Annotated in this window: 753 protein-coding genes, 40 tRNA genes, 3 rRNA genes, 7 pseudogenes and 1 riboswitch (2 of these 804 running past the window's edge); of the genes and pseudogenes, 315 read left to right on the top strand and 488 right to left on the bottom strand. The window is 42.3% G+C overall.

Annotation, left to right across the window (positions count from 1 at the left end):
* Nucleotides 1-767 carry the 5' portion of a CDP-diacylglycerol--serine O-phosphatidyltransferase gene (gene pssA / locus FM038_RS12400; RefSeq protein WP_142871120.1) on the bottom strand. Its footprint begins 547 nt before the window's first position, so only the first 767 of its 1,314 coding nucleotides appear in the window; the start codon lies at nt 765-767; the stop codon falls past the left edge of the window.
* 11 nt (nt 768-778) lie between these two features.
* Nucleotides 779-1,111 carry a DUF1904 domain-containing protein gene (locus FM038_RS12405; RefSeq protein ID WP_142871119.1) on the bottom strand — a complete coding sequence of 111 codons (333 nt, stop codon included), beginning with the start codon at nt 1,109-1,111 and terminating at the stop codon, nt 779-781.
* 356 nt (nt 1,112-1,467) lie between these two features.
* Here FM038_RS12405 and FM038_RS12410 point away from each other — a divergent pair, with 356 nt between their 5' ends.
* The gene (locus tag FM038_RS12410; RefSeq protein ID WP_195873003.1) at nt 1,468-1,644 is read left to right on the top strand and encodes a hypothetical protein; all 177 of its coding nucleotides are present in this window, start codon (nt 1,468-1,470) and stop codon (nt 1,642-1,644) included.
* Nucleotides 1,645-1,736: 92 nt separating this feature from the next.
* Nucleotides 1,737-3,197, top strand: a complete 1,461-nt coding sequence (gene dacB / locus FM038_RS12415) for a D-alanyl-D-alanine carboxypeptidase/D-alanyl-D-alanine endopeptidase (RefSeq protein ID WP_195873004.1) — start codon at nt 1,737-1,739, stop codon at nt 3,195-3,197.
* Nucleotides 3,198-3,288: 91 nt separating this feature from the next.
* On the opposite strand, the gene FM038_RS12420 is transcribed toward dacB, so the two are convergent.
* The 10 genes and pseudogenes from FM038_RS12420 to aroA form a co-directional block, all read right to left on the bottom strand.
* Nucleotides 3,289-5,046 carry an acyl-CoA dehydrogenase gene (locus FM038_RS12420; protein WP_195873005.1) on the bottom strand — a complete coding sequence of 586 codons (1,758 nt, stop codon included), beginning with the start codon at nt 5,044-5,046 and terminating at the stop codon, nt 3,289-3,291.
* 305 nt (nt 5,047-5,351) lie between these two features.
* Nucleotides 5,352-5,894 (bottom strand): DUF2058 domain-containing protein, encoded by a 543-nt coding sequence (locus FM038_RS12425; RefSeq protein WP_142871228.1) that lies wholly within the window; start codon nt 5,892-5,894, stop codon nt 5,352-5,354.
* 56 nt (nt 5,895-5,950) lie between these two features.
* Nucleotides 5,951-6,064: pseudogene (locus FM038_RS12430) on the bottom strand (SDR family oxidoreductase); the annotation flags it as partial.
* Between the two features lie 49 nt (nt 6,065-6,113).
* The gene (gene pyrF / locus FM038_RS12435; protein WP_142871229.1) at nt 6,114-6,809 is read right to left on the bottom strand and encodes an orotidine-5'-phosphate decarboxylase; all 696 of its coding nucleotides are present in this window, start codon (nt 6,807-6,809) and stop codon (nt 6,114-6,116) included.
* 154 nt (nt 6,810-6,963) lie between these two features.
* Nucleotides 6,964-8,124, bottom strand: coding sequence for a lipopolysaccharide assembly protein LapB (gene lapB / locus FM038_RS12440; RefSeq protein WP_142871230.1), 1,161 nt, complete (start codon nt 8,122-8,124; stop codon nt 6,964-6,966).
* Nucleotide 8,125: 1 nt separating this feature from the next.
* Entirely contained in the window at nt 8,126-8,413 is a 288-nt protein-coding gene (locus FM038_RS12445; protein WP_142871231.1) for a LapA family protein, read from the bottom strand.
* Nucleotides 8,414-8,535: 122 nt separating this feature from the next.
* A complete protein-coding gene (gene ihfB / locus FM038_RS12450; protein ID WP_142871232.1) occupies nt 8,536-8,823 on the bottom strand; it encodes an integration host factor subunit beta in 288 nt (95 codons plus the stop codon).
* Nucleotides 8,824-8,931: 108 nt separating this feature from the next.
* Nucleotides 8,932-10,599: a 30S ribosomal protein S1 gene (gene rpsA / locus FM038_RS12455; RefSeq protein ID WP_142871233.1), complete on the bottom strand. Its 1,668-nt coding sequence runs from the start codon at nt 10,597-10,599 to the stop codon at nt 8,932-8,934.
* A gap of 102 nt (nt 10,600-10,701) precedes the next feature.
* A complete protein-coding gene (cmk, locus tag FM038_RS12460; RefSeq protein ID WP_142871234.1) occupies nt 10,702-11,394 on the bottom strand; it encodes a (d)CMP kinase in 693 nt (230 codons plus the stop codon).
* A 259-nt stretch (nt 11,395-11,653) separates the two neighbouring features.
* Nucleotides 11,654-12,934: a 3-phosphoshikimate 1-carboxyvinyltransferase gene (gene aroA / locus FM038_RS12465; protein WP_142871235.1), complete on the bottom strand. Its 1,281-nt coding sequence runs from the start codon at nt 12,932-12,934 to the stop codon at nt 11,654-11,656.
* A gap of 438 nt (nt 12,935-13,372) precedes the next feature.
* On the opposite strand from aroA, the gene FM038_RS12470 reads away from it, so the two are divergent.
* Complete coding sequence (locus FM038_RS12470; RefSeq protein WP_142871236.1) at nt 13,373-14,578, top strand: amino acid aminotransferase; 1,206 nt, start codon at nt 13,373-13,375, stop codon at nt 14,576-14,578.
* A 158-nt stretch (nt 14,579-14,736) separates the two neighbouring features.
* On the opposite strand, the gene serC is transcribed toward FM038_RS12470, so the two are convergent.
* Both serC and gyrA read right to left on the bottom strand, forming a co-directional pair.
* Entirely contained in the window at nt 14,737-15,828 is a 1,092-nt protein-coding gene (gene serC, locus FM038_RS12475) for a 3-phosphoserine/phosphohydroxythreonine transaminase (RefSeq protein ID WP_142871237.1), read from the bottom strand.
* 158 nt (nt 15,829-15,986) lie between these two features.
* The gene (gyrA, locus tag FM038_RS12480) at nt 15,987-18,701 is read right to left on the bottom strand and encodes a DNA gyrase subunit A (RefSeq protein ID WP_142871238.1); all 2,715 of its coding nucleotides are present in this window, start codon (nt 18,699-18,701) and stop codon (nt 15,987-15,989) included.
* A gap of 359 nt (nt 18,702-19,060) precedes the next feature.
* On the opposite strand from gyrA, the gene ubiG reads away from it, so the two are divergent.
* The 5 genes from ubiG (at nt 19,061) to yfaE (ending at nt 24,711) form a co-directional block, all read left to right on the top strand.
* Nucleotides 19,061-19,723, top strand: a complete 663-nt coding sequence (ubiG, locus tag FM038_RS12485; protein WP_419555644.1) for a bifunctional 2-polyprenyl-6-hydroxyphenol methylase/3-demethylubiquinol 3-O-methyltransferase UbiG — start codon at nt 19,061-19,063, stop codon at nt 19,721-19,723.
* Nucleotides 19,724-19,734: 11 nt separating this feature from the next.
* Nucleotides 19,735-20,412, top strand: coding sequence for an HAD family hydrolase (locus tag FM038_RS12490; protein ID WP_142871239.1), 678 nt, complete (start codon nt 19,735-19,737; stop codon nt 20,410-20,412).
* Nucleotides 20,413-20,857: 445 nt separating this feature from the next.
* Entirely contained in the window at nt 20,858-23,146 is a 2,289-nt protein-coding gene (gene nrdA / locus FM038_RS12495; RefSeq protein ID WP_142871240.1) for a class 1a ribonucleoside-diphosphate reductase subunit alpha, read from the top strand.
* 91 nt (nt 23,147-23,237) lie between these two features.
* Nucleotides 23,238-24,368 carry a class Ia ribonucleoside-diphosphate reductase subunit beta gene (gene nrdB, locus FM038_RS12500; RefSeq protein WP_142871241.1) on the top strand — a complete coding sequence of 377 codons (1,131 nt, stop codon included), beginning with the start codon at nt 23,238-23,240 and terminating at the stop codon, nt 24,366-24,368.
* Nucleotides 24,337-24,711 carry a class I ribonucleotide reductase maintenance protein YfaE gene (yfaE, locus tag FM038_RS12505; protein WP_142871305.1) on the top strand — a complete coding sequence of 125 codons (375 nt, stop codon included), beginning with the start codon at nt 24,337-24,339 and terminating at the stop codon, nt 24,709-24,711. Before nrdB ends, yfaE begins: the two co-directional genes overlap by 32 nt.
* 252 nt (nt 24,712-24,963) lie before the next feature.
* Here the strand turns inward: yfaE and FM038_RS12510 are convergent.
* From FM038_RS12510 to FM038_RS12525, 4 genes and pseudogenes are all read right to left on the bottom strand, one after another.
* Nucleotides 24,964-25,633, bottom strand: a pseudogene (locus tag FM038_RS12510) (transposase); the annotation flags it as partial.
* A gap of 633 nt (nt 25,634-26,266) precedes the next feature.
* Nucleotides 26,267-26,683, bottom strand: coding sequence for a hypothetical protein (locus tag FM038_RS12515; protein WP_142871243.1), 417 nt, complete (start codon nt 26,681-26,683; stop codon nt 26,267-26,269).
* A 99-nt stretch (nt 26,684-26,782) separates the two neighbouring features.
* On the bottom strand, nt 26,783-27,886 hold the full coding sequence (locus FM038_RS12520; RefSeq protein ID WP_142871244.1) for an FRG domain-containing protein: 1,104 nt from the start codon (nt 27,884-27,886) through the stop codon (nt 26,783-26,785).
* Between the two features lie 61 nt (nt 27,887-27,947).
* Complete coding sequence (locus tag FM038_RS12525; RefSeq protein WP_142871245.1) at nt 27,948-28,166, bottom strand: hypothetical protein; 219 nt, start codon at nt 28,164-28,166, stop codon at nt 27,948-27,950.
* Between the two features lie 72 nt (nt 28,167-28,238).
* Between FM038_RS12525 and FM038_RS12530 the strand changes: the two genes are divergently transcribed.
* Nucleotides 28,239-28,475 carry a hypothetical protein gene (locus tag FM038_RS12530; RefSeq protein WP_142871246.1) on the top strand — a complete coding sequence of 79 codons (237 nt, stop codon included), beginning with the start codon at nt 28,239-28,241 and terminating at the stop codon, nt 28,473-28,475.
* A 530-nt stretch (nt 28,476-29,005) separates the two neighbouring features.
* Here FM038_RS12530 and FM038_RS12535 read toward each other — a convergent pair.
* Complete coding sequence (locus FM038_RS12535; RefSeq protein ID WP_142871247.1) at nt 29,006-31,033, bottom strand: oxidoreductase; 2,028 nt, start codon at nt 31,031-31,033, stop codon at nt 29,006-29,008.
* Between the two features lie 165 nt (nt 31,034-31,198).
* On the opposite strand from FM038_RS12535, the gene sppA reads away from it, so the two are divergent.
* Nucleotides 31,199-33,040 (top strand): signal peptide peptidase SppA, encoded by a 1,842-nt coding sequence (gene sppA, locus FM038_RS12540; protein WP_142871248.1) that lies wholly within the window; start codon nt 31,199-31,201, stop codon nt 33,038-33,040.
* A gap of 441 nt (nt 33,041-33,481) precedes the next feature.
* Complete coding sequence (gene ansA / locus FM038_RS12545) at nt 33,482-34,495, top strand: asparaginase (RefSeq protein WP_142871249.1); 1,014 nt, start codon at nt 33,482-33,484, stop codon at nt 34,493-34,495.
* A 42-nt stretch (nt 34,496-34,537) separates the two neighbouring features.
* Here the strand turns inward: ansA and FM038_RS12550 are convergent, their stop codons facing one another.
* The 6 genes from FM038_RS12550 to FM038_RS12575 all read right to left on the bottom strand — a co-directional run bounded on the left by FM038_RS12550 (nt 34,538) and on the right by FM038_RS12575 (nt 41,294).
* Entirely contained in the window at nt 34,538-34,819 is a 282-nt protein-coding gene (locus FM038_RS12550; protein ID WP_142871250.1) for a YeaC family protein, read from the bottom strand.
* A complete protein-coding gene (locus FM038_RS12555) occupies nt 34,816-35,133 on the bottom strand; it encodes a zinc ribbon domain-containing protein (RefSeq protein WP_142871251.1) in 318 nt (105 codons plus the stop codon). Before FM038_RS12555 ends, FM038_RS12550 begins: the two co-directional genes overlap by 4 nt.
* Nucleotides 35,134-35,198: 65 nt before the next feature.
* Complete coding sequence (locus FM038_RS12560; protein WP_142871252.1) at nt 35,199-36,326, bottom strand: M14 family metallopeptidase; 1,128 nt, start codon at nt 36,324-36,326, stop codon at nt 35,199-35,201.
* A gap of 152 nt (nt 36,327-36,478) precedes the next feature.
* A complete protein-coding gene (locus tag FM038_RS12565) occupies nt 36,479-37,165 on the bottom strand; it encodes a response regulator transcription factor (RefSeq protein WP_142871306.1) in 687 nt (228 codons plus the stop codon).
* Nucleotides 37,166-37,382: 217 nt separating this feature from the next.
* Nucleotides 37,383-39,152 (bottom strand): DUF885 domain-containing protein, encoded by a 1,770-nt coding sequence (locus FM038_RS12570; protein ID WP_195873007.1) that lies wholly within the window; start codon nt 39,150-39,152, stop codon nt 37,383-37,385.
* 168 nt (nt 39,153-39,320) lie between these two features.
* Nucleotides 39,321-41,294 (bottom strand): RecQ family ATP-dependent DNA helicase, encoded by a 1,974-nt coding sequence (locus FM038_RS12575; RefSeq protein ID WP_142871253.1) that lies wholly within the window; start codon nt 41,292-41,294, stop codon nt 39,321-39,323.
* A gap of 254 nt (nt 41,295-41,548) precedes the next feature.
* On the opposite strand from FM038_RS12575, the gene FM038_RS12580 reads away from it, so the two are divergent.
* Together FM038_RS12580 and FM038_RS12585 are read left to right on the top strand one after the other, a co-directional pair.
* Nucleotides 41,549-42,310, top strand: coding sequence for a substrate-binding periplasmic protein (locus tag FM038_RS12580; protein WP_185965704.1), 762 nt, complete (start codon nt 41,549-41,551; stop codon nt 42,308-42,310).
* A gap of 100 nt (nt 42,311-42,410) precedes the next feature.
* Nucleotides 42,411-43,112 (top strand): substrate-binding periplasmic protein, encoded by a 702-nt coding sequence (locus FM038_RS12585; RefSeq protein ID WP_185965705.1) that lies wholly within the window; start codon nt 42,411-42,413, stop codon nt 43,110-43,112.
* A 29-nt stretch (nt 43,113-43,141) separates the two neighbouring features.
* Here FM038_RS12585 and FM038_RS12590 read toward each other — a convergent pair whose 3' ends face one another.
* Complete coding sequence (locus tag FM038_RS12590) at nt 43,142-43,987, bottom strand: endonuclease/exonuclease/phosphatase family protein (RefSeq protein WP_142871256.1); 846 nt, start codon at nt 43,985-43,987, stop codon at nt 43,142-43,144.
* 144 nt (nt 43,988-44,131) lie between these two features.
* Here FM038_RS12590 and cls point away from each other — a divergent pair, with 144 nt between their 5' ends.
* Both cls and FM038_RS12600 read left to right on the top strand, forming a co-directional pair.
* Nucleotides 44,132-45,589: a cardiolipin synthase gene (gene cls / locus FM038_RS12595; protein ID WP_142871257.1), complete on the top strand. Its 1,458-nt coding sequence runs from the start codon at nt 44,132-44,134 to the stop codon at nt 45,587-45,589.
* A gap of 326 nt (nt 45,590-45,915) precedes the next feature.
* A tRNA-Ser gene (locus FM038_RS12600) sits at nt 45,916-46,006 on the top strand.
* Between the two features lie 361 nt (nt 46,007-46,367).
* Here the strand turns inward: FM038_RS12600 and FM038_RS12605 are convergent.
* From FM038_RS12605 to astE, 7 genes are all read right to left on the bottom strand, one after another.
* The gene (locus FM038_RS12605; protein ID WP_142871258.1) at nt 46,368-47,150 is read right to left on the bottom strand and encodes an EcsC family protein; all 783 of its coding nucleotides are present in this window, start codon (nt 47,148-47,150) and stop codon (nt 46,368-46,370) included.
* 270 nt (nt 47,151-47,420) lie between these two features.
* The gene (locus FM038_RS12610) at nt 47,421-49,418 is read right to left on the bottom strand and encodes a methyl-accepting chemotaxis protein (protein WP_142871259.1); all 1,998 of its coding nucleotides are present in this window, start codon (nt 49,416-49,418) and stop codon (nt 47,421-47,423) included.
* Nucleotides 49,419-49,592: 174 nt separating this feature from the next.
* On the bottom strand, nt 49,593-50,660 hold the full coding sequence (gene nadA, locus FM038_RS12615; RefSeq protein ID WP_142871260.1) for a quinolinate synthase NadA: 1,068 nt from the start codon (nt 50,658-50,660) through the stop codon (nt 49,593-49,595).
* Nucleotides 50,661-50,794: 134 nt separating this feature from the next.
* Nucleotides 50,795-52,414 (bottom strand): dihydrolipoyllysine-residue acetyltransferase, encoded by a 1,620-nt coding sequence (locus tag FM038_RS12620; protein ID WP_142871261.1) that lies wholly within the window; start codon nt 52,412-52,414, stop codon nt 50,795-50,797.
* 9 nt (nt 52,415-52,423) lie between these two features.
* Nucleotides 52,424-53,401 carry an alpha-ketoacid dehydrogenase subunit beta gene (locus tag FM038_RS12625; RefSeq protein WP_142871262.1) on the bottom strand — a complete coding sequence of 326 codons (978 nt, stop codon included), beginning with the start codon at nt 53,399-53,401 and terminating at the stop codon, nt 52,424-52,426.
* A 3-nt stretch (nt 53,402-53,404) separates the two neighbouring features.
* Nucleotides 53,405-54,583: a thiamine pyrophosphate-dependent dehydrogenase E1 component subunit alpha gene (locus tag FM038_RS12630; protein ID WP_142871263.1), complete on the bottom strand. Its 1,179-nt coding sequence runs from the start codon at nt 54,581-54,583 to the stop codon at nt 53,405-53,407.
* Between the two features lie 194 nt (nt 54,584-54,777).
* On the bottom strand, nt 54,778-55,827 hold the full coding sequence (astE, locus tag FM038_RS12635; protein WP_142871264.1) for a succinylglutamate desuccinylase: 1,050 nt from the start codon (nt 55,825-55,827) through the stop codon (nt 54,778-54,780).
* Nucleotides 55,828-56,136: 309 nt separating this feature from the next.
* On the opposite strand from astE, the gene msrA reads away from it, so the two are divergent.
* Entirely contained in the window at nt 56,137-56,616 is a 480-nt protein-coding gene (gene msrA, locus FM038_RS12640) for a peptide-methionine (S)-S-oxide reductase MsrA (protein WP_142871265.1), read from the top strand.
* A 70-nt stretch (nt 56,617-56,686) separates the two neighbouring features.
* Here the strand turns inward: msrA and pgm are convergent, their stop codons facing one another.
* Nucleotides 56,687-58,351: a phosphoglucomutase (alpha-D-glucose-1,6-bisphosphate-dependent) gene (gene pgm / locus FM038_RS12645; protein ID WP_142871266.1), complete on the bottom strand. Its 1,665-nt coding sequence runs from the start codon at nt 58,349-58,351 to the stop codon at nt 56,687-56,689.
* A gap of 103 nt (nt 58,352-58,454) precedes the next feature.
* A complete protein-coding gene (gene seqA / locus FM038_RS12650) occupies nt 58,455-58,997 on the bottom strand; it encodes a replication initiation negative regulator SeqA (RefSeq protein WP_142871267.1) in 543 nt (180 codons plus the stop codon).
* 309 nt (nt 58,998-59,306) lie between these two features.
* On the opposite strand from seqA, the gene FM038_RS12655 reads away from it, so the two are divergent.
* The 9 genes from FM038_RS12655 to FM038_RS12695 all read left to right on the top strand — a co-directional run bounded on the left by FM038_RS12655 (nt 59,307) and on the right by FM038_RS12695 (nt 67,003).
* A complete protein-coding gene (locus FM038_RS12655; protein ID WP_142871268.1) occupies nt 59,307-60,086 on the top strand; it encodes an alpha/beta fold hydrolase in 780 nt (259 codons plus the stop codon).
* 86 nt (nt 60,087-60,172) lie between these two features.
* On the top strand, nt 60,173-60,394 hold the full coding sequence (locus tag FM038_RS12660; protein ID WP_142871269.1) for a DUF2788 domain-containing protein: 222 nt from the start codon (nt 60,173-60,175) through the stop codon (nt 60,392-60,394).
* An 11-nt stretch (nt 60,395-60,405) separates the two neighbouring features.
* Nucleotides 60,406-60,678: a LexA regulated protein gene (ybfE, locus tag FM038_RS12665; RefSeq protein ID WP_076411368.1), complete on the top strand. Its 273-nt coding sequence runs from the start codon at nt 60,406-60,408 to the stop codon at nt 60,676-60,678.
* Between the two features lie 48 nt (nt 60,679-60,726).
* A complete protein-coding gene (gene fldA, locus FM038_RS12670; protein WP_142871270.1) occupies nt 60,727-61,257 on the top strand; it encodes a flavodoxin FldA in 531 nt (176 codons plus the stop codon).
* 337 nt (nt 61,258-61,594) lie between these two features.
* The gene (gene earP / locus FM038_RS12675) at nt 61,595-62,782 is read left to right on the top strand and encodes an elongation factor P maturation arginine rhamnosyltransferase EarP (protein WP_142871271.1); all 1,188 of its coding nucleotides are present in this window, start codon (nt 61,595-61,597) and stop codon (nt 62,780-62,782) included.
* Nucleotides 62,783-62,829: 47 nt separating this feature from the next.
* Nucleotides 62,830-63,393: an elongation factor P gene (gene efp / locus FM038_RS12680; protein WP_142871272.1), complete on the top strand. Its 564-nt coding sequence runs from the start codon at nt 62,830-62,832 to the stop codon at nt 63,391-63,393.
* A gap of 324 nt (nt 63,394-63,717) precedes the next feature.
* Nucleotides 63,718-64,932 carry a pyridoxal phosphate-dependent aminotransferase gene (locus FM038_RS12685; RefSeq protein WP_142871273.1) on the top strand — a complete coding sequence of 405 codons (1,215 nt, stop codon included), beginning with the start codon at nt 63,718-63,720 and terminating at the stop codon, nt 64,930-64,932.
* A gap of 115 nt (nt 64,933-65,047) precedes the next feature.
* Nucleotides 65,048-65,635 (top strand): 5'-deoxynucleotidase, encoded by a 588-nt coding sequence (gene yfbR, locus FM038_RS12690; protein ID WP_142871274.1) that lies wholly within the window; start codon nt 65,048-65,050, stop codon nt 65,633-65,635.
* Nucleotides 65,636-65,668: 33 nt separating this feature from the next.
* Nucleotides 65,669-67,003, top strand: a complete 1,335-nt coding sequence (locus FM038_RS12695) for an anti-phage deoxyguanosine triphosphatase (protein ID WP_142871275.1) — start codon at nt 65,669-65,671, stop codon at nt 67,001-67,003.
* An 87-nt stretch (nt 67,004-67,090) separates the two neighbouring features.
* Here FM038_RS12695 and FM038_RS12700 read toward each other — a convergent pair whose 3' ends face one another.
* From FM038_RS12700 to FM038_RS12715, 4 genes are all read right to left on the bottom strand, one after another.
* Nucleotides 67,091-67,471: a response regulator gene (locus tag FM038_RS12700; RefSeq protein ID WP_142871276.1), complete on the bottom strand. Its 381-nt coding sequence runs from the start codon at nt 67,469-67,471 to the stop codon at nt 67,091-67,093.
* Between the two features lie 16 nt (nt 67,472-67,487).
* Nucleotides 67,488-69,239, bottom strand: coding sequence for a sensor histidine kinase (locus FM038_RS12705; RefSeq protein ID WP_185965706.1), 1,752 nt, complete (start codon nt 69,237-69,239; stop codon nt 67,488-67,490).
* 13 nt (nt 69,240-69,252) lie between these two features.
* Nucleotides 69,253-70,206 carry an NHL repeat-containing protein gene (locus tag FM038_RS12710; RefSeq protein ID WP_142871278.1) on the bottom strand — a complete coding sequence of 318 codons (954 nt, stop codon included), beginning with the start codon at nt 70,204-70,206 and terminating at the stop codon, nt 69,253-69,255.
* 115 nt (nt 70,207-70,321) lie between these two features.
* Entirely contained in the window at nt 70,322-70,954 is a 633-nt protein-coding gene (locus FM038_RS12715) for a YchE family NAAT transporter (RefSeq protein WP_142871279.1), read from the bottom strand.
* A 337-nt stretch (nt 70,955-71,291) separates the two neighbouring features.
* Between FM038_RS12715 and adhE the strand changes: the two genes are divergently transcribed.
* A complete protein-coding gene (gene adhE, locus FM038_RS12720; protein WP_195873008.1) occupies nt 71,292-73,892 on the top strand; it encodes a bifunctional acetaldehyde-CoA/alcohol dehydrogenase in 2,601 nt (866 codons plus the stop codon).
* Between the two features lie 120 nt (nt 73,893-74,012).
* Here adhE and FM038_RS12725 read toward each other — a convergent pair whose 3' ends face one another.
* Both FM038_RS12725 and FM038_RS12730 read right to left on the bottom strand, forming a co-directional pair.
* Entirely contained in the window at nt 74,013-76,178 is a 2,166-nt protein-coding gene (locus FM038_RS12725) for a malate synthase G (RefSeq protein WP_142871280.1), read from the bottom strand.
* Between the two features lie 243 nt (nt 76,179-76,421).
* Nucleotides 76,422-77,366, bottom strand: a complete 945-nt coding sequence (locus FM038_RS12730; RefSeq protein WP_142871281.1) for a LysR family transcriptional regulator — start codon at nt 77,364-77,366, stop codon at nt 76,422-76,424.
* A 113-nt stretch (nt 77,367-77,479) separates the two neighbouring features.
* Between FM038_RS12730 and FM038_RS12735 the strand changes: the two genes are divergently transcribed.
* Nucleotides 77,480-79,063: an isocitrate lyase gene (locus FM038_RS12735; RefSeq protein WP_142871282.1), complete on the top strand. Its 1,584-nt coding sequence runs from the start codon at nt 77,480-77,482 to the stop codon at nt 79,061-79,063.
* A 149-nt stretch (nt 79,064-79,212) separates the two neighbouring features.
* On the opposite strand, the gene FM038_RS12740 is transcribed toward FM038_RS12735, so the two are convergent.
* From FM038_RS12740 to FM038_RS12765, 6 genes are all read right to left on the bottom strand, one after another.
* Nucleotides 79,213-80,223, bottom strand: coding sequence for a GGGtGRT protein (locus FM038_RS12740; RefSeq protein WP_142871283.1), 1,011 nt, complete (start codon nt 80,221-80,223; stop codon nt 79,213-79,215).
* Between the two features lie 9 nt (nt 80,224-80,232).
* Nucleotides 80,233-80,925: an iron-sulfur cluster assembly scaffold protein gene (locus FM038_RS12745; protein WP_142871284.1), complete on the bottom strand. Its 693-nt coding sequence runs from the start codon at nt 80,923-80,925 to the stop codon at nt 80,233-80,235.
* Nucleotides 80,926-81,014: 89 nt separating this feature from the next.
* Nucleotides 81,015-81,096: riboswitch (Fluoride riboswitch) on the bottom strand.
* Nucleotides 81,097-81,298: 202 nt separating this feature from the next.
* A complete protein-coding gene (locus FM038_RS12750; RefSeq protein ID WP_142871285.1) occupies nt 81,299-81,847 on the bottom strand; it encodes a GDYXXLXY domain-containing protein in 549 nt (182 codons plus the stop codon).
* Entirely contained in the window at nt 81,837-83,162 is a 1,326-nt protein-coding gene (locus tag FM038_RS12755; protein ID WP_142871286.1) for a DUF2157 domain-containing protein, read from the bottom strand. The genes FM038_RS12750 and FM038_RS12755 overlap by 11 nt, the downstream gene beginning before the upstream one ends.
* A 132-nt stretch (nt 83,163-83,294) precedes the next feature.
* On the bottom strand, nt 83,295-85,346 hold the full coding sequence (locus FM038_RS12760) for a S9 family peptidase (RefSeq protein WP_142871287.1): 2,052 nt from the start codon (nt 85,344-85,346) through the stop codon (nt 83,295-83,297).
* A gap of 233 nt (nt 85,347-85,579) precedes the next feature.
* Complete coding sequence (locus tag FM038_RS12765) at nt 85,580-87,112, bottom strand: fumarate hydratase (RefSeq protein WP_142871288.1); 1,533 nt, start codon at nt 87,110-87,112, stop codon at nt 85,580-85,582.
* Nucleotides 87,113-87,234: 122 nt separating this feature from the next.
* Between FM038_RS12765 and pabB the strand changes: the two genes are divergently transcribed.
* Entirely contained in the window at nt 87,235-88,647 is a 1,413-nt protein-coding gene (gene pabB / locus FM038_RS12770) for an aminodeoxychorismate synthase component I (protein WP_142871289.1), read from the top strand.
* A 99-nt stretch (nt 88,648-88,746) separates the two neighbouring features.
* Nucleotides 88,747-89,322 (top strand): CoA pyrophosphatase, encoded by a 576-nt coding sequence (locus FM038_RS12775; RefSeq protein ID WP_142871290.1) that lies wholly within the window; start codon nt 88,747-88,749, stop codon nt 89,320-89,322.
* On the opposite strand, the gene FM038_RS12780 is transcribed toward FM038_RS12775, so the two are convergent.
* Complete coding sequence (locus FM038_RS12780; RefSeq protein ID WP_142871291.1) at nt 89,305-89,640, bottom strand: hypothetical protein; 336 nt, start codon at nt 89,638-89,640, stop codon at nt 89,305-89,307. The genes FM038_RS12775 and FM038_RS12780 overlap by 18 nt on opposite strands.
* A gap of 260 nt (nt 89,641-89,900) precedes the next feature.
* On the opposite strand from FM038_RS12780, the gene asnS reads away from it, so the two are divergent.
* The gene (gene asnS / locus FM038_RS12785; RefSeq protein WP_142871292.1) at nt 89,901-91,301 is read left to right on the top strand and encodes an asparagine--tRNA ligase; all 1,401 of its coding nucleotides are present in this window, start codon (nt 89,901-89,903) and stop codon (nt 91,299-91,301) included.
* Nucleotides 91,302-91,445: 144 nt separating this feature from the next.
* On the opposite strand, the gene FM038_RS12790 is transcribed toward asnS, so the two are convergent.
* The 16 genes from FM038_RS12790 to FM038_RS12865 form a co-directional block, all read right to left on the bottom strand.
* Complete coding sequence (locus FM038_RS12790) at nt 91,446-92,483, bottom strand: tetratricopeptide repeat protein (RefSeq protein WP_142871293.1); 1,038 nt, start codon at nt 92,481-92,483, stop codon at nt 91,446-91,448.
* A gap of 33 nt (nt 92,484-92,516) precedes the next feature.
* Nucleotides 92,517-93,485, bottom strand: a complete 969-nt coding sequence (locus FM038_RS12795) for a type II secretion system F family protein (RefSeq protein ID WP_195873009.1) — start codon at nt 93,483-93,485, stop codon at nt 92,517-92,519.
* Nucleotides 93,486-93,487: 2 nt separating this feature from the next.
* Entirely contained in the window at nt 93,488-94,465 is a 978-nt protein-coding gene (locus tag FM038_RS12800) for a type II secretion system F family protein (RefSeq protein WP_142871294.1), read from the bottom strand.
* Between the two features lie 11 nt (nt 94,466-94,476).
* Nucleotides 94,477-95,802: a TadA family conjugal transfer-associated ATPase gene (locus FM038_RS12805; RefSeq protein WP_142871295.1), complete on the bottom strand. Its 1,326-nt coding sequence runs from the start codon at nt 95,800-95,802 to the stop codon at nt 94,477-94,479.
* 1 nt (nt 95,803) lies between these two features.
* Nucleotides 95,804-97,084 (bottom strand): CpaE/TadZ family protein, encoded by a 1,281-nt coding sequence (locus FM038_RS12810; RefSeq protein WP_142871296.1) that lies wholly within the window; start codon nt 97,082-97,084, stop codon nt 95,804-95,806.
* A 66-nt stretch (nt 97,085-97,150) separates the two neighbouring features.
* Nucleotides 97,151-97,609: a TadE/TadG family type IV pilus assembly protein gene (locus FM038_RS12815; protein ID WP_142871297.1), complete on the bottom strand. Its 459-nt coding sequence runs from the start codon at nt 97,607-97,609 to the stop codon at nt 97,151-97,153.
* Nucleotides 97,606-98,073: a TadE/TadG family type IV pilus assembly protein gene (locus FM038_RS12820; RefSeq protein ID WP_142871298.1), complete on the bottom strand. Its 468-nt coding sequence runs from the start codon at nt 98,071-98,073 to the stop codon at nt 97,606-97,608. Before FM038_RS12820 ends, FM038_RS12815 begins: the two co-directional genes overlap by 4 nt.
* Before the next feature lie 11 nt (nt 98,074-98,084).
* Complete coding sequence (locus tag FM038_RS12825; RefSeq protein WP_142871299.1) at nt 98,085-99,395, bottom strand: TadE/TadG family type IV pilus assembly protein; 1,311 nt, start codon at nt 99,393-99,395, stop codon at nt 98,085-98,087.
* A gap of 129 nt (nt 99,396-99,524) precedes the next feature.
* Nucleotides 99,525-99,812, bottom strand: coding sequence for a hypothetical protein (locus FM038_RS12830; RefSeq protein WP_223292853.1), 288 nt, complete (start codon nt 99,810-99,812; stop codon nt 99,525-99,527).
* Nucleotides 99,813-99,828: 16 nt separating this feature from the next.
* Nucleotides 99,829-101,277: a type II and III secretion system protein family protein gene (locus tag FM038_RS12835; protein WP_142871300.1), complete on the bottom strand. Its 1,449-nt coding sequence runs from the start codon at nt 101,275-101,277 to the stop codon at nt 99,829-99,831.
* Nucleotides 101,278-101,322: 45 nt separating this feature from the next.
* Nucleotides 101,323-102,135 (bottom strand): Flp pilus assembly protein CpaB, encoded by an 813-nt coding sequence (cpaB, locus tag FM038_RS12840; protein WP_142871301.1) that lies wholly within the window; start codon nt 102,133-102,135, stop codon nt 101,323-101,325.
* Nucleotides 102,136-102,171: 36 nt separating this feature from the next.
* Nucleotides 102,172-103,485: a DEAD/DEAH box helicase family protein gene (locus tag FM038_RS12845; RefSeq protein ID WP_142871302.1), complete on the bottom strand. Its 1,314-nt coding sequence runs from the start codon at nt 103,483-103,485 to the stop codon at nt 102,172-102,174.
* Nucleotides 103,486-103,487: 2 nt separating this feature from the next.
* Nucleotides 103,488-104,063: an A24 family peptidase gene (locus FM038_RS12850; RefSeq protein ID WP_195873010.1), complete on the bottom strand. Its 576-nt coding sequence runs from the start codon at nt 104,061-104,063 to the stop codon at nt 103,488-103,490.
* 91 nt (nt 104,064-104,154) lie between these two features.
* A complete protein-coding gene (locus FM038_RS12855; protein WP_195873011.1) occupies nt 104,155-104,355 on the bottom strand; it encodes a Flp family type IVb pilin in 201 nt (66 codons plus the stop codon).
* A 719-nt stretch (nt 104,356-105,074) separates the two neighbouring features.
* Entirely contained in the window at nt 105,075-105,488 is a 414-nt protein-coding gene (locus FM038_RS12860; protein ID WP_195873012.1) for a helix-turn-helix domain-containing protein, read from the bottom strand.
* The gene (locus tag FM038_RS12865; RefSeq protein WP_195873013.1) at nt 105,485-106,939 is read right to left on the bottom strand and encodes a L,D-transpeptidase family protein; all 1,455 of its coding nucleotides are present in this window, start codon (nt 106,937-106,939) and stop codon (nt 105,485-105,487) included. The genes FM038_RS12860 and FM038_RS12865 overlap by 4 nt, the downstream gene beginning before the upstream one ends.
* 362 nt (nt 106,940-107,301) lie before the next feature.
* Between FM038_RS12865 and FM038_RS12870 the strand changes: the two genes are divergently transcribed.
* From FM038_RS12870 to FM038_RS12890, 5 genes are all read left to right on the top strand, one after another.
* The gene (locus FM038_RS12870; protein WP_195873014.1) at nt 107,302-107,586 is read left to right on the top strand and encodes a hypothetical protein; all 285 of its coding nucleotides are present in this window, start codon (nt 107,302-107,304) and stop codon (nt 107,584-107,586) included.
* A gap of 48 nt (nt 107,587-107,634) precedes the next feature.
* Nucleotides 107,635-109,728: a sulfatase-like hydrolase/transferase gene (locus FM038_RS12875; protein WP_195873015.1), complete on the top strand. Its 2,094-nt coding sequence runs from the start codon at nt 107,635-107,637 to the stop codon at nt 109,726-109,728.
* A complete protein-coding gene (locus FM038_RS12880; RefSeq protein WP_195873016.1) occupies nt 109,715-111,070 on the top strand; it encodes an arylsulfotransferase family protein in 1,356 nt (451 codons plus the stop codon). The genes FM038_RS12875 and FM038_RS12880 overlap by 14 nt, the downstream gene beginning before the upstream one ends.
* 651 nt (nt 111,071-111,721) lie before the next feature.
* Complete coding sequence (locus FM038_RS12885; RefSeq protein ID WP_195873018.1) at nt 111,722-112,804, top strand: sulfotransferase; 1,083 nt, start codon at nt 111,722-111,724, stop codon at nt 112,802-112,804.
* Between the two features lie 282 nt (nt 112,805-113,086).
* Nucleotides 113,087-114,253 (top strand): GGDEF domain-containing protein, encoded by a 1,167-nt coding sequence (locus tag FM038_RS12890; RefSeq protein WP_223292854.1) that lies wholly within the window; start codon nt 113,087-113,089, stop codon nt 114,251-114,253.
* Nucleotides 114,254-114,263: 10 nt separating this feature from the next.
* Here the strand turns inward: FM038_RS12890 and FM038_RS12895 are convergent, their stop codons facing one another.
* The 4 genes from FM038_RS12895 to FM038_RS12910 all read right to left on the bottom strand — a co-directional run bounded on the left by FM038_RS12895 (nt 114,264) and on the right by FM038_RS12910 (nt 117,371).
* The gene (locus FM038_RS12895) at nt 114,264-115,151 is read right to left on the bottom strand and encodes an FAD:protein FMN transferase (protein WP_223292855.1); all 888 of its coding nucleotides are present in this window, start codon (nt 115,149-115,151) and stop codon (nt 114,264-114,266) included.
* Between the two features lie 85 nt (nt 115,152-115,236).
* Nucleotides 115,237-116,634 carry a DUF3570 domain-containing protein gene (locus FM038_RS12900; protein WP_223292856.1) on the bottom strand — a complete coding sequence of 466 codons (1,398 nt, stop codon included), beginning with the start codon at nt 116,632-116,634 and terminating at the stop codon, nt 115,237-115,239.
* Nucleotides 116,621-116,839 (bottom strand): DUF4266 domain-containing protein, encoded by a 219-nt coding sequence (locus FM038_RS12905; protein ID WP_142870928.1) that lies wholly within the window; start codon nt 116,837-116,839, stop codon nt 116,621-116,623. The genes FM038_RS12900 and FM038_RS12905 overlap by 14 nt, the downstream gene beginning before the upstream one ends.
* A gap of 61 nt (nt 116,840-116,900) precedes the next feature.
* Nucleotides 116,901-117,371, bottom strand: a complete 471-nt coding sequence (locus FM038_RS12910; RefSeq protein ID WP_142871104.1) for a TlpA disulfide reductase family protein — start codon at nt 117,369-117,371, stop codon at nt 116,901-116,903.
* A gap of 262 nt (nt 117,372-117,633) precedes the next feature.
* On the opposite strand from FM038_RS12910, the gene FM038_RS12915 reads away from it, so the two are divergent.
* Nucleotides 117,634-118,053 (top strand): secondary thiamine-phosphate synthase enzyme YjbQ, encoded by a 420-nt coding sequence (locus tag FM038_RS12915; RefSeq protein ID WP_142870929.1) that lies wholly within the window; start codon nt 117,634-117,636, stop codon nt 118,051-118,053.
* A 203-nt stretch (nt 118,054-118,256) separates the two neighbouring features.
* Nucleotides 118,257-118,943 (top strand): flagellin, encoded by a 687-nt coding sequence (locus tag FM038_RS12920; protein ID WP_142870930.1) that lies wholly within the window; start codon nt 118,257-118,259, stop codon nt 118,941-118,943.
* Here FM038_RS12920 and FM038_RS12925 read toward each other — a convergent pair.
* Nucleotides 118,940-122,242, bottom strand: coding sequence for a DEAD/DEAH box helicase (locus FM038_RS12925; protein ID WP_142870931.1), 3,303 nt, complete (start codon nt 122,240-122,242; stop codon nt 118,940-118,942). The genes FM038_RS12920 and FM038_RS12925 overlap by 4 nt on opposite strands.
* 286 nt (nt 122,243-122,528) lie before the next feature.
* On the opposite strand from FM038_RS12925, the gene FM038_RS12930 reads away from it, so the two are divergent.
* Nucleotides 122,529-123,590 (top strand): UDP-glucose--hexose-1-phosphate uridylyltransferase, encoded by a 1,062-nt coding sequence (locus FM038_RS12930; protein WP_142870932.1) that lies wholly within the window; start codon nt 122,529-122,531, stop codon nt 123,588-123,590.
* Between the two features lie 77 nt (nt 123,591-123,667).
* On the opposite strand, the gene FM038_RS12935 is transcribed toward FM038_RS12930, so the two are convergent.
* The 7 genes from FM038_RS12935 to FM038_RS12965 all read right to left on the bottom strand — a co-directional run bounded on the left by FM038_RS12935 (nt 123,668) and on the right by FM038_RS12965 (nt 133,606).
* On the bottom strand, nt 123,668-124,408 hold the full coding sequence (locus tag FM038_RS12935; RefSeq protein ID WP_195873019.1) for a cytochrome b/b6 domain-containing protein: 741 nt from the start codon (nt 124,406-124,408) through the stop codon (nt 123,668-123,670).
* Between the two features lie 357 nt (nt 124,409-124,765).
* Entirely contained in the window at nt 124,766-126,988 is a 2,223-nt protein-coding gene (locus FM038_RS12940; RefSeq protein WP_142870933.1) for a bifunctional diguanylate cyclase/phosphodiesterase, read from the bottom strand.
* Nucleotides 126,989-127,278: 290 nt separating this feature from the next.
* The gene (locus tag FM038_RS12945; RefSeq protein ID WP_142870934.1) at nt 127,279-128,493 is read right to left on the bottom strand and encodes an RsmB/NOP family class I SAM-dependent RNA methyltransferase; all 1,215 of its coding nucleotides are present in this window, start codon (nt 128,491-128,493) and stop codon (nt 127,279-127,281) included.
* A gap of 252 nt (nt 128,494-128,745) precedes the next feature.
* Nucleotides 128,746-130,122 carry a DEAD/DEAH box helicase gene (locus FM038_RS12950; RefSeq protein WP_142870935.1) on the bottom strand — a complete coding sequence of 459 codons (1,377 nt, stop codon included), beginning with the start codon at nt 130,120-130,122 and terminating at the stop codon, nt 128,746-128,748.
* 279 nt (nt 130,123-130,401) lie between these two features.
* Nucleotides 130,402-132,588, bottom strand: coding sequence for an OsmC domain/YcaO domain-containing protein (locus tag FM038_RS12955; protein ID WP_142870936.1), 2,187 nt, complete (start codon nt 132,586-132,588; stop codon nt 130,402-130,404).
* Nucleotides 132,589-132,710: 122 nt separating this feature from the next.
* Entirely contained in the window at nt 132,711-133,124 is a 414-nt protein-coding gene (locus tag FM038_RS12960) for a GNAT family N-acetyltransferase (protein WP_142870937.1), read from the bottom strand.
* A 56-nt stretch (nt 133,125-133,180) separates the two neighbouring features.
* A complete protein-coding gene (locus FM038_RS12965; protein ID WP_142870938.1) occupies nt 133,181-133,606 on the bottom strand; it encodes a VOC family protein in 426 nt (141 codons plus the stop codon).
* Between the two features lie 151 nt (nt 133,607-133,757).
* On the opposite strand from FM038_RS12965, the gene FM038_RS12970 reads away from it, so the two are divergent.
* Nucleotides 133,758-134,744 (top strand): sensor domain-containing diguanylate cyclase, encoded by a 987-nt coding sequence (locus FM038_RS12970; protein ID WP_142870939.1) that lies wholly within the window; start codon nt 133,758-133,760, stop codon nt 134,742-134,744.
* A 29-nt stretch (nt 134,745-134,773) separates the two neighbouring features.
* Here the strand turns inward: FM038_RS12970 and FM038_RS12975 are convergent, their stop codons facing one another.
* Entirely contained in the window at nt 134,774-135,232 is a 459-nt protein-coding gene (locus tag FM038_RS12975) for a DUF4442 domain-containing protein (protein WP_142870940.1), read from the bottom strand.
* A 273-nt stretch (nt 135,233-135,505) separates the two neighbouring features.
* Here FM038_RS12975 and FM038_RS12980 point away from each other — a divergent pair, with 273 nt between their 5' ends.
* On the top strand, nt 135,506-136,258 hold the full coding sequence (locus FM038_RS12980; RefSeq protein WP_142870941.1) for a substrate-binding periplasmic protein: 753 nt from the start codon (nt 135,506-135,508) through the stop codon (nt 136,256-136,258).
* A gap of 4 nt (nt 136,259-136,262) precedes the next feature.
* Nucleotides 136,263-137,756, top strand: coding sequence for a methyl-accepting chemotaxis protein (locus tag FM038_RS12985; RefSeq protein WP_185965683.1), 1,494 nt, complete (start codon nt 136,263-136,265; stop codon nt 137,754-137,756).
* A gap of 7 nt (nt 137,757-137,763) precedes the next feature.
* Here FM038_RS12985 and FM038_RS12990 read toward each other — a convergent pair whose 3' ends face one another.
* The 4 genes from FM038_RS12990 to FM038_RS13005 form a co-directional block, all read right to left on the bottom strand.
* Nucleotides 137,764-138,135 carry a hypothetical protein gene (locus FM038_RS12990; protein ID WP_223292858.1) on the bottom strand — a complete coding sequence of 124 codons (372 nt, stop codon included), beginning with the start codon at nt 138,133-138,135 and terminating at the stop codon, nt 137,764-137,766.
* 24 nt (nt 138,136-138,159) lie between these two features.
* Nucleotides 138,160-139,023, bottom strand: coding sequence for a transporter (locus tag FM038_RS12995; RefSeq protein ID WP_223292859.1), 864 nt, complete (start codon nt 139,021-139,023; stop codon nt 138,160-138,162).
* Between the two features lie 275 nt (nt 139,024-139,298).
* Nucleotides 139,299-139,859: a GreA/GreB family elongation factor gene (locus tag FM038_RS13000; protein ID WP_142870943.1), complete on the bottom strand. Its 561-nt coding sequence runs from the start codon at nt 139,857-139,859 to the stop codon at nt 139,299-139,301.
* Nucleotides 139,849-140,217, bottom strand: a complete 369-nt coding sequence (locus FM038_RS13005) for a hypothetical protein (RefSeq protein WP_142870944.1) — start codon at nt 140,215-140,217, stop codon at nt 139,849-139,851. The genes FM038_RS13000 and FM038_RS13005 overlap by 11 nt, the downstream gene beginning before the upstream one ends.
* A gap of 231 nt (nt 140,218-140,448) precedes the next feature.
* On the opposite strand from FM038_RS13005, the gene gcvA reads away from it, so the two are divergent.
* The 4 genes from gcvA (at nt 140,449) to aguB (ending at nt 144,784) form a co-directional block, all read left to right on the top strand.
* Complete coding sequence (gcvA, locus tag FM038_RS13010; RefSeq protein WP_142870945.1) at nt 140,449-141,357, top strand: transcriptional regulator GcvA; 909 nt, start codon at nt 140,449-140,451, stop codon at nt 141,355-141,357.
* A gap of 184 nt (nt 141,358-141,541) precedes the next feature.
* Nucleotides 141,542-142,654: an agmatine deiminase gene (gene aguA, locus FM038_RS13015; protein ID WP_195873021.1), complete on the top strand. Its 1,113-nt coding sequence runs from the start codon at nt 141,542-141,544 to the stop codon at nt 142,652-142,654.
* A 39-nt stretch (nt 142,655-142,693) separates the two neighbouring features.
* Nucleotides 142,694-143,782: a polyamine ABC transporter substrate-binding protein gene (locus FM038_RS13020; protein ID WP_142870946.1), complete on the top strand. Its 1,089-nt coding sequence runs from the start codon at nt 142,694-142,696 to the stop codon at nt 143,780-143,782.
* Nucleotides 143,783-143,902: 120 nt separating this feature from the next.
* Complete coding sequence (gene aguB / locus FM038_RS13025) at nt 143,903-144,784, top strand: N-carbamoylputrescine amidase (RefSeq protein ID WP_142870947.1); 882 nt, start codon at nt 143,903-143,905, stop codon at nt 144,782-144,784.
* A gap of 67 nt (nt 144,785-144,851) precedes the next feature.
* On the opposite strand, the gene FM038_RS13030 is transcribed toward aguB, so the two are convergent.
* The gene (locus tag FM038_RS13030) at nt 144,852-145,994 is read right to left on the bottom strand and encodes a ribosomal protein uL16 3-hydroxylase (RefSeq protein ID WP_195873022.1); all 1,143 of its coding nucleotides are present in this window, start codon (nt 145,992-145,994) and stop codon (nt 144,852-144,854) included.
* 362 nt (nt 145,995-146,356) lie between these two features.
* Between FM038_RS13030 and fusA the strand changes: the two genes are divergently transcribed.
* Together fusA and FM038_RS13040 are read left to right on the top strand one after the other, a co-directional pair.
* Nucleotides 146,357-148,450 carry an elongation factor G gene (gene fusA / locus FM038_RS13035; RefSeq protein WP_142870948.1) on the top strand — a complete coding sequence of 698 codons (2,094 nt, stop codon included), beginning with the start codon at nt 146,357-146,359 and terminating at the stop codon, nt 148,448-148,450.
* A 99-nt stretch (nt 148,451-148,549) separates the two neighbouring features.
* Nucleotides 148,550-149,167 (top strand): 3'-5' exonuclease, encoded by a 618-nt coding sequence (locus FM038_RS13040; protein WP_142870949.1) that lies wholly within the window; start codon nt 148,550-148,552, stop codon nt 149,165-149,167.
* A gap of 98 nt (nt 149,168-149,265) precedes the next feature.
* On the opposite strand, the gene FM038_RS13045 is transcribed toward FM038_RS13040, so the two are convergent.
* Entirely contained in the window at nt 149,266-149,961 is a 696-nt protein-coding gene (locus FM038_RS13045; RefSeq protein ID WP_142870950.1) for a DUF3334 family protein, read from the bottom strand.
* A 342-nt stretch (nt 149,962-150,303) separates the two neighbouring features.
* Here FM038_RS13045 and FM038_RS13050 point away from each other — a divergent pair, with 342 nt between their 5' ends.
* From FM038_RS13050 to FM038_RS13075, 6 genes are all read left to right on the top strand, one after another.
* Nucleotides 150,304-151,941, top strand: coding sequence for a methyl-accepting chemotaxis protein (locus FM038_RS13050; RefSeq protein WP_142870951.1), 1,638 nt, complete (start codon nt 150,304-150,306; stop codon nt 151,939-151,941).
* Nucleotides 151,942-152,102: 161 nt separating this feature from the next.
* On the top strand, nt 152,103-152,489 hold the full coding sequence (locus FM038_RS13055; RefSeq protein WP_142870952.1) for an ACT domain-containing protein: 387 nt from the start codon (nt 152,103-152,105) through the stop codon (nt 152,487-152,489).
* A 31-nt stretch (nt 152,490-152,520) separates the two neighbouring features.
* The gene (locus tag FM038_RS13060; protein ID WP_142870953.1) at nt 152,521-152,778 is read left to right on the top strand and encodes an HPr family phosphocarrier protein; all 258 of its coding nucleotides are present in this window, start codon (nt 152,521-152,523) and stop codon (nt 152,776-152,778) included.
* A gap of 39 nt (nt 152,779-152,817) precedes the next feature.
* Entirely contained in the window at nt 152,818-154,548 is a 1,731-nt protein-coding gene (ptsP, locus tag FM038_RS13065; RefSeq protein WP_142870954.1) for a phosphoenolpyruvate--protein phosphotransferase, read from the top strand.
* Nucleotides 154,549-154,613: 65 nt separating this feature from the next.
* The gene (gene crr, locus FM038_RS13070; protein ID WP_142870955.1) at nt 154,614-155,123 is read left to right on the top strand and encodes a PTS glucose transporter subunit IIA; all 510 of its coding nucleotides are present in this window, start codon (nt 154,614-154,616) and stop codon (nt 155,121-155,123) included.
* 733 nt (nt 155,124-155,856) lie between these two features.
* On the top strand, nt 155,857-156,801 hold the full coding sequence (locus FM038_RS13075) for a hypothetical protein (protein WP_142870956.1): 945 nt from the start codon (nt 155,857-155,859) through the stop codon (nt 156,799-156,801).
* Between the two features lie 79 nt (nt 156,802-156,880).
* Here FM038_RS13075 and FM038_RS13080 read toward each other — a convergent pair whose 3' ends face one another.
* From FM038_RS13080 to FM038_RS13120, 9 genes are all read right to left on the bottom strand, one after another.
* Complete coding sequence (locus FM038_RS13080) at nt 156,881-157,069, bottom strand: hypothetical protein (RefSeq protein WP_142870957.1); 189 nt, start codon at nt 157,067-157,069, stop codon at nt 156,881-156,883.
* 129 nt (nt 157,070-157,198) lie between these two features.
* Nucleotides 157,199-157,744, bottom strand: a complete 546-nt coding sequence (locus tag FM038_RS13085; protein WP_142870958.1) for a recombinase family protein — start codon at nt 157,742-157,744, stop codon at nt 157,199-157,201.
* A 232-nt stretch (nt 157,745-157,976) separates the two neighbouring features.
* A complete protein-coding gene (locus FM038_RS13090; RefSeq protein WP_142870959.1) occupies nt 157,977-158,717 on the bottom strand; it encodes a hypothetical protein in 741 nt (246 codons plus the stop codon).
* A 206-nt stretch (nt 158,718-158,923) separates the two neighbouring features.
* A complete protein-coding gene (locus FM038_RS13095) occupies nt 158,924-159,823 on the bottom strand; it encodes a hypothetical protein (protein ID WP_142870960.1) in 900 nt (299 codons plus the stop codon).
* 266 nt (nt 159,824-160,089) lie between these two features.
* A complete protein-coding gene (locus FM038_RS13100) occupies nt 160,090-161,598 on the bottom strand; it encodes a DUF5906 domain-containing protein (RefSeq protein ID WP_142870961.1) in 1,509 nt (502 codons plus the stop codon).
* Nucleotides 161,558-161,740, bottom strand: a complete 183-nt coding sequence (locus FM038_RS13105) for a hypothetical protein (RefSeq protein ID WP_185965684.1) — start codon at nt 161,738-161,740, stop codon at nt 161,558-161,560. Before FM038_RS13105 ends, FM038_RS13100 begins: the two co-directional genes overlap by 41 nt.
* A 70-nt stretch (nt 161,741-161,810) precedes the next feature.
* Nucleotides 161,811-161,957 carry a helix-turn-helix domain-containing protein gene (locus FM038_RS13110; RefSeq protein WP_142870962.1) on the bottom strand — a complete coding sequence of 49 codons (147 nt, stop codon included), beginning with the start codon at nt 161,955-161,957 and terminating at the stop codon, nt 161,811-161,813.
* Nucleotides 161,954-162,166, bottom strand: a complete 213-nt coding sequence (locus FM038_RS13115; RefSeq protein WP_142870963.1) for a hypothetical protein — start codon at nt 162,164-162,166, stop codon at nt 161,954-161,956. The genes FM038_RS13110 and FM038_RS13115 overlap by 4 nt, the downstream gene beginning before the upstream one ends.
* Nucleotides 162,167-162,275: 109 nt before the next feature.
* The gene (locus FM038_RS13120) at nt 162,276-163,865 is read right to left on the bottom strand and encodes a recombinase family protein (RefSeq protein ID WP_185965685.1); all 1,590 of its coding nucleotides are present in this window, start codon (nt 163,863-163,865) and stop codon (nt 162,276-162,278) included.
* A gap of 39 nt (nt 163,866-163,904) precedes the next feature.
* Here FM038_RS13120 and FM038_RS13125 point away from each other — a divergent pair, with 39 nt between their 5' ends.
* The 9 genes from FM038_RS13125 (at nt 163,905) to FM038_RS13165 (ending at nt 171,531) form a co-directional block, all read left to right on the top strand.
* Nucleotides 163,905-164,267 (top strand): arsenate reductase, encoded by a 363-nt coding sequence (locus tag FM038_RS13125; RefSeq protein ID WP_142870965.1) that lies wholly within the window; start codon nt 163,905-163,907, stop codon nt 164,265-164,267.
* Complete coding sequence (gene dapE / locus FM038_RS13130; RefSeq protein ID WP_142870966.1) at nt 164,264-165,397, top strand: succinyl-diaminopimelate desuccinylase; 1,134 nt, start codon at nt 164,264-164,266, stop codon at nt 165,395-165,397. Before FM038_RS13125 ends, dapE begins: the two co-directional genes overlap by 4 nt.
* Nucleotides 165,388-166,068, top strand: coding sequence for a M15 family metallopeptidase (locus FM038_RS13135; protein WP_223292860.1), 681 nt, complete (start codon nt 165,388-165,390; stop codon nt 166,066-166,068). The genes dapE and FM038_RS13135 overlap by 10 nt, the downstream gene beginning before the upstream one ends.
* Before the next feature lie 85 nt (nt 166,069-166,153).
* Nucleotides 166,154-166,987: an alpha/beta fold hydrolase gene (locus tag FM038_RS13140; RefSeq protein WP_142870968.1), complete on the top strand. Its 834-nt coding sequence runs from the start codon at nt 166,154-166,156 to the stop codon at nt 166,985-166,987.
* A gap of 273 nt (nt 166,988-167,260) precedes the next feature.
* Nucleotides 167,261-167,872, top strand: a complete 612-nt coding sequence (can, locus tag FM038_RS13145) for a carbonate dehydratase (protein WP_142870969.1) — start codon at nt 167,261-167,263, stop codon at nt 167,870-167,872.
* A 202-nt stretch (nt 167,873-168,074) separates the two neighbouring features.
* Nucleotides 168,075-169,259 carry an 8-amino-3,8-dideoxy-alpha-D-manno-octulosonate transaminase KdnA gene (kdnA, locus tag FM038_RS13150; RefSeq protein ID WP_142870970.1) on the top strand — a complete coding sequence of 395 codons (1,185 nt, stop codon included), beginning with the start codon at nt 168,075-168,077 and terminating at the stop codon, nt 169,257-169,259.
* Between the two features lie 85 nt (nt 169,260-169,344).
* On the top strand, nt 169,345-170,415 hold the full coding sequence (gene kdnB, locus FM038_RS13155; protein WP_142870971.1) for a 3-deoxy-alpha-D-manno-octulosonate 8-oxidase KdnB: 1,071 nt from the start codon (nt 169,345-169,347) through the stop codon (nt 170,413-170,415).
* 79 nt (nt 170,416-170,494) lie between these two features.
* On the top strand, nt 170,495-171,232 hold the full coding sequence (gene kdsB / locus FM038_RS13160) for an 8-amino-3,8-dideoxy-manno-octulosonate cytidylyltransferase KdsB (protein ID WP_142870972.1): 738 nt from the start codon (nt 170,495-170,497) through the stop codon (nt 171,230-171,232).
* 50 nt (nt 171,233-171,282) lie between these two features.
* On the top strand, nt 171,283-171,531 hold the full coding sequence (locus FM038_RS13165) for a DUF2897 family protein (RefSeq protein WP_142870973.1): 249 nt from the start codon (nt 171,283-171,285) through the stop codon (nt 171,529-171,531).
* A gap of 172 nt (nt 171,532-171,703) precedes the next feature.
* On the opposite strand, the gene FM038_RS13170 is transcribed toward FM038_RS13165, so the two are convergent.
* The 5 genes from FM038_RS13170 to dapA all read right to left on the bottom strand — a co-directional run bounded on the left by FM038_RS13170 (nt 171,704) and on the right by dapA (nt 182,307).
* Nucleotides 171,704-175,063: a PKD domain-containing protein gene (locus FM038_RS13170; RefSeq protein WP_223292861.1), complete on the bottom strand. Its 3,360-nt coding sequence runs from the start codon at nt 175,061-175,063 to the stop codon at nt 171,704-171,706.
* Between the two features lie 636 nt (nt 175,064-175,699).
* Nucleotides 175,700-178,795, bottom strand: coding sequence for an efflux RND transporter permease subunit (locus tag FM038_RS13175; protein WP_195873023.1), 3,096 nt, complete (start codon nt 178,793-178,795; stop codon nt 175,700-175,702).
* The gene (locus FM038_RS13180) at nt 178,792-179,877 is read right to left on the bottom strand and encodes an efflux RND transporter periplasmic adaptor subunit (RefSeq protein WP_142870974.1); all 1,086 of its coding nucleotides are present in this window, start codon (nt 179,875-179,877) and stop codon (nt 178,792-178,794) included. Before FM038_RS13180 ends, FM038_RS13175 begins: the two co-directional genes overlap by 4 nt.
* A 419-nt stretch (nt 179,878-180,296) precedes the next feature.
* Nucleotides 180,297-181,418, bottom strand: a complete 1,122-nt coding sequence (gene bamC, locus FM038_RS13185; RefSeq protein ID WP_142870975.1) for an outer membrane protein assembly factor BamC — start codon at nt 181,416-181,418, stop codon at nt 180,297-180,299.
* Between the two features lie 4 nt (nt 181,419-181,422).
* Nucleotides 181,423-182,307: a 4-hydroxy-tetrahydrodipicolinate synthase gene (gene dapA / locus FM038_RS13190; RefSeq protein ID WP_142870976.1), complete on the bottom strand. Its 885-nt coding sequence runs from the start codon at nt 182,305-182,307 to the stop codon at nt 181,423-181,425.
* Between the two features lie 236 nt (nt 182,308-182,543).
* Between dapA and FM038_RS13195 the strand changes: the two genes are divergently transcribed.
* From FM038_RS13195 to FM038_RS13230, 8 genes and pseudogenes are all read left to right on the top strand, one after another.
* Entirely contained in the window at nt 182,544-183,083 is a 540-nt protein-coding gene (locus FM038_RS13195; protein ID WP_142870977.1) for a glycine cleavage system transcriptional repressor, read from the top strand.
* Nucleotides 183,084-183,095: 12 nt separating this feature from the next.
* Nucleotides 183,096-183,431, top strand: a pseudogene (gene bcp / locus FM038_RS13200) (thioredoxin-dependent thiol peroxidase); the annotation flags it as partial.
* Between the two features lie 90 nt (nt 183,432-183,521).
* Nucleotides 183,522-184,922: a tyrosine-type recombinase/integrase gene (locus tag FM038_RS13205; RefSeq protein WP_142870979.1), complete on the top strand. Its 1,401-nt coding sequence runs from the start codon at nt 183,522-183,524 to the stop codon at nt 184,920-184,922.
* A 1-nt stretch (nt 184,923) separates the two neighbouring features.
* Nucleotides 184,924-187,281: a hypothetical protein gene (locus tag FM038_RS13210; protein WP_142871107.1), complete on the top strand. Its 2,358-nt coding sequence runs from the start codon at nt 184,924-184,926 to the stop codon at nt 187,279-187,281.
* A gap of 13 nt (nt 187,282-187,294) precedes the next feature.
* Nucleotides 187,295-189,496: a tyrosine-type recombinase/integrase gene (locus tag FM038_RS13215; RefSeq protein WP_142870980.1), complete on the top strand. Its 2,202-nt coding sequence runs from the start codon at nt 187,295-187,297 to the stop codon at nt 189,494-189,496.
* Nucleotides 189,496-189,981, top strand: coding sequence for a bacterioferritin comigratory protein (locus tag FM038_RS13220; RefSeq protein ID WP_142870981.1), 486 nt, complete (start codon nt 189,496-189,498; stop codon nt 189,979-189,981). The genes FM038_RS13215 and FM038_RS13220 overlap by 1 nt, the downstream gene beginning before the upstream one ends.
* Nucleotides 189,982-190,127: 146 nt before the next feature.
* The gene (gene bcp, locus FM038_RS13225; protein WP_142870982.1) at nt 190,128-190,592 is read left to right on the top strand and encodes a thioredoxin-dependent thiol peroxidase; all 465 of its coding nucleotides are present in this window, start codon (nt 190,128-190,130) and stop codon (nt 190,590-190,592) included.
* 38 nt (nt 190,593-190,630) lie between these two features.
* A complete protein-coding gene (locus FM038_RS13230) occupies nt 190,631-191,287 on the top strand; it encodes a recombinase family protein (protein ID WP_142870983.1) in 657 nt (218 codons plus the stop codon).
* Nucleotides 191,288-191,606: 319 nt separating this feature from the next.
* Here FM038_RS13230 and FM038_RS13235 read toward each other — a convergent pair whose 3' ends face one another.
* From FM038_RS13235 to FM038_RS13280, 10 genes are all read right to left on the bottom strand, one after another.
* Nucleotides 191,607-191,744 carry a hypothetical protein gene (locus tag FM038_RS13235; RefSeq protein ID WP_185965686.1) on the bottom strand — a complete coding sequence of 46 codons (138 nt, stop codon included), beginning with the start codon at nt 191,742-191,744 and terminating at the stop codon, nt 191,607-191,609.
* A gap of 529 nt (nt 191,745-192,273) precedes the next feature.
* Complete coding sequence (locus FM038_RS13240; RefSeq protein ID WP_142870985.1) at nt 192,274-193,314, bottom strand: IS110 family RNA-guided transposase; 1,041 nt, start codon at nt 193,312-193,314, stop codon at nt 192,274-192,276.
* A 341-nt stretch (nt 193,315-193,655) separates the two neighbouring features.
* Nucleotides 193,656-194,225, bottom strand: a complete 570-nt coding sequence (locus FM038_RS13245; protein WP_199242692.1) for a Cap15 family cyclic dinucleotide receptor domain-containing protein — start codon at nt 194,223-194,225, stop codon at nt 193,656-193,658.
* 46 nt (nt 194,226-194,271) lie between these two features.
* Entirely contained in the window at nt 194,272-194,637 is a 366-nt protein-coding gene (locus tag FM038_RS13250; RefSeq protein WP_142870987.1) for a mCpol domain-containing protein, read from the bottom strand.
* A 157-nt stretch (nt 194,638-194,794) separates the two neighbouring features.
* Nucleotides 194,795-195,775, bottom strand: a complete 981-nt coding sequence (locus tag FM038_RS13255) for a hypothetical protein (protein WP_142870988.1) — start codon at nt 195,773-195,775, stop codon at nt 194,795-194,797.
* 718 nt (nt 195,776-196,493) lie between these two features.
* Complete coding sequence (locus FM038_RS13260; protein WP_142870989.1) at nt 196,494-197,111, bottom strand: hypothetical protein; 618 nt, start codon at nt 197,109-197,111, stop codon at nt 196,494-196,496.
* 755 nt (nt 197,112-197,866) lie between these two features.
* The gene (locus FM038_RS13265) at nt 197,867-198,493 is read right to left on the bottom strand and encodes a Cap15 family cyclic dinucleotide receptor domain-containing protein (RefSeq protein ID WP_142870990.1); all 627 of its coding nucleotides are present in this window, start codon (nt 198,491-198,493) and stop codon (nt 197,867-197,869) included.
* Nucleotides 198,486-199,382, bottom strand: coding sequence for a nucleotidyltransferase domain-containing protein (locus FM038_RS13270; RefSeq protein ID WP_142870991.1), 897 nt, complete (start codon nt 199,380-199,382; stop codon nt 198,486-198,488). The genes FM038_RS13265 and FM038_RS13270 overlap by 8 nt, the downstream gene beginning before the upstream one ends.
* Nucleotides 199,383-199,967: 585 nt before the next feature.
* Complete coding sequence (locus tag FM038_RS13275; RefSeq protein ID WP_142870992.1) at nt 199,968-201,761, bottom strand: UvrD-helicase domain-containing protein; 1,794 nt, start codon at nt 201,759-201,761, stop codon at nt 199,968-199,970.
* Nucleotides 201,762-201,763: 2 nt separating this feature from the next.
* Complete coding sequence (locus tag FM038_RS13280; protein WP_199242693.1) at nt 201,764-203,980, bottom strand: ATP-dependent nuclease; 2,217 nt, start codon at nt 203,978-203,980, stop codon at nt 201,764-201,766.
* 238 nt (nt 203,981-204,218) lie between these two features.
* On the opposite strand from FM038_RS13280, the gene FM038_RS13285 reads away from it, so the two are divergent.
* Nucleotides 204,219-204,839: a hypothetical protein gene (locus tag FM038_RS13285; RefSeq protein ID WP_142870993.1), complete on the top strand. Its 621-nt coding sequence runs from the start codon at nt 204,219-204,221 to the stop codon at nt 204,837-204,839.
* A gap of 366 nt (nt 204,840-205,205) precedes the next feature.
* Here FM038_RS13285 and FM038_RS13290 read toward each other — a convergent pair whose 3' ends face one another.
* From FM038_RS13290 to FM038_RS13305, 4 genes are all read right to left on the bottom strand, one after another.
* Nucleotides 205,206-206,936: an LA2681 family HEPN domain-containing protein gene (locus FM038_RS13290; protein WP_199242694.1), complete on the bottom strand. Its 1,731-nt coding sequence runs from the start codon at nt 206,934-206,936 to the stop codon at nt 205,206-205,208.
* 254 nt (nt 206,937-207,190) lie between these two features.
* Nucleotides 207,191-208,126, bottom strand: a complete 936-nt coding sequence (locus FM038_RS13295) for a hypothetical protein (RefSeq protein ID WP_223292862.1) — start codon at nt 208,124-208,126, stop codon at nt 207,191-207,193.
* A 409-nt stretch (nt 208,127-208,535) separates the two neighbouring features.
* A complete protein-coding gene (locus tag FM038_RS13300) occupies nt 208,536-209,945 on the bottom strand; it encodes a DEAD/DEAH box helicase (RefSeq protein WP_195873025.1) in 1,410 nt (469 codons plus the stop codon).
* Nucleotides 209,946-209,950: 5 nt separating this feature from the next.
* Nucleotides 209,951-210,490 carry a response regulator gene (locus FM038_RS13305; protein ID WP_142870994.1) on the bottom strand — a complete coding sequence of 180 codons (540 nt, stop codon included), beginning with the start codon at nt 210,488-210,490 and terminating at the stop codon, nt 209,951-209,953.
* A 131-nt stretch (nt 210,491-210,621) separates the two neighbouring features.
* Here FM038_RS13305 and FM038_RS13310 point away from each other — a divergent pair, with 131 nt between their 5' ends.
* On the top strand, nt 210,622-210,828 hold the full coding sequence (locus tag FM038_RS13310) for a helix-turn-helix domain-containing protein (RefSeq protein WP_142870995.1): 207 nt from the start codon (nt 210,622-210,624) through the stop codon (nt 210,826-210,828).
* 751 nt (nt 210,829-211,579) lie between these two features.
* Nucleotides 211,580-214,162: a P-loop NTPase fold protein gene (locus tag FM038_RS13315; RefSeq protein WP_195873026.1), complete on the top strand. Its 2,583-nt coding sequence runs from the start codon at nt 211,580-211,582 to the stop codon at nt 214,160-214,162.
* Nucleotides 214,163-214,331: 169 nt separating this feature from the next.
* Here the strand turns inward: FM038_RS13315 and FM038_RS13320 are convergent, their stop codons facing one another.
* Nucleotides 214,332-214,736, bottom strand: coding sequence for a hypothetical protein (locus FM038_RS13320; protein ID WP_142870998.1), 405 nt, complete (start codon nt 214,734-214,736; stop codon nt 214,332-214,334).
* A gap of 737 nt (nt 214,737-215,473) precedes the next feature.
* Between FM038_RS13320 and FM038_RS13325 the strand changes: the two genes are divergently transcribed.
* The 6 genes and pseudogenes from FM038_RS13325 to FM038_RS13350 form a co-directional block, all read left to right on the top strand.
* Complete coding sequence (locus FM038_RS13325; RefSeq protein WP_142870999.1) at nt 215,474-216,217, top strand: phospholipase D-like domain-containing protein; 744 nt, start codon at nt 215,474-215,476, stop codon at nt 216,215-216,217.
* A 148-nt stretch (nt 216,218-216,365) separates the two neighbouring features.
* Nucleotides 216,366-216,635, top strand: coding sequence for a hypothetical protein (locus FM038_RS13330; RefSeq protein ID WP_142871000.1), 270 nt, complete (start codon nt 216,366-216,368; stop codon nt 216,633-216,635).
* 295 nt (nt 216,636-216,930) lie between these two features.
* The gene (locus FM038_RS13335; RefSeq protein WP_142871001.1) at nt 216,931-217,557 is read left to right on the top strand and encodes a hypothetical protein; all 627 of its coding nucleotides are present in this window, start codon (nt 216,931-216,933) and stop codon (nt 217,555-217,557) included.
* Between the two features lie 303 nt (nt 217,558-217,860).
* Nucleotides 217,861-218,394 carry a hypothetical protein gene (locus FM038_RS13340; protein ID WP_142871002.1) on the top strand — a complete coding sequence of 178 codons (534 nt, stop codon included), beginning with the start codon at nt 217,861-217,863 and terminating at the stop codon, nt 218,392-218,394.
* A 492-nt stretch (nt 218,395-218,886) separates the two neighbouring features.
* Complete coding sequence (locus tag FM038_RS13345) at nt 218,887-220,092, top strand: ComEC/Rec2 family competence protein (RefSeq protein ID WP_195873027.1); 1,206 nt, start codon at nt 218,887-218,889, stop codon at nt 220,090-220,092.
* Nucleotides 220,093-220,548: 456 nt separating this feature from the next.
* Nucleotides 220,549-220,683 (top strand): annotated as a pseudogene (locus FM038_RS13350) (thioredoxin-dependent thiol peroxidase); the annotation flags it as partial.
* A gap of 402 nt (nt 220,684-221,085) precedes the next feature.
* Here the strand turns inward: FM038_RS13350 and FM038_RS13355 are convergent.
* Entirely contained in the window at nt 221,086-222,162 is a 1,077-nt protein-coding gene (locus FM038_RS13355) for a lipid A deacylase LpxR family protein (protein ID WP_195873028.1), read from the bottom strand.
* A 276-nt stretch (nt 222,163-222,438) separates the two neighbouring features.
* Between FM038_RS13355 and FM038_RS13360 the strand changes: the two genes are divergently transcribed.
* Complete coding sequence (locus FM038_RS13360) at nt 222,439-224,307, top strand: monovalent cation:proton antiporter-2 (CPA2) family protein (RefSeq protein WP_195873029.1); 1,869 nt, start codon at nt 222,439-222,441, stop codon at nt 224,305-224,307.
* Nucleotides 224,308-224,394: 87 nt separating this feature from the next.
* On the opposite strand, the gene FM038_RS13365 is transcribed toward FM038_RS13360, so the two are convergent.
* From FM038_RS13365 to FM038_RS13400, 8 genes are all read right to left on the bottom strand, one after another.
* The gene (locus FM038_RS13365; RefSeq protein WP_142871007.1) at nt 224,395-225,189 is read right to left on the bottom strand and encodes a PhzF family phenazine biosynthesis protein; all 795 of its coding nucleotides are present in this window, start codon (nt 225,187-225,189) and stop codon (nt 224,395-224,397) included.
* A 198-nt stretch (nt 225,190-225,387) separates the two neighbouring features.
* Entirely contained in the window at nt 225,388-226,812 is a 1,425-nt protein-coding gene (locus FM038_RS13370) for a mercuric reductase (RefSeq protein ID WP_142871008.1), read from the bottom strand.
* A 1,059-nt stretch (nt 226,813-227,871) separates the two neighbouring features.
* Nucleotides 227,872-228,666 carry a cysteine hydrolase family protein gene (locus tag FM038_RS13375; RefSeq protein ID WP_199242695.1) on the bottom strand — a complete coding sequence of 265 codons (795 nt, stop codon included), beginning with the start codon at nt 228,664-228,666 and terminating at the stop codon, nt 227,872-227,874.
* Nucleotides 228,667-229,023: 357 nt separating this feature from the next.
* Nucleotides 229,024-232,206 (bottom strand): response regulator, encoded by a 3,183-nt coding sequence (locus FM038_RS13380; protein WP_142871009.1) that lies wholly within the window; start codon nt 232,204-232,206, stop codon nt 229,024-229,026.
* 102 nt (nt 232,207-232,308) lie between these two features.
* A complete protein-coding gene (locus FM038_RS13385; RefSeq protein WP_195873030.1) occupies nt 232,309-235,104 on the bottom strand; it encodes a response regulator in 2,796 nt (931 codons plus the stop codon).
* Between the two features lie 311 nt (nt 235,105-235,415).
* Entirely contained in the window at nt 235,416-235,751 is a 336-nt protein-coding gene (locus tag FM038_RS13390; RefSeq protein ID WP_195873031.1) for a hypothetical protein, read from the bottom strand.
* Nucleotides 235,752-235,948: 197 nt separating this feature from the next.
* Nucleotides 235,949-239,617 carry a response regulator gene (locus FM038_RS13395; protein ID WP_195873032.1) on the bottom strand — a complete coding sequence of 1,223 codons (3,669 nt, stop codon included), beginning with the start codon at nt 239,615-239,617 and terminating at the stop codon, nt 235,949-235,951.
* A 15-nt stretch (nt 239,618-239,632) separates the two neighbouring features.
* Nucleotides 239,633-240,955 carry an AAA-like domain-containing protein gene (locus tag FM038_RS13400; protein ID WP_185965690.1) on the bottom strand — a complete coding sequence of 441 codons (1,323 nt, stop codon included), beginning with the start codon at nt 240,953-240,955 and terminating at the stop codon, nt 239,633-239,635.
* 709 nt (nt 240,956-241,664) lie between these two features.
* Between FM038_RS13400 and egtB the strand changes: the two genes are divergently transcribed.
* From egtB to FM038_RS13445, 9 genes and pseudogenes are all read left to right on the top strand, one after another.
* The gene (gene egtB / locus FM038_RS13405) at nt 241,665-242,900 is read left to right on the top strand and encodes an ergothioneine biosynthesis protein EgtB (protein WP_195873033.1); all 1,236 of its coding nucleotides are present in this window, start codon (nt 241,665-241,667) and stop codon (nt 242,898-242,900) included.
* Nucleotides 242,897-243,886 (top strand): L-histidine N(alpha)-methyltransferase, encoded by a 990-nt coding sequence (locus FM038_RS13410; protein ID WP_142871014.1) that lies wholly within the window; start codon nt 242,897-242,899, stop codon nt 243,884-243,886. The genes egtB and FM038_RS13410 overlap by 4 nt, the downstream gene beginning before the upstream one ends.
* 296 nt (nt 243,887-244,182) lie before the next feature.
* Nucleotides 244,183-245,040 (top strand): sulfite exporter TauE/SafE family protein, encoded by an 858-nt coding sequence (locus tag FM038_RS13415; protein ID WP_185965691.1) that lies wholly within the window; start codon nt 244,183-244,185, stop codon nt 245,038-245,040.
* A gap of 618 nt (nt 245,041-245,658) precedes the next feature.
* Nucleotides 245,659-246,384, top strand: coding sequence for an isochorismatase family protein (locus FM038_RS13420; RefSeq protein ID WP_142871016.1), 726 nt, complete (start codon nt 245,659-245,661; stop codon nt 246,382-246,384).
* 56 nt (nt 246,385-246,440) lie between these two features.
* Nucleotides 246,441-247,214 carry an isochorismatase family protein gene (locus tag FM038_RS13425; protein ID WP_223292863.1) on the top strand — a complete coding sequence of 258 codons (774 nt, stop codon included), beginning with the start codon at nt 246,441-246,443 and terminating at the stop codon, nt 247,212-247,214.
* Nucleotides 247,215-247,668: 454 nt separating this feature from the next.
* On the top strand, nt 247,669-247,956 hold the full coding sequence (locus FM038_RS13430; protein WP_142871017.1) for a glutaredoxin domain-containing protein: 288 nt from the start codon (nt 247,669-247,671) through the stop codon (nt 247,954-247,956).
* A 123-nt stretch (nt 247,957-248,079) separates the two neighbouring features.
* Entirely contained in the window at nt 248,080-248,424 is a 345-nt protein-coding gene (locus FM038_RS13435; protein ID WP_142871018.1) for a TraR/DksA family transcriptional regulator, read from the top strand.
* Between the two features lie 158 nt (nt 248,425-248,582).
* Nucleotides 248,583-249,032: a DUF6789 family protein gene (locus tag FM038_RS13440; protein WP_142871019.1), complete on the top strand. Its 450-nt coding sequence runs from the start codon at nt 248,583-248,585 to the stop codon at nt 249,030-249,032.
* A gap of 354 nt (nt 249,033-249,386) precedes the next feature.
* Nucleotides 249,387-249,524 (top strand): annotated as a pseudogene (locus FM038_RS13445) (thioredoxin-dependent thiol peroxidase); the annotation flags it as partial.
* A 61-nt stretch (nt 249,525-249,585) separates the two neighbouring features.
* On the opposite strand, the gene FM038_RS13450 reads toward FM038_RS13445, so the two are convergent.
* On the bottom strand, nt 249,586-250,209 hold the full coding sequence (locus FM038_RS13450) for a LysE/ArgO family amino acid transporter (protein WP_142871020.1): 624 nt from the start codon (nt 250,207-250,209) through the stop codon (nt 249,586-249,588).
* Nucleotides 250,210-250,352: 143 nt separating this feature from the next.
* Between FM038_RS13450 and FM038_RS13455 the strand changes: the two genes are divergently transcribed.
* Nucleotides 250,353-251,261 carry a LysR family transcriptional regulator ArgP gene (locus FM038_RS13455; RefSeq protein WP_142871021.1) on the top strand — a complete coding sequence of 303 codons (909 nt, stop codon included), beginning with the start codon at nt 250,353-250,355 and terminating at the stop codon, nt 251,259-251,261.
* Between the two features lie 40 nt (nt 251,262-251,301).
* Here the strand turns inward: FM038_RS13455 and FM038_RS13460 are convergent, their stop codons facing one another.
* Together FM038_RS13460 and FM038_RS13465 are read right to left on the bottom strand one after the other, a co-directional pair.
* Complete coding sequence (locus FM038_RS13460; RefSeq protein ID WP_142871022.1) at nt 251,302-252,384, bottom strand: AI-2E family transporter; 1,083 nt, start codon at nt 252,382-252,384, stop codon at nt 251,302-251,304.
* A gap of 58 nt (nt 252,385-252,442) precedes the next feature.
* Nucleotides 252,443-252,658, bottom strand: coding sequence for a sulfurtransferase TusA family protein (locus tag FM038_RS13465; protein ID WP_142871023.1), 216 nt, complete (start codon nt 252,656-252,658; stop codon nt 252,443-252,445).
* A gap of 242 nt (nt 252,659-252,900) precedes the next feature.
* Between FM038_RS13465 and bepA the strand changes: the two genes are divergently transcribed.
* From bepA to FM038_RS13485, 4 genes are all read left to right on the top strand, one after another.
* Nucleotides 252,901-254,403, top strand: a complete 1,503-nt coding sequence (gene bepA, locus FM038_RS13470) for a beta-barrel assembly-enhancing protease (protein ID WP_185965692.1) — start codon at nt 252,901-252,903, stop codon at nt 254,401-254,403.
* Nucleotides 254,404-254,559: 156 nt separating this feature from the next.
* Entirely contained in the window at nt 254,560-254,910 is a 351-nt protein-coding gene (gene arsC, locus FM038_RS13475; RefSeq protein ID WP_142871025.1) for an arsenate reductase (glutaredoxin), read from the top strand.
* A gap of 9 nt (nt 254,911-254,919) precedes the next feature.
* Nucleotides 254,920-255,291, top strand: coding sequence for a DUF2069 domain-containing protein (locus FM038_RS13480; protein WP_142871026.1), 372 nt, complete (start codon nt 254,920-254,922; stop codon nt 255,289-255,291).
* A gap of 179 nt (nt 255,292-255,470) precedes the next feature.
* A complete protein-coding gene (locus FM038_RS13485; RefSeq protein ID WP_142871027.1) occupies nt 255,471-257,447 on the top strand; it encodes a hypothetical protein in 1,977 nt (658 codons plus the stop codon).
* Between the two features lie 99 nt (nt 257,448-257,546).
* Here FM038_RS13485 and hda read toward each other — a convergent pair whose 3' ends face one another.
* Together hda and FM038_RS13495 are read right to left on the bottom strand one after the other, a co-directional pair.
* Nucleotides 257,547-258,257: a DnaA inactivator Hda gene (gene hda / locus FM038_RS13490; RefSeq protein WP_142871028.1), complete on the bottom strand. Its 711-nt coding sequence runs from the start codon at nt 258,255-258,257 to the stop codon at nt 257,547-257,549.
* A gap of 81 nt (nt 258,258-258,338) precedes the next feature.
* Nucleotides 258,339-259,448 carry a DUF2066 domain-containing protein gene (locus tag FM038_RS13495; RefSeq protein ID WP_142871029.1) on the bottom strand — a complete coding sequence of 370 codons (1,110 nt, stop codon included), beginning with the start codon at nt 259,446-259,448 and terminating at the stop codon, nt 258,339-258,341.
* Between the two features lie 187 nt (nt 259,449-259,635).
* On the opposite strand from FM038_RS13495, the gene FM038_RS13500 reads away from it, so the two are divergent.
* Nucleotides 259,636-260,868, top strand: a complete 1,233-nt coding sequence (locus FM038_RS13500; protein WP_142871030.1) for a uracil-xanthine permease family protein — start codon at nt 259,636-259,638, stop codon at nt 260,866-260,868.
* 69 nt (nt 260,869-260,937) lie between these two features.
* Here the strand turns inward: FM038_RS13500 and grxD are convergent, their stop codons facing one another.
* Nucleotides 260,938-261,285 (bottom strand): Grx4 family monothiol glutaredoxin, encoded by a 348-nt coding sequence (gene grxD / locus FM038_RS13505; protein ID WP_142871031.1) that lies wholly within the window; start codon nt 261,283-261,285, stop codon nt 260,938-260,940.
* Nucleotides 261,286-261,492: 207 nt separating this feature from the next.
* On the opposite strand from grxD, the gene sodB reads away from it, so the two are divergent.
* The 4 genes from sodB to FM038_RS13525 all read left to right on the top strand — a co-directional run bounded on the left by sodB (nt 261,493) and on the right by FM038_RS13525 (nt 267,131).
* The gene (gene sodB / locus FM038_RS13510; protein WP_142871032.1) at nt 261,493-262,074 is read left to right on the top strand and encodes a superoxide dismutase [Fe]; all 582 of its coding nucleotides are present in this window, start codon (nt 261,493-261,495) and stop codon (nt 262,072-262,074) included.
* Between the two features lie 262 nt (nt 262,075-262,336).
* On the top strand, nt 262,337-264,271 hold the full coding sequence (locus FM038_RS13515; protein WP_142871033.1) for a PrkA family serine protein kinase: 1,935 nt from the start codon (nt 262,337-262,339) through the stop codon (nt 264,269-264,271).
* Between the two features lie 53 nt (nt 264,272-264,324).
* Complete coding sequence (locus tag FM038_RS13520) at nt 264,325-265,593, top strand: YeaH/YhbH family protein (protein ID WP_195873034.1); 1,269 nt, start codon at nt 264,325-264,327, stop codon at nt 265,591-265,593.
* Nucleotides 265,594-265,601: 8 nt separating this feature from the next.
* On the top strand, nt 265,602-267,131 hold the full coding sequence (locus FM038_RS13525; protein WP_142871034.1) for a SpoVR family protein: 1,530 nt from the start codon (nt 265,602-265,604) through the stop codon (nt 267,129-267,131).
* 65 nt (nt 267,132-267,196) lie between these two features.
* Here the strand turns inward: FM038_RS13525 and rplY are convergent, their stop codons facing one another.
* The 11 genes from rplY to FM038_RS13580 form a co-directional block, all read right to left on the bottom strand.
* Nucleotides 267,197-267,484: a 50S ribosomal protein L25 gene (rplY, locus tag FM038_RS13530; protein WP_142871035.1), complete on the bottom strand. Its 288-nt coding sequence runs from the start codon at nt 267,482-267,484 to the stop codon at nt 267,197-267,199.
* 151 nt (nt 267,485-267,635) lie between these two features.
* The gene (gene mepK, locus FM038_RS13535) at nt 267,636-268,184 is read right to left on the bottom strand and encodes a peptidoglycan L,D-endopeptidase MepK (protein ID WP_142871036.1); all 549 of its coding nucleotides are present in this window, start codon (nt 268,182-268,184) and stop codon (nt 267,636-267,638) included.
* Nucleotides 268,185-268,290: 106 nt separating this feature from the next.
* Entirely contained in the window at nt 268,291-269,706 is a 1,416-nt protein-coding gene (locus FM038_RS13540; protein WP_142871037.1) for a L,D-transpeptidase family protein, read from the bottom strand.
* Between the two features lie 166 nt (nt 269,707-269,872).
* Nucleotides 269,873-270,442 carry a type II secretion system protein gene (locus FM038_RS13545; RefSeq protein ID WP_142871038.1) on the bottom strand — a complete coding sequence of 190 codons (570 nt, stop codon included), beginning with the start codon at nt 270,440-270,442 and terminating at the stop codon, nt 269,873-269,875.
* Between the two features lie 314 nt (nt 270,443-270,756).
* A tRNA-Leu gene (locus FM038_RS13550) sits at nt 270,757-270,842 on the bottom strand.
* Nucleotides 270,843-270,924: 82 nt separating this feature from the next.
* A tRNA-Cys gene (locus FM038_RS13555) sits at nt 270,925-270,998 on the bottom strand.
* 122 nt (nt 270,999-271,120) lie between these two features.
* A tRNA-Gly gene (locus FM038_RS13560) sits at nt 271,121-271,196 on the bottom strand.
* A gap of 233 nt (nt 271,197-271,429) precedes the next feature.
* The gene (pgsA, locus tag FM038_RS13565) at nt 271,430-271,987 is read right to left on the bottom strand and encodes a CDP-diacylglycerol--glycerol-3-phosphate 3-phosphatidyltransferase (protein WP_142871039.1); all 558 of its coding nucleotides are present in this window, start codon (nt 271,985-271,987) and stop codon (nt 271,430-271,432) included.
* Between the two features lie 47 nt (nt 271,988-272,034).
* Nucleotides 272,035-273,864 (bottom strand): excinuclease ABC subunit UvrC, encoded by a 1,830-nt coding sequence (gene uvrC / locus FM038_RS13570; protein ID WP_142871040.1) that lies wholly within the window; start codon nt 273,862-273,864, stop codon nt 272,035-272,037.
* Nucleotides 273,865-273,923: 59 nt separating this feature from the next.
* The gene (gene uvrY / locus FM038_RS13575; protein WP_142871041.1) at nt 273,924-274,568 is read right to left on the bottom strand and encodes a UvrY/SirA/GacA family response regulator transcription factor; all 645 of its coding nucleotides are present in this window, start codon (nt 274,566-274,568) and stop codon (nt 273,924-273,926) included.
* A gap of 381 nt (nt 274,569-274,949) precedes the next feature.
* Nucleotides 274,950-276,200, bottom strand: coding sequence for a GGDEF domain-containing response regulator (locus FM038_RS13580; protein ID WP_142871042.1), 1,251 nt, complete (start codon nt 276,198-276,200; stop codon nt 274,950-274,952).
* 954 nt (nt 276,201-277,154) lie between these two features.
* Here FM038_RS13580 and FM038_RS13585 point away from each other — a divergent pair.
* The gene (locus FM038_RS13585; protein WP_195873035.1) at nt 277,155-277,724 is read left to right on the top strand and encodes a hypothetical protein; all 570 of its coding nucleotides are present in this window, start codon (nt 277,155-277,157) and stop codon (nt 277,722-277,724) included.
* Nucleotides 277,725-278,102: 378 nt separating this feature from the next.
* Here the strand turns inward: FM038_RS13585 and FM038_RS13590 are convergent.
* Nucleotides 278,103-278,193, bottom strand: a tRNA-Ser gene (locus FM038_RS13590).
* A gap of 280 nt (nt 278,194-278,473) precedes the next feature.
* Here FM038_RS13590 and FM038_RS13595 point away from each other — a divergent pair.
* Together FM038_RS13595 and fabA are read left to right on the top strand one after the other, a co-directional pair.
* Complete coding sequence (locus tag FM038_RS13595; protein WP_195873273.1) at nt 278,474-280,237, top strand: S16 family serine protease; 1,764 nt, start codon at nt 278,474-278,476, stop codon at nt 280,235-280,237.
* Nucleotides 280,238-280,305: 68 nt separating this feature from the next.
* The gene (gene fabA, locus FM038_RS13600; RefSeq protein WP_142871043.1) at nt 280,306-280,821 is read left to right on the top strand and encodes a bifunctional 3-hydroxydecanoyl-ACP dehydratase/trans-2-decenoyl-ACP isomerase; all 516 of its coding nucleotides are present in this window, start codon (nt 280,306-280,308) and stop codon (nt 280,819-280,821) included.
* An 88-nt stretch (nt 280,822-280,909) separates the two neighbouring features.
* Here the strand turns inward: fabA and rmf are convergent, their stop codons facing one another.
* The 5 genes from rmf to rlmKL all read right to left on the bottom strand — a co-directional run bounded on the left by rmf (nt 280,910) and on the right by rlmKL (nt 287,486).
* On the bottom strand, nt 280,910-281,086 hold the full coding sequence (gene rmf / locus FM038_RS13605) for a ribosome modulation factor (protein WP_142871044.1): 177 nt from the start codon (nt 281,084-281,086) through the stop codon (nt 280,910-280,912).
* Between the two features lie 176 nt (nt 281,087-281,262).
* The gene (locus tag FM038_RS13610; protein ID WP_142871045.1) at nt 281,263-283,155 is read right to left on the bottom strand and encodes a DUF3466 family protein; all 1,893 of its coding nucleotides are present in this window, start codon (nt 283,153-283,155) and stop codon (nt 281,263-281,265) included.
* 44 nt (nt 283,156-283,199) lie between these two features.
* Nucleotides 283,200-285,119 (bottom strand): ABC transporter ATP-binding protein, encoded by a 1,920-nt coding sequence (locus FM038_RS13615; RefSeq protein WP_142871046.1) that lies wholly within the window; start codon nt 285,117-285,119, stop codon nt 283,200-283,202.
* Nucleotides 285,116-285,361: a glutaredoxin family protein gene (locus tag FM038_RS13620; RefSeq protein ID WP_142871047.1), complete on the bottom strand. Its 246-nt coding sequence runs from the start codon at nt 285,359-285,361 to the stop codon at nt 285,116-285,118. The genes FM038_RS13615 and FM038_RS13620 overlap by 4 nt, the downstream gene beginning before the upstream one ends.
* A complete protein-coding gene (rlmKL, locus tag FM038_RS13625) occupies nt 285,351-287,486 on the bottom strand; it encodes a bifunctional 23S rRNA (guanine(2069)-N(7))-methyltransferase RlmK/23S rRNA (guanine(2445)-N(2))-methyltransferase RlmL (RefSeq protein WP_142871048.1) in 2,136 nt (711 codons plus the stop codon). The genes FM038_RS13620 and rlmKL overlap by 11 nt, the downstream gene beginning before the upstream one ends.
* A gap of 273 nt (nt 287,487-287,759) precedes the next feature.
* Here rlmKL and FM038_RS13630 point away from each other — a divergent pair.
* The 5 genes from FM038_RS13630 to FM038_RS13650 all read left to right on the top strand — a co-directional run bounded on the left by FM038_RS13630 (nt 287,760) and on the right by FM038_RS13650 (nt 288,651).
* Nucleotides 287,760-287,836, top strand: a tRNA-Met gene (locus FM038_RS13630).
* A gap of 209 nt (nt 287,837-288,045) precedes the next feature.
* Nucleotides 288,046-288,122: transfer RNA gene (locus FM038_RS13635), tRNA-Met, on the top strand.
* Nucleotides 288,123-288,180: 58 nt separating this feature from the next.
* A tRNA-Met gene (locus tag FM038_RS13640) sits at nt 288,181-288,257 on the top strand.
* Between the two features lie 45 nt (nt 288,258-288,302).
* Nucleotides 288,303-288,379, top strand: a tRNA-Met gene (locus FM038_RS13645).
* 195 nt (nt 288,380-288,574) lie between these two features.
* Nucleotides 288,575-288,651, top strand: a tRNA-Met gene (locus FM038_RS13650).
* 450 nt (nt 288,652-289,101) lie between these two features.
* Here the strand turns inward: FM038_RS13650 and FM038_RS13655 are convergent.
* From FM038_RS13655 to FM038_RS13715, 13 genes are all read right to left on the bottom strand, one after another.
* Entirely contained in the window at nt 289,102-289,635 is a 534-nt protein-coding gene (locus FM038_RS13655; protein ID WP_142871049.1) for a cell division protein ZapC, read from the bottom strand.
* A gap of 166 nt (nt 289,636-289,801) precedes the next feature.
* A complete protein-coding gene (gene pyrD, locus FM038_RS13660) occupies nt 289,802-290,821 on the bottom strand; it encodes a quinone-dependent dihydroorotate dehydrogenase (RefSeq protein WP_142871050.1) in 1,020 nt (339 codons plus the stop codon).
* Nucleotides 290,822-290,882: 61 nt separating this feature from the next.
* Nucleotides 290,883-295,721 carry an NAD-glutamate dehydrogenase gene (locus tag FM038_RS13665; protein WP_142871051.1) on the bottom strand — a complete coding sequence of 1,613 codons (4,839 nt, stop codon included), beginning with the start codon at nt 295,719-295,721 and terminating at the stop codon, nt 290,883-290,885.
* A gap of 267 nt (nt 295,722-295,988) precedes the next feature.
* Entirely contained in the window at nt 295,989-298,304 is a 2,316-nt protein-coding gene (locus tag FM038_RS13670) for an efflux RND transporter permease subunit (protein ID WP_142871113.1), read from the bottom strand.
* Nucleotides 298,305-298,317: 13 nt separating this feature from the next.
* Entirely contained in the window at nt 298,318-299,343 is a 1,026-nt protein-coding gene (locus FM038_RS13675) for a WD40/YVTN/BNR-like repeat-containing protein (RefSeq protein ID WP_142871052.1), read from the bottom strand.
* Nucleotides 299,344-299,395: 52 nt separating this feature from the next.
* A complete protein-coding gene (locus FM038_RS13680; protein ID WP_142871053.1) occupies nt 299,396-300,760 on the bottom strand; it encodes a DUF1329 domain-containing protein in 1,365 nt (454 codons plus the stop codon).
* Between the two features lie 18 nt (nt 300,761-300,778).
* Nucleotides 300,779-302,839 carry a DUF1302 domain-containing protein gene (locus tag FM038_RS13685; protein ID WP_142871054.1) on the bottom strand — a complete coding sequence of 687 codons (2,061 nt, stop codon included), beginning with the start codon at nt 302,837-302,839 and terminating at the stop codon, nt 300,779-300,781.
* Between the two features lie 324 nt (nt 302,840-303,163).
* A complete protein-coding gene (locus tag FM038_RS13690; RefSeq protein ID WP_142871055.1) occupies nt 303,164-303,379 on the bottom strand; it encodes a DUF2835 domain-containing protein in 216 nt (71 codons plus the stop codon).
* A gap of 78 nt (nt 303,380-303,457) precedes the next feature.
* The gene (gene pepN / locus FM038_RS13695) at nt 303,458-306,022 is read right to left on the bottom strand and encodes an aminopeptidase N (protein ID WP_142871056.1); all 2,565 of its coding nucleotides are present in this window, start codon (nt 306,020-306,022) and stop codon (nt 303,458-303,460) included.
* A 97-nt stretch (nt 306,023-306,119) separates the two neighbouring features.
* On the bottom strand, nt 306,120-308,204 hold the full coding sequence (gene prc, locus FM038_RS13700; protein WP_142871057.1) for a carboxy terminal-processing peptidase: 2,085 nt from the start codon (nt 308,202-308,204) through the stop codon (nt 306,120-306,122).
* Nucleotides 308,205-308,228: 24 nt separating this feature from the next.
* Nucleotides 308,229-308,861: an RNA chaperone ProQ gene (gene proQ, locus FM038_RS13705; protein ID WP_142871114.1), complete on the bottom strand. Its 633-nt coding sequence runs from the start codon at nt 308,859-308,861 to the stop codon at nt 308,229-308,231.
* A gap of 274 nt (nt 308,862-309,135) precedes the next feature.
* Nucleotides 309,136-309,594 (bottom strand): GAF domain-containing protein, encoded by a 459-nt coding sequence (locus FM038_RS13710; protein WP_142871058.1) that lies wholly within the window; start codon nt 309,592-309,594, stop codon nt 309,136-309,138.
* Between the two features lie 18 nt (nt 309,595-309,612).
* A complete protein-coding gene (locus FM038_RS13715; RefSeq protein ID WP_142871059.1) occupies nt 309,613-309,897 on the bottom strand; it encodes a YebG family protein in 285 nt (94 codons plus the stop codon).
* 225 nt (nt 309,898-310,122) lie between these two features.
* Between FM038_RS13715 and FM038_RS13720 the strand changes: the two genes are divergently transcribed.
* The 4 genes from FM038_RS13720 (at nt 310,123) to FM038_RS13735 (ending at nt 315,161) form a co-directional block, all read left to right on the top strand.
* A complete protein-coding gene (locus tag FM038_RS13720) occupies nt 310,123-310,749 on the top strand; it encodes a paraquat-inducible protein A (RefSeq protein ID WP_142871115.1) in 627 nt (208 codons plus the stop codon).
* On the top strand, nt 310,742-311,374 hold the full coding sequence (locus FM038_RS13725) for a paraquat-inducible protein A (protein WP_142871060.1): 633 nt from the start codon (nt 310,742-310,744) through the stop codon (nt 311,372-311,374). Before FM038_RS13720 ends, FM038_RS13725 begins: the two co-directional genes overlap by 8 nt.
* Entirely contained in the window at nt 311,361-313,985 is a 2,625-nt protein-coding gene (locus FM038_RS13730) for an MlaD family protein (RefSeq protein ID WP_142871061.1), read from the top strand. Before FM038_RS13725 ends, FM038_RS13730 begins: the two co-directional genes overlap by 14 nt.
* Before the next feature lie 150 nt (nt 313,986-314,135).
* A complete protein-coding gene (locus FM038_RS13735; RefSeq protein WP_142871062.1) occupies nt 314,136-315,161 on the top strand; it encodes a GGDEF domain-containing protein in 1,026 nt (341 codons plus the stop codon).
* Between the two features lie 16 nt (nt 315,162-315,177).
* Here the strand turns inward: FM038_RS13735 and FM038_RS13740 are convergent, their stop codons facing one another.
* The 3 genes from FM038_RS13740 to pdsO are packed head-to-tail and all read right to left on the bottom strand — an operon-like array spanning nt 315,178 to nt 318,678.
* Nucleotides 315,178-315,723: a class GN sortase gene (locus FM038_RS13740; protein WP_223292864.1), complete on the bottom strand. Its 546-nt coding sequence runs from the start codon at nt 315,721-315,723 to the stop codon at nt 315,178-315,180.
* Between the two features lie 47 nt (nt 315,724-315,770).
* Nucleotides 315,771-317,912 (bottom strand): marine proteobacterial sortase target protein, encoded by a 2,142-nt coding sequence (locus FM038_RS13745; RefSeq protein WP_142871063.1) that lies wholly within the window; start codon nt 317,910-317,912, stop codon nt 315,771-315,773.
* Nucleotides 317,913-317,940: 28 nt separating this feature from the next.
* Entirely contained in the window at nt 317,941-318,678 is a 738-nt protein-coding gene (pdsO, locus tag FM038_RS13750) for a sortase-associated OmpA-like protein PdsO (RefSeq protein ID WP_142871064.1), read from the bottom strand.
* 138 nt (nt 318,679-318,816) lie between these two features.
* Here pdsO and FM038_RS13755 point away from each other — a divergent pair, with 138 nt between their 5' ends.
* The 4 genes from FM038_RS13755 (at nt 318,817) to FM038_RS13770 (ending at nt 323,429) form a co-directional block, all read left to right on the top strand.
* Nucleotides 318,817-318,954 (top strand): hypothetical protein, encoded by a 138-nt coding sequence (locus tag FM038_RS13755; RefSeq protein ID WP_185965693.1) that lies wholly within the window; start codon nt 318,817-318,819, stop codon nt 318,952-318,954.
* A 14-nt stretch (nt 318,955-318,968) separates the two neighbouring features.
* Nucleotides 318,969-319,661, top strand: a complete 693-nt coding sequence (gene pdsR / locus FM038_RS13760) for a proteobacterial dedicated sortase system response regulator (protein ID WP_142871116.1) — start codon at nt 318,969-318,971, stop codon at nt 319,659-319,661.
* A 212-nt stretch (nt 319,662-319,873) separates the two neighbouring features.
* Nucleotides 319,874-322,120, top strand: a complete 2,247-nt coding sequence (gene pdsS, locus FM038_RS13765) for a proteobacterial dedicated sortase system histidine kinase (protein WP_142871117.1) — start codon at nt 319,874-319,876, stop codon at nt 322,118-322,120.
* Between the two features lie 130 nt (nt 322,121-322,250).
* On the top strand, nt 322,251-323,429 hold the full coding sequence (locus FM038_RS13770) for a cystathionine beta-lyase (protein ID WP_195873037.1): 1,179 nt from the start codon (nt 322,251-322,253) through the stop codon (nt 323,427-323,429).
* An 81-nt stretch (nt 323,430-323,510) separates the two neighbouring features.
* Here FM038_RS13770 and FM038_RS13775 read toward each other — a convergent pair whose 3' ends face one another.
* Complete coding sequence (locus FM038_RS13775) at nt 323,511-324,155, bottom strand: Type 1 glutamine amidotransferase-like domain-containing protein (RefSeq protein ID WP_142871065.1); 645 nt, start codon at nt 324,153-324,155, stop codon at nt 323,511-323,513.
* Nucleotides 324,156-324,429: 274 nt separating this feature from the next.
* On the opposite strand from FM038_RS13775, the gene FM038_RS13780 reads away from it, so the two are divergent.
* Nucleotides 324,430-325,608: a serine hydrolase domain-containing protein gene (locus FM038_RS13780; protein WP_195873038.1), complete on the top strand. Its 1,179-nt coding sequence runs from the start codon at nt 324,430-324,432 to the stop codon at nt 325,606-325,608.
* A gap of 64 nt (nt 325,609-325,672) precedes the next feature.
* On the opposite strand, the gene FM038_RS13785 is transcribed toward FM038_RS13780, so the two are convergent.
* A complete protein-coding gene (locus FM038_RS13785; protein ID WP_142871067.1) occupies nt 325,673-326,425 on the bottom strand; it encodes a Nif3-like dinuclear metal center hexameric protein in 753 nt (250 codons plus the stop codon).
* A gap of 264 nt (nt 326,426-326,689) precedes the next feature.
* Here FM038_RS13785 and FM038_RS13790 point away from each other — a divergent pair, with 264 nt between their 5' ends.
* Complete coding sequence (locus FM038_RS13790; RefSeq protein ID WP_142871068.1) at nt 326,690-327,061, top strand: hypothetical protein; 372 nt, start codon at nt 326,690-326,692, stop codon at nt 327,059-327,061.
* A gap of 75 nt (nt 327,062-327,136) precedes the next feature.
* Here the strand turns inward: FM038_RS13790 and FM038_RS13795 are convergent, their stop codons facing one another.
* Nucleotides 327,137-327,613: an outer membrane lipoprotein gene (locus FM038_RS13795; RefSeq protein ID WP_142871069.1), complete on the bottom strand. Its 477-nt coding sequence runs from the start codon at nt 327,611-327,613 to the stop codon at nt 327,137-327,139.
* Between the two features lie 55 nt (nt 327,614-327,668).
* Between FM038_RS13795 and aat the strand changes: the two genes are divergently transcribed.
* The 3 genes from aat (at nt 327,669) to infA (ending at nt 329,439) form a co-directional block, all read left to right on the top strand.
* Nucleotides 327,669-328,379 carry a leucyl/phenylalanyl-tRNA--protein transferase gene (aat, locus tag FM038_RS13800; protein WP_142871070.1) on the top strand — a complete coding sequence of 237 codons (711 nt, stop codon included), beginning with the start codon at nt 327,669-327,671 and terminating at the stop codon, nt 328,377-328,379.
* Nucleotides 328,369-329,082, top strand: coding sequence for an arginyltransferase (locus tag FM038_RS13805; protein WP_142871071.1), 714 nt, complete (start codon nt 328,369-328,371; stop codon nt 329,080-329,082). The genes aat and FM038_RS13805 overlap by 11 nt, the downstream gene beginning before the upstream one ends.
* Nucleotides 329,083-329,220: 138 nt before the next feature.
* The gene (gene infA / locus FM038_RS13810) at nt 329,221-329,439 is read left to right on the top strand and encodes a translation initiation factor IF-1 (protein WP_011865366.1); all 219 of its coding nucleotides are present in this window, start codon (nt 329,221-329,223) and stop codon (nt 329,437-329,439) included.
* Nucleotides 329,440-329,543: 104 nt separating this feature from the next.
* On the opposite strand, the gene clpA is transcribed toward infA, so the two are convergent.
* Nucleotides 329,544-331,802, bottom strand: coding sequence for an ATP-dependent Clp protease ATP-binding subunit ClpA (gene clpA / locus FM038_RS13815; RefSeq protein ID WP_195873039.1), 2,259 nt, complete (start codon nt 331,800-331,802; stop codon nt 329,544-329,546).
* A 38-nt stretch (nt 331,803-331,840) separates the two neighbouring features.
* Nucleotides 331,841-332,149 (bottom strand): ATP-dependent Clp protease adapter ClpS, encoded by a 309-nt coding sequence (clpS, locus tag FM038_RS13820; protein ID WP_142871072.1) that lies wholly within the window; start codon nt 332,147-332,149, stop codon nt 331,841-331,843.
* A gap of 245 nt (nt 332,150-332,394) precedes the next feature.
* Here clpS and cspD point away from each other — a divergent pair, with 245 nt between their 5' ends.
* Entirely contained in the window at nt 332,395-332,601 is a 207-nt protein-coding gene (gene cspD, locus FM038_RS13825; RefSeq protein ID WP_076413583.1) for a cold shock domain-containing protein CspD, read from the top strand.
* 105 nt (nt 332,602-332,706) lie between these two features.
* Here the strand turns inward: cspD and FM038_RS13830 are convergent, their stop codons facing one another.
* Nucleotides 332,707-334,929, bottom strand: coding sequence for an NADP-dependent isocitrate dehydrogenase (locus FM038_RS13830; protein WP_142871073.1), 2,223 nt, complete (start codon nt 334,927-334,929; stop codon nt 332,707-332,709).
* Between the two features lie 486 nt (nt 334,930-335,415).
* On the opposite strand from FM038_RS13830, the gene FM038_RS13835 reads away from it, so the two are divergent.
* The 6 genes from FM038_RS13835 (at nt 335,416) to FM038_RS13860 (ending at nt 341,028) form a co-directional block, all read left to right on the top strand.
* Complete coding sequence (locus tag FM038_RS13835) at nt 335,416-336,033, top strand: rRNA large subunit pseudouridine synthase E (protein ID WP_142871118.1); 618 nt, start codon at nt 335,416-335,418, stop codon at nt 336,031-336,033.
* 35 nt (nt 336,034-336,068) lie between these two features.
* Entirely contained in the window at nt 336,069-336,545 is a 477-nt protein-coding gene (locus tag FM038_RS13840) for an NUDIX hydrolase (RefSeq protein WP_142871074.1), read from the top strand.
* A 137-nt stretch (nt 336,546-336,682) separates the two neighbouring features.
* Nucleotides 336,683-337,801 carry a tRNA 2-thiouridine(34) synthase MnmA gene (gene mnmA, locus FM038_RS13845; RefSeq protein WP_142871075.1) on the top strand — a complete coding sequence of 373 codons (1,119 nt, stop codon included), beginning with the start codon at nt 336,683-336,685 and terminating at the stop codon, nt 337,799-337,801.
* A gap of 3 nt (nt 337,802-337,804) precedes the next feature.
* Nucleotides 337,805-338,419: a high frequency lysogenization protein HflD gene (gene hflD, locus FM038_RS13850; protein WP_142871076.1), complete on the top strand. Its 615-nt coding sequence runs from the start codon at nt 337,805-337,807 to the stop codon at nt 338,417-338,419.
* Between the two features lie 27 nt (nt 338,420-338,446).
* Nucleotides 338,447-339,817 carry an adenylosuccinate lyase gene (gene purB, locus FM038_RS13855; protein ID WP_142871077.1) on the top strand — a complete coding sequence of 457 codons (1,371 nt, stop codon included), beginning with the start codon at nt 338,447-338,449 and terminating at the stop codon, nt 339,815-339,817.
* A gap of 86 nt (nt 339,818-339,903) precedes the next feature.
* Nucleotides 339,904-341,028 (top strand): ribosomal protein uL16 3-hydroxylase, encoded by a 1,125-nt coding sequence (locus FM038_RS13860; protein ID WP_142871078.1) that lies wholly within the window; start codon nt 339,904-339,906, stop codon nt 341,026-341,028.
* A 155-nt stretch (nt 341,029-341,183) separates the two neighbouring features.
* Here the strand turns inward: FM038_RS13860 and FM038_RS13865 are convergent, their stop codons facing one another.
* Nucleotides 341,184-341,627 (bottom strand): DUF4826 family protein, encoded by a 444-nt coding sequence (locus FM038_RS13865; RefSeq protein WP_142871079.1) that lies wholly within the window; start codon nt 341,625-341,627, stop codon nt 341,184-341,186.
* Nucleotides 341,628-341,881: 254 nt separating this feature from the next.
* Between FM038_RS13865 and FM038_RS13870 the strand changes: the two genes are divergently transcribed.
* Both FM038_RS13870 and FM038_RS13875 read left to right on the top strand, forming a co-directional pair.
* Nucleotides 341,882-342,913: a Leu/Phe/Val dehydrogenase gene (locus FM038_RS13870; protein ID WP_142871080.1), complete on the top strand. Its 1,032-nt coding sequence runs from the start codon at nt 341,882-341,884 to the stop codon at nt 342,911-342,913.
* Between the two features lie 207 nt (nt 342,914-343,120).
* Nucleotides 343,121-343,465, top strand: a complete 345-nt coding sequence (locus tag FM038_RS13875) for a hypothetical protein (RefSeq protein ID WP_142871081.1) — start codon at nt 343,121-343,123, stop codon at nt 343,463-343,465.
* 81 nt (nt 343,466-343,546) lie between these two features.
* On the opposite strand, the gene FM038_RS13880 is transcribed toward FM038_RS13875, so the two are convergent.
* The 5 genes from FM038_RS13880 to ppsA form a co-directional block, all read right to left on the bottom strand.
* Nucleotides 343,547-343,960, bottom strand: a complete 414-nt coding sequence (locus tag FM038_RS13880; protein ID WP_142871082.1) for a PliI family lysozyme inhibitor of I-type lysozyme — start codon at nt 343,958-343,960, stop codon at nt 343,547-343,549.
* 45 nt (nt 343,961-344,005) lie between these two features.
* Entirely contained in the window at nt 344,006-344,425 is a 420-nt protein-coding gene (locus FM038_RS13885; RefSeq protein ID WP_142871083.1) for a MarR family winged helix-turn-helix transcriptional regulator, read from the bottom strand.
* A 109-nt stretch (nt 344,426-344,534) separates the two neighbouring features.
* Nucleotides 344,535-345,047, bottom strand: coding sequence for a DUF1285 domain-containing protein (locus FM038_RS13890; protein WP_142871084.1), 513 nt, complete (start codon nt 345,045-345,047; stop codon nt 344,535-344,537).
* A gap of 81 nt (nt 345,048-345,128) precedes the next feature.
* Nucleotides 345,129-348,182: a D-2-hydroxyglutarate dehydrogenase YdiJ gene (gene ydiJ, locus FM038_RS13895; RefSeq protein ID WP_142871085.1), complete on the bottom strand. Its 3,054-nt coding sequence runs from the start codon at nt 348,180-348,182 to the stop codon at nt 345,129-345,131.
* Nucleotides 348,183-348,299: 117 nt separating this feature from the next.
* The gene (gene ppsA / locus FM038_RS13900) at nt 348,300-350,669 is read right to left on the bottom strand and encodes a phosphoenolpyruvate synthase (protein WP_142871086.1); all 2,370 of its coding nucleotides are present in this window, start codon (nt 350,667-350,669) and stop codon (nt 348,300-348,302) included.
* Between the two features lie 126 nt (nt 350,670-350,795).
* Here ppsA and ppsR point away from each other — a divergent pair, with 126 nt between their 5' ends.
* On the top strand, nt 350,796-351,608 hold the full coding sequence (gene ppsR, locus FM038_RS13905; RefSeq protein WP_142871087.1) for a posphoenolpyruvate synthetase regulatory kinase/phosphorylase PpsR: 813 nt from the start codon (nt 350,796-350,798) through the stop codon (nt 351,606-351,608).
* Nucleotides 351,609-351,773: 165 nt separating this feature from the next.
* Nucleotides 351,774-352,835, top strand: coding sequence for a 3-deoxy-7-phosphoheptulonate synthase (locus tag FM038_RS13910; RefSeq protein ID WP_142871088.1), 1,062 nt, complete (start codon nt 351,774-351,776; stop codon nt 352,833-352,835).
* 47 nt (nt 352,836-352,882) lie between these two features.
* On the opposite strand, the gene FM038_RS13915 is transcribed toward FM038_RS13910, so the two are convergent.
* Both FM038_RS13915 and FM038_RS13920 read right to left on the bottom strand, forming a co-directional pair.
* Complete coding sequence (locus FM038_RS13915) at nt 352,883-354,361, bottom strand: PepSY domain-containing protein (RefSeq protein WP_142871089.1); 1,479 nt, start codon at nt 354,359-354,361, stop codon at nt 352,883-352,885.
* A gap of 117 nt (nt 354,362-354,478) precedes the next feature.
* On the bottom strand, nt 354,479-356,572 hold the full coding sequence (locus FM038_RS13920) for a TonB-dependent receptor plug domain-containing protein (RefSeq protein WP_142871090.1): 2,094 nt from the start codon (nt 356,570-356,572) through the stop codon (nt 354,479-354,481).
* 304 nt (nt 356,573-356,876) lie between these two features.
* Here FM038_RS13920 and FM038_RS13925 point away from each other — a divergent pair, with 304 nt between their 5' ends.
* Together FM038_RS13925 and FM038_RS13930 are read left to right on the top strand one after the other, a co-directional pair.
* Entirely contained in the window at nt 356,877-357,308 is a 432-nt protein-coding gene (locus tag FM038_RS13925; RefSeq protein WP_142871091.1) for an acyl-CoA thioesterase, read from the top strand.
* A gap of 242 nt (nt 357,309-357,550) precedes the next feature.
* On the top strand, nt 357,551-358,210 hold the full coding sequence (locus tag FM038_RS13930) for a response regulator transcription factor (RefSeq protein ID WP_142871092.1): 660 nt from the start codon (nt 357,551-357,553) through the stop codon (nt 358,208-358,210).
* Between the two features lie 70 nt (nt 358,211-358,280).
* On the opposite strand, the gene FM038_RS13935 is transcribed toward FM038_RS13930, so the two are convergent.
* Nucleotides 358,281-359,600, bottom strand: coding sequence for a CHASE4 domain-containing protein (locus FM038_RS13935; RefSeq protein WP_185965694.1), 1,320 nt, complete (start codon nt 359,598-359,600; stop codon nt 358,281-358,283).
* A gap of 107 nt (nt 359,601-359,707) precedes the next feature.
* Entirely contained in the window at nt 359,708-363,154 is a 3,447-nt protein-coding gene (locus FM038_RS13940) for an ATP-binding protein (protein WP_185965695.1), read from the bottom strand.
* A 109-nt stretch (nt 363,155-363,263) separates the two neighbouring features.
* Here FM038_RS13940 and FM038_RS13945 point away from each other — a divergent pair, with 109 nt between their 5' ends.
* Together FM038_RS13945 and FM038_RS13950 are read left to right on the top strand one after the other, a co-directional pair.
* Nucleotides 363,264-364,928: a response regulator gene (locus FM038_RS13945; protein WP_142871095.1), complete on the top strand. Its 1,665-nt coding sequence runs from the start codon at nt 363,264-363,266 to the stop codon at nt 364,926-364,928.
* Nucleotides 364,929-364,942: 14 nt separating this feature from the next.
* Nucleotides 364,943-366,145: an EAL domain-containing response regulator gene (locus FM038_RS13950; RefSeq protein WP_185965696.1), complete on the top strand. Its 1,203-nt coding sequence runs from the start codon at nt 364,943-364,945 to the stop codon at nt 366,143-366,145.
* Nucleotides 366,146-366,158: 13 nt separating this feature from the next.
* Here the strand turns inward: FM038_RS13950 and FM038_RS13955 are convergent, their stop codons facing one another.
* From FM038_RS13955 to FM038_RS13965, 3 genes are all read right to left on the bottom strand, one after another.
* The gene (locus FM038_RS13955; protein ID WP_142871097.1) at nt 366,159-367,448 is read right to left on the bottom strand and encodes an NAD(P)/FAD-dependent oxidoreductase; all 1,290 of its coding nucleotides are present in this window, start codon (nt 367,446-367,448) and stop codon (nt 366,159-366,161) included.
* Nucleotides 367,449-367,766: 318 nt separating this feature from the next.
* A complete protein-coding gene (locus tag FM038_RS13960; RefSeq protein WP_195873040.1) occupies nt 367,767-368,390 on the bottom strand; it encodes a fumarylacetoacetate hydrolase family protein in 624 nt (207 codons plus the stop codon).
* A 156-nt stretch (nt 368,391-368,546) separates the two neighbouring features.
* Nucleotides 368,547-371,969, bottom strand: a complete 3,423-nt coding sequence (locus FM038_RS13965) for a hybrid sensor histidine kinase/response regulator (RefSeq protein WP_195873041.1) — start codon at nt 371,967-371,969, stop codon at nt 368,547-368,549.
* Between the two features lie 177 nt (nt 371,970-372,146).
* On the opposite strand from FM038_RS13965, the gene acs reads away from it, so the two are divergent.
* From acs to FM038_RS13980, 3 genes are all read left to right on the top strand, one after another.
* Nucleotides 372,147-374,099 carry an acetate--CoA ligase gene (gene acs, locus FM038_RS13970; protein WP_142871098.1) on the top strand — a complete coding sequence of 651 codons (1,953 nt, stop codon included), beginning with the start codon at nt 372,147-372,149 and terminating at the stop codon, nt 374,097-374,099.
* Nucleotides 374,100-374,217: 118 nt separating this feature from the next.
* Nucleotides 374,218-375,966, top strand: a complete 1,749-nt coding sequence (gene radD / locus FM038_RS13975) for a DNA repair helicase RadD (protein ID WP_142871099.1) — start codon at nt 374,218-374,220, stop codon at nt 375,964-375,966.
* A gap of 124 nt (nt 375,967-376,090) precedes the next feature.
* Nucleotides 376,091-377,719: a recombinase family protein gene (locus tag FM038_RS13980; protein ID WP_195873042.1), complete on the top strand. Its 1,629-nt coding sequence runs from the start codon at nt 376,091-376,093 to the stop codon at nt 377,717-377,719.
* Nucleotides 377,720-378,501: 782 nt separating this feature from the next.
* On the opposite strand, the gene FM038_RS13985 is transcribed toward FM038_RS13980, so the two are convergent.
* From FM038_RS13985 to FM038_RS14005, 5 genes are read right to left on the bottom strand one after another with little or no spacing between them, the layout of a single operon-like run.
* Nucleotides 378,502-379,167 (bottom strand): hypothetical protein, encoded by a 666-nt coding sequence (locus FM038_RS13985; RefSeq protein ID WP_195873043.1) that lies wholly within the window; start codon nt 379,165-379,167, stop codon nt 378,502-378,504.
* Nucleotides 379,164-379,466, bottom strand: coding sequence for a hypothetical protein (locus FM038_RS13990; protein WP_195873044.1), 303 nt, complete (start codon nt 379,464-379,466; stop codon nt 379,164-379,166). Before FM038_RS13990 ends, FM038_RS13985 begins: the two co-directional genes overlap by 4 nt.
* Nucleotides 379,463-379,825: a hypothetical protein gene (locus FM038_RS13995; protein ID WP_195873045.1), complete on the bottom strand. Its 363-nt coding sequence runs from the start codon at nt 379,823-379,825 to the stop codon at nt 379,463-379,465. The genes FM038_RS13990 and FM038_RS13995 overlap by 4 nt, the downstream gene beginning before the upstream one ends.
* Complete coding sequence (locus FM038_RS14000) at nt 379,822-380,094, bottom strand: hypothetical protein (RefSeq protein ID WP_195873046.1); 273 nt, start codon at nt 380,092-380,094, stop codon at nt 379,822-379,824. The genes FM038_RS13995 and FM038_RS14000 overlap by 4 nt, the downstream gene beginning before the upstream one ends.
* 2 nt (nt 380,095-380,096) lie before the next feature.
* Nucleotides 380,097-380,378, bottom strand: a complete 282-nt coding sequence (locus FM038_RS14005) for a hypothetical protein (RefSeq protein WP_195873047.1) — start codon at nt 380,376-380,378, stop codon at nt 380,097-380,099.
* 370 nt (nt 380,379-380,748) lie between these two features.
* Between FM038_RS14005 and FM038_RS14010 the strand changes: the two genes are divergently transcribed.
* The gene (locus FM038_RS14010; RefSeq protein ID WP_195873048.1) at nt 380,749-381,300 is read left to right on the top strand and encodes a recombinase family protein; all 552 of its coding nucleotides are present in this window, start codon (nt 380,749-380,751) and stop codon (nt 381,298-381,300) included.
* Nucleotides 381,301-381,915: 615 nt separating this feature from the next.
* On the opposite strand, the gene FM038_RS14015 is transcribed toward FM038_RS14010, so the two are convergent.
* The 5 genes from FM038_RS14015 to FM038_RS14035 are packed head-to-tail and all read right to left on the bottom strand — an operon-like array spanning nt 381,916 to nt 385,401.
* Nucleotides 381,916-382,527, bottom strand: a complete 612-nt coding sequence (locus FM038_RS14015) for a hypothetical protein (RefSeq protein WP_195873049.1) — start codon at nt 382,525-382,527, stop codon at nt 381,916-381,918.
* 40 nt (nt 382,528-382,567) lie between these two features.
* The gene (locus FM038_RS14020) at nt 382,568-383,638 is read right to left on the bottom strand and encodes a hypothetical protein (protein WP_195873050.1); all 1,071 of its coding nucleotides are present in this window, start codon (nt 383,636-383,638) and stop codon (nt 382,568-382,570) included.
* Nucleotides 383,635-385,101: a primase-helicase family protein gene (locus FM038_RS14025; protein ID WP_195873051.1), complete on the bottom strand. Its 1,467-nt coding sequence runs from the start codon at nt 385,099-385,101 to the stop codon at nt 383,635-383,637. The genes FM038_RS14020 and FM038_RS14025 overlap by 4 nt, the downstream gene beginning before the upstream one ends.
* Nucleotides 385,082-385,243 (bottom strand): hypothetical protein, encoded by a 162-nt coding sequence (locus FM038_RS14030; RefSeq protein ID WP_195873052.1) that lies wholly within the window; start codon nt 385,241-385,243, stop codon nt 385,082-385,084. Before FM038_RS14030 ends, FM038_RS14025 begins: the two co-directional genes overlap by 20 nt.
* The gene (locus tag FM038_RS14035) at nt 385,243-385,401 is read right to left on the bottom strand and encodes a hypothetical protein (RefSeq protein WP_195873053.1); all 159 of its coding nucleotides are present in this window, start codon (nt 385,399-385,401) and stop codon (nt 385,243-385,245) included. The genes FM038_RS14030 and FM038_RS14035 overlap by 1 nt, the downstream gene beginning before the upstream one ends.
* Nucleotides 385,402-385,840: 439 nt before the next feature.
* Between FM038_RS14035 and FM038_RS14040 the strand changes: the two genes are divergently transcribed.
* Both FM038_RS14040 and FM038_RS14045 read left to right on the top strand, forming a co-directional pair.
* Nucleotides 385,841-386,470, top strand: coding sequence for a hypothetical protein (locus tag FM038_RS14040; protein ID WP_195873054.1), 630 nt, complete (start codon nt 385,841-385,843; stop codon nt 386,468-386,470).
* 322 nt (nt 386,471-386,792) lie between these two features.
* A complete protein-coding gene (locus tag FM038_RS14045; protein WP_142874012.1) occupies nt 386,793-387,062 on the top strand; it encodes a GrxA family glutaredoxin in 270 nt (89 codons plus the stop codon).
* A 127-nt stretch (nt 387,063-387,189) separates the two neighbouring features.
* Here FM038_RS14045 and FM038_RS14050 read toward each other — a convergent pair whose 3' ends face one another.
* Complete coding sequence (locus FM038_RS14050; protein WP_142874013.1) at nt 387,190-388,332, bottom strand: DcaP family trimeric outer membrane transporter; 1,143 nt, start codon at nt 388,330-388,332, stop codon at nt 387,190-387,192.
* 158 nt (nt 388,333-388,490) lie between these two features.
* On the opposite strand from FM038_RS14050, the gene FM038_RS25310 reads away from it, so the two are divergent.
* Nucleotides 388,491-388,619, top strand: coding sequence for a hypothetical protein (locus FM038_RS25310; RefSeq protein WP_272877516.1), 129 nt, complete (start codon nt 388,491-388,493; stop codon nt 388,617-388,619).
* A gap of 592 nt (nt 388,620-389,211) precedes the next feature.
* On the opposite strand, the gene FM038_RS14055 is transcribed toward FM038_RS25310, so the two are convergent.
* From FM038_RS14055 to FM038_RS14135, 17 genes are all read right to left on the bottom strand, one after another.
* Nucleotides 389,212-389,287 (bottom strand) — tRNA-Lys (locus tag FM038_RS14055).
* 190 nt (nt 389,288-389,477) lie between these two features.
* A tRNA-Lys gene (locus tag FM038_RS14060) sits at nt 389,478-389,553 on the bottom strand.
* 61 nt (nt 389,554-389,614) lie between these two features.
* Nucleotides 389,615-389,690: transfer RNA gene (locus FM038_RS14065), tRNA-Lys, on the bottom strand.
* A gap of 117 nt (nt 389,691-389,807) precedes the next feature.
* A tRNA-Lys gene (locus FM038_RS14070) sits at nt 389,808-389,883 on the bottom strand.
* 190 nt (nt 389,884-390,073) lie between these two features.
* Nucleotides 390,074-390,149 (bottom strand) — tRNA-Lys (locus FM038_RS14075).
* 210 nt (nt 390,150-390,359) lie between these two features.
* Nucleotides 390,360-390,435, bottom strand: a tRNA-Lys gene (locus FM038_RS14080).
* Between the two features lie 61 nt (nt 390,436-390,496).
* A tRNA-Lys gene (locus tag FM038_RS14085) sits at nt 390,497-390,572 on the bottom strand.
* Between the two features lie 253 nt (nt 390,573-390,825).
* Nucleotides 390,826-390,901, bottom strand: a tRNA-Lys gene (locus FM038_RS14090).
* Between the two features lie 279 nt (nt 390,902-391,180).
* Nucleotides 391,181-391,909, bottom strand: coding sequence for a tol-pal system protein YbgF (gene ybgF / locus FM038_RS14095; protein WP_195873055.1), 729 nt, complete (start codon nt 391,907-391,909; stop codon nt 391,181-391,183).
* A 19-nt stretch (nt 391,910-391,928) separates the two neighbouring features.
* Nucleotides 391,929-392,471: a peptidoglycan-associated lipoprotein Pal gene (gene pal, locus FM038_RS14100; protein ID WP_142874014.1), complete on the bottom strand. Its 543-nt coding sequence runs from the start codon at nt 392,469-392,471 to the stop codon at nt 391,929-391,931.
* Nucleotides 392,472-392,505: 34 nt separating this feature from the next.
* Nucleotides 392,506-393,834, bottom strand: a complete 1,329-nt coding sequence (gene tolB / locus FM038_RS14105; RefSeq protein ID WP_142874015.1) for a Tol-Pal system beta propeller repeat protein TolB — start codon at nt 393,832-393,834, stop codon at nt 392,506-392,508.
* 10 nt (nt 393,835-393,844) lie between these two features.
* Nucleotides 393,845-394,804, bottom strand: coding sequence for a cell envelope integrity protein TolA (gene tolA / locus FM038_RS14110; RefSeq protein WP_142874016.1), 960 nt, complete (start codon nt 394,802-394,804; stop codon nt 393,845-393,847).
* Between the two features lie 3 nt (nt 394,805-394,807).
* Nucleotides 394,808-395,242, bottom strand: coding sequence for a protein TolR (gene tolR / locus FM038_RS14115; protein ID WP_142874017.1), 435 nt, complete (start codon nt 395,240-395,242; stop codon nt 394,808-394,810).
* A complete protein-coding gene (gene tolQ, locus FM038_RS14120; RefSeq protein ID WP_142874099.1) occupies nt 395,242-395,931 on the bottom strand; it encodes a protein TolQ in 690 nt (229 codons plus the stop codon). Before tolQ ends, tolR begins: the two co-directional genes overlap by 1 nt.
* Nucleotides 395,921-396,319: a tol-pal system-associated acyl-CoA thioesterase gene (gene ybgC, locus FM038_RS14125; RefSeq protein ID WP_142874018.1), complete on the bottom strand. Its 399-nt coding sequence runs from the start codon at nt 396,317-396,319 to the stop codon at nt 395,921-395,923. Before ybgC ends, tolQ begins: the two co-directional genes overlap by 11 nt.
* Nucleotides 396,320-396,487: 168 nt before the next feature.
* Nucleotides 396,488-398,638, bottom strand: a complete 2,151-nt coding sequence (locus tag FM038_RS14130; protein ID WP_142874019.1) for a prolyl oligopeptidase family serine peptidase — start codon at nt 398,636-398,638, stop codon at nt 396,488-396,490.
* 613 nt (nt 398,639-399,251) lie between these two features.
* On the bottom strand, nt 399,252-400,121 hold the full coding sequence (locus FM038_RS14135) for a flagellar protein MotY (RefSeq protein ID WP_142874020.1): 870 nt from the start codon (nt 400,119-400,121) through the stop codon (nt 399,252-399,254).
* Nucleotides 400,122-400,262: 141 nt separating this feature from the next.
* On the opposite strand from FM038_RS14135, the gene rnt reads away from it, so the two are divergent.
* Nucleotides 400,263-400,934 carry a ribonuclease T gene (rnt, locus tag FM038_RS14140; protein WP_142874021.1) on the top strand — a complete coding sequence of 224 codons (672 nt, stop codon included), beginning with the start codon at nt 400,263-400,265 and terminating at the stop codon, nt 400,932-400,934.
* A gap of 123 nt (nt 400,935-401,057) precedes the next feature.
* Here rnt and FM038_RS14145 read toward each other — a convergent pair whose 3' ends face one another.
* Nucleotides 401,058-401,663 carry a peroxiredoxin C gene (locus FM038_RS14145; protein WP_142874022.1) on the bottom strand — a complete coding sequence of 202 codons (606 nt, stop codon included), beginning with the start codon at nt 401,661-401,663 and terminating at the stop codon, nt 401,058-401,060.
* A 310-nt stretch (nt 401,664-401,973) separates the two neighbouring features.
* On the opposite strand from FM038_RS14145, the gene FM038_RS14150 reads away from it, so the two are divergent.
* Nucleotides 401,974-403,293, top strand: coding sequence for a Na+/H+ antiporter family protein (locus FM038_RS14150; RefSeq protein WP_142874023.1), 1,320 nt, complete (start codon nt 401,974-401,976; stop codon nt 403,291-403,293).
* A gap of 113 nt (nt 403,294-403,406) precedes the next feature.
* On the opposite strand, the gene upp is transcribed toward FM038_RS14150, so the two are convergent.
* Nucleotides 403,407-404,033, bottom strand: a complete 627-nt coding sequence (upp, locus tag FM038_RS14155) for a uracil phosphoribosyltransferase (protein ID WP_142874024.1) — start codon at nt 404,031-404,033, stop codon at nt 403,407-403,409.
* A 213-nt stretch (nt 404,034-404,246) separates the two neighbouring features.
* Here upp and purM point away from each other — a divergent pair, with 213 nt between their 5' ends.
* From purM to FM038_RS14190, 7 genes are all read left to right on the top strand, one after another.
* Complete coding sequence (gene purM, locus FM038_RS14160) at nt 404,247-405,284, top strand: phosphoribosylformylglycinamidine cyclo-ligase (protein ID WP_142874025.1); 1,038 nt, start codon at nt 404,247-404,249, stop codon at nt 405,282-405,284.
* Nucleotides 405,284-405,928 (top strand): phosphoribosylglycinamide formyltransferase, encoded by a 645-nt coding sequence (purN, locus tag FM038_RS14165; protein WP_142874026.1) that lies wholly within the window; start codon nt 405,284-405,286, stop codon nt 405,926-405,928. Before purM ends, purN begins: the two co-directional genes overlap by 1 nt.
* A 278-nt stretch (nt 405,929-406,206) precedes the next feature.
* Nucleotides 406,207-406,494: an antirestriction protein gene (locus FM038_RS14170; RefSeq protein ID WP_142874027.1), complete on the top strand. Its 288-nt coding sequence runs from the start codon at nt 406,207-406,209 to the stop codon at nt 406,492-406,494.
* Between the two features lie 94 nt (nt 406,495-406,588).
* Nucleotides 406,589-407,593 carry a LacI family DNA-binding transcriptional regulator gene (locus FM038_RS14175; RefSeq protein WP_142874028.1) on the top strand — a complete coding sequence of 335 codons (1,005 nt, stop codon included), beginning with the start codon at nt 406,589-406,591 and terminating at the stop codon, nt 407,591-407,593.
* Nucleotides 407,594-407,769: 176 nt separating this feature from the next.
* Nucleotides 407,770-408,630, top strand: coding sequence for a TolB-like translocation protein (locus FM038_RS14180; protein WP_142874029.1), 861 nt, complete (start codon nt 407,770-407,772; stop codon nt 408,628-408,630).
* A gap of 845 nt (nt 408,631-409,475) precedes the next feature.
* Nucleotides 409,476-412,346: an ankyrin repeat domain-containing protein gene (locus tag FM038_RS14185; protein ID WP_142874030.1), complete on the top strand. Its 2,871-nt coding sequence runs from the start codon at nt 409,476-409,478 to the stop codon at nt 412,344-412,346.
* Between the two features lie 368 nt (nt 412,347-412,714).
* Entirely contained in the window at nt 412,715-413,119 is a 405-nt protein-coding gene (locus tag FM038_RS14190; protein ID WP_142874031.1) for a nucleotide triphosphate diphosphatase NUDT15, read from the top strand.
* A gap of 17 nt (nt 413,120-413,136) precedes the next feature.
* On the opposite strand, the gene FM038_RS14195 is transcribed toward FM038_RS14190, so the two are convergent.
* On the bottom strand, nt 413,137-413,700 hold the full coding sequence (locus tag FM038_RS14195; RefSeq protein ID WP_142874032.1) for a dihydrofolate reductase family protein: 564 nt from the start codon (nt 413,698-413,700) through the stop codon (nt 413,137-413,139).
* Nucleotides 413,701-413,861: 161 nt separating this feature from the next.
* Between FM038_RS14195 and FM038_RS14200 the strand changes: the two genes are divergently transcribed.
* Nucleotides 413,862-414,422, top strand: coding sequence for a TetR/AcrR family transcriptional regulator (locus tag FM038_RS14200; RefSeq protein WP_142874033.1), 561 nt, complete (start codon nt 413,862-413,864; stop codon nt 414,420-414,422).
* 33 nt (nt 414,423-414,455) lie between these two features.
* Here the strand turns inward: FM038_RS14200 and FM038_RS14205 are convergent, their stop codons facing one another.
* From FM038_RS14205 to FM038_RS14245, 9 genes are read right to left on the bottom strand one after another with little or no spacing between them, the layout of a single operon-like run.
* Complete coding sequence (locus FM038_RS14205; RefSeq protein ID WP_142874100.1) at nt 414,456-416,156, bottom strand: Na(+)/H(+) antiporter subunit D; 1,701 nt, start codon at nt 416,154-416,156, stop codon at nt 414,456-414,458.
* Nucleotides 416,143-416,481, bottom strand: a complete 339-nt coding sequence (locus FM038_RS14210; protein WP_185965837.1) for a hypothetical protein — start codon at nt 416,479-416,481, stop codon at nt 416,143-416,145. Before FM038_RS14210 ends, FM038_RS14205 begins: the two co-directional genes overlap by 14 nt.
* 10 nt (nt 416,482-416,491) lie before the next feature.
* The gene (locus FM038_RS14215; RefSeq protein WP_142874034.1) at nt 416,492-417,985 is read right to left on the bottom strand and encodes a proton-conducting transporter transmembrane domain-containing protein; all 1,494 of its coding nucleotides are present in this window, start codon (nt 417,983-417,985) and stop codon (nt 416,492-416,494) included.
* The gene (locus FM038_RS14220; protein ID WP_142874035.1) at nt 417,982-419,472 is read right to left on the bottom strand and encodes a monovalent cation/H+ antiporter subunit D family protein; all 1,491 of its coding nucleotides are present in this window, start codon (nt 419,470-419,472) and stop codon (nt 417,982-417,984) included. The genes FM038_RS14215 and FM038_RS14220 overlap by 4 nt, the downstream gene beginning before the upstream one ends.
* Nucleotides 419,472-419,864, bottom strand: a complete 393-nt coding sequence (locus FM038_RS14225; RefSeq protein WP_142874037.1) for a cation:proton antiporter subunit C — start codon at nt 419,862-419,864, stop codon at nt 419,472-419,474. The genes FM038_RS14220 and FM038_RS14225 overlap by 1 nt, the downstream gene beginning before the upstream one ends.
* Nucleotides 419,865-419,896: 32 nt before the next feature.
* Nucleotides 419,897-420,871 carry a Na(+)/H(+) antiporter subunit B gene (locus tag FM038_RS14230; protein ID WP_336512782.1) on the bottom strand — a complete coding sequence of 325 codons (975 nt, stop codon included), beginning with the start codon at nt 420,869-420,871 and terminating at the stop codon, nt 419,897-419,899.
* 11 nt (nt 420,872-420,882) lie between these two features.
* Entirely contained in the window at nt 420,883-421,257 is a 375-nt protein-coding gene (gene mnhG / locus FM038_RS14235) for a monovalent cation/H(+) antiporter subunit G (RefSeq protein WP_142874039.1), read from the bottom strand.
* Nucleotides 421,247-421,546, bottom strand: coding sequence for an MrpF/PhaF family protein (locus FM038_RS14240; protein ID WP_142874040.1), 300 nt, complete (start codon nt 421,544-421,546; stop codon nt 421,247-421,249). Before FM038_RS14240 ends, mnhG begins: the two co-directional genes overlap by 11 nt.
* Nucleotides 421,540-422,016, bottom strand: a complete 477-nt coding sequence (locus FM038_RS14245) for a Na+/H+ antiporter subunit E (protein ID WP_142874041.1) — start codon at nt 422,014-422,016, stop codon at nt 421,540-421,542. The genes FM038_RS14240 and FM038_RS14245 overlap by 7 nt, the downstream gene beginning before the upstream one ends.
* Nucleotides 422,017-422,355: 339 nt before the next feature.
* Between FM038_RS14245 and FM038_RS14250 the strand changes: the two genes are divergently transcribed.
* On the top strand, nt 422,356-423,210 hold the full coding sequence (locus tag FM038_RS14250; protein ID WP_195873056.1) for a universal stress protein: 855 nt from the start codon (nt 422,356-422,358) through the stop codon (nt 423,208-423,210).
* 1 nt (nt 423,211) lies between these two features.
* Here the strand turns inward: FM038_RS14250 and FM038_RS14255 are convergent, their stop codons facing one another.
* Entirely contained in the window at nt 423,212-423,730 is a 519-nt protein-coding gene (locus FM038_RS14255) for a gluconokinase (protein WP_142874043.1), read from the bottom strand.
* Nucleotides 423,731-423,894: 164 nt separating this feature from the next.
* Here FM038_RS14255 and FM038_RS14260 point away from each other — a divergent pair, with 164 nt between their 5' ends.
* The 7 genes from FM038_RS14260 to asnB all read left to right on the top strand — a co-directional run bounded on the left by FM038_RS14260 (nt 423,895) and on the right by asnB (nt 433,809).
* On the top strand, nt 423,895-425,271 hold the full coding sequence (locus FM038_RS14260) for a GntP family permease (protein WP_142874045.1): 1,377 nt from the start codon (nt 423,895-423,897) through the stop codon (nt 425,269-425,271).
* A 489-nt stretch (nt 425,272-425,760) separates the two neighbouring features.
* Nucleotides 425,761-426,315, top strand: a complete 555-nt coding sequence (locus FM038_RS14265; protein ID WP_142874046.1) for a hypothetical protein — start codon at nt 425,761-425,763, stop codon at nt 426,313-426,315.
* Nucleotides 426,316-426,736: 421 nt separating this feature from the next.
* On the top strand, nt 426,737-428,005 hold the full coding sequence (locus tag FM038_RS14270; protein ID WP_142874047.1) for a serine hydrolase domain-containing protein: 1,269 nt from the start codon (nt 426,737-426,739) through the stop codon (nt 428,003-428,005).
* Between the two features lie 18 nt (nt 428,006-428,023).
* Nucleotides 428,024-428,812 (top strand): autotransporter outer membrane beta-barrel domain-containing protein, encoded by a 789-nt coding sequence (locus FM038_RS14275; RefSeq protein WP_142874048.1) that lies wholly within the window; start codon nt 428,024-428,026, stop codon nt 428,810-428,812.
* 282 nt (nt 428,813-429,094) lie between these two features.
* Entirely contained in the window at nt 429,095-429,841 is a 747-nt protein-coding gene (locus tag FM038_RS14280) for an HAD-IIA family hydrolase (protein ID WP_142874049.1), read from the top strand.
* 148 nt (nt 429,842-429,989) lie between these two features.
* The gene (locus FM038_RS14285) at nt 429,990-431,684 is read left to right on the top strand and encodes a M28 family metallopeptidase (RefSeq protein ID WP_142874050.1); all 1,695 of its coding nucleotides are present in this window, start codon (nt 429,990-429,992) and stop codon (nt 431,682-431,684) included.
* Between the two features lie 448 nt (nt 431,685-432,132).
* Nucleotides 432,133-433,809 (top strand): asparagine synthase B, encoded by a 1,677-nt coding sequence (gene asnB, locus FM038_RS14290; protein WP_142874051.1) that lies wholly within the window; start codon nt 432,133-432,135, stop codon nt 433,807-433,809.
* A gap of 215 nt (nt 433,810-434,024) precedes the next feature.
* On the opposite strand, the gene FM038_RS14295 is transcribed toward asnB, so the two are convergent.
* From FM038_RS14295 to FM038_RS14305, 3 genes are all read right to left on the bottom strand, one after another.
* Nucleotides 434,025-434,375 (bottom strand): VOC family protein, encoded by a 351-nt coding sequence (locus FM038_RS14295; RefSeq protein ID WP_142874052.1) that lies wholly within the window; start codon nt 434,373-434,375, stop codon nt 434,025-434,027.
* Between the two features lie 112 nt (nt 434,376-434,487).
* A complete protein-coding gene (locus FM038_RS14300; protein ID WP_142874053.1) occupies nt 434,488-435,195 on the bottom strand; it encodes a DUF445 domain-containing protein in 708 nt (235 codons plus the stop codon).
* Between the two features lie 156 nt (nt 435,196-435,351).
* Entirely contained in the window at nt 435,352-435,744 is a 393-nt protein-coding gene (locus FM038_RS14305; RefSeq protein WP_142874054.1) for a GNAT family N-acetyltransferase, read from the bottom strand.
* Between the two features lie 237 nt (nt 435,745-435,981).
* Here FM038_RS14305 and FM038_RS14310 point away from each other — a divergent pair, with 237 nt between their 5' ends.
* Nucleotides 435,982-436,374, top strand: a complete 393-nt coding sequence (locus FM038_RS14310) for a VOC family protein (RefSeq protein ID WP_142874055.1) — start codon at nt 435,982-435,984, stop codon at nt 436,372-436,374.
* Nucleotides 436,375-436,390: 16 nt separating this feature from the next.
* Here FM038_RS14310 and FM038_RS14315 read toward each other — a convergent pair whose 3' ends face one another.
* The gene (locus FM038_RS14315; protein ID WP_142874056.1) at nt 436,391-437,407 is read right to left on the bottom strand and encodes a 2Fe-2S iron-sulfur cluster-binding protein; all 1,017 of its coding nucleotides are present in this window, start codon (nt 437,405-437,407) and stop codon (nt 436,391-436,393) included.
* 140 nt (nt 437,408-437,547) lie between these two features.
* Between FM038_RS14315 and FM038_RS14320 the strand changes: the two genes are divergently transcribed.
* From FM038_RS14320 to FM038_RS14335, 4 genes are all read left to right on the top strand, one after another.
* A complete protein-coding gene (locus FM038_RS14320) occupies nt 437,548-440,676 on the top strand; it encodes a DUF748 domain-containing protein (protein ID WP_199242696.1) in 3,129 nt (1,042 codons plus the stop codon).
* A gap of 69 nt (nt 440,677-440,745) precedes the next feature.
* Complete coding sequence (locus FM038_RS14325) at nt 440,746-441,102, top strand: glutathione S-transferase N-terminal domain-containing protein (RefSeq protein WP_142874057.1); 357 nt, start codon at nt 440,746-440,748, stop codon at nt 441,100-441,102.
* Between the two features lie 173 nt (nt 441,103-441,275).
* Entirely contained in the window at nt 441,276-441,722 is a 447-nt protein-coding gene (locus tag FM038_RS14330; RefSeq protein WP_142874058.1) for a hypothetical protein, read from the top strand.
* A gap of 210 nt (nt 441,723-441,932) precedes the next feature.
* The gene (locus FM038_RS14335) at nt 441,933-442,163 is read left to right on the top strand and encodes a DUF2986 domain-containing protein (RefSeq protein ID WP_142874059.1); all 231 of its coding nucleotides are present in this window, start codon (nt 441,933-441,935) and stop codon (nt 442,161-442,163) included.
* A gap of 89 nt (nt 442,164-442,252) precedes the next feature.
* Here the strand turns inward: FM038_RS14335 and FM038_RS14340 are convergent, their stop codons facing one another.
* Together FM038_RS14340 and FM038_RS14345 are read right to left on the bottom strand one after the other, a co-directional pair.
* The gene (locus tag FM038_RS14340; RefSeq protein ID WP_142874060.1) at nt 442,253-443,785 is read right to left on the bottom strand and encodes an MATE family efflux transporter; all 1,533 of its coding nucleotides are present in this window, start codon (nt 443,783-443,785) and stop codon (nt 442,253-442,255) included.
* Nucleotides 443,786-443,841: 56 nt separating this feature from the next.
* A complete protein-coding gene (locus FM038_RS14345) occupies nt 443,842-444,681 on the bottom strand; it encodes an ion transporter (protein WP_199242697.1) in 840 nt (279 codons plus the stop codon).
* 320 nt (nt 444,682-445,001) lie between these two features.
* Here FM038_RS14345 and FM038_RS14350 point away from each other — a divergent pair, with 320 nt between their 5' ends.
* Both FM038_RS14350 and FM038_RS14355 read left to right on the top strand, forming a co-directional pair.
* Nucleotides 445,002-445,466: a L,D-transpeptidase family protein gene (locus FM038_RS14350; RefSeq protein ID WP_419555646.1), complete on the top strand. Its 465-nt coding sequence runs from the start codon at nt 445,002-445,004 to the stop codon at nt 445,464-445,466.
* 26 nt (nt 445,467-445,492) lie between these two features.
* Nucleotides 445,493-446,068 (top strand): VOC family protein, encoded by a 576-nt coding sequence (locus FM038_RS14355; protein WP_142874061.1) that lies wholly within the window; start codon nt 445,493-445,495, stop codon nt 446,066-446,068.
* Between the two features lie 185 nt (nt 446,069-446,253).
* On the opposite strand, the gene FM038_RS14360 is transcribed toward FM038_RS14355, so the two are convergent.
* The gene (locus FM038_RS14360; RefSeq protein ID WP_142874062.1) at nt 446,254-448,356 is read right to left on the bottom strand and encodes a TonB-dependent siderophore receptor; all 2,103 of its coding nucleotides are present in this window, start codon (nt 448,354-448,356) and stop codon (nt 446,254-446,256) included.
* A 149-nt stretch (nt 448,357-448,505) separates the two neighbouring features.
* Between FM038_RS14360 and FM038_RS14365 the strand changes: the two genes are divergently transcribed.
* Together FM038_RS14365 and FM038_RS14370 are read left to right on the top strand one after the other, a co-directional pair.
* Nucleotides 448,506-449,321, top strand: coding sequence for a phytochelatin synthase family protein (locus FM038_RS14365; RefSeq protein ID WP_142874063.1), 816 nt, complete (start codon nt 448,506-448,508; stop codon nt 449,319-449,321).
* 424 nt (nt 449,322-449,745) lie between these two features.
* Nucleotides 449,746-451,986 carry a patatin-like phospholipase family protein gene (locus FM038_RS14370; protein WP_185965838.1) on the top strand — a complete coding sequence of 747 codons (2,241 nt, stop codon included), beginning with the start codon at nt 449,746-449,748 and terminating at the stop codon, nt 451,984-451,986.
* A gap of 20 nt (nt 451,987-452,006) precedes the next feature.
* Here the strand turns inward: FM038_RS14370 and FM038_RS14375 are convergent, their stop codons facing one another.
* From FM038_RS14375 to yejK, 3 genes are all read right to left on the bottom strand, one after another.
* Nucleotides 452,007-452,834: a M23 family metallopeptidase gene (locus tag FM038_RS14375; RefSeq protein WP_142874065.1), complete on the bottom strand. Its 828-nt coding sequence runs from the start codon at nt 452,832-452,834 to the stop codon at nt 452,007-452,009.
* Between the two features lie 151 nt (nt 452,835-452,985).
* Complete coding sequence (locus FM038_RS14380; RefSeq protein WP_142874067.1) at nt 452,986-453,867, bottom strand: 6-carboxytetrahydropterin synthase; 882 nt, start codon at nt 453,865-453,867, stop codon at nt 452,986-452,988.
* An 854-nt stretch (nt 453,868-454,721) separates the two neighbouring features.
* Nucleotides 454,722-455,753, bottom strand: coding sequence for a nucleoid-associated protein YejK (gene yejK / locus FM038_RS14385; protein WP_142874069.1), 1,032 nt, complete (start codon nt 455,751-455,753; stop codon nt 454,722-454,724).
* A gap of 325 nt (nt 455,754-456,078) precedes the next feature.
* Here yejK and FM038_RS14390 point away from each other — a divergent pair, with 325 nt between their 5' ends.
* The 3 genes from FM038_RS14390 (at nt 456,079) to FM038_RS14400 (ending at nt 458,549) form a co-directional block, all read left to right on the top strand.
* Entirely contained in the window at nt 456,079-456,294 is a 216-nt protein-coding gene (locus FM038_RS14390; RefSeq protein ID WP_142874070.1) for a YejL family protein, read from the top strand.
* 102 nt (nt 456,295-456,396) lie between these two features.
* Complete coding sequence (locus FM038_RS14395) at nt 456,397-458,184, top strand: DUF3413 domain-containing protein (protein ID WP_142874072.1); 1,788 nt, start codon at nt 456,397-456,399, stop codon at nt 458,182-458,184.
* 288 nt (nt 458,185-458,472) lie between these two features.
* Nucleotides 458,473-458,549, top strand: a tRNA-Pro gene (locus tag FM038_RS14400).
* Between the two features lie 115 nt (nt 458,550-458,664).
* Here FM038_RS14400 and FM038_RS14405 read toward each other — a convergent pair.
* Nucleotides 458,665-458,889: a cytochrome c3 family protein gene (locus tag FM038_RS14405; RefSeq protein WP_142874074.1), complete on the bottom strand. Its 225-nt coding sequence runs from the start codon at nt 458,887-458,889 to the stop codon at nt 458,665-458,667.
* 357 nt (nt 458,890-459,246) lie between these two features.
* On the opposite strand from FM038_RS14405, the gene efpL reads away from it, so the two are divergent.
* Complete coding sequence (gene efpL / locus FM038_RS14410) at nt 459,247-459,825, top strand: elongation factor P-like protein EfpL (protein ID WP_142874076.1); 579 nt, start codon at nt 459,247-459,249, stop codon at nt 459,823-459,825.
* Between the two features lie 64 nt (nt 459,826-459,889).
* Here efpL and FM038_RS14415 read toward each other — a convergent pair whose 3' ends face one another.
* Both FM038_RS14415 and FM038_RS14420 read right to left on the bottom strand, forming a co-directional pair.
* Nucleotides 459,890-460,138 carry a hypothetical protein gene (locus tag FM038_RS14415; protein WP_142874077.1) on the bottom strand — a complete coding sequence of 83 codons (249 nt, stop codon included), beginning with the start codon at nt 460,136-460,138 and terminating at the stop codon, nt 459,890-459,892.
* A gap of 70 nt (nt 460,139-460,208) precedes the next feature.
* Nucleotides 460,209-460,364 carry a hypothetical protein gene (locus FM038_RS14420; RefSeq protein ID WP_185965839.1) on the bottom strand — a complete coding sequence of 52 codons (156 nt, stop codon included), beginning with the start codon at nt 460,362-460,364 and terminating at the stop codon, nt 460,209-460,211.
* Nucleotides 460,365-460,762: 398 nt separating this feature from the next.
* On the opposite strand from FM038_RS14420, the gene FM038_RS14425 reads away from it, so the two are divergent.
* Nucleotides 460,763-462,955 carry a sensor domain-containing diguanylate cyclase gene (locus FM038_RS14425; protein WP_142874078.1) on the top strand — a complete coding sequence of 731 codons (2,193 nt, stop codon included), beginning with the start codon at nt 460,763-460,765 and terminating at the stop codon, nt 462,953-462,955.
* A 22-nt stretch (nt 462,956-462,977) separates the two neighbouring features.
* Here FM038_RS14425 and FM038_RS14430 read toward each other — a convergent pair whose 3' ends face one another.
* The gene (locus tag FM038_RS14430; protein WP_142874079.1) at nt 462,978-464,441 is read right to left on the bottom strand and encodes an alpha/beta hydrolase; all 1,464 of its coding nucleotides are present in this window, start codon (nt 464,439-464,441) and stop codon (nt 462,978-462,980) included.
* A gap of 170 nt (nt 464,442-464,611) precedes the next feature.
* On the opposite strand from FM038_RS14430, the gene FM038_RS14435 reads away from it, so the two are divergent.
* Nucleotides 464,612-465,088, top strand: a complete 477-nt coding sequence (locus FM038_RS14435; RefSeq protein WP_142874080.1) for a DUF6942 family protein — start codon at nt 464,612-464,614, stop codon at nt 465,086-465,088.
* A 1-nt stretch (nt 465,089) separates the two neighbouring features.
* Here the strand turns inward: FM038_RS14435 and nadE are convergent, their stop codons facing one another.
* Nucleotides 465,090-465,920: an ammonia-dependent NAD(+) synthetase gene (gene nadE, locus FM038_RS14440; RefSeq protein WP_142874081.1), complete on the bottom strand. Its 831-nt coding sequence runs from the start codon at nt 465,918-465,920 to the stop codon at nt 465,090-465,092.
* 185 nt (nt 465,921-466,105) lie between these two features.
* Here nadE and FM038_RS14445 point away from each other — a divergent pair, with 185 nt between their 5' ends.
* Both FM038_RS14445 and FM038_RS14450 read left to right on the top strand, forming a co-directional pair.
* Nucleotides 466,106-466,930, top strand: a complete 825-nt coding sequence (locus tag FM038_RS14445) for an AraC family transcriptional regulator (protein WP_142874082.1) — start codon at nt 466,106-466,108, stop codon at nt 466,928-466,930.
* A gap of 124 nt (nt 466,931-467,054) precedes the next feature.
* Nucleotides 467,055-467,720: a LysE family translocator gene (locus FM038_RS14450; protein WP_142874083.1), complete on the top strand. Its 666-nt coding sequence runs from the start codon at nt 467,055-467,057 to the stop codon at nt 467,718-467,720.
* Between the two features lie 70 nt (nt 467,721-467,790).
* Here the strand turns inward: FM038_RS14450 and FM038_RS14455 are convergent, their stop codons facing one another.
* The 4 genes from FM038_RS14455 to FM038_RS14470 form a co-directional block, all read right to left on the bottom strand.
* On the bottom strand, nt 467,791-468,642 hold the full coding sequence (locus FM038_RS14455) for a hypothetical protein (RefSeq protein ID WP_142874084.1): 852 nt from the start codon (nt 468,640-468,642) through the stop codon (nt 467,791-467,793).
* Nucleotides 468,643-468,761: 119 nt separating this feature from the next.
* The gene (locus tag FM038_RS14460) at nt 468,762-470,036 is read right to left on the bottom strand and encodes a magnesium transporter (protein ID WP_142874085.1); all 1,275 of its coding nucleotides are present in this window, start codon (nt 470,034-470,036) and stop codon (nt 468,762-468,764) included.
* A gap of 804 nt (nt 470,037-470,840) precedes the next feature.
* Nucleotides 470,841-472,193, bottom strand: coding sequence for a sigma-54-dependent transcriptional regulator (locus tag FM038_RS14465; protein ID WP_142874086.1), 1,353 nt, complete (start codon nt 472,191-472,193; stop codon nt 470,841-470,843).
* On the bottom strand, nt 472,190-473,809 hold the full coding sequence (locus FM038_RS14470) for a sensor histidine kinase (protein WP_142874087.1): 1,620 nt from the start codon (nt 473,807-473,809) through the stop codon (nt 472,190-472,192). The genes FM038_RS14465 and FM038_RS14470 overlap by 4 nt, the downstream gene beginning before the upstream one ends.
* Before the next feature lie 360 nt (nt 473,810-474,169).
* On the opposite strand from FM038_RS14470, the gene FM038_RS14475 reads away from it, so the two are divergent.
* Entirely contained in the window at nt 474,170-475,000 is an 831-nt protein-coding gene (locus FM038_RS14475) for a hypothetical protein (protein WP_142874088.1), read from the top strand.
* 146 nt (nt 475,001-475,146) lie between these two features.
* Nucleotides 475,147-475,491, top strand: coding sequence for a hypothetical protein (locus FM038_RS14480; protein WP_142874089.1), 345 nt, complete (start codon nt 475,147-475,149; stop codon nt 475,489-475,491).
* Nucleotides 475,492-475,537: 46 nt separating this feature from the next.
* Here the strand turns inward: FM038_RS14480 and FM038_RS14485 are convergent, their stop codons facing one another.
* From FM038_RS14485 to FM038_RS14495, 3 genes are read right to left on the bottom strand one after another with little or no spacing between them, the layout of a single operon-like run.
* Nucleotides 475,538-477,115: a PhnE/PtxC family ABC transporter permease gene (locus tag FM038_RS14485; protein WP_223292866.1), complete on the bottom strand. Its 1,578-nt coding sequence runs from the start codon at nt 477,113-477,115 to the stop codon at nt 475,538-475,540.
* Nucleotides 477,108-477,800: an ATP-binding cassette domain-containing protein gene (locus FM038_RS14490; protein WP_142874090.1), complete on the bottom strand. Its 693-nt coding sequence runs from the start codon at nt 477,798-477,800 to the stop codon at nt 477,108-477,110. The genes FM038_RS14485 and FM038_RS14490 overlap by 8 nt, the downstream gene beginning before the upstream one ends.
* 23 nt (nt 477,801-477,823) lie before the next feature.
* Nucleotides 477,824-478,678, bottom strand: coding sequence for a putative selenate ABC transporter substrate-binding protein (locus FM038_RS14495; RefSeq protein WP_142874091.1), 855 nt, complete (start codon nt 478,676-478,678; stop codon nt 477,824-477,826).
* 228 nt (nt 478,679-478,906) lie between these two features.
* Between FM038_RS14495 and FM038_RS14500 the strand changes: the two genes are divergently transcribed.
* Together FM038_RS14500 and FM038_RS14505 are read left to right on the top strand one after the other, a co-directional pair.
* Entirely contained in the window at nt 478,907-479,581 is a 675-nt protein-coding gene (locus FM038_RS14500) for a response regulator (RefSeq protein ID WP_142874092.1), read from the top strand.
* Nucleotides 479,572-480,939: an ATP-binding protein gene (locus FM038_RS14505; protein ID WP_142874093.1), complete on the top strand. Its 1,368-nt coding sequence runs from the start codon at nt 479,572-479,574 to the stop codon at nt 480,937-480,939. Before FM038_RS14500 ends, FM038_RS14505 begins: the two co-directional genes overlap by 10 nt.
* A 70-nt stretch (nt 480,940-481,009) precedes the next feature.
* Here the strand turns inward: FM038_RS14505 and FM038_RS14510 are convergent, their stop codons facing one another.
* A complete protein-coding gene (locus tag FM038_RS14510) occupies nt 481,010-481,705 on the bottom strand; it encodes a 2OG-Fe(II) oxygenase (protein ID WP_142874094.1) in 696 nt (231 codons plus the stop codon).
* Between the two features lie 152 nt (nt 481,706-481,857).
* On the opposite strand from FM038_RS14510, the gene FM038_RS14515 reads away from it, so the two are divergent.
* Together FM038_RS14515 and FM038_RS14520 are read left to right on the top strand one after the other, a co-directional pair.
* The gene (locus tag FM038_RS14515; protein WP_142874095.1) at nt 481,858-483,120 is read left to right on the top strand and encodes a cyclic di-GMP phosphodiesterase; all 1,263 of its coding nucleotides are present in this window, start codon (nt 481,858-481,860) and stop codon (nt 483,118-483,120) included.
* A 109-nt stretch (nt 483,121-483,229) separates the two neighbouring features.
* Nucleotides 483,230-483,559 carry a DUF3135 domain-containing protein gene (locus tag FM038_RS14520; RefSeq protein ID WP_142874096.1) on the top strand — a complete coding sequence of 110 codons (330 nt, stop codon included), beginning with the start codon at nt 483,230-483,232 and terminating at the stop codon, nt 483,557-483,559.
* Here the strand turns inward: FM038_RS14520 and corA are convergent.
* Together corA and FM038_RS14530 are read right to left on the bottom strand one after the other, a co-directional pair.
* The gene (gene corA, locus FM038_RS14525) at nt 483,554-484,501 is read right to left on the bottom strand and encodes a magnesium/cobalt transporter CorA (protein ID WP_142874097.1); all 948 of its coding nucleotides are present in this window, start codon (nt 484,499-484,501) and stop codon (nt 483,554-483,556) included. The two genes, FM038_RS14520 and corA, sit on opposite strands and share 6 nt — an antisense overlap.
* A gap of 124 nt (nt 484,502-484,625) precedes the next feature.
* Nucleotides 484,626-484,997 carry a hypothetical protein gene (locus tag FM038_RS14530; RefSeq protein ID WP_142874098.1) on the bottom strand — a complete coding sequence of 124 codons (372 nt, stop codon included), beginning with the start codon at nt 484,995-484,997 and terminating at the stop codon, nt 484,626-484,628.
* Between the two features lie 207 nt (nt 484,998-485,204).
* Here FM038_RS14530 and FM038_RS14535 point away from each other — a divergent pair, with 207 nt between their 5' ends.
* Nucleotides 485,205-485,891, top strand: a complete 687-nt coding sequence (locus FM038_RS14535; protein ID WP_185965840.1) for a YccT family protein — start codon at nt 485,205-485,207, stop codon at nt 485,889-485,891.
* Between the two features lie 744 nt (nt 485,892-486,635).
* Here the strand turns inward: FM038_RS14535 and rrf are convergent.
* From rrf to gmhB, 6 genes are all read right to left on the bottom strand, one after another.
* Nucleotides 486,636-486,751: ribosomal RNA gene (gene rrf / locus FM038_RS14540) — 5S ribosomal RNA — on the bottom strand.
* A 149-nt stretch (nt 486,752-486,900) separates the two neighbouring features.
* Nucleotides 486,901-489,805: ribosomal RNA gene (locus FM038_RS14545) — 23S ribosomal RNA — on the bottom strand.
* Between the two features lie 429 nt (nt 489,806-490,234).
* Nucleotides 490,235-490,310 (bottom strand) — tRNA-Ala (locus tag FM038_RS14550).
* A gap of 136 nt (nt 490,311-490,446) precedes the next feature.
* Nucleotides 490,447-490,523: transfer RNA gene (locus tag FM038_RS14555), tRNA-Ile, on the bottom strand.
* Between the two features lie 197 nt (nt 490,524-490,720).
* Nucleotides 490,721-492,267, bottom strand: a 16S ribosomal RNA gene (locus FM038_RS14560).
* The 16S, 23S and 5S rRNA genes sit together here with 2 tRNA genes alongside, the layout of an rRNA operon.
* A 936-nt stretch (nt 492,268-493,203) precedes the next feature.
* Entirely contained in the window at nt 493,204-493,755 is a 552-nt protein-coding gene (gene gmhB, locus FM038_RS14565; RefSeq protein ID WP_142874105.1) for a D-glycero-beta-D-manno-heptose 1,7-bisphosphate 7-phosphatase, read from the bottom strand.
* A 221-nt stretch (nt 493,756-493,976) separates the two neighbouring features.
* On the opposite strand from gmhB, the gene FM038_RS14570 reads away from it, so the two are divergent.
* Complete coding sequence (locus FM038_RS14570) at nt 493,977-495,314, top strand: aminopeptidase P N-terminal domain-containing protein (protein WP_142874106.1); 1,338 nt, start codon at nt 493,977-493,979, stop codon at nt 495,312-495,314.
* Nucleotides 495,315-495,605: 291 nt separating this feature from the next.
* On the opposite strand, the gene FM038_RS14575 is transcribed toward FM038_RS14570, so the two are convergent.
* From FM038_RS14575 to FM038_RS14580, 3 genes are all read right to left on the bottom strand, one after another.
* Nucleotides 495,606-496,019 carry a hypothetical protein gene (locus FM038_RS14575; RefSeq protein ID WP_142874107.1) on the bottom strand — a complete coding sequence of 138 codons (414 nt, stop codon included), beginning with the start codon at nt 496,017-496,019 and terminating at the stop codon, nt 495,606-495,608.
* Between the two features lie 181 nt (nt 496,020-496,200).
* On the bottom strand, nt 496,201-496,329 hold the full coding sequence (locus FM038_RS25315; protein ID WP_272877517.1) for a hypothetical protein: 129 nt from the start codon (nt 496,327-496,329) through the stop codon (nt 496,201-496,203).
* Between the two features lie 516 nt (nt 496,330-496,845).
* Nucleotides 496,846-497,823 carry a transposase gene (locus FM038_RS14580; protein ID WP_142874108.1) on the bottom strand — a complete coding sequence of 326 codons (978 nt, stop codon included), beginning with the start codon at nt 497,821-497,823 and terminating at the stop codon, nt 496,846-496,848.
* Between the two features lie 82 nt (nt 497,824-497,905).
* Here FM038_RS14580 and FM038_RS14585 point away from each other — a divergent pair.
* Nucleotides 497,906-498,118 (top strand): annotated as a pseudogene (locus tag FM038_RS14585) (transposase); the annotation flags it as partial.
* A 280-nt stretch (nt 498,119-498,398) separates the two neighbouring features.
* On the opposite strand, the gene FM038_RS14590 reads toward FM038_RS14585, so the two are convergent.
* Nucleotides 498,399-499,367: a dihydrodipicolinate synthase family protein gene (locus FM038_RS14590; protein ID WP_142874783.1), complete on the bottom strand. Its 969-nt coding sequence runs from the start codon at nt 499,365-499,367 to the stop codon at nt 498,399-498,401.
* A 487-nt stretch (nt 499,368-499,854) separates the two neighbouring features.
* Between FM038_RS14590 and FM038_RS14595 the strand changes: the two genes are divergently transcribed.
* Nucleotides 499,855-499,920, top strand: coding sequence for a hypothetical protein (locus FM038_RS14595; protein WP_272877528.1), 66 nt, complete (start codon nt 499,855-499,857; stop codon nt 499,918-499,920).
* A gap of 322 nt (nt 499,921-500,242) precedes the next feature.
* Here FM038_RS14595 and FM038_RS14600 read toward each other — a convergent pair whose 3' ends face one another.
* Together FM038_RS14600 and FM038_RS14605 are read right to left on the bottom strand one after the other, a co-directional pair.
* Nucleotides 500,243-501,523 carry an NAD(P)/FAD-dependent oxidoreductase gene (locus FM038_RS14600; protein WP_142874109.1) on the bottom strand — a complete coding sequence of 427 codons (1,281 nt, stop codon included), beginning with the start codon at nt 501,521-501,523 and terminating at the stop codon, nt 500,243-500,245.
* 90 nt (nt 501,524-501,613) lie between these two features.
* Entirely contained in the window at nt 501,614-502,654 is a 1,041-nt protein-coding gene (locus tag FM038_RS14605; protein ID WP_142874110.1) for a proline racemase family protein, read from the bottom strand.
* Nucleotides 502,655-502,856: 202 nt separating this feature from the next.
* Between FM038_RS14605 and FM038_RS14610 the strand changes: the two genes are divergently transcribed.
* The 5 genes from FM038_RS14610 to FM038_RS14630 all read left to right on the top strand — a co-directional run bounded on the left by FM038_RS14610 (nt 502,857) and on the right by FM038_RS14630 (nt 508,455).
* Nucleotides 502,857-503,771 (top strand): dihydrodipicolinate synthase family protein, encoded by a 915-nt coding sequence (locus tag FM038_RS14610; protein ID WP_142874111.1) that lies wholly within the window; start codon nt 502,857-502,859, stop codon nt 503,769-503,771.
* A gap of 99 nt (nt 503,772-503,870) precedes the next feature.
* The gene (locus tag FM038_RS14615) at nt 503,871-504,872 is read left to right on the top strand and encodes a 4-hydroxyproline epimerase (protein WP_142874112.1); all 1,002 of its coding nucleotides are present in this window, start codon (nt 503,871-503,873) and stop codon (nt 504,870-504,872) included.
* Between the two features lie 63 nt (nt 504,873-504,935).
* Nucleotides 504,936-506,501, top strand: coding sequence for an aldehyde dehydrogenase (NADP(+)) (locus FM038_RS14620; RefSeq protein WP_142874113.1), 1,566 nt, complete (start codon nt 504,936-504,938; stop codon nt 506,499-506,501).
* A 118-nt stretch (nt 506,502-506,619) separates the two neighbouring features.
* A complete protein-coding gene (locus tag FM038_RS14625; protein ID WP_142874114.1) occupies nt 506,620-507,291 on the top strand; it encodes a GntR family transcriptional regulator in 672 nt (223 codons plus the stop codon).
* Between the two features lie 99 nt (nt 507,292-507,390).
* Nucleotides 507,391-508,455, top strand: a complete 1,065-nt coding sequence (locus FM038_RS14630; RefSeq protein WP_142874115.1) for a ketoacyl-ACP synthase III — start codon at nt 507,391-507,393, stop codon at nt 508,453-508,455.
* A 203-nt stretch (nt 508,456-508,658) separates the two neighbouring features.
* Here the strand turns inward: FM038_RS14630 and FM038_RS14635 are convergent, their stop codons facing one another.
* The 12 genes from FM038_RS14635 to FM038_RS14690 form a co-directional block, all read right to left on the bottom strand.
* Nucleotides 508,659-508,838: a hypothetical protein gene (locus FM038_RS14635; protein WP_142874116.1), complete on the bottom strand. Its 180-nt coding sequence runs from the start codon at nt 508,836-508,838 to the stop codon at nt 508,659-508,661.
* Between the two features lie 440 nt (nt 508,839-509,278).
* Nucleotides 509,279-511,309 (bottom strand): PhoX family protein, encoded by a 2,031-nt coding sequence (locus FM038_RS14640; protein ID WP_142874117.1) that lies wholly within the window; start codon nt 511,307-511,309, stop codon nt 509,279-509,281.
* 262 nt (nt 511,310-511,571) lie between these two features.
* Complete coding sequence (pntB, locus tag FM038_RS14645; protein WP_142874118.1) at nt 511,572-512,972, bottom strand: Re/Si-specific NAD(P)(+) transhydrogenase subunit beta; 1,401 nt, start codon at nt 512,970-512,972, stop codon at nt 511,572-511,574.
* A 14-nt stretch (nt 512,973-512,986) separates the two neighbouring features.
* Nucleotides 512,987-514,531: a Re/Si-specific NAD(P)(+) transhydrogenase subunit alpha gene (locus tag FM038_RS14650; RefSeq protein ID WP_142874119.1), complete on the bottom strand. Its 1,545-nt coding sequence runs from the start codon at nt 514,529-514,531 to the stop codon at nt 512,987-512,989.
* A 459-nt stretch (nt 514,532-514,990) separates the two neighbouring features.
* On the bottom strand, nt 514,991-515,569 hold the full coding sequence (locus FM038_RS14655; RefSeq protein ID WP_142874120.1) for a lecithin retinol acyltransferase family protein: 579 nt from the start codon (nt 515,567-515,569) through the stop codon (nt 514,991-514,993).
* A 143-nt stretch (nt 515,570-515,712) separates the two neighbouring features.
* Entirely contained in the window at nt 515,713-516,396 is a 684-nt protein-coding gene (locus tag FM038_RS14660) for an exonuclease domain-containing protein (protein ID WP_142874121.1), read from the bottom strand.
* Between the two features lie 325 nt (nt 516,397-516,721).
* The gene (locus tag FM038_RS14665) at nt 516,722-518,593 is read right to left on the bottom strand and encodes a DUF294 nucleotidyltransferase-like domain-containing protein (RefSeq protein ID WP_142874122.1); all 1,872 of its coding nucleotides are present in this window, start codon (nt 518,591-518,593) and stop codon (nt 516,722-516,724) included.
* A 94-nt stretch (nt 518,594-518,687) separates the two neighbouring features.
* Nucleotides 518,688-519,542, bottom strand: coding sequence for a tetratricopeptide repeat protein (locus tag FM038_RS14670; RefSeq protein ID WP_142874123.1), 855 nt, complete (start codon nt 519,540-519,542; stop codon nt 518,688-518,690).
* 103 nt (nt 519,543-519,645) lie between these two features.
* The gene (locus FM038_RS14675) at nt 519,646-523,068 is read right to left on the bottom strand and encodes a DNRLRE domain-containing protein (protein ID WP_142874124.1); all 3,423 of its coding nucleotides are present in this window, start codon (nt 523,066-523,068) and stop codon (nt 519,646-519,648) included.
* Between the two features lie 309 nt (nt 523,069-523,377).
* Nucleotides 523,378-525,159: an amidohydrolase gene (locus FM038_RS14680; protein ID WP_142874125.1), complete on the bottom strand. Its 1,782-nt coding sequence runs from the start codon at nt 525,157-525,159 to the stop codon at nt 523,378-523,380.
* A 366-nt stretch (nt 525,160-525,525) separates the two neighbouring features.
* On the bottom strand, nt 525,526-527,244 hold the full coding sequence (locus FM038_RS14685; protein WP_142874126.1) for a sodium:solute symporter family protein: 1,719 nt from the start codon (nt 527,242-527,244) through the stop codon (nt 525,526-525,528).
* A 29-nt stretch (nt 527,245-527,273) separates the two neighbouring features.
* On the bottom strand, nt 527,274-527,540 hold the full coding sequence (locus FM038_RS14690; RefSeq protein ID WP_005502042.1) for a DUF4212 domain-containing protein: 267 nt from the start codon (nt 527,538-527,540) through the stop codon (nt 527,274-527,276).
* A gap of 563 nt (nt 527,541-528,103) precedes the next feature.
* Here FM038_RS14690 and FM038_RS14695 point away from each other — a divergent pair.
* Nucleotides 528,104-529,822, top strand: a complete 1,719-nt coding sequence (locus FM038_RS14695; protein ID WP_142874127.1) for an alkaline phosphatase family protein — start codon at nt 528,104-528,106, stop codon at nt 529,820-529,822.
* Between the two features lie 186 nt (nt 529,823-530,008).
* Here FM038_RS14695 and FM038_RS14700 read toward each other — a convergent pair whose 3' ends face one another.
* The 8 genes from FM038_RS14700 to FM038_RS14735 form a co-directional block, all read right to left on the bottom strand.
* Nucleotides 530,009-531,280, bottom strand: coding sequence for a BatD family protein (locus tag FM038_RS14700; RefSeq protein ID WP_142874128.1), 1,272 nt, complete (start codon nt 531,278-531,280; stop codon nt 530,009-530,011).
* Nucleotides 531,280-533,004: a vWA domain-containing protein gene (locus FM038_RS14705; RefSeq protein WP_142874129.1), complete on the bottom strand. Its 1,725-nt coding sequence runs from the start codon at nt 533,002-533,004 to the stop codon at nt 531,280-531,282. Before FM038_RS14705 ends, FM038_RS14700 begins: the two co-directional genes overlap by 1 nt.
* On the bottom strand, nt 533,004-534,170 hold the full coding sequence (locus FM038_RS14710) for a VWA domain-containing protein (RefSeq protein WP_142874130.1): 1,167 nt from the start codon (nt 534,168-534,170) through the stop codon (nt 533,004-533,006). Before FM038_RS14710 ends, FM038_RS14705 begins: the two co-directional genes overlap by 1 nt.
* Nucleotides 534,167-534,787, bottom strand: coding sequence for a DUF4381 domain-containing protein (locus tag FM038_RS14715; protein WP_142874131.1), 621 nt, complete (start codon nt 534,785-534,787; stop codon nt 534,167-534,169). The genes FM038_RS14710 and FM038_RS14715 overlap by 4 nt, the downstream gene beginning before the upstream one ends.
* Nucleotides 534,784-535,785 (bottom strand): DUF58 domain-containing protein, encoded by a 1,002-nt coding sequence (locus tag FM038_RS14720; RefSeq protein WP_142874132.1) that lies wholly within the window; start codon nt 535,783-535,785, stop codon nt 534,784-534,786. The genes FM038_RS14715 and FM038_RS14720 overlap by 4 nt, the downstream gene beginning before the upstream one ends.
* Nucleotides 535,786-535,789: 4 nt before the next feature.
* A complete protein-coding gene (locus FM038_RS14725; RefSeq protein ID WP_142874133.1) occupies nt 535,790-536,782 on the bottom strand; it encodes an AAA family ATPase in 993 nt (330 codons plus the stop codon).
* Between the two features lie 214 nt (nt 536,783-536,996).
* Nucleotides 536,997-540,107 carry an efflux RND transporter permease subunit gene (locus FM038_RS14730; RefSeq protein WP_195873063.1) on the bottom strand — a complete coding sequence of 1,037 codons (3,111 nt, stop codon included), beginning with the start codon at nt 540,105-540,107 and terminating at the stop codon, nt 536,997-536,999.
* Entirely contained in the window at nt 540,107-541,210 is a 1,104-nt protein-coding gene (locus FM038_RS14735; protein WP_185965841.1) for an efflux RND transporter periplasmic adaptor subunit, read from the bottom strand. The genes FM038_RS14730 and FM038_RS14735 overlap by 1 nt, the downstream gene beginning before the upstream one ends.
* A 705-nt stretch (nt 541,211-541,915) precedes the next feature.
* Between FM038_RS14735 and yegS the strand changes: the two genes are divergently transcribed.
* On the top strand, nt 541,916-542,854 hold the full coding sequence (gene yegS / locus FM038_RS14740) for a lipid kinase YegS (RefSeq protein ID WP_142874135.1): 939 nt from the start codon (nt 541,916-541,918) through the stop codon (nt 542,852-542,854).
* 120 nt (nt 542,855-542,974) lie between these two features.
* On the opposite strand, the gene FM038_RS14745 is transcribed toward yegS, so the two are convergent.
* The 7 genes from FM038_RS14745 to FM038_RS14775 form a co-directional block, all read right to left on the bottom strand.
* Nucleotides 542,975-544,444: an efflux transporter outer membrane subunit gene (locus FM038_RS14745; RefSeq protein WP_142874136.1), complete on the bottom strand. Its 1,470-nt coding sequence runs from the start codon at nt 544,442-544,444 to the stop codon at nt 542,975-542,977.
* A 1-nt stretch (nt 544,445) separates the two neighbouring features.
* Nucleotides 544,446-547,529 carry an efflux RND transporter permease subunit gene (locus FM038_RS14750; protein ID WP_185965864.1) on the bottom strand — a complete coding sequence of 1,028 codons (3,084 nt, stop codon included), beginning with the start codon at nt 547,527-547,529 and terminating at the stop codon, nt 544,446-544,448.
* An 8-nt stretch (nt 547,530-547,537) separates the two neighbouring features.
* Complete coding sequence (locus tag FM038_RS14755; RefSeq protein WP_142874138.1) at nt 547,538-548,641, bottom strand: efflux RND transporter periplasmic adaptor subunit; 1,104 nt, start codon at nt 548,639-548,641, stop codon at nt 547,538-547,540.
* Between the two features lie 90 nt (nt 548,642-548,731).
* Entirely contained in the window at nt 548,732-549,622 is an 891-nt protein-coding gene (locus FM038_RS14760; protein ID WP_142874139.1) for a LysR family transcriptional regulator, read from the bottom strand.
* A 217-nt stretch (nt 549,623-549,839) separates the two neighbouring features.
* The gene (locus FM038_RS14765) at nt 549,840-551,078 is read right to left on the bottom strand and encodes an OmpP1/FadL family transporter (protein ID WP_142874140.1); all 1,239 of its coding nucleotides are present in this window, start codon (nt 551,076-551,078) and stop codon (nt 549,840-549,842) included.
* A gap of 194 nt (nt 551,079-551,272) precedes the next feature.
* The gene (locus FM038_RS14770; protein ID WP_142874141.1) at nt 551,273-552,043 is read right to left on the bottom strand and encodes a formylglycine-generating enzyme family protein; all 771 of its coding nucleotides are present in this window, start codon (nt 552,041-552,043) and stop codon (nt 551,273-551,275) included.
* A gap of 89 nt (nt 552,044-552,132) precedes the next feature.
* On the bottom strand, nt 552,133-553,686 hold the full coding sequence (locus FM038_RS14775; protein ID WP_142874142.1) for an arylsulfatase: 1,554 nt from the start codon (nt 553,684-553,686) through the stop codon (nt 552,133-552,135).
* A 432-nt stretch (nt 553,687-554,118) separates the two neighbouring features.
* Between FM038_RS14775 and FM038_RS14780 the strand changes: the two genes are divergently transcribed.
* The 5 genes from FM038_RS14780 (at nt 554,119) to FM038_RS14800 (ending at nt 560,812) form a co-directional block, all read left to right on the top strand.
* Nucleotides 554,119-555,321: a GAF domain-containing sensor histidine kinase gene (locus FM038_RS14780; protein ID WP_223292867.1), complete on the top strand. Its 1,203-nt coding sequence runs from the start codon at nt 554,119-554,121 to the stop codon at nt 555,319-555,321.
* The gene (locus FM038_RS14785) at nt 555,314-555,907 is read left to right on the top strand and encodes a response regulator (protein ID WP_142874143.1); all 594 of its coding nucleotides are present in this window, start codon (nt 555,314-555,316) and stop codon (nt 555,905-555,907) included. The genes FM038_RS14780 and FM038_RS14785 overlap by 8 nt, the downstream gene beginning before the upstream one ends.
* Before the next feature lie 97 nt (nt 555,908-556,004).
* Nucleotides 556,005-558,248, top strand: a complete 2,244-nt coding sequence (locus tag FM038_RS14790; protein ID WP_142874144.1) for a multiheme c-type cytochrome — start codon at nt 556,005-556,007, stop codon at nt 558,246-558,248.
* Between the two features lie 116 nt (nt 558,249-558,364).
* Entirely contained in the window at nt 558,365-559,147 is a 783-nt protein-coding gene (locus tag FM038_RS14795) for a hypothetical protein (protein WP_142874145.1), read from the top strand.
* 396 nt (nt 559,148-559,543) lie between these two features.
* The gene (locus FM038_RS14800) at nt 559,544-560,812 is read left to right on the top strand and encodes an anaerobic sulfatase maturase (RefSeq protein ID WP_142874146.1); all 1,269 of its coding nucleotides are present in this window, start codon (nt 559,544-559,546) and stop codon (nt 560,810-560,812) included.
* 98 nt (nt 560,813-560,910) lie between these two features.
* Here the strand turns inward: FM038_RS14800 and FM038_RS14805 are convergent, their stop codons facing one another.
* From FM038_RS14805 to FM038_RS14820, 4 genes are all read right to left on the bottom strand, one after another.
* Nucleotides 560,911-561,531 (bottom strand): thiol:disulfide interchange protein DsbA/DsbL, encoded by a 621-nt coding sequence (locus FM038_RS14805; RefSeq protein ID WP_223292868.1) that lies wholly within the window; start codon nt 561,529-561,531, stop codon nt 560,911-560,913.
* A gap of 103 nt (nt 561,532-561,634) precedes the next feature.
* On the bottom strand, nt 561,635-562,498 hold the full coding sequence (locus tag FM038_RS14810; RefSeq protein WP_142874147.1) for an SDR family oxidoreductase: 864 nt from the start codon (nt 562,496-562,498) through the stop codon (nt 561,635-561,637).
* 107 nt (nt 562,499-562,605) lie between these two features.
* Complete coding sequence (locus FM038_RS14815) at nt 562,606-563,808, bottom strand: HD-GYP domain-containing protein (RefSeq protein WP_142874787.1); 1,203 nt, start codon at nt 563,806-563,808, stop codon at nt 562,606-562,608.
* A 697-nt stretch (nt 563,809-564,505) separates the two neighbouring features.
* Nucleotides 564,506-565,018, bottom strand: a complete 513-nt coding sequence (locus FM038_RS14820) for a DUF2919 domain-containing protein (RefSeq protein ID WP_142874148.1) — start codon at nt 565,016-565,018, stop codon at nt 564,506-564,508.
* An 848-nt stretch (nt 565,019-565,866) separates the two neighbouring features.
* On the opposite strand from FM038_RS14820, the gene FM038_RS14825 reads away from it, so the two are divergent.
* The 3 genes from FM038_RS14825 to FM038_RS14835 are packed head-to-tail and all read left to right on the top strand — an operon-like array spanning nt 565,867 to nt 569,584.
* On the top strand, nt 565,867-567,081 hold the full coding sequence (locus tag FM038_RS14825; RefSeq protein ID WP_195873064.1) for an ABC-three component system protein: 1,215 nt from the start codon (nt 565,867-565,869) through the stop codon (nt 567,079-567,081).
* A complete protein-coding gene (locus FM038_RS14830; protein ID WP_142874149.1) occupies nt 567,071-567,580 on the top strand; it encodes an ABC-three component system middle component 4 in 510 nt (169 codons plus the stop codon). Before FM038_RS14825 ends, FM038_RS14830 begins: the two co-directional genes overlap by 11 nt.
* On the top strand, nt 567,581-569,584 hold the full coding sequence (locus tag FM038_RS14835) for an AAA family ATPase (RefSeq protein ID WP_195873065.1): 2,004 nt from the start codon (nt 567,581-567,583) through the stop codon (nt 569,582-569,584). It abuts the gene before it with no gap.
* A 131-nt stretch (nt 569,585-569,715) separates the two neighbouring features.
* Here the strand turns inward: FM038_RS14835 and FM038_RS14840 are convergent, their stop codons facing one another.
* From FM038_RS14840 to FM038_RS14850, 3 genes are all read right to left on the bottom strand, one after another.
* A complete protein-coding gene (locus FM038_RS14840) occupies nt 569,716-571,668 on the bottom strand; it encodes a BRCT domain-containing protein (RefSeq protein WP_142874789.1) in 1,953 nt (650 codons plus the stop codon).
* Between the two features lie 98 nt (nt 571,669-571,766).
* Entirely contained in the window at nt 571,767-572,861 is a 1,095-nt protein-coding gene (gene zipA / locus FM038_RS14845) for a cell division protein ZipA (RefSeq protein WP_142874151.1), read from the bottom strand.
* A 22-nt stretch (nt 572,862-572,883) separates the two neighbouring features.
* A complete protein-coding gene (locus FM038_RS14850; protein WP_142874152.1) occupies nt 572,884-576,294 on the bottom strand; it encodes a chromosome segregation protein SMC in 3,411 nt (1,136 codons plus the stop codon).
* 211 nt (nt 576,295-576,505) lie between these two features.
* Here FM038_RS14850 and cysZ point away from each other — a divergent pair, with 211 nt between their 5' ends.
* Both cysZ and FM038_RS14860 read left to right on the top strand, forming a co-directional pair.
* The gene (gene cysZ, locus FM038_RS14855) at nt 576,506-577,282 is read left to right on the top strand and encodes a sulfate transporter CysZ (protein ID WP_142874153.1); all 777 of its coding nucleotides are present in this window, start codon (nt 576,506-576,508) and stop codon (nt 577,280-577,282) included.
* A gap of 662 nt (nt 577,283-577,944) precedes the next feature.
* Complete coding sequence (locus FM038_RS14860; RefSeq protein ID WP_142874154.1) at nt 577,945-578,994, top strand: phosphagen kinase; 1,050 nt, start codon at nt 577,945-577,947, stop codon at nt 578,992-578,994.
* A 241-nt stretch (nt 578,995-579,235) separates the two neighbouring features.
* Here the strand turns inward: FM038_RS14860 and FM038_RS14865 are convergent, their stop codons facing one another.
* Together FM038_RS14865 and FM038_RS14870 are read right to left on the bottom strand one after the other, a co-directional pair.
* On the bottom strand, nt 579,236-580,216 hold the full coding sequence (locus FM038_RS14865) for a transposase (RefSeq protein WP_142874155.1): 981 nt from the start codon (nt 580,214-580,216) through the stop codon (nt 579,236-579,238).
* A 142-nt stretch (nt 580,217-580,358) separates the two neighbouring features.
* On the bottom strand, nt 580,359-581,057 hold the full coding sequence (locus tag FM038_RS14870) for a ZIP family metal transporter (protein ID WP_142874156.1): 699 nt from the start codon (nt 581,055-581,057) through the stop codon (nt 580,359-580,361).
* A gap of 201 nt (nt 581,058-581,258) precedes the next feature.
* Between FM038_RS14870 and FM038_RS14875 the strand changes: the two genes are divergently transcribed.
* Nucleotides 581,259-583,634, top strand: coding sequence for a carbohydrate binding family 9 domain-containing protein (locus FM038_RS14875; protein WP_142874157.1), 2,376 nt, complete (start codon nt 581,259-581,261; stop codon nt 583,632-583,634).
* 404 nt (nt 583,635-584,038) lie between these two features.
* On the opposite strand, the gene FM038_RS14880 is transcribed toward FM038_RS14875, so the two are convergent.
* Entirely contained in the window at nt 584,039-585,277 is a 1,239-nt protein-coding gene (locus tag FM038_RS14880; RefSeq protein ID WP_142874158.1) for a diguanylate cyclase, read from the bottom strand.
* A gap of 222 nt (nt 585,278-585,499) precedes the next feature.
* Nucleotides 585,500-586,723, bottom strand: a complete 1,224-nt coding sequence (locus FM038_RS14885) for an RDD family protein (RefSeq protein ID WP_223292869.1) — start codon at nt 586,721-586,723, stop codon at nt 585,500-585,502.
* A gap of 305 nt (nt 586,724-587,028) precedes the next feature.
* On the opposite strand from FM038_RS14885, the gene cysK reads away from it, so the two are divergent.
* Entirely contained in the window at nt 587,029-587,997 is a 969-nt protein-coding gene (cysK, locus tag FM038_RS14890; protein ID WP_142874159.1) for a cysteine synthase A, read from the top strand.
* 57 nt (nt 587,998-588,054) lie between these two features.
* On the opposite strand, the gene FM038_RS14895 is transcribed toward cysK, so the two are convergent.
* A complete protein-coding gene (locus tag FM038_RS14895) occupies nt 588,055-588,747 on the bottom strand; it encodes a TetR/AcrR family transcriptional regulator (protein ID WP_142874791.1) in 693 nt (230 codons plus the stop codon).
* A gap of 282 nt (nt 588,748-589,029) precedes the next feature.
* On the opposite strand from FM038_RS14895, the gene FM038_RS14900 reads away from it, so the two are divergent.
* From FM038_RS14900 to FM038_RS14980, 17 genes are all read left to right on the top strand, one after another.
* The gene (locus FM038_RS14900; RefSeq protein ID WP_142874160.1) at nt 589,030-589,461 is read left to right on the top strand and encodes a CBS domain-containing protein; all 432 of its coding nucleotides are present in this window, start codon (nt 589,030-589,032) and stop codon (nt 589,459-589,461) included.
* A gap of 166 nt (nt 589,462-589,627) precedes the next feature.
* The gene (locus tag FM038_RS14905) at nt 589,628-589,999 is read left to right on the top strand and encodes an NADH-quinone oxidoreductase subunit A (protein WP_142874161.1); all 372 of its coding nucleotides are present in this window, start codon (nt 589,628-589,630) and stop codon (nt 589,997-589,999) included.
* On the top strand, nt 589,999-590,655 hold the full coding sequence (locus FM038_RS14910; protein WP_142874162.1) for a NuoB/complex I 20 kDa subunit family protein: 657 nt from the start codon (nt 589,999-590,001) through the stop codon (nt 590,653-590,655). The genes FM038_RS14905 and FM038_RS14910 overlap by 1 nt, the downstream gene beginning before the upstream one ends.
* A 2-nt stretch (nt 590,656-590,657) precedes the next feature.
* Nucleotides 590,658-592,445, top strand: coding sequence for an NADH-quinone oxidoreductase subunit C/D (gene nuoC, locus FM038_RS14915; protein WP_142874163.1), 1,788 nt, complete (start codon nt 590,658-590,660; stop codon nt 592,443-592,445).
* A 9-nt stretch (nt 592,446-592,454) separates the two neighbouring features.
* The gene (gene nuoE, locus FM038_RS14920) at nt 592,455-593,177 is read left to right on the top strand and encodes an NADH-quinone oxidoreductase subunit NuoE (RefSeq protein WP_142874164.1); all 723 of its coding nucleotides are present in this window, start codon (nt 592,455-592,457) and stop codon (nt 593,175-593,177) included.
* Nucleotides 593,174-594,514, top strand: coding sequence for an NADH-quinone oxidoreductase subunit NuoF (gene nuoF / locus FM038_RS14925; RefSeq protein ID WP_142874165.1), 1,341 nt, complete (start codon nt 593,174-593,176; stop codon nt 594,512-594,514). Before nuoE ends, nuoF begins: the two co-directional genes overlap by 4 nt.
* On the top strand, nt 594,511-597,399 hold the full coding sequence (gene nuoG / locus FM038_RS14930; protein ID WP_142874166.1) for an NADH-quinone oxidoreductase subunit NuoG: 2,889 nt from the start codon (nt 594,511-594,513) through the stop codon (nt 597,397-597,399). The genes nuoF and nuoG overlap by 4 nt, the downstream gene beginning before the upstream one ends.
* The gene (nuoH, locus tag FM038_RS14935) at nt 597,396-598,349 is read left to right on the top strand and encodes an NADH-quinone oxidoreductase subunit NuoH (RefSeq protein WP_185965842.1); all 954 of its coding nucleotides are present in this window, start codon (nt 597,396-597,398) and stop codon (nt 598,347-598,349) included. The genes nuoG and nuoH overlap by 4 nt, the downstream gene beginning before the upstream one ends.
* Before the next feature lie 14 nt (nt 598,350-598,363).
* Entirely contained in the window at nt 598,364-598,879 is a 516-nt protein-coding gene (nuoI, locus tag FM038_RS14940) for an NADH-quinone oxidoreductase subunit NuoI (protein ID WP_142874168.1), read from the top strand.
* A complete protein-coding gene (locus tag FM038_RS14945; protein WP_142874169.1) occupies nt 598,876-599,517 on the top strand; it encodes an NADH-quinone oxidoreductase subunit J family protein in 642 nt (213 codons plus the stop codon). Before nuoI ends, FM038_RS14945 begins: the two co-directional genes overlap by 4 nt.
* The gene (gene nuoK, locus FM038_RS14950) at nt 599,514-599,816 is read left to right on the top strand and encodes an NADH-quinone oxidoreductase subunit NuoK (protein WP_142874170.1); all 303 of its coding nucleotides are present in this window, start codon (nt 599,514-599,516) and stop codon (nt 599,814-599,816) included. The genes FM038_RS14945 and nuoK overlap by 4 nt, the downstream gene beginning before the upstream one ends.
* 1 nt (nt 599,817) lies before the next feature.
* Nucleotides 599,818-601,710, top strand: a complete 1,893-nt coding sequence (gene nuoL, locus FM038_RS14955) for an NADH-quinone oxidoreductase subunit L (protein WP_195873067.1) — start codon at nt 599,818-599,820, stop codon at nt 601,708-601,710.
* Nucleotides 601,707-603,284, top strand: coding sequence for a complex I subunit 4 family protein (locus tag FM038_RS14960; RefSeq protein ID WP_142874171.1), 1,578 nt, complete (start codon nt 601,707-601,709; stop codon nt 603,282-603,284). The genes nuoL and FM038_RS14960 overlap by 4 nt, the downstream gene beginning before the upstream one ends.
* The gene (locus FM038_RS14965; RefSeq protein WP_142874172.1) at nt 603,281-604,750 is read left to right on the top strand and encodes an NADH-quinone oxidoreductase subunit N; all 1,470 of its coding nucleotides are present in this window, start codon (nt 603,281-603,283) and stop codon (nt 604,748-604,750) included. The genes FM038_RS14960 and FM038_RS14965 overlap by 4 nt, the downstream gene beginning before the upstream one ends.
* Nucleotides 604,751-604,918: 168 nt before the next feature.
* Entirely contained in the window at nt 604,919-605,995 is a 1,077-nt protein-coding gene (locus FM038_RS14970) for a methyltransferase (RefSeq protein WP_142874173.1), read from the top strand.
* Between the two features lie 116 nt (nt 605,996-606,111).
* On the top strand, nt 606,112-607,086 hold the full coding sequence (locus tag FM038_RS14975; protein ID WP_142874174.1) for a TDT family transporter: 975 nt from the start codon (nt 606,112-606,114) through the stop codon (nt 607,084-607,086).
* A gap of 688 nt (nt 607,087-607,774) precedes the next feature.
* Nucleotides 607,775-610,393 (top strand): TonB-dependent receptor, encoded by a 2,619-nt coding sequence (locus FM038_RS14980; protein WP_142874175.1) that lies wholly within the window; start codon nt 607,775-607,777, stop codon nt 610,391-610,393.
* A gap of 97 nt (nt 610,394-610,490) precedes the next feature.
* Here the strand turns inward: FM038_RS14980 and yfcC are convergent, their stop codons facing one another.
* Entirely contained in the window at nt 610,491-612,029 is a 1,539-nt protein-coding gene (gene yfcC, locus FM038_RS14985; RefSeq protein WP_142874176.1) for a putative basic amino acid antiporter YfcC, read from the bottom strand.
* Nucleotides 612,030-612,841: 812 nt separating this feature from the next.
* On the opposite strand from yfcC, the gene focA reads away from it, so the two are divergent.
* From focA to pflA, 3 genes are all read left to right on the top strand, one after another.
* Nucleotides 612,842-613,720 carry a formate transporter FocA gene (gene focA, locus FM038_RS14990; protein WP_142874177.1) on the top strand — a complete coding sequence of 293 codons (879 nt, stop codon included), beginning with the start codon at nt 612,842-612,844 and terminating at the stop codon, nt 613,718-613,720.
* Between the two features lie 36 nt (nt 613,721-613,756).
* A complete protein-coding gene (pflB, locus tag FM038_RS14995; protein ID WP_142874178.1) occupies nt 613,757-616,039 on the top strand; it encodes a formate C-acetyltransferase in 2,283 nt (760 codons plus the stop codon).
* Nucleotides 616,040-616,141: 102 nt separating this feature from the next.
* Complete coding sequence (pflA, locus tag FM038_RS15000) at nt 616,142-616,882, top strand: pyruvate formate lyase 1-activating protein (RefSeq protein WP_142874179.1); 741 nt, start codon at nt 616,142-616,144, stop codon at nt 616,880-616,882.
* A 31-nt stretch (nt 616,883-616,913) separates the two neighbouring features.
* Here pflA and yfbV read toward each other — a convergent pair whose 3' ends face one another.
* Nucleotides 616,914-617,357 carry a terminus macrodomain insulation protein YfbV gene (gene yfbV / locus FM038_RS15005; RefSeq protein ID WP_142874180.1) on the bottom strand — a complete coding sequence of 148 codons (444 nt, stop codon included), beginning with the start codon at nt 617,355-617,357 and terminating at the stop codon, nt 616,914-616,916.
* A gap of 193 nt (nt 617,358-617,550) precedes the next feature.
* On the opposite strand from yfbV, the gene ackA reads away from it, so the two are divergent.
* From ackA to FM038_RS15025, 4 genes are all read left to right on the top strand, one after another.
* Nucleotides 617,551-618,747, top strand: coding sequence for an acetate kinase (gene ackA / locus FM038_RS15010; RefSeq protein ID WP_142874181.1), 1,197 nt, complete (start codon nt 617,551-617,553; stop codon nt 618,745-618,747).
* A gap of 126 nt (nt 618,748-618,873) precedes the next feature.
* A complete protein-coding gene (pta, locus tag FM038_RS15015; protein ID WP_142874182.1) occupies nt 618,874-621,006 on the top strand; it encodes a phosphate acetyltransferase in 2,133 nt (710 codons plus the stop codon).
* A 463-nt stretch (nt 621,007-621,469) separates the two neighbouring features.
* The gene (locus FM038_RS15020) at nt 621,470-621,901 is read left to right on the top strand and encodes a hypothetical protein (protein WP_142874183.1); all 432 of its coding nucleotides are present in this window, start codon (nt 621,470-621,472) and stop codon (nt 621,899-621,901) included.
* A gap of 574 nt (nt 621,902-622,475) precedes the next feature.
* Nucleotides 622,476-622,700, top strand: coding sequence for a hypothetical protein (locus tag FM038_RS15025; RefSeq protein WP_142874184.1), 225 nt, complete (start codon nt 622,476-622,478; stop codon nt 622,698-622,700).
* 113 nt (nt 622,701-622,813) lie between these two features.
* Here the strand turns inward: FM038_RS15025 and FM038_RS15030 are convergent, their stop codons facing one another.
* Together FM038_RS15030 and FM038_RS15035 are read right to left on the bottom strand one after the other, a co-directional pair.
* Nucleotides 622,814-623,728 carry a class I SAM-dependent methyltransferase gene (locus tag FM038_RS15030; protein WP_185965865.1) on the bottom strand — a complete coding sequence of 305 codons (915 nt, stop codon included), beginning with the start codon at nt 623,726-623,728 and terminating at the stop codon, nt 622,814-622,816.
* 93 nt (nt 623,729-623,821) lie between these two features.
* Nucleotides 623,822-624,898: an AI-2E family transporter gene (locus FM038_RS15035; RefSeq protein WP_142874186.1), complete on the bottom strand. Its 1,077-nt coding sequence runs from the start codon at nt 624,896-624,898 to the stop codon at nt 623,822-623,824.
* A 94-nt stretch (nt 624,899-624,992) separates the two neighbouring features.
* Here FM038_RS15035 and folX point away from each other — a divergent pair, with 94 nt between their 5' ends.
* Nucleotides 624,993-625,367 carry a dihydroneopterin triphosphate 2'-epimerase gene (gene folX, locus FM038_RS15040; RefSeq protein WP_142874187.1) on the top strand — a complete coding sequence of 125 codons (375 nt, stop codon included), beginning with the start codon at nt 624,993-624,995 and terminating at the stop codon, nt 625,365-625,367.
* Nucleotides 625,368-625,549: 182 nt separating this feature from the next.
* Complete coding sequence (locus tag FM038_RS15045) at nt 625,550-626,473, top strand: TIGR01777 family oxidoreductase (RefSeq protein ID WP_195873068.1); 924 nt, start codon at nt 625,550-625,552, stop codon at nt 626,471-626,473.
* Here FM038_RS15045 and FM038_RS15050 read toward each other — a convergent pair.
* Both FM038_RS15050 and FM038_RS15055 read right to left on the bottom strand, forming a co-directional pair.
* Nucleotides 626,470-628,920 (bottom strand): ABC transporter permease, encoded by a 2,451-nt coding sequence (locus tag FM038_RS15050; protein ID WP_142874188.1) that lies wholly within the window; start codon nt 628,918-628,920, stop codon nt 626,470-626,472. The two genes, FM038_RS15045 and FM038_RS15050, sit on opposite strands and share 4 nt — an antisense overlap.
* On the bottom strand, nt 628,920-629,669 hold the full coding sequence (locus tag FM038_RS15055) for an ABC transporter ATP-binding protein (protein ID WP_142874189.1): 750 nt from the start codon (nt 629,667-629,669) through the stop codon (nt 628,920-628,922). The genes FM038_RS15050 and FM038_RS15055 overlap by 1 nt, the downstream gene beginning before the upstream one ends.
* A gap of 64 nt (nt 629,670-629,733) precedes the next feature.
* Here FM038_RS15055 and FM038_RS15060 point away from each other — a divergent pair, with 64 nt between their 5' ends.
* The 5 genes from FM038_RS15060 (at nt 629,734) to FM038_RS15080 (ending at nt 638,258) form a co-directional block, all read left to right on the top strand.
* The gene (locus FM038_RS15060; protein WP_223293097.1) at nt 629,734-630,300 is read left to right on the top strand and encodes an arylesterase; all 567 of its coding nucleotides are present in this window, start codon (nt 629,734-629,736) and stop codon (nt 630,298-630,300) included.
* Between the two features lie 194 nt (nt 630,301-630,494).
* On the top strand, nt 630,495-631,613 hold the full coding sequence (locus FM038_RS15065; RefSeq protein WP_142874191.1) for a DUF481 domain-containing protein: 1,119 nt from the start codon (nt 630,495-630,497) through the stop codon (nt 631,611-631,613).
* A gap of 530 nt (nt 631,614-632,143) precedes the next feature.
* Entirely contained in the window at nt 632,144-633,940 is a 1,797-nt protein-coding gene (locus tag FM038_RS15070; RefSeq protein WP_185965843.1) for an EAL domain-containing protein, read from the top strand.
* 370 nt (nt 633,941-634,310) lie between these two features.
* Entirely contained in the window at nt 634,311-636,956 is a 2,646-nt protein-coding gene (locus FM038_RS15075; RefSeq protein WP_142874193.1) for a parallel beta-helix domain-containing protein, read from the top strand.
* Between the two features lie 123 nt (nt 636,957-637,079).
* The gene (locus FM038_RS15080; RefSeq protein WP_195873073.1) at nt 637,080-638,258 is read left to right on the top strand and encodes an SO2930 family diheme c-type cytochrome; all 1,179 of its coding nucleotides are present in this window, start codon (nt 637,080-637,082) and stop codon (nt 638,256-638,258) included.
* Between the two features lie 59 nt (nt 638,259-638,317).
* Here FM038_RS15080 and FM038_RS15085 read toward each other — a convergent pair whose 3' ends face one another.
* From FM038_RS15085 to trmJ, 13 genes are all read right to left on the bottom strand, one after another.
* Nucleotides 638,318-639,343 (bottom strand): AraC family transcriptional regulator, encoded by a 1,026-nt coding sequence (locus tag FM038_RS15085; RefSeq protein WP_185965844.1) that lies wholly within the window; start codon nt 639,341-639,343, stop codon nt 638,318-638,320.
* A 188-nt stretch (nt 639,344-639,531) separates the two neighbouring features.
* Nucleotides 639,532-642,147 (bottom strand): TonB-dependent receptor plug domain-containing protein, encoded by a 2,616-nt coding sequence (locus tag FM038_RS15090; protein ID WP_142874194.1) that lies wholly within the window; start codon nt 642,145-642,147, stop codon nt 639,532-639,534.
* An 877-nt stretch (nt 642,148-643,024) separates the two neighbouring features.
* Complete coding sequence (gene ndk, locus FM038_RS15095; RefSeq protein WP_142874195.1) at nt 643,025-643,456, bottom strand: nucleoside-diphosphate kinase; 432 nt, start codon at nt 643,454-643,456, stop codon at nt 643,025-643,027.
* 191 nt (nt 643,457-643,647) lie between these two features.
* Nucleotides 643,648-643,845, bottom strand: a complete 198-nt coding sequence (iscX, locus tag FM038_RS15100; RefSeq protein ID WP_195873074.1) for a Fe-S cluster assembly protein IscX — start codon at nt 643,843-643,845, stop codon at nt 643,648-643,650.
* A gap of 122 nt (nt 643,846-643,967) precedes the next feature.
* Nucleotides 643,968-644,306, bottom strand: coding sequence for an ISC system 2Fe-2S type ferredoxin (gene fdx, locus FM038_RS15105; RefSeq protein WP_142874196.1), 339 nt, complete (start codon nt 644,304-644,306; stop codon nt 643,968-643,970).
* A gap of 19 nt (nt 644,307-644,325) precedes the next feature.
* Nucleotides 644,326-646,188, bottom strand: coding sequence for a Fe-S protein assembly chaperone HscA (gene hscA / locus FM038_RS15110; RefSeq protein ID WP_142874197.1), 1,863 nt, complete (start codon nt 646,186-646,188; stop codon nt 644,326-644,328).
* 80 nt (nt 646,189-646,268) lie between these two features.
* Complete coding sequence (gene hscB, locus FM038_RS15115; protein WP_142874198.1) at nt 646,269-646,793, bottom strand: co-chaperone HscB; 525 nt, start codon at nt 646,791-646,793, stop codon at nt 646,269-646,271.
* A 19-nt stretch (nt 646,794-646,812) separates the two neighbouring features.
* Nucleotides 646,813-647,136 (bottom strand): iron-sulfur cluster assembly protein IscA, encoded by a 324-nt coding sequence (gene iscA / locus FM038_RS15120; RefSeq protein WP_142874199.1) that lies wholly within the window; start codon nt 647,134-647,136, stop codon nt 646,813-646,815.
* Between the two features lie 14 nt (nt 647,137-647,150).
* A complete protein-coding gene (iscU, locus tag FM038_RS15125) occupies nt 647,151-647,534 on the bottom strand; it encodes a Fe-S cluster assembly scaffold IscU (RefSeq protein ID WP_142874200.1) in 384 nt (127 codons plus the stop codon).
* 39 nt (nt 647,535-647,573) lie between these two features.
* Nucleotides 647,574-648,788: an IscS subfamily cysteine desulfurase gene (locus tag FM038_RS15130; protein WP_142874201.1), complete on the bottom strand. Its 1,215-nt coding sequence runs from the start codon at nt 648,786-648,788 to the stop codon at nt 647,574-647,576.
* A gap of 75 nt (nt 648,789-648,863) precedes the next feature.
* Complete coding sequence (iscR, locus tag FM038_RS15135; RefSeq protein WP_142874202.1) at nt 648,864-649,325, bottom strand: Fe-S cluster assembly transcriptional regulator IscR; 462 nt, start codon at nt 649,323-649,325, stop codon at nt 648,864-648,866.
* Between the two features lie 194 nt (nt 649,326-649,519).
* Nucleotides 649,520-650,341, bottom strand: a complete 822-nt coding sequence (gene cysE, locus FM038_RS15140; RefSeq protein ID WP_142874203.1) for a serine O-acetyltransferase — start codon at nt 650,339-650,341, stop codon at nt 649,520-649,522.
* A gap of 14 nt (nt 650,342-650,355) precedes the next feature.
* Nucleotides 650,356-651,120: a tRNA (cytosine(32)/uridine(32)-2'-O)-methyltransferase TrmJ gene (trmJ, locus tag FM038_RS15145; RefSeq protein WP_142874204.1), complete on the bottom strand. Its 765-nt coding sequence runs from the start codon at nt 651,118-651,120 to the stop codon at nt 650,356-650,358.
* 156 nt (nt 651,121-651,276) lie between these two features.
* On the opposite strand from trmJ, the gene suhB reads away from it, so the two are divergent.
* From suhB to FM038_RS15170, 5 genes are all read left to right on the top strand, one after another.
* A complete protein-coding gene (suhB, locus tag FM038_RS15150) occupies nt 651,277-652,080 on the top strand; it encodes an inositol-1-monophosphatase (RefSeq protein WP_142874205.1) in 804 nt (267 codons plus the stop codon).
* 210 nt (nt 652,081-652,290) lie between these two features.
* Nucleotides 652,291-652,689 carry a phosphate-starvation-inducible protein PsiE gene (locus FM038_RS15155; RefSeq protein WP_142874206.1) on the top strand — a complete coding sequence of 133 codons (399 nt, stop codon included), beginning with the start codon at nt 652,291-652,293 and terminating at the stop codon, nt 652,687-652,689.
* Nucleotides 652,690-652,840: 151 nt separating this feature from the next.
* Nucleotides 652,841-653,143 (top strand): PilZ domain-containing protein, encoded by a 303-nt coding sequence (locus tag FM038_RS15160; RefSeq protein ID WP_142874207.1) that lies wholly within the window; start codon nt 652,841-652,843, stop codon nt 653,141-653,143.
* A gap of 112 nt (nt 653,144-653,255) precedes the next feature.
* Nucleotides 653,256-653,924 (top strand): AAA family ATPase, encoded by a 669-nt coding sequence (locus FM038_RS15165; protein ID WP_142874208.1) that lies wholly within the window; start codon nt 653,256-653,258, stop codon nt 653,922-653,924.
* Nucleotides 653,911-654,258, top strand: a complete 348-nt coding sequence (locus FM038_RS15170) for a replication protein RepA (protein ID WP_142874209.1) — start codon at nt 653,911-653,913, stop codon at nt 654,256-654,258. The genes FM038_RS15165 and FM038_RS15170 overlap by 14 nt, the downstream gene beginning before the upstream one ends.
* Nucleotides 654,259-654,358: 100 nt before the next feature.
* On the opposite strand, the gene FM038_RS15175 is transcribed toward FM038_RS15170, so the two are convergent.
* Complete coding sequence (locus FM038_RS15175; RefSeq protein WP_142874210.1) at nt 654,359-654,601, bottom strand: YecH family metal-binding protein; 243 nt, start codon at nt 654,599-654,601, stop codon at nt 654,359-654,361.
* A 173-nt stretch (nt 654,602-654,774) separates the two neighbouring features.
* On the opposite strand from FM038_RS15175, the gene FM038_RS15180 reads away from it, so the two are divergent.
* The 3 genes from FM038_RS15180 to FM038_RS15190 all read left to right on the top strand — a co-directional run bounded on the left by FM038_RS15180 (nt 654,775) and on the right by FM038_RS15190 (nt 658,777).
* Nucleotides 654,775-656,451, top strand: coding sequence for a sensor histidine kinase (locus tag FM038_RS15180; protein WP_142874211.1), 1,677 nt, complete (start codon nt 654,775-654,777; stop codon nt 656,449-656,451).
* Nucleotides 656,448-657,158, top strand: coding sequence for a two-component system response regulator BtsR (gene btsR / locus FM038_RS15185; protein ID WP_142874212.1), 711 nt, complete (start codon nt 656,448-656,450; stop codon nt 657,156-657,158). Before FM038_RS15180 ends, btsR begins: the two co-directional genes overlap by 4 nt.
* A gap of 161 nt (nt 657,159-657,319) precedes the next feature.
* The gene (locus FM038_RS15190) at nt 657,320-658,777 is read left to right on the top strand and encodes a carbon starvation CstA family protein (protein WP_142874213.1); all 1,458 of its coding nucleotides are present in this window, start codon (nt 657,320-657,322) and stop codon (nt 658,775-658,777) included.
* 75 nt (nt 658,778-658,852) lie between these two features.
* Here FM038_RS15190 and FM038_RS15195 read toward each other — a convergent pair whose 3' ends face one another.
* The 9 genes from FM038_RS15195 to FM038_RS15235 form a co-directional block, all read right to left on the bottom strand.
* On the bottom strand, nt 658,853-659,392 hold the full coding sequence (locus FM038_RS15195; RefSeq protein WP_142874214.1) for a YaeQ family protein: 540 nt from the start codon (nt 659,390-659,392) through the stop codon (nt 658,853-658,855).
* A 119-nt stretch (nt 659,393-659,511) separates the two neighbouring features.
* Complete coding sequence (locus FM038_RS15200; protein ID WP_195873076.1) at nt 659,512-660,423, bottom strand: precorrin-2 dehydrogenase/sirohydrochlorin ferrochelatase family protein; 912 nt, start codon at nt 660,421-660,423, stop codon at nt 659,512-659,514.
* A gap of 136 nt (nt 660,424-660,559) precedes the next feature.
* Complete coding sequence (locus tag FM038_RS15205) at nt 660,560-660,877, bottom strand: putative signal transducing protein (RefSeq protein WP_142874215.1); 318 nt, start codon at nt 660,875-660,877, stop codon at nt 660,560-660,562.
* 698 nt (nt 660,878-661,575) lie between these two features.
* Nucleotides 661,576-662,523, bottom strand: coding sequence for a protein translocase subunit SecF (secF, locus tag FM038_RS15210; RefSeq protein WP_142874216.1), 948 nt, complete (start codon nt 662,521-662,523; stop codon nt 661,576-661,578).
* 12 nt (nt 662,524-662,535) lie between these two features.
* Nucleotides 662,536-664,386: a protein translocase subunit SecD gene (secD, locus tag FM038_RS15215; protein WP_142874217.1), complete on the bottom strand. Its 1,851-nt coding sequence runs from the start codon at nt 664,384-664,386 to the stop codon at nt 662,536-662,538.
* Between the two features lie 18 nt (nt 664,387-664,404).
* Nucleotides 664,405-664,731: a preprotein translocase subunit YajC gene (gene yajC / locus FM038_RS15220; protein WP_142874218.1), complete on the bottom strand. Its 327-nt coding sequence runs from the start codon at nt 664,729-664,731 to the stop codon at nt 664,405-664,407.
* A 32-nt stretch (nt 664,732-664,763) separates the two neighbouring features.
* A complete protein-coding gene (tgt, locus tag FM038_RS15225) occupies nt 664,764-665,888 on the bottom strand; it encodes a tRNA guanosine(34) transglycosylase Tgt (RefSeq protein ID WP_142874219.1) in 1,125 nt (374 codons plus the stop codon).
* A gap of 215 nt (nt 665,889-666,103) precedes the next feature.
* Entirely contained in the window at nt 666,104-667,141 is a 1,038-nt protein-coding gene (gene queA / locus FM038_RS15230) for a tRNA preQ1(34) S-adenosylmethionine ribosyltransferase-isomerase QueA (RefSeq protein WP_142874220.1), read from the bottom strand.
* Between the two features lie 64 nt (nt 667,142-667,205).
* The gene (locus FM038_RS15235; protein WP_185965872.1) at nt 667,206-667,367 is read right to left on the bottom strand and encodes a hypothetical protein; all 162 of its coding nucleotides are present in this window, start codon (nt 667,365-667,367) and stop codon (nt 667,206-667,208) included.
* 159 nt (nt 667,368-667,526) lie between these two features.
* Between FM038_RS15235 and FM038_RS15240 the strand changes: the two genes are divergently transcribed.
* Both FM038_RS15240 and FM038_RS15245 read left to right on the top strand, forming a co-directional pair.
* Nucleotides 667,527-668,120: an acyl carrier protein phosphodiesterase gene (locus FM038_RS15240; RefSeq protein WP_142874793.1), complete on the top strand. Its 594-nt coding sequence runs from the start codon at nt 667,527-667,529 to the stop codon at nt 668,118-668,120.
* Nucleotides 668,121-668,213: 93 nt separating this feature from the next.
* Nucleotides 668,214-668,879, top strand: a complete 666-nt coding sequence (locus tag FM038_RS15245) for a pseudouridine synthase (protein ID WP_142874221.1) — start codon at nt 668,214-668,216, stop codon at nt 668,877-668,879.
* A gap of 62 nt (nt 668,880-668,941) precedes the next feature.
* Here FM038_RS15245 and FM038_RS15250 read toward each other — a convergent pair whose 3' ends face one another.
* From FM038_RS15250 to FM038_RS15285, 8 genes are all read right to left on the bottom strand, one after another.
* Nucleotides 668,942-669,343: a hypothetical protein gene (locus FM038_RS15250; protein WP_142874222.1), complete on the bottom strand. Its 402-nt coding sequence runs from the start codon at nt 669,341-669,343 to the stop codon at nt 668,942-668,944.
* A gap of 224 nt (nt 669,344-669,567) precedes the next feature.
* Nucleotides 669,568-670,797, bottom strand: coding sequence for a serine/threonine transporter SstT (gene sstT, locus FM038_RS15255; RefSeq protein ID WP_142874223.1), 1,230 nt, complete (start codon nt 670,795-670,797; stop codon nt 669,568-669,570).
* Between the two features lie 194 nt (nt 670,798-670,991).
* On the bottom strand, nt 670,992-671,888 hold the full coding sequence (locus tag FM038_RS15260) for a chemotaxis protein CheV (protein ID WP_142874224.1): 897 nt from the start codon (nt 671,886-671,888) through the stop codon (nt 670,992-670,994).
* A 108-nt stretch (nt 671,889-671,996) separates the two neighbouring features.
* Nucleotides 671,997-673,520, bottom strand: coding sequence for a phospholipase D family protein (locus tag FM038_RS15265; protein ID WP_142874225.1), 1,524 nt, complete (start codon nt 673,518-673,520; stop codon nt 671,997-671,999).
* Between the two features lie 302 nt (nt 673,521-673,822).
* A complete protein-coding gene (locus FM038_RS15270; protein WP_142874226.1) occupies nt 673,823-674,293 on the bottom strand; it encodes a phosphatase domain-containing protein in 471 nt (156 codons plus the stop codon).
* A gap of 107 nt (nt 674,294-674,400) precedes the next feature.
* Nucleotides 674,401-675,696 carry a DEAD/DEAH box helicase gene (locus tag FM038_RS15275; protein ID WP_142874227.1) on the bottom strand — a complete coding sequence of 432 codons (1,296 nt, stop codon included), beginning with the start codon at nt 675,694-675,696 and terminating at the stop codon, nt 674,401-674,403.
* A 153-nt stretch (nt 675,697-675,849) separates the two neighbouring features.
* A complete protein-coding gene (locus FM038_RS15280; RefSeq protein WP_223292871.1) occupies nt 675,850-676,407 on the bottom strand; it encodes a methylated-DNA--[protein]-cysteine S-methyltransferase in 558 nt (185 codons plus the stop codon).
* A complete protein-coding gene (locus tag FM038_RS15285) occupies nt 676,404-677,939 on the bottom strand; it encodes an AlkA N-terminal domain-containing protein (protein ID WP_142874228.1) in 1,536 nt (511 codons plus the stop codon). The genes FM038_RS15280 and FM038_RS15285 overlap by 4 nt, the downstream gene beginning before the upstream one ends.
* Before the next feature lie 166 nt (nt 677,940-678,105).
* On the opposite strand from FM038_RS15285, the gene FM038_RS15290 reads away from it, so the two are divergent.
* A complete protein-coding gene (locus tag FM038_RS15290; RefSeq protein WP_142874229.1) occupies nt 678,106-679,935 on the top strand; it encodes an ABC transporter ATP-binding protein in 1,830 nt (609 codons plus the stop codon).
* 560 nt (nt 679,936-680,495) lie between these two features.
* Here FM038_RS15290 and FM038_RS15295 read toward each other — a convergent pair.
* From FM038_RS15295 to gltX, 13 genes are all read right to left on the bottom strand, one after another.
* Nucleotides 680,496-680,571: transfer RNA gene (locus FM038_RS15295), tRNA-Ala, on the bottom strand.
* 38 nt (nt 680,572-680,609) lie between these two features.
* A tRNA-Glu gene (locus tag FM038_RS15300) sits at nt 680,610-680,685 on the bottom strand.
* Nucleotides 680,686-680,787: 102 nt separating this feature from the next.
* Nucleotides 680,788-680,863: transfer RNA gene (locus FM038_RS15305), tRNA-Glu, on the bottom strand.
* 152 nt (nt 680,864-681,015) lie between these two features.
* Nucleotides 681,016-681,091: transfer RNA gene (locus tag FM038_RS15310), tRNA-Glu, on the bottom strand.
* A 150-nt stretch (nt 681,092-681,241) separates the two neighbouring features.
* Nucleotides 681,242-681,317, bottom strand: a tRNA-Glu gene (locus FM038_RS15315).
* 150 nt (nt 681,318-681,467) lie between these two features.
* Nucleotides 681,468-681,543, bottom strand: a tRNA-Glu gene (locus FM038_RS15320).
* Between the two features lie 252 nt (nt 681,544-681,795).
* A tRNA-Glu gene (locus FM038_RS15325) sits at nt 681,796-681,871 on the bottom strand.
* Between the two features lie 152 nt (nt 681,872-682,023).
* Nucleotides 682,024-682,099, bottom strand: a tRNA-Glu gene (locus tag FM038_RS15330).
* Nucleotides 682,100-682,249: 150 nt separating this feature from the next.
* Nucleotides 682,250-682,325 (bottom strand) — tRNA-Glu (locus FM038_RS15335).
* A gap of 252 nt (nt 682,326-682,577) precedes the next feature.
* A tRNA-Glu gene (locus FM038_RS15340) sits at nt 682,578-682,653 on the bottom strand.
* Nucleotides 682,654-682,755: 102 nt separating this feature from the next.
* Nucleotides 682,756-682,831: transfer RNA gene (locus FM038_RS15345), tRNA-Glu, on the bottom strand.
* A gap of 354 nt (nt 682,832-683,185) precedes the next feature.
* Nucleotides 683,186-683,261: transfer RNA gene (locus FM038_RS15350), tRNA-Ala, on the bottom strand.
* A gap of 112 nt (nt 683,262-683,373) precedes the next feature.
* Nucleotides 683,374-684,783 carry a glutamate--tRNA ligase gene (gene gltX, locus FM038_RS15355; protein ID WP_142874230.1) on the bottom strand — a complete coding sequence of 470 codons (1,410 nt, stop codon included), beginning with the start codon at nt 684,781-684,783 and terminating at the stop codon, nt 683,374-683,376.
* A 428-nt stretch (nt 684,784-685,211) separates the two neighbouring features.
* Between gltX and FM038_RS15360 the strand changes: the two genes are divergently transcribed.
* The 8 genes from FM038_RS15360 (at nt 685,212) to FM038_RS15395 (ending at nt 687,709) form a co-directional block, all read left to right on the top strand.
* Nucleotides 685,212-685,287 (top strand) — tRNA-Val (locus FM038_RS15360).
* A 47-nt stretch (nt 685,288-685,334) separates the two neighbouring features.
* A tRNA-Val gene (locus FM038_RS15365) sits at nt 685,335-685,410 on the top strand.
* A 48-nt stretch (nt 685,411-685,458) separates the two neighbouring features.
* Nucleotides 685,459-685,534: transfer RNA gene (locus FM038_RS15370), tRNA-Val, on the top strand.
* Nucleotides 685,535-685,582: 48 nt separating this feature from the next.
* Nucleotides 685,583-685,658, top strand: a tRNA-Val gene (locus FM038_RS15375).
* A 48-nt stretch (nt 685,659-685,706) separates the two neighbouring features.
* Nucleotides 685,707-685,782: transfer RNA gene (locus FM038_RS15380), tRNA-Val, on the top strand.
* A gap of 48 nt (nt 685,783-685,830) precedes the next feature.
* Nucleotides 685,831-685,906: transfer RNA gene (locus FM038_RS15385), tRNA-Val, on the top strand.
* 198 nt (nt 685,907-686,104) lie between these two features.
* Nucleotides 686,105-686,332, top strand: coding sequence for a hypothetical protein (locus FM038_RS15390; protein WP_142874231.1), 228 nt, complete (start codon nt 686,105-686,107; stop codon nt 686,330-686,332).
* 99 nt (nt 686,333-686,431) lie between these two features.
* Entirely contained in the window at nt 686,432-687,709 is a 1,278-nt protein-coding gene (locus FM038_RS15395) for an MFS transporter (protein WP_199242698.1), read from the top strand.
* 62 nt (nt 687,710-687,771) lie between these two features.
* On the opposite strand, the gene FM038_RS15400 is transcribed toward FM038_RS15395, so the two are convergent.
* Nucleotides 687,772-689,049 carry an MFS transporter gene (locus FM038_RS15400; protein WP_419555594.1) on the bottom strand — a complete coding sequence of 426 codons (1,278 nt, stop codon included), beginning with the start codon at nt 689,047-689,049 and terminating at the stop codon, nt 687,772-687,774.
* A gap of 64 nt (nt 689,050-689,113) precedes the next feature.
* On the opposite strand from FM038_RS15400, the gene FM038_RS15405 reads away from it, so the two are divergent.
* Nucleotides 689,114-690,001: a LysR family transcriptional regulator gene (locus tag FM038_RS15405; protein ID WP_142874232.1), complete on the top strand. Its 888-nt coding sequence runs from the start codon at nt 689,114-689,116 to the stop codon at nt 689,999-690,001.
* A gap of 48 nt (nt 690,002-690,049) precedes the next feature.
* Here FM038_RS15405 and maiA read toward each other — a convergent pair whose 3' ends face one another.
* The 5 genes from maiA to phhA all read right to left on the bottom strand — a co-directional run bounded on the left by maiA (nt 690,050) and on the right by phhA (nt 695,113).
* A complete protein-coding gene (gene maiA, locus FM038_RS15410; protein ID WP_142874233.1) occupies nt 690,050-690,706 on the bottom strand; it encodes a maleylacetoacetate isomerase in 657 nt (218 codons plus the stop codon).
* 129 nt (nt 690,707-690,835) lie between these two features.
* Entirely contained in the window at nt 690,836-691,822 is a 987-nt protein-coding gene (locus FM038_RS15415) for a fumarylacetoacetate hydrolase family protein (protein ID WP_142874234.1), read from the bottom strand.
* Nucleotides 691,823-692,063: 241 nt separating this feature from the next.
* A complete protein-coding gene (tyrR, locus tag FM038_RS15420) occupies nt 692,064-693,602 on the bottom strand; it encodes a transcriptional regulator TyrR (RefSeq protein WP_142874235.1) in 1,539 nt (512 codons plus the stop codon).
* Between the two features lie 226 nt (nt 693,603-693,828).
* Nucleotides 693,829-694,167, bottom strand: a complete 339-nt coding sequence (locus tag FM038_RS15425; protein ID WP_142874236.1) for a 4a-hydroxytetrahydrobiopterin dehydratase — start codon at nt 694,165-694,167, stop codon at nt 693,829-693,831.
* Nucleotides 694,168-694,288: 121 nt separating this feature from the next.
* Nucleotides 694,289-695,113: a phenylalanine 4-monooxygenase gene (gene phhA, locus FM038_RS15430; protein ID WP_272877529.1), complete on the bottom strand. Its 825-nt coding sequence runs from the start codon at nt 695,111-695,113 to the stop codon at nt 694,289-694,291.
* A gap of 335 nt (nt 695,114-695,448) precedes the next feature.
* Between phhA and galU (FM038_RS15435) the strand changes: the two genes are divergently transcribed.
* The 4 genes from galU (FM038_RS15435) (at nt 695,449) to FM038_RS15450 (ending at nt 698,523) form a co-directional block, all read left to right on the top strand.
* Nucleotides 695,449-696,369: a UTP--glucose-1-phosphate uridylyltransferase GalU gene (gene galU / locus FM038_RS15435; RefSeq protein ID WP_142874238.1), complete on the top strand. Its 921-nt coding sequence runs from the start codon at nt 695,449-695,451 to the stop codon at nt 696,367-696,369.
* Nucleotides 696,369-697,382 carry a UDP-glucose 4-epimerase GalE gene (gene galE, locus FM038_RS15440; protein ID WP_142874239.1) on the top strand — a complete coding sequence of 338 codons (1,014 nt, stop codon included), beginning with the start codon at nt 696,369-696,371 and terminating at the stop codon, nt 697,380-697,382. Before galU (FM038_RS15435) ends, galE begins: the two co-directional genes overlap by 1 nt.
* Nucleotides 697,383-697,494: 112 nt before the next feature.
* A complete protein-coding gene (gene napF, locus FM038_RS15445; RefSeq protein ID WP_142874240.1) occupies nt 697,495-697,977 on the top strand; it encodes a ferredoxin-type protein NapF in 483 nt (160 codons plus the stop codon).
* 126 nt (nt 697,978-698,103) lie between these two features.
* The gene (locus FM038_RS15450) at nt 698,104-698,523 is read left to right on the top strand and encodes a bactofilin family protein (protein ID WP_142874241.1); all 420 of its coding nucleotides are present in this window, start codon (nt 698,104-698,106) and stop codon (nt 698,521-698,523) included.
* Between the two features lie 84 nt (nt 698,524-698,607).
* Here the strand turns inward: FM038_RS15450 and FM038_RS15455 are convergent, their stop codons facing one another.
* The 5 genes from FM038_RS15455 to FM038_RS15475 form a co-directional block, all read right to left on the bottom strand.
* A complete protein-coding gene (locus FM038_RS15455; protein WP_142874242.1) occupies nt 698,608-699,276 on the bottom strand; it encodes a DUF2982 domain-containing protein in 669 nt (222 codons plus the stop codon).
* Nucleotides 699,277-699,552: 276 nt separating this feature from the next.
* Entirely contained in the window at nt 699,553-700,293 is a 741-nt protein-coding gene (locus FM038_RS15460; protein ID WP_185965845.1) for a YdcF family protein, read from the bottom strand.
* Between the two features lie 77 nt (nt 700,294-700,370).
* Nucleotides 700,371-701,261, bottom strand: a complete 891-nt coding sequence (mak, locus tag FM038_RS15465; RefSeq protein WP_142874796.1) for a fructokinase — start codon at nt 701,259-701,261, stop codon at nt 700,371-700,373.
* A gap of 304 nt (nt 701,262-701,565) precedes the next feature.
* Entirely contained in the window at nt 701,566-704,154 is a 2,589-nt protein-coding gene (locus FM038_RS15470) for a glycoside hydrolase family 3 protein (RefSeq protein ID WP_142874243.1), read from the bottom strand.
* Nucleotides 704,151-705,494, bottom strand: coding sequence for a sugar MFS transporter (locus FM038_RS15475; protein WP_142874244.1), 1,344 nt, complete (start codon nt 705,492-705,494; stop codon nt 704,151-704,153). The genes FM038_RS15470 and FM038_RS15475 overlap by 4 nt, the downstream gene beginning before the upstream one ends.
* A gap of 317 nt (nt 705,495-705,811) precedes the next feature.
* Here FM038_RS15475 and FM038_RS15480 point away from each other — a divergent pair, with 317 nt between their 5' ends.
* The 8 genes from FM038_RS15480 to FM038_RS15515 all read left to right on the top strand — a co-directional run bounded on the left by FM038_RS15480 (nt 705,812) and on the right by FM038_RS15515 (nt 718,577).
* Nucleotides 705,812-707,140 (top strand): GH1 family beta-glucosidase, encoded by a 1,329-nt coding sequence (locus FM038_RS15480; protein ID WP_142874245.1) that lies wholly within the window; start codon nt 705,812-705,814, stop codon nt 707,138-707,140.
* Nucleotides 707,141-707,192: 52 nt separating this feature from the next.
* Nucleotides 707,193-708,728, top strand: a complete 1,536-nt coding sequence (locus FM038_RS15485) for an MFS transporter (RefSeq protein ID WP_142874246.1) — start codon at nt 707,193-707,195, stop codon at nt 708,726-708,728.
* A 19-nt stretch (nt 708,729-708,747) separates the two neighbouring features.
* On the top strand, nt 708,748-708,924 hold the full coding sequence (locus FM038_RS15490) for a hypothetical protein (protein ID WP_185965846.1): 177 nt from the start codon (nt 708,748-708,750) through the stop codon (nt 708,922-708,924).
* Between the two features lie 119 nt (nt 708,925-709,043).
* Nucleotides 709,044-710,042 carry a LacI family DNA-binding transcriptional regulator gene (locus FM038_RS15495; protein WP_142874247.1) on the top strand — a complete coding sequence of 333 codons (999 nt, stop codon included), beginning with the start codon at nt 709,044-709,046 and terminating at the stop codon, nt 710,040-710,042.
* 580 nt (nt 710,043-710,622) lie between these two features.
* Entirely contained in the window at nt 710,623-713,592 is a 2,970-nt protein-coding gene (locus FM038_RS15500) for a TonB-dependent receptor (protein ID WP_419555595.1), read from the top strand.
* Nucleotides 713,593-713,754: 162 nt separating this feature from the next.
* Complete coding sequence (locus tag FM038_RS15505) at nt 713,755-715,296, top strand: tryptophan halogenase family protein (protein WP_199242752.1); 1,542 nt, start codon at nt 713,755-713,757, stop codon at nt 715,294-715,296.
* A 48-nt stretch (nt 715,297-715,344) separates the two neighbouring features.
* Nucleotides 715,345-716,847 (top strand): tryptophan halogenase family protein, encoded by a 1,503-nt coding sequence (locus FM038_RS15510; protein ID WP_419555596.1) that lies wholly within the window; start codon nt 715,345-715,347, stop codon nt 716,845-716,847.
* 263 nt (nt 716,848-717,110) lie between these two features.
* Nucleotides 717,111-718,577, top strand: coding sequence for a capsule assembly Wzi family protein (locus FM038_RS15515; protein WP_142874251.1), 1,467 nt, complete (start codon nt 717,111-717,113; stop codon nt 718,575-718,577).
* Between the two features lie 58 nt (nt 718,578-718,635).
* Here the strand turns inward: FM038_RS15515 and FM038_RS15520 are convergent, their stop codons facing one another.
* The 4 genes from FM038_RS15520 to FM038_RS15535 all read right to left on the bottom strand — a co-directional run bounded on the left by FM038_RS15520 (nt 718,636) and on the right by FM038_RS15535 (nt 725,664).
* On the bottom strand, nt 718,636-719,379 hold the full coding sequence (locus FM038_RS15520; RefSeq protein WP_142874252.1) for a phosphatase: 744 nt from the start codon (nt 719,377-719,379) through the stop codon (nt 718,636-718,638).
* A 134-nt stretch (nt 719,380-719,513) separates the two neighbouring features.
* The gene (locus FM038_RS15525; protein ID WP_142874253.1) at nt 719,514-721,061 is read right to left on the bottom strand and encodes a sigma-54-dependent transcriptional regulator; all 1,548 of its coding nucleotides are present in this window, start codon (nt 721,059-721,061) and stop codon (nt 719,514-719,516) included.
* A 136-nt stretch (nt 721,062-721,197) separates the two neighbouring features.
* Nucleotides 721,198-724,767, bottom strand: coding sequence for a PAS domain S-box protein (locus FM038_RS15530; RefSeq protein WP_142874254.1), 3,570 nt, complete (start codon nt 724,765-724,767; stop codon nt 721,198-721,200).
* An 18-nt stretch (nt 724,768-724,785) separates the two neighbouring features.
* Nucleotides 724,786-725,664: a phosphate/phosphite/phosphonate ABC transporter substrate-binding protein gene (locus tag FM038_RS15535; RefSeq protein ID WP_142874255.1), complete on the bottom strand. Its 879-nt coding sequence runs from the start codon at nt 725,662-725,664 to the stop codon at nt 724,786-724,788.
* 315 nt (nt 725,665-725,979) lie between these two features.
* On the opposite strand from FM038_RS15535, the gene FM038_RS15540 reads away from it, so the two are divergent.
* From FM038_RS15540 to FM038_RS15600, 13 genes are all read left to right on the top strand, one after another.
* Nucleotides 725,980-727,296 carry a SpoIIE family protein phosphatase gene (locus FM038_RS15540; RefSeq protein WP_142874256.1) on the top strand — a complete coding sequence of 439 codons (1,317 nt, stop codon included), beginning with the start codon at nt 725,980-725,982 and terminating at the stop codon, nt 727,294-727,296.
* Between the two features lie 111 nt (nt 727,297-727,407).
* Nucleotides 727,408-727,800, top strand: coding sequence for an ATP-binding protein (locus tag FM038_RS15545; protein WP_142874257.1), 393 nt, complete (start codon nt 727,408-727,410; stop codon nt 727,798-727,800).
* Between the two features lie 403 nt (nt 727,801-728,203).
* Complete coding sequence (locus tag FM038_RS15550) at nt 728,204-728,545, top strand: STAS domain-containing protein (protein WP_142874258.1); 342 nt, start codon at nt 728,204-728,206, stop codon at nt 728,543-728,545.
* Nucleotides 728,546-728,607: 62 nt separating this feature from the next.
* Nucleotides 728,608-729,870 (top strand): polysaccharide biosynthesis/export family protein, encoded by a 1,263-nt coding sequence (locus FM038_RS15555; RefSeq protein ID WP_142874259.1) that lies wholly within the window; start codon nt 728,608-728,610, stop codon nt 729,868-729,870.
* A gap of 18 nt (nt 729,871-729,888) precedes the next feature.
* Nucleotides 729,889-731,295, top strand: coding sequence for a GumC domain-containing protein (locus tag FM038_RS15560; RefSeq protein ID WP_142874260.1), 1,407 nt, complete (start codon nt 729,889-729,891; stop codon nt 731,293-731,295).
* 21 nt (nt 731,296-731,316) lie between these two features.
* The gene (locus FM038_RS15565) at nt 731,317-732,618 is read left to right on the top strand and encodes an O-antigen ligase domain-containing protein (RefSeq protein ID WP_142874261.1); all 1,302 of its coding nucleotides are present in this window, start codon (nt 731,317-731,319) and stop codon (nt 732,616-732,618) included.
* A 287-nt stretch (nt 732,619-732,905) separates the two neighbouring features.
* Nucleotides 732,906-734,405 (top strand): oligosaccharide flippase family protein, encoded by a 1,500-nt coding sequence (locus FM038_RS15570; RefSeq protein WP_142874262.1) that lies wholly within the window; start codon nt 732,906-732,908, stop codon nt 734,403-734,405.
* Nucleotides 734,395-735,438 (top strand): glycosyltransferase family 2 protein, encoded by a 1,044-nt coding sequence (locus tag FM038_RS15575; protein WP_142874263.1) that lies wholly within the window; start codon nt 734,395-734,397, stop codon nt 735,436-735,438. The genes FM038_RS15570 and FM038_RS15575 overlap by 11 nt, the downstream gene beginning before the upstream one ends.
* Nucleotides 735,439-735,716: 278 nt before the next feature.
* Nucleotides 735,717-737,789, top strand: a complete 2,073-nt coding sequence (locus FM038_RS15580) for a WecB/TagA/CpsF family glycosyltransferase (RefSeq protein ID WP_142874264.1) — start codon at nt 735,717-735,719, stop codon at nt 737,787-737,789.
* A gap of 64 nt (nt 737,790-737,853) precedes the next feature.
* Nucleotides 737,854-739,293 carry a nucleotidyltransferase family protein gene (locus FM038_RS15585; protein ID WP_195873080.1) on the top strand — a complete coding sequence of 480 codons (1,440 nt, stop codon included), beginning with the start codon at nt 737,854-737,856 and terminating at the stop codon, nt 739,291-739,293.
* Nucleotides 739,294-739,373: 80 nt separating this feature from the next.
* On the top strand, nt 739,374-739,787 hold the full coding sequence (locus tag FM038_RS15590) for an adenylyltransferase/cytidyltransferase family protein (RefSeq protein WP_142874797.1): 414 nt from the start codon (nt 739,374-739,376) through the stop codon (nt 739,785-739,787).
* A gap of 15 nt (nt 739,788-739,802) precedes the next feature.
* Complete coding sequence (locus tag FM038_RS15595; RefSeq protein WP_142874265.1) at nt 739,803-741,023, top strand: CDP-glycerol glycerophosphotransferase family protein; 1,221 nt, start codon at nt 739,803-739,805, stop codon at nt 741,021-741,023.
* A gap of 358 nt (nt 741,024-741,381) precedes the next feature.
* On the top strand, nt 741,382-741,864 hold the full coding sequence (locus FM038_RS15600) for an REP-associated tyrosine transposase (protein ID WP_142874266.1): 483 nt from the start codon (nt 741,382-741,384) through the stop codon (nt 741,862-741,864).
* A gap of 224 nt (nt 741,865-742,088) precedes the next feature.
* Here FM038_RS15600 and FM038_RS15605 read toward each other — a convergent pair whose 3' ends face one another.
* The 6 genes from FM038_RS15605 to cysD all read right to left on the bottom strand — a co-directional run bounded on the left by FM038_RS15605 (nt 742,089) and on the right by cysD (nt 748,854).
* Nucleotides 742,089-743,048 carry a DHHA1 domain-containing protein gene (locus FM038_RS15605; protein WP_142874267.1) on the bottom strand — a complete coding sequence of 320 codons (960 nt, stop codon included), beginning with the start codon at nt 743,046-743,048 and terminating at the stop codon, nt 742,089-742,091.
* Between the two features lie 143 nt (nt 743,049-743,191).
* Nucleotides 743,192-743,833, bottom strand: coding sequence for an adenylyl-sulfate kinase (gene cysC / locus FM038_RS15610; protein ID WP_142874268.1), 642 nt, complete (start codon nt 743,831-743,833; stop codon nt 743,192-743,194).
* A 140-nt stretch (nt 743,834-743,973) separates the two neighbouring features.
* The gene (locus FM038_RS15615; RefSeq protein ID WP_142874269.1) at nt 743,974-745,701 is read right to left on the bottom strand and encodes an SLC13 family permease; all 1,728 of its coding nucleotides are present in this window, start codon (nt 745,699-745,701) and stop codon (nt 743,974-743,976) included.
* A gap of 218 nt (nt 745,702-745,919) precedes the next feature.
* Nucleotides 745,920-747,326, bottom strand: coding sequence for a sulfate adenylyltransferase subunit CysN (gene cysN, locus FM038_RS15620; RefSeq protein ID WP_142874270.1), 1,407 nt, complete (start codon nt 747,324-747,326; stop codon nt 745,920-745,922).
* An 81-nt stretch (nt 747,327-747,407) separates the two neighbouring features.
* On the bottom strand, nt 747,408-747,761 hold the full coding sequence (locus tag FM038_RS15625) for a four helix bundle protein (RefSeq protein WP_142874271.1): 354 nt from the start codon (nt 747,759-747,761) through the stop codon (nt 747,408-747,410).
* 187 nt (nt 747,762-747,948) lie between these two features.
* Nucleotides 747,949-748,854, bottom strand: coding sequence for a sulfate adenylyltransferase subunit CysD (cysD, locus tag FM038_RS15630; protein WP_142874272.1), 906 nt, complete (start codon nt 748,852-748,854; stop codon nt 747,949-747,951).
* Nucleotides 748,855-749,691: 837 nt separating this feature from the next.
* On the opposite strand from cysD, the gene mntA reads away from it, so the two are divergent.
* Both mntA and hepT read left to right on the top strand, forming a co-directional pair.
* The gene (gene mntA, locus FM038_RS15635; RefSeq protein WP_142874273.1) at nt 749,692-750,090 is read left to right on the top strand and encodes a type VII toxin-antitoxin system MntA family adenylyltransferase antitoxin; all 399 of its coding nucleotides are present in this window, start codon (nt 749,692-749,694) and stop codon (nt 750,088-750,090) included.
* A gap of 66 nt (nt 750,091-750,156) precedes the next feature.
* Nucleotides 750,157-750,558, top strand: coding sequence for a type VII toxin-antitoxin system HepT family RNase toxin (hepT, locus tag FM038_RS15640; RefSeq protein WP_142874274.1), 402 nt, complete (start codon nt 750,157-750,159; stop codon nt 750,556-750,558).
* Between the two features lie 505 nt (nt 750,559-751,063).
* Here hepT and FM038_RS15645 read toward each other — a convergent pair.
* Both FM038_RS15645 and FM038_RS15650 read right to left on the bottom strand, forming a co-directional pair.
* Nucleotides 751,064-751,621, bottom strand: coding sequence for a flagellar basal body FlgE domain-containing protein (locus FM038_RS15645; protein WP_142874275.1), 558 nt, complete (start codon nt 751,619-751,621; stop codon nt 751,064-751,066).
* A gap of 165 nt (nt 751,622-751,786) precedes the next feature.
* A pseudogene (locus FM038_RS15650) lies at nt 751,787-752,146 on the bottom strand (sugar phosphate nucleotidyltransferase); the annotation flags it as partial.
* A 93-nt stretch (nt 752,147-752,239) separates the two neighbouring features.
* Here FM038_RS15650 and FM038_RS25435 point away from each other — a divergent pair.
* From FM038_RS25435 to rfbA, 3 genes are all read left to right on the top strand, one after another.
* Complete coding sequence (locus FM038_RS25435; protein WP_419555597.1) at nt 752,240-752,359, top strand: nucleotidyltransferase domain-containing protein; 120 nt, start codon at nt 752,240-752,242, stop codon at nt 752,357-752,359.
* 197 nt (nt 752,360-752,556) lie between these two features.
* Nucleotides 752,557-753,627, top strand: a complete 1,071-nt coding sequence (gene rfbB / locus FM038_RS15660) for a dTDP-glucose 4,6-dehydratase (protein ID WP_142874277.1) — start codon at nt 752,557-752,559, stop codon at nt 753,625-753,627.
* Nucleotides 753,624-754,499 carry a glucose-1-phosphate thymidylyltransferase RfbA gene (gene rfbA / locus FM038_RS15665; RefSeq protein ID WP_142874278.1) on the top strand — a complete coding sequence of 292 codons (876 nt, stop codon included), beginning with the start codon at nt 753,624-753,626 and terminating at the stop codon, nt 754,497-754,499. The genes rfbB and rfbA overlap by 4 nt, the downstream gene beginning before the upstream one ends.
* Before the next feature lie 79 nt (nt 754,500-754,578).
* Here the strand turns inward: rfbA and galU (FM038_RS15670) are convergent, their stop codons facing one another.
* The 28 genes from galU (FM038_RS15670) to FM038_RS15805 all read right to left on the bottom strand — a co-directional run bounded on the left by galU (FM038_RS15670) (nt 754,579) and on the right by FM038_RS15805 (nt 787,642).
* Nucleotides 754,579-755,466 (bottom strand): UTP--glucose-1-phosphate uridylyltransferase GalU, encoded by an 888-nt coding sequence (gene galU, locus FM038_RS15670; RefSeq protein ID WP_142874279.1) that lies wholly within the window; start codon nt 755,464-755,466, stop codon nt 754,579-754,581.
* A gap of 91 nt (nt 755,467-755,557) precedes the next feature.
* Nucleotides 755,558-756,724, bottom strand: coding sequence for a nucleotide sugar dehydrogenase (locus tag FM038_RS15675; RefSeq protein WP_142874280.1), 1,167 nt, complete (start codon nt 756,722-756,724; stop codon nt 755,558-755,560).
* A gap of 18 nt (nt 756,725-756,742) precedes the next feature.
* The gene (locus FM038_RS15680) at nt 756,743-758,650 is read right to left on the bottom strand and encodes an acyltransferase family protein (RefSeq protein WP_142874281.1); all 1,908 of its coding nucleotides are present in this window, start codon (nt 758,648-758,650) and stop codon (nt 756,743-756,745) included.
* A gap of 2 nt (nt 758,651-758,652) precedes the next feature.
* Nucleotides 758,653-759,408: a WecB/TagA/CpsF family glycosyltransferase gene (locus FM038_RS15685; RefSeq protein ID WP_142874282.1), complete on the bottom strand. Its 756-nt coding sequence runs from the start codon at nt 759,406-759,408 to the stop codon at nt 758,653-758,655.
* A 21-nt stretch (nt 759,409-759,429) separates the two neighbouring features.
* Nucleotides 759,430-760,359 carry a glycosyltransferase family 2 protein gene (locus FM038_RS15690; RefSeq protein ID WP_195873081.1) on the bottom strand — a complete coding sequence of 310 codons (930 nt, stop codon included), beginning with the start codon at nt 760,357-760,359 and terminating at the stop codon, nt 759,430-759,432.
* 2 nt (nt 760,360-760,361) lie between these two features.
* On the bottom strand, nt 760,362-761,609 hold the full coding sequence (locus tag FM038_RS15695) for an O-antigen ligase family protein (protein ID WP_195873082.1): 1,248 nt from the start codon (nt 761,607-761,609) through the stop codon (nt 760,362-760,364).
* Nucleotides 761,602-762,795: a glycosyltransferase family 4 protein gene (locus tag FM038_RS15700; protein ID WP_142874286.1), complete on the bottom strand. Its 1,194-nt coding sequence runs from the start codon at nt 762,793-762,795 to the stop codon at nt 761,602-761,604. The genes FM038_RS15695 and FM038_RS15700 overlap by 8 nt, the downstream gene beginning before the upstream one ends.
* On the bottom strand, nt 762,792-763,952 hold the full coding sequence (locus tag FM038_RS15705) for a polysaccharide pyruvyl transferase family protein (protein WP_142874287.1): 1,161 nt from the start codon (nt 763,950-763,952) through the stop codon (nt 762,792-762,794). Before FM038_RS15705 ends, FM038_RS15700 begins: the two co-directional genes overlap by 4 nt.
* Nucleotides 763,949-765,022 carry a nitroreductase family protein gene (locus tag FM038_RS15710; RefSeq protein ID WP_142874288.1) on the bottom strand — a complete coding sequence of 358 codons (1,074 nt, stop codon included), beginning with the start codon at nt 765,020-765,022 and terminating at the stop codon, nt 763,949-763,951. Before FM038_RS15710 ends, FM038_RS15705 begins: the two co-directional genes overlap by 4 nt.
* A 10-nt stretch (nt 765,023-765,032) precedes the next feature.
* The gene (locus FM038_RS15715) at nt 765,033-766,376 is read right to left on the bottom strand and encodes a flippase (RefSeq protein ID WP_142874289.1); all 1,344 of its coding nucleotides are present in this window, start codon (nt 766,374-766,376) and stop codon (nt 765,033-765,035) included.
* A gap of 363 nt (nt 766,377-766,739) precedes the next feature.
* Nucleotides 766,740-767,828, bottom strand: a complete 1,089-nt coding sequence (locus tag FM038_RS15720) for an acyltransferase family protein (RefSeq protein WP_185965848.1) — start codon at nt 767,826-767,828, stop codon at nt 766,740-766,742.
* A gap of 10 nt (nt 767,829-767,838) precedes the next feature.
* Nucleotides 767,839-768,660: a polysaccharide deacetylase family protein gene (locus tag FM038_RS15725; RefSeq protein WP_142874291.1), complete on the bottom strand. Its 822-nt coding sequence runs from the start codon at nt 768,658-768,660 to the stop codon at nt 767,839-767,841.
* Between the two features lie 133 nt (nt 768,661-768,793).
* On the bottom strand, nt 768,794-769,771 hold the full coding sequence (locus FM038_RS15730) for a transposase (protein WP_142874292.1): 978 nt from the start codon (nt 769,769-769,771) through the stop codon (nt 768,794-768,796).
* Between the two features lie 494 nt (nt 769,772-770,265).
* On the bottom strand, nt 770,266-771,627 hold the full coding sequence (locus FM038_RS15735; RefSeq protein ID WP_142874293.1) for a hypothetical protein: 1,362 nt from the start codon (nt 771,625-771,627) through the stop codon (nt 770,266-770,268).
* A 671-nt stretch (nt 771,628-772,298) separates the two neighbouring features.
* Entirely contained in the window at nt 772,299-774,431 is a 2,133-nt protein-coding gene (locus FM038_RS15740) for a type II secretion system protein D (protein WP_142874294.1), read from the bottom strand.
* On the bottom strand, nt 774,428-774,991 hold the full coding sequence (locus tag FM038_RS15745) for a hypothetical protein (protein ID WP_142874295.1): 564 nt from the start codon (nt 774,989-774,991) through the stop codon (nt 774,428-774,430). The genes FM038_RS15740 and FM038_RS15745 overlap by 4 nt, the downstream gene beginning before the upstream one ends.
* A complete protein-coding gene (locus tag FM038_RS15750) occupies nt 774,991-775,557 on the bottom strand; it encodes a hypothetical protein (RefSeq protein WP_142874296.1) in 567 nt (188 codons plus the stop codon). Before FM038_RS15750 ends, FM038_RS15745 begins: the two co-directional genes overlap by 1 nt.
* Nucleotides 775,541-776,659, bottom strand: coding sequence for a hypothetical protein (locus FM038_RS15755; protein WP_142874297.1), 1,119 nt, complete (start codon nt 776,657-776,659; stop codon nt 775,541-775,543). Before FM038_RS15755 ends, FM038_RS15750 begins: the two co-directional genes overlap by 17 nt.
* An 18-nt stretch (nt 776,660-776,677) precedes the next feature.
* Nucleotides 776,678-777,580 (bottom strand): hypothetical protein, encoded by a 903-nt coding sequence (locus FM038_RS15760; RefSeq protein ID WP_142874298.1) that lies wholly within the window; start codon nt 777,578-777,580, stop codon nt 776,678-776,680.
* A 13-nt stretch (nt 777,581-777,593) separates the two neighbouring features.
* Entirely contained in the window at nt 777,594-778,274 is a 681-nt protein-coding gene (locus tag FM038_RS15765) for a PilW family protein (RefSeq protein ID WP_195873085.1), read from the bottom strand.
* Nucleotides 778,265-778,714 (bottom strand): PulJ/GspJ family protein, encoded by a 450-nt coding sequence (locus FM038_RS15770; RefSeq protein ID WP_142874301.1) that lies wholly within the window; start codon nt 778,712-778,714, stop codon nt 778,265-778,267. The genes FM038_RS15765 and FM038_RS15770 overlap by 10 nt, the downstream gene beginning before the upstream one ends.
* A gap of 5 nt (nt 778,715-778,719) precedes the next feature.
* Entirely contained in the window at nt 778,720-779,133 is a 414-nt protein-coding gene (locus tag FM038_RS15775) for a type II secretion system protein (protein ID WP_142874302.1), read from the bottom strand.
* A complete protein-coding gene (locus FM038_RS15780) occupies nt 779,120-780,316 on the bottom strand; it encodes a type II secretion system F family protein (protein WP_195873086.1) in 1,197 nt (398 codons plus the stop codon). Before FM038_RS15780 ends, FM038_RS15775 begins: the two co-directional genes overlap by 14 nt.
* Entirely contained in the window at nt 780,316-781,983 is a 1,668-nt protein-coding gene (locus FM038_RS15785) for a GspE/PulE family protein (protein ID WP_223292873.1), read from the bottom strand. The genes FM038_RS15780 and FM038_RS15785 overlap by 1 nt, the downstream gene beginning before the upstream one ends.
* A complete protein-coding gene (gene gspG, locus FM038_RS15790; protein ID WP_142874305.1) occupies nt 781,980-782,390 on the bottom strand; it encodes a type II secretion system major pseudopilin GspG in 411 nt (136 codons plus the stop codon). Before gspG ends, FM038_RS15785 begins: the two co-directional genes overlap by 4 nt.
* A 61-nt stretch (nt 782,391-782,451) precedes the next feature.
* On the bottom strand, nt 782,452-783,429 hold the full coding sequence (locus FM038_RS15795) for a Wzz/FepE/Etk N-terminal domain-containing protein (protein WP_223292874.1): 978 nt from the start codon (nt 783,427-783,429) through the stop codon (nt 782,452-782,454).
* A gap of 220 nt (nt 783,430-783,649) precedes the next feature.
* On the bottom strand, nt 783,650-784,702 hold the full coding sequence (gene wecA, locus FM038_RS15800; protein WP_142874306.1) for a UDP-N-acetylglucosamine--undecaprenyl-phosphate N-acetylglucosaminephosphotransferase: 1,053 nt from the start codon (nt 784,700-784,702) through the stop codon (nt 783,650-783,652).
* A 165-nt stretch (nt 784,703-784,867) separates the two neighbouring features.
* A complete protein-coding gene (locus tag FM038_RS15805; RefSeq protein WP_195873087.1) occupies nt 784,868-787,642 on the bottom strand; it encodes an SLBB domain-containing protein in 2,775 nt (924 codons plus the stop codon).
* 860 nt (nt 787,643-788,502) lie between these two features.
* On the opposite strand from FM038_RS15805, the gene FM038_RS15810 reads away from it, so the two are divergent.
* Nucleotides 788,503-790,059: an MBL fold metallo-hydrolase RNA specificity domain-containing protein gene (locus FM038_RS15810; protein WP_142874307.1), complete on the top strand. Its 1,557-nt coding sequence runs from the start codon at nt 788,503-788,505 to the stop codon at nt 790,057-790,059.
* 798 nt (nt 790,060-790,857) lie between these two features.
* On the top strand, nt 790,858-792,336 hold the full coding sequence (locus tag FM038_RS15815; protein ID WP_142874308.1) for a peptide MFS transporter: 1,479 nt from the start codon (nt 790,858-790,860) through the stop codon (nt 792,334-792,336).
* Between the two features lie 207 nt (nt 792,337-792,543).
* Here the strand turns inward: FM038_RS15815 and FM038_RS15820 are convergent, their stop codons facing one another.
* The 3 genes from FM038_RS15820 to FM038_RS15830 all read right to left on the bottom strand — a co-directional run bounded on the left by FM038_RS15820 (nt 792,544) and on the right by FM038_RS15830 (nt 795,053).
* On the bottom strand, nt 792,544-792,936 hold the full coding sequence (locus tag FM038_RS15820) for a four helix bundle protein (RefSeq protein ID WP_185965851.1): 393 nt from the start codon (nt 792,934-792,936) through the stop codon (nt 792,544-792,546).
* Between the two features lie 96 nt (nt 792,937-793,032).
* Complete coding sequence (locus FM038_RS15825) at nt 793,033-794,136, bottom strand: response regulator (protein WP_142874310.1); 1,104 nt, start codon at nt 794,134-794,136, stop codon at nt 793,033-793,035.
* Between the two features lie 53 nt (nt 794,137-794,189).
* Entirely contained in the window at nt 794,190-795,053 is an 864-nt protein-coding gene (locus tag FM038_RS15830; protein ID WP_142874311.1) for an MlaA family lipoprotein, read from the bottom strand.
* A gap of 370 nt (nt 795,054-795,423) precedes the next feature.
* Between FM038_RS15830 and FM038_RS15835 the strand changes: the two genes are divergently transcribed.
* Both FM038_RS15835 and FM038_RS15840 read left to right on the top strand, forming a co-directional pair.
* Nucleotides 795,424-797,547: a hypothetical protein gene (locus FM038_RS15835; protein ID WP_142874312.1), complete on the top strand. Its 2,124-nt coding sequence runs from the start codon at nt 795,424-795,426 to the stop codon at nt 797,545-797,547.
* Between the two features lie 228 nt (nt 797,548-797,775).
* The gene (locus FM038_RS15840) at nt 797,776-798,129 is read left to right on the top strand and encodes an EscU/YscU/HrcU family type III secretion system export apparatus switch protein (protein WP_142874313.1); all 354 of its coding nucleotides are present in this window, start codon (nt 797,776-797,778) and stop codon (nt 798,127-798,129) included.
* A 58-nt stretch (nt 798,130-798,187) separates the two neighbouring features.
* Here the strand turns inward: FM038_RS15840 and FM038_RS15845 are convergent, their stop codons facing one another.
* The 55 genes from FM038_RS15845 to FM038_RS16115 all read right to left on the bottom strand — a co-directional run bounded on the left by FM038_RS15845 (nt 798,188) and on the right by FM038_RS16115 (nt 853,826).
* Nucleotides 798,188-798,592: a DUF2802 domain-containing protein gene (locus FM038_RS15845; protein ID WP_142874314.1), complete on the bottom strand. Its 405-nt coding sequence runs from the start codon at nt 798,590-798,592 to the stop codon at nt 798,188-798,190.
* Nucleotides 798,593-798,673: 81 nt separating this feature from the next.
* On the bottom strand, nt 798,674-799,165 hold the full coding sequence (locus tag FM038_RS15850; RefSeq protein ID WP_142874315.1) for a chemotaxis protein CheW: 492 nt from the start codon (nt 799,163-799,165) through the stop codon (nt 798,674-798,676).
* A 7-nt stretch (nt 799,166-799,172) separates the two neighbouring features.
* Entirely contained in the window at nt 799,173-800,168 is a 996-nt protein-coding gene (locus FM038_RS15855) for a chemotaxis protein CheW (protein WP_195873088.1), read from the bottom strand.
* The gene (locus FM038_RS15860; protein WP_142874316.1) at nt 800,152-800,943 is read right to left on the bottom strand and encodes a ParA family protein; all 792 of its coding nucleotides are present in this window, start codon (nt 800,941-800,943) and stop codon (nt 800,152-800,154) included. The genes FM038_RS15855 and FM038_RS15860 overlap by 17 nt, the downstream gene beginning before the upstream one ends.
* Nucleotides 800,944-800,979: 36 nt before the next feature.
* Nucleotides 800,980-801,585, bottom strand: a complete 606-nt coding sequence (locus FM038_RS15865) for a hypothetical protein (protein WP_195873089.1) — start codon at nt 801,583-801,585, stop codon at nt 800,980-800,982.
* The gene (locus FM038_RS15870) at nt 801,578-802,696 is read right to left on the bottom strand and encodes a protein-glutamate methylesterase/protein-glutamine glutaminase (protein ID WP_142874317.1); all 1,119 of its coding nucleotides are present in this window, start codon (nt 802,694-802,696) and stop codon (nt 801,578-801,580) included. Before FM038_RS15870 ends, FM038_RS15865 begins: the two co-directional genes overlap by 8 nt.
* Before the next feature lie 22 nt (nt 802,697-802,718).
* On the bottom strand, nt 802,719-804,893 hold the full coding sequence (locus FM038_RS15875; RefSeq protein ID WP_142874318.1) for a chemotaxis protein CheA: 2,175 nt from the start codon (nt 804,891-804,893) through the stop codon (nt 802,719-802,721).
* A gap of 15 nt (nt 804,894-804,908) precedes the next feature.
* Nucleotides 804,909-805,646, bottom strand: a complete 738-nt coding sequence (locus tag FM038_RS15880) for a protein phosphatase CheZ (protein ID WP_142874319.1) — start codon at nt 805,644-805,646, stop codon at nt 804,909-804,911.
* A gap of 14 nt (nt 805,647-805,660) precedes the next feature.
* Nucleotides 805,661-806,044, bottom strand: coding sequence for a chemotaxis response regulator CheY (gene cheY / locus FM038_RS15885; RefSeq protein WP_012324268.1), 384 nt, complete (start codon nt 806,042-806,044; stop codon nt 805,661-805,663).
* A gap of 41 nt (nt 806,045-806,085) precedes the next feature.
* Entirely contained in the window at nt 806,086-806,805 is a 720-nt protein-coding gene (locus FM038_RS15890) for an RNA polymerase sigma factor FliA (protein WP_142874320.1), read from the bottom strand.
* A complete protein-coding gene (locus FM038_RS15895) occupies nt 806,798-807,679 on the bottom strand; it encodes a MinD/ParA family protein (RefSeq protein ID WP_142874800.1) in 882 nt (293 codons plus the stop codon). The genes FM038_RS15890 and FM038_RS15895 overlap by 8 nt, the downstream gene beginning before the upstream one ends.
* Nucleotides 807,680-807,683: 4 nt before the next feature.
* The gene (flhF, locus tag FM038_RS15900; RefSeq protein WP_142874321.1) at nt 807,684-809,084 is read right to left on the bottom strand and encodes a flagellar biosynthesis GTPase FlhF; all 1,401 of its coding nucleotides are present in this window, start codon (nt 809,082-809,084) and stop codon (nt 807,684-807,686) included.
* 12 nt (nt 809,085-809,096) lie between these two features.
* Nucleotides 809,097-811,196 carry a flagellar biosynthesis protein FlhA gene (gene flhA, locus FM038_RS15905; protein WP_142874322.1) on the bottom strand — a complete coding sequence of 700 codons (2,100 nt, stop codon included), beginning with the start codon at nt 811,194-811,196 and terminating at the stop codon, nt 809,097-809,099.
* A 266-nt stretch (nt 811,197-811,462) separates the two neighbouring features.
* Entirely contained in the window at nt 811,463-812,596 is a 1,134-nt protein-coding gene (gene flhB / locus FM038_RS15910; RefSeq protein ID WP_199242699.1) for a flagellar biosynthesis protein FlhB, read from the bottom strand.
* A gap of 32 nt (nt 812,597-812,628) precedes the next feature.
* Nucleotides 812,629-813,426, bottom strand: coding sequence for a flagellar biosynthetic protein FliR (gene fliR, locus FM038_RS15915; protein ID WP_142874323.1), 798 nt, complete (start codon nt 813,424-813,426; stop codon nt 812,629-812,631).
* A 54-nt stretch (nt 813,427-813,480) separates the two neighbouring features.
* Entirely contained in the window at nt 813,481-813,750 is a 270-nt protein-coding gene (locus tag FM038_RS15920) for a flagellar biosynthetic protein FliQ (protein WP_142874324.1), read from the bottom strand.
* 8 nt (nt 813,751-813,758) lie between these two features.
* On the bottom strand, nt 813,759-814,508 hold the full coding sequence (gene fliP / locus FM038_RS15925) for a flagellar type III secretion system pore protein FliP (RefSeq protein ID WP_419555647.1): 750 nt from the start codon (nt 814,506-814,508) through the stop codon (nt 813,759-813,761).
* Nucleotides 814,508-814,879, bottom strand: a complete 372-nt coding sequence (gene fliO, locus FM038_RS15930; RefSeq protein WP_142874326.1) for a flagellar biosynthetic protein FliO — start codon at nt 814,877-814,879, stop codon at nt 814,508-814,510. Before fliO ends, fliP begins: the two co-directional genes overlap by 1 nt.
* Before the next feature lie 7 nt (nt 814,880-814,886).
* Nucleotides 814,887-815,270, bottom strand: a complete 384-nt coding sequence (gene fliN / locus FM038_RS15935) for a flagellar motor switch protein FliN (RefSeq protein ID WP_142874327.1) — start codon at nt 815,268-815,270, stop codon at nt 814,887-814,889.
* Between the two features lie 68 nt (nt 815,271-815,338).
* Entirely contained in the window at nt 815,339-816,367 is a 1,029-nt protein-coding gene (gene fliM, locus FM038_RS15940; protein WP_142874328.1) for a flagellar motor switch protein FliM, read from the bottom strand.
* A 121-nt stretch (nt 816,368-816,488) separates the two neighbouring features.
* Nucleotides 816,489-817,007 (bottom strand): flagellar basal body-associated protein FliL, encoded by a 519-nt coding sequence (fliL, locus tag FM038_RS15945; protein ID WP_142874329.1) that lies wholly within the window; start codon nt 817,005-817,007, stop codon nt 816,489-816,491.
* Nucleotides 817,008-817,119: 112 nt separating this feature from the next.
* The gene (locus FM038_RS15950) at nt 817,120-818,835 is read right to left on the bottom strand and encodes a flagellar hook-length control protein FliK (RefSeq protein WP_223292875.1); all 1,716 of its coding nucleotides are present in this window, start codon (nt 818,833-818,835) and stop codon (nt 817,120-817,122) included.
* A 158-nt stretch (nt 818,836-818,993) separates the two neighbouring features.
* Nucleotides 818,994-819,440, bottom strand: coding sequence for a flagellar export protein FliJ (fliJ, locus tag FM038_RS15955; RefSeq protein ID WP_142874332.1), 447 nt, complete (start codon nt 819,438-819,440; stop codon nt 818,994-818,996).
* Between the two features lie 45 nt (nt 819,441-819,485).
* Nucleotides 819,486-820,826 (bottom strand): flagellar protein export ATPase FliI, encoded by a 1,341-nt coding sequence (fliI, locus tag FM038_RS15960; protein WP_142874333.1) that lies wholly within the window; start codon nt 820,824-820,826, stop codon nt 819,486-819,488.
* Nucleotides 820,810-821,805, bottom strand: a complete 996-nt coding sequence (fliH, locus tag FM038_RS15965; protein ID WP_142874334.1) for a flagellar assembly protein FliH — start codon at nt 821,803-821,805, stop codon at nt 820,810-820,812. The genes fliI and fliH overlap by 17 nt, the downstream gene beginning before the upstream one ends.
* Nucleotides 821,805-822,839, bottom strand: a complete 1,035-nt coding sequence (fliG, locus tag FM038_RS15970; protein WP_142874335.1) for a flagellar motor switch protein FliG — start codon at nt 822,837-822,839, stop codon at nt 821,805-821,807. Before fliG ends, fliH begins: the two co-directional genes overlap by 1 nt.
* The gene (gene fliF / locus FM038_RS15975) at nt 822,829-824,532 is read right to left on the bottom strand and encodes a flagellar basal-body MS-ring/collar protein FliF (protein ID WP_185965866.1); all 1,704 of its coding nucleotides are present in this window, start codon (nt 824,530-824,532) and stop codon (nt 822,829-822,831) included. Before fliF ends, fliG begins: the two co-directional genes overlap by 11 nt.
* Before the next feature lie 78 nt (nt 824,533-824,610).
* Nucleotides 824,611-824,955: a flagellar hook-basal body complex protein FliE gene (fliE, locus tag FM038_RS15980; RefSeq protein ID WP_142874337.1), complete on the bottom strand. Its 345-nt coding sequence runs from the start codon at nt 824,953-824,955 to the stop codon at nt 824,611-824,613.
* A 496-nt stretch (nt 824,956-825,451) separates the two neighbouring features.
* Complete coding sequence (locus tag FM038_RS15985) at nt 825,452-826,813, bottom strand: sigma-54-dependent transcriptional regulator (RefSeq protein ID WP_142874338.1); 1,362 nt, start codon at nt 826,811-826,813, stop codon at nt 825,452-825,454.
* Nucleotides 826,806-827,924 (bottom strand): sensor histidine kinase, encoded by a 1,119-nt coding sequence (locus tag FM038_RS15990; RefSeq protein WP_142874339.1) that lies wholly within the window; start codon nt 827,922-827,924, stop codon nt 826,806-826,808. The genes FM038_RS15985 and FM038_RS15990 overlap by 8 nt, the downstream gene beginning before the upstream one ends.
* Nucleotides 827,925-828,096: 172 nt before the next feature.
* On the bottom strand, nt 828,097-829,530 hold the full coding sequence (locus tag FM038_RS15995) for a sigma-54 dependent transcriptional regulator (RefSeq protein WP_142874340.1): 1,434 nt from the start codon (nt 829,528-829,530) through the stop codon (nt 828,097-828,099).
* 305 nt (nt 829,531-829,835) lie between these two features.
* Entirely contained in the window at nt 829,836-830,246 is a 411-nt protein-coding gene (gene fliS, locus FM038_RS16000; RefSeq protein ID WP_142874341.1) for a flagellar export chaperone FliS, read from the bottom strand.
* A 6-nt stretch (nt 830,247-830,252) separates the two neighbouring features.
* The gene (locus tag FM038_RS16005; RefSeq protein ID WP_142874342.1) at nt 830,253-830,573 is read right to left on the bottom strand and encodes a hypothetical protein; all 321 of its coding nucleotides are present in this window, start codon (nt 830,571-830,573) and stop codon (nt 830,253-830,255) included.
* 18 nt (nt 830,574-830,591) lie between these two features.
* Nucleotides 830,592-831,956 (bottom strand): flagellar filament capping protein FliD, encoded by a 1,365-nt coding sequence (gene fliD, locus FM038_RS16010; RefSeq protein ID WP_142874343.1) that lies wholly within the window; start codon nt 831,954-831,956, stop codon nt 830,592-830,594.
* 34 nt (nt 831,957-831,990) lie between these two features.
* Nucleotides 831,991-832,383, bottom strand: a complete 393-nt coding sequence (locus FM038_RS16015; protein ID WP_142874801.1) for a flagellar protein FlaG — start codon at nt 832,381-832,383, stop codon at nt 831,991-831,993.
* Nucleotides 832,384-832,522: 139 nt separating this feature from the next.
* The gene (locus FM038_RS16020) at nt 832,523-833,338 is read right to left on the bottom strand and encodes a flagellin N-terminal helical domain-containing protein (RefSeq protein ID WP_142874344.1); all 816 of its coding nucleotides are present in this window, start codon (nt 833,336-833,338) and stop codon (nt 832,523-832,525) included.
* 105 nt (nt 833,339-833,443) lie between these two features.
* The gene (locus FM038_RS16025) at nt 833,444-834,244 is read right to left on the bottom strand and encodes a flagellin N-terminal helical domain-containing protein (protein ID WP_142874345.1); all 801 of its coding nucleotides are present in this window, start codon (nt 834,242-834,244) and stop codon (nt 833,444-833,446) included.
* A 285-nt stretch (nt 834,245-834,529) separates the two neighbouring features.
* Entirely contained in the window at nt 834,530-835,345 is an 816-nt protein-coding gene (locus tag FM038_RS16030; protein ID WP_142874346.1) for a flagellin N-terminal helical domain-containing protein, read from the bottom strand.
* A 433-nt stretch (nt 835,346-835,778) separates the two neighbouring features.
* Nucleotides 835,779-836,579: a flagellin N-terminal helical domain-containing protein gene (locus FM038_RS16035; RefSeq protein WP_142874347.1), complete on the bottom strand. Its 801-nt coding sequence runs from the start codon at nt 836,577-836,579 to the stop codon at nt 835,779-835,781.
* Nucleotides 836,580-836,930: 351 nt separating this feature from the next.
* The gene (locus tag FM038_RS16040; RefSeq protein WP_142874348.1) at nt 836,931-837,731 is read right to left on the bottom strand and encodes a flagellin N-terminal helical domain-containing protein; all 801 of its coding nucleotides are present in this window, start codon (nt 837,729-837,731) and stop codon (nt 836,931-836,933) included.
* Between the two features lie 249 nt (nt 837,732-837,980).
* Nucleotides 837,981-838,799 carry a flagellin N-terminal helical domain-containing protein gene (locus tag FM038_RS16045; protein ID WP_142874349.1) on the bottom strand — a complete coding sequence of 273 codons (819 nt, stop codon included), beginning with the start codon at nt 838,797-838,799 and terminating at the stop codon, nt 837,981-837,983.
* Between the two features lie 88 nt (nt 838,800-838,887).
* Nucleotides 838,888-840,078 carry a flagellar hook-associated protein FlgL gene (gene flgL / locus FM038_RS16050; protein WP_142874350.1) on the bottom strand — a complete coding sequence of 397 codons (1,191 nt, stop codon included), beginning with the start codon at nt 840,076-840,078 and terminating at the stop codon, nt 838,888-838,890.
* Between the two features lie 11 nt (nt 840,079-840,089).
* Nucleotides 840,090-842,006: a flagellar hook-associated protein FlgK gene (flgK, locus tag FM038_RS16055; RefSeq protein WP_142874351.1), complete on the bottom strand. Its 1,917-nt coding sequence runs from the start codon at nt 842,004-842,006 to the stop codon at nt 840,090-840,092.
* Between the two features lie 73 nt (nt 842,007-842,079).
* Nucleotides 842,080-843,084 carry a flagellar assembly peptidoglycan hydrolase FlgJ gene (gene flgJ / locus FM038_RS16060; RefSeq protein ID WP_142874352.1) on the bottom strand — a complete coding sequence of 335 codons (1,005 nt, stop codon included), beginning with the start codon at nt 843,082-843,084 and terminating at the stop codon, nt 842,080-842,082.
* A gap of 203 nt (nt 843,085-843,287) precedes the next feature.
* On the bottom strand, nt 843,288-844,379 hold the full coding sequence (locus FM038_RS16065; RefSeq protein ID WP_142874353.1) for a flagellar basal body P-ring protein FlgI: 1,092 nt from the start codon (nt 844,377-844,379) through the stop codon (nt 843,288-843,290).
* Nucleotides 844,380-844,419: 40 nt separating this feature from the next.
* Nucleotides 844,420-845,106, bottom strand: coding sequence for a flagellar basal body L-ring protein FlgH (flgH, locus tag FM038_RS16070; protein WP_142874354.1), 687 nt, complete (start codon nt 845,104-845,106; stop codon nt 844,420-844,422).
* A 10-nt stretch (nt 845,107-845,116) separates the two neighbouring features.
* Nucleotides 845,117-845,905 carry a flagellar basal-body rod protein FlgG gene (gene flgG, locus FM038_RS16075; protein ID WP_142874355.1) on the bottom strand — a complete coding sequence of 263 codons (789 nt, stop codon included), beginning with the start codon at nt 845,903-845,905 and terminating at the stop codon, nt 845,117-845,119.
* Nucleotides 845,906-845,915: 10 nt separating this feature from the next.
* A complete protein-coding gene (gene flgF, locus FM038_RS16080) occupies nt 845,916-846,659 on the bottom strand; it encodes a flagellar basal-body rod protein FlgF (protein WP_142874356.1) in 744 nt (247 codons plus the stop codon).
* Nucleotides 846,660-846,832: 173 nt separating this feature from the next.
* Nucleotides 846,833-848,194: a flagellar hook protein FlgE gene (gene flgE, locus FM038_RS16085; RefSeq protein ID WP_142874357.1), complete on the bottom strand. Its 1,362-nt coding sequence runs from the start codon at nt 848,192-848,194 to the stop codon at nt 846,833-846,835.
* Nucleotides 848,195-848,456: 262 nt separating this feature from the next.
* Nucleotides 848,457-849,821 carry a flagellar hook protein FlgE gene (gene flgE / locus FM038_RS16090; RefSeq protein ID WP_142874358.1) on the bottom strand — a complete coding sequence of 455 codons (1,365 nt, stop codon included), beginning with the start codon at nt 849,819-849,821 and terminating at the stop codon, nt 848,457-848,459.
* Between the two features lie 127 nt (nt 849,822-849,948).
* Nucleotides 849,949-850,767 carry a flagellar hook assembly protein FlgD gene (flgD, locus tag FM038_RS16095; protein WP_142874359.1) on the bottom strand — a complete coding sequence of 273 codons (819 nt, stop codon included), beginning with the start codon at nt 850,765-850,767 and terminating at the stop codon, nt 849,949-849,951.
* 13 nt (nt 850,768-850,780) lie between these two features.
* Nucleotides 850,781-851,194, bottom strand: coding sequence for a flagellar basal body rod protein FlgC (gene flgC, locus FM038_RS16100; protein WP_142874360.1), 414 nt, complete (start codon nt 851,192-851,194; stop codon nt 850,781-850,783).
* Between the two features lie 2 nt (nt 851,195-851,196).
* Nucleotides 851,197-851,595, bottom strand: a complete 399-nt coding sequence (gene flgB, locus FM038_RS16105) for a flagellar basal body rod protein FlgB (RefSeq protein WP_142874361.1) — start codon at nt 851,593-851,595, stop codon at nt 851,197-851,199.
* A 335-nt stretch (nt 851,596-851,930) separates the two neighbouring features.
* Nucleotides 851,931-852,764, bottom strand: coding sequence for a CheR family methyltransferase (locus tag FM038_RS16110; RefSeq protein WP_142874362.1), 834 nt, complete (start codon nt 852,762-852,764; stop codon nt 851,931-851,933).
* Between the two features lie 141 nt (nt 852,765-852,905).
* On the bottom strand, nt 852,906-853,826 hold the full coding sequence (locus FM038_RS16115; protein WP_142874363.1) for a chemotaxis protein CheV: 921 nt from the start codon (nt 853,824-853,826) through the stop codon (nt 852,906-852,908).
* Nucleotides 853,827-854,050: 224 nt separating this feature from the next.
* On the opposite strand from FM038_RS16115, the gene flgA reads away from it, so the two are divergent.
* From flgA to FM038_RS16130, 3 genes are all read left to right on the top strand, one after another.
* Complete coding sequence (gene flgA, locus FM038_RS16120; protein WP_142874364.1) at nt 854,051-854,755, top strand: flagellar basal body P-ring formation chaperone FlgA; 705 nt, start codon at nt 854,051-854,053, stop codon at nt 854,753-854,755.
* A gap of 84 nt (nt 854,756-854,839) precedes the next feature.
* Nucleotides 854,840-855,157, top strand: coding sequence for a flagellar biosynthesis anti-sigma factor FlgM (gene flgM / locus FM038_RS16125; RefSeq protein ID WP_142874365.1), 318 nt, complete (start codon nt 854,840-854,842; stop codon nt 855,155-855,157).
* Nucleotides 855,158-855,166: 9 nt separating this feature from the next.
* Nucleotides 855,167-855,592 carry a flagella synthesis protein FlgN gene (locus FM038_RS16130; protein ID WP_142874366.1) on the top strand — a complete coding sequence of 142 codons (426 nt, stop codon included), beginning with the start codon at nt 855,167-855,169 and terminating at the stop codon, nt 855,590-855,592.
* Nucleotides 855,593-855,898: 306 nt separating this feature from the next.
* On the opposite strand, the gene FM038_RS16135 is transcribed toward FM038_RS16130, so the two are convergent.
* The gene (locus tag FM038_RS16135; protein ID WP_142874367.1) at nt 855,899-856,357 is read right to left on the bottom strand and encodes an LPP20 family lipoprotein; all 459 of its coding nucleotides are present in this window, start codon (nt 856,355-856,357) and stop codon (nt 855,899-855,901) included.
* Complete coding sequence (locus FM038_RS16140; RefSeq protein ID WP_142874368.1) at nt 856,354-856,980, bottom strand: FlgO family outer membrane protein; 627 nt, start codon at nt 856,978-856,980, stop codon at nt 856,354-856,356. Before FM038_RS16140 ends, FM038_RS16135 begins: the two co-directional genes overlap by 4 nt.
* Nucleotides 856,981-857,317: 337 nt before the next feature.
* On the opposite strand from FM038_RS16140, the gene FM038_RS16145 reads away from it, so the two are divergent.
* From FM038_RS16145 to FM038_RS16175, 7 genes are all read left to right on the top strand, one after another.
* On the top strand, nt 857,318-859,096 hold the full coding sequence (locus FM038_RS16145) for a GSCFA domain-containing protein (RefSeq protein ID WP_223292876.1): 1,779 nt from the start codon (nt 857,318-857,320) through the stop codon (nt 859,094-859,096).
* A gap of 251 nt (nt 859,097-859,347) precedes the next feature.
* Nucleotides 859,348-860,508 (top strand): flagellar assembly protein T N-terminal domain-containing protein, encoded by a 1,161-nt coding sequence (locus FM038_RS16150; protein ID WP_142874369.1) that lies wholly within the window; start codon nt 859,348-859,350, stop codon nt 860,506-860,508.
* A 129-nt stretch (nt 860,509-860,637) separates the two neighbouring features.
* A tRNA-Arg gene (locus tag FM038_RS16155) sits at nt 860,638-860,713 on the top strand.
* Nucleotides 860,714-860,764: 51 nt separating this feature from the next.
* Nucleotides 860,765-862,066 (top strand): motility associated factor glycosyltransferase family protein, encoded by a 1,302-nt coding sequence (locus FM038_RS16160; RefSeq protein WP_142874370.1) that lies wholly within the window; start codon nt 860,765-860,767, stop codon nt 862,064-862,066.
* On the top strand, nt 862,059-862,337 hold the full coding sequence (locus tag FM038_RS16165; protein WP_142874371.1) for a hypothetical protein: 279 nt from the start codon (nt 862,059-862,061) through the stop codon (nt 862,335-862,337). The genes FM038_RS16160 and FM038_RS16165 overlap by 8 nt, the downstream gene beginning before the upstream one ends.
* Nucleotides 862,338-862,347: 10 nt before the next feature.
* The gene (locus FM038_RS16170; protein WP_142874372.1) at nt 862,348-863,328 is read left to right on the top strand and encodes an NAD-dependent 4,6-dehydratase LegB; all 981 of its coding nucleotides are present in this window, start codon (nt 862,348-862,350) and stop codon (nt 863,326-863,328) included.
* 27 nt (nt 863,329-863,355) lie between these two features.
* Nucleotides 863,356-864,516, top strand: a complete 1,161-nt coding sequence (locus FM038_RS16175; protein ID WP_142874373.1) for a LegC family aminotransferase — start codon at nt 863,356-863,358, stop codon at nt 864,514-864,516.
* A gap of 1 nt (nt 864,517) precedes the next feature.
* Here FM038_RS16175 and neuC read toward each other — a convergent pair whose 3' ends face one another.
* The 9 genes from neuC to FM038_RS16220 all read right to left on the bottom strand — a co-directional run bounded on the left by neuC (nt 864,518) and on the right by FM038_RS16220 (nt 874,986).
* Entirely contained in the window at nt 864,518-865,684 is a 1,167-nt protein-coding gene (gene neuC, locus FM038_RS16180) for a UDP-N-acetylglucosamine 2-epimerase (protein WP_142874374.1), read from the bottom strand.
* A gap of 12 nt (nt 865,685-865,696) precedes the next feature.
* A complete protein-coding gene (gene neuB / locus FM038_RS16185; RefSeq protein WP_142874375.1) occupies nt 865,697-866,704 on the bottom strand; it encodes an N-acetylneuraminate synthase in 1,008 nt (335 codons plus the stop codon).
* The gene (locus tag FM038_RS16190; protein ID WP_142874376.1) at nt 866,701-867,372 is read right to left on the bottom strand and encodes a NeuD/PglB/VioB family sugar acetyltransferase; all 672 of its coding nucleotides are present in this window, start codon (nt 867,370-867,372) and stop codon (nt 866,701-866,703) included. Before FM038_RS16190 ends, neuB begins: the two co-directional genes overlap by 4 nt.
* A gap of 3 nt (nt 867,373-867,375) precedes the next feature.
* Complete coding sequence (locus tag FM038_RS16195; protein WP_142874377.1) at nt 867,376-868,506, bottom strand: radical SAM protein; 1,131 nt, start codon at nt 868,504-868,506, stop codon at nt 867,376-867,378.
* 9 nt (nt 868,507-868,515) lie between these two features.
* Nucleotides 868,516-869,427 carry a DapH/DapD/GlmU-related protein gene (locus FM038_RS16200; protein ID WP_142874378.1) on the bottom strand — a complete coding sequence of 304 codons (912 nt, stop codon included), beginning with the start codon at nt 869,425-869,427 and terminating at the stop codon, nt 868,516-868,518.
* A complete protein-coding gene (locus FM038_RS16205; RefSeq protein ID WP_142874379.1) occupies nt 869,428-870,660 on the bottom strand; it encodes a phenylacetate--CoA ligase family protein in 1,233 nt (410 codons plus the stop codon). It lies immediately after the preceding gene.
* Between the two features lie 63 nt (nt 870,661-870,723).
* Entirely contained in the window at nt 870,724-873,198 is a 2,475-nt protein-coding gene (locus tag FM038_RS16210; protein ID WP_195873092.1) for a 6-hydroxymethylpterin diphosphokinase MptE-like protein, read from the bottom strand.
* Entirely contained in the window at nt 873,192-873,926 is a 735-nt protein-coding gene (locus tag FM038_RS16215; protein WP_195873093.1) for an acylneuraminate cytidylyltransferase family protein, read from the bottom strand. Before FM038_RS16215 ends, FM038_RS16210 begins: the two co-directional genes overlap by 7 nt.
* Before the next feature lie 7 nt (nt 873,927-873,933).
* The gene (locus tag FM038_RS16220; protein ID WP_195873094.1) at nt 873,934-874,986 is read right to left on the bottom strand and encodes a nucleotidyltransferase family protein; all 1,053 of its coding nucleotides are present in this window, start codon (nt 874,984-874,986) and stop codon (nt 873,934-873,936) included.
* A gap of 208 nt (nt 874,987-875,194) precedes the next feature.
* Here FM038_RS16220 and FM038_RS16225 point away from each other — a divergent pair, with 208 nt between their 5' ends.
* Both FM038_RS16225 and FM038_RS16230 read left to right on the top strand, forming a co-directional pair.
* A complete protein-coding gene (locus tag FM038_RS16225; protein WP_142874383.1) occupies nt 875,195-875,680 on the top strand; it encodes a DUF2947 domain-containing protein in 486 nt (161 codons plus the stop codon).
* A 44-nt stretch (nt 875,681-875,724) separates the two neighbouring features.
* Nucleotides 875,725-876,294: a chalcone isomerase family protein gene (locus tag FM038_RS16230; protein ID WP_142874384.1), complete on the top strand. Its 570-nt coding sequence runs from the start codon at nt 875,725-875,727 to the stop codon at nt 876,292-876,294.
* An 81-nt stretch (nt 876,295-876,375) separates the two neighbouring features.
* Here the strand turns inward: FM038_RS16230 and FM038_RS16235 are convergent, their stop codons facing one another.
* A complete protein-coding gene (locus tag FM038_RS16235) occupies nt 876,376-877,281 on the bottom strand; it encodes a DUF6268 family outer membrane beta-barrel protein (protein ID WP_142874385.1) in 906 nt (301 codons plus the stop codon).
* A 100-nt stretch (nt 877,282-877,381) separates the two neighbouring features.
* Nucleotides 877,382-878,014 carry a TetR/AcrR family transcriptional regulator gene (locus FM038_RS16240; RefSeq protein ID WP_142874386.1) on the bottom strand — a complete coding sequence of 211 codons (633 nt, stop codon included), beginning with the start codon at nt 878,012-878,014 and terminating at the stop codon, nt 877,382-877,384.
* Between the two features lie 145 nt (nt 878,015-878,159).
* On the opposite strand from FM038_RS16240, the gene FM038_RS16245 reads away from it, so the two are divergent.
* The 3 genes from FM038_RS16245 to FM038_RS16255 all read left to right on the top strand — a co-directional run bounded on the left by FM038_RS16245 (nt 878,160) and on the right by FM038_RS16255 (nt 884,647).
* Nucleotides 878,160-879,290, top strand: coding sequence for an efflux RND transporter periplasmic adaptor subunit (locus tag FM038_RS16245; RefSeq protein ID WP_223292877.1), 1,131 nt, complete (start codon nt 878,160-878,162; stop codon nt 879,288-879,290).
* A gap of 5 nt (nt 879,291-879,295) precedes the next feature.
* Nucleotides 879,296-882,385, top strand: a complete 3,090-nt coding sequence (locus tag FM038_RS16250) for an efflux RND transporter permease subunit (RefSeq protein WP_142874388.1) — start codon at nt 879,296-879,298, stop codon at nt 882,383-882,385.
* A gap of 258 nt (nt 882,386-882,643) precedes the next feature.
* Complete coding sequence (locus FM038_RS16255; protein ID WP_142874389.1) at nt 882,644-884,647, top strand: methyl-accepting chemotaxis protein; 2,004 nt, start codon at nt 882,644-882,646, stop codon at nt 884,645-884,647.
* A gap of 831 nt (nt 884,648-885,478) precedes the next feature.
* On the opposite strand, the gene cydX is transcribed toward FM038_RS16255, so the two are convergent.
* The 4 genes from cydX to purL all read right to left on the bottom strand — a co-directional run bounded on the left by cydX (nt 885,479) and on the right by purL (nt 893,527).
* Nucleotides 885,479-885,595, bottom strand: coding sequence for a cytochrome bd-I oxidase subunit CydX (cydX, locus tag FM038_RS16260; RefSeq protein WP_142874390.1), 117 nt, complete (start codon nt 885,593-885,595; stop codon nt 885,479-885,481).
* A gap of 14 nt (nt 885,596-885,609) precedes the next feature.
* Nucleotides 885,610-886,749 (bottom strand): cytochrome d ubiquinol oxidase subunit II, encoded by a 1,140-nt coding sequence (gene cydB, locus FM038_RS16265; protein WP_142874391.1) that lies wholly within the window; start codon nt 886,747-886,749, stop codon nt 885,610-885,612.
* Nucleotides 886,750-886,764: 15 nt separating this feature from the next.
* Nucleotides 886,765-888,321 (bottom strand): cytochrome ubiquinol oxidase subunit I, encoded by a 1,557-nt coding sequence (locus FM038_RS16270; protein WP_142874392.1) that lies wholly within the window; start codon nt 888,319-888,321, stop codon nt 886,765-886,767.
* A 1,324-nt stretch (nt 888,322-889,645) separates the two neighbouring features.
* Nucleotides 889,646-893,527, bottom strand: a complete 3,882-nt coding sequence (gene purL, locus FM038_RS16275) for a phosphoribosylformylglycinamidine synthase (RefSeq protein WP_142874804.1) — start codon at nt 893,525-893,527, stop codon at nt 889,646-889,648.
* A 324-nt stretch (nt 893,528-893,851) separates the two neighbouring features.
* Between purL and mltF the strand changes: the two genes are divergently transcribed.
* Entirely contained in the window at nt 893,852-895,294 is a 1,443-nt protein-coding gene (mltF, locus tag FM038_RS16280) for a membrane-bound lytic murein transglycosylase MltF (protein ID WP_142874393.1), read from the top strand.
* A 198-nt stretch (nt 895,295-895,492) separates the two neighbouring features.
* Here mltF and tadA read toward each other — a convergent pair whose 3' ends face one another.
* The 3 genes from tadA to guaB form a co-directional block, all read right to left on the bottom strand.
* Nucleotides 895,493-896,047, bottom strand: a complete 555-nt coding sequence (gene tadA / locus FM038_RS16285) for a tRNA adenosine(34) deaminase TadA (protein ID WP_419555648.1) — start codon at nt 896,045-896,047, stop codon at nt 895,493-895,495.
* 118 nt (nt 896,048-896,165) lie between these two features.
* On the bottom strand, nt 896,166-897,743 hold the full coding sequence (guaA, locus tag FM038_RS16290) for a glutamine-hydrolyzing GMP synthase (RefSeq protein ID WP_142874395.1): 1,578 nt from the start codon (nt 897,741-897,743) through the stop codon (nt 896,166-896,168).
* Nucleotides 897,744-897,883: 140 nt separating this feature from the next.
* The gene (gene guaB, locus FM038_RS16295; RefSeq protein WP_142874396.1) at nt 897,884-899,356 is read right to left on the bottom strand and encodes an IMP dehydrogenase; all 1,473 of its coding nucleotides are present in this window, start codon (nt 899,354-899,356) and stop codon (nt 897,884-897,886) included.
* Between the two features lie 119 nt (nt 899,357-899,475).
* Between guaB and xseA the strand changes: the two genes are divergently transcribed.
* Nucleotides 899,476-900,804: an exodeoxyribonuclease VII large subunit gene (gene xseA, locus FM038_RS16300; RefSeq protein WP_142874397.1), complete on the top strand. Its 1,329-nt coding sequence runs from the start codon at nt 899,476-899,478 to the stop codon at nt 900,802-900,804.
* A gap of 453 nt (nt 900,805-901,257) precedes the next feature.
* Here the strand turns inward: xseA and FM038_RS16305 are convergent, their stop codons facing one another.
* From FM038_RS16305 to rlmN, 9 genes are all read right to left on the bottom strand, one after another.
* Entirely contained in the window at nt 901,258-902,238 is a 981-nt protein-coding gene (locus FM038_RS16305) for a transposase (RefSeq protein ID WP_142874398.1), read from the bottom strand.
* 1,072 nt (nt 902,239-903,310) lie between these two features.
* The gene (der, locus tag FM038_RS16310; RefSeq protein WP_142874399.1) at nt 903,311-904,783 is read right to left on the bottom strand and encodes a ribosome biogenesis GTPase Der; all 1,473 of its coding nucleotides are present in this window, start codon (nt 904,781-904,783) and stop codon (nt 903,311-903,313) included.
* 186 nt (nt 904,784-904,969) lie between these two features.
* A complete protein-coding gene (gene bamB, locus FM038_RS16315; protein ID WP_142874400.1) occupies nt 904,970-906,157 on the bottom strand; it encodes an outer membrane protein assembly factor BamB in 1,188 nt (395 codons plus the stop codon).
* A gap of 10 nt (nt 906,158-906,167) precedes the next feature.
* Entirely contained in the window at nt 906,168-906,788 is a 621-nt protein-coding gene (locus FM038_RS16320) for a tetratricopeptide repeat protein (protein WP_142874401.1), read from the bottom strand.
* 13 nt (nt 906,789-906,801) lie between these two features.
* A complete protein-coding gene (gene hisS / locus FM038_RS16325) occupies nt 906,802-908,076 on the bottom strand; it encodes a histidine--tRNA ligase (protein ID WP_142874402.1) in 1,275 nt (424 codons plus the stop codon).
* 426 nt (nt 908,077-908,502) lie between these two features.
* Nucleotides 908,503-909,618 (bottom strand): flavodoxin-dependent (E)-4-hydroxy-3-methylbut-2-enyl-diphosphate synthase, encoded by a 1,116-nt coding sequence (gene ispG, locus FM038_RS16330; protein WP_142874403.1) that lies wholly within the window; start codon nt 909,616-909,618, stop codon nt 908,503-908,505.
* 103 nt (nt 909,619-909,721) lie between these two features.
* Entirely contained in the window at nt 909,722-910,717 is a 996-nt protein-coding gene (locus FM038_RS16335; protein ID WP_142874404.1) for a RodZ domain-containing protein, read from the bottom strand.
* Entirely contained in the window at nt 910,717-911,505 is a 789-nt protein-coding gene (gene pilW, locus FM038_RS16340) for a type IV pilus biogenesis/stability protein PilW (RefSeq protein ID WP_142874405.1), read from the bottom strand. The genes FM038_RS16335 and pilW overlap by 1 nt, the downstream gene beginning before the upstream one ends.
* Nucleotides 911,506-911,536: 31 nt before the next feature.
* The gene (gene rlmN, locus FM038_RS16345; RefSeq protein WP_142874406.1) at nt 911,537-912,658 is read right to left on the bottom strand and encodes a dual-specificity RNA methyltransferase RlmN; all 1,122 of its coding nucleotides are present in this window, start codon (nt 912,656-912,658) and stop codon (nt 911,537-911,539) included.
* 343 nt (nt 912,659-913,001) lie between these two features.
* Here rlmN and FM038_RS16350 point away from each other — a divergent pair, with 343 nt between their 5' ends.
* Nucleotides 913,002-914,108 (top strand): CNNM domain-containing protein, encoded by a 1,107-nt coding sequence (locus FM038_RS16350; protein ID WP_142874407.1) that lies wholly within the window; start codon nt 913,002-913,004, stop codon nt 914,106-914,108.
* Nucleotides 914,109-914,302: 194 nt separating this feature from the next.
* Nucleotides 914,303-916,033: a bifunctional metallophosphatase/5'-nucleotidase gene (locus FM038_RS16355; RefSeq protein WP_142874408.1), complete on the top strand. Its 1,731-nt coding sequence runs from the start codon at nt 914,303-914,305 to the stop codon at nt 916,031-916,033.
* A gap of 22 nt (nt 916,034-916,055) precedes the next feature.
* Here the strand turns inward: FM038_RS16355 and FM038_RS16360 are convergent, their stop codons facing one another.
* Nucleotides 916,056-916,967 carry a LysR family transcriptional regulator gene (locus tag FM038_RS16360; protein ID WP_142874409.1) on the bottom strand — a complete coding sequence of 304 codons (912 nt, stop codon included), beginning with the start codon at nt 916,965-916,967 and terminating at the stop codon, nt 916,056-916,058.
* A gap of 160 nt (nt 916,968-917,127) precedes the next feature.
* Here FM038_RS16360 and FM038_RS16365 point away from each other — a divergent pair, with 160 nt between their 5' ends.
* A complete protein-coding gene (locus FM038_RS16365; RefSeq protein WP_142874410.1) occupies nt 917,128-917,823 on the top strand; it encodes a pirin family protein in 696 nt (231 codons plus the stop codon).
* A 30-nt stretch (nt 917,824-917,853) separates the two neighbouring features.
* Here the strand turns inward: FM038_RS16365 and FM038_RS16370 are convergent, their stop codons facing one another.
* The 3 genes from FM038_RS16370 to FM038_RS16380 all read right to left on the bottom strand — a co-directional run bounded on the left by FM038_RS16370 (nt 917,854) and on the right by FM038_RS16380 (nt 919,312).
* Nucleotides 917,854-918,393 carry a GNAT family N-acetyltransferase gene (locus FM038_RS16370; protein ID WP_142874411.1) on the bottom strand — a complete coding sequence of 180 codons (540 nt, stop codon included), beginning with the start codon at nt 918,391-918,393 and terminating at the stop codon, nt 917,854-917,856.
* 156 nt (nt 918,394-918,549) lie between these two features.
* Entirely contained in the window at nt 918,550-918,852 is a 303-nt protein-coding gene (locus FM038_RS16375; protein ID WP_142874412.1) for an NrfJ, read from the bottom strand.
* Nucleotides 918,853-919,084: 232 nt separating this feature from the next.
* Nucleotides 919,085-919,312 (bottom strand): DUF3820 family protein, encoded by a 228-nt coding sequence (locus tag FM038_RS16380; protein ID WP_142874413.1) that lies wholly within the window; start codon nt 919,310-919,312, stop codon nt 919,085-919,087.
* A gap of 585 nt (nt 919,313-919,897) precedes the next feature.
* Here FM038_RS16380 and FM038_RS16385 point away from each other — a divergent pair.
* From FM038_RS16385 to FM038_RS16400, 4 genes are all read left to right on the top strand, one after another.
* Entirely contained in the window at nt 919,898-920,641 is a 744-nt protein-coding gene (locus tag FM038_RS16385; protein WP_142874414.1) for an AAA family ATPase, read from the top strand.
* Nucleotides 920,601-921,092: a CopG family transcriptional regulator gene (locus FM038_RS16390; RefSeq protein ID WP_142874415.1), complete on the top strand. Its 492-nt coding sequence runs from the start codon at nt 920,601-920,603 to the stop codon at nt 921,090-921,092. The genes FM038_RS16385 and FM038_RS16390 overlap by 41 nt, the downstream gene beginning before the upstream one ends.
* A 172-nt stretch (nt 921,093-921,264) precedes the next feature.
* Nucleotides 921,265-922,089, top strand: a complete 825-nt coding sequence (locus FM038_RS16395; RefSeq protein ID WP_142874416.1) for a M90 family metallopeptidase — start codon at nt 921,265-921,267, stop codon at nt 922,087-922,089.
* Between the two features lie 142 nt (nt 922,090-922,231).
* Nucleotides 922,232-922,746, top strand: partial view of a nuclear transport factor 2 family protein gene (locus FM038_RS16400; RefSeq protein WP_142874417.1) — the 5' portion only. Its footprint extends 40 nt past the window's final position; only the first 515 of its 555 coding nucleotides appear in the window; it begins with the start codon at nt 922,232-922,234; its stop codon lies beyond the right edge, outside the window.

Raw genomic sequence — 922,746 nt, forward strand, 5'->3', positions numbered from 1 at the left:
CAGATAAATAAGGCATCTTTCGATTGCGACACCAAATCAACAACTATTTTATTCAGCTTATTTTTCTTACGCCCTAAGCCGACGACTGGGGTAACACGGTTGCCAATACTGGTTGACTCGAATTTATAACTTGCGCTACTTAACCGAGTCTTTAGGGTGCGCACATCATTCTTTTGCGGCAACAATTCAGTATTCTTATCTTGAGTCAAGGAGCTGACTGCGATGTCATTGACTAAATAAGTTTGGATCATCTCGCGCATTGAACGCGCAAGTTCAGCAGACTCAATAACATGATAACGATCGAATCGATATTTTTCAGCCTGATGCAAATAGATATTGTTGATACTTGCGCCACTATAGATCACCGCATCATCGACAATAAACCCTTTTAGATGTAAAACACCCATAAACTCACGAGACTTAACCGGAACGCCGAGGATCTCAATGGGATGTTCAGCCGCTTGGCACACTTTGCGGTACATCTGATAGTTACCACTGTCCCCCTTATGTCCAATTAAGCCACGTCTAGCACGATGAAAATCAACTAAGACCTTCACATCGAGTTCTGGGTTCTTCGCTTTGGCTGCCATCAAAGCATCTAAGACTTCTCGGCCTGCTTCATCATCTTCAAGATAAAGTGCAGCGATATAAATTGAGCTAACCGCATCAGCAATTCGAGTCAGTAATTCTGCTTTTAACGCTTTGGGCGTAAGCAACCAACGAATTGCATTGGGTTGGACTGGTATTCCACCAAGCTTATCAAGCAAGGTCATCTCCTTTAAAAATGCTTACCGTCACGATAGTAACAACTAGGCTTAAGTTCTCTAAACATCACAGCGAGTTGCTGTAATTCCGGATAAGCCTTTGAAACAGCTTCACGGATCGCCTGTTCTACTTTATCGTGGGTTTCGGGATCTTTTGCAAACCAAAGCACTTCAACTTGTGTAATGCTTAGATCAACTTTGCCATCGCGGTAACTCAAACTAGGGATCCAGTCTAAAGTAAAGCCTTGGGCATTGACTTGACAGAGGTCAGCTAACTGGTCGAGTAAAGTACAACTCACAGTAGCTACAACGTCTTCTGGTAGTCCCCGCATGCGAATATGAGGCATATCGATCCCTTATATAAATCATAAGGGGATAGAAATTACCGACTAACGTCGCATTGGGCAAGGGTTTTCTTACACTTTGAAGGCTAAGACCTTAAGAAGTGTACTTATTTTAATCAAATCATACTCAGAGATAGCAAACTCAGCTCAATTACGAAACATGAAACCAATAAATGCTCACCATTTTCATTGATAGACGAGCCCCTCATTCAGCCAAGAAATTAAATCGCCTGCAATCTCTAGCCATTTTTGCTTATTTATTGATAGCTGTTACTTAAGTCGCGTTTTTTTAAAGCATTCACGACACAGGAGCTAAATATGGATATAATCAGGCAAGATTTAATCGATACCAAGACCCAATGAAAAACGTTAAAATTTTAATGACTATTGCACTCTGCCTGCTCTTGGCATGGGGGATCTTTCATTTTAAAACTCAATTAGGCATATTTATTCTTCCACTATTTTTTGGTTTAGTAACCTTCGTGACCTTAAAACTATATCGTTTAATGGAAAAAGATAAACCCGCAGAAAAATAACCGCTATGATAAGACTCCAATAAACTAGCATTACTTTATGACTCATTAGGCGATTCGCTTATGGTTATAAAGCTATTTTCTCAGTGAGTCTTATGCGATTTTTTGTTAAAACCTGTATCCTTTTTGTCAGCCTTTCATCTGTAGCGATTGGCGATGAATATTTTTCAAATCTTTTGTCTATCATCAAACCTCCCCACTCTCACACAGCAATAATAGTGACAAATCTAGTCACCGGTGAGGTGATTTTTGAACAGAACCCAGAAACTTTACTACTACCAGCAAGTACCATGAAGCTGTTAACTGCCGTTGCCGCCACTTCTGCCTTGGGAAACGATTTTAAATTTTCGACTCAAGTGTTCTCTCATTTCCCAATAAGAAACGGCGTGATCCCCGGTGATGTCTACATCCAGTTTAGTGGTGATCCAACATTAACCACTCTAGATTTAAGGGCATTGTTTAAACAGTTATCCCTACAAGGGCTGTCTCAAATTAAGGGAAATGTGTACCTTATCGGACAAGAAAATGAACAACTGCAAGCACCTGGGTGGGTCTGGGATGATTTAGGTATCTGTTATGCGGCGCCTGTTTCAAGTTTTGTCATTAATAGAAACTGCATCCATGGTCAGCTAAAACCCAAGTTAGCCAGCAATAAAAGCCAGCTTACTCTTGCTAGCTATTTACCAGTAGTAATTGATAATACAGCTATATTTGATAAAACGGGCAAGTCAGATTTTTGTGAGTTAGATCTTAAGCGCTTTGCTAAAAATCAATTCTCATTGAGTGGCTGTTATGCTGGAACACAAGCCATTAAGCTCGCTATCGCCATCACAGATCCTGCTTTATTTACGAAAGATTCAGTGACTCAAATACTCAAAACTAGCCTGATAAAACTAGATGGACAAGTACAAATAACCCATCAGCAGCCTGTATATACAAGCTTGATAGCATCACATCAATCTCACTCTTTGCCTGAATTAATCAAGGTTATGCTGCTCAAATCCGACAATTTGATTGCCGATAGTTTAGTCAAACAACTCGGACAGATAACCTTTAATCTACCGGGTAATTTCACTAATGGCAGCCTGGCACTTAAACGCATTTTGACCCATGAAGGGATTGAGCTTACGCATGCGAAAATAGTCGATGGTTCAGGGTTATCTCGATACAATTTGCTCAGTGCAAGCCAGTTAAGCCAAGTGTTAAGCCTCATTTATACAGATGAAAGGTTTAGCCGTTTATTTGCTTCCCTGCCCGTTGCAGGAGTCAGTGGAACTTTGAAATATAAACATGCTTTTAACAAACCACCATTACGGGAACACATTCTGGCAAAAACAGGCTCGATGCAAGGTGTTGATAATTTAGCTGGTTTTATCAGCCGCGATGATGATGACGATCTACTCTTTGTGATCTTAGAAAATGGCCAAAGCGCTGTAGAAAAAAAGAATCAATTGGCGCCATTCAGTGCTTTGTTTTTACAATCTTTAATGGATCACCCTAGCAAACAAGAAAATATATTAAGCTCAAGTACAGCTTCACCTTCACAAGCAAAGTAGTACTGGGAAAAGTCATATAAAAAAGGCGCCCCCAATGTTATGGGGTCGCCTTTTTGTTTAATACTGTGAATACCAATCGGAATAGCTGCCTTTAGAAAAGAGACTCTGGCATCGTCATCACGGTTTCATCTCCCGCTAACACCTGCGCTAAGTGGTACTCGGCTTTCGGTAGCATTTTATTGATGTAAAAATCGCTGAGATAACGTTTTTGGCTACTAAAGTCTTCATCTGAATGTGATACCGCGGCATCAGACATGATTAACCAGAAATATCCATAGAGCACATGGCCAAATGCATCAAGGAAATCTACGGCAACGCTATTGATCAGAGCTGGACTTGTGAGCTTATTGTCGTTAACAACCGCTCCTGCTGTTAAGATTTTCTCAAACAAGCCTGTGACTTTGGCTATTTGTTCAGCGTCAACATGCTGAAGATCTGCTAACTTAGCAATCGATTCATTAACGAACTCAGTCAATGCGGCTAGATTATCTCCTGCTACCTTGCGCCCAAGAAAGTCGATGGCTTGGATGCCATTGGTGCCTTCATAAATTTGAGCAATACGGGTATCGCGGACAAGCTGTTCGATACCTGTTTCACGAATGTACCCGTGCCCACCAAACACTTGCTGGGCAGTAATCGCTGCATCAAGGCCTCGATCACTCAGAAATGCCTTTGCAACAGGAGTCAGCAAACCAACATAACGGCTGGCCTTTGCTTTGGCCTCTCCCTCGCCATATTTAGCGATGTCGAGCTGCTTAGCCGTTAATACAGAAAGTGCTCTACCTGCTTCGGTTAACACACGGATATTAAGTAACATACGACGTACATCACCATGAACAATAATAGGGTCGCTGTCAGCGCCTGTTGGTGAGCCACCTGCAGCAATCCCCTGAACACGTTCTTTGGCATAATCCGCGGCCATTTGGTAAGCAGCTTGTGATGTACCTAACCCTTGAATACCGATGGCAAGACGTTCGTAGTTCATCATGGTGAACATACATACTAGGCCACGATTAGGTTTACCAATAAGGTAACCTTGCGCCTCATCATAATTCATCACACACGTCGATGAGGCCTTTAGACCCATCTTATGTTCGATTGACCCAACGGTGACGCCATTGCTCTCACCTAGATTGCCCGTATCATCCACTTTAATCTTAGGTACCAGGAACAATGATATCCCCTTAGAACCAGGTAATTTGGCTAAAACTAAGTGAATAATATTTTCAGTAAGATCGTGATCGCCGCCAGTAATAAATATTTTACTGCCTGTGATACTGTAGCTACCATCATCTAAGGGAACCGCTTTGGTGCGTATACCACGAAGATCAGAACCAGCTTGAGGCTCTGTCATATCCATAGCACCAGCCCATTCGCCGCTATAAAGTTGAGGTAAATATTTTTCTTTTAGGGCTTCACTGCCGTGGGCATTGATACACAAGGCCGCGCCTGCAGTTAATGAACCATATAGAGTGAACGCATTACAAGCACTGTAAGCCATCTCGTCCACCAGTACGCCCAGCATTTTAGGCATCCCCATGCCGCCGAGCTCTGGGTCACCACACAAGCCAACCCAACCCCCTTCTGCGTATTGGTTATATGCCTCTTTATAGCCATCTGGCGTGATCACCTTATCATCTTGATGCACAACACCTTGCTCATCACCATTTCGATTTATAGGATGAAGTAATTCACGACTGATCTTGTCTGCTTCATCCATTATGGCAACCGCGGTGTCCATATCTACATGCTCTGCAATTGCTGGTAACGATGCCCATGTTTGAGGCGCATCAAACACCTTATCTAACAAAAATTTCATTTCAGCTAACGGAGCTTGGTACGGATTCATTATTCACTCTCAAACGTAGGATTTAAACGGTTGTTTTAATTTATACCAGATACCGTAGGAAAAGAAAGAGATATTTGGATAAGTTGAGGGAAAAGAGAGTTAAGACAAGGTAAGTATAGAATTTAGGTACTAGTTACTAGGAGAGCTAGGCGCAAGAGTTCTGAAAACAAGAGATTTAAGGCTGGAGGTAAGTATAGGATTTAGGTACGAGCTACTAGGGGAGCTAGGTGTAAGGGTTCTGTAAACAAGTGATTTAAGGACGAGATTGATAGGAACTAGGCACTCGGACCTAGTTCCATGTTTTCTTACCACATCAAATCATCTGGGATGACATAATCTGCATAAGGATCATCTTCTTCAACCACTTGGCTGTTATCATCTTGCACCCAAAGGTAACCACACCACTGGGGCACTAAGATATTGACTCGCTCGGCGAGTTTATGTGGCACTAAGTAACTAGCATCTTCATGACGAACGATACCCAGTTGCCCATTAAGCAGTTGCGTTTGCAATTTATCATTCACATACATAGAGAATATTTTATTATTGTGAGTGAAATTAAACTTGATCTCGGCGCTTTGCGGCAGTTTTATGGCGAGGCGAGTAAATTCTGTAACTAGACCACGAACTAAGCCTTTCTCGTTAGCTTGTTCAAATCTCTGCTCATTCAAGGCTTTATCTTTAGCAGCTTGCTCCAGCTTTTTCGCTGCAATCTGTTGCTTTAATTCAGCTGACCCATCATCAACTTTGGCCTTACGATCACGCCTTTTCTGCGTTTTCGCTTTTTGAACTTTTTGCTTACTGACTAGGCCAGCCTTCAATAGTTGTTCTTGAAATGGATTTGCCATCTGTTTCTCACTTTAATAAATATTTTATTGAGATCATCCCAACGGATGATTTCGACTTATTCTTTTGACCGTTTTGCCGCAAGCTGAGCCAACTCTGCCATCGCCATGGATGCGCCGCCTAATGACCAACCGTCATCTATAGGCAATACGACACCTGTGATATAAGTGGCCATTGAAAATGAAGCCAGAAAACACGCATTAGTCTAGTTTCTAATACTGTTAACTCAACGACTCATGAATCGCCTTCAACGCGGCTAATGGGTCATCAGCTTTTGTAATAGGTCTACCAATCACCAAGTAATCAGAACCCGCCTCAATTGCCTGAGGCGGCGTCATAACTCTATGTTGATCACCTTTATCGGCACCGACAGGTCGAATACCGGGTGTACATAATTTAAAATCTTTTCCTAACTTAGATTTTAGCACTTTAGCTTCATGTGCGGAGCAAACGACCCCATCAAGACCCGCTTCTTTTGTCAGCGCAGCTAAACGCTGAACATGTTCAAAAGCAGGAACATCAATGCCAATTAACTTAAGATCATCGTCGCTCATTGATGTAAGTACGGTTACTGCGATCAATATTGGTGCTTTATCACCATAAGCTTCAAGAGCTTGTTTAGCTGCTTGCATCATGGCAAGACCGCCGCTTGCGTGTACGTTTGTCATCCAAACACCTAACTCAGCTGCTGAAGTCACAGCTTTAGCGACAGTGTTAGGGATATCGTGAAATTTAAGGTCTAAAAATACCTCAAAATCTCGTTGGTGGATCTCTTTAATAAATTCAGGCCCAAACAAGGTGAACATCTCTTTGCCCACTTTGAGGCGGCACATGTTTGGATCTAATTTATCGATGAGTTGCAAAGCAGCATCTTTATTATCAAAATCTAGTGCGACTAATATCGATTTCTTATTCATTTGTTCTCCAATTGCTTTGCATTATACGCGGTCAATAACGTGAGTATTGGCCGTTAAAATCAATAAATTTATTTGGTTGAATATGATAAAATTACTGTGCTAAATAGCATTTAGCACAGTAATCTACGCTCTGCAGTATCGATTAAATAAGCGTTTATTCACCATCTAAACCACGAATTCTCTTAATCTTGCCCCAGCTTTTACAAGATGGACAATGCCAATAAAGCCGATGAGAAGGAAAGCCACATTCACTACAACGGTAACCGGGTCTAAATTTTATCTGTTGCTCAACCAGCTTCTCTAGCATAGTCAAACTTTCTTTAGCTTGACCCTCTTCGGCTTGTTGTACGTGCATCTGCATCAAGTGTTGGAAACTTTTCATCGTCGGGTGACGGTATAGACCGTCTAGAACAAGTTTCTCTGCTTGGTGATTATCGCCCTGCTCTATCATGTTTTGCGCCAAGGTAATCGCTACGCTCGCGCCAGCACCATTTTGGATGCCTTGACGTAACAAGTCACTATAACCACCGAGATCATGACTATCTTGAAATACTTGTTTTGCCGTTGACAGTGCATCTGCGAATAGCTCAATATCCGCATTGAGCAGCTTAGACAGCATATCTTTGCATTTCGAAAACTCTTTTAAGTCCAGATATTTTTCAGCTAATATCAGCATCGCTCTACCACAATCAGCATCTTGCTTGATTGCACTTTGCAGTAACTTAATTTGTCCTGAAATGTCAGTTTCTTCATTAGCCAGCTCACAATAAAAGTGCGCGGTATTATGTTTTAAACTTTGTTGACGTTTGCGCTTTAAGCTTTTAATGATATTGATGGCTTTTTGCCATTCTTTAGTCACTTGATAGATGTCGATAAGATGGGTCTCAGCATCTTCACTGTGATCGTCTTGCTTAACCAAGTTGATGAATATCTCTTCGGCTCGGTCGTAAAAACCAGCCGCTAAATAATCTTTGCCTAACTCCATCATAGCAATATCTCTTTGCTCTGTAGTCAGGCTTGGTCTGGCAATTAAGTTTTGATGGATTCGAATTGAGCGGTCAACTTCACCCCGCTTTCTGAATAAAGAGCCTAATGAAAGATGGGTATCTATGGTGTCATCATCGACATCAAGCATAGTGATAAAGAGATCCACGGCTTTATCAGATTCATTAGACAGCAAAAAATTAAGCCCGGTAAAATAATCACGACTTAATTGTTTTCTTTGACTACTTTGGTTATGCCTTACACTGCGCCGCCCCATGTACCAACCATAGCCGGCAGCAATAGGGAGGAGTAAGAACAGGATCTCAAGCATATTAAGTGTCGTCCTGGGTTGGACTCACCATGTTCAGTTGAGATTCAAGTTGAAAGTTTTTCTTACTGGCATTTCTTAGGGCTAATTTAAGTTTGGTTATGTGATAAATAGCAAAAAACCAGCTAATGACAAAACCGGCAAGAAATACAGAAGCAAGCACAATAGGAAGTCTGAACTCGCCTTGAGCGACGAAATAACTAATAGTAACGATCTGCTCGTTACGCGCGCCGAAAATTAAGGCTAAAAAGAAAAGTAGTGCTACTAACACTGTGACGATAAATGACCGCACGAGACACTCCACATATCCATTTCAATCTACTGATTATCTAAGATATTAACTCAACTAGCTAGTGATACCTATATGATAGGCATAAAAAAGCCTCCATTCGGAGGCTTTTAAAACAATGTCATTTATGCGTTGATCGCATCGACACGTTCGCGCAGTTCTTTGCCAGGCTTAAAGTGCGGTACATACTTGCCATCCAATTCAACTGAGGTTCCAGTTTTTGGGTTACGACCAGTACGTGGTGCACGGAAGTGAAGAGAAAAACTACCAAAGCCACGGATCTCTATTCGATCACCGCCTTCTAATGTCTCAGCCATTTGCTCCAACATCTCTTTGATTGCGCTTTCCACTTCTTTAGCCGACAGCTGCGACTGCCTAGTGGCAAGTTTTTCGATCAGTTCGGATTTTGTCATCCTATACCCTCTATTATCAAGCCAATCACAGTCACCTTGCAGGAATACACTTTAAAAATACAGTGTATTCCAGAACTTCAGGCGATCGTCTTACATAGTGTAGAACAATTACTTGCGAGCTGCTTTGAACGCTTCAGCCATAGCACTGCTCATCACAGCGTCTTCTTGCTTGTTCAAGCTAGCCATTGCTTCTTTCTCTTCAGCTTCATCTTTCGCTTTGATAGATAGGCTGATAGTACGGTTCTTACGGTCAACACCCATGAACTTAGATTCAACAGCGTCGCCTACAGAGTAAACTGTAGATGCATCTTCGATACGCTCACGAGAGATATCAGATACACGTAGGTAACCTTCAACAGTTTCTGCAAGTTCAATTGTAACGCCTTTAGCGTCAACAGCTGTAACAGTACCGTTAACAACAGTTCCCTTCTTCTTATCAGCAAGGTAAGCGTTGAATGGATCGTCTTCAGTCTGCTTAACACCAAGACTGATACGCTCGCGCTCAGGGTCAACAGAAAGAACAACTGCGTTGATCTCGTCGCCTTTCTTGTAATCAGCAACAGCTTCTTCGCCAGTACCGTTCCAAGAAATATCAGAAAGGTGAACTAGACCGTCGATGCCACCGTCAAGACCGATGAAGATACCGAAGTCAGTGATTGACTTGATCTTACCAGTTACTTTATCACCCTTGTTAAAGCGCTCTGCGAAGTCATCCCACGGGTTAACTTTACACTGCTTAAGGCCAAGAGAAATACGACGACGCTCTTCATCGATGTCAAGAACTAGAACTTCAACTTCATCACCTAGGTTAACAACCTTTGATGGGTGGATGTTCTTGTTAGTCCAATCCATTTCAGAAACGTGAACAAGACCTTCAACGCCTTCTTCGATTTCAACGAAACAACCGTAGTCAGTTAGGTTAGTAACGCGACCAGTCAAACGTGTGTTTTCTGGGTAGCGCTTGCTGATTTCTAACCATGGATCTTCGCCAAGTTGCTTAAGACCTAGTGAAACACGAGTGCGCTCACGGTCATACTTAAGTACTTTAACGTCAATCTCATCGCCAACATTAACGATTTCAGATGGGTGCTTAACACGCTTCCAAGCCATATCAGTGATATGTAGAAGACCGTCAACACCACCAAGGTCTACGAATGCACCGTAGTCAGTTAGGTTCTTAACGATACCCTTAACTGATTGACCTTCTTGTAGGTTCTCAAGAAGAGCATCACGCTCTGCACTGCTTTCAGATTCGATAACAGCACGACGAGAAACAACAACGTTGTTGCGCTTCTGGTCTAACTTGATAACTTTGAATTCTAGATCTTTGTTTTCTAGGTGAGCTGTATCGCGAACTGGGCGAACGTCAACTAGAGAACCAGGTAGGAATGCACGGATACCGTTTAATTCAACAGTGAAACCGCCTTTAACCTTACCATTGATGACACCGATAACAGTCTCAGCATCTTCGTACGCTTTTTCTAGAACAATCCAAGCTTCATGACGCTTAGCTTTTTCGCGAGAAAGTTGAGTCTCACCGAAGCCATCTTCAACAGAGTCAAGCGCAACATGCACAGTGTCACCAACAGAGATTTCAAGTTCGCCTTGAGCGTTCTTGAACTGTTCTGCTGGGATTGGGCTTTCTGACTTAAGACCTGCGTCAACCAGTACCATACCGTTTTTAATCGATACAACGACACCAGTTACAATTGAACCAGGGCGGAACTCAAGTTCATTTAGGGATTCTTCAAATAGATCAGCAAAAGATTCAGTCATTTTTAAGTTACTTTCTTTAATAAACCACAGCCCATCCTGGATGTGGAGTCAGTATAATAATCCACAACATCCTTGTTGCGAAAGGTTAAACCTAGATTAACATTAACCTAGATTTGGTAATTTTGATTCGATATGTCTCAATGCAATATTGAGCACTTCTTCTATCCCGATACCTGAAGTATCAATAACCAATGCATCATCGGCTGGAACTAAAGGGGCAACACTGCGATTCATATCGCGGTCATCACGCTCTTTAATCTCGGACAAAAGACGGTCGATATTAACATCGAAGCCATTGTCCCGCAACTGATTATAGCGTCTTTGCGCCCTTTCTTCGGCCGATGCAGTCAAATAAATTTTAGCTGGTGTGCCCGGAAAAACAACCGTTCCCATATCACGGCCATCAGCAATAAGTCCTGGCGCGCCATTAAATGCGCGTTGACGGCGCAATAATGCTTCTCTAACGCGTGGGAAAGCGGCCACTTTAGAGGCCGCATTCGAACATTCTTGGCTGCGGATATCGGTTGAGACATCTTCACCTTCAAGTACTACTTTGATACCTTGAGTTTCACTGCCAGTAATGAACTGCACATCAAGGTGCGCGGCAAGTAAAGTAAGCGACTCTTCGTTATCAAGTTCTACATTATGATGAATAGCGGCTAAGGCTAGGACGCGGTAAATCGCACCGCTATCCAGTAATTTCCAACCGAGTCGCTGCGCTAGCAACTGACTGATTGTACCCTTACCTGCTCCGCTAGGGCCGTCAATAGTGACAATAGGCGCCCGTTCTGACATAAATTTCTCCACAGTAAAATCCATCTTCCCTAAGATTTTTAAATGAGTGCTTCCAGTGACCCACATTTATTATCCACACACTGAAAAATAAAGCGCGCGCATTATAAACCATGTAAATAAATAAAGCGGTAAAAACTTCCGTAGACCCCCTCACTTATTCAGCCCATATACAGGAAAAGTGATTAATTAGGTGCAACATAAAGATAAAAAAATGGGCCTACAGGCCCATTATTCGTGTGTCACAGCGTCGGCTGTTCACTTATCGTGCAAGTGCTGCAAACTGCTTGAAATAATCAGGGAATGTTTTAGACGTACAGTCTGGATCATTGATTGTGATGCCACAATCGGCAAACGCCAACATAGAGAAACACATGGCCATTCTATGATCGTTATAGGTATCGATATCGGCAGTATGAGGCTTAGCCGGTGGCGTGATACTGATATAGTCATGCCCTTCATCTACCGTCGCACCCACCTTTCTGAGTTCGGTAGCCATGGCCGCTAATCTATCGGTCTCTTTGATCCGCCAGTTATAAATATTACGAATATGGGTCGTGCCAGTAGCAAATAGTGCTGCGGTCGCAATAGTCATGGCAGCATCTGGAATGTGGTTCATGTCTAAATCGACAGCTTTGAGTTTAGCCACTCGAGAGATGATATAATCATCGCCCCACTCGATGTCTGCGCCCATTTGTTCGAGCACATCAGCAAACTTTACATCGCCTTGAATACTCTTACGCCCCACGCCAGTGACTTTGACTTCACCGCCCTTGATGGCACCTGCAGCTAAGAAATAGGACGCGGAAGATGCATCGCCTTCAACCAATACTTTACCTGGTGATACATAGTGCTGGCCTGATTTGATTTCGAAACGTGCATAATCATGATTGATCACATCGACACCGAACTGAGCCATTAAAGCCAAGGTAATATCAATATAGGGCTTAGAAACTAACTCACCCTTAATCTTTATATTAACATCACCTTTTGCCAAAGGTGCAACCATCAATAAGGCCGTTAAGAACTGGCTGGACAGATCGCCTGCAATTTCGACTTCACCCGCATTTAGCCCTGTCGCATTAATGGTTAATGGTGGAAAGCCCTCATTTTTAAGGTAAGTAACATTCGCACCTAGTTGACGTAAAGCGTCGACAAGATCGCCAATTGGGCGCTCTTCCATTCTCGGCTCACCCGTTAAGGTAAATTCACCTTGGCCTAGAGTCAGAGCAGCACAGAGAGGTCTCATTGCTGTGCCAGCATTACCCAAAAACAAAGTCTGGACTTGGCTTGCGTTTAATGGTGCGCCGACGCCATCAAGTTCACAAACGGTATTATTCTCACTTAGGCGATAACTGACACCTAACTGCTTTAAAGATGCCAACATATAACGGATATCATCCGAATCCAGCAAGTTGGTGAGTGTCGTGGTGCCTTTAGCTAAAGTGGCTAATAATAGTGCACGGTTAGAAATGCTTTTTGAGCCAGGGATATTGATAGTGCCCTGTACTTTGCTAATGGGCTCGAGACGTAGCTGCTTCATTAAAATACTTCTATATCATTGCGGGACAAACAAACCGCAGGTTAACATTAGATGTTCATGGCAAACAGACTATATCGAGCACGACAAGCGCCATCACGACAAAATGGCAATCTGTTTAACCGGCGTTTGAACTTCGTAGTTATAAATTTACTGATTAAGCAGCACTATTCAACACTTTTTTATGTTTTTATTGTGTTTCGCGGTAATTTTCTTTCAAACGCTCATATATCTAACATTTGTTTGCATAAATTAGCCGGTAAAATCGACTTTTGTCATTGTTGTGAATACGAGCATCTCAGGTGGAACAAATTCCTGCCAGTTAATTAGTTTACTCAATTCCCTCTATTCACTATTACTGGCTCTGTGTTTTACGTTACTCTAAACTTCATGAATAAAAAGGCAGATTACGCCAATAAATCTAATAAGGGTAAATAAGCTATGTTCGACACTCTCACCGCTCTGCCTTCAGATCCGATCCTTGGGTTGATGACTAAATATAGAGAAGATACACACGCCAATAAAATCGATCTTGGTGTTGGAGTCTATAAAGATGAGGTGGGTCACACCCCGATCTTAGCTTGCGTAAAGAAGGCTGAGCAACATCGCATAGACACTGAGGAAACAAAAGTTTACATAGGGCCAACGGGCTCTGCGAACTTCAACGCGCTTCTCACTGAACTCGCATTTGGCAAGAGTAACCCAGCTCTGTTGGCCAACAGGATCCGAACCGTTTCGACCCCAGGTGGAACGGGAGCATTAAGAGTCGCCGCTGATTTTATTGTTCGCGCCAGCCAGTTAACAGCATCACAAAAAGCCGTTATTTGGGTCAGTGATCCGACCTGGGCCAATCATACCGGCTTGTTTGAAGCTGCTGGTATCGAAGTTAAGACCTACCCTTATTACGATTACGACAGCAAAAGCCTTAAATTTGACGAGATGAAGGCGGCACTGTCTCAAGTTGGACCTGATGATGTGGTGCTGCTTCATGCATGTTGCCATAACCCCAGTGGCATGGATCTCAATGAAGCCCAATGGGATCAAATCATTGAGATAACCCAGCAACAAGGCTTCACGCCACTCATCGACATGGCCTATCAAGGCTTTGGTGTCGGCGTAGATGAAGATGCCTATGGTGTGCGTAAGATGGCTGCATCAGTAGATAATATGATCTTATGTAGTTCATGTTCTAAAAACTTCGGTCTATATCGTGAGCGTATCGGTGCCTGTTCTATTGTCGGTAAAGATGCAAACTCTGCCAATGTCGCATTTTCTGTCTTACTCTATGTGGTGCGTTGTATCTACTCTATGCCGCCAGCTCACGGTGCAGCCATCGTTGAGACGATACTAGGCTCTGAAGAGCTAAAACAAGAATGGTTAGCTGAGCTAAAAGTTATGCGCGATCGCATCAATGGCAATCGTAGCATGCTAGTAAACAAGTTGATCGAGAAGGGGGTCAAGCGTGACTTTGGCTTTATTGCCCAGCAAAAGGGCATGTTCTCATTCCTAGGAGTCAATTCTCAGCAAGTAGAGCGCCTGCAACAAGAGCACAGCATCTATATGGTGGACTCTAGCCGCATCAGCATAGCGGGTATTGGTCTTGCGAACGTTGATTACTTAGCGGAATCGATAGCGAAAATACTCTAGAAGTAAAAAATAAGTTCCTAGGATCTAGGTCCTAGGAATTTTCTTCATTGGCTAAATGAAAGGCTCATCTTTGAGTCTTTCATCTAGCTGACGAAGTCAGTACCTAACAGCCAGTTTACTGGCGTCGAACAGCCCATGAAATGGGCGTCATCTTTGCATTAACTGTTTTTAACAGCAAAATCCTTCATAAACTCAACCAACGCCTCGACCCCTTCTATGGGCATCGCATTATAAATACTCGCGCGCATACCACCGACACTTCTATGGCCTTTCAGAGCCACAAGCTTGGCTTGTGTCGCTTGGTTAAGGAACTCACTGTTGAGCGCTTCATTGGCGAGATAAAACGTCACATTCATCACCGAGCGGTTTTCAACGCTAACCTTAGACGTGTAGAAATCACTGCTGTCGATAAAATCATAAAGCAGCGCCGCCTTCTTCAGGTTTGTTTCGGCCATGGCTGCTATTCCTCCACAACCTTTAAGCCAGCTAAACACCTCTGCTGCTAAGTACCAAGCAAAGGTTGGCGGCGTGTTGTACATGGAGCCATGTTTGACCGCTAGGCGGTAATCCATGATTGAAGATTGAGGCAGGCAAGGTAATGACAATAGATCGTCACGAACAATGACAATACTCAGACCCGAAGGTCCAATATTTTTTTGAGCCCCCGCGTAGATTAATCCATATCGACTCACATCTATTGTTCTAGACATGATATTTGACGACATATCGGCAACGATCGGCCAAGGAGAGTCAAACTCATCAAATATTTCGATACCATCTACGGTCTCATTTGGACAGTAATGCAGGTAGCGATAATCTTTGTTAATCTCTTTTAAGTTAGGAATAACCACCTTGTTAATATCATTAGTATTTTCAACAATATCTATACTATCTATCTGGGAGTCACTGGTCAGTTTTATGGCTTCAGCAACGGCCGACTTTGACCAACTACCGGAGACTAAGTACAGCGCCTGACCATTCTCACCAAGAAAATTATTCACTACAGCTGAAAACTGACCTCGACCACCACCGTGCATAAACAGCACATGGTAGTTAGAGGGGATAGACATCAATTCACGCAAATCGATTTCCGCTTGCTCGGTCAGTGCAATAAACTCTTTACTGCGATGACTTATCTCCATCACCGACGTACCTAGGCCATTCCAATCCAATAACTCAGATTGTGCCTTTTGCATTACGGCTTGGGGTAACATGGCTGGACCTGCACAGAAATTATATGTCGCGCTCACTTCTCTATCCTCTTATCTATTAATGATGAAAATTTAGTTTGCCATAGGGTTAGTGACTTTACTTATAATATTTTTCTATTTGGAACTATCTTTTCTATTTTTCATAAGCCTAAAACAAAAAGAGCGTCCAATTGGACGCTCGTTTTAGAGGTTAACGCTTATTCGGCAGGCTCTGCCTCAGGCTCATCATCTTTGGGCTCTTCGCCTTCGACAACTTGCCCTGCTTCGACGTTATCGCCCTCTTGGATGATAGGATTGCCCTCTTCATCGAGTTCGACCTCATCCTCCTGGATTTCATCGATACGCTGAAGACCAACCACCTTCTCTCCTTCTGCGGTACGAATGATCGTCACACCTTGAGTGTTACGACCAATAGTAGAAACACCCGTTGCAGGAGTTCGTACTAAGGTACCTCTATCACTGATAAGCATGAGCTCATCATTTTCACCGACTTGAACGGCGCCGACTACGGCACCATTTCGCTCGCTGACCTTGATAGAGACAACACCCTTAGTCGCACGGCTCTTAGCCGGATACTCATCGAGTGCGGTACGTTTACCGTATCCATTCTCGGTGACCGTCAAGATAGCACCATCTTCTTTCGGCACAATCAGTGAAACCACTTTCTGACCATCTTCTAAGCGGATACCACGAACACCGGTAGCGGTACGACCCATAGGACGCAATGCAACGAGCTCTTCGTTAGTTTCCGGGTCAAGTTTAACCAGACCGGTTTCAGAGTCTCTCACCATCTCGTTGAAACGAACCACTTTGCCCGCATCGGAGAACAACATGATGTCACTCTTGCCATCGGTAATATCGACACCGATAAGCTCATCGCCATCTTTAAGATTTACAGCGATGATGCCGTTAGCACGTGGATTGCTGTATGCAGTCAGTGCAGTCTTCTTCACGGTGCCGTGTGAAGTCGCCATGATGATAAACTTATCATCGGCATATTCACGCACTGGAAGGATGGCCGTAATGTGCTCACCTTCAGAAAGAGGCAGTAAGTTAACGATTGGACGACCGCGAGCCTGACGGCTAGCGAGCGGCAACTGATACACTTTAAGCCAATAGAGCTTACCAAAATCAGAGAAACACAAAATAGTATCGTGGGTGTTGGCAACCAGTAACTTCTCGACGAAGTCTTCATCTTTCACTTTTGCCGCTGACTTACCTTTACCACCACGGCGCTGAGCCTGGTAGTCGGTCAATGGCTGATACTTGGCGTAGCCTAAGTGAGATAAGGTCACTACCACATCTTCTTCATTGATAAGATCTTCAAGACTCATATCAACTTCGTTAGCATTAATGACGGTACGACGCTCATCACCGAAGTTTTCAAGTACTTCGTTTAACTCTTCCTTGATCACTTCCAATAAACGCTCAGGGCTGCGCAAGATAAAGAGTAATGCCGCGATGATCTCAATCAGCTCTTCATACTCAGCTAATATTTTCTCATGCTCAAGACCCGTTAGCTTATGTAAGCGTAGGTCTAAGATAGCTTGCGCTTGTTGCTCGGTAAGGTAATAGTGATCGTCACGAATACCATACTCAGGCTCTAACCATTCAGGACGCGCTGCATCATCGCCGGCTTTTTCAAGCATGGCTTTAACATGACCTAATTCCCAACCTTGAGCGATCAGCTTAACTTTAGCTTCAGCAGGCGTCGGTGATGCCTTGATCATTGCAATAATTGGATCGATATTTGCTAATGCGATAGCCAGAGATTCGAGGATATGAGCACGTTCACGTGCCTTTTTCAATTCAAATACAGTACGGCGCGTTACAACTTCACGGCGGTGAAGAATAAAGCACTCGAGCATCTCTTTTAGGTTAAACAATTTAGGCTGACCATTGGTCAAGGCCACCATGTTTATCCCGAACGAGCATTGCATCTGAGTCTGTGCATAAAGATTGTTTAGTACAACCTCACCCACTTCTCCACGCTTGATCTCGATAACGATGCGCATACCATCTTTATCAGACTCATCACGTAGACCGCTGATGCCTTCCATTTTCTTATCTTTAACTAGCTCTGCAATCTTTTCAATGAGACGTGCTTTGTTAACTTGATAAGGGATCTCGTGAACGATAATACGCTCACGGCCATTATCTTCTACTTGAACTTCAGCCTTGGAACGCATGATTGCACGCCCACGCCCAGTCTTATAGGCATCGATGATCCCTTTGCGGCCATTGATCATTGCTGCAGTAGGAAAATCAGGTCCTGGAATGTATTCCATTAACTGTTCGATAGACAATGCAGGCTCTTCAATTAGCGCCAAACAACCTTTAATCACTTCAGTAATGTTATGAGGCGGGATATTTGTCGCCATACCTACGGCAATACCTGAAGAACCGTTAACCAAGAGTGTCGGTATACGGGTAGGCATCACTTCCGGAATAAACTCAGTACCATCATAGTTAGGCACAAAGTCGACGGTCTCTTTTTCAAGATCCGCCAATAGCTGATGAGCTAACTTATCCATACGGATTTCGGTATAACGCATCGCCGCTGCGGCATCACCATCGACAGAACCAAAGTTACCTTGGCCATCGATTAAAGGGTAACGCATAGAGAAAGGCTGTGCCAAACGAACGATAGTGTCATAAACCGCAGTATCACCGTGAGGGTGGTACTTACCGATAACGTCACCGACAACACGTGCCGATTTCTTATAAGGTTTATTCCAATCGTTTTTAAGTTCACTCATAGCGAAGAGTACGCGGCGGTGAACAGGCTTAAGACCGTCACGAACATCTGGTAGTGCACGGCCGACAATCACGCTCATGGCGTAATCTAGATATGAATTCTTTAATTCGTCTTCAATATTAATTGGTGTTATAGATGAAGCCAGATCAGTCATAAACTGCTCGATCCCTTGAAATGTAGCTTACCACTGACAATCCGAAATGGAGAGCCAAAATGGAACAGCCTGAAAACGTGATTTGGCATTCTAACACAGTTATTTTTTGCTACCAGACCCTATTCAACTTTAGCGATAAATAAGTGAAGTCCGTATAAATAATTGACTAAAATCAAACAATGTTCGCTAATCAATCAATTGGTTAAATTATCACTGCTTTCTTATTTGGTGATGCTTTGAATCTTCAAGCCTATGGGTATAATGACATCATTAATAATCGCTATTGAGGTGATATAGTGGAACAAGAAATTAAGCCTGAGATAAATGTCGATCCTGCAGAGATCGCAAAATTTGAAAAAATGGCAGCGACCTGGTGGGATCCTGAAGGCGAATTTAAGCCATTACATAAGTTAAACCCGCTTCGACTCAACTATATCGATCAGACCTGTGGCGGTCTTTTTGGTAAGCACGTTCTGGATGTTGGCTGTGGCGGTGGGATCTTATCAGAGAGCATGGCCCGCATCGGTGCCAAGGTTAACGGCTTAGACATGGGCACTGAGCCTCTGGATGTCGCCAGATTACATGCAATAGAAATGGGCGTTGAGCTCAACTATATCCAAGATACAGCAGAATCACATAGAGAGGATCATTATGGCGCCTATGATGTTGTCACTTGTATGGAGATGCTAGAACACGTCCCTAGCCCACGTTCAGTGATCCAAGCCTGCGCCGATATGGTAAAACCGGGGGGGCATGTATTCTTCTCTACTATTAATAGAAACACCCGTGCCTATATAGAAACGATATTAGGCGCTGAATACCTGCTTAAGATGTTACCCGTAGGCACCCATGACCATAGTAAGTTTATTAAGCCTTCTGAGCTCATCTCTCTTGCAGAAAATGCTGAGTTATTTTGTGAAGACGCCACAGGCATCACTTACAACCCGCTCACAGAATCCTTCTCTTATACCAAGAGTGTCGATGTTAACTATATGATTGCAACCCGAAAGAGTAATGATTGAGGAGCAACCAAATGGGGAATATCGACGCTAGTGTAAAAGTGAGTATAAAAGCAGTACTGTTTGATTTAGACGGTACACTCGCCGATACAGCACCGGATTTGGTGGCCGCATTAAATTTGAGCCTCGAACAGCTAGGTCATTCGAGTGTCACATTAACTCAGATGCGCCATATAGCATCCAACGGCAGTATGGCGCTAGTTAAAGCTGCACTTCCCCATGCATCCGAGCATGAGCAATTACATGCGCAACAAGAGTTACTTAGGTTTTATGAACAAATCAATGGCGATAATTGCTATCTATTCGATGGGATCCCCCAACTTCTCGCTCACTTAGATAGCGTTGGGCTCCCCTATGGCATCATCACTAATAAACCCGCCAGGTTTACCAGGCCACTTATCGCAGCCTTAGGTTTGACATCAAGGATGAAAACGGTGATCAGTGGAGATAGTACGCTATTTGCTAAACCCCATGTTGCACCTATGCTCCTGGCTTCACAGCAAATCAGTGTGTGTCCTGAGAATATTTTATACCTTGGTGATGCCGAACGTGATCTGTTGGCAGCAAAATATTCGGCAATGATCGGGGGCACTGCCTTATGGGGTTATATCAGTGACAATGATCAACCTGAAAATTGGCCCAGTCAGCATAACTTCAATACCCCCTTCGAGGTTCTCGACTTTATCCGCTAGCGCTGATTTTTACTGCGGGCATTTTCCATTCGATTAATGCCCGCTAGTGACAATCAATATCGAAAAAATCGCCAATCGGTCACTGGATATTTTAATCTTAAAGCGTCGCTTATTTTTTCAACCTAGCGTGCTAAGGCCAATGAATTCCGACCTCAAAGGTTAGCCAATACTAACCCTAGATCTTACCCTCAAGTTATCCACAAGATGGCCACAGCTTGTTGCGATAATTGATACTTGCAAAATCACCGAAACGTCACTATCTTGTACCTAAGAAATCTAAAAACACTATATATTGTGTGTGAGTAGCAAATAGAGACACAAGTAATGACTTGTTTATCGACATGGAAATTACCAATTTAAGGTGTTGAAATTGGTTGTTATACAGGGAATCGTAGGATGAGCTTAACCCCTCATACTCAAATATTATTATCAAGGCCTATCTTTAATGAATAGCAATATGAAAGTCACTAAACGTAGTGGCGAGCGCGAGACCATCGACCTAGACAAAATCCACCGCGTGATCACATGGGCAGCCAAAGATCTTAAGAATGTTTCAGTCTCTGAAGTAGAGCTCAGATCGCACCTGCAATTTTTCGATGGTATTCCAACCGAAGCTATTCATGAAACGATTATTAAGGCCGCAGCCGATCTCATCTCACCAGAAGCACCTGATTACCAGTTCCTCTCTGCCCGATTAGCCGTCTTTCATTTAAGAAAGAAGGCATTTGGTCAGTTTGAGCCGCCTACACTTTATGATCATGTTGTCAAACTGGTCGAGGCTGGTAAATATGACCAACATATTCTTGAGGATTACAGCCGCGAAGAACTCGATATCTTAGATGGTTATGTGGATCACTGGCGCGATATGAGTTTTTCTTATGCGGCAGTCAAACAACTGGAAGGTAAGTACCTAGTGCAAAACCGGGTCACTCACGAGATATATGAGAGTGCGCAATTCCTTTATATCTTAGTCGCCGCCTGTTTGTTCGCTAAATATCCAAGTGAGACACGCCTAAGCTACATTAAGCGTTTCTATGATGCGGTTTCCACCTTTAAAATCTCACTGCCAACACCGATCATGGCAGGGGTACGTACTCCTACACGTCAGTTCAGCTCATGTGTGTTGATTGAATGTGGCGATAGCTTAGATTCAATCAATGCGACGGCCTCTTCGATTGTTAAATACGTCAGCCAGCGCGCCGGGATTGGTGTGAATGCCGGTCGCATCCGTGCATTAGGTAGCCCAATACGCGGCGGTGAAGCATTCCATACAGGCTGTTTACCTTTCTTTAAGTATTTCCAGACAGCGGTTAAGTCATGCTCGCAAGGTGGCGTACGTGGTGGAGCTGCGACACTGTTTTACCCGCTTTGGCATTTAGAAGTTGAGTCATTACTGGTATTGAAGAATAACCGTGGTGTTGAAGATAACCGTATTCGTCATCTTGATTACGGTGTTCAGCTCAACAAACTTATGTATCAGCGCCTAATTAAGGGCGGCATGATCAGCCTCTTCAGTCCATCAGATGTCCCAGGACTGTATGATGCCTTTTTTGAAGACCAAGACGAGTTCGAACGTCTCTATCTTCAGTATGAAGCCGATACATCTGTGCGCAAAACACAGATTAAGGCGACAGAGCTTTTCTCATTGATGATGCAAGAACGTGCCTCTACTGGCCGTATCTATATTCAAAATGTGGATCATTGTAATACACACAGTCCTTTTGACAGCAAGGTTGCACCGATCAGACAATCAAACCTGTGTCTTGAGATTGCACTGCCGACTAAGCCGCTCAATAACATAGATGATCCCGAAGGTGAAATAGCCCTTTGTACCTTGTCTGCACTCAATTTAGGGGCGATTAAAAACCTAGAAGAGCTTGAGCCGTTAGCCGATCTCGCAGTAAGGGCATTAGATAACTTACTCGATTACCAGGATTACCCTATCATCGCGGCACGCAAGTCTTCGATGAATCGTCGAACTTTAGGCATAGGCGTGATTAACTTTGCTAATTACTTGGCGAAGGAAGGGGTACGCTACTCAGATGGTTCGGCTAATAACATTACCCACAAGACATTCGAAGCCATACAGTACTACCTACTCAAAGCATCGATGAATTTGGCTAAAGAGCAAGGCGCTTGTCCATCATTCCACGAAACGACGTATTCGAAGGGTGTACTGCCCATCGATACCTACAAGCGTGCCCTGGATAAGATATGTGATGAGCCGCTACATATGGATTGGGAAACACTGCGCCAAGATATCGTTAAGCATGGCTTGCGTAACTCTACCTTATCCGCATTAATGCCATCTGAAACATCATCGCAGATCTCTAATGCGACTAACGGTATTGAACCTCCTCGTGGGCTCATTAGTGTAAAATCGAGTAAAGATGGCCAGCTTAAGCAAGTGGTACCGGATTTCGAGAAGTACCAATATAGCTATGAACTACTTTGGCAGATGCCCAATAATGATGGTTATATACAGCTTGTGGGCTTGATGCAGAAGTTTGTTGACCAAGCTATCTCGGCAAATACTAACTATGATCCAAGCCGATTCGAAGGTAACAAGGTCCCGATGCAGGTATTATTGAAAGACTTGCTGAATGCTTACAAACTCGGTGTCAAGACGCTCTATTATCACAACACTCGTGATGGCGCTTCAGATCAGATGGATAGCATGATCAGCATTGAGAAAGAAGATGACGACTGCGAAGGCGGTGCGTGTAAGATATAACTCGCTACAGTGATCAAGACATCGACTCAAGACTTTGAGTCGATTTTTACAATAATTAGGGGCATGAAGCCCCTATATTCTGGAAGAAAACATGGCCTACTCTACATTTTGTCAAACACCTAATAATGCTCGTCTTGAACCTATGTTCATGGGGCAGTCGGTCAACGTCGCCCGTTACGACGTACAAAAATATGAAGTGTTTGAAAAGCTGATTGAAAAACAGCTGTCTTTTTTCTGGCGTCCTGAAGAAGTCGATGTCAGTAAAGATAAAATTGATTACGCCGCACTTCCAGATCATGAAAAACATATTTTCATCTCTAATCTCAAGTATCAAACCTTGCTCGACTCTATTCAGGGCCGCTCGCCTAATGTGGCATTCTTGCCTTTAGTGTCGCTACCGGAACTGGAAACCTGGATTGAAACCTGGTCTTTTTCAGAAACTATTCATTCGCGTTCTTACACCCATATCATACGTAATATCGTTAACGACCCTTCTATCATTTTTGATGACATAGTTGAAAATGAAGAGATCTTGAAACGTGCAACAGATATTGCCCAGTACTATGATGACTTGATCCTGCTTACCCAAGCCTTCCACCTTCACGGTGAAGGCACACACACCATCAACGGCAAAGAGCTTTTGGTCACACAGCGTACGATCAAGAAATCACTTTATCTTTGTATGGTGTCAGTCAACGTATTAGAAGCGATTCGTTTCTACGTGAGCTTCGCCTGCTCTTTCGCATTCGCCGAGCGTAATGTCATGGAAGGCAACGCTAAGATTATCCGTCTTATCGCCCGTGATGAGGCGCTGCACCTTAATAGCACGCAACATATCCTCAAGATAATGCGAGCCGGTGCTGACGACCCTGAAATGGGTGAGATAGCCAAAGAGTGTGAACAGCAAGCCTATGACATTTTCATCAAAGCCGCCGAGCAAGAGAAAGAATGGGCTCAATACCTATTTAAAGACGGCTCTATGATAGGTCTTAACGAACAGATCTTGTGTCAATACGTTGAGTACATCACCAATGAGCGCATGAAGTCGGTCAACCTGCCGTGTCACTATGCAGATATCACCAACCCACTACCTTGGATGAAAAACTGGCTGGAAAGTGATTTAGTGCAAGTTGCACCACAAGAAGTCGAAGTGTCATCTTACCTTGTTGGTCAAATCGATGCCTCTATCGATGAGAGTGAGTTTGAAGACTTTGACCTTTAATAAAATCTTAACCAAAGCACCGATAGTCAGCCTAGATGGCCAGCCGGTGCTCTTGTTTAATCAACAACACCCTAGTTTGCTCGTCGCCCTTGAACATAAGCAGGTTAAGGTGTTTTCAGAGTGCCGCAATGGTTATTGCGGCGCCTGTAAAACCAAGATCAACAGCGGAAGCGTTAAATATCACACCCTGCCACTGATTGAACTTGAAAGCGATGAGTGCCTACCCTGTTGCTGTACACCCACTAGCGACTTAGACCTTAATCTGTCACCAGAAGGCGCAGATGTCGTGACTCGCCCGGGCATAACAACCGCAGTGTTCGCCCTAGAACAAACCAAGTCCTAATCTGACCTTAGCTCATTTCTTGACAAAAACTTGCTAGAGCATCGAGTCTAATTAAACTGACATTGATTAGAAAAAGTATCTTGGTTTATTCGAAACCACTAATTATCTCCAAGCCTTTGGAGATAAAATGGAATGGGACGCCTGATTGAGTCGCTAAATGAGCTGCACCATCAAATTGGGAAAGGGGTTTGAGTCGCTCACTCGAGGTGGGTTCTGATTCATCATCATTTGGTTTAGTGTCTTTATCAGATGTATTTAGCTCGTTAATGCGCTCCTGGATAGACGTATAATCAGAAGCTTGAAGTGTGTTGGAAATACCTGCTCTAATAGGGATTAAATCAACATACATCATGCAGGCTAATAGTGCTTGTTCATCAAGTAGGCTTGACTCTTTATAAATGAAATAGGTAAAGCGCCCCTCCCAGAAAGCCCCTTTACATCCATCCTCACGATTGGCTCTACGCGCCATCTCTTCATTGAGGCACCTCAACTCCCCAATAAATCAATCGCAAGAGATGCTGGATAGACGTTCGTGCCACTCAGCCAATAACCCATCGAGTAGTAAACGCTCCCCCTCAATTAAGGTCTCTCCATTCATATATTTAGTCGCTACATCATGCCCTTTTGTGACCTTACACCATCGACTAATAACCTGACGGTTACTCAATGACTTGGCTTTGTCGGTATCGATTTTAAGGACTAAATGATAGTGATTATTCATCACCGCATAGGCACAGACATCAATACAAAAAATAGCAGATAGAGCCTTAACTTTATCGACAATCCAGCCGCGTCTATGCTCATAGCTTTTACCTGTGAGTTTATCCTCTCCACACAAAAAAGCCCTTCTAACACAACGATTTATTATGTGGTAAAACGGAGTCGATTCTGCATCGATAAGGATTCTTCGGGCTGAAGTCATAATCGTTATCCTGAATAAAACTAAGTTGAGGTAACAAAAGCCTAATAGGGAATAAGCTCAAGCACAAAAGATATGGCTGTCCCGCCTTCTGATTATTAAAAAACTATCAGAACATCCACCTGAGCTAGTTAATTCAATAACTTATGATAATGGGGTTGAGAATGCACATCATCTAGTTGTAAATGAGCATCTAGACTGTAAGTCTTACTTTTGCTAGCCATACTATAGCTGGGAAAAAGGTGCTGTAGAACAAATTAACGGACTAATACGTCGATACTTACCTAAGGGAACTGACTTTGAAACTATCACTGACAGTCAGATTTTGAAAATTGAAAATGCACTAAACTCAAGGCCAAGAAAGTGTCTAAATTACAAGACACCTTTTGAAACCTATACTGAAATGAGTGGTGCACTTCTACTTTGAACAAGGGGAATAAGCTCAAGCACAAAAGATATGGCAGTCCTATCTTCTCCTTTAAATAAAAGTAAAACTACAAAATATCGTTTAAGCAATGCAATCTACCCGCAGGCATAAGGTTTGCCTCAGTGGAATTTTAGGATTGGCGATGTTTGCGTCATTTTCAAAAACGTAGACAAGACTAAAATGGCCGACTGATTTAACTTAGTTATATTTTAAAAACTTTGACGTTGTGCTATTTGTGCGAGTAGTTCTTTATAGTTAATTTGATCGGTTACGTTAACGACGGTACCGTTTACCATTGTGATATCTAAATCATTTCGGTCAATCGAGTTTTGAGGCACAAAATCTCTATCAAAATCTGCTTTCCAAAGCCAGTTAACATCAACCCAATGTTCAATTACTTCCACATCTCTAAAATCGTGTCCTTGATAAGGAGTTACAACTGTTCCCACCGCAATAATACGGTTTTGGTTATGGTACAAACACACAAGATCACCTTTACAAATCTTGTCTATTTCAGGAGCTCGACCATAGAAAGCAGCGGCTTTGTTTTGGCGTAACATATATTTAAAAGCATTTGGGTTACAATTCTCATCTTTTGTATTCGTATTAACCAGCCAAGTTTTCATTCTACATCCAACCTTATAAACAATTAATACCATTAAAAAACAACATCTTAACACCCAATAAAATCTTAGGGGTAAAAATATTGCGTTATGTTATAAAACCTACCTTACAAAGTTTCTTTCTCTTAATTCTTCGCATACGCCATCTATGCTTGGAAACATTGAGCCCGCAGTAATACCCATAAACCTTAAGTCACTCATCGCAATTTCTCGTTCTTTTGCTGATATATCGATCGCCTTGATGTATTCAATACCGTCTTTTTCCTGTTTATCTAGAATATATGCTTCTATATCATCGAGGTTAGTAACAGTCGTAATTGCTTGTTGTGGTACCAATCTAGGGTTATCAATGGCAATAAACTCCATTACAGACAAATGTGGATACGGTGGGTCTATGTTTTGAATTTGGGGGTATTTATCTAACCAAGCTTTGTTATTGAATAGATAAATACGAACATTTTCTTCGCCAGAGTAATTAATTGGCCACCCTCGAAAAGCAAAAAATGCTGCAACATATGGAGAATATGACCAGTCCAGCAACGGAGTTGGATAACCATGATGTTGAAGAAGATTAAAAAAGGCACCATTCTGTTCCGGTACAGTCAAATCAAAATAATGTGAAGTAATCGCACTTAACCTCTTATGGAGCTGCTTAACATCCGCTCTAGTAAACTCACTTATTCTATAGCGTTCTCCACGATGAAATGTGGTTCTTAACCTCCAATCCTTTTTTTGTCCACGGTAGAGGTATTGTGAATCAGTTAAATCAGAAATATGAGACTTAAACTCACTCCATGACATTCTTTGACCAATCACCTTTGACTCATCCGTTTTGGTAGGCATCTCTAGCTCACTAGAAAGTTCAACTCCAATATCTGATATTGAAGTTATATTGAGTTTATTGCCGATTAATTTGAGTTTGATATGTGAAGTATCAGAGTGAACGATATCGTCAGAATAATGCTTCTTGATGTCTTTCCACTGCCCAGGGAACCCAGTTATAGGATCTATGGGCACCACATTGGCTTCAAGCTCCTGTTCCAAACTTTTGTCACGGGTCTTTAAGTAAGCAACAGATGAAGGAATATCTTTATTATGAGGATATATGTAGGTAACTGCTTCATAACAGGTGCTGGTTTCATCAACATTGATCATGAGTTTACCATCAACACTTCCTGTATAAACCCCTATCCATTGTCCTTTCATATCTGATACTCCATATTCTACATTACACTAAGTCACGCGTTAGCGCCCTTGACTGGTTTTTTTAAACTTCACGAACTTCTTGTTTATCTGGCATACCTACGACTTCAAGATAATAGCGGCCACCATCACGCCAGATCATGGCTTTAGGCCGATAGGTATACGAATAGGAGTATGTGTAAGAAATTAACTCCCATTTGCTACCATCATCTAATTTATAGATGGTATCTCCATCCCATCCTTCAAATTCGTCTTCTATATATGTGTCTTTAAACTTTTGCACATCATTCTCCCTGAAAAACAACAAATTATACAAAACTTTAAGGTAGTCTACCTCATAAGGTAGAGTGCTACTATGTATAAGCGCACAAAAAAGTATCAACAGAAAGTTGACCAATCCTGCCTGCTTTGCATGCAAAAAGAACACGTTAAGCTTCAAGGCGATAATCTTGAAGCCCCTCATGATCTACCACCTTTGCGTCGAACGATTGTGATTACGGATTATGATTTTGGCGAACCTATAGTTCATAAAATTGAGCAGATACGATGTGAGCGCATAGATTGTTATGACGCCTATGTCGATGGTAAATAATGGCGGAAAAATGGCGGTAAACATTACCACTCACTGATAGCATGTTACACCATCAAACTTTAACCATCTGAAAGTACAGCAGAACAAAGCAATACCAATGTCCTTCATAGGATGTAGGCTTTTTGGACGCGGGTTCGACAAGTTTGTAGGGAACAAACTTGAACGTCGCTTGTGACGGCCCCGAAGGGGCGAGTATCAGGATGATACGAGTAAACCCGCCGTCTCCACCCATTGACACCCCGCTTTTTTACAGTCCACAATATTGATTTTAAAAGAGCCATAAGCCTCTAATGGCAACAAAGTGGCGACAGCGCACTGCTATGCTTTAAAGTGTCGTGATTTAACGGCTATTCCAAATAACTGGGCGATCTTGGCTTTACATAAACGTTCGGTAAGTGCCCTCTATATATCAGCCGCTGTGATCATCCGAGAACACACCTAATCCTGATTAATTAGACACAAAAAAGCCTGATAGAATCAATGCATCTCTATCAGGCTTTAATTACGAGCTTGAATCCAACTTTATACCGTTATAACGCGATGGCTAACTCAGCGCCTTGTCTGATGGCGCGCTTCGCATCTAATTCAGCCGCAACATCGACGCCACCGATCAGGTGAACGGGTAAACCTGTCGCTTGCATCTCTTCAAGCAAAGTACGATTAGATACTTGACCGGCACATAAAACCACATTGTCGACAGCCAAAATCTCATCTTTATTGTCAATAGAGATATGTAAACCTTGCTCATCAAACTTGTTGTAACTGACACCCGTTTTCATTTTGACTTTGTGCTTTTTTAGCACCGAACGATGGATCCAACCCGTTGTCTTACCGAGTCCCTTACCCATCTTAGTGCTCTTGCGCTGCAATAAATAAATATCATGGGGTTCCGCAGCATCTTGAGAACTTTCTTGGCTATGGAGTAAGCCACCTCGATGTTTATAATCTTTATCAATTCCCCACTGCTTTAACCATTTTTCAGGCTGCAAGGTTGAAGACTCTTTCTCGCAAAGAAAATGCGCCATATCAAAACCGATGCCTCCGGCACCAATCAAGGCAACCTTTTTCCCTAGAACCACTTCCCCTTTCAGTACCTGCTGATAATCCACAACCTTTGGATTATCGAAACCTTGAATATTTAGTTCCCGCGGCACGACACCTGATGACATGACAATTTCATCAAAACTTTCATCGCGCACGACTGCAGCATCAAGACGGGTGTTTAATCTAAGTTCAACCTTATGCAGCTTCATCTGCTCTTTGAAATAGCGGATGGTCTCATTAAACTCCTCTTTACCCGGTACCTTTCTCGCTAAATTAAATTGACCACCGACTTCATTCTTAGCTTCAAACAGTACCACTTCATGGCCACGAGTCGCTGCATAGATTGAAAATGCCATACCAGCAGGACCCGCGCCCATCACAGCGATGCGCTTCTTCACTTTTGCTGGCGTAAAATTGAGCTCGGTTTCATAACAGGCTCTAGGGTTAACCAAACAGGTTGAACGTTTTCTGGCAAAAACATGATCTAAACAGGCTTGGTTACAGCCAATACAGGTATTAATGAGTTCAGGGGTATTGGCCGCTGCTTTATTAACAAAATCTGCATCGGCTAGAAAAGGTCTGGCCATAGACACCATATCGGCTTGTCCGGAGGAGATGATCTGCTCTGCAACTTCCGGCGTGTTGATTCTATTAGTCGCAACCAGAGGCACTGAGACCTCAGATTTGAGTTTTTCTGTGACCCAAGCAAAAGCCCCTCTTGGAACACTCGTGGCTATCGTCGGCACCCTGGCTTCATGCCAACCGATACCGGTATTGATAATGCTGACCCCTTCTTGTTCTAGGCGCTTAGCAAGCTCTACCACCTCTTCCCAGCTAGAGCCATTATCAACGAGATCTAACATAGAGAGCCTGAAGATGATGATAAAATCTTTACCTACTTTCTCTCGAATACTGCGGACGATCGCTAGTGGAAACTTGATTCTATTCTCAAAATTACCGCCCCATTCATCACTTCTGACATTAGTTCCTGATGAGATAAACTCATTGATCAGGTACCCTTCAGAGCCCATGACTTCAACCCCATCGTAGCCAGCTTTTTTAGCTAAAACCGATGAACTTGCATAATCTTTAATGGTGCCACGGATCTGCCTTGTAGACATGGCCGATGGTGTAAAAGGCGTAATTGGAGACTTTATCTTGCTTGGCGCCACTGAAAATGGATGATAACCATAACGGCCAGCATGCAAAAGTTGCATACAAATTTTACCATCTGCTTGATGTACAGCTTGTGTGATCTGTTTATGTTTAGACACTTGCCATGGAAAACTAAGCTGACAACCATTAGGGGCTAAACGCCCACGTAAATTAGGAGAGATCCCGCCAGTCACAATTAGACCCACACCACCTAGTGCACGCTCTTTATAGAATGCTGCCAGTTTCTCAAACCCGCCCTTTTCTTCTTCCAAACCTGTATGCATAGAGCCCATAAGCACACGATTTTTTAACTGGGTAAAGCCCAGATCTAAGGGTTCTAGTAAATGCGGAAACGACATTCAAACATCCTTTTTAAACAAGTGATTTAAATCAGCATACCTGTTGTTCTGCATAAGCTCAATACTCTCAAGGCCAGGTCTTATTAGATTCCTTTACAATTCAATTACCCTAGTGAGGGGGTTTTCAGTTAGCATAGAGTTATTGGAGTAATAAAGGAGTGGATAATGTCCGCTAAACCCTCATTAATAAAGAGAATATTTTCAGTGATCTGGAAGACCATTAACGGCTTCCGAAAGCTGGTGCTTAACCTTTTCTTTTTTGGTCTCATTGCACTACTTATCGTCGCTATCGGTGGTGAAGAAGATGTAAAAGTAGAAAGTGGCTCAGCCTTAGTGCTCAACTTAGCAGGATCTGTGGTTGAGCAAAAGCGTCAAGTTGACCCCATTGAAGCCGCGATGAAAAGCGGAAAAAGTAACGACGCTTCTAGCGAATTATTACTCGCCGACATTTTAAATGTTATCGATAACGCCGCAGCCGATGAGCGGATCTCATCAATAGTATTAGATATGGGCCATTTAAAATGGACCGGGATCAGCAAGCTTCAATCTATCGGAGATGCCTTAAATCGCTTTAAAGCTTCTGGGAAGCCTATCATGGCCAAGGCCAACTGGTATGGTCAAAACCAGTACTTCTTAGCCAGCTTTGCCGATACCATCTACCTTAACCCGCAAGGCAGTGTCGAGTTAAAGGGACTGAGTCGCTATCGTCAATATTATAAGTCGGCATTAGATAAGCTAAAGATTAATGCGCATATTTTCAGAGTGGGTACCTTTAAATCAGCAGTTGAGCCCTACATACGTGATGATATGTCTCCAGCCGCAAAAGAGGCCAATGCAGAGTTACTCAATGATATTTGGGCCAGCTATACGGCTACGGTTTCAAAGAACAGAGACATAGACGCTGACCAACTCATGTTAAGTGCCGATGATTATCTAAAAGCATTAGATGCAGCCGACGGCAAGTCGGCAGATATGGCAATAAACATGAAGTGGGTCGATCAATTAGTGTCTACAGAAGGCTTTAGGCTCAAGATGATCGAAAGCGTCGGTAAAGCTGCTGAAGGCAACAGCTTTAAGCAGGTCAGCTTACATGATTATCAATCACTGATCTCAACACAGCCTAACCTACTGATACAAGATACTGTTGGCATTATTATCGCCAAAGGCACCATACTTAATGGTAATCAACCCGCTGGACAAATTGGCGGAAAAAGCACGTCACAGTTACTGCGTAAAGCAAGGTTTGATGATGAAGTCAAAGCGGTTGTTCTTCGTGTAGATAGCCCAGGTGGTAGTGCCTTTGCTTCAGAGCAGATCCGCCAGGAAGTGCTTGCGCTCAAAAACGCAGGTAAGCCAGTGGTAGTGAGCATGGGTAGCTATGCCGCCTCAGGTGGTTATTGGATCTCAGCCAGTGCAGATTATATCTATGCTACGCCAACAACCTTAACCGGTTCAATCGGCATCTTTGGCATGATCACAACATTTGAAGATTCACTCTCGAGCATAGGCATTCACACAGATGGTGTTGCCACCTCACAATGGACAGGCATCTCTGTTACGAAGGGATTAACGCCCGAGATAAAGAGTGTCATCCAACGTCATATTGAGCGTGGGTATCAAGACTTTATCTCTTTGGTCGCTACAGAGCGCGGAATGAGTATTAACGATGTTGATAACATTGCACAAGGTCGTGTATGGTCGGGTCGAAAAGCCTTAGAGCTAGGTCTTATCGATGAAATTGGCGACCTTGACGCTGCCTTAGCAAAAGCCGCTGAAATAGCGGGACTCGATGAATTTGATAGCCAGATCATTGAGCAAGAGCTAACGCCTCAAGAGCTATTTATTCAAGAGATGTTCGCCTCTGCAGCCGCATACTTGCCTCAGAGCACCATGGGTAACACAGTGTTCGAGCAGCTTCTGACTCAGTGGTCAGGTGTGATTGAAGAGTTCAACTCGTTTGATGATCCAAATGGTATGTATCTCTACTGCGATAATTGTGATTTATAAGCTTTCTTAACCGAGTCATAAAACCCGATAGGCTATTAGTCTATCGAGTTTTTATACCAATTCCATTAAACATATGATCAATTCAGAGCTTTCTCAGGGCTTTAAATTCAAGGCGCATTGTTGACGAAATGGTTATTCCCTTTCGAGGCAATGCAACGCAGAAGTAGAAGCCCTGAGAAGCTCACGAAGTGCGGGTTTAAAAACACTTTAAGCTGCGAAAGTGGCTTTCGATATAGAATAACTATTAGCTTCAATCCCCTTATCTTGCCTACAGCATTTTTAACTCCCGCTGAATGGTCACTTATTTAATGGAAATGGTATTACCTTTTATTCCTACTTCAAATTTGATACAAATTTAATGGTGTAAAACCCCATAAATCATTGGGTGAATCCGCTCAAGCAAGTATACTTCTGCCAAATAGCGTCCATCAGAATATAAAAATGACCAAACGTTCCATATACGTCGCCTACACAGGCGGTACTATAGGTATGCAGAAAACCAGTCAAGGGTTTGCCCCAGTTTCAGGTTTCCTCACCGACTGTGTTAAATCTATGCCTGAGTTTTATCATGATGATATGCCGGAGTTTGTGATCCAGGAATATAGTCCACTGATTGATTCATCTGACATGGCGCCGACTGACTGGCAAATGATCGCTGATGACATTAAATTAAATTATGACAAATATGATGGCTTTGTCATTTTACATGGTACCGATACCATGGCATTCACCGCATCTGCCTTATCATTTATGCTACAGGGACTATCAAAGCCGGTTATTGTCACGGGATCACAGATCCCATTGGCTCAGCTAAGATCAGATGGCCAAATAAATTTGCTCAACTCTCTGTATATTGCGGCTAATTATCCGGTCGCCGAAGTCTGCTTGTTTTTTAACAATAAGCTATTTCGCGGTAACCGTACCACTAAGGCCCATGCCGATGGTTTCGGTGCGTTTGCATCACCTAACTTCCCCTTATTACTGGAAGCGGGTATTCAGATCCGATTAAAAGCTGGAAAAATCACTAGACCTTCTAATAAATCATTAATAGTGGCAAGGATCAGCCCGCAGCCGATTGGCGTGGTAACACTTTATCCTGGGATCACCACAGACATCATCGAGAACATTTTACAGCAACCGGTAAAAGCACTCATTTTACTCACTTATGGTGTCGGTAATGCCCCACAAAACCCTGCACTACTTAAGGTGTTATCTGATGCAAGCAAACGTGGAATTATAATTGTCAATTTAACCCAATGTTTACAGGGTAAAGTCAATATGTCAGGCTATGCGACAGGTAATGCTCTAGAAGCCGCTGGAGTGATAAGTGGCTCAGATATGACCACAGAAGCTGCATTAACGAAACTGCATTATCTGTTGTCACAAGCAATGACCTCGAATGAAGTCAGACAAGCCATGCAACAAGATTTAGTTGGTGAATTGAGCGAAGATTAACAAAGACCCTAGGAGCTAGACACTAGCTCCTAGGACCTGCTATCAGAGATCTTTCTCTTTAAACTCGGCGATGGGCTCACCTTTGAACTGTTTCTTTAGCTGAGATTTAGACAACTCATTAAGCGCACCTTCGCTATTAATGGTTAAATGATCTGTCTGCTGTAAATGTCTTGCCTGATACAACATGACTAATTGCATCGTAGATTCTACTTGCTCAGGTGAAAGCCGAGTACCATCTTCCCATTTGCCTAACTCAACACCACTAAGCAAACGCTCGTACACTTCACGAGGCATCTCGTTAATCATCTTATTAATATCTGTCATACTTTTTTCCGTTTATGCAGCACTATTCTTAATCTGGTAATTAAGTAGCCAACAAAACCAAAAACAAAAAGACCACCAGCAATGTACGATCTCAGCCCTTCGGCTGGCTCTCCGCCCCAAAACCAAACCACCACCCCAGCAATGAATAAAGACATACACAAGAGACTGTGATTCATCAACTGATTTGATCGCTTGATATTACTGATAACGTTCAGGGTTTCAGTATCACCGGTAAGGTTAGCGCTACAGTAACTGCACTTGGCTGCTTTACTGGATATTCGCTTATTACAACTTGGACATTCAATTAATGCCATTACTACCTCAAAATGCAATACACCAAATTGGCTAAGGCAAAAGTGTGCCTTAGCCTCAATAGTGATTATCTTAGGTCATCGACAACGGCAAGCATAGCGGTTAGCGATGCTTCACCCAGATAAATCGAGCGTTCAGGAGACCAGCCAGCCATTGGATCGGCTAGGTTGTCGTTATCCTTAAATGGCATTTCCAAGGTGTTAGAAAGGCATTGGAATGTCTCAGCAACCCAGTTAGAGGCCACGGTTAGATTTGCCTTGCCAGGCTCATCTTTGTCGTAACCAAATTCAGTTTGAAAATCAGCACTTGTCAGTGATAGCGCGTCAACAAACGTTTGTTGTAATGCAGCCATCTTATCGTTATAACAAGGGACACCTTCACAGCCTGCAAGGAAGACGAAAGGCAGGCCTTCATCGCCATGCACATCATAGAAAAGATCGACACCGGTCTCTTTCATCTTGTTCGTGACGTGGAATACTTCAGGGCTTTTCTCTAGTGATGGGCTCTGCCATTCACGGTTAAGGTTAACGCCTGCAGCATTGGTTCTTAAATGGCCTCTGACACTGCCATCTGGATTCATATTTGGCACTATGTAAAAGTTAGCTTTATCTAATAAAGCTTTTGCATTGGCACAATCACTGTCTAAAAGGTTATTGATAAACCCTTCGACTAACCATTCAGCCATGGTTTCGCCGGGATGCTGACGAGCGGTTATCCAGATATTAGCTTTAGACTCATCACCGTCGCCGATTTTAACTAAGCTTAAGTCACGATCATCCAGTGTAAGACCTAAATGTTCAAGACTCACTAATGGATGAATTTGAACAGCAGCAAGCAGATCTTGGTGACGCTCATAGCTATAAGGAGCAAAGTAAGCAATTTGAATCGAATCACAGTCAAGATCGACTGCTATGGTCAGCTTACCGTCCTTGTATTCAGTAGGAAGTCTGAACCAATGTTGTCTGTCATAGGTTGCAACAGCTTGATAGTTTTCCCAGCCCTTTGGGTAAGATGCCGATCCTGCATTGATAATATTCAGTATATATCGATTACCCACTTCACCATCAAGGCGAAAGTTAAACCACTGGTAAAACTCTCCACCAACATCTGGGCGAATGGCTAACTGTACATCATTAATATCGTCTTGATTGATGACTTCAATATTTCCGCCATCAAAATTAGCACTGATCCGCATATCATTTCCTTTAATTGATCTAAGAAGGTGAGCCACTTCAAATTATCGACTCAATAGATTGGCTATAGGATAAACGAAAATGATCACTTGGGCAGCCAAAAAAACAAAAAAGCCACAACGAGTGTGGCTTTTATATGCGCTAATAGAAATGATCACCAATTAGCAAAGCTGTAACCTTGTCCTCTCACAGTATTGATTAAGGTCTTAGGCAACTGAGTATCTGCCAACTTACGACGAGTATTGCTAATATGCATATCCAAATTTCGATCAAATTGACCTAGATCTTTTTGCAGTACGCTTCGTTGTAACTCCTGTTTAGTGATCACTTCTCCCTTACGTTCAAATAAATACTTAAACAATTTGAACTCAGTTTGAGTCAGTGTCACCTTTCTCGATGCTATCGACACACAATATAGAGTATCGTCAAATTTCACCTCACTGTCTGTAGGGGGTATTGACACTAATTGTTGCTCAGCTCGAGTTAACTCTACACGTCGTTGTAATGCTATCATGCGGACTAAAAGCTCCTTTACGCTAAAAGGCTTAGTGAGAAAGTCATCTGCTCCAAGTTCATAGCCTTTAATTCTTTCATCTTCATTATCGATGGCAGAAATAACTATCACTGGAATTTGATCTTTTCTCGCAGCCAATAAACCAAATCCATCTAATTTCGGCATCATGATATCTAATAGAATAATGTCAGGGAGATCCTTCTCTAATATTGCTAATGCTTCAAAACCATCCTCAGCACAGACAATATCGTGTCCTTCAGCCTCTAACGCTTCCTCAAGTAATTCCCTAAACACTAAATCATCATCGACCAATAATATTTTGCTCATTTCACCAATACTGCGAATGCGAACTATTGTCATTAACACTACTATAGCTAGTCGTTCAGTTCCAGTTGTTTTTTATTTAAATGTGAGCTGTACTAGTTATTTAAACTAAATAGAAGGGTTAACACTTTGTTAAAACTCTACACAAAAAAAAAGACCAGAAAAACTCTGGTCTTTTTTTCACCGACTGTACGCTAAACAGTCAAGTATCTGATGTCATCTATTTCAGCATAAGCTCACGCACATATTTAACCGGTGCACTGCCATAACTTAAAAATTGCTCATGAAAGGCTTTAAGATCAAATTGTTCACCTTGAGCACTTTTGAGTTCCTCTCTGAAGTCGTAAATCTCACGATAACCTGAATAATAACTCGTCAACTGTACTTGGCTGAGTGTTGCCCTTCTCCACTTACCTTCAGCTTCTGCTGTTTGTTGAAACGCTTCTTCAGTCATTAGAGTAATGGCTTGCTCTTCAGTCATCCCCTTTACCTGAATGCTGTAATCTAAGATGGTGTTAGCGATGACGCGTAAGTTCCACTTGTAATACATTAACCAGAGCTCAGGTTCGAAACCACCATAACCTTCTTCAAGCATCATACGTTCGGTATATACCGCCCAACCTTCAATCATAGCGCCGTTGCCAAACAAGCTCTTGATCATGCTTGGTGACTCATTGGAATACACTAACTGAGTATAATGACCTGGAATGGCTTCATGAATATTAAGCACCTGTAAGATCCAGTGGTTATACTCGCGCAGATAGCTTTCAGCCGACTCATCACTCATACCATCAAGTGGCGTGACATTGTAATAAGTGTTGCTTGATTTTTCATATGGCCCAGGTGCACTGATCGATGCGCCTGCAAAGCCACGCATATAGGCTGGAGTCTCACGCACAACTAAAGGTTTAGTCGGGTCTAAGGTGACGAGTTTCTTCTCATCTACAAACTTAATCAGTTCAGGGATTTGAGCACGTACTTCATCCACGAAGTTTTCACGCTTCACATGCTTTGCTGATAGCTTGTCAATGAGCTGGCGAGTGGCCAAGTTATCATCTTCAGGCTGTGCAGTTTTAAAGTATTTGGACCACAGCTTAGTGGTTATCTTAGCCATTTCAGCTTGCACACGAGTTTTATCAGTCATCGCCTTTTGATATAAGGCCTTGCCACTCATACCCGCTTGAATATCGAAGGCAAACTTCTCTTCATAAAGAGACTCTCCAATTCTAAAGCTACGTGCGCCATCACGCGTCAATTCTTGCTCTAACGCTTCTAGCCAGACGATATGCTCACTAATTGCTGCTGTTGCGGCCTCGAAACGCTGAGTAAACTGGGTCTTTTCGTCTTCACTAAGCCCTGAAGCTTTCGCATTAGTCAGCAGTTCTTCTGAAAAGACAGAAAAAGCCCCATTATTTTGCATAATGGCCAATTGAGTATGTTCTAACGTCGGTGAGGTAATATTGTCTCGAGCAGCCTGATAATACGCTGGCACATTCTCCATTCTAGACAACACTGAGCGCAGACGTTCATCTAAGGGAGCAAAATCTTCATTCACTAGCTGGGCAAATCCGCCAGCAACATTGTAAGAAGATGGATCCCACTGCCAAGATTTAAACTTGGTTATTTCCCAAATATCTCTTTTAAGTAAATTCTCTATTAATCGGTAATCGATCAATTCACTAGTAGACAGTGTCTCAATATCAAAACTTGTTAATTTAGTCAGTTCTAACTGATTGAATGCGAGTGATTGTGCACGCGTTTCTGCGTTCGGTACTTTGAGCACACCGTCGTATTTATGATAACCACTATACAGAGCCCAAGTCGGAGACTCTTTCCATAATTCATTAATAAACTGCTCAGAAAATTGTGTGAAAGTTAATTGCTCAACTTGTTGTAGCGATTGTGTTTGACTGGCATCTTGTTGTGTCTGACAGCCTGTCAGACCTGCTAAGGACAAGGCTATTGCCAATGATAGAGTGGCTTTTTTCATTTTTATTCCTATATCTATTTTCGTTATTATATAAGGAGACTTCTTGTGTTTTAGTGTTAAACACGCGAAACAGTTAAACATGAATGACAAAAAAATTCAGCATAAGGTGCTAATTTGTAATAGAGATTTACAAAATTAAGACCCTTAAACATGCTAAAAAATTGATAGCTACCTTTGGGACTGGTTAAGTACCACCCATTGCTTCACATCTTCGAAGCGATAACGCTCCAACCGACTAAAACCTCTAATGTTTCTCATCTTTAGCTTGGTAAAAATTGGCGTGGTTAACCCACATAAGAAGCGAGCCAAAAGCACCGCTGAGTTTGCTTTAGCGAGTTTAGTCGTGGCATCGATAGTCATCGCATCAAAATCGAGCTCAGCTAAAGGTTGTAAATAAGGTTGGGGAGGAAGTACAGCTTGAGCACCAAGACACACACTACATGTACCACAGTGCGTCATCATATTAGCATCAGCAAAGTAATGAGCGAGCTGCTGACTAAGACACGAGTTTGATGTAAAAAAGGATACTAGATGATTGATCCTGTTAATTTCGCTTTGCTCTTTATGACTGAAGCGTTCAAACAAAGCTGATTGCATTGTAGCCAAGTCAAAATTACCATCCAATATTTCATAAACTTGAGTCATCTGCTTGCTTTGCAGCTCTATCATGCCTTTCTCATCCAAGTAATTTATCGCTTTGAGGACTCTTTGGCGATCACTGGCATATAGCTGATCCATTTTATCGAAATTAATGGTTGACCAAATTTTTGCTTTATCTGAACTATCCAAAATAGCTTGGACGAAATCACGGCGTTCCTCTTTGAAGAAACCCAATACGTCTATTTCATGCTTTAACAGCTTAAATTTGTATTCGGCAAAATAGCTATAAGTTGGCTTAATAACATTAAGCAGCTCAAGGTAGACCAATAAGGTTTTTAACGATAAGGGCCGAATATTAGACTGTGAAGAAAGGCTATTGAGCACCACTTCCCACTCTTGTCTTCCCGAGGTGTTGTGACTCAAGTTTCTTGAACATTTAAGGATCTCTTCAAGCACGACAGTAATGGCCGATGATTCTGGTGTATCACCGTAAATAAAGTTCTCCAACGTACTTAAGTTATCACCATTTGCGAGTACCAAGCAGTTAGCGTTAGCGCCATCTCTCCCCGCTCGGCCTATCTCTTGTGCGTAATTCTCAATAGATTTAGGTAGGTCATAATGCACAACAAACCGAATGTCACTTTTATCAATACCCATTCCAAAAGCAATGGTCGCGACGATGATTTGCTGCTGTCCAGACATAAAATCGTGTTGGATCTTTGTTCTCACCTCAGATGCCATACCCGCATGATAGGCACTAGCGGGGATATTTCTGGCTCTCAGCAGTCCAGCAACCTCTTCAGCTGTTTGTTGTAAGGTGACATATATGATCCCAGACTGACCTGATTTATTTTGTAACCAATGGGTTAACCTATCTATTTTGTCCTTACTAGCCACGCCTTCGACGGCTAAATGCAAATTTTCACGATAAAAGCCGGTCAAAGTGATATTGGCTGGTTCAATGCCAAATTTCGCCCCCATATCTTCAATGACTTTAGGGGTAGCCGTCGCCGTCAACAACAAGGTTTGAGGAATATTAAGTTCTTGCTGATATCGAGGTAACTTCAAATAGTCAGGGCGAAAATTATGGCCCCATTCAGAGATACAATGGGCTTCATCAATAACCAATAAAGAGATGGGTATTTCACTGATAAATTGCCTAAACCTTTCATTATTGAGTCGTTCAACGGAGATCATCAGAACCTTTATCTGACCTTTACGGATCCCATTCATGACTTCATTAGCTTGTTCGCGGCTTTGCATCGAATCTATGCTCGCAGCATTAATGCCTTTTTGTGTTAAAAATGCCAATTGATCTTGAATGAGTGCCAATAGAGGCGATACGACTAAGGTTAAGTGAGGTAACGCGATGGCAGGTAATTGATAGCACATTGACTTGCCTGAACCTGTGGGAAAAATAGCCGCTGCGCTACACCCAGATAAAACATGTTCAATCACTTCTCTTTGGCCTGGCCTGAAGTGCTCAAAACCAAAATGAGATTTTAAAATTGTATCTGCTTGCAAATGTGAAGTCGTTGACATGTGATGACCTGATTAGATTCAAGATGAAGTTATAGAGGAAAATGTAACCATAAACACGATAGCAATGAATGGGTCATGTACATATCGCTGTAACTAACAAGCATCTTACCATGGTGCTGGAGCAATTCACTGCAAAGCTGTTTACAGTTTGAATTTTGCCCTCACTTTTGACAACGTCAGTCCCTTAACTAGAATTTGTATTATGTCCATTCATGTGGCGTCAGTGATAAATGAATCAACAAGGCGTTTGTACCTTGAGAAAAACACAACATCCAGAGCGTATGTACTCAGGAGGTCTCTGTTTTACTTTTATGCTACTGCTGCATATATATTGCTTATTCTTCCCCCAACACAGCCTTGCGTCAGAGATAGACAAAGTGATCACCATATCAACGCAAGAGTGGCCCCCTTATCAAAATGAATCAAGTTTTGCTCAAACAGGATTTGCGATAACCGCGTTAAAATGCGTAATGAAACGAATGAAACAGAAATATCGAGTGATTTTTATCCCTTGGGGGCGTGCACAAAATGGTGTTGCTCAAGGAAAGTACGATGGTTTCTTTTCTGCATCACAAAACAATATCCGCGATAGTTATGCCGTACATTCAAAGACTTTTATTGAGCAGGAGTGGAATTTTTATTTACTAAAAGAGTCAAGTATTCCTCACACTAAACAGGCTATTAAGCAACAGGCACAATTTGGCAGTAGAAAATACGCTAATACTACCCACTGGCTTCTTCAGCACGATTACAATGTCATTCATGAAACAACACGTGTGGATGAGCTAATCAAATTGCTACTAGCGGGAAAAATTGACGGGATAATGGAAAATAAACTCTTGTTTAGGGATGCCATCAATCGGGCTCATATGCCCATATCAGACTTTGTAGTCGTCCCTAATATCGATAAACCACTTGGTGTTTATTTTGGAAAAATATTTCTAAAAGCCTATCCAGATTTTCTGACTCAGTTCAATCAACATACTGACGTTTGCAGGTTTACCACTGATGACTAGTCGACTACATGAAAGCCTCAACAAACTACTTTTTAGATCACCTCATACACCCTCTATATGCCCCCTATCTAGGCACTTCATCCACGTGACTCTTGGAGTCATGTTGATCAGCAATATGAGTGTAAGTCATGCTAATGAACCTATTGAAGTGATCTCAATGACAACCAAAGAGTGGCCACCTTATCAAATGCAAATTGGAAAGGCACAATCAGGAATCGCTATAGACGCATTACGCTGTGTGATGCAAAATCTGGAACAAAAATATGAAGTCATATTCCTACCCTGGGGACGTGCGCAGAAAGGCGTAGAACTTGGTGATTACGATGCATTTTTTTCAGCGTCTCATAATCTGAAACGCGACAATTACGCCGTTCAATCAAATACCTTCATAGAACAAGAGTGGAACTTTTATCTTAGAAAAAATAGCCATATCAAACCCAATATTATCGACATAAAATCGACAGCAAAGTTTGCGAGTAGGCAGCACTCTAATACGACTCACTGGTTACACCAAAACCAGTTTATGCTTGCCCATCAAGTCGAGTCTGTAGACAAGCTTGTCGAGCTCTTGTATCACAATCGCATCGATGCTGTTATGGAGAACAGTTTGTTATTTGAATCCGCTGTGACTCGGGCTGGTCTAACAAAGGATCAATTTATAACGGTTCATAACAAGAGTAAGCCTCTAGGTGTGTATTTTGGTAAATTGTTTCTAGCTAAGCACCCTGATTTTCTAGATAAATTTAATCAACATACAGCTAAATGTGCTTTCCCCCGAAATAAAAAAACAACGAATAAATAAATAACCTGCATTAATTTAATAATGTGAATTTATCTTGCAGGTAACACAAAATGTGCTGTTATCGGATTATGATCTGAAGATTCTGTCAACTTGGCCTCTGCTCCCTCAAATATGAGTCCTCGAAAGAAAAGGTGATCTAAAGGGTAGCCAAACACCCGCTCCCTTTCATCAATACCATATTGGGCTTCGATCAGATTAAATCTCTGGGCAAACTTATTTACGGTTTCCATCCTCTCTTCTCGCCAGGTATTAAAATCACCAGCGAGAATAATCGGTCCTTTATGTTCAGTAAGCTCAACGGCTAACGCTTCTAACTGTTTTTTATAGTGAGTCAAATTCCATTCAAAATTTATCCCATGTAGGTTGACCACGAGTAACTCTGAACCATTGGACAAGGGATAAATAGCAACAATACCAGATTTTGCAAATCGTATTAGCGGCTCAGTGGCGGTATAAGCGCAAACACGAGAAGCTGACACCTTTGATAAGTTCATCACTCCAAAAGCGGTGTCCCATAACCTGAAGGCGTGAGCCATTGCCACTTCGAGTACCGAGTTATGGATATAGTTTTTCAACTCTTGAGTTAAGCTCGCCTCTTGAAGTAACACCAATTGACTGGACTCATTCAAACTGGATAACAGCGTATCCCACCCTTCACGCTGTTGCTTGTAAATATTCCACACAGATACGTCCAATTGGCCGTTATCGTCTAATGCGCCGTTGGTTCTATGCTCTTCACACTGAAATAGGAACGTACCTTTATCGATATCTGTCGTCACCTTAGGATCGTTATTTGCCCATAAGGCTAATGATAGGATTAACAGAGCAATAAATACACATAGCAGATAGATGATACGGCGGTGATTAAAAGCCATTACGACTCCCTAAAAACTGGTGTTAGAACAGAGAAAATTGATGAAATAAACTGATTTAAATTGGCTCTTGATGCAATATACACAGTCACCCAATCGCTGAGATATCATTGCTTTGGGACATATAACATCAATAGGCAAGGAAACATGGACCAAGTTTACCAACTCATCACACTGCTTAGTGTACTTCTTTACTGGGTGATCATCATAGGGATCACCGTAAGGGTCGTGATCAGGAGACGCTCGATCGGTGTTTCATTTGCCTGGGTGATGGTCATTTACGTTATTCCTGTTGTGGGTATTGTTGCATACCTACTATTTGGCGAGCAAAATATCGGCCGCACTCGAGCCCTTCGCGCCAAAGAGATGTACCAACCCTACGCTGACTGGTTCTCACATCTGTTCACTCTTAGACAGTATCAGCCCACCATGCTCAGTGAGTATGCTCAAACTGTGGGGAAACTTTGTGAAAATCACTTAGGTATCCCCTCACTTGCTGATAATAGCTTGATGCTAAAGTCATCCCCGCAGGAGATCCTCACCTCTATCATCAAAGATATTGACAGCGCATCTGAATCTATCTACCTAGAATTTTATATCTGGCACCCAGGAGGTATGGCTGATGAGGTTGCCAACGCACTAATCAATGCTGCGCAACGTGGTATAGAAGTCAGGTTATTGCTAGATTCGGCTGGTAGCTATCAATTTTTTAGAAGCCAGTGGCCAAAAAGAATGCAAAGTGCGGGTGTTGAACTTGCGAGAGCCTTGAAAGTCTCTCCGTTAAGGGTACTGTTCAGACGTATGGATCTTAGAATGCACAGGAAGATCGTTATTATCGACAACATGACCGCATATACAGGTTCTATGAACCTGGTCGATCCGAGCTGCTTTAAGACCAATTCAGGAGTGGGTGAGTGGATTGATGTCATGGTGAGGATACAGGGAAGCAGCGTCCCCTTACTCAACGCGATTCAATCTTGGGATTGGGAGGTAGAAACAAATCAACGATTTCTGCCTAAACCACCAATCTGTAAACCCCACTCTATTGATGAGAAACTAGATCTCGTACAAGTGATACCATCTGGACCGGGAATGCCTGAAGAGATCATTCACGAAGTTTTATTGCAAAGCCTTTATCAAGCAAAGCATAAAATAGTGATCACAACGCCCTACTTTGTACCCAGTGAAAATCTACAAGTTGCACTTATTGCAGCAGCACACAGAGGGATATGTGTAAATATCATCATTCCAGATAAGAATGACTCATTAATGGTTGAATGGGCCAGTCGCTCATTTTTTAGTGAGCTATTAGAAGCTGGTGTTAAAATCCACAGGTTCAAAGGTGGTTTACTGCATACTAAATCTGTGGTCATTGATGAAGCGTTTAGCTTGATTGGTACCGTCAACTTGGACATGCGCAGTTTATGGTTGAACTTCGAACTCACCCTCGCAGTGGATGATCTCAAGTTCACACAGGAGCTAACTAGTTTACAGCAGGAATATATCGCAAACTCTTCATTAATAGATGCTCAACAATGGCATAAAAGACCAGTATATAATCGAATAACAGAACAGTTCTTCTATCTATTTAGTCCATTGCTATAAATCAGCCAAAATTTAAAAATGGAATAGTAATCACTATTTCAGCTCCTCAAAATCCAGGGCCTTGAACATAGGAAGCTGTTTAAGCAACCACCAAGACTCTGGATTTGTTCGTAGATATTGAACATGTCATATCGCCAGTAATAATGTGATTAACAATCGAATTGTATATCTAATGTGCAAACACTTGAAATGACACCTTTATCACTTGACCATTATCCATCTTTTGCGTAAAGTACGGCTCCGTTAAAGGAGAAAGCAATTAAGCCAGCTTAGTGAATCTTTTGACGATATTGGTGGCGTTAAACACTTTAAACATAACGAAAATTGGTGAGTTGGCTGAGTGGCTGAAGGCGCACGCCTGGAAAGTGTGTATGGGTTTATAGCCCATCTAGGGTTCGAACCCCTAACTCACCGCCATATTTAGATGAAGCCCCAGCAGAAATGTTGGGGCTTTTTCGTTTAGAAATATATATTTTTTGAGTCATGGGTTTATAGCGTATCAATGTAGGGTTCGAAGCCCTAACTCACCGCCAAATTAAGATGAAGCCCCAACAGAAATGTTGGGGCTTTTTCGTTTATAAATATATATTTTTTGAATCATGGGTTTACAGCGTATCAATGTAGGGTTCGAACCCCTAACTCACCGCCAAATTAAGACGAAGCCCCAACAGAAATGTTGGGGCTTTTTCGTTTCCAGCAAGTCGTCACTCGATAAAACACCTCAAGCGTAACGCAACTCACCTCTCGTTGAATGCCCATATCTTTATACCGATTGGTATTAGACTAACTGATCATATTGCTGGCGGATAAATTCTGCACTGTATTTAGTTTCAAGCTTACGCACGATAAAGTGGCCTCTGGCCATATCTTGGAAATGATCAATAAACAGAGTATTGATAGTCGCTCCGCCAATCGCACCGATAGCAGGTACAGCCTGAGCGGCGGCTTTTTGAGTAATTTGAATGCCAAAACGCTCTGCAATAATAGCCATGAAGCGCACCAGCACCGGAGCGGCTTTTTGTGCTAATCCATGCTTAGCCAGGTGTTCTGCTGCTTCAGCCGTCGCTTTAGCAAGCATGGACCGTACTGCAAAATAGCCAGAATCTGTTCCATCATCCTCCTTGCTACTTCCCCCAAGAGCAAACACTTGCAGACAAGCCATTTGAGTCTCAGGGCAATCAATCGACTCCCCTTCTGAACGTGCAATGTCTGCGATAGAGCGCAGCATAAGTGTGGTCGAAACCGGGAGCTCTACTGTGAGCGCTGCGAGCCCAAAGAAACCGCCAACGCCACCACTTAGGGCGACACCCAATTTATGCCATTTATTTGAAGCGTCTTCGCCAGGGGTATTTTTCATTGTATACAGCGCAGCTTGCGTGGCAGAGTTAAGCGCTGATTGAGTCACTTGGCTAATTTTTTCATTCCATTTAGCGGGCAACCTGTCGATTAGCATCTCGATTGGCGTACCCACAAAATCAGTCATTTTTGCCGCTAGGCCCGGATTTTCTAGCAGATGTTTCGCATGTTTGAGCTCTGTTAGATGCTCACTAGAAATTTGCATAATCATTACTCTCAAGACTGTAAAGGTAGAGCCGCTGTTAAGGAGTCAAACTGGTATTTGAGACTATAAACCTAAATCTATACTAGTGATAATTGTTATTTCATCAAGGGGGACTTTGTAAGACCAAAAATTTAACTTAAGTAGAAGTAATAATGATAAGAGTGGGGCTAGCGTTAATTTTTGCAGGATATACCTCTTAACCTGATTTCTGATTAAGAGGTATATTGTGTCTCGCAGAGACAGAGTGATCTTTGATCGCTACTTAGCTACTTAGCTACTTAGCTTAAATTTACTCACTTCTTGCGCCATGTTATTAGCATCGTTAAGTAATGCTTCGTTTAGCTCACTCAACTCATCAGCGACAGCTTGAGTATTGCGATAAGTTTCACTGATATTAAGTGCATTACGATTCACTTCTTCTGATACTGTCGATTGCTCATGAGTCGCTGCGGCAATTTGCTCATTCATGCTATCGATAACACCGACCTCAGATACGATTCTATCCAGCTCTTCACCGGCTTTTTGTGACTCTTTGACGCTTAACTCTGCTTGAGCTTTACCTTTCTCCATGGCCTTTACTGCAATCGAAGCACCATTTTCTAAACGCTCAGTCATGCTGCGAATATCTTCGGTGGAGGTTTGTGCTCTTTGGGCTAAGCTTCTTACTTCATCGGCTACCACAGCAAAACCTCTCCCCATCTCACCGGCTCTGGCAGCTTCGATAGCCGCATTAAGGGCTAATAGGTTAGTTTGCTCTGCAATACCACTAATCACACCAAGTACGCTAACAATGGATTGAATATCACTATCAAGCTCATGAATCGCTTTAGCAGCGTCATCAATTTCTACCGCCAGTAATTTAATACTCGCTCCCGTTTTACTGACTTCAATGCTGCCAGCTTTCGCTTCAATATTAGCAGCAGTTGACGCTTCTGAGGCACTTACTGCGTTATGAGCAATCTCCTGAACTGTGGCACTCATTTCGGTCATTGCCGATGCAACTTGCTCTGACTCGCTGTGCCCTATGGCAACATCTTTCTGCATTAAGGTGGCACATGTATCCATTTTCTCTGATGCCAGTAATAGACTGGTGGTATTGTCTCTGACCTTTAAAATGACATGCTCAAAGTCTATCATCATCAGGTTAAATGCCGTGCCAAGCTGGCCTAACTCATCGCTGGTATGTGTCTGTACTCGTAGACTTAAGTCAAAGTTGGTTTGTGCCTTAGTGACTGTGGTATGCATATGATGCAGAGTTCGATGCATATATCTGCCGACCAAAATCGACACGCCAAAAACGAAAACGCCCGACACTAACATCAGCAGCACTATGCTATACATTAAGCGGTTAGAGGCTGATAATTGCTTTTGTGTTTGCCCCATTAAAGATTTGGCTAGAGATTGTTCAAATTGACTCAGTAATTCAATACGCTTAGTTGACTGAGAAAACCAATTTTCTGCACTCTGCATTTGTATAGATTGCGCATTTTGATCGAAAACCACCTGTCGCAGCACATTGACATCGGTGACGGGTTTTGAATTTTGCAAACCTTGATAATCTTGCTTCACTTCATCATCCGCTAAGGCAATAAACCGCTCTTGATAGCTATTTTGCTCTGATACGAGTGTCACAAATTTAACGAATCTCTGTGAGTTGATATCTTGTTGTCCAAACATTGAACTCAATACCGCACGCTCTAAACCTGCTCGCTCTTTCATTTGTAGAAATGCACTAAACGATGCAGCTTGTATTGCGATCGTCTGACTGCCTCCCTCGTGCGCAGTTTGATCGACAATGCTCAATAGCTCCCTATTAAGTTTGCTATAAAACTTTACTTCGTCAGCAATTGTAATTGATAACTTGTCTACGCTATTTCTTATTGAATTTAGGCGTGAGAGTCCGTTATTAACCTCGGATAATTGATAAGTAAACACTGAGGGTAAATCGTGAGTAGAGATAAAAGATTTGAATGTCCGGATCTGTTTATCGGTAAGACTTCTTTGAGCTGGCAGCTGACTTATAAACGCTTGTCCTTGTGCACTAAGAAAGCCTGCGCTCATTCCGCGCTCTTTTTGCAACTCATGAACAAGTGCACTGTTCACACCTGCCAATTCACTCAACACTTCGACTTTAGCTAAACTTTGGCTAAGTTGAAACTGGTTATACACAATGGAAAGGCCAAAAATAATGCAACCCAAAATGGGCGGTAAGATAACAATAAGCAGTTTATTTTTTATTGTAAGATTTTCGATCCATCGAATTTTCATAAGCGATATCCTTAAACGATCTAATTAGAATATTATGGCTAGAGTGTAGTTAGTCCCTATAACTTACTGAACCATAAAATGACAAAAAGCCCTCAAATTGAGAGCTTTCTTATTCTACATCAAATAAGGCGTGACTTAGGTCAAAGTTTGTATCATTTCTTTTAAGTGAAGCGCTTACGCGTTACCTTTGACTTTCATATTGAGTTCAGCAGCAAAATTAAGCATACGGTTGAGTGGGATCAGCGCACCTTCACGTAAATCGTCATCAACAAAGATTTCATGCTCGCTGGTGTCGATAGCCATTAATGATGACTCGATAGCTTGCAGTCCATTCATCGCCATCCAAGGACAATGTGCACAACTTTTACAGGTTGCTCCGTTGCCACCCGTTGGTGCTTCAATTAATAATTTATCTGGCGCAGCTTGTTGCATCTTATAGAAGATGCCTCTATCAGTCGCCACGATAAATGTGTCATTTTCCATCTGCTGCGCAGATTTGATCAGCTGGCTAGTAGAGCCGACTGCATCGGCGAGTTCAACAACACTGGCTGGTGATTCGGGGTGAACCAAGACAGCAGCATTAGGGTGTAACAGTTTTAATTCGCGTAAAGCTTTCGCTTTAAATTCGTCGTGAACAATACAATCACCTTGCCACATCAGCATTTCAGCACCCGTTTGCTTAGCGATATAGCTGCCTAAGTGGCGATCTGGACCCCAGATGATTTTTTTTCCTTCACTATCGAGATGCTCAACGATCTCCAGTGCAATACTCGATGTAACCACCCAATCAGCACGTGCTTTAACGGCAGCGGAGGTATTGGCATATACAACCACGGTATGGTCTGGATGAGCATCACAGAAATCACTGAAGGTATCGATGGGGCAACCGATATCCAGAGAGCAAGTTGCCTCTAACGTCGGCATGAGTACAGTTTTTTCCGGGCTAAGTATTTTTGAGGTTTCCCCCATAAATTTAACACCCGCAACAATCAAGGTTTTCGCCGGATGATCACGCCCAAACCTAGCCATTTCTAAGGAGTCTGAAACGCAGCCACCCGTTTCTTCTGCTAACGCTTGGATCTCAGGATCGGTATAATAATGAGCCACTAGCACTGCATTTTTTTCGATTAAAAGCAGCTTAATACGGGCCTTGTATTTGCCTTTTTCGATCTCGGATAATGGAAGCGGTTTAGGTGGAAAAGGATACTGAATATCTGCAATTTGTGGGGCTGACTGACTCATCTTTAAACCAAGGCGGATTTCTTATTAGCGAGATTATACGTAAATATGATTGAAAAATTAACTAAAAATGAGCAGTAGCTCGTAAAAAAGAGCGCAAATGCGCTCTTTTAATCAAACCGAAGGGTAAATTAAGGTTATTGCATTGCAAGTAACATCTCTTGAGGTTGCTCAAGATACAGTTTCCATAGATTACAGAAGCGTGCGATTGTGCCGCCATCAATAACACGGTGATCGCCTGACCAACTTACCTGCATGATTTTTCTGGCTTCGACTTCACCATCAGTATTGAACCTGGGTAAGGTTTGCAACTTGCCTAATGCTACAATAGCCACTTCAGGCTTATTGATGATTGGGGTAGCCACGGTCCCACCGAGCGCACCGATATTCGAAATAGAGACACTGCCTTGTTTTAGATCATTTGGACTCACACGACCGCTTCGAGCAGCAGTTGTGAGACGCGTGATCTCTCTGGCTATCTCGAGTATCGACTTATCCTGCACATCTTTAACATTAGGTACCAGCAAACCCACTTTAGAATCGACAGCCATACCTATGTTGTGACTTGAAAGGTAGGTCAACTCGGTACAATCGGCATTCACTCGGCTATTGATCACTGGGAATTGTTTAATCGCTAATGAGAGTGACTTCATAAAGAATGGCATCATGGTAAGCTTAAGCTCATCACTTGAGTACTTCTTCTTCATGCTTTCGCGTAGCAACACAAGCTCAGTGAGGTCAATCTCTTCACAATAGGTAAAATGAGGAATGGTCGACACTGAGTCAGTCATCATTTTGGCCATCACAGCCTGCACGCCACGAATGGGTTCGACTCTATCTTGGCTCTGTGCTGTCGCTTCTTGCGCTACAACAGGCTTACTGACTTGGCTGACATCACTTGCTGAACTGACAAGTTTAACATTAGAGACTTTGCCCGACTGATGAAGCTCGATATCGTCTTTATATACACGACCATTTTTACCAGAGCCTTTCACTGCGGCAATATCGATATCTAGTGCTCTTGCCATGCGTCTTACAGCTGGGCTAGCAAGTGCTTTACCTTGAGCGACAGGTTCACTTGTTGCGCTATCACTTGAACTCAAAGATGCTATATCTACTTTAGTTGATTGAGTTTGTTCCACCTCTTCGGACTCAACTTCAACCGCAAACAATGGCTGATGAACTTTCGCCAACTGCCCCTTACGATAATGTAGTTTGACTATCTTACCCGCCTTAATAGCCGGGATTTGTACCAGAGCTTTATCGGTCATCACGTCTGCGATAGGTTGATCTTCAATGACAATATCACCTTCATTAACGAGCCATTCAACCAGCTCACACTCGACAATACCCTCACCAATATCGGGAAGTAAAAACTCCTCGACTTGCAGATGGCTCACTGCTGTTGTGATGCCTATATCAGCATTTTTTTGCATTGAATTTTTTTCATTGAAATCATGCTCACTTGCTACTGAATCATCAATTTCAATATCATCACTTGCATCTAACTGTGATGAACCATTGATATCAACCGAATATAAAGGAGCATGCACTTTGGCTATCTCGCCCTTCGCATAGTGAAGTTTTTTGATGACACCGCCATGGGGTGCTGGTATTTGGACCAACGCCTTATCTGTCATCACATCGGCAATGGGCTGATCTTCAGTCACTATATCGCCTTCACTCACCAGCCATTCAACGAGCTCACACTCTACAACCCCTTCCCCGATATCGGGAAGAATAAATTCTTTAATCATGCCTGACTCCTAAAAGTTAACCGATGCTTTAATCGCTTCGAATGTCTTCAGCGCGTCAGGCATATATTCTTTCTCATGGATTAAAGGGTATGGTGTATCGAGTCCACAAACTCGGGAAATTGGAGATTCAAGATGAAGGAAACACTCCTCTTGTATCGTTGCTGCAATTTCACCTGCAAAACCACCTGTGAATGGTGCTTCATGGTTTATCAATAAGCGACCGGTTTTTTTCACCGAAGCCGCTACGGTATCCATATCCCAAGGTGCAAGCGTTCTTAAGTCAATGACTTCACATGAGATGCCTTTCTTCGCCGCCATATCAGCAGCATTTTCGATGATCTCCATCTGAGCACCCCAGGCAAGTAAAGTGATATCAGTCCCTTCTGTTACCACTTCAGCTTTACCCAACTCAATCTCATAGTCTTCATCAGGGACTTCACCGACATTGGCACGATACAAGCGTTTTGGTTCAAAGAAAATGACGGGGTTATTGTCACGAATCGAAGCAAGTAACAGTCCCTTTGCTTGATATGCATTACGGGGCACAACGACCTTTAGACCGGCTGTTTGGGTAAAATAAGCCTCTGGGGACTGAGAGTGATAATGCCCCCCTGCTATCCCACCGCCATAAGGCGTTCTAAACGTGACACCACCGACGTTAAACTCATTACCACTGCGATATCTGAATTTTGCCGTTTCGTTGATGATCTGATCGATTGCAGGAAAAATGTAATCGGCAAATTGGATTTCAGCAATAGCAGTCATGCCATTAGAGGCTAAGCCATTAGCGAACCCTGCAATCCCCTGTTCGGTAAGAGGCGTATTGAAACAGCGTTCATTACCAAACTTTTCCAGTAAACCGGACGTCGCACGAAATACACCACCGAAATGCCCCACATCTTCACCAAATAGCACTGACTTGTCATCTGTTTCCAGCGCAGTACTCAGGGCGTCGTTGATGGCTTGTAACATATTAATCTTAGCCACGGCTTAGAGTCTCCCTTTGCTATTTGGATAGGAATCTGGGTATTTCTTGATGTGTTTTTTTAACGACTTTAACTGTTGCTTTAAACGAGGTGTAGGCGTGTCATACACATCTTCAATTAAGGTGTCGAGCATACACAGTGGACGCTTTTCGGCAAGCTTAAGCTCTTTTAGCACTTCTTTACGATATTTATCGTACATTTCAATATCTTGCTTTTCAGTTAACCAACCTTTGTTGATCATCCAAAGCTTGAAACGTTTGACTGGATCATGCTGCTGCCATTTAGCTTCTTCATCTTTTGAGCGATAACCCGATGGGTCATCGGAAGATGAGTGTGCACCGAGGCGATATGTCATTGCTTCGATGAGTACCGGCTTATTATTTTCAACGGCGTAAGCGCGAGCCTGTTGAGTTGCAGCAAGGACCGCAAGCATGTCGTTTCCATCAACACGAATAGTGTGCATGCCATAACCGGGACCACGACTGGCGATACCGTTACCGGCAAACTGCTCAGTCGTCGGAGTAGAAATAGCGTAGCCATTGTTGCGACAGAAAAATATAGTCGGTGAATTCAGCACAGCAGCCATATTTAAGCCTGCATGGAAATCTCCTTCAGATGCAGCACCTTCACCGAAATAACAGATGGCGATATTGCGCTTACCTTGCATCTTAAAACTGTAACCGACACCTGTTGCCTGGGGAATTTGTGTCGCTAGCGGTGATGAAATGGTTTGGTAATTAAGCTCAGCACTGCCGTAATGGATCGGCATCTGTCGGCCTTTACCCAAATCCTCTTCATTACTGAATAATTGATTCATAAACTGTTCAGTAGTGAAACCACGATAGCGAATGGCTGCATGTTCACGATACTGAGCTAAGATAACATCTTCATCGTCTAATGAAGCGGTACTGCCTATGATTGATGCTTCTTCACCGGTGCAGGTCATGTAAAAACTGATCCGGCCCTGTCTTTGTGCCCCAAGCATGCGCTCATCTAGCACACGGGTGAAAACACAAGTATCGTAAATTCGATGAGCGAGTGCTTCATCAATGGCTGGCAGTACTGCTTCTTCGTATACGGTACCGTCTGCTTGCAATACTCTAAGGATGGGGATGTTAACCGATCCCTTATTTAAAAAACTGACGCGGTGGACAGTGTCATTATCGCTTGTTGCGTTGCTCATACTATTCTCTTATCAGCTGAGTGCTTTATTCTGTGTTGATCTCTCTGTCGAGCCGATCAGCATTTGTTGTAATACGCGGGAAGGACATTACGTTAACGTAAACGTGCAAGCAACCGTTCTAAACGGCTTATCAAAAACTAACGATTGCTTAATGCGTATGTTTAGCTTTACAACCCGCTTGGAAAACACGCCAACTAGGCGATGTTATCAGTGCTGGCAGGTTTTAAACATAAAACGGTTCTTTGTCCTACGGGGACTTTGGCATTAGGGAAAACAATAGCCTCGACATCGTGCTCAACCTTGATATCCATGCCTCCCTCTTTTGCTAAAATGTAACCTCTCGGGAATGCGGTGAAGTTCTCAACATCATTGGCAAAGGTAAATTCAAAATCATCGAAGCCTTTATTGATCGCACGGCATACCTGATAAAGGTTAACTTGAGTCTCATCAAATTTATTCAAACCTAGTGGTGCATCGGTAATTAAACGATTTAGCATCTCTTTCAAGGCAATAAATCGAGTCATATCATTTTTGCCGAAGGGTAAGACTTTACCCAACTCGATGGTAAATGCATCGGCTTGATAATTCTTTGAAGAGTAATAACTGAACGTCGTGGTGGGTTCATGATGAAATAACACTGTGTCTATGCCGCAAGCTTCCAGAAACATGATCTGCTCAGCACTGTACTGACGCCCAGGCCGGTATGGGTAGATCGCGAACTTTTCATGTTTAGAGGCACGAATAGCCGTATGAAGATCATAATGGATCCGCTGCATAGGCTTACTTTTAGTGCTGAAAAACGTATCAACATATTGCTCTAATTTCTTAGCGCGGATCCGTTCTGGATTGGTTAACCCTTCGCCAGCCGAGTGGGCACCGTTAAATAGACGATTAAGGTTTTCCTCGATAAAGCGGGTACCATTAATGATGGCTGGCGGATTACCAAATAAGAATAATACTCTTTGTTTTGCAATGATCTTTTCTTGTAAGAGTTCTTTGATCAAGGCATTACAAAGTTCTATCGGCGCGGTTTCATTACCGTGTACAGCACAAGAGAGAACGATATCCTTATGCTCACTCGAACCAGCAGCAATGCTCCTTGGTTCGAACACAATCACACCTGTATCCCATACTTCGACTTGCGTATGTTCACCAATAGAGAAAGTACCACCCTCTTCAAAATACTGTGGGTTGTCTAATGTAAACTTCAAAAAGTCTTGTGACTTGATTAGCGCTTGTAGCACAAAATTCTCCTTAATTATTCTTATTACCTAATGGCACTCTTTCTGGTGCGTATCTGAGTAAGATCCTTTAATTTTTTACGAAAATCTATTAACCAGAATAGTACCACTTAACCTACACGTCAGCTATTTATCAGCTCATCAAATAATATCTTTACGCTTTTTAACTTTCTCTGTTGCATATTATTTTCAGAAAGCTCACAATGAAGACGTCTAGCCATCCAGACGGATATCTAGTAACAATGCATCTGGTAATAGACAAGATTATAAAATTCGTTTTGATAGTAATTTAGTAGTAATAATGAGGTAACTATGGCAATAGCAACATTTGGCGCAGGCTGTTTTTGGGGTGTGGAATATTTTTTTAATCAGATCTCAGGTGTCAAGCAAACTCGTTGCGGCTATATGGGTGGCAATGATGCACTCAAGAGTTACCAAGAGGTTAAAGCTGGTGAAACTGGCCATGCAGAAGTGGTGCAGGTTGAATATGATGAAACGCGAGTATCTTTTGATGCCTTATTGGATATATTTTGGCAGAACCACAATCCAACGACCTTAAATCGTCAAGGTGACGATATAGGCAATCAATATAGAAGTGCAGTTTTTTTTCATAATGAACAACAACAGCTCATTGCAGAACACGCTAAATTACACCTCGCTAACAGTGGTAAGTGGGGAGAAAAACAGATAGTCACTGAGATAGTCCCTGCTCTGGTTTTTAATTGTGCTGAAGAGTACCACCAGAATTATTTACTCAAGAATAATTTACCTAGCTGCCACATAAGCTTTTAATGAAGTACCTAGGATCTAGATCCTAAAACCTAGGCAACTAAGCAACTAAGCAACTAGGTACTTATTCATTTTAGGATAGTATCCTATCTATAATCGATTGAGCCTCATTAATCACTTGCTCAAGATGCTCTTGGCTGATAAAACTTTCGCCGTATATCTTAAACAGTGCTTCAGTACCAGATGGTCGAGCGGCAAACCAAGCATTGTTGGTGACAACTTTTATCCCGCCAATATTAGCCTGATTACCGGGTGCCTTGGTCAACACGCTAAGTATTACCTCGCCAGCAAGAACCTCTGTTCCTAATGTCTCTGAGTTCACTTCTTGCTTAAGCACCTCGGTAAACCTGGCTTTTTTATCTGCTTCTACCGGACTGTCAACACGCTTATAGAAACTCTCACCGTGTAAAGTTACCAGCTCCTGGTATCTTTGAGCCGGACTCTTACCTGTAACAGCCAGTATTTCAGCAGCAAGTAGCGCTAAAATAAATCCGTCTTTATCGGTACACCAAGTCGTACCATCACGGCGTAAAAAGGCGGCGCCAGCGCTCTCTTCGCCACCAAAAGCCAGTGTGGCATTAGCAAGACCATCAACAAACCATTTAAAACCTACCGGCACTTCGCTCATCTGCTTGCCATGTTGCTGGCAGACTTTATCTATCATCGCACTCGATACTAATGTCTTGCCAATAATTAAACTGTCTGACCATTGGGGTCTATGAGTCACTAAATAATCAATGGCGACCGCGAGAAAATGATTAGGATTCATTAAGCCAAAGCCTGGACACACGATCCCATGTCGATCGTAATCGGGATCATTACCGACGCAAAGATCAAATTTATCTTGTTGCTTTAATAGACCCGTCATCGCGTATGGAGAGGAGCAGTCCATTCTAATTTTGCCATCTTTATCAAGAGGCATAAAACTAAAGCTGGGATCGATACTGTTATTCACTAGCGTGATATCCAGTCCATAACGCTCTGCAATGGGTTTCCAATAGTGAATACCAGAGCCTCCTAGTGGGTCTACCCCCATTGAAATTCCGGCATCAGCAATGGCTTTCATATCAACAACAGATGCTAAGTCATCAACATAGGGAGTAATTAAATCTTGAGCATTGACCAATGAAGACTCGATTGCCTGGGCAAACTCAATGCGGTTAACCCCCTGCAGATTGTCTTTGAGATAAGCATTCGCTTTATCTTCAATCAATTTTGTTATCTCACCTTCGGCGGGTCCACCATGAGGAGGATTATATTTAATGCCTCCATCCTGAGGTGGATTATGTGAAGGTGTAACAATCAGACCATCAGCTAGCCCTGTATGACCGTCCTTAGGGGCTTGATTCAACATTATGATGGCGTGTGACACGACTGGTGTAGGGGTGAAACCATCTTCTTTATGAATGATAACGTGAATATCATTGGCCACTAAAACTTCAATAGCACTCACAAATGCCGCTTGAGATAACGCATGTGTATCAATACCCAGAATCAGAGGGCCGCAGATACCAACACTTGTTCTATAGTCGATCACAGCTTGGGTGATAGCCAAGATATGATCTTGATTGAAACTGGCTTTTAACGAGCTTCCACGATGACCTGATGTGCCAAAGCACACTCTCTGTTCATTGATAGATACATCGGGGCTGATGGCAAAGTAATGGCTCATCAACTTGGGAATATTCACCAAATCCTCTTGGTGTGCAATCTGTCCTGCTCGCTCATGAATACTCACACTCGTTTCCTTATATACAAAAATGGTCTACAGATAAAAAAAGCCGAACTCATACAGTGATGATTTCAGCTTAGTCGTATCGTATTACAATTAGTCTAGACGATTACAAATTGTTTGTTATTGTCTCTATTTGGGCTTCTACTGTACCGTACTGTTGTAGGACTTCCGTCAAAATAGTCCTTTTCTTAGCGGTATTATTGTTGGTAGTGACCCAGAAACCACTTGTGCCTATCTCTTTGGGGTTTGCAGACTTGCTTGCTTTAAGCAAAGAGTCTTTTGATGTCGCAAAATAGAGCCTGTCGCGCCCTTGGATCTGCAATACCTGAGAAAACTGTTCTGGCGCTGCACGGTAAACCGCTTCTAAGATAAAGAGGAAACGACCGACGGCGCCTTTCTGCCCTGCTAGCTCATCTTTATTAATACACTCAGATAAATCAGTATTAATGACTACAACGTCTTGAGCTTTAGCTGGCGCTTCAACTGACTCCATACTCGGATGACTGATCGTTTCAGGGGCATAGTGATTAACAGATTCAACATCAAGTCCAAGCAAACGGCGTAGGATATCTGAAGCACTTTCACCAATTCGTTCTGTTTTACCTGCAATATGGCGATACAGCTCTTCATCGACCTCGATATATTTCATGACCTTAATCTTCCTTAAGTGAAATTAATTAATTTACCGTTCGCATTAATCATTTATATAAACCTTCATAAATGGACAGATCCCGATGATTAACGATCTAATGCAAGTGTATGTCATCTATAGCCTTCTAATAAAGTGGCAATAAGCTAAAATTTGCTTAGATCGGCTTTAGAAGCACAAAAGTTTTGATGTTTGCTCAAAAAGCCAGCAAACATTGCTTTGATACCTGAGTATTCTTGTCAAGATATGACCTTTACAGGCACAATTAAGCCACGAGTGACAATATTAAAACGGTTTACGGGACATTCCATGCATTACATCTCTTCTGGCCAAGGATCTGCAGTGATCTTAATTCATGGTCTTTTCGGAAATTTAGATAATTTAAAGGCGCTTGGCAAGAGCCTAGAACTGCAACATCAAGTCATCAGGGTGGATGTACCCAACCATGGACTCAGCCCCCATTGGCAACAGATGGATTACCCACATCTAGCAAGGGCTGTATTAGACCTTATGGATGAGCTGGGTCTACCAGGCGCGCATATCCTAGGTCACTCAATGGGAGGGAAGATAGCGATGGCTACCGCATTAAGTGCTCCCGAAAGAGTATTAAGCTTAATTGCCGCTGATATTGCTCCAGTCAGTTATGACGAAAGACATCAAAAAGTATTCGCAGGTTTAGAAAATATCGACTTAACCCGTCTTTCAAATCGTTCAGAAGCGTTACATCAACTCATTCAAGCAGACATTGATGAAGGGACTGCCCAATTTTTATTAAAAAATCTCAACCGTACTCAACAGGGTTTCACTTGGAAAATGAACCTTAATGGCCTCAAAGAATGCTATGCAGATCTGATCGGTTGGCATAACAATTTGGCTACGGACGCATACTTACAGTATAAAAAACCGACCTTGTTCATTCGTGGAGGCGACTCTGATTACGTCACAGCAGAACACCGTGAAGCCATATTAAAACAATTTCCTCGTGTACAAGCGAAGACGATTGAGGGAGCTGGCCATTGGCTACACGCTCAAAAGCCAACTATTTTCAATCGAATTGTCTGTGATTTTATCAATAAACATAATAAGTAAATCTGCATGTTTAACTTTGAACTTTATAGCGGACATAGTTTAACTATGCTATATTCTCGCCTCTTTTTGGCCTGAGGAAGCGATTTATGTTATCTCAGTATATGGAACAAATTGAAGCAGTAGGTTTAAACCTATTCTTTGCAGCGGTTTTTTTCTTTATCGGTATGGCTATTCATGACGTGCTAAAGCAGGGCAAAGTCCCTAAATTGGGCCGCTATATCGTTTGGTTAGTATTATTCCTCGGTTGTGCCGGGTTTATAGCAAAAGGTGTAATACAGATGTCCTGGGAAGGTACAGGCATAGGTTAAAGACAGATCCAATGGCAAAAGAAACTTCAGACAGAACCACAATCGATCTATTCGCAACAGAAAAGCGTCGCGGTCGTCCTCGTAGTAACCCACTACCTAGAGATCAGCAGCTCAAAATTAATAAGCGAAATCAGATCCAACGCGATAAAGCGAATGGATTAAAACGAATAGAGTTAAAGGTGTCACAAGATTTGTATGACGCCTTGAATGAAAAAGCTTTGGCCAGTAATATCAGCCGCAGCCAATTAATCGAATTAATATTGCAAAAGCAGGTTTCGGCCTAACGCTTTTGTTGACGATAACATTACAGCGAATTAGATAAAGGAAAGACAATGGCAACTGTAGGTCTTTTTTTCGGTAGCGATACAGGTAACACTGAAGCCGTAGCCAAAATGATCCAGAAGAAACTGGGTAAGAAAATGGTTGAGGTGAAAGACATTGCCAAGAGTACCAAAGAGCAGATTCAAGAATATGATCTGCTCATTTTCGGGATCCCAACTTGGTATTACGGTGAAGCTCAATGTGATTGGGATGATTTCTTCCCAGATCTCGAGCAGATTAACTTCGAAGATAAATTGATAGCCATCTTCGGATGTGGTGATCAAGAAGATTATGCTGAATACTTCCTTGATGCCATGGGTATGGTCAACGAAATCGTTGAAGGCCGTGGTGGTATCGTTATTGGTCACTGGCCAGTCGAAAGTTACGATTTCGAAGCGTCTAAAGGCCTGACAGAAGATGAGAAACACTTCGTTGGTCTTGGTATTGATGAAGACAGACAACCTGAATTAACTGAAGAGCGTGTTGACGCTTGGGTTAAACAGATTTATGAAGAGATGTGTCTTGCTGAATTAGGCGATTAATTCTTCTGATTTATGCAAAAGCGGCGACTAGCAATAGCGCCGCTTTTTAATGTCTGGAACATTTATGTCGCTCTTTTTATAAAGAGTACAAGGACGGTCGTTAATGTTCCCGACATTCAAACGACATTTCCTCCATCCGTGGAGGTCATTAAAAACTGACCTAGTGTCTGGACACAGACATGTCCTTCTTATTGTATAGAGTACTGGGATGAGCGTTAATTTCATGCCATGAAGTCTTGATATCTTTCTGCTGTATACTATCGACATCTCCCCTTAGTTAGGGCTCTTACCTGAAATTAGCAGGTACCTTCATTCTTTAACTACGTGAGCTTTCTTTATGACTTTCCCAACTTCTCAATCAGGCTCTCAACAAAAGCAGCAACCTAGCTCGCACTGGGACATATTTTGTACTGTTATCGATAATTACGGTGATATTGGTGTCACATGGCGTCTGGCTAAACAGCTTGCTGACGATTTCAATATCGAGGTTAACCTTTGGGTCGATGACTTACACAGCTTCTCTCATATCTTGCCTAAGCTATGCCCTCAAACTCCAGTGCAATGCCACCAAGGTGTGACGATTATCCATTGGACTCACCCACTACCAATAAACTGGCAGCCTGGTCTGGTACTTATCGAAGCATTCGCCTGTGAATTACCCCAAGCGATTTTAAGCCAGCTAGAACAGATTAACACACCGCCAACTTGGATTAACTTAGAGTACTTAAGTGCAGAATCTTGGATAGATGATTGTCATGGTTTACCGTCTCTACAGAGTAATGCCATTGCAAAACATTTTTTCTTTCCAGGCTTCTCACCCAAAAGTGGTGGACTACTCTGCGAACATCATTTATTAGCAGAGGTAACCCAATGGCAAGCATCAGCAGAAAACCGCGAAAACCTGTTAGCCTCATTGTCAATCGAGGGGGTAAAACAGGATGATACGCTCATTAGCGTCTTCAGTTATGAGTCCCCCGCCCTACAGAGCTTGTGCCAACTATGGCAACAATCAATTAAGCCCGTTCATGCATTGATCCCTATGGGTAGAAGCTTAAATAGCCTGAGTGCATTACTGCCAATAGATAGCTTAGCGCCAGGGATGACATTTACGCTTGGTGCATTAACCATACATATCTTGCCGATGACAGATCAAGATACCTATGACCGCTTACTTTGGAGCTGTGATTTTAATATTGTCCGCGGCGAAGACTCATTTATCAGAGCACAATGGGCAATGCGGCCCTTTATCTGGCATATTTATGCGCAAGAAAATGATATCCATTTGGATAAGCTCAGTGCATTTACACAACGCTATTGCAAGCATCTAGAGCAACAGACAGCGAAAACCTGGACCGCGCTGAATGTCGCTTTTAATCAAGATGATGCAGAATCAACCGCTTCAAAATGGCAGGAAATGGATTATTCAGCTACAGAAATGCAGTCGCATATAAAAAACTGGCCAGTAGACGCAATTAATGACGCAGATTTGGCCACACGACTAGTGCAATTTGTCAAAAAAGGCTAGTATTCTGCGCTGAAACAAATTGTCTGTGAATATTAGGAATTGAATAAATGAAAACAGCTCAGGAAATCCGCGTCGGAAATGTGATCATGGTGGGTAAAGATCCTATGGTCGTTTTAAAAACTGATTTTCACAATTCAGGACGCGGCTCTGCAGTCGTTAAGATGAAGATAAAGAACCTACTTACTGGCTCAGGCACTGAAACTGCATTTAAGGCCGAAGATAAGATTGAAGATATCATCTTAGATCGTTTAGATTGTACCTACTCTTACTATGCTGATCCTATGTATGTATTCATGGATGAAGAGTTCAACCCATACGATGTTGAAGCCGAAAATGTCGGCGATGCACTTAACTATATCGTTGACGGTATGGAAGATATCGTTCAGGTTACTTTCTATGAAGGTAAAGCTATCTCTGTTGAGCTGCCAACAACGGTTGCTCGTGAAGTGGGTTACACAGAGCCATCGGCTCGCGGTGACACTTCAGGTAAAGTCATGAAGCCTGCCACTCTTTTGGGTACCGAGTTCACACTTACCGTTGCAGATTTCGTTAAAACGGGCGATTTTATCGAGATTGATACTCGTACACACGAATTCAAGAAACGCGTATAGCCTCTCATTCTACTTTGTAAAAAATGTATGTATGAATAAGTGAGCTCAATATGTGATTAAAGCCAGCATTTCAATGCTGGCTTTTTTATTGCCCCAATAATCGCCGCAGCATATAGCACCACAAAATTAGCAACAAGAAGAATTAAACACTAACAAGGTATAGTTTAATGTTAACGATTGAATTTTATCACTGCATCTGTTTTGTCTATTTTCCCCATTTAAGACTGAAATGACTTCTCAACTTCCCCTTAATTAGTTATTGTCCATAGACTTTATGCGGTTTTCGTTTTTCACACTGCTATTACGAAATTTAGAGGTTAGAGAGTGCGACCAATAATCAAGTCAAATAAGCTAGATAGTGTCTGTTATGACATCAGAGGCCCGGTACACAAGGAAGCACGACGCCTTGAAGATGAAGGCCATCGTATCCTAAAGCTCAATATTGGCAATCCCGCACCGTTTGGTTTTGAAGCACCAGAAGAGATTGTTCGAGATGTGATCCTCAATTTACCGAGCGCTCAAGGCTACTGCGAGTCTAAAGGACTTTTCTCTGCCCGTAAGGCCATAGTGCAGCATTATCAATCACAAGGGATTTTTGGTGTCGATATAGAAGACATCTACATAGGTAATGGTGTTTCAGAACTGATTGTCATGGCAATGCAAGGCCTACTAAATGCGGGTGATGAAGTATTAATCCCCTCACCTGATTACCCATTATGGACTGCGGCGGTTCATCTCTCTGGTGGCCATGCGCAACACTACCGTTGTGATGAAGAAGCTGACTGGTTTCCGGATCTGGATGATATCAGATCTAAAATAACCCCAAGAACTCGCGGATTGGTGCTGATAAACCCTAACAACCCTACGGGGGCGGTTTATTCAAAAGAGCTATTAATTGAAGCCGTCGAATTGTGTAGACAACACGATCTGATCTTGTTCGCCGATGAGATATACGACAAAATTCTCTATGACGAAGCCCAGCATATCCCTGCAGCAAGCTTATCTGATGACATTCTCACCGTAACCTTCAATGGTTTATCCAAGTCATACCGTGCAGCTGGCTTTAGGGTAGGTTGGATGATGTTATCAGGGAACTTAAAAGCGGCTAAAAGTTACATTGAAGGCCTAGATATGCTCGCATCGATGCGCTTATGCTCGAATGTGCCAAATCAGCATGCCATTCAAACGGCATTAGGCGGTTATCAAAGCATCAATGAATTACTCATTGATGATGGCCGCTTAAAGGTTCAACGTGATACCTGTGTCGAGCTGCTCAATCAGATCCCTGGCATCAGTGTTAAATGCCCTAAAGGGGCCATGTATGCGTTTCCTAAGCTAGATGCCAAGAAGTTTAACATTCGGGATGATGAACGCTTGGTATTAGACCTGCTCAAAGAGAAGAAAATCTTACTTGTTCATGGCACGGCATTTAACTGGCCAGAACCGGATCATTTACGGGTGGTTTTTTTGCCTCATAAAGAAGATCTCGAAAAAGCGTTAATCGAGTTCGGTGAATTTATGGATGGTTATCGCCAGTAAAATTTAAACGTTAATTGACTAAAAAAGCAACCGTCGTGGTTGCTTTGTCTTTTCTAACTGCCTGCTTGTGCTAATGTAAGCTGATGTCGGCAATAGAATAAGTGGTTAATATTTAATGAGTCATCTCTTCGCTCACCTAGCTCGCATGAAATTAATTCAACGCTGGCCATTAATGTACAATGTCCGCAGTGAAAATGTGCAAGAACATTCCTTACAAGTCGCTATGGTTGCGCACAGCCTAGCCATCATCAGTAATCGGAAATTTGGTACATCACTTTCACCAGACAGAGCCGCGACAGTCGCTATTTTTCACGATGCCAGTGAGATAATTACTGGTGATCTACCGACACCGGTAAAGTACTTCAATAAAGAGATAGAAGCTGAATACAAAAAAATTGAAGCCATTGCCGAACAAAGACTACTTGAGATGGTGCCTGATGAGTTTAAGCAAGACTATCAAAGCTTGTTAGTCAGCGAGCATTCCGACATGACTTATAAAGCCCTAGTTAAATCGGCTGATACTATTTGTGCCTATTTAAAATGTCTCGAGGAACACGGCGCGGGTAACAGTGAGTTTAATACTGCTAGAAAACGTTTAGAGCTAGCCTTACATGAAAACCCCGATCCAGCAGTGAATTACTTTATTGAATGTTACGTCCCCAGCTTCAAGTTAAACCTAGATGATATTAACCAGCTGCTCTAATTTTTGACAGTCTTAATAAGACTAAGGACTACAATGACTGATCCACTATGGCATGCTAGGCGCTTAACAGAAGACAAAAAACGTAGAAATGATCACCGTAGCCCGTATCAGAGAGATAGGGCTAGAATTTTACATTCCGCCGCCTTCAGACGTTTACAAGCAAAAACTCAGGTCTTAGGGGTGGGGATGAATGACTTTTACCGCACCCGTTTAACCCATTCATTAGAAGTATCCCAAATCGGCACTGGCATTCGAGCTCAACTTAAACAGAAACAGCCTCAGCTCGATCACTTGTTTGACTCTATGAGTTTAATAGAGTCAATTTGTTTGGCCCATGACATAGGCCACCCCCCGTTTGGCCACGGAGGTGAAGTCGCGCTTAACTATATGATGCGCAACCACGGCGGTTTTGAAGGTAATGGACAAACGTTTAGGATTTTGACGGGTCTTGAACCCTATACCGAATTTTTTGGTATGAATCTTTGTCGAAGAACCTTGCTGGGGATTCTAAAATATCCAGGCCTACACTCACAGCTTTACCAAGCCTCAAACACAGCAGAAGTTCAAAATATTAGGCAACTTAAGCCATCACAATGGCCACCAGTAAAAGGGATCTTTGATGATGACATCGAGATATTAGATTGGGTATTGCAGCCGCTATCCCTTGCTGATAAAAAGCGTTTTCTGTCTTTTCATGCCATTGATGGTCAGCAACACAAACGAACCAAGTATAAATCTTTAGATTGCTCAATTATGGAGCTTGCCGATGATATTGCTTATGCCGTTCACGACTTAGAAGACGCCATTGTCATGGGTATAGTCAACCCTGTGCAGTGGCAAACAGATGTTGCAGATAAACTTGTGAACAGCAAAGATAATTGGATACGTGATGAGTTTTGTTCTATCGGCACTAAATTATTTTCTAACAAACACCACCTTAGAAAAGATGCGATAGGCACATTAGTCAATGGGTTTGTCACAGCCATAGACATTCAACAAGATACCGAATTTGAAGAAGAGTTATTGAGGTACAACGCGGGATTAGATGACAACTTTTCTGCGGCGCTAGAGGTCCTAAAGCAGTTCGTGTTCAAATATGTGATTAGAAAGCCTGAGATTCAAATGTTGGAATATAAAGGACAACAAATAGTCATGGAGCTGTTCGAAGCCTTTGAATCTGATCCTGAGCGCCTACTGCCCAACAATACCCAGGAACGCTGGCGTGACAGTCGTGAAAAAGGCTTAAACAGCCATAGGATCATATCTGATTATATTTCAGGAATGACAGATGAGTTTGCCGCAAGGTTACATCAGCACCTATTTAGCCCTAACGCTGGCTCAATGATAGAGTTTAACAAAGAGCTTTGATAAATTGGTTAACAGTTGGGCTTGTTTAGTGCTCTACTCTCTCTAAGAGACTCACCTTTTAGGGTTTGATAGTCATAGATATATTGCCTAGCGATTGGCTACTAATAACGCTTTTACTTTATTGGTTAACTCTACGATACTCAGAGGCTTCTCGAAGATTGCATCGGCACCTAAGGTCTCTGCTAGCATCAAATAATTATTACCACCGACCCGCCCTCCACCTGACATTGCAATAATGGGCAATTGAGGTTTTTCTTGCTTAAGGCGGGTTATAATTTCTATCCCCTCAACATCTGGCATCACCATATCTGTGATAACCAGATCAACAGAACGAGATTCAATTAAGTTAAATATCTGGCTCGATTCATTACATAAGCTAATTTGTTCACCATCAAGTAAGAGTGAAATTGAATCCTTTAATGCTTCACAAAAATCTTCGTCATCATCAATAATAAGGATATTTGACATTGGCTTCTCCGATTAATCAAGCATAAGCAATGACTTGAGGTAGGTTTATGGAAAATGTGCTACCTCTACCTTCCTCACTTCTACAGGCAATAGAGCCTGCATGGTCTTCAATAATCCCATAGCAGATAGAAAGTCCAAGCCCAGTACCTCTCCCTACTGGCTTAGTGGTAAAAAACGGCTGAAATATTTTATTTTTCAAATCCATAGGGATCCCATTTCCAGTATCAGATATTTCAATAACAATACGTTCTGCACGCGTAAATACGCTTATTGAGATCACTTTATGGAACAGATGTGACTCATCCAATGAGGTTAATTCTACGATGGCATCTTTCGCATTATTGAGTATATTGGTGAACACTTGCAGCAGCTGAATCTGGTTGCATAAAATCAGCTGTTCTTCGGCCTTAATGCTGATATCTAACGCTATAGAGTGAAGCTTTAGTTCTGGGCTAATAAGGATCAAAGATTGATCGATTAACCAATCGACCGCTACCGTCTCTTTTTCATCATTATTATCGCGACTAAACATCTTCAGGTGAGTAATTATTTTGCTGATCCGTTCAATCTGAATTAAGTTTTTTCTCAACATGGTGTTAACTTTCGTTGAGTTATCCTGCAGTAAAAGCAGCATGCTGTCGGTGTACAGTCTAATTACACCTAAGGGCTGATTGATTTCATGAGCGATACCCGCAGACATTTCACCTATTGAAGATAACTTAGCCGATTGCTCTAGGTGTTGATTCGACTTGGTCAATTCTTCATGCATAGACTGCAACTCAAGATTACGTTGGCTGAGTTCATACTGAGTCTTAAGTACTCGTCCATTGGCACGTTTCAAATCTGTATATAAAATTTCAATGGCCGATTTCTTTTCAGCTTCTGTTTCACGTGCACTATCGACTGTTCGCATCATAGCCAAAAATTGCTTTGCGAGTTGACCTACCTCATCTTTAGATTGGATCAGACTGAGTTTTTCCAGTTGTTTTTTGTAAAGGTCCTCTTGGTCTTGGTCTTGGTCTTGGTCTTGGTCTTGGTCTTTAGATTCTTCAATCACATAACGGCTAATCACTTCATCGCTAATCATTTTTATTTCATTAATTGGAAAGATAAGTTGCCTAGCGACTATTGAATGAATGCCATAAATAAGTATAAGGGTAAATAAAACTTCAAATAGAAAAATGATAGAGAAGATTAACTTTATACGATCATTTTCTTTTAGCAATGATGCCACCAGCTCTGACTTACCATAGAGTGCTCCCTCTGAAAACTCCCTGATCTGATTAGAGGAAATCATAATGTTGCGCTGAAAAGAAAGACTCGAGTCTCCTAATTGCTTGCTAAACGATAATCCTATGACCTGAACCAATTGCTCTCTCATTAACTCTAGGACAGGTTCAATCTCCTCAGATAAAGACTCATCGTTAATAAAATTATGCCTTTGAGCGATTTGTTTGAATTCAACCAAAGAGGACTGAAAATCTTCAGCTTTTGCTAACAAGAAAGCATCATAATCATGGTTTTCAAAAATCAATAGTTGACTCAATCCTTCATTGACATGAGATAGGTTACTTTCTAGCTTAAATAGAATATTTTTCTGCACGATCACATCAACAATGAGTGAATTTCTAATTCTTAGCTCATTAATAAATATATAGACACTTAAGGCAATAATTAAAACGCTTGTGATATAAACTGCGCTGGGTAAAGCGTATTTTTTTGCTATAGGTAAATCAGCCAAGCTGTAACGTTTTATAAATTTACGCATCTGATTTCCTAAGTCATCTGACATCAAAGACTTGGACTCTATGATTTGCCGTATCCGCAACATAGAGTAAGCCATTTAAGCCTATGGTTATGCCATGTATATTGCCAAACTCCCCAGGAGACCTCCCGCTTTTACCAAACATATATAGAAATTCACCACGACTATTAAATTTCTGAATTCTATTGTTGCCAATCTCTGCAACATAAACATTGTCATATTGATCTATCGCGATACCACTGGGTTTTCTAAATTGGCCAGCTTCATTACCCTCACTTCCCCAAAGAAATATGAAATCACCATATTGATCAAATACCTGAACTCTATGATTACCAAGATCAGCGACATAGAGTAATCCTTTACTATTATGCTTAACCGCCTCTGGTCGCTTCAATTGGCCTGGCTCAAAGCCTTTATTGGCAAAGGTGTATTTAAAGTGCCCTTCTTTATTAAAAACGCTGATCCGACTGTTTCCTGCTTCGGGAACGTACAAAAGACCATTCTGATGAAATGTCATAAATTCTGTTTCTTGGGTTTTTCCTTCAGCATTGCCATAGCCACTGTAGGTTAATAGGAGTTGATGTGCTGCTGAATACTTATTAATGAGACCAGTGAGGTAATCCGCTACGTGGATATTGCCATCTTCATCTATGGCAATACCTTCTGGTTTTCGTAAGCTCTCGCTGGTTTTAGAGTGACCAAAAGAGGAGATATACGTACCGTCCGGTTTGAACTTCTGTACATTGGCATTAAGTGCATCGGTTATATAGAGATCACCATATTGATCGACTGCAAAGTCTTCTATATATCGAAATTGACCAGCCGAAGAACCTTCATCACCAAAGGTAAAGAGTAATTCGACATTTCTCTCTCCTCCAGTACAAGCGGATTGACTGAGTAGCAAGACCAACAAAATATGGCAATTGAGATTCTGGTACGAGAGTCGGCATACAGGCATGAGTTCTTCCATGATTATTTATCATCCTTTAAAAATCATAGTACAAATCCGGGGCATGCGACGTTGATCAAAAAAAATGCCAGACAAATAAATGTCTAGCATAAGTAATAGTAATTCAGTGCTCTAATTAATTTAATAAGTTTGGAAACAGGCCTTTAAATCCAGCAACAATAACTTCAATCCCTATCGATAACATGAGCAGTCCCATCAAGCGGGTGATCACGTTAATGCCGGTCTTGCCGAGTACTTTGAAAATTATCGGTGCAGATCTGAATAATAAAAAGCTGATGACCCCAAATAAAATCACGGTGAGAGACATTCCGACATGATTAATAAAGGTGTCATTCTCAGCTGCAGATACGATCACAGAGCTAATTGCACCCGGTCCAGCCATTAACGGCAGTGCCAATGGCACAACAGCAACAGATTCCATCCCTGATGCCTCTCTGTCTTCCTCTTTGTTACGCTTAACCTCACCTAATTTACCTTGAAGCATAGACATGGCTATGATGGCGATAAGTGATCCACCGGCAATTCTAAAGGCCGATAGTGAAATACTAAACATATTCAAAATATGTTGACCCGCAAAAATCGTCACTAATAAGATAACCACGACGGCAAAGTTAGCGACTTTACCCGTTTGATTACGGTCAAACTCAGTTTGGTGACTGGTTAAACTCACAAAAACAGGTAGTAAGCCAATTGGGTTTATGATTGCAACTAACCCTAAGAAAAACTTAACATAAAGAGTGAAATCCAATTACATATCCTCGAGATCGAAATAGTATGATTAACATATAGTGCTTAGACACAGATGTCATAGGCTTTGTATAAAGATCGCTACTTTACCTGATGATTTCATCGGGTAAAAATGAGTTTTTTTATAAATATGCCCTAGTTCGCATAAGTTTTTTTATCTCATTCACACTGAATGTTCATCAAACACTCAAACAAGTCGTTAACAATGTAATTTAATTACAGATGACGACGAATTTGTGCTAAAGATCACAGTTAATAAGCGGGTTTAGGTGTAATTTTTCTCCAAGGAGAGAATTTAGCCAAAACGATTTTTGCTAAATTTTTTCAAGGAACTCAATATGACCGTTACTAATGAACAAGAACTAGACCTTCTTGTACAACGAGTCGCAGATGCGCAGGCTCAATTTTCTGAATTTAGTCAGGAGCAAGTAGATAAAATCTTCAGAGCTGCGGCACTCGCAGCCGCTGATGCACGAATTGTTTTAGCCAAAATGGCAGCATCCGAAACAGGTATGGGCGTCGTTGAAGATAAAGTGATCAAGAATCATTTTGCATCTGAGTATATCTACAACAAATACAAAGACGACAAAACCTGTGGGATCATCAATGAAGACCCCACGTTTGGTACTATTACGATAGCTGAGCCTGTCGGGATAATCTGTGGCATCGTACCAACCACAAACCCAACATCCACCGCGATATTCAAAGCATTAATCAGTCTTAAAACTCGAAATGGTATTATCTTCTCTCCACATCCTAGGGCAAAAGAGTCTACGACCACTGCAGCCAGAATTGTATTAGAAGCAGCCATTAAAGCCGGAGCACCGAAAGATATCATTGGCTGGATCGATCAGCCCAGTGTTGCGTTGTCAAATCAGTTGATGAAGCATGACAAGATTAACCTTATCTTAGCTACCGGCGGACCGGGAATGGTAAAGGCAGCCTACTCCTCTGGAAAGCCAGCCATTGGTGTGGGTGCGGGTAATACACCTATCGTGATTGATGAGACAGCCGATATTAAACGTGCCGTTAGCTCAATTCTTATGTCCAAAACATTCGACAACGGTGTCGTCTGCGCATCTGAGCAAGCTGTTATCGTTGTTGACGAAATCTATGACACAGTTAAAGAGCGTTTCATCTCGCATGGCGGCTACATATTAAGTGCCGATGAAGCTGCCGCAATGCAGAATGTGATCTTAAAAAATGGCGGTTTAAATGCTGATATTGTCGGTCAAAGTGCTGTCACTATTGCCGCAATGGCTGGTATCGAAGTGCCACGCCGGACCAAGGTGCTCATCGGCGAAGCCAGTGATATATCGGATGCTGAAGCCTTTGCTCATGAAAAACTCTCACCTTTGTTAGGTATGTACCGTGCCAGTGACTTCGCCCAGGCAATGGATAAAGCCGAAGCTCTGGTTACTTTGGGCGGCATTGGTCATACATCCGGCCTTTATACCGATCAAGACACACAGACTGACCGAATAAAAGCATTCGGCTTCAGAATGAAAACAGCACGTATATTGATCAACACCCCAGCTTCACAGGGTGGGATTGGCGACTTGTACAACTTTAAGCTCGCTCCCTCTTTAACTTTAGGTTGCGGCTCTTGGGGGGGGAACTCTATTTCTGAAAATGTTGGACCAAGTCATCTTATCAATAAGAAAATGGTCGCTAAGAGAGCTGAGAATATGTTGTGGCATAAACTTCCATCGTCTATCTATTTCCGCCGCGGTTGCCTACCTATCGCACTTGAAGAGCTCAGTGATAAAAAACGAGCGCTGATCGTTACTGATAAATATCTGTTTAACAATGGTTATTGTGATGAAACAATTAGTATTCTTAAAGCACAGGGATTAGAAACTGAAGTATTTTACGAAGTCGAAGCCGATCCCACACTGGCCATTGTTAACCAAGGTGCCAAAATGGCGCAAAGTTTTCAACCTGATGTGATCATCGCACTTGGCGGTGGCTCCCCGATGGATGCAGCAAAAATCATCTGGGTCATGTATGAACATCCTGATGTAGATTTTGCCGATCTAGCGCTTAGATTTATGGACATTCGTAAACGTATCTATAAATTTCCTAAGCTAGGGGTAAAAGCACAAATGGTGGCCATTCCGACCACTTCCGGTACAGGCTCAGAAGTCACACCTTTTGCTGTTGTGACTGATGAAAAAACAGGAATGAAATATCCCATTGCCGATTATCAACTCACCCCCAACATGGCCATTGTTGATCCAAATCTAGTGATGAATATGCCAAAATCGTTAACGGCATTTGGCGGTATTGATGCTATCACTCACGCCTTAGAAGCTTATGTCAGTATCATGGCGAATGAATACAGTGATGGCCAGGCGCTACAGGCATTAGATCTTCTGTTTAAGCATTTACCTGATGCCTATACACAAGGTGCTGATGCCCCTGTTGCCCGTGAAAAGGTACACAACGGTTCAACGATTGCAGGAATCGCGTTTGCTAATGCTTTCTTGGGTGTGTGTCATTCGATGGCGCATAAGTTGGGTGCTGAATTTCACCTTGCACATGGCTTAGCTAATGCACTGCTTATCAGCAATGTCATACGCTTCAATGCGACAGATATGCCGACGAAACAGGCTGCATTTAGTCAGTATGATCGCCCTAAGGCCCTATGTCGTTATGCAAAAATTGCCGACTACCTCAATTTAAATGGAACCAGTGATGAAGAGAAAGTTGAAGCTTTGCTTGAAAAAATCGATCAGCTCAAGAAGACGATTGGCATTCCGGCTTCAATCCAAGAAGCAGGAGTCAATGAAGCAGACTTCTTAGCGAAAGTAGATGAACTCGCCGAAGATGCGTTCGATGACCAATGTACCGGTGCCAACCCTAGGTATCCACTGATTGCCGAGCTTAAACAGGTGTTGTTAGATAGTTTCTATGGCAGAAACTACTCAGATAATTAAATAACTCTTTAATAACAGCAAAACAAAAAGCCAGTTGAAGTCTTATGCTTCAACTGGCTTTTATTCTTATACCCATTGGTATTATCTACACCGACATATCGTTAACCTTATTGCAGTTTTCTACAGGCTCTCCGCCTTTTTCTGGATCCGATATGCGTGTAATAAAGGTTCGGTATAACCTGATGGTTGATCTTTGCCTTTAAAAATTAAATCGCAAGCTGCTTTAAATGCAATCCCCTCAAATGAAGGTCCCATATTGCTATAACTTGTATCGTGTGCATTTTGGCTATCAACCACCTTCGCCATACGCTTTAATGATTCCATCACCTGCTCAGTCGTACAAACCCCATGGATTAACCAGTTACAGATATATTGCGATGATATTCTCAAAGTTGCTCTGTCTTCCATCAAGCCAATATTGTTGATATCAGGTACTTTAGAGCAGCCAACCCCACTGTCAATCCAACGGACGACATAGCCCAAGATTCCTTGAGCATTATTATCGAGATCACGCTGGACTTGCTCATCAGTTAAATCACCAGTCAATAGCGGGATTGAAAGAATATCATCCAGCTTTGCATGGGCTCGACTCAGTAACTCTTGCTGTTTTTGAGCCACATTAAGTTGATGGTAATGTGTTGAGTGTAAAACGGCACCATTAGGAGAAGGAACCCAGGCAGTATTAGCCCCTGACTTTGGATGGCCTATTTTTTGCTCAAGCATGGCAGCCATCTCATCGGGCATAGCCCACATCCCTTTACCGATCTGGGCGCGTCCCGGTAAACCACACGCTAAGCCAACATCTACGTTCCAATCTTCATACGCTTTTATCCAGGCTTGTTGCTTCATCTCAGATTTAGGCACGAACGCACCCGCTAACATAGAGGTATGTAGCTCATCACCGGTTCTATCTAGAAAGCCAGTATTAATGAATACCACTCTATTTTTAGCGACTCGAATACATTCTTTTAAGTTAACTGTCGTTCTACGCTCTTCATCCATGATCCCCAGCTTGATAGTATCTCTAGAAAGGCTAAAAGCATCTTCTATTCGGCTAAATAGCTCAACGGTAAACGCTACCTCTTCTGGACCATGCATTTTAGGTTTCACGATATTGATCGATCCAGCTCGGCTATTTGTACGATTATTCTTGTTGCCTTTAAGATCATGAATCGCAGCCAATACCGTCACCATGCCGTCCAAGATACCTTCTGGGATCTCACTGCCATCTTTATCCAGTATGGCTTCATTTGTCATTAAATGACCCACATTGCGCACAAACAATAAGCTGCGACCGGGTAAAGACATTTCCCTGCCCTCGGCGGAAAGATATCGGCGATCATCGTTCAGTGTTCGGGTGATTGACTTGCCCCCTTTTGAAATGGTTGCAGTCAAGTCTCCCTTCATTAAACCAAGCCAGTTGCGGTACACTTCGCATTTATCTTCTGCATCAACTGCAGCCACTGAATCCTCACAGTCCATAATGGTCGTGACGGCAGCTTCCACAAGCAAGTCTTTAACTCCAGCTGGATCAGTCTTGCCTATGGAGTGTTTTCTGTCTATTTGGATCTCGACATGAAGGCCATTGTTTTTCAATAAAATCGAGCTGGGCGATTGTTCACAGCCAATATAACCAACAAATTTATCACTCTGCTGTAGCTGAGTATCTGTACCGTCATTGAGTGTCACAAGCAGTGATTGATCAGATACTTGATAATGAGCCACTTCACTGTGGCTACCAATAACTAAAGGCGCAAGCTGATCCAGATGCCTTTTGGCAAAGGCAACCACCTTGCTGCCACGAATAGGGTTAAAGCAGGTGCCAATCTCAGCACCACCATCTTCACTGATGGCATTGGTACCATAAAGTGCATCATAAAGGCTGCCCCAACGTGCGTTAGCGGCATTTAAGGCAAAACGGGCATTTTTTACTGGAACAACCAGCTGTGGCCCCGCTTGCTCGGCAATTTCGGCATCAACATTTTCGGTTTCAATCTTAAATGGCGCGCCTTCAGGCACCAAATAACCTATCTGTTCAAGAAACTGACGATAAGCCTTTGGTTCGTGCTCAGGGTGAGAAAGATGCCAATCGTCTATTGTTTGTTGTAACGTCTCACGTTTTTCAAGCAAAGCTCTATTTTTGGGGATCAGATCATCCATGATAGATTCAAGTTTGCCCCAAAACTTGTCTGATGATATCCCTGTACCAGGAATAATCTGCTCGTTGATCAATTGAAACAGAGACGACGCAACCTGTAAATTGCCAACCTGAATTCGTGATGTCATAGTTATTCCTTTAGATAGATATCTGTAACAAGATTGATTTTGCCTGCCGCTAATTGTTACTTCAAAACTTTCACCAACGCATGCTGGATCATCCATTGGTATTAACATTTACGATATAGAGGCCTCTGTGAGTTTATCTAGCCTTTTTGTATATCACTAATTTATCGTAGTTATAACTATCATTCACCGAAGTTATACCAATGCTCAAGTTCAAGCTTGAGATTACTCAATACACTGAGATCATTAAAATCTATCAATAATTTTGGCCGTTTCAGTGATTAATTCACGCATCCATCTGTGAGCAGGATTATGTTGCAATAGAGGACTCCACGCCATGGTCAGCTCAATAGGCGGAATATCAAAGGGCGGCGTCACAATACTCACTCGGGTATTATCTTGTTGCAACCGAGCCATTTTAGTCGGCACGGTTGCGATTAAGTCTTGTCTCTCTGCCAAAGAGCTCGCGGCTTGATAATTACGGGTAAACACAGTGATCCGACGCTTAGCATCTAACCTGGCTAAGGCTTCATCAACCCAACCTAGGCGCTGAACATCATCTGGATCCATCCCGACACCCACTCCCATGCCAGTTTTACTCACCCAGACATGATGAGATTCGAGGTAGGAGTCTAAGTTAAAGTCTTTCAATACCGGGTGGGTTCGATTTATCAAGCAACTAAACGTATCTCGCCATAACACTTTTTGATGAAATGACTGCGGAATATTATCGAAGCGGTTAATTGCCATATCGACTCTTCCTTGTTCCACATCAGAGAAGTTTACGTCGCTAGGCGTCATGATATCTAAAATGACTTTAGGCGCTTCATTTCTTAATCTAGCTATTAGTAGTGGAATTAATGTGGATTCGGCATAGTCTGATGCCATCATACGAAACACCTGCTCACTCTCGAGCGCATTAAACTCCGCTTTTGGCTGTACCGCCTTCTCTAGACCGATTAATAGCTCACTAATAACGGGCTTTAATTCACTAGCACGCTCCGTGGGAGTCATTCCCTTACTTGTTCGTATAAGTAGTGGGTCGTTAAACAAAATTCTTAGTCTTTTAAGGCCATTACTCATGGCTGGTTGGCTGATCCCAAGTTGATCTGCTGCCCGAGTCACATTTAATTCTCTAAGCAAAACATCAAAATAAACCAGTAAATTCAGATCAATACGAGATATATTCATAAGATAAATACCGAAGATAAATACTATAAATTAGACTTATTTGACTCGATGTTACTATTATTTTTAACGGAAGCAATCGTTATTAAACACATTTTGTTAGGAAGGGACTTACCATGTCGAATTACAGAACAGATATTGATACAGCAGCAACCCTAATTGAGAAAGAAGGTAGCGCCTGGAATGCAATCAACCCAGAGTCTGTTGCTCGTATGCGTGCTCAGAATCAATTTAAGACGGGTTTAGACATTGCTAAGTACACAGCTAAGATTATGCGTGAAGACATGGATAACTATGATGCAGACAGCTCACAGTACACCCAGTCTTTAGGTTGCTGGCACGGTTTCATCGGTCAACAAAAAATGATTGCGATTAAGAAGCATCTTTTAACTACGAAACGACGTTACCTCTATCTTTCGGGTTGGATGGTTGCCGCCCTTCGCAGTGAGTTCGGTCCTCTGCCTGACCAGTCAATGCACGAGAAAACATCTGTAGCAAGTTTGATTGCTGAACTATATACCTTCCTTCGCCAAGCCGATGCCCGTGAGCTCGGTGGCCTATTTCGTGATTTGGACAACGCAGAAAGTGCTGACAAAGCCGCTATCCAAGATAAAATTGATAATTTCGAGACTCACGTAGTACCTATCATTGCCGATATCGATGCAGGTTTTGGCAACGAAGAAGCCACTTACCTGATGGCTAAGCAGATGATTGAAGCCGGTGCTTGTTGTATTCAGCTTGAAAACCAAGTATCTGATGTTAAGCAATGTGGACATCAAGACGGCAAGGTGACGGTGCCACATGTCGAGTTTTTGGCTAAAATCAATGCTGTACGTTACGCCTTCTTAGAACTTGGTATCGATGACGGTGTGATTGTTGCTCGTACAGATTCACTCGGTGCTGGCCTCACACAAAAGATTGCGGTGACTTCAGAGCCGGGTGACTTGGGTGACAAGTACAACTCGTTCATCGAAGTGGAAGAGGTTTCTACTGATAACTTATCAAACGGTGACGTGGTCTTTAAACGTGGTGACAAACTTGTCAAGCCATCTCGACTACCCAACGGCCTGTTTAAGTTCCGCGCAGGTACAGGTGAAGAGCGTTGTGTGCTCGACTGTATCACCAGTCTTCAAAACGGCGCCGACTTATTGTGGATTGAAACAGAGAAGCCTCACGTGGCTCAGATTGGCGCTATGGTCAATGCTATCCGTGAAGTGGTACCTAATGCTAAGCTGGTTTACAACAACTCGCCATCATTTAACTGGACGCTTAACTTCCGTCAACAGATCTTTGATATCATGCAAGAAGCTGGTAATGATATATCAGGTTACGAACGTGCTGACTTGATGAATATCAAGTATGACGAAACTGAACTCGGTATTCAGGCCGATGAGAAAATTCGTACCTTCCAGGCCGACTCAGCCCGTGAAGCCGGTATCTTCCATCATCTGATCACACTACCGACTTACCACACAGCTGCATTATCTACCGACAACTTGGCGAAAGAGTACTTCGGTGATCAAGGTATGCTTGGTTATGTGGCCAATGTTCAGCGCAAAGAGATCCGTCAAGGTATCGCCTGTGTGAAACATCAAAACATGGCAGGTTCTGATATGGGTGATGCTCATAAAGAGTACTTCTCTGGTGATCAGGCGTTGAAGGCGTCGGGTAAAGACAACACCATGAACCAGTTCGGCTAATGCCCTACTAGTCCCCCCTACTGAATCCCACATTCGGGATAGGTAAAACAAAAAGCCGAAGTCATATGACTTCGGTTTTTCTGTTTCAGGAGATGAAAAATAATCCCAATCTATTCATCTGACCTACAAAGCCAAAGTAAAGACTAGTATTACTGAGTTCTTAAACTATACGCCTGTTCGATGGCTACGGCGATTGCCACGCTGGCCCCCACCATAGGGTTATTTCCCATGCCAACCAAACCCATCATCTCAACATGGGCGGGTACCGAGGAAGAACCGGCAAACTGGGCATCACTGTGCATCCTCCCCATAGTATCTGTCATGCCATAGCTGGCAGGACCGGCGCCGACATTATCGGGATGCAGAGTACGTCCGGTTCCGCCGCCTGACGCCACTGAGAAATAAGGCTGTTTCAACAACAGACGCTCTTTCTTGTAAGTGCCGGCCACAGGATGCTGGAAACGGGTGGGGTTAGTCGAATTGCCTGTGATGGAGATATCCACCCCTTCTTTGTGCATGATGGCCACGCCTTCCATCACATCATCAGCGCCATAACAGTTGATCTCTCCACGCACGCCCTGACCAAATCGCTTCTCACGCACCACACTGAGCTCGTCGGTCTCGTAATCAAACCGAGTCTCTACATAGTTAAAGCCATTGATGCGGGCGATAAGATAAGCCGCATCTTTGCCCAGACCATTAAGAATCACCCTTAAAGGCGATTGTCTGACCTTGTTGGCATTCTGGGCTATCTTGATGGCCCCTTCTGCTGCAGCAAAGGATTCATGGCCCGCGAGGAAACAGAAACACTGGGACTGTTCGGACAAGAGGCGTGAGGCAAGATTACCGTGGCCCAAACCTACTTTCCTCTGCTCGGCTACTGAGCCTGGAATGGTAAAAGCCTGCAAGCCTTCTCCAATGGCATTTGCCGCCTCACAGGCCTTAAACTTCTGCTGTTTTATGGCAATAGCGGCCCCTAAGGTGTAAGCCCAAGCCGCATCATCGAAGGCGATGGTTTGTGTCTCTTTGACTATGTCGAAGGGATCGAAGCCATGCTTGTTACACAAGTCACGACTGTTAGTCAGGCTCTCGAGGCCATACATATCTAATATCTGCTGAATACGTGGCATACGTTCCACGCTACGTTCAAATTCAATCATGATGCTCCCCTACTGTTTTCTTGGGTTAATGTATGACACGGCTTCATCGAATCGACCGTAATGACTCTTGGCTCTGTCGATGGCTTCATTAGCATCGACGCCATCGGCCACTAATGCCATCATCTTCCCCAGTTGCACATATTCATAACCGATCACCTCAGTGTCTTCATCCAGCGCCATTCGAGTAATGTATCCTTCGGCAAGCTCCAGATAACGAACTCCCTTGGCCCGGGTACCATAGGTGGTCCCCACTTGAGAGCGCAGCCCTTTGCCCAAATCTTCCAGTCCCGCTCCGATAGGCAAACCGCCCTTGGAGAATGCGGTCTGACTGCGCCCATAGGCCATCTGTAGAAATAGCTCGCGCATGGCCACATTGATGGCGTCACACACAAGATCGGTATTCATGGCTTCGAGTAAGGTCTTGCCTGTCATGATCTCAGAGGCCATGGCGGCGGAATGTGTCATGCCAGAGCAGCCAACGGTCTCTATCAAACACTCTTCGATGATGCCGTCTTTTACATTGAGGGTCAGTTTTGCCGCACCTTGTTGTGGCGCACATGTCCCGACACCATGGGTGACACCTGAGATATGGCTGACTTCTGTGACGTGGATAAAGTTGCCCTCTATGGGGACGGGGGCATTAGCATGATTGGGTCCTCTTGCTATAGGACACATATTTTGAATTTCGGTGGAATATTTCATAGCAGTCTCTTCGCTTGAGTGGCTAGGAAGACCGTTGTGGAAGGAAATTGATACAGCTGTGCCCGACCTCTAACGATCTTAATTCGTTATAAATGCCAGGAGTCATCAGCCCAGAAGGCGGTTTAATATCAGTCCATTGATATAGAGTAGAACCCCATTACCTAATAATTAAGCTACTCGCTTTTTACCATAAAACCAGAGGTGTTTTCACTCAATCCTTATTTTGTGAGTCATGTATCAAAATAAATTAATGGCTTGGGTGTTTATCCATGTTGGCACGATTTAAGCCATAACTATAGATAGTGATAAAATAGTGATAAAATAACCAGAACAATAACACCCCGGAACTGAGTTCCGGGATGAGTCAATTATCTCAACAAGCATCACCTTGGCAGACAAATTCCTGCACACGGGCTTTACCGCTTCCCGACACAAAGATACGCATCAATGCTCCTTCCCTTAGGGTTTCTTGTGCTAAAAGCGCTTTTTCTTTGGGCATAAAAAATGCTTCTATACCGTACTCGATAGATAAGCTGTTACCGTAATTAGCCCTCACCCTTCCCCGTATAAACAACCCTGTTACCGGTTTGACCTTGGAGATACTTTGAAAGCCCCAATGGCTCAGTTCTTCTTTGACACTGACATACACGACACTGCCGAGCTTATATTCACTGGCATTATCACTCTCAACTTGACTGATATCATAACTAAGCCGCACAAAATTACCTCGAAACAAGCTTCTGGGATCATAAGGCTGGGTTTTGAGTATGATTGGGGCGCCGGTCCAAATCGGCCAGACTGAGCCCAAATACTCTACCACTAGCACCGAAAGCTGAAGAGTGATCGCGACGATGAGTCCTATCTTAAAGGTATGACTCTGATACCAGACTGTATCTTGCACTAGACCTGAATTAAGCTTCATTCGTTCGCCCTCCAGGCTCTGTTTGCCCGCGTAATCGCCAATATCTGGCAGCCAGCATCATGATAGACGCGGCAATCAGAAACAGCAGCGCACCGCCGAGATAATCACCGATAAGATCGAAATATCGCACAAATGCCGTCGCTAACAACACCGCGACTCCGGTATAAAAGTATTGGGTTTCGTCTTGCTCTATGCCCCGCCTAATCAAACTTATGCCCTGCACCAGCAATAAAAAATTGATAGTGACAGCGGCAATCATATCGCCGCTGCTAAAGTAGGCTTGAACAATGAAACAAATACTGAAGCAAAGGCTAAAAAGTACAGCGGGCATCGAGGCATATCGGCCATTTTTAGCAGACAACCTCCATGAAAGCACGCCGCCCATAATCAATGCTGCAATACTCAATACCTGAGTAATATCACTTTCTGATGAGTATTCGTACCAGACACCTTCAAAACTGAGTATGAGCAGAGTCACTACTGACGCTCTTAAGAGCCAAAGATGCAACACGAGTCCATACTCTCGCCATGTAGGATTCATGGTGCGCATCAATGCCCAAGCCAGTCCATTGAGTACTAACCCAAGCGCGAGAGAGAACGGCAGCAAGTCGCCAAAGGGCTCATAATGAATGCCGCTGCCCATCAGCCAAGCCAATGCTAAGTTAAGCCAAACCAGCAGTGCAAACAGACTAAAGACAAATATTATGGGAGTTGAGCGGCAAAATAGCGCAATAAATAGAGCCGATAAGAGAAAGACAGGATAACTCGCGGGGAAAAATGCTTCACCTACCTCTACGCACAGCCAGATTGTCGCAAGCGCGAGCATCAGTAATGACAGCAAACGGCTTCGGGTTAATAGCGCTACGGGCAACACCCCTAACGCCCACCAATATATACCATCTGGATAATGCTCACCTAAGTGATAAATTTGCGCAATCAGCATAATACTGGTGCCATAGGATATGGCCCCAAAAAACAACCAAATATTTGCGGCCTGATACCGGTTAGTCAGATACAAACGAAAACCAAATAGGTTAGTGGTGGCAGTCAATAAGATTAAGGCGCCGGTTTTAACTAAGCTTGGGATCTCATCCCAGTTATGAGAAATGATTAATATAAGGGCCAGCCCGATAAATAAGCTGCCTAATGCCATCAAGAGATAATAACCAAAGCTGGTTTTATTGGTGTCATTTTCCAAGGACTCACCATACTTAGCTAAAATAGCTTGGCCTTGCTCATGGGTGATGAGTTTTTCATCTACCCAGCCTCTGGTTTCTTGTGCTAAATCTTTCTTTAATAATTGTATCAGCCGCATGCGTCACTCCTTTGGGCATTAGGACTTGAAAACGATATACACTTTATCGAGTTTATACAAAAATCATCGACAAAAAAGGCCAGATAAATATCTGACCTTTTCATCTAACCATACTAAGCGGAAAATTACAGGTTACTTTTTAGTCCAGCGGTCCATCCAACCCAAGACATTGGCGTACCATTGTTCCAGGTTATCAGGATTGAGGATCCAATGATTCTCTTCCGGATAAATCAGCAACTCAGATGGAATGCCTTTTCTTTGCATAAAGGTAAACGCAGCAAGACCTTGACCATAAGGAACACGGAAATCTTTTTCACCATGGATCACCAACATAGGCGTCTTCCAGTTCTCAACGTAATTCACTGGATTAAATTTCTCATATAGCGCTTTATTTTCGTCGTAAGTACCACCGAACTCATACTCTGGGAACCAAAGCTCTTCGGTCACATAGTACATAGAACGCATATCAAACAAACCAGCGTGATTAACCAGACAGTTAAACCCATCGCTCCAATTACCTTGGATCCAGTTCATCATGTAGCCGCCGTATGAACCTCCTAGTGCACAAGTACGGTTAGGATCTAACCACTTTTGCTGCTGAGTGACAGCATCAAGGCCTTTTTGCAAGTCTTCAAGCGGCTTCCCACCCCAATCTTGTGTGATTGAGTCGGTAAATGCCTGACCATAGCCAGTAGAACCATGAAAATCGATCATCACTACGCCATATCCGGCACCAGCCCATAATTGAGCGTTCCAGCGACTGCTAAAAGAGTTGCCAAATGAACCTTGTGGGCCACCGTGAACTAAGAAAGCGATCGGGTATTTGGTCCCGGCTTTATAGTTGGACGGTTTAATCCAATAGCCATGAACTTCTTCGTTATTCCAGCCCTTGAAACTAAATTGTTCAAACTCACCGAACTTGATTTTTGCCAACTTTTCACTGTTAACATCGGTCAGTTTTTGCAGACCTTGACCGTCAAAGTTGATTGAGTGCAGATCGCCAGGTTGAACGAGACTCTTATGGTTAAAGATAATCTTGTCATTACTGATCCCTACGATGCTGTTACTGCCATCATTGAATACCGTTTTAACATCACCAAATTGCGTATTCACCTCAAAGACCGTGACTTGGCCTACATCTTGAGCCGTGACATATAAAGTACGGTTATCTTTACCAAATGTTAGAGAACTTGCACTTCGATCCCATAGTGGCGCGACCTCTTTTTCCTGACCGGTGACAGTATCGCGTAGCATAATGCGGTATCTGTCAGCTTCAAAACCTGGCTTTTTCATGGCGAGATAAGCAAGGTAGCGACCATCGGCAGAAAATGTTGGGTGAGCATCCCAAGCCTTATTAGTCTCAGTCAGATTGGTGGCTTCACCACCAGTAACAGGCACTTGCCATAAATCATAATTAGTGATCCATGCTTGATCTTTACTCGGCGCTTTAGCACTGTAAACAACATGTTTACCATCAGGTGTGAAAGTCACCTCTTCCATGCCAGAGAATGGCTTAGGCGGGGTTTCTGTATCAAGGCCTGCTGTAACATCGACAGCGTCAATGATCTTTTCACCATTTAACTGAGCAACAAATAGGTGACTTCTTGAATGATCACTCCATGTATCCCAATGTCTGACCATTAGCTGCTTATATTCACGTCCAGTAGACTTACGTTCAGCTTCTGCAGTGAATTTATCTTTTGAACATTGCAGGTCCTGACAATCTGGGAATACCCGCATATTCAAGACGACTTGGGTGCCATCTTGAGACAATTTGAAGCCTTCTATATCGAGTGGCAATTGTGAAACCTGTTTGGCTTCACCGCCATTCAATGGAAGTTGATATAGCTGACTCGAACCATCGCGGCTCGCTAAGAAAAATACAGACTGATCGTCAGCTGAAAACACGGCGCTATGTTCAGTGCCTGCTGCATAAGTCAGTTGTTTCGCTTTGCTAGCAGCTTGGGATAGATCTTGAATATACAGATCTGAATTTGCCTTGCCTGCTTCATCAAATTTTTTGATTGCATAAACAAGTTTATGACCATCATTTGATAAACTTGCCGAGTGTAACCTGTTGATTTTAACTAGGTCCTGGACCTTAAAAGGCTGTAGAGATGAGGCCTGAGCCGATAAGATGACTCCGGTACTCGCCATAGCAAGTATGATTGCAGTTTTTTTCATTGTTATTATCATCATTAGTGATTTCACATTAAATCAGCCAGATAAAGCACGATAATTAAGCATCCATTATCGTGTGGATTATTGGTTATTATTAGCGAAATTATTGTCAGTGCATCCATGCAAACCTGAGTCTATACAAATGTATAAACACGAATAAACGAACACTATCCAAAAAGTTTGGATTAGGCAAGCAACCTAAACCAAACTTTATACAGACAAAAATTATCAGTGAGTTATTTTACGTTAATTTTCCACATAGCCGGTCCAGTTTCATGGGCATTAACGCCCTCTGAATCAACCGCTACGGTTACTGGCATATCTTTAACATCAAATTCATAGATAGCTTCCATACCTAAGTCTGCAAAGGCAACGACTCGTGATTTTTTAATGGCCTTAGACACCAAGTATGCAGCGCCACCGACAGCCATAAGATAGACGGCTTTATGCTTCTTAATAGACTCAACAGTCGCTGGACCACGCTCAGCTTTACCTATCATGCCCATCAAACCCGTTTTTTCGAGCATCAAGTCAGTGAACTTATCCATACGTGTTGCTGTTGTCGGGCCTGCAGGTCCAACGACCTCATTACCAACTGGATCAACGGGTCCAACGTAATAGATGAACTTACCGGTAAAGTCGACACCTTCTGGTAGGCCTTCACCACTTTCAATTAATGTCTGAATACGCTTATGGGCAGCGTCACGGCCAGTTAACATTTTTCCATTGAGCAGTAGCGTATCACCGCTCTTCCACGTTTCAATTTCTGCTTGAGTGACTTTATCTAGATCGACGCGATGGGTGTTCTCTCCCGCTTCACGAGTGATCACAGGCCAATCGTCTAGAGAAGGCGGGACTAAGTCAGCAGGTCCAGTGCCATCTAAATGGAAGTGAACGTGGCGTGTCGCCGCACAGTTAGGGATCATAACGACAGGCTTTGAGGCTGCATGAGTTGGAACCGACTTGATTTTCACATCCAGCACAGTGGTTAAGCCACCAAGCCCTTGAGCACCTATGCCTAAGTTGTTTGAACGTTCGAAAATATCAAGACGTAACTTTTCTTCGGCTGTGTCAGCGCCTTTTTGCTGAAGTTCATGGATATTGACCGGATCCATTAACGATTCTTTAGCTAATACCGCCGCTTTTTCAGCGGTACCGCCGATACCAATACCAAGCATTCCTGGTGGACACCAGCCTGCGCCCATAGTAGGTAATGTTCTCTCTACCCAAGCGGCGATATCATCAGAAGGGTTAAGCATCGCCATCTTAGATTTATTTTCAGAACCACCGCCCTTAGCAGCGATAGCAACCTCTATGTGATTGCCTGGTATCATATCGATGTGGACCACAGATGGCGTGTTATCTTTGGTATTTTTACGTGCCCCGGCTGGATCTGCGACTATAGATGCACGCAGTGGATTGTCTGGATTAAGATAGGCTTGTCTCACGCCCTCATCGACCATCTGCTGAATGGTCATATCAGTTTTATCCCACTTAACAGCCATACCGACCTTGACGAAACAGGTCACGATCCCCGTATCCTGACAAAGTGGTCTTTTCCCTTCGGCAGACATGCGTGAATTAATTAATATCTGTGCGATAGCATCTTTTGCTGCTGCACTTTCTTCACGCTCATAGGCTTGCGTCATTGCATCAACGAAATCCTTAGGATGATAGTAAGAGATATATTGTAGGGAATCGGCTACGCTCTCGATGAGATCGGCTTGTTTAATGACTACTTCTTTACTCACAATCACTTCCTTATACATGACATAGGGATACTTTTTCGCCAGTCGTGACGTCTGTATCTGTTTTTATTAATGCTAGCTTTTAGATATGATACTCTTTCGCAAGAATTAGGGGAACATCACATTTTAGATAAGGTTAATCGATGAGTTTATCGACGCTGCAGGACACTTCAATACTGCATCTGGATTGGAAATACACAGCATCAGAGCTTTTTGCACCCTTCTCACAGCAAGCCTGGTCTATGCTTCTCACCTCAGCTGATACCAACCACAGTGATAGCCGATATGACATTATTTGTGTTGCTCCAGTCGCAAGTTTAGTCACCCAAGATGACACGACTTCAATCTGTTACTATGACAATCACGATAATAAACCGGTATGTACCGATTTAAGACAAAGCCAAGTAAACCCATTCGATTTAATCTCTCAAGAAATTAACCGTTTCTTTCCCGTCTCAAAAGCATCCAGTTTACCTTTCTCTGGTGGTGCTATGGGCAGTTTCAGCTATGATCTGGCACGCTTGGTGGAAAAGCTACCCACTCTCGCCGAGGAAGATATCGATTTACCTCAAATGAACATAGGTATTTATACTTGGGCATTGGTATTTGATCGACAACTCAAACTCTGGAGTCTGGTTCATTATGGTTCAAAAGATGATGCCAAATCTGCCTTAGCTTGGGTTGAGTCTGTCTTATCAGCAACTGAACCATCGACAGCAGAACCATTTGAGCTCACGTCTACATGGCAAGCACAAATAACAAAATCACAATACATTGAAAAGTTTGATCGTATTCAGACTTACCTTAACAGTGGGGATTGTTACCAAATCAATCTCACTCAACGTTTCAGCGCCAGTTACAATGGCGATGAGTGGCACGCTTTCTTAAAACTCAGCAAAGAAAATAAAGCACCTTACTCGGCATTTATTCGTTTACCTGAGGCGGCACTAATCTCAATTTCCCCTGAGCGATTTATTCAATTAAGGGGGCAGGATATACAGACAAAACCAATAAAAGGCACTAAGCCAAGATTTTCGGATGCAGGGTTAGATATAGCCTCTGCTGAGCAGTTGCTAAATTCAGAAAAAGATCGCGCCGAAAACCTGATGATTGTCGATCTATTAAGAAACGATCTTGGCAAAGTGGCGAAGCCCGGCTCTGTAAAGGTGCCACACCTATTTAAAGTTGAAAGCTTCCCTGCGGTGCATCATCTAGTCAGTACCGTGACAGCCAAGCTAGATAACCAATACCATGCGACAGATCTTTTAAAAGCGAGTTTCCCTGGCGGTTCAATTACAGGGGCACCCAAAATAAGGGCAATGGAGATTATTGAAGAACTAGAACCATCAAGACGCAGCTTATACTGCGGCTCTATCGGCTACATCAGTCAAGATGGTCAAATGGACACTAGCATTACCATCAGAACGTTAGTCGCAACTAAAGGAGAAATACACTGCTGGGCTGGCGGCGGTATTGTTGCAGACTCTCAAGCTGATGATGAGTATCAGGAGAGTTATGATAAGGTAAGTAAAATCTTGCCGATACTTGAAGGGTAAATATATCACTAAATTCTATTGCTCAACGGTCTGGCGTATATATCAAATATTCTGCCTGAAAGGCATTGTTCACCCATTTCCAACTCGTAGGTTGGTGAAATGCAAATAGAAGAATTTAGAACTCGATATAATTTACTTCAACTTCAGATTGAAAATACCCCGCATATTGAGCGCGAACTTAGACAAGCAGCCGTGTTGATTGCTATTACCCATATCGACAATGAACTTCATGTCATACTTACTCGTCGCCCTACTCACCTTAGGGCACATCCCGGCCAAGTGAGTTTTCCAGGCGGTAAAGTCGAAAATAATGACAATTCAATCATACACACAGCCTTACGTGAAGCAGAAGAAGAGATAGCACTCAATCAGTCAAATGTGGAGGTTGTCGGTCAATATCCTAAAATGAATACCTTTACAGGTTTTGAAATCACCCCTGTCATCGGACTCGTTAAACAAGACTTCACTCCCATATTAGACCCGGGAGAAGTAGACGAAATTTTTACCGTTCCGTTAAGCTATTTATTGAAGTCTAAAAATAGGCATAAAAAAACATTTAAACGCAACGGGCAGATGTACCCAGTGTATTTCATACAATACCAAGATCACTTTATCTGGGGAGCTACCGCAGCAATGATTAATAGCCTCTGCTTGCAACTACAAAATAAATCGTAAGTAGAGCGCCGCTGCTAATGAGCTTAATAATAACAACGGAATGTTAAACCAGTAGCCCATCTTACTGTGGTGGGCAAAGTAATAATTAAACCCTAAACTGACAAAGCTAATTGCCGCACAAGCCCAGATTATGTGTTCAAGTTGTAACGTTGCAAGTGGATCCCATTGCAAGCGTACCGAGGACCCTTTACTTAAATAATAACCAATGGCTCTATCGGGTCTAGCTTTGTCAAAAACCAGCAAAGCATAAACGGCTAATGACCAGCCAGAGATAGAAAGTGCGGCGAGCAATCGCTGAAATATTTTTACTTTTTTCATACTGCCTCACTAACATTTTACCCGTCTGTTTTTTAATCATAACAATTATATATTGTGACTGCCATCATCTGCATTTTGATATTATTTAATAATGAAAGCCTTTCCTCTCAACGGCGAACTGAGTATTTTTCTTATATGGACAATAAAATCCATTCAATCGCGCTAATAGTCGTTGTTTCCCCTTGTTAAACGCCGTCAGCAAGGTAATATGTTCATCCAAAATATTTTTATAAAACGTTTCGTTGGAGAACTAACTAGCAATGAGCATTACATCTGTAGCTTCTGTATTTAAAGGTGAATTTGCGATCGGTTCGCAAGTAACCGTTCGAGGTTGGGTAAGGTCTCGTCGAGATTCCAAAGCTGGTATCTCTTTTCTTGCCGTTTATGATGGTTCTTGTTTCGACCCTATACAGGGCGTAGTGCCAAATAGTTTAAATAATTACAATGACGAAATATTAAAATTAACCACAGGTTGCTCTGTGATTATGACTGGTGAAGTTGTTGAATCTCCTGGTAAAGGTCAGTCTTTTGAACTTCAAGTCACACAAGTTGAAGTTGCAGGTATGGTTGAAGATCCTGATACCTATCCAATGGCTGCTAAGCGTCACTCGATTGAACATTTGAGAGAATTAGCACACTTACGTCCACGTACTAACATCATTGGTGCTGTAGCACGTGTACGTAACAGTCTTTCTCAGGCAATTCATCGCTTCTACCACGAGCAAGGATTTATCTGGGTTTCTACACCGCTTATCACTGCATCAGACGCTGAAGGTGCTGGTGAGATGTTCCGTGTATCCACTTTGGACATGGAAAACCTTCCTCGCACTGATGAAGGCAAAGTGGATTACTCCGAAGACTTTTTCGGTAAAGAATCTTTCCTTACGGTTTCTGGTCAGCTAAATGCAGAAACCTACGCCAGCGCATTATCAAAGGTTTATACTTTTGGTCCTACCTTTCGTGCAGAAAACTCAAATACCAGCCGTCACTTAGCGGAATTCTGGATGGTTGAACCAGAAGTCGCTTTTGCCGATTTAGATGATGTTGCCGGACTCGCTGAGCAGATGCTAAAATTCTGTTTTAAAGCCGTACTTGAAGAACGTCGCGATGATCTCGAATTCTTTGCACAACGTGTTGATAAAACGGTTATTGATCGTCTTGAATCTTTCATAACCAGTGATTTTGCACAAGTTGATTACACTGATGCTGTTGAAATTTTGAAGAACTGTGGTAAAAAGTTTCAATATGACGTTGAGTGGGGTATCGATCTTCAATCAGAACATGAAAGGTATCTGGCTGAAGAGCATTTTAAAGCCCCTGTTGTCGTTAAGAACTACCCGAAAGACATCAAAGCTTTCTATATGCGTCTGAACGATGATGGCAAAACAGTGGCAGCCATGGATGTATTAGCACCTGGTATCGGTGAAATCATTGGTGGTGCTCAACGTGAAGAGCGCTTAGATGTACTCGATGCTCGCCTTGCTGAAATGAACCTAAGCAAAGAAGATTACTGGTGGTACCGTGATTTACGTCGCTATGGCACTGTGCCTCATTCAGGATTCGGTCTGGGCTTCGAACGTCTTGTTTCTTATGTGACAGGCGTTTCAAATATTCGTGATGTGATCCCATTCCCTAGAGCACCTAAATCAGCAAGTTTCTAATTGCTGACTGACGCTTTAATAAAAACGCCCATTCGGGCGTTTTTTTATGTCTTTTACCCATTGGTAATTAAGGGGTGAATATTCATCGAAAATGTAGAGAACCTTGCTACAGATCCAGAGATTAGCGAATTAGGATTAAAACCATTAATGTCGATTTTTGCTCCTAAGCTCCATCGACGCACGCTTTAAGTTTTTTTGAGCTTGTTCAAAATAACTTGGTGAACTATCAATGGCTCGCTGGAATAATTCAATCGCCTGGCTATATTGTCCCTCTAACATTAAAAAATAACCAAGATCATTGAGTGCATCAGCTGGTTCCATAGAATGCTCGAATGTCGTCAATGCTCTGGCGTAAAGTCCTTTTCTTACATAAACCAGCCCTAAGTTTGTCCATCCCCGATCAAAACTAGGATCCTCTTTGATTGCTCGTTTAAGGTATTTCTCAGCTAGGGTAAAGTTACCCGTGAGGTAATATGAATAGCCTAAATTGGTAGTGATAAGCGCTGATCTAGGCTCTCTTTGTAATGCTAGTTGGTAATACTCTCTGGCCATATTATGATCATTATTCATATCCTCAAGGATCGCTAACGCATTGTATATTCGAACTGGCGATGTTTTATCTAAGGGATACAATTGATTGGACATTAATGTATTGCCTTCCTTTCCTAACCGGATCTGATCCAGTTTAATGGCTTCTCCTAAATGTACTCTCGCTTGACTATGCTGCCTTTTGTCCATATTAATTAGCCCAAGACCCGCATGAGACATCATCATCTTTGGATCTATCACTAACGCTTCATTATACGTTAAATAGGCAAGCTGAATATTTCCTTTAATACTATGAATTCTGGCTATGTTATATAAGGTTTGCGCATTTTGGTCGTTAAAATCGATTGCTTGAACATATAGATAGAGTGCTTGGTCTAAATTGCCTGTTTTTTCTTCGCGTTTTGCTCTGGCCAATGCATCTGCTTCGTCTTTTGGCGGGTTAGCTGCAGCAACAGACACCACAGTGTTGCCATCATAAAGATCCTGTCGCGATGGCGGTGTATTATCAATAGCTAATTGCTCATCATCTTGAGTAGAACTACATCCTTGAACTAATAGTAAAATAAACAGGCACATTATGAGAGAAAGGGTACGGCAACCTCTCGCACTGTTACAAGCATTTATATTTATCATCTACACTTCTCCAGTCCTGTTTATTGAGAGGGACTAAAACGCCTGACCCCACACCTTCATCACTTTCAGTACCGCTGGGCCTACGGCCACAATAAAAAATGAAGGCCAGATACAACACATCATAGGAAATATCATTTTAACTGCCAATTTAGCGGCTTGCTCTTCAGCTTCTTGCAAACGTTTATCTCTGTACTCATCAGAAAAAACTCGTAGAGTAGCTGCTATCCCAGTCCCTAAACGGATACTTTGTGAAATCGCTGAATTTAGACCCCGTATATCTTCAAGTCCTGTTCTGTCAGTAAATTCCTCTAATGAAACCTTTACCGTCAATCCAGCCCTGACCTTACTGCAGACTAAATCTAACTCACTAGCAAGACTGGGATGGCTTAAAGCCAACTCATTGGCGACCCTCTGTATGGCGGCTAGCAATCCAAGTCCAGCCTCACAACAGACAACTAACAAATCCAATGCGTCAGGAAACCCACGTCTCAACATTTTCATCCGTCGATTAGCTAAGGTCTGTAACACCATAGAAGGTAATAAAAATGCTCCACCCATTAAGAAAGCGATGATATAAACCGTCATCATTGTCGATAGTTCTGGAAAAAAATTGAGCACAACAACAGATAAACCGGCACCAACAAGAATTAAAATTAATCGAACAGAGCTAAAAATAGATAATGCATTTTCAGAATGCAGGCCGGCATGAATAAGCAGTTTTCGAGTTTCATCATTTGAAAGATTAATTGGAAAATGCTTAGGTGTATGACTAATGCCATGCTCAAGGGTCGCATTAACATCATTTTCAGCACCAAATAGTGGTTCACTTTCCTTATTAATACTTTTTAATCGTTTTCTTAATGGTGAGTAAATACCGCTTATAAGATAAGAGATGGCCATCGCAAACGTAATGCCTGCAATCGCAGCAATCCCATAAATGCCCCATTTTATATTCTCAGGATCATCAAATAATGCCCCGAATAAACCTATTAAATAATCCATAATTACATGTCTATTTTAATTAATTTACTTATCCACCAACCACCGATGGTCATACCGGCAGCCCCCCACATCAATAGTTTCTGGCCCTCTTCGGTACCAGTGAGCTCCCCGACATATCCTGGGGTCTGTATATAAATCACAGCAAAAAGTACAAATGGTAATAATATTAGAATCCAAGCTGATAACCTGCCTTCCGCTGACAATGTTTTAACTCGTCGTCTAAATTTAAAGCGTTGTCGGATCACTCGGGATAAATTACCTATATTTTCGGCTAAATTACCACCTGTTTCCTTCTGCACCATAACCGCACTAGCAAAAGCCATCGAGGAGATACTTGGCACACGCTCAATGAAACCTAATAAGGCCCTTTTAGTATCTTTCGTGTAGTTAATATTAGCGAACATCAATTTAAACTCTTTGGCAATCGGGCCATCAAGCTCTTCTGTCGCTAATTTAATCGCATCAGAAAAAGAGTAACCAGCCTGCAGCGCTCGCCTAATCACATCCAGAGCATCGGGAAAGCTTGCTTCAATAGAATCCATACGCTTATTAGTATCTCTATTTAACTTGAAATTAAATAATATAACTGTGATACCAAATAGCGCCAATGTTATGGTTGGCTCATGGATAAAAGTCCATGAAATCAAAGCCACGATAGATGCGCTTATGAGTGTCATCAATAAATAGTGATGCCCCATTATCTTATAGTCCGCGAGCTCGAGTCGATAACTCAGATTTTCAATAAACTCTATTTTTTCTAGAGCCCGACCCATTCTGGTTACTTTCTGCAGACGGCTTTTTCTCAATAAGGATGTTTCATACACTTCGCCATCTGCTTTTTCTGATAATTGTTTTAACCTTTTTCTGACTAAAGCAGTATTCGCTCTTTGCGGGCTATAGACAGGTAGAAACAGGGCTTGAGATAAGAGAATAACGGCTAAAAAGATCAAACCAAGAAATATTACTTCATTAGAAAACATATGCTCCTCCCCTAAAAGTCAGCAAACGGATCACCTGTATTAAACAGCTCATAGGGAAGCTCTATACCATGTTGCTTCAACTTACTATGAAAGCCCGGGATCACACCAGTAGAGCTAAATTGACCTATGATGTCACCATTTTGGTCCTTGCCTTCTCGCACAAAATGGAAGATTTCTGACATGGTTATAATATCGCCCTCCATACCGTTTATTTCTTGAATGCTTGTTACCCTTCTTCCACCATCTTCAAGCCGCTCAAGCTGAACCACGAGGTCGATAGCTGAAGCAATCTGTGTACGGATATTACTTACTGGCATTTCAAAACCAGCCATGCAAACCATATACTCTAGCCTTCCCAATGCATCTCTTGGACTATTAGCATGTAATGTCGTTAATGAGCCTTCATGGCCAGTGTTCATAGCAGTTAACATATCCAACGCTTCGCCACCACGGACCTCACCAATCACAATTCTATCTGGTCGCATACGTAAACAATTTTTCACCAGTTCTCTTTGGCTAATTTCCCCCCGTCCCTCAATATTTGCTGGTCGCGTCTCTAACCTCACAGTATGAGGTTGCTGCAGTTGTAGCTCAGCAGAATCTTCAATGGTCACGATACGTTCATCACTTGGAATATAACCAGATAGCATATTAAGTAATGTGGTTTTACCACTACCTGTACCGCCAGAAACCAAGATATTCAACTTACCCGCCACAGCCCCACGCAATAGTTCAACCATAGGCGCAGTGATGGAACCATAACTAATAAGTTGCTCAGCTTTCAATTTATCGACTGCGAAGCGCCGAATCGACAGTGCGGGTCCATCTAATGCAAGAGGAGGAATGATGGCATTGACACGCGAACCATCTGCCAGTCTGGCATCAACCATAGGTGATGACTCATCAACTCGACGGCCAACACTGGAAACAATACGATCAATAATATTTAACAGATGAGCATTGTTATGAAACTTAATGGCCACTGGTTCTAGCTTGCCTCTACGCTCTACATAGACCCTATCAAAAGAGTTAACTAATATATCTGAAATAGTTGGATCGGCGAGCAAGGTTTCTAAGGGCCCGAGACCCAACACCTCGTCGATGATCATTTTAATAAGTTTATTTCTTGAACTGAGATTAATTGGTAGGTGCAAATCATTAATAAGTTTTTCGCAAATATCTGTAATCTGTTGCTTTGCTTGATCTTTAGAAATGGTTTCTATCAATGAAAGATCCATCACTGTGAGCAACTTATTATATAACTGCTCTTTAAGTATCAGCTCTTCCTGAGTTAACGGCTTAAACTCTAGACCTTCTTTATCTTGCATTAAGCTCATATTACTTTCCTAATATTCGATTCCAAAATCCATTTGAACTCGTCTCAGTATGTTGAGATTTCGGAAAAAAATGTTCAGTTACGCTACAAAGATCAATTAATATTTGTTCTCGTTTAGCGACATCTGTTATTGGGGTCCCCAAGTCGACACATTGACTCGCTAGCTTAAAGTCATTGGCCACGACAAAAATGGAGTTGACGCCCACTGTCTCTTTTATGTCTTTAAGCGATATCCCTGAACTGGTCTTTTGATATCGATTAACTAATATGTGAATTTTATCTTTTTCAATGCCCATGAAATTAACGAGTTGATTTACCACAGCTCGAGACTCACGAATACTCATAACATTTTGTTGCATCACAATTAAAATGTTCGCATTGGTCAGCATATCTGCATTCCACACTTCAGGCCCACGCGAAAGATCAATCATGACTTGATCATAGAATTGACGACACTTGAGCAAGAGTTCATTGGTATTTCTTAGCTCTATATCATCTGGTGCATTCAGGACACCAAAAGGTTCAGCAGCCAATAAATGAAGGTGACCACGGTTCGTCATCGCACCTTTCAACGCGATCTCATCGAGTGAATCTAACTCTTGGATTGCCTCAGTAATAAAATAGCTCGGCTCAAGCCCTAACATATGAGCCAAGGTTCCTTGTAATAGATCTGTGTCAAGTAACGCCACTTCACTTTCGTTTCTATCTGCCACAATGACAGACATACTTGTAGCGATAAAACTGGCACCTGAGCCTCCTTTACCATTTAGAACAGCTAAAACAGGAGCTAGGTCAGCTTTTTCAGCCAATTTATTAGCGATTTTATATAATGAGTTCAACAGCTCATTGACAGATCCATCAATGGGGATAAAGTCACTTACCCCTTGTTGAAAAGCTAACCTTAAAACACTCTGAGGAGTGTCTTGTCCTAGGATGATAATATCCACTTGATAGGTTGCAGCTAACTGTAATGCTTGTACTGCACTAGCCTCATCATTCGGTAACACCATCAATATTAAGTTAAACGGTCGAGCAATTGACTGACTACTGACAAATGGGTTTAAGGTTGAAATACTATTCCATGATAAATTTAGACAATTATCCAGAACAAGTTCGATATCCCCAACATTTTGATGTTGGCTATTGATCAGTAATGCGTGAACTGGGTATGACAATATTGAATTATTTTTTTGCATAACATCATTTTCAGAGCGAGTGATTGCGTTAGAGCCAGTCTCCTTTTCTTGATGACTAGATACGAGTAACTCCAGCGGCTTATCCATTCAGCGCTCCTCCCCAGACAATAACCTTACTACTGACTATAGTCAGAATTTTTAGATTCAGATTAATTAATTACAATCAATAAAACCGCTTCCAGGATCATCCTCATCAACATGGTATACTCCTAGGCTCTCTCTAGGCAGGTAGGTTGTAAATGTTGGCGAATTAATAACCTGGGCAAAACCAGGGATCAAAAAGTCATGTTGATAATTAGAAATATCGGCTCTTATTAACACAATATTGGTACCCGTTGCAGTATTACCAGACTCGTCAATATAAGTAATGGTAAGGTTCCCAGAAGATAGGTTAGGGATCAGCTTGCTATCATAAAATAGAGCCATATTGCTAATGTCAGAATCTCCTATTTGACAAACAACTGCCAGTCTCGCGGCTCTACGGGACGCCTCATGGAGTACATTAAATGTATACATTAAGCGCCCTACCTCTATGACTGCGAACAAAAGCAATAAGAATACCCCACCTACAATGGCAAATTCGACAGCATAAACTCCCTTTTGGTATCTCATATCGCTTTAACCGTATAGCTAACACTCATGTTAAAACTTAAATCAGAGCTCCCTTTTCGACCTAAACTGAAATGAGACATTCGTTCGCCAAACAATGGGGTCCAATCATAGTCAACTGAAATAGTCAGGCTATCAGTTGACGGTATCGCAATAATTGTGACATCAGAAGTTGATAAACCGTAGAGTAATGGCACCGAACCACCGATATATCCGTAGACCAAAATATCTTTTGTATTACTAATACAGTTTTGACAAGTTTCATCATTTAATGGGGCTGGTAAACTTTGTGTTGTATTTTGTATTGCAGTGGTAGAAAGGTATCTTCCTGCATCTCGGACTATTCGAGTCAGCTGACTGTATTGAAACAAGGCTCGACCTATCTCTCCTGTAGAGAAAATCAATAACAAAAGCATAGGAAGCATGATGGTAAACTCAACGGCAGCGACGCCTTTAGTTTTTTTCATCTTAGTTTACCTTACGAATCCGGACTATCTGGATCGCGATACAAAACAATTGTTGACGTGTTACTGACAAATCCAGGATCTAAAGAAGCAGATCCTGAACTCGAACAAACTTTAACAAATTCACCAATCACATGAGATTCATTACCTTTTTGACTTATATCTTGTGACAAGAAGAAACAGCCAATGCCTAAAACCGTAATGGTATTGGCACCGTTTGTCATACCATCACAAATGCCAACCACAACGGGTAGCTCTCGCCTACCGCCGGCTGAAATACTCGTATCGGTAGATACACCACCGGTATCACAGTTTGTCGTAGCATTTAATACATATTCGGCATGACTGTACTCCGCATCAGAGCCAGTAAAGGGAACTATTTCACCATTATTATCGACTTCGATTCTATCTCCCTGACAATTGTTGAAATCTCTGGGATGATCATCTGAATTAAGCCCCCCGCCCTGCCATTTACCAAAGCGGGTGTTCAACCCTTGTACAACCGGACCAACAGTATTTCCAGGCTCAGTAGGGACATCATCTCCAGCGCTGATACAAGAACCCGGAACGAACTCCCCAGCTAATGCTCTTCTTATATCAGCTCCACCAGAGGCACCATCCAGACGTAAGAGTTGAAAATTGCCAGGGCCAATGGCCGTGCCTTGATTTGAACCTGTCTTCATTACGTATAATTGGTCAATTGGCAATCCAAATGGCTTAGTGTCATCGATCAAATCTGGAAGATTAGGCTCTTCGTAGACTCCACACACCATCATAGGCACAACTTGATTTAAGCATTCGATATCAGAACTCTTACCAGCAACTGCTGAGGCTCTGACAATTTTATTAAAGTTCATTATTTGGGCAATAAAATTTACTAGTCCAACATTCTCAACTCGCACACGCACGTATAAGCTTTCTTCATCGAATATAGGAATAAAGGGATCGGGCCATTCCGAAAATTCAATAAAAATATTAGCTGTCACTTGGGTGTTGTTGTAGTTGGGGGCGGATTGTTCAACGCTAGTGTTTAGATCTCGATTTTCGGTAAACTGAAAGTTTTGAATCAAGATATTGGTCGCAGCTTCTCTAGCTTCATATAGACTCCCCCCACTTTGAAGGGTTTTAGCCGCGTAGAGTGCCGCAGAATCAACTGCATTTTGCAGCCTTCCTTTATCCAGCAACATATGCCCACTGTCTAAGGCTAAGGCTGCGACCGTCAGCAAAGCAAAAATACCTATGGTAAACATGACAAGAATAGAGCCGCACTGTCTCAAGCGCAGACTGGATGAACATGATTTCACTTTAGGGTTGGCAGAGTTCATCTGCAGGCCTTATCCTCATCATATTGAGGATTATACAATTACGTCTTCTATGGAATCCTTAGCAAATGAGACGTGATTTATTGGTACATTATAATTATTAATAGGTTGAAATTATTATCCCCTTTAATTTTAGTCTACTTTTATATTAATATGCTCTCGAGCCCGTTTTGGCGGGTAATGGCTTTCGCGATAAGCTTTGATTACTTGTTCACCGTATTGACCATCTAAAGTTCCAACTATCCCTTCATTTCGCTCTGGCGCATCCATGTCTAATATCTGTAACTGTTTCACCTGCAAATAGCTTTTATCCATTGGAAAATCATTTAACTCTGCGCAACCAAACAAACTCACGCCCATCAAGCACAATATAAAAGTCCGCTTGGACATTGATTTACTGTATCTATCATAAAAACTCATGTCACTATCTCCAACTTTAAAGTGAATGACCGTACTTTTGCTTTGTACCGCTATTATCTACCTTAACTTCACTTTCTACAGCTTCATAAGGTGTTTGGTGATGATCTGACTGGCTCTTCTTTTGCGACATTTGCCCTAACAGGTAAAATTCAACATCAGAAGGCGATACAAAATCATCAGTGGGTAAAGAGATATTTTTACGATTGAATGGCCTAACTAAACGAGGTGTCACTAAAATAACAAGCTCACTCTGTCCACTCTTAAAGCTCTTACTTGTGAATAACTGTCCCAATACCGGTATATCGCCTAAGCCTGGTAACTTATCTATATTCTCTCTGAGTGTATCGCTAATTAATCCACTGATAGCAATCGTTTGACCATCGGCTAATTCAACTGTAGTAGCCGTGGTACGCTTAACAATTGAAGGCACTATCAATGCTACATTCGACCCCCCACCCGATAGGGTCACAGAATTAGCGTTACTGACTTCACTCACCATCACATTAAGGTTTAAGTTGATCTGTCCAGAGTCAAGCACTGTAGGAACAAACCGAACCCCTACACCAAAATCTCTATATTGAATAGTCGTAGAGCCATTTGTTCCTGGAACAGGAATGGGGAATTCCCCACCAGATAGAAACTCCGCCGATTGCCCGCTCATCGCAGTTACATTCGGTTCTGCTAATACTTTTGCCAATCCATTTTGTTTAGCAACATCCAATGCAAAATTCATGAGTAGATTATCATTGAGATATCTGGCAAAAATACCTCGACTATCTATCGCAGCAGCAGGATTTAAATCAAAAGCGCCGCCTCCACCAGCTACACCACCGGAAAAATTGTCTCCTTGGCTAAATATAAAAAATTTTGAGTCAAATTGCTTAGCCACTTCTCTTTGCACTTCAGCAATAACAACTTCAAGCATTACCTGATGATCCCCACCAACAGTCATCATATTTAACACGGTACTTTTGATTTTAGAGACTGACGCAGCTCGTGCGTATGCCTCAGCTAATTCGACGGCTGTGTTCATCTTCTGTAAATTCGAGGCTTGACCACTTATCAGTAATTGGCCTTGTGAGGTCTGCACACCTAATTTTTCAGAGGGAAGAAACTCATGCAGACGCATTTTCAAGCCATTAAGATCGTGAGTGATCTCAATGTCAATCACTTCGACAAGCTGCTCGTTTCTGTCCCAAATCATAATGTTGGTGCTACCCAGTTTTTTACCTAGAACATAGAGCTCATTGTTAGGCAGTAATTTGATATCACCAATCTTTGGATTACCGACACTCACTCGGTGAACCGGATATCCAATCTTGAAAACTTTAGACTTAAAAATTGGAATATGTTTAATCTCTTTATCAATACCAGTTGGGCCGCCTGCATAACTTGAGAGGGAAATAAAAGATAAAAATATTGAACAAGTTGCTAGCCTCAGCAATCTAAGAATTAAACGTGCCATGGTGCACTCCTGTTTGACATTTATGGGACTCATTAACAACTAATGCTAATTACTGACCTTGATAACCTGCTCTTGCATCCCTTTTAATAGAAATACTTTAGATTTTGTCTCTGAAGGTAATCTAACAATAGCTTGTACTGACTGAGTTTTCGGCTCCGCCTCTTTTATCTGCTTTACATCAGGACCTTGTATCGATGCTAACTCTACCTTGGTTGAATCATTTGGATTTCGTAACGCGAGTTGTAACTTACCCCGGCCTTTTGCAATCATAATAACTTCAGCTTGTCCAAGGGTTAACTCTAAAGTGACAGCTCTGACTAATTTGGGTTTATTTTCATCGCTCGATGCCCGTTGATCGATAGCAAGTATTTTAACATTTGCTAATACCACATCCGTTTGCAATCGACCATCTCTTTTGAAAAGATTTAACACATCAACACGGTTTCCTGGAAGCAGAAAACCAGCGACACCGATGACATCATTGACTCTGATGGTTACAGCTCTCATCTGAGGGGAAATTAAACTTGCTAAGGTACTGCCTTCACCTTTTCGAGTCAGTCTCTCACTACGTAAAATCTCACCTGCATACAGGTTTTGCTTAACGACCATGCCCTCTGCTTCCTCGAAGGACTTGATTGCAGTTTCAGGGATCACTGAATTTGGCATTGCTAGAAGCTTTAGATGTTTTCTCTCAAGTATTGCCCCCAAAGGAGCAACTGTAGCCATAGTAACAACCCCAGTTGTAGCTTGAGGTGAATTCGCTTCGGTATTTGACTTCAACCAGCTTTGAGCCAAGAAGACCGCCGCGACACCAAAAATCAATGACAGTAAGACAAATAAAATAGTTTTATTGTTCATCAAAAGCTCCTTGGATGCTCATTGATAGCGACTAAATCACACAAAATAGATAGACCAAGCTTCAGCAATCAAAGACTTAGTGACCTCTCGTTTTAAACCCATAAAGCTAATTTGATCTGACATGATGCCTAACAGATCTCTTGGATAACACGGGATCAAGGGCTTCTCAAAAAGTTGATGATATTCAACAAGAAGGTGTTGATATTCATCTTCACGACAAACCAAGTTTTGTTCCTCACATACTTGAAACCATATTTTTCGATATAAGGGCTCATCTAATGCATCAAAGTGAATTTTGTAACCTAGTCTTCTTAAAAATGCATCATCAACAAGCTCATTAGGATCCAGATTAGTAGAGAAAAGTAAAATAAGCTCAAAAGGGATCTCAAAATGTTCACCTGATTGCAATGCAAGAAAATCTCTCCTCTCTTCCATAGGGATAATCCAACGATTAAACAATTGTTTAGCACTAATTTTCTGCCTACCTAAGTCATCCAGTAATAAAATTCCATTATTGGCCTTTAATTGTATTGGTGCCATATAGGTTCTACTGTGACTATCGAATTGTACTTCAAGCATCTCAGCAGTTAACTCTCCACCAGTGATCCTTAATGGCCGCTTGCATTTTATCCATCTAGGATCATGACCTTGAACCAGGTCTAATTGATTATTTGAAGCTTCATCGTCTATCCTATGATGAAGTTGAGGATCATATACTTGAATAATTTCATTGCCGATTGAAATGGCATACGGAATTAGCACCGAATCACCTAAGGTTGAATTTAAATTACGACAGAGGTAGCTCTTACCTGTGCCTGGAGGACCATAGATTAGAACCGGTCGACTTGAATTCAATGCGGGACCAATTTTATGCAATAATTCATTAGGTAAAACTAATGCCTTCAATCCATTCTGTAGCATTTCAAATGTTATCGCTTTTCGTCGACTAGACTGTTTACAGCAGATCTCTGAATATTGAGCCAACGGGACTGGAACTAACCCTCTGTAGCCACTTTTAGCAGAAGCTTGCTTAGCATACTCACTACCACTATGGCTTAACGCATATCGCATTTGCCCATCTGCAGTAGATTGCCGGTTTTCAACCCATGCAAGTTGCTTAGCGCTATCCAAAAGCTCTTGTACGATCCCGCCTGTTATCCCCATAAAAGAGACAATGTCTGCTTTAATTAACACCCCTCCAGCAAGTAAATGCTTGAGCATTAATTCGATTAAAATAGATTCTTGTATACCTGTTTGCGCTATCGTTTTAGCTCTAGGTGCTAGCTCTGAATTGTTTAATTGATCAAGTTTCTGAGGTTCTAGTGGATCATCGGTGCTAAGTCTCAGCATTGTTATATTCCCCACAGACCAAGATATTGATTCCAGTTAAAATAAAGCTCTAATATTTCGCTATCCAATGAGCAAGCCCATAACCAACCAATCGCTAAAGCGGGAGCATATGGCACCCGCTGACCCGCTGCTTCATCCGCTTCTGGTTTAAAATAACTTTGTAGATAGATACAGTCCCAATAACGTTTAAGTGTCTTGGCCAAACCAAGGAACCCTGTTTTCCAGATGATAAGAATGAGACTAGTTCCTGCTCCTGCGACGATGCCATAAACAATACTTGAGAATAGTAATTGAGGCCCCATTAAGGCACCAATCCCCATCATTAACTTAATATCACCAGCACCTAAGATTCGGAATAAGAAAGTCGGGAAAAGAATGATAAATGCTAAACCAAAACCAAATGTGGCCATTAGAACACCGGCGAGTTGTGCGAAATAGGCGTTTATTGCAAACCCACAAAATATGGCTAAGAGACAAAGTTTATTAGGGATCTTTTCTTGATACAGATCCATCACTATTGCAGATGTAAAAAATAGACCCGATAAGATAAGCTGAAGAGTTAATTGTGTGTCCGTCATAATCTGTCTCCGTAGACGTAATCACAAAGAAACAGATTTAGAAAATCTGCCCACTTCCATATGGGCTATTCTTAATTTCAAAGAATTGTTTCTAAGAACCTGAAGTACAGTCACTGCTCGCACCCGTTACGGCCGATGCTAGACAATTCAACTTAGCTGTAGCATTAGAACCTAGTTGATTAAAAGCTGCGATCATTCCACCAACCACCAGTCCGCCAGCAATTGCATATTCAACTGCCGTTAGTCCACTTTCGTCTTCTATAAAATCTATTAGTGTTTGTTTAATGTTCATGAGTTTTATCTCCAAATTTAACATCGGCACACGGCCAAAGACTTTTCATTGAACTTTTATAAGTGAAAGTGCTAGAACTTGTATTCACTTACTCATCTGCCTTAAGTGCTAAGTTTCAGAACATTTAAAGCTAACTTAAAAGTAGCAAATACATTCCGCGGTCTCTATGTGGAAAAAATAAGTGATCTAATAACAATTAATGACAGTGTCCGTTTATATGTTTTTTGTGAGTTTAGACGTGAGATTATAGATAAAGAAGTTATGTAACTACAGCTTAATGCATCAACCCAAAAACATATCCTCTGTAAAAACAAGGCGTTAAACAAGAGCAGAGCTAAGAGCATAAACAAATATGACAAATATGACAAATTGAAAATTTATCAACCTAAATAAAATCAGATCAAACATTTAATCAGTTATAACATCAAACAGGAGAATTAATTGATCAAAAATCACAAGAAGAGCCTTGGTGTACAAGCCATTTAAGGTGATTACTGAATATATGTATTATTAATATCGGATTAAAATAGTTTTCACTCGAGCTTTAGTAATATTCGAATGAAATCAAATTATGGATGGGTAATTAGTTACTTTCTCTGTACTCGAAACTTTGTGAAAGTTAGTACATCTCTAGTGAGTCTAGTGGTAAAAACGAGATAGTGCTATTTTTAATAGCACAGGTTACTTTTCAGTATTACTTTTATGCTTACTCTCTGGTCTTACCCTGCATAGCCTAAACGTTCAACAATTCGATAAATATTACTTATCTCATAACTGACACCAAAACTTTCCAAAATATAGGATTGGATTTCACTTCCATGCAGCTTTTCTGCCTCACTACTGGTTATTCTGTGCTTTATAAAAACTGATAACTGTTTAAGTTGCTCACTGGTTAACGCTGCAGGTCTCCCGATATGCTTCTTATCTTTTAATCCATCTAAGCCATAGCTTAGGTAGTTACTCACCCACTTATTGACACTTGTACGACTCACTTTTAGATAATCTGATATTTGATATCGGGATTTCCCTTCGTGAAAATGCAATAGAGCCAATAATTTCAATCTCATTCTTGCATTTTTTTCTTGGCGAATAAGCTTCATAAAATCTGGGGTATCTAAGCTATCATTAATCATTTCCCCTCCTCACGATCAAGATTATAGATATCGGCCCTAAACTGCAGCTTGCCCAGCTCATCAACCCAACTAGTATGATAAGTAATGTAAACTGGCAATTGCTCTGGTAATTTAAAAATGTGTGTGGAGTGATCTGAAAGAGCTGCATAAATATTCTTTAAGCGTTTATCGCTACGCATCAGATAGTCAGATAATCCCTTTGGATCAGAGACGCGAATACAACCATGGCTTAATGCACGATTATAGCTAAAAAACAAAGATTTAGTTGGTGTATCATGTAAGAAGATAGTGTCTTTATTTGGAATGGTAAAACGATAACGACCAAGTGCATTTTTAGGCCCTGGCGATTGTATCAACTGATGGTTTGTCAATAGCCCACTGAGTGACGACCCACTCACATTATTCATATCCACAAGCGTAAAATCGTCTAACTTTCTTAACTTAAAGTTTTGATGCTGCAGGTAACCAGGTTGTCTTATATCACGTGGAATAAGTTCTTTACTTACTATACTCCAAGGAGGCGTCCAGCTAGGATTCACAGTTAACTGAGTCAAAGCAGTGTTCATTGTCGGCGTCGGTGTTTGAGGTTTTCCCACAATAACCTTCATATCTAACACATTATCTTCTTTTTCTAACAATTTTAACTCAAAAGCTGGAATATTGATTTTCACATATCTACTGGGTAAAGCGCTGGGTAATTTAAACCAGCGCCATAAATTAAGTTGCATTAGAGTAACACGCTGTTGTGGAGTGACATTCAGCAAACCTGTCGTAAGTGTATTTAATTCACCATTAGCCTCAATACCATGGCGTTTTTGAAAGTTTTCAACACCTTTAATTAAACTCGGATCAAATATCGATGCTCTAACTGATAAAGGTTCAAAGGAGTTTAAGTCGCCTAAGTCTGCTAGCCGTTGCCTTAAAAGGAATATGTTGTTGTTACTTTGCCCTAGCCTGAAGTCCTCAGTTTTAAGTTGACTCCAACTCCTATTCACTAAAACTTTATAACGCCTTATCATACCTCTTAAACGAGAAACGCCATCATAGGGAGGGACCAACTTGGTGATATGCTCTGCAAAAGTATGCTCCTCAATCACTTCCCCCCTATTTGGTGATTCAAATGATTCAGAGTCTGTACTTATCCGTTGAATTTTATCTAAAAAATATATTGCAGCCTTGGTATAAGCACGATCTTGTTCTTCTTGCGTTGGTTTTCCTTCATCAAATTTCTGAGAATTTAAAAAAGTGGCAATTTCAATACCTAAATCATCCATTAACAAGCTAAAACTAACACCTTGTAATGTTAAACCAAATTCGTCAAACCAGATTAACTCCCCATCATTTGATTGATAAACATCTGTTGCTGTAATAGTTCGAGTTGATGAGAAGCTAGGAGCAGTGAACATCAACGTATAGAAGATTAAAGTGATCAAAATTGCATTTTTTTTCATCTTCAGCCTCCTGCGTTAATTTAAAGAAGCCCAAATCAATATTAACTCTGAAATTTATAGACTCTTAAAACCAGGTTGAATTATCACAAGTAAAACAACATATTAAAAACATAGCCCTCTTAAATCATTTACAGAAAAATCTTGAAAGGCTACTGGTTACATATATAAGATTTAGTACATAACGTCATAGATTACAAACTTCAACAAATTTGGTTAGTACAGTTTTTTTATCCAAAATACCTATGTGTCCACAAGTTGCAACTATACTTTCTTAAGATAATTAATCTATTCGTGTAGTGAAAAATTGTAGCTAACCCCGTTAGCTGATTTATCACTTCATATCGTTTGTTTAGGATATGTTCATGAAAAGACATTTTAATTTCATAATACAACTTGGCTTAACACTAACGATTGGATTGATTTTACTGGTGAATCTGGTACCTGCTTGGGCTGTTTATCAATCTAGAATGTCTATCAAAACTGATAAGCCATCAGGCTCAAGTCTAGCTGAACGTTATCTCATTCTGGGTGACTGGCCTGGGGATGCACAGATATCTACGGTTATTGAAGATAATCAGAATTATATTGTAGCTTCAGCAAGGAAAACCGAAAAAGATACATCAACTGCAAAAATACAAGATAAGTAGATGGATGATAGATAGTTAAAATCGTATCAGTACAAGATAGGAATAGGTATGGAAAGTAAGCTTCAGGTTAAAGGTGATAACGTATCTATGCTCAGAACCTTCTGGCGTACCAATGCTTTTATGCTGCTTTTTCTGGTCGCCTTATACAATTTCAAACTATTTATTCAGTACTTCTCTTCATTCTCAATTGCATCAGTGATGACCCATGTGAGAAGCGAAGATCTATTGAGCACGGGCCTCCTCTTCGATCTAAGTCAATTTGTATTTTTAGTCATATTTTTTCATCTCCTCTGGTCTTTAGTTATCACAATTTCATGTAAGCCATGGTTTAGCATCATCAAACATGAAGGCATCAAAACACAAGTATGGCTAGTAATAGTTCTGCTACATTTCACTCTGGTTTTAGCCGCTAATGCTTATTTTTATCCAACATCTTTATTAGGTTTTTTAAGAAATACGCCAATGGCAACTGTTGCTGGTTTATTAATGATATCGGTAGCAGTTCTGCTTCAGTTTTTGTGGTCTATTTATTCTCAGTTTGGTAAAAAAGTAACTTTAACAGCGCTATTCTCAGTAGCTTTATTGATTTCACTATTAGGCTATAGACCAGAGCCGGTTTACACGGCCGATAATAATAGTCCTAACGTTTTTATTATAGGCATAGATGGTCTTAGGCCAGATCATCTCAACTATATAGACAGCGCTAATAACCACTCACCAAATATAGATGAATTCATTTCACATTCAACAGTTTACACAAATACTTATACCCCACTCGGACGTACTTATGTTGCATGGATGAGTATATTATCTGGTCTATACCCTAAAAATCATGGTGCTAGATTTAACTTAGCTCCTCCAGAACTGATCAATAAAGAGTTTCCACTTGTTAGGGAGTTAAATAAAAAAAATTACCAAACTATCTATGCTATGGATGAGAGACGTTTCAATCAAATTGATGAGGCATATGGTTTTGATGAGATCATCGGCCCTAAAGTGGGCGCTGCTGACGCCATTATCAGTGGAATGGCTGATTTCCCGCTAATAAATTTGTTATCCAATATCCCTGGATCTTCAGAGCTGTTTCCTTATCTAAATATGAATCGTGGTTACGGTAAAGCTTACTCTCCAAATCAATTTAACCAGAAGGTTTTGAGTAAATTATCGAGTGATAAACCTAACTTTTTGTCTATTCATTTCTGTCAACTCCACTGGCCCTACACCTCTAAAGACTTTATCGACATCAACAGTGCTCAATGGAAGGGCAATTACAATCACTTCATGTATCAAGCGATGCTCAAAAAAGTCGATCAACAATTTTCTGATTTTATCAGTAGCCTTGAACAAAGAGGTTACCTAGATAATGCCATTGTTTATCTTATCTCCGATCATGGTGAAGGCTTTATGCTTAAAAAAGATGAAATCCACAATCCCTCTATTGACGTTAACGATACCTTACACACCAATGCTTGGGGTCATGGCACCAATGTGATGAGCCAAGATCAAACTAACGTATTAATGTCATACCGACGCTTCAATAAAAACGTCAAAGGCCTTCCAAATATTCAGCAGATCCAAGGCAATTTTTCATTGATTGATATAGCCCCAAGCCTATTTGAAGAACTTAATTTGTCACTATCAGCTAGTGATACTCCTTTTGATGGACTTTCCTTGCAACAATCAGCCAACTTAGAGGCTGAACGAGCCATCTTTGTTGAGTCATCTGTTCCTTTTCGCTCAATTAATGCCAGTTTTATTGACGAGAAAGAAGTCATTTATGAAACTGCCTCTAATTATGAAGTCAGGGACAATGGCCGTGCCGTTATTATACCTTCGGTATATAAAGAGATGGTGGCCAAGAAACAGCGAGCAGTCTATTTTAAGCATTGGCAGCTAGCCATGCTACCTAACTATGAAGAATTAGTGCTAATAGACACCCAAAAACAACTCTGGTATCAACTGTCTCAATATAAAGGTTCCGCACCTTGGAGAGGTATGCTATTTGATTTATGTCGCCATTATCAACACGACCTAGGGTTTGATCAACACCAGCACTGCCGACAATCAGGCATAATAGACGACTCCACGTCTTCCCCTTCGGTGAGGCACTTAAGTTATGGACGTCAATATGACATTCAATAGCCTATTCATCGCCCGAGCACTATTTACTGCCGCAATATTAAGCAGCTGTTTCCTATTAGGTGGACTATTCGCTCTTAACCAATGGCAGCCCTATACCTTTATTATTGAATCAATAGCCAATACTCAAGGGCTGTGGAGCAGAGTTACCGATCATCATCCTAGGCTCTTAGAACCTAAAGTGTATGCAGGCAGTGGCGTTGAAGTCTATGACAGTACAAAAGCCTTCGTTGGCTATACCCTGTTACAAGGCACTATGCCTGGCGGACCACAAGTTAAACTGATTGATATGACAGGCAAAGAGCTACATAGATGGAATATTAACTTTTTCAGAATTTGGCCACAGGCTGATCATCTCGCTGAGAACCTCAGGCCTACCTCAGAATTCTATACCCATACGCAAGGTTTTATCGTATTTCCAGATGGTTCAATCATTATCAATATTGGTGGTAAAGGCTCTGCGAAGTTAGATAAATGTTCCAATGTACTCTGGACACTCGATAGACGGACTCATCACTCTATTACACAAACTGTAGAGGGACAATTTTGGATCCCCGCTCATCGAAACATTGATATGATCCCAGAACATCTGCTTTTCGCTGGAATAACCAAAGAAAAGCTTAACAATAGAGGAGCAAACCTTTTCTTTGGCTATGAAAATTTAGTGCTGCTTATCGATGAAAATGGTAACACTATCCGGGAGTTTTCAATACTGGAGTCAATATATAATGCAGGCCTGGAATCGGCAGTATTAAACTCCTTAAAGTCAAAGCCTTATGATATTACACATATTAATGACATAGATGTTGTCACTGAGGCACTAGCTCAAAAGATAGCTGGCGTTAATGTTGGCGATCTACTTATTTCTATCAGGCAAATGCACATGCTGGCAATAATTGATCAATTTACAGGTAAATTAAAGTGGAAACATATAGGGCCTTGGGTTAGTCAACATGACCCTGATATTACAGAAGATGGAAATATTACAATTTTTAATAACTCAGTGAAAGAACTCGCTTTTGCTCGTGCACCAGGAAGTAACATTATCGAGTTTGATCCAATGACAAACATTTCAAATATCATATACCCCACTAGAGTTCAAGATGCCTTTTTTAGCAAAATAATGGGAAATCACCAAGCTCTGCCCAATGGTAATCGGCTCATTACAGAGAGTCTTTCTGGCCGCGTCTTCGAAATTAATCATGATGGAGAGATTATCTGGCAGATCATAATCCCTTATGACGAAGATTTAGCATCACTCATTGCCATTTCGCATAGAGTGAGTACAGACTATTTTAAGGTAAAGGACTGGGATTGTAGTAAGCACAGCAATACAACCTTATAGGTGAATTTATGAATAAACTCATAATATGCTCAATGTTAATACTCATTTCATATCCAAGTTTGGTTTTCGCTTATGTCGGTCCTGGGACTGGACTTTCCGCAATCGGCTCTTTGATTGCGTTTTGTGGAGCAATATTCCTGCTAATTCTTGGATTTCTCTGGTATCCCATTAAGCGTTTGTTGAAAATCAAAAGCGCGAATAGCCAAGAAGACAATAAAAACATCTCTGAGAATGAAAAAAGTAACCAATCTGACAGTAATTTAAAATGAACATATTGGGGGTATATATCATTGCGGTATGTGTGCTTTCATTATCATTTTACTACTCGCCAATTTTCTCTCATTGTCGGCAAGTTATCAACATAATGTCATGTGCCATTAAGCTCATACTGGACAAAAACACTGACGATTCAGAAAAGGAATTGACGTGCCAAAAATCAGGTTTAATGGTTTTAAAACAGGGGCTTCAGATTCTTAGTGATGTTTTTTTCATTAGTCTATTTACAAGCGTTCCGATCATTTTAGCTATTACATTCTCTATGGTTACCGCTAATGAATTAATCAACTTTTCGTTACGAAAAGACGTCTTATCCATTACCTGTTTTATTTTCATCCTCCCTTTAATCTTTCGTTACATCCGAATAGGAAAATGATGTTCAGTAAAGATAATTACTCACTCACAGAGCAAGGAATACATAGACTTGCTTTTGGATCTACGCAGTTACAATCACTCTTATTAGACATAGAAGATAAGCTCTATTCACAACAATGGCAAAACATCGAAATAAATAAGCCTATATTTATCACCTCATTACCTAGGGCTGGTACAACCTTACTTCTTGAGCTATTAAATCAATTACCGGAGCTTTCAACCTATCTATACAGAGATATGCCTTTCATTCTTACTCCATTGATTTGGCATAAAATATCGAGTCGTTTTCAAGTCACCTCCCAAAAAAAGGAAAGGGCCCATGCTGATGGATTAAAAATTAATGTAGACAGCCCTGAGGCATTTGAAGAAATAGTATGGAAAAGATCATTCCCTGAGAAATATCAATCTAAGCAGATCCCATTATGGACAGAGACTAATTGTCAGCTACAAAAAGAACTGCATCAACAAATGCAAAAACAAATAGCCGTAAGAAAATTAACCAGTAAGATGGCAGTAAGGTATGTCAGTAAAAATAACGCCAACATTGCTAGATTAAATATAATTAAACAAGGATTTCCTGACGCAATAGTGCTGATACCTTTTAGGCATCCTTTGGAGCAAGCTATCTCGCTTTGGAAACAACACCTCCACTTTACAGCCATACATGCACAAGATAATTTTACTTATGCTTACATGCAAAGCATAGGTCACTTTGAATTCGGTCGACTTCATAAACCTCTATTATTTCCACGTTTTAACACTCTTACAGCGAATTTTTCACCTTTAGACCTTAATTATTGGTTAGCGTATTGGATATCTGCCTTTAGTTATCTTCTGACCTATTCATCCGTCTCGTTTATCCATTATGAATCCCTTTGTAAGTCTGGTGCCAAGGGAGTAAAAAAATTATTAGCTAGGCTAGATCTGACCGCAGATGAACGCAAGTTACTTAATATATGCGAAACGTTAAATGCCCCTCCTGCGAGCCGATTTTCTGATCAGTTTGTTGACCCTAGTCTCAAGCTTGAAAGTTTAACGCTCTATGAAGCATTAATAAAAAGGTGTCTACTCAATGAGGAGTAGCTTATTCGAATATAATTCCCCTACAAGTCATAAGGTTAATAAGATTAAAATTATATAACTTCTTCAATGAGCATCTATACTAAGTGCTATTGGGGTATTCAGTGTCAGCGACCCGCTTTATTCCAGTTTATATTGAAGATAAATACAGATGGACTCGGTGATTGACTAGGGAAAAAAATGTCATTATTTTCATTCACATTCATCAGAAGTGCCCCATTTAGAGTGATGTTTCCCCTCTTTCTGGCTGTACAGGTATGCTTGTCGATCGAGCCTCTGTTAATTTTGCTTGCTCCTTATGAAAGTCTCATCCAAACATTTCCTTTCATTATGCTTTCAGTTGTCATTTTCTTAAGCCAGCCATTTAACCAAGGAGGAACTGGACTCGTTGCATTACTGATGGCAACCAGTTTTTATTTTTCACAACATATTTTTGGTTTAAAAGAAGTTAAGGACCTTCACTGGTTTACCTTTTGTTTGTTCTCAACAGCCCTTCCCATAAACTTGATTATTATTCATTTTCTTCCAGAAAAAAGGCTGCTATCCCGTTTTGGAATTAATTATCTACTTTTTCTATCTTTCCAGATTTTATGGTGTTACTTGTTACTCGAACAGATAAGCTCTGAAGATGTCAGTTGGCTGTGGAGCCTATATTTAAAACCTTTACCCCTTCTATCCTCTTCACCACTACTGTTGATCATGTTTTCATGTCTGCTAACTACGGCGAGTGCATTAGTGGTTATTTTTAGAAACTCTAATTTTGATCATACTATCTTCATTAATTTACTGTTTTCTTCAATCGCATTAATATTTTTTGATACACCACCTGTACCTGCTATCTGTTTTTCACTTGCGGCAATATTACTGTTATTGAGTATCATCACCTCAAGCCATGAACTGGCGTTTATCGACCAATTAACTGAGCTAGCAGGACGAAGATCCTTAGAGATTGAGATGGAGCATATTTCAGGTTTATATACTATTGCTATGCTCGATGTGGACCATTTTAAGAAATTTAACGACCTATACGGTCACAGAACTGGGGACGAAGTATTAAAACTAGTAGCTCAAATAATGATGCAAACAGGCGGCAAAGCCAAAGTATTTAGGTATGGTGGTGAGGAATTTGTTATTTTGTTCAAAGGAAAAAACTCCAATCAATGTCTCCCTTATCTTAATGAACTCAGATGCAAGATTGCCGATTATGATCTAGTCTTACGCGATCATCATGAACGGCCTATTCTTGATAAGGATGCCCAAAATATGTCCCATGATACAGAGAAACATGAAAAGGTTAATATCACCGTCAGTATTGGCGTTGCAGATAGCATTAATAACAGAACGAAACAGTATTCAGTAAGCACAGATGAAGTGTTTAAATCCGCAGACAAAGCGTTATATCGTGCTAAGAGCGGAGGAAGAAATAGAGTGTCTAATTTGAGATTTGCATAAAGATTATGAATTAGTAAAATATTTCATGTTCAACGTTTTGAGAATCAAGGAACTGTGTCGATTCCTTTCCTTTTAACATTGCGATTGTTGATAGCATGCCGGCAATTAAACAGTTTTCAGCCTTAACGGTTACTGAAATGGGCGCATATTCAACTGGGTAACCAGTTTGGGGGCTAATAATGTGACCATAAGTTTTCTCGCCGATATTAATCACTCGCCGTGTATTGCCACTTGTGGTTAATGCCCCTTGAACTAAAGAGGTAAATTTCACAGCCGTATTGAGCAACTTAGGGTCTTCTATCCCAACCTTCCAGCCCGAGGGGTTAGCAAGTGAACAACTGATATCCCCTCCCAGATTGACTAACACTGGTAAGGCTGGATATTGCGCTTTAAGATGGGTTGAAATACGATCGCACGCATATTCTTTGCCAATTCCCCCCAGATCTAAACGCATGCCTGAAGGTATAAAACAACGTTTTGGTTCAAGCATTATTTGTTCAAAGCCTACATGCTGTATAGCCTGTTCAATCTCAAGGGGATCAGGAAGTTTAGCCTGGGTAGCATAAGACCAGAGTGCCAATACTCTGCCCGCTGTAATATCAAACAATCCGTCACTGAGCTCATGGCACTGCTGGGCGAAATAGAATATTGCAGAGGTTTCTTCATCAATATTTTGCCATCGACCCGCATTATCATTCAACTTAGTGAGCATACTGTCATATTTATAGCGACTATACTTATTTTCAATCCGCGCGCACTCAGTCACCGCAAAACGCGCAATAGTATGTGCTGTTTCAATCTGACATTGCTTAATGAGCAGTTCACATGGGCTGGCCATGGAAGCGAAACACACCCGAAAACCCCATGTTGTCTTTGTTAACTGATATTGATTATCCATCACACCTAATCTGTCTCTTAAGTTGCCTTGGTATCGCTAGCAACTAGCAATACGATTGAACTCGAATAAAAAATGACAACATTCGTTAGAAAGAAAAACCAAGCTGAAATATTATCGCTTTGAGATTGGGATAAAGATCTTGGTTTGCTAATTGTCCTATTGAGTCTTGCCCAGTAGATTCAGGCCGTTGCTGATAATACTCTAAACGATAATAAGCCTTAATTCCGTCAGGCAAATTATGACCTAGTTTCAGCCCTAACGTATATGCATTCATTTGCCCTAAGCGATAATCTGCCGTCGCAAAATCAGGTAAAGCATCATTATGATTTAAATAACGAGTATAAAAATCCGCGGCACCTTGCTGATAATGTCTTAAGTGAATTTGCCCATAGAGATCAGCTGTAAAATTATAGCGATAATGAGTTTCAAAAGTATGAGACGTTACCCCCCAGTCATCCTGACTATAGCGGTATGAAAGATCAACGACTCCCGTAGACAAAGCCTGCTTTCCATACAGATATAGGCTCTGTTTGAGCCGTTCATCGGGTCGACTTTCATAGCGATACTCAGTGGCAGTACCGACCTCATCGACAACACTTAAAATCTTGTAAGGATCGGTCATATAACCAGATAAAGAGGACAGGTTATAACTCAGTTGAATGAAGGTATATCGAGTCAATATTTGGGAGATTCCAACACTTAAATCGGTTGTTTGTTTATTTGTACTGGCAATTTTCCGTGTCTTATCGAATGCAGTTTTAAATTCAGTTTCGGATGAAAAATCATCTCTAAACAGCATATTACTCATCGCAACAGGTCTGCCACCTACAGGGTCAACCAGATCATAATAGTAAGCAGCAGCCAATGAGACTTGTGTATTGCTCTTATTAAATGAGCGCTGCAAACTCGTATTTATCCCCATAGAGGTGTAATCAAATTCTCTAGAAAGATAGAGGCCATGATTAGATGTCCATATGGGTGACCAATTTTCTGTCCAGTTGGCACTTAGCTGCAATCGAGTATCTTTAAAAGTATCATCCAGAGGCTCTGTAGCCGCAGCAATGGTATATTCGCCATTACCTGAAGGTCGAGTAAAGGTTTGAGCAAAATCTTGCGGCACTGCGCCATTAGCAGAAGCACCGGTTAACGTATCGAGCACCAATTTGCCGGAATATACCCTTTTATCACCTTCATTTTTTTCAATATAAAAAATGCCTTCAGCAGCCGTGACCTTATCTTGCTCTTGATAATACAAAAAGGCCGCGTCTATTGCTAAATCACTGTCTGTCTTGAAACTGGTTTCATCAAACTGCGTGACAAAGAGTTGACTAGCATGATCTAATTTATCCTGAGCAACTACAGGTAAAGGGGCAGCGTTAAGCAGGGATAAACTGGCCATCGATAAACCAGACAAAATTGAGACATTCTTGAACTCGGCACCGTTAGTTTTTTTTGTGGATTGATCAGACTCAATTACAGCCACAACCACCTCCGGCAAGTGCCCTGCCACCACTGGTCCCCTCTTTACTGAAATAAATATGATCGTTAATGGTTAAATCCATTTTGTCATTATCTACTGCCATATCCTCTCTGGCGAATTGATCTCTTTCCCATGGCTGTACGCCAAGGCTAGAGCAGCCAACAAGGGAAAAACAAGTTAAACAGACAGTCAAAACAGTTTTGATCATGTAAATTCCAATTTTATGTCAATATGAACACTGCTTAATAAGAGCTACTTATCCTTATCACCTAATCATCCACGCTTTCTAGCCAGCGTTGTATTTCTGCCTCATATTTCGCCTGTTCTTCACGATAAAAACCAACATGCTTTGCCACTAGCTCTCCTTTACGGTTAAATAAATAACTACTTGGCATTCCGAGGATTTCAAATTCAGTGGCGACGTGCATGTCGGGATCATAAGCGATAGTAAAATCCGCCTGTATTTGGGTTAAAAATTGTTGAGCAAGTTTGGTTTCTGTATCTAGGTTAATGGCAATAATCTTCAAACCTTGATTGGCATATTTTTGATGCATGGCATTCATCCAGGGAAAAGATTTTCTACAAGGACCGCACCAAGATGCCCAAAAATCGACATAAACTACGCTGCCAGAATACTCAGATAAAGAGAAAGCATCACCGTTAATATCTTGGACACTTAAGTGTAGACTCGGCGCCGCATTCGACGCAGTAACAGACAAACACAAGAAAAATGCAGCAATAAATTTAACGATAGTGGCAGTAATATTTAACTTAGGTAGACGCACATTCCAAGCCTTAAATTTTATAACCTTAAATCAGTTATACACTGTGTTATTCATTTGTTCCAGCAACTAATTGTGAGTGAATTTTTATGACATGTCAGACAACACAACAATATCCATTAAACAGAGTTTCACCCTATGAAAGTGATTTAATTTGCCTTCGCTATCTGATTACGGCAAATTATAGCATTCAGTAAATCAACAATATAAAGATAGGCTTATGTGGTATCAAAAGGAATTAAACCTTCAAGCAAAACCGAGAGGATTCCATCTGATCACAGATGAAATCAACGATGCGCTTCCAGAGCTAAGCAGGCTAAAAATTGGCTTAGCCCATATACACCTGCAACATACCTCCGCAGCACTGACAATCAATGAAAATGCCGATCCTAGCGTTCGTGTTGATTTTGAGCGTTACTTTAATCGGTTGGCCCCCGAAAATGAACTTTACTATACACACACCTACGAAGGGCCCGATGATATGCCTGCGCATTTAAAATCGAGCCTGTTAGGCATATCACTCACCATCCCGATCACCAATGGCCGTTTAAATTTAGGGATCTGGCAAGGTATTTATCTATGTGAGCCTAGGGATTCAGCAGGTAAACGGCGAATAGTGGTGACGCTGCAAGGGGAGTAATCTCCTCATAGATGAGAACAGACTAAGTGTAATGTATTAAATTAGTGCCGCATTCAACATACCTAATATTGGTTTTCTTTAGACCCTCTAACGATAATTATTTTTCCTTTACGTCTATTTGCTCTAAGCAGCATCAATTGAGTGTTTGTTTTTTAGACAGTAGCGTAAGATAATTAAACTAGGTCTATTTGAAGGAAGCTGATATGAAGTTGCCCAGCATACAATCATCGAGTCTCAGCAATCTAGAGAAGCTACAAGAAAAACGTAAAGAGCAGATGGAAAAGCTCAGTACTGGGCTTAAAATAAACCAAGCTTCCGACGACCCTGCAGGAATGCAAATTGCAAATAGGCTCGCTTCAAGTATCAATGAGTCAGAGGTCAGAATAAGAAATGCCAGGGATGAGCAGAGTATTATCGATACACAAGCCGGGCAATATACTGCAATAACCGATAATTTAGTCAGAGCAAGAGAGTTAACCGTGCAAGCGGGCAACCCGCTTTATGACAAGCAAGCGATACAGGCAGAGCTCGATCAGCTGACAGAGGAGATCAATGTCATTGCTGAAGACGTCTTAGGTCAAAGTAACTTTATATCAGGCTTAGATGCCAGCGATCCAAGTGCATCACAAATAGTCATTGATGATGCAGGAGAGATCATCGACGCGAATGCGAGTGCCGGCGGCGCGAAAAGTAATGCCATAGACAGTCGAGTCAATAATTATCAAATCAGTAGTATTAATACCAGCGAGGCACGCTCAAGAATTCAAGATACCGACTATGCACAAAGCTCAGCTGACTTGCTAAGAACGGAGCTGCAACTGAAAATAGCCGTGATCCTGAAAAAAGATGAAGAAGAACGTAAAGGATTACTTTTTAACAAGTTTGTCTAATCGAGTTCTATTGGTTTAAGTAAATCGAGCCAGTCATCACCTGTCATATCGGATACCTTGGTGCTCTCCTGCAGGTAAATACTGTTAGCGAGATCTTGCTTTGATTCCTGTAATAACTGGATCCGTTCTTCTACGGTATCTTTACAGATTAACTTATAAACAAAAACCGACTTGTCTTGACCTATTCGATGAGCCCTATCACTTGCCTGTTGCTCGGCGGCGGGATTCCACCATGGATCGGTGTGAATAACGACATCAGCCGCCGTTAAGTTCAGGCCAGCACCGCCAGCTTTTAAGCTGATCAAAAATACCGGCACCTCACCTTGCTGAAAACGATTAACCAATTCTCCACGATTGCGACTCTTACCAGTGAGTTCAATATAGCCAATTTTCAATTGCTCAAGTAACGCTGAAATTAAACTTAACATGCTGGTAAAAGAAGAGAAGATCAGAATTCGTCTTCCGTCTTCAAGCATAGTCGGTAGCTTATCCACCAACCAATTTAGTTTACCTGAAGAGGTATGAAAAGGGTTAATGTCGGTTAATGTCTCAGCGCTATTATCAAGGTTGACCTTTGGGTGCTGACTCTTATTTAGCTCTACTTCAGCTGGGTTTATTTGAGAGTCAACAGGTGTATCCTTTGAGGCAAGATCAAGCTTCAACAGATCAGGATGACAGCAGACTTGTCTCAGTTTTAATAAGGCATTACTGATCGCTAATCGATTACGCTTCACACCAGAAACTGATACAGCTTTTCTCACCTCTTCTGACATGGTAAGTCGAATAGTCTCGTATAAATCACCCTGAGCCTCAGTCAGATTAATGTATTCATTAATGATGGTTTTCTCAGGCAATTCACTAGCAACATCTGCTTTCATGCGACGAAGCATAAAAGGGGTGATTCTTTGCACCAGCGCGATGCGTCGCTCATCATCTTTATCACGCTCTATCGGCACTTGATAATGGCGCTGAAACTGAGCATAAGTGCCCAGAAAACCTGGCATCAGAAAATTAAACAGAGACCACAATTCACCAAGATGATTTTCAAGTGGGGTGCCAGTCAAACACAATTTGTGAGACCCTGATAAACTCGCAACTACCCGACTAATACGGCTACGTACATTCTTGATGGTTTGCGCTTCATCGAGAATGATCAGATGAAAGTGTTGATCTGACCAAGATTCAGCATCTTGTTGAAGCGTGCCATAACTTGTAATGATTAAATCGCTATCATTCACCTGCTCTTTTAATTTATGTCTCTTAGGCCCAGTCCATAAAAGCAGTCTTAATTCAGGCGCAAAATTCTGGGCTTCGTGATACCAATTTGCTAATAAGCTTGTCGGGGCAACGATTAAACAAGGTTTGGTTAACTTGCCGGAATCTTTATCCACCAATATCGAACTCAAGGTTTGAATGGTCTTCCCCAGCCCCATGTCATCAGCCAAAATACCAGAAAATTCATGACGTTTTAGAAATTGTAGCCAGTTTAGACCTACATGCTGATAATCCCTCAACTCAGCATTGAGCCCTTTAACACTGGTCACACTGTTATCGGTTCCACTTCCAAGATACCGATATACTTGCTCAGCTTTATTTTTAAGCCAACTGCTGCCCTGCCACTGCCATTCTTTATTATCTCCTTGAGTTAACAAAGTCAGTTCAGCAAGGCGCGTTAGCTGATGCATAGGCAAGGTTAATGTTTCAGTTTCAGTTAAAGGCTTTGTTTCATAAAGCTCTACCAATACATCTAGGATCTGTTTAACCCGTTTAGCAGGTAAAGAAAGCCTTTGACCGGAATCAAGCTCCATCAACACAGATTCCGAATCGCTCAAGTTCTGTAGTAACCCTTTCCTAATGGCTTTAACCAGATAAGGTAAAATATTAATCTTTTTGCCATCAAGTTCTACGCCAAGCTCAAGCTCGAACCAGTTTTTATTGGCAACTTGGTGACCCAGTTCCCCATACCAAGCTTGTGGCTTAACAAGGCTATAGCGATTTTTAAGCTGTAAATCGATAAGCCAACCAGCAAGCATCAAGCGTCTGAACATGATCATCTGCAGCGCTGAAAGCTGTGGTAACAAACGCGTACCTACAGCAAACTGATGCCAAACTGTAGCTTCAAACTGTGACGACAAGAGAGGAAAATTAATAAGCTGAACATTGAGCTCGGCAGCAAGTGTCAAGAAGTGTGGCAGTTCACTACTCAATGCAAAAACCTGTTCTAAATTGACTTCATGATGATCACTGATAAATGAAAAGCTGACTAAATCAAGATCAAGTTGGTTATTATCGATATCAGATCCATTGATGTGACGAGAGATGGTTAACTTAGGCAGCCAATCTCTATCATCATCCGCCATCAATGCCAAAAGTTGATCACTGCATTTTGCATTTGAAAAGGCAGCCGCAGACCTTGTGTTTATCATGCTCATACTGGAAAAATCAATATAAGCATCCTGGCTGACTTTATAAAAGTAGCCAGTATCAATGAAGTCATTTAAATAATGTTGTTCGAATTTGAGCGGCTGTTGGTCGCAACTCTGCCAGAAGCATCTCTGGGTAAGAACAAGCATGGTGATAAACTCGTTATCGCAAATCGAATCGATACTGAGTGAGATTTTTTCCTCTTGTTCCTTTGATAATTTGGGATCTATCGCTGTTAACAATGGTCGTAATTGATTCAATATCCAGAGATCCGTCTGAGTGACAAACTTAGGTTGGCTGCTTCTATGTAATACCTCAAAACCTAAGTCGTTTTTTAGCGAATGCTTTCCCGTTTTACCCACATAACCTTTATGAACATCCAGTTGCAGCTGATCTCCCTTGCGACTTAGCAGATACACAATTCTATGGCGAGCCATATTTGGGTAGGGATCAAACCTCTGATTCAGTTCAGTTCTAAGTAGTCTTTGTGCCGTATCGGCCCGCTTCTTTTCACTGGGATACGGCATGATAGGTGTTTGTCTGGCGAGATAATCGATCGCAATAGCGGCGATATGAATGCATGAAAACGTACTGCCGACACACTGGCTACAATGCGTATTTTTAGACGCGATAATGGGGCCAGCAGCCCAATCTAACTGCGCAAAAATCGAGTTTGATGGAGTGGTTCTATTACTAATCGAATCCAAAGTCCGCGAGTCACAATCAAGCTGTTCACCCTCAATGTCAGCACTCACAGCTGAAAATTCAGCCAAAAGTATAGACCCTTGGTAATCATGCTTTAAATGTGTACCCAGCAATATGCCTAACGCGTCGAATATCACCGACTGACTAAAAATCTCTTCTAAATGGACCAATCTCTCGCCTTTTATCTTTACAACAACTCAGTACAAATAGGCAAGTTTACAAGCACCTGAAACCTTATTTGCACCATTGAAAACAGATCGAAAGGGAGAACTATAGCACTGATAAAGCCATGGCTAATAACTAATTAGATAAAGAGTTGGAATATTTTTCAAGTTACCAAAAGCGAGTAAATAGCGCACGATTTGAAGTAAATTCATCCAGAATGCACTCGCTAGCTATCGCTTTATGTTTTAATCTTATATAATTCTATTGTATAAAATATCCCAAGAAGAGAATATGACCACATTTGACCCTATTCATCACCCTCATCGTAGATTTAATCCACTCACCGGCGACTGGGTACTGGTTTCGCCTCATAGGGCTAAACGGCCTTGGCAAGGCCAAGATGAAGCCACTGTTGCAGCCACAAATATTGATTACGACAGTGAATGTTTCTTGTGTGCTGGCAACAAACGGATCAGCGGTGATATTAATCCCAACTATCAGTCCACCTATGTATTCAGTAACGATTTTGCCGCACTATCTCCAGATACCCCTTCGGTGTCAGCTAACGACGATCCACTGATGCGATGTGACAGTGCCAAAGGTCTAAGCCGGGTGATCTGTTTCTCACCGGATCACAGCAAAACGCTGCCTCAACTCTCGGTGAAGCAGATAGCTGAAGTGATAGACACTTGGAATGTGGAAATAACCAGCCTAGGTAAAGATTATATCTGGGTGCAAGCATTTGAAAATAAGGGCGCAACTATGGGGTGCTCTCAACCCCACCCTCATGGTCAAGTCTGGGCCAATAGCTATTTACCCAATGAAGTCAGAAAAAAACATCATCATTTAAACGCATACCACCAAGAGCATGGTCGAAGTTTGCTTAGTGATTATGTAAGACGTGAACAAGATGATGGTTGTCGTACTGTGGTCGAAACAGAACACTGGCTTGCTGTTGTTCCTTACTGGGCAGCATGGCCATTTGAAACACTTTTAATGCCTAAGACACAGATCAGGCGCTTCGATGAACTCAGTCATGTTCAAAGGGATGATCTCGCTCTCGCCATCAAGAAGTTAACCACTCGATATGACAACCTGTTTAATTGCTCGTTTCCCTACTCCATGGGTTGGCACTTCGCCCCCTTTGAACGTGATAACGAGGGTCAATTACTCAATAGTGATCATTGGCAGTTACATGGCGTATTTTATCCGCCTTTACTTCGTTCTGCGACAGTCAAAAAGTTTATGGTAGGGTATGAAATGTTGGCAGAAGCACAGCGAGATCTGACTCCAGAACAAGCTGCTGCTATGTTAAGGGATGCGACAGATATTCATTACTTGGATAGAAGCTAAACTAAATCTTGAACAAAATAATCAGCCAGCTCTAAAGACTGTTCCTCAGAGCTGGTGAGTAACGAAATAAAACTAAATTACTTATCCAGCGGCGTACCTTCTAGTCGCTTCTTTCCTGAGAACATAGCCGATATGATCCCAGGCTGATGTTTCAGTTCAGCTAATATGACTCCGACGACATGAAGTACAATTAGCAGCAACAAAAAGTAGACGAGATATAAGTGCACTGTACCTGCAATGCTTTTATATGGCTTAACCTCAGCAAGCTTAGCCTTGTCTACACCCGTTTCATCGTAAGGTTTGATGCTTGCTGCATCAACGCCATCGGCAGCGATAAATTCAGTGATAACGCCACCAAATGGCGGGTAATATATATCCGTACCAGCTCTAATTAATCCCGTCAGCATGATAATGACTAGCGTGAGCATAATGATCACAACGGCAAGCTTTCCAACAGGATTATGGCCTAAATATTGTGGATTATCCCCTTTCCTCAACGCTGCTTTATACTTTTTTATTTCCGCTATTTTCGGCATGTTCGATGAGAACTTTGCAAAACGATCACCAAGAAACCCCCATAGGATCCGTATGAATAAATTCGCAGCAAATATGTAGCCAATAACAACATGAAGTTCTTTAAGGCCAATTTTAGCTTCTAGACTTGTGATACCTATTTCACGCTTAAACAGCATTATCAAACCAACAAAGATAAGGCTGAGTACCAATAATAAATTAAGCCAGTGGAACACCCGTATGGGCTTATCCCACACCTGATATGTCTGGCCCTGATTTGAGTTGTCTTCGTTCGATAATGACATAATGATCCCCCCAGATCTTCCGATACATCACAGTAATACCAATCGGTATAAATCTCGTAAGTAAAAAGTTTTGCACTATTCTACTATCGTTTCAAAATCATTCAGTTAAAGAATATTCATTAAGCGCTAAATATCCGTTCTAATACCAACCTACATAAATACTTGATCATTCTTACTGGTTAAAACCGCTGATAACTACGTTATGAGTTTTGTAATTAGAATAACTAGTTACCTGCAACTCCAGCCTTGTTCTAAGCGGTTTTTCCTGCGTAATGTTATGAACACTGACTTATCCAGATTGATATAATACTCAGCGTGTAAATTTGGTTTCTGAATAATGAAACGTTAAATCATAAATTATGAAATCAGCGTTTTTAGTTCAGATTTACTCATAGGTTTATAGAAATAATAACCCTGAACAAACTCAATACCAGCCTGTTTGACAAAATCCAGCTCCAGCTCAATTTCCACACCTTCGGCAACGACATCTAAACCTAAAGCTTGGCTTAATGTCGTTATGGCTGTCACCAAGGCCTGTTGCTTGATGTCAGAATCAGACTGTTGAATAAAACTTTTATCGATTTTAATTTGATCTAATGGAAACTTGCTCAAATAAGACAATGATGAAAAACCAGTACCGAAATCATCAATAGCAACCTTAAGCCCCATATCTCTTAACTTAGTTAATGACTGAATTGAGTGATGATTATTCTTCATCAATAACGACTCAGTGATCTCTATTACCATAGATTCAAATGGAAATGGGTTTGTCGTTAAATCAACTGCAATATCTTCAATTGATTTCACTAAATTATCTTGTAGTTCATGGGACCAAAACTCATACATAGAGACATTGATCGACAAACCAAAACCTAAATTGATCTGCTGTAGCTCCAATAGCGCTTTCATGGCCTCTTTACGGACCCACTGGCCAATTTCAACAATCAAACCACTACTTTCGGCAATCGGAATAAAGTGCTCGGGAGAGATATAAGTCCCTTCATGTTTCCATCTAAGTAAAACCTCTGCACGAACAATCTCGCCGGTAGATATTGATACGATGGGCTGAAAATTAAGCTCAAACGCTTCTAAGTCTAATGCTAAACGCAGTGCTGTATGAATAACGGCGGTACGCTCAGCATCTTGTTGCATCTGTTGAGTAAAGAAATGAAATCGATTTCTGCCCTCCTCTTTCGAAGCATACATAGCTTGGTCGGCACAATTTAAAAGCTGTTCAAGGTTTAGCGCATCTTCAGGGAAACGTGCAATGCCAACGCTTATACTGGTTAATACCTGTTTATTATCGATATAGTACGGCTCAGATACCCTGCCAACAATCAAATCAGCAATATCGGTAAGGTCGCTCGCCTTAACCAGACCGGGTAAAAACAGCGCAAACTCATCGCCACCTAATCTCGCTAATAAAAATGCTTCATCGATACAGTGACTGATCCGCTTTGACACATCGACGAGTAACTTGTCACCTTTATCATGACCTAAGGTGTCATTAACTTGTTTAAAATGATCTAAATCCATCAGCATAAAAGAGAAGCCAGGCATCAAACTGTCAGAGTTAATCTCATTTTGCATCACTCTAAATAACTGATGCCTGTTTGCAAGCGATGTTAAAGAATCAAAATTAGCTTGGTAATCAATTAATTCTGATGCACGCTTCCTTTCACTTATGTCACTAAAAAGCCATGCGTAACACACTTCATCTAAACTTGAATCTTTAAACATAGTAACGGTAAGATCGAGGTGAAAGGTTGCACCGCATAAACGTTTTCCAATCAATTCTCCTTGCCACGCCTCATTTGCATGCAGGGAGTCAAACATCTGTGTAAGTTGAGTTAAGCCAGAGGGTTGAAAAAAATGATGCGGGTCGAACTGATGATCATGTTCTGATGACAATTTTATCAACTGATAAAAAGCAGGATTTGCATTAAGAACATTCCAATTATCGTTAGTGATAACCAAAGCGACAGGCAAGTGCTTAAAAATGTTACTGGTTAATCGTTGAAACTGAAGAGAACGACTTCGCTCAATCGCTAAACTGGCCAAACTTGCAGCTTCTGCGATCAGAAGTAAATCTTGTGCCGTCGGCGACTTTTGAGTGTCGTAGTACATGGCAAATGTGCCAATAATATTACCTTTACTGTCTTTAATTGGCTCAGACCAGCAAGCTTTTAGTCCCGCTTTTAAGGGAAGCGCTTTAAAAGGTGCCCAATAGGGATGGGTTTCTATGTCTTCGACGATAACACGTTCACCGCGATATGCGGCTGTGCCACAGGAACCAACCCCCTCTCCGATTTCAATACCATGAATGGCTTTGTTATATTCATCGGGCAATCTTGGCGCTGCACCATTGAGTAGGCGTTTACCATCATCACTCAACAATAATACAGATCCCATGGTCCCCAATTTTTCAGCTTCAATAAGTAACACTAAAGAGGCTAAAATCTCACTCAGTGGTGAGCCATCTAATAAGAGTGCTAATATTGCTCCGTAATGTTTCACACTGACATTATAGCCAGTGACAACTGGAAAGACCCTAACACTAGATGAACAACTCTGTTCCATAGACGCTCATACCTATCACAACATGAATAATCTATATACTACCTATTTAGTTAACAAAACTCTATGATTATTAAACGCCCAACAAGATACCAAGATACTGATAAATCAGTTATTTATTTTAATAAGTTTTAACGTCTTAGTTGGAAGTACCCAATGAGGGCAATAAAAAAGTCAAACGAAGAGGAAATAAACGGTACGCTAGGAGGAAAGGCTAAAATGATGAGAAAATATGATAATTAAAGAAAAAGATCACCGCTATCCTTAAAGGTAGCGGAGGTTAATACTTACAGCTATTCAGCGATTCGCTCAAGCTTTGCCATATAGAAGCCATCAAATCCTGACTCAGCAACCGTTATATTTTCATCTTCAATGAATGTAAAGTGCTTGTTCTCTGCCAAAAAGGCATCAATCTGATCGCGGTTCTCTTCAGGCATGATAGAACATGTTGCGTAGACTAAGATCCCACCCACTTTCACCATGCGGCTGTAACTCTGCAATATATGTTTCTGCAGTTCAACCAGTACAGGCAGGCGCTCAGGCGTATCACGCCACTTTGCATCAGGATTGCGCTTAAGTACCCCAAGTCCCGAACATGGCACATCTAACAACACACGATCGGCACTGAGCTTTAGGCGCTTAATGGTTTTCGAGCTGGCGATAATACGGGTCTCTATGTTATCGGCATTAGCACGGCGAGCACGTTGTTTAAGACTGTCAAGTTTCCATTGCTCAACATCCATAGCTAAAAGACGACCTTTACCCTTCATTTGAGCTGCAATGGATAACGTCTTACCGCCCGCACCAGCGCAAGCGTCGATAACACGCATACCTGGCTTGGCATCGAGTGCAGCAGCAACCAACTGAGAGCCAGCATCCTGTTGCTCGAACCAGCCCTTCTTGAATGACTCGGTACGAAATAGCGCTGAATCTGATGTGACTTCAAGAGCGGTTTCAACACCTTCAACTTCCTGGGTTTGCACTTGCTCATTACGTAATTTTTTGCCTAATTCATCACGTGTACATTTAAGCAAATTCACGCGGATAAAACGTTTAGGCTGTTTACTCAATGCCGCTCGCTCTGTGGCCCAAGCATCACCCAGTTGTGCCTGACCCATTTGGTCTAACCACTCAGGGCAACCATCCCATAAAGCTGGCTGAGTCTTAGCCTTCTCTAGACGTTCAAAATACGTTTTTTCATCTACCTGCAATGCATATTGCATTTTAGGTACCTCGAGTCCGTGAAACATATGCCATACATTCAGTAAGCGTGTTCCCATACGCGACATCTCTTCAAACTTTACATCCGACAGATAACAATAAAGGTTTAAACGACGAAGTAAATCACCTGCAACCACAGTAATGCGTGCCTGCTCTGATGGCGCTAATTGTAAGCCCGAGAAGTGGTGAGAATAGGCTCTATCTAAAGGTTTCCCTTCAGTTAATACCATATCTAATACATTGATAACCAATTCGGTCGAACTAGGGGAAAGCGGAGAGTTAAGCATGAAATAGCCTGTTGTGGATGTCTAAGAATAATGTCTGTAATTACGCGAGTCGATCATAGGAGTTAAGACTGTATTACGCAAGTAATACTCTCAGCTCTTAAGCCCAAATGGGGAAATATTTTAGCACAAAACGATGATCTGATGGCTCTATACAAAAATGACAGAGGCAAAAACAGTAGAATATGAAAAATAATGAGACGAGAAAAGAGAAAGGCCCGTTTAAAACGAGCCTTTCTAGTCTTAACTGTACATTTAGTGACGACCCCAGGGATTGAGCGGTAGCTTGTTATCCGCAGTGTCTTCAGTTGAACCTTCGTTGCTCACTGTGTGACTATTCGTTCGCTCAGATTTTTGAGGCTTACCCTTGTGTGATTGCACTCTTGAAGAGCCTTTATCACTGCGAGGTTTAACGTTTCTCCCCTTAGGGCCACTTTCTTTGCTGTCTCTTACTGGCTTATTTTTAGGCACAAAATTCAACACAGAAACTGGCACTACTTTCTTGGGCGCAAACTCTTCAATTTCACGTCGTTCGATCAAATGCTCTAAGCGACTTTCGATCATACACAGGTTCTTAAAATCATCTTTCGACACCAAAGATATTGCCTCACCAGCAGCCCCCGCTCTACCGGTACGACCAATGCGGTGAACGTATTCGTCAGCTGGGTATGGTAAATCATAATTGATCACCAAAGGTAGCTCGTCGATATCGATACCACGCGCCGAGATCCCAGTCGAAATTAAGTAGCGAACCTTACCGGATTTGAAATCAGCTAAGATCTGCTCACGAATGGCTTGAGTACGGCCACTATGAATACATTCAGCCTCGATACCACGCTTTTCAAGTTGGCTTACCAGCTTTCCAGCGCCATGCTTAGTTTCTATAAAAATAAGTGCCTGAGGCCACTCATTTTGTTTGATTAAATGGCTCAATAACGCCGACTTTTTATCCTTATCTACTGTAACCAACCACTGTTCAATATTTGGCTTGCCTTGCGTTTTTTTAGTGACGGAAAGCTGAATCGCATCAGGGCTAGTGTCTTTAGCTAGCTCTCTGACTTGTCTCGATAAAGTGGCTGAAAATAACAGGTTCTGTCTGTTCTGAGGTAAGGTATCGACAATCTTATTAATATCTTCGATAAAGCCCATATCGAGCATTCTGTCAGCTTCGTCCAGCACTAACATCTCGATTTCATCAAAATGAATCGAACGTTGAGTATATAGATCCCGTAAACGCCCTGGAGTGGCTACGACAATATCTACACCTTCAATTAGCTGCTGCTTTTGCGGCGCATAATCTACACCACCATATATGGCAACAGACTTAAGCCCCAAATGTTGACCATAGGTCTCAATACTTTGATTGACCTGAATCGCAAGCTCTCTTGTCGGCGCTAAAATCAATGCTCTGGCGCGTTTTTTTCTTTGTGTCTCCCCCTTTGAGAGCATTTCAAGAATAGGCAATACAAATGTTGCCGTTTTACCACTGCCGGTTTGGGCCGCAGCGATAAGACTTTTACCTTTTAGCGCAAGTGGGATCGCCTCAGCTTGGATCGGTGTTGGCGTGTGATAGCCGAGTTCATTAAGGGCATCGAGTAAAGGTTGGCTTAAACCAAGGGAGGAGAAGGACATGGACAGATCTCAAGATAATAGCAAAACAGAAAATAACACGAGTATTCACTCGCATTATATAGGCCAGGCGATTATAGCAGGGCCCACAAAGATATGCCCTCTTTTACTAGGCTAACCAATATGAAGCTGAGGATTAATTATTGATAGTCAGTCACTCTCAGGGGCTCAACCGAAAGTCCTCTTAAGGGCAAAATGTTCAATAGGCGTTCAGCACCTAATAAAAAGCCCATCATTGATGGGCTTGGGCTGTAATACATGACTTAACGCATATTAATCAAATTACTGTTTAACTTGTGCTTTACGGGCTTGATGTAATTTTTTATAACTTTCAATCAATCTCAGATGCGGCTCAATGCCTTCTAGTGCCATGCTGGTTTTAGTCAGTCCGAAGAATCGAATCTCACCATTAACTGAGCCGACAACATTTTGCATCACTACTTCACCAAACATACGGTTGAAGTTATGGATGAAGTGCTCAAGTTCTAATTCTTCGTCTAAAGCGACTTCTAGTACAGCACTCACAGCTTGATAGAATAGACCACGCTCAACCGTATTATCGTTAAACTGTAAGAAATCGCCGACAAGTTCCATCGCTTCATCGTGTGCGCCTAATGCAAGGAAAATAAGAATTTTCAGCTCGATAATGGTTAACTGGCCCCAGACGGTGTTTTCATCAAACACGATGCCAATCATGGTGCGTATATCTGTGTAATTATCTTGCTGGCTTTCATCTAGACGGTTAACGAGATCCACCAGCTCATCATCAGTTAAAGAATGCAGATTTAAAATATCTTCGCGGTAATCGAGTGATTTATTGGTGTTGTCCCAGATAAGGTCTTCAACCGGATACACTTCAGAGAATTCAGGCACTAACATGCGACACACAGAGGCACCTAGTTGATCAAATTCTGCGGTATAAACCTCTTTACCCAGCGACGCTAGAATGCCAAATAAGCTATTAGCTTCCTCTTCGTTCGTACCAGAGAAATCCCACTCGCAGAATTCAAAGTCATACTTGCTGCTAAAGAAGCGCCACGAGATCACACCTGTTGAATCGATAAAGTGCTCAACAAAGTTTTCAGGTTCTGTCACTGCCATGCTATTGAAGGTAGGCTTAGGCACATCATTGAGCCCTTCAAAACTGCGACCTTGTAACAGCTCTGTAAGGCTACGCTCTAACGCCACTTCGAGACTTGGGTGAGCACCAAACGAGGCGAATACACCACCGGTTTTCGGGTTCATTAGGGTGACACACATGACCGGAAACTCTCCGCCCAAGGAGGCATCTTTAACCACAACTGGGAAACCTTGCGCTTCTAATCCTTCAATGCCGGCCAAGATGCTAGGGTACTTCTCTAGCACTGACTGTGGCACATCTGGCAAGACAATCTCTTGTTCGATAATTTGGCGTTTTACCGCGCGCTCAAAAATCTCAGACAGACACTGCACCTGCGCTTCTTGCAGATTGTTACCCGCACTCATACCGTTACTTAAGAATAAATTTTCGATTAAGTTAGACGGGAAGTACACCGTTTCGCCATCAGAGTGACGCGTATACGGAATGGTACAAATACCCCGTTCGATGTTACCTGAGTTGGTATCAATCAGATTTGAGCCACTCAGCTCGCCACTCGGGTTATAGATATCTAAACAATAGTCATCGAGCATGCCCACTGGTAGCGAATCATCATCTGTTAATTCGAACCATTTTTCATTGGGATAATGCACAAATTCGCTGTTAGCGATCTCTTCACCAAAGAATTGATCGTTATAGAAGAAATTACAGTTCAAGCGTTCGATAAACTCGCCCAGTGCAGAGCAAAGTGCGCTCTCTTTGGTTGCGCCTTTACCATTGGTAAAACACATAGGTGATGCAGCGTCACGAATATGCAGTGACCATACGTTTGGCACTATGTTACGCCACGATGAGATCTCAATCTTCATTCCGAGATCGGCCAGCATACTGGTCATGTTAGAAATGGTTTCTTCAAGGGGAAGATCTTTACCCACAATGTAGGTACTTGAATCACCTTCAGGCTGCCCCATCAACATAGCATTGGCATCAGCGTCTAGGTTTTCAACCGTTTCAATTTTAAACTCTGGACCGGTTTGTACCACTTTTTTTACGGTGCAACGTTCTATCGAGCGTAAGATCCCTTGACGATCTTTATCAGAGATATCATCAGGCAGTTCTACCTGAATTTGGAATATTTGATTGTATCTATCTTCAGGATCGACAATGTTATTTTGCGACAATCTGATATTTTCAGTCGGTATATCACGGGCTTTACAATACACCTTGATAAAATAGGCGGCACAAAGCGCTGACGATGCTAAAAAATAATCAAAAGGACTAGGGGCTGAGCCATCGCCCTTATAGCGAATAGGCTGATCAGCAGTGACATTAAAGTCATCAAACTTTGCTTCCAGTCTTAGATTGTCGAGAAAATTTACTTTGATTTCCATTGAATATGTCCAGAGTCGTGCGATATCTATCGGCGAGATTGTCTTAATTGGGGCAATTATCGGTGTTTTTAACCCAATAGTCTTGAGTTAATTACTGCAATAGCTTAATTAAGGCTATTTAGCTAATAATTCTTCAACAGAAAATATCGTTCAGGACTGTCCGGTAACGCGGGCACACTTCCGACAACGTCAAAGCCAAGCTTTTGATAAAATAGTGGAGCTTGAAAAGATAATGTATCAAGCTGGGCCACTACACAACCTCGCTTCTTTGCCTCAATCTCAGCAAGTTCCATCAATTGACGACCCAGACCTGTACCTCTTGCCACTTTATCTACCCAGACTACGCCGATGAGAAAATTTTTATAGATAGTCCGGCCCGAGACACCGCCAATCAACTTATCATCTTCATTACGCATCACCACAGTTAAAGGCTTAGATGTTTCAGGCCCCATATGCTCAATGTTGTACTCACGTACACCGTCAACGAGCGCATCAAGAACTATCGAATTTTCTTCGTTAATCACTTCAATCTTCATTTAAACACTTCCATGCAATTTAAACTTACCCTGAATGCTAATTTCTAGCCTAAATTTCAAGACCGATTACGTACGACCATAGGATGATCATCATTGAGCTGGAGTAGGTCCCATAAGTTGCCGTACAGATCTTCAAATACGGCAACGGTGCCATACTCTTGCTCCTTAGGTGCTCTAACAAAATGTATTCCTTCAGCAAGCATGCGCTCATAATCACGCCAAAAATCATCGGTATTGAGGAACAAGAACACTCTTCCTCCCGCTTGATCACCAATAAAACGGTCTTGTTCAGCTTTAGACGCCCTAGCCAGTAGCAAACTCACTCCGGAGGAACCTGGTGGAGACACCACTACCCAACGTTTATCTTGCTCCGCTTGATAAGTGTCTTCGACAAGTTCAAACTTTAACTTGTTGACATAGAAATCGATGGCTTCGTCATAATCCCTGACCACCAATGCGATATGTACTATCGATTGTTTCATATTGATTGTCCTATCACTTACGTCACTGACCTGACATTACCTGAACAGGCACGGCCTGAACAGACATTACAAATACAGTGCCAAACTTTCATTAAAAATCTACTATTTGTTCTTCTATAATAAAGTAATAACAATAATATTTGGTAACCAGATGTTTAATGTTCAGGACTGTCTATCAAGTAGTAAGCAAAGCAGTATCGATCTCGATAAGTGGCAGCAAACCGTTGATTTGATGTCTGAGTTGTATGGTTCAGTCAATGGTTCAATTGTGCAGTTTCGTCAGAATGAATTTAATGTCGTCGTCACCAGCAGTAATGAAGACAACTTTCTGGAACGAGACGACAGCTGGCCTTGGGAGATGAAGAGTTTTTGCCGTAAAATCATTGAAACTAAAAAACTGCTGTATGTGGACAACTCGCTAGAAGATCAATACTGGCAAGATGCGCCTCCTGTAACCGATGGGCCAGTACGATCTTATTGCGGCTTACCCATTTATTGGCCTGATGGCTCATTGTTTGGCACCATCTGTGTCATTGACAATAAAGCCAGTCAGTACTCCACTACATTATTAAAAATGCTTGAACAATTTTGTCAGCTAATCACTGCCGATCTTAAGATGTTCTGTGATTACGAAGAGCTTAAGAGTTTAGCATTAACCGATGAATTAACAGGTCTGTATAATCGACGCGGCTTAATGATCCTTGGCGAGCAACGCATCAAAGATGCCAAACGGTCAAAACATATCATAGGGCTGACATATCTTGATATCGATAACCTTAAACAGATGAACGATCAGTTTGGTCACCAACTTGGCGATCGATGCATTTTAACTTTGGCCAAAGCTTTGGAAGTCAGTTGTCGTGATAATGATATTAAAGCGCGCGTTGGCGGCGATGAATTTATTGTCATGTCAGTGTTTGATAAAGACAATGAAGCACCTTACAACCAAGTCCTCAGAGAGTTGTCACAGCGTATTATCAAAAACTATCAGCTATTTATCAAAGAACACGACCCGAATGGTTTAACATCGGTTAGCTATGGTGGATTAATTTTCAAACATCACGAATTACACACCCTTGAGGAGATGATAGAGAAAGCAGACCAACTCATGTATCAAAATAAACAAAGTAAACGCTAGCAGGACTAACTCTGTTTCTTCTTAGTTTGTCATAGCTTAGCAGGCTTTCTTTTTACATAGAGTGTCTTGTTAACTTTCGCGATGACCTCACCAGTTTCATCTTTTATCTCTAAACAGAATTTAGGCAAATACTTGTCACCCGCTTGGGTATGTTGTTTTATCAGTTCGAGATCTTTATCTGAAATTTTGATAACACACTTCACCGCCTTTCTGGTTGCCTTAATAAACTCAATATCGGCGGCTTTATCCCAAATAAAATAATCCTTACCTAATAGTTGCATGAACAGGAGCATCAGGTGAGGGTCAACCATGGAATATAGACTACCACCAAAGTGGGTGTTGACCGCATTACGGTTATACCAACGCACCGACATAGCCACATGAAGTTCACGCCAGTCCTCACTGAGGTAGGTGATTTTAATACCCGATCCAATATAGGGTGGATAAAGATTAAGAAACCGTTTCATGGACTTTGGGCTTAGTTTCATGTGACCTCATTGGGCTATTGTTTAAACGACGCTATTCACTAGAGTATTTAATCTAGCGGATAGTTTCAACAGCTCCTACTCACAATACTCCTTTATCAAAGGCACATTCAGCCAAATTCTCTTATAGACCTCATAACGGGGACTGATACCGATTGGTATCAAGTTCTTGACGAAAACTGAGGCGATTAACAACCCATAGTTATTGTTCGATAAAGCTTCTTTCATTGACTAGACTTCTTAGTACGCTCAATTTTCTAGTACTTAGGAATCAAAATGAATAAGTTCAGCCCTCTACTCAGCCTGTTGCTATTTAGCTTCTTAGCAAATAGCGCGACGGTGTCAATACGCAGTGATGAATGGTTTCCTATGAACGCTGCCCCTGGTGCTACACCCGCGGGATACATGATTGACTTTGCCAATGAGATTTTTACGGCTGCCGGTCATCAGATCGAGTATAAAATGATGCCATGGGAACGAGCCGTCGATCAGGTCCGCGAAGGTAATTTTGATTGTGTGATAGGCGCTTACACCGACGATGCTCCTGACTTTATTTTCCCTAAAGAGTCATGGGGAACCGATGTTTCCTCTTTTTATGTAAAAGCCGGTGACAGCTGGCGCTTTGATGGTGATGCTTCATTAAAAGGCAAAAAGATTGGCATCATTTCCGGTTACTCCTACGGAGATAAGATTGACTCCTTGATCGAGTCAAAACATGCATCATTCAAAGCCGCGACAGGTAATGATGCACTGGAAAAAAACTTCAAGAAACTCAACGCAGGTAGGCTTGATATAGTCATCGAATCACAAGCGGTAGGCGCCGCAAAAGTCAGTGAAATGGGGCTATCAGAAAACATTGTCTCAGGGGGGGAAGATGGTAACCCTACTCCACTATTTATCGCTTGCTCACCCAATAAGGCCAGCAGTCAGGAATATATCGATATCGTAGACAAGGGAACCAAGCAGCTCAGAGAATCAGGTAAATTGCAGCAGATATTATCTGTTTATGGGCTCAGTGATTGGAAGTGATCCTATGAACATTATCAAGTCGATTGCCTTTAGGCTTATTGTCGCGACGCTGATCGCGGTAAGCATCTTAATCACTGTGATGAGTATCATGAGTTATCACAGCCAAAAAAGCTTGCTCGAAGACCGTCAGCGACAACAGATCCAGCATGCTGTGTCACGGTTGGAGTTAAACCTCCCCACCGCTATTTGGAACTTCGAGCAAGAACGCATTGTGAGTATTTTGAAGTCTGAGCAAGCCTCTGAACATATCGCTTCTATTGAATTTATCAATGATAAGAGCGAGGTTCTCGCAACCGTTGGCGAAAGTATGACTCCTGAGAAGGTAAGCGTACCTCTGGTATTCGTTGAAGACGAAGAGTCTAACTCCGTTGGCCAGCTGGCCATCTATATTGACGATCACAGCATACAAGCCGAGCTTAATGATTTACTCCTCATCTCAGTCATCGAAGCCTTCTCCCTCGGGCTGTTAATTATCCTTATCACCTATACGTTATATAAGGCATTAATTGCTAAACCTCTGCTTAAACTCACTCTCGCATTAGAAAATATGGACAGAGGCCAAAGCGATCTCACCCAACGCTTACACGTCGGCGATCAAGACGAGTTTGAACGGGTTAGTCAGGGGTTCAATCGATTTGTTGAGATGATCCAGGATATCGTCAGGGCATTTCAGGAATCTGTCAACAAGACCAGTATTCAAGCCATGCAGGCCAATGAAGATGCCAAAGAAAGTATTCAACTCATTGCGGCTCAGCAGCAAGAAACCGATCAGATGGCGACTGCCATCACACAGATGTCATCTTCTGCGGGTGAAGTCGCGAGCCGGGTCAATCAAACCGCAGAGTCGGCCGAGCAAGCACGTAAAGATACCCAAGCCGTGGCATTGATCTTACAAGAGACGGTCACATCCATCGAACAGCTTGCACTGCAACTTAAGAGTTCTGAACATGCCATCAATTCATTAGATGACAATGTTCAAGGGATAGTCTCTGTCATGGATGTAATCAACGGCGTCGCAGAGCAGACCAATTTACTCGCGCTCAACGCCGCTATCGAGGCAGCAAGAGCCGGTGAACATGGTCGTGGATTTGCCGTTGTCGCCGATGAGGTGCGTGGCTTGGCTCAACGCACCCAAGCCAGCACTTTAGAGATTAAGGAGAAGATAGATGGTCTCAGAACAAGCACAAATACTGCGGTCGAGTCTACACTAGCGTCCTTTAAATTAAGTGCCACAGCGGTGGACAATGCAAAACGCTCCGAAGCCTCAATCACAGGAATTCTCGATGCCACCAGCTCGATAAGCAGCATGTCAGAACAGATAGCCACCGCGGTTAACGAGCAATCCCATGTGGCCGAAGAGCTGAGCAAGAGTGTTAATCAAATAGTGTCCCTAGGTTACGACAATACAGAGTCCCTCAACAAGGTCTCCGACACCATTCAGGCACTTCTTGCACTATCGAAAGATTTAGATAAGCTAGCAAAACAATTTATTACCTAAATAGATCTCATTGCTGAGGGACTGAATCACGTTTTTCGCCATAAGCGGTGGCAGTCACTAGGATACATTGCACCGAGTAACCAAACTCGAGCCATAATTTATCATCGATGGCGACATCAGTTAAAAATACTGTGCCCTCGATACGAGACTTAGCATCGGCTATCGCCCCTTGGGTAGAAGCCGACTCACCGTAGGGAATAAGATAGACAGCTGAAGTCTGGCAGCTTTTCCCCTCAACTAGGCCTAGAGCCACAAGTTCTTTTTCACCTCCATCAAAATTTGAATGATAGGTTTGTGCGATAAATGAGCCGTGATTAGCTAAGTTACACCCAGATAATAAAAGTAGAGTACTTAGTAATAATAAACAGCGATTTTTCATTATTTATCTCCAGTCATATAAGACTTAAAAATTGTACAACCAAAATGCCCCAAAGGAGTCAAAGTCATTGCCCACTCGAGTCAGTACCCCTTTGCTGTAATTTAGCTTGATACTGTGATGTCTGCTCAGAGGGATTGAGTATGTTAAACCCAATCGAGAGTTTTCCTGATAATCATTTGACTCAATATCTCCTTTGGTGGTCTCGCCGCCAAAAAAGTAATTTGAGTTAACCGAAATCCAATGTCCAGGACTAATGGAATAGATGAGGTGCCCCTGAAAGATGTACTGAGGCTCTTGGGTTAAGCTGATACCTTTATAATACTCATCGTTATCACCGTATATTCTTGCCGAAGCAATCAGGTTGTAATACCAGCGTCCCAGCTTCTGAGACATACCTATTCCCGGACGAAAAACCCAGCGATTAGTGCCAGCATTAAGCAACCTGGTTTCATCATAACTCCCTATCGGCGCAGTGACTTGGAGACTGGTACCTACCACAACACCTTGTTTCCACGATGCAAATTCTTTGGGCGATAACGCTGGAGCACCAAAGAAATTCCAAGTTAGCTTGATACTTGGATCGGTATAACCACATCTGTCCGCAGTGATGGTTTCACCGGCTAACATGGCGCTGCCATCGAAGCAGACCCGCGATACTCCCATGTCTATTTTGGATGAGCGTCCCCCCATAGAAAAAGAGTGGGCATAACCGATAGCGGCGCCATCAATTTTGAGTTGTACATCTTCAACTGGTGCTCCGGGAGAGGGAGAAACTTCCCCTTGAGAATGCGCGTAACCCAGCACCATAAAATTCATTCCAATAGGAATATTAGTGAAACTTCTGGGCTCGAGATCTTGAGCCTGAACGCCTAAGAATATCTGTGCCAAGCATACACATATCAGCAACACACCTCTGACTGCTCCCACAAATAAACAACGGGTGTGAGCTAGGTTTAGCAAAGCATGCGAAGGAGCAATACACGACATCGATTGGCAATCCTGCAGGAAAATGGTTAATGGCGGCAAACGAATAAACCAGAACCGCAACATATCTGATACAAACCAAACTAACCATTACAGCCAATAAATCAAGATAAATTAGAAAAAGACGAACAAATTCAGTAATAAAAGATAGGATAAACTAGGGAATGCAGGCGTATAAATTACTCCAGCCCAGTGATCTCATAAATCTTAAGCCGATTGCCAATATTGAGTTGAACCGCATCATCAAGAGACTTTCCCATCAGTGACTGTCCCAAGGGAGATGAGGGAGTGATGACCATGATACTCCCCTGTTCAGCTTCTGGTTTTTTGCCACTACCAACCTTTAAGTCAATATCTGTATGCTTGTCGATTTTGAAGTCAATTTTCATGCCCGGTGCACCAGGTCCGATGAAATAGGTTCTCACTGTCCCCGACTCATCCTCTAGGGTGACCAAGCTAGATAGCCCTATCGTTAATTCATTGAAGCAACCAAGCAAGTTTAGGCTTTGATAGGCCAATAGCTCTGCTTCACATTCTGCAACTCTTTGAGCTTGCCCATGAGCGAGATATGAGGCTTCTAGTCCGAAAGTCTCATACTTACTCTTTGCGACGGTTTCACTGTGTGTGGCTGTTTCATGGGCCTGTTTCGCCGCAGACATGGCAGCATCTCGGGCTAGAGTCAGCCCCGAGAGAATCCTATCGACGATTAACCGCTTATCAAATTGGGTGCTACTCGCCATTGATGATGCCGATCAGGCGCTTGATAAAACGCTTAACCGCTTTTTTATCGTCAAATTTGAAACCTAGACCATAATGAATACCGTTAAGGCTCTTCTGTACCCGCTTTGGAAAGCGTGTCATCTCATTATTATGAAAATAGCCTTCTTTGTGTTTAACCCCTTCTAGCCCAGCAAGATCAGTCAAAAACACTTCATAAGCAGGCCTGATCACCAGTTGGCAATCTTTGTCACTACCATGAAGGTAAATTGGCTCTTTGAGCTCCGGCAGCATGTATTCGGTGATTTTCTTAATGGTAAAATTGGTTCTGCAGTTGAGTGAAGTTAACTCAGCCGTCAATTCGCTGTGTTCAATTGCCAATGGGACGCTCCTAATGTGTTGCCTCTGACAGGAAAACTCCCATCACCACGAATACTATTCTCAAGCGGACTCTAGCAAAAATACGCTTCTCATGCTTTATAAATAGTATTTAGTTGCCTTCAACTTTTAACTAAAACACAGAGTGATTAAATTGTTATTGTTAATATCACTTTTTTTGGCTTAATCTAGACAAACATTAACCATTACATTTAATTACCATATTAGGGGCTTATGCGTCGCCTTCCTCCATTAAATCCCTTAAGAGCATTTGAATCAGCTGCCAGACATGAGCACTTCTCTCGCGCTGCCGATGAGCTGTGTGTCACTAATAGCGCCATTAGCCATCAAGTGAGGACATTAGAGGAGGCATTAGGGATCTCCTTATTCGAGAAACAAGGGCGTAATGCAAAATTGACTCAATCAGGTAAAAATTTACTACCTGCAGTACAAGAAGCCTTCGACATCATTGCACAAGCATGCGAGAAAGCGGTAAAACCTGGGTTAACAGGACGGTTGATCATCTCTGCCCCACCAGAACTCTCTTCTAAATGGCTGATTAAGCAGATTGGCGATTTCGCTGACCGTTACCCTGCCATCGATATCAGTTTACTTGAACACGACAGTGATGAGCAGAACATCGACTCAGAAGCCGACCTGAATATCATCTATGGGGCGGGAGATGGCGACTGGAATCGTTATTGGGTAACACCACTTCAGCATATTCAATTTTTTCCTGTATGTAGCCCACAGTTCTTAGAAAAGAACAACTGTCTCTCTCATCCACTCGATTTGGCACACCAACGCCTATTACATGATGATCAAGATGGCAAAACTTGGGCCACTTGGCTGGGTGCCCATGCACCTCAAATTGTTAATATTCCTCAACACCTCAACTTCTCCCATGCAGGGCTCTCCCTAGAGGCAGCCATCGCAGGCTACGGGGTCGCTATCGGAGATAACTATACCGCCTCGGCAGACTTAGCCAACGGTAACTTAGTACGTCCTTTCGAACAAAGTGTCCCCTCCCTTGGAAATTATTACCTGGTTGCTGAAAAACGCAAAACCGGAGACGCTAAACTCAACATTTTTATCGACTGGTTGCTGACGCGGATAAATGCTCAATTCATTGATAAGATCTAAGCATTTTAAATGCTGATCTCTGCTTGAATTAATTGACCAAAAATACTCTGAGTAGATAACTTTCTTATACTGATTGATATTATTCATGAGAAAAACTAAACAATTAGTTCACTTTTTATCAGTAGACCCTCCTCCTTTGCCTCGTTAGGTTTGACGCTATCCACACAAACGACAAGGTAAAAATATGCCACGTACATTACATTCCACACCACGCCAAGATGGCTTTCGCATGCCCGGAGAGTTTGAGCCCAAAAAAGGTTGCTGGCTCGGTTGGCCTGAGCGCTGTGATGTTTGGCGTAACGGTGCGAAGCCTGCACAAAAGGTCTGGGTTCAAATATGCACTGCCATCGCACAAAGCGAGCTGGTCACAGTCTGCGTTTCTCAGGATCAGTATGAAAATGCGCGCGCCATGTTACCCGATACGGTTCGCGTAGTAGAAATGAGCACCAATGACGCCTGGTTTAGAGACTCGGCCTGTGCTTTTCTGGTGAACGATAAAGGAGATGTCAGAGGCACAGATTGGACATTTAATGCCTATGGAGGCCTAAATGGTGGGCTTTACTTTCCATGGGATAAAGATGATCTGATAGCGCAGAAGATCCTCGAAATAGAAAATTTGGATAGATACCGCTCCCCATTAATTGCCGAAATGGGGGGTATTCAATGTGATGGCCAAGGCACATTACTCACCACGGAGCAATGCCTGCTTAATTCCAATCGTAACGGACACCTGAATAAAGACGCTGTTGAGCAGCATTTAAGAGATTATATGGGCGTCGAGAAGATCATTTGGCTGCCTCGAGGTTGCAAATTTGATGAAACCGATGGCCATATCGACGATCTCGCCTGTTGGGTTGCTCCTGGAGAACTGCTGCTGCAATGGACGGACGATGAAAGCGATCCCCAATATGAGATCTATCAAGAAGCTTATGCGATCCTGAGTCGCAGCACAGATGCCAGAGGTCGTTCAATTAAAATTCATAAAATCCCGCAACCTAAAGCACTCGAATGGACTGAAGAGGAAGCATCAGGTCTTGATATTGCCACTGGGACCCATACACGTGTAGCAGGCACTAAGATCTGCGCCTCCTACATCAATTATTACATTGGCAACGAGATTATCATGGTTCCAACCTACGATGACCCAATGGATGAACCCGCTCAGGCGAAACTTAGCGCACTGTTTCCAAAACATAAAGTTATTGGGATCGAAAATGCCCGCGAGATATTACTTGGTGGGGGCAATGTCGCTTGCATCACTCAACCACAATACGCAGGTTTGCCGCTAAATAAGTAACATCAGACCTTAAACAGATACGTGCAACAGGAAGCAAAGATGAAAACTCAAACAAAAATACTGTTAGCGACATTAGCACTGTGTAGCATCTCAACCTCCGCGGCTGAAAATACACTCAACATATATAATTGGTCCGATTATATCAGTGAAGAAGCAATAGCCTCATTTGAGGCTAAAACGGGTATAAAGATCAATTATGATGTATATGATTCTCAGGAGCTGGCGGAGACCAAGCTGCTGGTAGGCAAGACAGGGTACGATCTTGTCGTATCCTCAGGCTCTTTTTTACAACGTCAAATAAAGGTAGGGGTATTTCAGCCCTTAGATAAGACTCGCCTAAAAAACTACCACCACCTGGATCCTAAGGTATTAGATATTGTCGCTTCTTTCGATGAAGGCAACCAACACGCTATTCCCTATATGTGGGGAACGACGGGGATCGGCTACAACATAGATAAAGTCGAGACCATTCTCGGAGACAGGGCTATTAACAGCTGGGAGCTCTTGTTTCAAGTTGAGACAATATCTAAATTTTCCCATTGCGGTGTCGCCATGGTTGATGCTCCGAGTGAAGTCGTCAGTGCAATGCTCAAATATTTAGGCAAGAACCCCAACTCTCAGGATTTAGCCGATCTTAATCTGGTTGAGGAGCATTTATTGGAAATACGCCCCTATATCACCTACTTTCATAGCTCTTCTTACGTCACAGATTTAGCCAGCGGCAACATCTGCCTCGCTATGGGGTGGAGTGGAGATGTATTTATGGCTGCAAATCGTGCAACCGAAGCAAAAAATGGGATAAACATCAACTATGTTATTCCTCAAGAGGGGGCACAAGGCTGGGCTGACACCTTCAATATCACCAGCGATGCTAAAAATGTTGATGCTGCCTACGCCTTTCTCGACCATATATTAGAGCCACAAGTGATAGCAGGGATCTCAAACTATGTCTGGTATGCCAATGCTAACAAAGATGCAACCCACTATGTCGACACTGATATCACCTCACATCCCGGTATCTATCCCGATAATAAGACACGTGAAAACCTCTTTACCGATAAGGGTCGAACACTAAAATATGAACGAGCAATGAATCGAATGTGGACACGGGTCAAGACAGGTAAATAATATCAATCGGCATAATCATAGACTCAGATGATGAGTCATGACGGTATTTTAAGTGGCTCAATATCGATTGAGTCCTTCAACTATTGCAAATACTCAATATTTAATAGAGGCAGTTTTTACATGTCAAAACTCATTAAGTTTGCTGCAGTGCAACTCGCTTTATCATGGGATCTCGATACTAATTTATCTAAAGTCACCCAGGCCATCACCGATGCGGCACAACAAGGTGCCCAGGTTATTGTATTGCAGGAATTGTTTGCCACGCCTTACTTTTGTAAGCAGCAGAGGGCAACATATTTTGAATTAGCCGCAGACCGTAATAATCATCAATTACTACAGAAAATGAGTCAGCTTGCTGGGTTACTTAAGGTGGTGATCCCCGTCAGTTATTTTGAAAAATCAGGCAACACATTTTTCAACTCAATGGTGATGATCGATGCCGATGGACGTATTTTGGATAACTACAGGAAATCCCACATCCCCGATGGCCCAGGTTATTGCGAAAAGTATTATTTCAACCCAGGAGATACCGGTTTCAAGGTATGGCAGACACGATATGGCCGTTTCGGTGCAGGGATCTGTTGGGACCAATGGTTCCCAGAGTTAGCCCGCAGTCTGACGCTCTCTGGCGCCGAAGCTATTTTTTATCCCACCGCAATAGGCTCAGAACCACAAGATTTAAGCTTAGATTCCAAAGATCATTGGCAGCGGACGATGCAAGGGCATGCTGCAGCGAATTTAATTCCAGTAATAGCGGCGAACAGAACTGGCGTAGAAACAGATGACGGGATAGAGACTCGCTTCTATGGATCCTCATTTATTACCGACCACACGGGAAAAATGTTAGCCGAAGCAGGCCGGAACGATGATGAGATCATCTATGCAGAGATAGATCTGCATGCAAGTGGCCAAGCACGCCATAGCTGGGGCCTATTCAGAGACAGACGTCCCGATCTTTACTCGGGGTTATTATCATTAACCGGTGAAAGTGAGCAGAAATAATCATAAAAAAATGGCGCCTATTAATACCAATCGGTATAAGGCGCCATTTATCTTAGGATAAAGAGACTCAACCCTCTTCGAAATACCAGTATCCGTTATTAATCCAATCGGTTAACTTTTCGATAAATGTCGGATTAGCTAACCAGGTGGACAAACGGGCGGCGCTCAGCATCTGATTGTCACATAACACAGGTATCACACCAGCTAGCTCTGAGGATAAAGTCACCTGTTCCCCATTGATGTAGAACACCCCCTGAGATACTGAAGCATCGAAATAAAGCACTTTCAGTCCACCTAATCTGGTTAACTCATGCTGATTCAACATTTCACGTACATCGTCACACTGAAAGCCCAGATTGTCCTCAGGCAGATCCAATTCACATTTAGAGTTGGTCAGGTAACGCCCCGAAAACTCGCTGATCAATTTATCATCCAGAGTCGCTAACAATTGCGCTTTAATCCGCGCTAAGTCTGTTGCGTTAACTCGCCCACTTTGATGACTTAATTCTCTGTCAGGATCTTCTATCTGCTCACAGCCTAATTCATTATCGATAAGGTGATCGGCTAAGGCACTGACCATGTCTTTTGCCGAAGCTGTTCGATACCCTACAGAGAAGCTCATCGATGCTTCTAAAGTGACCCCGTCGTGCGGGTAACCTGGCGGTAGATACAAGATATCGCCCGGTAATAACTCTACATCAATAATAGGCTCAAAGGCTTCTGTATGCAGTAGTGCTGGATGGGCCGCAAACTCTTTATGTGGACCACGATCACCCACACGCCAGCGACGTCGGCCAGAACCTTGACAGATAAACACATCATACAAGTCGATGTGTGGACCAACACCGCCACCAGGGGTGGCATAACTCACCATCACATCATCAAAGCGCCATCTTGGAATAAAATCAAAACACTGAATAAGTTTCTCGGCATCCGGCAACCAATTATTGAGGGCTTGAACGATTAAGGTCCAATCTGACTCGCCTAAATGTTCATAACTCTCAAAAGGGCCAAACTCGGCCTGCCACTCACCTTCACTCTTGTAGACTCTACGTGATTCAACCAGCTCATCACATGCCAGACCTGCCATCTCTTCAGGTGTAAGCAAGTCTTTGAACTTGTTGAAGCCTTGTCGAATAACTAAAGGTTTTTTTTGCCAATATTCTTTTAAGAATCTCTCGACGGTTAGTTCGCCTAGATTTAATTGCATAGTAAATTCACTCGTAAAATTTTGGCGATCCTAACAACGAAGCGCATCCAAAACGCTGGTTCAGATCATAAAACAATACTGCTACGTCAGATTAAACGGTTTGAGAGATTGATTAGTACTGAACTAAGTTCACATTTGCTAAAAATGATATAAGCAAAAAAACAGCCATAAAAAGACTGGAAACCACCTGTATCATATTGATATATAATAGCTTACTCATACAAAAAAATAATTACACCTATACTTTCATTTGCTTATTTATCCGAAAGTAGACGATTTTAATAAAAATCTATAAAGATATTCCCAAAGTGTTGATATACTTCCCCCCGAATTTTAGAACGTAACTCCAATAGAGTAGAAAAATGACTGATTTATCAAAGTACAGAAACATTGGTATCTTCGCTCACGTTGACGCGGGTAAGACCACCACAACAGAGCGTATCCTTAAGCTTACCGGTAAAATCCATAAGATCGGTGAAGTTCATGATGGCGAATCAACAACTGATTTCATGGAACAGGAAGCTGAGCGTGGTATTACCATTCAGTCTGCTGCTGTAAGTTGTTTTTGGAACGATCACCGTTTTAACGTTATTGACACCCCTGGCCACGTTGACTTCACAGTAGAAGTTTATCGTTCTCTTAAGGTTCTTGATGGCGGTATCGGCGTATTCTGTGGTTCTGGTGGTGTTGAGCCTCAGTCAGAGACTAACTGGCGTTATGCGAACGAATCAGAAGTTTCACGTATTATCTTCGTCAACAAGTTAGACCGTATGGGTGCCGACTTCCTGCGCGTTGTTAAGCAGACTGTAGATGTACTGGGTGCTACACCACTCGTCATGGTACTTCCTATCGGTATCGAAGATGAGTTCACTGGTCTGGTTGACCTACTGAGCCGTAAGGCTTGGATATGGGATGAAACCGGACAAGCTGAAAACTATAGAATCGAAGATGTTCCAGCTGACATGGTTGACCTTGTAGAAGAATACCGTGAAATGCTAATCGAAACTGCCCTAGAGCAGGATGACGATTTGCTAGAAGCGTACATGGAAGGTGAAGAGATTTCTATCGAAGACATCAAGCGTTGTATCCGTACTGGTACTCGTAAAATAGATTTCTTCCCAACATACTGTGGTTCAGCATTTAAGAACAAGGGCATGCAGCTTCTGCTTGACGCCGTTGTTGATTACTTACCAGCGCCACAAGAAGTTGATCCACAGCCGCTTACTGACGAAGAAGGCGAGCCAAATGGTGAATTTGCTATCGTATCTGCCGATGAGCCATTTAAAGCGCTTGCATTCAAGATCATGGATGACCGTTTCGGTGCCCTGACCTTCGTACGTATCTACTCGGGTCGTCTTAACAAGGGTGACACCATCCTTAACTCGTTCACTGGTAAGACTGAGCGTGTTGGCCGTATGGTAGAGATGCAAGCCGATGAGCGTAACGAGTTATCTTCAGCACAAGCGGGTGACATCATCGCTATCGTGGGTATGAAGAACGTGCAAACTGGTCACACTTTATGTGATCCTAAGCACCCTTGTACACTAGAAGCCATGGTATTCCCAGAGCCAGTTATCTCAATCTCTGTTAAACCGAAAGACAAAGGTGGCAGTGAGAAGATGGGTGTCGCTATCGGTAAGATGATTGCTGAAGATCCAACTTTCCGCGTTGAAACTGATGAAGATTCAGGCGAAACCATCCTTAGAGGCATGGGCGAACTTCACCTAGACATTAAGGTTGATATCCTTAGCCGTACCTACGGTGTTGATCTAATCGTCGGTGAGCCACAAGTGGCATACCGTGAGACTATCACTAAGGTAGTTGAAGATAGCTACACCCACAAGAAGCAGTCTGGTGGTTCAGGTCAGTTCGGTAAGATCGACTATGTTATCCGTCCAGGCGAAGCCAACACTGGCTTAACATTTACCTCTAAAGTTGTTGGTGGTAACGTTCCTAAGGAATTCTGGCCAGCCGTTGAGAAAGGCTTCAAGAGCTTAATGGATACTGGTACTATCGCTGGTTTCCCTGTACTTGATGTTGAGCTAGAACTTGTAGATGGTGCTTTCCACGCAGTTGATTCGTCAGCTATCGCGTTCGAAATCGCTGCAAAAGGCGCTTTCCGTCAGTCAATTCCAAAGGCTGATCCTAAGCTTCTTGAGCCAATCATGGCTGTAGACGTGTTCACTCCAGATGACCACGTTGGTGATGTTATTGGTGACCTTAACCGTCGCCGTGGCATGATCAAAGATCAGATGGCTGGCGTTACTGGTGTTCGCATCAAGGCTGACGTAGCGTTATCTGAAATGTTCGGTTACATCAGTTCACTACGTACTATGACATCAGGCCGTGGTCAGTTCTCTATGGAGTTCTCTCACTACAGTCAGTGTCCAAACAGTGTATCTGAGAAAGTTATCGCTGATGTTAAAGAAAGAAAAGCAGCTGAAGCTAAGAAGTAATTATACTTTTTAAGCACGCTTTCTAAGCATGTAAAAGCCCGCGACTCAAATCGCGGGCTTTTGTTTTTAATTAACCAGTCAAAAAGGCATATCAGATAGATGAGCACTCGCGCAGCCAATTCAGTTATCGTTCTCGATTTCGAAACCACAGGCCTCTCCCCTAACCAAGGTGATCGAGCTATTGAAATCGGTGCTGTAAAATTACATGACGGGGTTGTCATCGACACGTTTCAAGAATTGATGAATCCAGGGTTTAGAGTCAGTGGTTTTATCGAAGGTTATACGGGGATTTCTAACAGTATGTTAGCCAATGCAGCCTCTTGCGAGACAGTGATGGACAGCTTTGCTGATTTTATTCGTGATAGCAACTTAGTTGCTCATAATGCATCATTCGACAAGCGCTTCCTTGATGCCGAATTAGATGCCATCAGCCGTACCTATGACGGTGAATTTGCTTGCTCTATGTTGATAGCACGTCGTTTATATCAAGAAGCGCCCAATCATAAGCTGGGCGGACTAGTAGAATATAAGCAGATAGAGAATGATGGAGTCTTTCACCGCGCGTTAGCGGATTCAGAAATGACTGCAAAGCTTTGGCTTACCATGCTCGATGATATGCAATTAGCACATCATATCAGCCTACCCAGTTTTAAGCTGATGCAGGACCTATCAAAAACAACCAAGTCGCAAGTAAAATCCTTTCTAAGTAAGACATAGCATTAGCTACGAAATCACGTAAAGTTATAAAAAGGCCTTACGGCCTTTGTCACGATTAAACTCACACAGGTTACACTCAGCCTTTCAATAATACCTCTCTATATTCCTAGCTCATTGAGTAAGTCATCAGCTTCATCCACACCAGATGCTGCAGGAGTCCATGAGCTTGCCTGTGACTGACTGCTTTTATGTCCATGTTCAGCTAATAGATCATCTGGATCGAAGTCTTCCTCAGCATCGAAATCATCTAACTTAATGAACTCAGTTTTATCCATTGCAAATTCAAGGTAGAAAATATTGTTACTTTGGGTTCTGAAGGAGACTCTTCTCGCTACTGCCTCATCTAAATTGGTATCAATTGAGATGGTTAACTCTTTATTAATGGTTAACATCTTAGGTTGGCTTTGGTTTATCGAAGTTTGTAGCTGTTTATTGACCTTGTTGATGAAATAGCCCAAAATTTGATTCATCAGCTCACCCATCACATCAGCGACTTCATCTGACGTATGAGAAAAAGCTAACTCAGATTCAGGCATTCCCATTTGCTGCATGTACGCTCGGTATATTTCTATCGCTGCGGGTGCAGAAAAGTTAATCACGACTAAGCCTGAGAACCCACCATCAAAAATTGAAAAACAGCCAAGGTCTGGCTTAAGACACGTTCGAGTGATGCTCTGAACCATAGCAGCATGAGTGACTTGGCTTGCCGTCGTGCTGGATAAGACATGGGAGACTGAATTACAAAGCTTTAATAAAATGTCATCTGAAGTGATAACTTGCGGTGTTGTAGTCATAGGACCAACCAAAAAAGTGATAATAATTAATTTTGCGCTCAATTCACAAAAAAATCAAAGTGAAACAATACATTAACCTCATATAATTACCTAGACAGACCAAGATCAAACCTAACTATTTGAATAACAAGTAATTTACCAATCCAGATCATATAATTAAAAATAAACTTAATAAGTTGTCTTATCAATTAAATTTAATCTTAAGGTGTTTCTTAATCATGGTTAAGACATCAAGAGTGAGATAGATCTATAAACAAACAAAAAACCACTAAGTCCATATTAAATATGTGGTTATAGATGTATATTTTAAAAATAAAAAACATTCCTATTCGAGGGAAAACTATGATTTTACAACTTCGTCGATTAACAATCTTACAACGCCTTATCATCATGCTGGTGCTAGCTGCAATTGGCACATTCGTATTCGCTAGTTTTTCAATAAATGAACAAAGAAACAGCTTAATTGATCAAAAATGGATACAAACAGATGCACAACTTAGCACTGTACTGAGTATCATTGAGGCGCATCGTAAGCAAGTTGTCGATGGTAAGATTTCATTAGATGAAGCGAAAATTGAAGCTGCAGAATTAGTGAATCAAGTCAGTTTTGGCCATAATGGTTATTTCATATTGTTAGATTCGAGCCAAAAAATACTTGCCCATGGCGGCGATAAAGCAATGGTCAATAACAATGCCAGTAGTATACGAACTAGCGGCAGTGATCATTCAATTTCAGATTTAGTAGCACAAGCTAAACGCGCAACAACCGCACAAATAAGGATGAAATTGCAACATCCCGTTAGTGGCCAAATAGAGGAAACTTTAACAGAGGCGAAATATTACTCTCAGTGGCAATGGGTCTTAATTACCAGCGCACCAATGAGTGATATTGATTCAACCACAATCGCCATCATGGGTAATTACCTGATTATTATGATGCTGATTTCGGTGCCTATTTTTGCTTTTTTTATCATACTTAATCTTTCAATCACGACACCCATTAAACAAGCAATCGAAGCCATGGAAGAGATTGCTAAAGGCGACGGCGATTTAACTAAACATCTACCTACGGTTGGCAAAGATGAAGTCACTGAACTTGCCATCGCCTTCAACTTGTTTGTCACAAAAATTGCCAATATGGTCAGCCATCTTCAGCCGATCGGTGTAAGCCTAAATAATGATGCCAATCAATTACTTCTCGCTGTAGAGGAATCTAATTCGTGTGTTGAACACTTACACCAGGAAACCAGCAGTGTCGCCACAGCCATCAATGAAATGCTGTCAACGACCCATGAAATGGCCAATAACACCCAGCAAGCTGCCGAAGCTGCAAACAGTGTTAAAGTTCAGGCTGAGCAAAGTAAGACTCAAATGGATCAAACAGTATTTAATACTGAAAAGCTGGTTGAAGAGTTACAAACTTCAGAGGCCATCACGAAAAATCTAGCGGTCTCTTCTGATCAAATAGGCAGCATTTTAGATGTGATCAGAGGCATAGCCGATCAAACCAACCTACTTGCGCTTAATGCGGCTATTGAGGCAGCTAGAGCGGGCGCTCATGGAAGAGGCTTTGCCGTTGTCGCCGATGAAGTGAGAGCATTAGCAAATCGTACCCAAGAATCAACCAATGAAATTCAAAAAATCATCAGTAATATTCAAACAGGTGTTGCCTCAGTCATGAGCAGCAACAGCGAGACTCAGCAGCGTTCAGTTCAAGTTCAATCACAAGCACAAACAGCCGGTGAAAAGCTGGGGGAAATACTCATGCTTATTGCCCACATCAGCGACATGAATACTCAGTTAGCGAGTGCCACTGAAGAACAGTCTGCAGTAACAGAAGAGGTTAATCGTAATATTTGTAGCATTACAGAACTCACTGAAGTTTCGGTAAAATCGATAGAAAGTAACCGCTGCGCTGCTGAGTCCCTACAAAACATGAGTACAGACACGGCCAAAACCTTAAGCCAGTTTAAAGTTTAAACGTCTATACTTGGCAATCAGGGAATGAGAAAACTCCCTGATTGCCTTGGCTAAAATCAATGATTTATCCTATTTCTGCCAAGCCTCTATTAGAGCAGGTTTGCTGGTTAAGATTATGCTAAGCTACTGACTCGCACTTCAAAAAACAGGTGATGAGAAATATGGCACGAATGACATTAGCAGTTCATTCTCAAACCTACAGCATACACAGCTTCAACCCTGACGCTAAAATCGATCCGATAATTTTTCAACAAGAGATGTTTTTTGTTGCCAAAACCAAAGATGAGCTTTCTATCGTGGTTCCAGCAGAGTTGGCATTAGACAGCTTAGAGGCGGAATCAGATTGGCGCTGTTTCGAAGTTATGGGCCCACTGGGCTTTTCAATGACAGGTATTCTTTCTAGTGTTTCCGGCGCATTGGCCGATGCCGACATTAGCATTTTTGCGATTTCCACCTTCGATACCGATTATATAATGGTAAAAAAAGACAAACTCGAGAAAGCGATCACAACATTAAAGAAAAAGAACTTTATCATTACCGAATATTAATCTTCCCTGATCCAATTTATGAGCTCTTGCTATGTATGAAAAATCAGTCACTATAACCGCAACCCATGGTATACATACCAGGCCTGCCGCACTGCTTGTTAAAGAAGCTAAAACCTATCAATGTGATGTGGTTGTAGAGTGTAATGGCAAGCAGGCCAGCGCCAAAAGTCTATTTAAATTACAAACCTTAGGCTTATATCATGGCGTGACCGTGCGAGTGTTCGCAGAAGGAAATGAGGCAGAAAAAGCCGTAGAAAAAGTATCAGAACTATTGATCACCTTAAGCTAATTAGACTCGCTTCACGAAAATCGATTACAGGAAAACAGTATGTCCATACCGGGAATAGTTGTGTCATCAGGGATCGCTTTAGGCCATTCTAAAATTCTTCAACCACACAATACCGAACTGGATTACCGCGTACTTCCCTTAGACCAGATCCAAACTGAACAAGAAAAACTGACCACTGCAACGACTCAATTTTGCGCTATGCTGGCATCAAGTTTACAGAACCTAGAACCTGATAGTGATAATTATCAGCTGATTGAAGCTGATATTATGTTACTTGAAGATGACGAACTCATTGAGCAGCTATACCAAGCCATTGCCGAGCAACAATTCACTGCGAACGTGGCCGTAGAGCGTATATTTACGCAACACGCCGATCAGATGAGAGCGATGGAAGATCCCTACCTCGCCAATAGAGCACAAGATATTCAATGTCTAGGTAGTCGGCTAATCTCAACGATTAACGGCAACATTAAACATGACCTTCTAAATTTGACCACGCCGACTATCTTATTTGCTCATGATCTCACCCCAGCTGAATTTGCCACTTTACCGTTAGAGAAGATAACGGGCATTGTACTTAAAACGGGCGGACTGACCAGCCATACCGCAATTCTTGCGAGAAGTGCAGGTATTCCAGCCTTATTGAGCTGTGACTTTGATAACACACTAACATCGATGACTGATGCCCCTCTACAGGTTAGAGATGGCCAAGATGTTGCTCTCGATGCCATCTCTGGTGCTGTTTATATCAATCCCAGTCAACAAGAGCTCGCAATGCTTAAGCAATTAGGTGATGAGGATCAATTAACAAAGTCACAATTACTGAAGTACAAAGATAAAGCCACTGTCACCAAAGATCAGCATCAAATTTCATTACTCGCGAATGTCGGCTGTCTTAGCGAGATCAGTCAGCTTTCCGATGTGGGTGCTGATGGCATAGGGTTATTCCGCACAGAATTTATGTTGATGAACGCCAGTGAAATGCCATCAGAGGAGGTCCAATACACCCTGTATTGTGATGCGCTGCAGTTACTCGACGGTAAGACTTTCACCATTAGAACCTTAGATATCGGTGCTGATAAAGATCTGCCCTGTTTACCCTTGCCCGAAGAAGATAATCCGGCTTTAGGCTTTCGTGGCACACGGTATTCTTTGATTCATCCACAACTGTTAAAGGTTCAGATAAGAGCAGTGCTAAGAGCAGCTAATCACGGTCAAATTAGATTGATGTTCCCGATGATCAATCAAGTCGAAGAACTCGATATCTTGTTTGATATTATTGAAACCTGCAAAAGGGAGCTGCTTGAAGAAGAACGCGGCTATGGGGAACTCCTTTACGGTATCGTCATCGAAACACCTGCAGCAGTGCTTAACCTGCCATCTATGTTACCTAGGTTGGATTTTATCAGTATAGGCACCAACGATTTAACCCAATACACCATGGCGGCAGATCGTACTAACCCCATTTTAACTAAAACCTATCCTTCACTTTCACCGGCTATTTTGTCTTTAATCAATTTGACAATCCAAACGGCAAAGCCAACAGGGATCCCAATTTCCCTATGCGGAGAGTTAGGCAGTAATCCCAACGTTGCCCCTATTCTTGTGGGTATGGGAATCGATGAATTAAGTGTAAGCCCAACATCTCTACTACAACTCAAGTCATCACTGGGCAATCATACACTCGAGACCTATAAAACCTGGAGTCAACAAGCATTATCGATACAAAGATTAGATGAATTAAATAATTATGTGTCACACTGTCGCTAGCCAATAAAATTCAGTATCTTATGTTGGCTAGAAAGAAAAATAAAAATTGCACTAAGGGATAAGAAATGGGTTTTTTAAGCCGAATTAGACGATTAATGTCCGGACAAACCGACCTAGTGGGTGGCATCGATGTATATGCTCCTGTTTCAGGTGAAATAGTCCCAATTGAAAAAGTGCCTGACGTTGTTTTTGCCGAAAAAATTGTTGGTGATGGCTTAGCTATTCAACCAAAAGGAAAATATATTGTTGCACCTATCGACGGCACCATAGGTAAGATATTCGAAACCAACCATGCTTTCAGTATTGAATCTCCACATGGCTTAGAGTTATTTGTTCATTTCGGTGTGGGTACTGTAGAGCTTAGAGGTAACGGTTTTAAACGTTTGGCAGAAGAAGGTCAGGAAGTAAAAACTGGAGAACCCATTTTAGAGTTTGATATCGACTACCTGAAAGAACAAGTTGAAAGCCTGCTCACCCCAGTGGTACTGGCCAATATGGAAGATATTCAATCATTAGAAAAGCGTCAAGGCTCCATCGAAGCTGGTAAGGATGTGATCTTCACAGTCGTCCTTTAACAACCAGTCGTCTCGCATTTAGCATAAAAATAAACCGTCTTGAATTGACGGTTTATTTTTAACAAGGAGATGTAATACAACACCGACTGGTATAAGTTATTCAATTTTTCATTAAGCCCATCAAACAAGTTCCCCCTTGAGAAAAACCAGTGTCAATGCCACAATGCCTGCCAATAATGACTTTCAGTCTGTATAAATATAATCAAATATTTTGCTTTAAAATGGAGTAACCCACTTGACCCTCTACGGCATAAAAAACTGCGAGGCAGTTTTGTCAGAAAGGCCGTGTAGTACTAGTCAATGATGTTCATTATTATAATGAGGTTATTCTGCCAGTTTGGCAATACAAAAAAATGCCGTATACCCTCCAGAAAAAATAAAAAAGCTACCGGCGATACATTATTGAAATTGCACATTGAAATAGTGACTAAAAATCGCACGACTGTGAACTTGACCTGCATCTAATTGTGCTTAAATTGACTTCAAAACTTAGTGTTTAATCACATTCCCTCAAACACCAACTCCACAGCACTATACAGGCGTACACCCACAGGTGTAACATGTAATGCTTTAGGTGGGCTCTATTTCTAACGAGGCATGATTGCGCTAGCAATATATTTATTAATGGTAGACGATGATATTTTCACATCCCTATTCAGAGCAAATCGATAGTTAGCAAATCACTTATCACAAATTTAAACCGTACTACATATTACTAATTATAGGGCAATGAATGAAAGTTAAACACGTAATTAATCTGGTATGCATTTCTACTATTATGGCTAGCTTGTCAGGAAATGCTGCATCCCTTTCAGCTTCAGGGGCAGCTAGGCCATCAGATGTCGTTAGAAAGGAGCTTATTCCAACGATTAAGCAATGCCTGAGCAATGGTCTGTATACTAAAACTCTATCTAAGGAGTATAACCTGATTTCGAATAATAGGGCTAATTCAGGTTACCAGGGAGCAATTCATGATTTCGGTTATGGTGTATCAACAAGTGACTTTGAGGTATTTAAATCGACTCAGAATTATATGACAGATAATGATGCCCTTTTTACTAGGTGTAAACTAATAGTAAAGAAAAAATACAAAAAATACGTTATTACCTATCAGAAAGCAATCACCATAGCCGAAGTTAAAGAAGAGAAAAAAAGAGCTGACGAAGCCAAGAAAAAAGCAAGCGAAGCCAAGAAAAAAGCAGATAGAGAAAGAGAAATTAAATTAGCACCATTAAAATCAGCCCTTAAAAAAATCAAGACTGAAATTAAAGAAATTGAATCAGCACATATTCCTCTTCAAAATGAGCTGAACAAAATATTAATTAAGCCTCAATATGTAAAGGGGCTCAAAAGGAACGATAATATAGTTGTTGCTAATAGCGACAGGTATGGTCATGTCCGTATTCTTGACCATTCAAGAAAGATTACAGATAAGTTGACTAGTGAGTGCATCATGGACTCTGGTAAAACGTATACCTATACCAAGGATAACGGTTTCGATGAAACAATTAAAGAATTTATCTGGGTAGATTGTCAGAAAACAAACGAACTTATAAAACAAGGTAAAGGCAAGAAACTTCTTGAAAAAATAAAGAAAATAAAAGAAGAATCTAAAGCTAAAATTAAAGTTCTTGACCTACGTATAGCTGAGCTTGAATCACAGATTAATACACTGTAAACCTACTTAGTTGTATTGTGTGTTTATCAACTAGGCTAAAAGGCAATCCAGCGCAAATCTGCGCTGGATCACATCTGAGCTAGGCATATTCGTCAAGGTCAACCACCGCCTCCGCGGTATCTAGTGGGGCAATAAGCCCCATCCCAAGGGCAATATAGCCTCTTTCGTCGCCACTAAAACCTCGGCTCGCATTATCTGCAAGCGCAACTGTCAGTTGGCTATTTGTATAGGCGTAAAACGCGCCCAACTCCCTAAGTTTATCACCCATGAAAAAAACCCTTATATTTCAGCATGGTCCAGATCTGGACCGATAAAACCTTTAGTTTCAGTAGGATCCAGATCTGGATTCTGGGACAATACGGCCCCGTTAATCTCAGGGTGTCCAGTTCAGACACTCCTAGCCCGCCTTGACGCGCTGGACAGTAGACAATGAGCAACCAACTTGAGCCGCTATCTTTCTCATGCTGACCCCTTCCTCTAGCAGATGCTTAACCTGCTGGCGGAGATCTGCGCTAGCCTTGCGACCACTGTAAACACCTTTGGCTTTCGCCTTGGCGATACCTTCCTGTTGACGTTCACGAATCATGCTGCGCTCGAACTGAGCCACGGCACCAAGCATGTTAAGCATCAGCTCCGCCATTGGGCTAGCATCATCAGCCGTAAAGGTCAGACCCTCTTTCACGAAAGTTACGTTAACACCCTTCCCTCTGAACTCAGCCACAAGGCCACGGAGGTCATCAATGTTACGGGCCAATCGGTCAATACTATGGACAACCACCGTATCACCTTCACGAATATAGCCCCGCAACTCGTCGAGCTGTGGGCGGTCAAGACTTCCGCCGCTACACTTATCAGTAAATGCTTTGTCGAACTCGACACCGTCTAGTTGGCGGTCTGTGTTCTGGTCAACTGTTGAAACTCGAATATAAGCGATAGTAGTCATAAGTGTATTCTTTTGGATCTTAGAGTGTGAGCATACTAGCGTGTTCATTATATTAAAGCAACCCTAATGACTACGGATAGTGTATTCTTTTTGTGTACCCGTTAGGGTGTACTCTATTGGGTACTTGATGCATCCAAATCTGGATGCATTAGATACGCCCAAATCTGGACGCCTCAAATCTGATGGCTCTAAAAAAGGCCAACTCCTCAATAATGAGGAATTAGCCTTATTGTTATGCAGCCTGCGGTACTGCCCTCGCCCCGACTTCCATAGCGGCACCTGTAGCAAGCGCCCCTCCTAGATTCTTGGCAAGCTTCGGAACCTTCGGCGGTTTCTTAAGCATCTTAGCCCCAGCCCGAGCGAGGCCAGCAATAAAGGCTGTCTTTTCAAGGTCAATCTCTTTGCCAAGCTTCCCAGTAACACCGCTGTAAAACTTGCAGGTATTAGCGTCAAAAGTCCAGCCAATATCCTCCTCTGTTTTACGTCTCGGAATCACTCGAATGGGGGTGATACCTTCGCCCCTGTCAGGCCGATGAGCGATCTTGGTCAACTGGTTAACCTTACTGACAAGCGCAGCGGTAGCGGCTGTGTCAATGGCTGCCACCGCCCCCTTGAGCGCCTTTCTGTCACTATTAGGCATCTTGTTATAGATACCTTTCGCGGCGCTGGTCAGGCTGGCCACCCGCTTGTTTCTCTTGCCAACTGCTGAGCCTAAGGCTCTAACAACTGGACTGACAAAAGCCTCTTTCTCCATTCCCTTGGTACTCCCAATACTGTGGGCGCGCATCCTTCGCTTCATGCGTTTTGCTGCCCTGTTTCTTACAACTCGATGATGAATAGAAAGCCATAGCTTAGCCGCTTCACCCTCACTTATGCCTTGAGCTGCTGCAAGTGCAAGCACTCCGCTGGCTCTGGCTTCTCTAGCGGCCATACGTTTTACGCTGGCCATCAACTGTGGTCTATATAATTTCATTGTCTCCTCTGGGTTTTGCATGTTCTCATTTTGAGAACGTGCGATATCATGTGGGTATACAACTTGTGGCACGAGAAACATCAAGCCCCCACTAGGAATAGGGCGGGGGGCTTTAACTAAAGGGGGGGCCTGTTAAATCATCCCTTGGTTTCTTTGGTGTACGCCATTGCATTTACTAAAGGAAAAAACCCACACTGGCCGCCGCGCTAAATAGCATCATACCCACTCTCAAGCAACGACTTATTGCCCAGCTGATAGATAGTAGGAAAGCCACACTGATGATCGCCTACGCCGTATGTGGCCCAGCACTGAGCAAAGTCGTGACCACTGTCAGGATCTTTAACAGCCGACACTATCGCCGCCGCCGTGTCCTCATCAAACCCTACATTATGCAAAGCAGAACCGAGCCGAACTAGCTCACGGTGCCTGAGCTGGTGGTAATTCCTGCGGCAAAGGTCTCGCATAAACGTCTTGCCAATATTGCCACGCTCGGCATCAATCAACTCGACTTCATCAGCATCACCCGCATCGACCATTTGCGGGCGTGTCTTAATCTTGACCACCTTCCGCAATTCAATCGGTTTGACACTGGCAAAGCCTGAGCCTCTGACTAGATGCACCCGCTCATCAACTGGGTCGGCCTCTCCCTCATAAATCGGGTTGGCGGTATAGAGGACTTGAGCCGCCGAGAATACCGCTAAATCACACTTACCCCGAAAGGCCGCCTTGAGTTGACCACACACCAGCGGGACATCATTAATAAACCAGATGTGAACCTTTAAAAACCCCGTTCCTGGTCTATAGCTAGAACTGAGTTGATAAACATAATCGGCACCGCTGCAGGGCAGGCCCTCAACCACTTCCGCCACTGCTTCCGCCGCTGGTTTCTCCGTAGGGTAGTCATCAATGTCAATCATAAACCAACGCCGCGGCACCTCTCTCAGCGTCGGCAATGAGCCATCTTTCTGCAGGTTGCTGGTTCTCTGTTTCAGCTGGTGGTTCTCATCAACTTGCTCACCTCGAACAACTGCACTATGAGCCTCATCGGACAAGCCCACCAGCAGATCATACAGGCCACCAATATCGGTAAACGACTCGGTTCTCATGTTGAACTGCCACTGTTTGCCATAGCCGATCTTCTGGCCATTCTTAAATCGTTTTGTGAACGGTTTGCGCCCGCTCGTTTCCGTAATTATCGTTAATTCCATTTCGACTCCATAAAAAGGACAGGGTGAAGGACAGGGTAAAGGACAGGGTGCCTAATAAATGCACAGCAATAAATATAAGGCCCCACTGGCCGTTTCTACTAGGACAGGGTAGGACAGGGTTAAAGGCCACCCTTTTATATAGATATAAGTCACCCTGTTTTTTTTTAGCATTTTGAGTAACCAGACTCGACCATACCGCTCCCACTTTTAGCCAAGACCAACTCTACTACTTGAGACCCTGTTAGCCCTCCCCTACTGCGTGCCATAGCTTTTTTTCCTGAGGTGTTGCATGAGTGCCTTTTATTCTTGCCCCACCCTTGAGCCTGCAACTTACTTTCAAAATGGCTGTCCCGATTCTTGAGCAACTCCTGATAGCTAAACCCCTCAACATAGCCTAAGCTCTCGGCATGGCCGTCCCATAAACTCTGGTTCATAACGTCAAGCTCGTAGACTTCAATGAGATGGTCAACACCCGTATCGCATAGCCCCAGATATTCCCGTTTAGCCTCTGTCTCAATGGCATCATGCGGCGACCACTCCCCTAAATCGACCTCTGCAAGATAATCCCGAATATCACTAATGACCCCAGACTCAAGCCAACTAGAATACGCAGCGCCAAACGCTTTGCTGTCTGCCATACTCACTTTATGCTCGGCATACTGGCAGATATAAAAGCGGCGATCATCTTGCTCGATAGGTATGTTGGCCCCCTTATCGTTAGACGCAAAAAACAGCCTACTAAACACCCGCTGGCTGTGGGCGTTCTCAAACTTCTTTTCTACCATGTTGGTATCGTCGGCCATCTTGCCTTTCAGCTGGCGATAGGCCCCACCACCGATTGACTTACTCTCATCGACCATAGTAAACAGATTGCCGTCATCACCAACACTAAAGCGGCTGAGGTACTGTTCAAGGCTATCCAACCTGACGGCCTGTTTGTGTAGCACAAGATCCATAGTCCTAAACAATAGGCCCTTCCCAGTGCCATGATCTGAACGCACGCTCATGTGGACACTGGGACGTTCCGCAGGTTTCTGCACAATATGAGCAAGCCACTTGATCCCCTGTTCCCTATCACACTCGAGCGGCCACACCCGCGAAGTCAACTCGATAAACATGCCAACGTCACTAGCACCAAAGGCAGTCCCATTAAGTTCATCAACGGCACCCCCACTAACATCAAGGTAATTATTCAGCGCCCAAGTATCGCCCCCAAGGTCAATATACTCGCCACAGTCAGGTCGAAACTCAACGTGCTTAATGACCTTGCTATACTTAGCCAAGCAGGCCGCGTCGAGTTCCCCAAATCGCACCTGTGCAGATCTGTAGTCCATCACGGCCCCACTATGCCGATTCTTGAATATCAACAAGCCATTGGGTGTATTCGTCTGGTACCAGCCAAGCGCTACAAGCTCAGCCGCAACGGCTCTGGCATTCTCCACCGCCACTTGCCTAGCGGCATCACGATCAAAATCACTAACGCCCTGAGCCTCTACTTTGAGCCGCTCAATATCATTCTTTGCAACCACAGCCAACTCGCGGCACTCAGCCACGACAACTCGAGCCGAAACCTTATCATCAGCCAGCTCAAGGGCTGTCTTTGCCTCAGCCAGCATGTCTTTTGCATCCAGCTCATCGGCTCGAGCTTGAGCTAATCGTTCCTCTACTTCCATGTTGATTCCCTTCTGCTAAATCGGCATCCTTGCCGATAGTATTTATAACGATATCGTGAATAATACGCTGAGCCGCCTTATCCTTCTTGTTGGCATAGGCCACCAGCGCCCTGTATTCGTCAGGGGTAAAATTGATATTCATAACGGCCACCACAAGAGCACCGCAATCACACTCATAGCGCCGAAGTAGGCCACCCAGCCTGCTGTCTGTTTCATCGCTTCACCACTCGATATACGGTGTTAACGTGTACTCCAAACTTATCGGCAATGCTGACTCTGGTGTAGCCATCGGCAACCATTGCTCGGATCTTCTCTTTCTCGGTAGTGGTAAAACTTCCACGTTTCTTGAGTCCCTTCATGCTTCTATCTCCTTGTAAATCAGATCTCTTTTCTCATGTAACCTTTGAGCGTCAGCCATCAGCTCACGCCTAATACTCGGCTCCAAAAACCACTTATAGCGACCCATCACTTCGTAGTATTCCCAAGCCAATTCATTCAGCCTGTCGACCCCACACAGCAGATCACGGGCGCGATCTGCAAGCCTATCGTATGCTCTCACTTCATCCATCGGTTCTATCTCCCTGTTGTTCATATACTTATTTTAAGGTGATAGCGTTCACAGGGAGGTTAATTAGAGGTGGCTGGTGGGGTTTCCATATGGTAATCAACATGTTGGACTATAAAAATAACTCATTCATCTGACCGTTAACATATGGAGCGGTCGCTGTTGTATAAATAGTGTCATGCCCATCATCGTCAATTACTCTGCTACTCATTGCCTTATCGCTAAACTGCTGCTCAAGTAGTAATGCACCTTCAACACTACGGTACACAGCCACAACCTCTTCGCCCCATAGCCTTAATTCTATCGGTGCAATCATCTGCCTAAGTTGAGCATTAAAACGCTGTCTCTCGCCCACTGTATCGAGCTTGTCAAGCGTTAGCAGCCTGACAGCTTTATCCGCTACTGATGCGGTCTCAATCGCCTCTATGAGCTTCTGACGGCGATCTTCAAGTTCCTTTCTTTCAGAGTCGAGTGAGGTGAACCTTTCCTTAATACTTGGATTATCATCATGTTCAATGATGAGCATGAGCAGTCGGTCAGACTGTTGCTTTATTACTCCTAGTCTGTCATTAATTTCGGCCAATTCACCGGAGTGAGGGTCTTTCTTGTCTCGATTCATAACTACTGTGAGGTGGCTCATCGCTATGAGAGCTTGAGGTTCAAAGCGGTCATATCTAATCATCGGCATGTCACAGCCTAGATCATCTTTTCTAGGACAAACTAGATAGTTCCTTGGGGCATTTTTCTTGCCCTTATTGTGATATCTCATAGACTCACCACATTGGCAGCGAATACAGCTTGAGAATAAGTTATGGCACTGACCGCGCCTTGTTGGCGTGCTGCTGTTTCTTCTGTTAGCAATACCGCGCTGTACTTCGGTAAAATCAGAAATACTAACAACTGCCGGATAGTAGTTAGCCAATGGCTCACCGATAGGTACTCTGCCAGTCTCAACACGTTGGTGTGGTTGGTATTCTCCGATGGTTGCCCTATTTCTTAGAATGTCACCCACCCCCGCAGATCTCCATTGAGTGCGTTTTCTAAAAGTCAAAACTCCATCGTCGTTTAGGATTCTTGCAATAGCGGCTAGACCATGGCCTGACTTACTTAGCTCGAACATACGACGAACCACAGCTACCGCTTCATCCTTAGGTTCTAAGCGATCACCTTTCCAAACAAGCCACTGGGGACAGTAGGCGTTTTTGATGTGTTTACCTTCCGCAGCTTCTAGCCGATTCCGTTCCCAAGCAGCGCTAGCCCTCATGCTCTTGGCTTTACTTTCATCATTTGCACGCCCCATAACCATAAGGGATTGCATTAAGCTCATCGCCTCCCCGCCTTTACGGTAGACTTGATTATCAGCAAGGGTAACTATGATGACCCCGGCAGCAAGCAGCCTCAAAAACTGAAACATCGCTTGGTCAGGGTCTTGCCGACTTAATCTGTCGTGAGATTCGACCAGTAGATATGAGCCTCGGTCAACCTCTCCCTTCTCTGCCATTTCAATAAAGCGACCTAGCGCCCCGTCTTGATTTGCACCGCGAAAGGCGGAGACTCCTAAATCTCTCAGGCTGTCATCGAGATCCAGATTGTTAGCAGTAGCGTATGATTCGGCTAATTCAGTTTGACGCCTTAGGCTATCTCCTGACTCCTGTCGTGATGTACTAAAGCGCATATATGAGTATGCTTTGGCTTTGCTCATTGTTATAGTTACCTCATGATTTAATAGATAAGAGTTCCGATGACACAAGAAACAATTATGTACGGCATTTCTGCAAAAAGATGCGATACGGTACGTAAAGCCAGAAAATGGCTCCAAGCTAACCAACCTGATGTCACCTTCCATGATTTTCGTGAAGATGGCTTAGAGAAAGAACAGCTTGCTCGTTGGGTGGCTTCAATTGGTTGGGAACAACTATTCAATAAACGCAGTACCAGTTTTAGAAACCTCACTGATGCCGACAAGGCCGATATAAATCAAGATAAAGCGATAAGCCTGATGCTTGAGCACCCAACGCTAATCAAAAGACCCGTACTGGTCAATGGTGACAAAGTGCAGGTCGGCTTTAAAGAAGCAGAATATCAAGCCTGGTTTACCCTATGAGTCAGGATGTATTGATACTGGCACAAGAGCTGATCTCACGTCCCTCTGTCACCCCATTAGATGAAGGCTGCCAAAAGTTAATGGCCGACAGGCTGGCGATTGCGGGTTTTAACATTGAATCTATGGTGTTTGAAGACACCACCAATATGTGGGCAAGACGTGGCAAAGAGCTACCAGTATTTTGTTTTGCAGGTCACACCGATGTGGTTCCTGTTGGCGATCTAAACCGCTGGCATACTCCCCCTTTCGATCCAGTGGTTATCGACGGTTATCTCCATGGCCGCGGCGCAGCAGACATGAAAGGTTCACTGGCAGCAATGCTTGTCGCTACCGAACGTTTCGTCGAGAAGAACCCAGATCATAAGGGCTCTATTGCCTTCTTGATCACCAGTGATGAAGAGGGTCCTTTCATTAACGGTACAACTCGTGTCATCGATACGTTAGAAGCCCGTAATGAAAAGATCACTTGGTCTTTGGTTGGCGAGCCTTCATCAACACACAAACTCGGTGATATCGTTAAAAATGGTCGCAGAGGCAGCTTAACAGGTAATTTGACCATAAATGGCATTCAAGGTCATGTTGCCTACCCTCACCTTGCCGACAATCCCATTCATAAGTCTATGCATGCCTTAGATGAACTGACAAAAATGAAGTGGGATAACGGAAACGAGTTCTTTCCACCGACCAGCTTTCAGATTGCCAACATTAACGGCGGCACTGGCGCATCGAATGTGATCCCAGGCGCTTTAGAGGTCATGTTTAACTTCCGTTACTCGACCGAAGTAACCGCCGAAATACTGATCCAGCGCGTACTCAACATCTTAGATGCCCATGGCTTAGATTATGACATCAGCTGGATTTTCAACGGGCTCCCATTCCTAACGGGTGATGGACCCTTGTTAGAGGCTACACGTGAAGCTATCAAGCAAGTGACGGGCACAGATACCGACCCACAGACCTCGGGTGGCACATCTGATGGGCGTTTTATCGCACCAACGGGAGCCCAAGTGATTGAATTAGGCCCAGTGAATGCAACCATTCACAAAGTGAATGAATGTGTGAAAGTGGACGATATAGAGCAGCTTGCCCTTTGTTATGAAGTTATCCTGGAAAAATTACTTTGCCAGTAAATCGACAGCCTTATGGCCTTGAGCCTCAACATTTAGTTGAATACCAAGGCCATCAACTCGAATCCAAAACGGCTAAAGCATTGTCCAAAATGGTGACAGCGGCAGCGCGTGATAACATAGATATAAAAGTATGTTCTGGCTTCCGTGATTTTCATCGGCAGATGCAGATATGGAATAATAAAGCCAGTGGTACACGCCCTGTACTTGATAGCCATTCAAAGCCTGTGGAGCTGAGTAACAAGACTGCTAATGAGATCATCGACCTCATTTTACTTTGGTCAGCCTTGCCTGGAACGTCTCGCCACCATTGGGGAACTGACGTTGATCTTTTTGATGCGAACCAAATTGATCAAATCAACCTGAAACTCATACCATCAGAATATGAATCTGGCGGACCATGCTCCAACTTATACCATTGGCTATTAATCCATGCTAGTGACTTTGGCTTTTACTTCCCTTTCCAGTTAGGATTGAGTGGTGTCAGCCCTGAGCCTTGGCATCTTAGTTATTTTCCTGTGGCAAATACGATATTAGGTAGCTTTGAGCTTGAAACATTACGGCAAGTCATAACAGAGTCAGAGATTAAGTTCAGAGATGAGTTACTATACAGACTCGAATCTATAGTTCAGAATTATGTTTATCGAGTCGCACCGTCACCTGATGAGACTTGAGTGAGCATCTCCTTTCACTCAGGCGCTAGTACTCATCAGTATAATATTTTTAAAACAATATATTCAGTACATTACAGTAGGCAACATGAATTTTTCATCTTCGAAAAAGCACATAAAGATTGATAATCGACGTTTAAGTTATATCGATATTGGCACCGGCCCAGTACTCTTATTTGGCCATAGCTATCTTTGGGACTCACAGATGTGGGCACCTCAAATTGAATGCCTCTCTCAGCATTACCGCTGTATTGTTCCCGAGTTATGGGGCCATGGTGAAACAGATGCATTACCAGAGTCAACTCACTCTCTTAGACATATCAGCGCGCAAATGCTTGAGCTAATGGATGCATTATCTGTTGACTGCTTTAGCATCATCGGCTTGTCCGTTGGGGCCATGTGGGGAGCTGAATTGGCACTTCTAGCACCGACTCGAGTCAAGACCTTAGTCATGATGAATTCATTTATCGGTTATGAGCCTGAAGTGGCACGAGCTAAGTATTACACGATGCTTGATGTTATTAACAGCCAGCAAGCTGTCCCAGCTGAGCTGATCGAACAGATCGCACCGCTGTACTTTTGCAAAGATGCTAAAAATAAACACCCCGAACTATATGCAAACTTTGTTAAGTCACTGCAAAATCTTGATGCTGATCGAATAGAGAGTATTTTCAGGTTAGGGAAAATTATTTTTGGCCGCAGAGATACCATGGATGACATAGAAAATCTTACCTTGCCGTGCCTTATTATGACTGGGGTTGAAGACACAGTCAGACCCGTACTCGAAAGCTATTTAATGCATGATGCCATCGACGGCAGTGAATTTATCAATATTCCTAATGCGGGTCATATTTCATCTTTAGAAGAGCCTGAATTTGTCAATAATCAGCTGATGAACTTTCTTGGTAAACACCTCAAATAAGCAAAGCTATACTGTTAGCCGGACCAGAACACCCTGTGTTCTGGTTTTGTTTATTATCAAACTTAAGCCTTTCTTTCAAAAAACGGCCATGCCAAACACCCTTACAGCTATAAAATATCACTATTAACGCAGGCGAAAACATACCCGTTAATTATTAATTAATATTAATTGGTTATCTTACTGAATAGACCAGCACGGCTTAGAATCAATGCTAGAATACTGATTCGACTTGACTGACAAGTCTCACTTCTTAACTGTATACTTTTGAGAACAATGAAAATACTAAAACCACTTTTTGATAATAATCGCCGTTGGGCTGAACGTATCGTACAAGAGAAACCTGACTTTTTTGAACAGCTCGCAACCCAACAAAATCCTGAATACCTGTGGATTGGCTGCTCTGATAGCCGCGTACCTTCCAATCAGATTATCGACTTGATGCCAGGTGAAGTTTTCGTTCACCGTAACATCGCCAATATGGTGATCCATACCGATTTAAACTGTTTATCTGTGCTTCAGTATGCCGTTGAAGTATTAAAAGTAAAACACATCATGGTCGTTGGTCACTACGGCTGTGGTGGCGTCAAAGCGTCAATGGGTACAGAGCGATTGGGCCTGATTGACAATTGGTTAGGTCATATTAGAGATATTCATCGACTTCACAGTGAAGAACTGAACAAACTCGAAGGTGATGAAAAATTTGACCGCCTTTGCGAACTTAATGTTATCGAACAGGTAGGTAATGTCAGTAGCACCAACATAGTCCAAGATGCTTGGGAACGTGGTCAAAATGTTTCGGTACATGGTTGGATTTATGGCATAGACAATGGTCTGTTATCTGATTTAGACGTTACTGTCGATAACGAACAATTTAGGCCAAAGTAAATAGCCAGACCCGTTCAGCCCTAAACGTTATAGAATTTTTAGGGCTAGATGTGCACACTTTATACGTTCACAGCATAATTTAAGGTTTTTAGTTAAATATTCCTTAATAAACATCGCAGTTTCTCTTCCAACCCAGTTATAATCCTCTAGTTATGATTTATTTCTCGCGCAGATAAGCGCAGCGAATTCTAAGGAAATTTCCATGCCCGGTTTTGAATTATTTGGTCCTGAAGAGAAGCAAGAAGTTGCAGATGTAATGGAGAACGGTTTCACCTTCCGTTATAACTTTGATCATATGCGTAATGACCGCTGGAAAACGCGTGAGATGGAGCAACTGCTTTGTGAAAAGATGAATGTAAAACACGCTCATCTTCTTTCAAGTGGTACTGCTGCATTACAAACTGCACTTGCTGCTGCAGGCATTGGCGCTGGAGATGAAGTTATCGTTCCGCCGTTTACTTTTGTTGCTTCTGTTGAAGCGGTATTTATGGCTGGTGCGGTACCTATTTTTGCCGAGATTGATGAAACATTATGTCTTTCACCTGAAGGCATTGAAGCTGCCATTACCCCACGCACTAGAGCCGTTAACCTAGTTCATATGTGTGGCTCTATGGGTAAGCTAGATGAAATTAAAGCTGTCTGTGAAAAGCACGACTTAGTGCTTCTAGAAGATGCTTGTCAAGCCATCGGCGGCACCTACAAGGGTCAGGCTCTGGGCACTATTGGTGATGTGGGTTGTTACTCATTTGATTCTGTAAAAACCATCACCTGTGGCGAAGGCGGAGCAGTTATCACTAACAGCGAAACCATCTATAACCATGCACACATGTTTTCAGATCACGGCCATGACCATGTTGGTAATGACCGCGGCGCAGAAGGTCATCCTATTATGGGCTTGAACTTCCGTATCTCTGAAATGAACTCAGCGATGGGCTTAGCGCAGCTGCGTAAGCTAGATACCATCATCGACATTCAGCGTAGAAACAAACGTACCATTAAAACTGCAATGGCAGATATCAGTGAAGTCAGCTTCCGTGAACTTCCCGATGCTGATGGTGACTCAGCAGGCTTCCTGACCTTTATGATGTCTTCTGAAGAACGTACCATTGAGATCAACAAGAAGCTGGCCGAAAACGGCGTCGATGGCTGTTTCTACTGGTATGTTAACAACTGGCACTACCTGTCAAACTGGAAACATATCCAAGAGCTAAAATCATGCTCTGCTCTACCGATCACGTTAATCGAAAACCGCCCGGACTACACTAAGGTTTCAGTGCCTAAGTCTGATGCTATCATGAGCAAAACTATCTCTATGTTGATTAAGCTTTCTTGGACTGAAGAAGAGATTGCCCAGCGTATTGAAAATATTAAGAAAGCTTTTTCTTAATCGCTTGAATCACATATTTCTATTGCGCCTTAATTAAGGCGCAATTCCACTTTTTACAGTAATAATCTCAACGGAGAATGTTGTAATGAGTTTTAAAAATTTCAAATGCGTACCTAAAATGATTTTTGGTCGCGGTTCATTTGTAGACTTAGATCTGGTATTGAGCGAAGAACGTCAATCAACTGATGACTTCGTCGTTTTTCTTGTCGACGATGTGCATCAAGACAAGCCTTTAGCCGGGCGTGTTCCTGTTAAAAATCATGATCTACTTATCTATGTCAATGTTGACGACGAGCCTTCGACAAAGCAAGTCGATGCGCTGACTGAACAAGTCCAAGCCTTTAATACTAAGCATCCTGTGAGCGTTGTCGGCCTTGGTGGTGGTTCTACACTTGATTTAGCTAAAGCGGTTTCTTTGATGCTGACTAACCCTGGTGGCAGTGCGATGTACCAAGGTTGGGATCTTATCAAGCATCCAGCTGTTCATCATATTGGTATTCCTACAGTTTCAGGCACAGGTGCTGAAGCATCACGTACGGCAGTGCTTTGCGGACCAGTACGTAAGCTTGGTCTAAACTCAGATCACACAGTATTCGATCAGATCATCATGGATTCTGAACTTATTGATGGTGTATCTACCGATCAATGGTTCTACACAGGTATGGATTGTTACATTCACTGTGTTGAATCTTTGCAAGGCACTTTCCTGAACGAATTTGCTAAGTCCTTCGCAGAGAAGTCTATGGACCTTTGTCGTGAAGTGTACATCAATGATCATGCAGAGAAAGATGATAAGTTGATGATGGCCTCATACATGGGCGGCATGAGTATCGCTTATAGCCAAGTCGGTGCCTGCCATGCCGTTTCATATGGCCTAGGTTATGTACTTGGTTATCATCATGGTATTGGTAACTGTATCGTTTTTGATGTACTCGAAGACTTCTACCCTGAAGGGGTTGCTGAATTCCGTACTATGGTGAAGAAGCATAACATCACCATTCCTAAAGGAATTTGTACTGACTTGCCTGATGAGACTATCGCTAAGATGGTTAAAGTCGCTAAGAGCATGGGCCCACTTTGGGAAAATGTTTACGGTCCGACTTGGGAAGAAAAAGTCACAGATGAGATGCTAACAGCACTTTATCGTCGTATGTAATCTAGGCTTCATTGTCCTTAAACATTCATTAGGGCTCTTTAGAGCCCTTTTATATTGATATTAGTAATAGGTATAATTCATGAACGTTACCCTGTTAATCCCTGCACGCTATGGATCCAGCCGTTTTCCCGGTAAACCTTTAGCTCCGATTAACGGCAAGCCTATGATCCAGCATGTGTACGAACGTGCGGCTCTAGCAAAAGGCTTAACCGCTATCTATGTGGCCACCGATGATGTCCGTATTAAGGACGCCGTTGAAGCCTTTGGTGGTCAAGTGGTAATGACCAGTGCTGACGCCGCCTCTGGTACTGACAGAATTGAAGATGCAATCACGCAGCTTGGGCTAAAAGATAACGATTTAGTGGTTAACCTTCAGGGCGACCAGCCATTAATTGACCCGATCTCAATTGAGCAAATCATCAGTTTGTTTGAACGTCACCCTGGTGAGTTTGGCATGGCAACATTAGGCTTCGAGATCACTGAGCAGTGTGAGCTTGATGATCCTAAACATGTCAAAATGGTATTCGATAACGATCATAATGCACTGTATTTTTCCCGTGCACGTATCCCATTTGGCCGTGATACCAATGATTACCCGGTATATAAACACTTAGGTGTCTACGCCTATACCAGAAGCTTCGTATCAACGTTTGCTAAACTGCCTCTAGGGCGCTTAGAAGATTTAGAAAAACTAGAGCAATTAAGAGCCTTGGAACACGGTTATAAGATCAAGGTTGCTATTAGTGCTTTTGATTCTCCAGAGGTCGACACACCGGAAGATATTCGAATTTGTGAATCAAGATTAGCTGTCGATTAGGCTTATTAAGAGTCCATTCAATGGGCTGTTTTAATGGTATTAGGAGAAGTATGTCGGATCTTGAAGCTTGGCTCATCATTATTCTCGTTATTGGTGTGATCGCCAGTAACCTTGCTGTTCTCAAATACAGTGCAAAGTATAAAATGCCACAATTTGGCAAAGAGAATAAACCGAAACGATCGAAGCCAGCGCCCTCTACTGACGATAAAGACTCTAGATCAGACAAAGGGTCTAGCAAGCAAGCGGATAATAGCGTTGACAAAACTCCGACTCAAGGTGATGGCGAGAAAAAGCCTTAAGTGTTAACAAGCAGATAAAGCTAAGCTTAAGTTCAAGACAGAACTAGCTCTAATACCAATCGCTATAAGACAAATTTACCTTCTCTTTGCTAAAAGAAAACCGGCCTGATCGCTCTGGCCGGTTTTTTATTGTCTATCTATTTATACCAATTGGTATAAAACGATGAAGATGCTACTGCATATCGACGCGTAATGTCACACCACTGTGGTTTCCCCCCACCATGATATAATGCCAACCTGTTGCCAAGCCATTTACCGTAATAGTCTCAGTGTTTCCCGATGTATTAGATACCTGAGTATATGACGAGCTTGATGGCCAGCCAGAATGACTGTAGTAAAGCGCAACATCACCGCTGCCGTGCTGAGTGCGAATACTGGTTTGCGTCAAGCCATCAGCATAGAAGTAAAAATACTTGTCGCTGCCTGCTGTTACACAAACAGCAGTAGTACTCTGAACGGCAATATAGTCCTCTTCGGCTTGAGTCAAACAGGCATTCACTAAACCATTAACAGGCACACTAGACACTGCAACCGCAGCAACGCTAGAACTTGTTGCACCTAAGTTATCTGTCACAGTCAATGTGACGATAAAATCACCGGCTGATTCATAGGTATGGCTTGGATTTGCCTGGCTACTGCTAGTGCCATCACCAAAGTCCCAGCTATAACTCACAATCGAACCGTCACTGTCAGTTGAGCCTTGACTGCTAAAGCTTATCGCCGAGCCCACTTCTCCTGAGTAGGGACCATTAGCTTGAGCGACTGGCGCAACATTTTGTGAAGCCGTTACACTTGCCGTTGTCGTGCTGGTATGTGTCAAACCACCATCATCAGTCACAGTTAACATTACTGTATAATTACGCGCAACTGAATAAGCATGACTTGGATTAGCAAGTGTACTAACGCTTCCATCACCAAAGTTCCACTCATAACTGGCGATGCTACCATCGGAGTCGCTTGAGCCTTGACTAGAAAAGTTAATGCTTTGTCCTACGCTGCCAACATAAGCACCGTTTGCATTGGCTGTCGGCGCAACATTCTCTGCACCGGCATCAAATGTCGCCAGCAAGGTCACATCGGCAAAAGTATTATAGGCTTTTAGGCTGACATACCACATGCCTTCTGTCGGCGCTGCTTGGGTACAGGTTTCACTGTTCCCGCCAACGTAGGGGCGACATACGTAACTACTGTCTGTAGGCTCTGCACCCAACTGAGTATAGAGATCCGCATCACCTGTACCGCCACTCACTTTAATGACTAGATTAGTCACACCTGCTGGAATATTGATAAAGAATTTTGCTAAATCGCCTGTATTGGCTGATAGACCAGTTTTAGCTACACCATTTTTCAGCTCCTGAAGACCTGAATTGGTGATCACAGCACTGGTATTTGATGTCCCAATCCCCCCTAAATCATCAGTCACAGTCAGAGTCACATTAAAGGTATCTGCAGTGGCATAGGTATGAACAGGATTTGCATCGCTACTGAATGTTCCATCACCCAAATCCCAGCTGTAACTAACAATTGTGCCATCGACATCGGCAGAGCCATTGCTTGTGAAACTGATTGGTGAGCCTAATGTGGCCGAATATGGACCATTAATAGACGCCGTCGGCAGCTGATTATTACTCACAGGACGATCGTATACCGCTTTTAAACTGACATCACTGTAATCCAGAAATGCATCAATCATGATATTGTAGGTACCGCCAAGATCTGCACCGGTGAACTCACAAACCTCACGCAATCCTGGCGCCGCAAATGGCTTACAATCTGCAACAGATGTTGTGGGGATAATATCGCGGCTGACATAGAGATCAGGATCAGGCCCGCCTTGTAACGTACTGCCATAACCACCTGGGATCTCAACCAAGACCCTTGTCGCATCATTAGGCACAGTAAAACTATAATGCTTTGCTGCTGAGCCTTTAACCGCTGTTAAGCCGCTCTCATCTATTGCTGTTACTCGCTCACAACCATTACATAAGGTTGGATCGTCCATCGCAACAACGATCAGCCTCGCATTGGTATAATCAGAAAAAGCATCAATAGTAATATGGTAAGTACCCGTCGTTTTAGGGCCTACTAGGCCGATAAACTCAGGGGTTCCAGCCGAACTGAAAGAGTGAAGATCATAGGTCCATGTAGTCCCATCATATGAAGGTGCTTGCCCATGCCTAAGGTACAGATCCGGATCTTCTGAAAATCCATCTAAATAGACGGCCATGACCTCAGTGCCCACGGGCAGGTCGATAGTGTAGGTATTTATCTCACCTTTCAATGCCGACAGACCAGGAAGCTCCATCAACACAGTGCCTTCTGGTGGCGCATCCACACCAGAGCCGTCCCAGTTATGAGGAAAGCTTGAGGTATATGCACTCAACCCTACAGAGATCAAGTTATCATCAGTCCAAAGCGTACTACGTGCAGGATGATTCAGCGCGCCATACATACGTTGCGCTTGCTGCTGAGTAAACATGGCGTAATTATCTGTGTAGTGCATGAAGTTTTCAGTATTGGTCGCTTGACCCAGACAGTTCTCGGCATTGCTTGCCATAGAATTACTGCTCATCTGCGGCGTGTCACAGACCCTATCACCGGTATGAGAACAGAAAATCTCATTATCTGTATTACACTGAGCACCATCAAATACATGTGGTAAGTTTAACCAATGGCCAAACTCATGGGTCAAAATAGAACGGAAATTTTCATCAGTATTAGTACCAAGATAAGCCCCGTTATAAACAACTCGAGCGAGTCCAGTATCTGACATAGACGTCGTCGGATACCAGGCAACACCTGAATTATTTGTAGCGCCGTCACCATCTAGATCATTCATAATATAGATGTTCATATAACGGTAATTATCCCAGGCATCACCTGAGATTTCAGCATCTTTTGCAGCGCGAGCCGCATCATTGGGTGCGTCGTAATTACCATAGCCCGTCGCCTCCCCATGCCTAACGATACCGTTAGTAGGGTTTCCCCATGGGTCGACTTTAGCGAGCACAAATTCGACATTCATGTTCTCACGTATAGCTTGAAACTGCGCTGCTATCGGCCCATCTAAGGTATTGAGTCCTTGAAAGTCCTCGTTACTTCTTTTAAGAGCATTAGCAATCAGAGAGTCCGGAACACAGGAACCACCGGTCTCACAGTTGTGTATTGCGCCATAGATATGAAACACCACAGGAATGATATATTCACCTTCATCTACAGTGCCAATTGCTTGGACATCAATAGAGAAGCTAGTCGGACTCGTTAACTGCATTTTTGAGTTATACGTTCCTTTAGGCTCTGTGGCACCAAAGAACAGGCCTTCATTTGGACTAGGAACCCAAGTTTGACCATTTTGGTCAGTACCACAAACCTGACCTCCAGCTTTGAAGTGACTCGACATGGTATTGTTTTGTTGACTACTGGCTTGATTGATCTTATTGACTGACTGCCCAGCCCAAGCGTGCCCAACAGGCAAACTTGCGCAGAGGGTCAGTGCAGTTAAGATCGCACCGCCTTTAATATTTTTTATCATTGTTTTGTTCTCAAGTATCAGGGTAAGTATGCGTGCAGGAAAAAACCGGCACATCACTCTTTGATCGGTGATATATGATGTTCATATTCACCGTTATTTTTATCATCTTGATATTCTGTAGACGTATAAGAGGCTAAAAACTAGAACTATCTAAGCCGTTTTAGCTAACAGCATTCAAATACGCAACAATGACAAACCTAGCACACTAGGGATAATTTATACAATATACCAACAAACTAGTAACACATTTCTATTTTGAACAGTCACAAAAAAGGCCAATCAGTTACCTGATTGGCCTTTTTCACATCGAAGAGTTTATACCACTCCATATAAGTATCTGGTCAGTTCAGAGACTCTCAGTTTTTTCAATTCAAGGCGCATTGATGAGGAAATGGTTATTCCCTTTTAAGTCAATGCAACACCGAAGTGGAAACACTGAGAGCCTCACGCAGTGCGGGTTTCAAAGCCCTTTATGCTACGTTGAATGTTCTCGATATACGACTGCATGGATGCAGAAGGTAGGGCGAAGCAGGATGCTAGAGCCGAGAATAACTATTAGCTTCAAACATCCGTCTTGCCTACAATGCTTTGAACTCCCGCTGAATGATCAGATACTTACTCGGAATGGTATTATACCTATTTAGCTGCTAATTCTTTTTCTAGTGCACGAGCTACAGCTTCCGGAGAGCTTGAATTACGTGAAAATAGAGAGTAGGCAACTGGGATAACTAATAGGGTAAATAGCGTCGCTATTAATATACCCGAAAGCACCACAACACCTATCACATAGCGGGTCTCAGCCCCCGCGCCTTGAGCCATAACCAGTGGGATTGCCCCAGCTGCGGTGGTAATTCCAGTCATTAAGATGGGTCTTAGTCTTTGTGCTGCTGCCTGAACTATCGCAGTTTCAAATTCGATTCCTCTATCCCGCAGTTGGTTAGCAAATTCAACAATTAAAATCCCATTCTTCGCAGCTAACCCCACCAGCATAATAATACCAATTTGACTGTAGATATTCAGACTTTGATCTGTCAGCCACAGACCCACTAGTGCGCCTAGAGTTGCCAGAGGAACAGTCAGCATGATGACCATAGGATGAACATAGCTTTCAAATTGCGCCGCTAGCACCAGAAATACGATCCCTAGTGCCAGAATAAACACGAAATACATCGAGCTTCCTGACTCTTGATAATCTAACGACTGTCCTTTATAGCTGATCACTGCTTCTGCAGGCAGATAAGTATCTGCAATCTCATTAAGGTAATCTAAGGCTTCACCTAAGCTGTAACCTTCGGCTAAGTTTGCCTCTAAGGTGATGGCACGCATCCTATTATATCGGTTCAAACGACTGGCATCGGCAAACTCCTCAACGCTCACTAAGTTTGACAATGGGATCAGTGCCTGGCTTCTATCGGATCTGACATAGATATTTTCCAGATCATTAGCTGTGTTTTGGTTCTCTCTGTTCCCTTCGATGATCACATCATACTCTTTGCCTTCTCGCATAAATGTAGTCACAAGGCGAGAGCCTAACATTGACTCTAAAGTACGGCCAATGTGAGAAATTGACACACCGAGATCTGCCGCTCTTTCCTTATCGATCACCACTCTAAGTTGTGGTTTTGTCTCTTGATAATCATGATCTAAACCGACGAGATTTGGGTTTTCCTTAGCCTTTTCAAGGATAATATCTCGCCATTGAGCTAACGCTTCGTAGCTCGGTCCCCCTATAACAAACTGTACGGGTTTACCTACACCACGGCCGAACGCTTGCCGCATCACTGGAAATGCTCTGATACCTGCCAGATCGGCTAAACGACCACGAACATCTGAGGTGATTTCAGCAGCGCTTCTTCGTACACTCCAATCTTCTAATACAATGATCGCCATGCCGTTTGAAAAATCAGCACTGCTACCAAAGCTTCGGGGGGCACGGATCAGTAAGCGTTTAATATCTCCGCTATCAACTAACGGCATCAAGCGGGTTTCAATCTCATCCATATAAGATTCGATATATTCAAAGCTCGCCCCCTGAGGACCGTTAACGATAAGAAACATTGAGCCTCTATCTTCTCTTGGCGCAAACTCCTGAGGAACGATTTTCACTAACCATGCGCTGGCAGCCAAAGCCACTATTATTAGGGAAGACACTATGACAGGGTGCTTCATCGCCTTAACTAATACACCTTGGTATTTGCGACTGATATGATTCATACCCGCATCCACTTTACGCACCAGCCAAGACTCATTGCCTGCTGGCTTCAGTAATTTGGAACACATCATAGGGCTGAGAGTTAAGGCGACGATACTGGAGAAGATCACCGCGGCACTCATTGCAACTGCAAACTCCTTGAAGAGTTTACCTAAATCCCCCTCTAAGAAAGTAATAGGCATAAACACAGCAACAAGCACTAACGTCGTTGCAACCACAGCGAATGCCACTTCACGTGAACCAAGATAAGCCGCTTTAAGTGGTGAGTCGCCCTCCTCTATCCTTCTATGTATATTTTCTAACACGACAATCGCATCATCAACCACCATACCAATGGCCAATATCATCGCCAGTAACGTAAGCAAGTTAATGGTGTAACCTAAGGCATATAGAACGATAAACGTCGCCATTAAAGATACAGGCACAGTTAATGCTGGGATCAACATGGCACGAACACTTCCGAGAAATAAATAGATCACAATAACAACCAGTGTCATGGCAATAAACAGTGTCTGGTATACCTCTTTAACTGACGCTTCGATAAAAACCGAGCTGTCGTAAGAGCGTTTAATCTCCATCCCTGCTGGTAGAGTCGGGTTTATCTTGTCCACTAACGCATTTGCAGCTCTAGCGACATCTAAGGTATTAGCAGTCGACTGCTTAGAGACCCCTAGACCTATCATGGCTTCGCGGTTGCCACGAAAGGTGATCCTCTCCTCTTCAGAGCCGATTTCGACTTTTGCAACATCACCTAATTTTACCAAGTAACCATCGTCACCTTCTGTAAGCACTAAGTTTGCAAAGTCGTCCACGGTTCTGAAACTACGTTCAACACGGACGGTGAAATGTCGCTCTTTTGACTCTACCGATCCTGCGGGAAGCTCAACATTTTCAGAGCGAAGTACACTCTCAATGTCTGCAACGGTGAGGTTTCTCGCTGCCAATGCCTGTCTGTCGATCCAGATCCGCATCGCGTAAACTTTACCACCACCAATACGAATATTAGCAACACCGTCTATCACAGATAAGCGATCAGTGAGGTACCTTCGAGCATAATCGGTAAGCTGTAACGTGGTCATCTGATCAGAGACTAGATTGAGCCACATGATCACTTCATCGCCACCGTTGGCTTTTTGTACTTCAGGGGGCTCAGCTTCTTCGGGTAGGTTATTCAGTAAACCAGAAACACGGTCACGAACATCGTTTGCAGCCGCTTCGATATCGCGCCCAACATCGAACTGCAAAGTCACTGATGAACGACCATCACGGCTCGATGAATTAATATGACGTATGCCTTCCACACCGCTAATACGATCTTCTACAAGTTGAGTGATACGGCTCTCAACAACCGAAGCGCTAGCACCTCGGTAATTAGTGTTGATAGAAACGACTGGAGGGTCGATATTGGGATATTCCCTTAAGGGAAGCTTGTCGAAAGCAACTAAACCAAATGCGATAAGTAAGATACTAATGACGGAAGCAAAGACGGGTCTCTTTACCGATAGATCGGTTAATATCATACTGTTGGCCTAACCTTAGCTTCTTTGAGGAAGCTAAAACGTTCACTATATTGGACCTTTACCTTATCCCCTGGACGCACTTTCAAAATCCCGCGAATAACAACCTCTTCGCCTAAATTGACACCCTCAATAATTTCAACCCAGCCTCGCTTACGTATTCCTAGCTGAACCTCTTTTCTCTCGATAACACCTTCATCATTGACTAGGTATACATAATGTCTATCTTGAATAGGGATAATGGCTGACTCAGGCAAAATAAGTGCTTCACGGCTCTCTTTAATCAGCGTCACCTTCATCAGCATGCCGGGCAACAGTCTACTCTGTGGGTTAGCAATCTCGGCGCGCACAATAACGGCTCGAGTCGTTGGATTGATTCTGCTATCGATAGATACCACTTTGCCTTTAAACATCTCACCTGGAAATGCTACGGCACTCGCTTCTACCGATTTACCCACTTCTAAAGATTGCAAAAAACGCTCTGGCACTGAAAAGTCTAACTTAATAACAGAAATATCATCCAATGTGGTGATGATAGTTCCTGGAGTTAACAAACTCCCCACGCTGATCTGACGTAAACCAAGGCGACCATCAAACGGAGCCATGATTTTTCTGTCGGTTAATGCCGATTGCGATTGTTCCAACTCTGCTTTGGCGGTATCAATCAGCGTTTGTAATCGATCTCTTTCTAGTTCTGCAATGGTTTGGCTGGTCACTAAAGAGCGAATTCTGTCGAGCTCACGCATATGATCTGAAACACGCACCTTAGCGACTTTTACCCTAGCGACTTGCTCTCGATCTTGAAGTTGAACCAGTAAACGTCCTTTCTTAACTAAATCACCGTCATCAAAGTTGATAAAAGTTGCCACCTCGGTCACTTTAGGCGTCACCGTAATCGATTCATTAGCTTTAGTTGTGCCAAGAGCTTCTACTTCATCACGCACAGGTTCAATACTCGCTTTAGCAACGACTACGTTTGGAGTGGGTCGAGCTTTAGGCTTAGATAAGGCTTTTTCTGGTGAGCTCTGTTGATAAACAACCCAAGAGAGTGACAAAAAGATTAATAATATTATTATTTTTTTCATTAACATTCCAAAGTACTACTTATTTTTATGCATACAGTTTACTCATAGGCTATTGCGCTTCAAGGTGTTTTACCTTTACTTACAATTAATACATAACGGCAACAAGTAAGCGTGTCTAGCAAGGTTGTTTTTTTTAGCACAAACCGAGTGTGCCTAGATGCAACTCATGATACATAATACTGATAAAGTTGATGATTTTACAAAGTAGAGGTTTAGAGTCACAGCATAATCAACTGCTTTTCGAGATGGTTACCACCACATCTCCTGCATTGGAATATGGTATTTATTTGTCGCTAGCGGGTCCACAAAGCATCTTGTTCAGAGTGTAAGCCGCTAACGACTTTGACATAGATTAACTTGATGAATTTAGCCATAAAAAAAAGGAGGCTAAAGCCTCCTTTCATTGGATTAAGAATTGTTTAACGAATTTTACGATCTTCGTTCATCAATTCCGAGAAGCCTTCATAGACGGCTTCAACCACTTCATTATCTAATGCTTTATCGGATGAATCACGTAAATAAATACGTGTTTTATTTTCGCTGTCATCATCTTCTAATACGATACGGTACGAGCCTTCTTTAACTGGCAGCTTCTTCTCACTCCACAATGAGCTCCAGAAACCAGAATCATCGGAAACATTAATGTAATAAAGCCCCTTATTGCTATCCATATCGATAATTTCTAAACCCATTTCAGGTAATACGATACGTAATCGGTCCCAAGTACGTTTGAACGGCGCTTGGGCTAGCCAATATGAAGGCTCAGCTGCTTCGCCTTCAACTTCAGAGCTTGTACCCTTAACAATATTGACATCAATACCTAGGCTTTCTCTTAGACGTTTAGCTTTAATCGCTTGATTACGTTTAATACTCATATATGCCACTGCATTATTGAGCATATCTATGGTGTAGCGTTGCTTATCTTCACCACTTAGGAAGACATCTTGTTGTTCACCATCAAAGCTTTCTTCATGATCCATTAGGTTGATGATCAAGTTACCGCTGCGACCGTGAGGACGCACATCGATTTTAAATTCATATCGCTGACGCAAGGTATAGATTTCATCACTGCCCCAGAAATTTGAATCGACCACTTCCTGATTCTCAATCCAATCAGTTTCAATCAAACCTTGCTCGTAATCCTCTTTAAGAATAACCATAGACTTACTGTTCAAGTATGCTTTGATTATAGAGAAAAGTTCATTTTTAAGATCTGTTTCAGTATCGAGAGCTTCAACAACAACTTTAATGTTGTCGCTGCCTTCTTCAACATGTGTCCCTTCAGCCATAGGCAGAACCTGCAGAGGTGGGCGAATGTCTAACTTTTTACCGACTAAACTGGCATCAACTTTACTGCCAGGCTGAGGAATGTCGTACTCTTTACTATAAATAGGCGAATTTAGCCCCTCAGGTATAGTTAAAGCCGGTTCTATAATTACATTGGTATATTCATCGCCGCCATTGGCCTGTCTTCTATCTACAGGTGTGGTACATGCTGTAACAGCAGCGATAAGGATTAAAGGAGTCACTTGCTTTAACATCTATTTATTTAACCTCTATTCGAGCATTTTTCATTGCATCTAATAACAGACCATGAAACTCAGGAGAAAGTTCCGTTAAAGGCAATCGAATATCACCTTGACTGATCAAGCCCATCTGATGGGCGGCCCACTTAACGGGTATAGGGTTAGCTTCACAAAATAGCGCACTGAATAGACCTTTTATTTGATCTTCTGCAGCCATCGCAGCTTGAGTGTTACCTGCTAACGCAGCGTCACACATCAATTTAAACTGCTTTGGCACTATGTTGTTGGTGACTGAAATGACTCCATCACCGCCCAAACTTAGAAATTCACGTGCGGTGGCGTCGTCACCACTATAAAGAAGGAAATCATTGCCGCAAAGCTCCCGTAAAGGTTTCACTCGTGCAATATCACCCGTGGCGTCTTTAACACCTATGATATTGGGCACTTCAACCAACTGAGCAATGGTTTCAGGCAACATATCAACGGATGTTCTACCTGGCACATTATATAAAATTTGTGGGATATCGGTACTGGCAGCAACAGCCTTGTAATGGGCAATCAAGCCTTTAGGGCTCGGCTTATTATAATAAGGTGTCACCCCCAACATTGCCGCTACGCCCAAGTTGTTCTGGGCTTTAGTGAGCTCTATCGCTTCAGCCGTGGCATTGGCACCGTTGCCACCAATAACCGGAATACGGCCAGATGCAAATTTAACAGTTTGCGATACCACTGCAATATGCTCGGAAATTGGAAGAGTTGCAGACTCACCAGTGGTGCCTACGGCAACGATGGCATCTGTACCTTCGGTAATATGATACTCAACTAACTTTTCAAGACTTGTATAATCTACTGAGCCATCACTATTTAGTGGTGTGATTAAGGCTACGATGCTTCCGTTTATCATGTGACTTCCCCAGGTTTCAGGACTGGCTATGGTACTGATGCTAACCATTAAAAACAAGCATTTCAGCGATTCATTAACGTTAAGGCTTTTTCATTAGCAATAGTATTCAATCTGACTTTTGATGTATAAGACAGGGATCTCATCTTAGCGAACTTATGGTAGCATTAACTACCGCAGAAAAACCCGCCGATAATCGGTGTGTTTTTGTACAAAATAGCTATAAATAAGGAAAATTCATGTCCAATCATCTTGTTGTTACTGCTATGGGCTCAGATCGCCCAGGTATTGTCAGTAAATTTGCAAGACTTGCAAGTGAATGTGACTGTGACATTGTTGACAGTCGTATGGCCTTATTCGGCAATGAATTCACATTGATCATGATGCTATCAGGTTCATGGGCCTCCATTACTAAAATGGAGACTCAGCTACCAAGCCTAAGCGTTGAACTTGAGCTGATGACAGTGATGAAGCGCACTTCAAAACACACGGCTCAAAATTACATATCACGTCTTGAAGTCACCTTTACGGGACAAGATCAACGCGGCACCATGAAAAAAATAACTCAATTCTTAGCCGACCGCTCACTGGATCTTGGCGCAGTTAGATCTCACTCAGAAGAAGACAGTCAGGGTAAGCCAACCCAAAATGTTTTCCTTACTATTAATGTTCCAGAGAAAGTTGAACTGGATAAGTTAGAAACCAGTATCAATGAGCTGGCCAGTGATATGTCATTAAACTGCATGATCGAACGTATGCAAGGCATCACTACAAGCTAAAAGGAACTTCAAATGAAAACGTTAACAACTGGCGATACAGCTCCACTCTTCGAACTAAAAAATCAAGATGATGCACTCATCTCATTAAAAGAGTGTCTCAGTAACGGGCCTGTTTTAGTTTACTTTTATCCTAAAGCCTCCACACCCGGCTGCACGGTTCAAGCATGTGGGTTGCGAGACAGCATGCAAGCGTTAAATAACTTAAAAGTGACAGTATTGGGGATCAGTCCAGATCCCGTGAAGAAACTGGCTCGTTTCGCAGAAAAGCAATCCCTCAATTTTTCTCTTCTTAGTGATGAAGATCATGCCATTGCCGATGCATTTGGTATTTGGGGTGAGAAAAAATTTACCCTTGATAAAGTTTCATGACAAAAAACCTTGATAGTTTTTTATGACGAAACTATCTTTAATATGTGGTAAACATATTGAGGATAGTTTGTGATAAGAACACATGATGAAAAACATTCTAATATTTATGATGACTACCAACTGCTTTCAATAGAGGTTGATACATTAGCAAAACTCCAAGTTTCAGAGAGCATAAATACTGACTCTGGAGAGGTGACTTATACACCCTACCTTTCTCCTTCCAAACTTCAATCATACTCCAAGAAAACAGATATTATCATTGCGCCTGATGGGAGTGTTGTTTACCCACAATCTCTTTACCTAGTCTCTAAGTTACGTGGTAAGGGAGCCGTTAAGGACACCGACTCAATTGCAAAGGGGTTACTGGCTTATACTCGCTACTTAGATTCTACACATTACCCTCGATTTGATGACGAAGGTAACGAAATACCAACTGAGTATTTAACGTATAAGTCTCTAACGAAGTATGAAGAAGAAGGTGCACCTTGGTGCTTTGCTAAACATCTTTTAGCAAACTGTCGTGCTAAACAAAATTCAACAGGTGATGAAGCATACTCTCTTGCCACTGCAAGAAGCTATATGGGGGCCGTTATTAGCTTCTACAAGTGGATGTACAGACATGGTTACCTCAAAAATGATGATGAACATGTATTAACGCATTTCACTACCGTTGAGATTTATGAAGGCATTAATCAACACGATATGCTTGCTCATACTCAATCTGGTTCAAAACGTGTTTATGAAATGTCAAACATCATGAAGATGTTTCCAAAGAATGATAAAACGCCTGCTGATAAAAAATTAAAACCTATGACGTTCGAACAGAAAGCGTTGTTCAACCAGCATATAGATACTTTGCCAAAGCCTATCTCCCTAATGCTAAGGTTGTGTGAGGAGTCAGGACTTAGGGTTGAAGAAGCCACTCATTTCCCAGCACACAACATTGGTAACAAGGATTTTAGTGAATTAGACGTTGTACCCGTTCACATTACACGCACCAAGGGCAGTAAGCCCCGTATTGTTGAAATCCCTATCGAGCTTTACGAAGAATTAGAGCAATACAAAGAAAGTAAACAACGACAAAAGCACCTAGTTAAACGCAAAGAGCTGATTGATTCTAAAGAAGAGGTGGATTGCACTGATTACCTTTTTGTTTCCAATAAAGGACGCCCGTATACAGAAAACACTGTGGAAGTCCATTTTGGAGTATTGAGAAGGCTAATCCAAACGATAGAACCTACTTGGTACTACCGAGTTCATGATTTGCGTTCAACCTTTGCGACTCATTGGCTTTGGAGTGAATCTCAAAAGCGACATGTTGCCTATGACTTCCTGATGGATGAGTTGGCGGAACTTATGGGGCATGCAAGCACTTCAACGACGGAAAAGTATATTAAGTTCATGAATAAGTTTGATGAGCAGTTACGGGTTGCAGAGAGCAAAAACAACAAGATTAATAAGGGGTGGTAGCATGGCAAAAAGCCCACTCGCGAAGAACTCAAAGACGGTTAAGTACGTTAGAAACAGTAAGAATGTGGTTCCGTTGCACTTTACCATCCCCTATAAGAACAACATACTCAGGAAGGCAACCGAGTTTGATATATCACACCTGTTACACCTTGCCGCAAACAGCAATAACGTCAAAATCGACAGCCGTATCCCTTTTTTAAGGAGCTTTTGTAAAAATGCCTACCAGTATGTTGATAATGGCAGGTCGGCAGCAACCGTTCCGAAGTTATACGATACATTAAGAGCCTTCATTTCCTTTTGTGACGCCGTAAACGTTGACCCCTTTTCTGAAGCGGGATATTTAACATATGCCGGGAATGATGGCGAACTGCGGCACCGGGTGAAAATGTACCACCCATCCAAAAGGCTATGGGAGGCGAGCCACGGTGATGAACTGGGTATCCAAGAAAGCTCAGCCTGTCAAATAACCTCAGCACTTCGCACCGCCCTTTCATGGTGTAGATTACCCGCTGACACATGGGCAACCCATCACCGAGGGTTTTCTGGCGAAAATACACCATATAAGGGTTACTCTGACGCTGAAGAAGAGATGCTTGTTGCTCGTTTGAGTGAGTTATTTTTCACCCTAGCCCCACAGCTCATTGCGGCAAAAAAAGAAAACCTTGTCCTTCCTAATGAGCTGCCTGTCGTTATTGACTTAGGTGACCACCAAGAAATCATTTCAATTAAAACGTCTCTCACAACCCAAACCCATGGGATGAGTAAAACGGGCACATCCGTAAAGCCTGCCGCCGCGTTTAACATGGCGATGGGGGCGGCTTATCACCTTATGTGCTTTTTTACCTCATTAAACGATGGCGACATACAGAGCATCGCTCATCCTGTCACGATTCATACTGATGAGCGGGATAAAAGCTTAAAGGTGGTTAAAGTATCGAGCTTTAAGGCACGCGCAAATAAAGAGGTAGACGCTGTACTTACCAACCAGAGCTTCGATGTTGATAAACGGGACGGAGTGAAATTTATTAAAACCCTTGAAACACTTTCAGCACTCTACGGCAGTGGCGAAGAAGGCTCTGAGTTACTGTTTACGCTGAATAACCAAGGGGAGAAAAGTAGCTCGTTCAATTTGAAGGAAATAAATAAGCACCTGGTGGTAGAGTTAAGCCTACTCTCACCCACTCGTGCATCTTGCCTGCCATGGTTTAAGGAACTATTTTACAGCTATCGAAACCAGCATGTTATCGAGCTAAAAAAAGAGACGAATACGCTAGGCCGAACTGTCGTAAGTAAAGTCACTCGCCCGTGCACAAAAGCGGTAGCCACTGGAGGCGCAACGAATGCTGCTTACTGCATTTTATCGTGTTACACAAACTTACCCCTCAAGGGCATCTTGCTGCCGCTGACTTATTCGGATAAAGACGCCAATGGCAATATCAATGTGTCGTTCAAATATCGCAATGGCGAGAGCCACCACTTATCTGTTCCTGCTGCTGACAAGGCGTTAATCAAAGATATTGAGCAATTCGCCACAGAATTAGCAGATAAACAAGACTCTAAAAGCTATGAGCGGTTGCTGCTCAAACGAGGTGGTCAAAAAAATGCCCCTAAAGACTGGGATGGAATAAGCCCTATTAGCTCTAATCAAATGAAAACATGGTCAATTAAAACCAACGAATACTTCATATCGCTTCAATCAAGTCGCTGGCGAGAAATGACCAGTAACCACGTGTACTCAGTGAGTGGCGCTGGCGGCGTTCAAAGCCTCCTGCAAAACCTTCTTCAAACCATTGATAAGCACTATGCCAATGGTGACCCAAGACTCAACAAAACCATCGTCTCACAAGCTCTACAAGTGATGGAGCTGTTGGATGAAAACACGTGTTTAGAGCAAGCAAAAGAGATAGTTGTAGCCAAAATTGGCATCACAATGCTGACGCATGATGAATGGAAAAAGAAGCAAGAGGAAGAAAGGGCAAAAACCAATCCCAATGGCATTCATTGCAATGGGCAACAAAGCATTGCAGATGGAAAAAACACCCAGCGTGAAACCAATAACGCCATGAAGTTGCAGCTACCTTGTGCTGAATACGACATGTGCCATAAATGCCAATCAGCCAAAGCCGTCAATGAGACTCAATCCATCTATAAACTTATCTCTTTCATAGATGTGCTGAAGGAGGCAGTAAACCTGTACCCTAACGCGCAAGAGGAAGTCCATGAAAGAATCGCCGCTTTTGAGGTTACTCTCGATGGTGCCAGCAAGGATGTGTACGACAATGCAATGTCTTTATTTAACCGAAACGGGCGTCACCCTCGGGTAACTATTGATCACGCCATTTTAGCCCTACACCGTTAATTGGGAACCAATCATGATAAAGCTACCTAAGTACAACATTGGCCAACAAGATGCCCTGTTAAGCGCACAAAATCACGTTGGAAGCTACACAAATTACCTGAAGGATGTGTTAGAGCCTGCTATTAAATCGGGCGAGTGGGATGATTTTGAAGCGCTAGATCTTGGTTTTAGCGTCACAGGTGAGTCACTGGGTAAAATTGGGGACAACAACGCTTGGTGTCAGCTCCAACCGTTCTTTGAGTCTAATGCTACCAAAACGGATACTCTAGATTTCTTTCTAGACGGAAAGGTGATGGAGCGCAACCTGACAAACCAATTGAAGGCATTGGCATTGAGTATGATGTGGCTCTCACCCAAAGATTATTCTTTTGGGAGCATTGTGTCTGCTATCGCTGGGTTAAAGAAAGTCGCCACAGTTCTACTGAATGAAGGTCACAATAGCTTTGAGGTATTAAATTTTGAGCTGTTAGAGGCTTTGGTATTAGGTGATGTTACCGATTTGGACTTCGAACGACAAAGTACCTATTCACTACTTAACAAACTGTACGTTGAGGCAACACGACTTCCGTTTAATGTTAGCCTTAACAAAACGTTATCTGCCTCAGATTTTGGTTTAGCCATTAAAGAGAGCGAGCAGTACACGGTTATCCCGCAGCGACTATACTATTTGGGACTTCAACAATCAGAAGCATTAGTGAAAGAGCTGTACCCCATTCGTGACGAACTGAGCAAACTATCTAATTACATTGCCACCTACTTTGATAAAACCTATATAGGATATGCAAACTACCTTGTCAGCGATGAGGCAAAGCTGAAAAATGGCGTGCTTCAGTGGTATATATCTTCAGCAAATAAAAGTCAGGTGGAAAAGAAAATAGCCTTTCAAGCTGCTTTTCTTGCACTCAATAACCCGTCACAAGAATCGATCCTTGAACTGCTCAAAAAGCACAAACCTTCGTTCAGGAATGAATACATCGACAAATTCCACCCTGAGCAAACATTGAGGGTTGGCAACAGGAAGATAACCGGACTTGTAAAGGCGCAATCATTATTTAAACAACTCAATGGTGGTTGCCTCTGGGCGTTAATGTCCCGCACAGGCATGCGCTCTGATGAAACCTTTCACCTACATACTGCAAATGGGTGCACAATAGAGACCATATCAGGGCAAACCATTCACGTTATTCATGCAGACCTCTCAAAAACCACCAAAGGCTCTCAGTCAAAACAGGATGAGTTTGTCACTACAGAGGTCGGCAAAAAGGCTTACGAGATACTGCAAGCGCTACATTCGCCACTTAGACAGCGTCACCCTGATAGCCAAGCATTTTTTCACAAGACAAAAGAGGACTGTGGTGCAGTTAAGAAACAACAATTAGGAAAGCATCTAACGGATTGGTTTGAAGGCGCACTAGGGGAAAATCTTGCCCTAACCAATGATGATGTGATTGATTTGAAAGTTTCCGACCCTAACCTTTCGTTTAATGTGGGAGATGACTATAACTTCTCAGGACATCAGCTGCGTCGCTCGTTTGCCTACTATCTAATCGGCTTCGAGCTTTGTGCGTTCCCCCAACTCAAGCAGCAGTTCAGCCATGTATCGATGGCGATGACACGCCATTACGCTAAGAATGCCAGTAAATTCCAGAAAATAAGAAAGCAAAAGAAAAGCTTGGCTCACGCCATTGATGAAGAAAGGATTGATCAAAAAGCGCAGGTGTACCTCAACATCTACAAGAAGCTAGCAAACAAAGAGCGTGTCGCTGGCGGCAAGGGCAAAGAGTTTGCCAAAAACATGATGAAGGCTGAGCGTAACCTGTTTAAAGATAAGGTCGATAACGACATGCTCTCGGTCAACTACTGGAAAAAGCAAATCCGAGATCAAAAGCGCCACATCCACGCCGTCGCCCCTGGCGTTTACTGCACTTCAACAGGTTGTAGCCTACGTACACAAGTAAACCTATTAGAATGTGTAGACTGTAAGAACGACTATATTGTCGATGCCGTTTTTGCCGAAGCTAAGCGCAAGGAAGCTGAAATTCATATGCTATGGGACATTGAGCATGATGAATTAACGCCTCAAACAGCGTCAGAAGTGTATATCAAAATCACGGCTGCTGAACGCATTATGAAAGACCTAGATATCAGCTATGAACCCGTTGTAATACCTCAAGAAGTTCAAGACCTGCTGATACCCTGCGGAGTGACTGCGTAATGACACAAGCAACTAAGAATAAGCTCATAAATGCCCTAGAGCGCCTGTTAGAGGGTAAACCAGAAAACCGAGAACTAAGGAAGAAAGCCCGAGAAGGTAAGCTAAAAATCAACAATAGTACCGTTGAGAAAGAAGCTGGACTTTCTGTGGGTGCACTTCGCAGGCATGAAGACGTTCAAATAATGGTGAAGAATAAGTCACTTGAAGCTCGTGCAGCACATGACGGCTCAAGTACATCACCTGTTGAAGTTTTACAAACAGAAGTTAAAAAACTTAAAAGCGAAAGAACTCAAGCCAATAAGAAAAAAAAGGAATACTTAGACCTCTCAAGAAGCCATGAGAAAGCGTTAGCTAGACAAGCAGCCAACCATATAAAAATGGTTCAGGAACTCATGGAGATGCTGCATGAAAGTGAGCGAGAGAAGGCAATGGATAAGGTCACCAAAGCAAGGCCTGATAACCTTATCAAAGGCGATTTTAGATAAAAGCATCCTGTTTAGTGTGATCACTAGACAGGACACTGAATTAACGTTAAAAATGTAAACTCTAACGTAATATAAATGCACTAAATAGGACGTAGTGAACAAAGCTACGCCACATACCATTATTTGAGACAGTAAGGACAAAACCAATGGCAATCGAAGCCGGACAAACTGCACCAGATTTCACCCTAAATGACCAAGATAATAACCCAGTGAAGCTATCTGAGCTTCAAGGAAAGAAGGTCCTGCTCTACTTCTACCCACGCGCTTCAACGCCAGGCTGCACAGTTCAGGCTCAAGGGTTGCGTGACACTAAAGCTGAGTTAGATGCTCACAACGTGGTTGTTCTTGGTTTAAGCCCAGACACCCCGAAAAAGCTGACGAACTTTATCAACAAGCAAGAGCTGAACTTCACTCTGCTAGCCGATGAAGAGCACGAAGTGTGTGAGAAGTACGGTGTCTGGCAACTCAAAAAGTTCATGGGCCGTGAAAACATGGGCGTTGTAAGAACAAGCTTTCTGATTGATGAGTCTGGCAACCTTGAGCATGTGTTTAACAAGTTCAAAACCAAAGACCACCATGAAGTTGTATTGGACTACCTAAACAGCAAATAACCGTCCATGAGCAATTAACTCTCAACTTGGGGGCAGGCATGATTGGCTACATTCGAGTATCAGATTCAAAAAGAGCCGATGGCGAATCACAAAGAGAAGCTATCAAGGCGTACGCCGCTAAACGTGGCATACAAATATCGGATTGGATAGAAGAACATGTGTCTGCCACCAAGACAGAACTTAGTGAGCGGAAGTTATCTTCCCTCATTATCTCTCAACAAAGCATCATTGTATCGGATATCACACGGCTGGGTCGCCACAAGGTTATGGAGTTGGTCGGCGCTATCGGCCAGATAGCCTCATACGGTGAGCTGCATTTGGCATACAACGACACCATCATTAATTCTGAGAACGTTGATAATGCTGAAATCATTTTTACAGTTATTGGGCAGTCTTTTGCCAGCGCTGTAGAGGCTCAGAAACGCTCTGAACGAGCCAAAGCCGGTCACGCTAAACGAAAGGCCAAAGGGCTATCATCTGGCCGTCAGAAAGGACAGAAGGTTAAGTCCAGGCTTGATGAGCATACGGCGTTTATATTGAACCTCCTCGACACCAAGACCTCCAAAGCTGAAATCCTAAGAAAACTAAACGAACGCGGTGTTTCGATTACTAGAAGTAGATTTTACTCGTGGTTGGAAGACCGTGGACTTCATAATAAGAAGGCTGAATTCCAGACCGATATGTTCCAAGCATAAAGCTAACTAATTTCGAGCCCCCGCTAACGAGCCCCCAGCTAATCACTAACTCGTTTTTGTCGGATAAGCGGCACCTGTTACCAAGTGCCGCTCTCCTAAGAACCGTACGTGCAACTTTCACTGCATACGGCTCAAGCCTCCACTAAGGCGTACTATGTTACCCGGTAACCACAGGGGTTACCTTTGCAATACTAACTTGAAGCTTTGATACTTTCTGCTCTATGACTTTCCAATCTTTGGATTATCATTGAGCAAAGCAAGGAGAGGCACTAACTTCAATCGAAGTCATCATTTGCGTTTCTCCATTAACAAAGCTCTTCTAATTTTCTTGCAACGGGAGACCAGCTGGAAGTCGGCTCACTTTCGTGCCAGACACAAGGCCTGTATCTGCATCATTACAATGCAGCATTGGCTTTCTCCAGCCTCCTTTACCTGCACCACTATCGGCTATCTTCACAGATAACTTTCCCCAAAGGGAGCAATACAGGCTTACCCTGTTCCGTATGTTGCGCAATGTCAGGGTAGATGCCCACTATAGTGCGAAGAGTTATTTGATCACGAAAGAGCACTGTCCAATCTCTTTCCAACTCTCGTGCCTTTTGGCCACAGCGTATTAACCACTTCCGCTGTTTCTCATATAACGCACCTTAAATGGATTCACTTACGTTCATCATACTGACACCCTAGCACTTACCCGATTGTGGTTATCAGGAGGAACATCCTCTCACGATTCTGTTCCCGTCCAATGGACTTCGTTACATTGTCAGACTCGCTTATGTAGACTCCCCACTGTCAACAACAAAATGTGTTATCGATGAATTAATGCGTGCTTATGTACGAGCTCTAATAGGGTAGCGAACCCAGGCTCTATGATATTTACGCGGACCAGTAAACAAATCTACTTTACGAGCTTAATGCTCTTTGCGAGTCACTGTTTTTACTGGTTGATTTTCATCTTCGATTAAGCATTTTATTGTTTGAACGCGTTAAGAGGTCAATATCATATTGGCCTTGTATTCAGTACCTTGAGTTAACATTGCAAAAGCGGTTCTTACGGTTTTATTAGCCAAGGCCACCGCGGCGCACTTTATGCCACGCCTATCGACTAAGTCTTGTATCCATTTTTCTTTACAAGTTTTAGCTTCCCGTTTAATAACGTGCCTAACACTCGCTGCCGCGCCAGTGATTAGCTGACTTCGTATCACAGTGTTTTTAACATGTTTACCTATCGAGCCTAACTTGCTTTTACCTCCGCTAGAATGTTGCAGAGGGGTTAACCCTATACAAGCGGAAGCATCTTTTCCTCTAGTAAAACAACCTAATTCTGCACAGCCCAAAGCAATATACAAATTGATAGCATTTATTGGCCCAACACCTTCTAGTTTCAGTAACTTTTTGCATTCAGGATGGGTTTCAATTGATGCTTCTAGGCATTCATCATAGGTTACAAGTGTTTCTGCGACCGTTAAATACAGTTTCCAGGCCTCATCTAGTGCTTTTCTAAATTCATGTGAGAAACCATTGCCAGCATCTTCAAGGGTCGATTCTATCGCGCCCCGTAAACCACCGTTACGATTGCTTGAGTTGATATTAAACTCGGCTAATAATGCAATAAGTTGGTTGCTGAGCGCTGTTTTTTGCTTACTGCAAAGCTCTCTTAAACGCATCGTTGACTGAAGTTGTTGCTGCTCGATTGATTTCCCTGAAATGAAATTAACATCGGGCAGCAAAGCAGTTTGAACAATCGCTAAAGCATCATTCTTGTCCGTTTTTTGGGATGGCCTCACTGAGGCGACGAGTTTGGCAGAAATAAGCTTGGCGTCGTGCCCGTAAAGTAAGGCTTGCTGTTTCCAATAACTTGATGTTCCGCAAGCTTCAAATACCACCGTCATAGGTTTTGAGTTAGCAAGGAATAAGATAAATTCATCAGGTGTCATTTCTTCATTAGAACGCACTGTACGGTTTGTAGTTTTACAAACTTGAATTACTTTCTTCGCTAAATCGACACCAACAATAGTATTTTTCATAATGGACTCCAACATGTGATGATACAAATGTAAGGTACACCACAGGGTTAAGTGTGGGGAGTCTAATTATCTGCTTTATTCAGAGTCTTAGGGGCATCTGGTGATACAGATGGTTCACTCTTATCGCGGTGAACAGCGCTTCATACGACTTCAGGTCGCACGGACATAAATGAGCTAGTGATTTAGCTCTAACTCATGAGGTCTTAGTTAGGAAAAGTATGCCACCTAGATGTGCGATAACGCCGCGCTAAGCGGACTTAAATAGTGGGTTAAAATGTGAAGCGAAACGTAACCAACTATTTTAGTTCAGTTTAAGCGCCTTGTTTGGCAAAAGTATCCGATCAGTAGAAGGACACATCCTGATCTACGTCAGTGCTTATTTGTTTAAACCTAATTCTTCCCGTACTTTTTCTATCTGTAAAATAGGACCCTGACAATTCCAGTGCACTTTGAGGATCATTATCAACTTTACGAATATCAAAAATAGTAGAACCTATATATGAACTCCAGTCAGGATCCTTTGGAATGGATCGATACATATAATAAAGTTTAGGTTCTCCTCCCTCGATAGTTGGAGTAGTTTCCAGAGTAAGAGATTTTGAAGTTTCAGTATGGATATTTATTTGTGTTTCCAATAGTGTTTGCTTAATTAACACTCGAACAGATATTACTAATCCAGTTTGAGTTGTAATTTCACCTTCCCATGTACCGTTTAGATCAGGATATAAAGCAGGGTTAACTTTTTTGAATAACTTCCAAATTGGCCTAGCAAAAAAGTTAGTTGTAATAGCAATGATTATAAGAAATGCCACCCATGGGGCTATGCTGACTACCTTTACAATAGATAGGTCGTTGATCCAATAGCTTTGTAAAAACTCATAAGCACCAATACTTATTATTGTTGTTATCATTGCCACGTATCGTAACAGTGACTTAAAGTTAATAATCCTAAACATATTAATTTAAAACCGAAAATTTATGTAGACAGCACTTACCACTGCTTTTAGCCGAAAGTAGTGCAATATATGACTCCTGTAACGTTGCCCCAATACCAGCAGAGAAGTGTAATTCAGGTTCTGCTATAGACTTAATTTCTTCAAATAAAGTTATTTCATCAACAGTTTCACCTTCTGAATAGCCAGCAACGCCATCTGCGGCACAAAATATTATGTTGAAACCTTGAGTGCTTAGAAAGTCAGAGATTAATGACGTTTTTTCATTTACCACTTGGTTGATTCTTGAAAGCTCGTTTAGGTCATTTTTAAAATATGATGATGCAATCATCTGACCAATATCATCACCATCAATTGTTATATAAATCATATATTTTCGTCTTCGTCTAAATTGCGCTATTCTACTTTACATTACACTCAAAAGCATATGGTTTTGCCTAACGCCCAGCTCAACTGCGTAGCAAGCTGGCGATTTTCGTGCGGCTTTTTTGCACAGAAAGTGACAGTTTGCAGCTGCTGGTTATATTTCATTTTAAAAAAATGGGCATGTTAGCAGGTTCAATATCGAATATATATCGAACAATCCCAGCATGTAAATTTTCCTCAATGCCTTTTCTATAATCTTGAATATTCGACAATGCAGAATGCTCACCAAGGTGATGACGCCAATGAACCTCATCTTCTCGGCCATGGAAAGATAGCAACCGAGTTAATGCCATATGTGCAAAAAGAGAGGACTGCTCTTCTACAACATTGTGCATTAACACATGGGAGTCAGAATGCGTTTCTGTTGTAGTTAAATCCCAAGAGTGAAATAACTGCTGTGCGATAGGAGATAATTCTTTCAACCTATCTCCATCACCATTTGTAAAATAGACATCATCGATAACCATATGCCACTTTTCCTGAACACCATTATCGACCTCAATGGTCTCCACCAGCTTTTCTTTTTTGAAGCTTATATGAACACCTGATTTCTCTCGTGGTGTATAAGAGAAATCACCTGCAATTTTACTTAAAAGGCTATTTCTCATGGCATCATTAAAGTTTAAATTATAATTCTTTTTTGCTTTTGAGAACGCATCTAAAGAAACTAGTGACCAAATACCCATTTTCTTCCATGCAATAAGTACAGGTAACCCTAACAGCTCACCATAAGCTCTTAACTTTGAAACATAGTCAGGCCTAAAGGACATTACATTTTTTTTAGAAGATTTAACTTCTATTAATACTGTGCACGGCCCTCCATCTCTAATTGAGAAATTAGCGAGTAAATCTGGGACTTGGAATGTATCTTTTGAAGATCCGGGAAACTGTTGTTGATCTAACTTATGAATGAGGTTGCAATGACCTAGCCAGCCACAAATTATCGAAAACTCATCTTCTAGGGGAAGACCAATGTTAAGCCTCTGAACTCTCTCCGCAATCTTTTTAGCATCGGCCTCCCAACCTAACTGCTCAAGAGATTCATGGACAAGTCGTTCTAGATCTATTGGCTTATTACTCAATGTGAATCCTTCTCTCAAAAAATATAACGTCTTAGTATTTATGCGTTGCGTTGTTTATCATCTCCGACCAGTATAAATCGTGCACTGGCTTACCTTTGGTTCTCAAACGCTTACATGGTTTCGTCTAGATAACTTTACAAGCAAAGCGTGCATGCGCGTTATCATGCCTCCCTTGCGTGTTATCTATTTTCGAGTAAAATCTAGACTACTGTTTTATCGAGATTTATTCAACATTCATGCTCACAAACCGTGCAGCACTTCTGTGCAAACCGTGCTCGATTTTTCTGAAATGCCAATAACACTGTATGAAAAAACAGTTTTTAGAGAAACGTCTAGAAGCTCGATAAGAAAAAGTAGGGGAAACCAAACAGCATAGAGCGTAGGAAATCAGATGCTCCAACTCATTTTGGGGGAGGGTTACAATTGAGTCTAGTTAATCTGACATTGATTAGAAAAAGTATCTTAGTTTTATTCGAAATCCCTAATTAGTTCCGACCCCTTTATCTGCTCCCCCGATCACCTGGACGACGCCATCACTTTTACCCAATAGCCGAGCTATTGGGTAAAAGTGAGATTACGAATTAGGGTAGTTACCAACGTCTTTGTAACAGGCTAATTTTTGTGGAGCAGTTTGTGTGATACTGACGCGCAGCGGCAACACAAAATGCGTAGCTAAAATTTGTCCTTATTTACAAATTAGTTAGCATTCATTTTCGGATTACTCTACGTGTTCTCTAAGAGTCCTTTCTACTAACTCTTCAAGTTTTCTTTTTACCAAGTATCTATCGTATTCCAACTCATAATCACACTCAAAGACATCTGCATTCCATAGAGTCTCTAAATCATCTTTCATCATTGCCCAATCGTCATCTTCGACTTCCATTGGGATATAATCTCCAAGCTTTATTCCCATAAGCTGTCGTCGACCAAGGTTACCTAGAATGGTTAAGCCTTCCAATTTCTCATCTACACACCGAACCATGGCATTGACTAGAGATCCGTTTATTGCAACTGATACAGTCGTTTCCTCAGGCTTTATCCAATTCATAAATTCGATCATTTCAGGAGAGATGTCTATATTAATGTCCCCACCTGACAGAATCTGTAAAACCTGATCTAATTTGGAGTTGATATTTTCACTTTCATTTTTAAGGTCTTCTAACAATGAGCTATTACTTTCAATAGCATCAGCCAGGTCATCAAAACGGTGAGTTCTCATCCAAGAAAGTAGTTCATTTATGTCTAAGTTATCGTCCTCACCTACTATTTGCCGCTCAGCACGCCATACCCCAAATAACTGGACTATTGTTGCAAAAATTAAAGCTGAATCCATCATTAAGTTGCTCCCAACGCGTTGACTTTGTATTGAATGCTAACGCATTACTAATAGAAACTACGAAGTAGCTTCCTTATTTAGTAACTTGTGTACGCCCAGCATGGGCATGAACTAATGAGGTAAAAGTCCTCTGTAGGAAGATCACCGTTTAAATAACATACTGTTATTAAACGTTAACTACTAGCGAATGGCAAGGGCTTATCCGTGAGGATTGATCCAGAGGAAGCCGCTAGCCTTTCTACTCATTAAGAGTGCGAGTTGATGAACAAGAACATCATATAAGGCGTAGGCTAGAGGTGAGTTGGCGGGGTCTGCAAGCGTAGCTAGTGTGTGTCGCATATTGTTTAGAGTGAGTGACTACTGAATCCGTCTTCGAGTTCGTACGTGACTTGGGGTTATAAAAAGTGGCGTCAGTGGCGAAAGCCAAGGACTAAGATACGCTCTCGCAACTAAAAGTGCTGAAACGTGGTGTCAGGATCCAATCAGCAGTTGCTTGTGGGATCACAAGTAAAGGCCCATGGCGAAGCTCAACTCTTGTTAAAATATTTGACCACGAATACAGCAAGCACTGAGAGATGGATAGATCGCAGTTTACTCTCGAAGCAAAGAAGCTAACCAGACAGTTTAGATTAGTCGTTCTAAATGAACCGCCTTCGGCTTTGGCATCCTGCTTCGCCCTACCTCCTAGTGCGGAGCCGCATGCAGGGTGGTGTGGGGGCTGGAGGCTAGATACCTCCGGCTACCTGATTAAGCATTTACTCAACCTCACTAAAACTACTTACAAGTTTCTTCTGAACAAACTCTATTTCAATATCACCTGTAGATTTTCTTGTTGTCCAGTAATCTCCTTCCATCTTATTTTGAGAGCCACCAATAATTCTAAGGTTGGCACTGCCATCATGATACTCACTTCTATGCCTAACAGAGGCTTTAGGTTTATTGGTATAAGTATAAATAAATCTTTTTACATCGTTAGATTCATCTATATAAATTCGCCCAAAGTAGCTATGGCTTGAAGATTCCTGCGTGTAGATGCTGCAACTTATATTGTAAAAGTCTTGTTTTATGGAAAAAACTATAGGGATTGGATCTGGATCGCCCCCTGTCTCAGGGTTTACCCACGTAGATTTTAATGTACCCTTCCAAGTGCCCTCTAATATGGGTTCTGCAACTAGCCATGATTGAAAAAAATTTTGTTTCCATGCCCATTGTGTAAATACCAGCCAAATACCCGTCTCTATGGTTACTACTAAGGGCAGCTTTTTTAATGCTTCAACTGATCCTGTTAATTCTATCTCGAAGACTAAAAGAACCGCAGCCCAAATAGCAATAGTTGAAATCACTATTACCCATATATATGTTTTAGCATTGGATTTATTCATAGCCAATATAGTCCCATGCATTAGATATAAATTGATGGGTTTCTGCCTTTGTCCATGGTTGCGAACTATGAAAAAGATACTTTATATTATTTACCTCAGTCCATTTAGAGCAGTCGTCAGATGGTCGAGTGTTATTATAAATATAGGCAAGTGCCGAACGAACTAAAGGTACATAAGTAGAGCTACTAAAGTTTTCATCTGGGACGTTAAAAACCAAGCACTCTATAAGAAAACCAGGAATTTCCTTTGCAGAATTATACCCATCTTCCTCCATCTTGTTTTTAAGGTTTTTAAGGTTTTTAAGAATCCTAACGCATCTTTTATATCGCCTGCTTGTATTATCATTTTTCGCAACCCCATTACTATAATGTTGTTCCGGGTAATTAATCACTTCTTTCCCTGAATCAGAAAGGAGCTTAACCCCTTCAGCATATCGACTTCCATCCCAGTAATGTCTATATTCGAAAAACGGAGCCAAATCCGCTTCCACTCGATATGAATTCGCTTTTATATCAAAAGCTTTATTTCCTCTTGTAACTTCGCTACGACCAAAGTAATTGACCAGTGCATTTTCAACATCATTTTTATATTCAGCAAATTGATATATTGCGGGTGTAATGCTAGCACCTTCTTTAGTAATTCCTTGTGGCAAGTGATAATAGAAAGTATCTCGACAAATGATACCGAGGTCTACATCACTATCTTGTCGAACATTAACTCTATTTCGATAGGAACCCTGTAAAATAATTTCTGTGTTCCTATTTTTCAAAGCATCACTTTGCGCTATTGCATTCTTCAATGCTCTAATCGCATTTTCACAACGCTCAGACTCAGTAGCAGCGGGGCCTTTTGCCCAATGAGTAAAAGTTGACTCCCAGTCTTTAGGCATTGTTACTTCCTATGATTGCTAACGCTTTAGATAATGAGCCGATGTTTTATCCTAAAAAAAGCCCCCGTAAAGGCCAAAATATCGTCTCATTGTTCGCCTTGTTGGACTTCCGCGATAACTGTGGCGATTGCTCACTTGTCAGCATCATTTTAGTCGATTTATTAACCAGTAGATTACCCGAAACAAAACCAATTATCATCCTATTTTACATAGATATTTTTCTATTCCCACAGCAATGCCACCTGCCAGTTACAGGCAATAATCCTATCCCAGCTTAATACGCAAAATTCGGTAGATATCCGCAAAAAACCAATAATACTGTATATAAACACAAGCACAGGTTAACTAAAGAGTTGTCGCTAAACAGAAAGAATTACCTCTTCAGCTGATGAGAAAAAGTATTGCGAAAAGGTTAATACTGAAATCGTAGAAATGCTACCACTAACTCGCATCGGGGCAATAGTTGCTTAGTGTGATCACAAAACCAATAAGACACAGATAATTCGGATAACCTCTACTGCAAAGTATTCAAATCATTTCTAAACTTGTGGCTAATTTCAGTCACCCACTACACCACTACAGCTATTAGGCCAAATCATCATAGGAATATTGAACACATCGAAGAACCTCTGTAGGAGTGCGTTCAGTTTGATTTGGACTAAAGCCTGTCATTCTCCCTCTTTCAGAGAGCAAGTGTAGGTTTTTCCTAGCCCTAGAGCCAATAACATATAAGAGTTTTTTAGCACTTTCATCTGAAGAATCATTGAAGTTAGGTACTAACCCTTCAAGCAGACCGAATGATATAACTGCGTCATATTCACCACCTTTAACCCCATGTATTGTTGACACCTTTATTCCACTTCTAGGCTTAAATGCTCGGCGAAATGCCTCTATATCTGTAGCAAAATCCTCACTGTCTCTGCGGAGTCTGATTATTCGGTCTTCGGTACTGCTAAAGAAAGATTCATAGTGCTCTTGGAGCATCGGATAAAGCGAATAATCGAACCCTAAGCTTTCGAATAGCTCATAGAAGAAGGTACGAAGATAAGCAATTCCATCTTCCTCATCAATTGAAATAGAGTTAATGGATTTAAGGAGATCTTTCGAGGTAAAAGAATCAATATCCACCATTGCTATCTCTAAATCATATAGCATTTCAGATGCCCACCTTAGACGCTTAACATACATGCTAGGGGAAGGCTCTGTGAGGATAATTCTCGTAAGTTTGTACCAAAAATTCTCAAGGTCTCGAGAGAACGGTACTAAACCGGGTCCATCAAAACTATATTGAGGCAAGCGAAGAACTAGGTTGCGAGTCAGTGCAGCTAAGTGCGTCCACCAAGGTGCGATAACACAAATATTGTTTTCCGGAATCCCACAGGTATCGATATTGTGCTCAATATAGAAGCTAACCTGTTCAACCAAATCATCTTTGTGCGTGACTTGATCATAAGTTATCGTGCTCTGATAGTCTTTATCTTTACCTTCTGCACTAGTTACACTCGGGCTGACATTGTAATTTCGATAGTACTCTATAATTCCTCGGGAGCTTCTATAATTTTTGTCCAAAGACATTTTGATGAACGGAGCTTCAGTTAAAGATTCAAGTTCTGTATGGGATATAGCATAACCACCTAATGACGTATATATAGCTTGATTTGGGTCACCGACTATAAATGTTTTAACTTTACTAGGATTAGCTTTCATTATGCTTGCTACAATTGAGTACTGAATCTCTTTAGTATCTTGATACTCGTCTATAAAAACGTAAGAAAATAGATTCGATAATATCTTTGATATAGCCACCTTATTACTCAAAAGTTCATAAGAGAAGTATAATATCTGTTCAAAATCTATTTGATGATTCTTGTCCAGGTGTTGATGATAAGCTTCCAAAACACTGGTAGCTAGACTCCCACCCGACCCCATAAAGTGTATACCTCGAGGAGTGTAATAGTGAGTACATTGATAGTAGTTGATGCGTTGAGGGCGTAATCCAAGACAAATATTGGTTATAAGATCTTCACTGTCATACGAGTTAACAATCTTGAACCCATTTTTTAGTTTGTCATGGTATATTCCATAAGGCTTTATAATCCACTCTAAGCAAAAAGCATGAATAGTCCCTATCCATAATTGAGAGGTATCAACCCCCAATAATTCAATCCTTTCACGAATCTCATCAGCCGCTCGATTCGTATATGTAATTGATATAATCCATTTTTTTGCATCCGTCAAATTCGACAATTCAAGAGCGATTTTGTACGTTAATGTGCGTGTTTTACCACTACCAGGACATGCCTCAAGAAATACGTTACTCCGCTCGCGAATAGCAGCGACCTGTTCATCATTAAGATCATCTTTATCCCATACAAACATCACTAGATCCTTTCTAAGAAGTGATTATTTACTGTTGGGAAATCAGCTATAAATTCAGATTTAATGTCGTCTATATCATCAATCATTAAGTCAAATGCACCCCACTTAGATCTAAATACTTCAATTCCCGCTTCATAAGGTGCTAGATACGTTTCCCACTTTGTTTTGAGAACTAGATTACCCGTCGCTTCAGCTGTTCTCATATGTGTTGTACCTTCAGCAACATGCGCGACTATTGTTTCATACCGATGGGATAGTATCTTAAAAACAAGTTCGGGCTTAAATTCACCATGCGAGAATTTGATAGCTTCAAAGATGTACGCAGGAATTACTACTTTAAAGTTAATAGCCTTACCAAGAGTAATAGCAAACCAGCCCTTACCTTGATGATTTGCCATTGTTAATGCTCTCATCCCAGAAATAGCAATGTCTGGCTCAGACAGTTCCTCTTTAGCTGTTACTTTTGTGGCAGAATCAACGTAAACATCATTAACTATCTTCTTTAGGTATGAACTATTTGAGGATTTAATGAAATCAACTTCAAAGGTATGATCTGCGTAGAAAGGTTTTAACCATTGGTTATCTATGCAGAATGCATCAAGCGCCAGTTTTCGGCTTTGTCCTGATTCTTCAGAGCCTTTGGCTTTTTTCTTTTTTTTCTTTAAAGGATCACTATCTGTATCTAGGATTGTGGTATCAAAAAAAGTGGCATCGAGATCAGTGATAATACTACAACGCTTCTTAATGCGTTCATCACTAAAGAGCAATGCGATATTGTCAAATCCAGTACTTCTTATATTAACAAGACTGATCCCCATTTCATCTAAGCTTAAACCTGTTACCTTTTTAAACAGAACTGGAATTAGGATTTCTTCAGCATCCCCTTCAACTAAAATGACACTTCGGGCAAATAATAGATTGCTGCGAATTGCATCAAGATAACGTTGAACAAATCCAGATTGTAGATCACTAAGTCCCGTAGCAGGCTGGAAGACCTCACAATTTCCATCAACAAGACCAATAATATTCATGTTTTTTATATTACTTACTTCAGAAATATGTGATGAGTGGGTCGAGTATATGATTTGAGTGTTATCGTAATTGATATTATCGAATAATGACTTTTGTATATGAGTGTGGATATGAGCTTCTGGCTCCTCGATCAACAAGAAGTTAGCGATAGATTGATTAGCTTTTTGATACTTGAACTCTAAAAGTTTCAACGTAAGGTATAAAAGATTCGCGCCACCTAAACTCATTTCATGAATAGCACCTTCATGCTCATCATTTGACTCCGCGACAAAAAGCTTTAGGGATTGGAATAACTGGTCTGAATCATCAGTTAAGCTTGAGCGAATGGAAATAGAGTTTGGAGAATAGGTATCTCCAACTGTGTCACCTACCGTCGACGTGATGTCATCTCTAATATCACAAACGTCAGACAGACCTTCAATATGTTCATTTAGTGTTCCGATCAAATCAGCTATTGGTTGAAAGTCCTCTTGGGATATGTCACCTGACTTGTTTTTTAGCAGTGTTAACAGGGGGTTGGTTCTATTATTGTGGAAATCTGAAACCACATCTCTCAATGCTTTAATGAAAGTAAATGAAACCTCATTAGGCATATTAAGGATATATGGTAGACGTACACCAACATCTGGGTTGTTTAATTCACTAGGAAAAACAACAGCATCAAAGTCACCAACAATAGCTTTGTATATTTCTGGGTCAGTAAAATTTGCTGTGCTTTTACCAGTTAAAACCGTTTCATAGTCATCTATCGAAATATCGCTTAAATACTCTTCTAGAGCTGTTGAATCACCTTCGGAAAGTATTGAAAGAGCTTGGCGTATATGAGCTTTAGGCCTAAATATTAGGTTATAAGTTGCCTTGGTTACTACCTCTTCTTCACCTTCAATATTCCCGTTGCCGTGGAGAAACAATGACTGACTAGTTTCATCATTAGAGATATCATGAAATTCGGAACTTATAATAATCCAGTGACCTTTCCAACTACCTAACGATCTACAGAAATCACCTTCTGATAGTTTTGTCGAAGAGCGAGGCATTGAGTTATCAAGCAACAATCTCATTGCTCGAAATAAGTTAGTCTTACCCGATGCATTCTCACCAATTACAGTGTTGATACCTTTATTAAATTGAAGCTTAACGTTCTTGAAGTTACGGTAGTTGACTAGGTTTAACTTGGTAATATGCACTTGTTCGTCCCTGTAATCAATATCTTACAGGGCATATAGTATCCCATTTTAGCTGTATTTCATAAGAAAGATTTTAGCTAAGAGCACAAACAGATGCCTGCAAGTAGTTGATGACTATACCACTACATTCCACCCTGATACTGGAGGATAAAAGTGTTGGTAAAACTTGAACCTTGATAATAAAGTAGCATTGCAACTTTTCGTGAACAGCTGAATATTATTCATACGGGGGGCTTTTATGCCATATGACTATCCAACAAAATCTTTAGAGATCCAAACTCGATTAATAAGCCTTGGTCTCCAGCCAACCCACCTTATGATGATAGGGTCATTTATTACAGTCTATGGTCTGTTTGAAACTACGCTCGAGCGATCACTGTGGGCATTGCGTGAAATAAAAGTAGAAGGTGAACGCCCTTTTACTGAAAAGATGAACACCGCAGCTCAGTTTAAAATGTTAGGCGATGGGAACCCCAAGCTGACTGACAAATGCAATGCCATCCTAAAAGTAGCAGCACATGCCGCAAGAGATCTGAATGAATACCGCAATAGCCTTGTTCATGGCTATCTGCTGTCCTTTGGACCCGACAGTGTTCCTAGCTTCCTGAAAAATCCTCGATGGCATGGGGAGGATAGGAAGAAGGCTGCTGGGGATGCGTACATCGATGAGCCTTTCCAAGACTTAGTGCTAATCGCAGCTTGGAACCTGTTTGTACTCGTTAGAAATGTTGAAAAGGTCTTCACCGACCCAAAAGCCTGGGAAGCTATTGAAGCCATGAAGGAAGATGTTGAGCGAGCAAAAAGCTACGCGAACGAAACCCGTCATCTAGCTTCACTCATGAACCATGATAAAAATTGAGAATTACGGGCTTTACGAGATATCGGCGACGGATCTTTAGCTGAACAAAGAAAAAGCTTTATATACCACGTCGTCCCATTAACAGTTGTTAGCTAATACACAATACAAAGTTAATTACATAATTAGCCATTAGAAAAATAGATAAATTACTGCCAAAAGATACTTGTCTCAAATCTAAGGCTAAATGACTTTGGGGCACAAACGTGCAAGCCATCAAATTCAGGAATAAACATCAGTTAGTTACAGATTTAGTTAGTTGAGTATTAGACGTCAACAAGCTGAGGTGTAGCGATAGCTTAAGTTTATTCCAAGAATGCGCGTTACTCGTCTAGGAAAATCTGGTTAATCTACTTACAGGGTCAATTACTATTTTAAAGGCACTTCTTTAGGAATCATTAATACACCTTTATCAGGCTTGTTTTTCTCTTCGACATGGATAGCAAGCGAAAGGTACATAATCGAGCTTCGAGCCAGCTTCATCAACGTCATAAGCCTTGATTCAAACTCACTCTCTTTGATCAGCACTGAATGACTTGAAAGCTTTAGTTGCTCATCGATTTTTGATTTTGCTCGCTCTAAGTATTTGTAGACTGATTGTTTTTTAGTTTCCAATTCTGCTTTAAGAGCGTCATTCTGCGTCTTTTTCGCTGAAGATATTTTACCATATAGCTCCTGAAGTTGTATTTCAAAGCCTTCTATCTCACTATTAAGCATTTCAAGTTGCGATTGCTTAAAAGCGACATCTGATTGAATTAAGGTATAACCAAAATCATCAACAATCTTTAAAGAACGATGCTCTATAGCATTTCTAATCTCAGAAAACGCCTTTGCATCAGGATCGAGCCAACGACTAACTGAAGTTGAGTCTTTCACATCTCGGATGTCTTTGAGAATATAGAATAGCGCATGGATAAAGCAATTCTGGCTGTTTTTAAGCTTACTGTGCGGTTTCCAGTTCTTACTACCTTTCAGTTCCCTAAAGATACTGTCAAAGCTTATTTTATGATCATGCTCGATATCATTTAGACCAAAAAAACGGTTGATAAAATAAGCGACTTTATCAAAGAGAGAATAAAGCGATCTGAATGCACTTTTGTAATGACTGGCTTTTAGATTGGTGATGGAGTGCGACATATCCTCAACGTGTGGATATGTTTTGTTAAAGAAATGTTCATAATCATTGGGCATGTCTTTCGCCGAGAAAAACAAATAGCGTGCGTAGCAATAATCATTCTTTAACTCATCGAAATTCCCATGATATACAAGTTCTTCATGCATCGATAAAGTTGTGTTAATTTGTTGAGAAAAAGAGGGTAAAGTCATAATGTCTTGATAGACAATTTCAGACTCGCTAACATCGTTTAAATCATTTATAAAAAGCTTGTTATCACCACACCATTTTAAATAGTTCCCGTGTTTTCTTGTCTCAACCTCTTCTTCAAAAGAATCAAAATAATCAAAATCTTCAAGTTTATAAGTATCTTCGAACCATGCTTTAAAATTCATAAAATTGCTGTCTTCTGAATATGCAATTCTTTGTTCTGGATGGAGTTGTTCGAGTCTTTCAAGACCTAAGTTGATGAGTTTGTACGCAGTAAAATAATGATAATGCTTATGACTAGGATCGTAAGTCGTACTAGCAAGAAAAAGCCCATGGTTTGCTTTTGATATAATGGATACAGCGTTTTTCGTGGTCGCTAATGCATTATCCCACAATGGAATACAGCAGAAAGCACGACCTTGAGAGCTTAGGTTATTACCTAAATTGGTTTCGATGCAGCTTTGAAGAATTAGCTCATTATCAGTTGGAAACTCGATTTGTCGAATGATGTATAGAGCTTTCCTGAAAAAAATAACGGATTTACTTAACTCATCAGAGAACCAATCCAGTTGGTGGTAACTAAAAAGTTCTTGTGAGCAATTCCCCAATGTGTAGTAAAACTGAGCTTCATCAAGGAGACTTTCAAATGAATAATCAACGCCCAAAAGCGACTCTAGGAGTGCTTTTAGCCTCTCATGGTCATGAGCTATCAAAAGCTCATCAGCTTTTAGAGACAGCTCTTTGAGTGTACTTGAATTCAATACTATTACTGACATATAGAACGCCGTTAGATTAATCACACATCACTTTAAACGTATGAACATTTCAATCAATTCACTTCAGATGCGCAAGTCACATATCGAATGGTCGAATGGTCGAATGGTCGAATGGTCGAATTTAGCCCAAACGGTAACATTCGCCATAACAGAAGCCTAATAACTAACTATACATTGATAATACCCTAATAGGGTAGACGAGTTACTGGCATTACAAAAAATGTATGGCACATCTAGTCCCTAAGCTTTAGGGATTAATCTTCTTCACAAAGCCGTTTATATTTCCGCTTGGCATTTCTTACCTGTAGATCATCAACCAGCTTATCAAATGGAATATCAAAAGCGACATTCGCAAAAGCGGCAATGGCTTGGTTCGATAATTCAAAATCATCAGGTATTTTAAAGTAACAATTGTCTCCATCATTTTCTTCAGAAAACTGCACAGTTCTTAATATTGCCCTGATTTGATCTGCACTAGATGAGCGCTCGGTTCTAGTGAGAATCAGATCTAGTTCTGAACTCGTCTCAATTGAGGCATTTTGAGCATCAATCCCAAGTTGAGTAACTATTTGGCTAATGGATGGGTAATACCTTAGGTCATACGGGCCAACAGTATTTCTCAACGATTCTTTTAAATAACCTTCAAACATGTAATTTGATTGTCCTGCATCTTCTATAAGTTTGAATAGAGCATAGTGAGTGTTGCTTGTAAATGAAGTGCTTTCATGTAGTTGAGTTCTCTTATCCAGTTCTTCCGCGAGTTCAAATGCAAGCTTGGAAATTTTGTCATTAATCGCTTTCAACTCTTTTGGAGCCGTTCTGACTTCCTCTACTTGGCTCTCATTTCCGAATGCCACTGCGTCTATTACAAGATCAATGAAACGATTCATTTGAGGAATTGTTAGGGATTGATACATCACCTTTACATGTGGCTCTATTTCTGAATACCGCTCTATAAGCCTCTTAATTACCGCGTAGTCAGAACGGTGCCTTTTCCCCTCGGCCGCCTCCTTTAGTTGCCCCTCCAAATACTCAAATGCGTTAAGCTCTGTAAATTCACCCACCATACTATTCTCCGCTCTTGTTAACTGGTGTTTTGCAAAGCTAATCGATCCCGAACCTAAAGTACCAATCTGAGTTAAATATTTTTTTAGCGAACTGAGATTGGAAATCTCAATCTGAATCGCCACTGTTTCTCAGACCACTAAAAACACTAGATCAACGAATCGAATTACTCCCTACACTATATGCAGAAATTGGTGAGATGATCTGAAGTAGTAATAGTGGCCACTCTGTATAATTACTAAAATTTGGTCAATTGCTCAGGCACTGAAAAAGCTTGCTCTGGTGCTTCTACCAAATTTTGGGGCAAAAACGAGATAGATAAATCTGTCTATATCTACTAACTAATAGTCACCTATAGAGGCAAATACCTTTCAAAGTTACTCTCAGTGTTGTTAAGAACAATGAAAAAGCGAATATAAAAATCAAAATGTACAGCATTATCATATTTGATAACGCTGTACATGACTGTTATCAAATATGATAACAGTCAGAGAGTTTTTTCAAAATGGTGACACCATAAATAAGGGCTATGCATCAAAATGGCGAGTTAAAAGTCGATACAACCCTCTCTCTAAAACCACCTAAAATTTCAAATGATGGCGAATTTGCCAAAGTGTGGTTTTGATTGTTTGACGGTGTTAATAAGGGGAAGTGTGATTCATTTAAATCTGGTGTACTAAACCTAATGTTGTACTCATTTTCAGGTTGGGTACTCGTTCGTATTATTTCACTTTCACTCTGCTCTAACGAGATTGAAGCAGTTTTGGATTCTCTGAATATAACGGGAACATCAGGTATTTCTTCAGCGATACGATTTGCAAATTCTACAAGCTTTGGTGCTGCAAAAGTAAATAGCCAAGCCTCCTGATTGATAGCCTTGTTTACTCGTAATATCCTACCGAGTACTTGCCTAAAATAGAGTTCGGTTTTAACTCTGCTTAGGTGGCAACACACCTGCAAACGCGGGATGTCAGTACCTTCGCTTATCATGCCAACACTGACAATCCAGTTCGTTGTACTGTTCCTAAACTCATTGATTTTAAGTGAAGGTAGATCTTCTTTATAGGTAACTACTTCGGCAGTTTGGGCATATTCATTTCTGAGCATATTCAGAATGTATGTGGCATGCTCGATTGATGATGCAACGACAAGTCCAGCAGCATTAGGGTTGTGCAGTCTAATGTCGTCGAGCTTGTTAGTCGCCAGCGTTAGGGCGTGCCGAATGGCTACATCATTTTTAATGATCGATTGGTAAGTAACTAATGAACCTTTGAATAGAGCGTCTAGGCAATTAAACGTCTTAGTTTCATTTTCTTCGTCAGTAACCGAAATTCTTTCATTATCGATTAATACAATCTTTGGGCTTCGGCATACACCGTCTGCAACGGCTTCCCTTAAACCGTAGATATAATCACACTGTATTTGATTGTCTGGGTCTATATAACGAGATAAAGCTATCGGTGCTTGATCTGAGCGCCATGGAGTGCCAGTTAACGCTAAAGTATATTCGGCTTGGCTTTGAATATTCAATAAGATCTCTTCCCCCCAGGCGTTAGCATCTTCAAGAGAACTGCCAGAGCAATGATGGATCTCGTCAAATATCACGAGTACCCGATTTTGTTTTAACAGTTGCCAGAAATCCTCTTTGAAAGACAGCATGCTTTGATACGTATAAGAGCAACCAACGGCACCAATGACGCCATCGAAACGACATTCCAGCCGTTTCGAGAAAGTTTGCTTAATACCCTGCGATATATTTATCGAAGGTGAAAAGCAAAGTACAAAATCGATAAGGTCTTGCTCAAGTAGCTGAATAGCGACTTCTGAAGCCATAATCGTTTTACCAGCGCCTGGAGTTGCCAAACAAAGGAAGTGTTTATGTTTGTCACTAAAGTGCTCTAGAGCGCGATTGACGCACTCTGATTGCCATTGTCTTAGATGCATTAAGGTTACTTTTGCTGATGAGCGAGAACAGACTTAATCGCTTTGATTTGGCCGAGGAGTTTTGAGCTGTTTTCACGGGCTTGTACATACTGGGATTCAAGGTGCGCTTTCATCTCTGGGAAGGATTGATACAACCGCATATATTCTTCTGACTCGCCAATGCTAGTGAGTAAATCAACTTCAGATTCTTTAAGGCGATTTTCAAGCTGCTGGATAGCAGTGTTTGTGCCCACAGTAACTGCTTTGGCTCGATTCACTTTAACCTCACTTGTACTTTGGCAGATGAAGTTAGTTTTATAAAATAGTTCTGACTTTTGGTACACGACTCTTTTGGAGTTTTTAGTTCCTTTTTTCAGCAGTAACCCCTTCTTAACCAGTCTAAGGATCTGTCTGTAAATATACTTACGAGCTTGAACAAGATCTTGGCTTACTGAAGAGTTGGCTAGATATGCATCCCGTAGCTGTGTTACATGGAAATTGTCGAAGTTCTCATCCTGAAGAATAGTGTTTAGTTGGGCGTTAATTTTGATGGATATTTTTGACATTACTTTCTCGTCAGAGGCTCTTTATTTCTAGCTCACAGGGCCAGAAGAACTTTATATTAATAATGCGGATTATAATCCGTGGCTTTATAAGCCGCAACTTTGGATAGTCTTTCTCTTTAACTGAGTGAAAAATGAAAGACTTAGCTATCCAATTTGGTGCGAAATTGCGTGATAAGCGCAAGACACTCGGCATTTCACAAGATAAATTGGCTCTATTAGCAGATATTGATCGAAGCTATGCTGGCCGAGTTGAGCGCGGTGAAGTCAATATCACGCTCGAAAAAGCATACCAATTAGCAGAAGTGTTGGGATGTGATATAAGGGATCTACTGCCTTAACATTTATGGCTGAATTACCCCGCTATCTACATGCTTCGATGGAGTTGAACTACGAACAAAAGTTGAGTTCGAGAGAGCTTGGCAACAGATAGTGCTCTCGCTGCTCAGTCGCCAGGTAGAAAGTTATAGATCACCGAACCAACGATACATAAAAGCCATACAACAACCAAAATTAGGCTCAGGCCTGAGTTCTCCACGCTATCCCTTAACGATCCTTGTTAATGGTATAAAAGTATAGCAACTGTTCAATTTAAGGATAATATGAATTATCTAATTTCTGTTGAGGGGGACCGGCTAAAACACTTCAGTCGGATAGACGACACTTGTTACCAAGTGCCGCCTACCCGACATCGATGTGTCTGCAAATCCTGGCTGACATGTTCCTGCCCCAAAGTTAGTTTCGCAGTTCAAAAAATAAGTAGGGTGAGTAAGGCTTTGTCTATAGAAAAGCTAATCTGAAAGAGTGTTATAATCTAAAAAGGTTATGCCTGTCCTATCTTTTGTAAACTCTGAGTATTGCATGAAGCTAATAGTCAAAATCTGAAATGGGAAGAGCACGTGCCTGCAATCAAGCAGGCTGCCGAATTTAGTCGACAACCAACCGATGTTAGTGTTCGAATAAAACCTGGCTAGTTCCCTTGGTCTGGAATTAGCTCTTAACTATCATTGGTTAAACATCCTGCAACATTTGTAGTTAATCAGCTTAATAATTGTTAGTATTAGCGTAATTCCCAAACAATTAGAAGTAGATATGGCAACAACAAGGACGTTCAGGTTTTTAGCAGGTAAGCGATGGTTTTCAGTATTCCTCTGTTCTGCGGTTGCTTTTTTGATCGTGACTTTGCTTGCGCAATTTACTTGGGTAAGTCAAGGTTACCTTACTTTTGCCACATTCATAAGCGAACTTCCATTTGAACTGCAATGTATGGTTTCATTCCTTGCAGGTTTGGTAATAAGTGTCTTTTTAACAAAGCTCTATGTATGTAATAAAAACCGAGCCATTATTTTTAATCCAATGTATCCCCCCATTACAATTTCGATAGCGTTTATCCCTTTATTTTTAGCTGTGATTTCACTATTCCAAAACGCGTTAACTCCATTTTTCAATAGTAATTTTCTTTGTCAATCCATAGTACAGCTGGCGATTTGTTTTGCAGGGATTGCAGTCAGCAATCTGTGCGCAATCTTCTGTAAGTTCTATGCAACGAACAAAGCAAAAAAGAATCAAATCCTCTCCCCAAAAGCTAGTGATAAGCCAATGGACCTTGGGACTGAGAGTGGTCTTAAAGAATGGCTTAGTGATGATTCCCCTATTGAAAGCAAGAATGATCTTGATGACAACTACAAAATTTACGTTAAACGAATAAAAGACCGAATCATGCAAAATACCAATGCATCGATTGCATTGTGTGGTGTTTTTGGTGTCGGAAAAAGCTCCATAATAAAGTGCTTAGTGAATGAATTAGAAAGTACCGACTTCCGTGACAGGAAGTTTATTCATTGTAATATTGACTGTTGGGGAGTCAATACTAGTGATATCACCCAATTTGTTTTGTCAAATATTATTGATAAAATTAATAATGAAATTGATATGAGCGCCTTCAAAAAACTGCCAGCACACTATAAAGAAGCTTTGAAAAATGGCGGTGAAAGCTTAAAACTATTGAGTATATTTTTAGATGAACATACAAACCCGACAAAAGAGTTGGAGAGTCTTAATGGTGTATTAGCTTCATGCAATCTTAGAGTACTTGTTACTTTACAAGACCTGGATAGAAACAATGACGCGACAGATAATTTAAATAACCTTGCAGCTCTTCTTGACAGACTGAAGCCTTTGGAAAGCTTTAGCTTTATAATTGCCATGGAGTATAAACCTGAGTATTCTGACATTATAGTTAAAGTGACAGATTACAGAGAAGATGTAATACCATCTAATTTTGCCAGCCATATAGAGAAATCCCTGGCCTGCTTTGAAAAAAGACTATTTAATAAAAATTTTAGGCTACCTAACCACCCAACAGTGCTTACTTATAAACAACTGTATAAAACAAACCCGGCTAGGTATCGTAGGAGGATTAATACGCCTGTTATTCAAATAAACGAACTAATTCCTTCTTATAGAGTACTGAAGGATGTACTTAGGCGTGTTGATTCTATGTGGAATGAAGAAGGCATATTGGGCGAAGTGGAGCTGGTCACTTTGATGCTGATTGTTACATTGCGGGAAACTAATCCTTCTCTATTCGATTTACTCTTAAAAAACTCCGATGGCTTAATGGGAAATCTGACTAGGCCAGAGCATAAGGCTTTGGGTAAGACAGATGACTTGCCTGGGGGAGATGTTAGTAACTTGGTAGATGATATATGCAAAGGTAATGCCTTTGATAAAGCAATCATTATGAACTTATTTAATTTAGAACAGGCCTCAAGTAGACAGGGACAACTAGCCTACAATAAGCGCACCTCATCTACAGAGCAAACTATAATGAATCGCTCTGATAACGTAAGTTATCTAAATCGAATTTTACTAGAGAAAGTTCCTACGAAAGAAGTAAGAGATCAAGATGTAATAAAAGACCTAATCATGGCAAAGAAAGGTCATATTGATCCACTGGTCATAAAACTCTCGGCTCAGCCAGACTATTTTTCTTCATACGATAGATTTAGATGTGTTTTTTTAAGTAAATCCGAAAGCACATATGAATCCATTTTGAAGCAGGCTGTAGAGTCACCTTCTGGAAGCAATGGAATTAGTAGAGATTGGTTGTATCAAGCGTTCTTTGAGGCGCTAACCAAAGAAAACAGAGTGAGCTTGACCACCTGGCTATTAGTTAACTTCCTACAAAATGATATTGTAATGTTCTTTGCGTACATTAATGACAACGACTCAAATAATCAGTATAAAATCACAAGCGTCCTTCTAGACGGTGAAAATAATGCAATAATTTCTGCTGCTGTTAACAACTTAGAAAGGTTCACGGGGGAATCATTTTATGAAATGGGGGAAATATTCTGCCCTCTTAATTCATCTAGGACAGCGTGTGATTGTAGTGATTTGGTGGGAGCCTTATTAAATCGAAACAGCGTTATCTCCCTTCAATACGCAACGTTATATTTTAATTGTAAATGCTTGGATCTTAAGACCTTTCAGGAAATCCATTCTAAAATAGGAGCAGTTGATGGGTCAGATTTTAGTTCTGGTATTGAAAATATTAATTCTGACTTTAAAACCCGTAATAAAGTCCTTGAGCAGTTATCGAGCATTATAGATAAAAGAAAAGCAGATGCGACTGTGGACTCGGTTTCAGAGATGACTTTAAGCGTTCCATAGAGCAGCTAAATATAGATATGTGGGGCTCAGTGTAAACTTTATTTGATCACCATACTTTTCCTAATCCCAGCAGTCACCTTTAGAGCGTTCGATCTAAAACGTTTCTGTCCAAAAATAAGCTAGGATGAAGCTTCAATATTCAAATAACTTTGAAATAGTTACAGCGTAACTATTTTTCAGGTTCAAAATCACTTAAATCTGCATTACAAATCAGATAATTAATTATCTCAATTTTTGTCTTACCTGAAAGTGCCACTATTTGATTTAAACGACCGTTGTTTAATGAAGAAAGATCAACCTGCAAACGTTCTACACCCAACCCCATTCGTTTCTTGTTAACACGTAACGTGGTCACTAATCGCTGTTGGCCAATTTTTGAAAGGTGAACACTGATAAAATGCTCTAGATCGGCATCATTAACAACGAGAGCTGAACTTAGTTTTTCGTAAGCTCGCTCTATCACTTCAGGCTGACTAAGGAATGATTGACTGTCATGATTGATGTTAGCCAATTGATTGCTCAGCCAGCGTAATTGAACCGTATGATCCGTTTTTAGTAATTCCGCTTTTTTCATCTTTATACCTAAACTAATAGTTACAGTGTAATTATTAGTATAACACGAAACCATATAGTTACACTGTAACTAAAGCATACTCTTTAAACACCCTTTAATAAGTGGCCGCGATTGCTAATTAATGATCTGGTGGTCATTATTTACGCTAACAGGCGATCTTCAGTATTGTTATTGCCTTCATACGGTATTTTGAGTTTTGTTTGTGGAGCGTAGCAGGGTGGATTTGGAGTCATCGGCGGCCAGGCGGCTTGCTTGTTCGGGTGGAAATTGGCCGATCTACATGTCTGGGGAGCTGCGGGCGGATGTTATTAAATCAAAATGCCCCATTACGTGTTTGCGTAATGCAATTCATCCGATACAGCACTAACCTCTTTGCAATACTTTTTCTCATCAGTCGGAAAGGTAAGTGTTTCTGTTTAGCGACAACCTCTTAGTTAACCAGTGTTTGTGTTTTTATACAGTATTATTGGTTATGTGCGGTTAATCTCTAAATTATGAGCAATCAGTTCACGGCTTGCTATTGAGTAAAAGGAAAAAGAGGCGTAAATTCAGTTAGATGAAGTGAGGAACTTAGCTTTCTCCGAAAGTGTATTGGATACGATTTACAACGATTCAAGGTCGCAAATTGTTTTCATTCTAATTTTACGTGAAAATGCTTTGCACACTTTTACAACAGGTATTGGCAAAGCGCGCATGCCGAATATTAAAATCTTATACGAACACAGTAAGTAGTGAGTATGAAAATAGATCAACACATTTTCAATTTAGCAAATGACGTCCTGAATTTTCCATTTGATAGCTGTAGTGAAGATGATCTTCTGGATGCCCAAGAAGCTCATGTCAGGGATTTCGTCCAAGTTGTTAATCGATTTCTTAGCAGCGTAAAGCGTATTCTAAATGACCCTTTGGTTTTAGATGCAAACAATATCAATACGAATGTTTGTCATATGTGGGCAGCTAAAGAACTCAGAACGAGTGTTAATGCACTAATTGATCACTTATATGAATTAGCAGGTAATCCAGAGTCGGGGTTTTATCGCAGCGAAGAGTCCATTTCTGAACAGTATTTTCAGGCTCAAAAAGATAAGATCCTAAAACAAATTAGTTCAGCTCGATTTTCTATTTGGATTGCTGTTGCATGGTTTACAGATAGAGATTTAGCCAACACACTGATGATAAAAGTAAGGCAAGGTCTAAATGTTCGTGTGGTAATGAGCCAAGACGCAACCAATGATGATATTAGTAAATATTTAGCCCCTCATGTGGAGCTTATAGGTGTCGATCCTCAAAATAAGCTAATGCACCACAAGTTTTGCATTATTGATTCTAGGGTGGTTTTACACGGATCGTACAATTGGACTTATAGTGCAGCAAAGCGAAACAATGAAACTTTGACCGTTTCATATAGTACCAAATTAGCTGATGACTATTCGCAAGAGTTTATCAAGTTGGTTCAACAGAACAAATTCGTATATCAATAATTTAAGAGTGATTCACAACGCTTAGCGTTCTCAATTCAAGGCAAGTTTAGTGTTTACGGTGTAATGGTTTGGGTTAGGTGTTAGCGTTGTTCACACCTTAATTGGGCGTTATGTCGCCGAGAGGTAGTTTGCAGTCTTGGAGGTGGTTTTGCTTGAGTTCATTGGTTATCTGTTGATAGCAATCGTATGCATCCCCGTCATCTTCATTGTCGTAAATATGACTATGGCGGCTATATGGATCCCAATCGGTAAGGCAATAGACTTCTTGTTTCACTTTCCAATAGGCAGGTTGATTTTGGCACCGATAATATTTGTAAGTGCAGCCATGGCTGGTATGAGGCTTTTTGCGTCACCAACATTTGGTGTGATTATCGGTATAGTCGGTGTATATATCTTACTCTGGGAGAAGGACGACTAAAGGTGTATGAGAAGTTGCTAAGTTAGTCAGGCACAAGTCAGTTTTTGGCACCAAGGCAACATAACTAATAAGGATAGGCCGCGCGCAGCAGCGTCCCATCAAAAAAACCTGTAATGGTTAAAATTCTTAAGAACAACGGTTTTACATTGTCAGGGTCTTCATGGAAAAGTGCCATCCATGGTACTGATTTAGGGTTGTTTCTTAAATTCAGCAGTTAATCATCAATGCAGCATATAACAAACTGCTGTAATCTGACTCCGCAATTGAGCAGGGTGCTAGATCTCACAGGAAACTTATGACTAATCATTTTGAAAAACTCGAGCAAGAGCTACCAGCACTGAAAACTGTGGCAAGTGGACTCGGACCGAATGCATTTTATGCTCAAGAAGCCATACGCTTTAGATCAATGGTAGGTACACTAAAAGCAGTAACCTTCAAGCTGGATACTAGCGCCTCTGTAGACGAACGCCATATCACTCATATCTTGTCTAGGTCATTGTTAGAAAATTATTTTTGGCTACTATACATTTTTGATGATGATAATGAGAAAGATATAAGATATGAGAAGCTAATTAATTCATTTAAAAAAGACTATCTAAAGCTTACCAATGAGCCAATGCTCCCTCATAAAGACAAACTCGAAACAGCCAGTTCATCTTGGAGAACACTTCCTAATGCACTTGACGTTAAAAGCATGCTTGCTCAAGTAAAAAATGATCGCGGTGATCGTCTTGATTATTTGTACTTCATTTACAGGATTACTAGTTTTGATACGCATGGTAAAAATTTAGGAACCATCGGTCGGTCGACATTTGGTAAAACCGCTAACTTTCCAGTTCTTGATATAAATGTAGTGTTCGAATTAATTTCTAATCAGTATCTGGTGATATTAAAAAAATTGCGTGACGCTGGTGAAATCTAGCAAGGCCAAGCAATCTGACTCTGCAAACTGTCACGTTTTTTACGGAGTCACATAATATTTGATTGGCATATATTTTCTAATGTCAATGGTTAGTTTTAGAGCTAAAAATCTGACACGCTTCTGTCCATAAATGATGCGGCTAATGGGTTATGATTTTCAACAAACCTCAAATACTATATTCGTTAGTAACACGTGATTCACTATGTAGTGTACGGAGATAAGTAACGTAAAAATATAGAATCTTGCTAGATGGTTTGTAGTGCACTATACCCTATGTGTGTTTAATTATTAAGGCAAGCTTATATGAAATTCTTTGGCTACGGAGTTGCCGCTATTATAATTTGTTTCGTAGTTATTGCTGTTAACAACAAGATCAATTTTCTTGGCTTTAGTGATGAGAATGTACTGGAATTAAACTCTGGAAAGGTTGTTTTAGGCAAAGTCTACCGAGAGAGTTTAATGTCCGAATACCAAATTACTACTAGGGGGAGTATTTCTCCTGCGATATCTGTGCAATCATCAACTACTAACCTGTACAACGATGTTCGAGAACGCTACGTAGATTTTCTGAGTAATGCAAATGAGTACAGAAAAGCGAAAGGTTTAGATCCTCTATATATAGATACTGCAATGTGGGAAAGTGAATTTGAAGTTAGTTACTCTACTTCAGTGGTTTATGAATCTGAGTACCATTCATCTTTTAAAGTGTTAGTAGATGAGACACTCGTTAAAGATGATACAAAGAAAGTGGGTATTTTAAAGCATTTAGAGGAAGTACGGGAATACTCACATCGTGCTTATGAAAAGTATCAGAAAAAGTATTCCTTTATTGACTGATTTTTGACTCAGAAGAGCCTCTTCTAGTTAAAAAATTCATCTGTAGTGGCTCAGTAAAGCTGGCCACTATTTTTGTAATGACCTGCCGTGTTTACTATAGTCTAATGTCATCTTAACCACCGAAAAGTACGTTACCTGCTAACAGAAATATCCAGGAATGGGCTAGGGGTTAACTAACTTTTGCCCCATTATGAGTTAAGGAGTGCTGAAATTTTCATTAGGTTTTCTCATCTACTTTCAACGTTCTTAAGTTGACCGCTCGTTATACCTATCTGTCTTTACACTCAGCCTAGTTAAATTTCGCCCAGTTTTTGGATTATGCTGCTCTTGGCCGTTTGACTTGCGAGACATAACAATACCGTAAAGAATATATTGTTATTTTTCTGCTAGTTAGAAAAAATAGAAAAATCAGAGTAAAGTGTTATACGCACGAAAGATAGATTGTTGGGCGGCTTTTTGTCGTCTGAATATGATGAGAATTATTGAGATACTATGAAGTACTATGCTTTTTTGGAAGAGATTGAACGAACTGGTGAACAACTAACGGTGGTGCTTGATGCTATTCCTCAAGAGGTGGTTTTTGAAGGGAAAATTCGTCAAGAGCTAGACTCTATTCGTACGTTTCAGTTCGAATTGGTAATAATAAAAAAAGACTTGCGAAGGAGATATAATAAAAAAACTTTGATGTTAAATCGATGGTATGAGCTTACAACTTCACGAAATGACGATGGCATTAAAGGTATCAGGTATAGTTTGGAGGATGAGCAAGTTTTAGAAATGAACATCGATTTTATTAAGGTTCTAGATCGACGAAATAGGCTTCAAAAGGAGTTGATGAAATCTAGCTCACTAGATTTTTTATCTGACGCAACGAGTGAAGAAATAACCAATTGTTTGCCCGTTCTTAAAGTAAATCAAAATATACTCATGAAGGTCATGGATGTAGGACAAGGTAACTCTATTGCCTTTATGGAGAATGAAGAGTTTAAAGATTTGTTCTATGTGGATGTTGGTGGGGGCATTATGCGAAATAGGGGAACATACAAAGATAATAACGTTAGTTATAACCCTCAAGATAATGCACTTATTGTATTGACGCATTGGGACATGGATCACTGGGTTTCGTTGATACGAAAACCCAACATGAATAAGACAAAGCTTCTTGTTCCAAGACAAAAGCCTCTAGGCTTATCTCATGTTAAATTAGCTGCCAAGTTGGCATCTCAAGATCGACTTCTAATCTGGCCTGATTCAAAATCTGAATTAAATAGTGATTTATTAGATATACATAAGCTAAAGAAGCACAAGAATCGAAATTATTCTGGCCTAGTCGTTGTAGCTAAAACCGACCATGCTGGTTTAAAGAATACTCTGATTACAGGCGATGCACCTTACAAAAAGTGCGATTTTTTAGGCAAGTACGATATTAATACTGTTGTGGTTCCCCACCATGGTGGTAACTTCAGCCCAGATAAAGTGCCTTCTGCTCCTAATCAACATATTGCTATCTATTCTTACGGCACTGGAAACTCTTATGGGCACCCTCATCAGCTCACATTGGATAACCATCATGTTAAAGGTTGGACTAATAAATATATAACAGTTGGAAATGATATAATTATTAGTAATCAATGGATTAAAGAGTGTGATAGTTATAGCTTAAGGCTCCAAGGCTACGAACTAGTAAAATATTTCTAACATATGTGAGCGTTCTTCCTATCAATGAGCAGGACAACCTTTTGGCTGCGCCAGCAGCCAAATCATTTCGTACAACAAAGTCTTTTACTTCGGTTGACCAAGTTTAAGTTATGCGAATGAAACTAGTTTGAGCAGTAAATCGAACTTACTTCTGTCCAAAAGTGAGATAGCTATGATGCTGATGAGTTGTGATCACCAAGCGATTCTGTCGTACTTTAATTACCAACCTGCTCTCCCGTATGACAATCAGCTATGAACCATTGCACCGCCTAAACTTTTTATGACAGTTCACTACTTTAAAAAGCGTCAAAAACAGCCCTGTTTACAAAAAAATATGACAACTGATATAATTAGAATTCAAAAGGAAAATTTATTAACCTAACTCACTGTTAAGTATAGACTTCATTGAAATCTGTCAAGTTTTATGTCCCAAGTTATTTCCAAGGGTGTTCACTCATGGGGAAAGTTTATGACGGCATACATAGATTAAGTTTCTTAGTCGGCCAAGATGGACAAGTTAGTCACGTGTTTAATAAATTTAAGACTAAAGATCATCATCAAGTCGTGCTCGCTTACTTAAATAACAAATAAACATCCATAAACTTTCAACGACCAAACTTGTGGGTAGACATAGATAAATCGAACAGGATTGAAGAACATGTGTCTGCCACCAAGCTTAGCAATAGAAAATCTATCGTCACTTGTTGCTTTATAGCAAAGTAGCAAAGTGTCGGATATATATAGTTATACCTACTCCCTCTTGTTGAGCTTTGCTAAAGCTCATTGAGTCGAGACTTTCAAATAAAATACCTTTAATCGTAAATAGAACACATTTTACCTGTTGTTAGCTGCATTGACACTTCTAACAATGATATAGATGAAGTTTACTTGCTCAAACCAGTGCATGTGATGTCAACGTTATTTTTATACTTAATATATAATTTGCTGTACCCAAACTCTAATGCGTTACTATTAAATAAAATATGTGGGCGGTTATATCCTCCAAAATAACTCTAAAGAACCAAATGCATTATGATTTATAACATCTTCTTTAAAATTTGGAGTGCTAACAGCATAACTAAGAGCGACTCCCCATGTTGATTGATAATATACAACACCTGTTGAACCTGTCGACTGCCAATTCTCAACATTGATGTTGTAAACATGCTCAGGTCTTGCACCATCGATGGTATAGTCGTTGAATCGATACCTTCCCTCAAGAGCAAGATAAGCAAAAAATCCACTTTTGCTGTTACTAAAAGCGCTAGGGTCAATTAGCCCGCCAGGTTTATTTCCCACGCTACCGAAGCTTTCATGAAGCTGACTCCCCCAACGTAAAGTGCTACCAAATGCGACTTCGCTTTGAAAGTTACTCACTTTAACTCTATTAAGCATGCTAACTTCATAATCATAGTAACCAAACGCGCTTCTTCGCAGTAATGCTTTTTGGCTTTCAAACTCTAGTCCATAGACAAATTTATCCTCCATTTGGTTTTCCCAACCCATAGGCTTGGGTGAGTCGATCATTTGGTGAATGTACTTTTGAGACTGCTCCGCATGTGAGCTCGGCCCCACGATTCCTAACATCAGCCCATACTTAGTGGTACTCTCCTCTGAGTATTCTCGTATATACGTATTCAATGAGATTAAGCCTGAATATGGACGATCATTTTTTATTTCATCTGTAACTTCGATATTCGTAGGCGTCCACATTTGTTGTGAAAACTCTAACCCCCAACCCTTACGACTTGCTTCAGACAGTGGTAGAATTTCAGCAAGATAGGAGATGGTATCCGAGGAAAAATCCGAAGGGATTTTAACACTTGCCGAATTATATTTAAAATAAACACCGCTGGTATATTCTCTATCTGTATTTAGTAAGCTGTCATTATCGATCGTCAATGAAATACTTGAAGTATTATACTCATTTGCAGAGGAGGAAAAACTAATCAATATACTTATTAATAGTATCGTTATTGATTTTAAAAACTCAAACCTAATTCGCAGAGCTGATGTAAGGTATACCCACTTAATTTTTGACTTATTAACCATTAATAAATAAAACTTCATATCACCACCCAAACAGTTATTTGACTGGTGAATTTTATTTGAAACTATACTTTATTAATGTGAAGCGATTATTAATGAAAGTGCTATAACCCACTCCTAACGTATCATTGGTAACACTTATGTAACTAATAACCTTATCAAACCGACAATAGCTGTAATTAGTCTATTTAACACAGCTATCACTAACTACACATCCCCCCCCTCCTTGTACACATTCTTTTTTTTTAAACAGATTACTCTTACTGTAATTCTAATTGTGATATAAAAAATTAACCTATGACAACTTACTTCATTCAAGCATTCATCTATTTACTGGCAGCTGTCGTCACAGTTCCACTAGCCAAAAGAGCTGGATTAGGCTCCGTTTTAGGCTACCTGATTGCTGGTGTATTAATTGGTCCAATTACAGGCCTAGTCGGTAGTGAAACAGCCTCGATTCAACATTTTGCTGAATTTGGAGTTGTTATGATGTTGTTCTTAGTGGGCTTAGAGCTACAGCCTAGAATGCTTTGGAATATGAGGCATAAACTCATAGGGCTTGGAGGACTGCAAGTTGGGCTGACCACACTAATTGTCATGCTCGCTGGAATAAGCTTAGGTTTTAGCTGGAAGCCATCATTAGTTGTCGGGTTAATATTTTCTCTATCCTCTACAGCTATTGTGTTACAGACATTGGCTGAAAAGTCTTTAGATAAAACTGATGGTGGCAGAGCTTCTTTTTCAGTACTGCTGTTTCAAGATATTGCAGTCATCCCCATGCTAGCTCTTATTCCCCTGCTTGCTACGCCTGAATTGTTTACGAGCAATGCTATACAAGCTCAGTCAGCCCATGCAGAGCTATCCTTAGTCGCTCACCTTACAGGCTGGCAATATGCAGCAGTTATGATTGGCTCTGTCGTCGCCGTTATTGTCGCAGGACAATACTTCTCTCACCCTTTATTCAAATGGGTAGCAAAATCAGGCCTTCGTGAAGTATTCACAGCTACAACCTTATTGATTGTTATTGGCATCGCAGCATTAATGAGCTTGGTCGGTTTATCGCCCGCCTTAGGTGTATTTATTGCAGGGATGGTCCTGGCTAATAGTGAATTCCGTCATGAGCTAGAGAGTAATATACAGCCATTTAAAGGGCTTTTATTAGGTTTGTTCTTTATCACTGTGGGTGCAGGTATTAGCTTTGAAATAATCAAAAATAATTTAGCTACAGTTTTGAGTTTAAGTATTGCGGTAATTACTTTAAAAGCAGTAGTACTATTCGGATTAGCAATCATCTTTAAAGTCCGCAAGTCAGATGGCTGGCTTATGGCACTTAGTCTGGCCCAGGCCGGTGAGTTCGGCTTTGTGGTGTTAGCATTTGCAAAACAAAATCAGGCATTGTCTCCGGAATGGGCAGCAATTTTATCCCCTGTAGTGGCAATCTCAATGATCATTACACCACTACTATTTCTATTTTTTGATAAAGTAATAGTTAACAAATATCGAGAAACAGCTCCAACACCGAAAGAAACAAGCTCAATCAATAAACAAGGAAAAGTCATCATAGCTGGTGCTGGACGCTTTGGCCAAGTCATCAATAGGCTGCTAATGATAAATGGCTTTAATACGATAGTATTGGATCAATCCGTGTCTATTATCGAGCGGATAAAACGAATAAATATGGAAAGTTTCTTTGGTGATGCAACACAGTCTGATTTACTACACACTGCGGGTATAGAGAGTGCATCTCTGCTGGTTATCGCTATTGATGACAAAGAGCATGTATTAGACATGGTTAAGCATATAAAGCATCAATACCCTAAACTTCCTGTTGTCGCCAGAGCTTATGATAGAGGCCATGCTTACGCCCTTGAATCAGCCGGTGCTAACTATGTGTTTATTGAGTCATACCACTCAGCACTTGAGATGGCGAAGACATCATTGAATGCATTAGGCTTTACCGCTGAATCTTCAGAAGCTGCCAAAAATCATTACTTAGCAATTGAAAAACAACATCACCCAGACTTACTTAACGCTTGGAAAGCATCAAAAGACGCTAGCCACCTCTTTGATAATTATCTTGAACTCTATATGCAGCTAGAAGCTGCATTTACAGAAAGAGATAATGGTGTCGACAAAAATAAACACCAAAGCGTAAAACCAGTTTAAAATAAACTGGCTTAATTGTTAATGGCCGATTATTGTAACTATTGATAGTTACAATAATCGTTAGCTTTATGTAAGCATCCTTTCTAGTTACTCACCATAAACATCGGATATAACTCTAACCTCATCAATCTCTCGCTCTACCTGGTAATAACCACCACTTGCTGACAATTGAATGAAGCAATATCGCACACCGATCAGTAGCTGCCAAAATTCGGCAAGAACCGGAGCAGCAGAGCCTGTAGCATTATCTTCCTTTTCACCATGTTGAGGTGCAAAATAACGAAAGAAAATAGTCTCAGAATAGTCTTCACACCTGCATGTAACGATGAGCGCCCTTTGAGTGATTTCGCTAAAGCTCTTCTCGTCAAAATCAAATGCTTCCACACCTGTAACATCTGCCAACTCGATAACAATATATCCATTATCTTTATCTGTTTGCATAGCCGATAAAACATCTACCTTAAATAGGTATAGAATATTCTGGCTTAGCGGGATATGAACTAACTCTACAATAGGCAGGTGGAGTATATATTGCCCCAACATACTCAGGCTTACAGTAATACCTTTATTACTAAAGAGACACTGCTTATGTTTACCATTGGCATGTAGTAACGATATGACTACATCTGCTGCAGCTAGTGCACCATGGCCACACATGATCACCTCAGATACAGGTGAGAACCAGCGAATACGGTAACAGGGGAAAGGAGTAAAGTTTTCTAGGAAAATAAATGCGCTGATTGCGAGCGAGTTTTTAAAGGCTTTTTGTTGCAATTGCTGTGTGTTTTTAAATACTACTTTAGACTTGCAAACTTCTACTACGGCAAGGTTTCCAAGTTTACTTTTACTACTGAATACTCTCCGAATAACTTTGCTAGACATTGAAATAAGCCTTCCCTAAGCCCCTAGAAACTTTTCACAAAAGCTACTTATACCACCTGATTCAGCCACTCAGAAATGAAGCGATTAACTCTGATGACGGTATAGCCTCAGGCTTCCTTAACAAAAGCAAGTAACGATGAGAAAATCAAAAGACTTTATAATACCAATAAAAAAGCCCTCATTAGAGGGCTTTGCTAATTAATTATGTTTTTTCAATAATGTTAAATCATCCAAAATCCATGGCATTAACTCACCAACAGTCGGATGTGGAAACACTGTACGGCGAAGGTGTTTATATGACATTTTGGTTTGCATAAATGCTGCAAAAACACCAATAACTTCATCACCACCAGTGCCAAAAACTGTAGCCCCAACAATTTGTTCGGACTGTTTATCTATGAGAATTTTGACTATACCTTTGGTCTCTTGTTTTTCTCTCGCCCTAGCAATCCTCTCCATTGGTAAGGTTGCGATAAGAATATTTTTTTCCGTCTTTCTAGCCTCTGTTTCGTTCATGCCTATTCGCGCTAATGGTGGGTCAATAAACATGGCATAAATCATATTTCTTGTTGCAAGTGTTCTGTCTAACTCTGGGTGTTCTTTATTTAAGCCCACGAGACAACTGTAGTGGTCCCAAAAAATTTCACCGTCATTTACTGAAGTATGTGTAAACGCCCCTTGACCATTCACATCTCCAATTGCGTAAATATGAGGTTGATTCGTTTGCACGACTTCATTGACTTCAATAAATCCACGGCTATTCATTTGAATATTCGCATTAGACAAGTTCAATCTGTCACTATTTGGCTCTCTTCCTATTGCAAATAAAATATGAGAAGTATCAAGCGATTTATCCTCACCCTCATGCTTATACTGAATGTGAACTTTCTCTTGTTCACCTTGCAACAGTGCAGACACTTGGCAGACATGACTTTGATAAACAATATCAATGCCTTCAGATTTCAATACATCTTCAGCAATCAAAGCAACGTCTTGGTCTTCACGAAACATTAATTGTGGTCCTCGTTCAAAGACGGTGACTTTACTGCCAAAGCGGCGAAATATTTGCGCAAATTCAAGGCCGATGTAACTTCCACCAACAATGGCTAAATGCTCAGGTAATTCTTTCAAATCAAGTAAGCTATGATTATTTAACCACTGAACTGAACTCGCTCCTGGTGTATCAACATCTCTCGCCCGACTACCAACGTTTATCACTATATACTCACCGGCCAATACCTGCCCAGCAACACTAACTGTATGTTCGTCAACAAACTGTCCCAAACCTTTAAATACTGTACAGTTAGGGTGTTGTGATAACGAAAACTCTATCCCTTTATTTGCGCGGTTTCGGGCAAATATTTGTGGAGCCATTACTTTTTTAAAATCAACATTCAGTTCACCAATACTGAACCCAAAATCATCACCTCGTTTCGCTTGAAAAATGGCCCGTGCGGCAGCCACTAAGGTTTTTGTTGGAGTACAGCCACTGTTGACACAAGTGCCACCAAATTTGTCAGCCTCGATAACTGCGACTTTTTTCCCTGCTGCAAGTGCTCTCGGTAAGATGCTCATGGTCGCTTGACCTGTACCGATCCAAATAAGATCATATTGTTTACGCATAACGCTACCTCATTTTATGGATTGTTGTGATTAGTCAGCACCATTTAGCCCTAATTCATCATAAATAATTAAACTCATCAAACAGCATTAGAAGTTATTTAAGTTTGTGCAATTTTTACTAAAATATAGCTTAGTCATTTTATTTATGCTCTACATTACTTAAAGCCAATTTTATCCACCTTGACACCCTCTCTATTCATTCTTTTGACAAGCGCTACTTCAAGGACATGAAGTGTTAAAGCGACTAAAGACAAAGTAATTGATGTAATCAATATACAAAAAATAAAGAACTCTATAAAAGAAGGAAGTGAATGATTCATAGCGGTCACCTATTTAGAATATCTAGGGTAAACGAATCAATAAGTGAAGAACTTACAAATGATTCGCAGGATAAGCTGATCTAACAGTTTCAACGTAGTTATGAACAATATGGAGTCGGCTCCGCTGAACTTAAAATCATTATGTATAATGACGGCAAACAATGATGTGTTTGGAAAGAGTATCTATGTGTAATTTAGCAAGCTAAGTGGGTCACAATTATCAGGTAGAAGTGAAAATAAACACACTGTACTTATCCATCGCTAGTGTTAAGTTCATACACTCTTGAAAACTGTGTTGTTTTCTTTTATTAATACAGTGTAGATACTCGCTGAGTAAACTCTTACAGACTCATTTAGGCATCCCTTACGGAGAAGTCTAGATAGATATTTAATTGCTTAAATCACATCTTTCAAAAGAGACTTTCAACTTCTTTCTACCTGATGTGATCCACTTTTGTCAGGTTTCAATATAGGTTCACTAAGTGCTACATCCAGGTGGTAAAGCACTACAGCAATTAGTGCTAATATACCTATACTAATAAGAGTAAATAATGCAATAAACTCAACAATGTGCGGCATTGAACTTTCCATAGTATGACCCTATAAATTTATAATAGATGCTTACTACCTCAACTTGCTCCGTTCAAATAAGGGAGATTGTTCCCTTATTTGAACGGTCATTGTTCAGGCCTATAAATATGACTAAAAGCGCTAAAGCTGCAAGCTTAGAGAGTACTTCTTAGCGATGATGTTTTACAGTAGTATACGAACCTGAATATTGTTCACTTTTCGCTTCACGTAAGCGTTCAATAATCTGATCGGTATACGCAACTTCATGTGCTAAAAACTCGAAGTTCGTCAATGCTGCTTCATATGCCGCATCACCTGCTGCTGCAGTCGCATCTGCTAGAATAACCACATCAAAGCCATTTTCAATAGCATCTCGAGCATGAGACTCCACACACATATTCGCTGACATACCGTAAAGAATAATAGTCTCAATGCCATTCTGTCTTAGTTGAATCGCTGCATCACCTGACCAGAAATTACTCAAACCTTTATGCGGATTCATCACAATAGTATTATCATCAGGCTTAAGGTCTGGGTGGTAATCATGACCAAATGTCCCCTGGGCAAACATCTTGTTATCAAACATGATTTTGTCGATGCCATTCAAGCTCGTCCAGTTTTCAAAGTCTTTTGGTGTATACATATGCGTTGAGTAAAACACTGGTATGCCCACTTCTTTGGCCACACTCATTAGTTTTTTCTCTTTCTGAATGACTTGGTTCTTAATCACACCTGGACCAACTAAACCCCAAGCAGGGCTCTTTTCTGACAAGAAATCATTTTGAGGGTCTGTCACAAACATTGCTGTTTTAGACAGATCGAACTCAACTGTTTCCAAAGGCATGAACCCTTGCTTGTACACATACTTCGTTGCTTCCCCAGCCATTGCAGCACTTGATAATGCCATTGCCGAAAGACCTAAAGCAGCGGCGATACTTAATTTGATTGATTTTGACTTAAACATAATTTATTCCTCAATTTCCAAAAATGGACACTATTTGTGGTTGGATGGTCACAAATAGTGTGACCTTTGGCCATCCAAGTCCCTGGACTGAATGACGATGATTAACTCCGCTTTCGCGGTCTTAAATGGTTTGGGTCACCTGACCCGCTGAACTTGAAACTATTATGTCCAATGTCAGCCAATAAGGATGTGTTCGGATGATGAGGGAATGTGTTATTTAGTGAGCTGGATGTACAGAAGTATTTAAATGGCCACAGAGAGTAGAGTTTTATGCTTCACACTCTTGATAAATGGATTATAACGTAGCCTCAACGAGTGCAAGGCTACGCTTTAACAAAGGGACGACTCAAATAATAATTAAGGCTTAACCTGCTCTATTATTTTGTTGAGTTCAAGAAGTGCAGAGTCAAAATCATACTGAATCATATGCTCTGTCATTCTTTCAAAAAATTCTAGGTATTCAGCTAACTCAGGGGAGGACTTCAGCTTTTCGATAAGATCATCGGCTTCGGTGTCATAGTCTATTAAGCTATGACTTAACTGTTCAAGTTGCAAAGTAATAGATGGAGTACCTTCTATTCCTTCTACGGTAAAATTGGATGATTGATTAGGCTTGAACCAACGAGCCATTGTTTCATACATAAGTTCAACATTAAGCGGTTTCGAAATATGGTCGTTCATTCCAGCAGCAATCACTTTTTCCCGATCACCTACCATGGCATTGGCTGTCATTGCCAATATGGGTAAGCGCTCGAACTGTTGCATCTGTCGAATTGCTCTAGTCGCTTCATAACCATCCATAACAGGCATCTGGCAATCCATTAGCACCCCATCAAAATTAGGCTCCTGAGCTAGAATAGCTAAAGCTTTACGCCCATTATCTGCAACAACAACTTCTATATCACACTGCTGTAGCAGCTCCATTGCCAGCTCTTGGTTAATATCGTTATCCTCAACTAATAGTATTTTTGCACCTGATAAAAGCCTCATACTATCCAAACTTGATGTAGTGCGCTTCAAGCTAGAAGTACTAACCTCAACATGTTTACCTAGTGCATCCCCCATAGCTTCGAGCAAGGTGCTTGGGCTGACAGGTTTCGTTAATATTGATTGCAAATTGATTTTTAACTGTTCAATTCCTTTAAGTACCTCATCTCGGCTATAGGCAGTGACCATGATGATCGTAGGAGTGTTACTGAAATACTCTTGCTGTAGCTTTTGAACCACATCGATACCACTCATCTGAGGCATTTTCCAATCCATTAATATGAGTTCAAAAGGATTATCCGATTTGTCAGCCTCACGAATGCGTTCAATAGCTTTAACTCCATCACTTACTGACTCAGCCATAAGGCCAAAACCTTCAACCATGCACACTAATACATTACTCGCACAGGCATTGTCATCGACCACGAGTACTCTCAAGCCTTTTAGTTCATCGTAATGAAATGCACGGCTTATAGCCTTTTTTTGTTGTAGACCAAAACGAGCAGTAAAATGAAAAGTGGAGCCTTTCCCCTCTTCAGAGTCTACCCAAATACGCCCATTCATCATCTCTACTAACTGCTTTGAAATCGCTAGTCCAAGACCTGTTCCACCATACTTTCTCGTCGTCGATGAATCAGCCTGGCTAAAACTTTGAAAAAGTTTACTTTGAAGCTCATTAGACATCCCCATCCCAGAGTCCTGTACCCAGAAATGTAACTCTACTTCACCAGAGGTTCGGCTGAACTCTTTAACCCCAATGACAATCTCACCAGTTTCAGTAAACTTAACTGCATTATTACCTAAATTCAGCAAAATTTGATTAAGCCGCAACCTATCCCCAATGAGTTCTGTTGGAAGGTCTATGTCGATAGCGAACAGTAATTCCAGCCCTTTCTCTTCAGCATTGATTCCTATGAGGTTTGAAGTATTATCAAATACGTGCTCAAGCCTGAAATCACAGTTCTCAAGATCAAGTTTTCCCGCTTCAATTTTTGAAAAGTCTAAAATATCATTAATAATACCGAGCAAATTCTCAGCACTGTTATGCACCTTATCAATATAGTGCCTCTGCTTAGGTTCGAGTTGAGATTGTAAAGCTAGATGAGACATACCGAGAATGGCATTCATAGGAGTACGAATTTCATGGGACATATTCGCCAAAAATTCACTTTTAGAGTTATTAGCAGCAACAGCTTCCTGCCGAGCTGCGCTCAAGTTCTCCTCTGCTAGTTTTCGTTGAGTAATATCTCGAGAAAACGAATTAAATATTATTTTCCCGCTCTGCTTCAATGATGTCATAGCAACCTCAACAACAAATGACTCACCATCCTTACGCATTGCAGTTGTCTCTATACGGTTATTATTAAAGACTCCATTTCCAGTTTTTAAAAAATCAGAGAACTCTGAACATTCATCGTCATCATGAGACTCAAAGCAAATAAATCGAGTTATAGGCTCACCTAAAGCCTCACTCTCACTCCAACCGTAGGTGCTTTCAGCATGTTTATTCCATGCTAAAACATTGCCATTATGATCCATTCTAATAACTGCATCCATCGCTGTTGCAATAATGGAGTGCATCATTGCCTCACTCTGCTCTAAGTCTTGAGTACGACTTTTGACTTTGAGCTCTAAATTCGCCTTTTCAGCTGAAAGCTCCTGTTCAAGCTGTATCTTAGATTTATAAGTGTTTAAATAATCTAACAATAGCCCTGCCAAAGGAATTGTATAAGCTACCACTTTCAAAAAGTGTCCAATATTAAAGTGACTATCAAATACAGCGACCGAACCAAATGCCATGTGTATTTCAGTCATAGACTGGGGGATTAAACTAATCCATAGCGCATGAGTAAATAATGACGGCTGTTTAGTGTAAAGCTTAGGATAAAGCCAAAAACCACATATAAAATAAATAATTAACGGAAGTAGATCCCAAGGCCTCGAAACAAAAGAGTCTGGAAAAGTAGTTTGCGGCAGTTGGGTTTGAGTAGCACAATAGACTACGATTAGGTAAGCAATTAGACCAAAACTAAAACTTGTAAAAAGAATAAACGGTAAATTAGTTTTTTGCTTCCCCCTCAGTAGTAACAAGATGACACCAACCATTATGATTGATGCATTAAACACTCGTGAGATGGCCCATGTAAAGGGGATAAAATCCTGATTTGGTGCGGTTGCGGTTATCAGCCTATCTGCAGCAAGAATGTGAAATAGGTCCATACACCCCGCGGTAAATAATGCTACTCCTATGATAGGAGTTACGACATCTTTCTTTATTTGAAAATGAACAAAAGCAAGTACCACTGTTACAACCGCTATAACAATTGCACTCCATTCCAACAGGGTATGAATAAAGCTGCCGGATAATACACTAAACAGGAGATCACGGGATTCGATGCCAGATACCAGCTTCGCTTCTTCTAGGTCAAGAAAGCCATAATTAGAACTAAAGTCAGCACCTAAGAAATACATTAAAGCTGGTAATATACTAATGCTGATTGTTGCGATAATAAAAGAGTTCGGCACTCTGACAATTAATGGGCTATGTTTCATGAGTTTCCTTTCAAGTGACGATCTAAATACTTAGCTAATTAATGTCAAAACAGCAATAAAACATCACGTAATGATTGCCAGTCTTAAGAAAGTTACGAGAACTTATGACTCTAGAAGTAAGATAAGTAATTTGACTGCATTAAGCGCATCATCAAACCGATATTCATCTAACATATCTTCTAGCCTCTGAAGCTCTTTTGAGTATTTAGATAAACTTGGTAAACGCTTGACTAATTCAAACTGCTCTTCAGCTCCAGTATCATTACCTTCCAATAGCACTTGCAACTTACTTAGCTCTAATATTTCAGCCTCGCTAGCAACAGCTTTTTTACTCGCACAGTTATCATGGGCTGACAGCATAAGTTTTTCAATACCAGTGCTAGCTAAACCTCTACATTGAGGTGAGATCCACCGGGCCATAGTTTCATACATTAATTCCACATTGAGTGGTTTTGAAATATGGTCGTTCATTCCAGCCGTTATAACTTTTTCTCTGTCTCCTACCATAGCATTTGCTGTCATCGCTAATATTGGTAGGCATTCAAAGCATTCAATTTCTCTAATTTTCCGGCTAGCCTCATAGCCATCCATCACAGGCATCTGGCAATCCATCAATACACCATCAAAGTCAGGGTCAAGACCTAAAATATCTAACGCTTGCTGGCCATTTTCAGCCAATATGACCTCAATATCGCACTGCTGTAGCAGCTCAATCGCAAGCTCCTGATTAATATCATTATCCTCAACAAGTAATATCTTTGCACCTTTAAGCTTTTTCATACGTTCCAAACTTGAGGTATTTCGCTTTAAACTCGAGGTACTAACATCAACATACTTGCCTAAAGCATCCCCCATAGCCTCAAGTAAGGTACTCGGGCTAACTGGCTTCATTAATATGGATTGTAAACTTACTTCTAGTAACTCAACACCTTTAAGAACTTCATCACGACTATAGGCTGTAACCATTATAATCGTTGGCGTTTGGCTACAATATCTTTGTTGTAATTGCTCAACAACCTCAATACCATTCATTTTTGGCATCTTCCAATCCATCATCACCAGATCAAAAGGCCTACACTGCTTTTCTGCTTTGAGTACAGTATCTATTGCCTGAACACCATCAAAAGCAGATTCAACACTTAACCCAAAGCTCTCCAGCATCTCGACGAGTACATTATTGGCACATCTATTATCGTCAACGACCAATGCACGTAAGCCTTTTAATTCATCGTAATAAAAAGCACGTTTGGGTAGCTCCTCTTTCTGTAGACCAAAATGTGCTGTGAAGTGAAAAGTAGAGCCTTTCCCCACATCTGACTCCACCCAAATCTTGCCTTCCATCATCTCTATTAGTTGCTTAGAAATTGCTAGGCCTAGGCCGGTACCGCCATATTTTCTAGTCGTAGATGTGTCCGCCTGGCTAAAACTTTCAAAGAGCTTACTTTGAGTCTCATCATTCATCCCCATACCAGAGTCTTTTACCCAGAAATGTAATTCGATCCCCCCCTCGTTACGGCTTAGTTCTTCTACCCCAACTAAAACCTCGCCTCTTTCGGTGAATTTTACCGCGTTATTACCTAAGTTGAGTAGTATCTGATTAAGACGTAAACGATCTCCAATAAGTGCTGTAGGGATATCGATATTAATAGAGAATAACAATTCAAGACCTTTTTCTTCTGCATTAATACCAATTAGATTTGCTGTATTATCAAACACCTGTTCTAACCTAAAATCACTTTTGTCTATATCCAGTTTTCCAGCCTCTATTTTTGAAAAGTCCAAAATGTCATTGATTATGCCGAGCAAATTCTCAGCACTATTATGTACTTTTTCAATATAGTTCCTCTGTTTAGGGGCTAGCTGAGCTTGTAATGCAAGATAAGACATTCCAATAATGGCATTCATTGGAGTTCTGACTTCATGAGACATATTCGCTAAAAACTCACTTTTAGCTTTATTGGCTTTCTTGGCTTCTTCGATCAATTGGGTTTGAGTAGCCTCTAACTCTTTTTGTCGCTGAATATCAAAGACATACCCATCTAAAAACTGCTTACCACTAATATCACTATCAAAAAAGATCCCAATAGAACGTACCCATCTGATATCACCATTAGCTTTAATGATTCGATAAGTGATGTCGTGCATCTCTTTTTTTTCAGTAGTAAGAGCTACAGCTTCAATAACTTGGTCTAAATCTTCAGGATATATAATATCCACCCACTGCAACTTCTTTGACATAAAATCTTCAGCAGAAAACCCTGAAATTTCCTTAGCGCCATAACTGAAAAACTCTACAGGATAATCAGGTGCATTCTCTACTCGCCAAAACATACCAGGTATATTATCAAACAACTTTTGAGTATCGCTTTGAGCTTGCTTCTGCTTTGTTAAATCAATTCGTATCGAAACTAGTATGTTACCTATAGGAACGGTATGAACCTCCAGCTCGAAATCCCTTCCAGACTTAGACGTTGTTTTTACTTCCATGGGCTCAATGGGGAAGCCTGTAGCGACACTTTTATCAATTCTTGCTTGCCATTCTTTTTTAACCGTTTTGCGATACTCTGGAGAGGGGTAAAAATGAACCCAATGGTCATCAACGTGAGGGATATCCTCCTTAGTGTACCCAAGGAGATTAGTCAGAGTTTGGTTGAACGCGATAACCTTACCACCCGGATAAAACAGAGCAATAGGCAAAGGCAGAGAGCTAACTAACTTAATAAGCAGTAGCTCTTCTTGAGCGCTTCGATCACTTTCTGTTGATTTTAGCCCCATAACCTGGCTGATTAATGTTTTAGCAGAGCCTCCAAAATAGCCTCTACAACCAATAAAAAGTAAGAGTAAAGAACAAATGAAGCCAATAAAAAAAACTATCAAAAGTAAAGAATAGTTGCTCAAAGCAGTCTCCCAATATTATAAACAACATCACGCAATGATTAGTTCATTTGAAATACAACAACCAATTTACCACTAATTACGGCGCTGCCACAGCCAATAGGTTAACAATATGTATCGCAAGCAAACAAAATAACAACTTAATCTTAAGCCTCAAAAAGGTGAATACCTCATTCAAGTGAGGGAAGTATCTAACTCTCTGGTAAAAAACAAAAAGCACCTGTAATGGTGCACAAGGGCGAAGGAGAATGATCTCAACACTTAACCTATCTGAGGCATGATGAAACATATTACATAGCTGACTACCCCTTAGTTCAGGCCTTATCAAACTCTTCAACCAGAATTTCTGAATGGTGTTTCGAGATGGCAACACGATTCCAAATAAAAGGCAGCAATGGGTTAGGCAGCCAATATCTCCAAGCTAAACTCTTACTTACTTCACCTTTTGCATCAACGTAATCAAGCCACACATAAAGAAACTTATAAATACAAAAGCCAGGTAAATAGTTAGTTTTAAACCCATTTGTTTGAAGGTAATCTCGATGAATATAGTAATTCCCCTCAAAGGGTGTGATGTACCAGCCAACAGGCCCTTCAGCAATTAAAGTTTTTGATTTTGTATGAAAAATTCTGATATATTTTTTGCTCATAACCAATTCAACCTTTAGCTAATTAACGATCCCAAAGGTAACTTTTATCACAAGCTTGTATTAATGATTAGCTTAAGGCTGCTCTAGACATTGCGAGCCTACTGTGGAGCGCACACCAAATAGTGCGCTCCCTATGGCTTTTAAGCTTAAAATATGTTCTGAAACACTCGAGCTTGACCCCCTGTTAAAACTAAATTTTAGTTCGTAAGCCTAAGCCTAAGGCTTAGTAAAGTAGAGTTAATATGATAAGAAATAAAGTCATTTGCACCTTTTTCAATCCCAACAGCATAGTCAGAATCATTAAGCTCATGGTCTGATATAAAGAAAATTTTAACAGCCTTCCCTTTTTCCAGCCTAATTTTGCTGCACAAGGCTAATGCACTAGTCTTTAATTGCTCTGAATATCCAATTAACACATACTTGGGATTATGCTTTTCTAATAATGATTCCATAGCCTTGTCATAATTAGGGTAGAAGATCACTTTGTACTGGGTTTTCAACTCTCGGATAAACTCTTTTATCGTACTAGAAGGCTTATCCACTAATACCATTGTTGTTTTTTCACTAGTTAAATTGACTGCTTGAAGAAGCTCCCCCTGTGTAACTTCTGGACATAAGAGTAACTCGTTACATTGATCCGCTAACACCTTAGAAAAGCTAGCTATGCTATCTGAATCAATTGTTAGTGTTTCTTTTAACTCTTGTTCAAGGTTTGCAGCCAACTGGCCTACATCATTCAACCCTAAATTTGCCGCACTTCCTTTAATAGTATGGGCAAGTGAAGTTAGCTGCGCGGGCGATAACTCATCATCTAAAATACCTTGCTGATATTTAGTGGCAAAGCGGTGCAGCAATTTAAGAAGAAGTGATTGATTGTTACTACAGCGCTTAAGTGCTTCATTAATTTCCACATTTGGTAGTTTCAATTGTGAAGTTTCTGCAACTTCTATCATTGTATTAACTTCCTTATTGGCTTGAGATAAGCATTGGTAGATACACTCGCTAAGTAGCTGGTGATCGATAGGCTTACTAATATGGTCATTCATACCCGCAGCAAGAAAACGCTCCCTATCACCAACTAGGGCATGCGCAGTCATCGCTATAATAGGGAGATCTGCCAAGTGCATGTATTGGACTTGATGTGATAACTCTCGAACTTCATTAACAGCTTCGACACCACCTAAAATAGGCATATCAATATCCATCAACACGAGATCAAAAGAGTTTTTCATAATACTTTTCACGGCAGCATAACCATCGCCAACAATGGTGACATTCAGACCTTGCTGCTCTAATAGCTCTCTGACAATCTCTTGATTTATTTCATCATCATCAGCAATCAAAATTCGAAAAGCATGTTCAAATTTTAATTTACGTAATTGGCTTCCCTGTGCTTGAGAGCTACCATCTAAAATAGATTGAACTCGCTTCAAGCTAGAGGTCAATTGAACATACTGATTAAACCCTAATACTTTAAGTCTCTGAGGAAAAGTGGCACCGAGCTCAAGTAAAGGTATCACCTCCAAAACTTGATGTGATTGGATCACTTTTTCAATCAAGTCAGTCGTTAAATTATCATCACCACCTACGATGAGTTTATCAAACGTAGTTGATTGGCCGTTCAGTAGAAAAAGCATAAAGTCTCTAGAAGAAAATATGGTCACTCTATGTTCTAATAATTCAAGTTTATCAGTTAATTGCGTTATATTTTCTTTTTCTGCAATAATTGCGACATTAAGGGTATCTGTTGCTAAAGGAATATGTTGAGTTGAAATATCAAACGTAACAGTAAAAGAGAAACAACTTCCCTCATTAGTTTTACTACTGACATAAAGCTCACCTTGCATTAACACAGCGAGTTCACAGCATAGACTTAATCCTAGGCCTGGCTGTAATACCGATTCATCACTCTTGCTAATCACACCTTCTATATGACCAGCACCAATACCTATACCCGTATCACATAAGCTAAACCTAACCGTTAACTTCCCTTCCGTTTGTTCCAACAAAGCTACTCGTAACGTTATTTCACCATACTCTGTATAAGCGAGTGCATTGGTCATTAAGTTGAGTAATAGCTGCTGTACTCGATTACGATCTCCCAACAAAGCAGGCAGAAAGCCTTTAGGCATATCAAGTGAGAATTTAAGTCCTTTACTGTAAATCCTTGCACCAACCATATCAATCAAGTTATCAAGAACATCATCAAGCAGAAACGTCTCTTTCTTAAGTGCTAACTCTCCACGCTCAAGCTTACTAATATCGACAATATCATCAACCACGCCTAACATATAACTGGTTGAATTTCTCATTTTCAGTAAATAGTCACGTAACTCGGGCTCAATTTCACACTGTAAAGCGAGATGACTTAAGCCTAGAACACTATTTATTGGAGTCCTAACCTCTTTGCTCACTCTTGCAAGAAAATCACTTTTAGCTTGATTCGCTTGCTCAGCCTTTAAGGTTGCCTCATTGAGTAATGAGAGTGTTGATTTTAACTCTGACTCAGCTAACTGCCTTTGCTCTATCTCTTGCTTAAGTTGCCTATTTATATCAAGTGTTTTTCTTTGAGATAAAGCCTGACTTGAAGAGATATACCTGTGGTCTATCTCCGGTAGAACCTTTCCTTTGCTCCATAAGTTAGCTTCATTAAGCTCTTGACCTTGAAGTAAATATTTATCCTTGTAAGAGGAGCCCCAAAGTTTTAATTTTTCAGCATACGGCCTTATATTTTGTAATTGAGCACTTAACCAAGCAAGATTGAACACTTCCTCATAAACTTTTGTTCTTACACGAATGACACCTTTACGCTGTGAAATTAGCCCCGTTAAATACAGTCGACTAATATCACCCACCTTATCGATTTGAAGTTCACCAATAGGGCTGGATAATAATTCAGCATAAGTTGCGAGGCTATGAACCGAGACCTTATCATCTAATATCAGGCGATCTTTGATAGTTCGTAGGTGTTCAGGATTATCATTACTCTTCCAATCATCAATAATTTTTTCTTTAACAACTTTATCGACAAGTGCTTGCTCAGTGAGAGGAACTTGCCTAGTCAGCTCCCCTTTAGGACTAAATACATTCGCGTTGTCAATCACAAGCTGACAGATCTTTTGTGTTAAAAATGGCTGACCATGACTCCAATATAGAACAGCCTCTAGCAATCGCTCAGACTGATAACCCTCTATAGCCAATGCAGCACACAAAGGCATTGCTTCGGAAAGTGAAAAACCTTCCAAAGCAATAGAGCGTCCAATATTGAATGGCGACCGTTTCGGGTTTGCAATTAACTCAGAAGGAAGTGCAACACCAAAAAATGCAAAACTCAAATTACGCAGCTCGCTTTTCTCAGCTCGTAAATTATAGCAAGAACGAATGACAGAGAAAAAATCATCAGCAGGAAAAGGAAGGCTAAGAACAGAATCTACCTCATCAAAAAAGATCACCATCTCTTTTTCAGTGTAGAGTTCGAGTAGTTTATGTTGGAGAAAATGCGCTAACTTTTGAGCTGGAGTTATATCGCCTAGCGCCTTCCACCATTTGACCATAGCAGAGTCAACAGTCGGTAATGCGAACCCATGCCATAACTCTGAAATGATACCGGCATACCATTGCTCAGGGCTTACACCTACACTACCTATGCGGCTCAGGTCTAAAAAGCAGCAGTGGCAGCCTTTTTCTGTCAGCCTAGACTTTACATTGAGAAGCAGTGATGACTTACCCACTTGCCTAGAGTTAAACACATAACAAAGCTCTCGTTTTTTCAGGGACTGGTATAACTGTATATCAGCCTCACGTTTGATATATATCGATGTCTGCTCAGAAATACTACCACCGATCTGAAAACTACGAGAGTCCATATTCGTTACCCAGTTTTAAAATGATAAGTTATCTTTAAGGTACTTACTCAACATCTTATTCTTGAGCTTTGGCTTACCGTCATCAACTTTTACAACCCCTAGTCGCTCTAACTGATACATTTCTATCAAAGTTAACTCTTGAGTAGGCTGAGATATGAGCTTTTTAAAACCACTAAGGGCATCTGAATTAGCGCTAATATCCTGTAGTATTTGTTGGAAAAAGCTGCTAAATAGACCAGATGGCTTACTTGCTTTATCCAGTAATTCGCTAAACGCTAGAGAAGGGCTTTCTATTAGTCCCCTTTCACTAGCCAATGAATATAAAGCTAATTGGCATAAGTAAGGATGGCCACCTAAGGTATTCAACATAACCGTAATAGGACTGACAGCCATACCATCATTGCGCCAGTTGTAACCATAAACACTAGCTAACCTTGATAGCTGTTCTCCATCAAACGGGGTTAACTCGATGGGTAGTCCAACATTAAATGGTGATAAATTAATATCTAGGTTCACATAAACTTCTGTGGAGTATATCAGCACCTGCCGGAGGTTTTGCATCACAGGGTTATGTTTAGACTCCTCAAACCATGATCTCAACAAAGGTAGGAAATCACGACTTACATCTTCATGATCAAAAATTAGGTTCAGCTCATTAATCGTCAGTAATAAAGGCTGGTTAATTTGTGGTAAAACATAGTGCTTTAAGAAGTTACTACAACTTAATTTACTGCCTGTTAACTCATTCCAATAGTCATCTAACTTTGGTTCAAGATTAACCTGTGCGCAGATTTGTAAACTCACCCAGCGTAATAACTTATCTAAATCAGTTAAAATAGCGCTATCAGCTTGCATAAAGTCAATATTAACAACCTTAAACCCTTCACTATCAGCTTGATCTACAAGCCTAGAAAGCAAAGAGCTTTTCCCCATTTTTCGTGGGCCTTTGATACGCACGACAGAACCTGGCCGTAATAGCTCTTTATAAGCCCTAGCTTCCTCTTCGGTTCGCTCTATATAAAATGGTGAACTAAAAGAGATGGCGCCACTCGGGTATTCTAAGGGTACCTCCCGGTCGTTACTGAGAGACTCAAACTTTTCTTCGAGAAGTGGCCTAAAGTTACGCTTTGTCACCGAGCAATTTAGCGCACTACTAAGCTCCTTCCATAGCTGAGAACCACCTTTGCGTACATAGTCATGATCATAAGAAGTTTCTTCAGCAATAATGTTATAGCCTTTTCCCTCCCAAGATAATCTAAAAACTTCGACCTTTATTAGGTTAAGGCTATCTTCTGGCAGTATAGTTGCCAACAAATCTTTAGCTTCATGATGGTTCATTAATACTCTCTCTTCAATCAAAAACACTGCGTCAAGTTGGTACACCCTAAACTCAACTAACATTAAGATCTTACAACATCATACAGTTTACAGACACCAATAATCACAACAAAGTAACAACGTGACACTTAGAGGCTACATTTAAGGAGCCAGTCACAAAGGCAATACTGACTGCCAATAGAAATAACAAACCTAAGGTTTAAGATATTCAATCACTCTGTAACTTGCTTCAGAGTTTCCGACTGTACTTTCAAATCACTTAATCATAACTATCTTCTTAGTTTTTATATGTACATATATTCTCTCAGTCCTCGGCAAACTGATGTGTAATATCAAGGAGGGACAGTGTCATTTTACTATTCGTTTACTGGACAATTTTTGCTATTTCTATTCAAACAATAATCGCTATCACTCGCTACATAGCTATACAAACCAACATTTTCTTTACACCATCTATGTTTTTACACTAGCTTTAGTTATTAATATATTTGCGGTTATTGAAAAATAAGAGTGTGAAGCTAGTCTTTGTGTGATGAACAAAATCAGTTGCATTGATACAGGAACTTAAGTGAAGACACACCATTATCTTCTAAGTCACTCTCACATACTTCATTGCCATGACACATTTGTGTGCCTAACTAACACATACAAAAAGTTTGCCTTAAGCAAGAGTAGTGACTTATATAGAGTTAAATAAAAGGGAGATGATATGGCTACTAGTGATAGTTGCGATAGGGAGGAGTTAATCCTACGGTTTTCAGAAACAAGGAAAACAACTGCTGATATTTGTGCACATTTAGAGATAGAAGATCTATGTATTCAACCTAGTGCAGAGGTAAGCCCTCCGAAATGGCACCTAGGCCACACAACTTGGTTTTTTGAAGAACTTATCTTGCAGCAGTATTGTAATGACTATAATCGCTTTGATAAGCAATTTAGCTTACTGTTTAACTCCTACTATAAATCTGCCGGGCTGCATTGGACCCAGAAAGATCGCGGCAATCTTTCTAGACCAACGGTATCCAAAATCTATCAATACCGACAGATTGTCGATGACGCTATAGTATCTTTACTTGAAAATGGAATAGCATCTGAAGTTGCTGCAATTTTAGAAATTGGCATTCAACATGAACAGCAGCATCAAGAGTTACTTTATATGGATATAAAGTACATCTTACATTGCAACCCTAACCCACCTGCCTATTCCCCCCTTCCTCTTGAATCCGCAATCGAGATAACTGAGTCATGGCGAAAGCTTGATGAGCAACTTGTCAATATTGGCCATAGTGACAACGGGTATGCATTTGACAATGAATCACCGCAACATAAAGCCTACTTAGCTAGCTTCTCTATATCAGAGAACACAGTGACAAACGGAGAATACCTTTCATTTATCGAAGCGGGGGCTTACCAACAAGCTAAATATTGGTTGAGTATGGGCTGGGATTGGATAAATAAAAATCAGATATCCTCCCCTCTATATTGGCAAAACATTGATGGGGTTTGGTATGAATACACCCTACATGGTCTAGCTCCTTTAGAGAAAAATGCTCCAGTTGTTCATATCAGCTACTTTGAAGCGAATGCCTTTGCAAACTGGCGAGGTTGTCGCTTACCGACAGAGCAGGAGTTTGAGCACTACTTACACAGCACTGACAGTACTGTTTCAAGTCATAGTGATGCTTTACATCCGATTCGAGCTAGCGATGCTACAAACCAAGTTTGGTGTTGGACCCAAAGTCATTACTCCGCCTACCCAGGATATAGGCCCTTTAAGGGCAAGCTCGAAGAGTACAATGGTAAGTTCATGTGTAATCAATTTGTACTACGTGGGGGCTGTGTTACCACTCCTCATGGGCATTATCGTCATAGCTATAGAAATTTTTATCAACCTCATCAACAGTGGATGTTTTCAGGCATCAGATTAGCAAAGGATCTATCATGAAGATTTCTAAAATTGATTACAAAAGCAAAAATATAGACAAGGATAATCGAGAGCAATTTGCCATTGATGTATTGACAGGATTAAGTGCAGAAACGAAAAACTTACAAGCAAAGTATTTCTACGATGATGTAGGGAGTAAGATTTTTCAACAGATCACTCAACATGATGACTACTACCCCACAAGAAGTGAATTTGAAATACTCAATCAAGTTAAAAATGAGCTAGCTGAACTCATAGGAGAGCAGGAAATTGATATTATTGAACTTGGTGCAGGAGACGGCCATAAGAGCCAACTCATTATTAACGGCTTTGTTAACAGCAACTGTAAAGTAAACTATTACCCCATAGACATATCTGAAGAAGCAATGGTTATGTTAAAAGACAATATTTGCGACCATCCTCTTGTTGAGTGCCACGGGATTGTCGCTGAGTATTTTGAAGGGCTGCAACTGGTCAGGGAAAAGTCAAAGAACAAACAGCTTGTGCTATTTTTAGGCTCTAATATTGGTAACTTCGATAGGGTTCAAAACCAAGGTTTCTTGCGACGTTTGTGGATGAATATGAATAATTCTGACCACTTACTAGTCGGCTTTGATTTGAAAAAAGATATTGATGTGCTAACCCGTGCTTATAACGACTCTAGTGGCTTAACGAAAGATTTTAATCTCAACCTTTTAACTCGGATAAATCATGAGTTAGGCGGTAACTTTGACATTGAAAACTTTCAACATTTCGGCGTATACAATCCATCACTTGGCGCGATGGAAAGCTATGTCATCGCGACAAAAGAGCACAGTGTTTATATTTCATCATTAAAAAGAGAGTTTCACTTTAAGGCTTTTGAACCTATTCACTTAGAGCATTCCTTTAAGTTTTTATCTAGCGATATTGACTATATTAGTCACAACACTGGTTTTTCAGTAATCAAACATTTTACTGATAAGGAGAGCTATTTCATTGACTCACTCTGGAAAGTGACAAAATGATAAAACCAGTACTCCTTACAAACTAAACAAAACAGCAACTAAGAACCTAAAAAAACAACACTTAGTTGCGACTCTATTACTAACCAACCTTCCTTATGAATTATTAAGTAATGAACTAGTTCGATACTTATAACTATATATTTTCATCTTAAAAAATACTCATACTAATTAAATCACACATCCAGCTCAACTCAGCACACATCCCTAGCTAAATAGGCATCATATACTGCATGTTATTCAGTAACGGCCTTGCTGGCCTTGCTTACCACTTTAAACTTACTGCTGAGGTACTTAGAATGGAACTTACTTTTGAATTTTGGTACCTGCTACCAATAGCTACCGTTATCGCCACTATAGCAATGTCTAGTGGTATTGGCGGAGCGGTCTTTTTCTCTCCTCTATTCATGATTGCACTCAGTTTAGAGCCCAAAATTGCGATTGGTGCGGCACTAGCCACAGAGCTTGCGGGTTTCAGTAGTGGTTTATACGCATATTTAAAAGCAAGGTTGATTGACTTTCAGCTTGCTAAGAAATTACTCGTGTTTTCAATACCTGCCGCATTAATAGGTTCACTCTACGCAGACTTAATCCCTGCCATCGTTCTCAAAGCTATCTTTGCTGTTGGTCTAGTCTTTATTGGTACTCAGCTATTCTCAGCTTGGCGAAAAGAGGAGCGTGAGAAAAATGAGAACACTACTGCAAAAGAGTTTGAAGAAAACTATCAATCAGAGCTCACAGACAGCCAAGGCAACGTCTATCGTTACACCATATGTAACCCAAATATGGGAAAATCATTTGCAGCCATAGGGGGCGCATTTGTTGGAATGATCTCTGTGGGTTTAGCTGAATTACAGGAATATCACCTTGTCGCTCGCTGTAAGGTCCCGACTCCCGTTGCGATAGGTACCTCAATATTTGTAGTTGTACTCACAGTGCTCACAGCTTCCATAGGACACTTTTATGAGTTTTACCATCAAGGTAATGATGTACTTGCTCAGGTAGTTAACATCATCATATTTACGATTCCAGGAGTGATCATAGGTGGTCAATTAGGGCCTAAACTACAACGCATAGTTCCAGAAGATAAAATGAAAGCTGCTATTTCAATAGCATTCCTTCTCATAGGCATCTTCATGCTATATACCCTAATTTAAAGCACTCCAAAGTCAGGTACTGATTTTATAGTACCTGACTTATCTTTTCCTAATAGCCCATCACTAGATTAAAATTCGGCATGTAATACATCTTCAAGGGATATAAAGAAAGTAATAAACATTCATAGCTCATAGAAAAGTAACGCTCCCCCCGCCCCTCAAAGATATCAAACGCCTAGCCAATTAAACTTCGCAGATTTAAATTGCTGTAACTGACTACCTCCAGCTCCAGAAAAAGTCACTACCAACTATAAATAGAACTAAATTGTATTTAGCTAAAGCTGTTAACTGAAATTCGTAGAAGCCTCATTTCAGGCCTTTAGAGCTTGGCTTAACTCAGCTACAGCAATAAGCAATAAGCAATAAGCAATAAGCAATAAGCAATAAGCAATAAGCAATAAGCAATAAGCAATAAGCAGCACCTAAGCATAAAGGTCGAAAAACAAAAGCTCCCCACTTAGAACACATATCGGTATATGGAACAACACATTCCCCTCAACACTGCACACATCCATTTTTTCCCTTACTTCATATAATTACTTCGAATTCAAATGAACCGAAAACAAAATCACATTTGAGAAAAATTAAATAATTGATAGAACTATTGAGGATTGAGAGATGACCAACTTAACTAGAAATCGCGTTGAAAAGTGGCTTGAAGAAAACACTGAGCACGGATTGCCAGTGACAGGTTTTGAAATTGAAAAAGGCCGCACTGCAGTCGTTATCACTGACCCACAAGTGGATTTTCTATCTCCAGAAGGTGTCGCTTGGGGCGCTGTAGGTGAAAGCGTTTTAGAAAACAATACTGTGGCTAACCTAGAAGCATTAATGAACACCGCCGTTGAAGAGGAGTTCCCTCTTATTATCAGCCCTCATTACTACTTCCCTACCGACCATAACTGGAAGTTTGAAGGCACGCTAGAGAAGCTAATGCATGCGATCAATATGTTTGACCGTAAAAGTGCACTTGATGTTGAAGGCTTCGAAGGCAGCGGCGCAGACTGGCTTGAAGAGTTAAAACCTGCCATCAACCATAAAGATACCGTTATTTGTGGCGCACATAAAGTGTATGGCCCTGAAAACAATGACCTCATTCTTCAATTGCAAAAGCTGCGCGTTGACAAAGTTATTCTTGCCGGTATGTCTGCAAACTTATGTGTTGAATCACATCTGCGCGAACTTGTTGAGTATGGTTTTGAGGTTTCAGTTGTCGCCGATGCAAGTGCTGCAGCAAAAGTACCAGGCCTTGATGGCATGTTAGCCGCACTTACCAACTACCGCATGATTGCCAGTGACATATTTAGTACTAAGCAGATCGTTGAACAAATGAAAAATGCTTAAGCAATGAATAGCTTGAACAACCCTACAAATTATTGATTAGAAACGGACACAACATTATGAAACTTAAAAATACCCTACTCGCTATGACTGCATGTACCGCACTTTTATCAACTTCAGCTGTATTCGCTGCAGGCGGCACAGCAAAAGGCGGAGATGGTCTTCCTAACCCAGGTGTAGACTTCATTAAAGGCCAAACAGCCATTGTGATCACCGACCCACAAATTGATTTCCTATCACCTGAAGGTGTCTCTTGGGGCTTAGTAGGCAAAAGCGTAATTGCAAACAACACAGTTGAGAATATAGATAAGTTGATGAAAATTGCCGGTGAAAAAAATATCCCACTGATTATTTCACCACACTTTTACGCGCCAACAGACTTACACTTTAAGCATGGTGGTGCACTAGAGCATGCAATGCATGGTATTAAGATGTTTGAAAGTGACGAGCGTATTGACCAAGCAGGGTTTAAGCCTGGTACTGGCCCAGACTGGATGCCACAGTACAAGAAATACATTAATAACGGTAAAACTGCGGTTTCTACACCACATAAGGTCTATGGTCCAGATACCAACGACACGGTATTGCAGCTGCGTAAACGCAACATCAATAAGATCATTCTAGCGGGTATGTCAGCGAACTTATGTACTGAATCTCACCTACGTGAGTTTATGGAGCAAGGTTTCGAAGTGATGGTGATAAAAGATGCAACAGCTGCTGCACAACTACCTGGGTTAGATGGCTACGCTGCAGCAATGACCAACGTCCGTATGATTGCTAACTCTGTAAAATCAACTGAAGAGGTACTCAAGCAGATAAACAAAGAGTTGTAATAACACCTGTTTCACTCTTTAACCTTATGCCGCTGTTGTCACCAACAGCGGCTTTCTCTTTTCTGTCGCCGTAAGAAAGTACAACCAAGGAGAGGATAGCGCATGCAATTGCAGAGCAGAGCAATAAAGTGGACGAGACTTAGTTTCTCAAGACATAAAAAAATCAAGGTGCATCTTCCTTAGCTATCACCTAGTTTACCTGTATTTAACAACTCTAAAGACACGACACAACCACCACTTATTCACACATCACCAGCCAACAGTAACACATACCCATTACAAGCCCTTTTATATACTAGTTGCATATTCAAGAAGAAATGGTTGTCAATACTGCAGAAAAAGAATCAGAGCTTAATCGAATTGATAACGGCACTGACGAAATGTAGCGATGAATTACGAATAACCAAACCTCTTAATAAAACATTTTAAACTGCAACCAGTGTAAGGAATAACCATGAGTAACAAGATCCAAGAACACCAAACAACACAGGAAGAGATATTAATGTTGTATCAATTCTTAGGTTGTCCATTTTGCACCATTGCAGAAGCACCAATCCATAGACTTGGAATAGATGTTGAGTATAGAGACACGATAAAAAACCCGCAATTCAGACAAGAGCTCATTAACGAACTTGGCCGTGCAACTGTTCCTGTGTTGCGCATTATATCTAAAGATGGAACTGAAAAGTGGCTTCCAGAATCTAGGGATATCGTTCGATTTATTGAGAAAAAATATGGCTAAGTGGCTTCATCGACTACAGCTTACATCCAGACCCCTTCGAAAATAACTTTTTATGAATCAACAATGGCTTAGCACTTTCTAAGCTAAGCCATCAAGCAATATGATAGAGGAGTTTTATCAATCATGATTGATATATCAAGAGAGGAGTTAAGAGCCAAGTTAATATTCAAAAAGTCTCAATTAAGTAAAGAGTTAGTAGAACCTAAGATGCATATCAATAAATGTGATATTCACGATGTTATTGATGCAGCAGAAGCTCTTACTACTAGGGAGAAGGAGCATCGATTATACGGTCTAAAAGAGCTGAAAATTCAACAACTCGACAATGTCATAGATAAACTCAGTCACAACAATGACATTGAATGTGACACGTGCGGTGTATCAATTCTTTCACGGTTGGAGGTTGTCCCCACTGCACAACGCTGTTTTAGCTGTCAAACGAGAGTGGAAAAACTCAAACTTAAGTAATGAACCACTTAAGCTTGAATTAATTACACATTCACACCTCAAGAATACACATACAGTCTAACCCAGTTATCCCACAATACTTACCTATAGAAGACTGATTAAACATCTTAATTTCGTAATTAAATTAACTAAGCACTAACCAAAGAGAGATACAGACTATGGACATCAATAAGAAAGATATTAGCAAAGGTTTAATTGCGGGTTTGATTGCAACAGTGGCTTTAACAGCAATCATGATGATAAAGTCAACTATGGGTATTATGCCTGACTTTAACCCTGTTCAAATTTTGGCTGACACGGTAACGGATACATTAGGGCTATCACAGACTCCTGTATTAGGCTGGTTTCTACACTTTGGATTAGGGTCTGTTATCTGGGGGCTTAGCTTTACTACCTTTAATAATATCCTACCAGGTAAATCTCAAGTAGCAAAAGGTCTATATCTAGGTGTTATTGCATGGGGCTTTATGATGTTAGGACTTATGCCAATAGCTGGCTTTGGAATGTTTGGCCTGCTTTTAAGTATGAAGGTTCCAGTCATGACGTTAATGCTACATTTAGTTTTTGGGTTTGCACTAGGACTTAGTTATAAAAAACTAGCTAGTTAACCCACGGCTTAACCCTGAAACACCTAAACATTTAAGCTGTTGATAAGTAGCTATTTACCACAGACCGCTAAATGGATCTAACCATACAAATAAGTTGAGATATTTTTAGTTTGTTTAAAGCAATGGTCTGTGAACTAGGATGCTAGTCTTCTCAAAAAAACTTCAATTAGGGAAATTAAGAACAAGAGCGTTTTTATGATATTTTGGGTAAAATTACGCGCTAATTTACAAAAATATGATAAATGCTATCCTAAAATAGAGAGACTAATTTAAATTCAATTAAAATGTTGTTTCAAAATGGTTTATTGTAAATTTATCAAACTTGTCGTCTAAAATACTTTCCAAGAGTAAGTTTTCATGGGGAAAGTTTACGACGGCATACATAGATTAAGTTTCTTAGTCGGCCAAGATGGACAGGTTAGCCACGTCTTTAATAAATTTAAGACTAAAGAGCATCATCAAGTCGTGCTTGATCACCTTAATCAAGCGTAACTAGATTGCTGCTTGCGCCAATAAAGCCCGCTAATTGCGGGCTTTATTATACCTATTGGTATTACTGAACCACATTTTGAATGTATGGCCAGATCAACACGCCAGCAATAGTCCACATCGTTAACCAAATAAATCTATCCAAATAGCACCAGGCTTTCGGCTTTTGAAACAAAGGGCTTAAATATCTGGCGCCAAAACTCAAACTGAAAAACCACACAAAAGATGCCAAAACGGCTCCAGCACCAAATAAAGGTCTGTCAGCACCTTCAAATTGTGCACTGATGCTACCCAGTAATACTACGGTATCGAGATAAAGGTGAGGGTTGAGAAAACTGATCCCGAGTGTGGTCAAAACAGCCGCTTTCAGTGTATCAGTGTTTTTACTTATCCCCTGCTCCATACTTTGAGCTGCAAATGATGACTTGAGTGCTCTAGCACCGTAAGCCAGTAAAAAAATCGCTCCCCCAATACTGGCAATATCCTTAATTAAAGGAAAAGCCAAGATCAGATGACCTAAACCAGCCACACCGGCAGTGATCATCAGCGCATCAATAATCGAGCAAAGAGCGGCGATAGGCAATGAATGTGATCGCTTAAGACCTTGCTTTAATACGAACGCATTTTGTGCTCCGACCGCCATGATAAGACTTCCACCTATCCCCATACCTTGAATAAACGCCTGCATATACTTAATCCCCCAAAATTAATACCACTCAATGATGGCAAGCGTACACAAGGGATAGAAATAAATATAACTAATCTTTTTTATGATGTATAAGTAAAACTTATACTGGAGTTTATCTGTATTACTTTTTGAGGAAATTCATTGTGCTCGATTATGCTCATCTGCGTGCTTTATCTATTGTGGTCTCTGAAGGAGGCTTTGAGCGAGCGGCTAAAGTCCTCTGCATCACACAGTCTGCAGTTTCTCAACGGATAAAACAGTTGGAAGAAAGAGTAGGCCAAGCACTCGTTATTCGCAGTACCCCTGTAGAAGCGACTCCTACAGGAAAACGATTACTCAGGCACTTTTCTCAGGTGGAACTGTTAGAAAGTGAATTGAGAGTTGAAATGGATGTCGATGACCCTAATTTACCCACCATAGTAAAAATAGCCGTGAATGCTGACAGCTTGGCCACCTGGTTTTTACCTGCATTGTGCGAGGTGTTTAAGCGACATCAGTGGCTATTAGAATTAGTTGTCGATGATGAGTCCTATACCCACAACCTACTCAAAAACGGGGAAGCCGTTGGGTGTGTAACCACAACGAAGCGGCCTTTAGCAGGTTGTAGCAGTGAATACTTAGGGGATATGGAATATTTATGTGTAGCTACACCTGAATTTATCCAGCGGTTTTTTCCTATTACTGTGTCACAGGCTTCATTGGAACTCGCTCCTGCGGTCGTGTTTTCAACCAAAGATAAGCTGCATGAAAAGTATCTGAATAAGTATTTTAAAATGAAGGCTGGCAGCTGGCGAGAACATAAAATCCCCTCATCAGAGAGCTTCCTTGATGCGATTTTACAAGGGCTAGGTTATGGCTTAGTGGGTCATCTTCAAGCAGAACCCCTGCTGGAAAAAGGTTTGTTAATTGAGATAACACCGAATAAACGAAAACGGGTACCGCTTTATTGGCAACACTGGAACATCAAGGCTAAACAAACGACCATCATCTACCGCTCTTTAGCAGTCACAGCAAAACAGTCTCTTTGCCACAATGAGAGTTTCTCCAAATAAAAAAGGGCCTAACGGCCCTTTCATTGAACACTTATCGATACTAATTTGACGCTATTTCCGATTCATCTTTAAGCGTTGGCGATGGCCAAGCGTTCAAGACTGCTTTGACTAATGAGGCAAGAGGAATGGCAAAAAATACCCCCCAGACTCCCCATAAACCACCAAAAATTAGCACTGCTGCTATGATGAAGACAGGATGAAGATCGACCGCATCAGAAAAGAGTATGGGCACAAGTAAATTGCCATCAAGTGCCTGAATGATTGCGTAACCTAACATCAGGTAACCAAACTCTGGACTTATCCCCCACTGGAAGAAAGCGACCAAGGCAATAGGAAGCGTGACTAATGTGGCACCGACATAAGGAATTAACACTGAGAACCCAGTCAGTACACCAAGTAATGCGGCATACCTGAGATCCATAACGGCAAAAAAGATGTAACTGACCACACCGATAATGACAATCTCAATCACCTTTCCACGAATGTAATTGAAGATCTGTTGATGCATTTCATTCCACACTTTACGGGCAAGATCGCGATTTGTCGGTATAAAACGCTTACTGCCTTTCAGTAATACATCTTTATCCTTTAAGAAGAAAAAGACTAACAAAGGCACTAAGATGGCATATACCATTAACACCAATAATGACGCTGAATAACCCAGTATTTGCTTACCTATGTCAAGAAGATGCTGAGTATCCAACATCTTTTTGATCTCATTGACCATAGTATCCAGCTGATCAGGATTCACAAACTGAGGATACTGATTCACATAACCTTGCGCAGTGATCAGTCCTTTATCAAGCATGGTCGGCAGATCGGTGATTAAGGCTAAACCTTGCTTCCAAATACTGGGGATTAAGCCAAACGTGAGTAATAGCATCACCCCGATGAACATGACTAATACCACAGACGCACCAGTGGTTCTATTAAGCCCTAACTTAAGCATCTGTGCTACTGGCCACTCAAGCAAGAACGCCAAGACTAGAGCAACCAGAAGAGGGGCTAACAATCCACCAGCAAAGTAAATCGCTAAGGCGATCCCGACTAAAATAAGAACCAAAGTTACCGCTTGGGGGTCGCTAAAGCGCTCTTTATACCAATTTGACAATAAAGTTAACATTCACCATTCCTGAAATTGAACTCTTGTTCGTTACTTTGTAATGACGGGGAGTATGCCCCTACTTTCTGATATCTAAGATTAAAGCTTGTTCATCATTTCTCACTTCTCGATAATGATAACCAACTTTTTTTAAAAACCGGGGAACATCTTGCCGAGAGCCAGTGTCTGATAACGAAACACGTAGGACTTGGTCACTATTGAGCTGTTTTAGCGTGAGTTTAACTTTCACTAACACCAATGGGCAACGAAGTGCAGTTAAATCAATAATAATCATATTAATCTTGCCATGAACAAACTTCAGCTATTATCCTAAGTTGTAAGGAAAATCACAAGAGATCCACGCGTATTCTACTGTCAATTGGATTAAAAGAGCCACATCTTAATCCTTAATTTAAACAAATATTAGAATCTGGATAAAACTGCAGGTAATATTAATAATAAGACAAACGATTGCCTCACACGTTTACCTTACAAATCAATACGTTGCCATTTTAATAAAAATTTAGAACCTTTTAGATGGTCACATTTAAGGCCACACTGACCGCATTAAGGATAAGATTGAGTAAAATTACATCGACAAAATCTCTATTAGCTGGTGCCATTTCTCTGCTATTTTGCGCCTCAGCCCCCTTGGCCTTTGCTAATAATGACCTTCCGGATCTTGGAACTGCTGCCGTTAATACTTTCAGTCTTGAGAAAGAGACCGTCTATGGCGACGCATATATGCGGGTTATTCGGTCTTCAGCACCTATGCTCAATGACCCAGTATTAACTCAATACCTTACTGAACTAGGCAATAAGTTAGTGGCTCATGCAACTGGGGTAAAAACGCCTTTCTATTTTTTCCTGTTAAGAAATGATGAAATCAATGCCTTCGCGTTCTTTGGTGGACATGTAGGTGTGCACACAGGATTATTCTTAAATGCTGACAATGAAAGTCAAATAGCGTCTGTATTAGGTCACGAAATTACCCACGTGACCCAACGGCACTTAGCCCGCTCTTTAGAAGCACAAAATAAGAGTTCAACGGCAACTATCGCTGGCATGTTAGGCGCAATTTTACTCACCATCGCGGCGCCCCAAGCTGGTATGGCCGCCCTTGCCACGACCCAAGCTTTAGCGACACAAGCAAAAATAAACTTTACTCGCTTACATGAAAAAGAAGCGGATCGCATTGGCATGCAGATCATGGTCGATGCTGGCTTCGACCCCAACGGCGCCTCAGACTTTTTTGCAAAGCTTGCCACTCGCTACCGTTTTACCACTAAGCCGCCACAGATGTTATTGACTCACCCCTTACCTGAGTCACGTATAACAGAGGCACGGAACAGAGCTGCCCAATATCCCCATAGATATATCCCTGACAACATTAATTTTCAGTTAGCTAAGGCTCGTATACAGGTCAGGTTTTCAAATTATAGCGAAGAGGCTGCACTCTCACTTTTCGACCAACAACTAAAAAAGAAAACTTACACCTTTAAAGATGCAGCACTTTACGGCAAGGCTCTGGCGCTGTTTAAAGCTAAACGTTTCAGTGAGGCAGAAGACATTATCGATGCTTTATTAAAAGGTGACAAAAGTAATTTATTCTATATCGATACTAAAACGGATCTTTTAGTACAGAAAGATGCTTTTGACCAAGCGATAACCTTTCTTGAGGCACAACATGAGTTAAAGCCTTCTTCACAGGTCATCAATACGAACTTAGCCCATGTCTATATCGAATCGGGTAAAGCCTCTAAATCGATCCCGCTGTTGGAGGAGCTAATCTTCTTAGATAAGCAAAATCAGCTGCCGTTCTTCTTACTCAGTGATGCCTATCAAAAAACCGGTAATAAGGCCATGGAGCACTTCGTTAAAGCTGAGTCGATGGCGCTTGGGGCTAACTACAAAGGTGCTATCGACCAACTTAATTTTGCCTATCGACTCTCAGAAGAGGATCCGCTACAGCTAGCCAGGATTGAAGCGAGAATCAGGCAATTCAAACAAGCAAAGTCGGCCCTTGAAGCACTGCAATAATCAACTTAAATTTAGAAGCACCTTAAACACTAAGGTGCTTCTTTTCCATCACATTATCGACAACGCATTATGTCTCTTTTTTAGCTCGGAGTGATTGTGACTTTGGTCACGCTTTCTAGTATGATACCCCCAAATTTTACATTCGGACATAAGCCCATGACTCACGTCAGTATTATTCATAACCCACGCTGTTCTAAAAGCCGTCAAACTCTTGCTTTGCTCGAAGAGCAAGGCTGTGAAATACAAGTGGTTGAATACTTGAAATTCCCTCTGAAAAAAAGTGAAATTGAAAGTTTGCTCATTAAACTTGGGCTAACAGCCAGAGAGTTGATGCGAACCAAAGAAACTGAATATAAAGAGCAGAATTTAAGTGCACCGACATTAAGTGAAGAGCAACTTATTCAAGCGATTGTAGATACACCAAAATTACTTGAGCGCCCTATTGTGTTAGCTAATGATAAAGCAGCCATTGGACGCCCACCAGAAAATGTCCTAGCGATTCTTTAAGGCCCGTAAATGAATTCAACAAGCTTATTTAAATTATGCCGTATAGGTTACATTACGTTAGTGTTAATGCTCAGTGCCTGGTTTATCAATAAAGGGATCACGGGTGAATACTCAGTGGCATTTACCGCGCTATGGATAATCCCGCTGCTTTTCCCATTAAAAGGCATCATTGAAGGTAAGCCGTATACTTATGCATGGGCAAGTTTCATCATCTGTGTGTATATGCTTCATGGTCTAACTTTACTTTATGTCACTGAAACCCATTTTCTTTTCGCATTAGTAGAAGTACTTTTACTCGGCGCACTGCTTATTGGTTTTCCATTTTATGCTCGGATCCGTGGTAAAGAGTTAGGATTAGGCTTAAAGAAAAAACAGAAATAATCCATTACTTTTACCATGACCTCATTAAAGCGCCTGTCGGCGCTTTTTTTGTCACTCATGACACCGATACCTTATGTCACAAAAATTGTTAGGTAAAACTGGTGCTTGAATGTTATGCATCGTGTTATATTTTGTTAAAACTATAACTAAGAAAATCATATTATTTGGAGTCCGCATAGATGAGGAAACTTAACACGCTTACTTTAGCCAGTGTTCTTACACTCGTAGCTTGTGGTGGCGGTAGCTCAGATGAAGATTCGATCTTACCGATTGATCCCCCACCACCAAGCTTGACCCGATGTGAGCAGCAAACACAGTTAAATATTCAATCGACCTCATCTGCACTCGAATTTGTAACAGAACAAACCTATAAAGCAAATCAATCTGCCGCGATAGTGGCAAGAGTAACTAACACAGACAGTAGAGGTTTAACCTTTAAATGGCAGCAAACTGCGGGACAGTCACTCATTATTAAATCGGTAAAAAGCCCAATTTTGGCATTTGAATTTGCCGATGCTGGAATTTATAGTTTCTCTGTTGAGATCGCAGGTAATGGTATCTTGCTAGAAGAAACTATCGACATAACAGTTTCCCCCACAACAAATGAGCAGCTTAATATTCGCAGCGACCATCAGGTTGTTGAAGGGAATAATGTCAGTGTTAGAGTCGACAGAGTGGGGATTAATGCAGATGAAGCCCCTTCTGATCTGAGTTGGTGTATTGCATCTGGGCCCGAGCTCAACATAGACACCACAAATATAGAAAGACCTCAATTTATAGCCCCAAATGTAGATTCGGATACGATTGCCGTGTTACGCGCAACCGCTAATATGGCGAGTGAACAGGTTAGCGACGAAGTCGTAATACTTATCACCAATGAAGCGACAATCACCTCTCCTTATTTCGATGAAGCTGTTGCCCGTACTTTCCCCTTCAAAGAGCAATCGCCTTACAGAGAAGCGCTCAATCGCTGCGTTTATTCAAACCAGCTGATGGCACCCTGTCAGATCCAAGAATTGCCGTTATTAGGCCAAACAACGGCTTTGTCTTCAAAAGATAAAATCATGGATAGATTGCTCGTTTCTCATCAATGGATGGGAGAAAATTTTGAAACATTTCTAGACCAAATGGACCCCAATAGTGATTTTGCTCAATTATTACAATCAGTGACGGCTATTGTGATCAGTTATGATGTTCGCCCTTCATTTTATTGGGTTGTTACTGGTGCAATTTACTTAGATCCTACTGATCTGTGGTTACTCGCAGAAGAGCGTGATGTCATCAATGAAGCTGCGGATTTTCGAAGCTCATTCGGCAATCAACTCGGATTTATTATGCCGTGGCGCTATGTGAAAAATAATGCATACGTTTCATACACCAGCCCACGCCAAATCAGAACAGAGCGCAGCATTGAACAGATGAGTCCAGACCTATCTTCTCTTTTATACCATGAGCTCGCTCATGCTAACGACTTCTTCCCAAGTTCAATATACGCTGATATTGCTGTAAACAGTCAAACACTATTAGAACATTACAACCGACGCACATCGGCAGGTGAGTTAATATCCGATCAAGTCAGCGCTAGGTATCCCCTTAACAGCGAAGAAATGTTTAGCCTAGGCAATGTGAGCTTTAGAGGAGAAACGGCAACTAGTATTCAACAAGGCTATTTACCCAGTGATGTCACTCAATTCTTCTCCTCAGATCACGCGACAGACTACTACGCTTACTCAACAAGCCGTGAAGATACTGCCATGTTATTTGAAGAAGCGATGATGAGTCACAGACTGGGTATTCAACGCGATGTGGGTGTGACTGACAACCCTGAAAATGCAACAGCTGACAGCATTATCGTAGATTGGGGACAAAGAGGCAGGATCGGAGAAAATAGTTCAGGCTCATTGATCCCACTGCGCGCCGCCTTCGTACTGAATGAAATGTTACCAAACTTAAACGGCACTCAAGTCATTGCAGCCTTACCTGAGCCTATAGAGATGAACGCTGGACAGTCTTGGTTAGAAAACCTGACGATCACACCGAATTCATCTCCAAAATCACCAGTAATGAGCGTTGTTCAATTATCTGAAAATCAAGAAGCTCAGCCCTCCTATGTTCCAGAGTTACGAGTTAGCGGTGATAGACATAAAATCAATTAGACTCATTTACAAGTAATAAAAAACCGGTAATAACCTAGTTATTACCGGTTTTCTGTTCTCGAGACATTGAATAACCCTAATTGAGGGTCCCAATATGACCTATAGCTTTAGCATTTGTTTTACGAACGGAATGGTTAACTTACGTTTGTGTACTAATGAGTCTTTATCAAGTCTATCTAGCACATCAAATAACGTTCTTAAGTCTCTGGCCAAACGGTTAAGTAAAAAACGTCCCACATCTTCGGGGAGTTGTAATCCTCTCATTGCTGCACGGCGTTGCAGCGCTGCAAGTTTCTCTTCATCCGCCATCGGCTGTAGCTGATAATTCAGCCCCCATTGCATACGCGAAACAAGATCAGCAAGAGTAAAACCTGAATCTGTAGATGATACGCTGGCACTGACAATCAATGAGCAGTTTTGATTTTCTGAAACACGATTATAGAGATCGAAAATGGCTTCTTCCCATAACGGGTGACCAGCAATCGCGTCAATATCATCAATACAGATAAGATCCAACTGCTCTAAACCTTCTAGAAGCGCGGGAGAGATACTGGCATAGATCCCAAGAGGCAGATAGAAACTACTGCGTTGAAGGTCATTGGCATGGGCACAAGCGGCGTGCATTAAATGAGTACGACCCGACTTTACTGGGCCCCACAGGTAAACAGCTTTCTCTGCCTTCCCTTCAGCACAAGTCTGAAGACTTTGAATGAGTTCATCATTCCCAGCAGCAGGGTAATAACTATTAAAGGTCTCATCATCAGGTAGATGAACCGGTAACGACAATTGTAACGGTGAGTTAGATTTCACTCAGATATTTCTCAATTACTCAGATAACACTAAGGAACTCATTTTAACACGAGTCCCTTAAAATTAATAATCACACTGGCATTAGCCTCTCCAGCGATACTCAGGGCCCTGACTTTCACCGATTTCTGGCAATGAGTCAAAACCATCTGTAGGTATGCTGACGGGGAGATTACTTTCTAATACATTGACTCTAGGCTCTAACTTCATTAATCGATATAAGTCTTCCTCTGTACCAAAAAGATCGAGTCTAAACGTAGCAGAAGTTCCATGGAGCTGTGTCAATTGAACCGATTTAACGGCTGTGAGTTGTTTAAAATATTCTTCAATTTCAACTAGCTGCTTCATCTCTGTGATATCAACAAAAGTGACATTACTATCGAGTGCAGCCCCCGTATCAACAATGGCATACTTACTAATGTAATACTCACTCACAGCGGTGAGGATATCATTGACAGCATTATCGACATCACTAGCTGTACCGTGTTTGCTTGTAAGTGAAGCCAATACGTCATCTTCATTGGCTTTAGGATAAAGTGAAAAATTATATTTAACGTTTTCCCCTCGAGTGTCAATCGAGGCCATCACAAAGTAATCAGCTTGATAACGCTGGGAGGCTAGTGCGACCTGATCAACAAACATGCCACGAATATCATTGATAGACACCATCATATTGTCGTCTAAATCCATAATTGGAAACAACAAAGGCACACCATTAGAGTTTGAAGCAGATTGAAATAACTCACGACTGTCTAACATGGATGCATCATTAACGATCTGTCTATCTACGGCGTCTTCTTCAGCTAACCAGATCAAAGTCAGTGGTCTTTGTTTGCCCCAAACGGGTAGTTGAGCCTCTCTAAGCAGTTTAATAATCCGTTGATGATCAAAGTTAACTTGTAGAAACAACTCTCCATCGATCTCTTGGTAACCATATTGTCGTAATAATGAAGATGGATTTTTAACTTTAGCTTGCACACTGGGATGAGATAAAGATGCCTGAGCGCCAGAGTTCTTTAAAACAATATCTCTAAGTCCAATTGAAATGGCTTTTTGACGTTCAGTTTTGGAACGAGACTCGACTTTGACAAGCGTTTCATCGAGCTGATTAACTTCTGCAGCACTCACTTGGTTTATTGGAAGTAACAAACTAGCGGTAAAAAGAATAGAAGAGTTTAATAAGGTTTTCAGCATCTTCACTGTTCTAATGGGACAAGATGATAAAATTGTATCACAACTTCCCCCCCTCTAAAGAATTGACTTGTCTATTTACGCTTTTCTGTAATTATTTCGCATAAGTTAAACGTTCAGTGACCTTAATCCCTACTATTGTTTTTTCATACTGTTAACATTAGCCTTGTAACTACTAACAGAGATAATAATGAAAAATCTATCCCTCGCCCTTCAGGGAGCACAAATGTTATTCGTCGCATTTGGTGCTCTCGTCTTGATGCCTCTATTAACAGGGCTAGACACTAACGTCGCCTTGTTCACTGCAGGTATCGGTACACTACTGTTTCAGCTCATAACAAAAAGACAAATCCCGATATTCCTTGCTTCATCTTTTGCCTTCATTGCTCCCATTATGTACGGTGTACAAACTTGGGGGATCCCATCAACCATGGGTGGCTTGATGGCAGCGGGTTGTGTATATCTAGTGCTCGCATCTGTAATAAAAATTAAAGGTGATGGCTTTATAAAGCGACTGTTACCTCCGGTTGTTGTTGGACCTGTCATTATCGTAATAGGCTTAGGCTTAGCCCCTGTTGCCGTTAACATGGCATTAGGTAAAAGTGGCGATGGTTCTCTTGTACTCATCGAACAAAGTACTGCACTGATTATTTCGCTCTCAGCGCTACTCACTACTATAGCGGTGGCAATTTTCGCTAAAGGTTTACTCAAATTAATGCCTATTCTAGCGGGTATACTCGTCGGCTACGGTCTAAGTTTGGCCTTTGGTGTGGTCGACTTTACACCTGTTATCACAGCGAGCTGGATAGCAATGCCAAACTTTGTCGCCCCCGAGTTTAATTGGCATGCCATCGCATTTATGATCCCCGTCGCCATCGCCCCTGCTGTTGAACATATTGGGGATATTTTGGCTATCTCTAATGTAACCGGTAAGGATTATATGAAAAAACCAGGTCTACATAGAACGTTAGCTGGTGATGGGGTTGCGACTATCGCAGCTTCGGCATTCGGTGGTCCACCTAATACTACTTATAGCGAAGTGACAGGCGCAATCACACTGACCAAGTGTTTTAATCCAGTGATCATGACCTATACGGCCGTCACCGCAATAATTCTGGCCTTTATTGGTAAACTTGGCGCACTCATGCAAACCATACCAGTGCCTGTTATGGGCGGTATCATGTGTCTTTTATTTGGCTCGATAGCTGCGGTAGGTTTGAACTCACTCATTCGTAATCAAGTTGATCTTACAGAGCCAAGAAACCTCTGTATTGTGGGTGTGACCTTAGTGTTTGGTATCGGCGGCATGGCCTTAGGTATCGGCTCATTTAGTCTTACTGGAATAAGCTTATGCGGCATAGTAGCGATCACCATGAACCTGCTACTCCCTATGCCTAAAGAAAGTGAAACTAACGGCGTTTAACTTACTCTAGGATTTAAACCCAATAAAAAAGCCTTTCATCAGAAAGGCTTTTTTGGGGCAATAACGAAATTATGCTTGTTCTTCAGAAGGATATTTTGCTGAAGTCTCAGTAATAAGCGTTTGCAACTCACCTTTTTGATACATTTCAACCAAAATGTCACAACCGCCAATCAATTCACCTTCAATCCAAAGCTGTGGAAATGTTGGCCAGTTAGCATATTTTGGTAATTCTGAGCGAATATCAGGATGCTGTAGAATATCAACAAACGCGAATTGCGCGTTACAGTTGATCATGATTTGAGCAACCTGTGATGAGAAGCCACAACTCGGCAATTTTGGAGAACCTTTCATGTAAACAATGATTGGGTTCTCGGCGATCTGTGCCTTGATTTTCTCTACTGTTTCGTTTGTTTCCATTTCAATTCCTAAACTGCACACACAATGACGAATAATTTCTTCTATTGTACTTCAGGTTTACCCATAACTAAAACCTACTTTTTAAAAGGTTATTAAATATAAACATTTTTGTTGCTTTAATCGGGAAATTGAAGATACTGATAGAGATTTTTCAAGTAGAATAAGATTCTAGAAATATAATAAACCTAACATAGAGTGGAGCAACTCATGGCTTTTGAACTACCTGCATTACCTTATGCAAAAGACGCACTTGAACCACATATCTCACTAGAGACAATCGAATACCATTACGGTAAGCATCACAACACATACGTTGTTAAGCTTAACGGCCTAGTTGAAGGCACAGAACTTGCGGATAAAAGCCTTGAAGAGATCATCAAGACTTCAACGGGCGGTATCTTCAATAACGCAGCTCAGATCTGGAACCACACTTTCTACTGGAACTGTTTATCGCCAAACGGTGGCGGCGTAGCTACCGGTTCAGTCGCTAAAGCTATCGATGAAGCATTTGGTTCTTTCGAAGCATTTAAAGCAAAATTTACCGATTCAGCAGTCAACAACTTTGGTAGTGCCTGGACTTGGCTAGTCAAGAATGCCGATGGTAGTGTTGCGATTGTTAACACAAGCAATGCAGCAACACCGCTTACTGATGATGGCGTAACTCCTATCATGACCGTTGATATTTGGGAACATGCTTACTACATCGATTATCGTAACGTACGCCCTGATTACCTAGCTCACTACTGGGAACTGGTTAACTGGGATTTCGTTAACGAGCAGTTTGCTTAAAACAGCAAAGTATTATGGGTGCTCAAACCCATAAATAAGTAATATTAGGAGCCCATATCGGCTCCTTTTTTATTTTTTAGCCAAACATATCCCACTAAAACACCCTCTACAAACAAGTGCAACTGTTGCATTTGCAACTGTTTCCCATTGTTTTATTTGACTTTTTTAATACTGGATTAATTTTTTAGGTCTAGTATTAAAAGTAGGAGACTGGTTTTCAGTTATCGCTTACGAATTTGTTAGGCGTTTCAGGGGGTGGAATATGGGCATTTTTGAGCATTACCAACAGCGCTATGAAAAAAAACTCGATGAAGAGTATTCACTACAAGAATTTTTGGATATCTGCAAAGACAACCGAAATGCATATGTGTCAGCTGCAGAGCGACTTCTCATTGCCATCGGCGATCCAGAGGTTGTCGATACTTCCAAAGATCCAATACTTAGCCGTATCTTTTCTAACCGTTTAATTTCAAGGTTTCCAGCATTTAAAAATTTCTATGGCATGGAAGAAGCTGTAGAGCAAATAGTGGCCTACTTGAAGCATTCGGCACAAGGCTTGGAAGAGTCTAAGCAGATTCTGTACCTTCTTGGCCCAGTCGGCGGAGGAAAATCATCGCTAGCTGAAAAACTCAAAGATCTTATGCAACAAGTACCCATCTATGTTCTCATGGCAAATGGCAAACGGAGTCCCGTTAACGATCATCCATTCTGCTTATTTAATCCAGATGAAGACAGTGACTTACTGCAGAAGGAATATAACATTCCTAATAGATACCTTAAATCTATCATGTCTCCTTGGGCCGTTAAACGTCTACATGAGTTCGGTGGCGACATTTCACAATTTAAAGTGGTAAAAGTTTATCCCGCAATCTTAGATCAAATAGCCATAGCCAAAACTGAACCAGGTGATGAAAACAACCAAGATATCTCATCACTAGTAGGTAAAGTAGATATTCGCCAGCTGGAACATTTCGCGCAAAATGATGCCGATGCCTATTCATACTCTGGGGCATTATGTCGTGCAAACCAAGGGCTGATGGAGTTTGTGGAAATGTTTAAGGCACCGATTAAGGTGCTCCACCCTTTGCTGACTGCAACTCAGGAAGGTAATTATAACGGAACTGAAGGCCTTTCCGCCCTTCCCTACAGCGGCATTATTCTTGCTCACTCTAATGAATCAGAGTGGACAACCTTCAGAAACAATAAAACCAATGAAGCCTTCTTAGATAGGGTTTATATCGTCAAAGTGCCTTACTGTTTGCGCGTTTCCGAAGAAATTCAGATTTATAAAAAATTACTTTGTAATTCAGAACTATCAACCGCACCTTGTGCACCGGGTTCACTGGAAACATTAGCCCAATTTAGTGTACTTTCTCGTATTAAGACACCTGAAAACTCATCGATATATTCCAAAATGCGGGTGTACGATGGAGAAAGCCTTAAAGACACAGATCCAAAAGCTAAGTCCTATCAAGAATATCGGGATTACGCAGGGGTTGATGAAGGTATGCAAGGTTTGTCGACACGTTTTGCTTTTAAGATTTTATCTAAGGTATTTAATTTTGATCATAGTGAAATAGCCTCTAATCCTGTACATCTGTTTTACGTGCTTGAACGCCAAATTGAGCAGGAACAGTTCCCTTCCGAGACAGCTGAGCGCTACCTCGAATTCTTAAAAGGATATTTAATTCCTAAGTATGTAGAGTTTATCGGTAAAGAGATCCAAACAGCTTATTTAGAATCCTATTCTGAATATGGACAAAATATCTTTGATCGTTATGTGACTTATGCTGACTTTTGGATCCAAGATCAAGAGTATAGAGATCCAGAAACTGGCCAACTATTTGACCGCTCAGCGCTTAATGCTGAGCTTGAAAAAATTGAGAAACCTGCAGGGATCAGCAACCCTAAAGATTTCAGAAATGAAATTGTTAACTTTGTTCTCAGAGCTAGAGCCAATAACGAAGGGTCAAACCCCTTGTGGACCAGCTATGAGAAACTAAGAGTAGTGATAGAAAAGAAAATGTTTTCAAACACGGAAGATCTGCTCCCGGTTATCTCATTTAATGCTAAGACATCCACAGACGATCAACGTAAGCACGATGATTTCGTTAACCGAATGATGGAAAAAGGTTACACCAAGAAGCAAGTCAGATTACTGTCAGAATGGTACCTGAGAGTACGTAAGTCTTCTTAACATAGACAAACAGGGAATGATTTGTATTCCCTGTGTTGACTTGGGAGGTGCACATGGCAAATTTTATTGATAGACGGCTCAATGCTAAAGGAAAGAGCACGGTTAACCGTCAGCGCTTTATTAATCGGTATAAACAACAGATAAAGAAAGCGGTCAGTGACGCGGTCACCCGCCGCAGTGTCACCGACGTTGATAAAGGTGAGAAAATAGGCATACCAACGAAAGATATTTGTGAGCCTTCTTTTCATCAAGGAAAAGGGGGGTCAAGAGAACGCGTTCACCCTGGCAACGATCAATTTATCCGAGGCGATAAAATAGAGCGGCCACCATCAGGTGGTGGCAGTGGATCAGGTCAAGGCGAAGCGTCGGACTCAGGCGAAGGAGAAGATGATTTTGTTTTTCAAATATCTAAAGATGAATACTTAGAACTCTTGTTTGAAGATTTAGAACTGCCTAACTTACAAAACAACCGGCTCAACAAACTTGTTGAGTATCAAGTTTATCGAGCTGGGTTTACCAATGATGGTGTACCAGCCAACATTAATATTGTTCGCTCTTTACGCTCTTCTTTGGCCAGACGTATCGCTATGACTTCGGGCAAGAAAAAGTCAGTACATGAGATGGAGCTTGAACTTAATGATCTAGAAAATACGCCAGGAGCTGAGGCGGAAAGAATTCTTTTCTTGAAAGAATCTATAGAAGAATTAAACAAAAAAATCAAAAAAGTGCCCTTTATCGATACGTTCGATTTACGCTATAACAATTATGCCAAACGGGAAGTGCCCTCTAGTCAAGCGGTGATGTTTTGTCTAATGGATGTTTCAGGCTCTATGGATCAAGCCACAAAAGATATGGCTAAACGTTTCTATATTTTACTCTACTTGTTCTTGACTCGTACTTATAAAAACCTAGACGTAGTCTATATTCGCCACCACACTCAAGCTAAAGAAGTAGATGAACATGAATTTTTCTACTCTCAAGAAACTGGTGGCACCATAGTTTCCAGCGCTCTTAAATTGATGCACCAGATCCAAAAAGAGCGTTATCCAGAAAGTGAGTGGAATATTTATGCAGCTCAAGCATCCGATGGGGATAATTGGGCTGATGACTCTCCAGGATGTAAGCAGATTTTAGAGAAACAATTACTCCCTGTAGTGAGGTATTTCAGTTACATCGAAATCACCAACCGTGCACATCAAACTTTATGGCGTGAATATGAGAGCCTGCAAAAATCATTTGATAACATAGCAGTACAACATATCAAGCAGGCCGAAGATATTTACCCAGTATTTAGAGAACTCTTCAAGAAGCAAGCTGTTTAGGGGGCGTTATGGATAACAAAAATAAGCGGACACCGCTTGATGACGGGCCAGATTGGAATTTCGAATTACTACAAGCATACCTAACCGAAATTGAACGCGTCGCAACACATTATAAACTTGACGCATACCCTAATCAGATTGAAGTGATCACTGCCGAACAAATGATGGATGCCTATGCCGGTATAGGCATGCCCTTAGGCTACACACACTGGTCTTTCGGGAAAAAATTTATTGAAACAGAACAAAGTTATAAACGTGGAGAAATGGGGCTGGCCTACGAAATAGTCATCAATTCAGATCCATGTATTGCTTATCTTATGGAGGAGAATACCATCACGATGCAAGCATTGGTGATGGCTCACGCCAGCTTTGGACATAATAGCTTCTTTAAAAACAACTACCTATTTAAGACTTGGACAGATGCGAGTTCAATAATTGATTATCTGGTCTTCGCAAAAAACTATATCAGAGAATGCGAAGAGACCCATGGTATCAACCAAGTCGAGCTAATCGTTGATTCATGCCATGCATTAATGAATTATGGTGTCGATAGATACAAGAGACCCAGTGAAATTTCTTTTAAAGAAGAGCAACACAGGCAGAAAGAGCGTGAAGAGTACCTGCAAAGTCAGGTAAATGACTTATGGAGAACCATCCCGAAACCTCACCATGAGCAAACAGAAAAGACGGAGTTTACCTTCCCGGAAGAGCCTCAAGAAAACATTCTATATTTTATCGAAAAGCATGCCCCCTTACTTGAACCTTGGCAAAGAGAAATCGTTCGCATAGTTCGAAAAATGGGGCAATATTTTTATCCACAAAAACAAACACAGGTCATGAACGAAGGTTGGGCAACATTTTGGCACTATACCATTCTTAATCATTTGTATGATGATGGTCTGGTGACTGATAGCTTTATGATTGAATTCCTTAAAAATCATACCAATGTCATTGCACAGCCAAGCTATAACAGTCCTTACTATAGTGGAATTAACCCCTATGCTTTGGGGTTTAATATGTTTGTCGATATTAGACGGATCTGTGAGAACCCGACAGCAGAGGACAAAGAATGGTTCCCAGATATTGCGGGCAGTGATTGGCTTGAAACACTGCATTTTGCAATGCGTAACTTTAAAGATGAAAGTTTTATCAGCCAATATCTTTCGCCAAATATTATCAGACAATTTAAGCTTTTTGGTATATTGGATGATGATAAGAAAAATTTTCTTGCCGTCTCGGCCATTCATGATGAACAAGGCTATAAAGAGATCCGTCAGATGCTATCTCAGCAGTATAACCTTTCTAACTTAGAACCTAATATTCAGATCCATCAGGTTGAAGTCACAGGCGATCGGTCAATAACACTGCAATACATTCCAACAAACAGGATCCCGCTAGCAGATAGTTGCCATGAGGTCGTTAAACACTTACACCGTCTTTGGGGCTTCGATGTCAGATTAGAGGAGATCAATGAGCAAGGTGTCGCGAGTATTATCGCTTCGTGCCCTGACAAACAGCAGGAGTTGGATCAAGTATAATAACTGAATTTTTTTCAGCGACAAAAAAAGCGCCAATAGGCGCTTTTTTATTTCGAATTCACAAATTAAGCAAATGTGAAATCAATATGCTCGATTTGAGCTCTGAATGCGTGACGCTGCATTGCCTGAACACGTACTTTAACTTCTTTACCATCTACAGAGATAGTTAGGTCGCTAGAATAAAAGTCAGCATTTTCTTGAATGTTGATGATATCTTTATGGTCAAACTTGATAGAGATAGGCTCTTTACCAGCACCATAGATAACAGCAGGAACTTTATCCGCATGACGTAGGCGGCGGCTCGAACCTTTCCCGATTTCAGTGCGGATTTCAGCAGCGATAGTGTAAGACATAGTTTTCTCACTTAAATAATAATTAGTTTCAGATTGTCCCAACTTTCGACCAGTAAGGACGTTTTAACGCGGCCGTATAATAACACAGCGAATACAAGCGGACAAACCCTTTAGTTGCGCGACAAGTAATCCCCTTCAACTATTGATAACATCACCAAGTACGGACAGGACCAGTGTCAACATGAATAAACCCAGATCTAGGGTAGTAACCCACGCCACCAAGTTTAAGTTCAATGGCAGCATCCCTAAGATCACTGAGTTTGACATCCGGTATAGCGATGTCCATTGCCATACCTTTCATATGATAGCTTTTTTTAGCTACCCCACTACTTTTCGCCGCTAACATGGCATTGGTCTTAGGAGATCGGTATCCAGAAATCACATTAAAGTCTTGCTCAACATTGAGTGAATCTTTTAGGTTGAAAAGAAAATCATAAAGACGCTTGTCCATAGGTGCAGCTTCATTACGTCTATGGTCTCTTAAAATATGGCTAAAATCCGATAGGATCTGACTTTGGTAACTTCCATCCACCCAATAGCTTCCTTGCCCACGCTCTCCTGTGTGTAAATTATGAAACCCTAACGAACGTATTCCTTTCGTTGATCGGCTTGCATAGACTTTAGAAGGAACCATGGAAAACATTGCAGCGCCGCTAAGACCTAGCAACAACTGTCTACGAGTTGGACATACTACAGACACACAACCACCATTGATTATTTTTTACGCAAAACAGCCAACAAATTAAACTGAAATCAATCAAATTTCAAGTAAACAATCGTGATCAGCGCAGTGATTATGAGTGGGATTAGGGTGTTAAGTGGGCTATTGCAGTGTTAAGTACCGAATTTTGATGATAAATATCATTTCTGTATTGAGCATTACCATTTTCATCGATCCATGCAGTCCAGTAAACTAAATGCACAGGTAACGTATCATTAAGGGAAAACCATTGTGTTTTGCGCCTTTCAATCTGCATCTCTACCCAAGTTTGCTTATCTTTAACTAAATGGGATGCCATCCAATTAGCTAACCCCTCAACATTTTCAATACGTATGCACCCCGAAGAAAGTGCTCGGTTGGACTCGTTAAACAGGTCTTTATCTGAAGTATCGTGTATATACACGTTATATTTATTTTTAAAAAAGAATTTATATCGGCCTAAGGTATTTCCTTCACCAGGCTTTTGCACTAATCGATATGGAAATCGACCATGCGCCAAATCTTGCCATTCTTGTGGTGATTTACTCACAAGCTCCCCGTGTCTGTCGAAAACATCAAAGTTTCTCTGCTCAATATAACCGCCATCTTCTCTTACCTTAGGCAATAGATCTCGTGTCAGTAATCGTCTCGGGACACGCCAACTGGGATTTATGACTAGATTGGATATCTGACTACTTAGTACCGGAGTTTGTCGATATGGTTTACCCACAATAACTCTAGACTGCAACTCTATTCGACCATGACTGATGAGCTCTAATTGAAATGCTGGTATATTGATTAATAAGAATCTGGGCTCTACCGAGGCTAAAAACCTGGTCTTATCGACAAAGTTCATCGCCAGTAAACGAGCTCGTTCGAATGGCTTCAGATTTATCCATCGAAGCGTTTCTGGCCCAATAATACCATCTCGCTTTAATCCATGACGTTGCTGAAAACTCTTCACCCCGATGATAAAGTGGGCATCTGCTATATGAATATCTTGTTTAAGTTGATCACTATTATTTGAACTATCTACATCCCCGAGTAACAGCAATCTGCGGCGAATTTCTGGCACTAAGCTATGTACATCACCCTCTTCTAACCACCTATCGATTCGTAATTCTCCCCACTCTTCTTGTTGGCTTAACCACAATTGAAAACGAACTTTATTACTGGTGGCTAGGTAGTCACTTGATAATGGCTCTAAGGCAAACACATGCGCAAGTAAATCGGTATAGTTTACTGATTTACTTGCATTATTTGGAACACCAACAGATGTCCAAAATTCTTGTAGATCAGATAAAATATGCTCAACTCTGGTTTTTTTTAGCTCATTCGTGCCTAAGGTTAATGCCCGATAGTCGTTATCTAATTGTTTAGAAGGCCGAATTAGTTGTGCAAATTGAATTTGAAAGGCTAAAGATTGGTAAGCAGCTTCTGCGCGCTCTATGGCAAACGAAGGATTGATATTGAGTAACAACAAGGTTACTAAGAGTGCGTAACTTGAACTCCTTCCAAGCATAAACTTACCTCCTTAAATATACCGAACTATTTCAGTCTGATCGAAGGACATATCGACCGATAGTTAAGTATGGCAAATTTTTGGAGGTATTGAGTAGAATACTAAAGAGGGAAATTGCATCCCTCTTAGATAGTTTAAATCGTGAAGTAATCTTTCTATAAATAGTTTAATTAACGCTTAAAGTGGCACGTGTAATGATAGTTTGACCAGAACCAGGGGAATATTGGAGCTGCCAATTTTCCGAGCCAATAGCACGATTATCAGAAATGTAATTATAATAGCAGTATGATCCACCAGTTAACGATGAGCCATTACCATAATGGTAAACAATATCTGTATCGCCTCCAAAAGCAGCGTTATTATGAGGTGCAAGGACATAGTCGTCGCCCTCTAGCAAGCCTTGCCAAATTTCTTTACATTTGTCGCCCGTTAAATGGTTTCCATCCCCACCATTTGTAGTACTGAGTGGAAATCCAGTGTTACTAGAATCTAATGTACCATCACCATAACAGGACAAATCATCTACTTGACTACTAGCCCCTGACGCATTCCAGCAGCTGTGATACATCTTAACCCCTGAAGAGAATGCCCCAAACAGACTTTTAGCTGCTGAATCATGGGCATCTTGGCCTAAATTAATAAACTTAGGAAGCGCAACTACAGAGAGGAGTCCAAGAATAATGATCACAACGACTAACTCAATTAAAGTAAAACCTTTCGAAACGACATATTTCATTAACTTGAACTCTTAAAATATATTCAATGGCATTTGGGATAAATTATACCATTAAAAAAACTCTATTCTCATCATCTAAATCACAAATATGTTCATGCGAGTTTAATAATACCAAGACATAAAGCAAGTGATTCTATCTGTCACAGATAAAATGATTCAACGGTATGTTGTGAGTCTCCGAGTGTACTCGGTCAGACTTAAGCTATACGATGTATAAATGCTGCGAGGGCTTAAAATTCAATTGTTCTATTGAGTACACAGCTCAGCAAACGCTAGATACAAAAAAGCCCCGACATAAGTCGAGGCTTGAATGATGGTACCCGAGGCCGGACTTGAACCGGCACGCCTATTAAGCGAGGGATTTTAAATCCCTTGTGTCTACCAATTCCACCACTCGGGCAAACTCGTTGACTTTGATGATACGTACTCTTGGTAGTAAGCACTGTATCTTATCGCTAAGATACTCATCAAACTCTAAATTGTGGAGGCGCGACCCGGAGTCGAACCGAGATCGACGGATTTGCAATCCGCAGCATAACCATTCTGCCATCGCGCCACATAAAGTAAAATTGGAGCGACATATCGGGTTCGAAACAAATACCGATATCCTATAACTAGGTATCGCGCAGCTGATTTAAATAAAGAGTCAACTGAGCTAATGTCACTTATCATATAAATTGGAGCGACATATCGGGTTCGAACCGATGACCTATACCTTGGCAAGGTATCGCTCTACCAACTGAGCTAATGTCGCTTACATTTTGACGTTTTAACATTTACTGTAATCATCACTAAAGGTATCGCACTTAACCTTTATCAACTGAGCTAATGTCGCATAAATCAATTTATCAATCTTACTTGCAGCAAGTTCTTTCTTAAGAAGCTTTCCCCTGACTGCGGAATGGCATTCTACCGATTTAGCGCCAAGAGTCAATCGCATATTTAACGATAAATGACTGCTTGCACACTAATTAGTCTTATTGCATTTTAATCATTCGATTCGGCGGTTAAATCACCCCAAGCAGCTAAGATATAACTCATCATTGACCAAAAGGTCAGAACTGTAGCCACATAGAATAGCGCGAAAGCAGCGTAAGTGACTAAATCGTTAGGCTGCCAAATAAGACCGGTTATCGCCACCATCTGTGCAGCGGTTTTATATTTACCTACCCAAGACACGGCTACAGCGCCACGTTTTCCGATCTCAGCCATCCACTCTCTCAATGCAGAGATCACAATCTCACGACCAATCATAAATAAAGCAGGCAAGGTCAACCAAATATTGTTGTGTTCTGCAACCAAAAGCACAAGGGCTGTGATAACCATGATTTTATCGGCTACCGGATCGAGAAAAGCCCCAAATCGAGTAGACTGTTTTAATTTTCGCGCGGCATAACCATCTAGAGCATCAGTGACAGCAGCTAGCCAGAAAACAAATGCAGCAGCGAAAGGCGACCAGGTATATGGAACATAAAAAAGTACAATAAACACAGGTAACAAAAATATTCGAAACAAAGTTAAAGCTATAGGAATATTAAACGGCATGAGAAAACCAATAGTTTAAAAGCAGCGCCAATCTTGCCTGAATTTTTCTAGCCTCGCAACGAATCATGTATTGTTTGTGCCATTTCTAGACTAATCCCGGGCACTTTAGCCAATTCGGTCACACTTGCGCCCTTAACTTCTTGGATCCCACCTAAATATTGCAGCAAGGCTTTACGCCGTTTCGGACCCACTCCTGCAATAGATTCTAAAGTAGAAGTATTACGCGTTTTCTGACGCTTATTTCTATGTCCTGTAATAGCAAAACGATGCGACTCATCACGGATATGTTGAATTAAATGTAATGCGCCTGAATCGGCGGCAAGTGAGAATGAAACTTCGTTTTCACCATAAATCAAGGTTTCCAAGCCGGGCTTTCTGCCCTCACCTTTCGCGATGCCGATAAGCATAGGCGCTATGTCAATATTGGCAAATTTCTCATCTACAATCTTTTGCGCGATCCTCAATTGGCCAATACCACCATCAATAAACAAGATGTCAGGGATCTTTCCTGTCTTATCTATTTTATCAAATCGTCTCGTTATCGCTTGCTTCATAGCAGCATAATCATCACCTGGGGTGATCCCGTTAATATTGTAACGGCGATAATCTGCTTTATTAGGCCCTTCTCGATTAAAAACAACACAAGAAGCAACCGTGCTCTCGCCCATGGTATGACTAATGTCAAAGCACTCCATACGCTGGATCTTTGTGCCCATCTCTAATGCTTCTTCTAGCAATAGAAATCTTTGTTCCACAGTGTTCTTATGCGATAGATGAGTATTGACGGCATTTTTTGCGTTCGTTACAGCTAAGCGCAAAAAGTTGGCTCGCTCACTGCGAACCTTGGTTTTAATTTCAACTTTCTTATTTAAGGCTGTCTGGATCGCTTGTTCTAATTGAGTATGGTCATCAAAGCTATGACTTAATAAAATCTCTTTAGGTAGCGTTCTGTGACTATCAGCATTTAGATAAAATTGGATCATGAAAGCGCTCAACACTTCATCAAGATCTGTTTGCGCGGGAATAGAGGGATAATAGCTACGGCTACCAAAAACCTTGCCGTCGCGAATAAACAAAAGGTGAAAACAAGCGACTCCGGACGCATAGTGCGCACCAATCACATCCATATCACCAGACGTGTTTGAAATCTCCTGTTGCTCCGCCACTCTTCTCAATGCCGAAATTTGATCTCGATAGCTTGCGGCTAGCTCATATTCAAGTGATTGAGCACTCGCCTCCATTTTATCAACCAGCTCTGTCATGACTTGCTGATTTTTACCTTTAAGAAATAAACTCGCTAACTTCACTTGAGCACCATAGTCAGCTTCACTCACCTTGTCGACGCAAGGGGCACTGCAACGACCTATCTGATACTGCAGGCATGGCCTTGAACGAGATTTATAGTAAAGATCATCACATTGACGGATTGGAAATATTTTTTGTAAAAGATGTAAGCTCTCTCGAACAGCGCCACCATTTGGATAAGGGCCAAAGTATGTGCCTTTATCGCGTTTAGGACCTCGGTGATAAGCAAGCCTTGGGTGCTTGTGGTGACTGAGTAAAATATAAGGATAAGATTTATCATCCCTAAGCAACACATTATATCTGGGCATATATTGCTTGATATAATCATTTTCTAAGATAAGGGCATCAGTCTCACTATGAGTGAGCGTCACATCAATATTTGCGATATGAGAAACGAGAGCCTGGGTTTTAATGTGTGGAAGGTTCTTCCTAAAATAAGAACTAAGACGCTTCTTAAGATCTTTGGCTTTACCTACATAAATGACGACATCCTCTGCATCGTACATCCGATAAACACCCGACGAAGAGGAAACGCTCTTTAGAAAAAGAGCTGAATCAAACTGACTTGACATAAATTGAATAGCTAAACATAAATAGAGAATATAAACCTTTACGGTACATGTTTACAGGCTTAAAACTGACCAGTATCAAGCATCTTGTAGCGAATCGCTAAACGTGTCAGTTCAACATCACCACTGATCCCAAGCTTTGCAAATAAACGATAACGATAACTATTAACGGTTTTAGGGCTAAGGTTTAGTTGCTCAGAGATTTCACTGACCTTTTCCCCATTGGTGATCATCATCATGATCTGTAGCTCACGCTCAGATAAAGACTGAAAAGGATTATCGTCATTGGAATTAAATTGGCTCAATGCCATCTGCTGCGCAATTTCAGGCGAAAGATACCGCTGCCCATGCGCGACTTGACGAATGGCTTGTAACACCTCTGGAGGAGTTGCACCTTTCGTTAGATATCCAGAAGCCCCAGCTTGCATAACCTTGGTAGGAAAAGGATCTTCTGTTTGAATGGTTAACACTATAATTTTAGCATGAGACTGGTGGCGCAATATTTTTCGAGTAGCTTCTAATCCGCCAATCCCCGGCATATTCATGTCCATCAAAATCACATCGGCTTCGTTACTACGGCTCCATAGAACCGCAGTTTCACCATCTCCCGCTTCGCCCACTACCTTAATGCCACGTTCATCTTCAAGAATACGCCGTATTCCTGTGCGCACTAACTCATGATCATCAACTAAATATACTGAAATCAATTCAAATTACCTTAGGGCTAACGTGAAGAATCTCACCTGATTCAAATTCTTATTTAATGCTAATTTAGCCCATAAGCCATCAATAAGAAAGCTCGTTTTTTAATATGCGAGATGATTAACCGCAGGTAAGCCCTTACATTGAGCGAATAACGACCAACTCATTGTATTTATTTGTTTTATTCATGCGAATACAGATTAAACCAGGGATGAGAAAGCTGGTGATGAATGATAAGCCGGCTTCAATAGACCCACTATAGAGCCTAATAAGCTAGATCAAGAATACATTAAGAGCTATGAGTAAAATGTTTTTACTGGCTCTTTGTTAAAATCTAAAATGCACAAACAGGAAACGAAAGTAATATTCAGTGGTCATTACAACCGCTATAAAACTAACTGGTTACGTCCATTTTTTTTAGCCAAATAGAGCTTTTTATCAGCCAAACTCAACATAGACTTAATATCATTTTTTATTCCATGAAATAAACCAATAGACACGGTAACATTTATGATAACACCATCATTTTCATAAGATTTCGATTCTATTTGTCTTATCATCTTTTCAAAAATATCAATAGCTTTTTCTAGCGACAAATCATCAAGAACGACACAAAATTCTTCTCCTCCATTTCTGACAATAAGATCTTTTTTTCTAAAGTTAGATTTTAAAATCTCGCTTATCCACTTTAAGACATCATCCCCAACATCATGACCAAAGGTATCATTAACAGCTTTAAAATGGTCTATGTCTATCATAGCGACTGATAATGGACTATTTGCTATAAGTGCTGATTGTATCAGCACTTTAGATTCCACCTCTAAAGCACGGCGATTTTTAAGTTGAGTGAGTGGGTCTATGGTTGCTTCAATATTTTTTTCTTGAATGGTATCCAACATTTCAAGCACTTGCATAATGCGAAGGTTTAATTGCTCTTTTACAAAAGGCTTAGTGATGAAATCATTAGCACCTTTTTTTAAAAACTCTATAGAAAGCTGACTGTTATAGCCATGCGGGGTCATTCCAAGTACGCCGAGCATTGTCGAAGGAAAATGTTCGCGTATATCTTCAACAAGCTCAACACCTTGAATGTCACCGCTTATATCTAAATCAATTAATACGACTTGAATATCACTGTGAGTTTTTAATAGCTCTAAGGTAGTTTTAGCGTCACTACTTTGTAATGACGCCAAACCAAATTGCTGTAAACTCCCTGCTAATTTATTACGAAAACTCTCAGAGCCATCAACGATTAACGCTTTGATAAAATCATTTTTATATACTCGTTCGATTAGTCTTGTACTGTAAAGAAGATCAGTGTTTGGTTTTTTTATTAAGTATTCAAAAACACATTTATCTAATAATACCTCTCTAATCTCAGTAGAGTATTCTTGCGTATATACAATAGTTGGGATCTTATGTTCAAGAAGTAAATCTACACTCTGCCCCTCCATTGCCCCATCAAGAAAATAATCAAGTAATGCTATAAATACATTCTCATTATTTTTAGTTAAATAGTCTTGTAATTGTGCAAAGGTTTCTACCGTATCTATAGAATAACTAAAGTTTTTTCTTAGTTCTTCTATCTTACTTTTTAATAATTGAGGGTTATCTTCTATAAGAAGTATTTTTTTCATTTGAACCTTTACTTAGTAATTAAGTGCATTTCAATCAAATATTTTTGTCTGTGGATACAGGTATCATATTTTGTCACCTTGAAATTTATGTCGCATTAATGCATAAAGGTCAAATTACAAATATGTAACGTTAATACTGTAGCTGCGTTGAACATCGAGCTCCAGATCTTGTGCAGACAGATTTAGTCGGGCTAGTGAATGGGTATTAGGCGAAACAGCTATTCGTTCAATGTATCGAAAGTTACTTAGTATTTAAAATAAAAAACTGTCGGACACCAAAATAGTGCTCCCGTGCCCCTAGCCTAGTTTATTTCTTTTAGTTTGATAGAACAATCCCCAAGTGACTCTCCCTTAGCGATAAAGCTAAAACTTCAAAAGCTTAAGAGGTATAAGTATGTTACAAGCCCCGCCAGTGTTGGCTTGTTTCTAGTTATTGTCAGTGGGCGACAGCCAGCACCAAGAGTACTAGAAGTCGGTGCATAAAGAGCTCATCATATGTCATCTATGCGTCTATTTTTCTTCGTTCGACAGTATACAGTGTAAAGCAGTAACTTGAGATTCACATAAGAGCGGAACAAAAATGGAACTAAGTGCTTGAAGCACGATCCGAGTGTTCGACGAAGAAAAATGAACCTGCGGTCTACAAGCATGGTTAATTTAGAAGCTCTTTTCACTGATGTCGATGATTTTTTTGTCAGAAGTTTGTGCCAGAGTGTGAAGTGACCTTACTCAAATAAATCCAAAAATAACGCAACAAGCCGTCCTCGCTGGCACCTAAGAAGAGGTAAACACTTAAAATATGAAGTACAGTATATTCCTGACATTACGAAAAATGACGTTTATTATCCCTATAGTCTGAAGATGTTCTTGGAGAGTTTGAAGCAGAAAAACCAGTAGAAATTTGAAATATTAGTAAATATATTTAATTAATTATGTGTGGGGGGGGTAAAAATAATGAACGATGATAAAATTAAAGAAATCCAAGAAAATGGGTTCGCCATAAACAAAAAATCAGACACAATGCTTTATAGTTATGATTATGCCTATACAATGGGGATGAATACCAATTCAAAAAATGGGATTGTATTACCTGAGTTGTTTTTAACGGGTGTTCCGTCTATGGATGGCGCCAGAATTCTTAATACTATATCAATGGCTATTTTTAAGATGGGCTTGCCTGAAGGTGACTTTATTTATAAAGATATTGAAGGGCTCGACAGAATAAATATTTTACTCGTAGAGATAAAAGACATTTATAAAATCCGGAGCCAGATAAAAGATGTTGAAAATGTAAATAATGAAATAAATGGCAAGGGATTACAAAAAATTTATCAAGTTGTCATTTCAGATAGTAAGAAAAGGTTTAATCTTAAAAATCCTGATGAAGAATTAGATATCTATTTTGATATAGATACTGTTGATTTATCTACAATCGCACCAATCTCTATACCTAGAGTAAATAAAAAAGAACATCTTTTATTAGTTAAGGCACAAAGGTTTTTAAGTCAAACTATCGTAAAATAAAGAAGTTTCCTAATGGAAGCGAGTAGGTCCCCCTTCCCCCCCCAGCAAGGCTAAACAAAAAAAGCAGAGGCCACACCGAAAACCGGATAACGCTACCCAAAAATAAACGACCACAGAAAAAGCCAAGTCAATGACTTGGGCGCAAAGACTCAAACGGGTTTTTAGGATAGATATCGAAACCTGCTATCAATTCGGTGGTGTGGTTAAGATCATTGCAAGCATTGCTAGTTTTGAAACCCGGTACTCTCAAATGAGAGTGCCCAGCCTCATATCAATATGGCGGAAAGATAGCTGACCTGAACAAGAAAAGCCCAAGGGTTCAATCACCATTTTGTAAATAGCAAAAAGCCCGCTTTAATAAGCGGGCTTTTCTAGATGTGGCGGAGAGATAGGGATTTGAACCCTAGACGGGCTATAAACCCGTGCCGGTTTTCAAGACCGGTGCATTCGACCACTCTGCCATCTCTCCGAACGGGGCGAATATTATAAGTATCTCGGTTTGATGTAAACTCTTTTTTTAAATAAACCGCCTGACTGACTAGCTTATAATCAATGTGCATGAAAAAAACTCATAATGTGATCTGAGGAAACGCCACTATTTCCCTGTTACCATGCATGACATGGATTTTCGAATCCACTTGAAACATAAAGTAATACCTCAATCAAATTGAATATGGGCTCAAAGGAGGATGTGGTAACATGTGATGACAATCTATGTAGATTCTCACTTTAAAGTAGCCAACATTTTTATGAATCCTAATGTTATTCCCGTGTCAGCATTAACTCCTCAGCATACTATCCCTGAAATATCGACACTAAAACCTGAATTGAGACATTTGCTTTTAGGTCAAGAACGGATCCTTGATGCTTTCACTCTTTTGACTAAAACGACTAATCAACATATGTACCTTGCTGATTATGTGGGTATTGATAGAGAACCTTTTATTGCAGCACTAGTTAGTCAGCAACAGAAAAAAACGAAACAGTTTTTATTCATAACAAAAGACAGTAACAGCAGACAATTTCAGTGGTCGAATGCTTCGGTTCAAGAAAGTAACAATCACACCGATATTATCTGTGAAAAAGATCATTGCTATCAATATTTATCTGGCGACATTAAACGCTCAGATTTAGTGGGTAAAGTGTCGACAGATGATAATTCCCAGGTAAATTCTGAAAACCTAAGCAAGATCCGCTATCACGCGGGTGCTTTAGCTCAATGCCATACTATATTCATTTGCGCTGACTCTCTCTGGAAACGAGAAGGCTTATGGGATCTGATTCTTTCTATTTTATCTAAACAAGAATACCAAGTTCACTCTCAACTGCCACCAATACCATTAAACTGCAAAATTGTGTTAGTCGGCAATAGCAATCAATATAGTATCTGCTGGATAGAAGAACCTCAATTTTCAACCCATTTTCCACTACTGGGTGAAATGAGCAATGAACTGGATATCAAGCATCATTCAGAGCAGGACTATGGTAATTGGGTAATGACTGTTGCAGAGCAATATCAAGTATCGTTAGATAACTCTGTTTTAGCACCGCTTTTTCAATACAGCGCCCGATTGGCAGATCATCAACAGCGTCTCAGTTTGCAATCATCTCAAATAGGTCAACTATTAGCTCAAGCTCAAGCATATAGCGATAATGATACAATAACAGCCGATGACTTAGCTTATGCGCTAACTCGTCATCAGCTACGTCATAGTGCCTCTGAGAGCCTATCTGCACAGAACTTCGATGACAAATTTATTAACCTGCCAACGGCTGACACCATGGTAGGTCAAATCAATGGACTGACAGTGCTCGATACCGTTGAATATAGCTATGGAGAACCTGCACGTATCACTGCATCCGTTCACTATGGTGATGGTGAAGTTGCCGATATAGAAAGAAAGTCAGAACTTGGCGGTAATATCCATGCTAAAGGCATGATGATCTTATCTTCTTGCCTTTATCGAATTTTTGGCAAAGATGCCCCACTCCATTTAAATGCCAACATCGTTTTTGAACAATCCTATCAAGAAATTGATGGTGACAGTGCTTCGTTAGCTGAATATTGTTGTTTAATTTCAGCCATAACAGAAAAAGCGATTAATCAAGGTATTGCAGCTACTGGTGCAATCGATCAATTTGGTCATGTACAAGCTATAGGCGGCGTGAACGAAAAAATTGAAGGCTTCTTTAATTTATGCGAACGCCGAGGATTAACAGGAACACAAGGTGTGATCATCCCAAGGTCAAATACTCAACAACTCAACTTACCAACTCAGCTCGTTGAAGCGATAAAAGCCAAGCGTTTTTATTTGTATCAAATAGAGCATATAGATGAAGCTGTTGAATTATTGATGGCAACAACCGCGGGCGTAGCAGATGAAAATAACGACTTTCCAAAAGATTCAATATATGGTTTAGTCCAGAACCGCTTAGCAAATCTGGCTGGTTATACGGATGCAGAACCCACTTTTTTTGAGACCTTGCTCCAAAAGTTGAAGTTTTCTAGCTGATCGGAGTTGTTTAGCGTACACGTGTTCGCTAATCTTGACTCCTCAAATTGTAGGAGTGAAGTAAATCAATGAGTAAAGCAAATAGTTTCAGTAAAGAAGAGCTCATCGCCTGTGGTCATGCTGAGTTATTCGGAAAAAATTCACCGCGTCTACCAATAGACAAGATGTTAATGATCGATCGGATCGTTAAGATCAATGCAAATGGTGGTGAATTTGAGAAAGGTGAGATTGTTGCAGAGCTAGATATTGATCCCAAACTATGGTTCTTCGATTGTCATTTCGAAAATGATCCCGTTATGCCAGGTTGTCTTGGACTTGATGCCATGTGGCAACTGGTTGGTTTTTTCCTTGGTTGGGAAGGGGCTGAAGGCAAAGGTCGTGCGTTAGGCGTTGGTGAGGTGAAGTTTACCGGCCAAGTCCTACCAGATGCCAAAAAAGTGACTTATAAACTCACCATAAAACGTAAAGTGTATCGAAAGCTGACTATGGGTATAGCGGATGCAACCATGGAAGTAGATGGGCGTGAAATTTATAGTGCTAAAGATCTTAAAGTTGGGATTTTCACAGATACAAGTACATTTTAATCCTGCTCTAAATTATAGATAACATCCAATTTCAAGCATAAAAATGCCCTCTTTTATGAGCTTAGCTCAAAGAGGGCAAAATGCTGTGCTACTTATTAAATAAGCCAGTTAACCGGCCATCTACGCCTTCACGCCACCCCCCTAACCACTGTGACTTAGAATCGAGTGTTGAGTACGGACAAATTTCTTTTGAGCGGCCACCTACTCCGGCTTGAAATCCTTTTGAAAAAGCTCTGTCTAAACGATCTCTTTTTTGTCTTTTCATGCAAGCATCCTCTGTTTTACACACAAAGAAGCAATAGCTTCAACTGATAGAAATAGAACTTTTTTAACTCAAAATCAATCAAAATTTAACCAATTTACATGCTTATTTTTTAAGCTATTGACTTTTTAGACAAAAAAAATCGAGGCATTTGCCTCGATCTCTAAAAAAGTATTCTACTACTTATAACGACGACGTAACCAAAGCAGTGGAAGCGTAAACAACCAGATAAAGCTAGCGGCGCCTTTACGCTCATAGTCTTCAGCGTCATCATTACTATCGACACAGTTGTTAGCGTTGAGCCATTCCTCTGTCGCTTCTGTACCGTTGGTCTTTAATATGACTGAACGCGGTAAGTATGAAGTAAGAGGATCACCATATCCATTCACTTCGAAGACAGGTAAACCGTTATCACCAATGACCAGATTACCATCCGAGTCAAACTTATATTGGGGCTTACGGACGAAAACAGTCCCTGCGATAACACCTTCTTCATTGATACTGTTAGCTTCAACAACTAAGAGGTCTTCATTATAGGTCAGCGTTACATCTGTTCCATCCTTAACAGAGACTTGTCGACGCTGCCACTTGTCATCGACTTTTTCGAAACCTTTCGACTCACACGTTAACAGCTGGTTTAAATTTCTAAACTCATCTGCACCTTTGTTGTAGAGGAAACCGGCTTTTGGACGAGGTTTCTCTTTATCATGGGTCGTTTCAATAAAACCAACAACCTGTCCCTTGTTGTTAATATCTTTTGGCTTACTGCTTAGATCCGACGTTGAATTGTAAAAATCATTTGGAGTAACAATTTCAGACTCAGGGTTATTAGTATCGAAATAGAAAAACTTATCTCTTATATAACCATCAAGATATTGCTGGTAGCTACCCACTAAGATGCCACTGTCATTGATATCATAAGCAATCGATTGATATCGATCATCGATCATATCAATCCAGTTATATTCATACTCACCAGCAGTATTTGTAGTCCAATAAGCCGCATCGAACGCTAACTTATCTTTATTACCTCTACGGTAAACATGAGACCGACCAGCAACATCCCCTTGACTATTAACACCTAATCCTTGAGCGGTATATATATACGTAGAATCAGAAGCAGGTGTAAGCCCGAGAGGTAACTCATGTTCAGAACTTACAGCTCCATCGGATTCAACTTGCCACACATAACCTCGAACTTGATAGTTGATATATGTGTTGCCGTAATCATCATATGGGAATTGTAAACCTTGAATACAGATATCTACAATTGGATAAGTATCACCGGCAATACAGGAATCAAGGCGTTCTTTAGAGTTTTTTGATATATCAGTTCCAACATAGCCAACAACAAGACCCGTTGGGTTAATTTTCGCTGCTACTGAATAACCGCCAATATTAACGGTGGCATCATCGTTGGAATAAGTGGTTAACGTTGGAGTTAAAGAAGTCTCGACGCCATCATTACTCTTTACAAAACCGCGCTCTTCAAAATCACGGTAATACCAAAACTCTTGTCCCTCGGTGGACCCTGTATATGTCTCAGTTTCCTCTTCAGCCGTCATCGAGCCAACTTTTAAGCCTGAGTCATTGACTCCATAATAATAAACATCTACAGAGTTTATCGTGTCAGGATCATCGGCATCTGTAAGACTAGGATCGGTAGTGCCATTAACACTGTCAAAAACAGGAAGCCAAGGTTCTGACGAGTCATTTTCAACTGCGGTAAAGGTGAAGTTATTGGCTTTAATAGGATAGTTAATTGAACGAATGATCTTTTCTTCAGGTGCTATACCATCTTCGATATCGATAACACCGTCATCATCATCAGAAACGCTCAGGTATTTTTTTCCTTTAGAAACACCTAACGACACCCCACTAGCGTTAACAGCCATACCATAGCCACTACGAGTCCCTTTTAGCGTACCAATCAAATCCGCAGATTCAGAATCCTGAACATAGATGTCATCTAAATTCTTTATCTCATATACAGGTGCTGCTTGAACACCTTGCAGAGCACCAATTACGCCTAGTGCAACTAATGATAGGGCTTTATCCAATTTCAACTTCATTAACGCTATTCCCATACTATTTCTAGTTTTATTTTAATTTTGTATTACTTAAGCGACTCTAGCTCTTCCCATCGCTCAAAGCACACTTCCAACTTCTGCTCTTTTTCCGTTAACTGGCCGAGTTGGAGATTAATTTTATCTTGATCTTGAGCGTAAAAATCTGGTGCACTGACCTTCTCTTGTAATACTTCAACCTCTTGCTCTAGCGACTCCATTTGAGCAGGTAGTCCTTCGAGTTCACGTTGTAGCTTATAAGATAACTTCTTTTCTACCTTAGGTTTTATTTCAGACTTTTCGTCTTTAACCTCAACCTTCACAGGTTGGACACCCTTTGCCTCTTGAGGTTCCTCAGAATAAAATTTAGCACCTTGAGAAACTGCATCTTGGTAACCACCAACATACTCACTCCAGCCACCATTACCAGTAAACCACCAACTACTGGTCACTGTATTGTCGATAAATGCTCTGTCGTGACTGACGATCAAAAGCGTACCTGGATATTCAGTGAGTAGAGACTCTAACAATTCTAAGGTCTCAATATCAAGATCGTTGGTTGGCTCATCGAGAATAATCAAGTTAGCAGGCTTAAGTAATAGCCTTGCAAGTAGTAACCTATTCTTTTCACCACCAGATAATGCCTTTACAGGCGTTCTTGCTCGCATAGGTGAAAATAGGAAATCTTGAAGATAACTCAGGATATGGCGGTCTTGTCCATTGATAGTAATAGTCTTCTTTCCATCACCAACATTTTCTTCAACTGTTTTTTCAGGATCGAGTGCTTCACGGTACTGATCAAAATATGCCACTTCTAATTTAGTGCCAACTTTCACAATACCAGATTGAGCCTCTAGTTGACCAATTAAGAGCTTAACCAAAGTTGATTTACCACAGCCATTAGGACCAATGAGGGCGATTCTATCGCCACGCATAACGGCAGTAGTGAAGTCTTTCACTAGATTCTTATCGGGAAGATTATAGTTAAGGTTCTCAATATCAAACACGAGCTTACCTGAACGATCAGTATCAGCAACGGCCATTTTGGCGCCACCTTGGCGATTAAGACGTGCCATACGTTCAACCCTAAGCGCTTTAAGAGCACGTACACGGCCTTCATTGCGGGTACGCCTCGCTTTTACACCTTGTCTGATCCAGGTTTCTTCTTCGGCTAATCGTTTATCAAACTGTGCATTTTGCTCCGCTTCAACTCGTAACCATTCCGCTTTACCATCGAGGTAAACCTGATAACTTCCAGGCCACGAGGTTATGACTCCGCGGTCTAAATCAACGATTCGAGTTGCCATACGTTGAATAAATCCCCGATCATGGCTAACAAAAACAATCGCGCCTCGATAGCTCATCAAAAACTGCTCTAACCACTCGATGGTATCGATATCCAGATGGTTTGTAGGCTCATCAAGCAAGAGTAGATCAGGGTCACTCACTAAAGCACGCGCAAGTGCAACCTTACGCTGCCAGCCACCAGATAATTCAGAAAGCGCACTATCAGGGTCTAAACCTAACAATTCACAGTTTTGATTAATGCGATTATCAAGCTGCCAGCCATTAAGATGGTCGATATCCTCTTGCAAACGCTCCATCTGCTTGAGCATGCGTTCCATCTGCTCAGGTGAGGCGGTGCCCACATCATGGGCTAATTGATGATATCGCTCTAACTTCTGACCGACCTCTTGCAGACCCGCTGAAATATAGGCATATACCGAGCCAGTGTCAGCTTTAGGCGGATCTTGCTGTAAACGACTGACTTTGACATCTGTTGCGATATTAAATTCGCCATCATCGAGCAGTACATCACCACTCAAGACTTTCATAAGACTTGACTTTCCAGCACCATTGCGTCCAACAATACATACCCGCTCGCCCGGCTCAATGGTAAAATCTGCTTTTTGTAACAATGGCGTATAGCCATAGGCTAAAGAACCATTATTAATACGAACTAAACTCAAGTGAAACTCCTAAAAAAATTATCTAATGCATTGCTATCAAACGGCCAATCAAGTTCTTTATTTGTATTACACAGCTTTAAAACTGGGATACGCGTACCATATTGCTCAGCCAGTTCACTGTCATCACAAATGTCGCTTTTAATATACTCAATGCCTGTTTTATCAATTAATGCCATCGCAAGTTCACACAGATGACAAACATCTGTGTGGTACAAAATAAAGCTGGCGGGTTTACTCGGCATGCGTAAGAAGCCAAGTATTATGTATTTGTGGATTACGCTTAAAATCTAATGGTAACGTCTGGTCATCAATATTTTTAACCGTAAAACCCAATGCTTCTAACGCTTCAGTTTCCATCTTAAATTTACGCTTATTGTTCGAGAAGATAATCTCAGCATTCGGGTTTAATAATTTAATTAAACTCGACAACAAAGCGACATGATCGCGCAAGACATCGAAAGAGTCTTCCATACGCTTTGAATTAGAAAATGTTGGAGGATCAATGAAAATCAGATCAAACTTATCGTGAGTTGTCTTAATCCACTGCATGCAGTTCGCTTGAACAAACTGATACTTATCATCATTCAAACCGTTCAAGGCAAAATTTTCTTTAGCCCAATTAGTATAAGTATTAGACATGTCGACAGTTTTAACTGATTTTGCACCACCTAATGCCGCATGTACAGATGCTGAGCCCGTGTAGGCGAATAAATTTAAAACATCTTTACCTTTAGATTTTTCCCCGACTAACTTACGGGTCAAACGGTGGTCAAGAAAAAGCCCAGTATCTAAATACTCTTTAAGGTTAAGCTTAAACTTAGCACCATATTCAGTCGTAATTAACTCAAGCTTGTTTGTTTGAATCTTTTCGTACTGATTTGTTCCTTTTTGTTTTTCACGCGTTTTTAAAATAATATTATCAGGATCAATATCGATCGCGCCAGGCAAGGTGATCAGTACGTCCGTAAGACGACGTTTTGTTACCGACTCAGGTATATCCATTGGTGCGGTATATTCTTGTATCACAACATAATCAAGGTATTTATCAATAGCGACCTTATAGTCAGGCAGATCTGCATCGTAGATACGATAGCTATCAACTCCCTCTTTCTTCGCCCATTTTTTAAGTTGCTTAAGGTTCTTTTTAATTCGATTTACAAAAGGAACGGCAATATCACTCACATCGCCATCACGCTTGATGTTAGCGGGATCTACACGGCGAGTATTTACCGCATGAACAGTATAAAGATTAAAAGCACATTCTAATGCGCCGTTGTTCATCTTCATCTGTTTATCAGCTTTTAACTTTAAGGCAGATAACAGCTCTACGTCACTATTGAGAACCGCAAGCTGCCAGCCACCAAACTCGGCTTTAAACTTATCACCCAACTGATAGTACAACTGCAACAATGCTGTTACTGTTCCTAGTCGTTCTCCATATGGTGGGTTTGTGATTAAATAACCAGTCTGTTCGGGAACTTTTACATCTAACGCATCTGCCACACTGAAATCAATGAGATCGAGAACCCCTGCATTTTCAGCATTTGTTTTCGCAAGATCCACAATTCGCGAATCGATATCAGAACCATAAAACTTAGTTACACAACGTGTTTTACCTATCGTTGCGCGTGCTTTGGCTTCATTAAGTAATTCTTGCCAAACTTTATCGCTATGTCTGTGCCAATGCTCAAAACCAAATCGTTCTCGAGTCAAACCAGGCGCAATATCACAGGCAATCATAGCCGCTTCAATAAGAATCGTACCGCTACCACAAAATGGGTCCAGAAGTGTCACCGGTTTTTTTGACCAGCCACTGCGCACTAGCATATTAGCCGCTAGGTTTTCTTTTAGTGGTGCTTCACCGGTTGTGGCACGATAACCACGTTTATGTAATGCAGGACCAGAAAAATTCAAACCAATAGTGATCTGTCCACGACGGTAGTGGGCATCGATCCTAAAATCAGCATCGACTCGCGCCACGTCGGGTCTTGGGCAATCATCATCACGGAAACGGTCAACGATGGCATCTTTAATTTTAAGCGCACCAAACATGGTGTTATTGATAAAGCCACCCATGCCATGGAAATCGATACTAAATGTATTGCGATGATTGAACTCCATCTGCCAATCAATACCATAAGCAGCATTGTAAAGCTGTTCGGGAGATTCACACGGACCTTTATGGATAACCACAATAATACGACTAGCAAGTCGAGACCAAAGAGTGATCCGGTACCCTAGCTCTAATGATGCAGAGAAATAGACTCCAGCAACACTCTCTTTAATTTCAGAAGCACCAAGCTCAGCTAACTCGAGTGATAATGCGTATTCATAGCCCTTAGGAGCCGCAGCAAAAAAATTTAACATCAATAGATAGACACACAGTAAAAATTAATCAGCCATTATACCTTGAAGACAAACTAAAAGATAAAAAGTTATTAGGTCTAATGATGTTTAATCGACATATTTAAACTCGCTTTGTATAAAGATACCTCTCATTGTTTCATTAACGTACGGTTGAACGGTTTTTCACGAAACACGCTTGCATTGATTCAATCATATCGCTATAGTTCGCCCCGCTTTGAACGAGTAGAGAGATTAACTAAATATCTTAGCTCATAATAAGCATGATTATACGGACGCGGGATGGAGCAGTATGGTAGCTCGTCGGGCTCATAACCCGAAGGTCGTTGGTTCAAATCCAGCTCCCGCAACCAATTCTTTATTAGTAGAATTAAAACAACTAATGCGTTCAATACGGACGCGGGATGGAGCAGTATAAAAGCTACTCGGACTCAACTCTTTATAAACAGGTGGCGAAGGTCGTTGCCCCGCTTTTGTAAAAAGTAATCCAGCTCCCGCAACCAATTCTTTGATTGAAGAATTAAAACTCAATTCACTCATCTAGTGTATAGGTCAATTCGGACGCGGGATGGAGCAGTATGGTAGCTCGTCGGGCTCATAACCCGAAGGTCGTTGGTTCAAATCCAGCTCCCGCAACCAATTCTTTGATTGAAGAATTAAAACTCAATTCACTCATCTAGTGTATAGGTCATCCGGACGCGGGATGGAGCAGTATGGTAGCTCGTCGGGCTCATAACCCGAAGGTCGTTGGTTCAAATCCAGCTCCCGCAACCAATTCTTTATTAGTAGAATTAAAACAGCTAATGCGTTCAATACGGACGCGGGATGGAGCAGTATGGTAGCTCGTCGGGCTCATAACCCGAAGGTCGTTGGTTCAAATCCAGCTCCCGCAACCAATTCTTTATTAGTAGAATTAAAATAACTAGTGTGTTCGATACGGACGCGGGATGGAGCAGTATAAAAGCTACTCGGACTCAACTCTTTATAAACAGGTGGCGAAGGTCGTTGCCCCGCTTTTGTAAAAAGTAATCCAGCTCCCGCAACCAATTCTTTATTAGTAGAATTAAAATAATTAGTGTGTTCGATACGGACGCGGGATGGAGCAGTATGGTAGCTCGTCGGGCTCATAACCCGAAGGTCGTTGGTTCAAATCCAGCTCCCGCAACCAATTCTTTATTAGTAGAATAAAAACTCAATTCATTCATCTAGTGCATAGGTCATCCGGACACGGGATGGAGCAGTATAAAAGCTACTCGGACTCAACTCTTTATAAACAGGTGGCGAAGGTCGTTGCCCCGCTTTTGTAAAAAGTAATCCAGCTCCCGCAACCAATTTCCTGATTAATCAATCAGTTTTAAAACCTACTTATAACTCCCCCTCTTTTAATACCCCTTACTCAAAATATTCTCCCCATTTCTATATCCCTAGATATAAATAGCCCTAAGTTAAAATCTACACCTTTTAACCCACCTAAGATAACAACTTAAAAGTATGCAAAACCACTCAAAACTATAATTCAATGCTCAGAATAATGAAGTACTATTTTGAGAAGCTGGTTGAGAGGCCGAGTGAGAAGCGGATATTATGAAGGGTTCTATCGATCGTGATGAAGGACTATTTATGCAGCTGCAATATGTCGCTTTACGTTTAACGGATACAATCTATCATGCATCACTTTAATACATTCAAATTGCTGTAATGATTTAGATTCAGTAAGTTTAAGTTCTGGTTCAAGTACCATAACTAAAGAAGCTTGAATGCTGGTTTCAACCACCAATACTCGGGCATTCACTCCTTGGCACCGCAGTTGAAAGACTTTACCTAAATCACTATAAACACACATACTACTGGTTTCAAAGAACCATGATTTGGGCATTTGAGGTTTCAATAAAAAATGAGCAGCAGTTGCATTGAGTGCTAGCTGAACTTTCAAACCATCTGATAGTTCAAATGACTTAGCTATAAGATCTAGAAACTCTATATAAAACTTGGCATGGTCAACATTAAACTCCAACTCAATCAAAGCATCTGGAATTAATGATTTCTTTTTATACGGAGTTAAGAACTCCATATCAGAGTCTAATGAAACGCTTAAAACAGCATACGAATCACTATACCTCCATTGCCAATCCCTTTTTGGCATTAATAACATAACATTTACCTGTCATATAGAATACAGCTCGATAATAGATGATATTTCATCCAATATCAAAATGTTATTAAATTAATTTAATTTAATAACATTTAGTTAATTAGATCAAACGCGATCTTGAATTCGATCGCGCTATAAAAATAGATCTTATGATGGAACTATTTCTTTATCTGACACGATACGCATCAACAATATCTTTAATTAATTTTGGGCCTTGGTATATAAAACCAGAAAAAATTTGAACCATAGCCGCACCAGCATCTATTTTATCAAGGGCGTCGGTTGAACTATTAATCCCACCCACACCTATGATTGGTATCTTGCCTTTTAGGCACTCTGAAAGCTGTTTAATCACTAAAGTAGACAATGCATTCAATGGCTTACCACTCAACCCGCCTGATTCAGTTGCATTTTGAAGACCACTAACACCGTCTCGACTCAATGTAGTGTTGGTCGCAATAGCGCCATCAAACTCATTTTTAATTAAGGATTCAGCTATTTTTTCAATCTCATCTGGGGACAAATCAGGTGCGATTTTCAGAGCTATGGGAACATACTTACCATGCTTTTCAGCAAGATCTTTTTGTTTAGCTTTCAGCGATCCCAAAAGATCATCTAATAGGTCACCATACTGTAAGCTTCTTAAGCCTGGGGTGTTTGGAGATGAAATATTTACAGCAATGTAAGCTGCATACTGATATACCTTCTCCATACAGATCAAATAATCATCTTTACCCTGCTCAACTGGCGTATCTTTATTCTTACCAATATTGACGCCTACAAGCGCACCAGACTTAGCTTGCTTTAAATTAGCAACAAGGTTATCAACTCCCTTGTTATTGAAACCCATTCTGTTAATTATTGCTTTAGCGGGCTTTAAACGGAAAAGGCGTGGTTGTTCGTTACCCGGTTGAGGTCTTGGGGTAACAGTACCAACTTCTATGTGTCCAAACCCCATAGCATGGAAGCCATCGATACACTCACCATCTTTATCCATTCCAGCAGCTAAGCCGACAGGATTTGGAAAGGTCACTCCCATACATTCAACTGGAGCGGGTTCAAACTGTTGTGCATAAAAACAATCTAAAGGGCTATTGGCCGTCGACTTGAGACTATTAAGTGCAAGATGATGCGCCCTTTCAGGATCCATCTGGAACATGACTTTTTGAGCGATTTTGTAAAACATGCTTTCTCCTAGACCGAAAAAAGCCCCGGCTATTGCCAGGGCTAATTAATATTATTAACCTTTAACCTTCACAATGAAGAATTAATAGGTTTAGCTCACGCAAAGCGACAGAGAACTTGGCAAATTCATGGCTTTGCGAAGTTTTAAAGTCCGCGAGCATATGGAACCATCTCTCCAATAACCCCTGATTGGATTCTATCCATTGAGTAATAATGGTATCAGCATCACAAGTTGAGGTACATGTTCTTAATACCACCGAACTTAATGAACGCTGCTGCCAGTCTAACTCTTCTCTAAATGCTGCTCTTGCAAGCGCTTGCCAATGGTTCGCAACAGGCTGCTCACTGATTTGGTCAAGGAACCAATGAAGGTCAACTCGAGCACCTAGCTTGAAGTATGTCTGTGCAACGAGTGACACTGGTTTACTTTCAAGTTCAGCTATTTGCGCAATATCCAGAGCCGAAAATAAAGTACTCATGTTAACGACGTTGGTCGCCACAGACTCGTTTACACCCTCTTTAACCAGAGCTGCAATTTCTGCACGAATACCTTCAACTTCAACCTCAACCATATAACCATGAACATTGGCTTTAAGATCTTCAAATACAGGGGCAAAGAAGCTTATAGTCTGCTCAATACTATGACTACGATTACGATGACGTAGGAACCATCGACTCGCACGACGAATATTACGTCGAAGTTGATGCAACATTTCACCTTGCACAACAGCTGGAATAATGCCATTTAAAGACGTTATCTGCTGGGTTAAATCAGCTAATCCAAATACTTCACGAGCCATAGTGTAACAAATTGCAGCTTCAGCGACTGAGGCACCAGTCTCATCTTGCATACGTTGTACGAAATTAAGCCCTAAATCATTAACTAATTCATTGGCTAACGACGTTGCAATAATTTCAGCACGAAGTGGATGAGACACCATTCGATCACTGTATCTTTCTTGTAACTGCTGCGGGAAGTAAGCAATCAATAACTGACTTAAAAATGCATCATCTGTGATTTCAGGAGTCAATAACTGCTCTTTGAGTACCATTTTCGCATAAGCAACTAAAACAGAAAGCTCAGGGCGAGTAAGAGGTTTACCGTTAGCTAGACGCTCAGCAAGTTCCTCTTCAGATGGAAGGAACTCTAGACCTCTATCGAGCTTACCATCTTTCTCAAGGTAATGAATAAAGCGGATCTGTTCTTTCAACTGCTCAGCACCACGAACCTGAGTCACTGAAATAGTGCGGGTCTGGTCATTACAATCTTGTAGAACAATACGGCTTACTTCATCAGTCATTTCGACTAATAAACGATTACGCTGTTTAAGTGTCATCTCACCATCTGCAACCAATGCATTAAGTAAGATCTTAATATTAACTTCATTGTCGGAACAATCTACGCCGCCAACGTTATCTACAAAATCGGTATTCATTCGACCGCCATTAGCAGCATATTCAATACGCCCTAACTGAGTACAGCCTAAGTTACCACCCTCGCCTATAATTCTGGCTTTAACTTCATTACCGTTAACACGTAGAGCATCGTTCGCTCTATCACCCACTTCAGCATGTGTCTCTGAAGATGATTTAACATAGGTGCCGATACCGCCATTCCAAATAAGATCAACATTCATCTTCAAGAGCTCTTTAAGCAACTCTGTCGGTGTCATCGACGCTTTCTTAGTATCTAACATTGCTTTCATTTCAGAAGACAATGGGATCTTCTTAGCCGAACGAAGGAAAATACCACCACCTTTGGAGATAAGTTCTTTATTGTAATCATCCCAACTTGAACGAGGAAGTTCAAATAAACGTGCACGCTCTTTAAAACTAGACTCAGCATCTGGGTTTGGATCAATAAAAATATGCAGATGGTTAAACGCTGTAACGAGTCGAATATGCTCTGAAAGTAGCATACCATTACCGAATACATCACCAGCCATGTCACCTACAGCAAGACAAGTAAAGTCAGTGGTTTGACAATCGATGCCTATTTCGCGGAAGTGGCGTTTAACCGATTCCCACGCACCACGTGCTGTGATCCCCATTTTCTTATGGTCATAACCATAACTGCCACCAGAGGCAAACGCATCACCTAACCAGAAACCATATTCTTCAGAAATACTGTTGGCGATATCAGAGAATGTTGCCGTGCCTTTATCGGCAGCAACAACCAAATATGGATCATCTTCATCATGACGAACCACATTCTTAGGCGGGATCACTTCACCCTCAATTATATTGTCAGAAATATCGAGTAAACCACGAATAAACAAACGGTAACACTCTTGGCCTTCGGTGAAGAAAGCTTCGCGTCCACCTTCTGTAGGCAGTTGCTTACAGACAAATCCGCCCTTCGCGCCTACTGGCACAATAACGGTGTTCTTAACTTGTTGTGCTTTTACTAAACCAAGCACTTCGGTGCGGAAATCTTCACGGCGATCTGACCAACGAAGACCACCACGTGCTACTTTACCGCCGCGAAGATGCACACCTTCGACTCTCGGAGAGTAAACAAAAATCTCGAACTTAGGTAAAGGACGCGGCATCTCTGGGATCATTTCAGGAGAAAACTTGAATGAAACGTATGGTTTCTCTTTACCGTCTTCAGCGACTTGATAGAAGTTTGTTCTGAGCGTCGCGTTTATTAAATCCAAATAACGTCGAATAATTCTGTCGTCATCTAAGCTAGAAACATCATCTAAACGTAAATCAATTTGTTCAATAAATTTACTTAAGGTACGTGTTTTAAGTTTAGGGTTAAACTTTCGGATAAACATTTTGACTAATAAGTCTGCTAGCTGTGGATAGCGTGTAAATGTTTCTTCGATATACGCTTGGCTAAATGTTGCATCTATTTGACGCATGTACTTAGCATAAGCTCGTAATATTGAAACTTCACGTCCGCCTAAGCCTGTAGCAAGTACCAATCGGTTAAAACCATCATCTTCAAGCTGCTTCTTCCATACTTGAGATAATGCATTTTGGAATCTGTCTTGACTCTCTGCAATATTCTCGGTTGTAGCACCTTGAATTGTCATCAAGAAATCTAAGATCCAGTATGTGTGGCCGTCCGTAGTCTTAATCTCATATGGACGTTCATTAATCACTCGAAGACCAAAATTCTCAAGCATAGGTAAGACGTCTGAAAGATGAATAGGTTCATCTTTATGGAACAACTTCAGGCGCACTTTACTATTGTTCAGCGCTGTTTCTTGTGGTTGGTAAAACAGCATACCTAATTTGTGAGAATCATCTAACGCTTCTAGCTGTAAAATATCTACAACAGCCGAACTCGGCAACACGTCTTCTTGATAACTGCGTGGAAACGCATCAAGGTAACGCTTTGTCAGTCTAGTACCCGACTCTTCACCGCGTGCACTGCTTAGAGAATCATTTAGCTTATCTTCCCATGAACGTGCAGCTTCAGTTAAATTATTTTCAATGGCAGCCACATCTACATCCATACTATTGTTGTCGACTTTCACTATGTAGTGAGTACGCGCAAGGGTTGACTCCGAAAAGTAAGTCGTAAATTCAACTTCAGCATCGGTATTAAAGTGTTGCGCTAAGATTCGCTGAGTGTCTTCACGTAGCTTAGTGTTGTATCTATCTTTAGAGACATAGACTAAGCATGATAAGAATCGTCCAAAACCATCTTTTCGAACAAATAACTTTAGTTTATCTCGGTCTTGCATCTCAAGCACGCCATGTGCGACATGGGCAAGCTCCGCGACACTACCTTGGATGAGTTCATCTCTAGGTAAAGTCTCTAAGATATGCATCAAGGCTTTATAATCATGAGAGCGAGGAGTTAAGCCTGAGCGATCGAGTACACGTTGTACTTTCTCAGCTAAAAGGGGGATTTCACGAGGGCTTCGGTTGTAAAGGTTGGAAGCATACAGACCTAAGAAACGATCTTCTCCAATAACATTCCCTTTTTTATCAAAACGTTTTACACCAACATAATCCACATATGCCGGGCGATGAACGCGACTCTTTTCACTGCTTTTGGTTAATACTAGTAAACTGTCATCTAACGCTTCTTTACGGGCGCTTTCAGAGAAGTTGGATAGTAACAAACCGGTTTCAGGTTGTGGCTTACCTGGAATATTCATCAAGCCTAAGCTCGATGTTGTATCTGCAATAAGCTCTAAATCTCCTTCCACTTTACGCAGATCGTAACGACGATATCCTAACAGTGTGAAATGATGATTATTAAGATAGTTAAGAAAGTTAGTCGCTTCTTCAAGCTCTTGCTTTTCTCCAGGATAGGGCCTTTTGGCGAGATCTTTAATCGTCTCATCCAATTTATTAGACATGGCCTGCCAATCATGTACCGACGCAGCAACATCACCGAGGACAGATGCGACTTCTTTTTCAAGCAGCTTAATATCTTCTTTACTACTCAATCTGTCAATTTCAATCAGGAATACCGCAACTCTCTCAAGTTCTTCATTATTGTCTTCACCATAACTGACTTCGGTGATCAACTGTTTGTCACGCTTAAGTGATAGTGGCGTGTGCAACATCATATGGGCAGTAATACCAAGACGATTAAGTGCCATTCCAACTGAATCGACTAGAAAAGGCATGTCAGGCTGAACGACTTCAATAATTGAATGAGTAGATTGCCAACCATGTTTTGACTGGCTTGGATTAAAGACACGAATGTGCGAACTGCCCTTTTGCGTCTTATTAGCGGCATTCCACAAACTTAAAACGGCACCATAAAGATCACTATCATTACGGGCATTAAGATCGTCTTTCGACATGTGGGCATAAATACAAGCGGCGAACTGCTCAACTTGCTTAACTTGTGCATTTGGAACTTTTGAATGAATAAGGTTAACTACATTTTCGAGTAGTACTGAAGGCATTGCATCTTTCAAGGCCATGTTGCTGTTTCCTTTAAGGGTCTATGGCAGCGCTTTTATAATTTTTGGGATGCTTGTTACAAATGACCAGTCAAAATAATGTGACCTAGGTCATGCGCGAAGTTTATTACTAAATCTGCCACATTTCGAGAATTATTTTAGTGGTCAATCCTCCTTAAAACCAGTAATAGCAGTAATTTAGCTTAGCAGATGATAAATCAATCGCCATAAGAGCATGACTATGCAGTTTTTGGGCAATAAAAAAGGGAGCCGAAGCTCCCTGATTGCTTAGTTACTTGAGGGTTTTCGCCATAAAATGGCCCCGATTGCAGGTAAAATAATTATGGCGCCCAACATATTTACCAAAAACATAAAGGTTAACAAGATCCCCATATCCATTTGGAACTTTAACGCTGAAAAGAACCAAGTACTCACACCAATCGCTAATGTCAGTCCAGTGAAAATAACCGCGCTACCTCGCTCAACAAGCGCCTCATAATATGCCTCTTGAACTGACATACCCTCTCTTAATCGAACGGCCATGGTTGATAAAATATAAATACCATAATCGACACCAATACCTACGCCTAAAGCAATGACAGGTAGCGTACTCACCGCAAGTCCGATATCAAGTTGAGTCATTAATGCCTGAGCTAAGGTTGAAACCACATAGAGGGGCAAGATCACTGAAATAGTGGCTCGCAGCGATCTAAAGCTAATCAGACAAAGAAAGAACACGGCACCATAGACGTAAATCATCATAGGTAACTGAGCCGCAGAAACGGCCTCATTAGTTGCAGCCATAACACCAACAGGACCCGATGCGAGTCGATACTTTAGCTTGTCGTTATTCATCGTTTGAGTTAACGCGTTAACTTTATTAATAACGATTTCGATGGTTTCAGCTTTGTGATCTTTCAAAAATAGATACACCGGCATCACAGAGCAATCACTATTGAGCAATCCCGATGTTGTAGGCACTCTGCCAACAGCTTGAACCAGACTTGCTGTCGTTCTAGGTAGAACCTGCCATTTAGGGCTGCCTTCGTTAAAACCTGCATTCACTCGTTTAGCCACTGAGGCTAGGCTAGCCGTAGCTTCTACTCCGGGTGTATTACTCATCAGCCACTCAAACTCATCAATTTGAGTGAGTACAGAATGATACGTGCAGGCTTCTGGAAAAGCTTCAACGATAATCGTCATGACATCAGTCGTAATAGAAAACTTATCTGTAATGTAGAAAGTATCTTGGTTATATCTAGAATCAAAATGTAGTGCCGGCGCCCCACCTTGCAGATCCCCGACTTTCATTTGGTTTGCTTGCTGTAAACCTAAGGCATAGAGGCCTGTTGTAAACACAAGAACCCAGATAGCGTACTTAGTCGTGGCAAAATAAGACAGTGATCTCCAAACCCGGTTAGCCCCTTGAGTTAAAGCCTTATTTTCCTTCTTCACATTAAGTTGAGTATAAGAAATGATTAGCGGCAGTAATATCAAGTTAGTAAGGATAATGACTGCTACACCTAATGAAGCAGAGATGGCAAGCTCTCTAATGATACCAATATCAATCGCTAACAAGGTCAAGAAGCCAACCGTATCAGATAAAAGTGCGATACCACCCGGGATCAACAGACTTCTGAAAGCTAATGCTGCAGCCGCTTTGGTCGTCTCTCCGTCGTTGACTCTTCGACGAACCGCATTGATCATTTGCACACTGTGGCTGACACCAATGGCAAAAACGAGGAAAGGGATGAGGATTGACATGGGATCGAGTCCAAAGCCAACCACAGTCAATAAACCAAGTTGCCAAATTACTGCAATCAAGCTACATGCTAATGGCAAAAATGTCAGAGTTAATGACTTAGAAAACAGGTACACCATCACGGCAGTAACAAGGATAGCAATCAAGAAGAAAAGCATAACCCCTTTTGCGCCTTCAGCGACATCACCAGCCATTTTGGCAAAACCAATAATATGGATCTTGATATTATCGTTTTCGTACTTTTCTCTAAGCTCTTTTTCAAGTTGTTCAGCAAAAGCGAGTGTATCGAGTGGCTCTCCTGTCTGCGGATCAAAATCCATTAATTGGGCGGTTACCATGGCAGCCGAATAATCTTCCGCGATGAGCCTGCCAACAATGCCCGCTTTCTCAATGTTATTTCGAACGACTGTTAGACCAGCCGAGGTTGTCGTAAAGTCTGCGGGGATCACTGGGCCCCCAGCGAAACCATCTTCAACTACTTCTGTGAATCGAGTCGAAGGGGAAAACAATGATTTTACCTGCGACCTATCGACACCTGGTATAAAAAACAGTTGGTCATGAACATTCTTCAAAGCATCAAAAAATGTTTCATTGAAAATATCCCCACTTGAATCCTCTACGGCCACCATAATGCTGTTTGCACCACCAAATTGTTTCTGATGTTTTAGGTAGGTCTTCATATAGCTATGATTAAGTGGGATGTTTTTTATGAATGCTGCATCCATTTTTAAATTACTTGCCTGAATAGCAAGGAATACAGTTATTAATACAAACAGTACGATGACGAACGCTCTTCGCCTGAATAAAAAGGATTCTAATCCATTAACTAATTTATCTAACATCATAAAGATCCTATTATTGTTGTTTGAAAAGACCTTTAGTACCTGCGATCCAGGTGTGGCCTTGGGGATCTTGAACAATCGAGACTAAATTTTCACCCTGGCGCTGCTCAACTAAGGTACTGATACCTTCAGCAGTAACATCGATAATAACGCCTGCATTACCCACTAAACGAAGCTCATCATTGGCTTTAACCATCACACCATTGATTGTTGAGGTAACTGGCATACTAATCTCGCTCCAGTTGTCAAAAGCGCCGTCAGCTTTAAACACGTGCCCTCTTAAGCCCATAACAAACAGAGACTCTTTAAAATAGATGGCATTGAACAATGAGCCTTCATAAATAAAGTCCATTTTTTGCCACCGCTTTCCCTGATCATTCGATACCGCGACTAAACCTAACTCTCCGACCATGACAAGCTGACCATCTTTTGCTTGAATGACACGGTTAAAGTGTGGCAATAGAGTGCTTCGCTCACTAAGATATAAAGCTTCATCTTCTGCTTTTAGCTCAGCGAGATAATCAATATCTTCTTCGAACAGTAACGATTGGTGGTACTCAGCGACCCATTGCTGGCCACCATCTTGAGTACGGAAGAAAAGTCCATAAGCGCCTATGGCAATACCATTGTTTTCATCAAAAAAATGGATATCTAACAGTGGTTTTTCGATCTCTTCTGACTCCATCTGTAACAACCAGGTCCTACCGCCATCATGGGTATAGAGAATCGTAGCGTCATGACCAACCGCCCATCCTTTCTGAGGAGTAATGAGAAAAGCTTTTGTAAGGTGTGCCTTGGTTGGAGTTTGAACCTGCTTCCATTGTGGACTTGCTTGTTCATCAAAGATAAAAGCGTGCCCTCGTTCACCTACAGCGATGGCGGTGCTTCCTTTAGAAACAATATCTAGAACAATTGAATTAATGGCTAAAGGTTGAATTTGATTTTTAAAATCACTGACATTATCGGTCTGAGCAGATGCCTGCCCAATAAAACCAATAAATAAACAGAATTGTAATGTTCGAAGCATGCTAGACAACATACAGACTTCCTTAAAGAATAGAGGGGCAGTAAACCGCCCCTTAAAACTGAGATTAACGAATACCGGCACGTCTTAATGCTGCAGGCGTGAAATTAGCTTCACTGAGCTTGGCATCGAAATCATACATACGACCTTCATTATCTAGCCCCATTGCGATATAACGGCGAGATTGAAGATCATGGAACACTTCTAAGGTGCTCCAATGAGTTGGCACTTCATAGTAGTTAATGGCATGGGCAACCGCGACACGATAAAGCTCATCACGGTTATCGTACATATCAGCAAGCGATACCTGCCATGAATCTTCATCTATATAGAAAGTACGCGTCTTGTAGATATGACGCATTCCCTCTTTTAGCTGAGCCTTAACCACCCAAACACGATGTTTTTCCCAACGGACAAATTCAGGGTTAATATGACCGGGATGAATGATTTGATCGTACTTCAACTGATCTGAGTGCAATTTATAATCATTATATGGAATGTAAACTTCTTGTTTACCAATAAGTTCCCAGTTATATCTTACTGGAGAGCCGTTAAACATATCAAAGTCATCGGTGGTTCTTAGCCCATCAGATACCGAACCTGGAGTATCAAAAGCGACGTTTGGCGCTTTACGTACTCGTCGCTGACCCGTGTTATAAGTCCACGCCTGTCGTGGCAAGGCTTCTTGATCCATGGTTTCTTTCACAAGAAGAGCTGTACCCGCCAGACGAGCAGGTTGAGTCACAACTTGCTTGAAATAAAACAGGGTATTAGATGCAGCAAGCTTATCCAGCGTCATTTCAGGACGTGAATACTGAAAACGTATCTCTTCAGCTGTTTCAACTAATGTATAGCTTCCACCCGCTGTTGGAGCCGCTTGGCTACGCGATGTTTTCACATCGACACCACGGAAGCGTAATACATGATTCCAAATAACTTCTAAGCCATTTTCAGGGATAGGAAAAGGCACACCAATCGATGCACCTTTTACACCATTACCTTCAGACACGAGCTCTGCACGAGTGGCGTTAGCCTTAGTCGCATCATAGACAAACTGAGGTACAGACGCTGTACGCCTGGTTTGATAGACATTCATCTTGTATGTATCTGGATACAATTCAAAGAGCTTCATCTGCCCTTCAGTCAAATGTGCCTTATACTTCTCTTTAGTCGCATTGGTGATCGTAAATTCTATTTTATCAGCAGAAAATGGATCAGGATGATGCATTCCCTTCTCATAACCAGCTGCAGCGGTGGTGATCCCACCATCCCAAGCAGGAATAGAACCATCAGCGTTACCCGCTTTAACCCCACCTAATGGTGTCAGTTCGGTGCCTAATTTTGCCGCTTCTGCATCTGTGACTTTAGCTAACGCACTGGGTGCAGTTAATGCAACCATCACAGCCGCCGACAATATCGCAAGTTTGTTCATTATTATTGTCCTTGTGATTTAGATTGAATATTTGATGTTAAATGACACGTAATCACGGTCAGACATCTGATTTGTTGTGCCTACGCCACCAAAGAAACTGTTGTATGAGAAATCAGCTCCCCAACGACTCTGATAATCAAAATTAACCCCTACAGAGACTGACTTTTTACCTTCGGTAAAGAGGAACATAGGATCGGGTGTGATACCGTCAACATCATGGGAAAAAATCACCCGAGGAGACATGTTTACACCGGCAAACAAGTTGTTGTAATCCGCTTTAGCAACGAGGCGATAACCCCATGCGAAATCTGTCGGGAACGGGTTGGTTTCAGGGCCATTATGTAAAGCTTCAATGATGCCAGGCATCTCCGGGTTTCCACCTGAACGCGCGGTTCCTGGGCCGTTGAGTCTTAACTCATCGAAACTAGGCATGTCATGGATCCACACACCACCAATCTCAGCAAGCATAACCAGGTTACTGGTGCCAAGTGTTGGCCCAAATAAATGAGTAAAGGTTGCTTGAGCTTGAGTCGTATCGAGACGAATGAAACCTTCTGCATATTCACCAGGCCCGACGTCATTCACATAAGAGGTGTATTGAGAGACACCATCTAAATCAGGGCGAATACCTGCATTAGCAAGCTGCTGAGGCATGGCGGCAAAAAGTAATTCAACATCATCTATCTGCAGAGGTTCATCTTGGCGGTGAGCTATTTCACCAGCAACCGATGTGTCACCGATTAGCGTATTAAAACTAAATCCGTAAAGCTGAATATCTTCAGGGAACTCAATCTGGGCTTTAGAGAAAGTCTCAAGACCTAATAAGGTTTCTCTATCAACTGAGCCTCCGGCCGCAGCAATTCCACCTAGAACAGCTAAATCACGACCAACTGCATCAGCACCAAAGTTAGCAGTGGTACCACTAATCAATGGTCGACGACTGTGATAGTTCATGTAATAGAGACCAAATTCAGTCTCACCAAGCGCTGGAGAGTAGTAACCCAATTTGACACCATATTGGCCAGAATCACTGGCACTGGCTTGATCTTCAACTAACGTTGCTTTAGTTGGGTACGCTAAAGCAAGTTGGCCTAACTCTGCAGCAGAATATTGTCCTGAGCCTATCATTTTCAGTAAATCATTATATTCAGCTTGTATAAAATCCAAGCTCATATCAGGATTCGCTTGGAAACCAAGTTGGGCATTCTGATTATAACCGCCGTAACCGGCAAAATCGTTTGTCGAGAAATAAGAACCTGGTGTAGGAACCCAAACAGGTTCCCAATCGTACTGGTAGAAAGCTTCCACCGAAAGCTCATTGGTTACTCCAAAGGAAGCCCATACCATACCTTGAGGTCTGTACGCTTCCTTGAGCTCGGAGCCTGGTGCATTGAGGATATTCAGATCCACGGCATTGATAACACCGATACCGTGGGGAATGAGTGTACTTTCACCCCAAGAGACAACTTGCTGACCAATACGTATCGTTAATGGATTGGCACCATCATTAAAGTCGAAATCACCGTAAACAAAAGCGTCCAACAGACGCACATCTTTACACTGAACTTTCGAGGCTTCAGAATCAGCACATGGATCATATTCAGCACCCGTTAGCGGATCGCTATAACCATAGCTGCCATTATTGGCTTTTTGATCATAAAAATACATGCCACGAGCGAATACACCGAAGTTTTTATATTTAAGGGATAATTCATGTAATCCTTTAAAGACCACAGCGGTTGTATCACCTTGTGAATAGAGTTGGTTACTCAGATCACCATTACTTGAATATGACCCTGGCTGAGCCCAGATCTCTGCTGGCAAATACTTAACGTTATTGAACGCTGAATAATTCGTCCAATCGAACTGTGGGTGATTGACTTTACCAATATGGTTGTCCCAATCACGCCCCTCTACACGCCAACTGGCACCAGCTGACCAAGTAGAATCGAACGTCCCTTCAACTTCTCCCCAATTAAAAGATACTGCATTGACACTGGATGTGAGCCCCATACTCAGTGCCGCTACGATCCCTAAAGCAAGTGTCGACTTACTAAAGCCATTGTTAACCTTTTTCATTTTAGCGCTTCTCCGTAACCTGCTGAATTCTTGTTATTAGGAATGGCGGCCAACATCTTGTTAGCGTGCAGGTAACACCATTGTTACAGTATTTACATGCGATGAGCAAGGCAGAATTTAAGAAAATCTTCTAAAGAATTAAGTACGTTAGATGATTTTAAAGCCGTAATTCAAACGACCGATTTAAAAATACTGAAGGAGAAAAGAGAAGGGAGTGAAAAGTTAAGTTAACCACCTGTAAAGACAAACAATTAACTTAACATATGATCGGTGGACTTGAACGGAAGTATCAATCAAACGTTTGAAGTAATTACTCTAAACGAATTAGAGTTTACAAAGAGATACAAGTTCTCCTTGAGCATTGAGCTCCATTTTAAACTGCCCTTGAATGCCTGAGCGTGTTAAAAAGCGTCGAAAATGCCTGCCATGGATCCAAAGAGTTCTTCCATGATTGTCATGAACTTCAACTTTATCTACCGTACCTAGGTAATATTGTTGAAAATCGTGATAAGACACATTTAGGCTAAAATAAAAATTCATATTGCTTTGGTCATTATTACATTGTTTAGCCCCTAACCAGTATCGGATAGGGGCAGTAGACAAACAGCTTAAACCAGATTATACAGCTAGCGCTTTAGATACTTTTTCATAAAGGTCTTTAGACAGTTCAGGCAAAGACAAGATTCTTTTCAGTGACTTTTTCATCTGAGCTTGTCTAACTATATCAAACTTGTTGAACTGTATAAGAGGTGTGATGATACGTGCAGCTACTTGGGGGTTAACCTTATTAAGCTTAATAATAGATTCGGTTAAGAAATTATAGCCTTTACCATCAACTCTATGAAACTGCATTAAATTTCCCGCTGCAAAAGCACCGATTAATGATCTCACACGATTGGGGTTACCAAAGCTAAACGACTCATGCTCTGTCAATGAAATAAGGGTATCTAAACACGTTTCATCAGCACATGTGGCATGTAATGTTAACCACTTATCCATAACAAGCGGGGTAGACTGCCACTTTACTTCATAGTCTGACATGAGAGTCTGTCTTATTGATGATGACTCACCATTTACAGCTTGCAGCGCACCTAGACTGTCCGTCATGTTCTCAGCTTGCAGATACTGACCCTCTGCCAATGAGAGGTACTCATCAGACACTTTTTGAAGCAGTAGTAGACAAGCGTTCTTTAATGAACGAGCACCCGCATGATTAACGAGAGATAACTCACGATACCTCGCAAGCAACTCATCTTCACAAGCACTGGCTATCTCTTCAATAACAAAAGCACGCGCGATGGATAGTGCATCTAGCTCGACAGTGTTGACCTGCTCAATCAAGGCTGAAATACTCGGAAGAGTGAATATTTCCGCCACCAAGGCATGATCTAACGCTTCCGAGAGTAGTACCCCTCGGTACGCATCCATAACCCTAGGATCTACGTGCATGGTATGATTATTCTGAAGGTTCGCTACATTATCCCAAATAGACTGACTGATTAAGTTTACAGACGCTTCCCAACGAGCAACTTCGCAGTTGGCGTAAGACATAAGACCAACCAGTTGATCAACCGAGTAATTGAACACTAATTTTACCGGTGCTGAGAAATTTTGCAGCAGAGAAGGCGTCGGTTTTTGACTAATACCGTTAAATACGAACTCTTGACTGCTGTGCTTAACATCCAAAACTTGATTCAACATCGAGTCGCCCTGATTCGATAAAAGCTCTAAATCAAAAGGAATATGCAGGGGTAACTTCTCTTTTTGCTCAGCCGTTGCAGGCGTGCTCTGGGAAATAGTCAGACGATATGTTTCACTCGCCTCATCATAATCCTCCAGAACGGTGACTACTGGGGTTCCTGATTGGCTATACCAGCGCTTAAATTGGCTCAAATCAATTGAACTTGCATCTTGCATCGCTGAACTAAAATCATCACAAGTCACCGCTTGCCCATCATGGCGCTCAAAATAGAGTTTCATACCAGCTTGAAACTTATCCTCCCCCAGCAAGGTATGCATCATGCGGATCACTTCTGCACCCTTGTTATAAACCGTCACCGTATAAAAGTTATTCATCTCGATAACAGATTCTGGACGGATCGGGTGTGCCATTGGGCCCGAATCTTCGGCGAACTGCTGGTTCTTAATCACCTTAATCGCATGAATACGGTTCACGGCTCTGGAGCCAAGATCTGAACTGAACTCTTGATCGCGAAATACTGTAAGCCCCTCTTTAAGGCTAAGCTGAAACCAATCACGACACGTTACCCGGTTACCGGTCCAGTTATGAAAATACTCATGACCTACAACAGACTCGATGCCATGATAATCATCGTCGGTAGCAGTACTTGTATCAGCTAACACATATTTAGTGTTAAAGACATTTAGCCCCTTATTTTCCATCGCGCCCATATTGAAGAAATCGACGGCGACTATCATATAGATATCAAGATCATATTCGAGGTTAAAGCGAGACTCATCCCAAGCCATGGATTTTTTCAAAGACGCTATCGCGTGATGTGCTTTATGCAAGTTGCCCTTATCGACAAACACCTGCAACTTAACAGCACGTTCACTACGAGTGATAAATTCATCTTCTAAAAGATCGAAATCACCTGCGACTAGCGCAAATAAATAAGCCGGTTTAGGAAAAGGATCATGCCACTTAACAAAATGTCGACCTGAATCCGTTAGCCCCTGCTCAATTAAATTGCCATTACTTAAAAGGTACGGGAAAACGGTTTTATCAGCCTCAACTCGGACAGTGTAAATAGCAAGTACGTCCGGTCTATCTAAGAAGTAAGTGATCCGTCTAAAGCCTTCGGCTTCACACTGAGTACAATACGCTCCATCAGACATATATAAGCCTTCAAGGCTTAGGTTTGCTTCTGGATCGAGTTTAGTCACAATCTCTAATTCAAAATCATCTAAGTTTGCTTCGATACTCAGACTTGTTAATTCTTGTTTATAGTTAACTTCCTTGCCATTGACCTTAACTGATAACAACTTCATTTCGTCGCCATCTAAGATCAGAAGGTTAGCAAGAGGATCTTTACGTACAACCAGACTTTTAGCCACAACGAGTGTTTCTTTGCCATCAAGAGTAAAACTCAAATCAAGGTGGGTGATCGTAAACTTAGGCGCAGTGTAATCTTTTAGAAATTTTGCTTGTGCTTGTGTCATAGCAGACCTCAAATCCTTTTAAGCTCATAGAGTCATGGGCTTAATGAGTAAATATAAAAAAACGCGCCATAAGCGCGTTTTTTAAACTGGTAATAACCTATTTCGATTCGTTTTTAGCAACTCTGTCGATGTCTACAAGATCTAATGTGATATAAACAGTTTCATCTAAGAAAGCATCTGGAGTGTTAACTTCCTCTTCCTCTGTCACTGTTTCGTCCTCATCTGTCTTTGCCTCATCTTCGGCGTCCAATGTCTTTACGACTTCTAGACCTTGACTAACACGACGTTCATTCAAACGATCAAGCTGTTTCTTTTCATTGCTTTCACGTTCAGTAATTCGCTCACTTTCCACCAATGAAACGGTTGTTTCGCCGTGATGTTTCTTAAAATCGGCGATATCTTGGTAAATGTAGCCAAACTCGACATCATCTTTAATTCGATATTGATGTTTAGAATCTAGGTTAGTAATTAAATTAGGGGTTATATCACCTAAGGTACCGTATTGAGCAACGGGCACCTTATCCCAAGGTAAGGCATTTTCTTCTTCGGCCTCGCCATATTCACCAGGTTCTAGTGCACTTGGGAATGAGATATCTGGCGTGACGCCTTTAAGCTGAGTACTGCCACCATTAATTCGGTAAAACTTAGCAATCGTATATTGCACATGACCAATAGGCTTTTCATACATATCGTAGATACGGCCTAAGCTCTTATGTTGCTGCACGGTACCTTTACCAAACGTAGATTCACCCACAATCAATGCACGGTCATAATCTTGTAATGCTGCGGCGAAAATTTCAGAAGCTGAGGCACTGTATCTGTCTACCATCACAGTAAGAGGACCGTTATAGCTGGTTCGGCCATCGTTATCACGATTTTGAGACACCTTACCGTTAGCATCTCTGATCTGCACAACAGGACCTTGTTCGATAAATAAACCGGTCAATAAGGTCGCTTCTGTTAATGCACCACCACCGTTGCCACGAAGGTCGATGATAATGCCTTCGACTTGAGCTTCTTTAAGTTTGACGATCTCTTTAGATACGTCTTTAGAAAGGTCCATGTAGAAACCAGGAATTTGAATCACCCCGATCTTACGATTGGCATATAATCCATTGTCAGGTTCAATCACTTCAGAAGTAGCCGCTCTGTCCTCTAAACGAATCTTGTCTCGAACAATGACAACCTCGAATGGTTTAGCCGAAGATCCACCTTTCTTTGGTAAGATCTGTAGGACGACTTTGCTGCCTTTCGGTCCTTTAATCAGCTCGACGACATCATCTAGACGCCAGCCGATGACATCGACAACTTCCTTACCTTCTTGACCTACACCAACAATTTTATCTTCAGGAGATAGCTTTTCACTGGTTGCCGCTGGGCCCCCTGCAACCAAGCTCTTAATCACGGTATAGTCATCATCCATTTGTAATACTGCACCTATGCCTTCAAGGCTTAGGTTCATTTCCATCTGGAAGCGCTCAGCATTACGTGGAGAAAGATAACTGGTATGGGGTTCGACAGTACGAGAGAAGGCATTCATTACACCTTGAAAAACATCTTCACTCTTGGTCTGGCTCAATCGTTTAATTGCATTGTTATAGCGTTTTTCTAGAACCGGAACTATTTCATCCCATTCTTTACCTGTTAACTTCAGGTTTAATGCATCGTACTTGACACGCTGTCGCCAGAGTTCATTGACCTCTGCTTCACCTTTAGGCCAAGTCGCGTCCTCACGGTCATACTGATACTTATCGTTAGCAACAGTAAAATCGATCTCTTTATCTAACAAAGTTAATGCATAGGCAAAACGGTCGTAACGTCGTTTTTGAACGAGTTCAAACATTTTGTAAGCAGGTGTTAAATCACCGCTTTTAAGCATGTCGTCGAACTGTTTTGAATAGATACTAAACGTGTCGAGATCACTTTGAAGAAGTACATTGCGTCTGTAATCAAGCTGTTTAAGATAGCGTTGAAATACTTGCTCAGAAAATGCATCGTCTAAGTCAAATCTATGATAATGAGAACGAGTGAAGAGACCGGTCACGCGTTTGCTCGCAACTTTATGTTGCGGCTCCTGCGTTAAAGCGGGTAACTCGCTGAATGGAATTGTTGGGGTTAACGCCCATGCCGAGAATCCGACAAAAATACTGGCGATTGACGCAGCCAGGGTAATTTTTCGCATCAACAAGTTACTCCTTTACTAAATTTATAGCATGATGTGCTCAACGTTAACTTTTACCGTTAGACCTGAATCTAACTGTACTTGAACATCTTGCTTTTTAATGTCAACGATAACACCAGATACAGGTGACTTACCTAATTTGACATTAACACGCTGATTTTGTTTCAGCTCATTTAACACTGCTGGCGTTAAATTAACAACAGGTGCAGATTCTTTCGCTGGCTTTTTAGGCGCTGGCTTGGCACGTTTAGGTGCTGGTTTCTTTGCCTGTTTAGCCGCTTGAGCTTCTTTCTTAGCTGCAGTCGCTTTAGCAACACGCTTAGCTTTGGCTTTTTCTTGGCTTTCTTTAAGTGTAGTTTGAGCGTGATCAATATGTTCTTGCTCGAGTTCACCACATTCTTTGCCATCAAGGTCTATACGCTGTGCTCCAGCTTTTACACCTTTAAGATAACGCCAGCTACTAGTATAGCGTCTCAAAGCAATTCTTAATTGAGTTTTACTGACTTTAGAATCATCAGCTAACCTTTCAGCCAACTCTTGAAACAATCCAATCTTTAATGGCTTAGTTTCACCCTCGGCAATAAAGCACAAAGGAAATGTTTCATATAAATACGCAAGAATTGCGTTGGTGTCGGTCAACTTGTCTGTTGATTCCATCATTACTTCCACAGTTAAAAAATGGGCACGAGCAAACCTAAGGTATAGGTAAACTAATGTCGTTTATATTTGTCTTTCGCAGGTCGAATCAGATAGCCTCAAAGAGTCATCTCTTTTTCAACACGTATACGGCAGACATACTTTAGCAATTACAATTAACAAACGCCAAGCATTCCTTCAGGAACTCACTCTCGACGTCCTTAGTATTCGAACCGCCTATTATAAACCCGAGTTTGACGATTGCGACCATCAATTATGCAAAATCGGTTGTAGTTTAATCAAATAACGCTTTTTCTAAGCTTAGAACCAAGTTTTCTAGGCCAATTTGATCAATTTCATTAAAACGGTCGAGTTTAGGGCTATCGATGTCGAGTACGGCAATCAGACTATTACCACTCATTACGGGTATCACAATTTCCGAATTACTGGCCGCATCACAAGCAATATGACCGGAGAATTGGTGCACATCTGCCACTCTAAATGTTTTATTCTCTAAAGCTGCAGAGCCGCAAACGCCCTGACCTAATGCAATTCGAGTGCAAGCCACTTTCCCTTGGAATGGGCCTAAAACTAACTGCTCATTTTTAAGCAGATAAAAACCCACCCAATTGAGGTCTTCGAGAGTATCGTTGATTAAAGCCGAGAAATTGGCCATTGCCGCAACAAGATCATCTTCTCCTTGCAGTAGCGCTTGTGCTTGGCGATTTAATGTTTGGTAAAAATCAGAACTCATACTCACTTCCTAACAAATTTATTTTTTAGTTTCAGATTTTTTTGGCGTTTTTATCGCCTTTGTCGGTTTTTGTGGCGCCATGCCCTTAAGTAAGCTTAATAACTTTTCTTTATTTTGCGCTAAAAAGAAACTGATTTTCTCGCAAGTTCCATCATCAAGCTCAAGATCTGATTCAGTGAGAAAGGGAGTCAGGTTATCTGCGATATCAAGCATCTTATCGTAGGCATCAGCCTCCTTCTTAGATGTGAATGTCATTTTTTCCACCCCTTCTCTGACCACTACAAATTTTGTTACAACTGCCATAACACCCTCGTCACTGTTTATATATACAGTTATAGAGTCTCATAAAAATAACTTCTTATGCAAGTATTCTAGAAAACCTGATATTATCTGACTGATTATAGTGTGATATCTACAAATCTATAAACACACTGGCAGTTGAAATCAATGTACAATTAGTACGTTAACAGATATGACTAAGTGAAGAATTAAACTGTAGAAGGTGTATTGCCTAGCTTGAAACCATTAATCGAATATAATTGTGCAGATTCAAGTGTGACTTTGTGTCGCTCATGTGATCTGGTGATAAGTAAACGCGCTTTGCCTTCCGGCGTGCGTGCGCTTTGTCCTCGATGCCACACCACTCTTTACGATACTCCCTATTGCTCTATCAATGGTATGCTCGCGCTGTGTTTAACGGCTCTTATTTTTTTTATACCCGCTAATTTACTGCCCGTACTTGAGTTACACTTTCTGGGCAGCATCAGAACAACTACGACCATAGAAGGTGCTATGGCGGTGGCTAACCAAGGATATTGGATAGTGGCGATTGCAGTCCTGGTCTCAGCAGTTATCGCACCCGGACTATTATTGATATCGGTTCTCACACAAATTTTAATCATAAAATATCGACTCAATGTTCCTTTTTTCCGTGAAGTATTAAAACGCTTGTTACGTTTTCACGAATTAATCACCCAGTTATCTATGCTAGAAATTTATATGATCAGTATTTTCATCTCCGTTTTTCAACTTACTGATTACACCGATATCTATCTTGGAATGGGCACATTCTGTTTTGCAATGCTATTTCTTGTGACTCTGTTTCTTCAACGTGAATATCATATCGAACACATGTGGAATATCATCGATGAGTAAGGTCTCTCAAAAACAGCAAGGTAAAGATCTTGGACTCACTCTCTGCCCTTCTTGCCAACAGTTATCGGTCTACAAGAAGCGTCACTGTTCGCGATGTGGCAGTGTTTTAGCGTTAAGGGATGATTCCAGCCTGCAAAAAAGTTGGGCCTTACTCATCACTGCAGCCATCTTGCTTATTCCAGCGAATATTTATCCCATCACTATATTTACCAGTCAGGGACAAACACGGCACGATACGATATTCACAGGGATCACACACTTGGTTGATCTTAATATCATCCCCATTGCCATTATTTTATTCACTGCCAGCATTGCGGTACCCATATTAAAGATTGTCGGTCTAACCATATATTTAACCGCCATAAGCTTCAGACTGCCTATCTCAAAGAAAAAACTCATGATAGGTTTTCATATCATAGAATGGATAGGTCGTTGGTCTATGCTCGATCTGTTTGTTATATCAATTACTGCAGCACTGGTAAATATGGGCCAATTGCTCGATGCTAGACCTGGCCCTGCTGCAACCGCATTTGCTTTAGTGATTTTATTGACTCAAGTCGCAGCTAAAGTATTGGACACTCGTTTACTCTGGGATCGACTGGAATCGAAAGATGACTCAAATTGAAACACCGAAAGTGGTAAAAAAGAAACTTTTTTCGCCTATTTGGCTATTGCCTATAGTCGCTGTAGTCCTTGGTTCGTGGCTCGGCATTAAAAGTATCAGAGAAGCAGGCATTGAAGTGCGTATCCACTTCCCAAGTGCTACTGGTATAGACGTGGGGAAAACACTAGTTCGTTATCAAGGTCTTACAGTAGGTAAAGTTGTTGATATCAGCATTGATGATGATCTTCAGGGGGTAAATGTCGATCTTAAAATGGATTACAGAACAGATCCCTTTCTTAATGAAGAAACCAAATTTTGGTTAGTCACCCCCAAAGCATCCATTACCGGTGTCGAAGGTCTCGATGCGTTATTCTCAGGAAACTATATTGGCATACAGCCTGGTGGAGGAAAATTTCAATCTAGCTTTGAAGCTGAAACAAATGCGCCGATCATGTTGCCTGAAACTGACGGGCTTATTATTGAATTAACCTCTGATACTTTAGGCTCACTCGACGTAGGCTCTCAAATATTTTACCGACAAATTCCTGTCGGCAAAGTCATTAGCTATCGTTTAGAGGGATCGAATCAAATATTACTCAGCGCATTTATCCAGAAACAATATGCCCACTTAGTAAAAACTGATTCACAATTTTGGAATGTATCAGGGTTAACAATTGATGCTTCTCTTTCTGGCATTCAGATAAAATCTGAAAGTCTTTCGACCATTCTTGCTGGCGGACTCAGTTTTAGCTCATCTGACGAATCTCAAAGAGCGAAAAACGGTCATAGTTACCATGTTTATGACAGCCAATCCCTCGCGCAAGGCGGTATCGAGTTCCGCTTAACTGCCAATGATTCAGATGCCGCTTCCACTGGAACCTCAATTGTGTTTCGGGGTATTGAAATAGGCAGGATCACTGATACGAAATTAACAGATTCCGGCGTCCACTTTACCGCTAAAATAGACAAAGAATACGCTCAGCTACTTTCACAAACTTCAAACTTTTGGTTGGAAGGAGCTGAAATATCCTTGTCAGGCATCAAACATGCAGCAAGGCTTCTTACGGGGAGCGTGATTAACTTTTCACCCGGCACCGGGGAGCCAGCACAACAATATGCTTTACTAAATAGTGCGCCAGAGCAAGATGCACAGTCAAAATTGCAATTATCCCTCACTGCAGACAACAATCCAGGTGTCAGTATCGATGCGGAAGTTCGTTATAAGCAGTTACCGATTGGCAAAGTCAACTCAGTACGCTTGAATGATAGCCTTACCGCCGTTGAATATGGCATCGAAATTTGGCCTGAATTTTCTAATTTAGTCTCCAACGATAGTTACTTCGTCCCAGAAAGCGCGCTTTCTATCGACGCATCAATTGACGGTGTTTCAGTAAAAACTCGGGACCTGTCGACGCTAACCAATGGGGCTATCAGCTTAATTCAGGGCCAGAGTAAATCCGTGGCTAAAAACACTAGCCAACTTTCTTTATTTATATCCATTGATGCGGCGAGCCAACACTTTGCTAATCTCAATATGACCAAACTGACATTAACAAGTCCAGATGGCGCAGGCCTTTCATCAGGCTCTCCTATCTATTATCAAAAAATGCAGATAGGAAAAGTGGATAGTGTTAGTTGGATTCAAAATAATGACAAGTTCGCCATTAAATTAAGCATTCAAAAGCAATTCGACTCTTTAGTAAAAACCAATAGTATTTTTTGGCGTAATAGCGCGATGACCATCAGTGCAGCCCTTTCTGGAATTGAAATTGATGTGGCACCACTCGCTGGTGCAATAAAAGGAAGTATTACTTTGGGCTTACTCGATAACGACAAAGTAGGCTCTCAAACCCACCTTTATGGCTCTAAGGCACTTGCTTTGGCGCAAGCTTTACCTATCACGCTCACCTTCCCAGCGGATGTAAAGCTAGCAGCAAATGCACCCATTCGATACTTGGGCCATAAAGTCGGTGAAATTGAAAGAGTGACGTTAAATAATGACCTAAGAAGCATTAGCGCTGATGCATATTTATATGGCGACTATGCTAAACATTTTACACAAGTGGACGCTGAGTTCTTTCTTGTGGATGCAGAGATATCGCTATCAGGCATTAAAGCACCAGAGACAATACTCACCGGCCCTTACGTAGGGGTGAAACCGGGTGTTAGCTTACAATCTAGCCACCATTTTAATGGAGCAATCACCTCTTCAGTTCAAACCAAAGAAGGCTGGTTGCAATTCACGCTTGAAGACAGCACGCTAGGGTCTATAAAAGCGGGCACGCCAATCATATTCCGTGGCATAAAAATTGGTAGCATCGATGCGTATCGGCTGTCTGATAAAGGCAATTCTGTTCAAATGTCTGCCCATATCGAGCCTAAATATAGACACTTAGTGAATCAATCTAGCCAGTTCTGGGACTTATCCGGAGTTAAAATCGATGTGGGTCTTTTTTCCGGTGCCAAAATTGAAACGGGTTCACTAGAGAGCATCTTGGCCGGCGGTGTTGGTGTCGTCACTGAAATGCAAACGAAAAGTGACAATCAACTCGCTGAGGATGCGCATTTTATCTTGCATAAACAACTTGCCCCTAATTGGGTCAACTGGGCACCAGAACAAAACAGCCATTAATCTGAGTACTTCAATTTAATGGACATCAGCCTCAGAGCCATCAATGAACCTCATTGTTGGCTCTTTTATATCATTTGATTGATCTCAATTGGGATCATTAACTATGATTCCATAACCAAATGATATTAATCGCTCATCTCAGGGAGCTTTATGTCTAAAGAAATGATGCAACTGGCCGCCCGTAATTTAAAGAAAGCGGTGCCGTTAATGTTAAAGCACCAGATCCCTACCACCCCAACGAACTATGCACTCTGGTACACCTATGTTTCGGAACAAATGCCTGAGTTAAACCTCAGGCTTGACACTATCATCGAGCAACATAAAACGTGTCCACCCACTAATTCAGAGTTGTTGTATCGTGAATTTGTATCTGATCCCGTTGAAGTCGATGTGTTAGACATGCGCCAGAACCTTGAAGCTATGGCAACAGAATTAGCACACTCATTAAAAGATACCAATCTTGATGTCACTCAATTTCAGCGACGCATAGACAGTAATTTCGATAAACTAAATCGTATTGAAGAAGAAGGTGTCAGCCTTGAAAAAGTACTCGGTGTGGTCAGAGGTTTAGTTAAAGAATCAGATGAGATCCGCTCAAGTACACAATACTTCACTGGTCAATTGAGTAAAGCACAACAAGAAATTGAAGCATTAAAGCGTCAGCTGGAAAAATCAGAACAAATCGTATTATATGATGCGTTAACCAGTATTTTTAATCGCCGTGCATTTGATAATGATCTTAAAGGCACACTGAGTCAGTCACCTGACGGACTTTGTCTAATATTGATAGATATCGACCATTTCAAAGCATTTAATGACAATTACGGACACCTTCTCGGTGATCAAGTCTTAAAAGCAGTTGCTAAACGACTGCAAGAGGCTTGCCGTGATGGCGCTAAACTATACCGCTATGGCGGTGAAGAGTTTGCCGTACTCGTTCCTAATAGCCAACTAAGTTCAGCCCGTCATTTAGCCGAAGCTATGCGTCGAGGCTTAGAAAAGGTCTCACTTAAAGACAGACGAAAAGATGTCCGTATCAATAAAATCACCGCATCTTTTGGTGTTGCTCAATGGAACAAGAACCTCAAAAGTACCGAGATCATCGAAATTGCCGATAAGTTACTCTATCAAGCTAAGCGATTAGGCAGAAATAGAGTCATGCCGATACCCGGCTAGCATGACTCACTTGGCTTCAAACAGATAAAGGTAGCGCACTCACGACTAACCTAAACTCACTTCTGGGTGTAAGCGAGTTAAAAGGATAACAGGTGATCAAAGTTAATTGATCGGTAAGATTTGATTCAAGCACATAGGTATCTGTTTCGTGCACAATGTGGGTTGACGATACCTGATAAAAACGCACCCTATTGTTTGCATCTTCAAACTTTATTATACGGCCGCTTTCTATTCCGTTTAACACTGAGAAGTGCGTATCATTGTGCCCGGCAATAACCCGGTTACCTTGGGGGAAGTCCAATCCCCCCCCCTTAACACGAGTAGGTCCAAAAGCAAGATTTCTACCCGAAGTACCTGACAACACATAAAGCGATCTACCATCTTTCTGTTTATATTGACCTTTTTTCATTAAGGTCAACTTAGCGACAGGGTATGTATCAGCCCAACTCCAGGGCTTATGTGGCTGGTTATCTAACAGCGTTTGTTGCCAGGCTTGATGAATAAGATATTGTGCAAAATACGCTTTTGCTTGCATATAAGAACCCTTAGCCAAAAATATCACCCCTAATATGAAAATAATGCCAACAAGGCCGAAACGAGCGTTGACTCTTAGTTTAATATTTCTAATCCTTCTCTCCTCTCAATGCTAAAACTAGCAAGATAAGCCAATGCCAAACCAAGTAACAGCATGCCAATAATGATAAGAAGTCGACTTTCTCCACCTGTTTGAGGTAAGTAGCCCACTGAGGTTTGCCAGTCAAAGGGACTCGCTTGCACAACATTTACATGATTAGAAAGCACTGCCGGATGCTTTACTGGAGTCATATCTACAGCTATCAAGCTGGTATGTCGGCTAACTAAGTGATAGTTAAGTGCCAATGCCGTTATCTGTTTTTTTATTCTGGCATTGTTGACGCCATCTTTGCTCATCTCCAAGGCTGCTATCTGTTTTCTAGCCCAAACGAGATCTAATCCTGCCGCTTTCTTCCGCTGATCCAAAGGCAAGTTAGTATGCCAATATTGATTATTTATCATGCCAGAGACCAACACCTCTGATGCTGAATTACGGTACAACTTCGGCGTTAACTTTATCGCCACCAGCAAAGGTTCATTAGCATATAAATCAGGGATCCTTGCAGGCCAGTGATCGGGGATCGTACCATCTAAATAATGAAGCTCTACACCGGTCACCTGAGGACGTTCAATTTTATACATTAGCGCTTCAATTTTTTGCTGAACTTCATCTAATTTACCGATATAAGTAAATGTTCCTCTGCCCACTTCTGCTGCTCTTTGCATAAAATGAGAATTAGGCGCTGAGCCAATACCGATAGTAAACAACCTCGCTTCACCTACATGCTCTTTAATAAAAGAAAATAACTCTTTCTCATTTGTCACAGCCCCGTCTGTCATAAACAACACTTGCTTCAGCCGTGTCGTTTCAATATCACTATCGGGCTGACGATTAGCGGTTAATGCCCTGTCTAACGCGGGTATCATTTCAGTTCCCCCATCGGCAGTTAATTTTCGAATAAATTGATTCGCTCTACCGATATTACGCGCAGTTGCAGGTAACGACTCTGCAGATAGCACATTCACATAGGAGTTAAACGCTATGATATTAAAAGTATCTTCGCTTTTTAGGCCCGCAAGGGCGAAACCCATGGCTTTTTTAGCTTGAACAATCGCTGCACCTGACATAGAGCCCGAAGTGTCGATAACCAATATCAGCTCTCTGGCAATAATATTTTTGTTATCCCCAAGCTCAGGTGGGATCAACATCAACAGCGCGTAATCGCTATTTATTGTTGAGCTGGTTGTAGTGGTATGAGTTTGTCCTTCCTGAGCATAAACCGCAGCAATAGGCTCACTTCCTGAAACGGGTTTCCATTTCAATACAAAGTCTCTATTCGCAGCCGTATCATTCAGCAATTGGATCTGATAATGAGTATTGGTTAATGGCTGTGTATCAATATCATGAAAGTCACTGGCTATCTCGCTTATCTCTGAACCTGCGTCTAAATCTATATTGATGCTCACTCTGGGCGTAGCCTCCTCTGTTGAAGTCGAGGAAAACTGAGACGCGAGAAAATGATTAATTTGCGAGCTTGTTGAAAATTTACTGGCTTCATCTTCAGTCTTTTGCTTTGTAGGTCTGTACCTAGGATTCACTAACATTGGAAACCTTAGGCTAAATTCTCCTTGTTCATAACTCACAAGCTCTTGATAACTTATCTCTACAACTAAACTTTCATTCGGTCCTAAATTTGCTACTGAAGTAGTAAAAATATTAGGCCGAACTTGTTCAACTAAACTGGCACGTTTTCCGGTCGCTTTGGCGTGTTCAAAGCGTTGCTTTGCCACTCCTCGCTCCTGTACCTGTCCCTCTATCACTCTTGAGCCCACTAACAGCTTCATATGATCAACTGCAGCCTCATTAGGCAACGGAAACAAGTAATTACCATTAATCCATGAATCTGTATTGTTCATAAATGTCTGTTTGACTGTGACCCTGTTAACCCAACCAGAAATTTTCATATCTACTTGTGTCTCTAATGGCAAAGCCAGATGCTGCTGGTTTTCACCATGCAGTTGATACACTAAGCTTCCTTGCGTTATCTCCATGCTGGAAAACGCAAGGCTGACGTTGGCCCAACAGACAAGGCAGAATAACCAGAAAAAGCGTATTAGATTAAGCCCCCCCCTAAAGGGGAGATCTGAGGTTGTTTTTTTAAGTAAAACCGTTCTCATATCAATATTCCTTTACCATGAAAACTGATTATTGATTTGAAGCAACGGCTGAATCTTCAGTAACAAACTTGATTGTGACTCTTCGATCGAAGAAGTCATTTTCAAAACTTTGCTCTGAGGTGATCGGCGCACTCGCACCATAGGCTCTAAAATCTAGCCTTTGCTCTTCTATACCCTGACTCACTAAGTAGTTTTTAACTTCGGCAACCCTTTGCTCTGACAATGCTTGGTTATAGATGGAGTTTCCCCTTCTATCGGCATAGCCGGTTAAATCAAGTCTCAGATCATTAGACATGAGCAATGCACTTGCTAATTCATCTAGTTGAGGTTGAAAGTGTGTTTCAAGCTGGGATGAACCAGTCTTAAACTGAATATTAAGTCCGAGTTCTAATTCAGACAGCTTCTGTTGCCTAACAAGCTTGAGTTCTTCAAGTTCATATTTTGCTGATTCATACTGGTTTGATATTAATGCAAGAGACTGATTATCATCATTCAATTTAGTTATCTGCATTTGCTGCTCACTGAGCTTTGCTTGCTGTGATTTCAGTTCTGTCTCATCGCCAACTGACTTACCAATAATAGCGCCAGTAAAGGCACCAATAATTGCCCCGACAGGACCAGCAACAACAGCACCAAGAACAATGCCAGAACTAACGCCAATGAGTTCTTCATGATGCTCACGCTGACTCTCTATTTCTGCTGCATCGCTCATAGATGAGAAAGTTAATGAACTCATCACTAGCACGGTAATTAATTGTTTCTTCATTTCTATATCCCTAATGTCATTAACGTGAAATATCTGTTTCCTCAGCGAGTGGAAATCCTCGCTTCGATTCGATATGAAGATTAAAACCAATTTAGATGACTTTGACGGGGACAAAAAGTGGCATTACAGGTATCAATTGTGGCAACAAAATGGCAATTGCAGATCCAAGATACTCGCCAGCTTATTTTACTGTATAGTCACACTCAAATAGAGTTACACGGCGGTTTAACTTCAGCCGCAGTATTATTGAATGACTCAAATTCAATAATAGATTAAGGAAAGTAATGAGCATGAAACGCATTGCCATCGTCGAAGATGAAGTCGCCATTCGCGAAAACTATAAAGAAGTATTGCAACAGCAAGGTTATAGCGTGCAAGCCTATGCGAATCGCCCTATGGCAATGCAAGCCTTTTCAACCCGTCTACCTGACTTAGCCATTATTGATATAGGCCTCGGAGATGAAATTGACGGCGGATTTACCCTTTGCCAATCATTAAGAGCCATGTCGAGTAACTTGCCCATTATTTTTTTAACTGCCAGAGACAGTGATTTTGATACCGTTTGTGGGCTCAGGTTAGGTGCGGATGATTACTTGAGTAAAGATGTTAGCTTCCCTCACCTTATCGCAAGATTAGCTGCCTTGTTTCGTCGTTCAGATCTTCAAGGCACTGAAAGCGACGAAGAGAGTTTATTAGAGAGAGATCAGCTGGTTATTGATGTTAATCGAATGCAAGTTTATTGGAGTAAAACCGCAATTGAACTAACAGTCACTGAATTCTGGATGGTTCATGCATTGGCTAAACGCCCCGGGCATGTACGAAATAGGCAGGAGTTAATGCAAGAGGCTAAAATTTTCGTTGATGACAGTACTATTACTTCTCATGTTAAGCGGATCCGGAAAAAGTTTCAGGCGTTAGATGCTAATTTTGATTGTATAGATACAGTCTATGGCATGGGATACCGCTGGGATCCTCAGGGCTAATAAAACCAAGAATACAACCTAGGTACCTGTGGGTTATCATTCGCTACAATCGACGAGTATTACATTTGTTAAACCACATATTAGAGGTCAAAGCTAAAAGCTCAATGTATGCTTTTCTTATTGCAAGTAAGGCTAGAAATAGCGCGCTAAATATTTGGCTAAAACTAAAAGTTAAGCTAAAGCACGTGACTCCCCCTATTTTAATCACTTTGATGAGCACACTCTTCAAGCACTTTTCAGGGCTTAAAGAACGGGTTTTAACATTCCACCCTCCAATCGGGCTAAGATCAAAAGTCGGTATCTTGTCACTATTTTTACTGTGTTTACCTTGGCTTGGGTATCAATATGTGTGGGAAATGGAAAAATATCTTAGATACGGTCAAGAAAAAACCCTCGAAGGAACCACACAAGCATTAGCAACAGCACTTCATGAACGCCCCAACCTTTTCGATATACAGGCAAGCTTTTTAACACAAGTCGAGCAAGGGCGAGATCTCTATGCTTACCAGTTAGCTGGTCCAATTCAATTAGATGGTAAACTGAATGACTGGGCCCTTTACCGCCATCGCAGTATTAATTACGGTCACGGCCATCAGATCTTCAAACATGATGTACAAGCACCGTTAAATATCAGCTTTAATCATATGGTAGGTAAATACGGTGGATATCTGTATGCATTTTTTGAAGTCACCGATCCTAGCGTCATCTATCGTGGCAGCAACAGCTTAAAAATCGACGTCAATGATCATCTGGCTATTGCGACTCTAGCGCCCGATGGAAAATTCAAACGCTATATCATAGCCACTCAAAAAGATGGCTGGGTCAGCTCCTATGAGCTCCCTGCAGATCCTCAAAAGAGAATGCCTGTTACACCTGAATTAAAAATCCAGGGTAAATGGCTCAAAACAGAGACAGGCTACAATGTCGAGATTAGACTGCCCTTAGAGATGGTAGGCAGTAAACTAGGCTTCGCTATCTATGATGTTAACGATAAGAAGACTCGTCGCCTCGATGCCATTGTTGGTACATCTGCTATCGATGATGTTGAAAATTTAGGCACGGTTCTGGTTCCTTCCCCAGAAATCGAAAGTATCATCAAAGGGATGAGTCATAACAGCTCAAGGATCTGGGTGGTTGATAAACATGGTAGGGTATTAGCCAAATCCGGAGATATCCGCACCAGTAACAGTGTATGGACACGTACAGTCCAAGATAAACCCGATGATTCATTTTGGGCACGCTTTAAACGTGATTATTTACATCGATTTTACTACAAAATTTTAACCACTCCACCTAAAGACTTTATTGACTCGTTACAAGATTCTACGGTACTAGAAGGCAGTCATATTAAAAATGCATTGTCCGGTAAACAAGGCTCAACCTGGCGCCTCACTCCCGATAATAAAGCGGTGATACTTGCAGCTGCTAGCCCTATTTGGATTGATGATAAAGTGATGGGCGTCGTGATTGCCGAAGAGACAACTCACGGGATCCGCACATTACGTAATAAAGCATTAGAGAAACTCTTTAATGTCATACTCACCATCATGAGTATGGGAACATTGTCCCTGTTCTTCTTTGCGTCCAGTATCTCTAGCCGGATCAGAAAGTTAAGAGACGAAGCTGAGGAGGCTATCGATAGCCAAGGACGAATTCGTAAGACGATTTTAGGTTCAGAAGTCCGCGATGAAATCGGCGATCTGTCTCGTAGTTTTTCAAGCATTGTCAGTCGCTTAGGGCAATACACACATTACCTAGAAAATATGTCATCACGTTTATCCCATGAACTCAGAACCCCTGTTGCAGTGGTGAGATCTTCACTCGAGCATTTAAGCCTGCAACACTTAGACCCTGACACGCGTAAATACGTTGATCGCGCCGAAGAAGGTGTTAGCCGACTCAATATGATCCTGAACAATATGAGTGAAGCCACACGATTAGAAGAGAGCCTCTCTAATGCTGAGAACGATATTTTCCCGCTATCTAAGGTCATTTCCGGCTGTATGCAAGGCTATCAGCTCACCTACCCTGAAAAACAGTTTGTGGTCTCCATTACCGATGAGCCGTTAACAATGACTGGCGTGCCTGAATATATCGCGCAACTGATGGATAAATTGATTGCCAATGCAATGGAGTTTAGTAATGAAGGTACGCCAATTACTGTCACGCTAGAGATGAAACATAGACAAGCTGAATTAGTGGTCTCCAACTTCGGCCCGATACTTCCTGATAAAATGGCTGAGCAGATATTCGAATCCATGGTCTCAGTGCGTCAACAAAAAGCACAAGATAAACCGCACTTAGGTCTAGGACTTTATATTGCACGTCTTATTACAGACTTTCATGAGGGGACGATTAAAGCACGTAACCTCACCGTCGAAAATAAACCTTCTAGCCAAGAATTAGCGCTATCTGGAGTGGAAATAATCGTGTCACTCCCCTATATCAAAGACAAATAAATACGATAGAACAGCAATAGTTATCTTATAAAATAGATAGTAGTAAACTGAACTGACACTTTTTTTTAGCCATTTAGATGTTAAGATGGCTAAACGTTTTATCAGCAACTTGCTTGTGGATGTGTGCCTTATGAAAAATGAAACTAAAATCATTACTGTTGGACGAGATAAGAAGTGGACCAAAGGCGTGATTAACCCGCCAGTATTTCGTGCATCGACCATGGTATTTGACACCATGGAAGAGATGCGGTTCGCCACTAAAAATCGCGCTAAAGGCGAGATGTTTTACGGTAGACGTGGCGGTCCAACTCACTTTGCTTTTCAAGCGGCTATAGCAGAACTAGAAGGTGGCTTCGGTACCGCACTTTATCCATCAGGTTCAGCCGCCATCAGTGGTGCACTTCTATCATTTTTAAAAGCTGGCGACCATTTACTCATGGTAGACAATGCTTATGAGCCAACCAGAGATCTGTGTAATAAGTTACTCGCAGGTTTTGGCATTGAAACCACCTATTACGACCCTATGATTGGTGAAGGCATAGCAGAGCTAATCAAACCCAATACTAAAGTGTTGTTTCTAGAGTCCCCAGGCTCAGTAACCATGGAAATTCAAGATGTACCCACCTTGAGTAAAATTGCCCATCAGCATGACATGATAGTGATGTTAGATAATACCTGGGCATCCCCAATAAACTCTCGTCCTTTTGATATGGGTGTAGACATTTCGATTCAGGCTGCCACTAAATATATTGTTGGCCACTCTGATGTCATGATGGGCACGGCGACTTCAAATGAAGCACATTGGGATCAACTCAGAGAAAATAGCTATCTTATGGGTCAATGTACCTCTCCTGATGACGTCTATCTAGCCAACCGAGGTCTCAGAACCCTTGGTATTCGTATGCAACAGCATGAGCAAAATGCGCTTAAAGTTGCTAACTGGCTGCAAACCCGTCCGGAAGTTGATCACCTAAGGCATCCAGCCTTCGAATCATGTCCAGGTCATGAATTTTTCAAACGAGATTTTAGTGCTTCAAATGGCTTATTTTCATTTGTCCTTAAGCAAGGAGATCTCAAATCTGTCACCGCATTAGTTGAAAATATGCAGTACTTTAAAATGGGCTTTTCATGGGGCGGATTTGAAAGTCTTATTTTAGGTGTATTTGGAATCGACAAATTGCGAACAGCAACCCAATGGGATAGCAGTAAGCCACTGATAAGATTGCATGTTGGCTTAGAAAACCCAGATGATCTGATTGCCGATCTTGAGGCTGGATTTGAGCGTTTCAATGCCGAATTAAAACGCTAACAGCGTTTCTATTAAAGCCGCCTAACCAGCGGTTTTTTTATCCTTAATCAAATCCATTTCCTAAGTAATTTCAGTAAAAAGTCACTCACCCTCTTGCCAACGAAATGGCTCTCCCATTTCAATCACGTTACCGTTATCAATCACTAAACTATCGTTATCAGAACAAAAATACACTTGTGATATGCCCTTACTTAATGCTCGCAGTTCTTGTTCGATAATTGCAGGCGTTTGCGTATAAGAAACATGGGGAACAAAGTGAAACGGCACCGCAGATAAACCGGATAGCACCTGTAAGCCCACTCTGTTTATATCACCACATAAACTTGCCGTCTCGACAGACGGAGTCATTATCATAGCGCCCGCACTGACACCAATCAGTGCGCCACCCTCTGTCACATATTGACGAAGGACAGGAAGTAACCCACGATACCTAAGCCACTTGAGGAAACGATAAGTATCACCTCCGGATAAATGAATCACATCGCAAGCTAATAACTGCTTTAGGCTGGCTTCATTGAAACCGTCTTCCAACTCTAAGTAGCAATTGAGCCTACCACCTAACCTACTGTACATTTGCTGAGTAGAGACATAGTAACCTCTGCCTGGGTCTGGCTGTGAGGCGATATGGCCAATGTGCTTCAAGCATGATCCCAGTGAATCCACCACATATTTTATCGCAGCAACTCCATTATCAGTATTGGGATCACTGACGAATGCCAACATCATAGCTAGTTCCTTATTTTTATGGGGTGTAGACTAGTCATCTAATGCTAATACCAATCGGTATAATGCCTCAATAGCCTGACTGCATTCTTCTATTAAAAACCTGCTTATGCATAAATAGCATCACACTAGTTTATAAGAGCGTATACTTTTCAAGCAAAAGCAGCATAATTTCTCATTATTATCCTTAGAGTGTTTTTTGTTTGTCATGTTTGTTGTTAACATAATGGATCATCTTGTCTATTTTTAAATTTTTATGTTTGGGGTTTTTTAAGTCATGTCCAACTGGTTTTTTCCGATTATCTCCCTTCCCCTCGTCAGCTTGCTGTTTACCACTACAAGCTATGCAAATTCAGATTTTCAAGGGATCAGCGATACGTTTAAATCGCAATTTCATAGCCAATTGAAAAAAAATAACGTCCCTGGTGGTGCATTTGTCATTGTTGAAAATGACCAGATCCTCAAAATGGGCGCATTCGGTAAACGTAAAAAAGGCGGTAGTTTAAATGTAAACACTGATACGGTATTTCGCTTAGCGTCAGTATCTAAGACCTTTGCAGGTTCATTATCCACCATGCTGGTTCATGAAAATAAATTTTCCTGGGATGAACCATTACAAAAATACATGCCTGAATTTAGCCTTGCCGATCCTAAAGCCAGCAGGGAAATTAACTTAGGCCACCTAATCGGCCAAAGCACAGGGCTTATGCCGAACAGTTACGATAATATCCTCAATGCCAACGGCAAGCTGAAAAAAATCATTCCTAAATTTTCAAAGCTAACGTTAATGTGCTCTCCAGGCAGTTGTTATAGCTACCAAAATATTGCTTTTTCATTTATGCAGCCAGTGATAGAGCAACAAACTGGAAAAAGTTATTCAAACCTTGTTGAACAAAGAATTTTCCAACCTTTACATATGGATACAGCATCTATTGGCATGGATGACTTTTTAGCCACTAAAAACCGAGCTAGTCCGCATATAAAGACCCGTTCAGGCTTTAAAAAAGTGAAGGTAAAGCCTAATTACTACCAAGTAGAACCCGCCGCTGGTGTCAATGCCAGTATCAAAGATCTCTCCAAATGGCTGATTGCCAATTTAGGCAATAACCCTGAGGTGCTCAGTCCTCAATTACTGGCAGAAATTAAGACTCCAGGGGTACGAACAAGCAAAGAGCTTCGCCGACGTGAGTGGAAAAGATACTTAGACGATGCTCATTATGGTAAAGGGTGGAGAGTCTATAATTTTGAAGGTGAGGAGCTGGTTTATCATGCTGGCTGGGTTGCTGGTTATGTTGCAGAAGTTGCTTATTCACCACGCCTCAATATTGGTATGGCCATGTTACTCAACGGCGAATCCCGAGTGATGGCCAAGTTAGGCGCCAATTTTTGGCATAATGTGATTAAACAGCAGGCTAAACTCTCAAAGGAAAAAGCCAGTCAAGTTGCCGCTCGTTAATGATGTAAACGACCCCTTGAGCTGCTTTGCATCACAGCAGCTCAAGTATTATCTAATGCATACTTTAGACAGGGTTGTTAATATCCACGAAGATGTGTTCAATATCAAACTCTCTCGCTAGATGCTCTCCTAACGCTTGAATACCATACCTTTCGGTTGCATGGTGTCCAGCTGCAAAGTAATGAATACCTAACTCAATAGCACTGTGGTAAGTCCTTTCAGACACTTCACCACTAATAAAAGCATCTACACCTAAGTCTGCTGCATGATCGATGTAATCCTGAGCACCACCTGTACACCAGGCGATACGTTGAATTTCAGCGCTATCATCACCAATATGCAACGGCTCTCGATTAAGTACTTTTGCCAAGTGAGTGGAGAAATCTTGCGCCGTCATTGGCGTATCAAGGCGACCTTGCCAGATTAATCCCTGTGCCACTCCTTCAACGGCCTCCGCATCTGAGATATCCAATTTACGTCCAAGCTCGGCATTGTTGCCAAGCATAGGATGTGCATCTAGGGGCAAATGGTAACCAAACAAATTAATATCATGAGTTAACAAGGCTTTAATTCTTCGCTGTTTCATTCCAGTGATAACTTCAGCTTCACCTTTCCAAAAAAAACCATGATGGACTAATAACGCATCAGCATTAAGCTCGATCGCTTTAGCTATTAGAGCTTGGCTAGCGGATACACCGGTAACAATTTTCTTTATCTCAGCGCGACCCTCTACTTGCAAACCATTCGGCGCATAATCTTTAAATTGAGAAACTTGCAAAAACTTGGAGAGGTATCGACCTAGCTCAGTACGTGTCATTGAGACGCCCTTTAAAAAATGAACCACAAGTGTAACGCATGCACAGGTTTGGTTCCAAGACCTCGTTACCTTGTTAATATGGATCACACGATATCCTTTAATTAACTTGATAAAAATCAAGTTAATTAAAGGATATCTAGAAAACAGCTGCAAAAAACAGCAAAAACATACCTATTTCAGCTAAAATTGGACTTTTTAGTCATTTAACCTATAAAATTACTTCAAACCTTCAAGTAAACATTAAAAAATAAATAGGTTATTACTATGTCAAAACTGACCAAAGAAGAGGTTATCAGCGCCTTAGAGTCTGCCCTTGCATCAAAGCAAGGTTCGGCTGTAACGATTGAACAGAAAGGAAGCTGGTACAAAATCGATGGCGGTAAGTCATTACGCTTTAGCGAATTAGAATCAATGCTTGCCGAATTAAACGGCGGCACAGCTTCTGCTGAAGTGACTAAACCAAAAACTCAGCCTGCTGCAAAAATAGCAAAACCGAAAGCTGAAGTTAAAAAAGTTCCAGCGAAGAAAGCGTCAACTAAAGCAGTTAAAACGGCTAATTCTCAAGGTGGTAAAACACCAAAAGAATTATGGCGTGAGAAGCTTGCAGGAAAAGGTCAGTTACCTCGCGGTTTCTAATCTTTTACTGAAAGTGGGCTAAAACAATAAGGGGCCGATGGCTCCTTGTTATTTTAATATGTCAGTAAACATAAGTTACATTGCGATATCAACTCTCACACTTCCCTGAAGATATACGACTCTAACCTCATCACCAGGGTTAAATATCATTCCAGGATCAAGATCCTGAATGATCATGACTTGCTCACCACCTTCTTGTGTGACCATGAGTTCGACCAGTCTAAGCTCTTGATAATAGGAGCTATCCCCGTATCGATTACCGACACCAGCTCCAATTAATGCCCCCAGTACAGTTGCAACATCTTGACCGCTCCCGCCGCCAAACTGATGGCCTATGACTCCACCAAGCAAAGCGCCACCAAAAGTCTTCCAGCCAGTATTTCTATCTTCGACGAGCTGTTTTTCAGTAATATTTCTGACCGAAGTCACACTAGCATAAATCACTTTTTCTACCGGAACAGCTTGGTTCCTTTCGTAAGCTGCTGAAACATGAAATGAAGCAGCTAAAGCAATAGATAAACTAAGTAACAAAGCAAAACTAGGTTTCAACATGATCAAATTTCCGCTAAATTGTAATAAGGTCCCATAAGGATAATTTTACCCAATTGTGAACTCTCTGTCCTATTTAAATCATCAACTCGAGCAGTTTCCAGAGCCTGAGCTAGCACTCACCGACCCTAACGGTCTTCTGGCTATCGGCGGAGACTTACAACCCGAGCGCTTGCTTAACGCATACTACGAGGGGATATTCCCCTGGTTTAATCTCGATGATCCTATCTTGTGGTGGTCACCCGATCCTAGAGCGGTATTTGTACCTGGAAGCATGAAGGTCAGTCGAAGTTTAAATAAGTTTTTAAAGAAGCAAACTTGGACCTATACCGTCAATCAGGCTTTTGATGATGTTATCAAGGGCTGCGCTCAACCACGGGCCTCTCAAGATGGCACCTGGATCACCACTGAAATCCAGCAAGCCTATCAAGCACTGCATCATCTAGGGAAGGCTCACTCGGTTGAAGTATGGGACAAAGATCAGCTTATTGGAGGCCTCTATGGCTTAGCTATTGGTCAGGTGTTTTGTGGTGAGTCTATGTTTCACTGCCAAACTAACGCCTCTAAAGCTGCGATGTTAGCGCTGCACCAACATATGCTAAGATCAGGCTTTAAACTTATTGATGCCCAAGTGGTGAACCCTCACCTAGCATCTTTGGGTGCGATTGCATTAAAAAGAAAAGATTTTATCAATTTACTCAAACGTTTCCGCCAAGGCGAAGTATCAGAAGAAACCTGGTTACCACAAGAGGTTCACCTTGAGCTCTAAATCACAGCAAGTCTCAGTCGGGATCACCAAGAGCTTTCCCTGTAGCTATCTTGACAATCAACTGGAGCAGCTTTTAGTGCTTCAAGAAGAGAGTGTCGATCTGGCATTATTCGAACAACTGCTTGCATTAGGCTTTAGACGCAGTGGTGGCACCATTTATAAACCTCAATGTCCGCACTGTAGTGCATGTCTGCCAATCAGGATCCCAACGGATGAGTTCACACCATCGAGAAGACAAAAGAGAACACTTAGGAATAACCGTGATTTAATATGGAAAATTGTCGACAAACAAGCTGAATATCACTATGCCTTGTATGAAATCTACATCAACCAACGACATAATGATGGACCTATGTATCCTGCTTCAAGAGAGCAATACCAACATTTTATCGGCTCGGCTTGGCTCGATCCCATTTTTATTGAACTTTGGAGCGACAAAAAGCTCGTTGGCGTCGCAGTGACTGATATTTTGCCAAACAGCCTCTCAGCCATCTATACTTTTTTTGCGCCCGACGAACACAAACGCTCTTTAGGATCGTTATCGATTTTAATCCAATGCCGATTAGCTAAATTAATGGGCAAAGGCTTTGTGTATCTTGGCTACCAAATTGATGAATCCAGGAAGATGAACTATAAAAGAGACTATACTCCATATCAAATTTTGACTGGTAATGGCTGGCTGCAAATGCCTGATGACACGTAATTTAATTATTATATTGTGCTAATATCACTTTAAAGGAGTATTTATGACCGATAAGTTAACCTGTTCTTTACAGCACGGTGAATTTGCGGCATGATACGCCCGTTTTTAATATTTGAAGGCTAACAGGATAACTGATTAATGGCGAAAGAAGACAACATTGAGATGCAAGGCACGATCCTTGAAACCTTGCCGAACACAATGTTTCGTGTAGAGCTAGAAAACGGTCACGTCGTGATTGCACATATCTCAGGTAAAATGCGTAAAAACTACATCCGTATTTTAACAGGCGATAAAGTGACAGTTCAGCTGACCCCTTACGATTTGAGCAAAGGTCGCATCGTCTTCCGTTCACGCTAAGTTAGCTTAGAACAAAATTTCAAAAACCGGCAGAGCCGGTTTTTTTAGTTAATCGTATTAAAAAAGGCTGCAGATGCAGCCTTTTTTTATTGTTGGAAAAAAGGTTAACTGGTGACCTTTTCCAAGCTTTGCGTCGTGATCACTATATCTCCATCCACACTATCAACATTGACTTCACCGCCCTTCTCTAAGTCACCAAATAGAATTTGGTCCGCTAGAGGACGTTTGATCAACTCAGTCACCACTCTGGCCATAGGTCTTGCACCCATTGTCTTATCGTAGCCTTTCTCAGCCAATAGCGTACGTGCTTCATCACTAACATGCATAGTGACACCTTTATCATCGAGCTGCGCCTGGAGCTCTACGAGGAACTTATCGACAACCTTAGCGATCACTGTCATATCAAGATGATTAAACCAAATAATTTCATCTAAGCGATTTCGGAACTCAGGTGAGAAAATCTTATTAATTTCAGATAAGGCATCTAAGCTGTGATCTTGCTGTTTAAAACCTATAGATTTACGTACCGTCTCCTGAACACCAGCATTAGTGGTCATAACAAGTGTCACATGTCTAAAGTCTGCTTTTCTGCCGTTATTATCTGTCAACGTACCGTGATCCATCACCTGAAGTAGCAAGTTATAGACATCCGGATGCGCTTTCTCTATTTCATCGAGTAACACGACACAATGAGGATTTTTGATCACCGCATCGGTAAGCAAGCCACCTTGATCGTAGCCAACATAGCCCGGAGGCGCACCGATCAAGCGTGAAACAGTGTGACTTTCCATGTACTCTGACATATCGAACCGAGCCAGATTGAGCCCGAGACATTTAGCCAATTGACTGGTCACCTCAGTTTTCCCTACGCCAGTAGGACCCGCAAATAAGAAACTGCCTACAGGCTTCTCTTCACCAGTAAGACCACTACGAGACAAACGAATCGCAGAGCTTAGGCTCTCAATCGCATTGTCCTGACCAAACACGACCATCTTAAGGTTACGGTCAAGGTTTTTCAGCATATCCTTATCAGTTGCTGATACCGACTTCTCAGGTATTCTGGCAATTTTAGCGATTATTGACTCAATCTCAGTTTGACCAATTGTCTTTTTACGCTTACTCGCTGGCTGCATTGCCATACGAGCACCCGCTTCATCGATAACATCAATGGCCTTATCAGGCAGGTGTCGATCGTTAATATGTTTATCTGACAATTTAGCCGCAACACTCAAAGCCGCAAGGGTATAGCGGACACCGTGATGTTCTTCATACTTTGACTTTAAACCTCGAAGGATTTTGGTCGTTTCGGCAACAGATGGTTCATCGACATCTATTTTTTGAAAACGGCGAGCCAAAGCGCGATCCTTTTCGAAAATACTCTGATATTCCTGAAAAGTCGTTGAACCCATACACCTAAGCTTACCGCCTGAAAGCAGTGGTTTGAGCAGATTCGAAGCATCCATCACCCCCCCAGATGCAGCGCCTGCTCCTATAATTGTGTGGATTTCATCAATAAACAGTATGGCTTTCTCATCCATTTCTAGCTCTTTAAGAAGACTTTTAAAACGTTTTTCGAAATCGCCACGATACTTTGTACCTGCAAGTAATGCCCCAAGATCCAGTGAGTAAACGGTCACATCATTCATCACATCAGGTACTTCATCATTGACAATTCTGTACGCCAAACCTTCTGCAATAGCCGTTTTACCAACACCGGCCTCGCCCACGAGCAGTGGATTATTTTTTCTGCGACGACATAAGATTTGAATTGAACGTTCAATCTCTTCACTTCGTCCGATTAACGGATCAATATTGCCTAGTCGCGCTTGTTCATTTAGATTCGCCGCAAATTGCGATAGCTTACTTTTCTCTTCTTCGACCTCGGTGTGATCTTCAATTCGCTCCTGGCTTGACTCAGAATCGCTTTCGTTTTTTGATACGCCATGAGAAATAAAATTAACCACATCGAGTCGAGTGACTTCGGCATTTCTTAATAGATAGACGGCCTGAGACTCTTGTTCACTAAAAATAGCCACGAGCACATTTGCGCCGGTAACTTCATTCCTACCCGAAGATTGCACGTGAAAAACGGCCCGTTGGAGCACTCTTTGAAAACCTAAAGTGGGTTGAGTTTCCCTTTCATCCTCGGGATCAGCAATAATAGGTGTGGTTTGCTGAATAAAGCTGGCAACTTCTTCCCTTAATTTATTTAGATTTGAGCCACATGCTAGCAATGCTTCTTGAGCTGCAGGATTATCAATCAAGGCAAGCAATAGGTGTTCGACCGTCATGTATTCATGACGTGCATCTCTGGCTTGTTGAAATGCCAGGTTTAAGGTGACTTCGAGATCTTTGTTGAGCATAAGCACCCCCTAAAAAATACAACTTCAAAAAACCTGATTTAGGCTTTCTCTAATGAACACAGTAACGGATGTTCGTTTTGTCTTGCAAATTGATTTACTTGTGCAACTTTAGTTTCTGCTATTCCAAAAGGAAAAATACCGCATATTCCCTTACCTTTATGGTGAATAGCCAACATAATATCAGTGGCTTCTTGTTCATTTTTCTTAAAAAAGAGTTGTAGGATCTCAATCACAAAATCCATCGGTGTGTAGTCATCGTTATTGAGTATGACCTTATACATTGAAGGTGGCATTAACTCTGACTCAACACGTTCTTCAACGTGCTCAATATTTCCTACTTTACCCATGTTTCAATATTAGCCTCTTGTTATGGCTTGTACCAATCGATAACAGAAATTGATGTCACTAAGTTTAACATCTCACACCTGACACACTAATTGATACAACTCTTTTGCCGAATTGTTGACTTTATGTTAAATTGCGCTTGACATACAATCAAAGTGCTTTCATTCTGTTCAGCAAGCGGTGAATTCCCCCGCTCATTAAGTTTTACTATCTTACTGGTAAGTAAACAACAGAAGGAAGTGGAAGTATGGCAAACGGAACTGTTAAATGGTTCAACAACGCCAAAGGATTCGGGTTTATTTGCCCAGATGCTGGCGGTGAAGATGTTTTTGCACACTATTCTACCATTGAAATGGAAGGCTATCGAACTCTAAAAGCAGGCCAACCGGTTCAATTCGAAGTAGAAGCAGGTCCAAAAGGGATGCACGCGTCGGCAATTTCACCAACGAATTAATTGATTGGTGCGATCAAAAAAGGCAGGGATTCCCTGCCTTTTTTATTTCTGCTTTATTTTTAAACTCACCTAAGGTATTGGTACTTTAGGCTAATTTAAAATCAATTAAGCAAATAACGCATTCATTGTCGCGCTTGGACGCATCTCAGCAGAAGCCTTAGCCGCATCTAAACGATAATAGCCACCGAGATCAGCCGCATGACCTTGAGCAGAATTAAGCTCATCAACAATCTTAGTTTCATTACTTGTCAGTGCTTCAGCTAAATCAGCAAAGCTTTCCTTAAGTTCAGCATCTTGAGTCTGACTCGCAACAGCTTGAGCCCAGTACATCGCCAAGTAAAAATGGCTGCCACGGTTATCGAGTTGACCAACACGGCGAGACGGCGACTTATTTTGATCTAAGAACTGCCCAATTGCAGAGTCCAGCGTATCCGCTAAAACCTGTGCTTTCGCGTTGTTAGTGGTTTGGCTTAAATGCTCAAGAGAAGCAGCTAACGCTAAGAATTCACCCAGTGAGTCCCAACGCAAGTGGCCTTCTTTCTCAACCTGTTGAACGTGCTTAGGCGCACTTCCGCCTGCACCCGTCTCGAACAGTCCGCCACCATTCATCAGTGGCACAATAGACAGCATTTTAGCACTGGTACCAAGCTCAAGAATTGGGAATAAATCGGTTAAATAGTCACGTAATACGTTACCTGTTACCGAGATAGTGTTTAGACCATCCTTAGTACGCTTCAGCGTAAAACGAGTAGCTTCGATTGGGGACAAGATACGAATATCTAAACCGTTCGTATCGTGCTCTGGAAGGTACTGATTCACTTTCTTAATAATTTCAGCATCATGGGCACGTTTCTCATCTAACCAAAATACAGCTGGTGTATCAGACAAACGAGAACGATTTACTGCAAGCTTAACCCAGTCACGGATAGGCGCGTCTTTAACCTGACACATCCTCCAGATATCACCCGCTTCAACATCATGTGAAAGCAATACAGTACCGCTTGAGTCAATCACCTTAACAGTACCGGCAGATGAAATTTCAAATGTCTTGTCATGACTGCCGTACTCTTCGGCTTTTTGCGCCATCAAACCAACATTAGGCACACTGCCCATCGTTGTCGGGTCAAAAGCACCATGTTCTTTACAGAAACTAATCGTTTCCTGGTACACGCCTGCATAACAACGATCTGGGATCATTGCCTTAGTATCTTTAGGCTGACCATCTGGCCCCCACATCATGCCAGATGTTCGAATTGCAGCAGGCATTGAGGCATCGATAATCACATCACTAGGCACATGGAGGTTGGTGATACCTTTATCTGAATCAACCATAGCAAGTTCAGGACGAGTCAAATAAATAGCCGCGACATCGGCTTCAACTTCAGCTTTTTGTGACTCTGGAAGCGTCGCTATTTTAGCATAGACATCACCAAGACCATTGTTGACATCGACACCCAGCTGCTCAAACAGTTCTGAATGCTTAGCGAATAAGTCTTTGTAAAAAACCTTAACTGCATGACCAAAAAGAATGGGATCAGAAACTTTCATCATGGTGGCTTTAAGGTGTAGAGACAATAATACATCTTGCTCTTTAGCACCTTGAATCTCACGCTCAAAAAACTCAAGCAGAGATTGTTTGCTCAACACAGCAGCGTCAATCACTTCACCGGATTTTAATGGCAAAGATGATTTAAGCACTTGCTCGTCACCACCTTTGGTTGTTAGTACGATACTCACTTGAGATTCATTAGCTAAGGTGACAGATTGCTCACTGGCATAGAAGTCGCCTTCACTCATATGCGCAACATGAGTCTTAGAATCCTTAGCCCAAGCGCCCATTGAATGAGGGTGCTTCTGTGCGTATTTTTTTACAGAGCCTGGTGCGCGGCGATCTGAATTACCTTCCCGTAGAACAGGGTTTACGGCACTACCTTTTATCTTATCGAAACGCACTTTGATATCTTCTTCAACGGCATTAGCCGGCTCATCAGGATATGATGGAATGTCATATCCTTTTTGTTGAAGCTCTAAGATACACGCTTTAAGCTGCGGAACCGAAGCACTGATATTGGGTAGTTTAATAATATTTGCTTCAGGCTTGCCGGCTAAAATACCTAACTCTGCGAGTGCATCAGAGATCTTCTGCTCTGCGGTTAGATTTTCTGGAAAAACGGCAATAATTCGACCTGATAATGAAATATCACGTGTTTCAACATTGATGCCAGCGGCTTTAGTAAACGTCTGAATAATTGGCAACAGAGATAACGTGGCTAATGCTGGTGCTTCATCTGTTTCAGTATAAATAATTGTTGATGAGTTGTCGGTCATTTTCCGTCCTACATTATTGTAATAATAAAGAATTTAAGTTACTTATAATTTTTATACTGCTTTTTATTTAACTGCAGTTTTTTATACATACTTATTTAACCTGCCACTAAATAAACCTGACAGATTGAATCATTACTAGGTGGGTAGAGAGTAATTATGGAGAAACTTGAAACTGGGGTATCCCCATTCAGTCACAAGACTCTAAGCCTTTTTTAACACTTAACCACCAGCGTTGAACTTCTCAAAACTTAACGACATCTTGATGCAGATCTCATTTTAATGGCGGACATCATAAAACATTCTCGCCAATATTCAAATTCCACTAAGGGCGAATGCCAAGTACAATGTCAGAATTAAGTCATACTATGCCAGAAGATAGCCAGAGTGAGTGATAATATTTCTAGTCCAAAACAGTCAAAAAAAAACGCTTCAAAGCGCACAACAGAGAAACCCTCTGTACGTGGAGTCACTGTGATTAAAAACAAAATGAACAAACCGAAATTTAACCACAGCAAAAACAATAAACCCACACGTGCTAAACCAGCGGTGACCGACCCTGTCATCGTCCTGTTTAACAAGCCTTTCGACGTCTTATGTCAATTTACCGATGAGCAAGGTCGTACAACATTAAAAGACTATATTAACGTCAAAGATGTGTATGCTGCGGGCCGATTAGACAGAGACAGCGAAGGCCTATTGCTGCTGACGAATGACGGTAAATTACAGTCTAAAATCACAGAGCCCAAAAAGAAGACCTTTAAAACTTACTGGGTACAAGTTGAAGGTGCCCCGAGTGAAGATGAACTACAGGCGCTACGAGATGGCGTTGCACTTAAAGATGGCATGACACTCCCGGCAAAAGTCTCTGTTATCTCAGAGCCTCAGGTATGGGATCGCGAGCCACCCATTCGTGAACGTAAAAATATTCCCACAACTTGGCTCGAAATACAGATCTGTGAAGGTCGCAACAGGCAGGTTAGACGTATGACCGCTCACATCGGTTTTCCAACCTTAAGATTAATTCGTTATAAAATAGGTCAGTGGAGTCTCGATGATATAGACAGTGGCCAATATCGCATTTTAGATATGAAAATTAAAAACTAACTGATTCATTCGCTCACTTTTCCAAGGTACTGTCCATGACCGAACGCTATAAACCCAACGTAACGGTAGTTTGTATCATAGAGTCTCAAGGTAAGTTTCTTATTGTGGAAGAGCTAATTGATGGTGAAGAACGATTTAACCAACCTGCTGGTCACCTGGAATTGGGAGAAAGTATGGTTGCTGCCTGTCAGCGTGAAGTGCTCGAAGAAACGGGTCTTTCGATAACGCCACAAGGTTTAACTGGGATCTATCAATTTTCAGCCAGCGACACACTCACATTCTTAAGATTCACTTTTTATGTGACTGTTAAACATTGTGAAATAGCCCGTCCCAAAGATCCGGTTATCAAAGCGACTCATTGGCTCAGTTATGATGAAATCTCAGCCCTGTCTAACCAGCTAAGAAGCCCTTTAGTCCTCTCTTGTTTAGAAGATTTTCTCAACAAAACTCACTATCCGCTAGAACTGCTTAATAGTGAACACCTCATGTTAGCCCCAAAGCATAATGCATGATAGAATATGCCCCCGAAAAAGTGACTTATTTTGTATATGACTGCAAGTCGGTTAACTGGAATTAAACTTAGTACCGCCTTATAACTTATATTTAATAAAATCAACTAAATGAAACACATTCAACGGTTTTAGGATCTATGGCATCAATCGAACCCACTGCTATTACTAACAAAAAAGTCATTGTCGGCATGTCCGGCGGTGTTGACTCATCCGTTTCGGCTTACCTGTTGCAAAAGCAAGGTTATCAAGTCGAAGGTCTTTTCATGAAAAACTGGGAAGAAGATGACACCGACGAATATTGTGCTGCAGCAACAGATCTTAAAGATGCTCAAGCTGTCTGTGACAAATTAGGAATCAAACTTCATACCGTCAATTTTGCCGCTGAATATTGGGACAACGTATTCGAGTACTTTTTAGCTGAATATAAGGCTGGCAGAACTCCCAACCCAGATATCATCTGTAATAAAGAAATTAAATTCAAAGCTTTCCTAGAATTTGCTGATGAGATCTTAGATGCTGATTATATCGCTATGGGCCATTATGTGCGTCGTAGCGATGCAACAGGTCAAAGCAAGATGCTGCGTGGTGTCGACGGCAATAAAGACCAGAGCTACTTTCTTTACACATTGAGCCATGAACAAATTGCACGCTCTTTGTTTCCTGTCGGTGAACTTGAAAAAAGTGAAGTGAGAGAGATAGCCAAAGAGATGGGCTTAATTACCCATGATAAGAAAGATAGCACAGGGATCTGCTTTATCGGCGAGCGTAAGTTTACCGACTTTCTGAGTACTTTCTTACCAGCACAGCCAGGTAATATAGAGACATCTGAAGGTGAAGTCATTGGTACTCATCAAGGTCTGATGTACCACACGCTTGGCCAGCGTAAAGGGCTTGGCATCGGGGGCATGAAAAATAGTAATGACGATCCGTGGTACGTCGTCGACAAAGAGATGGACAGAAATGTATTAGTTGTCGGTCAAGGCGGTACACATCCGCGTCTTATGTCGATCGGGTTCTACGCGGACCAACTCCATTGGGTCGATAGAAAAGGTCCCAGTGATGATGTTAGGCTCACAGTAAAAACACGATACCGCCAACAAGATGTAAAATGTACTCTGATCTATGAAGGCGAAAATAGAATCAAGGTGCTATTTGATGAGCCCGTTGCCGCTGTCACCCCGGGGCAATCTGCTGTTTTTTATGATGCTGAAACCTGTTTAGGTGGCGGCATTATCGATTCACTAATCCGAGAATAAATTGTGAACGAGCAACTCTTTGAGCGCACAATGGCATTTGCAGGCATTTTGCAAGCTATCGCGCAGGTACAACATATTGCCAGACATGGAAGCTCTGATACCGATAGTCTGGCAGCCAGTCTCAACACGATACTGGTAACAAATCCAGATTCAACCTCTGAAGTCTATGCCGATAAAGTCGCGCTGAATAAGGGCTATCAGCTTATCGTGAATCAACTTGGCGATGGTAAAGAAAAAGATGTTGAGACCACTCGATACCTAATTGGCATACTTGCCCTCGAGCGTAAATTATCTCGGGGAAATGCCATGGGGATCTTAGCTGAGCGAATCAATCAAGTTCATCGCCAATTACACCATTTTGCTATTACTGATGAACAAGTCATAGCCAATTTTGCCGGTATATACGGCGATATAATCAGTACATTAGGACCCAAGATTCAAGTATCTGGTAATCCTGAGTTTCTGAAACAATCTCAAGTTCAACAAAAAATTCGTGCCTTACTCCTCGCTGCTATGCGCAGCGCAGTATTATGGCGCCAATTAGGAGGCAAGCGTAGACACCTTGTCTTCGCCAGAAAAACAATAGTTGATACCGCTAATAAAAGCCTCACCCTATAATAAGACAAGTTCATTAAGGAGCTTCTAATGGAACTTTCCGCACTAACTGCTATCTCTCCCGTAGACGGTCGTTATGGTAGTAAAACCGCCTCATTAAGAGGGATTTTCAGCGAGTACGGCCTGACCAAGTACCGTGTTCAAGTCGAAATAAACTGGTTAAAGCTGCTTTCTAGCTGCCCAGAAATTGTTGAAGTTCCACCGTTCAGCGAGACGGCATTAGCCCTTCTGGACCAAATTAAAGATGATTTTAGTGAAAAAGATGCACTTCGAGTCAAAGCGATTGAAGCAACCACTAATCATGATGTGAAAGCGGTTGAGTACTTCATCAAAGAACAGATCGCGAGTAATGCAGAACTTGTTGCCATCGATGAGTTCGTGCATTTTGCCTGTACTTCAGAAGATATCAACAACCTGTCACATGGTCTAATGCTTAGTGAAGCCCGTGATCAAGTATTAACACCGTACTGTGAGAAGATCATTACAGCTATTAAGAAGCTGGCTACTGACAATCGCTCTGTACCGTTAATGTCGCGTACTCATGGTCAACCAGCCTCACCTTCAACTTTAGGTAAAGAGATGGCTAACGTTGTCGTTCGCTTAGAACGCCAGCTTAAGCAGATCAATGCTGTTGAAATCATGGGTAAGCTCAACGGTGCTGTTGGTAACTACAACGCGCACCTTTCTGCTTACCCAGAAGTTGATTGGCATACGCTTTCAGAACGTTTTGTGACCAGCCTTGGGCTTAACTGGAACCCGTACACCACTCAAATTGAACCTCACGATTACATCGCAGAGCTGTTTGATGCTGTGGCACGTTTCAACACCATTTTGATCGATTTCGATCGTGATATCTGGGGCTATGTTGCACTCGGTCATTTCAAGCAGAGAACCATAGCGGGTGAAATTGGTTCTTCAACCATGCCACATAAAGTTAACCCTATCGATTTCGAAAACTCGGAAGGTAACTTAGGTATTGCTAACGCATTGATGCAGCATTTAGCCGCTAAACTGCCCGTTTCTAGATGGCAACGCGATCTTACTGACTCAACAGTCCTGCGTAACTTAGGTGTGGGTATCGCTCATGCATTAATTGCATACCAATCTACCCTAAAAGGGATCAGCAAGCTTGAGGTTAACGAAACACAGCTTCGTGCTGAGCTTGATAAGAACTGGGAAGTATTGGCTGAGCCTGTACAAACGGTTATGCGCCGTTACGGTATCGAGAAGCCCTATGAGAAGCTTAAAGAGCTTACTCGTGGTAAGCGTATCGATGGCGAGCAGCTTGCCGTTTTCATCGACGGTCTTGAATTGCCCGAAAGTGTTAAAATCGAGCTTAAAAAAATGACACCAGCCAACTATATTGGCCGTGCAGAAACGTTTGTTGACGAGCTAAAGTAGCGCTTTAATCGTCTATAAGACAAATTACACCAAAGGCGGTAAGCTTACACTTACCGCCTTTTTTATGACCTAAATAATAAGTAGCTATGTATACACTCAATCTAAATACCAACGAATTTTTAGCCAAGCATTGGCAGCAAACACCAGTTGTCATTAAAAATGCATTTACCAACTTCGTTGATCCTATCAGCGCGGATGAACTCGCAGGGCTCGCCTGTGAAGAAGAGGTCTCTTCTCGTATCATCATTACTAAAGAAAAAGACTGGGATATCATCCAAGGACCAATCCATAGTTATGATGCATATGGCGAGGATAACTGGCAGCTATTAGTCCAGGCCGTCAATCATTGGTTTGAAGATTCTGTACCTTTAGTTGAGGCTTTCAGATTTATTCCTGACTGGCGATTTGATGACTTGATGGTGTCTTTCGCCACTCCAGGTGGTGGTGTGGGTCCACATATAGATAACTACGATGTGTTCTTACTGCAAGGCGAAGGAACAAGACGCTGGAAAGTGGGTGATAAAGGCAACTATGCGCCACGCGGTGGTGATACTCATACTGCACTTATTGATGACTTTGAACCTATCATTGATGTCATTTTAGAGAAAGGCGATATGCTTTATATCCCACCTGGCTACCCTCATCGCGGCGAAACCATCACTACAGCCCTCAGTTACTCGATTGGCTTTAGATCACCGAGTCAGCAAGAACTAATGAGCAGTCTTGCCGATCATCTACTCGATACCAATACTGGCACTAAACGCTTTATCTCACATAATGAACCCGAGATAGCTGCATGTCTTTCAAAGGAGCATCAAGTCGGCCTTGTCGAGCTTATTTCATCCTTGATTAAGCAGCCGAAACACTACCAACAGATGCTGGGTCAAATGTTAAGTCAAAGCCGCTTCGAACTCGATCTCTGCGAGCCAGAACAAAGCCTCAGTCTAGAAGATCTTAAGCAGGCCATTGAAGAAGGGGCTGAAATCGCGCGTATTGGCGGCTTAAAAATCATCATGCTTGAAGAAGATAGTGAATCACGACTGTTCGTTAATGGAGAGGTCTTTGACATCGATGCCGATGAACAAGATTTAGCACATATCGCTTCACAGTTCACCTTATCTCAAGACACTGTCACCACTTGCATAAACCATCATGCCTTAGGTGAATTAGTGCTCAAGTTCCTTAACAAGGGCTATTACTATTTAGCTTAATCAATGCTTAAAATAGGAATACCAATTGGTATAAGATCAAAAATGGCACCCAAGGTGCCATTTTAATTTCCTCTTGTTTAAAACACCGTTGTTACAACCAAGGGTTTAAACAAAAAAATCAACTCAAGTGATATCCAATATTTGCTTATTAGAGGTTAACCCCAAAGCTTTTCATCATTATGGATCTGGTAAAGGCTTTCTGCACGAGAGACTAATAGTTGAGCAAATTTAGCTTGGGTTGGCTCTTTAGTTGCACCACTCTTTTGTAAGTTTTCAGCTTTAAGCTGCCACATCATAGAAAAATGACGCAGTGCATCACGTGCCGTCGTAGCAACTTTAACATCAACATAGTCTGATGGCAGATCGCCAGACATGACCCAAAATGTTTGTTTCTTTGGCTGTTTTGACTCCATCTTCCAAACAGCAACATAAGGCGCAAGGTAACGGCTTTCATCGGCAATGACCTTGCTAGGAATGATCCCTTTTTCAGCCAAGAATTTATTCGCCTTTTGAAAATGTTCTCTGATCCACTCTTGCCTAAGCTCTTCTTGGCTTGCTGCATCTAGTTCTTGAGTTTGATCGACTGCTTGTTCCGTCATACTTGATCCCTATCTTATTATTTTTAAACTTCTTGACTGGATTTATCATCTAACCAGATCGAACAATAATCACACCAGCAACTTTACGTTAACGTAAAGTGGAAAGCTAAATTGCCACACCGATCACATTTATTCCGAATCTTTGCTTTATTGAGAGTATCCCTAAATGCTATCGTTCTGCAATAAATATAACAAGCCGCCAGATTAACTCTTTATTAGGTCTGGTGTTTAAATTCCACAGCGGAGAACAGTACGTGGCTGTATTCAATCATATCTCTTTTGACGAACATGAACAGATCGTATTTTGTCAGGACAAAGAAAGTGGCTTAAAAGCGATTATAGCTATTCATAATACCAATCTAGGACCCGCTGTTGGTGGTTGTAGAATGTGGAACTATGAGTCTGACGACGAAGCGCTCAATGATGTGCTCCGATTATCGCGCGGCATGACCTATAAAAATGCACTTGCAGGCCTAACGATGGGCGGCGGTAAGTCTGTGATCATCGCAGATCCTAAGCTGAAAGACCGTGAAGCACTCTTCCGCGCATTTGGTCGATGTATAGATCAATTAGGTGGTAAATATTACTCGGCTGAAGATGTGGGTGTTTCAACCACTGATATCATGATCGCTCATCAAGAAACTCCTTATATGGCTGGTCTTGAGGGTAAAAGTGGTGATCCCTCTCCTTTTACTGCCTTAGGGACTTATTTAGGAATAAAAGCTGCCGCTAAACACAGACTTGGTGTCGACAGTCTAAAAGGGCTTAAGATTTCGGTTCAGGGTGTTGGACATGTTGGTTATTACCTATGCCGACATCTGCATGAAGAAGGCGTCGAGCTAATCGTAACCGATATTCATCAAGCTTCGCTGGATAAAGTTGCCAATGAATTTGGTGCTATTGTTGTTGCTCCCCAAGATATCTATCATCAAGATGTCGATATCTACGCCCCTTGTGCTCTTGGCGCAACCGTTAACGATACAACTATTCCATTGCTTAAAGCCAGTATTGTTGCAGGTTGCGCTAATAATCAGTTAGCTGAAGACCGCCACGGTGAAAAACTTAAAGCGCTAGGGATCTTGTATGCGCCAGATTATGTGATCAATGCAGGCGGCATTATTAACGTCTCTTTTGAAAAAGACTACGATGCGACTTTATCGACGAAAAAAGTTGAAGAGATCTACCACACATTGATGAGTATTTTTACTCAGGCTGATGAGCAAGACCGTACTACAGCTTCTGTTGCAGATGAGATGGCCCGCACTATCATTGAGGCAGCTAAATAGCTGACGGTTATTACTAAGACCACTTCCATTTTAGAGAATAGTCAATGGGACGGAATTTATTTTCGTCCCATTTTTTGTATAAAAAAATAATTTCCTAATGCTGGCAAATAGATAGAATTTAGCCACAAAAATTTAATCTTTTCATACTGGAAAATGTCATATTTGTCTGCTTGACTTAGAGCCTCAAAGCTAGCCAAGGAAAGCAATATGATCACTTTCAAGTATGATTTTAATCAGGATGAAGTTGTGCTACAAGCCAGTAACTGGTGTGGGTTAGAGCAGGTCTTTGTCAATGGTGAACGCGTATCAAGAAAGCTCAACTTTGGCCAAAGAAGTGAACATAATGTTCACTTGAAAGATGGGAAACCCTGTCGGTTTCAATTACTTATTGATCCCACCTCTAAACAGGTGATATGTCGTATTTATAAAAGTAATAACCTGATCACTAGCATTAATCAAGGAAAAGAAAGCCTCAGCCAAAGCCGCAAGCTATTGCAGAACTTAGTGGTATTCACCACACTTTCTAGCTTGCTTTTACTCTTGCTAAACTAGGCCCTTTAACGACAACTTAATCACTAACGGCTAAACAAATCTGTATAGGTTAATCGCTAGCAAGCACTGAAAATCAGCCGATTAGCACAACATCATTTTATCATCTTGAATACAGATAAATTGATTAGTTTGATAATTGCCACTGCCTGCGGTGACAGTCGTTATCGAGAGTTTCTGTTTGTCATTGCCATTTTCAATCAAAAGCGATTTGAGTACAGTACCATCACGGGAAAAGGATATCGCTGTGACAAAGTCTCCTACCATTAAATCTCGATAAAGCCTTACTGTAATACTGCCTATCGATCTCGGCTCTAACGGTCCCTCAGCGACCACTAAGGTATAACCGGAAGCCAGTTTGAACTTCTCGAGGTAAATAGCAGAGGTTTGATTCGGGCTACTAGGTTTCTGGCCCCCACTATCCTTGGTTTTATCTATATTGATTGAGCAGGCAGTAAGGAGAACAGCAACGAGTAGAATGGAGATCGACTTAAACATATAAATTAACACTCTATTGAGGTAGAAAAGGACAATCTTAACGAATTAGATGGGAAATCGATTAATTTTGTTAAGTAAAACGACAAAAGATGCTTGTTCATCTATCGATAAGTTTGCGAGGAAATGTTCATTAACCCTTTCAGCTTCCCGCACCAAATCTTGCTCTAATGCCTTGCCTGTATCGGTTAAAAATATTTGAAATGCACGCCGATTATCAGCTTCTTGATGACGGTGAATAAACCCTTGTGACTGCAACTGATCAAGCAAGCGGGTCATGGTATAATGAGCCACGTCACAGCGTTTTGATAATTCAGTTTGGGAAACCCCTTCCTCTTGCCATAAAGCAAAAAGAACCGGCCATAATTTGATATCTAGTTGGTACCTTTTAAGCTTTTGATCCAATGCATTTTGCAGATCAACATTTAAATGAGATACCAAGTAACTAAGACTTTCATAATGTTTCAATTAGCACCTCCTACTTTTCAGTCCCTATTCTAATATTACCACTAAGCCGATAAGAAACTAGCGATACTCTAAATTAATTACTAACTGTATACATATTAATAACTTAGACTCAATTGTCTTGATTAGATTCGCCGCCAACAAGATATTCTTCTACGAATCGATAGTAGCAAGCTCTACCAAGCTTTGCCCGCAGTCCTCTAGGCAAGTCTATATAGACACCTTCTTCATCTAGGAGAAATGAAGAAAATCCAGTCAATTCAAATTGAGTTTCTAAGCTCGTGGTCACAGTAAATTGCTCAGAGGTTACTTGCTGATAATCAACAATCAATAGAGGAGTCGATGTTACCGATACTGTCAATTTTTCAACCGGTGTAATGAGAAAGTGTTCTTCATCAATGCAGTGAAGTATCGAGCTAAACAAACGCGCAAACTTAGTGGGTAAAGGTTCACTTTGATAAAACCATTGCCCTTGGTTATCTATCGTAAATAAACACGTTTCTACGCATAGCGGAGTATCAGGGCTAAGATGTTTCAATGCACTATCGATGCGCTCTGTCCGATCATTTTTAATATGACTACTGTCAGCACTCTCTGATGGTTTCTGTTCAGTTCTCTTGATCATTTGATTCCGTTATAGCCACAAAAAAAGCTAGGATACCCTAGCTTTTAATCTAATACTCAAGTCGATAAAAATCTACATAAATTACAACATACTCAACAGAGCCTGCACCGGATGTTTAGGCTTAAAGCCCCCGAAACGTTTTACCTGACTGCGACAAGAATACCCAGAAACCAATACTTGCTCATGGGGTAAGGTCTTCATAGCTTGCTCCCAAGACATATCATAAAGGGCTTTCGATCTTGGTTTATTCTCAAGTTCATGGCCGTAGGTTCCCGCCATGCCACAACAACCTAAACTGACCGTTGTTAATGTCGCACCGAAATGAGAAAAGATAGTCTTCCATTCATTGGCGGTATTGGGTTTGGCGGTTGACTCGGTACAGTGACTAAACCAAGTAAAGCTTTTATCAATTTGTAGATCTGAGACTGGCAGAGTCTTTATTGCTTCAAGCAACCACTCATTGGCCAATTTGACTTCAAACTCGCCTCGATTATCACCAAGAACCTGACGGTATTCATCACGGTAACAAAGGACCATCGCTGGATCCACGCCCACCATAGGCATATTAAGCGCATGTACCTTAGTTAAAAAATCTGCTGATGATTGTGCCGTTTTGGCAAATTTATCTAAGAAGCCTTTAATGTGAATTGGCTTACCATTCGGCTTATAGGGCAATAACACGGGCTTAAGACCCATCTTTTCTATCAATTTGATGAAATGATAAACCGTATCGGCTTCATAGAAGCTATTAAACGGGTCTTGTACCACTAACACATAGTTATTGCGTTCATCTTCTTTGATAGCCTCTAATGCCTCGAGATCATAGCCTCGACAAGCATGACCATCCAATTTCTGTTTTAAGGTGGGCACAGACAATGCGGGGGCATCTACATAACCAAGCGATTTCTTGATCACCCACTGACTCACACTGTTTTGAGCCACCGCATTGGTTAACCTTGGCGCAATAGCCATTAAGGGCAGTGACTCTTCAATTCCTGCCACTAAGTAATCTTTTGCCGGACGTAAATACCTCTGATAATAGATATTAAAAAACTGTGCCCTAAATTTTGGCACATCGACCTTTACCGGACATTGAGAAGCACAAGCCTTACAAGCCAAGCAGCCTTTTAACGATTCCATCACTTCATGGGAATAATCGTATTCACGACTCATCTTTAATGTATTCTGAGCACGCTGTAACAAACCCAATGGTTTCTGTTTTGCCAGCTCAACGACATCAACACCTTCATTTTCAAGTAACCTTAGCCACTCTCTCATCAAACCTGCTCGGCCCTTCGGTGATTGAACCCGGTCTCCCGTCGCCTTAAATGAGGGACACATAGGGGAATAATGACTGTAATTAAAACACAGCCCATTCCCATTACAGTTCATCACATCGGGAAACGCATCTCGGGTATTGACGGGAATTTGTCTATCGAAGCTACCTCGCTTCAGGCTATCGACATTGTAGCGCAAGGGCCCCTTTTCTCTTGGTGCCACCAGCTTGCCTGGATTGAGCTTGTTGTGCGGATCAAATAGCCCTTTAACGTCTTCGAGTAAACCAAAAAGGTGTTCGCCAAATACGGCTGGGCCATATTCGCCACGCACTCCTTTTCCATGCTCACCCCACATCAAACCGCCATATTTTATTGTTAAAGCAGCAACTTGATCTGAAACTTGCTTAAGCAATTTCTCATCATTGATATCACACATATCCAGCGCGGGTCTTACATGTAAGACCCCTGCATCCACATGACCGAACATGCCATATTGCAGTTCATGACTGTCAAGTAGTGCTCTGAACTCCATAATAAAGTCAGCGAGCTTCTCTGGAGGTACCGCTGTATCTTCTGCAAAAGCTATAGGTTTACGTCGACCTTTAGTTGCACCGAGTAAGCCCACCGCTTTCTTACGCATAGCATAAATCATATTAATACTAGGCTTATCACTGGTCAGTTGATAACCCAGTAAACCGAACTTTGATGACTTAAGTTGTTCATCCAGTGTTTTACACAGTGCTTCTATCCGCGCTTCTACATCATCCTTGTCTCCAGCGAACTCAACCATATTGAGCCCATCAATCTGACCGCCAGGCACATCCTTAATCAGCGCTGAAACTGAGTGCCAGATGATATCTTGCTGAGCAAGATTGAGTACTTTGGAGTCAACGGTTTCAACCACTGTCGCCTCAGCGTTAACCAAAGCAGGCGCATGACGCAGTGCAGACTCGAAGGAGTCATACTTAATATTCACCATCATGCGGACATTAGGCAGCGGGGTGATGTCCAGTTTTGCTTCAGTAATAACAGCTAGTGTGCCTTCTGAACCGGTTAAAATTCGTGATAAATTAAATTCTGTGAGCTCATCATTCCACACATTTTTAAGATCATAACCAGTTAGGAAACGATTAAGCTTTGGAAAACGCGTTTCGATTTGATCTCGATTATCACGACACATACTTGCCACAGCGGTGATTATTTGTTGGCCAAGTTTGTTATCTGTGACTGACTCGATATTTTTCAGCTCATCACGCTTAATTGCATAAGTATTCAGAATGCTGCCATCATAAAGCACACTGGATAAGCCGAGAACATGATCGGAAGTCTTACCGTAAACCAAAGAGCCTGCACCCGATGCGTCGGTATTGACCATCCCGCCCATCGTTGCACGATTTGATGTCGAGAGATCTGGACTGAAAAAGAAACCGTGTGGCCTTAAGGCGTCATTGAGCGCATCTTTAACCACGCCCGCTTGGACTCTTACCCAACCTTCCTCGGCATTAATCTCAATCACCTGATTAAGGTAACGCGACAAATCTAAAATGAGGCCATGAGTCAGAGATTGACCATTGGTGCCTGTCCCGCCTCCGCGTGCACTAAAAACAACGCTAGTGAACTCTTTACGGCAAGCAAGTTCGAGGGCTATAGCCACATCTTGTTGATTTTTGGGATAGATAACCGCTTGGGGAAGAAATTGATATACAGAATTATCCGTCGCTTGAGCTAAGCGTGCACTGTAACGTTTATCGATGTCACCGCTAAACGCACTTTGTTTAAGCACCGTTAAAAAGGCAAGGTATTCGGGCTCAAGCATCTGCTCATGGGATAGCTTAGGCAATTTAGCGATAGGTAACATAGATGTTTCTGTCTATTATATTTATGTAATTATGAATACCATTATATAAAATTTTTTCATAAAAAAAAGCCGCTATATAGCGGCTTTTAAGATTAGCTTATTCTATTTTAAGAATAATTAACCGTGTTCTTTACCTAGGTATAACCAAGTATCGATAACAGTATCAGGATTTAGTGATACCGTATCAATGCCCTGCTCAACTAACCAAGCTGCAAAATCTGCATGATCTGACGGTCCTTGACCACAAATTCCAACATAAGCACCTTTCGCTTTAGCCGCTTTAATGGCCATTGCAAGTAACGCCTTAACAGCTTCATTACGCTCATCGAATAGATGGCTAATGATGCCTGAATCACGATCTAGACCCAAAGTTAGCTGAGTTAAATCGTTAGAACCGATAGAGAAGCCATCGAAATGCTCAAGGAACTGATCAGCAAGTAGTGCATTAGATGGAAGCTCACACATCATGATGACGCGAAGACCATCTTTACCACGCTCGAGTCCCTCTTCTTTAAGTAGCTCGATAACTTGCTCGGCTTCACCTAAAGTACGTACGAATGGGATCATAATCTCAACGTTAGTCAGACCCATATCATTACGAACACGTTTAATCGCTTCACACTCAAGTGCAAAACAATCACGGAAAGATTCAGAGATATAACGACTTGCACCACGGAAGCCCAACATTGGGTTCTCTTCCTCAGGCTCATATCTGTCACCACCCACCAAGTTAGCGTATTCGTTCGACTTAAAGTCAGACATACGAATAATCACTTTCTTTGGATGAAAAGCTGATGCGATGGTCGCCATACCTTCAACAAGACGAGCAATATAGAATTCAACAGGTGATTCATAACCCGCGATCATCTCATGGATCTCTTGCTGAAGCTCAGCAGTTTGATCGTTGAATTCAAGCAAGGCTTTCGGGTGAATACCAATCATGCGGTTGATGATGAACTCAAGGCGAGCAAGACCAACACCTTCGTTAGGAAGACGCGCAAAATCAAATGCTCTATCTGGGTTACCGACATTCATCATGATCTTCATCGGTAATTCAGGCATAGAATCAACGCGTGAACGAATCACATCAAAATCTTGAATACCATCGTAGATGAAGCCTGTATCGCCTTCGGCACAAGAGACTGTGACTTCTTGTCCGTTTTTAATGCGCTCAGTCACGTCACCACAACCAACAACTGCAGGAACACCTAACTCACGAGCAATAATTGCTGCGTGACAAGTACGTCCACCACGGTTAGTCACAATCGCGCTTGCACGCTTCATGATGGGTTCCCAATCGGGATCCGTCATATCGGTAACGAGTACGTCGCCTTCTTTAATCTGGTCCATATCTTCGATAGAAGCCAAGACTTTGGCAACACCGCTACCAATTTTATGACCAATAGCACGACCTTCACAGATAACATCGCTTTTAGTCTTCAGATGGTAACGTTCAATCAATTGCACATCTTCACGAGAACGTACTGTCTCTGGGCGTGCTTGAACGATATAAAGCTTGCCATCATTACCATCTTTAGCCCATTCGATGTCCATTGGACGACCGTAGTGCTTTTCGATGATCATGGCTTGCTTAGCAAGCTCCATGACTTCTGCATCATTGATAGAGAACTCACGACGCAAATCTGTAGGTACATCTTCAATCTTAACTTGTTTACCATGTTCAAGATCGTCTGAGTAAACCATCTGAATCAGTTTGCTACCAATATTACGGCGAACAACCGCTTTATAGCCTGCAGTCAAACTTGGCTTATGCACATAAAACTCATCAGGATTTACAGCACCTTGAACAACCATTTCACCTAGACCGAATGAAGAAGTAATAAATACCACATCATTGTTACCAGATTCAGTGTCCATAGTGAACATAACACCAGACGCTGCCGTGTCAGAGCGAACCATACGCTGAACACCGGCAGATAATGCGACACCTTTATGATCGTAACCTTGGTGAACACGGTAAGAGATAGCGCGATCATTAAACAAAGACGCAAATACATGCTTCATCGCTACAAGAACTGCTTCATAACCTTTAACGTTAAGGAAGGTTTCTTGCTGACCGGCAAATGATGCATCGGGCATGTCTTCTGCTGTCGCTGAAGAGCGAACGGCAAAAGACGCATCCTTAGTTTCAGAAGAAAGCTTGTCGTAAGAATCTCTTACGGCCTGCTCAAATTCGGGGTGGAATGGGGTATCTATCACCCATTGTCTGATCTGTGCACCGGCTGTAGCGAGTGCGTTCACGTCATCTACATCTAAAACATCTAGAATGTCGTATATCTTCTGGTTCAGTCCGCTTTGTTCAAGAAACTCATTGAACGCGTAAGAGGTGGTGGCAAAACCGCCAGGCACTTGAACGCCTGCATTAGCTAAGTTGCTAATCATCTCTCCAAGAGAAGCATTCTTACCGCCTACCTTGTTGACGTCACCCATGCCTAATTCTTGATACCAGAGTACATATTGCTGCACAGTTCTATCTCCGCAAGTTTATTTCAGTGTGGCCCCTTCACAGGAGGGCAGCGGCATTTTACACTCCATCGCAGGAAGCGTAAATCTATAATTTTATTTGTAATTTTATTACTACAAGAGGTCAAAATGTTGCGTAAAGTATTTTATATTTCTGATGGGACAGCCATCACAGCAGAGGTGTTTGGCCATGCTGTTCTATCTCAATTTCCTGTTGAATTTGACGCACTTACAATTCCGTTCGTTGAAACAGAAGCAAAAGCACAAAAAATTAAAGCACAAATTGATGATTGTTTTATTACAACAGGTGAGCGCCCGCTAGTATTCCATTCTATCGTCAAACCTGAAATTAGAGACATTATCTATAGCAGCGAAGGTATAGATTATGATTTTTTGAACACTTTTGTAGCACCACTTGAAAAACAGCTCGGAATGAAAGCTTCTCCAGTGGTTCATCGAACTCATGGTAAGGCAAATGAAGGCTATGAAGCGCGTATCGATGCGATTAATTATACGATGGACAATGATGACGGTCAGACCTTAAAGAATATCGATCAGGCTGATTTGGTACTTCTTGGTGTGTCTCGATGTGGAAAAACCCCTAGCAGTCTCTACCTTTCGATGCAGTTTGGTATAAAAGCCGCCAACTACCCCTTCGTCGAAGATGATATGGATAATCTTAAATTACCAGATGCATTAAAACGTAATAAGAAAAAACTATTCGGTCTAACTATCGATCCGGTTCGCCTCCATGAGATACGCCAGAGCCGTATGGAGAACAGTCGCTACTCCTCTTTAAGACAATGCCGTATAGAAGTCAAAGAAGTAGAGATGATGTACAAACGTGAACGTATTCCCTTTGTGGACACCACTAATCACTCTGTTGAAGAGATCTCAACCAAAATACTCGATGTGACTGGATTAAAACGTCATATGTTCTAAGTTATTCAAAAAAACTGGTTAATTATTCACTTATTGTCAACCTATCTGCACAGCGTAATGAAATTAGCCACAATTTTCATGGTTTAGGCGCTGTGCATCTTTAAACTATTCGTTATAATCCGATGTAATCAGGCGAAATGCCCATACAAACGCTCGGTATAGTGAATGACCATTAAAACAGACGAACTACGCACCACTCTATTATGTAAGGCAATTTCTCCCGCTAAATTAGCTTCAGAGTTCCCCTTAACACAAGATGCTGCTAATTATCTTGTTCAACAAAGACGAGAAGTTGAAGCAATTCTCACTGGTGAAGACCAAAGGTTGTTGGTCATTATCGGTCCTTGCTCAATTCATGACACAACAGCTGCTATCGATTATGCCAAGCGCTTAGCTGATTTACATCAAGAGCTAAAAGATGATCTGTGTATCGTCATGCGCGTCTATTTCGAAAAACCTCGCACTACCGTAGGCTGGAAAGGCCTTATCTCAGATCCCGATCTAGATGGTAGCTTCAATGCCAATAAAGGCTTACGCCTAGCTCGCCAGCTATTACAGCAGATCACTGAGCTGAAGTTGCCTATCGCAACAGAGTTTCTAGATATGGTGAACGGTCAGTATATTGCCGATCTCATCACCTGGGGCGCTGTGGGTGCACGTACCACCGAAAGTCAAATCCATCGCGAGATGGCCTCGGCGTTATCATGCCCAGTCGGTTTTAAAAATGGTACTGATGGTAATATCAACATCGCCATCGATGCCGTTAGAGCAGCTAAAGAGCCACATATCTTCTATTCACCGGATAAAGATGGTGCCATGGCCGTTTACCGCACGAGCGGAAACCCTTATGGCCACATCATCCTTCGTGGCGGCAAACAGCCTAACTATCACGCTGAAGATGTTAACTCAGCGGCAGAACAGTTAAAAACCGTCGGTGTATCACATCGAATGGTGGTAGATTTTAGCCATGGTAATAGCCAGAAGAAACATGCACAGCAGCTTGTGGTTGCAGACAGCATTATAGAGCAGATGCGCCAAGGTTCTACTGCAATAGCCGGGATCATGGCTGAAAGTTTCATCGAAGAAGGTAATCAAAAAGTGATCCCTGGCGAGCCGCTTGTCTATGGCAAGAGTATTACCGATGCTTGTTTACATTGGGATGACTCAGAAAAGCTACTTCGGGATTTAGCTAAGGCATCTCGGATGAGAATAAATAAACTCACGTAATTAATATAAAAAGGGCTTCATAACTGAAGCCCTTTTTTCATCTCTCTTTACTCAGCTAATCGCTTATCCCTTCTTCTTTCACGTGCTTTTTTTCTCAAATATTGAATGCTACCTGTGATGGTGATAACCAATAATCCTAGGCTGGTTAGCAACAAGACAATGAGATAGAACGGGCCAATATAGTGTTGAACAATTCTTAGATTATGTAGCTCAAAAAGAAAATTCCACAGTGACATCCTTGCATACTCATTAACCTCAGCAGGCATTGCTGCTAGTCGATTATTTTCATCAAACAATTTTCCCTGATGATAGTCAAACACGATAAGCTCATCTAAAGTGCTATACGCTGCAACCGGCATTAGCCCTTCGCTTTGATCGCTTGGTGTTAACGATTGAAACTCATCACTCTTTGCCTGCCAGCGATACAAACCACTAAAAGATCCAACTAATAGATTATCTTCATCAATTTGCTGAAAAATTGAAGCCCCCATACCATGAATCGGTACTGAGGATTTGATTTGCTGAAAAAGGCTGCCCTCTACAACATCTCCACTAAATACACCGTCACCAGTCAGTAACACTAACTGCTCACCAACCATTGCAGCCTTGGTTATTTTATAGGGGATCTGGCTATTTCCATGCTGGGAATAGAAAGTGACAGGAGAGTTAGCTGAAACAATCAACAGCAAGCCTGGAGGACGCATGACAATTGCAGTAGCCGCACTAATGATCAACAGCGGCATAAATATTAGTCCCAAACTGTTATGGTGCTTTGCCAGAAACCTAAAGAGCTTCCCTCCACGAATTTTTTTTCTTCGAGACAGTAAATTTCGCTTAGTCGCTTTAGGGAACAACCAGTAATACAGGCCGCTCAAACAAAAGTAGATCAAGGCTAATGCCACTGTATCCATTAATAATCTGCCTGAAAGGCCAATAATTTCACCACTGTGAAGCGCAAAAGTAAATCGAAACAGCGGCACAGCTTGATTAGATTCACTCAGTGAAACATTGAGAATATTGCTCTTATCTCCCTCAACGGTATAAAGCTGATGGTTGGCGACCGCAATGACTCTATTTTGTGGTGCATTAATAATCGAGACTATTCTCTGTTCTCTTGTCTCTTTATAGTAGTGCCACTTTTGACTGTCGATTGAATACCGAAACAAACCGTCACGACTGCCAACATAGAGTTGCCTGCCACTTAAATGCAGACTATAGACAAAATTCTGCCAAGTATGTGTCGCCAAAGGATTAGCCAACCTGTGATACTGCCCTTGTAAAAAGTAGCCTAATCCACTCTTGCCACCGGCATAGATCCGACCACTATCATCTTCTGCAAGCGCTTGGATAGCACCTCGATTCCAGTTAGCATATTGATAATTGGCTGGTAAGCTGTTTATCGGAACTGAAAATGACTGAATGAGGCTGGGGTGATTGAGTCCTATGCCACTAACAGCAAAAATAAGTAACAGAGGGATAAAAATTAGGCTCAATAATTTATGAAGTGTACTGGGGAGTTTTGACATAAGACTTTCACTGATGAGTTGTCGAAATAGACTGGGTTATGCTAATGGGCATATGTTAACCAAATAGTCCAAAAAGCAGGGCATATGCCCCGCTACTTTTCGTAATTCCAATCTGTATTAAAACAGTATGGAAAACTTTGCTTGAATGCTACGACCAGTAGCAAGTAAGCTTTGTGATGCAGGCTGATATGCCTTATCCGCCAAGTTTGTTCCCTCAATACTCACCATCATCGACTCATCTTTTCCAAATCGATTCCCTATCGCTAAGTTGACAGTGCCCCAGCCAGCGTAATGTTCAACCTCACTCCCAGAGGAATCCTGCACATCTGCATCACTTGCAGCGCGCATATAGGCATCAAGCCAGTAGTAACCCAAGCTATCATTTTGTGAAGTAAACTTTATCCCTCCTCGCCCATAAAGTGCGGGTAAGCCTGTTTTATCGGTGGTGAAGTCAGCGGTAGTTTGCTCACGATGAGACCATGTGGCACTTAAATAAAGTCTAATATCATCAAAGTCGATAGATGTATCGAGCTCCAGGCCTTTACTGGTGGCTTTATCCGCATTGATATAGATATCATCCCGCTGTTGATTGATACAGGTTAACTGTGTCGTAGCGCAATTAACTGTCGTTAAATAATCATCGGCGTCGGTATAAAAAGCCGTCGCATCGATAATAATTCTGCCATCTTTGAAACGGTAACCCAGTTCATAGTTCACAGAGGTTTCAGCTTTAAGATCAGCATTGGGATTGATGTATGTACCCGCCGCCGTCGCTCCCATAGCCGTTTGTAACAAGGTTGGGTAGCCATAGCCTTGTGAGACTAAGGCGCGAATGTTTTGATCGTCACTCAGTGCATAGTTAGTCGCTACAGATCCGACGAGCTGATTATCAGTACTCTCTGTTGATGCCAGCCCACGAGTTGAAGCAACCAACTCTGACGCTAACCAGTATTGACGTGCCCCAACAGTCAGTAACCAATCATCAGTTATGCTCCACTCATCTTGCAGATATACCGCAGAGGTTGTTAATTGAGCATTTTCAATTTCTGTTTTGTCTGTGTTTGACACTTGTGGCGGCATTGGACCCGGCATGACCATGGTCATTTCCGTTTGATTATGCGTACTCTTATCTACTTCATCTTTTGCATATTGTAGGCCTGCGATCAGATAATGAGATTGTCCTAATGTGAAATCAAACTGGCCATTAACCCCTGAGGTTTCCAGTAACTCGTCAATTTGGGTATCGATGATCATATTAGCGCTCATCGGTGGTGGCATAGGGATAGCCATCTCCATATGCTGTACAAACTGTCTATCGATAGTTTGCTTATACGCATCAATATGTAGCTTATTCATTACACCTGATAGGTTGTCGACCTCATAGAAAAGAGAGTATTTTTCTCTATCACGCCTTGGCATATCAAGTTTGAAACTAGGCATACCCGTGGCGATTTCTGAATTCATATTGTATTGGTCGTAGTTAACACCTAAGGTATGATCGCCAAAATGGTAGGCTACATAAGCCATAATACTATTGTTAGCATAAGCCGTTTCGTCTAACTCCCCCTCTGGGGTTTCACGATTATCATGATCATTATCAGACCAAGACAACCGATAATCGACATCTCCCAAGGAGCCAAATGCAGATGCACTGTACTGCTGTCCTTGAGTGGCACTGTCATAACCCGCTGTCACACTTGCTTGAAATGGCGAATCGCCTCCCTTCTTGGTAATAAAGTTGACTACGCCACCCAGTGCTTTTTGTCCATATAGCACTGATCCCGTCCCTCTAATTACCTCAATCCTTTCAACCATGGCCGGATCGAGCAGCAGAGGGGCTCCATAGCTTGAGTGATCCGTTAGCTCTTGACCGTCTATAAGCACGGCCACTCTGCGAGAAGCTTCTCCACGTATTTTAATTCGCTTCATACCTGCTGTAGCTGCATCGGTGACCTCAACACCTGGCACATCTTTAAGCAGATCAGCCAAATTTGCGGCCGCGCTGGTTTCTATCTCCTCACTCGTTATCACTGAGGAAGATAACGGGCTCTCCATTAATCGGCGCTCTGTTCGCGTGGCTGTAACAGTGATGATTTCAAAATCAGGCGCTTGGTCTGCTGCAATAGATGCCTGATCATCGGCAAATACAGGTGAACATAATGCAACACTTACAGCGACAGCTGTAAGAGATAAAAGGTTCGGTTTAATCACAAGTGAATTCCTTAACAATAATGTTATAAACGGTAATGATTATCATTACCTGATTGTACAAAGGAAATTCAATAACAAACAAGACAAATAGTAATGATTATCATTTAGCTTGAGCAGGATCATACTTTTTACTATTAAGTGTAAAGATACTAGTCTCGATATTGACCTAGCACTGTTGCTAACAACTAGCCCGCTGTGAAATAAGTCATCACCAATATAAAACAAGTGTTTAATGGCGATTCATTTCAATGGCAAACTTGCTATAATCGCGACGAATTTACAAAGCATAACCTTAGGTTGCCGTATGCCATTAACTCAAACATCAGTCTCATTGACTGATGCGATGAACGCACGTATTGAGCTTTCTGAAGCACGTGTCATCAAAGCGATATTTCCTTCGATCACTAACCATCACAACACCTTGTTCGGTGGTGAAGCATTGGCCTGGATGGATGAAACTGCATTTATTGCCGCCACGCGCTTTTGTCGTAAACCACTTGTCACTGTGAGCTCAGATAGAATTGATTTTAAAAAATCGATCCCAGCTGGCTCGCTTGCAGAAATCATTGCTAAAGTGATCCACGTGGGCAATACATCTTTGAAAGTCGAAGTGAATATTTTTGTCGAGGACATGTATAAAGACCATAGAGAACATGCTATCAGAGGTGTGTTTACTTTTGTTGCCGTAGATGAAGCGCGACAGCCGACTAAAGTCTGGACAGAGTCACCCTCATAAATGTTTAATGTTTACTGAAAATTGACGCCATTGGTTATTGCAAACTCAGCCTATCATCAATGGTTTTTAAGCTCATGATTTACTTCCTCGCTCCACACACCTCCTCTTCTTTAGACCAAAGTCTAACAAATGCTTCTGAAACGGCGAATAAGGGCAGTTTCACGATAAACCAATAGGATCCACTGCGCTTTTTCTGTTACATTGATGTAATCTTCACGCGCAACGAAATCAAATATAAAGCCATGAAGCTAGAAAATTTAAACATTATAATCGCAGATGATCACCCACTTTTTCGCAACGCCCTACGCCAAGCATTAAGTATACCTTTTAGCGATACGCAGTGGTTCGAAGCAGACAGTGCCGATGCACTTCAAACTCAGCTCGAGAACCGAGATATTGAATACGACTTAGTATTGTTGGATCTACAGATGCCTGGATCACACGGTTATTCGACCTTGATCCATCTCAGGACTCATTTTCCCGACCTACCCGTTGTGGTTATCTCTGCCCATGAAGATAATATGACCATAAGTCGTGCCGTGCACTACGGCAGCTCCGGCTTTATTCCTAAATCTTCATCTATGGAAACCTTAGCGGCTGCACTGACTTCTGTACTGTATGGTGATGTTTGGCTACCTGAGCATGTAGAAATTCAAGAGATAGCAGACGATGCGACCGTTCTGGTGGCCAGTAAGTTATCGGATTTAACACCTCAACAGTACAAGGTGCTACAAATGTTCGCCGAAGGTTTACTCAATAAGCAAATTGCTTATGATTTAGGGGTATCTGAAGCCACAATTAAAGCCCACGCCACCGCTATTTTTAGGAAACTAGGCGTAAGAAATAGAACTCAAGCAGTAATATCACTTCAGCAACTTGAAATGGAAAAAGTGGAACTCTAATAAAACAGCCAGTTGAAAACTTCAACTGGCTGTTTTATCTTCTTAATTTTCAACCACGCAAAACTGATTACTATCTGATTTTATCATCTAAGACATCTATATATTCGTCAAACTCATTGAAGCGAATAATTACGATTGCCCCATTTAACTCGGCATTAATTGACTCTACTGGGTAACCGCGAACCTGAGCATCAATGACTTGCTCATGTTTTGTCATTGCTCTCAATTGACAATCATAAGCTATAGTTTGCTTTTTATTTATTATCTCATGAGACCAAGCTGCAACAGAAGGTGTGGCGGTATCAATATTTGTGAGTAAAAAGTCTAAATCAAAACTCACTATCTCATCTAATTCAACTTTTAACCAATCCAAAGTAGACTGCGTGGCAAATGTCACTTTCCCCTGACTATCTAATACAAAAATGATGTTATCAATGGAGCTTAATAGTAACTTATTAAAGCTCTCTTTCTTGTAGATTCTTGAGAATAATTTATTGATATTTTCAGCTAATTGGCCTAACTCATCCTCCCAACCAACATCCATTGGAACATATTTCCCTTCCATATCTTTAAGACGATCTAGATGAGCTGAAATGGTCAATATCGGTTTAACAATATGGTATCTAATGACCATAAGCAGGAAAATACAGACAAGAGTTGTTAACACTAGGCTAGGGATCAATGTAAAAATAGGCCCATCGAAGCGGCTCTGAATCTGCTCGAACTCCACCAGCATCATGACTTCAACCTGCCTACTTTTTTCACTATATAGATGAAAGCTAGCCTTAATCAACTCATGAGTTTGGCCTATGCTGTTCAGGGCAAAGTGAAGTTTATGGTCAATAGCATATGAATCGAATATATCTTCATTTGAAGCATCTATTTTCAACGCCGCCCCAACTCCGGTAATAGCACTAACCTTAGAGAGTACGTCTGGACCTAGCGTTAAGAATGTAAAATATACCCCATTTGACACTGATTTATCTTCGCCATTAGTGATCAACTGCATAGCAAAAAAAATGGGGGTATCACCAATAATCATAATCCCTCTTGATGCTCGATTATTTGAATTACCTCTTACCTTTTCAGCCTTAATCCATAGCTCTTTTTGTTGCTTAAGATTTAAATTTGAAAGCGCTAAAACATTTTCACCACTATTATCAAGTATCAACACACCATCTAACTCAGCGTGAGAAAGTGTAGCTGTATTTAACGTCGTACTTTGATATTCCTCATTGCGATCAGATACAAAGTTATACGTTTCACTCCAATGCGCATTATCGAGTGCAAAAGAGTCAATATAGGACAGCTCAAGCTCTAAAAGACCCACAAGTATGCTAGCGTACTTTTCAGCTTGTATCAGTTCTAGTCGTTTAAATTCACTCGACACCTCCCAGGCTCTAAATGCGGATACTGTGACAGTTAACACAACAGAGAAGATAATGAACATAACCAATAAGCGCTTCTCTATTGATTTCACCCAAAGTATTTTCAGCATCATCCAACCTCCTTCTGTAACCATACGCTCACCTCTAATTTCACTTGCTGTAGCCCTTTGACTAACTCAGAAACAAGAGATTCAACGCTATCTATATCTTCATTTACACAAGCGAGTTCAAGACATTGAGAGATATCACCCAATTCCAATGCCCCTAAATACCTCAAGCTGCCTTTAACACGATGTGCTAAATCTTTTAAAAGATGAAACTCCAACCCTATGACTAATGCCTCAAGCTGCTGAAGGTCTTCATCAGCACCAGACAAATACACATCTAATATATCTGTCGCTATATCTTGATCATCTCCACTAAGCTCTAAAAGGTGCTCTGCATTGAAATGAGTACATATCTCATCTCTATCTTCTGGATTAACCATGTTTGTAGGGTGACCTCGCTCCTCAGCCAACATCACTGTAGGGAAGGTATCGAGTGGCTCTGGGATTAGATTATGTTCAGCTATTACTAACCCTGAAGTATCACCATCAACTTCTGTGGGATGTGAGGCATGTACCACAAAATCATTTGTGCCATAGATCTCTTCTCTATCCACTATTAGCTGTTCGTAATTTTCTAGACATCTTGATTCCTGTGCAGGTAATAGCAAAATCTCGGCTGTCAGTTTTTGCTGTAAAATATCTAGCGGGCATGGTTTAGCAATATAATTATCAAACCCTGCACTTAAACAAGACTGTTCAGCTCCACTCAACGCATCGGCTGTAATAGCAATAATACGTGGGCGACTGCCTTCTCGCTCACTATTGACCTTATCAGCAAGTGCAAAACCATCCATCTCTGGCATATGACAATCTGAAATAATGATGTCGTAGTTTCCCTGCTGATACATCTGATAAGCAATAAGCCCATTCTCTGCGAGATCAACCTCAAGACCGAGGCGAGCAAGTTGGCCACCTATGACTTTTCGGTTAACAGGATTATCTTCCGCTAAAAGAATGCTGAGATTTGAAAATGATGAGCATTGCAAAATATGATCGATGTCATCGTTTGCCGTACCTTGCAGTATCCCTACCTCTTCAGTACTGACTAAATTAAGTACGATAGAAAACAAGCTACCCTTGCCAGGCATTGAAGTCACTTTAACCTCTCCACCTAGCGCTTCAGTGATCTCTTTACAGATACTTAAGCCCAATCCTGTCCCACCAAAACGACGTGTTGTATCCCCTTCAGCTTGTGTAAAGGGATCAAATAATGTTGCTATCTTCTCCGGCTCAATACCAATACCGGTATCTCTGACATCAATCCTTATTGTATGTATATTTGGCTCACAGCTATCTACAGCAAGTAGTTGAGCGCTTAGCTCTATAAACCCACTCGAGGTAAATTTAATAGAATTAGAGATTAGGTTATTGAGCAGCTGCATAACCCTTGTTGGATCGGTTAAATAATTATCACTGAGTTGTTCATCAACCCTTAAGTTGAGCTCTAAGCCTGCGTATTTTGCTTTATGACGAAAGTTATTAATTACATTAGTAAGTAACCCATCTAAATTTGAAGGCGTTTGTTCAACAGTCAGTTTACCGGCATCCATTTTAGAAAAATCTAACACATCATTCAGTAATGCCATCAAATTTTGCGCCGAGCCGTTAAGGGTATCTAACAGATCTTTTTGCTCAAGGCTTAACTTGGTATATGACAAAGCTTCAGCCATACCCAGCACTCCGTTCATCGGCGTTCTAATCTCATGACTCATACGGGCTAGAAAGTCGGTTTTTGCTCTGGCTAGCACTTCGGCATGCTCCCTCGACTTTTCCGCTAATGCGAGCGCATTAACAACCTCAAGTTTTGTTTTTCGAAGGTTGGTTAAATATATCTTTATTGCTGTGCCCAAAAAGAGTGCTAGCAATATAACAACTAGACCCGTTGTGCTAACTGTCCGGTATAGTGTCTCGTAACGTTTATCCGCCCCCTGCACTAACACAGAGCTTACCCATTTTTGATGTAGTTGATCTAACTCAATATCCCCCACACTGTGTAACCCAAGATCGAGCAAGGTTTTTAGCGCTAACTTATTCTTGTTTATCCCAAAATAATAAAGCTGATCATTCTCAAATCCCTGTGGTTTATTGACAGATAGGTGCCCCAAGTTTAGCTTATGAATTTTAAAGCTAGCATTAAGTCCGTTACCGATAAATGCATCAGCGCTGCCTTCAGCAACCGCGAGTAAAGCTTCATCCATGGTATCGACAAGTAATATTTGCTCAATGGGAAAGAGTAATTTAAGTTTTTTACTTACCTGGGTACCATCAACAGCGGAAATGACTTTATCTTTTAGCTCATCAAAGCGCAGAAACTGACTATGTCGATTGCTAACGATCACGGTCATCGAATTATCAAATGGCTGACTAAACAGCATTTCCCGTTCTCGTTGAGGGGTCTTAAATAAATTCGAAAGCAGATCGACTCGTTGATTTTTAATCGCATCGATAGCTTGATTAACAGTCGCGAAACGCTCGGCATAAAAAGTAAGGCCTGTTCGACTTCCAATGGTATCGAGTAGATCTGGAATATACCCCATCACATGGGTTTCATCTTGGATCAAGTAAGGTGGGAAACCACCATCAAAATAGGCGTAACGACTCACAGGATGTTCTAGTACATATTGCTGAAGCTCAATAGGCAGATCGGATGCATACTCACCTAACGCCGTTTTAAAAAAACGTGTTTCAGATGATATATGTTTTTGCCACATCTGAATTGAGCTGACACTATCAAAGCTCCGCATCGACTGATTAATTTTAAGCATAAGCTCACGATTTTCTCGTGAAACAGCCGCTCTCATATACAAGTTTGGTGCAGTTTTTTGAATTTTTTGAAAACGCATTCCACGCGGTAATTTTTTTAGCTCTTCACTCGCAAGCCAGGGTGCCCAACTATAAATTAGGTCTATTTCAGAATCATCAGTAATAAGATCACAAAAATTAGTCGTTTGCTTCAATAGAAATGGATTATCAAACCCCTTCCCAGTGTGAGGAAGATGTAATGCCACTTTCTTTGAAGGGCTAGAACTTCCATATTGTCGATATAACGCACCGGAAAAAGTCACGTAGGGAATACTGACATATTGATCATTTTCATGTTCAGGATGGTAGAAAGCCGCTGCCAGAATATCCACTTTCCCACCATGAAGCACTTTTGAAGATGAGAGCAGATCCACCGGTTGAAACTCAATTTCATAGTGATATTCCAGTCCCCAATCAAGCCAGTAACTTTTCAAATAGGCACGTAATTCTTGAATTTGAATATCACTTTCACCCGCTAAATGAGGCATACCTACAACGAGTATCGAGCGCGCTTTTGTCGATGAGCTCGTGAATTTTGTGACCTCCTCAGCAAAAGCAAAAATAGATACTGAGTAAGCAAAAAAGCATGAAATCAATAAACTACTTAACACCTTGAACTTTAACTTTCTTATTTTCTGACTTTTCACAACAAGCAACACCAAACCACACAGGGTAATATACAGGTGTATTTTAGTTCTTTTAGATGATAAAATCAGCATCTATTTTGCATCTTATATAAATAACCAAGGAAACCCTATGAATGAAGCTTTACATTCTCTTTCAAGTCAAAGGCCAATTTTAGTCATTGACGACTGTCCAATGTACCGAACGGCAGCAAAGGGAATGCTTCAAAAAATGGGAATTTCAGCAAGTCAGATCCTACTGGCTAAAGATGCGTATTCAGCTAAGCAATTTTGTATTACCAATGCCATACAATTAGTTTTGTGTGATTACAATCTTGGAGAAAAAACCAATGGTCACCAACTCTTAGATGAACTAATCCATAATCAGGCGCTACAACCTGACTGTGTGGTTATTATTGTTACGGGTGATGCTTCTGCCGAAGTCGTCAGAGGATTTGCCGAACTTGATGCCGATGGCTACCTAGTCAAACCACTGAACTTTAAAACACTGCAAGAGAGGTTACCTAAATTCGCTCGCCGAAAGCGAATGATAGGCAATTTGCTTGAAAGTTATGCTAAAGGCGATTATCAATTTACCATTGAGCAGGCAGAAGAAACGATAAATAAGGCCAAAGAGTTACAGCAATCAAGCCTGTTCCTTAAAGCAAGATCACTTTTTAAGTTAGGAGAATATACCGAGGCTAGAAATATTCTGGTTAGCCTGCGACAAGGCTCTGAAAAAGTGAAAGTCACCATGGAGATGGCCCGCATTGCTATCGCACAGAAACAATACTCTCTGTGTGAATCCTTGCTAGCACCACTAGAAAAAGATCCTATTAATTGCGCTGCAGCACTCGAGCTCTCCGCTGAACAGTTTATAAGACGAAATAGTTTTGTTGAAGGCTTCGAAAAAATTTCAGCATCTGTATCTAAGTCCCCAAAAAATATTGCTCGTCAGATAAGTAAAGTGCATATCGCAATGGCAATATTTGATATTGATAGTGCTGTTATTGCTGCGGAATCAGCACTGCAGCGCTCAAGGTACTCATTTAGAGAGACTATCGAACTCCATCAACTCAATGCACTACTGCTACTAGATAAAGTGCATTTAACGCCCCCTAACAGCCGGATGAAGTTACTGATGAATGTCAGCCGATGCTGCACAGGCTGGCGCAACCAATACACTAGAGATAAGTATAAGGCGTTTGAACTTCTAACATTAGCTAGAGCCAATGCAATTAGGGGGGAGATCAGTAGAGCCAGGGTATATTTCACAGAATACCAAGCTTGGCTATCTGATAATGAAGAGTATAAGCCAAATTCATACGAGCAATTTGAATTAGCAAAGCTCTATTATCTACTGAATATGCCTGAACAATACAAAGCGTCTATCGAGTCATTATTATCAAACCTTAGGCAGAGCAGTGAAACAGTAAATACCTTGTCGTTGATCCGCTATATTCAACAGTGTAGCTCAAAAATTGAGGCGTTTAAGCTTGAGGCTGAAAGCAATAAAGTCAAAGCATTGCAAAGCATTACACAAGGTAACTTTAAATTGGCTACACAATCTATGCTCAAGGCCGTAGAGCTAAATCAAGCAGACTCAGACGCTTGCTATAGATTGCTCGAATGCTTAACCCATGCATGGCCAGAGGGTTGGAGTAAAAAATCTGTAAGAGAATTAGCCATTAGGTGTAAAGAGCTACTTTTCCATGAAGAGATCACCAACAGCGTGCAACATAGAAAGCATTGTCAAACTCTTGCTAATCAACTTCAACTTACAGAATTAACGGCATGATTATGGTCAATAATATGAACGATTTAAACAATATATTGGTCATCGAAGATGACCAATTTCAACAGCAAATCATGACAAAATTACTTTCTCGGCTAACGAGTGCCAACATTGTACTTGCTGATAACGGCATAGAAGCACTCGGTAAGTTAGATAAGGGCTTAATGCCTGAGCTCATCCTATGTGATCTTAATATGCCTCATATGGATGGAGTCGAATTTTTACGTTGTTTAACAGAGCGTAATATACAATGCCCGATAACCTTAATTAGTGCAGCAGATAAAGATGTTGTTAACTCTGTGATAAAGATGGCTAATTCATATGGTCTATCTCGTGTCACCGATATCAGCAAGCCAGTGACAGCAAAACAACTTATCGCAACGCTAAATCAGCAGATGTTGGCCCCAATAAACCCCAAGAAGGGAAAACAACACTATCAGCCCACTGAACAAGAGATCTACCAAGGACTAAAAAACGGCGAGTTTGTCCCTTACTTCCAACCTCACTTGGACACTAAAACAGATAAAATCACAGGTGCTGAGGCTTTGGTACGTTGGCATCACCCTACTCAAGGAGTGCTTTCTCCATATTACTTTCTAGATACGCTAATGAAGATGGGCTTTAGCTCAATTCTCACTGAAGTTATTATTAAACAGTCAATTTTAGCCTGTCGTTCTTGGCATCAATCTGGATTTAATTTCCATATATCAGTCAATGTGTCACAAAGTGATCTGGACAAGCAGGACTTTGCTGACAATCTATTAAGGCTACTGCATAAGTATGGGCTACAGAGTAAATACCTGACCTTAGAAATTACTGAGACTGAACTGTCTTCCAATATTGGTAAACTGCTTAATACTGTAAGTCGGTTAAGACTCAATGACATTAAGATCTCAATTGATGATTTTGGTACTGGCCACTCTAGTCTAAAACAACTCATTGATACTCCCTTTAGTGAATTAAAGATCGATCAATCTTTTACTAAAAATATGCTCACAAGTAGTAAGCATATGGCTGCTGTCAAGTTTTCACTCATGCTAGCTAAGCAACTTGGTTTAAAGTCTGTTGCCGAAGGTGTTGAAACTATAGAACAAAAGAAACTTCTCAAAGAGTTAGGCTGTGATATTTTACAAGGTTACCTGATCAGCAAACCGCTAGCTGAAACAGATTTCATCAAGCTGTTTAAAAACGATACCACTGAGCCACTACTTCATCACTGAATACTTATCTGGCTCACCTAAAATGCTCCATCATTCGATAGTAGGTCATACCAATAGCCATCGCGTGATTACCCAGCCAATCATTCATGGGGATACGGATATGTTTCATGTTGGCAAACAGATCAAACTCAGTGAGTTGGCCTATGATGGCGTTAGCCATGATTTCACCCATAATGTGGGATGTGGCAACACCATGACCTGAGTATCCTTGGCAATAAAACACATTGGGGGATACTTTGCCTAGCTGCGGAATTCTATTAACCACAATCCCCGCCATACCTGTCCATTCAAACTCTATATCTATCCCCTTTAACCTAGGGAATGTCCGCTCAATTGCAGGTCTCAGCTCTGAAGCAAGATCTTTTGAATCACGACCCGAATAGTTGGTACCACCGCCAAACATTAAGCGGTTATCTGCCGTCATTCTAAAATAGTCCAACACAAAACGACTATCATAAACCGCGACATCATGAGGGTTAATGATTTTAGCAACTTCAGGCGACAGCTTCACAGTAGCGCAATTACCTAGGGAGGCAGGAAACAACATGCCACTGAGTTTATTGCGAGCCAGTTTATGGTATGCATTACCGGCAATGAGCACACTATTAGCTGTTATGGTGCCAAACTCCGTTTTTACTTGAGGTAAGTCACCGTCGAGAATATCTACAACTGGAGAATGCTCAAAAATCAGCGCTCCTTGATGCTCCGCAGCCCTCGCTTCACCGATACATAAGTTTACAGAATGCAGGTGCATATTACGCTTATTGAGCAGTCCACCATGATAAAGCGGGGTCTCTAAATATCGAGGAATATCCTGTCTAGATAAGAGTTCAACTTCATCTCCCATTCCCCGCCGAACAGCTTCATCATAGGTCTTGTGCATTTCTCCCATATGAGCGGGTTTATAGGCAGTATGTAGATGACCAAATTTAAGATCACAATCTATATTATATTTCGCCACTCGCCGCTTAATGATCTCATGGCCCCGCCACCTTAGATCCCAAACAAACTTTTCAGCTTCGCTGCCTATCAGATTCCTTAACTGCTTGGTCATCGCTCCATCACCAGACAGGCTCCCCGTGACTTGGCCACCATTGCGACCTGTTGCTCCCCACCCTATCTTATTGGCTTCTAGGATAGCGACTTTAATGCCTCGCTCAGCGAGCTCTACTGCTGTCGCAACACCGGTAAATCCACCTCCGATAATAACGACATCGACTCGTAAGTCCGCTTCGAGCCTTGGGTAATTAGTTTCATCTTTGATGGTAGCGTTATAGTAAGAATCGCAGCGTTGCTCTGACATATCTTGTCTCCGTCTGATTATTCAAGCAGAACTTATTATTTTGAGTCAAACTGTTTGTTTTATATTTTTTACACTCGTAAAGAATTTGAGTATATATCAGACAAGTTTATGATCAACAGATTTGATTTAAATATTTTACACTTAGAGAGGTTTAAACTCATTTAGTCATTTATTTTTTACATAAACCAGTGGGTATTGATATGCGTTGCAAGCTTAAGTAGCAACACATTTCAGATTAACGCTAGACAGTAAACAAGTTGGTGAGCAGAAAAATAAAAGTGAAGCCTAAGCCTCACATTCAATATTAATTTTATCCATTTATAAGGCCAGCCACTCGATTTCGGTAAGCAATCTGTCCTTATCAAATAATTTAGCGCGAAACATATCGCCACCATTAACGACCCCTACCCCCTTCGGTGTGCCGGTCATCACAATGTCACCATCTACCAAGCTCATGAAGTCAGTGATCTCTTGTAAGATATCAGCAGGCTTATTTATCATCAGGGAAATATTACCAAATTGAATGACAACATCATTAATCAACAGCTCAAACGTTAACGTATCGCTGACTTGGCCATTGTTGCTATCTAAAGTGATGAACTTAGAAAATACCACAGAACCATCAAACGCTTTGGCACGCTCCCATGGCAGGCCTTTGGCTTTAAGCTGAGTTTGTAAACCACGTTTAGTGAGATCTAATCCAAGCCCTACCGCCGTAAACTGACCATTTTCAACCATAAAGCATAACTCTGCTTCATAATGTAGCGGTTCAAGATGAACACTATTTAGCTTTGTAGATATGGCTGAATTGGGCTTGATAAATAACACCATCTGATCAGGCATATCGTTATTTAGCTCGGTAATATGCTCGACATAATTACGACCCACACACACGATTTTTGAAGGCTTTATAAGCCGATGGTCAACAGCAACAGTGTTCATCTAACACTCCTCATATCGATTTTCAAGTCAAACTAAATGACAGTAGTGTATCAAAACAAAAAGTCATTAGGGTATAGCAAAACTGCTTTCTTCTATCACATTAAGCGCTTATAAAACTAACAAGTATCATTTTAGCTAACTAGACATATCGATACCTTATTTTACTAAGCTCGATATCAAGGCGCGTAATGCTGCCGGTCTTATCATTTTGGCCATATAACGGTACCCTCTACTTTCTACATCATCGACAAGATCTTTATTGGTATTAGCCGTGATCAATACACCCGGTAAATGGCTACCATATAGGGCACGAATACCGTCCATCGCATCGACACCATTTTGATCATTATCTAAGTGATAGTCGGCTAGTATTATATCTGGGGCAACGCCTTTCAAGCCTAGTTTTATTCTTGCATCGGCGAGATCTTTTGCACAGATAACTTCACATTCCCAGCGGCTAAGTAAACTTTCAAGACCCGCTAATATCGCCTCTTCATTATCAATACACAGCACCTTAACTCCTGCTAAAGGCTGCACCATAGACGTAGATTTTTTCACTTGAGGTTCTGCAATTGCCTTTCCCTTAGGGACTCTAATTGAAAACACTGAGCCACGCCCTAATTCAGAATGCACTTTAATATCATGCTCCAATGCCCGGCTTATTCGATCGGCAATGGCTAAGCCTAATCCCAAACCGCTAACACTCCTGCTGGTTGGATTATCTAAACGCTTAAACTCCTTAAAAATCTCTGAGGTTTCACTCTCATCGATACCACATCCGGTATCCAATACTTGAATTTCAAGCTCATCTCCGCGATCTCTGCAACCAAGCAGCACACGATTGCCTTTGGCATAGCGATAAGCATTGGTCAAAAAATTCTGGAGCACTCGTCTTAACAAACCTAAATCTGAGTTTATCGACGCACTACACGGCACCATACTGAACTTGATTTGATAATCCTTAGCCATAGCCGCAAACTCTACGGCTAAGCCGTCAAGCAGTTCAGAAATAGCAAAATCACGCCTGTTAAGTTCAATCATGCCAGAATCAAGTTTTGAGATATCCAATAGATCGGTAAGCAACTCCCCTGCAATTTTTAAGGAGCTGTTAACGTGAGAGAGCGTGGTTTTACTTTCTTGATCTAAATTAGGATATTGGGATAAAGAGGCTGTAAATAGCCTAGCTGCATTGAGGGGTTGCATTAAGTCATGACCGACAGCCGCGAGAAACTTGCTCTTTGAAGCATTAGCCATCTCCTCTTGTGCCTTTGATTCAAGTAGTTGGCTGTTGAGCATGGCCAGCTCATAAGTTCGTTCTTTCACTCTGGCCTCGAGAGAATCGTTGACTTCTTGCAGCGCTTTCGCATGTTCACGGTACTGGGTAATATCGGTAAAGGTCATCACAAAACCACCACCTGGCATCGGATTCCCTTGAATCTTAATCACCTTGCCATCTTGTCGTTCGCGTTCAGATACATGTGCCGTACCATTGCGCATATGCTGAACCCGTTTCTCGATTTGAGCTTCAATGTCACCGAGTCCACAAAAACCACGCTGTGCATTAAAGCGCACCACATCACTGATCGGCATGCCTTCTTTTAAAAAATCTTGCGGATATTGATACAGCTCAGCATATTTATAATTCCAGGCAACCAGATTTAAGTCTTTATCGACCACACTCATGCCTTCATAGGCGTGCTCTATCGCCCCCCTTAGCATATCCTGGCTCAAGATAATTTTTGAAGAAGCTTCGTCGACCAAGCTAAACACTTCATCAAGTGCTAAATCACGACCTTGTTGAACCGAGTCCATCACTAAGGATGCACTCGAGCCACCGAGTACGCCGGCCAAAAGGTGCTCAGTATGGGCGATCAGTTCAACGGGAGCGGCCTTGTGCCAGCTATCACTCTTGACCGCTTCTTCGGAGAACCTAGAAAAGCTTTCATAGGCGCGTGTAGGGCTTATAAAACGACTCGCTAAAATCAATAAGTCCTGCTGAGAAACTGTCGCGACTTTACGGTTATTGTTGTTCTTTAATTCGCCCGGAGTCACAAACGCACTGGCTTGAATACGCTCCACAACGCCAGCTCTAAACCACATAGAGCCTAGAATATAACAAGACAGGTTAGCCAAGAGTGCCGTCAAGATATCTCTGACATTCGGATTTATCGATTCCAGTAAACCAAAATCATCGTTAAAGATCGCAGATGCATCTCCAGCCCCTTTTAACAAAATATAACACCAGAGACCAAAGCCCACAGCCAAGCCTAAGAGTACACCGGAGCGATTACCGTGTTTCCAATACATCCCGCCTATCAGTGCGGGAGCCAGCTGAGCAAAGGCGCCGAAAGACAGCATGCCAAGTGCAGATAAAGAATCACTGTCTATGAAAGATAGATAACTGAAATAGCCTAACCCTAAGATAATGATGATTGAAAGGCGACGAGCATTAAGCAAAAATTGAGAGAATTGACTGAAGTTTTTCTGTTTAATTTTACCTGTGCGAAGCATCACAGGCACTAACCATTCATTGCTCACCATGACACTAATGGTCACAACAGCAACAATCACCATACCCGTCGCGGCCGAGAGTGTGCCTAATAATGCAACAACAGCCAATAGAGGTTCATCTAAAGCAAGAGGCAAATTAATGACATAAGTATCAGCAGAGACGGTATCACCTAAAATGATTTTACCCGCCAAGGCCAGAGGCGCAACAAATAGCCCAAACAAGAGTAAATAAATCGGAAAAATCCAACGCGCTTTTAATAAGCTTTTTTCATCGATACATTCCACCATCATCACGTGAAACTGCCTTGGCATACACAAAAATGCAGCAATACCGACTAAAAGTTGCGGCATCAAAGATTCTATTCGTATCGCTGAATGATTGATTAAATCGCGTTCGGCGGCTTGCTGCCAGATATCACCAAACCCATCGAAGTAACCAAAACTAATGACAATACCCACCAATAAAAATGCTGCCAGCTTTACCAGTGACTCAAAAGCAATGGCCAACATCATCCCTGGGTTATGCTCTGTCGCGTCGAGTTTCCGGGTTCCGAATAAAATCGCGAACATAGCCAGTATAGCGGTAATGATTAAAGACACTTTTGCACCATCAAATGGCGAGTCTTCAGGCTGAAAAAGGTTAAGGCTAAATACCATCGCTTTAAGTTGCAACGCGATATAAGGCATGATGCCGAAAAGAGCTATTAAAGTGACAATCGCCGCAAGTAGCTGAGACTTACCGTATCGAGCCGCGATAAAGTCGGCTACTGAAGTGATGTTATGCGCTTTAGAGACGATCACCATCTTTCGCAGCAAGCCAAAACCTAGCGTAAAGATGAGTATAGGCCCGATGAAGATGGGCAAAAAAGACCAGAGATTTTGTGCCGACTGACCTACCGTACCTAAAAAGCTCCAAGATGAGCAGTAGACAGCTAGGCTTAAGCCGTAGATCCACACTTGAACTTTTTTGGTGATTTTACTAAACCAGCGTTCGGCGCCCCAGGCTAAAATAAATAGCAAGAACACATATAAAACAGCGATAACGCCTACAAAAATGGTCCAGTTCATAGAAATCTCATATTTTTAAGCTATTGTGCGACATCTAACCCAAGATATCTAGCCTTGAATGATGTCCCAACAGATTAAAAATTAAGGAAAAAATTGCACTAGACCAAGGTCTAATAGAGTACATAGGTAGGATCACTCCATACTCAGGTTACGCATTATTAGATTAAGGGAAGCCCCATGAGCACGCAGTCTCTCTATAAAGTTTCTAGCGAAATAGCTGAAAACGCACATATCAATGAAGAACAATATAAAAAGATGTACCAAGAGTCGATTGTGAATCCTGAAGGTTTCTGGAGAGAGCACGGTCAACGAATCGATTGGATTAAACCCTATACCAAAATTAAAAAGACATCTTTTGACGATCATAACCTATCTATCAACTGGTTCTACGACGGAACCCTAAATGCCTCAGCAAACTGTTTAGACCGTCATCTAGCAAAAAATGCCGACAAGGTAGCTATCATCTGGGAAGGTGATGACGCAAAAGATCAACGTACTATCACTTATGGTGAGTTACACAAAGATGTGTGTAAATTTGCCAATGCACTGCGTAGCCAAGGCGTAAGACGTGGTGATATTGTTACTGTATATATGCCAATGGTACCTGAAGCTGCAGTTGTTATGCTTGCCTGTGCCCGTATTGGTGCCGTTCATTCTGTAGTCTTCGGTGGGTTCTCACCAGACTCAATCGCATCAAGAGTTATCGACGGCAAGTCTAAAGTCATTGTCACCGCCGATGAAGGTCTTCGTGCTGGCCGTATTATTCCTTTAAAAGCTAATATTGATGAAGCTCTGTCACATCCAGATGTGGACTGCGTAGAGCGTGTTATCGTGCTTGAGCGTACTGGTGGTGATGTCGATTGGGTAGAAGGTCGTGACATCAAGTGGGACACTGTCATGGAGACGGCTTCTGAGCATTGCGTTCCAGAAGAGATGGGCGCCGAAGACCCACTATTCCTACTTTATACCTCTGGCTCTACCGGTAACCCAAAAGGAGTGCTGCACACCACAGGTGGTTACATGGTGTATGCATCGATGACCCATGAATACGTCTTCGATTACAAAGACGGAGAAGTTTACTGGTGCACCGCAGATGTAGGTTGGATAACGGGTCACTCCTATATGGTCTATGGGCCTCTGGCGAACGGTGCGACAGTGCTGATTCATGAAGGGGTACCTAACTACCCGACTCCCTCACGTTTAGGTGAAATTGTTGACCGTCACAAGGTCAACATTCTTTATACTGCCCCCACCTTAATCCGAGCACTGATGGCCGAAGGTAAAGAACAATTTGATAATTTTGATGGCAGTTCACTGCGTATCATGGGATCGGTCGGAGAGCCAATTAATCCAGAAGCATGGCGCTGGTATCATGAAGTCATCGGCCATGAGCAATGCCCGATTGTCGATACATGGTGGCAAACTGAAACCGGTGGGATTTTGATCAGCCCTCTTCCGGGTGCTATCGATACCAAGCCAGGCTCTGCAACACGTCCATTTTTCGGTGTACAACCAGCACTTGTCGACAACATGGGTAACATCGTCGAAGGGGCCGCCGAAGGTAACTTGGTTATACTCGATTCTTGGCCTGGACAGATGCGAACCGTATTTGGCGATCATGAACGTTTCGCCCTGACGTACTTTAAAACCTTCCGCGGTATGTATTTTACCGGTGATGGCGCTAAACGAGATGAAGACGGTTACTACTGGATAACGGGTCGTGTTGATGATGTTATTAACGTTTCTGGCCATAGACTCGGTACAGCCGAAGTAGAAAGTGCACTTGTCTCTCACGAGCAAGTCGCTGAAGCAGCTGTTGTTGGTTACCCTCATGATATTAAAGGCCAAGGTATCTATGCCTATGTGACGTTAACCAAAGGCTCGGTTGAAACAGAAGAGCTGCGTCAAGATCTTAGAAAGTGGGTACGTAAAGAGATTGGCGCACTCGCGACACCGGATCTTATCCAGTGGGCAGGCGGCTTACCAAAGACACGCTCAGGCAAGATCATGCGTCGCTTCTTAAGAAAGATAGCGGCAAATGAAGTGACAAACTTAGGCGACTCTTCAACATTGGCAGATCCTGCAGTGATTGATACCCTTATTGAGTCTCGTCTCAATCGCAGTGAGTAATCATTTAATCAGTAACGATTAATAGCCCGACTCTCACCAGCCCCTCTTTATGAGGGGTTTTTTATTTAATCTCAACTCAGGTCTTGCTATGCTTTGGCTTTGAATTCATTGAAAACTGATTTTTGTGCAACTAAGAGATTATCAACAAGACGCTGTCGACTCAGCGATACAGCATTTTAAGCACAGCCATGACTCAGCCGTCCTCGTACTACCCACAGGTGCAGGAAAAAGTATCGTCATCGCTGAACTTGCCAGAATCGCCAATGGTCGCGTACTTGTATTAACCCATGTCAAAGAGCTGGTCGCTCAAAATGCAGAAAAAATCGGTCTACTCACAACCCAAGCTGGAATTTATTCTGCAGGTCTTAAGCAAAAATCCACTCAACAAAAAACAGTCGTCGCCAGTATTCAATCCGCTGTTAGGGCGCCAGAGAAGTTCGATAAGCCTTTTTCTTTGGTCATTATTGATGAGTGCCACCGAGTTAGCCAAGATGAAGAGAGTCAATACCAGACACTGCTTACACACCTTAAGAATAAAAGCCCAAAATTGAGACTACTTGGGCTAACCGCTACGCCCTACCGACTCGATCTAGGTTGGATATATCGCTATCACTATCATGGAAAAATAGGTAACCCCGATAAAGCCGTATTCGAGCATTGCATTTTTGAATTATCGATGCGACCTCTGGTCAAGCAAGGATTCTTGAGCACACCAAAAGTATTCGATGGCCTTTCAGCCCAATATGACTTTAGTGCTTTATCGGCCTCAGCGACTGGCCAATATCAGGAGAGTGAGGTCAATGACCTGCTGAGCCATAGTGGCAGAGCGACCACAGCAATCGTCAAACAACTCGTTGAAATTGGCAGAAGCCGCCAGGGCGTGATCATCTTTGCCGCCACTGTGCGTCATGCTAAAGAGATAATGCAGCTATTGTCCAAGGAAGCTGCTGCGCTTATTACAGGCAATACCAGCTCAGATGATAGAGATGCCATAATAACGAGTTTTAAAGCTAAAGAGCTCAAATACCTCATCAACGTAGCAGTGTTAACCACAGGCTTCGATGCACCTCATGTTGATCTGATCGCCATCCTTCGTCCAACAGCATCTGTGAGTCTATTTCAGCAGATGGTAGGACGCGGTTTAAGAATTTGTGAGGGAAAAACTGAATGCCTGATTATCGACTATGCGGCTAATGGCTACGATCTGTTTTTTCCAGAAGTAGGTCAGAATAAATCAAACAGTAAAAGTGTGCCTGTACAGGTACATTGCCCTGTCTGTCAATTTGCTAATATCTTTTGGGGATTGGTCGATGATGACGGTGATATCATTGAACACTTTGGACGCCGATGTCAGGCACTCGTAGAACACGATGGACATAAACAGCAATGTGATTTTAGATTCAGATCTAAGTCTTGCCCTAATTGTGGTGAAGAAAATGATATCGCAGCTAGGATCTGCCACAGCTGTGACTGCGTATTAATCGATCCAGATAAACGTCTTAAAGAGGTCCTGCAACAACGCCATCATCACCTGTTTAAGTGCGATGCTATGGTATTTGAACAAGATCAGCAGAGATTAATCGTCAGGTATATAGACCAAGAAGGTAACGATTTTTGCCGTTATTTCAAGTTCGACACTAAGCCACAGATTAAAGCGTTTTACGCCATATTTATTTTAACTCACACGCGTACGCCGGGCACTAAGCATCCGAACTATACAAAAATAGAGCAAGTCATCGCTGATCGAAACAAATTTAAAATGCCTGATTTATTACTATTAAAGAAGCACAAAAAAGGCTGGGATTTGGTAGAAAACTTTTTCGATTACACCGGCCGTTATCAAACTCAAAATAATTTCCTCGAGTAGATATTAGGCATTTTAAGTCTTTTTATGGTATAAATGCGCCGACTAAATTTTCAGGAGTTAATATGTTTGTAGACATAAACCATTATCCCTACAAATATTTAAAACCTAAGAATCATGGTGGTAAATGACTGATTTTACAGGAAGAGATGCTATTCCATATGCACGTTTTTCAAGTGCAATACAGCAAAATGGCATGTCTCTAGAACGCCAAGGAAATGCTTTCGGGAATTTTATAGCAAAAACAGGTGCTAACCCAAGACGCGACTTAAGAATGGATGATCGTGGTAAGTCTGCTTTTAAAGGGCAACACGTTCTTGAAAATGGCGCACTAGGCAACTTTCTATACCAACTTGATAACGGTGACTTGTCACTTTCAACAGCTCCTCTCCCCTTACTTGTTGTTGAAGAAGTAGATCGTTTAACTCGATTAGAGCCAGATGACGGACAAGAGCTATTGCTTAGATTAATGCGATACGTTGATATCTGTGTTGTCGATCCATCAGGCTCAAGCTATCAGCTTTTTTCGCGTAAAGGACAAGGCTCTGATATTGGCTCAACTATTCAACTTATTCTAAAAATCTATGGCGCACACGAACACTCTGAAAAGCTTTCTAAGCGTATTGGTGAAGCACATGCTAAATCACTATCTGAGGCTGTCATCGATGGTAAGCCGCTTCGATACGGTACATACCCATTTTGGTTACGTAAAAATGGCGACAAGTACGAACTAGTTGATATGTGGGTTCGTCTACTTAATGAAGTTTATGTAATGTTGGGTAATGGGGTTGCTCCTGCGGATATAGCCAATATCTTAAACGAAAAAGGTTATGCGGTTCCCAGAACAAAACGCGGCCATAATAATGAAGTTTTAGAACATCAAAATAACCGTTGGAATACAAACAGAGTTAGAGTTTTATACAAAGATAGAAAGCCTATAGGCAAAATGAAACCTGTTAATCATAAAACAGAGATTGATCTGTACCCACCAGCTATTTCGGAAGATCTATTTTACAAAGCTATGGCTATTGTAAGCAGGAGAAAGCGCGGCTCAGGCAATAAAATAGGAAGAGTTAAATCATTATTCGCTGGTTTCACATACTGCTATGCTTGCGGGAAGCGTATGCACACAGATACCAGAATTAGAAATGAAGTGAGTGATGTTAGAATGCGCTGTTCATCACGTGGGTCATCAACCCTAAAAGATCGTGCATGTGATTGTGGTTACATAAGCATGGATTTCGAAGAAAGACTTCTTATTTTGTTAATTGATAAAGTGGTTTTATCTGACTTACTAGTAACTCCTACCGATAATCAAGAAAGTATTTTAAGGTCAAAGATTTCAATTTGTGAACAAGAAATTTCTGAGTTTAATAAGCTACTTGAAACATCAACAGCTCCTGCCCTATTCCGCGGTTTAGCTGCACAAGAAGATGAACAGAAAGACCTAAAGGAGAAACTGTTATCACTTGCTCCAGCAAACAACAATTTAATCACTGATAATTACAAAGAAATTGCAAATCTAGCTCATGCTTCTTTAGATCCTAAGAACGAAACTGAAAGGGCTAGAATGAATGTGCTAATAAACTCAATTATTGACCGTGTGGAGCTTTATAAGAAGGTAAATCAGGCCAGTGTCATCATAGTTAATTTTAAATCTGGAATAAGACGGATGTACACACAAAGCAAAAATGTTCCAGATTGGGAAATCATTCAGCTTGAACCCAAATTAGAGCAACAACACAATAGAAAATAACACCGACTTAGCTAGTAACAGGGGGAAGCATGGACTAGACCTCCCCTCCTTATAAAAGCAATATTCATAGCTCGCTATTGTATGTTGTGTTTCATTAAAAAGTGCTCTTCATTTAGTAACCCCTTTACCTTTTGGAAATCAATATTATTGTGAACTTAGCTACCTTGTGGGTGTTCTTATGGGATAGATTTGGTTCTATTGCGCCCCCACTTAGTTAAAGTACTAATCACAGGAGAGGTTTAGAGTAGTTCCTAAAAGGTGAACTGTTTTAGTTCTAGTGGTTTTATGTGTTATTTGATATCAAATACGCACTTAGCCCTACCACAAAACCCTGTTTAAGCCTTATAAAAGGTCAGTATGAATTTTAAGTGGAGTCTGTGAGCCTATGATGACTCAGGCTACCTAAATGACTGTGATAATATATCTATAGTGTGTAGAAAATAAGTCAATCATCCTTCGAGATGGTTTTGTCTCAAATAGTTCCTTTAATATACCGTGATTTGTGATGTATGGGGGAAAGGTGTTTAGAGATAGGTATCACCTGTATAAAAGTAGCGCAGGGCTTTTAAGTGCCTGGACACTTTTGTTCAGTACGTCCCCCACTTATAGCTAAAAACAATGATTTATGGTTGAGTTTATTATTGTGCGTGGTGGGTTGTGTATATGTAATATTAATAATTAAAGGATATGGGCTTGGTGTAAGTTGGTACTATAACTATTACTTTATTAAATGTATAAAAAAGCCCCAGCTGTTTAGGCTAGGGCTATTGTTGTTATCGTGTTTATTTAAAGTGATTCAGTACTTTGTATTCAATACCATTATTACTGGCTTTTATTATTTCTACATTTGAACCCTTGTAAGAAATAATATTGCTTTCAGATAAATCATATTCAACGTTTACTGTAAATGCTTGTCTAGCTGTGCCATTTGAATATTCACGGTAGCTAAACCTTACTTTATTTTGAACCTTACCTGTATAGATCAGTTCTTGGATAAATGAATCAGTTGAATACATTGATATACTTTTAATACGCGGCTTAACTTCAGAACAAAAAGCTGTTCCAAAAGAACCAAAGAAACATAGGTTTTTAGTATTACCATCAATATATGGTTTAGCTGGCGAAGCTCCACCTAATGCGCTCATTATTCCAGTTCCATATCCATGTTCAGGTTTGTACACCGTGTGTTCATCTTTAACGCCTATTTTGTGGTAAGTTCCTGCCATAACTACACCATCAAATATACTTACGTTATCATCAAGTGTGAAACCATCAACTGTGATTTTCTTACCTGATTCAAGCATCCTTTCACCAAGGCTAACTTTGGTTACTTGTTTAGTTGCTGGAAATTTAATAACTTCAACCTCTGGAAGTGTTGGTGTGTGGTTTGATACACAACCTGTTAAAGCTGTTAAAGCTACTAAACTTGCCAATATTAATTTTTTCATAAATCTTCGTTACCCTTTCTTATCTTAGGCTTATTACCTAAGTGTTTAATACCGTGCTTAAATTTATAGTCACTAACGATTGCGCCTAGTTCTTCATTGTTTCTTACATGATGATTGTCTACTTTAAAATCATCAGAAAGGCGTAACTCTTCAATTCTCTGTTTCATTCCAGCTGAACGCTTCCATGACTTCATATCTTCGTTCAGTTCCTGATCAGAAAGATGCATCAGATTAACGTGAGTAGTAAAGAAAGCTTTCTTTAGTTTCTTTGAGTGTATAACTTTTAAACCATAAATCATTTGCATACCAAAGATAAGTTATTGCCGTCATTTAAAAAACCAGATCCATCAACGTAGAAAGTTTTAAATCCAGTGTACCCACCATAGCTATTCTTTGCATTCCTTTCACCGCAAACAATCCTTACAGCATCTGGTAAAGATGCTCCACTATAATCACCACCACGTTTAATTTTAAAGTTTCTGAACTGCACTGACTCTGGATCTTTCAGTTTTACTGAAGCAATATCACTAACGGTTTTTTTAATTTGAGAATCATTCATACCGTTGAATATATTACTTGAAGCATTCTTCATGTAATCAGGTGTTGAACCACAACCTGTTAGAGCTAGTAAAGCTGCTAATATAATAATCTTTTTCATTTCACTACTACCTTAGTAGTTACTTTCGTACTTACTTTTATTTGGTTTATCGTTGGCAATACAGTTCCCTGAATTTTTGCGATAGCAGCTTGGTTAGCAGGTGAATTGAATAGGTTTTCAAACTTTGCCTGATCCCACATGTTCATGCTGGCGTACTCAGGCAATGTGATAACGCCATCCTCAAATATCTTAACTGTGTAATGCTCACCCTTTGGTGCTGAACTACAACCTGTTGCAGCTAGTAAAGCAATTAGTAATAATTTCTTCATTATCAATAACCGAGATACTTTTTACATTTACTCAATGTTTGAGTATTTTCATGCATAATTTCTGCTTCAGCGGCTAATTTTGTGAACTCAAGCAAATTATCAGTTTCTGACATTTTATTAAACCACTCTGATTTAAACTTTTCTGCCGCATCATTCAAACCAGCATCAGTTGCCAATTTCTCACAAACGATCATTGCACCTGCATAGAATGCATCTTTTTCAATATCTGCATTTGCACTAGCACTTGTTCCAGCTAATATAGCCATCAATAATACTTTTTTCATTTTGAATCTCAAAGATACGATATCCGCTGGTGATTATACATCTGCATACTCAGCCGTCAACCTGATAGCGATTAGGCTTGGTGAAGCCACAAAAGGTTTACGTGCTTTCTATTTGACGGCACTAATCCACTATTTCCATATCAAAATTTGAAAACGGTTCTGAGGCTGAACTAACCCATTAGCTTTAAGTTTTGAAAATCCTATGTTTACTTACCATCGAGCTATAGCCCTACACCGTAACCAATAGAGTATACTCATACGAACACAACAAGGTGAATACGCATACCGTGTTCATTAGGGTTGAAATCCAGAGGTGAATACGGCATTATCATAATCTCTAGAGGCAAATGAACACAGTAAGGGGTACAAAATGGCTAAAGTTGGATATGTGAGAGTTTCATCAGTTCAGCAGAACACAGATCGCCAACTGGATAATGTTGAGTTAGATAAAGTATTCACTGATAAGTGTTCAGGTGGTTCAACTAACAGGCCAGCACTTGAGCAGTTGATCGAGTACGTGCGTTCAGGTGATACCGTTGTTGTTCATAGCATTGATAGATTAGCGCGTTCTATTGATGATCTACGTGGAATGGTTAAATCTTGGAACAATGCGGGTATCACTGTTCAGTTCATTAAAGAGGGTTTAGTGTTCAATGCTGAGGATACATCACCAATTGCTGAGCTAATGCTTAACATGTTGGGCTCAATTGCACAGTTCGAGAAAGCATTGATCAATGAGAGGCAAGCAGAGGGGATCGCCAAAGCAAAGAGCAAAGGCATTTACACTGGTAGAAAGGCCAATACAGCCAAGCACAGCGATATTAAAGAGTTATTGGTTCAAGGTATGAGTATTAGAAAGATAGCCGCTGAGCTTGATTGTGGGGTTTCTACAGTACAGCGAGTAAAGAAAGAAATGATTTAATTAGATGAGATTTCAGGCAGGTACTAAGCCAGATTTTAAGCAGTTCATTTTAAAAGTGAGCTGCTTTTTTATGGGCTTAGTTCATAGTTTTCGATGTAGTACTTAACCCTTACGGGTAGTTTTATGTATTTAGAGCACCTTACTAAAAATCTTATGCATAGATCCAGTAGATCAGCTGTAAGCATTGGTATCAATAGGTTTGAGGTTTAGCCAAAACCTAGAATACATAAGATAACATAAGCCATTATCATTTAGTGATCTTAGTTACTGGGTTTCTATGTGGTATTTGATAACAAAAACGAATTACCATCTTAGCCATATAAAAAATAAATCCATATTTTGAATGGGGTTAGTGGGTTTGTGCCGTGTTTACCTATATCCCTGTATAGGGGGCTTGCTGATCTAGAATGTTGATTAACAAGTCCACTAGCATGATATTTTATTATCTGTATTGAATGCCAACATAGCTACACGTGGGCAACGTGGGCAACGTGGGCAACGTGGGCAACGTGGGCAACGTGGGCAACGTGGTAAAGGTAGCGTTTAGGAGCAATAGATAGTGCTATGCGAACATAGGTAGTGATCCTCGAAGTAACACTGTGATGTATAGGCATATCATGGTTTATTGATAGTGTTCATCAATTCAGGATTTGATTTCAATCTCTGGATTACTTGATCACGTGGTTCGTTCTCTTGTGCCGATACAGGGTTTGCTTGCTTGGCTATATGCTCATAATACATATCATCAATTGATTTAAGGCAAGTGTGCTCATCAGTGCCGAACTTATCCATAAACACATCTAATGGCTGTATGATTTGCTTTTGTTGCTCTGTGTTCGATTTAGTGGGCTTATACACCTCACGCTCAAGGCGAGCGTTTAGCTGTGCTTTGGTTTCTGTGTTCTTGAATAATTCTTGATATAGATCTTGGTTCATAATGAAATCCTTTTCATTTATGTTGTTGTGTTCTGTAGTTATACGCTTTCTAGGTTGCATGTAACCTAGAATGCCACCTAAAAAATGTGGTTGGTAACATGCTGAAACGCAGTAGTGTCGTGGGTTTTCGAGGTATTTGTAACCTATGTTACCTAAAATCTTATATATAGGGAAAAATAAAAGTAGGTAGCCCACCACAGCCCCACCCACTAAGGGTAGCGGATAGGTTACATTGGTTTCATTTACCTCTTTAAAGCAGTGAAATCCAACCACAACAAGGGTTGCAGCCATGATACCCCCTAAAGAAAAGGGTGCATTCAAGGTTACATTGTTACCTACCTGCAAATTTTCTTAGTGTCGTGTAACCACACTTGGCACCTGCTTTCTTAATATCGGCCATTAGCTTAGTGAGATCAGATCCTGAATTCTGGCTCAAGCATTTTGAACAACAAAGCATGATTTCACTATCATCATATCTACCAGCTATTAAAGCTGCCATTAACTTTTGAATATCAACATGGTGTAGCTTGCCAATGTTCCGATTTATTATATCGTTCAGTAGATTAACCCGTTCTAATGCCTTTTTGCTAGCCTCTAGTTTTAGGTCTTGAATGTAACTTTTAGCCATCATTTTAACTTTAGGATCAGTGGTTATACTGATAAGCTTTTCGGCCTCTTCTAATGTCATTGTGGTTTTTGTTTCTGGTGCTTGTTCAACATATAACGGCTGTTCTAACTTGTGGATCATGGCTAGTGGTTTCTTGTGCACTAGCCCAGATCTAACAGGTACAGGATCAACCACATCTATAAATGTTGGGTTAGCCGTGTAATGAACTTGAACAGTTCTGAAAACAGATCTATCAACCGTATCACCGTGATAATCAAAATACCTATCCCAATCACGCCACCCCATAGGTTCAGAAACAAAAAACCATAAATGCATTTTGATCATTTCAAAATTGTCCATGCCGTGGCTAGAACTGAATTGCCAATGATAGCTAGCATTATGAAACTGATTGTTTAAATGATTTTGGATCAAGTATTCAGATAAAACACCACCGTTGGTTTTATCACTGTTGAGGTGGTCAGGTAACGGTACAGTATCGAAATCCAAACATACCCATAAACGGCTCGTTTCAGTCATGTTTTCTAGGGTGCGCTGGTGAACGCCTACGGCATTTGGTTTGGCTCTTACTACACAGACACTATGATTACTTTCTAACAGTACTAGCAGGTCGTGTAGCTCATTTATGTCGGTTACTTGTACCTCATTATGATCAAAGGTATAAGCGTTCGCATAACTTGTTTTACCTTTTGGCGTAAAGGTCTTAGCCATTTGGGTTCTGTTACCTTCCCAATCTCTGCTATCTGATAAGATTGCTAAATTGAATAAATCTCTCATTTTTTAAGCCCCCCTATCAGTTCGCTTGTTAGCTCATCAGTTTTATCCTTTGGATCATTACTTTGGCTGTAGGTAACATCACTACACGCATATACAATTTTAACTTTATCGATTGAAAATGTTTTGGGGTGATACACAGTCGCACTCTCACCGCTTGCAAGTGTGATCCTGTGTCCCCGCTTACCTTGTGGTGATTTCCAATAATCCATCCGCTCTAGTGCACTACCTAGCACTTTTGGGCTTGGTGCGTTGCCGTATCCGTTAGCTTTCCACTTATCAGCAAACTGTTCTGTGGTGAACACTGGCATATCTTCTAAACATTCCTCAATCTTGAGGTCGTTATTACTTTTTTGTTGGTTGAGAAATTCATCATGCACACTTGTTTTTGGTGCCCTTCTTCTACCTGAAAATCCTGTCATATCGACACTATTAAGAATGTAGTGAATGCAATTTTCATAACCCCCATTATCCAACCACTGATACAGGTCATCGTAGTAATCGCCCTTTGCTTCTTCACCACCAAACATTGCATTAAATGCATCCATATCATTTTGCTGGTGAGTAGTTAAGAAATTACAAAACCTAGTATTGCCCTTGTGTTGCATTAAGGCGTTCACATTATTGGTGGTGATAATGAAATTTGTGGTGTTGGTGGCGCTGAACGTGTCTGTGTTCATCTTTCTGATAGAAATGGTATCGTTAGTTATCCAAGGCTTTAATTTCTCTGCAATGGTGTTGCATTGAGCCTCTTTCAACTCATCAAAATTACACAGGATTTTGTTCTGTATATACCCATTGAATTGTGAGTCAAGATCACTAGCCATTGGTGAAATGAAATACTCCTCTCCAATAGCCCGTTTTATGATATTAACGATTGTGGTCTTGCCGTTCCCCTCAATACCAATAATTACAGGGCAAAAGTTTAGCCTGTTCTTTGGATCGCCTCTGTGGGTGATTATCCAGTTCATTGTTTGCAATATTAGCGTTTTATCTTGCTCTGTTTTGAACAGTTTATCTAGCAGATCGAGAAACCTTGAAACGTCCCCTTGAACGCCTTGAACACCTCTATCTATGTAACTGTTCAACATACTGAAACCATGCCGATCCACTACATCACCTGTGGGTCTTGTGCTATCCATTTCAGTGAAATCTCCTCTGATACCATCAAAGAATTTGCCGTGTAGAAAAGCAATAACGGGTGAACCGTACTGAACCGATCCATCATCACGTGTACTAACTGGTAATTTGTCCCTGAAAGTATCGGTAAAGTTCTCTTTATTGCGCTTGATACCTGTTTTGATATTGAGAAATTTCTGATCCTCAAATACATAACGCCAATCACCTAAAACGCCCTCACATATGGCGATTGGATCAGCACCTTGTGATTGTTGTATTGCGTCTGAAAGCTTGTTTAATAATTGCTCTTCTTCACTTAGTTCAATGTTATTTTGTGCTACGCCCATAGTTAACCCCTTGGATAGTCTTGTTATTTTTAATATCTTTTAGTATTTGTTTGATTGTTGCCTGCGGGCTTTTACCCTTGTAGATTTCATCAACAAAATCAGCAAGTTCATCAGGTAGCTCTAGTGTCATTCGTTTAGCCATTACAGCTCTCCTCTTGCTTTCATTTGAGATTTAACCTTGCCTACCATTGCTAGGCTGGAGCTGGTTTCAACAGCTATAACAGCTTGTTTTAGCTTCTTTTCTTTCGGTAGGTTCTCATTTGCCAGTAAAAGGCCAGTGATCATCGTTGTTTTGTTCATACGCTCCCCTTTGAGGTAGTTTTTGTTCAATAAGTGGTAGTGGTTGTATGTATTTATAAAAATCAGAGTGTGAGATCGTTCAGATACCAAGCATCTGGTTAGCCTTTCTTTCAATCCGAACAAAATCAACACCTTACAAAGGTGGTTGATAACGAACTTACGTGTTTAACGTGCGTTTCATAGCTATAGGGATGAAATCAGAGGAATAAAACAGTAGTAGTGGTTCTATATGTAGGTAATAGGATGGAAAAATGAAAAAGTCTGAAAATAAATGTTGGTAGGGGGGCTTTTAGGTGATGTAGTTCAGTTGGTAGATTCGAGTGATCAAGCAATCGTTGGCCTACGCCAATGTGTTTAATCATGTGCTCTGTCTCTTCTTCTATCTTCATGAATATATTTAGATTAGAATTGATACAGTTTTCAGAATGGAATCAGATGTATGCGTATTGTTGTAGGCTTCTTTATTTTGTTTGCTGTAGTAGTGATAGCTCTTGGTAATCCTGAGATATCGAATATGGTTTCAACACTGGATAACAGCCTTAAAGCGGCTCTATGTACGGCTATAGTGGCTGTTTCAGTTGTTGTATTCAGTCAATGGCGGTTTGATGAAAGGCAAAGGGAACAGCATGAACATAATTTGAAAACTAAGGAGTATGAAAGAAAACAGGATAAAGCTGAAAAAATACACCTTTTATCTCAAGATGTTGAATCTGAATTCAGATTGTTACATTTTCAACTTGTTAAATCAGGAAGTAAAGAGCTAAAAGCTCTTAATATAAAAGAGCGAGAAATTCAATTTAATATTTTCTTTGAGTCAGGCCATAAAATAACTGAGAATTGTTCTCAAATAGTAACGTTAATAAAAATATACTTTCCTAAGATTGATACTAAGCCAATGGAGTCTACTAACTTTCAATATGATGATATTTTAGAGGGCGTTGTGGAAAGCTTGGAAACAGAAAAAACTGATTTACTATCAAAAAAGACAGATACAATATCTCTGGCTTTTAAAAAGTTACAGAATGAAGTCAAAAGAGATGTTACTGCCTTTTGGGATAAATCCAATTAGCCGCACCAAGATCACGCTTCCCTCCTTGATACAGTCTAGCGTGCTTAGCCTCTAAGAGCTTTTTGAGAGGCTTTCGTTATCGATGTGCACTATCTGCTATCAATCAAAGTATTCTCCCCTCTGACCCATCAACAGCAAACGGTATAATCATCAGTTTGCTAGCCAATTTTGTCCAGTCATTAATCGCAATTAAATAATTGTAATTTATATTCAAATAGTTACCCAGCGTGAAAGACTCACCATTTACAAAAACAAAAATTGCAGGCAAAATACTGCATCGGCTGAATAAAGCCTCACTCAATTATTGTAGGGTTAATCAAATATGTTTGTTGTAATTTTTGGCCGTCCTGGCTGTCCATACTGTGTTAGAGCCGTACAACTTTCTGAGCAACTTGTTGAATCTCGTGATGACTTTAAGTTCAAGTATGTCGATATTCATGCAGAAGGGATCAGCAAAGCTGATCTTGAAAAAACAGTCGGTAAGCCGGTCGAAACTGTGCCACAGATTTTCGTAGACAAAGAGCACGTTGGTGGTTGCACCGAGTTTGAACAGTACGTAAGAGACAACCAGCTTCTTGCAGCAGCTGTCTAGTGCAATAGATTTTTCTCTTTTCAAACTGAACTACAGTTTGTAAAGAGCATGAAAAAGGAGGCTGATGCCTCCTTTTTTGATCTTGCTGTATATTTAACTTTTAATCCGTTTGATGCAGATTTAACCGTTAAAGCACATATTTCACCGAGAATATCACTCGATTTAACTCGCCATTGTCGCCATTTTGTTTGGTGTTTTCTGCATACATATATTCAACACCAACCGTTAATGGCTTAACAGGTGAATAAAGTAAGTTAACGTAGCCAGAATAAGATTCCTTGTTTACTCCCCCACCCGTTAAAGATTCATTATTATCAGCCTTAAAACCTGAAAGGGTGAAACTAGAGCGCCACTTATCATTCCACCAATGACGGTAAGATGCGAAGCCACCATATGAGCTAATTGTCTCTATATCGCCATTCTCGTCTAATACACCAGCATTGGCATAGTTAAGCGCCATGTAACGCCCTAAACCATCACCAGCTGTTGCTGAGAGTTTAATATCATCACTGCCTACAGGGATCACGCCCGTAAAGCTCACACCGTAGCCCATCTCCTGACTATCGAGGTCATCTTGCTCGATATTAAGCTGACGAGCTAAGCCCGCCACGGTAAATTTAGCACCAGCTTCTGTCTTGAAATTATAGCGAGCAACAAAATCCGGCACCATACCACTACCACTAGTGATACGATTGCCACCGCCATTGGGTGTAACGGTTGTTTCTGGGTTTTCAATCGCAAACTGGAAACCACCGTTGGTATAACGCACCATGCTTTGACGCACGAATGGCGTACCTTCTGCGGCACCGACAAAATCTAAGTTTTCAGGTAATGCACCAGGATTTTGGAAGGTTGTCCAGGTCTGACCCACTGTCCAGTTGTCATAACTGACAAAAGCCTGCCTGATACGGGGAGAGTAGCTGTTAGATACTCGCTCGTTACCATCGGAATGAGTCATAAAATCAAGCTCGATAAAACCTGTTAGTTTATGCCCATCGAGATCTGTGCTGGTCTTAAAATTGAAACGAGATTCACGTGCTTGAAAGTCAACAACTTGGTTGCCGTTACTTGCATCACCATAAATCGTACCAGGTACATAAAACTGTCGAGAAAGATTGCCTGAGTCCGGAGCACCGTTGCTGTAATCGCTAAACATCACATCGGTTTTAACATAACCACCAAATTTAAACTCAGTATCACCTGCTTGAGCACCAGAGCTGACTGCTAGCATAGTCGCCATGGCTACAAGACTTATCTTTGCTTGTCTCATTGTCTATCTCCCATATCATTATTATATTATTTACAAGAATATGAACTAGATAACAATTAAACAACATTAGCAATACGTCTATCAGACAAAAGTATAACAGCAAAAACTGATACGATAAGCTAGGGACATTAATTATACCGATTAGTATTAGGGGTAACATGCCCTGGAGTACATTGATAGATGTGTTAAATAGTGAAGAGCGAACCTTCTACCAATTGCCTTCTATGGGACAAGGGTTAAGAGTAAAGCCAGCTGCCTTTCCATACAGAAAGAGTCAACTGATCTAACAGCCCTCTTTCTGGTATTACTTTATTTGGATTTACTAACTGGCTGGTATATCACTAAATTTTAGAAAGGAAAATCGATTTGAACCAGAGTTAGGATTCTACTCAGAAAGTGGTGGTTTTTTATTACCAAGAATGAAGGATTCGAACCTTCGACCAATTGCTTCTCATATGTGAAAAGAGTTAAAAGCAAGCCAACTGCATATCACTTACAAGGAGTCAACTGAGCTAACAGCCCTTTCAGGTATTGCTTTGTTTTAAATGACTACTGGATAGATTTGGGGTTTATGAAGATATTCACTAAGAGATTTAAATAAAGAGTATATTGAACCAGAGTAAGGGGTATCCACCTAGAGGTGGTGGTGGTTTTTTATTACCAAGAATGAAGGATTTGAACCTTCGACCAATTGCTTCTCATATGTGAAAAGAGTTAAAAGCAAGCCAACTGCCTATTCACTTACAAGGAGTCAACAGAGCTAACGGCCCTTTCAGGTATTGCTTAATGTTCTGAATTACTAATTGGGTGGATGATATAATAGCAAAATTTTAGAAATGAAAATCGATTTGAACCAGAGTTAGGATCCCACTAAGAAAGTGGTGGGCCGTGAAGGATTCGAACCTTCGACCAATTGGTTAAAAGCCAACTGCTCTACCAACTGAGCTAACGGCCCTTTCTGGTATTGCTTTGTTTTCTGAATTCATTTGTCATAAATAACAAATCCACCTCAGAAGTGGTGGGCCGTGAAGGATTCGAACCTTCGACCAATGTGGTAGTTAAGAGTAAAGCCAACTGCGCTCTTTATTACAAGCATCAACTGAGCTAATCTTATCTACCGTCTCCATTTTTACCACCAGGAGAAGTGGTGGGCCGTGAAGGATTCGAACCTTCGACCAATTGGTTAAAAGCCAACTGCTCTACCAACTGAGCTAACGGCCCTTTCTGGTATTGCTTTATTTTCTGAATTCATTTGTCATAAATAACAAATCCACCTCAGAAGTGGTGGGCCGTGAAGGATTCGAACCTTCGACCAATTGGTTAAAAGCCAACTGCTCTACCAACTGAGCTAACGGCCCTTTCTGGTAACGCATTCTGAATTTGCTTCTTCATCGCAATGAACAAGTCCACTTTCAGAAGAGTGGTTTTGAATTTAACGGTTTAAGTATTAATTTAAATCGTACACTTTCAAGAAGTGGTGGGCCGTGAAGGATTCGAACCTTCGACCAATTGGTTAAAAGCCAACTGCTCTACCAACTGAGCTAACGGCCCTTTCTGGTATTGCTTTATTTTCTGAATTCATTTGTCATAAATAACAAATCCACCTCAGAAGTGGTGGGCTGTGAAGGTTTCTAACCCTCGACCAATGTGGTAGTTAAGAGTAAAGCCAACTGCGCTCTTTATTACAAGCATCAACTGAGCTAATCTTATCTACCGTCTCCATTTTTACCACCAGGAGAAGTGGTGGGCCGTGAAGGATTCGAACCTTCGACCAATTGGTTAAAAGCCAACTGCTCTACCAACTGAGCTAACGGCCCTTTCTGGTATTGCTGATATATCAAAATTAATAGCTAACTATCATTAGCTAAAAGCCAACTGTCTGTTTCTACAAGAAACTGAGCTAACGGCCCTTTCTGGCAACGCATTCTGAATTTGCTTCTCCATCGCAATGAACAAGTCCACTTTCAGAAGAGTGGTTTTGAATTTAACGGTTTAAGTATTAATTTAAATCGTACACTTTCAAGAAGTGGTGGGCCGTGAAGGATTCGAACCTTCGACCAATTGGTTAAAAGCCAACTGCTCTACCAACTGAGCTAACGGCCCTTTCTGGTATTACTTTGTTTTCTGAATTCATTTGTCATAAATAACAAATCCACCTCAGAAGTGGTGGGCCGTGAAGGATTCGAACCTTCGACCAATTGGTTAAAAGCCAACTGCTCTACCAACTGAGCTAACGGCCCTTTCTGGTATTGCTATTAAACTCTAAATTTGCTTCTTCATCGCAATGAACAAGTCCACTTTCAGCTAGAGTGGTTTTGAATTTAACCGCTCATGCTACACATAAGCTGTACACTTTCAAAGAAGTGGTGGGCCATGAAGGATTCGTACCTTCGACCAATTTGGTAGTTAATAGTAAAGCCAACTGCGCTCTTATTCAAAGCATCAACCGAACTAATCTATCTCTACCTTCTCCATTTTTACCACCAGGAGAAGTGGTGGGCCGTGAAGGATTCGAACCTTCGACCAATTGGTTAAAAGCCAACTGCTCTACCAACTGAGCTAACGGCCCTTTCTGGTATTGCTGATAATTAAGAATTAATAACCGATTATCACCCGGTTAAAAGCCAACAGTCTGTTTCTATAAGAAACTGAGCTAACGGCCCATCTTAGTAGTAATATCTCGTGATAAACGATTCGAAAACTGTTTAACTCAAGACCCTCAAGCGACTCTGCCGCTCTGAGGGCGCCTATAATACCTTTTTCATCTTCTCTTGCAAGTGCATTTTTTACATTTCTTGCTGTTTGCATGAAAAACAAACTAAGAGTATGTTTTTTGGATAAATAAGGATTAAAGAGCAGACAACTGCTGTTGTGCTAAGCGGGCTGCGGCACTATTCGCATACTCTTTGAGTACTTGCTGATAGTAAATTTTAGCAGATGATACATTTCCCGTCTTTTCAGCAATCATCCCAAGCTTCACTAAGCTATCACCCCGTTTATTTGAATCCTTAAAGCTATTCACCACTGTATCGAAGGCTTGCTTTGCTGGTTCAAAGTCACTGCTGTTATACAAGAGCTGTCCTAACCAATAGTTTGCATTCGCAGTATAAGTTGAGTCTGGGTACTGTTTAATGAAAGAACGAAACGCAGGGATAGCTTCAGCATACTTTCTCTGTTTTAAAACCAGATTTACTGCATGTTCATAACTTGCGGTCTCGCCTAGGGTAGAAGCAGGCGTTTGTGCCCCCCCAATAGGTGTAGTTATGCTTACCTGCTGTGTGGACTTTGATGATAAGTTAGCAATCTCTTCATATATCTGACGTTGACGCTGTAGCATCTGTTCTATTTGGTAACTTTGCTGTTCATTGAGACCACGTAGATCAAGCACTTCTTGCTGTAGCGTATCCAAGCGCTGTTGAGTTTGAAACTCAGACTGCTGTTTTGCTTGGAGGATCCTTTCTAATCGTGCAACTCTATCTTCAGTAGAATTACCGGTAGCATCTGCGACCGGTGCGGGTGCGGCTGATGCCGCACCTATACTAAGAAGAATTGCCGTTACTAATACGGCACTTTTCATAGATAAACCTACCAAACAATTAGTAAACTAAGACTGCACGACGATTAATAGCAAAACCGTCATCGCTACGAGACATATCCAGTGGCTTCTCTTCACCATAGCTGACAATGCTCATTTGGCTAGGTAGTACACCCATGCCTTGAAGGTATTTAGCAACCGCTTTAGCACGTCTTTCACCTAAAGCTATGTTGTACTCTGGTGTACCACGCTCATCGGCATGTCCTTCAATCATGACTCGAACATTTGGATGCTCAACTAAATAGTTACCGTGAGCTTGAAGCACCTCTGCAAACTGAGCAGATACAGCACTTCGGTCAAAATCAAAATAGATAATGTGCTCTTTGCGAAGCTCCTGATCTTTTAAACGCTGCTGCTCTGCAGGAGTCAATATTGGTGCCACACCGCCAGTTTCAACTCCACCAGTAGCCAATTCACTTCCCGAACCAGAATTTGAGCCAGAACTCGTTGAATCAGTTTCAGATTCAGAAGTTGAGCTACACGCACTGAGAGCCATAATCGGTAGTGCAACCAACATAGCTTTAAACAACTTATTGAGATCCATTTTAAATCCTTAATATTTTTTATAGTTAAAATTGTTAGAGAAAAGGTGACCATGAGGGAGACTTAACTTCCCCTTGACCAGCAGGTAACCTTGCTTTAAACCTTCCATCCGTAGAGACAGCCCCTAAAACTTGCTTACCCTGATGGGTTGTTCCATATATCACCATAGTGCCATTTGGTGCGACACTCGGTGACTCATCGAGACGCGTTGTGGTTAACACTTGCATAAAGCGCGTTTCGAGATCCATTCTTGCAATATTAAATTTACCGTTTGTGCGATTAACGAAGATGATGCTGCGACCATCTGGTGCAACTGAACCACCTAAGTTCCACTCACCTTCAAAAGTCTGCCTTTGAATTTTCCCCGTAGCAAGTGTCACCTTATAAATTTGAGGACGACCACCACGCTCAGAAGTAAATATGAGCGATTTACCATCAGGAAACCACGAAGCTTCAGTATCGATTGCATAATGGTTAGTGACACGCTTTAACGCTTTAGTGTTGATATCGACCACATATATCTCTGGTTGACCATCTTTCGACAAGGTTAAGGCCAGTTTCTTTCCATCAGGAGAAAATACTGGTGCTCCATTGATCCCTGCAAAACTGGTTACCTTACTACGAGCCTGCGTATAGATATCCTGTACAAAGATCTCAGCTTTTCTATTCTCGAAACTCACATAAGCAAGCTGGCGGCCATCTGGTGACCATGATGGTGACATTAGAGGCTCCGGAGAACGTAAAAGCATCTGCTCATTATGGCCGTCATAATCAGATATCATTAACTGATAAGGAGACTTTTCACCATGTTTAACCACCACATAAGCAATGCGAGTCAAAAATGCCCCACGGATCCCCGTTAACTGTTCATAAACGAGATCGCTAATCCGATGACCATACTGCCTAAACTGTGCCGCTGAAATAACGGTTTCGCGACTATCAATGAGATACTCATTGCTAGACTGTGGGCCATTCCCTTGTTGCATTTGAGCTTTTACAAGATCAACCAAATCAAAAGTCACTAGGTATTGATCATTGCCATATGGCTTAACCGCGCCCATAACAACCGCTTCAGCACCAATGTTAGACCAATCCTTTGCAACAAACTGCGACACATTGCTTATATTACGTTGCGGTAAACTGAGTTCGTCTAGCGGGTTAAATGTGCCACTGCGGATCAAATCTGACATCACCACATCCGATATTTGCTCGGGTGCTATGCCCGCCCCTTGCCAAACAAACGGCACGACCGCGATGGGCCTAGCAGCATCGACACCCTCTGTGATCACTATGTCTAATGCTGCTTTTACTGGTGAGCTTAAAATAATCAGGCCTAAAAAGAGCCATTTCCCTAAAATCTTCATAGGACCTCTATTAATTGAATTCCGGTTGTACTGTTAAATTAATTTCTTTGAGCTTGTTATACACATCAGGTTCTGTTGAAACAGGTAATCGTCCCGCCTTGTTGATGGCTGCTTTAGCGGCACGACACACCACGGGATCCCCAGACAGTATTTTGGTGCCAGTAACAAAGCCATCAGTTGCTAAACGAACGAATACTCGGCAAGTTTTGCCACGCATCGATTCATCAACCACTAGATTACGTTGGATCGTAGCCCTTATCATGCTGGTATAACGTTGTACTTCATTCATCACCTGCTTATTACGAGTCTGCGATAACTCAGCCTGCTCAGCCGCCAATGCATCTTGCATCATCTGCTCCTGCTGCTGTCTGGCTTTCTCTTCTGCAATACGCTTTCGTTCAGCGTCAGCCTTTCGTTTGCGCTCAGCGTCTTCTTTACGCTTACGCTCATCGGCAGCTTTTTTCGCTGCAGCCTCTTCCTGTTTACGCTTATCTGCGGCTTTCTTAGCTGCTTCTTCAGAAGCTTTACGCTCTTTCTCTTTTTGCTTACGAAAGACTTCGGCTTCTTGCGCTTTCTGCTTTTCCTGTTTCTGTTTTAACTGCGCTGCTTTCGCAGCGGCAGTGGCATTTTTAGTTTCTATCTCTTTTTGCTTTCGTTCTCGCTCAAGCTTTTTAATTTTCGCTTGTTCTTGCTCACGTTTCTGAACCGCTAATTTGGCTTGCCTATCGAGCTCATCTTGGCGCACCTTCTCTTTTCTCAGTGTCTCTCTCTTCTCAGCTTTTAGTTTCTCTACATGTTGAGTAATTTGTTTCTGATCGACTACAAAAGCTTGAACGACTGGCGCACTGGCTTGAGGTTGTGGTTTTGGCTTTTCAGAAAAATCCACTCCCATAACAAGCACAATTAGCACGCCAATATGAATACCAGCTGAAATAACTAAAGGTAACGTAAAATTAGACTTATCTGCCACCGACTACTCTCCTGGTGAATCTGTCATCAAGCCAACCGATGGCACACCTGCGCCTTGTAAAGTCACCATTAATTGAATGACTTTCTCATAAGCGATACTTCTATCGGCTTTGACAACCACTGGACGCTCAGGTTCTAGCTGAATGATCGCCCCTACACGAATGGCTATATCTTCTAAATCCAACGTCTCTTTTGAACTCGAGCTGCCAACATCAAGAAAGTAATCACCGTCTGCATTAATAGATGCAACCACTGGCGGCTTACTGTCCGCGGGCAGTGATTCTGAGGTTGCCTGAGGTAAATCAACCTTCACACCTTGAGTCACTATTGGTGCGGTCACCATAAAGATGATCAATAATACCAACATGACATCGATATAAGGCACGACATTGATTTCAGCAACCGGACGTCTGCGTTTACGCTGATAGCCCTGTTGCATTAGCCTTCATCCTTTTCACTGTAAGCTTGACGATGCAAAATACTGGAGAACTCCTCCATGAAGTTTGCATATGACATCTCGATACTGTCCACTTGCGTGGTAAATCGGTTATAACCGATAACGGCAGGAATAGCTGCGAACAGACCCATAGCCGTAGCAATCAGTGCTTCTGCAATACCTGGAGCAACCATTGCGAGCGTGGCATTTTCAACAGCACCAAGGGCGATAAACGAGTTCATGATCCCCCAAACAGTACCAAAAAGACCAATATAAGGACTAGTTGAACCAATGGTGGCAAGTAATGGTAGACTTTGTTCAAGCTTTTCCATCTCTCTTGATAGAGAAACACGCATAGCACGGTAACTTCCATCCATCACCGCACCCGGTACCTTGTCATTAAGCTTACTTAATCTGGCATACTCTTTAAATCCTGTATGAAACAGAGTCTCCAGACCAGAATTACTGTCTTGTCTTGCAGAAATCTCTTTATAAAGTTTATTGAGATCGACACCAGACCAAAATTTATCTTCAAACTTCAGCGCATTTTTCTTCGCTGAGTTAAGCAAACTTCGGCGCTGAATAATAACAGCCCAAGACATCACCGATAGACTCATCAAGGTGAGCATGACAAATTTAACTAATAAGCTTGCTTGTAAGAATAACCCAATAAATGAAATATCAGCTTCCACCATTTAACTCCTGAACTATGTTTTGCGGGATGGCACGGGGTCGCATACGCGACAAAGAGATACAAGCAACTAATATCTTGCCCTCACAATATGTCACGCCTTGCTCGTCAATTAATCTTTGTTTAAATACCAAAGAGACTTTCTTCATTTCTATGACCGCAGATTCAACAATCAGTTCTTGCTCAAATTTTGCCGGACGACAAAAATCTAACTCAGCCTTTTTAACGACGAAAACTATATCATCAGCTAATAACTCAGTTTGCTTCACACCAATTGCTTTAAGCCATTCGGTTCGAGCACGTTCAAAAAAATTGAGGTAATTTGAATGGTAAACAATGCCACCAGCATCGGTATCTTCGTAATAAACAGAAATAGGCCAACGAAACATAAATTTTGGTGCCAATCATAGATTTAAAATAATGGACTACTATACCTAGACCCAAACCAATTGTGAATGGCCGCTCAACCTAGATAAGCGCTATATACGTAAAATATTGTTAATAAAAAAGAGCAGCAACTGCTGCTCTTTTTTACTCAATTTACCAAAAGTGATTTTTTAGTTAACTTTTGCTGGTATTTTTAATCCAAAACTTTCAAATAGGAAGCTATAGATGTCGGCAAACTCGTCAATTTTCATTGAGGTTGGTTTACCTGCACCATGACCCGCTTTAGATTCAATTCTCATGATAATTGGGGCTTCACCCTGCTGGTTTGCCTGCATCATAGCGCCAAACTTAAAGCTATGAAGAGGTACAACACGATCATCATGATCCGCAGTCATTACCATAGTCGCTGGGTAGCTACGCTTACTCACATTATGGTAAGGCGAGTAAGCCAATAATGCTGGGAACTGTTCAGCCACATCTGCACTACCGTATTCACTCGTCCAGGCCCAACCAATAGTAAACTTTTGGAACCTAAGCATATCGAGTACACCCACAGCAGGAAGTACTGCAGCAAATAGTTCAGGACGCTGAGTGAGCGTTGCTCCCATCAACAATCCACCATTACTACGGCCATAAGCACCAAGCTTAGTTTTATTGGTATAATTTTCATCAATGAGATATTCAGCCGCTGCATAATAGTCATCAAATACATTTTGCTTCTTATCTAGCATCCCAGCCTTGTGCCAAGTTTCACCGTATTCGGCGCCGCCCCTTAAATTAGGCACAGCGTAAACTCCCCCCATATCCATCCATGCAATGTTTGCTGGGCTGAACCTTGGGGTCAGTGAAATAGCAAAGCCACCATAGGCATAAAGTAACGTTGGATTCGCACCATCTTTTTCCAAGCCTTTCTTATAAGACAGCATCATAGGTACACGCGTCCCATCTTTGCTGCTATAGAAAACTTGCTCTGATATGTAGTCATCAGGATTAAATGACACCTTAGGCTCAACAAACAATGTTGACTGGCCAGTTTTAAAATCAAACTTGTAGGTGGTTTTAGGCTGAACATAGCTATTGAAAACATAGTAAAAGTAATCTTTAGTACGCTTGCCGTATGGGCCTGCGACCTTACCTTTCCCAGGTAATGTCACGTCTTGGCGTTTTTCTCCATTCATACTGAAAATAGAAAGCTTACCCAGTACATCATGAAGGTAGCTGACCACCAAGTGATCATTAATAATGGCTATGTCACTTATAGGATCGCTTGATTCCGCAACGATTGTTCTCCAGTTCCCCTTTTCTGGACGATTAACATCAATCGCAATCACTTTGCCATTGGGGGCATTGAGATCCGTTTTAAAATAAAAAACAGATTTGTCATTACCAAGGAAGCTGTATTCAGCTTCAAGGTCGATGATCAGCTCAATCACATCAGATGAATCAATCAGAGATTGATAAAAGAAACGGTTCCTGCTGTCGGTACCCTGCGAAATGGAAATAAGCAGATAATCACCGGCTTCAGACACATCAGCGCTGAATCCCCAATCTTTATTCTGCGGACGCTGATAAATCAGTTTATCACTAACTTGTTCAGTACCAAGCTGATGGAAATATACTTTCTGATTAAAGTTAACATCTGCCAGCGCATTACCGCCTTGAGGGGCGTCATAACGTGAATAGTAGACTCCCGTGTTGTCTTTATTCCATACCGCACTAGAAAATTTAATCCACTTAAGCTCATCTTTAAGCACTTTTCCAGTCATCACATCGACAAACTGCCATTGCTGCCAATCTGAGCCAGACTTTGATACCCCGTAAGCCAACGTCATCCCATCACCACTGACAGAAACGCCCGATAAAGCAACGGTACCGTCTGTAGATAAGCCATTAGGATCTAGCGCAACCTTTTCTTGTCCGTCTTTTGTTTTCACAAATAGAACAGATTGAGCCTGAAGGCCATCATTGCGGTAATAAAAGGTATTCTCACCATGCTCAAATGGGGCCGATACTTTTTCATAGTTCCAAAGTTCAGTGATACGGTCTACGACAGCTTGCTTATTAGCAATACTCGCTAAGTAAGCTTTGCCTTCCACCTGTTGCGCCTTGACCCAGGAACTCGTCAACTCTGACTCTTGTTCTAGGTAACGATAAGGGTCGGCGACCTGTACGCCATGAATGGTCTCAACGGTATCCCCTGCGACAGCGATTAAAGGAGAAATAACCTCTGCTTCTTGCTGTGCTGCCTGGCACCCTACTAACGCCAACGATAAGCTCGCGACTAAAAGGTGACGTTTCTTCATCTTGCTTTCAAATATCATGGTTGCCTTCCTGCTACTGATATCATTGTTTATTATTATGTTTCGCTCTGAGTCAAAAACTCAGTAAGGCAGCCACTATACAAGCAATTAATAGTGAATCAATGAAAGAAAATTTATGCTTACCAATTAAAAAAAGAAAAAGTTAATAACCCTGTAACACGGATTAATTAAACAGTACGTTGAATTATGCAAATATTTTGCTTAACCAAGCGGAAAGAGGCTATATGACTGAATTTATCAAAATACCCATAGCAACCTATCATTAGATAAACTTATGCAAAATGGTATTTTTTCTAGTTTGTCAGTTATTAAGGATGACACTATAATTCGTCTCGTTTTCAGGAAGTATCTGTTTCGCAGATATGAAAACAAGAACTCTTAATTCCCGTGTCTAACACGTGAATTTATCCCTGGTTCTTATGCTTGACTTCCTTCCTTCAATTTGTTGATTGCAATATATTTATTTGCGGCCCGCTTAATTAAGCGGGCTTTTTTTTGCTTGTAATTCTGAAGTTGGATGATGTACAAATTTTTGGTAAAAAAAAGCCCAGCTTCTAAACTGGGCCTTATCACTAAGAAATTCGCTGTATGCAATATCCTATCAAATCACTCTTCACATAGGTTTACTAATCCTAATGACTACTCGTCTATTTCTGGCTCGTTCATCTATTGTGTCATTGGAAGCAACATGGCGCTTCTCGCCATGACCTACCGTATATATTCTATCTTGCTCTATACCTGCAGATATAAAGAACTTCTTAACGGTATCGGCTCTTTGCTCTGAAATCTTTTGGTTAACTGAACGCCCGCCATAGCTATCGGTATAAGCATCAATTAACACAAGCTCCACTTGCTGATCATAGGCTAAATATTCCTGTACTTTAGCTATCTGCGCTTTCGCATAGCGAGTAAGTTCAGAGCCACCAAACTCATAGGTTAATACCGTAAATGCAATATCATCGAAGCTATAAGGCAATAAACCTGCTAAACAAGCCTTAAACTGTCCATATTTACGAGTAAAGTTAACCGCTGAAAGTCCGACTGCGATTTTATTCGATTCGTTATACCAATCTGAATAATAGAAAGTTGGTTGCATGCCTCTTTCAAGTTCTGCCAGCATTGACCAGGCTGCATTACGCGGCACTTCACCACTGAAGTATTTCTGATAAGTAAGCTCTGTGATCTCTTTTGATAAAATCCCAGGCCGCCAGGCCGGTGCCATACTCATTAATGTAGCTTGGGTCACTTGATCGGGCTTAACCCACATATCTAAACTAAAATTTAAATTATGGTTTTTGCCCGCAATACTGGTAAAAACGGCTTTACCATAGGAAGGGATATCGTGCTCGAGGCGACAGATGATGGGAGTATTACCACTCAGTTTCCACTGAGATTGATCGAGAGAGGCAACATAATGACGCAATTCTGCTGTCGCAAAAAAGGGCAGACACAATGTTGACGCTAACAATACTCTAAGCCACATATCTGGTACTCGTATTAATTCTATTACTTAATGCTATCGGCACACTTTTCCATACCTTTAGCTCATAAAGTAGCCATTCAGACATGACAGCAATAAACAGTTAGATCATAATAGCGGCCTGATAACTACTTGGACACATTAATGAGCGATATTTGCGACGCCAATAAATTAAATCACCGTTTTAGGGGCTACTTCCCTGTTGTCATCGATGTCGAGACTGCAGGCTTTAATGCCCAAACAGATGCGTTGCTTGAAATTGCCGTCACCATGCTGAAAATGGATGATGAAGGTGTACTAAGTTTAGACAAAACTCTGCATTATCACATAGAACCTTTCGAAGGTGCCAATTTAGAGCCTGAAGCGCTGGCGTTTAATGGCATAGATCCAACCAATCCACTGCGTGGTGCTGTCAGTGAGAAAGAAGCCTTTCTAGAAATTTTTAAAGAAGTCAAAAAAGCCCAAAAAGCTGTTGGTTGCCATAGAAGCATCATAGTTGCACACAATGCCGCATTTGATCACGGCTTTGTCTCTCAAGCCATTGAACGCTGCGCCTTGAAGCGTACCCCATTCCACCCCTTTGCCACTTTTGATACTGCAGCGCTGTCCGGCTTAGCCTTAGGTCATACGGTTCTCGCTAAGGCTTGCTCTATCGCTGGTATCGACTTTGATAATCGCGAAGCACATTCGGCACTCTACGATACTGAAAGAACCGCTGAATTGTTTTGTCATATCGTCAACAAGTGGAAAGCACTCGGCGGCTGGCCTTTGGCTGTAAACCATGACATTGATGAAGCATCTGAACAGACAAAATAGATACCGTATAACGCTTAATGACAAAACGGCCTCATGGCCGTTTTTATCATCTTAGATAACAGCCACAAAAAAGCCGCGATAATCGCGGCTTTTCTTTATGCTAACACTTCCAATAATCGATGATTATAGCGTGTCTGCATTGTCACTTAGGTAAGAAGCAACGCCTTCTGGGCTTGCGTCCATACCTTTATCGCCTTTTTCCCAGCCAGCTGGGCAAACGTCACCGTGCTCTTCGTGGAACTGAAGTGCATCGATCATACGTAGCATTTCATCAACGTTACGACCTAGTGGAAGATCGTTAACGACTTGATGACGAACCATGCCTTCTTTGTCGATCAAGAAAGAACCACGGAAAGCAACACCCGCTTCTGGATGCTCAACGTCGTATGCTTTACAAATCTCATGCTTAACATCAGCAACAAGAGTGTACTGAACCGGACCGATACCGCCTTCAGCAACTGGAGTGTTACGCCATGCATTGTGAGTGAACTGTGAATCGATAGAAACACCAATCACTTCTACGCCACGCTTCTTGAACTCTTCAATGCGGTGATCGAAAGCGATCAGCTCAGATGGACAAACAAAAGTGAAATCAAGTGGGTAGAAGAAAACTACCGTTGGCTTGCCTTTAATTGCTTCGGTTAGGTTAAAGCTATCAACGATTTCGCCGTTACCAAGTACAGCTGCTGCAGTGAAATCTGGTGCCGGACGGCCTACTAATACGCTCATTTTATATCTCCATCTATGGATTGAAAAACGTTTTTCGTTTAAATCTTATGGCATTATAGGCAGTGTTGGTTAGCACACAAGCTTTTTGGGATGAATATCACCTTTATTAATTGATAATTAATCTCTTAGCTTAAATAGCCGTCGCAATAAGCATACTAATATTGAGGTTATTTACATTTAGCATCGATCATGTTCCACATAGCATTAACAACATCTCAAAATTGTCAGATAAATTCCCGCAATACTGGACAAGCATTACTAAGCTAGGCAAGAATGTGTGCCAAATTAAAAAAAGTAAGAATCTATTTCTATGAACGCTGTTGTTATCGCCGTTTGCCTCATGTTGGGTCTCAGCCTAGCTCGAGTCAATGTTGTCATCGCACTGACAGTTAGTGCACTGGTCGCCGGCCTAGTTGGAGGGATGGACCTTCAACACACAGTCGATGCATTTAATACCGGCTTAGGTGGTGGGGCTCAAATTGCATTAAGTTATGCCCTACTCGGTGCATTTGCAGTTGCTTTATCTCACTCGGGATTAACAACACTGATCTCCAGGCGAGTCATTTCCACACTCGGTAAAAAGCATAATAGCACCAACATGAACCGCGTGCGCTGGACCTTGCTACTCGCCATTTTAGCCATGGCCGTTTCTTCGCAAAACCTGTTGCCTATCCATATCGCATTTATTCCAATCTTAATTCCGCCACTATTACATGTCATGTCTAAGCTCAAGTTAGATAGACGACTGGTAGCTTGTGTACTGACATTTGGTCTGGTAACGACCTATATGATCTTGCCCATCGGCTTTGGCGGTATATTTTTAAACGATATCTTACTGGCGAACCTCAATAGCAATAACCTTGATGCTGTACGTGAGCAGATCCCAACGGCCATGTTAATCCCCGCCCTTGGAATGATCACAGGCTTGTTGGTCGCGGTCTTTATCAGTTACAGAAAGCCCCGCGAATATAAAGAAGAGGTCATCCTTGCAGCAGAACCTGAAGAAGGGGTCAACACTAAGAATATCGCCATAGCCGTTGTTGCAATTGCAGCAACTCTGGCAGTACAACTGCTTACCGGTTCGATGATCTTCGGTGCCTTGATTGGTTTTATTATTTTTAGCTTCTCTGGTGCACTTAAACATGTAGCCGATCAGGATGTGTTTAACCAAGGCGTGCGTATGATGGCCAATATTGGTTTTATCATGATCTCAGCAGCAGGCTTCGCAGCAGTAGTCAAAGAGACTGGCGATGTCAGCTCGCTTGTTGACTCGTTAAGCAGCATCATTGGCGATAATAAGGCATTAGCCGCCTTCTTGATGTTAATCGTCGGCTTATTAATCACGATGGGAATTGGTTCTTCATTCTCGACCATTCCTATCATCGCCACTATCTATGTACCGCTGGCCATGAGCTTTGGTTTCTCGGTAACGGCGACTATCGCACTGGTAGGTACCGCTGCGGCGCTCGGTGATGCTGGCTCTCCAGCTTCGGATTCAACATTAGGTCCAACAGCAGGTTTGAACGCCGATGGACAGCATGATCATATTAAAGACAGTGTTATTCCAACCTTCATCCACTATAACATCCCGCTATTAATATTTGGCTGGATAGCAGCTATGGTGCTCTAGGTGCTAGGTGCTAGGTGCTAGGAAGGATAAAAACAAAAAAGGAGCTATTTAGCTCCTTTTTTAATGTTTGCATTTGAATCAGTTATTGACTCAACGTACAACGACTTTGTGTATTACTTAGTACCGAAGATCTTGTCACCCGCATCACCAAGACCAGGAAGAATGTATCCCTGCTCGTTAAGGCAATCATCTATAGAGGCAGTATAAAGCTCTACATCAGGGTGAGCTTTCGCTAGCGCCGCAACACCTTCTGGTGCAGCAACAAGAACCAGAGCTTTAATTGCAGTACAACCACGGTCTTTAAGCAGGTCAATGGTTGAGATCATTGAGCCACCTGTCGCCAGCATAGGATCAACCACGAGTGCGATACGAGAAGGCATGTCACTGGCTAGCTTTTCAAAATAAGGCACTGGCTCCAATGTTTCTTCATCACGGTACATACCCACTACTGAGATGCGCGCACTAGGAATATTCTCAAGTACGCCGTCCATCATGCCAAGACCAGCACGCAAGATAGGTACAACGGTGACTTTTTTGCCTTTAATCTGATCAACTTCTACCGGACCATTCCAACCTTCAATGGTAACAGTTTCGGTATCAAAATCAGCAGTAGCTTCATAAGTCAGTAGGCTACCCACTTCCGCAGCAAGCTCGCGGAATCGCTTAGTGCTGATGTCGCCTTCGCGCATTAGGCCTATTTTGTGACGTACTAAAGGATGTTTAACCTCAACGACTTTCATCTTTTTCTCCTGATTGTCTGGCATTATTACAAGCAAATTCTCAAGATTTTAGTTGATTTGTTCGCATTCGAAAACATAAAGTTTTAAAAACACGATAAATCGTGACCCATGTCAGGGTTAAATAGCCAAATCTTCGCTTTCGAGGCCTGAAACAAACTGGTAGAATGGCGCCGCATAAAATCCAATAATCATTCTGTACCCGAGAGGATCTTCGTGAGCACTCCTACACAGCTTAGCTATAAAGATGCAGGTGTCGATATCGACGCCGGAAATGCACTAGTTGATAATATAAAAACTGCCGTGAAACGTACCCACCGTCCAGAAGTTATGGGCAACCTAGGTGGATTTGGTGCTCTTTGTGAGTTACCCACTAAGTACAAACACCCTGTGCTAGTTTCTGGTACTGATGGTGTAGGCACCAAATTAAGACTGGCAATCGATTACAAGAAACACGATACCGTTGGTATCGACCTTGTTGCCATGTGTTCTAACGATTTAATCGTGTCTGGCGCCGAACCACTATTCTTCCTTGATTACTATGCAACGGGCAAACTCGACGTTGCTGCAGCGACTGCTGTGGTTAAGGGCATTGCCGAAGGTTGTGTACAATCAGGCTGTGCACTTATTGGTGGTGAAACCGCCGAAATGCCAGGTATGTATGAAGGTGACGATTATGACCTAGCCGGTTTTTGTGTCGGTGTGGTAGAAAAAGCAGACATCATCGACGGCACGAAAGTGGTTGCCGGAGACTCGCTTATTGCATTAGGTGCTAGCGGCCCTCATTCAAATGGTTTCTCCTTGATCCGTAAGGTTCTTGAAGTCAGCAAGGCAAATCCTCAAGATGATCTTGAAGGTAAGCCGCTTATCGACCATCTTCTTGAACCAACAAAGATCTATGTTAAGTCGCTGCTCAAGCTACTTGAACAAACTGAAGTCCATGCAATGGCACACATTACTGGTGGCGGCTTCTGGGAAAATATTCCACGTGTCCTTCCTGATGACTGCAAAGCCGTCATAAAGGGTGATTCATGGCAATGGCCCACCGTTTTCAATTGGATAATGGAAAACGGTAATATCGCAGAATTTGAAATGTATCGTACATTCAACTGCGGTGTTGGCATGGTTGTCGCACTACCCACTGAAAAAGTAGAAGCCGCTCTTGAGCTTCTCAATGCTGAAGGCGAAAAAGCTTGGTTAATCGGTAGCATTGCTAAGCGCGATGGTGACGAAGAGCAAGTGGAGATCCTGTAATGTCTCCAAACTGTCGCGTTTTAGTATTAATCTCGGGTAATGGCAGTAACTTACAGGCGATTATTGATGGTTGTGATGACCATCTTGACGCCGAAGTGATAGGCGTTATTAGTAATAAACCAGATGCTTACGGTTTAATCCGCGCCCACCATAACGAAATTGATACGAGTTGCGTGATTGTGCGTAAAGATGAGTCTCGTCCCGAATATGATGCTCGCTTAAAGCTTGCCATAGACAGATATCAGCCAGATCTGATTGTCTTAGCTGGCTTTATGCGTATTCTCAGCGATGAGTTTGTACAAGGCTTTGAAGGAAAGATGATCAATATCCATCCTTCTCTACTGCCTAAGTACACAGGATTGAATACTCATCAACGTGCTATTGATGCTAAGGACAAAGAACACGGCGCAAGTGTTCACTTTGTGACACCAGAGCTTGATGCCGGTCCGGTCATATTACAGGCTAAAGTGCCCGTATATGCTGAAGATACTCTTGATACTCTCGCTGAACGTGTTCATCAGCAAGAACATGCCATCTACCCTATGGTCGTGAAATGGTTTGGCCAGAATCGACTTAAAATGGCAGATGGTTGTGCTTATCTCGACGATATACGTCTCGCCGAAGCGGGCTACGCTGCTGACTAAGCACTAAGCTTATCAAGATCAAGCTAGCCGATTAGAAGGGCGCTGAATAATATTCAGCGCCCTTTTTAATAGCATATCAAATGATACTAATCTCCTTAATGACCTTTGGTTAGTACTTTTTAGTTAATATTCAATTCTGTTTTACCTGACAACAAAGACCTATGTTTTCAAAATTCGATAAAGCTTTACCTGGCATGATGCACATCAGGCTGATCAAGAGTTTTAGTGAGTTCGCAGAGAGTAGTTGCAACCACTACACAAGAGTTAATTGGAGATGCTTGGCCAACCAAGGTTATTATTTCATTGTATATCCAGATTCAAGCCATAGTTACAACATCAACTGTCGTGATATAGATACTCAACTTTCTCCTCGCGCATTCGGCGCCTACATCAGCCTGCTCGTACTCAATCATTGGGCGATAAAGATGTATGAAATCGAAGATAAGCGATTAGCGCAATTCTTTCGTTATCATTTTCATGATACTAAACGATATCTTGTAGATAATTGCCATGCACTGGGCATTGAAACATTTGAAGCCAATTTAGTGATGCGTTTGGTTGATTAAGTCACTAGCAAGGTTCAACAAGCTCCTTCATTATCAATAGATCCAGAGATATTTTGATGTTAATGTTACCTGTAACATTAAAGTGAGCATGTGTATGAATTCATCGCAGAAACCAAGACCAACCCTTCAAGATATCGCCGATAAAATTGGCATCACTAAGATGACGGTTTCTCGTTATTTACGCGACCCAAGCTCTGTGGCCACGAAAACTCAACAGAAAATTGCCACAGAAATTGAAGCGACTGGCTATATTCAGAATCGTGCACCCACTATGCTGTCAAAATCATCGAGTAAAGCCATCGGCATCTTATTGCCTTCACTGTCTAATCAAGTTTTCGCACGCTTTACCCAAGGTATAGAAGAGATCACTAAAGCCCATGGCTATGAAACGCTCATCGCTCACTTTGGTTACAGTGAATTAGAAGAAGAGGCTAAGGTCGCATCCCTACTCTCTTATCAAGTTGATGGACTCATTCTCACGGAAACCTCACACACAGCACGTACCTTACAGATGATACGTACAGCAGGTATTCCTGTTGTTGAAGCCATGGAGTTACCTCAAACGCCCATTGATATGGCCGTAGGCTTAGATCACCATGAAGCGGCGTATAAAATTGTCACCCAAATGCTCAAATCAGGTAAAAAACAGATAGCCTACTTCGGTGCGCGTCTAGACAGCCGCACCAAACTCAGAATGCAAGGTTACACACAAGCAGTAGAAGCTATGGGTCATAAACCCATCTATGTACTGACAAAGGAGCACTCAAGCTTTTCAATAGGCGCAAGCCTACTCGAACAAGCACTTAAACAGCACCCAGGTTTAGATGGCGCCTTTTGTACCAATGATGATATTGCCGTCGGGATCATGATGGCTGCACAGCAAAAAGGTATCGAGGTGCCAAAGCAGTTAAGCATAGTAGGCAACAACGCCTTAAACATAGGTACAGTGATGAGCCCAGCGCTAACCAGCATCGACTCCCCTCGCTATGAGATTGGCAAAAAAAGTGCCGAGTTGATTATTAGTGCTTTAACAGGTGTTCCATCAGAGCAGAAGGTTTACGATCTTGGCTACAGTATCTCAGCAGGTGGAAGTTTGTGATGACTTTATAAGTCATTATGCACGCGGTATTGTTTTGTTACAGATGTACGATGGCTTTGGTGAAAAAACTTCTCTATTTTAGGCTTATTGACGCACCTTGAGGTCAACATCTCTTGGGCGTTGCTATAACAATAAAAAGGGTGCTGCTAGCGTGGTAACCTGAAATGGAGTTCTAAATGAAACGCTTTATCTCAATTGCGCTACTGCTCTCTTACTTGATGAGCAGTAGCAGCTTTAGTCAAGACAAGCCCCCAGTTTTAACAGGTCCTTATATGGGGCAGAAACCACCAGGGCTAGTAGCTGAGCCGTTCGCACCAGGTACTATTTCTAAAGAGGGATGGGAAATTGAAGGTGTATTTGCACCGGGAATGAGCGAGTTCTATTACACAACAAGAGGTGCAGACGGCAAAAAAATTATCGTTATCGGCTTCCGTGAACACAATAACGTGTGGACCAAGTACCTTGAGTTCCCTCGGCAAGGTGAAGTAACATTTTCCCCAGACGGCAAACGTATGCATATGGCTGATGGCTATAAAGATCGGTTAGGCGATGGTTGGTCAGAGCGCCAAACCCTTGGACCTATGTTTGATAGAGAAGATTGGGGCATTATGCGCCTATCTGCTTCTGAAAAAGAGACCTATGTATTCGACGATTATAAAAGCGGCGATGTTCTTCGTATCTCAAGGATCCAGAACGGTAAACGAACTAAGCCACAAAAGATGAGCTCCAATTTCAATACAGGTAAATGGACCGCCCACCCTTTCATTGCACCTGATGAAAGTTACCTCATCTGGGACAGTGAACGACCTGAAGGATTTGGTAACTCAGATCTCTATATCAGTTTTCGCCAAACAGACGGTAGTTGGGGTCCTGCGATCAACATGGGTGAAGATATCAATTCTGACAAATGGGACGCCTACGCTAGCGTGACACCTGACGGAAAATTCATCCTGTTTAACAGAGGGATTGATGATGACGGCAATGTTGATATCTATTGGGCAGATGCAAAAATCATTGAAGAGCTAAGGACAGAGTAAGTCGTGAACTCCATTCCACATAGGTGAACGGTCTAACGACTACAATGGGGCATCCATGCCCCGCTAAGTCTGCACACTGCGGCAACTCTCAACGGTGGCTGGTTGTAGCGTCTAGCTTCGTTTTGGATAATCTAACTGCTTACCCCCAAAGTTAGCCTGCCTTCAAATGAAGGTTGGTTACATTTTCTGATTGGGTTGTGGCATCTTTGATACTTGGAAGTGGGTTTGAAGGTCGACCCTTCATTGCAATCTACCGCCTTGCCGGCGAGGCATGTGTAGTTACTTCTGCGAAACGCCGCAAGCACATCCGTGTGGGCTCGACGATGGCATCCCTGCCATCAACGTCCGCAGCCGTATCTACACCCGTTTATATCTCTTCGATTGTAGTTTTGGTAACTCAGGGCTGAGTTTGTGACTCATTATTGCCCCATAGTTAGCTAGGGAAGAAATTTGTTTACATCCTGTTTATCGCTTTTACGATAACTTAGCTAATGTGAGGTGCAAAATACAAAACCTGCCCCCGAATCTGTGTAACTTTGTGCTACCTCTAATCTGGACTTTAAGGCAATTAAGCTAAAAAACAGACAGAGTATGACTCAAGCTTTTGTCGCCATAAGGCTGCTAGCAAGTATATCTAGTTTCACCAAACATCAATCAAAGTTAACAGGTGTTTACTGTTAACTTAATGAGGTTTTGCATATAAAGCTTCTTTAAGCATCAAGTAGTATGTCATTATTGTTACACACTCGTTGTTATTCAATGCATTACTGATAGATATGGTTGTTAGATAAGCATTGCTTGGCAAAAGGTAAAATGGACTTTTAGTGAAACCTACAAGGTGTCGAATGAAAATCAATCGCTGTTTTCTTATTCTTTTGAGTTTGCTAGCTTCTCTTTCCGCAGAAGCTGTAGATTTTTCAAAATCATGGTTTAAACCTGAGCTAATCGTGAACAATGCTCCTATTTGCGAAGATCTGCTTCTTCAAACGAAACAGATATGGAACGGAAGTATTTTTCAAATATATCCCTCATCAAAGATGAGTACTCAACGAACCGATGACGTTCAAATAAATGGGAAAACAGTCCATTTATATTCTTATACTCACAGTGGTTGTGGAGGAGCATGCGAGCGATATCAACTGTTAGCTTCAAATGAACCATTTCCTGATAGAAGAGCAGATTACAAATATTACCGCACCTTATTAGATGAATCCCCCTCTGCAAGAAATTTCCACTTTCTGTCTTCTGATGACGGAAGCTACTATCTATTTTTACCAGGTAAAGACTTAAATCAACTGTATAAACTGACAGAGAATGCTAACTGGCACCATGAATGCTCGGTCATCAAAGCGCCTTCTCCAGAGCAAATACTGAAGGTAAAGAGTGACTATAGCGAGGTGCAGGCCTCACTGTCAGAGCTACGTGGACTGATTGGAGGCTTGCGAAGAGGGGCTGGTAGTAGCTGTGGCTCTATGGATACTCACTGGCGCTGGTCAAGTAAAATTGATGATGAATTTGAAAAGCTTCTATATGCCCCTAGACAAAAACCTAAGACAGAAAAGCGTTATGACGATTCTACCTATGAAATTGATCTTAAGAATTTAGAGCTTTGGTCACTGCAAGGGCTAAGTGAGTTTGATGCTTTCAATCAATATAAAATTAAACTTGCCACGGCAACAAATCATCTTAGTAAGTTTTATCAAAAACACTTTCAATGGAAAGAGGAAGAGGCTGATGAAATTGCAGATTACGCCCTTAAATCTGCCATTAGCTCAGGAATTCGATTCTATCGTTACATGCCTTTTAATACCTCGGAGGAAGCAGATTTAAGAAGGGCAATATTACAGAAAAGACCGCTTGAGGAGATAAGAAAGATTGATATATCTGGTATCGATAGATCTTTTGATAACAAAGGCTGGTTCAAGATAAATGAAAGTATTCTAAATGTGGCCGTAAAGCACCCTAAAGCTATGTCATATTTGTTAGGTTCTGGGTTCGATCCAAACAGTCAAAACGTCTTTGATAAGACACCGTTAATGTATGCTGCCCAGTATGATGGTTTTGACTCTGCAAGGTTACTTATTGAAGCGGGGGCTGAGGTAAATACAGGTACGATCATTCCAAACGATAACTGTGGCTATACCTTGAGAACCTCTAATATGTCACCGCTTCATTATGCTGTTAGGTATTCCAGTAAAGGGTTAATTCAGTTGCTTATTGATAATGGGGCCTCTAAGTTTTTTGACGTCAGAAATGGGCATAATCGCCCGAGTACTATTGAGTATCCGATAGATTGGCTTACACGGTTTGATAATGAGAGCTTAACTGATGATGACAAAGCTGAAATTAATCAATCTTTAAAGCTACCAGGAAAAGATGAGCTTGCTAACCTGACTGCAGAGCTTAATCTGAAAGGTGAAAAGCTCTATGGTGAAGGAAAAATAACAGCAGCTAATGACAAGTTCAAAGAGGCGATACAGGTTGATAATGGAAATATTAGAGCGATTAACAATTTTGCTTTAACGTCATTAAAACTGAAAGATAAGCAGAGATCAATTCAGGCGTCTACAAAAATTATTGAATCAAAGAAGGCCTCTGACAAACAGAAAGCTTCAGCTTACTTCAATATTGGGCTTGCCTGCGAGGGCGCTGGTCGCTATGGATTAAAGTTTGATGGAAGGCGGTACTGTCGTCAAAACTCTTTAGAGTACCTTGTTAAGTCTTATCAAGCCTACCCAACAAAATCACGGTCTAACGCTATCGTAAATCGATTTACTAAGCGTGATAAAGCTGAGTTTGCCTGTAAATCAAATAGTACTGATTTTGAAGCTGTATATAAGAGGGGGAAAGCGTTCCATTTCTTACATAAGAAGCCTATGGAGCAAGTTATCTCAGATGTTGAAAGCGTTTACTCTACTAATGAATCCTTTAAAATTGAAAGGAACAAGTTCACATTAACGTTCAAGGAGTTAACTGAGCTAGAAAATGGTTACTCTATGTCTACCTATAAAAGTGATACTTCTATAGGTGAAGCCTTTGCCTTTGAAGGGCAGGTTTGTAGCTCTCTTAGTTCTAAGTTACTACCAGAGAAAGATAAGTTGGTATATGTACAGGCTGCAAATGTTAGTACAGAGGTCGATATAGAGTTTGACTTGGATAAGTCTTATACGATCATATTATCTGGAAATGTATTGTGGAAAGTATCGGAAGTCGGTAGCAAGAAAAGTGACTTTATTGTCAATGATGGAGTAGTTTCCGACACTAGCAAGGTTGACTTTACTGCTCTTACGAAGATTCATCGAGAATGGCATTCAAATGCTAACGATAATCGGTATATATCTTCTAACATTCGAAGCGTAATTGGTAAACCAATCTATACAAAATTTAAGATTATTTCTAATTCACAGATCATAATAAGTGATGAGGATATAAATCGACCTAAGCTAATTGTTAACTCTTTCCCTACATTGGATTTCTATGGTTATGGCGATTATCAGGTTGCATTTACTGAACCCAATATTGCTTTTAATAATTTAATGAATCTTGAAAATATACAGTTGATATCAAGTGGGCCAGCTCAATCAGGACGTGATGATCAATTGTATGTTCCTAATATCAATAAGTATGTCGATGAAAGTGAAGACTTATACTTTAAAGTTGAAAAGTGGAGAACAGGAGTCGGGACTTACTTTGGTGATGGACATTTTAAGAAATGATTACCTCTAAGTTATTTCAAGTAAAGTTACAGTGGTTCAATAACTACACACTAGGTTGAACTTGCTAGCATAGCACCCGCCTTGAAAGGCTTTGGGGTCAAATTTTGTATTTTTCTGGATAGCAAAGGGCGCAGCATATTAGGTACTTCAAATAAACTAGGATACTTTTTATAATCACTGTAGGGCTTACTAGAGCGGTTGAACTAACTCATTTATATCCAAAAATGACTTAGAGTTTCAGCAAACTCTAATCGAAGAGACAGATGAGCAGGTGTAGGTATGGCTGACCACGACAAGGAGTCATCAAAACAGGTATCATTTAGAAATTGCTATCACCTGAAGATAGCGCTAATTGTGAGATTAAAACCATGAATAAAGAAGTACGTGTTGGTGTTGGGGTGATTATTTTTAGGAATAATCGCATCTTATTAGGGGAACGTATTGGCGCACATGGCGCACATACTTGGGCTACGCCCGGAGGTCACTTAGAGATGGGTGAAAGTATCGAAGACTGTGCAAGACGCGAAACTTTAGAAGAGACAGGATTAAAGGTCGGCGCCATCACAAAACTTGGATTCACCAATGACATTTTTGAAGCTGAAGAAAAGCACTATATCACCCTATTTGTAGTGGCGAGCTGCGAAGATGGCGAGCCTGAAATTAGAGAGTCGGATAAATGCCTGCAGTGGCAATGGTGCGCATTAGACGACCTGCCTCAGCCACTCTTCCTGCCGCTAATCAACCTACTGCAAGAAAATCCAAATTTGAAATAGTTAGCTGAAATAGTTGGCTATAGATAATTAACCCTGTACTTTTCCTGCACAAAGCCATTGGGGTAAGCAATCGCTTGTGCTTGTTCGAGCTTGATATCTTTAAAGGTTTTTCCAAACAGTGCAATCCCCTCACCTAATAACACTGGGGCACGTGTAATGGTCATCTCATTGATTAATTGAAGGTTAATAAATGCTTGGATCGTTGTACCGCCATCGATATAAGCATGTCGATGCCCCTCTGTTTCAAGTCTAGATATCAATGTATTGAGATCACCTGAGTAGAGCTCAACCTTATCCTTAATATTATCAGGCGCATATTTCAATGTGTTACTAAGCACGATAATCCGCGTGTCACCGTAGGGCCATTGCTCCGCTGTTAAGTTCATGCTTGAAATCATCTCCATGCATTTTCGGCCTATGATCATACAATCAACAGATGCCATATATTCAGTCATGCCCATATCTGCATGCTCCCCCATATCAGCTTCTAGGTTTCCTGCAGTATGTAGCCAATCCACATTGCCATCATTTTTAGCAATAAAACCATCGACACTGGTTGCAATAAACACTGAACACTTCATTTTTGACTCTCTTCTTAATTCTATTAGTACGCGCTTCAATTAAGCTCAGTCTAGTTTTGAATAAACACTAGCGCACACTTGCTAGCTATTGGCATTCGGGCGACGATCAATTACACTTATTCTACAGCGTAGAATAAGTGTAATTTTAGCGAGTGAGAAAGATGATTGTCAAGCATAAAAAAAGAGGACGTCCGGCAGGTTCAACGAGTCAGTTAACAGCACAATCAATCTTAGACAAGGCAAAATCTTTGATGCAAGAGGCGGGGAAAGTCCCCAGCATTCGAAAGCTAGCATCGAGCTTAAATATCGACGCCATGGCAATTTATTATTATTTTGATAATAAAAATGCCCTGCTAGAAGCGATTACAATATCATTAATATCAGATATTTATCAGCCAGAGATTAATAGTGACTGGAAGCTTGAGCTAACAAAGTTATCTAGCAGTTACCTGACATTACTTGATAGCTACCCTGGGCTGCTTGAAACACTGCTTTCTATGGATGCTTTAGGCCCTTCTCAAGTGTTTAGCGAACGCTTCAATGATGTGATTAAACCCCTCAACCTTGAGCAAGAGGCAAGTATTAATGCGCTGTGTTTGCTGGTTGATTACCTGCATGGATATGCGTTAGCGTTAAACAATAACCAGACGAATATTGAGCTAAATATTGATATGATGTCAGGTCCGCTTAACCTTTACTGTATTGCGTTAGAGAATGTTTAGTATGGATAAATGAATCTAGATAAATGTCATTAATCAGTAAATAACACTTAGAAATACATAGCAAGTTAGTACTATAACCAACCACAAAACCATACTACCCAGCGGATAGCCCCTTGATAGTAAATCAGTCAACAGGCTATATTTTTTTGACATAAAAACAAAATTACTCTCTATTTCATTGATAACTCGCTGACGTAATTTTTTGTCCATTTTCCAAATCGTTGCAAATATTGATCTCAATATCGTCGGGAACAACCGTCGATAAACCCAATCGAAATCCAAGTTGGTAGAGGGGCGTTCTGGCGGATAGAGGCCTCTCAGGTTCAACCAAACAAAAGCTAATGCAGAAAAAAATAATAATTGAGTTTGTGCCAGTACATGGGTGGCGTCATAGGGGTTATAGCCAGTCTCGTAAGGTAATAGAGAATATAAAGCTGCTGGGTAAATACCGATAGCGATACACAAGCCAGCTGCAATCAGCATCGCCAGTATCATATTGTTGGAAGGGTCACTGGTACGAATGCCAGAGTCATGAGCAAAAAAGGCAAAGTAGGGAATTTTAATACCAGCATGGTGAAATACACCTGCAGAGGCAAACAAAAGTATTAACCATATCCAATCATAGCCGTTTTCTAAGGCTGCTGACATCACCATTGACTTACTCACAAAACCGTTAAAAAGTGGAAATGCCGAGATAGATGCTGCACCGACCATGCATAATACTGTGGTTTTGGGCATAGATTTATAAAGCCCACCTAGATCTGAGCCATTAATGCGACCAGTCTTATGCAATACCGCTCCCATCGACATAAATAAAAGGCCTTTAAAAATAACATCATTGAATGCATGTGAGACGGCGCCGTTGATAGCCAACGCCGTACCAATACCAATTCCGACGACCATAAAACCTAACTGGTTGATCAGGCTATAGGCTAATACTCGGCGTAAGTCATTTTCAATTACAGCAAAGAAAATCGGAAAACAGGTCATAACCGCACCGATATAGACCAATAACTCAGTCCCTGGGTAACCTCTAGCTAATGCGTACACCGCAACTTTTGTGGTAAAAGCGCTAAGAAAAACAGTACCAGTCACTGTTGCTTCAGGATAGGCATCGGTAAGCCAATTGTGTGCCAAAGGAAAAGCACATTTAATCCCAAAGGCGATAAATATTAGCCAGCCAGCAATACCATCCAAGCCAAGATAAGCAAACTCAAGCGTTGCATTGTCAGCAAAATAAAAGACGGCACCAATTAACAGAAGTACTCCAGACAAAACCTGAATGATTAAATAACGCATGGCGGCTGCATAAGCTCGCCGCGTTCTACGTGCCAAAATAAGAAAAACCGAAGTAAAGGCTAGCAACTCCCAAAAAACAAATAAGGTGATCAAGTCACCAGCAAAAACAGCGCCTAAACCGCTACCGGCATACATCATAGCGGCGACTTGCTGACTAGTGTCTCGTACATGCAGGGAATATATAATGGCGATAAAGGCTGCGATATGAAAAATATAACCAAACATCAGGCTCAATTTATCCACTCGATAAGGGATCAGCTCAAAGCTCAGAAAGGTAAATTGAAGATGGATGCCTTCAGGCACAGTCCATAGTTGCAGCATACTAATGACCGGGATAATGGTCATTATCACAGCACGCAAAAAACCCCGCGTTGCTAATGCAATTAATGCACTAATAAAAAATGGTACAAATGGAGGTATTTCAAGCATCCACATCATGCCCCTCCTCTTTTGCCCTATGCTGGCTTAAGTCTTGTCTCCTCCCTTTATTTTTGGAATTATAATCAATACCTTCATCATTATAGTAATCTTGCCCACGCATTAACAAACGACGCATCCAGCTGGCTACCAATACCAGAACAACGCACCCCAAGAAACCATAAATAGGATAAAAAGCCCATAGACGCTCCCAGTGATGACTCACATGACGATGAATAACAAAATCTAAAATCAGCAACAGCGCACAACAAACATAAAGGCAATTTAATAGTCGCTTGACGTTTTTAACCTCATCAAAGATGTGCTTTTTTTTACTTCCCACCTGCAACTCCTTAGGGTTCCAAAATGGACCTTGCCAAGTCGAATATAGGTTGCGGATAAATAAACAACAATAAACAACCGACTGTAGTTATACCTATAGCGATAAGTGCAGCTGGCGGCGCTTCTTTTAATTGAAAAGTACTTAACGTGTTACGTGAATCAAGCTGTTGATGAGATAAAGAGTGAGAGAAAAAAGCGTTAAAAGGTATAGGTAATAGATAGGCGATATTCATCAAAGAGCTAAGCAACAACACCAGCATTAAAATAAACTGCTCAGATTCCACCGTTCCCAGCAGCAAGTACCACTTGCTCCAACTTCCGCCAGTAGGTGGTACGCCAATGATACTAAGACTGGCAATAAAAAAAGCTGCCATAGTGAGTGGCATCTGTTTTCCAAGGCCGTGCATTTCACTGACATTTGATTTTTGTGTAGTAACTAGTATTGCCCCTGCGCAGAAAAATAGGGTGATTTTGCCAAAGGCATGCATAACAATATGCATGGCACTACCTATCACCCCTGATGATGTCGCTATCAGCGCCCCGATAGTGACATAGCCCAATTGACTGATCGTAGAATATGCCAATCTTGCTTTTAAGTTATCTTGGCGCATTGCTATGATAGAGGCGATAAAAACGGTAACACCCACAATGTAAAGTAGAAACTGAGTTGTAGGCAAAATAGCTAACAAGTCCAAGCCAAAAATAAGCACACAGACTTTCAATACTGCAAATACACCGGCTTTGACGACAGCAACAGCATGAAGTAATGCACTCACAGGTGTTGGTGCAACCATAGCGGCTGGTAGCCATAGATGAAAAGGCATGATTGCGGCTTTGCCTATCCCAAATAAAAATAGCACTAACACTCCACCCGCTAGCACCTTATTGACACTAGGGTCAAAGACCCCACCATGAGTAAAATCGAGCGTTCCTGCCACCAGCCAGGTACAGACAATTGCCAATAAAAAAAAGACTATTGAGGTGCTTAACAAAAGCCCCAAATAGATCCGCCCTGCTTTTTTCGCATTCTCAGTCCCCGAATGTGACACTAATGGATAAGTTGATAACGTTAACAGTTCATAGAAAATAAACAGAGTGAATAAGTTGGCTGCAAAAGCAACTCCCATTACCGTCCCAATGGCAACAGAAAAATAACCATAAAATCGGGTTTGATTTTTCTCATGGTGGCTCCGCATATAGCCAATGGAATAAATGGTTGTAATTATCCACAGGAAGCTGGTGAGCAGTGCAAATAAGATCCCCAGTGGTTCTATTGAGAAACTGAGTGTTAGACCTGGCATCAACTCCCACCAAGAAACGTTTATTTGTTCGCCCTGAGTCATGCCGTGATATAACTTAATCACACAATAAAGAACAACTAAACCCATACCAATAGAAACTGCCTCACGCAGGTTAGGCTTATGGCCAGTTAGGGCTATTAGTATTGTGGCGAGCAGGGGTAATATAATGCACAGCTGCAGCATCGTCTCCAAAGACAGACTCATGGTATCACCAGCCCCTGAGCTTGAAGCAGACTTTCAGAGGCTGAATGTGCAACCTCGACGCTTAAACGTGTATCGATACCGAAATAGATATTCGCTATGACTAATAGCCAGATAGGGATCAAAAAAGCCAAAGGCGCTTCATTCACTGTGCTATGCGTAGAAAGAGGTGGCTTAAAATATGCCACTTCAACGATTCTCCATACATAAACAAGCGTCAACAATGAAGCAATCAAAATAAGCAGAGCAGCTGGCCACCAGCCTTTTTCTATTAACGCACTGAGTAAATACCATTTACTCACAAACCCAACCGTCAACGGCATACCGATTAGACTTAAACCAGCAACAAGTATCGCCGCCATAGTAAACGGCATTTGCTGCCCTATGCCTTGGAATTGGCTTATTTGCACACTACCAATACGGTATACCACTGCCCCTAAGGCTAAAAAAAGCGCCCCCTTCATTAATGCGTGATTAAATATATGCAATAAAGCGGCTGTTAAACCTGTGACACTACTGATACTGAAGCCAATGACCATATAGCCAATTTGTGCAATGCTCGAATAAGCAAAAATTTGTTTAACATTAGTCTGATAAATAGCTGCAATTGAGGCTACAAAAATCCCCAACAGCCCCAGTGTCATAAATAAAAATTGCAGCGGTAACGCAGTAAAAGAGAAAGAGACACCAAACACCGAATAGGTAAAACGGATCAATAAATAGAAGGCCACTTTTGTAGCCGTTGCCGCGAAGAAAGCCGTCACTATCGACGGCGCATAGGTATAAGCGTTTGGTAGCCAAAGATGTAGTGGAAATAAAGCTAATTTCAAACAAACCCCAGTTATAACAAAAGCAAAAGCTGTTAATACCGTTTTAGTTTGAGCGACTTCAGGCAAGCGAGCAGCAAGGTCCGCCATATTTAACGTCCCTGTCATTTGGTACATAAGACCAATACCAATCAGGATAAATGTGGCACCGATAGTCCCCAAAATTAAATATTGATAGGCAGCCCAAAGTGCACGCCTATCCCTGCCAAGGGCAATCAATGCATAGGAAGACAGTGAGGATATTTCGAGAAAAACGAATACGTTAAACGCATCACCAGTGACAACAACCCCCAGCATGCCGGTTAGAGATAGTAGGTACAAGATATAGAATTGGGTATGTTTTTCTGCTGGGATTTCTTTGTTAATACTGGTTTGAGCGGCAAGTAAAACTAGCGTACTGATTGCTGAGATGATCAACAGCAACAAGGCATTTAGCCTGTCTATACGGTACTCGATCCCCCATGGGGCATCCCAGCCTCCCAATTCATAAATAATGGTGCCTGACATCAGCACTTGCTGAAGAAGTAAGGCGCTGATGATAAAAGATAAACCACTCACCACTAACGCAAACAGCCATACTAAACTCGCTCGACTCAATAACACGCAAACAGGTGCACCTATGAGCGGGACTATCACTTGTAAAATAGGCAAATGTGCTAGCATCAGTATTTATCGCTTCTGGGGTCAAGTTCATCTAGCTCAGACGCTTGCTTTGTATTCTGCTCTTGAATACTTTCTTCTTCGATACTGTTATAAGCTTCCTTGATACGGACAGTCAAAGCGAGCGCTAGAGCCATAGTGGCAATGCCAACCACAATCGCTGTAAGAATTAAAACATGGGGAAGTGGGTTAGCATATTTGGTAACGTTAGCCATTAAGATCGGTGCGGTACCTCCGTCCACTTTGGCCATACTAATATAAAAGATAAAAACTGAAGTTTGGAAGATGGTTAGACCGACAATTTTTTTGATTAAGTTGCCATGAGCAATCACAATATAAAGCCCTATCATCATCAAGACGACAACAACCCAATTATTAAATAGACCCATCAACATAACACAGCCCCCCTTCTATCCTTGTCTGACGCTTAAGTATCCTTATTTTTTTGAAACACTTGTCTGCCTGCAAAATTAAAAAAGATGGTGATCATGACCGACGCAACAGTAATGCCAACTCCCAGCTCAATCAATAAAATACCCAAATGTTGACCACTAATTGGATTGGAAGCTAACACATTGTAATCAAGGAAGTTCCCTCCATTTAATAAAGATACAAGTCCAACACTGCCATATAATAGAACTCCAAAAGCAGCAACCAGCTGGCTCGTGGTTTGATTTATGACACGGCGTGCACTCGTTAAACCAAATATTAAGGTATACAAAATAATTGCCGCAGCAAAAATCACCCCGGCCTGAAACCCACCACCAGGACCATAATCACCATGAAACTGTACATACAGCGCAAATAACATGATAAATGGCAGCATTATTTTGCTTACGATACGTAAAACTAGATGTTGTTTGTGCATCGAGTCATTTATGGATCCCACTGGTTTTTTATCGTCTCGGCGACCTGCTGTCATCAATAGCGCTGATACCCCTACCCCAGCAGTGAAAATGACAACCAATTCACCAAAAGTATCGAAAGCTCTATAACTTGCAAGCACCGCTGTGACCACATTAACCACACCAACTTCTTGCATCGAATCCTTGAGATACCTTGGCGCGATGTGAATGTGAATGGGCGCATCTCCCTCTCCTATATAAGGCATATCAAAAGTACCGTAAATCAACATGCTGCCAGTGAACATAACCACAAGTAATGCCACAACTGGTCTATGGCGAACGGGATGCTCAGAGCGCTGGGTCAAACTAATTACCACTAACATCAATAATGTGGAGATCCCTGCGCCGACAGATGCCTCTGTAAATGCCACATCAACGGCATCCATCACAACAAAAAAACTCGCAGAGATTAGACCATATATCCCTGTTAGCATGACTACAGCAAATAAATCTTTCAGCCGCGCTATCTCGATTGCAATAACAACAAGCAATGCCAATAAAACGAAGTTTATGACCGATTCGATGACTTACCCTCCTTTTCAGCAAGTATCACCTTGTCGTGATTATGTTTAATCACCATAGGCATTAACCCATTATGAATCGCAGTTTTGGCTAATGCATGGCTTGCTGAAGGATTGATAAATAGTGTCACCACAAGAATAATCAGCAGCTTTATCAAAACTAAACTGTTTGGGCTCTGTAATATTAAACCTAGTAAAATCATCGCGGCAGCAAGCGTATCCGTGACTCCGACTGCATGCATTCGGGTATAAAAGTCAGGAAACCTGAGAATACCAACGCCCCCTGATATACATAAAAAACTCCCAATCAACAAAAAAATAGCACTGACAAAGCTAAAGAGAGTTATCGTGTCAAACGTCATTTTTGCCTCCTTTATCTGAAGGCTCAATCTCAAAATCTTTCAACTTGAAGCTATCTGAATAACGCAATATTGCTATTACGCTAATAAAATTAATCAGTACATACACGATTGCAATATCGAGAAATTCTGGACGCCCCATGACAAAACCGAGTAAAGACAGTAAGAGTACGGTTTTGGTGCCAAACATATTGACCGCCAGAATTCGGTCATAAAGTGTTGGTCCTTTAATCGCTCGAATGATCGCTAAAATCATAACGACGAGCACGGCAAGCGTTGCTGCAATCAACATTTCCTTTCCAAATCGCACACTCGTCGATCCATGTCACCAGTGTTTAACACTTCCACATTGTGTTGAAACAAAGCATGAACAGTAAGAAGATTACCAACGATATCTACTGTCACTGTTCCTGGGGTCATGGTGATGGAGTTTGCATAAATCACTTTTCCAATATCAGTAACTTGGTTCGATTTTATTGTGACTAAAACAGGTGAAATTGAAGTATTTCCTAACCAGATACTTTTGACCACAGCAATGTTAGCTACAACCAATTCTTTGAAAAACCATAAAAAGTAACCAAAAATATTACGTGAAAGATGGATTGGCTGAGACTCATGATCAACCACATCCATCCTGTGTGCTATGTATAGAACACAAGTAATAGACACAGCTCCAAGAAACAGCATCAAAACAGAACTGTGACCCGACATTAACACCCAAAAAGTGGTCAACGTCAGAGATAAACTGAGTGTATGTCTCATATGAACAACCTGTACTAAAACCTTATTAATGTCACCTTTCTACGCTAATTAACGCCAGTAAAGCCGTTTACAATAGCTTGTAAAAGACCAGCAACTCTCACCTAAATCATCTTTAGTTGGCATATATAGGCAATTGACAACCACAAAACCATGCTCTTTAATTACATTAATACTAGCTGATAATCTGGGTGCCTCTCTGATTTTCAATCTTATACTTATGACTAAACGTACAAATTGTCACTTGCGTTTTATGACTGAGTTTTAAAAAACTGTATTGCTACTGCGATCTTTTAGTTGCGATAGCAAACAAAGAATATGGGTGAAAGAGGAGTTTGAATCATGAAAAAACACGTTTTGGTGATAACAAATATCAAAAGTGATGATTTACTTCCCCTAGAGAAAGCTCGAGATATTATTCACCCCTTTGATGCTTCGGTGGAGGTCATTAAGTTTCTTCACAACAAAGACCAATTAGATACCTCTATAGAACAGCTAAAAGACTCACTCAGTTCTACAGTCAATAAGGTTTTTGATGATACTTCAGAAATCACTAGCCAAGTCATTTATAGTGATAACATCGCCGACTGGGTCGTCACTCGTTGTCAGCAGACAGCTGTCGACCTGGTGATCAAAACTGGACACCGTAGTGAATCATTGTTTCATACTCCTTGCGACTGGCAATTAATACGACACCTACCTTGCCCAATACTCATTGCTTCTCATGTAAAATGGAAAAGTAAAGCCAACATTTTGCTAACTGTAGATTTGTCAGAAAACGAAATAATGCATCAAGAACTTAACAGCCTAACGCTGAGCTGGGGCAAAGTTTGGTCACAAGTGACCCATACAGAGCTACATGCCATGTACAGCATTCCTGTTGCTAACTCATTGTTAGAGCTTGGTATTGTAGATAAGTATACTGTCAAACAAGACGATGCTTGTGCTGCTCAACAAAAGATGGACAGCTTATTAGATCAGTTTGATCTGAAGTCAGTGACTAGTCATATTATAGCTGGCCCCCCCGTTAGAACCATTCCACATGTCGCAAATGAGCTGCACTCTGATTTAGTTGTTATGGGTACTATTGGCCGCGAAGGCGTGAGCGGTTTTTTGTTGGGCAATACTGCAGAAAAAGTCATGCATAATTTACGGACCGATTGTTTGATTTTAGGCGCTCCTCAAGTAAACACTTAAACTAAAGTAATAGGCCTGTTGTATGTAATGCAGCCATAGCGCGGTTGATAACCTCTGTTTGAGAGCCATCTATATTCACCAGCATCACTTTTGATTCCAATTGTGGATCTTCTAAAGTGTTGAACTGACTGATGACCATGCTCTCTTTCATAAAATGCCCCTTTCGCTGACGCATTCGGTCCAAAATCAGCGCCATATCACCATGCAGATGCACAAAATAGACATTTTGATTGCCATCACGAATGATATCGCGATAATTTTTCTTCAGCGCAGAGCAGACGATAATCCCGACTTCGTTCTTGGCTTCTATGCTGTATGCGGCATCTCTGATCCTTTCCAGCCAAGGTCCTCTATCCTGATCATTTAACGGCTCACCCTTCGCCATCTTGATGATATTTTTCTTGGGATGCAGATCGTCACCATCGATAAACTTTGCACCTAATTTTTCGGCTATCTGACTTCCCACAGTGCTTTTTCCGCAACCACAAACACCCATAACGATAATACTTTTACCAAGCATATAACTTCCTCAACCTTCAGAGTGACCCAAGATGACATTTTGCTATTCGGATTAAAAATAGTACTTTACACAAGTAGTGTTACGGGTAACATGTTACCCGTAACCAAGAGATTTGTGAACTAAAACACAAACAAACTTACCCCTTACATGAGATAGGTATCATTATGAACCTGATGGCTCAAACAGCAGATCCAACATTTCTACTTAGTGTCGCGGTGCTCGCTATCGTTGCATTGCTGATCTTAATCATTAAATTAAAAATCCATGCTTTTATCTCTCTTACCCTAGTGAGCTTCGCGACCGCCATCGTCACCGGTGTATCATCTGAAGACGTTGTACCGACTATGATGAGTGGGTTTGGTGGCACCTTGGCATCTGTCGCCTTGCTTGTTGGTCTCGGCGCCATGATAGGCAAGATATTGGAAGTGACAGGCGGTGCTAAGGTATTGGCCGATAAGCTGGTTGGACGTTTTGGTGAGAAAAATGCGCCACTCGCCTTAGGTATCGCATCCTTGCTGTTTGGCTTTCCCATCTTCTTCGACGCTGGCCTGATTGTGATGATGCCCATCATCTTGAGTGTCGCCGCTCGCTTTGGTGGCTCACCGCTTAAATATGCCCTGCCATCAGCTGGGGCATTTGCCGTCATGCATGGCTTTGTGCCCCCTCACCCTGGCCCGGTTGCTGCAGCAGACTTATTAGGCGCTAACATAGGCTTGCTACTTTTTGTCGGTATTTCGGTAGCGATACCCACCTGGTATATCGGCGCTTATCTGTTTGGCCAATATGCCGGCAAGAAATTTAATATTCCCTTGTCTAAAGCCTTCTTCAACACAGACACCATCATAGATGAGTCAAGACTGCCAAAATTCTCGACTGTAATAAGTATCTTGCTGTTACCGCTCGTGCTGATATTTCTGGATACGGGCCTTAATACACTTGCTGTAGCTGGCATGCTAGATAGCTCATCGCCCTTAGTAGAATTTCTAAGGATGTTAGGTAAAACCCCAATTGCCTTGATGATCACCTTGTTAGTCTGTCTTATTATCTTCGCCAAAGATTTCGGCATGACAAAACTTGAGAAGCTCTGCGGTGATTCATTGGCCCCTATCTGCGCGGTTATTCTGGTGACTGGTGCTGGCGGCATGTTTGGTGGTGTGCTTCGTGCAAGCGGTATTGGCGATGCACTGGCTGGTGCCCTCTCCGATACTGGCATGCCTGTGATTCTGGCTGCCTTTGTTATCGCAACCTGTCTTCGCGTCGCTCAAGGGTCAGCCACAGTGGCCCTGACCACGACAGCGGCATTGATAGCCCCCGTCGTCGCTGCGACCTCTGGTTTATCTGAGCTGGATCTGTGTTTTATCGTTATCGCTATCGCAGGCGGCGCTACCGTATTGTCACATTTTAATGACTCGGGCTTCTGGCTAGTATCACGTCTTATGGAGATGGATGAGAAAACCACCCTGAAAACCTGGACTGTGATGGAAACCCTTCTGGGCACCATTGCCTTTATCATAGTCGCCCTGCTCAGCATGCTGCTTTAAGCAAGAGCCTTACTTTAGAATAACTAAATAGATTCAAACAGGGATGTTCCGATCTATAAATAATTTCGACTTTCGACGCATCTAACACTTAGAGCTTAGTACACTTATTCTACAATGATAAACAACATTGAATTTAAGAGAGCTAGCGTTTAAAGCATTATTTAGATACCATATATGTACTCGATATTCTGATCATTTCGGCTTAAAGTGACCATACACCTAACCTTTAACCAAACAGTGTCTACTGCAGTATGTGATTCTGTGTACATGCAGTATCACCTTAAAGATACCAGTAAACCTCTAATCATTACTTTTGAAGCCATGTGCAGTGGTTTAACGACACCAAATATTAAAGAATGGAACGGTTCAATAGGTACCTTTGATTTTCTTGATAAGTCAGGTTACAACGTGATCTCTTTTATCCATTTGAAAAATACTTATTATAGATCCGCTGATTTCATAGGTTTTATTCAACAATTGTCAAAATAGTTGAGTTTATTCAAAACTAAAATAGGCTACGGAATAAGCTTAGGTGGGTTTGCATCTGCTTTATATGCTAATGACTTACATGTCGATACTTGTTTACTTCTTATGCCTCAAAGCACATTCTGCAAAAAAATAGCTCCTTGGGAAAGTAAAAGTAAAGCCGCATGTGTCCATGAAAACTGGAATTCCGAATATAATGATGCTTCTATATGTAAGGTTCCGCTAACAATAATATATGACCCACTCTCACCATGTGACGTAAAACATGTAAAACGATTTACATGTCAGGTTACCCATGTTCCTTTATATGGTGTGGGGCACCGTATACCAAGAGCTTTAAAACATATGGGTATGTTATCTACCGTTGTCAATTCATTTATTTCAACAGGTAAAGTACCAGAAGACTATTATTCTTTAACTAGAGACAGAAAGTATTTAAAATACTATCTTAAAAACATTCTTAAAAACCCGACTAAAAAGTCATCTCTCAGAAGAAGGTTTGTATTCTTAAAATTATATATAAAGCTCTCACTAACGAAAACGTTTTTAGCCACTTAAAGGTCGGCTTTTTCAACATCGTTAACGTCACCAATTATAATCATTATAAACACCTCCCAACACAATTTATAGTGATCACCGTAAATATGGTTTTATACGACTTATATTTCGTTAGCTAAACACCTTTGGTTATCCTCACTAACTATCCAGTTAAAACGTAAAAATCGGTACAACAGACTCGCCTCGAATTCCCCTTCTACAACAAACACCAGCAATAATTAAAACCCAAGCTTCGGCTTGACCTTTACTACGAGCTACTAGGACTACTAATAATGGTTTAAAAGAGTTTTGGTGAAACAATAACCTCATTGATACACATCAAGAGCGCAAACCGACAGATGTGAAGCATATGTGGCAATAGATAAAGCATATGCACACAGTAATAAACTCAATTTACTAATTTGCTAAAAGTAGAGGATTTATGAAAAAGTTAATGACCGTTTTATCCGTTTTACTCACGACTTCGTTTGCTCAAGCAACGACGTTTCATACACCAGACCAAGCGTTTTTAGAGGCTGTTGGTAAAGTTGGTATCACTCAAGCTAATTGGGATCATGGCAAGAACGCTAAACTAGTAATGCAAAACGCATATCGCTTTACTCATTATGTTGAACTTGAACAGGGTTCGTTTATTCACGATTTAGGTGAAGCTAAAGGTTTTAATCTTTCAAACGTTCAGGGTTATGACTTAGATGGTGCTTTACCTATGGATGAATTACTTCGTGATCGTCTTAATACTGAAGCATTGGTTATTCTCAAAAACGGTAAATTAATCGATGAGTATTACTGGTCCGGAATGGACAAAGACTCAACGCACTTACAAATGTCTGTTACAAAGTCGTTCACCTCTATTACTCTTCAGACATTGGTAGCTGAAGGTAAAGTAAACATGAATTCGCTAATCACTGACTATTTACCTGAACTTAAAGCAAGTCCTTCATTCGCTAAAGCAACAGTCCAAGAAGTTGCTGATATGAGAAGTGGTATCAAAATCATATTTAGTCCAGGTCGTAACTGGGATGAAAGAATGTCTAACGTCCAAGAATGGAATGGCAAAAACCTGTATCCAGAGCTTAGGTCTATCATAGATTACGCTAAGCTAGTCGATGTTCGTACTGATTATGCTAAAGGTGAAATGTACGACTATCAAGATATAAACACTGAAATGCTTGGAATGATCATAGCACGTGTAACTGACAAGCCATTAACTGAAGCCATGGAAAACCGTTTATGGAAGAAAGTTGGTTTTGGCAACAAGGCTAAGTTTATGTCTAACTCAACGGGTGAAGCTGTTGGTAGTGGTGGGTTGAATGTTACACCACGAGATATTGCAATCATGATGGACGTACTAGTAAACGATGGTAAAAACCGTAATGGCGATCAAATCGTGCCTAAATCGTTCGTTGATAGCTTACTAGCTGGCAATGACAAGGTTCGCACAGCTTGGACTAATGGCTCTGAATCTAAAATGGCGACTAATGGCTGGTACAAAGACCAAATAAGAACTTTCGATATCAGAGGTCATAAGTTCTTGGCTTTTGTAGGGATCCACGGTCAAGTGACTATCGGTGAACCATCGACGGGGATCGTTTTCCACCTCAACGCAGCTCAAGACGAAATGCAAGCTAAACGAACTGTTGCGCTAACATTCCTCGGTGTTGTACCTACGTTATTAGAAGCTATCAACTAAATAACTTAAGAGAAAAATATGAAAAATTCAATTATTGCTCTGACAGTTTTAGTTTCAATCGCCGCTAATGCAAATGAAATAGATCCAAGCGATTTAACTCAGGTAAATAGTTTCGCTAGTGGTATGTATAACAGTGATAAAGAAATAACGGTTATGGGAGGTGTTGCTGGCGCTTACTCTGAAGGTAATAGCTTTATTGGTCTTATTGAACACAAAACGGCGACGACAACAGGCGATGACGGTAAGAAAGCTCAAGATACTAGATTACGATACTTTCAAGTATTCGACGTAAGTGAAGGATCTATACCGCAAGTTGGCTTTTCTGTTGATTATATGAAATCTTGGAAAATGAGTAAAACTGAGGATGCCTCAATTGGAACTGATTTGATTGCTCTTGGTGGTATTGCAAAAATCCATATAACTGATGCTATCTCAATCTACCCAAATCTTGCTTATGTGTTGGGTAAAGCAGATGCTGGCGAAGCTAATGTACAGTTTGATATTAAGGGCTACCAGACAAACATCTATGGATCTTGGGCTATCACAGAGAATGGTTACGTTATCGTACAACCTCAGTATATGAATCTCGATGTTGAATCCACTGGTGGGAAATCTGGTAATGCAAAAGTTAATGTTTTCAAAATCAAAACTGGGCTGGGTTACTCGATATCTGATAATGGGAAATATTGGATTGAATTTAGCCATACTTATACTCGTACAGATGCTGATGCTTTACATATCGAAAACAATTTCAATATGGTAAATAAAGACAATAAATTCGAAATATCCTTCTCTTACTATTTCTAAGTAGATCACGGCTCTAATATGAGTTAGAGCCTTTAGGCTTATGTTTAACATCAATTGCCTGAGTATATAGAGAATAGATACTACATTGCTAAAACCCTTTGCGTGACAGTTTACTTCAGCTAAACGGTTCTCACCGCCTAAACAGCTTATATACTCTATTTAACCTGACTTAAGAATAATAACTAACTGTATTAAGTAAAAATCATTGTAATCACAGTGGATTTGGCTTTATATGGTTTATCTGACGTTAGCTAAAATTCCTTTGTATACCGAGATTGATAAATGAAAAATATTATCTGTGATATCGATGGTGTTCTACTGCACAACAATGAGCTTATTCCTGGTAGTGATAAATTTATTCACCGCGTATTAGAGCAAGGTAACCCCTTAGTCATCTTGACTAACTATCCAGTCCAAACCGGCAAAGATCTGCAAAACAGACTCGGCGCGGCGGGGATAAATGTGCCCGAAGAGTGCTTTTATACCTCTGCCATGGCTACCGCTGATTTTTTAAAACATCAAACAGGCAGTAAGGCCTACGTGATCGGTGAAGGCGCGCTGACCCACGAACTCTATAAAGCTGGCTTTACCATCACTGATATCAACCCTGACTTTGTTATCGTTGGTGAAACCCGCGCTTACAACTGGGATATGATCCATAAAGCGGCTCGCTTCGTCGTCGAAGGTGCTCGCTTTATCGCTACTAATCCAGATACCCATGGCCCGGCACATAGTCCAGCTTGTGGTGCCTTATGTGCGCCAATCGAGCGAATTAGCGGCCGTATGCCTTTTTACGTGGGTAAACCAAGCTCGTGGATCATTCGTTCGGCGCTGAATCATATCGATGGCCATTCAGATAATACGGTGATCATCGGCGATAACATGAAAACCGACATATTGGCAGGTTTTCAAGCGGGTCTGGAAACAATCTTGGTTACCAGCGGTGTCAGTCAACTGAGTGATGTCGATTTGGAACCCTTCCGTCCTAATCATGTGTTCGCTTGCGCCGGTGATATCGATATCGTTTAAGCTGCTATTTCTGCTTAGACAATTAATATTACGAAACAACTTTCTCAGATTAAAATCACAGGCCCACTTGTCAAAGTAGGCCTGCTTCATTCATGATGTACTCCATAAATGTGACTCGTCTATAAAAATAACTATAATAGGACATCCAATGCGATTACTGCCTCCGGTATGTGCGCTAGCACTGCTTAGTGCCTGTAGCCAGCACCCAACAGAAAACCCTTCTCCACTCGCTTCAGAAGTTAGCACTGCAGCTAACAGTCAGGTAAACAGCCCAGTTCAATTCGATGAAGATCGCTTTAGGAAAGATATCAAAACCTTATCATCAGATGAGTTTGAAGGCCGCGCACCAACGACCAAAGGTGAAACCCTTACTCTGAACTATCTGACTAAAGCCTTTAAAGAGATGGGACTCGTTGGCGCTAATAAGGGCGATTACCTGCAAGCTGTGCCTATGGTGACCTATATCGCCTCCGAGCAGCAAACAATCACCTTAGCTGACTTACCCCTCGAGCACAGGAAAGATCTTGTCCTCGGCAGCCGCCACGATAACGGCGGAGTCGATATCAGCAAGGCCCCTCTTGTGTTTGTCGGTTATGGGGTAAATGCGCCAGAATATGACTGGAACGATTATCAAGATCTGGATATGAAGGGGAAAATTGCGGTTATCTTAGTTAATGACCCAGGTTTTGCTCTGCCAAACTCAGGTAAGTTTGATGGTAAAGCCATGACTTACTACGGACGCTGGGACTATAAGTTCAGCGAGGCAAGTAAACAGGGGGCCCTAGGTGCCATCATTATCCACGAAACCGCCGCCGCATCGTATCCTTGGTCCGTGGTAGAAAACAGCTGGACAGGCCCTCAACAAGATTTAGTTGTCGACAAAGTTGAGCAGGATAAGCATGTGCAAGTTGAAGGCTGGATAACGATGGATGCGGCAACCTCTGTCTTTGAAAAGTCAGGGCTCAATTTGGTTAACCTTATCGACCGTGCAGCGAGTAGCCCGATCAATATACCGCTTAATCAAACTGCCAGTATCAAGTTTGAGAGCACCGCCAGCTATGCCAACAGCTATAATGTCGTCGCCACCCTTGCGGGGAAAAGTCGTCCAGATGAACAAGTGTTATTTACCGCCCACTGGGATCATATTGGCATCGATGAGAGTAAAGATGGCGATCAAATTTATAATGGAGCGCTCGACAACGCCTCAGGCACGGCGGGCATTCTCGAAATAGCCCGTCAGTTTGCTAAGCAAGCTAAAGATGGTCAGCCCCTCGACCGCTCTGTGACGTTTATCGCGACCACAGGTGAAGAGCAAGGTTTGTTAGGTTCTCGTTATTACGCCGCAAACCCTATTTATCCCATAGATAAGTCTGTCGCCGTGTTTAACCTCGACAGCACAAACATCTATGGCCGCACCTTGGATTACACCATTGTCGGCAAAGGTAAGTCTCAGTTAGAGGACTACTTGATCGATGCATTAAAATCACAAAATCGCGTTGCTAAAGCTGAAAGCCGTCCTGAATCAGGTGGTTTTTTCCGCTCAGATCACTTCAGTTTTGCCAAGCTTGGCGTGCCTGCAGTGTTCGCCGGTGGTGGCAGTGAGCCTATCGATGAGGCCACAGCGCAATACAAGACCATGATGAAAGCTGAGATGAAAGGTTGTTATCACAATACCTGTGATGAATACCGAGAAGATTGGGATCTTAGCGGCGCCTTACAAGACTTGGCCATCTATTACAGTGCAGCTGAAACCTTAGCAAACAGCCAGGATTGGCCGGGCTACTTTGAAGGTACTGAGTTTCATTCACTCAGAGCAGCAAGTGAGGCTAACTTGACTGAATAACACAGGTTAGCCTGAAATTAGCCTGCTAATTGATGTAGGCTTAACCACTCTTTTTCATGACTTTTATTCATGGCTTTTATTCATGATGTGTTGAATATGGCTCCCGCTGTTAGGGAGCCCTATTATTACATACTGCTATAGCAGTTTCACTCAAGCTCTAACGAGGGAAAAAGCAACGATTGACGGTAATAGTGCTTTTAATGACATTAAGCCATTTCCACTGATAAAAAATCAATTCCCACCACCTACCACATAGCGAAAACGAATTATCATCAACAAAATTCAACATTTGTTAGATAAAACTCATTTCAAGTACCGTTTAAACATGTAGATCTGCCAGAAAATCGCACTTTCACTCACTTTTTATCAATTTAGAGTTTGGCAAAAGCATTAAATACTGGCACAGTAATACCCATTGAGGTTTACGACGATTTGCAGGAGCTAGATTATGTGTTCAATTTTTGCCATTTTAGATATTAAGTCAGACGCAACACAACTGCGACAGGTCGCGCTCGAAATGTCTAAGTTGATGCGCCACCGTGGACCAGACTGGTCCGGGATCTACAGCTGTGACAAAGCCATATTAGCTCACGAGCGCCTCGCCATCGTCGATATTGATAACGGTGCGCAGCCTCTTTTAAGCAGTGATGGAAACATTATTCTTGCGGTCAACGGCGAGATCTATAACCATAAAGAGCTTAAGGCAGAACTTGGCGATAAGTACGCTTACCAGACCAACTCTGACTGTGAGGTCATCTTATCTCTGTATCAAGAATACGGCGTCGACTTTCTCGATAAACTAAACGGCATATTCGCCTTCGTGCTCTACGACAAGACTAAAGACTTGTATTTGGTTGGCCGTGATCATATGGGTATCATTCCCCTCTACACAGGTTTAGATGCCGAAGGTAACTTCTACATCGCCTCAGAGATGAAAGCCTTGATGCCGGTATGTAAAACAGTAGAAGTGTTTAAGCCCGGCCAATACCTGTGTAACAAAGCAACTGACACAGAAGACGGTTATGTAACCTATTATCAGCGTGATTGGCGTGAATTTACTGCAGTTCAAGATAACCCAGCCAGTATCGATGAGATCCGTGAAGCATTAGAAGCCGCAGTGAAACGTCAGCTTATGTCTGATGTACCTTATGGTGTGCTGTTATCAGGTGGTCTGGATTCATCGGTTATCTCGGCAATCACTCAAACTTATGCTAAACGTCGTATCGAAGATGATGGTGAGAGCAACGCTTGGTGGCCACAGCTTCACTCTTTCGCCGTTGGCCTCGAAGGCGCGCCTGACTTGATTGCGGCGAAAAAAGTCGCCGATGCCATCGGGACAATCCATCATGAGATCACCTTTACCTTCCAAGACGGTATCGATGCGATTAAAGATGTGATTTATCATCTGGAAACCTATGACGTAACGACTATTCGCGCCGCGACTCCTATGTACCTGATGGCCCGAAAAATCAAAGCCATGGGCATCAAAATGGTGTTATCAGGAGAAGGTGCCGATGAACTGTTCGGTGGTTACTTATATTTCCATAAGGCGCCTAATGCACAAGCTTTCCATGAAGAGCTAGTGCGTAAACTAGACAAGTTATTCCTGTTCGATTGTCTGCGTGCGAACAAGGCAATGGCAGCCTGGGGGCTCGAGGCACGTGTGCCCTTCCTAGATAAAGAGTTCATGGATGTTGCCATGCGCATCAACCCGGAAGCTAAGATGTCTAAGGATGGCCGTATCGAAAAGCATATTCTGCGTCAAGCTTTCGAGCACAAGCTGCCTAAAGAAGTTGCATGGCGTCAGAAGGAACAGTTCAGTGATGGAGTTGGTTACTCATGGATCGACGGTTTAAAGGAGTTGGCTGCCGAGAAAGTCGATGATCTACAATTGGCCAACGCCAAATTTAGGTTTGCTTATAACACGCCAGATACCAAAGAAGGCTACTACTATCGCTGTTTCTTTGAGGAGCAGTTTCCATTAGCCTCAGCAGCTGAAACCGTACCAGGTGGAAAGTCTGTCGCTTGTTCAACACCGGAAGCGTTAGCCTGGGATGAGAGCCTGCGAGGTATCATCGACCCATCGGGACGTGCGGTTCAATCTGTACACGATAGTGCTTATTAATACCGACTGATACAAGAACAGAAAGCAGCCACTGGCTGCTTTTTTTATTATATGAATTTAGCTTAACTTTCGACTAACTGCCTAAACTTTCTTCTTAAGCCAGCTTCTTAAAATAGTGCTGTTGATTGATATCCCTCACCTCAATCGTCAGACTTTGTACTCTTGTCGTCAGAGGCGCTATATGTTCTGCAACGCTATTTAGTAAGCCAGCTTTCTTATTCAGACCAAACGGCAAATTCATTACCATTGAGGTCTTTAAAATGAAAGCGTCTACCGCCAGGAAATGAAAATATCGCTTTAGTGATCTCTGCGCCCGCGCCTTCAATCTTAGCCATGCTTGCCTCTAACTGAGCAGAATACAGGACTAGCAAGGGTGAGCCTTTAGCGAGATCAAAGCCCTGTTCAGAAACAAAAAAACCACCAGCTATGCCGGCATTGGTAAAGCTGGAATATTCAGGACCGTAATCGACAAATTCCCAACCAAACACTTGAGCAAAAAATTGCTTAGTCGTAGCAATATCCGTAACAGGTATTTCGATATAATTAATTGAATGATGAGCTGCCATATGACTTCCTTTTCATCGCATTACACTTCTGACTAAACTAGCATAATTAGTCTCAATAAAAATAGGGGCCTTTTGGCCCCCTATGTTAAAAGCATTTGATATAGCGAGTAAATTAAGCTTGAATCAGCGCTGCAATCAGACCTATGATGCCACCAAACACGCCGCCCCACACAACCAACCAACCTAAGTGTTCACGGATCATCTCTTGAATAATGTCCTTCACTAATTCCGGAGTTAACTCATCCAGTCTTTGGCTCACAATTTCATTGACCTTAGTTTTCATATCGGCCAATACATCTGGTTGTTCAAGCTCAGCCTTGAGCAAGTCATAAAATTCTTCACTTTGAGATATCTCTACCAAAGAAGATTTCATTTTCTCAATAAAGGGTTCTTTCAAAGGAGTTATAGCCTCAGTGCCACCGAACATCGCTAGCATGCCACCAAGAGAGGATTGTTCAACGGTTGTGACTAAGGCATCAAATGCTGGGGACATATCAACCTTCTCAATTACAGGTTGAAGGTTAATCGGAGATTTACTCTTACCTTGGTCCGACAAGAAACGGTCAATATTCTCGTCTGTAAAGAATTGCGACATCATCAGGTGAGAAATGCCCGCTTTGAATTCTTCAAAGCGTGATGGTATAACGCCTGAACCATACAAGCCTGGAACTTTCTCAAAAAGCATGTGCACGGCTAACCAGTTTGTGAGTGCGCCCGATAGCGCAAACAAGCCAATACTGAGGATGATTGCCGATGAAAAATAATAGCCCACCGCGAGCAGAATTGCTGCGATCAAATTGGTAATAACACTCTTGTTCAATCTATGCTCCAACATTTATAACAGGTAACAAAACTCCTCATAATATCATAGACGACTCAGTTTACAGTAGATGTAGCAGTTCAATTATTGGATCAAAATCAACACTAGCCGATAATTAAAACCTGAGCACTATTGGCTCAGGCTTAAAAACACTCACTAAGCCAATATCTCAATGGGCGCGACACCTTTGCTAGCTAACTTGTCCCGGCGTACAACAAGCACTTTGGTTTCATCGGCCAGCCCTTTAGCTTTATTAATTAATTCTTTGGCAAAGCCTCTGCCCCTGTAGGATGGTACGACAAAGAGATCATCAAAATACCAAAGAGGCTTAAGCTGTATAGATGAAAATGAAGGGTAGAGTTGGATAAAACCAACGGGAATATCGACTAAGAAAGCGATGAAAATAACTGAATCATTTTCCTGCAATCGACTCTGAATAAATTCTTTACAAGCATCAGGCTCAGAAGGCATTCCTAGGCTTTTACGAAAATCATCAAAAAGCGGAGTTAACGCGTGTAAATCTTCATCAATGGCGATTCTGATCTGCATTTTCATTCCTTGAAATTATGGCTAAATAAGTAAATTACCGAGTAACGACATCTGGCCATGCCACTAACTTCCCTTTCAGTTACATAACCTTAACACATAAGTTGAAATGTTAAGCAAGATTTCTAAAATATTTAATCCATTTAAAAAAACTGGCTGAACTACACTTTGAACGTATACCAAATGTATTAGTACACTTTACTATTTTCACCTGCTGGCTTTCTAATAATGGAGATTAAGATGAGCTCACCATTTACCACGCCGGGTGCGTTAAGCTGGCATGAATTGACGTCGAATAACTGTCAAGAATCGATGCAGTTCTACGGCGAGATTTTTGGCTGGACGTTTAAAACGATGCAGATGCCACAAGGCCCCTACTATATCATTGAGAACCAAGGCACCCATATCGGTGGTATTGCGCCAAATCCTTGCCCAAAACTCCCTAGTCATTGGACAGGATATATTACGGTATCAGATGTCGATGAGGTGGCCATTAAAGCGAAAACCATGGGAGGAGAGTTACTCTACGGACCTGAAGATATTCCTAGTATAGGTCGTTTTTGTTGGATTAAAGATCCTGAAGGCGCCATTATCGCCGCCATCACTTATCATAATCCTGAAGACTGGTTATAAAGCAATATATCAGTGTTTATCTCGGAACGGTTCTAAGATCTTTATACTCAAATGAAAGTACATGCATCCTTTTCAAAGGAACACCATTTAAAAATGCCGATGCCTGACCTCTAGTCACAAAGTCTGGCTCGCCACAAAGATAGACCCTATGTCGAGACTTCGAATTTAGCTCCTCTTTAATTGGTTTGTGAGCGGTAGCAATATCAAACGGGTCCCCAATGTGTACTCGACTTAACTTCAGCGCCCCCTCTTTTTGCGACGGGGGGATACAAGCATGATAAGTAAAGTTTCTGTTCTCTAGCATGAGTTGCAACAAATTTGCATGCTGATAGAGTTCATTGCTATTTTTAGCGCCGTGGTACAAATTTATTTCGCCTCTATGGCCACTTTTAATAGCATCTTTAGCGATACCATAAATGGGTCCAAGCCCAGTCCCACTTGCAATCAATGTCAAATCATCATCGACATAAGCGCTAGAATAACAACAATGTCCCCAAGGCCCCTGAAGAAGTAGGCTTTCGCCGACACTGGCATGATTAAAAAGCCAATCACTAAATTGTCCGTTATATTTACGCCTAACATGCAGCTCAATCTCATTCGAACAAGGGTCGTTTGCAATAGCGTAACTTCGTGTTAGCCCATCAAACCTGCGCAAATTGATATATTGACCCGCGCAGTGATTAAGTTTCTCTGACGAAGTGATTAACAACTTGACTACTGAGTCTGAAAGGTACTCTTTTGAATGGATTTGAGCCGGAATAAATAGATCTTGAACCAACACCGACTTGAGCTTTAACCCTGGTGTCGGCTCACATTGACAGGCACATACGTAGTGATTTCGTTTTAGACTAAGCGTTAATCCGCGTTGTGATCCGGTTGAGAGTTCACCTTCAACATGTTTAACCAGACAGGTCTTACATGCGCCCTTTTTACACGAGTAATTAACCTGATGTCCTTCACGGATCAAGGTATCTAAAACCGATTCTCCATTAAGAGATTCACAGTTTTGGCCATCATAAAAAAATCTTGTCATCGTTAGTAATGATTTCCGCTCAATTATTTCATCAATGAATGGCCAACTGCCTATATTTTGAACTACATTTACATAACATTTATATAAAGTTAGTTAAAATAATGACAAGCTAAGTTCATCTAAGTTCGCTGAAGGTAAGTATGTCTGTTATATCGAAAAAAATGAGTATCTTGTCAAACAAATACCGCCAGTTACCTAAGTATCAACGATATCTGTGTATTTTGTTAATTATTTATTCAACCTTTACCGCTCTACTTGGGCTGCTGACCCCGTATATCATCACCAAGCAAGTGCCAAAACAGCTCAGCTCTCTATTGAATAGACCTGTAGAACTAAAACAAGTCTCTATTAATCCATTTACATTCGATGTCTCCATCGTGGGATTTAGCATCAGGGAGCCTGACTCAAGTGAGTTTGCAGGCTTTGATGAGTTCTCATTTGAACTAAGATTTTGGCACTCTCTGGTTAATGGTGCGATTAGTCTGTGCGATCTAAAATTACATCAACCTCATTTGTTAGTTCAGCGACTCGACAACGAAACAGAGCCATTTAATTTTTCTGATATCTTGATCCAACTGGCTAGCACAGACAAGAATGCACCTAGCAATAACCCTGAACCCACTAAAATTCCACACTTGATCCTTGATAATCTAAAGATCATCAACGCAGATCTCATCTATCAAGATCAGATCACCAATAGTTACCTGCATTACCCTTCAATAGATCTTGAAGTTGTCGGTTTTGACACCCTCAACATGATTGAGGCAGACCAAAATATTGAAAAAAATCATTTCGCGATTAAATTTATTGGGGAACAAGGAGGTGAAATTTCAACTCAAGGCCATCTGCAAGTAGAGCCTTTAAGTATTGTTGGAGAGCTTTCTTTAACTAAAATCCAACTACCACAATTTTGGTCATTTATCTCAGAGGATTTTCAGGCTCAACTTCAGAATGGTCATATGGGCTTTCACACTGAGTTTAAGCTGCTACCTAGTAAGGACACTCCAAATGACTCACTGCAATTCATCACAGAAAATGGTCAATTTACCCTAGAGGATATTGTTTTTTCCCATGAAGAGTCGCAGATACTTTCCCTACCATTATTAACAATAGATGGCATTTCCTTAGACGTTCAAAACAGACAAATTGAAGCGAATAAACTCTACAGTGAGAATTTCAATCTTGAGGCCACAATAGCCGCTAACGGTGTTGATATTTTGCCACTATTTATGCCCGCTAGCTTCAATCAAGATCCCAGTAATCAAGTCGATAGCAGCCTCGATAACCTCGAGAATGATCCGTTGATCAATAATGATTTAGCAAGAGCTAATGCTAATGCTAATGGGGAAGAAATTGATCCAGTATGGTCAGCGAGCCTCAACGCTATCGAACTCAAAACCTATGATATTAAGCTGACTGAACGCTTAATGACAGATAGCACGCTGTGGCGTATAGCTCCCTTAAACTTAACGACAGCGGCAATTCACTCAAACTTAACCACTCCTATCGAGTATCAATTAGATTTTGATATTAATCAGCTGGGCCGCTTCAATTCAACGGGCTCCGTCGATCTGCAATCACAACAGTTAGACGCCAACATTAAACTGTCTGATTTTGCCTTAGCTCAGTTACAAGACTACATATCTCCTTACCTCAATATCACCCTAAAGCAAGGTAAGTTCAATACAGAGGCTGACATCACAGCCACATTGACTGAAGAGCTTACATTTAGTGGTAACCTTGAGATTGATGATCTCCTCGTTAAAGATAATCTGCATAAAAAAACCTTACTCAAATGGGACACAATGCAGATAAACAATATCGACTTTGATAAAGCCAAAAATACGCTTGGGATTGAAAATATTAACTTTCTTCAACCCTACAGCCGGATAATTATTGCAGAAGACAGAAGTACCAACTTTGAAGAGCTTTTAGTCACAACAGCAATTGATGATAAAGGCACAACGAATGTCGAAAATAAAGATTTTGTACCTGCAAAATATTCTGAAACGATTCAGGTAAAAGAGGTGCAAAAGCCAGTTACAGCACTCGCTATTGAAGTGGGTTCAATAAGTTTCATTGATGGCTCTACCTTCTTTGCCGATAACTCTCTGAAACCTAATTTTGCAGCAAGTATAGAACAGCTAGAAGGCAAGATAAGCCAACTCTCCTCCACGGCAAAAGAGGCGGCAAAGGTCGACATATCAGGTAAAATTGACCGGTATGCCCCAGTTTCATTAAAAGGTGAAATCAACCCTTTGCTCGACAACCCCTATTTAGACCTACAACTTGATTTCAATAGTGTCGAGCTCACCTCTATTAATCCATATTCTGGAACATATGCTGGCTATTATATTGATAAAGGCCAAATATCACTCGAATTAAACTACCTGCTGGATGACAATAAACTCATTGGCAACAACCACCTAGTTGTTAATCAACTCAAGCTTGGTGAACCCAGCGATAGTAGTTTGGCGACGACCATGCCAGTAACGCTTGCCATTGCACTGCTACAGGATAGACACGGGGTTATCGATCTCGGCCTTCAGGTATCTGGCGACCTCGACTCACCTGAATTTAGCTTTGGTAGTATCATCATGACCGCTTTTGGTAATCTCATTACTAAAGCTGTTACCGCACCATTCACTCTACTTGCAGGCATGTTCGGTGAAGATGAGGAGTTAGACAAAATCAGTTTTGAAAGCGGATTAGCCAAATTGTCAGATGCAGAAAAAAGAAAACTAGCAACCTTAGCAAAGGGGATGATCGAAAGACCTGGCTTAACTCTGAGTGTTAAGGGAAGTGTTTCAGCTATCAGCGACAGCAGAGTACTCAAAGAGCTGTTACTGGAACAAGAGATTGCCCTTGTGAGTCAGACAGAACCAGCAGATATGCCCGAAGCGCTCTCTGCCAGTACATTCCCTAATCAAGGTCCACTCTCAATAGCCTTAATGACCACCTATGAAACGCTTTATAACAGTAAAGCCAGCGAACTGAAAAATGAGATTGCATTAAAGTCCGAGGGACAAGCATTGACCGAGGAGCAACTCATTAAGGAGTGGCATATTGCGCTTTATAACTTTAGCTTAAAGAAGGAAGTGCTTGATGATACCGCTTTGGGGACACTCGCCAGTGAACGTGCTCGGGTGATCAAAGCCCACCTCGTTGAGGTAAATAAGATCCCACCAGAAAGAGTATTTTTACTAGACAGCCGCGTGGATATCAATAAAAAAGCTCAGGAGGCAGTACTCACTTTAGGCGCCGGATAAACAAAGATTCAAAATTTGACATACATGAGTTACACTTTGGCCGCTTTTTGACTTAACCAGAGGTAGCTCATGTTTGTTGTACGTTGGATCTTAGGCCGTATCATTCTCATTTTAAATTTCATTTTTACTCCCAAGAAGCGTAAGCGTCCAGTGGATGAGCAAGTTAAAGTTGATGGTGAAACTAAGCTATTGTCTTTATACCAATACAAGGCATGCCCTTTCTGCGTCAAGGTGCGCCGTGCCATGCGTCGTCAAGGCCTTAATATTGCAACAATCGATGCAAAGAAAGATACCCACCAGCAAACACTGATTGAACAAGGCGGCTTCGCAAAAGTGCCTTGTTTACGTATAGAAGAAAATGGTGAAACACGCTGGATGTACGAATCTTCAGATATCATCACATACCTAGATAAGCGTTTCGCTTAACTGTCTATAAGCGGCCTTCACTGGTCGCTTATTCATTGACCAATCTATGTAAAAGACTGTCAATAAACTGCGAACCTGTTACTTTTACGTTATCCTGCTGGAACTGATACCCATCGGTATTGCTAAGATAAAACTGGCTACCAGCCCTAGTTCATAACAACAACAGAGTCAGCATGCCTAAACATCTAATAAAAATATGCATCTCCTTAGTATTGATTAACTTGCTTAGCTCTTGTGCAGGCACAAAAACAGACCCGGCTGATTTTGATGCAAAAGTAAAAGACAGATTCAAAACAGATATTCGTGGCAACGGTATTAAATTATTTACTTATAAGGCAAAACTTGCTCAAACAGATGATTATGCTTCACAGCTGCCTCATCAGCAAAGGGCCGAGCAAGCCAAAAGTGCTAAGCGTTCTCGCTCTAGTCGCAATGAGGTTGATTTAAGTGACTGGACTGAACAAATTGAACTTGGCTTAACTAAAACTTTAGATATGACCGGATACTGCCGTGAAGGTTATATGGAATTAAGCCGGATCATTGAAGTGGGTCGTGGGGAGATCCGTGGAGAATGTAACGAAGGTGCAACTGATGAAGACAGAGAGAAATTCTCTTCCTAGTAGAAAGAGATGCCATGAAAGGTCAGCAGGCCTTAGTTAAACACCCGTTCCGAGCTGCTTTTACTGAATTAAGTCACACTCACAGTCAAGTTTTATACATGAACACGGCTCAGTGACTAGCTTGGTGGAGCAGATTAAGTTAAAATCCGCTCCCAGTTTCAATCTGTCGCTATACGAGCGCCAGATATATATTTAGTTCGGTAGAGAGCCATGAATAAAAAACAGAAAATGATCAAGCTAACGGCGAAGCGTGCCAAGGCTCGTAAAAATAAGCATACTGCTCCTACGATTAAGAAATATATCTCAAAAGCCGATCGTGCTAAAGCATTAGCTCAAGAGCAAGCAGAAGCCGCATTAAAGACGACAGCTGAAGCCAGTGAGTCCATCTCGGAAAATAAACCAGAATCTGAGCCACAGGGTTCTTCTGAAGCAAAAGACTAGAAAGTCACCATATCCGTCATTCTAGATATCTAGAAGACTAAAAAGGGAGCCTAAGGCTCCCTTTTTGTTACGTCTCAACAAGCTAGGGTTTAGCTGGCCTTATTATCTGAGACTTTAAGCAGATCGGTCACTTTATTACTCGCTTCACAGTCTTGCTCTTCGCTGATCTGCGCCATTTGGGCGCACGAAGATGAGAGTGGATTAGGACTGCTTGGACTCATATCCGCATCGAGTTCTTGCTGTGCTCTAAATTTTGCTTTCTCTTCATCTGAACTTAATTCAACGGACTCGCTTAAGGTTGTCACTCTCACCTTTTCTAACCAATAAAAGGCCGTTATGACACCGAGTATACCAAAAATAATGCCTCCGATTGATTGTCCAATCAGCACACCTTCAACGCCCCCCCACTTCGCTCCAAAATAAACAAAAGGTATAGTTCCCACAGTTGCCTTGCCTACATTGAAGAAGGTCGAATACTTAGCCTTACCCAAATTATTAAAAGAGGCATTAGACACGAAGAGTGCGCCAGAGAACACAAAGAACACGGCGATATAGGTACAAAAGAAGCGGATAATCTCAGCGCTATCCCCTTTCATATCAAAGACGGACACTATCTGCTCTTGCAGAGACATTAAGATCAGCGACACCACAATCACATACAAGGCACAAAACTGCAGCGCCTTAGTCAAGCTCTCTTTAACCCTATCAAACTCATGAGCGCCAAAGTTCTGACCAACAATTGGACCGATTGCACCAGAAAGAGCAAAAATCATCCCAAAAGATACGGGTATTATTCTGCCTATTACCGCCCAACCAGCAACATAACCATCACCAAAATCGGCAATGGCACGAGTGACTACCGCATTGCCGATCGGAGTGGCTATATTTGTCATCATAGCTGGGCCTGCAATCGCAAAAATAGGTTTCAGATCGGCAATAAAGTGAGGCATATTAAACTGGCCAAACAGTTTGTGCTTAACGATCACGCCACGAGCGGCGATAATTAGCACAGCTAAACGGGCAAAGACAGAGGCCACCGCCGCCCCTTCAATTCCCATACTTAAAGCAAAAATAAAAATAGGATCGAGTACCAGATTTACGCCGCCACCCGCTAAGGTAGACATCATGGAGAGTTTAGCGTCCCCCACTGCTCGCAATGCCGCACCAAGCGCCATTGCCAGACAGATAAAAGGCAGTGACGGCACTAATATATACAGGTAATCTGCGGCCAACTCTGCCGTATGTCCTTTCGCTCCGACAAGAGATAACATCTCAGGAATAAACGTAGTCACAATGGCCGATACCACAAGTGACATCAGCAAGGTGACAATAGCACTGTTAAGTAACAGGCGTTTAGCCGTCTCGTGGTCTTTAGCACCTATTGAACGTGAAACCAGCGCGCCTAACGCGATAGATAATCCTATGCCAATTGATGTGGTGAAAAACGAGATGGTACCCGCATAGCCAACGGCTGCTGCTAGCTCCTGCTCCCCAAGCAAACTTAAGAAGAATATATCGATCAAATCGACCACGAAGAGCGCTGAGATCCCCACCGCGGCGGTAGAACTCATCACCATGATGTGACGCATGATAGAGCCTTGAACAAATTTAGCTGTGGTCATCTCTTTCCTTGATCTTATCTTACCGAATTAAAAGTATTCGTATTTATCACTCAGACTTAGAGTTCTTTTTCCAGTTCGCTGCCACAGTGGTCACAAAAAACCGCATCATTTTCATGACCTGTTTTTAGGCAGTTACTACAACGCCTAAGATCTTTATGCCTACTGATCTCCTGAGAGATCTCAGCAGTTAATATTCCGGTTGGGATAGCAATAATGGAATAGCCCAATAACATGGTCAAAGCCGCGATAGCCTGACCTAAATTAGTACCTGGTGTAATATCGCCATAACCCACCGTCGTTATAGTGACAATCGTCCAATAGATCGACTTAGGGATCGAGGTGAAGCCATTTGCAGGTCCCTCAACCACATACATCACAGCACTGAGGACCATGACGATTAGGCTCACAGAAAAGAAAAAGATAAAGACTTTACGGCCTGACTGTATCATAGCCCTTAACAAAATATTGCCTTCGCTAAGATATCGTAACAATTTAAAGACTCTGAAGATTCTAAACAGCCTTAATATTCTGATAACCAGTGTAAAACTCGCCCCAGGAAAGAATAATGCTAAATAGCTAGGCAGCACAGATAAGAGATCCACCACACCATAAAAACTCCGCGCATAACGAATGGGATGCGCCGAGCAGTAAAGTCGAAGAAGATATTCGGCAGTAAAGATAAGGGTAAACCCCCACTCCAACACGCCAATCCACTCTCCATATTTGTCATGAATACTGGCAACGGTATCTAAAAAGACTAGTGCGACACTGAGAATGATGCAGACCATCAGGCTGATATCAAAATATCGCCCCAATTTAGTATCTGTTCCGAAAATTATCCTACGAAGCTTGAGGCGCACAGTATCGCCGCTCACAGGTGGTTGCTCTTGATGCATGAAAACACACGTTCCTTGATCTGGATGTAATTGAAATGTCTGAACACAGTAAGCTGAGTTTGCCCTAAACTCAGTTCTAGTTTCGCACTTGGGTTTAATTAAGGCACGTAACCAGACTCATCGGCTATTTTGCCACTGATCCATCCCAATACCAAACACAGTACTCTTTAGAGACACTTTGCTTATTGTCAGATTAAGGTATCATTAGGCAAGTACATCCATTTTTGATGAGTTTTTATTAGCTGATGCGCATTTTTATTTCACTATTAGTTCTAGTCATTGGCGCGAGTCTGTCTTTAACGGCCTCAGCGGTCAGCTCAATGCAAAACTCCTTATCAAGCTCCACCGTAGCCAATATCGGTAAAATTGATCTGGTTGTAGTCACTAAATCCACTGCGACCATGGCATTAATGCGTGATGGAAAAATATTACGACGCTATCGCATCGCATTGGGTGACCGACCTTCAGGCCATAAACTCACCGAAGGCGATCAACGCACTCCTGAAGGCCGCTACATACTCGACTATAAAAAGTCTGACAGCGCCTATTACCGCGCGATACATATTTCATATCCAAATGAAGAAGATAAACTAAGAGCCAGTGCTTTAGGTATTCAGCCAGGTGGACAGATCATGATCCACGGACAAAACCCTAAATCAGATCTCAGCGCCGAACAAGCACAACAATATAATTGGACCGACGGCTGCATCGCCATTACTAACCCCCAGATGGATGAATTATGGCGCGCTATCGATACCGGAACCCCAATCGAAATATTGCCTTAATCCCCTAAGACTTGGATTTCCCCACCATGAAGAACACACTATCAGCACAGGTGTTAATAGATACCTGGCCAGCTTTCTCCGGTCAGATCACGGCCTTTTTAGATGAACTTGGGCTGCAGAAATTACAACTGTGTTGCGATCATGTCGCATTACGAGTCAACACTAACGAAGCTGCGAAACTGCTGAGTGATGACTTTACTCAGCAAGGTAAAATCATCTCAAATAACATGATCAACGGCCGGCCTATTTTAATTTTCGAGCTAGATAGCCCCATGCAATTGGCAGAGATGAGCATAGACTGTGTTGAACTGCCTTATCCGAGTGATAAACAGTATCCGGTAGAAGGTTGGGAGCATATTGAGCTGGTATTACCCTGCGCTGCGAAGACCTGTGAAGCGCTTAGCCAAGAACTGATAGCCTTAGCGCCTCAACTGCAAGCAGTGCTTGCTGGACAAACAGAGATAAACGTCAAAATGAGCTCGCCTCAAGGGGAACATGAGCGTTTAGCTAACCCGACGATTGCCTTTAAGAAAGACAATATCTGCATCAAGATCCATCCACATAGCATTAAAGCCGTGATCGCATCAGAGCAAGCCGACTAGCATTCTACTGGCTAACGCTTCGCTCACTGGAACTTATACTAGTACCAATTGGTATAAACTTAAAAAGCATATGAGATTAAAAAGGTGAGCCATTAGCTCACCTTTTTATTTTTAGCGACTGATATTAGCGTCCAATGTCGAACCGAAACGGCCTTCTATCGAGTTAATGCTCTCTCTAAATTTTTCTAGAACTTGTACTGCACCGATGCCTTGATAGAGCGTCCATCGCCAAACATGGCACTGTTACTACAGCCACCTCTGAGGTAATCAGCATTCAATAGGTTGTCAATGTTGACTCTAAATATCGCCTGATGATCATTAGCAAAATTAACCTTATGGCTATAACCCATATCTACTTTCACATAAGCTTCTTTCGAGAACTCATTAGGTGTATCACCAAATCGCTCACCCACATATACTGCACCTAGAGATAGCTGGCTATTGTCTGTGACGTCATAATTAAACCAAGTACTGGTGCTAAATTTTGGCGTGTCTTTAGAGCGCTTCCCCGCATAGAGAGGGTCTTGAGTAATTCTGGCATCTAGGTACATCATAGATGTCAGTATCGATAAGCTATCAGTTAATCTCCCCTCTAGAGAAAGCTCAATCCCTTGATGGCGCACCTTACCACTCTGAGTCGTGACGGGTTGCTTGCCACGTTTATCTGTCACCACCTTGTTGCTTTTCTCAATGGAAAATAGCGCCGTGGAAATAAACAAGCCACCATCGAGAAACTCCCCTTTCGCGCCAAACTCAATCGACTGACCACGCTCTGCGTCTAAGGACTTACCATAGTGTTTATCGTCTGTATTTGAGACGGGATCTTTCGGCTCAAAGCTTTCGCTATAGGTGGTGTACAGGGTGGTACTTTCTGTAGGATGATACAGCAAGCCCAGTTTAGGCAAGATGTTGTTATGGGTCGCTTCTTTAGTCTGCTCCCTATCAAATCTCACCCCCGCTAACAGATGCCAATGATCATTAAACTCGATCATGTCTTGGACATAAACACCATAAGTTTGTCTTTGAACACGCGTGAGTGGGTCACCATATCGATAATCCAGTTCATCGGGCCTGTCGATGACCTGTTTATCACTCATATCCACTCTAGCTGCAATTTTCATTTTCTTCTCGCGGCCACTGCGCTCGTAATCCACCAGACTCGTGCCCATTAACACTCTGTGATGCACCTCACCAGTGTAAAACTCCCCCTTGAGATCAAAAAAAGCCGTCGATACGTCAAATTTTTCATAGGTATTGCGACCGCGCAGTGCATACGTCCCTTTAGCAAGATCTACATCCTGCACCTTGCCATACAAACTCTCTAAGGTTTTGCGCTCGTGCTGCTGCTGGTTGTAGCCCATATTGATAGACCAGCTATCATCGAGATCAGAATTGAGTGTGAAACCAATATTCTCAACCGTCGATTCACGGTTAGACCAAGGCATATCCCAGATATAATCCCTTTTACCGGCCAACTCATACTTTCCGGTCTGTTTATTCTTGAGATGCTGCGGCCCCATCTCAATACCGCCTTCATCCTCAGTGCGGTCATAATTGACACTCACGCTGGTATCATCACTCAGATCTGCCTCTAGCATCAAGGCCCCAACAAAGCGGTCCTGACTCGCATGGCTGCCATCCTTATATTTGCGCCAGCCATCTTGAGATGATTTTGATAAAATAGCTCTCGAGCGAATGCTACCCGATCCGTTTAAACCACCACCGACATCCAACACTGATTGATTAAACCCAAAGGAGCCAAACTCTTGTTGAAAATTAAACTGCAATTCATCAACAGCCCGTTTAGTGACTAAGTTAATCATGCCACCAGGGGTAGACTTACCATAAAGTAGAGCCGATGGCCCCTTGAGCACTTCGACTCTGTCATAAAGTTCAATAGGTTGAGCGTAGCGTGATAGATGAAATTGCCCGTCCCGCAAATAGCTTTGATCCGGCTCTAGCACAAAACCCCGCATGTAAAAACGTTCTCGATTACGCCGAACATTACCCACAGACACGCTAGCATCATTCTTTAATACTTGCCCCAAGGTCGTCGCTCGCTGCGCCTCAATTAATTCACTTCCGTAGACAGAAATAGAACCGGGCGTATCTAGCTGGCTCATATCCATCTTCATGGCCGAGCTGTTTGTCGCAACAGGCTGCTTGGTTCCCATCACGCTAATAATTTCAATATCCTGATGATGTTGATGATCACTGTGATCGGCATAGAGGTAAAAAGGGCTGATTGCGGTCAATACAGCCACAAATGGCTTATTTAAAGGGAACATTAGCGATCCAATCTGTCTGAGGAGCGCACCACCATATCCAGACCTAAATGACTAAGCTTCTTTAAGTGGCGTACAAGTGCTTAGTAAACATGAAGTCGCTAGTCTTCTTTCACAGCCTTTTAAACGCGATTAGAACTAGGTAAAACACCATGAACAACACGATACGTAGAACTTTAGTCATCCTACTTTTCTTTTCCATTTTTTATCTGATTGTCAATGTGCCGGCTTATGCCACACCAGTCGTTAATTGGAATAGCAGTGACGGCATTAACCGTCTGATAAACTCAAACGTAAAAGGTGACTTTTTCTCCCTAGCGCCGCATTTTGAGGGGCAGGAGAATAAAGTGTATTGCGGCGTCGCTTCTATGACGATTATTCTCAACGCCCTAAGAGTCGCTAATGACTCACATGACATCACGCCTGATGAGTCCATCATTAGCCCAGAAGATAGACGTTACTTCAGACAAAAGAATTGGAGCCCGCTTTTTAATCGCTACAGCCAGAACACTGTTGTGACACAAAGCCCTAAAAGCCGACTCGAGATCATGGGGAAACCTAGAATCAAACAGGGACACCAAGCCACCAGTGATTATGGACTTGGCTTATCAGACTTAGCCGGATTAGCGAAAAACCATGGTCTCCATGTGCGAACCTATTACGTTGAAGGCATGATGGCAAAAGACCAAGCAGTTCAAGCGCAGCAAAAATCAGAGCTAGTCAGTGCACTAAAACACACAAATACTTACGCCATCATTAACTACACTCGGGTAGTGCTTAAACAAAAAGGCAGCGGTCACTTCTCGCCTGCAGCTGCCTATGACAAAGCTTCAGATTCATTCCTTATCATGGACGTCTCTAACACCTTCCAAAATTGGGTATGGGTTGATTCAGATACATTATTTGAAGCGATGGCGGCCAAGGATAATGGTCATTCCAGAGGATTTGTTGTGCTATCAGAAGCCTGAACTAATAGCCCTATTGTCCGTTTAAATGTCCAACTAATAGAGCATTACTCAGCAGGAACAACAAAAGCAGCGTTAGGGTTACCAACTTGAAATACAGATAATTTTATTGAATGCTCACGACTAGGTTTCAATACCTGAGCTTATTTGAAGAGCTTCGCCCTGCTGCTTAACCATAATAAGTGGCACTTAATAGCAATACAACAAGGATAATATGAAGTCATTTTATTTATCATTAAATGACTTCATATTGGTTCTCAAAGAAGATTGTCACAAATATTAAGACAATAAAACTCATATTGAATGCTTAACAAGCTAATCAGTAACCTCATAGAATGCCCTGTTAGATTCTTTCAGGGCCGATATGAAACATTTTAGTTATTTCGCTACTAGCTGCATTTTACTCACAATTATATGTGAACTTTGTGTGCCTAAGGTACTAGCAAACCCCATTGAGGACGACTCCCCTCTATCACTAATAGACGCTGAAACCTCCCCTCACCTTAAAGTCGGTCTAGCGCTAAGCGGTGGAGGGGCAAAAGGAGCAGCTCATGTTGGTGTATTACGCTATTTAGAGGCGAATAATATTGCCATCGATTATATTGCCGGCACCAGTATTGGCGCATATGTAGGCGGCCTCTACGCACTTGGGTACAGCGCTGACGATATTGAGCACATCATGCTCAACCTTGATTGGACCAGTGGATTTAATGACACCGTCCCACGTCGCGCATTAAATCACCATGATAAGCAGGATACAGATCGCTTTAATTTGCCGTTTGAATTTGGTTCTATCGATGGTGTTATCCTACTTCCACAAGGAGTTCTGCGTGGCCAAACGATGGCAAACCTTTACATATTATCGGCAGGTGTCGTACCAAACCAAAACTCATTTGACGATCTCGCGATCCCATTTAAAGCCATTGCTACTGATATTGCCACTGGTGAAATTGTTATTTTAGACTCAGGTAATTTACTGACTGCAATGCAAGCTTCAGCCTCTGTTCCTGGTATCTTGCAGCCTGTGGAAATCAATGGCCAATATTTAGTTGATGGTGGAATGGTAAGTAATATGCCCGCAGATACCGTTCGAAAAATGGGTGCCGATATTGTCATTGCTATTGATATCGGTTCAGATCTTGCGCCAAAAGAGGAGCTGCAAGATAGCTTTGCTATTCTTGGGCAGCTATCCACCATGATGACTCGCGCAAATGCCGTCAGCCAAATAGACAGATTACAACCTCAGGATATTCTTATTCGTCCTGATATTAGTCAATTGGGTACCACAGACTTTAACAGCATGCCGCTGGGATTTAAGGAAGGAGAGTTAGCTGCAAAGGCTCATAAAGATCAACTATTCAAGCTTAAGAGTACAGCCCAGCATTTTTCTCAATATCAAGCTGGGCGTCTAGCCTACAAGCAAGCTCTGTTTACGTTTCAGCAGCAAGCTATCGACGTAGTCTCTGTCATCAATAATACCAGTACTAAAACTGAAAAAATTGTAAACACCCTCGCTGTCAAAGCAGGTGATAGCATCAATGCTAGATCATTAGTCGATGCTATTGACCGTGTTTATTCGCTCAACACCTTCGAGCGAGTGAACGCTGAAGTAGTGAGTACTGCTGATGAAGGAAAGGAATTACTTGTTACAACAAAAGAAAAAAGCTGGGGGCCTAACTTTTTTGACATAGGTTTTTCATGGGAGGAGGATTTCAGCGACATTTCCGATCTTAAACTCGATCTGCTCTATAGTATGCATAACGTTGCAGATACAGGTGGCCAATTGCGCTTCGAACTTTCTTCTGGTAGAAAAAAACAACTAGCCACTGAATACCGACTACCACTTGATCCTTTGGGTCACTATTATTGGAAATCTCGCTATCAGTACTCGAAAGAGGAGCAACTCTACTTCTGGGACAATCAAGGTAGTCTAAAAACACTGATAAAGTCTCATAAAATAAGTACATCTCTCGGTATAAACGTGACAAACGACATGATCATTGAACTTGGAATTTCAGCAGAAACAGGTGATGTCATCGGCCCTTCAATCCTCGACCTTGAGATAGATTACGAGACCTATTCAAGTTTTGCCATTATGAGTTATGACACCTTAGACAGTTATAGCTTTCCTAGCGAAGGAACTCGAGTTTATTTCAAAGGAGGCTACAACAAAGATAAATTAAATCAATATACCCTGCCTATTATTGGCGACGTATTCGGTGATGATAGCCTGTTTAATTACGAGTTTTCGCTTAAGCATGCGCTAAGTTTTGAGCAGCATACTTTTATTAATAAAGTTGAAGTCAGCGGTACAAATAGCGACAACGTGAGCTTAATCCATACTCATAAACTGGGTGGATTTCTCAATTTATCTGGTTTACACAAAGATGCCTTAGTTGGATCGCAATTAGTCTATGGCTCACTGGTGTACCAATACCGTATCGATTGGCAAGGTTTTGGGGGAATGCGCATGCCTATCTATCTAGGATCATCTGTTGAAGCTGGCAATGTTTGGCAATATAAGAGTGAGCGATGCTTGGATGATCTCATTTATGCCGCCAGCATTTTTGTCGGGGTGGAATCAGAATTTGGTCCCGCAGTATTGGGCTTTGGTATGAATGACCTACACCACAAAACGTTTTACCTCACCATAGGTAAAACGTTTTAAAACATTAATTCAATAAGAAGCTATTTTTTGAGCACTTCAGCCATGTCAGGCACTATGGTTACTGGATCAAGGCGCATCTGATACCAGTTAACCCGCCAATCTAAATGTGGTCCGGTCACGCGGCCTGTCGCACCGACTTCTGCAATGGGCTGTCCTTGCTTGATGGCTTCGCCCTCCTTGACATAGAGCTTACTCAAATGGAGAAAGCTTGAACTAACCCCATAGCCATGGTCGAGAATAATCGTGCCGCCAGAATAGAACATATCAGGCACAGACAAGCTGATCACACCATCTGCAGGTGCTACCACTACGGTGCCGGTTTTAGCCGCAACATCGACGCCATAATGTGGATTACCAGGTTTGCCGTTATAAACGCGCTGACTACCATACACGCCTGATATCCGACCTGTGAGTGGCCAAATAAAATCCTGGACGAAAGCATTGCTCTCAGAAAACTGACTTCTTGCGGCTTTCACTTGCTTACTGTCTTTTCTGGAACGCTCTACCGCCTTTGGATCTGGCTTCATGATCTTTTTACTGATCCCATTCACTTTGTCTATCTTGTACTGTTTTGTTGCTAACCTAAGAGGCTTAATTTGAGTCAATCCATCTGGGTAGATAAGCGTGAGCTCTTGTTTAAGTTCAGCCTCACGGGAAAAACCGAAGGCAAAAGCGCCATCAGGGGTCACTTTAATCGCTTCATTATTCAGAAAGACCTGCGTCCCGACCTCGACTTGACCACGGATCAAGGCGCCCTGCTCCATCTTACCGACAAGCTCAACCTGAGCGAATACATTGAAAGTAACCAACAAGCTCAACGATATGCTGCATTTAGCAAAAAAAGACATAAAAAACCCAATAAATTATTTAACGGCTTCAAAAAAGCCTTCTAAATAGAAGGCTTTTGGATAATGGCACTTTTTAGCAAGCCTGTCTCGTCATACAAGCTCTATAAGCTATCACTTTAAACAACCAGTGATGACAACCAGATCCTCAAGCTTACTTCTTGCTGCCTTTCACTGAAATAGCCCCTTTACCTATGCCCTCATAAGCGATGACTTTAAACTCACTATTTGGCACTTGCTCTATTAAGGTGTTAGCAATAAATTCAGCCAGCAGTTCTACCGTTGTGTCGTGTGGAATAATCTCACAAGTCGATTTAGGCATAGCGAGTTGGAACTCTCCCTGCGGCGCCTGATAACAGAAACCATAGTGAGTATCTGGACTGACTTTGGCTTGAGGAGAAAGGTTCAAATCATTCAGCTCAACGACATCATCGATGGTCCCGAGATAGATATCTTTCCAACGCTTAGCCCAGTATTCATCCCATTTAGGTGCTGCAATGCCATTTTCGAAGATATTGATTGGGCTACGATGACCGTGAGCAATACGCTGACAGTTGCCATCGTGCTTTTTAAGGCCATGAGAGTAGTGATAAAATGGCGCTTCATGCATCTCATTACGCAGCGTCAGCGCTATACCTTCCACATTGTCAGGCAACTCAGCTCTTAATGCTTTCTGCAGAAAGGCATTAACGCTATCGAAATCGATAATTTCACTGGGGATCAAGGCAAAAGCCTGAGCTGGGCATGCTAAGTGAATATCACCCTGCAGACAGTGAAAGTCCATAAAGACTTTATCGCCGTGTTGCTGCCAACGAACCTCACTGCAGGCGGTGGGGATAAGCAGCCTGTGATCGGCAACTTCATCGATTGTATTCTTGATGGTGCGTTTAACTTTAGAAAAGTCTAGCACCATATTTTGTTCATCTAAGCCGCCATCGAGGAGAACATCAACTATCCAGCTTTCTCCCACCATGCCACGAATAGGACACAAGTATGAAAAATCGATTACGGTTAAATCTCTAACAAAAAGTTGCATTTACGCTCCTAGATGGAAAAACAGTCCACCTTATGTACGTCCACTCGGCAATGGCCAAAGGACAGAAATAGTGTCTCAAGACAAATTGACATTATCTTTGAGGTTTACGCAAGTTTACATGTGATAACACTAATTTTCGACCCGTTTATTACACCTAATTGTAAACTTGGCGAGTCTGCTTGATTTGTCATCAGCATCAGCCTGATAATTGAGTTCTTATCTCTCACTTTAAACCTAGGCAAAACCCATTGCCAAGCTGGTTGGCATCTTAGTCCCAGATGGTCAGCCCCCTGCCGACTGGCGTATCAGTTTTATATTTGGCAAAGACAGAGCCAGAGCGTGCTTTAAGCTCATTCAAGCATGGCAACCTAAAGGAATAATCATTGCCCATGGTGAGTGCATCTGGGAGGATGCTCCAGCCTTTCTCAAACGATCATTTCGCTGGTTGGATTAGCGGCTCTTAAAAGTTTAAATGTACTTCAGGACAAGACACCGCCAATAAAAAAGGCGCTAAATTAGCGCCTTTGATCAAGATAGTATAGGTGATTGTTGAATCGTACATGCTTCAACAATCAATAAAACCTAAATGACTACTGCCCGCCTTTCAAACGACGATCGAGTTGATCTTTAAGGTTAGCCGGAACACCCTTGATCATGATGGTATCTGAAAATATTGAATCGTACATTCACCGCCATGACCTAAGCATTATAGCTCTAAAGAATTACTGACCACCCTTGAGACGTCTATCCAATTGATCTTTAAGGTTAGCCGGAACACCTTTGATCATGATGGTATCTGAAAATATTGAATCGTACATTCACCGCCATGACCTAAGAATTATAGATCTAAAGAATTACTGCCCACCTTTCAGACGACGGTCGAGTTGATCTTTGAGGTTAGCTGGCACACCTTTGATCATGATGGTATCTGAAATAGGATCGTACATTACCCGCTCACCAAGATGTGCACCATCGAAACTAAGCGTCACGCCACCACCGGTACCGGAAAACTTCTTCAGTTGACGTAAGGTCGGCTTATCGCCAGGAAATTCATCTTCAAGCTCATACTCACCGCTTTGAGCAAAATCATAAAATGATTCCATACCACTATCAGCCAATTCATCGGCGAGATCTTTAATCTCAATATCGGCGCCGACGTCACATCGCTCAGTGCAGTAATCGAAGACTTTTTCGCGACACTGTTGACGCTCATCTTTAGTCAGCTCACTGCTAGAAACAAAGTCTTCAACGGCATTCATCAGCTGTTTGTTCTGTGCTTTAGTATTAACACCTTCCACACAGCCCATAAAATCAAGGAAAAAATCAGCGACTTTACGACCTGCTCGTCCGCGAATAAATGAGATATATTTACGTGAACCTTCATCTGCCTGCCACTCTGTCAGATCGATGCGAGCTGCAAGTTGCACATCTTTTAAATCCAGATGAGTATTTTGTGAAAGCTCCATATCATCAAGTACTGTCATTGATGATTTTGCATTCAGCAAAGACACATACAAGTAGTCACTGGTCATATGGGTATAGCAAGACAAAAGCAGGAAGCCGCCCTGGCTAAAGTCATACTTAGATAATTCCTCTTGTAACAGCTTACCCGCAACCCCTGAAAACTCGACGAAACCCAGTTCACCATTACGGTATTCAGTTAACGCCTGCATAAACTTAGGGTTCGCTTCTCCATCTTCGCCATGAGTGCCAAAGTAGCCAAAACCTTTACCCGCTTTTGTTGTATAAGTTTGGTGCAACTCATCCAGCATGGCTTCAACAGCCTCACCGTTTAACAAAGGTTGGGGACGTAAACGGCAGCTTAGCTGTCCTTCACTATTTTGTGTGATGGAATGGATAATGGCTTGTTCGACGTTTATGCTCATAAGTCTCGATAAAGATAATGGTTAAAAGAGTGATATCACCTAAATAAGCTCGCGACCATAGTTGCTGAGCTAGGACCTCATATTAGGCTCAATTTTAATGAGCCTATATTGCCCCAATTGAAATCCTGCTTCAAGAAAATATGGCCCTAATGAAAAAGTCTTATCGACTAATCGGCGACTAAACAAGGTCAATACTCATTGCAACAGCTAAACCGCGCACTTTCCACTTGATTGTTGGCGTTTGAGCCGCATTGATATCGTGCTTACGCTGAAATTCAGTTATCATATGTGCCAAATATTTATGTAACAGAAAGACTTTTTCACTATGGCTATACAATCAAAATATTCAAACACGCAAGTTGAATCTATTATCGCTGAAATCAGTGCTGTTTTAGACAAGCATCAGGCGCCTACCGACTTAAGACTGATGGTGCTAGGTAACTGTGTGACAGACCTACTTACTCGTAAAGTGCCTCAAGAAGCAAGAAAGCAAGTCACTGAGCAATTTTCAAAAGCATTAGCGCAATCAGTAAAGGGCTAACAATTAGTCATTGGCTAAAAAATAGCATAAGTTAACTAAACTGAGACTTGAGTCATAGTCTTAAGCATCGATAATTAGCAATTAAACGGTAAGCGGAGCCACATGGTCGAGCGAAAAAAAGAGATGAGTCGTGATCGTGTATCACGCTTAGTAAGTTGGGGGCATTGGTTTGCCTTCTTCAACGGCTTTCTTGCCATGATCGTGGGCGTTCGTTATCTGGACACCGTCGGTTACCCTGAAACTTGGCTTGGCTGGGGATACTTAGCCATTAGTACCATAGGTCATTTCAGTTTCTTAGCCTTTATCGTTTACTTAGTGCTGATCTTTCCTGTCACCTTATTGCTGCCTTATTCCAAAATTTTACGTGGATATGCAGCGGCTGTAGCGACATTTAGCCTTTGTATCTTGCTCTATGACACCATCATTTTTGATGATTATGGGCTTCACCTCAGTCCCTTTGTGTTCGATTTAGCATGGGCAGATTTAAATGCCTTATTACGGGCTACGTCCTATATCATTACCCCATTGGGGATAATCGCCATTGAACTGATCGCGGCGAATTTTCTTTGGAAGCGAATTGAAAAAATTCACAAAGTTCACTGCGGTAATAAAGTTGTGGCCTTTGTAGGGCTATGTTTTATCAGTAGTCATATTATCCACGTGTGGGCTGATGCTGCCGATATCAAAGAGATCACTCGACTCGATGATACTTACCCACTGTCTTACCCTGCAACGGCTCGCTCTTTTATGGAAAGCCACGGTATCGATAGCTCCAAGCAGTCGAGACATTCGTCTTCACTGAGAAGCAGCTTAATATACCCTCACCGCCCATTGCAGTGCACGAATACCAATGAGACTAAACCTAATGTACTGCTGTTAACCATAGATAGCCTCAGAGCTGACATGGTAGATGACAAAACCATGCCATTCCTCAGTCAATATGGCGATAATAATCAAAAATTTAACCATCACTTGAGTGGAGGTAATCAGTTCAATAGCGGGATGTTTTCTCTATTATACGGTCTGCAAGGCAGCTATATAAATTCCAGTGGACTCTCACAAACCTCTCCAGTGATGACGCAAACCTTTAAGCAGCAGGGTTATCAGCTAGGGCTTTTTTCCGGTGAGAATATAAATAAAATGCCACAAGCCATCTTTGATGACTTTGAACAGGTTTTATCAGCCCATAATAACAGTGACGCAGCGCAAGATATTCAAAGCATCACTCAGTTCCAAGGCTGGCAATCAGAGCAGAAAGCACCATGGTTTGGCTTGATCAACCTTAAAGCTCCCGATAGCTATGATACACCGATTGGTTTTTTAGGTATTGAAACCGTTCAGTCTGAGCAGAAGTTAAAACCAGCACAACGTGTGTTATTCAATCAATACAGACAGTCTCTCAATTTCATTGACCAACAAATTGAGAAAGTGATTAGCAGTTTACCTAAAGAGACATTTGTTATCATTACGGGTGTGAGTGGAAAGCTGTTCACCAGTAACCCCAATGAAGCCCGCAGTAATATCTCTCCAGCTAACGTCCAGGTACCTTTAATCATTCACTGGCCTCAGGTTCCAGCAAAAAACATTAATTATCGCACCAGTCATTACGGCTTAGTGCCTACATTGATGACACAGCTACTTGGCTGTACCAATGCCACCACCGATTACAGTGCTGGCAGAAGTTTAATAGAGCCTGATGCTGAATCTTGGATTTACGTAGGCGATAATCGTATCTTTGGTATTTATCAAAAATCTGAAATAACCGTGATAGACAGACATGGGAAATACCGGATCTATGATGAAAACTATGAACAACGTCTACGTAAAAAAATGAGTGCACCCGAGTTAGTTGAAGTGATGCGCGAAGGCCGCAGGTTATACAACCATTAATCACTCACCTTGACATGATATTCCATGGCTCGAGCGTGCATCGAGCCATTTTGCTTTAGCTCACTAATATATCTAATACCAAGCACACTGCTAAAATCCAGCATGTAATTGCAGGTTAGCGTGTCAGAAAATGATAAAAAGTTTATAAACTAAGCATTTAAATCACTGAAGCGACTATTCTCTTGCAGAAACGCGAGTGAATTGATAAAGTTCTGCCTCACCTAAATCCCCCTTTAAAAATATTTAGGTGCGCTTAGAAAGTGAGTATGAATTTCTAAGAAACTATTTCGGGATATGGCCTAGTCCGGTAAGGCGCTTGTCTGGGGGACAAGAGATCGCAGGTTCAAATCCTGCTATCCCGACCACATTAAAAAAGCCAGACTTAGCAATAAGTCTGGCTTTTTGCTATCTATCAGATACAAATAAATAGCCAAGCTCAATAAGCTTGGCTAATCAGTAGATATACTTGCCCTTAAAGAATTACTCGTGACAATCGGCACATTCAGCAATAGTCAGATCTGGCGTATGCATGTCCATATCGAGCTCATGAGCATCGTTAAAGTCATGGCAATCATTACACGTTGCTATGGTAGCGGCTTCTTCTGTATGCATTGTTACATCAATTTTCTCGTGACAATCGGTACAATCAACAGCCATAGCTGAACCAGCAAACGCTAACGCGGCGATCATTGTTAAATATTTCATCTCTATACCTCATTACTCTGGGTTGAATTACCCGAAATCTTTTTTTACGGCTTAAATGAAGAAGTATCACTTCTCTCCCCAAGCACATTTCATCTCTGAGTGTTAGTTTTAGAGATTAGCCTTAATTAAATCTTAATAACGGCCACTATTCTGAATACTTGCTTAACGGATCCACTTTCAAGGTGCATTATTGTGACAGATGTCAGGAACCTGCTTGGAATGGTGTTCAATTATCCCCCTTATCCTTGCACCAATACACCAGCGCATCTCATCTCGTGCAATTTTATCAGTAGCTGATTGGTATCCACCTAAGCTTATGATATTTTACTCTCCAAATTACTTTTCGAGACTTTTATCATGCCCAAGGCAAGTGACATTAAAAAAAATACCGCTGTCGAACTCAACAATAATGTGTATCTCATTAGAGATATTGAGCGGTCAGTTCCTCAGGGACGCTCTGGCGGTAGTTTGTATCGTATGCGTATGTACGATGTCGCTACAGGTTCTAAACTTGACCAAACGTTTAAAGCCGATGATATGGTGAGTCTTGCCGATCTGAGCCATCACGATGTGAACTTCTCTTATATTGATGGCGATGAGTATGTCTTTATGGACACAGAAGATTACACCCCGTACCACTTCAACAAAGACACTATCGCCGAAGAGTTACTGTTTATCACCGAAGAAACACAAGGGTTACATGTTTTGACCGTTGATGGCGTTCCTGTGGCCATTGAACTGCCCTCTCACGTTGATTTAGTGATTGTAGAAACAGATCCTTCTATCAAGGGAGCTTCAGCGAGCGCACGCACTAAGCCTGCAACCCTATCTACGGGCCTAACTGTACAAGTACCTGAATATATTGCTAATGGCGAGAAAATTAAGATAAACACTGCCGAGCATAAATTCATGAGCCGCTCTGACTCTAAAAGTTAACGTTAAGCGTCCAGAGAATGAAGGTCTGCTATTACAATAGTAGACCTTTTAGTTTCCCCAGCTTCTAATCTAGCAGTAAAACCTGTTTATCACTGATATGAATGAGCATATTTTGGTAATCTTCAAACGAGCAACACTTCACTTGATCGATAGCAGCCCCTTTCACAGCCTCAAAAAGCTCGATTTGGTATTCACAATAGGCCTGGTATGCCTCATGGATATTATTCTCGAGTAAGCCTACAAACTCTCGCTCACTCACCAATCGCTCGAATGTAATTGTAGAGTTGTAATAAATTACACTGACTAACGGCATAAAATTCTCAGAAATGATAATAAAGATTAACGAGATTTAAATCTGTGTGTTTTTTGATTTAGTCTTCACATTAGTCTTCGGCATGAGTCTTTTTCTCAGACCTTCGTTGTTTTTCCAGTTGCTGTTGCAAGCGAATATCTTTGGTTATGCCGTAAACAATAAATGACAATAAGATAAAAAGGCCTATACCCACTTTAAAGATGTGTTCGGTGATTAACGTATCCATTCTCATAACCCGTTTTATTGCTAGTCCAGGTTTGGCATAGCAAAGTATTAAGAAATCACTTCGCATTGAAAGTGAGTGGATGAATATTATTAAGTGCTAAAATGAAGATAAACTGAATCATTTAGATAGAAGCGCTTAACACACATGGATAGCATCAGAGCGGCAACCATCACAGAACCAAATTCATCACAGCCATGATAAGTGATTACATTTCCGCTTTAATCGTTACAAGCGTCACACCTTGTAAGCAGCATAATCGCTAATATGGAACAAACATTGAATTCAACACTTTGTTCAATTAACAATCGAACCTGCTGTATTCGTTACATAAGTGTTGTTAAATACAGCTTATGTCGCTAGCATCAAGCTATAGCCGTCAATGAATAATAAAAGGCTTTATGATCAAAATTGATAATAAGCATCTCAAATTTTCCTTACTTCTTGGCTTATTAGGCCTACTGATAAACCTATACCCATTGCCGCTCTTTGGTAATGTGCAACTGGTTTTAGGCAATTTTGTTTTCATCATTGTCGCCATTTTACTGGGCCCTTGGTACGCGTTGATTACCGCGATAATCAGCTCTATAGGCCTATATATATCTTGGTCCAGCCCCCATGTATTTATCCTTTTCTGCCTTGAAGCTATCTGGTTAGGTTTCGCCCGTCGCAGAGACATCTACTCCTTGTACGCTGACATAGGTTATTGGCTAGCGATTGGTATGCCCTTATTCCTACTCTATATCAGCATGTTTTCCACCTTGCCGGAAAGCCATCTATCTTTTACTACGTTAAAACAAGGTATTAACGGCTTATTTTGCGCCGCAATAGGCTCACTGGCTGTGACAGTGTTTGCTGAACTTTGGTATATGAAAGGTAAAGTAAAAGACAGAAAAAGACGCAGTTTTAATTCTCAATTGACCTATAGTTTCGCATTAGTGTTAACCATCTCACTGTTGGGCTCGGCATTGATTTTTAACCACCAAGTCATCACTAAACAACAAGAGAGTCTGCAACGAAATTTACATGACTCTGTCACCCATCTAGGCCAGGCTACTGAGGTCTTTTTAGAGACACATAAGCAAGCAATTAGCAATGCTTCCCAGTGGCTCAGTTTATCGAGTCATGAAGTTTATGATTGGCAGAGCAAATTGATCAGGCTGCACAATAGCTATCCAGGTTTTAAGACTATGCTCGTCACTGATGCCGATGCAAGGATCATTGCTGCTAGCCCTCTGTCACAACTGGGGGCCGATAAAGTAGCAAATAAGCTCCTCAGTGTTAAAGACCGCCACTATTTTCAGGAAGCTTTTTTCAACCAACGGGTCTATACCTCTCCAGCATTTCTTGGGCGTGGCTTTGGCACTGATCCTATTGTTGCTATCAGTGCCCCCATCTACCAGCATAATAAACTCGAACAAGCTACAGGCATTATTGAAGGTTCGTTAGACCTATCCACTTTTGCTCAGGTCGATAACAGTAATAAAGTCTATCAAGATCAGTCTATGGTCATCGTTGATGAAACGGATAGAGTCATTTATGCATCTGCACAGCTAGGGCTGGAGCCACTGTCGCAATTCAAATGGGTCGAGAGTGGTAAAGATTATAAAACAAACTTATCGATGATTAACTTACACGACACAGAGAACCCCAATCCTGAGTTTATTTATGATCACTACCCTCTCAACAACGATTGGACTCTTTATGTCGTCAAACCATTTTCACCGTTACTCGAACTATTACAGTCACAGTACCTGACAACTTTTGCGGTACTGATCCTATCACTCATTATCACTATTGTGGTGACGCGTGTACTCAGCGTGAGATTAACTCAACCTTTAACTGTCATTGCCAATAAGTTCGCTGAAAATGGCCAAACAAAAGTGACTGACTTTCAGATAAACGAAGAATCTCCTATGGAGTTTCTGACTCTGTATCAAAGTATTAGAAAAAGTAAGCAGGAATTGATTTCTTACCAATTAGAGCTCGAAGAGAAAGTGGCTATTCGGACGTTTGAGTTAGAAAAAGCCAATAGTAAGCTGCAAACCTTAGTTGAAAAGGATGAACTGACTTCACTCTACAATCGCCGCTATGCCCAGTCAAAATTTCGCTCGACTCAAGATTTTTGCCAACGTAGTGATGAAGTATTGGCACTTGCGATTTTAGATATCGATAACTTTAAATCCATCAATGATACGTATGGTCACCAAGGTGGTGATGAATGTTTGCGGGTACTTGCTAAGGAGATGAAAAAATATTTTAAAAGAGATACTGACGTTGTTGCCCGCTATGGTGGTGAAGAGTTTCTGCTTATCTTACCCTTTTGTAACGTGCTAATGATTGAAGAGCATTTAAATGATTTTAAAAATAAAATTAAATGTTTACGCATAGATAATCCACATGATCAACGACAAATCTCTATGACTGTGAGTATTGGTGCGTTAATCAATAATGCTAACTTCAGTACACAGTTGGATGAGTGGTTTAAACAAGCGGATCTCAACCTCTATCAAGCAAAACATCAAGGTAGAAATAAAGTGGTGATCTCAATGCCTTTACCATTAAAATTAAAAGATGCTGGCCATCCTGATTAGCATATAGCAATTGGCCTCTCTTTTATTTTTGCTGTTGCTCGACAAACCTATCAAGTCTCGAAATCAAGTAAGGAAAAAATGGATTCCATTTCTGCCTTAAGATCTCATCGGCTGATACGCCCAGGACTCCTCGCTCCCCTCTAGTTGAAGCTGCACCTATCTGCATTCTTTCTATATAGTTCACACCTTCTGGACCATACAAGCTGTCTTCTATGGGAAAAGGTAGAGCAACATGAGATAAAGAAAATACGTTTATTGGCCAATTTAAGTTTAATTTTTCCCGCTCTGGCTCACTGTCTGGAAAATGCGTTATCGCTTCAACATCTCTAAGTCGATTTTCTGTCTCGAGATTATTGTGCACCAGAGTCAACGCATACTTGAGGTGTTTGGTATTAAACAGCCCAGTAAAACTCAGCATAGGATCTTCAGGGATCAGTGCCATGTTGACCTCATTGCGGTTGATATCAAAGATAACTAATTGATGAGTATTGCTTGGGAGTTTTTGAAATAGGTCCGAGACCACAGCTTGTGTCGAAACGGTATCATCCGTGAGAGATTGAAACGCTAATACTGGTGCTATTTGCATTAGGTTTTTCTGCGACATGCCATTAATAAGCATTTGATTACGTTCAGCTATCTGGTAAACCACATCCCCAGCATTAACGGCAAAAGAATTATATTTAAACGGATCATACTCAGTTTGAATGCTGTTCCAACTTAACTTTTCCAGCCCCAAAAATGCGCCCAATTTTGCTTGCCATTGTGCACCCGCTGCCACAGGCGGCAAGCCTATAGCAGGAGATAGAAAAACCATCCCTGCATAGTCTGTTGATTGGTTCGCAGCCACTCGTTCAAGTTCATGATTGAGCGCTAATGCGGCTCCCGTTGAAAATCCGATCACATACACAGGCTTTCCATTCATCGCCTGCTTTATCTCATCGGTTGCCAGCGATACTGCAGCTGCCATATCTTGCCATTGAACATCCACCAGCCCGGACGGGATAGTGCCATGGCCAGGAAGCCTTAAACCTAAAATATAAGCGGTATCTTTAAAATGCTTAGCTACATGGGATAGTGCATAGGGTGAATCAGACATTCCATGTAGCAGAAGCACCCCGAACTTAGCCTCTTGATTAGGCCATTGATAACTTCGATTCCAATCTGTTCGCCAGTTCTGAGGGTCGGCTAAACTGCCTCGAACATAGCGATTCAAGATAGAGGGATGAGGGGCTTGTGTTTGATCATAAATCTTCTTTTCGACTTCATCAAAAAGAGCTTGCTCTGTCAGCAGATAATCTGCAAATGAGTCTATACCTGACGAGTGCCTAAACTCAGACGTTAACTCTGTGGTATGCCAAATATCAAGGTCCGGCCTAGCATTTAGAAGCCACACACCAGTCACTAATAAAGCAACCAGAACGCCTAACGAAGCGTAGAACAATGCCATTATCAGATGTTTTGTAGAGCCTATAACAATGGTTTTCATTTCTGTCCGGCAGCCTCAGTAAAAGTCAAAATCGAAAGATAAATAGGCCTAGACGAATGGCAGCACAATGTGGCTTTCAAAAAACTTTTCATTTAATTACGTTAACTTACATGGTTTAACGGGGTAAGATCCAGCAATACTCATTCTATAGATACTTGCAGAGCGTTTTAATGACCAAACGAGTCCATACCGTCCTGATGGGTAATGAAAATGCTAAAACCTGCTTCTATTTACCAAACCCACCGATTTTACCTAAAGGCTGGGTGCATACTGATAAAAACGCAGTGGACGCTGTCATAACCCTTAACGGTAATCACTGGCGAAAAATTTTTACCATAATGGCAAAGCTAGTAACACTAGCTGACGATTGGAAAAGCTATCGAGATCAGCAATTACTGAAATCAGACGAACAAATATTGATAGGTTCTGAACGTCTTTCAGTCACAGCGAAACAACACATTATCGTAGGCGCTGTATCGGCATCTAAATTAAGTATATCTGTTGATGACCCTTCATTTGTCGCCCTAGAAGAGTCAGGGAAAATTTACTTAAACCACTTAGATACTTTCATTACGCCCTACTTAGACTATCGCCAATTTCCTAATGCCCTGATTGAGCATATGAAGCCTCACCTAAATAGTGACTGACTTAATCATAAATAGTCGGAATAGCTTGTCGCTTATGCTGGGTCGCTTTATAGATCCCTACAAGCCTATCATCAACGGCAGAAGCGACAGGTTTGCCCTCCAGAAAATCATCAATTTGGTCATAGGTGAGACCCAATGCGACTTCATCTTCCAATTGAGGCTTATCATCTTCCAGATCAGCGGTAGGTGCCTTATGAACCAGAATATCAGGTGCCCCCAAGAAAGCGGCTAATTGTCTAACTTGGCGCTTATTAAGTCCAAACAGCGGTGCTAAGTCGCAAGCACCATCGCCCCACTTAGTATAAAATCCTGTGATATTTTCGGCGCTGTGATCGGTACCGACAACCAAACCACCTGTTAAGCCCGCGATTTCATACTGAGCAATCATTCGCATTCTTGCTTTTACATTGCCCTTGACGAAATCAACCTTATTACTATCGTTAACCTCAATTCCAGCAGCTTCTAGGCCTGATAGTGTATTGGCATGCACGCCTGCCACCCCTTCATGAATATTAACAGTGACCTGTTTAGACGGTGAGATAAACTGGCAAGCTAGTTGAGCTTCATCTTCATCTTTTTGGATATTATACGGCAGGCGAACGGCAATAAATTGGTAATCGTTCTGAGTAGTATCTAGATTTAGTTCATCAACGGCTAACTGACATAAACGGCCGGCAAGTGATGAGTCGACGCCACCACTGATCCCTAAAATGATGCTCTTGCTGTGTGACTCCTTGAGTTTAAGTTTGATAAAAGCTACACGTCGTTGCACTTCATACTCTGGCTCAATAGCCCCTTGAACCTTCATTTCACGTAGTATCTGTCCTTTCACAAGCTGAGCTCCAATCAAATTACGATATTTAGCAAATGAGCTTGATATTATGGGCCAAAATGCTGATTAATACAGTGTTATCTTGCAACATATTTTATTGCTGCAATTTTTTACTAGCCTAAATAATTAACTAACCGTTAAAATGAAAATCACTCACAAAATCACGCTTCGAATGGTACTGATTAATGATCGAAGAGAAAATTGAATATTGGCACAACCCAATAGTCCCTGACATTGAACTCAGTAAAGCCAGCTTCCAACATTTTGAGTTCGATCAACATATTCACCTCGACTATCATATCGGCGTCGTGACTCAGGGCGGTCAAAAATACCAGCACAAGGGCGAAAGTTACCACCTAGGTAAGGGATGCATCTCGACCTTAAACCCTGATGAGGCTCATAATGGCCAAAGCGTTGAAGATGAGGGTTACCAAGCCAATGTCATGTCCATTCCCATATCTTATGTCAATCAGATCACCTCTGAACTTAATATCAAGGAGCAGTATTTTTCATCCCCTCTATCATGGGCTCCAGACCTTCATCAGGCATTTTTACATCTGCATAGAAACCTAATCAGCCCGTATGCCAAGCAAGAGCAATTACAGATTGAAACGAGCTTGATGGCTTTCACCACGGAACTGTTCGAACGCTATGGCTCAGTAAAAACATTGAATCATCAACAGCATGCACTCTCATATCAGCAGGTTGTCGACATCAAATCTCAATTTCATGATGAGATGCATAATGTATTTCAACTCGATGATTTAGCCGCAGCCACAGGCTTAAGTAAGTTTCAGTTCTTACGTCAATTTAAAGCAGCAACAGGCATGACTCCACACGCCTATTTAAAAAGAATACGACTGGAATATGCCAAAAAAGCGTTAATCAAAGGAGAGCCTATTATAGACATTGCACAACAAGTCGGCTTTTTCGATCAAAGCCATCTGAATAAAGCTTTTAAGAAGGCTTTTCTTATCACGCCATCACACTTTCAAAAGCGAGTGCTTTAATATCATTAGCAACGACATAGGGATTTATTTTAAAATCGATTATTCGTCAAACCTGCAATAATTTACAATACCTAACGCTAACTATCAGCCATGATAGACGCAACTCTAGCATTCGGACCCTTTTATGGAACTGCAATTACTGCTCTCTTTAGCCATCATTCATTCAGTCGCATTGGCAAGCCCTGGCCCCGACTTTGCGTTAGTCATAAAACTAGCAAGCCAAGAAAGCCGCTCTACAGCCATCGCGGCTGCAGTAGGAATTTCGGTGGCTATCTTATTACATAGTTTGCTCAGCCTCACCGGTGTCAGCTTAGTCATCAAGAGTTCACAATGGCTATTTATTGCAGTGCAGTTAATCGGCGCATCCTACTTAGGCTGGATGGGTATTGGTGCTGTTCGCAGCGCTGTGACGCACTTTAAAACCAAGTTGGCCAAAACAGATAGTTTGCAGCAGGATGCCATAATTGTGACCAATACCATTCATAGCGGGCTTTCCATCAAGCAAGGCTTTTTACAGGGCTTGTACACCAACTTACTCAACCCAAAGGCGATGGTGTTTTTTATCACCCTGTTTTCCGCCATGATCACCCCTGATATCAACTTTATCACTAAGGTAAGCGCCGTATTTATCATGCTTATCTTATCGTTAGTCTGGTTTGTATTTATCGCCTTAGTTTTATCGAAACCTCTTATTCAGCTTAAAGTAAAGAAAGCCAGTCCAGTGATTAACTTAGTGACGGGCCTGCTGTTTATCTCAGTCGCGATTGTCATCGTATCTGGGGTATTTTAATCACAATATATCTCTACCAATCAATCTATGTTTGGTAGAGATAACTCACTAATAGGAACTTAGGTTGGTATTAGAAAGACCAGTTAAAATAAAGGCCTGCAAAGAATTGCCTTTCGGTCACATCATTCACCCCCCTATTTAGCTCCCTTAACTCCCTGACATTTATTTTACGGCGAGCTTGAATATCAGCCTCACGCTTTATCCCTGCTTGAGGCGTTATATGACTCAAGTGACCAAAAAGATGCAAGCGTGGACTAATAGGAAATACTGCCTCTAGCCCTAATTGAAAATGGTTGGGTCCATTATACTCATCAAGCGCAAACTCAAAATCAAATGCTTGGGTTAGATATGGGGTTAAGGTTCCACCATAAACAATATCTAAGCTCATGCCATGCAAACTCACCTCGACAAAATGCCCGTCAGCTTCCAGTGAATATGTATGCTCGACTGAGGGCGTAAACCAGTCAAATCCTGAATAGGCCAGCAGAGCAATAATCTCAAGATCACTTTCTCGCTCACTAGCAAAGATTTCAATTAACTGAAAGCCAAAAGATAGCTCAAACTCTGCAATGTCCGACTCTAGATACTGCATACCAATAGTCAATTCAGTGTAGTCTTGATGAGTGGCCCTTCCGGCAGTCGAGTACAGATTGATATAGCCTAATCCATGAGAGACATGTCCCCATACCATCCCCCCGTCGTCAAGCTGATTGCGGCCTTGGGCCATATAGAGTGAATCGATACCCACTTCAAAGTGAAACTCATTGTCAGGTTCTAAAAATGTATTATGCGCCACCAAGCTATCTGTGCCTCCCATCGCTGTTTTCATTGCGAGTAACACGAGTGCTAATATCTGAATAGCAAAAATAATAAAACGATGAAACTGACGGATGGACAGAGTATTGACGTGTTGATAGGACATAGGAAGTCCTCCTATCTAGTTAAGATTTAATTTAAAAAGGGAAATTGGGGATCTTGTCATCCCCAATAAGATGACTGACTCTAGGATTTTCGAAACCATAAAGTCAGTGAAAAAGTAGATTAGCTAAGTAAAATCAGTGAGGTAATGTAGAAATAGATCAACAGGCCTGTGACATCCACTATGGTTGTGATAGTGGGGCTCGCAACCACCGCTGGGTCCTGCCTACATAGCGTTGCGACTAATGGCAACGCAGCACCGATCACCGTAGCTGTTATGACCTGAAAGAAGAGGGCTAACGCAATTGCGCAACCAAGCAGTGTTACAGTGATATGACCTGGCAATGAGGCCCCTTGTGAGAGAAAAAACACTTTGGCAAAAGAGACAAGTGCCAAGCCTAAACCGATAAAAAGTGAAATACGTAGCTCCTTCCACAAGACGTCGCACCAATGCTTTAGTTTGAGTTCACCCAGTGCCATAGAGCGGACGATCACCGTTGACGCTTGGCTTCCTGCGTTTCCCCCCGTATCGGCGACCATCGGCATGTATAGCGCCAAAATTGTCAATGCCATAATGGCATCATCATAACTTTGGATAACCATGCCAGATAAAATTCCAACAGCAGCTAAACCTACAATCCAGAAAATGCGCTTATGAACATGTTCCAGAACCGTCGTCTGCATATAGGGAGTATTATCGTGTGCGCCTTGAATACCCATCAACATTTCAACATCTTGCGTCTGCTCTTGTTGTAGTACAGACATTGCTTCTTTGGCTCGTAACAAGCCTGCAGGCTTGCCCCAAAAGTCGACTAAGGGTAAATAATCATCCTCACTGTGCTGCAACTGTGCAACCGCTTCCTCTCGATCAGTACTGACATGACATGGCGCCACCCAATGAGCAATATCGGCTAATTGTGCTGACAGCTTATGTTTCACTAACTGGTTTAACTCTAAGGTAAATCGATAACAACCTTGCTCATCTACGACAAAGAGCACTTGTTCGTCGAAGTTTTCTGAGGCTTGTTGGATAGCATCAATCGCTTCGCTAACTTGAATATCACCACTAAAACAAAGGTGCGGCCGAGTCGAAGCCACGGCAATGACCGGATGACCTTGTGATTTTATTTTTTCCATATCACTAATAAGCTCTGCCGGCATAAGGCGAAAAATGGTCTCTTTTTCAGCGACTGGCAATTGATCATAAATATGAAAACATTGTAATAAAGACAGGATTTCAAGCCAACGTTGGATGACGGCACTACTTTGTTCTTGAATGAAGTCGATCAACTGATTTTTGTTATCTTCATTATCAAGTTGGAATATGTACTGCTTAAACAAGTTGAACATTGAACTTTCATGAAGGCTATTTGATATATTTGCTGTGTTTATGGACATAAGTAGTCCTCCCAATAAAATAGGATTTTTAAATGGCAATGAATTTTAAATTACATACGAGATAACTTTTAAATAAATTAAAATTAATTGAAAAACAATAAAATATAAACAGCGAGGTGGGAGTTATGAGGCAGCAGGATAAATATTATAAATGAAACATTACCATACTTGTCCACCATCACTGTTTTCTCTACTCGGAGGGATTTCACTTTCCATTGAATGTTCCTAGATAATAAATATAAAATTTAATGAATGCACCATTCACAGATATAAAGTTGTAACGTGTCTAACCCATACTTAAATGCAATGTTAAAGTCTAATGCCAGAGCCGCTATCATGTCTTTACAGACTGTTTATATTGAGGTAGTACAACATTTGTTGAGAAAATGTGGGGAGGTGCAGGTATGAAGTGAAAGGGTTTATCAATAACTCGTTTAGTTTATTAACACTTCCCTCTTAAAACACTTAATGTTCTTCTGCTCGTTCCCTTTAAACTGTCGCTGTCCATAGAATGGCCTTACCTAGTAAATTTTAGCCGAATTATAATGATTAGGAACAGTATGTCAATAACGACATCAATCATTTATAACATATAGGGTTTAATTAAATAAATAAGTACCATTAACCGTACGACCTACCAATTAAATTATAGTTAAGCTTAAAGGGATGATTAATTAAAGCTTAATTAATCATTAAGAACTGAGCGCCCTGCAATATATAATTCTCAACCAACATAAGAAAACAGATATATTTATTGGACACTCAAACAACATATCAAATCAATCATATAAAGTCGTTAATACTTCACACCAATTGATATTTTTCTAATCGATACAGGAACGCTTTATAGCTCATCCCTAAAAATTTAGCGGCTTTTGTTCGGTTTCCTTGATGCTTATTCATTGCTTGCTCTAAACAGTCTTTTTCAAATAATTCCCACTCAATTCCCTCTTCAGGCAATGAAAACTGGCTAGTATTAAGTGGCTTAGGTTGACTAGAGAGCTCATCTAACATCTCGTCTTCGTCACCTAATAAAACAAATCTTTCGATGCGATTAGCCAACTCTCTGACATTCCCCGGCCAGGCATGATCTAACAGTAATTTTAACGTTGTCGGTGTAAATTTAGGTGCCTCCATCTTGTAGTGGCTGCTATGAAGCTTTAAAAAGTGTTCCACCAACCGACCAATATCTTCCTGCCTATCTCTCAGTGGTGGCATGTGGATCGGCACGACATTAAGCCGGTAATACAAGTCTTCTCTAAAACGTCCCTCTGCGATCTCATGTTTCAAGTCCCTATGTGTAGCCGCAATAACCCTGACATCGAGCTTAACTTCACCATTTTGGCCTAACCGGCTGATCACTCCTTCTTGTAAGAACCTGAGTAAATTCGTTTGTTGAAGTAGAGGAAGTTCACCAATCTCATCAAGAAAAATCGTCCCGCCATTTGCAGCCTCTAACTTGCCAACCTTTTGCGATGTTGCGCCAGTAAAAGCCCCTTTCTCGGCGCCAAATAACTCAGCTTCAGCTAAAGACTCAGGAATAGAGCCACAATTGATGGCAATAAAAGGCTTATGTTTTCGTTGGGATAATTGATATAAAGCGCGCGCAGCGAGCTCTTTACCTGTGCCACTCTCACCGCCAATAAGCACAGTCGCATCCGTTGCGCTCACTCTTTGTACCCGAGTATAAACCTTCTGCATACATGGAGACTTACCGATTAAGCCCACCAGCTCTTGCTGCTGAGACAGTTCAGAAGTGAGTCGTCTATTTTGCTGTTTTAGCACTAAGGATTTGCCAACTTTGTCTATCGCCAGCAATAAAGATTGGCGCTGATATGGCTTAGCTAGATAATCATCTGCTCCAGCTTGCATTGCGTCTACCGCATGGGTAATTGTTCCGTAGGCGGTCGCGATGATAAAGCCCATATCAGGGTGCTCACGTCTAACATAGGTCAGAAGATCCATGCCACTGAGCTGTCCCAGTTTCCAATCAGAAAACACCAGATCGACTAAGCTTTGTTTAAGTGACACGATTGCAGCTTCCACACTGTCAGCACTCGTGATCTTATAGCCATTAGCCTCAAGCATCTGTGAAATCAAACTGCGTTGATCTGGCTCATCTTCAACGACTAATATTTTTAATGGCTCTTGGTTCATGAGGGGCTACCTGTCGTTGAGTTAGTTAACTTAGAAAATGTTAAAGTGACAATCGTGCCACCTGTAGGGTTATCTTTAAACTGAATATCACCGCCATAATGCCCTTTTATTAAGCGCTCAGCGATATAAACCCCCATACCCGTACCTTCAGTTTTAGTCGTTACATGGGGCTGACTCAAGCGCTCTCTGACTTCTGGCAATATCCCCTTTCCACTGTCTTTAACGATCACCTGGTAACGGTTATCTAAGCTGCATATTGATACTTCGACGCTACCATCATCAGGTGTAGCTTCAACCGCATTGATTAATACCGCGTGCAGTATGCTTCTCACCTCAGATTCAGCGCCATGTATCGATGCTGCGCAGCGAGACGAGTCAAAGCTGATCTTAGGCTTAGTGCCTGTAATAGAAAGTTCTAATAAAATATCATGGACTATGGCGTTAATAGGTACTTGATGACTTCGATTGACCTCATTACTCGATAACGTCAGCAAAGATTGAATACTCTTATCCATCATGGCAATCTTTTGCTGTATTTTTTGCAAGAGCTCAGCCTCTTCCTCCTTGCTTTTCGCCTGCATGACCCCCTCAGACAGCAGGCCCACTGTGTGCAATGGATTACGAAGACTATGCGCTATGCCTCTGGTGACTTCCCCCAACTCAGCAAGTTGCTGTTGCTGTGTCATCAATTGCTCTTTTTCACTCAGTTGTGCGAGTTTACTACTCATTTTATTAAAGCCAGTGAGGATAGCTTTCAACTCTTTGACTCCTTTTTCTTCGACTTGAAATCCCAGCTCACCATCACCTAACTTTTGATGTCCTTGAGCAAGTTTAGTCAGCGGCGAACTAATAAAATGGCTCAACACATAAGCAAATATTAATGCTGCAATCGATGTTAGCAAAATTAACCCAAGCATAGACTCACTGAAGCGTTCAAGCTGGTTATTGGTTTTTTGACTTGGGATCACAATTTCACGGCTAAATTGAAAGGACATATCACCACGACTTCTCATAGAAGGTGCTTCGATGATGGCAACATTGCCCTTTTCTAACCAATTATTTGTGTCAATTTCTATCTGGCTAACGGCCTCATGGAGCCGCTCACGATAACTGGTCGCGGCTTCTCTGCGCGCCTCTCTACGAACGTTAACAATATTTTCCAGCTGCAATTTTTCCATCTGTTTTTCATGGGTTGCCATCTCAATTAAATGGTTTTTTAATTCCCTTTGCTTTTGTTTTAGCGCCTGTTGAACATCCCTTCGTTCTTGTGGAGAGAAAGCATGCGGATTTTTTGTTTCGATAAGCAGGATCTCTTCGCTTAACTGACCTATCTCGTGACCTATCTCTTCTATGTCATGCTGAAAGTCACTTCTCGCCTCTTCGATATCGGCAATCGCGTCATGAATATCTTCATCGTCGAATTCGACAATAAACTCTTGCTCACTGCCTACATTATCAATCAAGACTTTGACTAAATTTTGCGAAAGAGCACGCGAGCTTTCACTTAACTCACTTTGTAGTTCTCCCTTATAATACTGAGAAATCAGCAGTTGACTGATCCCAAGTAAAATAATCAAGGCCCCAAAAAGAAGAAACACATACCGCTTTATCGACATACTCGCTCCGAATTACCTATCTGATCCGCAAAACACACACATACAAGCTTATATACAAGAAAAGTACCAAGTTTAAAATCTACGCAATAACAAACAATTGAGCAGCTAGGTTAGCATATTCATAACAAAACTCCTCATATAAGGAAATCAACTGCCCATATAGGGGAGAATCAAGAACGTGAAGCCTAGCCTAATCCACAAAACACCAGGGCAACCCCTAAGTAACTGTTTATGTTCAACTAATAAACCTTGGCATACTCTTCGCACTATCTATGTTTGGATGCTCAGCAAATCCTCATTGAGCACTTAAATGTTAATAAAATTAAACAACGCCTTAATTAGAGTGCGTAAGGACTAAAAATGAAGCTTAAGAATATTGTTATCGCATTAGCTTGTAGTGGCCTACTGGCTTTAAATGTTGCAGCAGCCCCTACCCAGATGCATCAACTCGAATTTGAAGACAACATAACCAAGGCTAAAATTATCACCGATGAAAATGAGCTTATTCAAGTTGAAGTGAAGGTTAATAATGATGAGCAATCATTTACTTTTACACAGGACGAACTCGCAGACCCGCAAGTGATTGAAGATAAGCTTAGCAGTCTACCCAAAGCGTCCGCAGATAAGATTGCCAACCTACTCAACAGAATTAATAAGCGCAGTAAACTTGGCTTTAATCTCTATGCTGAAAAGGAGCTCGACCCTCAGACTCTATTAAAAATTGAAAAAATGACACGCCTTATGGAAGCTAAAGGTCATGAAATGGAAGCTAAGGCTAGAGAGTTTGAGATCCATGTTGCCAAGATGCTCTCTCATGCCGAAATGATGGAAGATAACGAGCACCAGATAGATGCAAGAGCCAGAGAGTTCCAGATCCATATTGAAGAATTGGAGTCCCACGCTGAAGAGATGGAAGCAAAAGCGATGAAGTTAGAAGCCTATTTTGAAGAACATGGAGAAGAATTTGAAATTGTTATGGATAATCTGGCTGACGAGATCTCAGATATTGCTTCACAATATGCCGATGTACAAATTGAATTTATTCAGCGTCATTCAGATAATGACAGTCAACACGTGTTTGTTATACATGGTGACGAAAAATCGGATGTTACTGAACATTTAATCCAGTCCATTAAACACAGCGAACTTACCGAAAAACAAAAACAAGCAATTAAAGATGCATTAAATTAGTTCTCATACTGAAATATCGGCAGGTAACAATATATCTCGATCGGCATTCATCGTTTCTCAATTGAAATGTGTGAACCAGCCAACAGTATCTTAAGCCATAGAACAGTAGGCTCTGAATATTAAATTATTGATCTTCGGAGCCTCTTATGTGGTGGCGTATTATAATTATCTCTCTCGCTTTTCTACTGATCGGCGCACACTTTATGCGTTATGGATACCTCGCGGCGTGCTCGATATTTGCCTTAGCACCACTACTGCTTTTCATCAAACATAAGGCCGTGACTCGGCTACTGCAGTTAACCTTGATCATTTCAGCTTTGTTGGTATGGGGAGTCAGTGGATTTGAGTTTGTGCAGATGCGTATGGCAATGGATCAACCTTGGTTAAGGTTAGGACTCATAATGACTGCGGTAGTCATCTTTACCCTCATTGCCGCCACTTGTTGCAACGGTATTATCGCTAAGCGAGCAACACGTAATCCGCTACGCTAACACTCTAGCTAACCTTCGAAACACATGACTTGAGCAAGCACCGCACTTAAAAATGGCTGCTTGCTCTCGTTTCACCGCTACAAGTCACCTGATTGGCGATATTTGCCACCAGTAAACGTCTACTGATAATATCTACAATGATATTAAGCATGGCAGTACATGCCATTAAGAAGAGCGCTGAGCTGTAACGGATCTCGGAAAAACTGCTATCTATGTAGAAACCTAATGTCGCAACCCCTAGCATACCTAAGATCGCGGTTTCACGTAAAATCACTTCAAAGCGATAAAATGCCAATCCCATTAAGTTGGGATAGATTTGCGGTAAGACTTCGTAACAGAACCCGTCTAACTTTCCGTTGTAGTGAGCCGACACGTCGAGGTTATCTGACTGCTTAGTGGTTAAATACGCAATCAAAGCGCCATTATGGATCCCGAGAGCCAACATAGCTGGCAGCATAGATGGCCCGAGTAACATCATGAAGATGAATGCAAAAATATACTCAGGCACCGATCTGAGTATTAGCAAGGTTATCTTTGACATCGTCGATAACACAGGGCCAATCAAACGCCTTGATGACATTGCAGTACCGTACAAAGCAATCAGATGCGCCATCGCTAACGCACAAATAGCCAATAACAGAGTCACCGCCATGCCTGGCAATGCTTGATTAACGAGCAGATTTTGCCCCCAACTCACTAATTGTTTGAATTGTGATAGATCAAAATCATACCAATGCTCAAGTTGCTGAAGAGTCGGAGGCAAAATATCTAAGGTCAGAAAACGCCATAGCAAGAGCCCGTCAACACTTGGAATCGTTGGCAGTGTGAATAAACTCACTACAATTAAAACAGGAATGAATTTAGCGCGACACCAAAAACGGATACTGCCAATTAGGGCAATAAACAATATCAGCAGTGCAGCACCTTCATGATAGTGACCTTGTCTGAAGGCCGTTTCTAAATAAAAACCAAGCGTAGGCATACCAATAAAGCCTAATACGGCACTGCTTCTAAGCGCACATTCGAATCGATATCTAACGTAAGCAAAGATAGAAACAAGCACATGACTCAATCTGCCATAAAAATAACGACTGATCCTATCTGTCGCAGCTGGCAAGGTTTGCTCAGTACTCTTTGGAGATTGAAGTAAGATATCGCTAAAGACCCGAGCAAAAGTCGCCCCATAGGGGAGAGCTATCGCCAGGATGCCAGTGATCGGTGATAAGCCAAATACTTGAAGAAACAACAGCGCCCAAAATATTTCATGGATTGAGCGTATAACGGCACAAAAAGCGGCGACTAATCGGGAGTTATAGACGAGTGCCAGTGGCGTTCCGATAGCCAATCCCAACACAATCCCCAACATGGCAAAAGAGATTGTTTGCCACAGTGACTCAAACAAATATTCGGTAGCAAAAAAGTCAGGACTAAGAAAACCTGTAGCCATTCTCTGAAATTCACTCCAAGGATCCAATGAGATGATTTCAGTATCAGAAAAAAAGAAACAGATCCCGGCTATCAACCACAAGACTAAAGTGAGTTTTTGCCAGTAAGAAAAAAAGGATATACGCCTGAACAAAGAGCGATCAAGCTGGTAAGCATCGCTTTTCGGTAAATCAGACATGGTTTAATGCATGACAAGGATCATTAGAGATGGGTGAACCCGCATAGAGCTTATCAATCGCGGCCGAAGTTATCTCCAACTTGGGTAAGTCTAGGATCACATTACCTTGACTCAACCCAATCACTCGGTCGAAATGAGCTAACGCAGATGACTTGTCGTGTAATACCATAATCACCGTTTCATGGCGTGAAAAGACGACATCCAGTAAACGCTTCGCCATATTGGGGTCAAGGGCCGAAAAGGGTTCGTCTCCAATAAAAACGGCCTGTTCTTGATATAAAGCTCTGCCTAAAGCAACACGCTGACGCTGACCACCCGATAACTCTGACAGCTTTTTACTGATAGGAAAATCAAGTTCTAGTATTTCGCATATCTTAGCGACATCATTAAAAGGTTGCTTAAATGGTGAGATCAGATTGACCAGATTATAAACCCAATGATGCCTAGCAAGTGCCCCCATATACACATTGTGATAGGTACTTAAGCTATCGACTAATCCCTGCTTCTGTGAACAATAGCTAGCATTATCTTTTAGCATCTTGTAAAGATGTGCAAGCAATGTCGACTTACCCGCGCCAGAGGTGCCTATTATAGCCACTTTTTCACCGGTTTTTATCGATAAAGAAAGCTGATTAATAGCCAGCTTGTCTTCATATTTCAGAGTGAGATTTTCTAGAGTTATCATAGACACAAGCTTTAAAGCACCACCTAATCAATCAGCCCAATGGCCTTTGCTACATTCTCAATCGGCTGGTAGTCCTGGTTATCAGCTTCAACAAATGATTTACGCGGAAAACTGCTTAGCAAATCGGGATCTTTCATCTCCAGCAATACTTTGGTTAGTTTAGCTTTAAAATCTTCACCAAATTGCTCATTTACCCCTTGTCTTACTGTCCACTGATAATCAGGGTATGCAGGACTTTGCCAAATGACCTTCACTTTATTAACATCGACAGTGCCGTTAGCCAGTGCCTTTTCCCAGACTTTGTAGTTAACAGCGCCAACTTGATAAGCCCCCGCCTGTACCTGAGCAATAGTACGACTATGATCGCCGGAAAATCCCACTCTGCGGAACACATTTTCAGCTTTTTTACCCAAATTTCTTTCAATAAAAAATTGCGGCATCAAACGGCCTGACGTCGAACCTTTAGCGCCATAAGTGAAGGTATAACCATTCAAATTAGGAAAACTTTCAGAGGGTAATAGTTCAGCCGAATGGTGGGCAATAAAGTAGCTCTTAAAGAATTGATCTTCATAGCCCTGAGCGATTGCTTCCGAGCCAGGAACAAGACGACGGGCTTGCACCCCGGATAAGCCACCAAACCAAGCTAACTGAACCTGATTATTTCTAAAGGCTGTAACCGCAGCAGAGTATGATTTAACAGGAATGTATCTCACATCGACACCGAGTTGACTCTCGAGGTACTCTGCAACCTTATCAAAGCGGGTACGAAGTTGAGTCTCATCTTCATCAGGAATAGCTGTAAACGTAAATACAGTCGCAAGTACACTTGTAGAGAGTGAACTTAATATGGTTAATGCGACTATGTTTATTAGCCTCATGAGATGTGTCCTATCAGTAAAAATTGTGCAGAATTTTAACGAGAATGGCCTAAGAAACATAGTGATTAATTGCAAAAAGAAGACTCGATCACTATTTTCTACCCTTTATCTTCAAATTAAGTCAGCAGATATTAAGTTACGCTCACGTAAAATATTGGCAAATACAGATATTGGCAATATGCCTTTATCTTAGTAAACTGTTCTAAAAAATTATAAAGGCATAAAATTATGAGAATTTTGGTTGTTGAAGATGATCCTATCTTGTCTCACCATTTGAAGGTGCAACTGAGTGAACTAGGGAATCAGGTTCAAGTCGCATTAACCGCTAAAGAGGGATTTTATCAGGCAACCAATTATCCCATAGATGTCGCCATCATCGACTTAGGTTTACCGGATCAAGATGGCATGAGCTTAATTCAAAATCTACGCGATGAAGGACTAAAGGCCCCAATCCTTATCTTAACTGCCAGAGTTAACTGGCAAGATAAGGTAGAAGGTCTCAATGCGGGTGCCGATGACTATTTGGTTAAGCCCTTCCAAAAAGAGGAATTAGTCGCGCGTTTAGATGCCTTGGTTAGACGCAGTGCAGGATTTGTTAAACCTCAGATCACCAGTGGTGATCTGGAACTGGATCTCGCCGCTAAGCAGCTCTCTATGAATGGTGTCCCCATGGAGATCACCGCTTTTGAATATCTCATACTCGAGTACCTGATGCGTCATTGTCATGAAGTCGTTGCTAAGCAGCGTCTGTTAGATGTGATCTATGGCGATAGAGAAGGCGATCCCAACACCATAGAAGTCATGGTATCCAGACTCAGAAAGAAGCTCACCAAAGAGGGATTGGAGAATCCTATTGCCACGATCCGCGGCCAAGGTTATAAGTTCAACTTGCCATGCAGTTAACGCTTAATATTTTTAAGTTTAAATTTAAGAAACGTCTGCTAACGCGGATGTTTCTTACCTCACTGTCAATTATTGCCTTAGTAGGATTTGGTTTAGCCTGGCTGGTCAACATTCTACATGCCCAAGACAACTACAACGAAGAGACGGCTCAGCTTATTGCTGAGATCCCTAACGTTGCCGCAGAACTGAGAGAGCACGATCTACTTCCCGCCAGCAGTGACGACTGGCTCGAGGAGAACAATACGCCTGAGAGCTATATCATAGCCAGCTGTGATGCAGATTATAGCCAAATTTGGACCTCATCACTGGCTGTCGATAAAGGGCTTTTCGACACCTGCGAACGCTTCAACGACATTCGCCACGACTCCCCTCCCTATTACCTCAATCTTGCCGACGAGAAGGGCTACTTCATCTATTTGCTGTCATTAGAGATGTCAGGTAATCAATACAACCTGTTGGTGATGAAAGATGCAGAGAAACTCGAGAAGGAGCTAGACAAGTTCAGTCGACGCACCTATTTCAGGCTCGCCATGGTTTTGGCTTTGGCACTGGTCTTATTAATCAGTGCTGGTTACTGGGGTATGCGCCCTTTAACTCGAATGAGAAGCGAGTTAGAAAGTGTCAGCAGTGGGAAGACTAAAGCATTATCAGAAGACTATCCTATCGAACTAGAAGGAGTCACCCAGGCGCTCAACCAGCTGCTATCTCAATCGAGTGCTCAGCAGCAAAGGTATCAGAATGCGATGAATGATCTTGCGCATAGCCTGAAGACACGTCTTGCAGCTGTCCATGCCATCACTGACGACGCATCCTTAGATAAACAAGGGGCTAGTGAACGCATTATGGAGCAGGTCAGCCAGATGGACTTGCTAGTAAAATACCAACTCAAGCGTGCCATGCTAGGTCGTAAAGGCCTTAAACATGAACAAACCTTAGTAGCCCCCTTGGTTAATCAGCTTTCTCAGATGCTTTTTAAGGTCTACCGAGACAAACAGGTTCAGTTTACCGCCTATATTCCGCAGGAACATGTATTCCCGGGTGATAAAGGCGACTTGATGGAGCTATGCGGTAACTTAATGGAGAATGCATTCAAATTATGTATCAGTCAGGTGAAAGTCACAGCCCGTTATAGCGATGCCGGAGAGTTTGAACTGATTGTCGAAGATGATGGGCCTGGCGTCGAAGATAGCCTACGCCAAAGGATCATCGAACGCGGTGTCAGAGCCGATACACAAAAAGCGGGACAAGGTATTGGGCTCGCCGTGTGTAATGAGATAGTCATCAGCTACAACGGCAAATTAAGCATAGAAACTTCAGAGCTTGAAGGCGCTAAGTTTAGAATAACGATTCCGATTTAAGCTGTTTTATTCAAAATAAATGAAAAAAGGCTTTACTCAAGTAAAGCCTTTTTCTTGCTCTACACCCCAATTATTTGATCTGTGCATACAATTGCTCAGCCCGATTAAACATCACCCAAGAGGTCGCGATATATTTATCATTACTGATTGGTTTATTGCCTCGATGTGAGTGAGTAAATCCTGCTGGTGCTATGACCATGGTGCCTTTTTTGGGTTTGAGTTTTCTATTCTGATAGAAAAACTCAGTCTCCCCTCCCTCCTCTACATCATTAAGATAAAACATATAGAGCACCACGCGATGCAAGGCCTCATTATGTCCCGCCTGAGGAAACTGCTCCGAATGCCAGTGAGGGTATCCCCCTACTTCCTGCTGATACTTCTGAACATTGATAGTCCCACTGCGGTAGAGGTACTTAACTAATGCCTCGGATCTTGGTGCACCTAGACTGTTATAGTTATCGGGCGTCAGCACAACACCTTGTCCTTTTTCATCAGCGACTTGCACCGATACAGCTCCCATCAATGCCATCGAATATTGATTGAAATATTCGGTAGAGAATCTCAATGTATAAGTGAGTAATTCATTCCTGATACTCTGCAGATCCTCGAAACTGTCTAAGGTGAGATCGCGACTGACTTTCTTTTCTAAATCCACCCCTTGGCCGGTTCTACCATCGGTCACCCCCTTATGTTGTTCGAAACAGGCGATCAAACGCTCACATAAGTCATCAGGGATAGCATTAGGGTATACTTCAATGAAGTCCATTTTATTAACTTTGTCTATTCTGTGTTCAGTCTATGCTGACATAATGGTTAAGTGATTGTAAAGTCATTGAGTTAAGTTAAAATATCGCTATAACAATCAAGCAAGTTCTGGAATAATTACCCTACAAAGGTGGGGATACTGATAAGAAGAATATGAAGAAAAGCCGTAAAGTTGCAGTCAATCAATTACAAGTCGGTAATTTCATCCGTTTACCCGTCTCTTGGAAGGATCACCCTTTCTTATTCAGTAGTTTCAGACTCAAGCAACAGGCTCAAATCGAGCTCATTAAAAAGTTAGCTATCGACTTTGTGTTCGTCGATCTCGAGCGCAGTGATACCCCTCCCTTGACCGAAGAGGTCGCCAAAAATAAAGTGGTGCAACCTCAGAAAGAAGATCTCGATGCACTCACTATCGAAATGCAAAAAACTAAGAATGAGCGTATTGAAAAACTCAAACGGATGCGCAGAGACCTTCAAAAAACCGAGCAAGATTTTGACCGTTCCATCGCAAAAATGCGTAACTTGGTACCTAAATTACGCAATCGTCCGCTAAATGCCATAGATGATGCGAAAGAATTAATTAATGACATGAGTGAAAAATTACTCAACTCAGATAACTTAGTCCTCCACCTTATGGGCGAAGCCAAAGACGACGAATCAATTTATTATCACTCTCTCAATGTCGCCGTACTCTCGATGTTAATGGCAAAAGAGCTGGGCTGGGATAGAGCCGACATAGAATTGGTGGGCATGGGTTCACTATTTCACGATACCGGTAAATTGAAAATCCCACCACAGTTGCTCAGAAAAAAGACGGCTTTAACGCCACCTGAAGTTAACTTTATGAAGCAACACCCGGTCATGGGTGCCGACTTATTGAAACTCGCTGAAAACTTTCCTACCGGCGCCATGCCAATAGTCCTGAATCATCATGAATATCTTGACGGCTCAGGCTACCCTAGGGGACTTAAAGAGAATAAACTCGACAAGTTGTGTCAACTCGTTGCCGTGGTTAACTTATATGACTCTCTGTGTCACCCAAACGCACAAACGAAGGCACGTACCCCATATTCAGCACTGGGCCACATCTATAAAAACTTTAAAACGCAATTGAACCAAGAAGTTACCGGGAAGATGATTAAAATGCTAGGTATTTACCCACCAGGCAGTATTGTAGAATTATCCTCAGGACAATTTGCCATGGTGATGTCAGTAAACTTAGAGAAAATATTATTTCCTAGAATACTTGTTTACGATGCGATGGTTCCTAAGGATCAGGCTCCAATTGTAGATCTTGAAGTCGAAGGTCTGAGCATCGTGCGCTGTATACAACCGATGGCGTTACCCGAGAAAATCTTTAAATATTTAAATCCAAGGGAACGTGTCAGCTATTACATTGGTTCCGATAGTCCATAGTTCTTATCACTAAACGCCTACCGCTCCCCCAAATATTTTGCTGTTTCCTTGCTGAATAGCAAACTATTAGCTAATTTGAAAGTAACGCTATCTTCTGGGGGAAGAGGCTATGACTGAATTACCGAACTTCGACACATTAAGATGGCTAGCAGAAAATGAGCCAGATGAATTAGAAACACTACAAAAAACACTTTGTAAAGAAGCGATCGATTGCTGCCCAGAAGCCAATAAAAAACAACTAATTTCAATGCAATACCACTTGGAGCAACAGTTATCGCGTTGCTCCAACCCCTATCACAGGTGCTATTTAGCCATTAGGATAATGAACGATAAATTTTTGGCATTAAACTCTATTATTAATAATCCAGCTGAATTCCGACAACAGAACGCAAAGATACTCGACTTACCTTGCAAACTCATGCCACTGAAAAAATTATAACCAACCTTTGCCTTTGAAAAAGGCATAGGTACCGCCTGCACTGCCTAACATCATTAAAATAGCCATAGGATAACCAAATTGCCATTCTAATTCGGGCATATTCACAAAGTTCATACCATAGGCACTCGCAATCACAGTCGGTGGCAGAAATATAACCGCTGCAACAGAGAAAATTTTAATAATTTTGTTTTGCTGTAAACCACTGAATCCCATCGCAGCATCAAGTAAAAAGTTTAACTTATCGAAAATAAACTGGCTATGTGGCATTAATGATTCAATATCGAGCAGCATTTCTCGCAGATCTTTCAAACTTTCTTCTGTGAGCTGCCCACGATAATACCTTTGCATATATCGCAATGATCGCTGGGTATCTAGGAGACTCAGGCGGATTTTTCCATTTGAATCTTCTTGCAAGGTGATCAGCTTGAAAACCTCATCAAGTTCATTATTTTCAAACACTTGCCCGCTTATGCCATCGACAACGGAGTACACGTCTTCGATAAGGTCGGAAAGATAATCAACCTTGAGATTAAATAATTCGAGTAACAGGGTTTGAGGTGTATCCGCAGTGATCCGGCCAAGGCGAAGGTAATTTCGCAGTAAGCGGATCAAACCGACGTCATCTTCTCGAATCGTGAGCAAAAAATCTTTTCGTATGTTGAAAGAGACGTTGACCCCTTTAACATCTTGTCCCGCCCTTTGTGGAAACAAAGAGTTAATATGTAAGCCGTCGCTATTTTGATAGAAGCGCGCAGAGGCTTCTATTTCATTGATATCTTCTTCTTCGGGGACTTCCTCGACAGAGTAGCCACTCAACCAATCGCGTTCTTCATCGCTAGGTTTAAATAGATCTAACCAGAGGGTGCCTTGAGGTACAGTATCTTGTATGTTTAATTCAGTAATCGACAGATTACGATTCTCGTAGACATATGCAGTTATCATTGAACCTCCTGAAAAACACTTAAGCGAAAATTGAATGACCTAAGCGAAGAGAAAAATCTGGGATATTCTACCTGAATCACTATGATTAAACAGCAGTAAACTAAAGAATATCAGTATGAGCAGACTATTTTGCTGCGGCGATGATCACCCGCTCTTGATTAGATAACCGGATATTGATGCCTTCTACCGTTGTGATCTGATTATTAGAAATATCTTTCTTCCTAACATGGTAAACATCAGATTTGTCTTCTAATGGAGACACGATCGTCACACGAACAACTTGATTACCATCTTGCCAGTTCCAATACCAATAACCTGTACTCGCAAACAATGACACAGCAATTAGCCCAAAAATGACATAGCGTAATATTATCTGCTTACCAACATTAGCCGTTGTATTAGAGGGTCTTTTCCCCCTTGAATCACTCGGTTTTTTTCGTAAAAACAACATTGCAGCAATAATAACAAAGAAGGTAACCAGGATTTTAGTAAACAAAAGAAGCTCCAACGAAATCATGAAAAGCGAATTATAACGTCTAAATTGAACTAAAACTGATATTAATATCTAACCTTTTATCTGAGCGGTTAAAATATGGCTCAGAATCAATCTAAAAAAGTCAAAACTAGTGAATTCATTGAAGACCAGATATTCTAGTGGTCTCGTTACGGCGATTAATCCCTTATATACACGCTAGGATAGAAGATGAAATTTAAACGACCTCTCACAAGCTTAATACTCGCGATGCTGTCTGTACCAGCATATGCACAAATCACTGTTTCACTGCCTAAGTCAGTAGATATTTTGGTCGTGAATGGGCAATTATCAGAATCAGCTTCAACGCTCGAGCTACCAAATGGCAGCAACCAAATCCTCTTTAAGTACAACACTAGCTTCAGGCAACAAGGTCAACAGAGACGTTTCACATCTGAAGCTGTCATTCTGACCTTCAATGGACAAGATTCAGCATATGAACTAATTCTGCCTAGACTCAGATCTGATAGTGATGCTGACAGCTTTAATAAATTTGCAGAGTTGACCCTTATCGATGATGCGGGTGTAGATGTTAAATACACCAGTGACCTGCTTCTAAAAGAGGGAATACAACTAGGCAGAGATTACGATGAAGAGATAGCAGTCTATAACGCTGATTCATCTCCTGCAGCGCTGACAAGGCTTACGACACAAACACAAGAACCGACATCTAACTTGGTACCCGCAATTTCAGTGACAGCTGTAAGTATTGAGGCTTCAAACTCAACAAAAGCAGTGACTCCATCTATAACAGACACAAGTAAAGAACAGATAAATGTCGGTCAAATGCTTGATTTTTGGTATAGCCAAGCTGATGAAGAGACTCGTAAAGCTTTCAAACAAAAAATAGAAGATTAAACATCTTTTTGGGTTTAGGTCTAGCAGTACCTAAGCCACTTTTATCTATCTAGCAACTCCTTCTCGGAACGTATACACGAAAAAAGCCCTAGCGTTTTCTGCTAGGGCTTTTTTCGTGTATTAGGCGCCTGGAAATGACCGACTCGATCCACGAAGTGGACACATGAGGGCGAAAAATCAGTGCTTTGGATGCGCAGCATTCAACTGTTTTGTAGCGAGAAGCGACGCAGTCGCTGAACTGGGGAGCAAGCCACATGGATGTGGTGAATGTCAGAAATGCATGGATGCAATTTCTGACCAAGGTCAGCGGCGGAATGGCTTCGAAGCAGGAGCTTTGAAAACCTTAACAAAGGCACCTTCCAATGGCATAGCTTTGAATGGACATGATACTTGCCGAAGGCCGAACACATGGGGGCGGAGAAGTCGCGCTTTGGATGCGAAGCATTCAGCTGCTTTGTAGCGAGAGGCGACGTAGTCGTCGAACTGAGGGGGCTGACCGCTCAGCGGCGGAATAGCTTCGAAGCAGGAGCTTTTAAAACCTTAACAAAGGCGCCTGTCATGGCCAGCTATGCTAAAGCTTCGCGCTCATAAGCACATCGCTATTGCGATATTCGCCCTACTATCACATGAAATGAATCTCACTGCGTTCGGACTTTCTATTTCCCCATGCTCGAGTGGTCATCTTTCCAGGCTAAAAACGAAAAAAGCCCATTGCGTTAGCAATGGGCTTATTCGTTATTAGGCGCCTGGAAATGACCTACTCTCACATGGGGAGACCCCACACTACCATCGGCGCAATTGCGTTTCACTTCTGAGTTCGGGATGGGATCAGGTGGGGCCACAATGCTATGGTTTCCAGACTAATTTGGTAAAATTTCGAAAGCTGGCTATTCAGATGCATTAACGCGTCTAAATCGCAAAAATAATTGGTCTAACTTAAATCAAATACGTATTCTTTTGTGCTTATGAAGTAACACACACACTAACTACACAAACCCATCTGGGTTGTATGGTTAAGCCTCACGAGTCATTAGTACAGGTTAGCTCAACGCCTCACAACGCTTACACACCCTGCCTATCAACGTCCTAGTCTCGAACGGCTCTTTAGAGGAATTAAATTCCTAGGGATGACTCATCTTAGGACTCGCTTCCCGCTTAGATGCTTTCAGCGGTTATCGATTCCGAACGTAGCTACCGGGCAATGCTATTGGCATAACAACCCGAACACCAGCGGTTCGTCCACTCCGGTCCTCTCGTACTAGGAGCAGCTTCCTTCAATCATCCAACGCCCACGGCAGATAGGGACCGAACTGTCTCACGACGTTCTGAACCCAGCTCGCGTACCACTTTAAATGGCGAACAGCCATACCCTTGGGACCGACTTCAGCCCCAGGATGTGATGAGCCGACATCGAGGTGCCAAACACCGCCGTCGATATGAACTCTTGGGCGGTATCAGCCTGTTATCCCCGGCGTACCTTTTATCCGTTGAGCGATGGCCCTTCCATTCAGAACCACCGGATCACTATGACCTACTTTCGTACCTGCTCGACGTGTATGTCTCGCAGTTAAGCTGGCTTATGCCATTGCACTAACCGTACGATGTCCGACCGTACTTAGCCAACCTTCGTGCTCCTCCGTTACTCTTTGGGAGGAGACCGCCCCAGTCAAACTACCCACCAGGCACTGTCCTCAACCCCGATTCAGGGGCCAGAGTTAGAACATCAAAACTACAAGGGTGGTATTTCAAGGTTGACTCCACAAAAACTAGCGTCTCTGCTTCAAAGTCTCCCACCTATCCTACACATGTAGGTTCAATGTTCAGTGCCAAGCTATAGTAAAGGTGCACGGGGTCTTTCCGTCTAGCCGCGGGTATACGGCATCTTCACCGCAATTTCAACTTCACTGAGTCTCGGCTGGAGACAGCGTGGCCGTCATTACGCCATTCGTGCAGGTCGGAACTTACCCGACAAGGAATTTCGCTACCTTAGGACCGTTATAGTTACGGCCGCCGTTTACCGGGGCTTCGATCATGAGCTTCTCCGAAGATAACCCAATCAATTAACCTTCCGGCACCGGGCAGGCGTCATACCGTATACTTCCTCTTGCGAGTTTGCACAGTACTGTGTTTTTGATAAACAGTTGCAGCCACCTGGTATCTGCGACTGCCAGCAGCTTAAGGAGCAAGTCCCATCACCGCCGGCAGCGTACCTTCTCCCGAAGTTACGGTACCATTTTGCCTAGTTCCTTCAGCCGAGTTCTCTCAAGCGCCTTGGTATTCTCTACCCAACCACCTGTGTCGGTTTGGGGTACGATTCCTACTAACCTGAAGCTTAGAAGATTTTCCTGGAAGCATGGCATCAACTACTTCATCCCCTTGGGGACTCGTCATCAACTCTCAGCTTTGCAATTTAATGCGTTCACCCGGATTTGCCTAAGTGAACAGCCTACAGCCTTAAACGCGGACAACCAACGCCGCGCTAGCCTAGCCTTCTCCGTCTCTCCATCGCAGTTAGTAGAAGTACGGGAATATTAACCCGTTTCCCATCGATTACGCCTTTCGGCCTCACCTTAGGGGTCGACTTACCCTGCCCTGATTAACATTGGACAGGAAACCTTGGTCTTTCGGCGAGGGAGTTTTTCACTCCCTTTATCGTTACTCATGTCAGCATTCGCACTTCTGATACCTCCAGCGTGGGTTACCCCTTCGCCTTCAACGGCTTACAGAACGCTCCTCTACCGCTTGCTAGTAAACTAGCAAACCCATAGCTTCGGTGTATTGCTTAGCCCCGTTAAATCTTCCGCGCAGGCCGACTCGACTAGTGAGCTATTACGCTTTCTTTAAATGATGGCTGCTTCTAAGCCAACATCCTAGCTGTCTAAGCCTTCCCACATCGTTTCCCACTTAGCAATAACTTTGGGACCTTAGCTGATGGTCTGGGTTGTTTCCCTTTTCACGACGGACGTTAGCACCCGCCGTGTGTCTCCCGTATAGTACTCATTGGTATTCGGAGTTTGCAAAGGGTTGGTAAGTCGGGATGACCCCCTAGCCTTAACAGTGCTCTACCCCCAATGGTATTCGTACGAGGCGCTACCTAAATAGCTTTCGAGGAGAACCAGATATCTCCGAGTTTGATTGGCCTTTCACCCCCAGCCACAAGTCATCACCGCATTTTTCAACATACGTGTGTTCGGTCCTCCAGTTGATGTTACTCAACCTTCAACCTGCCCATGGCTAGATCACTCGGTTTCGGGTCTACACCTTGCAACTAAACGCGCAGTTAACACTCGGTTTCCCTACGGCTCCGCTATTCGCTTAACCTTGCTACAAAATGTAAGTCGCTGACCCATTATACAAAAGGTACGCAGTCACGGTCTCAAGGACCGCTCCCACTGCTTGTACGTATACGGTTTCAGGTTCTATTTCACTCCCCTCACAGGGGTTCTTTTCGCCTTTCCCTCACGGTACTGGTTCACTATCGGTCAGTCAGGAGTATTTAGCCTTGGAGGATGGTCCCCCCATGTTCAGACAAGATGTCACGTGTCCCGTCCTACTCGTTTTCATCTATAGTTAGTTTTCATGTACGGGGCTATCACCCTGTGCCGCTGAGCTTTCCAACTCATTCCACTAACACCCTATAGACTTAAGGGCTAATCCCCGTTCGCTCGCCGCTACTAGGGGAATCTCGGTTGATTTCTTTTCCTCCGGGTACTTAGATGTTTCAGTTCCCCGGGTTTGCCTCACATACCTATGTATTCAGTATGTGATACTCACTTATGTGAGTGGGTTTCCCCATTCGGATATCGTTAGCTCAAATGCTTGTTACTAGCTCGCCAACGCTTTTCGCAAGTTACTACGTCCTTCATCGCCTCTGACTGCCAAGGCATCCACCGTATACGCTTAGTCACTTAACCATACAACCCACATAAGTTTGAAACCTACATGCACTGTATCGCAACTAATGGTGTTTACTTTCGCCAAAAGAATACTCTTGAAGTACATTGCTGCACTTCGGCACTTGATTTAAGTGTTTGAGAACTCAATTATTTTATATTTCGCGCTAATGCTATAAACCACTGTAATTACCGAATCTTACGAATCAGCTTTCACAATAGTCCCTTTCACATTAACACTATCAGCTTTCCAAATTTTTAAAGAGCGGGCTTAAAAAAGCCAAAGATAAAGTATTAGTTTATCTTTGGCGTCTCTATCCATGTGCATGCCTTACTTTCTGCTGGAAAAGTAAGTTTACTTAGTCAATCAGAGTGTTCTCTGATAACTAGCAAAGTAAATGGTCTATCTACAAGAGAGTATCGAACCTAAGTTCTTAACAATCGAGTAAATGGTGGAGCTATGCGGGATCGAACCGCAGACCTCCTGCGTGCAAGGCAGGCGCTCTCCCAGCTGAGCTATAGCCCCATTTACATGCAGTCGAGAAATCATTAAGTATCCAATGTAAACATTGGCGAATCCAAATCGACTTTAGACAAGGCGTAAAGAGAGGACGTTTAGCCTGCTAAACGACGAACTTTACAACACAGTATAAAGGAAGATTTGGTGGGTCAGAGTGGACTTGAACCACCGACCTCACCCTTATCAGGGGTGCGCTCTAACCAGCTGAGCTACAGACCCATTCTTTTTGGTCTTTTAATCCTTTCTCATCGTTACTTTCTTCGTTTCTCAGTCATGTGCTAGAGCACATTCCCTACGAGACTCATCAAGTGCCTTGATTAAGAATCAAAATCCTCAAAAATACCTTTCGATATTCTCTTTCTTTCTATCAAGTAATCTGTGTGAACACTCAGCAAACATTGAGTTAGTCGTATAGGTAAGGAGGTGATCCAGCCCCAGGTTCCCCTAGGGCTACCTTGTTACGACTTCACCCCAGTCATGAACCACACCGTGGTAAACGCCCTCCCCGAAGGGTTAAGCTATCTACTTCTGGTGCAGCCCACTCCCATGGTGTGACGGGCGGTGTGTACAAGGCCCGGGAACGTATTCACCGTAGCATTCTGATCTACGATTACTAGCGATTCCGACTTCACGGAGTCGAGTTGCAGACTCCGATCCGGACTACGACCGGCTTTGTGGGATTAGCTTGACCTCGCGGCTTTGCGACCCTCTGTACCGACCATTGTAGCACGTGTGTAGCCCTACTCGTAAGGGCCATGATGACTTGACGTCGTCCCCACCTTCCTCCGGTTTATCACCGGCAGTCTCCCTAAAGTTCCCACCATTACGTGCTGGCAAATAAGGATAAGGGTTGCGCTCGTTGCGGGACTTAACCCAACATTTCACAACACGAGCTGACGACAGCCATGCAGCACCTGTCTCACAGTTCCCGAAGGCACCAAGCTATCTCTAGCGAGTTCTGTGGATGTCAAGAGTAGGTAAGGTTCTTCGCGTTGCATCGAATTAAACCACATGCTCCACCGCTTGTGCGGGCCCCCGTCAATTCATTTGAGTTTTAACCTTGCGGCCGTACTCCCCAGGCGGTCTACTTAATGCGTTAGCTTGGGAGCCCAGTAACTAAGTTACCAAACTCCGAGTAGACATCGTTTACGGCGTGGACTACCAGGGTATCTAATCCTGTTTGCTCCCCACGCTTTCGTACCTGAGCGTCAGTCTTTGTCCAGGGGGCCGCCTTCGCCACCGGTATTCCTTCAGATCTCTACGCATTTCACCGCTACACCTGAAATTCTACCCCCCTCTACAAGACTCTAGTTTGCCAGTTCAAAATGCAATTCCCAGGTTGAGCCCGGGGCTTTCACATCTTGCTTAACAAACCGCCTGCGTACGCTTTACGCCCAGTAATTCCGATTAACGCTTGCACCCCTCGTATTACCGCGGCTGCTGGCACGAAGTTAGCCGGTGCTTCTTCTGCGAGTAACGTCACAGCTATAGTTTATTAAACTACAACCTTTCCTCCTCGCTGAAAGTGCTTTACAACCCGAAGGCCTTCTTCACACACGCGGCATGGCTGCATCAGGCTTTCGCCCATTGTGCAATATTCCCCACTGCTGCCTCCCGTAGGAGTCTGGGCCGTGTCTCAGTCCCAGTGTGGCTGATCATCCTCTCAGAACAGCTAGGGATCGTCGCCTAGGTGAGCTATTACCTCACCTACTAGCTAATCCCACCTAGACTCATCTAATCGCGAAAGGCCCGAAGGTCCCCTCCTTTCCCCCGTAGGGCGTATGCGGTATTAGCAGTCGTTTCCAACTGTTATCCCCCACGACTAGGCAGATATCTAGGCATTACTCACCCGTCCGCCGCTCGACAGCGAAAGTAGCAAGCTACCTTCCTGTTTCCGCTCGACTTGCATGTGTTAGGCCTGCCGCCAGCGTTCAATCTGAGCCATGATCAAACTCTTCAATTAAAGTTTTTTGATGCACTTCCTTTCGAAAATGACATCGGCTCAACGAATCTTTTGCCTCCACTTTAAAAAGTGAAAACAAATTACTGTTTTCACAAACCCGAAGGTTTATGAAGCTTACATATTTTGCTTCTTAATCATTACTCTCTCGAAAGAAAACAAATCATAAGTTGCTATGGTCACTCAGTAGTTCATTGAGTAAATTTTTGATTGCCGACATTCCGAAGAACAGAAGGCAATTTCGAATAACTCAACACCTGTGAGTGCCCACACAGATTACTTGATAAATTGTTAAAGAGCGTGACACCAATTTTTCAGGTATCGCCGTTAGACGCTAGGTCGTTGGCTTGAGGAGGCGTATTCTACACTCTCCGTTATTGGCGTCAAGCGTTTATTTTAACAAGGTTACCAAGCGATTATTTGTTAACCACTACTGTGGTAACCAATCAAAACCTGAACCTCTTTAAATGCTTCTCGCCTACGTTAAATCCCGAAAGAAATAACTAACTAACATTGCTGTAAGTCCCTTGCTACCTAAGCTTTCGTTTAGTTAGCGGCTTACGATGCCGTGTCAGTGGATGCGCATTATAGGGAGTTTCATCTACAGTGCAAGGGGTTTACACAACAATTTTAATCCCAAGACACCAAGTGACGAGTATTTGCGCAAACGGAACAAAAATCACCGATAATCCTTACAATTGGCGACACATATTAGTCAAAATTAGTATTCCAATAGCTTAAGGCCGCCAAACGTTCAAAATGGCTAGTCAATATCAATAGCTGAGTGACTATATAAGTAAGTACTCGGCTACTGATTGATTCCAAGAGTATAGAGGTTCGTTTTGTACCTATGACCGAATAGGCTTAAATTGAGTAGAATGCTGGGAAGTATTGAGGTGTGTAGCTAAAGAGTAAAGGCCCCTATGGAGCCATCACGTTTTAAATTTTTGCTAAATACCCTGGCACATCGGCAATTGAATCAAGCACCACACTTGCAGCGGCAATGGCTTCATCAGTCACTGACTTACCTGTACGAACTAAAATACGCGTTGGGATACCCGCAGCTTTCGCCGCCAACATATCATCACGCTTATCGCCCACCATCACTGAACGACTTAGGTCAATTTTAAGAAACTCGGCTGCGGTTAACATCATTCCAGGCTTAGGCTTACGACAGTCACAGTCTTGCTTATAGTCACCAAGCCCTTTTTCTGCATGATGAGGACAGTAATAGATACCATCAAGCTCAACACCTTTATCAGCAAAATTCCAATCCATCCATTCTGTCAGACTGTGAAATTGATCTTCACTATACATACCACGCGCAATACCTGATTGATTAGTGACCACAGCAAGCTTGTACCCCATCTCTTTAAGAGCACGACATGCATCAAACACACCTTCCACATATTCAAAATCATCAACTTGATGAACATAACCATGGTCGATGTTGATCACACCATCTCTATCTAAAAAAACTGCTGGGCTCACGTGTTTAACTCCTAAGTCTGATTCAGAACATTATCCCATCCATTGACTCAGATTGCACCGCGAAGTTATCGTTTTCTGACAAGAAGATTGTAATGGATAAAATATACAAATATAGTAATCCTTAACCGGGCTATTTGTATATCTTACTATTTCATGAATAAATGCATATAAACCAAACGAGATAAGCCCAAATAGGTCAACATCGAATAAGAGATCAGATAATGAACCACAGCCTATATCAAGCAAGAAGAAAAGCCCTATTTGAACAGCTTCCAGAGGACAGCTTTGTTATTCTTGCTGGCTATCAACAAAAGGTTCGCAGTAAAAATATAAAATATCATTTCAGACAAGATAACGACTTTCTTTATCTCACTGGTTTTAACGAGCCAGATTCGGTCGCCCTGCTTTGCGCCGATAACAGCAAAGAGTGCGGCTTTAAGTACACACTCTTTTGCCGACCGAAAGACAAAGCTCAAGAAGTCAGTTTTGGTGAACGAGCAGGTGTCGATGGAGCCATATCAACCTTTAATGCTGATGAAGCCTACGATATAGCACAATTAGAATCCATACTCCTTTCACAACTGGCTCACCATCAACACGTTTTTATTAGCGATGAACTTGGCCGTTTTTCAGGACATGTAATTAGCTGGCTCAACCATCAAAGAGCCACCGCTCCCTTCGATACTATTAAGCATCATCGCAGCCTGACTCCCCTCTCTAAAGCACTACATCCAATGCGAGTAGTAAAGAGTAGTGAGGAGATACAGCAGATCAAAGCCGCTGTTGCCGCCTCTATTGATGGTCACAAAGCAGTAATGACAGCTTGCCACCCTGGGATCAATGAGGCAGAGCTGGCTGCTACTTTTGACTTTACGATTGCTAAACATGGGGCAACTGATGTCGCATACCCCAATATAGTTGCCTCAGGTAACAATGCCTGCTGCCTACATTATGAAGAAAATTGCTGTAAAACTGCCGATGGACAGATACTACTTATCGACGCCGGCGCAGAACTCAACGGTTATGCATCTGACATCACCCGTAGTTATCCGGTAAATGGTAGATTCACCACAGAGCAAAAAGCGATTTATCAGTTGGTGTTGAACGCTTTAGATGCAGCCATTGAAAAAGTACAGCCCGGCGCCGATTGGAATTGTCTCTATGAAACCTGCATGGAAGTGATGGCCAAAGGTTTGCTCGAACTTGGTTTATTGAATGGCAACATAGATGACATCATGAAAAATGAAAGTTATAAGCGTTTTACCGTGCATAAAACAGGTCACTGGCTTGGCATGGATGTGCATGATGTGGGTCCATACCACAACAATCAGGGTGATTGGCGTAAGCTTGAACCAGGAATGACATTCACCATAGAACCTGGGATCTATATCCCTCTGTCGGCAACAGATGTCCCTGAAGCTTACCGAGGCATGGGGATCCGTATTGAAGATGACATTCTAGTGACTCAAACAGGCTATGAAAATCTATCAGTGGGCGTGCCACGCACAATCGATAATATCGAAGCAATTATGCCCGCATCATCTTGTAACAATGACTGAGACTATCACGTTTGAAGCTAAAACCTAGTAAGCCCCTAAAACAGCAGGCATAAGCATGCTTAACTTGTAGGTTAACAAATTTGAAGTATCCATTAAGTTTGTTTCTTTTGACAGGTTTACCAGAGGTTAGTGTGATAAATAATGTCTCAAAAGAAAAGCTCGCTGAACTTCAACTTGATTGCAACGGGGTTGGTGGTTAAGTCAAAATCTTGCGAGATAAGCATAAAAAAACCGAGCCCTAGAGATAGAGCTCGGATTTGAAACGAATAGATAACTGAGTGATATGAGGCTTTATTCTTTAAGCTGCTTGTTGATTATTTCTGCATCTAACAGCTCGACTGCACTATCGAGCATTTCAAAGTCCATTCCAGCATAACAACTATAATCAACCTCCCCCATGTTATGACGATTAACTGCAATAGTGAGTGCAGCGATGAGAGTTTCTTTATGAGGGGAATATCTATAGTGATCAACTCCACTGATGAGTCCGCAAAGAATCAAAGATTCGGTATTTGATCTTTTACAATAAACGCCAGTGTGCCAATTTTTATTCAAACTAAATCCTGATTCTACGATATCCATTGAACACTTTGTAACGTCGATGCTATCTGAGCAAGCCACATTTGCTTTTTCTAAAAAAGCACCAACTTGATATGAAGCATTTGACTTGTGAAATGTAGCGCTAAAGCAGCTAAATAAACTCATTTTATAACCCTTAATTGTTGGTGGGGTACGACTCACTCAATCTATCGAGTCGCCGCTCGGCAACAAACACCTACCCCTAAACCAACTCAGCCCCTACCATTTCTGGTAAGGGCGGAAATAATACATAGCTTCTAGCTTTCCGAATCACTCGCTCGGCTGGTAGCATTGATATGTTTCAACATCATTCACGACCTATCTCGTGACACCCTGAACCATAACAACCTCCAATTTCATCTAGTATTGTCACTGACACACTCAGTAGCGTCAATCCATTCTCTGCAGTAACTAGCACATAAACTGAGCCATCCATAGTAAATCCATTGATGGTTTCATCTGACCTACATGGACTTCCGGAGATATGACGTATGGAGCAGAGATATGCCAGCCCTATCTTTTACCTATTAACCACCTAGTTTAAAACAGTTTTTTGCATTCTCAGATCTTAGTTAGAGTTTGATTCATCTAGGTAAGCAAAACTTCGTTGATATCTATCACCTCCCGTGGGTGATGTGCATGGATGCACAAATGTTGTGTTCACTGGATGTGACAGAACGGTCTTGAATGCAAACAACTCCGTAACGCGACGGCCTCTCAGTTAACAAGCAGAGTAACTAGAGCCACCCATCTTAAATCAATAAAATACAAGGTCTGGTAAGCAAGTCGACGGTATTCTGCTTGTTTACATAAGGTAATCAAGTCAAGTGAACGAACGTTCTTAGACACAAATAACCAAAAATAGCAGTGTTTAGGTCAAAATGATAAAATCTAGGCGCGACTTTTTGACTCTGTGCTTATGAGCCAAATTTGTATAAGAAATGATAAACTCTTAGTCGGTTTGAAAGTACTGGCAGTTTTGAGAAAAATGTCGTCGACGTTTATCTAAATGCTCACTATAACTTGTCAGCTCTTGCAGTGTCCCTACTGGACCGTGAAATAACTGACCAAATTCAGAGGTGAGTTTTATCCAGGTTTCACTGGAAATATTTAACCTCGTCAGTACCTTTTCTGCATCAACAGAGATGGTACCACGCTTGTCAGCCCGAATGACTCTACCCGTCTCATCAATCAGTTGCAGATAATCTTTGACACTGAACATTAATCCTTTAGGTATATCCTGACGCTCATTACCGACAAAAGGCAGTAAAGCACAAGGCTGCTCTCCTTTAATTGCAGATTTAATTCTAAGCTGAATACTTGTGTGATCTGATTGCTCTGGTGTATCCACCATTTTTGCCCTGATAGGATTCAGGTCGACATAGGCCATACAGGCAAGTACTGCAGCCTCATCCAATAAAGCCTGACTTTTAAAGCGCCCCTCCCAGAAACGACCAGTACAGTTATCCTCTTTATTGGCCATTCGACCTATGGGCTCATTCAACGCTCTCATAAACCAGGATATGTCGCTCAGCCTACTTCGAAACAGCGCAATTGAATGCTTAAGTCCATTAACTTCAAAGCCTTCGATTACCTCACCCTTGGCAAATTTCTGTGTGACCTCTGTTCCCTTGAATATCTGATGCCAATGTTCAACGACCTCTTTATCAGTCCAACGATTGGACTCATAAATATCGACACTAAGAACAAGATGCAGATGATTAGACATTACTGCGTAAGCCGCAATATCGATAGCAAACACACCACCTAATTTGAGCAACAGAGACTCAACCCAGCCACGCCTATGATCGTAATTTTTCCCAGTGAATTTATCATCCCCGAGGAGCATGGCTCGTCTAGATACACGCGAGCAACAATGATACCAAGGCGTGTCTTCAATGCTGACTTGAGTTCTTCTTGGACGGGGCATAGCAACCTCCTACTTAAGCTCATAATTAAAGCTTAGTAAGAGGCATGAAAAGATACCATTTAATGTGGGTGGCACTATTTAGCACCATCAAGGCGGCATTGTTGCTGCCAAAATAACTCCAGCGAATGTACATGACACTAAACCAGTAAAAGATATGGTCGTTGAATCATTGGATAGGCTCTATCCTGACAAGGGGTATATTGGAAAAGCGTTAGCTGGCGACCTACTATACGTGGAGTGACTATCGTTAATAATGTCCGTAAAAAACATGAAAAAAAAGGCTTTATCGTTATGGGGTTAATTAATAACATAAGTCGATCACCGGATAACATTTCAGTGAGAAGTGATCGAAATCAGTGTTACTGAGTGATGGACCGTTAGGTTTATTTAATGCAGAGAATTGACAGTTTTGAAGCTATAAAATTATTTTGTAGACAAGAATGGTTAACCAAAGCGTTGATTAGTGCTCACTTATTAAGGCTGGCTCTGTTTATTTCCGAAGACGGACACAAAAAGCTCCGCAAAAACGGAGCCTTCTCTATTTGAACACTTAAGTTTCTAAATACTTGCAAGGATTAGTCTAATAAATCCAGAGCTTCAAGTCTTTCTTTAGCTAGAATATATCTTGCACGAACATCATCAATTTGCTGTTGAGTTAACTTCTTACCCAAGGTACGAAGTCCTCCATCAGCATCATTATGATGAATTCCCATAGCAAACTTAAGATATTCCATAAGCAGCGGCTGAGCATCAAGGTATGATATGGAGTTCATAGCCTGAGAAATTTTGTTTGCCTCAGCCCATTCGCCTTTTAAAACATGCTCCTGCATAGTAACGCTAGCTTTTGGGAAGATAGTACCTACACCTGTAATTCCACCGCATGCTCCAGCAAGTCCTGCATGTACAGTTACAGTGTCAACGCCTGCCAAGATTTTTAAATCTTTATTCTCTAACATCAGCGTTTCAATAGTTGAAACGTCTGTAGTCGATATTTTAAGAGCCGTTACTTCAGGTAGATCAGCAAGTCTTCTAAGAAGCTCTGTTGAAATTGCATGATATCCGGCTGCATCAGGGTTGTTATAAGGCATAATTGTTACGCTGGCCTCTTTTGCAGCTGTTGCAGCAAGCGCATAGTACGCATACATCTCTTCATCAGAAGGAACCGCCTGAGTTTTTGGCGGCATGACCATGACGGTATCCACTCCAACCCTTGCCAGTCCTTCAATGATTTTGGCAAGCTCTTCCTTAGTTTCTGCTGCAGCTCCACTGATCAACGGGACATTGAATTCTTTAGCAACCTCAGAAAGGGATTTAAGTAAAGAAAGGCGCTGTTCTGTGCTCAGGTAGCTATTCTCACCTAGAGTACCAGAAGCGACAAGTCCGCCCATTCTGCTTCCGCCCTTTCCCTGAGCTTTTAAAACAGTTGAGGCCTGTTTTTGTGTTGCATCAAAGTCAATTTCAAGGACACCGGATTCTGACTCTTTTAGCCATGTGAACACGGCCGGCATAACGGTATATCGCCAATCTGTACTATTTGTTTCCATCATATTACCTTTTGTATAAAAATCATCTCGCCAAACTTATTGTATAAAATATACCAAAATAACGATATAAGTTCAATTACCTTCGGCAAAGCCGGTGGCTTATTGAGTAATTATCTATGCCATCCACAATAAAGCTACTATCGCCCCCCCTTGTTAGCACTCCGGTTATGTAATCCTGACAGACTGATTTCTTTATAAACAGGAAGCTATCACGCTATCTTTATTGCGGCGTGCTTCTTGGCTAAAAACATCATTAGTGCAACCGAAAATCAAGTGAGCTTCGAGTATTAAAATAGCCAAACCAAAGCCACTGAAATACATACATTACCTACTGTTGAATTTCTATGACTGGTACTGCGACATGTCTGCCGAAAGGCTTACGACGAGTGAGAGGTTCTTAATATTATTCATGAATCTTCATTTAGAAAGCAGCTCAGAAAAGCAGTAAATAAGTAGTCAAGTCCCCAAACAGGTCAAAGCACACACTTTGAGGCATTCATTTGCAACTCAATTGTTACAACATGGCTCAGATATTAGGACTGTGCAAATGTGACTCGGTCACACAGTTTCTTAAAACCAAAGAGCTATATACCTATATTAATGGAAGTCGCTTTAGCCCTGTAAGTCCAATGGATAAGTAACATCGGTCTACGATTAACGTCAACAGGGACGTGTTCGCCGCGTCTCGAAGAACCTTCTCAAAACAAGCGTGCACATTCCTCACCGGACAGGCGTTAGATAACCATGAAGGTGTGACTTTTAAACACGCTTCAAAGTGTCAACGATGCCACAACCTCAAAAGAAAATGTAATCAACCTTCATTCGAAGGCGATCTTGAAAAACACCTGACTTCTCGAGGCTAGATTTACGGAAACCTAGCTAAACCGATCAATTCGATAATCACTGAGATCTATTTCAGTCTGCTTGCCTGACATCTCTTGGCTGACTAACTTGGCCGTAATGCCTGACCAGGTCAGCCCTAAGTGTTGATGACCAAACGAAAAGAAAACATTCTTTTGCTTATTACTGCGTCCAAGAACCGGAAGGCTATCAGGCATAGAGGGTCTAAATCCCATCCAACGCTCACCATCAGTCACTTTAGCATCGGCAAAGAGTTCAGGCAGCAAGGCTTTGCCATGAGGAAACAAGCAATCTGCTCGAGCCTCGACTAAGGGCGCTTTTAATCCTCCAAACTCAACGGTGCCCGCGAGGCGAGTACCATCAAGCATAGGCGTGATAATAAATTTGCGATTATAGGAAGCTACCGGCCGTGACAGACTGCTTTTTTGCGGCATCATCAAATGGTAGCCACGCTCAGTTTCAAGTGGCACATTATGGCCTAGGTGCTTTGCAAATGGTTTTGACCAGGCTCCTGAGGCTATCAATACTTTATCAGAGACAATTTTTTCACCAGAAGCCAACTGCATAGCAACGATGGCTTCATCCACTATTGATTTGTCGATAGACAACAGCTCATCGGTTAGTATCTCTCCACCTAACGCAACAAATTTATCAGCAAACGCCTGGCACAGTTTATAAGGGTCTGTGGTATGACCGACATGAGTAAAATACAAAGCATGACTAATGCTGTCACTTAAACTAGGCTCTAATTGCCTCACTTCACCGCCTGACAGTAATCTTACTTTTACGCCAGCATTTGAGTAGTGATTACACTCTTTAGTGACTTCTTCAATGGAAGTGCCTTCAAATACCAGCAAACTACCATTAAGTGTCATTAATTCAGAGCAATCACAAAACTCAGTCAGTTCTATCAGCGCCTCAATCGAACTTTGGTTTAATCGTTTAATCGCCTGAGAATTATGCGCCCTTCTGCCTGGGAGCATATTGATGAGAAATCGCATGAACCAAGGTACTGCTTTAAAAAAATAACTTGGTTGAATACGAAATGGTCCAAGTGGATCCAGCAACATGCCAGGTAATTTAGCTAACATTGCCGGATCGGCTAAAGGAAAAACCTGCTCGGTGGCAAAATGACCAGCATTGCCTTTTGATGCACCGGCGCCGACCCCTTCTTTATCAATAATCCGAACTTTATGCCCGGCTCGAAGCAATTCAACACCTGTTGCTAGACCAACTATCCCAGCTCCTACAACAGTCACAGTGCCGTTAGTTGAACTTGCTGTGTTCTGACTCATAATGTCTCTCTTTTACCATGTTCGGTTATCTGAATGTCTATCTATTCATCACGAGTAATAGCGATGAATCATGACTAATGGCTGTGACAATTAGCGCAACATAAAGCCATTTTGAAACACATCATCGGGATCGATGACGAACTGATGACGCCCAGTGATATATGAGCGACCAGACACTTGCGGGATCACTGCATCTTTACCAAAAAAGCTGTTTTCTTTGGTGGCACTGACAATCATTCTGCCATCGACAATGCTTTCAATCATCAAGGCTTGCTCAAGTTCTACTTCACCTTTGGCATACAAGAGTGCAACACGGCCAGCCACGCCGGTTCCGGTTGGCGATCTATCCACTTCACCATCGGCAAAAATGCACACATGACGTGAATGGGCTTCAGGGTTGGTTACCTTCTTTGAGGTAAATATGGTGCCATAAAGAAAACTCAGATCTTCTTCGATAGGATGTACTAGCGGATGTGATGCCATCACAGCGAGCTTAATACGTCGGCCCATATCGATTAGTTGAGCCACGTTTTCTTGACCACATGAAATGTCATGGGCATCTGCATCCACATAGGCATAATATGCACCACCAAAGCCAATATCATATTTAATTTCGCCAAAACCTTCGACTAACACACTGCAGTCTAATGATTCGGCCCATGAATCAACATTTAGGAAACTGGCGTGGATCTTTCCTTGACTATCTCGACTCGCTTTAGCCGTTATCAGTCCTGCAGGCGCATCGATTTTTATCACTCGCTCGTCAGTTTCCAAAGTGATAGCACCGGTTTGGCAGGCCACTTTAACTAAAGCCAAAATACCATGACCACACATGCTGCTATAACCTTCATTATGTAAAAACAGTACGCCAAAGTCGGCACCTTCAGTCACTGGCTTAGTTAGCAGAGCGCCATACATATCAGCATGTCCCCTTGGCTCATGCATCAATAGAGTACGATACCTGTCTAGATGCTGAGTTACATATTGACGCATCTCTAAGATGGTCTCCCCTTTTATTTCAGGATAACCTGAAGTAATAATCCTCAGAGGCTCCCCCTCTGTGTGAGCGTCAATTGTTACGAATCGTTGACAGTTTTCTACAAATTCGGCAGGGAGATCGTTGAGGTGCATGGCTTACTCCTTTCTTATATTTTGTATGCAATATATAGTATTTGACGACAACAAAGATAATAAAGATCCCACGGGGCTTTTATTTCCTCGGAAATTGTATACAATATACTATAAGTTTTCGGAACAAGACAAGTTTAGATGCGTTTTTCCGGTTGTGTACATCTTTTATATAAAGCAAAACTAGCGCATAGAGGTCTTAGACATGAAAGTAAATTGGCAAGGTGTTTTCCCAGCAATCTCAACTCAATTCAATGATGATGGTTCAATCAACTATGAATCTAACGCGCTTATGCTCGAAGATCTCATTAGAGATGGTATCGACGGTATCATCGCTTTAGGCACTATTGGTGAGAATGCTTCCCTGAGTCCACAGGAAAAGCGTGAGTTTATTAAGCACACAGTAGAAACCGTCAAAGGACGTATATTGGTTCTGACTGGTTGTACTGAAAACACTGCAGAATTGGCATCTACTTATGCTCAAGATGTTGAGAAATTAGGTGTAGATGGCTTAATGCTACTACCCGCTATGGTTTATCGCGGTACTGACCGTGAGGTTGTTGCTCATTACCAGACTGTTGCTCGCTCAACAAAGCTGCCAATCATGATCTACAACAACCCTGTCAGTTATGGTGTTGACATCAATTTAGAGATGACAGCTATTCTTGCAGAAGAGAAGAATATCGTTGCCATCAAAGAGTCTACCACTGACACACGCCGTCTGACTGAATTACAAAGCAAGTTTGGTGATCGCTTTAACATCCTTTGTGGTGTTGATGATATCGCCCTTGAAAGTCTTTTATTGGGTGCAACGGGTTGGATTTCAGGACTGACTAACGTATTCCCACGCGAATCTGTCACCCTATTTAAGCTAGCACGTGCTGGTCGTATTGAAGAAGCTCGCGAGATCTACCGCTGGTTTATGCCTTTATTACGCCTAGATACGATTCCAACGCTGGTTCAGTGCATCAAGTTTGCCGAGCAAATTGCTGGCCGTGGTAGCGAAAATGTACGTATGCCACGTATGACATTGATTGGTGACGAACGTGCTTATGTTGAAAAAGTCATTAAAGAAGCAATGGATACTCGCATCGTTCTAGATAAGTACAACCTGGATTAATATCGATAAACGCGAGCCACTAAGCTTGACTAGACTCAAGCTTAGTGACTTTATATCGATATGTGTGACGTAAATTGCAGGAAACGGAGTAAAGTAGAGATGTTAAAAGGCACATTCTTTTGCGTCGATGCTCATACATGCGGCAACCCAGTTCGTTTGGTCACCAGTGGCCATCCTGATCTTAAAGGTCGTACTATGAGTGAGAAGCGCCAGCACTTTCTCAAGGAATTTGATTGGCTCCGGAAAGGGTTAATGTTCGAACCTAGAGGCCACGATATGATGTCGGGGGCTTTTTTGTATCCCCCCTGTAGCGACAATGCCGACGCGTCGATCTTATTTATCGAAACCAGTGGCTGCCTACCTATGTGCGGACACGGCACAATAGGCACCATCACTGCGGCCATTGAGTCAGGCCTATTAGCCGCTAAAGAACCAGGAAAGTTGACCATAGATGTACCTGCTGGTCAGATCAATATCGAATATCAACAAACCGGTGAAAAAGTTGACTGGGTGAAGATCTATAACGTGCCTGCTTACCTCGCCCATCAGGATGTCGTTCTGGATATTCCGGAGTTAGGTCCACTTAAAATCGATGTTTCCTATGGCGGCAATTATTATGTCATCGTCGAACCACAAGCCAACTTTCCGGGCTTAAGAAAGTGGACCGCCGCCGACATTCTTCGCTGGAGCCCAATCGTCCGTCAAATTGCCCATGAACAATTAACCTGTATACACCCAGATGATCCTACAGTATCAGGTATCTCTCATGTGTTATGGACTGGCGACACCATTAGTGAAGGCTCTGATGGTGCCAATGCCGTTTTCTATGGTGACAAAGCCATAGACCGCTCCCCTTGCGGAACAGGCACAAGTGCACGCTTAGCTCAGCTCTACGCCAAAGGTCAATTAGATGTTGGCGATACATACACCCACGAAAGCATCATAGGTAGCCAGTTTGTTGGCCGTATTGAGTCATCCACTTTCGTTGGAGACTATCGCGGGATCATGCCGAGCATTCAGGGCTGGGCCAGAATTACAGGTCAAAACTCAATAACCATAGACGACAGTGATCCGTATGCTTTCGGCTTTCAAGTGACTTAACACCAAGATAATCATTATTCTTCCTAGCAATAAATCTAGGAAACTGAATTAGCAGGGATAAATATGACAGACGCAGTGAAATCAAGAATTAGTGGCCAACACTTTATTAACGGAACTTGGACTGGTGATGCAAACGCATTCAACAGCTTTGATCCACTGTCAAATAGTCAACTCGATTGGTCGTTTGCCAGTGCAAGCCCAAGCGATATAGATAGTGCAGCAAACGCGGCCCGAGCAGCGTTTATTCAATACAGAGCCACAAGCCCAATCCAAAGAGCCGAGTTTTTAGAAGCTATCGCCAATGAGTTACAAACCGATATAGAAGCGATCACGACCGCCGCCAATCGTGAATCTGGCCTGCCGATGGCGCGCGTACAAGGTGAAACAGGCAGAACCTGCAATCAACTTAGATTATTTGCCAGCACATTACGTGAGCCACTCGACGCTAAGTTTGTCGATTTAGCCAACCCTGAACGTGCGCCATTACCGAAAGCTGACACTCGCTTGAGCGTATTACCTATCGGCCCTGTTGCCGTGTTTGGTGCATCGAACTTTCCGTTAGCATTTTCAACCGCCGGTGGCGACACAGCATCTGCACTCGCTGCAGGTTGTCCAGTGATAGTCAAAGGTCACCCTGCACACCCGGCCACCAGTGAGTTAGTGACTCGCGCAATTGAGAAAGCCATTATTGCTTGTGATATGCCAGCAGGCGTTTTCAGCTTAGTTCAAGGCACTGCGCCACAAGTGTCTACCGACCTTGTCAAACACAGTGCAATAAAAGCCGTCGGCTTTACCGGCTCACTAAAAGTGGGTCGACTATTAGCCGACTTATGTGCTGCACGACCTGAGCCCATTCCTTTCTTTGGTGAGTTGGGATCAACCAACCCGCAATTTTTACTTAGCAATATCTTATCTGATAACGCTGAACAACTTGCCAACACTCAGGTGCAGTCAATGATGATGGGACACGGTCAGTTTTGTACCAGCCCTGGTGTCGCTATTGCAGTCAAAGGCCCTGCACTAAACCGTTATATCGCCACTATGGCTGAAAGCATCGCCATGCTCCCAGCTGCTTCGATGCTGACGCCTGGTATTGCTGCAACTTACCAAGCGCAAGTCGATGCCCTACTCAAGAATTCAGCTGTCGAGCTCATCGCGCAGGGGCAATCTGCTGACGCCAATCATTTAACTAGGCCTACTGCAGTGCGCGTCAGTGCTGATGACTATCTCATTACACCTGAACTACAACAGGAGATTTTTGGGCCATGTGCGGTGATTGTTGAGTGTGATGATAGCGCTCAGATGCTTAACATCGCGGCTGAATTAGAGGGGCAACTCACGGCGACTATTCATGGCCAAGATGCAGAACTTGCACAGAACCAACCTCTCATCGAAGCGGTTGCCTTCAATGTTGGGCGCATTATCTTCAATCAGATGCCTACTGGTGTCGAAGTTTGTCACTCGATGAATCATGGCGGACCATATCCAGCCAGCACAGACTGTCGTACAACCTCGGTTGGTAGCCAAGCAATGAAACGCTTTGAGCGTCCAATTTGTTACCAAAACATGCCTGAATCTTTGCTTCCAAATGAATTAAAAAGCAGTTCAGCTAAACTGATCCACTTTTAATCATTAAAAGAAACGTGAAAATAAATAAAGGGAAACACAGTTTCCCTTTATTTTAAGCCGCTTTAACGGTAATCTTAGACGGATAAAATAGAATAACGAATAGATAAAAACGAGAACTATGAGCCGATCAACACCGATTATCCATAAAACGCGTACTCAAGTTGTTGTTGAGGTGCTTAGGGAAAAAATTCTTTCTGGTGATATCGCTGCCGGTGAGCCCCTTCGTCAAAGTGCGTTAGCAGATGAATTAAATGTTAGCCGTATTCCAGTTCGTGAAGCATTGTTGCAACTTGAAGCTGAAGGTCTCGTTAAATTTGAAGCCCATAAAGGTGCAACAGCTACCGAACTTTCAGTTGATCAAGTCACTGAGATATTTGAGCTAAGAGCCTTAATTGAAGCAGATCTCCTCACTAAAGCTATTCCAAATTTACAAGATGAACACCTGCTTCAAGCTGAAAAAGTACTCGATGAGTTAGAGTCTGCATTCAAACGAGAAGACGCTGTAGGTACCTGGAGTGAGCTTAATACCAAATTCCATACTTGTTTATATCAGGCAGCCGAACGTCCGCATACATTAGAAGTCGTCCATGGACTCAATACCAATTGCGATCGTTACATTCGTTTGCAACTGCTGCTCGCTGGCGGAATACCGCGTGCAGAGCAAGACCACAGAGATCTACTCACCTATTGTAGAAACAAAGAGACTGATAAAGCTATTGAGCTTTTACGCGCGCATATTTTACATGCCGCCGATGCAATACGTAAACTTGTTGCACAACAAGTGGCATAAGCCAGTGTTGTTAAGCTTAAGAAGCGCTAAGCTTAGTTAATAACGTTCAATGAGGCAGAGCTCACACAAGTTCTGCCTTTTTATTTTGAGAGAGTGCACATGCAGTACGCCACTATTACTGGTTGGGGAAAATGCGTTCCACCAGCCACACTAACAAATCATGACCTATCCACATTTATCGAAACATCTGATGAATGGATTAAATCTCGAACAGGTATTAGTCAACGTCATATCAGTCATGTTAATACTTCAGAGCTAGCATCTGTTGCAGCACAGCGCGCGCTTGATGCTGCAGGCATAGACGGCAGCGAGCTGGATATGATTATCCTAGCAACGGCAAGCCCTGATACCTTGATCCCAAACATTGCATCTACTGTTCAGGCTAATGTTGGTGCAAGCTGTGCAGCATTTGATATCAATGCTGCCTGTAGTGGTTTCTTATATGGTTTAGGCTTAGGTAGTTCACAAATTAAAAGCGGTCAATGTAAAAAAGTGTTAGTCATAGGCGCTGAGCGCTTATCTTTTTACTTAGATTGGTCTCGCCGTGAAACTGCTGTTCTATTTGGTGATGGCGCTGGCGCAGTTGTCCTTGAAGCAACAGATGAGCCGATTGGTATACTGGGCTATGAGCTAAATAATGATCCCGCTGGACGTGATATTCTTAAGGCCGGGTTCGGTACCGCTATGGATAGATTTAGCGCAGCTTCATTAGACTTCTATATCGAGTTTAATGGCCAAGAGATCTTCAAGCGTGCTATCGCTGGTATGGGAAAACTCAGTACCAAGGTACTTGAGAAATGTGAAACATCTAAAGATGATATCGATTGGGTTATTCCTCATCAGGCCAACGAGCGTATTATCGATACCCTCATCAACCGCATGAAGATCCCGAAAGAGAAAGCCATCATAAACATAGCTAACTATGGTAATACCTCTGCAGCTACCATACCCATTGCTATCTGCGATGCGTTAGAGCAAGGCAAGATCAAGCCTGGTCAGAAGATTCTATCTTGTGCCTTTGGTGCTGGACTCACCTCAGCAGCGGCATTAATTAAATGGGGTGACAGAGTCACGCCAATTAAAGAAAGTAAGGCTGAACTGCCGCCTTGTGATAAGACCGGCATCGAGCTAGTCAGTAAAGCAGTGAAGCATTTTTGCGGCTAACTTTTAGTTAGCTCTCACATAAGCTTCAACGAAAAAAACCAGCCTAGGCTGGTTTTTTTGTACGCTGTCCCCTCCCTGGAGGTCAGAGAGAGGGCGATCAGCCGACACCTAGCTCCTAGTTTCCTAGCTCCTAGTTTCCTAGTTTCCTAGCACCTAGCACCTAGCTCCTAGCTCCTGAATCTAATACCTAATGAAAAGAATGCCTAGTTATAGCCACGCACATAATTCCAGGTCACATCGTCACTCATATTGGCTTCTATACTGTACGTTTCATACTCTTTCTTACTCGAACTGGCCAATGAGAATTCGCCAAAGCCCTCTATCTGATCATTAAGGTGGTTATTCTGATCATTTCTTAAAAGCACTTTTTTAAAATTATTCATAACACTTCCTTATTAATACGCATATTTTCACTACAAGGTCAGCTTAAGGAAGATTTAGCGCTCCGATCTTATACCAATAGATATTGGTTTCTAAATAATTCCAACTGATAAATCATTAAACAGTAAACCCATGCAAGCTTAAATATCAAACTTTCAAACTTAAGTTATAAGTTAACCAAACTTAAGTAGGATGCCTTAGTCGTAAGCTTACTGATACTACAAACAATACATGATTGTATAAAATATTCAAGACGCTTTTTTATTAATCATTACACAAATTAATGACCAAAAATAGCTAACAAAGTTTGAGCAGAAGTGGGAGATGTAGGAGGCTGGTATTTTAGTTAAATACCAAGCGAAATAAATAGACGCAGCAAATCTGCTGCGCCTTATCGAATATTAACTCTCAATAGTCGACACTCGATAGTCAACAACCAAAGTTAAACGCCGATTTCTCCGCCGTCATCTTTACGAATGATCACAGTAGCCGAGCGAGGACGCACCGTCTCTCCTTCTGGTGTCTCATCGGTTGCAAGCATACTATATGGCCAATTCCCTGGGTGCTGTACATTCAAGAAACAGTTCTTCTGATCAGGCGTAAATGTAAGCCCTGTTATCTCACAGCCATTTGGACCAACAAAGAAACGTCGCAGTTCATTTTGATTGTCGACATGAATGGTATCGGCTTCGCCACTGGCATCAACTAGCTTGGTTGGAATAACTGCTAGCATCTGATCATTGGTTTTATCTTTAACCTCCATTGCACCACTATTATCAGTTTGTACCCAGAGAATACCGCGGGCATCGAAGGCTAACCCATCTGGACAGGCAAACTCATTCGATGTGGTTAAGCCAGATAAATTGACGTCATCAGCGCCATCTGAAGGTGCGCCAAACACGAATATATCCCAGCTAAACTCATTACTATCTTCGCTATCATTCCAACGTATGATGTGACCAAACTTGTTATTAACCCTAGGGTTAGCAACATTAGTCTCATCACGCTTGGTATTGTTAGTCAGTGTTAGATAAACAGTGCCGCTGATGGGATCAACCGTTGTCCACTCGGGGCGATCCATAGGTGTCGCTCCCACGAGATCTGCCGCGCCTGCGGTATTGAGGATTATCTCAGCCAGCGAGCCGAAATGATCACCAAGATTACCGCCAGTTTGGGTTTCCCCCTCTAATGTGAGTGGTAGCCAATGGCCGATGCCATCTTCACTGAATCGCGCCACATATAAGGTCCCTTTATCCATATACTTAGCGCCGACAGTGAGCCTGTCAGTGCGGTCCGCGTCATTTGGGTCCCACAATGCATCAGAGACAAATTTATAGATATATTCAAAACGTGCGTCATGGCCTGAGTAAAACGCAATAGGCTTACCCTCTTCTACTTTGCCATAAGCACAACCTTCATGACGAAAACGTCCCAATGCAGTACGCTTTACAGCAACAGATTGAGGATCATGCGGGTCTATCTCTACGATATATCCAAAGCCGTTAGCCTCGTTTCTGTAATCTTCTAACGGGCCTTTCCCCATAGGGGTGATATTGAAACGGGAAAACTCACTGCCTTGCTCAGTTTCATCACCGGCAAGGTCTTCCCAGCCATATCGGCCACCACTGGTTGAAATCCCAATTCTCTTTTGCTGCTCAGATAGCTCGCCTGTATTAACAAAATAGCCTGGCCAGTTCTCTTCACAGGTCAAATAAGTCCCCCAAGGAGTAAAGCCATTACCACAGTTATTAGATGTTCCTCGAGTGCTCTCACCTGTTGGTGAGAAAGGCGTTACCAGTTCGCTATGTCCAGATAACGGTCCGCCAATCATCATTTCAGTTGCTGCGGTAAATCGACGGTTATAGCCATCATTTTTAATCACTTGCCAACTGCCATCAATAAGCTTAACTCGAACAACACTGATACCGTGAGCATTGATCTCTTTCCTGATCTCTTCGGCGCTATTTCTTAAGCCTGAAGTAGGATCGGAACTCGCTCCACTAGGATGCAGCGCTTCTTGCTGAATATACTCATGGTTAATACACAGCAAGCCATCTGTTGATGAATCATTTAATGAATAAAAGTACATACCATCATGATTCTGACCTACTGAGTTCGCTTGATCTAACGCTGTATTGCTACCATCACTTTGCCACTCCTGCGCCATATCATTAATCGGTGTGCCCCAAGGCGCCAGCACTTGAGCTGAATAACCTTGCGCGACCACAACACTGTCTTTCTTGGCACAAGCAATGGAGTCAAAGCCCAGTTTTAACTCTGGGATTGGATCGGGTTTGGATGAGCTACTGCTAAAACAACCAGTCAGACCCACCCCACTAAAGAGTGAGAATCCAGCGGCGCCGAGTCCTGTTTTCAGCATACTTCTTCTAGAAATATGCTTTTCTAATACATCAGAAAAGGCTGCGTTATTGCTTTTGTTATACACAGTTCCATCGTGGGTTGCTTTACTCATAATATCCTCAGTACGACTAATTGCTGACACTTTATGAGCTGAACTCTAATAAGAAAAGGTGACAGTAACATGACGGAAACAAAACAGATTTATGACGTTAAGCCCTTTAGTAGAAGTACTGACAGGCTGACAATATAGATTTGAAACCTATGGTTAATTTTCTATAGAATTGGTTTAAGTAAATTTTATTGAAAAAAATGCCAGTCATATTTGACTGGCATTGGGCTTTATAACAAAGCGATTAATACATCCGCATAAAGCGTTAGATACTGGCTAATATCTTAGATACTGACGCCTTAGCATCACCAAACAACATCTCAGTATTTTCCTTGAAGAAAAGTGGATTCTGCACACCTGCATATCCAGTAGCCATAGAACGTTTAAATACCACTACATTCTCAGCATTCCATACTTCAAGAACAGGCATACCTGTAATAGGGCTGCCTGGCTCCTTCGCCGCCGGATTGACCGTATCATTTGCACCGATAACCAGAACAACATCGGTTGTTGCGAAATCATCATTGATCTCATCCATTTCCATCACGATATCATATGGCAGTTTTGCTTCTGCTAATAATACGTTCATGTGACCAGGCAGACGACCTGCAACCGGGTGAATAGCAAAACGCACCTTGATACCACGATCTCGCAGTTTCTGAGTGATTTCAGCAACTGGATATTGAGCCTGAGCGACTGCCATGCCATAACCTGGTGCGATAATAACGCTACGTGCATTTTTCAGCATTTCAGCCACATCTTCGGCTTGCGTCTCACGATGCTCACCTTGCTCGCCATCACCGATAATCACAGTGCCACCTTCGGCGCCAAAACCACCTAAGATCACTGAGATGAACGAACGATTCATCGCTTTACACATGATGTAAGACAGAATCGCACCTGAGCTACCAACGAGTGCACCAGTAATAATCAATAGATCATTACCTAACATGAAGCCCGCTGCAGCTGCCGCCCAACCTGAATAGGAGTTCAGCATAGAAACCACGACTGGCATATCTGCGCCACCGATGGCCGATACTAGGTTATAACCAAATAAGAACGAGATGGCAGCCATGATAACTAATGCGGTAATCGCATCAGTCTGCATGTAGTAAATACCCAGAGCCACAGACACAACAAGCATGGCAAGATTGAGCCAATGAGCACCTGGCAGCGCTTTAGGTGAGCTGCTGACTAAACCACGAAGTTTAGCAAACGCCACTAAAGAACCGGTAAAGGTTACACCACCAATGAAGATACCTAAGAACACTTCAACATCATGAATTGTCTTAGCAACTGGATCTATTTGACCTGTGATGGCATCCATTAATACGCCATGATCTAGCGTACTTGAAAAGCCCACTAATACCGCAGCCATACCCACAAAGCTGTGTAAAATAGCCACAAGTTCAGGCATTTCAGTCATTTCAACTTTCAATGCCAAGCGAACACCAATAGCGGCACCGATCGCCATTGCACCAGTGATTATCCAACTATTGCCATCTATTTGAGTACTGGCAAGTGTTGCAACGATTGCAACCACCATACCGATAATACCCAAAACATTACCGCGCTGTGCGGTCTCCTGCTTACTTAAGCCTGCGAGACTAAAGATAAACAGGACTGCAGCGACTAAATACGCTGCACTTAATAATCCTATAGACATGTTTAACGCTTCCCTTAGTCTTTACGGAACATTTTCAGCATACGCTGAGTGACGGTGAAACCACCGGCAATGTTAATCGAGGCAATCAATATCGCGATGCCCGATAAAATCAGCACTGCAGTATTGTCGCTGTTCATCTGTACTAGCGCCCCGACGACAATAATGCCACTAATGGCGTTAGTTACACTCATCAATGGTGTATGCAGCGAATGACTGACATTCCATACAACGTAATAACCCACAACACAGGAGAGCACAAATATGCTGAAATGCTGTAAGAAATCAGCGGGTGCTGAATTAGCGATTAGACCAAACAGACCTGCTGCAACAACCGCAACCGCAGGTTTAATCCATGGGTTTTTAGGCTTAGCTTCAACCACTTCTACAGCGGCTTCTTCTTTAGCTTTGGGTTGAGCGCTGACTTGGATCACTGGTGGCGGGAAGGTAATTTCACCCTCTTTAACCGCTGTGACACCACGGATCACTTCATCATCGAAGTTAATCTCATAATTGCCATCCTTCTCGGGGACCATTAACTTAACTAAATTAACTAAGTTGGTACCATAGAGTTGGCTCGCCTGAGTCGGTAAACGACGCGAAAGCTCGGTATAGCCGATAATGGTCACGCCATTAACCACAGTCACTTCGCCGGGTACTGTCAATTCACAGTTACCGCCGTTTGCAGCTGCTAAATCGACAATCACGCTGCCCGGCTTCATTAAGCCAACCATATCTTCTAGGATAAGCTTAGGTGCAGGTTTCCCTGGGATCAGTGCTGTCGTAATAATAATATCGACTTCTTTAGCCTGCTCACGGAACAAGGCCATTTCTGCATCGATAAATGCCTTACTCATGACCTTAGCGTAACCGTCGCCAGAACCAGATTCCTCTTCAAAATCCAACTCTAGGAACTCTGCGCCCATAGAGTTAATTTGCTCTTTCACTTCAGGGCGAGTATCAAAGGCACGTACGATCGCACCTAAGCTGCCCGCGGTGCCTAAGGCTGACAGTCCGGCAACACCAGCACCAATAATCAATACTTTCGCAGGCGGTACTTTACCGGCTGCTGTAATTTGTCCGGTAAAGAAGCGTCCAAAATGATTGGCTGCTTCAATGACTGCACGATAACCATCAACGTTAGCTAGCGAGCTACGGGCGTCGAGAGATTGTGCACGTGAAATCCGTGGCACCATATCCATAGCAAGCAGGTTAATGCCTTTGACTTTGAATTTTTCAAGCAACTCAGGGTTCTGAGCTGGCCACACAAAGCTTGCGACTGTGGCGCCAGCTTTTAAGAGATCGGTTTCATCAACCCCGGTATCGCTGTTGATACTCGGTGCATTGACCTTGAGTATGAGGTCTGCTTGAAAAGCATCTTCTAGGCTAACAATGTCTGCACCTGCTTGTTGGTACGCTTCATCTCTAAAATTAGCCGCTTCTCCAGCACCGCTTTGTACTAGCACACTGAAGCCTAATTTCTTAAGCTGAACCACAGTGGCTGGTGTCGCGGCTACCCGGCTCTCCTGCTCGAGGATCTCCCTTGGTATTCCGATTTGCATAGTGTTTTCCTGGTGTAGGTAGTGATGTTTTCTAATGCTGATGTTTAAGATATAAACCAGTCAGTCAATAGCGAATATTTTTAGTTCGTTTAGGTCTAACAAAACAACGCATAGGGTCAAATGCTGCCCTTTGAGGCTCAGAAGACATACTTAGGCATGTTGATAATGTTCACAAAACCAATCAACAATACCAAGATATTTGGGTTATGGGTCAATAATTTTTAAGAAATGGGGCTAAGGTCAATTTAATTATCGAGAATTTTAGATGGTGCGGGGCTGTCAATCTCGTTCTGATATTACTTATTTACATTAGTTATCAAATTCATCCACATAGAAAGCAGAGATCAACGTGAATTTGTCTCTAATAAGTGAGTATTCCATCCATACTGACTAGAGTTTTCACTCTATTGTTCTGAATTTTGAACAATGTAGTGACTCAAGAATACAATAAAGCTGACTTTAAAGATTAAACCAAGCCTCATCCCAATAGATACTCTGCTCAAAATAGCTAGACAATTTTTTATTAAGATCGTTAAAGCTGGGAAGTGATTCCTCTGTGCCACTGAGACATGACCAGACAAACCGATGACAATTATTATCGAACAGATCATATTCACGATAAGTGAAGATAGCCTTTTCTGCCCGCTGCAATATTTCGCCATCAATCAGTGGTTGATGAGTATGGTTACAAGCCACAAAAATTTTGCTGCCAGTCCGTCCCGCCAAGAAACGTCTTGTCGAAACTGCACGAATGAGTCCATTACCATGAAGCTCTATCAAGGTATTGTCATCGAGCCAGATCCCAGTATGTTCAATAACCCCATATACAAAGCAGCATATAATTGCCCCGGGCTTAGGTTTTACCTGTTTGTGCCCTGCTTGCCAAAGGCTTGGGTGCAAACCTATTGTCTTATCTTTCATACTGGAGGGATTGATCCCGCTTAGACGCTTTCCCTCTAACTGATGACGCTTCTCACGTTCATTAGCCAATAACGCTGCACCCAATGCACTGCCCAGTAATATGAGAGGTAAAGCCATAAAATGTCTCTTGAATTAAAAGCTTATTGATCAGAGTAGTCAGTTTCGCCTGATATGTTAATGTGAACTTTGTAACTATTTCTGTATTGATATTTACTAGTGATAACTGTAGCTATTAATTCAAATTTTTAATTTGATAGCTTTCACTTGATAGCGAGTAATTCAGCAACCGTCAATCTGTCTCCTTGGCCTATAGCAGCAGCTTGAGCGAGTAATAACTCTCCACATGCTAACGCATCCACCAAGGCATTATGTGCAGCATAAACTGGCAAGCCATATCTTTCACGACAAGCACCGAGCCTCAAGGTCCCCTCTTTTAACAGATCGTGTTTTCTCAGCAAACGTTTTCGTTCAATGGCTAATGTATCAATGGCTAACAACTTCACCTTTTCCCCATATAGACTTGAAATCGCATTCTGTAAGAAACGTAAATCTAATGGAGTATGGTGAGCCACCAGCACCTTACCTTGGGTTTTTTCAATAAACCAACTAATGGCTTCATCGAGATCGATGGCGTCTTGTAAATGCTTATCCAAAATGCCATGAATCGTCGCGCTTTGACCGACTCCGCCCTCAACTTTGATTAACTTATGCTCCGCACTATCGAGTCTAAGTAGGCTATTTTCAATGGGTATTAAGCCGATACTGAGGATCTGGTCATGATTAGGGTCTAGGCCAGTCATTTCCAAATCGATAGCCATCAAGGATGATTGACCAATATCTTTAGCGATAGCAGGCATAAGTTCACGATGATATCGGCTAATAATGTCTGAATGGCTACGAAAAGCGCGCCAACATAATTTAGATTTAAACAGCTGAGCTATCACGATTAAAAGCTCCGAGTAAATGTAAGTCTAATATCGGGTTGAACATCATTAACCAGCTTAAAATCACCATTAAAAGCTCCGAGTGAATTTAAGTCTAATGTCTGGTTGACCATCATGAACCAACTTAAAATCACGATTAAAATCTTCGAGTAAATGTAAGTCTAATGCCTGGTTGAACATCATGAAACACCTTAAAATCACGTTTAAAATCTTCGAGTAAATGTAAGTCTAATGCCTGGTTGAACATCATGAACCACCTTAAAATCACGTTTAAAAGCTTCGAGTAAATGTAAGTCTAATGCCTGGTTGAACATCATGAACCACCTTAAAAGCTTCGGGTGAATTTAAGCCTAATACCAGATTGCGCATCATGAACCACCTTAAAAGCATCTCTCAGCTGGTGACGGACCAGAGAAGAAAGGTGCTGAGGTTTGAGGTAGTTAGAAATCTCTTGAGAATGGGTATGCTGATAGCCCTGATTAGACAGACGCATATGTGCAATAAACTCATGGGCATCGGCCACATTGAGCGCATCTTTACGATTGAGAATACCTAACTCCATCAACTCGCGGATCCGTTTCGCGGTATTCACCTCTTTGATCCCCGCAGAGAGCGCATAAACACGCGCAATATCATTGATCAATGCATTACCCTTGTGCTTGAGATCTATCCCTTTTACTTCTCGGCCATCACGCTCAAGCACGAACTTCTTGAAAAAACCGAGTGGCGGAGATTCCACTAACGCATTTGCCGCCATTCCTGCAAGAAAGATATCATTATCTTTAGTATTGGCCAGTACCGTATCTTGCAGATTATCGAACAACAAGCTGGGTCCATAAATAGAGCGCATGTCAAAGAAAATACTGGCATGCATTAATGCTTTAGGTTCTGGTGTATTCACCCAAGATTCAAATTTTGCCTGCCACTGCTTCAAGGTCAAACGCCATTTCGGGTTCTGCGCCATAATATCGCCCGGACAATAGATATAACCACATAGATCAAGCCCTGAACATACGGCTTTAGAGAGTGCTTCGAAATAGGCTGATGCCGTTTCATCTGGTTCATGGGCCAACAATAACCCATTGTCTTGATCTGAACACGCGGCTTGATCTTGGCGGCCCTGTGAACCAAACGCCAGCCAACAAAATGCCATGGGCGCTTCACCCAGTAACTGCTGATTTAACACTATAAGACGTCTGGTCAGAGCATCAGTGACAGACGTCAATACCCGACCTATCTCTTCGGCTCTGGCATCGGCGCTGATCAAGTTTTGTAATAAAAGCGGGATTTGTTTACTGACGCTGATCAGGCTGTCAACTGTGTGCTGCCTCTCGATCTCACCAATTAATAGCAATGGTTGAGAGCTTTGACCACGTAATATATCTGTGCTGGTCAGTATTCCCACAGGTACTTCATCGTCAACAATTGGCAGATGATGAATACTGTGCTCGCTCATCATTAGCATGGCTTCAAACACTAAAGAATTTGAACTAAGCATTTTAGGTTTAGATGTCATAGCTTGATGGACAGGCAAATTGCCATCTAACCCTTCGGCTAATACCCGGTTACGCAGATCTCTGTCGGTTAATATGCCACACAACTTCTGCTTATCTTTATCTGTTTCGTTGTAATTATCCAGCACCAACACAGATGATACCCTTGCTAGGCGCATTTTTTGGGCAGCCTCATGGATACTGGCATTTAGATCAATAACTATCGGGTGGCGCGACATCAAGGTGCTAACCCGATTAGTTGTGGCTAGCTCTTTAGCTTTAAACCGACCCTGATGACGCAAGCGTTTTGCAAAGGCACGATTAAAAAAACGATCAAACTCTCTGCTTTCTACTCGCAAGTGATCGAACATATCAGGATCTAAGTGATAAACGAGGCCATCTTCTAAAATCTGTACTCGATTACTGACTTTTTCACCTGAAAGTAATGAGGGGAAACCAAAATAGTCTCCCTCCCCGAGCCTGTCTAACAGCTCACCATCATGGTCTCTGACTTCAAAGGCGCCGCTACGCACAATATAAAGCTGGGGATGGGTTTCATCCAGAGGAACAATCGCCGAGGCCTTACTGTAATAGCCAACGGTTAAACTTTTGCAGCAGCGTTCGAGCACCGACTCTGTTAAAGAGTCAAATGGCACCTGGGCCCTAATAAACTGAGATATTGGCTGTAGCTCACTTGCATCCATAGACTGTCACCAGAAAAACAGAAAGAAACTGATAACAAAACTATACCCAGCTCAACAAGATAAAGGTATTCGACCAATGGCGACAATAGTAATTTTATTGGGTATTTAATTTAGCTTCTAGCTGGCTTTTTAAGCTCTGTACTGCCGGGGTTAAGCGGCGATGTTCAGGCATCAGGTTTATTCTACTTAACCCATTGTTATAGGCTGTGTCGGCATCAAGATATTGCTTGGACTCTTGATAGATATCCCCTTTCTTAAGTTGCCAACGGGGCAAGCTATTAATTTCATGGGGTAACAGCTCGATGACCCTCAACGCCTCTTCGTGCTTACCTTGTTCAATATAACTGTCGACTAACAGCGCCACTAAGCTAACGATAGGGCCTAACTGATTAACACCTTCATTTAGCCCCTCTATGACTATGCCCTGCCCATCATGGTCTATCAGCTGCGCCATGTTCGCACGTTCAATATATTGATCTGGGGTGGGCCTAGATAACAGACTCATGAAAATATCCATCTCATCGACGGCCGTTCTATAATCATTGAGCTCTACATAAGTGCGAGCCAGGTTGAGTCGGGCCGACTTATAGCTTGGATCGAGTTCTATCACCTTAGAGAGTAATTTATGAGCCTCATCTGGCATCCCGGATTGCAGCCGCATTCTTCCCATGTAATACCAGATATCGACACGCAAACTCGCATCATCAGTTATAACCATAGCGCTTTGAAAATCATGCATAGCTAAGTCCCAATGATGATTTTCACTATGGAGTTCGCCACGCTGCAGTAATAGAGGGGCATGATTAGTCTGTGAGGCTAATTGGGCATTCAAATCATGAGTAAGTAAGTCATTGATATGCTGCACCCGTACATCGAGCTGAGCATGGGCACCCACCAGAGCTGAATAGAACAGGCTGTAACTGAGACAATATCTAATTAATATCTTCATCACTCATTTCCACCACTTCAGTTTTCATGACTCATACTTTCGACATTAAGTTTCCATCGCTTCAGTTTGCATTACTTATGCTTAGAACATTAAGTTTCCATGATTAAGGTACAGTCACAGAGCCAGAGGTCATTACGCCATCAAAGCTATCTGAGCCTCGCTCAATACCTGTCACAGTAAAAAAGAAGGTATCGCCACTCTGCGCCGACTCTTTAGTCAGCTTGAGGGTTAAGATTCCAGCTTCACTTGTGGTGCCAGAACCTGCCAGATTTAAGCCATCGGATAAGGTCCAGTAGCCACTCACCAAGGCTTGCGATGCACCGTTGCCAGAATCATCTTTCACGCTGATTTGTGCGATAACATCATAAGTTCGCCCTTTTCTCTTAAGGGACAAAGAGACGTCATCGGCACCTAATTCTGTAGGAAGAGAAACAGTCGTTGTCACAGCGACTTCTAATGACCAATCCGATTCATCCACGCCATCACCTGCCGAAACACTGTAGTAATAAGTGGTATTTAAGCTAATAGGGCTGTCTTGATAACTGGTTATGGATGACTGACCCAGAAGGCTATAGTCACTAGCTGAAGTTAATGAACGATGAACATAATAGTGAGTCGCCTGAGTCACTGGACTCCAATTAAGTAATATCTGACTGCCATCGAAACTCGCAGTAAAACCAGTAGGCGCGCTCAGGCCATCGCAAGGGGTGTTAGCCGAGCCAATACAGCCACTGGTCTCAATATTGTCACTCTCTTGATAACCGTATCCAGTGAGGCTAATTGAGTTAACCGAGAAGATAAATTGCCCGCTGCTATTCTTGTTAACATTAGTGGAGTCAAAACTCACCCGCCCCTCACTTGTTGTCACACCAGACACAGATAAATTAGACAGACCCGACCAAGAGCCCAACACACTTGCATTTGCGACCGCGATGCCCACATTATCTTCTACTAACACTTCTGCCCTCGCCCTGAGTTTCTTCTTATTTACAGACTCAATCGCCATGCCTATGTCTTCCACATGCAGTGAAGCCGTCACAGCTTGAGTGGTCACATTCAGTCCATTACTGGGTACAGAGTCATTATTGGCAGCATCGAACGCGATGATTTTATAAATATAATGGGTTGCAGGCGTTAAGCTGCTGTCATTGAAACTCGTATCAGTCGATGTGGTGAGCATCACATCATCACGGAAAACTTTATATCCGGTAACGGCCACATTATCGCTCGCTGCATCCCACGAGATAGACGCGCTATCGGTACCCACAGATATCAACAACAGATTCTCAACCTGAGTCGGCGGCGCAGTGTCACCTTCGGGCTCAGGGAGTGAATAGACCAAGGTCAATTTAGGATGAAAGCTGCTCGATTCCCTCGAATAAAAATCGGCGCCATCACTGGACGAAGTATTGGTTATGATAAAACCATGATTACTCGATGAGCCATCTACCCAAGATTCAATCACATCGAAACCCATGTCATTTAAATTAACGCTGAATAGTCCTGTTCCTGGGCTAATAGAAGCAAGAGAAACCACGGAGCGATCCCCAACCCCTTGCCCACCAGCAAGCTCCCAAGTTATACCTGCAGCATACTCTTGCCAACTCACTTCCGCTTCGTTCCAAGGTACAGAAAGAGCGAAAATATCATAGCTGCTGGATGTAGGATTAAACACATCTAAGATTATTGCGGCTGACTCGATATTGGCATTGGCGGGGATCACATCGATATCCCATTTCAGTAGCGTCGACAGGTCGTTACCGTTGCCATCATCACCGTCGATATAGAGATTGGTGCTCGCACCATAGTGAGTCGTGATATTCAGCTCACTAATAAAAGCATCGCGAGTGCCGCTGTAGCTGAGTTCAGGGCTAACACCATCCTGAAACTCAATCGTAATTAAATTGATATAGGTAAATGTCTGCTGAGTATTAACGGCAATTGTATTAAGAGAAATATCTTGAATACCATTGATGACCAAGGTGTAGACTTGTGATGGCAGCAGAGTCGATGTGCTCAGAGTCACTTGGCGCTGATTGGCACTCAATTGCGCCGATATCACACTCGCCCCGTTATCCAGTTGGTAATGGGACATATCTGTCGCGCTGGCTTGGGTCAGGTTTTCAGAGAAGTTAAGTTTCACAGTCATAGAGTCCGCCGCCTGAACTGATGTCACTGTCGGCGGTAAGACATCCGGCCCCTTAGTCAGGGTAAACTCATCCTGAACGGCATTGGTATTGTCGATAAAGGTGGCCGTCAGCTCATTACCCAGAACCTCTAAAATAACCGAGCCAAGCAGGTTGATAGAGGCGTACATGGCAGGATGATTGAGCGCGCCGCCTGAGATCTTGCCCGAACTGCCCGCGACCACATACACAGCGCCATTATTGGCTTGTTGGATCTGAGCCGTTTTTTGATAGCTACCATCACCCGCTTTATTACCATCACCCGCGTCTAACTGCATCGCTTGGGTGAAACTAGATGAATGACCATAGTGACTATCGATAAGGAATGAACGCTCATAGGAATGGCTATGCCCAGACAACACAAGATCGACGCCATAAGATTCCAAAATTGGCAGTGCATTTTCCCGCATTTCGATTAGACGGCTTTCAGAGTCTGAATCATGGGAGCCCTTGGTATATGGTGGGTGATGCCAATAAGCGACTATCCAGGGCTGACTGGTAGCCTCTAAGTCATTGACCAGCCAAGTTAACATGGCGCCATTACTGGATCTGTCTGTCTCATAGGACTCTAAACAGACAAAGTGGATCTGACCATAATCGAACGAGTAATAGGCTTCTGTGCCCGACGATACGCCGCCCGCCTCAGCGTTTGTTGGTAAGGTAAAAATATCATAGTAAGGCCCTTCCTGACTTGCAGAGTCTGCGGTGGCACCATCGTGATTACCCAAAGTAGACCAGAGCGGAGATTGCTTTAACAATTCAGGATATATATCAAAAACGGCCGCCTGATACTCACTGTCAGTGCCCGTAGAGTAGGCATTATCCCCCAACATGATCCATAGACTGGTGTAACTGCTGCCGATGCGGGCTTTATAGGCATCCCGCACGGCTCTGGCATTGCTATTGGCCGTTCCCGAGTCACCGATGATCCACGCCCGAGTCAATGCAGTGCTACCCACACTTGGCGAGGTATAGAAGAAGTGTGTGCTATCGCCACCTGTGAGTACGTCCCCTTGATTGTCGAGAACGGCGTAATAGTAGCGAGTATTAGGCGTGAGGCCGCTAAGGGTCACACTATGATTGGCTTCATCTAGCCCCGTGGCACTACCGGCTAAATGACTGAGCTCAATGCCATATTTGACAACCGATGGCCCGGTAATATCCGTCCTCCATTTGACCGTCATACTGTGTTCAGTACCTAGCTGAAGATAAGGGCCTCGGGTTAGTGTCTCTGCCATCACGGCAGATGTCAGACTGGCAAGCAGTAAACTGAGACAGATTAGATTGTTAGCATGATACTTGTTAGCTAAAGACGAAGCAGACAAAAATAGGCCAAACATACCACACCACCAAATCTTGCAGGCTTGTCGCGTTTTACTTTCGGCTATAAACGGAGCAAGCGCCATGTTCAATGTGGTAAGTATATGCCTTAATATCAGGCTCTGCCTGAGGTTGCGGGGATTTAGAAATGTGAAGCAATGACTAGAATACGAGTAACTTGAGCAATAAGACGGAGTTATTTGCTGAAGGGGAAAAAGAAAAAAGAGCGAAACCGAAACCGATTTCACTCCTTTTTATCACTGTCTAACCTTTTTCAAATTAGTGTTTCAAATTAGCCTTTTTTTAAAAGAGGCTAACCCTTAGCAGGATTAATGTTTCTGGTTAGCGGCCTTATTGATATTAAGATCGCCATGGAAAACCGTGCCTAAGATAACGATATCTTTGATCGTCATGGGATCGATTTTAAGTGGATTGGCTTTCAATATGGTGAAATTAGCCGCCTTACCCTCTTCGATGGAGCCTATCTTGGTCTCCAAGTTTAGCGTTCTCGCCGCAGTGATAGTAATCGCCTTCATCGCCGTGTATGCATCGATACGTTGATCCTGAGATACCTTGCGGTTGTTAGCTGTCACTCGATTTACCGCTGTCCAGGCTAATGTCAGTGGCTCGACCGGAGCCATGGCAAAGTCAGAATGGAAAGACACAGGTATATCTCTGTCGACTAACTTTTTCACAGCGACCAGAGAGTCTGCCCGCTCGGCACCCAATCCATCTGTCGCATACTTATCCGCTAACGCCCATAGATAGAAAGGATTAACCGAAGCCTCCATGCCCAGGCTCCTCATCTCATCGGCTTGCTTATCGGTAAAATAGCCCATGTGATGTAAGGTAAAGCGATGATCCTTTCTCGGATAGGCTTGCTGATCCAGCGAGTTAAAGTCCAATACCTGCTGTATGCCTAAGTCACCATTGGAGTGAACATGAATTTTATAATCATTTTTCCAATAGAGACTCAGCTGGTCTTGAAACAGATCCAGTGGCGTCATCCATTCACCATGATGGCCGTCAGGGTAACCGTCCTCCATCTGCATCAGCAGTGAATAGATGGCACCATCGGCAAACAGCTTAACCTGCTTAGGTAAGAACTCAATATTGTCAGTATTGTACTTGGCAGGCAATGTTTCCATGACCTCCATCGCCTTGGTATTATCATTACCCGCCATGGCATAAAGCTGAGTCCCATTGGGGATCAGGTAGACATCATAGGGAGGCTTCTTGTCCATCTCACTCTTAAGTAGTCCATACTCCATCTTAAAATCTGAGCTTGGAAAACCTGGCTCGGCAATGGTGGTGATCCCGTTTTGCTGAACAAGTTGAGTCATTGTTGACAACCCACGTTTATAGGAATCAGGATCGAGCAAGAATGGACCAATTTGGGGTACCAGCGCTAGCCAGCCACCTTCATAAAAGTGCCCCTCTTCCCAATTGACTTGCGGGTTGCCTTTAAAGTCTTCTTCAGTAATGCCGAATAACTCTATGGCTTTGTCGTTTAAAAATATTTCATGGAATGAACGATGAATAATGGCCACTGGTTTATTTGGAGACAAGCGATTAAGGATCTCTCGATTAAGAGCGCCATGCCATAGCTGATGATAGCCCCAGGCAAAGAATATCTTGCCGACTTTAGCGTTTTCGTTAATCGATTCAGCCAACCTTTGTTGGTAGGCTTCTGGGGTCTGCACCCCTTTTTTAACACCTGTTGGCAACACCCAATCATGAGGAGCTATCACCTCATTTGGCAACATAAGCGCTGCTATAGAGGGATGAAGATGAGGCTCGATAAAGCCAGGCATCATGGTATTGCCCTTAAGGTCATGAAGCTCTGCCTTGCCTTCGAAACGCTTGAACGCTTCAGCTTTAGTGCCGACGAAGATGATCTTCCCTTCACGCTCGACCACAGCCTCAGCGTATTTTGGCTTATCTCCATTCATGGTCAGAATGTCACCGCCGAAGAAGAGAGTCTGATGGAGTTCATAGGGTAAGCTGACAGCGACTTGCTGTTCACTGGTCGCTTTTGGAGATGCATCATCCTGATTGTTACAACCAGATACGGCCACAACCAAAGCTAATGCCAATAGGCTTCTATACATTGAGTGTCTTCCTTTACTTTTGATAAATTCTGAACCGAGCAAGATGATCGATGGGGTTATCCTAGCAGTATCCTTACTCGCCTTTTAACTCTTTACACATTCACGCTCTTATATGAAAAGCTCATGAAAATTTAGAGGCGGCGATTATACCTATGCTGTTTACTTGAATTGTGGCCTATCGCACAAAAATGCATTTAAGATCAGATTAAATCGGTTTTAAAACACTCAATTGACGTAATTTATAACTTTGATTAACCATTTAAATCAATTTTTCAAACAAAAAGAGCGCCTAAGCGCCCTTTTTCATTTATGTAGATACCAGCTCTAGATACCTGAGTCAGATACCAAAGTCAGATAGACATCTCACTAGTGGTCTTGCGCCTCACCCGCTCCCTTAGGGAAACGAATTGACTCGACCATACTCACCACTTCTGCAGGTACCGCAGTGGTTACCTTGCTGACAGCGAAGGCCACTGCGAAGTTAATCATCATACCCAGCATACCGATCCCTTCAGGAGATATCCCCATGAACCAATGCTCTGCATTGTTGATCTCAGGGTTCAAAAACTTGAAGAATGCAATATAGCCAGCGGTAAATAACAGACCAACAACCATACCTGTAATTGCCCCTTCCTTGTTCATGGTCTTAGAGAAGATACCCATGATGATTGCAGGGAAGAGTGACGATGCCGCTAGTCCGAAGGCGATGGCCACCACTGCTGCAACAAATCCAGGTGGATTGATGCCGAAGTAACCCGCCATCACAATACCTAGCGCCGCCGCAATACGTGCATACATTAGCTCCTTCTTATCAGAGATATCCGGCATCAAGTTCTTCTTGAGTAAATCATGAGACACAGATGTCGAGATAACTAACAAGAGACCCGCAGATGTCGATAGTGCAGCCGCTAAGCCACCCGCCGCCACAAGCGCAATAACCCAAGCCGGTAAGTTAGCAATTTCAGGTGTCGCGAGAACCATGATGTCTCGGTCAATCTTCATCTCATTCTCAGCACCCTTGGCATAATAGATCTTGCCATCTTGGTTCTTATCTTCCCATGAAATCAAGCCTGTTTTTTCCCAGTTCTTAATCCACTCTGGCGCCGTTTCATAGGCAACACCGGTAGACTCAGGACCGTTAATAGTTTCAATCATGTTCACACGAGAGAACGCTGCTAGAGCAGGAATCGTAGTGTACATAATGGCGATAAAAACAAGCGCCCAACCCGCTGATACACGTGCATCTTTCACTCTAGGTACGGTAAAGAAGCGTACAATCACATGTGGCAGACCCGCAGTACCAAACATCAGAGCACCAGTGATGAAGAACACATCAATCATACTCTTAGAGCCTTCGGTATACTGCCCAAATCCGAGCTCAGTGGATAACCCATCGAGTTTATCTAACAGATACACCCCTGTGCCATTACCCGCGGCATCGACTAGCTCTGCACCGAAACCGATTTGAGGAATGATATGCCCTGTCATCATCACAGAGATGAAGATAGCCGGCACCATGAAGGCGAAGATAAGTACGCAGTATTGTGCAACTTGAGTGTAAGTAATGCCTTTCATACCACCGAGTACGGCGTAGAAGAAAACCACGGCCATGCCTATGTAAACGCCGGTTTCAACTTCGACCTCTAAGAAGCGGGAGAACACCACGCCGACACCACGCATTTGGCCCGCAATATAGGTGAAACAGATGAAGATTGCACACACAACAGCTACCGTACGTGCGGTCTGTGAGTAATAACGATCACCGATGAAGTCTGGCACGGTAAACTTACCAAATTTTCTCAGGTAAGGGGCCATACACAATGCCAATAGCACGTAACCGCCAGTCCAACCCATCAAGTATACTGAGCCGTCATAGCCGGTAAATGACACGATACCCGCGAGGGAGATAAATGAGGCTGCCGACATCCAATCTGCCGCCGTCGCCATGCCGTTCATCACAGGGTGAACACCACCACCTGCGACATAAAATTCTTTTGTCGAACCGGCTCTCGCCCAGATCGCAATTCCGATATAAAGGGCGAATGTTATGCCCACAATCAAATAAGTTAATGTTTGTACGTCCATCTCATGACTCCTTATCTAGGTTCGGTTCATTAGTCTTCGTGAACATTGTATTTTTTGTCTAATGCATTGGCTTTCGCCACATAGACAAAAATCAACGCGACGAACACGTACATGGCACCTTGTTGTGCAAACCAGAATCCCAATTTGAATCCCATAAAATGAATTTCATTCAGTACATCCACCAGTAAAATGCCGCATCCAAAAGATACTGCAGCCCATATAGCTAATAATTTAAGTACCAGGCGTAAATTCTCGCGCCAATATCCCTCTGCCTTGTCGTTGCTTTCAAAACTCATAGCGACTCCCCTGTGCTGATTTGTTATTTAAAGTCACAGTTAATCTATCAAGGCAGAGCACAACAACAATCGCGACCTTAGTCTAACGCTTACGGCAACCCACTAACAAAAAATGCAAAATAATTGTTAAAACAACCAGATACAAGTTGACCACAGCGTCAACACTATGTCATCGCAAGGCAAAACCTTAGACTAAGGTAGGAGAGTTTTTGTTTGATATTTTGTCCCGCGTCGCCTCAAATGAGAAGGCTCATCGGTATTCTTGTAGATCAGCTAGCTTGATGACTTCTCAATTGCGGTGATTACGATTTGGTATAGATTAAAACTGTAGCACGTCGTGAAATTTAGAAAAGACAGCCTAGCGCTAGCCAATAGCGGGTCTTTGAAAAGGTGCGCTAACTAGATACCTTGCCTTATAGTATTTAAATGATTACTAGTAATCTACCTAGGTTTTATTCGGCAAAAAGCGGGGTAGTATTCATGGTATAAGTACTAATAGATCATGACTAATTATCTAACATTCACGTTTAGATGAATTTCTAACACAGTTTAGGATGGTAGCAATGCTCAATAACAGTCGATTCATTCGTTCGGCCTTCATTTCCACTATCGCTTTATCTATAGTCTCAAGTATTCCCGTGTTTGCTGCTGATAGTAATGAACCTAAGCTGATCCTACAGATAACGGTCGATGCCCTACGTGGCGACCTAGCTAGTCGTTTCTTAGATAATATGGGAGAAGGAGGCTTTAGATATCTACTCGATAATGGGATTGTGTACACGAATGCCCATTATCAGCATGCTAATACTGAAACCATAGTAGGCCATGTGTCATTAGCGACTGGGGCCACGCCTTCAGTACACGGCATGGTTGGAAATGTGTGGTTCGACCGAGATAAAGATCGCAGCGTATATAATATCGAAGACGGCAACTATCATCTGTTAACCACAGGCGGAGGTGTTGATAGCAGTACCGAAATAGACGCAACTCAAAAAGTAGCCAAAAGCGATGGTCGCTCACCGATCACTATTCTAACGAGCACCATCAGTGACGAAATTACCACCGCCTATAATGGGCAATCTAAAGTCTATTCCGTTTCGATAAAGGACAGAGGTGCGGTATCGCTTGCTGGGGAATATGGTAAAGCGTTCTGGTTTTCTAAAGCCACTGCAGGTTTTGTTACCAGTGATTACTACTTTGACAAATACCCTAACTGGGTTGAAAAGTGGAACAAAAGTTCACCGACCAAGCAATACCATAATAAATTTTGGTCCCCCTTAAAGCGCAATGACCAATACTTTTTCGCCTCTGAACAAGATACGAGTTATAAACTAGACTTTGCTAACTTTGGCGAGCGTTTTCCTCACCCATATGGGCCGTCGGATGACAAATACTTCACGACTAAGTTAACCCTTAGCCCTGCAGGTGACGATCTCACTTTAGATTTTACCAAGGCACTGATAAGTAATGAAAATATTGGCAAAAATAGCGTACCTGATTACTTAGCGATTAGTTTTTCTGCCACAGACTATGTCCTCCATGTTTATGGACCTTCAAGTAAAGAAGCTGAAGATAACTTGCTTAGACTCGATAGAACCCTCGCCAAGCTGTTCAGCTACATAGATGAAACCATCGGCTTAGACAATACACTCATAGTACTATCAGCCGACCATGGAGCACCTGATGCACCAGGCCACTTACATAATTTAGGCGGCAAAAAAGCCCATTACTTTAATTTAGACACACTAAAAAACAGCGGTGCTTTCAGCCGATTAGAAACAAAGTTTGGAATTGGGGAATCTCTGTTCAAGCTCTATTCTCATCCCTATATTTATCTCGACCACCCATTAATAGAAATGCACAAACTAGACCTTAAAACGGTGCAGCTGGCTGTCGCCAAAGAGGTCGAAAAAATTAATGGCATCGAATACGCGATATCAAGTCAATCCATTGCGGAGGGGAAGCTGCCCAATACTCGCATTATGCAGCAAGTGACTAACAACCATCATTCGCAGCGCTCTGGTGATATATATCTTATCTTCTCCCCCAACGTCTATATCAATGATTTCGATGGATTACAGGTAGCTTCAGTACATGGCTCTCCATGGCGTTACGATACTCATGTTCCTATCATCTTTGCAGGCGCGGGGCTCAAGGGGCAGACTATCAGTCGCGAAGTCGCCCCTTACGATATTGCACCGACTATCTCAAACTATTTGGGTATCACTTATCCTTCCGGTGCTACAGGCACAGTACTAAAAGAGGTCGTTGAAACTGAGTAAAACAGCTCAGTAATACCAAGCATAACAATGAATAGCTGGCAGTTTTTCACCCGAGTCAAACTGTCTGCTTTGAGCCCTCTCCCTAGACCCAAAGACCCAAAAAACCATCTCAATATTGCCAGTAACCTAGAAAGCTAGAAATCTGGAAACCTGGAAGTAAACTGATACGCGGCTGTAGACACTGACTTACTTATCTGCTCTAGTCCGCCATACTCTTGTATTTTGCAACCAAGTAATTGCTTGCTCTCTTTTCGAGTATTGCGAAGAGAGCCATTGCTCAGTAATCTTGGTTAATTTGTTGTCTGCTTGATGGGCCTCTTTCAGTACCCTTCCATCATCTCTAAGTTGATACTTATCTGAGGTTTCAAACCTGTGCCTGTAAATATACTTGTTAACTAGCGACTGCTTGCCAGAGATGTTCGCCATAAAGAATAATACGCTTGTAGGTAGGCTTTCGCGCTGATACAGGTTAAACATTGAGACTGATAATTTAAATAGCCCAAAGCTGCAGATAACTATCAGTAATCCAGCCCAAGCATAAGCCTTAATAAAGCTTTGTGGCGTGTGGCTCACCTGCCAGCTTGCTGACGAAATCTGGAGTTCAGTGAACTGTTTCAACTGCGTATTCCACCATAATACTGACACTTCTGGCAGCACTATCTCACCGTTAGTCTGCACTATGTAGGTTTGTTCCCAAGTCTTAGTGGCATAAAAATCGCCTCGATTCTGGCTATCTTTGACACTGCCAGCACCTTGATAAGACTGCAACTTATCTGATCTTGCCATGGGTATATCAGCAAACAACATGGCGGTAGTATCCTCACCACTCATGGTGATAGTACGAGTAATGGCATCGCCTACATTTAATGGACTCCCAGGCTCAATACTCCACGATTGCTCAAGGGTTAACACGGGCGCGGAGACCCATTGCCTATCGCTGGTCATCTGCGCTGTAGGCAGTGCAACTGTAAACCTGAGAGGCTGAGTTAATAAGGTACCACTCACATTCTGGCCAGGCTTATCAACCACATGCAGTGTCACTGGAATGGCTGGGACTTGGTATTCGCCAGAGGCTTGTGGGTATAGGCTAAGCTGCCACTCTTGGATTGACCAAGTCTGGCCATTGCGTCTTTCGGTATAATTATTAGCGAGTTTTTTTCGTCTCATGACTAAGGTATTGGGGATATCAAACGCACTGATAAATGTCCCGCCGCTGAACCAATGGTCAGTGGCAACTTTAATATAGAGGTCAAGTTGCTCACCCGGTGCAACATCGCCTTTTTGTTCAAGCCAGCTGCTAATCTCAACACGTTTATTGGCTTGTAACGCTTGAATCGTCACCTCTACGGCTAATGCATTGGCGGTAAAAATGAACATGAAAAACATCAAGGTAATACGCAAGGATATTTTCAATATCCGTTGTAAAAAGCTTGTCCACTTAAATAGAGGCTTATCCATTATTTTTCTCTCACTTGTTCAAGCTGAATGCGAAACTTACTCGATAAAAAACGCTTTGGATCGCCTTGTACACGCTTCATCCACACCTGATTAAGCGTGTCATCTTCAAGTAATTCCTGTGCCGTTAACGGTGTTTTCTGGACAAACTCTTTCGCCACCTTCTCCTCTGCACCATCGCCTGTTTGTGGCTCATCACCCAGCTCTTGTGATGGTTCATCCTCAGTATTGGCTTGGCTCTCACTTTGGCGATTATTATCATCGATAATTTTTTGAACTTTAGCCAAATTAGTTTGTGCAGAGGTAAAATCCGGTGAATCGATAGTAATTTCTCGGTAAAAATTACGTCCTGCAATATATTCGCGCTGATGAACCAAGGCATTGGCAGCGCCTAAGCGCGCTTCGTCACTATCGACCCGCATAAAATAGCTGTGGGCTGATTTAAAATCTTCCGCAAGATAGAAAGCAGTCGCTTTCCACATCGGCGACTCAAAGTAAGCGGCCGCTTGCAGGTATTCTCCTTGCTGAAAGTAATAACTGGCTTGCTGATCTCTGGTCAGCCAGATATCTAAAAAATGCCAGCCTTGTGCTTGCTCTATAGCCTGTTGACTCTGCTGGGCAATATTATTACTCGTTACCGTATTAGCAGCCAGCACATCGTTAGATGAAGCAAGCAGCAAGGCCCCGACCAAGCACCACTGAACTGTCCAACCTCGTCTGAACCAGAGCAAAAAGATGGCGGCGACAACGAAGACTAAACCATAGCCCATATCACGCCATGGCTCGGCTGAATCATGGCTCATTAGAAAGTGCGATTGCACCTCGCCTATGATGCTTTCGATATCATCACTGCTCACAGTTAATGGGATATATTCACCACTCACATCAAGGGCAAGTTGTTTTAACGCCTTAGGGTCAAATGGGATCTGAGCACTGGCTTTTGTATCACCGACACCAAATACGATTAACTTGGGGGGGCTAGTGTTCTGCTTAGAATTAGCGTCAGAATTAGCGTCAGAATTAAAGTACTGCTTAAATGCGGTTGCCGTGCCGCCACCGAGTCCATCGGTAATTAGCAGCACAGTGCTGCTGCCTTTAAGGTTCATTGTCTTTATAGGTATTGCCTTTATAGGCATGCCTTCAAGATCTGAGTCTGTAGAAATTAGTCGCTCGATAACAGGCAATGCGTATTGGGCAAACTTACCTTCCCTTGGCATAATATCGCTCGATACTGCATGTAGCAAAGGGCTGAACACGCTGCTATCACGGGTTAATGGCATCGCCAAATGAGCGCTACCGGAATAAACGATTAAGGCTGTGGGTCCACCCTCTCTTAGCTGGATCAGATCTTCAATCTTCTGTTTAGCTCTGACTAAGCGTGATGGTTGAACATCTTTTTCAAGCATAGAGGACGATACATCGAGCACTATGATAAGTGGCGCTTTATCCTCGCCAAACGGTGATGCTTGACGTTGCCAAGTTGGCCCAGCTGCAATGAGTGTCGCTAGACTAAGGGCCAGACACCAAATTTTAAGTGGTAACATCTTCTTCCAACCATTATCCCCTACGCTGAGTGCGTTAAGTAAATGAGTGGGCAGCTTGTTTTGCCATTGTGCCGGGGTGTTACCTCGACGCCACTGAATGGCAAAAAGCACACCAATGGGCAATAACAGCAATAACCAACTAGGCCTGATAAAATGAAACTGCTCAAGCTGAGACAACAACATTAGCGGTCCTCCTTGATTGCAGCCGCTTTTAGTTCAACATCGCTGGAGGCTGTGCCCACAGTATTGACATTGTTGGCATTCACATTACGAGTATTATCACTCGAATTACTAGCATTAGCCCCCTGCCGACTCCTTGCCAGTTTTAGCATTATCATACGCTTGAGCAAAACCAAGGTGTATGCAGATAAGAACAAGCAGACGGCAATAACGACAGGTAAATAGTGCATGCTAACCTTAGGTTGATAGGTCAAGCTGGCATATTGCGCCGGCTCTAACGCTTCAATTTCTCGGTAAACATTCTCTAACTCGACCTTAGATACCGCTTGAAAGGCACGGCCCCCTGTTATTTTTGCCATGCCTTCGATGGTGACCATATCCAGAGCCTGCTCGCCTACGGTCCTAGGATCGCCAATAGCAATAACATGAACTCTTATGCCGCGATGGGCTGCTATTTTTGCCGCTTCTAGTGGCGGTACTAAGCTGTCGGTATCATTACCATCGGTGAGCAAGATCACCACCTTGTCAGCGATTTCACCTTGGATCTCCCTTCGGCCAGTTTCTCGACGAATGTCCTGAGCCTCATCAATCACTTTGATTGCCAGCCCGAGCGCATCCCCTAAGTGAGTACTTTGGCCAGCCATAGCAACACGGGTTTCATTGAGCAATTCAATCCAGGCTTGATGATCTTCAGTGAAAGGGGCTTGTAGGTAGGCGGCGTCGCCAAATAAGATCAGCCCTAACCTATCGCCACGGCGATTGGCGACAAAGTCTGTCATCACATTTTTTACTGCATCGAGCCGAGTGATCGTCTCACTACTCTCTCCAGGCATAGAAAAGTCTTTAGCATCCATAGAGCCTGAAAGGTCGACCACCATCATAAGGTCGCGGCCAACCTTATCACGTACCTGTGGCTCACCAAGCCACACTGGCTTTGCCATAGCGATAACCAGTAAACACCAAACGAGAATAAGCGCTATTTTTTGCCAAGCCTGTGGTTCAAGTTTAACGCCCCCGGTGGTGGGAGCCTCATTAAGTAAGCGAACTAAAACGTCAAAAAATGGCACATGAACCGCTTGCTGCTTAACTTTATAGGCTGGTGCAAATTTATAGATAGCCATCGGCAGCGGCAGTAACAGCAATAACACAGGGTAGCTCAATTCGATCATGACTTAGCTCCTGACGCATCGATTAACATATCGTTAGCGTGCTGACCCACTGGATCACTGCCATATATTGCTTGGGTGGGAAGCTGCTCTGAGTGTGACAATAACCACTGCCTTGCTTCTGCAACTAAACTTGAGTTTTGTTGTTGAGTCTTAGGTACCTCTTCAGGCTTCATCCAACAAGCCCGCTGCCAATCTAGGCCCCATTGAGAGTGAAACTGGGTTTTACCATCACAGCACAAGTCTAGAAATGCTAACCATTCCCCCCCCGTCAAACTGCGGGCTTGGCTGCCCTGAACGCCATAGGCTGCACTCACGCCGAGATGTAAAATAGTTAACACTTGACGGTCAAGGTGACCACTGGACTGTTCAATGCTATTTAACTGTTCTATGAGCTGTTTGCGGTAGCGGTTCTTGCGCCAATGTTGGCCTTTTTTAATCGCGAAAACAGTCAAGCCAATAGCGACTAACAACAGTAATAAAGCCCATCCCCAGGTTTGTGGCAGCAAGCTAACCTCTGTAGGTAAGCTAAGTTCCTCAAACTGAGCCATTTTCATCATGGGGTTGCCAAAACTGCTATCGACCTCGATGGCAGCTTGAAGCACTGGTAAGGCATTCATGACTTTGCCCTTAGATTAAACGCTGATTTAAACTGTGCAATTTCATCACCAGAGGTTGCTAGGTTGATCACTGGTGTCGTTTGAGTTCGAATCGTTTGAGCTAACTGCTCTTTCATCTCCTGATGCTCTTGGCTGAAAGCATGAATGAACGCCTTATGTGAATGACTCATTGATTGCTTTTTTATATGAAGCTGATATTCACCGTCGCTGGCGACCAAGTTATCAATATCCTGTAGATCACGCTCTAAAGGATCACTGATATGCACTAAAATCAGCTCATTTTTACGCTGTAGATAACGGATTAACTGTTCAGTTTTTTGATCGAACCCTAACCAGTCACTGATTAAAATCAGGGTGGAGTTATGTAGCTTTAGTCGCGTCATCTCTTCGAGAGCTGCCACCAAGGTATTGTCTTCGCTAGTGGCTTGGCCACTTTTTAATGCGTGGTTTGCATCACAAATTTTGTCGATGAAGTTGATCGCAGAACGGGCATCTCTTCGCGCCTTAAAAACCTCTCTGCTATGCTCAGAAAATACCATACCACCTATTCTGTCGCCGTCCTGAAGAACTCGCCAGATACATAAAGCAGCAACTTGGGCAGCAACCACCGATTTCATCACCTCTTGCGAGCCAAAAAACATAGATTGACGTTGATCGACACACACCAGCACTTGGCGCTCTTTCTCTTCACTAAACACGCGAACATGGGGCTTGCCCGTTCTAAGAGTCACATTCCAATCGATACTTTTAACCTCATCACCCTCTTGGTAATGACGCAATTCCTCAAAGTTCAATCCCCTGCCACGGATCTTGGAATAATGCCGACCAGACAAGATGGTGGTGCGGCTGTTACTCGGTAAAAAGCTAAAGCCTTTGGTTGAGTTTTTTAGCGCTATCAAACTCGCTTTATTAACATAAACTCTTGCATCTAACTCACCCTGTTGAGGAGCTGACTTTGGTGTTGGAAGTGAGTTTGAAACAAACGTTTTCCAGTTCATATCCTTACCCTATAGGCACGTACTTTAAGATATCGTCAACGATCTGTTTCGGTGTGATTTGCTCCGCAATCGCCTCATAGCTGAGTACTAAACGATGACCCATAACTTGATGGATCACACCTAGAATATCATCTGGGTCAACATAATCACGTCCTGCTAACCAAGCATGAGCTCTGGCACATCGATCGAGTGCAATACTCGCTCGTGGGCTTACGCCAACGGCTAACCATTGAGAAAATTGTGCATGTTCATAATCTGTAGTGTCTCGCGTAGCCATAACCAGATTGACAATATAGTTTTCAGCCACCTCAGAAACATGAACTTGGTTAAGCGCTTTTTGGCCATTGATAATATGTTCAGGGGTAACAGTAATGGCATGTTCTGTATCAGTGACTTGTTCACTGGTTTGGGCGCCAGGTTCTTCTCCCCTTACTAGGCGAATGATCGCTCGCTCGGCTTCTGCGTCAGGATAATGAATATCAACCTTGAGGGTGAATCTATCCATTTGTGCTTCAGGCAGTGGATAGGTGCCCTCTTGTTCAATTGGATTTTGTGTCGCCATCACTAGAAATAATTCAGGTAAATGTCGGGTAACACCACCGGATGTAACCGTATTTTCTCCCATCGCCTCTAGCAAAGCGGCCTGCACCTTAGCAGGGGCACGGTTAATCTCATCGGCTAATACTAAATTATTGAAAATAGGCCCCTGCTGATACACAAGGCTTGGTTTACCGTCGACTTCTCGGTAAACGTCACTGCCAGTCACATCTGATGGAAGCAGATCTGGGGTAAATTGAATACGGCTAAAGCTGGCATTCATGGCACTGGCCAACGACTTAATAGAGCGGGTCTTAGCGGTACCAGGTAGCCCTTCTAATAAGATATGACCTCGGGTCAACATAGCAATAAGCAGAGATTTAACCACATGCTCTTGGCCAATAACAGACTGTGAAACGGAATGAAATAGTTGAGAAACGGCTTGCTGAGACTGATCCAAAATATCACCTGCTGACTCTAAGTTGACTTTTATAGTAAGTATCTTCAAGTTAATTAACAACTCGCAAGATTACTAGTGTTTACATCGCATTTGCTAGAATGTAATGTTTCAAATCAATCAACATGAACAAGTGCAGAGAGTGAGATAAGCCCCTGTGAAAGGGGCTTATGGTTGGAACTTGCGTTAAAAATGGATTAGCGTAATTAAGTGAATATTACTGGCTGCGAACCCGGTGGATCATGGTATACATGACTGGGGTAACGATTAATGTCAGAATGGTTGCAAAGGTTAACCCTGCCATCATGGCCACGGCCATCGCCTGGAAGAACCCATCAGTTATTAGCGGGATCATACCCAGTACTGTGGTCACTGCCGCCATGCTCACCGGGCGTACCCTAGAGACTGACGCATCGATGACCGCTAAGTAGTCCTCCTTGCCCTCTGCTATCTGTAGCCTGATTTCCTCAACGAGCACAATGGCATTTTTTATCAACATGCCCGTTAAACTCATAGTGCCAAGAAGCGCTAAGAAGGTGAACGGCATATTAGCCGTATAAAGGCCAACGACAACACCGATAATAGCGAACGGCACCACGGTCCATATCACTGCGGCATCTTTAAATGAACTAAACAGTAATATGGTGATTAATATCATCACCAGATAGCCGCCACCGAGTTTCTCGCCGATAGCTGCAAGTGCATCCATCGATGTTTCATGCTTACCGCCCCAGTGCATGCTATAGCCCTCTGGAAGCTCAATAGCTTCAACTTCAGCCTTAAATGACTGCAGCACAGCCGCTGTGGTGAGCGAGCCCATTTGATCTTCATCTGTCATAGTCATGAGTGTGCGCACTCTATCGCGACGCATAATGACGGGATCTTCAAACTCAATATCGAAACGATGAACCACCTGAGATAAGCCCACATAGCGATTGAGTTGATGACTCCAGATCTGTAACTCCATGATGCCATTGATATCGGTTCGCTCGGATTCTGGAGGCTGGACTATGATTGGCATCATATCTGAGCCATCTCGGTATAAGCCCACGCTGCGACCGGAGAAGTTCGCCAGCAGCACATTATCTACCTGCGACTTACTGATCCCCAGAGTTCTTGCCGCTTCGACATTAAATACCGGACGGACAACTTTAGTGCGCTCACGCCAGTCATCACGTACCGCGGTAGCCCCCTCATGTGAGGCCATAATGGCTTTCGCTTGTACCGACAAAGCTCTTAACACATCGGGATCTGGACCTTGAAATCTTGCTTCAATTCGTCCATCAGGAGCAGGACCCATCTCAAAGCGTTTAAAGTTGTAGTTAGCGCCGGTGAAGTTTTGCTCCAGCAGTACTCTTACCTCTTTCATCACCACCACAAGCTTGTCCAGATCTTTGACTGTCACCATCAAGTTGCCGTAGTTGTTGTACATCTTCTCTGGTTTATAGGCGAGCATAAAGCGAACATGACCACCACCGACACTTGAGGCGACTTGCGTGACCTCAGGATGTGTCAATACCAGTTGCTCCATCGCCTGAATTTCAGCTGAAGTGGCACGGATATCCGTACTGTATGGTAGCCACGTATCAACCATAAATTTAGGTAAGTTCATTGGTGGGAAGAACTCATTTTTAAGCATGCCAAAGCCTTTTACCGATCCTAAAAGTAAAATCAATAGCAGTAGCATGGTGACTTTTCGATGACGAATACAGGCTTTTAAAAAACGACGATATGAAGTGAAGACCACACCTTTATAGGGATCGTTATCTTCGCCCTCGGCGGCAACTTTTACATTCTTAAACAGCATTGACGCTAAGAAAGGGGTGGTGGTTATTGCGGTTATCCAGCTTAATGTCAGCGAGATTAATACCACCCAAAAAAGCGTACCAATCAGCTCACCCGAGATATCTTCTGATAATCCAATAGGCGCAAAAGCGGTAACGGCAATAACGGTCGCGCCGAGCAGTGGCCACTTAGTTTGTTCAACAATCTCAATCGCTGCGCGAAAACGGTTTTTCCCACGCTGCATGCCAATTAATATCCCCTCGACCACCACGATGGCATTATCCACCAGCATACCAAGCGCAATAATCAGCGCTCCTAACGAGATGCGCTGCAAATTAATGCCCATCATCTCCATAAAGATAAAAGTGCCAGTCACTGAAAGAATAAGCACGATACCTATGATGATACCGCTCTTTAGTCCCATGGTAAGCAAGAGTACGGCGATAACGATAGCGACCGCCTCAACGAGACTCCAGACGAAGCCATCCACCGCTTTTTCAACTTGCAAAGGCTGGTTGTAGATGTTCTCCATCTCTATACCAACAGGCTGTTTATTAAGCATACTATCGATATGAGCCTGAACGCTTGCACCGACTTTGATGACATTTTCGCCAGGCATAAACGACACGCCAAACTCAAGCGCTGGCAAGCCATTCATCGACATCAGCTTGGTGGGAACTTCGACGTAACCTCGTTTGATTTCGGCAACATCACCCAATAGTATCCGGGAGTTAGAGCCTGCGGGGCTTATCACTAGGTCTCTTAGCTCAGTTATATCTTGAAATTCTCCCGTAGGGTATAACCTCACCGTTTCATCTTGAATCCTAATGCGTCCGGCATTAGATACCGAGTTCTGATTTTGCAATAAAGCGGCAATATGATCGATAGGGATATTGAGGGCTGATAACTTACTATTAGATAGCTCAATAAATACCTGTTGCTGCTGTATCCCCCCAATGACCACCTTGCTTACTCCGTCAAGAGTAACCACATCACGCCTAAGTTGATCGGCAAAGGATTCAAGTTCAGCCATCTCATAGCCGTCACCCGTTATTCCCCAAATCATGCCGTACACATCACCGAAATCATCATTAACGATCGGTTTTGACGCACCGGGGGGTAATGTTCTAATGTCGCCAATTTTACGGCGCACTTCATCCCAGATTTGTGGCAGGTGAAGGCTGGTGTATTCAGATTCCATCATCACATCGACTTGAGATAACCCTGCGGTGCTCACAGATTTAATCCACTTAACTGAAGGCAGTTGCTGCAAGGCATTTTCTATGACTAGCGTAACCTCCTCCTCGACTTGCTCTGGGGACGCGCCAGGATAGGCGGTAACAATCAATGCCGAACGCGGGGTAAACTCAGGATCTTCTAATCGACCTAAGTCTTTAAAGGCAAGAATTCCCCCCACAAGAAGCACCATGATGATCAGCCAGCTAACAACAGAGTTCCTCATCGAGTAACCTGCAATGCCTCCACCTTTGCACTCTTGCTCTATATCTTCTGGCACATTCACAGATTTAGTATCAGTTGTCATTATATGCCTCGCTCACGGGTTAACTCTTTAACCTGTTGTTGGTCACTAATTTGATGCGTTCCCGCAGTGACAACCCTTTCGCCAATTTCCAGACCTGAATCAATGACGGCGCCCGCAGAAATTAATCGAACCACATTGACTTGACGTAAATGCGTTTTATCATTGCTATCGACAACCCAAACGTATTTATTACCAGCAGCAAGCTTGGATGTTTCAGGGCTAAAAACAGCATTCACTGGCGCAATGACCGATTTATTATCCGCACCTTGTTCACTGGCCAGAACCCGATTAACGTTAGCGCTCATTCCCGGTAATACCCGCATATCATCGGGCACAATAACTGAGAGCGTGACCCTAAAACTCAAGGCGCCTGCACTCGTTGACTTACGCATCTCTTTGAAAGTGGCTTTAAGCGGCTTATCCGGGTAGCTATCTAGAATGACTTGGGTAGTGAGTGACGTTAATTTTTCTGGATCAAATTGTTTAAGTAGCTTCTCGGGCAGATCAAATTGAATATCGCTTAATCTATCATTCTGAAACTCGATAATAGGCTGAGTAGCAGCAATATGATCGTGGTTCTCAGTATGCTTCTTGGCGACGATACCAGCATAGGGGGCATAGATTTTAGTGTATTTTAAGTTTTGGCTGCTTCTATCGAGTCTCGCCTTAGCCATTAACATCTCAGCGCGTGAAGTATCAAATTCGGCTTGTGTCGCTAGCCCCTTAGGCACAAGCATCACATTGCGATCATGCTGAGCCATCGCCAGCTCATACTTAGCTTTGGCATTATCTAGTTGAATATCGAAATCAGTCGGATCGAGTTCAGCGATTAACTGACCTTTTTCAACACGCTCACCTTCATTGATGTAGTGATTGGTGATTTGGCCAGAAACTCTAAAAGCCAAATCGGTACTGGCATTGGCACTCACTTGAGCAGGAAAAGACCGTTGAACGCTTCCTTGTGCGCTAACAACAGTAGCCATTTTAACAGGCCGAATGACTTCTGAAACAGGTTGTTCTATCTGTTTCTCAGCACAGCCTAAGAGGGATGAAGATGTGATGACGAATGTCGTTAACAACCAAGGTTTAAATAAAATTATCATGCATGCTCCGCTAGATAGTGGTCCAGGGGTCATAACAGTAAATACTTAGGTTAATATAATTACCTAAACACTGAGCTCACTTTTTTTAATTTAATAATTATTATATTAAGGCATTACAAATAACGTAACAGCCTTTATAAGTTCACTGCAATTATTCACATGTTAAAACACTTGAATTAATATAAGCTCATTCTACCAACAAATAATTTTCCAGGTCGTATGTTATAGCGCACAAAGTCGATAACAGGAGGATTTACTAGGTCAAGCACAGTGGAGTTAACATGGTGGAATTAACACTGTAAGGAAGTGGCTAACTTTCATTGCAGCCACATAAAGCTTTATGTTTTATTACGCATAAACAAAATCAGCACTTATTATTTATTACAAATAACAAATAACAAATATATCATATAGCAAGTTAATGATACTCGTAAAAACACGGGAATAGTTAATTACTCGACAATCAATTAATTACCACACCATATAAATGCAATCTCAATAATATCGGCAAGTTTTATTTAATACTCTAATAAAACGTTATATCCACACAGAGATTTCACTTGATTACGTTATATTGTTTAATTGATTTTATATCAATCTGCGAACATTAAACTTAAATGAAGCACTTGGCCAAGCATCAGTACTGGTCTAAGGTATAGTAGATGCGCTGAATAATCGAACAACTTTCAGGACTAAACACTCACTATGGCGATGTTAATTCTTAACGGCAAAAAAGCAGGTTTACCACTGATTAGACAAACCATTAACTTGCTTCGAGAGCAAGGACATAGCATTGAAGTTCGCTGTACGTGGGAAGGCGGAGATGTGGCTCGCTATGTTAAGGAAGCTGTTGCACTTAACATCACCCGTATCATAGCCGGCGGTGGTGATGGAACCGTTAATGAAGTGGCCGATGCGTTAGCTCATTTAACTAAGCCAACAGCTTCAGATCATCCTAATAAGGTAGAGCTTGAGATGGAGCTCGCCATATTGCCTCTTGGCACAGCCAATGATTTTGCCACTGCGTGTCTTATTTCACTACAAATAGAGACAGCGCTAACGTTTGCAGTGTCAGGTAATGCACATCTCATTGATCTCGCTTTGGCAAATGAACGATATTTTATTAATGTCGCATCCGCCGGATTTGGTGCTCAAATTACTGTTGAGACGCCAGTAGAACTGAAAGATTTGCTAGGCGGCCAAGCCTATTTTGTCTCAGGACTGATTCAAGCCCTTAACTTTACACCTTATCAAGGAAAAATTGCCGCCACCTTAGCCGATGGACAGCGGGTCCAACTGCAAGGTGCGGGATTATTGGGCGCTATCTGTAATGGCCGATTAGCGGGCGGAGGACAAAACCTGGCGCCCAATGCCTTATTAAACGATGGCTTACTCGATGTGTTCTTAGTAAAACACTTTCCAAGCTCAGCACTCAAACAAGTCGTGGATGAGCTTAAAGATCCATTTGCGAACGGGGAGTATGTCAATCGAATGCAAGTCTCAGAGATCACCTTAACCTCTGACACGCCGCTGCCGGTCAATTTAGATGGCGAACCCACCTCTCACCTCACCCATCATATCCGCGTGCTCCCAGGTGCCATCAAGTTAATCTGCCCTGATGATTCGCCGGTATTGATGCGCTAACAATCAATAAATTAGTCGCTAACATCCTGGGTTTTAACCCTTGGCATGCCCATAAACAAAAAATGCAGTGCTAAGCACTGCATTTTTATCTCTATAGTGATGTGACGTTAATCCCCATGACTATGTATCCGTATTCACTCGCCAGTTACCGCCGAGCGCTTTATGCAAACCTATCGTCATATGCGCTGTTTGTAATTTAGCAGCAACCACGCGGTCCCTGAGCATATTTTCTTGGCGCTGCGCATCCAGTATCGACAAGTAATCACTAAGCCCTGCTTTATACAATGATTTGGCTTTGTCGACCGCATGGGAAGTTTCTGTTTCGGCTTCACTGACGAGCTGAACATATTGTTGACTATAGCCGTATCCCTGCAAGAGAGTTTCGACCTCACCAAATGCGGCTATAACCGCTTGCTGATAACTCAATACACTGGCATCAAATCGTGCGGTTTTCATTTCAACCATGGCATCACCTCGACCACCATCAAACACATTCCAACTCACACCGATACTGCCCGCCCAAGCGATAGAGTCACTACTAAATAGCTCGTCAAAGTCTTTGGCTAAAACACCTGGTGCTCCCGTTAAGAACACTTTCGGGTATTGCGCTGCAATCGCCGCTGCGCGCTCTTCGTTGAGCGCCGCCATTTCCCGTTCTGCAATTCTAATATCTGGTCTACGATTTAGCAGGTCTGACGGCAGTCCCGTTGGGATCACACCATTAAAACTGGGTAAAGGCATTGCCTGACTGAAACGCTTCTCGCTTTGTTTAGGTGTTTCACCCAATAAAATCGCTAAGCGTTGTTTGTGAACACTTTCGGCAATTTCAAGCTGGGGGAGCACCGACTTTGTCACTGCCAACATGGCTTTGGCCCTTGCTTCATCGAGCTTTGAACCATAACCACTTTTAACCATTAACCGCACCAGCTCGAGCGTACGCTGTTGATCTTTAACCGTGTGCAGCGCTATTTGCTTACGCTCTTGTGCACCACGCATCTGCAGGTAATTGTGGATCACATCGGAGGTTATTAAGGTCGTAAGCCCTTCACGCATGATGACCATCTGCTCTTTGCGGATCTTCGCTGCATTCACTTGCCTGTCTATACGGCCAAAGATATCGACCTCCCACGCAATCGTTGCCCCAGCAAAAAACGCGCTGTTGTTATCATCGACTAACCCCAATGGTTCACCGCTTATCGGGTTCATTGCGGTGACAGCTCCCCCCAGCAGAGGACCATTTTCACTTATCTGCACATTACCAAAGCCAGCGCCAAAATTAACGGTCGGTACTTTGAAAGACTCTATGGCGCTTTGATAAGACTGTGCCATTCGAATACGCTGCGCAGCAACCTTCAGTGGTATAGCTTGATGTTGTGCATCGATAACCAGCTGATTGAGAAGCGGATCGTTAAAATGAGTCCACCATGCTTGGCTGTGAGCCTTGCTGCGCTCCCCGGTAACTGTGCCTGCGGTATCTTGATACAAGTACTCACTGTCTAAGTTACTGGTTGGCGCCTGATAATCAGGGCCAACCGCGCAGCCAGTCATGAACAATGCAATGGCTATTGGTGCGAGTTTAAAAAGATTCATATTATTTTTGCTCCATAGCAGTGCTAGTTAGTGATGGGTCTAATGCTTCAACCTTATCGTCATGCTCGTCGCAGTTACGATAAAACAAACAGTAGAACGCCGGCATAATGAACAGCGATAACACTGTCGCCGCGGCCAAGCCACCAATAATAGTTGCCGCCATTTGGTCAAATAACCTATCGCTAAGTAGTGGGATCATACCTAACGCCGTAGTGAGTGCGCCCATAGAAATAGCCATTGTACGGTTGAGTGTTGCCGTTTTTACCGCTTCTCTTAATGGCTTGTTGTTTGCGCGCTCAAGTTCTATTTGATCCATCAGCACTATGCCATTCTTGATAATCATGCCAGCAAGCGTAATGGCACCAATCAAGGCCATAAAGCCAAAAGGCTTATCTAGCAAGAGTAATGTCCAGGTTGCGCCGATGGCAGCCAGTGGCAAAGTAATTAAGATTATCGCTGGCTGCTTGAAGCCATTGAACATCGCGACCATGATCACCACCATCATTAATAAGGCCTTAGGCATCTGACTTAGGGTATCTGTGATAGCACGATTTTCATCGTAATATTCACCGCCCCACTCGAATGCATAGCCTGCTGGCAGCTCAATGGCTTCGATTTGATCTTTAATCTGGTTACGAACCTGAGCAGGTGTAGCATCAAACACATCTGCTTGGGCTGTGATTGTTGGCACACGGTTACGACGCCAGATCATGCTTTCCTCACTCTTAAGTTCAAAGCTATCAACCACCTGGCCTAACGGCACACTGTGAACGCCTAACAATGAACGAACAGGTAAGGTTTCTAGGCGACTTAGATCTGCATTCGCACTTCTAAAACTGATAGGGATCAGCTGATCGCCCTGATTCAAAGTGCCAACGGTTACTCCCTCTGTGGCACGCCTGATTGCAAGAGAAATATCAGTACGATTTAACCCGGCGCGGCGAGCTTGCTCTTGGTTAATGACAGGCTGAATGACCTTGCTGAGTTGACGCCAGTCATCACGTACATACTTAGTATTGCTGTTCGCTTGCATGATCACTTGTGCTTCGTCCGACAAACGGTGCAAGACGTGTGGATCTGGGCCGCTGAAACGAGCTTCTACACTAAATTTATCTTTGGTTGCTAGCTTAAGTGCTCTAAAGCGTGGCTCAGAGTTAGGGAAGTGTTGTGCTAACCATCTATCGCCTCGCTTAGTTAACGACTCAATCCCCTCGTAATCAGCCACATTAATCACGATTTGACCATAGCTAGTATCAAATGGCTCTGGCTCTACTGTGACCGAGAACCTGGGTGCAGAGGCGCCGACATAGCTTGATATAACCGTCACTTCTGGTTGCTTCACTAACCAAGTTTCAATTTTTTTCATATCAGCTGAGGTATTTTCTATCTTGGCACCATTGGGTAACCAATAATCTAAAAACACCATTGGTCTATCTGAGCTAGGAATAAAGTTAATAGCAACATAAGGCACAGCTAAAGCAGTAACGAGCAACAGTGGGATCACCATTGAAATTGCTTTGACTGGATTCATTACCGTCCAGTTAACCGCTAACTGATATCGACTTGTTTTAGGATTATCATCCGCTTTTTTCGTGCTTGGCTTTATCCATAGCCAGCACAATAGTGGAGTTAATGTTACCGCTACAAGCCAAGAGAACAGTAACGAAGAACAGATGATTAAGAACACTGAACTGGCAAACTCACCGGCATCAGTCTGCGAGAAGACCACTGGACTAGAACCCATAATCGCTATAACGGTTGCCGCCAATAACGGCTTTGAGGTTTCTTTTACGGAATCGATAGCCGCTTTAGTGCGGTCAACGCCCTGATTTAACCTCACCACAAACAAGTCGGTAATAACAATCGCGTTATCAACCAGCATACCCAATGCCAAAATAAAGGTCCCTAATGAAACCCGCTGTAGATCCACCCCTGCAAGGTACATATAAATAAGTGTTAACAAAATGGTGAAAATTAAGCTACCACCGACAATTGCCGCGCTCTTAAAGCCCATAAAAATAAGCAACACCGCGAATACAATTAATACACTCTCAAGCAGGTTAATGACAAAATCATCGATCGACTTTTCGACTTCATCAGGCTGAAAAGCAATGGTGCCAATCTCAATACCTAGCGGTAACTCTTGCTGATAATCAGCAATAATCTGAGTCAGGCTTTCACCCAAGTTAACAACGTTAATTCCCGGAACGGGGCTAACTGCCAATGTTACCGCTTGCTTACCATTGAAACGGCTCAGGGTCATTGCTGGTGTTTGGTAGCCTAGACTGACATCGGCAATGTCACCGAGTCGAAGCAATCCGGTACTGTAGTCACCGAACCCACCTTGAATGCTCAGTGCCTTGATATCGTCAATGGATTTAAAGGCGCTGCTTTGGTCAACACGAATACGTTCCTTGCCGGCAGCAAAACTGCCGCTATTGAACGTTAGGTTCTGCGTCACTAATTGATTGATCACCTGCGCAGGTGATATTCCATACTGGGCTAAGCGCTCTTCAGGTAGATCAATATACACGGCTTGATTTTGCACACCGTGAAGCTCGATTTTTTTAATGCCATCGACCGTCTTGATTCGACGTTGCAACTCTTTTGCATACTGACGTAGCGCCTCCGGCTGCGCATTTTCACCATAGACACTAAACAACATGCCATACACTTCTGAGAACTCGTCTTGCACTATGCTAATTTGCGCGGTTGCAGGTAGAGTGAGCTTAACGTCATTGACCTTACGTCTGAGAAGATCCCACTGCTGGGGCAGCTCATCTGATTTGGTTGTTTCTTTGAGATCGATAAAAATCATCGAGCTACCAGGGCGAGACAAAGATCGTAGCTTCCACATAGCGCCCATCTCTTGCAGCTTGGTCTCAATTTTATCAGTCACTTGCAGCTCGATCTCTTTTGCAGATGCCCCAGGGTAGAGCGTCACAACCACAGCACTTTTTACCGTAAAGGTGGGATCTTCTAATTTGCCAAGTTCAAAGTAGGAGATCACGCCTACAATCACACATAGCACACTAAAGAACAGCACAAATAGACGCTGCTTAATCGCAAATTCAGCTAAATTCATCATGACTCCTAATAGCTAAATGCTTTAACTAAGGTATTGGTAACCGTTTGATTGGGCTTAAGGTAATGCACTCCTGCTGTCACAATGGCATCCCCCGTGTGCAGTTCGCCACTCAAGCAGACGCTGTTACTGCGCAGCGACTCAAGCGTTACCGCCTTTTCAATGACGGTGCCCTCTTTAACCACATAGACACTTTTATCAGCACCCTCGCCAATTAGCGCCGCATAGGGTACGCAATAACTCGCGCCATTGTTATTGAAGCTGACCGCCACATTGACCGCTTTTCCTGGCAATGCATTCGTTACCTGCTCGATGACAAATTCAACCGTATAAGTCTGTTTAATCGGATCAGCCAAGGTATCCATCGCACTGAGTCTTGCGGTTAAACTTGTCTTTGCTCCGTGCCAATGAACCGACGCCAGTTGATCAAGCGTCAATTGATTCATTAAATTCTCCGGCACATCTATCATGGCTTTCAACTCGTTAGGTTGATGCAGTGAAAACAGTGAGATCCCTGGTGAGGTTTGTTCAAACGTTTGCTGTGATTTTGAACCAATAACGCCACTAAACGGCGCTTTGAGTTCAGTATAATCGAGTGCATCTTGGGATTTTTGAAGGTTCTGCGTCATCACATCAACCATGGCTAAGCTCCGCTGATAGCCACTTTGTGCTCTGTCTAGATTAACCTTAGAAATGGCATCATCAGCGATGGCCTGCTGAACGCGTTCGAGCTCAACTTTTGCTAGATGATGGGCGGCATTAGCTTCGGCGAGCCGCGCTTGCAGTTCAACCACATTCACTTGGTAATCATGGGGGTCGAGTCTCGCCAGTATCTGATCTTTTTCGACATTATCACCAGTTTTGACAAATATGTCCTGGATCGTACCTGGCACCCTGAAGGCTAAGTTTGCGGTTTGCGTCGCTTCGAGCACGCCAGAGAATTGTTTAATGTTAGATTGCTGGGTACTTTCAAGTATCATCACTTGGACGGGACGTTCAACTTTACTTCCTGCTGTAGCTATTTGTGCCGGTGCTTGGCTACAAGCCGTAAAAATCACAACAGCCAGTGGCGCGATTACAAATTTTGTAAGTTTTGAATGTGAGACGGTCATCTCTCTCTCCAAATAGAATAATTAGGAGAGAGTTTAAGGGTTTAAATAAAGAAGATAATCAGGCTGTACTGCACCACACTGTCATGATAATCATGACAAACCAGCGCGTTCTGGGATTTCTTGTAATAAAAAGTCAATCAATAACCGGGTAGGCAAACTGATCCCTTTTCGATCGGGGTAGATCAACCAAACGTCTTCTTTTTTAGATTCATACTCAGGTAATATTCTCACTAAGCTTTGACTTTCTATTGCAGCAAGCGCAAACAAAGGCGGCATAAAACCAATGCCTTGACCGCCAACAATGGCCCGACGAACAAAGCCCATATGGTTACAACTGAAACGACAATTAACGTTAACAATGTCGGTGATCAGATCCCACTTATCATCAAGTGTGCCATCAGGCCAGCGGTAACAAATAGCCTCATGTTGAGCTAACTGCTGCAGCGTTTTAGGCACACCGTGTTTGTTTAAATATTCAGGGCTAGCGTAGATGCTACGACCCAGACTAAGAAGTCGCCTCGCAATAAAACCTGAGTCTTGCACCTTGCCAGCGTGAATGACAAAATCCAGTGCTTGAGTGTATATGTCGGTGGCATAGTTATTCGTGATCCGCAGATCGAGTTCAATTTCGGGATACATTTGCTGAAATTTTGCCAATGCGGGCTGCAGTGCTTCATCGCTTTCAGGCAAGAAGCCTACTTTAATTTTACCCACAGGCTTTTCATCAATATCGAGCAGTTTGTTTTTGGCCTGCTCGAACCCTTCTAAGACTGTGAGCAGTTCGTGATAATAGGCTTCGCCGTGCTGTGTTAATCTGAGCTGGCGAGTCGTCCTAAAAAACAGCTGTGCATTGAGTGATTTTTCCAGCTCACCGATACGACGACTGACATTAGCCCGAGGTAGATCGAGTGCATTAGCCGCTGCAGTAAAACTGCCCAGTTTCACCACAATAGTAAACAAGTTTAAATCTTCTATTCGCATGCTCAATTACCTATATAGATCCACTTTGCATCGTTACCTCAGCCTAAATTTATTGCTGGCAACAAAAAAGCTGAGCCGTAAAACGACCAAACTAAGAAGTAATGTAATGATTATTGGCCAATTTTAATATTATACCCATCTTACTATGGCCTTAGTCCACAATTAATCTCAGCCAAACTCGGTGAGCGTTCAATCACAGTTTCCCTATCTTTGTTGATTAAAACTGCCAGTTCATTGTTATTCCCGCAATGCCCGCATCATTATCATACTGACCAACGAGTGCGCTGTTAGCCAATCCTTCATAGCGAATTTCTGGCGATCCTAAATCAAGGTATTCAACAAAGAAATTGATCGAAAAGTCTTCTGTCGCTTTATAGGTTGCACCCATTCCAACTCGAATGATCTCATCCACAGGTAAGTCAGGGTATTGGTTGAGAGCATTATCAGCAGTATCACTCAATGGAGATGATTCATAGCCAATGCCAAATTCTAAACGCCATTGGTGGCTGACTTGATAATGCATGCCCAGCGAAGCACTGTATGTATCCTGCCAATTTCTATCTATGTTAGCCTGGTGCCCTGTTTCATCCAAGATCAACACACTTGACTGATTTTTGCTCCAATCTTGCCAATCGAGTGACCACAATAAGGCAAACTGGTCGTTTAACGCATGGTAACCACTCATTTTGATGATTGCAGGTGCAACGAGCCCAAGGCTTGCATCATAGGTTCCAATATTACCGTTACGATTTAATCTAAAGTCACCTTCAAGGGTATGGTCAAGCCCAGAACGAACCGTTAAACCCAGCATATTGCCTTCGTTAATGGTGTAATGTAAGCCCAAATTAACACCAAACTCCATTGATCCGGCTTCATATTCAGAGCTGATATTGGGTGTAAATTGCTGAGTTTGTACGATAGAGGCGTATTCAGATACGAGACCTAGACCTACAGCCCACTGCTCGTTGACTTTATACGATACGGAGGCATTAACTTGAACTGTCATCAAGTCAACAGAGCTGATAAGGCTTGCACCACGCCAGTCATCACCATAATCGACAGAAGAACCGCCCTGTGATGCCATCGCTAAACCCAACGCCCACTTGTCACTTAACGGATTAACCCAATAAACAGAGCCTAATGGCAGAGCACTACCCGCATTGCCACCATCTAAGTGACTGTCACTACCACCAAAACGGCCGTTAGAACCTTGATCTTGATATTCAAGATTTAAGTTAAAGACTTGAAGGCTGCCAGTCAGCGTAGATTTTTCAACCAAACTCATCGCAGCTGGATTTGAATAAGCACTCTCTGCACCTTCAGAAATAGCGGCGCTACCTGCACCTGCTGTACTGGCGTTTAAACTGCCCAGTTCACTCAAAATAGTTCCCGCAGCGAAACTAGGCATAGATACTAGTGCAATGCTGACCGCTAATGGTTTAAGTAGAAATTTCATTCATTAATCTCAGAAGTTATTAAGCAATAATGTTGATATCATTATCACCGAGTTCCTTATATTAAAAGACTCGAAAATCTTCTGGTTTTTAGATAAAAGATGCAGATGTTTGCACTAGGTAAGCGGGAAAACAAAATACCGCTTTTAAGGGCGGTATTCGATAAGAAAAATGGCTTAATACAATGATAAAAAGCTCACTCAACTGACAGTGCGAGTCTTAAGCCTATATCAGGCATCACTGCACTTTGGCTAGCTGAATCACGTCTGAAGTTTTCCGACTCATCTGCATCATAGGCAAAGCTGCCACCACGTACAGACTTATAGGCAAGGTAATGTTTGGATTCGAGTGAGTTTACAGGGTTAACCTCGGGTGAATAGCGATAGTATTCAGTATCGTACGCGTCTTCAGTCATCTCACCAACATTGCCTGTCATATCATATAAACCTAGCTCACTGGGCGCTTTCAAACCGACAGCCTGGGCTTTATTATTTGAATTTTTGGCGAACCAAGCAACGTCTTCGATATTGTTTGAACCACTAAAGGTATAGTTTTTACTATGCTGACCGCCCCTTGCAGCATATTCCCATTCAGCTTCAGTGGGCAGTCTAAACTCGAGACCTGTTCTAATGTTTAACTGGCTAATAAAATATTTGGCTTGCTGCCAGCTGAGGTTATTGACTGGGTAGTTGTCACCGACAAAATAGGAGTGGCTCGCCCCTAACACAGAATCAAATAACGCCTGAGTCACCTCGTATTTACCTATGTAAAAAGCCCCAAGTGTTACGCTATGTTGAGGGTGAACACATTTCTTCTCTGGTTGACATTTAGCCCCCATTTCAAAGCTGCCAGCTTGTACTAACACCATATCGGCTAAAACAGACTCTTTGAGCTGAGTATCGATATTTGCCAAACTGCTGCAAGCTTGAATAAAAACAAGTGGAACAATTAATAAGAGTTTGTACATATTAACCTCTACCAATAACTTTCAAAAATAAAGCTCCAGAGGGTAACCATCTGGAGCTTTATATTACTTATACTAAATAGCGACTACGATTACTGTTGCGCTTCTAGCTTCTTAAGTACTTTTTGTAACTTAAGCGTGTTGTAGTTAATATCTGCGGCACTGAAACCTGCGCCTTGCTGCATAGGGTAACCTTCAAGTGAGCCCATGAATTTTCCCACTTCTTGGGACAAAGGCACGAACAACCACATATTATCGATCATCCAACGTACATACATGCCGGACTCTTTCGCTGCCATTTCAAATGGGTCTGCACGTAGGTTAGTCAGAGAAGCCCATGCTGGTACATTACGTACTGCAGACTGCATATCGCCGTCCATCATGGCAAAACTTGCTTTCCAGTCGTTCCAACGAACCGCATTAAGCTCACCGTTGGCACTGAAGTACATCTTGCTGGTACGTGGACCTTGCTCAACTTCACCCTTGAAGAAAGGCATGAAGTTACTACCATCTAAGTGTACACGCCAGTCCTTGCCGTTAAAGTGAGTCCCTTCTTTAAGATCTTCTACTAAAGAGTCTTCACCAGCTGCTGCTAATAGCGTTGGCATCCAGTCTTCATGTGACATCATGGCATTAACTTTTGTACCAGGCTCAATCACACCAGGCCAGCGAACTAGCTGAGGAACACGCATACCACCTTCATAGGTTGTGCCTTTTTCGCCGTGAAATGGTGAAGTACCGCCGTCAGGCCAAGTGAATTTTTCTGCGCCGTTATCGGTTGAATAAACCACGATAGTATTATCGGCGATTTTCAACTCATCTAAGGTATCAAGTAACAGACCCACATGATCGTCATGCTCAACCATGCCATCAGGGTAAATACCGATACCTGTGATACCGTCATATTTTTCTTGCAGACGAGTGTGTATATGCATGCGTGATGCGTTTACCCAAGCGAAGAATGGCTTTTCAGCTGCTACCGCTTTTTTGATAAACTTAATCGAAGCACCAACGAACTCATCATCGGCAGTTTCCATACGCTTACGTGTCATAGGACCTGTATCTTCGATACGACCATCGGCATACGAGTGGATCACACCGCGTGGACCATACTTTTTCTTAAACTCTGGATCTTTCGGGTAGTAATAGGTTTCAGGCTCTTCTTCAGCGTTTAAATGATAAAGGTTACCGAAAAACTCATCGAAGCCATGGGCTGTTGGCAGATGCTTATCTTGATCACCTAAGTGATTTTTACCAAACTGGCCAGTGGTATAACCTTTATCTTTAAGCGCGTCTGCAATCGTTGGCGCCCAATCAGGGATACCATGATCAGAACCAGGCATGCCGATGGTCAATAGGCCAGTTCTGAATGGATGCTGCCCTGTAATAAATGAGGACCGACCAGCGGTACAGCTTTGTTGTGCATAATGATCGGTAAACAATGCACCTTCGTTAGCAATACGGTCAAGGTTAGGGGTTTGATAACCCATCATGCCTTGGTTGTAAGCGCTGATATTGTAATAACCAATATCGTCACCCCAGATAACCAGAATATTTGGACGTTCTGGATCGGTTGCAGCCATAGCAGAAGCAGCGGTAGCCATGAGCCCCACAGCCAACGCCACTTTAGATAACATCTTAGACATAATTTCCCCTCTATTCAGAGCTTTGATGTTTAACAATGAGTCGTTGTAAGAAACCACTCACTAAAATACGTTATGTATTGACGTATTTAATTAAACACTGCTCTCAGTCAAATTAAACCTCGCAATTCTACGAGTTAGCGATCCTTTCGCATAAAACTGTGAATCTAGATAATATTTAGCAATAACTAATGTAGCATGAGAGGCTAGAAACACTAGGTAAACACCAATGATGAGTGACAATTTACTTTATAGCTTTTGGCGTTTGGGATGAGTTAGCGCTATGAGTTGAATATAAATATTCTAGCTGTGAGCGATATGCACTAAAAATTCACACTAGTAATTTCAACAGTTTTGTCGCGTTTTTGATGATATGACTAGTAATATCATGGACAAGAACACAAAATAGAAATATACAAATAGATAGGAGGTCATGTGGTAGAGCATCTAGATGAGTCATTGTTTTTATCCAGCGCTGAACACGATTTTTTTATCGATGTGCTGAATGCACTTCTTGAAAATGACAACGATACGATTCCAGAAAAAATAAAAGAAGCGCTGACCAACTATCTCCCTATCGCCGATGTACAACGTATGGCTATTCTCCGTTTAAAAGATGGTGACACATTTGAAGGCGGTTATTCGGTTGCAACAAAAGGGTATACACCCACTCTCATACCTAGAGAAGGAATTAAAACGCCTTATGTCAGCAAGATCAGTAAGGGCCAGATGGTCTGTCATTCGGGCCCTATTTCTGATGTGTTCACTCAAGATGAGATAGAGATGGTCGGTATGCAGGGGATCATAGCCCATTGTGTATTACCAATTACAGTGCGTGGAAAAATATGGGGAGCTATCGCCAGCAGCCGTTATAAAAACCATGACACTTGGGCACCTGTGTTATTAGAGCGCTTAAAAGCTTTAGGGCAAATATTGGCAGCGGCGTATGAGCGCTACCAATTTTGGGTTTCTATTGAAACCCAAAATGAACAGTTAGAGTCGCTTTCACGTCACTTGATGGAAAGCCAAGAGACCGAAAGACGACTGCTATCAAGAGAGTTACATGACAACTACTCTCAGCGACTCGCCTTATTAACCATCAAAGCGAATAGTGTGGCAGAGGTTGTTAGAGAAAGTGTCAAACCAGAAGCTATAGAGCTACTCAATACCATTCAGCAGTTAGCCAAAGATATGCAATCACTGTCTCGCTCTTTGCACCCTGCCATTATCGAAGATCTCGGCTTAAATGCTGCGCTTAAAGCTGAATCTCGCCGTATAGCACAGATCAGTGAACTTGAATTACAAACCATGTTCGCCGATCTACCAAGATTGAGTAATGAGCTCTCATTAAATCTGTACAGAGTGCTACAAGAGTCCCTCAATAATGTCGTTAAACACGCCCAAGCCTCGGCGGTATTTATCTCACTGGAAATCATCAAGGGGCAACTAAATTATCAGATAGTCGATGACGGTATTGGTTGCAAAGCATGTTTAGAAAAAAATCGTGGCAGTATTGGACTTGTCAGTATTAGAGAAAGAGTGCAGCTGTTTAACGGCACCGTCACCTTTATTTCACCCGATGAGGGCGGCTTTGTCGTCGATATAGCCATACCTTCAATAGAGGATCACTATGAGTAAAATAGTATTAGCCGATGACCATCTGATTGTCGCTCAAGGTATCGCAGGTATATTACAGCCTGAACATGAGATTCTAGCCATTGCAAAAAATGGTGAAGAGCTTGTCGAACTCGTCAAGAAACACAAACCCGAGCTGGTGATCACAGATATAAGTATGCCAGGCATGACAGGTATTGCTGCTATAGCGGCGTTAAAACGAGTAAAGAACGACCTTAAGATAATTTGTCTCACTATGCATGATGAACAAGAGTATGCAGAAGGCGCAATGTCCGCCGGAGCCTTAGGCTACGTGTTAAAGCATGAAGCGACCGAAGATCTTCTTAAGGCAGTAGAAAGTGTTTTAGAGGGAAAGAAATATATTTCTAAGTCAATACAGGTCGATGAAGCGGCGCCTACATTATCGGCAAGGCAACTCAGCGTACTCAGACTACTGGTACAAGGGAAATCCGCTAAACAGGTCGCCGAAGAGTTATTTATTTCTCCTAGAACCGTTGAGTTTCACAAATACACCATCATGAAATTGATCAATGCTAAAACAACGGCAGACTTGATCCAATATGCCTTAGCTCATGGGTTAGTCAGTTAGCCCTAACTTGTTCTTTTAACCTAGCAACTTTTTTACAATCGAGTTGCTCATCTGAAATTACAACTCAATATTAAACTGATATAGCAGGCTAGCAATCATGTCATCTCATTGTTTGAATCTTTCACTTTCATCAGTACTGGCACTCGTAGCTGTATTAACCTGCGCCTACAGTGTACAAGCTGCCGACTTTGTCGGCACCGAGACTTGTATCGATTGCCATCAAACTGAGTATCAAGATTGGCAAGGCTCAGATCATGATATGTCGATGCGCCATGCAGACTCTAGTTCGGTTCGGGGTGATTTTAACGATATCACACTCGTGCATAATGGCATGGAGAATCGATTCTTTATTAAAGGTGAACAATATTGGGTCAAGATTGCAGGCAGTGATGGCAAGCTAAGCGATTATCAAATCAAGTACACCTTAGGCCATGATCCGCTGCAACAATATATGGTTGAGTTTGAAGATGGCAGAATACAATTGATCCCATTTGCATGGGATACTCGCCAGCAAGAGAGCGGCGGTCAACGCTGGTACCACCTCTACCCTGAACAGAAAGTCACAGATGATTTTTATTGGACCAACCCAGGTCAAAACTGGAACTTCATGTGCGCAGATTGCCACTCAACTAACTTATCTAAAAACTACGACTCACAAAGTAATCGTTACGATACTCAGTGGTCTGAAATCAATGTCGCTTGTGAAGCTTGCCATGGACCTGCCAGTGAACATATCGCTTGGACAGCAACAGATAGACAAACCACAGCAATAGGTTTTTCACGGGATTTATCTAAACCTGTCAAGAACTGGCGTTGGGCTGCGGATAGCAAAACTGCCATTGCGGATAAACCCCATGCGACTGACCAGTTGCAAACTTGTGCCCAATGTCATAGCCGCAGGACACAGATTAGTGAAGATAATTCACTTGTCTCGCAAGCCTTTGGTGACAGGTACCAGCTTAACTTGCTCGATCAGAATCACTATTATGACGATGGGCAAGTCTATGATGAAGTGTTTGTGTACGGCTCTTTCTTGCAATCTAAAATGCATAAGGCAGGGGTTGCTTGTAGTAATTGTCATAACCCACATTCAAATAAGCTAGTGATCGAAGGTAATGCTCTATGTGCACAGTGTCATAAGCCATCAGTGTTTGATGTCAGTGGCCATCATCAACATGAAGCTGATTCTGCAGGCGCCCAGTGCATCAATTGCCACATGCCGCAAACGACATATATGCAAATTGATGAGCGCCGCGATCACAGCTTTAGCATTCCTAACCCATCACAAACGATTAAACTCAATAGCCCAAATGCTTGTAATCGATGCCATCAAGATGAAAGCGCTGAATGGGCTTTGCAACACACTAACAAGTGGCATGACGCAGACAGCGATAGTGAGAGTAAGCATTTTGGCGATGCCTTCTATGGGGCACGTCTGGGTGATCCCAATGCCTCACACACACTTTCCTATATCGCCCAAGATATTAAACAGGCAAACATCGTTCGCGCAGCGGCTTTAGAGCGATTACAAAATTATCCGGGCAGAAATGGGGTTGTCGCTATCGTAAGAGCGACACGCAACCATGATGAAAATATCCGCCTTGGCGCTATAACTGCAGCAAAGCCCTATCCGATAAAAGACAGATGGCGCTTACTGTCCCCAGCACTAAAAGATCCAGTTTTAGCTATTAGGACAACGGCTGCCAGCAGCCTAGTGAATGACTGGCAAGAGTTGACTAAGCAGCAACAAAACCAGCTAAAATCGGCCTTAAATGAGTACATAAAGGTACAGGAATTCAATTCAGATAGAGGCTTTGCTCGCACTAACTTAGGCAATATCCATCAATCTTTAGGCCAATTAAAACGTGCTGAACAATATTACCTTGAGTCAATTAAGATTGAGCCGATATTTGCCAGCGCTTACGTCAACTTAGCGGATCTATATCGAGGTCAGAAAAAAGAGCAACAAGCCTTATTAATACTTAATCAAGGTATGCTAGCTCAGCCCAGTGACGCAAATCTTCCCTTCAGTTATGCATTAGCATTGCTGAGGATCAATCAGGATAAACAAGCGATAAAATACCTGCAACAAGCGACTAAGCTAGCACCTGAAAATAGTCGATTTTGGTATGTGTACGGCATAGCTCTGATCCCTGTGTCCACAGATAAAGCCAGTACGGCGCTTAATGAGGCCTATCAAACCAGTGGTAATCCTCAGTATTTGTACGCTTTGTGTGAGCATTTGATCAATAATCGCAGTGAGGACGTACAGCGCTGCTTAACTCAATTAACTCCACTGGTTCCTGCTGAAGTGATTGAGCAACTCGAAGTAAAGCATTGATCACATATCTCTGCTGACATGACCTAAAACAGGGAAATTTGCGAGTGTTGGTAAACCATTAAAATAATTATGCTGCAGCTACTTAATTTGATTCAATTCTAAATGTAGGTGCAACCATGAAGTTTAAGCTTTCCTATCTCGCCGTCATCACTTTGCCTCTGCTTGCTCAATCCGCCATTGCGGAAGAGAAAGAGGTTCAAGATATGTCCGATCCATTGGCCGTTTATACACAAGTAGGTGGTTCATACGGTACTAACGGTATCAATTTTAAATTAGGTAAAACCTTAGACACAGGCTCACTGACGGAGATGTCTATGGTGCTATTTGAAGTCAAAAGCATGTTGGGTGAGCACACCAAAGATGACGGTTCGAGCGCGATGAACCCAGATATGGCTAATGATGGTATTTCAGAGCTACGTTTTCGAAAGTTTGATGTCGATATGACCAATGGCCGTGGCATATCCATGGACGTTATCCATAATTTTGATACCAATTCAGGTACTGCATCCATTGGCATGATCCAAGCTCTACCTAAAGTGGGTTTCTGGCAAGCCTTCCCTATTATCGCTGCTGGTGTGCAGTACAATGATGGCTCATACCGCTCTGCTGATGGCGACTCCACTGGCCTTAACTCCGATTTCGCTTTTGCGAGTTTCACGCTTTACAACAAATTCCAGCTAACTGATACAATTTGGGCAAACTATAACCCAGTTTATACTCAAGCTATCTTTGGTGAGCAGGTATACACAGATAACCTAAAAGGCAGCGATGGCCTCACTCACGAGTTTGTTCTCAGTTGGCAGATGACGCCGACGCAGAACTTCCGATTATGGTACAACACAACGCAAAACAACTTTGAAGATGGTGATTTCCGTTTAGAATACAACCAACAGTTTTAGTCCATTAGGCAATGAGTCAAATGAGTCAAATGAGTCAAATGAGTCAAATGAGTATAAGTAATTAATCATCTCCTTGGCTTTATCTCCTACTCTTCTCTTATCGCTTCGAGTCATTGATTGTTCAATGATTCGAAACCTCCCCACCAGTTCGATAAATATCAAACGGTTAATCATAACCTCTCGTGAAGACAAATCGACAATACAGCACTAATACCGATTGGTATAAACACAAGCTAACGTCTGCACATAAAAATTAGACTGTTGAAAAAACCAATGAAAAGCTACGACTGGTAAAACTTCCTGTTTTGCTATCAGTGTGCCGCACTTCATAGTCGATACATTAGTTAATCTTTATACTGAATTTATTATCAGTTTTAGCGAATATAGAGGCATTTCATGCAGACGATTAAAGTTAATCAATATCAGGGAAAAGCCAGTAAACGCTTTCACGTGATGAGTAAGCCCATCGGGGCTGCATGCAATATCGATTGTACTTACTGCTATTATTTAAGTAAGCAGGACTTACTTGAATATAAGCAAGGCTGCAGTCCTAAAATGCCTTTCGATGAACTGGAAGCCTATATAAAACAATATATTCAGCAGCAAAATACTCCTGAAATTATTTTTACTTGGCAAGGGGGTGAGCCAACGATGTTGGGCTTAGATTACTTTAGGGAAATAGTCAGGTTACAAGCTAAATATGCACCTACTGATGTGACTATCTCAAATGATCTGCAAACTAATGGTATCTTACTAAATGATACTTGGTGCCAGTTCTTAGCCAAGCACAACTTTCTTGTAGGACTAAGCATCGATGGTCCTGAGATGTACCACAATGCCTATCGAAAAAATCGCTCAGGAAAAGGCACTTTTAGACAAGTGATGCGAGCCGTTGAGCTGTTACACCATTACAAGGTGAACTTTGCTACCCTAACGTGTATCAATAACCTGACCAGTAAAAATCCTCTAGAAATTTATCGCTTCCTTCGAGATGTCGTTCGTTCACCTCAAATACAGTTTATTCCTATTGCTGAGCCAAAAACCTTTAGAGAAACGGCGCCGCAGAATTGGGACCAACACGAGATTCCTTTCTTAGGCAGTGAGCAGGCAAAGCCTGGTACGCGTAATTCGGTTGTGACCTCTTGGTCAGTGTCTAGTGAAGACTGGGGAACGTTTCTCTGTAGCGTATTTGATGAATGGATAGTCCAAGACATAGGTAAAGTCTATGTGCAATATTTTGAAGCGAGTGTTGAGACCTGGATGGGCCGAACTAATCCACTATGTACACTCGGATCGCTCTGTGGCAAGGGGTTAGCAATGGAGCCTAACGGCGATGTGTTTACCTGCGACCATTACGTTTATCCAGAATATAAAATTGGTAACATTCATGAAAAGCCACTTGATCAAATGGCATTATCACCAAAACAGCAAGCTTTCGGGTTTGCCAAGAGCAAGACACTCACAAAACAATGCCAAAGTTGTGATTATAAGTTTGCCTGTTTTGGTGAATGTCCTAAAAACCGCTTTGTACGTTCCTACGAAGGTGAGTTAGGCCATAATTATTTATGTCAGGGCTGGCATAAGTTCTTCAAACATATCGACCCTTATATGTGCCAGATTGTCACGGCTATGGGTTATCAGGTGCGTGCCAAACAGCAGCGTTAACATACTGAATGTCTGCGGCAGAACAATTGGCATCCGATAAAATAATTCAAAGGGTAACAATTTCTGGCTAATGGCTAAGCAAGTTACTCTTTATGGCTTTATTCGAGTGTGGATAAATAACTCACCAATTCAGCTAATTCTTCAGCTGTTCTCGATTTTGAAGCAATAAGGTATTTACCATTCACCAACAGTGAAGGTACGCCTCTTATTCCAGCTAACTGAGCTTGAGTATCATAATTGGCAATGGCCAGACTAGAATCGATAGAGTTCATCGCCTCATCAACATCTTTAGCATCTACGCCTTGCTGTACAAAGAAGTCCTTGAGTTGCTCTGGTCGGGTAAAGGGCCCCTCTTTTTCGTGAATACGCTTAAAAAGGTTGCCATGAACTTGGCGGATCATCTTAAGTTTTTGCGCAAGATAATAGGCTTCCTGACTTAAAATCCAGCTCGGACGACCAGCCCCGATAGGCGTACGTTCAAATTTAACCTTGTCGCCAAGCAGTTCGACTGTTTCTTCAAAAATAGGGTCCTGGCGATAGCAGTGTGGACAGTTATAAGAGAAAAACTCCCTCACTATCGGTGATATTGCCTCGGGGATCCCTCTCACCTGCACGTAATCTACGCCCTCGACAAAGTCCTTGGCTTCGGCTCTGTCACTTATAACGAAACTAGCCATCACGATAAATAAGGCGGCAAACGACCACTTGATAACACCCATCATATCTCCTTAACGCTTTATAAACTTTTTATAAATTATAGCGATAAAACCTAAGTACAAGATCTAGCTAGAAAGCTAGTTACCAAACTCACAGTCAATGTAATCAGCACTTATCCAACATGTCTAATGGTGAGTCATGGCGGTAATGAAAGCCTAACTCCTTGGTTATCTTACTGCCATCTATAATTTTTTCGACTTGGGGCTCAGTCCCAAAACTCGGTGCCTCTAATGACAAATGCTCAGCCGCTTGAGTATAAAACTCAGCTCTACTTGGATGACCCGAGGCGCAGAGATTATAGACAGGCGAGATTGTTTCACTAGAAAGCAGACAGGAAACGGCGCCAATACAATCATCGAGGTGGACTAAATTGACCGCAGCATCGGGCCCAGACAAGTCTTTCTTTCCCGCAAGAAAACGCCCAGGATGCCTAGCGGGACCAATCAAACCCGAGAACCTGAGCACGCTGGTAGGATAATCTTTTGAGAATAGGCTTTCAGCCTGAAGTAAAATTTCGCTCGACGGCGAGTGAGGCGAAGCATCACTCTCTGTCATTGACTCTCCCGTAGCTGGATAAACTCCGGTGGTACTGATAAATATGACACGTTGATATAGATGGTCATCCATTAACGACTTTAAAAAGCCGAGTCGTTTAAGGTACGCATCTGGATGCTTTCTGAGTGAGGGAGGAATATTTATGACGATCGCATCGGTATGCAGAGCTACAATTAGGTTGGCTTTAGCCTCGAAATCGAGTAATTCAAGGCTCTCAATATCAACTGACTCTTCATTAAACTGTTGATTATCAAGGTCTAAACTAAACCCATTTATTCCATCAACTTGCAACGTATTGGCGGCTTCACCTTGTCTCTTACTGCCGCTGACTTCATATCCCAGTTTGACAAGATGCTTAGCTAAAGGGAAACCGAACCAACCACAACCGACAATACTCACTGTGCTAATCTTCAAACTGTAACCCCAAAAGTTATACTACTCAGTATCACATCAATAAAAACATCATAAAGCTAACCTGAGCCTATTACTAATATCTATCTCAGTACAAGATTGAAATAAAGCTAACTCGGTATCCCAGTGAAATAAAAACTAACCCCCATATCAGCTTGCAATACTCTCATGGCCCCCTCTGATAACTCTTCAAGTTTTAATGCTTTTTCGACAAGCACTTCTTCATTGCACAAAAATCGCAAGCCAGGTTCACTGCCATCGGGTTTACAGGCCCACACTTGCGGCTGTTTAACCTCTTCGGTGGTCATCATCACCTTACCGACAGATTTATCTGATAACTCAACTAAAGTGCCAGGAGGATAGATACCCAAGATTTTTACTAAAACGGCAATTAACGATTCAGCGTGCTTACCAGCGCGATTCTTAAAAAGATAACCTAAAGCAACTTGGGGAGAGCGAACATTATCACTCCATAACTGCCGATCATAATCATTAGCCAGACTGACTACTTGCGTCACCATAGGGATCTTATTACCTTTGAGACCATCAGGATAACCAGTGCCATCGATAAACTCATGATGGTGAAGCACAATATTCAAGACTTCTTGATTATAAAGTCCAGATTTACTCAGCATATCGTAACTAAAATTCGGATGCATCTTCATAAAATTGGCTTCATGATCGGTCAAAGCCCCTTTTTTGCGACGAATATTATCTGGAACCTTCAGTTTACCAATATCATGATACAAGCAGCCCAAGGCGATATCGCGCATATCAGACTTTGACATATCCAGCGCTTTAGCAATCATCAAGGCAACAACGGCTACAGAGATCCCATGCTGAGTAACACTCGAATCAGATTCTCCCGCACTCACTAATGCCAGAAATGGCTTATCAACCTCTAACATATGATCCAATAGCTCTTCTACTAACGTTACAGAGCTACGGTAAGCGCCTTCAGGATCACTACCGACTTTGCTAAATGCAGCTCGACTTTCATTGACACATTTCACAAATCGCTGTTGGCTCAACCTTAACGATTTACGCACGAGCGCCTTAGGATCAACCTCTTTTATAACTTGTTTAACTTCTTCCTCAACAACCTCTTCAATCTCTTCTGGTAATAACTCTTCACCAGATAGCAAGATCACGTAGGGAACCCCTAAGCTTTTTATCAACTCGATCTGGGCTTCTTCTTTAATTTCCACACGATTGAATAGGAAAGGATGATTCTTCCACGAAAGCGGTAATTTGACCGTTAACCCAATTTGTAGCTTAGATATAGGTAATTGTATTTGCTCGGCTTTAGCCACCCCAAAAAACTCCTTTGTCACACCTTTTCGATCAACCAATCCCATTAGATGATCCCACTCCATTACAGATTAGCTTGTTAACTTAAGTATAATACTGTTACTGAAAACCTACTGAACTTAATGACATAACTATAGAGCAATAACTAAAAACCTTGTGAAAAAAATGGTAAAAAAATATAAAAAGTAACAAAGAAGGCACTTAAGCAGAGTAAACCTAAGATAATTGCGGCAATTGTGAGCGGTTCTTACTAAACATAAGCTGAATTTGCAGTCTATTCCATTGCCGCAGCAGTTGATTATAGCAAAATGTAAAGCACTAGAATTTTACCAAGTTCAAATAATGACAAAAAACGAGATAAGATATAACAAAATAACAACATAAAATACGGATCGGACATTGTATACAATATTCTTTATGCTATAGTTATTGAGTTCTTTAGGAACATGTAGACACCCCGCTTACATTGACTTAAAGAGTGTTGCTGTCAATTGTCCTTAATGTCAGAGCTAGTATCCATGCAGTCACTTGCTGTTGAGTGTAGAGATAATAGATTTGACAAGGTATTTTGTTAACATTCCTGGATCGAAATACAATTTAGATGTCTGTATTTCTTCTCTTACTAAACAGTAAAAGTAAAAGATCTTTAGGCGCTGCCCTTGCAGCGCCATTTTTTTGCTTAAGTTTTGCAGAGTTTACTTACTTGCTGGGCTTTTCCGCTAATTCTGGCTTGCCTACCTGCTCATCCTCATCTTTATTCCAATCGGCAAAGTAGTGACTTAAGCGCTTAGATTTAAACAGATAGATCAAACTCCAAAATAACAGCAGCGCGTCCAAACCTGTGCTCCAACTATAGACATAATGTGAATTAATGCTCCTCTCGAATAACAAAGCCCCATCGATCACAAGGAGCAGCAACAAGCACCATTTAAGTTGAGCAAATAGAGGCCGGACCCAACTAGGCTTACGTTTACGCTCGGCAATAATAAAGCCGTAGATAAGTAAGGCACCGAAACCAGCGATAAGCGCCATGACAAAATCAGACTTTTGCGGATAGAACATGGCTACCAGCGCCGCTCTATCACTGGACTGTGTCAATGAAGCGATAAAGATACACCAACCGCGAGCGATAAATATCAGCATGAAATATAGATAAAGCGGGGGCTTGATATGGCCCTTATCATCGAGCCAGGTAATATTACTGAAGTTCACGCTTTGCCTATCCTTGAAATTTAAGTTGTTATTTTAGAATGGATATACCATTCCATATAAGTATCTGGTCAGTTCAGAGACTCTCAGTTTTTTCAATTCAAGGCGCATTGATGAGGAAATGGTTATTCCCTTTTAAGTCAATGGAACACAGAAGTGGAAACACTGAGAGCCTCACGCAGTACGGGTTTCAAAGCCCTTTATGCTACGTTGAATGTTCTCGATATAGAATAACTATTAGCTTCAAACATTCGCCTTGCCTACAGTGCTTTGAACTCCCGCTGAATGATCAGATACTTACTCGGAATGGTATTACACTGATATGGTGCCAAATAAGCTTTTTTCAATGGCCCACTGATAAAGCATAAAAAAACGCCATCAAAGATGGCGTTTAATCTTAAACTCAGAATAAATAAAAGCGCTTAACCTGCAAGTACGGCAAGTAAGCCTTCCTCGTCCAATATCTTGATACCTAAGTCCTGAGCTCAATCTCGAAACCATAGTCAATTTAGAACCCGCTGCTTCACCGGCCATAAAATTATAGACTTTCGGATAAGTGAGACTGTTCTACTATAACTTCTTTCACTTATTTATTAGTCACTTATAAAGTTTACTTTCAACATTTTTTGTTTTCCCTATTCATTTCTATGTCTATTTTTTCTTAAGAAGCTAATCTCGTAAATTATCAACTATTGAATAAAATATTTGATTTAAATAACAAATCTTGATTCTCATCAACCTTTTAACTAAACATCTTTGTTCTTTACTGTTAATATTTAATCACTTAGGGTCAAATAAGCCCGAGATGCATTAACTTAATAAGACAACTGACTCAATATAAGGACATAACAATGAGTATGCTAAGCTGGGTTAAAAAGGATGATAAACCTAACCTGATTGTCTTTATACATGGCCTCAAAGGGGGTGTCGAAACTTGGTCCTATGACGATAAAACCTCCTTCCCAAAACTTTTAAAATCTCAAACCGATTTCATTTCAGGTTTTGATATAGCCTGTTTCGACTATTTTACTACTTTTACCGAAACTTACGGTAAAAGTAAAAGTCTGTTCCGTAGTCTATTTTCGTCGTTTAAGACAAAAGAGACAAACCTCCCTATAGAAGAACTATCTGAATTGTTAAAGACAGAGATAGCTCTTACTGATTACGATAACATCATTCTCATTGCCCACAGTATGGGCGGACTAGTAGCTAAGTCTTGCATTTTAAAGCAAATAGAAGAAAATCATGTTAGTAATATTAGAGGATTAATATCTCTCGCGGTGCCTCATTCTGGCGCACTTATTGCCAATATTGGTGGTTTAGTCTCAAGCAACGTACAACTTCAAGATTTAAGTGTTTTAAGCCCTACAATCGACAATCTAAATAGGCAATGGATACAAACCCCAAATACTCCGTGCACAAAATATATTTATGCAAGCCACGACAAGTATGTTGATAAAAAAAGCGCGCTGGCTATTGATGCATTGAAAAAAGATTCTATGGCAGTAAATGCAGATCATTCAACCATATGTAAACCTAAGGATGTTGATGAATCGGCCTTTAGAGCTGTAATTAAGCATATTGAGACAATGAAAAGTGAGTTCAAAAACCAAGTCCCCCTTAAAATTTTAGCCGAGCCTGACGCATACTCCAATCAATACTTTGTTATAAAAATGGTTATCGCTGATATTCACCATATAATACAAGGCCATGCGAAAGAGTACTTTTACAACGCCGAGCTGGCAAGAAAAGTATTTACAAGTGAATCAGACCGGAAAAAACTAGAACAACTGTATAGTAAAATCAGATGCCTGTATCAAGAAGAATTAGAGGCACATATTGCAGACGGTACAATTACAGATAAATTTATCGCCTCCGTTCACCAGCGAATAACTGATGAAGACGAGCGAATGTTAAACCAAATTCTAGGTGGTCTAGATTCAGTCCATAAAAAGGGAATGTTACACCAACTATCAAACAAGTTTGATACCGATATTATTTGGGAAAAGAATACATCCATATCACAGATTCGCGAATCAAAGGAGGGGGCTCATAATGAGCTTTAACCTACCTTATATAGCCATAGATGAGGATTTATACCTAAACACTGCAATTATGACTCTCATCCTCAATAAGCTATCGCGAAACACAAGGGGAAATTTGAAGCTTGATTTACCGAAAATCCAAGTGTTTATGTTTCTAATAAAACACCCTTCACATATTAATGCAATCCTTGAGGCTACAGGAAAAAGCTCTCCAGATCTCAAGCAATACTCTACTTATACGATGGACAGCCTAGCAATAAATGTAGACGAACTGTTTAACATAAAAAAAACTAGGTTGTTGCTTAGAAAACTCGCACATCTAAACCTACTAAGTGCTGTCGACGACCCTAAGAATGGCCTAAGTTTCCACTTGACTGAAGATGGACTTAAGCTGGCCAGCGAATTCACGGAAGCACACTTTGAAAGTGTTAACATCTATATTGAAGCACTAACCCCTCTGCTTTCAATTACCTCTTCCAAGCTACACTCCGCACTTAACAGCATATTTAAGGACAAATAAATGCATTCATATATACAAGTTAAAAAGCTAATTCTGGTCGGAGTCAGGAAGAACTACACCACAAAATTTCACTCTGGGGTGAACATTATTTATGGTGACTCTGATACTGGTAAATCGAGCATCTTGGAGTTTATAAACTATCTGTTAGGGAGTAGTTCAATTGAAGTTGGCGATGAAATTACTACCTCGGTAAAGCATGCAGCCCTTGAAATAGATATAAATGGAAAGCTAAAAACAATAGTTCGTGAAATCTACGATAATAATGCTTATGTAAATGTCTACCCTTGCACATTTGATAAAATTTCAAACTTCCATCCGGACATTTACTGCCCAAACTTCAACAGCAACAACGCACCCGACGGCTTCTTTTCTGACTTCTTATTGGACTCTCTAAACTACCCAAAAGTCAAAATAAAAAAAGCACCAACTAAAGCATCCTCCGACATGCAAAGGCTCGGGTTTAGAAGCCTCTTCAAATATTGCTACCTCAATCAGGACGACGTTGGAAGCAAGAGTTTTCTTGACTTGGGTAACTGGGTGAAAGCGACTACCAACAGAGAGGTGTTTAAGTACATCTTTAATGTTTTGGATAGTAACATCACAGAAATGCAGCAGGAAATAGGCTTAAAAACCAAAACAATACAGCTAACAAAATCCAAGCTAAACACTGTTTCAGAATTTTTAAGAGATACTAACTGTAAATCACTAGACGATATAGATTTTAAGCTAGAAACCATCGAAGAGATGAGTGAGCATTTATCTGGTGAACTAAGCAGCCTCAACAGCGAAATGGTTGCAAGCAATGAAAATTACGCCAAGCTCAACTCCATCTTCAAAGAACTATCACTTAACCAAAAATCAATAAAAAGCCAGATTCAATCAACTGGCCAGCTGGTGGATAAGTACTCTCGACTGAAAAATGATTACGGCAATGACATAAATAAAATAAAAAGTACCTTGGTGGCACAAGATAGGATTGGCGATGTTTCTATAATGAACAGGCTTACAAACCCTGCCTCTCCCTGCCCTGTATGTGAACAAGATATAAAACCACCAATGGAGGAAACTCATTACTTAATATCCCCCAAAGATATGCTTAATCAAGAGCTTGCTTCATTAAAGAATAGAAGAAGAGACATTGCATCACTTATCGAGTCATGTACCCATAAGTCACAAACACTACAAAGGGCGCTAATCCCTGTACAAGAAGACATCTCAAAAATCAGGACTATGCTTGACACTGAAAGCGTTGAAATGATTACTCCTTATCTAACCCAGAGAGACACTTTAATCAAGGAAATAGCAAGTTTAAGCAAAGAGAAAGAGGCTCAAAAAACCAGTCTCAAAATGAGAAACCAACAAGTAAAAATTCAAGAGTTCCTAGATAACCAAATCAAATTATTAGCAGGGCTGGAAGAAAAACTTGAATCACTACAAGCCAGCACACCAAGTATGGATCTTGTTCTTAATGATCTTGGTGATTTTCTGAACACTTATTTAGAGCATGTTCATATTAATAAAAGAACAGGCATATCAATAAGTCCCAAGTCCTATGCTCCAGTAATAAGAGAAAAAGATTACTACTCCATCACATCAGGAGGACTGCGAACTATTTGCTCTATTGGGTATATGTTATCAATTTTAGATTATTCTTATACTCATGAAATGAATCACCCCAAAATACTGCTCATTGATACCGTAGGTAAATATTTAGGAAAAACGACAAAGCCAAGATATCAAGAATTAACTGATACGAAGGCTGACGTTTCCGAAGGTGTCTCCGACCCATCAAAATACAAAAACATATATGATCAAATAATTACAAGCTCTGAAAAAGCTGAAAGACTCGGAATTCACAGCCAAATAATCTTAGTAGATAATGACGTACCAGATGCAATGGTAGAGTCATATAGCCAATACATCGTTGCCCACTTTAGCTCTACGGGAGAAGACGGGTTAGATTACGGTCTGATAGATGACGCAAATGAGTCTCACTATAATTAAAGTTGAGCAATTTTAATTATGCACGAGTAAACGTTTTAATAACCTGCCATTGCATATAGTCTTAGCAGGTTGTTAGACTTACCTTACGCACTTAAAACCCATATCTCTGTGATTTCATTAGCAAAGTTGAGTTAGACATTAGCCAATAAATCAAGATATTCCTGCTCAGAAAGTACACTCACTCCCTTATCCTTGGCTGCATTAATTTTGATTTCGCCAACTTTTTCACCAGTAACAAGGTAAGTTGTTTTCCCCGTAACTGATTTAGCGACCTTAGCTCCTAAGGCTTTGGCATGCTTTTCCATATCACCTCTAGAACCTTGGGTCATTGATCCAGTAAATACTACTAACTTTCCAGCCAATGGTGAGTCAACACTCTTTAGCCCTGATTGCTTAGGAGTGACTGACAAGTTGAAGCCTAGCTCATAAACTTTGAAGAACTCTTCCCTAACCTTCTTTAAACCTTCAACAATCGCTTCTGCACTGACCTCAGCAAAACCATCAATTTTAACAATCACTTCTGCAGATAGATCAAATAGCTCAGTCAGTGAATGATGTTGAAGAAGCTTGTCACAATTACCAGCTCCTAATCGGCTTACACCAAACGCAGAAAGAAAGCGCCAATCTTCAATTTCAACTTCGCGACTAACACGAAGTTGATCAAAAAGGTTTTTAGATGTCTTATCACCAAACTTAAATGTAGAGAAGTGATGTGCTTCAATGGCATAGATTTCATGTATATGCTTTTTACCAAAGCTAGCTAGTCGTTCAATTACCTTAGGTCCAAAGCCATCATTATTTCCCAACGTTTTAAAGAAATGAATGAGAGTGTTTTCTGTTTGAGCTGGACAATCAGTCTTATTTGGGCAGATTAAGTTATCAGACTCCCAAAGTAGCCTTGATTCACAACTCGGACATAGCTCAGCTAATTTAGGCTCTACTTTCTTAATGACTTTCTCAATCTTTGGAATGACTAGACCACTTCGTACCAACTGGATAACAGCTCCAGGACCAATGCCACTTGTTTTAACCATGTTGTAGTGATGCACTGTCACTCTGCTTATAGTTGCGCCACTTAACTTCGTAGGAACTAGCTTTGCGACAGGGGTTACACGACCTGTTCTGGAAGTCTGAGGAATAACATCTAACACCTCAACTTCGACACCATCATTGTTGACCTTAAAAGCAATTTGCCACCTATGAAACTTTCTGGTGGCCCCCATATGATCCTTTATAGCCTCATTGGTAACTTCAAGAATGATACCGTCAATATCAAAATCAACTGAGTTCCATATTTCATCAACAATAGATTCAAAGTCTGAAAGAATTTTAGAGTAATGCTCAGTTCTGTTTTCTAGTAATCTGAAAGGGTAAAACAGACAAGCACCTTCATTTATTGCTTGCTGAATATTCTCATCAACTTTCTTTTCAGCAATAATCCCTGCTTGAATATTTCTCGAATTCTCAAAGAGATGAGTTAGCTTTTCATCAAAATAGTTTTTACTGATGACAATTTCACCCGCTCCTAAACCACGTTTACCGTCATTGGCTACCCTTAGCCCTCTAGTAATAGCACGGGTAATATCCTGCCCTCTTACGCCATCACCACGGGTATATAATGTTTCACCATCATCAAAAGCGGCATATCCATCAAGCTTTGGTGTCACGCGGATCATCACTTCATCGGGATCGATTTGAACTTCTTTTGCTGCTTTCAGAAGTCTATCAATCCATTTTTTGATCTCTTCAAATGAATAAGCTTTATCGGTGGAGAGCATTTTTTGGGGTAATGCAACAGTCTTGCTTTCAGCAAGTATTTCAGGCTCTACTGAATTCAGATAAGGGTGCTCTGGTTGCTTTATTGAAAAATCTTTAAGTAATAAGTCATATTGCGTATCTTTAATAATGGGAGTACCAGAGCGATATAGGGCATTGGCAATCTTTAATAAACCCACTAATGAATCATTAGAAAGGCTGTCAAACTTTTGCTCGTTTATTGCTTTCTCAATAATGTGTAACTCAATGTTTAGCTCTAGTTTATGAATTATTGAGCGGTGTTGTTCATTAAATATAAATTCAGACATTTTATGTTCTATCACTTAAACTATTTTGGCTATAAATTAAAAAAGGCCGCGGTTGCGGCCTCTCGTTATCATTGCGTATCCGTCGCTTAAGTCATTCGTTACAATTGAGTTCGAATACGCTGCAGATAGCTTTGTTTAGTCGTCTCGCTCCAGGCATCACGACCACCATCTAGCACTTTACCACCTAAGTCATCGGCGAGTTGATGGGCAGAGTTAAGCATAATAGAGAAATTCATCAATGGATCACCATGACAAGGTAGCGTCATAAATAACACCACTCCTTCTGTACTGAACTGTTCCATTTCATCTGGGTTAAAAATACCAGGTTTCACCATGTTCGCCAGTGAAAATAACTCCTTACCTGTGCCAGCATTGTCTTCATGACGATGAAAAATGCTCATGTCACCAAACTTAAAGTTAAGTGTTAGCAAACACGGCAATAGCTCCGCGCCATTGAGAGTATGACCCTCACTCGCCACCACATGTAGCACGAGCACATCCCTTGGTTCGGCCAACGTCTCAGTGTCTTGCTGGATCTTTGCTTCAACCTTAACCTGAGGCTCTGCTACTACCTTAATTTTGGGCTTCGGCTTCGGCGCCGCCTGTCTTCTAGGCTCAGTAACGGGCGTAGCATAAATAGGTGATGCCGTATCAACTTCAGTCTCTAACTCAACACTTTCAGCCTCAAACTTAGTATCGCTCTCAAACAGAGAACTTTGAGCGGGCGCCGCTTCCTGTCCAAGCCCGAGCTCCATCTGATTAAGATCGTCTAATTCCTGAGTCTGATCGGATAATACTGGCTCTTGTCTCTGGCGGCTCATCTTCTGTTTCGGCTGATCTGACAACGAAAAATCTCTCTCGTTCTCAATTGTCATCTCGACATCAGTTTGGCTCAATGACTCAGTTGCAGTACTGAACTTAGGCTCACTGTTTATCGTGTCAGAAAGACTCGGCTCTGTTAGGACTTCATCGTCTTCATTCAGTTCGCTTTTTCGGATCCTGACTTCACCAATCCCATCAGCATCAAATCCATTTGCATCACGGCTAGCGGCCTGATCTTTATAAAAGCCTGACATGGGGCTATCTTTGATTGATTTAGGTTGCTGCTTTCTAATGGACCAAAAACCATGCACAAGTACGGCGATAATAGCTATTGCGCCTAAAACGAATAATACAAGTTGCAAATTTTCCATTGGGTACCCTGTCTTTCCTATGTTATCCAGCGTCGGCAAGTGCCACCGCTTCATCAATATCTACAGCAACTATGCGTGAAACTCCAGGTTCATGCATCGTCACTCCTATCAGTTGATCGGCCAATTCCATGGTGATCTTGTTATGACTAATAAAAATAAATTGCACACTCTGAGACATCTCTTTCACTAATCGACAGAATCTATCGACATTGGCGTCATCCAGAGGCGCATCAACTTCATCTAACATACAAAATGGTGCTGGATTTAGCCTAAAAATCGCAAACACCAATGATAATGCGGTTAACGCTTTTTCTCCACCAGAAAGAAGGTGGATCGTGCTATTCTTTTTTCCTGGCGGTCTGGCCATAATCGTCACTCCGGTCTCGAGTAGATCATCATGGGTCAAAGCCAGCTCGGCGCTGCCGCCGCCAAAGACTTTAGGAAACAACAAACCTAGGTCTTTATTCACCTTATCGAAGGTATCTTTAAAGCGAGTCTTGGTTTCCTTATCTATCTTACGGATCGCCTCTTCTAGGCTGGTCAACGCCGAAGTAAGATCCGCATCTTGGCTATCTAAATAGTTCTTACGTTCACTTTGCTGCTCATATTCTTCGATAGCGGCCAAATTAATAGCGCCTAGATGAATAATTTGAGCTCGGATCCTCTCTAACTCTCGTTGGCGAGCCTGAGAGGTCTTATTCAGATCCAGCGAAGATTTAACTTGTTCTAGCTCAATATCTTGCTCTTTGAGCTGCATCAGTTGGCTATCTGCCTGACCTTTCAAACCTTCGCGACGTAACTTTAACGTGCTGATTGACTGAGTCAAGTTTTCTATCTTGCCAAGCTGTTGTTTTTTCTTTATTCCTGCGCTATCACTCGATTCTTGCAGTTGAGCCTGCTGCCCGCGAAGTGAAGCCAATTCTGTCTGCTTTATCTGCTGCTGCGCCAATGCCTGACTTAACTGTTCTTTTAAGGTGCTCAGTCGACCATCTTCGCTGGCTACATTTTGCTCAACAAGCTGATGTTCAAGCGCGGATTGAGCTAAGATCAGCTCTTCGATACGAACGCCTTGCTGATTGATAGACTGATCGTTGAGCGCCAGCTTAGTCGTTAATGTCTGGCAAGTCTGGCTCAGCTGGCGATCGTCTTCTTGTACTCGCTGGTATTTATCTTTACAGCCGCGGGCCAAATCTATTTGCTCATCGAGAAAATGAACTAATTTAGTTTGCGCTTGCTCACCTTGATCTAGGCTAGATTTGGCATCATCTAGGCTAGCAAGAATATTCACCTCGTCGTCCTGTTGCTTGCTAAGCAGGACTTTGAGTCGAGCAAGCTCAGAGGTCAGCTGCTCGCGGCGTTGGTTTCTGTCTTGGTTGCGCTGTTTGTCCGCTTCTATCTGCACGCTCAGGCTAGCAATGGATACATTGAGCTTCTGCAGCGTCTCAATACCCGATGAAAGCGCTATTTTTAACGGCTTGATATTGGCGTCTAAGTCATGGCCCTGACGATTGAGCTCACTAAGTAAGGCCTCACTATCCTCAATGCTGACCTCTAACGCTTCTTGCTCACATTTAAGTTGAACCAAGGAACCTGAATCTGTGCCCTTCTTGATCACGAAGCCTTTACCTAACAGATAGCCATCCGCGGTCACTATGCGTTCGTGCTCACTCATCCCGGCAACTTGCTCTCTAGCCTGCTCCAGATTATCGGCCCATTGCACCTGACTCAACCAAGGTGAGAGGTTCGCATTACTGCTCAGCCCATGCCACTCTTGGTGTACCAGGCCTTCGAAGCCAAATTCACCTTGCTCAACACCCGCAGGCATTTTCAGTAAACCGTCGAATATGAGTTCTACCGCTTTCTCCCAACCAGGCTGAACATCAATAAGCTGCCACAGGGCTTTAATACCTTCTTGACTCGCGTCATCGGGCAATAACTTATTGACTAAGGCCAATCGACCCCGCTCTTCGGCAAGAGATTGGCCCAGGGCTTCCTGTTTAGCCTTGAGGTTAACTTGGTTTTGTAGAAAATTGGTTAGCTTGTCATTATATTCATCATTGATCTCGCTTCGCTCCATGGCATCGGTTTGCCATTGAGTAAGCCGGGAAAGGTTTTCTTGCCCAACTTTGGCCGCTTCTTGTTCCAGAAGCCCAGCAGATTCTTGCTCAACCTTGGTAAGCTGAGCCCTTGTCTGCTCCAACATGACGCCTTGATGTGACAGTTTACCCCTTGATACTTCATGGGCTAAACGGTAGGAGGATACTGTTTCTTTGTGCTCAGATAGCTTAGCTCTTGATTCACTGGCCTTAAGCTCATGTTCGCTCAAATCACTGGTGACACGTGTCAAAGACGAGTGTGCCAGTTCAAGTTGTGGCTGCTTGAGGGCCAAGTCATCCCTCAATGTCTGCTGAGTAGTCTCATCAGCAGATAATTTGTCTTTATGCTGCTTGAGTTTTTGGACGATAGCCGTAATACGTTGCTCGACATGGGAGTCTTGCTGCTGACGATGCTTAAGATCTTGCTCAAGTTTCGCTATCTGGGTACCCGAGAGATAAAAAGACTCAACCCGCTTTTGCTCTTCGCCGTCGAGTTCCACCAACTGCACATTGAGCCGGGTTAACTCGAGTTCGGTGCGCTCTTTCTCTGCCTCGACTTCCGCCTTAGCTAACTCGAGGCGATTCACATCCAGGGTCAATCTTTCAGTTTGATCGGTCAGTTCGAGATAGCGACTGACAAACAACTCTGAGTCTAACTGGCGCTCAGACTGCTTCAGCTCACGATATTGCTTCGCCGCCGTTGCTTGCTCAGCTAACTTGTCTAACTGGCGACCCAACTCAGTTCGGATATCACCGAGACGCTCTAAGTTCTCTCTGGTATGACGAATTCGATTTTCAGTTTCACGTCGACGCTCTTTATAGCGAGAGATCCCAGCCGCTTCTTCGATAAACACTCGCAATTCTTGAGGCTTAGACTCGATTAACCTTGATATGGTCCCCTGCTCGATAATCGCATAGCTTCTCGGGCCAAGACCCGTGCCCATAAAGAGATCGGTAATGTCTTTACGACGACACTTCTGACCATTTAAAAAGTAGCTAGAATCTCCGTCACGGCTGACCTGACGTTTAACCACAATTTCCTGATAACTAGAATACTCGCCCGTTAATCGGCCATCTAAATTCTCGAAGTTCAGCTCGACACTGGCCACAGAAACGGGGCGGCGAGCCGTCGAGCCATTGAAGATAACATCGGCCATCGAGTCGCCACGCAGGTGTTTTGCCGAGCTTTCGCCCAACACCCAACGTACGGCATCTATGATGTTAGATTTACCACAACCATTGGGGCCTATGATGGCACTTAAGGGATTGAGAAAGGGGATCTTAGTGGAATCGACAAACGACTTAAATCCAGCAAGTTTTATCTGTTTGAGTCTCATGGTGCCAGTTAGGTCGTTTCCGGTAAAAATAAACTAAATTTAATTTTACCGAACAGAGCTTGTTTAGAGTTGATTTTCTGCGGCTACTTTACCAAAACGGACAGGTTTTTGTAACGTTTTTATTAACACCAGTGCCATTTACTGCTTGTCTTCACTCTGTCGGTGGAACACAATCTCGTTAAGTTTACATGGAGCGGTGATCGATCTATTTATGAATTCCAAAACAAACCAAGCAACAACGAAGAGCGGAGTGAACTACTTCCTCGATGGATTTAGCCTAATAAAGACTAAAGGGCTGAGACGCTTTGTGTTTATTCCCTTGATGATTAACTTGGTCATATTTGCCAGCGTCATCTACTTTGCCATAGGACAATTAGAAAGCGCTTTCGCCTGGGTATCGGGACAACTGCCTGAGTACCTTAGCTGGCTCAACTTTATCCTCTGGCCTCTGGCCGTGATCACCTTACTGGTGGTGCTGTCTTTTCTGTTCAGCTCTGTGATGAACTGGATTGCTGCGCCTTTTAATGGCTTGTTAGCCGAAAAAGTCGAACAATACCTCACAGGCAAAGATCTCAATACTGGTACAACGGCCGACTTGATTAAAGATCTGCCTCGAATATTGGGCCGAGAATGGATAAAACTTAAATACTACCTGCCCAGAGCCATTATCTGCCTGATCTTGTTTTGGATACCCTTTATCGGTCAAACTTTTGCCCCCATCATCTGGTTCCTCTTCAGTGCCTGGATGATGGCAATACAGTATTGTGATTATCCCTTCGATAACCACAAAGTCACCTTCCCCGATATGAAATTTGCCCTCAACCAGACCAAGGGAACAAGTTTTAGCTTCGGCGCGGCCGTTACCCTTTTTTCGATGATCCCCATCGTTAACTTTATCGTGATGCCAGTGGCCATCTGCGGCGCAACAGCCATGTGGGTGGATAAGTACCGCGAAGCCTATAAACACCCAGAAATTGCGCCGGAGTAACGTCTCCTGTCATCCCTGAAGTGCTAGTGGCGCTATGATGAGTAAGATACCAATTGCGAAGCCTATAAACCGCCCTCAGATTTCGCCGGAATAAGGTCTCCGGTTAACGTTTGTATTTTGGGTTGAGTTTCATTTGGCTGTTTGATGGTTTGGGTTTGGTGTCACTTGGACTCAATGCATCAGTACGCTTCTACTTTGAACCAGGGTGAGCGGTTATTAATCATCTACGATGGTAAGCATAGCTTCGTGGGTATCTATCACCTGCCGTGAGTGCTGTATTAAGGATATACGAATGTCGTGAAGGCACGGATGCCTCTGAACGACCTTCTAGTGCAAACATCTGAGTATTTGCATTACGATATGTATGGCCTAAGTTCAGAAACACTTGGGAGGATTTAGTGGCTGAACTCTAGTTTTGAGGAAAAACACTACGCCACTAGACTATTCAAAGGGAGTTTTCAAAGGGAGCACGGCATCTTATGATGCCATGAGAGGGTAATACCAATCGGTATAATATATTCAGAGTTGAGGTTCTATTTTTATCAATAAACGACTTCATCGATTGCTTATTCTCCAGTCAGAGATAGTGCTCTGTAGTATTAAGGCTAATTTAGCTATAATTTGTCGCTAATTAGCATAGTATTGTTAACGAGCAGAGCGTTATGAAATACCCAGAGTTTACAAAACAACATCAGTCACTAATGGCCAGTAATCTAACACAGGCTGTATTCACACAGCTGCAAGATGTGGTGACTACAAACGGTGTCACACTTAATGACGTCATTAACTCTGGATTACTAAATCCTGACAGCGATATCGGTGTATATGCTTGGGATACTGAGTCTTATCAAGATTTTGCCTCTCTATTCAATCCAATCATTAGTCAATACCATGAATTTAATGAAAATACCTTACATACAACGAACCTAAACCCCGATAATCTTAATATCAATGATCCGGACCCAAACAACAAATACATTGTATCAACACGCATTCGAGTAGGACGTAACCTTGCTGAAATGCCATTAGGGCCGGCAATCACTAAAGCTCAACGAGATGAAGTTGAAACGCAAACAGTTACGGCACTTACAAAAATGACGGGCTCACTGTCGGGTCAGTATTTTGCATTATCAGGCATGAGTGACGAGGTCAAAACGCAACTCATCAATGATCACTTCCTATTTAAAGCTGGTGATCGTTTTTTTGAAGCGGCAGGATTAAATCGAGACTGGCCAGAGGGACGGGGTATTTATCATAATAATGATAAGACATTTTTAGTCTGGATAAATGAAGAGGACCAACTGCGTATTATTTCGATGCAAGCGGGTGGAAATATCACAGAGGTTTTTACACGTTTGACTACGGCACTTACAGAGCTTGAGCAGCACTTAAACTTCTCCTTTACCCAGCGTCTCGGGTATATCAGCAGCTGCCCAACCAATCTAGGAACCGCTATGCGGGCTAGTGTGCATATTAAGTTGCCATACTTAGGTAAAAATATGCCACTATTTAAATCCATTACCAAAACTTACCACTTACAAATCCGTGGTATTCATGGTGAACACTCTGCCATCGAAGGGGGCGTCTATGACATCAGTAACCGTCGTCGCTTAGGTATCACCGAGGTTGAATGTGTTCAGGATCTATATAATGGGGTTTTGGCATTAATTACTCAAGAGAAGCTACTTGAGCAATCTTTAAAGCAGGCTTAATCAAAGAAACATAGCCACCCATTTTAGTTATCTCTTGTTTCTCACCACTTCAAGTATTTTGTCTGGGGAAGTATCAAAACAGAGGTGTTTGTAGATAAATGTGCCTAGATAATAACTAAATGGATGAAAATATTTAAGCTACAGGGTAATTCTTCCAGATTAAAGCAGCCAAAAGACCGAATTTCGATTCGGTCTGATATTTATCTTAAGTTGTACCGTTTATTAAGTAATTAACAGCTTGTCAGCTGCTGCAGAGCCACCTCTGGCAATTAGCGGCCCCTTGTCTGCGCTTTCGCTCTAAGTGCTCACAGTAGACATCTAACTCTTGGGGTGTTCCGACTGGGCCTTTAAATAAGCGGCTAAATTCGGTGGTGAGTTTAAGCCAGTTTTCCTGAGGGATATTGAGTCTATTAAGTATTTTTTGTGATTCAGGGCTAATTGCACCTCGTTTATCGGCTCTTATTATTCGTCCTGTTTCATCAACCAGTTGTAGGTAATCTTTAACGCTGAACATGAGTCCTTTAACCATCTCTTTTTGCTCATTGCCTACAAAGGGTAAAAGTGCTTCGGGTTGCTCTCCCTTTATTGCTGCTTTGATGCGTTTTTGAATACTGGTGAAATCTGAGGTTTCAGGGGTGTCAGCGACCTTGGCTCGAATTGGGTTGAGGTCAACATAGGCCATACAAGCCAGAACCGCTGTTTCATCCAATAACGCTTGGGATTTGAAACGCCCCTCCCAAAATCGCCCAGTACAACCATCCTCTTTATTCGCTCTCCTGGCAATCGGTTCATTCAATGCGCGCATAAACCAACTAATATCACTAAGCCGACTTCGATACTGAGCAATAGAGTGTTTTAGGCCTGCAACCTCAAAGCTTTCAATCACCTCTCCTTGAGCAAACTTCTGAGTAATGTCAGTGCCTTTGAACAGTTGATGCCAGTGCTCTACCACCTCTCTATCTGTCCATGAATTAGCTTCAAAGATATCGACTCTCAATACCAAGTGAAGATGGTTAGACATTACAGCATAAGCTGCTACATCAATCGCAAACACTTCGGCTAACTCAAGAATTCTTGACTCAACCCAGTCTCGACGATGTTCATATGATTTGCCCGTGTATTTATCGACTCCCGTAAGCCAGGATTGCCGCACACATTTCGAAATACAGTGGTAAAACGGTGTGTCTTCGATACTAACTAATGTACTTCTGGGTCTAGCCATAACAACCTCAGCTCAAGAGAGACTATTTAAGTTTAGTCACAGCTCAATAAAGCGGCAAAGATTATGGGTGGCAATGTTAAAGGCAGCAATGTTAAAGGCATTCGAAGGTATGTCTTTGTCTTTGCTTTAGGACATAGAACACCTAATGGACATGTCCATGTCCCGTTTCAGATATCAACATCGCGAGAACAACAAAGCCGAGTAAGCCTCCAAGGCGCATAGGAAGTTCTTTATTTTTACAATCCCCCTCATGATGTTGATGCAACAACACATGCATGATTGACCCCATCACGAACGCCTGTAAATACACTGTACTGTTAAGATTTAGATAGTTAAGCAACTCCCCACCAGCAAAGTACCCGATACAGGTCATCAGCATCATAAGCCCCAATACTGCCAATGCACGAGCAGTGCCCAGTTTAGGTTGTACTAGCCACCAAATGGCTAATCCTTCAGGTAATCGATGCAGCATAACGCCAAAAGCAAGCATGATTGAAGCATCAGCTTGCTGTGCTAGCATGATTGAACATCCATCAGTGATGTTATGAAGAAGCAGCCCTACAATACTGAGCAGTATCATCATGTCATGGGTGGTTTTCGAGCGATTTTGACTACACTTCTCGACACAAATGGGCACGATGAGTGCCGTCAGCGCCAATCCAATGGCTGCGATTCCCCCCACACGCACAATATCAGGCAAAATATGAAACATGACTAAACCTGATAAGGAGACAAAAACAAAACCATCAAGCCCTTTTCGAAGTCCATTTTCAAAAGAGCAGTAGCGATAAATTAACGGGCAAATGAGTAAAGAAATACAGCTAGCAATAAGGTAAAACATAAATATTGTATCTAAAGCAGGTAGGTTTACTCAATTTATCATCATTGTTTTATACCAGTCGTCACTAAGCGCTTTACTCATCAGAGACAATGTTTGTAACAAATTCTAACAAGCTAACGCTTCGCACAAGCCTCACCCTCTGTCACAATCCACCACATAACAACAACATAACAACAACATAAAAGCACTAGTAGCAACATAATGACATTTACAGCGACAACTAAATCTTTATCACATCTCCTTCTTTGCTCTTCTATCTTAGTTTCCTCTAGCTGGACGTTTTGTGTTTCAGCAGGAACAAATCAGCAATTTCACATAAATATTCCGACGCTTGAGCGAGGGGCCAGTATTAACGGTCAGCTTGATGAACCTCAATGGCAGAATGCGGCAATTGCAGAGCTTGAATATGAAACCAGCCCGGGAGAAAACATTGCAGCGCCAGTGGCGACTCAAGTCAAAATATTCGCCACTGATAAGAGCTTATTTGTCTCATTTATTGCAAAAGACCCTGACTCTAGTGCCAGTAATAACCTTATCCGCGCAAATATTACCGACAGAGACGCTCTTTGGGGCGACGACTTAGTTGGGATCAAGTTAGACACCTTCAATGATGAGCGCCTCGCTTATCAGTTCTTCGTTAACCCCTATGGCGTGCAGATGGACTCTATAGAGAATGAACTTACCGGTGAAGAGAGCAACGCCTGGGATGGGATCTGGCACAGCAGTGCCCGAAAAACTGACGAAGGTTATCTTGTCGAACTCGAATTACCACTAAGATTATTTAATTTCGATAGCAAGCTAGACATTCAGACTTGGGGCATTGAGTTTATTCGTTTTTATCCAAGGGATAAGACCCATAGACTCTCGACCCACTCCATAGACAGAAATAACAACTGTCAGCTATGCCAATTAGGTACGGCAACAGGGCTTAAAGGTATAGAGCCGGGTCAAGATCTGCAGCTCACACCGTCATTGGTCATGAACAGAAATAGTCAGCGGGATTTAGACCCATTAGATGATTGGCGCAGCGATAATAACATAGAGCCGGGGCTGGATATTCGCTGGGGTATCACCCCAAATACCTTACTGAGTGCCACCATCAACCCTGACTTTTCTCAGGTCGAAGCCGATGCGGGTCAGCTGGATATTAACAGCACTTTCGCCCTCTTCTACCCGGAGAAGCGTGCCTTCTTCCTCGATAATAAAGACTACTTCGACACTCAACTGCAGCTGCTTCATACCCGAAATATCGTCTCACCGGACTATGGAGTCAAGCTCACCAGTAAGATTGATAATCATACTTTTGCGGTGATGGCCACCAACGATACTAAGACCAACTTTCTGGTGCCGGGTAACTTAAGTTCAGATATCGCCAGTATCGACGAGGAAAGTTATAACCTTGCGGGGCGGTACCGAGCAGACTTTGGCAGTGAACTTTCTATCGGTGCACTCGTCACAGCCAAACAGAGCGAGCAATACCATAATTATGTGGCCAGTGGTGATGTAAAATACCAGCCCACACAACAAGATACCATTACCGCTCAATATGTATTCTCAACCACAGAATATCCCGATGACCTGTATAAGGAATTTTGCTCGGAAGATACCTGTATTCCCGATAGCTCATGTGAGCTTGGTGATTGTGGCATCAATGAGCGCGTCCTACGAACCAAATTAGACGATGCAATCAGTGATGATTTCTATCGATTAAAATACGTCCATAAACGTCGTAACTGGTTTGCCTTCACTCAATATGAATCTGCAGGCGATGATTTCAGAGCCGATTTAGGCTTCATTAGCCGTGTCGATGTCACTAAGCTGGTCGCTGGTGGCGGCTATATCTGGTACCCGCAAGATTCAAGCTTTAACCGTATCGAGCTTAGTGGCGACTGGGATATTAGCCATAATCAATCAGGAGAGTTAATCGAGCAGGAAGCAGAGGCTAGGTTAGAGTTTGAAGGTTCGATGCAAAGTTTCACCGCCTTAGGCTTTGTCAATCGCGATCGTGTCGGCAGACGCCACGATGCTTCGAGTCTGGCCATCGACGGTAATACCCAGATGTTTACCGAAAATGTCGGCTGGCTTTATTTCGAGTTTACTCCCTTCAGGCAGATAAGCGTCGAACTGGATGCCGATTACGGCGACAGCATAGACTATAGTAACGACAGACTGGGCACTCAGCTGTTTATTAACCCTGGCATCGAGTGGAATATCACAGATAGCGTGTCACTGGATCTCTCTCATATGTACCGCAGCTTAGATGTGGATGATGGCGAGCTATTCACTGCCAACTTAACGGACGTACGCCTCAGCTGGTATTTCAATATCAACAACTTTATTCGCATCTCGAGTATCTATACCGATATCCAGCGCGATCCCAGTTTATACCTCTACAGCTCACCAAAAGAGAGTGAGCAAAGCCTGGGCAACGAGATCCTATACGGTTATAAACTCAACCCACAGAGTGTGTTCTATCTGGGTTACTCAGACGGCATGCAATCAAACGACAATATCGATTCTTTGACCAAAGATGAACAGACCTATTTTATGAAACTCAGTTATGCTTGGCTTTTATAACGCCTAGGGCCTAAGCGCTAGGTCTAAAAACATTTATCAAGCCTCATAAAATACATAAGGCCAACAGGTTTAACGCTGTTGGCCTTATGTCATTCTAATTGCTGTGATCAAGCTATGATGGGATAGCGATCGATAGTATACCAATTCCATTAAACATATGATCAATTCAGAGCTTTCTCAGGGCTTTAAATTCAAGGCGCATTGTTGACGAAATGGTTATTCCCTTTCGAGGCAATGCAACGCAGAAGTAGAAGCCCTGAGAAGCTCACGAAGTGCGGGTTTAAAAACACTTTAAGCTGCGAAAGTGGCTTTCGATATAGAATAACTATTAGCTTCAATCCCCTTATCTTGCCTACAGCGTTTTTAACTCCCGCTGAATGGTCACTTATTTAATGGAAATGGTATTAGTCGATACAAACCAAATTACGACCAGACTCTTTGGCATCATAAAGTGCTTTATCTGCACGTTGCATAACCGCATCGAGACTATCATCAGATAACTCAGCAATGCCTGTGCTCACTGTAATAAAAATGTCGCCTTTTGACGTCGCGATGGGTTGTATCTCGAGTTGAGATCGAAACTTATCCATCAAGGCAAACGCTTTCTCTTGTTTAAGACTTTTAAACGCAACGGTAAACTCTTCACCACCGAATCGAGACACGGTAAAGTGTTGGCCAAAGAAATGCTGTAATCTTGAGGCAAATTCAACTAAAACTTCATCGCCCACATCATGGCCATAGGTATCGTTTACTTTCTTAAAAAAATCAATGTCGAGCAAAGCCACTGATAACGTTCCTTGCTTTTGCTTTATTTGTTCAAGCTGATCTTCAAATAAACCAAAAAAATATCGGCGGTTATAAACACAGGTCAAATAATCTAAATTGGCTTGTTCCCAAAGTTTACGGATCATATCTAAGGAATCTAGCGTATTGAGCACCCGGCAGTGAAACTCTTCATGAACGAATGGTTTCTGTAAAAAATCATTAGCACCATTTTTAATAAAACGCGCTGACAAGCTTTCGTCACCATCACTGGAAAGGCCAATAATGGCGAGCTCTTCGCGACTAAACTTTTCTCTCACTTTTAAGATAAGCCCAAAGCCATCTAGCCCAGGCATATTATAATCTGTAATAAGTAGTTGAATATCAGGTTGTTGCTGTAATACCTCCCAGGCAGAGTTACCGTCATCGGCTTCGATAACTTGATATAAGTGCTGTTCGAGTAAGCTTCTGACAAACTTGCGACTGACAACTGAATCATCAGCGACTAAAACTTTAACGTCTTTATTACGCTGAAGACTGCGAACTAATCGGACAACGTATTCATAACTGAATCGGTTTTCTTTTAAAATATAATCGACAATGCCTAACTGGAGTAATCGTTTACGTTGCTCTGAATCTAAGCTCCCAGTCAAAACTATGCATGGCGTTTTCTTCGACAGTACCAACTTAACAATCTCACCTTCCTGAGCATCGGGTAAATTTAAATCAGTAATAGCCACAAAATATTGTTTTTGCTCTAAAAATATTTTTGCCGAAGCAAGATCTACTGCGAAATCAACTTCACAGTCTAATTCCTGCGCAATAAGATGCTGTAAAATTCGAGACACTACTTTACTGTCTTCAACCACTAAAATACGCAATCTGTTCTCCTAGCCCTTGATATTTATCTGATTTTTATCGTATGACTTGTAACTTGAACAATCAGGTTCATTTTTACATCGTTTATTAATTCTGCTATATACACTAAAAGGTACTTTCATAACTCAACTGACAGTAAAGGGAACCCTCCAGCATATTGAATCACTCCTTGCTTTCATATCGGCTAGATAACACAAAATTTGATGGTGATTTGAGTCTAGCTGTTAAATCGCAAACTCTACAGGTTCGTCAGTCACCTTTACCGGCATTACTCTTTCTTTCTTGGTATCAATGACGACAGTAGCTGAAATTTTGTCTTGAATAGCCTGCCTATTCGCATCCCAATAAATCTGTAAAAAACCTAATAAACCGGTCGCAAAACCCGCTCCATAACCACCGTATCGGCCAAAAGCATCCCATAACGACAACTTAGTACCGTCGAGCTGAATCACTCTGATACCAAATAGTTTTTTACCCAATGTCTGACCGTCAAACCAAGCAGTAAATACAGTGAAGTAAAACGCTGCCCAACCAAATCCTAATCCAAGATCATTTAAAATGCCCTTAGCCCAGGCGACTAAGCTATAACTATCATCTTCTGCATCTCGTTCATCTAGCTCCTCCTGATAGAGCAAATTGTTAGCTGACTTACCATCTCGCTTTATCTGCTCTTTATCAGGCAAATCTGGCACTGCTGATAGGCCTAACTCTTCATTATCTACTGCTATGCTGGCATCAATATTTACTGGGCTGTCAGCGTTACTATCCTCAAGCTCAATTGCCGGGTTATTTAATACATTCAGATTTCGCGCAATAAGCTGTTTTAACGTACTTTTATCTTCTTCAGTAAGGGAAATGTCATCAACCGCATCATTGAGTATGCTCTGTTGCTCAGAAACGGGGAGTTTTGATGCGCTTAATGCTACTAGAAGTCCGTCTAATTCCGTTTCGGCGCAGTTAACGTTTTCACAACGACTAAACCTGATAATATTAGGCATATAGCTAATGAATTGACCAATCGCATCGATTCCAATCTGATTGTCTGTAAAACCTGATTCTTCGCGACTGTTTTCTTGTTCTTGTTCTGTAAAAGGTAAGAGGTTGCCAACTGTGACCCATAGCATCATGACAAACATGGATAAATACAGCCCCCATTTAAATATCTGACCCAATTGTCTACTCTTCCTCTGGATCAACAGTGTTAACCCAACCAGTAATATAAATACCCATCCAGCTTGTTCAGCCAATACTGTAATAAGCAAGCCATCGACCAACATGGCTAAGCCGCGTTTTAATGGACTGGCTAATGGGGTATAGAGTACCTTAGGCGCAATTTCAAAAGCGAACGGAGTCACTAAGGTTTTAGGGTCAACGACACCTTCTGCCTGAGGACAATTTGTGCCTAGCATAGGGTCAACATGCTGTTTTTGCTTTTGAGAAACACTCATCATAGTGATCCAATTAATTATTTTTCGTTTCTTCACTAAAAACTTCTGTCTATGTGAGTAAGTGTTTTATGTCGAAGTTAAGCAAAATGCTCTATATTCAAGCATCATACCGATGAGGCTGTATAAGCGCTAGAATCCAGTTTTCATACAAGAGGTTAACACTTTTAACTCAGTATCAACTCAAGGTTTAATGCTAATTTAAAGATCTTTCATAACTAAATGGAATAAAGAAGAACAAACAATCACTTCTATTGCCGCTAAAGGCGATTATGATTTACCTGTATATTCAAAGGAGCAAGCAATCCATGAGCAAAATTTTCGAAGATAATTCGCATACCATAGGTAACACCCCACTTGTTCGCCTTAACCGCGTGAGCAATGGTAATGTTCTTGCCAAAGTAGAAGCTAGAAACCCAAGCTTTAGCGTTAAGTGCCGCATCGGTGCCAATATGATTTGGGATGCTGAGAAAAAAGGTTTGCTAACTCAAGATAAAGAATTGATTGAGCCAACGTCTGGAAATACGGGTATTGCATTAGCGTATGTTGCTGCAGCACGTGGTTATAAGTTGACGTTGACCATGCCAAATACCATGAGTCTAGAACGCCGCAAGTTGCTAAAGGCATTAGGCGCTACATTAGTGCTAACTGAAGGCGCTAAAGGCATGAAAGGGGCGATTGATAAGGCTGAAGAGATCCGCCAGTCAGCTCCTGAAAAATTCGTTTTACTGCAGCAATTTGATAACCCAGCTAACCCTGAGATCCATGAAAAAACCACAGGGCCTGAAATCTGGAATGACACTGACGGTGAAGTCGATGTTGTCGTCGCTGGTGTCGGCACAGGCGGTACGATCACAGGTGTCAGTCGTTACATTAAAAACGCCAAAGGTAAGGCTATCACTTCTGTGGCAGTTGAACCTGCAGACTCTCCTGTTATCGCGCAGACTTTAGCTGGTCAGGCTATTCAACCTGGACCACATAAAATCCAAGGTATCGGCGCGGGTTTCATCCCTGGTAACTTAGATCTTGAGATGATTGACCGTGTTGAAGCTGTGACAAATGAAGAGTCAATTGAGATGGCACAACGTTTAATGAAAGAGGAAGGAATCCTAGTTGGGATCTCTTCTGGTGCAGCCGTTGTGGCAGCAAATCGTATTGCCGAACTGCCAGAGTTTGCAGGCAAAAAGATTGTCGTTATCTTGCCTTCAGCTGCCGAACGTTATTTATCTTCGGTATTATTTCAAGGCGAGTTCAGCGACGCTGAAAACGTTCAGTAAGCATTTAGAATGATATAAAAAAACCGGATTTAAATCCGGTTTTTTTATATCGATAAACTATGATTGAATGCCCCTGATAATATTCCTTACCGTTGAACTAATAATCGGTTCAAAGTCTTGCACTAATTTGCTATGCAGACTCTGAACAACAGACTGATATTCCAGCAATTTAATCAAACCCAATATCTGATAGGCATCAGGCTGTGAGCTGATTGAGCCCAGTTGCGTAAAAAATGCCTGAATACTGGCCAGCAAGGACTCATCTAATAGCTTAATGGCATTTGCCAATTGACTATTTCTTAACGCTTCTTCATGGAACGCCACTTCCAAAATTCGATCGTCTCGGTTCGACACTTGTTCAGCAATATGAGCGCAAATAAATTGTGACAGCTTGCTCACTAAGTGTTCACTCGCTCCATTACAGTTAAATGCACCTGCATCACTCACCTCCTCCGCTGCCGACAATTGCTTGAGTAAATCAAAACTACGAGTCTCTAACTCTTTATTCATCCACAGCGTTTTTTCGGCAAAGTAGGTCAAAGAATCACTGATAAGGTCTTTAATATCTTTAAAGTAATAGGTCGTTGAAGCTAAAGGCACTCCAGCCTCTTTTGCCACCGCTCTATGCCTAACACCCCGGATACCCTCTTTTACAATAAGCCTAAGTGTGGCCTCTAAAATCACCAACCGCCTCGCTTCTCCATCACTGCGGCTTGTCTGGCGTCCCACATAAGTTAATGGATAAGTCATCATTGTTTCCTTCGTTCTTCGTCAGCGAAAAACACCGAGTAACACACGAAAAATCAGTCACTAAGTTTAACCGCTGCAGACACAGTAATTTAAAGCTCTGCAAAATATGCTTATCGTTATGTTTTTAATTCTTTTTGTTTCTTTATCTAACAAAACAAGGAATTCCGTCTAACCTTAAAGCAATAGAGCATAATCGCCAGCAGTTATCCGTCATAACAATTTAACAACAAGTTAACTCAATATGACAGACAGGACTACTCAGTTGCAATAAAGGAGCGAGCTATGGAGTCGATAAAGATTGCTGACTACATGAATAGACGTCCAGTTACATTTACAGCAAATATGCCAATCGCAGAAGCCGTAGAGCTATTTTTGCAGAATAAGCAAATTGGTGGGCCGGTTATTAATGATGACAGAAAGGTGATTGGTTTTTTATCTGAGCAGGACTGCTTGATTAAAATGCTTGAAGCAACCTATTTAAACGAAAATCACTATGACGTCGGCGATGTGATGCATGCAGATCCGCTGACAGTGAAGAAGGAATCATCTGTGCTGGATCTAGCCCAACAGATGACCCATCACAAACCTAAAATTTATCCTATTGTCGATGATGAAGAAAGATTGATTGGTGTGATTAATCGCTCCGCGGTACTGAAGGCCATAGACGATCATTTGAAAGCTATGTATGAGCGCGGTCATACCCGTTTAGTTTAATTGAATTTAGTTTAGTTTTTAAAATGGAAAGCCTAGATAAGCTAACCGAGGTGGCTAGCTTATCCGCTTTAACTCATCATTGTCGTCCAACTTTATTATCACAATCATGGCATTACCTCGAAAATATTTTTTTGGGGATAAAAACAAAAAAATAAGGCGCTGAGCTATGGTATCTGCGAGTTTTGTTTTCTATGTTTTCGCGATAATCATCGTCACTATGACGATGATTATTGTATCTCATGCCTTAAATCCCAGAGGCAAGAAGAGGACCAATGCCTATCCCTATGAGTCAGGCATAGTCCCAACTGGCGATACCGATATTCGTTGGAATGTAAATTATTTCTTAATCGCCATCTCATTCGTTATTTTCGACATTGAAGCGGTATTTCTCTACCTCTGGTCGCTTGTTGTTCTGGAAACCAGTTGGCCTGGCCTACTCACTGCAAGTCTATTTACCTTAGCCCTGTTCATTGCGCTAATTTATGAAGTTAAACAAGGCGCCTTCGACTGGGGAATACAAAAAGAGGGAGCCCCTTAATGCGTTGGCAACTAACCAAACCTCAGCTTGCTGATCCCCAAGAAATTCCAACTGCCTCCATGAGCATGCAGGAGGTGGTAGAGAAAAACATCTTGGTCACTCGCTTAGAAGATCTTGTCGCCTGGGGCCGAAGTAACTCCCTTTGGCCGTTCAATTTTGGCCTGTCTTGCTGCTATGTCGAGATGGCCACCTCTTTCACCAGTCGTCATGACATCGCCAGATTTGGCTCTGAAGTGATACGAGCGACACCAAGAGAAGCCGATTTAATAGTCATATCTGGCACTGTTTTTCTTAAGATGGCACCGGTTATTAAGCACCTATACGATCAAATGTTAGAACCCAAATGGGTGATCAGCATGGGATCTTGTGCCAATTCAGGCGGTATGTATGACGTCTATAGCGTTGTCCAAGGCGCCGATCGGTTCTTGCCCATAGATGTTTATGTCCCTGGCTGCCCTCCAAGGCCTGAAGCACTCATGTATGGACTAACACTACTACAGCAAGCAATAAAAGATGGCGAGGCTAAGCAAAGAAGACCGCTGAATCGTGTCATTACCCCACAAGAGATAGAATCCTTTGCCTGCCGTAATTTACGTGATGAGAAACATGCATCTCGAGTCATCAGCGATAAACTCACGCCGCCAGATAGGGTGTAACAATGGATACTGTGACGAAGGAGTTGTCAATTAAACCGGTAAATCCACATACAAAGCTGACTTTGGCCATGCTACCAGAGCTTGGTGACGTGATACCCAATAACATTTTTGAACAACAGACAGCAGATAATATACTCACGCTTTGGATAGATAAAAAGCTGCTGTTCCCTGTACTTAAGCTATTGAAATCTATTCCTGAGCCATTCAACTTTCTTTTTGACCTCTATGCCATCGATGAACGTCTTCGATTAGATAAAGCACAGCTCCCTGCTAAAGCGTTTACCTTGGTGTACCAATTGATGTCGATAGAGCGAAATCAAGATATTCGCTTAAAAGTTGCGCTTGAAGATAATGAAGAGCAGAGCAGCATCACCTCATTCTGGCCATCAGCAAACTGGTATGAACGTGAGATCTGGGATCTATTTGGTATCGTGTTTAACGAACATCCTAACCTCTACCGTATCTTACTTCCCCCCACTTATCTGGGGCATCCACTGAGAAAAGAGTTTCCCTGTCGCGCCACAGAAATGGAGCCCTTTAGTTTAGATGATGAAAAGTTGGCCAAAGAGCAAGAAGCGCTCAGGTTCGATCCTAAAGCATGGGGAATGGAAGAATCTAGTGAAGATAATGATTACCTATTTCTAAATCTTGGGCCTAATCATCCGAGTGTACATGGTGTATTTAGGATAGCGCTGCAACTGCATGGTGAACAGATAAAAAATGCCGTGCCCGATATCGGCTACCACCATAGAGGGGCAGAAAAAATTGCTGAACGTCAGACCTGGCACGGATTTATTCCCTATACGGATAGAATTGATTACTTAGGGGGAGTCATGAATAACTTCCCCTATATTTTAGCCATCGAACAGCTAGCCAATATTCAGGTCTCTGAGAGAGTCAAATGTATTCGTGTCATGTTGGCTGAATGCTTTCGTATTCTAAGCCATATGCTTTTTTTCGGTACATTTGCTCAAGACGTCGGCCAGCTCTCTCCTATCTTCTATCTGTTTATTGATAGAGAGAAACTGTTCAGCATTATTGAAGCCATCACAGGTGCTCGTATGCACCCAAGCTGGTTTCGTATTGGCGGTGTCGCGCAAGATTTGCCCCAGGGCTGGCATATCATGATGCAAGAATTTGTCGATTACTTTCCGTCAAAACTCGATGAATATGAAGTTATGGTGATGCAAAACAGCATACTTAAACACAGAGCCATAGGAATAGGAAAGTACAATACACAGCAGGCCCTTGAGTGGAATGTTTCAGGTGTAGGACTTCGAGCTACAGGTGCTGACTGGGATCTACGCAAACAGCGTCCTTATTCTGGCTATGAAAATTACCAATTCGACATTCCAACGGCCAGTAATGGTGATGCCTATGACAGGTGCCAGCTCAGAGTCGATGAGATGAGACAAAGTCTAAAAATCATTCAACAATGTATCGACCATATGCCTGCGGGAGACTACAAAGCCGATCACCCATTAACCACTCCGCCGAAAACCGAGCGAAGCAAACAAGACATCGAAACCCTGATCCAACACTTTTTGAATGTCAGTTGGGGAGCGGTTATGCCAAAAGGCGAATCTTGTTTCGCCGTTGAGGCGACTAAAGGTATCAACGCTTACTCCTTGATCAGTGATGGTAGTAGCTCGAGTTATCGCACTCGGATCCGCACACCGTCTTTTGCTCATTTACAGATGATCCCCTTGATGGCTAAAGGGCTCATGGTGGCTGACTTAATCGTTATTCTTGCGAGTATCGATTTTGTTATGGCCGATGTAGACAGGTAGGAGACCTTTATGACCCGAGGCTACGAACAGCAACTAAGGATCCCTATTCAAGAGCTGATATCGGCTGACACCACCCGATGTAGTAAGTATCCGGGCAATAGTGGTACATCATCAACACCCGTTAATGTAACCACACCTAAATTAGACTCGACGCAGGAACGAACAGATACGGTCCAAACAGCAACAAGAGATGAAAATACGCATACAAGCAATCTCGTAAGATCTGAAAATGATCAAGATAGATTAGATGCTGATCAATTAAGCCAGTGTGAGAAAGCTCAACTCGATAAATTGCTTAAGTTAGCGCCCTGCCCGGCAGGCGTCTCAATCGATGCACTAAAAGTGATACAGGAAGCGCGTGGCTGGGTAAGTGATACCAGCCTATCTTTATTATCAAGCTATCTAAATGTCTCTATTAGCGATCTCGACTCTGTGGCGACCTTCTACAACCTGATCTTCAGGCGCCCTGTGGGAGATATTGTCTTGCACCCCTGCAATGGGATCAGCTGCGACTTGATGGGTGGCGCCGAGATCCGCAATACTATTAGCCAGCAGCTAAATATTAAGCCAGGTGAGACAACCGCAGACAATCAATTCACCCTCATTCCTCTTCCCTGTTTAGGTGCCTGTGATAAAGCACCTGTGATGATAGCCTCTAAGCGGCTATATGAAAATCTCGATTCTACTCAGACTCTGGGCTTGATTGACGCGCTCATTAAGGGGAATAAATGAACTTTCCTCAAAGCCCATTAACCCGATTTATCACAGACAATGAACACAGTTGGCAGCTAGAGCAATATACAGCCCATGGCGGCTACGCTGGCTTTAAAAAAGCCATAGATATGAGCTCAGATGAGCTGTTAGATATGTTAAAAAAATCAAATCTGCGTGGTCGAGGTGGAGCAGGTTTTCCAACCGGATTAAAGTGGAGTTTTGTTCCCCGCGGCGAGGGAGCACCAGCAGAGAAGTATTTAATCGTCAATGCTGACGAAATGGAGCCCGGCGCGTTTAAAGATAGATGGTTACTGGAGCAAACACCTCATCAAATTATTGAAGGACTGCTCATTGGCGGGTTAACATTAGGTGCAACACAGGGCTATATTTTCCTTAGAGGCGATTATTATCTGGCAGAACAGAGACTGAAATCAGCCTTGGATGAGTGCCGTGAACATCATCTGTTAGGCAAAGGCATTCTTGGCAAGAATTTCCAGTTCGATATCCATATACACTCGAGTGCCGGTCGTTACATCTGTGGTGAAGAAACGGCCCTCATCAACGCGATGGAGGGCAAGCGAGCAAACCCAAGAAGCAAGCCCCCTTTTCCTCAGGTTGCCGGCCTTTGGGGCAAACCCACCGTAGTGAATAACGTCGAAACCTTTTGCAATTTACCCCATATAATCCACTTTGGCTGTGATTGGTTTAAATCACTGGGAAAAGGCCAAGATGCAGGCACTAAGATTTTTGGCGTGAGTGGCAGAGTGAATAAACCGGGTTTGTGGGAACTCCCCATGGGCACCAGCATCAGAGAGATCATCGAACAACACGCTGGCGGAATGTGCGAAGGCTATCGGCTTAAGGGGCTACTTCCCGGGGGCGGCTCAACAGACTTTCTACTTGAAGAGCATCTAGATGCCAAAATGGACTATGACGAAATTGGAAAGCTCGGCAGCCGTATGGGAACAGGCACGCTCATTATTCTAGATGATCGCTATTGCCCTGTCTCTATGGTGCTAAATCTGGTTCGATTTTTCGCTCAAGAATCCTGTGGTTGGTGCACACCTTGTCGTGATGGTCTTCCATGGGCTGTGGCCTTGCTTGAGAAAATAGAAACAGGTTCAGGTGAATTAGCAGATTTAGACCAGCTTGAAGCCCTGTGTCAATTCGCCGGACCCGGTAATACCTTCTGCGCCTTAGCCCCCGGCGCGGTAGAACCGCTGCAAAGCGCACTCAAATACTTCAGAAAAGACTTCGAGTCCCATATACATCAGCAATGCTGCCCATATCATTTAACAGAGGTAAGTCATAAAGGCGGCTCAATAGCCCAATCCCTCGCAGAGGTGAAGCGATGAGCCATCATGACGATGAAGCTAAACATATCACTATCAGCATAGACAGCAAAAAATATCAGGTGTTAGCTGGGGAAAACTTGCTGCAAACCTGCTTAACTTTAGGGTTAGATTTACCCTATTTTTGTTGGCACTCTGAGCTTGGTTCCGTTGGCGCGTGTAGGCAATGTGCGGTGACACAATATCAAAACAATGAAGACAAAGTTGGTCGATTAATTATGGCCTGTATGACCCAAGTATCTGATGGCATGCAGATCTCGATGCAAGACACAAAGTCGGCGCAATTTCGACAAACTAATATCGAAGCTATTATGACCCAACATCCTCACGACTGCCCCGTCTGTGAAGAGGGAGGAAACTGCCACTTGCAGGATATGACGGTCATAAGTGGCCATATTAATAGGCGTTATACCGGTAAGAAACGTACTCATCTTAATCAATATCTAGGCCCGATGCTTAACCACGATATGAATCGCTGTATCGGGTGCTATCGTTGTATCCGCTTTTATCGTGATTATTGCGGCGGCAAGGACCTTAACGTATTTGGCTCAAAAAACCATCTCTATTTTGGCCGTGCTAATGCCGGTGTACTCGAAAATAACTTTGCTGGAAATTTAGCAGAAGTGTGTCCAACGGGGGTGTTTACCGATAAACCTTTCTCAGAGCACTATACACGTAAATGGGATCTGCAGAGCGCACCGTCTATCTGTCCCCATTGCAGTTTAGGCTGCAACGTTACCATCAGTGAGCGAGATAAAATAATTCGCAGAATAACCAACCGTAAACATGATGAGGTCAATGGTCATTTCTTATGTAACTTAGGCTTATTTGGCTATGAGCATGCCAATCACTATGACCGCTTAGATAAGCCACTGAAACGTAATATTCAGACCCTCACGACCGATACCCTCGAGCATGAGGAGGCAATGACTCAATTACAAAACATGATAAATACCAATAAGGCAGGATCATGTATTGCTTTAGGCTCAGCAAGGACGTGTATTGAAAACAATGCCGCATTACTCAAGTTAGTCGGCCAAGATAATTTTTATTGCGGCGTTTCCGACAAAGAGCTGCAGATGCTACAGATGCTATGTCATGCTTATCTGCACCATAGCGTCAATCCGGTATCAATAAGAGAAGCTCAAACTTGCGATGCCGCTTTTATCATCAATGAAGACATCAGCAATACAGCCCCAAGACTGGCACTGGGGATCAGGCAAATGACGCGTAATGTGGGGATAGAGCAAGCTCAGCAACTCGGTGTTCAATACTGGCAGGATGATGCGGTGAGAAACATAGCCCAAGCTAGCCTCTCACCTTTGATTATCACTGGCTGTTATTCAACCGACCTCTCTGAGCTGGCAAGTCATGAGCTCATCGCATCCCCCAGTGAGCAACATGTTTTGCTTAATGACATTATCACCCTCTTACAAGAACAAGTAAGTAATATTAAAGCTGGGCTCCCCTCCTCAATTATCACCGCTCACATCGAGTGCTCAAATCAAGCGAAATCGATAGCCATTGTGCTTATTCAAGCTAAAAAACCTTTAGTAATATCAGGGATGCAAGGTCTGTCTCCCGACACATTAGCACTCAGTCTACAACTCGCCGAGGTTCTGAAGCAGTTAAATACAGATGCTCGCTTTTATGGCGTCACCAAACAGGCCAACGATCTACATTTGGCTATGCTACACCCAAAAGAGCAGGTCAAATCGAATGTGGCCCAGGGAATAGATGCTTTCGTCAATCGATTAATAGCCTCAAACTCTGAAACGCCTGAAACGCCTGAAACGCCTGAAACAATAATCATCCTGGAGACAGACCTTCACAGGTATATCAGTGTCGATAAACTCAGCGAAGCTTTTGACCAAGTCAAAAATATCATCGTTATTGACCAAGTGTTTACGCCAACAGCTAAGATGGCCGACCTGGTTATCCCCTCCACCTCGTTTGCAGAATCCCAAGGCAGCTATCTCAGCTCAGAGGGCAGACTACAATATGCTTTTGCAGTCACATCGGGGTTCAATCAACGGCGTTTGGCCTGGAGATGGTTAGCAACACTCACAGGGCTTAGCGGCGATACACAAATCCATGATTGGTTAGCAAAGCAAGTCACTCAATTAGCTAAAATAAAGGAATTTTCAAATTTATCTCAAATCAATAAAAATTCCGCATTCAGTATCGCAAGGCAACCAACACGCTCAAGTGCAAGAACAGCAATTAATGCAGCCAGAGAGGTAAAAGAATATCCACCAGAGGAAGATTTACACTCGCCATTTAATCACTCTATGGAAGGTGTCGCAGGTTTTCGGCAGAGCCAGGTGCAACTCATCTCAGTATTACCCGCTAATGCATGGTCACCCAAGTGGAATTCAGATCAAGGTGCCAACCGCCGTAATACACAAGCAAACTCCCCATGGACAATGGGGATAACTATTTTCGACACAAATAACACTGAAGTAAAGCCAACAAGCACTGCAAGGTTTACCTATGATCCGGCAGCGAGTCTTAGCCCAAAAGCAGTTCCAACGTCAAAAGAACTCACTAGAGATACGCTTTCTGACGAGGTGTTTTCCCCACCAAGATTGCCACTCTTTCCATTGGCCAACCTGTATACAGATTTTGAACTAGCCAGCTTCTCACAATCAATTCAATCTATGGCTCCAAACGCATGCTTGCAGATCCACCCTTCCCTCGCAGCATCATTACACTTACATAACGGGCAGGTGGTGTGCCTCCAAGGAAGTAAGCAAACGTTCTCGCTACCTTGTCGATTCAACGATTCTCAGTCACCTCATATTGCACTTGTGCCTAGCCCAATATTTGCCTTAGTCGGCAACCAAGCCCACATAACGCCAGATGATGACATCGGAGGCACATCATGAGCATCTCTGACATCATTTTAGTACCTAGCTGTGTCTTACTGCTGCTGTTACTCGCTGCTGCATGGTCCACCTGGCTTGAAAGACGCTTGCTGGGGATCTGGCAAGATAGGTTGGGCCCTAATCGCGTCGGTCCCATGGGACTTTTTCAAGTCATTGCCGACATGATAAAAATCTTCACAAAAGAAGATTGGGTGCCCCCTTTTGCTGACAAAGCCTTATTTGTTATCGCCCCGATGATCTTAATGATCATGACCTTACTGGGTTTTGCGATCATTCCTTTTTCACCCGATATACAGATCGTGCAGTTTGATAATGCCTTGCTCTTTATCTTGGCACTAAGTTCACTGTCGGTTTATAGCATCATGCTTGCAGGCTTCTCCTCTAACAGTAAGTACGCCCTCCTTGGTGCCATGCGAACAGCAGCTCAAATGCTTTCTTATGAAGTCTTTATGGGACTGGCTTTAATGGGTGTGGTCATCATCACAGGCAGCTTTAGCCTCAATGATATTGTCGCGGCTCAGGCAGAGTATTGGTTTATTCTTAGTCAACCACTTGGATTTGTACTCTTCTTAATCGCTGGCGTCGCCGAGAGTCACCGTGCCCCATTCGATCTCCCTGAAGCAGAAACCGAAATTGTCGCTGGCTTTCATACCGAGTATTCAAGCATGAAATTTGGCATGTTTTTTATCGGCGAATATTTGGGCGTCATCTTTGTCTCTTCTTTAATTACCACACTCTATTTTGGCGGTTGGCAAGGTCCTCTACTGCCGCCCATAGTCTGGTTCTTACTTAAAACTGGATGTTTTGTTGTGTTCTTTATTCTACTCAGGGCCGCAATTCCAAGGCCGAGATACGATCAGTTGATGCGCATGGGCTGGGTCGTGTTGTTACCGCTGTCGTTACTTAACTTGATGTTAACTGCCCTATGGCAATTAACATTCAGTTCATGATTGGAGCTGACGCTATGCTGAGCCAGATAAAAACCCTAATCACCATCTTGAAACACACGTTCACTCGTGCCGATACCGTGCAGTACCCGGAACAAAAGCCTTACTTGTCTCCTAGATATCGTGGCCGAATAGTACTTACTCGCGATCCCGATGGAGAGGAACGCTGTGTGGCATGTAACCTCTGCTCAATTGCCTGTCCGGTCGATTGTATTTCTGTTGAAAAAACAGAAAAACCTGATGGGCGTTGGGAGGCCAAGACCTTCACCATCAACTTCTCACGCTGCATTATGTGTGGCTTTTGTGAAGAAGCTTGCCCCACCCACGCTATACAGCTCACCCCTGATTTTGAGATGGCTGAATATGACAGACAAAACTTAGTCTATGAAAAAGAGCACTTGTTGATCGCTGGCCCAGGCAAATATCACGATTATAATTTTTACAAAATTAGCGGTAAATCCATCGAAGGCAAGGCTAAAGGAGAAGCGGCTAATGAACTCCCGCCTATAGATGTAAGGAGCTTATTGCCATGATTGAAATTATCTTTGCAGTGACATCTATTGTAGCCATTATCGCTGCCATACTGACCGTAAGTTCACATAATGCGGTACATGCCCTCCTCTATCTGGTCACCATGATGTTAGCCATTGCACTGATATTTTTCTTACTCGGCTCTCCTTTTGCTGCAGCACTACAGGTCATAGTCTACGCAGGCGCCGTCATGGTGCTGTTCATTTTCGTGACTATGATGTTGCACCAGGGATCTAAAAGCCTTAAAAATGAACGCCAAATTTTTAATCGACATGTGGCCAAGGGACCATTGATTTTATCAGCAATACTCATTGCCGAGCTGATGCTATTTTCATTTGATACCCACAGCGTCTTTCAAGCAAGCACAGTGAATACGTTATCCGTTAAGTTACTCGCTATTGAGCTTTTTAGCACTTATCAACTACTCGTCATTCTTGCGGCTATCTTACTACTTGCGGCATTGATTAGCGCCATACATATCACCAAACAGGTCACTTCCGCCGCCATAAAACCTCATCACTCGACAACAGAACGCCCTAACTCAGATCCGATTGTGCAAGATAATGCAGACAAACAGGCACCCATATCTCAATTGGCTTCACGCCTAGATAAACCAAGTATAGAAAGGGGGCTGGAATGATAGAGATTAGCTGGGTACTGGCCCTAAGTATCAGCCTTTTCTGCATAGGTTTATTTGGTTTACTTAGCCGGAGAAATCTACTCTTTATGCTGATATCACTGGAGATAATGCTCAATGGTGTTGCATTGATATTTGTGGCTGCATCTAGCCTACACGGCAATATAGACGGCCAACTGATGTACCTGTTTATTCTGACCTTGGCCGCCTCAGAAGTCGCTGTAGGATTAGCGCTGGTTATCCATGTTTATCGACAGCAGAAAGATCTCGATGTCGATAAGCTCAATAAGCTCAGGGGGTAAGATGAATAGTTTATTAATGTTAATCCCATTAATCCCTCTGTGTAGCGCAGGCATATTATTGCTATTAAAACCCAAAGCATTCTGGGTGAGAGTATTAGGTGTCGGCTCAGTGAGTCTAGCCGCGCTGTTAGTTATCACACTCAACATTCAACTCTGGCATCAAGAGCTATTTATCATCAAAGCCTCTTTTGGCCATTGGTTAAACCTGAGCCAACCCAACGCCAACTCATTGAGTGTTCAATTCGGACTTTACCTAGACCCACTTTCACTGGTGATGATCACCATCATTTGTTGCATAGGCAGCTTGATCCATATTTATTCAGCCAGTTACATGGTAAATGATCCCCACCAATGTCGTTTTTTTGCTTACCTAAATCTATTTGTGTCGGCCATGCTGATATTAGTGCTTGCTGATAATCTGCTATTACTTTATTTAGGTTGGGAGGGCGTCGGCCTCTGCAGTTACCTGTTGATAGGTTTTTGGTATCAAAAAACGGCTAATAATCACGCGGCGAATAAGGCCTTTATCATCACCAGAATTGGCGATACTGGCATGTTAATCGGTATTATCATGCTGTTTTATCAATTTGATAGCCTTAATATTCAGCAGATCCAATACCAAGCCCAGCAACTTGGACTTGGCGATACGCGTTTACTCGACCCCATGATCGCCATATCTTGTCTATTGCTATTTGCGGGTGCTGCGGGTAAATCGGCACAAATGCCTCTGCACTCTTGGCTCCCAGATGCCATGGCCGGTCCAACCCCAGTCAGTGCACTCATTCATGCTGCAACTATGGTGACAGCCGGTGTTTATCTGGTAGCCAGAAATGATGCGCTTTTCCAGCTTTCCCCCCATGTCTTGCAGTTTATTGCGATTACCGGGGTGCTAACCCTGCTATTAGGTGCAACGTCGGCGCTGTTTCAAACCGACCTTAAACGGATATTGGCCTACTCGACCATCAGCCAGCTTGGGTATATGTTTTTAGCCTTAGGAGTCGGTGCAGCTTCGAGTGCAGTTTTTCACTTGATGACTCACGCCTTTTTTAAAGCGCTGCTATTTCTAAGTGCTGGGGCATTAATCTATTGTATGCATCACGAGCAAAACATCATGAAGATGGGAGGCCTATACAAGAAGCTACCACTACTGACTGTTAGCTTTGCCGTTGGATGTGCGGCGCTCGCGTCACTGCCTTTGACTTCAGGCTTCTTTAGTAAGGAGTTAATCTTAGAGAAGGTGGCCCTTGCCGACGAACCTTGGCTATGGTGGGGAGCCGTCATAGGTGCATTATTAACCGCGATGTACAGTGGAAAGCTATTTTTTGTGATCTTTTTTGGCAAGTTACAGTGCGCGCCTACGGCACAAACACCGAAAACAATGGCTGCGGTACTTATCGTCTTAACGTGTCTAGCCCTGATGGGGGGGTTACAGCCTCAAGGTATTGAACTTATGTTCACAGCAACCACCGAAAGCGGCAATTCATCCCTCAGCAGCTTACAACACTGGTTACCTATTTTACTGCCTATTGGTGCAATAGCCCTGACGGGATATTTGTGTATAAAAACAGATATCTTCCGTTTTTCAATTTATCACCAACAAGATAAAGATGTCTCAGTTAAGATCAATCAATACAGTAGCTCAAATCTTATAGATACATTGCGCGATGGCTGGGGCTTTGACGTCCTGTATCAGAAGATATTAATAAAGCCCTTTTACCGCTTAACCTATATTAATCGGCATGATCTAATTAATCGGGGTTTTATCTCTATAGAAAAGATCAGCAGTTACTTGCACCTCATGTTTAATCGTATGCAAACAGGACACTTGAGAAGCTATAGTGCGAGTTTAATTTTATTCTTTGCCTTCGCAGTTGCATGGGGAGCCATAAGATGATTTTATCGACCCTATGCTTAGTGCCATTAATTGGAGGGATCATTGCCTGGTACAGTCAGAGATTTGATTCACATTGGCCTCAAAGAATAGCCTTGATAACCTTAATCATCAGCCTAGCATATTTAATTTTACTCTGTCTGACGTCCTCACAATCAGGTCTATGGCTGTTCGATGAAAGCCATGAGTGGATCTCAAGGTTGAATATTACCGCCCACTTTTCAATGGATGGCCTAAGCCTAGTGCTTATCCTACTGACTTTTCTTATGGGTTTGGCAGCACTTTCGTCAGCTTGGCGAGAAATCACACAACATCAAGGATTCTTCTATTTCAATTTTCTCTGGACCCTTGCGGGCATTGTGGGGGTATTCCTTGCCATGGATCTATTACTCTTCTTTGTATTTTGGGAGGTAATGTTAGTCCCCATGTATTTCCTTATCGTTATCTGGGGCCATGAAAAACGACACTACGCCGCTTTAAAGTTCTTTCTTTTCACACAGGCAGGCGGGTTGCTGATGCTGCTTAGCATCATAGCGCTGGCAATATTCCACTATCAGCAAACAGGCATACTCAGCTTCAATTATCATCTACTGGTTCAACATCCTATCTCATCCCCTATCGCTGTCTGGCTGTGTTTAGGTTTCATTGTGGCATTTTTGGTTAAACTGCCAGCCTTCCCTTTCCACCCTTGGCTTCCCGATGCCCATACTCAGGCTCCCACTCCAGCAAGTATCATACTGGCAGCGATACTGCTAAAGACTGGTGGATATGGGATCATTCGTTTTGTATTACCTCTGTTTCCTGATGCGGTACAGACTTGGGCACCTTTCATGTTAATACTTGGAGTTATAAGCATCATTTATGGTGCGTTTCTAGCCTTTTCACAGCATGATCTGAAACGAATAGTGGCTTACTCAAGTGTCAGTCATATGGGGTTTGTACTTATTGGTTGCTTTAGCCTAAATTATTTTGCCCTGCAGGGAGCCGTTATACAGATGTTAGCCCACGGATTAAGTAGCGCTGCCCTGTTTATGCTAGTTGGCCAGATACAGGCTAGGCTACACAGCCGGGATCTTAATGACTTTTCCGGCTTATGGCATCACCTCCCTAAGCTTTGCGCCATGGGACTATTTTTTGTTATTGCTTCACTAGGGATGCCTGGATTAGGCAATTTTGTCGGTGAGTTTTTAATCCTATTTGGCACATTTAATCAGCATACTAGCTTTGCAGTAGCGGCTTCTTTGGGACTCATCTTTGGCGCCATCTACTCATTACGTATGATCAGGAAAACCTTTTTCGGCCCCTACCGATTCAAAGACCCTGATACGACAACAAGCTTTATGGAACAATCGTCTAATAGTCACACAATACAAACACCTGCTGACATTAATATAAAGCCAGACCAACCACATTATCATGCTTCTAAAGATTTAAATTATAGAGAAGCGTTCACTCTAGTCTGCCTCGCCATAGGTTTGATTTTACTGGGCATACATCCCCAACCCATCTTTAATATGCTAGAACAGCCATTAACACAGATATTGACACACATTTCATTAGGCGGAGGTACTTTATGAGCCTTCATTATCTTCCTGCGGGTATATTGCTGTGTACTATCTTAATCTTACTCGCTTTCATCGCACTGAAGCGCTCTCATGGAGGCGCATTTCTCATATCAGGCATCGGCCTCATCGCTGCATGCTTAACTCAGATCAACGCCATTAAGTTACCCGTCCTTTCAGAACCACTGTTTATTTTTACCCAAGTGAATGCACTTATTTCGGCACTCTTGTTAGGAATATTAGTTTTTTTATGGTCACAGCTATACCACTGGTTTTCCAACAGTAAACACGCGAATGAAGAGTATTATCTATTACTGTTAACGGCGAGTCTTGGGGCGTTAACTATGATATCCAGCCAACACTTTGCAAGCTTCTTCCTTGGTTTGGAGTTAATGGGCTTATCTTTCGTCGGTCTCATCGCTTACTCAAATTCAGACCCTAATAGTCAAGAAGCTGGCGTGAAGTATCTGGTCTTGTCGGCAGGCGCCTCTGCATTTATCTTGATGGGAATTGCCTTATTCTACTTACAAACGGGGAGTTTATCATTCGATGCAATCGCCAATACCGAGCTTCAAACCATCAATAGCATAGCGACACCTGATGCTGTGCAGCAAGATATACCTTCAAGGCTATCGGTGAAGTTATCCACCGTTGGCATGCTAATGATATTAGCAGGGCTGTGTTTCAAATTATCGTTAATCCCTTGCCACTTGTGGGTAGCAGATATATTTGAAGGGGCACCACTTCCCACAACAGCACTATTGGCAATAATGTCGAAGCTAGCCGCTTTTGTTGTTCTCTGGAGAATATTCACTTTCGGAGACTGGCAAGCAGATAGTATCCTTATGGAGATTATAGCCTTCATCTCTGTGGCCTCGATGTTGATGGGGAACTTATTGGCACTGCAACAGACGAGATTATTGAGGATCTTAGCTTTCTCTTCAATTTCTCACTTCGGCTACCTACTCATTGTCTTGCTCCTTATCGAGAGCAAGATCAGCTTACTCCAAGACATAAGCTTTAATATTGAGGCTATGTTGTTTTACTTAATTGCTTACTTATTGACGCTGACAGGTACCTTCTCAATATTGATGCAACTGGGTAATAAGAAAACAATTGACCAGCTAAACGGCCTTTTTTGGCAACAGCCTCTTCAAGCTATTTGTTTAAGTATATTGATGCTTTCATTAGCAGGGATCCCACTCACGATTGGTTTTATGGGGAAGTTTTACCTCATCACTGCAGCCATTTCGGGGCAACTTTGGTGGCCTTTAGGCTTTCTTGTGATAGCAAGCGTCATTGGCCTGTTTTTTTACCTGAGAATAATCATGAGCATGCTATCTAAACAAGCTGAACCGTCTGGATCAAAGCCATTGCCTTTGAAGGACAAACTGACTTCATGGACCATTATTTCAGTCATTATCGGCTTGGGTGTTTTTCCAACTCTTATCACAGATATCGTTAAGCTGGTTACCCACTGAATGTGGTGAATATTCAGCTTAGATATGATTTCAAATTAAACAGCAAGTTTATACTTCATCACAAGTTCGTATAAATCAATGCAAATCAAAGTTGATTTCTAGCGTTTTTTTCTCATAGCGTGATAAAGTGATTTGCGTTTTACTTATATAACAGAGCCCAACTTTATTATGCCTTTTTATCAATCCCCACAGGATATCAGTGCTTTCGATGCTAAGTTTGAAGCACAGAAAATTGCTTTCGCTCCCATCAGCTTTCAAGTCGCTCGCTGTTTACTCAAATTTGGAATACTGGAACAGATAGATGCCGCTGGAGATACAGGCTGCTCATTAGAGGAGTTACAACAAAGTACTCAATTGTCTGAATATGCTGTCAGTGTTCTGCTAGATATGGGCCTTAGCATGAGGCTGGTTTGGCACAGCGATGAACGGTTTCATTTAGATAAAATAGGTAACTTCTTACTCAATGATGATATGGCGAAAGTGAACCTAAACTTTGTCCATGATGTCTGCTATCAAGGGTTATTCGAATTAGAGTCCTCCCTACGTGATGGCAAACCCAATGGGCTTAAAGTATTCGGTGATTGGGAAACTATCTATCCGACCCTGAGTGAATTGCCCGAACAGGTAAAACAAAGCTGGTTCGAGTTCGACCACTACTACTCAGATCATGCATTTGGCCAATTGCTGCCACTCATGTTCAAAAACAATCCTAAACATATTGTCGATGTTGGCGGAAATACGGGTAAATGGGCATTAGCTTGCACTGGCTATAATAGTGACGTGAATGTCACCATCATGGACCTACCGGGCCAACTAAAAGTCGCCTTAAAGAATGCTGCTAATAAAGGCGTTGGCGATCGTGTCAACGGGTTTGAGTGTAACCTTCTAGAAGAATCTCAGGTATTCTGCCCTGAAGGCGATCTTTATTGGATGAGTCAGTTTTTGGATTGCTTCTCAAAAGCACAAATATTAAGCATTCTAAAACGAACGGCACAGAGTATGAATAAACATAGTGAACTGTGTATTCTAGAGACCTACTGGGATAGGCAACCATTTGAAGCCGGAGCCTATTGTGTTAACGCGACCTCTATCTATTTTACCGCTATGGCCAATGGTGACAGTAGGATGTATCACTCCAAAGATATGCTAAAGCTTATCTCGCAAGCTGGTCTCTATGTCGATGAAGATATCGATGAAATTGGGCTCGGACATACATTATTACGCTGTAAACTCAAACCCGTTTAAAGAGCTGCAACACCAAAGGTTAAAAACAATTTAATCTATCAGTAAATAGAATCAAATATTTTTAAGCGCCCTATTCCCTTAACATAGTGACATCACTTATGAACGAGGGAATAGAGATGAAATCTACCTTACAGCACCTTTCACACCGTGCATCACGCTTACCCAGCCCAATGGCGGGATTAGCATTGGCCATTGCCAGCTTAGGCTGGGCTTGGGAAAGTATGTTACCGAGTATGAACGGTCTCGGACAAATGCTCACAGCTGGCATTGCAGCAATCATGCTCGGCACACTTGTTATCAAGTTTGTGCTACATCCTAATATACTCAAAGATGAATTAACTCATCCTGTCGTAGGCAGTGTTATTCCTACGTTTGCGATGGCGCTCATGGTTGTGTCTAATGCGATTGGGATCAAATTTGCACTCATAGGGCAAACTTTATGGCTAATTGCTATTGTGATCCATTTGGTTTTTCTAGGTATGTTCGTCTATTTCAGAGCAATAGATTTTAAGCTCGAACATATGGTACCGAGCTGGTTCGTTCCACCCATCGGCATCATCGTCGCAGCGGTTAGCTTTCCAACGGATCAAATAGGATTACAATGGATTGCCGACGCAACACTTAATTTCGGTATGGTGTGCTATCTCGTGATGTTACCCATCATGCTCTATCGCTTGATTTTTTGTGCACCGATACCCGATGCTGCAAAACCAACAATTGCGATTATGGCTGCGCCTGCAAGTTTATCTTTAGCTGGCTACCTAACCATAAACAGTCATCCTTCGGTCGTTATCGTGGCGCTATTACTCAGTATTGCAATCCTGATGACCAGTGTCATCTACCTAGCCTTCTTTCACTTATTGAGACTTCCCTTCTCACCAGGCTATGCTGCATTTACTTTCCCAATGGTAATAGGAGCGACTGCGCTCACCAAGACTTACTACTGGCTTACAGAGGTGTACGGGGCAAGTGATTTTACAAGATTGATAGAGCAAGCAGCGGCTGGTGAACTGTTCATCGCAACATTAGTCGTACTTTTTGTCACTTACCGATACGTAACGCACTACACGCTCAGCACCCAAACAGCATAAAGTGCAAGGCTCACAGCTAATTGCATAAACCTGAAACCTGATGTGCCCCCCTAAACCTCAATAATAAGTGACTTGGCCACTGGCATTCAGTGGCCCTCTTATCCCTATTGGGTATATCTATCTCGATAACACCCCTATCATTGCACCCACATTTTAATCAACACCCCACAATTGATATTTACAAACAAGTCTCAGTTGTAAAAAACTGAATAATAATTAAGCATTATAAATATATTACTGTTATTGAAAGGGATGATTTTAGTCACGGTTTTATTAACTTTGTTTCAAACTTAGATATTATTACAATTATTATTATTACATTATTGTTGCCATTGTTAATAAAATTAACTAGACAGCCATCTAGTTACGAACAATAAGTATCCAACCAAAAAAAGCAAAGCCTAATAAACATCTCCACAACAATCGCAAACCATTGATTAACATTGTCACAGCCCACCAATAGTTACAAACAATAGCCACTTAGGTTACCAGAAGGTTAACCTCCATTATTTGCCACCATCATTACAAACTATTGCAGATGTTATAACTACGTGCTTATATCCACACCATGGCGATATTACTTAATAAGCACCAGCAGTTGTTAACAACTGTATTGATGTTTCAATAAGTCGCTAAGAAAATAAAAAATTAATTATTAAAAACATAATAAGTGTCAGGGAGAAACAAAATGCTGCCAAACTCAAAAATGGCTAAAGCTGTGCGTTTTGCATTAATCAGTGGTGCTGCTACTGCCGCATTAACTGCACCAGCTGTATTCGCTGCAAGTGAAGATGAATCAGTAGAAAGAATTCAAGTTACCGGTTCACGTATTAAGCGTACCGATTTAGAAGGCTCTTCACCGGTAACGACGATTACTGCTGCTGATATGGAAAAAACAGGTGCAATGTCAGTCGCCGATGTTTTACGCCGCAGTAACTTGAACACCTTTGGTTCAAATTCAGAATCATCAGGTAGTTCTTGGCAGAGCCAGGCAAACATCTCTCTTCGTGGCGCAGGCGCAGACCGCACTCTGGTTTTACTCAACGGCAAACGCATGCCTGGTTCACCGACTATGGGTGGAACTGCAGTAAACTTAAACACGATTCCAACTGCCGCTATCGAGCGAATCGAAGTCCTTTCTGATGGTGCATCAGCTGTTTATGGCTCAGATGCCGTTGCAGGTGTGGTTAACATTATCCTTAAAAAGGACTTTGAAGGATTAGAAGTATCGGCGACAGGAACAAATCCTCAGCAAGCTGGTGGCGAAGAGTGGAAAACTCACGTTATCGGCGGAACAAGCAGTGATAAAGGCAGCTTGACGTTCTCATTCGAACACCAAAGCCGTGAAATCATCTATCAACGTGATCGCTGGTTCACAAGCTCAACTAACGTATTGGCAGAAGAATATGCCGATACTACGGGTGTATCTGCATACGCTCGTAACTTTCTAGACATGACATCAGGCCAATTTAGCCCAATGGCTGCTTGTGATAACGAAAAAATGGTTGGTGGAGGTCATGTCTACGACTATGGTGATGGCGACTACATCTGTGGTTATGACTACACTTCAGAAGCTGCAGATCACGCGGCACGTAAGTATACTGCAGGTTATGTAGCCGCTGATTACGAGCTATCTGATGAGATCATGTTTGAAGCTCAAGGTCTTTTCTCTCGTAACGAGACTTTTGGTCGTTACGCTCCTGCAGCGGGCTGGTTTAATGTTGATGCTGGTCAGGTTGATATCCAAAACTATGATACCAATGGCAACAATACTGGTACTAGCAAGAATGCTAATGATGGTCGTGTTTACTATCGTTTCACCGATGTGGGAACCCGTGATTCATCTACAATTGATTACAGTACAGACCTACAACTCGGCTTAGTCGGCGAACATGATGATTTTGGCTGGGATTTCACTTATCACTATAATCTAGCTGAAAATAGCAACTATGGTAAAGGCTATGTACATCGCCCTACTGTTGAAGCTATGGTTAAGAGTGGTGAATTCAACTTCGGTCCAGAAGGTAACAGTGATGATGTTGTTGCAGCTATAAGTCACGATACACTTAAGCAAGATATCATGGAATTCCAAAGTGTTAATGCTGGTATTAACTTTGAAGCTTTCGAACTTCCTGCTGGTGTTATTGGCTGGTATGTGGGTACTGAATTTATGCAGTACAAATATGAAGCTAACGTAGATGCCGAAACTGCAGCGGGTGAAGTTATCGGATCATCAGGTAATGGGTCTGGCGGTGATCGTGATGTGTTTGCAATATTCGCTGAAAGCATTATTCCGCTTACTGAAGATCTCGAACTAAACTTAGCCTTCCGTTATGATAATTATTCAGATTTTGGTACAGCAACTACGCCTAAAGTAGCGCTAAGATACCAAGTTCTAGAAGATGTCGTACTACGTGCATCTTGGGGTCAGGGATTCCGAGCTCCAGCGCTATCAGATCTTTATGCTGCAGATTCTTTCAGCGCCGATACAGCGACTGACTATTACTACTGTGAACAACAGGGAACTGCTACAGCTGATTGTAAAGCTAAGCAATACGATGTAACTCGTACAGCAAATTCAGAACTACAGCCAGAGACATCTGACTTTTATAATGTAGGTGCAATCTGGAACATCACTGACAATTTCAGCTCAAAAGTTGAATACTACAACTTAAGCATCGATGATGTTATTACATTTGTTTCTTTAGATTCTTTACTTAAAGAAGAGAAGAAAGTCGGCTATGGTAATTTAGCTTTAGGTAGTATCGAGCGAGTGGGTAATAAAGCAGATGGAAAAATCTTGTCTGCGACAACTCCACAGGTCAATGGTAACGGTTTCGATACTTCTGGTATCGATTTCAATCTGACTTACTCTGGTTTTGAAACCGCTGCAGGTGAATTTGGCTCAACATTTGATCTGACTTACATCATATCTTACGATGATGAGGAATACTTCAATGGACCTGTAAACAACCAAATTGGCCGAAATGGTATGCCTGAATATCGTTTCACTTGGGTTGTTGATTGGTCACACGGTGATCACTCAGCGTCACTATTGACTCAATATATTGATGGACAATCTGAAAAAACAGATCCAAATACCTATGAGCAAATAGGCAACCTTTCATCACAAACTACATTTGATGCAAGCTATAACTACATGGCTTCTTGGGACGGTAAGTTTAGCATTGGTGTTCGTAACATCACCAATGAAGATCCTGTACTCGATTCAGATCTAGAATATGATTCGTCTTTATATAATCTATATGGACGTACGTACACAGCGTCTTATACACAAAGATTCTAAAAAGAAATACTAATAAAAGCCTAGGGCTTTCCTAGGCTTTTTACTCTATCCACTATACTTCTGTTCGACTTTCCTATCTATTTACCGATCTAAATCGTTAACTAAATCCTAAATAATGCGCACCGACAACAATCAAGCTAGAGACGACGAATAGCGCCAACATAAATCGCCAGATAAACTTCAGCCAATCTCCCCAATCGACACGGCACACGCCTAAGGTTGCCATCAAGGATGCTGATGTTGGTACCAAGACATTTGTAAAACCATCACCCAGTTGAAAGGCAAGGACGGCCACCTGCCTGGTCACACCCACAATATCTGCTAAAGGCGCCATTAAAGGCATAGTTAACGCTGCTTGACCTGAGCCTGAAGTGACAAAGAAATTAAACACAGATTGGAACAGCAACATAAACCAGGCCGATAGCGCATTAGGCAACTGGCCGATGACGTTTCCAGCACTGTTTAAAATAGAATTAAGTACGCTAGGTTCAGTTGGGCCACCGCCGCCAAGTAAGATAAGAATACCCGAGGCACAACCCACCAACACAGCAGGTTCTAGCATAGTGGCGGCGCCTTGTTTAAAGCTTGTGGCGATTTTATTGACAGTCATACCATTAAGTTTAAACAACACACCAATGGTACCAATAACGATCCCCATGGTGAAAAACTGACTGGCTATCTCAGGAATAAACCAAGCTTGTGTTACCACGCCCCAGATCACCCAAGCAATCGTAGCTATGATTGCCATTAGGACTAACACATCGCCCAAATTGAAACGGCTATCTAGACTGGCCTTACTCTGGTTCTCTCTAAAATAGCTATCTGAATGATAGCTATAAGACAGTGATGGGGTGTGTTTAACTTTCTTGGCGTATCGCATGGTAAATGCTAAGCCCATCAAGGTAAAACCTGCCCACATGATAACCCTCATACCTGAACCAGACAGTACTGGAATGCCAGCGATCCCTTGCGCTATTGCCACGCTAAATGGATTCATCCAGGAGCTGGCAAAGCCTATTTGAGTCGCAACATAGGTAACCATCACAGTGGTAATACCGTCATATCCCAGCCTAATCATCAAGGGGCAGATGATAATAGCAAAAGCAATCGCTTCCTCACCCATACCAAATACGGCTCCCCCTAGGGAGAACAAGCTGAAAATCACTGGAATAAATAGCATCTCATTGCCACGAGTCTTATCAATAAGCTTTAGGATGCCGTTATCTATGGTACCAGTTGCCATTACGACCCCGAATGAGCCACCAATGACTAACATAAACATGATGACGCCTATCGCACTGCCCCACTTTGACCCTGACACTAATCCTTCGAAAGCAAAGTTAAAAAAGCCTGCGCCACCGTTTCCTTCAAATAACGCGACAGGTTGTAGCTTAGGAGCGCCTTCCTCATCTAAGCTATATTGAAATGAACTAGGATCGACAACAAGCCGCGACTTCTCCGCTCCATCGACCAGATAATTAACCTCTTGAGTATCGAATGAACCGATTGGGACAAAGTAAGTGAGTATTGCTGCAGCTAAGGCAACGAAGAAAATAATGACTAAAGTATCTGGCATCTGCCAGGTAGTGGTGTATTTTGCCGCTTGTTGTTTACCCATTGAGCTTGCTTGTTCCATATTTACAGCCATTTATTCTTATAATATGGCCGCAAATATAAACTAAATTAACACTAGCCTCAAAGCGATAACACCAAGAAACGATGAAAACCATAAAAAGTTAACACTCATTATTGAGGTGTAAGCATTACCACTTGTACTTTACAGTTCAAATAACCAGCAAAACAAGGAAGTTTATCAGTACATTTGATCTCTTCCAATAAACTAAGCCAACGAAAAAACAAATTGTTAACCATTGAATTTAAAAAAGGATTAAACCAAACCTCCTCTACAATCACATTCACTTTCATGATAACTAATTAATAGAAATAAAATATAAGGCAATTTACGTGCCTAAAGTATCCCTTTATTAGGCTTAGCTATACAATTGTTACCTTGATCTCAAATTTAGATAATCCAAGCCAACGATTAATAACAAGGAGTGCTGTTACTTTCAGTCTGTGTTAAAATCTCTATGGTAAATTGGTCTTACCAATTTGAAAAGAGCGGTATTATAGGCTCAGTTATCGCGATAAAGCTGCAGTGCATGACGAGTTACCATAATGGTGCAGCCTTATCGCTTTTTAAGAGACTTGGGAAGCTAAACACTTAACTAGTCCCATGCGCGACCAACTAGTTGTAAATAAGTTACAGTTTAAGCCGCTTTAACCGTATAAGTTGACCAAGGTCACGAAATAAAATTACAGCTTTTTTATACTAGCGAGATAAGGAACCCATTTGCAAAAAATTAGGTTCCTTAAACCAGAAATCAAATTTATATTAGATTTATTATCTAAAATAGTTTCACGATATAGGCATAGGTAAAGGCAAGAATGAATAATAATCCAAGTCCATTTGATGCTAGCACACCTGCAGTAACGGCTAAAAAAGTTGAAGATGCTGCAGTTGTAAAGGTCAATCGCGACACGATATCTACATTACTGCTTGCCATAACCGCTGGTGTTTTTATTGGTTTGGCATTTGTGTTTTATATCGCAGTGACTGCCGGTGGGAGTGCGCTTCCATACGGACTGAATAAACTCATTGGCGGTTTATGTTTTAGCTTAGGCCTAATGCTTGTGGTTATATTAGGTGGTGAGTTATTCACCTCAACAGTTTTGACCATCATAGCTAAAGCAAGTAATCGCGTGTCCACTCTGGCCGTATTACGTAACTGGACCTTAGTTTATCTCGGCAATTTCATCGGTGCGATGCTGCTCGTTGGCTTAATGATCAGTGCTAAACATTATGAAGCCGGACACGGTTTAATTGGTCTAGGCTATCTCCAGTCAGCTCAAGCTAAGCTACAGTATACATTTGGACAGGCTTTTACCTTAGGCATAATGTGTAATGTCATGGTTTGTCTCGCCGTATGGATGGCCTACGCAGGCCGCACTGTCACTGACAAATTACTCGCTGTCGTATTACCCGTAGCCATGTTTGTTGCGGCAGGGTTTGAGCATTGCATTGCTAATATGTTTTTAATTCCTATGGCTATCATCACTAAGCTCGTTGCTACCCCCGAATTTTGGGCAAATGCTGGGGTCGACCCTAGCCTGTTTGCCGATCTAACTTGGAGTCAATTTCTACTCCACAATCTGGTTCCAGTCACATTAGGTAATATTGTGGGCGGGGCTATTTTCGTAGGACTCACTTATTGGTTTGTTTATCGTAGGCCTGAGCTAGATAAAGCCAATAACGATAACCGATAACCGACAACCCAATTTTTAACTTAAGGTATTTGTGCTATGACCGAAAAAACTGAACAGTTTGCCAATGCATGGGAAGGTTTTACTTCTGGCGATTGGAAATCTGAAGTCAATGTTCGTGACTTTATCCAAGCTAACTACACCCCTTATGAAGGTAATGAATCCTTCCTAGCCGAAGCAACGCCTGCAACGACTAAGCTTTGGGATAAGGTCATGGTAGGCATCAAACAGGAAAACGCGACTCACGCACCTGTTGATTTCGATACCGAAAAGGTATCAACCATCACTTCACACGAAGCGGGTTATATCGAGCAAGAGCTTGAAACTATTGTTGGCCTTCAGACTGAAGCACCACTTAAACGCGCAATGCTACCCAATGGCGGCATTCGTATGGTTGAAGGCTCTTGTAAGGCCTACGACCGAGAGCTAAACGCTGATGTTAAATATGTATACTCTGAGCTACGTAAGACGCATAACCAAGGTGTTTTCGATATCTACACACCTGAAATCATGGGTTGCCGTAAATCTGGTGTCTTAACCGGTTTACCGGATGCATACGGCCGTGGTCGTATCATTGGCGATTACCGTCGTATCGCACTTTACGGTATCGATTATCTAATGGCGGATAAATTTACTCAGTTTGGTTCACTGCAAGCTGGTTTCGAAGCAGGTGAAGACTTGTCTTACACTATGCAGCTTCGTGAAGAGATTGCAGAGCAGCACCGTGCACTCGGTCAGATGAAGAAAATGGCTGCCAGCTATGGCTTCGATATTTCTCTACCTGCAACTAACGCACAAGAAGCGATTCAGTGGACTTACTTCGGCTATCTTGCTGCAGTTAAGAGCCAAAACGGCGCGGCTATGTCTCTTGGACGTACTTCAAGCTTCATTGATATCTTCATCGAGCGTGATATCAACAGTGGCCTGATCACCGAAGAGCAAGCTCAGGAGATGGTAGACCATTTCGTTATGAAGCTACGTATGGTTCGTTTCCTACGTACTCCAGAATACGATGAGTTATTCTCAGGTGACCCTATCTGGGCTACTGAGTCTATTGCTGGTATGGGTGTTGATGGCCGTACTTTGGTGACAAAGTCTAGCTTCCGTTTCTTACACACCCTATACAACATGGGTCCGAGCCCAGAGCCGAACATCACAGTGCTATGGTCTGAAAAGCTACCTTTAGATTTCAAAAAGTACTGTGCAAAAGTATCAATTGATACCAGCTCAATTCAGTACGAAAACGACGACTTAATGCGCCCAGATTTCGAATCTGATGACTATGCTATTGCCTGTTGTGTTAGCCCTATGGTTGTCGGTAAGCACATGCAGTTCTTCGGCGCGCGTGCTAACTTAGCCAAAACAATGCTTTACGCTATCAATGGCGGTGTAGATGAAAAACTTAAGACTCAAATTGGGCCTAAGTTTGACGCAATCACTTCTGAGTATTTAGACTTTGATGACGTTATGGGTCGTTTTGACAACATGATGGATTGGTTAGCGACACAATATGTGACCGCGCTCAACGCTATCCACTTCATGCATGATAAGTACTCTTATGAAGCTGCGTTAATGGCACTTCATGACCGTGACGTTCGTCGTACTATGGCATGTGGTATCGCCGGTCTTTCTATCGCTGCAGATTCACTTTCAGCCATCAAGTTTGCTAAAGTTAAGCCAATCCGTGATGAGAATGGTATCGCTATCGATTTCGACATTGAAGGTGACTACCCTAAATTCGGTAACAATGATGCACGGGTAGATGATTTAGCCACTGAGCTTGTAGAGCGCTTTATGGCTAAAATCCGTAACATGAAGATGTACCGTAACGCGATCCCTACTCAGTCAATCTTAACGATCACTTCAAACGTAGTGTATGGCAAGAAGACGGGGACCACTCCTGATGGCCGCCCAGCGGGTGCCCCATTTGCTCCAGGTGCAAACCCAATGCATGGTCGTGATGAGAAAGGTGCAGTTGCATCTCTTACATCCGTTGCTAAACTTCCCTTTGCACACGCTCAAGATGGCATCTCTTATACTTTCTCTATCGTGCCAAACGCACTCGGTAAAGATGAAGAGGGTCGCCGTGCTAATTTAGCCGCTCTGATGGATGGTTACTTCTCTCATAATGATAGTCGTGAAGGTGGTCAACACTTAAACGTTAACGTAATGAATCGAGAAATGCTCGAAGATGCGATTGTTAATCCGGACAAATATCCACAACTTACTATTCGAGTTTCTGGCTATGCAGTTCGCTTCAACGCATTAACACCTGAGCAGCAGCAAGATGTGATCACACGTACCTTTACTCAAGGCATGTAACGCTATTTATCTTTATAAACTAAGATAAATTCGAGTGCATCAAAGTAGATAAGTTAGGCTGTAGATAATACTCAGCCTAACTTAAATTAATTTGGAGAAATAATGACAGTAAAAGGTCGGATCCACTCATTGGAATCCTTTGGTACCGTAGATGGACCAGGCATAAGATTTATCGCTTTTATGCAAGGTTGTTTAATGCGTTGCCAATACTGTCATAACCGCGATACGTGGGATCTACACGCTGGTCGTGAAGTCGAAGTTGACGAACTGATGGAACAGATCATCAGCTACCGTCCATTTCTAGAAGCCAGTGGTGGCGGCGTCACAGCGAGTGGTGGAGAAGCTATATTACAAGCTCCGTTCGTTTCAGAACTGTTTGCCGCTTGTAAAAAAGAAGGTATACATACCTGCTTGGATACCAATGGTTTTGTACGAAAATACACCCCGATCATAGATGAGCTTTTAGATAATACCGATTTGGTATTACTCGATATCAAGCACATCGATGATCAAAAACATATCGACCTGACTCAGGTCAGCAATCACCGCACACTAGACTTCGCTAAGTACCTACATAAAAAACAACAAAAGACTTGGATACGTTATGTGGTTGTCGGTGGGTTTACCGATGATATTGATTCAGCCCGTCGCTTGGCTGAATTTATTAAACCTATGAACAATGTTGAAAAAATTGAACTACTGCCCTATCACGAATTGGGCAAGCATAAATGGGAAGCGATGGGACAAGAGTATCAGCTCGACAATATCTCGCCACCATCAAGTGAAACGATGGAACAAATTTTGCAGGTATTTAAGGACGCTGGATTGAATGCTATTTACTAAGACAGAATAAATTAGCTTCCAGAATAAAGCCTTAAAGCTCTTTCCAGTAAGAAGCATCTAACTGTTCAAAGGCCACTTTTAAAATAATGGCCATATCGAGATAGCAAGCTTTAGGACCCAGTGGGCGACAAGATATGCCCGCACTGCTCAACTTCTGAGTGAGTTGGTCACACCACTCAAACAGAGATAAAGGTAAAGGATGGTGGGCACGCCAACCTAACCAAAGCAAGCCCTGTATAGGCAAGCTGATAAAGAACAATGCAATTGTTAGCGCTTGAGGTAAGAAGGTCCAACCATGTATTTGGATTTGGCTAGCTCCAGCTAACAGTGCCAATAATGGCATAACAGGCAGCGCGATTTGTGTAGCACGAATAACGCGATACTCGGGAAAAAAGAGACTAAGTTGTCTGACCATAGGCCACGTCTTCATATACCGACGACCATCGCCTAACGTTTTGAGAACTTGAATACTCAACTACAACACCTATTTTTACGGATACTGCATTTACAATAGCACATGCAGCAATAGAGGCCCAAGGTCTAGCTGATGCTTAAATTGCAGTTCCATGCTCTGATAACAGAGCACGTCTAACGACTTCGGTAGAGACTGCTCACCAAGTCATAATTGTTCAGTGATATTTGGTCACTACATTTAATAAGGTTTAAACATGTCAAATAAACTGGTATTGGTACTTAACTGTGGTAGTTCATCACTTAAGTTTGCAATTATCGACGCCTTAACTGGCGATGACCAGATCTCAGGTCTTGCTGAATGTTTTGGACTAGAAGATGCGCGCATCAAGTGGAAGGTTAACGGCAAAAAGCAAGAAGCCAACTTAGGTGCATATACCGCTCACCGCGAAGCCGTTGAATATATCGTTAAGAATATTCTAGGTGAACATCCGCAAATTGCTGAGCAAATCCAAGCCATTGGTCATCGTGTCGTACATGGCGGTGAAAAATTTACTCGTTCAATGATCATCGACGAAACAGTCGTTAAGGGAATTGAAGACTGTGCCGCATTAGCACCACTGCATAATCCTGCACACTTAATTGGAATTCGTGCATCTCAAGCTGCATTTCCTGCGCTTCCACAGGTCGCCGTTTTTGATACTGCTTTTCACCAGACTATGCCTGAGAAAGCTTTCATCTACGCCCTTCCTTATAAGCTTTATCGTGAGAACAGCATTCGCCGCTATGGCATGCACGGTACCAGTCACTTATTTGTGAGCCGCGAAGCAGCTAAAGTGCTAGGTAAAAAGATTGAAGATACCAATGTTATCTGTGCTCACTTAGGTAATGGTGCTTCTGTAACCGCGATCAAGGGCGGGAAGAGTGTCGATACCTCTATGGGACTGACTCCACTTGAAGGCTTAGTGATGGGAACACGTTGCGGTGATTTAGACCCTTCAATTATTCATCACTTAGTTAGCCGTTTAGGCTATACATTAGATGAAGTAAACAACCTAATGAATAAACAAAGTGGCTTATTGGGAATTTCTGAACTCACCAGTGATTGTCGCGGCATCGAAGAAGGTTATGAGCAAGGTCATAAAGGCGCCACATTAGCCTTAGATATCTTCTGCTACCGTCTAGCTAAATACATCGCTTCTTACACTGTGCCATTAGGCCGCTTAGACGCGTTAATCTTCACCGGAGGCATTGGCGAAAACTCAGATCTAATCCGAGCAAATGTACTGAACATGCTAGAGATTTTCAACTTTGAAGTTGATAGCGAGCGCAATGCTGCCGCACGTTTTGGACAACAAGGTCAGATCACGACTGATAATGGTCCTGTTGCACTTGTTATCCCAACCAATGAAGAATGGGTTATTGCAGAAGATGCAATCGCTTTACTAAAGTAACAAAACTCATTATCAGTTTGGGCGAATTAACGCCCAAACTAGTCACACTTAAGTTATGTTGGCGGAAATTTGTCGGCATTGTCAGATAACAGACAATGCCTATTTAAGCGTCACTTAGAGGTTTTTATGTCTCGCAATATTATGTTAGTTCCCATAGGTACAGGTGTTGGTCTAACCTCTATCAGTTTAGGTTTAGTTCGTGCATTTGAACATCACGGTGTTAAAGTCCGCTTCTTTAAACCCATTGCTCAGCAGCGCCCCCATGATACCGGTCCTGAGCGTTCAACCACTATTTTAAGTAAATCGCCAACGGTTAATCCACTTGATCCTTTCGATATGGCTCATGCAGAGAGCTTAATTCGCGCTGAGAAAAAAGATGTATTGATGGAGCAAATCATTGCTCGCGTTACTGAACAAACCGATGATACAGAGACCTTAGTTGTTGAAGGGCTAGTGCAAACGCGTAATCACCCTTTCTCTAGTGATATTAACTATGCGATAGCTAAATCACTCGATGCGGATATTATTTTCGTGGCGACACCAGGCAATGAAAGTGCCACCGCCTTAATGAACAGATTAGAGATTGCTCATAAAACTTGGGGTGGTAGTAAGAACAAACGCATTATCGGTGCAATAATCAATAAGATTGGTGCACCAGTAGATGATGAAGGCCGTACTCGCCCTGATCTTTCAGAAGTATTTGATCATCAGGATATTCAGCGTCCAGATGCAGCAGGTATGTTCCAGCTTCCTGGTAAGAGTTCACTGCGTATTCTTGGTAGTGTGCCATATAGTTTAGACCTCGTTGCCCCACGAGCATCGGATCTTGCGAAACACCTAAGCGCAAAAATCATCAATGCTGGCGAAATGAACCAGCGTCGCCTTCGTAAAGTCACCTTCTGTGCTCGCAGCCTGCCTAATATGGTCAATCATATTAAAACAGATTCACTACTCGTGACTTCTGGTGATCGCTCCGATGTGATTGTTTCTGCCTGTCTTGCGGCGATGAACGGTGTAAAAATCGGAGCCCTACTACTTACTGGTAGCTACGAGCCTGAGCCAGAAATTATGGCGTTATGCGAGCAAGCTTTTGAAACCGGACTCCCAGTATTTTTGATTGATACCAATACATGGCAAACTTCGCTAAATATCCAACGCTTCGATCATGAAGTTCCCGTTGATGATGCCGTCAGAATCGAGGAAGTTCAGGAGTTTGTTGCTAGCCATATTGATCAGAACTGGATTGATAGTGTCACGAAAGACTCACCACGTGAACACCGCCTGTCACCACCAGCATTCAGATACAAACTGACTGAGCTTGCGCGCGCAGCCCATAAAACCGTGGTACTGCCTGAAGGTAACGAACCAAGAACGATTGAAGCCGCTAGCATCTGTGCAGAACGTGGTATTGCTAAGTGTGTCTTGCTTGGTAACAGGGAAGAAATTGAACGTATCGCTCAACAGCAAGGTGTTGTCTTAGGCGAAGGGATTGAGATCATTGAGCCAGAAAGTGTACGCGAACGCTATGTCGAGCCTATGCTTGAACTTCGTCGTCATAAAGGACTCACTGAAGTTGTTGCTCGTGAGCAACTAGAAGATAATATGGTATTAGGTACCATGATGGTCGCTCAAGGCGAAGTCGATGGAATCGTCTCTGGTGCGGTAAACACCACAGCTCATACCATACGTCCACCTTTACAGCTCATTAAAACAGCGCCTGGCTCGAGTTTAGTATCATCAATCTTCTTTATGTTGATGCCAGATCAAGTACTGGTTTATGGTGATTGTGCCATTAACCCAGATCCAAGTGCTGAACAATTAGCTGACATTGCTATTCAATCAGCAGAATCTGCAGCAGCCTTTGGTATTGAGCCAAGAGTCGCTATGATCAGTTACTCTACTGGTAGCTCAGGTACTGGATCAGATGTTGATAAAGTGCGAGAAGCGACGCGTATAGCCAAAGAGAAGCGTCCAGATCTCATCATAGATGGTCCGCTTCAGTATGATGCAGCCGTGATGCCAAATGTGGCGCAATCTAAAGCACCAAATAGCCCTGTAGCCGGTCAAGCTACCGTATTTGTATTCCCGGATTTAAATACCGGTAATACCACTTACAAAGCGGTACAACGAAGTGCAGACCTTATCAGTATTGGTCCAATGCTGCAGGGGATGCGTAAACCGGTTAATGACCTATCCCGTGGTGCGTTAGTCGATGATATCGTTTACACGATTGCCCTAACAGCTATCCAAGCTTCCTAGAAAAAACTCTATCTAGCGTATTCAAAAACCTCTCATCCTACGGGTGGGAGGTTTTTTTATGTCTGTTTGTTTTGTCTAATTAGCGATGAAGTATGGCTTACAAGAGGATCTGATAATCAGAATAGTTGAATATTTGCCATGGTTCCGAAAAATAGAATAGATTCGCAACTGTGGGTAACTGATGAAGTAGCAGAAAAAAGCCACCACAAACCAAGAGGTGTCACTTTTTAACCAGTGCTTTTTTAACTTAGTAAACAGTAAGTTAAAAGTTATGCATCTAGTCTTCAACATACTTGTCCACAGATTCTGTGGATAACAAGTTAAAGTCACTCATTCAGATATGCCTGATATATCACCAAAGGTCAAGAACTTTCATAAAAATAAACAAATTAGCTGACTTGCCAACGTTTAGTAGAATAGAGATACTGGCAGCCACTCACTTTACTCTTAACAATTATATTATATGAGAATATTGGCTTTTATCAGTTTAGTTTTTCTGTTCGGCTGCAGCCCGGACAATTCAAGTGCTGAAGCAAACCGAACACCTGAACAGGTTTCCCTCGGCTTTTTCAATGCGATATATGTTGATCGTGATGTGGAAAAAGCCAAACAATTTGTCAGTGAGCCCATGCAAGAAGTACTCACACATTACTATATTGCCTCAGCAGTACAACGACACGTCCTTAACTTATCAATGACTCAAGTCCAGATGGAAATTGAAGAGATAGATATCGACTTTTTCAGAAAATTTACCGACGATGTTACTGTGATAGTTAAGATGAAAGGGCTCAAAGCTGGTCAACCTTGGATAGATGATAGGACCATACGCCTACATAAAGACGGTTCTAGCTGGGTTATCGTTGAAGTGTTACCAGAGAAAGGTAACTTAAACTAAGTCATGGTCAATAGATCACTTGATATATTTCACCCACAAAAAAGAGCAACCTAAGGCTGCTCTTTTTTTTCTGGCCGAAACCAGTACAACTCATGAATTGAGGATTATTCCTTAATCCAAAAACGCTTCTTCATCCTTTTCTATAGGTAAAGACTCAATCACTTCATCTTGTATTTGATAATATGCGCTTTCGTATTCTTGAACTTCCATAACAACTCCGAATTACTTGTTTGTAAGGTCTGAGGCATATCATTACTTTGATGATATTTGGCCAAGATAGGAAGTGGCAGATGTTCTACTTACTTCTTGAACTAATTATATCAGCAATCACCCAGGAGTTACACAAAACTTTCAGTTTGGTTTCAATCAAAACTAAGAACACGCCTCATACAGCCTAATAACGACCCATTTCTGAATGTTTCGATGAAAGACTTACAAGCCATTATACCTTACAGGCCTTATTTTTTGATTTTAACAGATAAAAAAATCTAGGTTTTATCCCCCTAACTGCTATCAATTAAGGATACCTATAAATATTTATGGGAACGTCGTTGAGTTTTATGGAGGACGGAAAATGAATGCGCTGGTTGAATTTGAAGCAGGAAGACTTGTTGACCTCTTTGATCAAGGGGATACACTACACATCTTTATGTTTATGGACAAAATGAACATGCCAATTGATGTTCAGGACAGACTCTTTTCTGAGATCTCAGCCTTAAAATATATAGATAAAACGAAAGTGGAGCACATCATAGAGTCGCATGGTCAATCGACAATCCACGAACGACTCAGTTACTGAAGCGACTAAAACTGATAAAAGAACCAAATATCACAGGTTATTTGTGTACAAAACCAAATACACTGACTCATACCAATCGGTATAAAGGTATTTGGTTTTGGCTACTGACAAAATTAATTATCTTTACGAATGTATTTCAGCACTTTTAATGCTTTATCCGAGCTAACATCAATAAATGAACTTGGATTTGATAACTGTTCAACAAATTCCAGTGTCGGGCTGTATTCTGCAACCTGGTCCATCAAAAACTCGATGCTGAGTTCAGGTGCATTAAGACACAATAAAACCTCACCATCAGCCGCTAAGAGCTCAGGTAAACGTTTAAGCAACCTAGAATAATCTTTCGTTGCTACGAAACTGCCTTTTTGATTACTCGGTGGGTCGGCAATGATCATCTCATAGGGCCCAAGCTTCGTTAGCTTACCCCAAGACTTAAAAATATCATGCCCAAAAAATCTAGCCCCTGATGAGAAGCCATTTAACAGGTGATTTTGCTTACCAATGGACAGGGCTCCTTTACTCATATCAATATTCACTACGCTGTCGCACCCTCCTTGCAGAGCCGCAACTGAAAACGCGCAAGTATACGAAAACAAGTTTAAGACCTTTTTCTCTGTTGCATTCTCCCTCACCCATTGACGACCATTTTTCATATCCAGAAATAAGCCGTGATTTTGCCCTTTTAGCAAATGTACATGGTAGCTCGCTCCATTTTCCATCACAGTATGCTTCTCAGGAACGCTTCCAGCTATTAACTCAGTTTGCGTACTTCCACCACTCCGATACTGGTAAACTAGGTTCAGCTCTTGCTCTCCTTGAAGCTGTTGCCACCTCTGCTTAATCAAGTTGACAGATAAATCTAAGCTTTGAGTGTCTAAAGGTTTAAAACTGGTTAAAAGAAGCACTGGCGGAAACCAGTCCAGGCATATATGTTCAGCCCCAGGATACATACCGCCTCGACCATGGAAAAGACGGTTAACTTCCTCACCCAGTGTCATCTTAGCTATTTCATCGAAAAATAATTGTATTTCATTCACTTGTCGCAAACTCGCTTTCACTTTGTAAAACAAAAAAGCCACATAAATTGTGGCTTTGCTCATCCCCTGATGGTGTTGACCTCACTAAGCGGCCTCAGAGGTGTCCTCTTTATCGCGGTCATTATCCTTAATTTCAACATCGTCAGCTAACAGGATTGCCAACCAGCTCCCGCCTTTACTCGACTCGAGAGCAATTTTAACAATCATGGTCAGAGGGACGGATAATAACATGCCAACCGAGCCTAATAGCCAGCCCCAAAAGATTAATGACAAAAACACCACCAATGTCGAGAGGCCTAAGCCTTTGCCCATATATCTTGGTTCAACCACATTGCCCATTATCATATTCGTCCCAAAATAGAGTAATGCTGTACCACCTGCAGCTGCAGGGCCTAATTGAATAAATGCTAATAGCACAGAAGGGATCGCGGCAATGATAGACCCAATATTCGGTATGTAGTTAAACAAGAAGGCTATCACACCCCACAAAAGTGCGTAATCCACACCAATAAAGGCAAGTCCAAAGCCGACGATCACACCCGTAGCTAAACTCACTAATGTCTTAATGACCATATATTGATTGACTGAATGCAAAAATTTATCAATTTGCTGCATTCTCATATCTGGATCATCCAATGCACAATGTAATTTCTTTGGTAAAGTCTGTGATTCAAACAACATAAACACGACAGTAAGAATGATCAAAAATAGATTAGCCATCACACCACCCACGCCTGTCAGCATGTTGGTTGTCATCGAGAGTGCGATACCGGGATCGAAGTAGGCCAATATTTGCTCTTTAGTGATGATTATATTGAATGTCTGTAACTTCTGAACAATCCAGCCAAATTGTTCCACAAGCTGATCACGGTATTGAGGCAGTTGATTAGAAAACTCATTGATAGAGCTCCCGACAATTTGTGCTAACCAAAGCCCCATCATGACAATAAATACCATCAAGAGTAGAACAGCTAAGGCTCTTGGCACTTTAAAACGGGTCATCCAGGTGATCACCGGATTACAGATCACCGCAATAAAAGCAGACAAAACAAAGGGCACGACAATCGGGCTGGCAGTTTTAATACCAGCCAAGATCACGACAATAAATGCCATGATCGCAAATCCTTTATACGCAACAGATTGAGTATCAATTCTTGGCATATGAATAAAATCCTTCATGAATAACAAATAGATTGATAGGCTTAATAGCAAATCGCTCGTAATAAAAATAACTTCAGCATGGAGCAATAACAGTATGAGACCAGAAATCGCGATCATTCGCATCAAAAATCTACGTCTTAGGACATTTATCGGCATCAAAGACGATGAAATTCAAAACAAACAAGATGTTCTCATTAATGCTGAAATTCACTACTGCGCAGAAAAGGCCCGTAACAGCGATAATATGGATGATGCGCTAAACTATCGCACAATTACCAAAAAAATTATTGAGTTAGTTGAACATAATCGATTTTCTTTATTAGAAAACCTAACAGGCCAGGTGCTAGATATCACTAGTGAACATGCCTGGGTTGAGTTTGCGAGTGTAGAAGTAGACAAACCCCATGCACTTCGTTTCGCTGATTCCGTATCGATGTTTCTATGCTATCGCAAACCTAATGATATGTGATAACCCTAATAGCCGTTTCTTAACTGCAAATTCTTAGCTGCAAACTAGGAAAGCCTGGTTTTCAGGCTTTCAAGCTTTACAGTTGCTTATTGAAATCATTATATTTTTGATAACATCAATTTTCCACCCTGCTCTGCTACAATTGAGTTTATGGCTTAATTTATCCTAAGATACGCTAACCTATGAAAATATTAATCTCGGGTGCTACTGGCTTCATTGGCCACCAGCTTGTTAGAGTTTTAAGCCATGAAAACAAGTTAACAATCTTAACTCGATCCCCCGCTAACGCCCACAAGCAATTAGGGGCTGAGCACCAATACCTAGGAAATTTAACTTCACTATCAGAATTAAATGAGTTTGATGCTGTTATCAATCTTGCTGGGGAACCTATCGTCAACAAACGTTGGTCAGAAAAACAAAAGCAATTGATTTGTGAAAGTCGTTGGCAACTGACCTCTCGAATAGCCGAATTAATCAAAGCCAGTGAACACCCACCTAAGATCTTTATCAGCTCATCTGCGATAGGGATATATGGAAGTCTAGGCACTCAATTAATCGATGAATCTTATGAATTAACTTTACTTGATGAAATGGCCACCAATAGTTTTCCTTTAAGAGTATGTTCCCGCTGGGAGAGTCTTGCTCTAGATGCTCAGTCAGACAAAACCAGAGTCTGCATCGTTAGAACTGGATTAGTATTAGGCTTATCTGGTGGCGCACTGGCCAAAATGCTACTGCCATTTAAATTTGGACTCGGCGGCCCTATAGGCACAGGTCAACAAGGAATGAGCTGGATCCATCAAGATGATCAGATAGGCTTAATGCAATTTCTACTGAACAACGAAAAATGTAATGGCATTTACAATGCCACTGCACCAACTCCAGTCAGTAATTACAAGTTTTCTAAACAACTAGGGCAAGCACTCTCACGACCAGCATTGATACCTATGCCGGCCGCGATACTAAAGTTAGTACTAGGTGAAATGTCTGAGCTGCTTACACAAGGTCAATTTATTATACCAACACGTGCCTTAAAGGCTGGCTATCAATTTAAATACACTGAATTACATAAAGCTTTAGAAGACTTATTAAAGTCCGTTGATTAGCCCGCTTTCAGTAAATCACCACAAGATTTGTTCAGAAGTTGACGACAACGCCACACTCCTAATAGCGCCACAGTCATTGCACCACAAACAGGGGCAATTCCCCACCAAGGCCAATGCATATACACATTCAATTCAAAGACCTGAGTTTTGAGTAGATAAAGAATAAATTCAGCGACTATCACCGCCAGTAAGCCAGAAATTGCACCTAACAAAGCAAACTCGAGTCCAGTCGCCATTCGCAGTAACCAGCCCGATGCGCCAAACGTTCTCAACACAGCTAACTCCCTTTGTCTTGTCGCCATTCCTGCTTCGGTTTGCGCTACCATCACCAAGCTACTCGCCAATAATACCAGCACTAACACCAGTGTTAGCGATAGAGACACTTGATCAACAATCTGCCTTAACTGCTTGATCATATTGCCGACATCTATAATAGAGACCGTTGGGTGTTGCTTGATAATATCCAGAATAATGGACGATTTACCCTCATCAAGATAAAAGCTAGCCATCGATGTATAAGCAAACGGAGACAGGGCTTCCTTTGTAAAAATCATAAAGAAATTGGGTTGTAATGTCTCCCAGTGCACCGCACGTATACTCGCCACGTTCACCACTAGCCTCTGGTTGTCGATAACATAGGTCAGGCTATCGCCAATTTTCAGGTTTAAGCGCTCGGCGACACCTGACTCAACAGAAACGTCATCAGAATTAACGTTAAACTCACCTTCTAATATCTCATTATTAGGCGGCATGCTGTCACGCCAAGTTAAATTAAGCTCACGAGAGATCCCCCTCCTGCCTTCAACACCCGCTTCAGCCTCATCACCGGAAAGTAGCTTCTCACCGTTAACCTCTGTCAGACGGCCTCGGATCACGGGATAGATATCGGTTGTCTTAACGGTATTTGACTTAAGGTAAGCTTCTAAAGGCACTGCTTCATCTGGTGCAATATTGACAAGGAAATAGTTAGGTGCATTTTCTGGCAGTTGCTTTTGCCATTCGTTGAGCAAGTCTTGCCTTAGAGCAAATATCGTCAACAACAAGACTAATGCACTACTAAAACCAACCAGTTGTACCGCATTTTGTTTCGCTCGCCTACGTAATCCAGCGAGTGCTAGCTGCAATGGGTTGGTGGTTTTCATCCCCACGCTGTGACCGAGTCGGATCATGAAAAAACCTAAGATACTCAGTAATAATCCGAGCAAAAGAACACCAGCGACGACCGTTAACGTCAGCGGCAAACTTCCTGAATAGAGGTAACCCAAAATCCCCATAGCCATCAGACTCAAAATTAAGTGTAACCACATTCCAAGCTGTAATCCCTCCAGTTGACGTTGTAACACCCTCAAAGGTGGAATGGATAACAAACGCATTAACGGATAGGCAGAAAACATAAATGCACTGATAAACCCTGTCGCTAACCCAAGCAAGATGGGGCGAGTAAAAGGCGGTGAATAAGCGGCTATTTCATCGGGCAAGAAAGCGGTAATACCGGCATCTAACGCGAAGCCACCCAGCAAACCTAAAATCACACCAAACAAGGTGACTAACATTAAGTGGAAACCAAATAATGTACGGATCTGCTTTGCCGATGCCCCAAATGTTTTAAGCATGGCCACGACATCATAATGACGCTGACAATAACGCTGTGCGGCAATCCCTATCGCCGCACAGGCCAGAGCGATACCCAATAGGCTCGCCAATAATAAAAAGCGTTCAGCACGCTTTACTGCATCGGCTATGGGTGAGTCACCAGACTGAACGTCCACCCAACGTTGACTGTTGTTCAGTAGAGGCTTAGCAAAATCCTCAAATGCCTTAAGCTGTGACTCTTCTCCAGTAAACTGTGCCAGATAGGTAACTCGGCTACCAGGCTGAATAACCCCTGTGCTGGCTACATCATCTAAGCGCATCAATACCACAGGTGAGGAGGCAAAAGGGTTAAAACCTGCATCGGGTAAACGTAAAATCTCTTCACTCAATGAAAATTGCTGATCACCCAACTCAAGCTCACTTGGGTATCCTAATAATCCTCCTAACCGCGTCTCATACCAAAGCTCACCAGGTTGAGGCAAACCACTCCCCGATGATTTGAGCTCGATGACTCCTTTTAAGGGATAGGCATCGCCAACGGCTCTGACTGTAACCAACTGGAACTTGTCTTGTGAAAAAACCATCGAATTAAACTGCAGACTCGATACACGTGATAATCCCAGCTCATCGGCTTTTTGTAACAGATTTTCATCAATCTTAACCGGGGAATTAATGATCCTATCAGCGGCAATAAACTTAGAGGCTTGACCATTAATTGCGATCTGTAAACGCTCACTGACCCTTGCGAGCCCCGTCACCGACAGCACGGCTAACGTAATAGCCAATACAATCAGTAATAGCTGTCCCTGCATCAATTCCCGTTTAAAAAACCGCCAAGCTAAATGTAACTCCATTAACTCGCCTCCGCTTTAACTGGAAGGCATTGGGCTATTGATGAGGGCATTTCAACCTGCTCATGTTTACTGCCAGACTCAGTTAAAACACCACTATCCATGAGTAGCTGTCGCTCACAACGACTAGCCAGAACAAGATCATGGGTCACTAACACTAACGTCGTGGCGCTCTCACGGTTAAGCTCAAATAACATATCAGCCACTTTATCACTGTTCTTTGCATCTAAATTTCCAGTAGGCTCATCGGCAAACAATACTTTTGGCTCACAGATAAATGCCCTCGCAATAGCAACCCTCTGCTGCTCACCTCCTGACAATTGATTAGGAAAGTGAGTGAGTCTGTGAGTTAATCCTACCCTTTCCAGCATAGCCTCAGCCTTTTCTTTCGCTTGAGGGATACCAGCAAGCTCTGCGGGTAACATCACATTTTCCAGTGCATTTAGCGTATCCACCAACATAAAAGACTGAAAAATAAAACTGACTTTTTTCTTTCTAAGCGCGGCTTTTCTCTCTTCATCCAAGGATTCAATGGCAGTGCCATCAAGCATGATAGTACCTGAGGTCGGCGAGTCCAGAGCGGCGAGTAAACCTAGCAATGTTGACTTACCCGAACCTGAAGGGCCTAAGATAGCCACGCTTTCTCCCTGCTTGACATCCATATTGATGCCGTTGAGGATAGTAAGTTCTCCCTCTTGGGTAGCCACTGACTTAACGAGATTATTTACTGTGATAGCACTGATATCTGACATAAAATCCTTCATCTTATTCTTATTGAAAGGTTCACTGAAACTCTTCACTCTGGTATGCCTGTTGATTAGCACCCAAGTATACGCTGCCCCTATATTAATCCTAGGTGATAGCTTAAGTGCAAGCTATGGCGTCGATGAAGAGAAAGGTTGGGTAAACTTATTACGTGAAAAATTACCTCAACACGAGATAATAAATGGCTCAGTCAGTGGAGAAACAACCGCTGGCGGATTACGTAGACTCCCCGCCCTGCTTGAGTCTTCGAGCCCTTCGGTCATAATCGTTGAACTTGGAGGTAACGATGGTTTACGCGGTTTTTCACCCGTACAACTGAAAGAAAATCTTACAAAAATAATCACCCTATCCAAGCAAAATAACACCCAAGTGCTTTTAAGCGAGGTCATGGTGCCACCTAATTATGGTGCTCGATATGCCACATTGTTTGAAAATGTCTATAAAGAGCTCGCTAATGAGCATGATCTCATTTTAATGCCATTCTTCATGAAAGAGATTGCCACTCATCCAGAGTTAATGCAAAGAGATGGTATCCACCCCAACACTGATGCTCAACCTCAAATCACTCAATTTATCCTCCCCTGGCTGACTAAAGCTATCAATACAGATAGGGAGTAATACCGAAAGTTTAAGCGTATGAATAGTCAAACCCCATCAAGGATGATGGACACTATTAAGCTTTTCAGTGTAGAAATGTGTTCTAGTCTGCAAAACTGACTAAATATGTGGGATATGTTTGCGGGGGACATTCACTATCTATAAAATATTTTCCAATCAGATGTGTAGAATTAGTTTATTCAGGGAGCAGGCTTATGAAAAGCCAAATCAATAAGATCGCTATATGTATCAGTGCCGCCGGACTGTGTTTACCTTTACTATTTAGTACGAGTGTTTATGCCACCAGCCCACAAAAGCCACAAGCTCTAAAACTCAATCCAAACCAGTTAAGCTTGCCGATAGATGAGCACTTCGACTGGGTACAACTCACTTCTCACGAGTTATTAAAGGGTGAGATTAAAAACCTCTATGATGATAAATTGGAATTTGAAAGTGATGAGCTCGATACCTTATATATCGACTGGGAAGATATTAAGGAGCTGCAAAGCCATGCTCTGGTTAGTGTGGGTTTTATCGATCTGACGACTAAAACAGGAAAACTGATCGTAAAAGATGGCAAGACCATGATAGATGGTGAGGAGTTTGATCGCAGTCAGATCATGACCATTATCGCAGGCCAGCAAACAGAGGCTAACTATTGGTCGAGTAAGATCTCACTTGGGGCAAACTTACGCTCAGGTAATACCGACCAAGTTGATTATAGTGCGATAGCCAATGCACTCCGCCGAACCACAGAATCCAGATACAACCTAGATTATATCGGCAACTACTCAAAAACAGACGGTGATAATACGATTAACAATCACCGTATTAACACCAACTTTGATTGGTACTTATCTAAACAGTTTTATTTACGTCCTATCTTCGCTGAAATTTATATCGATCCTTTCTTGAACTATGAATACAAAACAACTCTGGGTTTCGGTATCGGTTATGACATTATTGATTCATCAAAGACCAACTGGAGTGTCAGTGGCGGTCCTGCATACACGTATACCAAATTTGATAATGTATTCGCAGATCAAGATGAAAGTGAAACCAGTGCAGCATTAGTGGTTGAAACGGTATTTGATACCGAGATCACCGACGATATAGATTTCAATACACTCTACCGGGTGAACTATGGTAGCGATGCGGCAGGTGGATATACCCATCATGCATTAGCAGGTTTTTCTATTGAGCTAACAGATATGTTTGATTTAGATCTTTCACTGGTTTGGGATCATATTAATAAGCCGCAGCAAAGTGCGGATATGAGCTTTCCAAAACAAAATGACTATCAATTTATCATAGGATTTGGCATCGATATATAATACCAATCAATATAAGAAAGTGATCTACTCAGAGTTATTTTTGGCAAACTAATTCAAGGTGAATAGGTGATGGAATGGTACTCCCTTGTGAATCTATTCAACGAAGAAGTAGGCAGCCAAAAACACTCCTGAAAGGCGAGTTTTAGCGCATCTGATGCTGTGTTAACGAGCTAGAACCTAGTTTAACTATGATCTTCACCCGTTGCAAAGAACATGGATGTTCTGAATGTCATTAATGCAGGAGCAATTAATGACCTTGCCTCTGAAGCGCTAAACTCTCGCTGAGCGATCACATCTTTATACTGATTGGTATACTTTAAGCAATCAAAATAATGAAGACCGCTATGCGGCCTTCATTATGCATATTGGCTATCAAAAATCCCCCTCTTAGAACCTTTGTCCAACAAAGCCGCAATTAACATCGCAAAAATAGCTAAAATTAACGCTATTAACTATCTTAACTTTACGACCCTACTACCCACTTACTCAATTACTCAATTACTTCAATGAGTCAAAAAAAGGAATTTTTGATGGATGACTCAACAGATACATTGCAAATTCTCCTTGTTGAAGACAATCGCGCTATGAGCGCTGTTATCCAAGAGCTCCTCTCACATACTCAGCTCACATTAGCTATTACCTGCACAGATACAGGACAAGGTGCACTCCAATTGTTGAGTACTAAGGCATTCGACTGTGTACTGCTTGACTATGAACTCCCTGACTACAACGCTAATGAGATATTGCAAAAGCTTAATGCTCAGCAGCAACTTACAGTGCCTATCATTATTCTCACGGGTCATAGCCAAGAAAAATTAGCCTCTACCGTATTAGCATTGGGTGCGATAGACTTCATCACAAAATCAGAGTGCTCACCAGAAAGGTTAAATAGAGCCATAACCTATGCTATTTCTCGCAATAAGTTCAGGCAATTACAGGCTGATGATGAAAAAGCGGTGATGAGTAAGCAACTGAATTCGGCGACTGCTGAAACGGATTTCTTACTCAATTATGACCCCTTGACTCAGCTACCCAATCGCGAACTATTCAAATGCTATGTGACTAAAGGTTTAGCCAGAGCAGCCCGACACCAGCTAAAAGTGTGCCTACTCTATATTGATCTCGATGACTTTAAGCGCATCAACGATACCTTAGGTCATGATGTCGGTGACAACATCCTCAAATCATTTAGCCGCAGGTTACAATCGATTATCAGAACCAATGATACTTTATGCCGAATTGGGGAGGATGAATTTGCAATTTATTTAGATTTCACCCAAAACGATTGTGATGCGGCTATCGTTGCTGAAAAGATTATCAGGACCACGACAATACCGATTGAAGTTAACCAGTACAACCTGCACATTAGCTGCAGTATAGGCATCAGTCATCATGATAGTTTTAGCGGTGGTAGCGAGGTCTTGATAGGCAATGCGCAGACAGCCATGTTAATGGTGAAGCAACAAGGTAAAAATAGTTATACCTACTATTCAGATGAGATGACAGCCAAAGCTAAGAAACGTTTATACCTTGAACAAGAGATAAGACATGCTTTAGATAATGACGATTTCTACATGGTGTATCAGCCAAAAATTGATGTTAAGACGTCTCAAGTAACTGGTGCTGAAGCCTTAATTCGCTGGCATCACCCAATAGATGGTTTTATCTCACCAAATGATTTTATCCCCGTGGCAGAAGAGAGTGATCTGATTTTGAAATTGGACAAATATATTTTGGACAAGGTCATTTCTCAGATCAGTCACTGGCAAAAACAATCACTCAATGTTCCAGTGATCTCTGTCAATATTCCCAGCCGCGAATTTCAAAGAGGTGATATCGTCTCTTGTGTTCAGCATACGCTACATCATTATCAGGTGATTGGCAGTCAACTTGAAATAGAGATAACAGAGCGATTGTTGATGGATCACTGCGAAGAAAATATCAAGATATTAAACCGACTGAAAGATCTCGATATTCATATCTCTGTAGATGACTTTGGTACGGGTTATTCATCCTTAAGTTATCTTGTGCAGTTTCCGTGTGATGTACTAAAAATTGACAAGTGTTTTATAGACATGCTGCCCCACAGCAAAGAAAACTGCCAGATAGTTGAAGCTATTATTATGCTGGCCCATAAATTAGGTAAAGATGTTGTTGCCGAAGGCGTCGAAACAGAAGCTCAATACCAATATCTAAGGGCATTGAACTGTGACCAAATCCAAGGATACTATTTCGACAAGCCATTAGACATTCTAGATTTTGCCGCAAAGCTAACCAAATGTGATGTTCGAAATATTAACACTTCATCTAATCGGCATGCTTGTTAACAGACATTTTATCAAAGAGAATTTATCAAAGAGAGTTTAGCCTAATATCACAAGCTAAGACGCACTTCGCTACTCAAGTTTCACACTCCCGCCTCTACTTTGTCCAGTACACATGGCCTAGTATTTTCCACGTGATACAAACCTATACAGGTTTCTCAAAAAAATAAAAAATGCTAATTATTATTCTAATGTTTAGTTTTGTACTCTTTAAGTCTGTTTTATAAAGAAAAATTGTAATACAAGCGTTTTAAAACCAGCAACCACACTTTTGATAACAAGATGTTGCGACAATGTGGCCGGATTTCACATTGCATATATGGTACGTCAGTGCAATCTAGGGGAGGAATAATAAAAATAAGCAGGAGACGCTATGTTCAACAAGAAACCAAGTTGGTTAATCCCTACATTAGTGGCCAGTGCCGTTGCCCTAAGCATGACGGCTTGTTCATCTGATGATGACGATCCCGTGGTCGAAGATGATACCGGCACTGTAGTACCCACCCCAGATCCAGCACCAAGCTTTCCTGAAGGTGCCATCATGATTGAGGATGGAGAAAACCTTACCATCCGCATTCAGGAAGCATTAATCAACGCCCAGACTAATGATGTGATCGTTTTACCTAAAGGTAACTTCAAAATTGCTTCAACCCTTTTATTCGATGGTGATGTCGATGGCGACGGAATGTATGCCAAAAATATCACTATCATGGGATACGGTATGGATGAAACCGTACTGGATTTCTCTGAGTCTGTTTCAGGCGATGGTATTTTTGTACAGAATGCCGTTAACGTGATCATCCAAGATCTCTCGGTCAATGAAGCTAAAAATAATGGCATAAAACTAAAAAATACCAATGGCATTATTCTACGCAGATTAGCCACAGTGTGGGAAGGCGAGCTCGATGAAGATAATGGTGCTTACGGTCTTTACCCAGTTGAATGTGAAAATATCCTAATTGAAGACACCTATGTTCGAGGCAGCGCCGATGCGGGTATCTATGTCGGCCAATCTCAATATATTGTTGTTAGAAATAACATCGCTAAAGAAAATGTCGCCGGTATTGAAATAGAAAACTCAAAATATGCTGATGTTTACGGCAACGAAGCGATGGGAAATACCGGCGGTATTTTAGTCTTCGATCTGCCTATCAATAACCATAGGTACGGTTCTAGCGTACGTATTTTCAACAATAAAATTTACGACAATAATACCCAAAACTTTGCCAATGCCTCAGCCAACCCTGCTGGTGTGCACATTGTTCCACCAGGAACTGGGATGATCATTCTTTCAACCGATGATGTCGAGATTTTCAATAACGAAATCACTAACCACGACACCATGGCCGTCACCATCTCCAGCTTCTTTATTGCAGAGCCTGACATGAGTGCATTTGTTGCCAACTATGGTCAGGAAAACCAGCCTATTGAAGATGGCTGGAGACCCACTCCCCGTAATATCTACCTGCACGATAACGTCATTACCGGTTATGGGGAAAAGCCTAACGGCTACCTTATCGACGATATTATTAAGGCGTATCTATTTACCCACGGTAAGTTCCCTGGCGTGCTTTATGATGGCTTAGGTGAAATGCTATCAAATAACGGCACCGCAGCCTACTTAGGACTGCAGGAGATACCTTTTGCCGAGAATGGCAGTGACAATATCTGTGCCAGCGATAATGGCGATGTCTCTTTTGGTCGACTCTACGCCAACGATAACACCGATATGAACATTGCCGACGTGCTCTATGAAGAGCAACAAACCGATCTACTGAAATGTGCTCAGGTTAGTCTTCCCGTTCATACCGTCACGTTCGGTGATGAGATATTCGGTTGTGGCGTCGATGATGATGTCGAAGGCTGTGATGGTGGAAACCTGATCGGTGGCGGCGGAAGCATAGGCGAAGGCGAAGGTGGCCTAGTCGGTGATGGAGACCTTAGCTTATGTGAAACTACAGGCTCACAGGTAAATTGGGATGCACTCCTTGGCGCTAACTGCCCTAACCTCTCAGACTACAATCTCTATGCCGATGCTAAAGACCCATCGACAGGGGCTAACTCAGGTGGCCTACCTTACGACATGAATACTCAGTTATTTACTGATTACGCCAGTAAGTATCGCTTCGTATTTGTTCCGGAAGGAAAAGTAGCTGACTATTCAGCACAAGAGAGCATGGATTTTCCGGTCGGCACTGTGATCAGCAAAACCTTTGCCCTACCAAACGATACCGCTCAGCGGGGCATAGAAAACGAAGATATTATTGAAACCCGTCTGCTCATTAGGCGCGCTACTGGCTGGACTGCACTGCCTTATGTCTACAACTCTGATAAGTCAGATGCTGTATTGGCAAAAGCCGGCGCAATTCAAGGCAAGAAGGTCACTCATAACGGTGTTGAGCTCGATTTTGATTATGTTGTTCCTAGCATGAATAACTGTAAGCAATGTCATCAGTTTAAAGCCGACCCAAGTAGCCCTGCGGTATTTGTGCCTATTGGTCCTAAAGCACGTCATCTGAATAAAGATTACGAGTATGCCGATGGAACAATGAATCAGCTAATGAAGTGGCAAGAGGCTGGAATACTGAAGGGAGTGCCGGATGTGACGACTATCGACACCATACCTGCATATTCAGATGGTGACGAGATAGACCTAACAGCACTTAGTGATGATGCACTAATGAAAACAGCTAAAGGCTATTTAGACGTCAACTGCGCCCATTGTCATCGTCCCGAAGGTAATGCTTCAAATACCGGCCTGACCCTTGAATATTGGAGACCGTACGCAGATGGTTTCGCTCACGGTACCTGTAAGTCACCCGTCGCATATGGCGGTGGCGAACTGAGCTATGATGTGGTGCCAACAGCACCTGATCGCTCAATTCTTCACTTCAGAATGGAGACGAACCAGCCAGGTGACCGTATGCCTGAGATTGGTCGTAGCTTATCTCACGACGAAGGTGTTGAGCTCGTTTATGAATGGATTAAGAGGCTACCAGTAGCAACTTGTTCACAGTAAACATTCAGTTCTAACCACAAATAAGGCCGGCGGTTTCTTTTAGGAATTATCCGGCCTTTATTTTTTGACGATTACCGAACGGTATAATACCAATCGATATAACTTAAAAGTCATAGGTGAAGTATGCGTAACCTAACTCTTTTTTTATGTTCTCTGTGTTTGATATCAGCCTGTGGCGGATCAGATGAAACATCAAGTACTCCCGAGCAACCTGTCACTGACATTCCGGCGACTACGCCACCAAGCACAAGTCCCACTTCCAGTTGCGACCTAACAACAAGCCGTGTTAACTGGGAAGCATTAATGACCGAGGAATGTGAAACGCTATCCAGTTACGGTTTATTTATCGATCCAGCGACACCGACCTCAGGTCCAGTCAACCCAGGCATCGAATATACGTTATCAACTCAACTATTTACTAATTACGCCAACAAACATAGATTCCTGTTCATTCCTGAAGGTGAACAAGCACAATTTCATGCCAGTGAAGCCTTTGAATTTCCTGTAGGAACCGTGTTAACCAAAACATTTTCAATGCCCTATGATACACAAGTTAATACTGCCGAAAATGAAACCCTTATCGAGACCCGATTATTAATAAAAAGAGAGACAGGCTGGACAACCCTAGTCTATTTATGGCGAGATGGCGTAGCGCGATTAAACTTAACTGGCAGTGATATTCCCCATACCCTCAATAACCAAGGTCAAGTTGAAACCTTTGATTATCATGTGCCCAGCCGCGTCGAATGTAAGTTATGTCATCAATTAAACCGTGATGGTCAAAGCACTATCAGCCCTATTGGCCTCAAAGCCCATCTGCTTAATCATGATATCGACTATAACGGCACCATGACTAATCAACTCATGCTTTGGAAGTCTCTGTCTCTTTTATCTGGTTTACCGGCTGTTAATGAGATCACTCATGCCCCCTACCTGTTTGATAACAGTGCTGATTTAACACAAAGAGTAAAAGGTTACCTGGATATTAATTGTGCCCATTGTCATCGAGCCGAGGGGTTTGCCAGTATTTCCGGTTTAAGACTGGGGTTTAATATTGATCATACCAGTTATCAATACGGTGTCTGTAAACAACCACCTGGCTGGGACGGCGGCGCTAAAGGGCTATCTTACGATATTGTACCGGGAGATGGAGAGCATTCAATATTGGCATACAGGCAAGAACTCAGTGGGCCCAAAGACAGGATGCCCCCCTTAGGCCGCAGCCTAACTCATACAGAAGCAGTAGAGATCATAAAACAGTGGATAGATACTCTGCCGCCATCCTTAGGTGACTGCCAATGATAGGCTAGAGGCTGGATCCTAGGTACTAGGACCTAGGATTTTCATCGTCCGTGGTGAAATTAAGCAAGCTTCTCATTTAAACGTAAGAAATGCCCGGGCGGATGACCTAGCCAATGTTTAAAGCTTTGTCTGAAATGGCTCACCTCTCCATAGCCCATGACTTCTGCTATTTCATCAATACTCTTCTCACCCGATAAGATTAAACCAATGGCAGCTTGGCAACGTACCTGATCGACTAGCTTTTGATAGCTGGTACCCGCTTGAGATATTTTACGTCTTAGTGTTCTGGCACTGATATTGTGCTTTATCGCCATCTCATCCATATTAGGGCATTCAGGGAAAGAGTGTCGTAACGCTTCGAGTAATGTCTGAATATAGGATGTCTGTTGATTAGCATGAGTGCGTGTTGTCTTCGTTTCAAAAGCATAAGTGACCGGGAGAGACAGAAATTTGTGATTAATAGTCCACTCATTAAATTCCGCACCAAAATGCACTTCAGCCCCAGTGATAGAAGCTAAAAAGTCTGTATTTCTTTCAGCATCAGACAAGAATATTTGATCCGCTAAAATAGGCAAACCCGCCAACTCTTTACCGATTGTCAGTAAACCGCACACACTGTGCTGAAATTGACAGGAGTAACGCTTAGCATTAATTCTCCCCGTATTAAGCCAGCGAACATGAAGTTTGCCGGCTTCATTACTGACCAAGGTATCGGTAAAGCTACCCACGAGCTCAGGATGAGACAAGACAAACTGCAAACAGTCACCAATCGTTTCACAGCGACTAAAGAAACTCAGCAAGAAATCTAAATCTGTCACACTATACTGGTGACCAACTTTAGCCCCGATTTCAGCATCTTGGGTATAGGTTTGTAAAAATTCCATGGCAAAATCAGCTTGCCATACATAAATAACTTGTTGATGTTCAATCTCTTTAACACCGACACCAATTTGAGAACATAAGAGCTCAACCACCTCTTGACCATAATGCTGGCGCAGATAATTCAGTACATTTCGTAGTTGATAGGCCGGGTAAGATTGATCCCCCACCATCATATTTGGTTTATAGCTCTGAGCCTGCTTCATCAAGAACCTGCTACTTTTTATTATATTGAGTTATTTTGTATAAGAATTAATGAGTTTTGGAAAGGTTTTTTACAGATTTCTTAATAAAGTAGCAGGAAAATATTAATAATTATGTTTTCAGGCAACATGAAAACACATAAAAAAAAGCCGACATACGATGTCGGCTTAGGAATTTTAAACTGTTTAGATTATAGCTTTACACTCGCTTGTAGATAGAAGTAACGGCCCAAAGTATCATAGGTATATGGATCTGTATTCGCATCGTTATTACCAGTGTAATAAGGTGCTTCCTCATCCAATAAGTTGTTTACACCAGCAGAAATAGTCCAAGCATTTGATATGAAATAAGAAGCTGAAACATCATGGTAAATAATGCTATCTGTTGATGGAGCATAACATTTAGATGGCTCACTTTGGCAAGCATAGCTGTCCATTCCTGAAATGTAGCGTGCTTGATAGTTTGCCCCCCAGATATCACCTTCTACACCTAAATCAAAGTTTGATTTATACTCAGCAAAACCACCACTACCTGAGGTGATTAAGCCTGCATAGTCAATTGACTCACCAAGAATTATTGATTCATTTTCAAGTAAAATTGTAGTATCTAGACCTGCTTTCCAAGCCAAACCAAGTGCATCGAAACCATAAGCTAGATTAATATCAATACCTGAGGTGTTTTCAGCTCCGATATTTTGCAGCTGATTATTAAAGATAATACGATTACCACCACCCATCTGAATATCAGCAGATTGACATAAGCTCGTGTCTGTATTAATAGGATTACCCTGAGCATCCATACACTGATCTACAATATATTGAGAATCAACAAGAGCTATAGAGTTAGTAATTGAAATATCATAGTAATCGGCAGTGAGTGAAAAGCCATCAAACCATGAAGGTGAGTAAACAAAACCTGCAGTAAATGTTTCAGCTTCCTCAGGAGTCAAGTTAGGGTTACCACCACGTGTTACTTCCGCTTGGTCTTGGCCAACAGGATGTTCAACTTGGTCAAAAGATGGTGATTTACCCGAATATAGCTCATCTACTGACGGTGCTCTGAATGCTGTTGATGCAACACTTCTAAGCATTAGGTCATCAGTTACACGCCATGTTAGACCAAGTTTCCAAGTACTATCATTACCGAAAGTGCTGTAGTCAAAATATCTCATGGCTGCACTCAGATCGACTTGTTCTGCAAAAGGAAGACCTGAGAGTAAAGGAATTGCTAATTCAATATATGCTTCACTTACATCATAATCGCCACCTGTTGGCTCAACCTTTGGGTCATTTGCCATACCTTGAGAAGTTAATGAGTCAGGAATAAACCATGCTTTTTCAGTACGGTGCTCAAGACCTGTAGCAAAACCTAAATAACCAGCAGGTAACTCAGTAATTTCCCCTGACAAGTTAGCCGAAATGATGAACATTTCACTACCACCAGAATTAAGTTCAGTATAGAGATACTCATTCATGTTTTCTTGCGACCAAGAAGCTTGATCTAAAGGGTTGAAGGTCCCTTCTTCAATACCGGTATTAACAGAGCCCATGTTAATCAAGTTAGCTAGACGATCAACAGAGTCATTTCGACCATAGTTGATTGAAGTATCCCATACCCAGCCATTGTCCAACATCCCATCCAAACCAACAACAACACGAACAGTATCAACAACTTGAGAAAACTCGCGATTGCCAACATCGGCCATTCGACGGCCATAGTCAAGCTCATCACCGTATTCATATCCATGCTCAATCAGGCTATCACCCATTGCTTCTGTATAAGTAAAAGTGTCTGTCCATATTGGCTGTGGAGCCATTTGCTGTTCTGACCACCTTTTGGAATACATGGCCTCACTAAACAAAGTGATAGAGTCAGTAAGTTCATAATTGCCCAGTGCAGTAAAATTCATACGCTGCATTGGAGTATATAGGTAACTTGAAGCGTTGTAGTTATACTTATCGTCATCTGTAAATTCATGCCAACTACCGTCTAAGCTACCTTGTAGAGAATCTCTTCCCTCTGGTCCCCAAATATGTCCACCAGGAGTATATGAGCTACCACCACAATAAAGCTCGATATCGCCATTTGCATTCTTACGTTCTGCATAATCACATTGAGTGGAGTCACGATCAGCCATACTCGCTTCACCACGGTCCATGTACTGCAGTCCCATAACGACGTTACCTCGGTCGAAACTGCCACCCATAGTTAAATCAAAACTTGTTTCGGTGGCATCACCTTCTCCAGAGACACCTGTTTGCACGTTGGCTTCAAAACCTTCGAAATCATCTTTCAGGATAATGTTAACAACGCCTGCTATAGCATCTGAACCATATACAGATGAAGCACCATCTTTTAGAACTTCGATTCGTTTAATCATGGACACTGGAATGGTGTTTAAATCGACTGTAGAGGCTGCACCAGTTCCAGAATTGACCATTCGACGGTTGTTAACCAATACTAAAGTACGTTGAGAACCCAAACCCCTTAAATTAATTGAAGCATTACCCTGTGAGCCGTTATTTATTCCAGGGTTAGTCATTGCTCCGCCTGTAGCAGTCATTTTTTGGAGCACCTCATCGATAGAGGTTGCACCAGCAGCTTTAATTGCGCTTGCATCAATAACTGTAACAGGACTTGCTGTTTCCATATCCGTTCTTTGAATACGTGAACCTGTTACTTGAATACGTTCAACTTTCTCGTCTTGTTCTTCAGCAAATACTACACCAGAAAATGCAACCGTAGATGTTGCCGCGGCTAATAAGCCTACTCGTACTGCTTTTGCTGTTAAGGTCAAAGAGTTCATATGTTTTCCCTCATCATTTACACATTATTTATTAGCCAGGACTATTAATAACGCCATAATGATAATAATTATTATTTTATTGTTTATCGTTCTTATAAACTGTAATCAAACAGTTAATGACTTCGATATAATATTGTTAAAACAGAGCGCTTAAGTCAACCGTGATTACAATTAAACAACTTAAATGATAACAATTGATACATATCGAGAATTAACGAAGAACAAGTAAAGCCAAGAGAATGCAGATTGACCAATTAAAAACAAGCACTTAAAGCAATGCTGAGTTTGAAGTAAAACTGATTTATATATGTTAACAATAACAACAGTTAGTTATTACATCTTGATACCTTTATTAATTAATCGTTTATTTAGTTAACTATTGTGATTGCTAAACCAATAAAAATATTCGGAGATCACTTATGATGATTAATATGAAACCAAATAAAAAGGAATGTTCAGATGATATATTGTGATTACTTAACATAATTAGAATTAGCCTCTAATTAACTCAAGAAAAATAAACCAAATAACTATTTAACATAAACAACACATAAGGCAAACATCTAGTTGGTGACCTGACTTATTATCTGGTTGTAAATCATACAAAAAACAATTTGAATTATTTTACCGATGACTTGTTAACACATAGTTCACTATGTGAATGCTGGCTAAACGGCAAAGAAGGAGGGTCTAAGGGAAATGTCTAAAATTGGTCCTTATCTTAAAACGATTGTTACAACTATTGTTAAAGCTGCCAATCTTAGCTCGCGGCTAGCAGCCCGTGTATACCGATAAATACGACTCTAGTTATGAACATAATGAGTGGGCAACAAAAAAGGAGCCATGAGGCTCCTTTTTCACTTTGCTTAGCGTCGAATTAACGAGTGCGTGGGCAAAGCTCTTCAGCGCTGAAGAAGTAAGCAACTTCACGCTCAGCAGAAGCAACAGAATCAGAACCGTGAGCAGCGTTCTCATCAATGCTTTCAGCGAAATCAGCACGGATAGTACCAGGAGCAGCATCAGCTGGGTTAGTAGCACCTAAGATTTCACGATGAGCAAGAACTGCGTTCTCGCCTTCAAGCGTCTGAACCATGATAGGACCAGAAGTCATGAATGCCACTAGAGCACCAAAGAAAGGACGCTCGCTGTGTTCAGCGTAGAAGCCTTCAGCTTGCTCTTGGCTTAGGTGAACCATTTTAGAAGCGATGATTTTCAGGCCAGCAGTTTCAAAACGGTTGTAGATTGCACCGATGTTGTTCTTTGCAACAGCATCAGGCTTAATGATAGAAAAAGTACGTTCGATAGCCATGAGAAGCTTCCTTCATAATAAACAGGTTTTAATTTTCGCGCGGATTATACGAAATTTCAGACAATAATCCTACCCTTATAGCGCGATGAATGAGAGATCTGGCACACTTTGTTTACTTTAAAAGAGATCTAAGCCGCTTTTGTCTACTATCAAAAGAAATAAGCCTTCATAATCAATTGATAAAATTGGTATTATCTTTCATCAATCCAACAAGCTTGTACCGCTTCAAGTACCCGTTCATTACAATGCTCAGGATCATCTGCAAATGCATCAAGCAATAAAATCCACTCTCGCAGATCTGTAAACCTTATAGTCTGAGGCTCAACATCAGGAAATTTTTCTAATAATTCTAACGCAATATCTTGAGAATCGATCCATTTAAGCGACATATCTAGCTCTTGGTTAAGAGTGATGACTTGAGTATAGCGGTTTCATACGTTTCGGAAGTAACAAAAAAGCCAGTCATGATTGACTGGCTTTAACGGTACAGCTTTACTCTGATATCGAAGCGTTAATTTCCTTCGCTGACCATATTCACAGTGTACTTAGGAATATCAACAACGAGATCACAGCTTGGCACCTTAGTTTGGCACGACAGACGGCTCTCAGGCTCTAGTCCCCATGCTTTATCTAACATGTCGTCTTCAAGCTCGTCGCTTTCTTCAAGTTCATCAAACCCTTCACGGATCACGACGTGGCACGTAGTACAGGCACACACTTTTTCACAAGCATGCTCGATATTAATACCGTTCTTAAGGGCGACATTAAGCACTGACTCGCCTTCATTAGCTTCAACAACGGCTCCGTCCGGGCATAACTCTGCATGGGGTAAAAATACTATTTGCGGCATCTATATTACCTATATTTATCTAAATACTATCAACCGACTGGCCTTTGAATGCCAATCGAATAGAGTTATCCATACGCTTGGCCGCAAAATCTTGCGTACAAGCATCTAATGTTTTAATCGCTTTTTCAATCACATCTGCATCATCTTGACTCGCAACTTGCGCAAGACTCGCCATATTAGCTTCTATATCGTTACGTTCAGACGAAGTCAAAATGTCAGCATCTTTTCTCAATGCAGCACTAAGTGTTTCTAACACTCGAGCGGCTTCAACTTGTTGCTCGGCTAACATTCGGCGGGTAATATCTTCTTTCGCATGAGCCATAGAGTCTTTAAGCATTGTACCGATTTCGGTATCACTCAAGCCAAAAGAGGGCTTAACTTGAATGCTAGTCTGTACCCCTGTGGATTTCTCCATTGCAGTAACGTTAAGCAAGCCATCTGCATCAACCTGGAATGTCACTCGAATATGAGCGGCACCAGCGGCCAGTGGCGGTATGCCTTTAAGCGTAAATCTCGCTAAGGAGCGACAATCAGCGACCAGTTCACGCTCTCCCTGAACAACATGGAATGCCATTGCAGTTTGACCATCTTTAAACGTGGTAAATTCTTGCGCTTTAGCAACGGGGATAGTGGTATTTCGCGAAACCACCTTTTCAACTAAGCCCCCCATGGTCTCGATTCCAAGAGAGAGAGGAAGAACATCGAGAAGCAGTAGGTCAGAATCAGGCTTATTACCGACGAGTATATCCGCTTGAATTGATGCGCCAATGGCGACCACACGATCTGGATCGATTGAGGTCAAAGGGGCTTGACCAAAGAATTTCTCTACTTGTTGTCTAACAAGTGGCACTCGAGTTGATCCACCCACCATCACCGTTTCTAAGACTTCGTCGGTTGATACACCAGCATCTCTCAACGCACGGCGACAACTGCTAACGGTCTTCTTCACTAAGTGGCTGATCAGCGTGTCAAACTCATCTTTGCTGATTTGATGACTCAATTCAGTACCATCTTCTAAAACAAGTTTCGCCATGACTTCGTTCTCAGAAGTCAGTAACTCTTTTACTCTTCTTGATTCAATGAGTAATTGTCTGCTGACACTTGCTGACGGGACGGCTAAACTCCATTGCTGAAGTAAATAGTGATGCAGTAAATGATCGAAATCATCCCCACCTAAAGCCGAATCACCACCAGTAGCGAGTACTTCAAACAAGCCTTGTTTCAATCTCAGAATAGAAATATCAAATGTACCGCCACCTAGGTCATAGATAGCGATAACACCTTCTTGGCCAGAATCTAGACCGTAGGCTATTGAAGCCGCTGTAGGCTCATTTAAGAGGCGCAGTACTTTTACCCCAAGTAAACCGGCTGCATCTTTCGTCCCTTGACGCTGTGCATCATCAAAATAAGCAGGTACGGTGATCACCACCCCTTCAAGCTCGCCGCCTAAAGTCTTTTCGGCACGAGCCACTAAAGGCTTTAAAATTTCAGCAGAGACTTGTATAGGGTTCACTTGCCCCTGTTTAGTGACAAATAAAGGTAAACCATTTTCACTGGCATTAAATTCATAGGGAAAATGCTGATTACTAGCTTGTATATCTTCAAGGCTACGCCCCATAAAACGTTTAACTGAGATGATGGTGTTTTGAGGATCTTTTACAGAGCTCTTCTCAGCCTCAAAGCCAACTTCAACAGTCTCTTCGGTATAACGGACAACAGAAGGAAGAGAATGATTTCCATCTTTGTCGGCAAGTGTATTAGCATCACCACTTCGTACCGCAGCGACTAAAGAATTTGTGGTGCCTAAATCAATACCAACAGCCAATCTGTGTTGGTGCGGTGCTGCACTCAGTCCAGGCTCTGCAATTTGCAATAGCGCCATAATTTTTCAACCTAGTTATTTACCAGTGAGGCTCAAGTTCATCTCATAAAAGACAGCGAACAAAAACATATTATATCTTATCAATCAAACAAAGCATCTTCAGCACGCTCAAGTTCTAGCTGCAGTTTAGCCATAAATTTCAACTTACGAATAAGGTCAGCGGCGGAAGCAAGATCTGCTTCAGTTGCACTTTGTAGAAAAAGTTTAAGGCTTTGCTCTTGTTGCTTTTCATAGCCAGAAAATGAACGACTAAGTTCACTAATCAGTTCATCAGGATCTTTGCTATGAGCAATGTCTTCAAGAGACTCTCGCCACTCCATCTGCTGCATCAAAAACTGGGTGTCTTTTATCGTAGTAGACTCATGACGGAGCTCGATACCACGGATTGATAGAATATGTTCGGCTCTAGAAATTGGATTTTTTAATGTGGAAAAACCGTCATTTACCTGCGCAGTTCGTTGAACGGCTAGACGTTTATCTTGTTCACTGGCGTTGGCAAACTTATCGGGATGAACCGCCCGTTGCAGGTCGTGGTAACGATCTGCAAGTATGGCGGTATCAATATCAAAGGAAGGTGTAAAACTAAACAACTCAAAATAGTTCATGGTTTAATTCTTATCTTAGTTAGACTGTGAAACTTTCACCACAGCCACACTCCCCTTTAGCATTTGGATTATTGAACTGAAAACCTTCATTGAGACCTTCTTTGACAAAATCTAACTCAATACCTTGAAGGTAGATGAAGCTTTTAGCATCGATGATGATCTTTACGTCTTTTATTTCGTAAACTTCATCATCATCATTGAGTTCATCAACAAACTCAATGACATATGCCATCCCAGAACATCCTGAAGTTCTCAGGCCTAGACGTAAACCGATCCCCTTGCCGCGATTATCTAGAAAGCTTTTAACGCGATCTGCTGCGGCGGGAGTCATTGTTATAGCCATCTTTACTCCGAAAACTACTTATTTTGCTTAGATTTATAATCATCAATTGCAGCTTTTATGGCATCTTCAGCCAAAATTGAGCAATGAATTTTAACCGGAGGAAGTGCCAGTTCTTCAGCAATATCGGTGTTTTTAATCGCGGCAGCTTCTTCAATACTCTTGCCTTTAACCCACTCAGTGACTAATGAGCTAGAAGCAATCGCACTCCCACAACCATAGGTTTTGAATTTTGCATCTTCAATTAGACCATTAGCGTCAATTTTAAGTTGCAACTTCATCACGTCACCACAAGCGGGTGCACCGACCATACCAGTCACAACTGATGGGTCATTTTTATCGAAAGAACCCACGTTTCTTGGGTTCTCATAATGATCAATTACTTTTTCACTGTAAGCCATGATACTGCTCCAAAATCATAATCTAAAAGGTTTAACGGATTAGTGATGTGCCCACTCTACAGAGTCTAGGTCAACACCATCTTTGAACATCTCCCATAACGGAGACATTTCCCGTAAGTCATCAATCGACTTATTTATCGTTTCAATAGCATGATCAATCTCCTCTTCAGTCGTAAAACGACCGATTGAGAAACGAATTGAACTATGAGCCATCTCATCATTTAAACCAAGAGCACGGAGCACATAGCTCGGCTCTAAGCTGGCTGAAGTACATGCCGAACCTGAAGAAACCGCAAGATCTTTCAGTGCCATCATCAAAGATTCACCTTCAACAAAGTTAAAGCTGACATTTAAACTGCCACAATAACGTTGCTCAGCATCACCATTGATATATGTTTCTTCGATGCCTTTCACACCATCCCATAATCTGTCACGTAACTTTCGGATACGTGCATTATCAGATCCCATATCGGCTTTAGCAATTGCAGCAGCTTCACCCATACCCACAATCTGATGTGTAGCTAGTGTACCACTGCGCATCCCACGCTCATGTCCACCACCATGCATCGTCGCTTCAAGGCGAATACGTGGTTTACGACTCACATAAAGCGCACCAATTCCCTTAGGGCCATACATTTTATGTGCTGAAATTGAAAGTAGGTCGACCTTAGTCTTCTGTACATCAATTGGCAATTTACCCGCACTTTGCGCTGCATCGACGTGGAAAACAATTTTCTTACTGCGACAAAGTTCGCCGATAGCATCGATATCATGGATAACACCGATCTCATTGTTTACCTGCATGATGCTAAGAAGAATAGTGTCTTCACGCATGGCAGCTTCAATAGTCGCGAGAGAAATGAGACCGTTAGCTTCTGGTGCTAAGTATGTCACTTCATAGCCTTCACGCTCTAGCTGACGACATGTATCAAGTACCGCTTTATGTTCAGTCTTACTGGTGATGATGTGCTTGCCTTTCTTATGATAGAAATGGGCAACACCCTTAATAGCCAGGTTATCAGACTCAGTCGCACCCGATGTGAAGACAATTTCTCGAGGATCAGCATTGATAAGATCAGCAACTTGGTTTCGAGCAATATCTACTGCTTCTTCAGCCTGCCAACCATAACGATGAGATCGAGACGCAGGGTTACCAAAATTACCGTCCATCGTCATGCACTGCATCATTTTCTCTGCAACACGAGGATCAACCGGCGTTGTCGCAGCGTAATCTAAATAGATAGGAAGCTTCATCACACACTCCGTACTGCGCAGCCTTGATTTAAGGCAAAACGAAGTACAAAAAAATTATAAAATAACAAAGTTAACTTATACCGTTACTCTTTGTTCCTGTTGCATAGCGTCTTGCTTAACTGAAATGAATTGAACATCGCGTTTATTCATTAAACCCGCAAGACTGATCCCATTTAAGAAATCGGAAATTTGTTTACTCAGATCTCCCCACAATGAGTGAGTAAGACAACGAGTACCATTTTGGCAATTGCCCTGGCCTTGGCAGCGTGTTGCATCGACTGATTCATCGACAGCACGAACAACCATACCTACTGATATTTCGCCCGCATCAGCGCCTAAGCGATAGCCACCACCTGGCCCTCTGACGCTTGAAACAAGTCCTTGTTTTCTAAGTTTGGCGAATAGTTGTTCGAGGTATGATAGAGATATCCCTTGACGCTCAGAAATATCAGCCAGCGGCACTGGCCCAGAAGTCGAATGCATAGCAACATCTAACATTGCTGTTACAGCGTACCGACCTTTCGATGTAAGTTTCATAGCGACCATGCCTCCCAATAATGCATAGGGGAATTCAAACATACCTGAGTGTTTTAGTCAAGTATTTAACCTAGTAATTCACTCAGGTATTCTCGGCAATTATTTAACAGGTAATACCCTGCCATTTGGCTGGGGTATTTAACCCGTTTATTAATAAATTTTCAATAAATGATTGCCATTTAGTTCACTAAAAATCAGATTATGGGATCAAACTCATCTATTGCCTTCTTGCGCTGCTCTGCAGCGGCTAATTCAGCATCGCTAAACTCATCGACTTCCAACTCGGGGAGCTTATCTGTACACACGCTTCCACCCAGTGTTTGAACCGCTTGGCAAACTTCCTGTACCTTCGAGTCCATTAGATGCATATGGTCTAGCATCTGGCCTATGGCATTGGCGACTGGATCTGGATTGTCAGGAGAAACAGCATAAGCATCAAAACCATATTTTTTGGCCATTTCACTGCGTCGTTGACTTTGTTCTTTATTCGTCTTGTTAGGCGTTGAAACAATACGTCCAGGTATGCCCACCACGGTAGTATCTTTAGGCACATCCTTTACTACCACCGAATTGGAACCGACTCTGGCACCATCATGCATCGTTATCGGTCCTAAAACTTGTGCCCCGGCACCAATCACCACGTTATTCCCAAGCGTTGGATGACGTTTACCAGTTTGCCAAGTCGTCCCACCTAAAGTAACACCATGATATAGAGTGCAATCATCACCAATTTCAGCCGTTTCACCAATAACAACACCCATGCCATGGTCGATGAAAAAACGGTCACCGATAGTTGCACCTGGATGTATCTCAATCCCAGTCAACCAGCGAGAAAATGTGGATAAACAACGTGGGAACAGACGCCATTTTCGTTTCCAGAACTTATGACTTACCCTATGTATCCAAATTGCATGCATACCTGGGTAATTCAATAAAATTTCAAGTGTTCCGTGCGCTGCAGGATCTCGATGATAAATCGACTTTATATCATCTTTTAACCGAGCAATGACTCCCATGCTGTTCTACTTCCTTAGTTACCTGAATCGTCTTTTGAAGTCATCTTCTTATCAATCGAGGTCAACATGCCACGTAAGATATTCATCTCTTGTCTCTCAAGACGTGCACGACTAAACAGACGACGTAATTTGGTCATAACTTGGCCAGGATGTTGCTTAACAATAAAGCCAGTATCTAATAAAGTATTCTCTAAATGTTCAAAAAAGTTTTCACGCTCTTTGGCAAAAGGGTATTCCACTTTAGGTTCAACGTAATCAGCTGAGCGGCCTTTTTCAAATTCACTCTTCTCATGTGCCAGATGGGCTACACGAGATTCATAACAGATAATCTGCACAGCTTGAGCTAAATTGAGCGAGGTATATTCAGGATTTGCAGGAATCGAGACATGGTAGTTACACTTTTGCAGCTCTTCATTGCTCAAGCCATTGTTTTCACGTCCAAATACGATAGCGACAGGACCATCGAGTGCAGAGGCAACAAGCTTCTCTCCCGCTTCTCTTGGCTCTAACATGGGCCAATCTAATGTACGACTACGGGCACTTGTTGCGATAACTAAACTGCAATCGGCAATTGCTTCTGCCACACTATTGACTGTCACCGCGTGTTTCAAAATATCAGATGCGCCAGCGGCTAATGCAACTGAATGTCCATCAGGCTCTACGCGAGGCTCAGCAAGATATAAAGTGGAAAGGCCCATGGTTTTCATTGCTCGGGCGGTAGAGCCAATATTACCAGGATGAGATGTACCAACGAGTACTACACGAATGTTGCTGAGCATGAAATCACTTATATTTTGATGATTAGAATTGGGTAAAGATGTTATCACATTCGGATTTGTTTTTTTAATACAAAAACCGGTATTTGATATATTCAGTTATTGGCGTATAATACGCCCCGATTATTATATCTGTTCTTTAACATCCAGGGGATTGTAATGCATCCGATGCAGACTATTGCCGTGCGCGCCGCTCGCGCCGCAGGCCAAACGATTATACGTGCTTTTGCTGAACTCGATAAAGTCGAAGTGACAGCGAAAGGAATAAATGACTACGTGACTAACGTAGACCAAGAAGCAGAAGCTGCAATTACTTATCAGATCCGTAAATCTTATCCTGATCACACTATTATTGGTGAAGAAAATGGTGAGAATAAAGGCGAAAATAAAGATTACATTTGGATCATCGACCCTCTGGATGGCACTAACAACTTTGTTAGAGGCATTCCTCACTTTGCAGTTTCAATTGCCGTACAGTACAAAGGCAAGACTGAAGTTGCTGTAGTCTACGATCCAATCCGAGATGAACTATTCTCAGCCGTTCGTGGTAAAGGCGCCAAGTTTAATGATTTCCGTATGCGAGTTTCTAAGCATAATGATCTTAACGGTACAATCCTAGGAACAGGTTTCCCATTCAAAGCAAAACAGCACACTGAAACCTACATGAAGATCTTCGGCTCTTTATTCACACAGTGTGCCGATTTACGCCGTGCAGGTTCTGCAGCGTTAGATCTTGCCTATGTCGGTGCTGGTCGATTAGATGGTTTCTTCGAAATTGGTCTTAAACCATGGGATATTGCAGCGGGTGAGCTTATCGTTCGCGAAGCCGGTGGTACAGTAACTGATTTCACTGGTAACCACGGTTATATGTCTTCTGGAAATATTATTGCAGGTGCGCCAAAAACGACCTCTGCAATCGTTAAAGTTGCTCGTCCGTTATTGAGCGAAGCGCTAAAACGCTAACGCGTTTGTTTCAAAAGAACAGATTAAAAAAGCCATCATATGATGGCTTTTTTGCTTTTAAGCGCCAACATCTTGTTCCCTATCAAAATTGAAGCTGTTTTTCTCCTACCAAATAGACTGGATTTCTATAATGTGAATAGTGTCACATAGATAAATCAGCATAGTTCTGTATTGTTGTTACCATTAGAAAAAACATATCCAGAGGCCTATATGGGAAAGCTATACAGTCAATATGGTTCAAAAAGCCTTAAAGCCGTTGAACACTTCGTCCTAATCATCATCGCTATCGCCACAATCATCGCCATTGGCCAAGAAATTGTGCATATCATCACCAATGCTCGGGTTGATTTAGCCGATCTATTATTACTGTTTATTTATTTAGAAGTGCTAGCCATGGTGGCCAACTATGCTGAATCGGGGAAATTGCCCGTTCGGATGCCCATCTATATTGCAATAGTAGCCTTAGCCCGTTACTTAATTCTAGATATGAAAGCCATGGATGACTGGCGAATTATCACCATCGCAGTATCGATGCTTTTTCTTGCTGTAACCGTGATCATTATCCGTTGGGGACAGCTAAAGCTTCCTTACCCTCGCATTAAAGATTAGTGAATTCAGCACTATTGCTTATGCTCACCTACCCTTAGGTGAGCATCTCACAACCTTCGACCTTGCCTCTTTACGCTAACTTTGTTTTTAGTACGAAAATTATGCTAGTTTTAAAAGACTTATTTTTTATTCATTGAGTAAGGGACTTTTGATGGCAGATATAACCGAAGATTTAGATGACCGACGTACTTCCCTTCGGGTTGACATGGAAGCTGAACGTATCGGTCTGGCGTGGCATGATGTAAATGGTCAACAGCAATTAGCCGATGGGATCTGTATCGACCTCTCCAGACGTGGAGTATTAATTGAATATAAATCCGGATTTAAAGTGGGAGAACTCCTCGAAGTCACTTTTAACCCTGATAATGATAAAAAGCACACTGTCAAAGGTCAGGTTTGTCGAACCATTAGCTGTAGTCCACAGGGTTTCCATATTGCAATCCAACTTCTCTAGCAACTTAATGGATTTTTAAAGGAGGTTTTCAGCAGTATTCTAGAGTCTGTTCTATACTTAACGCACTTAATATTCAAAGGTAATTGGTGCGATAACACATGGAGATACTTTTATGATCTTGCTTGTGGGCGGAGAAAAAGGTGGAGCAGGGAAAAGCTGTATGGCCCAAAATCTGGCGGTTCATATCACACAAAAATATCAAGCCAATGTCTTAATGGTTGACTGTGATCCTCAGCGAACCACATCAGACTGGATCCAAGCACGAAATGAAGATCCTGAACTGCCAACCATTAATTGTATTCAACTGTACGGCAAAATCCGCAACGATTTATTAAGCCAAGATAAGCATTTCGACTACGTGATAGTAGATTGTGGTGGTCAAGATAACTTAGCAATGCGAGCCGCTATGTCTGTTGCCACCTATGTTGTTCTTCCATTGCGGCCCAAACGTCGCGATCTTAAAACCTTACCCCATATGGAAGATATGCTCAGCACCTGTAAGATGGTCAACCCCAAAATGGTCGCAACGATTGTGATGACCCAATGCCCATCCCTTCCTAGCCAATATAAACGCATCTTAGAGGCGAAGGAGGTGGTTGAATCCTTCGGTTTACGCGTGCTGAATGCCGTTACCTTTAGCAGGAATATTTATGACGACAGTGAAGAGCAAGGCTCGTCAGTTATCGAAATCGAGCCAGGAGGTAAAGCCGCATTAGAGATCCACGCTATCGCTGATGAACTTTTTGCTATAGAGCCAGAAAATTGCTATGAGCTTAACTGATCTCAAACGTAGGAAAAAGAAAAGTCCTCAGACTCAGGTTTCCATCGAGGATTTTATCGAAGATGCAAATAATTATGCTTTTGGTCAGCCTAGTGTGGTGAGTCAAAGTCGAAAGAAATTAAGCAAAGGAAAACAAAGGGGATTAGATAAACATTCGACAAAAATTTATAAACACGCCACCTTCTCGCTGACAGAAGATGCCATTGCTATACTAGACCAGATTTCAACTGAGGCGAAAATAGCAAAATCTCGGCTTATTCGGATCCTGATCTATGATTTTGCAGCAAAAAGAAAAAACGAACAAAGCGCTATTATCGACTTGAGTAATGATTAAGTCTTATAACTAAAGCTTATGACTCCATCTTCAGTATCAGATAGTTAGCGCTTATTATGTTCAACATAACAGCTTGCTGTATGATTTAGACTTTTATGCCTTAGTGTGAGCAAATTCGATTAGCGGCGGTCTCGATACCCTCTGCAGATTCGATAAACTTGCCCTTCTTCTCTAACAATTCAATTAAGGTACTGGCATTCATCTCACTCGCAGAGCATGTATGATAATGTGCTGACTCACCAAAATGCTCATGCATCAATATTTTTAGCTCTTCTCTCGTTACTGCTTTACCTAATGTAAGCATCAACTCCATCACTTGATGGCCATGAATAGATTCGGACATATTATTTAACCTATAAGACATATAAAATATAACCCTTTATAATCAATATTTGAACTTCAAACTTTGATCTACAACCCAAGCTAAAAAAATAGCAGCTTAATAGACAGCAAAATTTTGGTTTTTCACTGCAGCTCTGGCAAAATAATCTAATATTCCCATACAGGTAGAAAGATATGCCCCTAATCTTATTGCTCACACAGCAAATGTGCCTCTACCTGGTTATCGTGTACCTCGTCAGTAAAACGCCACTGTTTAAGTTTTTTTCAGAAGCCGCCACTAGGCTACCGCACAAGGTTTTTATCTATTTCATTTTTTCAGGATTCTGCATCATGGCTACCTACTTTGGTGAGCAAACCAATGATGCTATCGCTAACACCCGAGCTATGGGTGCTGTGCTAGGAGGGCTACTCGGCGGCCCGGTTACTGGTTTTTTTGTCGGGCTCACTGGTGGACTTCATAGATACAGTTTAGGGGGATTTACCGATCTGGCCTGCGCCATCTCAACAACTTTAGAAGGACTTTCGGCAGGTATCATTAGCTTATATCTGAGGAAACTGGGGAAAAGTGAACTTATTTATAGCCCGCTTCTGGTCTGTTTAGTCACATTTTCAGCCGAAATGATGCAAATGAGTATCATATTAATAGTGGCTCAACCTTTCGGCGATGCACTTGGCTTAGTCAAACAAATCGCTCTGCCGATGTTATTAGTCAACTCTATTGGAGCTGCGCTGTTTATGAGTATGGTTCGCGACCAAAAAACCATGTTTGATAAACTCTCTTCTGCATTTTCAACCAAGGCTTTGAAAATTGCTGAGCGAAGTGTGGGAGTGTTATCTAAAAGCTTCGATCAAAAGAGCAGCACGCAAGTGGCTCAAATTATCATAGAGGAAACCCATGTCGGCGCAGTAGCCATTACCGATAGAGAGAAACTCCTTGCCTTCATAGGCACGGGGGCGGACCACCACATCCCTGGAACGCCCATATCCTCAAAAATCACTCAAGAGGCGATTGAAAACAACTGTGTTATGTTCGCTGATGGTGTCGAAGTTGGATATTCCTGCTCTATCTCATCTCAATGTCGTCTTGGCTCTAGCTTGGTTATTCCACTGAGGTGTGAAAATGAAGTCATTGGTACCATTAAATTGTACGAGCCTAAAAATAAATTATTTCTCAATATCAACCGTACACTTGGCGAAGGCATTGCGCGATTGTTATCGAATCAGATTTTATTCGGTCGATTCGAACGACAACAAAGCTTACTGACTCAAGCGGAGCTAAAGCTGTTACAGGCACAAGTGAATCCACACTTTTTATTCAATGCACTCAATACTATAGCAGCGATTATTAAGCGAGATCCCCTTAAGGCAAGACAGTTAATCCAACAGCTTTCTCTATTTCTACGCATTAATCTCAAGCGCACAACGGGCCTTGTGACACTAGCCGATGAACTGGAACATATAGATTCTTATTTAACCATTGAAAAAACGCGATTCATAGATAAGCTAACGGTGGATATTCAAATCCCCCATGAACTTCTCAGCTATCGAGTTCCAGCATTTACATTACAACCTATCATAGAGAATGCGGTGAAACATGGAACATTTCATATGCTTGAACACGGAATGATCACTGTCACTAGCAAGATAAAAGATGATTTATTACTATTAGAAGTCACCGACAATGCAGGCCTTTACCTAGTTAAAGAGAATTCAGAAGGACTGGGAATGAATCTAGTTCACAAGCGTATCCAAAACCAGTTTGGCTCTCAATTTGGCATTGATGTGCAATGTCAAAAAGATGAATTAACAAAAGTAACCATTCGGCTACCCTATATGGAATCAATATTGTGATCAAAGCGCTCATCATCGATGATGAACATTTCGCCAGAGCAGAACTAGCAGACCTATTGAGTTCGTATGAAGGTATTCAAGTAATAGATCAGTGCTCTAATGCCATTGAGGCGCTACAGAAAATCAACACTCTCAAACCGGATCTCATTTTTCTCGATATACAGATGCCGAGGATCACAGGCCTTGAGCTAATAGGCATGTTAGATCCAGAGACAATGCCGAGGGTCGTATTTGTTACAGCTTTCGATGAGTATGCAGTAAAGGCATTTGATAATAATGCCTTCGACTATCTATTAAAACCCATAGATGAGCATAGACTTGCGCAAACGATCCAACGAGTGAAAAAAGACGTGACGCCTAAAAATGTAGAAATTCTTGCCCCCGAGCAATTCAGCCATCTACCTTGCTATTGTGGTAGCAAGCTTAAGGTGATTGCCATAAAAGATGTTGATTATATTTTCAGCGACCTTAGTGGTGTTCATGTGGCAACCAGCAAAGAATTGGTGCACACCCAATTGACTCTCAAAGTATTGGAGCTCAAGACACCGCTTATTCGATGTCACAGACAATATCTTATTAACCCTGAAGCGATATCGGAAATAGAATTACGAGATACTGGTGCTGAAGTCACCACACTATCGGCAGAGAAAGTCCCCGTCTCTCGGCGCTATTTAAAGCCGTTGAAACAACTTTTTGGTTTTCAATGAGCCAATATCTGTCTATTTTGGTTACCTCTGGCTAAGGGCTTTAACCGCTTAAGTAGACATAAAACCGCTTACCTGCAAGAAACAACCTCTCAGCTAAATCTTAACGCACCTCCTCTTTAACATCTTTACAATAAAACCACTCAAAATGGGAGATGATGATTATGATGTGGTTTTTGATGTGTATTGGCCTACTTATTGGCGGATATTTTGTTTATGGTGTTTTCGTTGAAAAAGTGTTCGGTATTAATGAAAAACGCCAAACCCCAGCCTTTGCTCAAACAGATGGCGTGGACTTTGTGCCTATGTCTAAGGGAAAAGTTTACTTAATCCAACTGTTAAATATTGCAGGTGTTGGCCCAATTTTCGGCCCAATTTTAGGGGCGCTTTATGGCCCTGCAGCAATGCTTTGGATAGTATTCGGTTGTATATTCGCTGGTGCAGTCCACGACTACTTCTCAGGTATGCTGTCAATTAGAAATCACGGACAATCTGTCCCTAATCTAGCCGGTAAATACTTAGGTAAAGGTGCGAAGCACTTTATGAACGTATTTGCCATCATTCTGCTGTTGCTCGTCGGCGTGGTCTTTATCTCGGCCCCAGCAGGCTTACTAGGCAAGCTTACTGGTTGGGATGTATCAATCTTCCTTGGTTGTATTTTCGCTTACTACCTGATCGCGACTATTGTTCCTGTCGATAAGATTATTGGTCGTCTGTACCCATTCTTCGGTGCACTGCTGCTATTTATGTCTTTTGGATTAACAATCGCACTCGTCGTTTCCAGTGAACATACAATGCTCCCAGGCTTCGAAGCAGGTGATTTCTTAAGTAATTTGAATCCTAATGATATGCCTTTATGGCCAGCACTGTTTATTACCATTGCTTGCGGCGCCGTATCTGGTTTCCATGCGACTCAGTCTCCATTGATGGCACGATGTGTTGAGAATGAAACAAACGGCCGATTCGTCTTCTATGGCGCTATGATTGGTGAAGGTGTTATTGCCATTATCTGGTGTGCGATTGCCCTATCTTTCTTCGGCGGTGTTGCAGGCCTTAACGAAGGAATGGGTGGTAACCCTGCGAATGTCGTTTATGAAGCTTCTACAGGCCTTCTTGGTGCAGTGGGTGGATTCCTGGCAATCTTAGGTGTTATTATTTTGCCTATCACCTCTGGTGACACAGCCTTTCGTTCTGCGCGTTTAATTCTGTCTGAGTTCTTCAAGATGCCTCAAACAGAGCTCCCAAAACGGTTATTATTGGCCATACCGCTTTTCATCATGGGTGCGATACTGACTCAAGTTGATTTTGGGGTGATATGGCGTTACTTCGGCGTTGCAAATCAGACAACTGCGGTGATGATGTTGTGGACTGCCTCAGCTTACCTTCTACGTCACAATAAGTTCCATTGGATCTGTACTATACCTGCGATGTTTATGACGACTGTCGTCGTTAGCTTCCTGCTCAGCTCGCAGACATTAGGTGCAGGTTTACCCATGACTCTATCAACCATTACTGGCATAGTGACGACTGCAGTGGTCACTGGATTGGTAATGATTAAAACCAAAGGAAAAGGTGAAGGTGAAAGTGAAGATGATTTAGTTGAAGAGAAATCAGCTAGCTAAATATTCTATGCAGCCAAGCGTTTAAACCTAAACAGCCAGTCATTGACTGGCTGTTTTCTATTAACCAAAGGGAGGTTATTGTTTAAGTATTTCTGGTATAATTTGAACACTGCCGTCATCACTAGATAACCAAACTTCCCCATCACTAATATTATACTGTAGCGCCATATTACGGGCGACCAGCTCTCCCATTTGTTTCACAGCCTCTTCAGGGATATTCCACACTTTTAGATTCTTATAGCGCTCTAGCGCTTTTTCATTTTGTTGCCACCAAATTGGCACGCTTCGTCCACCATAGGTAAACAGCTGCACCTGTTTCGATCGACCACTGGCTTTTCTTAGCCATTTCTCATCACTCTGACCGAACTCTATCCAAAGTTCAATTTCACCAGAAAGTGACTTTTGCCAAAGCTCAGGTTCATCTTCAACACAGAGCCCTTTACTGAATTCTAGAAATTCAGAGGCATTAAGTGCAAATGCCAATAATCGAACCATCATACGGGAGTCTGTTTCAGAAGGATGCTGCGCTAATGTCAGTTGATGGTCCTGATAATATCCACGATCCATATCGGCTATTTGTATATTGACTTTATAAACGGTTGCTTTCGGTGCCATAAGTTATCTATCTCTCAATTAATTGGCAATAGTGTAACTCAATTCCGATCTCAAAATAGACTTGTCTTGACTCATGACCATATCAAACAGATAAAATACTACGACCATCAAGCTATAAGCTAAATAGTGCCTGCAGTTAAATGCTTTGCCATAGGAAAGTGAGCTTTAAGTTGAGCAACCTTGTCCTTATCCGCATAAACAAGACAACGCTGACCACTCTCGTATAGCTCACTGAGTTCACTCAATATTGGTATTTCACCTCGATTAGCATCACGACGAACAAATTCATTCAGCGCAAATGGTAGCTCGACGGTACTAAAAATTTGATCCAGTTTCTGCATCAGCGGCATCGCAGCAATGGGTAACAAGGATGCAGGAGTTTCATCATCGATAAGTAATAATTCTCCACCTAATGACAGGTTTTGAAATCCATTGTCGTAATGAACCGCTGTATCATCATCAAACTTATCTCCATTTGCTCTGAAGAAATGTTCCCAAAATAGTTTACGTTGTTTGAATTGCGGCAACCTCTGTTGCACCTCATTACGCCTAGATGCAACGAAATCAAACAAGGGGGCTAGCGATTGAGGCAACCAAGATTCTAACCTCGCTCTGAGCTCTCGAGCAAAAATAGGCGCGGCTCCAGCTGTACTTATTGCTATCTGGAGGCGACCTCGGTCTACAATTGATGGTGTAATGAAGCTGCATTGCTTCGGGTTATCGACAACATTAACCCAGATCCCACGTTCTCGAGCAATAGCAGCCAACTTAGTATTGAGCACATCATCTGCTGTTGCGAGATAAACAAGATCAAAATCAGTGATATCCTCAGACTTCACTTCACGATTAATAATCGTGATACGATCTTGGCTAGCACTTTTATACACTTCATCAGAAATATCTACCGCTATAACAGTGATAACAGCTTCTGTTCTAGCGAGTAATTCAAGTTTTCTGGAGGCGACATCACCCGCTCCCACGAGTAAGACTGTTAGCTTTGATGTATCAACGAATAGGGGAAAGTACTGCATTAAGGATATATTCCTAATCTTGAATTAATAGAAAATGATGATCATTTTAGACGCATAGCCAGCGGCGATTAAACCTCTCTGAGTATACTCTATTGTTTCCAGTTCAAGTGTGAAGGTGCTAATCCACTACAGTGCTTTAGTTATAATGATCACACCGTTCTGCACTGCATTGCCAGCATAGCTCAAAACTGGATTCATTCATTTCATGACACTTAACACACTGCCATTGTGGACTCTCTACATTCAATGATTCAAGCATCTGTTTAGCCTGTTCATATTTTGACTCACAAACCCACAATTCAACATTTTGAAGGTCGACTGGCAGCTCACCAATCCCACCTAATAAGGCTTCGCCTCTTAACTCAACTTCGATACCACTGGTTTCTAACAGGCCTTTCCAAGTATGAGCCTGAAGTAAATTACCACCTGCAACGATACGGCTACGATCTTCCATGTTATTCCCTACATCTATTGCTCTTCTGGCAAATTTTAAGGTTAATACTCATCTCATATTTCGTTAACAAGTATATGAGTGCCAACATCCTACTGCTAAATGAGCAAGCCTGTCGAGGGTAAATATGGCCAAGCTAGATAATTCAGTTGTTACAGCTTGGAGATGTATTAATTTAATACCATTTCCATTAAATAAGTGACCATTCAGCGGGAGTTAAAAACGCTGTAGGCAAGATAAGGGGATTGAAGCTAATAGTTATTCTCGGCTCTGGCATCCTGCTTCGCCCTACCTTCTGCATCCATGCAGTCGTATATCGAAAGCCACTTTCGCAGCTTAAAGTGTTTTTCCCATGCTTTAAAAACAGCCGCACTTCGTGAGCTTCTCAGGGCTTCTACTTCTGCGTTGCATTGCCTCGAAAGGGAATAACCATTTCGTCAACAATGCGCCTTGAATTTAAAGCCCTGAGAAAGCTCTGAATTGATCATATGTTTAATGGAATTGGTATATCGAGCGCACACATGTTGCTTTTCTATTTTTTAATGACAATAAAAAACCACCCGAAGGTGGTTTTTTTAAACATACTGAGATTTTAAAAAATCTTAATGCGACAGTGCGTCTTGGTCTGCGCCTTCTTTTTCTATCTCAAATAGCCAACCATCATAAACTTGATGCTTGGCCATTTAATAGCGTTTAGAAACTTAGTGCGACAGTGCGTCTTGGTCTGCGCCTTCTTTTTCTATCTCGACGGGCATCATGTGCTCGCGATTGATCCCAAGCTTAATCGCTAAGAAGCTTGCAACATAGATAGAAGAGAAAGTACCAACGAAGATGCCCATTAGAAGTGCCGTAGCAAATCCATGGATCATGGTTCCACCCTTAAGGAACAAGGCAATAACCACCACTAACGTTGTGCCCGTTGTAATAACAGTTCGGCTCATTGTCTGAGTGATAGACTTGTTAACAATCTCTTCAGGCTCACCTTTACGGATCTTAAGGAAGTTTTCACGAATCCGATCAAACACTACGATGGTATCGTTAAGTGAGTAACCGACAACGGTCAATACGCCCGCAAGTACCGTCAGATCGAAATCTAACTGGAACAATGAGAAGACACCTAAGGTAATAATCACATCGTGCGCCAATGCAGCAACAGAACCGACTGCTAATCGCCACTCGAAGCGGAACGACACATAAATAAGAATACAAATAAGTGCAACCAATACTGCCAGGCCACCCTGCTCTGCTAATTCTTTACCTATCTGAGGTCCAACCATCTCAACACGCTTTTGGATAACTTGCGGATCAAGTTTAATCGCCGCTTCCATCACATGTTCGACTTGAGTGTCGCTCTTCACGCCTTCCTTAACAGGAAGACGGGTGATCACATCGCGACTCGAACCAAAGTTCTGTATCACGACACCTTGAGTCTCTTCACTGGTTAGCTCGGCGCGAAGCGCCTCCAAATCAGCTCGAGATGAAAATTCAAGTTCAACAACGGTACCACCAGTAAAATCGAGTCCCCAGTTTATGCCTTTAGTCGCAAGCGACGTCAAAGAGGCTATCACTAAGACCAAAGACAGGATACTGACTGGTACTGCATGACGCAGAAAGTTGATCGTGCCCTTTATCGATAAAATCTGAAACATAATCAACTTTCCTTAAATAGACAGTTTCTTAACGCGCTTACCACCCCAAACAGCGTTAACTATTGAGCGGGTTCCCACGATAGAGGTGAACATAGAGGTCGCAATACCTATCATCAAGGTAACAGCGAAACCTTTCACTGCACCAGTACCTACGGCGAACAAGATAAGTGCTGTCATAAAGGTGGTGATGTTTGCATCAGCAATGGTAGAAAACGCATTTCCATAGCCTTCATGGATCGCCTGCTGAACACTTCGACCATTTCTTAACTCTTCACGGATACGCTCATAAATCAATACGTTTCCATCAACAGCCATACCAACAGTCAGTACCATACCTGCAATACCAGGTAGCGTAAGTACTGCGCCAGGGATCATAGACATGACACCAACGACCATAACAAGGTTTGCAGTTAATGCTAGGTTAGCAATCAAGCCAAATCCACGGTAGTAAACCAACATGAACATAAGGACAACAGCCATACCCCAGATCATGGCTTGCACACCATTTTGGATGTTCTCTGCGCCTAAGCTTGGACCAATAGTACGTTCTTCAACGATAACTACCGGAGCAATCAAAGCACCAGCACGTAATAATAGCGCCAGGTTTTGTGCTTCTGCATGATCAAGCCCTGTGATAACAAAGTTACGTCCAAGGCGCGCCTGGATGGTTGCGACTGAAATAACTTCTTCTATCTTTTCAAGCTTAACGCTGCCATCAGGGTTCTTTTCACCGTTATCTTTGTACTCAATAAACAAGGTCGCCATTGGATTACCAATGTTGTCCTTTGTCACATTTGAGAAGATTGAACCACCTTTAGAATCCAGGTTGATGCTCACTTGCGGTCGGCTATACTCATCAAAGCTAGGCTGTGCACCTTGAATATGGGTACCTGACAGCATGACTTCTTTATAAAGAGCAACCTTTCCGCCTTGACGACGATCGTAAATCTGAGAGTTAGCAGAAATACGGCCACTAGCAATAGCAGCAGCGTCGGCTTTCTCATCAACCATACGAAATTCAATAGAAGCCGTCGCACCTAGAATCTTCTTAGCGCGAGCTGTATCTTGAACACCAGGCAATTGAACGATAATTCGCTCAGCACCTTGACGTTGTACGACAGGCTCGGCAACACCCAGCTCATTCACTCGATTACGAATCGTGGTGATGTTTTGCTGAAGTGCTTCCTCTTTTACCTGCTTAAGGTAGTTTTCGCTTAAATTAGCGATTAAGAAATAATTTTCACCCGATGAAACATCAGAGAAGATCATGTCATTACCACGACTCTTAAGAAAACGTTCGGCTTTCGCTAAGTTTTCAGCATCACGAAATTTTATCTCGATGCCTTTAGCACTGTCACGAATGCCCGCATAACGGATCCGCTCACCACGAAGGTCAGTTCTAAAGTCGGCCATTTTAGACTCTGTCATCTTACGAACAGCTTCGCCCATCTTAACTTCCATTAAGAAATGCACACCACCACGTAGATCGAGACCGAGTTTCATCGGACTGCCGCCCATGGATTCTAGCCACTCAGGTGTCGCCGCAGCTAAATTTAAGGCGACGGTGTATTTGTCCCCTAAAACTTCGGCGATGATATCTTTAGCAACGAGTTGCTGATCACCATCATTTACACGGACTAAAAGCTGACCATTCTCAAGTTCAGAACGTTTGACAGTAATATTCTTACTAGCAAGCGCATCATTGACCATTGACTGAGTTGCCACCGTCACTTCTACTCCACGAGTAGCAACGACTTGGACCGCGTAATCTTCACCGAAGAGATTCGGAATTGCATAGAAAGAACCGACCATAATGACTATAGCCACCATGAAGTTCTTCCACATTGGGTATTTATTTAACACACCATCGCCCTCTTGGCTTTAAAGTGACTTAATAGAGCCTTTTGGCAATACAGCCGCAATGTAGTCCTTTTTAATCGTAATTTCAGATGTTTCATTGATAGTCAGCAACACATAATCATTCTCTTCGCTGATCTTAGCAATCTTACCTAAAATACCACCGCTGGTGAGTACTTCATCACCTTTACTCAATGAACCCATTAAGTTTTTGTGCTCTTTGACACGCTTTGACTGCGGGCGGAAAATCATAAAGTAGAAGATCAGGCCGAATATAACCAGCATGAAAATTAACTCCATGGTGCCACCAGTGGCTGGGGCATCTGCAGCGTACGCATTTGAAATGAACATAGTTATCTCTTCTTATTAGCAGTAGTTAAAAATTAATCGGACAATTTAGGAACTTCACGACCTTGACTGGTATAGAACTCCTCAACGAAGGCGTCTAATGTACCTGTCTCGATTGCACCGCGCAAACCTTCCATCAACTTTTGGTAATATCTCAGGTTGTGAATGGTGTTTAAACGAGCACCTAAAATTTCGTTGCAACGATCTAGATGGTAAAGATATGCCCGTGAGTAGTTCTTACAGGTATAACAATCACATTTAGTATCGAGTGTTGCCGTGTCATCACGATGGCGCGCATTGCGTATCTTGATAACACCTTCACTGGTAAACAGATGACCGTTTCGAGCATTACGTGTTGGCATGACACAATCAAACATATCAACACCGCGACGTACACCTTCTACAAGATCTTCTGGCTTACCGACCCCCATCAAGTATCTAGGCTTATCTGTAGGGATTTGAGGGCATACATGCTCCAAAATACGGTGCATATCCTCTTTCGGCTCACCTACAGCTAACCCACCAACGGCATAGCCGTCAAAACCAATATTAACTAACCCCTTTACGCTTTCATCACGCAGGTCTTCATAGACGCCGCCTTGGATGATGCCAAACAGGGAGTTAGGATTTTCTAATTTGTCAAACTCATCACGTGAACGCTGCGCCCAACGCAGAGACATCTGCATCGACTTACGCGCTTCATCTTCAGTCGCCGGATAGGGTGTGCATTCATCGAAAATCATGACAACATCACTGCCCAGAGAGTTCTGGATCTGCATTGATTTCTCAGGGTCTAGGAAGATTTTCTCACCATTGATAGGTGAACGAAAATGTACACCCTCTTCAGTGATCTTACGGATATCACCTAGACTAAACACTTGGAACCCGCCTGAGTCGGTTAAGATAGGACCGTGCCAGTTCATGAAGTCGTGAAGATCGCCATGCTTACGCATGATCGCTTCACCAGGACGCAGCCATAAATGAAAGGTGTTGCCCAGAAGAATCTCAGCGCCTGTTTCGCGCACCTCTTCAGGGGTCATACCTTTTACAGTGCCATAGGTACCGACTGGCATGAATGCTGGTGTCTCAACCGTGCCACGCTCAAAAACTAAACGTCCACGACGTGCACGACCATCAGTTGTATCTAATTCAAATTTCATGTTTCACCTCGCCAGATAAACAGTCTGACTTAATCATTTTATCAAGCCTTGCTCTTTCACAACGTTATCGTTAGAAGCGCAAAGCAAATATTAATATTAGAGATAAGGGCAAACTGTTTAGTATCAACCCTAACCTTAAAAATAAGATCAAAATATAAAGCTAAAAAAATACCCACCTCAACGTGTGGGTGGGTATTTTAAAACAATTTTAGTTATTAGTTCGCTTTTTTAGTCACAAACATGGCATCACCATAGCTAAAGAAGCGGTATTTTTGAGCGATCGCGTGCTGATAGGCGTTTTTTACCTCATCGAAGCCAGCGAATGCACTTAGCAACATGATCAGCGTCGACTCTGGAAGATGGAAATTAGTCACCATCGCATCGACTATTTTAAATTCATAGCCAGGATAAATAAAGATATCGGTATCACTACAAAAAGGGACAAGTTGATCAATACTTGCTTTGGCAGCGCTCTCAAGTGAACGTACTGATGTAGTACCTACGGCAATAACACGGTTGCCTTTTGCTTTAGTCTGGACCACCTTATCGACGACTTCTTGAGAGACCTCTGCCCACTCAGAGTGCATTTTATGCTCGAGGATGTTGTCGACTTTTACCGGCTGAAAGGTCCCAGCACCAACATGAAGTGTCACAAAGGCAGTATCGACACCTTTGGCGACAAGCGCTTGGAGAATGTCATCGTCGAAATGCAGACCCGCAGTAGGCGCCGCAACTGCGCCTGGTGTTTGATTATAAACCGTTTGATAACGCTCTTTATCCGCATCTTCGTCGGGACGGTCTATATAGGGTGGCAATGGCATATGCCCCACTTCTTCTAACACTTCAAGAATTGTTTTCTCTGACAGAAGTTTCAACTCAAACAGTGCATCATGACGCTGAACCATGATCATCTGATAGCCACCATCTAAACAGATAATCGTATCGACTTTTGGAGATTTAGAGCACCTTACATGGGCTAAAATACTCTTATCATCGAGCATACGCTCAACAAGTAGTTCAAGCTTACCGCCTGTTTGCTTTTTACCAAACAAGCGCGCAGGGATCACTCGGGTGTTATTAAACACCATAAGATCACCAGGATTGACCATATCTAGGATATCTGTGAACTGCTTGTCTGTGATCGCACCACTATTACCATCTAATGCAAGTAGCCTTGATGATGTACGATCGGCGGTAGGATAACGAGCGATAAGCTCATTTGGAAGTTCAAAAGAAAAATCGGTGACACGCATGGTTAGTCTCTGCTTAGCATAAATCCGGCGCTAGTCTATTGGCACAGAGAAATAAGATCAACAATCAGTTACCGATTTTACCATCTTCTTGGACTCTTGACTCTTCAGTGACGTCAAAATCTTCCTTTCGATAACTATGTTGCTCGTAGGGGATATCGATTTGCACACGCTTTCGCTGAGTTTGTTCTTTTTTAGTAAACACTTTTGAAAACCAGTTCCACATCATCCTTGACCCTTAAACCGATAATTGATGAGATTATAAAATGATGCACATCCTTAAGAAATCAGTCAAATCAAGATTAAAGTGAATGAAAGACTTTCTTAGCATCGAAGGCCATGATACCGTGAAACTAGAGTTTTCACCATGAAAATTAACAATTACCTAATGAACTTTCTTGCTCACCTACATCTAGCTGATAATAGTAAAACAAGTCTTGCTGCAAATATTGCTGGTGATTTCGCCAAAGGAAATATTAGTAACTTTCCTAAACACCTACAGCAAGGGATCTGGTTACACAGACAGATTGACCAGCTCACAGACAGCCATGAACTCACTAAAGAGCTCGTTGAAAAGTTTCCCAAAGCGTTAACGAGAGCAGCCCCTATCATTATCGATTTGGCGTTCGACCATATGTTGGCCAAATACTGGGATGAATACCACAATCTCAGCCTGCAAGAGTTTGCCGTCAAGGCTTACGATGCCATAGATACTTGCGAACAATTACCAGAAAAACTTCAGCAACTGGCCCCTATCATTCGCAAAGAAAACTGGCTTGTCGCTTATAAAAACCAAAAAAACCTAAAGAAAACCATTAATTCAGTTGCTCAACGTATTTCTAAACCAGAGATATTTAATGGCGCTATGCAAGCAGTTGAAAAACTAGACATTGAAATAGAGATTGCGTTTAGAACCTATTATCCTCAACTGATGGCTTATAGCCGGATCTGGAGCCGACAAACACCCGCTGAGTATTTATAATTGATGTCTTCGAGTAAATGTATACAAAAGTAATCGTTTAATAATTTTCAACCTCTACTGTTTTTGCTAGAATTCGCCGCAATAGGAGAATGCATGCAAATTTTTACATATACGCCCCCCTCAATTCCTTGGCTAGATATCCGTTATCAAGACAGAGATATCATAGTTATCAATAAGCCTTCTGGCCTGCTATCTAACCCTGGACGTGCGGCAAACACTTATGATTGCGCCCTCAATCGATTACTTCAAAGCTACCCGGAAGCCATACTTGTACACCGCCTCGATTGTGCAACATCGGGGATAATGGTATTTGCTCTCAATAAAAAAGCTGAATCGAATATCAAAACCCAATTCCAGAATAGAATGAGTAAAAAGGTCTATATCGCTGAAGTTCAGGGGCTTATGGAGCAAGATGAAGGCTTGATAGAGCTCGCTATGAAAGCAGATAAGGCTCGACCGCCGTTACAAGAGATAGCCACTGACGGCAAACCATCGAAAACGTATTTCAAGGTAATAGAGCGAAGGAAAGCCAGTACTTTGGTAGAGCTAAAGCCCGTTACAGGTAGGACACACCAACTCAGACTGCATATGTTAGCGTTAGGTCATACCATCTTGGGAGATGATTTTTATGGCGATAAAGAGATCATAGCGGCATCAAACAGACTGAGGTTACATGCAATGTCACTAACAATCAGCCATCCGTTTTCAAATAAAGAGATGACCTTCAAGAGTTTTCACCCTTTTCATAACGGTTTATAGAGGTCTCGCATCAGCATGGTCAGTCACGCTGATGCTCTTTCTATCTAGGTGGCTATAGCCAACTAAGCAGCTTTGACGGTATAGAAGCACTCGCTTGAGTTACAAATTTGCAGCGTATGCTCATCAGATAATAGGAAGTACTCACCGAAGATATTTCCGCCTTTATCTTCGAGCTTTAATCCTTCATTGGTTTCAGTACTCATCATCCTATCTAAGCTATGGCAGCCATCATTCGACCAGATCTCCAAGTATATTTGATCTTCCTGTCTAAACAAAGTGAGCTTATTTGACGTACCATCACGATCATCAATCCATCGACCTATGACTTCCCGGATATCGAGTTCTTTATCTTGCCAACCTAAGCGTTTGCGCTTATCTACTACTGACATTTTAATCACCTTGAGTAATTCTCTGCTTTCTTCTGGGCGATCTGGGTACTTTATGGCTTCAACCATTGAATTCATTTCAATTAACTCCATTGAAACTTGTTATGTTAACGATTTGTATCGATTTAAAGCTAAGTCGAGATTCTTAATACCTTAACCTGCTTAAATTCAGTGTAGCTTAGTAACTGTATAAAAGTGTATCGCATATGTACAATAAAAATGCGACATAAGTCACTTTACATGCATAAAAAAGCGCCTAGATTTATGGTCTAGGCGCATTCAATTAGACTTGTACTTAAATGTTAGCTATTTATAGACGCCTTATTTTCAGCCGCTTCACACGCTGCGGCGGTAAAAATAACATCCGTTGAACTGTTCAAGCCAGTCTCTGCCGAGTCTTGGATAACACCTATGATAAAGCCTACCGCAACAACCTGCATAGCCACGTCATTTGAGATCCCAAATAAACTACAAGCCAATGGGATAAGCAGTAGTGAACCGCCAGCCACACCTGAAGCACCACAGGCAGAGACTGCAGCGACAACGCTGAGCAAAATAGCAGTCAACATATCAACTTGAATGCCCATGGTATGAACCGCAGCAAGTGTTAAGACTGTAATAGTGATAGCCGCGCCGCCCATATTAATGGTGGCACCTAACGGAATAGACACAGAATAAGTATCTTCATGAAGCTTAAGCTTCTCACACAAAGCCATGTTTACTGGAATGTTCGCTGCACTCGATCGAGTAAAGAAAGCCGTCACACCACTTTCACGTAAACAGGTCAACACTAGCGGGTATGGATTACGTCTGATCTTGATAAATACAATAAGAGGATTGACCACTAAGGCAATAATCGCCATCGCACCTAATAAAACAGCCAAAAGCTGAGCATAACCTGCAATTGCTGAAAAACCAGTCTCTGCAAATGTTGCCGCAACAAGGCCGAAAATACCGATAGGCGCTAAACGAATGATAAAGCGTACCATCTGGGAGATACCGTGGCTCACATCAGAAAATACTTGTTTGGTAGTATCACTGGCATGATGAAGTGCTAAGCCTAAGCCCACACCCCATGCAAGAATACTAATATAGTTTCCGGTCATGAGTGCATTAACTGGATTATCGACTAACTTAAACAGCAAGGTATGAATCACCTCGCCAATCCCTTCTGGTGGAGTAGCCCCTTCAGCACCAGTCGCTAGCACTAGCGTCGTTGGGAATGCGAAACTCATTAGTACTGCAGTCAGTGCGGCTGCAAATGTACCGAATAAATATAAAATCACAATCGGTTTCATATTTGTTTTAGCATTTTTCTTTTGATTAGCAATCGAAGCCGCCACTAAGATAAACACTAAAATGGGTGCTATAGCTTTTAAAGCACCAACAAAGAGCCCACCTAAGAAGGAGACGCTTTGTGCAGCACTTTCCGAAAAGGTTGCCAGTAAGATACCCGCAATAATTCCAAATAAAATTTGCAGCACTAGGCTGCCGTTAGCAATTCGCGCTAACAGAGATCGGTTTTCGTTCATTGTTTGGCCTGTCATTATTATATTTTATTGATTAGTTCCAATCAGACTGTATCTAAATCACTTTCGTTAATCTTAAGTTCATCCGATCACACTTCCTTCACAGGAAGTTGTATCTAAACCGCCTTCACATGTCTAGTAATACAGACTAAACAGCTGATTATATTACCCTGTAGCAGCATTATGGTAACAGAATGCTAAACATTAGCATTGTGTTGTTCTGCTCCTCGTAGCATTGCACTAATTAACTCATGGGCATCGAACTTTGTGAGCGCTTCATCGGCACCCACTTGATGAGCTTGACTAACACTAATCTCACTGGATAGAGAGGTATGCAAAATAATATAGGCTTGAGCTAATATCGGTGTATTTTTCACCTCAAAAGCTAATTCATATCCATCAAGGCCAGGCATCTCAATATCACTCACAAGCAGATCAATTGCCATTCCATCATTTGCTGCCTGCTCCATAATAGAAAGCGCATCACGGCCATCTGAGGTCACCTGATAAGGTATGTTGATACTATCTAGCGCATCTGATAGCTGTTTACGTGCTACTTTCGAATCATCGACTAACAAAATATTGAGTGGTTTTAATTTCTCACGCTGAACATCTGTCAAAATTGCCCGTGTGGTTTCTGGGCTGGGTGGAAATACTTTAGAGAGCAGTAACTCAACATCGAGTAATTGCACAAGTTTATCATCAAAATAGGTCACACCTGTTAAATAGGCATTTCGGCCTAAGTTATTAGGTGGAGATTCAATATCGCGCCAGTTGCACTCTATAATTTTATCGATAGCACGTACCAAAAAACCAATAACCATTCGCTGGCAATCAGTAATGATAATATAACTCTTAGAAAGCTCTTCTTGCGCTATGGGGGTATAGCCAACAGCAGCAGCCATATCGATAATGGGGATCGTGTTGCCTCTAATTGTTGCTGTCCCCATTATTGTCGGGTGAGAGTGAGGGATCGCGCTTAAAGGCGAAAATGGCACTAACTCACGGATTTTAAGTGTACCCAATGCAAACAGTTGCGTTTGAGATATACGAAAAAGCAATAAGCCTTGTGATTGGCTAGCCTTACTCTTCATTAGCGTACCGAATTGAGATAAAAATGATTGATTAAGTTTAATCTATCACAGTGCAAATGAGATGACATCAATCAAAGTCGCACTAATTAAATCTGTAAGAGATAGTTGCTATAACTGAGATTCAAAAGGAAATAATGCAATAAAGTCGGCCATGAATTTTCGCCAAAACCCTGCACCGGGTTCAGCATAGATGACCACATTGTTCTCTTCATCTAACCAAATGAGCTCACCCTCTTCAATGGCTAACTTATAGGTCGAATCAGCGAGTCCACTTTCTACACCATCAACAACTGCATTAGCGAAGTTTGCGTTATGAAACATGATCCCCATTTCGGTATTGATATGGGCAGATCTTGGATCGAAGTTAAATGAACCGACAAAAATTGACTTTCTATCTAAAACAAACGTTTTCGCATGTAAACTGGAGCGAGAGCTCCCTGACCAAGAGGAAGGCTTATGAAGGGGATCGGCTTTTACTTCATATATCTTGATACCAGCCTCTAATAAAGGCTGCCGATATCCCTGATAGCCAGCATGAACAGCAAGCACATCAGTAGCTGCTAAGCTATTGGTGATGATAGTAATATCCAAACCAGCTTTCGCTGAGCGAACTAAACTCTTTGTTCCCTCACTCGTTGGCACAAAATAGGGGGAAATGATTAGCACCTCTTTTTGAGCGCTAGACAGGAATCTGGACAGATCTGACAATAACCATTTTTGCGCTAACTGATTCTGAGCCTTCTCAGGAGGATCGTAGACAACCTCACTCTTCCCCCAATGCCAGACGAGGGAATCATCCTTAATTTTTTGTAACAGCTGACTTAATTTTAAACGACCCACATATTGATTTGACTCAAAGGCTTCACGTTCAAGTTCTAATAAGGAACCTAGATTTTCAAGATCTGCTTCAACACTGATCCCAGATGCTAAGGATTCTATTGGGTAGCTAACAAAAGCATTCCAATATCGATCGAATTGCGTGGAGACCTTATCCACCGCATCACCAATAGCCATTAAGTCAAAATCGCCAAAATCAACCTCTTCATTATTTGAAAAGTATTCATTACCAATATTTCTTCCGCCAACAATGGTCGCTGAATTATCAATAGTAAGCGATTTATTGTGCATGCGACGGTTCATTCTGGAAAAACCAGTAATGAACTCTAATCCTCTATAACTTCGGGAATAAGATGGATTAAATAAGCGAACTTCAATGTTCGGATGACTTGCTAGGTTTAGCAAGCCCTGATCTAAGTTTTTACTGGTGAGGTCGTCGAGTAAGACTCGGACCCTAACTCCCCGCTCCGCCGCATCCAACACATGCCAAATAAGCAACTTACCCGCATCATCATTGCGATAAATATAATATTGGAGATCGATACTCGTATTAGCAGATTTGATTAGCGCCAGTCTGGCAATGAAGGCATCCAAACCATTAATCAGTGGAATAACTCCCGTTTGTTCAGGGTGCTCACTAATTAATGGGGCGACATGATTGGCCAGAGGAGAGTCGGCTTTCGGAGTAAGCCGATAACTTGTTTGTTTATCGGCTTGATCTGGAATGTTGCTACACGCAGACAAGAACAAAAATAGAACTGAAATCAGTCTCGCATACAGTGTATCTTTCGCCATCCTAGCTCCTGTTGCTTTACTCGCCTACTTATACCATTCCATATAAGTATCTGGTCAGTTCAGAGACTCTCAGTTTTTTCAATTCAAGACACATTGATGAGGAAATGGTTATTCCCTTTTAAGTCAATGTAACACAGAAGTGGAAACACTGAGAGCCTCACGCAGTGCGGGTTTCAAAGCCCTTTATGCTACGTTGAATGTTCTCGATATAGAATAACTATTAGCTTCAAACATTCGCCTTGCCTACAGTGCTTTGAACTCCCGCTGAATGATCAGATACTTACTCGGAATGGTATTATAGGTTAATCTTGTAATGCATAAAGCACATCAAATGCAAACTGATCCCAGCCTTCGGCACTAAAAGCAATGTCTCTGACAGCTCTAACTTGACTGACCGCGTGAAGTGGTGCTGCACCATTTTCCATCAAATAGTAGGCCATAATCAACCCAGTTCTGTCTTTGCCTGAGCGACAATGGATCATCACTGGAATATTTTTATCTTCACACTCTCTGATAAAAGCTAATGCTTTAGGCAACTGCTCTACACACAGTGCTAAATCGTCTTCCTTTGGTGGGATATTATTTGAAAATGGTATACAGGCATAACTTAGGCCTGCATCGATGAACGCTTGAGGATCACACTCTTCCCCGCCATTAACAGAAAGTACTGCGCCGATCCCCGCACTTTTTATCTCTTTAAGATCCCAAGCTTCCTTGTTAGGCCCACTGCGTCCAGCAATTTTGTCTTCAACTAACCAAAACAGATGCTGCATAACCTTTACCTACTTCATTAATATTGGAATATATCGGCTCGCTAACTGTGTTAACTCAACACGGTCAGCTGTACCGTCAAACATATTACTCAATAGCCGCAAACTAGCTATTTTTTCGCCCACAACTCAGTATTGGCTTTAGGCACTTTCTTACGCTTTTTCTTTCCCATCCCCTCTGGTGCAGCCATCGGCTTAATTTCTCTTGATGGGCAATCTAATGGCGCTTCGGCATCAGCCTCGAATCCAGTCACTTGTTCTCGCTCAAGCCTTAATTTATTCTTCTTCTCGATGAGATTGAAATGCTGGTATTCATGATGAGAAATCAATGACAATGCCAATCCAGCCTCACCAGCACGACCACTGCGTCCAATACGATGCATATAGTCTGTTGGACTTCGAGGAAGCTCATAGTTAATCACCACGGGGAGCTTTTCTATGTCAATACCACGAGCAGCGATATCGGTAGCGATGAGTACATGGGTCTCACCATTTTTAAACGCTTCCAGCACTTTCGTTCTCGCACCTTGTGACTTATCACTGTGAAATATTTGTGCAACAACCCCTGCCTTTGCCAACTTCTGCTCGAGTCGGTTACAGGTATTTTTAGCGCTGGCAAACACTAAGACTTGTCGCCAGTCATTTTCTTTAATGAGATGTGCTAGTAGCGCAGTCTTTCGAGTTCGATTAACCGTATAGACCTGCTGTTTAATGGTCGATGTTTCCTCAGTCTGGATCTGAACCTCAACAGGTGTAGATAATAAACTGTCGGTTAGGGTTTTGACTTCTTCTGGAAATGTCGCCGAAAACAACAAGGTTTGTTTATGTTTAGGTAGTAAAGCAAGTACTTGATTCAATTCTTCAGTGAACCCTAGGCTTAACATACGATCCGCTTCATCAAGCACTAATGTTTTCACATCATCGAGCTTAATGGCATTACTCGATATAAGGTCTAGCAATCGACCTGGAGTCGCAACCAGAACATCCGCGCCGCCTCTCATAGCTAACATTTGAGTGTTCGCAGACACTCCGCCAAATACCGCCTCTATTTTTAATCTAGGTCTAAGTAATTGTCCGTAGCTCTTAAAGCTCTCTGCAACCTGCTGAGCAAGTTCTCGGGTTGGTACTAAAACAAGCGCGTTAACCTGGTTTCCTTTAGAAACTTTAGCACTGCTCTTCGCCAGTTTTTGCAGCATAGGTAAGGCAAAAGCCGCCGTCTTACCTGAGCCTGTGATCGCTCCAGCCAATAGATCTCTACCCGTTAAGACCGCCGGAATAGCCTTGCCTTGGACTAAGGTTGGGTTGAGATACTCGAGTAAGGTTAAACGTTTTAGCAGTTCAGGGATTAACCCAAGTTGTTCGAATGTCGTGTCAGGCTTAGTTTGTGAGGAGTCTACTTGGGTCATAAAATTGAAAAGATCCGTTAGAAAAGAGTCTAGTATTAAATATGGTTCATATTCTACGCTAGATCATCAATTAAAGCTGTTTAATTTAACCTTTACGGTGTCAGCCTGTGAGCAGGCGCTAACCGGCAACACCCATAGTCTAAGTCGAGGCGCTTATGATAAGGAAAAACCATTAACCCCCTCTAAAGAGAGTAAAGACTTTTTCATTTCTAGTCCGTAGGCGTAGCCCGTTAAGCTACCATTTTTTCCTATCACTCGGTGGCATGGAATGATAATCGCGATAGAGTTTGCACCATTTGCAGCACCCACAGCTCTCACCGCCTTTGGTCTGTTAATCGTATTAGCAAGATCGGCATAACTGCATGTACAGCCATAATCTAAAGCCAAGAGCGCCTGCCAAACGTCTTTTTGAAACTGTGTGCCTTTAGGCGCAAGCACCAAAGAAAAATATTGCCTTTGGCCACAAAAGTATTCCTCTAGTTGCAGCTCAGCAGCGACTAGATGATCATGTGCTTGTCTATTAAACTCAGTATTCTCACTCACAGCCTGTCGAGAGTCTGATAAGGTCAGGTGCGATAAACCGAATTGATTAGCTTGTATAAATATCTCTCCCACCGACGTGGCGAAGGTTTTAGAGGCCATAGTCTTAGCTGTGATCAGTGAGTCATCGCTCACTTCGACGAAAACAGATCCATTCGATAATAAACTCATTCTAAATTCCATAATTGAAATGTGAGATAGCTTCCCCATGGGGAAACCTGTTTGGCCAATTGCTGTGTCAATACTTGGTAATCGACATCGAGCAAAGCAACTTGTGTATTTTCTCTATTGATCTTAGGCTCCACTTCCAGTGTTTGGTTTTCATAAAGTTTAAGCACACGCTTTTTCACTACAAGATCAGAGCATAACAAGATATTGGGATCACTTAAGCCTCTCATCTTGGCATAAGCCACAGTCCAAGGTCCGATCCCTTTAATAGATAACCAATCCTCTGTGTTTCCATCTGGGTTTTCGCTAACATACTGCCCTAACGCCGTTAATGCCGCTTTTCTAGCACCAGGCATTTTAAGCTCATCAAGTGACGCGTTGGCTATCACTTGGGGCGTAGGGAACAAGGTGATGCACTTGCCAGAGACATTAATTGTTTCGCCATAAGCATTCACAAGTTTATTTAATAATTGAGTCGCTTGAATAATACTGACTTGTTGCCCGAGTACGGCTCGGCAACCGGCTTCAAATACTGACCATGTTCCCGGTAACCTAAGACCTGTGATAATGCTATCTTTTACAAATGAAACCGATGAAACCGATGAAACCACAGCTTCGATTTGAACCATATCAGCATCAAGATCTAACACGCTACGGATCTGATTAATGATATCTTTAAGTGAGGCTAGATCATCACTAGACGATAAGTGAATATTTACCTTAAAGCCATTTCTATCCTTATGATGAGTGGCTTCAAAATACCCCTTAGACTGGTAAATTTGAAAGCTCCTGCTATAGGTTTCTTCACCCTTACTCCACTCCATACTTTCAACCATACGCACTTTATAAAATGCCATCTGCTTGGCCCAGTTGAAAGGGGGTCTATAGGCAAGAAATAGAGATAAAGCGATGCCCTCCAGGGCCGGTGCCCCACATTGACTTACTGAGGACTTAGACTGTTTACGTAAATCTGATGGCGTTAGTTTCAGTGTTTCTTTAAAGGATTCGTTAAACCTTCGAACACTGTTAAACCCTGATGCAAAGGCTACTTGGGTGATACTTAAGTGTGTTTGGTGCAGTAACTGTTTAGCAAACATCAAGTCGCGAAACTGCGCATATTTTTTAGGAGAGGTACCAAAGTTGTCAGTAAACAGTTTTCTTAAGTAACGGCTGGTGATCCCTAATTTATCTACAAGAGCCTCGATACCGATAGCATCACTACCGGACAATATGCCGGACTCAATCAAAGACAGTGCTCGCTCTATGGTTGTTTGCGTCCCTTTCCAGGCACTCGATTGCGGTGCACTATCAGGCCGACACCGTAGACAAGGCCTTAACCCTGCAATAGAAGCACTCACCGCAGAGTCGAAATAACGGACATTTTTCTCTTTAGGTGCAACTGCTGGACAAATTGGTCGACAAAAAATACCCGTTGTTAATACTCCGATAAAAAATTTTCCGTCAAAGCGAGGATCTCGAGAAAGTCTCGCCTTTCTACAAGATTCAGAAGATAACTTAGGCATAAGATTTGGCATATTTCGCAGTCAAATAATCAGATTTAATATCACTACTCTACTGAATTATGCTCAAGTGAACTAGCGGAAAACGGAACTCAATGTAAATAGGTAAAGTTAACTCAAGGTTAACAAATTGAGATATGCTAGTTGGAGATATAATCCAACCACCATAATTGAGTAACCGATGTTTAAACGATTCGAGAACTGGGTTGATCCCCTCCCCTCAGCAGATCCCGAACAACCGCCAACGGGTATCTATGCGTTTTGCCGCCATTACACCAAAGGCTTTGAACGCCCGTTGATTATCATGTCTATTATCACCGCAATTTTAGCTGTGTTGGAAGTGTCCTTATTCGGGTTTATGGGGCAACTTGTGGACTTGTTGGTGGCCCATGACCCCGACACCTTATTCGAAAAAGAAGGTAAAAAACTCATTGGGATGACAGTTCTGGTATTAATAGTGATCCCATCCTTGGTCTTATTGCATGCGCTCATTGTTTATCAAGGCCTACTGGGTAATTACCCCATGTCGATAAGGTGGTTAGCTCATCGATATTTGCTTAAACAGAGTGTCTCCTTTTACCAGAATGACTTCGCGGGCCGCATTGCTACGAAAGTGATGCAAACCTCACTTGCAGTACGTGAAACCGTCACAAAACTGTTAGATGTCTTAGTCTATATATTGGTTTATTTCACTTCGATGATAATCATGATTGCTAATGCTGATCTTCGCTTAATGCTACCTATGTTGATCTGGCTTGGACTATATACTGCTCTGCAACTAAAGTTTCTACCAAAACTAAAGAAAATATCGACAGAGCAGGCTGATGCTCGCTCTAATATGACAGGGAGAATTGTTGATAGTTACACGAATATCACCACAGTAAAGCTGTTTTCTCATACTCAGCAAGAAGCAGATTATGCGCAAGGTAGTATGAAAACCTTCCTGCATACTGTGTATAAACAGATGCGACTCGTAACAAGCATCAATGTGAGTGTCCAAATCATCAACTACTTGCTTGCATTCACTATTGCAGCAGTATCTATCTGGCTTTGGACCAATAGTGCAATTACTGTTGGCGCCATTGCTATTGCCATTAGCCTAGCGCTAAGGCTAAACGGTATGTCTCAGTGGATTATGTGGGAGATAAGCTCTCTGTTTGAAAATATAGGCACTGTTACAGATGGCATGAATACGTTAGCTAAGCCTACTGAGATCCAAGACATTCAAGATGCAAAACCCATTGAAGTTCCCTATGGTGCTATTGACTTTAATAATGTCAGTTTCCATTACGGCGAAAAAAAGGGCGTAATAGATAAACTCAACCTAAATATTAAGCCTGGTGAAAAAGTAGGACTTGTAGGACGCTCTGGTGCAGGTAAATCAACATTAGTGAACTTGCTCATACGCTTTTATGACGTAGAACAGGGTGCTATTGAGATAGATAAACAAAACATTAGCCAGGTTCAACAAGACTCATTGCGGGCCAATATCGGCATGGTGACTCAAGATACTTCTTTGTTACACCGCTCTATCCGAGAAAATATTCTTTATGGCCATCCTAATGCCACCGAAGATGAACTAATAAAGGCGATTAAGAGTGCGCAGGCCTATGACTTTATTCAGACCTTATCAGACTCAAATGGCAATATGGGACTTGATGCCCAAGTGGGTGAACGTGGAGTAAAACTCTCTGGCGGACAAAGGCAGCGCATTGCAATAGCTAGGGTTCTGCTTAAGAATGCGCCAATTTTACTACTCGATGAAGCAACATCGGCGCTCGACTCTGAAGTTGAAGCTGCTATTCAAGAGAGCTTGTATCATCTCATGCAAGGTAAAACTGTTATCGCTATCGCACACAGACTCTCAACCATCGCAGCGATGGATAGATTAATCGTTTTAGATGAAGGTAACGTTGTCGAACAAGGCACTCATCAGGAGTTAATAAACAGTGGAGGCATATATGCGCAACTTTGGGCACATCAAACCGGCGGCTTCCTCGGAATAGATTAATCGTAATTGTCACGCTAATGAAAGCCATCATTGAGATGGCTTTTTTATGTCTAAAGGAAATAAGGACAATTCAAAAACTAGGATTATACCAGTTCCATTAAATAAGTGATCATTCAGCGGGAATTAAAAACGCTGTAGGCAAGTAAGGGGATTGAAGCTAATAGTTATTCTATACCGAGAGCCACTTACGCAGCAAAAAGTGTTTTTAAACCCGCACTACGTGAGCTTCTCATGACTTCCACTTCTTCGTTGCATTGTCTCAAAAGGGAATAGCCATTTCTTCAACAATGCGTCTTGAATTTAAAGCCATGAGAAAGCTCTGAATAGGTCATACATTTAATGGAATTGGTATTATTACTCAGAAAAAGCAATAAACTGGTAGGTAAAAACTTGCAGGTAATACCCATAGGAATCAACACACAACATGAGCTAGATACAGCAATGAATAAAGTTATCTCCAACTAACAGCTGAAGTAACAAGTCATTTAAAACAGACACAAAAAAACCACCTATTAGGTGGTTTAGATGTTTGTTCTTTTGAATAACAAGAACGATAAAGATGGTGGAGCCTAGCGGGATCGAACCGCTGACCTCAACACTGCCAGTGTTGCGCTCTCCCAGCTGAGCTAAGGCCCCATTTCATGCACTGGAAATAAGCATGAAATTTGAAATAGTGGTATCCCCAAGGGGATTCGAACCCCTGTTACCGCCGTGAAAGGGCGGTGTCCTAGGCCTCTAGACGATGGGGACCCGGACTGCATTAGACTCTGCAAAGAGTGAATACTCATTAAGTTCTGTAGGCTAGTACTTAACGCTTGAATAACCAGACCGAAATCTAATTATTTTAAATAGTGGTATCCCCAAGGGGATTCGAACCCCTGTTACCGCCGTGAAAGGGCGGTGTCCTAGGCCTCTAGACGATGGGGACCCGGACATTTATTTTTTAGACTCTATAAAAATAAAGAGCTTATAGGCTTAGTCTCAAAGGCGTGAGAGTTAAGCTTTACATTGCGATTCATTCTTCTAATAAAGAATGAATCTTTCACATTTAACCGAATAAACATCAGTTAAAAATAAATTTGGTATCCCCAAGGGGATTCGAACCCCTGTTACCGCCGTGAAAGGGCGGTGTCCTAGGCCTCTAGACGATGGGGACCCGGACGTACTTGTTTAGACTCTAGTAAACGAAAGAGCTTATAGGTTAATGTTCAAAGGCGTGAGCATTAACGTTACATTGCGACTCCTTTCCTTTCAAAAAGTGAGTCTTTCGCATTCAACCGAATAAACATCAGTTAAAAAAGAATTTTGGTATCCCCAAGGGGATTCGAACCCCTGTTACCGCCGTGAAAGGGCGGTGTCCTAGGCCTCTAGACGATGGGGACCCGGACGTACTTGTTTAGACTCTAGTAAACGAAAGAGCTTATAGGTTAATGTTCAAAGGCGTGAGCATTAACGTTACATTGCGACTCCTTTCCTTTCAAAAAGTGAGTCTTTCGCATTCAACCGAATAAACATCAGTTAAAAAAGAATTTTGGTATCCCCAAGGGGATTCGAACCCCTGTTACCGCCGTGAAAGGGCGGTGTCCTAGGCCTCTAGACGATGGGGACCCGGACATTCATTCTTTAAACTCTACAAATAAAGAGTTGTCTATAAGTTCAAATCCGAAGGCTATGGATTCGAACCCCTGTTACCGCCGTACTCTCTATTAGAAAACACTGTGCGGTGTCCTAGTCTTGTTCCCTCTAGACGATGGGGACCCGGACTGCATTAGACTCTGCAAAGAGTGAATACTCATTAAGTTCTGTAGGCTAGTACTTAACGCTTGAATAACCAGACCGAAATCTAATTATTTTAAATAGTGGTATCCCCAAGGGGATTCGAACCCCTGTTACCGCCGTGAAAGGGCGGTGTCCTAGGCCTCTAGACGATGGGGACCCGGACATTTATTTTTTAGACTCTATAAAAATAAAGAGCTTATAGGCTTAGTCTCAAAGGCGTGAGAGTTAAGCTTTACATTGCGATTCATTCTTCTAATAAAGAGTGAATCTTTCACATTTAACCGAATAAACATCAGTTAAAAATAAATTTGGTATCCCCAAGGGGATTCGAACCCCTGTTACCGCCGTGAAAGGGCGGTGTCCTAGGCCTCTAGACGATGGGGACCCGGACGTACTTGTTTAGACTCTAGTAAACGAAAGAGCTTATAGGTTAATGTTCAAAGGCGTGAGCATTAACGTTACATTGCGACTCCTTTCCTTTCAAAAAGTGAGTCTTTCGCATTCAACCGAATAAACATCAGTTAAAAAAGAATTTTGGTATCCCCAAGGGGATTCGAACCCCTGTTACCGCCGTGAAAGGGCGGTGTCCTAGGCCTCTAGACGATGGGGACCCGGACATTCATTCTTTAAACTCTACAAATAAAGAGTTGTCTATAAGTTCAAATCCGAAGGCTATGGATTCGAACCCCTGTTACCGCCGTACTCTCTATTAGAAAACACTGTGCGGTGTCCTAGTCTTGTTCCCTCTAGACGATGGGGACCCGGACTGCATTAGACTCTGCAAAGAGTGAATACTCATTAAGTTCTGTAGGCTAGTACTTAACGCTTGAATAACCAGACCGAAATCTAATTATTTTAAATAGTGGTATCCCCAAGGGGATTCGAACCCCTGTTACCGCCGTGAAAGGGCGGTGTCCTAGGCCTCTAGACGATGGGGACCCGGACTGCATTAGACTCTGCAAAGAGTGAATACTCATTAAGTTCTGTAGGCTAGTACTTAACGCTTAAATAACCAGACCAAAGTCTAATTATTATAAATAGTGGTATCCCCAAGGGGATTCGAACCCCTGTTACCGCCGTGAAAGGGCGGTGTCCTAGGCCTCTAGACGATGGGGACCCGGACATTTATTCTTTAAACTCTACAAATAAAGAGTCGTCTATAAGTTCAAACCCGAAGGCTATGGATTCGAACCTCTGTTACCGCCGTACTCTCTATAAGAAAACACTGCGCGGTGTCCTAGTCTTGCTCCCTCTAGACGATGGGGACCCGGACATTTATTCTTTAAACTCTACAAATAAAGAGTTGTCTATAAGTTCAAACCCGAAGGCTATGGATTCGAACCTCACTCTCATTTAAGAGAGCTGCCGTACTCCTTACAAACAAGAGCGCGGTGTCCTAGTCTTCTTCCCACTAGACGATGGGGACCTTGGACATTTATTATTTAGACTCTATAAATAAAGAGTCGTTAGATGGTGGAGCCTAGCGGGATCGAACCGCTGACCTCAACACTGCCAGTGTTGCGCTCTCCCAGCTGAGCTAAGGCCCCTCACTAACTATCTAGCTTTGCACTTTTGGATACGCTACTAAGCTTTTGCTTCGTTGTGTCTCAAGTGCGTGGCGCATTCTATGCAGCACACCCAAAAGTGTCAACTCGTTTTTTAGGAATTTATTCTATTTGCTACAAATTCAATCGCTTTGGAGATTCTTTGCTCACAGCGAGTCTTTCCAACTAAGAATAAGGTTAAATCTACCGCAGGTGACATACCAGCACCAGTAACAGCCACACGTAAAGGCATACCCACTTTGCCCATTCCCACTTCTAATTCAGCTGCAGTATCTTCAATAGCTTGATGAATCCCTTCTAAAGTCCACTCATTAAGTTCAGCTAGTTTCTTCTGAACTAACTGAAGTGGTTCCATAGCAACACCTCTCAGGTGCTTTTTGGCTGCTGTAGCATCAAACTCGGCAAAATCTTCATAAAAGTAGCGACTGGAGGCTGCTAACTCTTTTAAGGTTTTAGCACGCTCAGATAAAGCAGTAACGACGACAGATAAAGCAGGACCATTACTGGTATCAATCTTTTGATCATCCATATGCCATTTCAGTTGCTCTGCTACATATTCAGGAGCCAGCTCCTTTATATAATGCTGATTCAACCAATTTAACTTATCAGTATTAAAAGCTGAAGCCGCTTTATTGATATCATCAAGCTTAAATAACTGCTTCATTTCATCAATAGAGAAAATTTCTTGATCGCCATGTGACCAACCTAAACGAACAAGGTAGTTCAACAGTGCTTCAGGTAGATAACCATCGTCACGATATTGCATAACGCCAACAGCACCATGACGTTTAGACAATTTAGCGCCGTCATCACCTAAAATCATCGCAACATGGGCATAGTCCGGGATCGGTGCACCTAATGCTTTAAGAATATTGATTTGACGAGGAGTGTTATTAATATGGTCTTCACCACGCACAACACAGGTGATCCCCATATCCCAATCATCTACAACTACACAGAAGTTATAAGTCGGAGTCCCTTCTGTACGGGCAATAATAAGGTCATCTAGTTCTGAATTCGAAATTTCAATGCGGCCACGAACATGATCATCAAAAACTACACTGCCTTCGGTTGGATTTTTAAAACGGATCACAAATGGCTCATCAGTATCACGAGGAGCAAGATCACGACAACAACCATCGTACTTTTGACTCTCGCCTTTTTCGGCTTGTGCTTCACGCATCTTCTCTATACGTTCACGTGAACAATAACATTTGTATGCACTGCCCTGTTCTAACATCTGCGCAATGATCTCATTGTATCTGTCAAAACGTTTTGTCTGGTAAAAAGGTCCCTGCTCCCAATTCAGTCCTAACCATTCCATCCCGTCAAGAATTGCCTGACAGGCTTCAGGTGTTGAGCGTTCAATGTCTGTATCTTCAATGCGAAGCACAAACTCACCATTATTAGCACGGGCATATAGCCATGAATAAAGTGCTGTACGAGCACCACCTACGTGAAGAAAACCTGTAGGACTTGGAGCAAAACGCGTCTTAGTCGTCATATTGGACACTAACCTATTTATATAAAGTCTAAGTTTTAGACTGTAACAAAGAATGTGGCGCATATTCTAACAGCCAAATAGCTTTAGGGAAATTAGCATGACCTAAGAAGTTAACTCTGTTTGCATAAAATGCCTTCTATATCTACTTACATACTATTAAGTTCATTAATTTAACTAAGTAACTTCCTACTGCAGCACGTCAGTTACAACTTGTATAGGAGTGAAATAAGCAGTACACCTTGTCTCAATATTCCATTCTAGGTAAAGATTAAAGTCAATTGCTGCAATTTGAGTGATTTATGTTCACAATAGGCCAGTCTTGAATAACAATGCATCAGCCCGTGCAAAATAACACCAGACAATTGTTTTTATCTAAAAAACCGTTGACACTAAATCCTTCATCCCTATAATACGGCCCCACACAGCGAGGTCGATTAGCTCAGCTGGGAGAGCACCTCCCTTACAAGGAGGGGGTCACTGGTTCGAGCCCAGTATCGACCACCATTGTTGTTAGATGGTTTGTTTTAATGATTTCTGTGTTGTAAGTCCCAGGTCGATTAGCTCAGCTGGGAGAGCACCTCCCTTACAAGGAGGGGGTCACTGGTTCGAGCCCAGTATCGACCACCATTTTCTTAGTTCACACTAAGAAAATACACAGTACAATAGAAAGTCCCAGGTCGATTAGCTCAGCTGGGAGAGCACCTCCCTTACAAGGAGGGGGTCACTGGTTCGAGCCCAGTATCGACCACCATTTTCTTAGTTCACGCTAAGAAAATACACAGTACAATAGAAAGTCCCAGGTCGATTAGCTCAGCTGGGAGAGCACCTCCCTTACAAGGAGGGGGTCACTGGTTCGAGCCCAGTATCGACCACCATTTTCTTAGTTCGCTCTAAGAAAATACACAGTACACTAGAAAGTCCCAGGTCGATTAGCTCAGCTGGGAGAGCACCTCCCTTACAAGGAGGGGGTCACTGGTTCGAGCCCAGTATCGACCACCATTTTCTTAGTTCATACTAAGAAAATACACAGTTCAATAGAAAGTCCCAGGTCGATTAGCTCAGCTGGGAGAGCACCTCCCTTACAAGGAGGGGGTCACTGGTTCGAGCCCAGTATCGACCACCATTATTTCCATACCCTATCTACGTAAATCTACTCATCTCACTTATCCGAAATCACACAATAATTTATTTCCCTAATTAGAATATTTATCGTCTAAAAGATCTATTGGCTATAACATTTATCAATAACTCAAGCTAAAAAGTCTCAGTTTCATTTAAATCGTCTATTCTTCAAATATAATCGTAATTCGAGATGTAAATTATGGCTGATGTCAGTCAATCTGCCTCCCTAAGCAGCATAGCTGCTTACCTCAAGTTAACTCATAATTGTGACGAAGCAACCGCTTTGGTTGAAGCTAAAGAAGTCATGCAAAATCTAGTCAGCATGAGACAAAAAGGCTTTATTACTGGATGGTATTTCGATGAACATGGCCATCTGGAGTTACTTCCCAGTGATTCATTATCTCAACGTATTAATCCACAGAAATAAATCACTTTTTTCACCCCACCTGATTAAGTAAAGCAAGCGCTTTACTTAATTAAGCTTTGATGCAATAGTAAAATAACTATCAGCAAAGAAGCTACCTTTATGAGTCATTTTCAGCAAAATCGGTCCAGCTCTCAGGATATACATTCGAATTTAAGTAACCAGAAGCAGGAAGCAAAGAAAATCTTGTCGATAACCTTGCTGGTAACCTTAATAAGTGTGGCCGGAATTGCCCTTCCCTATCCTATATTAGCCCCACTTTTTGCTGAAGGTACCTCCCCTTTAACTCAATTTCTCAACCTCCCTTCGGAACTTTTATTAGGCATAGTGTTAGGTATTTATCCACTGGGTATTATCATTGGTAGCAGCATCATTGGTGCTATATCTGATAACTATGGACGTAAAAAACTCTTAAGTTTGACCTTACTAGGCAGTGCAGTCGGATACAGTCTGACTGCTGTAGCAGCTGTTTCTGAAAACTTTTTGTTGTTTTGTCTATCTAGGCTATTAACTGGCTTATGTGAAGGAAACATCTCAATCGCCCGAGCTATTGCTGCGGATCTACATCCGGTAATCGACAAAACAAGGAGCTTCTCACTTATAAGCTCAATGGGGTATGGCGGCTATTTACTCGGTCCTCTCGCAGGTGGATACCTTATTGTGGCTGGAATCGATGTTGTATTTTGGATAGCTGCACTTGCTTGTATTATTTGTGCGCTAATGAGCCACTTTCTACTACCCAATAGCTTAGATATGCCTGATAGGAATGCAGAGATAGGGTCTAGCCTATCATTATTGTCTCAACCAGACTTAAGGCGCTTCTTTTTTCTCTACCTATTGCTCACTATCGGAGTAAATCTCTATTATGAATATTACCCGCTTCATCTTGTCCGCGAATTTGGTTATCTATCCATGGATATCAGTTGGGCAACCGTATTTTTGACCACATGTATGATTTTAACCAGTATTTTTATCAATCCAATCATTCAAAAGAAACTGGATCACCCGCAGGCAGGCTTACTCGGCATCTTGATGTTTGGATCAGCACTTGCGAGTTTGCCTCTTTTTATTGATCAAATGTACCTTGTAAGCTTTGCACTTATGGGGGCTGGCATTGCCATTTATAATGGCTTTCTTCCCTCGTATCTTTCGCACTCCTATGAAAATAGAGCGCAAGGGAAGTTAATGGGCATGCTAGTGACCATCTTCTGTTTAGGTAACTTACTGGCTGCTATAATAGGCGGGGTATTATCTATGTTTGATGTCAAATGGGCACTGCTGGTAGGCTCATCTATCACCTTTGTAGCAGGATTTATTTTCTATCATGGGCATTTTAGAGCCCAAATTTGGCCCTTTGTACCCATAAGCATAAACAAGTGAGCGACTCACATAATTAGAGCTTTAAGATGCTCCTGACACAGGATGAAAGCAAGATAGCTAACCTAATGCTCGGTAACCAGTACTGAGCGTGTTCTGGTACTCTGTGGGCTCATAAGCTTTAACATTACTAAGCTAAGCCCAACTAAAACGATGACAGAGCCAAGAACCACGCCAGGCCATCCCCATTGATGCCAAAAAGGCAATAATAAAGGTCCACCTAATGCCGCACCAAGATAATAACTACACAGGTATAATGCAGTGGCTTTAGCTCGGTGTGATTTAGCTCTGCGAGCAACCCAAGCATTACAGCCACTATGAATAAAGAAAAAGCCACAGGCCGTCATCAAAAAACCTATACATATAAATGCACTGGTATCGATTAGCGTCACTAAGCTTCCAGCGAACATCATCAGCAATGAAAGTCTAAATATGCTGGTGCGACCAAACCTTTTTATCCAATGGCTGGAGTAATAAGAAGCAAGTGTACCGCTGAGGTAACAGAGAAAAATCAAGGTGACCTCAAACCGGCCCCAATTGAATGGCTCACTCATCAAATGCAACTGAATATAGCTAAACTGATTCACCATCACTAAAAATGCCAGGCCACCAACAAGATAGATTTGTCTAAGTCTTTTATCCTTTAGATGTTCAACAAAGCCACCTATATCAGCTTTCATTTCGCCAGACAGATCCCGATAATTCAATCTCGGGGCTGCGAGTGTCCGTTTTGATTGCTTCGGTAATAAAACATGTACCAGAACCACGCCGAACACGGAAATCAATAAAATAAAGCCAATCACTTGTTGCCATTGAAAATACAGTGACAGCCCACCACCGATTATCCTGCCAGCAATCCCTCCCAAGCTATTTGCTGCAATGTAAATAGCGCCAGCCTTTAACATGGCATGCTGACTTAATTCATCTTTAAAATATGCCATAGCAATAGCTGGTACTGCAGCAAGTAATGCCCCCTGCATCACCCTGAGAGCAACTAAATATGAGAAATCGGCCACGAACATCATCAACAAATCAGTTAAGAGTAAAAGATATAGGCTTATCATTAAGGGGGTTTTGCGGCCAAATCTGTCCGACAGTACCGCATATATCAACAGGGAAAATGCCATAGAAAAACTAGTGACAGAAAGCAGTAACGTCGAGTGACTGATATCTACATCGAATGTCTCGGCAATTAAAGGCAAGATCCCTTGAACCAAATAAAGATTGATATAAATAATGACTGAAGCTATAGACAAGCCCCAGATAAGTCTTATCTCATTTTTCTTAAGCTTACTCGCTAACATCACAGGCCCATACATCTCAGTTATAAACGCGATAGACATAGGTTAGCACCGGAGTTAATATAACAATAATAGATTAAAGCAATGGAAACTATTGTTTTTTGTTATGGATATACGTCAACTAAAACACTTAGATGCTTTGGCAAAAGAGGCTAATTTTACCAAGGCTGCACAACGACTCAATATGGCCCAGCCCGCTTTGAGCCAAAGTATTAAACGGCTTGAAATTTCCTTGGGGGTAACCTTAGTTAACCGTACAAGCTCATCGAGTCAACGTGGAAAGCAAATAAGCCTCACAGCTGAAGGTAAAGCCCTTCACCAGCATGCGATATTGATCATCAAGCAGCTAAAACAAGCCGAAGCACATATTAAGTCTATGGCAAACCTCACAAAAGGCGAAGTCAGAATAGGGGTTCCAGGCATGCTGGGATCTTTCTATCTTCCATCAAGACTAATGGCTTTTCGGCATCAATACCCGGATCTCAAGCTTTCATTGTTTGAAGGCGGCACCCGTGACTCGCTGAAAATGCTAGCCCGAGAAGAAGTTGATATCGCCATAATAACCGCAAACGATTTGAGTCCAGAATTTGACAGTCATCTATTACTCAGTGAGCAAATGGTCGTAGCCATGGCCTATGAACACCCATTAGCTGATAACGTCAGCATACGGCTCGAACAGTTTTTTGAACACGAGTTAGTGATGTTTAAACCAGGTTATTTTCACCGAGAATGGATGCTTTCACAAGCTAAAGCCCTATCGCTCACTGCAAATATTGCCTTTGAAACCAATCTAATCAATTTAATAAAACAAGTCGTGTCACAAGGCTATGCCATCACCAGTGTGTTAGAGATGGCCATCAGTGATAAAGATGAAATATTAGCCAAGCCATTCGAGCCAGCCGTCTATCTAGACCTTCATATCGCCTGGAAAAAGCAGCGCCCAATCAGCCAGGCTGATAGGGCATTTGTCGAGTTTTTGATGAAAAATAGGTAACAGAGATTTATAAGTTACAAACAGACAAATCTCTACATCTCTACATAATTAGACGGCATCAAATTGATTCTCTGGCATCGCCTGAATAAATGCATCCAATTGATTACAATTTTCTGTGATCCGCAAAATGTTAGGATAAGCACTCAAATCCACCTTGAAGCGATGTGCGTTATACACCTGAGGGATTAAGCAAAGATCCACCACAGTAATGCTATCACCAAAACAGAAACGACCAGCATGTTTCTCCAATTGCTTCTCAAATGCGCTAAAACCTTCATGGATCCAATGGTGGTACCATGCTGTCTTAGCCTCATCTGTAATGGCTAACTCACTCGCTAAATACTGTAATACCTTCAAATTATTTAACGGGTGAACTTCACAAGCGATAGCAAAAGCAAGAGAGCGCATTAACGCTTTTGACTGTACATCACTCGGGATGAGTTTGCTTTCAGGGTAGCGCTCATCTAAATACTCTAAAATGGCCATAGATTGAGATAAAACAAATTCTTTGCCCTGGTCATCGGTATCGATAAGAGTGGGAACCAGTTCCTGCGGATTCATCAATGCATAGTCAGACTGATGCTGCTCTCCACCATTTTTGACTAAATGTACCGAGATCTGCTCGGCATCAAGCTCTTTTAAATTTAACGCGATTCTAACGCGATAGGCAGCACTCGAACGCCAATATCCATAGAGCTTCAACATAGTTATTCCTTATCAATGTGTATAAAAAAGGCCAATTCAAAGAATCGGCCTTTTTTTAAAGTATATACCCAAGCCACTTCTCGACATGCTGAATCCTACATTTCGAGGTCGTTTTGGTATAGATATTAATTACCCTTTGTACTCGACTACTTGTTGATCAATCGAACCAAAAATCGTTTGCTCATTATCATCAAGCATCTCGATACGAACGCGATCACCAAACTTCATAAATGACGTAGAGGGTTTTCCATCGGCAATAGTCTCAAGCATGCGAATCTCAGCTAGACAGCTCGAGCCGGCACTGCGATCATAGTTTGAGATTGTACCCGACCCGATAATTGCACCCGCTCCAAGGGGACGAGTTTTTGCAACATGAGAGACTAACTGACTAAAGTTAAAGGTCATGTCTACGCCCGCATTAGGGCGGCCAAATAACTCAGTGTTCAAATGAGTGATCAAAGGCAAATGGACTTTCGAATCCTCCCAACGCGCGCCTAACTCATCTGGCGTCACGGCAACAGGAGAAAAACTGCTTGATGGTTTAGCTTGATAAAAACCAAACCCTTTAGCCAGCTCCCCAGGGATCAGATTACGCAAAGACACATCATTCACTAGCATAAGTAGCCTAATGTGCTTTTGTGCAGCATCAATGCTCACACCCATTGGCACATCATCAGTGATCACAGCAATCTCAGACTCAAAATCAATCCCCCACTCCTCACTTGCAAGTGGGATATCAGCTTTAGGCGCAATAAAACAATCTGAACCACCTTGATAAACCAGTGGATCGGTCCAAAATGTTTCTGGCATTTCAGCACCACGGGCCTTACGAACAAGTTCCACGTGGTTCACATAGGCACTACCATCTGCCCATTGATATGCACGAGGAAGTGGTGATAGACACTTTTCTTCATCAAAATCTATCGCATTGTCAATCAAACCGTCATTCAATGCTTCATACAACTCTTGTAACTGTGGTTGAAGCAGTACCCATGTATCCATCAATTGTTGCATCGTATGGGCAATTGCAGGCACAGCCACGGCTTTGGAAAGATCTTTACTCACTAACATCAACTGGCCGTCACGGCGACCATTGTTATAACTGGCTAACTTCATACCTGCTCCTATCTAAATAAATCTCAAATGAGAAAAAATCTCACTCGAATATCAAATCTCTTGTAATAATGGCTATATAAATACCTTAAGCATAGACAGATAGGAATAGCGTGATAGAAATCACGTAATACTGACGTACCCTCTATTTTGTAAAGATATTTATACAGGCTTGGGATCACGCTCAAACATGGGCTTCTCACCTAAAAAGTGATGAAAGCCCATTCTAATCGTGGTAATTAATCTACTTTTTTTTACTGATCTTATACTCACGTAGTTTGTTGGCGATTGCGGTATGAGATACACCGAGCTTTTTCGCCAACTGGCGTGTACTTGGATAGGCAGGATACAAGCGTCTGAGCAGACTGGATTCAAACTGTTTCATAGCTTGATCTAAACTACCCTCGAATTGATGATCGAAATAACCAAAACCTTCTGCATAGGAAGGTAACTTCAATTGATCAACGTTTAACTCTGCCGAACCATCCCACATAGATACTGCGCGGAAAATGGCATTTTTTAGCTGACGAACATTGCCTGGCCACGCATAGTTGAGCAGATGCTCACGACATTGAGCTGAGATCCGTCTGATAGGAATGGACAGTTGCTGGCTGTAATGCTCAAGAAACATCTCAGTTAAGGGAATGACATCGATTTTTCGTTCCCTCAGTGAGGGCATGTGAAAACTCAGTACATGGATTCGGTAGTAAAGATCCTCCCGAAACTCCCCCGTTTGACACAGTTCGGCCAGATTCTTCTGGGTTGAGCAGATAATTCTGACATCGGATCGGACCTCTTTGTCCTCCCCTAGGCGTCTAAATGTCCCATCTTGCAATAAACGAAGTAATTTGACTTGTGCTGATTTTGACATTTCAGCGATTTCGTCGAGAAAGACAGTACCGCCCTTGCCCTCTTCAAAGAACCCTCGCTTGACAATAGTACCATTACTCACGAAGCCAAAAAGTTCTTCTTCGGCTGCGCTATCAGGCAGGGCAGCGCAGTTAATCGCAACGAAAGGGTGATCTCTACGCATACTAGCATCGTGACACGCCCGTGCCATTAACTCTTTACCCGTACCCGTTTCTCCAGTGATGAGTAAAGGCGCATCAAGTTGCGCCATACGCCTCGCTTGAACTAAGACTTCTTTCATCTTATCACTGGTCACTAACACATTTTCAAAGCCCACTGTTTGGCTCTGTAGTGCGTTAAATTGTTTGCCCACTCGAGCTGGGGACTTAAGTGATACCACTGCGCCAGCAAGTATATTTTTGTCACTCTCATCGGGAAGGTAGATAGGTAACATCTCAGCCAAATACTCATTCTGACCAATATTAACGCGTGTAGCCTGAGCTAACACCAAGGTTTCACTTAACCAACGACTAAAGTTAAAGCCCTGAACCCAATGATTAAGCGGCTCATCGATGACTTCATGCTCATTCATATCAACCGTCATCAAGGCGGATTCATTTACAATGCGTATTCGTCCCTTCACATCAAGAGAAAATACGGAATCAGGCAAAGTCTTAAGTAATGTTTTTAAGGCGTAGTGTTCTTGTTCTGAGGGCATAAAGGAGACGGTACGTACATCATGTACACCTTCTACCTTTCTGATCAGTGGTAATAACTCACTGAGTACATCGAAATTTACTTCTGCAAATTGCAGGTAGAGGAAACCTTGATTACTGGCATCTATTGCGATCAGATTAATACCGTAACCTTCCATGACCATTAAAATGTCTTTAGCTAGACCAACGCGGTCCAAACAACATACTTCAAGGCGCATACTGTCAACTTTCCCTTTATTAATAGTATCGTTATTGGGATATCTTTATATTCAAAATTGGCTGCTCATCAAAGCTTATACCCAAGCTATTTCAAAGTGCTCGTTTGGCTATATACGTTAGAAGGTTATGATAATCGTGGCAAGTCTTGTTTACAGCATGATGGAGGTTTAGGACATCAAAAGCAGGCCAGTGGTTGGTAACCTGCTGATTTTTATTGATTAGGTTTTAGCTTTGCAACTGGTCTGTTTTGGCAGCCATTATGAAATCATTCTTATGCAGTCCCTTAACAGAATGTGACCACCAGGTCACTGTTACCTTTCCCCATTCGGTCAATATACCTGGATGATGGAATTCTGCTTCGGCAAGCTCTGCGAGTTCATTGGTGAAGGCCATGGCAAGTTTGAAGTTTTTAAATTTATACACACGTTCTAGCTGCATCACACCATCACGAACTTCAACGCCCCAACCAGGGATCATTCGTATTAAATCTGCAAGTTCAGCATCAGAGACTTTAGGTGCATCAGCCTGACAGGCCTCACATTTCATTTCGGATAAATTGGACATCTTTCTTCCTCGAGTGTTGAACATAATTATTATTTTATTTCAGCTAAATAAATCAACTGACACAGCAGCGATACTCAATGTGCATGTGAAGTAAGCAGAATTAACCTGCTGACAAATACCATTAACTCACTTTAGATTTTGGTTCATACAATGGCGCGAATAGCCCCAGCTTTTTGGCTTGATTAACTGCACTCATAATATCCATCTCAACAATTTCATCGAGATAATCAAGGCTATTAATAGCGTAATAAACTGGCTGCATAATGTCTATGCGATAAGGGGTTCGCAATACATCAACCAAATTGAAAGGCCTTATTTCCGGCTCTTTGCCCATCGCATAGAGTGTTTCCCCCGGAGAACTCAGGATCCCACCGCCATAAATTTGTAATGACATGTCACTTTTTTGAATGAGTCCAAATTCCACGGTAAACCAATAGAGACGAGCCAGTAATACCCTGTCTTCTTTACTTGCGGCTAAACCCAGCTTCCCATAGGCATGAGAGAACTTGGAAAAAGAACGATTCGTCAGTAATGGACAATGACCAAAAACTTCATGGAAAATATCTGGCTCTCTTAAATAATCGAACTCATCCTTACTGCGTATAAATGTTGCCACCGGAAATTCTTTATGCGCCAAGAGTTGAAAAAAACGTTCAAATGAAATTAATGCAGGTACAGCAGCGGTTTTCCACCCCGTCATCTCTAGTAATACGTTATCAATATCTGAAAGCTGAGGAATACGGTTAGGCGATAAACCTAAATCTATTAAGCCTTGCTGGTATTCAGCACAGGCATACTTAGCAAGATTTCCAAGCTGCCGTGAATATAAAGCCTGCCATGTTTCATGTTCTTCTGTGGGGTATGCAATGTGACCATTTTCATCAGGCAATCGAGCCACATACTGTGTTTCTTTACTCATGTTGTTATATTTTACTTGTCGATGAATCCTATCTTCATACTCGACCAATCGAGCTTTTTTGTTAACTCCCTCACAGTTTATTTATTGACTAAACACACAGTCAATTTGTAACTATTTTGTTACAGCCAAAGAAGCAATCACACTAACAAACTAAATCTAAACCATTTTTAACGTACCTTAAACTTTACGAAAGACATGACTGCTAGACAAAATTATCTAAGTCCGCTATTAACATAGGTTTTCCTTGCCAATTGATTAAAATAGCGACATTAGACGGCAAATATCACTAACTAAACTCATGATAAACGACTAAACTCAACACGTTAAACTAGGATTCACCGACAAGATTGCAAAGGATAACAATGAAACAAGTTAAAATTCGTAAAGCCGTGATCCCTGTTGCAGGCTTAGGAACAAGGATGCTTCCAGCGACTAAGGCTATTCCCAAAGAGATGCTCCCAGTGGTCGATAAGCCACTCATTCAATATGTTGTCAATGAAGCCATCGCCGCCGGTATCAGCGAAATAGTGCTTGTCACCCACGCCAGTAAAAATCCTATCGAAAACCATTTCGATACCAGTTTTGAACTCGAGGCTCAGTTAGAGCGCAGGGTAAAAAGACAGTTGTTAACCGAAGTTCAATCTATCTGCCCTCCAGGTGTTACAGTGATCAGCGTTAGACAAGCGCAAGCAAAGGGCTTAGGGCATGCCATTTTATGTGCAAAACCTGTTGTTGGTGATGCCCCTTTTGCCGTATTACTGCCAGATGTCATCGTTGATGAGGCTAGTTGCGATCTAAAAAAAGACAATTTAGCCGAAATGGTTGCACTGTTTAACCAAACCAATATTGGCCAAATCATGGTTGAGGGCGTCCCAGAAGATCAAGTCAATCAATATGGCATCGCAGATGTTAATGGCAAAGAGTTGAAGCCAGGTGAATCTGAAGCCTTAGTCCAGTTGGTCGAAAAACCTAGCATCGATGAGGCACCCTCGAATCTAGCCGTTGTCGGACGTTATATCTTACCCGCCGATATTTGGCCATTGCTTGCCAAAACGCCAGCAGGTGCAGGGGATGAGATACAACTCACTGACGCCATAGCCATGATGATGGAAAAGCAGACGGTTAATGCTTATTACATGAAAGGTAAGAGTCATGACTGTGGTAATAAACTAGGCTATATGCAAGCCAATATCGAACATGCACTGCGCCATAAAGAGATAGGCCAAGATTTCAAGGCATATCTAAATAAGCTAGTTCATGATTTAAATAAGGAACAAGAGTAATGACCATATTAGTCACAGGTGGCGCAGGTTATATCGGTAGCCATACAGTGGTTGAACTGTTGAATGCAGGCCAAGAGGTTGTCATCGTCGATAACCTTGTCAATTCGAGTATTGAAGCCCTGCATAGAGTCGAAAGTATCACAGCTAAAACAGTCACGTTTTACCAAGGAAATGTGCTCAATAAAGCCTTCCTACAGAAAATATTTAACGATCATGATATTCAATCAGTGATCCATTTCGCCGGCCTTAAGGCTGTTGGAGAATCGGTCGCACAGCCGCTTAGGTATTATGAGAATAATGTCAGCGGCACTTTGGTTTTGTGTGAAGTCATGGCTGAAAATAATGTCAAAAACTTAGTTTTTAGCTCTTCTGCTACTGTATATGGCGATCCAGCCAGTTTGCCTATCACTGAAGATTTCCCTACCGGTGCAACAAATCCATATGGTCAATCTAAACTCATGGTTGAACATATACTTAAGGATCTGCATCAAGCCGATCCGAGTTGGAATATCGCCAGATTACGCTACTTTAATCCTGTCGGTGCCCATGAAAGTGGCCGTATCGGTGAAGACCCTAACGATATACCCAATAATCTGATGCCTTTTATTGCTCAAGTGGCCGTTGGTAAGCGTGAAACTCTCAGTGTGTTTGGTGACGATTATGATACTCACGATGGTACCGGCGTGCGTGACTACATACATGTCGTTGATTTGGCCATTGGCCATTTACGCGCATTAGATAAACTCAATACCCAACCTGGACTGGTGACCTACAACTTAGGTACAGGTCAAGGTTACAGTGTAATCGATATGGTGAAAGCGTTTGAGCAGGCTTGTGGTAAGTCAATTAACTATCAAATTGTTGACCGTCGCCCAGGAGACATTGCTTCATGTTATGCTAACCCTGAGAAAGCCCAAAATGAGCTTAACTGGCGTGCCACTCACTCCTTAGAAGATATGGCAAATAGCAGCTGGCTTTGGCAATCAAGTAATCCGAACGGTTACGGGCAATAATGAGTTTTAGCTGGTTCTAGGTACTAAGTTTTAGCTGGTTCTAGGTTCTAGGTTCTAGGTTCTAGGTTCTAGGTTCTAGCAACGTGTTTTTCACTCTATAAAGCAGTATTAAATGAGTAATATAAATCAGAGTCGACGCCGCCTTTTCAATCGCAAAAAATCCAATGCCATCAGGCCACCTTGGAGCAGAACAGATGTCGATTTTACCGATGTCTGTACCCGCTGTGATAAATGTATCAACGTCTGTGAAACTCATATTTTATTTCGTGGAGACGGTGGATTTCCAGAAATTAACTTTAAAGATGATGAATGCACCTTCTGTAAGAAATGTGCTGACACTTGTCCTGAGCCACTGTTCATTGACACCGAAGAGTCTCCTTGGCAGCTCCATGCCGTCGTTCAGGAGTCTTGTTTGGCTAACAACGGCATTTGGTGTCAAAGCTGTAAAGATGCCTGTGATGAACGAGCTATCACATTCAAGCTCGCCATAGGGCAAGCCCCTAAACCTCTGATAGATACAGATATCTGTACTGGATGTGGAGCCTGTGTAGCCCCATGTCCCACCAATGCCATTAATCTAGTGACGTCTAGCTAATACACTCTCGTTCTCAATACGTATCAGAGCCAATAATCTGACTTTTTTGCGTCAAATTTTAATTGTTTTTTTACTGTTAAATTAAGGTTAGTATCAATTCAATCATAACCGACTTGTAGAGCCATTATGTTTGGAAATAAGAAAAACAACTCAGGACTCACCTTCGTTGCTCAAGGCACTAAGCTCTCAGGTGAAAGCCATTTTTCTGGGGAAGCGCTCATCGGCGGAGAGCTCTACGGAAAAATAAGTTCAGCAGGAAAAATCACCATTGAAGTTGACGGCTATGTGGATGGTGAACTGAACTGCGAAGAGTTGAAAGTGTCAGGAAACTTCAAGGGTAAGCTTAAGTGTAACAAGCTCAATATCACCAGTACAGGTACCGTTGAAGGTGAAATAGCCTGTGAATCGATGGAGATTTTTGAAGGCGGTCAGTTTATCGGTATGCGTGTACGAGAAGATATCGCCTTATTAAAAACAGTCTCACTCAACAAAGACTGTCACGTTGAGCCAAAGCCAGATATTCAAGGTGAACTTCAAGCAAATTAAATTAACTAGCGGGAAACCTAGTTTCTGGCGCCTTCCTTTGGCGCCTCCTCAAATCACAAGCTCACTCTTGACTCTCTCTTATCGTTAATCGATATTTTTTAATCGATATTCTCTGAGCAATTTAACAAAATCATCTGCAGATCTGTCCAGGCAATCAGCTGGAATATAGAGGTGAAAACCTAAGTTTTTACTCAACATTTCACAGCGGTGACCAAACATGGCCAATACCCCTTTGTAGCGCTCCTCGTTAACCACTAAGGGGGTAAATTCAGAGTTCATATAAGCTTCCAATTCGATTAAGTCTTCATCCAAGGTGACCGCAGACATCAACAGTGGTCGCTGCTCGGTTAACAGACCAGTGGCGAGCCGACCAGGGATCATATCTAGAATAGGGTTAATTCGCTTAAGCTTGATGCCGACATAAGGCAATTGGATAGACTCAAAACCATCCAGTCCTCGAGGAATGTCTATCCTCTGTACATTATCCCATTGGACAACAATACTGCCGCGTCTATGGTGATATTTAAGCCCATGCTCGTCGAGTTCCAAACTAACTTCAGGCTCGAGAATTTTGGAGACCCCGAGTACCAGAGATATCACACCTAATGAAAAGCAGAGCATACCAGGGGCAAACAAGGCGCTAGAGGATAAAAATAAACTGATACCGATTGTCAGTGCTATCGCGCCGACTAAGGTCAAGGTTCTGCTGTTGCGTTTAAATTTCGAGTTTATCTGTATTGCTTCAATGTCCAAGAGTTATCCTAAAAGATCTATTACTGCTATTGGGATTTCAATTTCGAGTTGCTCTGTATTGTTTTAATATCTAAGAATTACCCTAAAAGATCTATTACTGTTATTGGGTTTCAATTTCGAGTTGATCTGTATTGTTTTAATATCCAAGAATTACCCTAAAAGATCTATTACTGCTATTGGGATTTCAATTTCGAGTTAATCTGTACTGCTACTATATCCAAGAATTATCCCAAAAGACCTATTTACTGCTGTTTGGTTGCAATATTTAACACTGGCCTAATCACTTTCATATTTAAGTGTAAACCAGAGCCTGCCGACATATTCATGCATCGCACGCTGGGATGAAAGTAAATTATTCGCATCGAGTCGCCACCAATGACCTTTCCTGCTGATAAAGTCAGTTGGCGCCGCTTCAGGGCTAAGGCCCTGACTTTGAAAAATAGCCATCGCTCGTGGCATATGAGTCGATGAGGTCACTAACCTAAAAGGCACATCTCCCACTTCCCATTTCAGGTACTGAGCTTCCTCAATGGTATCTTTGGCTAATGGAAAAGTGATAATACGATCCTTAGGGATCCCTAGCTCCATGGCAGCCGCTGACAACAGTTGGGCATGAGATACTTTTGAATCACTACCTCCCCATCCACTCACAACCAAAATACAATCTTCTCCCCGATGATACTGGCGGACACCTTCACTTAACCTAGCTAAAGCCGTGGCCGATAACTTTTGAGTGGCCATTCCCTGTACAGCATCGTCATGATCGCTGCCGAGCACCATGATTAAGCACCCCGGAGCAATAGACTTGTTATTGACCTGATATTGATTTTCAAGCTGGGCGGTGAGGAGGTTGCTACCCACTGAGCTACTGCAAAAAATAAGTATGACTACAGCAACGGATAAAATACTGCGAACCAGTTTGCGATTTCTCAGCATCACAATGCAAAATAGCAGCAGTAGCACCACTAAGGGGATTGGCATAAAGAGTTGGGAAATGAATTTTTTAAGCCAAAACATTAAATCGACAGCCCGAGTAAACTAAATTCGGGCTAGTCTAACATAAGTTTTCACTCTGTAGTTTTAACGGAGCTGGCTTACCACAGCCAAGCGGCTCCACGAACGCCTGACGAGCAACCATACAGGTTTTGAACTATCGGTGTGCGGCATTCACCACCTAATACATATTGAGATAATAGTTCGGGTAATCGAGGATAAATGGCATCGATATTCGACATGCCGCCTCCAAGAACCACCACATCTGGGTCTAATGTGTTAATCACATGGGCAAGTGCTCTTGCAAGCCTATCAAGATAACGTTCAAAAGCTGCAACCGCACGGGGATCGTCAACATCTACCATTGCCATTATCTCTGATCCTTTAGCCGCATCGCCGCCATCTTGGTTATAATCACGCACAAAACCTGTGCCTGAAATAAAGGTCTCAATACAATCATGATTACCGCAAAAACATGAGGTGCTATTAAATTCCTCTTTTGACATCCATGGCAACGGGTTATGACCCCATTCACCACATATACCATTGCCACCACTGTGTACCCGACCATTGATAGCGATCCCTCCGCCACAACCTGTACCTATGATGACTCCAAACACAACCCCCTTTCCAGCACCTGCACCGTCGACAGCTTCTGATACGGCGAAACAGTTAGCATCATTAGCTACCCTCACTTCACGACTCAAGCGTTGGCCTAAATCGATATCCAGAGGTTTGCCATTGATCCAGGTCGAATTTGCGTTCTTAACTAAGCCTGAAAAAGGCGAGATAACACCAGGAATACCAACACCGACACTTCCCACCATACCCAATGTAGTCTCAGCTTCATCAACTAGACTCACTATAATATCGAGTGTAGCCTCATACTCTCTAGGTGTAGGTAAACGTTTCCTAAACAGCTCTTTCCCCTCAGCATTCAAGGCTACCAGCTCTATTTTAGTTCCACCAAGATCAACGCCCATTCGCAACATCTGTCTTACTCCACTATCGACTCTTATTAATTTCAATTTTGCCTATACGAATCAGATTAAATTATGCCTATGTTTAAAGATAGCGCGCTAAACACCTCAGCAATCAAATTCATTTTGGCCCGAACGATACAGGTCAATCTTGCACATGAGTGTGACAGTAATACAGCCACTCCCATAAAATAAAAATTAGCACTTATTACCAAAAGGTAATTCCTTGTGCTTTAGCTCCAACCTCAAAAGCTGTTAAAAAAAAGTCCTTTTTTTCAGCACACAAGCAACTCAGAGAAACCAGAGTTAACTTAGTTTAATGACAAGAAATATCGGCTTCCTCTTCATCTAACAGCTCGATAGAAATACTTGAGAAGGTGACACTAAGCTGTCCAATACTCGATAAAGTAAACGGGGAACTGATCTTATCCAATTTCGCACCGGCCTTATCAAAGCAAGCAAGATCGACTGTTAATGTTTGCCACTGTTCAATCTCCATGTTCTTAAGCAGGGGCTCTAGCTGCACGCTACCGGCGCAATGCTTCCCGCACTCCATGGCTAATTGAACCTGAGTGTTCACAGGATAATTGAGTTTAAGCTGGATAGATAAGACAGCGTTAACACCTTGAAACCTTTTCATATCAACAACAGACTGACTGACAAAGCTAACAGCACCCTTCCCTTTGCCATTAAAGGTTACCTGCCAAGCATCCTCCTGCACCTCTCTGTCACGGGTTTGAAATTCGACAAATTCATTGGTTTGCAAACTGCTCAAGATAGGCTCTCTTACTCCCTTGCTGTCGATCATTAACTGCCATGGCGCCTTAACTGAACCATCGAAAATGGACATGGCTGTCAGTTGAGCTTCTTGCCTATCGACCTTTTCCGATAAGTCAGCTCTTAATATGTCTACCTCTCCATAACTGAGCCCATAACCATAGGCAAACAGGGGGGCATACTCACGATCAAAGCGATTAACCTCAGTGTCTAGCGCGTTAGCAGGCCATGAATATGATAATTTTCCTGACATGGCATAGTTAACGTTACCATCAGCTTTGGAGAAAATGACTTCTGCAACACCGTCCCCCTCACTGCCAGGCAACCAGGCAACCACAAATGCATCAGAGGCATTTAGCTCTGCATTAACCCAGAGTGGTCTACCGGTTAAAAAGATTGAAACAACGGGAATGCCTTGCGCCTTTAGTTTCTGTAACAGAGCCAAGTCATGCTTGGTATTGGCTTGAAATTCGAGATGCTCAACATCACCCACGCCCTCGGCGTAAGGTTCTTCACCAAACACCACAACTGCAACATCGGGTTTCTCGCTATACTCGCCATTCACACTCAGCTCAACATGACCACCAGCGGCAACAACGGTTTGCTCAATGCCATCATAGATGGAGGAACCTCCAGGGAAGTCAGCATTACTGTTATTCGTCCCCTGCCAGGTAATGCTCCAGCCTCCAGATTGTTTACCTATATTATCCGCGCCATCACCGGCAACGAGCACCCGCAGCTTAGGGGAAAGAGGTAATATATTCTTGTGATTTTTCAGCATAACCAGAGACTCACGTACAGCTTGCCTAGCAATATCCCTGTGCGCTGCTGCGCCAATTAGCTCGGTTTTACCCGATAGTACTCGGTTAGCAGGACTGGGTTTTTCAAACAAGCCAGCTCTTAATTTAACCCGTAGAATGCGACTCACTGCATCATCGATGCGTGAAGTAGGTATCTCACCACTTCGAACTTGAGCTAATGTATTTTCATACAGAGGTTTCCAGGCAGCTGTTGGCACCATAAAGATATCGAGCCCGGCATTGGCTGCCTGAGCACAGCTTTCATTGCTGCAACCTGGTATCTGCCCATGTCCATTCCAGTCTCCAACCACTAGGCCATCGAACCCCATGCGCTCTTTTAACACTTGGGTTAACAGATAGTGATTGCCATGGTTTTTGTCTCCATTCCAGCTATTGAATGACGCCATCACCGTTTGTGCGCCGACACTTAAACCACTCACATAGCCTTGAGCATGAATATCGAATAACTCTTGCTCGGATGAAATAGTATTCCCCTGATCGACGCCACCTTGGGTTCCGCCATCTCCAAGGAAGTGTTTCACCGTGGCGATAACGCGGTTATCACCGAGAAAATCTCTCCCTACCGCTCCCTGAAGCCCTTGAACGATTGCCCCTGCATAGGATTTTACGATCTCGGGATCTTCAGAATAACCTTCATAGGTTCTGCCCCACCTATCGTCTCTGACCACTGCGACGGTTGGTGCAAACACCCAGTCGATACCTGTAACCATCACTTCAGTAGCCGTAATAGCCGCAACTTGCTCGATAAGCGCAGGATTATGCGCTGCGCCAAGGCCTATATTGTGAGGAAACAGGGTCGCTCCAATAACATTATTATGACCATGAACTGCATCGGTACCCCACATGGTAGGAATATTAGAGCCATCAAGGGAATCATCGACAGAGGCTTGATACATAGCCTCGGCGAGCCTTATCCAATCTTCGGGCGTCGCATGTTTATTATTATCAGGAAAAGCGCCGCCACCATTAAGATAGGAGCCAAAGCCATATTGACGCATTTCTTCGACACTGATATCACGGATCTCAGGTTGGATCATCTGCGCCACTTTCTGCTCTAATGTCATAGTCTTAAGGAGCTGAGTTATTCGTTGCTCATCAGCAATATCAGGTGCCAAACCCATTGATAGCTCAGGCCAAATCTCAATATTTTGATCACCTGTATCTTGCCCAAGCAGTGCCACAGAAGTTGCTTGAGTCGCCAGTTTTCCATCTATGTCCTCCTCAGTTCTGTGACTACAACTATTCAAGGTAAGCAGCGCAGAACCAAGTAAACTTAATGGGATAATAGCTTTACTAAATCGAATCATTTTAGTGTTCCCTGCGTCGCACCCGATGATATTCGACTACGTGCTTGACTGCCTACCAAGCCATAAAATGCGATATAAACAAAGCAGAGCATAGGCAGTAAGAATGACAATTGGATCCCTGCTATATCGGCAATAACGCCTTGAGCTACGGGAAGTAAAGCACCACCAACAATAGCTAAACATAAGATCCCAGAACCCTGACTGGTATGCTGCTTTAACCCTCTTAAAGCAAGCGTAAATATGGTGGGAAACATGATGGAATTACACAGACCAACAAGAATGATTGCCCAGAGCGCCAACATACCCGAAGAGAATGTGGCGATCAGCACCAAAATAACAGCTAAGAGACTATTAACCCCTAACACCTTACCTGCCGATACTTTCTGCATCACAACCGCGCCGACAAAACGGCCTATCATGGCGCCGCCCCAATAATAGGTCACATATTTAGCGGCTTTCATCTCCTCTAAACCGGCTATGCTATCCATAGCAGCAAAGTTAATCAGTAAACTACCAATGCCAACCTCGGCGCCCACATAAACGAAAATTGCCAGCGCACCTAATACCAAGTGTCGATACTGCCAGGCACTGCCTTCTTGACGACACTTCACTTCTTGAGAAGAAGCCTGCGATGCACTATCACCACTACTCTCCTCTGCTTTGATTTCTACTTTAGGTAACTTAAGAAAAGCAAAAACAAGTGCCATGATAAATAACGCTGATGCCAATATAAGATAAGGCGTTTGCACCGCCGTTGCCTGATTTTGAGTATTAGTATCAACAGCGTCAGTAACAGATGATAATATGAGCCAGCCACCGAATATGGGTGCCAACGTCGCACCTAATGAGTTGAATGCTTGTGTCATTGTCAGCCTGGATGATGCTGTTTTTGCCTCTCCAAGCACACTGACAAAAGGATTAGCTGAAACTTGTAGTAAGGTGATCCCGGCGGCCAATACAAACAATGCCCCTAAGAAGGCGAAATACGATCCCGTTGTCGCCACAGGGTAAAAAGACAAGGCACCCACCCCTGCAATCAATAATCCGACAACAATCCCTTTTTGATAGCCTATCTTGCTGACGAGTGCCCCCGCAGGTATAGAGACAATAAAGTAAGCCCCGAAAAAGCAAAACTGGATCAGCATAGCTTGGGTATAACTAAGGTCGAACATCCCCTTAAGATAAGGAATAAGAATGTCATTAAGACTGGTCAACAAGCCCCAGATAAAGAATAGCGAAGTTAAACAAGTCAGTGGAAATCGATAATTTTGCGCCTTGCCGTAATGGCCTTGACTGGCAAGATGGTGTTCTTGATCTGGTGTAGTAGGTATCGCAGCCATAATTCTCCCCTATTTAGCTAGGTATATTTATTAGTATTTATGAGTCGCTGAGTGTTCTCCTCAGCTTAGCTTCACTCACATCTCATCAGTAAACTTTGTTACAACTGATAAACCTGTTAAACAAATCTGTTGATTTTTAACATTCAAAGCTCTATCTTTAATGTAAGCGCTTTCATTTATAACACACTCGTAACGAATAGCAATTTCTTTCAAGCTATATGTAAGCGCTTCCAATGCTGAGTATGCAGCTTTGCATTACACGCCGCAGTGATTAACAACTGCATTACTGATAAATTTAACCAATGTTGATGACTGCAATGAAAATACAATTACCAAAAGACTCTCAGATGTTATCGCCCAAGTTTACTTATGGGGTGGCGACGGCGTCCTTCCAGATTGAAGGAAGTGCGACTAATCGCCTTCCAAATATATGGGATACCTTTTGCCAAAAGCCGGGTGCCATCGTCGATCAATCTGATGGGTTAACCGCTTGTGACCATGTCAATCTTTGGGAAAAAGATTTACAACTGATCTCCAGTCTCAATGTTGACGCCTATCGCTTGTCTATCTCCTGGGGACGAGTCATAAACCAAGATGGCAGCCTAAATAACGAGGGGGTCGACTTTTACATTAAACTGCTCGACAGACTAAAACTGTTCAATATCAAAGCCTTTGTGACACTATATCACTGGGATCTACCCCAACATATTGAAGATAATGGCGGCTGGTTAAATCGTGAAACGGCTTACCTGTTTAGTGACTATGCCGATAAAATCTCTAGCGCTTTTGGCAATAGGGTCGCTTCCTACGCGACCCTAAATGAGCCATTCTGCAGCGCCTACCTAGGTTACGAAGTGGGGGTTCATGCCCCAGGTATTGCCAAGGCTAAAGCAGGCAGAGCTGCTGCTCATCATTTACTCTTGGCTCATGGTCTGGCGATGCGAGTATTACAAAAAAATTGCCCCGATGCTCAAAATGGAATTGTACTCAATTTTACCCCTTGTTATTCAAGCTCTGAGGATGCGGCCGACATTGCTGCTACCAAGTATGCAGATGATTATATGAATCAATGGTATATCAAACCTATTATGGATGGCGCTTACCCGGACTTACTTGAAGCGCTACCCACAGATGTTAGGCCGGATATTCACGATGGCGATCTTGACATCATCTCTCATCCGTTAGATTTCCTTGGTGTGAACTATTACACCCGTCTTATCTATAAGGCTAATGAGCAGAACATCTTTGAAGAAGTGCCTAACGACGACGCTACTCACACAGATATGGGCTGGGAAGTCTATCCCAAAGGACTAACCGAACTGCTGATATCTCTCAACACTCTGTATAAATTACCACCTGTTTATATCACAGAGAATGGAGCAGCCATTGCTGATAAACTCAAAGACGGAGAAGTCAAAGATCTTGATAGAGTTAACTACTACCAAGATCATCTCAGAGCCGTTAATGTTGCCATCGAACAAGGTGTCGATATACGTGGATATTTTGCCTGGAGTTTGATGGATAATTTTGAATGGGCAGAAGGTTATCTGAAACGTTTCGGTATCGTCTATGTTGATTATGAAACCCAAGAGAGAACAATAAAGTCCAGTGGTTTAGCCTACAAAGAACTAATAAGTAACAGATAAAACTATAATAACAAAGCTGTAACTAACGTTAATTCAATAACTTGGAAGACTAATGAGTACTTTACCCACATATGAGAAAGTAGGTTATGCCATGGGAGATGCTGCCGCCAACTTAGTTTGGCGAGGCGCATTAGCTTATCTGGCTGTGTTCTATACTGATACCTTTGGTTTAACTGCTGCCGCAGCGGCTATGCTCTTTTTAGTCGTTCGTTTATCCGATGGCGTTACCGACATCATCATGGGGATGATAGCTGACCGAACATCGACTCGCTGGGGTAAATTTCGCCCCTGGATTTTAATATCGACCCCCTTTCTAGCCCTATTTATGGTCTTATGCTTCACAACGCCAGATCTCAGCGATCAAAATAAACTGATATATGCTTACGTCACTTACATAGGCTTAACGCTGGCTTATACCTTAAATAATGTCCCCTACTCCGCGTTAATGGGCGTTATGACAGCGAGTGACACCGAGCGCACCAGCCTTTCAGGGTTCAGGTTTGCAGGTGCCTTCGGCGGCGGTCTGTTAGTCATGGGATTTTTACCCGATTTAGTCGCCTATTTCGGTGCCGGTGATGACTCAAAAGGTTATCAATACTCCATGTACCTGTTCGCAGCTATATTGATGGCATTAATGGTCATCACCTTCGTTACAACCAAAGAACGTGTCACTCCCACAATCGATCAATCCAGCAAGCTATCCACTGAACTTAAGGATCTATTTAAAAACTTACCCTTCATTATTTTGCCACTGCTAGCAACAACACTGTTTTTCTACTATCGCAACTTATATAGCGCAGCGTTCTTCTTTCTAGTCATGGCACTGATGTGGTTTGTGATTAAGAGACTTATCAACCAAGACACAACAAGCATATCCAGAACCCAAAGGGATATGGTTGACCTGCTCACCAACAAACCTTGGCTGATACTACTTGGAATGGGGTTCCTCACTATGATGTTTAATGGCATCAAGTATGGGGTCATCGCCTACTACTTTAAATATCAAGTCGGTGATGAACTGATGGCGGGTCAATATTTCGTTGCACTGCTTTTAGTATCAATTCTTGGGGCACTGTCTACCAGCTATCTGTCCAAAATATGGGGGAAACGTAACTTATTTATCATATCACTCCTGCTTAGTGGCCTACTAACCGCCGGCTTCTACTGGGTGCCTGATGGCAATATTGTCGCCATTTTCTCACTAGGCTGCGCAGCTGAATTTTTTGCCGCCATGATGCCAACGCTATTTTTTTCGATGCTGGGTGACTCGGCTGATTACTCTGAATGGAAAAACGGCCGCCGTGCAACCGGGCTTATCTATTCGGCCGGCACCTTTGTGCAAAAAACAGGTGGAGGATTTGCTGGTGCCCTCGTACTCGTGGTACTCGCTGGCTATGGCTACGATGGCATGGACAGTTCAACCATTGCAGCTTCATTGCCAGGCATGAAACTACTCCTGAGCTGGATCCCAGCAGGCTTTGCTTTTGCGGGTGTCATCTTGATGCTGTTTTATCCACTAGGCTGCAGACAGAACCAAGAGATTGGCGAAGAGCTGGCTAAACGTAGAAATACGTTGGCGCCAGCTTAGTCCTAAATCAGCAAGGATAATGACTCAATATGGTATCTTACTCTCCTTCACACTGTATCCAGCAATAGGTTCACTGATTGTTGCAGCGATAATGCACTGGTATCAACTTGATGACCGGACAGTAGAAAAAATACGTAGGCAACTGAATGTTCAGCAACATGAGTCATCTTCCCATGACCGCGAGTGTTCACAATAAAACGTTAAACACAAACAATAATAGCTAAAAGCTTTGGTAAATTTGTAGCGTAAAGAATAAGATAGCGTCATCGTTTTATTTTCGTAACACCAATCGATTTAAGCACAATAAGGAAGAATATGGCAACCATTTATGATGTCTCAGTGCTAGCTGGAGTGTCGTTAGCGACAGTATCCAGAGTGATGAATAAAAATACTAAGGTCAGTGAGAAAACCGAGAAAAAAGTGCTCGATGCCATGAAGCAACTTGGTTATCGGCCTAACTCAATTGCACAATCACTGGCTTCGAGTCGCTCAAACAGTGTAGGTATATTAGTTTCTGAGCTCCACGGCCCCTTCTATGGCGCTATGATGAGTGGCATTGAAGCTGAGCTGAGAACAGCGAAAAAACATGTCATCATTGCCGCTGGTCATAGCGACGAACAAAGCGAAAAAGAAGGTATCGAATTTCTGATCGACCGCCGCTGTGATGCGCTTATTCTTCATGTTGAGGCGGTTTCTGATGAGTATCTGATCGAGTTAAGTAAAGGCTCAACCCCTATCGTGCTTATCAATCGATATATTCCAGCGCTCAAAGATAACTGCATATTTCTAGATAACCAATTAGGGGGATATTTAGCGACAAAAGCCATTATCAACTCGGGGCATAAGTCTTTAGCCTATATTTCCGGGCCTATGTGGAAAGTAGATACTCAGGCTCGCTTAAAGGGTCACAAGCAAGCGCTGGCTGAATCTGGAATTGAGTTTAATCCATTACTGATGTTTGAAGGGGATTACCTGGAAAAGGGAGGGAGCCAAGGTTTTAGGACTCTCAAAGCCGGAAACGTTGAATTTACCGCCCTGGTATGTGCTAATGATGAAACGGCTGCAGGTGCCATGGATGCAGCAAGGCAGATGCAATTGAATATACCGGCCGATATTTCCATAATAGGTTTTGATAATATCATTCTAGCCAACTACATCCACCCAAAGTTATCGACTATCGATTACCCGATAGGTGAAATGGGTCATATGGCCGCACGTTGGATCTTAAAAAACACCTATAAAGATAGGTCTCTTGATATCAAAAACATGTTTGATCCCGCTTTGATTCTTCGAAATTCCATTAAGAACGTATAATCTAGACAACAATATGAACGAAGATCATAAAATCGGTCTTCTGCCAGCCCCACTCTGCTTTGTCGGTGCATTATCTCACCGACTTTGCTAGATAAATTCCCAACCTAAATTTCAGATCCCCCTCAACAAGACAAGCTTCAACAGATTTATTCTCATTCTCTTAATTGATAAACAGACTTATCGACTGGTATGACTAAATCAGTCAATTAAACTAACCAACCAATACCAACTCCATATTCACTCGATACCCAGTCAATAACTATCAACAAAAACGCTACAAACCAGCCTAAAAATAGATTTAACGACTAATGTGACGAAAATTAAAACCAAGTCAAATCCACATAAAATCAACGCGATACAAATGACCACTTTCATTGAAAAATAAGATTTGTTAAAATAAAGTAACTTTTATGTTGACTGCGATTATTATTTAACCTAGTTTTGTGTAAGCGCTTACAAATTTGAACATCTAGAGTCTCCTTTATTTTTTTAAGCTGTTTTGAAAGCGCTTACATTTTGGTTCGGCATATTAGAATTGATAAATAAAATTATGATTGAATGTTTCCGGGGGGAGATGGAAATGCAACAACAAAAATTTAAGAGAACAGCATTAGCGACAAGCCTTTCACTAGCACTAAGTGCTACAGCCTTTGCGCCAGTGTATGCAGCTGAAGAAGATCAAGATATCGAAGTGATTGCCGTAAAAGGCATCCGCGGCAGCTTGATTAAATCTACCGACCTAAAAAGAAGCGCTAGCGGTGTTGTTGATGCTATCACTGCAGAAGATATCGGTAAGTTTCCAGATTCTAACTTAGCAGAGTCTCTTCAACGTATTACTGGTGTCGCCATCGACCGCAGTAACGGTGAAGGTAGCCAAGTTACTATTCGTGGTTTTGGTCCTCAATACAACATGGTCACATTAAATGGTCGTGCTATGCCTGCAGCGGGTGATGGCAGTAGCCGTGCATTTGATTTCGCTAACCTGGCTTCAGAGAGTGTAAGTGCTGTCGAAGTCTATAAGACAGGCAAAGCCAATATCGCATCTGGCGGTATAGGCGGTACTATCAATATTGTCACAAATAAGCCTCTCAATAATCCAGGGTTAAAAGTAAGCATTGGTGCCAAGGCACTGCATGATACAACTAACCGTGTCGGTGATGATGTGACACCTGAGCTTTCAGGCCTTATCAGCTGGACCGATGATAATGAGATGTTTGGTGCCTCACTAACCGCGAGTCATCAAGTACGTCACAGCGCTGCAGTCGGCGCCTTTGTCACTGACTGGCGCACTTCGGCTTGGGATGGCACTGTGCCAAATACCCCCACCACAGATCAAGATGGCGATAAGATTGTACTCAACAATCCACCCGCCATGGGCCAGCTTCATGCGCTTCCCTCTGATATTCGCTATTCAGTCGCCGATAGAGAGCGTATCCGTGATAATGCTCAGCTAACCCTACAGTTTCGCCCTGTCGATGCGTTCACAGCGACCTTAGATTACACCTACTCAAGGCAGGAAACGCTGGAGAAGAGAGCCGAGCAGTCAATTTGGATGGACTCGTTTAAAACCGATTTTACCTTCGATGATGAGTTAATAAAAACACCTATCATTCATAGCGAAGACAGACGCTGGCAGAACCCACGAGACCTTGGCTTAGCATTGCAAGAAGGTAACCTACTTAACGAAAATAACTCTATCGGCTTGAACCTCAGTTATGATGTCAACGATGATTTTAGCCTGACGTTAGATGCCCATGACTCCAAGGCTGAGCGTAGCCCGAATGCAGCTTATGGTAGCTGGATCAATGTCGGTCTCGGTGCCAATGTTTCAGCCGGTCAAACGGGTATTTACAATGGTGGCCTGCCACTCATGCAGATCGATTTCGATGACTCGACTAACCCAGGCTTAAACCCTAACGGTGTTCTTGATGCCGGTGATGTGGGTACAGCGATGTTAGATAGAGACGAGTACTCTCATGAAACCGATATCACCCAGATACGTTTAGACGGTTCATACGAATTTGATAATGGCGGCATCGACTTTGGTATCGAGCACCGCTCTATGTCTAGCCACACAGTTCAAAGAGATCTGATGAACGAGATGGGCGGCTGGGGTATAGCAAATCCAGGTGAGCTTCCTGATGGTTACCTATCCCCTGTCGATTATGCCGACGAATTTGATGACTACAGCACAGCTGGCGGCTGGACTCAGGGCTTTACTGGTAGTGCATCTGAAGTGGGTGCTTGGGCTGCAAACAAGTATGGCTTTGGTTTCGGTGGTATCGATGCTGTTTCTACCGATAGCCTGATTGAAGAAGATATTAACGCAGCTTACGTGCAATTTGAGTTATCCGGTGAGCTCGGTGAGATGCCATACAATGTTGTTGTTGGTCTTCGTTATGAAAAAACCGATATTACTTCAACATCTAATACTGCCGTTCCAACAGCGGTTCATTGGGACAGTAACAATGACTTCTCTGTTCAGCAAGGCTCTATTGCAGACAGTAACTCAGTCTCTATCGATTCTAGCTATAGCCACCTTCTGCCTAACTTAGATTTGGATATCGAAGTTGTAGAGGACGTCATTGCACGCTTCTCATATAGCAAGACCATTTCTCGTCCATCATATAATGACATGAGTGCGGCGGTTATCGGCCTTGGTGGCCCAACAGCGCCAACCATTTTAGCTGGCTCCCTGCCAGGTGGTGCGTCGAGTGGTAACCCAGGCCTTGTCCCTTTCGAGTCTGACAATTTTGATATTTCTGCAGAATGGTATTTCGATGACGCTAGCTATGCCTCTATCGGTTACTACGAGAAGCGTGTCAGTAACTTCATCGGTAGTGAGCCTGAAGTCATGAATCAATATGGCTTAAGAGATCCGAGTAACGGCCCTCGTGCGGCTCAAGCCATTGCAGACTTAGAAGCCTTAGGTGAGTCGGTGACCGATACCTCACTCTTCTCTATGGTTGCAGCCAATGACTTAGGGATTGATTATTACTCTCAAGATGCGACTTGGTTTGAGAATAACTACACGGGTATCGCCAACAGTGACGATCCACTGATGGACTTTGAGACCAGTGCTCCAGTTAACAACCAAGACGCCAAGATCAACGGCTTTGAGCTAGCGATACAGCACTTCTTCGGTGATACTGGTTTCGGTGCCCAAGCTAACTACACCACTGTCAGTGGTGATGTGGGATATGACATCACAGCCGACCCAAGTGAGTCTCAGTTTGCGCTGTTTGGCTTAAGTGATACGGCTAACTTAGTCTTGATGTATGAAAACTTCGGTTTTCAGACACGTATCGCCTATAACTGGCGTGATGAGTTCCTATCGGGAACCAAGGGTCAAGACCCTGTATTTACTGAAGCGCATCAGCAAGTTGATTTGACTATATCCTATCAAGTATTTGAGAATTTCTCAGTCTCATTCGATGGCATCAATATTACAGGTGAAGGCTACCGTACTCATGCACGCACTGATGCTCAGCTTTGGAATCTTGAACAAGGCGGTGCACGCTACAGCTTAGGCGCTCGTTACACCTTTTAATCTAAAGTAAAAATCTAGACAAGTAGTAAAAATATCTATGCCGCTGGGTTATCTGACTCAGCGGCATATCATCTAACTTCTACAGCGTTAAATGAATATTTGTAAAAACGTTTTGATGATTAAAATGTTTCTATAAACACTCAAAATAGGCAAGCAAGAATGATGATAGATGCCATAAAAGAAGTGACTATTGTTGGTGGTGGAACCGCGGGGTGGTTAACCGCAGCTGTGATTGCTGCAGAGCACCACTCTCACCTTGCCGATACCATCAATGTGACCCTCATTGAATCGCCAGAAGTGAGCTCAATCGGTGTTGGTGAGGGTACCTGGCCTTCGATGCGCTCTACCTTAGAGAAAATAGGGATCAGTGAAGTTGAGTTTATCACTTGCTGTGATGCCTCTTTCAAGCAAGGATCACAATTTATCGGCTGGAAAAACGGTCAACAAGATGATCGTTATTATCATCCTTTTATGACGCCTCAAGGCTATGCTCAAGCTAACCTGTACCGAGCCTGGCAGGAGTTTTCACCCGAACAAAGTTTCGCCGAAACCACCAGTATCCAAGCTGCTGTGTGCGATGCAGGACGAGCCCCGAAGCAAGCGGGTACTCCCGATTATGCAGCCGTCACGAACTATGGTTATCATCTGGATGCAACAAAATTTGCAAAGCTATTGATGCAACATTGCACCACAAAGTTAGGCGTCAAACATGTGTTGGATCATATGATTGATATCATTTCAGACGGTAACGGTGACATCGCAGAGATCTGTACCAAGCGATCAGGAAATATCAGCGGCGATCTATTTATCGACTGCACAGGTATGTCATCCCTGTTATTAGGCAAGCATTTCAATATTCCCTTTATCGAGAAACGTCATATTCTGTTTAATGACAGCGCCATGGCACTGCAAGTGCCCTATTATGAAGACGATACTCAAATTGCCTCGACGACTAAGTCCACAGCCCAAAGCAATGGCTGGATTTGGGATATTGGCCTGCCCTCGCGACAAGGCGTTGGCTATACCTACTCGAGTAGCCACACAAGTGACCAGCAGATCCAGGATGATTTAATCACTTATGTCGCCAAATCCATAGGACAAGTACGCGCTGAGCAGCTAAGCCCGAGAAAAATCAGCTTTACTCCAGGCCATAGAGACAAGTTTTGGCACAAAAACTGTGTGGCTGTCGGTATGGCATCGGGTTTTATCGAGCCATTAGAAGCCTCGGCTCTGGCGCTCATCGAGCTATCAGCGAGCATGATCAGTGAAGAGCTCCCCGTACATAGAGCCCAAATGGATATCACTGCTAAGCGATATAATCAACGATTCACGTATCGCTGGTCACGGGTCATCGATTTTCTCAAATTGCACTATGTGCTTAGCGAACGTCAAGATTCTGATTACTGGTTAGATAATCGACATAACAATACCCTACCTGATAGTCTTCAGGAGCAGCTAGAACTGTGGAAATATAAAGTGCCGAATAGGCATGATCTGATGCAGAATGAAGAGGTATTTCCCTCTGCAAGCTACCAATATGTGCTGTACGGCATGGGCTTCCAGACTCTGCTACCTAAAATAGCCAAGCAATCAGACAACCTCAATGTAGCCAAGACAAGTTTCGATGATATACAGCAAAATAAACGCAAATATATCACAGGACTTCCGACCAACCGCGAGTTACTCAAGCTCCTCACCCAGTAATGTTAAATCCAAATATCAATCTCCACTTTGCAACAATAAGGAAAGATGATGGACGCCAACAAAAATAAAAAAAAGCAGAAAGTTGTCATTGCAGGAGGGGGCTCAGCAGGTTGGATGACAGCTGCCGCCCTGTCAAAGCTTCTAGGTAAAAATCTCGATATCTGCCTGATTGAGTCTGAAGAGATTGGGCGTATAGGGGTTGGTGAAGCAACCATTCCTCCAATACGAGTATTTAATCAGTTGCTTGGCATCGATGAGCAAGTGTTTATGCGCGCAGTCCAGGGCACATTCAAACTGGGTATCGAGTTCACCAACTGGGGAGCACTGGACGATAACTACATCCACTCTTTTGGTACCACGGGCAAGGAATGCTGGGCTGGCGAATTTCAACACTTCTGGATTGCAGGTAAGCAAAAGGGCATTGCTGCCGAGTTTGGTGACTATTGCACTGAGCTGCAAGCCGCCAAGCAGGGCAAGTTCTTGGGTTCTAAAGACTCATCACTCAATTACGCTTACCATATGGATGCAGGCCTGTATGCAAAATACCTGTCTGACTTTTCAGCTAAACAGGGAGTCACCCATATTGAGGGCATTATAGATGATGTGATCATCAACCCAACAAATGGTTTTATTGAAGCGGTAAGGCTTGAAAATGGCCAGATCATCGAGGGTGATCTGTTTATCGACTGCACCGGCTTTAAAGCCAGACTGATTGAAGGCGCACTCAATACTGGTTTTGAAAGTTACAGCCATTTACTCCCTTGTGATGCAGCCGTGGCAGTGCAAACTGAAAAATCAGGCGAGCCCAGGCCCTATACTCAATCAATGGCCAGAGACTTTGGTTGGCAATGGCGTATTCCACTGCAACATAGGGTCGGGAATGGCTTGGTCTACTGCAGCCGATTCACATCCGATGAAGATGCCATCGCCAGTCTGATGGATAATCTAGAGTCTCCCGCCATCACTGAACCCAGAGTATTCAAATATAATACCGGCCGGCGTTTAAAAGGCTGGAGCAAAAACTGCGTCGCGATTGGGCTCTCTAGCGGTTTTGTCGAACCTGTTGAGTCGACGGCTCTGCACCTGATCATGTCATCAATACTTCGTCTGATGAAACTGTTTCCCCAAGGCGAGATAAGCCAAGCCAATATCAACGAATATAATAAGCAGACAAAAGAGGAGATGGAGCGCATTCGAGACTTCATCATTCTTCACTACAAGGCCACTAACAGAGACGATACCCCATTTTGGCGTTACTGCCACAATATGGAAATACCAGAAACGTTAGCCCATCGCATTGCATTATTTGAAGACACTGCATGTGTCTGTATCACAGAGACAGAGCTGTTTAGAATCGACTCCTGGACTCAAGTCATGTTAGGGCAAGGTATTATGCCAAAGGGCTATCATCAAATTGTTGATAACATGAGTGATGATGAACTCAAACGATTCCTAACAGGCCTCAAGCAGATGGTGGATAAAAAAGTGGCCCAATTCCCCACTCACCAACAATTTATCGATCAATACTGTAAATCTATGCCCATCTCTTGATAGGCATAAATTAGCCCCATGCTAAATCGATAGAAACTCAACGGAGTAAGCTCATCATACCCGCAGGGAAACTATGTCACTCAGGACATAGTTTCACCTCGCTTTAAAGTGGTGGTAACGGCTGAGGTACACAAGCAACATTCACTCAGCAAAAGTGCAAAAATGACGATACAAAAATCGAATTTACCTCTATTTATTATCCCAATACTGTCACACCTGACTGAAATACCTTAGAATCTCAGCCAATGACATAAGGGATCACCATGAAACTCAAAATATTATCAGGATTATTACTTCTTTCATGTGCATCAGCACAAGCCGCTTGGTGGGTAGAGCCTAACGACCTATCACTCAGAGCCGACATTCAACTGCTCGCAGACACGGGTATTATTCTCCAGCCCGTCACCACCTATCCCTTGATGTGGGCTGGGTTGAAGCAAGATATGGATAAAGCTGAAGTTGAGCAGCTATCGTCAATGCAAGCGAGTGCGTTCGATAGAGTCATGTCTGCCTACAACAAAGATCATCAAAGCTTTAATGCTGAAGTTAAACTGGCAGCAGCAACAGATAGTGCTCGTTTTCTAGGATTTGGTCATGATTACCGTGACAAAGCCGAAACCACAGTCAATGCTGAAGTGACCAAAGAATGGTTCAGTGGCCGACTTGCTGCCAGTTATCATTATGATCCTATTGATGGCAACAGCGCACGCTTAGATAATAGTTTTGCAGCGGTCATGTTAGGCAACTGGATTGTGAGTGCTGGCGCCCAACAAAAATATTGGGGACCAGGCTGGGACACAGGCTTAATTCAGACCACAAACGCTAGGCCTATGCCTGGGATAACCCTTAGTCGTAATAATAGCCAAGCATTCGAAACCCCTTGGTTAAGCTGGGCCGGTCCTTGGACCTTCACCACCAGCTTTAGCCAGATGGAAAGTGACCGTTATGTACCAGAGACCAAGCATTGGGGCGCTCGTGGCACATTAAGACCCATCTCAAAGTTAGAGGTCGGCTTCTCTTGGACCATGCAATGGGGCGGAGAAGGTTATGGCAACAGCTTAGGCGACTGGTGGGATGGACTGTTTAATGGTGGTGGAGTCGAAGGTGAACTCGAAAATGGTCAAGAAAATATGCTGGCAGGCTATGATTTTCGCTGGTCAGACACTGCGTTTGGTATCCCCTACGGCATCTATTACGAACGCACCCATGAAGATTACCATAACGGTAAGAACAAGCTGATCAACGCATCGAACATGGGCGGAGTCGATTTTGTATTAAGCAATATCAATACTCGCATCTTCATCGAATATGCCGACACTGCAGCTTCTTGTGGTATTGATTCCAAAGTCTACAACTGCATGTATGAACACGGTTTTTATAAAGATGGCTATCGCTACTATGGTAAGAGTTTAGGCAGCACCTATGATAATGACTCGCGAACCTTGGTGGTTGGTGGGATCACCCAGCTTGGTGGCGGTCAAAACATCACCAACAAACTGAGGTTGTTAAAACTCAATATCGATGGCACTGATACATCTAACCCCGAAGGTGGCAATCCGGTATCACCGGGTGAATATGAACGTGTGGTTCAGCTCGATACCAGCTATCACAGACCGTTTTATCAAGGCACGCTAAAAGTCGGTGGCACCTTAGGTTATAGCGAATATATGACCAGTGGCGGTGATGACTGGGATACGAGTGTTTATGCTGCCTGGGAAAGAAGCTTTTAATCTGTAGAAGAGCCTAGGACCTAGTTCCTAGGTTCTTAATTAATCTAGTACCTTCTTATTAAATTAACTCAGAAAAATCTTCCAGGGTCTTATGCCCTCTCTTCGTCAGAAATGAGAGCAAAGCCTCTGGGCTTCGATTTAATAGTCTATCAGCGGGAAATTCCGCTTCTTCTATGATCTCCAGCGCTTGTGAGAACTCGCCTAAACTGAAGGCGACATGAGAATCTGAGCCCATCACTAACAAGCCCCCTGCATCTCGAACGGCTTTTGCGATTGCGACACAGTTAGCCTCACTGCCTTTGCGGGACATCTTAAACGAGGAGTTATTGATTTCGAGTGCCACATGAGCACTGGCGGCAGCGACTGCCACAGCCTTGATATCGATAGGGTAAGCAGGATTTCCCGGGTGAGTAATGATATCCACATTACCACTCTCTATGGTGTTGATCAGTGCCTGAGTGTGGGTCTGTTTATCTGAAGGGGGGAAAACGGGTTCGTGAAAACCGGCCAACACTATGTCTAACTCTTGCAGGTAATCGCCAAAGTAGTCAATTTCTCCCGCAGTATTTTTAATATTCGCCTCGATGCCTCTTAAAATACCAACGCCATCTATAATTCTAGGCAGCACTCTCAAATTGACAAAATGCCAGAAATGAGGGGCATCGGCCATATCTGGGCCATGATCGGTTATCGCAAATAACCGCAAGCCTTTCTCTTTCGCCACTGCAATGTAATCATGAACCGTACTATAAGCATGAGTAGAGGCGATGGTGTGGGCATGAGTGTCTACAAGGTATTTCATAATGGCTCTTCTTGTACTTTACATTGAAAATATCAGTGTCCAAGATACTACGCCTTTACAATACCGATTGGTATAAGACCAATTCCGTTAAATTTAAAATCACTTATTTAATGGAACAGGTATAAGCACTTAGCCTAATTTTCAGAAGCTGCGTCTTGCAAATCATCCCATCCCTGACGCTTTCGGTAAATCGTTGAAGCGCTGATATCTAGCATGGTGGCCGCTTTCGGCACATTACCATTACAATGCTCAATGGCAGCCTCGATCGTATGCTTCTCGGATAACCATAACGGAATAATGTCCTCACCACTTTGACCTGCTAATGCTTTATGTGATTGATTTGATATCTGGCTTCCTTCGACCAACGAAGCAAATCCATCATAATTTCCAACGTTCACATTGCTAGTATGCTCTGGTGACTGATATCGATTAGCTTGTGCTGCTATATTGCTATCTGGTACACGGTTAATTGGACTGACAAGCTTAGCGCTTGGGCCTTTTTCCCCTTGTAGCTGAGACGGCAACATACTCATCTCAACGACAGTCGCTGCATTGAGCACCACTATTTGTCTGATAACATTTTGTAGTTGACGTACATTTCCCGGCCAATGATAATCCTGAAAAACCTTTTTAACATCACTACTGAAACTTTTAAACTGCTTACCTTCCTCGGCGTTATATTCTTTTAAGAATTTTTGGGCGAGTAACAGCACATCTTTCCCTCGCACTCTTAAAGCCGGTAACTCAATGGGGATCACATGTAAACGATAAAAAAGATCCTCTCTAAATCTGCCAGCTTTAACCTCTTCCCATGGGAGTCGATTAGTCGCACTGATAAAACGCACATCCACTTTCTCTTCTTTTGTGCCGCCCACTCTCTGAAAAATTCCCGTCTGTATAAAGCGTAAAAATTTACTTTGCAGCTCGAGATCCATTTCGCAAACTTCATCAAGAAACAAGGTTCCACCATTGGCTCTTGTCGCAGCACCGTCTCTATTGGCTATCGCGCCAGTAAACGCCCCTTTGGTGTGACCAAAAATCTCACTTTCTATAAGATCTTTTGGAATGGATGCACAATTAAGTGCAATAAAGGGTTTGTCACGGCGCTGACCTGCATGATGGATTGCATGAGCACAGACCTCTTTCCCTGTACCGCTCTCTCCTACGATGAATGCTGATGCTTTACTGCTAGCAACACAGTCAATGGTCTTGTAGACCGTTTGCATCGCGAGAGACTCACCAATGAATCCCATGTAGTTTTCTTTAGGTAGACTTTTCTCATAGTTGGACACGAGATTGACAAGTTGGCGTTGCTTCAGCGCATTTCGTACTGTTATAGAGAGGCGCTTTGCATCGAAAGGTTTGATAATGAAGTCGAAAGCACCAGACTTCATCGATTCAACGGCAAGATCGATTGTGCCATGGGCGGTGATCATGATCACTGTCGTATCAGGATATTGAGACTGGGCTTTTTGTAAAATATCCATGCCTGACATGTCTGGGAGTTTAATATCCAAGACCAGAAGATCCGGTTGCCACTGTGCAAGCTCGCTGAGTGCATCCACTCCATGATTAACATGGGTGACCTTACCACCTTCTGTGCGCAAGTACTCTGTGTATAATGCCCCTAAAGACATGCTATCTTCGACAAGTAAAACGGTAAATGAGTGACTAATTTCCATATATTCCTTTACCTTAATATTCTTTTACCTTAGTTGCATGACACTAGTTGAATGGCACTATTTTCAACATGATAAGTGCAATGTCAGCAGTCTAGAGGCTAATCATAGATGAACAGCGTTAACCTGACCGACAATATCAAGCCGCGAACCGTTTGCTAAACGCTTTGATTGTTTGCTCTCCAACCTCTTTGACTTCAGCTAAATATGATTCAACTTCTTTCAAATCTTTTTCACGTGCGCTATTTTCAAGACACTTGGCCACTTCATAAAGGGCTTGAGCACCAAAACTCCCCGAACTGCTTTTTAACGTATGAGCTTGATCATCGATTTCATCAAAATTCATAGACAAAGTTAATGACTCAAGTGTGGCTAATCGCTCACGAGTCTCTTGAAGATAGACCTTAAACATCCCCTCCAAAGATTCCTGTCCAAGTGCTTCATAGAGTTCTGAAAGCACTAATTCATCAAATATTTTTTCGATAGATATGACTTTTATTTCGACAACTTTCGAATCTTCTATTTTAGCATTCATAACATCATCTATTGTAGGCTGTTGATTCAAGCTTAATTCCTGAGCACTTTCTTCACAACTTTCTTCACAACTTTTCTCCACATTTTTTCCACTATGAAGTCGATAAATATTGGGTTCTTCTATTACCTTCATCTCAGGAAGCCACTTATTAATGGCCTTAACAAGTTCAACTTGATTAACGGGTTTAGCCACAAAGTCTTTCATCCCAGCGTTAAGGCACGACTCTACGTCTTCTTTTTGTACATTGGCCGTCATGGCAAGAATGATAGTGTCGGGCCGGCTTAATAAAATTTCTTTGGTTGCTTCGACACCATCCATCTCTGGCATACGCATATCCATCAATATCAAACCATAACTGTTTTCGGCTGACATGATCACAGCTTCCCTGCCATTATGCGCATATTCAACTTCAAAACCTGATTTTGCGAGCATGGCTCCAGCAATCACCCGATTAGATGGGCTATCTTCAGCGAGTAATAAGCGTTTATTTCTTGCCGTTAATTCCGGTAATACAGTCTCAACGTCTCCAATTTCATATTCACAAGGGCTCTCGCCACTGAGCAGGCCTAACATCATCTCCCGGCTCAAAGGTTTATTGATCACTTGCTCCAGACCAATATCGGCGAGCACACCTGGCATGTCAGGATTCAATCCTGACATCAGTGCAGCGACCATGCCCTCATCAAAAATAAAATCCCGTTTTAACTGGTTGACTAACTTTACGTTCAAATCTGACATGCAGCTATCATCAAACAGGATCAGATTAAAGCGACCTCTTACCTCTTCTAGCTTTAAGATGTCCGATACTTTGCCCACATTGATTGTATTGACACCATACTGGCTATATTGCTTTCTCACTAAGTGTGAAAATGTCTTATCCGGATGAACCAGTAGCACTCTAGCATGGGCGGGAATATGATTAAGATGGTTAGCCGTTTGTTCTACTAACTGCAAACGCACATCAAACCTAAAGCAACTCCCATGGCCGAGGCGACTACTGAGCTCTATCTTTCCTCCCATCATAGTGATCAACTCAGAACTGATGGCTAAACCGAGTCCAGTGCCTTTATAGATAGTATTGTGTTCATCATGAACTTGACTGAACTCCTTAAACAGCTTCTTTTGAGCCGGTAGGCTAATCCCAATCCCTTCATCGGTGACAGCACAAAATAGTTGCACCTCCTGATGATGACTATCTGGGATCCACATCTCTACAGACACACAGCCACCACTTGAAAACTTAATCGCATTATCGACTAAGTTATGTATCACCTGACGTAATCTTTGAGCATCACCTTTAACTAAGTCGGGTACATTTCGATTAATAAACGTCGCCAGATTAACTCCCTTTTCATGGGCTTTTGGCGCTAAGATTTGCATGACCTGAGCCACCATTTTGGCAGGAGAGAAACTCATGTTTTCAAGTACCATTTGACCCGCTTCAATTTTAGAGAAATCCAAAATATCATTAATGGTACTTAACAGAGCTGTGCCAGCTTCCTTGGCGGTGTGCGCGTATATCCGCTGATCTTTATTCAATTTTGAATCTAGCATCAATTCCACTCCCCCAAGCACAGCATTTAGTGGAGAACGAATTTCATGACTCATGGTTGCAAGAAATCTTGATTTGGCTTTACTGCCCAATTCAGCTTGCTCTTTTGCTTGTTTTAATTGCGTTTCATACTGTAGCCGCTCGGATACATCGTGTATAAAGGCGGTCAACAAGATCTCGTCTCCGAGCTGCACTGGGATCAACTTCATCTCTACAGGGAAGTTTGAACCATCTGCTCTCATAGACATCAGTTCAATACTCTTCCTGATAGCCGGGCCACTACCAGTTTGTCTGAACGTTTCTAACCCTTCCTTGAAAGCCTTTCTTTCGATATCGACAAATATGAGATCCTCTAAGATTTCACCCAATGCCGCTTCCCTTGAATGGCCAAACAACAAACTGGCAGCGTCGTTAAACTCTTGAATTCTACCGGTTATATCTATGGTTATTAATGCGTCTTGACTCGCTTCCAGAGTAGCCAACAAAATTGACTCGGTGCGTTTAGCATCAGCCTCTTTACGTTTGACATCACTTAAGTCTTTCACTAAGCCAAGTAGCATTATTTGACCTTCTATCGACATCTTAGAAACTGATAACTCTATTGGAAATAGCTTACCGCTCTTATGTTGGGCCACTAACTCTTTACCTCGCCCTTGAGCCACATCTTTCTTTGAGTTAACAAATCCCAGCAGAAAGTCACTCTGCATATGACGCTCATGACTAGGCATAAAAATAGCCACATTTTTCCCAATTAACTCATCGTTGTCATAACCGAACAGCTGGCCAACCGCAGGGTTGACTTGAACAATGATCCCCTTGGTATTAATGATAATAAAACCATCCACTGCCGCTTCTAAAATGGTACTCAGTCGAGTATTGGCACTCTCTAGCTCATTGGTATTCATTTCTATTTTTTCAATCATTTGATTAAAAGCCCGGGTCGTCTGGCCAATTTCATCATTACTGTTAACAGGGATCTGAATGCCAGTCTCACCGTTAAGAATTCGTTTCGACGCTCGCTTTAACTGGCTTAAATTTTTGGTTAGATAGCTGCCTAATAACCATGAAAACAGGGCAACCAAAACCATCTCGAGTCCGGCAATTGATGTAAACCGTTTTGTGGCGCTAGCAAGGAATTGATCAAATTCACTCACACTTATGCCAAGTTCAACTCGGCCAAAGGTGTAGCCAGACTCGACGATGTTAGCCGTCACATCTAGCACGCCATCTTCTACGCCAACGAAACTAGAGACAGCAGACGCCCCGCTTCCTTGCAAAACAAACTGATCAGTATTTTCATTAAGGTTCCTTGGGTCTTGGGCATTTTTAAGCCCAGGCTCTCCCGCTCTAACTAACAGATCGCTCCTATCATAAATCTCCACATACAACACCTGAGTGTTGTCGAGCAATTCACTCGACAACTCTTGTAGAGTGGATACATCTGTACTTATTACCGCATCTTTCGCGGCAGCGGCAAAAAGCGTGACCACAGAACGCGCACGTTTCTCTATCTCGGCCTGATTAGAGCTTTTCAGGTAGTCAACACTGGTATACACCAATAGCATTAACAGCACCCCTTCGATTAAAGCGATGCCCAATACCGTTTTTAATCTAAACGTCATCAGAAAACTCCCAAATGCCTATTCATTTATCGTCTCAAGAGGTTTAGCAAAATTCCCTAACCCAAGCGCCCTCACATCATCCCAGTCACTATTTTCTGCCACTTCAAAAGGCTTAAACCCAAGGCTATCGAGTAAAGCTAACCCATCTTCTGTTGAGGATAGGTGGGAAAATTTATCGACCAGCTCACTAATGATACTGGCTTCGACTCTTGGGTTAGTGGCTATAGCATGAGGCGTATAACCCGGCGTTTCCCAGAGCACTTTTAATTGACTCGTCACCTTGCTATCCATGGTTTTAAAGGTGCGTTTCACTCCACCACCAGCTGTGACTAACCCTTGCACTACTGCCAGATACACAGAGTCGTGAGAACCCACATACTTGATTTGATTCGTTAACCCCTTTATTCGCAAATTAGCCCTAGGCAGTACGCTCGCCGCAAATGCGGCAGGAGCAGGAAATGCCATCGTCGCCCCCTGTAACTGTTCAAGAGAATCGATATGAGAATCTTTTCTAACAACGATGATCCCCTGTAATTTTTTGTTTTTCTCTCTCACAAGCGCCTGGTAGCCAGGTGTTTCATTAAACACGGTGAAATGATAGGGGTTCATATAAGCAATATCATATTCGCCATTTGTGAGTCGTTTTTCAAAAGTGGGAATATCGGGAGCAGTCGCAAAACGCAATTGAAAATTTGCATTTTGCGACAATGCGGCAAGCAGTGGTGACCATTTTCTTGCAAGCGTGCTCGCAGCTTGTTGCGGTACGACACCAAAAGAAAGTACAACAGGTTCAATCATACCCTCTTTAATTTCAGTGGTTTGATTGGAAGAAACACCCTGACTAAACGAAATTAAAACAAGCCATAGAGAAAAAAGTAACCATGGTGAAATTTTCATTTTGCACATCCTTACCTGGAATGAATATAGGTACTGGAGCAAAGCTTATGCCAAATACGAGCGAGTCGATTTCTAATACAAAATACAGAGATAAAACAAAGCGTCTCCAGATCCGCTTTACACAAGAAAACACCCTCTTACTTCAATATGGATGACGCATTTGCATTTTGCAATTAAAACCCAACCTCTTTGAGAATATCCAAAAAATTCTCAATCGAGTCAAACTGTTCTTCAATGTTAACAACTGCATACAGTCCTCATTCCATCTATGGCACAAAGTTTGCTTTTTATTTGCTATCACAACGATGAACGATCATGAGTTTACCTATGACTGCAGATACTTCAGCAACAATCGCTTCCGATTCATTTAAGCGTCAATTAAAAACACTATCAGTATTACTCGTTGAAGATACTCAAAGTGAACGCCTCTTTATTGTTAACCTATTACAAAGCATAGGCGTCAAAGTTTTTAGCTGCGCCAATGGTGAAGAAGCGATAGCTATGTACCAAGAGCTGCGACCAAATATCGTTATCAGTGATTGGCGTATGCCTGGGATCACGGGACCACAGCTTTGCCAAAAACTTAAACAGCTTACTAACCCCCCTTACATCATACTGTTGACAGCCAACAATCTGGCTAAGCATATGATTGAAGGCATTGAGTCTGGTGCCGATGACTTCCTCACTAAACCATTCAATCCCAGTATCTTAAAAGTAAGACTCTTAGCTGCAGCTCGTATCGTAAAGATGCAGCAACATTTAACCGATAAAAATATTGAGTTAAATGATGCATTGATAAAAGAGCAGGCATACTTATCGCAAATTCAGCAAGATTTAGACAGTGCAGCAAGGTTACAGGGCTCTTTACTGCCAACATCGAGTAGCTTAATTAACCAATGGAACCTAGCCACCCGGTTCCAACCAGCACAGGAGTTAGCTGGCGATATTTTTCAGTGCTTTCACATCGACGACTCTCATCTGGGCTTTTACCTGCTTGATGTCACAGGTCATGGGATAGCAGCCTCAATGCAAAGTTTTACACTGGCGCAAAGGCTAAGCAGTAAAACCTGCAACTGGGACAGTTTAGACCCTGCACTCATTGTCACTGAGCTCAATGCTGATTTTGAGGATCCTGAAAATGCAGGCCGATTCGCAACATTAATATTAGGTATTGCCAATACCAATAGCGGCCAGGTGAGACTCACCATTGCCGGACATCCACAGCCAATACTATTAGATAAAGACAGAGCGTCGATGATGAATATAGACGCCGGCTTGCCACTGGGTATCGACGACACATTTCAATATGAGTACAGCTCCTTCTTTCTGGATAATGACCAGCACTTAATCTTGTATTCAGATGGTGTCTATGAGTGCCAGCATCCAACCTTCGGAGAGTTCGGCCAAGAGAGGCTGCTCAAAGCCTGTTCGGATGCACGTCAATTATCCCCAGAATCACTTTTACACCACTTAAGCCATTCCCTTGAGCTATGGCAGCAAAAATCCCCTCAGGACGATATCTCTATGATGATAATCTCCACCTCAAAGTTGCAAGGTTCGAGCAGTGATTTTGTCAATTATCGCGCTGAATTTCCTGTGACCATGAGCCAGAAGTCGGCCGCACATGCATAATACTGCCGAACGGATAAATACCATCAAACAGATAGCGCTAAGGGGCAAATAAAGCACATTACATCGATATCGGACATAAATAACACTTAGCCACAGCTAATTGGAGGAGTTATGAATAGCATTCAATTGAATCTATCAGAAAAAATTTGGACCAGTAAAATGCTCTGCGCAGAACTTGAGAATTTTCTCCAGCATAATAGAGTACGGACACAACAAAGGTTTAAAGTCATCACCTGTATTCTGGAGGCACTATCGAATGTGCTCGAACATACTGACAGCCAGTTAGAAGAGGTTGTGGTGATCATTCATTGCAATCAAGATATCATCACGATCGACCTACTCGATAACTCTCCCTACACGGACATTGACGATCAAGTCAGCTGTCCATCTCCTCTCTCACTCTCAGGCAGGGGCTTATGGATCATTCAAAATTGGATGGACCAAATGAGATTTCAAGCATCTGTGGCTGGTACCCATCTAAGATTAAGCTTGTTAAGAAGTTAAAACACTCCTGAAAGGCGAGTTTTAGTGCATCTGATACAGCGTTAACGAGCTAGAGCCTAGTTTAACTATGCTCTTTCTTGCCTCTGAAGCGCTAAACTCTCGCTGAGCGATCACATCTTTATACTGATTGGTATTTATTAGCCCTTAAATCAACTCGCCCAACCAAGTGCTTCTCTACCACGGCAAGAATTAGCTATCGGCAGCGCTCCAAATGCACTCATCTCATCGTCATGTCATTTTTGCAATTTGCATCGCACACCTTTGAAAAGATGTTCGAATGTCACACACCTAGCTCCAGAATAAATTAAAAACGTTAAATATCAATATCTTACCACTTGGCACGACTTGTGCAAAATCCTAACTATCAATCGTAAAAATGATCAAGATAGCTAAGGAGCTACATATGAAATTCCATCCACTCTCTCTCGATAACGCATGCTTAATTACCTTGCCTAAAGAAATGATCATGGCTCAAACCCCAACGATGAGAGCGGCCATTGCTCGCCAAATCGAAACGGGTAGTAATAAACTGGTGATGGATCTTCATCAGGTTGAATACATAGACTCGAGTGGATTATCGATTCTTGTCTCCGCCCATAAATTAACTCAGCAACGCAGTGGAGAAGTCATTTTACTCTCTCCTTCTGCCGGCGTACGTGCCCTTATCGAACTGACTCGCCTGCATCATATCTTCACCATCTTCGAAGACAAGGATGCCGCTATTGAGCACATATGTGCCCAGTAGCATTGAGACTGAGTCATACCAATGGCAATAAGTGCTAAATGAACAATGACAAGGAGCGCAACATGGATAAGTTAGATAGCAGTACGATTAAAGGATTGACAATATTTCTTGCGCTAAACCTTGCAGCTTGTGTCACTCCCGCGCTGATAAAAAGTGACAAGTGGAATATATGTAACAGCAGTGAGCAAACAGATTCAATCAAAGCCCAAACTTGTCACTACTTTGGTCGCCACACTCCCTACCAAAGAAAGCGGGTCTCAAAGCAATATGCCTCATCGAGTGTCTCTATCAATACCAGCCCGTTAACGGCATCAACAGCACTCATCGATGCCACATTAGAAAAACAGGCATTCGGTAATCTCAAGCTCTCTAAGGGCGACAAGCTAAACATAGGCATTTTAAATGGTGAAGAGTTCAGCAGTGACGTTGAAGTGAATGCCGACGGCTATATCTACCTTCCCTACTTAGCGGCAATTAAAGCCCAGGGGCTCAGCTTTAGTCAATTAAAACTCAATATTGAAAAGCAGCTTATTCATGAACAACTCATGCTTTCAGGCACCATCAGAATAAGTGTGCTGCCGCTAAGATGGGCCCCAATTGAAATCACGGTATCTGGCGCAGTGTTTGAGCCTGGACTGCACCTGATCAACCATAAGTCTGACACCGAGCTTAAAGATGATGCTAATAGTCATACTGGCGATCAAGCATCTGAACGCTCAATCCCTGCGGCTCTACGCGCTTCAGGTGGCATAAGCCCAGATGCTGATTTAGAAAATATCATCGTCACTCGTGGTACTAATAAGATGAGTTTAGATTTATCTGGGGTGATAAACGGCAATCCAGTGCCTCAGTTAACCTTAATGGCTAACGACCATATACATGTACCTCAGAAAGATATTTTTAATGACGAGCTTGCCCGCCCCTCACAGATCACAGCCCCAGGGATAAGGGTATTCATTTCCAACTTAACTCAGCCTGCGAGTAGCAACTCACAATCAGCTGTCGACACTGATGCGACCCGATTCCCCTATGGCACACGCTTATTAACCGGCGCAATAGGCGGTAACTGTGTCGGCGGAGCACAAAGTACCAATGCTAGCCGATATATCCTACTCATTACAAAAAACCCGATGACAAAACAAGTCGATGTGATAGAGCGCTCGATTGATAGCCTGATAGCACAATCATGGCAACCACAGATGAATCCAATCTTACTTCCCGGTGATGGTATCGCCTGCTATGACTCTGGGGTGACCAACCTTCGTGAAATTGCCCGCACGATCACTGAGATCATCGTCCCAGCTACATTACTCGGCGTGCTGTAACTAGCACAAGGAATGGCCATGAAAAAGCATCATCCAAGTCAGCTTCTATGGCTAAAACGCGCGGCAGTGAAAGGTAGCAGTCTGCCAATCAATGCCCGCCGCTGGGTTTATGTTAAGACAGCATTCGCTGCACTGGCTCTTATCTGGACCTTAGTCAGCTTGACCTTAGTATTTTCGACGACTCGCTATGAAAGCAAATGGACGCTTATTCTCCCTGGCGCGGGTGCTGGCGCAATGGTTAACTTAGACAGTATTGGTCAAGCCTCTAGCAGTAACACCTCTCCCTATGCCAGCTCGGCCATCGATCCCAGAGAAAATTATAAAGCACTCTCGATCAGCAGTGTGTTAATGAACGCCGCTGCTAAGACCGTCAACATATCTAGCCAGGCCATGGGCAAACCCAAATTAAAGCTCCCAAATCAAACCGGGCTTATGCAGTTTACGATCAGCAGTAGCACGGCTCAAGAAGCACAAGATAAAGCATGGGCTCATTATTACAGTCTACAAGCGCTTTTATCTCGATTAAGAGAGGATGAGACTCAACAAAGGGAGAATGGCGTCAAAGAAGGTTTAGACAGTTTTGCTAAAAAAGTGAGTTTATCTCAGCAAAAAATTCTCAATTTTCAATCTAAAATAGGCTTGGTCTCACTCGATCAATTTAAAGAACTCGCCTTGACCATTGAAAGGCTTAGACACAGTAAAGTCATTATGGTATCAAAGCTTCAAGGGCTAATAGCCAGCCAAAAAATGTTAGAGCTGCATTTATCGCTTAATCCCAGACAAGCTGCCGACTTGCTCAAACTTAAAAATGATCAGCTTTACCAACAATTACTCATCATCTATACCGAAGCGACCACCACCTTAGCGGAGTACTCAGGCCGTTACGGTCGAAAGCATCCTCAAGTCATGACCCAAAGACACCAACAGAGTGCGCTTTATCAAGCATTAAGAAAGCGCTGTAAAATCCTTTTAGGCTATCAGAATGATGATCTCATGCTAAAACTGTCGGCCGATGATATTGATGGTCGAGCACAATTAATGAAGCAACTCCTCTCAGTCACTACCGAAGCCGAAGGGCTAAGTCATGAAATTAATGCCTTAACAGTCCAAATAGATGCTTGGGATATCCGACTCGAAAGCAGCAACGATGATGCGGCAAAACTTGAAGATCTCCATCGGGAGCATCAACTTGCAACCGCCGTATTTACTTCGGCATTGGCAAAGATGGATGTAGGTAAAGCTGACATCTATTCAGCGTATCCACTTATCCAGTTACTTGCGCCACCTTCGCTGCCACAAACGCCAAAAAAACTCGCCACAATTCTTGCGTTACTCGGCGGTATTATCGCCTCCATTTTCAGTTTGGCTGGCCTAAGTATCTTATGGATTAGAAAGCCTATTTTACAAAAAATATTAATGACTTAACCATAACAAAGAGACTGAAAAATGGCTAAAAAGCAATTCAAGGCCGACCCTCACTTAATGAATAGCGATGAGAAGTTGGTGTGGTATAGCATGACTTGTACCTATTTATTCTGGATCTTAGGCGCTATGTATATCGTCGCGCCAGTAATAGGTTGGGTGCTTCTGCTAAGAATGGCAAAGCGATTTGTGTTTGATAGACAAGATTTTGTGGTGAGCCCAGCTCAAATGAGCTGGATATTTGGCATGTCTATTATGCTCATTTCATTAGTTATCGCCCATTTTGATTATGAGTTAGGCATACCAAAGTTAATTAAGTCCAGCATTGGTTGGGCAAAGGGTTGGGCGCTGTTAGCTGTATTTCCCTTAATAGGCTCATTAAACATCAGACCTGAAATCATCTATAGAGCCTCATGCATTATTTGTAAATACACCTTATTGATCATTCCTGTGTGTATCTTTGCCTGGCTAGTTAAACTACCGAGCACCTTATATGTATCTCCTCTGAGCATAATCGGTGGACCTGGACCTGAGTTTTTCAGTGTCAGCTTATATGAAATAGACCCAGGCAGTGGTATGCCAAGGTGGCGACTCTTTACTCCTTGGGCACCGGCACTGGGCATGATGGGCAACTTATTCTTGAACTTCGCGATTCAGGAAACATCCATGCGATATAAAGTCTATGGCCTGCTCGGTAGCCTCACCATGGTACTGATCTCACAATCACGCTTAGCGCTGGTCTGCTACATGATATTACTGCTTTATTTTGCGTTTATTCGCTGGCATAAGTCGCCTTGGCTATATTTGATAGCTTCGCCTCTCACCCTACTGGTCGGCTTATTAGGCACCCAAGTATTAGAAAAAATAGAGTTAAGCATTGCAGCATTCAAGTCAGCGAGAGCAGGCTCTACAAGAGTCAGAGAGCATTTGGGCAATATTGCCATTGAACGCTGGGCCAATGAAGCCCTAGTATGGGGGCATGGCATTGTTGAGCGAGGCCCCCACCTTGTTGAATATATGCCAATAGGCTCGCATCACACTTGGTATGGCTTGTTATTTGTCAAAGGTCTTGTGGGCGCTATCGTGCTCGCCGTCCCTTTTATCGTGAGTTTTATCACTCTACTTGGCTCAGTATTTAAATCAGCTACCTCAGCATCAGCCCTGGCAATCTTACTGCAACTGTTTTTATATACCTTCGGGGAAAACTTGGAAATCCTTGCTTACCTCTTTTGGCCTGGGTTAATTATTTTGGGCATAGCGCACAAGGAAAATGGCTCAATCACGGCCGCCAAAGCCTCATACTCATACTCATACTCATACTCATAAAGAAGCAGAACCACCAGCCCCCGCAGTGAACACATCCAAGCTCATACTCTGCTGTTAGGCTCATTTGCATTTTGCAAATCACTGTTAGTTCTGCTCATAAATACATAACAATTTGCAAAACCTGAATCGCCCTCCCTTCTAAAAAAACACAAAATACACATAAACAACCTATAAATCATAATCTTATAACAAAATACATAACTGGCATAGATAGTGTATTGCTATAAGGCATAGAGCAGTTAATAAAACGTTCAGTGGATTATTCAATACTGACTAAAGGAAACAAGATGCCTTCAACGGATCCTCATTCAAGTGCAATGAAACGCTCTTTTACTAAAAGCCTGTTCTGGCTTGGTTCGGCGCAGGTGCTTGGAAGAGTCGTCAGATTAGCATCAAGCATTATCTTGGCGCGTTTACTGACGCCAGAGGTATTTGGTGAAGTGGCCATCATACTGACCTGTTTTGAGCTTATCTGTACGCCAACAAGACGGATCACCTCAGCATCTTTGATTAAGATGGATAAGCAGCACTTTCAAGCAGCCCTTAAACCTGCTCACAAAATTAACTGGTACGCTTCAATACTCGCATTTGTTGCCATGAGCTTACTCAGCTGGCCTCTTTCTTATTATCATCAGGATTCAACGTTAATCCCGCCTATGATACTCATGGCAACAAGCTATCTGTTACTTCCTTTTGGCATGCTGCACGCCGCCGCAAATTTACGAGCCAATAAAATGCGTATCGTTGGCCGCGCCATACTCTGGCAGACCGTCGGAGATGGTGTCCTGACCGGGGCCCTCGCTTTATTAGGCCTAGGGATCTGGGCGATTATTATCCCTAAAGTCTTAGTGATCTTGATATGGATTGGGATCCACCGATATCACAACCCGCTAAGGGAGGAGAGCGAGTCAAATCACCTCGATGTTGGCCAAATTAAGATGCCAAATAGCACTATCAATAACCAGTCTGAACATCACGTTTCGATAAAAGAGTTACTGCATTTTGGTGGGCATGTCGGCTTAAGTGATTTAAGTATCGCCTTAAGACAGAACATAGATTATCTATTAGTCGGCTACTTTCTCGGTATTGAAGCATTAGGGGTATACTTTTTTGCCTTCAATGCCAGCCTAGGGATCAGCTCGGCCATTGTTCAAGGTTATGGAACCGCCCTCTATTCTCACCTGTGCTCTTGCAATGATGCAGATAAAGACAAGCCTAAAAATGCCAAGATGCCAACAACACCAGCATCGAACTCAACTGAAATTAAAAGCCGTTACCTGCATTCATTATCTGTCATCTTCAAGATAACCGTGCCCATTGTGGTTTTACAGGCAGTACTCTCCCCCCTCTATCTGCCTTTTGTTTACGGCGCACATTGGATTGATGCCGGCGCGCTCCCCGTATTCATCTTACTGTGTATCAGTGGACTGGTGAGACCCTTAGGCGAAGCTGCCAGCCAGCTATTGATCAGTATTAATTTACAGCAGCAAAATTTAACACTGAATATCGGCTTTACCCTACTTCTAGTGTTAACAATTTGTCTCTGTAGCCAATGGGGGTTAACGGGTATTGCCTTAGGGATCTTGCTTATTCATCTTATTGCTATGCCTGCAATCAGCTTCTATGTGTACTTTTTTACACTGAATAACATCAAGCCCACAGCAAGTCAGCCTCAGTCCACGGCTAGCACAATAAATAATATTCAACCTAGGACTAACGCCATAGCCCAGCGCTCTGCTGGTACAACAACTAAAGCTTTTAATCAGGAGGTTTCCCATGACGCCTAAAGTCTCTGTAATTATGCCAGTCTATAATGTGCAGCATTTTGTCAAAAGCGCCATTCACTCAGTGTTGATGCAAACATTTACTGATTTCGAGCTGATTATCGTTAATGATTGTGCGACAGATAAAAGCCTGGAAGTTTGCCACTCAGTGCTAGATCACCGAATTCGCATCGTCAATCATCAGCAAAATAAGGGCCTAGCTGCCGCACGTAATACCGGAATAAGACACGCGATTGGCAAGTTCATTGCCTTTATCGACTCAGATGATATGTGGCATCCAGACAAATTACGCTTACATGTGGCGCATTTAGCACAATCGCCAAAAGTGGGGATCAGTTTTTCACGCTCAAGTTTTATGGATCATAAAGGTAAACTGATTCACTTTTACCAGATGCCGCAGCTTAAAGGGATAACGGCCGCTCATCTTTTATGCAGAAACCCAGTAGGAAATGGCTCAGCGCCGGTGATCCGCCGTGAAACGCTCAATGACATTCGCTTTCAAGCACTGAACCATAACGAAGATTACAGCTGCTACTTCGATGAACGTTTTCGTCAATCCGAAGATATCGAATGCTGGCTTAGAATAGTGGCGACGACAGATTGGCAAATGGAAGGGATCCCCGCTCCCCTCACCTTCTATCGACTCAATCAAGAAGGTTTATCATCCAATACCATGAAGCAGCTCGCCTCATGGGAGATGATGATAGATAAAGCAAAACTGTTTGCGCCTAAGTTATTAAAAAAACATGAGCAAGATGCCAGAGCTTATCAATTAAGGTACTTAGCTAGGCAAGCCATCAGAAATGGTCAAGGTAAAAGTGCTATTAAGCTCATCAACAAAGCACTGAAGGTGTCACCGAACATCATGATGGTCGAGACAGGGAGAACCTGCATCACCTTAACGGCCGCATATTTACTTTGGATATTACCGCCGTCAGTTTATAAAGTCTTTGAGAATGTCGGCCAATACTTTATGGGTCACATTCAAAAAATGCGCATAAGCAAAGACGGTGTCAAATCATCATTAATCTCATAGCAAGGATTAATCACATTTTATAGCAATACCGTTAAGCCCATTTTTATGGGCTTAATTTTTGAAGTTCATTGAACCACTTACCACTTAAAACTATTCCCCATACCGCGTTGCGCAATGCATTTTCAATATGCAAACTGCAACGTCGAGCTTACATTTGATGTGTAAAATCATTAAATCCAATCTAAGCACCTAATAAATAACAAGTTTAAAAACTGGCCTAAGCTATGCATTACAAAAGATAGCAATGAAATATAGTCTCAAGGTATAGGGCATAAATTATGATCTCAGATACTCAAACACAAAGCGCCAATATGAAGGGCCAGCTAGTTAGAGCAACCGACATCTCGATTGCCGTTTTACTTATTATGGGCGCGGCCCCCGTCTTAGTCTCTAAGTACCTCTATCGAAAATGTCGCTATGCCACAGCCATTGAGAAAGTCTATATACATGACACCAGCGGAGGAAAAATCGCTCTTTACCAGTTCAGCGGAGAAGGGATCTGTTGTCGATGGCCCTACTTGCTCAATTTGCTGCGTGGAGAGCTTTCATTAGTTGGCAGCGAAAAACAGTACTATTTAGAAGCGCAAACTAAAGAACAAGTTCAAAGCCAATGCAACAAGCATACGACACAGAGAAAACCAGGCTTACTCTCCTTTGAACAGATGCATCAAACAATGGGCATCAATTTTGAGAGCCAACAGGGTCTACTACAAGGCTCACAAAACAGCATAGCTTCATATTTAATGGCAGCGATTAGGATTGTTATCGCATCGATATTTTCCAGCCCTAAAGCTGATACCTCATCCCCAGAGATCCCACTATTTGAACTAAAGCTCAGCAATATCAGCATGGATGACATGCTATCAAACTTCATGCAGCAATCAGTTATGTACAAGGCATGTCAAACAAAAATAGACCCAAGAGCAACAAGCCAACACTCAGTAGGTATGGTCCAATATGCCTTTGTTAATGCGGATTGTTTGAATATGAGTGTTAACGACCCCTTCTACCGTCGCTGCTTACAGCATAGCTGTCACAAGGTGTTTGCCGATGGCTCGGGGATCCGTATCGCGAGCCTGTGGAAGGGATTTTCACCCAAAGACAACCTAAACGGCACCGACATGTTTCCCCGCCTGTGCGAGCAAGTCGCAGAACATAACTTATCTATCTTTCTCCTCGGTGGCGCAGCAGGCATTGCAGCCAAAACCGCTGAAAATATGCAGCATAAATACCCAAACTTAACTATCGCAGGTACCCACCACGGTTATTTTGATTCAGTAGAAAACGAACAAGCGGTTATTGCTCAAATCAACGCTTCTGGTGCCAGCATTTTACTGGTCGCCATGGGCGCGCCAAAACAGGAAGTCTGGCTTGAAAAACATCAGCCTGTTCTCAATGTTGCAGTCGGTATAGGCGTCGGTGGCTTATTTGATTTTTACTCTGAAAAAATCATTCGAGCACCGCTATGGGTAAGACAAATTGGCATGGAGTGGGTCTGCCGCCTGGCTGAAGAGCCTAAGCGCATGTGGAAACGCTACATTTTAGGTAATCCGCTTTTTCTCTATCGAGTGTGGCGTGAAATAGCCAAAGAGAAGCAGCAAAGCAACACACAAGCTAATGCGGCGACAGCGCTGAAGCAAGCAGACAATACACCATCAATGGATAACAGCCTTGCTCATTTCGGTAACAACGCAACACAGAATAGCCAAGCTACACAACGTTGCAAGCGTCGCAGAGCCGCTGCCAGATTAAACCTATCCTTAAAGCGTGGACTCGATCTGACTTGCGCCAGCATATTGCTATTCATCCTATTGCCACTGCTGATCGCCGTAGCCTTGTTAATCCGCCTGGAATCTAAAGGGCCAGTACTTTTCAACCAGCAAAGAGCGGGTAAGGACAATATTCCTTTTACCATGTGGAAATTTCGTTCTATGTACCAAAATGCCGAACAGCGTCTTAGCAAGCTGCAATCGGCCAATGAGATGCAAGGCGGCGTTTTATTTAAAATGAAGCAAGATCCAAGGATCACCCTAGTGGGTAAAATAATAAGAAAACTGTCAATCGACGAACTGCCGCAACTGTGGAACGTCATCAGTGGTGATATGTCACTCGTAGGTCCTAGGCCCGCCCTGCTTACTGAAGTGAAGCTATATAGCGTGCAAGACAGGAGAAGGCTCGCCGTTAAACCTGGGATCACCTGTATTTGGCAAGTCAGTGGCCGCTCAAACATTCCATTTGATAAGCAAGTGGAACTCGATGTCGATTACATCTACCAACAATCATTTTTAACTGATATCTGGCTGCTCATTAAAACCATACCAGCTGTGATATTAGCCCGTGGCGCTTATTAGCACATTTTAAAAAAGACAATCAATAAACAAATTATTCAAACACTTTCACTATGGAGTAATGCGCATGCAAGCCATCATTTTTGCTAACAGAACCGGTGATGAATTAGCCCCTTTGAATAGCCATTACTGTCCAGCTTTACTTCCCGTTGGGAATAAAGCCGTGATCGAATACACCTTAGAGGATATCGTCAAATCGGGTATTACCCAGATAAAATTAGTGATCTCATTTCAAGCCAAAGAGATTGAGAATCACTTAGGACATGGCGAAAAATGGGGATTAGATATTGAGTACTTTTTAAGTAAACCAGAAGAAGATACAGGCGAGATATTAAAACGACTCGCTCTAGCTCCATATGAAAGCCTGTTACTCGTTAGAGGCGATATATTCCGCTCCCCCTGCATAGCTCATTTCATTGATTTTTCAAAGGAGTTCTCTAATGACTTCGTCCAAGCCAAAATGGAAAACCAAAATGCCGGCATGATGTTGCTTCCTGCGGCCCTTCCCTATATTGCTGATATTAACTGGCCATTCTTGCCTCATTGCGATAACAAAAGCGTCGTCACACTCGTCTTACACGGACGTTGCTTCATGTTAGATAGCTTTCTTTGCTACATGAACGCCAATAAGGCCTTAGCGACCAACGAACTGCCGTCATTAACGCCCAATGAGCGCAGTTACCTCTCCGCAAGTCCCGAGCAGGATTTTTATGTGGGCCCCAAAACTAATACCGATGAGCTGCATAAACAGAGCGGATGGGGGATCATAGGTGAAAACTGCCAAATTGAAGAGGATGTGCAACTTAAAGGCTGTGTGGTGATAGGCCAAAATTGTTTAATTGATAAAACCTCTATCATCGATAACAGTATGATTTTGGCTAATACCTACGTGGGGGGGAACTTAGAAGTGAGTAACAGTATCCTCTGTAAAAACTTACTGATCAACGTAGAAACCTCTGGGGTAATACAAATTAACGATCAAGCGTTAATTGGATCAAACGAAGTTCAGGCTAAATCCTCGACCAATAAAACAGGAATAATGACCCGCTTTATGTTGTCAATAATACTCCTGCTTAGCTTGCCGCTGTGGCCACTGCTATCAATCTATTCATCATTACGAAATACCTTTAAACCTCACTCTGACTCTAACGCTGAGAAGTCCACGATATCAGATATCTTCATCGATAACTCAGGGCGAAATTTTCAAGCCTGGCGATGGAACATTCCCAGTAAACTGCTCTCCAGATCACCGCAAATATTTTATGTATTAACCGGCAAATTGGATCTATTCGGTGATGCGCCTGAAGCCAGATATTCAACAGGTAAAGAAGATCGCCGGTTAGGTATTTTTGGCCCTGTGCAGCTGCTATTAGAGCCCAGCGCACCTGAAGAAGAGCGTCACATGTTAGAACTTGAGTTTGATGCAGATGAAAGAGCCATAAAGTATTTACACCTGGTTTGTAGAGCGTGCAAGAGCAACGCTCAAGTCATAGCGAGTAGCTTATAACTCTATGCCCATAGCTCGAAGCTCATAGCTCGTAGCTCGTAACTCATAACTCGAAGCCCACCATACCGAGGAGCAACATGATGAAGACTATAATCACCTATGGCACCTTTGATCTGTTTCATTATGGCCATGTGCGCTTACTGCACAGACTAAAAATGCTCGGAGATAGGCTTATCGTTGGTGTCTCTACCGATGAGTTTAATGCACTGAAAGGCAAAGCCGCTTTTTTCAATTATCAGCAACGAGCCGAAATTGTTGCAGCATGTAGGCATGTAGACTTAGTCGTACCAGAGACACATTGGCAACAAAAGCCCCAGGACATTCAACGACTCAATGTCGATATTTTTGGCATGGGCAACGACTGGCAAGGGAAATTTGATTCATTAGCCAACCTCTGTGAAGTGATATATTTAGACCGAACCGGACATATCTCAACCACAGAGATAAAAAACAGTTTATCCCTTGAGCTACCGTCACCAGCAAACTCTCAGTAATAAAGCGAGATGATTATGAGCACATACCTATTATTGTTGAGAAAAATCATCTACTTCACTTCAGGTTTTTTTCCAAGAGTGAATAAAGCCGTCATGGGCAGCTATAAAGATCAGTTCTGCGACAATGCTAAATATCTCTATCTACACTGGCAACGTAATCAATTCATTAAGACCATATGGATAAGCGGCGACATTAACATAGTCAAACAGTTAAACAATGAAGGTTATGAGGCTTACCACCGTTGGAGCTATAAGGGACTCTTTCATTGTCTCACGGCGAAATATTATTTTTACAATAGCTATATTGGAGACATTAACCAGTACCTAGCTAAAGGGGCGATTAAAGTTAACCTGTGGCATGGCTCGCCATTAAAAAAGATTGAATTCGATATCACCTCAGGTCCACTAGCAAATACCTACCACAGCACCAGTGCTTTTAAGCGCATCAGTAATTCGCTAAAATTCCACCAGCAGCATGTCAGACCTGACTTAATGCTAAGCCCAAGCCCCATAGTCGATAGCCTCTATTCGTCGGCATTTAGACTCTCAAACAGTAAAATCCACCGCTGTGGCAATCCGCGAACCGATTATTATCGCCGTTATCCAGAAAAAAAGTGTTCGCTAACCGAGATGTTCAAACACAAATACGCTCAAGTGATCTTGTACGCACCGACCTGGAATGATCAAACGGCAGTGACACATAATAAATCTCAGCAGAACCAAGATCAGCAGGAGTTTAACTGGCAAGCACTTTCAAAGCAGCTGCAACAGAGTAATCAATTATTTTTGGTACGCTTTCACCCCAATGAAGCACATTTAGGCAAACGGATAGGCACACTGGATAACATCATAGATATTTCTCATTGGCAGGATGTTTATAATATCTTGCATGATATTGACCTGCTAATAACCGACCAATCCTCTCTGTTTATCGATCTGCTTTTACATAATATACCCACGCTATTTTATCATCAGAAAACTCAACAAGCGTCATCACAGACACAAACTTCACTACGTGAAAACTATGACTATACTCAGCACTTACCACTTGTAGGCAAAGCCTTTAAGCAAAATGATATCAATAGCTTTCAGGAGTTACTGCAATCAATAAAAACGGGCAGCTGTTTTGAACAATCCCCCACAAAATCCCTACATTACAGGCAACTTAAAAATATTTTTTGGAACCAACAAACCCAAGACACCTTCGACACCATAGAAAGCTATATGAAATCTTAAGCCCCCATATCTTTTGTCGATGCACAGCTTCACCGTAGGAGCGTGCTTTAGCCGCGATGGCCTTTATTGGTAATTTTCACCTCGGGCCTAAAGACCCTCCTACATAATCAAACAATGCACCATCATCCACCGTAGGAGCGCTTTAGCCGCGATGGCCTTTATTTGTAATTTACACCTCGGGGCTGAAGCCCCTCCTACAATGAAACCCCTCCTACACAAGATAAGACCAATACCCCATGCACCAACATCGGTAGATTAAATCCCACACACCGTAGGAGCGCGCTTTAGCCGCGAAATTTTGGCTATATTTAGTAAGCTCGTCGTACCGTCGTAAATAAGAATCTAGAAGGAACTAGTGATGAAACATGGAAAGGACTTAAGGACAGGAAGATATAGCGAAGGTAACAATTACTATTTTGTGACGACGAATACACATAACAGAGAAGCACTTTTTCTCGACTTTGATTGTGCTCGTATTGTCATAAATAACCTAAAACACACTGACAAATTAAATATCACTAACACTATAGGTTTTGTTTTGATGCCCGACCATCTTCATTGGCTGTTTCAGTTAAATGAAACCGCCGATTTAAGCTACGCAGTAGGCTCGACTAAAGGTCGAAGTGCCAAACAGATTAATACTCATTTGAAACGAAATATTAAAGTGTGGCAACCAGGTTTTTACGATCATTGCTTGAGGCAAGATGAAGAGATAAAAGAAGTGATGAGGTACATAGTTGCTAACCCATTGAGAGCAAATTTAGTAGACAATATTGGCAATTACTCACATTGGGATTGCATATATCTCCCCGTAGGAGCGGATTTAGCCGCGATTGATTGATGTGAATAAAAGATTCGGGCCTAAAGACCCTCCTACATAATCAAACAATGCACCATCATTCACCGTAGGAGCGAGCTTTAGTCACGATGGCCTTTATTGGTAATTTACACCTCGGGGCTGAAGAACCTCCTACATAATCAAACTATGAAACATCATTCACCGTAGGAGCGTGCTTTAGCCGCGATTGATTGATGTAAATAAAAGATTCGGGGCTGAAGACCCTCCTACACAAGATAATGGCTTTCTACAGATTTAATGAAATTAGGCAGATCAGACTTTGCTAGGGCATTAATTCCCGCTGCGGCGGCGCGACCACCACCGGTTTCAAACTGGCTGCACACATCACCCGCTCCCTGTTTATTATCAAGCGGTGCCCGTAACGAAACGGTATAAGTGCCGTCATTATTATCGGTGAGTACAGCATGAGCTGAGTCTGTTTGCTGATTCGCGAGAAAATTGCCATAAACCCCACTGATCCGTCTTGCCCATGCCGTATTGGGCAATTCGAACACAGATAAACAAGCGCTAGTATGCTTAGTCTCTATGGCCAAGGCATTGTCCATATCTTGTTGATAGGCTGTTTGAAGCAGATTAAAAGGTGAGTTTGTATCTATAATGACATCGAAAGGATTTGGGTAGTTAAGCAAGGCTCGATAAAGATCTGCGGGATGAAAATGAAGATCTGAAATGTTACTGCCATATCCATTGTAATTGATCAGGGTACCTAATTCTTTAAGTTGCTCGGCTTGAACTTTAGTCAAATTAACCTTTGTCGCTAGCTCATCGGCTTTAGCAATAAGGTTATCGCCATAAGCTGCGGTGATCGCCCAAAGGTGGAATTGCCCCTCTAGCAGCTGATCGATAATCAGCGCAGTACAAGTATTGGCATCTAAATCTATGTGGGCCTGCAAATTCTGATGCTGAGTAATATCACCACATCTATGATGATCGGCATAAAAGACATCTGCACCTACATCGAGCGCATTGATCAAGGCAGCACTATTCTTCTCCATTGAGATATCGAGTACCGTAAGGCGATCTTCAGGCCTCACCTGCACTTGCTCCAGCAGCTGGATATCACGCTTAACGCCGGTCACCAACTCACCATTAATTGGGTTAGCTAATCTAAGTTGCAGCAAGGCGATGATACCGTCGGCATCACCATTAAAAATATCGTAATTCATGAATGCCTAAGTTTTAAGTTTTAAGTTTTAAGTTTTAAGTTTTAAGTTACGCTCGATAAAAACCAAAACATTAAAACTAACAATGAATTCTTAGTTTTTCTTTAATCTTTTACTCGCAACTCGAGACTTTCTTAGCTCTATCTTTAGCTCGAAACTGCTTTTAAATAACCATGACTTTTAAGATAATCGACAACCTGTTTCGCACAGGCTTCGATAGAGTGCTCTGCGGTTTTCACATGCACTTCTGGCTGCAACGGCAATTCATAGGCTGAGTCTATTCCGGTGAAATTTTTAATCTCACCGGCGCGAGCTTTCTTGTATAAGCCTTTAGGGTCTCTTTGCTCACAGATTTCTACTGGCGTATCAATGAACACTTCAATGAATTGACCTGCTTGTAGCTGACCTCTAACGAGCTCTCTATCGACCGTAAATGGCGAGATAAACGCCGTCGAAACCAGTAAACCAGCATCAGCAAACAGTTTGGAAACTTCACCGATACGACGAATATTCTCAACTCGATCTTGATCTGAAAAGCCTAGATCGCCATTCAAACCATGGCGAACATTATCACCATCGAGAAGATAGGTTTTACAACCAAGGTCGTGCAACATTTTATCGACCGCATTAGCGACGGTGGACTTGCCTGAACCACTAAGCCCAGTAAACCACAGCACAGCAGGGCGGTGCCCATGACTCTTAACTCGCTCTTCATGAGACACACTCGCCAGATGCCAAACGACATCGGAGGATTTATCTTCAGTTTCTACAGCCTTATACGGTGACATTAACAATCCTTGAAATACTCTAAAAATCTAGTTGTAAGTTGTAAGTTGTAAGTTGTAAGAAGATAAAAGCAATCAATGAAATACCGTGTAAGGTTTTTTACTTAAAACTTACCACTTAAAGCTGCTCTTCACTGCTTTCCCTAAAACGGAAAAAATACCGGTACGGCGGTCAATACGATCATTGCGTACACTAAACTCACAGGTAGACCGACTTTAACAAAATCACTGATGCGATATTGTCCTGCGTTGTACACCATTAAGTTAGTTTGGTAACCGTACGGGCTAATAAAACTGCCACTGGCCGCGAAGGCCACCGTCATCACAAACGGTAAGATATCGACGCCAAAGCCTAATGCAATACTGTAAGCAATAGGGAACATTAATGCCGCAGCGGCGTTATTGGTAATAAGCTCAGTCATCAACCAAGTAGCAACATAAATAATCACCAGAGCAAAATACAGATGGTTGTTATTGGTCCCTTGTTGTACTAAGTTTGCGATGACATCGACAACGCCTGTATTAACCAAAGCTTGTGAAAGTAAGATAGCCGAAGACACGATTAACCAAATATCGACAGGAAAGCGCCTTACCACCTCGTTAACGTTAAGACACTTGCTAAAAATCAGCACGCCAAGAAACAGCAGCATTCCTTGCAGCATCTCTATCACACCAGTGGCAGCTAACATGATAGTCAAGGCAAAGCCGCCAACAGATACCCAAGCTTTAATCCCATTGATGCGAACTTCAGGCTCTACACCACTGATCACAATGAAGTTTTTACTGATGTTGCGACGACTCTTAAAATCTTCACCGACCGCTAAGACTAAGAAGTCTCCAGCCTTAATAACAACCTCACCGAGTTTCCCTGATATCTGCTCCCCATCACGCCGTATCGCGACCGCTGCCGCATCAAATAAAGCTCTAAAACCTGCTGCTTTTAAGGTTTTATTGATTAATATACTCTCTTGTTTAACAACAACTTCGGTCAAATTTGAATCCAGCAGACCATTCTTTTCAGCAAACATCTCTAAGCCTGAAAACTGACTTAACTGCATCACCTTAGTAATATCACCGCTAAAGATCAGTCTATCATTCACTTGAAGCACTTCGGTGGGGGTCACAGGACTTATCAAGCGGCCATCACGCACCACCTCAACTAAAAATAGTGACTCAAGGTGCCTAAGACCATTGCCTTCAACTGAACGCCCAATTAACTCAGAACCTGCAATGACTTTAGCATCAATAAAATACCCTTTTGAACAGGTGTCTTTGGGTTCAATTTCGGGTAACCAACGAGAAACAAATCGCAAGACTAATCCACAACCTAAGACCAATAATGCACCGACGGCAGTAAATGAAAAGAAGTTTAGCGAGTGACCCACTGCATCGATATATAAACTATTAACTATCAGGTTCGTCGATGTACCAATTAAGGTTAGGGTTCCGCCCAAAATAGCGGCATAAGACAATGGCAACAATAACTTACTGGCAAAATGATGTGGATTATTGCGAATGGGTGATAGTAAGGTGGCAACCACAGCCGTGTTATTTAGCATGGCAGAGCTCAGCGCGGTGATCCCAAACAGCCTCATCCAGGTAGAGTTGTAGCTGCTCACTATCACTTTAGACGCTATCACCCTCAGTAAACGCGTTTTTTCAAGCGCAAACGAGCACAGGATTAATAAAACCAGTGTGACTAGACCAGGATTAGACATACTAGAGAGTAGCTGCTCTCTTGAGACTAGATTAAAAGCAACCATAATCAACAGAACCACACCGAACACGACAGCTGGGCGGCTCTGAAAGCGGACCAGTCCCGCAATAGTCGCGAAAAAAAGTCCTATGGTGAAGTATGCATCTAAAGACATAAAATCCTATCTTTTCATTGTAGGAGCGGCTTCAGCCGCGATTGATAAAAGCAAAAACTCCCGGCTAAAGCCAGTCCTACATAAGAATAAAACCTACACAATCGAATAAATCCAAACAGGCCGGATAAAGCCCGTACACAGTAGGAGCGTGCTTTAGCCGCGATGGTTTTATTTGCCGTGATTTCGGGGCTAAAGCCCCTCCTACAATAAAGCCCCTCCTACAAAGAGATATCCTTCGTTCCCCAATGTGGGAAATGCTTACGTACCAAGGCGTTCATCTCTAACTCAAACTCAGAGTAGCTGTGCTGTTTAACAGACTTGCCTTCGATAGAATTGCGGATCATACCGGCACCGACTGTCACATTGGTCAGGCGATCTATGATGATAAATGCACCTGTTGCACGATTAGCATTATAGGCATCAAACTGAATCGGCTCGGTGACAGCAAAGTGGCAGTTACCAATTTCATTGAGTTCAAGCTGTTGAGCGTCTTGTTTCTCGAGGGTATTCACATCTATCTTATGATTGATTGCATTGGCATAACCGTAAACAGATTTACTGCCGACCTTGATAGCATATTCTCTATCAACACAAAGAGGCTCTTCAGTCATCCAAACCACGTCAGCTTCGAAGTTACGGGTTGAATGCGGCTTATCATGGGGACGTACTAACATGTCACCACGACTGACATCTATTTCGTCTTCAAGCGTCAGAGTAACAGCTTGACCTGCTGAAGCTTTTTCTAGTTCACCATCAAAAGTCACGATTGATTTCACACGGGTTTCTTTATTAGAGGGCAGCGCGACAACAGTATCACCAACGCGCACCTCTCCCGAACCAACAGTGCCACAAAAACCACGGAAATCCAGATTCGGACGATTAACGTATTGAACCTGAAAACGAAGCGATTCGCTCTTATCTTGTTCAACAGAAACTGTGTTAAGTAATTTCAATAGCGTAGAACCTGGATACCAGGTCATATGCTCACTTTCGTTGACAACATTATCGCCTTTTAATGCCGAGATAGGCACAAAGCGAATATCTGAGAACGCGAGGTTTTTGGCAAACTCACGGTACTCTTTCTTAATGCTTTGATAGGTAGCTTGATCATAATCCACCGCATCCATCTTATTGATCGCGACGATGACATGCTTAATACCTAACTGAGAACAGATAAAGCTATGACGACGCGTCTGAACTTGCACACCGTGACGAGCATCAATCAGGATAATCGCTAAATCACAGGTTGAAGCACCTGTGGCCATGTTGCGGGTATACTGCTCATGGCCCGGCGTATCGGCCATAATAAATTTGCGCTGCTCTGTGGCAAAATAACGATAAGCAACATCAATAGTAATACCCTGCTCTCGCTCAGACTGCAGACCATCAACGAGTAATGCTAAATCGAATGACTCATCGGTAGTATTAAAGCGCTTAGAATCTTTCTCAATGGCTGCCATCTGATCTTCAAAAATCATTTTGCTATCAAACAACAAACGACCAATTAAAGTAGACTTGCCATCATCGACACTGCCACAAGTTAACACTCGCAACATATCTTTGTTTTCGTGGACTTTCAGATACGCTTCGATGTCAGAAGCAATCAAATTCGAACTTGTGGTCATCTCTGTTCCTTATCTATGAGCTTCGAGCTTCGAGCTTCGAGCTTCGAGCTTCGAGCTTCGAAAAGCTTGCTCACTGTTGAATCAATTTTCAATATTTTTTCTGAGAGTTTTAATGAAACTCCCAAGCATTTTACTAATTTGTTCACATTCACTGGCTAATATTGAAGATTCATCACTGGAAATATATTGGATCTCTTCACCAATCATTATTTGAGTCTTTAGCTCACCAATAGAACCTTTAGCAATACTTAAGAACCTGGCTTTTTCTCTGTCAGACTCCCGTTCCATGCCCTCTGCAATATTGCTTGGTACCGATAAACCTGAACGACATATTTGATCTTTAAAACCAAAGTCACGAGATTCAGAAAACAATCTATATATCTGAACGCTCAGGGAAAAACTTCGCTGCCAGACTTCAAGTTGTTCATATTTCATATAGGCCTCCTTGCCTGTCGAGCTACGAATGATAAAAAACCAAAAAATTAAATCACAACAATGGTTTCTAGTTTTCTTTAATCTTTTACTCGAGACTTTCTTAGCTCTGTCTTTAGCTCGGAGCCGTTTTATCGAAACTCGATACTTTCTTTGCAGTTGCTTTAACTCGTAGCTGTCTAGGCTCCGCCTAGAAGTACCCTTCCATCTTCTTCTTTTCCATCGAGCCCGAAGAGTCATTATCTATCACTCGACCTTGGCGTTCTGAAGTCGTACAAAGCAACATCTCTTGAATGATCTCAGGCAATGTAGTGGCCTCAGACTCAACAGCGCCGGTCAATGGATAACAGCCCAGAGTTCTAAAGCGGACCATTTTTTGTTCGACAACCTCACCTTCTTCGATTGGCATACGTTCATCATCGACCATGATCAAGGTGCCATCGCGCTTAACGACTGGGCGAGGCTTTGCAAGATAAAGCGAAGGAATTTCAATACCTTCAAGGTAGATATACTGCCAAATATCAAGTTCAGTCCAGTTTGAAAGCGGGAAAACTCGAATACTTTCGCCTTTATCGACTTTGCCGTTATAGATATTCCAAAGTTCAGGGCGTTGGTTCTTAGGATCCCATCTGTGCTTATTGTCACGGAAGGAGTAGACACGTTCTTTAGCCCGAGACTTCTCTTCATCGCGGCGGGCACCACCGAAAGCGGCATCGAAACCATGCATATCTAAAGCTTGTTTAAGCCCTTCAGTTTTCATGATATCTGTATGCTTTGCACTGCCATGAGTAAAAGGACTTATGTTCATCTCTAACCCACGCGGGTTCTTATGAACAATCAAGTCTAAGCCATGCTTTTCAGCCATCTGATCACGAAAGGCAATCATCTCCTTGAACTTCCAGTTGGTATCGACATGCAATAAAGGAAAAGGAATCTTTCCCGGATAGAATGCTTTACGAGCCAAGTGCAGTAAGACAGATGAATCCTTACCAACAGAGTAAAGCATCACAGGGTTATCAAATTCTGCGGCCACTTCACGCATAATTTGAATGGATTCAGCTTCAAGCTGCTTAAGGTGAGTTAGATGTGTAGACATATTGATTTCCGCATAAAACGTGATCAAATCCAGTTAACGACAACTATCATTATTTTTAAGTATAGTTGTCGGTAACTAACGAAATTTAGCTTAAGAAGATAATAACAGCACAGAAAAGGATTAGAAGTTATAAAAACGTTTTATCTATAACGAAATGGAATATAAAGTGCAGAAACGATTTTCATAGAAAAGGGAGGCTAAGATGATGCGGCGCTGTTAGGGCTAAGAAGGTGTCAAAAGCCAAGACGGCGGCTAACCTGGAAAATCTAAGATGACGCTGCGCTGTAGAGGCTGAGACGGCTTAATTTGTAAGAGCGGCTTAGCCGCGATTGGTTAAAACAACCAAAGCCTCGGGCCTGAAGACCCTCCTACACAAGCAAACAATACACCATCATTTATTGTAGGAGCGTGCTTTAGCCGCGATTGGGTGAAACAACCAAAGCCTCGGGCCTAAAGACCCTCCTACACAAGCAAACAATTCGCCATCATTCATTGTAGGAGCGGCTTTAGCCGCGATTGATTAAAACAACCAAAGTCTCGGGCCTAAAGACCCTCCTACACAATCAAACAATTCGCCATCATTTATTGTAGGAGCGGCTTTAGTCGCGATTGATTAAAACAACCAAAGCCTAGGGCCTAAAGACCCTCTTACACAATCGAATAACTCACCATCATTCATTGCTGGAGGCGCTTTAGCCGCGATTGGTTAAAACAACCAAAGCCTCGGCCTGAAGACCCTCTTACATCTGAATACCCTCCTACACAATCGAACAATTCATCATGTTTTTTGCTTATGGTATACTCACAACAGTACTAGAATTAACAAGTAACGCTCGCATGTTCCAATTAGATAAAGCCGTACTCATTAACGCAGTTAGAAGCAAACTTCCCAATCTCAAGCTAATCTACTTGTTTGGTTCATATGCGAGTGGAGAACAGCATCCCGAAAGTGATCTGGATATTGCCATACTGCCAAACAAAGCACTCGATAATATTACACGTTGGGACATAGCCCAAGAGTTAGCCTCTGAATTTGATGTCGATGTCGATCTGATTGATCTCAATTGCGCTTCAACGGTATTGTGTCAGCAAGTCATTACTCAAGGGATATGCCTTTGGGGAAATACTCACGATGATGATATTTTTACGACAAAAACCATGTCGATGTATCAACATCTACAGGCCGAAAGAGCCGAAATATTAAGCGACTTCAAATCGATAAATCACAACCAGTAAGTATGTATGGCTTATACCAATCGGTATAAAGATGTGGTCACTCAGCGAGAACTAAGAGGCATATCGATGAACGATATAACAATCAATAAATTAACCACTATCAGACGCTGTTTAACACGTATTAAAGATGTTTATGGAGATGGTAGCTCCTTTCCACATGATTACACCTTACAAGATAGTGTATTGCTCAACTTGCAAAGAGCCTGCGAGGCGAGCATAGATATAGCCAACCACATAAGTCGTCAACATAAGTTTGGAGTACCACAAAGCAGCCGTGACAGCTTTACCTTGTTAGCACAAAACGATGTCATACCAGTAGCGCTCGCAGATAAACTAAAAAAAATGGTGGGTTTACGCAATATTGCCGTCCATGACTATCAAGAGTTAAATCTCGACATTGTTATCCATGTCATCAAACATAATTTAAAGGACTTTGAAGATTTTATAGACGCAATCCAGCCAGTATAAAATATGACGCTGCGCTGTAGAGGCTGAGATGGCTTAACAACAAAAACCTAATTCGGGCCTAAAGACCCTCCTACACAAGCAAACAATACACCATCATTTATTGTAGGAGCGGCTTTAGCCGCGATTGATTAAACAACCAAAGGTTCGGGCCTGAAGCGCCCTCCTACACAATCAAACAATTCGCCATCATTCATTGTAGGAGCGGCTTTAGCCGCGATTGATTGAAACAACCAAAGCCTCGGGCCTGAAGACCCTCTTACATCTGAATACCCTCCTACACAATCGAACAATTCGCCATCATTCATTGTAGGAGCGTGCTTTAGCCGCGATTGATTGAAACAACCAAAGCCTAGGGCCTATTACACAATCGAACCACTCACCATCATTTATTGTAGGAGCCGCTTTAGCCGCGATTGACTGAAACAACCAAAGCCTCGGGCCTGAAGACCCCCCACACAATCTAATACCTTACTTATACCTAACTATCGCGACAGCTACCGCTCTATTACTTGCACCCATTAACATCTAATAGTGAAACATTTAATGGAAAATCCAGGCTTGTCGAAGGGGTGGAGTAAAAATCAAACTCTACCGTCTGAACTAAATCTTCATACTCAATATCGAATGAGCTAATAAGATAAGGGTATTGCCGAATAAAGTTGCCCTCATTATCAAACTCCAGAGACGCCTTGTATTGCCCAAGTCCGCCAACCTCACCATCAACAATATTTAAACCGTTATTTTTCAATTTAAAGTATAAGTCCCACCTATTTTCATCAACTTTAATAAAATAGGTTGTTAAGTAAATTTGCTCTCCCATAGGGTCACAAATCAAAGCCGTCACAGACCCCCCATAACTCCCCCGGTCATCATAACTAAATTCGCTTGTATCCATAACAGGTGAAGATGACGGAAGGTTAAATCGAAACTTAACCTTAGTTGTCTCATATGTAGGTGTCACTTCAGGAGTGACAGGTGCTTCCTTGCTATCACCTGAAGAGTTATCACAGCCAGACAGAGCTAAAATTAATACGGTACCCAATAAACATTTTATGACATTCATATATAAATCATCCTTAATTTAACCACTATTTGGTCATTAGTATTAAGCGAGTCTATCTCACTCTATCTACCTCAAACATGATAAAAATCATGTTGACCAAACATATACGATGATTTTAAGTTATCTGCTATGCTGTTATTTTTCTAGCAATTGTCTATCTAACAGCTATCTCTCTAGCAATGTTGTGAGTTGCCTCTTAAAATCTTCACCCAATTTTTCATTACGCAGACCATACTCAACAAACGCCATCATGTAGCCTAGCTTATCACCACAATCATGGGACTTACCTGTCATATGAAATGCTTCTACGGTATCGGATTCGATCAACATCTCGATGGCATCTGTAAGTTGAATTTCATCCCCGGCACCAGCGGGTGTTCTTGCCAGAAGATCCCAGATTTTTTCAGATAAGACATAACGGCCAACAACAGCAAGATTAGATGGAGCCTCATCAAGAGCAGGTTTCTCAACCATCTTAGAGATAGCCGTCGACTCCCCAGCACACAGAGCAACACCATCACAATCGAACAATTCATCATGTTTTTTGCTTATGGTATACTCACAAGGGTACAAATTAACGCAATTAGAACCCAACTTCCCAATCTAAAGCTAATCTATATGTTTGGTTCATATGCGGGCGGAGAACAGCATCCAGAAGGTGATCTAGATATTACAATGTTGCCAAACAAAGCACTCGACTTCATCTCTAATCTAAGAACAGCTGCAATAAATAAGTGAACCGGAAAACCTTAAAGAAATGTCCGCATCACTTTCTCAAACGAGATAGTCATTGATAGTTAATAGCTAGATCACAGTTGAACCTCACTGTTCATGGGCCAATAACGTGAATCTTTCTGGGTGATTGAGAAGTTCAATCTAAGCTTATTCTTGATTCTAAGAAGGCTACAAAAAAAGCTATAAAAAGGCTATAAAAAATGAACATCATAGTAACTGGCGGAGCCGGATTTATCGGCTCTGCAGTCATTAGGCATATTATCAACAACACTCAAGACAGGGTGTTGAATTTAGACAAGCTGACTTACGCCGGAAACCTAACATCTGTTGCTAGTGTTAGTTCATCACCACGATACCAATTTGTTCAAGCCGATATCTGTGACTACCAAACTGTCCAAAAAATATTTAGTGACTTTCAACCAGATTGTATTATGCATTTAGCCGCAGAGAGTCATGTGGATCGCTCCATAGATGGACCCGCTGAATTTATCCAGACAAATATTGTTGGTACCTATAATTTGCTTGAGGTCGCCCGTCACTACTGGCAGCAGTTAGAAAGTGATAAAAAAGCAGCATTTAGATTTCACCATATTTCTACAGATGAAGTATTTGGTGACTTAGGCGATACGGGTGCGCTTTTCACAGAAGAGACCCCCTATGCACCAAGTAGCCCTTATTCGGCGTCGAAAGCCTCATCCGATCATTTAGTTCAAGCCTGGCACCGAACATATGGCTTACCGATTATCATGACAAACTGCTCAAACAACTATGGACCTTTTCATTTCCCTGAAAAACTCATTCCCTTAGTTATTATCAATGCCCTGCACAATAAGCCGCTTCCTATCTATGGTAAGGGTGATCAGGTACGTGATTGGCTCTATGTTGAAGACCATGCCAGAGCGCTCTATAGCGTGCTTACTACAGGAGCGGTAGGACAAACGTACAACATAGGTGGCCATAACGAGAAAACGAACCTGGAAGTCGTTGAAACTATTTGTGATGTATTACAATCCTTAGTCGGTAAACCCAAAGAACACGCTCACTATCGAGAACTGATCACTTTTGTTGATGACCGACCAGGGCATGACTTACGTTACGCCATCGATGCGTCTAAAATCGCAGCAGACCTAAACTGGCTACCAACAGAGACGTTCGAAACGGGGCTAGAAAAAACCGTTCAATGGTATCTTGATCACCAAGAATGGTGGCAAGCTATTATGGACAACACATATGCAATGGATCGCTTAGGTCTGATTAAAGGCAAAAAATGAAAGGTATTATATTAGCCGGAGGCTCAGGCACACGTTTATATCCAATAACAAAAGGAGTCTCTAAACAGCTGTTACCCATTTATGACAAACCTATGATTTATTATATTTTGTCTGTATTAATGTTAGCTAAAATAGATGAGATATTACTCATTACCACACCGGAAGATCAGATAAATTTTAAGAAATTACTTGGAGACGGTAGTCATTTCGGCATTTCCCTTTCTTATGCTGTTCAGCCTAAACCAGAAGGCTTGGCACAGGCATTCATCATAGGGGAAGAGTTCATCGGACAAGATGATGTCTGCTTGATTCTTGGCGATAATATTTTTTACGGACAAGGTTTTACAGAGAAAATCACCCGAGCTAAGAGCAATAAAAAAGGCGCCACTGTATTTGCCTATCAAGTCAAAGACCCCTGCCGTTTTGGTATTGTTGAATTTGATGAAGCTTTCAACGTGTTAAGCCTAGAAGAAAAACCTAAGCAGCCAAAATCGAAATGGGCAGTAACTGGGCTTTACTTTTATGATAACCAAGTGGTCGACATAGCCAAAAAAGTAAAGCCTTCAGCAAGGGGAGAATTAGAGATAACCTGTATTAACCAGGCTTATTTTGACCGAGACCAATTATCAGTAGAACTTCTGGGCAGAGGCTTTGCATGGCTAGATACAGGTACCCATGACAGTCTCATTGAAGCTGGGCAGTTTGTTCAAACTATCGAACACAGACAGGGAATGAAAATCGCCTGTCTCGAAGAGATCGCATATCGTAACGGATGGTTGCAAAAAGAAGATCTGCTTGAACTTGCAAGACCTCTTGCTAAAACGGGATATGGAAAATACTTAACAGATATAGCAAATGGCAATATCCGCTAAATTAACTCACTAAAACTTGGATTGCCATTTCTTTAAACCCCGAGTCCACTTCATCGGGGTCATATCACTAAGGCTCTGTTCAACTATTAGCTAACATTAATTCTAACTGTTCTCTAAACTCAACACCCAGTTTTTCATTTCTCAGACCATACTCAACAAAGGCGGTCATATAACCAAGTTTGTCACCGCAATCATGTGCCTTTCCTGTCATATGGAAGGCCTCAACGGTATCGGATTCGATCAACATATCGATGGCATCTGTAAGTTGAATCTCATCCCCTGCACCTGCTGGCGTTCTTGCCAGAAGATCCCAGATCTTTTCAGATAAGACATAACGGCCAACAACAGCAAGATTAGATGGCGCCTCATCAAGAGCAGGTTTCTCAACCATCTTAGTGATAGCCGTCGACTCACCAGCACACAGAGCAACACCATCACAATCGGCAATACCATACTTACTGACGTCTTCATCAGACACTGGTGAAACCATGATCTGACTAGCCAAAGTAGACTTGTAGCGGCCAATCATGGCCGCTAAGTTATCACTGCTTTGGTTGGCTGTGTATTCATCTAAAATAACATCGGGTAAAACCACAGCAAAAGGATTATTGCCTATGCATGGTTTTGCACATAAGACTGCATGTCCAAGACCCTTAGCTTCCCCCTGCCGCACATGCATAATAGTCACATCCTTGGGACAGATAGCCTGAACTTCATCTAACAACTGACGCTTAACCCGTTTCTCCAGAGTAGACTCGAGTTCATAAGAGGTATCGAAGTGGTTCTCGATAGCATTTTTACTGGCGTGAGTTACAAGCACAATTTCTTTGATACCCGCACTAACACATTCATTAACGATATACTGAATGAGCGGTTTGTCGACCAAGGGCAACATCTCTTTAGGTATCGCTTTAGTGGCAGGCAACATACGGGTACCAAGACCTGCAACCGGAATAACTACTTTCATTTTAATCCTTAAACGAAAAGAGCTTAACTAAATTAAATTCATAACTCTGTTAAGCTCAATAAGAGGTCACTGTAATGACTATTGTAGTGAATTAATCACTGCCAAAAAGATCCCTAGTGTAAATTTTATCAACAACATCGCTGAGTTCTTCAACCATACGGTTGGAAACAATAACATCTGACATCTGCTTAAACTCAGCAAGGTCTTTTACTACACGAGAGTGATAGAATTCAGCTTCGTCGAGTACAGGCTCATAAACAACAACCTCAATACCTTTCGCCTTAATTCGTTTCATGATCCCTTGAATAGACGACGCTCTGAAATTATCAGAACCGCTTTTCATGATCAGTCGATAGATACCGACGGTAGTAGGGTTTTTCTTAATTATTGAATCGGCAATAAAGTCTTTACGAGTGGAATTGGCTTCAACAATGGCACTGATCAACGAGTTCGGTACATCAGCATAGTTTGCACGAAGCTGTTTAGTATCTTTAGGTAAACAGTAACCACCATAACCAAAAGAGGGATTGTTATAATGATTACCAATACGAGGGTCTAAGCCGACACCTTCGATGATCTGTTTGGTGTCTAGGCCATGGGTTTCCGCATAGGTATCTAATTCATTAAAGTAAGCAACACGCATGGCTAAAAAGGTATTAGAAAACAGCTTAACCGCTTCGGCTTCAGTAGAGTCAGTGAACAGAATGTCAATATCAGACTTAATTGCAGCATCCCCTAACAAGCTAGCAAAAACTCTTGCTCGCTCAGAACGCTCACCTATGATAATCCGAGATGGGTGTAAGTTGTCATATAACGCCTTACCTTCACGTAAAAACTCCGGCGAGAAGATAATGTTATCACACTCAAATTTTTGGCGAACTGATTCGGTATATCCAACCGGCACTGTCGACTTGATTATGATCACCGCAGCAGGATTTATCTCTAGTACATCTTGAATAACAGCTTCAACAGAGGAAGTATTAAAAAAGTTAGTGACAGGATCATAATCTGTAGGCGTCGCTATCACCACATAGTCTGCACCTTGATAAGCATGTACTTTATCAACCGTAGCAACTAAATCAAGTGACTTATTGACTAAAAAATCCTCTATCTCATTATCTGAGATAGGTGAAACCTGTTGATTAATGAGGTTAACTTTTTCATCGATAATATCAACAGCAACAACTTCATTATGCTGTGCAAGAAGCACCGCGTTTGACAGTCCTACATAGCCTGTTCCAGCAATGGCAATTTTCATAATTATTACTCAATAAAGTTAATTTAGCAGCTTAGTCAACTGGGGAACTAATAAACGGGCCCCCCATTCACTTAAATGATTATCATCGTAATAGTTAGGCCTTTCTCCGGTCGTACCGAAGCACCTATCATTCTTACAAAGGGATTGAGTTACATTAACAGTTTCAATGTTACAACTCGTTGACAGTTGCTCCAAAGCCTCTATAAAAACATGATTACGTTGTGAATATGAAGCCATACTGACGAAAGGAGCTTCGAAGTCTCCATCTAAAAGCATCCGAGCGACATTCTTAGGCATACTCATCGGAAATTCAGGAGTAGGAGTCATAAATATAACCCGACTATTATCGGCAATTGAGCACCAAGTCTGTTCTAGAGCTTGATTAAAACCTTTCTGAAAACCAATGTTAGGATCATCTAGCGTTATTCGGGCGCCAGCTTCCTCTCCTAACTTACCGGATATGTAGTAAGACCAACGATTAACAACCAGAATAGGGATATGAGGGTAGTTCTGTTGAATATTAGCCAGTTCATTATCGATGAATGAACGACAACTCTCAGCATTACTATTATTTAGCGTCACACCTTTAATTGTCGGGCACCCAGCTTGAGCAATAAATAAAACTGACGAATCACTAGGCAAAGATTTTACAACAGCATTAACCATAGTACTCGCATGACTATCTCCGATTAAAATAAGATCAGGTAAGGACTTTTCAGGACCATAAGTACAACGAGGAGATGATGTCGCCTTCTCACTTAAACAGCGGCCTTTTCTAGGTTCACGATTAAGAAACTCTTGGTCTGCAACAATAATGTTTTTAGCAAACCTTGACTCATAAGGCGCACCATTCACTAGGTAGATAGAGACAGTAACAACTAGCACTGTCACCAAAGAAACTAAGGAGTAGGAGGCTAATTTAAGACTATTGTTGAAGTTTTTAAAAGACTGCTCAATAAATATAAAAGATAGATACCCAAGCAGTAGTGAGATCACAATACCGAAAATTGCATGAATAGCTGATATTTCCCCAAAAGCTCTTACACATAGAACAGCTATAGGCCAATGCCAAAGATAAACAGAATATGAAATATTACCGAGTAAATTAAATGGCTTAAGTGAGAAAATACGTCCATCTTTATGATCTGCAAAAATAACTAAAAAAGTCGCTAGAACAGGCAACAAGGTCATTGTACCGGGCCATTGATAGCTTGAATCTACGAGGAAAATAGATGTGATCAGCCCAGTAATACCAATATATGCCAGCATTGCTCGTGTAGATTTTGATGCTTTTAAAGGATATAGATAGGCGACTCCCCCAAGCAGCATCTCCCAAGATCGGCAAAGCAGGCTAAAATATTGAGAGCCGTCTCCGACATAATTGACAAATAAATTATAAAGAAACAAAGCTAATGTGAGCAAGAGCAAGGTCACTCTCAGTTGGGGAGCACCTACGAGCTTTTTAAACAGTAGAATCAATAGAGGGTATAAAATATAAAACTGCCACTCAATAGATAATGACCAAGTATGCAGAAGTAATTTTTCATGTGAAGCTGTATCAAAATACCCAGCTTCAGCTGAAAAAATAATGTTAGATAGAAATACCAAACTACTCGTAGCATGCTTGCCTAACTGCCGATACTCGGTTGGCAGAAGGATAAACCAACCTATAATCACTAAACAAAGACACAGAAAAGCCAGCGCAGGAATGATCCGCTTTGCTCTTGAGATATAAAATTTAATGAGGCTAAAGCTACCGTGATCAATCCCTTGAAAGATAATTTTTGTCATTAAGAAGCCTGAAATGACAAAAAAGATATCTACACCGGCAAAACCACCGGAAATAGCTGTCACTTCAAAATGAAACAACAAAACGCTTAATACCGCAAAGCACCGTAAAAAATTTATATCATGCCTAAAGCTCACTTTTACTTCCTTTTAAAAACTGAAACGATAGAATCATACGCCAGAGAAAACAAAAACCTAGGGTATTGATTTAAAAGACGTTTAATCACATATTTATCATTAAATATTCTATATAACCAACGCAGGTGAAGCTGATTAATTAAATCAGGGTAATACTGAACCCCTTCGGAGCTTTGATGCAAAAAACCACCACAGGTATAGATCTCTTTAATCCCTCCGAAAGAGTGCGCCTTTAGTTGTGCACCAAAGTGCTCCTGATATGGCGTACCCATACCACACACTACGTACTCAGCCCCTGTCTCTATGATCGTTTTAATGGCATTAAGTGTCTCAGCATCATCAGAAAAATACCCATCCCGGTAACCTACAACGTTAAGATTGGGGTACTCTTGCTGAAACAGTGCCATCGTTTTAGCAATTTCATTGGGTTTAGCACCAATAAAGTAAACAGCTGCTCTGGATTGATTTAATGTCTCCAAGAAGGTTTTTCCAAAAGATCCATAATCAAAGCTGACTCTTGGGACACGTTTATTTGCAATCAAGGAGAACGTTAGGCTGGAGACAATGGCATCACTATAAAAAACATCAACCTGTTCATAACAAGCAAAGTTATCCTTCAAAATCATATAAGAGTATGGATTAACGAAGCTAATTAGCTTTGGCTGGCTCATATTCTCTAAAGAGCAATCCATTGAGCGAGTAAAACTTTCATTGATCTCTGGAGCTTGAATAACTTTATTGATAATTGGGTGCATCATTAAACCTGTGAGAATGTAAAACTACCTTCGATTTTTCGCAAAAGTATATAGCTTATAGAATATGGATTTTGGCACTAACAGAGCTAACATGCCCACAAAGCGATAAAAATCGACCTTTAGAAAGGAGGAGGACAGTAAAAGCCTCATTGCTGCTTTTTTATCACCTAAAACCAGATTGTTCTTCACGCAACTCATAACTGTGAGATGCATTAAATCTTTTAAACCTTTCTGCAGTTCGATTGGAACCTCGCCGTCGGCAAGCATAGTGTCAAATATCGCTAACTGAGGGGCCGGGACGATGACTTGATTCAAATCACATGCACTGCCCGACACTGTTAGATCGTAAAACACACAGCTTTGGGGATGAAACATAATCCGTGAGCGACAGGCAACTTTACTCCAGACAACTTGATCCTCTCCCATTTTCATACCTACAGGAAAACCAGCAATGTCGAGTAAAATAGCACGACGAATACACACCGATGAAGCAGTAATAGGGAGGTCAGCATTAAAGCATGATGAAAAATAATCAGTGATATAACCAGGTTTACCCGGCATACCTTTCAGTTTTGCGGCGATTACTCTTTTGTTTTCTACAAAAGAGTAATGGGTACAATATAAACCGGCAGTTTTATCTATGTTCATTAACTCAAAAATATTGGCAATAAAGCTAGCATCCCAATAATCATCTGCATCAAGGAATGCGATAAATTCAGTGTTGGCATGCTCGATTCCAGTATTTCTTGCTACAGAAACCCCTTGGTTAACCTGCCTAATCAATGTGACTTTTGGAAACCGTGACGCAACAATTTCGGCACTACCATCCGTTGAACCATCATCAACAATAATGATCTCATCAACGGCTATGGTTTGCTTCGCGATAGAGTCTATCGCCCGTTCAATGTATTGCGCCTTATTATACAGTGGTATCACTACAGAGATAGAGTACACAGCTAAGTCCTATCCGTCACTTTATGTGAAAAAATTAATGCTAAAGTAAATGCAAGCATAATAGATGAAGTGCCATTAAAAATAACATGTCCTGCGGTAATGGAATGAAAAAATATCAATGACAACAATAAGACATAAAAATAATTACGAGTTTTGAATGCCTTGAAGACACCGACAAAGTAGGTAGCAATATATAGCAGGGGTATCATAACGCCATAAGAAAAAAAAAGTTCAAATAGATCATTTTCTAACAATTTTCTTGTGGTTAAAATGGCACTAGAAGGGTCAAGATACGCATAATATGCGCCTGCGCCGAACAAGAACCTGATCGCATGTAGCCCCTCCCAGTCAACAATATTAAAGGCATTAATGATGAACTTATCTCTCGAACTTGCAAGCAGAGTCCATTTATTGTCGATATGATTAAACTTATAGATGATATTTTCGAACACTGAACCGAGTAATTCTAATAGGGGAAAAAGCAGATAATAGGAGGTGACCAAGGCTAAGATAATCGACACAATCGGAAAAGAACGGCCTATCTTTAACAACAGGTAGATCATTCCTATAGCAAAAAAGATGAGCCCCCCTTTAGTTCCTATCAGTGCGGTGGTAACCAGCAACAAAAGAATATGGACAAGTTTAAACAGTTTTAACGTCTGTAAACGGTGAACTAAAATTAACGCACAGCTCCCCATAACGACACCTAAACCGTTACCAGAAACAAATAAGCCTCTTGTCGCAATACCCTTAGAATAATTACTGATATGGAAACCAGATAAGTAGGCGGTTAGCACTAGAATACTGATGATAGTGCCATACAAGATAACCCAATACTCAATTTGATTTTTAGTCAGTAACCCTTTCCTGCAGATATCGACAAAGAATATAATACAAAAAGAGCAAAATATGACTTTTGTAGACATCACAATGCCAAAGAGAAATGGTATTAACTCTCGATGGAACAGCGCAGAGACGCTTTCAATAAAAAGAAAATAGCAAAGAATAGTGATAGCAAGTAATTTGGCATAATGAGAACAGTATTTAAGTATCAAAAAAACAACAAAAATAGTCGCTATCAAACGCCCTAACTGAGAGGGCGAGCCTAAACTGCCATCCCCCATAATGCCAAGTTTGAATAAAGCCCCCGATATATTATCGAAAAAAGGCAATAAAATAACATTCAACGCCAGAAAAAGCTGGAGATAACTGTACTTGAACCTTGTTGTGGCTAGGGCGATACTAGTCATCGAGTAAGTGCTTAGCTAGCACATCCCAGGAAAAGTTTTTAATCGCCAGTTGACGGCTAGATAACTGTAATTCATTCATTCTCTGTGGTGATGCAAATAACCCTTTTAGTTGTTCAGCGAGTTCAGTTGCACATAATTTATGTACAAAAACAGCTTCATCGGCAGATAACAGCTCATTAGTCGCAGTGATCACATCTGGGCTTTTTTGAAAAGCGACAACAGGTAAAGCACACGCTAAAGCTTCAAGAATAGTCTGGCCTAACGGTTCATACACTGAGGTCATTAAAAAAGCATCGGCACTCTGGTAATAAGCTAAAGGGTTTTGTTGTACACCAGCAAACGTCACGCTACTCTCGAGTGAATACTCTGAGACTTTCAGCTGGTATAGCCCCTCCTCCTCTCCACCGCCAACGAGCACTAAGTGAAAACCTGGTAGGCTACGCATCGCTTCTAAAGCAAACACTATCCCTTTCGCACTGACAAAACGTCCAACTATAAGCAACACGTGCTTATCCAGAGGTAAGCCAAGCTCTGCTTTAAGTGCGCTTTTCGCTGGCCCATCGAGGGGGCAAAACCTAGAAGTATCGACGCCAGGCTTTAACAGTGCCAAGGGTTTCTCATGAGTCAAACAAGCATTGACCTGTTGCTGCATGTTGTGACTAAATACGGCTAATTTGTCAGCTTGATTAAATGCCCTTTGTTGTATCCAAGTATGTAGATACCACTGTATTTTTTGCTTGACCCTACCCAGAAAACCACTTTGTTTAGAGAGGTTTTTGGCCGTATTTTGAAACTTAACAACACCAGGCAACAGATACGTGACAGACTTTAATCCAGCAATTTTTGCCATCACAGTAGTAGAGTGAAAACGACTAATTGTGATCACAGGTGATGAGCTATGCTTTATCTTACGATATGCTTGCCACATAGCAAAGAAAGACAGTAGTCCTCTCACAGGCCTGAGATAAAGCGGAAGATGAGAAAAACTTGAATAACGGTGTATATGTACACCGTCCAGGCTCTCATATTTAGCTAAAGAGCAAGCTGTAACACTGTTTACATCACTAACAACAACATCCACATGATAACCCTGAGAAACGTAACTTAACGCCAAGTAACGTAAAGAGTTCTCAATACCACCTATATTGGGAAAGTATGCATTACTAGTGATCAACACTGACTTCATTTAGCTACCGCATCAATAATAGCCTTAACTTCCTGCCACAATTTTTCAGTTTCAAGTTTGAACTCTGCTGCTTTAATATTGATCTGCTTATGCAGCTCATTGTTTTTATCTAAACTCGTATCAATAAGTGCATCTAACTGAGCTTCAGTAGCTTCAGGAGCAAGCAATAACTCTGTGGCTGTATAGTTCTCATGGAGGCGCTCATATTTATGGCTCCAACTGGTAGATATACAAGCAATACCATTAGAAAGCGCACTGATGCAACCGTGAAAGCGAGAGCAGAAAACAGCAGTTGAGGCAGCGATTATCCCCTTAACCTTTCTAGGATCCAGCTCCTCAATAACCATTAACGGCTGATCTAATTGCTGATTCAACCGAGCTATTAGCTCACCATCCTCATGGCCTTCATGATTTAAAAAGAAGGGCGTCAGTCCCTTGCTGCGATACAGTTTAACCGCGGTTAACACAGTAGACTCATAACACGCTAGCCACTGCTTATTCTTATTTCGAGGGTTAACCATATTCTTATTTGGCACAATACACGCCAAGGGCTGACTAAGATCGAAACCATCAGGTAAAAGCCCTTTTACTGCATTAGTAAAATCACCAAATTGCCTAAAAGTGGAAAAGTCACCCGTGATCTGATGAATATAGTTAAAGGTATCCGCTTCACGCGCACAAACAAGTGCCGCCTTAGGGAAACTATTGGCAATTTGGGCCCGAACCTGTGGGTCAGAAAAAGGTCCCATCGCCTGTGGCATAAAAATATAAGGTTTGTTGTGTTTGTGGTTTCGTATGAGTTCACCACTTAAATGACGAATACTCATTTTCGGGCTCCACTGATCCGAATATGAAAACCCCGAAGCATCAATGACTACATCAATATCCGCTTCAGTCACGACTCCCCATTTACGTAGATAGCGACGCACGGCACTAGGAAGATGATAAGAAAACGAATTGAGGTCTAAGTACAATTTTCGTAGCGAGAGTTTTTGCCAAGCAGAAACACTTGTCCTCTGCAAAAAGCTAGCTTTAACACTTGGGGTTAACGCTATCTCAGCATCAGGCCAATAGGCCTCGATACGATCCAGTACGGCACATAACATCAGCTCAGCGCCTTTATTCTCGAACTCAACACCTTTCAACTCAATAATCACAACTGTACTTCCTTGATTAATTCATTCACACTTTTTTTCTGAGAAAAAGGGATCATACCTGTCTGCTCAGCATATCCGATGGAGATCATCATTAATGGACGCTTATTCTCAGTCAATTTTAACTTATCAGCCATCTTGGCTTCATACTGCTCAATATCCGGCCAGTTAATCACACAAGAGCTTAAGCCTAAGGTCTCTAAGGCCAGCATCAACTGCATAGAGGCCAGTGAACCATCGATATAGATCACATGACGATCGCGCTCATAGGGATAAGCAGCAAGATCACCAACAACCACGATCACGCATTGAAAATTATGAGAAAAACCAGCAGTGCCCATAGGCATAGCCCCTATCTCTTTAGCCTCATCAGGATTATCAAACAAAAAGAACTCGAAAGGCTGACGGTTACAGGCACTAGGCGCCAGAGTCGCAGCAGAAATCGCTTTATCTATCTCAGCGCGGGGTACAGGTTTATCTTCAAACCAGCGCACTGAGCGTCGCTGTACACACAGATGTTTGAACTGCTCAAAACTAACATCTGTCTTGATAATTGAATCGCGAGAGTAAGGCGCATGTTGCTCATTGGCATTAACATCACTATGCAAGCCTATAAACTGCTCCCTTGCATCGTCAACGACTCTTGATTGCCCAGGTTTTACCGCTTCAAAATACTGATTAAGTACATCCTTGGCCCATTTGCCTTCGGCGTCGGCAAGCGTATTAGCACTGTGACTATCAATATATCGCTGTACAGTTTCTTCAATGAACGCTAAACCGAAAAGATCCCGACGAGGTTGCATGATCAGGCCCTTCTCAACTCTGTGAATATTACGTCTTAGCATAACGCTCGAAGCCGCAGGATCGGATAACTGCTTCCAATAACGTTTACGCCCCTGCAATACAGCAACATGCTCTCTGTCGAATTTACGGCTGAAAAAACAGTAATATACAGAGGATAAAAAACGGCTCTCGGCACAAATGTTGACACATAATTTATCGAAGGATTCAAATTTGGCTTTTACAGACGCGATCAAATCAGGCGACAGTATCCGTTTCAATAATGAACGCATAACAACTCCGTTATTTATATAAATTAGAACGTAAATAGATACAACGAATGGGTAACAACATAGAACGAGTCATTATTGCTGCCATTGGCCAGGTTGTTTTATGACAAAACAGTGCCAAATAAGACGCGGCAGTATAGCTGATAACCGTTGCAATAGCAGCCCCCATCGCCCCATAAATCGGGATCAGCCAGAGATTAAACAGCACATTAAACAGTGCACCGATTAACTGAGTTACTAATGAGAACCTGAGTAAGCCTTCGGCCAGTAACCACTTACTCAATAAAGCCCGCATAAAGATAAACACCCCTGCCCAGATATGGATCACTAATACAGCTGCAGAAGCCGCATAGTCACTGCCGAATAAGAGTACAACACCCCATGGGGCAAGCCATTGCACCAAGAGAGCAATAATGAAGGCACTAGCAAACAGAATATCGTTAAGCTGCTGTAGTTTAATACCATATTGCTTAGGGTCATGCTTTCGAGCCGCAAGCAGTTGTGGGAAAAAGGAGGTCACGATAGCCGCAGGGAAAAAATACCACACTTCAGACAGCTTTGCGGCGACCGCATAGATCCCTACTTCCTCTTGGGTGCTTAAGGTCCCGAGCATGACCTGATCCATCTTCAGATAAACAATTGCGGCCATCCCCGACAGCATCAATAACCAAGACTGAGACAGTAACCCTTTGGCCTCAATAAGGTTAAATCTTAATTTGAGCAGAGACTCGCCGCGAACGCGATATAAAACAATAAAACCAAGTCCAATCAATGCCATTTCGGCGGCAGCTAAATAGACAAACAGTGACAACGATGCATCAAAATAGACCGCCAGCAGGCGCACTGTAGACATGATCAGTAGCACTAGCAAACGCATCTTGGCGGCATAACGATTAGCAACGTGGGCCTGGATCCAGTAATCGAACACAAGCAAAGCATTGAATACATTGCCCAGTAATAAGATCAAAAACAGGCCGTTTAACTCGGCGGGTAAAAACAGATCTGAAAAACTTAGCACCACAAGGCCACAGACTAAAGCGCCAGTGAAACGCATGGTCAAAGAGCTACCGATAATCTGGGCACTATCCTCAGGGCGGTTAACTAATTCGCGTGTAACAATGGCGTTTAACCCCATTGCGGCAAAGGGGCCCAATAAGGCAACAATCGAGATCAAAAAATTAAGTTCACCGAACTGATGCGGTGAAAGGTGACGCGCCAAAACCAGAGTGACCGCCAAAGTAAGCACTAAACTCACCAGCTTCTCACCTACAAGCCAGATAGTACTGCCAATGGCCGATGGAGCTTGGGAAGTTAAAGAACTGGAGCTCGAAGATGATTCAGAACTTGGAAGCGTCATATGGCTTTTGAAGAAGCCGAAGAATGAAAAGAAGCTGACATGTCACCACAATAGCGTAAGGCTCAAAATATTTGCGATGATTTTACGCTAAAATTTGATAGAAACAAACGATAACACTCACTAAAAGCGTATAAAAGAGTAACTAAGTTACAGTTTGCATACAAATTAACAGCGCTTACGTCACAAATGTAACCCTTCCACATTAATGCTTATTTAACCTGATAACCATTACACAAAGGAAATAGCCAAAATAGTGTTATTTAGCAGCTTTAGGTTTCTCGCTAAGAAAAACAGTTGCTTCTAAGCAACTGCTTAACGTTTCCACCTCTTAAAACTTGTTCTGTTCGACACGATAGAGCGAACTCACGATGCCACTATACTGGTACTTTTCTGCCTGTTGATTATCATTTTTGCAAGCTTAATGGCATTGCGTTCTACAAGGACGAAGCCTATATACGAAAATGGTATGGTAATAATGAGCGTTAGCACAAACAAAGGAACAAAATGACTGACGCCGCCAAGTAAATTATTCGCAATATGGATTGCGCCGAAATGGACAATGTAACCCGAGAAACTAATTCGCCCGACAAATGCTAGCAAGCGATTATCAAATAGAGATATTTTTTGCTGGCTAAGGACCAATGCCAGCAACATAAATGATAGCCCCATAACATAATGAGATGCGCCTCTCGCCTGACCTGATAATGCGATAACGGCAATAATCAATGAAACGAAAAGTAGCGCGAAACAAGTCTTCTTAGCGCTTAATACCCGCTGTACTCTTGCGTCTTTATATAAAAAGAACAATAAAATGCCCGCGGCGAAAATCCCCAGTTGAGAAAATATATTACGATGGATAAACTGCCCAGCAAGTTTAAAGCCATATAGCTCAATGAGAGCTGGCTTGATTAAAGCGTTAGCGAGCAAGATAAATCCAATACCAATCCCCATCGCGATAATAAAAAATAGTGCCGCTTTTTTAAGAGAATTAACTCGGTAAAAAAGCCATGGGCAGATCAAGTAAAAGAGTACCTCACAACTAATAGACCAGCCTCCAGGGACAACTGAACTAGTGGTTTCCGGATGCAGCAGATTGATAAAAAAGAAATGCAAAGGGAAATGCCACAGTTCAGGGCCAGGTAGCCAACCTCGAGACTCCAAACCAAACACCATGGTGTATATTAATATCCCTAACCAATAAACAGGGGCGATCCTTAAAAGGCGCTTAATATAAAAGTTTTTGATGAAACGGGGATCATTTTGGCTTGCACGATCTAAGGTAAAGAAAATGGTGAAGGCACTAATAATAAAGAAAAGTTGAACTCCATAACCAGCTTGCAAAATGACTGAGCTAAATAAGCCATCATAACTTGAAAAAGAGGCCGCATGTGTCGCTATGACACCTAAAATTGCGATACCTCTTAACGAGTCTATAAAATTAATTCTTGCCACTACAATGTCCCTATTCGTTTTCAAGAAGTTCGCCACAATAAAGTGAGTCATAGTCAACAGGACGATTATTCATTAAGTCCTTAAAGTGAACAAAGTTAACACCTTGACTAATCGCATAATCTATCACTTCAAATAGACGCTCTGGTGTTGTATAAAAATTACTTTCACTGCTATTGGCTATATCATGACCCGCTAGAATAAGCGTGGATTTATCACGTACAATGATGTCAATTGCCGACTTAATCTCTTGCAAAGATGAACGTTGATCATCGAGATGTGCACTCATCAAAACAGGCACTATCTCCTCATGTATCCCATCTTGCATACTGGTTTCAGCGGGTGCATATAAACGAACACTATCAAAAACATTGAGTAGAGCTAGATCTGATTCAGCACTATTCGAATTAGAGTGAGGGTAAGCAAATGAGGCGACAGTAAAGCCATCTTCAAGCATATAGCAACTGGGACGTATAACCTCTTCAGTCAACCACTGCTGTGAGCCGTGTTCTGCAATATATTCATTGGCTTTGGCATGGCTAAAACTGTGCTGAGCAATTTCGAACCCTTTCGCACTCAGTTCATGTAATTTAGCTTGTCTTTCTGGGGTTCTTGGGTTCCCGTACTTATCTAGATTTCCGTAGTAAGAAACAAAAAAGGTGGCTGTCGCCCCTCTTGTTGATATCTCATCAGCCACTGAATGCCAGTTAGATACAAATGCATCATCAAAAGTCAGCACTAACCGTGCTTCCTGAACAGCCGAAGCGCTTTCATCGCTACATGCTAATAGTAACAAGCAACTAAACAGCGCAAGCCCCCAACGTATTATTCGCATCACATACACCTAGCCAATTTTAAAAGCCTGATTCTACCGGAATGTTAGCTCAGGTAAAGTCAAAATTTTAACGGCTAAGTTATTGAGATAAATAGGTCAAAAAAACCGACAAATGACTATTCTATAGTGACTGCTAGTCAGCCAATAAATACTGGCAAGATTGACTGTAATGCCGCCTTCGTTTTTCTAAGTGATAACAGTAAGAGGTAACCTCCTGTAGAGTACCTACAGGCCCTTTGAAGACTTTGCCAAACTCACTCGTAATTTTACACCAGTTTTTAATTGAGATATTTAACCGACCTAGAATATCTTGGCTTTCTTGACTAATAGCACCACGTTTGTCGCCCCTAATAACTCGGCCAGTTTCGTCCACAAGCTGAAGATAGCTTTTTACACTAAACATCAAACCTTGAGGCATATTCTGCCGCTCATTGCCAACAAAGGGGGCTAATGCTTTTGGCTGCTCTCCCTGCATTGCAGCCTTAATTCTTTTTTGAATACTGGTGAAGTCAGACAGCTCCGGTGTTTTCGCCATTTTTGCACGAATGGGATTAAGATCCACATAGGCCATACAAGCCAAAATAGCCGCTTCATCCAGTAAAGCCTGGCTCTTAAACCTCCCCTCCCAGAAACGGCCTGTACACTTATCCTCTTTATTCGCCATGCGCGCAATGGGTTCGTTCAGCGCTCTCATAAACCAACTAATATCACAGAATCGACTACGATACTGAGCAACAGAATTTTTTAATCGGATAATTTCATGGCTTTCAATTAGCTCATGATTAACAAACTTTTGCGTAATGTCATTACCTTTAAATAGTCTATGCCAGCGTTTTACCACTTCGATATCAGTCCAACTATTAACTTGGTATATGTCCACTTGTAGTACAACATGCAGATGATTAGACATAACAGCATAGGCTAGAATGTCTATAGCAAAGAGCTCTCCCAATTTGAGTAACTGAGCTTCGACCCATCCACGTCTATGGTCATAGTTTTTCCCCGTGAATTTATCATCTCCAAAGAGGAAGGCACGTCTAGACACTCTAGAGCAACAATGATATACGGGGGTGTCTTCGATACTAACTTGAGTTCTTCTTGGGCGTGGCATAACAAGCCTCATGACTAAAACTAACCATATAGTTAGCTTAGCTCTATAAACCCAATACAACAAAAATGATGGATGGCACCGTTAGCACTTCATACAACAAAAATGATGGATGGCACCGTTAGCACTTGCACCGTTAGCACTTGAATTCGGAAGTTCAGAAGATACATTACCACAACTAATAACCGCTATTATGATCGCTTTATAGATAACGGACACCACAGAAACTAATATAGCGGCTCATAGGGTTCAGGGATGGGTTACTAGATGCTTCTAGGTTCTAGCTGTTTTAGTGATATGTGGAAAGCAAATTAAGATGGATGGCACTGTTAATTTTCTGTTAATTTCCTTAATACTGGGAAAGCAAATTAAGATGGATGGCACTGTTAATTAATTCTGTTAATTATTACTGTAATTCAGGCAGCACTGTTAATTAATAATTAAAAAAGCGAGCCGAAGCTCGCTTTTTATAAACTCAATTAAGAGCTAAGTCATTATTACTGACCTAGAACTTGAGTAGGAAGAGTTAGACGATCAGCGTCTGAAGTCACTTTGTATGCAGCATAAACAGTAACGTTGTCGCTTGGCGCGTTCACAGTTACGTTTAGTGATAGGCGACCATCAGTGAAACCATCGGCAGCTAGCATGTCAGATACATCACCAGAGATACGAGTAATTGTGTTTCCACCAGCCTCACCGAGTGCATATGGACCATATGCAACACCAGCTTCGTCGAATGCAGTTACTGTAATATCACCAGCAAGAGAACCTTTGTTAGTCACCCAAAGGAACTGCTCTAGGTTGTCACCGTAAGGCACATAAGAGATATCAGTTGAAGAGCCGTTAAGCTTGAAAGTACCAGCAGCATCACTGAAAGAGAACTTATCACCACCAACATTTGCTACTTCAATAGCAACTGAGTAAGCACCAGGATTAAGTACAACTTTATCCTCAGCAGCTACAGCTACAGCAAATGTTAAAGTTTGAGCAGCAAGAGTTGCACCAGTATAAGTGTGAGCAGCGGTTAGCTTATCAGCTGCAACTACATATGTGCTAGTTCCATCCTTAAGAGTACCAAGATCACCAGTTCCAATGAAACCTGACATGTCACCAGATACTGTTGCTTTATATGTAGCAGCGACAAATTTAGCTTGTTGAGCAGCTGAGAAAGTCGGAGTGAAAATAAACTTAGCATCTCCAGGTGTTGCAAAAACTTTACGTTCTTCTGCAACATCGATAACAGCGTCCATTTCAGTAGTAACACTGAAACCATACTCGTTAACAACCGTACCAATTACTTTGCTATCATTTGTGCCAGCAGAATCAATTGCAATACCAGTACCTGTTTCAGCTTTTGCAGATACAGTTACTTTAGCTCCGGCAGTAGTTGAAGATAGAATTGTTGCGTTTGCAAGAGTACCTGCTGAATGCAACGTAAACGTGTTACCAATAGTACTGTTTTTTGGAGTTGTTCCATCAGGAGTCAGTGCAGTAACACGGAAAACTAATTCAGTCTTTGAGGTATTCAATAGACCAAAAGTAACAGTATCGTTTACCAAAGGACCAGCAGACGTTAAAGGAGTATCAGTCAGGGTGTAAGCAGCATCAGATGCAAACTCACCACCAGTTAAAGTGATAGTGATGATATCACCAACTGAATATTCAGCGCCGGCAGTTAGAACTGCAGAGCTTGTAGCTGAACCAAGAAAAAGTGTATCGCCATCGTTAGCTACAACACCTTGTGCAAGAGCTTCAGCACCATATGTTTGAGCTACTGAGCTCGAAACATCAATTGCCATAGCGCCAGTAGAAACAGCTGCTACAACAGATGCTAGCAAGGTTTTTTTAAAAAGATTCATCTAAGATTTCTCCAATATATTAATATACGAACATAGCAAATGCGTAACGTTTGATAACAAGACCACATCCATGCTCTAGCATTACTTAAGTAAGCCAAAGAGTAACCATCATGTATCGTCCCATCCGTGTTCCATTGAACCGAACGAAATACAAAAGTATTACTCTCGTTTGACTTCCAACAAGGATATTAAATTACCTTCACGCTTTTCTCAACCTCTAAATCATCAAATAAATCAATAAATGTACAAACAAAGCACAAAAAGTTTGATTAGAGGTGAAAACTGCTACCGATTTCACATACTCGAACGAAAATCAGTCATTTAGAGATGTTGTTGGCCCTGTTTATCATAGTGAGTAATAATCGCTTTGCAACATATTACACACAAAAAGCTCACGACGCCCTCCTGCAAGTCAAACGCTTACGTTAACAATATCGGATAGCAATAGGATTCAAGAGCCAGAAGCACACAAGTGTATCAGACTCGTTACACAACTGACCAAGCTAACTTAAACCCCGCATCCACTTTACTGAGCTAAAACTTAAAACTTAAAGCTTAAAAAGAGCACAAAAAAAGCCCTATCTCGTTAGATAAGGCTTTATTGAGTTAAATAAGGCTAGCAGCTAATTTGAATATTGCCAGCCTGATTGAATTGGTAGGGTGAAAACCCGCTACTTAGTCTTTGGCAGACTGATGTTACTTAAGCCTCGCTCGAAGCTTTGGCTGATCTGCTGCCACTGATCGGTACGATGGATCACCTTGGGCGTGACTAACATCACTAGCTCGGTCTTAGTGTTAGACCTACTCTCTGTCTTAAATAGGCTACCCAACCAAGGGATATCTTTAAGGAATGGCACGCCGTCATCATTGGTCGATACATCCGATGACACTAGACCGGCTAAAATAATGGTCTGGCCGCTTTCGGCAACGACCTCAGTTTTAATCGCACGCTCAAAGATACTCGGGTTATCACCGGCGCCACTGCTGCCCTTCACTTGGTTAGAGATCTTCTCATCGATCTCCATGATCACTATCCCTTGAGCATTGACTGTAGGCGTCACGCTGATCTCGACCCCGGTTTTACGGTACTCGACGTTAGTTTTAGATTTATCACCTGAGCCGGTATCATCACTGACCGTTGAACCGACGACTGAGATTTCGGTTCCCACTGACATGGTTGCCGTCACGCCGTCTCTGACTAATAGTGAGGGGTTAGATAGCACATTAACATATTGATTGGTCTGCAGCGCTGTGGCGACTATGCCACCGTCGGCACCGCCGATGGCCAAAGTGCCACCGGTTTTAGAGCTGCCAAACAATGCCCCTGAGGTTGGGATCCCTTCAGGCAAACCGACATTACCATTTTTAATGGCGAATTCGACCCCAAGACTGAACTCATCGGTTAAGGTCACCTCGGCGATGATGATGTCGAGTAATACTTGCTTAGGCAGCACATCGAGCCTGCCTATTAAGGGGATCAGCGTTTGATACTCTTTGCCTGTGGTATAAAACACGATGGCGTTAGAGCGCTCATCGACCACAAAGGTCAATATGTCTGTCTGTGCGCCAACTTTAGATGTTGTTGAAGGCACCTGGCCTGTGGTTTCACTGTTATTACTATTACTATTGCTATTGCTATTAGCACTTCTACTGCTAGTACCACTGCTGGTACCACCGCTACGAGCCGCGACCAAAGGCGCTAAACTTTCACCTATGTCTGAGGCTCTGGCATAGCGAGGATGGTAGATAAAGTATTGTTTGGTTTCACTCAAGGAAGGCTTGTCGAGTAGCTTGGCCCAGTAACGTACCCGGTTTAAGCCTTGTTGATGAGATGAAAAAATAACCAGCGAATCAATTTGTGGCAAGGGAACAATCACCACATTTTTATTGTTATGCTTACCTATTGAGATAGGGACACCTTCATTTTCGAGCAGTTGACTCACCTGCTCTGAAAAATCATCGATGCCAATAAAGGTAAGATGCAGCAAACCGACATATTTACCTCGGTTGGCGGGGGCGTCAAGCAGGCGAACGATATCCAGCGCCCTTAAAATATTCTCACGTTTACCACGGATAAATAGCGCACTTTGCTCAAAATCTGCGGTAATCTTGGCATCCACAAGCTGGTTCAGGGTACGCTCAACACTGATTTTGATGCCGTACTTAAGTGGTACCACCTGAATGATCTCATCATTCGTCATAGGTACACTACTGGTACTGGCACCTATGCCAAACACCATAGACTTGTTATTTTCGGTCGACTTTTCATGCAAAAAATACACATCGTTTTCAAACAAGATATCGACTTTATTGCTGTCGAGCAGACGCGCGATCACTTCGAAAAAGTTACGTTCAGAGATTGATTCAGCGACATTGAGCGTCACGGTTTGTTCACTGCTAACCAGATCTTTATCAATCAGGTAGTTAACCCCAAGCACCTCACCGAAACTGTAATGAATAAAGTCTTCTAAAGGAATTTTCTTCGCTGCAGCCGATACCATACGCTCGGTACTGAATTGACTGGCTAGATTGGTCTGCTGTGGGGGGACCCGCTCACTCGTCGGTAGCGACGCTAAACTGTCATAAACCTGACTTGCCTGACTCGCCGGTTTTTGCTGAACACTGTCACTACTTGAAGTATCACCATTTGTACTCGCAAGGTAGGAGTCGTTGATCTTAAACTTTTCCTGTTTAGTATCATTCTTTGTCGGCTCACTGGCACAGCCAGCCAACAGCATCACACTGACAAATAACAGGATGAGCTTTGGCGTGTAGAATTGGTGCCGGTTACATTTATTGTTCATGATAATTTAAATAACCTTAATATGATCTGGCGGTCTTCATTTTGGAATACCACATGGCTTGCGTTGACCTGTGAGAGTGTATATTTTTCTATATTACCCAGCAAAGGCAGCGTCATTAGCTCTGACTCATTACTGTTCGTATCTGTTTGCACAAATACTGCGAAAGTTTGTTCTTGATGAAAAACTCCGGCAAGCTCGTAATAGCGATCACCGATAAATAAGCTGGCTAATTCACCCTGCTGCTCATCTTGCTCTGCTAACGATAATGCTTTTACCTTAGTTTCAGTGGCGACAAGCTGATTATTATCGGTAGCTGCTTCATTGCTATGATTAAATGCATCGAGTTTATCCTGTAAGCGCTTTTGCTGCGCTAGGGACAAAACCAACACTTTTGGCATTTGTGGTGCGATAACTTGTTGAAAAGACTGATTGCCATCACTATCTACACCTAGCCGAGTGAGCGCATCGAACAGTAAGCCCATCACGACAAACGCTACCAGTAACAGTGCTAGCGGACGCTCTTTTAGCCAAACAAGGTTCCAGAATTTTATTACTTTCATTACTCTGCTCCCTGTTGTTCATCTTTGGCCACCAAAAATTGTATGACTGCTTTAGCATTGGTCAAACGACCGATACTTGTCTTAGACATACCGGAGATATTGACTTGCCACTGGGCGAAACGTCTTGGATTAGGTAGCAGTTCTACTGCGGCCGTAAATTGAATAAAATCAGCTAAATCGCCTGTGATACCGATCTCAAGACGATATTCAACGTAAGCGTCATGATCTTGTTGACCTAACCAACGAGAGTTGCGCACTTTAAGGTTATTATCTGCAATCAATTTTTCGATTTTTTGTAGCTGTTTTAGCTGAGTGTTATTTTTATTGCTCGCATCAAAAAATATCGCTTGCTGCTTTGACACAGCAAGCTCAAGTTTTTGCTTTACCTCGGCTAAATAACCTGATTGAGATACCAGATATTGTCCTTTATCTAATCTAGATTGCAAGCTGCGCATCTCGTCGACCTGTTGACCTTGCCAATCGAACAAGGGCACGATAATAAACCGAATTGAGGCCAGCGCCGCCATGATCAAGAGTAGGTTTTTACGATTACTCAGCAGTTCCATCTGTTACCTCCTTTAATATAAATGAGATAGCAAACCGCTCTAGGCCGCGATTACGGCTGACTGCATTGATAAATTTAGCATCATCGACTCGCGTTTGTGATGATATATCAGCAAGTGTTTGGGTTGCGCTGGGCGCCAAGCCTCTCACTGTGATCAATTCGCTTTTATATTCAACTTGGGTAAATTTAACCCCTTGTTCAATGAGGGGCAAGAGTATTGACCATATTGGCGTTGATATCTCAAGTTGATTCAATAACTGCTCACCATTGCGATATTGCTTTAACTGATGCTGCAGTTGCCGATTTTCATTTAAGAAGTTGGCGATCTCCGATGATTGCTGTTGGTACTCTGCACTCAACAGATGATGTTTAACTGATAAATAGGCACTGGAGAGTGCTAAATAACCGCAACAGAGAATACCAGAGGCCAATACCCCCTGTTTTAGCTGACGCTTGGTGAGTGCTCCATCGACTGGCCGCTTTATGAAACAGGTGGGTAGCCAGCTAGAATAGGATGTTATTAATTGCGTTAGTAATGTTTGAGCATATGCTTCAGCATCTATGTTTACTTGTGATGAACTGGCGCTAACCGATGACATCCACATAAAATGCTCAATGCTTTGACAGCCAAGTTCACTGGTCGCAGAATGAATGCCACTCTCTGTTAGGCAGCTAAAGAGATCTCCCTTATGTGTGGTAACCCTAGTCACTGTGTCCTTTTGCGCGAATAACAGCGACTCTGGGATCAACCATTTTACCGACTTAGGGAGGCTTGCTAGAACGGGGGCGTCGAACTCCCAATAAGTCACACTGTAGCGATTATCGGACACATGTTTAATCAGGTGTTGTACCAATTTGGTTGGCTGACTTTGATGTTCAATTTTTAAGATCGCTTTTAGTTCACGCAGCGAAGGCGCTTTATATTCACGACTCGTCTCTGTGTAGTGACCTCTTGCGATGACAGATATCAATGTTCCTTTAGCCGGCTCGGTGACAGCACACCAGCTGACCAGCCCTTGCTCTACTTCAATAGACAGTTGATGCCATTGATTAGAATACAAGCTAATTCTATTTTTAAGTATGCTTTTTAATCTGTTTTTCATTCCATTAATCTTAAAGTGTTAGCTTTTTGCTTTAATTAAATATGGGGCGATATCATTATTAGGCTGTAATGTTATATCCAGTAGCGCGCGCATCCGAATTTCGCCTTGCTGTACTTCGAATGTCATTAGCATATCGTTGCTATTTAAAAAACCATAATCATCACTAGTTTGTGTGCCTGTAATGGCTTTAAAGTTATGTTTATTTAATGTTCCACTTTGACGCGCTGACTCTAGATCCTGTAAATAGCTAGAGTCAATTAACGCCGCCCAAATTTGTGGGGGGGAATTGAGTATGTTTATATAGGAACTTGCATATAAAGTCATACAACAATCGACAGCCTGGTCAATTGTTGTGAGCAATGACGGCTCATCTTGCATTAATACCTTCAAGATATCACTGTATTCTGACTTAAACTGTATGGGTGCAAACCTAGGTGTGACACCATAATCAGTAAAGTTCTGTATTGGAACACCACCAAATTGCCATTTTGCTTGATCATTTTGCCAATTTTTAATACTCGTCTCTAGGATACCAGCTTTTTCTTCAGGTAATCCATAATGTTGTAAGTAATGGCTCTGAATCGATCTAGAGGTCGATATCATAGAAATTAGCCCATTGGCATCTTGAAGACTCACGCGAACATTGCCTACACGAAAGGGCTCACCATGAAAGTTCCAATCTAAGGCTTCAGCATCATTATTCTCAGCAGGTTGACCATGCGAGCGAGTCAGTAGTTCGTAAGTCACCTGCGATTGAGCTGAATAGATCTGCATCTCTGCGTTAAGTTTATCGACGAAACCTGAAGCCAGCCTTACTTGGGTTTTAACGTTAAAGCCGATCTGCAAAGCAAGTAACATAATCAGCGAACTGATTAACAGTACTTGGATCAGGGCTACCCCATCTTGCTTACGTGCTCTCATTACGATACGGCCCCTATTCATCTGTGGTTGAGTAACGGCTTAGAGGAAAAATAGGTGAGGTGAGTTCGATCAGCCAGTGGTACTCCCGATCGTTGGCACTCCATTTTAGCTGTATTTTTTCTGGTGGGATCATTGTGGCTAAGCTATTAAACTCACTGAACCAGCGATAAACCTTACGCTGGTATGCTTCTTGTGAACTGTCACTCTTCTCCTCGCCATAGTAATTAAATTCAACATCTGAAATTTGCTTATCGACGACGACAGTATAGGTATATTCGATGGCTTGATCGGTTCTGGTTAACAACTGCTTATCCATGGGAGATTCTTGATAAACAAGCTTGTAACTAAAATCATTGTTTTGCTCTACGAATATCCTAATTACCGCCGCTTTTCCTGGCTGGCTTATGGAGTCACCACTGACAGCAACAAAGCCGGTGGTTTTACCTTCAAAATAGTATCTAGGGTGGCCCTTGGTGTTAAAGGCGACATAGGGGGTTATGCCACTGATGGCAGTTTTGATTATATCGTGGTGTCGTATGTCGTAGAAGGTTTTGTAGAAGTGACCTACTCGGCCATCCCAAAAGCGACTAAATTGGCTATAGGCAAAAGAGGAGACAGCAATGATCCCCATCAATAACACCATGGAGATCAGCATCTCTATCAATGTAAAACCGTGAGATCTCTTTAAGGCCATGATAACTCGTTATAGGTGAATGTCCGACTGTTACCACCCACTGCCACTGTTAATGATACCAACCATAATTTGTATATTTTAGTTGGGGTCACAAATTGGCCTAACTCGGGATCAAACTTTTGTGGAGCTGCACTTTGTTTTACCACTTCTGCTTGCCAAAAGTATTCAACGCCGCCCGACACAGAAGCGCCCTCTAAGCTGGATTGATTTTGGTGTGCAAGGATCTGAACTTTGATCAATGGGGTGATCTCACTCACGACACTGATGCCTTTGAGTGTCGATGTGGCTTTACTGGTTGAGATAACTGCGCCACCGTATACGGATACGGCAGCTGCAAGCACCATAAACATGATAAATCCGGCAACTAAGGTCTCAATAAGTGTGAAGCCATGCTGTTGTGATTTGCAAGGGTATTGATTCATCTGCGTATATTTGTTCATGCTAGTCAAAATTTTGAATTGAGTAGTTCAATTAAATCCAATGTTTGCCATTTTTCATTTCGATAATAGCGCACCCTCGTCGTACTCGGTAGCCCAGTACGATGAAAAGAGATAAGTTGCTCACTGAACGTAATTTTTTCGAAATAAAACACGCTGCTACGATCACTATGTTCGCCGATAGTGACGTCTGTTTTGCCAAGGCGCATCGTTTGTGTGCACTTGCATAAATAGGCCTTGTAACTACTTTCTTTAACCAGAGACTGAAACTTCAATACTTCTCTTTGAGTTTGGGTCTTATCCACCATGTTCATGCCGACACCACCAACAAGGGAGATGAGTAGCATACCTATGGTGAGTACGACTAAAAGCTCTATCAGTGTAAAACCGTCACCGGATGTTAACTTTTTATCCAAAATCATTGATCGACACAATACTGAGCAACATGACCACAACAACAGAGCCAACGATGCCACCCATAAATAGAATCAAGATAGGCTCTAAAAGATTAGTGATCTTAGTTGTCCAGCTTTCAAACTCAACCTTAGAGCGTGAAGCGACCTCATCAAAGGCAATTGACATATCACCACTCTCTTCAGCGACCTCAAGCAAAGATACATAAAAATCAGGATATATGACGGATTGAGAGAGCTTCTCAGTTAACCTTCCCCCCTCTCTGATCTGTTTTTGCACTGTCAGTAACTCAAGTTTTACGACACTATTTTTTACACTATCAAGCGCGAGTAAAATGGCTTTATCTAGCGATAATCCAGCGTTTAACATCATAGCCATCGACGAATTAAATCTAATTCTCTCCATGACGACAACGAAAGTAGATATGACTGGTGTATGTAGAAAGAAGCGATCGAACTTCTGTTTACCTTCACTTTTATTCAAAAACGTTCGAATTGCAAAAGCTGAAGCAATGATCAACGCAAGCAGAAAAAATTGGTAATTGATGAAAAAATCACTGGTACCAAGCAAGATCCGAGTATAGGAAGGCAAGTCTTTAACATTATCGAATAAACTGGACAGCTGAGGCACAATAAAGTTGAAAACAAACACAATACACACGACACACACAGACAAAATGACCATAGGGTAAACGAGTGCTTGTAGTGCTTTACGCTTCAGATCTTTTTTAAACTTAAGATCCTCGGCCAAACTGGCAAAGATATCTGGCAGTGTTCCGGTCTCTTCGCCCATTTTAACTAAGTTAATGTATAGGGGATCAAAATATTCAGGGTAAGCCGCAAGACTGGTTGACAGCATGGTGCCCTGCTTTACTTTTTGACAAACATCATCCAGTAATGCTTTCAAAGCCAGATTGCTCTTGCTCCTTTTGACAATCTCTAAGCCACGATCGATCTTTACTCCGCTGCGTAATAACAGTGACAGTTCAGCAGTTAAAAACTCTATATCATCGAGAGTGAGTCTTTTCTCACCGAACAAGCCGCCAATCTGAGTCGAAACGGGTTCCAACTTGGCCGGTTTAAGGCCCTGTTCGTTAAGGCGTTTAGTTGCCGTTAGCTTATCGATTGCTTCGATATGGCCTTTACGACTGTTGCCTTCACTATCATACGCTTGATATTTAAAATCAGCCACTAACCTGCAACCCTTATGACTTCTTCGATGGTTGTTTGGCCTAGTAATGCTTTATAGGTTCCATCTTCAAATAAGGTTCTAAAACCCTTTTTTGCATTATATTTTCTGGCAGAAGATAAGAAAGTATCATCTTTATCAAGCATGGCTATATGCTCATCGCATTCTAGATATTCGATGATAGCCATACGCCCTTTGTAACCTGAGCCGCCACAAGCCTCACAGCCAACAGCCGTTCTAAGTTCTGGACTGATCCCAAGCTGATTAATCATGCTACTAAGGTTATATTTTTCAATCACAGCATTAGCATGGGACTCAGAAATCTTCTGACTACAGCTGCACAGTTTTCTGACCAGACGCTGTGCCACGATAGACACAACAGCCGCATTTAGCAGAAACTCTTCGACACCGAGATCCATCAATCGGGTAAACGCACTTGGGGCATCATTGGTATGCACTGTACTGAATACCAGGTGACCCGTTAGTGCAGATTGCAGGGCAATCGTTGCCGTCTCTTTATCACGAATTTCACCTAACATAATAACGTCGGGATCTTGTCTGACAATACTGCGTAATCCCGCAGCAAAATCAAAATCTATCTCAGGGTTAACTTGAACTTGATTGACACCATCCAACTGATATTCAACAGGATCTTCCAGTGATATGATTTTTACGTCATCATTATTTAGTTCATTCAGTAATGTGTAAAGGGTCGTCGTTTTACCCGATCCCGTGGGACCTGTTATCAAGACTACACCTGCCGTACGCTTAATATCCCGCTGAATAGCTTTTAAAACATCTTCTGATACACCTAAAACATCAATATCATATTTTATGGCGTCTTTTTTTAGTAAACGAAGTACCATGCTTTCGCCATCATTCAATGGTAATGCCGATACTCGGATATCAAGATCTATTCCTGAAATTCTTGCCTCTATCTTGCCATCCTGTGGACGTCTTTTTTCAGCAATATCCATCCCAGATAAAATTTTAACTCTGGAAACGAGTGGCAGCTTTAATCGTTTTGGGACACGTTCTAGCTCAATCAGAACGCCATCAACGCGTAATCTAATACGGTAAATATCATTTAATGGTTCGAAATGAATATCTGATGCACCTAACTTTAATGCTTTAGCTAGAATTGAATTAAACAGATTGACGGTTGGGGCTTCACTGGCCATCTCTCGCAGTTTAGTTTCTTCGATGTCATCAAATTGAAGTAGATGGCTATCATCCGAATCAGTCATCTCATAAAGTTTTGACAGGATTTCAATTTGTGCGTTGTTTGCTACAACAATATTATGTGCAAGCTTTAACTGGCTTACATGTTGTAATGCATCGATACAGAGTGGGTTGTCCGTAACAAAGACTAACGCAGCGTCAATATGTAATGGGAACCAACGCAGATTGAGTAAGCGTTGAACATTCATAGTGTCATGATTACTGATCACATTCTCTTGCTGACACATCGCATCTTCAAAAGCAGCATAGCCTAAAGTCAGCCTATATATCTCTGGCAAGGCTTCCTCTGCAAGGCTACCCAAGTGAATGAGTACCTGTTCTATTCTTCCGCCAAATTTTCGTTGATAAGACTTAGCTTTTTCAAGATCTGGAGTAGCTATGCCCATTTGAGATAGGGCATCATCTAAATTAAGGTGCTGATTCATCATTGGTAAATAATATCTTCGTCTTCGCCTTCGCCACCTGGCTTACCATCTCTACCGAGTGTTTTCAACGCATATGGATTGCCCTCGGTCCCAGGCGTACTATATTCATAGCTATTGCCCCAAGGATCCATTGGGATATCACGCGGCAAATAAGGGCCATCCCAGCCTGAAGCTGTAGATTTACGTAGCTCCTCGAGAGCTGAAGGATAGTTACCAGTATCAAGTAAGTGTGTATCTAATGCAGTCGAAAGCATCTGCATTTGGGCCGCAGCCGTTTTTTGTTTAGATGAGCCAACTTTGGAAAACATTGCAGGCGCCACAAGCGACATAAGCAAGCCCATAATAACAATAACAATTAACAGTTCGATTAAGGTAAAACCTAACGTTTTTTTCAACTTACTCACTTTCATCTAACTACCTTCTATTATCTGGATGAATCAAGTTAACTCACCATATTACAATTACATCACTCTAATGGTTGATTAGCTTTCTAACCATATAATTACCTAAAATCAAAATAATACTGAATAAACCACCAAGAAAGACTGCGAGTATACAGATCAATGCACGCTTAGGTCCTACTTTTTCTTCTGGAATGACGGCCGGATCGATTGTCTTAAATGAAAATTCATCTTCAACCTCAGCAAGCATTAAATTTTTGGTTTGTTCTTCAATCAGTTGATAAAAAACAGTTTTCATCTCTGCAACCGAAGTCTTATCCAGTTGTTTATTTAAGTATTCAATATTATGGCTAGACTCATTGATAGATTTATTTTTCATCCACAAATTTAGATCTGCGACTAATAATTGTGCCCATTGTTGAGCGACTATTGGCGAATGATGAATAATGGATAAAGTGACGAGCCCTGTTTCTTTCTCTTTATTGACAGTCATGATCTCAGTAAATACTTTATAGGCTTCCCAGGCTGTAGGAACTATCGAAAAGCCTTCAGGAACGTCGCGTATCCATTTCTGATCTTGCTCATCATATAAAGATCCATCTAGAAATAATTTTCCACTATCCATATCCCAATGGTCACTTGCCATAAGTGGCACTAAAAGATCATGTTTGGTGATAAAATGATTGATAAACTGACGAGATTTTAAGGTAGCCAATACTAAAACGGTCTCATCAGCACCCGCCCCACCACCTATATTTATCCCTGCAAGGGAAGCGATCCCTCCAAATTGGGCTGCCATACCTGCCAAACCTGATTGACCATCCTTATTAGCAGAAGCCATGACAACTTCAGCCTTATAGGTATTAGGCTGAGAAAGGGCATAGAACACGCCAGAAACAGCAAACAAAGCTGTCATCACTATGATGAGCCATTTACCTTTCCATAATGCTGTAAAAACTTCCTTCAAATCGACTTCATCGACAACTGGAGTTTGCGGAACTTGATATGAATGAGTATTTGACATTGGATTAACATTGTTTGAATTCATCTGTTCTCAATTAAACTTCACTAAAATGTAAACTAAAACCACATATCATTTAGTCGACCTATCGGAAAATACTCCGCCAATTTAAAAGTGAACCAGATGGTTTATTTTAACCTAGTTACACTGGTCAACTTAAAGCTGCGAATCAACTAAATACAATCTTGACACGATAAACTATCACTTAGGTATTGCCTATATTGACTCATGATAGTTTGTAGAAAAACTAATTAAGAAATCGACTTCTGAATCGTGAAATAATTTGCCATGCGTGCTGAATGGCATAACTGTACAGGGCAAAAATAATAACAAAACTGATGAACATAATGACTTCAGGAACTTGATAAAGTTCTGAAATGACACCAATAAATGTCATAAAGCAGGCACAAAGACTGATAATGACTAAAGACTGTCCTGGGGTAAAGCCTGCTCGCATGAAAATATGATGAAGATGATCACGATCGGGCTTAAAAGGAGAGTCTCCCTTATTTATCCGCCTAAACATAATGGCCGCCATATCCATTAATGGAATAGCAATCAAGTACAGTGCAGTAACAGGTCTGAATGCTTCGACACCCTCACTTACACCAATAACAAGCAACCAAACAACGGTTAAACCAATCAACATGCTACCCGCATCGCCCATAAAGACCTTTCTGAGTATCTTAGTTGGCCAACCTAAATTAAACATTAAATAGGCGACTAAAGCTGCGATAAAGAGTAACGGCAATAGATACCATTCACTACCAACACCGCTAAGAAGAAACGCGAGTCCAGCGAAAGAGATAAGGCTGAGCATACCGGCGAGCCCGTCAATACCATCAACCATGTTAAAGGCATTAATTGCACCAATAACGGCAATAACTGTAAAGAATACACCCACAACACCAAGGCTAATTAAGCCAAAGCCAAACAGATTGCCTAAGTCTTTAAGGTAAAACCCTGCACCAAATATCATCATGGAGGCAACGATAACCTGTGCTACGAGTCGATACCTTACTGGAATATCATATTTATCGTCTAATACCCCGATAAACAGCATTAACGATGCAGACACTAAGTAAATATTCAATGCCTGACTATTCGGAATAAATACCATACTCGTGGTGAGTACACTGAGGTAGATAGCAAAACCACCGATTAAGGGGACTCTACCCGAGTGTTGCTTTCTTCCTGCAGGAATATCGACTAGGCCAACTCTTTCAGCAATGGGGATCACCCAACGTATAGCCATGAATGAAACGATAAATGCGCAACTCAAGGGGATTATAAAATCCATGATTGCTTTCCTATTTACTTATAAATGATCAAACTTGAAAAACGTACAAAGTTCGCACTGCTTAATGATTTAAACAGTGCGAACTTCTGCACAACATGTTTGTGGACTAGCAAACCTAAATTGGTTTGCTATTATTTATCCCTATTTTTACAGCTAGTGCTTCTATTAGATACCAGAAATAGAAGCGAATGCGACGGCTGTATTATAGATGATGCTAGTCACTTGGGTCCAAAGGGTTAAGTTATCTTTGTACTCAGTGTCAAGCGGTACAATGATCGTATCACCAGGTTGTAATTTGTCTTCACTGCTAAACCACATAGAATGACTAGGTAGCATCACAGAGCCGTTGGCTTTAATGACATAAGTCCTGCCATCATCGGCTCGTTCTCTAACCCCACCAGACATATTTAGGTATTGGTCTAAGGTTAAGCCTTCTTTAAATCTATGAGTAGCAGCGTATTGTACCTCGCCCATCACTGCAATTGTCTGCTTAGTCGATGGTACATAAAGCACATCTGAATCTTCAAGCTGTAAGTCAGCCTGCTCTATACCGATTGAAATCGCCGATAAATCTACCACTAAGCGACCGACGGCTTCAATGTTTTCTAGATCTGACAGCATCATCTGAACGTCGGCATAATTAACCACATCGCCATCTTTTGATACACCACGAGTGGCGATATCACGACGAAGCTGGTCGGCTAATTTTTTTATCTCTAATTGTTCTTGCAGTCGTACAGACTCACGTACGAATACTGATGAAGGTAAATACGCATAATCAGTAAAGCCACCCGCACGCTCGACGACATCTTTCAGGCTTTCACCACGTCGAATGTTGTAAACACCAGGAAAACGAACTTCGCCGCGGATCTCCACCGATTTGTTTTCCTGCCATTCAGGCGTCGTCATAACGGTGAGAATATCTCGGCCTTGTAGTACCAGGTTTGCATTCAGTTCGCCATTAAGAGCCGGTAGTAACTCGATGTTCTTATGGGTAATACTTGAACCATCTGCAAGCGTGTTAGTACGAGTCAGTTCAGCCCTTGAGGTATACGCCCCCTCTTTTAAGCCACCTGCAGCGGTGACGACTTCCGAGATACGCGCATTGACAGCGAGTGGATACATGCCTTCATGATAAACCTGCCCTTTAATCGCGACAACCTGAACGCTAGTACCCGAGCGGCTCTGATGGTTAAGTTTCATGATGATCGGGTAAAGCAATTCGCTTCGATTCATCAGTCCACTGAGTTGAATGAGCTCTGAGTCCTCAAAAAGATTGGCCATCATACGATTAACTTCGCCTTTGATGGCTAAGGCTTCATCATCTTCGGCCTGCTCTTTTGCAACAACAACCCCGCCGAGTTGGCTACGGTCTCTTAGCTTTTGATTTTCTAGTTGCGAGAAACCTGCTTTAAACAGATCTTTAGATAATGAGTTATCTCCAACAAGTTGTACCACTTTCTCAACGCGCTCTCTAACCAGTGCATTGAGATCGAAACGATTCTGTGAGTCATCACTGAAGTTAAAAAACATCACTATGTCACGAGGACTTAACTCAAGATCACTTTTTAACTCTTTATTGATTATCGACTTGGATGGTGAGAACTGATGAACTTCAATATCACCCTGTTTATTAATTTCTCGTACGATAATCGCATAATCAAGGTCGACTGACGGCGTTAAATCGCCCCAGACTGAAGGAAGCAGATCACTAATTTTTTGCCCTTGATACCATTGATATTTACCAGGTCGAACAACGGCGCCTATGACTGTGATTGCATCTTCAAATTGCATCGATGCCGTTTTCACTTTAACGATATCACCAGATTTTGCTTTGGCTGCGCGCCCTTGCTCTGTGGTTAAGTCAACATTCTTTATCGATTTAAGCCCTTGAGCATTATATCTTTCAATACTGCTACTTTTAGGATAAGCCCCGCCAGTTAAGCCACCTGCCATGGCAATAACCTCACCCATGGACTCTTTGCCTACTAATTCATAGATAGCTGGACGTCGAACTTCACCGTCGACAGAAACTAAGCCACCAACCGATGGTATAAACACCACATCACCGGAGCGTAAACGCATATCTTTTGAGGCGTCACCACGCATCAGTAGATCGTAAAGGTCTAATGTGGCTATTAGCTTGCCATTACGCTTAAGTTGAATATTTCTAAGAGAACCTATTTCAGCAATACCACCAGCAACAAACAGTGCTTGAGTGATAGTGGAAAGGCTTGAAACAGTATATGAACCAGGTTTGTATGCATCACCTGCAACAAATATGCGCATAGAGCGAAGCTCGCCCATGGTGATATTAGACTGTACGCCTATCATCTGCTGCTTAATACGGGCAGAGATTGTTTTGCGTAAGTCATCGAATTTCAAGCCTAATACTGAAATTGGGCCTAACTCAGGAAACTGAATAGTGCCATCTCGGCTAATGACTAAGTCATATTCTCTATTTTCTTTGCCGTAGAGTTGAACTTTTATGTTGTCACCAGGGCCGACAAGGTATTCACCTGGAATAGGAATATCTGACACTGGCGCAAACGTTGTTGGTTCTCCGGCAAAAAGATCGTAACCATAGGGTTGCAACTTTTTAGTATCTTTATCTTTTTGGTCTTTGAGGAATTGTGCCACCTCTTCAACTAAGATCTGCTGCTCTCGCATCTCCTTAGCTTTCTCATCTTCAACTTCTCTCGCATTGATAAACTGAAAATCACTAAAATCTTGCTGAGGGTTTTGAGCTCCCATTGTTGAGTCCAACATTGAGGGATCGAGACCATACTGCTTTGCGACTCTTTCTTGTTCAGCCTTGGGCAGTTTTTTAAACTGCTCTATCATTTGTGGTGATGGAGTGACAGCAGCTTGTGCTGTCACACTTAATAAGCAAATTGCACCCAAACCCGCAATCATGAATTTTTTAAATTTCAATAACACCTGCAAATCTCCAAGATTCAAGCAAAAGCACTAGTGTCGACTGACATACCTAGTTTTAAAAATGAAAGACTAAAGAAAGAAATAGTCAGCTGTTGAAGCACGATAGAATACAGCCCAACTGGTATGGATCCTTCCAATGTTGATTTGATCAACTTCCCTTCAAAAATCCCGAACAATTATACGCAATTAAAAAGCCCCGTACAGCATAAGATCGATAGTCGTTGAGGATGAAACAAACTGTTAACCTAAAAAAGCTAATAATGCTTAATTTTTCTACTTATATAAAGCAGGAACAATGGCGTTGTCTATGAAAACAGAGATGATGGCTTCGCCTAGTAGAGCTGAGACGACGGTTTTTCCTGAACAGCGAGATGACGCTGCGCTGTTGTTCGAGCAAAGATGACGGCTTCGCCTAGTAGGAGCGGCTTTAGCCGCGAATGGTTTGGTATTATTTCGTATATCGCTATAAGCTTCGGGGCTGAAGCCCCCTCCTACGGAATACAAATGCTCAAAGACGATACTGCGCTAATAAAGCTAAGAAGTGTTCCGCAAAAAACAAAGACGGCGGTGAAACCTGTAAAAGCGAAGACGACGCCGTGCTGATGAGACACAGACAGTAGATAAATGTGATAAATATATCTGAACATTTTTGTAGGAGCGGCTTTAGCCGCGAATGAGTTAGATATTATTTGATGTATAGAGATAAGCTTCGGGGCTAAAGTGCCCTCCTACATGGGATCGAAAATCATCGTCTTCTCTGACTAAAAGGGATACATTGGCTTAGCTATACCTTGGTTTAGTTATTAATGTAAATAGCATAAACACAACACATAAATTGAATGTAATACAAGGAACGTATTATGGCACGCAGATCTAAGGTTCAAATCATCCATCACGGGGCAGTTAACGGTGTAACTGGCTCATGTCATCAATTGGATATCAATGCAAAGTCTTCTGTTTTAATTGATTGTGGGCTTTTTCAAGGCGCCGAAACCGCCGGGAGGACAAATGCACAACGGTTAGAGGTTGAGTTTGAACTTGCCCATATAACAGCACTGTTAGTGACTCACTGTCACATCGATCATGTTGGGCGTATTCCTTATCTACTCGCTGCGGGCTTTGATAAACCTATATATGCCACAACGGCGACTGCGGCCCTACTCCCTATCGTCATCGCCGATGCCTTAAAGGTGGGGGTAACGAAGAATAAACGGCTTATCAATCTGTACCTCAAAAAGTTACAGCAGCTTATCATTCCAATTGACTATAACGTCTGGTTTCCTCTGCAAGTGACTGCTTGTCATTCACTAGCTGATTCAGATTCTGAGTCCGTGTCAAAATTAGAGTTAGTCAGTAGCCACTCACATGGCTCTCAATCACAGTTCAATTCATCACAGTTTAAGCATGCTAGGGCAAAATTCAGACCCGCGGGGCATATTTTAGGCTCTGCCTATATTGAAATTGAATTAAAAGGACTGATAAACCAACCCGAGAACGCCAGTACATCAAATCCCAAACCTCAATCTAAACTTATTAACACGCATAGAGTCGTATTTTCTGGCGATCTTGGTGCGCCTTATACTCCTTTGCTGCCCAGTCCTAAGAGCCCATATCGAGCAGATACCTTAATCATTGAATCAACTTATGGCGATACAAACCATCAAGCACGTAAACAGCGCAGTCAAAGCTTACGTAAAGTGATTGAAAAATCCGTGTCTGATAATGGCGTAGTATTAATCCCAGCATTTAGTATTGGGCGAACACAAGAACTGCTGTATGAGCTAGAACAGATCATCCATCGGCAATCTAGTAGTCCTCTATGGCAGAACATTGAGATCATTGTAGACTCCCCCCTTGCGGCAACATTTACCGAACAGTATCAGTCTTTCAAACAGCTTTGGGACAGTGAGGCCAGAAAAGCCCTTAAGCAACATAGGCACCCTCTGGATTTTGAGCAGCTGTATACGGTGAACGATCACAAAGAACATCTGGCCACTATCGACTATTTAGCCAAGCGTAATAAACCTGCAATAATCATTGCCGCTAGCGGTATGTGTAGTGGTGGAAGGATAATGAACTATCTAGAGAGGTTTTTAGCTGAGCCTACTGCTGATGTAATTTTTGTCGGTTACCAGGCTAAAGGCACACCAGGCCGAGACATTCAACAATATGGCCCTGCGGGGGGATATGTTGATATCAATGGCAGCAGGATAGATATCAAAGCTGGCATACATACCATATCGGGCTACTCGGCTCACGCAGATCAAAACAACCTGATCAACTTTGTTAAACGAATGCAGCATAGGCCCAAGCACATTCGCATCGTTCATGGGGATCCTGAGGCTAAAGAAGCGTTAGCCAATAAATATAGGGAGTTATTGCCGGAGGCGGAGATAGAGATAGGAGGGCTGAGATGACGGCGTAGCCTTGTAGGAGCGGCTTCAACCGCGAATGGTATTAATTGATTTATGGATAAATAGCTTCGGGGCTGAAGCGCCCTCCTACGGAATGTAGATGAGCTAAGATGATGCGGCGCTGTTGAGGCTAAGACGACGGCGTTGCCTTGTAGGAGCGGCTTTAGCCGCGAATGGGTTAGATATTATTTGATGTATATAGATAAGCTTCGTGGCTGAAGCCAGCTCCTACAACCGTGAATGATTTGGTGTTAATTGATGTATGGATAAAAAGCTTCGGGGCTGAAGCGCCCTCCTACAGAAATGTAAGACCCCTTTCGGTTAGATGATGTTGTGCCATGTAGGAGCGGCTTTAGCCGCGAATGATTTGGTATTAATTGATGTATGGATAAAAAGCTTCGGGGCTGAAGCGCCCTCCTACAACTACGGTTGGTTCTATATTATTTGGTGTATAGAGAATGCTTCGGGGCTAAAGCCCCTCCTACAACGTCAAAGTTTGTACATGTTCACAGCTTTACACTTCTTCTTGTTTAAATACTCAGCATTCACGCCTGTAAAATTGACATTTGCAATCATAAAAAGGTATATAAGGTGGGTTTCGTAGAATTTATAGCTCCAAATATTAAAATATAACAATAGTCTGTAGCAAAATTGTAGTCGGCTTTCACAGCTAAAGTACAATTAATCATGAGCTTAACTTCATTAAGCCATGCTAAGTTGCAAGACTGTAAAATAAAGTAATAATAATTTTTCTGTAGCACAATTGTCCTACAGGCATCACAAGCGAAGGTGGAAGACTTAATGAGCGTAACAAAACCCCAAGGGACGATGCTCGGGCATCCGAAGGGATTGTTCCTGTTGTTTACAACAGAGTTATGGGAACGATTCAGTTATTACGCAATGCGTGCCATTTTGGTACTGTATTTGGTAGATAGCGTACAATCGCAAGGTGGTCATGGTTTAGGATGGACGAGTGCAGATGCCATCTCTCTTTACGGTACTTTCACCGGTTTAGTTTATTTAACTCCCCTCATTGGTGGCTGGTTAGCCGATAACTACCTTGGTCAACGTCGTTCAATCATGATTGGTGGCGCGTTAATGGCTGCTGGTCAATTCATTCTGGGTACGCCACACGCTTGGGTGCCGGGAATGGAAATCGAAGCCTTCTATCTTGGTCTTGGTGTACTGATTCTAGGTAACGGTCTATTTAAGCCAAACATCTCTACCATGGTAGGTGACTTGTACGAAGAAGGTGATCATCGTCGTGATGGCGCGTTTACTATCTTCTATATGGGTATCAACGTAGGTGCTTTCCTTTCTGGTATTATCGTAGGTTCTGTTGTCAGCGCTTATGATGGCAACTTCCAGATGGGCTTCCTTTGTGCTGGTATTGGTATGGTGTTCTCTTTGATCATTCAATTCTTCTTCGCACAGCGTCTACTTGGTGATATTGGTAAATACCCAGCTGCAAAACTTGAAAGAGATAAAGCTAAAGCAGCAGGAAACACTGACGTAGCGAAAGTGCCTTTAACCAGTGTTGAACGTGACCGTATCAAGGTCATCATGGTTATGGGTCTGTTTACTATCATCTTCTGGGCTGGTTTCGAGCAAGCCGGTGGTTTGATGAACTTGTTCACCAACGACTTTACTGATCGTATGATCGGTGGCTGGGAAGTACCAACAACTTGGTTCCAGTCTCTTAACGCTATGTTTATCGTTATCTTCGCACCTGTCATCGCATCTATCTGGATCCGCTTAGGTAAGAATGAGCCAAACTCTCCAGTTAAGTTTGCATTAGGTCTCGTACTACTGGGTATCGGTTTCCTATTCATGATCGGTGCTGTACTTGAGATGGGCGGAAATCCTGACGGTAAGTCGAGCATGTGGTGGTTAGTCGGTGCATACTTCTTCCATACCATGGGTGAGCTTTGTCTATCTCCTATCGGTCTATCTATGGTGACCAAGCTTGCTCCGCTGCGTATCGCATCTCTTATGATGGGTGCATGGTTCCTATTCGTTGCTGCTGCAAACAAGATTGGTGGCTTCGTGGGTTCATTTATCGGACATGGCGGACCAAAAGAAGAGCAACTTGCAAATGCAATGGCCATCTTCGCTGGTATCGCTATCACATCTGCTCTTTCAGGTATCGTGCTGTACTTTATGGCTGACAAGCTAGTAAGTTGGATGCACGGCGCTGAAGGTGGCACCGTTCATACTGAAGAGCAAGCGCTCGAAGAAGAGATGGCAGTGACAGCAGATCATGAAGGGATAAAGCATTAATAAAAGGTTCTAGATACTAGGTACTAGGTACTAGGTACTAGGTACTAGGTACTAGGTACTAGGTACTGATATTATAAACGCCTCGCTAGTGATAGTGAGGCGTTTTTGTTATGAAGTATCTAGGTATTAGTTCCTAGGTACGATGGCTTACAATGATAATAAGTTCCAAGTCTGACTACTCCAGATTATCCCTAAAGCCAAATAATCTCAGTTACCCTTAATCTTGTATTCCACTGAGGACTCTTTCACTTCTCCTTTTCTAATTTTTATCAGTGCAGCCAGCATGGCGGATATCTGTTTAGTTTCATCTATAAGAGTCAGTCCCCTGTCTTTATCTACTAGTTCGATTTCGATAGCTATGTATAGTTGGGTGGCAAGCTCTCCTGCAGAGCCTTTTGAATAGTAAAGGAAGCGAGCAGATTCTTTAGCGGAAGCTCTCTCTTCTCCTTCTGCGATGTTGGAAGGAATGGAAAGGGAAGATCGAGTGACTTGATCTTTAAAACCATAATCTCTGCAATTATTGAATAAACGGTAAATATCACAAACCAAACGCGAAGAACGTCGCCAGACTTCAAGATGTTCAAAAGCATATTTTCTCATCACACCATCCATGGTATTGAAAGTAAAATTGAAGGCAAAGACGACAGTAATGCCTAGTTACTAGTACCTAGAAACCTCCACTTGCCTAGAACCTTCTCAAAAAGACAGTTGCACATATCCGCCGGTTGGGATTGTTGTGTCGTAGGCGAGGCCATGGAATTGATTATCGAGTAGCATCTGTTTGTGCTCAGGTTTACTTGAGGCGATACATAGCTGCTCGCCAGGCATTAAGGTCCGAAATTGTGCACTTGGATGCCCCCAATCTAATATACCCAGCTGTAGAGAGTTAGGCATTGCTAGCGGGGTTAATCCTTGCTGGTTACGAATATAACAGCGCAAGCCGTTACCAGCCTGAGCAATGGAGGCTCTATACTGAGTGAGTTCGACGACGGCATAGACAATATCGATACAGATATCTAGTCCAGACTTTGTCATTCTCTCGTTGAGGTAACTCAACATACTATAGGGCTCGATGATGGCCTGAGTCGTACCGTTTCTAAAGAGCTTCAACTTTTGATTAACGAAGCTTTTCAGTAACACACTGGCAAACGCTGCACGGTTATCCTGAGGGTGGAAGTGGGCCATATACATCACCAGATGCTTTTCACCTACATTAACCGTATCGATAAAGTAAGCACTGACTTCATCGGCTTTATACAGGCTGTAGTCAACTTTGGCGGTTAAGTAGTTGATCTGTGATGGGGGGAAAAGCTGTTGCTGAACACTTTTTGCCGCTTGCTCATTTTGTTCTAGCAAGGCTAAGTTATCTTGTAGCTCTTGATAGGAAAGCTCTTCTAAATCTTCAAAGCGCACTTCTTTTGAAACGCGAGACTCTAAACATTGTTTGATGGCATTTTCGATGAGAAATAGATCGGCGACAGGCTTAACTAAATAATCACTTGCGCCAATACGCAGCGCTTCCACCACATCGGCCATGACTTGATTACCAGAAATAACAATGGATGGAATATCAGGATTGAGCTCTGACATCTTTTTGAGCATGTCTAATCCGCCCATGATAGGCATGCTTAAATCCGCAAGTACGATGTCGAAGGCAAATTGCTGAAACTTCTCTAGCCCTTGCTCACCATCGTTTGCTTCAATAACACTCGCTCCCCGACTTTCGAGGAAGCTCGCAACGAGCCGCCTAAAAACCGGATCGTCTTCAACAAGTAATATGACTAACTCTTCTAGCGCCATCTATGGTCCTTTTATAAAAGACTCTAGTGAGTAACTTTAAATCTAGAGTCTTCTTAATCTAGCTCCTGCATATATTCATCGAGTAGATCATCTTCATCTTGATCGACCGGAACATCTCCATCATACACTTTATAATCCATATGTTGAAAATAAGCTTCTTTGACAAAAGTATATGGATCCAATGCGTTATCGACTAAACGTTCTTGATCAATCGCGGAGGCTCTATTATGCAGGTTTTTCAAGCCCCACTTAGCCAGCGATTGCCACAATGCTAACTCTGATAATGGAAAGTATAGATCATCAACCCAATCAGATGCGAGTTCACGAGTAACATAAGGACCGAAGAAGGGTGCCATAAAATACGGGCCGTTCGGCACACCGTAATAACCTAAGACTTCATTAAAGTCATCTTGTTTACGCGGCAAGCCCATCATATCGGCTACATCTATGATACCCAACAAGCCCATTGTGGTGTTAATGGTGAAGCGTCCACCTGCATTCACAGCCCACAGCCACTTTCCCTGCAGGGTATTGTTCACAAGTGCACTCGGTTCTTCAAGGTTCAATATAAAGTTATTAACCCCAGTCTTAACTGGTCTAGGGATATAATCATTATAACCATGAGCGACTGGACGATAGAAATATCTATCCATAAAAAGATAGTTAAAATCCCACATCGCTCGGTTAAAACCTTCTATAGGATCTCTATCGTCGTTATAGCTGATAATAACCTTGGCTTCTGTTTGTTGCAGTTCTTGCTTATTGATTGTTGTTTTAGCAGGTAAAACACTCTGTTGAACTGGAGACTCAACACCTATTACACTGGTACTCGATTCAGTACTCGATTCGGAAGCAAGCACTATGTTTGGATAAAAACTGAGTGCAACGATAACTGATGCTATCCATTTTAACGTCATATATATCTCTTCAATAATGCAGCCGAATCCTTTTCAGCTACTACAACTAATGCTACAACTTAGGCTCACTAATGAATGAGAAGCCTAAACATAGGTAATACTTAAGACACACGATTGAGCTTAGCAAAATAATGCAGCTTTATACTTACAGCTCGTTACTTACGACCCGATATGTGACTTTAATTAAAGCCCAGTCGACTTTTTGTCGATAGGCAAGTATGGCAGGTATAAATTTCCAACTGTTGTAAACTAGACTAATCAGTGTGATTTTGTTTACAAGAGCGCTAAGGATACTTAGCAATAAAAATAGATCAAACATATAATCAAAAAAAGTGTAAGTTAAAATTAAAAGTTGTGGGACCTTTAGTAGATGCCAGATCCATTAAACCCATCTAGGACAAACATAGCGAGCCAACCTGAGCCCGTGACGAGTACCAATAAACCGGAGCAGGCTTCAACTCGCCTGCAAACCAGGGCGGCTCAACAAGCTAGCTCAGGTTTGCTCAATACCTATCTTGCACCTGAACCTGCAAGAAACCCACAAAGCGCAGCGACTAATGGCACTGCTAGTGCAAGTGCTAATCCCAGTACTAATGCCACCACGGTTACGACTGAGGCCAAACTGGCCGCGATTCATTTTTCTGCTAAGGCAGACTATATCTCTATAGACAGTACTCGATACCTGCTCACATTTTTAACCGCTTCACAAAGACAGATCGCCATAAAAGCAGCAAATGTTCTAGTCTTGAATAATTCAGCTTTAAATGATTTAGCTTTGAAAAATTTAGAGTCAAATAGTGTAATTTCGAACCCATCAAAATCTCGCACTTCATCTTCTAATACGTCAAGTACTATCAACCAGCAGTTTTCGAGTTCTCATCTCGGCGCTAGCATGCCCAGTGCTCACTCACAGCCTGTCACAGAGAATAAGCAAGCACATCAAGGCCAAAGAGTATTGCTAGCCTTGGGCTCAGCAGTCACCATCCCATTGCCCCAGCAGCTACATAAGCTCATCAGTCAACAGAATGTAGATAGCCAGCAACTGCAACAAATTAGTGCTAGGGCACAGGGCTATCCATTGCCCATCACACAGATAAATGATGGCAAACTTCAGTTTTCAAATGGCACCCTAGTGCCATTGTCGACGCTGACGCTGAACAATATTGCAAGCAAGTCTGAGCTAGATTCTGCAGCAATGAGCCGCGTCTATCTGCAGCCAAGTATTCAATATCAAAATAAGCAGTGGTTACTTACACTTAAGCCCATACTCGGCGAGATGTCAGTTAAGTTAGTATCGAGCTCTGTTGCATCCCAGACAATGACCCAACAAGATGCAACGCTGGTAAAAGCCAAGCCTGAGCTGAGTCGCATCTACACTCAGTTGTTTGAGCGATTAAACCAAACTCCACAACATGCTCAAAACGGCGACTCGGTTAGCGACAAGGTTGCCGTTAACCAAGTTGCCATTAACCAAGATTCCATTAAAAAGAGCAATGCAAAGGGTGAAGTGTTAAGTCCTGCAGTAACGAGTCCCCATCAAGCATTAAAAACTGAACATAACAGCAAGCAACAAACGCCCTCCAGTACCCAGATACAGAGTGACAACTCAAAGCAACATTTGATGCAGCACTTGATGAAGGAATATTTAAACAAAGCGTTAGGCAAGGCGGGCAGTTTGCCAAAAATAACCGAGACAGCCAATGATCCAATAGCCAAGCCTGATACTAGTCTTGCCAGCGCCGTTTTAAAATTGCTTCCGCTTCTCAGACCCAGAGCGCTTAATACACTTGCACTACCCAGCACTATAAAAGGTGAACTTGCCGGGCTAATGAGCCTTCAGCAGCACATAGGCAGTCAAAGTAGCCTAGCAGGTACATTGAGTCCACAATCTCATATGCATTCAATCTCAATGCTGTTTCAGCTGCTATTGGGCGTAAAAAGTCACTCCGCTTCTGGGGCAAGTAAGATTTCGCAACAGGCTCAGAACTATTTACAAAGACTGCAAACCCAAATGGGCGGCAGTGCATCCCTGCTCAACTTGTTAGAAAAAATCGGCACGACAGAGTCACTCGGTAAAGTCTTTAGCAATCTACAACTTTACTCTCAAGCAAGTAGTGACAGCAACAATCAAGTCAATTGGTTCTTTACCCTTCCTTATTCCCTCAATGAGCACCAAGAGCAACTCGAGGGGCATTTTAAGCAAGACAGTAATTCAGATGAAGATAATGAGTCAAAGCATTGGCGATTACAGCTAAAGTTTAACTTAGGTAAAGGCCCGTTACTCATTCAAGCAGCGATTAAAGGTGAGCGAATAGACCTAATATTTAATGGCACCGATGAAACACTATTAAAAAAAATCGATAGCTTACTACCACCGTTATTAAACAAGCTAACAGATATCGGATTTCAGCCAGACAAGGTAGAAACTAAACTCACCAACGTGCCTGCCACCTTGCTCCCGGGTGAACATTTTCTGGTTAAGATTAAGGCATGAAAAAAAGTTGTAAGTTTTAAGTCGTAGGTTTTAGGTTTTAGGTTTTAGGTTTTAGGTTTTAGGTTTTAGGTTTTAGGTTTTAGGTTTTAGGTTTTAGGTTTTAGGTTTTAGGTTTTAGGTTTTAGCACAGATTATATTCCCGGCTAAAGCCGGTCTTACTGTAGGAGCGGCTTTAGCCGCGAAATATGCTAGACAACCGGGATAAATCATCAAAATAATGGAAATCAGATGACAGAATATGCTAATAAACCACAAGACAATGGTTCAAATGATACCAACGACAAAAAGAAACAGCGTGAAGCCGTTGCATTGCGTTTTGGTGGTCAACATGCCCCTACGGTTACTGCGACAGGTAAAGGAACTGTGGCGGATGAAATAATAAATTTAGCAGAACAGGCGGGTATTCATATTCATCAAGACCCTCATCTAAGTGTTTTTTTACAACGATTAGAGTTAGGTGAAGAGATCCCTAAAGAGCTTTACCTGTTGATCGCCGAGCTAATCGCCTTCACCTATATGCTCGAAGGGAAGTTTCCCGATCAATGGAATAATATGCATCAGAAGATAGTAGAAGAAGTTTAAAGGTTCTTAGTTCTAGGTACTAAAACCTAGGTACTAAAACCTAGGTACTAGGAACTTATTATCCCTTCCCATGTAAACGTAAAATTAATTCTGCTTCTGCTTTTGGTAGTTCGCATTCAGCAATTAATTCATCAATCCCGGCCCCTAAATCAACCATCTTCAAGGCTCTGGAGTACAACCTGGCTTGTGGATCTTGCTGACTGGTTTCATCCAGTCTGGCGTCCTGCTTTTCGGTTCGCTTTTCTAACTCAAGCATACGCTTACCGACACCTATGGTGCCACTTCTCAGCTCTTGCAGTTCTCGCTTAACCGTTTCGCGTTGGCGATCACTTTCTTTGACCAGTAGCGATAAGGCTTCAACTTTTGTACGTAATTTATTGGTTTGTTTGTATTGGTATAATACAAACCCAAAGCAGGCAATGACAAAAACTAAAGCCGCAATTAAAATGCCATCATAGATCATGAATGAATAAGACTCTTAAAAAGGAAGGAGATCCTAGGAACTAGGCCCAAAGGTCTAGTTCCTAGAAACTTTATAATAAAATTATACTTGAGACAACTCCATCCATTCTTCGTCGGATAACAGCTTATCGAGATCGACTAAGATAAGTAATTCATTATCACGATTACTGACACCCTGAATGAACTTAGCACTCTCTTCGGTACCGACATTAGGTGCATTATCGATTTCAGAGCCACGTAGGTATACCACTTCCGCGACACTATCGACCAAAATACCTATGACTTGTTTTTCAGCTTCTATGATGACGATTCGAGTTGAATCATCTACATCTGCTGAAGCTAATCCGAAACGAGAGCGTGTATCGATAACAGTAACAACATTGCCACGTAGATTAATAATACCTAGAACATAATGAGGCGCGCCTGGAACAGGTGCAATCTCAGTATATCTTAGTACTTCTTGAACCTGCATAACGTTGATACCGTAGGTCTCGTTGTCGAGTCTAAAGGTTACCCATTGCAACACTTCATCGTCTTTATTTACTGCTACAGCTACTTTATTTGCGTCTGACATATCTACCTCAACCAACAGGATCCTGACTACCTAAACCTGAATTTAATAACTCTATCAGTGCTTGCACATGTAATATGCCGCACATCTGCTCTCTAACTACTCCAGCTAACCAAGGGCGTTTACCCGCATTGCTACGCCAATTGACAGCTGATTTGTTAATTTTTACCGAATTGACCAATGATTCACAGGTCAATCCCCAATTACTATCTTCTAATAATACAACATATTGATAGTTTACGGTTTCAGCTAACGCTTCATCATACTTTTCGGGCATTACCCAAGCACAAGTATCGACAATATTTAACTGTGAATCCCTATAGGTCTGCACACCTTTGTACCAAGATGGCCTTCCCATAATATGATTAACCCGCTCAAGTTTAACAATTCCACCAAGACTCACTAAAGGTACAGCAAGTGTTAACCCTGCTACCTTAAAGAATAGTACCTGAAACTCATCATCGAGCGTTTCGAGCAAATCTTTTGTTACTTTAGGCGGTGTTACGTCAACTTGCTGTAAAGTTTCTATTTGTATTTCTGTTTCATCAACAATATTGACTAACGGCTTAACTTCAGCTTCAACAGCAGGTTTCGGCTTAACCCGTTTATTTAACGCTAATTTTGCTTTTTCTCTAATCTGAGCGTTAACCTCAGTATTAACCTTAACCTTAATTTTTTCTTCAGGCTTTACAGCACTGACTTGCGGCTTAAAAACAGGCGCTAATAACTGCTCTAATGACTGCTTATCTAATTGTGGCTCTGTATTTTTTAACCTTGCCTCAGTCGTGAGAGTTGGCTTGCTCGGAGCAGGCCTTGTCTGCTTAAGACTTTGAACGGTATCAGCACTGAAGCGATCAGTTACTGACTTTTGTACTTTTGATTCTTTACTTAAAAGTAGATTGCGTTCATTGGTCACTTGTACAGGTTTAATCTCTTCGAGCTCATCAACATCTGTCAGCAATACCGAAAAATAATCAAAAACAGCTTCATCAACTAAGCTTGACATGAGATTGCGCCTCCCCAAGCAAGTGATCTAACAGTCTTTCATAGGCTTTAACACCACGGCTATGACTCGCATAATGTGAAGCAGGTAAGTGCGCCAAGCTCGCATCTCTGAATTTAGTATCAATGGGTATAACATCGGGCCAAAGCTGAGCGCCATAATCTTCACCAAGATGCAGTAAGGCTGATGCAGAAGCCTTAGTACGCCTGTCATACATGGTAGGTACGACTGTGTAACTGTAATTGATATTGTTGGACCGTCCCATCAACACCATGGTCTTGATCATACGGTCTAAGCCCTTTATGGCCAAAAACTCTGTCTGAACTGGCACAATAATATGCTCACTCGCAGCCAGGGCATTAACCATAAGTACACCTAGAACAGGCGGACAATCTATCAAGGTAATATCATAATCATCGGCGACAAGGGCTAACGCTTTTTTCAGGATAAGCCCCATGCCACCTTGATGTCCTAATGAACGGTCTAATGTCGCTAGTGCCATCGTTGAAGGCAGGAGATCTATGCCCTCGACAGCAGTGGTAACAATATGCTGTTTGACGGCATCGGCACTGAGCTCTTTATGTGCAAGGAATACATTATAGAGCGATCCCACTACCTCTTCAGAGTCAATACCAAGATAGTAACCTAGAGATGCATGTGGATCTGTGTCCACCATTAATACACGCATGCCACGCTTAGCCATCGCTCCAGCTAAACTTGCTACAGTAGTCGTCTTCCCAACGCCACCTTTTTGGTTTGCGATTGTCCAGACCTTCAAAAATTCACCCTCAAAAAAACGATTATCGACATATTTTTATTGATTATTCTCTCGTGTCGTTACTCTAATCCCGCCATGAGGCAAGCTGATGACCTTTACCCCATCCTCGTTCTCAGACAAGGTCGCCTCTTTAGGTAAAACTGCGTTAACTTTTAAGCTAGCCTCATTGTCTTCGAGTAAGCTTAATTCATTCACCGTTGAACTAATAGTCTTTCCATTTTGCTCTTGTTGAGTTATTTGATGTGAAGCAATGTTCTTATCAGGTATTTGTCTTTCTGTAATCAGATCACCCGCTAATGTTTCCGCTTGCGGCATTAGAGGGCTAATGTCTATTGCCGCTTCTAATTCAGAATTCACACCGGGCCCGACTTCGAGAGTCACTTGCTCACCGGGTTTTGCTTTTGATAACAGTGTCTGAGTTGCTTCTGGATGTTGTGCCATCCAATTAGCAACAGCTTGTGCTTGATCATCAGGCACCATGAGTAACACCTGAGATTGTTTTAACCTGTCAACTTCGAGGAGTAGAAGCGCGTTTTTTTGGTGAAGCTCAAAATATAAAGAGCTTAAAACGAGCACTCCAAGTGTCAGCAAAAAAATGAGCAAAATAGGGAAAGTCCCAGCTTTCCCTCTAGGCTTAGCCATTACCAGATTCTCGTAGAATTGACTCAGCCATATCCTCAAGTGCTATTGACTGGCTGGAAATTCCTGCCGCTGAAACTGCTTGTGGCATGCCATACACAACACAGCTGGCTTCATCTTGTGCCCAAATAGTCGCGCCAGCACTTTTTAACATTCGAGCCCCCTCTCTACCATCGGCCCCCATACCCGTTAACACCACAGCTAACGTGTCACGACCTGATAGTTTTGAAGCTGAAGCAAAGGTGATATCCACACTGGGCTTGTAATTCATATCGGCACTGCCGCTAAGCACTTTGAGCCTGCCGTGAGCACCGCCCCTTTCCAACATCATTTGCATTCCACCTGGTGCTAGATATGCGGTACCAGGTTTTAACTGATCACCAGACTGAGCTTCTTTTACTTCAATCTTACATAAACCATTTAAACGGCCAGCAAACGCAGGTGTAAAGGCAGCTGGCATATGCTGGATCAATAAAATGGGATGAGGATAATTTGCCGGTAGCTTAGTCAATATCTTTTGTAAGGCCACTGGGCCGCCGGTAGATGTACCAATTAACAGCAGCTTATACTTCTTACCAGAAGCTCTAACAACAGACGAGGCTCTCGATGCCGGAGTCGCTGGTTTGGTTGCTCGCAACGGTTGCTGAACACTGCTGCTCGAGCGAGCCATTGTACTTGAACTCGCAGGTACTGGCCGCGAGATAGGCTTGTAAAGACGTCTGCGACCCAAGGCTTTAATTCGCTGCTGCAATAATAAAATGGCATCATCTTTATTAGTGGCAATATCTTCAAACCGCTTAGGCAAGAAGTCTAACGCGCCAGCTTCTAACGCATCTAATGTGGCTTTTGCACCATCGTGCGTCAAAGAGGAAAACATTAAAATCGGGGTCGGATTTTTTGCCATTATTTCTCGAACAGCAGTAATGCCATCCATAACTGGCATCTCTATGTCCATGGTAATAACTTGTGGTTTAAGTTCAGCGACCAACTTTACAGCTTCAGCACCATTTACAGCCGTCCCAATGACCTCAAGATCTGGATCTCTGGCGACGATTTCACTGACTCTTCGACGGAAAAAACTAGAATCGTCGACAACGAGAACTTTAATGCCCATTCAAATTCCTATAGCGCTTATTTTATTTATTCTTCGCGTAATGCTTAAGTAGACCAGGTACATCTAAGATCAATGCAATGCCACCATCTGAAGTAATCGTCGCACCAGCCATACCAGGAGTACCATGTAATAAGGTGCCCAATGGCTTAATGACCACTTCTTCTTGACCAATCAAAGAATCAACAACAAAACCTATCTGCATTGTGCCAAGTTGCACAATGACGACATGACCATGGGCTTTATCACCATGTTTTAAATTAGACGGTACACGACTCAGCCAATGCTCAAGATAGAACAGAGGTACGGCTTTTTGTCTAACAATCACAGTTAGCTGACCATCTACAATATTCGTTTTGGTCAAATCGAGATGGAATATCTCGCTAACGCTAGACAAAGGAAGTGCAAATACTTGAGTAGCAACTTCAACCATTAAGGTAGGCATAATCGCGAGAGTCAATGGAACTTTGATCTCTAATACTGTGCCTTTACCTTTCAATGAATCGATATGGATGGTCCCGTTCAACTGCGCAATTCGGGTTTTAACCACGTCCATACCCACTCCGCGGCCCGAGATATCTGAGATCTCGACCTTGGTCGAAAATCCAGGCGCGAAGATAAGATTATACGCTTCTGAATCAGACATACGCGCTGCGGCATCTTCATCGAGTACACCACGGCTGATGGCGATCTCTTTTAGCTTACCGGGATCCATTCCTGCACCATCATCTTCAATTTTTAATAAGATGTGGTCGCCTTCCTGGCTTGCTGAAAGTGTAATGGTACCAGTGCGAGACTTACCACTTGCTTCACGATCTGCTGGCATTTCAATACCGTGATCGACGGAGTTTCTGACTAAGTGAACTAATGGATCGGCGAGTGCTTCTACCAAATTCTTATCTAAGTCAGTTTCCTCACCAATCATGGTGAGATTAATATCTTTCTTTAACGTTCTTGCCAAATCTCTAACGACTCGAGGAAAGCGACCAAAAACTTTCTTGATCGGCTGCATTCTAGTCTTCATCACCGCACCTTGTAGATCTGCCGTGACTAGGTCTAAATTGGCTAAGGCCTTCGACATCTCTTCGTCATCTCGAGAGATCCCTAGGCTTAATAAACGGTTTCGTACAAGTACCAGCTCGCCAACCATGTTCATAATCTGATCAAGGCGTGCAGTATCAACTCGCACTGTGGTTTCAGCCTGAGGCATATTAGCCTGAGGCTTATTCACCGCTTTTTTCTCTTTAACCACAGGCTTCGGCGCAGCTTTTGCTGGCACTACAGGCGTGGCTGCTTTCGGTGTTGATGGCTTGGCAGATACCGACGTAACTTTAGCTGTGATGCCAGGACCTGTACCTGATCCATGAAGCTCATCAAGCAGTTTTTCAAATTCATCATCTGAAATATCATCTGAATCGACTGCTGGTGCGGCAGCTGCGACTGTTGTGGCAGGCGCGGCATCGCTGGCTTTAAAACCTCCTGAACCGTGTAATTCGTCGAGTAATGACTCGAATTCATCATCGGTAATATCATCGGATGCAGAGACTATTGGAGCAGCTGGGGTCTTCTTGATTTCTGATGGGCTATTTCCGCCACCGTGTAATGCATCTAAAAGCGCTTCGAATTCATCTTCATTGATTTCATCAATTCCGCCTTCACCAGCAATGCTGGATACAGCAACTGGCGCCGTATCAAACAACTCAATACCTGAGTCATCTTGTCCTGAACCAGCCCCTGCAACAGGCGCTTCATCAAAAAGTTCTATTGATGCATCACTGCTCGCTTCGGCGTTTGGCACACCAGGTAAGGGGGATCCTGAACTCAATAGCTTTAAATTAGCTAAAAGTAATGCTTCAGCTGGCTGCTGTTGTTCGCCAGCTTGCGTTTGAGCAAACATGGCATTTATTGCGTCGACAGCTTGCAGAATGATGTCCATCAATTCTGCTGAAACATCCCGCTTACCAGTACGAAGCAGATCAAACGTATTTTCAGCTTCATGGCAGACATCGACCATAGGAGTCAAACTAAGAAACCCTGCACCACCTTTTACAGTGTGAAAACCTCGAAATATGGCATTAAGCAATTCCGAATCTTCAGGGTTGTTTTCTAAGGTGACTAACTGTTCAGATAAAAGCTCTAAAATCTCACCAGCTTCGATCAAAAAGTCTTGCAGTATCTCTTCATCAACATCAAATGACATTAATATGACTCCTAATTAAAAACCCAAGCTCGATAACAGATCATCGACTTCATCTTGTCCAGTGACGACATCGTCACGTTGTTCAGCATTCATGATCGGGCCTTCGGCCTTAACGCTGTCATCTATGCTTATTGGATTTTCACTGACAGGCTGTTCACCGAATACTGTCAGCATTGAGACTAAATTATTTTCTACTTCCCGGACTAACTCAATGACTCTTCTTATCATCTGCCCAGTCAAATCTTGGAAATCTTGGGCGAGAAGAATTTGATTGAGTAATTCTTTCAAACGAATAGAATCGAGTTCACTTCGTTCTACAAATTGCTGTACGTCGTGACATAAGCCTTTAAACTCACTCAGCTCAATATCGCGCTTCATCAATCGATTCCAGGTCGGCTTAACAGACTGAATATTCGTCGTGAGTGCTGACGCTAACGGTAAACACTCCTCAACAGCATCCATGGTCTTGTTTGCAGCTTGTTCAGTCATGTCGATGACATAATTGAGCCGCTCTTTGGCATCAGGGATCTCAGTACTGGCAAGTTCGACTAAGCGATCATCGACTTGAAAATCAACTATCGCGCTGTGAAGCTGACGAGTCAGTCTGCCGACCTCATCGAAAAGCTCCTTTTGAATTGGCGTAGCAATCTCTCTGATTAGTTCATCAGCGAGGTGTTGTTCGCCCTGTGTAAGCAGCTCTACAAGTTTATTGGCCTGCTCTAACGTAACGAGCCCTGAAGTGTTCGCCTGCATATCACAACCTTGGATTAACCGAGTCGTTCAAAGATTTTGTCTAACTTCTCTTTTAGTGTTGCTGCCGTAAAGGGCTTAACAACATAACCATTAACGCCGGCTTGTGCTGCCGCTATGATCTGCTCCCTCTTCGCCTCTGCAGTCACCATCAACACAGGGATATTCTTCAGTTCATCGTCTGCACGGATCGCTTTTAATAGATCGATTCCTTGCATACCGGGCATATTCCAGTCAGTTACAACAAAGTCAAAATCACCTTTTTGTAACATAGGTAGTGCTGTCGAACCGTCATCTGCTTCTTGGGTGTTGTTAAAGCCCAAGTCTCTTAACAAGTTCTTGATGATACGTCTCATTGTTGAGAAGTCATCAACAACGAGAATCTTCATATTCTTGTCCAAGGTTTCCTCCGCGGAACTCTTAATTATTGCTCATTTAATCGTTATTTTGTTGTCCAGTGCTTAAGTTTAGCTTTTAGTCTGAGCATTGCCTGACTTAATATCTGACTAACTCGTGACTCACTAACCTCAAGAATGGCCCCAATCTCTTTCAAGTTTAATGCTTCATCATAGTAAAGCGACAAAACTAATCCATCTCTTTCTGGCAATAACTTAATTGCTGCTACAAGTGCAGAATGAAACTCATCTTCTGCTATCGATTCAAAGGTATCGTCATTACTCTCGTTACCATGACTGATAACATCGACCGATACGCCTAAATCTTCAATCCCAATGACTTTACCCACTGAAACATCGTTTAAAATATGATGATACTCATCTAAAGTCATTTCTAACCTTAGCGCTATTTCACCATCTTGAGCATCTCTGCCGAGTTCTTGCTCAAGCTCACCAATCACTTGAGCCACGCGTCTTTGGTTTCGATGCACAGACCTAGGAACCCAATCTCCTCGGCGTATTTCATCGAGCATAGAGCCACGGATCCGAATACCTGCAAAGGTCTCAAACTTAGCCCCTTTACTGCCATCAAATTTCGATGAAGCTTCTAAAAGCCCCATCATACCTGCTTGCAATAAATCGTCGAGCTGCACTGATGCAGGTAAACGAGCGAGCAAATGGTGAGCAATTTTCTTTACAAGCGGTGCGTACTGTTCAACGATTAAGGCTTTATTATCTAAACAAGTATACGCAGAGGCTTTACTCACTCGTTCTATCCTCTTGGTACTCAGGGCGCTGTACTAAACGCTCAACAAAGAATTCTAAATGACCACCTGGTTGCTGCGGTATAGGCCAACTGATCACTTTATTTGCTAAACCGTGATAGGCAATCGACGCTGGCGATTTAGGATACGCTTCAACAATTAACTTTTGCTTTCTCACCGACTTTCGTAAATTCTCATCAAAGGGAATTGTAGCCACTAATTCAAGGGCAACATCTAAAAATCTATCGGTAACTTTACTAAGCTTAGCAAAGAGTTCCATCCCTTCCCGTAAACTTCGCACCATATTGGCAACTATTTTAAAACGGAAGACACCATGCTCTCTACTCAAAATTTTAATGAGTGCGTACGCATCAGTGATCGAGGTGGGTTCATCGCATACCACAACGAGCACATCTTGAGACGCACGAGAGAAACTCAGCACCATATCGGAGATACCAGCAGCGGTATCAACAATGAGTATGTCGAACTGCGTTTTCATCTCACTGAATGCCCGAATTAATCCGGCATGTTGTGCCGTAGACAGTTCAACCATAGCTTGTGTCCCCGAAGTCGCAGGAATAATCCCAATCCCCTTCGGTCCACGCACTATGATATCGTCTAGATCTGTGTCACCGGATAAGACATGTGACAAATTACGTTCGGCGCGCAGGCCAAGCATAACGTCCACATTGGCTAATCCTAAATCAGCATCGAGGACAAGCACGCGCTTGCCTTTCTCTGCGAGTGCCACTGCGGTGTTGATGGCAACACTGGTTTTACCAACGCCACCTTTACCGCCTGACACAGCTATTACTTTTACTTTTTCGTTATATGGTTGATTAATCATACGTAAACCACTTGCTTGATCCCGACTCATTGCTTTACTCAAATGCATAGGCCCTTTCATCTGACCGTACACTGTTTGTTACTTTAGGTTTGCTGTCTAATGCAGACAGCGCTTTATTTGCTAATGCAAACGTATCGGCTACTTGAATATCTTCTGGAACTCGTTGACCATCAGTAACGTAACTTAATGGTAAACCACTTTGAATCAAAACACTCAAAGCGGGTGCTAAAGAAACTGACTCATCAAGTTTAGTTAATACCGCACCCGATAATGGAATGCGTTTAAATTGCTCGACAGCTTCTTCTAAAACTCTTCTTTGACCTGTAGCAGACAGTACCAGATAACTGCGTATAGGTAATCTGCTATTTGCAGCTAAATTATCAAGTTGCTGGAAAAGTCGTAAATCTCTCTGTCCCATACCTGCGGTATCTATCAATACTAGCTTGCGATTGCGGAACTGATATAGGATTTGTTCCAACTCATTTAAATCATGAGCTTGTTTAACCGGGCAGCCCATTATTTTGCCATAAGTTGCCAATTGCTCAAAGGCCCCAATGCGATAATGGTCGGTTGTGATCAATGCAACTTGATCTGCGCCATGATGTGCTGCAAATCTAGCCGCTAATTTTGCCACTGTGGTCGTTTTTCCCACTCCAGTAGGGCCAACAAATGCAACAACCCCACCTTGGCGTACTATATCATCACCTTGATTGTCGAGCATATTAGCTAAACTTCGAGGCAGCACTTTAACTAAGTCTGCTGGCGTATAATGTTCACTCAACTCAGAGAGCTTGATCGCGACTTCAGGTGAAAACTCGGCATCGAGTAATTTTCTCTCTAGCATAGCCCCCACGGGATTTGTTCGACTTTTTTTCTCAGCCATCAAGGTATTGACCTGATGAGTGAGTAAGTTTCGCAACGACGTCAGCTCTTCACGCATAATCTCTAACTCAGGACTTTGCTTACTCTTAGTGTCCTTAGCGGGTTTATGGGCATAATGTTGTGCTTCCGGTGCGATTGAACTGTTCTTTTTCTCTGGTGCTTGTAGGCCTTTAGCCCATTGGGGCATATCGAGTTCATCAACACCATGAGAAGACGCATGTGTATGCTGCTCAACACGGCTTTGTTGCCTCTCTAATAACGCTTGCAATGAATCAGCGGCCGGAGCGGGTTTGACTTTGGTTTCAGACCTAACAGGTCGCTTCAAGCCCAAGGAGATTTTTTCTTCAGCCAAGTCCATAAAAGTAGGCGAAGGATTTATCTTCTCAGGGACGTCAACTCTAAGCTTGGGCTCATCATAGTCAATGGCCGCAACTATCTCTATTCCACCTGTCACTTTTTTATTTGACATAATCACGGCATCAGAACCTAAGGTTTCTTTAACCTGTGCCAATGCCGTACGCATATCTTTTGCTAAAAATCGTTTAATCTTCACTTAATATGCCCTCTACTGACCTACCGCAGAAACAATTCTTATCTGCTTCTCGTCGGGAACTTCCTGATAGGAGATCACCCTAAGGTTCGGAATAGTGTGCTTTACAAATCTAGAGAGTGTCGAGCGAAGCATGCCTGATGTCAACAAAATGGCCGGTTGCCCTACCAGTTCTTGCCTTTGTGAAGCATCTTCTAAAGACTTCTGCATTCTTTCCGCTAGGCTAGGCTCAATGTTCGGCCCCTCTCCACCCGTCGCTTGCATTGACTGATGCAACATCTGTTCCAGTTCTGGCGCCAAAGTAATGACGGGGATTTCTGTTTCTGGGCCACTTATCTCTTGAATGATCATGCGTTTGAGTGAAATACGTACAGCCGCTGTCAATACTTCGGTATCCGCACTCTTAGAGCCATATTCTAGTAGCGTCTGAACGATGGTCTTGAGATCACGAATTGACACGCCTTCGTTAAGCAAGTTTTGCATCACTTTGACGACGGTACCTAATGGCATGACATCGGGAATAAAACCATCCACTAGCTTAGGTGAATTCTTTGCTAGCATATCCATCAACTGCTGTACTTCTTCATAACCTAGCAGCTTGGCGGCGTTATTGGTTAACAACTGACTCAAATGAGTCGCAACTACGGTTGCCGAGTCGACAACTGTGTACCCTAAAGTCTGTGCATGTTCTCTCATTTCAGGGGCTATCCAGACAGCATCGAGCCCAAAAGCTGGATCTTTGGTTTCTACACCATCTAGTTTTCCGTACACTTGCCCTGGATTAATTGCCAGTTCGCAGTCATGCCTAATTTCTGCCTCACCAGACGCTACGCCCATTAAGGATATACGGTAGGTATTGGGAGACAAATCTAAATTATCGCGAATATGTACAGCCGGAACTAAGAAGCCTAATTCTTGTGATAATTTTTTCCTCACCCCTTTTATACGACCAAGTAACTCACCACCTTGGCCTTTATCCACCAGAGGTATCAAGCGATAACCGACTTCAAGCCCAATAGTATCAACGTGTTGAACATCATCCCAGCTCAGTTCTTTGGGTTTAGAAGCTGCAGTATTGGTCGCAGGTTTCTTGGCAAGCTCAAGTGACTCCTGACGCGCTTTCTGCTGTTTGTGATACAAGTAGTAGGCCACAGCACCAATCACTATCGCTAAAGATAAAAAGGCAAAGTGTGGCATGCCAGGGACTATCCCCATGACAAACAACACACCCGCTGCAATGGCAATTGATTTAGGATTGCCCAGCATTTGACTCATCATCATCTGGCCCATATCACCAGCTTCATTTTCACGAGTCACCATTAATGCAGCAGCAATAGAGAGTAATAAGCCGGGGATCTGTGCGACTAAACCATCACCAATCGTCAATAAAGTATAAATTTCAACAGCAGTGGAGAAGTCTAAATCGTGCTGAACCATGCCAATAACAAAACCACCGAGTATATTGATCACCATGATCATGATGCCGGCTATTGCATCGCCCTTGACGAACTTTGACGCACCATCCATCGCACCATAAAAATCAGCTTCTTTCGTCACTTCTGCACGTCTGTCTCGTGCTTGTTCTTGATTTAATACACCCGCATTCAAATCTGCATCGATAGCCATTTGTTTACCTGGCATAGCGTCCAAGGTAAAGCGGGCACTCACTTCTGATATTCGACCCGCACCTTTGGTGACAACCGCAAAGTTAATAATGATTAGAATTAAAAACACCACGAGACCGACCGCATAGTTACCGCCAATCACCACAGAACCGAAAGATTCAATCACTTTACCCGCGGCATCTCCTCCGTTGTGGCCTTCTAGTAATACCACACGCGTCGAGGCAACATTAAGGGCGAGTCTCAATAACGTTGCGACCAATAACACACTAGGGAAAGCGGCAAAATCTAACGGCCTATTACTATAGATAGCCACGAGCAGCACGACTAACGCTAATGCAATATTGAATGAAAATAGGGTATCGAGAAGAAATGTAGGCATGGGCAAAATAATCATGCCTAACGCCGCCAAGACAAGCAAAGGTGTACCAATCCCTTTAAAGATAGCGGGCTTTATTTGCTTAATTTGACTGAGTCTTGCCTTAACATCCATTAAAAAAGTCCAAACTTTGACATCTTTACCTATTAAGCAAAATTTGAGCCAATAAGAGGTAACGGCTCGATAAAACGGTAATTAACCCTAGATTTCTAGTGTCGACATTATTCAGCGAACTATACCGTTAATGTCTCGTTAAATGAATTACTTAATATTTAACTGATGGAATTTACAACAAAATGGAGTCAAGCACGCAAATATTAACTGATGTCGCCTAATCGCACGTCAGAAGTGAGCAAAAATCCTACAAGTCAAAAGTAAGTTTAATACTTAAAGTCATCTGGAATAGGCTGTTTTCTCGGAATTGGAGTGGGTCTTCTACCCCCCTGATCTTGAAATTGACGCAATTGGAAAACATAAGCCAGCACTTGGGCAACGGCGGTAAATAATCCTTCGGGAATTTCCTGCTCTATTTTAGTGGTATGGTAAATCGCTCTCGCTAAGGGAGGAGCTGAAACTATCGCTATCTCGTGTTCACGTGCTATCTCACGAATTTTAAATGCCACCTCATCGACCCCTTTAGCCAGCACATAAGGTGCCGTTGATTTCATCGCATCATATTTTACTGCGACGGCATAATGCTCAGGGTTGACAACAATCACATCAGCATTAGGCACCTCTGTCATCATACGTCTTTGCGCTAATTCCCTCTGTACCTGCCTTATGCGCCCCTTAACTTCAGGTTTACCTTCAGTGTCTTTATATTCATCTTTCACTTCTTGCTTAGTCATCTTCAGTTGTTTGTTATGGTTCCAGATTTGAAATGGAACATCTATCACGACAATAATGATTGTTGATGAGCACAATAAAATAAACATCCACACCAATAGATCCAATGCATGATGCACATTACCCGGTAAGTTTTCTCTAGAAAGGGCTAAAATATCATTGAAATAGAAACTCAGTAGAAAGTAGGCTGAAAACGCCACCACAGAAAACTTGGCAATACCTTTAGTCAACTCAACAAGCGCTTGAACACCAAACATTCGCTTAAAGCCATTCTTTGGGTTCATTTTATCTGTCTTTGGCATAAACGCTTTAGTCGAAAATGTGATCCCCCCAAGAACGATATTGCCAATAAAAGCAACAAAGGCGATCACTAACATTAAACTTGCCATAGGCAATGCCAGCTCCCTGCCTATCATTCCCCATACTAAATTCATTTGGTTAGTATCGAATATTTGATCTCTTTCCAAGGTAAAAAGAGTCGCCATTATCGTGATCAGGCTCTCTGCCAAACTCGGACCCACCATAGCAAAGCCAACAGCAGCAGACATTAATACTGCCGAAGTGCCCAGTTCTTTCGAACGGGCTACCTGACCTTTATCACGAGCCTGTTGAATTTTCCTGGCGGTAGGCTCTTCTGTTTTCTCTTGACTGCTATCATTTTCAGCCATGGGTTAACGCCTCCATGAATAGCTAAATGGCATCAAAATCTTCCATCTGTATTACATTTTAATTCGACGATATCACAGAGCAATAACTGGGCTGCAGTCCATACTCCACCAAAATGCTCCATGATTGGCGTCAAAGTCAGCCAGAGTATGATCAAACCACTGACCATGGTCACAGGAAAACCGATGGAAAAAATATTTAATTGTGGTGATGCTCGAGTCATGACCCCAAACGAGAGGTTAATCAACAATAAAGCCACAATAGCAGTCATTGACATGGTCAGGGCCGCACCAAACATATAACTGCCCCACTCAGCCAACATCCGATAACTGCTAATGCTCAAGCCTTGATCTGAGATTGGAATGGTTTCAAAGCTCATCACCAGCATCCGAATCATCACTAAATGTCCATCGACTGCCAAAAAGATCATTGTGGTCAGTAAAAGAAAGAAGTTACCGATCACTGGCGTTTGCTGACCGGATGAAGGATCGACCATAGAGGCAAAGCCCAGGCTGGTTTGCATGCCTATTATTTGTCCCGTAAGTACAAAAGTTTGCATCACCAGCAAGGAAACAAAGCCCATTGCCACACCGATTAAAATTTGCTGAACCGTAACAAATACCGCTGAGACAGCAAACAACTCGACATTATTCACAGGCGGTAACACAGGAGCAATCGCGAATGTGATGGCCACAGAAAGCAACAATCTCACTCTGGTTGGGGTCGTATTTGCACCAAATACAGCCATGACCATAAACATGCTGGATATTCTAAATAGCGGCCACATATATGATGCTATTGTATCCATTATGGTAGTCATTAAAATATCCATAATGGCTAAGCGAATGTCAGGTTAAATGGGGTTATACGCTTCATTATCATCTCACTATCCAACAACTTGTGGGATCATATGAACCATTCGTACAAAGAACTCCATCATAGTCTGGATCAGGGTATGGCCTAAAAACATCAGTGCAAACAAGGTAGTTAATAGACGAGGAAGGAAACTTAATGTCTGCTCGTTAATTGATGTAGCCGCTTGAAAAACAGCAACAACCAAGCCAATAATCAATCCTGGAACAATGATTAATGACACAATCGTCACAATAACCGTTAACGCCTCTCTAAATATATCGACCAGCGATTCAGGATTCATATAAACACCTAAATACCAAAACTGTTGGCCAGCGTGCCCATCACTAGGCTCCAACCATCAACAAGCACAAATAACATGATCTTAAAGGGCAGTGACACAATCATTGGCGATAGCATCATCATCCCCATGGCCATCAGAATACTTGCAACAACCAAATCTAATACCAGAAATGGGACAAAGAGCATAAAGCCGATTTGGAATGCGGTTTTCAATTCACTGGTAATAAATGAAGGAATTAGCACACTCATTGGCACATCTTCATCAGAATTAATGTTTTGATAACCTGAAATTTCTATAAAGGTATCTAAATCTGTGACACGTGTTTGTGCCAACATGAACTCTTTAATAGGCTCTTTACCAATATTATAAGCCTGCTCAATATTGGCGCTACCTGCCATATAGGGTTTTACAGCCTCCTCGTAAATTTTATCGAATACCGGTGCCATAATAAAAAATGTTAAGAACATACTCATTCCAATGATAACTTGATTGGAAGGCGTTTGTTGCAGGCCAATTGCTTGTCTTAAAATTGACAGCACCACGACAATACGAGTAAAAGATGTCAACATTATCACCATGGCAGGCAAGAAGCTCATTGCTGTCATCAACAACAATATCTGCATAGTCACAGAATATTGCGTCGCGCCATCTGGGGTTGTCGTTACAGTAACGGCTGGGAGAATGCCATCAATAGCAAAGGCTGCTGGCGAAATAAATAGTAGACTAAAAAGGAGTGAAGGCAGTATCCGTTTCATAATTATTTGGTCTTAGCCTGGCGCAGACGTTCAGCGAATGATTCAGTCTCAACACTGACTGGACTTTGAAGTTTATCGATAACGCTGACCTGCTGAGCAGTGACGCCGAGCAGGTATTGTTGCCCGTCCACTTCGAGTAAAACAATTTTCTCTCTCTGCCCCAGTGGCATAACAGCTAATGTCTTAAGAACACTGTGGCTTGATGGGGCTAGGTTCAAGCGTTTTACGATATATGCCAGTACAAAAATGATAGCGAGAACAATGACTAACCCACCTAACATATTGGTCATGGTCGATATTGCCGAACCTTTCTCAGCTGTAGCGACGACAGTCGGAGAAGCTGCAAGCCCACTTACAAACAATGCGTTAATCATATTAACCTTATTTTAACTTCTTAATTCGCTCGGTCTGACTTATAACATCAGTAAGACGAATACCAAATTTATCATTGACTACAACCACCTCGCCATGGGCAATTAAGGTACCGTTAACCATAACATCGAGAGGCTCTCCAGCAACCCGGTCAAGCTCAACAACTGAACCTTGGTTAAGCTGAAGCAAGTTACGAATACTGATAAAACTGCGGCCTACTTCCATTGAAATAGTGACCGGAATATCCATGATAGTATCAAGTTTTGCCGCATCTTCATCAGACATCGAAGACGTAACATCAGTAAGCTCATCGAGCTCTACCGCTTGAGCTTCCTCTATTGCTTGCTCGGCCATTGCATCAGCCCAATCGTCACCTGTATCTTCTGTACTCATTTGCTTTTACCTTAACGACTTACATCAAATTAATATCTTAGTGGGGTCTCTTGTCTTTATGCACTGAGCTATATTTCAGAAACCTCTCTACTCTTACCTTTACGCGTCACTAATTGCAATTCAGATTTTACTGTCTCTGGTCGAGGGATTTTTGCCGATATACTCAATGCTAAGTTATCTCTGGCTTTGCCTAATTTACACCTAAACGTTGGTAAGTCTTCCACCCTCAAAACGATGTGTTCAGGTAATTCGACAGGAATAATATCTCCCACTTTGAACTCCATAACATCTTTAAGTTTTATCTCTTGCTCTACAATCGTGGCATCGATTCCTACATCAATATCCATAATCTCATCTTTCAATGCCTTAGACCAACGCATATCGGTATCTTGAGTATCACTTTGCACACCCGCGTCAAGCAGCTCTCGAATGGGCTCAATCATCGAGTAGGGCATAGTAATATGGAAATCCCCTCCTCCACCATCGACCTCAATATGAAAAGAGCTAACGACCACGACTTCGGTTGGGCTAACGATGTTTGCCATCGCAGGGTTAACCTCAGAATCAAGGTACTCAAATTCGACATCCATTACTGGTGCCCAAGCATCTTTATAATCTTCGAAGATTATTTTCAACAGCAGCTGAACAATACGCCTCTCGGTTGGCGTAAATTCTCGGCCTTCGATTTTTGCATGAAACCGGCCATCACCACCAAAAAAGTTATCCACTAAAATGAAGACTAACCTTGCCTCCATGGTGATTAATGCTGTGCCTTTCAAAGGACTAAATCTCACCATGTTTAAACTGGTAGGCACAAACAAGGTGTGAACATATTCACCAAACTTCAACATCTGAACGCCATTGATAGACACTTCAGCTGCGCGGCGCATCATGTTGAACATGCTGATACGCAAATGCCTCGCAAAACGTTCATTGACGATTTCAAGGGTCGGCATTCGCCCTCGAACAATACGATCCTGTGAAGAAAAGTCGTATGAGCGGGCATCAAACCCATCCTCCTCAACTTCATCCTCATCAACGTCATCTACACCATGTAGTAACGCGTCAATTTCGTCTTGGCTTAATAAATCACTCACAATAATGCCTTATCAAACAATATATAGGGGGGATTACCTAAGTTTCAATAAACTCAGTTTTATTCTTTTATGTGCCATAAAATTAGTTTGGCTTCAGCTGTTACTGTTTTTAGCCATAGCACTACTGCATCACGAAACCAGTAAAGAGCACTTTTTCAACCACTTTACGCCCGGTTACTGGCTGCAATGTATTTTGTACATTTAATAATGCCAATTGACGCATTTCATCTTTGCCTGCAAGTGAACTTAACTTCTGTACATCTGCAGTACTAAACGTTGTCAGCAAAGCATCTTCAATAAGAGGGATATGCTTCTTTATCAGCACACCATCATCGGATCCCCTGACCATTAGTTGCACTTTAATTTCTACAAGTCTTGAACGATTAGCACCTGGTAGGTTAAACAGAAATGGTCTGGGCATGCCAACATAAAATGCTTCACCAAGATTAACAGCCTCTGTTTCAACCGCTCCCTCGCCAACATCCGCCACATCGGCACTATCACTTGAGCCTAAGAAAAACCATAAACCACCCGCAATGGCTAAGACTAAGACGAGTCCTATTGCACCAAAAATCACTAATTTTTTTTTGCTTTTAGGCTCTTCACTTTCCTCGAGCTCTAAGGATTCTTCTTCGGCCATTTTGTTTCCCTTCAACACGACAATCTAATTACACTGCAAATTTTACTATATTAGACCAATGGTGAATGACTTTATGTAAATCAAGGATCTAATTTTGCCATAGATTACCTGCTTACGCGTAATAATCTATAGCTGAGCGGTAACTAGTTGCCTGATTTGAGCTTAATAATGATTCGTCTGCAGAAAAATCATCCAGTTCTGGTTCATATCCCTCTTGGGCGTTCTCTGAGCCAGCCCCCTCTCCTTGCTCTCCACCTGAATCTTGCTGTGAAACATGGCTGTCAGTAAGCTGCATGCCCTGCTCTGCTAACAACTCCTTGAGCCTAGGTAAAGCTTGCTCAACAATATCTCTGGTTTGATGCTGAGCGACTTGGAATTGAACTTGAGTCTGATCACCTTGAACCTGAATTCTCACCATTAGCTGTCCGAGCTCAGGGGGGTCGAGTCGAATTTCAGCATGTTGGATCCCTTGACTGACCATCATCACCAGCTGCTGTTTCATTACAGGTGAGAAACGTTGGATCATCTCCTGCATTGAGTTAGCCTGCTCATTATTTTGTCTTAAGGACAATTGAAATTGAGGGGCTTCAACTCTCGATGAAGCCACTGAACTAGTGTGAGCAGCTTGTACGACTTGCGTTGATTTAATATCACTCGATAACGCTTCTGTTTGACTCGAGCCTGGGTCGAGACTGGCATTTGAACCGACATACTTTACAGTAAGCTCGGCACTTTTCAATTGCGCTTCAGAATTGCCACTGGCTTCATTTGAGAGCTTATTTGAGGCCTTGTTTGAGCTGTCAGCACTCGACAAACTTGTCATTTCCGCCTGAGTTTTCTCACCTAAAATATTGACAAACTTGCCGTCCTTCCCTTGCTCTAACGAACCGCTAGTTCGGCTAACACCTTCATTAGTTTGTTGAGCCGTTACTCCTTTAGCTTCAAGATTTTTTTCTGGTGCCAACCCCGTAGACAAGTGAGATTGGCCACTTGGCAGCTCACTCGACTGCTTATTCTCGCCGGCTAATTTATCACCACTTGTTCCACTACTGATTGCTGCATTCGTTCCGGTATTGATCCCAGTACTGACTTCTGTATTAGTCCCAGTATTGGTTCCCGTGCTAGCGAGATTCGCTTCATGGTCAGTTTTGGCGTAAATATGACTAAACTGGGAAGTTAATTTAGCTAGATCTTGAGGAGATAACATTTTCAATTCAGCTTCAGATAATCCCGTTTCTTTTACTAACTGTTGAACAGTATCTTTATCGAGTGGAATTTGAGTTTCTGGATCTATCAGCGGATATTTATCAAATGTCTTTGTATCTGTAAGGTTGAGCTTAGTTATTTCACTTTCACCTGCAGCAACTAACTCCTCATTAAGGATATGCTCAGGACTAACCGCTTCGCTATTAATGAGGAGAGGATTAGCAATATTGATGCTCTCGTCGGACAAGACCTCGCTCTGTGTTCCTGCATCAAGCGGCAAATCTTCGCCGCTTTGATTTAATGCTTGAGTGGATTCAAGTTCCATTGCTAGGTTTATTTGCGCGAGAACATGGTTAACGTCATCCGCCGCATTATCTGACACACTAAGATCTTGTGAGTCTTTACTTTGAGTTTGATTATGCTCAACTGAAGTTGACTCACCTTGAGCCCCCTTTTTTGCTTGATTTGCCTCTTTAGCACTAATACTCGCTTGTTCTAATGCCGCAGAAAAATCTCCAGATTCAGATGATTGAGTCTTGTCAGCCTGTTTAATTTCACCAATTGACATCTTATCTGATGAAGTATCTGTATTCGCCAATAATATGTTTGACATTTTCTGCATAAAGCCTCCAACAAGGCTGGTATTCAATAAAGAAAAACTCTTTTATAAAAAGAAAGATATAGCGTCAAATTAGTGAACAGAAAACAAATGAACGCTACCAATAAAATATTAAAGCAAAAATCACGCCAAAAACAATTACAAAATAAAAATTAGCAAATTTAACGCGTTCTCTTTCTATAAAACTGTTGAGAAGCGAATTCATCGATCATCTTTTGCTCAAGTCTTAAGGCAACTTTTTCGGCCTTTTTAGCTTTATGTTCCAACAATAGTTCTACCGCTTTTCGTTTTTGCTGCTTTTCTTGCCAAAATAGTTGCCGATGTTTTCTTTGATTATCCGCTTCGGTTACAGTCAGGATCTGCTTTGTGATCGCATCATCAACTTGACGAACGAATTGGTGAAACTGGTGATAGTAACTGGCGCTGATAGTTTTGCCATGGTGGCTTTCCATCTGCTTCATATAATCTAAGCGATAATTACGGAGTGCATCTAGCTGACTTTGGCATTTTTGAAAATGTAATTGTGCAGACTTTAACTGCAACGAGGCTTGTTCTTCCGCTTCGTTCGCAAGTTTTAGTACTGTTAAAAGTGGATCTGATTTAGCCACGCTTTCCTCCCGTGCATATGGATACGTTTAGCTTTCTAAAGGTGACTAAACTTGGCACTGTGCACTTAACTGTGAAAGCATCAAATGACTGCTATCGAAGCTGAGTGTTTCCTTCATCGTCTGTCTCAAAAATGCATTCATGGCTGGTTGAAGACGAATCGCATTATCAATTCTGGGATCGCTTCCTTGGGTATATGCCCCAATAGAAATAAGATCCTTATTTTGCTGAAATAACGAATACACTTGCTTTACTCGTCGCATCGACTCCAAATGTTCGCTACTTATCACCATGGGTGCCACACGACTAATTGAACCTTCGACGTCGATTGCAGGATAATGACCTGAATCAGCGAGCGTTCTTGAAAGTACTATATGACCATCCAAAATAGCTCTGGCTGCATCGGCAATGGGATCTTGTAGATCGTCACCTTCGGTTAATACTGTATAAAAAGCAGTAATAGAGCCTTGTCCTGGTCCTCCATTACCCGCACGCTCAACTAACTTAGGTAGCTTAGCAAACACTGATGGTGGATACCCTTTCGTCGCTGGCGGCTCTCCGACAGCGAGGGCGATTTCACGTTGTGCTTGCGCGTAACGTGTCAGGCTATCCATCAATAAGAGTACGTTATAGCCAAGATCTCTGAAATATTCGGCGATTCTTGTTGAAGTCTCACAAGCTCTAAGACGCATAAGCGGGGAAGTATCTGCGGGAGCTGCAACAACGACAGAGCGAGCGCGTCCGTCTTCACCTAAAATTTCTTCAATAAACTCTTTAACTTCTCGACCACGTTCTCCTACCAAACCGACCACGATAATATCGGCGGTAGTTCCTCGGGTCATCATGCCAAGTAGTACACTCTTGCCCACACCAGAACCGGCAAACAGTCCCATTCGTTGACCCTTACCGACGGTAAGCATAGCGTTAATCGCTCTAACACCGACATCTAAAGGCTCAGTTATCGCTCGCCTAGCTAATGGGTTAATCGTTGGAGCATGTCTCGGCGCTTTTTGGTCTGTTTGTAAACGGCCAAGGCCATCGAGAGGTTGACCGTTGCCATCAACAACCCGTCCTAGTAGCTGAAGGCCTACATTTAATCCTGTTTGCTCTCCAAGTGGCGTCACCCTAGCACCTGGCAACACCCCTCGAAGCTCCTCAATCGGCATAAGATAAAGAAGTCCATCATCAAAACCAACCACTTCGGCGGTTAATTCACCCGCCATTGTTTCGATACTACAAAGGCTGCCAATAGATGCACGGCATCCTGTGGCTTCTAGCGTCAAGCCTACGACACGCACTAACTGTCCACTAGCCTCTGCGACAAACGGAAACACTTTATCTTGTTGTGCTCTGATTTTATTCAGCAGCTGGCTATGGCGATTGCTCATCTTCTGTACCTTGTTCATCTACTTGCCCACTTGGCTGCACATCATAGGAGTGACCAGTCTCAGAATTAGCGTTATCAGCCTCTGATGGCAATGGCTTTTCAGGTTCAGAGCTGGAAGGCTCATCAACATCTTCAATAGGCTTAGTAGATATTTCTGAACGATTATAGGAAGGCAAAGCTTGGGCTTGTTGTTCATGGGTCTGATTAAGATGGCTTAAATGATGACTCATCGTTTCGAGCACGGAAGTTAACCTTTGCTCAAGGCGCATATCCACGCTGCTTCGTTGACTATTAATAATGCAATCACCAGCCGATAAACTAGGGTCGGATTCTAATTGCCATTGATTCTTTTCTAATTGATTCACAGAATATAATTCCTGCACTAATAGAAAATCATCTGGGTGCAATCGAATCGACACCCCTTGTTCTTTTATCGGAAGCGAATCAACACCTTGCCTTAAGGCTGCTAGAATATGCTCAGGGTGTGTTTTAATCTCATGTCCAACGACGGCTCGGGTCAGCTTAATGGTTAAAGCAACCAACTCTTGCTCTATTTCTGTATCGAGTAACTCGAGTGGTTTTTCAAATTGAGTCAATATTGACTCAAACTTCTCTAGTAGATTTTTAGCTTGCTCTAAACCTTCGACGTAACCTTGCTCTAACCCTTGCTTAGTCCCCTCTTCATGGCCTTGTTTTAATCCTTCAAGCCGACCACTCTCAAGCCCGGACTTATAACCTTGATCTTTACCTTGCTCAAGCCCTTCTTGCTCAGCCTGCTCCCGAATAGCTTCGATTTCCGCTAGCGTTGGTGGCAAATAAGATTGTGTTTCTTCGACATTGAGCTTGGCAATGCTTCTTCGCCCAAACAGGTTTGATACCTGCTCGGGGTCAGCCTGAGTAATATCTGGGATCTGCCAACTGGTAAACTCTGGCTCAATACCTGGGTCAATTTTATCTTTATCTTGGCTATCTGGTTTCATTATAAGAACTCTTCACCACCACCACCGCCTAACATAATCTCACCGCTGTCACTCAATCGCCTAGCAATGGATAAGATCTCTTTTTGCGCAACTTCGACTTCGCTGATCCTAATCGGACCCATGGCTTCGAGATCGTCACGTAGCAGCTCAGCTGCACGTTTAGACATGTTCCCCAAAATTTTATCTTTAAGCCCATCATCAGCGCCTTTAAGCGCCTTCATCAAGACATCTTGTTGTATCTCACGCAGCAGCACTTGAATACCAATATCATCCACATCACTCAGGTTTTCAAATACAAACATAAGATCTTGGATCTGCTGAGCCATCTCTTCATCTGACTCTCTCATGGTCTCCATCAACTGACTCTCAACACCCGTATCCAAGTAGTTCATGATATTGGCAGCAGCCTTCAAACCGCCCATCTTCGCCGCTTGAGCACCACCTTGGCCAGCAAACTGTTTCTCCATGATGTCGTTCAACTCTTGCAATGCTGCCGGTTGAACTTCTTCTAAATTGGCAATTCGCATCATAAGATCGAGACGAGTATTTTCCGGAGATTGGGCAAAGATTTCAGCAGCTTGATCTGGCTCTAAATAGGATAAGACAATTGTTTGAATCTGAGGGTGTTCATTTTGAATGATGGTCGAGACTTGACGGGGATCCATCCACTTGAGTGATTCAAGACCCTTAGCACCGCCGCCCATAATAATCTGTTCAATCAGATTACCCGCTTTATCTTCACCGAGTGCAGCTGTGAGTGCTTTTCTAACGAACTCTTCACTGTTAAAACCTATCGATGAATACTTTTGCACTTCATCTAAAAATAATTGATGAACACCGATAACTTTCTCTTGACCAAAGTCCCGCATCGCAGCCATGGCCATACCCACTTTTTGAACCTGTTTAGGTTCTAGGTGTTTCAATATTGATGCTGCATCGGCTTCACTTAGACTTAAGAGTAATATTGCCGTTTTTTCAGTACCTGACAGCTCATCAACACCACCTGCTTTGGCCTTATCTGAATTATTGCTCATCGTTTTGTAACCAACCTTTGACAACTTGTGTAGATAGCTCAGGTTCATTGGCAACCAGGGCTCTAATTGCCTTTATCATATCATCATCTTTGTGTAGATCAGGTATCAATATTGAACCATCATCTGCGTAACTGTATTCGGCTTCTGGGCGATTGAGCATTCCTAAAGTATCTGAGGCAAATTGATCTTCTATCTCGGCAAGCTCATCACCAAACTTAGGCTCGTCAGGCACATTGACACTATCAGGATAAATAAGGCGTTTCAGCATAGGCCTGACAATAAATAGGATCAGTGAAAGAATAATTAACCCACCCATACCTAATTTTAATGCGCGCCAGAACCAAGGTTGCTCCCAAATTTCTGGAGCCGGTACTTCTTCAAACAATTGATCCATAAAAGGTACAGTAACAACTTCAAGAACATCACCTCGTTGAGTAGTGAATCCGACAGCACCTTCTAACAATCGACGAATATTGGCCAGCTCTTGCTCGGTTCTTGGTACACGATTTATTTGACCATCTTCACCGACGGGTCCAGATTTAAAGTCAATGGCAACTGAGACACTCACTCTTCTAACGGTGCCGACCTGTTGTCTAGTGTGGCTAATCGTGGTGTCTAGTTCAAAGTTTCTTGTCGCTTCCCGATGAGAAGAGCCATTAGCTGCAGACCCATTTTCAGCGGTATTTAATGCATTTTCAGGAATATTACTTTCCATAGGCGGTTGGTTAGACAATGCGCCAGGGATCCCTGATGCACTGCCGCCATTGCTGTCATTCTCAACGGTCATCTCACTTCTTAGGGCGGGAAGATCTGGGTTAAAACGTTTTGCAGTTTGTTCTACAGCAGTAAAATCCATGGTGACATCGACTTGAGAGGTAAAATTCTCAGGACCAAGGATCGGCATGAGAATAGATTCAACTTTGGTTCTGTATTCCGATTCTTTTTGTTGTACCAACTCAAGCTCTCTTCTGGCACGCGCAGAGCTTGCATCTTGACTGCCTGAATTTAACAAACGACCATTGGAATCAGTCACTGTGACTTTTGTAGGCACTAAGTCTTGAACCGCTGAAGCGACAATATCTACAATAGCATCCACTTCTTCTTGTCCCAACCCACCCCTGCGGGCACTAATCACGACAGTAGCACTTGGCTTAGCACGATTTCTGGCAAAGACATTTTCTTTAGGGATTGCCAAAATCACTTTGGCTCGACTAACGCTTCTTAGCTCTTCAATTGCTCTGGCAAGGTTTAACTCTTGACTATGTTTCAGCCTAGCTTGCTCCATGCGTTGGCTCACACCAAAACCGCTGTCTTGGGTTAAGAAGTCATTTTTTGCTGTCGCGCCATCTATCCCTTCACGACTTAAAATCAACTTTACTGCTTGGTATTGGTCTTCAGGTACTTTTATGACATCAACGTCTATTTTATAGTTAATCTTATTCTTATCTAAAGCATCGAGTACCTTTACCATCTCTTGGGTATCCATTTTCCCCAATGGTCGATATTCAGGTTCCTGCGCCCATAACATGATAAATACAGCCAATGCTAAACAGATAGCAAGAGCGAGGATCATGGTTATCTGACGGAGCATATCTACACCACCAAACATGCCACTGCCGCCTGATTTATTCTCTTCTTGCACCCCACCAGCAAGTTGATCACTTGCCAAGCTAGATTCAGAACCAACCACCATGTCTGTACTCAAAATAGATACCTGCTTATTCTATTAATTATTCTATTAATTACTGTTTTATTTATGCTTGAGCCGTCATTAAACTGGCATGCTCATAATCGATTTATATGCTTCTACAAACTTATTTCTCACTTGCACTGTGGCTTCAAAAGCAACACTAGCCTTTTCTCTCGCTATAACAGTGTCAGAAAGTGTCACACTGGTGTCGCCCATCTCTAAACGAGTCGCAAGAGATGCTGAGTTTGATTGTAACTCACCTACCGTTCCGATAGCTTGAGATAATAAGGCACCGAAGTCACTACCAGCAACGCTATTAACTTGCTGAGTGATAGGAGAGCTGAAACCTGAATTCAGCCCAGAGGTTGGAATTTCACTGCTAAGAGACTGCATCTCTTGTAATAATGAATTGGCTCCAATTTGCATATGTTACTCCCTATCACCCTAATGTACTGGGTCAGTGTCGAATTGTTGACTTACTTAACTGATAGATAAGAACATGCAAGAATACTGCCAAGTTAAATAAAGAAGGGAGGAGGTAAGGATAGTTCCTAGGAGCTAGGAGCTAGGAACTCGAACCTCGAACCTCGGAACTTGAAACTCGGACCTCGGACCTCGAAACTCGAAACTTGAAATTCGAAACTTGAAACTTGAAACTCGAAACTTGAAACTCGAAACTTGAAACTTGAAACTTGAAACTCGAAACTTGAAACTTGAAACTTGAAACTTGAAACTCGAAACTTGAAACTCGAAACTTGAAACTCGAAACTCGAAACTCGAAACTCGAAACTCGAAACTTGAAACTCGAAACTCGAAACTTGAAACTCGGACCTCGGACCTCGGACCTCGAACCTCGGACCTCGAACCTCGATCCTAGGAACTCGATCCTAGGAACTCAAACCTCGAACCTCGAAACCTTATTTTAGGCTGGGATCTCTATCCCCATATCTCGCATTTTAGCCATTTTATATCTTAGCGTTCTTGCACTAATACCCAATTTTTCAGCGACCAATTTTCGACTCCCCTTACACATATTCAGGGTCTCTAAAATTATCACGTGCTCTTGGGCTTTTAACTCATCTCCTAAAGCATCTAACTCTGCTGGCTTAGCTTGATCACTCAATGGCTGAACCACAGGTTCTATGGTTAACTTAACGTCTTGACTATCGATGATAATGTCGTTCACACTGATATGCTCACCACTATTTAGGATTAGAGCACGTTGAATAACATTATCCAGTTCACGCACATTCCCTGGCCATCTGTGTGTTAATAGCCTACGACAAGCACTTTCATCGAGCACAGGACATGGTGCAAGGCCAGAATGCGCAGCGTGCTTAGCGATTAGGTGTCTCGCTAAAGGCAATATATCTGCAGGTCTTTGGTTTAAAGCAGGCCAAGTAAGAGGAAATACATTAATTCTATAAAACAAATCCTCACGAAATGTGCCGTCGGCTACAGTTGCTTTTAGATCTCGATTTGACGTTGCCAGTACGCGAATATCCAGTTTAATATTTTTACGACCGCCGAGACGTTCAACTTCTCGTTCTTGCAGTACTCTGAGCAATTTGGCTTGTAAACCTAAATCCATTTCTGAAATTTCATCTAAGAGTAAAGTGCCACCTTGAGCCTGCTCAAATTTTCCTGGACATGCTTGATATGCGCCGGTGAAAGCGCCTTTTTCGTAACCAAATAATGTTGCCTCGAGCATATTTTCTGGTATTGCTGCACAGTTTATCGCTATAAATGGCCCTTCATTTCTTGAACTATGTTGGTGAATAAACCGCGCCAACACCTCTTTACCTGAGCCGCTAGGACCTAAAATCATCACAGATGCATCGGAGCAAGCCACTTTCTCAGCTAAGGCGAGCAAAGCTAAGCTTTTTTCATCCGCTACAATAGGCTTATTATCTACATTCCTCGGTTTCAAATACCGCGAGACTTGATTGAGTAATACTTGTGGTGCGAAGGGCTTTGCCAAATAATCCACCGCCCCTAACTTAATAGCATTAACCGCATTATCTATGGTTGCATATGCAGTCATTAATAATATGGGGAGATTAGCTTGCTGCTGTTGAAGGTAATTGAGCAAGCCTATGCCCCCAATACCCTCCATCTGAATGTCACTAATGACTAAATCGAACGATTCATTCTTAAGCTTGAGAATGGCATCTTCAGCACAGCTGACATCGACACATTCATAATGTGCGAGCAGCAAGGTATCAAATAACGCCTCTCTGAGTGAATGGTCATCTTCTACTAGTAATATTTTACCTTCAGACATGATCGGCCCCCTTAACAACCTGTACTTCATCAGCAATGGCGTGATTAAAGCTATCGTTAATACCTTGATTTAGTTTTGGAAATATTAGAATAGCCTTACAGCCTTTATTTTTTTGACAGCGTAATTGCATTTTACCACCATGATTAGCGACAACAGACTGAACCACCGCCAGACCTAACCCGGTGCCTTGGCTTTTAGTGGTAAAAAAGGGCTCAAGCACCTTCTGCTGCATCTCACTGTCTAAGCCTTTGCCATTATCAGTGACTTCTATTTGAATTTGATTTTCTATGTCTGCCGTTCTTATTTCAACTAAAGTGGCACCGGCTTCAATACTATTTATAACTAAATTATTAATAGCAGAGCTGAGCGCAGTACTGTTTGCTAAAAATTCATTTACCGAAAGATCAACGAGTCGTAATTGACTTAGATGTTGTGCTGCAATTGGCTCACAATTAGCCATCACACTGTCGAGTATGTCGGCGGTAGAATGAGCCTCTCCTTGCTCCTGCCCTCGACCTTTGGCCATTAGCAACATATCATTGACTTGATGCTCTAATTCATTGAGTCGATCGACGAGTTTAGTCTGAAATCGACTACGGGATTGTTCAGAAATCTTAGGGCTGGCTAAATTAGAGGCATAAAGCAAGGCTGCAGTGAGTGGCGTCCTTACTTGATGGGCCAATGTGGCTACCATCTTTCCCAAAGCAGATAACCGCTGAAGGTGAGATAAATTTTTCTGCAGCAAACGTGTCTCAGTAAGATCTGTGAGTACAATGAGCTGACCTGGTTCTGGCGTTAAAGGCGTGATAGCCATTTTAACTCGTCGGCCATTTCTCAATGAAACTTCATGGCCGTCATCCTTTTGTGGCGAGAAAGCCCGATTGATTATTTGTAGCCATTTTAGCCCTTCCAGTGGCAAACCTAGCAGCTCAACAGCAACCGGATTAGCATCGGTAACCAGTCCGTCTCCATTGAGAATAATAATCCCTGACGGCATAGCCTGTAAAATGTGTTCCATGCGATTAGACATGTTGGCAGCGGGCGCTGCATCCAACCATTTAGGGGACAGTTTATTTAGGCTATCTAATTGTATTTGAGGACTTACGGACATATCTACTCCGTCAAAAAATTGCTGCTAACGGAGTAATTGCACGATTTGTGCCAAAAAACAAAGAAGGATCTCGGTGCAAGGATGTTTGCAGGCTAACTTGAGGAGAAATATGAATATTTTAAAGGAAGTTCTAGTTCCTAGGGACTAGTGCCTAGGAACTGTGTAGACTGAGTTAATCTTTACCCATGCCATATTTACGCATCTTCTCGACGAGAGTAGTACGCCTTATACCCAGCATTTCAGCGGCTCTCGCAACAACATTATCCTGCTGCTCTAAGGCCTGCCTGATCATATCAATTTCAAGTTCGGCTAAGAGATCCTTTAGGTTAACACCTTCTGGTGGAAGTTCGCTTGGGAAGCGCGTTTCCGGGATCTCGATAGACTCTTCGTCACTGAAAATTGATGCTAAGGCATCGCGCTCTAACTCTTCCTCGCTGATCTCAACGCAATACTCTGGTACATCGATATGGCGATACTTAACAGGAAGATCATTCACATCAACCAAGCCACCAGGATACAGAATAGTTAATCGCTCAACGAGGTTTGAAAGTTCTCTGACATTTCCAGACCAAATATGCTCTTTCAAAGACTCAATAGCACGTTGAGTGAATCTAACTTTACCTCGTCCTTCGTTGTAGACTCGGCTTACTAGTTCTTGTAAAAGCAAAGGAATATCATCTTTTCTTTCACATAGAGCTGGCATTTCGATAGGGAATACATTGAGACGATAATAAAGATCCTCTCTAAACTCACCCGTGGTGATCATGGTTTCTATGTCTCTGTGAGTCGCAGCCACCACACGAACATCGGCCGCTATAGACTTACTGCCTCCCACTCGCTCAAATACTCGCTCCTGCAGTACACGCAGTAACTTAACTTGCATTTGCAGCGGCATGTCGCCGATTTCATCTAAGAAAAGCGTTCCCTTTTCAGCCAGTTCGAAGCGACCTTTTCGAGCGCTAATAGCCCCTGTAAATGAGCCTTTCTCGTGACCAAACAGTTCACTTTCCAATAACTCAGCCGGAATCGCGCCACAGTTGACAGGTATAAAGGGTCCATCACGTCGTTCAGAAATATAATGAATATTACGAGCAACAACCTCTTTGCCCGTACCTGACTGACCCAGCACAATCACAGTAGCGTCAGAACCAGCGACTTGGCTAATCAAATGACGAACCTGAGCGATCCCTTCACTGCGCCCAACCATGCTACGAAACAATTTTGTTTGGTTAACACTTGTTGGTACATCAGGACGTTTAGCTTGCCCAAACACCTGACAAAAATGCAGTAACTCTGTCAGCTGAGGGTAATTAAGGGGTTCTTCAATGCAACCAAGGATATTTGAGGCGCTGCCGCCTTCAAGCTCTCCTAACAACAAAATAGGCTGCCAAGGAAGTTTCCTAGCTAAGGATTGAAATAACTCTTTTGACTGCGAGTCAGCAGTGATAACCAAGGCTCTAAATCGTGTGTTTTGGAGTCGAAGTTCAAGTTTATCGATTGCGACTAACTCAACTTGCTCACCTAAAAACTCAAATACACATGATAAGCGATTAATTCGCTCAGACTGGTTACCGACAAGTAGAATTCGTTGATCTGTTTGCATCATTCAAAAAGCCGTAAAGCGCTCGTTATTATTCGCATTAATTATTAGTGTTTGTTGCTTAAAATCAATGTAGTGTTTCCATTACAAATTTGAACAAAATCACTACCATGAGGAATAGTGTATTATCAGCAAGCTATTAGCAAGTCTCTGATGCCTTTTATGCTTAACTAGATTGATATTCTTTAAACTTATTTGATTTTAGCTGAAAAACTCGACGAAACCATAACAAATTGTCAAATAATTGACTCTAGCCATTTATTTGGGGCCGTGGCCCCTAAATCAATACTAACGCCCTTAAGCAATAAAAACTAAACAGCTTCGGTGTGCGATACTGTATGATGGTCTTCTTCAGGGATCGCATCCCAGCCCTCCTTAATTATTTTAAGGATATCACTGACATCATCTAGCGCTTGGATATCGTTATTGATATTTGCTTCGGATATACGTCGGAGCATAAAGTCATACAAGTTTGAGAGATTACCAGCAATCTCCCCCCCAGCATCCATATTAAGACTACTGTTTAAGCCAGTAATCAAGCCAATAGCCTTACCGATAAAAATACCTTTATTTCCTATGTCGCCATTTTCTATGGCATAGCGGCTTTGAGCTATTCGCTGTAGCGCTCCTTCGAACATCATCTGAATAACCCTATGAGGCGAAGCAACAGATATTTCGTTCTCTAAAGAAACTTTTCGATATGATTGCAGTGACTTTCTCATAAATACCTACCTATTAGCATCAATTGCTTTATAAACATTGAGCTGTCTTTTACTTTTACTGCCTAGATGCAATAAAGCTTTTCGATGTTCAAGAATCTTTTTAGCTTTAACTTCAAAGTCAAGCGTATAAACTAGCTGAATCTCAAGTTCTGCTCTATCACGTTCACTAGAAATAGCTAAAAAGCTATCGAGTAAAGATTGACGCTCCCCAATAAGCTCATGCAAACTTGATACCAACTTATCAGACCCTTCCTCTTCTGCAGGCTGTTCATCCAACTTTTTTAAAGTTAACTCAATTTGATTGTTTACATCTTCCAAGGTTGGCATTAATAAAACTCCGGTGGATTACTGCTTAACTACACCAGGCAGCGAATTAAGCCTATCTGACAAGCCCGAACTCTGCTGGTTTAACTGAGCTACAATAAGATCCATCGCATTGAATTGTTTAAGTAACCTTGCCTGCAGAGCTTCCATCTTTATGGTAAAAGCCGCTCTTTGATCATCTAATCGAGACTTATCTTTGGTATACGCATTATTGCGGTTATCAATGACTCCACCAGACTTCACGTAGCCATCGACGAGTGAATCTAACCTATTGGCAACACCAGTATCTGTGGTCGCAAAAAGTCCCTCTAAGCTTGACATATCCTCTGCAATAATTTGATCTAGCTTTGTATCATCAATTGATAGCTTTCCATATCTGTCAGTTTCAATGCCAATATCATAAAGAGCAATCGTTTCACTTCCTACTGTGACACGCTCACTGATCATATTTCGCAATTGAGATTCCAGAGACCGGATAACTGAATCACCTTGTAAAGCAGCCGCCTCATCTTTATCTACATCATAAGAAGAAAGACCATCTATAGCACTGATTAAACTGTTATAGGCGTCAACAAAGCCTTTGACATTTTCTTTTACTGTTTCTGTGTCTAACTCTATTTTAAACACTGTAGTTTCAGCTAAATCGGCATCTGTTAGATTAAGTGTGACACCAGTAATTGCTGTAGTAACGTTATTACTTTGGGAAGTGACTTTCTGGCCATCAATGTGAACAATTGAGTTTTGAGCGGTTTGAAGTTCAGTGGTGTTTCCTGCGCCAAACATATCGTCTAATCCAGTCCCAACAGTGTCATTTGCCACGATGGCGATTTGATTATCAGTTCCTTCATTATCTGAACTTAATACCAAACGGCTTCCTGCATCGCTTGTCACAATCGTTGCCGTCACACCGACGTTATCATTAGCTTCATTAATGCTATTAGCGATAGTTTGCAATGAATCAGTAGCCCCTACTGTTATTGAAAAACTATCACCGTTTACCGTTAAATCTAAACTCCCCTCTCCCACAGCCAGTGCTGGGTCACCAACATTTATCCCACCAAGTTTATGTGCAGCAGCTAACTGCTCGACCTGGATATTATAACTACCTGTTTGAGCAAATTTATCTGCCTCTGCAGTTAAAAATGTACTCTCACCTGTAGAAACTTTACGTTGGTTTAATTCAGTTCCGCTCTTAATTTTCTCAAGTGCATCTTGAAATGTTGCAAGTTCACTTTTTAGACTACCAAAAGCCGATACCTTTGCATCTATGCTCTTTTCTGTTTTATTAAAAATAGCCTCTTTAGGCACTTTTTCCGCATCAACTAAAACGCTTACGATATTACTAATATCTAGGCCTGAGCCGATACCTGTAGCTGTTAATGCCATAAGAACCTCTAACTATTCAACTTAAAACAAAAAATCAGGCTTCAGTTTTCATCAAAAGCCCTGCCACTTCGGACAATTTTTGAGCCAGTTCCAGTGCTTCTTCATTTGGAATCTGCCTAATAATATCACCTGAATCAATATCTAAAACACTGACAACTGATTGACCAGAGCTTTCATCAATTCTAAAAGCTAACCCTTTTTTCATTACTGACATCATATCAGATAAATCAATAGCTAACTTCTCTAGTTCTTCTGGGCTTTGCGCCTCAGGTTCAGCAGTTGACGACTTTACATCTTCCACCGCTTGAATGATTGATCGCCGATCAAGTTCAGCTTCTGAAGAAGCACGACTCTCGCCCAGCTGAGCTGTATCTATATTAATTTTAGCAGGTACCCCATTCGGTGAGCCTGTGACATTGATATCCATTGTCATACATCTCCTCTATATAAAACTAGCTTCTATATCTCGATATTATACCGAAATAGATTATTACCTATTTACAGTCAACAAAGGGAGACTCGTCTCCGAACCTCCCTTTCATCTCTCAATACTTACTATATTATCCCTATAGAAGTGAGAGTGCTACCTGAGGAAGTTGATTTGCCTGAGCTAACATTGCCGAGCCGGTCTGTTGTAGTACTTGGTTTTTAGTCATGGTTGATGTCTCTTTTGCAAAATCGACATCAACAATACGACTCTTAGCATCCGCAACGTTAGCCTGTGTGTTAGCGCTGTTACTGACGTTATGAGACAGACGGTTTTGGATTGCACCTAGCTTTGCTCTTTGAGTGTCAATAGACTTAATTGCCGCATCAATTGTACCAACTGCAGATGATGCAAGCGTATCAGTTGAGACAATTAAAGCATTAACACCTAAGTCAGTAGCATCAGTTCCAGAGATAGAGATTGAAATATTCTCTCCACCTTGGTGACCAACCTGAAAGTTTTTAGCAAGGAAAGTACTCGTTAATAATTTAGTATCACCAAATGCTGTAGTATCAGATATTGCCGTGATCTCAAGTGCTAGTTGATCAATCTCTGATTGCAGTGCTGCTCTATCACTTGTTGAGTTTGCACCGTTAACAGCCTGTACAGATAAATCACGCATCCGCTGTAACATATTGGTTTGTTCTTGCATTGCACCTTCAGCAATTTGTGCAACTGAAATCGCATCATTGGCATTTCTCATGCCGACATCTAAACCTCGGATCTGACTGTTCAAGCGATTAGAGATCGCAAGTCCTGCTGCATCATCTTTTGCACTATTAATACGCAGACCACTCGATAAACGCTCCATCGACGTAGCTAAAGCATTACCTGACTGATTCAGGTTTTTCTGTGCTTTCATCGAAGTAACATTGGTGTTTACTGTAATAGCCATAACAATTATCCTCTTAAACATTTAGCGGCTAATAATTAGAAATCTTTAATTAAATTTGTATTATTTTCGAACAAATTAATTTAATTCCAATTTAGCCATGAAATTTTACAATAATGACAATGCAACCTGAGGTAACTGGTTTGCTTGTGCTAACATCGCAGAACCTGTTTGTTGTAAAACTTGGTTCTTAGTCATAGTCGACGTTTCTTTAGCAAAATCGACATCTACAATTCGACTCTTAGCATCGGCGACATTGGCTTGAGTATTAGCACTGTTACTTATGTTGTGCGATAACCTATTTTGTGCCGCACCAAGCGATGAACGTTGTGTATCAATGGTGCCAATAGCGGTATCAATTGCTGCAGTAGCTGCAGACCCAACAACTAGACCACTCACCAGAAGAGTGGCGGCATCGGTATCGGTAACACTAATAGAGATGTTTTCGCCGCCCTGGTGCCCTACCTGGAAGCTTTTTGCAGTGAAAGTACCATCTAATAACTTGGTATCACCAAAAGCTGTGGTATCTGCAATTGCTGTGATCTCTGTTGATAGTTGATCATACTCAGCTTGAAGTGCTGCTATATCGCTTGTCGAGTTAGCACCGTTAACTGCTTGCACAGACAAATCACGCATCCGCTGCAGCATGTTGGTTTGCTCTTGCATCGCACCTTCAGCAATCTGAGCTACGGATATAGCATCATTGGCATTTCTCATACCAACATCAAGCCCTCTTACCTGGCTATTAAGTCGGTTCGAAATAGCCAGTCCAGCAGCATCATCTTTTGCACTGTTAATACGAAGACCACTTGATAAACGCTCCATCGATGTTGCTAATGCATTACCTGAGCTATTTAAATTTTTCTGCGCCTTCATTGAAGTCACATTGGTATTTACTGTAATCGCCATAATTTTTTTCCTTTCAATGCCAGTCCAATGCCCATAGCAATTCAGGCTTTGATACATTTCTCATATATATGTAACGGCTTGGTTGCGGATAACTTTAGTAAAATGTTTGCATTAACAAAATAAAAACAACACGCCACAGCTTAAGCCTACAGATCAGCCGCTTATAGGCCCTTAGTTGCAAGGAAACCCTCACAAGCCAGTTAGTTCAATGTAAAATAATGATTTTAAGAATCCGAATGAATAAAAAACAAGCCAGCACATAAATAATTGCACTGGCTTAGGTTTTTACAGAAGTGATAGAGCGACTTGAGGAAGCTGGTTGGCTTGAGCCAACATCGCAGAACCCGTCTGCTGTAGTACCTGATTTTTGGTCATAGTAGATGTCTCTTTAGCAAAATCCACATCTACAATTCGACTTTTTGCATCTGCAACATTCGCCTGAGTATTTGCGCTGTTACTAATGTTGTGAGCAAGGCGATTTTGAACAGCACCTAAGGTCGAACGCTGACTATCAATCGTTGAAATAGCCGCATCAATAGCAATAATACCACTAGATGCTGTACCATCTGTTGACAGCGCTATGGCGTTAACCACTAAGGTAGCTGCATCAGTTGCTAAAATCGAAATAGCGATATTCTCGCCACCTTGATGACCTACCTGAAAGTTCTTTGCGGTAAAACCACCGCTAAGCAGCTTCGTATCACCAAATGCTGTTGAGTTTGCAATAGCTGTTATCTCTAGCACAAGTTGATCGACTTCTGACTGTAACGCTGTACGGTCACTGGTAGAGTTTGCACCGTTCACAGCTTGCACAGCTAAGTCACGCATACGTTGCAACATATTAGTCTGCTCTTGCATCGCACCTTCGGCAACTTGTGCGACTGATATCGCATCATTGCCGTTACGCATACCGACATCGAGGCCACGAACCTGACTATTTAAACGATTTGATATTGCCAGACCTGCAGCATCATCCTTTGCACTGTTGATTCTAAGGCCACTCGATAATCGCTCCATGGAAGTTGCTAAAGCATTACCAGAACTATTTAAGTTTTTTTGGGCCTTCATCGAAGTGACATTTGTATTAACTGTAATTGCCATTATCGTTTCCTCTTTATCCTGCCAGTGCCAAAATCGCTAGGCAATGTCTATATCCTCTAGAGTATCTAACGGCATCAGATGATATAGCTTTAGCATTTTCTGATCATTTATTAGCCTTTATTGTTAACGCCATGTAAATTCAGTGAGTTGCGCCAGTTTAATTGAGTAAGTGAGCATTCAGCGGAAATTAGAAATTCTATAGGCAGGGCTATATTTATTCCTGCAATATAGCCATTCGCCACATCCGTGTAGCTATAAGGGCACTGAACTAATCGTTATTCTCGGCACAAGCTCCTGCGTTGATCTACCTCCTGAATCCATTCAGAGTAATTTTGGACTTTTTTATGAAATCAAGATGAATGATTGAGGGGAGGACGTATTTAACAAAAAAAAGGCACTGAAAACTCAGTGCCTTTTTCATCATAAACTCAAATTATAAAAGCGATAATGCCACTTGAGGTAACTGATTAGCTTGTGCCAACATAGCTGAACCGGTCTGTTGTAACACTTGATTTTTAGTCATAGTTGAAGTTTCTTTAGCAAAATCGACATCGACAATTCGACTCTTCGCATCTGCAACGTTTGCTTGTGTATTTGCACTGTTACTGATGTTATGCGACAAACGGTTTTGAATTGCACCTAATGTCGATCTTTGAGAGTCAATGAGACCAATTGCCGTATCAATCAGTGCCGTAGTTGCAGCGCTAACAGCTAGACCAGCAACACCTAATGCAGTGGCATCAGTATCAGTTACACTTACCGCAATATTTTCACCACCTTGATGACCCACTTGGAAGTTCTTAGCCGTAAAAGAACCATCCAGTAAATTAGTGTCACCAAATGCAGTGGTATCTGCAATTGCTGTGATCTCTGTCGCTAACTGATCGTACTCAGCCTGTAGGGCAGCTATATCACTAGCTGAGTTTGCTCCGTTGACTGACTGAACAGATAAATCACGCATACGCTGCAACATGTTAGTTTGCTCTTGCATTGCACCTTCTGCTATTTGAGCAACAGAAATTGCATCGTTAGCATTTCTCATGCCAACATCAAGCCCCCTCACTTGGCTATTAAGTCGATTGGAGATAGCGAGACCTGCGGCATCATCTTTTGCACTATTGATGCGCAAACCACTCGATAAGCGCTCCATTGAGGTCGCGAGCGCATTCCCAGAGCTATTTAAGTTCTTTTGCGCCTTCATTGATGTCACGTTTGTATTTACCGTAATTGCCATTGCATATTCCTCGCTAACTAAAAGCTTAAGCACACTGCATACTTTCTCTATGGCTATATAACGGCCAAGATTAGAATTGCTTTAGCATTTTATTGATCTTTATTTTACATGGTTAACATGCTGGTCGCAGGTGTGACCTGCCCAATGTAAAATATTCAGTTGCTGTTGATACAATTAGGAGTCTTTCGATAGGTGTCTCTATGCGACTGATAACGAGGGTTTAAGCGAGTGCTTAGTTAACACATATGCACAGAGGGGGGCAGGCTTATTGAGTAATCTATAATAAAAAACCAGTTAAGCAAGTTAACTGGTTTATAGCATTTATTTTTAATTGAATCTTAAATCTTGGGTCTATAATAGCGATAACGCAACTTGAGGAAGTTGGTTAGCTTGTGCCAACATCGCTGAACCCGTCTGTTGCAGCACTTGGTTTTTAGTCATTTCAGAGGTTTCTTTGGCAAAATCCACATCAACAATACGGCTCTTGGCATCGGCCACGTTGGCTTGTGTATTTGCGCTGTTGCTGATGTTATGTGATAAACGGTTCTGAGTTGCACCCAGTGTTGATCTTTGATCATCAATAGTACTTATGGCGGTATCGATTAATGCGGTTGTCGCCGCACCAACAGCTAAACCACCGACACCTAATGCTGTAGCATCGGTATCAGTCACACTAATAGAGATGTTTTCACCACCTTGGTGACCGACCTGGAAATTTTTAGCGGTAAATGATCCATCCAATAACTTGGTATCACCAAATGCTGTGGTATCCGCAATTGCGGTAATTTCGGTAGCCAGCTCATCATATTCAGCTTGAAGTGCTGCGACATCACTCGAAGAGTTTGCACCGTTAACAGATTGAACAGAGAGATCACGCATACGCTGGAGCATGTTTGTCTGCTCTTGCATCGCGCCTTCGGAAATTTGTGCTACAGAGATAGCATCATTTGCGTTTCTCATACCGACTTCCAAGCCTCTGACCTGACTGTTTAGTCTGTTTGAAATAGCAAGACCTGCCGCATCATCTTTTGCACTGTTAATACGCAAACCACTAGACAGACGTTCCATGGAAGTTGCCAAAGCATTTCCTGAACTATTAAGGTTCTTCTGCGCTTTCATCGATGTAACGTTTGTATTTACCGTAATCGCCATGTTTAATTCCTCGTTTCCAGGCTCTACAACTTACCTGACTATTTTCAGGTAGGACTGGTTTATTCAAAGTTATTAACGGCAAGGAAGGAATTTACTTTAGGACAAAAACAAAAATACTTTAAAAAATTATTATTTTAAATTCAATCGGTTAAAAAGGGTTACAAGTGTAAATAGAAGGTTGTAAAACTTAACAATATAGCCCCATAGTAGCAGAGGCTACTATGGGCTGAGGAACTTGCTAATAACTTCTTAACCTAGTAAAGATAAAGCAACTTGAGGTAATTGGTTTGCCTGGGCAAGCATAGAGCTACCTGTCTGTTGAAGAACCTGATTCTTGGTCATTGTCGCTGTTTCTTTAGCAAAATCCACATCAACAATACGACTCTTTGCATCTGCAACGTTTGCTTGAGTATTTGCACTGTTACTGATGTTATGTGATAAACGGTTCTGCACCGCACCAAGCGTAGATCGCTGAGCATCAATGGTTGTAATTGCCGCATCGATGGCAAGAATGGCTGATGAAGCAGTTGTATCAGAAGATAAAATTAATGCATTCACACCCAATGTTGTTTCGTCTGTAGCTGTGATCGTGATAGAAATATTCTCACCACCTTGATGACCAACTTGGAAATTTTTAGCTGAAAATCCGCCACTTAAAAGTTTAGTATCACCAAATGCAGTTGAATTCGCAATTGCACCTAGCTCTAAAACTAATTGATCCACTTCGGCCTGAAGCGCAGCTTTATCACTAGTTGAGTTTGCACCGTTTACCGCTTGAATTGATAAATCTCGCATACGTTGCAGCATGTTGGTCTGCTCTTGCATCGCTCCTTCAGCAACTTGAGCAACCGAGATGCCATCATTTGCGTTTCGCATACCCACTTCCAAGCCTCGAACTTGTGAATTCAAACGGTTAGATATCGCAAGTCCAGCAGCATCATCCTTAGCACTGTTAATGCGAAGTCCACTCGATAATCGCTCCATAGATGTAGCAAGCGCATTGCCTGAAGTGTTCAGATTTTTCTGAGCCTTCATAGAAGTAACGTTTGTATTAACGGTAATAGCCATCTTGATTTCCTCTTTCCAGTTGTACCGCCAAGGCATCAAGCCTGGCTATAATTAGTTAACTAAAGTTGTTATATATAGAGTTACTACCTTATATATAATCAAATAGTGACGTGCTGCCGACCTTGCTAAATACACTCGATACCGCATTTAAAGCCAACTGCTGTTTCTCAAATTCAGTAATTGCAGAGGCATAATCCAGATCTTCTAACATGGACAATGCTGAGCTGTTGATCAGCTTTTCATCATCATGAGTCGAACTATAACTCTCTACACTTTTTAAATTGTTACCCGCCATTCCTCTGGCGCTACTAATCTGTTTTATACCACTATCAACATTATTCAATATCTGTGCCAACTGAGCCATACCCTCTGGAGTATTCGTTCTATTTGGGTCCTCAATTAAACTGATAGCACTGCTAATAGTGTCAAAAATACTGACTGTGGGTTGCTCTGTAATACTGAAGGAGTCACCTGCTACAGGAAGCCCATCTAGCTTGACTTCAATCCCATTGAAACTCACTGGATTTACAGGGTCGAAGCCCACTTCAGTTGTAACAAGAACATTACTAGAATCCCTGACTTCAAGATCAGCTCCTACCATAGTAAAACTATATGTATCAGGTATATGGAGAGCAGGGTTTACAATTTTTGCACTATCAACTTTAAAGCCACCGACCTGAGATGGCAGATAATTGACACTATAATCTCCCATCCCATTAGCGGCATTCATAAATGCCGTATCACCTGGAACATTGGTGGCTAGGGTGACACCAGAAGCTACAACCGTCTCTCGACTTCCATTGTCTCCGCCATACACAATCTGCCCAGCAGCATCAAAAGCAAACGGCATGGTATCCGTACTAAATCCTGAGAACAGATAATTACCTGACTCATCTTTAGTGTTAGCTATTGCCAGCAACTCTTCTAAGCTAGCCTTCATCTCATCGGCAACCATTTGCCGGTCATTGTCAGTCAAGCTACCATTTACTGCACGCATGACTTGCTCTCTTACTGAGCCCACCAAAGTTTCAGCATTACCTAAATGGCTTTCAGAATTGGCTAATCTTCCTGTCGCATAATCTATATTCTTTAAAAATTGATTAACTAAGGCATTTTTTTGATTTAGGTTATCTATACCAAGAGCTGCAACAGGATCATCACCTGCTGTATTAACCTTCTTACCACTGGATAGCTGATCGAGTATTTTGCTCGTTGAAGATTGTTTATCCAGAACACTTGTGATGCTTTGATTGAACATTTGAGCAGTTGAAATTCTCATATCAACCTCCTTTATCTAACCGCGTTAAATAACGTGTCGAAGATTTCATTAGCTGTGGTCATTATCCGCGCCGACGCTTGATAGGCTTGCTGAAAACGTATTAAATTTGCCGCTTCTTCATCGAGGTTAACCCCTGACTCGCTCTGCACTCGGCTATAGGCTTGTGAATAAACAGCATCTGCAGAGCCTACGGCTATTGCAGCTGCTTTTGCCTTACCACCGATTGATAGTTTTGTACCTTCATAGACGTCCGTTAAGGTTGAACCACCACTGTTCATCAGCTTGGACTCATTGAGCTGTGCCATGGCGACTGCATTTGTGTTGTCTCCTGGCGCAAATGAGAGATCAAAAGTGAATCTGTCGGTTGCACCTGCTGTACTAGTAACATCGAAGGTAAAACCATGTGCGCTGATTGAAGGCGGGACGTATGCTGCTGGAGCACCGAGCGATGCACCATTAACATCAAACACTTCAAACATGCTTGTGGTGGTATTGATCTCAAACGTGAGTTCTGAGCCTGTAAGTGGGAAATTTGCATCTGTGCGGTCATCGATACTCACCATCTCAATACTGGTGTTGCCTGAATTAGCGGCATCGGCTGTGATCTTCGGCGCCGCAGCTGCAATACCTTTTGCATCCGTCATTGCGACTGCGATACTTGCCGCGGCACCTGAAGAGGGTCTTATTTCAAACTTATCTCCATCGGCTAACAGACCCGAATCGATATGTATAGAGAAACCATTAGCCCCATCAAGCTGGGTGCCATTTAAGGTTAACGGGGTGACAGCGCCTGTGACTCCGTCTGTTAACTCATAAGTAGCCGGCGCCGTATATTTCAGCTCAAAACTATTGCCCGACAAAAGGCCGACATCATCAATGTTGACCCTTAAATTTGCTGTGCCTGTGTTAGCACTATCAGCACCTACACGACCAACAGACATGGTCGGATCGTTGATATCTTTGAAGATGTTTTGTCCCATCTCACCATTCAGATCGAAACCTTCCGAGTTCGCCTGATTAAATGCATCTGCCACACCTAAGGCTAGTTGACTGACTTCAAGCTCTGCCGGCACTAAAGTATCTGCTCTAAATTCAAATAGAGCACCTATCTGTCCGCCTAATTTAGTGGCATCAATGGTCTGGCTTTGATTACCGACCATAGCAATGAGCTGAATCTCTTCAGGATAAGGATCACCAGCCATTGTCCCCACTGACATAGATATCTCGCCAGAGACAAGCATCACAGAGCCCCCGAGCATGATGCTCTTAGCCCCCGTATCTAAAGGGATCACATTAACTTGGGCATATTGACTCAGCTCTTGGATCAACGCATCTTGCTGATCGAGTAGTTGGGCATCTTGCCCTTGAGACTTCATCAGTTCTTGGTTGATATGGCCAAGTTCTTTGCTTATCTCATTAATTCTGTCGGTGATCCCGCCTATCTGGTCATTAGTTTGTTGCATCTGTCCATCAAGATGAGACTGCATCTGATTTAAACTCTTAGCGAGCTGATCTGCTGTCCCTAAGAGTGAACCGCGGATCCCCATATCATCAGGCAGATCGGCTAAGTTATTTAATCCTGCAAAAAAGTCGTTAAGTCCCTGTGGGATAGACTTACCAATTTGTGAAAATAGCTGATCCATTTCATTCATTTTGGTTTGGGTAGTTTGTGCTTCGCTAACAGCAGTTTGTCCAATTCTCAGCTCACGAGCGGCGTAATCGTTATAGATCCGCTTAACATCTGATATATAGGTACCAGCGCCATAGAACTCACTCCCTATACGCTGTGACTCTACACTGGACTGCTCGGCAACTTGCCTGTGATACCCTTGGGTATTGGCATTAGCGATATTGTTACTGGTAACGGCTAACTGCGATTGCGAGGCTAACACGCCAGTTCGTGCAATATTGAGAAGATCCATAGACATTACAAATACCCTCTATCTACTTCAGTTGCACCGATGAGCACAGCTGATAACGTTACTTTTGCATCGATAAAAATCATTGTGTGGACCCCATAGAAGGCACACTTATCACCGGACTTATCGATTTCATCACCTTGATCACTTTATCGGCATAATTAGGATCAGTTGCATAGCCAGCATCCTGTAGCGCTTGGATAAACTCATTAGGGTTCGCCGCTTTCTTCATCGCCTCTTGATACCTTGGCCCGTCGGAGATAAAACTGACAAAATCATCAAAGCTCTGTTTGATATCCTCATAAACACGGAAATCTGCTTTTTGCTGCACGGCCACACCTTGCTCAAACTCGAGTGAGCTAACCAGCGCCTTGTCTCCCTGCCAACGTTGATCGGCCTTAATATTAAAAAGATTATTGCTAGATTGACCACCAGCAGCTTTAATCATTTTTTGTCCCCAGCCTGTTTCAAGGGCTGATTGTGCTATCAAGACTTCAGGCTGTGTGCCTAAAGCATGAGCTGCCTTTTCTGCGTGGGGATAGAGCTTGTTGATAAAGTCATCTTTATCGGTGAACGTCACTTCCGATTGCCTCACTTCAGACGGCAAACTCTTGCCAGTCAAAATATTGTCAATCTTAGAAGCGATGTGAGTGTCTTGGCTGCCAGTAATTGACTCTTCCTTTACTGGCTGGATAGCACTTTGCATTACTCGGTCTTTGGCAAAAGAGTGAGATGATTGCATGTTCCCACGCAGCACTGATGCGGGTGTCACATCACTCGTGCCTGGAGAAAGTTGTTGAACCATCAAGTCGGCGAGACCTAGCATGCCCTTATCTGATAAGTTGACTGACATCTGCTGGTCATGCATCTGTTCATAAAACTTAGTGTATTCACTGTTCATCGGGCTATCTGATTCAAAGACGGCATTGGCATCACGCATACTTTTCATCAACATTTGCACAAAAATGCCTTCAAACTGCTGGGCAACTTCTCTTAAAGCCCCCTTGTCATCTTTTTGGGCCTTAGCCCTCAATGAATCGAGACCTCCGATATCCAAAAAGTGAGATGAGTTTGATAGCTTTTCCATAAATGTTTCCAGAAATTCCGACAATATTCAGACGATGTTATTTATTAATGCAAACTGCGCACCAAGTTTAAAAAAAAATAGAAGTTGTTAAAAGCTTGAAGTAATACCAACCGGTATAAATGGTATGAAATTTCAGCTAACACCAAATAAAAAGGGAGCATTAGTAAAATACTAAGCTCCCTTTAAGCGTTAAACTATATGTGTTAAATAATGATCAATTCACCATGAAGTGCACCAGCCACTTTCAATGCTTCTAATATGGCAAGTACATCCGACGGTGCGGCCCCCACTAGGTTTACCGCTCGAACCAGCTCATCTAGCGTCGTTCCAGGGTTAAACATAAACATGCGGCTATCTTCCTCTAACACATCGATAGTGCTGTCAGTCGTCACCACAGTTTCACCACCGGTTAATGGGTTAGGCTGAGAAACTTGTGTAGCTTCAGCAATAGTCACTGTTAGTCCACCATGTGTTACTGCCGCAGGCAGTAAACGCACATCTTTGCCGACAACTATGGTGCCAGTGCGTGAGTTGACAATGACTTTGGCAGAACCTGATGCTGGCTCTACTTGAATATTCTCTAAAGTTGCCAAAAATGACACTCGCTGTGACACATCCCTTGGTGCACTGACCTGAACAGAAGCGGCATCTAAGGGTCTCGCCATCCCAGGACCCAGCAACTCATTAATCGCATCGGCTAAACGTTTAGCCGTTGAAAAGTCAGCGCGACGTAAGTTGAATGTCAAATAATCCCCCGTTGAAAATGGGGTGGCCACAGTGCGTTCAACAATAGCGCCATTTGGAATTCGACCTACAGTAGGCGTATTTTGAATGACTTTTGAACCGTCTAAACCCTCGGCGCTAAAACCACTGACCACCATGTTGCCCTGTGCAATTGCATAAACATTACCATCGACTCCCTTTAAAAAGGTCTGTAGTAACGTTCCGCCACGTAGGCTTTTAGCTTCACCTAGGCTTGAAACAGTAATATCGAGTGTTTGACCTGGCTTGATAAAAGGAGGCATATTGGCATTAACTGCAACCACTGCGATATTTTTAACCTTAGGTCTGACGTTATCAGGTAGGTTAATACCAAAATTCTTCAACATGGTTTTAAAGGTCTGCTCCGTGTAGCGGGTTTTCTCCCCGGTTCCAGGTAAACCAACCACTAAACCATAGCCAATAAGTTGATTCGAGCGCACACCTTGAACATTTGCTATATCTTTTATCCTTTGTGCCTGGCTTGGACCGGTGACAAAAAACAGTAGTAAAAGATAGATAAATTTATATTTCATAGTGTTAATTCCTTAATCACGACGAGGTTCCATGGCTGCCTTAGAAAGGCCACCAACTCCCCATAAAGAATGAACTGAGCCATCCAACCTTCTGTACATCAGCAAACGTGCCTGTGCCGCTGTATTGAATACGTGCATTAGCGACTCTTGGCGAGTCGATCGTGTTGTCTGGACGTATATCTTGTGAACGTACAACCCCAGTGATTCGAACAAACTCATCACCATTGTTGATACTTATCCATTTCTCTCCGCGAATGACTAAGTTGCCATTATTGAGAACCTGCATCACATTGGCCGAAATACTGCCGCTCAAGCTATTACTCTGATCCGCATCAGATTCCCGCTTGGTATTCATACTATCTTTATATTTTAAGTCGATAGGTTGTCCACCTATGGTGATATTGCCACCACCGGCATAAATGGGGTCGAGTGATAAATCAGTCCCTTTCTTGATCTCATTGCTGGCACTTTTTGTCGCTTGAGTCTGTTCCATCAAGATAACTGTGATGATGTCGCCAACTTTAAGCGCCTTAATATCGGAATAAAGGCTAGATGCTTGGCTGTCTTGATACATAGATCCTGTAGCGGCAATCTTAGTTGGCGGCGCTTCTGGATATACAGGCGCGTAATAGGGGTCGTCAGGAATGGGCTTTTGGTTACTCGCCGAGCTACATCCCGTTAAGGCAAATGCAGCAATCAAAGACAATAGGATTAAGTTGTTACGCATGATCATCCCTCTACAGATTTTGATTCACGTAAGAAAGCATCTGATCAACTGCTGAAATCACCTTAGAGTTCATCTCATAGATCCGCTGACTCTCGATCAAGTTCACCAGCTCTTCAGTCACATTAACATTGGAAGTCTCCAATGCACCTTGACGAATTGCCCCCATACCATCGAGAGAGGCTGTACCTTGGATCGGTGTACCACTGGCACCCGTCTCTAAGTACATGTTTTGCCCCATAGGATCTAACCCGCTCGGATTGATAAAATCTGACATGGTTAACTGACCAACAATGGTGTTTTCTGCGGTTCCAGGGGTCTTCACTGAGACCTCACCTTCAGCCGAAACAGTAATACTGCTCGCATTGTCAGGAATGGTGATCGATGGCTGCACAACATAACCCGAACCTGGAGTCACTATTTGTCCTGTATCGTCCAAGGTAAACTGACCATTTCGTGTATAAGCAGCTGTACCATCAGGTAATTGAATTTCAAAAAAACCAGGGCCCTCTACCATCAGATCCAAGGAGTTATCCGTGGTTAACATATTACCTTGGGTAAATACTTTTTGTGTCGCAACGACCTTAGTACCTGCCCCAATATTGAGACCATTAGGCAACTTAGTATTTGACGCACTGATCCCACCAGCCTGATTAACGGTTTGATAGAGCAGATCTTCAAAAACCGCTCTACTCTTCTTGTATCCAACCGTACTAGCGTTTGCGACATTGTTAGAGATCACAGCGATATCTGTCTGCTGGGCATCGAGGCCAGTCTTACTAATCCATAAAGCGGGATGCATAATATAACTCCTAGCTAACGCGCATTAATGAAGATGAGGCTTTATCCATATCTTCTGCTGTTTTCATCATTTTGACTTGCATCTCAAACTGACGTTGAATATCAATTAAGTTCACCATCTCATCGACAGCATTGACGTTACTTCCCTCAACGGCGCCACTTTCTACGCCTACCGAGGGATCTGCGGCAGCATTTTCACCAGACATCAACCTAAATAGGCCATCTGAGCCACGCATTAAATTCTGATTTCCTGGGTTGACGAGTTTAATTCGGCCGACCTCTTCTATTACCTCAGCCGTTGAACCTAACGGCCTGACTGAAATAATTCCATCTTGCGCAATTTCGATTTTCTCTATCGGTAGCGGCAACACAATCGGGCCAGCATCACCCATAATGGGGTTACCACGGTCATTACGTAGCACACCTGTGGTATCAAAGCTTAAACTGCCAGAGCGGGTATAGGCTTCACCACCATCGGCTGCTTGAACGGCAATCCATCCATCGCCTTTAACGGCAATATCAAGGTCTCTTCCCGTCGTTTTTATCGGACCAGAGGTAAAATCAGCTGAAGGATTTTCTGTCATAGCAAACACCCGAGTAGGTAATCCTTCTCCAAAGGCTTGCATAGAGCGCGCTTGCTCAATATCGGCTTTAAAGCCATCTGTGCTGGCATTGGCTAAATTATTTGCACGAACAGCCAGCGAATTCATACTCTGCTTAGCACCACTCATTGCAACATAGAGAAGTTTATCCACTGATTCCTCCGTCAATCTTTTGCTTAAAACGTCTGATAAGATAAACAAAGCAAAGATTGTGCCAGAAATAAAGTGGTTTCTTGACGGTCTGTCAGTGACTCTGCACGGTAGGAGTTTTTAAAGCGGAAAAGCATTGCCGGGCGGCAATGCTTTTAATCAGTCTATCGACAAAATTAACGTATCTGCAGTATGGTTTGCTGCAAGGTGTTATTCACCTCAAGTGTCCTTGAGTTTGCTTGGAAGTTACGCTGAGCAGAGATAAGGTCCACCAGCTCAGTGGTCAAATCTACGTTCGACTGCTCCAGCGCCGATGAGCGAATACTACCAAAGGTGCCACTGTTAGCTTCGCCTGCAAGTGGAGTCCCTGAATCTAAACTCGCCTTCCAGGACGTATTACCCACTTGAGTCAACCCTTGCTCATTTGGGAAGCGGGCTAAAGCCACTCGCGCTAAAGCGACAGTTGAACCATTGCTGTAACTGGCGTTGACTAAACCATCAGCGCCAACTTCCACATTGGTCAAACGCCCCACTGTTGTGCCATCTTGACTCAATTCTGTGACTTCAAATGAGGAGGCATATTGCGTGGGATTATTAAACCCTACGGTCAAAGTCTGGGTACCATCGGTACCAGGACCCAACACGTTTGCTCCAGCAACACCTAATGACTCGGTTTTTATCACTGCAGGATCACTTCCTATATAGGAGCCGGTATCATTAAACTTAACAACAGACCCCTTCCAACCACCTGCAGTTACCGCATTGGCTGGTGTATCCGGTGTGCCATCGGCATTGGTATCTGTTTGATAAACTCCTGCAGGCCCATCTAAATCAACCTGCTTACCGTCTACAGCATAAAACGCCACCCAGTTACTCTCACCAGTGTAAGCAGCATTGGGGGGGCGTACAAAATAGGTGGTCATAATATGTGGCTCACCAAGCGAGTCATACATGGTGACTGCGGTCGAGTTATTGTATGTAGAGCGATCGGCTGGATCAAATAAAGCCGGATCTAAAGGCGAGTCTCCTGCATTAAGGTTCATCTGAAGATCGATATTTCCGGTCATCTGAGGGCTACCAGCAGTATCTGGGATCGCCACAGGTTTAGTCGTCGTTAAACTGACCGAGGTCGAGTTGCCATCTTTATCAACCGGAAATGTCTGCAGGAAATTACCTTGAGAATCCACAAGGTAATTACTCGAGTCAACTTTAAATGCCCCGGCTCTGGTAAAGGACTGATCCTTTCCACTGAGGTCTGAGGAGGTCACAAAGAAGCCGCCGCCATTAATCGCCATATCAAGCGCATTATTCGTAAACTGTAAACTGCCTTGATGAAATTGCTGGGCAACCTGACTTGTTGTTGCGCCGCCACCGACAGCGGTTTTACTGTTAGAAAAAATAGAGTTGGCATACACATCGGCAAACTCGGCACGTGACTCTTTAAAGCCGATGCTATTTACGTTAGCGATATTGTTTGCAGTGGTATTGAGATCTTTCTGAGCAGAAGAAATTCCACTCAACGCAATGTTAAAGGACATGGTTTACCTATATTCAATCGATTACGACAGGCAGAAATTTCTACCAAATTCAATTCATAACAGCAGGCAATGGAGAATCTCCATCGACATGTAAGTTTTAAGTTTTAAGTTTTAAGTTTTAAGTTTTAAGTTTTAAGTTTTAAGTTTTAAGTTTTAAGTTTTAAGTTTTAAGTTTTAAGTTTTAAGTTTTAAGTTTTAAGTTTTAAGTTTTAAGTTTTAAGCAGGTATTGCCACGCGGCAACACCTGCTTAAATAAGCATCACTATCTGATCTGCAGTATGGTCTGCTGCAAGGTGTTATTCACCTCAAGTGTCCTTGAGTTTGCTTGGAAATTACGCTGAGCAGAGATAAGGTCCACCAGCTCAGTCGTCAAATCTACGTTCGACTGCTCCAGCGCCGATGAGCGGATACTGCCGAAGGTGCCGCTGTTGGCTTCACCCGCAAGCGCAGGACCTGAATCTAAACTGGCCTTCCAAGAAGTGTTCCCCACTTGAGTTAAGCCCTGTTCATTGGCAAAACGTGCCAATGCGACTCGCGCAAGCGCAACGGTGGAGCCGTTACTGTAGCTGGCATTGACGAGGCCATCGGCACCCACTTCTACATTGGTCAAACGACCAACCGTAGTACCATCTTGACTCAGCTCAGTCACTTCAAAAGTGGATGCGTATTGTGTTGGGTTATTAAAATCAATCGTTAAGGTCTGGGTCCCATCTGTACCTGGGCCAAGAACTCCCGCACCAGCGACGCCGAGCTGTACTGTCGTGATGGTTGCTGGATCTGTTGTGGTATGAGCGCCAGTATCATTAAACTTAATCACCGCGCCTTCCCAACCACCGGCGGTTACAGCAGAAGTACCGATAACATCAGCCACACCATCACCTGTGGTATCTTGATCGTAAACACCCGCAGCGCCAGCTAAATCTACTTGTTTTCCATCGACTGCATAAAACGCGACCCAGTTACTCTCACCGGTATAGGCTGCATCCGGCGGGCGTACAAAGTAAGTAGTCATAATATGTGGTTCACCTAAAGAGTCATACATGGTGACTGCTGTAGAGTTGTTATAGGTATCACGATCGGCTGGATCAAACAGCGCAGGATCTAAGGTGGAATCCCCCGCATTGAGATTCATCTGAATACTGATATTTTCAGTTTTTTGCGGACTACCAGCGGTATCAGGGATCCTAACGGGTTTAGTCGTCGTCAAACTCACGGATGTAGAGTTACCATCTTTATCCACTGGAAACGTTTGTAGATAGTTCCCCTGTGAATCGACAAGGTAATTTCCTGAATCGACTTTAAACGCACCCGCTCGAGTAAAAGAGTGGTCTTTGGCCTCTAGATCAGAGGAGGTCACGAAGAAGCCGCCACCGTTAATCGCCATATCTAATGCGTTATTGGTAAACTGTAAGCTACCTTGATGGAATTGCTGAGCAACCTGGCTCGTTGTAGCACCACCACCAACTGCAGTTTTGCTGTTAGCAAAGATAGAGTTAGCATACACATCGGCAAATTCGGCACGAGATTCCTTAAAGCCGATGCTATTCACGTTAGCAATATTGTTTGCTGTTGTATTTAGGTCTTTCTGCGCTGCAGAAATACCACTCAATGCAATATTAAACGACATAATTCACCTCGATATCAATTCATGTTAAAGGTCAATATCCTATTAACCCCTCTAGCTATCCTTACATCACCTTGTCTCTATTTTCAGAACAAGGTGTATTTATCTTTCCATAACACCTGAATTTTGTTTACGTTTCCGATACAGCTAATACATCACCAATCTTAATACCGCCAACGCCCCTCAAATTGAGAATCGCACCAGTGCTTGCAGTACCTAAAGAAACACTCGTAACATGTGCATAGGTCGACACAGGCAACTCTTCACTCGTACCATCGACTCGCCCGGTGGCTTTTATGGAGTAGTTGCCACTGGCAACAGGTTCACCATTCTTATCTAAACCATCCCAGGAAACATCGATATTGCCACCCGCGCTGCCATCAATGGTGAAGGTCTTCACTAACTGGCCTTTCTCATCTTCAATTCGAACTGCAATACTTTCTATGGTTTCAGGCGTACTGATAATCCCTTTTAAAGAAGGATCTTCTGCCGATATATGACCGGTATCCGATGGGATTAATACTTTCTGCCCTACTAAGCCTGAAGCCTGTAGAGCCTGACTCGACGTCATCACTGAATTCAAGGTTTTGATCTCATCATTGAGATTATTGATGCCATCTACGGTTGAAAATGAAGCCATCTGTGCGATCATCTGATCGTTATCGACAGGTTTAAATGGGTCTTGCATTGATAACTGCTGACTCAATAGCGAAAAGAAATCCTCTTGAGTCAGTTCTTGATTATTTGCCTCAGGTATTGATGACTCATCAGGCAAGCGGATCCCATCAATAAATGGGTTCCCCGTTGTCGAGGTTTCCTCAGCAGACTGAGTCGTTGCCGCCTGTATTGCAGCAGATGTTGCCTGCTGGGATGGACCTGTGTTCTGCGAAGATACAGAGGTTTGTCCTGCAAGGGCTTGAGTATTATTAAGTGGGTTAATGAGGCTCACTTGTTACCTCCTATTATTTGCCAATTCTTAGAGTTTGCTGCAGCATTGATTTTGCTGCCTCAGCGACCTGAACATTCATTTGATAAGAGCGAGATGCTGAAATCATATTTGCCATCTCCTCCATCACATTGACATTAGGTTTATAGATAAAGCCATCCGTATCAGCCATTGGGTGATTCGGTGAAAACTCTTTTTGTAACGGTGCATCACTTTCTACAATGCCTTTGACTACTACAGACTGAGATGACTGCTGTTGATTTGCCTTCGCCATCTCAGCTTCAAAAATAGGATGACGAGCACGGTAAGTCTTATCAATACTGCTTGAAACCGAATCTGCATTAGCGATATTACTCGCCGTCGTATTCAATCTTACTGATTGAGCCGCCATACCAGAGCCTGAAACATTAAAAATATTAAATAAACTCATGATTAATCACCTCTTAACGCCTTCTTCAAACCTGAAAACTTACTGTCAAGAAAACCGAGCGACATCTGATATTCAAGTGCGTTCTGCATAAACTCTGTTTGCTCTTTTTGCATCTCAACAGTGTTGCCATCGCCAGTATCTGGTTGGTCCGGCACTCGATAACCGATATTCTGTTGCGATAAAGCTTTTAAATCAAAATGCTTACTATCGCTACGACTCATAGATAAACCGCCTTGTCGACTCGTCGCAGCTTGAAATGCTTTATCGAAATCAATATCTCGAGCCTTATAATGTGGAGTATCGGCATTAGCAATATTGGAAGATATAACTTCGGCACGTTGGGAACGGATCCCAAGAGTGTATTGATGCACTCCTAATGCTTTATCAAAATTAATCGCCATAAAATTGCCTCCTGAACTCAATGCAATAAATAAAGCAATTCTTATGCCAAAAAGTATGGGTTCAAGAATGAAATCTGACTCGATATAGAAAGGGGATATCCGCTAACAGCAGCAAATTAGCTGCGTGAAGTACGCAATAATAGTATTAAGCACGTATGGCTAAAGGGGGCAAAGATCAAAGAAGAAGATTTTAATTAAAAGTGAGCAAGTTCGGTTACATGCAAACGAGTAAAGCGCCAAAATGACTAATTTGAGCAAGCAATACTGTTCTAGATGAGGGGCTGAAAACCGCTAGCCTTGGCGACTAGACGGTACTGAGAACACCAGCGAAAGCCTTACGTCTTTCTTTGATAGTAGATGCCGGGGTTACATCGAATCATGTCAAACTCTTCAGTTAAGCCTGCAATAGACTCAGAAGCACCAAGAAAAAGTATCCCTTTTGGGTTTAAAGCGGCAGCAAATTGCCGCAAAATTTTTGCCTTTGCCTCAGGGGCAAAATAGATCAGAACATTCCGACAAAAAATAATGTCAAATTTACCTAGCAAGGTATAACTTTCAAGCAGATTATGTGCCCTAAAGTTAACAAATTTTTTGACATTGTCCTTAATAACCATAGTGCCAGAGTCTGTGGAATCAAAAAACTGACGCTTTCTCTGATCTGATAACCCTCGACCTAAGGCTAAATTGTCATATTCGCCATTTTTACACTTCTCTAGCATAGAGGGTGACAAATCTGTGGCTAGGATTGTTGCGCTGCCAGGTAAGGTTCCGGGACGCTTCTGTTGGTATTCCAAAATAGTCATACCCAATGAGTAAGGTTCCTGCCCTGATGAACAAGCGGCAGACCAAATTTTAAGTGGCCGACCTAATCTTGAATATTCAGGTAAAAGGGCACTGGATAGCAATTCAAAAGGGTAACGGTCTCTGAACCATAAGGTCTCATTAGTCGTCATAGCATCTATGACTTCAGCCCTAAGTTTACGCTCAGTTGGCTTCATTGAATGCTTAACAACCTCAGAAAGTGATGGGAGATTATATTTTCCCATCAGAGGTGCCAATCGACTGCGCACAAGATACTGCTTATTATCCCCCAACACGATACCACTGTGTTGCTCCAGAAATAATCTAAATTGCGTGTACTCAGTTTCAGCGAGTGTTTTATTTGGCACCTAAATATCCTAATATCAATTAAATAGCTATGACAATGTAACCAAACTCAGCATAACGAAAACAAGTTGGAGCGCAGTCTTATACACGAGTAAGGTGTAAGAAACAAATTAATATATACACTGCACTCTCACTAATTAACATTATAGACTCAAATGCTTATTTACTGCTGCTGCAAGTTCATCTGGATTAAATTTAGCAATGAAATCATTTGCACCCACCTTTTCAACCATTGCCTGATTAAACACGCCACTTAACGATGTATGAAGTACGACTTTAATATCCTTAAGCTTTGGATTATCTCTAATTTCTGCAGTTAAAGTGTAGCCGTCCATCTCAGGCATCTCAATATCTGAAATAATTAAAGGGATCTCAGTGGCGACATTATCCATCTCTTTAGCAATTTTATTCAGCTTATCGAGTGCATCTCTACCATCAATAGCCGTATCAATCTGCAGACCCAAAGAAGATAATGCTCTGATTATCTGTTTACGCGCCACCGCCGAATCATCAATCACCATGATGTGGAAATGCTTTTCTCGATCGATCGTCAGAATTTCATCAAGTTCTTTACTAATTTCAGTTTTAACTGGAGATATTTGATCGAGAATTTTTTCAACATCAAGAATTTCGACTAACTCTCCCTCAATTTCAGTTACCGCCGTTAAATATGAATTTCTGCCCGCTCCCTGAGGTGGAGGCAGAATCGCTTCCCAATTCATATTGATAATGCGTTCTACTGATCTAACTAAAAACCCCTGCACACTGCGGTTATATTCAGAGATAATGATAAAACATCCTTCGGTGTTCTCGATAGGACGGCCACCTGTTGCTGCACTCAAATCGATCACTGAAATAGTTTTACCGCGAATATGCGCGACACCTCTCACAGTGGGGTTTAACTTGGGCAAGCTAGTAAGAGGTGGGCATTGCAACACCTCTTTCACTTTAAATACATTGATACCGAACCTTTGACGACCATTTAGTTTAAATAGCAAAAGCTCTAAACGGTTTTGCCCGACTAACTGTGTTCGTTTATTCACTGAATCGAGAATACTTGACATAATGCGCTTTGCCTTGTCGTCTTGTAAAAATGTTACCTAGCCCCATTAATTTATTCGGTCTAGGCATACTAATTGCTTACTTATTTGATAAGTAGTAAATATCTCACAACTTGACCTTAGTTCGTCAAGATTATGACGCCATAGCAAAATATTTGTTTTGGCGAAAATTTCGGTCACTAAGAAAGTATAGGTGCAATCTAGCTCATCAAGCTAGTCTATTCATTATGAAAGTAAAATATGCCATCTTTTCATTGATTTTAATATCAAATAGCGTTTTTAGCGAGCAAGTTGCAAGTGTGCCCTCTTTATCGGCCATTTCCCAACTAGCTATAGCGGCTGTGGAAGAAAAAATTGATGTAGCAGAACACGCTAGAGTCAATATTATTCCACAAAGCCTAGACACTCGCTTAAAACCACCACTGTGTTTACCTCCAGTCACAGCAATACTAGCCAGTAACAGAGCGATTAAACGTAACAACACGGTAAAAGTCACCTGTAATAGCCCTCAGCTTCAATACCCCTGGCAAATTTTTCTTTCCGTCAGGGTTGATATTTTATACCCAGTTGTCGTCGCAAGAGAGACATTGGGGCCAGGCGATCTCATTGTTAGAGGTGATGTTGTGATTAAATATGTCGAACAAGCAGTGCTAAGAGGACAACAATTCGACAATATAAATGACGTGGTCGGCACAAGAGTTAAAAGAAGAATGGCACCCGATCAACCTATCTTCAGCAATAACCTCTGCTTCGTTTGTAAAGGTGATACAGTTTCGATTATTGCCCGCTCACAAAACTTTGAAATAAAAACCATAGGTGAAGCGCTGCATGATGGTAATTTAGGTGATAGAATTCGTATTAAGAACTCTCACTCCAATAAGAGTGTTGACGCTAGAGTCATCGATGTTGGAGAGGTTGAAGTTAGAATGTAATTTTGCTTAATTTTTATTAAAGCTCACGGTATCCCTGCCGATATAGCGTTATGTTCTTCTATTTTATTATTGTTGGAGCCAAATATGGCTATTGATATTAAGCAAGTAAACACAGCTACAAACACTCAAATTGGTAAATCAACAACCAATAAAAGCAGTGAAAAGCCGAGTGAAAATGCAGTGACGTCATTAAGCACTCCCCCAAAGAGTGACTCAGTTTCATTGACGTCTCAAGCACAACAACTACAAAACATCCAAGCTAAAATGACTGATATTCCAGAAGTGAATGAGCAAAAGGTTCAAGAGATAAAGTTGGCTATTGCAGAAGGTCGATATAAAATCGATCCTGAAAAACTCGCCACTAATATCGCCCAATTTGAAAATGATTTAAAGGATTTCTAAGAAACATTTATGAGTCAGATAAACGACATCATCGAGCAACAGCTCGACATACTCAGTAGACTAAAAGTAATTATCACCGAAGAGAAAAGCGCATTGAGTGATCAAAACGCAGATCTTTTACTCACCCTTGCGGGTAACAAAGCGAAATTACTTGATAGTCTAAATCGTAATGATGAAGTGTTATCGAACCATAATGATAAATCTTTGCTTACTATGGATGCACAGCTATCCGTAAAAGTGCAACAAGCTAAGTCACTTTTAGCAGAGTGCCAGCAGCTTAATAGTGAAAACACCAGCCTGATAGAGCTCAATATAGCTAGCATGAACCGCTTATCACAAGCACTGCAAGCCAGTCGAAATGCTTCAAGCATGACCTATAACGGTAAAGGAAAAACCTCGACTATCTCGACCTTAGGCAATGATATAAAAGCTTAACTCTCATATTAATGCTAACTAAAAAATAGTCATGCTCGTTTAGGTTTATTACTAGCAGCAACTGTCATTATTAGCAGCACTTTTTACAGATAAGTGACCTCCTCATTCATCGCCCCATTGGAAAATCTCGAATATCACCTAACCGGCTAACCTCGCGTCCTCCATTATCCCATCAGAACAACTAAACTAGCTTTGGTGCTAAAGCCAATCATTTATTACTGAGACTAATTTGGACGGGTTTACAAGATAAACAGGCAGAAAGCTAAAACGCTTCCCGCCGAAGAGGAGTTATATAAATAGGAAAGATTAAAAGTAGGTGATCTCTTTTATCTTCTGAGGGCGATTTTGTTGTTGATACAATGCCCATACCTGAGAGAAGTCTAATTCCAACTCAGTAACATAGTAATCGCCTGTCGGATAGGTTTTAATCACCTTCGCACCTCGAATGACACCTGATACCGAAGTTTGAATACTATCACTAGACAACACCCAATCATTCACACTACTGTTGGCTGAGAGCTGTTGCCCATATACTTGTTCAGCTAACTCTCTATAAGCGGCAATTTTTGACGCCTGCATAGCCATTAAGACTTTTTGAGATTGCGTGTCACCTGGTTGAGCATCTAAGGGCGCATAACCAATGGCAGTTAATTTAGGGAAACTTTCAGGAGCCTGAGTTTCCCATTCGATATATCGATCTTGAGAGGCGCAGCCAGATAGCAGCAATACAGCCAGAACTGAACCAAGAGTTATCCACTTTTTCATTGTATGCCCCCTATCACTTGTACTTCCTTCATTCCCCTCTGTGTATCACGATATAGCAGCCCATCTTGAGACACCACTTTTTCAGAATGCTTTAAATACCCAGGAAGATCATTCACGCTAAATGTTCCTTGCGAAGCTGAAACTACCCGATGATTAGTGATGTTAACTATCCTTGAATTAACCACAACTCCTTTACTGTTCATACTCATTGTTGACACGACCACATGCTCCACAGCTATTCCTGATGGCAACTGCTTCCAATCTCGGGTAAGCAAAAAGTCACCTTCTGGTGTCACCCGAATATTGTCACCAACATTGATGTCGACAAGATTAAACTGACGGGCATGCAGAGCCGCGATTAAACCTTGCTGCAGCTGTAAACCAACAGCATTGGTTTTATTGAAAGAGGCCAATAACACAGGCGTAGCGACTAACAATGGCTGAGTAGCCTCCAACTCATCATTTTGTTCAACCAACTCACTCACTATCTGTTCAGATATAAGGTTAATTGCCGATGAAGCCGGCAACTGATTGCCGTTGGCAAGCAGATCCATGTCTGAATTTTCACTCTGAGCACACGCGCTAAGCAAAAAAATAGATGATAGAAACAGAACATTACGCATAGCAGTACCCTAAACTTAACGATAAAAAACGCTATAAGATCACAAATAGCAAAACCTGTGAGCTCGATACAAATACTCTCACACAAAACTTGAGCAAATATCACGCCACAAATGAAGTGTTCTCCAGCCGAATCCCTAACTGGATTTTCAGCAATCTAGTATTAGCATAGTCATCGGCATGTTTCTTAATAACTTTAGCTGCGCTGCCGATACTCATAATTAAAGGCACAATAATTGCCTAATATATAATCTGTCACAAACCTGTCACGCTCTTCATAAGGGCACCACAGTATTTGTATTAATTAACTATTCAGTACTAAAGTTATGGAGATCCATAATGATGCAAAATACACCATCAAGCCCCTACAGAGATAAAAGCAAAGAAGCTTTTTGGAAATCTGGTGTTGTAGATGTTCACTTAGGTAAGGAGGTATTTTCCGGACTACACCAAATTAATTTAGCGACCCAAAATCCTAGAATATCTTCTATCGGTTCTTGTTTCGCACAACACGTTGGCAATTGGCTCAATGCTGGAGGCTACTTATTTAATCAGAGTAAAATTGAATCAAATCAGGTTTCTAGTTTTGCCTTTGGCAACCTATATACGCCTAAATGTTTGTTGCAATGGTTTGATATTGCAGAACCTGAATCAGGTATTGATAAAAGTAGCGCTATATATTCAGACGGGAACAGATTTTATGATTTATTAAGGCCCAATTTTAAACCTGCAGGATTTGGGTCAGAAGCGTCTTTAATCGGCGCGAGAATAGAAGCCGTTACAGAGATGATAGAAACTATCGCTGTAACCGATGTACTCATTTTCACTCTAGGATTGACTGAGGCTTGGAAGGATTGCAATAATCTATTTTACCCAAGCTGCCCCGGGGTTATATCAGGTGTTTTCGATAACTCCCTCTACAGTTTCTATAACTTCGGTTATGAGGAGATCTGTGCCAACCTTAAAGATATAGCGACTCGTCTAAAGGCAATTAATCCCAATATAAAAATAATTTTGACTGTTTCTCCCGTGCCATTAACTGCAACGGCGACAGATAATCATGTCTTGATAGCCAACCAATATTCAAAATCGATTCTCCGCTCAGTAGCTGGCTATTTAACAAGCAACGACTCAGATTTCGATTATTTTCCCTCTTACGAAATTATTACTGTCCCCTGCTCGGAAGATTTCCGGTTTGAGAGTAATCGAAGATCTGTTACAACCTCAGCTGTTAACTATGTGATGCGTCATTTTGAGTCAGTTCTGAGTGTACTAGAAGAGCCAAATATAACCCAAGATACCCAGCAAAAAGATGAAAACTCTCAGGTTCCCATATCGGATAATGATGAGGTTGTCTGCGAAGAAGAGATGTTAGAAGCTACAAGAAAGCTACAAGATAAACCAATAGAGCACCCATTATTAGCGCTCACTCTTTTTGGGGATAGCCATATGGGTAAACTCTCCACCTCATTTAACAAGCTCAATATTCCACACTCTGGTGGCATGGTCATGAATGGTTCAGCTTTCACTCAAAACAAATTTGCACTATGCGATACCGAATACTTTGTACCACTGGAAAATGCTGCATCGAGAAAATTATGGTCAGTGATACTTGATAACTTAAAGAAACACGAAGTGCACCAAGCTTCTAACAAATCAATAATAATTTCTAATGTTGGGATGCAGACTCACCAAAATATCGCCCGGTTCGTCGCTTGGCTAAATAAAATTTATCCCGCAAAAAAGCCAGTTATCACAGTGAATGTACTTGTTGACTTTTTCAATGATGAACTATCTGAACAGCTCTCTATTTTATTTCAACTCCACAACAATGGACACAAGGTCATTGTCGTATCGGATCCTCCTTTTTGTAAGTATTTCAAAGAGTCAGAGTCAATGACAAACCTGATTTACTCATACTTTGATGCAATGGAATACATCTGGAATCAATTTGGAGTGACGTTTTATAATGCCGCAAGAGTATTTGATGAAGAGATAAAAGATCCAGAACTCTATATATCTAACACCATACACGAAGATGGACGTTCTGACTGGTATCATGGAAATAGTAGATATTACACTTGGCTAGCAGAAAAGCTAATCAAACTGACTCAGTAAACTAGCGTTCGACTATCGTAATACATCGCTAATTTAATTAATTACCCACGGTTTAGATGTGAACATTATCTTATATATTCACGCAAGAACATTTTATTGGAACCGTCACTTTCAACATCTAACTGGTAACTGGTAACTGGTAACTGGCGTGACTTTTGCTTGTAATCATTAGATTGTGAACTGTAAATGACAAACCTGTCATTTTAATGTCGGCAACGATATCTATCTCCGACAAAAAAGTGGAATAACTGATGAAACTTATTACTTTACTCCTAGTCATCACATGCTCTCTGTATTCTCAGATTACAGTTGCCGCATGGGTTGTTGTCAAAGGGCAAGCAAACATCGTTGATGGAAATATTAGCAAAGCCAGAGAAGATGCATTGGAGCAAGCGCTAACGTATGCTTCACTCAATAATGGAGCAAAGTTTTCTAGCACACAAACAATCAACAATGGTCAACTAGTGCAAGATAGCTTTACGATCAATCAGCAATCACAAGCCAGTAAAGTCGAGCTGATTAACGAACTCATCGAAGCTGATAAGTTGACCATCATGGTTCGCGTTGATGTGATCCAATCCCATGAAATGCAATGCGATAGCCAACAGCTAAAGGCCGCAATACTGGTTCCTCAATCCCTGATTAAAGATAGAGCTCAGCTTCGATATGGCAATATCGGTTTCTTTGAAAAAAATCTCTCACAGCGTCTCGGAGACGCCATAGATAATCATTCAATGGCAAGTTTCGCCCATATACATGCCAATGAGCGACTAGATGTAGAACAAGCACTAGTTGATATCCGCGGCTATCGTCTACCGAGTTGGCTCAGTGAAATTACCGATAGCCAATATGTACTACTGCCAGAGATCATTGATATATCAACCGATCCTGCCGAGAGCCAGATGCTAGGCCTCTGGAGCAGTGATCCTAATCGACAGTTCCAAATACGACTCTCGCTCTACCATGGGATCAGTGGTGAGCAAGTATGGAGCGAATCATACGCCACCGTCTCTCCTTGGGAGTTTGAAAAACAAGAAACAGTGCCGTCAAACCATCAAAGATTTTGGCTTTCGGCCTATGGCAAGAGCATCGATAAAATACTGGCTAACGTCGTCGAAGATATTGATAGTGCATTGAGCTGTCGTCCAATACTAGGACAAGTGGTGGCTAAGCAACATGATAGAGTCATTCTAAATCTAGGCCGTAGACATGGCATAAAAGTCGGTGATAATTTCGATTTAGTGTTACAACAAAATATACCAGACCGCTTCGATAAAATGCGTGCTGTTGCCGGTAAGAGTAGAGCTAAAATCATCATAGATCAGGTAACCGAAAAGACAGCCACTGCTGTTTTAGTCGATAAAAATGCCTCATACAATGTACAGATAAATGATCTAGCGATAAAAATGTAGCTTAATTTAGTGGCTATTAAAGTTTAAAGTGGCTTAAAACCATCTAAAGCGGATGATAATTAAGCACTTAAATAAATAGCTTTCATCGCCTCTTTTCATCGAGGCTAAAAACAGTATAATCACTGAAGTCTCCCTATAGCTCAACAGGATAGAGCAGTCGCCTCCTAAGCGATCGATCGGGGTTCGAGTCCCTGTGGGGAGACCAGTTAGTGATATGTGCTCTAGCCATCGAGATACACTCTCTGAGGAAATCACATTGTCAGATCTACTTCAGCAAAATCTAGATATCATTTATAGAAGATGGCCATCTCTGGCCGATACCTTAATAGCAACATCAATAGAAGCACTAGATGCATCGATAATTTCAGGCCTCAATCAAACGATCAGCATTAATGGTATCCAGCTTAGTAGCCGTCACGATCGACAAGCAGAAATAGACCTATTGATTTCAACTCTTGAGCCGAGACTAGATACAGTCAACGTCTATGGTATTGGAATGGGGGATATTGCCAAACAGTTGATACTGCTAGACTACTTGAAACAAATAAAAATCGTTCTTCTTAATCTAACAGTTTTTAAGCTTGTGTTAACTTATACTGATCAAACAGACTGGTTGTCTGATGAACGCTGTCAACTAGTTAATGCTTCTGCCAACATGAAATTGAAAAAACCCTTTGTCAGTATTCCTAGTGAAGTCGTCCTAGCTGCTGATAACGGTGCAAGCCTGAGAAACCAGATATTAGTACATTTTCAAACCCTATACTCAGCCAAAGCCCACCAAGCTGATAATACAGAAATAAACCAACGATTTAGCGATAACCGCTATTTGATAGAAACAGATCCAGACGTATCTCTACTCTTCAACTCTTACTCTGGAAGCTCAGTATTCATTGTCGGTACTGGTCCTTCCCTATCAGGCTACCTCGAACAGCTGAAAATACTGCAGTCACGAGATAGAAAATCTTTAGTTATAGCTGTCGACACCGCTATGCGGCCACTGCTAAATGCTGGAATAACACCTGATATAGTGGTCACCATGGATGAGATAATTGATGAAAAGCATCTCAATTTCAGTCGTTCTGAAAATATTACTTTAGTATATTTTCCACGACTGAATAAACATGTCATAGAGTCTTGGAAGGGTCCTCGCTATATCGCTTATACTGAGGGTGTTCTCTATGACAGTTTGCGTAAAATTAAGCGCCATAGTTCACTATTTTCCGGTGGCAGTGTAATACATCCAGCCTTAGATCTCGCCGTAAAGATGGGCGGTAAGGCTAATTATTTACTTGGATGTGATCTCGCGTTTCCAAATGGTAAAACCCACACGGGCTGGGCAGATGGTGAATTGAATATGCATATTAGTGGCCAAGCATCACATCAGTGGGTTTACGACAATCGAGGTAAAAAGGTGATCACGAGTCTAAGTTTCTTGAGTTATCTGGAGTCAATGGAAGAATATATTGCCTCAGTGCCTGACCGAGAGTTCATCAATATCAATGTTGAAGGTGCGGCCATAAAAGGCTGTAAAGTCGTAAGGAGTCTCCCCAATGACTAAGGTTGACAAAATAAAAAATGACTTACATAAAGCTGCAGATCACTTTATTTTGGGTGAAGAAAGCGAAGCATTGACTCTGTTGGCTGAAATTTCTGAACAATTTATCAGTGTTTTTGACACCCTTTCACCCGAATTACAGACTGAGCTCAATCAGATCATCGAGGCGACGATTACCACTCAATCACGACAGGATTGGCTGGGAGTCGCTGATTATTTGAAGTTTGAACTCATTGAGCTAGTCGATAAAATAGAAATAGAATTAGCAAGGTAAGGTTATTGTTATGAACAGAGTTTTAGTCACTGGCGCCGATGGTTTTATCGGTTCACATTTAGTTGAATTGCTTGTAGATAATGGCTTCCAAGTCAGAGCATTATCACAATACAATTCATTTAATCATTGGGGCTGGCTGGAAAATACTCGATGTCTCAAGCAGATAGAAGTTATCTGTGGCGATATACGCGATCCCCATTTTTGTAAGCTGATCACCAAAGATATCGACATCATTTTCCACCTCGCAGCATTGATAGCCATACCCTATTCTTATTCTGCCCCAGATAGTTATCTTGAAACCAACGCTAAAGGAACACTCAACATCTGCCAGGCGGCACTGGAAAACAAGGTAACAAGAATCGTCCATACCTCGACTAGTGAAGTTTATGGTACGGCCAAATACGTGCCAATAGATGAGCACCACCCTTTGCAACCTCAGTCGCCCTATAGCGCCTCTAAAATTGCCGCCGATAGCATGGCAATGAGCTTTCATAATAGCTTTGAGCTGCCTTTGACTATTGCTAGACCTTTCAATACATACGGACCTAGACAGTCTGCCCGCGCAGTGATCCCTACAATTATTAGTCAAATAGCGGCTGGAGCACAGGAAATAAAGCTCGGCGATCTCAGTCCAACTCGCGACTTTAACTATGTCACCGACACCTGCCGTGGCTTTATAGCGCTGGCACAAAATGATTCTTGTATCGGTGAAACTATCAACATAGCTTCTAATAGTGAAATTTCTATCGCCGATACTTTAGATCTAATCAAAAAAATCATGGCCAGTAACGTCGAATTTATTAGCGATGAAACTCGAATAAGACCCGCTCAGTCAGAGGTGTTCAGATTGTTTGGTGATAACAGCAAAATTCTCAAGCTCACCGGCCATAAAGCAGAGTATTCAATCGAGAAAGGATTAGAAAAAACAATCAATTGGTTTTGTAATAAAGATAATCTATCCCATTACAAAACTGACATTTACAACCGTTAACCCAATAATAAGCCAAGATCTTTAAGTATGAATACTGACATTTCATTGACCATAGAATTTATTCGTCACACCTACAAAACGAATGCGTTTATTCCTCTACATGCGCCTCAGTTCGATGACAGGGAGTCTAAGCTAGTTAACGAAACCATTAACAGTAGCTTTGTCTCGAGTATTGGCAAATTTGTCACTCAATTTGAGCAAGATATACAAAGCTACTTAAGTAGCAACTCCGCAGTCGCCATGGTCAATGGAACGGCAGCACTGCAGAGTGCCCTATACTTAGCCGGTGTTGGAGTGGGCGATCTGGTTATCACTCAATCTCTAACCTTTGTGGCTACTTGTAATACAATTCATCATCTTGGTGCCACTCCCATATTTATAGATGTCTCTAAAGAGCACCTAAGTCTCTGCCCTAGGGCACTAGAAAACTACCTCAATCAGCACGCAGAACTCTGTGATGACGGTATTTGCCGGAATAAAAACAGTGGCCAAACCATCAAGGCATTCGTGCCTATGCACACCTTCGGCCACCCCGCTGAACTCGATAAATTGTTAGTGATTAGTCAACAATGGAATATTCCGTTGATTGAAGATGCCGCTGAGAGTTTAGGCTCTACATACGAGGGCAAACATACGGGTACCTTTGGACGCTTTGCAGCCATTAGTTTTAACGGCAATAAAATTATCACCACAGGTGGAGGTGGCATCTTAATCTGTCATGATCAGGCGGATGCTGCATATGCACATCATATCAATACCACAGCAAAAGTGGCTCACCCCTTTGAGTTTTATCATGATGCTTATGGCTTCAACAATCGACTACCTAACCTTAATGCCGCATTGGGTTGTGCCCAGATGGAGAAATTAGATAATTACGTCAAGGCTAAGCGACGACTTGCCAGTCAATATCAAAGCTTCTTCGCGTCGAGTCGATTCGATTTCGTCACAGAGCCTAGTAATTGTCGTTCAAATTATTGGTTAAACGCAATTTTACTACCAGACCCGGCCCTTAGAGAGGAGTTTCTAGTTAAAACCAATGAGGCTAATGTGATGACCAGGCCTGTATGGCAGTTAATGCACTCTTTACCTTTATTTCAACATGCCGAGCGTGATGAACAGCGGAACGCTAGTTGGCTCGCCAAAAGATTAATAAACCTGCCTAGCTCACCGGTTTTGAAAGCTGACTAAACTAGGTACTTGGCAGGTCATAGAAAGGTTTGCAGATAATATTTTCCAAATCTACTGCTTTCAAGATACGATAAATTTGACGACTGGCATTGCCATCACCATAAAGGTTGTCGATGCTTTTCAATGAAGCCTGAAAGTTTGCAGAGTATAGTTTCTCGAGAGCCTGAGTGATGGCTACATGCTCTGGCTTACAAGTAATGACGCTATCAGCAACAAGTCGCCCCTTTTGCCTGTCACCAATATTAATAGTACCTATATTAAAACTTGGCGCTTCAACCAAACCACTAGAACTATTTCCCACTGCTGCATCCATAAATTGTAAGCCTGATAAGTATTTCAGCTGGCCTAAAGAGGTAAACACCCTAGCCTTATGGAAGTTATTACTCACATAGTGATCACACATTTGATTGATCACTCGTCCGTTAACATCCGCATTAGCCTTTGTAAAAATAATATGGGTATCATCTAGCTCATCGATGGCAGCCAGAAGCTGAGAGAACTGGCGTTGAGCACTGTTTTGTTCAAGCGTAACAGGATGAAATGTCACCATTAGATTTCGTTTAGCTAGCTTAAAGTCAATTGCCTTTTCAAAATCAGATCTTGATAAAAGCCTCAGCTGCTTAATACGGTCGATTGATGTATCGCCGACATTAAATACCCTATCGGGTAGCTCTCCTAGTTGGATAACTCTCTGACGATACTTTTCTGTAGAGGTAAAGTGAAGATGACTCATCTTAGTAATACTATGCCTGATCGCATCATCCATCACACCTTGAGTCAGCTCACCACCATAGAGGTGCACCACTGGCAGGCGCATGAACATGGCGGCAGAGACCGCTGAGAAGATCTCAAACCTATCGCCTAGTACTAAGAGTAGATCAGGGTTAAGATCGGCAAAGGTATCAGAAAACGAGATTTGTCCTAAACCAACAGATTTAGCAATGCCGAGTCCCGTATCTGAAGATAGTAATATTTCTATCTTTTTATCTATCGAAAATTCGGCTTCAACTTCTTTATAAGTTAAACCAAATTCATGAGACAGGTGCATCCCAGTAACAATTAACTGAAGTGTTAATGCTTCGTCATCACGGATCATCTGTAAAAGTGGCACGAGCAAACCAAAATCTGCTCGCGTTCCGGTAACAACACAAATTTTTCTTCTAGTCATAAGTCTGGGTACTCAAATAGCGATGGATTGATCAGTACTGTAAACTTGATCGGATTGACGGCCGATAACCAAGTTCCAATACTTAGCCTCTAAACCACTACTGGCACGTTTTACAGCAATATTATCAATTGTAAATGCCTCCCCAGCCATAATCGGTTTAATGGCGACAATAAATTTTTGAACAACTTTTTTATTTTGTTGCTCACAATCTTGTATCTGCTTAATTCCATTGCCGAGAGCAAGCTCAATATTGCGTATGGCACATACCATCTGTGCTAGCTCACTTGGCTCAAGCGATGCTTGATGATCTGGGCCTTCCATCTTACGAGACAAGGTAAAATGCTTCTCTATGATTCGGGCACCTAAAGCGACTGCAGCAATAGGGACCTCTATACCCATAGTGTGATCACTGTAACCAACACGGACATCGAATGCACCTTGGATAGTATTCATTGCCTTTAGGTTTACTTCGCTCATAGGTGTCGGGTACTGGGTCGTCACATGCAGTACAGTGATATCTTCTTTAGTGGTGCCTGCATCAATCAAAACCTTAAGCGCTGACTCCACCTCACCGAGATTGCCCATCCCAGTCGAGAGAATAACCTTTTTCTTTAAAGCGCCGATAAAGCGAAGAAACGGAAGGTTAGTAAGCTCGCCTGAACCAATTTTAAAGATGTTTTGCAACTCCAATAAGAACGTCGCACTCACCTCTTCATCGGCAGTAGAAAGAAACATAATTTTTTTACTATCACAGTAGGATTTTAACTCCCTAAAATCATTAAAAGGCAGCTCCAATTTCGACAGCATATCAAACTGAGTATTTTTCCCTGTCGTTGTTCTAACTTGATATTCGGCTTTACCGACATCTTGTGTAACCACAAGCTCAGTCTTCCAGGTTTGAAACTTAACCGCATCGACACCAGATTCGACAGCAGCATCCACTAACTCTTTAGCAAGCTGAAGGCTGCCGTTATGGTTGACTCCAGCCTCGGCAATAATAAACACTTTATCCGAATTCATGACATGAACTCCGAAGTTGATTCTGTTCTATTTTTTCGAATCACTTTTGCAGGATTACCGTATACGATCACATTGTCAGGGATGTCTTTGGTTACAACCGCTCCATCGCCCACAATACAATCTCGGCCGATAGACACCTTAAAACCAACACTTGCACCATCGGCTATGATGCTGTTGCTACCAATTGAACACCCAGCAAGGCTGACACCACCAGCAATAAGCACATTATCCCCCACGGTTTGATCATGATTAACCGCCGTAAAACTATTAATGATGCAGTGATTACCTATGTGGGTATCATTTGCTAACTTAGTGTAAGCTTCAAATAAGTTTCCAGTACCAAACATGGCACTTCTGGACACTATCGCAGTAGGGTGAATTATATTGACCGCTGGGAGTTCGATATTCTGTGCTAGCCATACTGCAAGTTTCTCTCTTACCTGCATATTACCGATACCTAAGAAGTAGCCAACAATTTGCTTATGCTTCACTAGAATCGATTCTATGTCTTCATCTTTACCTATGACTTCATAACCAGCAACTCTAATACCTATTTCATCTTCATCATTGCTGAGTAAACCAAAAATACGAAACTTTCCTTGCTGCTCAATATTATCAATCACCATTCTGGCATGCTCACCACACCCAAAAAGAATAATATCTTCCACGATTTACTTGTCTCCATCGATCAGGTTCACCGCAATATGAGTGTGATCATCACCATCTAAATACTTAGCAATAATAAAACCATCTTCATCTTCATATGCTTGGTCTTTAGGAAGTTGATATGTCTCATTCCAGATCTGTCTATCACTCACTCTATAATTAGTCTTGATATGCAGGTAGCCTGAATCATCTTTCTTCAAGATGGTGCCATCATAGAGCGTCACTTTACCTATATAAGTCATCAAAGCGTAGGTTGGTTTTACCCGGCCAGAAATCATGCCACTCGAGGTTAATTGCTTTATCAGTTTAAGGCCTTTAGCAACTGAGGTTCTAAGATGATTAGTTCCTTTCATCGGGATAGAATGAAAAAGGTAATGTGCTTCGATACCTAGATAACGGAGCTCGTCGTATAAGGTGATTAACGTGTCTATATCGTCATTGACGTCTTTTAGCAGCACATTTTGAGAATAAATACGTACTCCAGAATCTTGTAGCTTTCTCAGTATTTCTAGTGTGACCGGTTGAAGTTCGATAGGATGATTTATCTGAATGGCCACCTCTATCATCAAAGACTTAGAATAATTTTTGAGGAATGAAAACATCTCATCGTTTAGCATTTTAGGCTCTTGAACTGGTACTCTTGTACCAATACGAACAACCTTAATATTCGGTGCTTTTTCGACTAATGTGGTGATTAAGTACTTGAGTAAGTTGGGGACCATAAAGGGGTCTCCCCCAGTCACAAGCACTTCTTTAAGATTAATATCTTTTGCGCAATACTCAACTATTCTATCGATATCTGATTTTTTGAGCTGTGAAGTATCATAATAAGCGCGTAAACAATATCGGCAATGGGCTGCACAGACCATAGTGATATCGATAACAAGTTGTCTTCTATATAGCCGCTCAATACCTTTTGGCAAGCCTTTGCTATCGTCTTCTTCAACTATAGCCTCATAATGCTTCAGATTAACCTCTTCATGTTTTTCCTCCTCTTTTTCGGAGTAAACGTATTGATTGACTAATGCCTTATATGCTCCAGAGTCTTCTCCCTCAGTTTCTTGAACATGCTTAATGAGCTGACGAAGATACTTAGAAACTTTAGGTCTAAATACACCATTTACGAGTCCGGCCATAATGTTACCTTAATCCGCTCTTAATAGTTTTGCTGGGTTGCCTACATACACACTTGATGAACCCAAGTCAGAAATAACCACGCTACCAATACCTGTCGACACTTGCTGTCCAATCTTAACATTAGGCTTAATCACGGTATTAATACCTAACTTACACTGACAACCTATGCTAACGTTTCGACCGACAATCGTGCCCGCAGCAATCTGCACATTAGCACCTATAGACACATCAGCACCAACTTGAACTAGATCGTCAATCTTAACATTCTCTCCAATCGTATGAGCATCAAAAGCAGGACGTTCCAATATTACGTTAGCACCTATCCAAACATTATCTTCAATCACAATGTGTCCAAAAAATGGAGTCATAGAAAGGTGTCGATCATCTTCGACAAATTTGAAACTCTCAGAGCCTATTATTGCGCCATCTTTTATATGGCAATTAGTACCAATATGGTTTCCTTCATGAATAATGACATTACGACCTATATAGGTATTACTACCAACTGAAACACCGGCAGCTAAATAGCTTCCTTGACCCACATTCACATTAACCCCAAGCTTGACGCTATTATCAAGAACTGCTGAAGGGTGAATGCTAAAGATGCTTTCTTGAACAAAAAACTCACTCACAACCCGATAGAAGTCTAACTCCGGCGTGTCAGTGAATATGATCGCTGGATTAACTTCATTTACTTTAAATTCTTCAGTTTCAAACACCTGAGTCAGTAATAAACAGTCCTTAGGCAGAGAGTTCAGTGATGCCCTAGTACAGTGTTCAAGAAAGACAATACTATTCGACTTTGCCATATCAGGGGAAGATGGATGAGAGATATAAAATTCTTCAAAGAAATGTATCTTTGTATTTAAATAAGTTGCAACATCACAGACACCTATTTCATTTTGCTTGATTTTATACATTTACACTCTCTCCAGTAATTTGCTTTTATTACCTACAAAGTCAATTTTTTCTGTGAGTATGATCTCAAAGGAAACGTTGTGACTAACTTTAATCTCTTTTATCAGTCTAGTAAGCAGCTCTTCATGAATGCTTGATTTTTGTTTGACTTCTATAAGTGCGGAGATTGAATTTATGGGCTCTTCTTTAGACACTATCACCTTATAGTTGCCGGTTAACTCGGAATAAGAAGAAACAATACTTCGTAGTGACTCAGGATAAAAGTTCACACCCTTTATATTCAACATTTGGTCCACACGACCACTAATCGAGAACTTAAAGCCTTTGAATTGACATGCGCAACTGTCGAGTGAAATTATCTCAAAAATATCACCTGTTCGATAACGAATCAGTGGCTGAGCCTGCTTTTTTAAATGCGTGACAACGAGTTCACCCTTAGCGCCAGATGTGATGGGAATAAGCTCCATATCACTATTCAGTAGCTCAAGATATAGTGCCTCCGATGCGCCGAAATGTAGCCCATCTTTTTCACTGCACTCAGCGCCAAGTATGCTGATCACTTCAGAGATACCATAGTTAGCATTGAAGGCTTCTATGCCCCACTCGTTCTCAATTTTTTTTCTAAACTCAGGATTACCTAATCCAGCCTCTGCGCCAAAAAAACCATTTCTTAGCTTCAGATCTCTTGGTTTAAGCCCTCGTTTAACCAGCTTATCTTTAATCACACTCAAATATGATGGGGTACAGTGAATTGAACTATCAGGCATCTTACAAATAAGTTCAATTAAACTATCTGTGTACCCAGTACCATATGGCACGATGGCTGCCCCAGTTCCCTCCATGCTCTGATGGTCTGTGTACCCTCCCATCCACATATTGTAATTGAGGCAATTAAACACTGTATCTTGTGTGCACATACCTACGAGCTTAAATAGCGTCGTGCCAATATTCGTAACTTGCTGTAGATCTGTCTCAGTCATGGCTATAAGCAATGGGCTATTAGTTGTTCCTGAGGTACGGTGAATTCTGATAATGTCCTCTTGAGAACAAGCCAAATTAGTCCCGAAAGGCGGATACTTTTTTTGGTCTTCCAACAGCTCATGTTTCGATAGAAAAGGTAAAGCCTCAAAATCATCATTTTCAACTAAGCCATATTTATCTTGGTAAAATGGACTCATTGAAATATAGGCGTTGACCACAGCCGTCAGCTCCATCCTACCTATTTGTTTTAACATGTCTTGCCTCTTGATAAATCCATCATACCTAACTGACTACTGCTGTTAATTTTATCCATATATTCAAACTGATTGTGATATTAATTCTAATTGCTGACTAGCAACCACATTATCAGGGTCTAACCTCAACACCTCGGTATAAGCCACTTCAGCAGCATCACAGACACCCAGTGCGATAAATATTTTTGCCAGTTCAAGCCAAGCATGAACATCTTCAGGGAATAATTGCAGATACGTATTATAGCTATCGACCGCGGCTAAATTATCTTGTGTAAGAAACTGCAAGTGGGCTAATTTAGGTAAATATCTGGGTGAAAACTCACTGAGCTCAGCCAGACTGTCCATGGCTGAAGTTAACTCATTTAATGATAGGCTTAAGGCAATTATTTGATTTAGTGCATGAACTCTATGCTTCTCTGAACTTGTTTTCTGCAACATTGCCAGTGCGTTAACTTTATCGCCTTCTAGCATCAAAACTAACCCGTCAACTAGACTCGTCATCGACTGACAGTTTGCATCTTGGCTCGACTGAAGCGAAAGTCCCAAAGAGATTTTCTTTAATGCCTCTATATTTTTCTTTGCAAACAATTGCATCACTCTGGAATCAATATTATCAATACTAGCCAACTTAGATACAATTTGTGACTGCAGAGTATCTTGCTCATTTAGCTCGAGATAAAATTGTTCGATGTGCTTTTCAAACTGATGCTTCACTTGTTCTGAAATATTATCCAAACTTTGATTATCTTTCCAGATAACAGCTCTTCCAAATTGAGAGTCTTGTTCCCATTGAGCAAAAATGCTATCAAAGTCAGGATTTTTCTTTAGTTCTTCCAACCTCGATTCTGTTCTATTTTTTGCTTTCCGTACTAAATACAATAGCCCTTTAGCACTGTTGAAGTACGCACGGTAATACAGTTTACCACTCTCACGTAGTTTATCTTTTTCCCACTCATCGACACTTCCAGGATCCATAAAAGAGACAAAGTAGCCTAAACCATATACCTTGAGTAGCTTTGAAAGATAGCTATATTTCTTATCTAACTTCGATTGGATCCGTCCAATTTTATGCAAATATTTTTCATCTGTACTACTTTGTTCATCAACATATAGCAGTTCATTGACCTCTATCGCTTTAGTAGCCAAGGTCATGACTTCACAGAGATCTTTTTCTACCTTATTAACTTCAGAAAGCACTTGATTATAAGATACCTTGAGGTCTTGCTTTTCCAAGTTCGCTGCGTAATGTCTTATTTGCTTTTTAGCTTCATCAATATCGGCGTCAAAATCAATATCATTAAAATCTCGATAGTCCGTGCCTTGGATTTTTGCACCATATAAAGAAAGGTTAATAATCTCATGATTTTTGTGGCTTCTGTTGTCGAAAAGCTCTTCCATGGTCTCTTTTGCCGTCACGAGTTGGATCTGAGTTTCAGCCATCTCTCCAGTATTGGTTTCAATCCAGAGACCTTCGGCAGTTAATAATGGGCCATGCCCACTTTCAATGCTGCCTTTCGCATGCGTGTACCCTTCTTTTGAGAAGCAAAGATCGACTCCTGCTAACAAGACCCTTGAAAAGCCCATATTCAGTGCCAACAAACAGGCAAAGTTAGTGACAGTCGGCCCAGAAGAACCAAAATTGTCTTTGTTATTCTTAGTCGTCCAAGGATATTTAGCGCCCAAGTACATCTTAGGCCCATGCCACTGAGATAATAAATTCGGAACCACGTGGTAACAATTTGCAAAAACTACGGATTCCGGGAAGTTCAGCATTTCCTTGCTGACATCAAAACTCTCTTCAAACGGATCCACGCACACAACAATATCCGGTACCAAATTAACTTGTTGTAAGCGTCTGGATATTCGAGAGGCTGCAATAATAATAAACTTATCTTTGTTTGCTATCACCCAATCTAAACAAAGATCTAAGGACGGCCCCCCAGCTAAAATAATGCAGGTTTTATCAAAAAACTTATCTTCTAATCCACCAGCCGGAACAATATTTTCACATAAATTTTCTAACTGTTTTATGATAAAGTTCTCACTTCCTAAAGAGACCCTATTGCCGAAGGAGATCGTTTCTAAATCATGATGAACACTAAATTTTAGTGAATGATAGATATCACTTCTCGCCCCAAGTGATTCATAAAATCGTAATTTATCTTTAAAAATAAACTGTGGAGCTTGGTACTCCTGAACCAGTTTTTCCAGTTTATCATGTGTTGTAACAACTATATTTTTACAGTTATCGATGTCGACATTTTCGAGTATTTTATGAAAAATCTCAGGCAACTCAATAAACAGAAATACTGAATCATCATCGGGTTTATTCTTAATGACATAATCAACTAAGAGCCCTGAGTCTGTGCCGATAATGACGTTAAATGTGTTATTTTCCCATAACTCATTATTAAAATGTGCATTAAACACCGAAATAGAATCATAGCGATCAAATGAGATTTTATTTATATCATAAAGGTATTTTTCACCATAACGATTGAGTGAAAACTCAGTTTGAATAGTTTCTTGACCTAACATGATACTCCCTCATTTGATTTATCAGTTTGTTTAATACGCTGCTCTAGAATAAGCTGGGCAAGTTTAAAGTCGAGTTCGTTGTCAATATCGATTGAATTCTCCTGAACCATAGGAAGCGCGACGACTTCAGGAGCAAGAAACAGGCTGCGACTTTTCATCAAAGATTCGATTTTATACAAGTAAATAGCCCCATTAAAGCGATAATACCTTGGTAAATCTTGGCTTCTAACATCGTTGAGTTCTTCGGGAATAAAATCCTCAAGGGAATTTGAGTCCGGTAGAACATTGGACCATAAAGGACTATGTTCACACTCACAAACTGATACAACCCCGTTAACCCTGCCATTCTCTATCAGAGAAAGTGCAGCTTCAATATCTCGGGCCTCTCTCAACGGAGATGTAGGTTGAAGTAGAAGGACATAGTCATAGTTTTTACCTAGTTTGGACATGCTTTCTATGCCATGTATAACAACATCGATCGAAGATGCATGAGGTGTTGCAAGGTGAGCTGGTCGCAGAAAAGGAACCTCAGCTCCGAATACTTTCGAGATAGCAGCAATATCATCGCAATCAGTAGTTACAACCACATCTGTAATACCTGGTGTAGACAAGGCAACAGTTATACTCCAAGCAATTAATGGTTTGCCATGTAGCGGTTTAATATTTTTACCTACGAGCCTTTGGCTTCCAGCTCTAGCTGGTATCAAGGCTAACACTTTTCTATTCATGCTTTAATTAAAACCCTAAGCGAGCGATATCATTCTGTGCTCTATCAAAATCATCAACTCTGCCAATATCTAACCAATATTCATGGATTGGAAACATAAGCACTTCTTGGTCTTTTTGTAATGCTCCATCGAGAAGATCTGGCATATCTATACGCGTATTAACTGGCACGCTTTTAATCATATCGGGACTCAATACATAGATCCCTGCATTAACAAAGAAGGTCTGTATAGGTTTTTCTTCCATTGAAAGAATACGGTTACCTTCTCCTTTGATCACACCGTAGGGAACTTGATACTCATATTCTCTAACACACATGGTTGCCGCCACCATATTTTCATTGTGAAAATCCAGTAAACGTTCAAAATCTACATTCGTTAAAATATCACCGTTCATCATAATCAATGGCAGTTCAGACAAATTATTGGGCAGTAATCCAAGTGCCCCTGCTGTACCTAATGGTTCTTTTTCTTCAATATACTCAATATTTACATTCCAGCGACTTCCGTCGCCAAAGTAATTTTTAATCATCTCGGGCATATAAAAAACTGAGATATAAAAGTTCTCAAACCCTGCACGAATAAAACTTAATAGAATAGTTTCTAAGATAGGCTTACCACCTACGTTCAACAGTGGCTTTGGTGAGTGATTTGTTAATGGTTTTAATCTAGTCCCAAACCCCCCAGCCATCAAAAAAACCGGGTTATTGTGCTTTCTCTGTGCAGTAACAGATTTGAGAGTAGTTAATCCAACAACCTTATCTGAATAAATCAAAGGTATCGAAGAGATAGAGTTAACTTCCATCAAAGCTGCCAACTCTCTTTTTGAAGCTCCTTTAGGCGCCTTAATCGGAGAACGAAACATTATGTCTTCGACTTTTGAAGTTAAGGATATATTTCGTAAAATTCCACGACGAATATCCCCATCAGTAATAGTGCCTAGTAAGCGCCTTTGCTTGTCAACAACGAGAACCAAGCGAAAATCTTCAGTATTCAGAATTTTAATTGCTTCTAAAATTGTTTGAAAGGGACTAATCAATGCCCTTAACCAACTGCTATCCATATCCAATCACCTGATATATCGGTTAAAAATGTGAACTAGTAACTACTTTTTGACACTATCGTTAAATATAACAGACTGCAAATGTCACGCCATAAATAGTTACCCCCGACATAAGATAAAAATAAGCAGCCTAATTAATGTCTCTTAGTGGATAAAATGATACATTTACCCTGATTTTCATTTTAGCTGTAATATAAGACGGTGCACATTGAACACTAACAATACCTACATCTCCCTAGAACAATACACACGTAAATGGATTTTTAATCATAAAGATCTACCAGTAACCGATGAAGATAAAGCGTTTATTAAGCCACTAGATCAGAAAGGTTCGATGCAAGTATGGAACAAATGGATCAGTAACCGCAGTAGCCGTACAGAGCAGTTTTCTAAAGGAGACTGGGCAGCTAAAGGGGATGTCTGGACTGAAACCGATGACTGGCAAAGTGCTTGGGACAGTGAAGACCCAGCTTTACCTGAGATGTTTGCCGCTCATTTTGACTGGGCAGATGATGCGGTTGTCTATTTCTGTTATGAAAAATATCAGGTCATCGAAACGCGTTGGGATGTGTTCGTGCGTAACTGGAAATGTTTTTTCTTTTTTGATGATGGCCCACTGCTTATCTCCCCTAAACAGAAACAAGCAGCGCTGATCCTTCAAAATGGTCAATACCAAATTGGTCATCGTGGCTAGTTAACTCACCCTATCATAATAATGACAATTACAGAGGTTATCTGATGTCCCTCATTAGTACGTTTTCTAAAGCCGCACTATTTAGTGCCGCTTTTCTATCATGCACTGCAACGGCGAAAGAGATCTCTGGTGTTGACGTCTCTGAACAGATAAAACTTGCCGATACGCAGCTTCAGCTCAACGGTGCCGGCGTTCGCAGTAAGTTTTTTATGGACCTATACGTTGGAAGTTTATACCTTCCCAGCAAGGCTAGCGATCTTCAAACCGTACTGACCGCACCATATGCAGTCGTTAGACTCAATATCACTTCAGGTATGATCACCTCAGAGAAGATGCGGGATGCGATTATCGATGGGTTTGATGATGCAACCGATGGTGATACAAAAGCGATTCAAGTGCAGATAGATACCTTTATGGCGCTCTTCAGTAATGAAATCGTAGAAGGCGATCAGTTCACTTTTGTAACCAGTAAAAGCAAAGGTGTTATCGCATTTAAAAATGAGGTTGAGCAGGCTAGCATCGCAAGTGAAGCCTTTAGAGAAGCATTATTGAAGATTTGGTTAGGCGATAGCCCGGCTCAAAATAGCCTTAAGAAAGCTATGTTAGCTGGCTAGAATGACTATAGTAGGGTAAGTTTCAAACTGTCCAATAAAAATGGGTTCTAAACGATTAGAACCCATTTTGTTAATTTGCTATCAAAACTTGTACTCAGCCGCTAAAGCGAACGCTACCTGATTATCGATTGTTTCAACTAATTCAGGCTCACTGAGCTCCATCTCACCATTGAAATAATAACCGGCGTAAGCATTCAGGTTAATCGAAGGGGTCACAGCCCAGCCAGTCCTGATAAAACTGATCCACTCGTCGACTTCCACTGTCGTATCTTCATCTTGAATAAGAAATCTTTGTGTCCGTTTAGATGTCCCCACACCAATATCAAAAGTAGGGCTGATCTTATAGGCCAACTCTAAGCCAGCTGGACCACTAAAGCCTGCTGAAAAAGGGTTACCTAAACGAAGTTTATCGGTAATCTGCCACCTTACGGCAAGATAAGGAACGGTACGAACATCTGAAATATCATTGAGATAAGCGACGCCAAACCCCAGCATATTGCCATCGTCAAAGCGATACATTCCCGTCGCGACCACACCATAACTCATCGCATCACTGCTTGAGACGCCGTCAACATCTGCATAGGCATATTGCAGCTTTGGCGCCATCATAAACATCCAATGTTTATCGGGTCTGTACATCACAGAAAGGCCTGCACTGTAACGTTTTAAGGCACTCCATGTATTAACGGAGCCATCAAACATAGGTTGCTTAACGTTTTGCCAATCATAATCGAGATCGGCATAACTCAAATCTAATCCTACCGACCACTGTCTATTTAACGGCTGTTTGATTTTTGCATCGAGTATCCAACTATCACGTTGAAGCGTCTGTTCCCCTGAGCCGACATTCGCTTCGCCAGTCATAATTTTAGAAGCGCTGATACTAAATGGAGAATATTGCTTGGGGCTTTGTTCGGCAGCTGCACACATTGGCGATAAAACAGATGCTAGGAAACACACCGAACACAGAAGAGGAGACTTAATCATGCTAATTCCTTTAGCAGTCGGCAATGAATGCCAACTTTACTAGTTTAAAGTCGAATTTATAGGTTTAAGGCGAATAAAGACAAACGGAGAATGTTAACTACTATTGGTTAGCTACACGGTAAGCTTTTAAGAACATAGTAATTGTTTCTTTAAGGTAACTAGGCCTGCCTGCAACGAGATCTTCTACACCTAAGCCCAATTCAAGCTTGAGTCGCATCTCACCAAACATCATTAAACAGAGACGAACAGCACTGTTACGACCACTGTCAAAGCGATAAATCCCAAGTTTTTCAACTCTCTCTAAATAATCTGACAGTAGTTCTAAAAGATGTTGTGGACCCGCATTAAAAAACATTTTCGATATTTCAGGATGCGTTTCAGCCTGTGCAACACAGGTTGTAAATACGGTGATCGCCTCTGGACTGACAATTAACTCACCAAAATATTCTGCAAAGCAGTGAAGTGCAGCTTCGGGCTCACTTGGATCACTAAACACATCATCGGTTAAACGATTGACCACACACTTAGATTCAATAGAAGCGACAAATAATTCATCTTTACTGCCGAAATGTGAGTAGACAGTCTGTTTCGATACGCAAGCACGCTTTGCCACTTCATCCATACTGGTGTTGGGAAAGCCCTGTCCGCAAAACAGCTCGATAGCCGCTTCTAAGATTTGTAAACGTTTTTGCTCGCTACGACTTAAATTAGCACTTGGTGTCACTAAGTTCATATACAACCCTCTATTAACAAGGTTCTTATAATTTAGACACATTTAATCACAAAGTAGACTAGACAGTCCAGTTCTTTCAAAATAGACTAGACAGTCTAGTTTTAACAGTTTTATCACTCTAGATTAACCAAGGATGCGGATCGGTATGGGTATTTTAACAGTTGCAGCAAGATCTAAAGGTTTAATGAGTGTCTTGCTTATTAGTTTATTGAGCGCTTGTCAGGGGGAAGTCACCAGCCACGCGACCCAGACAAGCGTACAGACAGTGACAACATCTTCACTCAATTTGTCACCCTCTTATCTGCATAGCCAGGAATTTACCGGCATCATCAGAGCAACCAACACGACAGGTGTTGGGTTTGAGCTCGCTGGTAAAATAAAGCAAATTGCCGTAGACAGTGGCAACTCAGTGAAAACAGGACAGTTATTAGCCCAATTAGATACTGCATTGCTAGAAGCCGAGCGCGCAGAGTTAAATGCCAGCGTATTACAGAACAGTGCAGATTTACAATTAGCGAGAAACACCTTAAAGCGAAGTATTGAGCTCAAGAAGCAAGGATATACTTCAGAGCAGCAATTAGATGAACTAAAAGGTCAACTCAATAGCTTACTTGCCGCGAAAAAACGACTCGAAGCTTCTCTGTCAGCGAACACATTGAGAATAGAAAAATCATCCCTAGTGGCGCCTTTCGATGGTGTGATTAGTAAAAGAAGTAGCAATTTAGGCGAAGTCATTAATGTCGGTAGCCCTGTGTTCACGTTGATTCAAGACAATGCACCTCAAGCCATTGTCGGTGTCCCCGTTGACATTGCAGAGCAATTTACCACTAAACAACAAATTTATCTTCGTGTCGCAAATAAACAGTACGCTGCATTTATTGAAGGCATAGGTGCAGAGGTTAACTCCATCACCCGCACAGTACCAGTGCGCTTATCACTCGCCGCAGATTCAAAGGTGATCAATGGTGAACTGGCCTATCTCACCTATGAAAAGCAGATATCACAGCCTGGTTATTGGGTACCGATTTCAGCCCTCACCGATGGCATTCGAGGCCCGTGGAACCTCTATGTACTCAGTAATGATGCGACGCAAGATAATCATGAAACATTTAATATTGAACGCCGGGATATTGAGATCCTCTATACCAAGAACGAAATGGCATTTATTCAAGGTGCCGTTCAAGCTAATGAGTCTTATATCGATCAAGGCTTGCAAAAGCTGGTTGTCGGTCAACGTGTTAAACCTGTAACTAATGCTGCAACTGCGGCGAGGTGATCTCGATGATTAAAGCCTTTGTTGAGAATGGACGCCTAGCAAGCTTATTTATTGCCTTACTCATTGTTGCAGGTTTGGGCGCGGTCTCCAGTTTGCCACGTATGGAGGACCCAGATATTACCAACCGTTTTGCCTCGGTGATCACTCCCTATCCCGGCGCCTCTGCCGAGCGAGTCGAAGCCTTAGTCACTGAAGTCTTAGAGAATGAACTTCGCCGACTTGAAGAGATAAAATTGGTTCAATCGACTTCCCGCCCAGGGATCTCGGTGATCCAACTCGAGCTAAAAGACAATGTGATGGATACCGATCCAGTATGGTCAAGAGCCCGAGATCTTGTCGCCGATGCAAAATCTCAGCTGCCCGTAGCCGCACGTAATGCCAAACTTGATGACCAAATTGGTTATGCCAATACGGCAATTCTCGGCATGGTTTGGACTGGCGGAGGTGAGATCCGCACCGACATGCTAAACCGCTACGCCAAAGAACTTCAGAGCCGACTCAGACTTCTCAGTGGTACCGATTTTGTTAAGCTCTACGGTGCGCCAATCGAAGAGGTGTTAGTCCAACTGGACGGTAACAAGGTTAACCAACTGCAACTGACGCCTGCCCTCATTGCCGATATTCTCAATAAAGCAGATACTAAAGTCTCTGCTGGTGAGATTAATAACAGCAATTTTAGAGCGCTGATAGAAGTTTCCGGTGAACTTGACTCCCTTTCAAGGATCCGTCAAGTTCCTCTAAAAATGGATCATCAGGGCCAAATCATCCGCTTAGGCGATATCGCCACCATCAGCAAACAGCCTAAAACCCCTGCGAACTCCATTGCACTGATTGAACAATCGCAAGGTGTGATGGTCGCAGCACGTATGTTAAATAATACCCGGGTTGATCTGTGGCTCGCTAAAGTGAGAGTCGAAGTTGAAGCACTACAAGCAAGTATTCCTGCGAATATCGAGATCCAATGGCTATTCGATCAAGAAAAATATACCAGTGATCGTCTCGGTGGTTTAGTCGGTAGTCTGCTGTTAGGTTTCATCATCATACTTGTGGTGTTAATGCTGACATTGGGACTTCGAAACGCACTTATCGTTTCGTTATCCTTACCACTTACCGCCCTGTTCACCTTGGCTTGTATGAAATATGTCGGCTTGCCTATACACCAAATGTCCGTCACTGGTTTAGTGGTCGCGCTAGGGATCATGGTCGATAACGCCATTGTTATCGTCGATGCTATCGCCCAACGACGACAACAAGGTCAGTCACGCGTTGCTGCTGTAACAGCTACACTCAAGCACCTCTGGCTGCCGCTAGCAGGCTCTACCATTACCACCATGCTAGCCTTTGCACCTATTGTGCTGATGCCCGGTGCTGCAGGTGAGTTTGTTGGTGGCATCGCTATTTCGGTGATGTTTGCCTTACTAGGCTCGTACCTAATCTCCCACACGTTAATCGCAGGTTTAGCGGGCAGATTTGGCGCCGATGGTACAGGTAACAAGTGGTATCAGCGAGGGATAGATCTGCCTCAAGTGAGTAAACTATTTAATGCCTCATTGGAGCACGCCCTTAAACGTCCGCTATTGTCAGCCTTATTAATAGGCATACTCCCCATAAGCGGTTTCATCGCTTCCGGCCAGATGACAGAGCAATTCTTCCCGCCATCAGATCGCGATATGTTCCAGATAGAGGTCTATATGCCCCCGCATGCCAGTGTAGAGAGTACACGAGTCTTAGTGGAACAAATGGATCAGCAGCTTAGGGATACAGCAGGAGTAACCCGTGTAGATTGGGTTATAGGCGGTAATACTCCCTCGTTTTATTACAACCTACTGCAACGTCAGCAAGGGGCCAGTAACTATGCTCAGGCAATGGTAAAAGTCGAAGACTTCGAAACAGCCAACCGTTTGCTCCCCCAACTTCAGCAAGCATTAGATTTAGCCAATCCACAAGCCCAGGTGCTAGTGAGAAAGCTTGAACAAGGCCCGCCTTTCAATGCCCCAGTGGAACTACGTGTCTTTGGCCCAAATCTCGATCAGCTTAGATTGATTGGTGATGAGATCAGACGAATTTTAAGTGAAACACCCGATGTTATTCATACCCGGGCAACCTTAAGTGCTGGCGCGCCAAAAGTGTGGTTCCAAATTAATGAGGATGCCAGCCTGATGAGCGGACTCAACTTGACCGAGATAGCCGAGCAGATCCAGATGGCCACAACGGGGATCAATGGCGGCAGTATTTTAGAGCAAACAGAATCATTGCCTGTGCGTGTTAGGTTACAAGACAGTACTCGTGAACAGCAATCGAAGCTCTCTGAGATAAATTTAGTCTCATCATCGGGTGCGGGCATTCCCTTGTCGGCGCTATCTAAGAGCGAGATCCAAGTCAGCCGCGGCGCTATTCCCCGCCGTGATGGCCAACGAGTCAATACGGTCGAGGCATACATAGTCAGTGGTGTGTTACCGCAGCAGGTATTAGATGACGCAAAAGTGAATATAGACGCGTTAGCACTTCCTGCTGGATACCATATCGAAATAGGCGGTGAGAGTGCTAAACGAAATGAGGCGGTGGGTAACTTACTGTCTAACTTAGTTTTAGTCGTCACCTTACTATTAGCAACTGTGGTGCTGTCCTTTAACTCGTTCAGGCTCACGGCGATTATTTTGTTTAGCGCCCTACAATCGGCTGGACTGGGGTTACTGGCTGTATACCTATTCGGTTACCCCTTCGGATTTACCGTGATAATTGGTTTACTTGGCCTAATGGGCTTAGCCATTAATGCTGCGATTGTTATCTTGGCTGAACTTGAGGAGCAAACCGATGCACGAGCAGGTAATATAAACACTATCGTCAAAGTCGTATCAGGCTGTGGACGACATATTGGATCCACGACCATCACCACAATCGGTGGTTTCTTACCATTGATCATCGCTGGCGGCGGCTTCTGGCCTCCATTCGCCATTGCTATTGCTGGCGGTACTTTACTGACCACTTTACTGTCTATGGTATGGGTGCCAACTATGTATAAACTCATCATGAGGCCCAAAAAAAATACTCAGCTTGATAACGACGCTAGTGAGTTAGCCATTGAAAGCCATTAATTAAACCATACCCATTGCGATAAGCCAGAAGGAGTCATTGCTGACTCCTTCTGGCTAGCTACATAAAATATGTGCCCTATCATTCAGAGAGCTCACCTTGTTACCATCGCTTTTACATCACTACCTTTGCCAATTCTCACCCCGCCATCAAAAAAACAACTTAAGTCACACTCTTTTAAGTCGCTTTTAGACCTATATCAATTCATTGATTGTTAATGTGAATTACATTAACCACATTAAAAAAAACATGGACCTCACATGAATTATAAAAACTGGCCTATCGCTAAACAGATAGGGACATTAGCCTTTATATTAACGGTAATTATATTCGGAGTGTTAAGCAGCATCTCTTATCTTAGTGCTGCCGACACCTTAAAAGATAAAGGTATCACCGCAATGCAAGCTCAAACTGAAGGTGCTGCCAAACTGATCGAGCTACAGTATTCCAGTTTATTAGCCTTAGCACGTCGCAATGCCGACATATTGCGCGTCATGTATCCGGGTCAATTTTATACCCCAGATAAAACAGTCAAAATATTTGGTAAAGCGACCCCAGCACTGGTACATGAAAAAGAACAGCTCAATGCAACTAAAAGTAAAGTCGATCGCTACTCAAACTTAACGGGTGGTAATGCCACCATTTTTGTACGTGACGGTGATGACTTTCTGCGGATCTCTACCTCTCTTAAAAAAGCCGATGGTAAACGTGCACTTGTTACCTACCTTGGAAAAAACCATCCAGGCTATAATGCATTAATCAAGGGTGAGGTTTATGAAGGTTATGCCAACTTATTTGGTAAAGATTACATGACGGTATATCGCCCTTTTACCGATCTTCAAGGTAAGGTCATTGGAATTTTATATATTGGTTTCGATATCACCGATTCTCTCACTCAGCTAAAGCAAACCATTACGCAACTAAGCATAGAAGAATCAGGTCATTTCATGCTGATACGTAGTAAAGAGCAGAGTATCATCGCTCATCCCAATTACCCCAGCGGAACCATTATCACCCCAGAGGTGTTACATGGTTTAACTTCAGATCAAGTATTAACAGACCAAGGTTCATGGCACTACCTTAATGAAAATCAACAACAAATGTATGCCTACAGTATCAATATTCCCGGATGGAATTGGGCGCTTATAGGGATAGCAAAAGTCAGTGAACTTAACGAAGAAAGTTTAAAACTGCTTAGTATTAATGCCGTGGTAGCCTTAGTCGGTATATTCTTGATCACTCTCTTACTTTCTATGGTGTTGATCAAAACATTAAAACCACTGCGCACCTTACAACAGCAACTCGACCTGCTCGGCAAAGGTGAATTATCACAAGAGTTCGCTAAGCCTAGCGTTAATAGTAACAATGAAGTCGATAAGATCACTATTAGTACTTCAAGAATGGCCGATGGATTAAGACAGCTCATATTAGCATTACAGACTTCGGTAAAGACCTTAGAATCACAAGCAGAAAACGCCCAAAAAATAGCTAGATTAAACGGTGAAGAAGCTCAATCATTGATGGCGCAAACAGATCAAATAGCTACCGCCATCGAAGAGATGTCAACATCAATAAGAGATGTTGCCAGTCACGCCAGTGAAGGGGCAGATAAGAGTCAACAAGTCGATGCTGCATCTCGCGAAGGCCATGAGCAGCTTAACTTAGTCGTTGAAGGGCTAGCAAAGCTGAGTCAACAGCTTAACGAAAGTCATGCAAGCGTTGAAGGCGTCACTAAAGAAAGCGAAGCTATCAGTCAGGTTACAGAGGTGATAAACGGTATTGCCGAACAGACCAATTTGCTTGCGCTCAACGCGGCAATTGAAGCTGCCAGAGCTGGAGAGCAAGGCAGAGGCTTTGCGGTTGTCGCCGATGAAGTACGCACACTGGCTCAGAGGACTCAAACATCAATCTCAGAGATAAGCCTTACCATTAATCAACTGCAGTCACAGGTAAAAATTACCGCAGAGCAGATGGGCCAAAGTCAACAACTCGGCATTGCATCCGCCACACAGGGCAAAGAAGCCAGTTGCCAACTTAATCAGATCACTAATAGCATCGGCGAGCTAGCCATTGCTTCTAGCAGTATCGCGAGTGCGACTGAACAGCAAAGTGCCGTCGCCGAAGAGATCACCCGCAACTTGCATCAAATCACTGAGCTTGCGCGAGATGGTGAGCAAAGAGCTGGCGAGACTGTCGATTCAGCCCAAGAGTTATCTACGATTGCAGCGGAAATTAAGCAACAAATAAGCATATTTAAAGCGTAAATAAGTAAAGCTCGAAAACAAGGTTCTAGGCCCGAAGCAAAAGTCTCTAGAAAACCACTTAGCAGGGAGAAAGGATTTACTTTCTCCCTTGCCTTTCTCATACCTCATACCTCCTAGCTCGTAGCTCCTAGCTCGTAGCTCGTAGCTCGTAGCTCGTAGCTCGTAGCTCGTAGCGATAGTAATCATCAATCAAATAGCCGATAAGATGATCTTACTTGAAGCGAACAAACCTTAAATCATTCAAACTGGATTCCGGCCACAAGCATGCCGGAATGACATGTACCTTAACCTTCTTAGCTCCACCTAGAGCCTTCTTAGCCTTATCTCGAACCTTCTTAGCCTTATCTCAAACCTTCTTAGCTCCACCTAGAGCCTTCTCAGCTCTACCTTGAACCTTCTCAGTCCTATCTCGAACCTTCTTAGCCTGACCTCGAACCTTCTTAGCTCTACCTTGAACCTTCTTAGCTCTACCTTGAACCTTCTCAGCCCTATCTCGAACCTTCTCAGCTTTATACTCGAGCCTTCTTAGCCCTACCTAGAACCTTCTTAGCCTTATCTCGAACCTTCTTAGCCTTATCTCAAACCTTCTTAGCCTTATCTCAAACCTTCTTAGCCTTATCTCAAACCTTCTTAGCCTTATCTCAAACCTTCTTAGCCTGACCTCGAACCTTCTTAGCCTTATCTCAAACCTTCTTAGCCTTACCTCGAACCTTCTTAGCCTGACCTCTAACCTTCTTAGCCTGACCTCTAACCTTCTTAGCCCCGATAAATAAAAAGCCCCACTCCTTTCTCAAGGGTGGGGCTTTTTGTATCGACTAGAGCGATAAATTATTAATCGTTCTTTTCAGCATCTCTGTCCATGTTTTCTGTATTTTCAAGCCATAACGCGTTGATAATACCGAACGAACACGCCAGCAAAACACCTAGTATCCAAGCAAAATACCACATACTTATGGCTCCTATTAGTAAAGTGACGTCTTATTATTTTCAATAAATTCGCGCGATAAACGACCGAACATCTTCATATAGGTATATATGGTATATGAGAGAACAATCGGAACAAAGATAATCGCAGCCCATGTCATTACAGTCAGAGACATTTTACTCGCAGTGGCATCCCACATGGTCAAACTCACGTTTGGCTCCAAAGAAGACGGCATGACGAATGGGAACATAGCGGCGCCACAAGTTAAGATCACGGCAGCAATCGCCAATGAGCTAAACAAGAAGGCGAAGCCTGAGCGGTTTAAGCGACTCGTCAGTAAAACAAGCAGTGGCATCACTAGCCCTATAATAGGGAACATCATAGTGAATGGATACTTATCATAGTTCGCCAACCAAGCACCAGACTCTATTGCAACCGTTTTAAGGGTTGGATCTGATATGCCATAAGTGTCGATAGTCGAAGTAATGACAAAACCATCAATACCATTGACTAACCAAACGCCAGCGGCACCAAATAGAACGAATAGCAGAGCCGCGAATAACTGACCGGCTTTAGCAGCACGAACTCTAAGCTCGCCTTCTGTCTTCATCTGTAACCAAGTAGCACCTTGCATCATAAACATGCTGACACACACAAGGCCAGCAAGCAGACCAAATGGATTCAACAGGCCGAAGAAGCCACCGTGATAAGTTGCACGTAAATACTCATCAAAGTTAAATGGAACACCTTGTAATAAGTTACCAAATGCAACACCGATAATTAGCGGTGGAACAAAACCGCCAACAAACAGTGCCCAATCCCACGCAGCTCGCCATCTTGGATCTTCAATCTTCGAACGGTAATCGAAACCTACCGGACGTAGGAACAAGGCGAACAATACCAACATCATCGCGACATAGAAGCCAGAGAATGAGACACCGTATACCATAGGCCAAGCGGCAAAGAGCGCGCCACCGGCAGTGATCAGCCATACCTGGTTACCATCCCAATGTGGGGCGATGGAGTTAATCATAATACGACGCTCGGTGTCATCTTTGCCTAAAATAGGTAAAAGTGCGCCGACCCCCATATCAAAACCATCCGTAACTGCAAATCCAATGAACAGCACACCTATGAGTGCCCACCAGATAAATCTTAATAATTCATAATCAAACATGATCAGATCTCCTGCTTAGGCATCTAAGTTTTCAAAGTGGTAACGGCCAGTCTTCATACAACTTGGTCCTTGACGAGCAAACTTAATCATCAAGTAAAGCTCAATGACGAGTAGCACGGTGTAGAACGCCGAAATAGAAATAATACTGAACCACAAGTCACTAACCGAAAGACTCGATGCGGACATAAAGGTAGGCAGCACTTCGGAAATAGTCCAAGGCTGACGTCCATATTCTGCAACGAACCAACCACACTCAATGGCAATCCATGGCAGTGGTAAGCTATAAAGCGCCGCTTTAAGAACCCAAGGTTTCTCTTCAATTTGATGACGTGTGCTCTGCCAGAAAGCGGCGGCAAACACAAACAACATAATGATGCCAGCTCCCACCATGGCACGGAAAGACCAGAACATAGGCGCTACGTTTGGAATAGAATCCTTAGCCGCTGCAATGATCTGTTCTTCAGTGGCATCGACAACCTTATCAGTATAACGCTTCAACAGTAGACCATAACCTAAGTCAACTTTTGCCTCTTCGAACGCCGCTCTTAGCTCAGGGGTTTCTTCACCAGAGCGAAGCCTCGTCAGCATCCCATAGGCTATCATACCGCTTCTGATACGCACTTCGTGTTCGGCAATTAAATCTTTAATCCCCGTGACTTCTTCATCCAGTGAGCGTGTCGCAATAATACCCATGGCATAAGGAATTTTTATAGCAAAGTCTGTTTCCATGGTTTCTTGATTCGGGAAACCAATCGCTGTAAATGCAGCTGGAGCTGGCTCAGTGTGCCACTCAGCTTCAATTGCAGCTAATTTAACACGCTGAACTTCACCGACTTTATAGCCTGATTCATCACCGAGTACGATAACAGATAGGATAGATGCCATACCAAAACTTGCAGCAATGGCGAATGAACGACGTGCAAACGGTAAGTCGCGCTTCTTCAAGATGTAGTAAGCACTGATCGACAATACGAACATGGCTCCAGCAACATAACCAGAAGCGACAGTATGAACAAACTTAACTTGAGCAACAGGGTTAAATAGCACTTCGCCCCAATTAGTCATCTCCATACGCATCGTTTCATAGTTAAATACTGAACCGACAGGGTTCTGCATCCAACCATTAGCAACCAAGATCCACAATGCAGACATGTTAGAACCAAGCGCTACTAACCAAGTGACAGCTAAATGCTGACGTTTGGTGAACCTGTCCCAACCAAAGAAGAACATACCCACTAAGGTGGACTCAAGGAAGAAGGCCATCAAACCTTCAATCGCCAATGGAGCACCAAAAATATCACCCACGTAATGTGAGAAATATGACCAGTTAGTGCCAAACTGGAACTCCATAGCTAGCCCGGTAGCAACACCTAAGGCAAAATTAATACCAAACAGCTTACCCCAAAACTTGGTCATATCTTTATAGATCTGTTTATCTGTCATCACATAAAGTGATTCCATGATAGCCAGCAAAAAAGCTAAACCTAAAGTTAAGGGAACAAACAAGAAGTGATACATAGCTGTCATCGCAAATTGAAAGCGCGACAGCTCAACAACCTCTTCTAAAATCATTAGTGACTCCTTAGGTGGTGCAACCATCGATTATGATTAGATCCCCATCAATCATTACCGATGCCTATTGAGGAATTTTATTTTTAGTGCATTTACACACTTATCAGTGGTAAAGCGGCTAAATATCGTATTTTTTACAAATTGACTAAGAGTCGCACAATAATGTGCCACTCCAATCAATTCCGTGACCAAGTTCACAACAAACCATTAATTTGTGATTAAAACTGAGAGCATTCATAAAACATTTGAAGCTAAATCTTTATTATCAAAAACTTAACGAAAACACAGACTCTTTCTCACCGTTAGTTTATACCATTCAAAATTGATTCAAATCAATCAAACACTCCGCTTAAAATGGGTTTTGTGGTTAAGGACACAGTTCAACACACGCTTAGGTTGACCCATCTAAAATACCATGTTAGGGGCGTTGTGGTGGTGGTGATAAACAAATATTTTTATTGGTTACAGTAATTATCAACTCAAAAGCCATACTTTTACAGCCAACAAGTTAAAAGCATCAATTTATTTACATGCTAAATAATTACCTATAATCATAAAATACAAATAAAACAATTACCTACAATAACCACCTGTATATCGATCGATGCAATTCAACTTAAACCCATTAATTTAACTAATGACAAAGAACAATTTTTCTCGTTTGATCATATTCATAAGGAAGCATAATATAGCTCCTGTGCTAAGGAGCAGACTAAATAACCCGGTGACCTTGCCCGGCTAGTCGAACTCCGCTCACATTACCCTTTAACTGTGTGGAGATATTATTATGAAAAAATTTCTAAATCGTTTAGCAAACAACTACAAGCGTGTTTTTGTTGAACTTTATACTGCTAGAGAGCTATAAACAGCACCTCAGCAAACAGATTTACTTGAAGTTTTGTTAGCGCAAAACGGCCACCTAGCATATTGATGCTAGGTGGCTTTTTCATATCTAGCTCATAATAACCACTTCAAAAGCTTCGATCTCCCCTCACAAACATAAGTAAGCACTTATATACTAGCCTAGGCCTCACCTCTCCGCTAGCAGAGCTATTAGCCCCTTAGATCCAAATAGACTACAAACCCTATATTTTAGGTGGTTTAGTACATAAAGCTTTTCTAAAGTTGATATAAGCCACTATTTATCTTCAATAATCTTGCAACCTTTGAGCACAAAAAAAAGGGCACCGATATTTTCGGTGCCCTTTTACCTTGGTATTAATGAGTGACAGTTAAATTAGGCGAACTTTACATTTGAACTCGCTAATTAATCTCGAGTCTGAACATGATGTAAACATTAGCCATAACTTGTCAGTCACTTTATTTAACCAAGCTTAACTCGTGCATTTCTGAACATTCTCATCCAAGGGCTATCTTCACCCCAGCTATCAGGATGCCAAGAGTTCGCTACGGTTCTAAATACACGCTCAGGATGTGGCATCATGATGGTCACACGACCATCAGTGCTACAGATCCCTGATAACGCATTAGGGGAACCATTAGGGTTCTGCGGGTATTGCGTGGCTATCTCACCCTTACCATTTACATATCGCAAAGCAACTGTTCCAGACGCTTCAGCTAAAGCCATTGCCTCTGGCGTGGCAAACTCTGCACGTCCCTCACCGTGTGACACGGCAATCGGCATACGAGAACCTTCCATGCCATCAAGGAAGATAGAGGGAGTTTTTTGTACTTCAACTAAGCTGACACGGGCTTCGAAACGCTCAGAGCGATTTCGAACAAAACGCGGCCAATGTTCAGTGCCTGGGATGATCTCTTTCAATGTGGATAACATCTGACAGCCATTACATACGCCTAGAGAGAAACTGTCTTCACGTTCGAAGAATTGAGTAAACTGCTCACGGGCTCTGGCATTAAACAGAATAGACTTAGCCCAACCTTCACCAGCACCCAGCACATCACCGTATGAGAAACCACCACACGCTGCTAATCCTTGGAACTCATCTAAGCTGATGCGTCCACTGAGAATATCACTCATATGGACATCACGACTCTCAAAGCCTGCTCTATCGAAGGCTGCCGCCATCTCCAGGTGCGAGTTAACCCCTTGCTCACGCAAAATAGCCATCTTAGGTGCAGCACCTTTTAAGATAAATGGCGCGGCAACATCTTCACTTGGGTCGAACTTTAGATCGACAGTTAAGCCCGGCTCGCTGGCGTCATGCTTAAGCGCAAACTCTTCATCTGCACACTCAGGAGTATCTCTAAGTGACTGCATTTTATGGGTCGTTTCAGCCCAGATAGTTCTCAGCTCTGTGCGAGACTCAACTAACATCTCACGATCGCCGTCATTTATCGTAATGGTATCATCAGCAGTTAAACCACCAATGACATGACATGCGACGCCCGCAGCATTGAACTTGGCAATGATGGCTTCACTTTGTGCACTGCTAACCTGAATGACACCACCAAGCTCCTCATTAAAGAGTCGCTCAATATCGGTGCCATCAACATCTGCAAGATCGATATTCAGACCCGTGTTACCCGCAAACGCCATCTCAACAAGTGTAGTAAGAAGACCACCATCGCTGCGATCGTGATAGGCAATAACGTCACGGCTGGCAACTAGAGGCTGGATCACCTCGAAGAAGCCACGTAGCAAGCTTGCATCACTAAGATCTGGGGCTGTATCACCCAGCTCACTGTACACCTGAGCCAGACATGAGCCACCAAGGCGATTATTACCTGCACTTAAGTCTATAAGTAGTAACTCTGTCTCACCTTTATCGGTGCGAAGCTCTGGAGTGACTGTATTGCGGATATCCTGCACTGCACCAAAGGCTGTGATGACCAGTGACATAGGCGATGTTACCGCCTTATCGACACCCTGATCTTGCCATGCAGTCTTCATCGACATCGAGTCTTTACCGACTGGAATAGTCAAATCAAGCTCTGGACACAGCTCTTCACCAATGGCTTTTACCGCTTCATAGAGACCAGCATCTTCTCCAGGGTGGCCAGCTGCAGACATCCAGTTAGCTGAAAGCTTAATGCGCTTAAATGACCCGATATCACTGCCGGCAATGTTCATGATCGATTCTGCAACTGCCATGCGTGCAGAAGCGCCAAAGTCCAGTAGTGCAAGCGGCGTACGCTCACCCAAAGACATGGCTTCACCTGTGTATGAATCAAAACTTGCTGCAGTCACGGCACAATCCGCAACTGGAACCTGCCAAGGACCCACCATCTGATCGCGATTAACCAGACCCGTTACACTTCTATCGCCTATGGTAATTAAGAAGGTCTTTTCAGCCACTGTTGGAAGTCTGAGTAAGCGACGTACCGCTTCTTTAATCTCAATCTTACTTTGATCAACGGCCGGTGACTCAGCCTTTGCGCTCACAACATCACGGCTCATTTTGGGTGCCTTACCTAACAGCACTTCAAGCGGCAGATCAATCGGCTTATCACCAAAATGCTCATCACTTAAACTTAAATGACGTTCTTCTGTTGCTACGCCCACCACAGAGAAAGGCGCGCGTTCACGCTCACATATTGCGATAAACGTATCGAGATTTTCAGGTGCTACAGACATCACATAACGTTCTTGTGACTCGTTACACCAGATCTCTAACGGGCTCATTCCTGGCTCATCAGATGGCACATCTCTGAGTTCAAACTTACCACCACGTTCGCCATCGTTGACAAGTTCAGGGAAAGCATTGGATAGACCGCCTGCGCCTACATCATGAATAAATTGGATCGGGTTGTTATCACCCATCTGCCAACAACGATCGATCACTTCCTGACAACGACGCTCCATCTCTGGGTTTTCACGCTGCACAGAAGCAAAATCGAGATCTTCATTAGATTCACCAGAGGTCATTGAAGAGGCTGCACCGCCACCTAAGCCGATATTCATCGCCGGACCGCCTAAGACGATAAGCTTAGCACCAACGGTAATTTCACCTTTTTGGACATGATCTTCACGTATGTTACCTAGGCCACCGGCAAGCATAATTGGTTTATGATAACCACGCACTTCAACACCGTTATGGCTGCTGACTTCTTGCTCATAAGTACGGAAGTAACCCAACAATGCAGGGCGACCGAACTCATTGTTGAACGCAGCGCCACCGAGTGGGCCTTCAGTCATGATATCAAGCGCGGTAACGATACGATCAGGCTTACCGTAGTCAGCTTCCCATGGCTGAACAAAACCTGGGATCTTAAGATTTGAAACACTGTAACCAGTTAAGCCAGCTTTTGGCTTTGAACCTCGTCCAGTTGCACCTTCATCGCGGATCTCTCCACCGGAGCCTGTAGCGGCACCTGGGTATGGGCTGATTGCTGTAGGATGATTATGGGTTTCAACCTTCATCAGGATATGCATAGGCTCAGTGTGGTAACTGTACACGCCATTATCTTCAGGGAAGAAACGACCTGCTGTATAGCCTTCCATAACAGCCGCATTATCTTTATAAGCCGATAACACACCATCAGGCGTCACTGCGAAGGTATTTTTAATCATCTTGAACAAAGATTTTGGCTGAACCTCACCATCAATAGTCCAATCTGCATTGAAAATCTTATGACGACAGTGCTCTGAGTTTGCTTGGGCAAACATCATTAACTCGACATCATTTGGATTACGGCCAAGTTGAGTAAAATTCTCAACCAGGTAATCGATTTCATCGCTAGCTAACGCTAAACCAAGCTGTACATTCGCAAGCTCTAACGCACTACGACCTTCAGTTAAAATATCGACACTTTTTACAACGGCAGGCTCAGTACGTGCAAAAAGCACTTCTGCCGCCTCAAAGCCAGCAAGAATAACTTCCACCATGCGGTCATGAAGTAGCGCAATTAAGCCTTGCTCTTGCTCTGTAGTTAGCGCGTCAGACTCTACATAGTAGGCGATACCGCGCTCTAAACGTTTAACTTTTTCTAAACCACAATTGTGGGCAATATCTGTTGCCTTAGAAGACCAAGGAGAGATAGTGCCTGGACGTGGCGTGACAAAATGAAGTGTACCCTCTGGTGCGTGCGCTTCAATGGCAGGACCATAGGTAAGGAGTTTGGCAAGTTGCTGAGTTTCACTTTCTTCAAGTGGCTCAGTTAAATCGGCTAAATGGATATACTCAGCATAGATACCAGTAACTGGAAGTACTGCAGTTTTACAGGCTTCCATTAATTTTTGAACTTTAAACGCTGATAAAGCTGGGGCTCCGCGGATGATCTCCATCACGTCATTTCACCTTATATATTATAATTGCAGGGTCAGATCTGGCGCCATTATAGGGAAATGCTACTGACAAATCACCAGAAGTTAACCGCGAAAACAGTGTTTCCTATTAAAGAAAATCCCCCTCGTTAAAATAAATTGCTCAGTTAACGTTTAAGACAGGTTAAATGGCTTAAGATCGACCATAATTATGCATAAGACATACTCAGCGCACTTAGCTAGTACTCAGATAAATAAGGGAAAATTCGTTTTATCCAGGCTTTGCTTCCACTGTGATATAATCTCCTGCTGTTTTGAACCAAATGATGGGAAAATTAGCGCTATATGAAAAAACTTTTGTTTGTCTTACTCACTATTACTGTACTGGCCGCATGCCAGAAGGTCAGTGTGGAACAAACTCAGGTTAATAAAGCGCCTATAGTCAAAACCACCTTAACTGTTGGTACCCTTTATGGCTCGCAAATTTTCATCACTTCAGGTCAAGGCGAAGCCGGTTTTGATTATGAGATGGCATTACGTTTTGCCGATTTTCTCGAACTCGATTTAGAGATGAAGCCCTACCCGAATATCGGAGAGCTTTATCAGGCTCTGGATAAAGGCGATATCGATCTTATCGCCGCTGGGCTTGCCGATACTCAAAGCCGCAGAGAGAAATTCCGCTTAGGGCCACCGCTTTATCGAGTGGATCAAGTGTTAGTGTACAAACAAGGAACATCGATCCCAAAGGATGTGTCTCAGCTAGAAGATAAGATAACAGTCATAACAGATTCATCGTTCGTTGAAACACTGTCTCAATTGCAAAAGATGTACCCTGAACTGCTCTGGTCGCAGGAGAAAGACAAAGACAGTGAAGAGTTAATGGCAATGATCGCCAGAGGAGAGATTACTTATACTATCGCCGACTCAACGACATTCGACATCAATCGCCGCTTTATGCCTGAACTAAGAGCCGGGCCCATCTTAAGAGAAAAACAAGCGATCGTCTGGTTACTGCCACCGAATAATAGTGACCGTTTAATGAGTAACTTGCTAACATTTTGGCACAATGAGAAGCGCAGTGGCACCTTAGCCCATCTCAATGAAAAATATTTTGCCCATGTAAAACGTTTTGATTATGTCGATACTCGCGCCTTTCTCCGCGCTATCGATAACAAGTTGCCAAAATATAAAGATAAGTTTCAATATTACGCTGGAGACATCGATTGGCGAAAACTGGCAGCTACGGCTTACCAGGAATCTCACTGGAATCCCAATGCCCGCTCGCCCACAGGTGTAAGAGGCTTGATGATGTTGACATTACCAACCGCAAAACAGGTCGGTATTGCCAACAGACTCGATCCGGAACAAAGCATTAAAGGTGGTGCGAAATATCTGAATGATATTTTAGTTCGCCTGCCTGACTCTATACCAGAAAATCAGCGTATGTGGTTTGCTTTAGCCTCGTACAATATCGGCTATGGTCATGTAGAAGATGCGCGTAAGCTGGCACAATCTATGGGCCTTAACCCCAGTGCATGGCGCGACCTAAAAGAGGTACTGCCGCTGCTGCAAAAACGAAAATACTATAAGCGAACTCGCTATGGCTATGCCAGAGGCAACGAAGCGGTTCATTATGTTGATAGCATTCGACGTTACTACGATACCTTAGTATGGGTTGATAATCAGAATCGGCTGATAGAAGATGCAAACCGTCAAGCCGATGAGACACAAATGGTGGAGCTGACTAATGGTGAGAGCAATGAGTTAGTAGGTGCACAACCGCAGTAATTTTTGTAAACTTTAAGCAGTGAGCCATTAATATTTTAAATAGGAGAATGTGGTGAGAAAAAATAAACTAAAATTGATCTCTTCAAGACGCAGAAACCAGCAAAAGGCCCGTCATCTACGTACCTTGGCCCGACAAAAAATGTTCTTTTGCTTTATTCAACCTGCAGGTCAGTGATCGATTCAATCAAAAAACAGATATTACTCTTTCAATTTTTGTTCTTTCTCAGCCTCTAGCCTTTTCTGCAGCTGCTTCAGTTCCTTTTTCTCTTTACGTCGACGCCTGAAGAACTGGCTTAGCTGCTCACTGCATTTATCTGCAAGCACTCCCTCTGTCACTTGCAACTGATGATTAAATGCACTGTGCCTGACCAAATCAAGCACTGTACCAGCAGCACCTGTTTTCTCATCTCTTGCACCAAACACTAGACGCTCGACTCTAGAGTGAACCATAGCGCCCGCACACATGGCACAAGGTTCTAAGGTGACATATAGCGTGGTATTGAGCAGTCGATAGTTCTCAATGATTTTCCCTGCATGACGTAGACACTGCATTTCTGCATGGGCCGATGGATCGTGCTGTCCAATGCAATCATTAGATCCTAAGGCAATCACTTCATCGTCTTTGACCAAGACAGCGCCGACTGGCACCTCGCCACGACTTTCAGCCTCATGGGCTTGTTTCATTGCCAGTGACATAAAAAATAGATCTTTCTCTAACTGAGAAGTACTGTCATCAGGTTGCTGTGTTTTTATTCTCTGATCTGGCAAACTTAATCCCACCACCAATGTAAATGTTGGATAAATATTAGACGTTAAAAAAGGCGCCGAAGCGCCCTTTTCATTTTACACCTAAGTGTTAGTTAAGCGTCAATTATTCCCACTCGATAGTCGCAGGTGGCTTACCTGATATATCGTAAACAACCCGTGAGATACCATCAATTTCATTGATGATACGATTAGACACAAGGCCTAGGAAATCATAAGGAAGATGTGCCCAATTTGCCGTCATGAAATCTATGGTCTCAACGGCGCGCAATGAAACCACCCAATCATATTTACGACCGTCACCCATCACGCCAACAGAGCGTACAGGGAGGAACACAGTAAATGCCTGGCTGACCTTGTTGTAAAGGTCGGCTTTATGCAGCTCTTCGATGAAAATAGCATCGGCAAGACGCAGCAGATCACAGTACTCTTTCTTCACTTCGCCTAGCACACGTACACCAAGACCCGGTCCAGGGAATGGGTGACGGTATAGCATGTCGTATGGCAGGCCGAGCTCTAAACCAATTTTGCGCACTTCATCTTTAAACAGCTCACGAAGTGGCTCAACCAATCCTAGCTCCATATCATCAGGCAATCCGCCGACGTTATGGTGTGACTTAATCACATGAGCTTTACCTGTGGCGCTACCTGCAGACTCGATAACATCCGGGTAGATTGTTCCCTGCGCTAGCCATTTTGCGTTAGCACATTTCTTAGACTCTTCATCGAAAATCTCGACGAATACACGACCAATAATCTTGCGCTTAGCTTCGGGTTCGGCCTCATCTTTCATCGCATCGAGGAAACGGTTTTCAGCATTCACATGGACGATGTTCAGTCCGAAGTGGTCGCCAAACATGTCCATCACTTGCTCGGCTTCATTGAGACGAAGCAGGCCGTTGTCGACGAATACACAGGTGAGCTTGTCACCAATTGCACGGTGTAGCAACATGGCAACAACCGATGAGTCGACACCACCAGACAGACCTAAAATAACTTCATCATCACCGATCTGCTGCTTAAGCTTAGCGACCGCATCTTCTATGATTGAAGCAGACTTCCAGTTTGCGTCACAGTTACAGATCTCTAACGCGAAGTGTTCCAGCATGCGCTTGCCCTGACGGGTATGCGTTACTTCAGGGTGAAACTGCACGCCATAGAACTTTTTCTCTTCGTTCACCATGGCAGCAAAAGGACAAGTTTCAGTGTTGGCAACGGCAACGAACCCTTCAGGGATCTCGGAGACTTTATCACCGTGGCTCATCCACACATCAAGAAGTGGCTTGCCAGTCTCACTGATAGCGTCTTCTATGCTTTTAAATAGTGCTGATTCAGTTTGAACTTCTACCTGAGCATAACCGAATTCACCTTCACCTACGCCTTGAATAACCTTGCCACCAAGCTGCTCAGACATGGTCTGCATGCCGTAGCAGATCCCAAGTACAGGCACGCCCGCATTGAAAACATACTCAGGTGCACGAGGTGAGTCTTGTGCAGTCACGCTCTCTGGGCCACCGGCCAGAATTATTCCATTTGGAGCAAAACCTTTAATCTGCTCTTCACTCACATCCCAAGCCCATAGCTCACAGTAAACGCCTATTTCACGAATACGGCGGGCGATAAGTTGTGTGTACTGAGATCCAAAATCTAAGATCAGTATCTTATGCTCATGAATATTGTTCATGGGGAACCTTTATTTTATTAATCTAATTTTCGGTATCAGTTTTAGTATCTAGCACTAAACTGGCATAAAAAGGGTATAGAAACGGTTATATAAATGGGCGACTCATGCCGCCCCTTTCTAAACCAAGGTGCAAGCTTAAATTACGAACCACGACTGTAGTTTGGTGCTTCTTTACTGATGGTCACATCGTGTACATGAGACTCACCCATGCCAGCCGAAGTGATTTTCACAAACTCGGCTTTCTCATTTAACTCTTTGATGGTCGCGCAGCCAGTCAAGCCCATGCATGAACGCAGGCCGCCCATATGCTGGTGAATGATCTCTTTAAGCTTGCCTTTGTAAGCAACGCGGCCTTCGATACCTTCCGGTACCAACTTATCGGCAGCATTGTCACTCTGGAAGTAACGATCCGATGAACCTTGTGTTTGGTTCATGGCACCCAAAGAACCCATACCTCGGTATGACTTATAAGCGCGGCCATTGTGTAGTTCAGTCTCGCCCGGCGCTTCATCAGTACCGGCAAACATGGAACCTGCCATGATACATGAAGCTCCTGCGGCTAAGGCTTTAGCCAAATCACCAGAAAAACGGATACCGCCATCGGCAATAATCGGAATATTTAAATGTTTAACGGCCTCGGCAGCATCGGAAACTGCGGTGATCTGAGGAACGCCCACACCGGTAACGATACGAGTCGTACAGATTGAGCCAGGGCCGATACCCACCTTGACAGCGTTAACACCGGCTTCAACCAATGCTAGTGCACCTTCGGCTGTTGCCACGTTGCCACCGACAATCTGTAAATCAGGATATTTGGCACGAGTATCACGAATACGCTGAAGAACACCTTCAGAATGACCATGTGATGAATCGATCAGCAGAACGTCAACACCGGCAATAACCAAGGCATCGACACGCTGCTCGTTACCAGGGCCTGCACCGACGGCTGCGCCGACGCGAAGGCGACCTAGCTCATCTTTACAGGCATTAGGTTTTTGCTCGGCTTTTTGGAAATCTTTTACTGTGATAAGGCCCTTGAGCTTAAAATTACCATCGACAACCAGCACTTTCTCAACGCGATGAGAATGCATGAGAGTCTGAACTTCATCCAGCTTAGTGCCTTCGGCAACAGTTACCAGACGATCTTTAGGTGTCATCACCTGATCGACAGTACGGCTCCAGTCAGTGATAAAGCGAACATCACGGCCTGTAATAATACCGACAAGTTCGTTGGCGTCGTTGACAACCGGGTAACCGGCGAAACCATTCTTCAATGTCAGAACTTTAAGATCTGCAAGCGTTGTGGTTGGCGTGACGGTGACAGGTTGTTGAACGATACCCGCTTCGTAAATCTTAACTTTACGAACTTCTTCTGCTTGCTGCTCGATCGTCATATTTTTATGAATAAAACCTAGACCACCTTCCTGTGCAATGGCAATAGCCAAACGAGCTTCAGTCACGGTATCCATGGCTGCAGACACAATAGGAGTGTTGAGTTCTATTTTGTTTGTTAGACGAGTCTTGAGAACGGCGGTATTAGGGAGTACGGTCGAGTGTGCAGGTACAAGTAACACATCATCAAAAGTTAGTGCTTCTTTCTTTAAACGTAGCATGGCAACATATCCCAAATAGAGTAGGTTTGGAGGTGAAATATTGCGGCGAGATTATACCTTGCATATTTCACTTGGTAAATGGAAAATAGTAAAAAAGTGCCATTAGTCGTAAAAATCGTATGAAAACACCAAAAAATAATGTTTACACCGTTTCTCGTCTCAACGGTGAAGTGCGTCAATTACTCGAAGGTGAGCTAGGCAAGATCTGGCTTAATGCAGAAGTATCGAACTTTGCCGCTCCGGCTTCTGGCCACTGGTATCTCACTCTTAAAGATAATAATGCCCAGATCCGTTCAGCCATGTTTAAAGGTCGCAATCGCAGTGTCGCCTTTAAACCCGTTAATGGGCAGCAGGTATTAGTTAAGGGCTCTATCAGCGTCTATGAGCCACGAGGGGACTATCAGCTGATCTTAGAGTCAATGATGCCAGCCGGTGATGGTTTGTTAGCCCAGCAATATGAAGCGCTAAAAATGAAACTGGCTGCAGAAGGCTTGTTTGCAGCCGAAACTAAGCGCCCTATTCCGTCCAACATTCAAAAAATTGGTGTTATCACCTCAGCAACAGGCGCAGCGCTCAAAGATGTACTACATGTGCTCGCTAGACGCGATCCTTCCATTGAAGTGGTGGTTTATCCCACTCAAGTGCAAGGTAAGGATGCCGATAAGCTCATCTGTAAAGCGATAGAGATAGCCAATGCAAGATTAGAGGTCGATGTATTGCTGCTCACTCGAGGCGGCGGCTCACTGGAAGACTTATGGTGTTTTAACAGCGAAGATCTCGCTCATAGCATCTATAACAGCGCCCTGCCTATCGTTTCTGCTGTTGGCCATGAAGTCGATACCACCATCTGTGATTATGTCGCCGATGTACGCGCGCCAACCCCCTCATCGGGCGCAGAGCTACTATCAAAAGATGCTGAAAACAAACATGAAAAGCTCGAACTATTTGTTTCAAGGCTAAAACAAAGTTGGCAGCATTATCAGCTAAAAACCAATAGCCGAATGAGCACACTGACTCACAGGTTACAGCGCCAAGATCCTAAACGCCGTCTCGAGCAATATGAGCAAAGCTTCGATGAGATGCAATTTAGACTCGATGCTGCCATCGACAAAAAACTCGCAAACTTGGCATTGAAGCAGCAACAACTGAGTCATCGTCTAAACCAACAATCACCAAAAAATAAACTCTCTTTGGAAGCGCAGAGACTCAGTTATTTAACCTCACGGCTGAAAGACTCCATCAAAGAGAAACTGAACAGCAGCGAAAAGAGCCTCAGCGTCAGTGCCCATCAGTTACAGACAGTGAGCCCGTTAGCCACTTTAAGCCGTGGCTACAGCATTACCCAAGATGCTAAGGGGAAAGTGCTGACTCGTTCTGAGGACATCAATATTGGCGACGTACTGACAACTAAGCTGTTAGAAGGCGAAATTCAATCTAAAGTGGTATAACACTAATCGAAATAATACTTGTCGGATTGTTTCACGCTGTGATACCTCGCCCTGATGTCGAAGGTCACAGCCGCGTTCACTTTTGATTATTGTATCCTCGAATTGTTATACACAAAATAATCAAAAGTGGTGGGCTTTAAAATAGGTGTTGAATCAAAGAAAACGAAGCCACCCATTTTAGCTATCTCTTGTTTGCCCCTTCATCTAATTTGTTGAGAAGAAAACGAAGCCACCCATTTTAGCTATCTCTTGTTTGCCCCTTCATCTAATTTGTTGAGGGGAGTGCTAAGATTGAGGTGTTTGTAGGGGAATTTGCCTAGATAAAGGCTAAATGGATGAAAATATTTAAGCTACAGGGTAATTCTTCCAGATTAAAGCAGCCAAAAGACCGAATTTCGATTCGGTCTGATATTTATCTTAAGTTGTACCGTTTATTAAGTAATTAACAGCTTGTCAGCTGCTGCAGAGCCACCTCTGGCAATTAGCTGCCCCTTGTCTGCGTTTTCGCTCTAAGTGCTCGCAGTAGACATCTAGCTCTTGGGGAGTACCAACAGGGCCTTTAAATAAGCGACTAAATTCAGTGGTGAGTTTCAGCCAGTTTTCTTGAGGAATATTGAGTCTATTAAGTATTTTCTGTGATTCAGGGCTAATTGCGCCTCGCTTATCGGCTCTGATTATTCGTCCTGTTTCATCAACCAGTTGTAGGTAATCTTTAGCACTAAACATGAGTCCTTTAACCATCTCTTTTCGCTCATTGCCTACAAAGGGTAAAAGTGCTGCGGGTTGCTCTCCCTTTATTGCTGCTTTGATGCGTTTTTTAATACTGGTGAAATCAGAAGTTTCAGGGGTCCCAGACACCTTAGCTCGAATTGGGTTGAGGTCAACATAGGCCATACAAGCTATAACTGCTGCTTCATCCAATAAAGCTTGGGATTTGAAACGTCCCTCCCAAAATCGCCCTGTACAGCCATCCTCTTTATTCGCTCTCCTGGCAATAGGTTCATTCAATGCGCGCATAAACCAACTAATATCACTTAGTCTACTTCGATATTGAGCAATCGAATGTTTCAGGCCAGAAACCTCGAAGCTTTCAATGACATCTCCTTGAGCAAACCTCTGAGTAATGTCAGAGCCTTTAAACAGTTGATGCCAGTGCTGTACCACCTCTTTATCTGTCCATGAATTGGCTTCGAAAATGTCGACTCTCAATACCAAGTGCAGATGGTTAGACATCACTGCATAAGCCGCTACATCTATCGCAAACACTTCGGCTAACTCAAGAATTCTTGACTCAACCCAATCTCGACGATGTTCATATGACTTTCCGGTAAATTTATCGACTCCAGTGAGCCAGGATTGCCGCACACATTTCGAAATACAGTGGTAAAACGGAGTGTCTTCGATACTGACTAATGTGCTTCTGGGTCTAGCCATAGCAACCTCAATGCAAGAGAGACTATTTAAGTTTAGTTGCAGCTTGAGAAAGCGGCAGAAATAATGGGTGGCTATGTTAAAGAGGGATTGATGTGAAAAAACTTGCTGGTGAAAACTTTAGTGTTGATGCAGCTACGAGCTTCGATTTCAAGGTGAGGTATCACGCAGTGGTGCTCTTCCAACGAGAGAATCGGGTGAATATTGCAAAGTAATAGACTTATGAACGAGAACTAGGGATTGCGAACTGGCTCTGAAATTGATTTACATTGTCGAGCTGGCTGCTAAACATGAAAGTTGTTTGAAATAGCTGTACTCGCTGGACAAGTTAAGTTCCATAAAAATTTGCCATTCCTCCACTGTTCCATAAGGATATGGAAAATGTCTTAAGAGTATCAACTATCTTGAAAGACACCGTGCTTAAGACCTTGGAAGTCAAAATTGCTTACGGCGTTCCACTGACCCTTGTAAAAACATAAGTTCACATGCCTCACCGACAGGTGATTGATTAAATTATAAGTGTAACCTTCAATTACTTATCCCATTACCAAAGGTCACTGTATTCCGGCTCAAGTTCTCTGTCGAAATTAAATAATACCAATAGGTATAAGTAAGTGGTCAATTCAGAGTTATTTTTTGGCAGCATAATTCAAGGCGAATGAGTTAGGAAATGGTGATCACTTTTGAACTCATTCAACACAGAAGTAGGCAGCCAAAAACACTCCTGGAAGGCGAGTTTTAGCACATCTGATACGGCGTTAACGAGCTTAAACGTAGAATAACTATGTCTCTCACTCGTTGCCTTGCCTCACAAGCGCTAAACTCTCGCTGAATGACCATATCTTTATACCGATTGGTATAAAACAGCGAACCTATACAAAATCAGCCAGAGTTAAACCAGGAAATGTGATCAGCCATCATTAGAAGGCATCTAGTGCCTATACAAATCCCCTCCTTCACCTTCCATGGCGATCACGGATAAGCATATCCATATGCAAAAAAGGCCAGTTAAAATGAATTAACTGGCCTCTTCAATAAAATAAGATCCTAGAAACGATAATCTAGTCCCTAAATTCTACTTTTCATCTTTATCTCTTATGTGGCTTATCATGCGCTTACGACGACGCTCTTGGCTCACAGTCAGCTTCTTAGTGTTCATGCCTTCAAACGGGTTACCACCGTCCTGGAAGCGTACCTGAATGGGTGTACCCATGACTTTCAATGAACGACGGTAGTAGTTCATCATAAAGCGCTTGTATGAATCAGGCAGGCGCTTAACCTGGTTACCATGAATAACCACGATTGGTGGGTTATAACCACCTGCGTGAGCATACTTAAGCTTAACTCGGCGACCGTTAACCAAAGGTGGCTGGTGATCGTCCTGTGCCATTTGCATGATCCGGGTCAGCATAGACGTACTTACACGGCGCGTGGCACTGTCATAAGCTTCTTCAACTGACTGATACAAGTGTCCAACACCTGTACCGTGTAACGCTGATATAAAATGAATTCGGGCAAAGTCGATAAAACCAAGACGACGATCAAGTTCGCTCTTGACGCGATCTTTAATTTCTTGATTAATACCATCCCATTTGTTAACCGCGATAACTAAAGCGCGCCCTGCGTTAAGGGCAAAACCTAGTAGACCAAGATCTTGCTCAGCAATACCTTCACGGGCATCGATAATCAACAAGACAACGTTACTGTCTTCGATTGCTTTCAGGGTTTTAATGACCGAAAACTTCTCTACCGTTTCATGCACCTTGCTACGACGACGAACACCTGCTGTATCGATAAGCACGTATTCACGGCCTTCTCGCTCCATAGGGATGTAGATACTGTCACGCGTGGTACCAGGCTCATCGTAAACAACGACACGTTCTTCACCTAAAATACGGTTAGTCAGCGTTGACTTACCCACATTAGGCTTGCCGATAATTGCCAACTTGATAGGCAGATCTTGTAAGCGTTTCTGCTCGGCTTCAGCATCTTCTTCGGTATATTCACGCTCTTCGCCATCTTCTTCGCCTTCACCCTCACGGTTCAGACCAAGTGCTTCAGCATATGGCGCCAATGCGTATTCAATCATATTGGTGACACCACGACCTTGAGACGCAGCCATCTGATAGACTTCACCTAAGCCTAATGCCCAAAACTCTGCACAAGCAGAATCAGCATCGATACCATCGACTTTATTGGCAACCACGAAAGTCGTTTTATCACGGCGACGTAGGTGCTCAGCAATAGAGTGATCGGCAGCAGTTAAGCCTGCACGAGCATCGGTTAGAAACAGTACAACATCAGCTTCTTCAATCGCTGCCAGTGACTGCTCAGCCATATGGGTCTCAATACCTTCTTCGGTACCATCGATACCACCGGTATCAACTACGATAAATTCGTAGCCAGAAAGGTGTGCTCGGCCATATTTGCGATCCCGAGTTAGCCCAGGAAAGTCGGCCACCAAAGCATCTCTGGTGCGCGTAAGGCGATTGAACAGGGTCGACTTACCTACATTGGGTCGCCCAACAAGGGCCACAACTGGAATCATTTTTATGCCTCTAATTTACTATTTTTTAAACTACAAATTCAATAACTCGGATCTTAGTCTATTTAAGAATAGTCTAAGCCGGTACTACATATTTTATGTGCTAAATACCCATGATTTAACAAAGGCATTTAACACAAAAAGCCCCCAGAACAAATTCCGAGGGCCTTTAATCAATTCAGATAAAGCTTACGGAAGCGTTATTCTAGCAACTTTTCCACTGCGAGTCTGAACATAAATCTTATCATTAACCACTAAAGGTTGGCTGTACAAGCCTGAACTATCAACCTGAACTCGGCCAACAAGCTTACCACTGGTTTTATCCAGGAAGTGTAGATAGCCTTCAAAGTCACCCACAACTATGTACTCATTGAATACTGATGCCGATGTTAATGTACGGTTTGTCAGTTCAGTATTACTCCAGCTTTCAAGACCATTACGTCTATCGATAGAGTAGATACGACTATGATCATCAACTAAGAACAGGCTAACACCTGAGTCGGCAAGTTCATTAAAACTTGAATACTTACGCGACCAAACAACTCGACCCGTTCTTAACTCCATGGAAACTAAGTTACCGTTGAAACCAACTGCATATAGGTTTTCACCGATAATCAGTGGCTTCATATCAATATCAGCCATACGGGTAAACTCATTACCACCTTTGGGCGTATAGATAGCTTGTTCCCAAGCAGCCTGACCATTATTCTTGATAATGACAGCGATCTTACCATCGGCTGTACCGACGAAGAAACCACCGGCTTCATAGTTAGCCGCACCCGTTCCACGAAGTGTTAACGTCGGTAGCTTTGACTCATAAACCCACTGTTTTTCACCATCGTCAACATTAAACGCTTCTAATGTCCCCGCACTGGTGCTGACGACGACAATATCTTCACCCACAGTGGGTGCAGAAAGCAATTCACCACCGGCGATCACCGACCATTTGGTGTCACCGGTTTGCGCATCTAATGCGCCAAGTAAGCCACTTTCACCACCGATGAACAACATATCTCTGGCAGCGGTCACACCGGCTGCTAGCTTAGCACCTTTGTTCTTAGCTAAGATATTGTCTTTAAATGCTGAACTGAAGTCTCGGCTCCAAACTTTGGCTCCAGTCGCTTCATCAAAAGCAACCACTTCACCATATCTATCAACCACAAATAATTTATCGTAACGCGCAGCCGGACGTAAACGTGAATAGTAATCACCTACACCCTGGCCAACATTGGTACTCCAGCTCACTTCAGGAAATACACTGGCCGTTAATTCGGGTAGCGGGCTAACCGGCTCATCTTCAACATCACTCGATGAACAGGCAGATAACAGACCGATACTCAGGCCACACGCGAGTAGTGTTTTACACCAAGACTTCATGGGCGATTCCTTATGCCTTGTTTAAATTATCTAGCTTCATCTGCAATGCAGGGCTTGCAGTTACGCCACCATTAGCAATAGCAGCTTGATAAGCAGATTTAGCTTGTTCTTCATCGCCTTTACGCACTAAGAAGTCACCTTTTAGCTCATCTCGTTGAGCACTAAAAGCTGGATCTGATACTTGCTCTAATGTGGTAATAGCAGTAGCAATTTGACCTTGCTCAGCTTGGACACGTGCTAAACGCATTGTCGCAACCATCACTAAACCTTTATCTGGTGCAGAAGCGACAACACTTTTCAATGTCACTTCAGCTTTTTCTAAATCACCCGCTTCAACTGCAGCTTTAGCCACAATAAGCTCAAGCAGTGACTGATAACCTTTCTGGCTGTGGTCTTTAGCAAAATTTTCTGCTGCGGTTAGCATGCTCGCATCGCTAATATTACCGGCGCTGACAGCTTGAAAAGCTTCAGATGCAGATTCTGCTTGAGCAAGCTTATAATCAGAATAATAGTTCCAACCAAATAAACCACCTAGACCAACCACGGCACCAACAACTATCGATGTGCCATAATCTTTCCAGAACTGTTTGATAGCATCTACTTGTTGTTCTTCTGTGCTATAAATTTCCACGTATTCTTCCTCTTTAAATCAGTTCTGCAATATAAGTCGCCAATCCGTCACGGGCAACTAATTCTTGTTCTTTCTTTTCGCGCAGGTATTTAATCGCTACTTGGTTATTAGCCAATTCATCTTCGCCGATGACTAAAGCAACCAGAGCACCACTCTTATCTGCACGTTTCATCTGTTTCTTAAAGTTTCCACCACCACAGTGACTCATCACGCGAAGGTTAGGCAACTCTGAACGAAGCGACTGAGCAATCTTAATGGCTTCAAGCTTACTCGCATCACCCATAGCGGTGACATATACATCCACAGTAGCCGGAATGTCTTTCGTTAGCTCTAATGTCTCAAGCATTAACACAATACGCTCGAGACCCATCGCAAAACCAACTGCTGGTGTATTTTTACCACCTAACTGCTCAACTAGACCATCATAACGACCGCCTGCAAGCACAGTGCCTTGCGAACCTAAACTAGTAGTAACCCACTCAAAAACAGTACGATTATAATAATCTAACCCACGAACTAAACGTGGATTAATGACGTATTGGATACCAACAGCGTCTAAGAGTTCACATAAATGTGAAAAATGTGCGCGAGTCTCTTCGCCTAGATAGTCCATTAACTCTGGAGCATCGACTAGAAGCGCCTGAACGTCTGGGTTCTTAGTGTCTAATACACGTAATGGGTTGCTGTACATACGACGCTGACTTTCTTCATCAAGCTGCTCTTTAAATTGCTCTAAATAGGCAATCAAGGCTTCACGGTAAGCGGCACGCTCTGCTGGATCGCCTAGAGTATTCAGCTCTAATGTCACATGTTCAGTGATGCCAAGCTTTTCCCATAGACGGGCTGACAGCATCAAGACTTCAGCGTCAACATCGGCACTGCCGATACCATAAACTTCAACACCGAATTGATTAAACTGACGATAGCGACCCTTCTGTGGGCGCTCATGTCTAAACATAGGCCCCATATACCAGAGGCGCTGCTCTTGGTTATAAAGCAAACCATGCTCATTGCCTGCTCGTACCGTTGATGCGGTACCTTCAGGGCGAAGAGTCAGGCTGTCACCATTTCTGTCGTCGAAGGTGTACATCTCTTTTTCGACAATATCGGTGACTTCACCAATCGAACGTTTGAAAAGGTCGGTACTCTCAACAATGGGAGTACGGATCTCACTATAACCATATGCACTCACGGTTTGACGAAGTACGGTTTCTAGTTTTTGCCATAGAGGGCTTTGGGTTGGCAGAATGTCGTTCATTCCGCGAATCGCTTGGATCTGTTTTGCCACGATATAGACTCGTCCGATTTAGCTATAAAATTAAAAACGCCCCGCAGTATATCTTGCAGGGCAGTATAATACCAACTCGATTAAATTTATGACCTATTCAGAGCTTTCTCAGGGCTTTAAATTCAAGGCGCATTGTTGAAGAAATGGTTATTCCCTTTTGAGACAGTGCAACGCAGAAGTGGAAGCACTGAGAAGCTCACGTAGTGCGGCTTTAAAAACACTTCATGCTGCGCAAGAGGCTCTCGATATAGAACAACTATTAGCTTCAATCCCCTTGCTTGCCTACAGCGCTTTTAATTCCCGCTGAATGGTCACTAATTTAAAAGAGTTGGTACTCTCAAACTCAAAACTGTTAATTTGCAAATAGTGCGAAACAAAAAAGCAGATTCAGCAGTAAACCATGCCCAATCTGCTTAAAAGAAGTACTTATTTGCTAAGATCTTTGGCCGGGATCCTGTCGTTAATCATAGAGGCTTTCGCTCTGATCTTAGCTTCCAGTGAATCAACAATATTATCATTGTCGAAACGTTCCTTCTGCCTCACGCCACCATCGAAGTAACCGCTCTTACGATTGCCTCCGGTTAAGCCTATATCTGATACTAGCGCTTCACCCGGTCCGTTGACCACACAGCCAATAATAGACACATCCATTGGCGTGACGATATCTTCTAAGCGTTGCTCTAACTCATTAACGGTGGAGATCACATCAAACTCTTGTCGAGAGCATGATGGACACGCGATAAAGTTGATGCCACGAGAACGAATGCGCAATGACTTTAAGATATCGAATCCAACTTTAATTTCTTCAACGGGATCTGCCGCTAAAGAGATACGCAGTGTGTCGCCGATTCCTTCGGCCAATAGCATGCCCAGACCAACAGCAGATTTCACCGAACCCGCTCTTGCACCGCCGGCCTCGGTAATGCCGAGATGGAGTGGCTGGACAATCTGTTTAGCCAATAGGCGATAAGCTTCTACCGCAAGAAAAACATCAGAGGCTTTCACACTGACCTTAAACTGATCGAAATTGAGTCGGTCCAAGATATCGACATGACGCATAGCAGACTCAAGTAGCGCAGCAGGAGTAGGCTCCTTGTACTTATCCATTAAATCTTTTTCAAGTGAGCCGCCATTGATGCCAATACGAATTGGAATATTGTGATCACGAGCACATTCAACAACACTTCTTATCCGCTCTTCGTTACCTATGTTACCTGGATTGATACGCAGACAATCCACACCGTATTCAGCCACTTTAAGCGCGATACGGTAATCAAAATGTATATCAGCAATCAAAGGAATATTGGTTTGTTGCTTAATCAGCTTGAACGCTTCGGCGGCATCCATTGTCGGGACAGAGACACGAACGATGTCTGCACCCACATTTTCCAGCGCACGGATCTGAGCAACAGTTGCAGCAACATCTGTTGTACGAGTATTAGTCATCGACTGAACCGCTATGGGGGCACCATCACCAATAGGGACATCGCCAACATAGATACGGGTCGAAGCACGTCTTTTAATCGGATTCTCGTTGTACATCTTATTTACTCTATCTATTCCGCTATTGATAGCGACAAACTAAATACTGTCCATGTCTGTTGCCGCATTATCGATTCAATACAACGGCAACGAACAAGATATGTTAACTGGCTGAAGGTAAAGTTAAACGGGCTACTCGGCCACTGGAATAATCACTAAGACTCACAGCTTGGCCATTTAATTCAATATTTACCACTTGCGGAGCGCCTAGGGTCAGCTTAAATGGCGCTTCTCCCGACACATTTAAACGACTTCCAGTTTTTTTAAGGTCGTTTATCAAAACTTTTCCAGACGCATCCGTCACATTAATCCAGCAATCGCCAGATAAGGTTAACAACAGGGTCGAGTGACTGGATGAGTTTTGGTTAACATTTACGGCTTCATCAAGCATTGCTTTATCAATAACAACTTCACTGACTAAAGTACCAGCGGCTTCATCGATAGCAATAGCATCTGAGCTATCGAGCCGGTTGTCGATAAAATCATTGGATGAACTGATATTCGCCATGCGGGGTTCAGCTGAAATCAGATGAGTAGAGTTATCTCCACTCATCTGGTCAACAGGTTGAGCGTTTGACATATCTTCTCTGGCATCGGCGACTGATGAATCAGCGATCTCTTCAGCGGTGGGTTTTGAGAAGTCTATCGCTGATAGCGTATCTGACTTTTGCACCCACCAAAGCACTAATAAGCCTAATAAAATAAAAGCGATTAAATAGGTGACAAACATGAGTCTGCCATCACGGGCCTGACGGGTCGTTTTACGTGAAAAGCTTTGCATTTCTGGGGCACTAGCTTTAGGGATTTGCTTAGCTAAACAACGTTGAATGGCTTTAGAGTCGGCTTGGACAATACGAGCGAAATTTTTAACATAGCCTTTTACATAGATGGGCGAAGCGATCTGTTCAAACTTATCGGCTTCTATGTCCTGTACAATACAGGGACGTAAGTGCAGTTGCCCTGCGATATCGGCAATGCTGACTCCCATTTTTTCACGGGAATGTTTTAACAGTGACCCAATCGTCTCTTTATCGGGTGTGTCTGAATCTATTTGATTAGCTGCTTCATCCTTGAGCACATCGATTTGTTTTTTTGTCATCAGTGCATACTGGCTCGATATTGCTTGGCTTGAACCGATGCAGGAAACTTAGCTAAGAGTAAAATACCAAATCGTCTTGCTGCATCAAGGTCATTAAGGCCTTGCTCAATGGTTATTCCCAACGTCAAACTTTCGGCTGACTCTACGACGACTCGATGATAACGAACTAATTGAGTACGTGCTTTAAGATAGTCACCAGTTTCAACGTCGATCTCTGTTAATTCTATTAAAGACACTTGCCTTCTTGGGTCATATTGCAATGCCATACCGAAGTATTTCTGCGCTTTTTCTAACTGACCCGCCTTACGGCTGCAGATCCCCAGGTTTTCATAACTGGCAGCTGCACGAGTATATGCAGGCATTTTGATTGCCCTGAGGAAAACGGCTTCTGACTCTGGAAATTTTTTCTGTTTACAAAGAAACACACCAAAGTTGTTCATGCCATCGCCAGTCGCATCACTGCTATTAATCGCCTTGCGATAATAATTTTCAGCACTCTCCAGCTCACCGACAGTCTGATAATAATAAGCCATAGATACATTCACAGCTTCAATATCTGGGGCAAAACCCACCGCTTTATTCAGGTTGAACTTGGCCTGCTCACTGTTGCCTTTTTGCAAATATGTCAGTCCGAGTTGCGCCCTTTGCTTCGCGGCTGCAACATTATCAAAAGCACGCTCTGCAACGGGTATATCCGTACCACTATATAATTCCTGACTAACACACCCTGTCAACATACTTGCAGACAAGATGATTAGCGGGGTAATTCTTAGCAATCCGTGCATCATTCACATGCCTATCTATCAAAAATTCAGGGAGTTAGTTTATTGTGACTGAAATTTGACTTTCTTGCATGCGTTTTTTCGCTAAACGCTTGGTTCTATCTCTAATATCGCCGGCAAGCTGGCCACAAGCGGCATCAATATCATCTCCACGAGTCTTTCTTACAATCACTGTGAGACCGTATTCCATAAGCACTTTAGAGAAACGATCGATGCGAGAATTAGAAGAGCGACCATAAGGTGAACCAGGATAAGGGTTAAATGGAATTAAATTAACCTTACATGGCGTGTCTTTCATTAACTTAGCCAATTCGTGAGCCTGATCGGTACTGTCATTGATATGATCTAGCATGACATATTCAACGGTAACACGGCCACGGTTAGCATTAGACTTAGCAATATAGCGGCGAATACTCGCTAAAAACTCTTCTAATGGATATTTTTTGTTCACCGGCACTAACACATCACGCAATTCATCATTTGGTGCATGAATGCTCACAGCAAGGGCGACATCCAGTGCGTCCCCAAGCATATCAAGCGCAGGAACAACCCCAGAGGTTGAAACGGTTACGCGGCGTTTAGAGAGGCTGAAACCAAAATCGTCAAGCATGATATCCATCGCTGGGATCACGTTTTTAAGGTTTAACAACGGCTCACCCATCCCCATCATCACGACGTTAGTAATAGGACGTTCACCCGTTGTTTTAACAAAACCAATAAAATCAGCAACTCGCCAAATTTGGCCAACGATTTCTGAAACGGTCAGATTACGGTTAAAGCCCTGTTGTGCCGTCGAACAGAATGTACATTCCAGTGCACAACCCACCTGTGATGACACACAAAGTGTTGCTCTATCACCTTCAGGGATGTAAACCGTTTCAACTTCTTGGCCGTCGCCGACATTGATGGCAAATTTAATGGTGCCATCTTCAGATTTTTGATAGCTTGATATCTCAGGCGCAATAATTTCACAACGAGCAGCAAGCTTGGCGCGTAATACTTTGTTGATGTTAGTCATTTGTTCAAAATCACTCATGCCAAAATGATAAATCCATTTCATCAACTGATCGGCACGGAATGGTTTTTCACCCATATCGGTGAATAACGCTCTTAATCCTTTACGATCAAGATCCAATAGATTGATCTTCTTTTCACTCATTTTGACTAACCTCAACACTTAACTGATCGAATACCTGATACAGGGCGGCGAATTATACAGATTTGTGACTATATTAGCTAGTGACATAAGCTGCAGTGCTATCAAGGGCAAACATTTGTAGATGGTCTTGCGACATTACCGCACACACGCCTTTGTTTCATTTCGCAAAAATGAACTCACCATACGATATTCACACCTAGCACAGAGTAATCAATAGCGGCAACATATACGATAAACATAAACTAGGCTTAATCTTGTCGAACTTACAGTCGCCTTTGACGTACCTATGGCTTATGGTAGAATTCCTTTGGGCTAATATCGGTCCGTCATTGTAACGCCATAAATGATCACCCTCATTATAATTGTAGCTGTCGCTATTGGAGTCTCTTTTCTTTGTAGCGTCTTCGAAGCTGTCTTACTTTCAGTAACACCTAGCTACATCGCAAATTTGACGCAATCTAATCCTGAGGCTGCAAAACGTCTTGGACTACAAAAAGAAAACGTTGAATCACCGCTGGTTTCTATTCTAACCCTCAATACAATCGCACATACGGTAGGTGCAGCAGTGGCTGGCGCTCAAGCCGCGAAAGTATTTGGTAGTGATATGCTCGGTGTATTTTCAGCCGTGCTGACCTTTTTGATTTTATTTTTCTCAGAAATCATTCCTAAGACTCTTGGCGCCAACCATTGGCGTAGACTTGCACCAGGGGTTTCTATTGCGCTTTTATGGATGGAGCGCTTGATGAAACCGCTCATTTGGATGTCAATGCAGGTGACTCAATTGCTCGGCAAAGGTGATAAAGGTCAGTATATTCGTCAAGAAATGAGTGCAATGGCTAAAATAGGTCAAGAATCTGGTGAACTTGATGCACAAGAGTCGAAAATTTTGACGCAAATGCTGTCTGTAAAAGAGGTGCCCGTCAGAGCCATAATGACCCCCAGAACTGTAATGTTTAGTTTGCCATTTTCTCTGCCTCAACAAGAGTTTGCACAGCGGCATAAAAGCTCGCCATTTACCCGTATCCCGATATACGACAAAGATCCCGACGATATTATTGGTTTTATCAACCGCAATGAGATCTTATTGGCCGAGCGTAAAACCCCACAAGCACAAATAGGTGAACTGAAACATAACTTAGTCATTGTGCCTGAAACGGCTAAAATTCTGCCTCTATTCAAATTATTAATTAAGCGCAATACCAAGATCGCTATGGTCGTTAACGAATACGGCACCGGTGAAGGTATAGTGACCTTAGAAGATATTATTGAGTCTTTGTTAGGACTTGAAATTGTCGACAGTAATGACCCGGTCACAGACATGCAGCAGCTTGCCCGTAAGCAATGGGAGAAGCGCATGATAGATAAAGGTATTCGTTTATCTGATGACGGTGAATTTGAATCTTACCTTGAAACACCAAAGAGTGGTTTAAAGAAGAAAACAGTAAGGTAGATTTAGCGACCTTGATATAAAGGGGGAGCACATGCTCCCCTTTGTATTTTTAATTCGCTCGGTTGTATACCTAGTTTAATCTGACTTGATAACCCTCAGTGACAAAGCTTGCCGGACTAAATCTAGATTTATATTTTTTGTCTTTAGCAATCGGTGATATTATCCTCAGCCACATAAAAGATAGAAATTAAGTCATGCCTTATACCTTAAAACTTGCCCACATCAACGACACCCACTCTCACTTCGATGCTAGCCGCGTAAAGCTCAGCTTAAACGCTCAAGCTAAACAGTTCGATATCTATAGTCACAGTGGCGGTTATGCGCGGATCAAATACCAGATCAGCCAGGCAAAAGAACAGGCCAGCAAAGATAATCAAGCTTTTCTGTTCCTACATGCTGGGGACAGTTTTCAGGGCACCTTATATTTCAGACAATTCAAAGGTGTGGCTAATGCCCATTTGCTCAATCAGCTACAACCCGATGCCATGGTTCTGGGTAACCATGAGATCGATGCGGGTAATGCACCCGTTTTATCTTTCCTGAATAATATTGAATTTCCCTTACTGGCAGGAAATATGGATCTCAGTCAGGAAGACCCTCATAAAACCAGCCCAATGCGCGGTCATCCAAGATTATTCGATTATGATAATGAAACCGGCTTAGCCAAAGTATTATTTAAGCAGATCCATGATAAGCCTTTAGCAATTATAGGTATCACGTTAGATCAAATGACTGATATCGCTAGACCCGATCCAGATACGCTTTTTGTCAACGCTGTCGACACAACAAGAAAAACAGTTAGGCAGCTAAAATCTCAGGGCATTGATCACATTATACTGCTGAGTCACCTAGGTTTAGATCAAGATAGAGCACTGGCACAGGCTATCGATGGGATCAGCCTCATTGTCGGCGGGCATAGCCATACTCTACAGGGAGACTTTAAACCTCTTGGCTTAAGCGCGACGGTTTATGGTGAACAAATCAATGGCACACCGATATTACATGCAGGTAAACATGCCGAAACTTTCGGTTTGGCTGACATCAGATTCGATGCCAATGGAGTAGTGACCCAGCTCAATGGTCACAACTATTTCATGTTAGATCAGCAGTTTATTCTTGAGTCTGAACAAGGGGTCACACCCGAGGATTATGACGCTGTCCGCTTGCAATTAGAAACACATCCCGGGATCCTCTGGCAACAAGAAGATCCCAGCATCACTGAGATCATCGCCACTCAATACCGCCCATCGATTGAAGCATTAGATAAGCAAGTTTTAGGATTTGTTCCTAAAGATCTTATTCACACACGTTTACCCAGTAAGGCTTTACCTCATGGTAGTGAAATTGCACCTTGGGTGTGCAAAAGCATCTACCACGAAGCAAGACGTATCCATGATAATATTGATTTTGCGCTGCATAATGCCGGCGGTGTGCGCCAATCACTCAGTAAAGGCAATTTAACCTTAGCGGATGTTGTCGGTAGACTACTGCCATTTGACTTACCTTTAGTAAAATATCAAATTCTGGGGCTGTATCTATTTGATGCTCTCGAGTCAGCGATTAACTCAGCCACCAATAACAGCGTGACCGGTACAGGGGCTGGCAGCTTTCCTTACACCTATGGGCTTAAGTATTGCTATGACGGCAGAAAACCACTAGGCAGGCGTATCCTCTCATTGGAGATACTTTGTTCTACCAGCTTCGAGGAAACCTGGATTGCAGTCGATAAACAGCAGAAATATGTGGGTGTATCGTCAGCATATACGGCTTCAGGTAAAGAGGGCTATCAGCCTCTGCTTAATGCCCAATGGCAAAGGCCTATTGCAGAATTGACCTTACCCAATGCCTTTATTCGTTTCATGGAGCGGGCACAGACGCTGGAAAATAAGCTTTCTCCTCAGCTCAGCTATACCAGTCACAGATAGCAAGCTAACTCGCTAGAATAGATTAATTAGAGTCAAGCCCCCAGTCGGCTTGACTCAACCTATCGATAAACCAGTTTAAAGCATTACCCTCAGCATCTTTTTTCCAAGCCATATAAATTGTCTGATTGGGCCTGGCAACTTGTGTTTGCCTGATCAATAACGCGCCACTCTCTAACTCAGAAGTAATAAGATGTTTTGGAATGAACCCAACACCTAGGCCCAAGGATTGCGCTTTAATTTTGCTCTGCATGCTGCGCACTCGGATCACTTGTCGACTATCAAAAATTCCAGACGAGCGTTGAGCCAGTGTTACTGAGGTATCAGCGACAACAATGGACGGATATTTCAATAAGGTTTCACTGCTGATAATCGTGTTATCTGTTGATGAGTTAGCCAATGGATGAGTTGAACTGATAACGAAAACAAACTCTATCTCACCAATTCTCTTAAGATGATACTCCCCTTTTGGCAGATCTTTGGTCACACCAAGGGCAATATCCGCCCTCGCACTATGTAAAGCGTCCCAGCCTCCACCAAGTGATTCATCTAGAATGGATAAAGAAACTTGCTGACCCAGCTCAGTAAATTCACCAATGATATTCAACAACACATCTTCGGAAATCACAGTGTCTTTGGCTAACACTAAGCTAGACTCCCAGCCCGTTGATAGCTGTTTTACCGCTTCCTCTAACCTTAGTGTTGCTTTAAGGATCTCCCTACCCTGCTCTAAAACGAGTAAACCCGCTTGGGTTAACACGGCTCTTTGTCCACCGCGATCAAAAAGTTTGACGTCAAGTTCGTCTTCCAAGCGGCTCATTGTATAAGTTAACGCCGATGGCACCTTGTAAAGAGACTCGGCAGCTGAGGCGAAGCTACCTTTTGTATCAATCGCATCAAGGACTCTTAATGCATCTAGGCTTAATGGAGAAGACATAACCCACCACTTCAAATAATTTGAACTAACTATTCAAAATGTTCCGATTTTCTAGCCTTTAAGTCAAGAGTAAGCTTGTATTCAACAGCTAAGGCATCAGTCGATGAGCATATAGCGAACGCAATTAAGTCATAAACACACGGTAAAGAAGGGGATTAATATGATTGATATCAGACTCGCGAATCAAAGAGGCAGGGGTCAGTTTAGCTGGCTAAGCAGTAAACACAGCTTTTCATTTGCTGACTACCATGACACTGAACGTATGGTTTTTTCATCACTGAGAGTCATCAATGATGACACTGTCGCTGCAGCTGCTGGGTTCGACACTCATGGTCACAGAGATATGGAGATAATCAGTTATGTCACCATGGGTGAAATGGCCCACAAAGACAGCAAAGGTAACATCCAGGCACTCCCTGCCGGAGAATTTCAGTTGATGTCTGCAGGAAGAGGCATTTATCACAGTGAATTTAATGTGTCACAAGACTCACCACTTCAATTTTTGCAGATCTGGATAGAGCCTAATGAATTAGGCGGTGAGGCCAGCTATCAACAGAAATCGTTTACCCAAACAGGGCCAATAACTGCGATAGTCACCCCTTCAGGTGAAGCGGGCACCTTAAAGGTTAAGCAAGATGCCTACCTCTATCGATTGTCATTGGCAGCACAGCAACAAGTCAGCTACGACATTAAACCGCTGCGTAAGGTGTATATTCACCTTATTCAAGGTCAACTGACGATTGGAGGTGCCAAGCTTACGGCGGGTGATGGCGCAGCAATCACACACTTGAGTCAGCTAGAGTTACAGGCTCAAGGCGATAAAGAGGCTATTGGCTTGCTATTTGATTTAGCATAGCGAATGAGTAACTTAATACACCTAAGGTATTTATGTTAGCCCTTGTGTGTGGCACCGTTGCCTCTTTAAATCCGTTAACGGCTTACTCATCAAATAACCCATAATGATCTGACCTAACTTTTCCTGATAGCTTTTATGATTAACCTTAAAGCCATAGGAAAGAAACAGTGACTTTGACAAACGAGATGCATCGACTGTTAGATCAGTATAACCCTGCGCCCTCGCCCATACTTCCATGGTCTCATATAAAGATTTAGCAAGACCTTCTCCTTGATGTGCGGGGTGTACATACAAGCTATCAATATAACCTTGGCCATAATAGCCCGTCTCAATGTTGGTAAAGCCACAACAGATATGCTTTCCTGCTGATATGACACTGCTATCAACCACGAGCCAGGCTTTTGTCTGGCTCATGCGTTTGTGCCAGTGGTAAGCAGATCTGGGCTTAGCTGACCAAGCAGACTTATCTGCTGCACTGTATTGCGACTCATCTATAGCATGAATGGCATCGTGGAAAAGCTGACTAACACTTGGTGCATAAGCCGCTTGATAGGGGATAACTGAATACATTAATACTGGCTAAAAAAGAGAGGGTGGAGCTAGTTTGCATGAGAAACGCTATGAGATAAATACAAAAATGGTGGCGATCGCCAAAGCAATCAAACCACCATTAAAAGTCGCTAGTAATAGCGGCTAATTAAAGCCAACTTATTATAGGGATCAAATTTACTTTTTATCGATACGACCAACAAACAACAACTCATCGAACGTACGATCGAGTGTTTTACTGGTAAAGTCATTCATCCACATCTGCTCTTGAACAACCACTTTATCGCCTTTTTTGATCTCTACTTGAGGACCAGCAACCCAGAATGTCTTGTCAGACTCTTTAATTTGAACATAGGTGTAACCACCGCCATTCATGGTATCTAATACTTCACCTTCGTGAACAACACCAGCAGCCCATGCACTTGAAATACCTAATGCGAGAGTGGCAACCGCTGCCAGTTTGATTAATTTAGCTATCATTGCTAGTTCCTTAATTTCAATGTAATGCGGTTATTAAAGCACGCTGAAAATAATAAATCTCTAATCAAAATCACAAACTGCCTAGCAATAGATAACTTTTAGAGCAAGATCTCACTCTCACTTATTTTACAAAAGATTTGGGAACTTTATTTCTTAACCTGAGGAGATCAATAAAGCGAGTCTGATAGGTCAAACTCTCTACACCAAGCAAGCAGAAATATCCGAGATATCATTAGAACCTATGACTGGATTTTTCCAATAGCGGCTCTAGCATACCTTCTAAACCGTTAAGTTTAATCTCATACATTAAGGCTAATTGCTCTCCGAGCTTTCCTTCAGGAAAACCTTTCGAATGAAACCACACCAAGTAAGGCTCTGGCAACTGCAGCAATTTTCTGCCAGCATATTTGCCGAAGGGCATTTTTTGATTAATTGCATCAAGTAACATCTGTTCATTCATGATCTGAGCTCAGGTTATTCAATAAACTTTTTGGCAGGATAACCGAGAATAGATAAAGCACAAGCAGAAAGCCTTCAACAGTTAAGATAATGAGCCAGAAACCAATAATCTCACCTAGCCCCCCTAAAAGTACTAATACAACAATAACAAATTAGAATAACTGATGACTATCATATAAATATTTGTCATATGAAACTTAGATATCGACTGCATATTTATGCGTTCAACTCAGGTATTAATACAATATACTTTCCGCCTGTTAACAAATCCAACTGTAACTTACTAATAACACTTGTCTAAATTTGTGCATAGCTAGTCAGTTAACCTTGCGTCAAAAATCAGGCGGAAAGAGTATTCTGTCAAGGTTACGTCACCACTACACTTTCGACTCCACATAGAAAAAATGTCAAAAAATCATGATGTTGACTCCGATTTAATAACTCTCTAAATTTACTCTATCGCTAGCTGTGACAAGATGATGAAGTAAGACTTAAATATAAAATTAAATACACAATAGCCAGTGTCAGGGCAAGCAGATGTATACAGCAAACTGTAATTTTAAGCGATTTGGGCAAGGGGAATAGCATGATCATACTAGTAGGGGGCGAGAAAGGCGGAAGTGGTAAAAGCTGTCTGGCTCAAAATATCGCAGTATTTTTAACGGCCGAGTGTGGCGCGTCTATCATCATGGTTGACTGCGATCCACAACGCACCACATCAGATTGGATCCAAGCAAGAAATAATAATCCAGAGCTACCCAGTATTAACTGCGTTCAACTCTATGGCAAAATTCGCAACGACTTACTCAGCTTAGAGCAACACTATGATTATGTAATTGTTGACTGTGGTGGACAAGATAACTTAGCTCTACGCGCCACCATGTCGGTTGCATCTCATGTTCTTATGCCTCTGCGTCCTAAACGTCGCGATCTCAAAACCGTCAGCCATATGGATGACATAGTGGCAACCTGTATGATGATCAATCCAAAGATGCGCGCCTCGTTCGTGATCACCCAGTGCCCGAGTCTACCCAATCAATCAAACCGTATTTTCGAAGCCAAAGATGTATGTCGTACATACGACATCAATGTACTCGATGCCATTACTTATAGTCGTAATATTTATGATGACAGCGAAGAGTCTGGCTTATCTGTCATTGAGCTAGAACCTAAAGGCAAAGCAGCAGCTGAGATGCGTGGGATAGCCTGCGAAATGTTGCAAGCAAAGAATGCAACAGAGATTAGAAATCGCATTGCGACGGCACAAATGAAAAAAATGAGGGGGGATTATGAGTCTGGCCGATCTCAAGAAAAGCTCTACGCCGTCTAGAGGTGGCAAAGTAAGGCCTCAGCAGATCTCCCTTGATGCCTTTATTGATGATTTTATCGATGACGCTACTGTGTATGCGGCGGGTCAGAGTCAATCAGACCCAACAATGGCTGATGTGATTGCCTTAGCATCCCGATTCTCTGTACCTGACTCTAGTCCGGTTCAAACCAAGTCGAGATTAAAACCTGATTCGCTACAGTCATTATTGCGGTCTGATCCAGTACCCACTGATCGACAAAAGCAGAAATCAATATTGAAAATACCCAAAGGTAATGAACCTTTTCGTAAGGCCACATTTACCTTAAGTGAGTCAGCCATTGCACATCTTGCTGAAGTAGCCAGTGGCTGTGATATAGCTAAATCAAAACTGATCCGATTTCTGATTGAACATCACTATTCACTCAGCCCGAGTGAACGCAAACAAAAGGAAGCTTCCATCATAGTGGATTAACCACACATTTTACCCGCTTTTCCCAACCTTCGCTGACAGCTTACTTTTCCCAAAGAGTTCTTTCCGGGCTGTCAGCTTTTTTTTAAAACGCAAATCCTTCTAAACTTATGATTGAAAAACCTACTGCTCACCCTTACTTAATACATTAGGGATCATTAATCATAGGACATACATGCTAGCTATCTTTCTGGTAAGCATTATCGCATTAGCTGCTATAAGTTGGATCACATCGCGCAGCTGGCGTAACGAGCGCCGTCGCCAACAGATCAACCAGCAAGCCTTTCCCAAGCAGTGGAGAAAGATACTCAAAAGGCATATGCCCTACTTTCGCTCACTACCGGCAGATTTACAGCTACAACTGAAAAAGCTCATTCAGGTATTTATATCTGAAAAGGAGTTTGTTGGTTGTGATGGAATAATTATAGATGATGAGATACGAGTGACCATCGCGGCCCAAGCTTGCTTATTACTACTCAACAGGCAGACAGATTTTTACCCAAACCTGAAGCAGATCTTAGTCTATCCTTCGGTATTCTATGTTAATAATCAAGAACAAAGAAGCGGTGGCGTGGTGAGTGAGCGTCAACGTATTCTCTCAGGTGAGTCTTGGCAAAATGGCAAAGTGATCTTATCTTGGCAAACAACCCAAGCCGATGCAGCTAACCCTATTGACGGCAGTAACGTGGTTATCCATGAGTTTGCACATCAACTGGATCAAGAGGATGGCCATGCAAACGGTGCTCCGATCCTTAATAGATTCAGTGATTACACAACTTGGTCTAAAGTGCTGAGTGAAGAGTTTGAAACCTTGCAACGAAACGCCGAACACAATCAACCATCTCTGTTTAGCTACTACGGTGCTACCAACCCTGCTGAGTTTTTTGCTGTAGCAACAGAAGTGTTTTTCGAACGCCCACAAGAGTTCTATTTATACCATAGAGCGCTTTACCAAGAGCTCAGCCTATTTTTTAAATTAGATCCTGTAAACTGGCACTAGATCCAAAGGCTAAGTGGTAAGTGGTAAGTGGTAAGTGGTAAGTGGTAAGTGGTAAGTGGTAAGTGGTAAGTGGTAAGTGGTAAGTATGCTATAAATATCAAACGATTAAATCCACAACTAAATCAATAACAAAGAGGTATAAATGCTAAAGCCAACGAGTTCAATGTTAGTTAACATATTCATTAGGTCACTGACCATTATCTCAGGCTTTCTCCTTGTGGCTGGACAAGTATATGCAACTCAAACCATTGAGGAAGTCTCGACACCAATACTGAGTATTAACGACTCAGCTAATCAATATCCAGATGCTTCGGCGGTTTTAGACAAACTCCACCTCAGTGCGACAAAAGCCGACTGGGACCGCTATTTCAGTTTATATTTACCTGAAGCCGTGTTTATCGGCACCGATGCAACTGAGCATTGGGGCATGACAGAGTTTGAGGGTTATGCCCGTCCAACTGATGGCTGGGAGTATACACCCCAGACTCGTGTGTTTGTGTCAGTTAACACCCAACACAATGACCAAGTACTAATGTTCGACGAGATATTAGACAGTGTGTCATACGGACTAAGCCGTGGCACCGGCACCTTAATAAAAACAGATAAAGGTTGGAAAATCGCTCAGTATCACCTCAGTTTCCCCATTCCCAATCATAT

The sequence above is a fragment of the Shewanella eurypsychrophilus genome, from assembly GCF_007004545.3.
Classification (GTDB): domain Bacteria; phylum Pseudomonadota; class Gammaproteobacteria; order Enterobacterales; family Shewanellaceae; genus Shewanella; species Shewanella eurypsychrophilus.

Bases quoted from the DNA above. Each gene is read 5' to 3' on its own strand.
- FM038_RS12405 (WP_142871119.1), bottom strand. From the start codon at position 1,111: ATGCCTCATATTCGCATGCGGGGACTACCAGAAGACGTTGTAGCTACT.
- FM038_RS12410 (WP_195873003.1), top strand. From the start codon at position 1,468: ATGAAAAACGTTAAAATTTTAATGACTATTGCACTCTGCCTGCTCTTG.
- dacB (WP_195873004.1), top strand. From the start codon at position 1,737: ATGCGATTTTTTGTTAAAACCTGTATCCTTTTTGTCAGCCTTTCATCT.
- FM038_RS12420 (WP_195873005.1), bottom strand. From the start codon at position 5,046: ATGAATCCGTACCAAGCTCCGTTAGCTGAAATGAAATTTTTGTTAGAT.
- FM038_RS12425 (WP_142871228.1), bottom strand. From the start codon at position 5,894: ATGGCAAATCCATTTCAAGAACAACTATTGAAGGCTGGCCTAGTCAGT.
- pyrF (WP_142871229.1), bottom strand. From the start codon at position 6,809: ATGAATAAGAAATCGATATTAGTCGCACTAGATTTTGATAATAAAGAT.
- lapB (WP_142871230.1), bottom strand. From the start codon at position 8,124: ATGCTTGAGATCCTGTTCTTACTCCTCCCTATTGCTGCCGGCTATGGT.
- ihfB (WP_142871232.1), bottom strand. From the start codon at position 8,823: ATGACAAAATCCGAACTGATCGAAAAACTTGCCACTAGGCAGTCGCAG.
- rpsA (WP_142871233.1), bottom strand. From the start codon at position 10,599: ATGACTGAATCTTTTGCTGATCTATTTGAAGAATCCCTAAATGAACTT.
- cmk (WP_142871234.1), bottom strand. From the start codon at position 11,394: ATGTCAGAACGGGCGCCTATTGTCACTATTGACGGCCCTAGCGGAGCA.
- aroA (WP_142871235.1), bottom strand. From the start codon at position 12,934: ATGAAGCAGCTACGTCTCGAGCCCATTAGCAAAGTACAGGGCACTATC.
- FM038_RS12470 (WP_142871236.1), top strand. From the start codon at position 13,373: ATGTTCGACACTCTCACCGCTCTGCCTTCAGATCCGATCCTTGGGTTG.
- gyrA (WP_142871238.1), bottom strand. From the start codon at position 18,701: ATGACTGATCTGGCTTCATCTATAACACCAATTAATATTGAAGACGAA.
- ubiG (WP_419555644.1), top strand. From the start codon at position 19,061: ATGGCAGCGACCTGGTGGGATCCTGAAGGCGAATTTAAGCCATTACAT.
- FM038_RS12490 (WP_142871239.1), top strand. From the start codon at position 19,735: ATGGGGAATATCGACGCTAGTGTAAAAGTGAGTATAAAAGCAGTACTG.
- nrdA (WP_142871240.1), top strand. From the start codon at position 20,858: ATGAATAGCAATATGAAAGTCACTAAACGTAGTGGCGAGCGCGAGACC.
- nrdB (WP_142871241.1), top strand. From the start codon at position 23,238: ATGGCCTACTCTACATTTTGTCAAACACCTAATAATGCTCGTCTTGAA.
- yfaE (WP_142871305.1), top strand. From the start codon at position 24,337: ATGAGAGTGAGTTTGAAGACTTTGACCTTTAATAAAATCTTAACCAAA.
- FM038_RS12515 (WP_142871243.1), bottom strand. From the start codon at position 26,683: ATGAAAACTTGGCTGGTTAATACGAATACAAAAGATGAGAATTGTAAC.
- FM038_RS12520 (WP_142871244.1), bottom strand. From the start codon at position 27,886: ATGAAAGGACAATGGATAGGGGTTTATACAGGAAGTGTTGATGGTAAA.
- FM038_RS12530 (WP_142871246.1), top strand. From the start codon at position 28,239: ATGTATAAGCGCACAAAAAAGTATCAACAGAAAGTTGACCAATCCTGC.
- FM038_RS12535 (WP_142871247.1), bottom strand. From the start codon at position 31,033: ATGTCGTTTCCGCATTTACTAGAACCCTTAGATCTGGGCTTTACCCAG.
- sppA (WP_142871248.1), top strand. From the start codon at position 31,199: ATGTCCGCTAAACCCTCATTAATAAAGAGAATATTTTCAGTGATCTGG.
- ansA (WP_142871249.1), top strand. From the start codon at position 33,482: ATGACCAAACGTTCCATATACGTCGCCTACACAGGCGGTACTATAGGT.
- FM038_RS12550 (WP_142871250.1), bottom strand. From the start codon at position 34,819: ATGACAGATATTAATAAGATGATTAACGAGATGCCTCGTGAAGTGTAC.
- FM038_RS12555 (WP_142871251.1), bottom strand. From the start codon at position 35,133: ATGGCATTAATTGAATGTCCAAGTTGTAATAAGCGAATATCCAGTAAA.
- FM038_RS12560 (WP_142871252.1), bottom strand. From the start codon at position 36,326: ATGCGGATCAGTGCTAATTTTGATGGCGGAAATATTGAAGTCATCAAT.
- FM038_RS12565 (WP_142871306.1), bottom strand. From the start codon at position 37,165: ATGAGCAAAATATTATTGGTCGATGATGATTTAGTGTTTAGGGAATTA.
- FM038_RS12570 (WP_195873007.1), bottom strand. From the start codon at position 39,152: ATGAAAAAAGCCACTCTATCATTGGCAATAGCCTTGTCCTTAGCAGGT.
- FM038_RS12575 (WP_142871253.1), bottom strand. From the start codon at position 41,294: ATGTCAACGACTTCACATTTGCAAGCAGATACAATTTTAAAATCTCAT.
- FM038_RS12585 (WP_185965705.1), top strand. From the start codon at position 42,411: ATGTTGATCAGCAATATGAGTGTAAGTCATGCTAATGAACCTATTGAA.
- FM038_RS12590 (WP_142871256.1), bottom strand. From the start codon at position 43,987: ATGGCTTTTAATCACCGCCGTATCATCTATCTGCTATGTGTATTTATT.
- cls (WP_142871257.1), top strand. From the start codon at position 44,132: ATGGACCAAGTTTACCAACTCATCACACTGCTTAGTGTACTTCTTTAC.
- FM038_RS12605 (WP_142871258.1), bottom strand. From the start codon at position 47,150: ATGCAAATTTCTAGTGAGCATCTAACAGAGCTCAAACATGCGAAACAT.
- FM038_RS12610 (WP_142871259.1), bottom strand. From the start codon at position 49,418: ATGAAAATTCGATGGATCGAAAATCTTACAATAAAAAATAAACTGCTT.
- nadA (WP_142871260.1), bottom strand. From the start codon at position 50,660: ATGAGTCAGTCAGCCCCACAAATTGCAGATATTCAGTATCCTTTTCCA.
- FM038_RS12620 (WP_142871261.1), bottom strand. From the start codon at position 52,414: ATGATTAAAGAATTTATTCTTCCCGATATCGGGGAAGGGGTTGTAGAG.
- FM038_RS12630 (WP_142871263.1), bottom strand. From the start codon at position 54,583: ATGAGCAACGCAACAAGCGATAATGACACTGTCCACCGCGTCAGTTTT.
- msrA (WP_142871265.1), top strand. From the start codon at position 56,137: ATGGCAATAGCAACATTTGGCGCAGGCTGTTTTTGGGGTGTGGAATAT.
- seqA (WP_142871267.1), bottom strand. From the start codon at position 58,997: ATGAAATATATCGAGGTCGATGAAGAGCTGTATCGCCATATTGCAGGT.
- FM038_RS12655 (WP_142871268.1), top strand. From the start codon at position 59,307: ATGCATTACATCTCTTCTGGCCAAGGATCTGCAGTGATCTTAATTCAT.
- FM038_RS12660 (WP_142871269.1), top strand. From the start codon at position 60,173: ATGTTATCTCAGTATATGGAACAAATTGAAGCAGTAGGTTTAAACCTA.
- ybfE (WP_076411368.1), top strand. From the start codon at position 60,406: ATGGCAAAAGAAACTTCAGACAGAACCACAATCGATCTATTCGCAACA.
- fldA (WP_142871270.1), top strand. From the start codon at position 60,727: ATGGCAACTGTAGGTCTTTTTTTCGGTAGCGATACAGGTAACACTGAA.
- earP (WP_142871271.1), top strand. From the start codon at position 61,595: ATGACTTTCCCAACTTCTCAATCAGGCTCTCAACAAAAGCAGCAACCT.
- efp (WP_142871272.1), top strand. From the start codon at position 62,830: ATGAAAACAGCTCAGGAAATCCGCGTCGGAAATGTGATCATGGTGGGT.
- yfbR (WP_142871274.1), top strand. From the start codon at position 65,048: ATGAGTCATCTCTTCGCTCACCTAGCTCGCATGAAATTAATTCAACGC.
- FM038_RS12695 (WP_142871275.1), top strand. From the start codon at position 65,669: ATGACTGATCCACTATGGCATGCTAGGCGCTTAACAGAAGACAAAAAA.
- FM038_RS12700 (WP_142871276.1), bottom strand. From the start codon at position 67,471: ATGTCAAATATCCTTATTATTGATGATGACGAAGATTTTTGTGAAGCA.
- FM038_RS12705 (WP_185965706.1), bottom strand. From the start codon at position 69,239: ATGCGTAAATTTATAAAACGTTACAGCTTGGCTGATTTACCTATAGCA.
- FM038_RS12710 (WP_142871278.1), bottom strand. From the start codon at position 70,206: ATGGAAGAACTCATGCCTGTATGCCGACTCTCGTACCAGAATCTCAAT.
- adhE (WP_195873008.1), top strand. From the start codon at position 71,292: ATGACCGTTACTAATGAACAAGAACTAGACCTTCTTGTACAACGAGTC.
- FM038_RS12725 (WP_142871280.1), bottom strand. From the start codon at position 76,178: ATGACATCACGAATTCAGGTTGGCAATTTACAGGTTGCGTCGTCTCTG.
- FM038_RS12730 (WP_142871281.1), bottom strand. From the start codon at position 77,366: ATGAATATATCTCGTATTGATCTGAATTTACTGGTTTATTTTGATGTT.
- FM038_RS12735 (WP_142871282.1), top strand. From the start codon at position 77,480: ATGTCGAATTACAGAACAGATATTGATACAGCAGCAACCCTAATTGAG.
- FM038_RS12740 (WP_142871283.1), bottom strand. From the start codon at position 80,223: ATGATTGAATTTGAACGTAGCGTGGAACGTATGCCACGTATTCAGCAG.
- FM038_RS12745 (WP_142871284.1), bottom strand. From the start codon at position 80,925: ATGAAATATTCCACCGAAATTCAAAATATGTGTCCTATAGCAAGAGGA.
- FM038_RS12750 (WP_142871285.1), bottom strand. From the start codon at position 81,847: ATGAAGCTTAATTCAGGTCTAGTGCAAGATACAGTCTGGTATCAGAGT.
- FM038_RS12755 (WP_142871286.1), bottom strand. From the start codon at position 83,162: ATGCGGCTGATACAATTATTAAAGAAAGATTTAGCACAAGAAACCAGA.
- FM038_RS12760 (WP_142871287.1), bottom strand. From the start codon at position 85,346: ATGAAAAAAACTGCAATCATACTTGCTATGGCGAGTACCGGAGTCATC.
- FM038_RS12765 (WP_142871288.1), bottom strand. From the start codon at position 87,112: ATGTATAAGGAAGTGATTGTGAGTAAAGAAGTAGTCATTAAACAAGCC.
- pabB (WP_142871289.1), top strand. From the start codon at position 87,235: ATGAGTTTATCGACGCTGCAGGACACTTCAATACTGCATCTGGATTGG.
- FM038_RS12775 (WP_142871290.1), top strand. From the start codon at position 88,747: ATGCAAATAGAAGAATTTAGAACTCGATATAATTTACTTCAACTTCAG.
- FM038_RS12780 (WP_142871291.1), bottom strand. From the start codon at position 89,640: ATGAAAAAAGTAAAAATATTTCAGCGATTGCTCGCCGCACTTTCTATC.
- asnS (WP_142871292.1), top strand. From the start codon at position 89,901: ATGAGCATTACATCTGTAGCTTCTGTATTTAAAGGTGAATTTGCGATC.
- FM038_RS12790 (WP_142871293.1), bottom strand. From the start codon at position 92,483: ATGATAAATATAAATGCTTGTAACAGTGCGAGAGGTTGCCGTACCCTT.
- FM038_RS12795 (WP_195873009.1), bottom strand. From the start codon at position 93,485: ATGGATTATTTAATAGGTTTATTCGGGGCATTATTTGATGATCCTGAG.
- FM038_RS12800 (WP_142871294.1), bottom strand. From the start codon at position 94,465: ATGTTTTCTAATGAAGTAATATTTCTTGGTTTGATCTTTTTAGCCGTT.
- FM038_RS12805 (WP_142871295.1), bottom strand. From the start codon at position 95,802: ATGAGCTTAATGCAAGATAAAGAAGGTCTAGAGTTTAAGCCGTTAACT.
- FM038_RS12810 (WP_142871296.1), bottom strand. From the start codon at position 97,084: ATGGATAAGCCGCTGGAGTTACTCGTATCTAGTCATCAAGAAAAGGAG.
- FM038_RS12815 (WP_142871297.1), bottom strand. From the start codon at position 97,609: ATGAGATACCAAAAGGGAGTTTATGCTGTCGAATTTGCCATTGTAGGT.
- FM038_RS12820 (WP_142871298.1), bottom strand. From the start codon at position 98,073: ATGAAAAAAACTAAAGGCGTCGCTGCCGTTGAGTTTACCATCATGCTT.
- FM038_RS12825 (WP_142871299.1), bottom strand. From the start codon at position 99,395: ATGAACTCTGCCAACCCTAAAGTGAAATCATGTTCATCCAGTCTGCGC.
- FM038_RS12830 (WP_223292853.1), bottom strand. From the start codon at position 99,812: ATGAGTTTTTATGATAGATACAGTAAATCAATGTCCAAGCGGACTTTT.
- FM038_RS12835 (WP_142871300.1), bottom strand. From the start codon at position 101,277: ATGGCACGTTTAATTCTTAGATTGCTGAGGCTAGCAACTTGTTCAATA.
- cpaB (WP_142871301.1), bottom strand. From the start codon at position 102,135: ATGAACAATAAAACTATTTTATTTGTCTTACTGTCATTGATTTTTGGT.
- FM038_RS12845 (WP_142871302.1), bottom strand. From the start codon at position 103,485: ATGCTGAGACTTAGCACCGATGATCCACTAGAACCTCAGAAACTTGAT.
- FM038_RS12850 (WP_195873010.1), bottom strand. From the start codon at position 104,063: ATGACGGACACACAATTAACTCTTCAGCTTATCTTATCGGGTCTATTT.
- FM038_RS12855 (WP_195873011.1), bottom strand. From the start codon at position 104,355: ATGAACATTAAACAAACACTAATAGATTTTATAGAAGACGAAAGTGGA.
- FM038_RS12860 (WP_195873012.1), bottom strand. From the start codon at position 105,488: ATGATTAATGATAGCTTAGATACCCCAGATTTTATGAAGCTTATTCGC.
- FM038_RS12865 (WP_195873013.1), bottom strand. From the start codon at position 106,939: ATGAAAAAAAATGCAATTTTGATCACTTTAATCTTCTATACGTTGATG.
- FM038_RS12870 (WP_195873014.1), top strand. From the start codon at position 107,302: ATGAAAAGACATTTTAATTTCATAATACAACTTGGCTTAACACTAACG.
- FM038_RS12875 (WP_195873015.1), top strand. From the start codon at position 107,635: ATGGAAAGTAAGCTTCAGGTTAAAGGTGATAACGTATCTATGCTCAGA.
- FM038_RS12880 (WP_195873016.1), top strand. From the start codon at position 109,715: ATGACATTCAATAGCCTATTCATCGCCCGAGCACTATTTACTGCCGCA.
- FM038_RS12885 (WP_195873018.1), top strand. From the start codon at position 111,722: ATGTTCAGTAAAGATAATTACTCACTCACAGAGCAAGGAATACATAGA.
- FM038_RS12895 (WP_223292855.1), bottom strand. From the start codon at position 115,151: ATGGATAATCAATATCAGTTAACAAAGACAACATGGGGTTTTCGGGTG.
- FM038_RS12905 (WP_142870928.1), bottom strand. From the start codon at position 116,839: ATGATCAAAACTGTTTTGACTGTCTGTTTAACTTGTTTTTCCCTTGTT.
- FM038_RS12915 (WP_142870929.1), top strand. From the start codon at position 117,634: ATGTGGTATCAAAAGGAATTAAACCTTCAAGCAAAACCGAGAGGATTC.
- FM038_RS12920 (WP_142870930.1), top strand. From the start codon at position 118,257: ATGAAGTTGCCCAGCATACAATCATCGAGTCTCAGCAATCTAGAGAAG.
- FM038_RS12930 (WP_142870932.1), top strand. From the start codon at position 122,529: ATGACCACATTTGACCCTATTCATCACCCTCATCGTAGATTTAATCCA.
- FM038_RS12935 (WP_195873019.1), bottom strand. From the start codon at position 124,408: ATGTCATTATCGAACGAAGACAACTCAAATCAGGGCCAGACATATCAG.
- FM038_RS12940 (WP_142870933.1), bottom strand. From the start codon at position 126,988: ATGGAACAGAGTTGTTCATCTAGTGTTAGGGTCTTTCCAGTTGTCACT.
- FM038_RS12945 (WP_142870934.1), bottom strand. From the start codon at position 128,493: ATGCTTAACTCTCCGCTTTCCCCTAGTTCGACCGAATTGGTTATCAAT.
- FM038_RS12950 (WP_142870935.1), bottom strand. From the start codon at position 130,122: ATGTCCTTCTCCTCCCTTGGTTTAAGCCAACCTTTACTCGATGCCCTT.
- FM038_RS12955 (WP_142870936.1), bottom strand. From the start codon at position 132,588: ATGGAAATCAAAGTAAATTTTCTCGACAATCTAAGACTGGAAGCAAAG.
- FM038_RS12960 (WP_142870937.1), bottom strand. From the start codon at position 133,124: ATGAAGATTGAAGTGATTAACGAAGAAAATTCGATAGTTCTTGATGCG.
- FM038_RS12965 (WP_142870938.1), bottom strand. From the start codon at position 133,606: ATGAAACAATCGATAGTACATATCGCATTGGTGGTCAGGGATTATGAC.
- FM038_RS12970 (WP_142870939.1), top strand. From the start codon at position 133,758: ATGTTTAATGTTCAGGACTGTCTATCAAGTAGTAAGCAAAGCAGTATC.
- FM038_RS12975 (WP_142870940.1), bottom strand. From the start codon at position 135,232: ATGAAACTAAGCCCAAAGTCCATGAAACGGTTTCTTAATCTTTATCCA.
- FM038_RS12980 (WP_142870941.1), top strand. From the start codon at position 135,506: ATGAATAAGTTCAGCCCTCTACTCAGCCTGTTGCTATTTAGCTTCTTA.
- FM038_RS12985 (WP_185965683.1), top strand. From the start codon at position 136,263: ATGAACATTATCAAGTCGATTGCCTTTAGGCTTATTGTCGCGACGCTG.
- FM038_RS12990 (WP_223292858.1), bottom strand. From the start codon at position 138,135: ATGAAAAATCGCTGTTTATTATTACTAAGTACTCTACTTTTATTATCT.
- FM038_RS13000 (WP_142870943.1), bottom strand. From the start codon at position 139,859: ATGGCGAGTAGCACCCAATTTGATAAGCGGTTAATCGTCGATAGGATT.
- gcvA (WP_142870945.1), top strand. From the start codon at position 140,449: ATGCGTCGCCTTCCTCCATTAAATCCCTTAAGAGCATTTGAATCAGCT.
- aguA (WP_195873021.1), top strand. From the start codon at position 141,542: ATGCCACGTACATTACATTCCACACCACGCCAAGATGGCTTTCGCATG.
- FM038_RS13020 (WP_142870946.1), top strand. From the start codon at position 142,694: ATGAAAACTCAAACAAAAATACTGTTAGCGACATTAGCACTGTGTAGC.
- aguB (WP_142870947.1), top strand. From the start codon at position 143,903: ATGTCAAAACTCATTAAGTTTGCTGCAGTGCAACTCGCTTTATCATGG.
- FM038_RS13030 (WP_195873022.1), bottom strand. From the start codon at position 145,994: ATGCAATTAAATCTAGGCGAACTAACCGTCGAGAGATTCTTAAAAGAA.
- fusA (WP_142870948.1), top strand. From the start codon at position 146,357: ATGACTGATTTATCAAAGTACAGAAACATTGGTATCTTCGCTCACGTT.
- FM038_RS13040 (WP_142870949.1), top strand. From the start codon at position 148,550: ATGAGCACTCGCGCAGCCAATTCAGTTATCGTTCTCGATTTCGAAACC.
- FM038_RS13045 (WP_142870950.1), bottom strand. From the start codon at position 149,961: ATGACTACAACACCGCAAGTTATCACTTCAGATGACATTTTATTAAAG.
- FM038_RS13050 (WP_142870951.1), top strand. From the start codon at position 150,304: ATGATTTTACAACTTCGTCGATTAACAATCTTACAACGCCTTATCATC.
- FM038_RS13055 (WP_142870952.1), top strand. From the start codon at position 152,103: ATGGCACGAATGACATTAGCAGTTCATTCTCAAACCTACAGCATACAC.
- FM038_RS13060 (WP_142870953.1), top strand. From the start codon at position 152,521: ATGTATGAAAAATCAGTCACTATAACCGCAACCCATGGTATACATACC.
- ptsP (WP_142870954.1), top strand. From the start codon at position 152,818: ATGTCCATACCGGGAATAGTTGTGTCATCAGGGATCGCTTTAGGCCAT.
- crr (WP_142870955.1), top strand. From the start codon at position 154,614: ATGGGTTTTTTAAGCCGAATTAGACGATTAATGTCCGGACAAACCGAC.
- FM038_RS13075 (WP_142870956.1), top strand. From the start codon at position 155,857: ATGAAAGTTAAACACGTAATTAATCTGGTATGCATTTCTACTATTATG.
- FM038_RS13080 (WP_142870957.1), bottom strand. From the start codon at position 157,069: ATGGGTGATAAACTTAGGGAGTTGGGCGCGTTTTACGCCTATACAAAT.
- FM038_RS13085 (WP_142870958.1), bottom strand. From the start codon at position 157,744: ATGACTACTATCGCTTATATTCGAGTTTCAACAGTTGACCAGAACACA.
- FM038_RS13090 (WP_142870959.1), bottom strand. From the start codon at position 158,717: ATGAAATTATATAGACCACAGTTGATGGCCAGCGTAAAACGTATGGCC.
- FM038_RS13095 (WP_142870960.1), bottom strand. From the start codon at position 159,823: ATGAGAACCGAGTCGTTTACCGATATTGGTGGCCTGTATGATCTGCTG.
- FM038_RS13100 (WP_142870961.1), bottom strand. From the start codon at position 161,598: ATGGAAGTAGAGGAACGATTAGCTCAAGCTCGAGCCGATGAGCTGGAT.
- FM038_RS13105 (WP_185965684.1), bottom strand. From the start codon at position 161,740: ATGAATATCAATTTTACCCCTGACGAATACAGGGCGCTGGTGGCCTAT.
- FM038_RS13110 (WP_142870962.1), bottom strand. From the start codon at position 161,957: ATGAAGGGACTCAAGAAACGTGGAAGTTTTACCACTACCGAGAAAGAG.
- FM038_RS13115 (WP_142870963.1), bottom strand. From the start codon at position 162,166: ATGGATGAAGTGAGAGCATACGATAGGCTTGCAGATCGCGCCCGTGAT.
- FM038_RS13120 (WP_185965685.1), bottom strand. From the start codon at position 163,865: ATGAGCAAAGCCAAAGCATACTCATATATGCGCTTTAGTACATCACGA.
- FM038_RS13125 (WP_142870965.1), top strand. From the start codon at position 163,905: ATGACACAAGAAACAATTATGTACGGCATTTCTGCAAAAAGATGCGAT.
- dapE (WP_142870966.1), top strand. From the start codon at position 164,264: ATGAGTCAGGATGTATTGATACTGGCACAAGAGCTGATCTCACGTCCC.
- FM038_RS13140 (WP_142870968.1), top strand. From the start codon at position 166,154: ATGAATTTTTCATCTTCGAAAAAGCACATAAAGATTGATAATCGACGT.
- can (WP_142870969.1), top strand. From the start codon at position 167,261: ATGAAAATACTAAAACCACTTTTTGATAATAATCGCCGTTGGGCTGAA.
- kdnA (WP_142870970.1), top strand. From the start codon at position 168,075: ATGCCCGGTTTTGAATTATTTGGTCCTGAAGAGAAGCAAGAAGTTGCA.
- kdnB (WP_142870971.1), top strand. From the start codon at position 169,345: ATGAGTTTTAAAAATTTCAAATGCGTACCTAAAATGATTTTTGGTCGC.
- kdsB (WP_142870972.1), top strand. From the start codon at position 170,495: ATGAACGTTACCCTGTTAATCCCTGCACGCTATGGATCCAGCCGTTTT.
- FM038_RS13165 (WP_142870973.1), top strand. From the start codon at position 171,283: ATGTCGGATCTTGAAGCTTGGCTCATCATTATTCTCGTTATTGGTGTG.
- FM038_RS13170 (WP_223292861.1), bottom strand. From the start codon at position 175,063: ATGATAAAAAATATTAAAGGCGGTGCGATCTTAACTGCACTGACCCTC.
- FM038_RS13175 (WP_195873023.1), bottom strand. From the start codon at position 178,795: ATGATATTAACCGATCTATCGGTAAAGAGACCCGTCTTTGCTTCCGTC.
- FM038_RS13180 (WP_142870974.1), bottom strand. From the start codon at position 179,877: ATGAAAAAAATAATAATATTATTAATCTTTTTGTCACTCTCTTGGGTT.
- bamC (WP_142870975.1), bottom strand. From the start codon at position 181,418: ATGTTAAAGCAAGTGACTCCTTTAATCCTTATCGCTGCTGTTACAGCA.
- dapA (WP_142870976.1), bottom strand. From the start codon at position 182,307: ATGATAAACGGAAGCATCGTAGCCTTAATCACACCACTAAATAGTGAT.
- FM038_RS13195 (WP_142870977.1), top strand. From the start codon at position 182,544: ATGTCCAATCATCTTGTTGTTACTGCTATGGGCTCAGATCGCCCAGGT.
- FM038_RS13210 (WP_142871107.1), top strand. From the start codon at position 184,924: ATGGCAAAAAGCCCACTCGCGAAGAACTCAAAGACGGTTAAGTACGTT.
- FM038_RS13215 (WP_142870980.1), top strand. From the start codon at position 187,295: ATGATAAAGCTACCTAAGTACAACATTGGCCAACAAGATGCCCTGTTA.
- FM038_RS13220 (WP_142870981.1), top strand. From the start codon at position 189,496: ATGACACAAGCAACTAAGAATAAGCTCATAAATGCCCTAGAGCGCCTG.
- bcp (WP_142870982.1), top strand. From the start codon at position 190,128: ATGGCAATCGAAGCCGGACAAACTGCACCAGATTTCACCCTAAATGAC.
- FM038_RS13230 (WP_142870983.1), top strand. From the start codon at position 190,631: ATGATTGGCTACATTCGAGTATCAGATTCAAAAAGAGCCGATGGCGAA.
- FM038_RS13240 (WP_142870985.1), bottom strand. From the start codon at position 193,314: ATGAAAAATACTATTGTTGGTGTCGATTTAGCGAAGAAAGTAATTCAA.
- FM038_RS13245 (WP_199242692.1), bottom strand. From the start codon at position 194,225: ATGATAACAACAATAATAAGTATTGGTGCTTATGAGTTTTTACAAAGC.
- FM038_RS13250 (WP_142870987.1), bottom strand. From the start codon at position 194,637: ATGATTTATATAACAATTGATGGTGATGATATTGGTCAGATGATTGCA.
- FM038_RS13260 (WP_142870989.1), bottom strand. From the start codon at position 197,111: ATGATGGATTCAGCTTTAATTTTTGCAACAATAGTCCAGTTATTTGGG.
- FM038_RS13265 (WP_142870990.1), bottom strand. From the start codon at position 198,493: ATGAATAAATCCAATGCTAAAACATATATATGGGTAATAGTGATTTCA.
- FM038_RS13270 (WP_142870991.1), bottom strand. From the start codon at position 199,382: ATGCCTAAAGACTGGGAGTCAACTTTTACTCATTGGGCAAAAGGCCCC.
- FM038_RS13275 (WP_142870992.1), bottom strand. From the start codon at position 201,761: ATGTTTGTATGGGATAAAGATGATCTTAATGATGAACAGGTCGCTGCT.
- FM038_RS13285 (WP_142870993.1), top strand. From the start codon at position 204,219: ATGCCATATGACTATCCAACAAAATCTTTAGAGATCCAAACTCGATTA.
- FM038_RS13290 (WP_199242694.1), bottom strand. From the start codon at position 206,936: ATGTCAGTAATAGTATTGAATTCAAGTACACTCAAAGAGCTGTCTCTA.
- FM038_RS13300 (WP_195873025.1), bottom strand. From the start codon at position 209,945: ATGCATCTAAGACAATGGCAATCAGAGTGCGTCAATCGCGCTCTAGAG.
- FM038_RS13305 (WP_142870994.1), bottom strand. From the start codon at position 210,490: ATGTCAAAAATATCCATCAAAATTAACGCCCAACTAAACACTATTCTT.
- FM038_RS13310 (WP_142870995.1), top strand. From the start codon at position 210,622: ATGAAAGACTTAGCTATCCAATTTGGTGCGAAATTGCGTGATAAGCGC.
- FM038_RS13315 (WP_195873026.1), top strand. From the start codon at position 211,580: ATGGCAACAACAAGGACGTTCAGGTTTTTAGCAGGTAAGCGATGGTTT.
- FM038_RS13320 (WP_142870998.1), bottom strand. From the start codon at position 214,736: ATGAAAAAAGCGGAATTACTAAAAACGGATCATACGGTTCAATTACGC.
- FM038_RS13325 (WP_142870999.1), top strand. From the start codon at position 215,474: ATGAAAATAGATCAACACATTTTCAATTTAGCAAATGACGTCCTGAAT.
- FM038_RS13335 (WP_142871001.1), top strand. From the start codon at position 216,931: ATGACTAATCATTTTGAAAAACTCGAGCAAGAGCTACCAGCACTGAAA.
- FM038_RS13340 (WP_142871002.1), top strand. From the start codon at position 217,861: ATGAAATTCTTTGGCTACGGAGTTGCCGCTATTATAATTTGTTTCGTA.
- FM038_RS13345 (WP_195873027.1), top strand. From the start codon at position 218,887: ATGAAGTACTATGCTTTTTTGGAAGAGATTGAACGAACTGGTGAACAA.
- FM038_RS13355 (WP_195873028.1), bottom strand. From the start codon at position 222,162: ATGAAGTTTTATTTATTAATGGTTAATAAGTCAAAAATTAAGTGGGTA.
- FM038_RS13360 (WP_195873029.1), top strand. From the start codon at position 222,439: ATGACAACTTACTTCATTCAAGCATTCATCTATTTACTGGCAGCTGTC.
- FM038_RS13365 (WP_142871007.1), bottom strand. From the start codon at position 225,189: ATGTCTAGCAAAGTTATTCGGAGAGTATTCAGTAGTAAAAGTAAACTT.
- FM038_RS13370 (WP_142871008.1), bottom strand. From the start codon at position 226,812: ATGCGTAAACAATATGATCTTATTTGGATCGGTACAGGTCAAGCGACC.
- FM038_RS13375 (WP_199242695.1), bottom strand. From the start codon at position 228,666: ATGTTTAAGTCAAAATCAATCAAATTAAGTATCGCCGCTGCTTTAGGT.
- FM038_RS13380 (WP_142871009.1), bottom strand. From the start codon at position 232,206: ATGAAACATAGCCCATTAATTGTCAGAGTGCCGAACTCTTTTATTATC.
- FM038_RS13390 (WP_195873031.1), bottom strand. From the start codon at position 235,751: ATGAGCAAAAAATATATCAGAATTTTTCATACAAAATCAAAAACTTTA.
- FM038_RS13395 (WP_195873032.1), bottom strand. From the start codon at position 239,617: ATGGACTCTCGTAGTTTTCAGATCGGTGGTAGTATTTCTGAGCAGACA.
- FM038_RS13400 (WP_185965690.1), bottom strand. From the start codon at position 240,955: ATGAACCATCATGAAGCTAAAGATTTGTTGGCAACTATACTGCCAGAA.
- egtB (WP_195873033.1), top strand. From the start codon at position 241,665: ATGGCTACTAGTGATAGTTGCGATAGGGAGGAGTTAATCCTACGGTTT.
- FM038_RS13410 (WP_142871014.1), top strand. From the start codon at position 242,897: ATGAAGATTTCTAAAATTGATTACAAAAGCAAAAATATAGACAAGGAT.
- FM038_RS13415 (WP_185965691.1), top strand. From the start codon at position 244,183: ATGGAACTTACTTTTGAATTTTGGTACCTGCTACCAATAGCTACCGTT.
- FM038_RS13420 (WP_142871016.1), top strand. From the start codon at position 245,659: ATGACCAACTTAACTAGAAATCGCGTTGAAAAGTGGCTTGAAGAAAAC.
- FM038_RS13425 (WP_223292863.1), top strand. From the start codon at position 246,441: ATGAAACTTAAAAATACCCTACTCGCTATGACTGCATGTACCGCACTT.
- FM038_RS13430 (WP_142871017.1), top strand. From the start codon at position 247,669: ATGAGTAACAAGATCCAAGAACACCAAACAACACAGGAAGAGATATTA.
- FM038_RS13435 (WP_142871018.1), top strand. From the start codon at position 248,080: ATGATTGATATATCAAGAGAGGAGTTAAGAGCCAAGTTAATATTCAAA.
- FM038_RS13440 (WP_142871019.1), top strand. From the start codon at position 248,583: ATGGACATCAATAAGAAAGATATTAGCAAAGGTTTAATTGCGGGTTTG.
- FM038_RS13450 (WP_142871020.1), bottom strand. From the start codon at position 250,209: ATGCAGGCGTTTATTCAAGGTATGGGGATAGGTGGAAGTCTTATCATG.
- FM038_RS13460 (WP_142871022.1), bottom strand. From the start codon at position 252,384: ATGTTAACTTTATTGTCAAATTGGTATAAAGAGCGCTTTAGCGACCCC.
- FM038_RS13465 (WP_142871023.1), bottom strand. From the start codon at position 252,658: ATGATTATTATTGATTTAACTGCACTTCGTTGCCCATTGGTGTTAGTG.
- bepA (WP_185965692.1), top strand. From the start codon at position 252,901: ATGGTCACATTTAAGGCCACACTGACCGCATTAAGGATAAGATTGAGT.
- arsC (WP_142871025.1), top strand. From the start codon at position 254,560: ATGACTCACGTCAGTATTATTCATAACCCACGCTGTTCTAAAAGCCGT.
- FM038_RS13480 (WP_142871026.1), top strand. From the start codon at position 254,920: ATGAATTCAACAAGCTTATTTAAATTATGCCGTATAGGTTACATTACG.
- FM038_RS13485 (WP_142871027.1), top strand. From the start codon at position 255,471: ATGAGGAAACTTAACACGCTTACTTTAGCCAGTGTTCTTACACTCGTA.
- FM038_RS13495 (WP_142871029.1), bottom strand. From the start codon at position 259,448: ATGCTGAAAACCTTATTAAACTCTTCTATTCTTTTTACCGCTAGTTTG.
- FM038_RS13500 (WP_142871030.1), top strand. From the start codon at position 259,636: ATGAAAAATCTATCCCTCGCCCTTCAGGGAGCACAAATGTTATTCGTC.
- grxD (WP_142871031.1), bottom strand. From the start codon at position 261,285: ATGGAAACAAACGAAACAGTAGAGAAAATCAAGGCACAGATCGCCGAG.
- sodB (WP_142871032.1), top strand. From the start codon at position 261,493: ATGGCTTTTGAACTACCTGCATTACCTTATGCAAAAGACGCACTTGAA.
- FM038_RS13515 (WP_142871033.1), top strand. From the start codon at position 262,337: ATGGGCATTTTTGAGCATTACCAACAGCGCTATGAAAAAAAACTCGAT.
- FM038_RS13520 (WP_195873034.1), top strand. From the start codon at position 264,325: ATGGCAAATTTTATTGATAGACGGCTCAATGCTAAAGGAAAGAGCACG.
- FM038_RS13525 (WP_142871034.1), top strand. From the start codon at position 265,602: ATGGATAACAAAAATAAGCGGACACCGCTTGATGACGGGCCAGATTGG.
- rplY (WP_142871035.1), bottom strand. From the start codon at position 267,484: ATGTCTTACACTATCGCTGCTGAAATCCGCACTGAAATCGGGAAAGGT.
- FM038_RS13540 (WP_142871037.1), bottom strand. From the start codon at position 269,706: ATGCTTGGAAGGAGTTCAAGTTACGCACTCTTAGTAACCTTGTTGTTA.
- FM038_RS13545 (WP_142871038.1), bottom strand. From the start codon at position 270,442: ATGAAATATGTCGTTTCGAAAGGTTTTACTTTAATTGAGTTAGTCGTT.
- pgsA (WP_142871039.1), bottom strand. From the start codon at position 271,987: ATGCCGTTTAATATTCCTATAGCTTTAACTTTGTTTCGAATATTTTTG.
- uvrC (WP_142871040.1), bottom strand. From the start codon at position 273,864: ATGTCAAGTCAGTTTGATTCAGCTCTTTTTCTAAAGAGCGTTTCCTCT.
- FM038_RS13580 (WP_142871042.1), bottom strand. From the start codon at position 276,200: ATGAAAAAAATACTTCTTATAGAAGATAACCCTCAATTATTAAAAAGT.
- FM038_RS13585 (WP_195873035.1), top strand. From the start codon at position 277,155: ATGAACGATGATAAAATTAAAGAAATCCAAGAAAATGGGTTCGCCATA.
- FM038_RS13595 (WP_195873273.1), top strand. From the start codon at position 278,474: ATGAATCCTAATGTTATTCCCGTGTCAGCATTAACTCCTCAGCATACT.
- fabA (WP_142871043.1), top strand. From the start codon at position 280,306: ATGAGTAAAGCAAATAGTTTCAGTAAAGAAGAGCTCATCGCCTGTGGT.
- rmf (WP_142871044.1), bottom strand. From the start codon at position 281,086: ATGAAAAGACAAAAAAGAGATCGTTTAGACAGAGCTTTTTCAAAAGGA.
- FM038_RS13610 (WP_142871045.1), bottom strand. From the start codon at position 283,155: ATGAAGTTGAAATTGGATAAAGCCCTATCATTAGTTGCACTAGGCGTA.
- FM038_RS13620 (WP_142871047.1), bottom strand. From the start codon at position 285,361: ATGCCGAGTAAACCCGCCAGCTTTATTTTGTACCACACAGATGTTTGT.
- rlmKL (WP_142871048.1), bottom strand. From the start codon at position 287,486: ATGTTAAATTTTTTTGCTGCGGCTCCTAAGGGCTATGAATACGCATTA.
- FM038_RS13655 (WP_142871049.1), bottom strand. From the start codon at position 289,635: ATGTTATTAATGCCAAAAAGGGATTGGCAATGGAGGTATAGTGATTCG.
- pyrD (WP_142871050.1), bottom strand. From the start codon at position 290,821: ATGTTTTACAAAATCGCTCAAAAAGTCATGTTCCAGATGGATCCTGAA.
- FM038_RS13665 (WP_142871051.1), bottom strand. From the start codon at position 295,721: ATGGCCTTGAAAGATGCAATGCCTTCAGTACTACTCGAAAATGTAGTT.
- FM038_RS13670 (WP_142871113.1), bottom strand. From the start codon at position 298,304: ATGTTAGATAAATTAGTTAATGGATTAGAATCCTTTTTATTCAGGCGA.
- FM038_RS13675 (WP_142871052.1), bottom strand. From the start codon at position 299,343: ATGTTGTCTAGCATGCTTCGAACATTACAATTCTGTTTATTTATTGGT.
- FM038_RS13680 (WP_142871053.1), bottom strand. From the start codon at position 300,760: ATGAACAAACTTGCGATATTGTCGGCGGCTGTGATGGTTGCATTAACT.
- FM038_RS13685 (WP_142871054.1), bottom strand. From the start codon at position 302,839: ATGAAAAAGGTTAACAATGGCTTTAGTAAGTCGACACTTGCTTTAGGG.
- FM038_RS13690 (WP_142871055.1), bottom strand. From the start codon at position 303,379: ATGAATTTTTATTTTAGCCTAAATGTGTCTTATCACGATTTTCAACAA.
- pepN (WP_142871056.1), bottom strand. From the start codon at position 306,022: ATGACACAAGCACAAGCAAAATTTCTAAAAGATTACACTGCGCCTAAG.
- prc (WP_142871057.1), bottom strand. From the start codon at position 308,204: ATGCGAAAAATTACCCTGGCTGCGTCAATCGCCAGTATTTTTGTCGGA.
- proQ (WP_142871114.1), bottom strand. From the start codon at position 308,861: ATGGAATCAACAGACAAGTTGACCGACACCAACGCAATTCTTGCGTAT.
- FM038_RS13710 (WP_142871058.1), bottom strand. From the start codon at position 309,594: ATGAGTTCTGATTTTTACCAAACATTAAATCGCCAAGCACAAGCGCTA.
- FM038_RS13715 (WP_142871059.1), bottom strand. From the start codon at position 309,897: ATGGCAGTTGTAACAAAATTTGTAGTGGTCAGAGAAGGGGTGGAAAAA.
- FM038_RS13725 (WP_142871060.1), top strand. From the start codon at position 310,742: ATGAGTAAGGTCTCTCAAAAACAGCAAGGTAAAGATCTTGGACTCACT.
- FM038_RS13730 (WP_142871061.1), top strand. From the start codon at position 311,361: ATGACTCAAATTGAAACACCGAAAGTGGTAAAAAAGAAACTTTTTTCG.
- FM038_RS13735 (WP_142871062.1), top strand. From the start codon at position 314,136: ATGTCTAAAGAAATGATGCAACTGGCCGCCCGTAATTTAAAGAAAGCG.
- FM038_RS13745 (WP_142871063.1), bottom strand. From the start codon at position 317,912: ATGAGAACGGTTTTACTTAAAAAAACAACCTCAGATCTCCCCTTTAGG.
- pdsO (WP_142871064.1), bottom strand. From the start codon at position 318,678: ATGAAGAAACAATTAATTACCGTGCTAGTGATGAGTTCATTAACTTTC.
- pdsR (WP_142871116.1), top strand. From the start codon at position 318,969: ATGAAACGCATTGCCATCGTCGAAGATGAAGTCGCCATTCGCGAAAAC.
- pdsS (WP_142871117.1), top strand. From the start codon at position 319,874: ATGAGCACACTCTTCAAGCACTTTTCAGGGCTTAAAGAACGGGTTTTA.
- FM038_RS13770 (WP_195873037.1), top strand. From the start codon at position 322,251: ATGAAAAATGAAACTAAAATCATTACTGTTGGACGAGATAAGAAGTGG.
- FM038_RS13775 (WP_142871065.1), bottom strand. From the start codon at position 324,155: ATGATGTTGGCATTCGTCAGTGATCCCAATACTGATAATGGAGTTGCT.
- FM038_RS13780 (WP_195873038.1), top strand. From the start codon at position 324,430: ATGTCCAACTGGTTTTTTCCGATTATCTCCCTTCCCCTCGTCAGCTTG.
- FM038_RS13785 (WP_142871067.1), bottom strand. From the start codon at position 326,425: ATGACACGTACTGAGCTAGGTCGATACCTCTCCAAGTTTTTGCAAGTT.
- FM038_RS13790 (WP_142871068.1), top strand. From the start codon at position 326,690: ATGTCAAAACTGACCAAAGAAGAGGTTATCAGCGCCTTAGAGTCTGCC.
- FM038_RS13795 (WP_142871069.1), bottom strand. From the start codon at position 327,613: ATGTTGAAACCTAGTTTTGCTTTGTTACTTAGTTTATCTATTGCTTTA.
- infA (WP_011865366.1), top strand. From the start codon at position 329,221: ATGGCGAAAGAAGACAACATTGAGATGCAAGGCACGATCCTTGAAACC.
- clpA (WP_195873039.1), bottom strand. From the start codon at position 331,802: ATGCTCAACAAAGATCTCGAAGTCACCTTAAACCTGGCATTTCAACAA.
- clpS (WP_142871072.1), bottom strand. From the start codon at position 332,149: ATGGGTAAAGTAGGAAATATTGAGCACGTTGAAGAACGTGTTGAGTCA.
- cspD (WP_076413583.1), top strand. From the start codon at position 332,395: ATGGCAAACGGAACTGTTAAATGGTTCAACAACGCCAAAGGATTCGGG.
- FM038_RS13830 (WP_142871073.1), bottom strand. From the start codon at position 334,929: ATGACCGACAACTCATCAACAATTATTTATACTGAAACAGATGAAGCA.
- FM038_RS13835 (WP_142871118.1), top strand. From the start codon at position 335,416: ATGAACAAACCGAAATTTAACCACAGCAAAAACAATAAACCCACACGT.
- FM038_RS13840 (WP_142871074.1), top strand. From the start codon at position 336,069: ATGACCGAACGCTATAAACCCAACGTAACGGTAGTTTGTATCATAGAG.
- mnmA (WP_142871075.1), top strand. From the start codon at position 336,683: ATGGCATCAATCGAACCCACTGCTATTACTAACAAAAAAGTCATTGTC.
- purB (WP_142871077.1), top strand. From the start codon at position 338,447: ATGGAACTTTCCGCACTAACTGCTATCTCTCCCGTAGACGGTCGTTAT.
- FM038_RS13860 (WP_142871078.1), top strand. From the start codon at position 339,904: ATGTATACACTCAATCTAAATACCAACGAATTTTTAGCCAAGCATTGG.
- FM038_RS13865 (WP_142871079.1), bottom strand. From the start codon at position 341,627: ATGACGGAACAAGCAGTCGATCAAACTCAAGAACTAGATGCAGCAAGC.
- FM038_RS13875 (WP_142871081.1), top strand. From the start codon at position 343,121: ATGATCACTTTCAAGTATGATTTTAATCAGGATGAAGTTGTGCTACAA.
- FM038_RS13880 (WP_142871082.1), bottom strand. From the start codon at position 343,960: ATGTTTAAGTCGATCTCCATTCTACTCGTTGCTGTTCTCCTTACTGCC.
- FM038_RS13890 (WP_142871084.1), bottom strand. From the start codon at position 345,047: ATGATCAAGAGAACTGAACAGAAACCATCAGAGAGTGCTGACAGTAGT.
- ydiJ (WP_142871085.1), bottom strand. From the start codon at position 348,182: ATGTTACCTATCGCTAAATTGCCTAAGCTATCCCATGAGCAGATGCTT.
- ppsR (WP_142871087.1), top strand. From the start codon at position 350,796: ATGTTGCGTAAAGTATTTTATATTTCTGATGGGACAGCCATCACAGCA.
- FM038_RS13910 (WP_142871088.1), top strand. From the start codon at position 351,774: ATGACCATTAAAACAGACGAACTACGCACCACTCTATTATGTAAGGCA.
- FM038_RS13915 (WP_142871089.1), bottom strand. From the start codon at position 354,361: ATGTCAAAACTCCCCAGTACACTTCATAAATTATTGAGCCTAATTTTT.
- FM038_RS13925 (WP_142871091.1), top strand. From the start codon at position 356,877: ATGCCATTAACTCAAACATCAGTCTCATTGACTGATGCGATGAACGCA.
- FM038_RS13930 (WP_142871092.1), top strand. From the start codon at position 357,551: ATGAAGCTAGAAAATTTAAACATTATAATCGCAGATGATCACCCACTT.
- FM038_RS13945 (WP_142871095.1), top strand. From the start codon at position 363,264: ATGAATGAAGCTTTACATTCTCTTTCAAGTCAAAGGCCAATTTTAGTC.
- FM038_RS13950 (WP_185965696.1), top strand. From the start codon at position 364,943: ATGAACGATTTAAACAATATATTGGTCATCGAAGATGACCAATTTCAA.
- FM038_RS13955 (WP_142871097.1), bottom strand. From the start codon at position 367,448: ATGTCAGAGCAACGCTGCGATTCTTACTATAACGCTACCATCAAAGAT.
- FM038_RS13960 (WP_195873040.1), bottom strand. From the start codon at position 368,390: ATGAACACTGTTGCTGTTGACCATCGGCTTATAAAGCCTTCAAAAATC.
- FM038_RS13965 (WP_195873041.1), bottom strand. From the start codon at position 371,969: ATGAACTGGACCATTTTTGTAGGCGTTATCGCTGTTTTATATGTGTTC.
- acs (WP_142871098.1), top strand. From the start codon at position 372,147: ATGAGCACGCAGTCTCTCTATAAAGTTTCTAGCGAAATAGCTGAAAAC.
- FM038_RS13980 (WP_195873042.1), top strand. From the start codon at position 376,091: ATGACTGATTTTACAGGAAGAGATGCTATTCCATATGCACGTTTTTCA.
- FM038_RS13985 (WP_195873043.1), bottom strand. From the start codon at position 379,167: ATGAAAAAATTAATATTGGCAAGTTTAGTAGCTTTAACAGCTTTAACA.
- FM038_RS13990 (WP_195873044.1), bottom strand. From the start codon at position 379,466: ATGATTTATGGTTTAAAAGTTATACACTCAAAGAAACTAAAGAAAGCT.
- FM038_RS13995 (WP_195873045.1), bottom strand. From the start codon at position 379,825: ATGAAAAAGATTATTATATTAGCAGCTTTACTAGCTCTAACAGGTTGT.
- FM038_RS14000 (WP_195873046.1), bottom strand. From the start codon at position 380,094: ATGAAGAAATTATTACTAATTGCTTTACTAGCTGCAACAGGTTGTAGT.
- FM038_RS14005 (WP_195873047.1), bottom strand. From the start codon at position 380,378: ATGAAAAAAGTATTATTGATGGCTATATTAGCTGGAACAAGTGCTAGT.
- FM038_RS14010 (WP_195873048.1), top strand. From the start codon at position 380,749: ATGGCTAAAGTTGGATATGTGAGAGTTTCATCAGTTCAGCAGAACACA.
- FM038_RS14015 (WP_195873049.1), bottom strand. From the start codon at position 382,527: ATGGCTGCAACCCTTGTTGTGGTTGGATTTCACTGCTTTAAAGAGGTA.
- FM038_RS14020 (WP_195873050.1), bottom strand. From the start codon at position 383,638: ATGAGAGATTTATTCAATTTAGCAATCTTATCAGATAGCAGAGATTGG.
- FM038_RS14025 (WP_195873051.1), bottom strand. From the start codon at position 385,101: ATGGGCGTAGCACAAAATAACATTGAACTAAGTGAAGAAGAGCAATTA.
- FM038_RS14030 (WP_195873052.1), bottom strand. From the start codon at position 385,243: ATGGCTAAACGAATGACACTAGAGCTACCTGATGAACTTGCTGATTTT.
- FM038_RS14035 (WP_195873053.1), bottom strand. From the start codon at position 385,401: ATGAACAAAACAACGATGATCACTGGCCTTTTACTGGCAAATGAGAAC.
- FM038_RS14040 (WP_195873054.1), top strand. From the start codon at position 385,841: ATGCGTATTGTTGTAGGCTTCTTTATTTTGTTTGCTGTAGTAGTGATA.
- FM038_RS14045 (WP_142874012.1), top strand. From the start codon at position 386,793: ATGTTTGTTGTAATTTTTGGCCGTCCTGGCTGTCCATACTGTGTTAGA.
- FM038_RS14050 (WP_142874013.1), bottom strand. From the start codon at position 388,332: ATGAGACAAGCAAAGATAAGTCTTGTAGCCATGGCGACTATGCTAGCA.
- FM038_RS25310 (WP_272877516.1), top strand. From the start codon at position 388,491: ATGCCCTGGAGTACATTGATAGATGTGTTAAATAGTGAAGAGCGAACC.
- ybgF (WP_195873055.1), bottom strand. From the start codon at position 391,909: ATGAAAAGTGCCGTATTAGTAACGGCAATTCTTCTTAGTATAGGTGCG.
- pal (WP_142874014.1), bottom strand. From the start codon at position 392,471: ATGGATCTCAATAAGTTGTTTAAAGCTATGTTGGTTGCACTACCGATT.
- tolB (WP_142874015.1), bottom strand. From the start codon at position 393,834: ATGAAGATTTTAGGGAAATGGCTCTTTTTAGGCCTGATTATTTTAAGC.
- tolR (WP_142874017.1), bottom strand. From the start codon at position 395,242: ATGCAACAGGGCTATCAGCGTAAACGCAGACGTCCGGTTGCTGAAATC.
- ybgC (WP_142874018.1), bottom strand. From the start codon at position 396,319: ATGTTTCGTTGGCCTATTTCTGTTTATTACGAAGATACCGATGCTGGT.
- FM038_RS14130 (WP_142874019.1), bottom strand. From the start codon at position 398,638: ATGATATTTGAAAGCAAGATGAAGAAACGTCACCTTTTAGTCGCGAGC.
- FM038_RS14135 (WP_142874020.1), bottom strand. From the start codon at position 400,121: ATGTGGCTTAGAGTATTGTTAGCGTCAACATTGTGTCTGCCCTTTTTT.
- rnt (WP_142874021.1), top strand. From the start codon at position 400,263: ATGAGCGATATTTGCGACGCCAATAAATTAAATCACCGTTTTAGGGGC.
- FM038_RS14145 (WP_142874022.1), bottom strand. From the start codon at position 401,663: ATGAGCGTATTAGTAGGCCGTCCGGCACCAGATTTCACTGCAGCAGCT.
- FM038_RS14150 (WP_142874023.1), top strand. From the start codon at position 401,974: ATGAACGCTGTTGTTATCGCCGTTTGCCTCATGTTGGGTCTCAGCCTA.
- upp (WP_142874024.1), bottom strand. From the start codon at position 404,033: ATGAAAGTCGTTGAGGTTAAACATCCTTTAGTACGTCACAAAATAGGC.
- purN (WP_142874026.1), top strand. From the start codon at position 405,284: ATGTCTCCAAACTGTCGCGTTTTAGTATTAATCTCGGGTAATGGCAGT.
- FM038_RS14175 (WP_142874028.1), top strand. From the start codon at position 406,589: ATGAATTCATCGCAGAAACCAAGACCAACCCTTCAAGATATCGCCGAT.
- FM038_RS14180 (WP_142874029.1), top strand. From the start codon at position 407,770: ATGAAACGCTTTATCTCAATTGCGCTACTGCTCTCTTACTTGATGAGC.
- FM038_RS14185 (WP_142874030.1), top strand. From the start codon at position 409,476: ATGAAAATCAATCGCTGTTTTCTTATTCTTTTGAGTTTGCTAGCTTCT.
- FM038_RS14190 (WP_142874031.1), top strand. From the start codon at position 412,715: ATGAATAAAGAAGTACGTGTTGGTGTTGGGGTGATTATTTTTAGGAAT.
- FM038_RS14195 (WP_142874032.1), bottom strand. From the start codon at position 413,700: ATGAAGTGTTCAGTGTTTATTGCAACCAGTGTCGATGGTTTTATTGCT.
- FM038_RS14200 (WP_142874033.1), top strand. From the start codon at position 413,862: ATGATTGTCAAGCATAAAAAAAGAGGACGTCCGGCAGGTTCAACGAGT.
- FM038_RS14205 (WP_142874100.1), bottom strand. From the start codon at position 416,156: ATGTGGATGCTTGAAATACCTCCATTTGTACCATTTTTTATTAGTGCA.
- FM038_RS14215 (WP_142874034.1), bottom strand. From the start codon at position 417,985: ATGAGTCTGTCTTTGGAGACGATGCTGCAGCTGTGCATTATATTACCC.
- FM038_RS14220 (WP_142874035.1), bottom strand. From the start codon at position 419,472: ATGCTAGCACATTTGCCTATTTTACAAGTGATAGTCCCGCTCATAGGT.
- FM038_RS14225 (WP_142874037.1), bottom strand. From the start codon at position 419,864: ATGTTGATGGGTCTATTTAATAATTGGGTTGTTGTCGTCTTGATGATG.
- mnhG (WP_142874039.1), bottom strand. From the start codon at position 421,257: ATGACGTTTGACACGATAACTCTCTTTAGCTTTGTCAGTGCTATTTTT.
- FM038_RS14240 (WP_142874040.1), bottom strand. From the start codon at position 421,546: ATGTTGATTGCAGCAACGCTTGCCGTGCTCGTCGTTATGATTTTAGCG.
- FM038_RS14245 (WP_142874041.1), bottom strand. From the start codon at position 422,016: ATGAGACATACACTCAGTTTATCTCTGACGTTGACCACTTTTTGGGTG.
- FM038_RS14250 (WP_195873056.1), top strand. From the start codon at position 422,356: ATGAAAAAACACGTTTTGGTGATAACAAATATCAAAAGTGATGATTTA.
- FM038_RS14255 (WP_142874043.1), bottom strand. From the start codon at position 423,730: ATGCTTGGTAAAAGTATTATCGTTATGGGTGTTTGTGGTTGCGGAAAA.
- FM038_RS14260 (WP_142874045.1), top strand. From the start codon at position 423,895: ATGAACCTGATGGCTCAAACAGCAGATCCAACATTTCTACTTAGTGTC.
- FM038_RS14270 (WP_142874047.1), top strand. From the start codon at position 426,737: ATGAAAAAGTTAATGACCGTTTTATCCGTTTTACTCACGACTTCGTTT.
- FM038_RS14275 (WP_142874048.1), top strand. From the start codon at position 428,024: ATGAAAAATTCAATTATTGCTCTGACAGTTTTAGTTTCAATCGCCGCT.
- FM038_RS14280 (WP_142874049.1), top strand. From the start codon at position 429,095: ATGAAAAATATTATCTGTGATATCGATGGTGTTCTACTGCACAACAAT.
- FM038_RS14285 (WP_142874050.1), top strand. From the start codon at position 429,990: ATGCGATTACTGCCTCCGGTATGTGCGCTAGCACTGCTTAGTGCCTGT.
- asnB (WP_142874051.1), top strand. From the start codon at position 432,133: ATGTGTTCAATTTTTGCCATTTTAGATATTAAGTCAGACGCAACACAA.
- FM038_RS14295 (WP_142874052.1), bottom strand. From the start codon at position 434,375: ATGGCAGCTCATCATTCAATTAATTATATCGAAATACCTGTTACGGAT.
- FM038_RS14305 (WP_142874054.1), bottom strand. From the start codon at position 435,744: ATGCAGATCAGAATCGCCATTGATGAAGATTTACACGCGTTAACTCCG.
- FM038_RS14310 (WP_142874055.1), top strand. From the start codon at position 435,982: ATGAGCTCACCATTTACCACGCCGGGTGCGTTAAGCTGGCATGAATTG.
- FM038_RS14315 (WP_142874056.1), bottom strand. From the start codon at position 437,407: ATGACAAGATTTTTTTATGATGGCCAAAACTGTGAATCTCTTAATGGA.
- FM038_RS14320 (WP_199242696.1), top strand. From the start codon at position 437,548: ATGTCTGTTATATCGAAAAAAATGAGTATCTTGTCAAACAAATACCGC.
- FM038_RS14325 (WP_142874057.1), top strand. From the start codon at position 440,746: ATGTTTGTTGTACGTTGGATCTTAGGCCGTATCATTCTCATTTTAAAT.
- FM038_RS14330 (WP_142874058.1), top strand. From the start codon at position 441,276: ATGCCTAAACATCTAATAAAAATATGCATCTCCTTAGTATTGATTAAC.
- FM038_RS14335 (WP_142874059.1), top strand. From the start codon at position 441,933: ATGAATAAAAAACAGAAAATGATCAAGCTAACGGCGAAGCGTGCCAAG.
- FM038_RS14340 (WP_142874060.1), bottom strand. From the start codon at position 443,785: ATGACCACAGCTAAATTTGTTCAAGGCTCTATCATGCGTCACATCATG.
- FM038_RS14345 (WP_199242697.1), bottom strand. From the start codon at position 444,681: ATGCATCAAGAGCAACCACCTGTGAGCGGCGATACTGTGCGCCTCAAG.
- FM038_RS14350 (WP_419555646.1), top strand. From the start codon at position 445,002: ATGCAAAACTCCTTATCAAGCTCCACCGTAGCCAATATCGGTAAAATT.
- FM038_RS14355 (WP_142874061.1), top strand. From the start codon at position 445,493: ATGAAGAACACACTATCAGCACAGGTGTTAATAGATACCTGGCCAGCT.
- FM038_RS14360 (WP_142874062.1), bottom strand. From the start codon at position 448,356: ATGTTCCCTTTAAATAAGCCATTTGTGGCTGTATTGACCGCAATCAGC.
- FM038_RS14365 (WP_142874063.1), top strand. From the start codon at position 448,506: ATGAACAACACGATACGTAGAACTTTAGTCATCCTACTTTTCTTTTCC.
- FM038_RS14375 (WP_142874065.1), bottom strand. From the start codon at position 452,834: ATGTCTTTTTTTGCTAAATGCAGCATATCGTTGAGCTTGTTGGTTACT.
- FM038_RS14380 (WP_142874067.1), bottom strand. From the start codon at position 453,867: ATGCAACTTTTTGTTAGAGATTTAACCGTAATCGATTTTTCATACTTG.
- yejK (WP_142874069.1), bottom strand. From the start codon at position 455,753: ATGAGCATAAACGTCGAACAAGCCATTATCCATTCCATCACACAAAAT.
- FM038_RS14390 (WP_142874070.1), top strand. From the start codon at position 456,079: ATGGCTATACAATCAAAATATTCAAACACGCAAGTTGAATCTATTATC.
- FM038_RS14395 (WP_142874072.1), top strand. From the start codon at position 456,397: ATGGTCGAGCGAAAAAAAGAGATGAGTCGTGATCGTGTATCACGCTTA.
- FM038_RS14405 (WP_142874074.1), bottom strand. From the start codon at position 458,889: ATGAAATATTTAACAATGATCGCCGCGTTAGCGTTTGCTGGTTCAGCT.
- efpL (WP_142874076.1), top strand. From the start codon at position 459,247: ATGCCCAAGGCAAGTGACATTAAAAAAAATACCGCTGTCGAACTCAAC.
- FM038_RS14415 (WP_142874077.1), bottom strand. From the start codon at position 460,138: ATGCCGTTAGTCAGTGTAATTTATTACAACTCTACAATTACATTCGAG.
- FM038_RS14420 (WP_185965839.1), bottom strand. From the start codon at position 460,364: ATGGATACGTTAATCACCGAACACATCTTTAAAGTGGGTATAGGCCTT.
- FM038_RS14425 (WP_142874078.1), top strand. From the start codon at position 460,763: ATGATCAAAATTGATAATAAGCATCTCAAATTTTCCTTACTTCTTGGC.
- FM038_RS14430 (WP_142874079.1), bottom strand. From the start codon at position 464,441: ATGAAAACCATTGTTATAGGCTCTACAAAACATCTGATAATGGCATTG.
- FM038_RS14435 (WP_142874080.1), top strand. From the start codon at position 464,612: ATGACCAAACGAGTCCATACCGTCCTGATGGGTAATGAAAATGCTAAA.
- FM038_RS14445 (WP_142874082.1), top strand. From the start codon at position 466,106: ATGATCGAAGAGAAAATTGAATATTGGCACAACCCAATAGTCCCTGAC.
- FM038_RS14450 (WP_142874083.1), top strand. From the start codon at position 467,055: ATGGAACTGCAATTACTGCTCTCTTTAGCCATCATTCATTCAGTCGCA.
- FM038_RS14455 (WP_142874084.1), bottom strand. From the start codon at position 468,642: ATGTCCTATCAACACGTCAATACTCTGTCCATCCGTCAGTTTCATCGT.
- FM038_RS14460 (WP_142874085.1), bottom strand. From the start codon at position 470,036: ATGTCCATAAACACAGCAAATATATCAAATAGCCTTCATGAAAGTTCA.
- FM038_RS14465 (WP_142874086.1), bottom strand. From the start codon at position 472,193: ATGAACCAAGAGCCATTAAAAATATTAGTCGTTGAAGATGAGCCAGAT.
- FM038_RS14470 (WP_142874087.1), bottom strand. From the start codon at position 473,809: ATGTCGATAAAGCGGTATGTGTTTCTTCTTTTTGGGGCCTTGATTATT.
- FM038_RS14475 (WP_142874088.1), top strand. From the start codon at position 474,170: ATGAAGCTTAAGAATATTGTTATCGCATTAGCTTGTAGTGGCCTACTG.
- FM038_RS14480 (WP_142874089.1), top strand. From the start codon at position 475,147: ATGTGGTGGCGTATTATAATTATCTCTCTCGCTTTTCTACTGATCGGC.
- FM038_RS14485 (WP_223292866.1), bottom strand. From the start codon at position 477,115: ATGTCTGATTTACCGAAAAGCGATGCTTACCAGCTTGATCGCTCTTTG.
- FM038_RS14490 (WP_142874090.1), bottom strand. From the start codon at position 477,800: ATGATAACTCTAGAAAATCTCACTCTGAAATATGAAGACAAGCTGGCT.
- FM038_RS14495 (WP_142874091.1), bottom strand. From the start codon at position 478,678: ATGAGGCTAATAAACATAGTCGCATTAACCATATTAAGTTCACTCTCT.
- FM038_RS14500 (WP_142874092.1), top strand. From the start codon at position 478,907: ATGAGAATTTTGGTTGTTGAAGATGATCCTATCTTGTCTCACCATTTG.
- FM038_RS14505 (WP_142874093.1), top strand. From the start codon at position 479,572: ATGCAGTTAACGCTTAATATTTTTAAGTTTAAATTTAAGAAACGTCTG.
- FM038_RS14510 (WP_142874094.1), bottom strand. From the start codon at position 481,705: ATGGACTTCATTGAAGTATACCCTAATGCTATCCCTGATGACTTATGT.
- FM038_RS14515 (WP_142874095.1), top strand. From the start codon at position 481,858: ATGAAGAAAAGCCGTAAAGTTGCAGTCAATCAATTACAAGTCGGTAAT.
- FM038_RS14520 (WP_142874096.1), top strand. From the start codon at position 483,230: ATGACTGAATTACCGAACTTCGACACATTAAGATGGCTAGCAGAAAAT.
- corA (WP_142874097.1), bottom strand. From the start codon at position 484,501: ATGATAACTGCATATGTCTACGAGAATCGTAATCTGTCGATTACTGAA.
- FM038_RS14535 (WP_185965840.1), top strand. From the start codon at position 485,205: ATGAAATTTAAACGACCTCTCACAAGCTTAATACTCGCGATGCTGTCT.
- FM038_RS14570 (WP_142874106.1), top strand. From the start codon at position 493,977: ATGAACCACAGCCTATATCAAGCAAGAAGAAAAGCCCTATTTGAACAG.
- FM038_RS14575 (WP_142874107.1), bottom strand. From the start codon at position 496,019: ATGAGTTTATTTAGCTGCTTTAGCGCTACATTTCACAAGTCAAATGCT.
- FM038_RS25315 (WP_272877517.1), bottom strand. From the start codon at position 496,329: ATGGATGGCTCAGTTTATGTGCTAGTTACTGCAGAGAATGGATTGACG.
- FM038_RS14580 (WP_142874108.1), bottom strand. From the start codon at position 497,823: ATGCCCCGTCCAAGAAGAACTCAAGTCAGCATTGAAGACACGCCTTGG.
- FM038_RS14590 (WP_142874783.1), bottom strand. From the start codon at position 499,367: ATGGAAACAAATAGTACAGATTGGCGATATACCGTTATGCCGGCCGTG.
- FM038_RS14600 (WP_142874109.1), bottom strand. From the start codon at position 501,523: ATGAGTCAGAACACAGCAAGTTCAACTAACGGCACTGTGACTGTTGTA.
- FM038_RS14605 (WP_142874110.1), bottom strand. From the start codon at position 502,654: ATGCACCTCAACGATCTCCCTGCCGAATTTGTAGAAAACTGTCAACGA.
- FM038_RS14610 (WP_142874111.1), top strand. From the start codon at position 502,857: ATGAAAGTAAATTGGCAAGGTGTTTTCCCAGCAATCTCAACTCAATTC.
- FM038_RS14615 (WP_142874112.1), top strand. From the start codon at position 503,871: ATGTTAAAAGGCACATTCTTTTGCGTCGATGCTCATACATGCGGCAAC.
- FM038_RS14620 (WP_142874113.1), top strand. From the start codon at position 504,936: ATGACAGACGCAGTGAAATCAAGAATTAGTGGCCAACACTTTATTAAC.
- FM038_RS14625 (WP_142874114.1), top strand. From the start codon at position 506,620: ATGAGCCGATCAACACCGATTATCCATAAAACGCGTACTCAAGTTGTT.
- FM038_RS14630 (WP_142874115.1), top strand. From the start codon at position 507,391: ATGCAGTACGCCACTATTACTGGTTGGGGAAAATGCGTTCCACCAGCC.
- FM038_RS14635 (WP_142874116.1), bottom strand. From the start codon at position 508,838: ATGAATAATTTTAAAAAAGTGCTTTTAAGAAATGATCAGAATAACCAC.
- FM038_RS14640 (WP_142874117.1), bottom strand. From the start codon at position 511,309: ATGAGTAAAGCAACCCACGATGGAACTGTGTATAACAAAAGCAATAAC.
- pntB (WP_142874118.1), bottom strand. From the start codon at position 512,972: ATGTCTATAGGATTATTAAGTGCAGCGTATTTAGTCGCTGCAGTCCTG.
- FM038_RS14650 (WP_142874119.1), bottom strand. From the start codon at position 514,531: ATGCAAATCGGAATACCAAGGGAGATCCTCGAGCAGGAGAGCCGGGTA.
- FM038_RS14655 (WP_142874120.1), bottom strand. From the start codon at position 515,569: ATGGCTTTACCTCTCATATTACTGGGCAGTGCATTGGGTGCAGCGTTA.
- FM038_RS14665 (WP_142874122.1), bottom strand. From the start codon at position 518,593: ATGGATGCAAGTGAGCTACAGCCAATATCTCAGTTTATTAGGGCCCAG.
- FM038_RS14670 (WP_142874123.1), bottom strand. From the start codon at position 519,542: ATGAAGATATTAATTAGATATTGTCTCAGTTACAGCCTGTTCTATTCA.
- FM038_RS14675 (WP_142874124.1), bottom strand. From the start codon at position 523,068: ATGTTTGGCCTATTTTTGTCTGCTTCGTCTTTAGCTAACAAGTATCAT.
- FM038_RS14680 (WP_142874125.1), bottom strand. From the start codon at position 525,159: ATGTATAGAAGCCTATTGGCATTAGCTTTGGTTGTGGCCGTATCTGGT.
- FM038_RS14685 (WP_142874126.1), bottom strand. From the start codon at position 527,244: ATGGACGTACAAACATTAACTTATTTGATTGTGGGCATAACATTCGCC.
- FM038_RS14690 (WP_005502042.1), bottom strand. From the start codon at position 527,540: ATGAGTTTTGAAAGCAACGACAAGGCAGAGGGATATTGGCGCGAGAAT.
- FM038_RS14695 (WP_142874127.1), top strand. From the start codon at position 528,104: ATGCTCAATAACAGTCGATTCATTCGTTCGGCCTTCATTTCCACTATC.
- FM038_RS14700 (WP_142874128.1), bottom strand. From the start codon at position 531,280: ATGGATAAGCCTCTATTTAAGTGGACAAGCTTTTTACAACGGATATTG.
- FM038_RS14705 (WP_142874129.1), bottom strand. From the start codon at position 533,004: ATGTTGTTGTCTCAGCTTGAGCAGTTTCATTTTATCAGGCCTAGTTGG.
- FM038_RS14710 (WP_142874130.1), bottom strand. From the start codon at position 534,170: ATGATCGAATTGAGCTACCCTGTGTTATTGCTGTTACTGCCGCTGCCG.
- FM038_RS14715 (WP_142874131.1), bottom strand. From the start codon at position 534,787: ATGAATGCCTTACCAGTGCTTCAAGCTGCCATCGAGGTCGATAGCAGT.
- FM038_RS14720 (WP_142874132.1), bottom strand. From the start codon at position 535,785: ATGAACTGGAAAACGTTTGTTTCAAACTCACTTCCAACACCAAAGTCA.
- FM038_RS14730 (WP_195873063.1), bottom strand. From the start codon at position 540,107: ATGACAACTGATACTAAATCTGTGAATGTGCCAGAAGATATAGAGCAA.
- FM038_RS14735 (WP_185965841.1), bottom strand. From the start codon at position 541,210: ATGATAATTTTATTTAAACCTTGGTTGTTAACGACATTCGTCATCACA.
- yegS (WP_142874135.1), top strand. From the start codon at position 541,916: ATGGCGATGTTAATTCTTAACGGCAAAAAAGCAGGTTTACCACTGATT.
- FM038_RS14745 (WP_142874136.1), bottom strand. From the start codon at position 544,444: ATGAATCTTTTTAAACTCGCACCAATAGCCATTGCATTGTTCATGACT.
- FM038_RS14750 (WP_185965864.1), bottom strand. From the start codon at position 547,529: ATGAATTTAGCTGAATTTGCGATTAAGCAGCGTCTATTTGTGCTGTTC.
- FM038_RS14755 (WP_142874138.1), bottom strand. From the start codon at position 548,641: ATGACCGTCTCACATTCAAAACTTACAAAATTTGTAATCGCGCCACTG.
- FM038_RS14760 (WP_142874139.1), bottom strand. From the start codon at position 549,622: ATGCGAATAGAAGATTTAAACTTGTTTACTATTGTGGTGAAACTGGGC.
- FM038_RS14765 (WP_142874140.1), bottom strand. From the start codon at position 551,078: ATGAAATTTCTACTTAAACCATTAGCGGTCAGCATTGCACTAGTATCT.
- FM038_RS14770 (WP_142874141.1), bottom strand. From the start codon at position 552,043: ATGTACAAACTCTTATTAATTGTTCCACTTGTTTTTATTCAAGCTTGC.
- FM038_RS14775 (WP_142874142.1), bottom strand. From the start codon at position 553,686: ATGTCTAAGATGTTATCTAAAGTGGCGTTGGCTGTGGGGCTCATGGCT.
- FM038_RS14785 (WP_142874143.1), top strand. From the start codon at position 555,314: ATGAGTAAAATAGTATTAGCCGATGACCATCTGATTGTCGCTCAAGGT.
- FM038_RS14790 (WP_142874144.1), top strand. From the start codon at position 556,005: ATGTCATCTCATTGTTTGAATCTTTCACTTTCATCAGTACTGGCACTC.
- FM038_RS14795 (WP_142874145.1), top strand. From the start codon at position 558,365: ATGAAGTTTAAGCTTTCCTATCTCGCCGTCATCACTTTGCCTCTGCTT.
- FM038_RS14800 (WP_142874146.1), top strand. From the start codon at position 559,544: ATGCAGACGATTAAAGTTAATCAATATCAGGGAAAAGCCAGTAAACGC.
- FM038_RS14805 (WP_223292868.1), bottom strand. From the start codon at position 561,531: ATGGGTGTTATCAAGTGGTCGTTTGCCGCCTTATTTATCGTGATGGCT.
- FM038_RS14825 (WP_195873064.1), top strand. From the start codon at position 565,867: ATGAGTATGCTAAGCTGGGTTAAAAAGGATGATAAACCTAACCTGATT.
- FM038_RS14830 (WP_142874149.1), top strand. From the start codon at position 567,071: ATGAGCTTTAACCTACCTTATATAGCCATAGATGAGGATTTATACCTA.
- FM038_RS14835 (WP_195873065.1), top strand. From the start codon at position 567,581: ATGCATTCATATATACAAGTTAAAAAGCTAATTCTGGTCGGAGTCAGG.
- FM038_RS14840 (WP_142874789.1), bottom strand. From the start codon at position 571,668: ATGTCTGAATTTATATTTAATGAACAACACCGCTCAATAATTCATAAA.
- zipA (WP_142874151.1), bottom strand. From the start codon at position 572,861: ATGGAAAATTTGCAACTTGTATTATTCGTTTTAGGCGCAATAGCTATT.
- FM038_RS14850 (WP_142874152.1), bottom strand. From the start codon at position 576,294: ATGAGACTCAAACAGATAAAACTTGCTGGATTTAAGTCGTTTGTCGAT.
- cysZ (WP_142874153.1), top strand. From the start codon at position 576,506: ATGAATTCCAAAACAAACCAAGCAACAACGAAGAGCGGAGTGAACTAC.
- FM038_RS14860 (WP_142874154.1), top strand. From the start codon at position 577,945: ATGAAATACCCAGAGTTTACAAAACAACATCAGTCACTAATGGCCAGT.
- FM038_RS14865 (WP_142874155.1), bottom strand. From the start codon at position 580,216: ATGGCTAGACCCAGAAGTACATTAGTTAGTATCGAAGACACACCGTTT.
- FM038_RS14870 (WP_142874156.1), bottom strand. From the start codon at position 581,057: ATGTTTTACCTTATTGCTAGCTGTATTTCTTTACTCATTTGCCCGTTA.
- FM038_RS14875 (WP_142874157.1), top strand. From the start codon at position 581,259: ATGACATTTACAGCGACAACTAAATCTTTATCACATCTCCTTCTTTGC.
- FM038_RS14885 (WP_223292869.1), bottom strand. From the start codon at position 586,723: ATGAGTGTTTCTCAAAAGCAAAAACAGCATGTTGACCCTATGCTAGGC.
- cysK (WP_142874159.1), top strand. From the start codon at position 587,029: ATGAGCAAAATTTTCGAAGATAATTCGCATACCATAGGTAACACCCCA.
- FM038_RS14895 (WP_142874791.1), bottom strand. From the start codon at position 588,747: ATGACTTATCCATTAACTTATGTGGGACGCCAGACAAGCCGCAGTGAT.
- FM038_RS14900 (WP_142874160.1), top strand. From the start codon at position 589,030: ATGGAGTCGATAAAGATTGCTGACTACATGAATAGACGTCCAGTTACA.
- FM038_RS14905 (WP_142874161.1), top strand. From the start codon at position 589,628: ATGGTATCTGCGAGTTTTGTTTTCTATGTTTTCGCGATAATCATCGTC.
- FM038_RS14910 (WP_142874162.1), top strand. From the start codon at position 589,999: ATGCGTTGGCAACTAACCAAACCTCAGCTTGCTGATCCCCAAGAAATT.
- nuoC (WP_142874163.1), top strand. From the start codon at position 590,658: ATGGATACTGTGACGAAGGAGTTGTCAATTAAACCGGTAAATCCACAT.
- nuoE (WP_142874164.1), top strand. From the start codon at position 592,455: ATGACCCGAGGCTACGAACAGCAACTAAGGATCCCTATTCAAGAGCTG.
- nuoF (WP_142874165.1), top strand. From the start codon at position 593,174: ATGAACTTTCCTCAAAGCCCATTAACCCGATTTATCACAGACAATGAA.
- nuoG (WP_142874166.1), top strand. From the start codon at position 594,511: ATGAGCCATCATGACGATGAAGCTAAACATATCACTATCAGCATAGAC.
- nuoH (WP_185965842.1), top strand. From the start codon at position 597,396: ATGAGCATCTCTGACATCATTTTAGTACCTAGCTGTGTCTTACTGCTG.
- nuoI (WP_142874168.1), top strand. From the start codon at position 598,364: ATGCTGAGCCAGATAAAAACCCTAATCACCATCTTGAAACACACGTTC.
- FM038_RS14945 (WP_142874169.1), top strand. From the start codon at position 598,876: ATGATTGAAATTATCTTTGCAGTGACATCTATTGTAGCCATTATCGCT.
- nuoK (WP_142874170.1), top strand. From the start codon at position 599,514: ATGATAGAGATTAGCTGGGTACTGGCCCTAAGTATCAGCCTTTTCTGC.
- nuoL (WP_195873067.1), top strand. From the start codon at position 599,818: ATGAATAGTTTATTAATGTTAATCCCATTAATCCCTCTGTGTAGCGCA.
- FM038_RS14960 (WP_142874171.1), top strand. From the start codon at position 601,707: ATGATTTTATCGACCCTATGCTTAGTGCCATTAATTGGAGGGATCATT.
- FM038_RS14965 (WP_142874172.1), top strand. From the start codon at position 603,281: ATGAGCCTTCATTATCTTCCTGCGGGTATATTGCTGTGTACTATCTTA.
- FM038_RS14970 (WP_142874173.1), top strand. From the start codon at position 604,919: ATGCCTTTTTATCAATCCCCACAGGATATCAGTGCTTTCGATGCTAAG.
- FM038_RS14975 (WP_142874174.1), top strand. From the start codon at position 606,112: ATGAAATCTACCTTACAGCACCTTTCACACCGTGCATCACGCTTACCC.
- FM038_RS14980 (WP_142874175.1), top strand. From the start codon at position 607,775: ATGCTGCCAAACTCAAAAATGGCTAAAGCTGTGCGTTTTGCATTAATC.
- yfcC (WP_142874176.1), bottom strand. From the start codon at position 612,029: ATGGAACAAGCAAGCTCAATGGGTAAACAACAAGCGGCAAAATACACC.
- focA (WP_142874177.1), top strand. From the start codon at position 612,842: ATGAATAATAATCCAAGTCCATTTGATGCTAGCACACCTGCAGTAACG.
- pflB (WP_142874178.1), top strand. From the start codon at position 613,757: ATGACCGAAAAAACTGAACAGTTTGCCAATGCATGGGAAGGTTTTACT.
- pflA (WP_142874179.1), top strand. From the start codon at position 616,142: ATGACAGTAAAAGGTCGGATCCACTCATTGGAATCCTTTGGTACCGTA.
- ackA (WP_142874181.1), top strand. From the start codon at position 617,551: ATGTCAAATAAACTGGTATTGGTACTTAACTGTGGTAGTTCATCACTT.
- pta (WP_142874182.1), top strand. From the start codon at position 618,874: ATGTCTCGCAATATTATGTTAGTTCCCATAGGTACAGGTGTTGGTCTA.
- FM038_RS15020 (WP_142874183.1), top strand. From the start codon at position 621,470: ATGAGAATATTGGCTTTTATCAGTTTAGTTTTTCTGTTCGGCTGCAGC.
- FM038_RS15025 (WP_142874184.1), top strand. From the start codon at position 622,476: ATGAATGCGCTGGTTGAATTTGAAGCAGGAAGACTTGTTGACCTCTTT.
- FM038_RS15035 (WP_142874186.1), bottom strand. From the start codon at position 624,898: ATGCCAAGAATTGATACTCAATCTGTTGCGTATAAAGGATTTGCGATC.
- folX (WP_142874187.1), top strand. From the start codon at position 624,993: ATGAGACCAGAAATCGCGATCATTCGCATCAAAAATCTACGTCTTAGG.
- FM038_RS15045 (WP_195873068.1), top strand. From the start codon at position 625,550: ATGAAAATATTAATCTCGGGTGCTACTGGCTTCATTGGCCACCAGCTT.
- FM038_RS15050 (WP_142874188.1), bottom strand. From the start codon at position 628,920: ATGGAGTTACATTTAGCTTGGCGGTTTTTTAAACGGGAATTGATGCAG.
- FM038_RS15055 (WP_142874189.1), bottom strand. From the start codon at position 629,669: ATGTCAGATATCAGTGCTATCACAGTAAATAATCTCGTTAAGTCAGTG.
- FM038_RS15065 (WP_142874191.1), top strand. From the start codon at position 630,495: ATGAAAAGCCAAATCAATAAGATCGCTATATGTATCAGTGCCGCCGGA.
- FM038_RS15070 (WP_185965843.1), top strand. From the start codon at position 632,144: ATGGATGACTCAACAGATACATTGCAAATTCTCCTTGTTGAAGACAAT.
- FM038_RS15075 (WP_142874193.1), top strand. From the start codon at position 634,311: ATGTTCAACAAGAAACCAAGTTGGTTAATCCCTACATTAGTGGCCAGT.
- FM038_RS15080 (WP_195873073.1), top strand. From the start codon at position 637,080: ATGCGTAACCTAACTCTTTTTTTATGTTCTCTGTGTTTGATATCAGCC.
- FM038_RS15085 (WP_185965844.1), bottom strand. From the start codon at position 639,343: ATGAAGCAGGCTCAGAGCTATAAACCAAATATGATGGTGGGGGATCAA.
- FM038_RS15090 (WP_142874194.1), bottom strand. From the start codon at position 642,147: ATGAACTCTTTGACCTTAACAGCAAAAGCAGTACGAGTAGGCTTATTA.
- ndk (WP_142874195.1), bottom strand. From the start codon at position 643,456: ATGGCTATCGAACGTACTTTTTCTATCATTAAGCCTGATGCTGTTGCA.
- iscX (WP_195873074.1), bottom strand. From the start codon at position 643,845: ATGTCGCTTAAATGGATCGATTCTCAAGATATTGCGTTAGAATTATTA.
- fdx (WP_142874196.1), bottom strand. From the start codon at position 644,306: ATGCCGCAAATAGTATTTTTACCCCATGCAGAGTTATGCCCGGACGGA.
- hscA (WP_142874197.1), bottom strand. From the start codon at position 646,188: ATGGCGCTATTGCAAATTGCAGAGCCTGGACTGAGTGCAGCACCGCAC.
- hscB (WP_142874198.1), bottom strand. From the start codon at position 646,793: ATGAACTATTTTGAGTTGTTTAGTTTTACACCTTCCTTTGATATTGAT.
- iscA (WP_142874199.1), bottom strand. From the start codon at position 647,136: ATGGCTATAACAATGACTCCCGCCGCAGCAGATCGCGTTAAAAGCTTT.
- iscU (WP_142874200.1), bottom strand. From the start codon at position 647,534: ATGGCTTACAGTGAAAAAGTAATTGATCATTATGAGAACCCAAGAAAC.
- FM038_RS15130 (WP_142874201.1), bottom strand. From the start codon at position 648,788: ATGAAGCTTCCTATCTATTTAGATTACGCTGCGACAACGCCGGTTGAT.
- iscR (WP_142874202.1), bottom strand. From the start codon at position 649,325: ATGAAACTTACATCGAAAGGTCGGTACGCTGTAACAGCAATGTTAGAT.
- cysE (WP_142874203.1), bottom strand. From the start codon at position 650,341: ATGGGAGTCATTGCTCGGTTAAAAGATGATATAAAGTCGATTTATCAT.
- trmJ (WP_142874204.1), bottom strand. From the start codon at position 651,120: ATGCTCAGCAACATTCGTGTAGTACTCGTTGGTACATCTCATCCTGGT.
- suhB (WP_142874205.1), top strand. From the start codon at position 651,277: ATGCATCCGATGCAGACTATTGCCGTGCGCGCCGCTCGCGCCGCAGGC.
- FM038_RS15155 (WP_142874206.1), top strand. From the start codon at position 652,291: ATGGGAAAGCTATACAGTCAATATGGTTCAAAAAGCCTTAAAGCCGTT.
- FM038_RS15160 (WP_142874207.1), top strand. From the start codon at position 652,841: ATGGCAGATATAACCGAAGATTTAGATGACCGACGTACTTCCCTTCGG.
- FM038_RS15165 (WP_142874208.1), top strand. From the start codon at position 653,256: ATGATCTTGCTTGTGGGCGGAGAAAAAGGTGGAGCAGGGAAAAGCTGT.
- FM038_RS15170 (WP_142874209.1), top strand. From the start codon at position 653,911: ATGAGCTTAACTGATCTCAAACGTAGGAAAAAGAAAAGTCCTCAGACT.
- FM038_RS15175 (WP_142874210.1), bottom strand. From the start codon at position 654,601: ATGTCCGAATCTATTCATGGCCATCAAGTGATGGAGTTGATGCTTACA.
- FM038_RS15180 (WP_142874211.1), top strand. From the start codon at position 654,775: ATGCCCCTAATCTTATTGCTCACACAGCAAATGTGCCTCTACCTGGTT.
- FM038_RS15190 (WP_142874213.1), top strand. From the start codon at position 657,320: ATGATGTGGTTTTTGATGTGTATTGGCCTACTTATTGGCGGATATTTT.
- FM038_RS15195 (WP_142874214.1), bottom strand. From the start codon at position 659,392: ATGGCACCGAAAGCAACCGTTTATAAAGTCAATATACAAATAGCCGAT.
- FM038_RS15200 (WP_195873076.1), bottom strand. From the start codon at position 660,423: ATGCAGTACTTTCCCCTATTCGTTGATACATCAAAGCTAACAGTCTTA.
- FM038_RS15205 (WP_142874215.1), bottom strand. From the start codon at position 660,877: ATGGAAGATCGTAGCCGTATCGTTGCAGGTGGTAATTTACTTCAGGCT.
- secF (WP_142874216.1), bottom strand. From the start codon at position 662,523: ATGTTTCAGATTTTATCGATAAAGGGCACGATCAACTTTCTGCGTCAT.
- yajC (WP_142874218.1), bottom strand. From the start codon at position 664,731: ATGTTCATTTCAAATGCGTACGCTGCAGATGCCCCAGCCACTGGTGGC.
- tgt (WP_142874219.1), bottom strand. From the start codon at position 665,888: ATGAAATTTGAATTAGATACAACTGATGGTCGTGCACGTCGTGGACGT.
- queA (WP_142874220.1), bottom strand. From the start codon at position 667,141: ATGCGTGTCACCGATTTTTCTTTTGAACTTCCAAATGAGCTTATCGCT.
- FM038_RS15235 (WP_185965872.1), bottom strand. From the start codon at position 667,367: ATGATGTGGAACTGGTTTTCAAAAGTGTTTACTAAAAAAGAACAAACT.
- FM038_RS15240 (WP_142874793.1), top strand. From the start codon at position 667,527: ATGAACTTTCTTGCTCACCTACATCTAGCTGATAATAGTAAAACAAGT.
- FM038_RS15245 (WP_142874221.1), top strand. From the start codon at position 668,214: ATGCAAATTTTTACATATACGCCCCCCTCAATTCCTTGGCTAGATATC.
- FM038_RS15250 (WP_142874222.1), bottom strand. From the start codon at position 669,343: ATGAATTCAATGGTTGAAGCCATAAAGTACCCAGATCGCCCAGAAGAA.
- sstT (WP_142874223.1), bottom strand. From the start codon at position 670,797: ATGAACGAAAACCGATCTCTGTTAGCGCGAATTGCTAACGGCAGCCTA.
- FM038_RS15260 (WP_142874224.1), bottom strand. From the start codon at position 671,888: ATGAAGAGTAAGGCTAGCCAATCACAAGGCTTATTGCTTTTTCGTATA.
- FM038_RS15265 (WP_142874225.1), bottom strand. From the start codon at position 673,520: ATGGCGAAAGATACACTGTATGCGAGACTGATTTCAGTTCTATTTTTG.
- FM038_RS15270 (WP_142874226.1), bottom strand. From the start codon at position 674,293: ATGCAGCATCTGTTTTGGTTAGTTGAAGACAAAATTGCTGGACGCAGT.
- FM038_RS15275 (WP_142874227.1), bottom strand. From the start codon at position 675,696: ATGACCCAAGTAGACTCCTCACAAACTAAGCCTGACACGACATTCGAA.
- FM038_RS15280 (WP_223292871.1), bottom strand. From the start codon at position 676,407: ATGAGTTTATTATCGAATGGATCTGTTTTCGTCGAAGTGAGCGATGAC.
- FM038_RS15285 (WP_142874228.1), bottom strand. From the start codon at position 677,939: ATGCCAAATCTTATGCCTAAGTTATCTTCTGAATCTTGTAGAAAGGCG.
- FM038_RS15290 (WP_142874229.1), top strand. From the start codon at position 678,106: ATGTTTAAACGATTCGAGAACTGGGTTGATCCCCTCCCCTCAGCAGAT.
- gltX (WP_142874230.1), bottom strand. From the start codon at position 684,783: ATGACGACTAAGACGCGTTTTGCTCCAAGTCCTACAGGTTTTCTTCAC.
- FM038_RS15390 (WP_142874231.1), top strand. From the start codon at position 686,105: ATGGCTGATGTCAGTCAATCTGCCTCCCTAAGCAGCATAGCTGCTTAC.
- FM038_RS15395 (WP_199242698.1), top strand. From the start codon at position 686,432: ATGAGTCATTTTCAGCAAAATCGGTCCAGCTCTCAGGATATACATTCG.
- FM038_RS15400 (WP_419555594.1), bottom strand. From the start codon at position 689,049: ATGTCTATCGCGTTTATAACTGAGATGTATGGGCCTGTGATGTTAGCG.
- FM038_RS15405 (WP_142874232.1), top strand. From the start codon at position 689,114: ATGGATATACGTCAACTAAAACACTTAGATGCTTTGGCAAAAGAGGCT.
- maiA (WP_142874233.1), bottom strand. From the start codon at position 690,706: ATGTTGAAGCTCTATGGATATTGGCGTTCGAGTGCTGCCTATCGCGTT.
- FM038_RS15415 (WP_142874234.1), bottom strand. From the start codon at position 691,822: ATGAAGTTAGCCAGTTATAACAATGGTCGCCGTGACGGCCAGTTGATG.
- tyrR (WP_142874235.1), bottom strand. From the start codon at position 693,602: ATGCGCCTTGAAGTATGTTGTTTGGACCGCGTTGGTCTAGCTAAAGAC.
- FM038_RS15425 (WP_142874236.1), bottom strand. From the start codon at position 694,167: ATGTCCAATTTATCCGAAATGAAATGTGAGGCCTGTCAGGCTGATGCA.
- galU (WP_142874238.1), top strand. From the start codon at position 695,449: ATGAAACAAGTTAAAATTCGTAAAGCCGTGATCCCTGTTGCAGGCTTA.
- galE (WP_142874239.1), top strand. From the start codon at position 696,369: ATGACCATATTAGTCACAGGTGGCGCAGGTTATATCGGTAGCCATACA.
- napF (WP_142874240.1), top strand. From the start codon at position 697,495: ATGAGTAATATAAATCAGAGTCGACGCCGCCTTTTCAATCGCAAAAAA.
- FM038_RS15450 (WP_142874241.1), top strand. From the start codon at position 698,104: ATGTTTGGAAATAAGAAAAACAACTCAGGACTCACCTTCGTTGCTCAA.
- FM038_RS15460 (WP_185965845.1), bottom strand. From the start codon at position 700,293: ATGTTTTGGCTTAAAAAATTCATTTCCCAACTCTTTATGCCAATCCCC.
- mak (WP_142874796.1), bottom strand. From the start codon at position 701,261: ATGTTGCGAATGGGCGTTGATCTTGGTGGAACTAAAATAGAGCTGGTA.
- FM038_RS15470 (WP_142874243.1), bottom strand. From the start codon at position 704,154: ATGATTCGATTTAGTAAAGCTATTATCCCATTAAGTTTACTTGGTTCT.
- FM038_RS15475 (WP_142874244.1), bottom strand. From the start codon at position 705,494: ATGGCTGCGATACCTACTACACCAGATCAAGAACACCATCTTGCCAGT.
- FM038_RS15480 (WP_142874245.1), top strand. From the start codon at position 705,812: ATGAAAATACAATTACCAAAAGACTCTCAGATGTTATCGCCCAAGTTT.
- FM038_RS15485 (WP_142874246.1), top strand. From the start codon at position 707,193: ATGAGTACTTTACCCACATATGAGAAAGTAGGTTATGCCATGGGAGAT.
- FM038_RS15490 (WP_185965846.1), top strand. From the start codon at position 708,748: ATGACTCAATATGGTATCTTACTCTCCTTCACACTGTATCCAGCAATA.
- FM038_RS15495 (WP_142874247.1), top strand. From the start codon at position 709,044: ATGGCAACCATTTATGATGTCTCAGTGCTAGCTGGAGTGTCGTTAGCG.
- FM038_RS15500 (WP_419555595.1), top strand. From the start codon at position 710,623: ATGCAACAACAAAAATTTAAGAGAACAGCATTAGCGACAAGCCTTTCA.
- FM038_RS15505 (WP_199242752.1), top strand. From the start codon at position 713,755: ATGATAGATGCCATAAAAGAAGTGACTATTGTTGGTGGTGGAACCGCG.
- FM038_RS15510 (WP_419555596.1), top strand. From the start codon at position 715,345: ATGGACGCCAACAAAAATAAAAAAAAGCAGAAAGTTGTCATTGCAGGA.
- FM038_RS15515 (WP_142874251.1), top strand. From the start codon at position 717,111: ATGAAACTCAAAATATTATCAGGATTATTACTTCTTTCATGTGCATCA.
- FM038_RS15520 (WP_142874252.1), bottom strand. From the start codon at position 719,379: ATGAAATACCTTGTAGACACTCATGCCCACACCATCGCCTCTACTCAT.
- FM038_RS15525 (WP_142874253.1), bottom strand. From the start codon at position 721,061: ATGGAAATTAGTCACTCATTTACCGTTTTACTTGTCGAAGATAGCATG.
- FM038_RS15530 (WP_142874254.1), bottom strand. From the start codon at position 724,767: ATGACGTTTAGATTAAAAACGGTATTGGGCATCGCTTTAATCGAAGGG.
- FM038_RS15535 (WP_142874255.1), bottom strand. From the start codon at position 725,664: ATGAAAATTTCACCATGGTTACTTTTTTCTCTATGGCTTGTTTTAATT.
- FM038_RS15540 (WP_142874256.1), top strand. From the start codon at position 725,980: ATGAGTTTACCTATGACTGCAGATACTTCAGCAACAATCGCTTCCGAT.
- FM038_RS15545 (WP_142874257.1), top strand. From the start codon at position 727,408: ATGAATAGCATTCAATTGAATCTATCAGAAAAAATTTGGACCAGTAAA.
- FM038_RS15550 (WP_142874258.1), top strand. From the start codon at position 728,204: ATGAAATTCCATCCACTCTCTCTCGATAACGCATGCTTAATTACCTTG.
- FM038_RS15555 (WP_142874259.1), top strand. From the start codon at position 728,608: ATGGATAAGTTAGATAGCAGTACGATTAAAGGATTGACAATATTTCTT.
- FM038_RS15560 (WP_142874260.1), top strand. From the start codon at position 729,889: ATGAAAAAGCATCATCCAAGTCAGCTTCTATGGCTAAAACGCGCGGCA.
- FM038_RS15565 (WP_142874261.1), top strand. From the start codon at position 731,317: ATGGCTAAAAAGCAATTCAAGGCCGACCCTCACTTAATGAATAGCGAT.
- FM038_RS15570 (WP_142874262.1), top strand. From the start codon at position 732,906: ATGCCTTCAACGGATCCTCATTCAAGTGCAATGAAACGCTCTTTTACT.
- FM038_RS15575 (WP_142874263.1), top strand. From the start codon at position 734,395: ATGACGCCTAAAGTCTCTGTAATTATGCCAGTCTATAATGTGCAGCAT.
- FM038_RS15580 (WP_142874264.1), top strand. From the start codon at position 735,717: ATGATCTCAGATACTCAAACACAAAGCGCCAATATGAAGGGCCAGCTA.
- FM038_RS15585 (WP_195873080.1), top strand. From the start codon at position 737,854: ATGCAAGCCATCATTTTTGCTAACAGAACCGGTGATGAATTAGCCCCT.
- FM038_RS15590 (WP_142874797.1), top strand. From the start codon at position 739,374: ATGAAGACTATAATCACCTATGGCACCTTTGATCTGTTTCATTATGGC.
- FM038_RS15595 (WP_142874265.1), top strand. From the start codon at position 739,803: ATGAGCACATACCTATTATTGTTGAGAAAAATCATCTACTTCACTTCA.
- FM038_RS15600 (WP_142874266.1), top strand. From the start codon at position 741,382: ATGAAACATGGAAAGGACTTAAGGACAGGAAGATATAGCGAAGGTAAC.
- FM038_RS15605 (WP_142874267.1), bottom strand. From the start codon at position 743,048: ATGAATTACGATATTTTTAATGGTGATGCCGACGGTATCATCGCCTTG.
- cysC (WP_142874268.1), bottom strand. From the start codon at position 743,833: ATGTCACCGTATAAGGCTGTAGAAACTGAAGATAAATCCTCCGATGTC.
- FM038_RS15615 (WP_142874269.1), bottom strand. From the start codon at position 745,701: ATGTCTTTAGATGCATACTTCACCATAGGACTTTTTTTCGCGACTATT.
- cysN (WP_142874270.1), bottom strand. From the start codon at position 747,326: ATGACCACAAGTTCGAATTTGATTGCTTCTGACATCGAAGCGTATCTG.
- FM038_RS15625 (WP_142874271.1), bottom strand. From the start codon at position 747,761: ATGAAATATGAACAACTTGAAGTCTGGCAGCGAAGTTTTTCCCTGAGC.
- cysD (WP_142874272.1), bottom strand. From the start codon at position 748,854: ATGTCTACACATCTAACTCACCTTAAGCAGCTTGAAGCTGAATCCATT.
- mntA (WP_142874273.1), top strand. From the start codon at position 749,692: ATGTTCCAATTAGATAAAGCCGTACTCATTAACGCAGTTAGAAGCAAA.
- hepT (WP_142874274.1), top strand. From the start codon at position 750,157: ATGAACGATATAACAATCAATAAATTAACCACTATCAGACGCTGTTTA.
- FM038_RS15645 (WP_142874275.1), bottom strand. From the start codon at position 751,621: ATGAATGTCATAAAATGTTTATTGGGTACCGTATTAATTTTAGCTCTG.
- FM038_RS25435 (WP_419555597.1), top strand. From the start codon at position 752,240: ATGTTTGGTTCATATGCGGGCGGAGAACAGCATCCAGAAGGTGATCTA.
- rfbB (WP_142874277.1), top strand. From the start codon at position 752,557: ATGAACATCATAGTAACTGGCGGAGCCGGATTTATCGGCTCTGCAGTC.
- rfbA (WP_142874278.1), top strand. From the start codon at position 753,624: ATGAAAGGTATTATATTAGCCGGAGGCTCAGGCACACGTTTATATCCA.
- galU (WP_142874279.1), bottom strand. From the start codon at position 755,466: ATGAAAGTAGTTATTCCGGTTGCAGGTCTTGGTACCCGTATGTTGCCT.
- FM038_RS15675 (WP_142874280.1), bottom strand. From the start codon at position 756,724: ATGAAAATTGCCATTGCTGGAACAGGCTATGTAGGACTGTCAAACGCG.
- FM038_RS15685 (WP_142874282.1), bottom strand. From the start codon at position 759,408: ATGATGCACCCAATTATCAATAAAGTTATTCAAGCTCCAGAGATCAAT.
- FM038_RS15695 (WP_195873082.1), bottom strand. From the start codon at position 761,609: ATGACTAGTATCGCCCTAGCCACAACAAGGTTCAAGTACAGTTATCTC.
- FM038_RS15700 (WP_142874286.1), bottom strand. From the start codon at position 762,795: ATGAAGTCAGTGTTGATCACTAGTAATGCATACTTTCCCAATATAGGT.
- FM038_RS15710 (WP_142874288.1), bottom strand. From the start codon at position 765,022: ATGCGTTCATTATTGAAACGGATACTGTCGCCTGATTTGATCGCGTCT.
- FM038_RS15715 (WP_142874289.1), bottom strand. From the start codon at position 766,376: ATGACGCTTCCAAGTTCTGAATCATCTTCGAGCTCCAGTTCTTTAACT.
- FM038_RS15725 (WP_142874291.1), bottom strand. From the start codon at position 768,660: ATGCGAATAATACGTTGGGGGCTTGCGCTGTTTAGTTGCTTGTTACTA.
- FM038_RS15730 (WP_142874292.1), bottom strand. From the start codon at position 769,771: ATGCCACGCCCAAGAAGAACTCAAGTTAGTATCGAAGACACCCCCGTA.
- FM038_RS15735 (WP_142874293.1), bottom strand. From the start codon at position 771,627: ATGAATCTTTTTAAAAAAACCTTGCTAGCATCTGTTGTAGCAGCTGTT.
- FM038_RS15740 (WP_142874294.1), bottom strand. From the start codon at position 774,431: ATGAACAATAAATGTAACCGGCACCAATTCTACACGCCAAAGCTCATC.
- FM038_RS15745 (WP_142874295.1), bottom strand. From the start codon at position 774,991: ATGAAAGTAATAAAATTCTGGAACCTTGTTTGGCTAAAAGAGCGTCCG.
- FM038_RS15750 (WP_142874296.1), bottom strand. From the start codon at position 775,557: ATGGAACTGCTGAGTAATCGTAAAAACCTACTCTTGATCATGGCGGCG.
- FM038_RS15755 (WP_142874297.1), bottom strand. From the start codon at position 776,659: ATGAAAAACAGATTAAAAAGCATACTTAAAAATAGAATTAGCTTGTAT.
- FM038_RS15760 (WP_142874298.1), bottom strand. From the start codon at position 777,580: ATGAGAGCACGTAAGCAAGATGGGGTAGCCCTGATCCAAGTACTGTTA.
- FM038_RS15765 (WP_195873085.1), bottom strand. From the start codon at position 778,274: ATGGCCTTAAAGAGATCTCACGGTTTTACATTGATAGAGATGCTGATC.
- FM038_RS15770 (WP_142874301.1), bottom strand. From the start codon at position 778,714: ATGAACAAATATACGCAGATGAATCAATACCCTTGCAAATCACAACAG.
- FM038_RS15775 (WP_142874302.1), bottom strand. From the start codon at position 779,133: ATGATTTTGGATAAAAAGTTAACATCCGGTGACGGTTTTACACTGATA.
- FM038_RS15785 (WP_223292873.1), bottom strand. From the start codon at position 781,983: ATGATGAATCAGCACCTTAATTTAGATGATGCCCTATCTCAAATGGGC.
- gspG (WP_142874305.1), bottom strand. From the start codon at position 782,390: ATGAAAGTGAGTAAGTTGAAAAAAACGTTAGGTTTTACCTTAATCGAA.
- FM038_RS15795 (WP_223292874.1), bottom strand. From the start codon at position 783,429: ATGAATTCAAACAATGTTAATCCAATGTCAAATACTCATTCATATCAA.
- wecA (WP_142874306.1), bottom strand. From the start codon at position 784,702: ATGGATTTTATAATCCCCTTGAGTTGCGCATTTATCGTTTCATTCATG.
- FM038_RS15810 (WP_142874307.1), top strand. From the start codon at position 788,503: ATGGCACGCAGATCTAAGGTTCAAATCATCCATCACGGGGCAGTTAAC.
- FM038_RS15815 (WP_142874308.1), top strand. From the start codon at position 790,858: ATGAGCGTAACAAAACCCCAAGGGACGATGCTCGGGCATCCGAAGGGA.
- FM038_RS15820 (WP_185965851.1), bottom strand. From the start codon at position 792,936: ATGAGAAAATATGCTTTTGAACATCTTGAAGTCTGGCGACGTTCTTCG.
- FM038_RS15825 (WP_142874310.1), bottom strand. From the start codon at position 794,136: ATGGCGCTAGAAGAGTTAGTCATATTACTTGTTGAAGACGATCCGGTT.
- FM038_RS15830 (WP_142874311.1), bottom strand. From the start codon at position 795,053: ATGACGTTAAAATGGATAGCATCAGTTATCGTTGCACTCAGTTTTTAT.
- FM038_RS15835 (WP_142874312.1), top strand. From the start codon at position 795,424: ATGCCAGATCCATTAAACCCATCTAGGACAAACATAGCGAGCCAACCT.
- FM038_RS15840 (WP_142874313.1), top strand. From the start codon at position 797,776: ATGACAGAATATGCTAATAAACCACAAGACAATGGTTCAAATGATACC.
- FM038_RS15845 (WP_142874314.1), bottom strand. From the start codon at position 798,592: ATGATCTATGATGGCATTTTAATTGCGGCTTTAGTTTTTGTCATTGCC.
- FM038_RS15850 (WP_142874315.1), bottom strand. From the start codon at position 799,165: ATGTCAGACGCAAATAAAGTAGCTGTAGCAGTAAATAAAGACGATGAA.
- FM038_RS15855 (WP_195873088.1), bottom strand. From the start codon at position 800,168: ATGTCAAGCTTAGTTGATGAAGCTGTTTTTGATTATTTTTCGGTATTG.
- FM038_RS15865 (WP_195873089.1), bottom strand. From the start codon at position 801,585: ATGGCTAAGCCTAGAGGGAAAGCTGGGACTTTCCCTATTTTGCTCATT.
- FM038_RS15870 (WP_142874317.1), bottom strand. From the start codon at position 802,696: ATGGGCATTAAAGTTCTCGTTGTCGACGATTCTAGTTTTTTCCGTCGA.
- FM038_RS15875 (WP_142874318.1), bottom strand. From the start codon at position 804,893: ATGTCATTTGATGTTGATGAAGAGATACTGCAAGACTTTTTGATCGAA.
- FM038_RS15880 (WP_142874319.1), bottom strand. From the start codon at position 805,646: ATGCAGGCGAACACTTCAGGGCTCGTTACGTTAGAGCAGGCCAATAAA.
- FM038_RS15895 (WP_142874800.1), bottom strand. From the start codon at position 807,679: ATGAGTCGGGATCAAGCAAGTGGTTTACGTATGATTAATCAACCATAT.
- flhA (WP_142874322.1), bottom strand. From the start codon at position 811,196: ATGGATGTTAAGGCAAGACTCAGTCAAATTAAGCAAATAAAGCCCGCT.
- flhB (WP_199242699.1), bottom strand. From the start codon at position 812,596: ATGGCTGAAAATGATAGCAGTCAAGAGAAAACAGAAGAGCCTACCGCC.
- fliR (WP_142874323.1), bottom strand. From the start codon at position 813,426: ATGGATATTTTAATGACTACCATAATGGATACAATAGCATCATATATG.
- FM038_RS15920 (WP_142874324.1), bottom strand. From the start codon at position 813,750: ATGAATCCTGAATCGCTGGTCGATATATTTAGAGAGGCGTTAACGGTT.
- fliO (WP_142874326.1), bottom strand. From the start codon at position 814,879: ATGATTAACGCATTGTTTGTAAGTGGGCTTGCAGCTTCTCCGACTGTC.
- fliN (WP_142874327.1), bottom strand. From the start codon at position 815,270: ATGAGTACAGAAGATACAGGTGACGATTGGGCTGATGCAATGGCCGAG.
- fliL (WP_142874329.1), bottom strand. From the start codon at position 817,007: ATGGCCGAAGAAGAATCCTTAGAGCTCGAGGAAAGTGAAGAGCCTAAA.
- FM038_RS15950 (WP_223292875.1), bottom strand. From the start codon at position 818,835: ATGCAGAAAATGTCAAACATATTATTGGCGAATACAGATACTTCATCA.
- fliI (WP_142874333.1), bottom strand. From the start codon at position 820,826: ATGAGCAATCGCCATAGCCAGCTGCTGAATAAAATCAGAGCACAACAA.
- fliH (WP_142874334.1), bottom strand. From the start codon at position 821,805: ATGAAACCAGATAGCCAAGATAAAGATAAAATTGACCCAGGTATTGAG.
- fliG (WP_142874335.1), bottom strand. From the start codon at position 822,839: ATGAGCAATAATTCAGATAAGGCCAAAGCAGGTGGTGTTGATGAGCTG.
- fliF (WP_185965866.1), bottom strand. From the start codon at position 824,532: ATGGTGGTTGGTTCTGAATCTAGCTTGGCAAGTGATCAACTTGCTGGT.
- fliE (WP_142874337.1), bottom strand. From the start codon at position 824,955: ATGCAAATTGGAGCCAATTCATTATTACAAGAGATGCAGTCTCTTAGC.
- FM038_RS15985 (WP_142874338.1), bottom strand. From the start codon at position 826,813: ATGTCTGAAGGTAAAATATTACTAGTAGAAGATGACCATTCACTCAGA.
- FM038_RS15990 (WP_142874339.1), bottom strand. From the start codon at position 827,924: ATGTCCGTAAGTCCTCAAATACAATTAGATAGCCTAAATAAACTGTCC.
- FM038_RS15995 (WP_142874340.1), bottom strand. From the start codon at position 829,530: ATGATGCAAACAGATCAACGAATTCTACTTGTCGGTAACCAGTCTGAG.
- fliS (WP_142874341.1), bottom strand. From the start codon at position 830,246: ATGAGAAAGTCACTGCAATCATATCGAAAAGTTTCTTTAGAGAACGAA.
- FM038_RS16005 (WP_142874342.1), bottom strand. From the start codon at position 830,573: ATGCCAACCTTGGAAGATGTAAACAATCAAATTGAGTTAACTTTAAAA.
- fliD (WP_142874343.1), bottom strand. From the start codon at position 831,956: ATGGCATTAACAGCTACAGGTATCGGCTCAGGCCTAGATATTAGTAAT.
- FM038_RS16015 (WP_142874801.1), bottom strand. From the start codon at position 832,383: ATGGATATCAATGTCACAGGCTCACCGAATGGGGTACCTGCTAAAATT.
- FM038_RS16020 (WP_142874344.1), bottom strand. From the start codon at position 833,338: ATGGCTATTACAGTAAACACCAATGTTACTTCGATGAAAGCACAGAAA.
- FM038_RS16025 (WP_142874345.1), bottom strand. From the start codon at position 834,244: ATGGCGATTACAGTAAATACCAATGTGACTTCAATGAAGGCGCAGAAA.
- FM038_RS16030 (WP_142874346.1), bottom strand. From the start codon at position 835,345: ATGGCAATTACAGTTAATACAAATGTCACTTCGATGAAGGCCCAAAAA.
- FM038_RS16035 (WP_142874347.1), bottom strand. From the start codon at position 836,579: ATGGCAATTACGGTAAATACAAACGTGACATCAATGAAGGCGCAAAAG.
- FM038_RS16040 (WP_142874348.1), bottom strand. From the start codon at position 837,731: ATGGCGATTACGGTAAATACAAACGTTACATCGATGAAAGCGCAGAAG.
- FM038_RS16045 (WP_142874349.1), bottom strand. From the start codon at position 838,799: ATGGCTATTACCGTTAATACAAACGTTACTTCTATGAAGGCTCAGAAA.
- flgL (WP_142874350.1), bottom strand. From the start codon at position 840,078: ATGAGAATTTCAACTGCTCAAATGTTCAATCAAAGCATCACAAGTGTT.
- flgK (WP_142874351.1), bottom strand. From the start codon at position 842,006: ATGTCTATGGATCTTCTCAATATTGCACGAACTGGCGTGTTAGCCTCG.
- flgJ (WP_142874352.1), bottom strand. From the start codon at position 843,084: ATGGAAAAGCTATCAAACTCATCTCACTTTTTGGATATCGGAGGTCTC.
- FM038_RS16065 (WP_142874353.1), bottom strand. From the start codon at position 844,379: ATGAAATATAAATTTATCTATCTTTTACTACTGTTTTTTGTCACCGGT.
- flgH (WP_142874354.1), bottom strand. From the start codon at position 845,106: ATGCGTAACAACTTAATCCTATTGTCTTTGATTGCTGCATTTGCCTTA.
- flgG (WP_142874355.1), bottom strand. From the start codon at position 845,905: ATGCATCCCGCTTTATGGATTAGTAAGACTGGCCTCGATGCCCAGCAG.
- flgE (WP_142874357.1), bottom strand. From the start codon at position 848,194: ATGTCCTTTAACATTGCGTTGAGTGGAATTTCTTCTGCTCAGAAAGAT.
- flgE (WP_142874358.1), bottom strand. From the start codon at position 849,821: ATGTCGTTTAATATTGCATTGAGTGGTATTTCTGCAGCGCAGAAAGAC.
- flgC (WP_142874360.1), bottom strand. From the start codon at position 851,194: ATGAGTTTATTTAATATTTTTAATGTTTCAGGCTCTGGTATGGCGGCT.
- flgB (WP_142874361.1), bottom strand. From the start codon at position 851,595: ATGGCGATTAATTTTGATAAAGCATTAGGAGTGCATCAATACACTCTT.
- FM038_RS16115 (WP_142874363.1), bottom strand. From the start codon at position 853,826: ATGTCAAGTATTCTCGATTCAGTGAATAAACGAACACAGTTAGTCGGG.
- flgA (WP_142874364.1), top strand. From the start codon at position 854,051: ATGAAAGTAAAATATGCCATCTTTTCATTGATTTTAATATCAAATAGC.
- flgM (WP_142874365.1), top strand. From the start codon at position 854,840: ATGGCTATTGATATTAAGCAAGTAAACACAGCTACAAACACTCAAATT.
- FM038_RS16130 (WP_142874366.1), top strand. From the start codon at position 855,167: ATGAGTCAGATAAACGACATCATCGAGCAACAGCTCGACATACTCAGT.
- FM038_RS16135 (WP_142874367.1), bottom strand. From the start codon at position 856,357: ATGAAAAAGTGGATAACTCTTGGTTCAGTTCTGGCTGTATTGCTGCTA.
- FM038_RS16140 (WP_142874368.1), bottom strand. From the start codon at position 856,980: ATGCGTAATGTTCTGTTTCTATCATCTATTTTTTTGCTTAGCGCGTGT.
- FM038_RS16145 (WP_223292876.1), top strand. From the start codon at position 857,318: ATGATGCAAAATACACCATCAAGCCCCTACAGAGATAAAAGCAAAGAA.
- FM038_RS16150 (WP_142874369.1), top strand. From the start codon at position 859,348: ATGAAACTTATTACTTTACTCCTAGTCATCACATGCTCTCTGTATTCT.
- FM038_RS16165 (WP_142874371.1), top strand. From the start codon at position 862,059: ATGACTAAGGTTGACAAAATAAAAAATGACTTACATAAAGCTGCAGAT.
- FM038_RS16170 (WP_142874372.1), top strand. From the start codon at position 862,348: ATGAACAGAGTTTTAGTCACTGGCGCCGATGGTTTTATCGGTTCACAT.
- FM038_RS16175 (WP_142874373.1), top strand. From the start codon at position 863,356: ATGAATACTGACATTTCATTGACCATAGAATTTATTCGTCACACCTAC.
- neuC (WP_142874374.1), bottom strand. From the start codon at position 865,684: ATGACTAGAAGAAAAATTTGTGTTGTTACCGGAACGCGAGCAGATTTT.
- neuB (WP_142874375.1), bottom strand. From the start codon at position 866,704: ATGAATTCGGATAAAGTGTTTATTATTGCCGAGGCTGGAGTCAACCAT.
- FM038_RS16195 (WP_142874377.1), bottom strand. From the start codon at position 868,506: ATGGCCGGACTCGTAAATGGTGTATTTAGACCTAAAGTTTCTAAGTAT.
- FM038_RS16200 (WP_142874378.1), bottom strand. From the start codon at position 869,427: ATGTATAAAATCAAGCAAAATGAAATAGGTGTCTGTGATGTTGCAACT.
- FM038_RS16205 (WP_142874379.1), bottom strand. From the start codon at position 870,660: ATGTTAAAACAAATAGGTAGGATGGAGCTGACGGCTGTGGTCAACGCC.
- FM038_RS16210 (WP_195873092.1), bottom strand. From the start codon at position 873,198: ATGTTAGGTCAAGAAACTATTCAAACTGAGTTTTCACTCAATCGTTAT.
- FM038_RS16215 (WP_195873093.1), bottom strand. From the start codon at position 873,926: ATGAATAGAAAAGTGTTAGCCTTGATACCAGCTAGAGCTGGAAGCCAA.
- FM038_RS16220 (WP_195873094.1), bottom strand. From the start codon at position 874,986: ATGGATAGCAGTTGGTTAAGGGCATTGATTAGTCCCTTTCAAACAATT.
- FM038_RS16230 (WP_142874384.1), top strand. From the start codon at position 875,725: ATGTCCCTCATTAGTACGTTTTCTAAAGCCGCACTATTTAGTGCCGCT.
- FM038_RS16235 (WP_142874385.1), bottom strand. From the start codon at position 877,281: ATGATTAAGTCTCCTCTTCTGTGTTCGGTGTGTTTCCTAGCATCTGTT.
- FM038_RS16240 (WP_142874386.1), bottom strand. From the start codon at position 878,014: ATGAACTTAGTGACACCAAGTGCTAATTTAAGTCGTAGCGAGCAAAAA.
- FM038_RS16245 (WP_223292877.1), top strand. From the start codon at position 878,160: ATGGGTATTTTAACAGTTGCAGCAAGATCTAAAGGTTTAATGAGTGTC.
- FM038_RS16250 (WP_142874388.1), top strand. From the start codon at position 879,296: ATGATTAAAGCCTTTGTTGAGAATGGACGCCTAGCAAGCTTATTTATT.
- FM038_RS16255 (WP_142874389.1), top strand. From the start codon at position 882,644: ATGAATTATAAAAACTGGCCTATCGCTAAACAGATAGGGACATTAGCC.
- cydX (WP_142874390.1), bottom strand. From the start codon at position 885,595: ATGTGGTATTTTGCTTGGATACTAGGTGTTTTGCTGGCGTGTTCGTTC.
- cydB (WP_142874391.1), bottom strand. From the start codon at position 886,749: ATGTTTGATTATGAATTATTAAGATTTATCTGGTGGGCACTCATAGGT.
- FM038_RS16270 (WP_142874392.1), bottom strand. From the start codon at position 888,321: ATGATTTTAGAAGAGGTTGTTGAGCTGTCGCGCTTTCAATTTGCGATG.
- purL (WP_142874804.1), bottom strand. From the start codon at position 893,527: ATGGAGATCATCCGCGGAGCCCCAGCTTTATCAGCGTTTAAAGTTCAA.
- mltF (WP_142874393.1), top strand. From the start codon at position 893,852: ATGAAAAAACTTTTGTTTGTCTTACTCACTATTACTGTACTGGCCGCA.
- guaA (WP_142874395.1), bottom strand. From the start codon at position 897,743: ATGAACAATATTCATGAGCATAAGATACTGATCTTAGATTTTGGATCT.
- guaB (WP_142874396.1), bottom strand. From the start codon at position 899,356: ATGCTACGTTTAAAGAAAGAAGCACTAACTTTTGATGATGTGTTACTT.
- xseA (WP_142874397.1), top strand. From the start codon at position 899,476: ATGAAAACACCAAAAAATAATGTTTACACCGTTTCTCGTCTCAACGGT.
- FM038_RS16305 (WP_142874398.1), bottom strand. From the start codon at position 902,238: ATGGCTAGACCCAGAAGCACATTAGTCAGTATCGAAGACACTCCGTTT.
- der (WP_142874399.1), bottom strand. From the start codon at position 904,783: ATGATTCCAGTTGTGGCCCTTGTTGGGCGACCCAATGTAGGTAAGTCG.
- bamB (WP_142874400.1), bottom strand. From the start codon at position 906,157: ATGAAGTCTTGGTGTAAAACACTACTCGCGTGTGGCCTGAGTATCGGT.
- ispG (WP_142874403.1), bottom strand. From the start codon at position 909,618: ATGTACAACGAGAATCCGATTAAAAGACGTGCTTCGACCCGTATCTAT.
- FM038_RS16335 (WP_142874404.1), bottom strand. From the start codon at position 910,717: ATGACAAAAAAACAAATCGATGTGCTCAAGGATGAAGCAGCTAATCAA.
- pilW (WP_142874405.1), bottom strand. From the start codon at position 911,505: ATGATGCACGGATTGCTAAGAATTACCCCGCTAATCATCTTGTCTGCA.
- rlmN (WP_142874406.1), bottom strand. From the start codon at position 912,658: ATGAGTGAAAAGAAGATCAATCTATTGGATCTTGATCGTAAAGGATTA.
- FM038_RS16350 (WP_142874407.1), top strand. From the start codon at position 913,002: ATGATCACCCTCATTATAATTGTAGCTGTCGCTATTGGAGTCTCTTTT.
- FM038_RS16355 (WP_142874408.1), top strand. From the start codon at position 914,303: ATGCCTTATACCTTAAAACTTGCCCACATCAACGACACCCACTCTCAC.
- FM038_RS16360 (WP_142874409.1), bottom strand. From the start codon at position 916,967: ATGTCTTCTCCATTAAGCCTAGATGCATTAAGAGTCCTTGATGCGATT.
- FM038_RS16365 (WP_142874410.1), top strand. From the start codon at position 917,128: ATGATTGATATCAGACTCGCGAATCAAAGAGGCAGGGGTCAGTTTAGC.
- FM038_RS16370 (WP_142874411.1), bottom strand. From the start codon at position 918,393: ATGTATTCAGTTATCCCCTATCAAGCGGCTTATGCACCAAGTGTTAGT.
- FM038_RS16375 (WP_142874412.1), bottom strand. From the start codon at position 918,852: ATGATAGCTAAATTAATCAAACTGGCAGCGGTTGCCACTCTCGCATTA.
- FM038_RS16380 (WP_142874413.1), bottom strand. From the start codon at position 919,312: ATGAATGAACAGATGTTACTTGATGCAATTAATCAAAAAATGCCCTTC.
- FM038_RS16385 (WP_142874414.1), top strand. From the start codon at position 919,898: ATGATCATACTAGTAGGGGGCGAGAAAGGCGGAAGTGGTAAAAGCTGT.
- FM038_RS16390 (WP_142874415.1), top strand. From the start codon at position 920,601: ATGAGTCTGGCCGATCTCAAGAAAAGCTCTACGCCGTCTAGAGGTGGC.
- FM038_RS16395 (WP_142874416.1), top strand. From the start codon at position 921,265: ATGCTAGCTATCTTTCTGGTAAGCATTATCGCATTAGCTGCTATAAGT.